The sequence below is a fragment of the Burkholderia sp. EMB26 genome, from assembly GCF_024730645.1.
Taxonomy (GTDB): domain Bacteria; phylum Pseudomonadota; class Gammaproteobacteria; order Burkholderiales; family Burkholderiaceae; genus Burkholderia; species Burkholderia cenocepacia.
On sequence record NZ_CP078070.1, the window covers coordinates 1525702 to 2437955 of the forward strand.

Here is a 912254-nt window from a genome sequence, read left to right on the forward strand (position 1 = left end):
GTCCCAAACCTGACGTATTACGTCACTCGCGGGATGAAACCGGAGATCAAGCGAGCGAAAGGGAAAATCGCTTGTCGGCCGTTCACCGAAGCGAAAGAAAGCGACAAAAAATTGGCGGCCGAAGCCGCCGTCTGCGAAATCCGAAGTCGACCGGCCGCGCGGCGCGCGGCCAGCCATTTCCCGGTATCGCGATGCGCGATCAGAAGCGGTGACGCAGGCCGAGGTTGACCATCGTCTGCGAGCTCGTGCCCGCATAGCCGTACGAACCGATCGACGCCTGCGCGGCCATCGAGCCGCCCTTGCCGTCGCCGGTCTGGCCGCTGGCGTGCTGGTACGCGGCGGTCAGGTAGACGTCGGTGCGCTTCGACAGGCTGTAGTCGGCGCCGGCCGAGACCTGGTGATAGGTTGCCGACGTGTCGCCGCCCGAGCGCGTGTAGCTGTAACCGACGCCGACGAGCAGCGCATTCGTCGCCTGGTAGTTCACGAAGCCTTGCCCCGTGTTGTAGTGCTCGTTCGAGCCGAACACCGAGCTGGCGTCGCGGCGGTACTGCGCGTTGCTGTAGCCGACGCCGAACGTGAACGGGCCGGCGACGTACTGGCCCGCGATGCGGCCGATGCCGATTGAGTGCGCGCTCGCGTAGCCGTTGTTGATCGGGCCGTCGAACGTGCCGTCCGACGAGCTCGTCCAGCCGGTGCGCAGGCCGCCCGACGCGGGGCTGTTGGTCGCGTGGAAGTAGCCGCCGGCGACGCTGAACGGCCCGTTGTTGTACGACACGGCGGCCGAGTACGACTGCGCGGCGCCGGTGCTGCCGGCGATGCCGCCGAACGAATACATCGCCGAGAACTGCAGGCCCGAATAGACGGCCGACGTGTACTTCACCGCGTTGTCGACGCGGAAGCTGTTGTCGTAGTTGTCGACGTCGCCCGGCGTCGCGAACACGCTGCCCAGATAGTTGTCGGCGGTGATGCCCTGCACGAGATCGACGAGCGGGTCGTACTGGCGGCCGAACGTGAGCGTGCCGTAGCGGTCGCTCGTCAGGCCGACGAACGCTTGCCGGCCGAACAGGCGGCCGCCCTGACCCTGCCGGCCGCTGCTCGGATCGAAGCCGTTCTCCAGCTGGAACAGCGCCTTCAGCCCGCCGCCGAGATCCTCGGTGCCTTTCACGCCCCAGCGGCTGCCGGCGAGGTTGCCCGCGCTGCTGTTACCGAGCATCCACGCGTTGTCCTTGCCTTGTTCATGGTTCACATAGGTGATCGACGTGTCGATCACGCCATACAGCGTGACGCTCGACTGCGCATGCGCGACGGGCATCGCCGCGAACGACGCGAGCGAAATCAGCGAGAGGGTCGTGCGTTTCATGTCATCTCCTTGGCGCATTGGTGTGGGTTCGTGATCCGGAATGGCAGGAGACTACAGAGCCGCACTAAAACGGCAAAAATGAAATTCTTCGTTGTGGTCTGATGCAGACAGGGACGTTTCTGGAAATTCACCATTGAGGGATTTGCATTATTGATAGACGCGTATCAATGGGTTGTCATTCCATCGGTTTTTCATTGCATTTTGCGCGTGCCGTGATAATTCGGCGTGATTGTCGGGCGATTTACCGCAATCCCGATATTGTTATCGATCCGTCAAATTACTATTTAACGAATCGAATTGGCCCGGCCGGAGCGAATGTGATAACCGAACGGGCGGTTCGCATCCGGCGGCGGTATCGCGGTTGCGCCAGGCGTCGCGGCGTCGGCGTCACCCTCGTGCCGAAACCGGGGTCGCTATCTCACTTCTGTATATAATAATCATTCTCATTTACAAAGTGGTTGATGCTCGCGCACCCCGGAACCCGGCCATGTCCGCTGACAAGCTGTCCCTCCATCGAGAAATCGACGCCCTCTATGCCGACCACCACGCGTGGTTGCGCGGCTGGCTGAGCCGCAAGCTCGGGTGCGCGCACCGCGCCGCCGACCTCGCGCATGACACGTTCGTACGCTTGCTCGCGCGCGACGAGCCGATCGGCGCCGACGAGCCGCGCGCGTTCCTGACGACCGTCGCGCAGCGGGTGCTGAGCAACCACTGGCGGCGCGAGCAGATCGAGCGCGCGTATCTCGACGTGCTCGCGCAGCGCCCGGAAGCAGTGGCGCCGTCGCCGGAAGAGCGGGCCGTCGTCGTCGAGACGCTGCTCGAGATCGACCGCCTGCTCGACGGCCTGCCGCTCGCGGCGAAGCGCGCGTTCCTGCTCGCGCAGCTCGACGGGCTCACGCAGGCCGAGATCGCGCGCGAACTCGGCGTATCGCTCGCGACGGTGAAGCGCTATCTCGTGAAGGCCGGCACGCAGTGCTTTTTCACGATGGCGGCCTGACCGATGGCCGCCCCGGGAGCGCCGGCGGTGCCGCCGCACGTTGCACGTCGCGCGGTCGAATGGTGGGTCGACCGGCAATCCGGCCGTACCGACGACGCATTCGTCGCCGCGCTCGCGCGCTGGCGCGCGGAAGATCCGGCGCACGACGCGGCGTGGCGTCACATCGAAGCGATGCAGGGCCGGTTCGGCCGGCTGGCGGCCGGGCTCGATGCGCAGGCCGCGCACGCGGCGCTGTTGCCGAAGCGGGCAGGCCGCCGCGCGGCCGCGAAGGCGCTGGCCGTGCTGCTGTTCGCGGGCGGCGCCGCATGGATGGCCGAACCCGCGCGGCGCGCGGCGATCTGGCCGGCCGACCTGCGCACGGCGGTCGGCGAGCGGCGCACGGTGACGCTCGCGGATCGCACGGTCGTCGTGCTCGATACCGACACGGCGCTCGACGTGCGCTTCGACGATGCGGCGCGCCGCCTGCGCCTGCTGCGCGGCACGGTCATGGTGACCAGCGGCCACGACGATCGTCTGCCCGCGCGGCCGCTCGTCGTCGTGACCGCGCAAGGCGAGCTGCGGCCGCTCGGCACGCGCTTCGCGGTGCGGCAGCGCGACGGCGCGACGCGCGTCGAGGTGTTCGCCGGCGCCGTCCAGGTGCAGCCAGTCGATGCGTCGGCCGGCATGCGCGTGATCGCGGCCGGGGAGGGCGCGGATTTCACGCGCGATGCGATCGACGCGCCGGCGCCGCTCGATCCGTATGCCGCCGCATGGACGAACGGCATGCTCGTCGCGTCGCGCATGCGGCTGGCCGATCTCGTCGCCGAGCTCGACCGCCATCGCCGCGGCAGCCTGCGCTGCGATCCGGCCGTGGCCGAGCTGCGCGTGTCGGGCACCTATCCGCTCGACGAGCCGCAGCGCGTGCTCGATACGCTGGCGGCGACGCTGCCGATCGACGTCCACTACCTGACGCGTTACTGGGCGACCGTCGTGCCGGCCCGTTCGTGAGCGCGCCGGAAAATTTTTTCGCCGACCTGAGCTGTTTCTCGATGTTCGCGTGACATGGGTCATGAAAGCAGCACTGGCCCATCGTCCACCGACTCTCCGATCATGGCTTCCATCCGTCTCACGTATCGGCGCCGTCCGGCGCCCGCCCGTCATCTGCCGCGCGCGTCGCGCCCGGCCGCGCCGGGCCGTCTTGCCCGCCGGCTCGCCGGCGCGGTCCTGCTGTCGGCACTGCTGCCGCTGCCCGCGCTGGCCGACACCGACGCCGATGCGGCGCCCGCGGCGCAGCGCGCGTCGCGCCGCGCGTTCGACATTCCGGCCGGCCCGCTCGAAGCGGTGCTGAACCGGTTCGGCCGCGACGCGGGCATCCTGCTCGCGTTTCCGGCCGAGCTGACGGCGGGCCTGACGAGCGGCGGCGTGCACGGCCGGTTCGACGTCGACGGCGCGTTCGATCGCCTGCTGGCCGGCACGGGGCTCGTCGCGCTGCGCCAACCGGGCGGCGGCTACACGCTGATGCGCGCCGACGGTTCGGCGGCCGGGCCTGTCGCGGCCGGCGCCGCGCCGGCCGCCGAGTTGCCGACGATCAACGTGCGCTCCAGTGCATTGCGCGCCGAAAGCTATCGCGCGCCGAAGGAGGCCGGCGTACTGCGCTCGGACATTCCGCTGCTCGACACCGCGCAGGCCGTCAACATCGTGCCCGCGCAGGTGCTGCGCGACCAGCGGCCGCGCAATCTCGACGACGCGCTCGGCAACGTGAGCGGCATCACGCAGGGCAACACGCTCGCGGGCACGCAGGACACGATCATGAAACGCGGCTTCGGCGGCAACCGCGACGGCTCGATCATGCAGAACGGCATGCCGCTCGTGCAGGGCCGCGCGTTCAACGCGGCGACCGACAGCGTCGAGGTGCTGAAGGGGCCGACGTCGCTGCTGTACGGGCTGATGGACCCGGGCGGCGTCGTCAACGTCGTCAGCAAGCAGCCGCAGCTCACGCGCTACAACGCGATCTCGCTCGGCGCATCGACGTTCGGGCACGGCAAGAACGGCGGCAGCGCGACCTTCGACTCGACCGGGCCGGTCGGCGATTCGCGGCTCGCGTACCGGCTGATCGTCGACCAGTCGAACGAGCAGTACTGGCGCAACTTCGGCGAGTACCGGCAGACCTTCGTCGCGCCGTCGCTCGCGTGGTACGGCCGCGATACGCAGGTCGCGGTGTCGTACCAGTACCGCAAGTTCCATTCGCCGTTCGATCGCGGCACCGCGCTCGATCCGCGCACCAATGCGCCGCTCGACATTCCCGCGCGGCGGCGCATAGACGAGCCGTTCAACAACATGGACGGCGAATCGCATCTCGCGCAACTGAGCGTCGATCACCAGTTCAACGCGGACTGGAGCGCGCATGTCGGCTACAGCTACAACCGCGAGACCTACGATGCGAACCAGTTGCGCACGACCGGCGTCGATCCGGTGAAGGGCACGATGACGCGCAGCAACGATGCGACGCACGGGTCGCTCAGCACCGACAGCTACGGGATCGGCTACGTGATCGGCAAGCTGTCGCTCGCGGGGATGCGGCACGACATGCAGGTCGGCTTCGATACCGAATACCGCCGCATCTATCGCAAGGACATGCTGCGCCAGGCCGTGAAGACGCCGTTCAGCTATGTCGACCCGGTGTACGGGCTGCTGCCGCCGTCGAGCACGGTGTCCGCGAGCGACAGCGACCAGACCGACACGCTGCACGATGCGTCCGCATTCTTCCAGGACACCCTCCACCTGACCGACAAGTGGATCGTGTCGGGCGGCATCCGCTACATCACGTACAACCAGGTCGCGGGGCGCGGCCGGCCATTTACCGCGAACACCGATCTCAGCGGCTCGAAGTGGCTGCCGCGCGCGGGCGTCGTCTACAAGTGGACCGATTCGTTCTCGCTGTACGGCAGCTATTCGCAGTCGCTGAAGCCGTCGTCGTCGATCGCGCCGATGACGGGCTACATCATCGACGGCGCGACGCCGCCCGAGGAAGCGACCGCGTGGGAAGTGGGCGGCAAGCTCGACTTGGCCGGCGGGATGACCGGCACGCTCGCGCTGTTCAACATCGACAAGAAGAACGTGCTGGTGTCGCAGTACAACGACGCGACGAAGCTGACCGACTGGCGCACGTCGGGCAAGGCGCGCTCGCGCGGCGTCGAGCTCGACGTCTCCGGCAAGCTCGGCGAACGCGTGAACGTGATCGCGAGCTACGCGTACATCGACGCGAAGACGACCGAGGATCCACTGTACGCGGGCAACCAGCTGTGGAACGTCGCGCGTCACACCGCGTCGTTCGCGGCGGTCTACGACTTCGGCACGGTGTCGGGCGGCGACGACCTGCGCCTCGGCGCGGACGTGCGTTACGTAGGTGCGCGCCCCGGCGATTCGGCGAACAGCTTCACGCTGCCGTCGTACGTGCTCGCCGATGCGTTCGCGACCTACGACACGCGGATCGGCAAGCAGAAGCTGTCGTTCCAGCTCAACGTGAAGAACCTGTTCAACCGCACGTACTACCCATCGAGCGCGAACCGCTATTTCGTCGCGGTCGGCGACGCGCGCCAGGTGTCGCTGCTGACCACGCTGCAGTTCTGACCATGCAATCGCCGCGCGGCCGTGACGTCGGCGCGCGGCTTCGGAGAAGATTCAGATGAAGCTGAAGATGAAGAACGGCGCGCGCCGCCGCCTGTTGCGCGCGATTGCGGGCTCGGTGCTCGCGCTGGGCGCGGGCCTCGCCGCCGGCGTATCGGCGCCCGCATTCGCCGCCGATGCGCCGCCGGCCGTGACGCGCGTCGCGATGCTCGTGCAACTGCACGGCCCGAACCTGAAGGTCGACGAACGCATCGGCCAGCATCTCGGCGAACGCGGTTACACGGTGCGCCTGATCGACGAGGCGGCCACGCCCGATGCGGCGCGCGACGCCGATCTGGTCGTGATCTCGTCGACGGTCTCGTCGAAGAACGTGCGGCCCGGCTGGCGCACGCTCGACAAGCCGCTCGTGACGTGGGAAAACGACCTGCTCGACGATCTCGCGATGACGGGCAAGCGGCACGACGCGGACTTCGGCGAAACGGGCAAGGAGCGCTACCTGTGGCTCGTCAATGCACCGCATCCGATCGCGGCCGGGCTGCCGGCCGGCGCGACGAACGCGTACGGCAAGCAGGCGCCGATGAGCTGGGGCAAGCCGGGGCTCGGCGCGATCACGATCGCGACCGTGTACGGGCAGCCCGACAAGGCCGCGATCTTCGCGTACGAGAAGGGCGCGACGATGGACTACGAAACGCTCGCGCCGGCGCGTCGCGTGATGTTCTTTCTCGACAACGACACGTTCACGAACCTGTCGCCGGCCGGCGTCGCGCTGTTCGACGCGGCGGTGGACTGGGCGGCCGGGCGGCGCTGAGCCGCCACGTGTCGATCACGCGGCCGGCCGCGGCGCGCGCCGCCGCGATGCCGCCTCGATCAGTTGCGCGAGCGTTTGCGCGGGTTCCGACATCGTGCGCCGCGCGCGATGCACGAGCCCGATGTCGCGATGGAACGTGTGATGCCCGAGGTCGATCGCGCGCACGCCGGCCGGCCAGCGGCGATACACGGCGGTTTGCGGCACGATCGCGACGCCGACGCCGTGCTCGACCAGCTTGACGATCGCGTCGAGCTCGTCGAGTTCGCAGGTGTCGCGCACCGCGATGTGCATCTTGCGCAGAAAGCGGTCGACCTGGCGACCGCCGAACGACGCGCGGTCGTAGCGCACGAACGGCTCGTTCGCGAGCAGCGCGGCCCAGTCCTTGCCCTTCACGCCGCGCGGCACGATCAGCCGGAACGGTTCCTGCACGAGCGTCGTCCAGTGCAGGTCGCTCTGCAGCGCGAACGGCGGGCGGATGATCGCGGCCATGTCGAGCTCGCCCGCGTCGACCCGGTTGACCAGCTCGATCGACAGCCCCGGGATCACGCGCGTGCGGCACGCGGGGTGCCGGCGATGGAAGTCGGCCAGCGCGGCCGGCAGCAGCGCGCTCTGCACCGACGCGATCGCGCCGATCGTCACGCGCACGGCGGCCGGCGAGCCGGGTGCGGTCGAGCTGAGGTTCTCGTACAGGCCGATCAGCGCCTGCGCCTGGTCGAGCACGTGATGGCCGCGCTCGTTGAGCCGCGCCGAGCGCCCTTGCCGGTCGAACAGCGCGAAGCCGAGCTCGGCCTCGAGGCGCTGCATCTGCGCGCTGACGGCCGCCTGCGTGAGCCCAATACGATTGCCGGCCGCGGCGAAGGTGCCTTCCCGGGCGACGGCGACGAGGGTTTTCAGTTCGCGGATCATTCATCGATTCCATTTGTGAATCGCAAAACTATATATTGATTTAATTTTTGCTCGGCCTTGTCTACCATGATGCCGTCCTCGCGCCACGCGAGCGTTTCTTCACGAGGCCATCATGAGTCTTTCCCCGTTTCACCTGGCGATTCCGGTCTACGACCTGCCGGCCGCGCGCGATTTCTACGGCCGCGTGTTCGGGCTGGAAGAGGGGCGCTCGAGTGCGCAGTGGGTCGATTTCAACTTTTACGGGCATCAGCTCGTGATTCACGAGCATCCGAAAACGGCGTCGCAGGAAGGCGCGCATACGAATGCGGTCGACGGCCACGACGTGCCGGTGCCGCATTTCGGGATCGTGCTCGACTGGCCGAGCTGGGAAGCGCTGGCCGAGCGGCTGCGCGGGTTCGGCGTGACGTTCGTGATCGAGCCGTACGTGCGGTTCCAGGGACAGGTCGGCGAACAGGCGACGATGTTCCTGTTCGATCCGTGCGGCAATGCACTTGAATTCAAGGCGTTTCGCGACATCGGGCAGTTGTTCGCGAAGTGACCGGCGGCGGCGCCAGCGCCGATTGACGTTGGGTGCGAGAATGCGGCCTGCGGCCCGGCCGCGCGCAGATGCGACGGCCGGCACCGCGCCGCACGGTATGGGTCCGTGCGCATCGTTCTCCAAGGAACCCGTATGGACAGTCACATCGCGCCGGTGGCGCTGAACAAGGCCTACCGTCTCCTCAATCACGGCCCGACCGTGCTCGTGTCGGCCCGCCACGACGGCGTCGACAACGTGATGGCCGCCGCCTGGGCGTGCGCGCTGGACTTCCTGCCGCCGAAGCTGACGGTCGTGCTCGACAAATCCGCGAAGACGCGCGAGCTCGTCGAACGCAGCGGCACGTTCGTGATCCAGGTGCCGACAGCCGCGCAACTGCAACTCACGCATGCGGTCGGCAGCCACAGCCTCGCGGAGCGCCCCGACAAGCTGCGCGAAGCGGGCGTCACGCTGTTCGACGTCGACGGCCACGACCTGCCGTTCGTCGCCGGCTGCTCGGGCTGGCTCGCATGCAGGCTGATTCCGGAGCCGCACAACCAGCAGACCTACGACCTGTTCATCGGCGAGGTGGTGGCTGCGTGGTCCGACACGCGCGTGTTTCGCGACGGCCACTGGTATTTCGAATCGGCCGATCCCGCGCTGCGCAGCCTGCACTACATCGCGGGCGGCAATTTCTATGCGATCGGCGAATCGCTGCACGTCGATCCGGACGCGCAGTAAGCGCCGAACGACGACCTTTCCTGCCTCGGGGCGCGCGGCTTACGCGCGCTTTTTCAATTCCGCCAGCATGAGGTCGGCGAACGCCCGCGCGACACGCGGCAGTGTGCGCCCGCGCTTCGCGACGAGCGCGATCGGCCGCACGAACGCCGGATCGTCGATCGGCTTCGCGACCAGGTCGGGTTCGGCGCGCACCTCGCGGGCGGTCGCGGGCAGGATCGTCACGCCGAGGCCGCCGCGCACCATCGCGACGGCCGTCATCATGTAGGTCGGCTCGCACGCGATGTCGGGCGTGCAGCCGGCCGCTTGCAGCGCGGCATCGACGACGCTGCGCACGCTCGTGCCCTGCGCGGTGAGCACGAGCGGCACGCCGGCGACGTCGGCGGTGGCGACGCGGCGCTTGCGCGAGAGCGGATGATTTTTCGGGCACACGGCGACGAGCCGGTCGGCGCCCGCATACAGCACCTCCAGCGACGCATCGAACGTATCGCCGCCGGTCAGCCCGAGATCGGCTTCCTCGTTGCGCACCAGCGCGGTGACGAGGCTCGCGACGCCGTCGCGGATCTCGAAGCCCGCGCGCGGCACGTCGCGCCGGAACGACTGGATCAGCTCCGGCAGCACGCTGGACGCGAAGGTCGGCAGGCACGCGAGCCGCACCGTGCCGCTCGTGCCTTCGCCAAGCGCGCGCGCATCGCGCAGCACGCGTTCCATGTCGTCGAGCGAGCGCTGCAACAGCGGCAGCAACTCGCGCCCGGTCTGCGTGAGCGCGACGCTGCGACTGTTGCGGTCGAACAGGCGCGCGCCGACGATGTCCTCGAGCCGGCGGATCTGCACGGTCAGCGCCGGCTGCGACAGATGCAGCCGCGCGGCGGCGCGCGTGAAGTTGCCGGCGTGCGCGACGGTGACGAACGCGCGAATGTCGCGGAGATTCAGATCCATAACGATTCGTGATTGCTGCGATCAAATCATTTCAATTGTGCTATCGCTGCGCCGACCTTACGCTCGTCTCCAACAAAAGACAAGGTAGGAGACACGGATGCTGCCGTTACTCGGGCTTGGCACGATCGTCGTGCTGCTGGCCGCGATTCTGTCGAAGCGGATGTCGCCGCTCGTCGCGCTGATCGTCGTGCCGATCGCCGCATCGCTGCTCGGCGGCTTCGGGCTGCACACCAGCAAGTTCGTCATCGACGGGCTGAAGGGGCTCGCGCCCGTGGTCGGGATGTTCGTGTTCGCGATCCTCTATTTCGGGACGATCACCGACGCCGGCACGCTCGACCCGATCATCGACCGGATCCTGCGCGCGGTCGGCACGCGGCCGACGCGCATCGTGATGGGCACGACGCTGCTCGCGCTGCTGATTCACCTCGACGGCTCGGGCGCCGTCTGCTTTCTCGTGACGATTCCGGCCGTGCTGCCGCTGTACGACCGGCTGAAGATGGACCGGCGCGTGCTGGCCGCCGCCGTGTCGATGGCCGCCGGCATCAACTTCCTGCCGTGGACCGGGCCGATGATCCGGGCGTCCGCGTCGCTGCACCTGCCGGTGTCGGCGCTGTTCAATCCGCTGATTCCGGTGCAGGCGATCGGGCTCGTGTTCGTGTTCGGCGTCGCGTACTGGCTCGGGCGGCGCGAGGAGAAGCGGCTCGGCCTGTCGCGCGACGACGCGTCGATTCCGCTGCCCAAGCGCGAACTGACGGCCGACGAGCAGGCGTTGCGCCGGCCGCACCTGTTCTGGTTCAACCTCGTGCTGACGCTCGTCGTGCTCGGCACGATGGTCGTGATGGGCGAGAAGATTCCGCCCGCGATCATGTTCATGGTCGGGCTGTGCATCGCGCTGATGGTGAATTACCCCGACGTCGACATGCAGCGAAAGCGCATTGACGCGCATGCGCGTGCCGCGCTGATGATGGCCGGCATCCTGCTCGCGGCCGGCGTGTTCACCGGCATCATGCAGGGCAGCGGGATGCTGAAGGCGATGGCGCAGGCGGCGGTCGGCTTCGTGCCGCCGTCGATGGCCGGCCACATTCCGGTGGCGCTCGGCCTCGCGTCGATGCCGCTCAGCATGCTGTTCGATCCCGATTCGTTCTACTTCGGCGTGCTGCCCGTGATCGCGGAAGTGGCCGGCCAGCTCGGCGTGCCGGCCGTGCAGGTCGGACAGGCGGCGTTGCTCGGCCAGATGACGACGGGCTTTCCGGTCAGCCCGCTCACGCCTGCGACGTTCCTCGTCGTCGGCCTGTGCGGGATCGAGCTGGCCGAGCATCAGAAATTCACGTTTCCGCTGTTGTTCGGCGCGTCGATCGTGATGACGATCGCGTGCGTCGTGCTCGGCGTCTTTTGATTCTTCCCGGCGGGCGTTTCGCCGGACGACGGTACGGACATGACAGCAAAGCAACCTGAACGGCGCGTGCGCATCGGCGCGGGCGCCGGCTACTCGGGCGACCGGATCGAGCCCGCAGTCGAACTGGCCGAACACGGGCAGCTCGACTACCTGGTCTTCGAATGCCTGGCCGAGCGCACGATCGCGATCGCGCAGCAGGCGCGGCGCAACGACCCGGCGCTCGGCTACGATCCGCTGCTCGATGCGCGGATGCACGCGGTGCTGCCGGTCGCGGCGGCCCGGCGCGTGCGCATCGTGTCGAACATGGGCGCGGCGAACCCGCGCGCGGCCGCACGGCGTACCGCGCGGATCGCGCAGTCGCTCGGCATCGCGGGGCTGAAAGTCGCGGCGGTCGAAGGCGACGACGTGCTCGACGTCGTGCTGCGCGGGGCGTTCCGCTTCGAGGAATCGGGCGACGCAGTCGCCGCGTATCGCGACCGCATCGTGTCCGCGAACGCATATCTCGGCGCCGCGCCGATCGTCGATGCACTCGCGGCCGGCGCGGACGTCGTGCTGACCGGGCGCGTCGCCGATCCGTCGCTGTTCGCCGCGCCGCTGATCCATGCGTTCGGCTGGCGGATGGACGACTGGGACCGGCTCGGGCAGGCGACCGTCGTCGGCCATCTGCTCGAATGCGCGGGGCAGGTGACGGGCGGCTATTTCGCCGATCCCGGCTACAAGGACGTGCCGAATCTGGCGCGGCTCGGGTTCCCGATCGGCGAGGTCGCGGCCGACGGCGCGGTCGTGATCACGAAGGTGCCGCATGCGGGCGGCCGCGTGAGCGCGGCGACCTGCAAGGAACAGCTGCTCTACGAGATTCACGACCCGGCACGGTATCTGCAACCCGACGTCGTGGCCGATTTCACGCGCGTGGCGGTCGCCGAGGAAGCGGCCGATCGCGTGCGCGTGACGGGTGGGCGCGGCACCGCGCGGCCCGATACGCTGAAGGTGTCGGTCGCGTATGTCGACGGCTGGATCGGCGAAGGCCAGATCTCGTACGGCGGCCCCGGCGCGCTCGCCCGGGCGCGTCTGGCGCTCGACATCGTTCGAGAGCGGCTCGCGCTGACCGGCGTCGCGGCGCGCGAGCTGCGCTTCGACCTGATCGGCGTCGATGCGCTGTATGGCGACGCGACGCCGGCCGTGCGCGGCGAGCCGGCCGAGGTGCGCGTGCGGGTGGCCGGCCGCGCGGCGAACGCCGCCGAAGCCGCGCGGATCGGCAACGAAGTCGAGACGCTCTATACGAACGGACCGGCCGGCGGCGGCGGCGCGTTCAAGTCGACGCGCGAGGTGATCGCCGTGCAGTCGGTGCTGCTGCCGCGTGCGGCCGTGACGCCGTCGTTTTCATTCGTGGAGGCCTGATGCAACTGCGTGAACTCGCGCATGCGCGCACCGGCGACAAGGGCAATACGCTGAACGTGTCGGTCATCTGCCGCGATCCGCGTCATTACGACCATCTGCGCATGCATCTGGATGCGGAAACGGTGAAGGCATGGCTCGCGGGCATCGTGCACGGCGACGTCGTGCGCTACGAACTGCCGGCGCTCGGCGCGTTCAACTTCGTGCTGCGCGATGCGCTCGGCGGCGGCGTGACGCGCTCGCTCGCGCTCGACGCGCACGGCAAGTCGGTCAGTTCGGCGCTGCTCGCGATCGAGGTGCCCGATCCGGCGTGACGACGGCGTGACGACGGCGTCGCGGCCCGGACGCGGCAGGGCGCTTACGGAATCAGCAGTTCGCGACGGCCGTCCGCGTGCGCGATGCGCTCGCCGGCGATCTGCAGGCGCTGATCCCGACGATAGTCGTACACCGCCCGCGACGCGGCGAGCTGATCGAAATCGAGTTCGATCGCGTGCCGCGATTCGGTGTTGCCGGCTTCGAAGATCAGGTTGCCGAACGGGTCGACCGCGAGGCTGCCGCCGGCGAACACGACGTCGTGGCTGCCGCCGCCGACGCGGTTGGCGACCGCCGCGAACACCTGGTTCTCCATCGCGCGCGCCGTCACCGACGTGCGGTGGACGTTGCGGTACGGCTCCATGTTGCCGTCGGTCACGAGGATCAGTTGCGCGCCGAGCGCGGCGAGCGCGCGGCCGGTTTCCGGGAATTCGCTGTCGTAGCAGATCAGCAGGCCGATCCGCACGCCGCGCCATTCGACCGTCGCGTAGCGGTCGCCGGGCAGCACGACGCCGTGCTCGCCGACCCACAGGTGCGTCTTGCGGTAGCGCAGCGCGATGCCGTTCGGCGTGACGAACACGGTCGTGTTGTAGAAGCGGCCGCCATCGTTCTCGATCAGCCCGACCACGACCGCGACGTCGCGCGCGCGGGCGGCCGCGATCACCGCACCGACGCTCGGGCCGTCGAGCGGCTCGGCGAGTTCGGCGAGATTCGACGGATCGAGGAAGCCGGTGAGCTGCGCTTCCGGGAACATCACGAGGTCGGTGCCGGGGGCGCAGGTCGCGATCGCTTCGAGCGTGCGCCGCAGGTTGGTGGGCGTGTCGCCGTCGCGGCCGGCGAGCTGCACGATGTCGAGCTTCAGCTTCATGGGTGGTTTCGGGGGCAGTGGCCCGTCGCGACAGGCGGCGGAGCGTTGGAACGAGGTCCTAGTATGCGCCGAACCCTGTCGTTGCCCATCCCGCCGACGTGCTAACCCGTTGGGGGTATTGATCTCGTGAACGACGTGCGGGCAGCCATGAAAAAAAACGCCGACCCTTCGGAAAGGGTCGGCGAACAGGTCCTGACTGACGAGGAGGTGCCATCAGAACCCAGGCCAGCGTCTGCCGCCCGTTTCGTGTCGAACGGGCAGACCGGATCGGGTCGCGCAAGGATAGGGGCGTGCCGTTCGTTTGCACAGAAGGCGCAGCCGATAGCGCGTATCGGCGGTACGGGAGGGGCGCAATGCGGGCCGCGAACGCGTCACGCCACCCGATCGTCACGTATCGGTCTGCGCCTTCAGGAACAGCGCAAACAGTTCAGACTGCGAATTGATCGCGAGCTTCACGTAGATGTTGCGCCGGTGCACCTTGACCGTTTCGGCCGAGATGTCCAGCTTGCTCGCGACTTCCTTGTTCGAGCGTCCGCTCAGGATCAGCCGGATCACGTCGAGCTCGCGCGCGGTGAGCGGCGTGCCGAGCCGTGCCATCGCGTGCTCGAAGCCGTTCCCGGCATCGGCGCCGGGCCGGCGCGACGGAGCCGGTTCGGCCAGCATGGGCTCGTATGCGAGGCGCTGGCGCATCAGCGCGGCGACCCACGGCCGTACCAGGTCGAGCAGTGCCACGTGTTCGGGGCTGAAGCGCCGCTTGCTGCCGAGCGACAGGCACAGCGTGCGCGTGTCATCGAGCACGACGTTGAACTGCACCTCGTCCTCGACGACGTTGTGCGTGAAATAGCGCGTGTAGTACTCGGTGTCGCGAAAGCACTCGGGCGCGACGTCGGACAGCCGGAACAGGCCGCTCGTCGGCGCGTCGCGGTTCGCGATGTAGAACGGGTCCAGCAGGTACAGCCCCTGCACGTAGTCGCGGAACAGCGGATCGGGGCCGCCGCCTTCGTATGCGCATTCGGCGAACACCTGCGGGCGGCCGTCGCCGAACATCAGCGCGACCCAGCTGTCGACCGCGACGTATTCCTCGATCAGCCGGATCAGCGACAGCCAGAAACCCGGCTGGTCGAGCGTCTCGATGAGCCGCCCGACCGAGCGGTGCCAGGCGACGTCCTGCAAGGTCAGGTTCATGCGGGTGTCCATGTCGGGGGGGGCGGCCGTACGGCGCGTGCGGCGCCGCGCCGTGCGTGGACGCGACGGCCTCGCCGGCCGATTCCCGCGCGCATCGTACGGAGCCTGGAGTGAAGAACGAGATCGTAACGCCGGCCGACGCGATTGGCGAGGCCGTGCGGCGTGGCCGGTGCGCGGCACCGGCATCGCGCCACGGCAACCGTGATCGTGCACACTTGCAACTTTCCGCAACGTTTCTTTCCGACCAGAACGAACCTCGTCATGACCGTCCCGCACCGGAACACACGTCTCGAGCCGCTCGCGGCTTCGCTCGCCGCACTTGGCGCACTCGCGGTACTCACGGCGCTCTCCGCGCCGTCGCCCGTTCATGCGGCCGAGCCGGTCCAGCTTGACCGTTCGTTGAAGACCTTCGTCCACGACACGTACGGCAACTGGCGTGCCGACCGCAAGGGTTGGCAGGCAGACGGCGACGATTTCATCTATGCGCCGTGCGGTTCGCTGCGCGTCGCGACCGCGGACGGCCCGCGCACGCTGCTCGCGATGTGCGGCGAGACCGAGGCTGCGGTACAGAACGGAATGCCGGGCATGGATTCGGACGCTTCGACCGGCGCGATCGATTTGTACGTGCTGAAGCCGACGGCCGACGGCAAGACGCTCGAGCCGATCGTGAAGAAGATGCAGATCGCGTCGGGCCAGCGCGGCGAGCCCGGCACGGTGCGCATCGAGCGGCTCGGGCCGCACCTGTTCGGGTTCGTCATCGCCGAAGGGGACATGCGGCAAGGCTATACGCAAACCTTCCGGTCGATCTGGCTGCCGTACGGCAATGCGCTGGTGCTGGCGGCGGCGCGCATCGACGAGGCGCTCGACAATGCCGAATCGAGCGAATGTGCGAATGCGCGGGCGCGTTGCGAGGAACGGCGCTTCGAGATCGCGCCGGACCTGGCCGGCGCCGGCGACGTCTATCCGCTGACGGTCACGGAAACGGGCACGCGCGGCGGCAAGGCCATCCACGCGCGCCATACGGTGAAGTTCGACGCGGCACGGGGCCGCTACGTCGTGCCGAAGGCATTGCGCGAAGGGTACTGATGCTTCGCGCAGGCACGGGCGGCATGGCGCCGCCCGCGCCTCACACGTACAGATAGCGCACGAGGTGGAAGAACACCGGCGCGGCGAAGCAGATCGAATCGACGCGATCGAGCATCCCGCCGTGGCCGGCGATCATCGAGCCCCAGTCCTTCGTGCCGAGCGAGCGCTTGACGGCCGACAGCACGAGCCCGCCGACGAAGCCCGCGATCACGATCGCGAGCGAGATCCCGAACGCCGCGCCGAAGCTGAACGGCGTCACGCGATACAGCGAGGCGCCGCACAGCGTGGCCAGCAGGCCGCCGCCGACGAAGCCCTCGATCGTCTTCGACGGCGACAGCTGCGGCGCGATCTTGCGGCGTCCGAACAGCTTGCCGACCACGTATTGCAGCACGTCGCTGATCTGCACGACGAACAGGAAGAAGAACAGCAGCAGCGCGTTCTGCCCGGCGTAGCGCGGGATGTCGAGAATCAGCACGGCCGGCGCGTGGCTCAGCCCGTACACGCACACCATCAGCGCCCAGTTGATCTTCGCGTTGCGGCTCAGGAATTCGCGCGTGTCCTGCGTGAGCGCCGACACGAGCGACATCGCGAAGAACAGGTGCACCGGCACGAAGATCGAGTACATCCCGTACCAGTTGATGCCGAGCAGCAGGTACTGCACGGGGATCGCGACGAAGAACGCGATGAAGAGCGTCGTGTGGTCGCTCGCGGTGGTCGGCGTGAGCGTGATGAATTCGCGCAGCGTCAGGTACGACAGCAGCGCGAACACCAGATACGTGACGTTGTTGCCGAGGCCGATCGCGACGGCCATGATCGCGATCATCGCCCACCACGCGCGGATGCGCTGGTTCAGGTTGACGATGGTCGCGCTCGTGCCGCCGCTGCGCGCGCCGAGGATCGCGCCGATCACGGTCGCGACGACGAGCACGCCCGTGACGCCCGCGACCAGTTCCCAGAAGAGGGTTCGCATGGTTGATGTCCGGAAAAGGAAGAAGGGGGCGCCGCGTTCAGCCGGCGGGCCGCTGCGGCGGCGCGAGCGCGATGACCGCGTCGCGCATGCGGGCGAGGAACGTCGGCTTGTCTTCCTGAGCGCCGAGCGCTTCGTTCGCGCCGAAATGCACCTTGCAGATCAGCGGCACGGGCCAGATCGCGCCCTTCGGCATGATGCGCTGCAGGTTCTCGAGATAGACGGGCGCGAGCGCCACGTCCGGGAACTCGGTCGCGAGATGGAACAGCCCGCTCTTGAACGGCTGCGGCAATACGTCGGCGCCGCGCGTGCCTTCCGGGAAGATGATGATCGAGTGACCCTGCCGCAGCGCGTCGCGCACCGGATCGAGCGGGTCGCCCCCGGATTCGCGATGACGGTCGATCAGCACGACGTTCAGCAGCTTCTGCGCGATGTGGCGCTTCAGGTCGCTGCTGTCCCAGTAATCGCGCGCGGCGACCGGCCGCACGACCGCACGCACGTCGCGCGGCAGCGCGGCGAGGATCGCGAGCGTGTCGATGTGGCTCGTATGGTTCGAGAAGTAGATCTTCTGCGTCGGGGACGGCGGCGCCTGATGCCAGACCGGATACGCGCCGGCGACGAGCCGCACGATGGACAGCAGGAAATCGCGCTGCCAGACGTTGAGGATGTTCATCGGCGCGCTGCCTCCTGCGTGCATGCCCGGCCCGCTGCGCATGCGCGGCGGGCGGAACCCCGGAATGCCGGCGCGGCAGGATGCGCGCCGGACGGCTCTTGTTTAAATTTTTTCAAATTCGTGGCTGCCTGTCGCAGGTCCGCGATAATCGGACGATTCGCCGTCGCACGCTGTTGCGTCGCGGCGAATGCGCCGGTCTGCGGCGTGATAATCGGCTGTTGCACGAGTGCCCGTCTGCAGTTCGAATCGATCTCGCTGCGCTCGGGCCAGCGGATTATCGCGAGTTTCGCCAAAAAACGCCAGATTGGCGCCGCGCGGCCGGCCGGCCGCATGCTTGACGCATCGGGGCGGCTCGGCGACGATGAGGGCCGTTCCAGCCAGGCCGGCCAAGGCCGTTTCGCCGCCCGGGGCATCGCGGCGGGAAATGCATCCGACCGTGCCGCACGAATAAAACGAATACGAAACGATGAGCCTCTACGCACTCAAACCCAAATTCCAGAATCGTCTGCGCCCGTTCGCGAATTCGCTCGCCGAACGCGGCGTCACGGCCAACCAGGTCACGCTGTTCGCGGCCGGCGGCTCGATCGTCGTCGGCGCGCTCGCCGGGCTCGGCGTGTTCGCCCGCGCGCTGTTCCTGCTGATTCCGCTGTGGCTGTTCGCGCGGATGGCGCTCAATGCGATCGACGGGATGCTCGCGCGCGAGCACGGGCAGAAGAGCACGCTCGGCGCGTACCTGAACGAGCTGGGCGACATCGTCTCCGATGTCGCGCTGGTGCTGCCGTTCCTCGCCATTCCCGCGTTCGCTCCGGCGGACGTCTGGCTGTTCGCGCTGACGGCGGTGATCGTCGAATGCGCGGGGCTGATCGGCCCGCTCGTCGGCGCGACGCGCCGCTACGACGGCCCGTTCGGCAAGAGCGACCGGGCGCTGGCACTGGGCGCGTTCGCGCTGTGGATCGGCTTCGGTTTGCCGGTCGGCAGCGTCGCCGCGTGGCTGTGGCGGCTGCTGATCGTGCTGTCGATCGTGACGGTGGTGCGGCGCGTCCAGGCCGGCATCGCCGAAGCGGGCGGCTGACGGCAGCCGACGCGAAAGCCGGACCGGCGCCGGAGGGCGGCGCCGCACACATTCGAATAACGAAACGAGAGAGATCGCATGAGCGCACGCACGGCCCGTGAGGCCGACTTCATCACGCACGACGGCGAAACGCTGTTCTATCGTCACTGGCCTGCCACAGGCGCGCGCTGCCGCGGCGCCATCGTGCTGCTGCACCGCGGCCACGAACATTCGGCGCGCGTCGCGCACCTCGTCGACGAGCTCGACCTGCCGGAGTTCGCCTTTTTTGCATGGGACGCACGCGGCCACGGCCGCTCGCCGGGCGCGCGCGGCTACAGCCCGAGCGCGGCCGCGTCGGTGCGCGACCTGCAGACCTTCGTCGAGCATATCCGCGACACGCACGGCATCGCGATCGAGGAGATGGCCGTGGTCGGCCAGAGCGTCGGCGCGGTGCTCGCGGCGACCTGGGCGCACGACTACGCGCCGCCGATCCGCGCGCTGGTCGTCGCGTCGCCGGCGTTCCACATCAAGCTCTACGTGCCGTTCGCGCGGCCCGGGCTGCGACTGATGCACAAGCTGCGCGGGCTGTTCTACGTGAACAGCTACGTGAAACCGAAATTCCTCACGCACGATCCCGAGCGAATCGCGAGCTACGCGTCCGATCCGCTGATCACGCGGCCGATCGCGGTCAACATGCTGCTCGACCTGCACGATACCGCGCAGCGGATCGTCGCCGACGCGGCCGCGATCACCGTGCCCACGCAACTGCTGATTTCGGGCGCCGACTGGGTCGTGCATCGCGGCCCGCAGGACCGCTTCTTCGAACGGCTCGGCTCGGGGCGCAAGGAGCGCATCGTGCTGCCGGGCTTCTACCACGACACGCTCGGCGAGCGCGACCGTGCGCAGGCGCTCGCGCCGCTGCGCGCGTTCGTGCTGCGCGAATTCGATGCGCCGAGCCCGCGCGTGTCGCTCGTCGATGCCGACCGGCGCGGCGCGTTCCACGACGAATATGCGGCGCTCGGCCGGCCGCCGGCCAACGTGTTCGCGCGGGCGTACTGGGCGCTCACGCGCGCCGGCCTGAAGGCCGGCGGCGCGCTGTCGGACGGCATCGCGCTCGGGCTGCGGCTCGGCTTCGATTCGGGCTCGACGCTCGACTACGTGTACCGCAACCGCGCGCAGGGGCGGCTCGGCGTCGGCGCGCTGATCGACCGCACGTATCTCGATTCGCCCGGCTGGGTCGGCATCCGCCAGCGCAAGGTGCATCTGCAGGAACTGATCGGCGCGGCGATCGGCCGCCTGCGCGGGCACGGCTCGCCGGTGCGGATCGTCGACATCGCGGCCGGCCACGGGCGCTACGTGCTCGACGCGATCGCAATGGCCGCCGAGCGCGACGGCGCGGCGCCCGACGACATCACGCTGCGCGACTACAGCCCGCCGAACGTCGAGGCCGGGCGCGTGCTGATCGCGCAGCGCGGCCTCGAGCCGATCGCGCGCTTCGAACGCGGCGACGCGTTCGACGAGGCGTCGCTCGCGACGCTCGAGCCGCGGCCGACGCTCGCGATCGTGTCGGGCCTGTACGAGCTGTTCGGCGAGAACGCGCTGATCGAGCGTTCGCTGCGCGGGCTCGCGCAGGCCGTGCCGCCGGGCGGCTATCTCGTCTATACGGGGCAGCCGTGGCATCCGCAGCTCGAATTCATCGCCCGCGCGCTGAACAACCACCGCGGCGAGTCGACCTGGGTGATGCGACGCCGTTCGCAAGCCGAAATGGACGAGCTCGTCGCGCGGGCGGGCTTCCGCAAGCTCGACCAGCGGATCGACGAGATGGGCATCTTCACGGTGAGCCTCGCGCAGCGGGTCGACGCGTCATGAGCGCGCTCGGCGGCGGCGCGGGTGCGGGCGACGGGCTGACCGAGCCGGCGGCCGGCGCGCGCGACGCGTCGTTCGCGCTGCGCTTCGGCTGGCTCGCGGCGATGGGCGCGGTGTTCTTCTCGACCTACGGCTTCGCGAACTGGCTCGCGGCGCGCCGCGCCGCGGTGCCGACCTTCGCGTTCGGCTGGGAGCAGGCGATCCCGTTCGTGCCGTGGACGATCGTGCCGTACTGGTCGATCGACCTGCTGTATGCGCTGTCGTTCTTCTTCTGGACGCGCCGCGACGATCTGCTCGATCACGTGAAGCGGCTGCTGACCGTGCAGCTGGTGTCGGTCGCGTGTTTCATCGCGTGGCCGCTGCGCTTCGGCTTCGAGCGACCCGACGCGGGCGGCGTGGCCGGTGCGCTGTTCACGCTGCTGATGGGTTTCGACAAGCCGTTCAACCAGGCGCCGTCGCTGCATATCGGGTTGCTGGTCGTGCTGTGGGCCGTCTATGCGAAGCATCTGCGCGGCACGTTCGCCCGCGTCGTGCTGCATTTGTGGTTCGCGGCAATCGGCGTGTCGGTGCTGACGACCTACCAGCATCACGCGATCGACGTGCCGACCGGGGCGGCCGTCGGCTGTCTCGCACTGTTCCTGTTTCCGTTGCGCGATGCCGCGGGCCGATTGCCGGGCGCCGAGGCGTCGCCATCCGCAGCCGGCCGCGCGCTCGCGCGCCGCTACGCGTGCGGCGCCGCACTGGTCGCACTCGCGGCGCTGGCGTGCGTGCCGCGCGCGCCGGGCTGGGCGCTGGCGGCAGGGTGGGTCGCGCTGGCGCTCGCCTGCGTCGCATGGGCTTATCGACGTGGCGCGCCCGGCGCGTTCCAGAAGGATGTGCACGGACGGTTACCGGTCTTCATCGGCTGGCTGCTCGCGCCGACGATCGCCGGCGCGTTCGTCAATTCGCGGCTGTGGACGTTCCGGCAGCCGGCGCCGGTGCGGATCGACGAGCGTGTGTCGATCGGCCGGACGCCGACGACGCGCGACATCCGGCGCGACGGCTTCACCGCGCTGGTCGACCTGACCGCCGAGATGCCGCGCTGGGCGGCGGCCGATGCAGCGCTCGCGTATGCGTCGGTGCCGCAGCTCGATCTCGTCGCCCCGACCGCGGCGCAGCTCGCGCAGGCCGTCGCGGCGCTCGAACGCCTGCACGGCGAGGGGCGCGACGTACTGGTCTGCTGCGCGCTCGGCTATGGCCGCAGCGTGCTGTGCGCGGCCGCGTGGCTCGCCGCGCGGCGCGGGCTGGCCGATGCGCGCGACGCGCTGGCCGCGGTGCGCGCGGTCCGGCCGCACGCGGTGTGGTCGGATGACGGCGTGGCCGTGCTGCAGCAGTGGATCGATCGCCGTCGCGATGCGGGGCGCGTGTGATGCGCGATCCGTCGGCACCGTTCAGGATTGCCGCCGCGCGCGGCGCGCTCGACGCGGGCGCATGGGCGCTCGTGGCCGCGCTCGCCGCGGCCGGCGCGGGTGGCTGGATCGCGGCGGGCTGGGCGCCGGCGACGCTCGCCCGCGTGCTGCTGGCCGCCGTCAGCGCGGGGGCGGGGATCGCGGCGCTGTGGTACGCGGTTCGTATCGAGATCGACCGGCGGTTGTTTGCCGCGCTGGCGCGGACGGTGGGCGACGACGGGGCGGTCGACGACGGGCTCGCGGCGCTCGATCGCGCGCTCGCCGATCTGGGCTGGATCGACGCGGCGAAGGCCGGGCGCACGCTCGACGCGCGCGTGCGCGGCGCGGTCGGGCTGTGCCGGGCCGCCGTGCTGGTGGCGATCGTGCAGTGGCTCGTCGTCGGGATCGCGATCGCGGTGTCGCCGATCGGTTAGCGAGGGGCGGTGCCGGTGCGCCGCGATCGTGTTCGATGGGTTTCCTGCAGCGTCTGGTTCGGGTGCGCGGTCGGTACGTTCTTCGTATGGGCGCCGTTGGCCGACCGTTTCACACCGCCGGTGCGGATAGCCGGCCGTAGCGCCCCTGTCGTTCGACCGATGCGCCGACCGGCCGCGCGCGGGCCGCGTGCGTCGCGCATGCGCGTCATCGCGGAGGCCGGGGGCGGGCGAAGCCGGAGCGCGCGCGATCGACGGCAACCGGCCCTGCGTCAGCGTGCTCGCAGGGGCCGGCCTCGGATTTCGCGATTTCGACCTGCGTCGCGCTGCTACCCGCCCCGGTGGCGGATGGCGGCGTCGACGAATTGATCCAGGTCAGTTTTTCACGAAGAAAATACGTCGCGCGACGCGCGCTTGCGGTAGCATACGCGCCGCTCGCGGCAGCGCGTTCCGGGCGGCCTGCAACGGGCCGCCACCGGTGCCCCGGCCGGCCGCCGTGCGTCGGAACGACGCCGTTCCGGCCATCCGGCAGCAACGGCGCAATTCTTGCCATTCACTCTTCCTGCGCAGCATTTCCGACCGCATTGAGATTTTTTTCGCTTCTCAGTCGCGAATCACGGTAAGTTCTGTTCTATTTTTGAGATAGTGTGACGAATGGGCGGCCGCCGGTGCCAGGCGCGCCGCCGCGCGGCGAACCGATCATTGAAGAATCCGCCGCGTCGTTCCGATAAATGCAATCAGGCCATGAATGAGGGGAAGCAGAGGGGATGTGCACTTACGGGCATAGCTGCTTTGCGCGCGTCGCTTTCGACGCGCAGAAGGACGGGACCATCGTGACGAAGCGGAGCGGTGCATGAAGCCGGCCGTGTCGCTGTTCGTCCTCGCGACCGCGATGACCGGCGCTTTCCATGCGGCCGCGCTGTCGGCCGCGCCGATGCCGGCGGTGCCGGCCGCCGCTTCGACGGCCGCTGCCGGTCACGCGGCGGCGGCCGATGTCGCGCCCGCCGCGGGGCCCGTGGCCGCGCCGGCGGCGGCCAGCGCGCCGGCCGCCGGCCTGCCGGCGACGACCGTGCATGTGCCGTTCGCGTCGCTCGGCGCGTTCGATCCGCTGCGCCTGCGCGGCGCCGACGACGCGCGCACGATCAACGCCGGCGTGCGGCTCGACCGCGTGATCACCGGCGCGCGGTTGCGCCTGACCTACGCGTATTCGCCGTCGCTGGTCTTTCCGCTGTCGCACCTGAAGGTGTCGGTGAACGGCGAGGTGGTCGCGACCGTCCCGTTCGACGCCGCGCGCGCGGGCCGCACGGTGACGCAAGAGATCCCGATCGATCCGCGCTACTTCTCCGATTTCAACCAGATCGGCCTGCGCCTGATCGCGCACTACACGCTCGACCATTGCGAGGATCCGTCGAACTCGGCGCTGTGGGCCGACGTGAGCCCGACGAGCGAGCTGATCCTCGACGAATCGCCGGTGCGCCTGCCGAACGATCTCGCGCTGCTGCCCGCACCGTTCTTCGACCGGCGCGACAACGGCCGCGTGCGGCTGCCGTTCGTGCTGCCGGCGACGGCCGATTCGGCGACGCTGCGCAGTGCGGGCGTGCTCGCGTCGTGGTTCGGCGCGCTGGCCGACTACCGGCATGCGCGTTTCCCGGTGTCGGCCGCGTTGCCGGCCGACGACCAGGCCGTCGTGGTCGGCACGGCCGCGACGCTGCCGGCCGGTCTCGCGCTCCCACCCGTCAACGGCCCGCTGCTCGCGGTCGCCGACAACCCGGCCGCGCCGGGGCGCAAGCTGCTGGTCGTCACGGGCCGCACGGCGGCCGAGATCGACGACGCGGTCGCGACGCTCGTGCTGGGCCGCGCGGCATTGTCGGGGCCGGCGGCGTCGGTCGCGCACGTCGATCTGGGCGCGCCGCGCAAGCCGTACGACGCACCGCGCTGGCTGCCGGTGAACCGGCCGATCGCGTTCCGCGAGCTCGTCGACGATCCGCGCCAGCTCGAAGTGCGCGGCACGACGCCCGACGCGATCCGGCTGAACCTGCGCGTGCCGGCCGATCTGCATTCGTGGAACGGCGCGGGCGTGCCGATCACGCTGCGCTACCGCTACACGGCGCCGACCGTGCAGGACAACTCGACGCTCGCGGTCGAGATCAACGATCAGCTCGTGAAGTCGTACCGGCTCGGGCCGGCCCACGCCGAAGACGCGCACGGCCGCATGCAGCTGCCGCTGCTGTCGGTGCCGGAAGGGCGCGTGACGAGCGACGTCGACATTCCCGCGTTTCGCGTCGGCAGCGGCAACCAGCTGCAGTTCCGCTTCTCGCTCGATTCGCAGAAGACGGGCCTGTGTTCGAGCACGGCCACCGAGCCGCAGCGCGCGGCGATCGATCCGGATTCGACGATCGACTTCTCGCACTTCGTTCATTACGCGCAATTGCCGAACCTCGCGTTCTTCGCGAACAGCGGCTTCCCGTTCACGCGCTTCGCCGACCTGTCGCAGACGGCCATCGTGCTGCCCGAGCGGCCGTCGCCGCAGGAACTCGAGGCCTACTTGACGATGCTCGGCCACATGGGCGAATGGACCGGCTTCCCGGCGCTGCGCGTGCAAGTTGCGCGGCCCGGCGACGTCGCCGCGCTGTCCGGGCACAAGGATCTGCTCGTGATCGACGGCTCGCCGGCGTCGCCGCTGCTCGCGCACTGGCGCGCGGCGCTGCCGCTCGCGATCGGCGAGCAGGGTGGCGCCGGCGGCGGCGCGACGCGCGTCGCGTTCACGGTGAAGGAGCGCTGGCGCAACGGCGTGGGCCTCGCCGACGGCGGCGCGCACATCGAACAGACGGGCCCGCTCGCGGCGCTCGCCGGTTTCGAGCTGCCGGGCAGCCGCGGCCGCAGCGTCGTCGCGCTGACGGCGACCGACCAGGCGCGCCTCGGCGATCTGCTCGACGTGTTCGAGAACGCCGGGCTCGTGTCGCAACTGCAGGGCGACCTCGCACTGGTGCGGCCGGGGCAGGTCGACAGCCTGCGGGTCGGCGAGCCTTACGTGGTCGGCTTCGTGCCGTGGTATGCGCGCGTGTGGACGGAGGCGGCGCGGCATCCGGTCGTGCTCGGCGCGGTCGGCGTCGTCGCGGGGCTGCTGCTCGCGCTCGGCGTGTTCAGCGTGCTGCAGCGCATCGCCGCGCGTCGACGGGGGATGTAACGGATGGCGCGGGCAATGACGAAGCGACGGGCAACGCGGCCGGCGCGGCGTGTCGGCGCGACGTTCGCGCTGGCGCTGGCGGTGACGTGCGCGGCGGCCGGCATGGCCACGCGCGCGCACGCCGCCGGGACTGGCGCGGCCGACGCGGCCAGCGCCGGATGCAGCGCGGCGTGGCCGCGCTGGGACGCGTTCAAGCGCGATTTCATCTCGGCCGACGGCCGCGTGATCGACGTCGGCTCGGCCGATTCGCGCACGGTATCGGAGGGGCAGGCGTATGGACTGTTCTTCGCGCTGGTCGCGAACGACCGGCGCATGTTCGACACGATCCTCGCATGGACCGAGAACAACCTCGCGCAGGGCGACCTGAGCGCGCACCTGCCGGCGTGGCTGTGGGGCCGCGCGCCCGACGGCGCGTGGCGCGTGCTCGACGCGAACCCTGCGTCGGACGCCGACCTGTGGATCGCGTATGCACTCGTCGAGGCCGGGCGGCTGTGGCGCGAGCGCAGCTATACGGCGCGCGGCGCGCTGCTCGCGAAGCGCGTGCTCGACGCCGAGACGGCGACCGTGCCGGGCCTCGGCCTCACGCTGCTGCCGGGGCCGACCGGGTTCAAGCTGGCCGACGGCCAATGGCGCGTGAACCCGAGCTATTCGCCGCCGCAGGTGATTCGGGCGCTCGGCGCGCGGCTGCCCGACGACCGTCGCTGGGCCGCGCTGGCGTCCAGTACCGGGCGCGTGCTGCTCGACACCGCGCCGAAGGGGTTCTCGCCGGACTGGGCGCTGTATCGCGCGGGCAAGGGTTTCGGGCCCGATCCGGACACGCATGCGCAGAGCGCGTACAACGCGATCCGCGTGTACCTGTGGGCCGGCATGCTCGACCGTGCCGATCCGCTTGCCGCGCCGCTGCTCGCGAAGTTCGCGCCGTTCGCCGATGCCATCGCCGCGCACGGCGCGCCGCCGGAGCGGGTCGATACGACGACGGGCGTCGCGGGGCCGAACGACGGCAACGGCGGCTTCTCCGCGGCGGCCGTGCCGTTTCTCGACGCGCGCGGCCAGCACGCGCTCGCGGATGCACAGGCGGCCCGCGTCGATACGCTCGCGCGCCAGTCGGCGCCCGGCTACTACACCAGCGTGCTGACGCTGTTCGGCCTCGGATGGCGCGACGGCCGCTACCGGTTCGGTGCGGACGGCACGCTCGACCCCCGCTGGGGAGACCGTTCGTGCGCCGCCCGCTGAAGTGCGCCGCGCCGCACGTCGCGGGATTCGCATGGCTCGCGTCGTCGGTGTGCGCGGCGGCGTCGGGCCCGGCGATCGCGAACTCCGCGACTTCGGCGACACCGTCGACCTCGGCCGCCGCCGATGCGCGGCGCGAACTCGACACCGCGCGGATGTGGGGCATCAAGCATCGCGACGATCTCGCGCGCGATGCGCTGCGCAAGGGCCTGCTGATTGCGCCGGGGGATCCCGAGCTGCTGGCCGAACAGGTGCGCGTGCTGCTGCGGTTGGGCGATGCGAAAGGCGCGCAGGCGTCGCTGGCGCGGCTGCAGGCGCAGTCGCCGAATGTGCCGGCCACGCGGCGGGTGGCCGACGAATACCGGGTCGCGACGAGCGGGCGCGGCGAGATGGCGCAGATCCGGCTGCTCGCGCGCAGCGGCCGTGCCGACGAGGCGGCACGGCGGATCGTCGCGCTGTTTCCGAACGGCGCACCGGCGGGCGCGCTCGGCGCCGAGTATTACCAGATCGTGTCCAATGCGCCGGGCGGGCGTGAGCCGGCGATCGCCGCGCTGCGCCGCGCGATCGCGGCCGATCCGGGCGACACGAGCGCATCGGTCGCGCTCGCGCGGCTGTTGAACCAGCGCGACGACACGCGCGCGGAAGCGAACCGGATCGCCGCGTCGCTCGCGCAGCGCAACGACGCGGACCACACGGAAGCGATGGCGCTGTGGCGGCGCGTGCTGCAATCGGCCGGCAGCGATCCCGCGTATCTCGACGCGCTGCACGCGTATCTCGCGCTCGCGCCGGACGACACCGAATTCCGCGACCGCGCCGCCGGCCTCGATCGGCAGCGCGACGCGCGGCGCCGGCTCGAACGCGATCCCGACTACATCGCGCAACAGCGCGGGCTGCAGGCACTCGCGCGCGGCGATCTGGCCGCCGCCGATCCGCTGCTCGCGCGCGCCGCGCGGGCGCGGGCGGACGACGCCAATGCGCTGGGCGGGCTCGGCCTGCTGCGGCTGCGCGAGGGGCGGCACGACGAAGCGCGCGTGCTGTTCGCGCGGGCCGCGACGCGTGCGACCGACCAGCGCGGCAAATGGCAAAGCCTCGCGCGTACCGCGCAGTTCTGGGGGGTGCTCGCCCAAGGCCGTGAAGCGGCCAGTGCGGGGCGCCCGAAGGAGGCCGAGCGCGCCGCGCGGGCGGCGCTCGCGATGCAGCCGGACAACCCGGACGCGAAGTTGCAGCTCGCCGATGCGCTGCTCGCGCAGCGCGACTGGGCGCAGGCGGAGCCGTTGCTGCGCGGCTTGCTGGCCGCGCGTTCGCCGAGCCTGTCGGCCGTGCGCGACACGGCCACGCTGTACGAAAACACCGGCCGCGCGGACCGGATCGGCCCGTTGCTCGACGCGCTCCAAGGGCGCGTGACGGGCGCCGACGATCGCCGCGCGCTCGACGGCCTGCGCGGCGACCTGCTCGCGAACGAGGCGCGCGCGCTGGCCGACAAGGGCGCACGCGGGCCGGCCGCGCAGCGCTACGAGGCGGCCGTGCGCGCGGCGCCCGACGCGCCGTGGACGCGCTTCGCGCTCGCGCGCCTCTATCGCGACATGGGGCTGCCGCAGCTCGGCCGCACGGTGATGGACGACGGGCTCGCGCAGCGCGATACGCCCGAGATGCGCTACGCGAACGCGCTGTACCGCAACTCGCTCGACGATGTCGCGGGCGCTCAAGCCGTGTTGGCGCCGGTCGACGACGCGCACCGTTCGGACGGGATGCGCGCACTGGCGCGCAAGCTCGATGCCGAAAGCGCGCTGGCCGACGCACGCAGCGCGCATGCACGCGGCGACCGCGCGGCATTTGCCGCCACGCTCGCGCACGCGCAGGCGAGCGCACCGGACGATCCCGACATGCTCGCCGCGATCGGCGCGCAGTGGATCGACGCGGGCGAACCCGAGCGCGGCCTCGCGCCGCTGCGCGACTGGATCGCCGCGCATCCGCGCGAAGCCGACGCGGACGTGCGGCTGCGCTACGGCGACCTGCTCGGCCGCGCGGGGCGCGACGACGCACTCGCCGCGTGGCTCGACACGCTGCGCCGCGACTCGTCGCTGACGCCCGCGCAGACCGCGCGGCTCGAGGATCAGTCGCTGCGGCTCGTGCTGCGGCAGACCGACGACGCGATCGCGCGACAGGACTACGCACAGGCGCGCACGCTGCTCGACCGCGCGAGCCCGGCCGGCCGGGCGGACAAGCGTTACGCGCTCGAACTCGCCGATCTCGAACGCGCGCAGGGCCATTACGATGCCGCGCGCGATGCGCTCGCGCCGGTCGTGGCGCGCACGCCGGACGATGCCGATGTGCAGCTCGCGCTCGCCAGAATCGACGAGGACAGCGGCAACCGTGCCGCCGCACGCGCGCGCGTGCAGGCCGTGCTGGCGCGCACGCCGGACGACGACGTCGACACGCAACTGTCGGCCGTGCGCCGCCTGAACGCGCTGCGCCGCCCGGACGAAGCCGCGCAGGTCACCGACCGGCTGCAGGCCGCGTATCCGGCGCGCGCCGACGTGACGGTCGCGGCCGGACGCGTGGCCGAGGCGCAGGGGCGCTATGACGACGCGGCGTCGCTGTACCGGCTGTCGCAGTCGCAGGAGCGCGCGACGGGCGTGAGCCCGGGCCGCGACGGGTTGACGCCCGCGCAGGCCGCGTTCGCGGATCTGCAGCAGCGGCGCAATCCCGAGATCGAGACCGGCTGGATACCCGCGTACAAATCGGGCGACGAAGGCATCTCGTCGTATCGCGCGCAGCAGGTGCCGATCTATATGCAGATGCCGGTCCGTTACGACGGGCACGTGTTCGCGCAGATCGACACCGTGCATCTCGACCCGGGCACGCTCGACACGAGCAATCCGGACGCCTATTCGCTGAAGACGTTCGGCACCTACGCGGCGCTCCGCGCGCAAAACGGGTTGCCGCCGCCATTCCAGCTGAATCAGCCGGCCGCCGCGCTGCTCGCGAATCCGCCGGGTTCGCTGCACCAGTCGACGACGGGCGTCGCGCTCGGCGCCGGCTATCTGTCGGACGCGTGGCGCGTCGATCTCGGCACGTCGCCGCTCGGCTTCCCCGTGCATTACCTGGTCGGCGGCGTGCGCTATCGCTTCGACGCGGGCCCCGCGAGCTTCTCGGTGAATGCGTCGCGAAGGCCGGAAACGAGCAGCGTGCTGTCGTACGCGGGGATGCGCGACCCGTGGACCGGCGCGGTGTGGGGCGGCGTGCGCCGCGACGGCGTGAACCTGCGTGCGTCGGTCGACGTCGGCCGCACGAACCTGTTCGCGGAGCTCGGCGCGGGCGTGCTGTCCGGCCGCAACGTCGAACGCAACGCGGAAGTCACGCTGCGCACCGGCTTCACGGTGCCCGTGTACGAGCGCGCGACGATGAAGCTCAGCACGGGGCTCGTCGGCAATGCGTGGCACTACGCGCAGAACCTGCGTTACTACACGTACGGGCAGGGCGGCTACTACAGCCCGCAGCGCTACCTGTCGCTCGGCGTGCCGATCGAATGGGCGGGGCGGCGCGATGCGCTGTCGTGGGACCTGACCGTTACCGGCGGGATCTCGAACAGCTACGAAAAGGATTCGCTGTATTACCCGACGTTCTCGGACCAGCGCGCCGCGCAGGTGGCGGCCGGGTTCGTCTATGCGGGCAGCTCGACGCGCGGCGTGTCGTTTTCTTACGGCGTGAACGGCATCGTCGAGTATCGCGTGAACCCGCACCTGAGCGTCGGCGCGCAGTTGCACATCGACCGGTCGCACGACTATGCGCCGAGCTCGGCGCTCGTGTACCTGCGCTATGCGTTCGATGCGCGCGCGCCGCGCAGCTGGCTCGTCACGCCGACGCCGGTGCGGCTTTATTCGGATTACTAGGGACTAGGGGAACGCCGTGACTACGGAATTCGATGCCACCCGCCTCGCGCCCGGCGCCACCAGCCTGGTCGATCGCCTGCGCGCGTCGTTGCGCATGGGGCCGGCGGGCGGCCGCGCCGGCGCGTTGAGCCGGCTCGCGATCGACGGCCTGCCCGATACCTGGACGCAACTGGAAGCCGGCGGCCTGTATGCGATCTACGCGGCCGCCGGCACGCCGGGCTGCGATGCGCTCGTGTGGGAAAGCGCGCGCCAGGCGCGCACGCGCGACGTCACGGTCGTGCTGGCGCGCGATCCGGCGCGCGTCGCCGCGCAGATGGCCTCGCTCGGCTTCGCGGGCGGCGCGCAGCCGGCCGGCTGGCCGCGCAACCTGAACGTATTGGCGATGCCGCCGGCGGCCGGGCCGGCCGACGACGGTGTGGATGCCGGTGCGGCCGGCGGCACGCCGCGTCGCGCGGCACCGGGCCCGTTCGCGCGGCTGACCGGCGGCTTGCGCGCGATGAAGCGCTACGGGCTGCATGCCCGTTCGCTGTATTTCGTCGAAGGCGCCCAGCGCTGGTTCAGCTGGGACGATCCGGTCGCGCTCGCGGACGAAGCGCACGCGCTGGCCGACTGGTGCCGCACGCGCCGGATCGCGCTCGTGCTGCTGCTCGACCCCGAAGCGACCCGCGCGGGCGGCGACGCGCGCGCCGACGATGCGCCGCTCGTGCGCGATGCCGATCGCACGCCGCGCAGCGGCTTTCACGGCATCTGCTCGGGCGTCGCGCAGTTGCAGCGCACGCATGGCGAGCTGCTGTGGATCGTCGATTTCTGGCGCGCGGGCGACACGCTCGCGGCCGGCGAGGTGCGGCCGCTGCGCTTCGCGCCGGGCGGCCGGCTGTCGGCGAGCGCCGATGGCGGCGCGACCGAACCGGCGCGCCGGATGAAGCTCGCGAGTGACGAGGATCGCGTGGTGGTCAGCCGCGCGGTGGTCGACGGCGCGAGCCGCGTGCCGGACGGCTGGGAGATCGTCGACGACAACGCGGCCGTCGTCGCCGCGTGCGCGAGCGCGCAGGCCGCGACCGCGGTACTCGTGTTCCGCTCGCATGCGCAACTCGAAGCGCTGTGCGCGGACGTGCACGCGCTGCGCCGGCAGTGCGGCGGCGCGCTGAAGATCGCGGTCGTCGAGCGCGGCGAGGTGCTGCGCCACCAGTTCGAGGTGCTCGTGCTGAGCGTCGGCGCGAACCGGGTCGTCGCGCGCGACTTGCCCGTCTCGCGGATGCAGGCCGCCGTGCATGCGCTGCGCGGCCAGCTCTACGCGCGGCCCGTCGCGGCCGACTATCGCGCGGCGCTCGCGGCCGCGCTCGGCGATTCGGTGCTCGGTTATCTGCCGGTCGGCGCGTTCTGCCAGCGGATTCGCGCGGTGCTCGATCGTGGCGCCGTGCTCGCGCTGCCGCATACGCTCGCGAAGCTCACGCTGTTGCCGGGCGTGTCGCACGTCGATGCGTTGCGGCACTGCCGGCCGCGCCGCGCGGGCGACGTCGTGACGGCCGATGCGGCGCACCTGTTCGTGTTCCTGTTCGCGTGCGAGCCGGTCGACGCCGACGATGCGCTCGCGCGGATTTTCGACGTGCCGGTCGATACGCTGTCCGACCGCGTCGTGTGCCTCGGGCAGGGCAGCATCGATACTGAGCTCGAGACGCTGAAGGCCGCGAACCGGCGCGCGCCGATCGCCGACTACAGCGACCTGTTCGCGGCGCCGCAGCCGGCGGGCGCCGCGCACGCATCGACCGCGCCCGCCGAGCCCGGTGCGGCGTTGCCCGACGCGGGCGAGGTGAGCGCCGCGATCGACGCGATCGATACCCTGGTCGCGCTCGACGCGATGGGCGTGCCGCAGCAGGCCACGCCCGCCGCCGTCGAGGCCGGCGTCGCGTCGACGCCGGACCCCGTCATTCCCGCCGCGCGTGCGCGCGGCGCCGTCCGCAGCGCGATGCCGCTGCGCAAGCAGGAGGACGCATGATCGCCGAACTCGTCATCGGCTTCATCGTCGGTATCGTGATCGCGGTGCCGGTATGGATCGTCGCGCAGCACCTCGGCGTCGGCCGCGGCTTCCACGCGCCGCGCGGCATCGACCGCCGCGACGCGGTGCCGTGCGCACTCGTGCCGGTCGCGCTGCGCGGCCGCCTGCTGCCGGGCGCCGGCAACGAAGGCGGCGAACTCAACGAGCGCGACAGCAAGGCGCCACGATGAAAACGATCGCCCTCACCTCGACGACGGGCGGCGCGGGCCGCACGACGCTCGCCGCCGCGCTCGCGGTACTGCTCGCGCGCCGCGGCCGGCCGGTCGTCGCCGTCGAATTCGATGCACAGAACCTGATGGGCGCGACGCTCGGCCTCGATACGCTGGCCGAACACGGTCTCGCGCACAGCCTGCTGGGCGGCGCCGAACCGTGGCACGCGCACACGTGGCGCAACGCAGACGGCGTGCTGTTCGTGCCGTACGGGCAAGTCGATGCGGCGGAGGCCGCCGCGTGCGATGCGCGGCTCGTGGCCGATCCGGCGTGGCTGCCGCGCGCGCTCGACGAGATCGCGCTGCCGGCCGATGGCGTCGTGCTGGTCGACACCGCCCGCTATCCGTCGCCGCAGGCCGCGCAGGCGATCCGTTGCGCGGACCTGACGCTCGTCGTCGTGCCGCCGGAGCCGGTCGCGTGCGCGACGACGGCCGCGCGGCTCGGCGCGTTGCGGGCCGGCCGCGGCGAACTGCAGATCGTCGTGAACCGGCTGAACCCGGCGCGCGACATGCAGCGCGACGCGCTGGCGATGCTGCGTGCGGTCGCGGGGCCGGCGTCGATGCTCGAGCAGCGCATCCACGTCGACGCGGCCGTGCCCGAGGCGCTCGCGCGCGGCAGCTGGATCTTCGACGACGCGCCGTATTCGCAGGCGTCGCACGACCTGAACGGCGTCGCGAACTGGGTCGACACGTGGCTCGCGGCGACCGTCGCGGGCCGTACCGGAGCCGCGCGATGAAGGCCGCGTTCGGCGCGCGACTGCGTGCGTTCGGCCGGCGCGTGGCCGACTGGTGCGCGCGCGGCATCGGGCTGCCGGCGGAACGCACGCGGGTGGACTGGCTCGTGCGGCTGTTTTTCCACGCGCCGCCGCCTGGCCGGCCCGATCACGTACGCCGCTGGGTGCGTGTCGCGTTCCTGCGGCTCGCGCACGACTGGGGCGTGCTGCAGCCGCTCAGCGTGCGCGAATGGCTGTGGCGCGCGATCGTGCGCGCGCCGCGCGTGGCCGACGGCCGTCCCGCGCGCGATCCGCTCGCGTGGTTCGACACGTTCGTGGTGCCCGTCTACGTGGCCGGGCGCGCGCTCGGCCGGCGCATCAACGCGATGCTCGAGCGTCTGCCGTGGGCGCGCTGGGGCGGCTGGCTCGATGCGCGCGCGAACGGCGTCGGCCGGCGCCGCTGGCTCGCGCCGCTGCTGCTGGTGGCCGGCGCGGTGCTGTGGGCCGCGGCCGGGATGTCGCCGCTGATGCCCGGCGCGCAGTTCGCGTTCTTCGCGATCGTCGCGGTGCTCGCGCTCGCGCTGCGCCGCCTGCCGGGCCATTTGCCGACCCTTGCGCTCGCGTCGCTCGCGCTGCTCGCGGCGGTGCGCTACGTGTGGTGGCGCACGACCCAGACGCTCGACTTCCGCAGCCCGGTCGAAGCCGTCGCCGGTTACCTGCTGTATGGCGCCGAAGCCTATACGTGGATGATCCTGCTGCTCGGCTTCGTGCAGACCGCGTGGCCGCTCGACCGGCCGATCGTGCCGCTGCCCGACGATCCGGACAACTGGCCGACCGTCGACGTCTATATCCCGACCTACAACGAGCCGCTGTCGGTCGTGAAGCCGACCGTGTTCGCCGCGCAGAGCATCGACTGGCCGAGCGCGAAACTGCGCGTATACCTGCTCGACGACGGCCGCCGTCCGGAATTCGCGGCATTCGCGGCCGAGGCCGGCATCGATTACCTGACGCGCGACGACAACCTTCACGCGAAGGCCGGCAACATCAACCGCGCACTGCCGAAGACGCACGGCGAGTACATCGCGATCTTCGACTGCGATCACGTGCCGACGCGCTCGTTCCTGCAGACGACGATGGGCGTGTTCCTGCGCGACCCGAAGTGCGCGCTCGTGCAGACGCCGCACCATTTCTTCTCGCCCGATCCGTTCGAGCGCAACCTCGGCACGTTCCGCGAGATCCCGAACGAGGGCAACCTGTTCTACGGCCTCGTGCAGTCCGGCAACGACCTGTGGAACGCGACGTTCTTCTGCGGCTCGTGCGCGGTGCTCAAGCGCAGCGCGCTGGAGGAGGTCGGCGGCGTCGCGGTCGAGACCGTGACCGAGGATGCGCATACGGCGCTCAAGCTGCACCGGCGCGGCTATACGTCGGCGTACCTGCCGACCGTGCAGGCGGCCGGCCTCGCGACCGAAAGCCTTGCCGGCCACGTGAAGCAGCGCACGCGCTGGGCGCGCGGGATGGCGCAGATCTTCCGCATCGACAACCCGTTCCTCGGGCGCGGGCTCGGCCTGATCCAGCGGATCTGCTACGGCAACGCGATGCTGCATTTCTTCTACGGGATTCCGCGGCTGGTGTTCCTGACGATCCCGCTCGCGTACCTGTTCTTCCACCTGTACTTCATCAACGCGTCGTCGCTGGCGCTCGCGAGCTACGTGATCCCGTATCTCGTGCTTGCGAACATCGCGAACTCGCGGATGCAGGGCCGCTACCGGCATTCGTTCTGGGCCGAGGTCTACGAATCGGTGCTCGCGTGGTACATCGCGCTGCCGACCACCGTCGCGTTCTTCAGCCCGAAGCACGGCAAGTTCAACGTGACCGACAAGGGCGGCAAGATCGACGAAGGCTACGTCGACTGGTCGACGTCGAAGCCGTATCTCGTGCTGTTCGCGCTGAACGTGCTCGCGATCGCCGCCGGCCTGTGGCGGCTCGTGGCCGACCAGGGCGACGAGGCGTCGACGATCCTGATCACGCTCGGCTGGACCGTGTACAACCTCGCGATGCTCGGCGCGGCGCTGGCCGTCGCGCGCGAGACCAGGCAGGTGCGCGTCACGCACCGGATCGCGATGCGCGTGCCGGCGATGCTGCTGCTCGCCGACGGCTCGACCGCCGCGTGCTTCACGAGCGACTACTCGACCGGCGGCCTCGGGCTCGAAGCGGTGCCCGGGCTGCCGCTCGCCGTCGGCGACACGCTGACGGTGTGCGTGACGCGCGGCGACCGCGCGTTCCCGTTCCCGGTGCGCGTGACGCGCGTGACGTCGACCCATGTCGGCGTGAGCTTCGACGAACTGACGCTCGAACAGGAACGCCAGCTCGTGCAATGCACGTTCGGCCGCGCCGATGCGTGGCTCGACTGGCATGAAGGCGCGCGGCCCGACACGCCGCTCGGCGGGCTCAAGGAAGTGCTGCGGATCGGGCTGGACGGTTACGTACGAATGTGGAAGGGTGCGGCGCGCGGCGTGCAGACGATGCTCGCGCCGAAACTCGATCGCGCGCGCGACTGACGCGGCGCGCATCATGGAGTGGGTTAGATGACGTTCTGGAATCTGTATTTCATCCTGAAGTTCGCGCTGTTCGCGACCGGGCACCTGCAGCCGTTCTGGCTCGCGAACCTCGCATTCGCGGTGGCGCTGGTGGCGAGCGCGCCGCTGCGCGCGCGTGCGTGGCGCATCGTCCGGCAGGTCGTGGCGATCGCGATCGCGGTGCCGCTGCTCGCGCGCGAGCTGCATGCGCCGCCGCTCGCCCGTCTCGCGGAGGCCGCGCGCGAAGTCAGCACGTTCCGCGTCGACTACTGGATGGAACTGCTGCCGCGTCTGTTGCCGCCGGTGCTGGCGCTGACGATCGTCGGCGTGCTGATCGTCTATTTCATCGTCAATCGCTGGCTGCGCGTCGCGACGTTCGTGCTGGCCGTGCTGATCGTGATGCCGCTGTGGCAGGCCGGCAGCGGGCTGATGGCGCGCGTCGTCGCGCCGGCCCAGCCGCAGGCGAACGTGGCGGGCGCCACGCGCGTCGACCAGCCCGAGGACCACAACGCGGCGCTCGCGACGTTCCGCGCGCAGGAGTCGCAGCGGCAGGTCGCGTTCGGCCATCTCGGCAGCGATCCGGCCGCGCAGTTCGACGTGATCGTGTTGCACATCTGCTCGCTGTCTTGGGACGACCTCGATGCGGCGAAGGTGCGCAACCACCCGATGCTGAGCCACTTCGACTACCTGTTCACGAACTTCAGCACGGCCGCGAGCTATAGCGGCCCGGCGGCGATCCGCGTGCTGCGCGCGAGCTGCGGGCAGGAAGCGCATGCGGACCTGTACAAGCCCGCACCGCAGCAGTGCCATTTGTTCTCGCAACTGGCGGGCGCGGGCTACACCGTGCAGTCGCTGCTGAACCACGACGGCCATTTCGACAACTTCCTGCAGGTGATCCACGACAACATCGGCGTGGCCGATGCGCCGATGATCTCGAACGCGGCGGCGCCCGTCGCGATGCACGCGTTCGACGGCTCGGCGATCAAGGACGACTACGCGACGCTCGCGAACTGGTACGCGCAGCGTGCGGCGGTGCCGGGGCCGGTCGCGCTGTACTACAACACGATCAGCCTGCACGACGGCAACCGCGTCGTCGGCAGCGCGCTGACGAGCATCGACTCGTATCCGCAGCGCGCGACGAAAATGATGACCGATTTCGATCGTCTCGCCGACCTGATCGCGCAATCGGGCCGCCGCGCGGTGATCGTGTTCGTGCCCGAGCACGGCGCCGCGTTGCGCGGCGACAAGAACCAGGTCGCGGGCCTGCGCGAGATTCCGACGCCGCGCATCGTGCACGGGCCGGTCGGCGTGCGGCTCGTCGGCTTCGCCGGCAACCACGGCGCGACGACCGTGATCGAGCAGCCGACCAGCTTCCTCGCGCTCGCGCAGTTGCTGTCGAACCTCGTGTCGAACAGCCCGTTCAAGCCGGGCGCGACGCTCGCGCAATACGCGGCCGATTTGCCGCGCACGCGGATGATCGGCGAGAACGAGGGCACGGTGACGATGCAGACGGCCGCGGGTTACGCGGTGAAAACTCCGGATGGCGTATGGATCGACGAACAGTAACGATCGCCGGCGAAGGCGACGACGAGCGCCTGTCGCAACCGAACGACGTGATCGGCCTCGCGCGGCATCTGCCCGCGCTCGATCCCGAACGCTATGTCGACGAACAGGCGCGCCGCGCGTTCGATGCGTCGCTCGATCGCTGGCCGACGCTCGCGAAGCTGATGGGACTGAAGCGGTAAACGCACGACGGCCGGCGTGGCGGCCGGCCGTCGTCGGTGGGGCGGGGCGCGCCGCTTACTGCGTCCGGCGTTCCGGCTGGCGCGTCCATTCGCCTTCTTCGCCCGGCACCTTGCCGAACGTCTGATCGGCCCATGCGGCACGCGCCGCGTCGATCTTCGCGCGGTCGCTCGACACGAAATTCCATTCGATGAACCGCTCGCCCGGCAGGTGGGCGCCGCCGAGCAGCATCGCGCGTGCGCCGTGCGCGCTCGCGAGCGCGACGGTCGCGCCCGGTTCGAGCACGGCCATCGTCGCCGGGGCGAGCGGCGTGCCGTCGACGGTGAGGTCGCCGTCGACGAGATATACGCCGCGTTCGTCGTGCTCCGCATCGAGCGCGAGCTGCCCGCCCGACGCGAATTCCGCAACCGCATAAAGCGTGGGCGAGAACACGGCGACCGGCGACGCGAGTCCGAACGCGGTGCCCGCGATCACGCGCACGGTCGCGCCGTCGCGCGTGAACGACGGCAGCGTGTCGGCCGCGTGGTGGACGAACGCGGGCGCGGTGTCTTCATGCTCGACCGGCAGCGCGACCCAGGTCTGGATGCCGTGTACCGGCTGCTCGCGCGGCCGATCCTCGTCGGGCGAGCGCTCCGAATGCACGATGCCGCGGCCGGCCGTCATCCAGTTCACGTCGCCCGGCACGATCTTCTGCCGGAAGCCGAGGCTGTCGTGATGCATCAGCGAGCCGTCGAACAGGTAAGTGACGGTCGCGAGCCCGATGTGCGGATGCGGCAGCACGTCGATGCCGCGGCCGGCCGGCAGCACCGCGGGCCCCATTTCGTCGAAGAAGATGAACGGGCCGACGAGGCGCGCGGCGCGCGCGGGCAGCACGCGGCGCACGACGAGGTTGCCGATGTCGCTTTCGCGCGGCGTGAGCAGGGTCTTGATCGAGGCGGACATGACGGGAATCTCGTGACGGTGGCGGGCAGCGATCAGGCGATCGCCGTGTCGATCGTGATCGGATGCGTGAGGATCTTGTGGACCGGGCACGCGTTCGCGATCTGCAGCAGGCGTTCGCGCTGCTCGTCGGTCAGGTCGCCGTCGAGCGTGATGCGGCGCACGATCGTGCTGCCTGCGCTGCCCGATTCGTGCGCGAGCTTCACGTGCACTTCGGCGAGCGGCCAGCCCTTTCGTTGCGCATACATCTTCAGCGTGATCGCGGTGCAGGCACCGAGGCTCGACAGCAGCAGCGCGACGGGCGTCGGCGCCGCATCGCCGCCGCCGAGCGACGCGGGTTCGTCGGCGCGCCACTGATGGACGCCGTCGGTGAAGTGGACGAGGTAATCGACCGAGCCGATGCTCGCTTCGACGGACAGTTCGCTCATTGCGGTTCCAGGTGGGAAAGGGGACGGGCCGGGCAGGCCGGACGTTACGGTTCGAGCAGGCGCTGCAGCCGCAGCTCCTCGAAATCGAGTTCCGATTCTATGCGGTGCAGTACCGCGTCGTCGACCTTGCCGTCGCGATGCAGGTCGAGCAGCGCGCGGCGCGATATGCCGACGAGCTCGAGTTCGACGCGCAGCATGCGGGCGCGCACGCCGGCCGGTTCGGCGCCTTGCCGGTGCGCGCGTTCGTTGAACGTGACGCGGTTGCGGTATTCGGCGAGCAGGCGGTCGAGCGACGGCTGCTCGAGCGCCGAGCCGTGCTGCCCGAGCGTATCGAGTTCGGCGAGCGCCGCGCCGAACGTGTGCGCGCGCACCGCATGTTCGGACATCGTGTGGCGCGCGGCCGGGCGCAGCTTCAGCACGCGAATGAGCGGCGCGAGCGTGCCGCCCTGCACGACGAGCGTTGCGATGATCAGCAGGAAGGTACTGAACAGGATCAGGTCGCGGCCGGGGAAGTTGGCCGGCAGCGCGATCGCGGCCGCGAGGCTCACGACGCCGCGCATGCCCGACCAGCCGAGCACGACGGCTTCGCGCCACGACCACGGCGTGTGGCCCGCGCGCCGCGCACGCAGGCGGCCCGGCAGCCACATCGCGACGAACACCCACACGACGCGCGCACCGATCGCGGCGGCCGTCGCCGGCAGCGCGACCCGCAGGCCGGCCATCAGCACCGCGCCTTCGTGGTTCACGCGTGCGAGGATCGCATGCAGCGCGAGGCCGATCAGGATGAACACGAGCGCGTCGAGCACGAACACGATCGCCTCCCACGTCGCCTTCGCCTTGATCCGCATGTCGGCGTTGAACACCCGATGCTGGCGCACGCCGAGCACGAGCCCGCAGGTGACGACCGACAGCACGCCCGAGCCGTCGACGGCTTCCGCGATCCCGTAGCTGCCCCATGCCATCGCGAACGTCACGACGATGCCGAGCATCGGATCGCGCAGGCGCGGCAGCACCCAGCACATCGCGTGGCCGCACGCGAGGCCGACCGCGATGCCGATCAGCGTGAGCGAGAAGAACAGGCCGGTGGCACTGGCCGCCGTGATCGACACGGCGAGCGCGGCCGACACGGCCATCTGGTACAGCAGCAGGCCCGACGCATCGTTGACGAGACTTTCGCCCTCGAGCACCGCGACGAGCCGCGCGGGCAGCGGGTGGCGTTGCAGGATCGCCTTCGCGGCGACCGCGTCGGGCGGCGACACGATCGCGCCGAGCGTGAAGCACGCGGCCCACGGCAGCGCGGGATTCGCCGCATGCACGGCGAGCGCGACCGCGACGGTCGTGAACGCCACGGCGCCGAGCGCGAGCGACGCGATCGACGCGAGTTCCTGCCGGAATTCCTTCCACGCGGTGTAGAACCCGCTCGACATCAACAGCGGCGGCAGCACGGCCGCGAGCAGCAGCGCCGGGTCCATGTCGGGCACGCGCTTGCCCGCGACGGCGACCACGCAGCCGCCGAGCAGCAGCACGACGGCCGGCGGAATCGAAATCCGCTCGGCGAGCCAGGTGAGGGCGCCCGCGCCGCAGATCAACAGCAGCAGGTAATGGAACAGCTCGACGTTGGTCATGCGCGGCCGGCGGCGATGGGGTGGATCACGAAGGCTTGCGGTCGTTCGCGGCGCCGCCCGGCAGCGCGCCGAACATGTGCTGGCTGCACTGTGCGTCGCGCCATGCGGTGTTCAGCCGATGGCCGGACAACATCCGGCGCGCGACGGGCAGGATCTGTTCGCCGGCCAGCATGCCGAGCAGGCCGGTGAGCGCGATGAGCGGCGGCGCCGGCGAATTCACGCCGAGTGCGCCGTAGATGACGCCCGCGAGGAGGCCGGCGATCAGCGACAGGAAATACGGTTTCATGGTGAGCTTCCGTGAGGGCCGACGGGCGGCGCGGTGCATGCCGTCAAGAACTTGAAAGCGTAGCGGGTTTGCGTGAAGAAAAAAAGGGCGGGCAGCCCCGAACGGGCATTCGTTCAGGAATCGGATCGATTCCATTTCTTGGGTGTTCGCGCCGTGCGTTTGCGGCTTAAATATTTCGGCCCGGATGACGATCCGGCGTCGACGCACACCAGGCTCCTCCCGTTTTCACGGTCGAGGCAGGCCCCCCTTTTTCCGTTCACAGGACCCCATTCGCCATGAGCAACCCGAAGCTTGAAGTACTGACGCCGCACAACAGCCAGCTGATCTTCATCGACCAGCAGCCGCAGATGGCGTTCGGCGTGCAGTCGATCGATCGCCAGACGCTGAAGAACAACGTCGTCGGGCTCGCGAAGGCCGCGAAGGTCTTCGACATCCCGACCACGATCACGACGGTCGAAAGCGACAGCTTCTCGGGCCACACCTATCCCGAGCTGCTCGACGTGTTCCCGAACCAGAAGACGCTCGAACGGACGTCGATGAATTCGTGGGACGACCAGAAGGTGCGCGACGCGCTCGCCGCGAACGGTCGCAAGAAGGTGATCGTGTCGGGGCTGTGGACCGAGGTCTGCAATACGACGTTCGCGCTGTGCGCGATGCTCGAGGGCGACTACGAGATCTACATGGTCGCCGACGCGTCGGGCGGCACGTCGCAGGCCGCGCACGATTTCGCGATGCAGCGCATGGTGCAGGCCGGCGTGGTGCCGGTCACGTGGCAGCAGGTCCTGCTCGAGTGGCAGCGCGACTGGGCGCGCCGCGACACGTACGACGCCGTGATGGCGATCGCGAAGGAGCACTCGGGCGCATACGGGATGGGCGTCGACTACGCGTACACGATGGTCCACAAGGCGCCGCAGCGCACCGCGACGCCGCACGAGTCGATTCCGGCCGTGCCCGCGAAGTAACGGGCCGGCGGCCGCGCTGGCCGCGCCGGAGGCGGCGAGCGCCTGCCACCGCTCATCACGCGTTCAGGCGGCGGGCAGCGCCCACGGCGCGTGCGCGAAGCGTTCCGCGAGGAAGTCGAGCAGCACCGTCACGCGCGCGGCGCGCAGCATGCCGGGCGGCGTGACGAGGTTCACGTTGATGTCCGCGATCTTCCAGTCGCTCATCACTTCCTCGAGCTCGCCGCGCTGCATCGCGTCCCACACGAGGAACTCGGGCTGCAGCGCCAGGCCGTGACCGCCGACGAGCGCGGGGAGGATCACGTCCGCGTTGTTGGTGCGGATGCGCCCGTGGACGGACACGCCGACTTCGTCGCCCGACGCCGGATGGCGGAAGCGCCAGTGCTCGGGGGTCGGCAAGTTGGTGTACGTGAGGCACACGTGCTGTTCGATGTCGCGCGGATGCGTGGGGCGGCCGCGCCGGTCGAGATACGCGGGCGATGCGACGAGCGGCCGGCGCACCGCGCAGAGGCGGCGCGAACGCAGCGTCGAATCGTTCAGCTCGGCGATGCGGATCGCGACGTCGAAGCCGCCCGACACGATGTCGACGATGTGATCGGTGAGCACGAGATCGATGTCGACGCGCGGATAGCGTTCGAGAAACGCGGGCAGCACCGGCGACAGATGGCGCAGCCCGAACGACATCGGCGCATTCACGCGCACGAGGCCGTGCGGCTCGAGCGCCTGCGCGGACGCTTCGTTCTCGATCAGCTCCGCATCGGCGAGCAGGCGGATCGCGCGGTCGCGCAGCAGTTCGCCGGTCGGCGTGAGCGACAGCTTGCGCGACGTGCGGTACAGCAGCATCGCGCCGAGGCGTTTTTCGAGGCGCGCGATCGCCTTCGACACGGTGGGTTGCGATACGCCGAGCAGGTCGGCGGCTTTCGCGAACGAACCGGTCTCCGCGACGCGCGCAAAGATGGCCCAGGCTTCGAGATCAGGAAGGTGTTGCATGGTCGGCGTGAATGGCAGGGAAGCGAAACGGATGCGATGCGCTGCGCAGGCGGCCTCGCGATGCCGGTGATTCTAATCCGGCCGGGAGAAAAAACGTTATGGAATCTTATCTAATTTCATTGGGCGCCGGCGCGCTGATCGGCGTCGTGTACAGCGTGATCAGGGTGCGCTCGCCGGCACCGCCGCTGATCGCGCTGGTGGGCCTCGCCGGCATGCTGGCCGGCGCGCAGGCCATCGCGCCGGTTCGTCACTGGCTCGGCTTCTGACCGCATCGAGGACATTTCATGAGCGCAACCGATACCCAACCCGATCTGATCCTGCACAACGGGCGCATCACGACGCTCGATCGTGCGAACCCGGTCGCGACCGCCGTCGCGATCAAGGACGGCCGCTTCGTCGCGGTCGGCGGCAATGCGGAGATCGTGCCGCTCGCGGGCCGTGCGACGAAGGTCGTCGACCTCGACGGCCGCACCGTGCTGCCGGGCCTGATCGACAACCATACGCACGTGATTCGCGGTGGCCTGAATTACAACCTGGAGCTGCGCTGGGACGGCGTGCGGTCGCTCGCGGTCGCGATGGAGATGCTCAAGCGCCAGGTCGCGATCACGCCCGCGCCGCAGTGGGTGCGTGTGGTCGGCGGCTTCACCGAGCACCAGTTCGCCGAGAAGCGGCTGCCGACGATCGCCGAACTCAATGCAGTCGCACCCGACACGCCGGTGTTCATCCTGCACCTGTACGACCGCGCGCTGCTGAACGCGGCCGCGCTGCGGGTGGTCGGCTACACGAAGGACACGCCGGAGCCGCCGGGCGGCACGATCCTGCGCGACGACGCGGGCAACCCCACCGGCCTGCTGCTCGCGAACCCGAACGCGACGATCCTCTACGCGACACTCGCGAAAGGCCCGAAGCTGCCGTTCGAGTATCAGTACAACTCGACGCGCCACTTCATGCGCGAGCTGAACCGGCTGGGCGTGACGGGCGTGATCGACGCGGGCGGCGGTTCGCAGAATTATCCCGACGATTACGAAGTGATCCGCAAGCTGCACGACGCGGGCGAGATGACGGTGCGGATCGCGTACAACCTGTTCACGCAGAAGCCGAATGCCGAGAAGGAAGACTTCGTGAACTGGACCAGGAGCGTCAAGTATCACGACGGCACCGACTATTTCCGTCACAACGGCGCGGGCGAGATGCTGGTGTTTTCCGCGGCCGACTTCGAGGATTTCCGCGTCGCGCGCCCGGACCTGCCCGCGCAGATGGAAGACGATCTCGAAGGCGTCGTGCGCGTGCTCGCGCAGAACCGCTGGCCCTGGCGCATGCACGCGACCTACGACGAAACGATCAGCCGCGCGCTCGACGTGTTCGAGAAGGTCAACGAAGACATCCCGCTCGACGGGCTGAACTGGTTCTTCGATCACGCGGAAACCATCTCCGAGCAATCGATGGACCGCATCGCCGCGCTCGGCGGCGGTATCGCGGTGCAGCACCGGATGGCGTACCAGGGTGAATACTTCGTCGAGCGCTACGGCGCGCAAGCCGCGGAGGCGACGCCGCCTGTCGCGAAGATGCTCGCGAAGGGGCTCAAGGTGTCGGCCGGCACGGACGCGACACGCGTCGCGTCGTACAACCCGTGGGTGTCGCTCGCGTGGCTCGTGACGGGCAAGACGGTCGGTGGCCTCAGAATGTATCCGCAGCGCAACCTGCTCGATCGCGAAACCGCGCTGCGGATGTGGACCGAATACGTGACGTGGTTCTCGAACGAAGAGGGCAAGAAAGGGCGCATCGCGGTCGGGCAACTGGCCGACCTGATGGTCCCCGATCGCGATTTCTTCACCTGCGCGGAGGACGATATCGTCGACACGAGCGCGTTGCTGACGGTGGTCGGCGGCAAGATCGTGTGGGGCGCGGGGCCGTTCGCGTCGCACGACGCGCCGATTCCGCCGGCGATGCCGGACTGGTCGCCGGTGCGCGAGTACGGCGGCTATGGCGGCTGGGGCGCGACGCAGCGCAACGGCGCGCCGTTGCAGCGCGCGGCAGCGGCCGCCGCGGCGTGCGGCTGTTCGAGCGCGTGCAACGTGCACGGGCATGCGCATGCGGGCGCATGGGGCCGCGCGTTGCCGACGTCGGACGCGAAGGGCTTCTGGGGCGCGTTCGGCTGTTCGTGCTGGGCGGTCTGACATGGCGGCCCCGACCCACCGCGGCGGCGCCGGCAATCCGGCGTGGGTCCGCGCGCTGCTCGCGCAGCCGGGGGTGCTGCCGCTCGCGCGGCTCGCGCTGGTGTCCGCATATCTGATCGGCGGCGTCGCGAAGGCGCTCGACTTTCACGGCGCGGTGGCGGAGCAGGCGCATTTCGGCCTGCAGCCGGCTGCGCTGTGGGCGGCGCTGGCGATCGCGGTCGAGATCGCCGGCTCGCTGTGCGTGGTGTTCAACCGCTTCACGTGGCTCGGCGCCGGCAGCCTCGGCATGCTGACGCTGGTCGCGATGGCCGTGGCCAACGATTTCTGGAACCGGACGGGCGCCGAGCATTTCATGGCGCTCAACAGCTTTTTCGAGCATCTCGGGCTGATCGCGGCACTCGTGCTCGCGACCCGGCTCGCCGATGCACCGCACGCGGCCGATGATGGCCGCTCCAATCGATGACGATGCAACAACCAGGAAAGCCTTTCATGAAAACGATTCGTTCAGTGCTGCTCGCCGCGATGTGCGCGGGCGGCCTTGCCGGTGCGCCGGCGGCGTTCGCGAAACCGCCGGTGCCGCCGGCGGTCGCGCCGACGGTGGCGGTCGGTCCGCAGTACGACACGACCCACGTGTGCGTCGCGCCGGAAGACTTCGACCGCTTCACCGACAGCTTCGTCGCGACGTTCGGCGGCACGAAGTCGAAGCAGGGCGTGTTCCAGGTCACGCCGACGCCGAGCCAGACGATGTCGCAGCTGGTGCTGACGCCGGTCGGCACGATCTCGGTATTCGGCTTCAAGACGCCGATCCCGTATCCGTTCTGCGCGGAACGCACCGGCTATCTCGTGACCGACATGGACGTCGCGGTGAAATCCGCGCGCGAGCACGGCGCCGACGTGATCGTCGACACGTTCCCCGATCCGATCGGCCGCGACGCGATCATCGCGTGGGCGGGCGACGTGAAGATGCAGCTCTACTGGCATACCCAGGCGCCGCACTACGACGCGTTGCAGACCATCCCCGAGAATCGCGTGTACGTGTCGCCGCAGAGCGTACGCAAGTTCGTGCACGATTTCGTCAAGTTCTCGAAGGGCAAGGTGGTGTCCGACGACCTGAAGGCGCCGGGCATCGAAATCGGCCGGCCGAACGACACGTACCGCCGCATTCGCATCGAATCGGGCTTCGGCAAGATGACCGTGCTCGCGACCGATGGTCACCTGCCTTACCCGTTCGGCCGCGAGATGACCGGCTACGAAGTGGCCGATCTCGCCGCGACGCTGAAGCAGGCACAGGCCGCGGGCGTGACGGTGCTCGTGCCGGCCTTCACGTCGGACGGCCGCGACGCGGCGCTCGTGCAGTTTCCGGGCGGCTACGTCGCCGAGATCCACGCGAGCGCGGCGCGATGAAGCACGAGGATACGATCCTTGCCGCGGTGGCCGGCTTCGTCGACACGCTGAGCTTCGTCGCGCTGTTCGGGCTGTTCACCGCGCACGTCACCGGCAACTTCGTGCTGATCGGCGCGGGCATCGCGGGCTTCGGCCAGGGCGTCGTGCTGAAGCTCAGCGTGTTTCCTGCGTTCGTGTGCGGCGTGATCGCGAGCAGCCTGATCGCGCGGTCGATGGCCGCGCGGCCGGCCTGGCAGGGCACGCGCATGCTGCACGCGGTGCAGGCCGTGCTGCTGCTCGGGTTCTGCGCGGCCGGCGTGTGGGCGACGCCCGTCACGCAACCGGACAGCCTGCCGGCGCTCGTGGCCGGCATCGTCGGCACGTTCGCGATGGGCGTGCAGAATGCGCATCCGCGCGTGATCGCGCGCGCGGGCGGCGTGCCGAACACGGTGATGACGGGCAACGTGACGCAGGCGATCCTCGATGCCGTCGACATGCTGTCGCCCGGCACGGCGGACAGCGCGCGTGCGACGGCGCGGGCGCGCTTCGCGAAGATGCTGCCGGCGATCGTCGCGTTCGCGCTCGGCGCGGCATGCGGCGCGCTCGGGTTTCGCGCCGTCGGGTTTCTTGCATTGCTCGCGCCCGTCGGTGCGCTGGCGGCGCTGGCGCTGGGGGCGGCGTCGCCAGCGGCCGGCACGACCCCGCGGGAGCCCGCATGATCGAGCGTCGGCGAAGCGGGCGCCGCGGCCGCCACTTCGAGCGGGCCGCGCGCGTGTCGATCGTCGCGGGATTGATGCTCTCGGGCGCCGACGCGGCGTTCGCGGAAACGGCAGCCGCGTCGGCGTCGACGCCGACATCGAGCGCGTCATCGGCCTCGGCGCCCGCGGCCACCAGCGCATCGACGTGCCCGGCCAAGCGTCCCGCAGTCCTGTTCAACCGCTGGCAGGAAGACTGGTCGGTGCTCGCGAATCCCTGTGTGCCGCGCGCGCCGCTCGACGGGCTGAAAGCCATTGCGCTCGGCAACGATCCGTCCTCCTATCTGTCGCTCGGCGTGAACCTGCGCGAGCGGCTCGAAACCAACGACGCGCCGCTGTTCGGCATCGGCGCCGCGCAATCGGATACGTACCTGATCCAGCGCGTCGAAGTGCATGCCGATGCGCATCTCGGCCGGCACTGGCAGTTCTTCGTGCAGTTGCAGGATGCGCGCGCGTTCGGCAAGAACACGATCGCGCCGGTCGACCGCAATCCGCTCGATCTCGAACAGGCGTTCGCGACCTACACGGGCGCGCTCGGCGGCGGCACGCTGAAGTTCCGCGTCGGCCGTCAGGAGATGGCGTTCGACTTGCAGCGCTTCATCGCCGCGCGCGACGGCCCGAACGTGCGGCAGGCGTTCGATGCGGTGTGGGTCGACTACGAGTATCGGAAGTGGCGCTTCATCGCGTATGCGACGCAGCCGGTGCAGAACCGTACCGTGTCCACGTTCGACGACGTGTCGAATCGCGATCTCACGTTCAGCGGCGTGCGCTTCGAGCGGCAGTCGGTCGGGCCGGGCGATCTGTCCGGCTACTGGTCGCGCTACAACCGCGGCCACGGGCGTTTCCTCGACGCGAGCGGCCCCGAGCATCGCGACGTGTGGGACGTCCGCTACACGGGCACGCACGGCCGCTTCGACTGGGACCTCGAAACGATGCTGCAGACGGGCACGGTCGGCAACGACACGATCGCCGCATGGGCCGTCGGTTCGATCGCCGGCTACCGGCTCGACGCGCCGTGGTCGCCGCGCATCGCGCTGCAGGTCGACGCGGCGTCGGGCGACCGGCATCCGCGCGATGGCCGGATCGGCACGTTCAATCCGCTGTTTCCGAACGGCTACTACTTCACGCTCGCCGGCTACACCGGCTACTCGAACCTGATCCACGTGAAGCCGTCCGTGACGCTGAAGCCGTCGCCGAACCTGTCGCTGCTCGGCGCGCTCGGCTTCCAGTGGCGCGAGACGACCGGCGACGCCGTCTACCAGCAGGGCAATGCGGTCGTGCCGGGTACCGCGGGCAAGGGCGGGTTGTGGACGGGGATGTACGTGCAGCTGCGTGCGGACTGGACGATCGCCGCGAACCTGATCGGCGCGCTCGAGGCCGTGCATTTCCAGGTCGGCGATGCGATCCGGCAGGCGGGCGGGCACAACGCCGACTACGTCGGCGTCGAGCTGAAGTACGGCTGGTAAGGCAAGCGCGCAGTCACGCGGACCCATGAACAAGGGCGGCCAGAAGGCCGCCCTTCGTTCGTTCGGAGCCGGCATCGCCGCCGGCTCGTTCGCGGTGACCGCGATGCGATTACAGGTTCGGCGACAGCGCGAGCGCGTTCGTCAGGTCGCCCATCGGCTGGGCGCCGTTCGCCTTCAGCGCGTCGTCGCGTTGCTGCAGGCCGGCGAGGCGCGGCAGCGAGAAGCGGCGCGTGATGAAGCGCAGGATCGAACCCGTGTCGTACTGCGTGTGGTCGACGAAGCCCTTCTTCGCGAACGGCGACACGATCAGTGCCGGAATGCGGGTGCCCGGGCCCCAGCGGTCGGCGGTCGGCGGCGCGGCGTGATCCCAGAAGCCGCCGTTTTCGTCGTACGTGACGACCACGACCATGTTCTTCCACTGCGGGCTGGCCTGCAGGTGCGCGATCACATCGGCGATGTGCTGGTCGCCGGACGTGACGTCCGTGTAACCCGGATGCTCGTTCAGGTTGCCTTGCGGCTTGTAGAACGCGACCTGCGGCAGCGTGCCCGCGTCGATTGCCTTGATGAACTCCGCGCCGTTCGCGCCACCGTCGAGCAGGTGCTGCGCGCGGCTCGCGGTGCCCGGCGCCTGGTTCGCGAAATAGTTGAACGGTTGGTGGTGCGGCTGGAAGTTCGGCGTCGACAGGTCGGCGCCGTAGATCACGTTCGATGTGCCGTTCTGGCTCGCCTGCAGCGCCTGGCCCCACGCGCCGCCATACCACGCCCACGACACGCCCGCGTTGGTCATCAGGTCGCCGATGTTGGTCGCCGTCTGCGGCGGCATCGTCGACGGATTGGCCGGGTCGGCCAGCAGCGGATCGCCGCCCGCGGCCGCCTTGTTGCCGCTCGGCTGATACGCCGGCTGCATCGTGTTGATGCCGTAGAAGTCCGGCGTCAGCGCGCCGTCGTTGACGAACTTCGGCGGCCCGCTCAGCGCGGAAGCCGGCGAGTTCGTCGCGACCTTCAGCGACTTGCCGTCGGCGTTCAGCACGGCGATCTTGCCGGCCGCCGGGCTCTTGTCGGCGTTCGGGTAGTACGGCGCGCACGCGCAGATCAGGTACTGGTGGTTCAGGAACGAGCCGCCGAACGCGCCCATGAAGAAGTTGTCGGCGAGCACGTACTGCTGCGCGATCTTCCACAGCGGCAGCTTCGACGGATCGGCCGTGTAGTGGCCCATCGTCAGGCCGCCCGCGTCGGTCCATGCGGCGTACATGTCGTTCTTGCCGCCGTTGATCTGCATCTGGTCCTGGTAGAAGCGGTGCACGATGTCGCGCGTCGCGATGCTCATCGACTGGTTGAAGCCGTTCGGATCGTCGATCGCGAACGGCGCGTTCGGCAGGTTCGCCGTCATCGCCTCGGTCACCGCCGGCGTGATGCCGGTCGCGGTCAGGCCGCCCCAGATCTTCGGCAGCGTCGCCATCGTCGAGCCGTCGCGGTCCTTCTGCACCGAATTCGCGGCCGTCGCGTTCTGCAGACCGTTCGCGCCCGGGAAGTTGCCGTACAGGTTGTCGAAGCTGCGGTTTTCCGCGTAGATCACGACGACGTTCTTGACGGCCGACAGGCCCTGCTGCGTCACGTCGTCGCCGCCGCAGGCGGTCAGGCTGAGCGCGGCCGCAAGGGCGATCGGCGTGTAGCGAATCCAGGCGTGCTTCTTCATGCGATGTTCTCTCTCATTCGTCGTTGGTCGCGTGTGGGAACCGGGTGGCGGAGGGCCGGCGCGCGAACCTCGCGGTACCGCCCGGCTGCGCGCATTATCTGGAACCGATTTGACAGCCGGGTGTAGGGACGCTTTCAATTGACTGTCGGTTGAACGTCATCCAACGGTCACGGAACTGACATAAGCTCCGGCCGATTGCCCACCGCTACCAGAACAACGACGATGCACACCTTTCTGAAATCCTTCGCGTTCGCGCGGTCGCTGGTCCCCGCCGCGGCGACGCTCGCGGTGGCTGGCGCGCTCGCCGCGCTCGCCGCGCTCGCCGGTTGCGACGCGCAGCCCGGCACGACCGCGTCGGCCGCGTCCGTCGTCCCGGCGGCGCAGGCTGCTCCGGCCGCCCCGGCGGTCGCGCCGGCTCGCCAGCCGCAGACGCGCGCGCAGGTGTTCGAGGGCGTGAAGCAGATGACGGCGCTCGGCAAGCAGCTGTTCTTCGATCCGTCGCTGTCCGGGTCCGGCAAGCTCGCTTGCGCGTCGTGCCATAGCGCCGAGCATGCGTTCGGGCCGCCGAACGCGCTGTCGGTGCAGTTGGGCGGCGACGACATGCACCGTACCGGCTTTCGCGCGGTGCCGTCGCTGAAGTACCTGCGCGGCATCCCGCCGTTCAGCGAGCACTTCCACGATTCGCCGGACGAAGGCGACGAAAGCGTCGACGCGGGTCCGACCGGCGGGCTGACCTGGGACGGCCGCGTCGATACGCGCGATGCGCAGGCGCGCATTCCGCTCCTGTCGCCGTTCGAGATGAGCAGCTCGCCTGCGCGGGTCGCGAAGGCGGTCCGCGCCGCGCCGTATGCCGACGCGTTTCGCAAGGCGTTCGGCGACCAGGTGCTCGGCGACGACCGGGCGACGTTCGATGCGGTGCTGCGCGCGCTCGATGCATTCCAGCAGCAGCCGGCGCTGTTCGATCCGTACACGAGCAAATACGACGCATATCTGGCCGGCCACGCGCAGCTCACACCCGCCGAGTTGCACGGGCTGCAGCTGTTCAACGACGAGAAGAAGGGCAATTGCGCGAGCTGCCACATCAGCCAGCGCACGCTCGAAGGCGGCCCGCCGCAGTTCAGCGATTTCGGGCTGATCGCGATCGCGGTGCCGCGCAACCGCGCGCTGCCGGTCAATCGCGACCCGCGCTTTTACGATCTCGGCGCCTGCGGTCCCGAACGCACCGACCTGAAGGGGCGCGACGAATTCTGCGGACTGTTCCGCACGCCGTCGCTGCGCAACGTCGCGCTGCGCAAGACGTTCTTCCACAACGGCGTGTATCACTCGCTCGAGGACGTGATGCGCTTCTACGTCGAACGCGACATCCATCCGGAGAAGTTCTACCCGGTCGTGCACGGCAAGGTGCAGATCTACGACGACCTGCCGAAGCGCTACTGGCCGAACATCAACCGCGAAGCGCCGTTCGACCGCAAGCGCGGCGACCAGCCCGCGCTGAATGCGGCCGAGATCAAGGACGTGATCGCGTTCCTGGGCACGCTGACTGACGGATATCAGCAAACGGCCGTCGCCGCCAAGCCCTAGAAGGCCTTCATCGCAGCACGCATGCTATGCTCGCTCGCTGACGGACGCGGTGCGTGCCGGTTCGCCGGCATGCACCGCGCCTTTCGATCGAACATCCAAGGAGAAAAACATGTCGATGCGTGCATCCCTTTCCGTCGTCACGCGCGTGCTGGCCGGCGCCGCGTGCGCAGCCGCGATGCTGCCCGCCCACGCGCAGAACAACCTGAACTTCCTGAACGACACGCCGATCAGCTATTTCAGCAAGACCGACCGCGCGTCGCTTTCCAAGGCAGTCGTGCAGGCGCGCGACGAAGGCAAGGACGGCGAAACCACGACGTGGCAGAGCAGCGGCCGCGGCACGCAGATCGACGCGAAGCTCACGCCGAGCACGACCGAGACGGACGGCAAGACCTGCCGCGAAGTCGCGACCGAAATCACCGCGAAGGGCCAGACGATGACGCTCAAGCCCGTCTATTGCAAGACGGCCGCGGGCAAGTGGCAGCTGCAGAAGCGCTGAGCACGCGCATGACGAAGCGGGGCGGCGCGCCGCGCACGGTATCGTGCGGCGTCGTGATCCTCGATGCGGCCGGTCGCGTGTTCCTCGCGCATGCGACGGACACCACGCACTGGGACATCCCGAAGGGGCAGGGCGAACCAGGCGAGACGCCGGCCGACGCCGCGCTGCGCGAACTGCTGGAGGAAACCGGCATCGCGTTCGCGCCGGCGCGGTTGCTCGATCTCGGCCGCTTCGCGTACCGGCACGACAAGGACCTGCACCTGTTCGCGGTGCAGGTGGCCGACGGCGAAATCGATCCCGCGCACTGCACGTGCACGTCGCTGTTTCCGAGCCGTCGCGACGGCTCGATGATTCCCGAGATGGACGCGTACCGCTGGACCGTGCCGGGCGACATCGACACCTATGCGAGCCGCAGTCTCGCGCGGCTGTTTCGCACGAAGCTGTCGCTGGCGGACTTGCATCGGCGGTTGTCGGGCGCGTGAACGGGCGCCGCGGCTTCCGTTTTCGCCTGCCGTTCTTCGGCCCGCGCCCATGAAAAAACCGGCTCCAGGGCCGGTTTTTTCATGCCGAGGCAGCGGCGGCTTGCGAGCCGCGCGCTACCGCGCGGAGCACGCCGTCAGGCCGGCTTGCCCCAGCTGTCGCGCAGCCCGACGATCCGGTTGAACACCGGCTTGCCCGGCTTCGAATCGACACGGTCTGCAACGAAGTAGCCGTGGCGCTCGAACTGCAGGCGCGTTTCCGGCGCGACGTCGCCGTTGCCCGGCTCGAGGTACGCCTGCACGATCTTCTTCGAATCGGGGTTCAGCGCCTCGAGGAAGTTCGCGCCGCCCGCGTCCGGGTGCGGCTCCTTGAACAGGCGGTCGTAGATCCGCACTTCGGCCGGCTGCGCGTGCTTCGCGCTGACCCAGTGGATGTTGCCCTTTACCTTGTACGTGTTCGCGCCTTCGGTGCCCGACTTGCTGTCCGGGAAGTAGTTGCAGTGCACGGCCGTCACGTTGCCGTCGGCGTCCTTGTCGAAGCCCGTGCATTCGATCACGTAGCCGTAGCGCAGGCGGACCTTGTTGCCGGGGAACAGGCGGAAATAGCCCTTCGGCGGATTCTCGACGAAATCCTCGCGCTCGATCCACAGTTCGCGCGAGATCGGGAACGTGCGCACGCCGCGGTCCGGATGGTGCGGATGCACGGGCGCCGTGCACGCTTCCTCGAGGTCTTCCGGATAGTTGTCGATCACGAGCTTCAGCGGATCGAGCACCGCGACCGTGCGCGCCGCCTTGTCGTCGAGGTCGTCGCGCAGCGCGCCTTCGAAGATGCTCATGTCGATCCACGAATCGATCTTCGTCACGCCGATCCGCTCGCAGAACAGGTGGATGCTCTCCGGCGTGAAGCCGCGGCGGCGCACGCCGACGATCGTCGGCATCCGCGGGTCGTCCCAGCCGTCGACGTGGCCTTCGGTGACGAGCTGCAGCAGCTTGCGCTTGCTGGTGATCGCGTACGTGAGGTTCAGCCGCGAGAATTCGATCTGTTGCGGCAGCGGGCGCGTGAACACGCCGGCTTCCGCGAGTTCGTTCAGCACCCAGTCGTACAGCGGGCGGTGATCCTCGAATTCGAGCGTGCACAGCGAATGCGTGATGCCTTCGAGCGCATCCGAGATGCAGTGCGTGTAGTCGTACATCGGATACACGCACCATGCGTCGCCGGTGCGGTAGTGGTGCGCGTAGCGGATCCGGTAGATCACCGGGTCGCGCATGTTCATGTTCGGCGACGCCATGTCGATCTTCGCGCGCAGCACGTGCTCGCCTTCCTTGAACTCGCCGGCCTTCATCCGGCGGAACAGGTCGAGGTTCTCTTCCGGCGTGCGCTCGCGGAACGGCGACGGCTTGCCGCCCTCGGTCAGCGAGCCGCGGTTCGCGCGCATTTCGTCGGCGCTCTGGCTGTCGACGTACGCCTTGCCACGCTTGATCAGCAGCTCGGCGAACTCGTACAGCTTGTCGTAGTAGTCGCTCGCGAAATACTGATGATCGACCGCGTCCTTGCGCCAGTCGAAGCCGAGCCAGCGCACCGCGTCGACGATCGAGTCGACGTATTCGACGCTTTCCTTTTCCGGGTTCGTGTCGTCGAAGCGCAGGTGGCACACGCCGCCGTAGTCGCGCGCGACGCTGAAGTTCAGGCAGATGCTCTTCGCGTGACCGATGTGCAGATAGCCGTTCGGCTCGGGCGGGAAGCGCGTCTCGACGCGGCCGCCCCATTTGCCGGTGCGGTTGTCGTCGTCGATGATGTTACGGATGAAATTGGAAGCCGCGGGGGCGTCGTTGCGTTCGGTGCTCATGCGGTTGGCGTCAGGTTGTGTCGGCGCGTCGCGCCGGTTTAATCCTGTAATTCTACCTGACCGGGGTCCGTCCCGCGCGGCCTGCCGGTCCGGCGCCGTCCGTTCGCGGTGCGTACCGCAATATATCGAGTGTGTGTCGGCTGTAACACGACGTAAATCGGATTGCCGGCGCCGTTCGGGTTTTCCTATGATGGCTTTACCGATTCAATGCCGCCATTCGCAATTTTTGCGTGGCGGGAGGAAGCCAATAATCATGATGAAGAAGACCACTTTTCTCGTTCGTACCGCGGTGATCGTCGCGGCCCTGTCGCAACTCGGCGCATGCGCGATGACGCATACGCAACGCAATGCCGGGATCGGCGCGGCCGCGGGCGGCGCGCTCGGCTACCTGATCACGGGCGGCCCGGTCGGCACGGTGGCCGGCGCGGCGGCAGGCGGCCTGGTCGGCGCCGGCGTCCGCTGACCCCGCCGGCAGGCGCCCGCGACGCGGGCGCCACGCATGCCGGCCGGTCGTGACGCCTGCCTGAGTGCATCACGACCCGCACGAACGTCACGCACATCCCCCGGATTTCGACAGGCACCATCAGGGAGAGGCGGGTGTGCGACACTGCGTCGACGCTACAACACGATTCCATTCGTCGACCAACCCTTCCATGACCGACTCCGTCGTTTTCGTCTTGCCGGGCTACGCCAATTCGGGCCCGCTTCACTGGCAGAGCCGTTGGGAGCGCGCCGACGCGCGCTTCTCGCGGGTCGCGATGCCCGACTGGGACCGTGCGTTCCGCAATGGCTGGTGTCTCGCGCTCGACCGGGCGGTCGAAGCCGCGCGCGGGCCCGTGCTGATCGCCGGCCACAGCCTCGGCACGCTGACCACCGCTTGGTGGGCGACCCGCTACGCACGCCCGGCCGCGCTCGCGAAAGTGCGCGGCGCGCTGCTCGTCGCATTGCCCGATCCCGCCGGGCCGGCCTTCCCGGTCGACGCGCACGGCTTCGGCCCGGTGCCGCACGAGCGATTGCCGTTTCCGACCTGCGTCGTCGCGAGCAGCGACGATCCGTACGGTTCGCTCGCGTTCGCACGCGGCTGCGCGCATGCGTGGGGCAGCGCGTTCCGCGACATCGGCCCGCGCGGCCACATCAACGCCGACAGCGGGCTCGGCGACTGGCCGGCCGCACGCGGCTGGCTCGACGCGCTCGCGCGCTAGCCGGGCCGTTCGCCGCCGCGCGAGCCTGACGCGTCAGATCGCCTGTTTCGCCTTCAGCGCGGCAATTCGCTCGTCGTCGTAGCCGAGCATGTCGCGCAGCACCTCTTCCGTCTGCGCGCCGAGCAGCGGCGGGGCGGTGCGTGCGTCCGGCGGCGTCGCGCTCATCCGGATCGGGTTGCGCACGAGCTTCACGTCCGCGCCGCACGGGTGCGGCAGCGCTACCTGCATCCCGCGCGCGACCACCTGCTCGTTGTCGAACACCTCGTCGAGATCGTTGATCGGCCCGCACGGCACGCCGGCCGCTTCGAGTGCGCCGATCCAGTCGGCCTTGCCGCGCGCCTTCACCATTTCCGCGAGGATCGGCACCAGCGTGTCGCGATGGCGCACGCGCGACGGGTTCGTCGCGAAGCGCTCGTCGTCGGCCAGCTCGGGCCGGCCGCCGGCTTCGACGAACTTGCGGAACTGCCCGTCGTTGCCGACCGCGACGATGATCCAGCCGTCGCTCGTCTGGAACGTCTGGTACGGCACGATGTTCGGATGCGCGTTGCCCCAGCGCACCGGCGGCTTGCCGCTCGCGAGGAAGTTGGTGTTCATGTTCGCCAGCAGCGCGACCTGCACGTCGAGCAGCGCCATGTCGATGTACTGGCCTTCGCCCGTGCGGTCGCGGTGCGCGAGCGCGGCGAGCACGGCGATCGTCGAATAGAGGCCGGTCGCGAGATCGGCGATCGCGACGCCGGCCTTCTGCGGGCCGCCGCCCGGCTCGCCGTCGCGCTCGCCGGTGATGCTCATGAAGCCGCCGATCCCCTGCACGATGAAGTCGTAGCCCGCGCGGTGCGCGTACGGGCCGGTCTGGCCGAAGCCGGTGACCGAGCAGTAGACGAGATCGGGCTTCACCGCGCGCAGCGCGTCGTAGTCGAGCCCGTATTTCTTCAACTGACCGACCTTGTAGTTCTCGAGCACGACGTCGCTCTGCGCGGCGAGCTCGCGCACGATCCGCTGGCCCTCGGGCGTCGCGATGTCGATCGTCACCGAGCGCTTGTTGCGGTTCGCCGCGAGGTAGTACGCGGCCTCGGCGGTATCCGCGCCGTCCGCGTCCTTCAGGTACGGCGGCCCCCAGTGGCGCGTGTCGTCGCCGGCGCCCGGGCGCTCGACCTTGATCACGTCCGCGCCGAAATCGGCAAGGGTCTGCGCGCACCACGGGCCCGCGAGCACGCGGGTGAGGTCCAGCACGCGGATATGGCTCAGGGCACCCATCGTCGAATCGTCTCCTTTCATGGCTGGCCTGCCTTGCCGGGCAAGGCCGATTGGCATGCCGAGCATCTTAAGGCGAATCGGCCGCGCGGGTGGCCCAGGCCGGTCGTCCGGCGCAGCGGGCCGCCGCCGCTTGGGCGGGCGGTCTGTATCGTATAATCGATCGTTTCCGAATCCATGCCGCCGCGCGCCCCGCCTGGGGCGCCGGCGTTTGAAGCCGTCTTTGCCAGACTGTCCCCGCACGCCATGAAAGCTGCCGAAATCCGCGAGAAATTCCTCAAATTCTTCGAATCGAAGGGCCACACGATCGTCCGCTCGTCGAGCCTCGTGCCCGGTAACGACCCCACGCTGATGTTCACGAACTCGGGCATGGTCCAGTTCAAGGACGTCTTCCTCGGCACGGACCCGCGCCCGTACTCGCGCGCCACGACGGCGCAGCGCAGCGTGCGCGCGGGCGGCAAGCACAACGACCTCGAGAACGTCGGCTACACGGCGCGCCACCACACGTTCTTCGAGATGCTCGGCAACTTCTCGTTCGGCGACTACTTCAAGCACGACGCGATCAAGTTCGCGTGGGAGCTGCTGACCACGGTCTACCAGCTGCCGAAGGAAAAACTGTGGGTCACCGTCTACCAGGAAGACGACGAGGCATACGACATCTGGGCGAAGGAAGTCGGCGTGCCGACCGAGCGGATCATCCGGATCGGCGACAACAAGGGCGCGCGCTACGCATCGGACAACTTCTGGACGATGGGCGACACCGGCCCGTGCGGTCCGTGTACCGAGATCTTCTACGACCACGGCCCGGACGTGTGGGGCGGGCCGCCGGGGTCGCCCGAGGAAGACGGCGACCGCTACATCGAGATCTGGAACCTCGTGTTCATGCAGTTCAACCGCGACGCGCAGGGCAACATGACGCGCCTGCCGAAGCAGTCGGTCGACACCGGCATGGGCCTCGAGCGTCTCGCCGCGGTGCTGCAGCACGTGCACAGCAACTACGAGATCGACCTGTTCCAGAACCTGATCAAGGCCGCCGCGCGCGTGACCGAGATCAGCGACCTCACGAACAACTCGCTGAAGGTGATCGCCGATCACATCCGCGCGTGCTCGTTCCTGATCGTCGACGGCGTGATTCCCGGCAACGAAGGCCGCGGCTACGTGCTGCGCCGGATCGTGCGTCGCGCGATCCGCCACGGCTACAAGCTGGGCCGCAAGGGCGCGTTCTTCCACAAGCTGGTGGCCGACCTCGTCGCCGAGATGGGCACCGCCTATCCGGAGCTGAAGGAGGCCGAACAGCGTGTGACCGACGTGCTGCGCCAGGAAGAGGAGCGCTTCTTCGAGACGATCGAGCACGGCATGTCGATCCTCGAGGCCGCGCTGGCCGACGTCGACGCGAAGGGCGGCAAGGTGCTCGACGGCGAACTCGCGTTCAAGCTGCACGATACCTACGGCTTCCCGCTGGACCTGACGGCCGACGTGTGCCGTGAGCGCGGGATGACGGTCGACGAGCCGGCGTTCGACGACGCGATGGCGCGTCAGCGCGAGCAGGCGCGCGCGGCCGGCAAGTTCAAGGCCACGCAGGGCCTCGAATACTCGGGCGCGAAGACCACCTTCCACGGTTACGAGGAAATCGCGTTCGACGACGCGAAGGTCGTCGCGCTGTACGTCGACGGCTCGGCCGTCAACGAAGTGAAGGCCGGCCAGGATGCGGTCGTCGTGCTCGACCACACACCGTTCTACGCGGAATCGGGCGGCCAGGTCGGCGACCAGGGCGTGCTCGCGAACGCCGCGACGCGCTTCGCGGTGGCCGACACGCTGAAGGTGCAGGCCGACGTGATCGGCCATCACGGCACGCTGGAGCAGGGCACGCTGAAGGTCGGCGACGTGCTGCGCGCGGAAATCGACGCGCAGCGCCGCGCGCGCACGCAGCGCAACCACTCGGCCACCCACCTGATGCACAAGGCGCTGCGCGAAGTGCTCGGCGCACACGTGCAGCAGAAGGGTTCGCTCGTCGACGCGGAAAAGACCCGCTTCGACTTCGCGCACAACGCACCGATGACCGACGACGAAATCCGTCGCGTCGAGCAGATCGTCAACAACGAGATCCTGGCGAACGCGCCGGGCATCGTGCGCGTGATGCCGTACGACGAAGCGGTGAAGGGCGGCGCGATGGCGCTGTTCGGCGAGAAGTACGGCGATGAAGTGCGCGTGCTCGACCTCGGCTTCTCGCGCGAACTGTGCGGCGGCACGCACGTGCACCGCACCGGCGACATCGGCCTGTTCAAGATCGTCGTCGAAGGCGGCGTCGCGGCCGGCATCCGCCGGGTCGAGGCGATCACCGGCGACAACGCGGTGCGCTACGTGCAGGAACTCGACGCACGCGTGAACGAAGCGGCCGCGGCGCTGAAGGCGCAGCCGTCGGAACTCACGCAGCGCATCGCGCAGGTGCAGGACCAGGTGAAGTCGCTCGAGAAGGAACTGGGCGCGCTGAAGTCGAAGCTCGCGTCGAGCCAGGGCGACGAGCTCGCGCAGCAGGCCGTCGAAGTCGGCGGCGTGTACGTGCTGGCCGCGACGCTCGACGGCGCCGACGCGAAGACGCTGCGCGAAACGGTCGACAAGCTGAAGGACAAGCTGAAGAGCGCGGCGATCGTGCTGGCGGCCGTCGAAGGCGGCAAGGTCAGCCTGATCGCGGGCGTCACGCCGGACGCGAGCAAGAAGGTCAAGGCCGGCGAGCTCGTGAACTTCGTCGCGCAGCAGGTCGGCGGCAAGGGCGGCGGCCGTCCGGACATGGCGCAGGCAGGCGGCACCGAGCCGGCGAACCTGCCGGGCGCGCTGGCCGGCGTGAAGGGCTGGGTCGAAGAACGGCTCTGATCGTTGCACGACCGATGCGATGCCGTCGCCCTGACGGCATCGCGTGAATCGAAAAACGACCCGATCGGCAGGCGCCGGTCGGGTCGTTTCGTTTGTGCGGTCGAGGCGTGCCGATCGATGCGGCGACGCGCGGGCACGGGTCAGGCCGGTACGGTCACCGTCGGCTTCGTCACGTCGCCGGGCTGCCGCGCGGTGTCGGTGAGCGCATCGCGCAGCGCGGCGAGCGCCGCCGACGCATAGCCCCGCCGCCACGCGAGCAGCGTGTCGATCCCTTCGAGTTCGGGAATCCTGTGCGCGGCGATGTTGCCGGTCTCGGGCTGCAGATCGAGCACCGAACGCGGCGCGACCGCGATGCCCGCGCCGGCCGCGACGCACGCGACGATCGCGTGATACGAGCCGAGCTCGAGCACGCGGGCCGGCTTCACGCCGTGCGCCGCGTACCACTGCTCGACGTACTTGCGATACGTGCAGCCGCGCTCGAACGCGATCAGTGTCGGCAGGATCACGTCGCGTGGCGTGCGCACCGGCGGATGGCCGCGCGGCGTGAGCAGCACGAGATCCTCGCGGAAGATCGGCACGGTCTCGAACGTGTCGGGCAGCATGTCCGGCTCGGGCGGGCGCGCGAACAGCGCGGCGTCGACCTCGAAGTCGCGCACGCGGTCGATCAGCCAGCCCGTCGTGCCCGTCAGCAATTCGAGCGACACGTCGGGCCACGCGTGGTGATAGCGCGCGAGGATGGTCGGCAGCCGGCTCGCGGCCGTGCTTTCCATCGTGCCGAGCCGCAGCCGCCCGCGCGGCGTGTCCTCGCGCACCGCGTCGCGCGCCTCGTCGGCGAGCGCGAGCAGGCGCTCCGCATACGGCAGCAGCGTCTGCCCGGCCGGCGTCAGCACGAGCCGGCGGCCGTCGCGCACGAACAGCGCCGCGCCGAGTTCCTCCTCCAGCTGCTTGATGCGCGTCGTGACGTTCGACTGCACGCGATTGAGCTTGGCCGCCGCGCGCGTCACGCCGTTCTCGCGCACGACCGCCCGGAAAATCGCCAGCGCCGCCAGGTCCATGATTCTCTCCGAGGGATGAGTCGATTCTTAATTATTCATTTTTCGAGAATGGTTGGTCAAGCTAGGATGGACCCATTCCGATTTCCGATCCGGCTGGCGCGCGCGAAGCGCCGGCCCATGCCGCCATGTCCCGCTTCGATGCTCCGCCCGCCGCCGCCCGCGTGCCTTCGTCCGACCAGGCCGACCGCCGCGCCCGCGCGGCCGCGCTCGCCTGCATGGTCGGGCTCGCCGTCGTGCTCGGCGTCGGCCGTTTCGCGTTCACGCCGCTGTTGCCGCTGATGCTCGCGGACGGCTCGATCGACCTGAAAGCCGGCGGCTGGCTTGCGTCCGCAAACTATGCGGGCTACTTCGTCGGCGCGGTCAGTTGCGCGGCGCTGCACGTCGCGCCGGCGCGGATGGTGCGCTTCGGGCTCGCGGCGACCGTGCTGCTGACCGCCGCGATGGGCATCGGTCACTGGCTGCCGGCGTGGCTCGTCGTGCGTTTCGTCGCGGGCGTCGTCAGCGCATGGACGTTCGTGTTCATGTCGCAATGGGGGTTGCGGCGTCTGGCCGAGCTGGCTGCGCCCGAATGGAGCGGGGTGATCTACGCGGGGCCGGGCGTCGGCATCGTGGTGACGGGGCTGATCGGCAGTGCGCTGGCCGGCCGGCATGCGGCGCTGGGCTGGCTGGGTTTCGCGGCGTTGTCGGCCGTCCTGTCGGTCGCGATCTGGCGCACGTTCGGTGCGGCGCCGGCCGTGGCGCACGCGCAGCCAACGTCGCCCGCTGCCGCGCCACATGCGGCCACCGGCGTGCCGGTCGCCCCGGCGGCGCGGGCCGCCCCGCGAAGCCGTCGCGCGGACGCCGCGTGGCTCGTCGTGCTGTACGGCGCACCGGGCTTCGGCTACATCATCACCGCGACGTTCCTGCCGGTGATCGCGCGCGCCGCGCTGCCGGCCGGTTCGCCGTGGCCCGACCTGTTCTGGCCGATGTTCGGCGCGGCGCTGATCGTCGGCGCGATCACCGCCGCGCGGCTACCTGGCCACTGGGACAACCGGCTGCTGCTGGCGGCCGGCTGCGCGACGCAGGCGCTCGGCATCGCGGCCGGGATCGTGTGGCCGAACGCGGCCGGCTTCTCGATCGGCAGCGCGTTGCTCGGCCTGCCGTTCACCGCGATCACGCTGTTCGCGATGCGCGAGGCGCGGCGCCTGCACGGCGAGCGCGCGGCCGGGCTGATGGGTTACGCGACCGCCTCGTATGGCGTCGGGCAGATCCTCGGGCCGCTCGTCGCGGCGCCGCTGGCCGCGCGCTTCGGGTCGTTTACGCCTGCGCTGTGGGTCGCGGTGGCCGCGCTGCTGATCGGTGCCGCCGGCTTCGCGGCGACCGCCGCGCGCGGGCGCCGATCATCCCGGCGCGGGTAGGGCCGGATCGTCTCGGGCGCGGGCAAACTCGCTAGAATGAAGCCTTTCCCGCGCCGAGCGGGTGCGCGGGCAGCCGGCAGGCGGCCGTCCGGCGCCCGCCAGATTCTCATCGATGACCACCGCCGACTACCGTTTTTGCCCGCGCTGCGCGAGCCCGCTCACCGAGCGGGCCGATCCCGACCATGAGGGCGGCCGCGTTCGCCAGGCGTGCCCCGACGAGTCGTGCGGCTACGTGCACTGGAACAACCCGCTGCCGGTCGTCGCCGCGATCGTCGAACTCGACGGCAAGATCCTGCTCGCGCGCAACGCGGCGTGGCCCGAAGGGATGTTCGCGCTGATCACCGGCTTTCTCGAAAACGGCGAGACGCCCGAGGACGGCATCGCCCGCGAGGTGTTCGAGGAAACCGCGCTGAAGGCCGAGCAGGTATCGCTCGTCGGCGTGTACGAATTCATCCGCAAGAACGAACTGATCATCGCGTACCACGTGCGGGCGTCGGGCACGGTGTCGTTGTCGCCGGAACTGCTCGAGTACAAGCTCGTCGATCCGCCGCTGCTGCGCCCGTGGCGCGCCGGCACGGGCGTCGCGCTCGCCGACTGGATGCGCGCGCGCGGCCTCGATTTCGAATTCGTCGACCGGCCGGGGCAGTGACGGGCCGGCCTGCCCGCAGGGTTTCATCCGCCGCGGCGCGCGCGATCGCGACGCGGCGCTTCGTCGCCGGCCGGCGCGCCGCGTCGTGCGGCCGCCACGCGTCGTCTTCGCCGCCGTCATCTCCCTCGTTCCCTTCGCTTCCATCGTCCTGACCGCCATCGCCATGTCCGACAAGCCACAGCCGCGTCCGCGCGACGCCTATCGCCACTTCCTGCCGATCACGACCCGCTGGATGGACAACGACGTTTACGGGCACGTGAACAACGTCGTCTACTACAGCTACTTCGACACCGTCGTGAACGAGTACCTGATCCGCGCGGGCGTGCTCGACGTCGAGCACGGGCAGACGATCGGGCTGGTCGTCGAGACGCAGTGCAACTACTTCGCGCCGCTCGTGTTCCCGCAAGCGGTCGACGCGGGGCTGCGCGTCGTGAAGCTCGGCACGTCGAGCGTGCGCTACGAAGTCGGGCTGTTCGCGCAGGGCGATGCGTCACCCGCCGCGCAGGGGCACTTCGTGCACGTGTACGTCGATCGCGGCACGCGCCGTCCGATGCCGCTGCCCGACGCGCTGCGCGCCGCGCTCGAACCGCTCGCCGCCTGACGCCACGCGGTGCACGCGTTCGCGCTCCAGGCCTTCAACGGCCTCAGCTACGGCTTGCTGCTGTTCATGCTGTCGGCCGGCCTCACGCTGATCTTCAGCGTGCAGGGCGTGCTCAACTTCGCGCATGCGAGCTTCTACATGCTCGGTGCGTACGTCGGCTACGGCATCGCGGCCTGGGTGGGCTTCTGGTCCGCGCTCGTGCTCGCGCCGCTCGCGGTCGGGCTGTTCGGCGCCGGCTGCGAACGCGCGCTGCTGCGCCGTGTGCAGGCGCGCGGCCATACGAGCGAACTGCTGCTGACCTTCGGTCTCGCGTACCTGATCGGCGAGGGCGCGAAACTCGCGTGGGGCCTCGCACCGCTGCCGGCGCCCGTGCCGCCGCTGTTCGACGGCGCGCCGGTGACCGTGTTCGGTCTCGCGTTGCCGCGCTACCGGCTGTTCATGATGGCGATGTCCACGACGATGCTGGTCGCGCTCGGCGTGCTGCTGCGTGCGTCGCGTATCGGGCTCGTCGTGCGCGCGGCGCTCACGCATCGCGCGGCCGTCGAGGCGCTCGGCTACGACGTGCCGCGCGTGATGACGGCGCTGTTCGGCGCGGGCACCGCGCTCGCGGCGCTGGCCGGCGTGATCGGTGCGCCGCTCGCGGTGATCGAGCCCGCGCTGGCCGAAACCGTCGGGTCGGTCGTGTTCGCGGTGGTCGTGATCGGCGGGCTCGGCTCGCTCGGCGGCGCGTTCGTCGCGTCGCTCGCGGTCGGTTTCGCGCAGACCTTCGCGGCGGCGAGCGACACGTCGCTGCGCGACCTCGTGCAATGGACGGGCATCGCGCTACCGGATAGCGTCGCCGCCGTGTCGATCGCGCAACTGGCGCCGCTGGTGCCGTACCTGCTGCTCGTCGCGGTGCTGGTCGCGCGACCGCGCGGGTTGTTCGGCGAGCGTGTCGATGCATAGCCGCGCATTGGCCGGATCCGCGCGCTGGGCGCTGTTCGCCGCGTGCGTCGCGCTGCCCGCGTGGCTGTGGCCGCACGGCGCGGTGCTCGGCTATCTCGCGCAGACGGCCGCGCTCGTCGTGCTCGCGCTGTCGTACAACCTGCAGCTCGGCACGACCGGGCTGCTGTCGTTCGGGCATGCGGCGTTCGCGGGCCTCGGCGCGTTCGCGGCCGCCCACTGGTTCAATCACGTCGGCGGCCCGCTGCCGCTGTTGCCGCTCGTCGGCGGCGCGGCCGGCGCGGGCTTCGGGCTCGTCGCCGGGCTGCTGGCGACGCGCCGCTCCGGCACCGCGTTCGCGATGATCACGCTCGGGCTCGGCGAATGCGTCGCGGCGGCCGCGTGGAGCGTGCCCGCGTGGTTCGGCGGCCTCGGCGGCGTGCCGATCGACCGGGCGAGCGGCGCGTCGTGGGGCAACGGCTATTTCGGCGCGCCGGCGCACGCGTATGCGGTGATCGCCGCGTGGTGCGTCGTGTCGGCGTGCGCGATGCATGCGTTGACGCGCACGCCGCTCGCGCGGCTCGCGAACGCGGTGCGCGACAACCCGGCGCGCGTCGCGGCGCTCGGCACCGATCCGCGCCGCGTGCGGCTCGCGATGGTGACCTGCGCATCGTTCTTCGCCGGCATCGCCGGCACGCTGACGCTGATCGACGTCGAAATCGCGACGCCCGACAGCGTGTCGATGGCGCGCTCGGCGACCGTGCTGATCGCCGCGGTGATCGGCGGCACCGGCGCATTCTTCGGGCCCGCGGTCGGCGCGGCCGTGCTGACCGCGCTGAGTATCGTCGTCGCGGGCGTGTCGCGCGCGTGGGCGCTGTATCTCGGCGTGTTGTTCGTCGCGGTCGTCGTGGCCGCGCCGGGCGGGATCGCCGGCATTGCGCAAACGCTCGCGCATGCGCTGCGCCGCGGCGCGCCGGCGGCCGAGCGGTGGCGCGTGCTGTGCGGCGTCGGCGCGTGCGCGTTCTGGGGCGTCGCGATCGTCTGCGCGGCCGAGCTCGGCTATGCGTGGCGGTTCGCGCAGGACGACGGCACGGGCCTCGCGTTCGGTGCGTGGGGCATCGATGCCGATACGCCGGTCGGCTGGGCCGTCGCATGCTCGGCGGCCGGCATCGGCACACTGCTGTGGGGCTGGCGCGCGCGGCTCGCGCATGACGCGGCAGCGACTCCGCGGGAGGACGCGCGATGAACGGCAACGCGATCGCGCTTCACGGCGTCGTGCAGCGCTTCGGCGCGCAGACGGTGCTCGACGGTGTGGATTTGAGCATCGCGGCCGGCGAGCGTCACGCGCTGATCGGGCCGAACGGCGCAGGCAAGTCGACGCTGTTCGGCGTGATCGCCGGGGCGACGCGGCCGACGCGCGGGCGTGTCGTGCTGCACGGCGTCGAGCTGCGCGGACGCGGGCCGGTCGTCGCGAGCCGCCTCGGCATCGGCCGCAGTTTCCAGCAGACGAGCGCGTTCGCGCGGCTGACCGTATTCGACAATCTGCGCTGCGCGGCGCTGCATGCGCCGGCCGAACGGCGGCGCTGGTGGAACCGGCTGCGCGAATCGGCGTCGATCGATCTCGCGGCCGCGCGCGTGCTGCACGACGTCGGCCTCGACGCGCGGCGCGACACGCCGGCCGGCGAACTGAGTTATGCGGAGCAGCGCGCGCTCGATCTCGGGATCGCGCTTGCAAGCGGCGCGCGTACGCTGCTGCTCGACGAGCCGACGGCCGGCATGAGCCGCGCGCAGGCGGCGCGGATGATCGCGCTGATCCGCGCGACGACGCAGGGTCGCACCGTGCTGATGATCGAGCACGACATGGACGCGGTGTTCGGGTTCGCCGAACGCATCACGGTGCTCGTGCGCGGCGCGGTGGTCGCGACCGGCGCGCCCGACGCGATCCGCGCCGATTCGCGCGTGCGGGCCGCGTACCTGGGCGAGGGCGCGACATGAGCGCCGTGCTCGACATTCGCGGGCTGCGCGCGTGGTACGGGGTGCAGCCCGTGCTCGACGGCGTCGATCTCGCGCTCGCGCCGGGCGAGACGCTCGCGCTGCTCGGTCGCAACGGATCGGGGCGTTCGACGCTCGCGAAGGCCGTGATGGGGCTCGTACGCACGGCCGGTTCGGTGCGCATCGCCGGCGCCGAATGCACGGGCGCGCGCACGTTCGAAATCGCGCGGCGCGGCGTCGCTTACGTGGCTGAAAGCCGCGACGTGTTCCCGCTGCTGACCGTGCGCGACAACCTGCGGCTCGGTTTGCGCGGCGCGCGCGGCACGGCCGAACGCGCAGCGCTCGACGGCCTGCTCGACCGGTTTCCGCTGCTGGCCGCACGCGCGGACGTGAAGGCGGGGCGGCTGTCGGGCGGCGAGCAGCAGGTGCTCGCGCTGGTGCGCGCGCTCGCCGGCCGCCCGCGCGTGCTGATCGTCGACGAGCCGGCCGAAGGGCTCGCGCCGCTCGCGGTCGACGAAGTCGGCGCGTGCCTTGCCGCGCTGCAGGCCGACGGCGTCGCGATCGTGCTGATCGAGCAGCGGTTGCAGCTCGCGCCGCGGCTCGCGCGGCGCGTGGCGGTGATGGGGCGGGGACGGATCGTCTACGACGGCGCGCTCGACGGGCTGGGCGGCGAAGTCGCCCGCGCATGGCTGAGCGCCGGCTGACGACGCCCGATCGATTGTTCGGCAAACTCCGCCAGTCAATTCGCTTCAAGCCGCTTTATCGCTGCGGTGCCGCACAAGTACATTGCCAGTCAGGCCGGTCGCCATCACGACGCAACGATGCAACGACGCATCACCGCCTCGCTGCGGCAACCGGCACCATCCATCGAACGTCTTCGGACTGGAGAATGAAATCATGAGCAAGCTGGCAGGCAAGGTCGCGATCGTCACGGGCGCATCGAAGGGCATCGGCGCGGCAATCGCGAAGGCACTGGCCGACGAAGGCGCGGCGGTCGTCGTCAACTACGCGAGCAGCAAGGCAGGCGCGGACGCGGTCGTCAGCGCGATCACCGAAGCGGGCGGCCGCGCGGTCGCGGTCGGCGGCGACGTGTCGAAGGCCGCCGACGCGCAACGCATCGTCGATACGGCGATCGAAACGTATGGCCGTCTCGACGTGCTCGTCAACAATTCGGGCGTGTACGAATTCGCGCCGATCGAAGCGATCACCGAGGAACACTATCGCCGGCAGTTCGACACGAACGTGTTCGGCGTGCTGCTGACCACGCAGGCGGCCGTCAAGCATCTCGGCGAAGGCGCGAGCATCATCAACATCAGTTCGGTCGTGACCAGCATCACGCCGCCGGCCAGCGCCGTGTACAGCGGCACGAAGGGCGCGGTCGACGCGATCACCGGCGTGCTCGCGCTCGAACTCGGCCCGCGCAAGATCCGCGTGAACGCGATCAACCCGGGGATGATCGTGACCGAGGGCACGCACAGCGCGGGCATCATCGGCTCCGATCTGGAAGCGCAGGTGCTCGGCCAGACGCCGCTCGGCCGCCTCGGCGAGCCGAACGACATCGCGTCGGTCGCCGTGTTCCTCGCGTCGGACGATGCGCGCTGGATGACCGGCGAGCACCTCGTCGTCAGCGGCGGGTTGAACTGATCGTCCGCGGTACCGCGCGAACGGTGGGAGGGCGCCGTTCGCGCCGCTACGCGCTCATCGCCAGCGCATTCGCGCCGACGTGCCACCGCAAACATTCGACGACGAGCGCGTGATCGGCTTCGGAGCCGAGCCCCGCGATCGTCATCGCGCCGACGATGCCGGCGCCGGCGATCCGCAACGGCACGCCGCCGCCGTCGAGCGCGTAGTCGTCGTCCGACAGGCCCTGCGACCGCAGCGACCAGCCGGCCCGCCGAAAGCGCGCGCCGACCGCGAGCGAACTCTGGCCGAACCGCAGCACTGTGTTCTGCCGGCGGCGGATCGCGTCGCTGTCGTGCGCGTCGCTGCCGTCGAGCGCGCAGTAGAACAGCGGCGCCTGCTCGCCGACGATGCTGACCGCGATCGGCAGCCCGCGTCGCGACGCGAGGTTGACCGCGATTTCTCCCATGCGGCGCGCGGCGGCCGCGTTGAAGTGCGGCAGCGCCGGATTCGACGCATCGTCGTCGAAGGCGTGGGGTTCGAGGCGAAAGGGGGGCGTCACCATGGCGGCTCCGTAGCGTTGCCGGCGCTGTCCGCGCGCGCCGGGCGTCGCATCGTCACGGGCCGCGCGCGGGCCCGTGTTTCGTTCAGTGCTTCGGTGTTTCGGCACTTCAGCGCTTCAACGCTTCAGCGTTTCGGCGCCGCATCGAGCATCCACTCGTGCGCGGGATCGTTCTTGAACGCCCATGCGCGGCTGGGGCCCGCCATCACGTTCAGGTAGTACAGGTTGTAGCCGTGAGGCGCGACGACCGGGTGGTAACCGCGCGGCACCATCACGACGTCGTGGTTCTCGACCGCGCATGCCTCGTCGAGACTGCGGTCGTCGGTGTACACGCGCTGGAACGCGAAACCCTGCGGCGGATCGATCCGGTGATAGTAGGTTTCCTCGAGCGAGGTTTCGTCGGGCGCCGCGTCGCGGTCGTGCTTGTGCGGCGGATAGCTGCTCGAATGGCTGGCCGGCGTGACGACTTCGACGACCAGCAGCCGGTCGGCGGCCGGATTGTCGCCCATCAGGATGTCGCACACATAGCGCGTGTTGGTGCCCTGGCCGCGTACCGAGCGGCGCATCCGCTCGCCGTCGAGGCGCCGTACCGGCTTGTCGCCGCTCGCGTACGGCGCGGTGCACAGCGCGACTTCCGCATCGCGCGTCGCGACCAGCGTGACGGTCTTGCCGCCCGGCACGTACAGCGCGTCCGGCGACACGTCCTCGAACACGCTGTCGCGCTTGCCGAGCGCATCGTAGGTTGCGCCGTCGACGTCCGCGCGCACCGTGCCCGTGAGCACCACGACGCACAGTTCGCGCGTGCCGGTGTCGAGCGTTTCGGTGTCGCCGGCCTTCAGGCGCAGCGCGCGAAAGCCGACGTGCTGCCAGCCGGCCGATTCGGGCGTGACGTTGCAGATTTCGCGGTCGGCGGATGCCTTGACCAGCAGGGGAGAAATCGTCATGAAAGGGGTCTCCGCAATAGGGTAGGGCTCGAGCGCTCACGCGCCTTCGTGCGGGCTCACGCGCTCAACCGGTCGACGATCGCGCGCAGCGACTCGTAGCCCTTCTTCGCATGCGCGTAGCTCGGCGCGACGGCCGGGTCCTGTTCGGCCTCGACGACGAGCCAGCCTTCGTAGCCGGCGTCCTTCAGCGTGCGCAGCGTCGCGTCGTAGTCGAGCGCGCCGTCGCCCGGCACCGTGAAGGTGCCGTTGATCACGCCGTTCAGGAAGCTCCAGCCGTCGTTGCGCGCCTGGTTGACCACCTGCGGCCGCACGTCCTTGCAATGCACGTGCGCCACGCGCGATACGTGCTTCTTCAGCAGTGCGACCGGGTCGGCCGCGCCGCCGAAATACGCGTGGCCGGTGTCGAACAGCAGGAACACCTTCGCCGGATCGGTCAGCGCCATCAACCGGTCGACGTCGTCCGGCGATTCGACGTACGCGCCCATGTGGTGATGGTAGGCAAGCCGGATCCCGTACGTGTCGAGCAGGTGCGCGCCGAACGCATCGAGGCGCGCGGCATAGCGCCGCCACGCTGCGTCGTCGACGAAACGCGGCCGCTTCGCGACCGGCGTGTCGATGCTGCCCTGGATCGTGCCCGCGCACTCGCCGTACACGACCACCGTCACGTCGTTGTACTGCAGCTTCGTCATGTGCGCGCGGCAGCGCTCGATTTCGGCGGCGACCGCATCGGCGTCGGTCATGCCCGGCGCGAGCTCCGCGAGGAAGCCCGAATACCAGCCCGACACGCATACGAGCCCGAATTCGGCGAGTTTCGCCTTCAGTTCGGGGCCGGTCTTCGGAAACTTGTTGCCGAGCTCGAAGCCCGCATAGCCGATTTCGGCGCCTTCCTTCAGCGCCGTTTCGAGCGGCGTCTCGCCGCCGAGCGACGGCAGGTCGTCGTTCATCCACGACAGGGGGTTGATACCGATGCGGACGTTCCAGCTCATGACGTGCTTCCTTGATTCGAATGTTGTTGTCTCGGCGCGGCCGATGGAAAGGGGGCGGCTCAGCGTCGCTGGCGGGTTTTCGCGTCGAGATACGCGCGGTGTGCGTCCACGACGCCCGCGCGTTCGGACACCTGCGGCACCGCGACTTCCCACCATGCGCCGCCGTCGTCGGTCGTGCGACGGTGCGTGGTGTCGATCACGAGCACCTGGCTCTTCTTCGCCGCGCGGGCGCGTTTCATTTCGTCGCGCAATTCGCCGATGTCGCGCACGTGCACGGCTTCGGCGCCCATCGCGCGCGCGTGCATCGCGAAGTCGATCGTCGAGCGTTCGCCGCCTTCGGGCACGCAGTCGTCGAGCATGTTGTTGAAGCTCGCGCCGCCGCAATTCAGTTGCAGCCGCTCGATGCAGCCGTAGCCGCGGTTGTCGAGGATCACGACGATCAGCTTGCGGCCGAGCATCACGGAGGTCGCGAGTTCGGCGTTGAGCATCATGTACGAGCCGTCGCCGACGATCACGATCACTTCGCGCTCGGGCCGCGCGAGCTTCGCGCCGAGGCCGCCCGCGACTTCGTAGCCCATGCACGAATACGCGTAATCCATGTGGTAGTTGCCCGGCACGCCGCTGCGCCACAGCTTGTGCAACTCCGCCGGCAGCGTGCCGGCCGCGCACACGACGAGATCGTCGCGCGCGCTGTCGAGGCCCGCGTCGGCCGCGGAGTCGCGCACCGCGCCGATCACTTCCGCGTCGTACGGCAGCGTGTCCGTCGGAATCCGCGTGGTCAGCTCCGTCACGCGCGCGTTCCACGCGGCGGCCTGGTCGCGGCTCGCGGCGGTCCACGCCGGGTCGGCGCGCCAGCCGGCCAGCGCGGCCGACAATTGGCCGAGGCCCGTGCGCGCATCGGCCACCAGTTGCCGGCCGCGTTTCTTGCCCGCGTCGAACGGCTGCACGTTCAGGCTCAGCAGCGTCGCGTCGCCGTAGAGCGCGTGCGAACCGGTCGTGAAATCCTGCAGCCGCGTGCCGACCGCGAACACGACGTCGGCCTGCGCGGCCGCGCGGTTCGCGGCGGGCGAGCCCGTCACGCCGATCGAGCCGAGGTTCAGCGGGTGATCCCACGCGAGGCTGCCCTTGCCGGCCTGCGATTCGGCGACCGGTACGCCATGCGTGTCGGCGAACGCGCGCAGCGCGTCCCACGCCTGGCTGTACAGCACGCCGCCGCCGGCGACGATCAGCGGCTTCTTCGCGGCCTTCAGCACGTCGAGCGCATCGGCGAGCTCGAGCGCGTCGGCCGGCGGGCGGCGCATCCGGATCAGCGGCGGCGCGAAGAACGCCTCGGGCCAGTCGTACGCGAAGGTCTGCACGTCCTGCGGCAGCGCGAGACAGACGGGGCCGCACTGCGCGGGATCGGTCATCACCTGGATCGCGCGCGGCAGCGCGACGAGCAGTTGCTCGGGCGACGTGATGCGGTCGAAGTAGCGCGTCACGGGCCGGAAGCAGTCGTTCGCGCTGACGTCGCCCTGTTCGAAATCCTCGACCTGCTGCAACACGGGGTCGGGCAGCCGCGACACGAACACGTCGCCGGGCAGCAGCAGCAGCGGCAGGCGGCCGACGTGCGCGAGCGCGGCCGAGGTCAGCATGTTGGTCGCGCCGGGGCCGATGCTCGACGTCGCGGCCATCATCCGCTGGCGGAAATTCGCCTTCGCGAACGCGACGGCCGCGTTGGCCATTCCTTGTTCGTTGTGCGCGCGAAACGTCGGCAGCCGATCCTTCTCCGTGTGCAGCGCTTCGCCGAGCCCGGCCACGTTGCCGTGGCCGAAGATCGCGAATACGCCGCCGCAGTACGGCAGGATCTCGGTGCGGCCGTCGGGCTGGACGACTTCGGCGCGCAGGGCGGCCAGGTAGCGCACGAGCGCCTGGCTGACGGTCAGTCTTACGGTGGTGGTCATCGTCGGTCGATAGAGAGAAGTCGGGTGGTCGTCACGAACGGAGGCATCAGGCCGCGGCGGCGCGGGCGGCGGCCCGGCGGCCGAGCCACGCGTCGACCAGTTGTGCGAAATTGCCGGCCACTTCGTCGATCAGCGCCTGATCGTCGATCCGGCCCGCGAACCAGTTCAGCGACGCATCGGCCCACAGCGTGCGGCCGACCATGAAGCCCTTGACGATCGGGTTGGTCGCCGAGCGGAAGCTGTCGACGAGGTATTGCAGCGGCTGGTTCAGCCCGAGGATCACCGCGCCGCGGCAATGCGGGTCGCGCTCGGCGATCAGCGCGGCGAGCCGCGTCCAGCCGTCGGCGGTGAGCGGCGTGAGCTTCCACCATTCGGGTTTCACGCCGAGGTTGTAGAAGCGCGCGACGGTGCGCAGCACCGCGTCGTCCTCGGTGCCGGCCGGCGTGACCGCGCGCGGCGGAATCATCTCCAGCAGCAGCTCGTTGCCGCTCGCACGCGTGGCTTCCCACAGTTCCAGCACGCGCTGCTCCTGCTCGACGCGCAGGTCGACGGGGTCGTCGGGGTGATAGTGAACCAGGCACTTCACGACCTGTTCGGTCGGCCAGTGCGTGAGCGACGAGCCGACCGAGCGCGTGTCGTCGAACCGCAGCGGGCGCGAGCCCGGCAGCTCGACCGGACGGCCGACCCACCAGCCGCGCCCGGTGGCCGACGCGAGCGCGTCGCTACCGTACGCGCCGCCGTCGATCAGCACGCCGACGTGGCCGGCGATGCCGCGATCGCGCTCGACCTGTTCGACCGCGCGCACGAGCAGGCGCTTCAGCGTCTTGATCCGCGCTTCGTCCGCGCCGGCCTGCACCGCGAGCTCGTAGAACTGGCTGCGATGGTCGAACGCCATCACGCACAGGTCGTCCCAGTCGCGGCGCGGCACCGTCACGCGATGCAGGTGCGCGAGCGTGCGGTCGGCATCGACTACCGGATTGCGGCTGCCGTCGAACCAGTGCGCGAGTTCGGCCGGCGTCGGCATCGCGGCCGAGCATGCGTGGCGCGACACGACGATCGCGCCGCACGCGTTCGCGATGCGCGTCGATTCGGCCCAGTCGCGCCCGCGCAGCAGCCCCGACAGCAGGCCCGACAGGAATGCGTCGCCCGCGCCGAGCACGTTGAGCACCTCGACGCGCTCGCCGAGAAAGGTCGGCGCAGCGTCGATGCTGGCCGGAATGTCGCCTTCGATCACGCAACAGCCGAGCGCACCGCGCTTGACGACCAGCGTCGCGTTCGTGATCGCGCGCACCGCCTGCAACGACCCGATCAGGTCGTGCGGCACGCCGCCCGCGATCAGGAATTCTTCCTCCGTGCCGACCAGCAGGTCGAATTCGCCGAGCACCTGCTGCAACTGCCGCGTCACCTGCGCGTCGGGTACGTAGCGGTTTTCGCCGGCGCCGCGCGCGGTCAGTCCCCACAGCACCGGCCGGTAGTCGATGTCGAGGATGCGCACCGTGCCGTGGCTACGCGCATACGTCAACGCGGTCAGCGACGCCTCGCGCGTACCCGGCGTCGACAGATGCGTGCCGGTGATCGCGAGCGCGCGGCAACCGGCGATGAAGTCCTCGCGGATCTCGTCGGCGCGCACGGCCATGTCCGCGCAGTTCTCGCGCACGAACAGCAGCGGAAACGTATCGCGATCCTTCAGCCCGAGCAGCACCAGCGCGGTGAGGCGCTCGCGGTCGGTCTGCAACTGGCTCGTGTCGCAGCCTTCGCGCTCGAGCGTCTCGCGCAGGAAGCGGCCCATCTGCTCGTCGCCGACGCGCGAAATCATCGCGGTCTTCAGCCCGAGCCGCGCGACGCCGAACGCGACGTTGCCCGACGAGCCGCCGAGATACATCTGGAAGCTGCGCGCGTCCTCGAGGCGGCTGCCGTACTGCTGCGCATAGAGATCCACGGCCACGCGGCCGAGGCAGGCGAGATCGATGGGGCGGTCACTCGGAAAGTTCAGCAGGCTCATATCACGTGTCACGCTCGCGGCCGGCGTTCGGCGCTGCCGGCAGATTAGGGGACCGATCCGGCGACGGCTGTCCGCAGCAGGTGCTGCACGACGCGAGGCTGCCTGTCGCCGGGATTCGGGCTACGGAACGGAGTCTAGACTTTTTGGAAATCCAGTTCCCTAGGTGAAATCACGTAGAAATAAATTTCCAAATTTTCGAGGAAGTGATCTACAGTTTCATCCGGATGCTTCAGTCCCGATCGGACCCGATCGGACTCGGCCCGGCGGCGCGCAACGCGCCGTCTTCCGCCCCCCGGAGATGAGGAGACAGATTGATCATGAAGACCAAGCTGATGGCCGTCGCGGCCGCCGCGATCCTGGCTGCGCCGCTCGCGCATGCCGAGAAGATCGGCGTGACGATGGCATCGTTCGACGACACATTCCTGACCATCCTGCGCAACAGCATCGCCGATTCGGCGAAGAAGGACGGCGCGACGGTGCAGATCGAGGACGGCGGCAACGACGTCGGCAAGCAGTTGAGCCAGGTCCAGAACATGATCGCGCAGAAGGTCGACGCGATCATCGTGAACGCGGTCGATACCGACGCGACGCCGAAGATCACGAAGATGGTGACCGCCGCGAAGATCCCGCTCGTCTACGTGAACCGCAAGCCGGTCGATTTCGACAAGCTGCCGGCCGGCGTCGCGGTCGTCGCCTCCGACGAAAAGCAGTCGGGCACGCTGCAGGCGCGCCAGGTGTGCAAGCTGCTCGGCGGCAAGGGCGACATCCTCGTGCTGATGGGCGAGCTGTCCAACGAATCGGCGCGCGCCCGCACCAAGGACATCGAGGACGTGATCGCGACGAAGGATTGCGCGGGCATGAAGATCGTCGACAAGCGCGAAGGCAAGTGGAGCCGCACGCAGGGCCAGGACATCACGATGAACTGGCTGAGCTCCGGGACCAAGTTCGACGCGATCGTGTCGAACAACGACGAAATGGCGATCGGCGCGATCAACGCGCTGAAGGCCGCGCGCAAGCTCACGCCGAAGACCGTCGTCGCCGGCATCGACGCGACGCCGGACGGGCTTGCCGCGATGAAGGCCGGCGAGCTGAAGGTGTCGGTGTACCAGAACGCGACCGGGCAGGGCGCGCAGGCGGTGGCCGCGGCGCTCAAGCTCGCGAAGAAGCAGCCCGTCGATCGCTACGTGAACGTGCCGTTCGAGCTCGTGACGCCCGACAACATGAACCAGTACGCGAAGCACTGACCGGTTTTTCCGTTGAACTGCGCGGGCCCGGTACGCCGGGTTCGCGCGACTTGTCGAGGAACGTCCATGTTTACAGCCAGGATCGCGCGCCCGATGGCCGCCGGCGACGCGCCGGCGGCTTCGTCCGGGGCGGCCGGCGCGTCCGGTTCGCCGCCGCCTTCCGCGGCCGACTGCGTGCTCGAGGTGCGCGGGGTCGGCAAGTCCTTTCCCGGCGTCGTCGCGCTCGACGGCGTGCAGTTCCGCGTGCGCCGCGGCACCGTTCATGCGCTGATGGGCGAGAACGGCGCCGGCGAGTCCACGCTGATGAAGATCATCGCGGGCGTCTACACGCCCGACCAGGGCGAAATCCTGATCAACGGCGAACCGGTCGTGCTGAACGGCCCGCTCGACGCGCTCGACCGCGGGATCGCGATGATCCATCAGGAACTCAACCTGATGCCGTACATGACGGTCGCGGAGAACATCTGGATCCGCCGCGAACCGAAGAACCGCTTCGGCCTGATCGATCACGCCGAGCTGCGCCGCCGCACGGCCGCGCTGTTCGAGCGGCTGTCGATCGACATCGATCCGGAAACCGACGTGCGCACGCTGACGGTCGCGAGTCGCCAGATGGTCGAGATCGCGAAGGCCGTGTCGTTCGACTCGGACGTGCTGATCATGGACGAGCCGACCTCCGCGCTGACCGACAAGGAAGTCACGCACCTGTTCCGGATCATTCGCCAACTGCGCGAGCAGGGCAAGGGCATCGTCTACATCACGCACAAGATGAACGAGCTGTTCGAGATCGCCGACGAGTTCTCGGTGTTCCGCGACGGCAAGTACATCGGCACGCATGCGTCGAGCGACGTCACGCGCGACGACATCATCCGCATGATGGTCGGGCGCGAGATCACGCAGATGTTCCCGAAGGAGGACGTGCCGATCGGCGACGTCGTGCTGTCGGTGAAGGATCTCTGCGTCGACGGCGTGTTCCGCGACGTGAGCTTCGAGCTGCGCGCGGGCGAAATCCTCGGCGTCGCCGGCCTCGTCGGCTCGGGGCGCTCGAACGTCGCGGAGGCGCTGTTCGGCGTCGTGCCGGCCACCTCGGGCGAAATCCGCATCGACGGCAAGCCGGTGCGGATCGCGACGCCCGCGCAGGCGATGAAGCACGGGATGGCGTTCCTCACCGAGGACCGCAAGGATTCCGGCTGCTTCCTGAATCTCGACCTGCTCGCGAACATGGAAGCGGCGGTGCTCAGCCACCGCTACGTGAAGTTCAATTTCGTGCAGCAGGCGCAGTTGAAGCGCGACTGCGAGGAAATGAGCCGGATGCTGCGCGTGAAGTCGCCCGGGCTGCACGAGGAAATCCAGAACCTGTCGGGCGGCAACCAGCAGAAGGTGCTGATCGGCCGGTGGTTGCTCACGCAGCCGCGCATCCTGATCCTCGACGAACCGACCCGCGGCATCGACGTCGGCGCGAAGGCCGAGATTCACCGGCTCGTCAGCGCGCTCGTGGGCAAGGGCGTCGCGGTGCTGATGATCTCGTCCGAAATGCCGGAAGTGCTCGGGATGAGCGATCGCGTGATGGTGATGCACGAAGGGCGCATGACCGGCATCGTCGATCGCAAGGACGCCGACCAGGTCCGCATCATGGATCTCGCGTCGCGCTGAGCCGAAACAAGATTGGAGACAACTGAAATGGGCAACCTGAACCCGGTCGCGGATGCGCAGACCATGACACTCAAGTCGCGGCATACGAAGTGGCCGCCCGAACTGAGCATCTTCCTCGTGCTGGTCGGCATCAGCCTGTTCTTCGAGATCGTCGGCTGGATCGTCGTCGGCCAGAGCTTCCTGTTCAATACCGAGCGGCTCGAGATCATCGTGCTGCAGATGGCCGTGATCGGCATCATCGCGGTCGGCGTGAACCTCGTGATCATCACCAGCGGGATCGACCTGTCGTCGGGGTCGGTCGTCGCGGCGGCGGCCGTCGTGTCGGCGAGCCTCGCGCAGGTGTCCGACTTCCCGCGCGCGGTGTTTCCGCACCTCACCGACTTGCCGATCATCTGGCCGGTGCTGGCCGGCGTGTGCGTCGGGCTGCTGGTCGGCCTGCTGAACGGCTCGCTGATCGCGATGACGGGCATCCCGCCGTTCATCGCGACGCTCGGCACGATGGTCGCCGCGCGCGGCTTCGCGAAGTGGTTCACCAACGGGATGCCGGTGTCGATGCTGACCGACCAGTTCGCGGCGATCGGCGCGGGCGCCAACCCGGTGATCATCTTTCTCGTGATCGCCGCGATCTTCCACGTCGTGCTGCGCTATACGCGCTTCGGCAAGTACACCTATGCGATCGGCGCGAACCGCCATGCGGCCGTCGTGTCGGGCATCAACGTCACGCGGCACCTGGTGTTCGTCTATGCGATCGCGGGCCTGCTGAGCGGGATCGCCGGCACGGTGACGGCCGCGCGCGCGATCTCCGGCCAGTCGGGCATGGGCGTGATGTACGAGCTCGATGCGATCGCGGCCGTCGTGATCGGCGGCACGTCGCTGTCGGGCGGCCTCGGCCGCGTGACGGGCACCGTGATCGGCGTGCTGATCCTCGGCGTGATGACGTCGGGCTTCACGTTCATCCGCATCGACGCGTACTACCAGGAGATGGTGAAGGGCGCGATCATCGTCGCGGCCGTGATCGCCGACCAGTACCGCAACAAGAAGTCGCGCCGTTGAGCGCGCGCGTGATCCCGAAATCAGAATTCGCATAGGACAACCGATGAAGATCGCGCTGGACCCCTACATGATTCGCCATCTGCCGCTCGACCGGCTGCCGCACGCGGTGGCCGAGCTCGGCTACGACCAGATCGAGCTGTCGCCGCGCAGCGACTTTCTCGACTGGTGGGTGATGCCGCGCGCGACGCGGGAACGCATGGCCGCGTTCCGCCAGGCGCTGCGCGCGAGCGGCGTCGGCCTCGCGTCGCTGCAGCCGATGTACCGCTGGGCAAGCCCGTTCGACGACGAGCGGCAATGGGCGGTGCGCTGCTGGAAGAAGGCGATCGAGGTGGCAGTCGAGATGGAGTGCCCGCTGATGGTGTCGGAGTTCGGGCGCGGCGCGTCGACCGAGCGTTCGGTCGGCGAGCGGCCGGGCGCGAACCCGAAGGAGATGTGCGAGGCCGCGTGGTTCCGCTCGATGGACGAGCTGCTGCCGATCCTCGAGCGCGAACGCATCGTGCTGTCGGTCGAGCCGCATCCGGAGGACTGGATCGAGCAGTTGCAGCCGGCGATCGACATCGTCACGAACCTCGGTTCGCCGTCGCTGAAGCTGTCGTACATCGCGCCGCACACGTTCTACTACGGCGACGACATGGCCGCGATGATCGCGCAGGCCGCGCCGATCCTCGCGCACGTGCGCGTGGCCGACACGTTCGACCACCGCAAGAGCAGCCAGCTGCGCTACATCGTGAACCCGCCCGGCTCGAACCAGATCCGCGTGCACCAGCATCTCGACATCGGGCAGGGCGAGATCGACTGGGACGTGTTTTTCCGCGCGCTCGGCGCGGCCGGTTTCGACGGCGTGATGTCGTCGTGCGTGTTCGCGTGGGAAGACCGCGCGGAAGCCTCGTCGCGCTACATGCGCGACGCGATCCAGCGCTACGTCGATCGCCATTTCGATCGCACCGTGCGCTGAACGGCTGATGACCGATGACTGACCGGCGCGGCACGGGCCGCGTCGCTGATGAACGAACGACTGGAGAGAACTGCATGACCTTGCAAATCGGCGTGATCGGCTGCGGCGCGATCGGCCAGGACCACATCCGCAGACTGACCCGCACGCTGTCCGGCGCGCGCGTCGTGGCCGTCAACGACATCGATCCGCAGCAGGCGCGCGATGCGGTGACGAAGTACGGGCTCGACGCCGAGATCTACGGCGACGGCCACGAAGTGGTCGCGGCCGCCGACGTGCAGGCCGTGCTCGTCACGTCGTGGGGGCCGACGCACGAAGCGTTCGTGCTCGACGCGATCGCGCACGGCAAGCCGGTGTTCTGCGAGAAGCCGCTGGCCGTCACGGCCGACGGCTGCATGCGGATCGTCGAAGCGGAAGTCGCGCACGGCAAGCGGCTCGTGCAGGTCGGCTTCATGCGGCCGTACGACGAAGGCTATCGCGCGCTCAAGCGCGTGATCGACAGCGGCCAGATCGGCGCGCCGCTGATGCTGCATTGCGCGCACCGCAACCAGTCGGTCGGCGAGCGCTACACGACCGACATGGCGATCACCGACACGCTGATCCACGAACTCGACGTGCTGCGCTGGCTGCTCGGCGAGGACTACACGAGCGCGCAGGTCGTCTATCCGAAGAAGACGCGCCATGCGAGCGCGCATCTCGCCGATCCGCAGATCGTGCTGCTGGAGACCGCGAGCGGCGTGCGCATCGACGTCGAGATCTTCGTGAACTGCCAGTACGGCTACGACATCCAGTGCGAGGTGGTCGGCGAGCAGGGCATCGCGAAGCTGCCCGATCCGCCCGCCGTCGGGCTCAAGCATGCGGCGCGGCAGTCGGTCGAGATCATGACCGACTGGAAGGAGCGCTTCATCGCGTCGTACGACGTCGAGTTGCAGGCGTTCATCGACGGTGTGCGGCAGGGCGCGCTGACCGGGCCGTCCGCGTGGGACGGCTACGCGGCGGCGGTCGCGGCCGACGCGTGCGTGCGGGCCCAGCAGAGCGGCGCGGTCGAGCCGATCGCGATGGCCGAGCGTCCCGCGTTCTATCGCGGCTGACCCGCGGCTGCGCGCCGCTTACTTGCCGGACCGACCGACATGACGATGAAGATTGGCTGCGCGCCCTGCTGCTGGGGCGTCGACGACGTGAAGAACCCGCACCTGCCGCCGTGGCGGCACGTGCTTGCCGAGGCCGCGCAGGCCGGCTACTCGGGCATCGAGCTCGGGCCGTACGGCTACATCCCGCTCGATCTCGACGCGGTGAGCGCGGAGCTCGAACGGCAACGCCTGAGCATCACGGCCGGCACGATCTTCGACGATCTCGTGTCGCCGGAGAACCTGCCGAACCTGCTGCGCCAGACGCGCGACATCTGCGCGCTGATCACGCAACTGCCGAAGCTGCCGACGCAGGACGGCCAGCGCTACGCGGCGCCATACCTGGTCGTGATGGACTGGGGCCACGAGGAACGCGACTACGCGGCCGGCCACGGCGATCGCGCGCCGCGGCTGTCCGCCGAGCGCTGGGCGCGGATGGTCGACCATATCCGGCAGATCGCGACGATCGCGCGCGACGAGTTCGGCGTGCGCGCGGTGATCCATCCGCATGCGGGTGGCTACATCGAGTTCGCGGACGAGATCGACCGGATCGTCGCCGATATGCCGGCCGACACGGCGGGCCTGTGTCTCGACACCGGCCACCTGTATTACTCGGGCATGGACCCCGAAACGTGGTTGCGCCGCCATGCGGCACGGCTCGACTACGTGCACTTCAAGGATATCGACGCGGCCGTATACGACGCGGTGATGGGCGAGCACATCGCGTTCTTCGCGGCCTGCGCGCGCGGCGTGATGTGCCCGATCGGCACCGGCGTGCTCGACTACCCGCCGATCCGCCAGGCGCTCGTCGACATCGGCTACGCGGGCTACATCACGATCGAACAGGAGCGCGACCCGCGCAACGCCGGCACGAGCCTGCGCGACGTCGCCGCGAGCCGCGCGTTTCTCGCGTCGGCCGGTTTTGCATGATCCCCTGAACCCGCACCAGGAACACCACCATCATGATTGACGGACAGATTCTGCTTGGCCATTCGATTCGCTGGGGCATGGTCGGCGGCGGTCTCGGCAGCCAGATCGGCTACAGCCACCGGTCGGCCGCGCTGCGCGACGGCAGCTTCCAGCTGGTCGCCGGCGCATTCGACCTCGATCCCGAGCGCGGCCGCCAGTTCGGCGTGAAGCTCGGTGTCGCGGCCGAGCGCTGCTATCCCGACTACGCGACGATGTTCGACGCCGAGGCGCGTCGCCCCGACGGCATTCGTGCGGTGTCGATCGCGACGCCGAACAACACGCACTTCGAGATCTGCCGCGCCGCGCTGAACGCGGGGCTGCACGTGGTCTGCGAGAAGCCGCTGTGCTTCACGACCGAAGAGGCCGAGGCGCTGCAGCGTCTGTCGGTCGAGAAGAACCGGATCGTCGGCGTCGCGTACGGCTATTCCGGACACCAGATGATCGAACAGGCGCGCGAGATGATCGCGCGCGGCGATCTCGGCGAGATCCGCATCGTGCAGATGCAGTTCGCGCACGGCTTCCACAGCGAGGGCGTCGAGGCCGCGAGCGCGGCCGCGCGCTGGCGCGTCGATCCGAAGTTCGCGGGCCCGAGCTACGTGCTCGGCGACATCGGCACGCATCCGCTGTACATCTCCGAGGTGATGGCGCCGGCACTGAAGATCCGGCGGCTGATGTGTTCGCGGCAGAGCTTCGTGAAGAGCCGCGCGCCGCTCGAGGACAACGCGTTCACGATCATGGAATACGACACCGGTGCGATCGGCTACGTGTGGTCGAGCGCGGTGAATGCCGGTTCGATGCACGGGCAGAAGGTGCGCGTGATCGGCTCGAAGGCGAGCATCGAATGGTGGGACGAGCATCCGAACCAGTTGCGCTACGAAATCCAGGGGCAGCCCGCGCAGGTGCTCGATCGCGGGATGCCGTACCTCCATCCGCACGCATTGCGCGAAGACCGCATCGGCGCCGGGCATCCGGAAGGGTTGTTCGAGGCCTGGTCGAACCTCTACGCGCGCTTCGCGCTCGCAATGGACGCGGCCGATCGCGGCGACATGGCGGCGGTGAAGGCCATCCGTATTCCGGACGTGCACGCCGGTGTCGAGGGCGTACGGTGGGTCGAGAATTGCGTGCGTTCGGCCGATGCGGGCAGCGTGTGGGTCGACTATCGTTGAAACGGGGGCGGGCCGGCTGCGCCGCGCGTCGTCGCGTTTGGTCGCGTTTGTTCGCGACCGCCGGCCTCGGTAGACGCCCTAATCTTTACGACGCCGCGAGCGCGTTGGACAATCGTTTCCAGTCTTGCCGTGGAGCGTGTGCAAGTGATGATCGAGCGCGTGGGAGCGAGCAGGCGGCGCGGGCCGTGCCGCAAACGTGATTAAATTCGCCCTTCATGCATGTATCCAGTCGAGCCCCGGGCCGCGCCGGCCAGCCACGCGCGCGCACCGGGGCCGTCAACTTCGCGCTATCCGATGAGTTCATCCGAGAAACCTCCCGCCACCGTCGAGGCGTTCCTGCAGCACCTGACGCAGGAGTACGACGGCCTCAGCAATCGCCTGAAGGTGATTGCGCGCCACGTGGAAACGCATCGGGACCAGCTTGGGCTGGAAGGCATCCAGTCGCTCGCGGAGGCCTGCGGCGTGCAGCCGTCGGCCGTCGTGCGCTTCGCGAAGCACTTCGGCTTCTCCGGGTTCTCCGAGATGCAGCGGCTGTTCCGCGAAGGGCTCGCGCAGCAGATCGCGCCGGGGCGCGCGTACAACCTGCGGCTGCGCGACGTGATCGAGGCCGGCTCGTCGAGCCTGCAGCCCGAACAGATCGCCGACGAATTCATCAAGGGCAGCATTGCCGGGATGCAGCAGTTGCGGCAGACGCTCGATTCGCAGGCGCTCGCGCAGGCCGTCGACCTGCTCGCCGATACGCAGGCGATCTGGATCGCCGGGTCGCGGCGCGCGTTCCCGATCGCCGTGTATCTCGACTATGCGTTGCAGCACACGGACAAGCGCATCGGGCTGTTCAGCGCGCTCGGCAGCATGCATCTCGGCCAGATCCGGTCCGTGCGCGAGGGCGACGTGATGATCGCGATCTCGTTCATGCCGTATGCGGACGAGACCGTGCAGGTCGCGCAGCAGGCCGCGCAGCGCGGCGCGCGCTTGATCGCGATCACCGACAGCCGGATGAGCCCGCTCGCGCGGGAGGCGGAAGTGACGCTGATGGTGCAGGACAGCGCGACGTTCGGTTTTCGTGCACTGACGGCCACGATGGGCCTCGCGCAGAGCCTGTTCGTCGCGCTCGCGTACCGGCTCGAGCTGTCGTACCTGCCGACCGCCGACGGCGCGCACGGCACGAAGGCCGGTTGATCCCGGCTGCCGGTGCGCCGTCCGCCGAACGCGGCGGCGGAGGGCGCTCCGGCCGGCTTACTTCGCGGTCGGCATCGCGAATTCGGCGCCCTTGCCGATGCTCGACGACCAGCGCTGCATCACCGACTTCTGGCGCGTGTAGAAGCGCACGCCTTCCTCGCCGTACGCGTGCATGTCGCCGAACAGGCTCTTCTTCCAGCCGCCGAAGCCGTGCCATGCCATCGGCACCGGAATCGGCACGTTGATGCCGACCATCCCCACCTGGATGCGCCGCGCGAATTCGCGCGCGATCCCGCCGTCGCTCGTGAAGCACGACACGCCGTTGCCGAACTCGTGCGCGTTGATCAGGTCGACCGCTTCGCCGAAATCCTTCACGCGCACACAGCCGAGCACCGGCCCGAAGATCTCTTCCTTGTAGATCCGCATGTCGGGTTTCACGTGATCGAACAGCGTGCCGCCGGTGAAGAAGCCTGCCTCGCGGCCCGGCACGCGCAGCCCGCGGCCGTCGACCACCAGTTGCGCACCTTCGTTCACGCCTTGCTCGATATAGCCTTCGATGCGCTTCAACGCTTCGCCGGTGACGATCGGGCCCATCTCGACTTCTGGCGACATCCCGTCGCCGATCACCAGCTTGCGCGCGCGCTCGGCGACGGCCGGCACGATCTTGTCGGCCACGTCGCCGACCAGCACCGCAATGCTGATCGCCATGCAGCGCTCGCCGGCCGAGCCGTACGCGGCGCCGATCAGCGCGTCGACGGCCTGGTCGATGTTCGCATCGGGCATCACGACGAGGTGATTCTTCGCGCCGCCGAGCGCCTGCACGCGCTTGCCCGACTGCACCGCGCGCTGCTGCACGTAGGCCGCGATCGGCGTCGAACCGACGAAGCTGACGGCCTGCACGTCCGGGTGGTCGAGGAGGGCATCGACCGCGCCCTTGTCGCCCTGCACGACGTTGAACACGCCGGCGGGCAGGCCTGCCTGCGTGAGCAGGTCGGCGATGAACAGCGCGGCCGACGGGTCGCGCTCGCTCGGCTTCAGCACGAACGTGTTGCCCGTCGCGAGCGCGACCGGGAACATCCAGCACGGCACCATGCACGGGAAGTTGAACGGCGTGATGCCCGCGACGACGCCGAGCGGCTGGCGCATCGTCCAGTTGTCGATGCCGGTGCTGACCTGGTCGGTGAAGTCGCCTTTCAGCAGTTGCGGCACGCCGCACGCGAATTCGATGATGTCGATGCCGCGTGCGACTTCACCCTGCGCGTCCGAGAACACCTTGCCGTGCTCGGCGGTGATGATCGCCGCGAGCGTGTCGCGGTGCTCGTTCATCAGCTGCAGGAAGCGGTGCAGCACGCGCGCGCGGCGGATCGGCGGCGTGTCGGCCCAGGCCGGGAACGCGGCACGGGCCGACGCGACGGCCCGTTCGACTTCGTCGTGGCCGGCGAGCGCGACGCGGCGCACCGCGCGACCGAGCGCGGGATTGAAGACGTCCTGGAAGCGGCCGCTGCGGCCGGCGACGGGCGCGCCGTCGAGGTAGTGGCCGACGTCGGCGTCGGACGTATAGGCGGGAACCGTGGTCATGCGTGTCTCCTGGGAATAGGGGGTGGACGGAACCTAGTCTAGGCAAAGCGGCAGGGCGCGAGAAGGCCGCGAAACTTGATTCACTGTTCAGAATTCTGAATAATCAGTGGATGAATCAGCAAAATGTCCAGGCGCTCTGGCCGCATATCCATTCGCTGACGGTGCTGGCCGCGGCCGGCAGTTTCACCGCTGCCGCGCAGCGGCTCGGCATCAGCAAGGCCGCGATGAGCCAGCGCATCGCCGATCTCGAAAAGGCGGCCGGCGTGCCGCTCGTGCGCCGCACCACGCGCAGCGTGCGGCTCACCGATGCGGGCCAGACGCTCGTCGACAGCACGCGCGACGCGTTCGAGTCGATCGGCCAGCACTTCGCGCGCGTGAAGGATCTCGCCGGCGAGCCGCGCGGGCTGCTGCGCGTGACGGTGCCGGTCGCGCTTGGCCGCCAGCAGGTCGTGCCGCACCTGCCCGATTTCCTGCGCCAGCATCCGGGCGTACAGATCGAGCTCGACCTGTCGGACCGCCTGCATTCGCTGACGCAGGAGGGCTTCGACCTCGCGATCCGCCATACGACCACCGCACCGCAGACCCACGTCGCATGGAAGCTGTGCGACACGCGTTCGCTGCTGGTCGCGAGCCGCGACTATCTCGACGCGCGCGGCGCGCCGCGCCACCCGAGCGAACTCGTCGATCACAGCTGCCTGTGCTACCTGCGCGACAACGAGCCGGCCGCGTGGAGCTTCGAGCCGGACGGCCGCCGGCGCCAGCGCGTGAGCGTGCCGGTGCGCGGCAGTTTCGCAGCGAACAACAGCGAGGCGATGCGCGAGGCCGCGCTCGGCGGGCTCGGCATCGCGCTGCTGCCGGACTTCAGCGCGCGGCGCGATCTCGACGCCGGCCGGCTCGTCGCGCTGCTCGACGGCTGGCGGCCGTCGGGCGCGTTCGGCGACCACATTTTCGCGATCCGCCCGTACAGCCCGGTCGTGCCGAGCGCGGTGCGCGCGCTCGTGCGGCATCTGCGCGAACGGCTCGCGGGCGGCTTTTCCGGCGCGTGAGCCGGGCGCCGGCGGGCGCCCGGCCGTGGGCGGGCCGGGCAGGTGCCGCGGCGCTGCGGTAAAATCGCGGCTTCCTCCCGCGCCGTGTGTGGCGCGTCATTCGAAGGTCGACAGCCGATGCAGATTCACAAGGAAGTGGACGCGCGCGGGCTCAATTGCCCGTTGCCGATCCTGCGTGCCAAGAAAGCGCTTGCCGATATGGAAAGCGGGCAGATCCTCAAGGTGCTCGCGACCGATCCGGGCTCGCAGCGCGATTTCGCCGCGTTCGCGAAGCAGACGGGCAACGAGATCGTCGAATCGACGACCCAGGACAAGACCTTCGTGTTCCTGATGCGTCGCCGCTGACGGCGCGCGTCGCACGTCCCGCCGCGCCGGGCTCCTGGCCGGCGCGCTTGACCGGCCGCACCTGACCGGGCGCCCCTAGCCGGGCGCCCCTCTCTGACAATTCTTAAACCTCGTTGCGTGACCGGCTGCGTATACTGACCCGGCCGGTCGTCCGCTCCCAGCGGAGGCGCCGGCCACGGTACGTCGTACGGCGGGCACGGGGGCCATGCCTGACGCTACCGTCGTACAACGGGGAGAGGACATGTCCTTCAGACCAGGGACCCTTCGAAGTCCGTCCGGAGCGGAAAGCATTGCGCCCGTGCGCACCTCGGAATTGAGCCGGATCGAGCTCGATCCGCAACAGGACCGCCATGCGCGTGCCGCGCTGGAGGCGTATGCGGATTCGGCCGCGGCCGAGATGCCGTGGCTGGCCGAATGGCTCGACGAACGGCTGCGTGACGCCGCGCGGGACGACGGCTCCGGCCTGACCTACTGCGGTGCGACGATCGAACGCGTGTTCGATCTGGCGCAGGCATGGGCGGCAGGCCAGCCCGACTATGCGGCCCATGCCTGGGAGCGGGTGCGCGACCAGCTGCAGCGGATGCTTGCGCAACCGCCGCTGTCGGAGTCGCCGTCGCCACGCATGCCGATCGACGATTTTGCCGAGCCGGTGGCCGGCATCGCGGGCGCCGAATAGGCGCCCGGTTGCGCAACAGAAAGGATTATTCGAAGAAAGGGCGATAGTCCGCGCAATTTCTTGGCGAATTTCATACTACTATGATGAAATCGCCGGTTCGTCCGTGCCCCGTTTTTGAGATATTTGACCGGGGTCGCCGGTTTGCGCAGGTGGCGCAAGCGGCGAACGACGGCTCGCCGGCCGGTATCCGGACGCCGCGCGCAGGCTGCGCGGCCGGGGCAGGCGCGGGAGCCGGATGGACGAATCGACTTCGATTTGCGGGGTGCTATGAGAATTGCTGTACTGGATGACGATCCGGCCCAGACGGATTTCGTCAGTCAAACGCTGACGGCCGTTGGCCATACGTGCTATGCGTTCAAGGAAGGCAAGGCCCTGAAGAAGCGCCTGCAGCGCGAGACGTTCGATCTGCTGGTGCTCGACTGGAACGTGCCCGACATGTCCGGCGAGGAAGTGCTCAAGTGGGTGCGCGCCAATCAGACCGAGCACAGCCTGCCGATCATCTTCATGACGAGCCGCGATGACGAGGCGGGGATCACGCAGATCCTCAACGCCGGAGCCGACGATTACGTGGTCAAGCCCGTGTCGGGCCCGATCCTGCGCGCGCGCATCGGTTCGCTGCTGCGCCGCGCGTATCCGGTCAACGCCGAGGCGACCGTCCGCGAATTCGACCAGTTCCGTTTCGACGTGAACCTGAAGCAGGCGTACGTCGGCGACAAGGCCGTGAGCCTCACGCAAAAGGAATTCGAGCTCGCGCTGCTGCTGTTCCAGCATCTCGACCGGCCGCTGTCGCGCGCGCACATTCTCGACCTCGTGTGGAAGCAGGCGACCGACATCCCGTCGCGCACGATGGATACGCATATTTCGATGCTGCGCACCAAGCTCGGCCTGCGGCCCGAAAACGGCTACCGTCTGGCGCCGATCTACGGGTACGGCTACCGGCTCGAGCGGGTCGGCCAGGGGGAACCGGAGTGACCATGCGAATCACGCAGCGCACGGCGAGTGTGCGCACGGCGGCGCTGCGCGCCGCCTGCGCGGTCGCGTTGGCGTTCACCGCGCAGCAGGCCGCGGCGCAGCCGCCCGCCGCCGCGGGCAAGATGGTCGTCTATCGCACGCAGGCGGGCGACACGCTGTACGACGTCGCCGCGCGCTACCTGCAGGGCGCGGACGACTGGCAACTGCTCCAGCAGATCAACGGCGTGCCGGCGCCGAAGCACCTGCAGCCCGGCGTCGCGCTGAAGCTGCCGGTCGCGCGGCTACGCAAGGAAAAGCTCACCGCACGCGTGATCGCGGTGCAGGGCACGGCCGAGCGCGCGTCCGGCGCGGCTTTCGCGCCGCTCGCGAACGATGCGACGCTCGCCGAAGGCGACCGCGTGCGCACCGGCCCGAACGGCTTCGTGACGATCGAGCTGACCGACGGCACGCACATGAGCCTGCCGCCCGACAGCCAGCTCGACCTGAAGTCGCTGCGCCGCACGGTGCTGACCGGCACGCTCGATCGCGAGTTCGAACTCACGCGCGGCTCGGTCGACAGCGAAGTCACCCACCTGAAGAAGCGCGACGACCGCTTCCAGATCCGCTCGCCGTCGGTCGTGGCCGGCGTGCGCGGCACGCGTTTTCGCGTGAACTACGACGCGGCCGGCAATGCGGCGACGCGCGTCGAAGTGCTCGACGGCACCGTCGGCGTCGCGGGCGGCCGGCAGCCGGCCGGCGCGACCCTCGTGCATGCGAACTTCGGCAGCGTCGCGACGTCGTCCGGCGCGGTCGGTGCGCCCGTCCAGCTGCTGGGCGCGCCCTCGCTCGCGCATCCCGACAAGGTGCAGGACGAGCCCGATGTCGCATTCGACGTTGCGCCGCTCCCGCAAGCGCACGCGTATCGCGTGCAGCTCGCGCACGACGCGGGGCTGCTCGACCTGTTCCGCGAAACGCGCACCGATTCGCCGCGTGCGGTGTTCCGCGACGTGCCGAACGGGAATTACTTCGTGCGGATCGCCGCGATCGATGCGAACGGCCTCGAAGGGCTGCCGCGCACCTATGCGTTCGAGCGCCGCGTGATGGGGCTCGACGCGAGCGCGTCGCAAGGCGCGGGCGGTTACGAGTTCCGCTGGTCGCCGAACGGTTCGGGCAAGGGCGCGCGTTACCGGTTCGTGCTGTCGCGCTCGAAGGACCTGAGCGCGCCGGTCGTCGACCAGGTCGGCCTGCACGCGCGCCAGATCACCGTCGCGCACCTGCCGCCGGGCGACTATTTCTGGGCCGTGACCGTCGAGGAATTCGAAGGCGGCAAGTTCTACGAGAAGACCAGTCCGGTCAGCGCGTTCACGTTGTCGCGCTGACCCGCGGCGCATGAAACCCGACTCCGTTTCTCCGCGGCGGCGCCTCGGCCGCCGCTTCCTGATCGAATGGATCGCGATCGGCTGTCTCGGGATCGCGGTGATTCTCGCGTGCGCGCTCGGCCGCCTGTCGTCGAGCGTCGACGGGCTGATCTACGACCGGCTGCTGATGCTGCGCAGCCTGCCGCTGTCGCCCGACGTGGTCGTCGTCGACATCGACAACCAGAGCGTGTCCGCGCTCGGTCGCTGGCCGTGGCCGCGCGACGTGCATGCACGGCTGCTCGACACGCTCGCGCGCGCGCAGCCGGCCGCCGTCGTCTACGACGTGCTGTTTACCGAACCGTCGCCGGAGGATCGCACGTTCGCGGATGCGATGAGCCGCGTGCCGACTTTCCTGCCGGTGCTGTTGAGTCCCGAGCAGGCGGACGGCACGCGCTCGGTCGATCCGCCGGTCGCCGCGCTCGCCGCGCGCGCGACGGGGCTCGGCCATATCAATCTCGAAGTCGATCGCGACGGCATCGTGCGCAGCGTCGCGCTGTTCGAAAGCGACGGGCGCGTGCGCTGGCCGCAGCTGATGGTGCCCGTCTATCGGGCGATCCAGGCCGGCCGGCTGCACCCGGGCGGCGGCGTGCCCGGCGCGAACGCGCACGACCTGTCGCGCGATGCGGCGGGCGACGGCCGCTACCTGATCCCGTTCAGCCGCAATACGCCCGCGTATCCGACGCTGTCGTTCGACGACGTGCTCGAAGGGCGCGTGAAGCCCGACGCGCTGCGCGGCAAGATCGTCGTCGTCGGCGTGACCGCGTCGGGGCTGTACGACCGCTTCGCGACGCCGGTGTCCGGCGAGTTCGGCCCGCTCGCCGGCGTGTACATCCATGCGAACGTGCTCGACATGCTGGCAACCGGCAGCGCGATCTCGCCCGCGTCGCGCGCGGGGCTGTTCGTCGCGTCGCTGCTGCCGCTCGCCGTGTTGCTCGGCGGCTTCCTGATGCTGTCGCCGTGGCGCGCGCTGCTGCTGACGCTGAGCCTGGCCGCGCTCGCCGTCGTCGCGAGCCTCGTGCTGCTGTTCGAGGCGCGCATCTGGCTCACGCCGGCGCCGGCGATCTTCGGGTTGATTGCCGTCTACCCGATCTGGAACTGGCGGCGGCTCGAAATGACGATGTCGTACCTGCGTCGCGAGCTGCAGAAGCTTGCCGACGAACCGCACCTGCTGCCGGAGGCGCCGCGTACGCGCAGCGTCGGCGGCGACGTGCTGGAGCGGCAGATGGCGCTGATGGCGCAGGCCGCGCAGCGCGTGCAGGACATGAAGCGCTTCGTGTGGGACAGCCTCGACAGCATGCCCGAGCCGATCTTCGTGACCGATCTCGCGGGCACCGTGCTGATCGCGAACCATGCGGCGAAACGCTACGGGTCGCGGCTCGCGTTGCCGCTGCCGGAAGGGCGGCCGCTGCGCACCGCGCTTGGCGAGCTGACGTTCATGAAGACCGTCGACGGCAACGCCGAGCACGACGCGGCGATCCGCGAGCACTGGCCGGCCGTGCTCGATCCGACGCTCGAGGCCGAGCACGACGCGATGGCGCGCGGCATCGAGGTGCGCGATCGCGACGGGCTCGACCATCTGCTACGCTACGCGGCGTGTACCAACGCGCAAGGGCGCGTGACCGGCTGGATTGCCGGCCTCGTCGACGTGACCGAGCTGCACGCGGCCGAGCGGCAGCGCGAGGAAGCGCTGCACCTGCTGTCGCACGACATGCGCTCGCCGCAGTCGTCGATCCTCGCGCTGGTCGAGATCGAGCGCGACCGCGTCGAGAGCGACGCGATGCGCGGGCTGCTCGCGCGGATCGAGCGCTATGCGCACCGCGCGCTGTCGCTCGCCGACGAGTTCGTGCAGCTGGCGCGCGCCGAGTCGCAGGCGTACCAGCTCGAGGTGACGAGCCTCGTCGACGTGCTGATCGATGCGAGCGACGAGGTGTGGCCGCAGGCGCAGGCGAAACACATCCGCGTCGAGACCGGCGTGGGCACCGACATGTGCTGGGTGCGCGCGGACCGTTCGCTGATCACGCGCGCCTTCGTGAACCTGCTGAACAATGCGGTCAAATACAGTCCGTCCGACACGGTGATCACGTGTACGCTGACGGTCGAACACGCATCGAGGCGGATGTTCTGTACGATTCGCGATCAGGGGTACGGCATTGCGCCGGAAGATCAGCGGCATCTGTTCGAGCGTTTCAAGCGATTCCATGCCGGCGAGCGGCCCGAAATCTCGGGTTCCGGGCTCGGCATGGCGTTCGTGAAGACGGTCGTCACGCGCCATGGAGGCAGCGTGTCGGTCGACAGCGAAGTGGGTGTCGGCACCGCGGTGACGGTGTCGCTGCCCGCGATCGACGAGCCGTCCGCCTGACAGGGCCGGGCGCGACGGCAGGCATTTGGGGAAAGTCATGAGAAAGCAATGGGCAGCGACCGCGCTGGCGGCGTCGCTGTTGACGGGTTGCGCCGGCGTGACGACCGGCGTGAGCGCGGTCGGGCAGCCGAATGCATTTGCATCCGGTGCGCACGGCTACGATTTCGTGCGGACGGCCGCACAGGCGGGCGATGCCGAGTACCGGCAGATCGAGACGCTGGTGCGCGACGAGCTCGCGCGCCGCGGCTTCGATGCGCAGCCGCTCAAGGACGCGCGTTACCGGTTGTCGATCGCGTATGCGACGCAGCCGGCGGCGGTCGCGGCGATCGCCGAGCGGTGCGGCGCGGCGAGCAGCGCCTGCGTGACGGTCGACGGGCCCGCGCCGCTCGCGCTGCCGTTCATGGGGCGCGTGTACCGCCACGTGCTGACGCTGCGTTTCGTCGATGCGAAATCCGGCGCCGACGTCTATCGCGTGTCGGCCTCGCTGCGCGACCGCGATCCGGGCACGCAGCAGGCCGCGCCGGCGCTCGTGAAGAGCGCGCTGGCGAAGGTGCCGTTCGGCGACGGCAGCGGCTGGCTGGTCAAGACGAAAAAAGACGACGCGGGCGGCATGCCGGGCGTCGTCTCGGTGAAGCCGGCCGACGCGCGCTGAAGCGGTGGCCGTGAGGTGAGGGCGGGCCCGCCGGGGCGCGCCCTTGCCGCGTTCAGACGGTCGGTTGAGCGCCGTCGCGCGTGCGCAGGTACGTCTCGAACTCCGCACCGACTTCCGGGTGGCGCAGCGCGAATTCGACCGTCGCCTTCAGGTAGCCGAGCTTGCTGCCGCAGTCGTAGCGCGTGCCCTGATACTTGTAGGCCAGCACCTGTTCGTCGGCGAGCAGCGCCTGGATCGCGTCGGTGAGCTGCAGCTCGCCGCCCGCGCCCGGCTTCAGCGCGCGCAGGTGCTCGAAAATCCGCGGCTTCAGGATGTAGCGGCCGACCACGCCGAGGTTCGACGGCGCGACTTCCGGCGCCGGCTTCTCGACGATCGCCGACATCTTGACGATCGACTCTTCCCATTCCTTGCCGTCGACGATGCCGTACGACTTCGTCTCCGACGGCGGGATCTCTTCGACGCCGATCACCGAGCTGTGATAGTGGTCGAACACGTCGACCATCTGCTTCATCACCGGCGGGTTGCCATCGAGCAGGTCGTCCGCGAGGATCACCGCGAACGGGTTGTCGGCAACCAGCTTTTCCGCGCACAGCACCGCGTGGCCGAGGCCGAGCGCCTCCGGCTGGCGCACGTAGAAGCAGTCGACGTGGCTCGGCTTGATGCTGCGCACCAGTTCGAGCAGCTTTTCCTTGCCGCGCGCCTCGAGTTCGGCCTCGATCTCGTACGACTTGTCGAAGTGATCCTCGATCGCGCGCTTGCTGCGCCCGGTGACGAAGATCATCTCGGTGATGCCCGCCGCGATCGCTTCCTCGACCGCATACTGGATCAGCGGCTTGTCGACGACCGGCAGCATCTCCTTCGGGCTCGCCTTCGTTGCCGGGAGGAACCGCGTGCCGAGACCGGCAACGGGGAATACCGCCTTGGTGACTTTCAACATGATCGAACCTTTATTCCTGTAATCGACTTGTCAGACGGTCTATGTTCACGTTCGCATTATAGTGAACGCAAACGACCTTACCGTTTGTTACGCAGGCAACCGATCGAGCTGCGCACGCAGTTTTTCGAGCGTGCTCTGGAATTCCGCGACGCGTTTCTGCTCCTGTTCGACCACGGCCGGCGGGGCTTTCGCGACGAAAGCCTCGTTGCCGAGCTTCGCGTTGCACTTCGCGATCTCGCCCGTCAGGCGCGTGATTTCCTTCGACAGGCGCTCGCGTTCGGCCGCGACGTCGATTTCCACCTTCAGCACCAGCTTGTTCGGGCCGACGATCGCGATCGGCGCGCCGTGCGCTTCCTTGTCGAGCGCCGCTTCGTCCGCGAGGATCTGTACTTCCGACAGGCGCGCGAGCGCCTGGACGTACGGTGCGAACGAGCGCAGGCGCTCGGCGTCGCCCGCCGCGAGCAGCGGCACCTTGGTGGCCGGCGACAGGTTCATCTCGCCGCGCAGGTTGCGGCACGCGTCGACGATCGCCTTCAGGTCGGCCGCCCACTGCTCGGACGCCTCGTCGAGCTTCTGCAGGTTCGCGACCGGATACGCCTGCGTCATCAGCGACGCTTCGCCTTCGGCCTTGCCCTGCGGATAGCGGCCGGCGAGCGGCGCGACCTTCTGCCAGAGCGCTTCGGTGATGAACGGGATGACCGGGTGCGCGAGGCGCAGCACCGTTTCCAGCACGCGCAGCAGCGTGCGGCGGGTGGCGCGCTGCTGTTCCGGCGTGCCGTTCTGGATCTGCACCTTCGCGAGTTCGAGATACCAGTCGCAGTACTCGTCCCACACGAACTTGTAGATGCTGCTCGCGATGTTGTCGAAGCGGTAATCGGCGAAACCCTTCGCGATGTCGGCTTCGGTGCGCTGCAAGAGCGACACGATCCAGCGGTCGGCCGCGGAGAAGTCGAGGTAGCCGCCGGGGCCGCAGTCGCCCGCGCCGCACACTTCCGGCTTGTCGTTGCCGCAGTCGTGGCCTTCGCAGTTCATCAGCACGAAGCGCGTCGCGTTCCACAGCTTGTTGCAGAAGTTGCGATAGCCTTCGCAGCGTGCGAGGTCGAAATTCACGTTGCGGCCGAGCGTCGCCATCGACGCCATCGTGAAGCGCAGCGCGTCGGTGCCGAACGCGGGGATGCCGTCCGGGAATTCCTTGCGCGTCTTCTTCTCGATGGTCGCGGCCTGCTTCGGGTTCATCAGGCCCGTCGTGCGCTTCGCGACCAGCGACTCGAGGTCGATGCCGTCGACGATGTCGATCGGGTCGAGCGTGTTGCCCTTGCTCTTCGACATCTTCTGGCCTTCCGCGTCGCGCACGAGGCCGTGCATGTAGACGGTATGGAACGGCACCTTGCCGGTGAAGTGCGTGGTCATCATCACCATCCGGGCGACCCAGAAGAAGATGATGTCGAAGCCGGTGACGAGCACCGACGACGGCAGGAAGTGCTTCAGTTCGGGCGTTTCGTTCGGCCAGCCGAGCGACGAGAACGGCACGAGCGCCGACGAGAACCACGTGTCGAGCACGTCTTCGTCACGCTTGAGCGCGCCCGTGTAACCCTTCGCGGCGGCTTGCGCGCGCGCGTCTTCCTCGTTGCGCGCGACGAACACCTCGCCGTTCTCGCCGTACCACGCGGGAATCTGGTGGCCCCACCACAGCTGGCGCGAGATGCACCAGTCCTGGATGTTCTCGAGCCACTGGTAGTAGGTGGTCGTCCAGTTTTCCGGGACGAACTTGATCTGGCCGTCGCGCACCACGTCGAGCGATACTTCGGTGATCGACTTGCCCGGATTGAACGTGCCTTCCGGCGCGGGCTTCGTCATCGCGACGAACCACTGGTCGGTCAGCAGCGGCTCGATCACGACGCCCGTGCGGTCGCCGCGCGGCACCATCAGCTTGTGCGGCTTCACGGAGTCGAGGAAGCCCTGCGCGTCGAGGTCGGCGACGATCGCCTTGCGCGCGTCGAAGCGGTCGAGGCCGCGATACTGCTCGGGGCCGTTGTCGTTGATCTTCGCGTCGAGCGTCAGGATCTCGATCGGTGCGAGCTTGTGGCGCACGCCGACCTGGTAGTCGTTGAAGTCGTGCGCGGGCGTGACCTTCACGACGCCCGTGCCGAATTCGCGGTCGACGTAGTCGTCGGCGATCACCGGGATCTCGCGGCCGGTCAGCGGCAGCGTGACGCGTTGGCCGATCAGGTGCGCGTAGCGTTCGTCTTCCGGATGGACCATCAGCGCGACGTCGCCGAGCATCGTCTCGGGGCGCGTGGTGGCGACGGTCAGCGAGCCCGAGCCGTCGACGAGCGGGTAGCGGATGTGCCACAGGTGGCCGTTTTCCTCTTCGCTGACGACTTCGAGGTCCGACACGGCGGTGAGCAGCACCGGATCCCAGTTGACGAGGCGCTTGCCGCGGTAGATCAGCCCTTGTTCGTACAGCGTGACGAACACGTCGCGCACGGCGGCCGACATCTTGTCGTCCATCGTGAAGTATTCGCGCGACCAGTCGGTCGATGCGCCGAGGCGGCGCACCTGGTCGGTGATCGTCGAACCGGATTTCTGCTTCCATTCCCACACGCGCTCGACGAACTTCTCGCGGCCGAGGTCATGGCGCGACACGCCCTGCGCGTCGAGCTGGCGTTCGACGACGATCTGGGTCGCGATCCCCGCGTGGTCGGTGCCGGGCACCCACAGCGTGTTCTCGCCGAGCATCCGGTGGTAGCGGGCGAGGCCGTCCATGATCGTCTGGTTGAACGCGTGGCCCATGTGCAGCGTGCCCGTCACGTTCGGCGGCGGCAACTGGATCGCGAAATCGGGGCGGGACGGATCGAATGCCGGGGCGGCATAGCCGCGTTTTTCCCACTCCGGCCCCCATTGGGACTCGATGGTATGGGGCTCGAAGCTCTTCGCAAGCGTGTTGTCGCTCATGTTGGAAATCTGCCGAAAAATGCGTGAATTGGATGCCGAATCTGACAATTATAAATGGATGCCCATCGGCCAGCCATCGCCTTGCCGGCGCGGGCCTGTCGGGACGCGTGCGCAACCGGCCTGCAACGCGCATGCGACCTGCGACCGGACGGATCGGAAACGGCATCGCGCGGCCGACTTATAATGTCGGGTCCGCATTTTTCTCGCCCGCCAGCTGCCGCTCCATGCCCGATCTGCTCGCCAATCTGAACCCCGAACAACTCGCCGCCGTCACGTTGCCGAACGAACCGGCGCTGATCCTCGCAGGGGCGGGCAGCGGCAAGACCCGCGTGCTGATCACGCGCATCGCTTGGCTGATCCAGCAGGGCTATGCGTCGCCGCCCACCGTGCTCGCCGTCACCTTCACGAACAAGGCCGCGCGCGAGATGATGGCGCGCCTGTCGGCGATGATGCCGATCGACACGCGCGGGATGTGGATCGGTACGTTCCACGGCCTGTGCAACCGGATGCTGCGTACGCACTGGCGCGACGCCGGCCTGCCGCAGACCTTTCAGATCCTCGACACGGCCGACCAGCTGTCCGCGATCAAGCGGCTGATGAAGGCGGCGAACGTCGACGACGAAAAGTATCCGCCGAAGAACGTCCAGTACTTCATCAACAACGCGAAGGAGCAGGGGCTGCGCCCGGACAAGGTCGACGCGACCGACAACTTCAACCGCAAGTTCGTCGAGCTGTACCAGGCGTACGACCAGCAGTGCCAGCGCGAAGGCGTCGTCGATTTCCCCGAGCTGCTGCTGCGCTGCTACGAACTGCTCGCGTACAACGCGCCGCTGCGCGCGCACTACCAGGCGCGCTTCCGGCACATCCTCGTCGACGAGTTCCAGGACACCAACAAGCTGCAGTACGCGTGGCTCAAGATGCTCGCGGGCGGCGAGAACGCGATCTTCGCGGTCGGCGACGACGACCAGTCGATCTACGCGTTCCGCGGCGCGAACGTCGGCAACATGCGCGACTTCGAAGACGAATTCCGCGTGCGCAACCTGATCAAGCTCGAGCAGAACTACCGGTCGCACGGCAACATCCTCGACGCGGCGAACCAGCTGATCTCGAACAACGCGCACCGCCTCGGCAAGAACCTGCGCACCGACGCCGGCCACGGCGAACCGGTGCGCGTGTACGAAGCCAGCACGGATTCGCAGGAAGCCGGCTGGATCGTCGAGGAGATCCGCTCGCTGATCAATACCGGGATGGCGCGCAGCGAAGTGGCCGTCCTGTACCGCAGCAACGCGCAGTCGCGCTCGATCGAGCACACGCTGATGTCGTCGGGCATTCCGTACCGCGTGTACGGCGGCCTGCGCTTTTTCGAGCGGCAGGAAGTGAAGCACGCGCTCGCGTACCTGCGCCTGATCGACAACCCGAACGACGACACGGCATTCGCGCGCGTCGTGAATTTCCCGACGCGCGGCATCGGTGCGCGCTCGATCGAGCAACTGGCCGACGCCGCGCGCCTGTACGGCTGCTCGATGGCCGCGGCGATTCCGTACGTGACCGGCAAGGCCGGCACGAGCCTCGGCGGGTTCGCGAACCTGATCGCGAAGATGCGCGCCGACACGCAGCACATGAACCTGCCCGACACCGTCGAGCACATCGTACGCGCGAGCGGTCTCGCCGATTTCTACCAGGGCGAGCGCGAAGGGCAGGATCGCCTCGAGAACTTGCAGGAACTCGTGAACGCGGCCACCGCGTTCATCGCCGAGGAAGGTTACGGGCTCGACACGCCGGCCCGCTCGATCCCGCTGCGCGCGGGGGCGATCGCGGCGCCCGAACTCGGCACCGCGACGGACGATCCGTCGGTCGACGTGCTCGATCCCGCCTCGCCCGCCGACCCTGCACAGAACCCCGACACGATGACGCCGCTCGCCGGCTTCCTGTCGCATGCGTCGCTGGAGGCCGGCGACAACCAGGCGCAGGCCGGCCAGGACGCCGTGCAACTGATGACGGTGCACGCGGCGAAGGGGCTCGAGTTCTCGGCCGTGTTCATCACGGGGCTCGAGGAAGGGTTGTTCCCGCACGAGAACAGCGTGCTCGAATCGGACGGCCTCGAGGAAGAGCGCCGGCTGATGTACGTCGCGATCACGCGCGCGAAGGAGCGGCTCTACCTGTCGTTCGCGCAAAGCCGGATGCTGCACGGCCAGACCCGCTACAACGTGCGCTCGCGCTTCTTCGACGAGTTGCCCGAGCACGTGTTGAAGTGGCTCACGCCGAAGGTCGAGGCCGGCTCGCGCTGGGGCGGACGTTCGGACAACGCCGGGTACGGGCGCGACTGGTTCGCGCGGCCGGGCGGCGGCAGTCGCGAGCAGATCGTCGACGCGGCCGTGTCCGCGCCGCTGCCCGCGTTCGCGGACAAGCAGCGCGCGGCCGACACCGGCTTCCGGGTCGGCCAGCAGGTGTTCCATACCAAGTTCGGCGAAGGCACGGTCACCGCGCTCGAAGGCAACGGCACCGATGCGAAGGCGCAGGTGAAGTTCAAGCGCCACGGCGAGAAATGGCTCGCGCTCGCGGTCGCGAAACTGCAGGCGGTGGAATGATGGACGTCGACATGATCGTGACGCCCGCCGCGCGTCCGCTCGGCATCCTGGCCGCGCTGCCCGAGGAGCTCGGCGACCTGATCGCCGCGATGCGCGCCGACGGCGCGATGAAGACGGTCACGCTCGGCCGCCGCGATTATCACGTCGGCACCGTGCACGGCGCGGCCTGCGTCGTCACGCTCGCGCGGGTCGGCAAGGTCGCGGCCGCCGCGACGGTCAGCGCGCTGATCCATGTGTTCGGCGTGTCGGGCGTGGTGTTCACCGGCGTCGCGGGCGGTGTGTCGCGCACGGTGCGGGTCGGCGACGTCGTCGTGGCCGATACGCTGCTGCAGCACGATCTCGATGCGTCGCCGCTCTTTCCGCGTTACGAGGTGCCGCTGCTCGGCATCACGCGTTTCGCGACCGACGCGGCGCTGACGGCCCGCTTGCGGGCCGCGTGCACGCTGTTCGTCGAGGAGGAGGGCGCGCAGTTCGCCGAGCGCTTCGGGCTCGCCGGCGCGGCGCTGCACGCGGGGCTCGTCATCAGCGGCGACCGCTTCGTGTCGAGCGAGCAGGAGGTCGTCGCGCTGCGCGACGCGTTGCCGGACGCGCTCGCGGTCGAAATGGAAGGCGCGGCGATCGCGCAGGTGTGCGCGGAACACGACGTGCCGTTCGCGCTCGTGCGCACGATCTCCGATACGGCCGACGATCACGCGACGCAGTCGTTCTCGCACTTCCTGTCGGCGATCGCGAGCAGCTATTCGTCCGGCATCCTCAAGCGTTTCCTGACGCTGCATGCGACGACGGCGGCCTGAAGCCGCCGTCGAATTTTCCGTTCGTACCGTTCGACCAGCCGCGGCGCGCACGCCGCGGCTGGTCGTTCGTCACGCCTTCTTGCGCCCGCTGCTCTCGAGGTTCGGCAGGAACACCGTCAGCACGCCGATCAGCGGCAGGAACGAGCACACCTTGTAGACGAACGGGATGCTGGTCGCGTCGGCGAGCTGGCCGAGCACCGCCGCGCCGACGCCGCCCAGGCCGAACGCGAAGCCGAAGAACAGGCCCGCGACCATCCCCACCTTGCCGGGCATCAGCTCCGTCGCGTAGACGAGGATCGCGGCGAACGCCGACGCCAGCACGACGCCGATGATCACGGTCAGCACGCTCGTCCAGAACAGGTTCGCGTACGGCAGCAGCATCGTGAACGGCGCGACGCCGAGGATCGACACCCAGATCACGTACTTGCGGCCGATCCGGTCGCCGACGGGTCCGCCGATCAGCGTGCCGGCCGCCACCGCCGCGAGGAACACGAACAGGTGGATCTGCGCGGCCTGCACCGACAGGTGGAACTTGTCGATCAGGTAGAACGTGAAATAGCTGTTGATGCTCGCGAGGTAGAAGTATTTCGAGAACACGAGCAGCACCAGCACGCCGATCGCGCCCATCACGCGGCCGCGCGACAGCGTCGGGTGGCCGGCCGCCACGGCCTTCTTCTTCATCGACGGATGCTTCTTGTACCAGTGGCCGATCTGCGTGAGCACGATCATCGCGACGAGCGCGGCCGCCGAGAACCACGCGATGCTGTGCTGGCCGTGCGGAATGATCACGAGCGCGGCGAGCAGCGGCCCGAGCGCGGAGCCGGCATTGCCGCCCACCTGGAACACCGACTGCGCGAGCCCGTGCTGGCCGCCCGACGCCATCCGCGCGACCCGCGACGATTCGGGATGGAACACCGACGAGCCGCAGCCGACGAGCGCGGCGGCCACCAGCAGCATCGGGAAATTGGACGCCACCGACATCAGCAGCAGCCCGGCGAGCGTGAAGCCCATGCCGACCGGCAGCGAATACGGCTTCGGACGCTTGTCGGTATAGAGGCCGACCAGCGGCTGCAGCAGCGACGCGGTGATCTGGTAGGTGAGCGTGATCAGGCCGATCTGCGCGAACGACAGCGCGAACTGGCTCTTGAGCATCGGGTAGATCGCCAGGATCAACGACTGGATCATGTCGTTGAGCATGTGCGAAAAGCTGATCGCGCCGAGCACCGGGTAGACGGTGCGGGCAACGGGCGGGGCGGACGGCTGGGCGGCGGCTGCGCCGGCGGAGCCGGAGTCGAGGCTGGTTTCCATGTGAGCTGAACGAGTTGAGGTGGCTGGCGCGCTCTGCTGGGGATCGGCGCGTTGTCGATTCGTTGATGCGTCAAAGAAGTGTAATGTGGCGTATCGAGAATGTCAGGCCAAGTTTTATCGCGAATCGGACATTCGTGTGACGGATCGGCCGGTGCGGGCTTTTTTGGACAGGTATAACGCTGGCGGCGCGTCGGCCGCTTCGGCGGCGGCCGCGCCGGGGCCGGGTGGTGGTTTACCGGACTCAAGAAACGGCGGTGGCGGCCGTAGAACGACCCAATGACAACAGGCGCGCCGCGCCCGGCGCCGGCTACCCGCCGGACAGGGCGCAGGACGCGCGGCATGGCCAGCCGTCGCGGGAACGCCGGACCGACCTTTCCGGCAGCGTGATCAATACGGGGATAGATCGATGAAAGCAGCATCTTTGCATCCACAGCCGGGTGCGGCCGCCGCCGCACCCGACGTTGCCGCCGGTCGCGCCGCCCGGCGTGCGCGCGCGGCGCGTCGCACGCGTCGGCCGTGGACCGTCAAGGCGACGTTGCGCGCCGCATTCGCGATCCTGCTGGCCGGCACGCTCGCGATCGGCGTGTTTTCGCTGTGGCAGATCAGCCGGCTGAACGCGTCGATCGCGTCGGTCTACGAGCAGGGGCACGTCGCGAGCCGGGCGGCCGAGGAAGTCCGCGCCGAAGTGCTGCGGGCGAGCCGCGCGCAGAAGATGCTGCTGACCGCGACCACCGCGAAGGAGCGCGACGAACTCGGCGCCGACGTGAGCGCGGGGCTTGCGTCGATCGGCCAGGCGCTCGGCACGCTGCAGCGCTATGCCGATCCGGCCGATGCCGGCGATTCGGCGCGGCTGCACGCCTTCTCGACGGCGGTCGGCACGTGGAGCACGCATCTGCGCGATTTCGTCACGCTGGTGCGCGCGCAGCCGCTCGACCTGTCGCAGATGAACTGGCAGGTCGGCACGCAGGACGTGTCGCTGCTGGTCGAAACCGGCAAGCTCGAAAAACTCGTCGCCGAACTCGTGAAGACGCGCGGCGAGAAGTCGAAGGCGACGCTCGATGCGTCCGCGACCATTTTTTCGTCGTCGTTCGCGATGATCGCGGCGATGACGGCCGCGCTGATCGTGCTGGCCGTCGCGATCGCCGAGCGCGTCGTGCGACGCCTCGCGTCGCAGCTCGGCGGCGAGCCCGCGCTCGCGAAGGAGATTGCCGCGGACATCGCGCGCGGCGACCTGACGCGGCCGATCACGCTCGGTCGCCACGACCGCGACAGCATGGTGCGCGCGCTGGCCGAGATGCAGACGGGGCTCGCGGCAACCGTGGGCGAGATCGCGGTGAGCGCCGAGGCCATCGCGGCCGCGTCCGGCGAGATCTCGACCGGCAACCTCGACCTGTCGCGGCGCACCGAGCAGCAGGCCGTCGCGCTCGAACGCACCGCGGCCAGCATGGAGCAGCTCACGTCGACCGTGCGGCAGAACGCCGAGAACGCGCGGCAGGCGAGCACGCTCGCGGCCAATGCGTCGGCGGTCGCGGAGACGGGCGGGGAAGTCGTCGGGCGCGTGGTCGCGACGATGAGCGAGATCGACGACAGCGCGAAGAACATTCGCGACATCATCGGCACGATCGAGGGGATCGCGTTCCAGACCAACATTCTCGCGTTGAACGCGGCGGTCGAGGCCGCGCGTGCCGGCGAGCAGGGGCGCGGCTTCTCGGTGGTCGCCGGCGAGGTGCGATTGCTCGCGCAGCGCTCGGCGACCGCGGCCAAGGAGATTCGGGAACTGATCGGCGCGTCGGTCGAGCGCGTGGCGAACGGCGCGGCGCTCGCGCACGACGCGGGCCGTACGATGGGCGACGTGGTACGCGCGGTGAAGCGCGTGACCGACATCATCGGCGAGATTTCGGCAGCGTCGGACGAGCAGAGCGCGGGGATCGACGAGATCGGCCGCGCGGTCACGCAGATGGATGCCGGCACCCAGCAGAACGCGGCGCTCGTCGAACAGGCGGCGGCCGCCGCGAACGCGCTCGACGAGCAGGCGCAGGCATTGAAGGCGCTGGTCGGGCGCTTCCGCATCGCCGCCTGAGCGCGCGGCGCGCGCCGGCGCTTACGACTTCTTCTGCTTGTCGGGGTCGATGATGACCGTGCAGGTCGTGCCCGCCGACAGCACCACGTCGGCCGGCACTTCGTCGATCTTGATGCGCACCGGCACGCGCTGCGCGAGGCGCACCCAGTTGAAGGTCGGGTTCACGTCCGCGACGAGGTCGCGGCTTTGCGGATTGTCGCGATCGTAGATGCCGCGCGAGATGCTCTCGACGTGGCCCTTCATCACGCCGCCGCTCATCAGCCGCATTTCGGCCGGTGCGCCGATCTTCACGCGCGGCAGCTTGGTTTCCTCGAAGTAGCCGTAGACCCAGAACGAGTGGCTGTCGACGATCGCGAGCTTCGCCTGGCCGGCCACCGCGTAGTTGCCCTTGAAGGTCTGCAGGTTCGTGATGTAGCCGTCGACCGGCGCGACGACGCGCGTGCGTGCGAGGTTCAGCTTCGCGGCGTCGAGCGCGGCGATGGCCTGCTGATACTGCGCGTCGGCGCTCGACGCGCTGTGCGCCGCATTCTCGCGGTTTTCCTTCGACACGACGAGCGCATCGAGGTCCGCGCGGCGGGCCGCGTCGTCGCGGCGCATCTGCAGTTCCGCGCGACGGGCGGCCACCGCCGCCTGCGCCTGCTCGACCGCGATCTGGTAATGCGACGGATCGATCTGCATGATCAGGTCGCCCTTCTTCACGAGCTGGTTGTCATGCACGGGCAGCTCGACGATCGCGCCCGACACGTCCGGCGCGACGTTGACGATCTCGGCGCGCACGCGCCCGTCGCGCGTCCACGGATCGTCCATGTAGTGCACCCACAGCGAGCGCCCGATCAGGATCGCGACGAGAAGGATGACGGCGGTCGCGACGAAGCCGAAGAGTTTTCTGAGAATCATGATGGTTCGGAATCAACGGTAAACGGCAAGACTCAGTCCGCCGCAAATGCAGACGAGAAGGCAGGCCCGGAACAGCGACGGGTGCCAGACGAGACGGTAGAGGCCCGTATAGGCGAGCAGGCGGTCGACAGCCCAGGTCGCGATCGCGCCGAGGACGAACATCAGCACCACCGTGGGCATGTAGGCATCGAGAATGGCGATTTCACGCGGCATCATGACGAGGCTCCTGGTTGGGGACGCACGGGGCGGTTGCGGTTGAGCGGCTCGAGCGGCGATTCCGGGTCGAGCAGCGCGGTCCGCACGAAATGCAGGTGGCTCAGGATGCGCTGCAGCCGGTGGCGCTCTTCGCGCGACGGCTCGAACGCATCCAGCGTTTGCCGGGTCGCGTCGATCGCCGCATTGGTCGCGGCGAGCGTCGCGTCGAAACGCGCGGCGCTCGGCCGGGTGAACAGCGCCGACAGTGCGCTGCGCATCGTCTCGATCGCGCGCCGCCACGGCATCGCGGGCGCATAGCGCGGGTCGGACGGCAGCATCGCGAGCTCGTGACGCAGGTCGATCGTCGCGTTGCCGGTTTCGAGCACTGCGAACATCCAGCGCAGCGCGTCGCGCTGCACGTCGGGCTGGTCGGCCGACAGCGTGTGCGCCTGGTACATCAGGTCGCGCGCGCCGCTTTCGAAGCGCGTGCGCAGGCCCGCGAGCCGCGCGTGGCCGGCCGCGACGGCCTGGTGGCGCAGGTCCGCGAACAGCCGCTTCTTGAGCCACGGCGCGGTCGGCGGGAACAGCACCGCGAACGCGATCGCCGACGCGAGCATCGACAGCACGAGCGCGAGCGAATCGTTCATGAAGCCGGTCGGATCGTAGTGCGTGATGTTGTCCGGGCCGGCGAGGAAGCTGAAGAAGATCAGGTAGCCCATCCCGTAGCCGGCGAGCTTCGGCTTCAGCGTCATGAAGATGCCGATCGCGAGCAGCGGCGCGAGCGCGACGCACAGCAGCGGAAAGCCGTCGATGTGCGGATAGATCCCGAACGTCAGCAGGAAGCCGGTGCAGACGGCGAGCGCCGTGCCCATGCCCATCTGCGCGGACATCGCGGTCGGGCGCGGCGTCGACGACGCGAGCGCGCAGGTGGCCGCCGCGGTCAGCGTGAGCGTCACGCCGCTCGGCCACGCGGTCTCGATCCAGAACCAGCCGAGCACGAGGATCACGGTTGCCGTGCGGATCGCCGCGATCACCATCGCCGTCGCGTTGGTGCGCGGCTCGTAGCGCTCGATCCAGCGTTCGCGTTCGTGCGTCGCGCTCGACAGCGACGCGTAGGTGGCCGCGTACTCGTGCAGGTCGGTGATGAAGCGGTACAGCAGTTCGGCGGCGGTGTCGAAGTCGAGCAGCGGAAAGTCCGGCTGCGTTTCGAGCGCGGCGCGGGTCGCGCGGATGCGGCGCGGCAGCGCGTCGCGCCACGCGAGTAGTTGCGCGGCCGCATGGCCCGCGTCGGCCGACGTGCGCACCGGTTCGCCGGCAGGGGTCAGCAGCAGCGGCGCGATCTCGCGAAAGTACGGTTCGATCGCGTCGATCGCGGCCTGCGCGCCGGCCGCATGCAGCCGGTTCATCAACTGGTGCAGCGCATGAAACCGGCTCGACGCGCTCATGAACTCGCTGTTCAGCCGCGCAAGGCGGCCGCTGCGCATCCGCGTGTCCGGATCCTCGAACACGGCCATGCTGCGCGCGGCCTCGAACCCGACCACGTCGGCGACGAAACGCGTATGGATGGTTTCGATATGCGCGCGGTCGAGCTGGCCCGACAGCGCCGCCGCGACGTAGTCGACGAAGCTGCCGAAGCGCTTGCGCACCGTCGTGCGCATCTGCTCGCCGGTGGTCTGCGGAAACACGAGCGCGCTGACCACGCCGGCCGACACGATCCCGACCATGATTTCGGCCACGCGCGTCATCGCGCTCATGAACGCGCCGTCCGGGTGCTGCGACGCGGGCAGCCCGATCAGCGCGGTCGTGTAGCCGGCCAGCAGGAAGCCGTAGCTGCGGAAGTTGCGGTTGCGCGCGGCGCCGGCCGTGCACAGGGCGACCCACAGCGCGACCGCCAGCAGGAACAGCTGCGGCTGCTGCGGGAACAGCCCGACGAACGTGAGCGTCGCGATCAGCCCGAAGATCGTGCCGGCGACGCGGTAGAAGCTTTTTGCGAGCACCGCGCCGCTTTGCGGCTGCATCACGATGAACACGGTCGTCATCGCCGTTTTCGGCGCGGGCAGGTCGAGCCGCATCGACACGCCGGTCGCGATGAACGCGGCGAGCAGCGCCTTGAACAGGTAGAGCCACGCGGCGCCGTCGGTGCGGGCCCAGTCGCCGAACGCGGCATACCAGGCCGCGAACGGACCGCCGGCGGGCGTGGAAGCGGGGGAGGAGGCAGACATGGCGACGCTCCGCGTTACCGTGCGGCCGGCACGCCGGACGCGCCGGTGGTGGCGACTTCCGCGGGCCGGGCGACCGCTGCCGCGGACTTCGTGCCCGGCACGGCAACCGCGGCGGCGGCTTCGTCCTTCGGCACGTCGCTGCCCGTCTCGACCCCACCCCCGAGCGCCGCCATCAACTGTGCATGCGCGGCGAGGCGTTCCGCATCGATGCGGGCGGCCGTCTCCTGCGCGCGCAGCAGTTGCTGTTGCGCGACCAGCACGTTCACGTAATCGGTCAGCCCGCGGCGGAAGCCTTCGCGCGACAGTTGATAGCTGCGATTGTTGGCCGCCACCGAGCGCGCGGCGTCCTTCTTCTGCGTATCGAGCGAGCGGATCCGCACGACCTGGTCGGCGATGTCCTTGAGCGCGCCGACGATCGTCTGGTTGTAGCGCTCGACCGCCTGGTCGTAGCCGGCATTCGCGGCGCCCAACTGCGCACGCAGCCGGCCGCCTTCGAAGATGGGCAGCGACAGCGCGGGGCCGGCCGTCCAGCCGCCGTTCATCGCGCGCAGGAAGTCGGTGAACGGCGCGGTCACGCCAAAGCCGCCGACCGTCGCGAGCAGGTCGATGTTCGGATAGAACGACGCCTTCGCGACGTCGATGCCGCGTGCCTGCGCGTCGACCGTCCAGCGCGCCGCGACGACGTCGGGGCGGCGGCCGAGCAGGTCGGCCGGCATCGCCGACGGCAGGCCGGCCGGCGCGTCGAGCGCAAGCTGCGGCCGCTTGATCGCGTCGCCGGCGCCCGGGCCCTTGCCGGCCAGTGCGGCGAGCTGATGGCGCGCGAGCTGGATCGCTTCTTCATAGCTGTCGATCTGGCGCTCGTAGTCGGGCAGCGTCGATTCCGCCTGGCTCACGTCGAGCTGCGTGCCGAGGCCGGCCTGCAGCCGCTTGCGCGCGAGATCCGCGAGCGAGCGCTGGCGTTCGAACGTCTCGTGCGCGAGATCCAGCAGCGCGTAGTTCATCGACATGCCGACATACGCGCGCACGACGTTGACTTCGAGTTCGAGCTTCGCCGCCCGTGCGTCGGCGGCGGTCGCATGCGCGGTGTCGAGCGCCCGCTCGGTCGCGTTCTTGTCCTTGCCCCACAGATCGAGGTGGTACGACAGGCCGAGCGAGCCGGTATTGTTCCAGGTGTCGGCGTTTGCGAGCGGGCCCGGGCCGTAGTACACGTTGTCCGGCCAGTGCTGGCGCATCAGCGACAGGTTGCCGTTGATCTGCGGCAGTTCGGCCGAACGGGCGACGCGCGCCATTGCCTGCGCTTCGCGCACGCGGGCCTCGGCGGCCGCGAGGGTCGGGTTGCCGGCCTGGGCGGCGGCAATCCACGCATCGAGCTGCGGATCGCGGTACGCGCGCCACCAGTCGGCGGCGGGCCAGCCCGCGTCGCGGTCGGCGGCGCGGATGGCCGCGCCGGCGTCGAGTGCGTTCGCTTCGATGCGAGTGGACTGGGGTTTGTTGTCGCCCATGCTCGCGCAACCGGCCATTATTAATGAGACTGCAAGAACCGCCAGTGCGAGCGTCCCTTTTGTCGCCGGAGACTGCACGATTTTCTCCCTTTCGGATATAGATGAGTCGGAGGCGATTATATTTTTCAGTGATTCCTGAATAAATGGACAACGGTGCAAGTCATTTTTACGAATCCTGAGATAATATTTGTTGGACCCTGTGCAACAATCCCTCCGGATTCACACGGGTAATGGGATGGATACGTTACAAAACATGCGGGTATTCGTCCGCGTGGTCGACGCGGGCAGCTTTACCGCGGCCGCCCAGCAGATGAATTCGACCACCGCCTACGCGTCGCGCGCGGTCTCGGATCTCGAGGCCCACCTGCGCACGCGTCTCCTGAACCGCACGACGCGCCGGATCGCGCTGACCGAGGCCGGCGAGCGCTATCTGCAGCGCTGCGAACAGATCCTCGCTTACGTCGACCAGGCCGAAGCCGAGGCGGGCGACGCGCACGCGCGCCCGTCCGGCAAGCTGAAGGTCCATTGCTTCACGAGCCTCGGCCAGCACTATCTGGTGCCGGCCATCGCGCGCTACCGCGAGCGCTATCCGGACGTGCACGTCGAGCTGACGCTCGCGCAGCGGATGCCCGACCTGCTCGACGAGGGGTACGACGTCGCGATCGTCGTCGGCCGCGACCTGCCCGATTCGGGGCTCGTGTCGCAGCGGCTCGGCGAGAGCTACAGCGTCGTCTGCGCATCGCCGGGCTACGTCGAGTCGCACGGCGTGCCGCAGCGGCCGGCCGATCTCGCACAGCACGTGTGCCTGGGGATGGTCGCGCCGGGCTTTCACTTCGACGAATGGGCGCTGGCGGGGCCGAACGGCGACGAGGTTGTGCCGATCACGGCGCCGCCGTTTCGCGTGAACGTCGCCGAGGCGCTCGCGGTGGCCGTGCGGGAGGGGATGGGCGTCGGCGGGCTGCCGCTCTATTCGGCGATCGGCTGGCTGCGTAGCGGGCACATCGTGCGCGTGATGCCCGAGTACCGGTCGCACGTGATGAACATCTACGCGCTGTATCCGTCGCGCCAGTACCTCGACGCGAAAATCCGCACCTGGGTCGATTTCCTGCGCGAAGAGCTGCCGCTCACGCTCGAAGCGGACGAAGCCGCGCTCGAGCAGTACACGCGTGCGACATGACAGCGCGGTCGACCGCAATCTGACGAGATTTGTCCTTCACGCAACATTTTTTTACGAACGTGTGTCAGACAGTTTGATACTGTTGGAATTAACGAGATACACCACACCGGAGTAGCGATGGATACGCACCTGATGATCGGCCTTGGCGTCCTGCTGGGCGCGGCTGCCGCCGCGGCGGCGACCCGCGACCTGCTGCGTGCGATGAAGGCGAAGGCGCAGATGAAGCCGGTGCCGGTCCGCGTGCGCGAGCCGCGCCGCCCCGGCCGCTGATCCCGCCGTCACGTTTCGGACGGGCACGGCCGCGCCACGCGGCCGCCCGGGCCGGCGCTCAGCCGAGCTCGACGACCTTGTCCCACGCGAACGCGGGGTTTTCCCGTTCGCCGGTGCGGCGATGAATGTAGCCGCGCGGATTGCACACCACGCGCGTGCCGCCGTCCGCAACGTAGTCGAATGACGTATGCGTGTGGCCGTGCAGCCACAGATCCACCGGCGGCCGTACCAGTTCCGCCATGTCCGTCACGAATCCCGCCGAAGCCAGATCGTCCGCATAGCGTTCCGCCAGCGAGCGCCGGTGCGGCGCATGATGGGTGACGACGATCGTCTTGCCCGCGAACGGCGCCGCCAGCTGCGTTTCCAGCCATGCACGGCCGTGCCGGTGCAGCGCGATCGCGTCGGCCGGTGCGAAATCCCGTTCCGGCTCGCCCGCTGCCGCATGCAGCGCCGCATCGTGCGGCCAGGTCACCTGGATCAATCCCTTGAAATCGAGCATCACGCGCAGCGCGGCGTCGATCGCGGCGGCCATGTCGGCTTCGTCCCGGCCGAACAGCGAAAAATCGCTCCAGAGCGTCGTGCCCAGCACGCGAAAGCGCTGGGCGGGATCGACGTAGACGCCGTTGTTCAGGTAATGCACGTTGTCGAGCGTATGCGCCGCGTCGCGCATCGCCGTCTCCAGCGCGCCGAATTCCCCGTCGTAGTACTCGTGGTTGCCCGGCACGTAGATCACCGGCACCGCCGGGTCGAACGTCTCGGCGGCCCAGCGCAGGCCTTCCGCGTGATTGTGGATGTCGCCGGCCAGCACGACGAGATCCGCATCGGCGTGCGGGATCGCGTCGGGCAGGTTGCTTTCGAGGTGCAGGTCGGACAGGACGCGGATTTTCACGGGCTTGGCTCCGGAGTGGGCGGCTTCAGCGCAGGACCTTGCCGGGATTCATCAGGCCGCGCGGGTCGAGCGCGGTCTTCAGCGTGCGCATCAGCGTCGTTTCGACCGGCGACTTGTAGCGTTGCGCGTCGTCGATCTTCAACTGGCCGATGCCGTGCTCCGCGCTGATCGTGCCGTGGTGGCGGTGCACGTTGTCGTAGACGATCCGGTTGATCGGCGCCTGGAACGCGGCGAGGAACGCCTTCGCATCGCCGCCTTCGGGCATCTGCACGTTGTAGTGCAGGTTGCCGTCGCCGAGGTGGCCGAACGTGACCATGCGCGCGCCCGGCGCGGCTTGCTGGATCGCCGCGTCGGTCTCGTCGATGAAGCGTGCGATCGACGAGATCGGCACCGCGATGTCGTGCTTGATGTTGAGCCCTTCGTCGGCCTGCGCGAGCGGGATGTGCTCGCGCAGGTCCCAGAACGCACGCGACTGCGCGAGATTCTCCGCGACCACCGCGTCGACCACGAGCCCGGCCTCGAACGCTTCTTCCATCAGCTTCTCGAAGAGTGCGCGCGCATGCGCTTCGCTTTCGTTGTCGGACAGCTCCAGCAGCACCGTTTGCGCGTGCGTCTGCGCGAACGGGTAGCGCAGTTGCGGATAGTGCTTGCCGACCAGCTGCATGCAGAAATCCGACATCAGCTCGAAGCCGGTCAACAAAGGCCCGGCCGCGCGCTGCGCGAGCGCGAGGAAATCGAGCGCCGCGTGCGGCGACTCGAGCGCGGCCAGCGCCGTGACCTGCGCGGCCGGCAGCGGATGCAGCTTCATCACGGCTGCCGTGATGATCCCGAGCGTACCTTCGGCGCCAATGAACAGGTCGCGCAGGTCGTAGCCGGTGTTGTCCTTGCGCAGTCCGCGCAGCCCGTCCCAGATCTCGCCCTGCGGCGTCACGACCTCGAGGCCGAGGCACAGCTCGCGCGCGTTGCCGTAGCGCAGCACCGCGGTGCCGCCCGCGTTGGTCGACAGGTTGCCGCCGATCGTGCAACTGCCTTCCGCCGCGAGGCTCAGCGCGAACAGCCGGCCGCCTTCGCGGGCGCGCGCCTGCACGTCGGCGAGGATCACGCCGGCTTCGACGGTGATCGTGTTGTTGTGCGGATCGAGCGCACGCACGCGGTTCAGGCGCGCGACGCTCAGCACGGCCTGGCTGCCGCTCGCATCGGGCGTCGCGCCGCCCGCGAGGCCCGTGTTGCCGCCCTGCGGCACGAGCGCGACGCCGTGTGCGTTGGCGAGCTTCACGAGCGCGGCGACTTCCGCCGTGTTCGCGGGCTTCAGCACCGCGCATGCGGCGCCCTGGTAGCGGCGGCGCCAGTCGGTCAGGAACGGTTCGGTATCGTGCGGATCGGTCAGCACGTGGTCGGCGCCGATCGCGTCGCGGCACGCGGAAACGAAAGCTTCGGAGGACATCATCACCTTGTCGCGTAAGGGTCAGGACGTGGCGCGCGGTTTTTTCGCCGCGCGCTTGAACGGCGCGACGTAAGCCAGCGCCGCCACGAAGAAGCCGACGGCGAGCGCGGTCTCGCACCAGCCGAGCGTCGCGGACAGCCCGCGATCGGACATGCCGCGCACGATGCCTTCGGCAAGATAGACGAGGACCAGCATGCTCGCCCATTGCATCGTATAGATGTTACGCCGCCAGACGCCGGGCAGCGCGAGTGCGAGCGGCACGGCCTTGAGCATCAGCGCGGAGCCGCCGGGGCGCAGCGGCGCGAGCCACAGCTCCCACGCGAGCGACAGGGCGATCAGCGCGACGAGACATGCGGCGGCGGCCAGCGCGTAGCGCGGCCGGGCCGCGACGGCGGGGCGGGCGGGGGCGTTCATGCCGCCTCGGCGGACCGGGCGCTGGCGAGCGCCGCGGCGGCGCGCGCGAGCCGTACGCCGAGCGCGGCCGCGAGCGCCTTCTCGTCCGCCGACAGCCCGCCCGACGCCGCGCGGTCGTGCTGCGCGACGTGCGATGCGCCGTACGGCGTGCCGCCGGTGCGCGTCGTGCTGAGGGCGGATTCGGTGTACGGGATCCCGACGATCATCATCCCGTGATGCAGCAGCGGCAGCATCATCGACAGCAGCGTCGATTCCTGGCCGCCGTGCAGGCTGCCGGTGGACGTGAACACGCTCGCCGGCTTGCCGGTCAGCGCGCCCGACAGCCATTGCGGCGTGGTGCCGTCGAGGAAATACTTGAGCGCGGCGGCCATGTTGCCGAAGCGGGTCGGCGAACCGAGTGCGAGGCCCGCGCATTCCTCGAGGTCGCGCAGTTCCGCGTACGGCGGGCCGTCGGCCGGGATGTCGGGGGCGGTGGCTTCGCAGACGGCCGACACGGGCGGCACGGTGCGGATGCGGGCCTGCATGCCCGGCACGCTGTCGATGCCGTTCGCGATCGCGAGCGCGAGCGCGAGATCGCGCGTGGCGCCGTGACGGCTGTAATAGAGGACGAGGATGTCTTTCATGGGCGACGGAGCCGCGTGCGGCCGCGCGCGTGCCCGGTGCAGTCGGCCCCTGCTGGAATCGAGCGGCTATTATAGGGGCTGAAGCCGTCGCGCAGCGCGGCGGCGGCGCGCCGTGACGCGCGCAGCATCAAGAAGGAGAAGCCGTTTGCCGAAGTTGAGCGTCGATCTCGACACCATCAAGCGCCTCGCGCAGTTCGCGGCCCGGCGCAGCGCCGAGGACCGGATCCCGCAGGTGGCGGGCAGCCTGACCTTCACGACGATGCTGGCCATCGTGCCGCTCGTGACGGTCGCGTTCGCACTGTTCACCGCGTTCCCGATGTTCGCGTCGTTCCAGATCTCGCTGCAGGGGTTCCTCGCGGATCACCTGATGCCCGCGCAGTTCAACATCCAGATCTTCAAGTACCTGAACCAGTTCGCGTCGAAGGCCAAGGGGCTGACGACGGCCGGCCTGATCGTGCTCGTCGTCACGTCGGTGATGACGATGATGACGATCGAATCGGCGTTCAACCTGATCTGGCGCGTGCGCAAGCCGCGGCCGTTCGCGCAGCGCGTGCTCGCGTACTGGGCGCTGATCACGCTCGGGCCCTTGCTGTTCGGCGTGAGCCTGTCGATCTCGTCGTACCTGTTCACGCAGTCGCTCGCGTTCACCGGCGCGGGGCCGTCCACGTCGATCGTCGAGTGGCTGCTCGCGCTCGCGTCGCTGCCGTTGACGGTGCTCGCGTTCACGCTGCTGTACGTGTACCTGCCGAACTGCGCGGTCGCATGGCGCGACGCGGTGATCGGCGGGCTGTTCGCGGCCATCGCGTTCGAACTCGCGAAGCGCGGCTTCGGCTACTACGTGCGGCGCATTCCGACCTATACGGCCGTGTACGGCGCGTTCGCGGCGCTGCCGGTGTTCCTGCTGTGGGTGTATTTGAGCTGGTTCATCGCGCTGCTCGGCGCGATGGTGGCGTCGGCGCTGCCGGCGATTCGCGTCGGGCAATTCCACCGCATCCACTATCCGGGCAGCGACCTGCTCGACGCGCTGGAGCTGCTCGCGCGGCTGGCCGAAGCGCGCGCGGCCGGCAAGCGCGGCTACACGGCGATGCGGCTCGCGACGATGCTGCGCTGCGACATGGAAACCGCGCAGCGGCTGCTGACGACGATGGAGGAGCGCGAATGGGTCGCGCGGCTCGATGCCGGCGGCGAGAGTACGCCGCGCTACATCCTGCTCGCGAATCCGGAGCAGTTGACGCTCGCGCAGTTGTTCGACGTGCTGGTGATCGATCGCACCGAGCTGACCTACCAACTCCAGCGACGCCGCAGCCACGTCGACGGGGCCGCGCTGCTCGACGTGCTGTCGAACGACCGGTTCGACGTGACGCTCGCGTCGCTGATCGCCGCGCACCGGCTGGCGGGCGCGCACCTGGCCGGCAGCGCCGGTCCGGCGCCGGGCGTGGCGGATCCGCACGCGCGACCGCCGCGGCCTGCCTGAAGGCAGGCCCGGCGGCTACAGCGGGATCTTGCCGGTGCAGATGTCCTTGAACATCACCCAGTCGCCCATCAGGCTGTAGATCGGGTGCCGGAACGTGGCCGGGCGGTTCTTCTCGAAGAAGAAGTGCCCGACCCACGCGAACCCGTAGCCGCAGACGACCGCGGCCGGCAGCCACAGCCAGTAGCCGGTCGCGACCGCCATCGCCACGCAGCCGATCACGCCGAGCGAGCCGATGAAGTGCAGCCGCCGCGACGTGAGATTCTGGTGCTCGTTCAGGTAATACGGGTAGAAATCAGCGAAGCTGGCGAATTGCTCCGTATGCGTATGCGCCATGGCCGTCTCCTCGGGCCGCTGTTCATGCGGCCATTGTGCGGCCGGCGGCCGGCGTCCGCAAGCGGCGGCGGGCCGCCGCGCCGGCCCGTGCTTTCCTTTTGACAGGCTTTCCGATAGGATCGAAAGAGATTTTGCATTCAAGCATGAGGGGACTACGATGCGCGTCAGCGATATTCTGAAAGTGAAGGGCAACACGCTGTTTACGGTGACGCCCGATAAGCCGCTGCGCGAAGCGGTCGATACGATGGCCGAACACGACATCGGTTCGCTCGTCGTGATGGAGTACGGTGATCTCGTCGGCATGCTGACGTTTCGCGAGATCATCCTGCGCCTGCACGTGAACGGCGGCGCGATCGGCGATGTGCAGGTACGCAAGGTGATGGACGAGCCGCTCACCTGCACGCCGGAAACGGACGTCAACGAAGTGCGCCGGATGATGCTCGAGCGTCACGCACGCTACATGCCGGTGCTCGACAAGAAGGTGCTGATGGGCGTCATTTCGTTCTACGACGTCGCGAAGACGGTCGTCGAGGCGCAGAGCTTCGAGAACCGGATGCTGAAGGCGTACATCCGCGACTGGCCGGAATCGGAAGCCGAAGCGCACAAACCGTGAATCGCGTCGCGCCCGGCACGTCGATGCATGGGCGCCGCCATCCGGCACGCGGCGGCGCAGGCATGTCCTGCGCCGCCGTTTTTTCAACGACAACACGAGGCCCGCGCAGCATCGCCCAGACGACGCGCGCGCATTCCGCATGAGCGATCACACGCAAGCCACTTCGGGGCGGCGCGACGAACGGCGCGCCCACGCATCGCAGTTCGACCTGCTGCGCGAGCGCCGCTTCGCGCCGTTCTTCACGACCCAGTTCCTCGGCGCGCTGAACGACAACGTCTTCAAGATCGGGTTCACGTCGCTCGTCACGTATCACACCGCGCGGTTCTCCGGCGTCGATGCGAAGACGGCCGCATTCCTGATTTCCGCGATCTTCATCCTGCCGTTCGTGCTGTTCTCGGCGACGTCCGGCCAGATCGCCGACAAATACGACAAGGCGACCCTCACGCGCTTCGTGAAGACCTTCGAGATCGTGCTGATGCTGGTCGGCGCGGCCGGCTTCGTCACGCACAGCGCGACGCTGCTGTATCTGTGCACGTTCATGATGGGGATGCACTCGACGCTGTTCGGACCCGTCAAGTATTCGTACCTGCCGCAGCATCTCGGTGAGCACGAGCTGGTCGGCGGCAACGGGCTCGTCGAGATGGGCACGTTCATCGCGATCCTGATCGGCACGATCATCGGCGGCGCGGCGGCCGGCATCGAAGGCAGCGGCGAGCGCGTGCTCGCGGTGAGCGTCGTCGCCATCGCGCTGGCGGGGCGGCTCGTCGCGCAGCGCGTGCCGTCGACGCCCGCGCCGCAGCCGGACCTCGTGATCAACTGGAACCCGATCAGCGAGACCTGGCGCAACCTCGGGCTCGCGCGCCAGAACCGCACGGTGTTCCTGAGCCTGCTCGGCATCTCGTGGCTGTGGTTCGTCGGCGCGACGTTCCTCACGTCGTTCTTCAATTTCGCGAAGGACGTGCTGTCCGCGAGCCCCGACGTCGTCACGATCCTGCTCGCGACGTTCTCGGTCGGCATCGGCCTCGGTTCGCTCCTGTGCGAGCGGCTGTCGCAGCGGCGCGTCGAGATCGGCCTCGTGCCCCTCGGCTCGATCGGCATCAGCGTGTTCGCGATCGAACTGTATTTCGCGAGCCACGCGCTGCCGTCACCCGGCCATCTGCTGTCGGTCGGCGAATTCCTGGCCGGCGCGCGCCACTGGCGCATCCTCGCCGACCTGTTCCTGCTCGCGATGTTCGGCGGTTTCTACAGCGTGCCGCTGTACGCGCTGATCCAGAGCCGCAGCGCGCCGACGCACCGCGCGCGGATCATCGCCGCGAACAACATCCTGAACGCGCTGTTCATGATCCTGTCGGCCGTGATGGCGATGGGGTTGACCAAGGCCGGGGTCGACATTCCGGGGCTGTTCCTCGTCACTGCGCTATTGAACGTCGTAGTCGCGACGTATATCTACCTGCTCGTGCCCGAGTTCCTGCTGCGCTTCGTCGCGTGGGTGCTCGTACATACGTTCTACCGGATCCGCCTCGTGCACGCGGAACGGATTCCGGCGGAAGGGGCGGCGGTGCTCGTGTGCAATCACGTCAGCTACGTCGATGCGCTCGTGCTGGCCGCCGCGAGCCCGCGCCCGATTCGCTTCGTGATGGATCACCGGATCTTCAAGACGCGTTTCGCGAGCTGGGTATTCCGGCATGCGAAGGCGATCCCGATCGCGCCGCGCCACGAGGATCCCGCGATGCTCGCGCGGGCGTACGACCTGTGCGAGGCCGCGCTGAAGGACGGCGAGCTCGTGTGCATCTTCCCCGAGGGCAAGCTGACGAAGACGGGCGACATCAACACGTTCCATCACGGCATCACCGAGATCCTGAGCCGCACGCCGGCGCCGGTGATCCCGATGGCGCTGCGCGGGTTGTGGGGCAGCTATTTTTCGCGCCATGCCGATGCGCGGATGCCGCGCCCCATCAAGCGCGGCGTGATGAGCCGGCTGACGCTCGCGGTCGGCGAACCGATCCCGGCGTCGGTGGCGACGCCCGAGGCGCTGCAGGCGGCGGTGACCGAGCTGCGCGGCGCGCGGAAGTAGGCGGGCGCCGAGCCCGGCGCGGAATGATCGATCCGCGCGCCGGGCCGGGATGGGGGCCGCGGTTCGGCGGCTCCCGCGCGTAACACCGAGGGCCTGCGATCGCCGTACCGCGTTGCCTCTGCCCTTATCCGCGCCGGCCCGTGTGGTCTGAACGGTTCACGCGGCCCGCGGGCCCGGGACGGCTGGCATAATAGCGGTTTACCTCTTTTTCTCGACCGGCAAACGATCGACCTGCCTGCGGCCCCGGCAGCGCATCGGTTTGCCCATTTCTCTTTGGGCGGTTCCATCATGTCCGGCAATACCCTCGGCACGCTTTTCACTGTCACGACCTTCGGCGAATCGCACGGTCCCGCGATCGGCTGCGTGATCGACGGCTGCCCGCCGGGGATGGGGCTGACCGAAGCCGACATCCAGGTCGAGCTCGACCGCCGCAAGCCGGGCACGTCGCGGCACGTGACGCAGCGGCAGGAGGCCGACGAGGTCGAGATCCTGTCGGGCGTGTTCGAGGGCGTGACGACCGGCACGCCGATCGCGCTGCTGATCCGCAACACCGACCAGCGCAGCAAGGATTACGGCAACATCGTCGAGACGTTCCGTCCCGGCCACGCGGACTACACCTACTGGCAGAAATACGGCATCCGCGACTACCGCGGCGGCGGCCGCTCGTCCGCGCGCCTGACCGCGCCGATCGTCGGCGCCGGCGCGGTCGCGAAGAAGTGGCTGCGCGAGCGCTTCGGGGTCGAGGTGCGCGGCTACATGAGCGGCCTCGGCGAAATCGACGTGCCGTTCGTCGATTGGTCGCACGTGCACGAGAACCCGTTCTTCTCGCCGAATGCAGCGGTCGTGCCGGAGCTCGAAGCGTACATGGATGCGCTGCGCAAGGAGGGCGATTCGATCGGCGCGCGCATCGACGTCGTCGCGTCGGGCGTGCCGGTCGGCTGGGGCGAGCCGGTGTTCGACCGGCTCGATGCCGATATCGCGAAGGCAATGATGAGCATCAACGCGGTGAAGGGCGTCGAGATCGGCGCGGGTTTCGACAGCGTCGCGCAGCGCGGCTCGGTGCACGGCGACGAACTGACGCCGGCCGGTTTCGTCGGCAACCACGCGGGCGGTGTGCTCGGCGGGATTTCGACGGGGCAGGACATCACCGTGTCGATCGCGATCAAGCCGACCTCGAGCATCCGCACGCCGCGCCGCTCGATCACGAAGTCCGGCGAAGAGGCGACCGTCGAAACCTTCGGTCGCCACGATCCGTGCGTTGGCATTCGCGCGACGCCGATCGCGGAATCGATGCTCGCGCTGGTGCTGATCGACCATGCGTTGCGCCATCGTGCGCAGTGCGGCGACGTCGAGACGCCGACGCCGAAGATCGCCGGCAGCGCGACCTGATACAAAGCAGGGGAGGCGCGGAGGCGCCTCCCCTGGTGGCCTGCCCAGCATGCAAAACGGGGCGCTGCTTCAAGCAGCGCCCCGTTTCGTTTGTGGCGGTGTGCCATGTCCCAAAAAAATGCGCCGCTCGTGGCGGCGCATTCCGGCGGGTTACATGTTCGGGTAATTCGGCCCGCCGCCGCCTTCCGGCGTGACCCACACGATGTTCTGCGTCGGGTCCTTGATGTCGCAGGTCTTGCAGTGCACGCAGTTCTGCGCGTTGATCACGAGGCGCTCGCCGCCGTCGTCGTTCTTCACGAACTCGTACACCGCCGCCGGGCAGAAGCGCGCCTCCGGCCCCGCGTACGTGCGCAGGTTCACGTTCACCGGCACGCTCGCATCCTTCAGCGTCAGGTGCGCCGGCTGGTTCTCCTCGTGGTTCGTGTTCGAGATGAACACCGACGACAGCCGGTCGAACGTCAGCTTGCCGTCCGGCTTCGGATACGCGATCGGCTCGCACTGCGACGCCGGCTTCAGCATCTCGTGGTCCGCATGCTGGTGATGCAGCGTCCATGGCACGTTGCCGCCCATCACCTTCTGCTCGAGCCCGACCATCAGCGTGCCCAGGTACAGGCCCTTGGCCATCCACTGCTTGAAGTTGCGCGCGCGGTACAGCTCCGTGTACAGCCACGATTGCTTGAACGCATCCGGATACGCATTGAGCTCGTCCGACTGACGGCCGGCCTGCACCGCATCGAATGCCGCATCGGCCGCCAGCATGCCGGTCTTGATCGCCGCGTGGCTGCCCTTGATCCGCGACGCGTTCAGGAAACCCGCATCGTCGCCGATCAGCGCGCCGCCCGGGAACACCGTCTTCGGCAGCGACAGCAGGCCGCCGGCCGTGATCGCGCGCGCGCCGTACGACACGCGCTTGCCGCCTTCGAGGAATGCGCGGATCGACGGGTGCGTCTTGTAGCGCTGGAATTCCTCGAACGGCGACAGGTACGGGTTCGTGTAGCCCAGGCCCACCACGAAGCCGACCACGACCTGGTTGTTGTCCATGTGATACAGGAACGAGCCGCCGTACGTATCGGACTTCAGCGGCCAGCCGGCCGTGTGGATCACGAGGCCCGGCTTGTGCTTGGCCGGATCGATTTCCCACAGTTCCTTGATGCCGATCCCGTACGCCTGCGGATCGGCGTTCGCGTCGAGCTTGAATTTCGAGATCAGCTGGCGGCCGAGATGGCCGCGGCAGCCTTCGGCGAACAGCGTGTACTTCGCGTGCAGCTCCATGCCGAGCTGGAAGTTCTCGGTCGGCTCGCCGTCCTTGCCCACGCCCATGTTGCCGGTCGCGACGCCTTTGACCGAGCCGTCGTCGTTGTAGAGAATCTCCGCGGCGGGGAAGCCGGGGAAAATCTCGACGCCCAAGGCTTCCGCCTGCTGGCCCAGCCAGCGCGTGACGTTGCCCAGCGAGATCACGTAGTTGCCGTGATTCTTGAAGTTGTCGGGCAGCGCCCAGTTCGGCGTCGTGACCGCGCTCTTCTCGGACAGGAACAGGAAGCGGTCTTCCGTCACCTCGACGTCGAGCGGCGCGCCGCGCTCCTTCCAGTCGGGAAACAGCTCGGTGATCGCGCGCGGGTCCATCACCGCGCCCGACAGGATATGCGCGCCGATCTCGGAACCCTTCTCGAGCACGCACACGCCGATCTCGGCGCCTTTCTCGGCGGCCAGCTGCTTGAGCCGGATCGCCGCCGACAGCCCGGCGGGGCCGCCGCCGACGATCACGACGTCGTATTCCATCGATTCGCGCGGGCCGTATTGCTCGATGAGGCTTGCGGGGGTCATTGGCGTTCCTCTAACCGTTAGAATGCTTTTATTCGGGAGCGTATTGTCTGCGAAACGAAACGCTTGCCGCAACAACATGCAGGTAGATTAGCACGATCGTTCTATTTTTTGTGCTAGGGTAATGCCGCTCGGGCTGTGCCGCCCGGGCCGGCGAAACGACATCGAAAGGGGATGTGCAAATGGGTCGATCGATCAATCTGGAAGGCAAGGTTGCGCTGGTCACGGGCGCGTCGAGCGGCCTCGGGCAGCGTTTTGCGCAGGTGCTGTCGCAGGCCGGCGCGAAGGTCGTGCTCGCGAGCCGCCGCGTCGAACGCCTGAAGGAGTTGCGCGCGGAAATCGAGGCGGCGGGCGGCGCGGCGCACGTCGTGTCGCTCGACGTGACCGACGTCCAGAGCATCAAGGCGGCCGTCGCGCATGCGGAGACGGAAGCCGGCACGATCGACATCCTCGTGAACAATTCGGGCGTGTCGACGATGCAGAAGCTCGTCGACGTGACGCCCGCGGATTTCGAGTTCGTGTTCGATACGAATACGCGCGGCGCATTTTTCGTCGCGCAGGAAGTCGCGAAGCGGATGATCATGCGCGCAAACGGCGGCGGCAACGGCAAGCCGCCGTGCCGGATCATCAACATCGCGTCGGTGGCCGGGCTGCGCGTATTCCCGCAGATCGGGCTGTACGCGATGAGCAAGGCCGCGGTCGTGCAGATGACGCGCGCGATGGCGCTGGAGTGGGGCCGCCACGGGATCAACGTGAACGCGATCTGTCCGGGCTATATCGATACCGAAATCAATCATTACCTGTGGGAAACCGAGCAGGGCCAGAAGCTGCAGTCGATGCTGCCGCGCCGGCGTGTCGGCAAGCCGCAGGATCTCGACGGGCTGTTGTTGCTGCTCGCGGCCGACGAGTCGCAGTTCATCAATGGTTCGATCATCTCCGCGGACGACGGCTTCGGCCTCGCGTGAGCGGATGACATTCAGCAACAAAGAAGACTGCAATGAGCGCAACAAACGATTACTCCCCCGTTTTTGAGATGTCGATGCCGATCCGCTGGGGCGACATGGACGCGTTCGGCCATGTGAACAACACGGTCTATTTCCGCTACATGGAGCAGGCGCGGATTTCGTGGTTCGAGCAGCTCGGCATTGCCGGCGGCAACGGCGAGGGGCAGGGGCCCGTCATCGTCACCGCGTCGATGGAGTTCCTCAAGCAGCTGCACTATCCGGGCGACGTGATCGCGAAGATGTCGGCCGCGAAGCCCGGCCGAAGCAGTTTCGACACCGGGTTCGAGCTCACGCGCGCGGACGATCCGCAGCATGTCTATGCCCGCGGCAACGCGCGTTGCGTGTGGGTCGATTACGCGCTCGGCAAGTCGGTGCCGCTGCCGCAACTGTTGCGCGACACGATCGAGCACGCGCTCGCGACGAAAGTCGGCTGAGCGCGGCTATCGGCAGGCCGCACCGGGTTGCCGGTGGCGCACCGTGTTCGTTGTTGCCCCGATGTTTCCCCGGATCGGCCGCCGTGTGCGGCCGATCGTCATTCGAGCGCCGCGATGCGACGCGCGTTCACTGTCCGAGCAGGCGCTGCAGCAGCTCCGGCGTATTGTTCGTTCCGTATTTGCGCATCAGCCGGGCGCGGTAGATGTCGACCGTGCGCGAGCTGATGTCGAGCACGCGCCCGATCTGCTTGCTGGTCTTGCCGGTCGCGAGCTGCGCGGCGATCTCGCGCTCGCGCGGGGTCAGCTCGACCGCGACGCGGCGCGTCGCGCTCAAATCCTCGAAGGTCCAGACGCCGGCCGCAAGCGGTGCGGTGCGGTCGAGCGCGCGGCCCGTCACGTGGCACCAGAACAGCTCGCCGTCCGCGCGTTTCATGATTCTGTCATCCGAGTAGATGCCGTTCGCGACCATCACGCGTGCGATGCGCTCGCCGATCCGCTGGAATTCGTCCGTCGACGGGTAGAGCACCGCGTACGATTTTCCGATCAGGTCGGCCCGCGCACAGCGGAAGATCGACGCGAGCGCGTCGTTGCAGTCCTCGATCACGCGGTCGCGCGACAGCACGAGGCCGAGCGGCGCGAGATGGAAGGCGGTCTGGTAATCGAGATCGGGCATGGCGCAGGCAAGCGGAGGCAAATGCTTATGTATTTTTGCGTATTGTGCCGCATCGGCGTCACATCGTACCCTTTCAGGCATCTCGCGGCGGTGTGTCGCGACATAAAAACAGCGCGCCTCGACGCAGGCTTTGCCGCGCATGCATAGAATGATGCGGCGGGCTTGCGCCACGTGGCGCGTGAACCGGTTTTGCTGGTTTCCATAGAGGAAGGGACAACTGATGAACAAAGTCTATCCAAGCGCGGCTGCCGCGCTGGAGGGGATCGTCCGCGACGGACAGACCTTCGCGGTGGGCGGCTTCGGCCTGTGCGGGATTCCCGAGGCGCTGATCGCGGCGTTGCGCGATTCGGCCGTCAAGGGCATCACCTGCATCAGCAACAACGCGGGCGTCGACGGTTTCGGCCTCGGTCTGCTGCTGGAAACGCGCCAGATCAAGAAGATGATCTCGTCGTACGTCGGCGAGAACAAGGAGTTCGAGCGCCAGTACCTGGCCGGCGAACTCGAGCTTGAATTCACGCCGCAGGGCACGCTCGCCGAAAAGCTGCGCGCGGGCGGCGCGGGCATCCCCGCGTTCTTCACGAATACCGGCTACGGCACCGTGATCGCGGAAGGCAAGGAAACGCGCCAGTTCGGCGATCGCCACTACGTGCTCGAGCCGTCGCTGACGGCCGACGTCGCGCTCGTCAAGGCATGGAAGGCCGACAAGTCCGGCAACCTCATTTACCGCCGCACCGCGCGCAACTTCAACCCGATGTGCGCGATGGCCGGCAAGATCACCGTGGCGGAGGTCGAGGAGATCGTCGAGAACGGTGCGCTCGATCCGGACCAGGTCCATACGCCGGGGATCTTCGTGCAGCGCATCGTGCTGAACGCGACGCCCGAAAAACGCATCGAACAACGCGTCGTACGCGCGAAAGGAGACTGACATGGCCTGGAATCGTGACCAGATGGCCGCGCGCGCGGCGAAGGAACTGCAGGACGGCTTCTACGTGAACCTCGGCATCGGCCTGCCGACGCTCGTCGCCAACCACGTGCCGGAAGGCGTCGAGGTGTGGCTGCAGTCGGAGAACGGCCTGCTCGGCATCGGCCCGTCGCCGACCGAAGACGAAGTCGACGCCGATCTCATCAACGCCGGCAAGCAGACCGTCACGACGCTGCCGGGCTCGTCGATCTTCTCGTCGGCCGATTCGTTCGCGATGATCCGCGGCGGCCACATCAACCTCGCGATCCTCGGTGCGATGCAGGTCAGCAAGCAGGGCGACCTCGCGAACTGGATGATCCCGGGCAAGATGATCAAGGGGATGGGCGGCGCGATGGACCTCGTCGCGGGCGTGGGGCGTGTCGTCGTGCTGATGGAGCATGTCGCGAAAGGCGATCAGCACAAGATCCTCGACGAATGCAATCTGCCGCTGACGGGCGTCGGCGTGGTCGACCTGATCATCACCGATCTCGGCGTGATCGAAGTGACGCCGGCCGGCCTGAAGGTGCTCGAACTCGCCGACGGCGTGAGCGCCGAAGAGATCCAGGCGAAGACGGGCGCACCGCTCGACGTCAGCGCCGTGGCCTGAGCATCACGTCGTTGCGTCATGCTCGACGCCCCGCGTTCCTCACGGAACGCGGGGCGTTTTGTCATGACCGCATGCGTCACGCAATCGCGCCGCCGCCGTCGATCAGTACCGTCGAACCGGTTGCATAAGGCGTGGCCGCCAGATACAGGACCGCATTCGCGACATCCTCCGGCTGGCCGACCCTGCGGGCCGGAAGCCGCCGGGCCGCGCCGGCGTACATCGCGTCGCGTGCATCGGGCGCGAGCTTGTCCCACAGCGGCGTCGCGATCAGGCCCGGCGACACGGTATTCACGCGAACCGGCGCGAGCTCGAGCGCCAGGCCGCGGGCGAGCGCCTCGAGCGCCGCATTGATCGCGCCTTGCAGCACCGACGACGCGCTCGGTCGCACGCTGAGGTAGCCCGACACGAACGTCAGCGAGCCGCCGGGCGCGATATCGATCGCGCGGGCGATGCGGTACGCGCCCCAGAACTTGCTGTCCATCGCAGCCTGCGCGTCGGCAAGCGGCAGCGCACGGACTGCGCCCGTGGCCGTCTTCGCGGCTGAAATCACGACGTGGTCGAACTGGCCGGCGCGCGCGCAGAACGCATCGACGTCCGCCGTATCGGTGATGTCGAGCGTTTCGGTCCGCACGTGCGCGCCCGGCATGGCATCGACGTCGAACCTGCCCGGATCGCGCGACGCGATCGTCACGCGCGCGCCGTGTCGCGCGAAAGCCGCCGCGGTGGCGGCGCCGATGCCGGAGCTGCCTCCGACGACGAGGACGTTCTTGCCGTGGAGCGGATCATTCATGAAGGTCATTCCTTGTGATGAGTTGAACGGCATCCGGTCAGATCGTTTCGGTCTCGCGCAGCGTCGACGGGCTGCGCAGCGCGAAGCGCGCAATATCGTCCTTGCGCATGAAAGCGACCCCCGGATGTGATCGCGCGTAGTGCAGGAAGTCGTCCCACGCGCGGACCATCTGCGGCGTGCCGCTGATCCGGTCGTGCGCACTGATCGACATCAGTCTGCGCCGCTGCCCGGCTTCCGCGTACAACTGGTCGAAATCGAGCTTGATCTGCTCGAGGAACATCGCCGGCGTGTAGTGGCGGCCTTCGATCAGCAGGATGTCGTTGTTGCGCAGCGTGTACGGGACCACGGCGAAATCGCGACCGCCGACGGTCTCGACGAACGGTTCGTCGCGACTGACGTCGTCGATGTGATACGTGTAGCCGAGTTCCTGCAGCAGCGACAACGTATGCGGTCCGCGCCGCAGCCAGTTGCAGTTGTAGCCGGTCGGACGCTGGCCGGTCACCGCTTCGACCATGTCGCGTGCTTCGGTCAGGAAGCGGCGCTCGTCGTCGCGGCTCATCGCGAATTGCGCGCGCCACGTCGGGCCGTGCGCGGCGGCTTCGTGGCCGCGCGACACGATCTCGCGCGCCAGATCGGGGTGCCGGCGCGCGGCTTCCCCGATCATGTGTGACGTCACTTTCACGCCGTGCCGGTCCCACAGATCGAGCAGGCGCGGAATCCCTTCCCGGTAGCCGTACGCGAACCAGGTGGCCGAGGCGAGATCGACCGGTACCGACGGCGGGAACGCGACGGTCGGAAACGGGCTGTCCGCGCCCGTGGGCGGCTGTCCGCCTGCTTCGAACTGCATCGAGATCGAGATCACGATGCGCGCGCCGTCGGGCCAGAACGGCGTGGCGCCCGGTGCGGCGAGCGCCGCCGTTGGCGCGGCGGTTGCCGGCAGGGAGGCGCCTGCGGCGGCCGCGACGCCGGCCGCGAGCCCGGCGCCGGCCTGGGCCAGGAACGTGCGGCGCGGCAGCGGCGTCGCGGGAGGGTGGTTGCCGTGAGTCATCGTTCCCTCCGTCAGCCGACGAGCCCGAGCTGACGCATCAGCGTCAGGTTGTCCTCGATGTGCCAGTTTTCCGCGATCCGGCCCTGGTCGATCCGGTAGATATCGGTCGCGATGAAGTCGATCGCCTGTCCGCGCCCCGCCGTTCCGTTGAAAGCGCCGGTGAAATGCCCGCGGAAATGCAGGTGCACGACGACCCGGTCGCCCGCGACGATCATCTGTTCGATGTCACAGCGCAGGTCCGGGATCGCGTCGCGCATCGTGCCCGAGGCCGCGAGCGGCCCCGGTACGCCTTGTTCGCGGCCGGGCGGCAGCGTTCGGTCGGTGAAGTCGGCGGCGAGCGCCGCGCGAGCCAGCGCAGGGTCGCCGGTATTCCAGAAGGTGCCGTAGCGGCGCGCGGCCAGGATTTGCGCGCGGGCCTGCGCGGCCGGCAAGCCTGTCGCGACGGTCAGGCTGTGCGGTGCGACGAGGTCGGCGGCACGGGAAGCGGCGGGCCAGAGCGCCACGACGCAGGCGGCTGCCGCGAATGCGTGCGCGAGGGGGCGGGCGGCCGAACGAAGGCGGATCGACATGGTTTCGAGGGTCCTGTGAAGGCGTCGTGCGACGACGCGGAACAGGTATGGTAGGTTTCCGTTCTGCATGCAAATACTGGAAAAATGCGAATGGATTATTCGAAAAAAGGAAAGGTTTGGGCGAGGTGCACGCCATGACGCTGATCGACGATTTCCCGGCGCTCGATACCTTCGCGCGGATCGTGTCGGCCGGCAGCCTGTCGGCGGCGGCGCGCGAGCTCGACCTGTCGTTGTCGGTCGTCAGCAAGCGGCTCGCGCATCTCGAGTCGCGACTCGGCGTGCGCCTGCTGCACCGGACGACGCGGCAGCAGACGCTCACCGACGACGGTGCGCAGTTTCATGCGCAGGTGCTGCGCATCCTGGCCGAGGTCGAGCATGCCGAAACGCTGATGCGCGATCGCCGCGGCACGGTCAGCGGCGTGCTGCGCGTGACGGCGCCCGGCGAACTTGGCCGCCTGCGGATCGCGCCGCTCATTGCGGCATTTCAGCAGCGACATCCGCAATTGACCGTGCAGCTGATGCTGACCGATACGGTCGTCGATCTGCTGGCAGCCGATATCGACGTCGCCGTGCGGATCGGCAATCTGGCCGATTCGACGATGATCGCGCGCGAGCTGGCGCCGAATCATCGCGTGCTGTGCGCGTCGCCGGGCTATCTCGCGGCGCACGGTTGGCCGGCCCATCCGGCCGAGCTCCGTGCACACCGATGCATCGTGATGGGCGATCAGCCGCGTGCCGAATGGCGGTTCGACGGCGCGCAAGGTGACGTGGCGGTCGAGGTGACGGCCACGCTGCTGACGAACGACGGCGGCGCGGCGCGCACGCTGGCGCTCGAAGGCGCGGGCATTGCGTTGAAGTCGATCTGGGACGTCGGCGCCGATCTCGACGCCGGTCGGCTCGTGCGCGTGCTGCCGGCCTTCGAGGCGCCCGCCGCGCCGTTGCATGCCGTCTATCCCGGCGGCCGTCACGTGTCGTTGCGCGTGCGGACGTTCGTCGATTTCCTGCGCGAGCAGTTGCGTCACGCGTGGCGCCGCCACGATTGAACCCGTTCCGGATGGTGGGCCGGGCGCGTCGCGGCCCGTCATTCCGAAGCGGTTTACAATCGTTTGCATCGGGCGCCGCAGGCGTTGTCCCGCGCGTCGCCCCCGTTCGACAGGATGCCAACGATGCCAACGACCCCAGCGAATCCCCCGGTTCCCCGCCAGCGGCGCGTGCAGTGTGCGAGCGCGGCCGGCCTTCACCACGTCGCCTATACCGAGTGGGGCGATCCCGCGAATCCGCGCGTGCTCGTGTGCGTGCATGGCCTGACCCGCTCCGGACGCGATTTCGACCGGCTTGCCGCCGCGCTGTCCGATACGTATCGCGTCGTCTGCCCCGATGTCGTCGGGCGCGGCCAATCGGACCGGCTGGCCGATCCGCGGCACTATGCGATTCCGCAGTACGTGGCCGACATGGTGACGCTGATTGCGCGGCTCGACGTCGAATCGGTCGACTGGTTCGGCACGTCGATGGGCGGCCTGATCGGCATGGCGCTGGCCGGGCTGCCCGGTTCGCCGCTGCGCCGGATGATCGTCAACGACGTCGGCCCGCGCATCGAGCCCGATTCGCTGACGCGCATCGGCGAATACCTCGGCGTGCAGCCGCGCTTTGCGACCGAGCAGGAGGGGATCGACTACCTGACGTCGCTGTCGCTGCCGTTCGGCGCGCTGAGCGCCGACGAGTGGCGCGAGATCAACGGGCCGCTGCTGCACGAGCTGCCCGAAGGCGGCTGGACGATGCGCTACGATCCGCGCATTGCCGAGCCGTTCAAGGCCACGACGCCCGAACTGGCCGCGCTCGGCGAAGCCGCGCTGTGGCACGCGATCGAGACGACGGATGCGACGCTGCTCGTCGTGCGTGGCGAGACGTCCGACTTGCTGTCGCGCGAGACGGCGGCCGAAATGGTCCGCCGCGGCCGCCATGTGACGCAGGTCGAGATTCCGGGCGCGGGCCACGCGCCCGCCTTCGTCAGCGCCGACCAGATTGCGCTCGCGCGGCGGTTTTTCGTCGAAGGCGACGCATAAACGCGTCATAATATGCGGTTCGGCGGCACGCGGGCCGTGCCGCCGTCCGATTCCTCACTCATCACGACCGGAACATTTTCATGGCAGTCATTCGTCACCACGTCGGGGCCCGGCTCTCCGAAACCGCGATCCACAACGGTACCGTGTATCTGGCCGGCCAGATCGCCGAAGACACCACGCAGGACATCCGCGGCCAGACGCGCGAAGTGCTCGGCCACATCGATCGCCTGCTCGCCGAAGCGAACAGCGACAAGGCGCATCTGCTGTCGGTGCAGATCTACATCTCGGATCTCGCGAACTTCGAAGGCATGAATGCGGAGTGGGATGCATGGGTCGCGCCGGGCAACACGCCGCCGCGCGCCACCGTCGAGGCGAAGCTTGCCGATCCGGCGCTGCTCGTCGAGATCGTGGTCGTCGCCGCGCAGCGGAGCTGAGCGTTATCCGACGATGACCGTATTCCGGCAGGCCGTGCAATGACCGAATCCGTTTCCGCCTCTCCCGTCGCGGCGCCGTCGTTCGACGACGTGCTCGCGTTCGTGCGCGAGCGGGCCGGCGACGCGCGCCTGTCGTCGGGCGAGCTGCTCGCCGACCACTCGGCGGGCACGGCGGCGATCATGCGCACGCTGAACGTCGATCCGTCCGCGATGCAGGCCGCCGCGCTGTTCGTGCTGACGCCGCACCTGAGCGAGCCCGAGCGCGAGCTGACCGAGCGTTTCGGCGACGAGGTCGCGCGGCTCGTGTCCGACGTGCGCAAGCTGTTGCGGCTCGGTACCGTGAGCCTGCGCGCCGCGCAGAACGCAAAGCCCGACTCCGGGCGCGACGCGGCGGAAGAGCGGCGCACGCAGATCGAGGCGCTGCGCAAGATGCTGCTCGCCTTCGCGCAGGACATTCGCGTGGTGCTGATCCGGCTCGCGTCGCGGTTGCAGTCGCTGCGCTATTACGCGGCCGCGAAGCTCAATCCGCCGCCCGACGTCGCGCGCGAGACGCTCGAGATCTATGCGCCGCTCGCGAACCGTCTCGGTATCTGGCAACTGAAGTGGGAGCTCGAGGATCTCGCGTTCCGCTTCGAGGATCCCGTCACCTACAAGCGGATCGCGAAGCTGCTCGACGAAAAGCGCATCGAGCGCGAGGCGTACGTCACGCAGGCGATCGCGCGGCTGCAGCACGAGCTCGCGGAAGCGCACATCCAGGCCGACGTGAGCGGCCGGCCGAAGCATATCTACAGCATCTGGCGCAAGATGCGCGGCAAGGAGCTCGATTTCTCCGAGCTGTACGACGTGCGCGCGTTCCGCGTGATCGTGCCCGACATCAAGGATTGCTACGCGGTGCTCGGCATCGTGCATCACCTGTGGCAGCCGGTGCCGAAGGAATTCGACGACTACATCTCGCGGCCGAAGCCGAACGGCTACAAGTCGCTGCATACGGTCGTGATCGGCGACGACGGCCGTGCGTTCGAAGTGCAGATCCGCACGCAGGAGATGCATCGCTTCGCCGAGTACGGCGTTGCCGCGCACTGGCGCTACAAGGAGGCCGGCGCGCGCGGCTATGGCGGCCAGTTCTCGGCGAGCGACAAGTACGACGAGAAGATTGCGTGGCTGCGCCAATTGCTCGCGTGGAAGGACGACGTCGAGGACGGCACCGAAGTGTCGGGCGACCAGGCGTGGGCGCAATTGCGCGAGACGTCGCTCGACGACGATCACATCTACGTGCTGACGCCGCAGGCGCGCGTGATCGCGCTGCCGCAGGGCGCGACGCCGGTCGATTTCGCGTACCACCTGCACAGCGAGCTCGGCCATCGCTGCCGTGGCGCGCGCGTCGACGGCGTGATGGTGCCGCTGAACACGTCGCTCGCGAACGGCCAGACGGTCGAGATCGTCGCGGTGAAGGAAGGCGGCCCGTCGCGCGACTGGCTGAACCTGCAGCTCGGTTACCTGAAGAGCCCGCGTGCACGGCAGAAGGTGCGCGCGTGGTTCAACTCGATCGAGCAGGAAGAAAACGTCGCGCATGGTCGCGCGCTGGTCGAAAAGACGCTGCAGCGCGAGGGCAAGACGTCGGTCAATCTGGACAACCTCGCCGCGAAGCTCGGCTTCAAGTCGCCCGAGGAGCTGTTCTCGGTCGTCGGCAAGGAAGAATTCAGCCTGCGTAACGTCGAGCACGCGTTGTCCGACGCACCGCCGCCGGAACCGGCGCCCGAGGCGCCGGCCGATTTCGAGAAGCGCAGCAGCGGCGCGAGCGTCGCGCACGGCGCGTCGACCGGCGTGCTGGTGGTCGGCGTCGACGCGTTGCTGACGCAACTGGCGCGCTGCTGCCGTCCGGCGCCGCCCGATCCGATCAGCGGTTTCGTCACGCGCGGCAAGGGGATGTCGATCCACCGCACCGACTGCCCGACGTTTCGCCGGATGGTCGAGCGCGCGCCGGAACGCGTGCTGCAGACGACCTGGTCCGCCGACGTGCTGGGCGGGCGCGGCGCGTCCGTCTATCCGGTCGACCTGATGATCGAGGCGAGCGACCGGCAAGGGTTGCTGCGCGATATCTCCGAAGTGTTCGCACGCGAAAAGATCAACGTCGTGGGCGTGAAGACGCAGAGCCGCCGCAATGCGGCATTCATGCAGTTCACGGTCGAGGTATCGAATTCGGCGCAGGTGCAGCGCGCATGTACGCTGCTCGGCGAGGTGCAGGGCGTCGTGCGGGCGGGGCGGAAGGTGTGATGGGGTTGGAACCGCATTATTTTGCTGCGACCGCATAAAAACACTTGCCAAGCCCGTAACGGCTCCATATAATCTTAGCTTCTCTAGGCTCGTAGCTCAGCTGGTTAGAGCACCACCTTGACATGGTGGGGGTCGTTGGTTCGAGTCCAATCGAGCCTACCAACGAATTGAGAATGCCCGGCCTCCGGGTGTTCGATGCAGTACGCAACTCAACGCGAACAAGGCGAATACGGTTATGACACCGCGAACGTTGACCGAAACCACTTCGGAGCGACGCTAGTCGAGGAACGTTTTCGCCCTTTCAGTTTGAGTGAAGTATCGAATGCGGCCCCTCGAAAGCGGGGCCGCATTTTTTTTGTCGCGAATTTTTCACGCGTGAGTTCGATCTCGCGTACCTGGTCTGCCGCCCACTGTCGGCATCACGGAGATTGCTATGGTTTCGATACGCTTGCCTGACGGCTCAGTTCGACAATACGAGCATCCGGTGACAGTTGCCGAGGTTGCGGCCTCGATCGGTCCCGGCCTTGCGAAGGCTGCGCTTGGTGGCAAGCTCGATGGCGAGCTCGTCGATACGTCGACGGTGATCGACCGCGACGCGTCGCTCGCGATCGTCACGGACAAGGATGCCGACGGCCTCGACATCATCCGCCACTCGACCGCCCACTTGCTCGCGTATGCGGTGAAGGAACTGTATCCGGACGCGCAGGTGACGATCGGTCCGGTGATCGACAACGGTTTCTATTACGACTTCTCGTACAACCGCCCGTTTACGCCGGAAGATCTCGAAAAGATCGAAAAGCGCATGCAGGAACTCGCGAAGAAGGACGAGCCGGTCACGCGCCGTGTCGTGTCGCGCGACGAGGCGGCCGGTTATTTCCGCAGCATCGGCGAGAAGTACAAGGCCGAGATCATCGAATCGATTCCGCAAAGCGACGAAATCAAGCTGTACTCGCACGGCGGCTTCACCGATCTGTGTCGCGGCCCGCACGTGCCGTCCACCGGCAAGCTGAAGGTCTTCAAGCTGATGAAGGTCGCGGGCGCGTACTGGCGCGGCGATTCGAAGAACGAGCAGCTGCAGCGCATCTACGGCACGGCCTGGACGAAGAAGGAAGACCAGGACCAGTACCTGCACATGCTCGAGGAAGCGGAAAAGCGCGACCACCGCAAGCTGGGCAAGCAGCTCGACCTGTTCCACATGCAGGAAGAGTCGCCGGGCATGGTGTTCTGGCATCCGAAGGGCTGGGCGCTGTGGCAGCAGGTCGAGCAGTACATGCGCCGCCGCGTCAACGAGGCCGGCTATCTCGAGATCAAGACGCCGATGATCATGGACCGCTCGCTATGGGAAGCGTCGGGCCACTGGCAGAACTATCGCGAGAACATGTTCACGACGGAGTCGGAGAAGCGCGACTACGCGATCAAGCCGATGAACTGCCCGGGCCACGTCCAGGTGTTCAAGCACGGCCTGCGTTCGTACCGCGACCTGCCGCTGCGTTACGCGGAATTCGGCTCGTGCCACCGCAACGAGGCGTCGGGCGCGCTGCACGGCCTGATGCGCGTGCGCGGCTTCGTGCAGGACGATGCGCACATCTTCTGTACGGAAGATCAATTCATCTCGGAATCGATCGCGTTCAACACGCTGGCCATGAGCGTGTACAAGGATTTCGGTTTCGATCACATCGACATCAAGCTGTCGCTGCGCCCCGATCAGCGTGCCGGTACGGACGAGACCTGGGATCGTGCCGAGCAAGGTTTGCGCGATGCGCTGACGGCTTGTGGTCTCACCTGGGAAGAGTTGCCGGGTGAGGGCGCGTTCTACGGCCCGAAGATCGAGTACCACATCAAGGACGCGCTCGGCCGCTCGTGGCAGTGCGGCACGCTTCAGCTCGACATGGTGCTGCCGGAGCGCCTGGGTGCCGAATACGTCGCGGAAGACAACAGCCGCCGCCGGCCGGTGATGCTGCACCGCGCGATCGTCGGTTCGATGGAGCGTTTCCTCGGCATTTTGATCGAGCACCATGCTGGTGCAATGCCGGTCTGGCTCGCGCCGTATCAGGCAATTGTGCTCAATATCGCCGAAAGTCAGGCCGAATATGCGCAGTCTCTGGCCCAATCGTTGCAAAAACAAGGGGTTAGAGTGGCGGCCGATTTGCGCAACGAGAAGATTAGCTATAAAATACGCGAGCACACGCTGGAAAAGGTGCCTTATCTCCTCGTCGTGGGCGATAAGGAGCGTGATGCGCAAACGGTAGCCGTGCGTGCCCGTGGCGGCGTCGATCTTGGCGTAATGCCGGTCGAAGCCTTCGTTGAGCGTCTGCAGGAAGACCTGCGCTCGTTCAAGTAACCGCCCTGGCAGCGCGGCTCGTTTTTTTAATTTTTAGAGGAAACGTAACATCGCTACTGATAAGTCGTCGCACCGCATCAACGGTGAAATCACTGCGCCGGAAGTGCGCCTGGTCGGGATCGAGAACGAACCGCTCGGTATCGTAAAACTCGCTGACGCTTTCCGTAAATCGGAAGAACTGGATGTTGACCTGGTGGAAATCGCGCCGCAAGCGGTGCCGCCGGTTTGCCGTCTGATGGATTACGGCAAGTTCAAGTACCAGGAATCGAAGAAGCAGCACGAAGCGAAGCTGAAGCAGAAGGTCATCCAGGTCAAGGAAGTCAAGTTCCGCCCGGGTACCGATGACGGGGATTACAACGTCAAGCTCCGCAATCTCGTGCGCTTCCTCGAAGAGGGCGACAAGACGAAGATCACGTTGCGTTTCCGCGGCCGTGAAATGGCTCACCAGGAAATCGGTATGCGGATGCTCGAACGTCTGCGCACGGATCTCGAGGAAGTCGGCCAGGTCGAGCAGATGCCGAAGATGGAAGGGCGCCAGATGATCATGGTGCTCTCGCCGAAGAAAAAGAAGTAACGGGCCCGCGCGCGTCGCGCGCAGGTTCGACAGTGGTTCGGCGCGTTGCCCGGTCAGGGCGGCGCGCCAACAATGACGGCGGCTGCGCAAGCGGGTCGCCGTACACAAGTGGACTGGGTTTCGAAGGGCGGGTCAAGGGCGCAAGCCAACCGCACACCCATCGCCATCTAATAAACTGGAGTTGTTCGTCATGCCTAAGATGAAGACCAAGAAGAGCGCTGCAAAGCGCTTCGTGGTGCGTCCGGGCGGTACCGTCAAGCGCGGTCAAGCCTTCAAGCGCCACATCCTGACCAAGAAAACCACGAAGAACAAGCGCCATCTGCGCGGCGCAACGGCAGTTCATGATTCCGATCTGAACTCCGTCCGCGCGATGCTCCCGTTCGCGTAACCCCTCAACTGATACTCCAAGGAGAGAAACATGCCTCGAGTCAAACGTGGGGTAACCGCACGGGCCCGCCACAAGAAGATCATCAACCTGGCCAAGGGTTATCGCGGCCGCCGCAATAACGTCTACCGCATCGCCAAGCAGGCGGTGATGCGCGCTGGTCAGTACGCGTACCGCGATCGCCGCAACAAGAAGCGTGTGTTCCGCGCACTGTGGATCACGCGTATCAACGCGGCAGTTCGCCAGCACGACATGACCTACAGCGTGTTCATCAACGGCCTGAAGAAGGCGTCGATCGAACTCGACCGTAAGGTGCTGGCCGACATGGCGGTGTTCGACAAGGCTGCTTTTGCTGCGATCGTCAAGCAGGTGAAAGCCGCCGTTGCAGCCTAATTGCGAAATTAGCACTGCGTGGTTAGTTGCAGCGAGGTTCCGGTAGTCTCGGCCGCTGCAGCGAAAACGGGGCTCTTCCGAGCCCCTTTTTTGTTTGGTGGGCGGTTTCGCTCGCCAAGACCGAATGACGTTGGAAATGATGGGATCTATGGATCTGGACCAGATTGTCGCCGACGCGCAGCAGTCCTTCGAACAGGCTGCCGACATCACCACGCTCGAAAACGAGAAAGCACGATTTCTCGGCAAATCGGGTGCGCTGACCGAGTTGCTGAAGGGCCTCGGCAAGCTCGATCCCGAAGCACGCAAGACCGAAGGCGCCCGCATCAACGTCGCGAAGCAGCAGGTTGAAGCCGCGCTCACCGCCCGTCGCCAGGCCCTGGCCGACGCGTTGCTGAATCAGCGCCTCACTGCCGAAGCGATCGACGTGACGTTGCCCGGCCGCGGCGCCGGCGCCGGCAGCCTGCACCCCGTGATGCGCACGTGGGAGCGGGTCGAACAGATTTTCGGCTCGATCGGTTTCGACGTGGCCGACGGCCCCGAAATCGAGACCGACTGGTACAACTTCACGTCGCTGAACAGCCCGGAGAACCATCCGGCGCGTTCGATGCAGGACACCTTCTACGTCGAAGGCAAGGATGCCGACGGCCGCCAGCTGCTGCTGCGCACGCACACGAGCCCGATGCAGGTGCGTTATGCGCGCATGAACCGTCCGCCGATCAAGGTGATCGCGCCGGGCCGCACGTATCGCGTCGACAGCGATGCGACCCACTCGCCGATGTTCAATCAGGTCGAGGGGCTGTGGATCGACGAAAACATCAGCTTCGCCGACCTCAAGGGCGTCTATACCGACTTCCTGAAAAAATTCTTCGAGCGCGACGACATCCTCGTGCGCTTCCGTCCGTCGTATTTCCCGTTCACGGAACCGTCGGCCGAGATCGACATGATGTTCGAGCAAGGCAAGAACGCCGGCAAGTGGCTCGAAATTTCCGGCTCGGGGCAGGTGCATCCGACCGTGATCCGCAACATGGGCCTCGACCCCGAGCGCTACATCGGTTTCGCGTTCGGCAGCGGCCTCGAGCGCCTGACGATGCTGCGCTACGGCGTTCAGGATCTCCGGTTGTTCTTCGAGAACGACTTGCGTTTCCTGCGCCAGTTCGCATAACGCCGCTCGCCGCGCCGACCTGTGCCCGCGCACGCCCCCGATGGACGTTTCCGACGGGGCCCGGGCGTCGATCTAACCTGTTTCGAACGTAGACATCCATGCAATTCCCTGAATCCTGGTTGAGAACCTTTGTCGACCCGCAGCTGACGACCGACGAGCTGTCGCACGCGCTGACGATGGCGGGGCTCGAAGTCGAATCGCTGAGCAAGGCTGCGCCGCCGACGTCGAAGATCGTCGTGGGCCGCGTGCTCGAAGTCGTCAAGCATCCGGATGCGGACAAGCTCAATGTCTGCCAGGTCGACGCCGGCACCGGCGCGACGCTGAACATCGTGTGCGGCGCGCCGAACGTGGCGCCCGGCATCAAGGTGCCGGTCGCGCTGGTCGGTGCGGAACTGCCGCCGGCGGAAGAGGGCGGCAAGCCGTTCGCGATCAAGCTGTCGAAGCTGCGCGGCGTGGAGAGCCAGGGGATGCTGTGCTCGGCGCGCGAGCTGAAGTTGTCCGAGGATCACAGCGGGCTGCTGATCCTGCCGGAAGACACGCCGGTCGGTCAGGACATCCGCGAGACCCTCAATCTCGACGACACGATCTTCGAAATCAAGCTGACGCCGAACAAGGCCGACTGCCTGTCGGTGTTCGGTATCGCCCGCGAGACGGCCGCGATCACCGGCGCACCGCTGACGCCGGTCGACATCCGCCCGGTGAACGTCGAGCTCGACGAAACACTGCCCGTGCGCATCGCCGCGCCCGATCTGTGCGGCCGCTTCTCGGGCCGCGTGATCCGCGGCGTGAACGCGCATGCGAAGACGCCGCAGTGGATGGTCGAGCGCCTCGAGCGTTCGGGCCAGCGCAGCGTGTCCGCGCTCGTCGACATCTCGAACTACGTGATGTTCGAACTCGGCCGCCCGTCGCACGTGTTCGATCTCGACAAGATCCACGGCGGCATCGAAGTGCGCTGGGGCAAGCGCGGCGAATCGCTGAAGCTGCTCAACGGCAATACGGTCGAACTCGACGAAACGGTCGGCGTGATCGCGGACGACCGTCAGGTCGAAAGCCTGGCCGGCATCATGGGCGGCGACAGCACGGCCGTCACGCTCGATACGACCAATATCTATCTGGAAGCCGCGTTCTGGTGGCCGGACAGCATCCGCGGCCGCGCGCGCAAGTACAACTTCTCGACCGATGCGGCGCATCGCTTCGAGCGCGGCGTCGATTACGCGACGACCGTCGAGCACGTCGAGCGCATCACGCAGCTGATTCTCGAGATCTGCGGCGGCAAGGCCGGCCCGGTCGACGATCAGGCGGTGAACCTGCCGCAGCGCGCGCCGGTGAAGATGCGTGTGTCGCGCGCGAACCGCATCATCGGCGTGAAGATCGACGCCGACGAGATCGCGGACATCTTCACGCGCCTCGGCCTGCCGTTCGAGCGTGAAGACGACGCGTTCCTCGTCACGCCGCCGTCGCATCGCTTCGACATCGAGATCGAGGAAGACCTGATCGAGGAAGTGGCGCGCATCTACGGCTTCGAGAAGATCCCGGCCCGGCCGCCGGTCGCGACGAGCGAAATGCGCGCGACCCACGAGACGCGGCGGTCGATCCATGACATCCGTCACGCGCTGGCCGCGCGCGACTACGCGGAAACCGTCAACTTCAGCTTCGTCGATGCGGAGTGGGAGCACGATTTCGCGGGCAACGACAACCCGATCCGCCTGCTGAACCCGATCGCGAGCCAGCTCTCGGTGATGCGTACGACGCTGTTCGGCAGCCTGATCGCCGTGCTGCGCCACAACCTGAACCGCCGTGCCGATCGCGTGCGCGTGTTCGAATCGGGGCGCGTGTTCGTCGCCGATCCATCGGTGAAGGCCGGCGAGCTGGCGGTCGAAGGCCATGCGCAGCCCAAGCGCGTCGGCGCGCTGGCGTACGGTCCGGCACTCGACGAGCAGTGGGGCGTGACGACCCGCGCGGTCGATTTCTTCGACGTGAAGGGCGATCTCGAAGCGCTGCTCGCGCCGGCGGTTGCGCGTTTCGTGAAGGCCGAGCATCCGGCCCTTCATCCGGGCCGCAGCGCACGCATCGAAATCGATGGCCGCGCGGTCGGCTGGATCGGCGAACTGCATCCGCGCCTGATGCAGAAATACGAGCTGCCGCACCCGCCGGTGATGTTCGAGATCGACGCGGACGCGCTGATCGCCCGTGCGCTGCCCGCGCCGACCGACGTGTCGAAATTCCCGCCGGTCCGTCGCGATATCGCCGTTGTCGTCGATCAGGCGGTCGAGGTTCAGGCACTTTTCGACGAAATGAAGAAGGCGCTTGCCGAAGAGGCCTGCCGATTCGTTCAGAAGGTTGTACTCTTCGACGAATTTCGTGCAAAATCAAATACTTCCGGTGGTCTTGCCGCGAACGAGAAGAGCCTTGCCTTTCGCGTGACGCTGCAGGATGCGGCTGGCACGCTGCAGGACGAGGTCGTCGACCAGGCGATTCAGACGCTGGTCGAGCGGATGGCTCGCGCCGGGGCGCGCCTGCGCGGCTAAGGAGAGGGCCCGCCCGTTCGCGGGCGGCTTTTTTCCATCGTAAGTTTTGATTCAACGCGCTGTATGGCAGATATGAACGACATGACCTCGAGTGAATTCGAAGCCCTCCTGACGGCGCAACGCAGCGCGATGAACCGCGACGCTTCGGCGCCGGCGTCCACCGAGACGCCGACGCTGACGAAGGCGGAACTGGCGGAGTTGCTGTTCGACAGCGTCGGGCTGAACAAGCGTGAAGCGAAGGACATGGTCGAGGCGTTTTTCGAAGTGATCCGCGACGCGCTCGAAAACGGTGAAAGCGTCAAGCTGTCGGGGTTCGGCAATTTCCAGTTGCGCGACAAGCCGCAGCGTCCGGGCCGCAATCCGAAGACGGGCGAGGCGATTCCGATCGCGGCCCGCCGGGTGGTAACCTTCCACGCGAGCCAGAAGCTGAAGGCGCTGGTCGAAAACGGCGCGGAGTAAGACGCGCGCCCACGCCCCGCGCGGCCGCCGCGCACCCTTTACCGACGGTTAACCGACGATGACCACCACGGTTGAGAAAGTCGTCTTGCCTCCGATTCCCGCGAAGCGCTACTTCACGATCGGCGAAGTCAGCGAACTGTGCGGGGTCAAACCACATGTGCTGCGTTACTGGGAACAGGAATTCACTCAACTGCGGCCGGTGAAGCGGCGCGGCAACCGGCGGTATTACCAGCATCACGAAGTGCTGCTGATCCGGCGGATTCGCGAATTGCTGTACGAGCAGGGCTTCACGATCAACGGCGCGCGCAACCGGCTCGATTCGCCGGGCAGCGAGCGGGCCGCGGCGGAGCCAGCCGAATCCGACGCGCAGGCCGTCGATGCGCGTGGGGCGGCCAAGCCGGGCGCAACCGTCGACGTCATCGCGTTGCGGCAGGCGTTGCTGGACGTGATCGACGGACTGAAACACGACTGAGCGCACGGCGCGCAGGCAGCATTGAAAAAGCCCGGTTGGCGACCTGCCACCGGGCTTTTTCATGCGGGTCGCGCATGCGGATCAGCGCGATGCGAGCGGATTCTTCTGCCCGATGTCGACGACCAGCGTGCCGTCCGGCAGCATCCGCACCGAGCCCTGCGCGACCTGGCTGCGGTATCCGTACAGGTCGAACCGCATCGGGCCCGCCTCGGCCGAATTCCGGATCAACGCGCGCACGTTCAGTTCGAGCACGTTGAACATCTTCATGTCGCCGCCTTCCATCCACATGTAGCTCGGTGCATCGATCTGCGGCCGCTTCGGCGTGGGTGCACCCGCTGCGCGCCGGAACGTGAGACGCAAGCCGTCGCGTTCGACCGTTGCCTGGCCGAGCTTGCCGTTCAGCACGGGCGGCGGGAACACGGTGTACTGGTCGAGTACGAGCGTGTCGCCGCGCAGTTCCGCGCCGCGTCGGCGCAACGGCGTCAGCGACGCGAGCTCGATGCCGAGCGAGCGCAGCAGCGTCGCCTGCGGGATGCCGAGCACCGACACCTGCGACGGCTTGAAGGCGAGGTGCCGGTCGTCGAGCACCGTCAGCGAGCCCTTCATGTCGGTCGGCAGCCAGACCCCCGGCACGTGATTCCACAGCTTGATGCCGCCCTGGACGCGCAGGTTCTGCCCGTCCGCGCTCAGTTGCAGGTCGTTCAGCGAACGCGGCGAATAGTCGAGCAGGTAGTTGTTGAAGAGCGCCGACATCGCCTTCCACGATTCGACGACTGTGCCGCCGAGAATGCGGATGTCGTACTGGTTCGGATCGTCGAGATCGACCGGTTCGCCGGGCCGCCTCGACACGAGTTCCACGTCGAGATCCTCGACATGAAAGCCGATATCGCCGGACAGGTTGAAGTCGACGTTGCGCAGATGGATCGTCGGGTTGCGGTTCGACACGTGCCGTTCGTTGAACGGCGTCGTCGACGTGCGCCGCATCGCGACCTTCTGCATGCCGGGCCGCATCGCATCCGCCGCGAGCGCGTACGCTTCCCAGTGCTGGCGCACGTCGCGCAGCGCAGTCTGCTGCGCGGCGAGGAAGCTGTCGTTCAGGCGCGCCGCCGCGTTGCCGAGCAGCGCGCCGCTCGCCGGGCCCGTATACGAAGGCATCCGGATCGCCATCGCGCCGCTTTCGTCGAAGTTGAAGTAACCGGCCGACACCTGGTCGCGATAGTGATACAGGTCGAACACGAACGTCTGCTCGCGCTTCGACGAATCGACCGGACCGATCAGGATGTCGGCGTTCATCGGCATCGAGCGCATGAACTTCACGTCGCCGCCGCGGATGTACATCGCCTGCTGCGGGGCATTCGCCGGCATCGCGAAGCCGGCATGCGTGCCGTCGTCGAGCTTCAGGTCGAGGCCTGCCGGCGTCACGCGCACGGCGGTGATCGTGAGCTTCAGGCGCGGTGGCGGCATCAGCTTGTCGACCGCCATCACGAGATCGTCGCCGGCAAGTTGCGCGATCGGGGTCTGCACCTTCAGCAGGTCGGCCATCTTCACGTTGGCCGCGCGCATCACCGGCTGCGCGTTGATACCCGACACGCGTACGCCGGTCGGGTGGAACACGAGCTGGCTGCCGTCGCGGATCGCGAGCGTGCCGGTCAGCGAGAACGGTACCCAGCCGTCGCGCTGCATCTCGCCTTGCAGATGGATGACGCCGTCGCCGGCCGACACCGCGAGCTTGCGCAGCGGCGCGTTGCGATAGCCGAAGATGTAGGTGTTGAAGAGGGCGGTCAGCTTCGCGTTGTCGAGCGTCACCGTGCCTTCATGTACGTCGATCTCGAAGCTCGTCGGATCGTCGAAGACGATCGGCGCGCCGGCCTGCGTCGGCACGAGCGTGGCCGACAACTGGTGGATGAAGAAGCCGAGGTTGTTGACGATGCGGAAATCGACGTCGCGCAGGAACGTCATCGCGCCGTTCTGGCCCGAGTCGCGCAGCGTGAACGGGCGCGGCTGCGTGAGGCTGATCGATGCGAGCGACGGCACGGTGCGCGCGATCTGCTGTTCGCGCGCGAGCCGCTCGGCCTTGGTGCGTTCGATCTTCGTCGATGCGATGGACGTGTTGCTGTCGCGCTGCGCGGCCGATTCCGCGCAGCCGGTGCAGAGGACTGCAAGCGCCAGCGCGCCGCAGCCGAACACGCGGGACGTCGTGGGCGATCCCGGGGCGACCGTGCGTCGCAGGCCGGAAAACCAGTCGAAAATTGCCAAAGGCGAGCGATGGCCGCGCCGGACCGCATTCCGCATCGTCTGTCTCCATGTCTTGTCTTGATCGACGGCGGCGCGCGCGACTGCACGGCGCGAGCGTCGATGCCGTGCAGTGTGTCATAGCGCGCTAGAGCGGCGTTACCAAACAACGGACGCCCGGGCGCGGGGCGCCGGCGGGCGGCCAGACAACGGATTCGCGGTGGATGAACGGCCGTATCAAACGGCCGTTTGGTTTGTGCGGGCCGGCGGTCGGCGTCTTTCGAGGCAGCCCTGAAAAACCGCGGCCGGCCTTGGCCGGCGCGGGTTTCACCGGATGCGCACAGCAACGGCCGGTCAGACCAGCAGGCGCTCCCGGATCGCGTTTTGCGTAGCCGGATCGAGTTGCAGGCCGTTCTCGAGGTACGACGCCATCGAGCCGTACGACGTCGCGACCTGATCGAAGGCCGCCTGCAGATAGTCGGCGTGTGCGCCTTGCAGTGCGGTCATCATGTCCGCCGCGTTTTGTCCGCCGGCTTGTCGGGCGTGGGCGACCGAAGCGGCGATATCGGCTGCGCTATAGACGTTGGTCAGCAGGTAGTCGGCCAGAATCGTTTGCCCGGAGATGCCGAGGATCGAGTGCAGAATGGCGGTCGCCCAGCCGGTGCGATCCTTGCCGGCCGTGCAGTGGAACACCCGGTTGTCGCCGCTGCCCGCGAAGCCGGTGAACAGCGCGTGGTAGCTGGCGTGCGCGCTGTCCGACGTGACGAATGCGCGATACATGCTCAGCATGAATGCCGTCGCGGTCGCGCCGGTCGTCGGAATCGGGTCGATACTGGCGGCCCCGAGCACGTTGAGGTTTTGCCAGGCGGCGCCGGCGAGCGGTACATCGGGTTGCGTCTTGATCTCGGCGGGCGTGCGCAGGTCATCGACCTGCGTGATGCCGAGCGTGCCGACGGTCGCGACGTCGGCGGCGGATAGCGCGAGCGCGGACGAGCGATAGATCGCGCCTTTCTTCATCTTCGCGCCGCTGGTCGTCACGTAGCCGGTTCCGTCCGGCCCGGCCGTGTCGCGAAAGTTCGACGCGGACGCCAGCCGCGGCGTCGTGACCGGCGCGACCGCTATCGCGTCGCCGCCGCATGCCGACAGCAGCGACGCGCTTCCCAGCGCGATGCCGATCGTGCCGGCGCCCAGCCGGAGAAAATGTCGACGGGAAATTTCGTTTTTCTGATGCATTCGATGCCCTGTGTCGGAGACGGTTACCAGGCGTCGCGACCGCGGTGCCGCTGCCCGCGCGCGACATGGCAAGGCCGGGGCGAGCCGGATCGATCGGCATGCAGTCGGACGGCTTGCCGGGCACGTCGATCTCGCGCCGGCTTACCGCACGGTAGCGATTTGCCGTCAAGCGGCCATCGTCCTTTTCGATTAGGGGCGAATGCCGGGTAGCGGCGCTGCCCCGGGCATCGACCGATACGCGCGGCGATGGCGGCGAGGTAAGATCGGCATCAGTGGCGGGTTCGATATCACGACACGGCAGCCATCACGGGGAAGCGCCATGGACCTGAAGGAAGTCGACGTACTCGGTGCGGGGGTGGGCGATCACTGGTACTACGCGTCGAAGGCGAGCGCGATTCGCCGGTTCCTGGGCGCGTCGGGCGCGAACCGGATACTCGACGTCGGTGCGGGCTCCGGTTTTTTCTCGAAGCATCTGCTCGAACGCACGCAAGCGACGGAAGCGTGGTGTGTCGATACGAGCTATGCCGACGACCGCGACGGCGAGGCGGCCGGCAAGCCCATCCACTTTCGGCGTGCCGTCGATCGATTCGATGCCGATCTCGTGTTGCTGATGGACGTGCTCGAGCATGTCGACGACGACGTCGGGCTGCTGACGCAGTACGTGCAGGGTGCGCCGTCGGGCAGCCGGTTCCTGATCACGGTGCCCGCGTTCCAGTTCCTGTGGAGCGGCCACGACGATTTCCTCGAACACAAGCGCAGGTATACGCTCGGCGGCCTCGAGGGCGTGGTGCGGCGTGCCGGGCTCGACGTCGAGCACGGCGCCTATTATTTCGGCCTCACGTTTCCGCTCGCGGCCGCGTTGCGGCTGGGCGAGCGGGCGCGTTCGCAGCCGCGCGAGCCTGCGTCGCAACTGCGTCGTCATCATCCGTTCGTCAACGGCTTGCTGAAGACGATCTGCCGCATCGAGCTGCCGATGTTCCGCTTCAATCGCGTCGCCGGCCTGACGGTCATCTGCGTCGCACGCAAGCGGTGACGACGATGCGCGGTGAGTGCCGCGGATTGCCTGCATCGCCGCCATCACGCCAAAAAATTGCACGAGAACATTCACAAAATGCATGCGACCCGTTCTAAATCGGGAAACTGTCTGTTATAATTTTTTTCTTTCGGGGCGTAGCGCAGCCTGGTAGCGTACCTGCATGGGGTGCAGGTGGTCGGAGGTTCAAATCCTCTCGCCCCGACCAGACAAGAACCCGCGTCAGCTCAAGCTGACGCGGGTTTTTTCTTGGCCGCCGCTTTTTTGCACATCGCAACGCGGCCCCGGTAAAATGCAAGGTTGATCCACGGAAAGCGCCGTGATTTAGCGGAAGAGGATTCCCCGAACATGACTGATCTTCGTCTTACCATGCGGTTCGCTGCAGTGCTCGCCACCGGCGCGCTCGTCGCCGGTTGCGGTACGTCGTCGCCCACGAAAGTGGACTACAAGAGCGATTCGAAATCGAAGGAAGCGTCGCTCGCAGTGCCGCCCAACATGCTCGACGAGACGGCCGATCAGCGTTCGCTGCCGCCCCAGGGCGGCGCGACTTCCCTGTCCGCGCTCCAGCAGGTCCAGCAGGCCGCGCCTGCGCTGGACACCGTCGCGCCGGCCGTCGCCGGCATGCATATCCAGCGCGACGGCACCGAAAGCTGGCTCGTGATCGACGGCAAGCAGCCGGCCGCGATCTGGCCGCAGGTTCGCCGTTTCTGGCAGGAGCAGGGCTTCCTGCTCGTCGTCGACCAGCGCGACAAGGGCGTGATGGAAACCGACTGGAACGAAACCCATCCGCAGATCAACGACGGCTTGATCCGCAGCGTGATCTCGAAGGCGATGGGCAATTCGTATGTGACGGCCGAGCGCAACAAGTACCGCACGCGTCTCGATTCGGCGCCGAACGGCGGCACCTACGTGTTCATCAGCCAGAAGGGCATGCGCGAGGCGATCACCGGCGCGAACAACGATTCGAGCAAGTGGGAACCGAAGCCGAACGATCCGGCGCTCGAGACGGAATACCTGAAGCGGCTGATGGCCGTGCTCGCGCAGAACGAGCAGCGCGCGAAGAACGGCGAACCGCCGATCGCGAACATCAAGGACAACGCGGTTCCGAAGGACAAGAAGGGCGATGCCGACGCGTCGTCGAAGGCTGCCGCAGCGATCGCTGCGCAGAACGTCTCGCGTACGTCGGCGCAAGGCAATGACGCGGCCGAAGCGGCCGTGCCGTCCGAAGTCACGCTCGGCGAGCCGTACGACCGGTCGTGGCTGCACGTCGGTCTCGCGCTCGATCGCGCGAATTTCACCGTCGACGATCGCGATCGCACGAAGGGCCTGTATTTCGTGCGCTATGTCGATCCGAAGGATCTGAGCTCGGCCGAGCAGGGCTTCTGGAGCCAGCTGTTCCACGGTAAGAAGGAAAAGCAGGCGAAGCAGTATCGCGTCAACGTGAAGGCGCTTACGGCCGATCAGACGCGTGTCGCGGTCGTCGACGATTCGGGCGCAATCGATTCGTCGTCGGCCGCTCGCCAGATCATGGGGTTGCTCGTGAATCAGCTCCGCTGATCCCGGCGTTTCCGCACTCCTTGAAAAGCCCGCCATTCGGCGGGCTTTTTTCATGTCCGCTTGCCAGTGTGTGCGAATGTTCGGCGGGGCCCGTCCCTTCTCGTGACGTTACGTAACATCCCCGCGTTACGACGACAGAACACGTGTCACATTGTCGCTGATCTAAAAATTTTCCCTTATAAATCAATGGAATATTGCGCGTGTAATGCCTGGCACGCAACCTGCTTTATAGGTTGGAATCGTTAGAGCAGGGAGGACGGCGTCAGGGACCGGGAATGCGCGGCGAGCGCATGAACAACGGGATCGACGCCTTCACATGCCGACGCGCCAAGCGTCGGCGCAACAGATGATGGTCCGCGCCAGCGTGCGGATCTCGATGGCCCCGTCGCCTATCCTCGTAGGGCGACGGTTTCGCCCGCGCTTCTCTGAAGCGCGGGCTATTTTTTTGGTGCCGTCGCCATGTCGTATCCGGGTAGCCGATGTGCGGCGCGGGATTCGCGTATTCTCGGACTTTTTCGGATGAAGGAGGCGGGAATGGCGGAAATTGCAGTCGTGGCGCTGATCGTGGCGAAGCCGGGGGCCGAGGAAAAACTGCGCGCCGTGCTCGAGGGAATCGTCGAGCCGACCCGCAACGAAGCCGGCGCGTTGCAGTACGACCTGCACCGCGATCTGAAAGAGCCCGCGCGGTTCGTATTCGTCGAGCGTTGGGAGAGCGAGGAGGCGCTGGCCGCTCATGCGCGTTCCGCGCATATTCTCGCTTATCGCGAAGCGGCCGCGGACTGGATCGAGCGTTCCGAAATCCGCGTGCTGTCGAAGCTCGTGTGAGCCTGAGCCGGGTGGGGCGACCGGACGTGTCCGGTCGCGGCGGCGCGTCAGTGCGACGCGCTGGGTACGTCGAGAATCAGGATGATCGTCCAGTCTGCGTCGCCGTCATGGTGATACTGGCGCTCGGCAACGATGAACGGTTGCTGCTTGCCTTGCGGGCCGAGGAACAGCACGTCGCCCTCCATCGGCAGGCACTCGATCGGCGGCAGCGCGAGGAACGCGTCGTCCGAGCCGCGGGGCATCAGTTGCTTGATCTTGCGAGTGGCGGCTTCGGTCCACTCGATGTCGAGTTGAATGTTGCTCATGCTGTCCTCCGCACCGGGGTGCGCACGGGTGGAAAATTTCGGTGCGCGACTTTAGCACAGCGCGCGGGCGCCGCAACCAAAAAAGCCGAACCCGGTTGCCCGGATTCGGCTTTTCGCTGATGCGGTGCCGCCGAACTTACTGGCTGGCAGCGTCTGCAGCCTTTGCCTTCTTGCCGGCCTTCTTCGCAGCTGCCTTGTGATGCGCAGCCTTCTTGCCGTGGTGATGCTCTTCCTGCGCCGCCGGCTGAGCCGCTTCGGCCGCTTGCTGCTGTTGCAGCGCTTGTGCACGCTGCTCGATCTCGGCGATCTTGGCCGGATCGGTGATGGTCTGGATCTGCGTGCTCTCTTGCGCATACGCTGCGCCAGTCAGCGCCGACATCGCTACCAGGATAGCCAGGGACGTCTTCTTCATTGCTTTACCTCCGCTAAGTGGTGATGAACCCGAGTGTTGCCGTTTTGTCTGGCGACTGCAATCGAGTGCGTGTCGAGTGTAACAAAAGTGACGGATCAATGTGCACCGGATCGCCGCACGACGCAAGGCCCCGTTGAAGTCGCGCAACACTTCGCGCGGTTCGTCACGCGCCTGCCATCCAGCGGAGTGCGGCGATTTCCGCGCCGTCGTCAAAACCAGCCGAGCCAACGATACACGTGGAATTGCGCGATCCCGACCAGCTCGTGCAGCGCGTGTTCGGCGTTGGCCACATTGCGCCAGCGCGGCAGCCACCCCGTCTGCGCGCGCCGGAGATTCGCATAAACGGGTTGCGGATCGATGCCGAAGCGGCGGAAATCGAGCAGCGCCCGGCGCATCTGGTACGACGACGTGACGAGAATGCGCGCGTCGTCATACTGTGAGCGTAGTATAGACGCAGTGAATTTCGCGTTTTCGTAGGTTGTACGGCTGTTCGGTTCGAGCACGAGGTCGGCCGGCGCCACGCCTTGCGCGACGAGCTGGCGCCCGTAGACGGCCGCCTCGGTATCGCCGTGATGCTGCGGATCGCCGCCCGACATCACCACGGTGCAGCGTTCGGCCTGCTGCCGGCACGTACGATAGAGCGCCGCAATCTCGCGGATGCGCGCGGCGCCGTCGGGCGGCGGCTGCAATCCGGCATCGGTGCGAAGCGTGCCGGCGCCGATGAGGATCAGCGTGGTTCGTCCATGCATGTCGGGATGCTCGACCGGCGTGACGCCGGCCTCGCTCCAGGCGATCAGCGGCGCGGCGAGCCAGCCCGTCGCGAGCAGCCAGAACAGCGCAGCGGCGACGATCGAAATGGTTCGACGCCGCTTGCGGCAGAGCATGAAACCGATGAAGAGAAGTACAAATGAATCGAACAGAATCAATTTGATTGGGGTATGGTGTCTTTTTATGGACGGCTGACGATCCGGCCCTGACGCGACGCCGAACAACGTCGGCCTCCAGAATCGGTGGCGGTTTCGGCGGGCGGAGACCCCGCCCGGCGCGCCGCTTCGCATTGTCGCTGCACTTTAAGAAAGAATCGAGATGGCCACGTATTCCAACGAAGCGGTGCTCGACGCATTGAGACGAGTGCAGTACCGCCAGGTACCGTGGGCACGCCGCCCGGGCGTGTTCGAGTATCTCCGTTCGCTCGGGCTGATGGACACGGTCAGGCAGAAGACCGTTGCCCCCGCACCGGGCTTCCATGCACCGGTCGACATCGCCGTACTGACCGACAGCGGTCGAGCCGAATTCTCGCGCCTCGAGCGCGACGAGAAATTACTGTCCTGGACTGATCGCCGCATGGACGACTACGCATTGAGCGAAGCGAGCGCCGTGGCGATTCTCGAAAGCCGCCTGTAGCGGTTCTTCATCCCGCCCCGTGCATCGCCGCGGCAGGCCGGCGACGCAAAAAAAGCCCGTATCGCGAGGATACGGGCGTACCGGATACTTTTGCTGCTGCCACGCTGTGCTCATGGCAACGATGTGACTCGCTGCATGCGGCGCAGTTCCCGGATGCGGGCATTTTCTTTGGCGAAACGTCGAAATCGGCAGGACTACGGATGACGCGGCACGCCCGGCGGCTGCGAGCCGATCCGCGCCCGTGCGTTGCTCGCGATGTCGCCACGCAAGTCGCCGCGCGGCACGGTTTGCCGGCTGGACGAGTTGGCGGACGGCGGCTGGCGGAGGGTGTTGCGATGATCCTGCTGGCGATGGGGCGGCTTCACGCGATCGTCGGCATGGACAGGAGCGGCGAGCGCCACGGAAACGACAATGCCGCATGCAACGAGCAGTGACATTGTTTTCATGGCGGGGCTCCCTTCAAGCCGTCCGTGCGGCCTGTTGATATGTCGCTAAGGTAAGCGTGGGAGTGCAGGCTTGCTGTAAATAATAGTAAATAGATGTTTCGCGGCACGACAACGGTAATCGACGGCAAGACATGCGTCGCGACAAAGTCGCATCGCAGAAAGAAACCGGGCGGCCGAAGCCGCCCGATCGAGCATGCGTTACGCCATCTTGACGGGCGCGCGCCAGGATTCCGGGTTGGTCCAGAAGGCGCCGCGCAGCCGGTCGCGGCTCGGCGGGGCAGGCGGCTTCGCCGCGCTTGCGCCGATGCGTCCGCGCAGCGAGATTTGCCGACCGCTCGTGCCGAGTCGCTTCACGATCTCGGCGAGCGTGCCGTCGGCCTGCCATTCGTCGAAGCGGCGGCGGCAGGTCGGCGGGGACGGATAGCGGCCCGGCAGTTTCGACCAACCTTCACCCGTCGACAGTACCCACAGTACGGCGTTGACCACCGACCGGGCTTCCACGCGGGGACGGCCGCGCCGCTCACTCCGTGCGGGCTCCGAGCAAAACAGACCCTCGACCAGCGCCCACTCGTTATCTCTCAAATCGTCGAACAGCATCATGTCCTCACCTCAGCGAAGCTAACTCCGGTGCGCTGCCCTGCGCCGCGCACTCTTCAGGCACTCGATCGGCGAGTGCCGGGTGGGGGCGTCCGGTTGGCCGGCAGCGGCGTTTCTGCTCTTCCGTCCGACGAAACCTGTGCCCTGTGCGCCAGGTAATGCACGAAGCGTGCCATGTCGGAGGTGAATCCCTCGAGAGCCGCTTGGCAGCGAGCTAACGGCTAAGTCAGCTAGGGGCGTATAAGACGCCAAAATAACCCGGCAGCAAATCGGGACAATCACCAATCTTGTGCAATTCGCCCGTGTCACGTGCGTTTGCGAACGTATTGCACCGCAGCGAAACATGTGCGGCGGGTGCCGGATTCGTTCGCCGAAGCCGGGTTCGCACATTAAAATCGCGCATCGATATCGACGATTGATGAGGTCAGGAGATGAACGTTACGCTGCGCCAGCTTCGCGTATTCATCGAAGTCGCGCGGCTCAGGAGCTTCAGTCGGGCGGGGGACGAGATCGGGCTCACGCAGTCCGCGGTCAGCCGCTGCGTGCGCGAGCTCGAGGCCGAACTCGGGCTGAAGCTGATCGATCGCACGACGCGCGACGTGCAACTGACCGACGTCGGCGCGAACCTGATCGCGAGCGTGTCGCGCCTGCTCGACGATCTCGACGACACGCTGCGCGAGATTCGCGAAATAGGGGAGCAGCGTCGCGGGCGCGTGATCGTCGCGGCAAGCCCGACGATCGCATGCAGGCTGATGCCGCGCGTGGTGGCGTCGTGCGAGCGCCAGTTCCCGTTCGTGACGCTCGGCCTGCGCGACGACGTGCAGAGCGACGTGCTGCGCAAGGTGAAGTCGAGCGAAGTCGACTTCGGCGTCGTGATCGGGCCGCTGACGGTCGCCGATCTCGTCTGCGAGCCGCTGATGACCGATTCGTTCTGCCTTGTCGCGCGCGCCGACCATCCGCTCGCGGCGCGGGCCGAGGTGCCGTGGACGGCGCTGGACGGCGAGCGCCTCGTGCTGCTCGATCATGCGTCGGGCAGCCGGCCGCTGATCGATGCGGCGCTGGCCACGCATCGCGTGAACGCGACGGTCATGCAGGAACTCGGGCATTCGGCGACCGTGTTCGGGCTGGTCGAGGCCGGTGTCGGCGTGAGCGTGCAGCCGTGGCTGTCGCTGCCGCTGCCCGCCGGCTCGACGCTCGTCGCACGGCCGCTCACGCCGCGCACCGAGCGTACCGTCGAGCTGGTGCGTCGTCGCGACCGGTCGTTGTCGCCCGCCGCGCAGGCGATCTGGGAACTCGTGCGGCAGATGCCGGCGAGGGCCGAGGATCTCGACTGACGCTTGCCAACGTGCGCGGTCCGGCTTGCCGGCCGGTACACTACGCGGATCGTGTTCCTCGGCGGTGGTGCTCGATGACGCAATCCGCAGGTTTTTTCCCGGCAAACGACGAGCCGGCGGCGCGTGCCGCGGTGCAGGCGCTGCGTCCGTCGCTGATCCGCGAGGTCGCAAACGCCGGCTTCGGCGTGCCGGACATGCTGCCGTTCTGGTTCGGCGAATCCGATCGCGTGACGCCGGACTTCATCCGCGACGCCGCAGCGGCCGCGCTGCGCGACGGCACGACCTTCTACACGCACAATCTCGGCACGGCGCCGCTGCGCGACGCGATCGCGACCTATGTCGGCGCGCGTCACGGTGCGACGCCGGCGGACACGGTGGCCGTGACGAGTTCGGGTGTGAGTGCGCTGATGCTGGCTGCGCAGATGCTGGTCGGGCCGGGCGAGCGGGTCGTCGCGATCACGCCGCTGTGGCCGAATCTCGTCGAGATTCCGAAGATCCTCGGTGCACAGGTCGACTGCGTGCCGCTCGACTATGGCGACGCGGGCTGGCAGCTCGATGTCGGCCGGTTGCTCGCGGCGCTGACGCCCGATACGCGGATGCTGCTGATCAATTCGCCGAACAACCCGACCGGCTGGACGATGTCGCGCGACGATCAGCAGGTCGTGCTCGCCCATTGTCGCCGTCACGGCATCTGGCTGGTCGCCGACGAGGTGTACGAGCGGCTTGCATTCGGCGACGGCGGCGCGCCGTCGTTCCTCGATATCGCGTCGCGCGACGAGCGCGTCGTGGTCGTCAATTCATTCTCGAAGGCGTGGGCGATGACGGGCTGGCGGCTCGGATGGCTGATTGCGCCGGCATCGATGATGGGCGACCTGTCGAAGCTCGTCGAATACAACACGTCGTGTGCGCCGGGCTTCGTGCAGGCCGCGGCCGAGGTCGCGTTGCGCGACGGCGAGCCGTTCGTGCGGTCGTTCGTCGCGGCGCTGCGCGACGCGCGCGATCACCTGGTTGCCGCGCTGCGGACCCTGCCGGGCGTCGAGGTGCCGCCCCCGCCGGGCGCGATGTACCTGTTCCTGCGGCTGCCGGGTGCGGCCGACAGCCTGGCGTTCTGCACGACGCTGGTGCGCGAAGCGGGGCTCGGCCTTGCGCCCGGGCGCGCATTCGGCCCGGAGGGAGAAGGGTTCGTGCGCTGGTGCTACGCGTGCGATCCGGCGCGGCTCGATGCGGGCGTCGAGCGGCTGCGCCGGTTCCTTGCACGCGGCACGGGCGCCCGCTGAAGCGGGGCCGGAGCGGGCGCGCCGCCCGGGCGGCGGCCTGTTCCACTCATCTTTACGCACCGGGCAATTTTGCGTAATATGGCGCTCAGTCACGCGGTTCCGTCGTTGAGCCGTGCTGTTCCGTCCGGTTTGGGCCTGGCCTGAAGTTGGTTCGCCGCCCCCGGTTCGTGCTCCCATCAATATGACCGATCAGAATCGGGCGAGCGCGTCTTCCGTTCCTTTCGTCTGTTTGTTGATCCGGTTCGTTTGACCACAGGGTCTGGCCTAGCTGCATGAATACCCAAGAGGCGAAGATCGTCCTCGAGACTGCTTTGATCTGCGCGCAGGAACCGCTGAAGCTCGGCGATTTGCGCAAGCTCTTTGCCGACGGCGTGTCGGCTGACACGGTCCGCACGTTGCTCGAAGATCTGAAACAGGATTGGTCCGGTCGCGGTGTCGAACTGGTGGCGTTGGCGACCGGATGGCGCTTTCAGAGCAAGCCGGCGATGCGTCATTATCTCGATCGCCTGCATCCCGAGAAGCCGCCGAAATATTCGCGCGCGGTGCTCGAAACGCTCGCGATCATCGCGTACCGGCAGCCCGTCACGCGCGGCGACATCGAAGAGATTCGCGGCGTCACGGTCAATACGCAGGTGGTCAAGCAACTCGAGGATCGCGGCTGGATCGAGGTGATCGGTCATCGCGACGTGCCGGGGCGTCCGGCGCTGTATGCGACGACCAAGCAGTTCCTCGACGATCTCGGCCTGAAGGCGCTCGACGACCTGCCGGCGCTCGAAGAGCCGGCCGCGAACATCGAGGCCGCGCTGCTCGCGCAGCAGGCCATGGATTTCGACGGTGACGTGCCGGTGGCCGACGATGCGGCGGGCGACGTACCGCAGGCACTGGCGAATGAAGTGCCCGCCGGCGAGTCGGCCGAGGCCTCCGGCGATGCCGCGGCCGACGTCGCGTCGACGCAGGAAATGCCGAGTCGCGATACGCTCGATGCTGATCGCGGGCAAACGGAGCAGACGGAACAGGTTGGCGCCGAAGCAGTGCCGACCGATGTGCAGCCCGAGCCGCAGCCAGCGGATTGGGGCGAGGAAGATCGCAAGCCGGCCGCCGAAGCGGCTGCCGGAGACGGAGCGGAAGCGGCCGGCGACATGCCCGGCGAGGCCGATCAGGCCGACGCCTCCCGTTCCCGTCCCGCGGACGACGAGACGCTGGACGACACGTCCGACAGTCTCGCGGATGCCGTACGAAGCGCCAGTGCGCCCATCGGCGCCGACGCGCTGCCGGACGACGAAGCAGAACCCGAACAGCGTCGCGCCTGATCGCGGCCAACTTCTTGCCGCGCCCGCGCCGGGCGCGAGACCTGACATTTTGAGGTTGTTTTGACAGATATCCACGATATTGAATCGTCCGCGCCTGCCGTGCAGGCAGCGCGTGCCGACGATGCGCCGGAGCAGGATGCTTCGGCCGCGGGTGGCGACGAGCGTCCCCGCCGCGGTCTGCGGCGCGGCCCGCGCAGCCTGATCGCGCGGCGTCGCGCGGCGGCCAAGTCGAAGGGCGCCGAAGGCGAGCAGCAGGGTGCCGAGGGCGCCGATGCGCAGCCGGCCGAGGCCGCCGATGCGCCGCCGGCGCGTGCGCCGCGCAAGGAAGGTGCGGCCAAGGGCGGTCGCAAGCCGGCCGGCAAGCGCGAAAGTGCGGCCAAGGGCGGTCAAGGCGGCCAGGGCCGTCGCGGTGCATCGAAAGCCGAAGGTGGCGCGGCGAAGGCCGTGGAAGGCGATGCGTCCCAGGACGAACTGTTCGCGTACGTGACGTCGCCCGCCTTCGACGCGGACAACTCCGCGGGCGGTAGCGGCGTGCGTGCGCCGATGCTGCGTCGCGGCCGCAACCAGCCGGCGAACAAGCGCGTGCTGTCGCCGGACGACGACGCGCCGAAGCTCCACAAGGTGCTGGCGGAAGCGGGCATGGGCTCGCGCCGCGAAATGGAAGAACTGATCGTTGCCGGCCGCGTGTCGGTGAACGGCGAGCCCGCGCACATCGGCCAGCGGATCATGCCGACCGACCAGGTGCGGATCAACGGCAAGCCGGTCAAGCGCAAGCTGCCGAACAAGCCGCCGCGCGTGCTGCTGTATCACAAGCCGACCGGCGAGATCGTCAGTCACGCGGATCCGGAAGGTCGTCCGTCGGTGTTCGACCGCCTGCCGCCGATGAAGACGGCGAAATGGCTGGCGGTGGGCCGCCTCGACTTCAATACCGAAGGCCTGCTGATGCTGACGACCTCCGGCGACCTCGCGAACCGCTTCATGCATCCGCGTTACAGCGTCGAGCGCGAGTACGCGGTGCGTGTGGTCGGCGAGCTGGCCGAAGGCATGCGGCAGAAGCTGCTGCACGGGGTCGAGCTCGAAGACGGTCCGGCGAATTTCCTGCGCATCCGCGATGGCGGCGGCGAAGGCACGAATCACTGGTATCACGTCGCGCTGGCCGAAGGCCGCAACCGCGAAGTGCGCCGGATGTTCGAAGCGGTCGGCTTGATGGTGAGCCGGCTGATCCGTACGCGTCACGGCCCGATTCCGCTGCCGCGCGGCCTGAAGCGTGGTCGTTGGGAGGAGCTCGACGATGCGCAGGTGCGCAAGCTGATGGCGACCGTCGGCCTGAAGGCGCCGTCCGAGGAGAAGGGCAAGCGCGGCGGTGCCGGTCCGACCGAGCGGCGCCAGCCCGATCCGATGCAGACGTCGATGGGTTTCATCGGCCGCGAGCCGGTGCTGACGACGCACGGGCAACTCGACCAGCCGCGTCGCGGTGGTGGCCGGCGCGGCGCGCCGGGCCTGCCGGGCCTGAGCGGCTACGGCAGCCTGCCGGTTGCACCGTCGGGCTACGGCAACCGCACGGGCGGCGGTCGTGACGGCAACCGCATGGGTGGCGGCCGCGACGGCAACCGCGCCGGCGGTGGTCGCGATGTCGACGGCAATCGCGCGTCGTATGGCGCGGGCCCCAAGCGCGATGGCGCGGGCGGCAAGCGCGGCGGCAGCAAGGGCGGTGGTAACCGCACGCCGAACGGCAATCGTGCCGATGGCGGCGGCAACGGCGGCCCGCGCGGCGGTCAGCGTCCGCAGCGCAGTCGTACGCGCAGCCGTTAAGCGCCTGTCGGTCGGCGTGCGGCGGCCCAAGGCCGCCGGCGCGTCGGCCAGGCCGGCATCCGGCCGGCTTTGTCGACGCGTTTCGGCTGATCCGTGTCGCGTGCCGCGACAACGACGATCACCGGCGCGGCACGGGAGTACCGGTCGATCGGGTAGCCCGATTTCGCATTTTTGGTCCGTAAAGGCTGTCGACGCGCTGCTTTTACCGGCTGGCTTGGCGTTTGCGCCAAAAATCGCTATAATCGCGGAGTCGCTGGGCGTACGGATTCAATGTGCGGCTCAGGTGCGACCACCAGTAAGAAGATGGGCGTTCCGCCCATTTTTTTTTGCTGAAACGGTTAGGCATCTCGGGTAGCGCTTCCTGCGCCGGCTAAGGCGCGCGCCCGCGGGTGAATCGCGAGCGGCGGGCGCGAACACCTGAGAGGACACTGTGCAACTGACGGAACTGATAGAAACCACGGTCACCGGGCTCGGCTACGAGCTGGTGGAACTCGAGCGCACCGGGCGCGGCATGCTTTGCATCTATATCGATCAGCCTGCCGGCATCTCGCTCGATGACTGCGAAAAGGTTACGCGTCAGCTCCAGCACGTCTTGACGGTCGAAAATATCGATTACGAACGGCTCGAAGTCTCGTCCCCGGGGCTCGACCGCCCGTTGAAGAAGCTGGCCGACTTCGAGCGCTTCGCCGGCAGCGAAGTTTCCGTGACCTTGAAAAAGCCGCTGGACGGGCGCAAGACGTACCGGGGCATTCTGCACGCGCCGAATGGCGAAACGATCGGTTTGGAATTTGAGGGGAAGAAGGGCGAGGCAGCCATGCTGGATTTCACGCTGGCCGATATCGACAAAGCCCGCCTGATTCCGCAAGTTGACTTTAGGAGCCGCAAATAATGAGTCGCGAAGTGTTGATGCTGGTGGATGCGCTGGCGCGCGAGAAAAACGTCGACAAGGATGTGGTGCTGGGCGCCCTCGAGGCTGCGCTCGCGTCCGCTTCCAAGAAGCTGTTCGACGAAGGCGCCGAAATCCGCGTCCATATCGATCGCGAAAGCGGCGAGCACGAAACCTTCCGTCGCTGGCTCGTCGTGCCCGACGAGGCAGGCTTGCAGGAGCCGGATCGCGAGATCCTGCTGTTCGAAGCACGTGAGCAGAAGCCCGACGTCGAAGTCGGCGAGTATGTCGAGGAACCCGTTCCGTCGATCGAGTTCGGTCGCATCGGCGCGCAGGCCGCGAAGCAGGTGATCCTGCAGAAGGTGCGCGACGCGGAGCGCGAGCAGATCCTGAACGACTACCTCGAGCGTGGCGAAAAGATCATGACGGGTACGGTGAAGCGCCTCGACAAGGGCAACTTCATCGTCGAATCGGGCCGCGTCGAGGCGCTGCTGCGTCGCGATCAGCTGATCCCGAAGGAAAACCTGCGCGTGGGCGACCGCGTGCGTGCGTACATCGCGAAGGTCGACCGCACCGCGCGCGGCCCGCAGATCGAGCTGTCGCGTACGGCGCCCGAATTCCTGATGAAGCTGTTCGAGATGGAAGTGCCGGAAATCGAACAGGGCCTGCTCGAGATCAAGGCGGCTGCCCGCGACCCGGGCGTGCGCGCGAAGATCGGCGTCATCGCATACGACAAGCGGATCGATCCGATCGGCACCTGCGTCGGCATCCGCGGTTCGCGCGTGCAGGCCGTGCGCAACGAGCTCGGTGGCGAAAACATCGACATCGTGCTATGGTCGGAGGATCCCGCCCAGTTCGTGATCGGCGCGCTCGCGCCGGCAGCCGTCCAGTCGATCGTCGTCGATGAAGAAAAGCATTCGATGGACGTCGTCGTTGACGAGAACGAACTGGCTGTCGCGATCGGCCGCAGCGGTCAGAACGTTCGTCTTGCCGGCGAACTGACCGGCTGGCAGATCAACATCATGACGCCGGACGAATCCGCCCTGAAGCAGGGTGAAGAGCGCGACCGGCTGCGTGCACTGTTCATGGCGCGCCTCGACGTCGACGAAGAAGTTGCCGACATCCTGATCGACGAAGGCTTCACGAGCCTCGAAGAGATCGCGTACGTGCCGCTCAACGAAATGCTCGAAATCGAAGCGTTCGACGAGGACACCGTGCACGAACTGCGCAACCGCGCACGCGACGCGCTGTTGACGATGGCCATCGCGAACGAAGAAAAGGTCGAGAACGCAGCGCTGGATCTCAAGAGCCTCGACGGCATCACGCCGGAGCTGCTCGCGAAGCTGGCCGAACACGCCGTGCAGACGCGCGACGATCTCGCCGAGCTGGCTGTAGATGAACTGGTCGACATGACCGGGATGGAAGAGGATGCCGCTAAGGCGTTGATCATGAAAGCACGTGAACACTGGTTCCAGTGAGAAATGACCATGGCGCACTGATTTGATGGCGGCCGTATGGCCTGACCCGATGCTAACCGCAAGGAATCGGTCCTTGCACTAAGAGGAATGAATGGCGAGTAACAACGTAGCCCAATTTGCCGCGGAACTGAAAATGCCTGCTGGTGTGCTGCTCGAACAGCTGCAGGCAGCGGGCGTCCAGAAAGCGAGTGAAGACGATGCGCTGTCCGAAGCGGACAAGGCGCGTCTGCTCGATCATTTGCGCAAGTCACACGGCGCAACCGACGGCGACAAGCGCAAGATCACGCTGACCCGCAAGCATACGTCGGAGATCAAGCAATCTGACGCGACGGGCAAGGCTCGCACCATTCAGGTCGAGGTTCGCAAGAAGCGTACGTTCGTCAAGCGCGACGACGTGAGCGAAGGTGCGGAACAGGGTCAGGCGCAGGTCGCCGAAGCGGACGACGATGCGGAACTGAAGCGTCGCGAGGAAGAAGCGCGCCGCGAGGCCGAGCTGCTCGAGAAGCAGGCGCAGGAGCTGCGCGAGCGTCAGGAACGCCTCGAACGCGAGGAAGCCGAGCGTCGCGCCCGCGAGGAAGCGGCCGAGGCCGAGCGTCGTCGCGCCGAGGAAGAAGCCGCGGCGAAGCGTGCCGCGGCGGAAGCCGCCGCAGCGCAGCAGGCGGCAGCCCAGCAGGCCGCCGCCGAGCAGGAAACCGCGCCGACGCAGTCCGCGCAGGACGAGGCACGCGCAGCCGCCGAACGTGCGGCGCAGCGCGAAGCGGCGAAGAGGGCCGAGGACGCTGCCCGCGAGGCGGCCGACAAGGCGCGCGCCGAGCAGGAAGAGATCAGCAAGCGTCGCGCGGCGGCGGAAGCCGAAGCGCGTGCGATCCGCGAAATGATGAACACGCCGCGCAAGGCCGTGGTCAAGGCAGTCGAGCCGCCGAAGCCGGCGGAACCGGCGAAGCCGGCCGAAGCGAAGGGCACGCTGCACAAGCCGGCGAAGCCGGAAGGTGCGCAGGCGCGTCCGGCCGTGAAGAAGCCGGCCGGCGCCGCGGCACCGGCCACGACGCAAGCGCCGGCAGGCGCGGGCGACCGCAACAAGAAGCCGGGCGCAGGCAAGGGCGGCTGGCAGGACGACGCGTCGAAGCGTCGCGGCATCAAGACGCGCGGCGACTCGAGCGGCGGCGTCGACCGCGGCTGGCGCGGCGGCCCGAAGGGTCGCGGCCGTCACCAGGACAGCGCATCGTCGTTCCAGGCGCCGACCGAACCGATCGTCCGTGAAGTGCACGTGCCGGAAACCGTGTCGGTTGCCGATCTCGCGCACAAGATGTCGATCAAGGCCTCCGAAGTCATCAAGGTGATGATGAAGATGGGCCAGATGGTCACGATCAACCAGGTGCTGGACCAGGAAACGGCGATGATCATCGTCGAGGAACTGGGCCACCGCGCGGTCGCCGCGAAGCTGGACGATCCGGAAGCGCTGCTCGTCGAAGGCGAAACCGGTACCGATGCGGAGCAACTGCCGCGTCCGCCGGTCGTCACGGTGATGGGTCACGTCGACCACGGCAAAACCTCGCTGCTCGACCACATCCGCCGCGCGAAGGTTGCCGCGGGCGAAGCGGGCGGCATCACGCAGCACATCGGCGCTTATCACGTCGACACGCCGCGTGGCGTCATCACGTTCCTCGATACGCCGGGTCACGAAGCGTTCACGGCAATGCGTGCACGCGGCGCGAAGGCGACCGACATCGTGGTGCTGGTGGTGGCGGCCGACGACGGCGTGATGCCGCAGACGAAGGAAGCGATCGCCCACGCGAAGGCGGGTGGCGTGCCGATCGTCGTCGCGATCAACAAGATCGACAAGCCGGAAGCGAACCCGGATCGCGTCAAGCAGGAGCTGGTCGCGGAAGGCGTCGTGCCGGAAGAATACGGTGGCGATTCGCCGTTCGTGCCGGTGTCGGCGAAGACGGGCGCAGGGATCGACGATCTGCTCGAGAACGTGCTGCTGCAGGCCGAAGTGCTGGAACTGAAGGCACCGGTCGAGGCGCCGGCCAAGGGCATCGTGATCGAAGCGAAGCTCGACAAGGGTAAAGGCCCGGTCGCGACGATCCTGGTGCAGTCCGGTACGCTGAACCGCGGCGACATCGTGCTGGCCGGTACGGCTTACGGCCGCGTCCGTGCGATGCTCGACGAGAACGGCAAGCCGACGAAGGAAGCCGGTCCGTCGATCCCGGTCGAAATCCAGGGTCTGTCGGAAGTGCCGGGTGCGGGCGAGGAAGTGATCGTGCTGCCGGACGAGCGCAAGGCGCGCGAAATCGCGCTGTTCCGTCAAGGCAAGTTCCGCGACGTGAAGCTCGCGAAGCAGCAGGCCGCGAAGCTGGAAAGCATGCTCGAGCAGATGGGCGAAGGCGAAGTGCAGAACCTGCCGCTCATCATCAAGGCAGACGTGCAGGGTTCGCAGGAAGCGCTCGTGCAGTCGCTGCTCAAGCTGTCGACCGACGAAGTGCGCGTGCAGATCGTGCACAGCGCGGTCGGTGGCATCAGCGAAAACGACGTCAACCTCGCGACGGCATCGAAGGCGGTCATCATCGGCTTCAACACGCGTGCGGATGCTCAGGCACGCAAGCTGGCCGAAGCGAACGGCATCGATATCCGCTACTACAACATCATCTACGACGCAGTGGATGAGGTGAAGGCGGCGATGTCGGGCATGCTGGCGCCGGAGAAGCGCGAAGTCATCACCGGCATGGTCGAGGTGCGCCAGGTCTTCAAGGTACCGAAGGTCGGCACGGTCGCAGGCTGTATGGTCACGGACGGTATCGTCAAGCGCTCGTCGTCGGTGCGCGTGCTGCGCAACAACGTCGTGATCTTCACGGGCGAACTCGAATCGCTGAAGCGTTTCAAGGACGACGTGAAGGAAGTGAAGCAAGGCTTCGAGTGCGGTATGTCGGTGAAGAACTTCAACGACATCATCGAAGGCGACCAGTTCGAAGTCTTCGAAGTGACCGAAGTCGCGCGGACGCTGTAATCGTCGCGTAATCGGCTCATGGGCGGGGCAGGCTTGGGCCTGTCCCGCCCATTTTCATGGTGGCGTGCCGAACATGGCCGCCGCTTCATCCTGATAAACGGATCACGGATCGATCATGTCCAGGAAACGTACTTCCCCCAATCGCAACGTTCAGATCGCCGACCAGATTCAGCGCGATCTGTCCGAACTCATCATGCGCGAGGTCAAGGATCCGCGCATCGGCATCGTAACGATCCAGAGCGTGGAACTCACGCCGGACTATGCGCACGCGAAGGTCTACTTCACGGCGCTCACCGGCGATCCGGACAAGACGCAGGAGGCGCTGAACCATGCGTCGGGCCACCTGCACAACCTGCTGTTCAAGCGCCTGCACATTCATACGGTGCCGACGCTGCATTTCCACTACGACCAGACGATCGAGAAGGCCGTCGAAATGTCGCGCCTGATCAAGGAAGCAAATTCGACGCGCGCGAAGGACGACGACGAGGCCGACGCGCCTGCCAAGGACGATTGAGCTCGACCGGCCTATGACGAATGCAGCACCCCAACGTCCGCGCGTGCCCCGGCGCGTGCTGGACGGCGTTCTCCTGCTCGACAAGCCGGTCGGCCTGTCGAGCAACGATGCGTTGATTCGCGCAAAGCGCCTGCTTCTCGCGAAGAAAGCCGGTCACACCGGCACGCTCGATCCGCTGGCTTCTGGCCTGTTGCCGCTGTGCTTCGGCGAGGCGACGAAGTTCTCGCAGGACTTGCTCGACGCCGACAAGACGTATGAAGCGACGATGCGTCTCGGCCAGCGCACGGCTACCGGTGACGCGGAAGGCGACGTGATCGACACGCGGCCGGTCGAATGCGATCGTGCGGCGGTGGAAGCCGCGCTCGTGCGCTTCACCGGCGACATCGTGCAGGTGCCGCCGATGTATTCGGCGCTCAAGCGCGACGGCAAGCCGCTGTACGAATATGCGCGGGCCGGCCAGACCGTCGAGCGGGAAGGCCGCAACGTGACGATTCATGCGCTCGATCTGCTCGCCTGCGAGCTGCCCGACGTGACGTTTCGCGTGACCTGCAGCAAGGGCACGTATGTGCGCACGCTGGCGGAGGATATCGGCGAGGCGCTGGGTTGCGGCGCGCATCTGACGATGCTGCGTCGCACGGGCGTCGGCGCGCTGACGCTCGAGCATGCGGTGACGCTCGATGCGCTGTCGGACGCTGCCGAAGCGGCGCGCGATGCATGGCTGCAGCCGGTCGATGCGTTGCTGTCGACGTTCCCGGCCATTCGGCTCGACGACGCGTCCGCGAAGCGGTTCCTGCATGGTCAGCGCCTGCCGCTGTCGGCGCTGGAGCCGATCGACGCGGCCGATGGCGAGCGCGTGCGTGTGTATGACGCGACGCGGTTGCTCGGCGTGGCGCGCAAGGCGAATGGCGTGCTCGCCCCGGAACGGCTGGTCGTGACGGCGCAATGATGTAGTCGTGCACGCAAGTGCATGCAGCGGCATGAAAAAGCCCGGTCGATTTCGACCGGGCTTTTTGTTTGGCGTGACCGCGCAGGGATGCGGCGTGCCGGTAGCGCTCAGTGCGCCGCCGACGCCGCCGCACCGGCATCGCCACCGCCCGCGCGTTCGGGCTTGGTGATCCAGATCAGTGCGATCAGCAGCACGAAGATGACCGCCGAGATGTAGAACAGGTCGTTCACGCCGAGCTGCGCGGCCTGTTGCGTGGCCATGTTGTTGATCAGTCCGTGTGCCTGGTTCTGCGACAGCCCGAGATTGCCCATCTGCGTGACGGCCTGGTTGAACGTCGGGTTGTACGGGTTCGCCTGCTCGACCAGTTGCGCGTGATGGAAGTTGTTGCGGTGGTCCCATGCGGTCTGGAAGATCGACGTGCCGATGCCGCCGCACATGATCCGCACGAAGTTCGACAGGCCGGACGCCGCGGGAATGCGGTGGCCGGGCAGGCCGGACAACGTGATCGACACGAGCGGGATGAAGAAGCCCGCCATCGCGATGCCCTGCACGAGCGTCGGCAGCGTCAGCGACCATTCGTCGACGCCCGTCGTATATCGCGAACGCATCCAGAAGCACAGCGCAAACGTCAGGAACGACGCCGTCGAGATGAAGCGCGGATCGGTGCGTGGCAGATACTTCCCGGTGAGGGGCGACAACAGGATGGCGAACAACCCGACCGGCGCCATCACGAGGCCGGCGTCGGTCGCGGTGTAGCCGATTTGCGTCTGCAGCCACAGCGGTAACAGCACGAGATTGCCGAAGTACAGGCCGTACCCGATCGACAGCGCGACCGTGCCGCCGGTGAAGTTCCGTATGCGGAACAGCGACAGGTCGACGACCGGGTGCTCGGCGGTCAGCTCCCAGATCACGAAGAACGCGAACGCGATGACAGCGGTCAGCGCGAGCACGACGATGGTCGTCGACGCGAACCAATCGAGATCCTTGCCCTTGTCGAGCATGATCTGCAGCGAGCCGACCCAGACGACCAGCAGCGCGAGGCCCACGCCGTCGATCGGCGCGCGGCGCACGGCCGACTCCCGATTACGGTAGATCGCCCACGTCGCGGCGGCGGCGGCGATGCCGACCGGGATGTTGACGTAGAAGATCCACGGCCACGAATAGTTGTCGGAGATCCAGCCACCGAGAATCGGACCCGCGACGGGCGCGATCAGCGTCGTCATCGCCCATAGCGCGAGCGCCATCGGCGCCTTCGCGCGCGGATAACTCGACAGCAGGAGCGCTTGCGACAGCGGAATCATCGGGCCGGCGACCGCGCCCTGGAGCACGCGCGAGCCGAGCAGGAACGGCAGGTTCGGTGACAGCCCGCACATCCACGACGAGATCACGAACAGGATGATCGACGCGAGGAACAGGCGAACCTGCCCGAAACGGTCGGTCAGCCAGCCGGTCAGCGGCACCGAGATTGCGTTCGCGACCGCGAACGACGTGATGACCCACGTGCCCTGGTCGGACGACACGCCGAGGTCGCCCGAGATGGTCGGGATCGCGACGTTCGCGATGGACGTGTCGAGCACGTTCATGAACACCGCGAGCGACACCGCGATCGTGCCGAGCACGAGTTGCCCGCCCTGCAAGGGCGGGTGGGAGACAGGAGCCTGTGCCATGTCGGTTGTCTTTCCGGAGTCGGAACGGTTACATCATTTTCGCGGCGCTGTTCTGCTTCGCCGCGACCGGCGCCGACGCGTTGCCGCCTGCGTTCTCGGCGATGATGCGCGCGATTTCGGCGTCGGCTTCGTCGCCGTATTTCGCGAACACGTTGGTCTCGTAGACGGTGTTCGGCGCGTTGACGAGCTGGTCGCCGCGTTCGTCCTTGATGTCCACGTCGACCTGCATCGACAGGCCGATGCGCAGCGGATGCTTGTCGAGATCCTTCGGATCGAGTTCGATCCGCACCGGCAGGCGCTGCACGACCTTGATCCAGTTGCCGGTCGCGTTTTGCGCCGGCAGCAGCGAGAACGCCGAGCCCGTGCCGGCCGAGAAACCGACGACCTTGCCGTGGTACGTGACCGACGAACCGTAGATGTCGGCCGTCATTTCGACCGGCTGGCCGATGCGCATGTGCTTCAACTGGACTTCCTTGAAGTTCGCGTCGACCCACACGGCATTCAGCGGCACCACCGACATCAGCGGGTTGCCGGGCGACACGCGCTGGCCGACCTGCACCGAGCGCTTCGCGACGTAGCCGGTGACCGGCGCCGGCAGCACGTTACGTGCGTTCGCGAGGTATGCGTCGCGCACCTTCGCGGCGGCGGCCATCACGTTCGGATGCGATGCGATCGTCGTGTTCGCGGTCAATGCGCGATTCGATGCGAGCTGCTGCTGCGCGGCGTCGACCGATGCCTGCGCGGCCTTCACCGCGTCGCGGGCGTGCGAGATTTCTTCCTGCGACACGGCGCCCGTTTGCGCGACGGCCAGGCGGCGACGCAGGTCGTCCTGGGCCTTCGACAGGTCGGACTGGCGCAGCGCGACTTGCGCGCGGTACTGGTCGTCGTTGACGAACAGGCCGCGCACCTGGCGTACCGTCTGCGCGAGGTTGGCTTCCGCCTGCTGCAGCGCGACCTGCGAATCGGCCGGGTCGAGCACGACCAGCGGGTCGCCGGCCTTGACCGTCTGCGTGTCGTCCGCCTTCACGGCGATCACGGTGCCGGTGACCTGCGGCGTGATCTGCACGACGTTGCCGTTCACGTAGGCATCGTCGGTGTCTTCATGGAAGCGCGCGACGAGGAAGTAGTACAGGCCGTATGCGATGGCCGCGATCACGATGACCGCGACGAGCAGCGTCATCATTCGTTTGCGCTTGCCGTTGTTCTGCGGCTGCGCGCTGGCGGCGTTTTGTTGGTCGCTCATGGCGATTTTCTCCGTCCGTTATTTCGAGTGTCTGCGTAGTGGTGGCGCCGGCTCAGTTGGCGGCCTGTTTGGTCGGCGTGGCGGCATCGGGCGCGGCGAGCGGCGTGCCGGTCGCGTCGAACCCGCCGCCGAGCGCCTTGATCAGGGCGAGCTGCATGTCGCGGCGACGCATCTTCAGGTTGGTCACCGTCTGTTCCGCTGCGAGGCGGTTGCTGTCCGCCGTCAGCACCTGCAGTTGCGGCGACAGGCCGGCCTTGTAGCGGATGACCGCGAGATCGTACGCGCGCGTCGACGCGTCCAGCGCGCGCTGCGCGTCGCCCATCTGGCGATCGATCGCACGGATCGACGCGACCTGCGTCGCGACGTCGTTCAGCGCGCTGATCAGCGTCTGGTTGTAGTTCGCGACCGACAGGTCGAAGTCCGCGTAGCGGCCCTTGAGCTGCGCGCGCAGCGCGCCGGCATCGAAGATCGGCAGGTGGATCGCCGGGCCGAACTGCGCCTGGCGGCTCGCGAAGTTCAGGAATTTGCCCCAGCCGAACGCATCGAAGCCGAAGCCGGCCGCGAGGTTCACGTCGGGGTAGAACTCGGCCTTCGCTTCCTTCACGTCGTGCATCGCGGCTTCGACCTGCCAGCGCGCGGCGACGATGTCGGGGCGGCGCGAGACGAGATCGGCCGGCAGGTTGCCGGGCAGCGTGACGTTGCCGCTCGGGTTCATCACGGGCGCCGCGATCTGCAGCCCGCGATCCGGACCCTTGCCGAGCAGCGCGGCAAGCTGGTAGCGCACCGTCGTGATCTGGCCGTCGAGGTCCGACAGCGAAGCCTGGGTCGTCGCGATGTTGCCGCGCGCCGTCTGGCGTTCGACGTTGGTGTCGAGGCCGGCGGATACGCGGCCGTCGGTGATCTTGCCGACCGTCTCGCGGTTGGTGATCTCGCGTTGCGCGATGTCGCGCAGTGCGTAGAGCTGCGCGAGCGAGTTGTAGGTGCGCGCGACCGACGACGCGAGTGTGATGCGCGCCTGCTGCATGTCGGCTTCGGCCGCTTTTTCCTGCGATACGGCCGTGTGCAGGCGTTCGCGGTTCTTGCCCCACAGATCGAGTTCCCACGACGCGCTCGCGAGCGCGTTGTTCTCGCTGTACCACTGGCCGCCGTACGGGGGCGGGAACAGCCCGTTCGCTGAATACAGCTCGCGTGTCCACGAATAGCTGGCTTCGGCCTTCGGCATCAGGTTCGAGCGCGACGATTCGATGTACGACGAGGCCTTCGCGATGCGCGCCTGCGCCTGCGCGATCGACGGGTTGCCCTGCAGTGCTTCGTCGATCAGCTTCGGCAGTTGCGGATCGCCGAACTGGCTGGCCCAGTCGAGCGCCGGCCACTGGCCGCCCTGGGCCGGCAGGCTCTGGGTGGATTCGAATTGCGACGCGGGGGCGATCTGCTTGTCGCTCTTGATGCCGATGTAATTCGCGCAGCCCGCCAGCGCCAGCGCGGCGACCGCGGCGGCGACGGCGGCGCGGCACGACCCGGCGCGCACGGACAACGGGGAGGTTTTCATCGCGCTAACCCCTGACTCGGAATGAATGATGGACACTGCAAGGATTTCCTTACATTAATCTGTCAAAAGTAATTGTTATGGCAACTATTACGTGATGCTACCGCCGGCCGTCTCGCAATAGTTGCTGAGAATGCGGCGCAGCATGCTCTTCAGGAACCCGACTTCTTCCGGCGTAAACCCGTCCAGCACCTGGTCGAGCACGCTGCGGAAAATCGGCGGCAGCCGTTCGGCGAGCGCACGGCCTTCGTCGGTGAGCTCGAGCCGCACGACGCGCCTGTCCTCGACGCTGCGCACGCGCGACAGCAGGCCGCGTTTCTCGACCCGGTCGAGCAGGCGCGTGACCGCGCTTGCGTCGATCCCGTATTCGCGCGCGAGTTCGGCGGCCGTCGAGCACTTGCCGACCGCGATCATGAACAACATGCTCGCCTGCGTGCCCGTGATGCCGAGCTCTTCCTGCGTGCGTTGCGTGACGAGGTTGGTCATCACGGACTTCACGCGCGACATCAGATAACCGACGCTGTCGTTCATCTGGTAAGAAGACAGCGGCGAAACGGGCGGTGGGGTAGGAGAATCCGACATAAAACCCTGAAGCTGCAATAGTTGACTAGGCAGCAGTATAGGCACAATTGCTTGCCGCGGCAAATGTTAATCGAACGGCAAAACGCGCGCTTTGTCCGGCGAGAGTCCCTTGTCGGGATAAGGTTTTTTCGGTCGTTCGATGGCGGCGCGCCGGGCGGTCGACCGGTTCGGAAGGGTGGCGGTGGCGCCCGTTTTGTTGCGTTGCACCGTGCGGGTCAGCTGTCGACACGCGCACGTGCTATAATTTGTAGCTTTCCAAGCTGCAACAGCGCGCGCCCGTGAAAACGAGCGCGCGCGTTTGCGCGTTCAAACGATTTCCAGGTTTCTATGACCCGCGCCCTTCGCAATATCGCCATCATCGCTCACGTCGACCACGGCAAGACGACGCTCGTCGACCAACTGCTTCGCCAGTCCGGCACCTTCCGCGACAACCAGCAAGTCGCCGAGCGTGTGATGGACTCGAACGACATCGAAAAGGAACGCGGGATCACGATTCTCGCGAAGAACTGCGCGGTCGAATACGAAGGCACGCACGTCAACATCGTCGACACCCCGGGGCACGCGGACTTCGGCGGCGAAGTCGAGCGCGTGCTGTCGATGGTCGACTCGGTGCTGCTGCTCGTCGACGCGGTCGAGGGCCCGATGCCGCAGACGCGCTTCGTCACGAAGAAGGCGCTCGCGCTCGGCCTGAAGCCGATCGTCGTCGTCAACAAGATCGACCGCCCGGGCGCGCGGATCGACTGGGTGATCAACCAGACCTTCGACCTGTTCGACAAGCTCGGCGCGACCGAGGAGCAGCTCGACTTTCCGATCGTCTACGCGTCGGGCCTGAACGGCTACGCGTCGCTCGACCCGGCGGCTCGCGAAGGCGACATGCGTCCGCTGTTCGAGGCGATCCTCGAGCACGTGCCGGTTCGCCCGGCCGATCCGGAAGCGCCGTTGCAGCTCCAGATCACGTCGCTCGACTATTCGACGTACGTCGGCCGGATCGGCGTCGGCCGCATCACGCGCGGTCGCATCAAGCCGGGCCAGCCGGTCGTGATGCGCTTCGGCCCGGAAGGCGACGTGCTGAACCGCAAGATCAACCAGGTGCTGTCTTTCAAGGGCCTGGAGCGCGTGCAGGTCGAGTCGGCCGAAGCGGGCGACATCGTGCTGATCAACGGTATTGAAGACGTCGGCATCGGCGCGACGATCTGCGCGGTCGACACGCCGGAAGCGCTGCCGATGATCACCGTCGACGAACCGACGCTGACGATGAACTTCCTCGTCAACTCGTCGCCGCTCGCCGGCCGCGAAGGCAAGTTCGTGACGAGCCGCCAGATCCGCGACCGCCTGATGAAGGAGCTGAACCACAACGTCGCGCTGCGCGTGAAGGATACCGGCGACGAAACGGTGTTCGAAGTGTCGGGTCGCGGCGAGCTGCACCTGACGATTCTCGTCGAGAACATGCGCCGCGAAGGCTACGAGCTGGCCGTGTCGCGTCCGCGCGTCGTGATGCAGGAAATCGACGGCGTGCGTCACGAGCCGTACGAGCTGCTGACGGTCGACGTCGAGGACGAACACCAGGGCGGCGTGATGGAAGAGCTCGGCCGCCGCAAGGGCGAAATGCTCGACATGGCATCGGACGGCCGCGGCCGCACGCGTCTGGAATACAAGATCTCGGCGCGTGGCCTGATCGGCTTCCAGAGCGAATTCCTGACGCTCACGCGCGGCACGGGCCTGATGAGCCACATCTTCGACTCGTATGCGCCGGTCAAGGACGGTTCGGTCTTCGAACGTCGCAACGGCGTGCTGATCTCGCAGGACGACGGCGCGGCCGTGGCCTACGCCCTGTGGAAGCTGCAGGATCGCGGCCGTATGTTCGTGAAGCCGGGCGACGCGCTGTATGAGGGCATGATCATCGGCATCCACAGCCGCGACAACGACCTCGTCGTGAACCCGATCAAGGGCAAGCAGCTGACCAACGTGCGTGCGTCGGGTACCGACGAAGCCGTGCGTCTCGTGCCGCCGGTCCAGATGTCGCTGGAATACGCGGTCGAATTCATCGACGACGACGAGCTCGTCGAAGTGACGCCGCAGTCGATCCGCCTGCGCAAGCGCTTCCTGAAGGAACACGAGCGTCGCCGCGCGAGCCGCGAAGGCGCGGTCGACTGAGCATCGGCCGTTCCCGACACGACGAAAAAGGCTGCCTTTGGGCAGCCTTTTTTGCATCCGCGCGTCGGGCAACCGGATTGCCTGCAAAACACTGTTCCCGCAGGTCGCGGCAATCCGGCAAAACCCCGCCGCGCGGTGCTTTCAGGCACATTTCGCCGTGAACTCCGGTATCGGTTCTGTGATATGCTGCGCGCACGCAAGTTTTAGGTCCTTCCAAGCAAGACTTGATTCGCAATCCGCTAAACGGTCAGGCCGTGTCGCGGAAGGTTGAGTAACCCGCTATTTCTCGAGAAGCTCGAAGAAAGGTGAGCGTAAAATGTCAGATGTAATGAAGCAGTTTCAGCTGAACTCCTATCTGTTCGGCGGCAATGCTTCGTACGTTGAAGAACTGTACGATGCATACCTCAACAATCCGGCGTCGGTGCCGGAGAACTGGCGAGAGTATTTCGACGCGCTGCAGAACGTGCCTGCAACGGACGGCTCCAACGCCAATGACGTTGCGCATTTCCCGATCGTCGAATCGTTCGCCGAGCGTGCTAAGGCCAATGCCTTCATCCCGCGCGAAAGCACCAGCAATCTCGCGACCGCACGCAAGCAGGTGCACGTCCAGTCGCTGATCAGCGCCTACCGCTTCCTCGGCTCGCAATGGGCCAATCTCGATCCGCTGAAGCGCCGCGAACGCCCGGCCATTCCCGAGCTCGAACCCGCGTTCTACGACTTCTCCGAAGGCGACCTCGACCAGACCTACAGCGCAAGCAACCTGTACTTCGGCTTCGACCAGGCTTCGCTGCGCGATATCGTCAAGGGTCTGCGCGACACGTACTGCGGCACGATCGGCGCCGAGTACATGTACATCAGTGATCCGGAACAGAAGCGCTGGTGGCAGGAGCGCCTGGAGTCGACCCGCGCGACGCCGTCGTTCTCGATCGACAAGAAGAAGCACATCCTGAATCGCCTGACGGCCGCCGAAGGCCTCGAGCGCTACCTGCACACCAAGTACGTCGGCCAGAAGCGCTTCTCGCTCGAAGGCGGCGAGAGCTTCATCGCGGCGATGGACGAAGTCGTCCAGCACGCGGGCAAGAGCGGCGTGCAGGAAATCATCATCGGCATGGCTCACCGCGGCCGTCTGAACGTGCTGGTCAACACGCTGGGCAAGATGCCGGCCGACCTGTTCGCCGAATTCGAAGGCAAGCACGTCGACGACCTGCCGGCCGGTGACGTCAAGTACCACAAGGGCTTCTCGTCGGACGTGTCGACGGAAGGCGGCCCGGTCCACCTGTCGCTCGCGTTCAACCCGTCGCACCTCGAAATCGTGAACCCGGTGGTCGAAGGTTCCGCGAAGGCGCGGATGGACCGTCGCGGCGATGAAGACGGCCTGCAAGTGCTGCCGGTGCAGATCCACGGTGACGCGGCCTTCGCTGGCCAGGGCGTCGTGATGGAAACGCTGAACCTCGCGCAGACGCGCGGTTACGGCACGCACGGCACGCTGCACATCGTCATCAACAACCAGATCGGCTTCACGACGTCCGACCCGCGCGATGCGCGTTCGACGCTGTACTGTACCGACGTCGTCAAGATGATCGAAGCGCCGGTGCTGCACGTGAACGGCGACGATCCGGAAGCCGTCGTGCTCGCGATCCAGATCGCGATCGACTACCGGATGCAGTTCCACAAGGATGTCGTGATCGACATCGTCTGCTTCCGCAAGCTGGGTCACAACGAGCAGGACACGCCGGCGGTCACGCAGCCGCTGATGTACAAGAAGATCGCGCAGCACCCGGGCACCCGTGCGCTGTACGCCGAGAAGCTCGTGCAGCAGGGCGTGATCACCGCCGAAGACGCCGACAACTACGTGAAGGCGTACCGCAAGGCGATGGACGACGGCCACCACACCGTCGATCCGGTCCTGTCGAACTACAAGAGCAAGTACGCGGTCGACTGGGTTCCGTTCCTGAACCGCAAGTGGACGGACGCAGCCGACACGGCCGTGCCGCTCGCCGAACTGAAGCGCCTGGGCGAACGCATCACGACCGTCCCGGAAAACTTCAAGGTCCACCCGCTCGTCGAGCGCGTGATCAACGACCGCCGCAACATGGCGCGCGGCGACCAGCCGCTCGACTGGGGCATGGGCGAACACCTCGCATTCGCGTCGCTCGTCGCATCGGGCTACTCGGTGCGCCTGACGGGCCAGGACTCGGGCCGCGGCACGTTCACGCACCGTCACGCGGTGCTGCACGACCAGAACCGCGAGCGCTGGAACGACGGCACGTACGTGCCGCTGCAGAACATCGCCGAAGGTCAGGCGAAGTTCACGGTGATCGACTCGGTGCTGTCGGAAGAAGCGGTGCTGGGCTTCGAGTACGGTTACTCGACCGCCGAGCCGAACACGCTCGTGCTGTGGGAAGCGCAGTTCGGCGACTTCGTCAACGGCGCGCAGGTCGTGATCGACCAGTTCATCTCGTCGGGCGAAGTGAAGTGGGGCCGCGTGTCGGGTCTCACGATGCTGCTGCCGCACGGCTACGAAGGCCAGGGTCCGGAACACTCGTCGACGCGTATCGAGCGTTTCCTGCAACTGTGCGCTGACCACAACATGCAGGTCGTTCAGCCGACGACGCCGGCGCAGATCTTCCACCTGCTGCGTCGCCAGATGATCCGCCTGTTCCGCAAGCCGCTGATCGTCGCCACGCCGAAGTCGCTGCTGCGTCACAAGGAAGCCGTGTCGGACCTGTCCGAACTGGCGAAGGGGTCGTTCCAGCCGGTGCTGGGCGAAACCGACGGCGGCATCGACGCGAAGAAGGTCAAGCGCGTGCTGGTATGCTCGGGCCGCGTGTATTACGACCTCGTTGCACATCGCCGCGAAGCGAAGGCGAACGACGTCGCGATCATCCGGATCGAGCAGCTGTATCCGTTCGCGCACAAGCAGTTCGAAGCCGAAATGAAGAAGTACGAGAACGCGACTGAAGTGGTCTGGGTGCAGGACGAGCCGCAGAACCAGGGCCCCTGGTTCTACGTCGAGCACCATCTGAAGGAAGGCATGAAGGAAGGGCAGAAGCTGGCATACAGCGGCCGTCCGGCTTCGGCCTCGCCGGCGGTTGGCTACTACGCGAAGCACTACGAGCAGCAGAAGGCCCTGATCGAAGGGGCATTTGGCCGCCTGAAGAGCGCATCGATCGCGAAATAACCGACGTCAAGCGAAACGGGAAGGCGCGCGGCGCTTTCCCGTCCCTTTTGGCCCGCCGGGCGCGTAGCGCGCCGCTCCGGCCGAAGGAATCGCACGAACCTCGTCACACCCCAGATTAAGCATCCAGGAAAATCACATGGCTATCGTAGAAGTCAAAGTCCCCCAGCTGTCGGAGTCGGTGTCGGAAGCCACCATGCTGCAGTGGAAGAAGAAGCCGGGCGAAGCAGTCGCGCAGGATGAAATCCTGATCGAACTCGAGACCGACAAGGTCGTCCTCGAAGTACCGGCACCGGCAGCGGGCGTGCTCGCGCAAGTGCTGCAGAACGACGGCGACACGGTCGTGGCCGACCAGATCATCGCGACGATCGACACCGAAGCGAAGGCAGGTGCTGCCGAAGCAGCGGCAGGCGCCGCCGAAGTCAAGCCGGCCGCCGCGCCGGCTGCCGCCGCACCGGCCGCTCAGCCGGCCGCCGCAACCGCATCGAGCTCGGCCGCCGCATCGCCGGCCGCAGCGAAGCTGCTGGCCGAGAAGGGCCTGTCGACGGGCGACGTCGCAGGTTCGGGCCGCGACGGCCGCGTCACGAAGGGCGACGCGCTGGCTGCAGGCAGCGCACCGAAGGCCGCTCCGGCCGCCGCACCGGCGAAGACCGCCGCTGCGAAGCCGTCGCTGCCGGAAGTGAAGGTGCCGGCGTCGGCCGCGACGTGGCTGAACGATCGTCCGGAACAGCGCGTGCCGATGTCGCGTCTGCGTGCGCGTATCGCCGAGCGTCTGCTCGAATCGCAGCAGACCAACGCGATCCTGACGACGTTCAACGAAGTGAACATGGCTCCGGTCATGGAACTGCGCAACAAGTACAAGGACAAGTTCGAGAAGGAACATGGCGTGAAGCTCGGCTTCATGTCGTTCTTCGTGAAGGCCGCCGTCCATGCGCTGAAGAAATTCCCGCTCGTGAACGCGTCGATCGACGGTAACGACATCGTCTATCACGGCTACTTCGACATCGGTATCGCGGTCGGTTCGCCGCGCGGCCTGGTCGTGCCGATCCTGCGCAACGCGGATCAACTGAGCCTCGCCGAGATCGAGAAGAAGATCGCCGAATTCGGCCAGAAGGCGAAGGACGGCAAGCTGTCGATCGAGGAAATGACGGGCGGTACGTTCTCGATCTCGAACGGCGGCGTGTTCGGCTCGATGCTGTCGACCCCGATCATCAACCCGCCGCAGTCGGCCATCCTCGGCGTGCACGCGACGAAGGAGCGCCCGGTCGTCGAGAACGGCCAGATCGTGATCCGCCCGATCAACTACCTCGCGCTGTCGTACGACCACCGCATCATCGACGGCCGCGAAGCCGTGCTGTCGCTCGTCGCGATGAAGGATGCGCTGGAAGATCCGGCACGCCTGCTGCTCGACCTGTAAGCCGAGTCTCACTGCATCGACCCGTTCCGCAGGGTCGCGCTCACACGCGAACCTGCGGGCGTACAAGTAGAAAGGATTGTCATGTCCAAGGAATTTGACGTCGTCGTGATCGGCGCCGGCCCCGGCGGCTACATCGCCGCGATTCGCGCCGCGCAGCTCGGCAAGACCGTTGCCTGTATCGAGAAGTGGAAGAACCCGGCCGGCGCGCTGAAGCTCGGCGGCACCTGCCTGAACGTCGGCTGCATCCCGTCGAAGGCGCTGCTCGCGTCGTCGGAAGAGTTCGAGAACACGTCGCATCACCTGGCCGACCACGGCATCACCGTCGACGGCGTGAAGATCGACGTCGCGAAGATGCTCGGCCGCAAGGACGCGATCGTCGAGAAGATGACGAGCGGGATCGAGTTCCTGTTCAAGAAGAACAAGATCACCTGGCTGAAGGGCCATGGCAAGTTCACCGGCAAGACCGACGCCGGCGTGCAGATCGAAGTGAGCGGCGAGGGTGAAACCGAAGTCGTCACCGCGAAGAACGTGATCATCGCGACGGGTTCGAAGGCGCGTCACCTGCCGAACATTCCGGTCGACAACAAGATCGTGTCGGACAACGAAGGTGCGCTGACGTTCGACTCGGTGCCGAAGAAGCTCGCCGTGATCGGCGCAGGCGTGATCGGCCTCGAGCTCGGCTCGGTGTGGCGTCGCCTCGGCGCCGACGTGACGGTGCTCGAAGCGCTGCCGGCATTCCTCGGCGCAGCCGACGAAGCGCTCGCGAAGGAAGCGGCCAAGCTGTTCAAGAAGCAAGGCCTCGACATCCATCTCGGCGTGAAGATCGGTGAAGTGAAGACGACCGCGAACGGCGTGTCGATCGCCTACACGGACAAGGACGGCAACGCGCAGACGCTCGACGCCGACCGCCTGATCGTGTCGGTCGGCCGCGTGCCGAACACCGACAACCTCGGCCTCGAGGCGATCGGCCTGAAGGCGAACGAGCGTGGCTTCATCGACGTGGACGACCATTGCCGCACGGCGGTGCCGAACGTGTACGCGATCGGCGACGTGGTGCGCGGCCCGATGCTCGCGCACAAGGCGGAAGACGAAGGCGTGCTGGTCGCGGAAGTGATCGACGGCCAGAAGCCGCACATCGACTACAACTGCATTCCGTGGGTGATCTACACGTACCCGGAAATCGCATGGGTCGGCAAGACGGAGCAGCAGCTGAAGGCGGAAGGCCGCGAGATCAAGACGGGCAAGTTCCCGTTCTCGATCAACGGTCGCGCACTCGGCATGAACGCGCCGGACGGTTTCGTGAAGATGATCGCGGATGCGAAGACCGACGAACTGCTCGGCGTGCACGTGATCGCCGCGAACGCGTCGGACCTGATCGCGGAAGCCGTGGTGGCGATGGAATTCAAGGCGGCGTCGGAAGACATCGCCCGCATCTGCCATCCGCACCCGTCGATGTCGGAAGTGATGCGCGAAGCGGCGCTCGCCGTCGACAAGCGCTCGCTGAACAGCTGAGCACGGGGTAGCGCCTGCCGGCCGTCGGCCGGCGCAGCCGTCTCATGACGAAGGCGGGCGGGGTTTCCCGCTCGCCTTCGTTCTTTCCGGTTTGCCCGATGAACGTCACCGAATACTACACGCGCGAACTGACCACGCGCGGCTATCAGTCCGATCCCGCGCAGCGCGCGGCCGTCGATCGCCTGCAGCGCTGTTTCGACGAATGGGTCGAATACAAGGCGCGCCGCTCGAACGCTTTCAAGAAGCTCATCAATCATCCGGATCTTCCGCGCGGCGTCTACATGTGGGGCGGTGTCGGTCGCGGCAAGAGCTTCCTGATGGACAGCTTCTACGCAGTCGTACCCGTGCAGCGCAAGACGCGCCTGCATTTCCACGAATTCATGCGCGAAGTGCACCGCGAGCTCGAGGAGCTGAAAGGGCAGGCCGATCCGCTCGACGAACTCGCGCGACGCATCGCGAAGCGTTACCGGCTGATCTGTTTCGACGAGTTTCACGTGTCGGACATCGCCGACGCGATGATCCTGTACCGCCTGCTCGATCGCCTGTTCAACAACGGCGTGCAGTTCGTGATGACGTCGAATTACGATCCCGACGATCTGTATCCGGACGGTCTGCATCGCGACCGCATGCTGCCGGCGATCGCGCTGATCAAGGAAAAGCTCGACGTGCTCAACGTCGATGCGGGGGTCGACTATCGCCAGCGCACGCTCGCGCAGGTGAAGATGTATCACACGCCGCTCGGCGCGGAGGCCGATCGCGAACTGCGCCATGCATTCGGCAAGCTCGCGGCGGTGCCCGACGAGAGCCCGATCCTGCATATCGAGAAACGCGAATTGAAGGCGCTGCGCAAGGCGGACGGCGTCGTGTGGTTCGATTTCGCGACGCTGTGCGGCGGCCCGCGTTCGCAGAACGACTACCTGGAACTGGCGAGCCGCTTCCATGCGATCGTGCTGTCCGAGGTGCCGCAGATGTCGCCGCGGATGGCATCCGAAGCGCGCCGCTTCACGTGGCTCATCGACGTGCTGTACGACCACAAGGTCAAGCTGCTGATGTCCGCTGCGGTGCCGGCCGAGGAGTTGTACGTCGAAGGCCCGATGGCCAACGAATTCGCGCGTACGGTCTCGCGCATCGTCGAGATGCAGTCGAAGGAGTATCTCGAAACACCGCGCCGCATCGTCGATACGTCGTTGACCTGAGCGGATGGTGAGCTTGGTAATTGGCGGGATTTAAACGTCAATTTCGGTTAAATTCTGCCGATCTCCGGGTATTTTCGGATTTGTCTTATATTCATCGTTGAGGTGAGCCGATATTGTGGTGTCATGGTTATTAAGGCTGGAGATGTCCATGACCCCGTATCGCGATTTGACCGACCACGAATGGCGCTGCGTCGCGCCGCTTCTGCCCGAAATGCAACCGCGCACCGAGTTGCGCGGCCGGCCGTTAGCCAATACGCGGGCCGTGCTGAACGGCGTGCTCTGGGTGATCTACAGTGGCGCAACATGGTCGGCCATGCCGCGCCGTTACCCGTCGTATCAAACATGCCATCGCCGCTTCAAGGTGTGGCACGAAACGGGTACGCTGATGAACGTGATGCGTGAGCTTTATGGCGACGCCGGCACGAATCTGTGCAATGAACTGTCCGCGCGGATGCGCAAGCACACGCAATCGAAGGCGGCGGAGGCGCGTAGCAACGCAGCGCCCGCGTATCGTGCACCGGGTAGCTATGCAGCGGATGCGATGAAGCACGCGGCGTGATGCCGTCGCGTTTCGTTGTGCGCGCACCAAAAGAAATCGGCCTGGCGACGTCGTCGCAGGCCGATTTCTTCATTGAGCCGCGCGTTTCGGCGCGTACGGCGTTATTGCTGGCGAACCCAGGTCTGCGAACGACCGAGCAGCGACACGCCGATGTAGCCGCGCACCACGAGCTTCTGGCCGCCGTCTTCGAGCGTCATCTTGCACTTGTAGACCTTGCCGTTCTCCGGGTCGAGAATGTTGCCGCCGTCCCAGTGGTCGCCGTCCTTCTTCATCGCCTTGATGATCGTCATGCCCTTGATGAGCTGATCCTTGCGCTCGTCCGTGCACGCGGTGCAGCGGCGATCGGGCGTATCGTTCGCGCCGAGGCCCTTGACGACCTTGCCCGTCAGCGAGCCGTCGCCATCTTCGGCGATCTGTACGAGTGCCTTCGGTTGATGGGTGTTGTCGTCGATCGTCTGCCACATGCCGATGGGGCTATCGGCTTGCGCGAACGTGGGGGCTGCGCACGCGAGCAGGGCGCCGGCAATGGCGATTGCACGCAACGGGCGGGTCAGTTGAATCATTGTCATCCTCCTTGTTTTGCATGTCTGTTCGATTCGCCCGCACGACCGTCTGCATGGGGCGGGCATGTTGCGAGCTTCGCCAGAATACGTGAAACCGCGCGCCACGTTTGATAGAGGGGACTCTAATCGAAACAGCCCGCGTGACGCGGGCTGTTTCGTGACTTGGGTGACCGATCAGTTGAGCTGATAGGAGAACGCCGCATTGATCCGAGGGCTGCGCGATGCGCTTTCGACCGGTGCGTCGCCCACCGGTTTGGCGACGTTCAGGTCGAGACTGTAGTAACGGCTGTCCGTGAGCCGCACGCCGATGCCGACCGACGACATGCGGTTCGGCGACGGCGTGCCCGAGTGCAGATACACGCGCGCCATGTCGTATGCGATGTACGGCGTGATCGATTTCAGATACGTCCAGCCCGGCGTGAAGCCGCGGTTGACCTCCAGCGACATCCCCCAGCCCGAGTCGCCCGATGTCTCGCCCGGCTGGTAGCCGAGCGCGTAACGGGTCGAGCCGAACGAGATCTGTTCGGACGTCGGCAGCGAGTCGGGACTGTATTGCCCGGTCAGCGAGACCGACGTGCCGATCCGGAACGGCCATTCGTTCGTCTGCGTGAAGGTCGCGCCGGTGCGCACGAAGGTCAGCGAGATCGGGCTGTCCACCGAGGTCGTGGTCGTGCCGACGGTGATGTCCTGCGCTTTCGATGCGCCGAGGATGTTGAAGCCTTTCGCGACGTTAACGCTCAGCTTCTGTACCTGTTTCGGCTGGACGCTCGTGTAGTCGAGCTGCATCTGCAGCACGCGGACCTGCGAGCGCGTATCGAGACTCGCACCGTTGATCTGGTTCTGGTAGCGGTCCTCGTTGTGCGACGCATAGCCCGACACGGTGCCGAGCAGGCTGCGCTGATTGTTCAACAGTATCGGATAGGAAGCCGAAAGACCGAGTTTTTCGTTCTTGACCGTCCGCTCGACGTACGACGGCAACCCCGGGTTGTCGGTCGGCTTGCCGCGATACGTGCTGGCGTCGAGGCGCGTGATCAGGCCGCTGCTGCCGACGGGCACCGCGCCGCTGAACGCGAAATAGGTTTGCTTGTCGCGTCCCGGCGGCGCGAGCGCCGAGATGCTCAACTGCTCGCCGAACCGCGTCAGGCCGTTTTCGGTCGCGGTGATGAGGCCCTGCACGCCGGGGTGGTTGAAGTCGATACCCGTGCTGACGTTGAACGGCTTGCGATCGACCGCGAGCTCGAGCGTCGTCGCGCCGTCGGTGGTCTGCGGCGGCGGGACATTCGCCTTCACCGTGAGGCCGGGCAGCAGGCCGAACGTGTTCACGTAACGCTCGAACGTCGCGCGGCGCAGCGGGCGATCGGCCGTGATGTGCGCGGCAATCGCGCGAATCTTCGGTTCCATCGCGCCGGGCTTGCCGGTGACCTTGACGTCCGACACATAGCCTTCGACCACCGTGATGCGCACGACGCCGTTCTCGAACGTTTGCGCGGGGACGAACGCGAACGACAGCGCGTAGCCGCGTTCCTGGTACAGCGTCGTCACGCCGTTGGCGGTTTCGATCAGTTCGCCGATCGTGATGTCCTTGCCGACGAGCGGTGTGAAGCGGCGCGTGATTTCTTCGAACGGTATCGACTTCACGCCTTCGACCTGGAACGTCTTCGGCGTCAGGTGCCGCGACAGCAGCTCCTGCAATTGCGGCGCCTGCGGCGCGACCTGCACGGTGACGTTCGGGCCCGTCTTCGGCGCGTTGATCTGGGGAAGGGAGTCGAGCGGGTTACCGCCGACGCGCGTTTGTGCCTGTGCCGTACCTGCTGCCGCGATGGCGAGCAGCATCATCCATCTGTCGAGTCTGGATTTCATTGTTCTTCCTCGTAGGCCTTGCTTTTCGTCTTCTTTGTAATGCCGGCGCGCGACACCGGGGTGTCGCGCGCCGCGTGCCGCAATGCCGGTTGTGTTTGTACGGCCGCGCCATTCGCTCCGGCTGCGATGACGCGACCGTCCTCCTTACTTGCCAACGCTACCCAGCGTACCCAGCAACCCCGTGACCGGTGCCAGCAGGCCCGTCGAACCGCTGCTCGACGATGCCGTACCCGACACGCTGCCGACCAGCGACGTGACCGGCGCGAGCGGGCTCGCCCCCCCGGACCCTGCCGCACCGCCAACTGCTCCGGTGACAGTATTCAGCAAACCGGTGACGGGCGCGAGAGGGTTTGCACTGCCTGCGCCGCCCGTGGCGCCGCCGAGCGTGCCCGTGACCGTCGACACGAGATTCGTGACGGGTGCGAGCGGGCCGCTGCTGCCGCCTGCTGCGCCGCCCAGTGCGCCGGTCACCGTGGAGACCAGGCCGGTCACCGGCGCGAGCGGGCCGCTGCCCGAGCCGCCTGCTGCGCCGCCGAGCGCGCCCGTGAGCGAGCCGAGCGGCGTCGAGCCCAGACCCGACAACAAGCCGCCGAGCGGGTTCGTCGAACCGGAACCTGACGACGAGCCGTTCTGGACGGTTGCCGTCGAGCCGCCGACGAGGCTCGTGATCAGGCCGGGGATCGGCGCCGCGCCATTCGGGCCGTTCGGATTGACGAGGCCGCCCGCGTTGGTCACGGTGTTGCCGACTGCCGTCACGAGCTGGCCGACGTCGCCGACGAGCGGCTGGCTCGACGTGCCGCCGACCTGCTTGCCGGCCGAGCTGATCGCGCCGCCGATCTGGCCGAGCAGGCCCGAGACGGGTTGGCCGAGGCCGGTCGTCGTGCCGACCTGCTGCGTGACTTGGCCGGCGGTGATCACGAGCGGCGTGATCGCCGAGCTGATCGGTTGCGTGACCTGCTGCACGGCGCCCGACGACAGCGTCGAGCCGATCGTCGTGCCGGCGGCCGTCAGGCCGTTGGCGACCGTGTCGAGCACGGTGCCGACCGGCGTCGTGACCGGCGCGAGCGGCGCCAGCGGGCCCGTGCCCAGCGCCTTGACCGTCGAGCTCAGGCCGGACACCGTGTTGCTGGTCGCACCGACGACGTTGCCGAGACCGGCCACCGTGGTGCCGACCGGGTCCTTGGTCGAACCGATCTGTCCCAGCCCGTTGCTCACCGCATCGGCTGCCGCACCGACGATCGTGCCGGTGCTGGACAGCGTGCTGCCGATACCCTTCGGCACGCCGTCGCCGAGGCCCGGCAGGCTGATGTTGCCGACCGTGCTGCCGAGGTCGGTGGCCGTCTGGCCGACCGTGCTGATGACACCCTTGGTGCCGGTCGACGAGCCGCTGGTGCCGCTCGTCCCGGACGTGCCGCTCGTGCTCGGGTTGTTGTTGTCGTTGCTGCTGGTCGGCGGCGAGCTGACGCCGCCACCGCCGCAGGCGGCCAGCAGGCACGCCGCGGCGAAGGCGGTGAGGGGCGCGCGCCAATGGCGCAGGGCGACCGTCGGGAGGGAACGTTGCTGGGACATGATGGACTCCTCGCTGTCTTTTCGATGAATGGATGTCGGATTACTTGCCGTGCGTGCCGCCGAGCAGGCCGCCGATCAGCGACGTGACGGGCGCCAGCGGATTCGACGACGAACCCGAATTCGTGACGGCACCCGTGCCGCCGCTCAGTGCCGGCACGCCCACCGTGCTCGTGACCGTGGAGACGACGTTCGTCACCGGGGCGAGCGGACTGCTGCCGCCTGCGCCAGCAGTCACTCCGCCGAGGGCGCCCGTGACTGCGCCGAGAAGACCGGTGACGGGCGCCAGAGGATTTGCGCTGCCTGCGCCACCCGTTGCGCCGCCGAGTGCGCCCGTGACCGTCGACACGAGACCCGTGACCGGCGCGAGCGGACCGCCGCTGCCGCCGGCTGCGCCGCCCAGTGCACCCGTGACCGTCGAGACGAGACCGGTGACCGGCGCGAGCGGGCCGCCGCTGCCGCCGGCTGCGCCGCCGAGCGCGCCCGTGACCGTCGAGACGAGACCGGTGACCGGGGCGAGCGGGCCGCTGCCGCCACCCGTTGCGCCGCCGAGTGCGCCGGTCACCGTCGACACGAGACCCGTGAGCGGGGCGAGCGGGTTGGTCACGCCGCCGGTGCCGCCCGTGAGCAGGCCGCCGACGGCCTTGACGGTGTTGCCCGTCGACGAGACGGTGTTGCCGAGGCCCGTGGTGACCGGGTTGCCGCCCGTCGATGCGAGCAGGGCGCCAGCCTGGTTCAGACCGTTGCCAACCGTGCCGAGCAGCGTGTTGACCGGCGCGCCGAGGCCGGTTGCGGTGCCGATCGTCTGGGTCGTCTGGCCGACCATGGTCGTGATCGGCGTGATGGCCGAGCTGACCGTCTGCGTGACCTGCTGGATCGGGCCGGTCGACAGCACGTTGGTGAGCGTGGTGCCGCCGTTCGACACGGCACCGCCGAGCGTCGTGGCGAGGCCGCCGACCGCGCCCGTGACCGGTGCGAGCGGTGACAGCGGGCCGCTGCCGAGGCTCGTGACCAGGTTGCCCGTTTGCGTGACTGCGCCGCCGAGCTGATTCACCACGCCGCCGGTGCTGGCGACCGTGGTGCCGACCGGATCCTTCGTCGCGCCGAGTTGGCCGAGCCCGCTGCCGAGGCCGTTGCCGAGTGCGGTAACCGCGCCGCCGACGCTTTGCACGATGCCGCCGGCGGCTTGCGTGGTGGCCGGATTGACGCCCGGCAGCGTCTGGCTGCCGATGACGGAGCCGAGGCCGGAGACGGTGTCGCCGGCATTCGTGATGATGTTGCTGCCTTGTGCGAGGACATTTCCCACCGGGTTCGCCGACACACCGGAGGTGCCGGACGTACCGCTCGTGCCCGAGGTTCCGCTGGTGCCGGACGTGCCGCTCGTGCCCGAGGTTCCGCTGGTACCGGACGTGCCGCTCGTGCCTGAGGTTCCGCTGGTGCCGGACGTGCCGCTCGTACCCGAGGTGCCGCTGGAGCCGTTGCCGCCCGACGTGGAGATCGTATCGCCGCCACCGGAGCTCGAGCCGCCGCCGAGACCCTGGCTGATGGAGCCGGAGCCGCCGCACGCGGAGAGGGAAAGCATGGCTGCAACGGTGGCCGCGATCAGAGTCGTCCGGAACACGCCATGAGGGATAACCTTGATGTCCATTTCGTCCTCGCATTAAAAATGTGTTGTGAACTGCGTTGTGTTGAGTGGTGCGAGGACTACTCTGCAACTGTCGTGCCATTTCGAGGCTCGACGGTTCGACAACCGGTTTTAAACGAGGCAATTCCTTGTCGGAAAAGGAAGTTCCGGAAATTGAAAGATTGTTGAATCTGTTTAAGTGCAGATGAATGAGAACGGTTTCGGCCGTTTCGTAACGTAACGTCACAACATTGGCGTTACGCGTGCGGCGTAACGTGGGGCCCGCGCAGGCTTGGTGGACGAGGCAATTGTTTTACTGGTGGATTAGGTGTGCACATCTAACCTATCGTAAATCCTATGTGTAAGTCGTACCGAAACGCCGTACAAATACGTTGTGCTCCTGGTCATTTTTTTCCGTCAGAGTGGTTAAAAGAGGTTGGAACTTAAATAGGATCGGATATAGAATCCGGAGCAGATGTAAGGAAATGTACGGTTCGGTACACTACGTTCGAGGAGGAGCGCTATCGCGAATGTTAACTTGCATCAAATCGTGAGCAAGGCCCTTCGGGGCGATCTATAAAGAAAGCGCACCCGGTTGTCGTTACAGCAGATGTGGCGAACGGTTGGGGCAAACGGCCAGATATGCGGGGACGTATACGTATAAAAGGCCAGAAAACGTAAATACAGGCACGAGGAATAAAATGAAAGCAATCATCAAGCGTTTCCTTAAGGAAAACGACGGGGTTACCGCGATCGAGTACGGGCTGATCGCGGGTCTGATCGCTGTCGCGATCGTCGCCGGGGTGACGAACATCGGTAGCAGTCTCGGTACCATGTTCACGAATCTTGGCACCTGCGTGTCCACTCCTTCCGCTACAAACTGTTCTGCCAACGCGATTCGCGGAAATGCGGCCTAAGTTGACTTCTTCGTTCGTGGAAGTCGTCGTGGCGTAGTAGCGGGCGGACTGCCTCGGTAATCCGCCCGCCCTTGCATCTGCTGCGGGTCGTGGTGTGATGGGACATCTCATTTCTAGCGGGATATTTCTGGCCTGGGCGGCTTTGGTCGTGGTCAGCGATATTCGTCTCCGCCGTATTTCGAACGTGCTTGTCGTGGCCGGATTAGTCGGTGGGCTCGGCGCCGCGTGCGTGGCCGCGAGTCCATTTGGTATTTCGGCGCATCAAGCAGTGGTCGGCATGCTGGTCGGCCTGATCGGGCTGATACCGTTTTTTCTTCTGCGCGTCATGGGCGCAGCAGACGTGAAAATTTTCGCTGTGCTCGGTATCTGGTGCGGTGCGCACGCGCTACTTTGGCTCTGGGTGGCTGCCAGTCTGGCTGCAGGGCTGCACGCGCTCGCACTGATGCTGCTGTCGCGCACGCTGTTGGGGGGGCTGTGGCGGCAGCGCCGACCGACGCTGATACTTGGCAGATATCGGGCGACGCCCTATGCCGCATGCCTCGCGGTACCGGCTGCTGCATGGTTGATCTATCTGATCGCAACAGGGGGCGTGCGATGAAACGACAGAACGCATGTCGGGGACGGCGACGGCAACGTGGAGCGACAGCGGTGGAGTTCGCGATCGTGTTTCCGCTGTTCTTCGTGATTTTTTACGCGATCCTGAGTTTCGGGATGATTTTCGTCATTCAGCAAAGCTTGACATTGGCTGCTAGCGAGGGGGCACGCGCAGGATTGAGCTACGCACCGAATCTCACGACACGCGTCGCGAACGCAAAAACAACTACGCAGAACGTCCTCGGCTGGCTGAACAGCAGTCCGCCCAACGTGGTGGCTCAGCAATGCAACTACAACAGCACGTCTACGCCGTTGTTGTATTGCCTGACAGTTACGGTGAGCTATACGCCAGATAGCTGGATGACGATCATGCCATTCCTTGGGGCGATCATCACCAAACCGCTGACCGGTACGGCAGTGGTGCAAATCCCGCAGTCCATGCTGTGAGTTGGGCATCATGACGCGATAGACCTGTCACACGCAAATCGCGCAACAAGAAGAAACTCATTGGATTTTTATTCCGGCATCCATACGACAACATGGCCAACAACTTAACGAAGATCATTGCGGGGCTGCTGATTGCAATCGCCGTTCTGCTCGGAATCTATGCATGGGTGCTCGGACGCAGCGCATCAAGTCCCCCGCCGGCACAGCCGATGACGGCGGTAACTGCCGTGCCGATTGTGATTGCAACGCGTACTTTGCCCGGAGGGCAGCCGATTCCGGCCGATGCGCTGAAGGTTCAACCAACGACTGTGCCGGCGCCGGCAGGCGCGTTCAACGATCCGGCCCTGCTTGTTGGCCGCATGCCGATTCGTGACGTTCCAGCCTCGACTCCGGTCGTTGCAGATGCCCTGGTGTCGGGGCTTGCCGAGGACGTGCAGCCTGGCGAGCGTGCGGTTGCGGTTCGCGTCGACGAAACGAACGCGGTCGGTAACCGGCTGCGGCCCGGAAATTTCGTCGACGTGTTCCTGAACCTGAAACGTGAAGTCGGCACCACGATGCTCGACGGCGAGGTTTCGCAGACCCAGGCGCGGCTTCTGTTATCGAAGGTTCGGGTGCTGTCGTTCGGCGATGCGACCGCCGAGCGCGACAGCGGCAACAACAACGGTGGTAACGGGCAGCCGACCGGCGCCCGCATCGCGGTGCTCGCGGTGCCGACCGCGCAGGTCGATGCGCTGACGCTCGGCGAGGCGAGCGGCCGGCTGACCTTTGCATTGCGTAATCCGCGTGACGAGGAGCTTGCGCTACAGACGGTTGCGGTGCGTACCGACAACAAACTGTCGCCGTCGGCGTTGGCCGCGGCAGGCGTCTCGCTGCAACAACTGTCTGGCACACCGAGAACGCCGGTAGCCAGCGCGAACGTGCCGCCGTTGCCGTCGCATTTGCCGCCGCCGGTGCGGCCAAGCGGGGGCGGCGGCAGTATCGAAGTGATTCGCGGCGGCCGGTCGGAAACGGTTGCCTATTGAACCAGGTCGACGGCCATCGATATCAGCGACGACAAGCAAAGGGCCGCGCGACGGTCTACCAAACGATGAAAAACACACTGATTGCATTCGCGATTGCCATCTGCACCATGACTTTCACCTCGTTCGCGAGCGCGAGCGCTACGATCGAGCTCGCGGTCGGCGCACAACGGCAGATTTCGGCGGGCCGCACCCTGCAGCGCGTCGCGGTCGGCGATCCGGCAATTGCCGACGTGCTGATCATGAAGGGCAGCCGCTCGGGTTCCGTGCTGCTTACTGCGAAGGCTCCCGGCGCAACCAACGTGATGCTGTGGGAGCGCGGCCGCGATGAACCAACGATCTGGAACGTCGAGGTGGTCGACGCGGCCGCGCAAGCCGTGCTCGACGGCGCTGCGCCGCGCGTGAATGCATACGGCGGCACGGCGGTGCTGCAAGGCTCGGCAGCGTCGCTCGAGGCGCATGCGCGGGCGGCCGCGGTCGGCAAGAACATGAGCGTAAAGGGCGCCGTGATCGACCGCTCGACGGTTCCCGGCAAGAGTGTCGTGCAAGTCGACGTGCGGGTCGTCGAATTCAGCCGTTCGGTGCTCAAGCAGGTCGGGTTCAATTTCTTCAAGCAAAGCAACGGTTTTTCGTTCGGATCGTTTTCGCCGGGAGGCGTGCAGTCTTACAGCGGCGGTTCGGGCCCGGGGACCGGCGGATACGTTCCGACGCTCGGATCGCCAGTCGCGTCCGCATTCAACCTGGTCGTGAACGCGGCCGGACGCGGCATCTTTGCCGACCTGTCTCTGCTGGAGGCGAACAACCTGGCACGCGTGCTGGCGGAGCCCACACTGGTCGCGCTGTCCGGGCAGAGCGCAAGTTTCCTCGCGGGCGGCGAGATTCCGGTGCCATCGCCGCAGGGACTCGGTTCGACGGCGATCCAGTGGAAGCAATACGGTGTCGGACTCTCATTGACGCCGACGGTCCTGAGTCCGAGCCGGATTGCACTGAAGGTCGCACCGGAATCGAGTCAGCTCGACTTCGTGAACAGCGTGACGATCAGCGGCGTTGCGGTGCCCGGCATTACGACGCGCCGGGCGGACACGACCGTCGAGCTGGGCGATGGGGAGAGCTTCGTGATTGGTGGCCTGATCGATCGCCAGACGATGTCTAACGTGAGCAAGGTGCCGCTGCTCGGCGATCTGCCGATCATCGGGACGTTCTTCAAGAATCTGAGCTATCAGCAGAACGACAAGGAACTGCTGATCATCGTGACGCCGCATCTCGTCGCGCCGATCGCGAAGGGCGCAGTGTTGCCCGCGACGCCTGGCGAGTTGTCCGAGCAGCGCGACGGGCCGGTCTGGAAATCGTATTTGGGCGGAGCCGCTTCGCCGGACGCTGCTCCCGGATTTTCGAAATGAGTGCAATGTCTCGCGGCTTGCGATGCATCGCCACGCCTTGTGTAATCGGGGGTGTCCGACATGAATGCGCGAATTCAATCATTGTGTGAACCCGCCGTGACCGACTATTTCGTGTGTGCGTCGCAGCATGAGGCGCATGTCCGCTGGCTGGCCGATACGCTCGTATCGGCCGGCGCGGTCGAGGCCGCGTCGCTTGAACCGGGTATGCTGGCGCAGCGCATTACCGGCCTCAATCCCGCGCTCGTCTTCATCGATTTCTCCGATGGCAGTGCGGCGGCGAGCATTGCTGCGGCTGCGATTCGCGCCACGCATCCGGGGCTGCCGATTGTCGCGCTGGGTTCGCTCGCACAGCCTGAGAGCACGCTCGCTGCATTGCGCGCTGGCGTCCGCGATTTCATCGACGTGTCGGCACCGGCGGAAGATGCGTTGCGCACGACGCGCGGGTTGTTGACTAACGTTGGCGAGCCGGCGAGCCGCCACGGCAAGCTGGTTGCATTGCTCGGCGCGCGCGCAGGAATGGGGGTGAGCACGCTCGCAGCGAATCTGGCCGTATGGTTGCAGAGGCGCGCGGTGGGTCCGGAGGGGGGCGGCGTGCCGAACGGTGGGACGCCGGCTGGTCGCCAGACCGCGCTCGTCGACCTCGGGTTGCCGGCAGGCGATGGCGCGCTGTTCCTGAATACCCGCTGCGAATTCCATTTCATCGATGCGGTTCACAATCTGCGCCGCATCGACCGCACCTTCGTGAATACCGCGTTGACCCGGCATGAGAGCGGCGTCGCATTGACAACGCTGCCGCCGGATCTCGGCGGGCTGCGCGACGTGTCGTACGCGTCGTGTGCCGGTTTGCTGAACCGGTTTCGTGCATTCTTCGATCAGCAGATCGTCGACCTCGGCGGTTTTTCGAACCGCGAATTCGTTGCACAGGTCACGAGTTCGGCTGATGAAGCGTGGCTCGTCTGCGACCAGGGCGTCGCGTCGATCGTGTCGGCGGCCGATCTGCTCACCGGGCTGCGCGATGCGGGTGTCGAGACGGACCGCATACGGCTCGTCGTCAACCAGTACGACCCTGCACTCGATCTGACGCCCGCACAGATTGCGGAGCGCCTAGGGCTGTCGCTGGCCGGCACGTTGCCCTCGCGCCGCGTCGTGATCGGCCATGCGGCGAACCAGGGCCGGCTCATCGTCGATATGGCGGAGCGCGACCCGTACGTGCGCGCGCTCGAATCGCTCGCCGCGCGGTTGCCAGGTGTGTCGATTCGTCCGGCTGCACCGCGTCCGGCGCCTGGCCTGTCCGCGCTGAAGCGTTTCATTCAACCCTCGTCCAAGCGGTCGTAAGCGATGGCACACGACATTCAATTTGCCGACGGCGCAGCGCCGTTCTCCCAGACGCAGCAATTCCACGACATCAAGAATGCCGCGCACGAACATTTGTTGACGCGCATCGAAGAATTGGGCGCCGAATTCGGCAGATGGTCCCGCCAGGCGATCAACCAGTTCGTCGATCTCGAGATCGACAGCTTCGTGCGTCTGCGTCGCATTCCGCTCAACGAGAACGAAGTACGGACGATCGCGGAGGCGCTGACGAAGGAACTCGCGGGTTTCGGACCGATCGAGGATCTGCTCGCGGACCCGGCGGTCGAGGACATCCTGATCAACGGCTACAACGACGTGTACGTGTCGCGTCACGGGATCCTTGCCAAGCTGCCGGTACGCTTCACCGATAACGCGCACCTGTTGCGGATCGTGCGGCGGATCCTCGCGCCGATCGGCCGCCGTCTCGACGAGTCGAATCCGATGGTCGATGCACGGCTGCCCGACGGCGGCCGCGTGAACGTGGTGATCGAGCCACTGTCGATCGACGGCCCGGTCGTGTCGATCCGGAAATTCCGCAAGGATCCGCTCAAGCCAGCCGATCTGCTCGGCAACGGGACGTTCAACGAAGAGATCAACACGTTGCTTCAGGCAGCAGTCGAGGCGCGCTGCAACATTCTCGTGTCGGGCGGTACGAGTTCCGGCAAGACGTCCCTGCTCAACGCGCTCGCCTTCCATATTCCGGAGATCGAGCGTGTCGTGACGATCGAGGATACGGCTGAGTTGTCGCTGAACCACCCGCACGTCGTGCGGCTCGAGAGCCGACCGGGCGGGTTCGACGGTACCGGCGTCGTGTCGATTCGCGACTTGCTGCGCAATACGTTGCGGATGCGTCCGGACCGGATCATCGTCGGCGAAGTGCGCGGCGGCGAGGTGCTGGAAATGCTGCAGGCCATGAACACGGGTCACGACGGCTCGATGGGCACCGTGCATGCGAGTTCGCCGCGCGAGTGTCTGTACCGTCTCGAGATGCTTGCCGGCTTTGCAGGTTTCCAGGGCACCGAGTCGAGCCTGCGCCGGCAGATCGCGAACGCCATCGACTTCATCGTGCAGATCGGACGCCTGTCGAACGGGCGGCGCCGGATTCTGTCGATCACCGAAGTGACCGGGCTGTCCGACAACATCATCGCGACCCAGGAGCTTTACCGTTACGAAGCGCGTGTGACACCGGAGGGCGAGGAAGTCGATCACTGGGAAACCCTGGGCATTCATCCGCATTCACCGAAGCTCGCGCGCTTCCGTCAGACGCTGACGAGCGGTGGGTTCGGCGATGGCGGATTCGGTGGCGGAGGCTTTGGCGGTGGCGGGTTTGGCCGCGGAGGCGGGGGCTTCAATGTATAGCGCGATGGTATGGGTGCTGGCGATCGCGATGCTGTGCGTCGCGGCTGCGATGATGCTGTGGCGTCACGCGGAGACCCGGCGCGTACGGACCGACGCAAAGCGCTTCATCGACAGCCGGCTCGAGCCGGGGGCACGCGTCGCCGCACAGGGGGCACGTGCGCGGGCCGCTGGTGCCGTGCGTGCCGCGGAGCAACCGGGTGCAGCACGAACGATATCGTCCGATGCTTTCTGGGCGCACTGGTATGCGACCGCTTCCGAATATCTGTCCAATCTTGCGAGTCGCGCGGGGATCGACGATGCGCGCGGCAAGGCGCTCGTCGCGCTTGGAGTGCTCGTCGCGGTTGCGGTCGTCGCGGGTAGTCGCGGCGGTATGCTGGCGTGTTTCGCGGCAATCATGTGCGGAAGCGCGATACTCGGCGTCTGGCTCGCGTCGCGAATTCAACGGCGCCGGTTGAAGATCGTTCGGCAGATCCCGTCGTTTCTCGACGGGATCGTGCGTCTCGTGACGCTGGGCAATAGCGTGCCGGCTGCTTTCCAGTCCGCGTTGCTGACGACCGAGGAGCCGCTGCGCGGCTGTCTCGACGTCGTGTCGCGGATGCTGCGCGGCGGTATCGAGATCGACCGCGCCATGATGCACATCGCGAAGATCTACCGGACCGAAGAGTTCGAGCTCGTCGGCTCGGTGCTGCGCTTGTCGGTCAAGTACGGTGGTCGCGCGGATGTGATGCTCGAGCGGATGGCCGTATTCATGCGCGACCTCGAACAGGCCGAGCGTGAATTGACCGCGATGTCGTCGGAGACACGGTTGTCCGCATTCGTCCTCGTCATGCTGCCGATCGCAATCGGGAGCTTTGTCGTGATGACCAATCCGAAGTATCTGTACGGGATGTGGGGAGATCCGAGCGGGCGATCGCTGCTCATGATCGCGTTCCTGGCTCAAGTGATAGGCAGCATATGGCTGTATCGAATGGCTCGGCTCAGGTGACACTATGACAGCAACTCAAATCGGAGCGATTGCATTGGCCGTGGGCGCGCTTGGGGTGCTGCTGCTCGGTATGGTTGCGATGTTGCGTGCGAATGCCGCGGCGCGTGCCGAACGAGCGTTGGTCGATGCGTTGGATCGGCGCATGGCTGCACTCGAGGCGGCGAAAGCGCGGCCCGCGCAGGATGGCGATGTGCCGGCGAAAGCCAAGGTGCGCGGCGGGCAACGTGTCGAACATTGGCTCGATCGCTTGTCGGTGGCAGGCATGCGCTGGCTGGACACCGGATTCGGAAAATACGCGGTCGCGGAGGAAGACCGCCGTCTGCTGGAGCAATGCGGATATGTCGATGCACGCACGCGAGGGCTGTTTCTGAGTGCGCGCGTCGCGTGCGGGATCGCGTTGCCGCTGCTGTTCGCGATCTGCGCGAGCGGGCGCATGAAAGGCAGTATCTGGATGGTCGGCTTGTGCATCGCCTTGGGGTTGGGTTTCATGCTGCCGAAACTTTATGTGCAGCGCCGTGCAGCATCGCGGCGACAGAGCGTCGTCGATGAACTGCCGCTGCTCGTCGACATGTTGCGCTTACTGCAAGGCGTCGGCCTGTCGCTCGATCAGAGCCTGCAAGTCGTGACGAACGATTTTCGCGGGATGCTGCCGGTCTTGTCGTCGGAAGTGGGAATCGCGCAGCGTCAGTTCGCCGCGGGCCGTACGCGCGAGCAGTCGCTGCAACGGCTGTCCAGTGGATTCGACAACGAGGATTTGCGCGCGATCGTGCGATTGATGATTCAGGTCGACAAGCATGGCGGTGCGGTCCAGGAACCGCTCAAACAGTTCGGGGACCGTTTGCGCGAGACGCGTCGTGCGATGCTGCGCGAACGGATCGGTAGATTGACGGTAAAGATGACGGGCGTAATGGTGTTGACGCTGTTGCCCGCTCTGCTGATCGTGACGGCGGGGCCCGGCATGCTGGCGGTGATGCGTGCGTTGTCGTCGCAGCATTGAAGGACGGAAGGACAGACGATGAAGCGAATCGACGAAGCGGTGACCCGGGCAGGCATGCTGGCGGCGGTGTTGATGCTCGGCGCATGCGCAACCAAGGAAAGCGGGTATGGCGTCGGCGCGCAGACCGAGCGTGCGGCACTGATGCAAGCAGCAGATCAGAAGCAGTCCGTACCGGATACGCCTGGGATGTATCTGGGGCTGATTCAGCGCATGCAAGCGCAGGGCCTCTATTACGCTTCACTCGCGCATATCGATGCATATGACAAGACATACGGTGTCATGCCGGAATCGATCCTGTTGCGCGCGGACGCACTACGGATGACCGACCAGCCGACCGCAAGCGCGGCTGTGTATGCACAGTTGCTGAAGACACCGCTTGCTGCGCGCGGCTATCGCGGATTGGGGCTGCTTGCGGGCGCCGCGGGTGATTTCGACCGTGCCGTGCAGGCGCTGACGCAAGCGTCGGAGCTCGCGCCGACGGATCCGTCGCTGCTGTCCGATCTCGCTTATGCGAAGTTGCGCAGCGGCGACGTCGTCGGTGCGCGAGTGCCGCTGATGAAAGCTGCCGAACTCGATCAGCGCAATCCGAAAATCGTCAGCAACCTCGCGCTGTATCTGTTTGCGGCAGGACGTGCGCAGGATGCGCAACGGCTGATGAACCAGCAGCATCTGTCGACGGAGATTCGCAAGGACATTAACGGTGATGCCGCGAAGATTGCTGCGGCAGTGCGTGCGCAGCAGCGCGCAATCGCGACGCCGCCGGTTGTGTCGCGGCGCGGCGCGACGACGCCGATCACGCCGATGGCGAACAACTTCGGTTACGACCAGACCGTGCCGTTGCTGCAACGATTTGCACAATGAACAGATATCCGGGGAACGACATGAACGACAACACACTCAATCGAAGCGCATGTGCGGGCCGGATCGCGACGCTGGTCGCGGTCGTCTGCATCTTAACGGGGTCGGGCGCCGCATACGGTCAAGACACCGTGGCACTGGGTGCGTCAGACGTCGGCCGCTCGACCAAAGACTGGCTCGCGATGCAGCGGGACAACCGCGCGGCGGCGCCGACGCAACCCGTGTTCGGCGACGTCGCGTCGCTTGCGTACCAGCGCTACCTCGATTCGTTCAAGAACAAGATTCCGGATTCGATGAGTTCACAGCTCGGTGCGGTGGGCGGCATGTCGGGCGGCGGGCAGGGCGCGCAATAAGCGGGATGACCATGCGCGCAGATCAATCGCACGCGACGCGGCGACGGAGCGCCGGCAGTCCCGGGAGAAGTCGCCAGCGCGGTAGCGTCGCGATCATGGCGACGATCTGGGCGCTGGTTGCGATCATCATCCTGGGCGCGATCGACGTCGGCCATTTCTATGCCGAAAGACGCCGGATGCAAGCAGCGGCCGATCTGGCCGCTTTGTCGGCGGTCTCTCAGGTTACGACCGACTCGACTTGCCAGGCAGCGAGGACCGCAGCCGGTCAAATCGCGAATCCGGCGACGAATGCATTGCCGACGGGTTCGAAAATTTCCGTGTCGTGCGGCATCTGGACCGCACCTCAAGGCAGCGGTAGCGCGCAGTTCACCTGGGTGTCGGGCGACCCGATCAGCGGCAATCAGTGCGCGGGTCTCTCGGCGGGAGCGGTCAATGGCCAGTCGACCAACGCCGTTTGCGTCACGGTGGCCGAGCCGGTCGACGGGATTTTTCGCGGTGGAGTTACGATTAGCGGCTCTGCCATTGCCAAGAGCGTACCCACCGACACTTTTACGCTGACCACGTCGCTTGCAGCGTTGAATGGTGGATTGGCCAACCAGTTACTCAAGGCGTTGACCGGATCGAACGACAATGCGTTGAATCTCCAACTGGTCGACTATCAGGGACTCGCACAAGTCAACTTGAAGCTGGCCGGCATTCTCGCCAATCTCCCGGTCGGCTCCAGTACCGGAGTGCTGAATGGCACCGTGACGCTCGGTCAACTGGCCAATGCCGCGGTGCAGGCGGCGACGCAGCAAAGCGTGGCCGCTGCGAACCTGAAGGTGCTGAACGCACTGGTCATCGCCCTTTGTCCGGGGGGAGTCTGTGGCGGGCCGCAGATCGCTCTCGGTCAACTGGTTTCCGCTGCGACCGCAACCGGAAGCTCTGCCGTCAATGCCAGCGTCAATGCACTCGGCTTGCTGTCGACGGCATTGCAGATCGCGAACGGCACGAATTCGGTCAACATTCCCAGCGTCACGGTTCAGACGCCTACGATACTGTCACCGCTACTGAACGTGACCGTGTCGGGTTCAGTCAAGTTGGGGGCAAATCCGCCATCCACCGCGAGCGGTCCGCCCGGGCCGTCGAATTGCGGGACATCCGATTGCATAACCAACACGTCGACTGCTCAGGGCAACGTGTTCCTCAATACGTCGATCTCGCTGCTGTCGACATGCTCAAACGGCTCGCTAGTCTTTCCGGGCGGCAGTTGTGCGTCGGGTGCCGCGACGCCGCTTGCAGCGGTGCAATTGCCCATCACTGCCTATGTGGCGCCGGCGAAGGCGGGTTTGACGTCTGTTACCTGTACTTCGGACGGCACGAAAAGGGCGCAGGTGAACGTGCAGACCGGGGTGGTGGCCGTCTACATCGGCGGTACGGCGAATACGCCGATCAACCTCAGTGCGCCCAGTGGTTATGCGCCCACCGGCAGCGCCACGCCCATTACGCTGGTGTCCGTCAAACTGCAGAGCCTGCTCAATTTGTTGAACCTTGGCGACTTGGTTTCCGGACTGACGACGTTGGTCAAAACCCTGACGCTGGGGATCGTCGACCTGACCGACGTTTCGATCAACGTTAACTTGTTGCCCGGGCAGTTGACGGTTCCCGTCGCCAATCAAGGTCCGACACCGCTGGTGTTCACGTATCCCGGGCCTGGATCGTCCGCTTCGCCGACCCCGGCATCACCCTATATGCTCGGCACGGGAACGGATCAGTTCCTGTCGCCCGCTATTCAAGGTATCTTGAACAGCGGCCTGTCGTTGGAAGTGAAGGCCAACAGTGGCTTGCTCCAGTGGCTGAGCGTCATCGCGAATCCTATATTAAACGTCGTGACCGGGCCGATCCTGAACGCGCTGGCAACCACACTCGTTCCGCTGCTGCTGCAACCGATCGATTCGCTCCTGACCTCCGTCACGGGGCTCCTCGGCCTGAGCCTCGGGAACGCCTATGTCACGAACACGCCGGATTCGATCAAATGTGGCGATCCCATGCTGGTTCAATAAATGCCTGAACGTTCCGTTATCGAAGCAGGCAGTATCGCCGTCGCTCGCATTCGCTCACTGATCTGCAACGCCAAGCAACCCGTCAATTACTCAAGCCGCACCTGAAACATGAGAACCACGCCCGCAATCGAAGAGCTCGACCTGTACGTCTGGGAAGGCAAGGCGGACATCGTCGACCGCGTCGCCCGGTGCATGGCGAGCTTCGACGTCGAAGTGATCCGCGCCGACAACGCGGCGGTCTCGCCCGAGCGCGCCGCGTTGCGGCGCTCGCTGGCGATCATCAGCGTGACGATGATCGAAGGCGGCGCGGCATTCCTGCGCGACTGGCAGGCCAACATCGGCATGCCGGTGGTCTGGGTCGGCGCGGCGCGCGACCACGACGCGTCGCAGTATCCGCCCGAGTATTCGCATATCCTGCCGCTCGACTTCACGTGCGCCGAACTGCGCGGCATGATCGGCAAGCTCGTCACGCAACTGCGTGCGCACGCAGCCGAGACGTTGCAGCCGTCGGAACTCGTCGCGCACTCCGAATCGATGCAGGCGCTGCTGCACGAAGTCGATACGTTCGCCGACTGCGACACCAACGTGCTGCTGCACGGCGAAACCGGCGTCGGCAAGGAGCGCATCGCGCAACTGCTGCACGAAAAGCATTCACGCTACCGGCACGGCGAATTCGTGCCGGTGAACTGCGGCGCGATTCCGGACGGCCTGTTCGAATCGCTGTTCTTCGGCCATGCGAAAGGGTCGTTCACGGGCGCGGTTGTTGCGCATAAAGGCTATTTCGAGCAGGCGGCCGGCGGCACGCTGTTCCTCGACGAAGTCGGCGATCTGCCGCTGTACCAGCAAGTCAAGCTGCTGCGCGTGCTCGAGGACGGCGCGGTGCTGCGCGTCGGCGCGACGGCGCCGGTCAAGGTCGATTTCCGTCTGGTCGCGGCAAGCAACAAGAAGCTGCCGCAGCTCGTGAAGGAGGGACTGTTCCGCGCCGATCTCTACTACCGGCTCGCGGTGATCGAGCTGAGCATTCCGTCGCTGGAAGAGCGCGGTGCGGTCGACAAGATCGCGCTGTTCAAGTCGTTCGTCGCCCAGGTAGTGGGCGAGGAGCGGCTCGCCGAGTTGTCCGACCTGCCGTACTGGCTCACGGATTCGGTCGCGGACAGCTATTTCCCCGGCAACGTGCGCGAGCTGCGCAACCTCGCCGAGCGCGTCGGCGTGACGGTGCGACAGACGGGCGGCTGGGATGCCGCGCGACTGCAGCGACTGATCGCGCACGCGCGCAGCGCGGCCCAGCCGGTGCCGGCAGAGAGTGCGGCCGAGGTGTTCGTCGATCGCAGCAAGTGGGACATGAACGAGCGCAACCGCGTGATCGCGGCGCTCGACGCAAACGGTTGGCGGCGTCAGGACACGGCCCAGCAGCTCGGCATCAGCCGCAAGGTGTTGTGGGAAAAAATGCGCAAATATCAGATCTTCGACGAAGAGCCCGAGACCCGCGAAAGCGAGTAATTAATGAGATAAAATCGCGGTGAATTACAACGACTCGGGCGGGAATAAAACTTCATGAGCCATATGACGGGGTTGGGGCGGGTGAGCGTAATGCTCGCCCTGGTGGGAGGCATGCAAGGCGCATTCGCGCAGGGGCTGGCAGGCGGCGATCCGTCGGCGGTGCAGCAGGCATCGGCGCCGGTGGCCGCGATTCCGGTGATCGATTCGCAGGCGCAGACGTCGGTGCAGCCGCAGGCCGGCGAGACGACGGGACCGAGCACGGTCGACGATTTGCAGCGCCAGATCCAGGCGCACTCGCTGACGGAAATGCGCACGAGCTACAACGGCAGCTACGGCGCCAGCCTGCTGTTCAACGTCAAGGACGGTGCGTATTTCGTCGCGTTGTTCCAGCAAAAGGCGTTCTGGCGCGTGATCAAGACTTACGACGAAACGCGCGCGGAAGCGATCTATCGCGATTTCTCGCATCAGGCGGAGCGGCTGGCCGTCAACGAACTGCGGGCGGCGAAGCTGGAATCGCAGAAGGCGCAAATGGACAAGCAGATCGAAGTCACGCAGGACCGCGCGCGGCGTCTGCAGGCGGACATCTCGATCGCCCGCCAGCAGCAGGCGGCGGTGGCGGATCGCCAGAAGAGCGTGCGGAGCGAAACGGCGGCGTTGCAGGCGCAACAGGCGCAGCTCCAGTCGCAATTGCGGGCGTTGCAGCAGCAGGTGCGTTCGCTGCAGCGCGAGGCCGACGCGGGCCTGCCGACGACGGCACGCTGAATTCGGTAACGGCGGTGCGGCGACATGCCGCGCCGGCCGTACAAGTGAAAAGGGCAAGCCGGTTGGCTTGCCCTTTTTGTTTTACTGGCCGTCCGGCACGATTCGCCGGCGGCGCGTCACGATGACCGGCCCGTTGCCGCCGCGGGAATCCGACGGCGCGGCGTTGCCGGATGCGTCGCCGGTGTCGCGCGGCGCGCCGTAGCTTTCGCGCGGTTCACGCGGTGCGCCGTAGCCTTCGCGCGGCTCACGCGAGCCGTAGCCCTCGCGCGGTTCGCGCGAACCGTAGCCTTCACGCGGCTCGCGGGAGCCGTAGCCGCCGTCGCCGCGCGATTCGCGCGGACCGCCGTGCGAGCCGTACGGGCTGTGGCCGCCGCCTTCACGGCCGCCGGGGCGACCGCCGGTGCGCGGGCCGCGGGGGCCGCCGCCGCCCGGGCGCGAACCGCCCGTGTCGAGCTGGATCGTGGAAATCGCACGCTTGTAGATGCCTTGCAGACCCACGGGGGTGCGCAGCATCACCAGATACTGGTCGAACGACTCGATACACCCCGTCAGACGAATGCCGTTGACGAGATAGATTTCAACACGCTTACGTTCCTTGCGCGCCGAATTGATGAAGTCGTTTTGCGGATGGGATTCTGCGGGATTGGCCATTGAGGTGCGGCAGGAGCCTGCGTCAGAGAATATGTTGTGCGTGTGTGTGGCGTGTTCGTCCACAAGCCGTTTGGCGGAATTCTACCCTGTTCGATAGGGGAGCGCGCAGTCGCGATTGTGTCGAACCGTAACCCACTATAGACGTTCCGGCGCATTTTCGCGATCCGGCCGAATGGCCAAAGCCGTTTCGTTACGTCGCGTTACGACTCTCGCAGCCCCGTATCACCTCGGCGCGGGCGGCGCGCTTACATTGGTTGCGTGAGCCGGGCGGGCCGGCTTATCAGGGATCCGGAGCATGAACAAGAGGCAAGTGGCAGGGGTAATCGGGGGCATGGCGTTGCTCGTTTCCGGCAGTGCAATGGCGGGGCATGTCGACCTGTCGGTCGGCATCGGCGTACCGGTCGCACCGGTCTATGTCGAACCGGCGCCGGTCTATGTGGCGCCGCAGCCCGCCGTCGTCGCCTATCCGGGCTACGGATACGGCTATTACGGCGATGACGACGACGATCGCTACCGCAAGTGGCGCAAGCACTACTACAAGCACTGGCATCGGCACCACGGCGACGACGATGACGATTGAGCCCGTGACCGGCCCCGTCAGCGCGTGTCAGAACGCGTAGTCGGGGTTTTTCGGGTCGAATGCGGTGTCGTCGAGGGTCGCGGGCGCGATTTTCTCGATGACGATCCGCTCGAAGATCTTGCCGTCGTTGTCATAGGACTCGACGGTCCGGAAATAGGGGGCGTGCAGGTCGAGCCCCAGCACTTCCTTTTTCGCATAGAACTGCGGCCGGCCGGTCGGCGTTTCGTAGGTGAGTGCGACGACGCGCACGCCGTCGATCGTTTTGGCCTGCACGTCGGTCGGCCGCTGCACGCCGGCTTCCAGGTATTTCTTCCCTTCGGTCAGGTACAGGTTCGTGATGAACTCGGTGCCGAGATCCTTCACCTGGTGATTCGACTGGGCACGCGCCAGCGCGCCGTCGATCGCCGTCCACAGCGGAATCTTGCCGAGCAGGCCGCCGAGATGGCCATACATCTCGTCCTTGCGCTGGGTCGTGTCGTAGATCGTCTCCTGGCCGGCATGCGCGCCGCCCGGCAGCCATTTCGCATACACTCGCAGCGGCTCGCGGGTCGTCTTCACGAGCATGCGGTCGGGCGTGTCGGACCATTTTCCGCTGATGCGCTCCTGGCGCACCATCGTGAACTGGTAGGCCGGATAGCCGTTCGGGCCGTTGCGGATATAGAGCGGCACGGCGAGCGGATCGAGTGCCTTGAAGAGCGCGGTGAGCGTCGCGTCGTCGAGTTGCGCGAGCGTGCCGCGCTGGGCCGCCGTGCGCAGCCAGCGCGCCTGTTGCTCGAGCGGCTCGTGCGTGACCTTCGCGAGATCCGCGGGCAGCGCGACGGCCGGTGCCGCGCTCGCGGCGCTCGCCGTTTCCTGTGCATGCAGGCCCGCCTGTGCGAGCGACAGCACGCACGCGAGCGCCGCCGCGGCGGCATGCCGCGCGCGGCGTTTCATTCCTTCGTTCATCGACAGCGTCTCCCGGAGCGATGGATCGTTCAGCCTTGCTTCGCGGCGTTGAGTTTGGCGAGTTCCTCGTCGCGCAGCGCGCGGCGCAGGATCTTGCCGACGTTCGTCTGCGGCAGCGCGTCGCGGAACTCGACGAATTTCGGCATCTTGTAGCCGGTCAGGTTCTTGCGGCAGTGCGCGAGCACGTCCTCGGCCGTCAGCGACGGGTCGCGGCGCACGACGAACACCTTGATCCGTTCGCCCTGCACCTCGTCGGGAATGCCGATCGCCGCGGCTTCGCTGATGCCCGGATGCATCACCAGCACTTCCTCGATCTCGTTCGGATACACGTTGAAGCCCGACACGAGGATCATGTCCTTCTTGCGATCGATGAGGCGGATGAAGCCGCGCTCGTCCATCACGCCGATGTCGCCGGTGCCGAGCCAGCCGTCGGCGTCGATCACCTTGGCGGTCTCGTCGGGGCGCTGCCAGTAGCCGCGCATCACCTGCGGGCCGCGCACGCACAGCTCGCCCGGCTCGCCGACGGCGGCCCAGGTGCCGTCCTCGCGGCGAAAGCGCACGAGGGTCGATGGCGCGGGCAGGCCGATCGAACCGCTGAACGCGGCCATGTCGTTCAGATCCACGGGGTTCATCGTGACGATCGGCGAGCACTCGGTGAGGCCGTAGCCTTCGACTACCGGCCGGCCCGTCACCTGCTGGAAGCGCTCGGCGACCGCGCGCTGCATCGCCATCCCGCCCGCCATCGCGAGCTTGAGCTTCGAGAAGTCGCGCTTGCGGAATTCCTCGTTGTCGAGGAATGCGTTGTACAGCGTGTTGATGCCGGTGATGCCCGTGAACGTCTCGTGGCGGATGATCTTCATCACCATCTTCATGTCGCGCGGGTTCGCGATCAGAATGTTGCGCCCGCCGAGCCCCATGAAGATGAACGCGTTCACCGTCAGCGAATAGATGTGATAGAGCGGCAGCGGCGTGAGCACGGTTTCGACGTCGCCCGACACCTGGTCGGCGATCCACGCCTTCGCCTGCAGCAGGTTCGCGATCAGGTTGCCGTGCGTGAGCATCGCGCCTTTCGCGACGCCGGTCGTGCCGCCGGTGTATTGCAGGAACGCGAGATCGTCGCGCGTGATCTGCACCGGTTGCGGCGTGCCGCGCGCGCCGAGCGCGAGGGCGGAGCGCAGCCGGATCGCCTGCGGCAGGTGGTAGTCCGGCACGAGCTTCTTCACGTGCTTCAGCACGAAATTGATCAGGCGTCCTTTCGCGTTGAGACCGTCGGCGAGCAGGTCGCCGAGCGCGGTGACGACGATGTGCTTCACCTGCGTTTCCGGCAGCGCGTCCTGCAGCGTGCGCGCGAAGTTCTCGAACACGACGATCGTCTGCGCGCCGCTGTCCTTCAACTGGTGCGCGAGTTCGCGCGCGGTGTAGAGCGGATTCACGTTGACGACGATCGCGCCGGCCTTCAGCGTGCCGAACAGCGCGACCGGATACTGGAACGTGTTCGGCAGCATGATCGCGACGCGGTCGCCGGGCTTCACGCCGAGGCTTTGCAGATACGACGCGAATGCGTCGACCTTCTGCGCGAGCGTGCGATAGGTCATCGACGCGCCGGCGCTGACATACGCGACGCGGTCGGCGAAGCGGGTCGTGCATTCGTCGAAGAACTGCACGAGCGACGCGTATTGCGTGACGTCGATCTCGTGCGGGACGCCGGGCGGGTACGACGCGTACCAGATGGCGTCGGTGTTCGGCGGAAGCTGGGCCGAGGTGGTTGCTGCGGATGATGACATGACGTGTCTCCGGTCTTGGCGCTCGGCGCGGGTCGGCGCGTCAGCGCCAGCCCATGCCCCGTGCTTCGCGGCCGGCCGGCGCGGGCGTCTCGACGCCGCGCCTGACCGTGCGTATCAATCAAATCGTGAACAGGAAGCCGCGCGTGGCCTCGCGCGTTCAGTTCGTGGAATGCAGCGTTGCCGCCTCGGCGGCCGTCGCGCCCGACTGCGGCAGCCCGAACGCTTCGCTGGCGCCGGCATCGTCGAGCACCGCCGCGAAGATCGACAGTTGCGCGCTGTCTGGCATCGGCGCTTTCAGCGCGGCGACGATCAGCGACGACAGCCGCGCGATCATCTGCACGTCGTTCATCGTGCGGCCTTGCGAGAATTCGTCGATCAGGCTTTCGGTTTCGGCACCCGCGAGCGCGCCGGACAGCGCGCCGATCGCGAAGTGCAGCCGCCAGCCGAGTTCGGTGCGCGGCAGGTGCGGCAGCGCGCGCTGGAACGCATCGAAGAAGCGGCCCGCGACGCTCGCGTAGTGCGCGGTCAGGAAGTTGCGGACGAACGGCGAAGGGTCGGTATACGCGCGGCCGATCAGCCGGAGGAACCCGGGCCCGCCGCGTTCGGGATCGCGCGAGGCCTTCAGCGCCGGAATGAACATCGCGCCGAGCACGTGCTCGCAGGTGATGTGGGTGCCGAGCTGCGCGTCGAAGCGGTCGAGGATGCCGAGGCGCTCCTGGTTCAGCTGATCGAGCCGGCGCGACAGCATCGCGTGGATCAGCGCTTCCTTGCTGCCGAAGTGGTAGTTGACCGCGGCGAGGTTGACCGCCGCGCGCGAGGTGATCTGGCGCATCGACATCGCCTCGAAGCCGTGTTCGATGAACAGATCCTCGGCCGCATCGAGAATGCGCGCCTTCGTCCCGCCGGTCTGCCGCGTGCCGGATGACCGCGCCCCGGACGGCCGTCCCGCCGATGGCCGCCCCTCCTGACTTACTGCCATGTTCCGCCTCCCATGCCGGTTTCCCGGCCGCGAACAGGTGATTTGATTATCTGATTCAAACAGTCGTTTTCATTAAGATAAAAAAACGCGGGCGGCGCGGGCAAGCGCGGCGTCTGGACCAATTCCTCTAGTTCGATGTGCAGGTGCGGAAAGCGCGGCACCCGCTCACGGCGGGGCGGGGCGCGCGCGATGATGCGGTGCCGCAACGCGCGGGTTCACCCGACGGTGCTACGCGTATTGACCGATTGCGTCATGTCGATGCCGCGCCGTTCGCGGCTGAACAGGATCAGCACGGCGATCGCGACGGCCACGATGCCGGCCACGAGCGCGAGCGCGAAGCCGTAGTTGTTGCCGTTCGACACGGCGAGTGATGCCTGCATCGTCGCGTTGCCCGACGCGAGCAGGTTACCGAGCTGGTAGACGACGCCGGGGAAGGTGGCCCGGATCTCGTCGGGCGAGATCTCGTTCAGGTGAACCGGTATCACGCCCCACGCGCCCTGTACCGAGATCTGCATCAGGAACGCGCCGGCGGCGAGCGCGACCGGGCCGCTCGAGAACGCCCACAGCGGCAGCACCGGCAGCGCGATCAGCGCGGCGATGAAGATCGCGCGGCGCCGGCCGAGCCGCTCGGAGATCGTGCCGAACGACAGGCCGCCGACGATCGCGCCGATGTTCAGCACGATCGTGATCCAGGACACGGTATGCGGATCGAAGTGATGCTGTTCGCGCAGGAAGGTCGGATAGAGATCCTGCGTACCGTGCGAGAAGAAGTTGAACGCGGTCATCAGCACGATCGCGTAGATCGTGAGTTTCCAGTTCTGTTTCAACGTGGCGCCGAGGCTCGGGCGCGGGCGCTTCTCCATCTGTTTCCATGCCGGCGATTCGGGCACGTGCGCGCGCACGTACAGCACGAGCAGCGCGGGCAGCACGCCGACCATGAACATCCCGCGCCAGCCGATGTATTGGTAGAACAGGCCGAACACGACCGACGCGAGCAGATAACCGCTCGGATAGCCGGCCTGCAGCAGCCCGGACACGAAGCCGCGCGCATGCGTCGGCACGGTTTCCATCGTCAGCGCGGAGCCGACGCCCCATTCGCCGCCCATCGCGATGCCGAACAGCGCGCGCAGCACGAGCAGCGCGGTCAGGCTCGGCGCGAAACCCGACGCGAGTTCGAGCAGCGAATAGCACGCGATGTTGACCATCAGCGTCGGGCGGCGGCCGAAGCGGTCGGCGAGCCGGCCGAAGATCAGCGCGCCGAGCGGGCGCATCGCGAGCGTCAGCGTGAGCGCGAACGCGACGGCGGGAATCGTCGACGCGAACTCCGCGGCGATGTCCTTCAGCACGAAAACCATCAGGAAAAAATCGAACGCATCGAGCGTCCAGCCCAGGTAGGCGGCGATCGTGACGTTGCGTTGCTCGCGGGTCCAGCTCATGTCCGGGGTCTCCTCGTTGGCTTGCGCGCTCACGATGTGCATGCGGATGCCGGCCCGGCTCGCGCGCGGCGCGGGGGCACTGATCGAGTGTAGGCTTCCGCGTCGCGCGATGTGGGGCGCGATAGCGCCGAATCGGGAATAATCCCTACGAAATGCACTGTTTCGGAAACGGAAACGGAGCCGCGCGAGGCACGCGTCGGGACTCTGTATCATTCCGGAAGGCTGTTTGTATCAATTCTGTAATGCGCTCGATGCGCATCGCCCCCGTATCAGGAGTCCAGATGAACGACCGTTCCGCCGACCCGCTGCCCGTGCTCGAAACCGCGCGGCTGTGGCTGCGTCCGCGCGTGCTGGCCGATCTCGATGCGTGCATCGAGATGGATCGCGATCCCGAGGTCACGCGCCACATCGCGGGCCCGTGGCACGACCCCGTCGAGCATCGTCGCTTCGTCACGCACCGGATCACGTGCGACTATCCGCCGGGCCTCGGCTACTGGTCGATCTTCGAGAAGGCCGCGCCCGAGGTGTTCATCGGCTGGATCCTGCTGATTCCCGATTACAAGGACGGATCGCGCGACGTCGAGATCGGCTGGCGGCTGGTGCGTGCGACGTGGGGGCGCGGCATCGCGAGTGAAGCCGCGGCGGCCGTCGTGCGGCACGCGTTCGACACCGTGCGCCTGCCGCGCGTGATCGCCGATATCGCGGAGGCCAACAGCGGCTCGCTGAATGTGGCGCGCAAGCTCGGCATGCGGCGCGTGAGCGTCGTGCACGACGGCATTCCTTACATTCGTCACCGCCTCGAACGCAACGATTTGCGGGCGTAGCGTAGCGTGGCGTCGTGCGTGCGGCAAGTGTCAGAGAGGGTCAACCGGACGCGCATCGCGGTGATGACGGATTAACGGCGCGCGCGATCCGGAGTATCGTTGCCGGAATTTCGCAACATGGGGTACGACCATGGCACTCGGCACCGACGTTCATCTCATTCCCGTCAGGCTCGACGCGCTGCGTCCGACCCAGATGACGGTGGGCTACCGCGAAGTCAAGGCGAAGCGCAAGCACTGGAAGGCGCTGAACAAGCGCGCCCGCAAGGCCGCGATCGAATCGCACTGGTTCCCGGCCGTCCTCGGCCCGGACGGGCTGCACTACATCACCGATCACCATCATCTGGGCCTCGCGCTGATCGAGGAGGGCGAGTCGCGCGTGAACGCGATGCTGCTGAAGGATCTGTCGTGGCTCGACGACACGATCTTCTGGCGGATGATGGAACACAACCAGTGGGTGCATCCGTTCGGCCCGGACGGCTCGCGGCGCGACTATGCGCATTTGCCGAAGGCGCTGACGGGGCTCGAGGACGATCCGTACCGCAGCCTTGCCGGCGAACTGCGCACGGCGGGCGGGTACGCGAAGGACGCGACGCCGTTCAGCGAATTCCTGTGGGCCGACTATCTGCGCCAGCACGTGTCGCTCGACCAAATCCGCAAGAATTTCGCGAAGGCGCTCGATGTCGCGCTGCATCGTGCGCACGACCAGGATGCGCGCTATCTGCCCGGCTGGTCGGGCGTGATCGCCGTCAAACCCTGACCGGCCCACGGCGCCGACCGCCTCATGACGACCGCCCCGATCCGCCCCGACGCCGGCCCGCAACATCCGGACCATTTCGCGGCGCTCGACACGCCGCCGGCACCGCGTACGCAACGGATCGGCCTCGATGCGCTGGCCGGCCTGTCGATTGCCGGCCTGCTGATTCCCGAGGCGGTTGCGTATGCGGGGCTCGCGAACCTGCCGCCGCAGGCCGGCCTGATCGCGCTGCTGTCGGGGCTCGTCGTCTATGCGCTGACGGGCAGCAGCCGCTTCGCGATCGTGTCGTCGACGTCGTCGTCGGCCGCGGTGCTCGCCGCGACCGTGCTCGCCGAATCGGGGATGGCGCTCGCCGCGCAGCTCGCGCTGGCGGCGGCGCTCGTCGCGATGACCGGCGTGCTGTTCATCCTGGCCGGCGTCGCGCGGCTTGGCGGCATGTCGGATTTCGTCGCGCGGCCCGTGCTGCGCGGTTTCACGTTCGGTCTCGCGCTGACGATCGTCATCAAGCAGCTACCGAAGATTCTCGCGATTGCCGTGCAGCACAGCGATGCGCCCCACGTCGCGCTCGATTTGATCACCGGCGCGCCGCACGCGAATCTCGCGAGCGTCGTGCTCGGCGCGACCGCGCTCGCGCTGCTGTTCGTGCTCGGCCGCGGCGCGCGCGTGCCCGCGACGCTCGTCGTGATCGTGCTGTCGATCGCGGCGGGTTACGCGATCGACTGGCAGCGGTACGGAATCGCGATCGTCGGCCATATCGATTTCCGGCACCTCGAATTCGGGTTGCCGCATCTCGGCCGCAACGCATGGATGCAGACGGTCGAGCTCGCGTTCGCGCTGATGCTGATCCTGTATGCGGAGTCGTACGGATCGATCCGCAACTTCGCGCTGAAGCACGGCGATACCGTGTCGCCGAACCGCGACCTCGTTGCGCTCGGCTGCGCGAATCTCGTGTCGGGCCTGCTGCACGGGATGCCGGTCGGCGCCGGCTATTCGGCGACGTCGGCGAACGAGGCGGCCGGCGCGCAGTCGCGCTTCGCGGGAATGTGGGCGGCCGGCGTGGTCGCGCTGATCGTCTGGCTGCTGCTGCCGCAGCTCGCGCGCACGCCCGAGCCCGTGCTCGCGGCCATCGTGATCTTCGCGGTCAGCCACTCGCTGCATCCGTCCGTGTTCCGGCCGTACTGGGCCTGGCATCGCGACCGGCTCGTCGTGATCGCGGCACTGCTCGCGGTGCTCGTGCTCGGCGTGCTGCACGGGCTGCTCGCGGCCATTGGCGTGAGCCTGCTGCTGACGCTGCGCAAGCTGTCCGAGCCGAACGTCAGCGTGCTCGGCCGGCTGCGCGACAGCCACGATTTCGTCGACGTCGCGAGCCATGCCGATGCGAAACCGGTGCCGGGCGTGCTGATCGTGCGGCCCGAGGCGCAGCTGTTCTTCGCGAATGCGGACCGGATGCTCAATCGCGTGCGGGCGCTGATGAAGGCTGCACCGGACACGCATACCGTGATGTTGAGCTTCGAGGAAACGCCGGATGTCGACGGCACGACGATCGAATCGTTGCGCACGTTCGCGGCCGAATGCGCGGCGCGCGGGCTGCGGCTCGCGCTCGTCCGGCTCAAGACGCACGCGCTGCATGCACTGCGCCGCGCGGCGGACGGCACGCTGCACGACGATGCGATGTCGGAACTGAGCGTCGACGAGAGCCTGCAACTGCTGCAGGCCGGCCGTCCGCCGGACGGCAGCGACGGCACGGCCGCCGCGTGAGGGCTGCATGACGGCGCGGCGCGTCGGCGCCGTCTAGTGCGACAGCGCGGCGCCGGCGCTGCGACCGATCATGTCGGCCACTTCCGCGGCCGTCGGCGCATACGCGCCCGCATGCGCACAGGCGACGGCCGCGCACGCGGCCGCGTAACGCAGATGCTCGGCGGCTGACGCATCGGGTCGAGCAAGCTGGCTCGCGAGCCAGCCGCCGATGCTCGCATCGCCGCAGCCGACCGTGTCGGCGACCGCGGTCGGGAACGCGGGCTGGAACAGCTCGGTATCGCGATGCAGCAGTTGCATGCCGGTTGCGCCGCGCGTGACGAGCATCGTCGCGGCGGGCGCCCACGCGCGCAGTTGCGCGAGCGCGGCCGCTTCGTCGAGTTCGGGAAACAGCCCGCGCAGATCCTCGTCGGAGACCTTGATCCAGTCGGCCAGCGCGGTCAGGCGGCGCAGCGTGTCGCGATACGACGGCGCGGCCATCGGTGCGCGGAAGTTCGGGTCGAACGAGATCCGCTTGCCGGCCGCCCGCGCGGCTTGCGCGAGTTCGATCAGGCGCGCTGCGAGCGGCTCGCGCACGACGCCGAGCGAGCCGACGTGCACGATCTCGGCCGCGTCGAACGCGCCGGCCGGCAAGTCGGCCGGATCGAACGCGAGATCGGCGCTGTTTTCGCCGATGAAGAAATAGTGGGGCGGCTGCTTCGATACGACCATCGCGAGGAGCGGCGCGCGGTCGACCTGCCGGATGAAGCGCATGTCGAGCCCCGCATCGGCGCTCTTGCGCATCAGCTCGTCGCCGAAAGTGTCGCGGCTGACCGTGCCGGCGAAGGCCGTCGGCACGCCGAGTCGCGCCCCGACGCGCGCGACGTTCCAGCACGAGCCGCCGGCGACGCTGTGCCAGTGCTGTGCGTCGTCGCGGATGAAATCGGTCAGCGCTTCGCCGAAAACGATCAGGCGGGGAAACGTCGTCGTCATGTGGAAACCTTGTGCCGCGGCGTCGCGCGCGGCCGTACAGCGGTTGATCTGAACAGGCGGCAGTACCGGCCGTCGCGCGCGGCGACGCGGCCCGGCGCCGCCCGGCTCGCAGACGGGCGGCGCGCTCGGCGCGATCAGCGCGGGGAGCTCCAGCCCTTGTAGGTCTTCACGTTGTCGCGCGTGACGAGCGTCGGCTCGATCAGGATCATCGGATTGGCCGGCTTCTGGCCGTTCATGATCCCGTAGCCGACGTTGACCGCCTGCTGCGCCATCGCCCACGGATCCTGGCTCGACGACGCCTGCACGAGCGTGTTCGACTTGAGCGCGACCTCGATGTCGGGCGCGCCGTCGACCGACGTGATCACGATGTTCGGGCGGTTCAGCTGTTTCGCCGCGAGATCGCTGCCGATCGCCTGCGGGTCGTTGATCGTGAACACGCCGTCGAGCTTCGGAAAGCGCGTCAGGTAGCCCTGCATCGCGTTCATCCCGCCTTCGCGCGAGCCCTTGCCGTCCTGGTCGCTCGACAGCAGCTTGATGCCGGCGTTTTTCGCAAGCACGGCCTTGCAGCCGTTCACGCGATCGATCACGGCCGACACCTGCGGGCCGTTCTCGATGATCACGTTGCCCTTGCCGTTCAGCTTCTTCGCGAGGTAGTCGCACGCGAGCTCGCCGGCCTTCACGTTGTTGGTCTGCACGGTCGCGTTCGCGCCGGCCGCCGCGACGTCCACCGCGACGACCGTGATGCCGGCCGCCTGCGCCTTCTTCACCGCCGGCTCGATCGCCTTCGGGTCGGTCGCGTTGAGCAGGATCATGTCGACGTGCGCGGAGATGAAGTTGTCGATCTGCGTGAACTGCTTGTTCAGGTCGTAGTCGGCCGAGACGGCCGTGACCTTCGCATTCGGGTTGAGCTGCTTCGCGCGCGCTTCGGCGCCTTTCACGATCGTGACGAAGTACGGGTTGCCGAGCGACCCGACCGTGACGCCGATCGATTTCAGCGGCTTGTCGGCTGCGTGGGCGGCGGCGGCGCCGAACGCGAGTGCGCAGGCGACGGCGGTCAGGGCGGCGGTGTGCTTGAACATGTCGTTGTGTCTCCGTGAGGTCTGTTGGCGAACGCGCGCAGGAGGACCTGCCTGCGCGCCGATGGTTGAATGGTCAGGAATGCGCGGTGAGGGAACGGTGTCAGGTACGGGCCGAGTCGCGCTGGCGATAGCGGTCGAGGGCGACCGCGCCGATGATCACGAGCCCCTTGATGATGTACTGCCAGATGTCGGACACGCCGAGCAGCACGAGGCCGTTGGTCAGCACCGCGATGATCAGCGCGCCGATCAGCGTGCCGACGATCGACCCGACGCCGCCGACGAAGCTCGTGCCGCCGAGGATCACCGCGGCGATCGCGTCGAGTTCGTACGACTGGCCGAGCTGCAGGCCGTTGGCCGCATACAGGCGCGCGGCCGACATCACCGCGCCGAGGCCGGCGAGCAGGCCCGACGCCGCATACACGAACATCTGGATCGCCCGTACGTTGATGCCCGACAGACGTGCGGCTTCCGGGTTGCCGCCGACCGAATAGATCCGCATCCCGAGCACCGTGCGGCGCAGGATGAACCACGAGATCGCGATCACCGCGCACGCGATCACGACGAGCCACGGCACGCCGAGGATCGAGCCGTTGCCGATGAACGCGAACGGCAGTTGCGGGTTGAACACGGTCGTGTCGTTGCCGATCAGGCGCGCGACGCCGCGCACGGCGGTCATCGCGCCGAGCGTGACGATGAACGGCGGCAGGCGCAGGAACGAGATCAGTCCGCCGTTGATCGCGCCGAACACGAGGCCGACCGCGAGCGCGAACGGCACGCCGAGCCAGCCCCAGCCGGGAAGGGTCGACGCGATGAGCGCCGCGACGGCCGCGGCGGCGAGCACCGAGCCGACCGACAGGTCGATGCCGCCCGTCAGGATCACGAACGTCATGCCGGCGGCGAGCACGATGTTGATCGACGCCTGCTGCGTGACGATCGACAGGTTCTGCAACGTGAAGAAGCCATCGGTCAGGAAGCCGAAGCCGACGCACAGGACCAGCAGCACCGGCAGCATGCCGGCCGTGCGGATCAGCGATTGCATGCGGGCGCGATGATCGGCGCCGCGCATCAGGGGCGTGCGGTTGGCGACCGGATGGGCGGTCGCGGAAGCGAGGTTCCGCTGCTTGGTCGGGTTGATCATTTCGGTAACCTGAAAGTGAGAGTGAAATGAAAAGGGCGGGGCTCAGTGCGCGTCGGCCAGTTCGGCCTGCGAGCCGGTGGCGAGCGCGATGATCGCTTCCTGCGTGATCGGCGTATGCGTGTGTCCGCCGAGTTCACCCGCGATCTCGCCCTCGCGCATCACGAGCACGCGATCGGCGACGCCGATGATTTCCGGCAGTTCGCTCGAGATCACGATCACGCCCACGCCGGCACGGGCCAATTCGTTGATGATCCGGTAGATCTCGGATTTCGCGCCGATGTCGACGCCGCGTGTCGGTTCATCGAGGATCAGCACGCGCGGCTTCGTCTCGAGCAGGCGCGACAGCAGCACTTTTTGCTGGTTGCCGCCCGACAGCGCGCCGACGTTCACGTTGGCGTGCGGCACGCGGATCGACAGCGACGCGATCGCGTCGCGCGCCCGTTCGGCGCCGCGCGCGAGGTCGAGCGCGCCGAGCCGCGCATCGCGGTTGCACACCGAGATGTTGATGTTGTCGCGCACGCTCATGTCGAGAAACAGGCCCTGGCGCTTCCGATCCTCGGTCAGGTAGACGAGGCCCGCGTCGATCGCGTCGCGCGGCGAGTGCGCGCCGAACGTGCGTTCGCCCAGCTTCACGTCGCCGCGCACGCGCGGCTCGGCCCCGAAGATCAGCCGCGCGAGTTCGGTGCGGCCCGCGCCGACGAGGCCGGCGATGCCGAGCACTTCGCCGGCATGCAGATCGAAGCTGCAGCCGCGTACGCGCGCGCCGTCGGCGACGTCGCGGACCGACAGCAGCAGGTGGCCGGGGTCGTACGGCGCGTGTTCCTTCTTGTAGAAACCGGAGATGTCGCGCCCGACCATCATCGCGACGAGCCGCTCGGCCGACAGCGCCGCGCGTTCGAGCGTGCCGACGTACGTGCCGTCGCGCAGCACCGATACGCGGTCGGACAGCTCGTAGATCTCCGCCATCCGGTGGCTGATGTAGATGATCGCGAGACCTTCCTCGCGCAACTGGCGGATCAGGCGGAACAGGTGCTCGGTTTCGCGCGACGACAGCGGCGTGGTCGGCTCGTCCATCACGAGGATGCGGGCGCGGGTGTGCACGGCGCGCGCGATTTCGACGAGCTGCTGTTCGGCGATCGACAGCGTGTCGACGAGCGTGTCCGGCCCGAACGGCGCGCCCAGGCGCGCGAGCACGTCCTGGCAGCCGCGCGCCATCGCCGCGCGGTCGATCGTGCCCCAGCGCCGGTTGCCGCGGCGCAGTTCGCGGCCGACGTAGATGTTTTCCGCGACGGTCAGGTTCGGCGACAGGCACAGCTCCTGGTAGATCACCGCGACGCCGGCATCGCGCGCGGCGAGCGGGCCGTCGATGTCGATGCGTTGACCGTCGATCAGGATATCGCCGCCGGCGTCGGCGCGGTACGCGCCCGACAGAATCTTCATCAGCGTCGATTTGCCCGCGCCGTTCTCGCCCATCAGCGAATGGATCTCGCCCGGATAGACGGTCAGGCTGACGTTGTCGAGCGCGCGGACGGCCGGGAACGTCTTGCTGATCCCGCGCATCTCGAGCAACGGACGGGGCGACTCAGATCGCGACATGGTTGACCTCCTGCGAGTCGGTGCGGGCGCCCTTGAGGATGCCGGCCCGCGGGGAGAAGTTGAAAAACATCGGCAGCGTGGCGGCGCCGATCGCGCCGGCGTCGGCGCCGAACGTGCCGCGCACGAGCACGGGCGTGCCGCGCGCTTCGGGTGCGGTCGCCACGAGCGCCGCGCGCAGGCGGCTCGTGACCGCGTCGAGCAGGCCCGCGTCGGTGTCGGCGTCGAGCACGACCACCGGCGCGTCGATCACGCACAGCACCGCGCGCAACGCCGGTGCGAGCGCGTCGACGCAGTCGTCGATCCATTCGTCGACGGCCGGCAGGCCGCGCGCGATGCAGGCTTCGAGATCGGCGCGGTTCTCGACCGTCTCGCCGTGATGGCGCAGGTGGCGCACGAGCGCATGCAGCGAGGCGCGCGCGAGCAGGATGTCCCACGGGCCGCGCGGCGGCGGCGCGGAGGCCAGCCGGCTCGGCGGCACCGGAATCACCGCGATGTCGCCCGCATTGCCGGTCACGCCGCGCAGGCAGTCGCCGTCGATCGCGATGCCGCCGCCGATCGCCGGCCCGATGAACAGGTAGACGAAGTCGTCGCACTGCCGGCCGTATCCGTAGAACAGTTCGGCGATCGCGGCCGCGTTGCCGTCGTTTTCGCCGAACACGGGCAGCGACAGCGTGCGGCCGAGGTCGGCCGCGAAGTCGACGTCTTCCCACGCGCGGAACGTGTCGGGTGCGAGGCCGAGCTCGCGCATCCACGCGCCGAGGTTGTATGGCTGCGCGACGCCGATGCCGGTCAGGCGTGCGCGTTCATGGTCGGGGAGCAGGGCCTGCATTGCGTCGATGTCGTGACGGACGATCTCGAGCACGTCGGCGGGCGGCGGCAGCAGCGTGTCGTGAGAGCGGCGGCCGAGCACGTCACCCGCGAAATTGACGAGCGCCGTCTCGATGCGCATCCGGTCGAGATGGACGCCGATGCCGAATGCACCGCGCGGATCGAGGCGGATCAGCGAAGCGGGTTGGCCGCGCTGGCCTTCGGTGCGACCCGCGAATTCGATCAGCTTCGCGTCGGCGAGCGCCCCGATGATGCTGCCGACCGCCGTGCCCGTCATGTTCGCGAGACGCGCGAGGTCGGCCTTCGACGCGCTGCCGGCGCGGCGCAGCGTCTTCAGCAGCAGGCGCTCGTTGTAACGGCGCACGTTGGCCGAATTGCTTCCCTGGCCGAAGTGCGGGCTTCTCATGGCGTCTCCTTCCATGTCGCACCGCTCGGCGGCGCATTAAATAAATCACGTTGATTTATTTAACCGCGTGAGGGACGGCCTGTCAGCCTAGGGAAATCCCGGTTTTTCTACGACGGAGGGTTCGCGTGGGGCGGAGTGACGTGAAGGGGCCGAATGCAGTCGTGTGCCGATCGACGGTACGTGAGGCGGGGAGAGGGAAGATACGCGATACGGAGATTCCGTAAGCGCGCCCGGTGCTGGGCGCCGGAAATGAAAAAAGGTCGGCAAAGCCGACCTTTTTTATAAATCGAGTGGTGCCCAGGAGAGGACTCGAACCTCCACGATGTTGCCACCGCTAGGACCTGAACCTAGTGCGTCTACCAATTCCGCCACCTGGGCACGTTTCGCTTGCTGCAGTGCGAAGACCGCTATTCTAGCGTGCCGGAAGAATCTGTCAATAGAATTTGAGGGGCGGACGAAAATATTAATCTGGCGGCGTGATTGTCCTGCAGGAGGGCGTGCGAGCCGCGACGACCGCCGAGTGTGATGTTGGGAGGGGATACGTCGACGCGAGCGCACATATTTATTTGAGCGCCGGAAATGAAAAAAGGCCGGCAAAAGCCGACCTTTTTTATAAATCGAGTGGTGCCCAGGAGAGGACTCGAACCTCCACGATGTTGCCACCGCTAGGACCTGAACCTAGTGCGTCTACCAATTCCGCCACCTGGGCACGTTTCGCTTACTGCAGTGCGAAGACCGCTATTGTAGCGTGCTGACGAAGTCTGTCAACACAATTTCATCCGGCACGCTAAAAATACTGCGCGCCTTGGCAGCCGACCGTCACCCGCCGATCGGCTCCGCGCGCTTCGTCGCAAAATTCCAGCGCTGCGCCTGGCCCGTATCGACGCGAGCGGGTAGCAGTCCGGCCGCCAGGAACGTGTCCGCGATCTTCTGTTGTTCGCCGAAGTTTTGCGGGGCCACCGCGCGGACGAGGTAGCTGCGTCGCGCATTCGCACGTGCGATCGTCGTGGCATCGAGTCCCCAGATCGGTGCGAGCGTGGTCGCGGCCTCCTGCGGATGGTCGCGCAGCCACGTACCGGCCAGCGACAACTGGTCGAACAGGATCTGGACGACGTCGGGGCGCGCCGCGGCAAAGCTGCTCGATGCGAGGTAATAGCGCTGGTACGACGCGAGTCCGTTGCCGTCGGCCAGAATCCGCACGTCGGGATTCCGGTCGACTGACGCGACATAGGGATCCCACGTGATCCATGCGTCCACGCTGCCGCGCTCGAATGCGGCGCGGCCGTCAGCGGGCGTCAGGTAATGGATCGCCACGTCGGCAGGCGCGAGCTTCGCGCGGGCGAGCGCGGCAAGCAGCAAGTAGTGGCTGCCGGCTGCCTTCGTGACCGCGATGCGTCGGCCCTTGAGATCGGCAAGCGTGCGCAGCGGGCTGTCCTGCTTGACGACGATCGCCTGCGCCTTCGGCGAGGGCGCCTCCTGTGCGATGTACACGAAGCGCGCATGCGCGGCCTGCGCGAAGACCGGGACCGTATCGGCCACGTCGGCGCTGAAGTCGACGGCGCCGACGTTGAGCGCTTCGGTCAGCGGCAATCCGCTCGCGAATTCGTGCCATGACACGCGCAGGCCGAGCGGCGTCAGCGCCTGCTCGAGCGTGCCGCGCGTCTTGAGTAGCGTGATCAGCGTCGACGACTTCTGGTAACCGATGCGCAGGGTGGCCGGCGCGTTCTCGGCGTGCGCGCGGACGCCGGCGGCAGTGAGGCCCGCGGCCAGCATCGCGCGCGCGAATGCGCGGCGGTTCATCGACGTCATGAAGGGGGCTCCTCGTTGGATGCGTTGAAAGCGAGGCGGCTAACGTAACAACGGGGACGACGATTGATAACCGATAAATTCTGCTATCGATCGGAGCGGCCGACATAAGGGCAGGGGACGGACGCTCGCGACGCAAGCGCCGAAATGAAAAAAGGCCGGCAAAAGCCGACCTTTTTTAGAAATCAAGTGGTGCCCAGGAGAGGACTCGAACCTCCACGATGTTGCCACCGCTAGGACCTGAACCTAGTGCGTCTACCAATTCCGCCACCTGGGCACGTTTTGCAGTAGCTGCTTGCTGCAAAGAAGCGAAATTATAGCGCCCCAATTATTCCTGTCAACACTTTTTTGCGATGCATCGCAAACCGGCCGCCGACGCCCGCGCCGGCGGCATTCCGGTCATTTGGCGACACAGGCGGGTGATAGAATGACCCGCCGCCGTCAATATAGAACTGTCTGACGGACACCTCTATGTTGATGCCGTGCACCATCAGTCAACGCAACGAGAACAATCATCGACAAACCCTTGAGCAAATATCCGTACCCCATTCCGAGCCGTGAAGAGATTCTCGGCGTGCTGCGTACGAGCGACGCGCCGCTGGCCGCCAACGACATCGCCGAAGCACTGTCGATCAAGCGTCAGGAGCGCGAGGGGTTCTTCCGGCGTGTCGCCGCGATGGAGCGCGACGGCCAGATCCGCCTCGACAAGCGTGGCCACTACCAGTTGACCCATCCGTCGAATTTCGTCGCCGGGCGCGTGCAGGGGCATCGCGACGGCTACGGGTTCGTGATCCGCGACGACGGCCAGGACGACCTGTTCTTGCCGAACGGCGAAATGCAGAAAGTGATGCACAACGACCGCGTGCTCGCGCGGATCGTCGGCTACGATCGCCGCGGCCGGCCGGAAGGGCATGTCGTCGAAGTCACGGACCGCGCGAACAAGCGCGTGATCGGCCGTCTGCTGAACGAGAACGGCGCGCTGATCGTCGCGCCGGAAGACAAGCGCATCGGCCACGACATCCTGATCACGCAGAACGTGAAGAAGGCGAAGGTCGGGCAGGTCGTCGTCGTCGAGCTGACCGATTTCCCGAGCCGCCATTCGCAGCCGCTCGGCCGTGTCGTCGAAGTGCTCGGCGATATCGACGATCCGGGCATGGAAATCGAAATCGCGGTGCGCAAGTACGGCGTGCCGCACGAATTCAGCCAGCCGGCGCTCGACGAAGCCGCCGCGCTGCCCGACAAGGTGCGGCCGGCCGACCTGCGTTTCCGCGTCGACCTGCGCGACGTGCCGCTCGTGACGATCGACGGCGAGGACGCGCGCGACTTCGACGACGCCGTCTACTGCGAGCCGGTCAAGGTCGGCCGCGGCGACGGCTTCCGGCTGATCGTCGCGATCGCCGACGTGTCGCACTACGTCCAGCCGGGTACCGGGCTCGACGCCGACGCGCTCGAGCGCAGCACATCGGTCTACTTCCCGCGCCGCGTGATCCCGATGCTGCCGGAGAAGCTGTCGAACGGTCTCTGCTCGCTGAATCCGCAGGTCGATCGCTGCGTGCTCGCATGCGACATGGTGATCACCGCGCGCGGCGAGATCAAGGCATACCAGTTCTACCCGGCCGTGATCCATTCGGCGGCGCGTCTCACGTACACCGAAGTCGCGGCCGTGCTGTCGAACACGAAGGGGCCGGAGGCCGCGCGCCGCGCGGATCTGCTGCCGCACCTGCAGGACCTGTACGGCGTCTACAAGTCGCTGTTCGCCGCCCGTCAGAAGCGCGGCGCGATCGACTTCGACACGACCGAGACCTACATCGTCTGCAACTCGCAGGGCAAGATCGAGCAGATCGTGCCGCGCCAGCGTAACGACGCGCACAAGCTGATCGAGGAATGCATGCTGGCCGCGAACGTCTGCGCGGCCGATTTCCTGAAGCGCAACAAGCATCCGGGCCTGTACCGCGTGCACGCGGGGCCGACGCCGGAGAAGCTCGAGAACCTGCGGGCGTTCCTGCGCGGCATGGGCCTGTCGCTCGGCGGCGGTGACAAGCCGCACGCGAGCGACTACGCGGCGCTGATGGCGCAGATTCGCGACCGCCCGGACGCGCAGATGCTGCAGCCGATGCTGCTGCGCTCGATGCAGCAGGCCGTCTACAGCCCGGACAACATCGGCCACTTCGGCCTGGCGTACGAGGCATACGCGCACTTCACGAGCCCGATCCGTCGCTATCCGGACCTGCTCACGCACCGCGCGATCTACGCGATCCTGTCGGGCAAGAAGTACACGCCGAAGGCGCCGGAAGGCTTCGAGTTGAACACCGCGTTGTCGCCGCGCGCCCGCGCGATGCAGCAGGCCGACGACGAAGCGCGCGGCCGCTCGCGCTCGAACACCGCGATCTGGGAAGAGCTCGGCCTGCACTGCTCGGCGAACGAGCGCCGTGCGGACGAAGCGTCGCGCGACGTCGAGGCGTGGCTCAAGTGCTACTTCATGCGCGACAAGCTCGGCGAGGAGTACGGCGGGATGGTGAACGGCGTGACGTCGTTCGGCATCTTCGTGCAGCTCGACACGCTGTTCATCGAAGGCCTCGTGCACGTGACGGAACTCGGCTCGGACTATTTCCAGTACGACGAGATCAAGAACGAGCTGCGCGGCGAACGCACGGGCATCCGCTATCGTCTGTCGGATCGCGTGCGCGTGCAGGTGAGCCGCGTCGATCTCGATGCGCGCAAGATCGATTTCCGCCTCGTGCGCGATACGCCGGTGAAGGCGCCGCGTCCGTCGCCCGCGCCGGCTGCCGGCGTCGATCGCAACGGCAACGGCAATGGCCCGCGCGTGCGCGCGCTGCCGCCGGTCGAGGAAACCGTGCCGCGTCGCAAGAAGGCCGCGAGCGCGCCGAGCGTCGCGGTGCAGGAAACGCGCGCCGCGCGTGGCGCCGCGAAGAAGAAGGGCGGTGGTGGCGCGCCGGCGAAGCCGACCGCGAAGAAGACCCGCGCCCGCAAGAAGTATTGAGCGTTCGGGGCGGCGTACGCGCACGCCCTGCAGTATCGAGAGACGCCGCGTCACCGGTCATCGGCCGGCCACGCGGCGCTTTCCTTTTCCATGGATCGCGGCTGCGCACGTCGCGCGACCGCACGTTTGATCGAAGGTTGTTCCAGTCATGTCACGTCTGAAGGTTCTTTACGGTTTTCATGCGGTGACCGCACGTTTGCGGCACGATGCATCGACGGTTGCGGAGGTGCTGTACGACCAGACGCGCCGCGACCGCCGCATGCAGGAGTTCCTGCACGCCGCGAAGGAAGCGGGCGTGCGGCTGATCGCAGCCGACGAAACGCGCCTGTGGGGCCTCGCGCACACCGAGCGTCACCAGGGCGTCGTCGCGCGCGTCGAGGACATGCCGCTTGCGCAGAACCTGTCCGAGCTGCTCGACGGCATCAACGGGCCCGCGCTGCTGCTCGTGCTCGACGGCGTCACCGATCCGCACAACCTCGGCGCATGCCTGCGGGTGGCCGATTCGGCCGGCGCGCACGCGGTGATCGCGCCGCGCGACCGGGCGGTCGGGCTGAACGCGACCGCCGCCAAGGTGGCGAGCGGTGCGGCCGATACGGTGCCGTACATCACGGTGACGAACCTCGCCCGCGCACTGCGCGAGCTGAAGGAAGCCGGCGTGTGGATCATCGGCACGTCGGACGAGGCGCCGGCGACGCTCTACGAAACGAAGCTCGACGGCCCGGTCGCGCTCGTGATGGGCGCGGAAGGCGAAGGGATGCGCCGGCTCACGCGCGACACCTGCGACGAAGTGATGAGCATCCCGATGGCCGGCAGCGTCGAAAGCCTGAACGTGTCGGTCGCGAGCGGCGTGTGCCTGTACGAAGCCGTGCGCCAGCGGCGCGTGAAGGGCTGATCTCGGGGCCGACCCGACCCGTCCCGCGCGCGATGCGCGGGCGTCGAATGACCCGAACGACGCGTGCCGCGACGCAAGGCGGCACGCGGTTCTCCGGAACCCGCGACCGATGACCCTGTTCCGCGTTGGCGTCTCCTGCACCGTGCTCGGCCTGCTGGCGGCCTGCACGTCGCCGTCGCTCGTCGAACGCGGCACCTACTACGCCGATACGAGCCTGCATGCGCGCGGCGCGGATTCGCGGATCCGCTTTCTCGTGATGCATTACACCGAAAGCGACGAGACGAAATCGCTGCGCACGCTGACCGGCGATTCGGTCAGCGTGCATTACGTCGTCCCGCCGCAGCCGCGCACCGAGCGCGGCATGCCCGTCGTCTACCAGCTCGTTCCGGAGGCGCAGCGCGCGTGGCACGCGGGCATCAGCGAGTGGCAGGGCACGACCGAGCTGAACGCGGTGTCGATCGGCATCGAGAACGTGAACCGCGGCCCGCTCGATCCGCAGCATCGCACCTGGCAGCCGTATTCGCCCGAACAGGTCGACGCGCTGACCCGCCTGGCGAAGGACATCGTCGCGCGCTACGGGATTGCGCCGACGCGCGTGGTCGGGCACAGCGACATCGCGCCGCAACGCAAGATCGATCCCGGCCCGCTGTTCCCATGGCATGCGCTCGCGCAAGCCGGCGTGGGCGCATGGCCGGACGACGCGACCGTCGCCGCGCGGCTCGGCGGCCGCGACCCGCATGCGCCGGTCGACGTGCGCGACCTGCAGCTCAAGCTCGCGCGCTACGGCTACGACGTGCCGACCGACGGCGTGCTCGACGCGCGCACGCGGCGCGTGTTCGCGGCGTTCCAGATGCATTTCCGGCCGTCCGATTACGCGGGCAATCCGGATGCCGAAAGCGACGCGATCGCGCAGGCGCTGCTCGACAAGTACTTCCCCGGCACGCAAGCGGCGGACCACGCGCCGGCGGCCGATACGCGCTGAATACGCGACGCCCCGCACGCCGAAAAACGCGGGGGCGTCCGCCGACTCCGGTAAACTGGCGGTTTTCCGCAATCCCGCAGCATTACCACGCCATGACTCAAGACGAACTCAAACGCCTCGTCGGCCAGGCCGCCGCCGATTACGTGATCCAGAACGTGCCGGAAGGCGCCGTGATCGGCGTCGGCACCGGCTCGACCGCCAACTGCTTCATCGACGCGCTCGCCGCCGTCAAGTCGCGCTATCGCGGCGCCGTGTCGAGCTCGGTCGCCACGACCGAACGCCTGAAATCGCACGGCATCAAGGTGTTCGACCTGAACGAGATCGACGCGCTGCAGGTGTACGTCGACGGCGCCGACGAGATCGACGCCGGCGGCGCGATGATTAAGGGCGGCGGCGGCGCGCTCACGCGCGAGAAGATCGTCGCGTCGGTGGCCGATACGTTCGTCTGCATCGCGGACGGCAGCAAGCGCGTGCCGGTGCTCGGCGCGTTCCCGCTGCCGATCGAGGTCGTGCCGATGGCGCGTACGGCGATCGGCCGGCGCGTGACCGCGCTCGGCGGCGTGCCCGTGCTGCGCGTGACGAAGGACGGCGCACCGTACATTACCGACAACGGCAACGAGATCATCGACGTGAAGGGCCTGCAGATTGCCGATCCGCGCGGTTTCGAAGCGCAGGTGAACGCATGGCCGGGCGTCGTGACGGTCGGCCTGTTTGCCGAGCGCGGCGCGAATCTGTGCTTGCTCGGCACGGAAAACGGCGTTGAAACGATCGTTTATCCGGCTGCTTGAATCTGAATGAGAAGCAGTCCGTAATGGCGCGGTAGCGCCGTCATGGATTGAATGTTTAAATCTTGTGTAAACCGGGGTCCGGCAGGCGCGGCGCGCTTCCCGGGCCTTTTTTTTAGCCGTATAAATCTACCCCGTTCAAAAGAGGGATAACCCTGTCAGGTGTTTACCAGATAGCGAAATATCCTCGAACTCATCAACTTATAGATCATAAGAACAGAGTAGTAACCAGGGCCGGCGGAACTGCGGAGCAGGTGTTCGCAAATCGACGCACGGGGAGGTGTCATGGAGCAGGGCAAAGACCGGTCACTGGTCGCCAAAGTGATGGATGGGCTTGTCTCGGGTATCGTCGAAGACAAGTATGGCGGCATCTTGCCGCCGCAGGACGTGCTGTCGAAAGAGTTCGATGTGAGCCGCACGGTGATGCGGGAAGCGTTGTCGATGTTGCTTGCGCGCGACATGCTCGACGTGCGTCCGAAAGTCGGTACGCGCGTGCGGCCGATGCGCGACTGGCGGATGATCGACGAAGACGTCGTGAGCTGGCGCTTTCGGGCAAAGCCCGATCCGCAGTTCATGCGCGACGTCATCGAATTCCGGATGCTGATCGAACCACGTGCGACCGCGCAGGCGGCGGTGCGTGCGACGGCGGCCGATATCGCCGGCATTCGCGAAGCGTTCGACGCGTTCAAGGTGCTGCAGCCCGGCGACCCCGGCTACGACACGGCGGACGAGTTGCTGCACACGCGGATCGTCCAGGCGAGCGGCAACCAGTTCTTCCAGCAGATGGCGGCGATCGTGCGCGGGGCCGTGCGTCTCGTGAATCCGCGCGTCGTGCAGAAGGAAGGCGCGCACGACATCGCGGTGAAGGCGCATGCGCGCGTCGTCGATGCGATCGAGCGGCGCGACCCGCGCGAAGCCGAAGCGGCCTCGCTCGCGCTGATCGACTTCAGCGCGGACGAGATTTCGCGCGATTTCTCGGTCGACGTGCCGGTGCGTGCCTGACGCGGCGCGTGTCGTTGCTCATCCTGGTGCCGCCGGGCCGTTTATCATGACGTCCGGCCGGCAGCGTGCCGGCTACCGTCATACGACCGACACGGAAGATCAGGATGAACGACAACGACCATCGCCCGGTGCGCTTCGGCATCGTCGGTGCAGGCAGCATTGCGCGCCGCTTCGCGCAAAGCCTCGCCCACGTGCCGGGCGCCACGCTCGCCGGCGCCTGGGCCCGCCGCGCCGACGCAACGGCCGCCTTCTGCGAGACATACGGCGGCACGCCTGCCGCGAGCCTCGACGCGCTCCTCGCGAGCGATCTCGACGCCGTCTACATCGCGACGCTCCATGACAGTCACGCGCAGTACACGCGGGCCGCATTGGCCGCCGGCAAGGCCGTGCTGTGCGAGAAACCCGCGGCGCTGAACGCCGCGCAACTCGACACGGTGCTGCACGCGGCGCGCGATGCCGGGCTGCTCTTCATGGAGGCGATGAAGCCGCCGTTCTTCCCGCTGTACCGTCAGCTACGTGCGCATCTGCGCGACGATCCGATCGGCGAGATCCGGCTCGTGCGGGCTGGCTGCGCATCGTCGTCGGTGCCGGAGGATCATTCCGTCTATCGCCTCGATCGTGCGGGCGGCGCATTGCTCGATATCGGCATCTACGAGGCGTTCCTGGCCGTCGACTGGCTCGGCGCGGCGCGCGACGTGCAAACGCTCGGTCGCGTCGGCGCGACCGGTGTCGACCTGTTCGCGAGCCTGAACAGCGTGCATGCGAACGGCGGGATCGCGCAGCTCTTTTGCGGGCTCGACGTGATGGGGCGCGGCGACGCGCTGATCGCGGCGGCGGGCGGTCACGTGACGATTCACGAGAAGTGGTGGAACCCCGCGCGTGCGACGATCCGCTACGCGGACGGGCGCACCGTCGAACTCGATGCGCCGGTCGAAGGCGGCGGGCTGAACTACGAAACCGCGCATTTCTGCGACCTGCTGCGCGCGGGCGAAACCGAAAGTCCGATCATGACGCACGATCATTCGCGGCAGATGATCGCGATGACCGATGCGGCGCGCGCCGTGCTCGGCGTGCGCTATTCGGGCGAATAGGCGGGACGGAGGGGCCGGGCCCGCGAGCGCGGCCCGGCGCGACTGCGTGGTTCAGTGCCGCGACGGCAGCGACAGGCGCTTTTCGTACCAGCGCTGCACCCATTCGAGGATCTGGCACAGGATCCAGTACACGGCCGCGGCGGCGAGATAGAGCGGCAGTGGCTGATAGGTCGCCGCGATCACTTCCTGCGCGCTGCGCAGCAGTTCGGTCACGGTGATCACGGACACGAGCGACGTGTCCTTGATCAGGCTGATCAGGCTGTTGGACAGGCTCGGCACCGCGATGCGCAGCGCCTGCGGGCCGATCACGTAGCGCAGCGTCTGCCCCCACGACAGCCCGAGGCTGTACGCGGCGAGCCACTGGCCGCGCGCGATCCCGTTGATCGCGCCGCGCATGCTTTCCGACATGTACGCGGCGACGTTCGCGGACAGTGCGATGACGCCGGCCGGCGTCGGGTCGAGCGAGATGCCGAGGCTCGGCAGCCCGTAATAGATGACGAAGATCTGCACGAGCAGCGGCGTGCCGCGCATCAGGCTCACATACGCGCGAGCCAGCCACGCGAGCGCGTTGACCCAGATGCGTTCGAAGCCGTCGAGCGCCTCGCTTTGCCGGATGCCCATCATCGCGAGCACGACCGCGCCAAGCAGGCCGAACACCATCGACAGCACGGCGAACTTGACGGTCAGTACGGCACCCTGGGCGAGCACCGGCAGCGATTGGACGAGCAGGGACGTTGTCGACATGGAATACGAATCGAATGCGTGCGCGAAAGCGCAATCATAAACCGGACCAATAAAACAAAGGGCGGCATCGTTGCGGATGCCACCCTTTCCGGCCCGCCGTCAGGCGGGAAATGCAGGCGTGCTTACTTGATCGGTTTCGTCACGTCGATGCCGAACCACTTGTCCGAGATCTTCGTGAACGTGCCGTCGGCCTCGAGTTGCGCCATCGCGTCGTCGATCGCCTTCTGGAACTTCGGGTTGCCCTTCTTGAACGGGATGCCGGACGGGTTCGCCGAGCCGACGTTCGCGCCCGGGCGCAGCGGCAGCTGGGAATTCTTCGTCAGGTACGCGAGCATCAGGCGGTCGTTGAGCGCGGCGTCGAGGCGGCCGGCCGCGAGATCGCGCAGGTACTCGGGCGCGCCCGGGTACGTCTTCACGTCGATGCCCGGCACGGATTTCGCCATGTCCATGTAGTTCGTGCCGAGCGCGACGCCGAGCTTCTTGCCCTTCAGGTCTTCCAGCGACTTGAACTGACGCGTGTCGTCCTTGCGCTGGATCAGCTGCGCGGACGAGTACGTGTACGCCGGCGAGAAGTCGAGCGTTTCCTTGCGCTTGTCGGTGATGCCGACCTGGTTCGCGATCACGTCGAACTTGCCGGCCTGCAGGCCGGCGATGATGCCGCTCCATTCGGTCGTCACGAATTCGGCCTTCACGCCGAGCTTCGCCGCGACGGCCTTCGCGATGTCGACGTCGAAGCCGACGAGTTCGCCTTGCGGGCTCTTCGAGTTGAACGGCGGGAACGTGCCTTCGAGGCCGACCCGCAGCGTGCCGCGTTGTTTGACCTGGTCGAGGAGGTCGGCCGCGTGCGCGGTCGCCGCAGCGAACGACGTGCCGATCACGCCGGCCACCAGCAGCTTCTTCAGCAGCGAAAATTTCATCGTGTGTTCCTTGCCCTGTCGGGGTCAATGGTTTTGGTCATGCGTCGATGATAGCAAAAATGCTATCGATGACTAAATATAGTTTGCTTATGGCTATATTACGCGGTGCGTTCGCGGGCGATCGCCTTCACGCATTCCGACACGAGTGCCGGACCGCGATAGATGAAGCCGGTATAGAGCTGGACGAGCGCCGCGCCGGCCGCCAGCTTCGCGCGGGCGTCCTCGCCGGAGAAAATGCCGCCGACGCCGATGATCGGCACGTCGTTGCCGACTTCCGCGTGCAGCTTGCGGATCACTTCGTTCGACGCGTCGAACACCGGGCGGCCCGACAGGCCGCCGGCTTCGTCCGCATGCGGCAGGCCCTGGACGGCCGCGCGCGACAGCGTCGTATTGGTCGCGATGACCGCTTCGATCTTGTGGCGCAGCAGCGTGTCGCCGATTTCCTTGACCTGCTCGTCGTCGAGATCGGGCGCGATCTTCAGCGCGAGCGGCACGAGCTTGCCGTGCAGATCGGCGAGGCGCTGCTGCTTGTCCTTCAACGCGGCGAGCAGCGCGTCGAGCTCGCCCGCGCCCTGCAGCTGGCGCAGGTTCTTCGTGTTCGGCGACGAGATGTTGATCGTCACGTAGCTCGCGAACGGGTACACGCGCTCGAGGCAGTACAGGTAATCCTCGGCGGCGCGCTCGATCGGCGTGTCGGCGTTCTTGCCGATGTTCAGGCCGAGGATGCCGCGATAGCGGGCGGCCTGGACGTTCTTCACGAACTGGTCGACGCCGTGGTTGTTGAAGCCCATCCGGTTGATCAGCGCCTCGGCCTGCGGCAGCCGGAACATCCGCGGGCGCGGATTGCCGGGCTGCGGGCGCGGCGTGACGGTGCCGACCTCGATGAAGCCGAAGCCGAGCGCCGCGAGGCCGTCGATGGCTGCGCCATCCTTGTCGAGGCCGGCCGCGAGGCCGACCGGATTGCGGAACGTGAGCCCCATCACGGTGCGCGGCGCGTCGGGCACGCGGGCCGACAGCGCGCAGGCGAGGCCCGTGCGGCCGGCCGCGCCGAGCGCGCGCAGCGTAAGGTGGTGAGCGTCTTCCGCATCCATTTTGAACAGGGATGCGCGGGCCAGCGGGTAGAGGGAACTGAACACGGGAATTGGGCGGACGGCCGGAATGAATGACAACCCGCTATTTTACCGGGAGTTGCGCGGCACGGGCGCGCTTCGCTTCGTAGCCGCCGCGGCGTGCATCAGCCCGAGCCGGAATGCCCACCCGGCAACGGCGCGCGCGCCAGCGCCGCGTCGACGGGCGGCAGGTCGACACGCTCCGGATCGAGCGTCTTCCAGCGGCCGTCGATCAGCCCTTCGAGCGGATGGAAGTTCGCCTTGTAGGCCATCTTCGGGCTCTCGCGGATCCAGTAGCCGAGGTACACGTAGGGCAGCCCGAGGCTCTTCGCCTGTTCGATCTGCCACAGGATGTTGTAGGTGCCGTAGCTCGTGTGCCGGTCGTCGGGCTCGAAGAACGTATAGACCGACGACAGCCCGTCGCCGAGGATGTCGATCATGCTGACCATCCGGAGCTTGCCGGGTTCGCCGCCCGGTGCGTCGAGGTCGCGGAATTCGACGAGGCGCGAGTTGATCCGGCTTTGCAGCAGGAACTGTTCGTACTGGTCGCGGCTGTCGCGGTCCATGCCGCCGCCCGCGTGGCGCGCGGACTGGTAGCGCATGTAGAGCGCGTAGTGCTCTTCGTCGTAGTGCAGCGGCGAGACCGTCGCCACCAGCGCGCGGTGCCGCTTCCACATCCTGCGCTGCGTGCGCGTCGGCGCGAACTCGCCGACCGGCACGCGCACCGGCACGCATGCGCGGCAGCCGTCGCAGTACGGGCGGTACGTGAAGACGCCCGAACGGCGGAAGCCGGCCTTCACGAGCTCGGTGTAGATGTCGGAATTGATCAGGTGGCTCGGCGTCGCGACTTGCGAGCGCGCGATGCGGCCGTCCAGATAGCTGCACGGATAGGGCGCCGTTGCATAGAATTGCAGCGCCGAAAGCGGTGAAAGCGGCAGCTCAGTCGGGTGAGTCATGGGCAGCTCTCGATGCAGGGAAGGAGTGCCGCGCTAGCGCTCGGTCCCGGAGGGCGCCGCCGTTTCGGCGGGGCTCGTCAGCGCGGCGAGCACGCGCTTGTCGAACTGCCACGGAATCGGCGGTTCGGCTACCGCGCTGCGCACGTGAGCGACAAAGGCCTTGCGTGCGATCTCGCGGCCGCCGAGCGACGCTAGATGCGACGTATTCTGCTGGCAGTCTATCATCTCCAGCCCCTGCTCGCGAAGGTGCGCGACGAGCGTGGCCAGCGCGATTTTCGACGCATCGGTCACGTCCGCATACATCGACTCGCCGAAGAACATCCGGCCGAACGACACGCCGTACAGGCCGCCGACGCGGCGCCCGTCGTGCCACGTCTCGATGCTGTGCGCGTTGCCGGAGCGGTAGAGCGACGTATAGGCGTCGATGATCTCGGCGGTGATCCAGGTGCCGCGCTGCCCGCGGCGCGGCGCTTGCGCGCAGGCGCGCATCACGCCGGGAAAGTCGTGATCGACGCGCACTTCCCAGCCCGGCTCGCGCAGCACGCGCTTCAGCGTCTTGCGCAGCGACGGCGATACCTTGAATTCGGCCGGCACGAGGATCATGCGCGGGTCGGGGCTCCACCACAGCACCGGCTGGCCGTCCGAGTACCACGGGAAGATGCCGCGCAGGTAGGCGTCGATGAGCCGCGACGGCAGCAGGTCGGCGCTCGCGGCGAGCAGCCCGGGCGCGCCGGTCGCGGGACCGAGCGCGCGTTCGATGGACGGAAACGGATCGTCCGGGCCGAGCCAGGGAACCATGGGAGCGGGGCTCAGCCGTTGCGCAGCGAGCGGAAGATATCGCCGGTGTGCACGCCGTAGTCGCCGGCGGCGCGATCGGCGAAGAAGAAGCGTAGCGTCTGGCTGACGGTCGGGAACGCGATCTCGTCCCACGGGATGTCGGCTTCGTCGAACAGTTTCACTTCGAGGCTTTCCTCGCCGGCTTCGAAGGCCGGGTCGGTGAGCCGTGCGAGGTAGAACAGGTGGACCTGGTGCACGTGCGGCACGTTGAGCAGCGTGAACAGGTTCTGCACCTCGACGCGCGCGCCGGCTTCCTCGAGCGTTTCGCGCGCGGCGGCTTCCGCCGTCGTTTCGCCCATTTCCATGAAGCCCGCCGGCAGCGTCCAGAATCCGTAGCGCGGTTCGATCGCGCGGCGGCACAGCAGGATCTGGTCGCCCCAGACCGGCACCGTGCCGACGACGTTGCGCGGATTCTGATAATGGATCGTGCCGCAGTGATCGCAGACGAAGCGCTCGCGGTTGTCGCCCGGAGGAATGCGCGCGAGGACTTCGTGACCGCAGACGGAGCAGAATTTCATGTCGAGTGGAAGGGACGAGGTGATGCGAGTGTATCACCGGGCCGCGGCATTCTCGAACGCCTGCGCGTGGAGCGGCACGTCGTGCGAAATGGCGAGTGCGCGAGCGGCGCGCCCGGACGCACGAAAACAAAAAGCCCGGCGCGAGGCCGGGCTTTTTGCGAAATTCTGGACGGTTGGTTGCGGGGGTAGGATTTGAACCTACGACCTTCGGGTTATGAGCCCGACGAGCTGCCAGACTGCTCCACCCCGCGTCCGTCGAAGAAATGAATTATATGGGGTTGCCCGGAGGTGCGCAAGTGTTTTCTGACAATCCCGTGGCGGGCGCTTGTGGGGCCGGTACGTGGGGGCACGTGCGCTAGAATCGAGCGGTTTGTGTCGTCATTCCGGCAGCGGCCCTGCGCGATCGCATCGGCGCCGTTGCGACTCTCATTACTGCATCGACGGATTCATGGACATCGCTCACGATCTGCAATCGATCGGCGCGCAGGAACAGGCGCTCGTGTTTCCCCATTTCGACCCGGCCCGCGCGTGGGCGCTCGGCAACCGGATGCATGCGCTCGCGACGTCGCGCGGCCATGCGATCGCGATCGACATCGCCACGTTCGGCCAGCCGCTGTTCTATGCGGCGCTCGCCGGTGCGACCCCCGACAACGCCGACTGGGTGCGCCGCAAGCGCAACGTCGTCGCGCATTTCCGTCGCAGTTCGTACGCGATCGGCCTGCGCATGCAGCAGGCCGGCGCGACGCTCGCGGACAAGCACGGGCTGCCGGTCGCCGAGTATGCGTCGCACGGCGGTTCGTTTCCGCTGACCGTCGCCGGCGCCGGCGTGATCGGCTCGATCACCGCGTCCGGGCTGCCGCAGCGCGCGGACCACGAGTTCGTCGTCGAGGCGCTGTGCGCGGAGCTCGGTCACGACTACGCGGTACTGGCCCTCGCAAGGAGCTGAGCGATGCAACTGCCCGGTTACGCATGGCTCGCGATCGCGATCGTCGCGGAAGTGATCGGCACGTCCGCGCTGCGCGCGGCGGACGGCTTCACGCGCTTCTGGCCGTCGGTGCTCGTCGTCGCCGGTTACGGCGTCGCGTTCTACTGCCTGTCGCTCACGTTGCGCACGATGCCGGTCGGCATCATCTATGCAGTCTGGTCGGGCGCTGGCATCGTGCTGATCACGCTCGTCGCGATGCTGCTCTATCGCCAGGTGCCGGACGTGCCGGCGGTGATCGGCCTCGGGCTGATCATCGCCGGCGTCGTGGTGCTGAACCTGTTCTCGAAGATGCAGGCGCACTGAGCGTGCGACTGCCGTTTGCCGGACGACTTTCATGACCGATTCCACTTCCGCCGCCGTTTCCGCCGAATCCCCCCAGCCCGACGTGCGCGCGTATGTCGCGAACCGCATCGGCTTTCTCGAACTGAACCGGCCGAAGGCGCTGAACGCGCTGTCGGTCGGCATGATCCGGCTGATGCAGCAGGCGCTCGACGCGTGGCGCGACGACCCCGCCGTCGTCGCCGTCGTCGTGCACAGCCCGCATCCGCGCGCGTTCTGCGCGGGCGGCGACGTGCGCTTCTTCCACGACGCGTGGCAGCGCGGCGACCGCGATGCGGTCGATACGTTCTTCATCGAGGAATACACGCTGAACCATGCGATCTTCACGTATCCGAAGCCGTACATCGCGCTGATGCACGGTGTCGTGATGGGCGGCGGCATGGGGATTTCGCAGGCGGCGCGGCATACCGGCGGCCTGCGCGTCGTGACCGACTCGACGAAGATGGCGATGCCCGAAACACGCATCGGCCTGTTCCCGGACGTCGGGATGAGCTGGTTTCTCGCGCGCACGCCCGGCGCGATCGGCCGCTATCTCGCGGTGACCGGCGCGACGCTCGACGCGGCCGGCGCGCTGTACGCACAACTTGCCGACGTCTATCTGCCCGATGCCGCGCTGCCGGCACTGCTCGATACGCTGCGCGGCGCGCGCATCGACAGCGGTGCGCAGGCCGTCGCGTGCGTGGCCGAGGCGGCCGCCGCGCACAAGGTCGTGCCGACGCCCGACACGTCGGCGCTCGCCGATGCGCGCGCCGGAATCGATCGGCATTTCGCGCAGCCGGACATCAACGCGATCCTCGCATCGCTCGACGCCGAGCAGGATTGCGCGGCGGTCGACGGGTGGGTCGAGAAGGCGACCCACGCGATGCGCGAGCAACTGTCGCCGCTGTCGATGGCCGTGTCGCTCGAAGTCGTCGAACGCGCGCGTGGCGCGACGATGGCCGATTGCCTGCGGCGCGATCTCGATCTCACGCGCTCGACGTTTGCGCGCGGCGACGTGATCGAAGGCGTGCGCGCGCTGATCGTCGACAAGGATCACCAGCCGGTGTGGCGTTTCAAGTCGGCCGCCGACGTCGATCGCGCCGACGTGCTTGCGATGTTCGACAGCCCGTGGACGCCCGACACGCATCCGCTGCGCAAGCTGCAGGACTGACGCCGCTCAGCCCGACCGCGCGGCCGATCGACGCGCGACGCAGAAACGAAAAGGCCGCGTGCACATGCACGCGGCCTTTTTGCAGGGATGTCGGCCGGGCCGACCCCGAAGGGTGTGTCGCCCGCGTCGGCGTTACTCGTCGCCCGCGTCGTCCGACATGAACGCGCGCATGAACACGAGCGCGCCGAAGCCCCACACCGCATTCGCCGCGAAGCCGGCCGCGAGTACCGGCATCATGTTGCCCGACGGCCAGATGCCGCGCAGCGGATCGATCGCGAACACGCGGGCGGCCGTCAGCACGATACCGCCGAACACGAGCGCGCCGATCCACGATGCTTCGCGTTCCGGCGACACGCGCAACAACCACGCCATCGGAATCGCGCAGCACGCGCTGATCAGCGCATTCGCGACAAATTCAGGAATGCCGAGCGGCGCGAACGGCTGTGTCGAGAAGCCGGTTGCGGCGATCAGGTCGGCCGTGTGGAGGAGGGCGAGCGTGGCCTCGCGGAAGAACAGTGCGGCCAGGAAGCCGGACAGGAAGGGCAGGATGACTTTCTGCATCGATGAGTGCACCGCAGGCGCGCACGGCCGAAGCCGTATGCGCGGAGTTATTCGGATAGGTGCGCCATTATAGGGCCCGGCCGCGGCGATATTCGCTCCAGCGTCGTGCTAATCACGAAAGCGGAAAACCTAAGCTCAAAAAAATCGTTCCAAAGCCCTGTACCGATCCCTAGACTGATTCCTCAGAAACAGCCGTGCGATCGCGTCCTCGCCCGCTGCACGGCCTGACCGGCGAGCCATCCCGATTCGAATGCACACCATGCATGCGTCGCTCCTCCGCGACGCGAGCAGGGCGACGTTTTTTTCAAATTTCGGCAGTGACAGTCAAGCAGGAGCAGCAGATGAATGTGTTCTGGTTTATTCCCACGCATGGCGACAGCCGCTATCTCGGCACGGCCGAAGGCGCGCGCGCCGCGGACTACGATTATTTCAAGCAGGTCGCCGTGGCGGCGGACACGCTAGGCTACGACGGCGTGCTGCTGCCGACCGGCCGTTCCTGCGAGGATGCGTGGGTCGTCGCATCGAGCCTGATTCCGGCGACGCAGCGCCTGAAGTTCCTGGTCGCGGTGCGCCCCGGCATCGCTTCGCCGGGGCTGGCCGCGCGGATGGCCGCGACGTTCGACCGCCTGTCGGGCGGCCGCCTGCTGATCAACGTCGTCACGGGCGGCGATGCAGCCGAGCTCGAAGGCGACGGCCTCTTTGCCGATCACGACACGCGCTACGAGATCACCGACGATTTCCTGAACATCTGGCGCGGGCTGCTCGCCGCATCGCACGACAACGACGGGTTCGACTACATCGGCAAGCACCTGCAGTCGAAGGGCGGCAAGGCGCTTTATCCGCCCGTGCAGCATCCGCATCCGCCGCTGTGGTTCGGCGGTTCGTCGCCGGCCGCCCACGCGATCGCCGCCGATCACATCGATACCTACCTGACCTGGGGCGAGCCGCCCGAGGCCGTCGCGAAGAAGATCGCCGACATTCGCGCTCGTGCCGACGCGCGCGGCCGCAAGATCAAGTTCGGCATCCGCCTGCACGTGATCGTGCGTGAGACCGAGGACGAGGCATGGCGTGACGCCGAGCGGCTGATCAGCCGGCTCGACGACGACACGATCGCGCGTGCGCAGAAGGCGTTCGCGAACATGGATTCGGAAGGCCAGCGCCGGATGGCCGCGCTGCACGGCGGCAAGCGCGGCGGCCGCGAGGCGCTCGAGGTCTATCCGAACCTGTGGGCCGGCGTGGGGCTCGTGCGCGGCGGCGCCGGCACGGCGCTCGTCGGCAATCCCGAGCAGGTCGCGGAACGCATGCGCGAATACGCGGATCTCGGCATCGAAACGTTCATCCTGTCCGGCTATCCGCACCTCGAGGAGTCGTATCGCTTCGCGGAACTCGTGTTCCCGCTGATCAAGGGCAAGGGCGTCGAGAAGGCGGCCGGTCCGCTGTCGGGGCCGTTCGGCGAGATCGTCGGCAACAACTATCTGCCGAAGACGAGCCAGAGCTGAGCGACGGAGGCCTGCGATGACAACGAAACCGTCGACGACCGGCGTAGCCGTGGCCGCCCGCGCATGGCGCGGCGTCGCGCCGTGGCTCGTGCCGCTCGTGTTGCTGGTGGTGTGGGAGGTCGGTGCGCGCACCGGCTGGCTGTCGACCCGCGTGTTGCCCGAGCCGGTGGCGGTCGTGCGCGCGGCCTGGTCGCTCGTGACGTCGGGCGAAATGTGGGCAAACGTGAAAGTGAGCACGTGGCGTGCGCTGTTCGGCTTCGCGATCGGCGGTGGCGTCGGCCTGGCGCTGGGGCTCGCGACCGGGCTGTCGAAGGCTGCCGAGGTCGCGCTCGACTCGACGATCCAGATGATCCGCAACATCCCGGCGCTCGCAATGATCCCGCTCGTGATCCTGTGGTTCGGCATCGACGAGAAGGCGAAGCTGTTCCTCGTCGCGCTCGGCGTGTTCTTCCCCGTCTACATCAATACGTATCACGGGATCCGCTCGGTCGACGCGAACCTGATCGAGATGGCGAAGAGCTACGGCGTGCGCGGCTTCGCGCTGTACCGCGACGTGATCCTGCCGGGCGCGTTGCCGTCGATCCTCGTCGGCGTGCGCTTCGCGCTCGGGCTGATGTGGGTGATGCTGATCGTCGCGGAAACGATTTCCGCGCAGTCGGGCATCGGCTACATGACGATGAACGCGCGTGAATTCCTGCAAACCGACGTGGTGGTGGTCGGCATCCTGCTGTACGCGGTGCTCGGCAAGCTGGCCGACGTGCTGGCGAAATGGCTCGAGCGCGTGACGCTGCGCTGGCACCCCGCCTATCAATCAGGAGCAAAAGCATGAATGCGACGACTTCGGCGGCCGCCTACGGCCCGCTCGCCGGCGCAGACCTCGAGGCCGAACTGGCGCAGGCCCGCGTCGCGGACGGCGACGCGCGCGACGCGGCGATCCTCGAACGTGACGGCAGCGCATCGGTCGTGCCGCTTGCGCGGCGGCGCGCGGGCGGCAGCCCTGCACCCGACGACGCGGTCACGCTGTCGGGCGTCAGCAAGCGCTTCGGCGCCCGCACGGTGCTCGACGACGTCGAACTCGGCATCGCGCGCGGCAGCTTCGTCGCGATCGTCGGCCGCAGCGGCTGCGGGAAATCGACGCTGCTGCGTCTCGTCGCGGGACTCGAGCAACCGAGCAGCGGCACGCTGGTGACGCGCGGCGAGGGCGGCGGCGCGCTCGATACGCGGATCATGTACCAGGATGCGCGCCTGCTGCCGTGGAAGACCGTGCTGCAGAACGTGATGCTGGGCCTCGGCCGCGGCGCGCGCGACCAGGCCCGCGCGGTGCTCGACGAAGTCGGGCTGCTGGAGCGCGCGAACGACTGGCCCGCGCAACTGTCGGGCGGGCAGCGGCAGCGCGTCGCCCTCGCTCGCGCGCTCGTGCACCGGCCGCAACTGCTGCTGCTCGACGAGCCGCTCGGCGCGCTGGACGCGCTTACCCGCATCGAAATGCATGCGCTGATCGAGCGCCTGTGGCGCGAGCATCGGTTCACCGCGCTGCTCGTCACGCACGACGTGCAGGAGGCCGTTGCGCTCGGCGACCGCATCCTGTTGATCGAGCAGGGGCGGGTGGCGCTCGACCAGTCGGTGCCGCTCGACCGGCCGCGTGCCCGCGCGTCGGCCGCATTCGCGGCGCTGGAGGACCGCGTGCTGAAACGCGTGCTCGCCGGCGGCCCCGGCGCGGCCGATCACGACGCCGAGCATCAAGCAGACAAGGTTCGACCGGTCGGGCAGATCCGCTGGGCCGTTTAATTCCGGGCGGCCCCGGCCGCCCGTTCTGAGACTTTTTTCTTCGGAGCGATCATCCCGATGAGCATCACTGCAATCAACGTACGTAACCAGTTCAAGGGCAAGGTCAAGGAGATCATTCGCGGGTCCGTGGTTTCCGAAGTCGACGTCGAGACGCCGTTCGGCATCGTCACGTCGGTGATCACCACCCGTTCGGTGGACGAACTCGAACTGAAGGTCGGCGCCGAAGTCGTCGCGCTCGTGAAGTCGACGGAAGTCTCGATCGCACGCCTCTGAGCGCATGTGCCGCGCACCCGTGCGGCGTCGGCGGGCAGCGTGCCTGCCGGCGCCGCATTGGCGTTCGCGCCGCGCGTTTGCCTCGGTATTCGACTTCCTGACGAAGTGCTAGGATGAAACGACACCGATGCCGGAGGCCAACGCATGACCCCCATCCTTTCCCCCGAAGCCATCGAGGCGCTGAAATGGATCGACCAGTTCGGCGACAGCCGGCCGGTTCCTGCCGCGTTCGATGACGTCGTCTATGCGTTGCTGAATGACGGACTGATCTATCAGGCGACGGCTGACCGGGTCGACCTGACGGCCGATGGCCGGTCGTTTTTGTCCGACGAATACGATTGAGCGCGCGGCGCCGGCTGCGCGGGCGGCCTGGCGCGGCGTCGCCACGGAGCGTGCGATGGAACCGAGAGGCAGCGACCTCGGCGATTTCAGCGAGCCGTACCGCGGCTTCGAGATCGAGGTGAAAACCGAGCAGGTCTGGGACGGCGAGCACGCGCACTATCGCGTGCTGCAGGGCGATGCCGTGCGGATCGACTGGCGGCGGGTCAAGGTCGACGGGATGCTGCTCACCGAACGGCGCGTGATCGAGCGCGTGTTCGACGAGGCGCGCCGGGCGGTCGATGCGGAGCTCGGCGGCGGGTAGCGCGCGTGTCGGGCGGGCATCGCCGGTATTGCGGTAAAATATCGGGTTGTTTCCGTGCCGTCTGGCCTGTACCCGAATTCCATGTCCGTTCCGTCCTCGCTTCCTCCCCGCCGTGTATCCGTCGCGCCGATGCTCGACTGGACCGACCGCCATTGCCGGTCGTTCCACCGCACGCTGACGCGCAATACGTGGCTGTATACGGAGATGATCACGACGGGCGCGCTGCTGTTCGGCGATGCCCAGCGGCATCTTGCGTTCACGCCGAGCGAATCGCCGATCGCGCTGCAACTGGGCGGCAGCGAGCGGGACGATCTCGCGCGCGCCGCAAAGCTCGGCGAGCAGTGGGGCTACGACGAAATCAACCTGAACTGCGGGTGCCCGTCCGAGCGCGTGCAGCGCGGTGCGTTCGGTGCATGCCTGATGAACGAGCCGCAACTCGTGGCCGACTGCGTGAAGGCGATGCGCGATGCGGTGGCGGTGCCGGTGACGGTCAAGCACCGGATCGGGGTCGATGCGGTCGAGGACTACGCGTTCGTGCGCGACTTCGTCGGCACGGTGGCCGAGGCTGGTTGCGAAACGTTCGTCGTGCATGCGCGCAACGCGATCCTGAAGGGACTGTCGCCGAAGGAGAATCGCGAGATCCCGCCGCTCAAGTACGACTATGCGTATCGGTTGAAGCGCGATTTTCCGTCGCTGGAGATCGTGATCAACGGTGGTATCACGACGCTCGATGAAGTCGCGCAGCATCTCGAGCACGTCGACGGCGTGATGCTCGGCCGCGAGGCGTATCACAACCCGTACGTGCTGGCGGAAGTCGATGCGCGCTTCTACGGATCCACCGCAGCGGTACCGACGCGCGAAGAGGCTGAAGCGCAACTGATCGCGTATTGCGCGGCCGAGCTGAAGCGTGGCACCTACCTCGGTGCGATCGTGCGGCACGCGCTCGGGCTGTATCGCGGCATGCCGGGCGCGCGTGGCTGGCGTCGCGTGCTGTCCGACAACAAGAAGCTGGCGCGCGGCGATCTGGCCGTGTTCGACGAGGCGCGCACGCATCTGAACGAAGCCGAAGAAATTTTTGAAAAAAAGGCTTTGCAAGATTCAAAAGTGTTCGTATAATCTTGTTCTTCGCTGCTGAAACAAAACAGCGAAACGAAGCAAGCAGTATCAGTGGTGGCTGTAGCTCAGTTGGTAGAGTCCAGGATTGTGATTCCTGTCGTCGTGGGTTCGAGTCCCATCAGCCACCCCAACAAATTCAAGCAAAAAGCCCGGTTCGTTGAGCCGGGCTTTTTGCTTTCTGGCGTTCGGATACAGCCAATGTGTGTCTTGGTCACGGCGTCTTTAACGAAGTAGCATCCCGTATTCAACGAATCGACCACGATGCCATTTCGGCCTCGTTCTCCAAAAGAACGATTGCGTAAAGCGCGCTTGCGCGGCAGCAACATCAGGCGCATGTGAGGGGCACCGTATGCACAAAAGAATCGAATGCCATCGCGATGTATTCGACGGTTACGAAATCATCGTCGAGTCCGTGCAGCCGGCACCCGGCAGCACGTGGATGGCGAACGTGCGGGTCCGCAAAGACGGAATCGAATCGCCCCGGCGATATGACTTCGATACCGAATATGAGACCTCGGACGAGGCGACGCGGGCAGGTATCGAAATCCGGCGCGCGATCGTGCAATCGTTGCGCAACGCGCAACGGGGTATCGACTGACGGCACCGCTTGTCCGGCATCGCCGACGTGGATGACGGAGAGGGCGACGCCCCGGGCCTGCTTCGTATCGTGTTCCCGTGTCGTTGCGCCAACAACGTTCACGCCACTTTGCCTGCGACGCTAGCTTTCCCCTCTAAGGTTCCCGCGCGCCGTGCCGTTATCTTTCCTGGACAGCCCTCGTGCCTCGAATGCTGATCCGTTTTCTTGCCTGCTCGCGCCACACGCGAGCAGGCTTTTTTCGTTTACGGCCGCTCATAACCAGCTGATTGGCGGAATAGGACAGGGGCTTGGCGCAAACCGACAAAGCGCAACAGTCTTACATGCGTGTAATGTGTGACCTTCCTCGTGCCCTCATGCTTTGCAGGGCCGTTCGATCCCGATGACCGATGACGGTGTCGGGATTTTTTTTGCCCGCAGTGCCGGCGCTCCGACAACGAACCCGGCGAAAGGCATTTCACAAAGCACGGTATATTTTGCGACGATACATGCCGATCAGGCGAACAGCAGAAGGAGTTGCTACCGATGCCGGACACACGGACCACACTGCGCGCCGCGACGCCGCACGACGCGAATCACATCGCTCGCCTGCATACGCTGAGCTGGCAAACCGCCTATAGCCACATCCTTCCGGCCGGCTATCTGTCCGACGAGGTACCGACGGAGCACGCGGTCCGATGGCGCAAGTATCTCGACCGCAACGAGAACGAGTGGGGCCTCGTGCTGATTGCCGAGGCGAACGGCGAGCCCGTCGGCTTCGTCAGTGCCGAGCGCCCCGTCGATCCGGCGCGTGGCGTGTTGCTCGATTGCCTGCACGTCCATCCTGCGCATCACGGCGGCGGCACGGGCAAGCGCATGATCGAAGCCGTTCGCGCGTGGGCCCGGTCGATCGGCGTGGACAAGGTCCATCTGCAGGTGCTGGACGGCAACGTGCGTGCGATCGGATTCTACGAGCACAACGGCTGGCAATGGATCGATGTCGAAACGAGTCGCATCGGCCAGACGGAAGTCACCGACCGGATTTACGCGATCCAGGCGTGAGGCTTGTCGGCGTCGACGCGAGCGGCCGCGCGCGAGTGCAAGCGCGCTTGGCCACGATGCATTCACATCGGGCGACAGCCTGGCGTCATTCGCCGCAATACCGCACAAGCAAATCGGCTTCGGTCTCGTGGATTTCGACGGGCAAGGTGGTCGCACCGGCATACGCGAGATAGCGCGCACGATGCTGGCCGTTACGGAACGATGCGACGCCGACTTTCGACAGGCCGGGAAGGCCGAGCAACGTTCGTGTTCTCGTCTCGCGAAACGTGATGAATGGCATGTCCGGAATCCGGTCCCGGTCCGGATCGAGAAATTCGCGAATGCCTGCGGCTTTTCCGGGCGCCCAGTACTGAACCGATGGCAGCACATAGTCCGTGGTGTCGCGGTCGGCGCAGGCCAGCAGCTTCTTCAGGTCGATCGTCACGACCCGATGCCGCGAGTCGTCGGACGCGAATACCCGCTTGAGGTGCGTATAGGCATAGGGCGCGTGCCCGGGAAGCTGGACGATCCAGACATCTACGCCGCTTTGTCGTGCGTGAGCGAGCGTCATTATTTCCTCTGGTGGCGCAAGCGGTCTTTGTGATCCGAGTTTAGCAGCGCGATTGCGGCTGCGGAGCAGGTCGATACCGGAAACAGGAAAACGGAGCGCTTGACGACTCAACCGGCACGGCAAAAAAGCATCTGGGCGGCCATACGTGGATGGTCCATATCGACAGGTCGCGAGAATATCGCGATACTGCCAGCGAAAATGATGCGCTGCGCGAAATTCACGCAAGCTTCACATTGTGTCGCAAAGCACGTGACGCGCCGGGCATCATCGAAATCGAGAGGGCAGATTGAGCGGAGAAGCCATGTCGTCGAAACTCGAGATCGAATATCTCGATTACCGTTTCACCGCAACGCTCGACATCACGGAGTCCGGCCGTGTCGCCGTCGTCGACCGGCAACTCGAATCCGAGGAGCGAAACAAGACGCTCGGGTGGATCGTGTTCGATCGGTTCCTGGCGCGAAATGATTTCACGGATGAGGAAGACGCACGCGCCAATATCGTCGAGTGGCTGGAGCGGCTTGCCGATCCCGGGCCCGTCGCATCGACCGGAATGGCGAAGGCGAGCGCGGTGGCAACCGGCGTGGTGACCGCAGATGTGTCGACAGCCGCAATGGTCGGCGACGCCGCCATTGAAATCGTCAGCAATCTCGACTGGATCGATATGGTTGCCGACTGGTTTTCCACTGGTTCGCTGTAGCGAAGAAATCGCGTTTTCGTGACGCAGATCATTGTAGGCGCGAAATTCCGCACGAAAAAAGTGAGGCGAAAATCATCGCGCATAAAAAAATAGAATAATCCTGCTTTGACAATACCCGAGACTTACCGGAAACTGCGCCCCGGGCTGAAAATTCCACTTGAATTAAAACAAAATAAAACACCGAAATGAAAAAACGAACGCTGTCGACGCCGGCGCAATGACGACTGTTGCCGGCCTGACAGGTTGTACTCCGATGCGGTACGACAGCGGCAGCTGCGAAGAAGCTGTCGGCCGGTTCCTCGTCGGCGAAGCCGGCAAGCCGCGCGCGGCGCTTGAATCGTGACGATATTCGCCGGTACGCGCGCATGCCGGTCGCCATCACATTGTTACTAAAGGGTGAGTTGCCGCACAGACCGTCGCACGGCCCGCGATCACAATTTGACCGGTTGACCGTTCTTCCCCGGCCCGGTCAACCATTTCCCCGCTCGCTCGCGCAGGAGCGGGGGCTTTTTGCCCCCCGACGCCGGAAGGTTGCGTCGGCGGAACCGGACAGGCGTCCGGCGGGCGGCGCAACGGCACTCGTTCGCACCCCGACATCCGTTCGCCTGATCCGTACGCATCGCTTTCCTCGTGCCTGAGCGAACCCTCAGGCCCATCGCCGGTTTTTGCCGGCGATGCCTTGATCCCGGCGGCGCGCAACCACGCTGCCGGGATGTTTTTTGCGTCAGATGGCGTGTGACGTCACATCACGCGCCGCGGGCATGGCGCTCCGCTCAGCCCGCCTGTTCGACGCTGGTTTCCCATCCGTCGTAGTCCCCGCCGAGTGCGCGCACCTCGCGATTGAGCGCGATCGTGTGGCGCGTGATGTCGGCGAGCGTCATCGTGCCTTCGTGCGAAAACCGTACCGCCGACTTGCCGTCTTCGGTCGGCGCGACCGATTCGACCGGATAGCCTTTCGCTTCGGCCCAGTCCGCGAACTGATGCGCGTCGCTCGGGTCGGGGAAATACGCCCAGTGCATCACGCGCCGGCTCACGTCGGGCACGTCGCCTTGCTGCCGCAGCGCATCCAGCGTGCGCATGTCGCGCATGATCTGCCAGTCGTCGTCGGTCGGGTAGAGCGTCTGCCAGTAGGTCGTCTTGTCGGGATCGTCCTGATGCGCGTACTGAAGCGCATAGGCCGTCTGGTCGGCCAGCGAGTCGACGATCTCCGCGGCGGCCTCTTCGTCGAACGGTACGTAGAATAGAAAATCCCGGTTGCCGTCGACGGTGATGCGGCCGACCTGCACGCCGCCTTTCGCGGTGATCGCGGCGTCGAGCAGATCCTCGATCTGCGCGAGATCGGCGAATTCGTCGCCGGTCGGCAAACCTTCGGGCGACGGATGCGCAAAGGGGACGCGCACGCTGAGCAGCGACGTGCGCGGATCGCCTTCGGCGATTTCCGCGAAGCCGTGGTTGAAGCTGATGAAAGCCTGATGGTCGCCCATTCTGGCAGGGAAGGTTCCCCAGGCGTCGTTCATGTGTTTCTCCCGTACACGATTGTCTGTTGACGGTTGCAAAGCGTCCCAATGTATCATCGAAAATCGCGTCGGCCGGCGCAGCGCACATGATCGCAGGCCGTGCTGGCTGCGCAGGCGGGATCCGGGCCGTTCACAGTCGGCCGGATGCATGCGACGAGCCGCAAAAATTCAAAGGAGAGGCCGATGTCGACGTTTGCGGTGAATGGTGTCCGAATCGATCCGCTCAGCGCGCGCGTGACGCACGTGCGCTGGGCGGCCGTGAACCCGGCCGATCGCTCGTGGGCGTCGACGCCCAGCGAGGCTCCGGTGGCCGACGTGGCGCGCGCTCTCGCGTCCGGTAACGATGTCCGCGCGATCTTCTCGGCAACGGATGCCACCGCAACCGGTCCCAGGCTGAAACGCGTGCTGTATCGCGATGCATCGGAAGGCATCGAACTCGACATCGATGCCACGAGCGAGTCGCGCACGTTGCGCGATCTGCCGCAGATCTGACTGCGGGCCGGTATCCAGAACGCATCATGCGAGCGCGCTCATGACCCTTTCCAGATCCGCCATCGTCCCGCTGGCAGTCGCGCTGTGTCTGGCGCTTGCCGCCTGCCAGACCGCATCCGGGCCGGCGCCCGTGCAACCGTCGCCCGAGACCGCGTCGGCGACCGTTCCTGCATCGTCTCCGCCGGCTGCACCGATTCGCGGCATCGGCGTCGCGCCTCATCTGACGGGGCAGAGCCATTGGGCCATGGGTCAATGCACGACCAACGGTACCGTCAAGGTATGCAACTGACCGGCGTCGGCGCCGTGGCGCGACGTCACGGCATTCCGGGTCGTCAGCGTCGCCGGTAATCATTACATCGGCTACCAATTCTCCGCGCATTCGTCGCGCGTGAAGGTGCCGGGCGGGCGTGATGCTGCCGATCGCCGGGTTTGCCGATCTTCCGCTCGATGCGGTGGCCGAGTTGCTGGAGGTGTGCCGCCGTCGATTCGGCCAGCCGGGCGAGCCGGCCGATCGAACGGGCCGATGACGCCTGACGCGGCGTCCTGTGCTCCCGTCCGTCAAGCAAGCAAAAAAATCCTGGGCGCCGTGTCGATTTCCGTCGGCGTCGTCCGTCGTAGCATCGGAGGCGTGCGCATCGCGCGTCCGTCCCGATTTTCGATACGACAACCGACTGAAGGAGCGACACCATGCCCACATCCGTCAAGCCGATCCCGGAAGGGATGCGCACGCTGACCCCGCATCTGATCTGTGCGGGCGCCACCGCAGCGATCGATTTCTACAAGCGAGCATTCAATGCGACCGAACAGTTTCGCCTCGCGATGCCAGACGGCCGGCTCGCGCATGCGTGCCTCGCGATTGGCGATTCGACGCTGATGCTGGTGGATGAAATGCCCGAGCACGGCGCGCTGGGGCCGAAGGCGCTGAAAGGCACGCCGGTCTGCCTGCATCTGTACGTGCCGGACACCGATGCGGCGATCGCGAAGGCGGTCGCGGCCGGCGCGACCGTGACGATGCCGGCCGCCGACATGTTCTGGGGCGATCGTTACGGGCAGGTCGAGGATCCGTTCGGGCATCGCTGGTCGCTGGCGACGCATCAGCGCGATCTGACACCCGAGCAGATCGCGGACGCGATGGCCAGCGCGCCGCCCTGCGGCAGTTGAACCGACGTCTTGGCACGACCGCGGAGAAGCGGCCGCGCGGCGGTTTGATCCCGTCGCGCCTGCCGACTCGTCCGCGGTTACGCGCCGGCCGCCTTGTCGCGCTGCTTGTGCTCGTACATCCGGCGATCGGCTGATGCGAGCAGGTCCGCGACGGTGAGATGGCGTGCGGGATCGTACGCAACGTGCCCGACGCTGAAGCGGATCGCGTAGCCGCGTGCGTCGGCTGCGTTGCGCTGCGCGAGCGCTTGCGTCACGCGTTCGACGGGCTCGGTGACATCAGCCGGATCGGTGGCGCTCAACAGCACGACGAACTCGTCGCCGCCGAGCCGGGCGATGACGTCGCTGTCGCGCAGCGCGCCCGTCAACGTGTCGGCGAACGCCTTGAGCGCGCGATCGCCTTCGGCGTGGCCGAAGCGGTCGTTGATCGCCTTGAAACCATTCAGGTCGAAGAACAGCAGCACGGCGTGACGGCCGACGCGATCGCACAGGCGCAGCACGTGGCGGGCGAGAATCTCGAAGCCGCGCCGGTTCGTGAGCTGCGTGAGCTCGTCGGTCGTCGCGAAATGCAGCGCGGCGATCTCGCGCTCGGTCATGTGGGCGAGATCGCCGAGGAGGGCGAGTTCGTCGGGTTCGAGCGAGCGGGGCCGCGTATCGATCAGGCACAGCGTGCCGATGGGCGCGCCGTTCGGTGCGGTGAGCGGCCGGCCGGCGTAGAAGCGGATGCCGGGCGCGCCGGTGACGAGCGGGTTGTCGTGGAAGCGATCGTCGTTCAGTGCATCCTGGATCACCATCGTATCGCCCGCGAGCAGCGCGTGCGCGCAGAACGACACGTCGCGCGGCGTCTGCGTGGCGTCGAGGCCCGCGCGACTCTTGAACCACTGGCGATTCTCGTCGACGAGACTGACGAGGGCGATCGGGACATCGAACAGTCGTCGCGCGAGGCGCGTCAGACGATCGAAGCGCTCTTCGGGCGGGGTATCGAGGATCGAGAGCGAATGAAGCGTATCGAGCCGGGTCGCCTCGTCGGCCGGTTTCGGTGCGATTTGCATGGGCCTTGTCTCTTGTCCCGGCCGTCGGGCCGGTCATGGGTCGTCCGTCGAACAGTATCGCGCATTCCGCGATGCATCGCCACGCTGCAAACCGTGGCGGTGGCGATCGGGTTCGTGAGGCGCAGGGAAGATGCGGCAAGAAGCGGGTGTCATCGGCCCGTGTTGCGTCGCGATGCGCGATCGGACCGGCGATACCTCAAGCTTGCGCGTCGCGCTGCCGTAAACAGGACGAGTCCAATCGTTCGTCATCTCCCATCGCACACCATGGTTCGAATTCTGTACGCGGGCTATCTCGCGTTTGCACTGTATCTCCTTTACCCGTTGGTGCAGAACACGCTGACGTTCAGTACCGATTGCGTGCGCAGTGCGCTGCCGATGGGCGACCATGGTCTCGCGGCGAATTCGGCAAGCAGTGCGGACGGGCACGCGAATCGCTGTGTGCCGGGCGCGCACGTCGGCATCGCGACCAGGCGGGGTGCCTGACATCCTTCGAACGCGGCGGTGTCGCGCGTGACGGGCGTTTCGCGAGGCGGCAGGCTGGCCATTGGGCCGAATTGAACATCGCGCCGCGCTCGCCGATCATCCGCAATACGGTAGCGTGCATGCGAGCGGTCGAGCGTCGGGCGAACGCGCGTGTCGTGCGTCAGTAGCTGGAGCGGTACGGCGTGCCCTGGTCGAAGCGGCTTTGCCAGTGCGTGAGGTAGCGCGATGCGAGTTGCGGATTGTTCCAGACCACGACGACGTTCTCGGAATTGCGGCTGGCCGCCGACGCGCTGTAGTTGAACGACCCCGTTTCGACGTGCTCGGCGTCGATCACGAGGTACTTGTCGTGATGGATCGCATAGGCGTCGATCGTGCGCGTCGGGATGCCCGCGTTGACGAGCAGGTTCAGTGCCTGCTTGCTGCTCTTCGCGCGATTGCCCTTGTCGTCGACCACCACCGCGACGTTGACGCCGCGGCGCTTGGCGGCAAGCAGCGCGCGCGTGACGGGCGGCGACGTGAACGAGTAGGCGGCGACCCGGATCGAGCTGCGCGCCGCCCCGATCGCTTTCAGCACGAGCGCCTCGGCGCCGCCGTCGGGCGAGAAGGCCGATTCGACGACCTGGGTCGCGGGGGCTTCGTGAGTGGGGGCCGGCAGCCATCGCGACACGAGATCGATCGCTTGCTGGAGCAGCGATTCGCTTTGTGTCTTGCCGAAGGCGGCGAAGGGTGTGGCGAGCAGGGAAGCGGCGAGACAGGCGGCAGCGAGGCGATTGCGCGACAACATCTTGGACAGCGAATAATTTCGAGACAGCGGGCCGAGAGTGTAACGCACGCGTGGCGGCCCGGTCACGTGCGGATGCGAAGCGATGGTCCGCGCGATGATCGGCAGGGGTGGAGAGGGTGATGCGAAGTTGCGTTGTGCAGTCCGTGCGTGCGCGCGGGGCGATCAATTAACGGATACGGAACAGGGCTGGCGATGGCGTGCGATTGCGCTTGCCGTTGCCGCTCACTCGCGTGCGAGCAACGCGCGCCCGCTCGGTCGGGCCCGGACGCCTTGCGGCCTGTGGCCCAAGTGTATGTCCGGCGGACGCATCAATTAGACAGGCATCCGCGCACGCAGCGGATCGTCAATCCTCGGCTGCAGGCGCCTCAGCCCCGTCGGACGCGATCCATCCGGGCCCGGGCTCGGGTTGCACGTCACGCGCGTCGAGCGGTTCGCCGCAGGCCGAGCATACGGTCACCGCGTGCATCAGCTGGCCGCAGGTCCGGTGACGCAGTTGCACCGGCGGCCCCTGGCCGTCGTCCTTCCAGCGATCGCCCCACGCCATCAGCGCGAGCAGGGCCGGGTAGAGGTCGAGGCCCTTGTCCGTCAGCCGGTATTCGAAGCGCGGCGGGCGTTCCTGATACGCGCGCTTGACGAGCACGCCTTCGTCGACGAGCCGCGCGAGCCGTTCGGCCAGCACGTGGCGCGTCAGGCCGAGTTGCGCCTGAAACGCGTCGAAGCGGCGGCAGCCGAGGAATGCGTTGCGGAGGATCAGCATGGTCCAGCGGTCGCCGAGCACGGCGAGCGTGCGCGCGACCGAACAGTTCAGCGTGCCGATGTCATCCCATTTCATCGTCGAGTCTCTTGCCTCATGCGGCGGTCTTGCGGCGGTTCAGCGAAATAGCGGGTTCGATTATAGAACCCGCGTTCGGCGGCAACGGGCGCAGTCGCGTTGACAACCGCCGGCATCGTTGACAATATTGAGTTCCAATTTAGAACTTACTCGCGCGGCGACGCGCTTTCAACCCGGAGACAACCCGATGAATCCGCTTTCCCTGTCTGGCCTCGATCTGCTGCGTGCCGCCGTGTCGGGCGACGCGCCCCTTGCGTCGATTTCGGAGACGATTCCGATGCGTCCGCTCGACGTCGAGCTCGGTTACGTGAAGTTTTCGGCGCGGGCGGACGGCCGGCACCTGAACCCGCTGGGCGGCGTGCACGGCGGGTTCGCCGCGACGGTGCTCGATTCGGTCACCGGGTGCGCGGTGCATTCGATGCTCGATGCGGGCGTCGGTTACGGCACCGTCGATCTGCATGTGAAGATGCTGCGGCCCGTGCCGCGCGACGTCGACCTGATCGCGGAAGGGCGCGTGATTCACCTGTCGCGTTCGCTGGGCGTCGCGGAGGGCACGCTGAAGACGCCGGACGACAAGATCGTCGCGCATGCATCGGCGACCTGCTTCATCCAGCGGCCGCAGTGACGGAAGGCGGCGACGCGGCCGTCCAGGCGGGCGCGCGAGGCGCATGGGGCAGCACCGAAGGCCGCTTGTAAGCGTGTGCGGGGCCCATCTGAAGCACGCGCTTCAATGTGATAGCGTTCCTGCTTTCCACCGACGCGACAGGAACAGCATGGAATACCGCACACTCGGCGATTCGGGCCTCGAGGTCAGCCTGATCGGTCTCGGCACGATGACGTGGGGCGAGCAGAATTCGGAGTGCGACGCGCACGAGCAGATCGACTACGCGCTCGGGCAGGGCGTGACGCTGATCGACGCCGCGGAGATGTATCCGGTGCCGCCGAAGCCCGACACGCAGGGCCGCACCGAGCAATACATCGGCACCTGGATCGCGCAGCATCGCGCGCAGCGCGACCGTATCGTGCTCGCGACGAAGATCGCCGGGCCGGCGCGGCAGCCGCACAATCCGCGCCATATTCGCGGCGAGGGCAACCAGTTCGACCGCAAGAACCTGACCGAAGCGCTCGACGGCAGCCTCAAGCGCCTGCAGACCGACTACGTCGATCTCTACCAGCTGCATTGGCCCGATCGCAGCACGACCACGTTCGGCCGTCCCGCGTATCCGTGGGTCGACGACGCGTACACGGTGCCGATCGAGGAAACGCTCGGCGTGCTCGCGGAATTCGTGAAGGCCGGCAAGGTGCGCGCGATCGGCGTGTCGAACGAAACGCCGTGGGGTGTCGCGCAGTTCCTGCGCGCGGCCGAGCGGCTCGGGTTGCCGCGCATCGCGAGCATCCAGAATCCGTACAGCCTGCTGAACCGCACGTTCGAGAACGGGCTGTCGGAATTCACGCATCGCGACGGCGTCGGCCTGCTCGCGTATTCGCCGCTCGCGTTCGGCTGGTTGTCCGGCAAGTACGAGAACGGCGCGCGTCCGGCCGGCGCGCGCATCACGCTGTTCGAGCGTTTCCAGCGCTACAGCAAGCCGCAGGCCGTCGAGGCGACGTCGCGTTACGTCGCGCTCGCGCAGCGTCACGGGTTGTCGCCCGCGCAACTGGCGCTCGCGTTCGTCAACAGCCGTCCGTTCGTGCGCAGCAACCTGGTCGGCGCGACGTCGCTCGAGCAGTTGAAGGAAAACATCGGCAGCATCGACGTGACGCTGTCCGACGAGATCCTCGCCGAGATTGACGCATTGCACGAACGGCAGCCGAACCCGGCGCCGTAAACGGCGCGCGGCCCGCGCGGCAGCGATGCCGCGGCGGGCCGCGTCGGCGGCGCACCGCTGCGCCGTCGTTTTCCGCGTCAGCGCATCTTCAGCCGGGTGCGCGCGACGAACAGCGCGGCGAGGCTCAGCAGCGCGCATCCCATCAGATAGAGCGCCGGCGACAGCCGGTTGCCGGTCGTGCTGATCAGCCAGGTGATGACGAACGGCGCGAAGCCGCCGAACAGCGTGACGCCGGTGTTGTAGCTGACCGCGAGGCCGGTGGCACGCGTCTGCGCCGGGAACAGTTCGGCCATCAGCGCCGGCAGCGCGCCGCAGTACATCGCCTTCAGCGCGCCGATCCAGACGAGTGCGGCGAGCATCGTCGCGAACGACGCGTGGCGCGTGAGCCACGCGAACGTCGGCCATACGGTGACGAGCATCAGCACGGCCGCGACCGCCATCATGCGGATCCGCCCGGTGCGGTCGGACAGATGGCCGACGACCGGCGTGACGAGCGTCAGCACGAAGCCCGTCGCGAGCGTCGCCGCGAAGCCGGTCGACGCAGGCAGTCCGAGCTGCTTGATCGCGTAGGTCGGCATGTACAGGATCATGTAGTTGATCGCGGTCGAGATCACCAGCGCGCCGACCGACAGCAGCAGCCGCAGCTTCTGGTCCGCGAACAGTTCGCGCACCGGCGCTTCGGAGCGCGCCTGCGTCTTGAACTCGACGCCTTCGTCGACGTAGCGGCGGATGTACAGCCCGACCGGGCCGATCGCGAGGCCGAACAGGAACGGCACGCGCCAGCCCCAGCTTTCGAGTTGCGCGGAGGTCAGCGTGGCCGTCAGCAGCGCGCCGAAGCCCGACGCGAGCAACGTCGCGAGGCCCTGGCTCGCGAACTGCCAGCTCGACATGAAGCCGCGCCGCTGCGGCGCGTGCTCGACGAGAAACGCGGTCGAACTCGCGAATTCGCCGCCGGCGGAAAAGCCCTGCATCAGCCGCGACAGCATGATCCCGAGCGGCGCGAGAATGCCGATCGATGCATAGGTCGGCATCAGCGCGATCAGCAGCGTGCCGGCCATCATCATCGCGATCGACAGCAGCAGCGACGCCTTGCGGCCCGCGCGGTCCGCGTACGCGCCGAGCACGAAGCCGCCGATCGGCCGGATCAGATAGGACAGCCCGAACGTGCCGAGCGTCAGCATCAGCGACGTCGCTTCGCTCGTGGCGGGGAAGAACAGCTTGGCGATCGTCACCGCGAAGAAGCCGTAGACGATCAGGTCGAACCATTCGAGTGCGTTGCCGATCGACGCCGCGAAGATGATGCGCCGGATCTTCGCGGCGCTGGGGCGCGCGGCGTCCTGCGAGGTCAGGGTGGTCGTATTCATCGTGTGTGCAGGTCCCGTGAAAGGGGCGAAGCGCGTTACAGGGCGGCGCCGGCCGCGGCGGATGCCGCGCGGCGAACGGGCGGCGCGTCGTCGCCGAGATCCCAGAAGAGGCCGGCCATCATCTGCAGCCCCTCGCTGACGACGCTCGCGAGCAGATGCTCGTCGGGCGCGTGCTGCGAGCACGCCGGGTACGAGTGCGGCACCCACAGCGTCGGCAGCCCGAGCGTGTCCGCAAACACGTCGTTCGGCAGCGTGCCGCCCAGATTCGGCAGGATCGCGGGCTTCTTGCCGGTCGTGCGCGCGAGCGACGCGACGGCCCAGCGCACCCACGGATCGTCCGGCGGCACGCGTGTCGCCGGTGCGCCGCGTTCGACGTCGATCTCGACGTCGGCGAAGCCGTGCGCATCGAGGTGCGCGCGCAAGTGCGCATGCAGCGCCTTCCAGTCGGTGCCGACGACGAAGCGCAACTGGCAGTGCGCATACGCGGCGGGCGGGATCGCGTTGACGGGATGCTCCGGATTGCCGGCCTTGAACGCGAGGATCTCGAAGGTGTTCCAGCCGAACACGCGTTCGGCCGCGGACAGGCCGGGCTCGCCCCAATCGGCGTCGAGCGCCGGGTCGCCGGGGCCGCCGCCGACCGCAAGATCGGCGAGCGCGTCGCGCACGGCGGCCGGGATCGGCGGCGGGCGCAGCCCCGCGACGCGAATCGCGCCGCGCGCGTCGACGAGGCTCGCGAGCGCATGCGCGAGCACGATCGCCGGGTTGCGCAGCAGTCCGCCCCAGTTGCCGGAGTGATGCGCACCGTCGCGGGCGCGCAGGCTCAGCGTGAAGTTGACCGAGCCGCGCGAGCCGAGGAATACCGTCGGACGCGCGGCGGCGATGCGCGGGCCGTCGGAGGCGATCAGCACGTCGGCCGCGAGCGCGTCGCGCTCCTGGCGGCACAGCGCGTCGAGGCCCGGCGACCCGGTTTCCTCGCCCATCTCGATCAGCAGCTTCGCGTTGAAGCCGAGCCGGCCGCCGCGCGCGGCGAGCACGCTCGCCAGCGCGGCCAGGTTGATCGTGTGCTGGCCCTTGTTGTCGGCGCTGCCGCGGCCGTACCAGCGGTCGCCGTCGGCCGTCAGCGTCCACGGCGACAGCGGCGCGCGCCACTGCGCGTCGTAGCCGCGCACGACATCGCCGTGGCCGTAGATCAGCACGGTCGGCAGCGCGTCGTCTTCGTGGCGCGACGCGAGCAGGAACGGGCCGCCGCCGTCGACGGGGTTGTCGACGATCCGCGACGTGAAACCGAGGCGGGCGGCCTCGGGCGCGATCTCGTCGGTCAGATAGGCGCGCAGCGCGGCGTCGCTGCCGCTTTCCTGGCTTTCGGTGCGCAGGCCGACGCGGCGGCTCAGGGTTGCGAAGAACGCACCGGATTCGAACTGGTTCAGCGCGTGCTGGATGGCGGCGGTACGGCTCAAAGCGTGTCTCCCGTGTGGTTCCGCTGCGCGCGGGCCGTGCACGCAACGTGAAGTGCGATCGATTCTAGAAAGCCCGGTTTTTTGTCACAATGATCGAATTTCGAACCTTTCTTTGCCGAAAAGGCAAAGCAGCGCGGCCGGATGCGGCGCGGAGACAGAACGATGGCGGCTTTCCTGCATGGGCTGGCGTTGCGGTATTTCGTCGAGGTGGCGCGTACCGGCTCGATCAGCGACGCGTCCGTGCGGCTGCACGTGGCCGTGTCGGCGATCAGCCGCCAGATCGCGAAGCTGGAGAGCGAGCTCGGCGCGCCGCTGTTCGAGCGGCGGCCGCGCGGGATGGCGCTGTCGGAAGCCGGCGAGCGGCTGCTGGCGTTCGCGCAGCGCAGCCTGCTGGAGGCCGAGCACGTGATGAAGGACATCGGCGGGCTCGACGCGCTGCACGGCAGCCTGCTGAAGATCGCATGCTCGGAAGGGTTCGCGATCGACTTCCTGCCCGGCGTGCTCGCGAGCTTCAAGGCGCGCCACCCGGGCGTCGATTTCACCGTGTGGGTCGTGTCGCCGGCGGATGCGACGCGGCGCGTGCGCGACGGCGACGCGGACATCGCGTTGACCTTCAGCCTCGCGCCGGAGAAGGGCGTGCGTGTCGACCACACGGAGCGCGCGCCCGTCTTTGCGCTGGTCCGGCACGATCATCCGCTTGCGGCGCGCGACGCGGTGTCGCTCGCCGATGTCGCGCGCCACGCGCACGTGCTGCCCGAGGCCGGCACGACGGTGCGCCAGCTGATCGACATCGCGTGCGCGCTCGACGGGCTGCTGCTCGAGCCCGAACTGACGAGCAACAATACCGCGGCGATGTATGGCTACGCACGGCGCACGGGCGCGGTGATGTTCACGGGGCTGCTGTCGGTGCGCGATCGCTCCGATGCGGACGGCTTCGTCGTCGTGCCCGTGACGAACCCGCAACTGCGCGAACGCAGCATCCAGGTACAGACGATGGCGGGGCGCGATCTGCCCGCGTCGGTGCGTGCATTTCGCGACCACCTGATCGACGCGATGCAGGCCGCCTCGCCGCCGCCGACTACCGCGCGCGGCCCGGGACGCCGGCCCGTGAGATAATCGTCAATCCGCCTTCCGTGCCCATGCGGCTCCACGAGCCGCATCGCCCCTGTTCGACGCCAAATTGAAGAACCTGATTGTCACCCTCGATCGCGCCGGCGAGTTCGACGAGATCATCGACGTGCGCACGCCGCTCGAGTTCGCCGAGGACCATATTCCCGGCGCGCTGAACGCGCCCGTGCTCAGCAACGAAGAGCGCGTGCTCGTCGGCACGATGTACCGCCAGGTGTCGCCGTACGAGGCGACGCGCGTCGGCGCGGCGATCGTCGCGCGCAACATCGCGCGCCATCTCGACACGACCTTCGCCGACCGGCCGCGCAACTGGCGGCCGCTGATCTACTGCTGGCGTGGCGGCAAGCGCTCGGGTTCGATGACGACCTGGTTCAACCTGATCGGCTGGAAGGCGCGCCAGCTCGACGGCGGCTACAAGGCGTACCGCCAGTCGGTGTGCGCGACCCTCGCGTCGCTGCCGACGCGCTTTCGCTACATCGCGCTGGTCGGCCACACGGGGTGCGGCAAGACGCGCCTGCTGAACGCGCTGCGCGACGTCGGCGCGCAGACGCTCGACCTGGAAGCGCTCGCGTGCCATCGCGGTTCGCTGCTCGGCGCGCTACCGGGCAAGCCGCAGCCGGCGCAGAAGGGGTTCGATTCGGGGCTCGTCGAGACGCTCGGGCGTTTCGACCCTCAATGGCCGGTGTTCGTCGAGTCGGAAAGCCGCCGGATCGGGCTCGTGCAGTTGCCGATCGCGCTGATCGAAGCGTTTCATGCGGGGCCGTGGGTGCAGGTCGAAGCGGCCCACGACGAGCGGATCGCGTTCCTGCTGGACGATTACGCGCACCTGTTCGACGAACCGGACGCGTTCAAGGCGCAGCTTCATCGGCTGATCGGCCTGCACAGCCGCGAAGAGGTGACGCGCTGGAAGGGGCTGATCGATGCCGGCGCGCGGGCCGATTTGTTCACCGAGCTGATCGACAAGCATTACGATCCCGCCTACGCGCGCACTTACCGTGCGACGTACGACAAGCCGAACCGGGCGCTGACGTTCACGTTCCGGCCCAACGCGGCCGACGTGCGCGATCAGGCGCGCATGCTGCTGGCCGAACTCGCGCGCGCCGGGTTGCCGGCATCGGCCGCGCTTGCTGGCGGCGCGACATCCGAAACCGACAAAGACCAATCGACGATCACCACACGATGACGACCACACGCACCCAACCCAGTCCCGCCCTCGGCTGGATGACCTTCCTGCTGATCGCGGTCGCGGGGCTCTTCTATGTGAAATGGTTCCCGTACTACAACAAGGCGTTCGTTGCCGCCGAGCATCATTCGATCGGCCAGTCGATCCTGATGGGTACGTCGGCGGCCGCCCCCGAGCCGTCGCTGAAGGCGGCGCTCGACTACGCGTGGGCATACGGCAAGGCGATCTGGCAGGCGATGGTGCTCGGCCTGCTGCTCGGCTCGGCCGTGCAGGCGCTGCTGCCCGCGCATTGGGTGGCGCGCGTGCTGGGCCGCACCGGGTTCGGCAGCGTCGCCGCGGGCGGGCTGCTGTCGCTGCCGGGGATGATGTGCACGTGCTGCGCGGCGCCGGTCGTCGCGGGGCTGCGGGCGCGTCATGCATCGCCGGGCGGCGCGGTCGCGTTCTGGCTCGGCAACACGGTGCTGAACCCGGCGGCGCTGGTGTTCATGGGCTTCGTGCTCGGCTGGCACTGGAGCGCGCTGCGCCTCGTGCTCGGCATCGCGATGGTATTCGGGATCGGCTACCTGCTGAACCGCATCGCGCGTCCTGAAGACCGCAATATCGACGATGCCCAGCTCGCCGCGCTGGCGGCCGAACAGGCCGCGGCCGGCAATCCGTTCGTCCGCTGGATGAAACTGCTCGCGCGCATGGCCGTGCGGCTCGTGCCCGAATACATCGTGCTCGTGCTGCTGCTCGGCGCCGCGCGCGCGTGGCTGTTTCCGCATATCGGCCCGGACATCGGCAATCATCTCGGCTGGATCGTCGCATTCGCGGTCGCGGGCATGCTGTTCGTGATCCCGACGGCCGGCGAGGTGCCGATCATCCAGGCGATGCTGTCGCTCGGCATGGGCGTCGGTCCGGCCGCCGCGCTGCTGATGACGCTGCCGCCGATCAGCGTGCCGTCGCTCGCGATGCTCGCGCGTTCGTTCAAGCCGACCATGCTGGCGATCGTCGCGACGCTCGTCGTCGTGTTCGGGATCGCGAGCGGCTTGCTCGCGATCGCGTTCGGGTTCTGACGCACGCAAACGGCGCGCCAGTCGCGCGCCGTCGTCGTATTCATCCGGCGCCGCGGCTTCACGCGTGCGGCGCCCTTTACAAGAAGCAAACAGGAAAACGCATGACCCAACCGAAGATTCATCCTCGACTCGAAAAGGCGCTGACGCGCGGCGATCTCGCGATCCGCCAGGCCAATTCCGCGCGGGCGACTGCCGTGCTGCAAGCGCTCGGCACGATGATCATCGAGGCCTCCGCAACGATCGGTGTCGAGGCCAGCGTCGACATTCCGCAAGGCGATCGCATCTACGATCCGGTCAACGGCCTGTGGCCGCAGAAGATGCTGGTGTCGTTCGACGGTCCGGTGGACGAAGCCGACAAGGAAGAACTGCGCACGGTGTATCTGGTGGCCGACGATCCGGGTACGCAGTTCCGCGTCGAATGGCATCGCGCGGACGGCAAGCTCGGCCGCCAGGAAGGCGGCCCGCTCGCGACCGTCGCGTTCCTGACCGACGTCGAAATTCCGTGGAGCGACGACGACGAGTAACGTCGTCGCATGAAGCCGGCGCCCGGTGCGCCGGCCGTCAGCGCATCATCCGCCGCCGGAACAGCCACGCGGACAGCAGGAATCCGCCGACCGCGTAGCCGGCGAGCACCGCGACGTGCAGCGCGATGTCGGTCGCCGGCCGGCCGAGCATCGCGGGCCGGATCAGCTCGACCGCATTCGCGAGCGGTAGCGCCCGCGCCGCGTGCTGCGCGATCGGCGGCAACTGCGTGATCGGGAAAAACACGCCGGACAGCAGCAGCATCGGCGTCAGCGCGAGCGTCTGATAGAACATGAAGAAATCGTAGGACGGCGCGAGCGCCGTGACGATCATCGCGATGCTGGCGAACGCGAGGCCGGCCAGCGCGATCACGGGCAGCACCGCGAGCATCGACGGAAACTGCGCGTAGCCGAGCCCGCCCGCGACCAGCATGATCGCGCCCCCTGACAGCATCGCCTTGCTGGCCGCCCACACGATCTCGCCGAGCACGATGTCGCCGAGCGCGAGCGGCGTGTGCATGATCGCTTCCCACGTGCGCTGCACGTGCATCCGCGAGAAACCCGAATACATCGACTCGAAGCTCGCGGACATCATCACGCTCGACCCGACCGTGCCGGCCGCGAGGAACGCGATATACGACACGCCGTCGACATGGCCGAGCATCAGGCCGAGTCCGAAACCCAGCCCGAACAGGTAGATCATCGGATCGGCGAGATTGCCGAACATCGACGCGAGCGCGAGCTTGCGCCACACGAGATAGTTGCGCCGCCAGACGGCGATCCAGTTGCTCGCGTTCGCGGGCATCGCGATCGCGAAGCGCGATTCGCGCGGCGGGGCCGATGGCGTGGTGGCGGAATAGTTGCGGACGTCCATGATCGATCAGTCCTGCATTTCGCGGCCCGTGAGCCGCAGGAACACATCTTCCAGATTGGCCGGCCGATGCAGATAGCGCAACCCCGCGCGGCCCTTCAGGCGCGCGCTGAGCGGTTCGGGGTCGCTCACATAGCAGAACAGCGTCTCGCCGCTGATCTCCGTGTGCTTCGCGAACGCCGACAACTCGTCGCGCAGCGCGGCCGGATCGGGCCCGTAGATCTCGATCACGTCGCAGCCGATCTCCGATTCGATCAGCGCATGCGGCGCGCCTTCGGCGATCTTGCGGCCTTCCTCGATCACGCACAGCCGATCGCACAGCCGCTCGGCTTCTTCCATGAAGTGCGTGGTGATCAGGATCGTCTTGCCGCGCGCAAGCAGCGAACGCAGCCGCTCCCACATCAGGTGCCGCGCCTGCGGATCGAGGCCCGTCGTCGGCTCGTCGAGCACCAGCACGTCGGGATCGTTGACGAGCGCACGGGCGAGCGTGAGGCGGCGCTTCATGCCGCCCGACAGCTCGCCGACCTTCGCGTCGGCCTTGTTTTCCAGCTTCGCGAATTCGAGCAGCGGCGGCACGAGCGCGCGTGCGGCGTGCGCCGACATCCCGAAATAGCGGCTGAAGACGAGCAGGTTCTCGCGTACGGTGAAGTCGGGGTCGAGATTGTCGAACTGCGGGACGACGCCGACCCGCTGGCGTGCATGTCGCGCCCGCGATGGAACCGGTTCGCCGCACAGCGAAATGGTGCCGGCATCGGGGTGCGCGAGGCCGAGCAGCATCTTCAGCGTGGTGGTCTTGCCGGCGCCGTTCGGCCCGAGCAGGCCATAGCATTCGCCGGCCTTCACGTTGAAGGACAGACCGTTGACGACCAGCTTGTCGCCATAGCGCTTTTCGACGTTGCGGAAATCGATCGGTGCGACGGACATGGGCAGGTTGTCGTTGTAAGCGGGCGCGTTCTGTTGCCCGAGCGTGGCCGGTTTGCGAACGGACCGGACGGATGCGTGTCACATGGGCATGACCGAAGCGCACGACGCCGGCGTACGGTGGCCCGCTGGAGTATGAACGGGCCATTCTAGTGCATCGGCTGCATCGCTTCAGGGCATGCCTGCCCGGTGCGATGCAAACGCGCACCGATCGTGCACCGCATCATCGCGCACGCGCCGCGCGGGGCGAATCAGCGTTTTCCATCCCTTGCGTCCTGAATTGCGGCGCACCATGATGAATGCGTAGGCTCGTTGTCGCGATAGGGAGGTCTCATGGCTAGCTACAACAAGATTTTGCTGTGTTACGACGGCACGCTCGAAGGGCGCAAGGCACTGCGCTGCGGGGCCAATCTCGCAATGGACCTGAAAGCCGAGACGCATTTGCTGTCGGTCGTCGACATGCGTTCGAGCATTGCGCAAAGTGCAGGTTTGCTGACCGATGTCGCATGCGGCCGCTTCGAGGAAACCGCGCGCGAAATCCTGCAGGAAGGCGTGAACTGGCTGCGTGAGCGCGGCGTACAGGCCGAAGGCCATTTCGCGTTCGGGTATCCGATCGACGAAATCGCGAATCTCGCGTCGGAACTGAAAGTCGACCTCGTCGTCGTCGGCCACCGGTGCCGCAGCGGATTGTCGAGATGGTGGATGGGGTCGGGCAATACGCAACTGCTCGATCGCGTGAACTGCAGCATCCTGGTGGCGTGTTCGTCGGCGGAAGAGCAGAAGGCCGAAATCGCGCGCGAGCGTGAGGCGGCCACGGCGAACGGCAAATGATCTAAAGCCTGGACGACTGCGTGACCGGCGATACGTGCCGGTCACGCACCGCGCTGCATCAGCACGGCAGGCGTCCAGAGCGGCCTGCTACGCATGCAGGTCGATCCCGGACAATTTCCACGAGAACAGCCCGAAGCGGTGAAAGATCGCCGCATAGCGTGTGCCGTCGGCACTGCGCTGATACGTCACGACGAATTCATCGATATTTCGGTAGCCCGCGCTGGTTTGCTGCTGGTGCGGCGCTTGCGTGGCTTCGCTCGGGCTGGCCGGTGCGGCAGGTGCGGCAGGTGCGGGCGCCGGCGACGATGCCGCCGAAGCGACCGCGTTGCTGCCCGATACCCCCGCACTTGCCGGCGCCGGATTGGCGGGCGGTGCGGCAGGCGTGGTGCCGGGTGCATTGCCTGCCGGCGGCTGATTCGACCACTCAGGCGGACGTTCGCCCGGATTGCCGCGCGGCGGCAATCCGCTCATCAGCGCGGCGACGCCTTCCGGCGTCGCGTACGCATCGACCAGCGGACCGATCAACGCGGACCCGATCAGCGCGCCGATCACCGCGAACGGGTTGTTCTTCTTCACTGCGTCGATCCGGCGCATCAACTCTTCCGTCACCTGCTGCTTCAGGCTGATGCGCAGCGATGGAAAGTCGACATACTCGCTGATCGCCTGCGCATCGCGCGCATCGATCGCCGATTTCAGGCGACCGAGCGCGACATACGGCGACGCGTACGCATAGCCGAGCGCCGCAATGACGGCGACGATCAGCGCGACGATCAGCAGGGGCTTGAGTCGCCCTGTACGGCGCGGCGATTCAGTCACGTTGCCTCCGGTGCGGGAAGGTTCCGCAATCAGAGACCGCCCGGCGTGGCCGATCGTTCCTCTGCGATGCAGCGATCGATCATTCGGCAGACGGCATCGATCGTGCCGACCATGATCAAGCGCGACCGGCCGTGATAGACGCGCACCGGCGCGCGGCGTGCGGGTTCCGCGTGATTCAGACCGGCGTTCAGCGATACCCGCGCGAACGCGGGCAGCGCTGACGGCAGCAGGGACGCCTGCCGTTCGACTGCGACTTCTTCATGCACAGGCGCCGCCGCGGACAGCGGTGCGCAGGGCGTGCGGCCGCGCAGATGACGCAGGCGACCGAATTGACGGAAAGGCAGCAGGCGGGCAAGGCGTTCCATGATGTTCTCCTGAGCGAGACGGAATGTCAGAGTTCGCCCGAGCGAATCAGCCCGACGGCGATGCCTTCCAGCGCGAAATCCGCGCTGCCGGCCTTGACGAAGATGTTTTCGTAATCCGGGTTCTCCGCGATCAGCTCGAGGCCGCCGGGCCGGCGCATCAGGCGCTTGACCGTGACGTCGTCGCCCAGACGCGCGACGATGATCTGGCCGTCCTTCGCTTCCGTGCGCTTCTGCACGGCGAGGAGGTCGCCGTCGAGAATGCCGGCGTCGCGCATCGACAGGCCGCGCACCTTCAGCAGGTAGTCGGGCTTGCTGGTGAACAGCGCGGGATCGCACGCGTAGTGCTGCGAGATGTGCTCCTGCGCGAGGATCGGGCTACCGGCCGCGACGCGGCCGACGAGCGGCAGCGACAGTTGCATCAGCGCGGCGTGCGGCAGCGTGAACTGGTGCGGGGCGTCGTCGACGCCGAGCAGCCGGATGCCGCGCGACGCACCGGCGGCCAGCTCGATCACGCCCTTGCGCGCCAGCGCGCGCAGGTGCTCCTCGGCCGCGTTCGGCGAGCTGAAGCCCAGTTCGGCCGCGATCTCGGCGCGGGTGGGCGGGAATCCGGAGCGCTCGATCGCGCGACGGATCAAGTCGAACACTTGCTGCTGACGGGCGGTGAGTTTGGTCATGGCTCAACTGTATGGATAGACAGTGAGCTGTATTTTTATACAGTACTTGGTGAATTTCAAGTGTTACTTGAGGTTCGACGCGATCGCGCCGGTTCCGGCGCGATTTCGCGACGCCCGGACGCCGGTTTATCCGCCGCAACCGTCCATCCCGTCTGCGTTAGCACTTTTGAGTATTAAAAAATGAGGAACGATTATTTTTAATCATGTAACCCGTTCGATAGACTGGCCCGACATCGCAATACCGACAACACTGGAGAACCAAGGATGGCGAAGCGCAACACGGGGCTGGTGGGCGGAGTGGGCCGCCTGATCGCAACACTCGCGCTGGGCGCGGCGGCGGCGCTGGGCGTCGTGACGCATGCCCAGGCCGATACGACTTTCCTGAACGTGTCGTACGACCCGACGCGCGAGCTGTATCAGGATTTCAACCAGGCGTTCGGCAAGGAGTGGAAGGCGAAGACGGGCGAAACGGTCAATTTCAAGCAGTCGCACGGCGGGTCGGGCGCGCAGGCGCGCTCGGTGCTCGATGGCCTGCAGGCCGACGTCGTCACGCTGGCGCTCGCCTACGACATCGACGCGCTCGCGAACAAGGGGCTCGTGGCCAAAGATTGGCAGAAGCGCCTGCCCGACAACGCGTCGCCGTACACGTCGACGATCGTGTTCCTGGTGCGCAAGGGTAATCCGAAGGGGATCAAGGACTGGGACGACCTGACCAAGCCGGGCATCTCGATCGTCACGCCGAACCCGAAGACGTCGGGCGGCGCGCGCTGGAACTACCTGGCCGCCTGGGCATACGCGCTGCACAAGCCGGGCGGCAACGAGCAGACGGCGAAGGAATTCGTCACGAAGCTCTACAAGAACGCAGGCGTGCTCGATTCGGGCGCGCGGGGCGCGACGACGAGCTTCGTGCAGCGCGGGATCGGCGACGTGCTGATCGCATGGGAAAACGAGGCGTTCCTGTCGGTCAAGGAATTCGGCACCGACAAGTTCGAGATCGTCGTGCCGTCGGTGAGCATCCTGGCCGAGCCGCCCGTCGCGGTGGTCGACAAGGTGGTCGACAAGAAAGGCACGCGCAAGCTGGCCGAGGCCTACCTGAATTTCCTGTACAGCCCGCAGGGCCAGGAAATCGCCGCGCGCAACTACTACCGGCCGCGTTCGAAGAACGTGTCGGCGGAGCTGACCAAGCAGTTTCCGAAGCTGAAGCTGTACACGGTCGACGACACGTTCGGCGGCTGGACGAATGCGCAGAAGACGCATTTCGCGGACGGCGGCGTGTTCGACTCGATCTACAAGCCGCAGTAACGCCATAACGACAAGCGGCGCGCCACGACAGCGCGCCGCATCCCCGACGGCCCGCCGGCGCGATTCACTGCGCCGGCGTTTGCGTCGGACCCGTGAGCAGCATCGACCCAGCAAGAGCATCCGATGACGACGTACACCTTTCGCAAGCCGAGCGCGCTGCCCGGTTTCGGCGTGACACTCGGCATCACGGTGGCCTATTTGAGCCTCGTGGTGCTGATTCCGCTCGCCGCCACGTTCCTGAAGACCGCGACGCTGTCGTGGGACCAGTTCGTCACCGCCGTCACGTCGCCGCGCGTGCTCGCGTCGTACCGGCTGACGTTCTCGGCAGCGCTCGGCGGCGCGCTGATCAACGCCGTGTTCGGCTTCCTCGTCGCGTGGGTGCTGGTGCGCTACACGTTCCCGTTCAAGCGCCTCGTCGACGCGATCGTCGACCTGCCGTTCGCGCTGCCGACCTCGGTGGCCGGCATCTCGCTCGCGGCCGTCTACGCGACCAACGGCTGGGTCGGCCAGTATCTGGCGCCGCTCGGCATCAAGATTGCGTTTACGCCGGCCGGCGTGCTGGTCGCGCTGACCTTCATCGGGCTGCCGTTCGTCGTGCGCACCGTGCAGCCGGTGCTCGAGGATTTCGAGCGCGAGCAGGAAGAGGCCGCCGCGTGCCTCGGTGCGTCGCGCTGGCTGACGTTCCGCCGCGTCGTGCTGCCGGCCGTGCTGCCGGCGCTGCTCACCGGTTTCGCGCTCGCGTTCGCGCGTGCGCTGGGCGAATACGGCTCGGTGATCTTCATCGCCGGCAACGTGCCGATGAAATCCGAGATCACGTCGCTGCTGATCATCACGAAGCTCGAGCAGTACGACTACGCGGGCGCGACCGCGCTGGCGGTCGTGATGCTGGTCGTGTCGTTCCTGATGCTGCTGCTGATCAACACGCTGCAGTGGTATCTGCAGCGCCGGACGAGCAAGGGCGCGAGCGGCCCGGCGCCCGCCGCTGTCGCCGCCGTCGCAGCAGGAGGCCAGCAATGAGCCAGGAGGCCACCGTCGTGCTGAAAACCCCGTCGCCCGCCGCGCGTGCCGCGAAGCGGCTCGATCCCGTCAGCGAGTCGCGCGTCGTGCGCTGGCTGCTCACGGGCATCGCGCTGGCGTTCCTCGCGTTCTTCCTCGTCGTGCCGCTCGCCGCGGTGTTCGTCGAGGCGCTGCGCAAGGGCGTCGGCTTCTATTTCGAATCGCTGGCCGATCCCGATGCATGGTCGGCGATCAAGCTGACGCTGACCGTCGCCGTGATCGCGGTGCCGCTGAACCTCGTGTTCGGCGTGTGCGCATCGTGGGCGATCGCGAAGTTCGAGTTCCGCGGCAAGGCGCTGCTGACGACGCTGATCGACCTGCCGTTCTCGGTGTCGCCGGTGATCTCGGGCCTCGTATACGTGCTGCTGTTCGGCGCGCAGGGCTGGCTCGGGCCGTGGCTGCAGGGGCACGACGTGCAGATCATCTTCGCAGTGCCGGGCATCGTGCTCGCGACGATCTTCGTCACGTTCCCGTTCGTCGCGCGCGAGCTGATTCCGCTGATGCAGGCGCAAGGCACCGACGAGGAAGAGGCCGCGCGCGTGCTCGGCGCGTCGGGCTGGCAGATCTTTCGCCGCGTGACGCTGCCGAACGTGAAGTGGGGCCTGCTGTACGGCGTGATCCTGTGCAATGCACGCGCGATGGGCGAGTTCGGCGCGGTGTCGGTCGTGTCGGGCCACATCCGCGGCGTGACGGACACGATGCCGCTGCACGTCGAGATCCTGTACAACGAATACAACTTCGCGGCGGCGTTCGCGGTGGCGTCGGTGCTGGCGCTGCTCGCGCTCGTCACGCTCGCGCTGAAGCTGCTCGCCGAGCGTCACCTCGCCGCCGAACTGGCCGACACGCACGACGCCGTTCCCGCACATGCCGGCCCTGTCGCCGCCGTTTCGTCGAAATCGTAAAGAGGCAACCAGAATGGGTATCACCGTCCGTAACCTTCAGAAGCGCTTCGGCGATTTCACGGCGCTCGACAACGTGTCGCTCGACTTTCCGCCCGGCGAACTGGTCGCGCTGCTCGGCCCGTCCGGCTGCGGCAAGACCACGCTGCTGCGCGTGATCGCGGGCCTCGAGCACGCGGACGCCGGCCAGGTCGTGCTGCAGGGGCTCGACGTCGCGTCGGTCGGCGCGCGCGACCGCCAGGTCGGCTTCGTGTTCCAGCATTACGCGCTGTTCCGCCACATGACGGTGTTCGAGAACGTCGCGTTTGGGCTGCGCGTGAAGCCGCGCCGCGAGCGGCCGTCGGAAGCCGCGATTCGCGACAAGGTGCACGAGCTGCTCAAGCTGGTGCAGCTCGACTGGCTCGCGCAGCGCTATCCGTCCGAGCTGTCGGGCGGGCAGCGTCAGCGTATCGCGCTCGCCCGCGCGCTCGCGGTCGAGCCGAAGGTGCTGCTGCTCGACGAACCGTTCGGCGCGCTCGACGCGAAGGTCCGCAAGGAGCTGCGCGGCTGGCTGCGTCGCCTGCACGACGACCTGCACATCTCGACGATCTTCGTCACGCACGACCAGGAAGAGGCGCTCGAAGTGGCCGATCGCATCGTCGTGCTGAATCGCGGCCACGTCGAGCAGGTCGGCAGCCCGCAGGACGTCTACGATCATCCGCAAAGCGCGTTCGTATACGAGTTCCTCGGCGCGGCGAACCGGCTGCCGGGCACGGTTGCCGGGCGCGGCTTCGTCGCGGAAGGCGCGGCCGCGCCGATCGAGGTCGACGCCGATTTCGCGGGCCCCGCGCACGCGTACGTGCGGCCGCACGATCTGCAGCTGTGGCCGGCGGGCGAAGGGCACCGCGACGGCATCGCGGTGGACGTGCGGCGCGTGATTCCGCTCGGCGGTTCGGTGCGCGTGGAGCTCGAGGCGCGCGCGGGCGGCGCGCTCGAGGCGGAACTCGACCGCGACGCATGGCGGGCGCTGTCGCTGCAGGTCGGCGACGGTGCGACGGCCGTGCCGCGCGCCGTGCGGGTATTTCCCGCGCGTTGACGAGACAATGCAGGGCAGAGGGCGGGCATCGCTCCGATTCGACAATCAAACAACGACAGCCTAAGAGGCATACCCATGAATTTTCAGCAATTGCGGTTCGTGCGCGAAGCGGTGCGCCAGAACATGAACCTGACGGAAGTCGCGAACGTGCTGTACACATCGCAGTCGGGCGTGTCGAAGCAGATCAAGGATCTCGAGGACGAGCTGGGCGTCGACATCTTCATCCGGCGCGGCAAGCGGCTGACGGGGCTGACGGAGCCCGGCAAGGCCGTGCACCAGCTGATCGAGCGGATGCTGCTCGACGCCGAGAACCTGCGCCGCGTCGCGCGCCAGTTTGCCGATCAGGATAGCGGCCACCTCGTCGTCGCGACGACGCACACGCAGGCGCGTTACGCACTGCCGAAGGTGATCCGGCAGTTCACCGACGTGTTCCCGAAGGTGCATCTCGCGCTGCGCCAGGGCAGCCCGCAGCAGATCGCACAGATGATCCTGAACGGCGAGGCCGATCTCGGCATCTCGACCGAGGCGCTCGACCGCTATCCGGACATCGTCACGTTCCCGTGCTATTCGTGGCACCACACGGTCGTCGTGCCGAAGGGCCACCCGCTCGTCGGCCGCGAGAACCTGACGCTCGAGGAGATCGCCGAATACCCGATCATCACGTACGACCAGGACTTCACGGGCCGCTCGCACATCGACCAGGCGTTCACGCAGGCGGGCGCCGTGCCCGACGTGGTGCTGACCGCGATCGATGCGGACGTGATCAAGACCTACGTCGAACTTGGGATGGGGATCGGCGTGGTCGCGGCGATGGCCTACGATCCGCAGCGCGACACGGGGCTCGTCGCGCTCGATACGCAGCACCTGTTCGAGGCGAGCACGACGCGGGTCGGGCTGCGCAAGGGCGCGTTCCTGCGTGCGTACGCGTACCGGCTGATCGAAATGTTCGCCCCGCACCTGAACGAAGCGGAAATCGCCGGGCTGTTGCGCGAAGCCGTTTGACCGGTGCACGTCGCGCGCCGTCCGGGCCGTTGCCGCGGATGGCGCGACTTGCACCCCGCGTGCGGTGCCGCATACGGCGCCGGGCGCGACAGGCGATGGCCGCCATCACGGCTGAAGCACCCGCCGAGCGATCCCGCGCCAGGCGACGATCGCCCCATGTTTCCGACCAACAGAAAAACAAGAACGACCTGCAACGCCGGGCCTCGGCGCGGAACGCACGATCGGCAGTCGTCCTCATTCACAAGGCCGCGCGTGCGAATCGCCGCGCGGTTCCGTCACGGTCGACGACATGTCGCGACAGCGAATGCGGCCGAGCTTCGTGCCGACGGTCGACGCGAGCGCGTTGTCCGGAACGATCCGCTTCCTCGCTGGCCAGCCGCCTGCGAAGCGCTCCGGCGAGCCGCCGTCGGCATCGCGAGTGTCGTATTTGCGCGTCGTGAAGCGCGCTCGCGCGCTCCGAATAAACCCTTAAATATTGATCAGACAGGTTGCGCGCCGAAGCGAATCGGTACAGCATAGCCTTCACTCCGCCGGCCTCCCGCCGGCGGTGGCGCGTCAACGACAGCACGCGCCAGGCAGTCGGCCGTCTGCCTCGCTTCCATTCCGTGGTACCGACAGCAGCATCGATGGCCATTGCCCGGGTAGTGTGGCGCAAACGTTTGCTCACATTAAAACAACAGTCAAACAACAATCCGGCCCTTCGGGCCAGTCGCCAGGAGATGTGTATGAATGTCCGCTTTCGCCGTCGCTTCCTGACCGCCGCGCTCGCCGCCGTCGCGGTGGCCGCCGCACCGGCCGTCCACGCGCAATCGGCGGGCAAGCCGAAGGTCGCGCTCGTGATGAAGTCGCTCGCCAACGAGTTCTTCCTGACCATGGAAACGGGCGCGAAGGAATACCAGAAACACAACGCGAACCAGTTCGACCTGATCACCAACGGCATCAAGGACGAAACCGACACCGCGAACCAGATCCGCATCGTCGAGCAGATGATCGTCTCGAAGGTCGACGCGATTGTGATCGCACCCGCCGATTCGAAGGCGCTCGTGCCGGTCGTGAAGAAGGCCGTCGACGCGGGCATCATCGTCGTGAACATCGACAACCGGCTCGACCCCGACGTGCTGAAGTCGAAGAACCTGAACGTGCCGTTCGTCGGCCCGGACAACCGCAAGGGCGCGCGCAAGATCGGCGACTACCTCGCGAAGCGGCTGAAGGCGGGCGACCAGGTCGGCATCGTCGAAGGCGTGTCGACGACGACCAACGCGCAGCAGCGCACGGCCGGCTTCCAGGACGCGATGAAGGCGGGCGGGATGAAGGTCGTGTCGGTGCAGTCGGGCGAATGGGAGATCGACAAGGGCAATGCGGTGGCCGCCGCGATGCTCGACGAATACCCGAACCTGAAGGCGCTGCTGTGCGGTAACGACAACATGGCGATCGGCGCCGTGTCGGCCGTGCGCGCGGCCGGCAAGCAGGGCAAGGTGCTCGTGGTCGGCTACGACAACATCAACGCGATCAAGCCGATGCTGAAGGACGGCCGCGTGCTCGCGACCGCCGACCAGTACGCGGCGAAGCAGGCCGTGTTCGGCATCGACACGGCGCTCAAGGCGATCGCCGAGCATCGCAAGCAGGCCGACATGTCCGGCGTGGTCGAGACGCCGGTGGATCTCGTGACGAAGTAACGCCGCCCCGGTGCGGCCGCTGCCCTCAAGAATCCGGCGCGGCGGCCGTTATCCGGTGTGAGCGCGATCACGGCCACTGCATGCACATGCACTTGTGAGCGTCATACCCGCGCGCCCCGTGCGCGCGGCCGCAACCAGGATCGCGATGGAACCGACCTTCCAACCCTCCCGTTCAGCCCATCCCGTGCTGTCCGTATCCGGCATCGGCAAAACCTATGCCGAACCCGTGCTCGCCGACGTCACGCTGACGCTCGACGCGGGCCAGGCGCTCGCGCTGACGGGCGAGAACGGCGCCGGCAAGAGCACGTTGTCGAAGATCATCGGCGGGCTCGTCGACCCGACCACCGGCACGATGCAACTCGGCGGCGAGGCCTATGCGCCGGCGAGCCGCACGCAGGCCGAGGCGCTCGGCGTGCGCATGGTGATGCAGGAGCTGAACCTGCTGCCGACGCTGACCGTCGCCGAAAACCTGTTCCTGAACCGCCTGCCGCGGCGCTTCGGGATCATCGACCGCGCGCGGCTGCGCGACGACGCCCGCGCCGCGATGGCGCAGGTCGGGCTCGACGCGGTCGATCCCGATACGCCGGTCGGCGCGCTCGGCATCGGCCACCAGCAGATGGTCGAGATCGCACGCAACCTGATCGGCGACTGTCGCGTGCTGATCCTCGACGAGCCGACCGCGATGCTGACCGCGCGCGAAGTCGAGCTGCTGTTCGAGCAGATCGACCGGCTGAAGGCGCGCGGCGTCGCGATCGTCTACATCTCGCACCGGCTCGAAGAGCTCGCGCGCGTCGCCGAGCGCGTCGCGGTGCTGCGCGACGGCCGGCTCGTGCATGCGGGCGACATGGCGGCGACGACGTCCGACGGGCTCGTCACGCTGATGGTCGGGCGCGAGATCGGCGAACACATCGATCTCGGCGAACGTCGTTTCGGCGCGCCGCGGCTCGCCGTATCGGGCCTCACGCGCGGGACGGCCGTGCGCGACGTGTCGCTCGAGGTGCGCGCGGGCGAGATCTTCGGCATCTCGGGGCTGATCGGCGCGGGGCGCACCGAGCTGCTGCGACTGATCTACGGCGCCGATACGCCGGATGCCGGCACGATCGCCGTCGGCCAGCCGCTGAAGCCGGCGCGGATCGCGTCGCCCGTCGACGCGGTGAAGCACGGCATCGCGCTGATCACCGAGGATCGCAAGGGCGAAGGGCTGCTGCTGTCGCAGTCGATCACCGCGAACGTGTCGCTCGGCCAGCTCGACCGGCTCGCGCGTGGCGGCATCGTCGATTCGGGGCGCGAAACGGCGCTGGCCGAGCAGCAGATCGACGCGCTGCGCATCCGCACGCACGGGGCGGCGCAGCCGGTCGGCGAGCTGTCGGGCGGCAACCAGCAGAAGGTCGTGATCGGCCGCTGGCTCGCGCGCGACATGGGCGTGCTGCTGTTCGACGAGCCGACCCGCGGGATCGACGTCGGCGCTAAATTCGAGATCTACACTTTGATGGGCGCGCTCGCGCGCGAAGGCCGCGCGCTCGTGGTCGTATCGAGCGACCTGCGCGAGCTGATGCTGATCTGCGACCGGATCGGCGTGATGTCGGCCGGCCGCATGACCGCCGTGTTCGAGCGCGGCAACTGGACCCAGGATGCGCTGCTGGCCGCGGCGTTCGCCGGCTTCGGCCGCGAGACGCCGGCGGCCGCCATGCAGCATCCGGACGCGGGGCAGGCGCACGGCGCCGCTCCGGGCACTTCGACGACAGGACCACAGCAATGACCCAGCCTCCCGTATCCCCGACCGACGCAGGCGCGCAGCAGGACGTGACGGGGCGCCGCGCGCGCACGCTGTCCGGCACGCGGCTCGGCCTGTCGAACTATCTCGGGCTGGCCGGCGCGCTGGCCGCGATGATCGCGCTGTTCTCGGTGCTGAGTTCGCATTTCCTGACCTACGACACGTTCAGCACGATCGCGAACCAGATTCCCGATCTCGTCGTGATGTCGGTCGGAATGACCTTCGTGCTGATCATCGCCGGGATCGACCTGTCGGTTGGCTCGGTGCTCGCGCTGGCCGCGTCGATGGTCAGCGTCGCCGCGCTGAAATGGCAGTGGGGGCCGCTGCCGGCCGCGCTGATCGGGATCGCGGTCGCGACCGCGACGGGCGCGCTGACCGGCGCGGTCACGGTCGGCTGGCGGATTCCGTCGTTCATCGTGTCGCTCGGCGTGCTGGAGGCCGCGCGCGGCCTCGCGTACCAGCTGACGAATTCGCGCACCGCGTATATCGGCGATGCGTTCGATTTCCTGTCGAACCCGATCGCGCTGGGCATTTCGCCGGCATTCCTGATCGCGGTCGCGGTGATGATCGCGGCCCAGTTCGTGCTCACGCGCACCGTGTTCGGACGCTATCTGGTCGGGATCGGCACGAACGAGGAAGCGGTGCGACTTGCGGGGGTTAACCCGCGGCCGTATAAAATTCTCGTATTCGCACTGATGGGCGCGCTCGCGGGGCTCGCGTCGCTGTTCCAGATTTCGCGGCTCGAGGCGGCCGATCCGAACGCGGGCGCGGGCCTCGAGCTGCAGGTGATCGCCGCCGTCGTGATCGGCGGCACGAGCCTGATGGGCGGGCGCGGCTCGGTGATCAGCACGTTCTTCGGCGTGTTGATCATCTCCGTGCTGGCCGCTGGGCTGGCGCAGATCGGTGCGAACGAGCCGACCAAACGGATCATCACGGGCGCGGTGATCGTGGTGGCGGTCGTGCTCGATACGTATCGCAGCCGGCGCGCACGCGTGCGGTAGAAGACAGACAGAACAGACCAGAGAGAAACGGGAAATGGCGACGATCAAGGATGTGGCGGCCATGGCGGGCGTGTCGTTTACGACCGTCTCGCACGTGGTGAACAATTCGCGGCCGGTGTCCGCGGATGTGCGTGCGAAGGTCGAGGGCGCGATCCGCGAGCTGAATTACGTGCCGTCGGCCGTGGCGCGCTCGCTGAAGGCGCGGGCGACGGCGACGATCGGCCTCGTCGTGCCGAACAGCACGAATCCGTACTTCGCCGAGCTTGCGCGCGGTATCGAGGATCAGTGCGCGGCCAACGGCTATTGCGTGTTCTTCTGCAATTCGGACGACGATCCCGTGAAGCAGCGCAACTACCTGCGCGTGCTGCAGGAAAAGCGCATCGACGGGCTGATCGTCGCGTCGGCGGGCGAGGACGCGGTGCTCGCGCAGACGCTCGCCGACACGCACGCGCCGCTCGTCGTCGTCGACCGCAACATCGAGGGGCTCGCGGCCGATCTCGTGCAGATCGACCACGAACGCGGCGCGTACCTGGCCACGCGCCACCTGCTCGAACTCGGGCACGCGAAGATCGGCTGCATCACCGGGCCGACCGACACCGCCGTCAGCGCGATGCGCGTGCACGGCTTCATCCGCGCGATGGCCGAGCGCGGGGTCGACATCGTGCCGGGCGCGATCGCCGAAAGCGATTTCTCGTGCCTGGGCGGCTATCACGCGGCATCGCGGCTGTTCGAATCGGTGCGGCCGAGCGCGATCTTCGCGGGCAACGACCTGATGGGCGTCGGCGCGCTGCGCGCGGCGGCCGAGCGCGGGATGCGCGTGCCCGACGACTGTTCGATCATCGGGTTCGACGACATCGAATTTTCCCGCTACACGTATCCGGCGCTGTCGACGGTCGGCCAGTCGGTGCGCGCGCTCGGCGAAATGGCCGCGCAGACGCTGATCGAACGGATCGGCGGCGGTTCGACCGCCGTGCCGAGCCGCCGTCGCGTCGTGTCGCCGCGCCTCGTGCTGCGCGAATCGACGGCGGTCTACCGCGAGCCGGCCGCACCGGGCGGTCGCGCATGACGGCGAACGCACCGGGCGCCGGCCGCGTGACGGTGGTCGGCAGCCTCAACATGGATCTCGTCGTGCGGGCGCCGCGGCTGCCGCTGCCGGGCGAAACGCTCGCCGGGCATGCGTTCGCGCAGGCGGCGGGCGGCAAGGGCGGCAACCAGGCCGTCGCCGCGGCCCGGCTGGGCGCGCAGGTCACGATGATCGGCTGCGTCGGCGCGGATGCGCACGGCGCGGCACTGCGCGCGGGCCTGGAAGCCGAGGGAATCGACTGCATCGGGCTCGCGACCAGCGTGTCGGCGTCGACCGGCGTCGCGCTGATCGTCGTCGACGACGCGAGCCAGAACGCGATCGTGATCGTCGCGGGCGGCAACGGCGAGGTCACGACCGACACGATCACGCGGCACGAAGCCGCGCTGGCGGCGGCCGACGTGCTGATCTGCCAGCTCGAGACGCCGCCGGACGCGGTGTTCGCGGCACTGTCGGCCGGGCGCCGGCTCGGCCGCACGGTGGTGCTCAATCCGGCTCCGGCCGTCGCACCGCTGCCGGAGGGCTGGCTGCCGCTCGTCGACTACCTGATCCCGAACGAGGTCGAGGCGGCCGCGCTGACCGGGCTGCCGGTGCGCGATCCGGCGGAGGCCGAGGCCGCCGCGCGGGCGCTGCAAGCCGGCGGCGCGCACAACGTGCTGGTCACGCTCGGCGCGCGCGGCGTGCTCGCGCTGACGGCCGACGGCGCCGCGCGGCATTATCCGGCGCCGGTCGTGCAGGCCGTCGACACGACGGCGGCCGGCGACACCTTCATCGGCGGCTTTTCCGCGCGGCTCGCGGCCGGCGCGGACGTCGACGCGGCCATCCGCTTCGCGCAACGCGCGGCGGCGCTGTCGGTCACGCGCGCGGGCGCGCAGCCGTCGATTCCGACCCGCGCCGAACTGGCCGACTAGGGTCGGATCCGCGGTTCTAAATTCCGACACGCGGCCGGTTCGCCGCACGAGACGGCCACTCGCGCCGCCGGCAACGCGTTCGCGTACCGGCGCGCCTTTCCTGCCCGCTTCACCATCCCGCCCCGAATTGCGTCAATTATTCAGTCGTCTGTAATAAACAGACGAATAATTCGAAATAATGACGCGAAAACCATCAAGTTATGCGCCGCACGGTCGTAAATGCACCGAGTGAAGCAATGCTTCGAGCCAACGGGCCTGGCCCGTTCATGACGACGCAACACAGGATGGATGATGGTGTTCAGGAACCTGACGATTCGTGCGCGCATCGGTTTGACGATGGCGTTTCTGGCGGTACTGCTGGGTATCACCGGCGTGCTCGGTCTGTACGGGATGACGCGTTCGAACGATTCGACGCGCGAAATTTTCACGAACCAGATGCCGAGCGCGGTCAACGTGGCGGTCTCGGAAATGTTCGCCGCGCGCGAGCGTCTCGCACTCGACCGGGCGGCGCTGCTGGCCGGCACGCCCGACTCGGCGGCGGCCGTCGAGCGCAGCCGCGCGATGCGCGTGCAGTCCGACGCGTGGTGGCAGAAATACCTGGCGCTGCCGCGCGGCGCGGACGAGGACCGGCTCGCCCAGGAGGTCGCCGCCCGGCGCAAGGTGCTGCAGGACAGCTGCGACGCGTTCGGGAGTGCGGTCGCGGCCGGCGATCACGACCGGATCGGCGAGGGCGCGAAGCAGCTCCAGGCGCGTTATAACGAACTGGCCGTGGCCGGCGAAGCGTTGCGCACCTTCCAGTTCACCGATGCGCAGGCGCGCTTCGACCGGGCGGAATCGGTATTCGAGACGATGCGCGTGCTGTCGATCGTCGTGCTGGTGGCCGGCATCGGCGCCGCGGTGCTGTCGTGGCTGACGCTGAGCCGCGCGATCGGACGCCCGATCGCCGACGCGCTGGCGCATTTCGACGCGATCTCCGCGGGCGACCTGCGCCGGCCGATCGTCGTCGACCGGCGCGACGAGATGGGCCAGTTGCTGGAAGGCCTCGCGCGGATGCAGCGCGGGCTCGTCGACACGGTGCGCACCGTGCGCGGCGGCAGCGAGTCGATCGCGACCGCGGCCCGCCAGATCGCGGCCGGCAACATCGACCTGTCGTCGCGTACCGAGGAGCAGGCGGCGGCGCTGCAGGAAACCGCGTCGAGCATGGAGCAACTGACCGGCACCGTGAAGCAGAATGCGGACAATGCGCGCCAGGCAAGCTCGCTGGCCGCGAACGCGTCCGAGATTGCAAACAAGGGCAATACGGTGGTCGGCCAGGTGGTCGGCACGATGGGCGAAATCAACGACAGCTCGGCGAAAATCGCGGACATCATCGCGATCATCGAGGGAATCGCGTTCCAGACCAACATTCTTGCGCTGAATGCGGCCGTCGAAGCCGCGCGGGCGGGCGAGGAAGGCCGCGGCTTCGCGGTCGTCGCGGGCGAAGTGCGCAGCCTCGCGCAGCGTTCGTCAAGCGCGGCGAAGGAAATCAAGGCGCTGATCGACGCGTCGGTGGAACGTATCCGGACCGGCTCGACGCTGGTCGACGAAGCCGGGCGCACGATGAGTGACGTGATCGGCGCGGTCCAGCGCGTGACGGACATCATGGGCGAGATCGCGGCGGCGTCCGAGGAGCAGAGCGGCGGGATCGACCAGGTGGCGCGTGCGGTCGCGCAAATGGACGAGGTCACGCAGCAGAACGCCGCGCTCGTCGAGGAAGCCGCGGCTGCCGCGCAATCGCTCGACGAACAGGCGGCGCGCCTGCGCGAAACGGCGGCGGTATTCCAGCTCGACGACGAAACGGCGCGCGCGGGCACCGCGGTTGCGGCGCGTCATGCGCCGCGCGCGCCGGCCGCGGCGCCTGCACCGGCTGCCGCGCGCGTCGAACGCGACGCCGCGCCGAAACGCGCGCCTGCCGCGATGCCGGCGCGCCAGCCTGTCGCCGCATCGGCCGCGCCCGCACAGGCTGCGGCGACCGCCGGCGGCGACGACTGGGAGACGTTCTGATCGGCGCGCGCCGTGTATCTATCCCCATTTGGTGACGAACGACGCCCGCGATCAGCGGGCGTCGTCGTTTCCGCACCGGACGAAATGTGACAGCGCGGACGATCGATCGTGCGTCGTCGCGTGCAGTGCGCGTCGCCGGTCGACGGAGACGCAGGAACGCGCTGCGTGCACGTCATGTTCCCGCGCTCGTCGTACGGGTATGTCCGTAAGGGACTGCGAAAAAAATTTGTAACGGTGCGCGCGACGTGTCATCGCACGCGACTGCTCGAACGTATAGGGATGAAGGGGCGAAGTGGCGACGTCGGCGGTGTCCAACGCACGAGACGTTTCGATGTTCGACGAGACGCGGCGGATGCAGTTTCTGCGGCTCGGGAGATCAATTGTAAAACGGCGAAATGCGTTGTCCAAGCGGTGTTGTCGAGAATGACGAACTTCATACGAAGAGTTCGTGAAAAAAAATAAGAAAGGGTTTAGGATGAATTCGAACGCGCTTGCTTCTGCGCAGTCATACGAAGGCAGGCACGTCTTCAGACTCAGGCGAGGGAGGTAGCATGGATATTTACAGCAGCTTCGCGAACCGCTTCGAAAAAACGCGAGAGGAAGAGCTCTCGCTGGAGGAGTATCTCGCGCTCTGCAAGAACGATCCATCCGCGTACGCGACGGCTGGTGAACGCATGCTGGAAGCAATCGGGGAACCTGAACAGATCGATACCCGCAACGACCCGCGCTTGTCGCGGATCTTCGCGAACAAGGTCATCAAGGTGTATCCGGCATTCCGTGAGTTCTACGGAATGGAGGAGGTGATCGAGCAGGTGGTCGCGTATTTCCGCCACGCTGCGCAAGGTCTTGAAGAGAAGAAGCAGATCCTCTATCTGCTGGGCCCGGTGGGCGGCGGCAAGTCGTCGATCGCCGAGCGCCTGAAGCAACTGATGGAGCGCGTGCCGTTCTATTCGCTGAAGGGCTCGCCCGTCAACGAATCGCCGCTCGGGCTGTTCGACTACGACGAGGATGGTCCGATCCTCGAGGAACAGTACGGCATTCCGCGCCGCTACCTGAAAAGCATCCTGAGTCCGTGGGCCGTCAAGCGCCTGCACGAATACAACGGCGACATCCGCCAGTTCCGCGTGGTGCGCCGCTATCCGTCGATCCTGCGGCAGGTCGGCATCGCGAAGACGGAGCCGGGCGACGAGAACAATCAGGACATCTCGTCGCTGGTCGGCAAGGTCGATATCCGCAAGCTCGAACAGTATGCGCAGGACGATGCCGACGCCTACAGCTACTCCGGCGGCCTGTGTCTCGCGAACCAGGGCCTGCTCGAATTCGTCGAAATGTTCAAGGCGCCGATCAAGGTGCTGCACCCGCTGCTGACCGCCACGCAGGAAGGCAACTTCAAGGGTACCGAAGGTTTCGGCGCGATTCCGTTCGACGGCGTGATTCTCGCGCACTCGAACGAGTCGGAATGGAAGGCGTTCCGCAACAACCGCAACAACGAGGCGCTGCTCGACCGGATCTTCGTCGTGAAGGTGCCGTACTGCCTGCGCGTGTCGGAAGAGATCAAGATCTACGAGAAGCTGATCCGCAACTCGTCGCTCGCCGAGGCCGTGTGCGCACCGGGCACGCTGAAGATGATGTCGCAGTTCTCGGTGCTGTCGCGGCTGCACGAGCCGGAGAATTCGAGCCTGTTCTCGAAGATGCAGGTGTACGACGGCGAAAACCTGAAGGACACCGATCCGAAGGCGAAGTCGTACCAGGAGTATCGCGACTACGCGGGCGTGGACGAAGGGATGACCGGCGTGTCGACCCGCTTCGCGTTCAAGATCCTGTCGCGCGTGTTCAACTTCGATACGAGTGAGGTCGCGGCGAACCCCGTGCACCTGATGTACGTGCTCGAACAGCAGATCGAGCGCGAGCAGTTCCCGCCGGAAACGGAGCAGAAGTACCTGTCGTTCGTGAAGGACGTGCTCGCGTCGCGCTACGCGGAGTTCATCGGCAAGGAGATCCAGACCGCGTATCTCGAGTCGTATTCGGAATACGGCCAGAACATCTTCGATCGCTACGTCACGTATGCGGACTTCTGGATCCAGGATCAGGAATTCCGCGATCACGATACCGGCGAGAGCTTCGACCGCGCCGCGCTGAACGCGGAGCTGGAGAAGATCGAGAAGCCGGCCGGGATCAGCAATCCGAAGGATTTCCGCAACGAGATCGTGAACTTCGTGTTGCGCGCCCGGGCGGCGAACGCCGGCAAGAACCCCGTGTGGACGAGCTACGAAAAGTTGCGCGTCGTGATCGAGAAGAAGATGTTCTCGAACACCGAGGAACTGTTGCCGGTGATTTCATTCAACGCCAAGGGTTCGGCGGAGGAGCAGCGCAAGCATGAGGACTTTGTGAACCGGATGGTCGCGAAGGGCTATACGCCGAAGCAGGTGAGGCTGCTTTGCGACTGGTACCTGCGCGTGCGCAAGTCGTCATGACGCGCGCGGTACCGTGCCCGTACGGCGAGTCCGTACGGGCGCTTTCAGAGACGCCGCCCGCATGACGGCAGACGGCATGTGCGGCGAGCGTCCCGGCGTATCGACTTTCGAGCGGGAGACCGGGAGTGCTTCATCAAATCATCGACCGCAGGCTGGCCGGCAAGAACAAGAGCATCGCCAATCGCGAACGCTTTTTGCGTCGCGTCAAGAACTACATTCGTCGTGCCGTGTCCGACGCGGTGCGCGACCGTAGCATCAAGGATATCCAGAGCACGCAGAGCATCACGATCCCGCGCAAGGACATCGCGGAGCCGAATTTCCGGCACGCGCCGGGCGGGCGTCGCGAGTACGTGCACCCCGGCAACGAGGACTACGTGCGCGGCGACAAGATCCCGCGTCCGCAGGGCGGCTCGGGTGGCGGAGGCAGTCAGGCGAGCAACGAGGGCGAAGGGCAGGACGACTTCGTGTTCGAGCTGTCGCGCGACGAGTTCATGCAGTACTTCTTCGACGACCTCGAACTGCCGCGCCTCGTGAAGACGCACCTGCTGACGGTGCCGAGCTGGAAGAACGTGCGCGCGGGCTGGTCGGCGGAAGGCACGCCGAACAACATCGACGTCGTGCGTTCGCTGCGCAGCGCGCTCGGCCGGCGCATCGCGCTCGGCTCGCCGCTCGTCAACGAGCTGCGCGAGCTCGAGGCGCAGCTCGAAGCGCTGAAGAACGACCCCGAAGACCGCCGCGCCGAAATCGCGACGCTCGAGGCCGAGATCCATCATCTGAAAGGGCGCATCTGGCGGATTCCGTTCATCGATCCGTTCGACCTGCGCTACATCAATCGCGTGAAGCAGCCGCAACCGTCGAGCCAGGCCGTGATGTTCTGCCTGATGGACGTATCCGGCTCGATGGACGAGCAGCGCAAGGATCTCGCGAAGCGCTTCTTCATCCTGCTGTACCTGTTCCTCAAGCGCAACTACGAGCGCATCGAGGTGGTGTTCATTCGCCACCACACGCGCGCCGAGGAAGTCGACGAGGACACCTTCTTCCATTCGACCGAAAGCGGCGGCACCGTCGTGTCGAGCGCGCTCGAACTGATGCGCAAGGTGATGAGCGAGCGCTACTCGCCGACCGAGTGGAACATCTACGGCGCGCAGGCGTCCGACGGCGACAACTGGACTGACGATTCGCCCAAGTGTCGCAAAATCCTGGAAGAGGATATCCTCACTCAGACGCGTTACTTCGCGTATATCCAGGTCGCGCCGGAAGAGCAGAATCTGTGGCTGGAATACGCGCAACTGGCCCTGTCGCAACCGCATCTCGCGATGAAAAAAGTGGAATCGGCTGCGGACATTTACCCGGTGTTTCGCGAATTGTTCGAAAAGCAGGTGGAAATGTCATGACGACCCGCCATCTGCACAACGAGTCGCGCGGCTACGAGCCGCGCCCTTCCGGCGACGACACGGCCGGTCCTGCCGCACCGCAGCAACACGGGCAGGCCGAACCGTCGCCGCCGGCCGCCGACTTGCCCGGTTCCGGGCAAAAGGAAGCGCGTATGAACGTTGCCGAACGCAAGCCGCTGCCGTGCCCGTCCGACTGGACGTTCGAATTGCTCGAGGAATACGACACGCACATCTCGCAGGTCGCCGAACAATACGAGCTCGACATCTACCCGATCCAGCTCGAACTGATCAGCGCCGAGCAGATGATGGATGCGTATGCGTCGGTCGGGATGCCCGTCAACTACCGTCACTGGTCGTTCGGCAAGCACTTTCTCGCGACCGAGAAGAGCTATCGTCGCGGCCAGATGGGCCTCGCCTACGAAATCGTCATCAATTCGAACCCGTGCATCGCATATCTGATGGAAGAGAACACGATGACGATGCAGGCGCTCGTCATCGCGCACGCGGCGTACGGGCACAACTCGTTCTTCAAGGGCAATTACCTGTTCCGCCTGTGGACCGACGCGCACGCGATCATCGACTACCTCGTGTACGCGAAGAACTACGTCGCGGAATGCGAGGAGCGCTACGGCCTCGATCGCGTCGAGGAACTGCTCGACTCGTGCCATGCGCTGATGAACTACGGCGTCGACCGCTACAAGCGGCCGCAGAAACCGTCGCTGTCGAAGGAAGCGGCGCTGCGGCGCGAGCGCGAGGCGTACCTGCAGTCGCAGGTGAACGAACTGTGGCGCACGCTGCCGGGCAAGAAGCCCGAGCTCACGGAGGAGCAGGAGGACCGCTATCCGCCCGAGCCGCAGGAGAACCTGCTGTATTTCGCGGAGAAGAATGCGCCGCTGCTCGAACCGTGGGAGCGGGAAGTGATCCGCATCGTGCGCAAGATCGGCCAGTATTTCTATCCGCAACGGCAGACGCAGGTGATGAACGAAGGCTGGGCGACGTTCTGGCACTACACGCTGCTCAATACGCTGTACAACCAGGGGAAGCTGGAAGACGGCTTCATGATGGAGTTCCTGCACTCGCACAGCAACGTGGTCTACCAGCCGCCCGTCACGAAGCCGTACTACAGCGGGATCAACCCGTATGCGCTCGGTTTCTCGATGATGAGCGACATCCGCCGGATCTGCGAAGCGCCGACGGAGGAAGACTACAAGTGGTTTCCGGAGATCGCGGGCACGCCGTGGCTGCCGGCGATGCACTACGCGATGCGCAACTTCAAGGACGAGAGCTTCATCGCGCAGTACCTGTCGCCGAACCTGATCCGCGAGATGCGGCTCTTCTCGGTGCTCGACGACGACATGCGCGATTCGCTCGAGGTATCGGCGATCCACGACGATTCCGGCTACCAGTACGTGCGGCAGGCGTTGTCTCGGCAGTACGACATCCATCACCGCGAGCCGAACATCCAGGTGTGGGCCGTCAACACGCGCGGCGACCGCAGCCTCACGTTGCGCCACTTCATGACCGACAACCGCCATCTGTCGAACGACAGCGACGAAGTGCTCAAGCACATGGCGCGGCTCTGGCAGTTCGACGTGTACCTGGAGAGCGTCGACGAGGCCGGCACCGTGCGCAAGCGCTACGAGTGCCGCTACGTGCCGCCGGAAGTGCGCGTGTGATCGTCGCGTCGACAATGTTTGCATCGGACGCCAGCCTGCGGGCTGGCGTTTTCATATGACGAACGCGTGGCGGGAGAAAAATTTTCTACATCCGGACGAACCCGGAGCGCTTGTTACTTTACATTTCGCTAAAATCCCGTAGCGCCGTGCGCCGGAACCGGTGCCACGTGCGACCGCACGCGGCGGCCCCGGCCGTCTCGCCCAGAAAGCACTAAAAGGAACAGACCAACCCATGGACGTCCAGACCGACCAAGCTGCGCTGTCCGCGCATGACACCCGGCGACGCGTGTTCGCCATCGTCGGCGCCTCATCGGGCAACCTCGTCGAATGGTTCGACTTCTACATCTACTCGTTCTGCGCGCTGTACTTCGCGCCGGCGTTCTTCCCGAGCGGCAACACGACGACGCAGCTGCTGAACACCGCCGGCGTGTTCGCGGCCGGGTTCCTGATGCGTCCGATCGGCGGCTGGCTGTTCGGCCGCATCGCCGACCGTCACGGCCGTCGCGCGGCGATGATGATCTCGGTGCTGATGATGTGCGGCGGGTCGCTCGTGATCGCGGTGCTGCCGACCTATGCGCAGATCGGTGCGCTCGCGCCGGCGCTGCTGCTGGTCGCGCGCCTGTTCCAGGGCCTGTCGGTGGGCGGCGAGTACGGGACGAGTGCGACCTACATGAGTGAAGTGGCGCTGAAGGGCCGTCGCGGCTTCTTCGCGTCGTTCCAGTACGTGACGCTGATCGGCGGCCAGCTGTGCGCGCTGCTGGTGCTCGTGATCCTGCAGCAGACGCTGTCGGCCGGCGAGCTGAAAGCGTGGGGCTGGCGCATTCCGTTCGTGGTCGGCGCGGCGGCCGCGCTGATCTCGCTGTACCTGCGCAAGTCGCTCGACGAGACGTCGACGAGCGCATCGCGCGACAAGAAGGACGCGGGCACGATCCGCGGCGTGTGGCAGCACAAGGGGGCGTTCTTCACGGTGGTCGGCTTCACGGCCGGCGGCTCGCTGATCTTCTACACGTTCACGACGTACATGCAGAAGTACCTCGTGAACACGGCCGGCATGCACGCGAAGACGGCCAGCAACGTGATGACCGTCGCGCTGCTCGTCTACATGCTGATGCAGCCGGTGTTCGGCGCGCTGTCGGACAAGATCGGCCGCCGCACGTCGATGATCCTGTTCGGTGCGTTCGCGGTGATCGGCACGGTGCCGCTGATGCATGCGCTGAAGGGCGTGACGAGCCCGGTGGCCGCGTTCGTGCTGATCACGGTGGCGCTGGCGATCGTCAGCTTCTACACGTCGATCAGCGGCCTGATCAAGGCCGAGATGTTCCCGCCGGAGGTGCGCGCGATGGGCGTCGGCCTGTCGTACGCGGTGGCGAACGCGATCTTCGGCGGCTCGGCCGAGTACGTCGCGCTGTGGTTCAAGTCGATCGGCAGCGAGGAAACGTTCTACTGGTACGTGACCGCACTGTGCGCGATCTCGCTGATCGTGTCGTGGCGGATGCGCGATCCGAGCAAGGAAGGGTATCTGCGTCACGAGCCGTGATCGGCCGCGCGTCGCGCGTACTCGCATCATGACGAACGTCCCGCCGGTTGGCGGGACGTTTTTTTTGCGACGAGCAATCGCGCATGTGACGGCACCCGCGGCTCGACAGGCCAGGTGCCGGCATGAACGCGCCGCGTCATATCGATATGGAAATCGATTCGTTGTCCGTGGCGGCCGATTTCCTTAATCTGACTGCGTAGTTCGTGTGACACCTCCTTGACTGGGATTCGCGCCCGCTGCGTGCAGCGGGCGTCTTTTTTTGCGCGGCGGCAATGCGTGCCCGCAGCCCGTCTGCTTCATCACGAAACCCGCAGAGCAAAGCACCATTTGTTGGTTCGGATTCACTGCACGCGCTGATACGTTAGCGGCTTCGCGACGACACACTCCGTCGCGATGTTCTTCGAACCGTGCCGCCGCGCGATCCGCGGCGGCCTCCATAACAAATCAGGTCGTGCTCATGAAAATCAACACGCTCGCTACGTGGCTCATCGGAGTCGCGCTCGTTACCGCAGGCACCGTCGCCCATGCGGACCGTCTCGACGACATCAAGAAGGCAGGGGTGCTGCGCGTCGCGACGTTCGACAGCAATCCGCCGTTCGGCTATGTCGACGCGAAAAGCAATCACATCGTCGGTCTCGACGTCGATTACGCGAAGGCGCTCGCCGACAAGCTCGGCGTGAAGCTGCAGCTGCAACCGACCAACCCCGCGAACCGCATCCCGTTCCTGACGTCCGGCAAGGTCGACCTCGTGCTCGCGAACTTCACGATCACCGACGAGCGTGCGAAGCAGGTCGACTTCAGCATCCCGTATTTCTCGTCGGGCCAGCAATTTCTCGCGAAGAAGGGCGTGCTGAAATCGGCCGACCAATTGAACGGCCTGCGCGTCGGCGCCGACAAGGGCACGACCAACGAAATCACGCTGCGCGAGAAATTCCCGAAGGCGACGATCGTCGCGTACGACGACACGCCGTTCGCGTTCGCCGCGTTGCGCGCCGGCAACGTGCAGGCCATCACGCAGGACGGCCCGAAGCTGATCGGCCTGCTCGCGAACGTGCCCGACAAGCAGAACTACGAGATCCCGGCGTTCACGATCTCGAACGACTACATGGGCGTCGGCGTGCCGAAGGGCGAGACGCGCCTGCTCGGCTTCGTCAACGACACGCTGAAGGGGCTCGAGGCGAACGGCCGCGCGACGCAGATCTACGACGCATGGTTCGGGCCGACGACGAAAACGCCGCTCACGCGCATTTTCCGGATCGGCGACAAGACCTGACCGCTGCCGCACGCGCGCCGCGTTTGGCCGGAACCTCGGCCGCGCGGCGCTTTTCGTTTTCATCCGACCGCGCGCGTCGTGCGCGCTCCCCAGCATGCTCGGGTTGGCTCCCAAATATCTGTCCTGGCTCTGGCAGGGTTTCCTGCTGACACTCGGCCTCGCGGCCGCGTCGGCCGTCGCCGCGACCGTCGGCGGGTTGCTGCTCGCCGTGATGCGGCATGCGCGCGGCAGGGCGCCGCGCACGGTCGCTGCCGCGTACGTCGTCGCGTTCCGCAACACGCCGCTGCTCGTGCAGTTGCTGTTCTGGTATTTCGGCGTCGCGTCGTTGCTGCCCGATACGTGGATCGCGTGGCTCAATGCGCGCCATGCGGTGAGCGTGGGCCCGGTCACGCTCGCGTGGCCGTCGTTCGAATTCGTGGCGGGCTGGGTCGGGTTGAGCGCCTATACGGCTGCCTTCGTCGCCGAGGAATGCGAAGCCGGTTTGCGCGGCGTGCGGCGCGCGCAACACGATGCGGCGGCCGCGCTCGGCCTCACGCCGATGCAGTCGCTGCGCTACGTGGTGCTGCCGCAGGCCGTGCGCATCGCGCTGCCGCCGCTGTTCGGCCAATACATGAATCTCGTGAAGAACTCGTCGCTCGCGATGGCGATCGGCGTGGCCGAGCTGTCGTATGCGTCGCGGCAGGTCGAGACGGAGACGTTCCAGACCTTCGCCGCGTTCGGTGTCGCGACCGTGCTGTACGTCGCGGCGGTGGCCGCGATCGAGGCCGGCGCGTATGCGGCCACGCAATGGCGCGACCGGCTCGGAGCGGGACGCTGACAATGGATCTTTCGCTGTTGCTCTCGAATCTGCCGTACCTGTTGGTCGGCGCGTTTCCGGACGGCCCGCTCGGCGGCGCCGCGCTTTCCCTGGTGCTGGCGCTCGCGTCCGCGGTCGCGTCGGCCGTGCTCGGCGTGGCGCTCGGCGTCGCGATGGCGCTCGCGCGTGGCCCGGCGCGCATGCTGCTGCTCGCGGTCATCGGCTTCTTCCGCGCGATTCCGGTGCTGATGCTGATCTTCTGGACGTATTTCCTGATGCCCGTGCTGCTGCACATGGACGTGCCGGGGCTCGCGACGGTCGTGTGCGCGCTGGCGCTGATCGGCGGCGCGTATCTCGCGCATGCGGTGCATGCGGGGATCGTCGCGGCGGGCGACGGGCAATGGCAGGCCGGGCTGTCGCTCGGGCTCACGCGCTGGCAGACGGTGCGCTACGTGCTGCTGCCGCAGGCGATCCGGATCATGACGCCGTCGTTCGTCAACCAGTGGGTCGCGCTCGTGAAGGACACGTCGCTCGCGTATATCGTCGGCGTGCCGGAACTGTCGTTCGTCGCGACGCAGGTGAACAACCGGCTGATGGTGTATCCGGCGCCGATCTTCCTGTTCGTCGCGCTGATCTATCTGGTGCTGTGCACGTCGCTCGATGGCGCGGCGCGCTGGCTGCTGTCGCGGGGGCCGCGCACGCAACGTGCGGCGCAGGCGACGGCCGAGCGCACGGAACCCGCAAGGTAACGGTGGGCCGGCGAGCCGCGTCCAATGCGTGCGCGCGCTTTCGGTGATGAAGATGGATGATGGGCGACCATCCTCAGCGGGCCGCGTCGCCGTGATTCGAGCGACGACGCGCGCGGTGGTGCCGATGAGGCCGAGGTGCCCGGACGCTTCAGGACGTCAGCGTCATGACGCGCTGTAGTGCGTATCGAAAACCGCGCGCAGCGTCGACGGGCCGGTCGCGAAATCGCCCCACAGCGGCCCGTCGTTCTGCGTGAACGCGAACGGCGTCGTATTGATCGACGCGAGGCGCAAGCGCCATTGCGCGGCTTCCTGGCGGAACGCGGTGAGTTGCATGTCCGACAGCGCCGTCTGCGCGCTGGCCAGCGTGACGAGCGGATCGACCGGATCGTTCGCGACCCGCACCTCGAAATGCAGGTGCGGGCCGGTCGCCGCGCCCGTCATCCCGACCGAACCGATACGTTGCCCCTGCTTCACCGTTTCGCCGGTCTTGAGCCCGCGAGCGAACGCGGACAGGTGCGCGTAGTAGGTCGAATAGCCGTCCGCATGATCGACGATCACATAGCGGCCATAGCCGCCCGGATCGGTGCCGACGAACGACACGACGCCGTCGGCCGCCGCATCGACCGGCGTGCCGCTCGGCGCGGCGAGATCGACGCCCGTATGGAACGCCATCGCCTGCGACAGCGGATGGATGCGCTCGCCGAAGAACGAGCTGATGCGCGTCCACTTGACCGGCATCGTGAACGCGGCGGCTTCGAGCGGCGAGCCGTCGAGCGTGTAGTACGCGCCGTGCTCGGCGCCCGGCGCGCGGAACCAGATCGCGCCGAACGTGCGGCCGGCGACGCGCAGCTCGAGCGCGGTGAGGCGCGGCGTGCCGTCGTGCGTGTCGAACGCGACGCGGTAATAGTCGCCGCGCTGCGCACTCGCGCGCATCGCGACCTTGCCGGTGACGAGATCGCCGAGCTGGATGCGCACCTCGGGCGGCACGTCGAGACGGTTCAGCGTATCGGACAGCGTGAGTTCGATGTCGCCGGCGCGCATGCCTTGCTGGTGGTCGGGCGCCGCGAACTGGAACAGGCTCGCATAGCCGAGCATGTCGTTGCGATGCGCGCTGAGCGGCGCGAACAGGCCCGGCTGCAGGCTGCGATCGTTGCGATCGAGGTGTTCGTTGCGCTCGCCGATCGTGCGGGCGAGCTCGCTCGTCACGAAATGCTGCGCGGTGGGAAACGGCGTATCGGACAGCACGCGCTGCGGCAGCGCGGCCGTGCCCGAGTCGACGGCGCCCGGCAGTTGCGACACGGCCGGCAGCGCGGCGGCGAGGCCGAATGCGGCGAGGGCGCCGAGCACGGCGGCCGGCACGAGCGCGCGCATGGCGCGCTGCGCGCGACCGGGCGCGACGGCATCAGGGGTTGCGACAGACTTGACCAAGGTGTCCACATCCAGGAAAGCGGTTCAAAGGGGTGTGGGCGGGGGCCGCCGGCGGCACACCGTCGAACGGCGACGGGGCGGGCGGCGGGCGTGCAACAAAACAGGCCCCGCCAGGGGCCTGTGTCGTTTCCGTTCGACCCAACCTGCGGGCAGTGCCCGCTTCGAACGGCGGCGTGCCTACCGGGTCGAACCCGGTTATCACGAAGACGCTAAAGAAAGATGACAGCGTCAGTCTACCGATGTTCCACAAAACGTTAAAAATTTTAAAGGGGGTCAGCTCATTCGTTTCGCAGTGCGGTAAATCGGGTTAAATCAGCATTTGTTACGACGATTTTCGTCAGTCCGGCAATTTTTGCGCGCGCCCACGCAGCGCGGCGGAGGTCCGGACGGCGTCGAAGCCGGCGTCGAGCATCGCCTCGGCGTCGTTCCACAGGTTGCCGCGCAGCCGGTTGGTCCAGATCATCGACGCGAACACGCCTTCGAGCAGCGACACCAGATAAACGGCGGCCAGATGCACGTCGAGATCGGCGGCGAGCTCGCCGGCGGCGATCGCGCGACGCAGCAGCGCCTTCGTGATCCGCAGCATCTGCAGCTCGAGCAGCATGCGGCGCCGCTGCAGCGCGCCGTTCTCCTCGCTTTGCTCGCACTTCGTATAGAGAATCACGAGTACGCGCTGCATCGGCCCCGGCTCGCCGCATTCCTGCAGGTAGTGCGACTCGGCGCGGCGCAGCGTCGCGAACGGCGGCAGGCCGTCGCCCGCGTCGAAGCCTTCCGACGTGCGCGCGAACGCGCGGTCGCACATCGCCAGACACACTTCCATCTTGTTGCGGTAGTGGCCGTAGACGGCGCCCCGCGACATCCCGGCGGCCTCGGCGAGGTCCGCCATCGCGGTCTGCGCGACGCCTCTTTCGAGCAGCACGAGCTCGGCGGCGTCGAGGATCCGGTGCTTGATGGCGAGCGATTCTTCCCGGGTCTTGCGGGCCATGTCGTGAAATTCCTTACAGTTCGCTGTCGTTTTATTGAGACAGTGTGTCGGTCAGATTGAAACAGCATGTATTTAATCAGTCGTGACTGATTATAATCGGCCACCCTGAGCCGCCGCATTGTATCGGCGGCGAATGATCCGAGGTCAGAACATGAATAACAAACGCACCCTGTGGCACCGCATGCGGCTGGCGCCGTTCGCGCTCGCGGCCCTGCTGGCCGTGGCTGGATGCGGAAAGGGCGACAAGGACGCCGCGCCGGAGACCGCGAAGCAGGCCACCGTCGTGACGGTGCGCCCGACGGCCGTGCCGATGACCGTCGAACTGCCGGGCCGGCTCGACGCCTACCGGCAGGCGGAAGTCCGCGCGCGGGTCGCGGGCATCGTCACCGCCCGTACCTACGAGGAAGGCCAGGAAGTGAAGCAGGGCGCGGTGCTGTTCCGCATCGATCCCGCGCCGCTGAAGGCCGCACGCGACGCCGCGCAGGGCGCGCTCGCGAAGGCGCAGGCCGCCGCGCTCGCCGCGACCGACAAGCGTCGCCGTTACGACGATCTCGTGCGCGATCGCGCGGTGAGCGAGCGCGACCACACCGAGGCCGTCGCGGCCGATACGCAGGCGAAGGCCGAGGTCGCATCGGCAAAAGCCGAACTCGCGCGCGCGCAGCTGCAGCTCGACTACGCGACCGTCACCGCGCCGATCGCGGGCCGCGCACGGCGCGCGCTCGTGACCGAGGGCGCGCTCGTCGGGCAGGACCAGGCGACGCCGCTCACGACCGTCGAGCAGCTCGATCCGATCTACGTGAACTTCTCGCAGCCGGCCGCCGACGTCGACGCATTGCGTCGCGCGGTGAAGAGCGGGCGCGCGACGGGCATCGCGCAGCACGACGTCGCGGTGACGCTGCTGCGCGCCGACGGCACCGCGTATCCGCTGAAGGGCAAGCTGCTGTTCAGCGATCTCGCGGTCGATCCGACGACGGACACCGTCGCGATGCGCGCGCTGTTCCCGAATCCGGAGCGCGAGCTGCTGCCGGGTGCGTATGTGCGGATCGCGCTCGACACGGCGGTCGACCAGCGGGCGATCCTCGTGCCGCGCGACGCGCTGCTGCGCACGACCGACCGCACGTCGGTGCGGGTCGTCGGCGCGAACGGCAAGGTCAAGGACGTCGAGGTCACGGCCGACCAGATGAGCGGCCATGACTGGCGCATCACGCGCGGCCTCGCGGGCGGCGAGCGCGTGATCGTCGACGACGCCGCGCAGTTCGCGCCCGATACGGCCGTCAAGCCCGTCGAGAAAGCGCCGTCGTCGAAGGCGGCGCCGCCCGCGGCCGCTTCGCAGGCGGCCGCCCGTCAAACCTGACCGGTTCAAACCAACATGGCACGTTTCTTCATCGATCGCCCCGTCTTCGCGTGGGTGATCGCCATCTTCATCATGCTGGGCGGCCTGTTCGCGATTCGCGCGCTGCCCGTCGCGCAGTACCCGGACATCGCGCCGCCCGTCGTCAGCATCTATGCGACGTACCCGGGCGCGTCCGCGCAGGTCGTCGAGGAATCGGTGACCGCGCTGATCGAGCGCGAGATGAACGGCGCGCCGGGGCTGCTGTATACGTCCGCGACGAGCAGCGCCGGCGCGGCGTCGCTGTACCTGACGTTCAAGCAGGGCGTGAACGCCGATCTCGCGGCCGTCGAAGTGCAGAACCGGCTGAAGACGGTCGATGCGCGCCTGCCCGAGCCGGTGCGCCGCGACGGCATCCAGGTCGAGAAGGCCGCGGACAACATCCAGCTCGTCGTGTCGCTGACGTCCGACGATGGCCGGATGACCGACGTACAGCTCGGCGAATACGCGTCGGCGAACGTCGTGCAGGCGCTGCGCCGCGTCGAGGGCGTCGGCAAGGTGCAGTTCTGGGGCGCCGAATATGCGATGCGGATCTGGCCCGACCCGGTGAAGATGGCCGGGCACGGCCTCACCGCGTCGGACATCGCGTCGGCCGTGCGCGCGCACAACGCGCGCGTGACGATCGGCGACATCGGCCGCAGCGCGGTGCCGGCCAGCGCGCCGATCGCGGCGACCGTGTTCGCGGACGCACCGCTGAAGACGCCGGCGGATTTCGGCGCGATCGCGCTGCGCGCGCGGCCCGACGGCTCGGCGCTGTTCCTGCGCGACGTCGCGCGCGTCGAATTCGGCGGCAACGACTACAACTATCCGTCGTACGTGAACGGCAAGGTCGCGACCGGAATGGGCATCAAGCTCGCGCCGGGCTCGAACGCGGTGTCCACCGAGAAGCGCGTGCGCGCGACGATGGACGAGCTGTCCGCGTACTTCCCGCCGGGCGTGAAATACCAGATCCCGTACGAGACGTCGTCGTTCGTGCGCGTATCGATGAACAAGGTCGTCACGACGCTGATCGAGGCCGGCGTGCTGGTGTTCCTCGTGATGTTCCTGTTCATGCAGAACCTGCGCGCGACGCTGATTCCGACGCTGGTCGTGCCGGTCGCGCTCGCGGGCACGTTCGGCGTGATGTATGCGGCCGGCTTCTCGATCAACGTGCTGACGATGTTCGGCATGGTGCTCGCGATCGGCATCCTCGTCGACGACGCGATCGTCGTCGTCGAGAACGTCGAGCGACTGATGGTCGAGGAAGGGCTCGGGCCGTACGACGCGACCGTCAAGGCGATGCGACAGATCAGCGGCGCGATCGTCGGGATCACCGTGGTGCTGACGTCGGTGTTCGTGCCGATGGCGTTCTTCGGCGGCGCGGTGGGCAACATCTACCGGCAGTTCGCGCTGTCGCTCGCGGTGTCGATCGGCTTCTCGGCCTTCCTCGCGCTGTCGCTGACACCCGCGCTGTGCGCGACGCTGCTCAAGCCGGTGTCCGGCGACCATCACGAGAAGGGCGGCTTCTTCGGCTGGTTCAACCGTTTCGTCGCGCGGGCGACGCAGCGCTATGCGACGCGGGTCGGCACGATGCTGAAGAAGCCGGTGCGCTGGCTCGTCGTGTACGGCGCGCTGACCGCGGCCGCCGCGCTGATGCTCACGCAACTGCCGACCGCGTTCCTGCCGGACGAGGACCAGGGCAACTTCATGGTGATGGTGATTCGCCCGCAAGGCACGCCGCTCGCGGAAACGATGCAGAGCGTGCGCGAAGTCGAGTCGGCCATCCGCCGCGACGAGCCGACCGCCTACACGTATGCGCTCGGCGGCTTCAACCTGTACGGCGAAGGGCCGAACGGCGGCATGATCTTCGTCACGCTGAAGAACTGGAAGGAGCGCAAGGCCGAGCGCGATCACGTGCAGTCGATCGTGGCGCGCATCAACGAGCGTTTCGCGGGCACGCCGAACACGACCGTGTTCGCGATGAACTCGCCGGCGCTGCCCGATCTCGGTTCGTCGAGCGGTTTCGACTTCCGGCTGCAGAACCGCGGCGGGCTCGACTACGCGACGTTCAGCGCCGCGCGCGAGCAACTGCTCGCGGCGGGCGGCAAGGATCGCGCGCTCACCGACCTGATGTTCGCGGGCACGCAGGACGCGCCGCAACTGAAGCTCGACATCGATCGTGCGAAGGCGTCCGCGCTCGGCGTGTCGATGGACGAGATCAACACGACGCTCGCGGTGATGTTCGGCTCCGACTATATCGGCGACTTCATGCACGGCACGCAGGTGCGGCGCGTGATGGTGCAGGCCGACGGGCTGCACCGGCTCGATCCGGACGACGTGAAGAAGCTGCGCGTGCGCAACGCGCGCGGCGAGATGGTGCCGCTCGCGGCGTTCACGACGCTGCACTGGACGCTCGGGCCGCCGCAACTCACGCGCTACAACGGTTATCCGTCGTTCACGATCAACGGCTCGGCCGCGGCCGGCCACAGCAGCGGCGAGGCGATGAGCGCGATCGAACGGATCGCCGCGAAGCTGCCGGCCGGCATCGGCTATGCGTGGTCGGGGCAGTCGTTCGAGGAGCGGCTGTCGGGTGCGCAGGCGCCGATGCTGTTCGCGCTGTCGGTGCTCGTCGTGTTCCTCGCGCTCGCGGCGCTCTACGAGAGCTGGTCGATTCCGTTCGCGGTGATGCTGGTCGTCCCGCTCGGCGTGATCGGCGCGGTGCTCGGCGTGACGCTGCGGATGATGCCGAACGACATCTATTTCAAGGTGGGGCTGATCGCGACGATCGGGCTGTCCGCGAAGAACGCGATCCTGATCGTCGAAGTCGCGAAGGATCTGGTCGCGCAGCGCATGTCGCTCGTCGACGCCGCGCTCGAGGCCGCGCGCCTGCGGCTGCGGCCGATCGTGATGACGTCGCTCGCGTTCGGCGTCGGCGTGCTGCCGCTCGCGTTCGCGTCAGGCGCCGCGTCCGGCGCGCAGATGGCGATCGGCACCGGCGTGCTCGGCGGCGTGATCACGGCGACCGTGCTAGCGGTGTTCCTCGTCCCGCTGTTTTTCGTGATCGTCGGCCGCCTGTTCGACGTCGGCCCGCGCCGACGCGGCGGCGCGCAGCCGACGACGATGGAGGGTTCGCAACCATGATGTTTGCGCTGAATGCACGCGGCGCGCTGCGGGTTCAGGTCGCGCTGGCCGCCGCGCTGGCGCTTGCCGGCTGTTCGCTCGCGCCGCGTTACGAGCGTCCGGCCGCGCCGGTGCCGGCGACCTATGCGCCGGTCGACGCCGGCACGGCGTCGGCGGCCGAACCGGCCGCGGCGCAGGATGCCGCGTTGCTCGACGACTGGCATGCGTATTTCACCGATCCGGCGCTGCAGGCGTGGATCGACGCGGCGCTCGCGAACAACCGCGACCTGCGGATCGCGGCCGGCCGGCTCGACGAAGCGCGCGCGCTGTATGGCGTGCAGCGCGCGGACCGGATGCCGTCGGTCGATGCGAATCTCGGCTATGAACGCGCGCGCCAGTACGACCCGGTCGTGCGCGAAAGCGCGATCAGCGGGCTGTATCGCGCGGGCGTCGGCATCAGCGCGTACGAGCTCGACCTGTTCGGCCGCGTGCGCAACCTGTCCGACGCGGCGCTCGCCGAATACTTCGCGACGGCCGACGCGCAGCGCACGGTCCGCATCGGCGTGATCGCCGAAGTGGCGGGCGCGTACGTTTCCGAGCGATCGTTGCACGAGCAACTGGCGCTCGCTCAGCGTACGCTCGAAGCCCGCGAGCGGATGGCCGCGCTCACGCAACGCCGCTATGCCGCGGGCACGAGCGACGCGATCGAGCTGCGCTCGGCCGAGATGCTGGTGGCGTCCGCGCGCGCGTCGCAGGCCGCGCTGCAGCGCGAGCATGCGCAGGCCGTACGGGCGCTGCAATTGCTGGCGGGCGATTTCGCGCGCAACGTGCCCGACGACGCGACCGCGCTCGACACGCTGTCGATCGCGCCCGTGGCGCCGGGCGCGCCGAGCCAATTGCTCGAACGACGGCCGGACATCCGGCAGGCCGAGGCACGGCTGAAGGCCGCGAACGCGAACATCGGCGCGGCGCGTGCGGCGTTCTTCCCGCGCATCGCGCTGACGACCGACTACGGCTCGGTGAGCGACGCGTTCTCGAACCTGTTCGCGGCCGGCACGAGCGTGTGGACGTTCGCGCCGCGCATCACGCTGCCGATCTTCGCGGGCGGACGCAATCGCGCGAACCTCGACGTCGCGCACGCGCGCAAGGATATCGCGGTCGCCGAATACGAGAAGGCCGTACAGACCGCGTTTCGCGAAGTGGCCGATGCGTTCGCCGCGCGCGACTGGATCGACCGGCAGCTTGCCGCGCAGCAGGACGTGTATGCGGCGGACGGCGCGCGGCTGAAGCTCGCGGAGCGTCGCTATGCGGGCGGCGTCGCGACGTATCTCGAACTGCTCGACGCGCAGCGCAGCACGTACGAGTCGGGGCAGGAGCTGATCCGGCTCAGGCAGCTCAGGCTCGCGAACGCGATCGCGCTGTACCGTGCGCTCGGCGGCGGCTGGGCGCCGGCAACGGCGGAGGCCGCGGCTTCCGTGTAGTCGGCGATGTGTTGCGTGGCACGGCAGCGTGCCACGCAACACGACGGCGGCCGCGCGATTCGACGTGCGGCCGCCATTTCAACAGGGCGTGCCGTGCCCGCCATGCCGCCGATCATCGTCGGCATTTCCTTTCGCTGTTCGGCGCCCCCGCTCTCCGCTCTTTCATCGCTCGGCGGGGCGGCGGCGCTGCTTTCGCGGCGTCCCGCATCCGTGGGTCGATCGTGTCATCTGCCGGCGCAAACGTATGCGCGGCGCTTCGTCGTTTTCATCCCGTCCAATCCGGCACGCCAGCCGCGTTCCGGCGACTGCACATGCATGCGATTCAAGATCGGCAATTGACGAAAGAATTAATCAATGTATTGGAATTAATGGTGGCGGCAAAATGTCGCGGTAAAACGTTTGTATGCTTTTCGCAATCGTTTGCGTGATAAGTCCGTATTGATGAAATGCCGTCTTTAATTTCCTGTCAGTTGAAAATGAGTCGATATTCGCGTTGCAATCGGGCAACGATGGCGGCGCAGGACAATGTTTTGTCTTTTGAGTGGCGGTTCCGCACGAGCCAATGTCGGCAAGGGAGAGCGGGGGTGGCGACGATTATCGGCAAGAAATTCCCTTAATCTTCAATCGGTTCCGAAAAATAAAAAAGGACTGCGGATAAAAATTTTGGGATTGTAAATTCAAAAGAAAGAGTGCCGTTTTGGAGTGCGGAATCGAATATTGTCAGAATCATTTGACAATGATTTACAGAAATCTTTCATGGTTATCTCGATAATGCCGCCTCGTGTCGGACGGGAGCCGCCATGCGCTGCCGTTTGTGTCCGCCACGTCGTCCATTCCATTTGCACTCCTTACGGGAAACGTCATGAAAAAATCCATCCTGACCGCTGTCGCACTCGCGGCCCTGTCCACCTCGGCCTTCGCAGCGGGCACCGGCACGATCAACTTCACGGGCGAGATCGTCGCGGGCGCATGCGGCATCGATTCGAACTCGGTCAACCAGACCGTGCAGCTCGGGAAGGTGCCGACCAACAAGTTCAAGCAGGCCGGCGACAAGTCGGACCCGGTGTCGTTCGACATCAAGCTGACCGACTGCGACACCAGCATCGCGCAGAACGCGTACTTCACGTTCACGGGCACGTCGAGCGCCGGCCAGCCGAAGCTGCTCGCCACGATCGGTTCGGCCACCAACGTCGGCATCCGCCTGCAAGCCGCGTCGGGCGAATACCTCGACAACGGCGCCGAGCAGAAGGCGCCGACGCTGCTGCAGAACGGCACGAACACCGCACGCTTCGCGGCGATGTACGAAGCGACGGCAGCCGGCGTGACGCCGGGTACCGCCGACGGCGTCGCGAACTTCACGGTCCGCTACCAGTAAGCGTCCGTACCGGAGGAGGGGTGCATGCATCCCTTCCTCCTTCCTCTTTCCTCCCGTTTTCCTTCTCCCTGGACTCTCGGTAGCGCCGCGTGCGAATCAGACATTCCTTCCTTTGCGTCTCCGTGCTGGTCGTCGGCAGCCAGAGCCAGGCGACGGAATTCAATTCGTCGTTCCTCGACATCGACGGAACGAGCAACGTCGACCTGTCGCAGTTCTCGCAGGCGGACTTCACGCTGCCCGGCGAGTACATGCTCGACGTGCAGGTCAACGACCTGTTCTACGGGCTGCAAGCGATCGAATTCATCGCGGTCGACGCGTCGGGCGCCGGCAAGCCGTGCCTGCGGCCCGAGCTCGTCGCGCAGTTCGGGCTGAAGCCGTCGCTCGTGAAGGATCTGCCGCGCTTCCAGGGCGGGCGTTGCGTCGACCTCGGCGCGATCGAGGGCGCGACCGTGCGTTACCTGAAAAGCGACGGGCGGCTCAAGATCACGATTCCGCAGGCCGCGCTCGAATTCACCGATTCGACCTACCTGCCGCCGGCGCGCTGGTCCGAAGGCATTCCGGGGGCGATGCTCGATTACCGCGTGATCGCGAACACGAACCGCAACTTCGGTGCGGGCGGCGGACAGACGAATGCGATCCAGGCCTACGGGACGGTGGGCGCGAACTGGGATGCGTGGCGCTTTCGCGGCGACTACCAGGCGCAATCGAACGTGGGTAACACGGCGTACGCGGACCGGACGTTCCGCTTCAGCCGGCTGTATGCGTTTCGCGCGCTGCCATCGATCCAGTCGACGGTGACGTTCGGCGACGACTACCTGACCTCCGACATTTTCGACACGTTCGCGCTGACAGGCGCGTCGATCCGCAGCGACGACCGCATGCTGCCGCCGTCGCTGCGCGGCTATGCGCCGCTGATCTCGGGCGTCGCGCGCACCAACGCGACCGTGACGGTGTCGCAGGCCGGCCGCGTGCTGTACGTGACGCGCGTGTCGCCGGGCGCGTTCGCGCTGCAGAACATCAACACGAGCGTGCAGGGCACGCTCGACGTGGCGGTCGAGGAAGAAGACGGCAGCGTGCAGCGCTTCCAGGTGACGACGGCCGCCGTGCCGTTCCTCGCGCGCGCCGGGCAGTTGCGCTACAAGGCCGCGGTCGGCAAGCCGCGCCTGTTCGGCGGCGCCGGCATCACGCCGTTCTTCGGCTTCGGCGAAATCGCGTACGGCCTGCCGTTCGACGTCACGGCGTATGGCGGTTTCATCGCCGCGTCGGGCTACACGTCGATCGCGCTCGGCGTCGGTCGCGATTTCGGCGCGTTCGGCGCGGTGTCGGCCGACGTCACGCATGCGCGGGCGAAGCTGTGGTGGAACGGCGCGACGCGCAACGGCAACTCGTATCGCATCAACTATTCGAAGCACTTCGACGGGCTCGATGCCGACGTGCGCTTCTTCGGCTACCGCTTCTCCGAGCGCGAATACACGAACTTCGCACAGTTCTCCGGCGACCCGACCGCATACGGCCTCGCCAACAGCAAGCAGCGCTACTCGGCGACGCTGTCGAAGCGTTTCGGCGACACGTCGACCTATTTTTCCTACGACCAGACGACCTACTGGGAACGTGCGAACGAGCAGCGCGTCGGCCTCACGCTGACGCGCGCGTTCTCGATCGGCACGCTGCGCAACCTGAACGTCAGCGTGTCGGCTTTCCGCACGCAGAGCGCGGGCGCAAGCGGCAACCAGGTCTCGGTCACCGCGACGTTGCCGATCGGCGGGCGTCACACCGTCACGTCGAACCTGACGACGGGCAGCGGCAGCACGAGCGTGAACGCGGGCTACATCTACGACGATCCGAATGGCCGGACCTACCAGATCAACGCGGGCGCGACCGACGGACGCGCGTCGGCGAATGCGAGCTACCGCCAGCGTTCGTCCGCGTATCAGCTGACCGCGCAGGCATCGACGCTCGCCAATGCGTATGCGGCCGCGTCGCTCGAAGTCGACGGCTCGTTCGTCGCGACGCAGTACGGCGTGTCCGCGCACGCCAACGGCAATGCGGGCGACACGCGGCTGCTGGTGTCGACCGACGGCGTGCCCGACGTGCCGCTGTCCGGCACGCTGACGCATACCGATTCGCGCGGCTACGCGGTGCTCGACGGCATCTCGCCGTACAACGTGTACGACGCGACCGTCAACGTCGAGAAGCTGCCGCTCGAAGTGCAGGTGACGAACCCGATCCAGCGCATGGTGCTGACCGACGGCGCGATCGGCTTCGTGAAGTTCTCCGCCGCGCGCGGCAGCAACCTGTACCTGACGCTGACCGACGCGGCCGGCAAGCCGCTGCCGTTCGGGGCGTCGGTGCAGGACGCGGCGAACGGCAAGGAACTCGGCATCGTCGGCGAAGCCGGCGCGGCGTTCCTGACCCAGGTTCAGCCGAAATCCACGCTGGCGGTGCGGGCGGGCGAACGCACGCTCTGCACGATCGCCGCACTGCCGAACCAGCTCCAACTCGAAGGCACGCCGATTCCGGTGACGTGCCAGCCGCCCGGCGAGTCGCATGCAGCGGCCGCGCGGGCCGAACGATGATTTCACGGATCCACGATGAAGCATTCCTTTTCCCGTTCTTTCCCGCGGCGCGCGCTGGGCGTGTTCGCGACCGTCGGCGCGATGCTGGCAGGTGCCGCCCAGGCGGCGATCGTGCCCGATCGCACGCGTGTGATCTTCAACGAAGGCGAGCAGGCCGCGATCGTCACGATCACCAACAAGAGCACGACGTATCCGTATCTCGTGCAGTCGTGGCTCGAAGATGCGAAGGGCAACAAGATCACGTCGCCGCTGATGGTCGTGCCGCCGCTGCAGCGGGTCGAGGCGAACGAGCGCAACGTGCTGCGGATCGCGAAGCTGCCCGGTGCGCAACTGCCGGCCGATCGCGAGACGGTGTTCTACCTGAACATCCGCGAAGTGCCGCCGAAGACCGACACGCCGAACACGCTGCAGATCGCGCTGCATACGCAGATGAAGCTGTTCTACCGGCCGAAGGCCGCGCAGCCCGCGCGCGACGAGGACTGGACGCTGCCGATGACGCTGCGGGTCGATGCGGCCGCGCACAAGCTGGTGTTCGACAACCCGACGCCTTACCACGTGACGGTGGTCGACGTGAGCGCGGGCACGCAGAAGACGCCGGTGCCGATCGAGCCGACGATGGTGAGCCCGATGAGCACGGCCGAGGTGCCGTTCAAGGCCGCGACGCCGTCGACGCTGTTCGTCACGCACATCGACGACTACGGCGGCCAGGTGGCGGTCGAGTATGCGTGCGAGGCTGGTGCGTGCAAGAGCGTGAAGAAATGAGCGGGGGCGCGAAACAACGCGTGTCGCCGTTCGCGACGTGGCTGCGCTGGGCCGTGCTCGCGATGCTGATCGCGGTCGCGCAGCCGGCGTGGGCGCTGCGCTGCCTGGCCGACGGCGGCGCCGATTCGCTCACCGAGCCGATCGGCGGCGTCGCATCGTATCCGACGGATGCGCCGGACGGATACGTGATCTGGGTATCGCCGCCACGCACGACGACGGGATACTGCTACAAGGACTACGGCGGGGCCGCACTGAACTTTGCCGAACAGGTTTACTTCTACGCGAACCCGAGATCGCAGGATCCCGCCGCCTGGGGGCTCGAGATCGGCATTCGCTATGGTGGCCGCGACTATTTCGGCCTGGGCAGCGGACCGGGCGCGCGCGTGGAAACCACCACCACCGTCGGCACGTGTTCGCAGTGGAACTTCGACCGGGGGCTGTGCCCGAAGGTGCCGCTCAGCATCACCTATCAGGTGGTGGTGCGCAAGAAGGGCCAATGGATGCAGCCGCCGAACGATATCTATGCGGTCTTCCAGTTCGACGGCAAGGGCGGCCTCAACGCGGCTCGATCGAGTTTCCAGTACCGGTTGAGCGGGTTGTCGCGTCTGAAGCCGACACCCTGCCTCGTCGACGTGCTGGTGACGCCCGAGCCCGGCATCGTCAATTTCGGTCAGGTGCAGACCACCGGCAACGGCTTCCTGCCTGCCGTGCCGCGTCGGCGGTTCTCGTTGTCGCTGTCGAAGAAATGCAGCATTCCGATTCGCGTCGACGGCTATTTCGAGGCGACCAAGGGCGCCGTGCAGAACGGTTTGCTGGTGCCGGCGAAGGACAGCAACTTCGGAATCGGTCTCGAGGACAGCCAGGGCAAGCCGATCGACTTCAACAAGCAGTTCACGCTCACGCAGTTCGCGGCCAACGTTGCGAATCAGACCGTGATGCTCGATGCGGTGCTCAAGTCGTTCGGACCACCGAAGATCGGGCCGTTCGACGCGGCCGCAACGATCCGGATTTTCCTGTATTGAGCGTGGTGCGGCATGAGCGGCGTGCACCGCGCAACATGCTGCCTGTACCGGATTTTCATTGATGTACGGACGGAGGAGAAGGGGATGCATCCGAGACGCAGTGTCGTCGCGGCCGTGCTGGCCGTGTCGGCGATGAGCGCGGTTCACGCGCAGACGGTATCGGCCGGCGGTTATTCGCTGACCGTGATCGGCGACCTGGGCGGGCCGCGCGACGTGCGGTACGACGGCAATGCCGTCAGCGCTGACGGCAAGACGATCATCGGTTCCTACTGGAGCGAAGCGCAGCCCGGTGGCTCGATGGCCTTCTCGTGGTCGGCCGCGACGGGCTGGCAGCGGCTGGCCGCGCCGGCGAATGCCTATGATTCGCAGGCACGGACGGTGTCGGCCGATGGGCAGGTGATCGGCGGGTCGATCAGTGCGCGCGAGACGGACGGCAGCAACCTCGATCGATGGGCGGTGCGATGGCCCGGCGACGGTCGCACGCAGAAACTCGTTCCGGATACGGCGGGCCGGGATGCATCGGTTGACGTTGCGAACCTCGCCGGCACGAGGATGGCGGGCAGCCTGACGACGACCGGCGGCCGGAATGCACGGTTCATGTGGGACCAGCCGAGGGGTTTTCGCGAGTTGCCGCCGGGCGGCGACTATCTCGTGCACCTGCTCGCGATGACCTCGTCCGGGAACGCGGCAGTCGGGTTCGCCGGCAATGTCGACGGCGTGTATGGCTCGCGTGCGCTTCTTTGGTCGGAACGAGCCGGCGAACGACTGTTGCCGACGATCAACGCGGGCGTGGCCAGAATGGATCTGGCCCGTGGCGTGACCGAGGACGAACGGACGATCGCCGGCGCGCTCGGCACCCTGGTGGTCACGCCGGATGGGCAACGGGTCGACTCGGAGGCCGTGCTGTGGACGAACGGCGGCGACGACATCCAGCGGCTCGGTTTTCTCGACGGCGACGACAATAGCCATGCGTCGTCGATCAGCACGGACGGGCGGGTTGTCATCGGCGAATCGAGCAACCGGCAGACCGGTGTCGCGCGCGTCTTCGTGTGGACGCCGCAAAGCGGCATGCGCAGCCTCGTTGCGTTGCTCGAAGCGGCCGGCCTGTCGGTCGGCACGCTGAACCTGGTCAACGTGATCGGCGTGAGCCCCGACGGGCAGACCATCACGGGGCAGGGTTATCGCGACGGCGATCCCGACTACCGGCCGCAGTTCTGGCAAGTGCACATCGATGCGGCGACACTGCGCGCGCTGCGGCCGGCGAGCCCGGGGGCCGACGCGTTGCGGGCGCGGGCGACGCAGCCGAAGGCGATGGCGGTGTCGCGCAGGCTGGCCGCGCGGCCGAAGGCAGCGATGCAGCGAAGCGCCTGCCGCCTGCCCGTCATCCCGGCGCGGCTCGCGTCGTGCCGGCTGCTGTTGCCGGCCGCGCGCTAGCGAGCAGGGTCGCATGCAGGTGAAGCGATGAAACGAGGCGCCGTTTTACGGCGCCTCGTTTTGTTTACCGCATCGCCGCGGCACACCTTGTGCCCGTGATGCTCGCTGCGGCACACGCAGTGCGGTTGCGCTTCCCCGATGGCCGGCGCGGGCAGTGCGGCGGCCATGGTGGCCGCGCTCACAGTTCGACGGCTCGGCTGTTTATCTGCCGATGCGAATCGGCACGGCCCGAACCAACGCGCGGGCCCTCGCTCGGGGACAGCACCACAGCGCCGGGGCGCCGGGTCGCGTCCCGACCACGCAAAGCCGTTGCATCGACAACCCTCTCCAGCGACGGCAGCGCACGAGCCCGGTGCCTGCCGGCCACGTCGTCGAGCCGTTCGAACCGGTACACGAAGGCCGGCGGAAAATTCATCCACGCGACGCCGATCCGGACGGCGCGCATGCGCATCGCCTCCAGATAGCGCGCCGGAATCGGGCAGCGCGGCACATAGGTGAACTGATAGAACGCGCCACCGGCAGCCAGGTGGCGCACGAACGCGCCGTGCACGATCGCGACGGCCCGTTCGACCGGCATCGCGACGAGCGGCAACCCGCTCACGATCGCATGCGCGCGCTCCCCGCCGAAGAAGTCGCCGGTCATCCCGAGCTGGGCCGCGTCCATCTGCATCACCCGCAACGCGGGAAACTGATGCCGCAGCGCGTTCGCGAACGCAGGGTCGGCTTCCACGAGCACCAGCCGGTCGCTCGCGACGCCGCGCGCGAGCAGCGCGCGCGTGAACACGCCGGTGCCCGCTCCGAGTTCGATCACGGACGCGCCGTCGCGCGGGACATGCGCGGTGATCAGCGCGGCGAGCGCCGGGCCGGATGGCGCGAGGGCGCCGACCCGGCGCGGATGGCGCAACCACGTACGCAGAAACAGCATCCATTCGGGGATTCGCATCGGCAGGCTCCTGGTGGATCGATCGGTCAATGACGGGCGCGGCTAGGCGGCCGCTTGCGCGGCGAGATAGCCGGCCGTGATGAATAGCGTGTTCCATAGCGCGATGCCGGCCGCGGCGCCGGATGCGAAACGCGTGAAGCTCGTTTCCAGCAATCCGGCGAGCGCCGGCGCAACGAGCCGGACGAACGGCACCAGTTGCGACCACAGGGCGAGCCGCGTGGGCCGCGCGCGGATACCTTCGATCAGCGCGTCGATTCGCGCGGGCTGCATCCTGCCCAGCGGCGCGAGGCGGCGCAGCAGGGTCAGCACGCCGTCTTCCGGCCACAGATTGCCGAGCGCGTAATGAAAGAGGCAGCCGGCGAAACTGCCGAGCACCGTGACGACGATCGCTTCCGGCAAGGTCCACGCACCTTGCGCACCGGCGACGCCGATCATCGCGAGCAGCACGTGCGACGGCAGCACGGGAATCAGCCGTTCGATCAGCGACAGCCCGGCGAGGCAGACGATGCTGTTGGCGCTGGCCAGGCTCAGCGCGAGGCCGAACGGGACGAGCGTGGCGAACTGGTTCATCGCACCGCTCCCGTGCGACGCGTGCACGACGCGCGGAACGTGCACGACGCGTGCGGTCTTCCATGCCAGAATGGCCCGTACCGGCCCGGCGCGAAGGGGGTGCACAGCGCCGTCTTGCATCGCAGCAACGGAATCGAACAACAGAACACGGTCATGGCGGGCCTCTCGGGAAAGCGCCGGATGCAGGGCGCCGGCAATGCGGCGATCGACACGCATCGTGGCCCTTCGGCTTTAAGAAGTTTTTAATCGCGGTCCGTCACGCTGGCGACCTCGCCATTCGAGGAGCGATACCGATGCATATCCTGCTGGTGGAAGACGACGTGATGCTGGCCGACGCCGTGCGGGCCGGCCTCGCGCAGAACGGCTGGCGCGCGGACTGGTCGGCCGACGTGCCGGCGGCACGGCTCGCGCTCGTCGGGCACGACTACGACGCGGTGCTGCTGGACCTGCAACTGCCGGGCGCATCCGGTTTCACGCTACTGGCCGCGATGCGCGCGAACTACGATGCGACGCCGGTGCTGATCGTGACCGCGCGCGATCAGTTGAGCGACCGTATCCGCGGACTCGACGCCGGCGCCGACGACTATCTCGTGAAGCCGTTCCAGCTGGACGAGCTTTATGCGCGGCTTCGCGCGCTGACGCGCCGCAGCCAGGGCCGCGTGTCGGAGCGGCTCGTTTGCCGCGATGTCCACGTCGATCCGGCGCGCCGGGAAGTCACGCGCGCCGGCGAACCGGTCGCGCTGAGCATCCACGAATACCGGACGCTGCTCGCGCTGATGGAGCGGCAAGGGCGAGTCGTCACGCGCGCGCAGCTCGAGGAGCGCGTGTACGGCAACGACGGCGCAATCGAAAGCAACACGATCGCGGTGTACATCCATCAATTGCGGCGCAAGCTCGGCGACGAACTGATCGTGACGGTGCACGGCTTCGGCTATCGCGTCGGGGAGGGCGCCGCATGAGGTCGCTGCGTATCCGCCTGCTCGCGACCGTGATGGCGACGGTCGTCGTGTTCTGGGCCGGCTGGGGCGCGTTTCTCGGCATCGCCCTGTGGCGCGAACAGCGCGGCTGGCGCGACGGCTTGCTCGAGGGCGCCGCGCAACTGCTGCTGTTGTCGTTGCCCGATACGATCGATCGCCTGCCGGAAGTGCGCGCGCAGGCGGTGGTGCCGAAAGCCGCATACGGCAAATACGACGTCGCGTTCCAGATCTGGGTCGACGGCCGCAACGTCATGCACAGCGCCGATGCGCCGGGGCCGGCGCTCAAGCCGGACATGCGCGACGGCTACGGCGTGAGTGCCGGGCGCGGGATCGCGCACGACGAGACCTGGCGGGTCTATTCGCTATCGGGTTCGACCGGCCGGATTCACGTGCAGACCGGCGGGCCGGCCACGACCTGGCAGGAGAAGGCCAGCAATGCGGTGCAGCTCGGCCTGTTCAATACGGCGGTGATGCTCGCGATGCTGGGCGTGGCGATCTGGTGGGGGATCCGCTGGTCGTTCGGGCCGGTGCGCGACGTTCAGCGGGCGATCCAGCACAAGGCCGCATTCGATTTCTCGCCGTTGCCGCTGCTGACGCTGCCGCGCGAGCTTCGACCGCTCGTCGAATCGTTCAATCGGCTGCTCGCGCGGCTGAGTCAGGCCGTCGATACCGAGCGCCGTTTCATCGGCGATGCGGCGCACGAGTTGCGCATTCCGCTGGCGGCATTGTCGGCGCAGGCGGAAGTGGCGTTGCGGGCGGACAGTCCGGCGGACAAGGACGCCGCGCTGCGCCGGCTGGCAACGGGCGTGGAGCGCAGCGCGCGGCTGTCGGCGCAATTGCTCGAACTGGCGCGGCTGGATGCCGGCTCGCGTGCGGAGCAGCATGGGCCGGTCGACCTGGCGCGGCTCGTTGCGCTGATCGCGAGCGACTTCGATGCGGCCGCGCATGCGCGCCGGCAGACGGTGCGGGTGGCGGTCGAGCCGGTATGCGTGTGGGGCGATCTCGACGAAATCGCGATCGCGGTGCGCAACCTGATCGACAACGCGCTGCGTTACGGCCGTGAAGGCGGACGGGTCGAGATCACGTGCGATGGCGCCGTGGAGGCGGGGCGGGTCAGGCTGCGGATCGCGGACGACGGGCCGGGCGTGCCGGTCGACCAGCGCGAGCGGATTTTCGAACGCTTTTACCGGGTGCCGGGTACCGCGCAGCCGGGAAGCGGCATCGGCCTGTCGCTGGTCGCGCGGATCGCCGAGTCTCATGGCGGAGCCGTCGACGTGACGGCCGGTATCGACGGGCACGGGCTCGCGGTGATCCTGTCGTTCCCGATCTGGCTCGCGCCGGAGCGGTGGCAGGATTAGCGGCGGACGCCGCCTGGCGTTCGCAACGAAAAAAGCGCCGGCAAGCGGCGCTTGTTCGCATCGGCGGCGCGATGCTCAACGCACCCAGCGGCACACCTTGTGATGGTGATGTTCGAAGTGACACACGCGGTGCGGATGCGCTTCGGCGATGGCCGGCGCGAGTATGGCAGCGGCCATGGCGGCGGCGGTAAGGGTTTTCAGTAGCGTCTTCATGTCGAGGTCCTGTCGTCGAATGATGGATCAAGGGCGCGTCGCGGCATCACCACTGCGGCCGCTGATCGTCGCGGCGGTCATCCGGGCGATCGTCGCGGCGGTCGCGGTCGTCACGCGGGCCGGCATGCCGGGCTTCCCAGTCGCGGCGCTCCCAGTAGCGATTTCCGTCCCAGTAACGATCGCCATGCCAGCCGATCGTGACTTCGGCAGGGCCGGGGTAGGCGACGCACCCGGCGAACATCACGCTCGACAGCGCGCCCACCATGACTGCGGATAACACGATGGCTTTCATGTCGTTCTCCCTTGGAAACGGCAGGTCGATCGTACGAGCCCCCAAAATTTCACGTGGTAAGAAGTTGCTACCGCCGATGACACGGGCGGGCGGTTCGTCAGGAACATGAAAGCATGCGTCGGCGGCGTGCGAACCGTCCGCGCGGCGCAGACGCACCCATGTCCGCTCCGGCAACGATTCGGATCATTGTTCAGACAAATCCTGACAACCGAAAGGGTCATCCTGTAATCGGATTGAGAATGATTTGCGTTTACGTTAAATTGCGCTATCTCGGAATTTGACGGAGCAGATCGATGGCCATGGCGGAAGTGCTCGACCGACCGGCGGCGGCAGCGGCAAACCCGTTCCTCGGCAGTTATCCGGACCTGCCGGCGCGCGCTGCGCCGCGTGCGCGCCGGGCGTCCGAGCCCCGCGCGCAGGGCGCGCTGCTCGACGTGCTGATCTCGCATCGCGCGATGCTCGTCAACGTCGCGCGCGGCTTCGTCGGCTGCGCGAGCCGCGCGGAAGACGTCGTGCACGACGTGTTCGTGAAGCTCGTCGAATTCCCGAACCAGGACGCGGTGCGCCAGCCGGTCGCCTATGTGACGCGGATGGTGCGCAACGCGTCGATCGACGCGTGCCGTCGGCAAAACCTCGAAAACGTCTATCACACGGAAGAGGACGACGGCTTCGACGTGCCGTCGCCCGAGCCGACGCCGGAAGCCGCGCTGATGACGCGCGACACGCTGCGGCGCGTGTGGGCCGCCCTCGACGACCTGCCGGCGCGCAGCCGCGCGGCCTTCGAGATGGTGCGGCTGCGCGAGGAAACGCTGCAGACCGCGGCGCGCGCGCTGAACGTGTCGCAGACGCTCGTGCATTTCATGGTGCGCGACGCGGAGCGCCACTGCGCGGAATGCCTCGACGCGTGCCATCGCGGCGTCGCCTGTCCGGTGTTCCTGGGCGGCCGCGCGCGGCGGCGGTAAAAAAACGCGCCGGCCAACCGTCTATCAGACAGGAGCGGCCGAATCCGCCGCTTCGCCTCCTTCAACCGCCCAGCGATTTCCGATCATGACGCAAGCCCCGACGCCTTCCGCCGACACCGACGATCTCGTCTATACGGTCGTCATCAACGACGAAGAACAGTATTCGATCTGGCCGACGTTCCGGCCGGTGCCGGCCGGCTGGCGCGAAGTCGGCGTGAGCGGCCCGAAGGCCGACTGTCTCGCGCACATCGAGACGGTCTGGACCGACATGCGCCCCGCGAGCCTGCGCCGCGCGATGGACGGCGAGCGCGCGACGCGCGCGTCGTGACCTGCTGCGCCGCGTGTGCGGCGCGCCACCTGAAGAGGACGTTGCATGACCCTGCTTTCGTTGCCGACGCTCGACGACCTGCGTATCGAGCCGGGGCTGCCCACCGTCGTGTCGCCGCGCGGCAACGACGGGATGTCGATCGACGACGTCGCGCCGCTGGCGCGCGAGATCGCGGCCGACACGCTCGAACGGGCGGGCGGCGTGCTGTTCACGGGCTTTCACGTGCCGTCGATCGATGCGTTCCAGCAATTCGCGGCCTCGTTCGGCGATCCGCTGATCGGCTATGAATACGCGTCGACGCCGCGTAGCCAGGTCGAAGGCGCGGTCTACACGTCGACCGAATACCCGCCGCACCGCGCGATTCCGCTGCACAACGAGCAGTCGTACACGCGCGAATGGCCGCTGCGGATCTGGTTCCACTGCGCGCTTGCCGCGCCGAAGGGCGGGGCGACGCCGATCGCGGACAGCCGTGCCGTGTACCGCGCGCTCGATCCGGCGCTCGTCGCGCGCTTCGAGAAGCGCGAGCTGCTGTATGTGCGCAATTTCGGGCAGGGGCTCGACTTGCCGTGGCAGCAGTCGTTCGGCACCGACGAGCCGGCCGAGGTCGAGCGGATGTGCGCGGCGCGCGGCATCGAATGCGCGTGGCGCACCGACGATGACGGCGAACTGCTGCTGCGCACGCGCGAACGCTGCCAGGCCGTCGCGCGTCATCCGCGCACCGGCGACCGCGTATGGTTCAACCAGGCGAACCTGTTTCACCTGTCGGCGCTCGACGACGACATGCAGGAAGCGCTCGTCGACGCGGTCGGGCTCGAGAACGTGCCGCGCAACGTGTATTACGGCGACGGCGAACCGCTGGAAGCCGACGCGCTCGCGCAGATCCGCGGCGTGCTCGACCAGCAGCGCATCGTGTTCCCGTGGCGCACCGGCGACGTGCTGATGCTCGACAACATGCTGACCGCGCATGCCCGCGACCCGTTCGAGGGGCCGCGCAAGGTCGTCGTCGCGATGGCGCAGAGTTACACGGTCCCGCGCGACCGAACGGAGGATTGATGACGCGTAGTACCGCCGCGCTTGCCGCGCGCGGGCTGTCGGTGGGATATCGCGACCATGTCGTGATCGACGGGCTGGACCTGTCGATCGCGGCCGGCCGCGTGACCGCGCTGTGCGGACCGAACGGCTGCGGCAAGAGCACGCTGCTGCGCACGCTGGCGGGCCTGCAACCCGCGCGTGCCGGCCATGTCGAAGTGAACGGCCGACCGCTCGCGTCGTTTCGCCGTCGCGCGCTCGCGCGCGAGCTGACGATGCTCGCGCAGTTCAACCAGATTCCGTCGGGCCTCACGGTCCGTGAGCTCGTCGCGTACGGGCGCTATGCGTACGGCGGCTTCCTGCGCGGCCTGTCGCGGGCCGATCAGGCGGCGATCGACGAAGCGCTCGACACGAGCGGCCTCGCGGACGATGCGGAGCGCGACGTCGGCGCGCTGTCGGGCGGCGAACGCCAGCGCGCGTGGATCGCGATGGCGCTCGCGCAGCAGGCGCCGATCGTGCTGCTCGACGAGCCGACGACCTATCTCGACATTCATCACCAGCTCGACATCCTCGATGCGCTGCGTGCGCTGAACCGCGCACGCGGACTGACGATCGTGTGGGTGCTGCACGACCTGAACCAGGCGGCCGCGTACAGCGACGAGATCGTGCTGATGCGCGCGGGCCGTCTCGTCGCGCAGGGCACGCCCGACGCGATGCTCGACCCGGCGCGGTTGCGCGCGGCGTTCGGCGTCGAGATGCTGAAGCTCGCGCATCCGCAGACGGGTGCGCCGATGTGCGTACCGGCCTACGGACCGTCGACCGACGGCGCGCCGCAGGCGTCCGCCGTCTTCGACCGGGATCTCGCGGTATGACGACGTTCGCGATGCGCAAGCGCCTCGCGGCGACCGGCAAGGGGACGACGACGGGGCGGGCCGGCGCGATTGCGTGCGGCCTCGTCGCGTCGATCGCGCTGCTCGCGGCGCTGCGGATTGCTCCCGATCTGCGCGTGTGGTGGGACGCGGCGCCCGGCAGCGATGCCGCGTCGCTTGCGCACGTGTTCCTGTTCGACCTCAATCTGCCGCGCGTCGCGGCCGCGCTCGTCGCGGGCGGCTGCCTCGGCATCGCCGGCGCGCTGTTCCAGTCGCTCACGCGCAATCCGCTCGCGTCGCCCGACCTGCTCGGCGTGACGGGCGGCGCCCAGCTCGGCCTGCTCGCGGCGATGCTGGTGCCGGCGCTGGCCGGCGTCGCGTCGGTGCCGCTGCTGTTCGTGTGCGGGCTCGCGGCGGCCGCGTGCGCGATCGTCGCGGCGGGTGGCTGGCGCGCGACGCCGTTGCGGCTCGTGCTTGCCGGCAGTGTGTGCATGCTGCTGTTCGCCGCGCTGTCGACGCTCGTGCTCGCGTTCTTCGAACAGAACATCGCGGGCGCCGCGCTGTGGACCAACGGCAGCCTGTACCAGCCGGGCGCGACGGGCCTCGCGCTCGCCGCGCGCTGGCTCGTCGTGCCGCTCGCCGCGCTGCCGTTCGTGATCCGGCCGTTGAATCCGCTCGCGCTCGGCGACGATGCGGCGGCCGCGGCCGGCGTGCGCGTCGATGCGACGCGGCTCGCCGCGACGATCGTCGCGGTCGCGTTCACGAGCGTGGCCGTCAGCATCGCGGGCCCGCTGTCGTACGTCGGCCTCGTCGCGCCGAACCTGCTGCGCCAGGTGCGCGGCGCGCGCGCGGCGCGGCTCGGCGTGCTGGTGCCGCTGTCGGCGCTCGCCGGCGGCGCGCTGGTGCTGGTCACCGACAGCGCGGTGCTCGCGTCGGGCCTCGACGCGACGCTGTCGACCGGCGTCGCGATCGCGCTGGTCGGCACGCCGCTGATGCTCGCGATGATCCGGCGCGGCGCCGCGTGGTCGGGCGTGCTGCATGCGGATGCCGAACGCGCGGCGGGCAGCGGCGCGACGCGGCTCGTCGGCTGGCTCGAACGGCTCGAACGGCTCGGCTGGCCGCTGCGTACCGCGTTGTTCGTCGTGGCGGGCGTGCTGGTGGTGTGGGTCGGCGTGTCGGCCGGCCCCGAGTGGCTGTCGCCCGCGCGCTGGTTCGCCGCGCTGTCCGGTCACGATGCGCTCGCGCGCATGCTGATCGACCTGCGCATGCCGCGCCTGCTGTGCGCGCTGCTCGCCGGCGCGTTGCTGGCGGTCAGCGGCGTCGCGATGCAGAGCGTCGTGCGCAATCCGCTCGCGGGCCCCGAAGTGCTCGGCGTCACGCAGGGCGCGGGGCTCGTCACGCTGTTCGCGTTGTCGACGTGGCCGCTGATGGGCCACGTGACGCTGGCCGCCGCCGCGCTGATCGGCGGCGGGCTGTCGCTCGCGATCACGCTCGCGCTGAATCACCGGCATCGCTACGCGCCGCTCGCGGTCGCGCTGACCGGCATCGTGATCGGCGCGTTGTGGACCACGCTCGCGCAATGGCTGATCACGCAGGAAAGCGTGCAGCCCGCGCGCTTCGTCGTGTGGCTCGTCGGCGGCACGTACGGCCGCAGCTGGGGCGAGGTGTCGATGCTGCTGCCGTGGTGCGTGCTCGCGGTGCCGGTGTTCGCGTGGCTCGCGAAACCGCTCGACATGCTCGCGCTCGGTGACGACCAGGCGGCCGCGCTCGGCCTGCCGGTGGCCGCGCTGCGACCGCTCGCGCTGACGATCGCGACGCTCGCCGCGTGCGCGGCCGTCGCGGCGGTCGGGCCGGTCGGCTTCATCGGGCTGATGGCGCCGCACGTCGCGACGATGCTCGGCGCGCGCCGGCATCGCACGCGGCTGTGGCTCGCGGCGGCGTGCGGCGCGCTGATCCTCGGGTTGGCGGATCTCGCGGCGCGCACCGTCGTCGCGCCGCGCGAAGTGCCGGCCGGCGTGCTGACCGCGCTGATCGGCGCGCCGTACCTGCTGGGGCTGCTGATTCTCGAGGGGCGCCGCGCCCGGCGCGCGGGACGATGACGCCGGCGCTCGACGGCGCGCGCGCCACGCGCTTTTCGGCGTTCGCGCCGCCACCGTTCGCCGAACACCTCGACGTCGTGTGGCTCGGCATGCCCGACGACGCGCATGGGCCGGGCCGCGTCGTCGTGCCCGTCAGCGCGTTGCCCGCGCACCGCGACGCCGTGCTCGCCGCGATGGTCGACCATTACGGCGGCGATCCGGCGCAGCATGCGCGCGCGCTGATGTCGCAATGGAGCAAATACTATTTCGGCCGCGCGGCACCGGCCGGTGTCGTCGCCGCGCTGACGCTCGGCCGGCCGCTCGACATGACGCCCGAGCGCACGTTCGTTGCGCTCGACGACGGGATGCCGGCCGCGCTGTATTTCGCGGCGGATGCGCTCGGCGCGCCGTGCGACGATCCCGCGCCGCGCTATGCGGGGCTGATCGCGCATCTCGGCGCGGTGATCGATCTGCTCGCGGCGATGGGCCGCGTCACGCCGCGCGTGCTGTGGAGCAACGCGGGCAATCTGCTCGACTACCTGCTCGATACCTGTCGTTCGTGGCCGTGCGCGGCCGATCCCGTCGGCGACGCGCACTGGCTGTTCGGTTCGACCTGCATGCGTGGCGAATCGAATCCGCTGCGCATGCCCGTGCGCGATGCCGTGCCGCGCTCGCCGCTGCTGCCGACGCCGTTTCGCGCGCGCCGCGTGTGCTGCCTGCGCTACGAAATTCCTGGAGAAACGCAACTGTGTGGAAGCTGCCCCCTGCTACTGACGATGGACGACGCGGCGCTGGCCGAGCAGGACGCGATCCGGTGACGCACGCCGGCCGCCGGCATGCGCTCGGCGCGCTCGCGGCGGCACTCGGCGCGGTGTGCTGCGGTGCGTTTTCCGCGGCGGCGGCCGGTTCCGTTTCCGTGGCCGGGGATGCCCGCGGTGCGCAGGGCGCCGTGTCGCTGGCCGGCAATCCCGTCGTGTCGCAGGCCAGCGCGAAGATGCCCGTGCGGCCGCAGCGCGTGGTCGCGCTCGACTTCATGTTCGCGGAAAGCGTGATCGCGCTCGACCTCGTGCCGGCCGGGATGGCCGATACGGCGTTCTACCCGGGCTGGCTCGGCTACCGCAGCGAGCAGCTCGCGCACGTGACCGACATCGGCTCGCGGCAGGAGCCGGGACTCGAGGCGATCGCGGCGGTCAAGCCGGATCTCATCATCGGCGTCGGCTTCCGGCATGCGCCGATCTTCGACGCACTCGACCGGATCGCGCCGACAATCCTGTTCCAGTTCAGCCCGAACGTGTCGGAAGGCGGCGTGCCGGTCACGCAGCTCGACTGGATGCGGCAGATCTTCCGGACGATCGGTGCGGTGACGGGGCGCGACGCGCGCGCGCAGGCGGTTGAAGCGCAACTCGACGCCGGCATCGCGCGCAACGCGGCGCGGCTCGCGGCCACCGGCCGCCACGGCGAGCGCGTCGCGCTGCTGCAGGATCTCGGCTTGCCCGATCGTTACTGGGCGTATACGGGCAACAGCACGTCGGCGGGCCTCGCGCGGGCGCTCGGGCTCGATCCGTGGCCGAAGAAGCCGACGCGGGAAGGCACGCTATACGTGACGTCGGCCGATCTGCTGCGGCAGCGCGACCTCGCCGTGCTATTCGTGACCGCGTCGGGGATGGACGTGCCGTTGTCGACCAAACTCGATTCGCCGGTGTGGCGCTTCGTGCCCGCGTTGAAGGACCATCGGATCGCGCTGATCGAGCGCAACATCTGGGGGTTCGGCGGGCCGATGTCGGCGCTGAAGCTGGCCGACGTGATGACCGATACGATGCTGAAGCTGCCGGCCGTGCGTTGAGCGCGCGGTGCGCGTCGAGCCGCAGGCGATGCGACGTTTGACGGGCAGGGCGTTGTGATCGGCCCGACGACGCATGGCGTCCGCCTTTCCTGGTCGCCACACGTCAGCGGCTGAATTCCCCGCTGAAACGACCATCGCCGGCACACTGCCACTGCAGCGTGCCGGCGATTTTTTCATCGACTGTCGTCGTGTTACGCGCTCATCGCATCGACGCCATCCTGCGCACGCAGGCGCGCCGGTTGCGTGTCGCTGACGATACGTCCGTTGTCGAGCTTCAGCAGGCGATCGGCGAGATCGAAGTAGCGGTCGTCGTGCGTGATCACGATCACGGCCTTGCCGCGCGCGCGCAGCTCCGGCAGCAGTTGTTCGTAGAACACCGCCTTGAACGACGGGTCCTGGTCGGCCGCCCATTCGTCGAACAGGTAGAACGGACGATCTTCCAGGTACGCGACGACGAGCGCGAGCCGCTTGCGCTGCCCGGTCGACAGCGCGCGCGTCGAGAACGCGCCGTCGACCACCTTCACCTTGTGGTCGAGCGCGAGTTTCGCGACGAGCGCGTTCGCTCGCGCATCGGCCTGCGCACGCGACGGATCGTCGGGATCGACGATGCCGAGCAGCGCATCGAACAGGTGGAAATCGTTGAACACCGCGCTGAAGCGCTGCCGGTAGGCCGCGCGCTCGCGCCAGCCGATCGTGCGGCCGTCGACCTCGATCGTGCCTTGCTCGGGCTCGTAGAGCCCCGTCAGCACCTTCGCGAGCGTGGTCTTGCCGCTGCCGTTGCCGCCGACGATGAACACGAGCTCGCCCGGCTTGATCGTCAGGTCGATCGGCCCGATGCTGAACATCCGTTCGTCGCGTTCGTGGAAGTACGCGTGCGTGACGCCGCGCAGCGTGACGGCGCCGGCCGGCGGCACGTCGGGCGCATCGGCCGCGGGCGGCACCGTGCGCAGCGCGCCGAACTCGGCCATCACGCCTTCGATCCGCGTGAGCGACACGCGCGCCGCGTTGACGGTCGGCAGGTTGTTCAGCAGGCCGTCGAGCGGCACCAGCATGAACAGGAACACGACGACGTAGCCGGCGGCCGCGGCCGGGTCGGCATGCACGCCGAGCTGCGGCCAGAACGACGCGACGCCGAGGAACACGTAGAACAGGAAGATGATCCAGCCGACCCCGACCGCATACGCGCTGAACGCGCGGCGGCGGTGGTCGCGCACTTCGCCGATCGCGGCGCCGAGCTGGCCGTCGACGAACTGGCGGGCGCGCGCATCGTGCAGCTTCAGCTCCTTCGCGCCGGAGAACAGCGAACCGAGATAGCCGAACAGGCGGTCCTGCGCTTGGCCGGCGGCTTCGAGCGACGCGATCGCGCGGCGGTCGCCGGTGTGATAGCCGAGCGAGCCGGCGATGATCGCGGCCAGCGCCAGCAGGCACACGGGCCACGACAGCCACGCCAGATAGCCGAGGCAGCCGAACACGATCGAGCCGTGCATGACGAGGTTCGGCAGCGCGAAGAACAGCATCGACACGTTGGTCGCGTCGTCGGTCAGCACCGACTGCACGGGCGCGGCGCCGATCCGCTCGATGTCGCGCAATTCGGCCGCGCCGACGCGCCGCGCCAGATGCACGCGCAGCCGCGCCATCGTGTCCTGCGACAGGCGGGCGAACAGCGTGCCCGACACGATCCGCGTGACGAGCGCGATCACCGCGCACAGCGCGAAGCGCCACGCGAGCGACGCATCGGCGGCGCCCGGTTGCGACAGCGCGCGGTTCAGCGTCGCGACGAGCAGCACGCTCGCGACGCCGTTCAGCACGCAGGCGGTGAGCGCCAGCGTGAGCGACACACGGCTTTCGCGCAGCAGCGCAAGGATCAGGCGCGCCGCGGGGCGGCCGGGGGAAGCGTCGAGGGACGGCGGGGAAGAAGGCTCGTGGGCGGCTGTCATCGGCAACGTCGGTAAAGGGAAGGCAGGCAATCAAGCGGAAACGGCAAATCTGACGCGAAAGCAGCGGGCGGGGCGCGCCCCATTTCCGGCTTTCCTCCCTGATAGACGAACGGGCCGCGCAAATATTTAGCCCCATCGTCAAAAAAAGCCGCCGTACGCACTTTGCACGCAAAACGGTAAAAAATCGGCCGCGCCGTTCGTCACACCAGTGAAGCCGCCCCAAGCGGCCCCGAGACTTGGCCGAAGCGGCCGGACCGAAGGACTTCACGCACATGACGAGTTTCCCGACTGCGCTGCATCACCGAATCCGCGAACTGGCGCGCCTCGCGCCCGACGCACCCGCCATCGCGGTGCCTTTCCAGAACCTGCGCCTGTCGCGCGGTGCGCTCGACGCACGTGCATCGCAGCTCGCGCGGCAACTGCGCGCGGCCGGCGTCGGCGCCGAAGTGCGGGTCGGCGTGTGCGTCGAGCGTTCGGGCGAACTGTTCGTCGCGCTGCTGGCCGTGCTGAAGGCGGGCGGCGTATTCGTGCCGCTCGATCCGCGCCATCCGGCCGCGCGCCTCGACTGGATCGTGCAGGATGCGCAACTGCGGCACGGCATCGTCGACGCCGCCGGCCGCGCGGCGCTCGGCACGCCGTTCGAACACGCGTTCGACGCGACCGCCGACGCATCGGGCGTCGCGCAGGATCACGCGTTCGATGACGACACCGTGGCCGTGCACCCGCGTTCGGCCGCGTACATGATCTATACGTCGGGCTCGACCGGCACGCCGAAGGCGGTGGTCGTCGAGCACGGGCCGCTCGCCGCGCACTGCGACGCGCTTGCCGCCGCGCTGCCGATCGAGGCCGGCGACCGTCTGCTGCATTTCGCGTCGGTCAACTTCGACGCCGCGCACGAATGCTGGCTCGCGCCGCTCGCGGTCGGCGCCGGCATCGTCGTCGCGCCGCCGCAGCCGTTCGCGCCGGTCGACGCGCATGCGCTGATGGTGCGCGAAGCCGTGAACGTCGCGGCGTTTCCGCCGGCATACCTGCGTGAATTCGCGGCCGTCGCCGCGCGCGACGGCGTGCCGCCGGCATTGCGCGTGCTCGCGTTCGGCGGCGAGGCGCTGCCGCAGCAGGCATTCGAATTCGTGCGCCGCACGTTCCCGGCCGTGCGCCTGATCAACGGTTACGGGCCGACCGAGGCCGTGATCTCGCCGATGCTGTGGCCGGTCGAGCCGGGCGAGACGCCGGTGCTGGCCGCGGACGACGCGTATGCGTCGTTGCCGATCGGTAGCGTGATCGGCCCGCGGGTCGCACGCATCGACGGCGCCGAAGCCGATGGCGTGGGCGAACTGCTGCTCGGCGGTGTGTGCGTCGCCCGCGGTTATCACGGCCGCCCGGCGCTCACGGCCGAACGTTTCGTTCCCGATGCGAACGGTGAGCCCGGCGCGCGCGTTTATCGCACCGGCGACCTCGCACGCCTGCGCGACGACGGCGCATACGATTATCTGGGCCGCCTCGACGATCAGGTCCAGGTGCGCGGCGTGCGCGTGGAGCCGGCGGAAATCGCCGCGTGCCTGCGCTCGCACCCGGCCGTGGCGGACGCGGCCGTGATCACCGAAACCGCCAACGGGCCGACGCGGCTGATCGCATGCGTCGCGCTGCGCGCGGCGGCCGACGATGCCGCGTTGAAGGCGCACGTGGCCGCGCAGTTGCCGGCTGCATGGCAGCCGCACCGGTTCGTGCGTTGCGACGCGCTGCCGTACACGCTGAACGGCAAGCTCGACCGTGCCGCGCTGCGCGAGCGGATTGCCGCCGCGCGCGATACGACGCAAGCCGCCGGCGATGCGCCGCGCACGCCGACCGAACGGCAGATCGCCGGTCTCTGGCAAACGCTGCTGAGCCTCGACGTCATGCCGTCGCGCGACGATCGTTTCTTCGCGCTGGGCGCCGATTCGCTCGCCGCGATGCAGTTGCAGGCCGCGATTCGTGCGGCCGTTCGTGTGAATCTGCGGCTCGATACGCTGTTCGCCGATCCGGCGCTCGCCGAGCTGGCCGACACGGTCGACCGTGCGGAACGCGAGACCGGCGAACCGCTCGCCACGATTACCACGCGCCGTGCGCCGGCCGCCGTGGCCGCGCCGTACGTCGATCGTGCGGCATCGCTCGCGCAGCAACGTTTCTGGGTGCTCGCGCAAACGCGCGACGCAAGCGCCGCGTATCACATCGCCGCACACTGGACGATCGACGGCGTGCTCGACCGCGACGCGCTGCAGCGCGCGCTCGATCACGTGATCGGCCGTCACGAAGCGTGGCGCACGACGCTCGTCGACAACGACGACGGCGTCGTGATGCAGCGGATTCATGCGCATCTGCCGGTGTCGATCGCCACGGTCGACCTGCGCGATCAACCGCCGGCCGCCCGCGACGCGCACGCCGCGCGTCTGGCCGAGCGCGATGCGGCCGAGCCGTTCGACCTCGCACGCGGCCCGCTGCTGCGCGCGACGCTGGTCGTGCTCGCCGACGACCGTCACCGGCTGCTGCTGACCGCGCATCACGCGATCACCGACGGCTGGAGCTCGCGCTGCGCGTTCGACGAACTGTCGGCCGCGTATTGCGCGTATGCCGAAGGGCGCGAGCCGTCGCTGCCCGATCTGCCGATCCAGTACGCCGACTACGCGGACTGGCAGCGCGACACGCTGGCCGGCGGCGAGGGCGAGCGTCAGCTCGACTACTGGCGCGGCGCGTTGCGCGACGTGCCGGGCCCCCTCGCGTTGCCGGTCGACCGCCAGCCGGGCGCCACGCGCACGCTGCAGGGCGCCCGCGTGTCGGTGCGCCTGCCCGATGCGGTCGCGGCCGACGTGCGGCAACTCGCACGGGACGCCCAGGCGACCGTCTTCACGGTGCTGCTGGCCGCGCTCGACGCGTGGCTGTCGCGCCTGACCGGTGAAACGGACGTCGTCGTCGCGGTGCCGGTCGCGCATCGCCAGCGCCCCGAAACGCGTGCATTGCTGGGTCTGTTCCTGAATACGGTCGCGCTGCGGGTACGCGTGGCGCCGACGCTGCCGTTCCGCGCGCTCGTCGACGCGGCGCGCACCGCGGCGCTCGATGCGGTCGCGCACCAGGACGTGCCGTTCGAGCGCGTCGTCGATGCGGTGAAGCCGCCCGTCAAGCGCGGCGACGAATGGCTGCGCGTGAAATTCGCGCAGCAGTTCGACGCACGGCACGACAGCGTGCTGCCGCGCGCCACGGCGGTCGCGACGCCGGGGCCCGATCTCGCCGCGCGCTTCGACTTCGCGCTGGATTTCACCGACGATGCGAACGGGATCGAACTGGTCGCGGCCTATGCGACCGACTGCATCGATGCCGATACCGCGCGTGCGTGGCTCGACAGCTATGCGGCGCTCGTCGGCGCGGCGGCGCACGCTCCGCAGCATACGACGGCCGCGCTGCCGTGCGATGCGTCGGCTGCATCGCGCCAGCCGCGCGACGGTCGCGCGCTGCGTATCGAGCATGCCGACATCGTCGCCGCATTCGCGCGGCAGGCGGCTGCCTATCCGCATCGCGTCGCGCTGTCGGACGCATCGACTTCGCTGACGTTCGCGGAACTCGACGACGCATCGAACCGCATCGCGCGGGCACTGGCGCAACGCGGCGTGGCCGCCGAAGCGGCCGTCGTGGTCTGCATCGAGCGCTCGACACGGTTCGTCGTCGGCCTGCTCGGCGCGCTGAAAGCCGGCGCGCTCGCCGTGCTGCTCGACCCCGCCCAGCCCGCCGCGCGTCTCGCCGCGGGTGCCGCCGACTGCGACGCGCGCTGGGCGCTCGTCGCGGAACCGGCCGCGTGGCCGGCCGGCATCGACGCGCAGCCGCTCGACGTCGACGCGCTCGCGCAGGACGCGACGCTCGCTCATGCGGCCGGCGTGCGCGTTGCGCCGCACCCGGAACAGGGTGCATACCTGATCTATACGTCCGGCTCGACCGGCACGCCGAAGGGCGTCGTCGTATCGCATGGCGCGCTGGCCGACTACGTGCAGGGGATGCTCGACGAACTCGCGTTCGCGCCCGATGCGTCGTTCGCAATGGTGTCGACGGTCGCGGCCGATCTTGGCCACACGACGCTGTTCGGCGCATTGTGCGCGGGCCGTACGCTCCATCTGCTGCCGGCCGCTTGCGCATTCGATCCGGACCTGTTCGCCGACGAAATGCGCCGCCGTGAAGTCGGCGTGCTGAAGATCGTGCCGAGCCATCTGCAGGCGTTGCTCGACGCGCGCGTGCCGGCCGACGTGCTGCCGCGCCACGCGCTCGTGACGGGCGGCGAAACGCTCACGTGGGCGCTCGTCGCGCGCCTGGCCGCGCTCGCGCCGGCGTGCCGCGTGATCAACCATTACGGGCCGACCGAAGCGACGGTCGGCGCGCTCGCGTGCGATACGGCGTCGATTGCCGCCGACGCGCGCGATCCCGCGAGCGGCGTGCCGCTCGGGCTGCCGCTGCCGAATGCGCGCGCGCTGGTGCTCGACGCGTTCGGCGCGTGCGTGCCGGCCGGCGCGACGGGCGAGCTGTATCTGGGCGGGCCGGGCGTCGCGCGCGGCTACCTCGGACGGCCGGCGCAAACCGCCGAGCGCTTCGTGCCCGATCCGTTCACGCCCGGCGCACGGCTGTATCGCACGGGCGACCGCGTACGGCTGCGTACGGACGGACGCCTCGCGTTCCTCGGCCGGATCGACGATCAGGTGAAGATTCGCGGCTACCGCGTCGAGCCGGGCGAGGTGAGTGCGGCCGTGCGTGCGGCCGGCCCGATCGCGCAGGCCGAAACGCTCGCGATCGAGCACGATGGCCGCCTGCGGCTCGCGACCTTCGTCGTGATGCGCGACGGCGCGGCATTCGACGAAGCCGCGGTGCGCGCCGCGCTCGCCGCGAAGCTGCCCGACTACATGGTGCCCGCGCAGTTCGTCGCACTGGCGCGCCTGCCGGTGACCGCGAACGGCAAGATCGATCGCGCGGCGTTGCGCGAACTCGCAGCCGTGCCGGTTGTAGTCGCATCCAGCGATGCGCCGCAGGGCGCGGTCGAAACGGTGCTCGCCGACGTCTGGCAGGCCGTGCTGAAGGCGCCGAAGGTCGGCCGCGACGACAACTTCTTCGAACTCGGCGGCGATTCGATCCTCGTGCTGCAGGTGATCGCCCGTGCGCGCAAGCGCGGCGTGCGCTTCACGCCGAAGCAACTGTTCGACGGGCCGACCGTCGCCGAACTCGCACGCGTGGCGAAAATCGACGACACGGCCGTTGCCGCGCAGCCGGCGAGCGCGGTTCCGACCGCGACTGCGGCTGCCACGGCCTCGCCGGCTGCCGCCGCGATCCTGACGCCTGCGCAGCAGCGCTTCTTCGCGCTCGATATGCCGCACCGCGGCCACTGGAACCAGTCGGTGTCGTTCGATGTGCGGGGCGCGTTCGATGCAGACGCATTCGCCCGCGCATTCGACGCGGTGCTCACGCATCACGATGCATTCCGCCAGCGCTTCGCACGCGGCGCCGACGGCACGTGGCACGCGAGCGATGCGGCGAAACCGTACGATGCGCTGCCGTTCGTGGAAGTCGCCGCACGCGACGAAGCCGACGCGCTGGCACGCTTCGACGCGCTGCAGCGCCGTCTCGACCTCGGCAACGGGCCGCTCGCGTGCGCGTGCGCGGCACGGCTGCCGGACGGTTCGACCCGGCTTTATCTCGCGATTCACCACGCGATCGTCGATGGCGTGTCGTGGCGCATCCTGCTCGACGACCTGGACAGCGCCTATCGCGCCGCATGCGAGCGCACGCCGGTTCGCCTGTCGCAGCCGGGCCTGCGTGCGGACGCCTGGGCCGCACGGCTCGCCCGCGCGGCAACGGAACCGGCGTCGCCGTTCGCGGCCGAAGCCGCCTACTGGGCCGGCATGGCTCAGGGCGACGACATCGTGGCCGATCACCCCGACGCGGCGGCGGCGAACGCCGATGCGGCCGTCGTCGTGCAGACGATCGACGCGGCATTGACGCGCGCCGCGCTGACCGACGCGCACGCGGCCTATCGCACGCAGACGATCGAGCTGCTCGGCGCGGCGCTCGCGTTGGCGCTGGCCGGCGCGCGCGGCGCCGCATCGTGCCGGGTCGAACTGGAAGGACACGGCCGCGAAGCGCTGTTCGACGATGCGGATGCCAGCCGCACGATCGGCTGGCTGACGAGCCATTACCCGGTGACGCTGCCGGTCGCAGCGACGGCCCGCGACACGCTGTGCGCGGTCAAGGACACGCTGCGCGCGGTGCCGCACAAGGGGCTCGGCTTCGGCGTGCTCGCGCACTACGGCGATGCGGCGACGCGCGCGGCGCTGGCCGCCGTGCCGCGCCCGCGCGTCACGTTCAACTATCTCGGCCAGTTCGACGCGCCGCGCGATGCGACGCTCGTGCCGCGTTTCGGCGGCACCGGCACCGAGCGCGATCCGAACGGACCGCTCGGCAACACGCTCGCGATCCATGCGTACCTCGACACGGACGGCGACGGCGCGCGCACGCTGAAGGTCCATTGGGTCTACGGTGCGCCGCAATTCGAACGCGCGACGATCGACGCATTCGCCGAACGCTTCGCGGCCGCGCTGCGCGAACTCGTCGACGCCTGCGCGTCACGCGTCGCGCATCGCGGCGCCGGCGCGACGCCGGGCGATTTCCCGCTCGCGCAGGCCGCCGGCCTCACGCAGGGCGCGATCGAACGCGCGCCGCTCGACTGGCGCACGATCGACGACGTGTATCCGCTGTCGCCGATGCAGCAGGGCATCCTGTTCCATGCGCTGTTCGCGCCCGGCCACGCGAGCTACGTGAACCAGCTCGTCGCGACCGCGACGGCGCTCGACGCCGACCGGCTCGCGGCCGCGTTCGACGCGTCCATCGCGCGTCACGACATCCTGCGCACGAGCGTGATGCCGGACGAAGCCGCGCCGCTGCAGTGCGTGCATCGTCACGCGCGCATGCCGGTCGAACAGCTCGACTGGCGCACGCGCGGCGACACGCTCGACGCCGATTTCGACGCCTGGCTCGCGGCCGACCGCACGCGCGGCTTCGACTGGCGCGAGCCGCCGCTGATGCGGCTCACGCTGATCCGCGTGACGGACGACGCGTGGCGGGTCGTCTGGACGCGTCACCACGTATTGCTCGACGGCTGGAGCACCGCGCGCCTGCTCGCCGACGTGCTGCGCGACTATCGCGACCCGGACGCCGTGTCGCCGTTCGCGAGCCGTCCGGCATTGCGCTATCGCGATTTCATCGCATGGCTCGGCACGCGCGACCGCGATGCCGACGAGCGCTTCTGGACCGGGCGCCTGGCGCGGCTCGACGCACCGACGCTGATCGCGGAACGCACGGCCGACCGCGCGGAAGCCGAGATGGCCACGTGGCGCGCGACGTTCGATGCCGACACGATGACGCGCGTCGCGCAGACCGCCCGCGCGCTGAAGCTGACCGTCAACACGCTGGTGCAGGGCGCGTGGGCGCTCGCGCTGCAACGGATGACGCACCAGCCGGCCGTCGCGTTCGGCGCGACCGTCGCGGGCCGTCCCGATGCGCTCGCGGACGTCGATTCGGTGCTCGGTCTTTTCATCAACACGCTGCCGGTCATCACCGCGCCGGCGCCGCAGCAACGTGCGGCCGACTGGCTGCACACGCTGCAGCGCGAGAACGCGGCCGCCGCCGAACACGCGCACACGCCGCTCGCCGACATCCAGCGCTGGGCGCGCGGGTCGGGCGGCGCACTGTTCGACACGCTGGTCGTGTTCGAGAACTATCCGGTCGACGAGTCGGTGCGCGACGCCGATCCGCGCGCGCTGGCGTTGAGCGGCGTGCGCAGCATCGAAGCGACCGATTTCGCGCTGACGCTCGTGATCGAGAGCGGCGCCGAACTGACGATCGACTACGGGTACGACACCGCACGTGTCGATGCGCGTCAAGTCGAGACCTGGCATCGCGCGTTCGCCTGCGCGCTCGATGCGCTGGCCCGTACGCCGGACGCGCGGCTCGGCACGTTGTCGATCGCCGATGAGGCGACCCGCGACGCGCTGGTACGTGCGCAGGACACCGCGCGGACCTGGCCGCCCGGGCAACGGCAGCCGCTGCACCTGCAATTCGTCGATGCGGCACGCGCGACGCCCGACGCGATCGCACTCGAGTACGCGGACACTCACGGCCGCGTGCAGCGCGCGACCTATCGCGAACTCGACGCCGCCACGTCGCGCATCGCGGCCGCGCTGCGCCGGCGCGGCGTGCGGCCCGACACACCGGTCGCGCTGTGCGTCGAGCGCTCGTTCGACATGGTGATGGCGCTCGTCGGCGTGCTGAAGGCCGGCGCCGCGTACCTGCCGGTCGATCCCGACTATCCGGCCGAGCGCATCGCATACCTGCTGCGCGACGCGCGGCCGGCCGTCGCGATCACGCAGGCGCATCTGCGCGAGCAGGTCGAGGCCGCGCTGGGCGAGGGCGCCGATACACAGCTGCTGACGGTCGCGGATCTGCTGGCCGACGAAGCGGGCGATATCGCCGATGAAACCGCGGCGATCGACGACGCGCAGCTCGCGTACCTGATCTACACGTCCGGCTCGACCGGCAAGCCGAAGGGCGCCGGCAACACGCACGGCGCGCTCGCGAACCGGATCGCGTGGATGCAGCATGCGTACCGGCTGACGCGCGACGACGTCGTGCTGCACAAGACGCCGTTCGGCTTCGACGTGTCGGTGTGGGAATTCGTGTGGCCGCTCGCGATCGGCGCGAAGCTCGCGATCGCCGCGCCCGGCGACCACCGCGATCCGGCCCGTCTGGCTGCCGCGATCCACGCGCACGGCGTGACGGTGCTGCATTTCGTGCCGTCGATGCTCGCCGCGTTCGCCGCGCATCTCGACGATTTCTCGGCCGCCGCGCAATGCGACAGCGTGCGCCTGATCGTCGCGAGCGGGGAGGCGCTGGCGCCCGAGCTCGTCGCGAAGATGGCGCGCCTGTTGCCGAACGCGACGCTCGTGAACCTGTACGGGCCGACCGAGGCCGCGATCGACGTGTCGCACTGGACCTGCGGGCCCGACGACGCGCAAGCGGTCGCGGTGCCGATCGGCCATCCGATCGCGAACCTGCAACTGCACGTGCTGGATGCCGCGTGGCAGCCGGTGCCGGCCGGCGCGACCGGCGAACTGTATCTCGCGGGCGCGGGCCTCGCGCGCGGCTATCTCGGCCGTCCCGCGCTGACCGCCGAGCGGTTCGTACCCGATCCGTTCGTGCCGGGCGCCCGCATGTACCGCACCGGCGACCTCGCGCGCCGGCGCGCGGACGGCGCGCTCGACTACCTCGGCCGGGTCGACACGCAGGTGAAGCTGCGCGGTCAGCGGATCGAGCCGGGCGAGATCGAGGCGCTGCTGCGCGCGGCGCCGGGCGTCAACGATGCGGTCGTGATCGTGCGCGACGAGCAACTGATCGGCTATGTCGCCCGCGGCGAGGCCGGCCCGCTCGACCGTGCGGCGCTGCTCGACGCGCTGCGCGCGCAACTGCCGGCGTACATGGTGCCGTCGCAGCTGATCGAGCTCGACGCTTTGCCGGTCACGCCGAACGGCAAGTGCGATCGCCATGCGCTACCCGCGCCGGTGCGTGAAGCGGCCGACGCCGTCGAACTCGCGACCGACACCGAGCGCGCGCTCGCCGACATCTGGCAACGCGTGCTGCACGTGGACGCGATCGGCCGCGATGGCGATTTCTTCCTGCTCGGCGGCCATTCGCTGCTCGCGACGCAGGCCCACGCGCAGGCCAACCTGCACTGGGGCCTGGCGCTGCCGCTGCGCACGCTGTTCGACACGCGCACGCTGGCGCGCTGCGCGGAAGCGATCGACGCGGCCTGCGCGGCACGCGGCGCGACCGATGCGGCGAGCGCGATCGACGCGCTGCTCGGCGAACTGGAAACCCAATAAGGACGACGGATGACGAAGGTGCAACCCGACTGGCTCGCGCTCGCGACGCGTTTCGCGCAACTGCCCGACGCGCAGCGCGCGGTCTTCATCGACAAACTCGGCGCGGCCGGCATCGACTTTCGCGTGCTGCCGATCCCGCCGCGCACGCCGCGTACCGACCGCGTGCCGGCGTCGTTCGCGCAGACGCGGCTGTGGCTGCACGCGCGGCTGATCGATGCGCCGGACGCGTATCACATCACCGAGCGCCTGGCGCTGACGGGCCCGCTCGACGTACATGCGCTGCGCCTCGCGTGCGACGCACTGATCGCGCGCCATGAAGCGCTGCGTACGACTTTCGACGAAGCGCAGGACGGCGTCGCGCAGACGATCCACGCACCGCTGCGCTGCCCGTGGCGCGAAACCGATCTCGAAGCGTTGCCGGACGCGCAACGCGTAGCGCGCGCGGAAGCCGTCGCGACGGCCGACGAGGCCGAACCGTTCGATCTCGGCACGGCGCCGCTCGTGCGCGCGCATCTGGTGCGCTTCGACGCGACGCATCACTGGCTCGCGCTGACCGTCCATCACATCGTGTCGGACGGCTGGTCGTCGGGCGTGATGCTGTCCGAACTCGCCGCGTTCTATCGTGCGTATGCGTCGGGCGAACCGGTGCCGCTCGCGCCGTTGCCGATCCAGTATGCCGACTACGCGCTGTGGCAGCGCCGCTGGCTCGATGCCGGCGAGCGCGACCGTCAGCTCGCGTTCTGGCGCGAACGGCTCGATCCGCAGCGCGGTGTGCTGACGCTGCCCGGCGCGAGCGCCCGGCCGGCCCGGCGCAGTGCGCGCGGCGCGCGTCATGTGTTTTCGCTCGACGCGCGCCTCGGCGCGCAGCTGCGCGCGTTCGCGGCCGCATCCGGCGCGACGCCGTTCGCGGTGCTGCTCGCCGCGCTCGATGCGCTGCTGGCGCGCGCGACCGGCGACGCGCGGATCTGCGTCGGCGTGCCGGCCGCGAACCGCGAGCGCGCGGAAGTCGCCGGCCTGATCGGCTTCTTCGTCAATACGCTGGCGATCGACGTCGACGTGCCCGCGCACGGCGATTTCTCGTCGCTGGTCGAACGCACGCAGCGCGCGCTCGTCGACGCGCAGATGCACCAGGACGTGCCGTTCGAACAGGTGGTCGACGCGCTCGGCGTGCCGCGCAGCGCGAGCCACCATCCGCTGTTCCAGGTGATGGCCGCGTATGGCGAACGCCGCGCGCTGCCGGCGCTCGGCGCGGCGTCGGCCGCGTTGCTGCCGTCCGGCACGCCGTCCGCGAAGTTCGACCTGACGCTGTCCGTCGAAGCGACGCCGGACGGCACCTTCGACGCCGCCTTCATCTACGCGCTCGACCTGTTCGATGCGGACGCGATCGCACGGCTGGCCGCGCGCTTCGTCACGCTGCTGACCGATGCGCTCGCGCGTCCCGACCTGCCGATCGGCGATCTCGACTGGCTGCCGGCCGACGAACGTGCGCAGCTGTTCGCATGGAACGCGCCGGCCGGCGCGACCGATGCCGAGCCGTTCGTGCCGGTGCATGCACGCATCGCCGCGCATGCGCACGCACGGCCCGACGCACGCGGCGTCGCCGACGTCGATCGCGCGTTGACGCGCGGCGAAGTCGATGCCCGCGCGGCGCGCCTCGCGCGCCATCTGGTGGCGGCCGGCGTGCGGCCCGAGATGCGCGTCGGCGTCGCGCTGCAGCGTTCGGTCGACCTGCTCGTCGCGCTGATCGCGGTGCTGAAGTCGGGCGCCGCGTTCGTGCCGCTCGATCCGGCGCATCCGCGCGAACGGCTCGCGCAGATCGTCGGCGACGCGAACATCGCGCACGTGCTGACCGACGGCGCGAGCGCCGCATCGTTGCCCGAATTGCCGGAACTGCGCGTGTGGCGCGCGGACGCAATCGATACGCTCGACGAAGCCGCGCACGTCGCGCTGCCGGACGTGCTGCCCGGCCATGCGGCATATGCGATCTACACGTCGGGTTCGACCGGCAAGCCGAAGGGCGTGATCGTCGACCACGCGTCGTTCGCCCTGCATTGCGCGGCGATCGCCGAGCGCTACGGCGCGGGCGAGAACGACGTGTTCCTGCTGTTTCAGTCGGTCAATTTCGACGGCGCGCACGAAGGCTGGTTTTCGCAATACATGTTGGGCGCCGCGGTGTCGGTGACGGCCGACGTGCTGTGGCCGCCCGCGCAGACCTGCGCGATGATGATGCGCGACGGCGTGACGATGACCTACGTGCCGCCCGGCTGCGCGGCACAGCTCGCCGAATGGGCGCTCGCGCACGGCGCACCGCCGACGCTGCGTTCGCTGACCGTCGGCGGCGAGGCGACGTCGCGCGAGGCGTTCGCGATGCTGCGCCGCGCGCTGCCGAACGTGCGCGTGGTCAACGGTTACGGCCCGACCGAAACGGTCATCACGCCGACGCTGTGGATGTTCCGGCCCGGCGACGATCTCGCGAAACTCGGCGACGCCGCGTATCTGCCGATCGGCACGCTGGTCGGCGCGCGCACCGCGCACGTGCTCGACGCGCGGCTGCATCCGCTGCCGGTCGGCGTGATCGGCGAACTGTACCTGGGCGGCGAGGGCATCGGCGTCGCGCGCGGCTATCTCGATCGCCCGGCGCTGACGGCCGAGCGTTTCGTGCCCGATCCGTACGGCGCGCCGGGCGCGCGGCTGTACCGTACCGGCGACCTCGTGCGGCGCCGCGCGGACGGCGTGTTCGATTTCATCGGCCGCGTCGATCACCAGGTGAAGCTGCGCGGCCTGCGCATCGAACTCGGCGAAATCGAAGCGCAGCTCGCCGCGCACGACGCGGTGCGCGAAGCCTGCGCGGTCGTGCACGGGCAGGGCGCGCTCGCGCAGCTCGTCGCGTATGTCGAATTGACCGCGGAGGCGCAGCCGGTCGAAGCCGAGACGCTCGACGCGCACCTGCGCCGCACGCTGCCCGATTACATGGTGCCCGCGCAACTGATCGTGCTCGATGCGCTGCCGCGCAACGCGAACAGCAAGGTCGACCGTGCGCGGCTGCCGGCGCCGGTGCGCGTCGAACGCGCGTACGAGGCGCCGCACGACGGCGACGAAGCCGCGCTCGCGGCGATCTGGTGCGACGTGCTGAACCTGGAACGCGTCGGCCGCGGCGATCACTTCTTCGATCTCGGCGGCCATTCGCTCGCGGCCGTGCGTGTCGCGACGCGCGTGGCCGAACGGCTCGGCCGCGACGTGCCGGTGCGTGCGCTGTTCGAGGCGCCCGTGCTCGCGCAATACGCGCGGCAGGTGGCCGATGCGCCGCGCGCCGCGCATACCGGCGCCACGGCGCCAGGCGTCGCCGTGGTCAAACCGGACGCCCACGGCGTGTGGCCGCTGTCGCCCGCGCAGCTCGGCCTGTGGTTCCTGTGGCGCGCGCAGCCGGACAGCGCCGCGTACAACATTCCGGTTGCGTTGCGCGTGCGCGGGCCGCTCGATGTCGATGCGCTGCGCGCCGCGTTCGCGGAGGTGGCCGCCGGGCATCCGGCGCTGCGGGCACGGCTCGTCGTCCGCGACGGCGCGCTGCCGGGCCAGCGGATCGACGCAGACGTTGCCGTCGCGCTGCCGGTGATCGACCTGTCGACGCAAGCCGACGCACTGGCCCGCGCGGCCGCGCTGACCGATGAGGATGCGCTCGCGCCGTTCGACCTCGCGACCGACGCGCCGCTGTGGCGCGCCCGCGTGCTGCGGCTCGCGGCGGACGATCACGTGCTGTCGGTGACGATCCACCACATCGTGTCGGATGGCGAATCGATCGAGCTGTGGCTCGACGCGGTGCGCGCCCGCTATGTCGCCCGCGTGCAAGGCAGCGCCGTGCCGGCCGACGAAGCCGATCAACCGGCCGTCCAACTGGCCGTCCAACCGGCCGTCCCGCTCGTGCTCCCCGCGCCGTGCCATCCGGCGCGTGTCGCGTACTGGCGCGATGCGCTCGCCGATCTGCCGTCGCGCGTGCTGCCACAGCGCGTCGACGCGCCGGCGGTGCCGCAATGGCGCGCGGCCCGCATCGCGTTCGAATTCGATGCGCAGCTGATTCGCGCGGCACGCGACGCCGCGTCGGCCTCGCACGCGACGTTGCCGATGCTGCTGCACGCGGCGCTCAACACCGCGCTGTTCCGCGCGACGGGCGTGGCCGACCAGCCGGTCGGCGTGCTCGCGTCGACGCGCGAGCTCACCGGCGACGCGGCCCGCGCGGCGCTCGGCCTGTTCATCAACTCGGTCGTCGTGCGCACGCGGATCGACCCGGCCGCGCGCCGCGCGGACGTGCTCGCGCAGGTGCGCGACACAGCGCTCGCCGCGTATGCGCATGCCGACGTGCCGTTCGCCGACGTCGTGGCCGCGCTGCGTGCGCCGCGCGCCGCGCAGGCCAATCCGCTGTTCCAGGTGATGTTCAACTACCTGCGCCCGACCGGTGCCGCCGCACGCGACTGGGCCGGCCTGTCGTTGGCCGAATTCGACGACGTGCGCCATCGCGTCGTGTTCACGCTGGAGCTGGACGTCGTCGAGCATCCGGACGGCCGCGTGAGCGCCGCGTTCTCGTATGCGGACGAACTGCTCGCGCGCGACTTCGTCGAGGCGCTCGTCGAGCTGTACCACGACGAAGTCGCGCGTTTCGCCGGCGCGTCGGAAGCGGCGCTCGGCGCGCCTGATGCCCGTGCAGCCGCGCAGGCTGCGTTCGGCGCCCACGTCAACGCGGTAACGCGGCCCGACGCCATGCCGTCGCATGCAGCCGCCGTGCTCGCCGCGCTGTGGTCGGACACGTTCGCGACGGCCGCTCCCGAGCCCGATGCGGATCTGTTCGAAGCCGGCGCGACGTCGTTCGACGTCGTGCGCTTCGTCGACGCGGCCGGCCGCGCCGGTCATGCGCTGACGGTCGCCGACGTGTTCGCGGCGCCGACGCTCGCGGCACTCGGCGCGCGGGTCGATGCCCAGGCGGAAACGGGGCAGGAGGCGCGCCATGCTGGCTGAGGTCCGTCCGGACGGATTCACGATGCTCGATACCTACCGCCTCGCATTCGCGGACGGCCTGTTCGCCGTGCGCGACGGCGCGGAAATCCGCGTCGCGCACGGCGACGGCATCGGCGCGCAGTTGCTGCGCGCGCAGCTCGGCGACGACGGCGCGCTGCGCCTCGTCGCCTACAACCATCGCGCGGCGCCGGCCGACCAGCGGCGGGCGCTGCTGGCCGCACTGGCCGCGGCGTTTTCGGACAGCGCGTGCCACGCGGCGATCCGGCTCGACCCGGCCGCCTGGCCGGCCGTCGCGCTCGACGCGCTGCGTGCGAGCGGCGTGCTCGCCGACGGCGGCCGCTGCCTGCGCGATGGCTGGGCGCAACAGGCCGACCTGTGGCGCGTCGGTCTGCATTTGCCGTGCGCGACGCTGCCGACGATCACCGACGGCCGGCGTCATCCGCGCCGGCCGCCCGCGCCGCGCGGCGAGGTCTACGCGCGCGACCTGCCGGCGCTCGGCGTGCGCTTCACGCTGCGCGGCTGGCAGCCGGCGGAGGACGCCGAGCGGCTCGCCCGCTGGTTCGACGAGCCGCGCGTGCGCGACGGCTGGCCGGGCGCACCGCCCGCGCAACGCGGCGCGGAAGACCGGCAGCCGCAGGAAGCCGATCCGCATGTGACGCCGCTGATCGGCTGTTTCGACGGCGAGCCGTTCGCGTATTTCGAGGCGTTCTGGCTGAAGGAGGACGCGCTCGGGCCGCACGTCGCGGCGTGCGACTACGACCGCGGGCTGCGGATGCTGGTCGGCGAGTCGCGCTGGCGCGGCCCGCACCGCGTGGCCGGCTGGCTGCCGTCCGTCGTGCATTACCTGTTTCTCGACGACCTGCGTACCGAAGCGGTCGGCTGTGCCGTGCCGGCCGGCCATACGCGGGTTGCCGACCATCTCGCGCGGCATGGTTTCGCGCGGCAGCGCCGTCTCGCGCTGGCCGACGCGCAGCCGCTGTGGATGCGCACGCTGCGCGAGACGTTCTTCTCCGGCCGTCACGTCTGACGGGCCGGATTCACCGACAAGGGAGCTGAGACATGCAGAGAGAAACCGTATTCGACCTGATCGGCGTCGGCTTCGGGCCGTCGAATCTGGCGCTGGCCGTGCGCCTCGCGGAGCGCGGCGGCGCGCACACGCTCGCCCATTGCTTCGTCGAGCGTCAGCCGGCATTCGGCTGGCATCGCGGGATGCTGCTCGACGACTGCCGGATGCAGATCTCGTTTCTGAAGGATCTCGTCACGATGCGCGATCCGAAAAGCCGCTACACGTTCATCAACTACCTGTTCGAACGCGGCCGGCTGAACGAATTCGTCAACCTGAAGAACTTCTATCCGACCCGCGTCGAATTCCACGACTACCTGAGCTGGGTAGCCGACGCGTTCGACGATCGCGTCCACTACAGCGAAACGGTGCTGGGAATCGAGCCGGTGCGCGGCGACGGCGCGAGGATCGACGCGCTGCGCGTGCTGTCGCGCGACGCGGCCGGCCACGAGCGCCAGCGCGTCACGCGCGCGCTGTCGGTCGGCGTCGGCGGCACGCCGGCGATTCCCGATGCGTTCGCCGCGCTCGGCCGCGACCGCATGATCCATTCGTCGTCGTACCTGACCGACATCGACCGGCTCGTCGCGTCGCCCGACGGCGAGCGCCGCCGCGTCGCGGTGATCGGCGCGGGGCAGAGCGCGGCCGAGGTGTTCATCGACCTCGCGCGCCGTTTCCCGCACGTCGACGCGAACCTCGTGATGCGCGCCGGCGCCCTGAAACCGGCCGACGACAGCCCGTTCGTCAACGAAATCTTCAGCCCCGAATTCACCGACGTCGTCTACGCGCAGCCGCAGGACGCGCGTCGCGCGCTGCTCGAGCGCTATCGCGACACGAACTACGCGGTGGTCGACCGGCCGCTGATCGAACAGATCTACGAAATGCTGTACCTGCAGCGCATCGACGGCACGCCGCGTCACGCGCTGCTCGCGAACAGCGCGATCGAGGCCGCGGTGCGCACCGCCGACGGCCGTATCGAGCTGACGCTGCGCGACCGGATGAGCGGCGCCACGCGCGTCGAGCGCTTCGACGCGCTCGTGCTCGCGACCGGCTACCGCCGCGACACGCATTCGGCGCTGCTCGAAGGGCTCGCGCCGCATCTGGGCGACGCGCTCACGCGCGGCGACGTGACGCGCGACTACCTGCTCGCGACGCCCGAGCACTTCGCGCCGCGCATCTACCTGCAAGGCTGCTGCGAAGACAGCCACGGCCTGTCCGACACGCTGCTGTCGGTCCTGGCGCGCCGTGCGGACGAAATCTGCGCGTCGCTCGAAAACGGGATCGCGCCCGCGCACGATGAAGGTGCGGCCCGGGCCACGCACGAAAAACGACTGAATAACGGGGTGAGCGCAGGCCGGATGGCTTTCGCTCTTTGACAAAGGCGCGGTCGGAGACCGCATGAAAAAACTGGAGCAGAAGAAGATGGAGTGGGCAACAGGCACGCGTTTGCGTGCGATCGCAGCCGCGGCAAGCGTGGCGTTCGGTACGGCGGCGGCAGGGCACGCATACGCCCAGACGGCGCCGGCCGTGAACGCGGGCGCCGCGGCGTCGGCCAGCAGTGCGCAAAACGGCGCGACGACGAATCCGTCGACCGGCGCGCAAAACGGCACGCTGCCGGCGATCACCGTCAACGCGGCCTCGGCAGGAGACGGCACGGTCGGGCTCGTCGCGAAGCGCAGCACGACCGGCACCAAGACCGACACGCCGCTCAGCGAGATCCCGCAGACGATCAACGTCGTCACCGCGCAGCAGATCGAGATGACCGGCGCCACCGACGTGAACGCGGCGCTGCGCTACGTGCCGGGCTTCTCGTCGTACGGTTCGGACAACCGCTCCGACTGGTACGCGGCGCTGCGCGGCTTCACGCCGACCGCCTACGTGAACGGGCTGCAGGTGCCGAACACGATCAACCTCGCGAGCTGGCGCGTCGATCCGTACATGATCGACAGCATCAGCGTGCTGCGCGGGCCGACCTCGGTGCTGTACGGCGCGGGCGATCCGGGCGCGATCATCGACGTGCACACCAAGCTCGCCGACGGCGAGCGCGTGCGCGAAGCGGGCGTGCAGATCGGCAACTACGCGCGCAAGCAGTTCATGATCGACGTCGGCGACAAGCTCGACCCGGACGGCAAGTATGCGTACCGGTTCGTCGGCGTCGCACGCGACGGCAACGCGCTGACCGGCCCGAACAACGACCAGCGCGTCGCGCTCGCGCCGTCGTTCCGCTGGCGCCCGGACGCCGATACGTCGCTGACGCTGTCCGCGACCTACCTGCAGGACTGGGGCGACATCTCGTCGAACTTCCTGCCCGCGCAGGGCACGGTGCTGCCGAACCCGAACGGTCAGATCAACAAGGACATCTACGAAGGCGACGGCAACTTCAACTACTACCGCAAGAAGCAGTGGTCGATCGGTTACCAGTTCGAGCGCAACCTGACGCCGGCCTGGACGTTCCGTCAGAACACGCGCCTGATGCACCTGTCGCTCGACAATGCGTCGGTGTTCGCCAACGGCTTCGCCGGCGATAGCCTGACCGACGTATCGCGCTGGGCCGGCCTGTTCCAGATGAACTACAGCCGCTTCGACATCGACAACAACCTCGAGGGCCGCTTCGCGACGGGCCCGCTGCAGCATACGCTGCTGCTCGGCTTCCAGTACAACCGCCAAACCGCGACCGACAGCGAATGGCTCGCCGCCGCGCCGACGCTGAACCTCTACAACCCGGTGTATACGCCCGTCACGATGGGCGTGTTCTCGGATCCGGACGCCACGAGCCGCACCAACACGTACACGACGATGAACACGTTCGGGCTGTACGCGCAGGACCAGATCAAGTGGAACCGCTGGACGCTGACGCTCGGCGGCCGCGAGGACTGGGTCAACATGCGGCAGGACGACCGCGCGGCGGGCACGTCGACGAAGGCGGACGTCACGGCGTTCACCGGCCGCGTCGGCCTCACGTACCAGGGCGATTACGGGCTGTCGCCGTACATCAGCTACGCGACGTCGTTCAATCCGCTGATCGGCGTGAACCTGCTCGGCGGCGGGCTGCCGCAACCGACGCGCGGCAAGCAGATCGAAGCCGGCCTGCGCTGGCAGCCGCCCGGCAAGAACCTGATGCTGAACGCGGCGATCTACCAGATCAACCAGACCAACGGGATCACGCCGGCGCTGCCGAGCCAGGATCCGGGCGGCACGAAGTCGGTGCAGTCGGGCGAGGTGCGCTCGCGCGGGATCGAGCTGAGCGCGACCGGCAAGGTCACGCCGAACCTGTCGGTGGTCGCGTCCTATGTCTACCAGGACGTGAAGGTCATCCAGGCCAACGACGTCTCGCTGAACAACTGGCCGGTCGACATTCCGCGGCCGCGTCAGATGGCGTCGCTGTGGACCGACTGGACCTGGCACACGGGGCCGCTCGCCGGCTTCGGCCTCGGCGGCGGCATTCGCTACCAGAGCGCGTCGGCCGGTGCGGCCGACAACTCGCTGACGGTATCGAGCGTCACGCTGTTCGACGCGGGCGTGCATTACGACACGCGTAACTGGCGCTTCGCGGTGAACGGGACGAACCTGTTCAATCGCCACTACATCAGCGGTTGCCAGTCGATGAACGTCTGCATTTTCGGGACCGACCGCACCGTGATCGCGACCGCGAAATACAACTGGTGACGTCGCGCGCCGCGGCGCGCCGGCCGGCCTCGCGGCCGGTGCAGGTGGGCCGCGGCGCCGTCGTCCGCTTTTTCCACGACGCATCCATGCCGAAGAAAAATCTCGTCTACATCCAGTCGCTGCGCAACGGCGCGGCCGATCGCGCCGGCCAGCCGGTCGCTTATCGCGGCGGCACGCGCTACATGAAGGCGCCGCTCGAATTCCTCGTCGAGCGCCTGAACGATTCGCCGCTCGGCGAACGCTACACGCTCCAGGGCGTGATCGTCGACGACGACGAAGGCTCGCCTGCCGACCGCGCGAAAGTGGCCGACTACGGGTTCGCACGCACGCCGGGCCGCCCGTGGATCCTGCCGGAAGGCCTGACGGTGCAGGGCCGGCCGGTCGACCCGCTGTTCTGTTCGATCCCGTCGACGTACCGGCGGCTGCCGCGCGACGCACGTGAGCGCGTGGCCGGCAAACAGGCGTTCGAGCGCCGCCTGCTCGAGCGCCTGCTGGAACTCGACGCCGACATCGTCGTGCTCGACGGGCTGCTCGTGATCCTCGACGAACTCGTGCGGCCGGGCGCGCGTTTTCACCGGCGCATCGCGAACATCCACCCGGGCATCACGGCCGACGGTTCGCCGTACCAGCGGCGCGGCGCATGGGCGACGCTCGACGCGCTGCACGGTGCGCGCGGCGAACGCGTCGACTGGGCCACCGGCGCGACGTCGTCGATCGAACCCGTGACGATGACGGGTGCGTCGTTCCACTACGTCGACAACGGTATCGATTCCGGCGAGGTGATCTGCGACGTGCTCGACACGCCGATCGCGCCGGACGACACGATTCTCGAACTGCGCTGGAACAACTTCCAGCGCAGCCTGTTTCCGGCGCTCGAGCGCGGGCTGCACGTCCTCGCCGATCGCCATGACGCGGGAGCATGCTGATGCAAGACACGCTGACGAAACCGGCCGGCGCAGCCGACGCCGTCGAAGGTGAAGTGGCCGCGGCGCTCGACAGCGCCGCGCACGGGCAGGCGGCGGCCGTCGTCGAGCATGCGCTCGACGCGTGGCGGCCCGACGACGCGCCGGACGCGCTGCTCGCGACGTTCGTCGCGCTGTTCAACACCGACACGCGGCACGACGCGGCGACGATCTCGGTGCCGCTCGGCGGCGCCGATGCGACGGCCGTCGCATCGTACGTCGCGCGGGCGGTGCGCGAAGGCGTGATCGACGGCGCGCAGATCGCGGGCGACACGCTGCGGCTCACCGTGTCGCGCACGACGTTCTGGCAGAACCCGCGGCCGTGGCTGAAGGCGCCCGCGTCGGGCGGAATGCCGCTGCGCTACGCGATCACGAACGGCCATCGGCATCCGGTGCGGCCGCCGTCGCCGGCCGGCGAGATCTATGCGCGCAGCATGCCGCAGGTCGGGATGACGTTCAGTCTGCGCACCGTCGACATCGACGCCCACGCGGACCTGTTCAGCGGCTGGATGAACCTCGACCGCGTCGCGCATTTCTGGGACCAGCGCGGCACGCGCGACGAGCACGCGGCGTATCTGGCCGAACGGCTGGCCGATCCGCACATGCACCCGATGATCGGCTATTTCGACGACACGCCGTTCGGCTATTTCGAGTTCTACTGGGCGAAGGAGGACCGCCTCGCGCCGTTCTACGACGCGCACGACTACGATCGCGGGCTGCACCTGCTGATCGGCGATTCGCGTTTCCAGAGCGCCGGCAAGCTGCACGCATGGTGGAGCGGGGTGTTGCACTACATGTTCGTCGACGAACCGCGTACGCAGCGGCTCGTCGGCGAGCCGCGCGTCGATCACGTGCGGCATATCGCGTACATGCACCGGCTCGGGTTCTACACGCTGAAGGAATTCGATTTCCCGCACAAGCGCGCGGCGCTCACGGTGATCGAGCGCGATACGTTCTTCGACACCTTCCGGTTGCCGTAACGGGGCGGGGCGCGCGGCGTCGATGCGACGGCGTGCGCGGCCTTGCAACAGGTAGCAACCATGAGTTGCCACCACGACGACTTTCCGTCTGCCCGGTTGCCGTCGAATCGACTATCGTTGCCTGCATGTTCCCCATCGCACATCAGGAGACGACACCGTGACGCACAGCGTGATCCCCGCAGGCCTCGCCGACGAAATGATCGAGATCCGGCACCGCATCCACGCCCATCCCGAGCTGGGTTTCGAGGAATTCGCGACGAGCGATCTCGTCGCGGAGCAGTTGCAGTCGTGGGGCTACACCGTGCATCGCGGGCTCGGCGGCACCGGCGTCGTCGCCCAGTTGAAAGTCGGTGACGGCAAGCGGCGTCTCGGCCTGCGCGCCGACATGGACGCGCTGCCGATCCACGAAACGACGGGCCTGCCGTACCAGAGCACGATCGCGGGCAAGATGCACGCATGCGGCCACGACGGCCATACGGCGATGCTGCTCGCGGCTGCGAAGCACCTCGCGCGCGAACGCCGCTTCTCGGGCACGCTGAACCTGATTTTCCAGCCGGCCGAGGAAGGGCTCGGCGGCGCCAAGAAGATGCTCGACGAAGGGCTGTTCGAGCAATTCCCGTGTGACGCGATCTTCGCGATGCACAACATGCCGGGCTTCCCGACCGGCAAATTCGGCTTTCTGCCGGGCTCGTTCATGGCGTCGTCGGATACCGTCGTCATCGACGTGCAGGGCCGCGGCGGCCACGGCGCGGTGCCGCATCGGGCGATCGATCCGGTCGTCGTGTGCGCGCAGATCGTGCTGGCGCTGCAGACGATCGTGTCGCGCAACGTGTCGCCGCTCGACATGGCGATCATCACGGTCGGCGCGATCCACGCGGGCGAAGCGCCGAACGTGATCCCCGATCGCGCGCAGATGCGCCTGTCGGTGCGCGCGCTGAAGCCCGACGTGCGCGACCTGCTCGAAACGCGCATCAAGGAGGTCGTGCATGCGCAGGCGGCCGTGTTCGGCGCGAGCGCGACGATCGACTACCAGCGCCGCTATCCGGTGCTCGTGAACGATGCGGAGATGACGGCGTTCGCGCGCGGCGTTGCCCGTGAATGGGTCGGCGAAGCCAACCTGATCGACGGCATGGTGCCGCTCACCGGCAGCGAGGATTTCGCGTTCCTGCTCGAGAAGCGGCCGGGCTGCTACCTGATCATCGGCAACGGCGACGGGGAGGGCGGCTGCATGGTGCACAACCCCGGCTACGACTTCAACGATGCGGCGCTGCCGACCGGCGCGTCGTACTGGGTGAAGTTGGCCGAGGCGTTTTTGCTGTGACTGAGGACGCGAGACATGCGGCACCGGGCCGACTATCGGCCCCGCTTTGGAGGAGCGGAACGAGAAATGTACCAAAAATTGGTATATGATGGCCGCATCTAAAGGAGGTGACTCATGTCGCGAAACACATCCGTTTCCCTTGGCGATCACTTTGCAGAATTTGTCGATGCGCAGGTGCGATCGGGACGATATGGTTCCGCAAGTGACGTCGTGCGAGCCGGGTTGCGGCTCCTCGAATCACACGAAACGCAAATGCGTGCATTGCAGGAAGCATTGAAGGCGGGTGAAGGGTCGGGGACGCCCAAGCCCTTCGACAGCGAGGCCTTCCTGGCCCGCATGCGGGCCACGCATGGCGGTTAAAGGCAGACAACTTCGGCTGACCCCGTTGGCTGAATGCGATCTTGAAGACATTTGGCGCTATACCGCCGAGCATTGGTCGCCCGAGCAGGCAGAGCACTATTACCGCGATCTGATTGGCACCATGGAAGCGCTGGCGCGCGGCAAAAAAGCGGGGCGGATTTGCGTTGTTCGCGACGGATATTTTCGCTACCCCGCTGGTTCTCACGTTGTGTTCTATCGCGAAACGGATGAAACCATCGACGTCATCCGTGTCCTGCATCAACGGATGGACATCGAACGACATCTGTAGCCTCGCACGTCGGATGCCGTAATCGCTGCAAAGCGCTGCTCGATACCGACAGCATTGCGCCACGTCGACGCGGACACGGCACCGATCAGTCTAGAACGCTTCCCCACTGAACAACGCCACGACCGCATCCGGATTCGACGGCCAGTACATGTGCATGTACGTCGCGACGATCGCGCCGCTGCGATAGACGGCTTCGCCGCTGCCGGCCTTGCCATCGGGGCGGGCGGCGGTCGCGACCGGCACCAGCGGCGTTTCCAGCCGCGAATAGTGAAACGTATGTCCGCGCATCGGCCCGGTGCGCGTATCGAGTTGCTGCATGCCGAGCGCCGCGAACCGGCGCTGCATCGTCGCATGGCCCCGAAGCACGCCGAGCATCGGCGTCGTCAAGCCGTCCACGTCGGTCAGCGATTCGCACAGATACACCATCCCCCCGCATTCCGCGACGATCGGCCGGCCAGCGGCCGCATGCGCGCGAATCGTCCGTGCGGCCGCGGCATTCGCCGCCAGCGTCGCCGCATGCAGTTCCGGATAGCCGCCCGGCAAAAACAGCGCGTCGCAATCGTCAGGCACGGGTTCGTCGGCAAGCGGCGAGAAGAACCGCAGCACCGCACCGAGCGCATCGAGCAGCACAAGGTTCGCCGGATAGATGAACGAAAACGCTGCATCGCGCGCCACCGCGATCCGCTTGCCGGCCAACGCGCGCGACAGCGGCGCCGCAACGTCCGGTTCCGCGAACGCGACGGCAGGCGGCAATTCGGCGAGCGCGGTTTGCGCGAGCACATCGGCCGCGCGCTCGAGCCGCGCGTCGAGATCGTCGATGTCGGCCGGCTGATGCAGGCCGAGATGGCGCTCCGGCAGCGCGATGCCCGCATCGGCCGGCACGTGGCCGAGCCAGCGCAGATCCGCGGGCAGCGCCTGTTGCAGCAGCTCCGCGTGCCGCGCCGAGCCGACGCGGTTGGCCAGCACGCCGTGAAACGGCAGCTCCGGCCGGAACCGTGCGAGCCCGAACGCGATTGCCGCGAACGTCTGCGCCATCGCCTTCGCCGAAATCACCGCGACGACCGGCACGCCGAATGCGGCCGCGAGATCGGCGCTGCTCGGCGTGCCGTCGAACAAGCCCATCACGCCTTCGATCAGGATCAGGTCCGCGTCGCGCGCGGCGTCGGCGAGCAGCGCCCGGCAACCGGCCTCGCCGACCATCCCGAGGTCGAGCGCATGCACCGGCGCGCCGCTTGCCCGTTCGAGCAGCATCGGATCGAGGAAATCGGGCCCGGTCTTGAACACGCGTACGCGACGGCCGAGCCGGCGGTGCAGCCGCGCGAGGCCGGCCGTCACCGACGTCTTGCCCTGGCCGGACGCGGGCGCGCTGACGAACAGCGCGGGGCAGGCCGGCATGCTCAGAACTCCACGCCGCGCTGCGCCTTCACGCCTTGCTCCTTGTACGGATGCTTGACGAGCCGCATTTCGGTGACGAGGTCGGCCGCATCGATCAGCGCATCGGGCGCGTGCCGCCCGGTGACGACGACGTGCACCGACTCCGGACGCGCGACGAGCGTGGCGAGCACTTCGTCGAGCGGCAGGTATTCGTACTTGAGCACGGTGTTCAACTCGTCGAGGATCACCATCCGGTAGTCGCCGCTTTCGATCATCCGGCGCGCCTCGTCCCAGCCCTTGCGCGCGGTCGCGATGTCGGCGTCGCGGTTCTGCGTGTTCCACGTATAGCCGTCGCCCATCGTCACGAAATCGCATTCCGCGACCGCGCCGAGGAAGTCGCGCTCGGACGTATGCAGCGCCCCCTTGATGAACTGCACGACACCGAGCCGCATGCCGTGGCCGAGCACGCGCACGGCCATCCCGAACGCGGCCGTGCTCTTGCCCTTGCCGTTGCCGGTGTGGACGATCAGCAGGCCTTTCTCCTGGGTGGCGGCGGCCTGCTTTTTCTCGTGGCCGGCGCGGCGGCGTTCGGCCATCCGCTGATGGGATTCGGAATCGGTCTTCATCGGGAATCGTCCTGTCGAAAGCGAAACAAGGGTTTTCAGAGCGGGCCGGCGAGCGCGACCGTCACGCCGTCCCGGATGGATTTGGGGCCGAGCAGCCGGCCATGCGGCGCGGCGAGCTGCGCGCACGGCTCGGCCACGCCCGCGATGCCGAAGCGGGCCAGCGCGGCGTCCGACGGGCCGCTCGCGGCCAGTTCCGGACGACTCGCGAGTTGCGCCGCGTCGAACGCGACGAGCGGCCAGCCGCGGCGCGCGCACAGCGTGCGCAGCGCACGGGCGCGAGCCTTGTCGACGAGCGTCGCGACGAGCGCCGGTTCGGCGGCCGGATAGCGCGCGAGCGCGGCGCGGATCGCGGCATCGAGTTGCGCGGCCGTGACGCCGGCGCGAAAACCGACACCGAGCGCGACGCGCATCATGCGTGGCCGCCGAGCGCCGCACGCACCGCCGGATCGTCGGCGAGCGCCGCGACGCGGCCGATCACGACGATCGCCGGCGATCCGATGCCGGTTTCGCCGACGCGCGCGACGAGCGTATCGAGCGTCGCGTGGACGTGGCGCTGTTCGGGCCGCGTGGCGTTCTCGATTGCCGCGCACGGCGTGTCGCCGGGCAGGCCGCCGTCGCGCAACGCCGCGGCAATCGCGTCGAGCCGGCGGATGCCCATGTAGACCACGATCGTCATGCGTGTGGCCGCGAGCGCGCGCCAGTCGGGCTCGTCGGCCCCCGCGCCGTGGCCCGTGACGAAGATCACGCCCTGCGCGTCGCCGCGGTGCGTGACCGGGATGCCGAGCGCGGCCGGCGCGGCGATGCCCGCGGTGATGCCGTTGACGACTTCCACCGGAAAGCCCGCCGCGCCGAGCGCGATCAGCTCCTCGCCGCCGCGGCCGAACACGAACGGATCGCCGCCCTTGAGCCGTGCGACGCTGCGGCCCGCGCGCAGGTGCGCGAGCATCGCGGCGACGATCGTCTCCTGCGGCGTCGACGCATGGCCGCCACGCTTGCCGACGTGCTCGATCAGCGCATCGGCGCGCGCATGGCGCAGCACGTCGGGGTTCACGAGATCGTCGACGAGCAGCACGTCGGCCGCGCCGATCGCGCGTACGGCCCTGAGCGTCAGCAGATCGGCGTCGCCGGGGCCGGCGCCGACGAGCCAGGCGCGGCTCATCGCGCGCGGCACGGCGCGCACCGTGTCGAAACAGTGGAACAGGGAAGGCGGGCGGCGCATCGGCGGCCGGCGGACAGGCAGTGCATGGCGGATCGGGCGAAACCCGCGCGAACGCGGGGGAATGCGCACCCGGTCCGTCCCCCGCGGATCGGGCGTTCGGCGAGCAGCGCGCTCGCCCCTTGCGTCGGCCGGTATCCGGGCTGGCCGCTTGCCAGACCGCAGCCTTCCCGCCCGGTCGAAGGGCAGTGGCATCGCGGGCGGCCTGGGCGCACGCGCGAGGAAGCGCGCGGCGCGGGCGGCGTACCGTTGCGGGGACAGCACAGGCCGGGCGGATGTCCGCCTCCTGTTTCCCGTTTAACTGCATGCACCGAATGCGCATGCGAGCACCGAACGCGGCGCATACGATAGCACAGGCCTGCAACGCGCAAGCCGCCCGGCGGAGCGGCTGCGCGGGGCGCCGGCGCCGCCCGCGAGGTCAGAACTTGTATGCCGCCGTCAGCGTGAACGTGCGTGGCGCGCCGGGCACGATCTGCGCGAGGCCCGTCGCATTCGCGTAGTAGTCGCGATCGGCCAGGTTGACGGCCGCCAGCGTCACCTCGAGGTCGCGCGTGCGATAGCCGGCCTTGCCGTCCCAGCGAAGGTACGCGGGCAGTTCGAGCAGGTTGTCGCGATCGGCGTAACGCGCGCCCTCGTACACGACCCCGAGTTCGGCGAAAAACCCGCGCAGCGGCGCATGGCTGACGAACAGGCTGCCGTTCGACGCCGACACGCCCGCCGAGCGCTTGCCCGCATACTTCGGCTCGGCGTCGACCACCCGCGCGTGTTGCCAGCCGATGCCGCCGCGGACGAACCAGTCGCCCGTGAGCCGGCCGGCGACGCCCAGTTCCAGGCCACGATTGCGTTCGAGGCCGGTGAGGTCGAAAAAGCCCGGGCGAACCGGGTCGGCGATGCGGCGGTTGTACAGGTCGAGCTGAAACAGCGCGAGCGTCGTGCTCAGCGCGCCATCGCGCCAGTCGCTTTTCACGCCGATCTCGTATTGGCGCGTGTATTGCGGGCCGAGATCGTTGGCGTTGCCGCGCGCGTCGGGCGTGATGCCGATCAGGTCGCCGCCGACCGGCGCGAAGTTCTTGCTGTACGACGCATACAGGCTGTGCGCGCCGACCGGCGACCACACGACGCCGAGCCGCGGGCTCCATGCCGTCGTCGTGCGCCGCGCATGCAGACCGTTCAGCGCGTTGGTCGAATCGACGTCGAAACGTTCCGCGCGCAGGCCGCCGAGCAGCTTCCACGCTCGCCCGAGGTCGACGCGATCCTGCGCGAACAGCGCGTAGTCGCTGACACGGTGGCGGTTCATCGCGTACGGGCGCGGCGTCGAGCCGACGAGGGCGAAGCGATCCGGTCCGGTCACCGGAACCGGCGCCGCGTCGGCCTGCCAGAGCGCCGGCGTGCGCTTCTGCCAGCCGTATTCGATGCCGAACAGCAGGTGATGCAGCGCCGGACCGGTCGCGACCTTGCCGCCCAGTTCGACGCCGGTCTGCACGTTGAGCTGCGTCATGTCCTGCAGGTAACGTGCGCGTTGCACGCGCCGGTAGTCGCGCGGCTTCGCGACGTAGCTTTGCGTGACGTAGGTATTGTCGAAGGTGCTGCGCAAATCCAGCACGCCGAGCGTATGGCGCAATTCCCAGTCGCCGTCGAGCGCATGCGTGAAGACCGAGCGCCAGTTCATGGTCTCGTCGCGGATCGTGTCGCGGCCCGCCGCGCCGAAGAAGGTTGCGCGTGGTGCGGACGGCAGCGAGAACGCGAGCGGCTTGCCGGCCGCATCGACCGCGGCGACCGGCGCCGGCATGCCGCGATCGGGCACGCGTCGGTACGTGTCGTATTCGAACTGCAGCAGCCAGCTTCGCCGCGCGTCGTGCCACTTGATCGACGGCGCGACGAACTGACGCGTACCGTCGACGTGGTCGCGGAAGCTGCCGGCGTGTTCGCGTCCCGCATTGAGCCGCATGCTCCACGCGCTGGACAGCATCCGGTTGAGATCGACCGACGCGCCGAGCCGTCCGTAGCTGCCGGTCGTCGCCGACACATGTCCGAAGTTTTCCGGCAACGGCTGCTTGGTGATCCGGTTGATGACGCCGCCGCCGCTGCCGCGCCCGTACAGCGCGGCAGCCGGCCCCTTCAGCACCTCGACGCGTTCGATGTTGCCGAGGCTGCGTACGTATTGCGCATCGTCGCGCATGCCGTCGAGCAGCAAGTCGCCCGCGCTGGAAAAGCCGCGAATGCGGAACGAATCGAAGCGCGTGTCCGACGTATTCGACACACCGGGCACGCCGGCCAGTGCGTCGGCAAGCGTGCGGCCGCCATAGGACAGCGTTTCCTCGACCGAGACGCTGTCGATGGTTTGCGGTACGTCGCGCGGATCGCTCGCGGTGCGGGTCGCCGTGCTCACGCTTTCCGCACGCGGATCATTCGGATGACGGCGGCTGCGCACCTCGACCGCGGGCAGTTCGTCGTCGAACTCGGCCGCCGCGGCAGGGCAGGAAGCAACGCCGGCAATCGAGCACAGCGACAGGGCCAGCACAGGAAAACGCCGCCCGGATATCTGTCGTTTCGACATGGAAATTTGAGGATGACTGAGTGATTGCCTCACATGGCCGTTGCGCGGTGGTTCGTGTTGTTATCGGGTGAAGTTTATCTCGTGTAGTTGAAAACGACAATCATTCGCGTTCGTCGCCGGTCGCTCGCCTTGACGCTCCCCGCACCGCCGCCTACACTCGCACGCGTTTTGGTGCTCGCGCGCGCCGCTCCGGCGTGCGCAGTTAAACGGGAAACAGGGAGCCTGCCTGCGCCGCAGTCGAGCCAACCTGTGCTGCCCCCGCAACGGTAAGCGAACGCGTCGCGCGCAAGCGCCACGCAGCGCCGCTTCGCCGCATGCCGCGCGCATGCGGACGACCGCCACTGGATGCCGCGCGTATCCGGGAAGGCGAAGCGGCGTGTTCGTCAGCCCGGATACCGGCCTAAACGTTGGGGTTCAGCGCCGCGGGGAGGCGGCGCATCGTCCACGGCCGCCGCAGGCCCGACGCCCGGTGTTTCCCGCTGTTTGCCCCGATCCGCCCGCCGCGCGAACGCGCCCGGGCCGGCACGGCGAACGGCAGGCGACACGGGCTACGCACGCGGCAGCCGTGTTGGCATTCACGATGTCGACCGTTCGCAAGGAAGCACCATGTCCGATTCGTTGTCCCGCCCGCCGCGCGGCTGTCCGCGCGGATCACGCGGCGAGCTTCCCGCGCACCGCCCGCTGAATTGCCGCGTCGCCGCCGACGCGACGATCCCGTCCTGATTCCCTCTTCGACACCGGACCTACCATGACCCTACGCAAGCTGCCCGTCACGATCGTCACGGGCTTTCTCGGCAGCGGCAAGACGACGCTGATGCGCCACATCCTGCAGCACGCCGAAGGCCGCCGCATCGCGGTGATCGTCAACGAATTCGGCGAGCTCGGCATCGACGGCGAAATCCTCAAGGGCTGCGGGATCGGCTGCGACGATGCCGACGGCGCGCAGGGCGAGGCAACGGGCCAGCTGTACGAACTCGCGAACGGCTGCCTGTGCTGCACCGTGCAGGAAGAGTTCTATCCGGTGATGGAAGCGCTGGTCGAGCGCCGCGCGGACATCGATCACGTGCTGATCGAGACGTCGGGCCTCGCGCTGCCGAAGCCGCTCGTGCAGGCGTTCAACTGGCCGACGATCCGCAACAGCTTCACGGTCGACGCGGTCGTGACCGTCGTCGACGGGCCGGCCGCCGCGAGCGGCCAGTTCGCGGAAAACCCGCAGGCCGTCGACGCACAGCGCCGCGCCGATCCGAACCTCGACCACGAATCGCCGCTGCACGAACTGTTCGCCGATCAACTGTCGTCCGCCGATCTCGTGATCGTAAACAAGGCCGACCTCGTCGGCGACGCCGAGTTCGCGCAGATCGAAACCGCGATCCGCGACGAAACCCCGCCGCAGGTCAAGATCGTGCGCGCGACGCGCGGCGAGCTCGACCTCGCGCTGCTGCTCGGCCTCGAATCGGCGTCGGAGGAAACGATCCACCTGCGTCACGACCATCACGGCTCGGCCGACGACAACGATCACGATCACCATCACGACGATTTCGATTCGGTGGTGGTATCGGGCGACGCCGGCACGCGCGAATCGACGATCGCCGCGCTGCAACGTGTCGTCGAAGCGCACACGATTTACCGCGCGAAGGGCTTCGCCGCGCTGCCCGGCGCGCCGATGCGGCTCGTGATCCAGGGCGTCGGTCGCCGCTTCGACAGCTATTTCGACCGCCGCTGGCAGGACGGCGAAACCCGCGCGAGCCGCTTCGTGCTGATCGGCGAGGATCTCGACGCGGCCGCGCTGCAACGCGCGTTCGACGCCGCGTGCGCGGCCGAGCCGCAACAGGCGTAACGCACGATGCATCTGCTGCGCACCACGCCGGGCGGCTTCGTCGACGATACGCAGGGCGTCGTCCGGATCGACCAGCAGCCGGCCGACATCGTGATCCTGAGTTCGGCCGACACGACGCTGTCGCTGCTCGCGAGCGTCGTGCCGCACTTGCCCGAAGGGTTCCCGAGCGTGCGGCTCGCGAACGTCACGTTCCTGCGCCAGCCGGCGTCGGTCGATTTCTACGTCGACGACGTGCTGCGGCACGCGAAGACGGTCGTGATCGATCATCTCGGCGGCGAAGCGTACTGGCCGTACGGGATCGAGCAGGCCGTGTCGCTCGCGTCGAAGCGCGGGCAGCAGCTTGCGATGTTCTCGGGCGACCTGCAGGAGGACCCGAACCTCGTCGCGAAGAGCACGGTCAGGCCCGAGCTGTGCCGGCTGTGGTGGCGCTATCTGCGCGAAGGCGGCGTGCACAACGCCGACGCGCTGTTGCGCAGCATCGCGTTTCACACGTTCGGCTTCGGCGACGAACCCGAACCGCCGCGGCCGCTGCCCGCCGCCGCGCTGTATCACCCGGCGCGCGACCGCGCGAGCGTCGACGACTGGCGACCGCGCTGGACGCCCGGCGCGCCGGTCGTCGCGATTCTGTTCTATCGCGCGCACTGGCAGGCCGCCAACACGGCGGTGTTCGACGCGCTGGCCGACGCACTGATCGACCACGGGCTGAATCCGCTGCCGATCGCGGTGACGTCGCTGAAGGACGCGGTGAGCCGCGAGGTCATCACGCAGCTCTGCGACACGCACGGCGTCGCGCTCGTGCTGAATACCACCGCGTTCGCTGCCGGCGCGATCGACAGCCCCGAGCCCGACGTGCTGGCCGGCGACGCGCCGGTGCTGCAGGTGATCCTGTCCGGCGGCAATCGCGACGCGTGGGTGGCCGACAACCAGGGCCTGCACGCACGCGACATCGCGATGCACATCGCGCTGCCCGAAGTCGACGGGCGCATCGTCACGCGCGCGGTGAGCTTCAAGGGGCTCGCGTATCGCTGCCCGCATACCGAGGTCGACGTCGTGCGCTACCAGCCGGATGCGGAACGGATCGCGTTCGTCGCGGCGCTCGCGCGCGGCTGGTGCCGGCTGCGCACGCTCGATAACGCCGACAAGCGCATCGCGCTGATCCTCGCGAACTATCCGCAAAGCGAAGGGCGGATCGGCAACGGCGTCGGGCTCGATACGCCGGCCTCCGCGCTGCGCGTGCTCGCGGCGCTGCGCGACGCGGGCTACACGGTGGCCGACCTGCCGCCCGACGGCGACGCGCTGATCGCGCAACTCACCGAAGGCGTGACCAACGATCCCGCCGTGCGCACGCTGCGTCCCGCGTTTCAGAGTTACGCGCTGGCCGACTACGTCGCGCGTTTCGCGCGGCTGCCGGCCACCGTGCGGGATGCGCTAAACGCACGCTGGGGGCCGCCTGAAGCCGATCCGACGCTGAGGCAGCAGCGCTTCACGATCGCCGGCTGGCGCGCGGGCAACGTGTTCGTCGGCATCCAGCCGTCGCGCTCGCGCGGCGAGAACGACTACGCGAGCTACCACGATGCGGATCTCGTGCCGCCGCATGCGTATCTCGCGTTCTATTTCTGGCTGCGCGATGCGTATCGCGTCGACGCGGTCATCCATCTCGGCAAGCACGGCAATCTCGAATGGCTGCCGGGCAAGAGCGTCGCGCTGTCCGACGCGTGCTGGCCCGACCTGACGCTCGGGCCGCTGCCGCACCTGTATCCGTTCATCGTCAACGATCCGGGCGAGGGCAGCCAGGCGAAGCGCCGTGCGCAGGCCGTGATCGTCGATCACCTGATGCCGCCGCTCACGCGCGCGGAAAACTACGGCCCGCTGCAGGATCTCGAACGGCAGGTCGACGAATACTACGAAGCGCTGATGGTCGATGCGCGGCGCGCGAAGCTGTTGCGCAAGACGATCCTCGCGACGATCGCCGAGCATCGCCTGCACGACGAACTGAGCGTATCGCCGCCGCGCGATGCGGGCGACGAGGATGCACTGCTCACGCGGGTCGACGCGTGGCTGTGCGAGTTGAAGGAAGCGCAGATTCGCGACGGGCTGCACGTGTTCGGCGCGTCGCCGGTCGCGCGCCAGCGGCGCGACACGCTGCTCGCGCTCGCACGCTTTCCGGTCGGCGACGGCAAGGGCGAACGCGCCGGGCTGATCGGCGCACTCGCGCGCGATCTCGCGCTCGGCGACGCTTTCGATCCGCTCGCGGCCGACTGGGCCGCGCCGTGGACCGGGCCGCGGCCGGCCGTCCTGCAAACGCTCGACGCGTCGCCGTGGCGGCATGCGGGCGATACGCGCGAGCGGCTCGAACGGCTTGCGCAGCATTGGCTCGACGCCGTGTGCGGAGCCGCGTCCGACGAACCCGGTATCGACATGCCGCCGCCCGGCGCATGGCGGCATACGCTCGCGGTGCTCGAACGCGTGCGCACGATGCTGCTGCCCGCCCTCGACGCGTGCGGCGGCGAGGAAATGCGTCAGCTGCTGCGCGGGCTCGACGGCCGCTTCGTGCCGCCGGGGCCGAGCGGTTCACCGTCGCGTGGCCGTCCCGACGTGCTGCCCACCGGCCGCAACTTCTACTCGGTCGATACGCGCGCGGTGCCGACGCAGGCCGCGTGGTCGCTCGGGTTGAAATCCGCGCAGCAGCTGATCGAGCGTCATCTGCAGGATCACGGCGACTATCCGCGCGCGATCGGGCTGTCGGTGTGGGGGACGGCGACGATGCGCACCGGCGGCGACGACATCGCGCAGGCGTTCGCGCTGATCGGCGTGCGCCCGAAATGGGCGCACGGCAGCCATCGCGTGACCGACTTCGAGATCCTGCCGATCGAGATCTTCGACCGGCCGCGCATCGACGTGACGCTGCGCGTGTCGGGCTTCTTCCGCGACGCGTTCCCGAACCTGATGCACCTGTTCGACGCGGCCGTGCAGGCCGTTGCCGCGCTCGACGAACCCGAAGCGTTGAACCCGATTCGCGCACGCATCGAGCGCGAACGCGGGAAGTGGATCGCGCAGGGCGTGGCGCCCGACGAAGCGCGCCGGCGCGCCGGCTGGCGCGTGTTCGGCGCGCGGCCGGGCAGCTACGGCGCGGGCCTGCAGGACCTGATCGACCAGCGCCGCTGGCAGACCGACGCCGATCTCGCGGACGCCTATCGTCAATGGGGCGGCCATGCGTACGCGCAAAACAGCGCGGGCGACGCCGCGGCCGACGTGTTCGGCGAGCGGCTGGCGACGATCGACGTCGTCGTGCAGAACCAGGACAGCCGCGAGCACGACATCCTCGATTCGAACGACTACTACCAGTTCCAGGGTGGGATGACGGCGGCCGTGCGGCACCTGTCCGGGCAGCAGCCGAGCATCTACCACGGCGACCATGCGAACCCGGTCGCGCCGAAGATGCGCACGCTGCGCGAGGAGATCGCCCGCGTGATCCGCTCGCGCGTCGTCAACCCGAAATGGCTCGACGGCGTGAAGCGTCACGGCTACAAGGGCGCGGCCGAACTCGCGGCGACCGTCGACTACCTGTACGGCTATGACGCGACCGCGCGCGTGCTGTCCGATCACCAGTACGCGCTCGTCGCCGACGCGTACCTGTTCGACGACGCCACCCGCGCGTTCCTCGAACGGCACAACCCGAAGGCGCTGCACGGCATCTGCGAACGCTTCGTCGAAGCGATGCAGCGCGGGCTGTGGCAGCAGCCGGGCCCCTATCGCGAGCGGATCGAAGCGGTCTGGCTCGCCAGCGAACAACGCCAGGAAGGAGGACGGCGATGACCGATCCGACGACGCCCCGCGCCCGCGCGGTTTTTCCGTTTGCGGCGCTCGTCGCGCAGGACGCGTTGCAGCAGGCGCTGCTGCTGGCCGCGATCGACCCGTCGCTCGGCGGCGTGCTCGTCAGCGGCCCGCGTGGCACCGCGAAATCGACGGCCGCGCGCGGCCTCGCCGAGTTGCTGCCGGAAGGGCAGTTCGTCACGCTGCCGCTGTCGGCGAGCGACGAGCAGGTGACGGGCACGCTCGATCTCGCGCATGCGCTGGCCGAAAACGGCGTGCGCTTCCGGCCCGGCCTGCTGGCGCGCGCGCATCTCGGCGTGCTGTACGTCGACGAAGTGAACCTGCTCGCCGACGGGCTCGTCGATACGCTGCTCGACGTCGCCGCGAGCGGCGTGAACATCGTCGAGCGCGATGGCGTGTCGCACGCGCACGATGCGCGTTTCGTGCTGGTCGGCACGATGAATCCCGAGGAGGGCGAGCTGCGCCCGCAGTTGCTCGACCGCTTCGGGCTGATGGTCGAGCTCGAGAACTGCTTCGACGCCGCCCAGCGCGAGCGGATCGTGAAGGCGCGGCTTGCGTTCGATCTCGATCCGGATGCGTTTCGCGCGCGTCATGCGGCGGCCCAGCGGACGCTCGCGGACCGGATTCATGCGGCGCGCGGGCGGCTGCCGGCGCTGGATTTCGACGATGCGGTCCATGCGCGCGTCAGCGCGCTGTGCATCGACGCGGCCGTCGACGGGTTGCGGGCCGATCTCGTGATGCTGCGCGCCGCGCGCGCGCTGGCCGCGCTGGAGCAGGCCGACGCGGTGACGGTGTCGCATGTGGCGCGCGTGGCCGAAGCCGTGCTGCGGCACCGGCGCCACGCGGGGCCGCCGTCGTCGCCCCCATCGTCGCAGCACGATGACGAACGCGACGATCGTTCGCCGCCGAACCCGCGCCAGCGGCCCGACGACCGGCCGGGCGAGACCGGCGACACGAAAGGCGATGCGTCCGCATCGCAGGGCGACTGGGGCTACCTGCCGCCCGAACCGGCCGGGCTGCGCGACGTGAAAAGCGTGGTGCCGCTGCCGCTAAAAAAACGCTGAGCCATCGAGCCGGCGCCGCCGCGAACGCGATTCGCGGTCCTCGATGGCAGTCAGGCGCAGCCGCACTCGTGCCGGGCACGGTGCGCGCCGGCACGGCCGTCGCGTGGCCGGCGACGCTCGCCGCGAAACGCGGCGGCCCGCTGCATCGCGAGCATCTGCGGTTCGGGAAACGCGCGGGCACGCCGCGTGCGCTGCATTGTTTCGTGCTCGACTGTTCGGCGTCGATGTTGTCGCACGAGCGGCTCGCGCTCGCGAAGGGGCTGATCGTCGCGTATTTCGATCAGGCCGCGCGGGCGCGGGTCGAAACCGCGCTGATCTGCTTCGGCGGTCAAGGTGCCGCGCGGCGCTTCGGCCCGGCCGTGCCGCGCTGGTGGAACGCGCGCTGGCTCGAGCCGGTCGACGGCGGCGGCGGCACGCCACTCGCGGACGGCATCGCGGCCGCCGCACGCTTGCTGGCCAGCGCTGCGCGCCGCGAGCCCGGCAAGCAGCGCTGGCTGTGGGTGCTGTCCGACGGGCGCACGCGCGAGATGCCGGCCAGGCCGGCGGCGGCCGATCACGTCGTGTTCGTCGACTTCGACGACGCGGCCGTGCGGATCGGGCAGGGCGCGCGGCTCGCCGCGGCGTGGGGCGCGCAGTGGGTGACGGCCGACGCGCTTTGCACGGATCGCGCCGGCTGATGGCCGGCCGGCGGTGCGCTATGATCGCCGCTTCTGCTTCTGTCCACTGGAAACCCCCGCCATGCAAGTACTGGTCGATGCCGACGCGTGTCCCGCCGTCATCAAGGACATGCTGTTCCGCGCCGCGCGTCGTGCCGAGATCTGCGTGACGCTGGTCGCGAACCAGTTTCTGCGCACGCCGCCGTCGCCGTTCATCAAGGCCGTGCAGGTGCCGGCCGGCTTCGACGTGGCCGACGCGCGCATCGTCGAGCTGGCGGAGCCCGGCGATCTCGTGATCACCGCCGACATCCCGCTGGCCGCCGCCGTGCTCGACAAGGGCGCGCATGCGCTCGACCCGCGCGGCAACTGGTTCAGCCGCGAAAACATCGAGGAGCGCCTGTCGACGCGCGCGATGATGGACCAGTTGCGCAGCGCCGGCATCGACACGGGCGGGCCGGCGCCGTTCAGCGCGCGCGACGGCAAGACGTTCGCGTCGCAGCTCGACCGGTTCCTGGCGCGGCACGGCAAGCCGTAACGGCACACGTCGGCGCCCGGCCAGGATGCAGGTTCGCGCCGACGCTGCTATCGTGGGGCGAGAACCCCAACACAGGAGCGCATGCGTGTCACCCACCCAACTTCTCGTTCCGACCTACACCCAGATGCTGCGCGCGCAGTCCGCGTGGCTCGACAAGGCCGTCGCACACCGGCAGGCCGCCGGCGACGACCCCGACGCGGCGATGACGCTGAGGCTGGCGCCCGACATGTATCCGCTCGCCGCCCAGGTGCGCTTCTCGTGTTTCCAGGCGATGGAGCCGGTTCACCGGCTGCGCGGCGAACCGCTGCCGGCGGCGTTGCTGGCCTTGCGCGAGGCGGGCTGGAATGCGGATGCGCAACCCGGTTCGCCGGCCGATGCGCAGGCGATCATCGCCGGCACGCTCGCCTTTCTCGGCGAACTCGCCCCCGATGCGCTCGATGGCGGCGCAGCGCTGCCGATCGCGCTCGAACTGCCGAACGGGATCGCGTTCGACATGACGGGCGAACAGTACGCGCGCGACTGGGCGCTGCCGCAGTTCTACTTCCACGCGATCGCCGCGTACGCGATCCTGCGCCATCACGGTGTCGAGCTCGGCAAGGCCGATTACGTGCCGCACATGCTCGCGTACGTGCGGCCGGGCACGATTCCGCAAGGTTGAGCCCCCTCGGGCGCCGCGCAGCGACATGACACGGGCACTGTTCATCTGCAGCCGCAACCGGCTGCGCAGCCCGACGGCCGAAGCGGTGTTCGCCGCGTGGCCCGGCATCGACACCGACTCCGCGGGCCTCGCGCCCGATGCGGACGTGCGGCTCTCGGCCGAGCAACTCGATTGGGCGGACATCGTGTTCGTGATGGAGCGTGCGCACAAGGCGCGACTGTCGGCGCAATTCGGCGCGCATCTGAAGCACCGGAAGATCGTCTGCCTCGACATTCCCGCTCGCTACGCGTTCATGCAGCCCGAACTCGTCGCGCTGCTCGAACGCAAGGCCGGCCCGTTCCTGCGCGCGTAGTCGCCGCAATCGGAGCCCGAGCCGGCGTCGACCTCAGCGAAGCGGCCCGCTCGCGAACGCCGAAAAACAGTCGAGCCGCAGCAGCTCGATGATCTTGCGCGTCGGCACGCTCGCCCGCAGCGTGTCGAGCCGGTCGATGGTGAACCACTTGCAGCGGGCGATCTCGTTGCTCGCCCGCGGCGTCAGGTGTGCCGGCACGTCGGCCACGAACACGTGATGCAGCTTCGTCAGCCCGCCGAACTGCACCGCGTAGTCGAGCGCGAGCCCCTCCAGCCGCGTCTCCTCCGCGAGTTCCCGCCGCGCGGCCTCGAGCGGCGTCTCGCCGCGCCGGATCGTGCCGCCGGGCAGCGACCAGCGCGCCGCGGTGCGGGCGACCAGCAGCACGCTGCTGCGCTGGCGGCACACGATCGTGGCGCGTTCCTTGATGACGGCGACGGTATCCGGCCCGATGCTCATGTTCGGCAAAACAGGTACTGAATCGTGGAGAAAAAGGCGCGTCGGCCGCGCGAGGGTCGGCGGCCGGCTGCCACGGCATGCACGCCGCCGCGCCGATGTTACCGGCCGTTCGTGACAGTTGCGTGCACCGCGGTCGCGCCACGGGCGACGGCTCACGCGTGCGTATGGATCCCGCTGCGCGCAGGCCTCGCGTGGCGCGAATGACGGCGCTTGTGAACGGCACGCCGGTGATGCGGCGACGGCGCAGTGACGTGCCGGCGTGCGGGCGCGGGCCGGGCCACCGGCGCGGCAGCATGCGGCGCGGCGCCCGATACCCCGGTTTGTCCCTCGCCGAAGTGGAAAGTCTGGTTTTGCGCGTGCGCGATGCCCAGCGTCGATGCGAGCAGGAAGGCCGCCAGCCACAACCGTTTCATGAATATTCCGCCTCGTTACTGATGGGGGTGAACGTTGCCCGCCAGCTTAGCGAACGGCGGGGCGCCCCCGCAACCGCCCGCGTTCGGTGTCGTCCCCCCTTGCGCGCGACGACGTTCTCCGCGCGGCAGCCGGGTCCCATCCGGGCTTGACAACATAATTCCTGAGTGTGAATATAAATTCACATACAAGAATTATTCGCCGAATCCGGAGAAGCCCAGCGCCAGTGCCGGGCCGCCGGAACCGGCCGTCCGATCAACCGGAACCAGGAGCGAGACGCATGGCGGAACACGAGCAGCAGGGCGCGCTGGCGGGATTGCGCATCATCGATCTGTCGCGGGTGCTGGGCGGCCCGTACGCGACCCAGATCCTCGCCGATCACGGCGCGGAGGTGATCAAAATCGAACCGCCGTCCGGCGACGAGACGCGCACGTGGGGCCCGCCGTTCGACGGCGACACCGCGTCGTACTTCCTCGGTGTGAACCGCAACAAGCTCGGCATCGCGCTCGACCTGACGCAGCCGGCGGATCGCGAGCGGCTGCTCGGGCTGCTCGAACACGCGGACGCGGTCGTCGAGAACTTCAAGATCGGCACGATGGAGCGCTGGGGGCTCGGCTTCGACGCGCTGCATGCGCGGTTTCCGCGCCTCGTCTATTGCCGCGTGTCGGGTTTCGGCGCGGACGGCCCGCTCGGCGGGCTGCCAGGCTACGACGCGGCCGTGCAGGCGCTCGCGGGGCTGATGAGCGTCAACGGCGAAGCCGGCGGCGCGCCGCTGCGAGTGGGCGTGCCGATCGTCGATCTCGTCACGGGGCTGAACGCGGCGCTCGGCGTGCTGATGGCGCTGCGCGAGCGCGACGCCAGCGGCCGCGGCCAGTTCGTCGAATCGACGCTGTTCGACTGCGCGCTGTCGATCCTGCACCCGCATACGCCGAACTTCTTTCATTCGGGCAAGGCGCCCGTGCGCACCGGCAACGCGCATCCGAACATCACGCCGTACGACAGCTTCCCGACGGCGGGCGTCGACATCTTCCTGGCAGTCGGCAACAACGGACAGTTCGCCGCGCTGTGCGATGTGCTCGGCACGCGCGACTGGCTCGACGATCCGCGTTTCGCGGACAACCGCGCGCGCAGCCAGCATCGCGCCGCACTGCGCACGCTGCTCGAAACGGCGCTGGCCGCGCACGACGGCGCCGCGCTCGCCGAACGACTGATGCGCCGCGGCGTGCCGTGCGCGCCCGTGCTCGGGCTCGACGCGGCGCTCGACCATCCGCATGTCGCGCATCGGCAGATGAAGGTCGAGCTGGGCCGGCATCGCGGCATCGCGTCGCCGATCAAGCTCGGCCGCACGCCGGCCACGTACCGGCGGCCGCCGCCCGCACTGAACGAACATGCGGCGCAGGTGTTCGCGGACGGCGACGATCACGACCACCGCCGGCGCTGACCGGCATCGCGGCCGCCGGCCGTGCCGCATCGCGGGGCACGGGCGCGCGCCGCACACCATCATTCGGACATCACGCCGGCCCGCGCATCGGCACGCCCTGCGCACCGGCTGCAGAGGAGACGCATCATGCTCGCATGGATCGGCGCGGTCGCCATCGTCGCGCTGTTCGGCCTGATCATCACGAAGCGGTTGTCGCCGCTCGTCGCGCTGATCGTCGTACCGGTGGCCGCGTCGCTCGCGGCCGGTTTCGGGCTGCAGACCGGCAAGTTCGTCGTGCACGGCGTACAGAACATCGGCCCGATCGCCGGCATGTTCGTTTTTGCGATTCTATTTTTCGGAATCCTCACCGACGCGGGGATGCTCGATCCGATCATCGCGGGCGTGCTGCGCGTGATCGGCTGTCATCCGCCGCGCATCGTGATGGGCTCGGCGCTGCTCGCGCTGCTGATCCATCTCGACGGCTCGGGCGCCGTCACGTTTCTCGTCACGCTGCCCGCGATGATGCCGCTCTATACGCGGCTCGGGATGGATCGCCGCATCCTCGCGTGCGTCGCATCGATGGCGGCCGGCGTCAACTTCCTGCCGTGGGTCGGGCCGATGCTGCGCGCGTCGGCCGCGCTGCACATTCCCGGCTCGGCGATCTTCACGCCGATGATTCCGGTGCAGATCGTCGGGCTCGCGTTCGTGTTCGGCACCGCGTACGTGCTCGGCGCGCGCGAGGCGAAACGGCTCGGGCTCGACCGCGCCGGCGCGGCTTCGCTCGCGATCGCGCCGCGCGCGCTGACCGACGCCGAACGCGCGTTGCGTCGGCCGGGCCGCTTCGGGATCAACGTCGCGCTCACGCTCGTCGTGCTCGTCACGCTGGTGTCCGGCATTGTCGACCCGATGGTGATGTTCATGCTCGGCACGGTCGCCGCGCTCGTGATCAATTACCCGGACGTGCAGGCCCAGCGCGAACGGATCGACGCGCATGCGAAGGCCGCGCTGATGATGGCGAGCGTGCTGCTTGCGGCCGGCGCGTTCACCGGCATCATGTTCGGCACCGGGATGCTGAAGGCGATGGCCGAGGTCGTCGTCGCGCACGTGCCCGTCGAACATGCGCGCCACATGCCGTTCGTGCTCGGGCTGCTGTCGATGCCGCTCAGCCTGCTGTTCGATCCCGATTCGTTCTACTTCGGCGTGCTGCCGGTGCTCGCGGAAAGCGGCAAGCTGCTCGGCGTGCCGCCGATCCAGATGGCGCAGGCCGCGCTGCTCGGCCAGATGACCACCGGCTTTCCGGTGAGCCCGCTCACGCCCGCGACGTTCCTGATCGTCGGGCTGACCGGCGTCGAGCTCGCCGAGCACCAGAAATTCACGATTCCGTTCCTGTTCGCCGCCACCGTGCTGATGGTCTTCGCCGCGGTCGCGACGGGCGTGTTTCCATTGTGAGCGGCGCGGCCGTTCACGCTTCCCGGGAGAGCAGTCCATGCAGTTCGACCTGACCGACGACCAGCGCGCGATCGAAAGCGCGATCGAGAAAATCTGCGAGCGCTTCGGCGACGACTACTGGCTCGAACGCGATCGCGCGGGCGGATTTCCGGCCGATTTCCACGCGGCGCTCGCCGAGGCCGGCTGGCTCGGCATCGCAATGGACCCGGCCTACGGCGGCGCCGGGCTCGGGATGACCGAGGCGGCGCTGATGATGCGCACGATCAGCGCGTCGGGCGCCGGCCTGTCCGGCGCGTCGGCCGTTCACATGAACATCTTCGGGCTGAACCCGGTGCAGGTGTTCGGCAACGACGCGCAGAAGACGCGCTTCCTGCCGCCGCTGATCGCCGGGCACGACAAGGCGTGCTTCGCGGTGACCGAACCCGACGCCGGGCTCGACACCACGCACCTGAGCACGCAGGCGCGCCGCGACGGCGATCACTACGTGCTGAGCGGGCGCAAGATCTGGATCTCGACCGCGCAGGTCGCGAACAAGATGCTGATCATCGCGCGCACGACGCCGCTCGACCAGGTCGCGAAGCCGACCGACGGGCTGAGCCTGTTCTATACCGACCTCGACCGTTCGCGCGTCGAAGTGCGCGAGATCGAGAAGATGGGCCGCAAGGCGGTCGATTCGAACATGCTGTTCATCGACAACCTGCGCGTGTCGCGCGACGACCTGATCGGCAACGAAGGCGACGGCTTTCGCTATCTGCTGCACGGGCTGAACCCGGAACGCATACTGATCGCCGCGGAGGCGATCGGGCTCGGGCAGGCCGCGCTGCGCCGCGCGACGCAGTATGCGTGCGAGCGCGTGGTGTTCGGCCGGCCGATCGGGCAGAACCAGTCGATCCAGCATCCGCTCGCGCAGGCGTGGATGCAGCTCGAGGCCGCATGGCTGATGGTGATGAAGGCCGCGACGCGCTACGACGCGGGCCAATCGTGCGGCGCGGAGGCGAACGCGGCGAAATACCTCGGCGCGGAAGCCGCGTTCCAGGCCTGCCAGACGGCGATCGCGACGCACGGCGGGATGGGGTACGCGAAGGAATATCATGTCGAGCGCTATCTGCGCGAGTGTATGATTCCGAGGCTCGCGCCCGTGAGTCCGCAACTGATCCTGTGCTACATCGCGGAGAAGGTGCTCGGGCTGCCGAAGTCGTACTGACCGTAGCGACCCGGCGGCTCGCCCGGCGCGCGGTTTCCCGTTCCGAATCAAGCGCTCGTCATGGACGTCAAACTCGTTGCCCGCACGCTCGACCTGTTCGAGCTGTTCGCCGCCGAACGGCGGCCGCTGCCGCTCACCGAACTCGCGCGCCTCCTCAACGTGCCGGCGTCGAGCTGCCTCGCGATGGCGCGCACGCTCGTGAGCCGCGGCTACCTGTACGAAGTGCGCAAGCGCGGTGGCTACTATCCGACGCGGCGCCTGCAGACGATCGCCGCGGCGATCGACGCGCCCGATCCGGTCGTCGACATCGTGCATCCGCACCTCGTCGCGCTGCGCGACGCGAGCCGCGAAACCGCCGTGCTCGGCAAGATCCAGGGCGCGTCGGTCACGTATCTCGACGTCGTCGAATCGGAGCAGGCGATCCGCTATACGCGCCAGCCGGGCGAGCTGCGCCCGCTGCACGCGAACTCGATCGGCAAGGCGATCTTCGCGGAACTCGCGGGCGACGCGCAGCAGGCGCTCGGCGGGCAACTGCCGTTCGAGCGCTTCACCGACGCGACGGTGGCCGACCTGCCGGCGCTCGTCGCGCAGACCGCGCGGTTTCGCGAACTCGGCTGGGCCGAGAACTTCGGCGAGAGCGCGCCCGAACTGTCGGCGATCGCGGTGGCGCTGATGCTCGACGGCGACTGGTACGGGCTGTCGGTCGTCGGGCCGACCGAGCGGATTCGCCTGCATCGCGACACGCATGCGGCGCTGCTCGTCGACGCGAAGGCGCGGCTGCTGGCCGAACACGCGCGCGGGTAGAGCAGCGGCGCGCGACGGCGCAGGCAGCGGGCCGTCGCCGGCGTTCGGTGCTGACACGCCGGAAACGGCCCGCCGCGCGTCACGCGCGAACGCGTCGCAGCGTCACGACTTCACCCACACGCCGCCCGCGCTCGGGTTGTCGCCCTGCGTCCACCATTTCGCGCAATACTTCGCGCCCTGGTACGTCACGCACGTGCCGCCCTGGTAGGCGGTCGTCGCCGACCACGCGGGCGTGCCGCCGCCGACCGGCTTCCACACGGCCGCCTGGCCGGGCACGTCGCCCTGCGTCCACCACTGCGCCTGATACGTCGTGCCCTGGTAGGTGACCGTCGCGCCGGCCGTATAGACCTGCCCGGCCGCCCACGGTGCGCCCGGCTGCGGCGTGCCGCCGTCCGAACCGCCGCCGTAGTTCGGGTCTTGCGTGACGCCCGCGCCCCACTTGCCGTCGAGCTTCTTGAAGATCGTCGCGAACGCGTACGGTTGCTGCGCGACGCCCGAGCAGGTCGGCGACGCATACGTGCCGCCGGACGGGCACGCCTGATCGCGGCCGACCGACCAGTTGCCGAAGAAGCCGTAGCCGTTCGCGATTGCCGCGTTCAGCACGGTCTGCGCATTCGCGAGCGTGAACGTTTCGCCTTGCACGTCGTTCACGCCGATCATCGGCGTCACGCCGACCATCTGCCACAGCTGCGCATTGGTCTTCGGCTGCCCGGCCGACTTGAACGCCGTGTCGAGCTGCGAGTAGAGCGCCTGCGCGGCGCTGATCGCGGCGGCGCCCATGTCGAGGTTCGCGGGGCCGTAATCCATCGCCATCACGTTGACCGCATCGAACGTGGCCTTGTTCGCGATGGCCGCGTTGACGACGTTCACGCCGTCCTGCGTGAGCCCGGTCGGCATCGTCGGCAGCGTCAGCGTCACGTGCAGCGGCTTGCCCTTCGCCGCGTAGTCGGCCTGCAGTTGCGCGACCGCCTGGAAGTTGCGCGCGACCGCAGCCGTGTCCTGCTGCGACGCGCCCTCGATGTCGAAGTCGATGTGCGTGAGGCCGTACGTGTCGATCACCGTCTGGTACGCGCTCTTCAGCGCGGGGACCGTCGAGCATGCCTGCATCAGCGGCGTGCCGTTCGCGCCGCCGAACGACACGGCGACTTCGCCGCCTTTCGCACGATAGCTCGCGATCGACGTGGACAGCGCGGTCAGCAGGCCGCCGCTCGCGCCGTTGCCGATCGGCTGGACGCCGCCCCACGACGGCACGCAGCCGTTGCCCGCGACCACGAATGCGAGCGTGAACTGCTGGATGCCCTGGCGCACGCCGATCTGGTCGACCAGCGGTGTCGGATAGAGCGTCACGTCGACATAGGGTGCATAGACGCCGGCACCGTGCGACACGCTCGCCATCGCGAGCAGACAACCCGCGGCAAACGCACGCGGAACGAAACGCGGCAACACATTGTTGTTCATTCTGTGTTCTCCAAGTGGAAGAGGGATACGCTGGCCTGCGTATCGCCGCCGGCGGGACAGGCACGTGTCCCGTCGGCGGCGTGCCTATCTTGGAGGATTCAGGTCGAATAGGGAATTTAGGTGTTCTTCTTTTTGTTATTCGATTCCCGATACGTAACGATCTTGCCGATTCGGTCGCGTTGCGAAACGCGGAGCGGGCACTTTTTCCGGCTGACCGGGAGGCAGCGCGTGCATGGACCGGTTCCAGCGAACCGGCGACGCGCCGGCGTGCCGGTCAGCGGCTCGCAGGCATGCGCATTCGCGCGAGCGCCGCCGGATTCGGTACGCGCGCCGCGACGTTCAGCGATACCAGCGCGGCGTGTAGACCCATTCGCGTGCGTTGCCGATCGCGAAGCGCCGCGTCGTCGACGAGCCGACGATCACCATCGTGCGCATGTCGACCTGGTCGCTGCGCAGTGCGCCGAGGGTCGTCGTCGCAAGCGTCGCGCCCGGCCGGCCGATGTCGCGGCCGAGCACGACCACCGTATCGGCCGCGCGATGCGCGCGCACGATGTCGAGTGCACGGTCGAGCTGCCACGGCCGCGCGCGCGAAATCGGGTTGTAGAACGCCATCACGAGATCGGCTTGCGCCGCGTGTTGCAGGCGCGTCTCGATCACGTCCCACGGCTTCAGGTTGTCCGACAGCGAGATCGCGCAGAAGTCGTGGCCGAGCGGTGCGCCGGCCTGCGCGGCCGTCGCGAGCGACGCCGAGATGCCGGGCTCCACGCGCAGGTCGACCGCGGCCCATTGCGGGTCGCGCGCTTCGTCGAGCGCTTCGAGCACGGCCGCGGCCATCGCGAACACGCCCGGGTCGCCCGACGACACGACCGCGACGCGCCGGCCCTCGGCCGCCAGTTCGAACGCATGGCGCGCGCGCTGCATTTCCTCGCGATTGTCGGTGCCGTGCACGCGCTGGTCCGCCCGAAACGGGCCGGCCATGTTCACGTAGGTCGTATAGCCGAGAATGTCGGTCGCGTCCGCGAGCGCCGCGCGCGCGGCCGGCGTGAGCCACGCGGCGGCGCCCGGGCCGAGGCCGAGCACCGTCAGGCGGCCGCGTGCGCGGCCGAGCGTGGCCGGGTCGACCGGCTGCGATGCGACCGCGCATGCCAGACCGTGCGATTCGCCACGAAGCGTATGCGCGACGCGCAACGCACGACCGAGCAGCGTGGCGGCGTCGGCTGCCGCGTTGCCGTCGCGATCGCTATCGACGAAACGCAGCGGCACGTCGAGCGTGCTCGCCGCGGCTTCCAGCGCGGCGTCGCCGATCGCCGACGCCGGCGCGACGATGGCCGCGAGCGCCAGCCGCGCGAGGCCCTGTGCGTCGAGCATGGCGTCGATGCGCGCAGCAAGCGCTTCGCCTGCATGCACGGCATCCGCGGCAACACCGACCACCACGCTGCGCGGATGAATCACAAGCTCGTCGCGCGCGCCGCGCCACGCATCGGGCGTCACGCGAATCGCGTGCGCAGCCGCGGCATCACGGGGCAGCGCGACGTCGTCGAGCCACGGCGCCGCGCCGTCGATGCGCGTCGACGCGCCCGCGAGCAGGTCGGACACGAAGCGCTTGCCCTGCGCGAGATCGGCGAGCGCATAGCCTTCCGGCGGATTGAGCACGCACGCGCCGAAGCGCAGTTCGCCGCTCGTCGTGATCGCCGGCGCGACACCGACGCATTCGGCGATCTCGCGCGCGATCACGTTGACGCCCGTCAGCCCGCCGAGCAGCGGCACGACGGCCGAACCGTCCTCCGCGACCGCGAGCACCGGCGGCTCGACGCCCTTGTCGGCAAGCGCGGGCGCGAGGCAGCGGATCACGATGCCGGCCGCGCACAGCGCGACGATCGGCAAGCCGCGTGCATAGAGTTCGCGCAGGTGCGCGCCGAGCTCGTCGAACGGCACGTCGGCGTCGACGCGCGACGCGAGACCGTGCACACGGGCGCCCGGGTAACGCGCCTGGATCCGCCGCGCGGTATCGAGCGCGCCCGCGCCGAGGATCACGATCGCGGGCGGCGTCATCATCCTTGCCATTTTTCCCCCGGCACGACGAGCAGCGAGAAATACGGCGACGCCATCGGATCGACCTCGTCGAGCGGTACGATGCGCTGGTTGGCCATCGTCGCGCGCTCGACGTACCGCGCGCGCTTCGCAAGCCCGAGTTCGTCGAGCACGCGTCGCACCTTGTCGAAATTGCGGCCGAGCTTCATCACGACGGCCGCGTCGGCCCGCGCGAGGCGCTCGCGCAGTTCATGCTCGGGCAGCACGCCCGACAGCACCGACAGGCTCTGGTTGCGATAGACGAGCGGCTGGCCGAGCACGGCCGTGCCGCCGAGCATCGCGCACACGCCGGGGATCACCTCGGTGTCGTAACGCGGCGCGAGGCGGTCGTGCAGGTACATGTACGAGCCGTAGAAGAACGGGTCGCCTTCGCAGATCACCGCGACGTCGCGGCCCGCATCGAGGTGCGCCGCGACGATCTCGGCCGCGGTGTCGTAGAAATCGGCGATCACCGTCTCGTAGCAGAGCGGCGGCGGCAGCACCTCGGTCGTCACCGGGTAGACCAGCGGCAGTTGCGTCTGCCCGTCGAGCAGGTGCGCTTCGACGATGCCGTACGCGTTGCCTTTCTTGCCCTTCGCGACGAAATACGCAACCACGGGCGCGGCCTGCAGCACGCGCAGCGCCTTGATCGTCATCAGCTCGGGATCGCCGGGGCCGACGCCCACCCCGAACAGCCGTCCGCGCGCGGTCGTCATTCGACCTCCGTTGCAAGCGCATTGACCGCGGCGGCCGCCATCGCGCTGCCGCCGCGCCGGCCGAGCAGCGCGACGTACGGCACGCCGCGGCTGTCGGCGTCGAGCATCGCCTTCGATTCGGCCGCGCCGATGAAGCCGACCGGGAAACCGAGGATCAGCGCGGGGCGCGGCGCGCCGGCGTCGATCATGTCGAGCAGGTGGAACAGCGCGGTCGGCGCATTGCCGATCACGACGACGCTGCCCGCGAGATGCGGGCGCCACAGTTCGAGCGCGGCGGCCGAACGCGTGTTGCCGAGCCGGCGCGCGAGCTCGGGCACCTCCGGCTCGCCGAGCGTGCAGATCACGCGGTTGGCCGCGGGCAGCCGCGCGCGCGTGATGCCTTCGGCAACCATCCTCGCGTCGCACAGGATCGGCGCACCGGCCGCGAGCGCCGTGCGGCCGGCCGTGCCGGCGCCGGCCGAGAAGCGCAGGTCGTACACGACGTCGACCATCCCGCACGCGTGGATCACGCGCACCGCGAGTTTCTCGAGATCGGGCGGAACCTGCGACAGGTCGGCCTCGGCGCGGATCGTCGCGAACGACTGGCGGTAGATTTCCTGCCCGTCGCGAATATAGTCAAGCATCGGTGGTGTCCTGGCTGTGCCGCGCGTCCATGAGTCGGACCGCGGCCTGGTCAATCGTCAGATGGCGCGCGAGCAGGGCGCCGAGGCCCGTGGTCGCGTCGCGCCGGTAAAGGTCGTAGTGTGCGGGCGCCACCGCGACGAGCGTATGCGTCGCGGGATGCGGCAGCGCGCAGTGGCGCGCGCAGCCGGTCAGGTGCACGTCGAGCGGCCGGCCGATGCGGGCGGCGAGCGCGAGTGCGTCGTGTTTCGTGTCGGCGTGCGCTTTCGCGCAGCCCGCGCTGCCGGTACAGGCGACGAGCGCCGCCAGCGGCTCGGACGCCGCGCCTACGAGGCCGAGCGACTTGAGTGCTTCGCGCATTGCCACCGCACGTTCGTTCGGCACGCCGTGCATGAACACGCCTTGCCACGGCGTCATCGACAGCGTGCCGTCGCCGTCGGCTTCGGCCAGCGCGGCGAGCCGTTCCAGTTGCGCCGCGTCGAGCCGCCCGAGCGCGAATTGCGCGCCGACGCTGCAGCGGGTCGCGGCGCGCGACGGCTGCGCGCCGAAACGCAACGCCGGGTCGGCATGCGTGCGCCGCCAGCCGGCAAGCGCCGGATCGGCCGCGAGCGGAAAGGGCAGGTAGCGCCGGGCGCGTTCGAACAGCGTGCGTTCGCCGCACATCGCGAGCAACGCGCGCATCCGCGTGACGTCGGCCGGCGCGAGATCGAGGAACGCACGCAGCAGCGCGCGCACCAGCGCGACGCCCTGATCGGGCGACACGTCGACCGACGCGGGCCGGTCGCCGGGCGCCACCGGCGGACAGCCGGCCAGCCCCGCCGCAAGACGTACCGCGCCGTCGGCGCGGCGCCACGCGGCGAGCCAGATGTCGTGCGGATGATCGAGCGCCGCGACCGCTTCGCCGCCATCGAGCTGGATCGAGAATTTCGGCGACAGTTCGCCGCGGCGCGGCTCGTTCGCCAGCATGTCGAGCAGCGGCACGGCGAGCGCGTGGCTATCGACGAGCGCGGCCGGGTCGTGCCCGGCGAGCGGGCTGAGCAGCACGTTGCGGACGTCGTCGCTCGCCGCGAGCGCGGCCGCCTCGGCGGCGGTGTCGCCGGCGCTTGCGCGCGGGCCGAGCCCCGCGTCGAGCAACGCGTGGGTCAACGCATCGGCCGCGCCGTCGCGAATGCCGCGCAACTGGAGATTCGCACGATTGGTCGCATCGATCGCGCCGGAACCGTACCGGCGCGCGGCGGCGGCGATCGCACGCGCCTGGCGCGCGTCGAGCCGGCCGCCCGGCAGCTTGATCCGGCACAACCCGCCGTCGGCGGCCGCGACCACGCGCACGAGCCCCGGGCAGGCCGACGGGCGCACGACGGGCGACGCAGGAATCGAATCGGGGGCGGAACTCAACGGGATACCGGAACAGTGTGGCGCCGCGGCCAACGCATCGGTACACCCCGCCCGACGCCGACTGGCACGCACGCACTTTCTGGCCGGCAGGTCTCCTGGCTGACAGGTCGGCGCCGACTCCCGGCCTTCCCGGTGAAACCAGTGGCATGAGGAGGGAGATCGGCTCGCTGTCTACAGTTGCGGGGGCAGCCACAGCGGCGCGCGGTGCGCCCTGTGTTCCCTCTTCGGCCCCGAAGGGCACCGGCGAACGAACGGCCGTAGGATACCCGATTTCGGTCGCGATTCGCGACCGGCTGGCGGTTCGCGGCGAGCGAAGCGGGCAACGGCCGCGCGCGGGCGGGCGGGCAGATGAAACGCGGGGTGGAACACGGTACCATGCCGTTTTTTGCAACGCGGACGGCTGCACCGGCGCTTTCACGGCCGCGCGGCGACACGATGGAATCGAACGATGGGGAAGGGTGCATGACGGCGTGGCTGACGGTAGTGGGCATCGGCGACGACGGTTACGCGGGGCTCGGACGCCACGCGCGGCGCGCGCTGCTCGATGCGGCGCACGTGGTCGGCGCGAAGCGGCAGCTCGACATGCTGCCCGCGCGACTGCGCGCGACGCGCGAAGCATGGCCGTCGCCGTTCGACCTGTCGGGGCTGCTCGCGCGCCGCGGCGCGCCGGTGTGCGTACTCGCGAGCGGCGACCCGATGCTGTTCGGCGTCGGCGCGACGCTCGCCCGCCAGCTTTCTCCCGACGAATGGCGCGTGCTGCCCGCGCCGTCGTCGCTGTCGCTCGCCGCGGCGCGCCTCGGCTGGGCGCTGCAGGACGTCGGCGCGGTCTCGCTGGTCGGGCGTCCGCTCGCGACGCTGGCCCGCCACCTGCTGCCGGGCCGGCGCCTGTTCGTGCTGAGCGCCGACGGCCGCACGCCGGCCGCCGTCGCGGCCGAACTCGCCGCGCGCGGCTTCGGGCCGACGCGCATCAGCGTGTTCGAACACCTCGGCGGCCCGCTCGAGCGACGGATCGATGGCCTCGCGCAAGACTGGCACGTCGACGAAACCGCCGCGCTCAATCTCGTCGCACTCGACTGCCAGGCGGGCCCCGACGCACCGCACCGCGCGCTCACGCCCGGCCTGCCCGACGATGCGTACCGCCACGACGGCCAGCTCACCAAGCGCGACCTGCGCGCGATGACGCTCGGCCGCCTCGCACCCGCGCCCGGCGAACTGCTGTGGGACGTCGGCGCCGGCAGCGGCTCGATCGGCATCGAATGGATGCGCGCGCATCCATCCTGCCAGGCGATCGCGATCGAAGCGCATGCCGAGCGTCAACGCTTCATCGAACACAACCGCGATACGCTCGGCGTGCCGGGCCTGCAACTCGTCGCGGGCCGTGCGCCTGCAGCGCTTGCGGGGCTCGCCGCGCCCGACGCGATCTTCATCGGCGGCGGCGCGACGGCGCCCGGCGTGCTCGACGCGTGCTGGGCGTCGCTGAAACCCGGCGGGCGGCTGGTCGCGAACGCGGTCACGCTGCAGGGCGAGATGGCGCTCGCCGCCTGGCGCGATGTGCACGGCGGCACGCTTACGCGCGTATCGTTCGCGCATGCCGAACCGCTCGGCCGCTTCGACACGTGGCGGCAGCCGCTGCCGGTCACGCTGTACGACGCGCGCAAGCCCGATGCCGCGGATGCGGCTGCCGTGGCCGGCGCGTCGCATCCGTCGAACCCAACGGACGCGTGATGCGCGACGAAACCCCCGAACAGCCCGCGCCGCTGCGCTTCGGCTACACGACCGGCAGTTGCGCGACCGCGACGTCGCTCGCGGCCGCGCGGCTGCTGCTCACGGGTCACGCGGACGACGCGGTCGAGATCGTGCTGCCGAAGGGGCAGCGCGTGATGATGCGGCTCGAGTTCTGCCGCACGACCGCCGACGGCGCCGAAGCCGGCACGATCAAGGATGCCGGCGACGATCCGGACGTCACGCATGGCGCGCTGATCTTCGCTCGCGTCGCGCGCGCGGCGGCGCCCGGCGTGCGCTTTCATGCCGGGCCGGGCGTCGGCACGGTCACGCGCGCGGGGCTGACGCTGCCGGTCGGCGAACCGGCGATCAATCCGGTGCCGCGCCAGATGATGACCACGCACCTGGAGGCGCTTGCGGCCGAGCACGGCTACGCGGGCGGCTTCGACGTGACGATCGGCGTCGAAGGCGGCGAGGCGCTCGCGCTGAAGACGATGAACCCGCGGCTGGGCATCGTCGGCGGGCTGTCGATCCTCGGCACGACCGGCATCGTGCGGCCGTTCTCGTGTTCGGCCTATATCGCGTCGATTCATCAGGGCATCGACGTCGCGCGCGCGAACGGCATCACGCACATCGCGGCCTGCACGGGCAACGCGAGCGAGGACGCGATGCGCGCGCACTACCAGCTGCCCGACATGGCGCTGATCGAGATGGGCGATTTCGCGGGCGCGGTGCTCAAGCATCTGCGGCGCGCGCCGGTCGCGCGCCTGTCGATGTGCGGCGGCTTCGGCAAGCTGAGCAAGCTCGCGGCCGGCCATCTCGATCTGCACAGCCGCCATTCGAGCATCGACCTGCCGCTGCTCGCGCAGTGGGCGGCCGAAGCCGGTGCGAGCGACGCGCTGCAGGCCGCGATGCGCGCGGCGAACACGAGCCAGGAAGCGTTGAAACTCGCGCAGGCCGACGCCGTGCCGCTCGGCGATCTGGTCTGCGCGCATGCCTTGCAGGTGGCGCGCGACATCGTGCCGCCGTCGGTCGCGGTCGAGATGTTCGCGATCGATCGGCAGGGCCGCTTCGTCGGGGCGGCGCGATGAGCGCGCGCATCCTGCTGCTCGGCGGCACTGGCGACGCGCTGAAAATCGCGCGCGCGCTCGGCCCGCATCATGTCTACAGTCTCGCCGGCCTCGGCAAGACGCCCGACGATCTGCGCTGCGACGTGCGCGTCGGCGGGTTCGGCGGCGCAGCCGGGCTCGCCGCGTATCTGCGCGACGCCGGCATCGGCCTCGTGATCGACGCCACGCATCCGTATGCCGCGCAAATCAGCGCGAACGCCGCGGCGGCGACGCGCGACGCGGGCGTGCCGCTGTGGGCGCTGCGCCGCGCGCCGTGGACGCCGCAGCCGGGCGACGATTGGCGGATGGTCGACGACTGGGCCGGCATCGAGGCCGCGCTCGCGCCGTTCCGGCGCCCGCTGTTCACGCTCGGACGCGAACCGCTCGCGCATCTCGATGCGATCCCGCCGCACCAGTTCTGGCTCGTCCGCTGCCTCGACGCGCATCCCGGCAACGCCCGTGCGCAGGTCGTCGCCGCGCGCGGGCCGTTCACGCTCGACGGCGAACGCGCGCTGTTCGCGCTGGCGGGCATCGACGTCGTCGTCAGCAAGAACAGCGGCGGCGCGGCCACCGAGGCCAAGCTCGACGTCGCGCGCGAACGCGGGCTGCCGGTCGTGATGCTGCGCCGGCCGCCGCTGCCCGATGCCGACCGCGCGTTCGACTCGGTCCCGGCGCTCATCGACGCACTCGATCCGGCCGCGCGCGCGTGACGCGACGCAGCGGCCACTCAACGAATTGACGGAGAAATTTCGATGACGGTGTATTTCATCGGCGCGGGCCCCGGCGACCCGGAGCTGATCACGGTGAAGGGCCAGCGCCTCGTGCGCACGTGCCCGGTGATCCTGTACGCGGGCTCGCTCGTGCCGGCTGCCGTGCTCGACGGTCATCGCGCGGAGCAGGTCGTCAACACGGCCGAGCTCGACCTCGACGCGATCGTCGCGCTGCTCGCCGCCGCGCACGCGAACGGGCAGGACGTCGCGCGCGTGCATTCGGGCGACCCGTCGCTGTACGGCGCGATCGGCGAGCAGATCCGCCGCCTGAAAGCGCTCGGGATTCCGTACGAAATCGTGCCGGGCGTGACGGCCACGGCCGCGTGCGCGGCGACGCTCGGCGTCGAGCTGACGCTGCCCGGCGTCGCGCAGACGGTGATCCTCACGCGCTTCGCGGGCAAGACGACACTGCCGGAAGGCGAGGCGCTCGGCGGGCTGGCCGCGCACCGCGCGACGCTCGCGATCCATCTCGGCGTGCGCCATCTCGCGCGCATCGTCGACGAAGTGCTGCCGCATTACGGCGCCGATTGCCCGGTGGCGGTGATCTATCGCGCGAGCTGGCCCGACGAGGCGCGCGTGACGGGCACGCTGGCCGACATCGTCGGCAAGGTGCAGGGCACGCAGATCGAGCGCACCGCGCTGATCCTGATCGGGCGCGTGCTCGACGCCGAAGGGTTCGCGGATTCGACGCTGTACGCGAGCGCAGGCTGAACACGCCAGCGCCGTGGAGCCGAGTATCTGGACGGGCCGCGAGGATATTGCCGGTGCGCGAGCGAGCATGACCGGGACGACACCGGGCATGCAGACGCCCGCGCCGCTGGTCCGCGGTGTCGCTCAGGCTCGCGCCATCTGCCGCACCCGCTTCGGCGCGAACCCGGCCGCGAGCACGAACAGCACGACACAGAGGCACGCCATCGCGATCCATGCGGGCGTCAGGTCGGCGAGATGCTGGCGCACGACGCCGGCCGCGAACGGGAACAAGCCGGCGATCAAGTAACCGATACCCTGCACGAACCCCGTCAGCGACGCGGCATCGGCCGGCGTTGCCGCATGGTCGACCGTGACGATCAGCGACAGCGGAAACAGCGCGCCGATTCCCGCGCCGACGAGCAGCGCGGCCGGCAATGCGAGCGCTTCCGGTGCGGCCAGCATCACCAGCAACCCGACGAACAGCGACGCGATCGCCGCATGCAGCGCGGGCCGGCGATCGGGCAGACGGTCGATCGTCGCGGAAATCGTCAGCCCCGCGACGACTTCCGCGAGCGTCACGCCGCCGAGCAGGCTGCCGGCCGCGGTCGGCGACCAGCCGAGCCGCATGTAGTACGGCGGCAGCCACGCGAGCACCAGCGTGTATGCGCCGGTCGCGATGCCGAAGAACAGCGCGAGCCGCCATGCGCGCGGCGAACGCGACGGCCGCGCATTCGATACCGACGCCGGCCCGGCGGCAAGCGCGTCGCCATCGCGGCTGGCCAGCGGCCAGGCCAGCGCGGCGAGCGCCGCCGGCAACGCCCAGCCTGCAAGCGCGGCGAGCCAGCCCCAGCGCGCCGCGGCAAATGGTGCGATGACGCTCGCGAGCACCGCACCGCCCATGATCGACGTCGAGTAGACACCCATCGCCCCGCCGATACGGGTTGCGAAATGCGCCTTCACGAAGCCGGGCAACAGCGCCTGCACCATCGCGATCCCGACGCCCGCGCAGCACGCACTCGCGAGCAGCAGCCACGCATGCTGCGCACCGACGCGCGACGCGCAAGCCAGCCCGATCAACGCGACACCGAGCCACACGCCGCCCGCGATCCCGGTGAGGCGCTGCAGGCGCCGCGCGCTCAGTGCGCCGAGCCCCATCAGCAGGATCGGGATCGTCGTCAGCAGGCTGGCCGCGCCGTCGCCGATCCCCGTCGCGCGCTGGATCATGTCGAGCAACGGGCCGACCGCGGCGAGCGCCGGCCGCAGGTTCAGCCCGACGAGCACGATCGCGGCGAGCCGCCATCCGGGGGAAGTGAAGCGATTCATTGCAAGGCCCTCTCTATCGGTACGCGGCTGCCAGCGAGGCGCCGCGCGTTTTTCAGGTAAAGTATCTCGACATCAAGATAAACGGTGATTTATCTCGACGTCAAGATAACTGGCAAGCCGAGGAGGGTTAATGGATCGAGCCGAGCATGCGCTCGCGCAATGGCGCGCCGAGCGTCCGGATCTCGACGCAACGTCGATGGTGGTGATGGGGCGGTTGCAGGAAGCCGCGCTCGTGATCGCGCGCGACCGTCTCAATCCGCTGTTCGCGCGCTACGGCATGCAGCCGGGCGAATTCGACGTGCTCGCGACGCTGCGGCGCAGCGGTGCGCCGTTCGCGCTGACGCCGACCGCGCTGTACGACGCGCTGATGATGTCGTCGGGCGGGATGACCGCGCGCATCGATCGGCTGCAGAAGGCGGGGTGGGTCGAGCGCCGGCCGAACCCCGCCGACGGGCGCGGCACGCTCGTCGCGCTGACGGATGCCGGGCGGGCGCTGATCGATGAAGCGGTCGTTGCGCACATCGACAACCAGCGTGCGCTGCTGGCGGCGCTGTCGGAGGCGGAACAGGTGCAGTTGTCGGAACTGCTGGGGAAGTTGCTGGCGGGGCTGAAAGGCGCAGCGGCGGACGTGTGACGCCGGCGCACCACGCGGGCAAAAAAAGCCCGCCGCGTAATGCGGCGGGCCCGAGCCGACGGCAGGCCGCACACGGCGGCCCGCTTGCTCAGCCGCGCGCCGGAATATTGAGCCCGCGCTCCACTGCCGGCCGCGCAACGAACGCGTCGAGCACCCGCTTGACGTGCCGGAATTCACTGAACCCGACCAGATCGCCCGCTTCGTAGAAGCCGACCAGATTGCGCACCCACGGGAAGATCGCGATGTCGGCGATCGTGTAGGTATCGCCCATCACCCACTGGCGGTTCGCGAGATGCGCGTCGAGCACGCCGAGCAGGCGCTTCGACTCGTCGACGTAGCGCTGGCGCGGGCGCTTGTCCTCATAATCGCGGCCGGCGAACTTGTGGAAGAAGCCGACCTGGCCGAACATCGGCCCGATGCCGCCCATCTGGAACATCACCCACTGGATCGTCTCGTAGCGGCCCGCGAGATCCTCCGGGATCAGCTGACCCGTCTTGTCCGCGAGATAGATCAGGATCGCGCCCGATTCGAACAGCGGCAGCGGCTGGCCGTCGGGGCCGTTCGGATCGATGATCGCGGGAATCTTGTTGTTCGGGTTCAGCGACAGGAATTCGGGCGAAAACTGGTCGTTCGTGTCGAAGCGCACGAGATGCGGCTCGTACGGGAGGCCGGTTTCCTCGAGCATGATCGACACCTTGACGCCGTTCGGCGTCGGCAGCGAATAGAGCTGGAGACGGTCGGGATGCTGGGCCGGCCATTTTTTCGTGATCGGGAAGGCGGACAGGTCGGGCATGAAGGTTCGCTCGTCGAAGTGGATGATCCGCGCAGCGTTGCGCTGCCGCGCCCGAACACGTTCCACGGCGCGGCGGCGGGCCGGAGCGCGCCGAAAAACGCCCACTGTAGCCGATCCGCGGAATCGATGCAGGGCTCGACCACGCGCGCCCGGTGCCGCCTCGCCCGGCGCCGTCAGAAGTTGTGCCGCAGCCCGACCATCGCGGCCGTGGTGCCGACGCCCGGTGCGACCGGCTGCCCGTACACGAGCATCTGGTCCATCGTGCCGCGATTGTTCACGTGGCCGACCTGCGCATAGACCATCGTCCGTTTCGACAAGCTGTAGTCGGCCGCGAGCACGACCGCCGTCGAGCGGTTTTCGGAACGGTTGCGATCCTTCAGGTAGTACACGGCGGACGTGACCTGCAACGCGGACGTGAAGCGGTAGCCGACGCCGGCCGACAGCATGTCGAGGTTCACCTTGTCCGCATGCGACGGATTCCGGCCGTTGCCGTACGACGCCGACACCGAGAAATCGCGGATCGTGTATTTCGCGCCGGCGTAGACGAAGCGATTGTTGTCGACGCCGGTCGGCGCGGCGCCCGGCGCCGGATTCGTGTCGTGACCGTTGTAGTAGACGGCCGACAGGTTCAGCCCGTCGTTCGCATACCTGAGCACGACCGATTCGCGCGTGCCGCCCTGAAACTGCCCGGCGACGCCGCCCGGCGCGTATTCGAGCGCGATCGACGCACCCGCGAACGTCGGCGACTGGTAGACGAGCGCATTGCTGTCGTACAGCGCGCCGATCGCGCCGTTGGTGCTCGTGCCCGGCCAGCCGGCGGCCGTGTTCAGGCCGAGCCACGCGGTCAGCACGCTGCCGAAGAACTGCGCATTGCGCACGTCGGTGTCGGCCATCGCGTAGATCATCGGCACGATCTGGCGGCCGGCCGTGAACGTGCCGAACGGGCCCGACACGCCGAGCGACGCGACCTGGTTGAAGATCGCGACGGCGCCCGGCGTGTCGCTCAGCTGCAGCTTGCCGGTACTGCTGTCGAACGAACCCTGCAGCTTGAAGTTGATCTTGTAGCCGCCGCCGATGTCCTCGCTGCCCCGGATGCCCCAGAAGCTCGAATAGATGCCGCCGTCCTTCATGCGGAACACCTTGCCGGTGTTCGGCGCGCTCGGGCTGAACGACGCGGCCGACGTACTCTGGTACAGCAGGCCCGTGTCGATCACGCCGTACAGCGTGACGGAGGATTGCGCGTGCGCGAGCGCCGAACAGCCGGCAAGCGCCGCGAGCGCGGCCAGTTTCGTCTTCATCGAAGTCTCCAGAATCGTCATGGACCGGACGGGATCGAGCCCGGCCGGGTGAAGCGGGGAAGCATCGGGGCAGGCGGGAACGCGCGACATGCGCGCCGCCGCGAGCCGTGCGGAAAGACTACGCAACGACGGGCGGCCGCTCCCCCCCATGCGCGGGGGGCAGGGTTGCGGAGAATCGAAAGGGGATGGACAGGCGACTGCGCAGCCGCGGGCGACGGGTTCAGGCCGGCATCAGGGCGCGCTTTCGAGCAGCCCGAGCACCAGCGCGCGGCGCACCGCATGCTTGCGCGAGCTGGCGTCGAGCTTGCCGAACAGGTTCTTCAGGTGCCATTTCACGGTTTCCTCGCCGACGGCGAGCGCGACCGCGATCTCCTTGTTCGACAGGTTGCGCGCGAGCAGCTCGAGGATCGCGCGCTCCTTCGGCGTCAGCACGACGCTCGGCACCGCGCGCGGGCTCGCCGCGCCGCGCGGGGCCGGCGGCACGATGCGCGGCTGCGGCAGCGCGTGCCGCGCGGGGCCGTCGCCGGCGGCCGCCTCGTCGCCGGCGCGGCGCGCCCAGTCGGCGACGGCCGGATGCGCGTCGGCGAGCGTGCGCGTGAGCCCGAACATGTCCGCGAGGTTCATCGCCTCGTCGAGCAGCGCACGGCCGCCGCGCCCCGACTGTTCGAGCGCGAACGCGCTGAGCGCCATGATCTCGATGCGCTCGCGGCCCATGCTCATTTCGCGGGCCAGCACGGCGGCTTCGTCGAGCACCGCACAGGCGTCGTCCCAGCGGCGCGCGGCGAGCGCCGCGTACGCATGCGCGCTCGCCTGCAGCAGCACGACGGGGCGCCGCCACAGCGGCCCGTGCGCCGGAAATTCAACCGCGGTGATCGTGTCGATCCGCTCGACCAGCGCATGGCAGGTTGCCTCGCGGTAACGCGCCGCGTGAATGCGCACCTGCTCGGCAAGGCTCGCGACCGACAGGCGCGGCAGCCGGCGGGCAACGCCCATCGCGTCGAGCGCCTCCAGCAAATCGATCGCGCGATGCTCGACGCCGCGCAGCAACGCGATGCGCGCGGCCGTGCGATAGCCGAGCAGCACGGTGTCGGGCGTGCCCGCGTGTTCGAGCACGTCGAGCCGGTTCGCGAGCAACGCGGCGGCCTGGTCGACGCGATCGGCCTCGTACGCGAGCGCTGCGCACATCGCCGCGAGCATGCAGGTCAGCGGATGGCGCCGCCCGAGATCGGCTTCCGCGCGCGCCAGCGCCGGCGACAGCACGTCGTCCGCGAGCCGGATCTGGCCTTCGCGCAGGTAGCTCAGGCCGGTGATCAGCTCGCCCCAGCGCGCGACGTAGCCGAACCCGGCCGCCGTCTCGCCGCGTGGCGCCGCCTGCTGGAACCGGCGCGCCTGCGCCGGTTCGCCGACGATGATCGCGCGCGCCGACAGCCGGTTCGCGTGCATTTGCGCGAGCCACGTCGCCGCCGGCGGCGTGAAGTCGGCCCACGGCTCGAACAGCGCGACGAAGCGGTCGATTTCGTCGGCGTAATACGCGGCCGCACTGAGGATCAGCGCGCATTCGTAGCGCATCGCGGCCGGCGTGCCGTCGTCGGCCAGGATGCCCGCGATCTGACGTTGCGCCTCGACATGGCGCTCGCCGAGCGCCAGCGCCCACGCGACCGCGATCCGCAGCGTCGGGCGCTTGTCGAGCTCCGTATCGGGCAGCAGCGCGAGCCAGTCGAGCACGTCGTTGATGCGGCCCTGCTTGATCGCATCCTCGAGGCAGCGCTGCGCGAGCGCGTACGCGGTCTCGAACTGGCCGGCCGCGTACGCGTGGCGCGCGGCTTCCTCGGTCATCCCGTGCGTGTCGAGCCAGGCGGCCGCGCGGGCGTGCAGCGTGCTGCGCTCGGCGTCGGGACGCGCAGCCAACCGATCGCGCAGCGTGTCGCGCACGAGCGGGTGCAGCCGGCACCAGTCCGAATCGTCCGACGCGGTGAACAGCGGCGTGTCGCGGGCGAGCCGCGCGAGGCGCTCGGGCGCGTGCACGTCGTCGAGCAACGCGGCGCACAACGACGGATGCAGCCGATCGGCGACGCTCGTGCGCGTCAGGAACGCGGTGTCGTCGGCCGACAGGTTCGCGAGCAACAGCTCGACGAGCCGGTCGCGCGTGCCGTCCACCCGTTGGGCGAGCGCGTCGACCGCCTGGCGCGGATCGGCCGAGCGCGCCATCGCGGCCATCGCGAGCTGCAGCCCGAGCGGCCAGCCGTCGACGCGCTCGAACAGCCGCGCGCACGCGTCGGCATCCACCCGTTGCGCGAAGCGCGCGCCGACCAGCGCGATCGTCTCGTCGAGCGTGAAACGCAGCCAGTCGGCGCCCGCCAGCGTGCATTGGCCGCCCGCGAGCAGGTCGCCGGCCGCGTGATCGAGCCCGCGTCGCGCGGCGACGACGACATGCAGGTTCTGCGGCGCGTTGTGCAGCACGTAGGTGAGCGCGTCGAGGCCGGCGGGCGGCAGCCGCTCCGCGTCGTCGACGATCAGCAACGCCTCCATCGACAGTTGCGCGACCTCGGCCAGCCACGCGGTCAGGCCGTCGAGCGCACGCGCCGCGCCGGCCGGGATCAGCCGCCCGAAACCGGGCCGCGCGCAGCCGGTCCGCACCGCCTGCACGAGCCCCTGCAGCAGCCGCGGCGCGTCGTCGCGCTCGTCGGCCGACAGCCACACGACCGCGCGGCCGAGCGCGACGGTTTCGCGGCGCCATTGCGCGAGCAGCGAGGTCTTGCCGTAACCGGCCGGCGCCTGCACCAGCGTGACCGGGCGGCCGTCGAACGCCGGCGCGGCGAGGCTCAGCCGTGCGCGCGCGAGCAACTGCGCCGGCACGCGCGGCGCGGTCGTCTTCAGGACCAGTTCGGTGGGGGGCGCGTCGGCGCGATCGGGTGGGTGGGCCATCGGGGCAGCAGTGGAGTCCGGCGGAGCCGTGCGGGCCAGCGTCCGGGGTGGGCGTGCGGCAAGGATCGGTCGAACCGCGTTCGTGCGTCAATCCCCCCCGCGACGAGTGGGGCCGCCCCGGCGCGGCGTCGATAGCATGGGTTCCGATGCATGACGAACGCCACGAGGAGGGCACCCATGAAGATCGTATCGACCGGCGCGACGCGTAGCACGCCGAACGCCGGCTGAGCGGAGCGACACGATGTACCGCCATCTGCTCGTGACGGTCGACGACGCGCCCGGCGGCATCGACGCGATCGGCGACGCGCTCGAACTGGCGCGCGCGGTCGGCGCGCGGGTCACGTTCGTGCTGCCCGCCGCCGCGCCGGACTCGCGTTTATCCGGAGCGCGGCTGCCCGGACACGGTGCGAAAGTGGAAGCCGCCGCGCGAGCGCAGGGCCTGTCCCATGGGATCGCGGGGGCCGGCCATCCGGGGGCCGGCGACGCGTCGCCGGGCGTGCTGGCCGGCAAACTCGGCTGCGACCTGATCGGCGTCGCGGCGCTGCCGCCCGACGCCGATGCGGTGGCCCGCGCGCAGCGACGGCAGTTGCTCGCGACGAGCGGCGTGCCGGTGCTCGTCTGCCCGTCGCGGCGGGCGCCCGCCGCGGCGCGCGTGATCGCGCGCTGCCTCGATGCGCATCGCATGGTCGGGGGGCTGCTGCACGCGCTGGCGGCGCTTGGCGACGCGACGAACGAGCCGCATCGGCAAGCGGCCGACGCACGGCGCGCGCTGGCTGCGCTCGCCGCGCTGCAGAACGCCCGGTTCGGCACGGCCACCGAAGCGCGGATCTTCGCGGCATTGCGCGTTCGTGCGGAGTGCGTCGCGGCCGAACTGGACGAACTCGACCGTCAGCGCCAGCGCGACACGCACGCCCTCGGCGCGCTCGCGCGGCTCGCCGAAGACGGGCTGCCGTCGGCCGCGTTCGACGCCGCGCTGGCCCGCTATGCGCACGGCGCGTTCGAGCAGATGGGGCGAATCGAAGGCGTGATTTTCCCGGCCGCGCGGCGCTACCTCGGCGACGCCGACTGGACCGGACTGGACGAACCCCCGGCGGACAACGCACCCGCGACGCCGCCGGACACGAACGAACCCGCCGATGCGCGACGCGCATCGGACTGACGATTGACGGAGAACAAGATGGCACATGCAGTGCGATTCCACGAAACCGGCGGCCCCGACGTGCTGCGCTGGGAGGCGGTCGACGTCGGCGATCCGGGCGCCGGCCAGGTACGCCTGCGGCACGAGGCGGTCGGCCTGAACTTCGCCGACACGTATTTCCGCAGCGGCCTGTATCCGGTGCCGCTGCCGGCCGGCATCGGCGTCGAGGCGGCCGGCGTGGTCGAGGCCGTCGGCCCCGGCGTGACGAACGTCGCCGTCGGCGACCGTGTGACCTACACGGGCTTCCTGAACACGCTGGGTGCGTACAGCACCGAACGGTTGATCCCCGCCGCGCCGCTCGTCCGGCTGCCGGCCGGCATCGCGTGCGAAACGGCTGCCGCGATGACGATGCGCGGCCTCACGTCGGCCTACCTGCTGCGCCGCATCCATGCGTTCGCGCCGGGCGACACGATCCTGCTGCATGCGGCCGCCGGCGGCGTCGGGCTGATCGTGTCGCAGTGGGCGAAGCTGCTCGGGCTCAACGTGATCGGCACCGTCTCCAGCGAACACAAGGCCGCGATCGCCCGCGCGCACGGCTGCGACCACACGATCGACTACAGCCGCGAGGACGTCGCGAAGCGCGTGCGCGAACTGACGGACGGCGCCGGTGTCGACGTCGTGTTCGATAGCGTCGGCAAGGACACCTTCGAAGGCTCGCTCGATTCGCTGAAGCGGCGCGGGCTGATGGTGTGCGTCGGCACCGCGTCGGGCCCGATCCCGCCGTTCGATCCGCAGCGTCTCGCGATGAAGGGCTCGCTGTACCTGACGCGCCCGGCGCTGGCCGACTACATCGCCGATCCGGCCGAGAAGAACGACCTGGCCGGCGAACTGTTCGCGCACGTCGCGGCCGGCCGCATCAGCATCGAGATCAACCAGCGCTATGCGCTGCAGGACGCCGCGCACGCGCACCGCGATCTCGAATCGCGCAAGACGACCGGTTCGTCGGTGTTCATCGTCTGAGGAGGCGCGCATGCGAGTCGAACCCCTGACCTGCGCGATCGGTGCGGAACTGCTGGACGTGAGCCTCGCCGACGCCGTGCACGACGACGACCTGTTCGCCGAGATCCGCGCGCAGTTGCTGCGGCATCGCGTGCTGTTCCTGCGCGACCAGGACATCACGCGCGCCGAGCACGTCGCGTTCGCGCGGCGCTTCGGCGAGCTCGAGGATCATCCGGTCGCCGGCAGCGATCCCGAGCACCCCGGGCTCGTGCGGATCTACAAGTCGCCCGACCAGCCGAACGACCGCTACGAGAATGCGTGGCACAGCGATGCGAGCTGGCGCGTGGCGCCGCCGTTCGGCTGCGTGCTGCGCTGTATCGAGGGTCCGCCGGTTGGCGGCGACACGATGTGGGCGAACATGGTGCTCGCGTACGAGCGCCTGCCGGACCACGTGAAGCAGCAGATCGCCGACTTGCGCGCGCGTCACAGCATCGAGGCGAGCTTCGGCGCGGCGATGCCGGTCGACAAGCGCCTCGCGCTGAAGGCGCAGTATCCGGACGCCGAGCATCCGGTCGTGCGCACGCATCCGGAAACCGGCGAGAAGGTGCTGTACGTGAATGCGTTCGCCACGCATTTCACGAACTTCCACACGCCGGCGCGCGTGCGCTACGGGCAGGACGCGAACCCCGGCGCCGGCCAGTTGCTGCAGTACCTGATCAGCCAGGCTTATATCCCCGAATACCAGGTGCGCTGGCGCTGGAAGAAGAACAGCGTCGCGATCTGGGACAACCGCAGCACGCAGCATTACGCGGTGATGGACTACCCGCCATGCGTGCGCCGGATGGAGCGCGCGGGCATCGTCGGCGACGTGCCGTTCTGAGCGCCACCGCGCGCCGACCGATTCGCCACCCGAGACACGACGCGCCGGGCTCGCCGCCCGGCGTGGCGGGGTACGCACGCCGGTACGGCCTCGTACGCCCGAACCACAACGATTCCCACTGGAGGACGACATGCAATTTCTCGACGATTCGCTGCACCCGGAAAACCAGGACAAGGTGGTCATCACGGTCGCGCCGTACGGCCCCGAATGGATGCCCGCCGATTTTCCGGAAGACATTCCGGTGACGATGGACGAGCACGTGCAGAAGGCCGTCGACTGCTACAACGCAGGCGCGACCGTGCTGCACCTGCACGTGCGCGAACTCGACGGCAAGGGCAGCAAGCGGCTGTCGAAATTCAACGAACTGCTCGACCGGCTGCGCGAAGCGGTGCCGGACATGATCCTGCAGGTCGGCGGCTCGATCTCGTTCGCGCCGGAAGGCGACGGCGCCGAAGCGAAATGGCTGTCCGACGACACGCGCCACATGCTCGCCGAGCTGACGCCGAAGCCCGACCAGGTGACGGTCGCGATCAACACCGTGCAGATGAACATCACCGAGTTGATGAGCCGCAAGGACATCGCCGGCACGTCGCTGAACGAGGCCGCGCTGTGGGACGCCTATCGCGAGATGACGGTGCCCGCCGGCCCCGGCTGGGTCGACGAACACCTGCGCCGCCTGCAGGCGGCCGGCATCCAGCCGCATTTCCAGCTGACCGGCATGCATGCGCTCGAAACGCTCGAACGGATCATCCGGCGCGGCGTCTATCGCGGCCCGCTGAACGTCACGTGGGTCGGCATCGGCGGCGGCTTCGACGGCCCGAATCCGTACAACTTCATGGAATTCGTGCGGCGCTGCCCGGACGGCGCCTGCATCACGCTCGAATCGCTGATGAAGAACGTGCTGCCGATCAACACGGTCGCGATGGCGCTCGGCCTGCATCCGCGCTGCGGGATCGAGGACACGATCATCGACCAGAAGGGCAAGCGGATGACGTCGGTGCAGCAGGTCGAGCAGTGCGTGCGGATCGCCCGCGAACTCGGCCGCGAGATCGCGACCGGCAAGGAGGCGAAGGCGATCTACCGGATCGGCGTGCAGTACGACGGCGTCGACCAAACGCTCGCGCAGCTCGGGATGGCGCCGAACCGCCGGCCGGGCCAGGTGAGCGTGCCGCTGCGCGCGGCCTGACGCGCAGCGCCCCGGGCGGCCGCGAGCGCCGCCCGCCGATCGAGGTGGCGCGGCACCCATCCTCGCGCGACGCGCGAGGGCTAGCTCCGGGACACGGAGCGGGGCCGCGCAAGCCGCGCCGGCGCATTGCCGCCCCGGTGCCGGAGGAGACACGCATGTTGATTCATCACATCGAGCCGTCGCTGCAGGACCGGACGGCCACCGAGCGGCGCGCGCCTGCGTATGCGTGGCTCGTGTTCGGGCTGACCGTCGGGCTGCTGCTGTCGGACTACATGTCGCGGCAGGTGCTCAACGCGGTGTTTCCGCTGCTCAAGCACGCATGGGCGCTGTCGGACACGCAACTCGGTTCGCTGTCCGGCGTCGTCGCGCTGCTGGTCGGGCTGCTGACGTTTCCGCTGTCGGTGCTCGCCGACCGTTTCGGGCGCGTGCGCAGCATCGTGCTGATGGCCGCGTTGTGGAGCGTCGCGACGCTCGGCTGCGCGCTGTCGACCAATTACGCGGAAATGCTGGTCGCGCGCGGCCTCGTCGGGCTCGGCGAAGCCGCGTACGGCAGCGTCGGCGTCGCGCTGATCCTCAGCATCTTTCCAGCCCGGCTGCGCGCGACGCTCACCGGCGCGTTCATGGCCGGCGGCGCATTCGGTTCCGTGTTCGGGATGGCGCTCGGCGGGCTGGTCGGCGCGCATCTCGGCTGGCGCTGGTCGTTCGGCGTGATGGCCGCGCTCGGCATCGTGCTGCTCGTCGCGTACCGCTGCGTCGTGACCGAGCGGCGGCTCGCCGCGTACCGCGTCGAACCGTGCCGGCGCGAGGCCGACGCACCGCGCGATCTGAGCGGCAGCGTGCGGGCGCTGATGTCGGGACTGTTCGCGTCGCGCTCGGTGATCTGCGCGTATCTCGGCAGCGGGCTGCACCTGTTCGTGCCGGGCGCGCTGTTCGCGTGGCTGCCGAGCTACCTGAACCGCTATTACGCGATGGCGCCCGACCGCGCGGCCGTGCTTGCGGCCGGCTTCGTGCTGCTCGCGGGCGTCGGGATGGTCGGCTGCGGCATCGTCACCGACCGCGTCGGCCGGGCCGACGGCTCGCGCAAATGGCTGACCGCGATCGCGTATTGCGTGCTCACCGGCGTGTGTCTCGCGGTCGCGTTCCGGTTGCCGCCCGGGCCGCTGCAGCTCGCGCTGATCTGCGCGGGCATGCTGGTCGGCGCGGGCGCGTCCGGCGCATCGGGCGCGATGGTCGCGAACCTCACGCCGGCCGCGATCCACGCGTCGGCGTTCGCGACGCTCACGCTCGCGAACAACCTGCTCGGCATGGCGCCGGGTCCGCTGCTGACGGGATGGGCGGCCGATCGCGCCGGGCTCGTCGGCGCACTGCAATGGATTCCGGCCGTGCCGCTCGCGGCGGCCGTGCTGTTCGCGATCGGACGCGCGAGCTATGCGGCCGATCTCGCGCGCGTCGAACGCGAACGGCGCGCGACACGACTGTCCTGAACCTTCTTCCTGAACGCTTCCTGGAGGCTGCATGACCCTGGCGACCGCTCCCACCATCCTGATCGTGCCCGGCTTGCGCGATCACGTCGAAGACCATTGGCAGACGCATCTCGAACGACGTCTGCCGAACGCACGCTCCGTCGCGCCGCTCGACGCCGACAAGCTGAGCCGCGCCGCGCGTGTCGCGGCACTCGATGCGGCGCTGGCCGCGATCGACGGGCCGGTGATGCTGGTCGCACACAGCGCTGGCGTGATGATCGTCGTGCACTGGGCCCGGCAGGCCACTCGCGCGATTCGCGGGGCGCTGCTCGCGGCGCCGGCCGATCTCGATACGCCGATGCCCGCAGGCTATCCGACGCCCGGCGCGCTCGCCGCGCACGGCTGGACCCCGGTGCCGACCGGGCCGCTGCCGTTTCCGAGCATCGTCGCCGCGAGCCGCAACGATCCGCTCGCGCGCTTCGAACGCGTCGAGACGCTGGCGGCCGGGTGGGGCAGCCGGCTCGTCGATCTCGGCGAGGTCGGGCACCTGAACCCGGCATCCGGCTACGGCGAGTGGCACGATGCGGAGCGGTGGATCGGGGAAGTGGCGACGCTTGGCGCGGCCTGACGGAAGATCCATCCGCCGTGCGCCGGCCCGACCGGGGCGGCGCGCGCCTGCCGGGGGCCGCCCTGGGCGCCATGCGACCCGACGCGATATCGTTTCGCCATGCGCTGAGATACGACGTCTTAACACGCCGCACCACGCGACCCCACGATCCCCGGCAAGCCGGTCGCCACACAATTCCTTAACAAACGGAAGGTTTTTGTCAGGGAAAGTCCCGCCCCGCAATCCGTGGTTTTTTGTTGACCGACATCGTATAACGCCGTCATGATTTCCTGACAAGAAAGGTCCCATCCACCGACCGAAGTGAGGAGACATGAACACCACCCCGATCGCTCGCCGTGTCCGCCGGATCGCACTCGCCCTGGGCTTCACGCTGTCGGCCGCAGCGGCCGTGGCGGCCCCCGTATCGCTGAACATCGTCGACGTGGCCGGCAACCTGCAGCTCACGCAGAAGGCCATCGAGGCGTTCAAGGAGAAGAACCCGACCCTCGTGTCGAACGTCACGTTCACGAATGCGCCCGCGCCGCAGTTGCCCGGCAAGATCAAGGCGATGCAGGCGGCGGGGCGCTCCGACATCGACCTCGTGCTGACGGGCACCGACGCGCTGGCCGCCGGCATCGAGCAGAACCTGTGGCAAAAGCTCCTGCCCGACAACGCGGGGGCGCTCCCCGGCGTGCTCGACAAGTACGCGCCGGGCCCGCGCAAGATGCAGGATCTCGCGCAGGGCTACGGCCTCGAAGTCACCTACATGCCGGCCGGCCCGCTGCTCGAATACAACCCGGCGAAGGTCAGCGACCCGCCGAAGACGCCCGACCAGTTGCTCGCGTGGTGCAAGGCGCACCCGAACAAGCTGATCTATGCGCGCCCGGCGAATTCGGGCCCCGGCCGCACGTTCCTGATGGGGCTGCCGTACGTGCTCGGCGACAAGAATCCGCAGGATCCGATCAACGGCTGGGACAAGACCTGGGCGTTCCTGAAACAGTTGAACGACTGCGTGCCGTATTACCCGGGCGGCACGTCGGCGGTGATGAAGGAGCTCGGCGAAGGCACGCGCGACATGACCGTGACCGTCACCGGCTGGGACCTCAACCCGCGCGCGCTCGGCATCGTGCCGGCCGAATTCAAGATCCAGGCGTTCGACAACATGACGTGGGTGAACGACGCGCACTACATGGTGATCCCGAAGGGGGTGCCGAAGGAAAAACTGGACGTGCTGTTCAAGCTGATGAACTTCCTGCTCGAACCGGCGCAGCAGGCGATGACCTACGACGACGGCTACTTCTATCCGGGCCCGGCGGTGAAGGGCGTGACGCTCGAAATGGCGCCCGCCCACAGCCAGGAAGTGATCAGGAAATTCGGCCGCCCCGAATACGCGAAGCTGCTCGCCGACCGTCCGCACGTGCAGCCGCTCAACGCGCAGGCGATGGTCGCCGCGTTCCAGAAATGGGATCGCGAGATCGGGTCGCAAAAATCGAAATGACGCCTGAACCGGCGGGCGCCGCGGCGCCCGCGTCGATGGAGTTCGCGCAATGAAGCACAGTTTCGAACGATTGCGGCTCGACGGTGTATGCCGCAGTTTCACCAATACGGAAGGCGCGCAGGTCGCCGCGCTGAACGGGCTCGACCTCGAGATCCGGCGCGGCGAGTTCATCGCGCTGCTCGGCCCGTCGGGCTGCGGCAAATCGACCGCGCTGAACTGCATCGCCGGGCTGCAGCCGCTCACGCGCGGCGGCATCTGGCTCGACGACGTGCGCATCGACGTGCTGCCGCCCGAGCGGCGTGGTTTCGGGATGGTGTTCCAGAACTACGCGTTGTTTCCGCACATGTCGGTGCTCGACAACGTCGGCTTCGGCCTCAAGATGCGCGGCGTGCCGAAACAGGAAACGCGGCGGCGCGCGCAGCAGGCGCTCGAACTCGTGCAACTCGTCGGCCACGAGGGCAAGCTGCCCGGGCAATTGTCGGGCGGGCAGCAGCAGCGTGTCGCGATCGCGCGTGCGATCGTGATCGAGCCGCCGCTCGTGCTGATGGACGAGCCGCTGTCGAACCTCGACACGAAACTGCGCATCGAGATGCGCGCGGAGATCCGCCGCATCCACACGCAGCTCGAACGCGCGACGATCTACGTGACGCACGACCAGGACGAGGCGCTGTCGATGGCCGACCGCATCGTCGTGATGAAGGAGGGCGTCGTGCAGCAGGTCGCGTCGCCGAAGGACGTCTACACGCGCCCGCACAACCTGCATGTCGCGCGCTTCATGGGCTATCGCAACGTGCTGCCGTTTACGCTCGCAGGAATGGCTGGCGATTACGTGAACGTCACGTCGGGCGGCGTGCGCCTCACCGGTGTGCCGATGGCCGGCTTCGACGCGAAGGAGGTCGTGGTCGCGCTGCGTCCGGACGACATCGAGCGCGCGGAAGCCGGTGCCGACAACGCGTTCGACGCGACCGTCGAGACGGTCGAATACGGCGGCCGCGACTCGCTGATCCGCGCGATCACGCCGTTCGGTGCGGTCTGGGCCCGTATGGCCGGCGAGTTCACGGAAGGTGAACCGCTGCGGCTGCGCGTCGCGCCGGCGCGCACGCTGGTTTATGCGGGAGACGTCCGATGACCGGATTGCGCCAACCGGCATGCGCGGCGACGTCGCGCCCGGAGGCCGCATGAGCACGCTCGCGACCGGCGGCGCGCCGCGCGACGCGAAAGCCTGGCTCGTCACGCCGGCGCTCGCGTTCATCGCCGCGCTGTTCATCTATCCGTTCGCGTACGGCCTCGTGCTGTCGTTCCAGCCGACGAACGCGACGAACGGCGGCGGCGCGCTCGCGAACTACGTGCAGTTCTTCACCGACACCGCGATGTGGCCGACCGTGCTCGTCACGCTGAAGCTCGCGGTGCCGGCGACGCTGCTCAACGTCGGCATCGCGGTGCCCGTCGCGTTCGCGCTGCGCCGCAATTCGCCGTACCAGAAATTCGTCACGACGCTGCTCGTGATTCCCGTCACGCTCGGCACGGTGCTCGTCGCGGACGGGATGCTCACGTATTTCGGGCCGAACGGCTGGTTCCCGCAGGCGCTGCAGGGGCTGCACCTGTACACCGACGAAGTGCGCCTCACGCACAACTACTGGGGCGTGCTGCTGTCGCTGATCGTGTCGGGTTTTCCGTTCGCGTTCCTGCTGATGCTGTCGTACATCAGCGGCATCGACCCGACGCTCGCGCGCGCGGCCGCGACGCTCGGCGCGAACCCGTGGCAGCAGTTCCGGCAGATCTACCTGCCGCTGCTCGTGCCGGGGCTCACGATGGCCGCGTGCCTGTCGTTCGTGCAGGCGTTCTCGGTGTTTCCGTCGGCCGTGCTGCTCGGCGCGCCGGCCGGGCCGACCCGCGTGATCTCGATCGCGGCCGCCGAAGCCGCGTTCGAAAGCTACGACTATTCGCTCGCGTCGGCGATCGCGATCGTGATGGGTTTCGTGCAGTTGCTGGTGGTCGCGTCGATGCTCGGCGCGCGCCGCTTCTTCTATACGGGCGCGGTGACGGGAGGCAAGGGCTGATGGCGACCGACAATCATGCCGCTCGCACGTGGCCGCCGAAACACGATGCGCCGGACGCGCGGCCCGTCGACACCGGAAAACCGCAGCGGATGAGCAACCACCTTGCCGGCCGCGCATGGAAGGCGCTCGTCTGGGGGCTGATGGCGTTCTTCCTGCTGAACGTGATGCTGCTGATCGCGACCGTCGCGGTGAACTCGGTCGCGACGCGCTGGTTCGGCACGCCGTTGCCGCAGGGCTTCACGCTGCGCTGGTATGCGAAGGCGTGGGAAGACTTCCAGCTCGCGAGCGTGCTGTGGGTGACCGTCGAGGTCGTCGGCGCGGTTGTGCTGCTGTCGATCGCGCTCGGCGTGCCGGCCGCGTATGCGCTCGCGCGCGTGCAGTTCCGCGGCAAGCGCTTCGCGCTGCTGGTGTTCCTGCTGCCGCTGATGGTGCCGCCCGTCACGTACGGGATTCCGATGGCGACCGTGATGTACAAGATCGGACTCGCGGGCACGCTGCCGGGCGTGATCCTCGCGAACCTGGTGCCGGCGCTGCCGTTCGTGATCCTCGTGATGACGCCGTTCATCGAGCAGATCGATCCGAACCTCGAAGCCGCCGCGCGCATCTTCGGCGCGAACACGTGGCGCTATTTCCGCTACGTGCTGCTGCCGCTGCTGGTGCCCGGCATGCTCGCGGCCGGGCTGCTCGTGCTGGTGCGCACGATCGGGATGTTCGAGCTGACGTTCTTCACCGCGGGCCCGAGCACGCAGACGCTCGTCGTCGCGCTGTATTACGCGGTGTTCTCGACCGGCGTGCGCGCGCCGCAGTCGATCGACGCGATGGCGATGATCTACATGGCCATCACGCTCGTATGGGTCGTGATCGCGCTGCAGTTCGTCAGTCCGACGCAACTCGTGAGCCGCGTGAAGCAGGAGCGGCAGTAGGCGAGGACGTCGCACGATCGCGCCGGGCCGCCGGACAGCGTGCAATTGGTTACAAATGGATACCGCGCACGACCCGGGGACGTTGCAGACTACGCGGCGTTCACCCGATCGACGGATATCCATGAAGTTTCATACGCTGCTGACACTCGCCGGCGCCTCGACGCTGCTGGCCGCCTGCAACCTGCTTCACGACGGCCCCGGATCGAGCGACGTCGACGCCGCCGTGCGCCGCGCGCTCGAAGCGGAAAACCACGGCGGCCTGAACGCGCTGTTCGGCCAGCCGCTGCCCGTATCGGCCGACGTCGTGTCGGCGAAACCCGACGGCGACTGCAAGAAGCTCGGCGATCGCACGTATTCGTGCGACGTCGTGGTCACGTGGCGCAACGCCGATTACTCGCCGTCGCGCGCGAACCTGACCTTCGTGAAGGCGGCCGACGGTTCGTGGCAGACGTCGGGCGTCGACGCGGCGCTCGTGACGGGTACCGCGAAGTCGCTGATCGACCATATCGGCAAGGCGTGGCCCGGCAACGCGGCGAGCGGTGCGTCGGCGTCGGCGTCGGAGTGACGTGACGCAGCGGGCCGGTAACGCATCGGCGGCAAGCCGCTTTCTCGTCCTCGAGCAGCCCGCCTCGGCCTTGCCGGCCGCCCCGGCCGCATGTCCTGAAAAAAGGGCGCAATCTTCGGTTCCATCTCGTTTGAACGCATCCTCGGTATGCGGGCAGGGTTATAGGGAAAACCCTTATCTCAAGGTATAATTACGGGCTGAGAGAAAGGTCCACATCATGCCTGAACGTTTACAAACCCTTGAAAAATTTGTGTTTTCCCTCGTCGTGATGTCCGCCGTCGTGTGCTCGGCCTTCCTTGCGTACGAGCGTCACCCCGAGATCAAGATCGCGCTGCACGAAGGCGAAGCGCTGATGCGCGAGAGCGCGAAGTACTCGGTCATCTGCTCGCCGTCCAAGGTCGATCCTTGCGTCGAGATGTCCGCTTACTGAGCCTGCTTTCCGCTTTTCGGACCTGCGCGACATCACTGCCGGTCTGAATACCCTGAAGTCGTCTGGTCACGTATTCGGAAACCCGCAGCAAGACAGCGCGAATGCACGAACCCGTTACGTGCCGGGTCGCTGGCGTGAGCACCCCTGCATCCTGTCGGCCCCGCTTCGAGCAATCGTGAACTGCACCCCAAAAGTTGGACTAGATCCAACCTTTGGGGTGTTTTTCATGACGAAGTACGACGAACGTTTTCGGCGTCGAGTGGTTCAGGCGTACCTGGCTGGAGAGGCCGGCACCAAGACACTTGCTCACCGTTACGGAGTGGGCAGGACGATGGTGCGACGTTGGGTGGCGAGCTATCGCGAGCATGGTGAACAGGGGCTGCGCAAGAAGCACAGCCACTACGACGCGCGATTCAAGTTGTCAGTCCTTCAGCGGATGCGGCGCGATGAGCTGTCGTATGCGCAGGTGGCAGCGCTATTCGGCATCCGCAATGAACGAAGCATCCCGATCTGGGAGCGTCTGTATCATGAGGGCGGTATAGATGCGTTGGCGCCTCGTCGCCGAGGGCGCCCCCCGAAAATGACCACCTCACCACCACCGAAATCCCTCGACGATACCGTGCAGAAAGAGCCGAGCCGCGAGGAACTGCTCAAGGAAATCGTGTATTTGCGCGCGGAGGTGGCATACCTAAAAAAGCTCGATGCGCTGCTGCAATCCAAGAAGCAGGCAGCGCCCAGGAAAAAGCGCAAATAGTGCGTGAGCTCAGGCAGTGTCATCCGGTAGCTGCGCTCCTGAAGGCGGCAGGCCTGGCGCGCAGCACGTTCTATTACCAGCTCAAGGCATTGGCTGCCGGCGATCGGTATGCGGATCTCAAAGCGAAGATCCAGACTGTATACGACCACCACAAGGGCCGTTACGGCTATCGGCGAATCACGGCGGCGATCCGGCAGACCGGAGATGCGATCAACCACAAGACCGTGCAACGGTTGATGGGACAGCTGCAGTTGAAATCTCTGGTGCGCCCGAAGAGATATCGTTCCTGGCGAGGCGAAGTCGGCCGCGTTGCCCCGAATCTACTGCGGCGTCAGTTTGATGCTGAACGCCCGAATCAGAAGTGGGTGACCGACGTGACCGAATTCAATGTAGAGGGCCAAAAGCTCTATCTATCGCCGGTGATGGACTTGTACAACGGGGAGATCGTCGCTTACCAAATGGATGAGCGCCCGAGCTTCGAGTTGGTCAGCTGCATGTTGAAGAAGGCGTTGGCCAAGCTCGATGATGAAGGACGGCCGTTACTGCATTCGGATCAAGGCTGGCAGTATCAGATGCCCGCCTACCGTCGGCTGTTGAAGCAGCATGCGCTCACCCAGAGCATGTCGCGCAGAGGCAACTGCCTTGATAACGCAGCCATGGAGAGCTTCTTCGGCACGCTGAAATCCGAGTGCTATCGGCTGACGCGCTTTGCGAGCGTGGAGCAGTTGCGAGATGCGTTGAGCCGTTACATCCACTACTACAACCACGAACGCATCAAGCTGAAATTAAATGGGCTGAGTCCCGTGCAATACAGGACTCAGCCCTTGGCCGCTTAGCTTTTAACCGTCCAACTTCGTGGGGTCAGTTCATCGAGCGGGGCCGTTCCGTTTGTACGTGTCACACGACGTGCCGCGGCTCGCCGTCGACGAACGCGGCGACGTTGTCGACCAGCTGATCGGCCAGCGCCTGCATCGCCTCGTCGCTCGCCCACGCGACGTGCGGCGTCAGGATGAACGCCGGATGCGACAGGATCGCGTGAAACGGATGCGCGGCCTGCAGCGGCTCCTGCGTGACGACGTCGAACCCCGCGCCCGCGATCTGCCCCGACTGCAATGCATCGACGAGCGCGCTTTCGTCCACGAGCCCGCCGCGCGCGGTATTGATCAGCAGCGGCCGGCGCGCCATCCGCGCGAATGCGTGCGCGTCGATCAGGTGCCGCGTCGCGGGCGTGAGCGGGCAGTGCAGCGTGATCACGTCGCTGTCGCGCAGCAGCGTGTCGAGCGGTACGTGACCGTCACCCGCTGCGTCGCCGTGCGCCGCGAACAGCACCCGCATGTCGAGCGCACGCGCGATGGCGGCCACCGCTCGCCCGAGTACGCCGTCGCCGACGATCCCGAGCGTCGACCCGGCCAGGTCGCGAATCGGATGATCGAAGAAGCAGAACTGTCCGCTGTCGAGCCAGCGCCCGGCGCGCACCGCGTCGCGGTAAGCGACGAGGCTGCGGCGCAGCGCGAAGATCAGCGCGAACGTGTGCTCGGGCACCGTGCGCACCGCATAGCCGCGAATATGGCTCACGACGATCCCGCGCGACGCACACGTATCGAGATCGACGATGTCGGTGCCGGTCGCCGCGATCGCGATCATCCGCAACTGCCGCGCGCCGGCGAGGGCCGTCGCGTCGAGCCGTACCTTGTTGGTCACGACGATGTCCGCGTCGCGGATGCGCGCCGCGACTTCGTGCGCGGCCGTCCGGTCGAACGTCTGCCGTGCGTGCGGAAACGGAAACGGCTTCAGCACCGTCTGCGGCGACAGCGTCGCGCGGTCGAGGAACACGATCTTCGCGGGAGAGGAAACGGAAAACATGGCGGGTCTCGCTGGCAGGCGCCGGTGGCGCGGAACGGCACCGATTGTGCCGGCGGCGCGCGCGCCGTCGTTTGACCGTTGCGCGAGCGCGCTTTCCCGCCAGGAAAGGCTGACGCCTCGCACATGGCCGCCGCCGTGCTCGCGCCAACGCGCACCTTTCCGTTTCGGAAAGGCGGGTTGACCATCGATCGATTTTCGCCGGGCGCGAACGCGGTCATGATCGCCGTCATCGACAACACGATTTCATCGGAGACAGTCATGACACGCCCCCTGGACGGCATCCGCGTGCTGGAGCTTGGCCAACTGATCGCCGGGCCGTTCGCGGGCCGGATGCTCGCCGAATTCGGCGCGGACGTCATCAAGGTCGAGCCGCCCGGCGTCGGCGATCCGCTGCGCAAATGGCGGCTGCTGCACGACGGCACGTCGGTCTGGTGGGCCGCGCAGTCGCGCAACAAAACCTCGCTCACGCTCGACCTGCGCACGCCCGAAGGGCAGGACGTCGTGCGCCGCCTCGTCGCCGACACCGACGTGCTGATCGAAAACTTCCGGCCCGGCACGCTCGAAGGCTGGGGGCTCGGCTGGGACGCGCTGTCCGCGATCAACCCGGGGCTCGTGATGCTGCGCGTGTCGGGCTTCGGGCAGACGGGCCCGTATCGCGACCGCCCCGGCTTCGGCGTGATCGCCGAGGCGATGGGCGGGCTGCGCCACCTGACCGGCGAACCGGGCCGCACGCCGGTGCGCGTCGGCATCTCGCTCGGCGATTCGCTGTCGGCACTGCACGGCGTGATCGGCGTGCTGCTCGCGTTGCGCCATCGCGAGCAGCAGGGCGGCAAGGGGCAGGTCGTCGACGTCGCGCTGTACGAATCGGTGTTCAACCTGATGGAAAGCCTGCTGCCCGAATATGCGGCGTTCGGCGCGGTGCGCGAGCCGGCCGGCAGCAGCCTGCCGGGCATCGCGCCGACCAACGCGTACCGTTGCCGCGATGGCAAGTACGCGCTGATCGCCGGCAACGGCGACAGCATCTTCCGGCGCCTGATGGAGCTGATCGGCCGCCCCGATCTCGGCCACGATCCGGCGCTCGCGCACAACGACGGACGCGTCGCGCAGGTGGCGCGCATCGATGCGGCGATCGGCGAGTGGAGCGCCCGCCACGACCTCGACGACGTGCTCGCCGCGCTGAGCGACGCGCGCATTCCGTCCGGACGCATCTACGACGTGGCCGACATCGCGGCCGATCCGCACTACCGTGCGCGCGACATGATCGTCGACGCCGCGCTGCCCGACGGCACGCCGGTGCTGGTGCCGGGCATCGTGCCGAAACTCGACGCGACGCCCGGACGCATCGAGCGGCCGGCGCCCGCGCTCGGCGCGGATACCGACGCGGTACTCGAATCGCTCGGCATCGACGCGGCGACGCGCGACGACTGGCGCACGCGCGGCGTGATCTGAAACGGCCACCGGAACGAAGACATGAACCTGCATCCGCACCGACTCCATCTCCACGAAGTCGCGACCCGCGACGGTTTCCAGAACGAAGCGGCATTCGTCGACACCGACGACAAGATCGCGCTCGTCGACGCGCTGAGCGCATGCGGCTACGCGAAGATCGAGGTCACGTCGTTCACGTCGCAGAAGGCGATTCCCGCGCTGCGCGACGCGGAAGCCGTGATGCATGGCATCGCGCGCGCACCGGGCGTCGTCTATACGGTGCTCGTGCCGAACGTGCGCGGCGCCGAGCGCGCGCTGTCGTGCGGTGTCGACGAGGTGAACCTCGTGATGTCGATGAGCGAGAGCCACAACCGCGCGAACCTGCGGATGACGCGCGAGCAGTCGTTCGCGCAATTGCGCGACGTGATCGACGCCGTGCGCGGCACGGGTGTCGCGATCAACGTGTCGCTGTCGACCGCGATGGGCTGCCCGATGGAAGGCGACGTGCCGGCCGAAACGGTGCTCGCGTGGATGCAGCGCTTCGCGGAGCTCGGCGTGCACGGCTTCACGCTGTGCGACACGACCGGCATGGCGTTCCCGTCGCAGGTGCGCGATTTGTCCCGCCGCGCACGCGAGCGCTTCCGCGCGCTGCAGCTCACGCTGCACTTCCACAACACGCGCGGGATGGCGCTCGCGAACACGCTGGCGGCGCTCGACGCCGGCATCGACCGCTTCGACGCGTCGCTCGGCGGGCTCGGCGGCTGCCCGTACGCGCCGGGTGCGACCGGCAACGCGTGCACCGAGGAACTGGTGCACATGCTCGAGCTCGACGGCTACGATACGGGCATCGACCTCGCGGCCGTGCTCGCCGCGTCGGCACGGCTGCCCGCGCTGATCGGGCACGACGTGCCGAGCCAGATCCTGAAGGCCGGCCGCCGCTCGGACCTTCATCCGCCGCCGTGCGCCGACGCCGGCGACATGCCCGCGCAACGCGCTTTCTCGTGAATCGTGAACCACCACAGGAACAGGAGCGAATTCCATGGCGCTGATTGACCACCTCGATCATCTCGTGCTGACCTGCGTCGATCCGGAACGGACCCGGCATTTCTACACCGAGGTGCTGCAGATGCAGCTCGAAACCTTCGGCGCGGGCCGGCTCGCGTTCCGGTTCGGCAACCAGAAGATCAACCTGCACGTGCGCGGCGCGGAGTTCGAGCCGAAAGCGCATGTGCCGGTGCCCGGCGCGCTCGATCTGTGCTTCATCGCGTCGGTGCCGCTCGACGACGTGATCGCGCACCTGCGGCGCGTCGACTGGCCGATCGTCGAAGGGCCCGTCGAACGCACGGGCGCGACGCAGAAGATCCGTTCGATCTACGTGCGCGATCCCGACCTGAACCTGATCGAAATCTCCGAGCCGATCTGACCCGTCGGATGCGGTTGCGCGCACGCCGCCATATTCGTTCGCCGAAAGCGGACAGGCACGCGCCGCGCCCGCCGATTCCGGATAGCCGCGCGCGGCCGCGCTGCGGATAATGGTGCAACGGCGTCGGCTAGGCCGCCGCCTTCGCCGCGCGCTCGGGACGACCGTGCCGCGCGCTTCCGCAACCCGATCCAGGCGCTTCCCGAATGACGATCCTCTATCGCGGTATGGACCGCGCGGCGCTCGACGCCGCGTACCTGAACACGAAGGCCGTTCCCGATTTCCCCGCATTGCTCGCGTCATGCCAGGCGCGCAGTGCGGCGCTGTACGCAGCGACGCCCGGCCGCCGCGACCTGCGTTACGGCGCGCAACCCGCGCAGCGTTTCGACTGGCTGCCGTGCGGGCAGCCCGACGCGCCGCTGTTCGTGTTCATCCACGGCGGCTACTGGCAGCACTGCACGAAAGAGGATTTCGCGTATGCGGCGAGCGGGCCGCTCGCGCGCGGCTACGACGTCGTGCTCGCCGAATACACGCTCGCGCCGGTCGCGACGATGACCGATATCGTCGGCGAGATCGGCGCGCTGCTCGACCATCTCGCGGCCGACCGCGACGGCCTCGGCATCGCGGGGCGACCGATCCATCTGAGCGGCCATTCGGCGGGCGGCCATCTGACGGCGATGCATCGCGCGCACCCGGCCGTGGCGTCGGCGCTTGCGATCAGCCCGCTCGTCGATCTCGAACCGATCGCACTGTGCTGCCTGAACGACAAGCTGCAACTCACCGCGCACGAAGTCGACGCATACAGTCCGCTGCATCACATCGGGCCCGGCGCCCCGACCGTCGTGGCGGTCGGCGAGGCCGAACTGCCCGAACTCGTCCGGCAGGCAGACGAATACGCGACGGCGTGCGAAGCCGCCGGCGAGCGGATCGCCCGCACGTGGCTGCCCGGCATGCAGCACTTCGCGGTGCTCGACGATCTCGCGACACCCGACGGCGCGATGCTCGCCGCATTGCACGCCATCGCGCCGCGTTAGCCGCGCCGTATCGCACGCGCACGGCCGGGCGTATGATCGGCGTCAGGCCGGCGCGATGACGGCGTCCCGCGCACGGCCTTCCAGGATTCCACGACATGGTGAACCCGCTTCATTTCGATCTGCAGTCGCTGCGCGTGTTCGCGCTCGTCGCCGAGCACGGCAGCCTGACGAAGGCGGCCGAACACGGCCAGCTCACGCTGTCCGCGGTCAGCAAGCGCATCGCCGAACTCGAAAGCGTGACCGGCAGCGCGCTGTTCGTCCGGCATGCGCGCGGCGTCGAGCTGACGCCCGCGGGCAGGGCACTGCTCGATCATGCGGCGAAGGTGATCGAGCAGGTCAACCGGATGGCGCACGAGATGAGCGACTACGTCGCCGGCGTGCGCGGCCATATCCACGTCTGGACCAACACGTCCGCGATCGTCCAGTTCCTGCCCGCCGATCTCGCCGCGTTCCTCACCGACAACCCCGGCATCAAGGTCAGCCTCGAGGAGCGGCTGAGCCACGAGATCGTCGACGCGCTCGCGTCGGGCAAGGCCGATCTCGGCGTATTCGCGGACAACGTGCCGGCGCCCGGCATCGAACGGCGGCTCTACCGGCGCGACGAGCTCGTGCTGCTCGTGCCGCGCACGCACCGGTTTGCCGCGCGCGACGGCATCCGCTTCGCGGATACGCTCGACGAGGACTACGTGGGCTTGAGCGACGGCAGCTCGCTGCTCGCGCGCATGACCGACGCCGCGTTCGCGGCCGAGCGCTCGCTGAAGTTGCGGATCCAGGTATCGAATTTCGACGGCGTGAGCCGGATGATCGAGGCGGGGCTCGGCATCGGCGTGTTGCCGCGCGATGCGGTGACCGGCGAACGCGCGGCGCGGCTCGGTGTCGTGAAGCTCGACGACGCGTGGGCGACGCGCACGCTGTGGGTCGGCGTGAAAGCCGGCACCGTGCTGACGACCGACGTCGCGAAGCTGTTCGATTTCATGTCGGCGCGGTGAATGCATGAAACGGCGACGCACGGGGGCACGCCTTCGAGCGCCCCCGTGCCGGTCGCCGCGTCAAACCGGATTGATGTCGTCCTGGCTGCGCCGCGTGGTCAGCGGTCCGAGCACGCGCAGCGTGACGGCGACGATGCCGAGCGCGACCGAGATCACGCCGAACATCGCGCCCGCGCCGTAGTGGCCGAGCACCGGCAGCAGCACGAACGGCAGCGCGCCGCTGACGATGCGCGACAGCGCATAGGTACTGCCGATCGCCGTCGAGCGCACGCGCGCCGGGAAGATCTCGGCCTGGTACACGTGATACGCGTTGCTGAACACGTTCGACGCGCACGTCGTCAGGAATCCGAAGCCGACGATCAGCACGGTATTGCCCGAATACGCGAAGCACAGCCCGAACACCGCGATCGACAGGATCGACACGATCACGAGCGTGCGGCGCTCGATCCAGTTGAGCAGCGGAATCGACAGCAGCGAACCGATCGGGTAACCGATGAACGACAGCGCGATGAACAGCGTGCTGTCCGTCACGTCGAAACCGCGGCTTTTCACGACCGTGCCGGCCAGCGTACCGAATCCGTAATAGCCGAAGCCCTGGAGCAGGTGAAAGATCGCCAGCATCACGTAGCGCGCGCCGTACGGTTGGCGGCGCAGCAGCGCGATGCGCTCGCCGAGCCCGAGCGGCCGCTGCGGCTCGACCGGTGCCGCGAAGTGTTCGGGCACGCGCACGCCGGCGCTATCCGCGAAACGCCGCAGCGCCGCGTGCGCGTCGGCCGTGCGGCCTTGCGCGAGCAGCCAGCGCGGGCTTTCCGGCAGCCGGTGCTGGACGCACAGCACGTACACGGCGCCGAGGCTGCCGATCGCGAGGATGATGCGCCAGCCGGCGACGCCGGCCACCTGCAGCGGGTTCAGCCACAGCGCGAGAAAGCCGACGAGCGGCACCGCGACATACGAAGTCGTGTAGGCCCACGCCGCGAGCCGCCCGCGCTTGTCCTTCGGCAGGATTTCGGACAGGAAGCTGTCGGCGACCGGATAGATCGCGCCGACGCCGATGCCCGTCAGGAACCGGCATGCCACGAGCATGTCGGCGTTCACCGAAAACGCACCGACCAGCGAGAACGCGCTGTACCACCCGAGCGTGAGCAGGAACGCCTTGCGCCGGCCGATACGGTCGGCCAGGCTGCCGAGGCACATCGCGCCGACGAACATGCCGATGAACGCGGACGCCAGCAATAGCTTGAAATCGGCGCTTTGCCGGCTCAGCCCGTATTCATGCTGCAACGCGGAGCCGATCGTACTGACGAGAAAGATCTCGTACATGTCGAAGAACAGCCCGATGCCGATCACCCAGACGACGAACCGGTGCAGCGCACCGACCGGCAGATCGTCCATGAAATCGCCGAGCGTGACGCGGCGGCCGGGAAGGGCCGCTGCATCGGCGCCGGCGCCTGCTGAAGCGGCCGGCGGCCGCGCGGATTCAGGTCCGCCGGCATGGCCGCCGAGGTCGAGGGATTGGCTGTTCATCGTGTCTCCTGATTATCGATATGCCGGAGCGCGGGGCCCGGCCGTTCGCGACCGGCGTCACGCGCCGGCCGCGCGACGCGACGGCAGGCATCGCCGGACTCGTGCAAGCGCCGGTCATGCCGGCTGCGCCGATCGTCCGACACATGGTGGGCAAATCGGCGGCACGTGATAATTGCGGATGTTTCAAGCGTCCTTTCCTGAGCAGAAAGGGTCGGGCGCCCGCGGCAGCCCGTATTCACCCGGCAGGCCGTTGCAGCCTGCGTAGCGGGCGGGGGCGTATCGAAAACGATGGGCCCCCCGCGCCATCCTGCGGGCCGGGAAAACCATGACGTCGGTTGCGTGGCCGCCGGCGCAACCGCCGCCGACGGCCACGCAACCGACGCAGCAAGCGAACGGCACGATGCCGGCGATCGCTTCGGCACCCGATGTGGCGAAAAACATACACATAGGATTCCGGATCATTCATGCGTCAATCACGCGTACGGCGCGTCGCAGCAGGCGCTCAACGCGTTCGAAAGGCCGTAACGAACTCGTCCGGTCGTGCTTGACACCGCCGGAATCGTTTCGTAGCATCCGCCTGCTTCATCCCTGAACCCTCATCGAATCGGTGATCCAAGTGCCCGCAATCATTCGTCCCTTCGCCTGATACGCCGACGACTGCCATCCCGGCCGCGTCGTCCTGCCCGGTTCCGCTCGCGCCATCGCGCCGGAACGGTGATCGCAGGGCCGCTGCCGGACTCGCACTGACACCGCAACGCACTCCTGTCCGTTCGTTCACGTCGTCGGCTTTTTCCCTGTTTCCGGAGAAAGACCATGACGCTGGATTTTCGCGCCTACGCGCAATCGCTCGACCTTGCACGCTACCCGCGCACGCCGCACCTTGAAGGTTCGCGCCTGCAGGACGGCGACGAAGGTCACGACCACGTTCCCTATCGCACCCTCGCGGGCGCGCACCTCGTCGTCGAGGAAAAGCTCGACGGTGCGAACACGGGCATCAGCTTCAGTCCGGCAGGCGAACTGCTGTTGCAGTCGCGCGGCCACTATCTGGCCGGCGGCGGCCGCGAGCGGCAGTTCGGCTTCGTGAAGACGTGGGCGGCGGCCCATGCCGGCTGGCTGCTCGAGCGCCTCGGCGATCGCTACGTGATGTACGGCGAGACGATGAGCAAGAAGCACGCGGTGTTCTACGACGCGTTGCCGCATCATTTTTTCGAATTCGACGTGTTCGACCGTGCGACCGGCCGCTTCCTGTCGACGCCTGCGCGGCGCGCGCTGCTCGCCGACGGCCCCGTACTGTCGGTGCCCGTGCTGTACGAGGGCGTGGCGCCGGCGCGGCTCGCGGACCTCAAGGCGCTGCTCGGCCCGTCGCTCGCAAAAACGCCGGACTGGCGTCGCGCGTTCGAGCACACCGTGCGACGGCAGGGGCTCGACCTCGCGCGCGCGTGGCAGCAGTGCGACAAGTCGGAGCAGTCCGAAGGGCTCTACGTGAAGATCGAGACCGACGACACGACGACCGCGCGCCTGAAGTGGGTGCGCCACGATTTCGTGCAGGCGATTCTCGATTCCGCGCGCCATCACTCGGAGCAGCCGTTCATCCCGAACCTGCTCGCGCCGGGTGTCGACCTGTATGCACCGCGTCCGACGGTGACGTGGGGGCCGAGCCCGGCAGCGCATCCGAACCAATGAATGCGAAGCGGCCGCCTGCCGCTTCGACAGGAGTCTCGATCATGAAGTACGAACATCTGCAGGCGCTCGTGCCTGCGCCCGGCCAGCAGCCGGACTATCGCGCATGCCTCGCGGCGTTCCCCGCGCTGGAACACGCGAAAACCACCCCGCAGGAGCCCGCGCATCACGGCGAAGGCGACGTGTGGACGCATACGATGATGGTGATCGATGCATTGCTCGCGCTGCCCGGTTATCGGACGGCGTCGCGCGCCGATCAGGAAATCGTGTTCCTGGCCGCGCTGCTGCACGACATCGCCAAGTCGAGCACGACGGCCGTCGATCCCGTCACCGGTGCGATCGGTCATCCCGGCCACTCGCGCAAAGGGGCGATCGACGCGCGTATCGCGCTGTGGGATGCCGGCGTGCCGTTCGCGGTGCGCGAGGCCATCTGCCGGATGATCGCCGTGCACCAGGTGCCGTTCTTCGCGATGAGCGGCTCGCGCCGCGGCACGCCCGAGTTCATCGCGCGCGAGCTGTCGTGGCAGGTCAGCCTGCCGCTGTTGTGCCTGCTCGCCGAAGCCGACATTCGCGGGCGCATCTGCAACGACACGCAGCGTGTGCTCGACAATATCGAGCTGTGGCGCGAACTGGCGCGGGAGGACGGCTGTTACGGCCAGCCGCGTGCATTCGCCGACGCGCATACCGCACTCAGCTACTTCCGCGGCGCGGACGTGCATCCCGACTATCCGCTGTTTCGCACGCCGGGCTCGCCGGTCGTCGTGATGGCGGGCCTGCCGGCATCGGGCAAGAACACGTGGGTCGCGCGGCATCATCCGGATCTGCCGGTCGTGTCGTTCGACGATGCGCGCGATGCGTTGGGGCTGCGTCACGGTCGCAACGAGGGCGCGGTCGCGCACCATGCGGTCGATGCCGCGAAGGCGATGTTGCGCGACCGGCGGCCGTTCGTGTGGAATGCGACGAACCTGTCGCCGCTGATGCGCAAGAAGACGCTCGACCTGCTGTATGCGTACGGCGCCGACGTGACGCTCGTGTACCTCGAACGGCCGCGCGCGGAACTGTTGCGCCGCAATGCGCGGCGCGACACGTCGCTGACGAACCGGGCGCTCGAGGCGATGCTGCTGCGCTGGGATCTGCCGCTGCCGACCGAAGCGCATGCGGTACGCTACGAAGTCTGACGGGCGATGTCGTCGTGCACGCCGGTACGCCGCCTGTCACCGCGGCGTACCGGCGGCGCACCTCATTTCAGTTCCGGATTCTGCTGCGTCGCGCACGCGCGCAGCGCGGCCACGCGCTCGCTGTCGCCGAGCTTCTCGAACAGATCGGCCATCTCCATCTGCGCGACCGGATCGCCTTCACGCGCCGCGCGCCAGCGCAACGACGCGATCATCCCTCTCACGCGTTCGCCGGGCGTTTCGCCGTCGTAGCCCGACATCGCCTGCATCACGTCCGCGAGCTTGTTGTATCCGGCCGGTACATGATGCGCGAGCAGCCACGCGACCGCCGGCTGCGCGCCTTCCCAATCCTCGTCCTCTAGCGAACTGTTGACGAGTCGCGCCGCCGCGCGCCACGCGCCGAGCGACGCGGCTTTCGCGTACGCTTTGTCGGCATCGCGACCGCGCGACGACGGCGCCGCGTCGAACGCCGCCTGCGCAGCGGCCGACGGCGGCGGCACCGCGAGCTTCGTGCAGCGGAACGCGCCGTCATCGGGCGCGTTGCCGGGCAGACGGGCCCAGCGCAGCTGGTCCTTCAGCGCGCGATCGAGCGTCGGCCGCACGTCGCTTTCCTTCATCGACGCGAATACCCAGGAAGTGCGCACCTGGCGGGCGGCGTCCCAGTCGTCGTCGGCCACGGCGTGTTGCGCGAATGCCAGGCAAGCGGCCGCGCAGCCGATCCGGAGCAGTTGTCGTGCAGGGGATGTCATCGTGGATTCCCCTCAGCTCGCGATGACGATGAAGGCCGTCAACGCAATCGGGAACAGTGCGAGGCCAAGCAGGCCCAGCGCGCCGTCCGCCGCCATCGTGATCGGCGACAGGGCGAGCTTGGCGCCCTTGCCGAGTACCGATGGCCGCTCGATGACCTTGACGTCATACTCGTGATTGAACGCCTGCGGGAGCGACGACGGCGTGACGTCGTTCGGCTGGTAGCGCTTGCCGCTGATCGTACCGCTCTCCGTCAGCTGGTGGCGCTGGTCCTTGAAACCGTCCGCGAGCGCACGCTCGCGAAGCTCGGAGCCGGGAGGCGCATCCTCGCGCGCAAGCCGCAGCACGTAACGCCCGGAGATCGTATCGCCGTGCGTCTCGAAATCGTCGAAGTCGGTATACAACTTGGGACGGTAGGGTGCCGTGAGGTTGATGGCGAGGGCCGGCGGCACATCGAAAATGTAGTGATACTGCTTGCCGATCACGACGAGCTTTTTCCCGTCCGCGCTGATCAGGAACGCCGAGAGCGTTTCCCGGTATTCAGGGTCCTTCATCAGGCGATGGGTGACGGGCCCCAGGTCGGCGCTGGAACAGCCGGCCAGCATGCCGGACGCCGCCACGGCGGGCAGCGCGAGAAATGTTCTTCTTTTCATGGATGGTGTAATGGTGTTGTTCGTTATTCGGCCAAACCGCATGAATGTCGGGTGAAGCGTTCGACGAACGCTGCACGGTGACGGCCTTGGACGCGGTTTCGCCGTCCGCTATTCTAGGGATGAAACCGGCAATGCGATACGTGCGGCCGGCATATCGGCTGCCACCAGGAGACCAGCACCATGCATCAACCGACCGACCGCCGGGCAACCCTGTTGCGCACGCTCGGCATCCGCGCGCCGATCGTGCAGGCGCCGATGGCCGGCGTCAGCACGCCGGCGCTGGCCGCCGCCGTCTCGAACGCGGGCGGGCTCGGCTCGCTCGGCGTCGGCGCAACCGATTCCGACGGCGCACGCAAGATGATCCGCGACACGCGCGCGCTCACCGACCGGCCGTTCAACATCAACGTGTTCTGCCACCGTCCGGCGCAAGCCGACGCGGCCGTCGAGCGCGCGTGGCTCGACTGGCTCGCCCCCGCGTTCCGCGCGTATGGCGCGACGCCGCCTGCATCGCTGTCGGAGATCTACACGAGCTTCGTCGCGGACCACGCGATGCAGGCGATGCTCGTCGAGGAAAAGCCGGCGGTCGTCAGCTTCCATTTCGGGTTGCCGTCCGCTGACGTGATCGCCGCGCTCAAGCGCGCGGGCATCACGCTGTTCGCCACGGCGACGAATCTCGACGAAGCCCGCCAAGTTGCCGCCGCCGGCATCGACGCGATCGTCGCGCAGGGCATCGAGGCCGGCGGGCATCGCGGCGTGTTCGACTCGACCGCGCACGACGATCGCCTCGGCACATTCGCGCTGACGCGCCTGATCGTGCGCGAATGCGCGCTGCCGGTGATCGCCGCCGGCGGCATCATGGACGGCGCGGGCATTGCCGCCGCGCTCGCGCTCGGCGCGCAGGCCGCGCAGCTCGGCACCGCGTTCGTCGCGTGCCCGGAGACGTCGATCGACGACGGCTACCGCCGCGCGATCCTCGGCGAGGCGGCGCACCGCACCACGTTCACGCACGCGATCTCGGGCCGCGTCGCGCGCGGCATCGCGAACCGGCTGACCGCGCTCGGCGACGACCCGCGCGCCCCGGCCACGCCTGCGTATCCGATCGCCTACGATGCGGGCAAGGCGCTGCATGCGGCCGCGAAAGCGCAGGGCGAATTCGGTTACGGCGCGCAATGGGCGGGGCAGGCGGCGCCGCTGGTCCGCGCGCTGCCGGCGGCCGAGCTGTTCGCGGCGCTCGAACGCGAAACGCGGGCGGCAATCGAGCGGATGCAGCACGTGCTGGACTGATCGCCTGCCGCGGATGTGCAATGTTCTGTATCCGCGCCGCGCGTGGATACAGTGCGATACAACGCCCGCGCGCGGCTTCGCTATAAAGCAGGCATGACCTCTTTCGGAGCCCGTCATGTCTGCCACCTGGTTCAAAGGGTCCTGCCATTGCGGGGCCGTCAAGTTCGAAGTCACGGCGGCCATTGCGCCGGCCGTCCGCTGCAACTGCAGCCTGTGCCGCCGGCGCGGCGCGCTGATGAGCCCGATGTTCGCCGCCGCCAACCTGACGATCGTCGAAGGCGAGGGCGCGCTGACCTGCTATCAGTTCAACACGCACACGGCCCGTCACTATTTCTGCAGCCGGTGCGGCGTCTATCCGTTCCACCAGACCCGCAAGGACCCGGCATGCTGGCGCGTCAATCTCGGCTGCCTCGACGGCGTCGATCCCTATGCGCTCGACGCGACGATCGCCGATGGGGCGAGCCTCTCGGTCGTGGAGGACGCATGAAACGCTGGCTGATGATCCTGCTGTTTGCCGCGGGCGGGCTCGCGACCGAAATCGCGCATCCGGTGCAGTGCACGTTACTGTCGGTCAGCCGTCAGCCAACCGGCAAGCGCCGCGAGCCGGGCTGAGCGAGCGCGGCGCGCGTCAGCCGATCGAGACCGATTATCATGCCTCCGATAAAATCGCATGCGATATATAATGCGTTGTCTGCGACCGTTCGCGTCGCTGGAGGACGTCCATGAAACCGACCGAAACCCCGTCGCCCGCCGCGCCGAAGCTGTCCGAGTTCCTGTGCTTTGCGATCTACTCGGCGAACCTTGCGTTCGGCAAGGCGTACAAGCCGATCCTCGACGAGCTCGGCCTCACGTATACGCAGTACATCACGATCATTGCGCTGTGGGAGCAGGACAACCAGACCGTCGGCCAGCTCGGCGAGAAGCTGTTCCTCGAATCCAACACGCTGACGCCGATCCTGAAGAAGCTCGAGGCAATGGGCTACCTGGAGCGGCACCGTGATCCGTCCGACGAACGCCAGGTGCTCGTCAGCCTGACGAAAAGCGGCCGCCGCGTGCGCGAGAAGGGGCTCGACATGAACCTCGTCGAAGCCACCGGGCTGAAGCCGGACGAATTCGCGAAAGTGCAGAAGGCGATCGTCACGTTGCGCGGCAACCTGATCCGGTCGACCGAAGCATAAGAACACTCAGGCCCGGCCAACGGCCGGCGCGGGAATCGCGCCGGCCGCGTTGTCACGTGTGCGCGTCGCCCAGCACCAGCAGGTGCATCTCGCGACGGACGACGAAACCGAGCGCGAGATAGCGCTCGATCGCCACCTGGTTCGTCGTGAGGACGTGCAGGAACGGCGTCTCCGCACGCGCGCCGATCGTCGCGATCAACGACCGGATCAACCGCGCGGCCAGCCCTTGCCGCCGAAACGCGGCGTCCACGCAGACGGCGCTGATCTCGGTATACCCTTCGACCTGCATCCGCTGGCCGGCCATCGCGGCCAGCCGGCCTTCGCTGCGCACGCCGATGTAGTGGCCAAGCTCGAACGTGCGCGGGCCGAACGGGCCCGGCTGCGCGGCGGCGGCTAGCGCGAGCATGTCCGGCACGTCGGCTGCGCCGAGCGGAACGGGTTCCGCTTCGTGCGCCGCGTCCAAGGTTCCTTGCCAGGTCATTTGAAGCAACGTCGCGCGCCGGATCGCCGACAGGCTCGCCGGCGCCTCGATCTCGTCCGGCGTGACGAGCGCCGCCGGCCCGTGTGCGGCGATCAGCTCGCACAGCGCGTCGAACGACGCCGGGCTCGTGTCGTCGATCGCGGCAAACGGCGCGATGGCCGTCGGGAACCGCCGCGCGCGCCCCTCGCCAAGCGCAAAGCGGCGCTGCCTGCCCGTGAGCGCATGCCAGACGACCCGGTCGAGCACGTGCGCATCGGCTGTCGCGTTTCCGGTCATGGCGTCCGGCATCGGCGGCTCCTTGGTGGAAGATGGGGAGCCGCACAGAATAATCCCGGACAGGGCGAACGGGTAGCGCTGGCGATACGGTCCGGGACAATACCAATAAAAAAGCGCACGCGATTACATCGCATGCGCTTTATATGGCAGAGGTCGGCGAGTGAATTCGCCGTACCGCGCTCAATGGCCGAAATAGATCGAGCGCTCGGCGGTGCGCACCGTGTTGCGGCTGCCGGACTGCGTGGCGCCGCCGGCATCGCTGCCGTAACCGGCTGCCTGCGTGTCGGCCGCGACGGCACCGTGGTCGCGAATCCGGTTCAGCGCCGCCTGGATATTGTCCGGATAGTTCGGATCGTTGGGACGATTCGGCTGGTAGCCGGCTTGCTGCAGCGCGGCCAGTTCCGCACGCACCTGCGCACGCGTGACGGTGCTTTCGCTTGCAAAAGCCGGCGCGGCGACGGCGGCCGACACGGCAACGAGAACGGTGGCAATCAGTTGGGTCTTCATCATTTACCTCGACAGGATTCGGGAATTCGGGAGTTGCGCACCACACGCCGACTATCGGCGTCGTTCGCGCGTTCGTTCAATGACCGAAGTAGATCGAGCGTTCGGCGATTCGGGTCGCCGGCCGGCTGCCCGACTGCGTAACAGCGGCGGCATCGCTGCCGTAGCCGGATGCCGACGTATCGGCCGCCACCGCGGGACTCGCGTGAATGCGCGTCAACGCGGCCTGCAGATCGTCCGGGTAGTGCGGATCGTTCGCGCGGCCCGGCCGATAACCGGCTTGTGCCAACTGGACGAGCTCGGCGCGTACCTCGGCGCGGGACACGACGGCTTCGTCGGCGAACGCCGGTGCGGCGGCGGAAGCGGAAACGGCAACGAGAAGGGCAGCGATCAGGCGGGTTTTCATCATGCACCTCGACAAAATGGAATCAGCGATAAAGGGAATCAGGTTCACGTACCGGGCGGGCGCTCAGTGACCGAAGTACACCGAGCGCTCGGCCACGCTGGCGACATGCCGGCGGCCGGATTGCGTCGCGGTGTCGCCGTTGCCGCCGTAGCCGGCCGCCGGTGCGTTGGCCGCGACGGCATCGTCGGCGCGGATCTGCGTCAGCGCGGCTTGCAGATCGTTCGGGTAGGTCGCGTCGGTCGCGCGGTTCAGCGGATAGCCGACGTGTTGAAGCTGCGCGAGTTCGGCGCGTACCTGCGCACGCGTCACGGTGGCTTCATTGGCAAACGCCGGAGCGGCAACGGCAGACGAAACAGCGACGAGAAGGGCAGCGATCAGTTGGACTTTCATTTTTTTCACCTCGATGGAAAAGGAATCGGGAATTCGGGAGGGCGGCGCTCGGCCGCCCGATGCAACGCTCAGGCGATCCGGATGTCGACGTCGATGTTGCCGCGCGTCGCCTTCGAATACGGGCAGGTCTGATGCGCAGCGTCGACGATGCGTTGCGCGACGTCGCGCTCGAGCCCCGGCACGCTCACGTTCAGCCGGGCCTGCAGGAAGTACGCGTTACCCGCCGTGCCGAGATCCACTTCGGCGTCGACCGCGAGATCGGCCGGCAGCGTCACCTTCGCGGCGCGCGCCGCAAGCTGCATCGCGCCGATGAAGCAGGCCGACCAGCCGGCCGCGAACAGTTGCTCTGGGTTGGTGCCGGTGCCGGCGCTGCCCGGCGACGACAACTGGATGTCGAGGCGGCCGTCGGAACTGCGCGCGGCGCCGTCGCGGCCCCCGGAAGTCGTATGCGTCTTGCCCGTGTACAGCACTTTGTCGATCTTGCTCATCATTTGCTCCGTCGGTTGGTTTGTCTCAGATGCGATTCGATCGCATGCGACGCAGTTTCCGCCTGACGGCCACCCACGTCAAGCGGATTCGATTAAATCGCATGCGATATTTTGTATTTCAATGTATCCGGATCGTGTAGCGCCTCGCGGGACAAGGCTTTCCGGCGATTCGACATCGATGGCCGGGCATCGACGAACGGCGACCGATTCCGGAAAGGCAGCGGGAGAGCAGGGTAGCCCGCCGATCGACGTTTCCAGAAAGCGAACAGGCTCCTTGTCATTATTTCGCTTTCTACAACGTACCGTCTCTTCTAACCTTGCCGGACCCGATCGCGAGCGGCCCACCCACGGCCAGCGCTCGCACGGACAACGAGCACATTCGAAACGGAGACATTACGTGTCGCGCGCCAGCCCTCTTGCAACGGCCACGGATTCCCGGCCGACCGGAACCCTCGCGAACCTGCGGTCCATCTTCAGCGGATCGGTAGGCAACCTCATCGAGTATTACGACTGGTACGTCTATTCGGCGTTTTCGCTGTACTTCGCGAAGGCGTTCTTTCCGAACGGCAACCTGACCGTGCAATTGCTGAACACGGCGGCCATCTTTGCCGTCGGTTTCATCATGCGTCCGATCGGCGGGTGGCTCGTCGGCATGTACGCGGATCGCAAGGGGCGCAAGGCCGCGCTGCTCGTGTCGGTGCTGGCCATGTGCATCGGCTCGCTGATCATCGGGCTGACACCCGGCTACGACACCATCGGCATCGCCGCGCCCGTGCTGCTGGTCATGGCGCGGCTGCTGCAAGGGCTGAGCCTCGGCGGCGAGTACGCCAGTTCGGCGACCTATCTGAGCGAAATGGCTGCCCCATCCAGCCGCGGTTTCTATTCGAGCTTCCTGTTCGCGACGCTGTCGCTCGGTCAGTTGCTCGCGATGGGCGTCCTCGTGGTGCTGCAGCAGTTTTTCCTGACCACCGCGCAGCTCGAAAGCTGGGGATGGCGCATCCCGTTCCTGCTCGGATCGCTGCTCGCCTGCAGCGCGATCTTCCTGCGCAGCAACATGAAGGAAACGGCCTCGTTCGAGCAGCATCGCCAGAGCAAGCGTCGCCACGCGTCGCTCGCCGACCTGTTTCGCCACAAGCGCGAATGCCTGATCGTCGCCGGCCTGACGCTCGGCGGCACGGTGGCCTTCTATGCGTACACGACGTACATGCAGAAGTTCCTCGTCAACAGCGCGGGGATGAGCAAGGCCGACGCGTCGATGGTCTCCGTGCTCAGCCTGCTTGCGTTCGTCGCGATGCAGCCGATCTTCGGCAGCCTGTCCGATCGCATCGGCCGTCGTCCGCTGCTGATCGCGTTCGGCATCCTCGGCACGCTGTGCACGGTGCCGATTTTCCAGGCGCTGCGCGGGGTCCAGACGACCGGCAGCGCGCTGGCGCTGATCATCGGCGCGCTGCTGATCGTCAGCCTGTATTCGTCGGTCAGCGCGGTGGCCAAGGCCGAGCTGTTCCCGGTCGGCGTGCGTGCGCTGGGCGTGGGGCTGCCTTACGCGATCACCGTCTCGCTGTTCGGCGGCACGGCCGAGTATGTCGCGCTATGGATGAAGAGCATCGGACACGAAGCGTGGTTCTTCTACTACGTGTCGGGATGCGTGCTCGTGTCGTTGCTCTGCTACCTGTGGATGCCCGACCCGAAGCGCGTCTCGCGCATCGACGAAGCCTGACGGCCACGCGCCCGTTCCTGGCCGCCCGCACGTGACGCGCGGCGGCCAATCGCGCATCAGCGGAAATCCGCATACTGCCGCACCAGCGACAGCATCGACGGTATCAACCCGCGCACGTCGCCGCGACGCCACTGGAATGCATACTGAAGCGGCGTCAGCGGCGGCTCGCTCGTCAGTTCGACGAGATCGCCGCCCAGGCGCGCACGCGCCCAGTCGACCGGCAGGAAGCCGATGCCGACGCCTTCACTCAACATCCCGGCCACCGCGCTCCAGTTGTTGCACGCGATCCGGCGCGCATGATTGATCCCGCATGCCAGCAGCCAGTCGTCGAGAATGCGCGTCACGCCCGAACCGGACGGCAGCAGTACCAGCGCATGACGGGCGATCAGCGCCGGCGTCAGATCGCGTTCGCTGCCGACCAGCGTCTCGGCCGCCATCCACGCGAACCGCGCTTCCGCCACCGGCTGCGACATCACGCTGCCGCGCGACGAACGGCCGGCGATCACCGCGAAATCCAGCTCGCCGGCGTCGACTTTCTCCTCCAGCGCCGCGCCCACGTCGACATACGGCTCGAGCGCCAGCTTCGGATGCAGCTTCTGGACCGCCGCGACGAAGCGCGGCAGCCACGTCAGCGCCGACAACTCGCCGACGCCGAAGCGCAGCCGGCCGCTCAACCCTTCGTCCCGCGCGACCGATTCCTGCAACGCGGCGACGGACTCGAGCACCCGCACCACGGCGGGCAGCAACGCCTCGCCGTCGTCGGTCAGCACGGCGCGATGGCCGCTGCGGTCGAACAGCGTGCGCTCGACCACCTGTTCGAGTTCGTTGATGCGCTTGGACAACGACGACACCGACAGATGGAGCCGTTGCGCGGCGGTCGAGAAGTTGGCGCAGGTCGCCGCCCAGTAAAACGCGTCGAGTTGCTTGAGAGTCGGAGTCGCCATGGTCTTTCGCTTTTATCGAACAAATTCCTTGGAAGATTATCGCTTTTTAAGCGCCTCGCGCGACCCTAAAATTCCCGCATCGATTCGACAACAGGCCGCAGAAATGACCCCGTCCGCCTCATCCCGTCCCGCAGCCAGCCGTCCGCTGGCCGATACGCGACCGCCGCGCGTGCTGCGCAACATGCTGAGCCTCCACGATTTCGAGGCGGCGGCGCGGCGTGTGCTGCCGCGCCCGATCTTCGGCTATGTCAGCGGCGCGGCGGAGGACAACCGCACGCGCGACGACAACCGCGCCGTGTTCGACGAGTACGGATTCGCGACGCGTGTGCTGCGCAACGTTTCGCAACGGCAACAGACGGTCGAGCTGTTCGGACGGCGCTATGCGTCGCCGTTCGGCATCGCGCCGATGGGTATCCATGCGCTGTCGACCTATCGCGGCGACATCGTCTTGGCGCGGGCCGCGCAGCGCGCGGGCATCGCCTCGATCATGAGCGGCTCGTCGCTGATCCCGCTGGAAGAGGTGGCGGCCGCCGCGCCGGGTACCTGGTTCCAGGCGTACCTGCCCGGCGATGCCGATCGTATTGCCGCGTTGCTCGAACGCGTCGCGCGCGCCGGCTACCGCACGCTGGTGATCACGGTCGACATTCCCGTGTCCGCCAATCGCGAGAACAACGTGCGGACCGGCTTCACCACGCCGCTGCGCCCCGGGCCGCGCCTGTTCTGGGACGGCATCACGCGGCCGCGCTGGCTCGCGGGCACCTTCGCCCGGACGCTGCTCGCGCACGGCATGCCGCATTTCGAAAACTCGTTTGCGACACGCGGCGCGCCGATCCTGTCGTCGACCGTGCTGCGGGATTTCTCCGCGCGCGACCATCTCGACTGGGGCCACCTGAAACGGATCCGGCAGGAATGGAAGGGCGAGCTGGTGATCAAGGGGATTCTCAGCGTGGACGATGCCGTGATCGCGCGCGACATCGGCGCCGACGGCATCATCCTGTCGAACCACGGCGGCCGCCAGCTGGACGGCGCGGTGTCGCCGATGCGGATCCTGCCCGACGCGGTGCGGGCGCTCGGAGCGGATTATCCGGTGATGATCGACAGCGGGTTTCGTCGCGGGTCGGATGTGCTGAAAGCGATTGCGATGGGCGCGAGCATGGTGTTCGTCGGGCGGCCGTTCAATTACGCGGCGGCCGTGGCCGGGGAAGCCGGTGTGCTGCATGCGATCGGTCTGCTGCGCGACGAAGTGGACCGGAACATGGCGATGCTGGGCGTCGGGCAATGCAGCGCGTTGACGCCCGACGTACTGATTCGGAAAAGTGGATCGTCGGCGGCGTAGGTGGCCAGGTCGCAGCCGGACGGGTTCGGCGGACGCTTCGACCGGTTCGCGGCAGGGCAGGTGAATCGAAGGTCTGCGGCTGTTGCCGCGTAAGCCGATGGCGGATGGCCGGTACCCGTCAGCGGGCGGCTGCCTGTTGCGTCTGCTGCTCGGCAAAGCGGCGCTCGACGTTGGGTTCGCGCGAGCGCGTCGACGCGCTACGCGCGAATATCGACGCGTGGTGGGAACGCATCGACGGAACCGGTTTTCCGGTGGTTTAACGCGCCGATCCTTTTATCGAGGAACATGTAGTTGGAGCATATGATGGTGCTATCAGGATAACTTTTCTTATCACAATAGATCGATTCAGTTTACAAACTGGCCGATTCGAAAACGCGCCGCTGCCGGTCACGAAAACCGCCGATGGCAGCGTCACCACCGGCGAAGGAGGGCGCGTCGTGGCCGACAGGCGCCGCTATCGCGCCGGTTCGCTCTCGCGCCAGCGCACCATCAGCGTATTCGACGGCAACGTTTCGTCGCGCAGCTTGCGCGCGACGTCGACGCCCCCGACCGGCAACCCGTGCGGATCGAGCAGCCCGAGCTGCACGAGCACGCTCGCCTGGTCCCAGTAGATGTGCTCGTTGTAGAGCTTCGGCCCGCGGAATTCGACGACGACGACCATCGGAATCTCCACGCGCTTGCCGGTCGGCTTCAGACGGTCCAGCTCCCGCATGCTCATGGTGATCAGTCCAGGTTGGCCCACGATGCGCTCCGGCAGTTCAAACCGCCGCCAGCATGCGCCGAAACCCTCGAACTACGACATTTCTATGTAGCCAAAAGCGGACATTTCAATCTAGCTACTACAACCAAATATTGTGATAATTATGATTATGTAAAATACGAAATTTACTCGGCAACCCGTCTAACATCGCCGCCAGACAAAGCCCCGAATCGCACCTCACCGGCCCCCCCGCAGCACCCATTTCCCCGGACACGCAACCATCCCGGGCGATCTCCGGACCGCCCCGAATCGACCGCCACAACCTGCCTGCATCAGGACAACATCATTCCCTGCATTCGGTGCGAAAAATGCGCGCGCTCGGCCGTCTCCATCAGCATCAGGAATTCGTCCTGCATCATGTGAATCAGCGCTTCATGGTCGCCGGCCTCGAAATAGACTTCCGGCTGCTGCGCGAGGCGTTCCTCGAGAAACGTCTTCATCCCGTACGCCATGCAGACCGGCGGCAGCGCGCCCATGTCGCAATCCTTGAACAGCTCGCGCAACTCGACCTCCCGGGCGAGCACGAGATGGCGCCCCGTCTTCACCCAGAGATCCGACAGGCGCACGGCGTGCGTCGTCGGCAATACGGCGGCAACGTAGCCTTCGGCGTCCTCCAGGAGCACGGTTTTCGCGAGGCGATCGCCGGGAATATGCGCGGCGGCGGCCGTCTCCATGCTCGTATGGCTATAGGGGTGGTACACGACTTCGTACCGCGATGACTTCTGGCGCAGGCAATCCTGCAGGGTGGCTGAGACCGGCATGGCGCACCTCGTCTGGACGAATCGGGCGAACGGCGTTCGCTCCGGATTCGTTCAGCATAGGTCGCATTCCGGCCCAATGGAAACAGCCTCGCACGGCGCCCGTCCAGCCGGCCCGGCAGCCGGCTCTGGTCGCTTTTTCGCCCCGTTCATCCGCCCTCGCCGGCATGCGAAATCCCGACCCGGAATACGCTTGGCAGACCCTCATTTCCTGTAGACAAATCGGGCGTGGGCGTGGCAAGCGCGAATGAGTCCGGCAATTTGTCGACGTGGGAAAACTAGACCGTTAGTTGCATTTCAGGAAAGCAACACGATACCGCCCGGGATACATCATTCAAAAAACGAGCGCAGCAACGCCCGCGATCACGCCGGCAAACCCACGCCGCCCACGGCTTTCCCACTGCCCTATACTGATCCCGCCGCTCACCCTCCCGCGGCAGAAACCGACTCCTGGAGCGATCATGCATTACCAGTTGATCTACGAACTCGTCGACGATTACCTGTCGCGGCGCGAACCGTTCCGCGCCCAGCATCTCGCACTCGCGCAAGCGGCGACCGAGCGCGGCGAACTGGTGCTCGCCGGTGCGCTGGCGGACCCGGCCGACCAGGCCGTGCTCGTGTTCGAAGGCGATTCGCCGGAAGCGGCCGAATCGTTCGCGCGCGCCGATCCGTACGTGCAGAACGGCCTCGTGAAATCGTGGCGCGTGCGACCATGGCGCGTCGTGATCGGCAAGCACGCGCCGCGTCCGGCCTGAAGCCGGACTACAGCCACCCTGCCCGTTTGAAACGCCACCACAGCGCGAGGTCGGCGATGGCCATCACCGCGATGCAGCCGTAGAACCCGTATTTCAGGTGCAGCTCGGGCATGTTCGCGAAGTTCATCCCGTAGATGCCGGCGATCATCGTCGGTATCGCGAACAGCGCGGCGAACGAGCCGAGCCGCTTGGTCACCTCGTTCTCCGCGAGCGAAATCATCCCGAGGTTGACCTGGATCGCCGTGACGACCATCTCGCGACGCCCTTCGATCGTCTTCACGATCCGCTGCAGATGGTCGTACACGTCGCGGAAGTAAGCCGCCATCCCGCTGCAGACCTGCGGCACGCGCCCGCCGGTGAGCTTCGCGAGCGGCTCCATCAGCGGCGCCGTGTGCTGGTACAGCAGCACGAGCCGGCGCTTCAGCGAATAGAGATCCTCGATGATCGCGCGCGACGACGCCGGCGTCGCCTTCGCGAAGATGCGGTCCTCGAGTTCCTCGAGTTCCGCTCCGAGCGTTTCGAGGATCGGGAAATACCGGTCGACGACCTGGTCCATCAACGCGTAGAACACGAACGCCGAACCCTCCCGCAACAAGTGCGGCTCGCGCTCGCAACGCTTGCGCACGTCGCGGAAATCGTGCTCGGTATGGTTGCGGATCGACAGCACGTAATTCGGACCGACGAATACGTTCAATTCACCGACCTTGAATTCGTCGTCCTCGTCGAGTTCGACCGTGTGAAGCACCGCGAACAGCGAATCGCCGTATTCCTCGATCTTCGGCCGCTGATGGCCCTTGCGGGCATCCTCGAGCGCCAGCTCGTGCAAGCCGAACTCCTCGCCCATCAGGTCGATTTCCTCGGGCGTCGGGTCCTTCAGCGCGACCCACACGAAGCATTCGGGCTTCGACACGTAATCGCTGATGGCGTCGATGTCGATATCGGCCAGCTTGCGGCCGTCCTGGTAAGCAGCACAGTTGATCAGCATGGTATTCGTGACGTTGCGGTTTGCGCATCAGTTTACCGGTTTGCTGCACGAACGGCCCGGCTTGCGCGGCACGCAGATATTGGTCATGATCGGGCTGCGTGCGCCGCAGCATGCGCGTCGACGCGCTCCCACAGGCCCGCCGGGCCTGCGTTGCGCGACGCACAACGGCCGCGCGGCCCAACCGTCAAGGAGACAGACCTATGTGGTATTTCTCGTGGATACTCGGCATCGGCGTGGCGCTCGGCTTCGGCATCATCAACGCGATGTGGCTGGAAGCGGAAGTATTCTCGCGCGACGACAAGCGCAGCGATACGTCGGGCCAGCGGTCGGGGAGCCGGTATTCGTGACGCATCTGGTGTTCTTCTGCGGTCACGCCGGCACCGGCAAGACCACGCTCGCGAAGCGGCTCATCGGGCCGCTGATGCGCGCGACCGGCGAGGCGTTCTGCCTGCTCGACAAGGACACGCTGTACGGCCGCTACAGCGCGGCCGCGATGGGCGCGCTCACGGACGATCCGAACGATCGCGACAGCCCGCTCTATCTGAAACATCTTCGCGATCCCGAATACCAGGGGCTGCTCGACACGGCGCGCGAAAATCTCTCGCTCGGCATCGGCGCGCTCGTCGTCGGCCCGCTGTCGCGTGAAGTGCGCGACCGGCGCATCCTCGATCGCGCGTGGCTCGGCATCGCGCCGGACGTCACGCTGACGGTCGTGTGGGTCCATACGTCGGAAGACGTCGCGCACCAGCGGATCGTCGCGCGCGCCAATCCGAACGATGCGTACAAGCTCGCGCACTGGGACGAATACCGGCAGCGCCGCTTCGTGCCGACCGGCCACGAATGCGACGGCATCGTGATGTTCGACAACACCGCGCCGTCGGACGCGGACGTCGACGCACTGCTGTACCGCATCGTGCCGCCGCCGCAACCGGCGACGATCGTCCCGCCGCTGCCGGCCTGATCGCGCCGCCCGGCACCCTTTCCCTTCCCGCAAAAAACAACGCCGGAAGCGCTGCTGCGCTCCCGGCGTCGTACGGCCCTCGTGCCAGAGGCTGGCGGAATGGTCTGGCAACCGCGGTCAGGCAACCGCGTGCACGCGCTCCATCGTGCCGCCGTCGTACAGCTTGCCGAAGCGGTTCGACAGGAACGCCTTCAGCGACACCTTCTCTTGCGGGATGAAACCGCTCTGCGGCAGCTTCTTTTCGCGGAACAGATCCAGCACCGCGCACATCGCGCCGGCCGTCGTGATCTGGATCGCGCTCATGTGCATCCCGCACACGTCCTTCGCGAAGATCTTGCGGGTGAACACGTCCTGCACCAGCTGGCCGTCCTTCACGCCCGTCACCGTGACGAACACGAGCACGACGTCCTGCTTGGTCGACGGCACCGCGCGGCGCATGATCGACTTCAGCGTGTCGCGATCGGTCGACAGGCGCAGGTCTTCCAGCAGGAACTGGACGAGCTCGCGGTGACCCGGGTAGCGCACCGACTTGTAGTCGAGCGTCTCGACCTTGCCCGACAGCGTTTCGCACAGCGTGCCGAGGCCGCCCGACGTGTTGAACGCTTCGTATTCGGTGCCGTCGAGCGAGAAGTGCTCGAGGCCTTCGAGCGGCTGCACCCACTGCTTGCGGCCGTCGCGGATCGCTTCGCACGGCTGGCAGTACTCGTTGATCAGGCCGTCGACGCTCCACGTCAGGTTGTACTTCAGCGCGTTGGTCGGATACTCGGGCAGCGCGCCGACGCGCATCTTCACGTCGCGCACTTCGCTGAAGCCGTTCACGAGCTCGTGCGCGGCGATGCCGATGAAGCCCGGCGCGAGGCCGCACTGCGGCATGAACGCGCGGTCGGAGCCGTCGGCCAGTTCGCGGATCGCGTGGGTCGCACGCACGTCTTCGGTCAGGTCGAAGTAGTGAACGCCGGCAGCCTTCGCGGCGGCGGCCACGTTGACCGCGAGGTAGTAAGGCAGCGCGTTGACGAGCGCATCGAAGCCCTTCACTGCTTCGCGAATCGCATTCGCGTCGGCCGAATCGACCCGTTGCGTCGCGATGCCTTCGCGCGACAGCTTCGCGAGCGCATCCGCATCGCGGTCGAACGCGACGACTTCGTAGTCGCCCGTTTCGCGCAGCATGTGAGCAATGGTGTGGCCGATCAGACCTGCGCCGACGATGGCGATTTTCATGCGCTTATCTCCTGATGATGGGTTTGATGTTGGTGTACGGCGTCGAGCCATGAACACAGTTTAGGGACGCTCAAAATCAGTTCCAAGACGAAGAATGATGCGAAACGACCGATAGTTTCGACGTTATGACGGCATATTTGGTCGAAACGACCAAATCATCTAAAAATCGTGTAGCAACGCGATCGCAAACCGGACGTTGGCGGTTGCATATTGCAAGGACGAAGACGCGGACACACCGCGTGACATCGGGCGCACGAACGGCCCGTGCGTCCGATGCGGCACGTCGGTCGAAGCGGAATACGAACGGAGATTCGGGAGAGACGCGCGCGATGCGCGAAGGGTCGACCACGGTCGCCCGTGCCGATCATGAAGTACAGCAAAGGCCAATACGCATGCGAGCGGACAGGTACCCGACTTCAAGCCGCGCATCCGTGACGCAACGCGCCCCGCGCGATGCAGGGACTTGCGCCGTCATGCGCGGCGACGCGCGCAACAGGTCAGCCGCCGATCGTCCCGCGATCGATCTTGCGCGACAGGATGATCGACGTCGTCGTGCGCTCGACGCCTTCGAGCGTGCCGATCTGGTCGAGCAGGTCGTTGAGCCGCTCCGGCGAGTCGGCGCGCAGCCACGCGACGTAGTCGTACTCGCCGCTCACCGCGCACAGCAACTGGACTTCCGGCATCCGGTCGAGCTTGCGCAAGACGTCCTTGCCGAACTTCGGCGTGAGGATGATCCCGACGTACGCATAGATGCTCGCGTCGAGCACGTCCTGCCCGAGTCGCACGCTGTATCCGGCGATCACGTTGGTGCGTTCGAGCCGCGCGATGCGTGCGACGACCGTCGTGCGCGCCACGTCGAGCTGGCGTGCGAGATCGGCGACGCTGGCGCGCGCATCGGCTTGCAGCAGCGCGACGAGTTGCCGGTCGAGATCGTCGAGTTGGTCGAGGCGGGGTGGACGCATGACGCTGGGCCGGCACGCGATGCGCCGGCGGAGTGGAAAGTGACGCGATGATAGCGCCGAACGCCGGCGCACCCAACCGGCATCGCCCGGCGGCGAACCTTTCAATTTCGATTCGTATCGGATGTAAGCAAGTGTCGCATTCCCTGCCGCGCTGCATGCAACGTGCTACTAATAGCGGGCGACGCGAGCGGCGCGCTGGCGGCAATGGCCGCCGCGCCCGCTCGCCAGACACCACCCCGGAGAGCCCACCATGAAGAAAATCTCGCTCACCCTCGCTACGCTCGTCGTTGCAGCCAGCGCATTCGCGCAAACCCCGGCGCAGCCGCAAGCGAGCGCCCAGGCGCCGGCCACGACGGCCACGACGGCCGCCACGCCCGCCGCGGCGTCGGCCCCGAGTGCCGAGCAGCGCGCGGCACGCCACGAAGCGCGCATCGAGCAGCGCATCAAGTACCTGCACGATCAATTGAAGATCACGTCGGCGCAGGAGCCGCAATGGAAGACGTTCGCCGACACGATGCGCGACAACGGCGCAACGATGGGCCGCCTCTACAGCGAGCGGATGGCCAAGCACGACGTGTCCGCGCTCGACGACATGAAACAGTACGCGGAACTGTCGCAGGCGAACGCCGACGGCGCGAAGAAGCTCGCCGACGCGTTCGCGCCGCTCTACGAGAGCTTCCCGGCCGAGCAGAAGGCGCTGGCCGACACGACGTTCCGCAGCTGGCTGCACCACGGCGGCGAGCACCGCGGCAAGGGCAAGACGAAGGGCAAGGAAGGCAAGGCCGCCGCCGCGCCGGCCGCGAGCGCACCCGCGCAGCCCTGACGCCCTCCCCACCGGCGCCGTGCCGGCCCGCCCGGGCCGAACGGCGCCGCGTCGCGATCGGCGACCGGCGCGCCACACGGCGCGCCGAATTCGGGATAAGCTCCCGGCTTTCCCGCTTTCCCGCCCTTCCCCGCCATGCTCGAACTCAAGCAACTCGATCTGCGTACCGATCCGCAGGCCCGTCGCGTCGTCAAGGACGAAACCGTCGCCGTGTCGTTCGCGGACGCCGACGGCGAACTGATGAGCCTCGAAGGCCCGAACCGCTATGTCGCGGGCGACGCGTTGATCACCGGCTCGACCGGCGACCGCTGGGTCGTATCGCGCGCGCGCTTCGACGCCAAATACCTGCCCGCCGATCCGGCGCTCGCGCACGGCACGCCGGGCGCCTATCGCAACCGGCCGGCCGTCGTGCTCGCGCGGCGGATGGACGAACCGTTTACGATCGCCCGCTCGGAAAACGGCGACACGCTGCGCGGCGTCGCCGGCGACTGGGTCATGCAATACGCGCCCGGCGACTACGGCGTCGTGCAGGCGCAGCGCTTCGCGCAGGTCTACCGCGACGCGTAATGCACCGCGCCGGCACGAGGCCGGCGCGGTCGCTCACGCAAAGTCTTCGTCGAGTTCGAGTTCCGCGTCGCGCTCGACGGCCTCGCCGGCCGCGTGCCGCTCCTCGAGCGAACCCAGCATCGCTTCCGTATACGCATGCAGCACCGCATGGCTGCGCGCGCGCTGCATCGGCTTGAGCGCCAGGTAGCGCGCGAGCGCGGCCGGCACGATCCGGATGTCGAGCGTCATCCGCTTCGGCGTCGCGCCGAACCGCATCGCCAGCCACTGCACGGACAGGAATCGCCCGCGCGCGTCGCTGTTTTCGACAAAGCGCGTCTGCTCCGGAAAGAGATCGCAGATCACGCGCGCGAGCGCGTCGAATTCCGCGCTCTGGCATTCGATCAGATAGTCGTCCATCGCGTCTTCCCCCGTCATGCCGCCGCGCGCGACGGCCGGCACGTCTTCACCAGCACGATCACCAGGATCGCGGCCAGCACGAAATACGCGGCCTCGACCCACGCGGCGGGCAGCACGCGCACCTGGTACAGCAGCGTCGGCGTCGCCGCGAGCGCATGCAGCACGATCGCGAGCGGCAACACGGCCAGTCGGCCGGCACGCACGCCGCGCCACACCAGCACCGACAACGCCAGTTGCACCGCGAACGCCGCGCAGCGTTCGAGCAGCAACAGCAGGATCGACTGGGCCGACAGCGTCGCGAGCATCATGTGCAGCCGCACCACGGTGTCGACCGGCAGGTCCGACAACTGCGTCTCGAGCTGGCCGCGGCTCGCGAGCCACGCGAGATACGACCACTGGCCCCACACGAGCACGCCGACGAACCACGCTTCGGCACCGCCATGGCCGATTCCGTAGCCGATCCCGCGGCCATCGCCGGCCGATGCGCCATAGCGACGGTTCAGGACGCGCATCCCGAGATAGCGGCCGACTTCCTCGAATACGGCGGTCGCGAGCGCGCTGTACGCGACGAACGCGAGCGGCTGCGTCAGCCAGCCGTCCTCGGGCGTGTGACTCAGCACGAGCCCGTGAAACGCGCGCTCGAGAATCATCGCGAACAGCGTGAAGACGGCGACGCCGACGATCGTGTCGCGGCGGTTGAGCGCAAGCGGCTTGCGCAGGATGCGGTAGAGGACGAGCGGCAGCAGCGCGATGATCAGCGTGGCGGCGATCAGCGCCGCCAGCGTGACGGGAGCGACAGTCATGGAGTTCCTTGGTTCGAAGCAGCGCGCCTGAAGCGCCGCGTGCCCCGAATGATACTCAGCTTGCGGTCGACGCGCGTGCAATCAGCTCGCCGGGCAGCATCGCGACGCGCACGTCGCCCGCCGCACCGTCGATCCGCTCGTGCACGAATTCGACGGCCTTGTAGCCGATTTCGTAGGTCGGCTGACGGATCGTCGTGATGCCGATCAGCTCGGCCCATTCCGGGTCGTCGATCGACAGCAGCGCCGCCTTCTGTTGCCACGCGGCGCCGAAGCGCGCGCGCAGGTGGCGCGCGATCGCCAGCGCGACCGGCGCATTCGCGGCGAACAGCGCCGCGCGCACGCCGCGCCGGGCCGCGTCGTCGATGCGGGCATCGACGTCGGCGAGCGCCGCCGCGGCCGCGTCGGGTTCGTTCAGGTCGAGCACGACCGTCGACGGCACCGCCAGCCCGCGCGCGGCCAGCGCCGCGCGGAACGCGGCCTCGCGCACGCGCCGCGAGCTGACCTGCTCGAACGGTTGCACGACGAAGTGGATCGCGTCGAAACCGCGCTCGACCAGGTGCGCGAGCGCCGTCTCGATCGCGTCGGTGTTGTCGAGGCCGATCAGGTCGGCCTCGAAGCCCTCGACCGTGCGGTCGACGAGCACGGCCGGAATGCCCGCGCCGCGCAGCGGCCGCAGCACGTCTTCCTCGGCGCCCAGCGCGTTGACGATCAGCCCTTCGACGCGGTAAGTCGTGAGCAACTGCAGGAAGCGGCGCTCCATCTCGACTTCGTTCGCCGCGTGACAGATGAGCGGCATGTAGCCGAGCGCATGGCACGCGGCCTCGACGCCCTGCAACACTTCGACGGTGTAGGGATTGGTCAGGTCGGCCGCGAGCATGCCGAGCAGCCGGTTGCGGCCGCGCTTGAGCCCGCGCGCCATCTGGTTCGGCCGGTAGTTGAGCCGCGCGATGGCCGCCTCGATCCGCTGGCGCAGATCGACGGACAGCACATGCGTCTCGCCGTTCAGGTAGCGCGAAACGCTGGTCTTGCCCGTGCCAGCCTCGCGCGCGACGTCGCTGATCGTCGCCGGACGCGTCGTGGAAGGTTGCGAATCGGTCACTGTCGTGCCTCGCGACGTACGATCCGCGCCGCTTCGTGAGCAGACGGACCTTTGTTGTTGGAAACGTAAGCCAACCGGCGGCCTTCCCTGTCCCGGCGCGTCGGCGCCTGCGCTGGCCCGGTGCTGCGCGGTCGATCAGCGCCCGCCCATCGCGTGCTACAGCAGTCGGCCGCACCGGACCTGGCGCGGATGCCCGCCGCGCGACGCCGCCGGCCGCGTGGCCGGTCGTCGATGCGGCGAGAGCGGGCGATCATAACGCAGCCAGCCCTCCGGCACCAAGATCATCGACTCTAACGGCGCCGGCCCCCTGCCGGCCCGTTGCCGGACGCGGTTCAGGCGTGCGCCAGCGCATCCGGATTGACGAGATTCGTGCGCAGCGTGCCGGCCAGCGCGCCGACCAGGTTTTCCGCGGCGCAGCGCGCCATCGCATGGCGCGTCTCGTGCGTCGCCGAGCCGATATGCGGCAGCGCGACGACGTTCTTCATTTGCAGCAGCGGCGAATCGGCCGGCAGCGGCTCCTTCTCGAACACGTCGAGCCCCGCGGCGCGGATCGTCCCCGCGCGCAGCGCGTCGACCAGTGCGGCTTCGTCGACGACGGGCCCGCGCGACACGTTGATCAGGATCGCGCTGCGCTTCATCTTCGCGAATTCGGGTGCGCCGATCAGGTGGCGCGTATCGGGCGACAGCGGCACCTGCAGGCACACGAAATCCGACTGCGCGAGCAGCGCGTCGAGCGTCACGCGCCGTGCGCCGTACTGCGTCTCGGCCTCGGCATGCGCGGACCGGTTCGCGTACAGCACCTGCATCCGGAAGCCGAGCGCCGCGCGCCGTGCGACCGCGCCGCCGATCCGCCCGAGCCCGACGATGCCGAGCGTCTTGCCCTGCACGTCGGTGCCGTACAGGTCCGGGCCGATGCTGCGGTGCCAGTGGCCGGCCTTCACCCACTCGGCCAGCTCGACCACGCGGCGGGCGGAGGCGAGGATCAGCGAGAACACCGTATCGGCCGTGGATTCGGTCAGCACGTCCGGCGTATGCGCGAGCACGATGCCGCGACGTGTGAAATCGGCGACGTCGAAGTTGTCGTAGCCGACCGAGATCGTCGACCACGCCTTCAGCCGCGGCGCGCGATCGAGCATCTGCGGCGTGACCTTCAGGCTCGCGCCGATCGCGCCGTCCGCGTCGCCGAGCGCGGCGGCGAGCGCGTCGGCGCCGTCGGCCTGCACGACGTCCGCATGCTCGCGCAGGTACGCGAGAACGTCATCGGGCAGCGGCTTGTACGCGACGATACGGGGCTTCATCGTTTCATTTTCCTTGCAGCGGCGCGGCGAGCGGATGCGCATCGCGCGCCTGGGGTTTGACGGACAGCGTGAGGATCACCGCGGCGACGAGCGCGGCGCTCATGAATGCGTACGACGCGACGGGCGACCCGGTCGCACCGTTCAGGTAGCCGACGAAGTACGAACCGACGAACGAGCCGAGCGCACCCATGCTGTTGATCAGCGCCATCGCGCCGCCGGCGACGTTCTTCGGCAGCAGTTCCGGCACGATCGCGAAGAACGGGCCGTACGGCGCATACATCGCGGCGCCCGCGACGACCAGCAGCGCATACGAGATCCAGAAATGCGACGAGCCGAGCGCGTACGACGCGGCGAACGCGGCCGCGCCGACCAGCAGGAACGGCCACACGAAACCGCGGCGCGAGCCGACCTTGTCGGACGCCCACGACGCGGCGAGCATCGCGATCGTCGCCGCGAGGTACGGCAGCGCGGACAGCCAGCCGGTCGCGACCATCCCGAGGTCGGAACCGTTCTTCACGATCGACGGCAGCCACAGCACGAAGCCGTACACGCCGATGCTCCAGCAGAAATATTGCGCGCACAGCTTGATCACGGCCGGCGAACGGAACGCCTCGCCATAGTTGCGCACCGGCTTGATCGCCGCCTGCTCGGCCGCGAGCGCGGCGTCGAGGTCGCGCTTTTCCTGCGCGCTGAGCCACGGCGAATCGGCCGGCTTGTCCTGCACGAGGCACCACCAGCACACGGCCCAGATGACGGCCGGCACGCCTTCGGCGATGAACATGTGACGCCAGCCGAACTCGTGCACGAGATAACCCGACACGATCGACATCCACAGCACGGTGACCGGGTTGCCGAGGATCAGGAACGTGTTCGCCCGCGAGCGCTCGTTCTTCGTGAACCAGTTGCTGATGTAGATCAGCATCGCCGGCATCACGGCCGCCTCGACGACGCCGAGCACGAAGCGGATCGCCATCAGCGACGGGATGTTGCTGACCACGCCGGTCAGGGCCGCGCACGCGCCCCACAGCACGAGGCTGACGAACACGAGCTTCTTCACGCTGCGGCGTTCCGCGTAGATCGCGCCGGGAATCTGGAAGAAGAAGTAGCCGAGGAAGAACAGCGCGCCGATCAGCGACGACAGGCCCTTGCTGATCCCGAGATCCTGGTTGATGCCGGCCGCCGCCGCGAACCCGTAGTTCGCGCGGTCGAGGTAAGCGAGGCTGTACGTGATGAAGACGATCGGCATGATCGTCCACCACCGGCGCGCTGCGAGATTGGCTGCCATGAGAGTGTCTCCGTATATGGACCGGAGTGGGCGCACTGGCGCCGGCCCGGCCTCGAACAAAATGACTGTGCGTCGCGCACGAAATGGATCCGCGGATTGTGCCGTGTCCGGCCTCTCATTGCGCGGTGACGGTTTCCTCTAAGCGATCGGCGCGATTGCTGACGTTTTCGAGCCGGTCGAGCGCGTCGCGCGTCGGCAATCCTTCCGAATCGCCGATCACCTGGATCGCGAGCGCGCCGATCCGGTTGCCCCGCGCGACCGCCTGCTCGATGCCGCGCCCTTCGAGCAGCGCGCTGACCACGCCGACCGCGAAGCCGTCGCCGGCGCCGACCGTATCGACGACCCGCTCGACGCGCTCGCCGGCGACCGTGCCCTCGCGGCCGTCGGCCGTGCGGAAATACGCGCCCTGCTCGCCGAGCTTGATCACGACGCCGCGCGCGCCCTGCGCGAGATAGAAGCCCGCGATGTCGGCCGGCGTGTCGTGGCCGGTGAGTTGCCGCCCTTCGGCGAGGCCCGGCAGCACCCAGTCGGCGAGCGTCGCGAGCGCGTTCAGCGTCTTCGCCATCACGTCGGCGGACGGCCACAGCGTCGGGCGCAGGTTCGGGTCGAACGAAATCGTCTTGCCGGCCGCCCGCATCTCGCGCGCGAGCTGGAACGCGAGTTCGCACGAGGTCGCGGAGATCGCCGGCGCGACGCCCGTCAGATGCAGGTGGCGCGCGCCGAGCACGTAGTCGGCCACGTAGTCGTCGCACGACAGGTGGCTCGCCGCCGAGCCCTTGCGGAAGTATTCGACGGTCGGGTCGCTGCCGTCATCGTTGCGCGACTTCAGCTGGAAACCGGTCGGGTAACGCGGGTCGACGGTCACGCACGACGCGTCGATGCCCTCGCGCGCCAGCGTGTCGAGCACGTAGCGGCCGAACGAATCGCGGCCGACCCGGCTCATCCAGCCGACCCGGAAGCCGAGCCGCGACAGGCCGATCGCGACATTCAGGTCGGCGCCGGCGATCCGCTTCGCGAATTGCCCGGCGTGCGCGAGGTGGCCCGGCTCCGTCGCGACGAACATCGCCATCGCTTCGCCGTAGGTCACGACATCGAGTGCTGCTTTCATGACTGAACTCCTCAGGATCCTGCTGCCGTCACGCGGTCGCGAGCCACGCGACGCGCCGGCAGGCATCGCCGGCCAGGTCGGCCGCGTCGAACGGAAACTCGATGCCGCGCGGCGCATGCTGCGGCAGCGCCGCGAGCACGCCGGTCACGAGCGGATCGTTCGGCGCCGGCGCGGCGGCGAAACGACGCGCGCCCTCGCCTTCGATGGCCTTGCAATGAATGTATTCCACATGCGGCGCGAGCACCTGCGCGCAGTCGAGCGGCGCTTCGCCGCGCCACTGCCAGTTGCCGATGTCGAACGTCATGCCGAGCGCGTCGGGCATGCCGGCGTCGGCCAGCGCGTCGAACAGCCCGCGGAACTGCGCGAACGCGCCGCCGACCTCGAGCTGGCCGTTCTCGACCACCACGCGGGCCCGCGCGCCGCGCGACAGCGCGACGATTTCGGCCGCGTGCGCGTCGCCGGCGAAGCCGCCGAGCTGGAATTTGACGAAGCGCGCGCCGAGCGCGTCGGCTTGCGCGAGCGCGTCGCGCAATGCGTCTGCGTCGAGCGCACCGGTGTCCGTATACAGCGAGTCCGGTGTCGAATAGACCGACCACAGCCCGTGGCCGCTGATCAGCGCGCCGAGCGCGGCCAGCGCGCCGGGCGCCGTGTCGTCGTCCGACGCGAACAGTTCACGCCGCACCTCGAAACCGGTCGCACCGGATGCCGCCACGGTCGCGATGAATGCACTGTGGCTCTCCCGGCGCACCCGGTCCATCCCGAATGCGCTCGCCACGATCACGATGTCTGCCATTTTGCCCTTTTTAAAACCGGAATGGAACCGGTTCCATTTGCTTGAGACGGATGGTGCGCTTCACGTCAGGCCCACGCCATAGAGGAAATCCCTAAGACTGCGCACCGCGCGAATCCGCGCCGCACGGCGCGCAACGCCCGTTCCCGGCGCGGCGTCGGCCGTCTACGCGAGATCCTGCGCGAGACTCATTTCGAGGAATTGCGCGGCGACCCGCGACGGGGCGCCGCCATGCGGCACGAGAATGGAGAAATGCCGCGTGAGCGGCGCGGGCGCGAGCGAGCGCAGCACGAGCGCCGCATCCTGGTGACGCAGCGACATCGCGGACACGAAGCCGACGCCCATCCCCGCGCGCACCGCCTCCTTCACGGCCTCGACCCCGGCGATCTCGAACGCGACGCGCATCGGCGCGCCGCCATGCGCGAACGCGCGCTCGACGAGTTGCCGCACCGCGGAGCCCGCCTCGCGCAGCACGAGCGGATGCGCGGCCAGCGCGTCGAGCGTCACGCCCGCGTCGTAGCCGGACGCCGCGAGCGGATGGCCGGCCGGCACGATCGCGACGATCTCGTCCTCGTGCCACGCGTGCACGGCGGTGCCCGGCGGCAGCGCCTCGCCGGGCGGCCCTTCGATCAGCGCGATGTCGAGCGACGGCAGCGCCGCGACCACGTCGGCCGTATTGCCGCTCATCGTCTGGATCGACACGCGCGGCGCGCGCGGCTGGAACGCCGCGATCAGGTACGGCAGCAGATAGCTCGCGGGCGTCGTGCTCGCGCCGATCCGCAGCGTGCCGGCTTCCAGTCCGCGCACCGCATCGCGAAACGCACGCGCCTGCGCGAACGTGTCGCGCTGCGCCTTCGCGTACTGCGCGAGTTGCTCGCCGACCGGCGTCAGGCGGATGCCGCGGCCGTCGCGCTGGTACAGCGGCTCGCCGAATTCGTCCTGCAGCAGCCGCAACTGGCCCGACACGGCCGGCTGCGACAGGTGCAGCGCCACGGCGGCGTGGCTGATGTTCAGATGCTCGGCGACGGCGGCGAACGTTATCAGTTGATCCGGGGTCATGGGGATAAATTATCGGCTTTCCGGATAGTTTACGTCACAAATCACAATTTTTCATATCGATATAACAAAATTAGGATTACAGCATCGCAACACGCTCCATCACGGTGCTTCCATGTCCACTGCTCCGACTCCCCATCTCAGCCATGCCGCGCCGTCGATGCGCGGCCAGTTGAACGGCGTGCTGTTCGTCGCGCTGTTCGCCGCCGCCGTCACGAGCCTGTCCCAGCTTCCCGCGATCGCGGGGCTCGGCCTGTCGCCGCTCATCGTCGGCATCGTCGCCGGTGCGCTGTACGGCAACGGCCTGCGCGACGGCATGCCGGCCAGTTGGGCAGCCGGCGTCAATTTCTCCGCACGCAAGCTGCTGCGCATCGCGGTCGCGTTCTTCGGGTTGCGCGTGAGCCTGCGGGAAATCGCGCAGGTCGGGCTGCCGGGCCTCACGGTCTCGGTGCTGGTCGTCGTCAGCACGCTCGTGATCGGCACCTGGGCCGGCATGAAGCTGATGAAGCTCGACCGCGACGCCGCGCTGCTGACCGCCGCCGGCAGCGCGATCTGCGGCGCGGCCGCCGTGCTCGCGTTCGAGTCGACGCTGCAGTCGAAGCCGCACCAGAGCGCGATGGCCGTGGGCAGCGTCGTGCTGTTCGGCACGCTGTCGATGTTCCTGTATCCGCTCGCCTATCACGCCGGGCTGCTGAACCTCGATCCGGCCGGCCTCGGCCTGTTCTTCGGCGGCACGATCCACGAAGTCGCGCAGGTGGTCGGCGCGGCGAGCGACATCAGCCCGGAGGTCGCGCACGTCGCGACGATCGTGAAGATGACGCGCGTGATGCTGCTGGTCCCGGTGCTGCTCGCGCTCGGCTGGTGGCTCGCCCGCTCGGCCCCCGCGGGTCACGACGCGGCCGGCGGCGCGCAAGGCAAGCGCAAGGTGGCGGTGCCGTGGTTCGCGCTCGGCTTCCTCGGCTTCGTGATCGTCAATTCGCTGAACGTGCTGCCCACGGACGTCACGCATACGCTGAACGTGCTCGACACCTTCGCGCTCACGATGGCCATGACCGCGCTCGGCATCGAGACCCGCGTCGCGCAGATCCGCGCGGCCGGCCCGCGGGCGCTGATGACTGGCCTGATCCTGTACGTGTGGCTGATCGCCGGCGGCTACGGGATCACCTGGGCCGTGCAGCACTGGCTTGGCTGAGCCGCATGTCCGTGACGGTTCGCGCGCCGCGCCCGCCGGGGAGGTCCCGCGGGCGCGGCGCAGTGCTATGCTTCGCGTCGTTTTCCATCGCCCCCTTTCAGCCGTGCTCTCGTTCCTGCTGAAGCTGCGCACTCGCGCCCAAACGCTGTTCCGCCTGTCGGACGCCCATACGATGCTGATCTGGTCGGCCATCGTCGGCGTCGGCGGCGCCTTTGCCACGATGGCGTTCCGCGAAGGCATCGACCTGATGCAGCGCCTGATCTCGGGGCACAGCGGCAGCTTCGTGCAGATGGCGAAGAGCCTGCCGTGGTACGTGCGGTTCTGGATGCCGGCCGCCGGCGGTTTCCTCGCCGGCTGCGTGCTGCTGCTTGCGACGCGCGGCGACAAGCAGGCCGCCAAGACCGACTACATGGAATCGGTCGCGCTCGGCAACGGCGTCGTGCCGGTGCGGCAGAGCCTGTGGCGCAGCGTGTCGTCGCTGCTGACGATCGGCAGCGGCGGCTCGATCGGCCGCGAAGGCCCGATGGTGCAGCTCGCGGCGCTCGCCGCGTCGCTCGTCGGCCGCTTCGCGCACTTCGACCCGCCGCGCCTGCGCCTGCTGGTCGCGTGCGGCGCGGCGGCCGGTATCACGTCCGCGTACAACGCGCCGATCGCCGGCGCCTTTTTCGTGTCGGAGATCGTGCTCGGCACGATCGCGATGGAAAGCTTCGGGCCGATGGTGGTCGCGTCGGTCGTCGCGAACATCGTGATGCGCGAATTCGCCGGCTACCGGCCGCCGTACGAGATGCCGGTGTTTCCGGCCGTGACCGGCCCCGAGGTGCTGCTGTTCGTCGTGCTCGGCGCGCTGTGCGGGGTGCTCGCGCCGCAGTTCCTGCACCTGCTCGACGCGTCGAAGACGCAGTTCAAGCGGCTGCCGGTGCCGTTGCCCGTGCGGCTCGCGCTCGGCGGCCTCGTCGTCGGGGTGATCTCGGTGTGGATTCCGGACGTGTGGGGCAACGGCTACAGCGTCGTGAACCACATCCTCCATGCGCCGTGGACCTGGCAAGCGCTCGTCGCGGTCCTCGTGTTCAAGGTGATCGCGACCGCCGCGACCGCCGGCTCCGGCGCGATCGGCGGCGTGTTCACGCCGACGCTGTTCGTCGGCGCCGTGTTCGGCTCGCTATTCGGGCTCGCGATGGACGCGCTGTGGCCCGGCCATACGTCCGCGTATTTCGCGTACGCGATCGTCGGGATGGGCGCGTTCATGGCGGGCGCCACGCAGGCGCCGCTGATGGCGATCCTGATGATCTTCGAGATGACGCTGAGCTATCAGGTCGTGCTGCCGCTGCTGGTGTCGTGCGTGTTCGCGTATTTCGTCGCGCGCGCGACCGGCACGACGTCGATGTACGAAATCACGCAGCACCACTACCAGGACGCGCAGGAGCGGCAACGGCTGCGCACCACGCAGATGCGCGAGCTGATCCAGCCCGCGCAGACGGTCGTGCCGCTCACCGCGAGCGTCGCCGACATGACTCGCGTGTTTCTCGAGTATCCGGTGAAGTACCTGTACGTGACCGACGACGCCGGGCGCTTCCGCGGCGCGGTCGCGCTGAAGGACATCACGTCGGACCTGCTCGACAAGCGCGACACGACCGACAAGACGGCCGCGCACTACGCGCACACGCCGTTTCCGCTGCTCACGCCGGACATGCCGCTCGCGACCGCGCTCGAACGCTTCATGGCGTTCCAGGGCGAACGCCTGCCGGTGATCGAAAGCGAAGCCGAGCCGACGCTCGCGGGCGTCGTCTACAAGACGTCGCTGCTCGACGCGTACCGGCGGATGACCGGCGAACGCTGACGCGCGCCGCCAAACCGCCCGCCCCGCCCGCGCCGGTCAGTCCGGCGCACGCCCCAGCACGACCCGTGCGAAGAACCCCGCGAGCACCGATTCGGCCACGTCGGCCGACACGTGCTGCGGATCGGCCGTGTAATACGACTGCACGCCGTCGCACAGGCACATCAACCCGAACGCGAGCGTGTCGGCCGGCAACAGCAGCGGCGTACCCGCGCGCTCGGCGAAGCGCTGGATGAATTCGGCCATCTGCACGCGCTTGCCGTGCAGGAACTGGTTGAAGCGCACGCGGAACTTCGCGTCGCGCGCCGCCTGCAGCTTCGCCTCGCCCCACAGCAGCGAGTACTCGTCGTCGCGAAACAGCGTCCGGTAATACGCGAGCGCCATCGATTCCATCTGCTCGCGCGTGCCGCCGCCTTCGAAAATCACCTCGAAGTCGGCCCGCACCGCCGCGTGATCGCGCTCCAGCAGCTCCAGCAACAAATCGGACTTGCTGCGGAAGTTCGAGTAGAACGCGCCACGCGTATAGCCGGCCGCCGCGGCAATGTCCTCGACGCTCGCGGCCACATAGCCTTTCTTCATAAAGATGCGATGCGCGGCTTTCAGCAGACGTTCGCGCGTCTGGTCCCTGCTCTGCTCACGAGTTAAGCGCTGTGGTTTCATGGCGCGCAGTCTAGCATCCTTTCCCTTTCGGATTCATTTTTGCATTCAGATACAGGTATGTATTAGAATCCGCCACAGTTTCTCAAAATGTTGTCCGTCTGTCCGCGTGCGCCGATGCCGGCGCCGTTCTGGGGCAAGCGCCCGCCGCGCTTGCCGGCCTCGTTCCGCTCCACCTCACCTGGGGGTTTCGTGAATCGCTCCGGTTCCCGCGCCGCGCTGCTGATCGGCGCCGCGCTCGTCCTTGCCGCCTGTCATCCAAAAGAATCCGCGCCGCCCGCCCCGCGCCCCGTCGTCGCGCTGCCCGCGCGGGCCGACACCGCCGCGGCCGCGCGCACGTTGCCCGGCGACATCCAGCCGCGCTACGCGACTCCGCTGTCGTTCCGCATCGCCGGCAAGATCATCGAGCGCCGGGTGCGGCTCGGCGATACGGTGAAAGTCGGCCAGGTCGTCGCGCTGCTCGATCCGTCCGACGTCGAGAAGAACGCCGCGAGTGCGCAGGCGCAACTCGATGCCGCGACGCACAGCCTCGCGTTCGCGAAGCAGCAGCTCGACCGCGATCGCGCGCAAGCCCGCGAAAACCTGATCGCGACCGCGCAGCTCGAACAGACGCAGAACAGCTACACGTCGGCGCTCGCGCAGCGCGACCAGGCGCAGCAGCAGCTCGCGCTCGCGAAGAACCAGCTCCGCTACGCGACGCTCGTCGCCGACCATGCGGGCACCATCACCGCCGAACAGGCCGATACCGGCCAGAACGTGTCGGCGGGCCAGCCGGTCTACCAGCTCGCGTGGTCGGGCGACGTCGATGTGGTCAGCGACGTGCCCGAAGCCGCGCTCGCGTCGCTCGCACCCGGCCACACGGCCAGCGTCACGCTGCCGTCGCTGCCGGGCCGCCAGTTCGCCGCGAAGGTGCGCGAAATCGCGCCGGCCGCCGATCCGCAAAGCCGCACCTACCGCGTGAAGCTCACGCTCGGCACGCCCGATCCGGCGATCCGGCTCGGGATGACCGCGGACGTCGCGTTCGACGGCGCACCGGTCGCCGGCGACGCGCAGCCGATCACGCTGCCCGCGACCGCGCTGTTCCACGACGGCGCGCAACCGGCCGTGTGGGTCGTACGCACGAAGGACGACACGCTCGAGTTGCGCCGCGTCGACGTCGCGCGCTTCAACGAGCGCACCGTTACCGTGTCGCACGGGTTGCAGCCGGGCGAGCGCGTCGTGCTGCAGGGCGTGCATACGGTCAGCGCGGGCGAGAAGGTGCGCGCGATCGCGCCGCTGCATCCGGAGGACTTCGCATCGTGAGCGTCTCCCACGAAGAAGGCCGCTTCAACCTGTCCGCATGGGCGCTGCGCCACCAGGCGCTGGTCGTCTACCTGATCGCGCTCGCGACGCTCGCGGGCATCCTCGCCTATACGCGGCTCGCGCAATCCGAAGACCCGCCGTTCACGTTCCGCGTGATGGTGATCCGGACCTTCTGGCCCGGCGCGAGCGCGCGGCAGGTGCAGGAACAGGTGACCGACCGGATCGGCCGCAAGCTGCAGGAAACGCCGGCCATCGACTTCCTGCGCAGCTATTCGCGCCCCGGCGAATCGCTGATTTTCTTCACGATGAAGGATTCGGCGCCCGTGAAGGACGTGCCCGACACCTGGTACCAGATCCGCAAGAAGGTGGGCGACATCGGCTACACGCTGCCGCCCGGCGTGCAGGGCCCGTTCTTCAACGACGAATTCGGCGACGTCTACACCAACATCTGGACGCTCGAGGGCGACGGCTTCACGCCCGCGCAACTGCACGACTACGCGGACCAGTTGCGCACCGTGCTGCTGCGCGTGCCGGGCGTCGGCAAGGTCGACTATTTCGGCGACCCCGACCAGCGGATCTTCATCGAGGTCAACAACGCGCAGCTCACGCGCCTCGGCATCTCGCCGCAGCAGCTCGGGCAGGCGATCAACGCGCAGAACGACATCTCGTCGACCGGCGTGCTGACGACCGCCGACGATCGCGTGTTCGTGCGGCCGAGCGGCCAGTTCGACAACGTCGCCGCGATCGCCGACACGCTGATCCGCATCAACGGCCGCACGTTCCGGCTCGGCGATCTCGCGACCGTGAAACGCGGCTACGACGATCCGCAGGTTACTCAGATGCGAACCAACGGCCATGCCGTGCTCGGCATCGGCGTGACGATGCAGCCGGGCGGCGACGTGATCCGGCTCGGCAAGGCGCTCGACGCCGAATCGAAGGACTTGCAGGCGCAACTGCCGGCCGGCCTGAAGCTGACGCTGGTGTCGAGCATGCCGCACGCGGTCGCGCATTCGGTCGACGACTTCCTCGAAGCCGTCGCCGAAGCGGTCGCGATCGTGCTGGTGGTGAGCCTCGTGTCGCTCGGGCTGCGTACCGGGATGGTCGTCGTGATCTCGATCCCGGTCGTGCTCGCGGTCACCGCGCTGTTCATGTACCTGTTCGACATCGGGTTGCACAAGGTGTCGCTCGGCACGCTCGTGCTGGCGCTCGGGTTGCTCGTCGACGACGCGATCATCGCGGTCGAGATGATGGCCGTGAAGCTCGAACAGGGCTACAGCCGCGCGCGCGCCGCCGCGTTCGCGTACACCAGCACCGCGTTCCCGATGCTGACGGGCACGCTCGTCACGGTGTCGGGCTTCCTGCCGATCGCGCTCGCGAAATCGAGCACCGGCGAATACACGCGCTCGATCTTCGAGGTGTCGGCGATCGCGCTGATCGCATCGTGGTTCGCGGCCGTCGTGCTGATCCCGCTGCTGGGCTATCACATGCTGCCCGAGCGCAAGCGCCACGCGCACGAGGCGCATCTGCCCGACGATCACGAGCACGACATCTACGACACCCGCTTCTACCGGCGGCTGCGCGGCTGGATCGACTGGTGCATCGAGCGGCGCTTCGTCGTGCTGCTGATCACGGGCGCGCTGTTCGTCGCCGCGCTGATGGGCTTCTCGCTGGTGCCGCAGCAGTTCTTCCCAAGCTCCGACCGGCCCGAGCTGCTGGTCGACCTGCGGCTGCCCGAAGGTGCGTCGTTCGCGGCGACGCTGCGCGAGACGGAGCGCCTGGAAAAAGTGATCGACAAGCGTCCCGAGATCGACCATGCGGTGAACTTCGTCGGCAGCGGCGCGCCGCGCTTCTACCTGCCGCTCGACCAGCAGTTGCAACTGCCGAACTTCGCGCAGTTCGTGATCACCGCGAAATCGGTCGAGGATCGCGAGAAGCTCGCGACCTGGCTCGAAACCACGCTGCGCGACACGTTCCCGGCCGTGCGCTGGCGCCTGTCGCGGCTCGAGAACGGCCCGCCGGTCGGCTATCCGGTGCAGTTCCGCGTGAGCGGCGACAGCATCGCGACGGTCCGCTCGATCGCCGAGAAGGTCGCGGCGACGATGCGCGGCGATGCGCGCACGGTCAACGTGCAGTTCGACTGGGACGAACCGGCCGAACGCTCGGTGCGCTTCGCGCTCGACCAGAAGAAGGCGCGCGAGCTGAACGTCACGTCGCAGGACGTGTCGAGCTTCCTCGCAATGACGCTGTCCGGCACGACGGTCACGCAGTATCGCGAGCGCGACAAGCTGATCGCCGTCGACCTGCGCGCGCCGCGGGCCGACCGCGTCGATCCGGCGAAACTCGCGGGCCTCGCGCTGCCGACGCCGAACGGCCCCGTGCCGCTCGGCTCCCTCGGCCGCTTCACGCCGACGCTCGAATACGGCGTCGTGTGGGAGCGCGACCGCCAGCCGACCATCACCGTGCAGTCGGACGTGCGCGCCGGCGCGCAGGGCATCGACGTCACGCATGCGGTCGACGCGAAGCTGAATGCGCTGCGCGCGCAGCTGCCGGTCGGCTATCAGATCAACATCGGCGGCTCGGTCGAGGAAAGCGCGAAGGCGCAGAAGTCGATCAACGCGCAGATGCCGCTGATGGCGATCGCCGTGTTCACGCTGCTGATGATCCAGCTGCAGAGCTTCTCGCGCGTGCTGATGGTCGTGCTGACCGCGCCGCTCGGGCTGATCGGCGTGGTCGCGACGCTGCTGCTGTTCGGCCAGCCGTTCGGCTTCGTCGCGATGCTCGGCGTGATCGCGATGTTCGGGATCATCATGCGCAACTCGGTGATCCTGGTCGACCAGATCGAGCAGGACATCGCGGTCGGCCACGGTCGCGTCGACGCGATCATCGGCGCGACCGTGCGGCGCTTCCGGCCGATCACGCTCACGGCCGCGGCCGCGGTGCTCGCGCTGATCCCGCTGCTGCGCTCGAACTTCTTCGGGCCGATGGCGACCGCGCTGATGGGCGGCATCACGAGCGCGACCGTGCTGACACTGTTCTACCTGCCTGCGCTGTACGCGACGTGGTTCCGCGTGAAGCGCGACGAACGCGACCCGCAGGACGGCCCGCCGCCAGGCGGCACGCCTGCCGCGCCGTCGGGAGCCTGACCATGGATCGATCGATGACCCTGAAAACGAAAGCCGCGCGCGCGCTCGCGCTGGCGAGCATCGCCGCCCCGCTCGCGGGCTGCGCATGGTTCGCGCCGAGCGGCGAGCCGCCCGCGATGCCGGCGCCCGCGCACTACGGCGCCGCGCCGCAAGTCCAGCAGACCGTGTCCGCGCACGGCGTCGCGCAGCAGTTCGAGGTCGGCGCGCAGCCGGTGCCGGACTGGTGGAAACAGTACCGTTCCGACGCGCTGAACGCGCTCGTCGACGAAGGGCTGCGCAACAGCCCGACGCTGAGCGCGGCGTCGCATTCGCTGGATGCCGCGCGCGAACAGTTGCGCGGGCAGATCGGCAGCTCGATGCTGCCGTCGATTGACGCGGGCGGCCAGGCCACGCGCCAGCGCGCGCTCGGCGTGCCGATTCCCGCGCTCGGCGCGCCGACGCTGCTGTACGACACGTTCGTCGGGCAATTGCAGGCGAGCTATACGGTCGACCTGTTCGGCGTGTCGCGCTTCGCGAACCGCGCGCTCGCGAAACGCGTCGACGTCAGCGCGTTCCAGCTCGAATCCGCGCGGCGCGCGCTGGCCGCGAACATCGTCACCGCGTCGATCACCGTGTCGGTGCTCAATGCGCAGATCGACACGACCGAGCGGCTCGTCGCGCTCGCGAACGACCAGGCGCACGACGCCGAGCGCCGCCACGCGCTCGGTTCGGCCTCGCGCGGCGACGCGCTGAACGCCCGGCAAAGCGCCGACACGTTCGCGGCGAGCCTGCCCGCGCTGCGCCAGCAGCGCGACTCGGCCCGCCATGCGCTCGCGGTGCTGGTCGGCCGCACGCCCGACCGGCCGCCGGCCGATCTCGCGCTCACCGATCTGCACCTGCCCGAGCAGGTGCCCGTCGTCGTGCCGTCGGACCTGCTGCGAAGCCGCCCGGACATCCAGGCCGCCGACGCGGGGCTGAAGGCCGCCGCCGCGGAAGTGGGCCTCGCGACCGCACAGATGTTTCCGCAACTGTCGCTGTCGGCGGCGATGGGCAAAGGCGGCTTCAGCTGGCCGGCGATGCTGTCGGGCGCCGGCGCGATCTGGAACGTTGGCGCGTCGCTGAGCCAGCCGATCTTTCACGGCGGTGCGCTGCTCGCCCAGCGCCGCGCGGCGAAGGCGACCTACGAGGCCGCGGTCGACCAGTACAAGCAGGCGGTGCTCGGCGCGTTCCAGAACGTCGCCGATTCGCTCGCGGCGCTCGAGCACGACGCGGAGGCGCTCGAGGCGTCGTCGCGCGCCGCGCTGTCCGCGCGGGGCGCGTACGACGACGCGGCGGCTCGCGTGCGGCTCGGCGCGCTGCCACCGTCGGCCGCGCGCGCGAGCGAGTTGCAGTACCGCAATGCGCGGCTCGACGAGATTCGGGCGACCGGCGCCCGGTTCGCGGATACCGCGCGGCTGTACCAGGCGATGGGCACGCCGCCGGCCGACACCGGCGACAAGTCCGCTGAAACCGGCCACGCAGCCGGCGACGGCACGGCCGGCACGCAGGCACGCGCCGCCACGCCCGCAGCCGCCCCTTCGGCGCAATAACCGGCCCCTTCGATCGGACGCGCGTACGGATTCCCGACACGCGCGTCCGATCGCCGATCTTCCGCTTGACCCTCACGTAGCGTAACGTTCGAGACTCCAGTGTGCGCACCGAACGGAGGAACGAATGCGGCTGAAAGTGGGAGAACTGGCGAAACGCAGCGGGCTGACCGTCCGCACGCTTCATCACTATCACGCAATCGGCCTGCTGACGCCTTCGGCGCGCGCCGACAACGGCTACCGGCTGTACGACCGCGACGACATCGCCCGGCTCCACCAGATCCAGGCCCTGCGTCGCTTCGGACTGTCGCTCGCCGAAATCGGCGACTACCTGAACCGGCCCGGCACCCCGCTCGTCGATGTCGTCGCGAAACAGATCGCGTCGCTCGACCGCCAGCTCGCGCAAACCGCGCAGCTGCGCGAACGGCTCGTGAGCCTGCATGCGCAGCTCACGGCGGGCACCGAGCCGGAACTGGCCGATTGGCTCACCACACTGGAGTTGATGACCGTGTACGACAAATATTTTTCCGAGGAAGAACTCGCGCGCCTGCCGATGTACCAGAAGAGCCAGGCGGGCGACGCGGAATGGATCGCGCTCGTTGCCGACGTGCGTGCGCTGCACGATGCGGGCGTGCCCGCCGAGGACGAGCGCGTCCGTGCGCTCGCCGCGCGCTGGATGGCGCTGCTGGTGCGCGACACGAACAACGATCCGCGCTTGCTCGCGAAGCTGAACCTGATGCACGAGCACGAACCGTCGATGCAGTCGAAGATCGGCATTTCGACCGCGTTGCGCGACTATGTGCTGCGGGCTTCGTCGGAAACGAAGATGCGGCTCTTCGAGAAATACCTCACGCCGGACGAGATCCGCTTCATGCGCGCGCACTACGCCGAACGCGCGATGGAATGGCCGCAGCTGATGGCCGACGTGCGCGACGCGATCGATGCGGGCACGCGGCCCGATTCGCCGCACGGCCGCGCGCTTGCGCAGCGCTGGCTCGAGCTGTTCTGCAGCTACGCGGGCCACGATCCGGCCACGCATGCGAAATTCCGCCACGCGCTGATGAACGAGCCGGCGCTGACGAAGGATTCGTGGACCGACGACACGCTGCTCGGTTTCGTGCGCGAAGCGATGGCGCAGCTGGCGCCGGCGCGCTGACCGCATGATTCGCGCGGGCGGCACATGGATTCCCGTGTGCCGCCCGTTTCACCATTGGCAGCCGGTATCGCGAACCGCGTCCAGCGCGAGCATCGGCAACGCGAGCAGGCCTGTACCCGCGTACGCATGCCGGCAATCGGCACGACGCGCGCCCGATATCCCGTCGGCCAGCTGTGCATCGACGGTGCGACGACGCGGCGCCGCGCCGCCCGACGATGCGCCCAACGCGCCGACCGCCGCCTGCGCCGGACTGCGCGCCGCGCGTTGCCGTGCACCGATCGCGTCCAGATCGCGACGCCAGTCGAGATCGGCGCTTGCAGCGTTGGCCGGAGGGCCATCGCGTGCGGCCGTGCTTGGGCCGGCGCGGGTTTCGCTTGGCCTGCGCGACGTACCCGGCGCATCCGGAAACGAACGCGCCGCCCTACGCGCATCCGCCACCGCCGCGGAACGTTTCGCCGATTGTCCGGTGCCGCGCCTGCCCGGGCTCGGGCCGGCCCGCCCGGTCTCGCGTGCGATCGCCTCGGGCGCCGGTCGCGCGGGAATCCACTCGACACGCAGCGCGATCCGCGGCTTCTCGCCGGTGTTCGGGCCGGCCGGCCGCGGCGCCCATTGCAGCACGAACCATCCGGCCACGTGGATCGATACGGACACCGCGACGGCCAGCGCAACCACGCGCGACCGACGGCGCCCGCCCGCATCGACGCGCCGCGTGCGCGCTGCGTCAGTCGGGCTCGCCGCCGCCGTCATCGCTGAATGCGAGCAGGTCGCCCGGCTGGCAGTCGAGATAACGGCAGATCGCCTCGAGCGTCGCGAAGCGGATGCCCTTGACCTTCCCCTGCTTGAGCAGCGACAGATTCTGTTCGGTGATGCCGACGGCTGCCGCCAGATCCTTCGAGCGGACCTTGCGCGTCGCGAGCATCACGTCGAGCTTGACTACGATCGTCATCGCGCGCCTCAGACGAATTGCCGATGCTCGGCGTCGAGCTCGCTCGCCTGCCGGAGAATGTGCGCGATGACCGCAATGCACGCGGCGGTGAACAACGCGACCACGTACGGCAGGGTGAAACCGACGCTGACCACCCGATGGCCGACCGGTTCGCGCAGCGTCGCCCACACGCTCAGCAGCGGCTCGCACAGCAGGCTCAGCACCACCCACAGGCCGATCGCCCGCCCCGTCTTGCCGAGGTGACCAGCCGCCTGTGCGGAGAAATAGTCGCGCCGCGCATAGGTGCGGAACAGCGCGCGCAGATGCCGCAGGCCGTTTGCAAGCGCGACGAGCGGCACGCTCGACAGCACGATGCCGACCGCCTTCTGCCACCACGGGAACGCGGCGACATCCACATGCAGGTTGGAGAGCACCGAATCCGTGAGGCCGAAGACGAAGCCGGGCCCCGAGGCCGCGTTCAGCGACGGAAACAGCCAGCACGCGGCGTTGAGCACCAGCATGCAGAAGATGAATCCCAGCGTGACGGTGGCCATCCGCTGGCTGATACGGGCGATGCGATCGGAATGCATGACGTGTCCTCGACGACGAATGAACGAGCGTCGATTGTACGTCGATAATTATCGTAAAACGATAATTAATTGTTGTTCCGTTGTGATTTTTTATCGCGAAGCGTGCTTGACTCGTACCGCCCCGCCCGTATCGCGCGCAACGGACCGAGCGTGGGCCCGGTCGTGGTCGCGCACCGTCCAGTCGGGGTGGGGCAAGGCCGCGTGCCGCGGCCCGCCGCGCGCGACCTGCCCGTTCAGCGCTCGCGCGTGCCGAGGCCGAGCGCCTTCATCCGCCGGTACAGCGTCCGTTCGCTCAATCCGAGCTGCTCGGCCAGCGCCTTGCGCGTGCCGGCGAACGTGCGCGCAATACGGACCAGCTCCGCATCCGACACGCCGCGCGCGTCCGCCGCCTGCGCCTGCGGCACCGCCGCTGCCGCGACGAGCTCGGCCGGCAGATGCTCGACGCGGATCGTCCCGTCATCGGCGAACAGGCACGCGCGTTCCAGCACGTTGCGCAGCTCGCGGATGTTGCCGGGCCATGCATATGCGTCGAGGCACGCACGGGCGCGCTCGGTCAGCACGAACGGCCGCGCATGTGCGTCGCCCGCGTTGCCGCGCGCGTTCGCGATCCGCCGCAGGATCGATTCGGCCAGCAGCGCGACGTCGCCCCGCCGTTCGCGCAGTGCCGGCAGCGGAATCGGAAACGCGTTGATCCGGTAATAGAGGTCCTGCCGGAACCGGCCGTCGTCGATCATCTCGCGCAGCGGCTTGTGCGTGGCCGCGACGAGCCGGAAATCGGCGCGCAGCGCCTCGACCCCGCCGACGCGCCGGAACGTGCCCGATTCGATCAGCCGCAGCAGCTTCACCTGCATCGGCAACGGCACGTCGCCGATCTCGTCGAGAAACAGCGTGCCGCCCTGCGCGGTTTCGACGAGGCCCGGCTTGCGCTGGTTCGCGCCCGTGAACGCGCCCTTCTCGTAGCCGAACAGCTCGCTCTCGAACAGCGTCTCGGCGATCCCGGAGCAATCGACGACGACGAACGGCCCCATCGCGCGATCGCTCGCCTCGTGCAGCGCGCGGGCGAACAACTCCTTGCCGGTGCCCGATTCGCCGAGCAGCAGCACCGGCAGCGTCGACGGCGCGACGCGCTGCAGCGCGCCGAGCGCCGCGTTGAACGCGTCGGCGCCGCCGACGAGCCCTTCCGCGCTCGGCTGCGCGGACGCGCTGCGCACCGTCGTCAGCCGCTCCACGTACGCGATCACGTTGCCGTCCGCGTCGAAGATCGGCCGCAGCTCGACGTCGACGTGCTCGGGGCCGCGCGGCGTGTGATGGATGTGCAGCACGCGGTTCAGCCCGCGCGACTCGAGCGCCTGCTTCATCGGGCAATGCTCGCCGGCCTGGTCGCACGGCACGTCGTAGTGATGCGACACCTGGAAGCAATGCCGGCCCACGTGCTCGACGCCGGCTACACCGAACTGGCGCCGGTACGCATCGTTCGCCGCGAGGATGCGGTAGTCGGGATCGACCACGATCATCGGCTGCGGGTCCTGCTCGAGATACGCGACGAGCGCGCGGACGTCCGGCATCGCGTCGCGGCGCGGTGCGGGAACGATCGGAATGGTGTCGTGCGGAGGCATGCGGAAGCTCGCTCGGCGAAGGGATGCCCGGACGGACTGCCAGGCTGACTGCCAATTCTGCCACGACACTGCCAGTTGTGGCAGTCCTGGGCCGCCACCGGATGCCGCCGTTTCGTCCACCGGGCCGCCACCGCGCCGAAAAACCGAGCCGAATCAAGTCCCTGCCACATCGGCCGGCGCCGCGCGGCCGGCTGGCACGCTTCTTGAGGTAAAGATCGCGATTGCAGATGCAGAACCCGATCGAGGACACCCCGTGAGCAACGCCCCCGCCCTGTCGGTCGAAGGCTTTTTCGACCCGGCCACCCACACCGTCAGCTATCTCCTGCTCGATACGGCGAGCCGCGCGTGCGCGCTGATCGACAGCGTGCTCGACTACGATCCGAAATCCGGCCGCACGCGCACCGCCAGCGCCGACCGGCTGATCGCGCGCGTCGCCGAACTCGGCGCGACCGTGCACTGGCTGCTGGAGACGCACGTGCACGCTGACCACCTGTCGGCCGCGCCGTACCTGAAAGCACGGGTCGGCGGCCAGATCGCGATCGGTTCGCACGTGCGCCGCGTGCAGCACGTGTTCGGCACGCTGTTCAACGCGGGGCCGGGCTTTGCGGAAGACGGCCGCCAGTTCGACAGGCTCGTCGACGACGGCGACACGCTCGCGCTCGGCGCCCTGACGATCCGCGCGCTGCACACGCCGGGCCACACGCCCGCGTGCATGACCTACTGCGTCGACGACGCGACGCAGCGCGCGGCGTTCGTCGGCGACACGCTGTTCATGCCCGACTACGGCACCGCGCGCTGCGACTTCCCCGGCGGCGACGCGCGCACGCTGTACCGCTCGATCGCGCGCGTGCTCGCGCTGCCGCCCGACACGCGCCTGTATCTGTGCCACGACTACCAGCCGGGCGGGCGCGACGTGCAGTTCGTGACGACCGTCGCCGAGCAGCGCCGCGCGAACGTGCACGTGAAGGACGGCGTGAGCGAGGACGATTTCGTCGCGATGCGCACCGCGCGCGACGCGACGCTCGACATGCCCGTGCTGATGCTGCCGTCGGTGCAAGTCAACATGCGCGCCGGCCACCTGCCCGAGCCCGAGAACAACGGCGTGCGCTATCTGAAGATTCCGCTCGACGCGATCTGAGCGCCCGCACCCCACCGAGAACTCCGACATGACCAACATCCGCAAGCTGACCGACGCGCTGTCGGTCTCGCCGCAGATCGCGGCGGCCGACCTGCCCGCGCTTCACGCGGCGGGCATCCGCGCGATCATCTGCAACCGGCCCGACGGCGAAGGCGCCGACCAGCCGACCGTCACCGAGATCCGCGCGGCCGCCGCGCCGCTCGGCATCGACGTGCATTACCTGCCGGTCGATACCGGCAAGGTGACCGACGACCAGGCCGCGCGGTTCGGCGCGCTGGTCGCGTCGCTCGACGGGCCCGTGCTCGCGTACTGCCGCAGCGGCACGCGCTCGGCCACGCTGTGGGCGCTGTCGCAGGCGGGGCTGCGTCCGCTGGACGACCTCGTCGCCACCGCCGGCGCGGCCGGCTACGACCTGAGCGCGCTTGCATCGCGTATCGCGCAGGACAGCCGCCAGAGCACGCCCGCCGTGGACGCACGGCACGACATCGTGATCGTCGGCGCCGGGGCGGCCGGCATCGCGGTCGCGTCGAGTCTGCTCGCGCGCGACGCGTCGCTCGACATCGCGGTGATCGATCCCGCCGACGTCCACTATTACCAGCCCGGCTGGACGATGGTCGGCGCGGGCGTGTTCCAGCCCGGGACCACCGCGCGGCCGATGACCGATGTGCTGCCGCGCGGCGTGCAGCGCATCCGCGCCGCGGTCGCGGGCTTCGAGCCCGACGCGCACGCGGTCGTGCTCGACGGCTGCCGGCGCATCGGCTATCGCAAGCTCGTCGTGTGCCCGGGGCTCAAGCTCGACTGGCACGCGATCGACGGCCTCGCCGACACGCTCGGCCGCAACGGCGTCACGTCGAACTACCGCTACGATCTCGCGCCGTACACGTGGGAACTCGTGCGCGCGTTCCGCGGCGGCAATGCGCTGTTCACGCAGCCGCCGATGCCGATCAAGTGCGCGGGCGCGCCGCAAAAGGCGATGTACCTGTCGTGCGATCACTGGCGGCGCACGGGGCGCCTCGACGCCGCGAACGTCGAATTCCTGAATGCGGGTGGCGCGCTGTTCGGCGTCGCCGACTACGTACCCGCGCTGATGGAGTACGTGAAAAGCTACGACATCGCGCTGTCGTTCGGCCACAACCTCGTCGCGATCGACGGGCCCGCGCGCCGCGCGACGTTCTCGCGCGCGCTGCCGGACGGCGGCAAGGAAACCGTCGAGCGGTCGTTCGACATGATCCACGTGGTGCCGCCGCAGAAGGCGCCCGACTTCGTGCGCGCGAGCCCGCTCGCCGACGCGGCCGGCTGGATCGACGTCGATCCGGCGACGCTGCGGCACAAGCAGTTTGCCGACATCTATGCGCTCGGCGACGTCACCAACACGACCAATGCGAAAACCGCCGCGGCCGCCCGCAAGCAGGCGCCCGTCGTCGCGCACAATCTGCTCGCGTCGCTCGGCCGCGCGCACGGCGACGCCGCCTACGACGGCTACGGCTCGTGCCCGCTCACCGTCGAGCGCGGCAAGATCGTGCTCGCCGAATTCCTGTACGGCGGCAAGGTCGCGCCGACCTTCCCCGCCTGGCTGATCGACGGCAAGCGCCCGTCGCGGCTCGCGTGGCTGCTCAAGGAGCGCGTGCTGCCGCCGCTCTACTGGAAGGCGATGCTCAAGGGCCGCGAATGGCTCGCGAAGCCCGCGATCGCAGGTTGACCGGAGCGCGATGACGTCATGCTGATTTCCCTCGTACTCGGCGGCTTCGTGGGCGCCGTGCTCGGCCTGACCGGCGCCGGCGGCGGCATTCTCGCGGTGCCCGCGCTCGTCGTCGGGATGAGCTGGCCGATGCAGCAGGCCACGCCCGTCGCGCTCGTCGCGGTGGCCGGCAGCGCCGCGCTCGGCGCGCTCGAAGGCTTTCGCCGCGGGCTCGTGCGCTACCGCGCGGCGCTGCTGATGGCCGTGGCCGGCGTGCCGCTGACCACCCTCGGCGTGCGGCTCGCGCACGTGCTGCCGCAGCGCCTGCTGCTCACGCTGTTCGCGCTGACGATGCTGGTCGTCGCCGGCCGCCTGCTGCGACAGGCGCTGCGGCGGGTCGCGGCGGATGCCGACGCGTCACCGCTGTGCGTCGGCCGCATCAATCCCGACACCGGCCGGCTCGTGTGGTCGTGGCCCGTGGGCGTCGCGCTGGCATCGACCGGCGCGGTCACCGGCCTGATGACGGGGTTGCTCGGCGTCGGCGGCGGCTTCGTGATCGTGCCGATGCTGCGCAAGTTCACGAACGTGTCGATGCACGGGGTGGTCGCGACGTCGCTGATGGTGATCGCGCTGGTCGGCACCGGCGGCGTGCTCGCGACGCTCGTGTCCGGCACGCGCGCGCCGCTCGACGTGACGCTGTGGTTCACCGTCGCGACCGCGCTCGGCATGGCCGCCGGCCGCGGCGCGTCGCGCCACCTCGCCGCGCGGCACGTGCAGGCCGGCTTCGCGGCCGTGCTCGTGTGCGTCGCGCTCGGGCTGCTGGCCAAGGCTGCGTTCGGCGGATAAACCCAGGCGACGTCACGCGCCGCCAAAACGAAACGCCCGGGCCGACTCGTCGTCGGCACCGGGCGTTTTTCATGACGGCCGCAATCGGCGCGTCAGGCCGCGAACCCCGCCATCCGCTTGCGCTCCTGACGCAGCATCACGAAGTTCGCGATCACGACGCCGGCCGTCACCGCGATGATGAACAGCGTCGCGAGCGCGTTCATCTCCGGGTTCAGCCCGAGGCGCACGCGCGAGAACACGACGAGCGGCAACGTCGTCGAGCCGGGGCCCGACAGGAACGCCGACAGCACGAGGTCGTCGATCGACAGCGTGAACGACAGCAGCCAGCCGGCGATCAGCGCCTGCGAGATCAGCGGCAGCGTGATCGTGAAGAACACCTTCAGCGGCGTCGCGCCGAGATCGAGCGCGGCCTCTTCCAGCGACGGGTTCAGCTCGCGCACGCGCGACTGCACGATGATCGCGACGTACGAGATGCACAGCATCACGTGGCCGAGCCAGATCGTGAACACGCCGCGCTCGGCCGGCCAGCCGATCCACTTCGCGAGCTCGATGAACAGCAGCAGCAGCGAGATCCCCTGGATCACCTCGGGGATCACGAGCGGCGCGTTGATCATCCCGCTGAACAGCGCGAAGCCGCGAAAGCGCCCCATCCGCGCGAGCACGAAGCCGGCCCATGTGCCGATGAACACCGATGCGAACGCGGTCAGCACGCCGATCTTCAGCGACAGCCACGCGGCCGTCAGCAGCTCGTCGTCCTCGGCGAGCGCCGCGTACCAGCGGAACGAGAAGCCCGACCACACGGTGACGAGCTTCGACTCGTTGAACGAATAGACGATCAGGCTGATGATCGGGACGTACAGGAACGCAAAGCCGACGAACAGCGCCGCGAATTGCAGGTAGCGATTCGGCTTCATCGACGCCCCCCCTGTTCCTTCGCCTGGAAGTGCTGGAACATCGCCATCGGCACGAGCAGCAGCAACACCATCGCACAGGTCACGGCCGACGCCATCGGCCAGTCCGCGTTGTTGAAGAACTCGTTCCACATCACGCGGCCGATCATCAGCGTATTCGCGCCGCCGAGCAGCTCCGGAATCACGTACTCGCCGACCGCCGGGATGAACACCAGCAGGCAGCCCGCGATGATCCCGTTCTTCGACAGCGGCAGCGTGATCTGCACGAACGCCTTCCACGGTTTCGCGCCGAGGTCGTACGCGGCTTCGAGCAGGCGCAGGTCCATCTTCACGAGGTGCGCGTAGAGCGGCATCACGAGGAACGGCAGGTACGAATACACCATCCCGATGTATACGGCGTAGTTGGTGCGGTACAGCTCGATCGGCGTATGCGTGAGCCCGATCCACATCAGGAAGTTGTTCAGCAGGCCGTTGTTCTTCAGGATGCCGATCCACGCATACACGCGGATCAGGAACGACGTCCAGAACGGCAGCATCACGCCCATCATCAGCAGGTTGCGGGTGGCCGGGTTCGAGCGCGCGATGTAGTACGCCATCGGATAGCCGAGCAGCAGGCACAGCAGCGTCGTGATCGCGGCGACCCACACCGAGTTCACGTAGGTCGCGAAATACAGGCTGTCCGTGAACAGGAACGCGTAGTGCGACAGGTTCAGCGCGATGTGCACGACGCCGTCCGCGTACGATGCAAGCTCCGTATACGGCGGGATGCCGAGCTGCAGCTCCGCGAAGCTGATCTTCACGACCAGCACGAACGGCACGAGGAAGAACAGCACGAGCCACGTGAACGGCCCGGCGACGACCGCCGTCGCGCCCGTCAGGTTGAAGCGCCGCACCGGCCACTCGAGCAGGGACTTGAACGCGTTCATGACGTCAGCACCACGCCGGCGGTCGCGCTCCAGCGCACGTAGATCTCGTCGCCGAGCGCCGGCGTGTCGAGTTCCGAAATCGCGAGGCTCGACACGTTCGCGATCACCGTCTTGCCGCCATCGAGCTTCACGTGATACAGCGAATAGCCGCCCATGTACGCGACGTTGCTGATCCGGCCGCGCGCCCAGTTGAACGCGCCTTCGGGCGGCTTGCGCGTGAGCGCGATCCGCTCGGGGCGCACCGACACCGTGACCGGCATCCCGAGCGGGCCGGAGATGCCATGGCTCACGTACAGCCGGCTCGGCAGTTCCGGCGATTCGATGTACACGTGATCGGGTTCGTCCTCGACCGTCACGCCGTCGAACAGGTTCGTCGAGCCGATGAATTTGGCCGAGAAGCGGCTGTTCGGGTATTCGTACACTTCGTTCGGCGAGCCGATCTGCACGATCTGGCCTTCGCTCATCACCGCGAGGCGGTTCGCCATCGTCATCGCCTCTTCCTGATCGTGCGTGACCATGATGCAGGTGACGCCGACCTTGTTCAGGATGTTGACGAGCTCGATCTGCGTGCGCTGGCGGATCTGCTTGTCGAGCGCGGACATCGGCTCGTCGAGCAGCAGCAGCTTCGGGCGCTTGACCAGCGAACGCGCGAGCGCGACGCGCTGCTGCTGGCCGCCGGAGAGTTGATGCGGCTTGCGCTTCGCATACTTGCCCATCTGCACGAGTTCGAGCGCGGACGCGACGCGCGCCTTCAGCTCGGCCTTCGGCGTGCCTTCCTGCTTCAGCCCGAACGCGACGTTCGACTCGACCGACATGTGCGGGAACAGCGCATACGACTGGAACATCATGTTCACGGGCCGCTTGTACGGCGGCATCTGCGCGAGGTCCTCGCCGTCGATCAGGATCTTGCCCGACGTGACCGTCTCGAGGCCCGCGAGCATCCGCAGCAACGTCGACTTGCCGCAGCCCGAGCTGCCGAGCAGCGCGAACAGTTCGCCCTGGCGCACGGTCAGGTTGACGCTGCGCACGGCTTCGGTGTCGCCGAATTTCTTGACGACGTCGACGATCTGGACAAAGTTCTCGGCGCGCGCATCGGCGCCGGAGGAGGAAACGGAGAACGGCGCGCCCGCGACCGGCGCGCCCGACTGGCTATTCATGATGTGCTGCTTCTCTCCTGCGTTAGACGAACAAAGCCCCCGGGGGCACCAGGGGCTTCATGACTGCTGATTCACTTCGGCTCGCGTCAGCGGCCCGACTTCAGCTCGGTCCACAGACGCGTCTGCAGACGCTGGATTTCAGGCGGCAGCGGCTTGAGCAGGAACAGCGTCTTCACGACGTCGGCCGGCGGGTAGACGGCCGGGTCGTTCGCGACGTCGGGCCGCACGTACTTGCGTGCCTCGGCATTGGCGCTCGGGTAGTACACCGCGTTGGTGATCGCCGCGTGCACCTTCGGATCCTCGATGTAGTTGATCCACTGCAGCGCGGCTTCCTTGTTCTTCGCATCCTTCGGGATCGCCATCACGTCGAACCACACCGGCGCGCCGCCCTTCGGAATGTAGTACTCGACCTTGTACGGCTTCTTCGCCTCGATCGCGCGATGCTTCGCGATCACGACGTCGCCCGACCAGCCGAACGCGAAGCAGATGTCGCCGCCGACCAGGTCGTTGATGTAGCCCGACGAGTTGAATTGCGTGATGTACGGACGGATCTTCTTCAGCACGTCCATCGCGGCCTTGTAGTCGGCCGGGTTCGTGCTCATCGGATCCTTGCCGATGTAGTGCAGCGTCGCCGCGAACATCTGGTCGGGCGCGTCGAGCACCGACACGCCGCAGGTCTTCAGCTTCGCGAGGTTTTCCGGCTTGAACAGGATGTCCCAGTTGTCGAGCGGCACCTTGCCGAGCGCCTGCTGCGCCTTCGTCAGGTTGTATGCGAGGCCGGTCGTACCGTACGCCCAGGGCACCGAGTACTTGTTGCCCGGGTCCGCGCCGGCGACGAGCGCCATCAGTTGCGGATCGAGGTACTTGAGGTTCGGCAGCTTCGACTTGTCGAGCGGCGCGAAGATGCCGGCGGCGATCTGCTTGCCCGCGTAGTTGCTGGTCGGCACGACGATGTCGTAGCCCGAGCTGCCCGTCAGCAGCTTCGCCTGCAGCGTGTCGTCGCTGTCGTAGTTGTCGTAGCGGACCTTGACGCCCGTCTGCTTCTCGAAGTTCGGGATCGTGTCCTTCGCAATGTAGTCCGACCAGTTATAGACATTGAGCTGCGTATCCTTCGCCGCTGCCGCCGATGCACCCACGCACAGCGCGAGCGCTGCGAACCGGCCCACTACCTTTGCTTTCATCCCGTTCTCCCTCCGGCCGGACACACTGCCCGGCTGCCGTCTGCCTCGTCATGGCGGCGCATTCGGGCGCGCCGCCCCTCGAAAACCCCGAAAACTACCATCATTCGCGCCCCGTCACAAAAAAATCATGCCGGTGTCGCGCAAACGGAACAGATTACCGCCGCCGGCCCGTCGGGCCGCCCGCGCGGCGGGGCGTTCCGGGGGAATTCTATCGGGTAATCGACGGCTGTCCACCCGGAAAAACGGACAGCGGCGAACCCGCGTTCGCATGCCCGGCGTGCCCGCCCGGCGCCCGCAGGCAACGCCCGGCCGTACTGTCCCGCTGCCGCGCCGGGACAGCATGCCGGCGCGAGCGACCGGCCGGGCCGCCGCGATGCATTAAAATGGCGGCTGACGATTCAACTGCGCGAACCCTCCCGATGGCCTCCAATCTTCACGACCTCCCCGACAGCCCCTGCATCGGCGTGTGCTCGACGCTCTTCGACGAAGTCTGCAAGGGCTGCGGCCGCACGGCCGCCGAAGTGTCGAACTGGGTGTTCCTGAGCGACGACGAAAAGCGCGCGGTGTGGGAACGCATCACGCGCGAAGGCACCGCGATGCGCTTCCAGTACGACAAGCTCTAAAGCGTCCCGCGTCGGCGCAGGCCGACGCGATGCGAACGATCGGGCAGCGCCGTCCGCTCACACGCCGCTCGCTCGCCCCCCGGCCGACTTCATCCGGCCAGCCTCCCTGCCCGCCTTCGCTGTTACACCGCCGCGCACCGACGCGACACCTTCCCTCTCTCCCCGCTCTTCCCGCTGCCGACGTACGCGACGGCCGCAATGACGTCACGCGTCCGCCGTCCCGAGCCGCCAATGCCGACCGCTCGGTGCGAACCGTTGGGCACTTCGTTCGTCAACATCGTCGGCGCACGCCGATTCCATATCGCTTCATCGTCGCCGAAGTTTAAAAATATCTGATCTGACATTCTTAACAATTAAAACACCGGCTTTCCGCATGAAAATCGAATTCCCCTCCCGACCAAAACTGGAAATCTCATAAAAAATATCCTCGAAAATTTATACAAGTCCGATTTCTTTTCGGAAATCGAGTTGATAAATTTCCTCCGCTCATCGGAAATAACCGCGAGCAAGTTTCATTTCATTAATCCAGACAAACCCGGATCGCCGAATCCATTTTCGGCATTCCGGATTGCCACCAGAAACACGTCCAGATGAAATTCGTTAAGATGACGAACCAGGCCTCGCGCCTCGTGATTGCAGGCCTGCTCGCATGGGGCACCACCGCGGCTTTCGCCGACACGTTCGACGTCAAGGTCACCGGCACGGTGAAGCCCGGCGCGTGCACGCCGACGCTGGCCGGCGGCGGCACGTTCGATTACGGGCTGATCGGCTCGGCCCAACTCAGCCCGACCGCGCCCACGCTGCTCGCGATCCTGTCGGATTCGATCACGATCACCTGCGACGCCGCCGCGCGCGTCGCATTGACGGCGCAGGATAATCGCGCCGGCACCGGCGCCCTTTCCGGCAATATCAATTTCTTCGGCATGTCGAAATCGGATAATGTTCAATTCGGCCTCGGCACGGCCAGCGGCAAGAATATCGGCGGCTTTGCATTCCGTTTCCGGAAGAATTCGTTCCAGGCCGACGGCGCGGCCGTCGATTCGATTTATTCGAGCACCAAGGGCACCACCTGGACGGCTTCCGACGGCGTGGTCGACAACACCGGCGGCTACGAGTCGTGGGCCAAGAAAGGCCAGACCGTGCCGGTCGCGGCGAAGGTGTTCTCCGGCACGCTCGACGTGCAGGCCGCGATCGACAAGACGTCGAATCTCGACCTCAGCCAGGAAATCAATCTCGACGGCCTCGCCACCGTGTCCCTCGTGTACCTGTAATGCCGGTACGCGTCGTGCCATTGATTGACTCGATCGCCTGACAGGCGTCGACCGCGCCGCCGCTTCACGAAGCGGCGGCGCGACACACGCTTGCACCAACAGCCAGCCGGTTCCATGACTCTCCCAGCCCTCCATTTCCCGCGGTTTTTCCCGCTCGCCCTGCTCGCCGGTTGCCTGCTCGGCCCGGCCGCCGTTCACGCGATGGGCGTCGTGCCCGAAACGTCGGTCGTGATCGTCGACGAAGCCGACGGCGAAGGCACGATCTCGGTCAAGAACACCGACGATCACCCGACGCTGCTGCATACGACGATCGAACCGATTCCCGAAGACGACGCCGTGCTCGTGGTCGTGACCCCGCCGATCGCGCGAGTCGAAGGCGGTGCGGTGCAGCTCGTCCGGTTCGTCCTCGCCAGCGACGCACCGCTCGCCACACAGCGCCTCGCCCGCGCGTCGTTCTCGGGCATTCCGCCGCAGCGTCCGGGCCGCAACGAGATCCGGACGATCATCCGCCAGAACCTGCCCGTGCTGATCCAGCCGCGCGATCTCGCGCGCAACGACGCACCGTGGACGTTGTTGAAGTGGTCGGTCGAAGGCGGCGAACTGGTCGTGCGCAACGACAGTCGCTACGTGGTACGCCTCGAACAGAAAGTGCAGCTGCTTCCGACCCGGCAGATCGTGTCGCTGCCGGCGCCGTACGTGCTGGCCGGGCAAACCCGCCGGATCGCGCTCGCCGAGCGTCCCGCAACGCTCGAACAGGTACGAATCTTCCCGGCCACCGTCTACGGCTACTCGGTCGATCACTACGACGCGGCGCTCGCGCCCCGTGCGGCCGATGCGGCCTCGCACCGGTAGACCGCACGGCATCGTTTTCGGACCGTCCATGTCGCGCACCGCTCATCGCCGAAACGCACTGCTCGCGTTCGGGCTGTACGTCGGCGCGGGCAGCGCGCCGTGCGCCGCGCCGGCCGGCCCCGGACACCCGTCGACCGACGCGCTCGAATTCGACGCAGGCGCGTTGCGCGAGCACGGTATCGACGCCACGACCAGCCGCTATTTCGCGCACGCACCGCGCTTCATGCCGGGTCTCTCGGCCGTCCGGCTGACGGTCAACGGCCGGCGCGCCGGCCGTGCCGATGCGCGTTTCGACACCGACGGCAACCTGTGCGTCACGCCCCAGTTGTTGCGTGCGGCCGGCCTCGTCGCGCCCGACACGTTCCGCGACGCGACCGCCTGCCACGATTACCGGCGCGCGTATCCGCAGGCGATCGTCACGTTGCGCCCGGCCGACGGCGCGATCGATTTCGTCGTACCGGCCGACGCCCTCGATACGCGCCCGCGCACGCCGGATACGTTCGCACGCGGCGGTCTCGCCGGCCTGGTCAACTACGACGTGCTTGCGATGACGACACGCAATCCGGCCGGCACGTCGCAGTACTGGCAGGCCGCGACCGAGGCCGGATTCAACGCATCGGACTGGATCGTGCGCAGCAGCCAGATCGTCACGTCGGTGGACGGCCGCGTGGGCGTCGAGCATCAGGCAGCATACGCGCAGCGCACCTTCGCCGCGCGCGGCACGACGCTGCAGGCCGGGCAGATCGTTCCACAATCGACGCTATTCACGGTGGGCCGGATGTTCGGCGTGCAGACGTTTCCCGACGAAGCGCTGGCCGCCGCGCCCCGGCGCCGCTGCCCGGGTGACCGGGATCGCCCGGACGCAGGCACGCGTGGAGGTGCGCCAGCTGGGCGTGCTGATCCACGCGTCGCAGGTGCCGCCCGGACCGTTTTCGCTGGGCGACCTGCCGCTCGTCAGCGGCGCCGCGGATCTCGACGTGACGGTGGTCGAGGCAACCGGCGGCGTTCAGCACTTCGTCGTGCCGGGCGCGTCGCTGCCCGGCGCCGGGCTCGCGGCGGCGCAAGGGCTGGCGATCGCCGTCGGCCGCCTGCAGAACGACGGATACGCGCAAGCGCCGTGGCTCGCGACCGCCACGCGCGGCTGGCAGATCCGGCAGCGTGCGCGGCTGAGCGCCGGCATCCTCGCGTCGTCGCCGTTGCAGTCGGGCGCCGCGCGCGTCGAATTCGCGCCGCTTGCCGGGCTCGGTGCGGCCGTCGGCATCGACGTCAGCCGCACCGCCGCTCGACGCGGCACCCAGGCCCGCATCGCATTGGCGAACACGCTCGACACGGCGCTGCGCGCCAGTCTGTCGTTCGTACGACGCACGCCCGGATACCGGGAGCTGACCGACGCCGTCCGGTCGCTGGACGCCTTCACGCCACCCTCGCATACCCAGTTCGCGACCACACTCGGCTGGCACGATCGCGCACTCGGCGCGCTGTCGTTCGACTACACGCGCGTCGGGCTGTTCGACGGCCCCGCGCTGCAGCGCGTGTCCGGCACGTGGACGCGTCCGTTCGGACGCGCATCGGTCGCGCTGAACGTGAACCGCACGCTCGGCAGCCGCGGCGCGGGCGGCACCCAGGTCTACGTGAACATGAGCGTGCCGATCGGCCGTCGCAACGTCGGCACCTATGCGAACCTCGACGGCCATGCGGTGCGTTCCGGCGCACGCTACGCCGACACGTTCGGCCGTACCGGCCACTACAGCGTCGCGGCCGACTACGACACCGCGAGCCGGTCGCCGTCGATCCGCGCGAGCGTCAGCGCGACGCCGAACCATGCACGCGCCACCGTCAACGCGGGCGTGTTCGGCGCCGGCCGCTCGATGCTCAGCGTCAACCTGCGCGGCGCGCTCGCGTGGATCGATGGCGCCGGCATGCTGTCGCCGTATGCGATTCGCGACACGTTCGCGCTCGCGCGCGTCGGCGAACAGCCGGGCATCGAACTCGCGACGCCGTCCGGCCCGGTCTGGACCGATCGGCGCGGCCGGGCCGTCATCGCGTCGCTGCCCGCATACGCGCAAACCTTCATCCGGATCAGGACGAAAGACCTGCCGCGCAATATCGATCTGAAGAACGGCATGCAGACCGTCGAAGCAGGTCGCGGCTCGGTGAGCCGTGTCGAATTCGCCGTCGAGACGACGCGGCGCGTGTTGCTGACCGTGACGCAAGCGAACGGCGCGGCGTTGCCGGTGCTGTCGACCGTCATCGACGACGACGACCGGTTCGTGACCGTATCCGCGAGCGCGGGCAAGCTGCTGCTCGCGGGCGCGCAGTTGAGCATGCCGCTGCGCGTCGTGCTGCCGGACGGCCAGCACTGTCGGCTGACGATCGCACTGCCGGACCAGCCGCCCGTCACGACGCGCTACTACGAGCGGGCCGACGCGCGCTGCGAGCCGGACCCCGATACCGCCCGCGACGCCCGCACATAAAAAAAGCGGCATGCCGACCGCCATGCCGCCAACCCCAACTCTGTTCTTGTTCCGTCGCGTCTAGAACTTCATCCCGACGCCCACGCCGACGATCAGCGGATCGATGTGCAGCGTGCCGATGCCCTTGTCGCCCAGCGTCGCATCGGTGCTCATCCAGATCTTCTTCACGTCGACGTTCATGAACACCTTCTTCGTCAACTGCACGTCCACGCCGAACTGCAGCGCGGGGCCGAAGCTGCTCTTGTTGATCGACACGCCCTCACCGCCGACGTTGAGCCCGTTGTTGTAGAAATACGTGTAGTTCAACCCGGCGCCGACGTACGGGCGCACCTTGCCCGCATGGTTGAAGTGATACTGCAGCAGCAGTGTCGGCGGCAGCACGCCCACGCCGCCGAGATTGCCGAGACTCGACGTCAACTGATGCCGCGACGTGCCGAGGATCAGCTCGACGCCGAGGTAGTCGCGGATCATGTACGTGAAGTCGAGCTCGGGCACGATCGCGTTGTTCACGCCCGTGTTGATCGCGCCGAGCGTGTCGCTCGCGCGCTCGTTCGGCTGGATGCTGATCGCCCGAAGCCGAACCAGTACGTCACCCTGATGGATGCCGTCGCCCGGCGACGCCGCGTGCGACAGCGACGGCATCGCGATGGTGGCCGCGACGGCGGCAGCGGTGACACAAGTTCGAATCGTTTTATGCATGGTACGGACCCCCAAAGAATGGTTTCCATTCTCCCTGTAGGGTCTTTTCGTCATCTTGATATTGGTCAAGCCAGCGTAAACGTGGGACGGTTTGCCGCAGGCTCGGTCGCACTGCCCGTCAGCAGCAGGTCGAGCAGATCGCGCACGCTGCGGATCGCGCGGCCGAACGGCAACGCCTCCCGGCCGCGGAAGAACAGACCGTTCGCGACATCGCCGCGCAACGCGGCCGCGAGCCGCGTATCGATGCAGAAGTGGCCGAATTTCTCGATGCCGTCGCGCAAGCCGCATACGCTCAGGCATTCGAGCGCGGTCGGGCAGCGCTGCTTCAGCGCGCCGAGCTTGGTCCGAATGCGTGTCTCGTTGCGCAGGTAACGATCGAGCCACGGCGTCTTCACCGCGCGTGCCGGCAGCCCCGTCACGCTGACGAATTCGACGATGTCGTCGGGCGTCGCATCGGCGAGCACGCGCTTGAAATGCGGATGCGCATCGCCTTCCTCGGTCACCGCGAACGGCGTCCCGACCTGCACGCCGTCCGCGCCAGCCGCGAACGCCGCGCGCACCGTATCGTGACTGTTGATCCCGCCGGCCACGATCAGCGGGATCGTGTCGCGGGCGATGCCGAGCGACGCCATCACCTGCGCGGTCTCGTCGAGCACGCGCGCGAAATCGAAACGGGCGTCGTGCATGTCGTCGATCTGCGTGACGCCGAGGTGGCCGCCCGCGTGCGCCGGATGCTCGATCACGATCGCGTCGGGCAGGCGCCCCTTCTTCATCCACTTCTTCAGCACCAGCGCGATCCCGCGGCTGTCCGACAGGATCGGGATCAGCGCGATGTCGTGCCCGTGCGTGAGGTCGGGCAAGTCGAGCGGCAGACCCGCGCCCATCACGATCGCGTCGGCGCCCTCGTCGCACGCGACCCGCACGTAGTCCGCATGCGCGCTCACCGCCTTCATCACGTTGACCGCGATCATCCCGCGCCCTTCGCTGTACGTTTTCGCGAGACGAATCTCGCGCGCGAGCGCGTCGAGGTTCGCCGCTTCGAGCGTCGCGCGATCGGGTTGCGCGCGGCAACGCTCGAGCAAATCCGCGTGATGGTGGCGCAGGTCGATGCTCGCGATCGTGCCGACCGCGCCTTCGCGCGCGACGCTGCCCGCCAGCCGGTGCGCGGAGATGCCGACGCCCATGCCGCCCTGCACGACGGGCAGCAAGGTGCGGCCGCGAATCGTCAGCGGCGGAAAGGAAGTGCGTACGGTCATCTGAAACCTCGTCGGAACATCGGAACCGCGATGATCGACGATCCACCGCCGCGCACCTTGACGGCCGTCAATAAAAAAACGGCACGCGAACGTGCCGTCTCCGGTTCGGGCCGCGCGCGGCGCTCAGGCCGGCTTCAACTGCATCGACTTGTATTCGAGATACTCTTCGAGCCCGTACACGCCGTTCTCGCGGCCGTGCCCCGACTGCTTGAAGCCGCCGAACGGCGCGGCGCCGTTCCACGTGCCGCCGTTGATGTCGACCTGCCCGGTGCGGATGCGGCGCGCAACGCGCATCGCGCGTTCGTCGCTGCCGGCCCACACCGCGCCGCCGAGCCCGTACGGCGAATCGTTCGCGATCCGCACGGCTTCGTCTTCATCGCGATACGTGATGATCGACAGCACCGGCCCGAAGATCTCTTCCTGCGCGATCATCGATTTCGGATCGACGCGGCCGAACACGGTCGGCTTCACGAAGAAGCCCTTCGCGAGCCCTTCCGGCAACCCGGTGCCGCCCGTCACGAGTTCCGCGCCTTCGTCGATCCCGCGCTGGATGTACGCCTGCACGCGCTGCTGCTGCACGGCCGACGCCAGCGCGCCGAGGCGCGTCGCCTCCTGCCGCGGGTCGCCCGCGACGTACGTTTCGGCCGCGGCCTTCGCGATCTCGCGCGCTTCGTCGTAGCGGGCTTCCGGCACCAGCATCCGCGTATGCGCGGAGCAGGTCTGGCCGGCGTTCAGGTAGCACGCGTTGACGGTGCCCTTCACCGCCGTCGCGAAATCGGCGTCGTCGAGGATCACCGATGCCGACTTGCCGCCGAGCTCCAGCGCGACGCGCTTGACGCCCGCGGCCGCCAGTTCGGCCACGCGCTTGCCCGCGCGCGTCGAGCCGGTGAACGACACCATGTCGACGTCCGGGTCGGTCGCCAACACCTCGCCGACGACCGGGCCATACCCGCACACGAGGTTGAACACGCCGGCCGGCAGCCCGGCCTCGTGGATCGCTTCGGCGAGCATGAACGCGTTGAGCGGCGCGACTTCGGACGGCTTCAGCACCACCGTGCAGCCGGCCGCGAGCGCCGGCGCGACCTTCAGCGTGATCTGGTTGAGCGGGTAGTTCCACGGCGTGATCGCCGCGACGACGCCGACCGGCTCGCGCACCACCAGCGAATTGCCGACCCGGGCCTCGAATTCGAACGATTCGGCGAGCTTCGCGTACGCCTTCCAGTTGTAGATCGGGCCGCCGACCTGGATCGCGCGCGACAGCTTGATCGGCATGCCGACTTCGCCGGTGATCGACTGCGCGAGTTCCTCGCTGCGCGCCTGCAGATGCTCGACGATCTTGCGCAGATAGCCCGCGCGCGTCGCGGCCGGCGTGGCCGCCCACGCGTCGAAGGCCGCGCGCGCCGCGCGGATCGCGTCCTGTGCGTCGGACGCGACGCCCTCGGGAATCCGGCCGATCACGGCTTCGGTGCCCGAGTCGATCACGTCGATCGTGCCGGTGCCGGCCGGTTTGCGCCATGCGCCGTCGATGTAGAACTGGTCGTAGATTTTCATCGTGTTCCGCCTCCAGGGAAGCCGCCATTCTAGCGAGCGTTTCGGTGACGGGTGTGACGAATGACAGCGATTCGAAAGGACCGGCGCCCCGGCGCCCCGTCGCCCCGTCGCCCCGTCGCCCCGTCGCCCCGTCGCGCCGGTGCTCCGCCGCCCGCCGCACACGGCCGGCGCGGCATCCGTCGGGTCGCCGCCACTTCAGCATCCGCCCGGGTGCGCGGCCGGGCCCGCATCGTGCTATGTTTTTAATATCGGCATCGGCCCATTGCGGCCGGCGCCGCCCGGAATCGACGCACTTCGTGAGCGCTGCCATGTCCGACGCATCCCATACCCTCGGCTCGCAAGACCGCCTGGAGCTGCTTTGCTGGCTCACCTGCGGCAACCTCGGCGCGTTTTACCTCAACGAATCATGGCCGGACGCCGCGTTCCAGGTGCAGGCCGCGCACCGCTGGCTCGACCGCCATCACCGCCAGGCCGACTGGCTGTCGGTCGCCAGGCTCGCGGCGCTCGCGCAGGACATCGCGAAGCGGCATGCGGGGTTCGTCGACGCGTCGTGGGCGCGCGACGCGGTCGAGGAAATCGTCGATACCGACGATCTCGACTATCGGGCCAAACTCGTGCAATGGGTGTACGAAGACTGCTGCAAGGCGCTCGCGGACAAGCGGCTGGCGGATTGAGCCGCGCGGACCGTGCCCGCGCGCGGGCCGCGGCATCGCCTGACGGGATACGCGCTGTTCGCCGTGACGAACGTCACGGCCTGAATGACTGCCGGGGCACGGCGCATGTGCGCCGCCCCGGCGCCGGCACGCGCAACGCGTGCCGATGCGTTTACAGCAGCGACTTGGCCTGCGTGAGCACCTTGTCGCAGATCTGCTTGGTCACCTGCTGCTTCAGGCCGCCGCCGCTCAGGTCGAGCTTGCTGCCGTTGCCTGCGTCGAGAATCCCGCTCGCACCGCTCGTATAGCCACTGTCGGACGACGCGGACGCGTTGCCGCCGAGCTTGCCGATCAGCGCGTCCTTCACCGACGCCGCGCCGCCGCCGGTCGCGCCGCCGAGATAGTTGTTCTGGATGCAGAACTGCAGCAGGCCCGCGACGTTGCCCGTGCTGCCCGGCATCAGCGACGCACCGCCGCCGCCCGTCAGCGCGCCGCCGAGGCCGCCGAGGTTGCCGAGCGCCCCGCCCGCGCTGCCGCCGGAATCACCGCCCCCGCCGACCTGTTTCAGGACGTCGCCCAGTTGCGCGTGGGCGACCGAAAACGGCGCGAGCAATCCGATCAGCGCGCCGGCAACGGTCGCGCGGTAAAGACGTGCATTCATGTAAAGCCTCCCGGTTGTGATTGCGTGAGTACCGCGAATCGCATCCAAGGATACTCAATCGACCGTGGCATGACAGCCTTCGACGCCGCGTGAAACGTCAGGCATCGTGATATCGCGGCGATTTGACAATGCTTGACGGGCGTTTCCGTGTCGCAGGCCCGCGCGAAGCGTCATAGAATCGTCGTCGGCCGCCTGACCGCTGCGATCCGACATCCACCTCGAACATGAATGACCCTCGCGTGGCGCTTGCCCATCGATTTTTGCTGATCGCCGGCGCATCGGCCGCACTCATGGCCGGCGCCGGTGCCACCGATGTCGCCGCTGCGGCGCCCGTAGCCACGACGGCTTCGGCCTGCACGTCGCCTTCGTTCGACCGTTATCCGGCACCGGCCGCCGCCCGTGCGCCGCGCAAGCCGGCTGCCACGCCTCGGCTCACCAGCAAGGAAGCGCGCCTGTACCGCACCGTCATTCGCGACGAATTCGCGCAACCGGCCAATTTTGCCGGTCACTACCGCGTCGCGATCTGGGGTTGCGGAACGGATTGCCGAAATTTCGCGATCGTCGACAAGGACACGGGCGCGACGTACACGATGCCCGGCGTGAAATCCATCTCGGGCGTGATGGGCAATGACGACGAACGTGTCGACTTCCGTGCCGGCAGCACGCTGCTGATCGTCGCCGGCTGCTTCAACGATGCGTGCGACGACGGCTACGCGAAAGCGGCCCGGTTCTTCTACGAATGGACCGGTTCGCGGCTGCGTCCAGTCGGCCGGTGTCCGCTGGCCATCGAGCCGGCTCAATAAGCGGCCCGGGCCAGCCATGACGACCATTCACCTCAGTTTCGACGACGGCCCCGGCCCCTCGACGCCTGCGCTGCTCGACGTGCTGCACGACGCATCGTGCACGGCGACCTTCTTCGTGCTCGGCAAGCATCTCGCGGGCGCGCTCGACGTCGCAACGAGAATCGCGCGCGACGGCCACCGGCTCGGCAACCACACGTATTCGCACGCGAAACCGGGCGCGCTCGCCGACGCCGCGCTGATCGACGAGATCGACACGACCGACGCGCTGATTCGCGACGTCTACCGTCGCGCCGGCCTTGCCGCGCCGGACACGATCCCGCTGCGCCTTCCATACGGGTTGATGCCGCAGGACGGTCGCGCGGCCGTGCTCGCGCGCGCGCAACGCGAACACACGGGCTGGACCGCGATACTGGACGACTGGCAACGGCCGGCGCCGTCGCCGCACGCGCTGTTCGACGCGATGTGCGCGCATGCCGATGCCTGCGCGGCGCAGCATCGCGACGTGCTGTTCTGCCTGCACGATGGATCGCGGCACGGCGACGCGCGGCCCCACACGGTCGAAGCGGTGCGGCTGTTCCTGAACCGGCAGCGCGCTGCCGCCACGCCCCGTTAGCCCGCGGGCACCGCCCCATCCAGCAACTGCCGCCAGCCGCCGAGAAATCCGATGCCGGGCCCGGGCATCCACAACCCGCGCTGCGCGGCTTCGAGATGGATCAGCGTCTGGTCCGCGCAGAACAGCGTCGTCAGCGCGTCGTGGTGGTCGCGCAGCCAAGCCGGCGCCGCATCCGGGCGCGTCGCCGCATAAGCGTCGAGACTGGCCACCCATCGCCCGCGGTCGAACACGAAGCCATCGTCCCGGTCCGCATCGCGCGACAGCGCGAACGACGCAAAGGCCGCCTCGAGCCATGGCGCGCCCTGGCCCACGTCGTCGAAATCCAGCACGCCGTTCACCGCGTTGCCGACGTACAGCAGGTTGCCCGCGTGATAATCGCCGTGCAGCCAATGCGCCGGCCCCGACAGCCACGCCGCCGCCGCGTCGAGATGCGCGCCGATCCGGCGGATCACCGTGTCGTAGGCATCGTTCAAATCGCCCGGCAGCGACGGCATCGCGCGCGCCGCGACGCGCGCATGCCGCGCGGACAGCCACGCCAGCGGCGCCGCTTCGCTCGCGGGTATCGCGGGTATCGCGGCCAGTGCCGTATGCAGATGCGCGAGCGTGCGCATCGCATCGGTCGCCCCCGCGTGCGGGTCGTCCGGCAGGCCGGGACGGCCGTCGATATGCTCGAACAGATGCAGCCAGCGTCCGTCGGGCAGCCGCACGCCGGTTCGCGCGTCGACGGTCGGCCGCAGCCGCGGCAGCGCGGGCAGCCGCGGCGCCGTCGTGCGTGCCGCGCCGAGACGGCCGAGGATCGACGCCTCGCGCTGCATCTGCCCGAGCGGCTTGCCGGCCCACGACACGCGCAGCACCGCGCGCCCCGCATCGCCCTCGACGAGATACGTTTTGTTAGTATGGCCCGACGCCAGCGCCTGCAGGCGCGCCGGCCCGATGTTCCAGTACCGGTGAAGCCACGGTTCCAGCGTTTTCACGTCACTCCTACTCGTTGCATTGACCATGTCAGAGCGTCCTTCGGCCCGCATGCGGGACATCAACATCGAATGGCTGACGCGCGCCGCCGAATTCGGCCACCTGTTCCAGACCCGCTGGCTCGGCGAGCGCTTCTTCCATCTGCCCGGCGACATGCTCGCGCTGCAGGAACTGATCTGGCGCGAGCGCCCCGACTGCATCGTCCAGACCGGCATCGCGGCGGGCGGCGGCGTGGTGTTCACCGCGTCGATGCTGGAACTCGCGGGCAATCACGGCCGCGTCGTCGCAATCGAGCCGCGCCTGCGCGACGAGGTCCGCCAGCGCCTGCAATCGCACCGCCTCGCCGATCGCATGGTGCTGATCGAAGGCGAATCGTGCGCGCCCGACACGCTTGCATCGGTACGTACGCAAATCGACGACGGCGCGCGCGTGATGGCGATCCTCGATCTCACGCATACGCACGCGCACGTGCTGCGCGAACTCGAATGCTATGCGCCATTCGTGACGCGCGGCAGCTACGCGATCGTGATGGACACCATCATGGAGTATCTGCCCGAGTCGATGTTCGACGGCAAGCCGTACGGCCGCGGCAACAACCCGGCCACGGCCACACGCGAATTCCTCGCCCGCGACGATCGCTTCGAAGTCGACCACGACATCGAGGACCGCGTGCTCATGACGCTGTCGCCAGGCGGGTTCCTGAAGCGAGTGCGCTGATCAGGCGCGCGGCTTGCGCGGAGCCGTCGCGCGCCGCATAGCTGTCGCGGATCCGCGCCGCGTGTTCGCGCAACGGTCCGGCGCGTAACAGGCGTTCGAGCGCATCGGTAATGTCCGCGACACCCGCCTGCTGCAGATCGAGCACGCAGCCCGCACCGGCCCGCTCGACGAAGTGCGCCGAATGAAACTGGTCGTTGCAGAACGGCGACAGCAGCATCGGCACGCCGCACGCGAGCGACTCCATCACCGAATTCGCGCCGCCGTGGCTGACGAACGCGTGCGTGCGCCGCAGCAGCGCCAGTTGCGGCGCGTAACGTACCGCGATCACGCGTGCGTCACCGGCCGGCAGCAGATCCGAATCGACCAGTTCACCCACCGACAGCAGCAGTTGCGCGGACGTCGCGCGCGTCGCGTCGATCACCTTCGCGAACAGGTCCGGATGGTAGTAAAGCTGGCTGCCGAGCGACATGTAGACGAGCGGGCGATCGTCATCGAGGCGCGCCCACGGGAACGCCGTCTCGTCGCCGCGCGGGCCCGACGGCATCGCAGGGCCGACCAGTTCGACACCCGCGGGCGGCGCACCGACCAGCGCGTCGGTCGCGAACGCGAGCGTCAGGTGCGGCGACAGCACGTCGCAGCCGCGAAAGCGTGCGTCGAGGCCGTAGCGCGCGAACAGGCGCGTGCGTTCCGGTGCGAGCCATCGCACCGTGCGCAGCAGCTCCGAATCGAGATCGTCCGGCAGCACCGGATTCAGCGAATTCGACATCGACACCCACGGCAGCCCTTCCAGCTCCGCGGCAATCGCCGCCGCATAGAGCAGCGGATCGATCACGACCACGTCAGGCTGCCATTCGCGCAGCACCGCGCGGATGCCGTCCACCTGCGCGGGCGCGAGGTCGATCAGCAGCGTGCGGATCCAGTGCCGCAGCCAGTCGGCGTCGCGAATGTTCGCGGCGAAGCTTGCGCCGCGCGACAGGTCGTGGCGCTCGGGCGTCTCGCGCGGCCCGACGAACGCGAAACCGCCGGCGCCGTCGAGCTGGTCGCTGATGTCGGCCGGCGCATAGAACGCGACGTCGCAACCGGCGGCGCGCAGATGCTGGGCCGGGCCGATGCACGGATTGACGTGGCCCTTCTCGGGCACCACGCAGAACAGGATGCGTTTCATGAACGGCTCAGGTGGGGCGATGCACGGAATCGGGATGAAGGCGATCGAGATGATCGAGATGATCGAGGATCAGAGTCAGCGTCGTCCACAGCACGCGTTCGGTATCCGTCTGCAAAGCGGGCGCGGCCACGCCGAGCGTGTCGGCCAGCGCATGCGTGCGGTCGCGATCGAGCAGCGTCGCGAGATCCATCGCCGGCGCGAGCCGCCCGCGCTTGGGACCGTGCACGAGACGGTCCGGCAGGTTCAGGCGCGCCCCGAGATCGCGCAGGCACTGCTTGTTCGGATCGGGCGCGATGCTCGTCAGATGCGCGACGACGGCGGCATCGACGAACGGCGGATGCAGATCCACCGACGCGGCGTCGAACAATGCGTGACACAGCGGCAGATAGTTGGCCGACCGGTCGCGGCGCAATACCTGATCCGCACCGTCGCCGGTTATCGCGACCTCGACGCCGTCCGCTGCCATCGCCTCGGCCAGCAGCAGCTTCGCGACCGGATGCAGGTTGAACATCGGCTCCTCGACCGCATGGGTCGTTCTCGGCAGCGCCGCGATGAAATCGGCCTCGGTCGCGCGCACGATCTTCACGTTCGCCTGCATCTGCGTGGCGAGTTCGAGCGCCGCGTCGCGTTCGCAGTAATCGGGCATGTCGGTCACGAGGATGTAGGCCGTCACGTGCCGCAATGCGCCGAGCTCGCGCAGCAACGCGAGCAGCAGCGCCGAATCGAGCCCGCCGCTCAGCGCCAGCGCGACCCGCTTGCCGCTGTCGAGCGCGCGCTGCAGCGACGCGCGCAGCGCGGTGCCCAGATCGGCGGGCTGCGGCCGCTCGGGCGCCGGCTGCACCGTCAGCCCCTGCGGCGACCGGATCAGTGCATGGCCGGGTGGCACCGCGAGCACGTCGCGCAGCACGGTGCGGCCGACGAGGCGCTCGCCGCTCAGGTAGCCCGCGATGGCGGCCGCGTCCGGCGCGCCGGCCGGTTGCCCCGACGCCCGCAATACGGCGCGGATACCCGACGCCGACACGCCGCTGCGCGGATGGTAGTGCAGACGATCGAAACCGAACGGGTCGCGCGTGCCGACGATCATGGATAACGAGCCTTCAAGGTGTCCACTTCAATGCGTTTGAGGATGCGATGCGGCGCCACCGGCGCGCTGCCACCCTGACAATGCAGGCACGCTTCGAGCGGCGTCTCGCGTTGCAGATAGGCGAGCATCGCGTCGAGCATGCCCGCATCGTCGCGCAGCGGCAGGCCATCGGCCTGAAAATCCTTCTCGCCCTGGTACAGCGTATGGAAATGCGCGGGGCGCGTGCACGTGTAGAACATGCCGTCGCGAATCATATGGCAGCGCTCGCGAATCCAGCAATCGTGATACAGGCGCTGGGCTTCGTCGAGATCCGTGCCCGGCTGGGCGCGGTTCATCGTCGTGAACACGTCCTGCATCTTCCAGTTCAGGCGCACGTCGAAGCGCGCGGCCTGGCGCTCGACATGCGCGACCAGGTCGGCGGAAAGCGCGGGCTTCGGATAGCGCGAGATCGTCAGCGCATCCACCGCTTGCCAGAACGCGTCGGGCATCTCGCCGAGTTTCAGGCCGTTGGTCGTGACCGAGATCACGGGCGCGATGCCGGTCGCGCGTACGCGCTCGATCATTTCGACGAGCGCCGGATGCAGCAACGGCTCGCCGCCGACCAGCTTGAACATGCGCGGGCGCAACACCTTCGCGGCCTTGCGCAGATCGGCTTCGATCGATGCGGGGCTCGCGTACCACTCGGGCAACAGCGGCGACAGCGAGCAGCATTCCGCGCAGGTCAGGTTGCAGTGATCGACGATATGCGCTTCCAGCGAGCGCGTCTGCACGCGCCCGTCCTCGACGCGGTAATCGCGATCCAGCGGCGGCGGAAACACGTGTTGCCGCTCGCCGGAGCGCGGCGGATTCGGGATCTGGTTCGGATTCGCACTCACATCAGCTTCCTGCTTCCACGCAACGGGAAAAGAAATCGATCAGATGGCCACGCGCGTCCACCATCGCGGACGCCATCGTCACCGCGCCATTCAGGTGCGACGCGAAGCACGACGGATCGTGAAGCCAGCCTTGCACGATCCACAGCTTGAGCGCGTGCTGCACGCACGCGGCATCGACCGCCCACGCGATGTGCGCGGGGTTCACCGGCCGCACCCGCTGGTAAGCACGCACGAACGCTTGCGCGAGGTGCGGCGCTTCCAGCGGCAAATGATTCAGGCAGCGCACCAGCTCGTATTCTCGAGGCGCGCCGATCGACGCTTCCCAGTCGACGATCAGCGGCGGCAGCGTGCCCATGAACAGATAGTTGAACTGGTTGTAATCGTTGTGGATCGGGTGCTGCGGATCGTCGGCCGGAAACGCTTCGATGCTGCCCGGATAGTAGCGGTCGAGCATGCGCAGCGCGAGATCGACGTAGCGGCGCAGGTTCGTGGCGTCGGCGGCGTTCGCATCGGCTCGATCGAGTGCATCCAGCAGGTTCCGGCGTACCGCATCCGCGTCGATCGACGTCAGCCGCGCACGGAGCGTATCGAGCGACGGCAGATGCAGTCGTTCGAGGCTCACGTGCAACGCGGCCAGACTCGCGCCGAGCGCATCCCATTCGGCTGGCGAGAACGTATCGTAGGTCTTGAATTGCCCGGCTTCCCAGCGCGTCAGCATCGCGTGCGCATGTTGCCCTGACCACAGCGATGCGCCGGACGTCGTGCGCTCAAGCGTCTGCACATGAAAACGGGGGTCGTCATGCGTTTCCAGATGCGCGAGCACGGCGGTTTCCTTGACTGCGCGCGCATGGTGTTCGAGCGCATAGAGTTTCACTGCCACGCCCGCGCCGCCGCTGGTCGGCAGATGCCACACCCGTTCGCTCACTTGCGTCGGCGGCCCGACGCGACCGAGGTCGTACGCGCCGCGAATCTCGTCGAAGGTGACGGCGAGCGAATCCATTCAGATGTGCTCGGCCGGCCCATGCCGATAAGGATGGCCCGTCAGAAACGTGTTGTGTCCGACGTAGCGCAGCTTGTACATCGCCGGCCGGAACAACACCGACGGATCGTTGTTCGCGATGCCGAGCAGCGGGTACAGGTCGTGTCGCACGAAAAACGCGTTATTGCCCATGTCGTCGCAGCAGACGAGTTCATAGCCTTTATCGCGGCCGAGATGCACGAGCGATTCGAGGCTCGCGCCGTAATAGGTCGAGCCGTCCCATTCGTGGTCCGGATTGAAGCACATGACCCAGCGCTCGGGCGGCGTGTAGTACGGGTTGTATTCGATCACGACGATGCGCGGCTCAAACGCTTGCAGCCCACGCCACACCCAGTAATCGTTGCCGTCGATGTCGATCGACAGCAGGTCGAAGTCGGCCGGTACGTTCGCGTCGGTGAGCAGTCGGTCGACCGTGTCGGGCTGCACGCGATCGTGATGCAAGCGGACGCGCTCCACGCCCGCGTAGTGGGCGGTGAGCTTGCCGAACCGGTATGTGCTGCCTTCCACGAGTACGCCGGCCCAATCGTGTTCACGCAGCAACCGCGCCGTGTTGCTGTTGCGCAGGCCGTCGCTCGCGCCGATATCGACACAGAAACGGTTGGTCGGCGCGATCCGCTCCATCAGGCGCGCCAGGATGCCCTCCTCGGTGCCCTGCGCGTACAGGCTGGGCGCAAGGCCGGACAGATCGAGCGGGAGAGGATGGTCCTGCATCGAGGGCAGCTCCGGGGTGAAATGGGGAATGATGGGGCGTTGGGTGCGTAATTTACCTGAAGTCGATTACGCGGAGGAAACTCGGATGCGCGATGCGGTCGCGTTTTACCGCAGTGGATATGAAAAAGCCCGCATCGACATTACTGTCGATGCGGGCTCGTAGCGGTTCCGGCGATTCGCTCCGTGCGGTAGGCCTAACGTGCTCCCACGACCGGAGAAAACCTCAGGACACTTACTCCTGCCCCTGGCTCGCCAAGAACTCCTCGTAATTCCCGCCGAAGTCGAACAGCGTGCCATCCGTCTTCACTTCGATGATCCGGTTCGCCAGCCCGCTCACGAACTCACGGTCGTGCGACACGAAAATCAGCGTGCCTTCGAACTGCTCGAGCGCGATCTGCAGCGACTCGATCGATTCCATGTCCATGTGGTTGGTCGGCTCGTCCATCAGCAGCACGTTGTGGCGGCCGAGCATCAGCTTGCCCCAGATCATGCGGCCCTTCTCGCCGCCCGAGAGCACCTTCACCGACTTCTTGATGTCGTCCGACGAGAACAGCAGGCGGCCCAGCGTGCCGCGCACCATCGTTTCGTCGTCGCCGTCCTTGCGGTACTGGTCGATCCAGTCCATCAGCGTGATGTCGTTCGGGAACTCCTCGTACGTGTCCTGCGGCATGTAGCCGACGTTCGCGTTCTCCGACCACTTCACCGTACCGTGATCGAGCGGCAGCGCGCCGAGCAGCGAGCGCAGCAGCGTCGTCTTGCCCGCGCCGTTCTCGCCGATGATCGCGATGCGCTCGCCCGGCTGCACCGACAGGTTGAAGTTCTGGAAGATCGTGCGCTCGTACTTCTTCGTGATCTCTTCTGCGACCACCGCGACGTTGTGCAGCTTCTTCTCGAACTCGAAGCGGATGAACGGGTTCTGGCGCGACGACGGCTTGAATTCCTCGATCTTGATCTTGTCGATCTGCTTCGCGCGGCTGGTGGCCTGGCGCGCCTTCGACTTGTTCGCCGAGAAGCGGCGCACGAAGTCCTGCAGTTCGGCCACGCGCTCCTTCGCACGCGCGTTCGCCGCAGCCTGGCGCTCGCGCGCCTGGGCCGACGCGAGCATGTAGTCGTCGTAGTTGCCCGGCCAGACCTTCAGCGTGCCGAAATCCATGTCGGCCATGTGCGTGCACACCGAGTTCAGGAAGTGACGATCGTGGGAGATGATGATCATCGTCGAGTTGTACTCGTTGAGCGTGTGCTCGAGCCAACGGATCGAGTTGATGTCGAGGTTGTTGGTCGGTTCGTCGAGCAGCAGCACGTCCGGCTTCGAGAACAGCGCCTGCGCGAGCAGCACGCGCAGCTTCCAGCCCGGCGCGACGTCGGCCATCGTGCCGTTGTGGAACTTCTCCTCGATGCCGATGCCGAGCAGCAGCGCGCCCGCGCGCGCTTCGGCGTCGTAGCCGCCGTATTCGGCGAACTTGCCCTCGAGCTCGGCCGCGTGCATGTAGTCGTCGTCGGTGGCTTCCGGGTTCGCGTAGATCGCGTCACGCTCGGTCATCGCGGCCCACATCTCGGTGTGGCCCATCATCACGACATCGAGCACGCGCACGTCTTCGTACGCAAACTGGTCCTGGCGCAGCTTGCCCAGGCGGACGTTCGGCTCCAGCGCGACGTTGCCGGCGCTCGGCTCGAGGTCGCCGCCGAGGATCTTCATGAAGGTCGACTTGCCACAGCCGTTCGCGCCGATCAGACCGTAGCGGTTGCCCTCGCCGAATTTGACCGAGATATTCTCGAACAAGGGCTTCGGCCCGAATTGCATCGTGATGTTGGCAGTAGAAAGCACGGCAGGTCCCGTTAAGAGAGAAATCGACGGAAAACCGTGTATTTTAGCAGGTGTCGGAGAAACTGCCGACCGCACCGTCCCGGCGGCGTATTCCCGGCCTCAGGCCCGGCGCCGGCGGCCCGTCAATACGACGGCACGCGCTGCACCGCCGTCTCACCGGAATCCCGCATGCTCGCCAGCCAGCTTCGCGAACAACTCGTCGGCGCATGGCGCCTCGTGTCCTACGAAATCCGCCCACGCGACGGCAGCACTGTCACCTATCCGCTCGGCCGCGACGCGCGCGGCTGGATCCTGTACACGCCCGACGGCTACATGTCCGCGCAGCTGATGGCGGCCGGCCGCCCGCCCTACGCGGACGGCGACCTGCAGGGCGGCAGCGTCGAGGAGCGCGCGGCCGCGGCGCGCGGCTACATCGCGTATTCAGGCCCCTTTAATGTCGACGACGACGGCATGTTGACCCATGAAATGGACGTCAGCCTGTATCCGAACTGGATCGGTAACGTCCAGCAGCGTGTCGTCAGCCTGGACGGCAACCGGCTGCAGCTCAGCACGGCCGGACCGGTTCGGATCGACGGCCGGGAGGTCGAGCCGGTGATCGTCTGGGCACGCGCCGGCCGCTGAGCGTGCCTGGGGCGCAGCACGGCCGTCGCGCGGCCGGCCGCGGCCATGATACCGATGCCGCACCATCGCGCATGCCGCTCCCGCGGCTGCGCGTCACTTGCCGGCCTTCTTGGCCGCTTGCTGCGCCGCCTTCGCCTTCATCTGCCCGAACAGTTCGGAGCACGGCACGTCGCGGTTGTTGCTCGGCGCGATCAGCGGGATCAGCGCCGCGAACGGGTTGATCAGCCCGAGGCCGACCATCGCGCCGGCGCGCAGGGCAAGCGCGCCCGCATCGACGCCGACCTTCGGGTTCTTGAACGTGCCCTTCGCATACAACGGCGAGCGCAGCGAGAAGATCCGGAAGCCCTTCGTGTGCGGATGGATCTTCAGGTCGAGCGATTCGTCGCGCAGGTTGATCGGGCCGTCGACGTTGATGAGCGCATCGTCGGTATCGAGCGCGAACACCTTCGGGTCGAGCATGCCGTCGGTCGCCGCGAAATCGATCGCCGCGCAGTTGATGTTGACGTCGCGGTTGCCGAACAGCTTCTCGTAGACCACGTTCGCAACGTTCAACCCCGCGGCCTCCATCAGCAAGCGGCTGATGCGGCCGTTGGTGATGAGCGCCTTCACTTCGCCGGTCGACGTCGCCGCGAGCGCGGCCGGCGAATTGCCCGTTGCCGACAGCGACGCGTCGCCGTTGATTTCGCCGAGCGCCGTCTGCATCACCTTCTGCGTCGGGAACAGCTGCTTGAGCTTCAGATGCCGCGCGGCCAGCGTGAAGCGGCCCTTGAGCGGCGTGCGGCTGCCGTCGAGATGCGCGTTGGTCGCGAGCGTGCCGCCCGCGACGCCGAACTGCAGCGGCTCGAGCGACAGCACGCCGTCCTGCAGCAGGATGTGCGTGTACAGGTTGGTGATCGGCAACTGCGGGCTCTTGATCAGCTTGCGGCCGGTGAACTTCACGTCCGCGTCGATCGCACTCCAGCGTTCGGTACGGAACGTCGCCACCGGCAGCACGCGGTCGGGCGGCTGACGCGTCGTGTCGCCGCGCTTGGCCTTGCTCGCGGCCGTATCGGCGCCGATCACCGGTGCGAGATCGGAGAACTGCAGCAGGTTCGACACGAGTTCGCCCGACAGCTTCGGACGCGGTTCGCGCTGCGCCCAGGTGAGCGTGCCGCCGAGATCGCTGCCGCCGACGCGACCGTTGAAGTTCTCGTAGCGGAAGGTGCTCGCATGCGGCTTGAAGTTGCCGATCAAGCGCCCTTCGGTCGCGTACGGCGGCGTATCGGGCAGCGTGATGCCGGTGAGCTGGTAAAGGTGCGACATCGACGTGCCCTGCAGCCACAGCCGCAAGTCGAGCGCGGCGAGATGCATCGGGTCGGTCAGCGTGCCGACGATCGCGAGCCGCGTATCGCCGGCCTTCACGTCGGCCTGCAGCGGGAACGGCCGCGACGTATCCTGGATCGCGAGCACGCCGCCGACCTTGCCGGTACCGTTGATCGGCACGTTCTTGTAGCGGCCGTCGACCTTCAGCCCGAATGCATAGGTCGGGCCGGACGGTTTCGCGGGCGCCGCGGCCCCGCTCGCGCCGGACGCGGCAGTCGCCGTCGATGCGGAACGCGCGGACGCGGCGGACGCACCCGACGCAGCCGATGAACCCGCCGAACCGGCAGCAGCCGAAGCAACCGCACGCGCACCCGACGCCCCCGACGACGCAGCCGCGCTCGGAGCCGACGCGCTCGACGCGGCCTGCGCATCGGCCTTCGCACCCAGTTGCGCGGCGCCGTGCTTGCCGACGCGCTGCGCCGACGCCGCACGCGACGTCTGCTCCTGCTCCTTCAGCACGTCGCCGAGCGGGATCGGCTGGCCGAGCGTATCGATCGCGATGGTCAGGTCGGCCTTCGTGATCGCGTCGCGATACGTGACGGTGCCCTTCGCGAACCCGAAGCTGTCGAGCCGCACCTTCCACCGCGAAGGCTGCGACGATTGCTTGAACTGGAAGGTCCACGTATTGGTGCCGTCCGCGCGCCGCTCGAGATCGACGGCAGGATTCACGACGTCGATCGACGGGATGACGATTTCATGTGCCAGCAGCGGCAGGATCGCGAGATCGAAGTGCGCGGCATCGAGCGTGACGAACTTGGGCGCCTTCGCCCAGTCGGGATTGCCGATCTCGAGCTGGGTGGCCGAGAAGCTCGGCCAGGGCACCCATGCGCGCCAGCCGGTCTCGCCATCGGGGCGACGCCAGCCGACCTTGAGGTCGCCGTTGATCGCGAACGGGCGGCCGAGTGCGGCACTCACCTGTTCGTTGACCCACGGTTTCGCGCGGTTCCAGTCGAACGTGAAGAGAAAGACGCCGGCCGCCGCGATGAGCACCGCGACGATACCGACGATCCATGCAGCCGATTTGCCGATGGCTCGGGTTAGCGTCATGGCGGTTCCGTTGTTGTTCTGAAGCGTTGCCGCACGATGCCGGGCCGCTTGCGTGGACGAACGGCGCACGACAACTGCGGCTTTTCAATCGGTATTATGACGCACGACGTGGCGGCCTTTCGGCGCCATTAACGCTTTTTTTCATTTGTGACATGACCTCCCCCACCGGCCTCATCGATGCGCGGCACATCACGCGGCGCGACGCCAGCAGCGGCAAGACCTTGCTGGCCCCGACCGATTTCAGTCTCGCCGCGGGATCGCGAATTGCTATCACGGGACCGTCCGGGTCGGGCAAGAGCGTGCTGCTGCGCGCGCTCGCGCTGCTTGATCCGCTCGATGGCGGCCAGCTCCTGTGGCGTGGCCGCCGGATCCGGCGCGGTGCGATTCCGCGCTACCGGCGCAGCGTCGCCTATGTCCGCCAGCGCCCCGCGCAGATGGACGGCACCGTCGAGTCGCAATTGCGCTATCCGTATTCGCTCGCGATCTATCGCGACGTCGCGTTCGATCGCGCGCGCGCCGAAGCGCTCGCCGCGCAGGCCGGTCGCGGCGCCGACTTTCTCGACAAACGCGCGAGCGACCTGTCCGGCGGCGAAGCGCAGATTACCGCGCTGCTGCGCGTGCTGCAGCTCGATCCCGACGTGCTGCTGCTCGACGAGCCGACCTCCGCGCTCGACCCCGAGTCGGCACGCGCGATCGAAGCGCTCGTCGGCGCGTGGTTCGACGCGGCGCCCGATGCACGGGCCTACATGTGGATCTCGCACGATCCCGCGCAGGCCGCGCGGATCGGCACGATGCGGCTCGTGATGCAGGCCGGCGTGCTGCACGCGGCCAACCCGACGGAGGCTGCACAATGAGCCCGGCACTGCAGGACCTGAGCCTCGTCGACGTCGGCATCGCGGCCGCGCTCGTCGCGGTCAACGGCGCGATCTCGGCGGCGCTGTCGCTCGGCCTCGGCCGCAAGCTCGCGCTCGCGGCCGTGCGCACCGTCGTGCAGTTGCTCGCGATCGGCTACGTGCTCGGCTGGGTGTTCGGCCATCCGCACTGGTACGTCGTGCTGCCGCTCACCGCGCTGATGACGCTGATCGCCGGTTTCGCCGGTGCGGGGCGCGGCAAGCGCACGTACCGCGGCCAGCGCCTCGACAGCATCGCATCGATCTGGTTCAGCAGCTGGTTCGTCGCGGCGGTCGGGCTGTTCGTCGTGATCCGCATCCATCCGTGGTTCGCGCCGCAATACGCGATCCCGATCCTCGGGATGATTCTCGGCAATACGCTGACGGGCGTATCGCTCGGCGTCGAGCGAATGATGGAAGAACTCACCGCGCGCCGCGATCGCGTCGAAACCGCGCTCGCGCTCGGTGCGACGCGCTGGGAAGCCGCGCAGGACGCCGCGCGCCAGGCCGTGCGCGCGGGCATGCTGCCGACGCTGAACCAGATGGCGGTGGTCGGCGTCGTGAGCCTGCCGGGGATGATGACGGGCCAGGTGCTGGCCGGCCAGTCGCCGCTGCAGGCCGTGCGCTACCAGATCGTGATCATGTTCCTGATCGCCGCGGCGTCCGCGCTCGGCACGGTCGGCGCGGTGCTGATGACCTATCGCCGGCTGTTCTCGGCCGATCACCGCTTTCTCGCATCGCGACTCGAAGAGCGCACGCATTGACGCGTCGCTGCAGCGCGCGAGGCGCGGCCAGCGCGATCAATGCGTGCTGCGTCGCTTGCCGATCGCCTGCCGGAGTGCGGCCGAGATATCCGCATCGGGCGCGAGCCCGTCGACCGAAGCGATCAGTCGCACCGCGCGCGACGTCGTCACATACGCCTGCGCGCCGACATAGCCGCCGCTGCCGGCCGAGCGCGTGGTCACGACGAGCGCCTGCGGCGCGCGGGCGCCGAGGTCGGCCGTGTACGCATCGACGATCGTGCCGTCGCGCGCATGCAGCGTGCCCGTCACGTAATCGTCGGTATCGAAGCCCGGGGCGGCATGCGCGGTCGAATACACGCGCACCGCGTAGCTGCCGGTCGAGCACGGTTCGAGTGCGCCGCTCGATATCACCGCCACCTGCTGCCGCGACGGCAGCTCGACCTTCTTCACGAAACCGCATTCGTCGGCCGCGTGAGCGTGCGCGACAACGAACGCAATGGCAGACAGCAGCGCGTGCATTCGAAGTTTCATCGGGAAATAGTGACCGGAAGGAGAGGATGCGGGCGAGCATAACGTGACATCCACATGACGTCACGCCTCGCCATTGCACGATCGCGGCACCGTTCCGCGAAGCAGGCGGCCAAACGCATGGCGACGACGGCACGACCCGCTCGCGTGCGGCCCTGCTCGCTCCGCCATCGAACCGGTTGCGCGCGCACCGACAGAAATGCCGGTCCGCGCGTGCCCGCTCAATGCTTGATCGACACCGTCACCTTGGTACCGTCGCTCATCGTCACGGACTTCGACCCGCCGTTGGTCGAGATCGACACCCACTTCACCTGGCTCACCGACACGACGTCGGGGCACTGCAGCGACTTGCCGCCGGCCGTCACGCTGCGCGTGCCCTTCGGCGCGGCCGCCTGGAAGCTCAACTGCACGTTGGCGACGCCCTTCGCATCGACCGACGGTGCGAGCCGCACCTGGGTCTGCCGCACCATCGCGCCGTTCGCGTCGCGCGGCAGGTTGTCGGCGTTCGGGCAGCCGTCCGGCATCGCGACCGCGCCGCTCGGCGGCACCGACTTCCAGTTGAAGTCGTCCGTCTCGCCCGAACGGATCTTGCGGGTCTCCTGCGTATTGCCGAAGGTCTTCGAGTCGACCTTGACGGTGTATTCGAGCTGTCCCGTACCGCCGCCCTTCAGGCTGCCCTTGACCGGCGGCGCCGCGAATACGCTCGCGCTGACGCACGCCGCCGCGAACACGACCGACCACGATGCGGCGACTGACAAGCTGCGTTGGCTCATGCTGACCTCCTTGTAATGCGGCGGCACGCGCGTGCCGCGCGGTTTTCGATGCATGATGCGTTGCCAGTCTACCGCCAAGCGCGTTGCAATGCGCCGCAAACGCATCGGGTGTTACCCCGCTTGCGTTCGCGGCGCCGCAACCTTACGCGCGCTGCCGCTCAGAAGCCGCTCAGCACGAGCTTGCCGATCGCGCGTCCGGCCTCGAGCATCCGGTGCGCGCGCCGCACGTTCTCGGCATTGATCGTGCCGAGCTGTTCGCCGAGCGTCGTACGCAGCGTGCCGCCATCGACGAGCCGCGCGACTTCGCCGAGGATCCGGTGCTGCTCGATCATGTCCGGCGTCTCGAACATCGCCCGCGTGAACATGAATTCCCAGTGAAACGCGGCGCTCTTCGCCTTCAGCAATTCGACCGGCACGGGCTTCCCGTTCTCGACGATCGTGCAGATGCCGCCCTGCGGCCGAATGACTTCCGCCGCGGCCGGGAAATGATGGTCGGTATCGTTGAAGATCAGCACGTAGTCGACGCTCGGATGGCCGGCCTCGCGCAACTGCGCCGGCAGGTCGCCGAAATGGTCGACCACCGCATCCGCACCGAGCGAGCGCACCCAGTCGGCCGACGCCGGCCGCGACGCGGTCGCGATCACGTGCAGCTTGCCGAGCGTCTTCGCGAGCTGGATCGCGATCGAGCCCACGCCGCCCGCGCCGCCGATGATCAGCACCGACTTGCCGGCGTCCGCGCCCTGCGGCGACACGCGCAACCGGTCGAACAGCGCTTCCCACGCGGTGAGCGCGGTGAGCGGCAGCGCGGCCGCCGCCGCGAAATCGAGCGTGCGCGGCTTCAGCGCGGCGATCCGTTCGTCGACCGCGTGGAATTCGCTGTTCGCGCCGGGCCGCGTGATGCTGCCCGCGTAGAACACTTCGTCGCCGGGCCGGAACAGCGTGACGTCGGCGCCGACCGCGACGACCGTGCCGGCCGCGTCCCAGCCGAGCACGCGCGGCGTCTCCTCGACCTGCGGCTTCGGCGCCCGCACCTTGGTGTCGACCGGGTTCACGGAAATCGCCTCGACCTTCACGAGCAGATCGCGCGGGCCCGGCACGGGTTGTGGCAGTTCGACGTCGAGCAACGCTTGCGGGTCGTCGATCGGCAGATAACGGGTGAGTCCAACGGCTTTCATCTCGATACTCCTTTCAGGGAATCCGGCAGGCTGCGGCGCAACCTCCATGCGTGCCATCGTAGGCAACCCGATCCTTCGAGAAAACCGCTATATTTCCTGAAACATTTTCAGGAATTTCAGAATAATGACGTCCGATCCGATTCCAGCGCCCGACAAGCCGCTCGACCTGCTCGACGTTGCGCTGTTCGTCCGCGCGGCGCTGCTGTCGAACGTCAGCGCGGCCGGGCGCGAATTCGGCGTGTCGGCCGCCGTTGCCAGCGCACGCATCGCGCAGCTCGAACGCCAGCTCGGCGCCCGGCTGCTGCACCGCACCACGCGCCGCATCAGCCTCACGCAGGACGGCGAAGTCTTCATGGCGCGCGCCGACGCGCTGCTGGCGGCCGCCGACGCCGCACGCGCGTCGGTGGGCCGCGGCCGCAGCGAGCCGTACGGGCGCTTGAAGGTGTCGATGTCGTCGTCGTTCGGCCGCCAGCACGTCGCGCCGGTGATTCCGGCGTTCCTGCGCCGCTACCCGTCCGTGTCGCTCGATCTGCGGCTGTCCGACGAGATCGTCGACCTGGTCGACGACGGCTACGACGTCGCGATCCGCCTCGGCGCGCTGAAGGATTCGACGCTCGTCGCGCGCAAGCTCGCCACGAACCGCCGCGTGCTGTGCTGCTCGCCCGCCTATCTCGCCGAACGCGGCACGCCGCGCCATCCGGCCGACCTGACGCAGCACGAGTGCGTGATCCTCGGCGACCAGCGCGACTGGTCGTTCGCGACGCCGCAGGGGCCGCTCACGGTGCGGGTCGGCGGCCGGCTGGTGGCGAGCAACGGCGAGGCGATCCGTGAAGCGCTCGTCGACGGCTTCGGGATCGCGATCAAGTCGACCTGGGACGTCGGCCCGCTGCTCGCGAGCGGCGCGCTCGTCAGCGTGCTCGACGACTATCCGTTCGCGGAAGACGTCGCGATCTGGGCCGTCTATCCGAGCCGCGCGCACGTGCCGCTGAAAACGCTCGCGTTCATCGCGTTCCTGGCCGAGCATTTCGGCGATCCGCCGTACTGGGATCGCGCGAACGGGTGACCCCGCTGCCGCGCACGGTTTCGTGCCGGCCCCGGCCGCCATGCGCGGCCAACCGGCTACAATGGCGCGTTCGCGACGCAATGGCCCGCCGCCGCACCGGGCCCGCGCTCGCAGGCGGCCGCCCGTGGGCCGCGCACGTCATTCATTCGTCTCCCAACCACTCGTCATGACCCACAATCTCGTCATCCAGAGTCTTGCGCCGCTGTCGGACGCCCATCACAAACCGCTGCTCGCGCTGTCGCGCGGCACCCGCATCGTGCAGACCGACGATCACGCGCTGCGCATCGAAAACGCGAGCCCGGCGCAGCGCCTCGACATCGACGCGTACTGCGGCACGCATGCGCTCGACTTCGGCTTCGTCGAGGCCGGCCGCACGCTCGGCGATTTCGGGCTCGCCGTGATGGACATGGATTCGACGCTGATCACGATCGAATGCATCGACGAAATCGCCGATTTCTGCGGGCTGAAAACGCAGGTCGCGGAGATCACCGAAGCGTCGATGCGCGGCGAGATCCGCGACTTCAACGAAAGCCTCACGCGCCGCGTCGCGCTGCTGGCCGGGCTCGACGCGCACGCGCTCGAGCGCGTGTACGAAGAACGGCTGCAACTGTCGCCGGGCGCCGAGACGATGCTGGCCGGCGTGAAGGCCGCCGGCATGAAGACGCTGCTCGTGTCGGGCGGCTTCACGTTCTTCACCGAGCGGCTGAAGGCCCGCCTCGGCCTCGACTACGCACATGCGAACACGCTCGAGATCGTCGACGGCAAGCTCACCGGCAAGGTGCTCGGCGAGATCGTCAACGCCGACGTGAAAGCCCGCCTGCTGCGCGAGACGTGCGCGTCGCTCGGCCTCGAACCGCACCGCGCGATCGCGATGGGCGACGGCTCGAACGACCTGAAGATGATGGCCGAAGCCGGGCTGTCGGTCGCGTTCCACGCGAAGCCCGTCGTGCGCGATGCGGCGACGGTCGCGTTCGACCATGTCGGCCTCGACGGGCTGCTGCGACTGTTCTGATTTCGCGGCACCGTCAATGAAAAACGCCGGCGCGACAGAGCATCGCGCCGGCGTTTCGTTTTTGTGCCGGACGTGGCCGCCCTGCGATCAACCCAGTGCGGCCTGCATCGCACGCTCGATGTCCGCGCGCAGATCGCCTTCGTCTTCCAGACCGACGTAGAAACGCACCAGCGTGCCGCGATGCGGCCAGTCCGGACGCATCGACGCGACGTCGTAAGGCATCGCGAGGCTGCACGCGCCGCCCCAGCTCCAGCCGATCGCGAACAGCTCGAGCGACTCGACGAAACGGTCGACCTGCTCCGCGCTGTAGCGTTCGTCGAACACCACCGAGAACAGCCCGCCCGCGCCCGTGAAATCGCGCATGAACGACGCGTGCCCCGGGCAGTCGGCGATCTGCGGATGCAGCACCGTCGCAATCTCCGGCCGCGCCTTCAGCCATTGCGCGAGCGCGAGCGCGCTCTTGCTGTGCGCGTCGAAGCGCACCTGCATGCTCGGCAGGCTGCGCAGCACGAGCGAGCAATCGTCGACCGACACGCCGATCCCGCAGCGCATCCGTGCGAGCTTCAGCTTCGCATGCAGCTCCGCGTTCGCGGTGATCGTCGCCCCCATCAGCACGTCGCTGCCGCCCGACTGGTACTTGGTCAGCGCCTGCACCGAAATGTCCACGCCGTGCTCGAACGGCTTGAACGCGAGGCCCGCCGAAAAGGTGTTGTCGATCGCGGTGACGATGCCGCGCGCCTGCGCGGCCGCCGTGATCGCCTGCACGTCGGGCACTTCCATCGTCACCGAGCCGGGCGCCTCGATCCAGATCAGCCGCGTGTTCGGCTGGATCAGCTCGGCAATGCCGGCGCCGATCAGCGGATCGTAGAAGCGCGCGGTGATGCCGAAGTCCTTCGCGAGCCAGTTGCCGAAATCGGCGTTCGGGCCGTACACGTTATGCGGAATCAGCACGTCGTCGCCCGCTTTCACGATCCCGAAGTAGACGTTCATGATCGCCGCGAGGCCCGATGGCTGCAGCAGCGCGTGCGTGCCGCCCTCGATCTCGGCGAGCCGCTGCGCGAGCGCGAGCGACGTCGGCGTCGCGTGCAGCCCGTAGCGCCACTGGTTGTCGTTGTGCCAGACCAGCGCGCGCATCGTCGCGAGATCGGGGAACACGACCGTCGACGCGCGCGCAACCGGCGGCACGAACGAACGGAAGCCTTCCGGAATGACGTCGTCGGGTTGAACGATGCGGGTTTGCAGCGCGCGCTTGGGAGTGGATGCAGTCATGACGGGGAGCCGGGCACGAGGCCGTTCGGTTGCGGAATATGTCGTTAGAGTAGCCAAAATCGGCGCGCTTGGCCCGGTACAATGCGCGCCGCGCACACCGAGCCAGCGCGTGCTCAGTCGTCGGTACGCAGGTTGACGACGCCGCCTACCGTCTCGATTTCGTGCACGCGACCGTCGCGCACCTGCAGCGCCGCGCGCTTGCCCGGCGCCAGGCGCAGCACGACCGGCTGCGGGTCCGATTCGTCCGAGTTCATCCGGTCGGCCTTCAGGTCGCCCGTCGCGTCGAAGCGGCCGATCCACACGCCGGTGATGTTGGTGCCGTCGTTCGATTCCTCGATCTCCAGCGTATCGCCGTCGCGGTCGCCCGCGAGCAGCACGACCTCGCCCGTGTCGGCGAACTGATATTCGCCGTGCACGCCTTCCTCGTCCGTCTTCGGGCCGAGATGCACGACGATCGGCCGGTCGCCGAGCGTGCCTTCATAGCGCGGCAGGCGGGCGAACTCGGGATTCGGTTTCAGCGGCCGCGCCGGCGCCGGTTCATCCTGCTGCACGCCCGGCGCGACTGCCTGCGCGGCGACGCTCCCCGGCATCGCGATACCTGCGACCAGCGCGCCGGCGACGAGCGCCCGTTGCCATTCCCAATATCGACCCACGTTGTGTTGCTCCTTGCTTCAGATTCGCCCGACATCGCGGACGGCACCGGGTCGAGACCCGGTTCCTGCGTAACCGCGCAAGCCTGCGCGGCGAATGCGCCGGCCTGCGCGTGTCGCGTCAGCCCTGCATCAGGCGTTCCACCGCATCGCGACGCGGAATCGGCGCGACCGCGCCGTAACCGGTCGTCGACAGCGCCGCCGCCGCGTTCGCATAACGCGCGGCCGCGAACGGATCGTCGCCCGCGACGATCCGCGCGACGAATGCGCCGCCGAAGCAGTCGCCCGCACCGGTCGCGTCGACGGCCTCGACCGCGAAGCCCGGCACGACGCGCCGCTCGTTCGGCGTCGCGACATACGCGCCTTCCTTGCCGAGTTTCAGCGCGACGACCTGCGGCCCGTGTTCGAGCATCGCGTCGACGATCGCGTCGCGATCGTTCGCGCCCGTGAGCGCCGTGACGTCGTCCCAACTCGGCAGGCAGATGTCGGTCTGGCGCAGCGCCTCGCGCATCACCGCGCGAGCGCGCGGCAGCGGCCACAGCTTCAGGCGCAGGTTCGTGTCGAAGCTGACCTTCGCGCCGTGGCGACGCGCATGGTCGATCGCCGCGAACGCCGCATCGCACGCGGCCGTGCTGATCGCAAGACTGATCCCCGACAGGTGCACGGCCTTCGCGGCCGCCAGCGCGTCGAGCGGCAAGTCGCCTGTCGCATAGCGGCTCGCAGCCGACCCCGCGCGCAGATAGTCGAACTGATGGCCGTCGGCGCCGTGCGTGACGAAATACACGCCGGTCGGCGCCGCGCGGTCGATTCGCACGTACGTCGTGTCGACCTGCTCCGACGCCCACATGTCGGCGAGCAGGCGGCCGAACGGATCGTCGCCGATCGCCGACACGAAGCCCGTCGATGCACCCTGGCGCGCCGCCGCGATGCAGAAGTTCGACGTGTCGCCGCCGAAGCCCTGCAGGAATTCAGGGCGTCCCGGCTGCGACTGGTTGAATTCGATCATCGCCTCGCCGAGCGCGAGGATCTCCGGAAATACCGCGGCCATCGCTTACACCTCGCCCCACAGATCGTGGCCGTCGGCGCCCGTGATCTTCACGGACACGAAATCGCCGACCTTGTAGCGCTTCGATGCCTTCGCCGCCGGTTCGACGTAGACGACACCGTCGATCTCCGGCGCATCGGCTGCCGTACGGCCGATGCCGCCTTCCTCGCCGACTTCGTCGATCAGCACCTTGAGCGTCTTGCCGACCTTGCGCTGCATGCGGTTCGCCGACACTTCCTCGGCGACTTCCATGAAGCGTGCACGGCGTTCCTCGCGAACCTCGTCCGGCAGCGCGCCGTCCAGGTCGTTCGCGGTCGCGCCTTCGACCGGCGAATACGCGAAACAGCCGACGCGATCGAGTTCCGCTTCGCGGACGAAGTCGAGCAGCGTCTCGAACTGCTCTTCCGTCTCGCCGGGGAAGCCCGCGATGAACGTGCTGCGGATCGTCAGGTCCGGGCAGATCTCGCGCCATTTCTGCACGCGCTCGAGCACCTTCTCCGCGTTCGCGGGACGCTTCATGCGCTTCAGCACTTCGGGGTGCGCGTGCTGGAACGGCACGTCGAGATACGGCAGTACGTGGCCCTTGAACGGACCTTCCGCCATCAGCGGAATCACTTCGTCGACGCTCGGATACGGATACACGTAGTGCAGACGCACCCACGCACCGTACTGCGCGGCGAGTTCGCCGAGCGCGGCGACCAGGTCGGTCATGCGCGTCTTGATCGGCTTGCCGTTCCAGAAGCCCGTGCGGTACTTCACGTCGACGCCGTACGCGCTCGTGTCCTGCGAGATCACGAGCAGTTCCTTCACGCCCGACTTGAACAGGTTCTCGGCTTCCAGCATCACTTCGGCGACCGGGCGCGACACGAGGTCGCCGCGCATCGACGGGATGATGCAGAACGTGCACCGGTGATTGCAGCCTTCGGAGATCTTCAGGTATGCGTAGTGACGCGGCGTGAGCTTGATGCCGGCCGCAGGGACGAGGTCGACGAACGGATCGTGCGGCTTCGGCAGGTGCGAATGCACGGCCTGCATCACTTCGCCCACCGCGTGCGGGCCGGTGACCGCGAGCACCTTCGGGTGGACTTCCTCGATCAGGTTCGAGCCGCTCGCGCTCGACTTCGCGCCGAGGCAGCCGGTGACGATCACCTTGCCGTTCTCGGTCAGCGCTTCGCCGATCGCGTCGAGGCTTTCCTGCACGGCTTCGTCGATGAAGCCGCAGGTGTTCACGACGACGAGGTCGGCGCCGTCGTAGGTGCCGGAGATTTCATAACCTTCGGCGCGCAGTTGCGTGATGATTTGTTCGGAATCGACGAGCGCTTTCGGGCACCCGAGGGATACGAACCCTACTTTGGGGGATTGGGACATCTGGAGTGTGGGGGCGTGGCAGCAAAAGCGTGAGTTTACAGGGATTTAGGGGTGGCGAGGCAAAATGAGCGACCGGGAAGGATCGTCGCGTGCCGGATTGGCTGAAGCGCCACATCGGCGGTGCCGGGCGGTGCGATCGACACATGCGGGCGCCTTCTGCTCGGCAATGGGTATCGCCATGCGGTTTCGAAGCTGCGCTGCAAAAAAACAGGGCCAAGGTGCGGTTTTTCGTTGCGCCGCCCGAGCACGGTCCATACCGAGCCACACCCGATGTACGCCGGCAGCCCGCGACAACGATATGCCGCCGCGCCGCCTTCCTGGCCAAGCCTGCCGCTTCCCGTCCAGACTCCTGTGCGTCGGACGCGCATGTTTCCGCCCGTCCGGCGATCGAGATTGACGCCGCGCGGCATCGCGCCTCATAATGAGACGAACTACTCCGTTTATTAATATTCGCGCAGCGAACCAAAGCATCTGCCAGCAGCGAGATGACCGCCCGGCGGGACTTCCGGTCGCGCAACGCCCGCGCAAACAAACCCTGCTCGATCCCCGTCAGAAGGACATGCGATGCCCCAATCGAAATCGAACATCAGAAAGAAAACCGGCCTGGCCCTACTGGGCGTCGTGCTGTTGTACTGGATCGCGGTGCCGATCCTTCCGTTTACGTCCATCCCGAACAAGGCGTTCGTGATCCCGGCGCTGGTCGTGATCGGCGAGATCGTGTTCGTGGCCGCCGTCGCGCTGCTGGGAAAGGAATACTGGGCCCAAATAAAAGGATGGGTGACTCGGCGCTTCTGCAGGAAAAACGCGAGTGGCATCGGGAAGTAACGCTCTGTCGCCGGCGGCCGGCGGTCTGGGAAGACATGCCACGCGGTCGGTCAAGCCCATCGCACGAGAATCGGCATGGACTCGCGAAGCCGCTATGCGAAAATCGCGGCATCCGCTCTCTTCAATCGACCCAACGGGGCTCGCATGACTACCCACCTCACGATCGAATTCACCGAACACGCCGCAGAAGCCATCGGCGAACAGACCAGCACCAGCTTTTCCTACGATCAGGGCGCCCATGTCCCGCAACCGGGCGACTTCGTCGAACTCGAAAACTCCCGGCAGACGTTTCTGGTGATCGGCCGCGTGTTCTCGCTGAAGGCCAACTACAGCGCCGTCAAGCTCGTGCTCGACCTGCCGCCGTCGGACGACGATCAGGATTTCGGCCCGGCGCACTGAGTCACGACGAAACGCGTCACGCCAGTCAAAGCCAACGCGCATGCAACGCCGGCCGCGGCGCTGCATGCGTCACCGCCATACGCGTCACTCCTGCGTGACGGGCACATACATGGCCTGCATCAGCCCGCTCGGCAACCGCTTCGTATCGTCGAGCCGCAACACCGTTTGCGGCAGGTCAGCACCGAACAGCGGAATCCCCGTGCCGAGCACGATCGGCACCCAGCTCAGCGTGATGCGATCAACGACGCCGGCCTTGAGGCCTTCTCGCACAGTCAAGCCGCCGTCCAGATAAACGTGACGATGGCCTTGCTTCGCCAGCCGCTCGAGCAGCGCCGCAAGCGTGCCGTCGAATGGTTCTTCGCCGTGGCGCGACGCCAGTTCGCGGCGCGTCATGACGACCATCCGCTTGCCCGCATACGGCCACGGGTCGAAGTTGATCACCGTGTCGTACGTATTGCGCCCCATCACGATCACGTCGATGTCGTTCATGAGCGCCGTGTAACCGGTGTCATCCGGCGAATCCGATGAAAACGGCTCCAGCCATGACAGATCGCCGTTGTCGCCGGCGATGAATCCATCGAGACTGAGCGCGAGAAACACACTGACGCGAGGGCGCATACGAAGCATCCTTTCATGAATGCAAGGATGGCGAGTATAGCGGCGATGCGCGTACCCTGCCGCTGCTTGCGCCACGTCGACAGAGCGGCGTCGCTCGGCTCGATCGCCGGCCGGATCGCGCTTCCATGATCGCCTTCGCCGCCAAGCGACCGAGCCACGGCGCCAGAATCACGCCGGGGTGCGCAACCACCGCATACACGCCTGCGACGCCGGGCAGAAAGCCATTGAGCGGCACGCCATCGCTCGTCATCGGACGAAGCGCCGACCTCGCGGACAACGGCGTGAGTGTCGCCCGCCCCGCATCGGCGCGGCATCGTACCGCTCGCCGTGCGCGGGAACCGCTCGCGCGTTTCGCGCCTCGCCGTGCAGCGCCGCTTATGGTACGACAGGCGAGCACGAGCCCACACCATCAGGCGCGGCGCGTCCCGGCTTTCGTTCGTATGGACTGGATCTCGATCGACTGGACAACGGCGATGCCCGCGCAGACGAGGCACGGGCATTCGATGCCGACGATCCTGGACGACCGTCGGCGATTTTTTCCGCAGGCGGCAGCCGCGCATCGTCGTGCCCGAATGCACGACCGCGAGCGGCCGCCCTGCTTCGCGGCGCCGACGTCCGACGGCTCGCGCCGCCGCGGCCGGCCTGCCGCGAAACCGTTACTTCTTTTCGGGCTCCGATGCGCCCGGCTGCTTGAACGGGAACGTGCTGAACATCGACTTCGCCTGGTTCTGCATCTGTTCCTGCATCTGCACGAACATGTTCTTCGACTGCTCGATGTAGCTCGTCATCATCCCTTGCATCATCGGCGCCTGCATGTTCATGAACTGCGACCAGACTTCCGGATTCATCGCGTTACCTTCGTAGAGGTTCTTCGATTGATCCGCGAGCTTGTTCTGGATGTCGATGAATGCCTGGATGTTCTTTTCCAGGTACGTGCCCATCATGCCCTGCATCGCATGACCGTAGAAACGGATGATCTGCGACAGCATCGACGACGAGAACATCGGCACGCCACCGCTTTCCTCTTCGAGGATGATCTGCAGGAGAATGCTGCGCGTCAGGTCTTCGTTGGATTTCGCATCGACGACCTTGAAATCCTCCTGCTCGAGCACGAGCTGCTTCACGTCGGTCAGCGTAATGTACGTGCTTGTCTCGGTATCGTAGAGCCGGCGGTTCGGGTACTTCTTGATGAGCCGTTCGGCCGTCTTCTTTGTAGTAGTCATGTAACGCCTTTGAGTGCAGCGTAGCGCAAGTGACGAATCCCCGCCGCCCGAATCCGGGAGGCGGGGGCCTTCGGAAAACGCCCGGCTGCGCGGCCACCCGGCCCGCGCAGCCAGGACGCTCAGCCCATGTGCAGGCCGCCGTTCAGCGAGAAGTCGGCGCCCGTCGCGAAGCCGGAATCGTTCGACGCGAGCCACGCGACGATCGAGCCGATTTCCTCGGGGCCGCCGAGACGCCGCACCGGGATCGTCGCAACGATCTTCTCGAGCACGTCGGGGCGGATCGCCTTCACCATGTCGGTGCCGATGTAGCCCGGCGACACGGTGTTGACCGTCACGCCCTTCGTCGCGACTTCCTGCGCGAGCGACATCGTGAAGCCGTGAATGCCGGCCTTCGCGGTCGAGTAGTTCGTCTGGCCGAATTGCCCCTTCTGGCCGTTCACCGACGAAATGTTGATGATGCGGCCCCAGCCACGTTCGACCATCCCGTCGATCACCTGCTTCGTGACGTTGAACAGGCTCGTCAGGTTGGTGTCGATCACGGCGGTCCAGTCTTCATGCGTCATCTTGCGGAACACGACGTCGCGCGTGATGCCCGCGTTGTTGACCAGCACGTCGATCTCGCCGACTTCGGCCTTGACCTTGTCGAACGCTTCCTTGGTCGAGTCCCAGTCGCCGACGTTGCCTTCCGACGCGATGAAGTCGTACCCGAGCGCCTTCTGGTCCTCGAGCCATTTCACCCGGCGCGGCGAGTTCGGGCCACAACCTGCGACCACCTTGAAGCCGTCTTTCGACAGACGCTGGCAGATGCTGGTGCCGATGCCGCCCATCCCGCCCGTTACGTACGCAATTCGCTGAGACATAAATCTCACTCCATTTTTTGGTTTCGAGAGCTGCCGGAGGCCCCCTCTGACTTCACGTGACGCCGGCCGAAGCCGCAATCGGCCGGCGCACGGATTCGGTACGCCGGTGACGAACGGCCGGTTACGGACGCTCGACCGCGAGCGCGACGCCCATCCCGCCGCCGATGCACAGCGACGCCAGCCCGCGCTTCGCGTCGCGCTTGACCATCTCGTGCAGCAGCGTCACCAGGATCCGGCAGCCCGACGCACCGATCGGGTGGCCGATCGCGATCGCCCCGCCGTTCACGTTCACCTTCGACGTGTCCCAGCCCATCTGCTTGTGCACCGCCAGCGCCTGCGCCGCGAACGCCTCGTTGATCTCCATCAGGTCCAGGTCGCCCGGCGTCCAGCCCGCGCGCTCCAGCGCACGGCGCGATGCCGGCACCGGGCCCATGCCCATCACGCTCGGGTCCACGCCCGCGTTCGCATACGCCTTGATCCGCGCCAGCGGCGTCAGGCCCAAGGCGGCTGCCTTCTGCGCCGACATCACCAGCACCGCGGCCGCCCCATCGTTCAGCCCCGACGCGTTCGCCGCCGTCACCGAGCCGTCCTTCGCGAACGCCGGCTTCAGCCCCGCCAACGACTCCGCCGTCACGCCGTGACGCACGAACTCGTCCGTCGCGAACTGCAGCGGCTCGCCCTTGCGTTGCGGAATCGACACCGGCACGATCTCGTCGTTGAAACGCCCGGCCTTCTGCGCGGCTTCCGCCTTGTTCTGCGACAGCGCCGCGAACGCGTCCTGCTCTTCGCGCGTGATCCCGTATTCCTTCGCGACGTTCTCCGCCGTGATGCCCATGTGGTACTGGTTGTACACGTCCCACAGCCCGTCGACGATCATCGTGTCGACCAGCTTCGCGTCGCCCATCCGGAACCCGTCGCGCGAGCCCGGCAGCACGTGCGGCGACGCGCTCATGTTCTCCTGGCCACCCGCGATCACGATCTCCGCGTCGCCCGCGACGATCGCGTTCGCCGCCAGCATCACGGCCTTCAGGCCCGAGCCGCACACCTTGTTGATCGTCATCCCCGGCACGGCGTTCGGCAGCCCCGCCTTGATCAGCGACTGCCGCGCCGGGTTCTGCCCGGAGCCGGCCGTCAGCACCTGGCCCATGATCACTTCGCTGACCTGCTCGGGCTTCACGCCCGCACGCTCCAGCACTGCGCGGATCACCGTCGCGCCCAGTTCGGGCGCCGCAACCTTCGCCAGCGAGCCGCCGAATTTGCCGACCGCGGTCCGCGCGGCCGATACGATCACTACATCCGTCATTTCCCTTTCCTCCAGGCCCGCACGACACGGCGCGTCGTTACCGGCCCTGTTAAAAAAACTGCGGTGCACCGGACAGCGTGCGCCGCTGTCCGGTTTTCGTCAATCGCGCTGCAACACGTAGCGCCCGGGCGCCGGCTCGATCACCGGGAATTGCGCGGAACCCGGCTGGGCCGGCGGCGCGACCTTGCGACCGCCGTACGCGTCGAGCCACTCGACCCACGTCGTCCACCAGCTTCCCGGCTGCTCGGTCGCCGCGGCAAACCAGTCGTCCGCGGATTCGGGCAGGTCGCCCTCGTTGACCCAGTAGCTGCGTTTCTTCTTCGCCGGCGGATTGATCACGCCCGCGATGTGTCCCGACGCGCCGAGCACGAACTTCAGCGGGCCCGACAGGATCGACGTCGATGCGTAGGCCGTCTGCCACGGCACGATGTGATCCTCGCGCGAACCGTAGATGAAGGTCGGCACGTCGATCAGCGACAGGTCGACCGACTCGCCGCACACGGTCAGCGCACCCGGCTCGCGCAGCTTGTTTTCCAGATAGGTATGGCGCAGATACCACGCGTACATCGGGCCCGGCAGGCTCGTCGAATCGCTGTTCCAGTACAGCAGGTCGAACGGCGCGGGCGTGCGGCCCTTCAGGTAGTTGTCGACGACGTAGTTCCACACGAGATCGTTCGGCCGCAGGAACGAGAACGTGTTCGCGAACTCGACGCCGCGCATCAGCCCCGGCTGCGCACCGTTCTTGCCGCCGATGGTCTGCTCGCGCATCTGCACGTGCGCCTCGTCGACGAACACGTCGAGGATGCCCGTATCGGTGAAGTCGAGCATCGCGGTGAGCAGCGTCATCGACGCGGCCGGATGTTCGCCACGCGCGGCGAGCACCGCGAGCGCGGTCGCGAGCATCGTGCCGCCGACGCAGAAGCCGAGCGTGTTGATCTGCTCGCGGCCGCTGATCTGCTGCACCGCGTCGATCGCCGCGAGCAGCCCTTCGTTCATGTAGTCGTCCCACGTCTTGTGCGCGACCGATGCATCCGCGTTGCGCCACGACACGAGGAATACCTGATGACCGTTCGACAGCGCGTGCGCGACGAGCGAATTCTCCGGCTGCAGGTCGAGGATGTAGAACTTGTTGATGCACGGCGGGACGATCAGCAACGGCCGCTCGAACACCTTGTCCGTCTTCGGCGTGTACTGGATCAGCTGGATCAGGTCGTTCTCGTACACGACCGAGCCTTCGGTACATCCGAGGTTCTTGCCGACCACGAACTGCGATTCGTCGGTCTGCGAAATCTTGCCGCGCTGCAGGTCGCCGAGCAGGTTCATCATCCCCTGCCGCAGGCTTTCGCCCTGCGTCTCGAGGATCGATTTCTGTGCGTCGGGATTGAGTGCGAGGAAGTTGCTCGGCGCGGCGGCGGCCGTCCATTGCTGGACCGTGAAACGGATGCGCTCACGCGTCTTCGGATCGGTCTGAAGCGCGTCGGCCAGCTCCTGCAGATAGCGCGCGTTGAGCAGATACCAGGCGGCCGCGAACGCATGCGCGGGGGACGCCTTCCACGCGTCGCCGCTGAAGCGGCGGTCCTTCAGCTCTGGCGACTCGAGCTTCGCGGCGGCCGCCTGCTGCATCAGCGTCATGCAATCGCGTGCGTAGTCGGCCTGCAATGCCTGGAGCCGTTCGGGCGGAATCGCGGCAACCGGCAGCTTCAGCCCCGCGAACGGCGACGCCATCGCGCCGAAGTCGGGCATCGACGGCATCTGGAACGGAAACGACGTCGGGAACTGGAATGTCGCGAACGGATTGACGGAGGCCGATGCCGTCGCGGCGCGCGCCGGATCTGCAAAACCGCGCCACGCGTTCAACCACGACTCGAACATCTGCTGCATCGGCTGGGCGGCCGGATCGAAACCGGTGCTGCCCGCGGAAGTGCCCGCATGCGCGGACGTCGACGAATTTTTCGATGCTGTCATTACCTGCCTTACCGGTGATTCGTGAGCGTCAATCGTGAAATCCTGCTCGCGCGCGGCGTGCCGGCTGCGAGCCGGGCCGTCATGCTCTGGAGAGGCGTCTCCAGATTCTGCCGCAGTGCGGTATTTTTATCATTATCGTTTTCCCCATGTGAAGCGCCCCGTCAAACCACTGAACATTTCGGCACGGAGATAATCCGCGCACAACAGACGGGACAAGGGTTCCGGCGAAACATAAAACATTTTGTTTAGCTTGACGTCGGGATTTTTCATTCAGTCGCGCATGCAACGCCGTATTGCCGCCTCAATATCGAGATAACTCGATTTCGCGGCGCAACAAAGCCGGCGCGCATGCGCATGCAATCAATCGGCCAGCCAGATTGCCGCGGCCATGCGCCCCGTCACGCGGTCGCGCCGGTACGAATAGAAGCGCGCACGCTCGGCGACCGTGCACGCCGTCCCGCCGCTCACGTGCGCCACACCCGCACGCGCGAGTCGCAGGCGCGCGAGCGCGTAGAGGTCGGCCAGGAACTTGCCGGGCGCGCCGTCGATCGCGACGAACGCATGACGGGTTTCATCATGCTCCGACTGCGGAGCCGTGTCGAGAAACGCATCGCGCACATCGGCGCCGACCTCGAACGCCTGCGGGCCGATCGCCGGACCGAGATACGCATGCAGCGCGTCCGTCGCGCCGCCCGCAAGCGCCGCGACGCGCGCCGCCGTCTGCTCGACGATGCCGGCCGCGAGCCCGCGCCAGCCCGCATGCGCGGCGCCGACCGCGCGGCCCTGCGCGTCGCACAGCAGCACGGGCAGGCAATCGGCCACCATCACCACGCAGACGGCGCCTGCCTGATCGGTCACGCTCGCGTCGGCTTGCACCGGCGCCGTGGCACCAGGCGCGGCGGCGATCACCGCGTCCGCCTGCACGATCTGCGCGCCGTGAACCTGCTCGAGCCATGCGGCGCCCGACTGGCCAGCGAGGGCCAGCACGCGCGCGCGGTTGGCGGCGACATGGCCGGGATCGTCACCGGTATGCAGGCCGAGATTCATCCCGCCCGGCAGCGCGGCGCCGTCCTGCCAGCGCCCGTACGGGCCTTCGCTCACACCGCCGTCGCGGGTCGTGATCAGCGCGCGCACGCGCGGCGACACCTGCCAGTCGGGCCGCACGCAGTCCTGCCACGTCAACGGCGCCAGGTTCGTCATCGGCACTCACTCCTCCTCATCGTCGTCCAGATACGGCTCGTCGTCGTGATACTCGCCGCCGAAATCGTCATCGTCGTAGACACCGTCGTCGTCGTCGAATTCCTCGTCGCCCTGCCCGAAGCCGAGCGCGGCGACCAGTGCGTTCATGTCGTCCGGCAGCGGGCAGCGCCACTGCATCGCCTTGCCCGTGACCGGATGCACGAGGCCGAGCCGCCACGCATGCAGCGCCTGTCGCGCGAACCCGTCCGGCAGCGGCGTGACCGAGCGCTTGCCGCGCGCGCGCCCGTAGACCGGATCGCCGAGCAGCGGATGTCCGGCATGCGCGCAATGCACACGGATCTGGTGCGTACGGCCGGTTTCGAGATCGCACTGAATCGCCGAAACCGGCTGACGTTGCCACAGGCATGTGTCAACCGTGCGGAAATGCGTGCGCGCGGGCTTGCCCGACGCGCCGGTGACGACGGCCATGCGCGTGCGCTCGCGCGGATCGCGGCCGATCGGCGCGTCGATCGTGCCCGCCTCGGGCATCGTGCCCCACACCAGCGCGAAATAGCGGCGCTTCACCGTGCGGGCCTGCAGCTGGCGCACGAGGTCCGTCTGCGCGGCCAGCGTGCGGGCGACCACCATCAGGCCGGAGGTTTCCTTGTCGAGCCGGTGGACGATCCCCGCGCGCGGCAGGCCGGCCGCCGCGTCGCCGTAGCGATGCAGGAGGCCGTTGAGGATCGTGCCGCTCCAGTTGCCGGCGGCCGGATGCACGACGAGGCCGGCCGGCTTGTTGATGACGACGAGCGCGTCGTCCTCGTAAATCACGTCGAGCGGCACGGGCTCCGGCGTGAACGCGAGCTGCTCGGGCAGCAGATCGGGCACGAGCGCGATCTTCGCGCCGAGCGGCACCGGCTGGCGGATCTTCGCCGGCGCGCCGTCGACGAGCACGCGCTGCGCCTCGATCCAGCTCTGCAGGCGGCTGCGCGAGAATTCGGGGAACAGTTGGGCAAGCGCCTTGTCGAGCCGTTCGCCGGCGAGCGACAGCGGCACTTCGACGATACGCGGCGCGTCATCGCCCGCCACGGACGGCACGACGGGCGGCTGCATCGCGTCGCCGGCCAGATCGTCATCGAGGGAATCCCCCGAGGCAGCGTCGGCGGGCCGATCGCTTGGGCTATAATCTTCGCGATTTGGTGTGCCCGGCTGGGCATTCTGCGAACTTGAACGGGTCATTTAGACTGGGTCACCGAGACTTGAAGCTAGGACATGCGAGCATGATGAATTCGACCAAACGCACGGCCAGAACCGTCGCCGCCCGGGCTGCGGCGGTAGCGGCCGCGGCCCTCATCGCCGGCTGCCACGGCTTGCCGCAGAAGCAGGACGAGACGGCTACCTGGTCGAACAACAAATTATACTCAGAGGCCCAGGACGCACTGTCCGGCGGCGACTGGGGCAAGTGCGCGAAATATTTCGAATCGCTGCAAGGCCGCGATCCGTTCGGCCATTTCGCACAGCAGGCGCAGATCAACGTCGCGTACTGCAACTGGAAGGACAACGAACCGGCAGCCGCCGACCAGGCCGTCGACCGCTTCATCCAGCTCCACCCGGATCATCCGGATATCCCGTACGCGTACTACCTGAAGGGGATGATCCACTTCAACGACGATCTCGGCCTGTTCGGGCGCTTCTCCGGCCAGGACATGAGCGAACGCGATCCGCAGGCGCTGCGCGAATCGTACGATGCGTTCAAGGTCGTCGTCGATCGCTTCCCGAAGAGCAAGTACGCGCCCGACGCGGCCGCACGGATGCGCTACATCGTCAACGCGCTCGCGTCGCACGAAGTGCACGCGGCCGACTACTACTACCGTCGTGGCGCGTATGTCGCGGCCATCAACCGCGCCCAGCTCGCGATCAAGGACTACAAGGGCGCGCCGGCGATCGAGGATGCGCTGCACATCATGATCCTGTCGTACGGCAAGCTGAACCAGCCGGAACTCGCCGAGGACACCAAGCGCGTGCTCGCGGGCACGTTCCCCGACAGCCCGTATGTGACGGGCCATTCGCGCCCCGGTGCGAAGAAGTCGTGGTGGCAGTTCTGAAGCACGGCGCGATGTAACATCCGTTGTGCACACAAAAAACCCGGCCATCGAGCCGGGTTTTTTATTGGCGCCGCATGCAAGCGGCACCGGGACAATCAAGCGACAAGCGCCGCGCGCGCGATCAAGCGCGCTTGTCCGAGCGGTGCTCGTCGAAGAAATCCTGCACGACCGCGATCTCGCGCGTGCGCTTGAACGGCGGCAGGCTTTGCCAGATCCGGCGCCCGTACGGCTTGTCGACGAGTCGCGTGTCGCAGATCATCAGCACGCCGCGATCCGTCTCCGCACGAATCAGCCGGCCCGCGCCCTGCTTCAGCGTGATCACGGCCTGCGGCAGCTGATGCACCGCGAACGGGCTCAGCCCCTTCTTCGTCAACGCATCGAGCCGCGCGGCCAGCACCGGATCGTCCGGCGGCGCGAACGGCAGCTTGTCGATCACGACCAGCGACAACGCATCGCCGCGCACGTCGACGCCCTCCCAGAAACTCTGGCTACCGACCAGGATCGCATTGCCGTACGCGCGGAAGCGGTCGAGCAGCTCGGTACGGCTTGCGTCGCCCTGCACGAGCAGCGGCGTGTTCCAGCCGCGCGCCTCGATCACGTCGCGCAGCTTCGAGGCGATCCGGTCGACCGCGCGCAGCGTCGTGCACAGCATGAACACGCCACCGCCGGACGCCTCGATCGCCGGCAACGCGGCATCGAAGACGGCATCGGTAAACGCCGGCGAAGAGGGCTGCGGCAGGTTGCGCGGCACGTACAGCAACCCCTGCGACTGGTAATCGAACGGGCTGGCGAGCGTCATCGAACGACGCGAGCTGAGGCCCATCTGCGCCGCGTAGTGCGTGAAATCGCCGCGCACCGACAACGTGGCCGACGTGAACACCCACGCACGCGGCACACCCGCACGCTGCTTCGCGAAAATCGGCGCGACCGACAGCGGCGTTTCGTGCAGTTGCACGGTATGCGCGAACACCTCTACCCAGCGCACCTTCTCGTTCGGATCGCCGTCAGTGGCCGCGTTGTCGCCTGCCACGGCCGCATCGGCCTGCGCGGCCGCTTCCGCCGCGCCGGGCGCGACCCAGCCGGCCAGCAGGTCCTGCAGCTCGCGGGCGCGTCGCAGGCACGCGCCGAGCGATTCCGCACGCTCGGCCTGGCTCGCGAGTGCCGAGGCGAGCGCATCGAGCGCAGCGTCGAGCGCGTCGAGCGCACCGAACATCGGGTGATCGTCGCCGAGCTGCGCGAGCGACATGCGCACGATCTGGTCGTTCGCGAACGCGAGGCGCAAATCGCGCGCCGCGCGCTCGAGATCGCCGCCGAGCTTCACCCACTCGACCGCGTCGCGTGCATGGCTCAGGCCTTCGGCCACCGTGTCGCGCGCGAGCTCGAGGATCTGCGTCGTCGACAGCGTCTCGCCGAAGAACAGCGTCGCCGTCTCCGGCAGCTGATGCGCTTCGTCGAAGATGATCGTGTTCGCGTTCGGCAGCAGCTCGGCCATCCCCGTGTCGCGCAGCATGATGTCCGCGAAGAACAGGTGATGGTTGACGACGACGATGTCGGCCTGCTGAGCCTCGCGCCGCGCCTGCATCACGAAGCATTCCTTGTAGTGCGGGCATTCCTGGCCGAGGCAGTTGTCGCGCGTCGACGTGACCATCGACCACACGGGCGCGTTTTCCGGCACGCTTGCGAGTTCGGCCTTGTCGCCGCTCTTCGTGATCTTCGCGAAGCGGACGATTTCCTGCAGATAGGCCGTGTCCTGCCGCGACGGCAGCCGGCCGTTGTCGGCCGTGCGTTGCAGGTAGTAGTGGCACAGATAGTTGGCGCGGCCCTTGAGCATCGCGACCGACACCGGCACCGCGAGCGCGTTGCGCACGGTCGGGATGTCGCGCTGGAACAGCTGGTCCTGCAGGTGCTTCGTGCCGGTCGACACGATCACCTTGCCGCCCCACAGCATCGCGGGCACCAGATACGCGTAGGTCTTGCCGGTACCCGTGCCGGCTTCGACGATCAGCGTGTTGTCGCCCGCGTCGTTGTCCGGTTCGGCTGCCGCGGCATCGTCCGCCGCCGGCCCGGCCGTTTTGTCGCCGTCGCCGAGACGGCGTGCCGGCCGCTTGCGGGTTTCGAAGATCTCGGGTTCGGGCATCCGGCGCGCGGACGCTTCCATCGCGGACGCGACCGCGCGCGCCATCTCGATCTGCGACGTACGCGGCCGATAGCCGTCGAGCGCGCGCGCCAGCAACCCGCCTTCGCCGAAGATCGTGTCGAGCTCGTCGACACGCTTGCGGCTCAGCTCGAAAGTGCCTTCGGGCGCACGAACGCGCCCGGCGGACGTCGTGTCACGCCGGGCATCGGGGGTGGCTTCAAGCGGTGAATTCAAGGCAAGCGTTCCTGTGTCCAGCGCCCGGGCGGCGCCGGCGCTTGCCAGGCCGCGCTCAGGCGCGCTTATCCGGTTCGAGCTGCGATTGCAGCAAAATGATTTTGTCCTTGGCCGCCAGCTTTTCCTTCTTCAGCCGGTGCAGCGTGATGTCGTCGATGTCGGAGTGTCCTTCCTTCAGCTCGATCTCCCGAGCGAGCTGCTGGTGCTGCTCCTGCAATGCAGCCAAACGGTTGTGCAATTCCTGCTGCTGTTCCGTGTGACGGTTTTGCATAGTTGCCTCCTCATCGAAGCAGCGCGACGGCCGGCGTGCCGACGCGCCCGAGACTGATCCCGATCAATTCAACACGTTACTGCCCCTGCTGCTGTTGCTGCTTGGCCTTCTCGGCCGCTTCCTGCTGACGCCGCTCGACATCGGCCTTGTGCTGCGCGGCTTCCTTCTGCTTCTGCTCGTAGCGCGTGGCGTTGTCGGCCCGTTCCTGCGCCTTCTGCGCCGCCTGCTGGTGCGCCTGGTCGAGCTTGCGCTGGAAATCCGCCTGCTTCTGGTCGTATGCCTGCTTGCTCGCCGCGCGTTGCGGTCCTTCCGCGCCGCGCTGCGCCTGTTTCAGTGCATTCTGCTCCTGCTTGTCGCGGAATGCAGCCGCGTTCGCCGCTTCGTTCGCCGCCCGCTGCGGCGCTTCCGCCGCGTTCCGGGCCTGCTTCAGCGCCTGCTGCTGGTCGCGCTGCTGCGCGCGCACCGCACGCTGCTCGTCGTTGAGCGCGAGCTGCTCCTGGCGAATGCTCGCCCGTTCCTCGCGCATCTGGTCGCGCGCCTTGCCGAGACAGTGATTGACGAAGAACTTGCTGTAACAATCGTGCTCCGCCACCGCATAACGATAATCGTTTTCCGCGGAGCGTTGATTGAGCACTTTTTGACGGGCGTCGAAATCCGGGACGGCGGAGGCGGCAACGGGCGCGGACGCGACGGCGTCCGGCGCGCTGGCGTCAGCGGCCTGCGCGAATGCGCCGGAAGGCCCGGCAGACAAAGCCGCGGCGAGCGCTGCGCCGAGCGCGACGAGAGAAATGCGGGAAGTTGGCAACGTCGTAGGAAAGCTGCGGGACATGTGTCAAATTCTATCACCCCCGGCTGGACGCTCCGCCATTTATGGCAAAATGCCCCGCTTCATTCATCCGCGGCCTCTGGCCCGTCGGGCCCGCCGGGCAGCCCGCCGCTCCGGGCCTGCCGGCCCGCGCCGCGATTTCAGCAGGCAGACAGACCATCCACGACATGACGGAAACCGTAGCACTCAAGATCGTACAGCGCATCGCCACCGAACTGTCCGTCCAGCCGCGCCAGGTCGCGGCGGCCGTGCAACTCCTCGACGAAGGCTCGACCGTTCCGTTCATTGCCCGGTACCGCAAGGAAGTGACCGGCAACCTGGACGACACGCAGCTGCGCCAGCTCGAGGAACGCCTCCTGTACCTGCGCGAGCTCGAGGATCGCCGCGCCGCGATCCTGTCGAGCATCGACGAACAAGGCAAGCTGACCGACGAGCTGCGTGCCGCGATCGACGCGGCCGACAGCAAGCAGGTGCTCGAAGACCTTTATCTGCCGTACAAGCCGAAGCGCCGCACGCGTGCGCAGATCGCCCGCGAGGCCGGCCTCGAACCGCTCGCGCAGGCGCTGCTCGCGAACCCGCTGCTCGACCCGCAGGCCGAGGCGGCCGCGTACGTCGACGCCGACAAGGGCGTCGCCGACGTGAAGGCCGCGCTCGACGGCGCGCGCGACATTCTGTCCGAACAGTTCGGCGAGACGGCGGAGCTGCTCGGCAAGCTGCGCGACTACCTGCACAACCAGGGCGTCGTGTCGTCGGCCGTCGTCGAGGGCAAGGAAAACGAGGAAGGCGAGAAATTCCGCGACTATTACGACTACGCGGAAACCATCAAGACCGTGCCGTCGCACCGCGCGCTCGCGCTGTTCCGCGGCCGCAACGCCGGCGTGCTGACGATCAAGCTCGGTCTGGGCGAAGAGCTCGACGCGCAAGTGCCGCATCCCGGCGAGGCGATGATCGCGCGCCATTTCGGCATCGCGAACCAGAATCGCCCGGCCGACAAATGGCTGTCCGACGTCTGCCGCTGGTGCTGGCGCGTGAAGGTGCAGCCGCATATCGAAAACGAACTGCTCACGCAGTTGCGCGAAACGGCCGAAACCGAAGCGATCCGCGTGTTCGCGCGCAACCTGAACGACCTGCTGCTGGCCGCGCCGGCCGGCCCGAAGGCCGTGATCGGCCTCGATCCGGGCCTGCGCACCGGCGTGAAGGTCGCGGTCGTCGACCGCACCGGCAAGGTGCTCGCGACCGACACGATCTACCCGCACGAACCGCGCCGCGACTGGGACGGTTCGATCGCGAAACTCGCGCGCATCGCCGCGCAGACGCAGGCCGAACTGATCAGCATCGGCAACGGCACCGCGTCGCGTGAAACCGACAAGCTCGCGAGCGAACTGATCGCGAAACATCCGGAGCTGCGCCTGCAGAAGATCGTCGTGTCGGAAGCCGGCGCGTCGGTCTACTCGGCGTCCGAGCTCGCCGCGAAGGAATTCCCGGAACTCGACGTATCGCTGCGCGGCGCCGTGTCGATCGCCCGCCGCCTGCAGGACCCGCTTGCCGAACTCGTGAAGATCGAGCCGAAGGCGATCGGCGTCGGTCAGTACCAGCACGACGTGAACCAGCGCGAACTCGCCCGCTCGCTCGACGCGGTCGTCGAGGATTGCGTGAACGCGGTCGGCGTCGACGCGAACACCGCGTCGGCCCCGCTGCTCGCCCGTGTGTCGGGCCTGAACGCGACGCTCGCGCGCAACATCGTCGACTATCGCGATGCGAACGGCCCGTTCCCGTCGCGCGAGCACCTGCGCAAGGTGCCGCGCCTCGGCGACAAGACCTTCGAGCAGGCCGCCGGCTTCCTGCGCATCAACGGCGGCGAGAACCCGCTCGACCGCTCGTCGGTGCACCCGGAAGCGTATCCGGTCGTCGAACGGATACTCGCGAAGATCAACAAGCGCATCGACGACGTGCTCGGCAACCGCGAAGCGCTGTCCGGCCTGTCGCCGACGGAATTTGTTGACGAACGTTTCGGCCTGCCGACCGTGCGCGACATCCTGGCCGAACTGGAAAAGCCGGGTCGCGATCCGCGTCCGGAATTCAAGACGGCCACGTTCCGCGAAGGCGTCGAGAAGGTCTCGGATCTCGTACCGGGCATGACGCTGGAAGGCGTCGTGACGAACGTCGCCGCGTTCGGCGCGTTCGTGGATATCGGCGTGCACCAGGACGGCCTCGTCCACGTGTCCGCGATGTCGACGAAATTCATCAAGGACCCGCACGAGGTCGTGAAGGCCGGCCAGGTCGTCAAGGTGAAGGTGCTCGACGTCGACGTGAAGCGCCAGCGCATTGCGCTGACGATGCGCCTCGACGACGACGCGACAGCGCCCGGCATGCCGTCGCGCGGCGGCCAGGATCGCGGCAACGCAGGGCGCGGCGCCGCCCGCCCGCAGCGTTCGCGCGAGCCGGAGCCGGCCGGCGCGATGGCCGCGGCGTTCGCGAAGCTCAAGCGCTGAACAAGCGAATAGACCCGCCGTCGCCGTACGAAAAAGCCCGCCGAAAGGCGGGCTTTTTCATTGTCCGGGTACCTGTGACGCGCGGCCGGACGGCCCGCGCGCCGGGCCCGTCAGATCTCGATCTTCGTCCCGAGCTCGACGACGCGGTTCGCCGGAATCGCGAAGAAATCGGTCGGCTTCGCGGCGTTCTGGTGCATCCATGCGAACACCCGCTCGCGCCAGATCGACATCCCCGGCAGATGCGTCGGCACGACCGTTTCGCGCGCGAGGAAGAACGACGTGTCCATCAGCTCGAACGTCATGTCGTGCGTGCGGCCGAATTCCTCGAGCACGGCCTTCACGTCCGGCGTCTCGTTGAAGCCGTACTCGGCCTTGACGATGTACAGCCCGCCGCCCGCATCGCGCGCGCTCTGGCGCTTGTCGTCGCGCACGTACGGAATGTCGCGCGTGACGAACGTCAGGAAAATGGTCCGTTCGTGCAGCACCTTGTTGTGCTTCAGGTTGTGCAGCAGGCTGACGGGCACGAGCTTGTCGTTGCCGGTCAGGTAGATCGCGGTGCCCGACACGCGATGCGGCGGATGCGCGAGCAGGCCCTGCAGGAACGGCTCCAGCGGAATACCGTCGGCCGCCGTGCGCTCCTTGACGATGTGACGCCCCTTGTACCAGGTCATCAGCAGGAAGAACAGCAACGCACCGATACCGAGCGGCAGCCAGCCGCCCTGCGCGACCTTCAGCAGGTTCGCGCCGAAAAAGCCGAGGTCGATCGCGAGGAACACCGCGATGATCGCGCCGACCAGCAGCCGGTTCCAGTTCCACACCTTCACCATCACGACGCACGCGAGCACGGTCGTGATCACCATCGTCGCCGTCACCGCGATGCCGTACGCGGCCGCGAGATTGTCCGAGCTCTTGAAGCCGACGACGATACAGAGGATCACGGCCAGCAGCAGCCAGTTCACGACCGGCACGTAGATCTGGCCGATCGCGAGCTCGGACGTATGCAGCACCTTCATGCGCGGCACGTAGCCGAGCTGGATCGCCTGCGACGTCAGCGAATACGCGCCCGAGATCACGGCCTGGGACGCGATCACGGTCGCGACCGTCGACAGCACGACGAGCGGCAGCAGCCCCCATTCGGGCGCCAGCAGGAAGAACGGGTTTTCGATCGCTTTCGGGTTCTGGATCAGCAGCGCGCCCTGCCCGAAGTAGTTCAGCACGAGCGACGGCATCACGAGCCCGTACGCGGCGTACCGGATCGGCTTGGCACCGAAGTGGCCCATGTCCGCGTAGAGCGCTTCCGCGCCGGTCAGCACCAGCACGACCGAGCCGAGCACGACGTAGGCCTGCAGCAGGTGGTCGGCCATGAACGATGCCGCGTAATACGGATTGATTGCCGCGATGATGCCCGGCACGCGAACGATGTGGTACACGCCGAGCGCCGCGATCACGACGAACCACAGCACCATGATCGGGCCGAACAGCTTGCCGACCAGCGCGGTACCGTGCCGCTGGATCCAGAACAGCGCGATCAGGATCACGATCGTGATCGGCAACACGAGATGGGACAGGTGCGGCGTCGCGATCTCGAGACCTTCGACGGCCGACATCACGGAAATCGCCGGCGTGATCACCGCGTCCCCGTAGAACATGCAGGCGCCGAATATCCCGAGCGCCATCAGCGCGCCCGCGACCCGGGTCTTGGAGTCGAGCGGGCGCAGCGACAGCGCCATCAGCGCGAGCACGCCGCCCTCGCCGTTGTTGTCCGCCCGCATCACGAACAGCAGGTACTTGACGCCGACCACCAGGATGATCGCCCAGAACAGCAGCGAGATCACGCCGAGAATCGAGCCTTCGGTCAGCGGGATGCCGTGCGCGGGGCTGAACGCCTCCTTGAGCGAATACAGCGGGCTGGTGCCGATGTCGCCGAACACGACGCCGATGGCTGCTATCGCTAGCGCCCGCATCGAGTGTTGTTGCGTCGAATGCGGCGCGTGTGCGGCGTCGGTCGCGTGAGTCGTGTCGTTCATATGAAGCGTAATAGTCGGGTCCGGGTCGGACAAAACGAGCGCTATTCTACTCGCGCCCCCGTGAAACGCCGTCCTGCCGTGTTGCCGTGGAACCACGTGATCCACGCCGCGCATGCAATCCGGCGCGACCTGTGGCAGGGCTGCCATCATAGCCGGGGCCGCGCCGCCTGCCTATCGGGTCCGCCGCACACGCCGCCCGGCGCCACCCGCGCGCCAATGAAAAACGGCGCCGCAAGCGGCGCCGTACAAGGCTTTCCTTCGATCGGCCGGACGCTTACGCGCCCGAACCGTCGCGCTGCGCGCGACCGCGCTTGATCCACGCCTCGAGGTTGTGCGGACGAACCGTGTCCCACTCCTCGAACGGCTGATGAATCCACGGATTCGTCGGCAGGAACTGCGTGTGATAGTCGGGCTTGACCTTCGAGCAACCCTTGTACCAGAGCACGGCCGAACGCACGGCCGTCACGGACGGATAGCGTTCCTTCAGGTGCTCCTGCACGCGTGCGAGCGTGACGCCGGAATCGACGAGATCGTCGACCAGCAGCACGTTGCCCGCCAGGTTGCCGCGCGTCATCGTGATGTACTGCGCGATGTCGAGCTCGCCCTGCTCGGTGCCGGCTGCTTCCCGGTACGAGCTCGTCGCGAGGATCGCGAGCGGCACGTCGTAGATGCGCGACAGCTGGTCGCCGACGCGCAGGCCGCCGCGCGCGAGGCACAGGATCTGGTCGAACTTCCAGCCCGAGGCGTGCACCTGGAGCGCGAGCAGCTCGATCAGCCGGTGATACTCGTCCCAGCCTACCCACAGGTTCTTGTCGTCGTTGCGCGGATCGGTCATCAAGTCTGCCGCCGTCATCGTGATTTGCTGCGTCATCTGGGAATTACACCTTGAACGGATGGCGGAGCAGGATCGTTTCGTCGCGGTCCGGGCCCGTCGACACCATGTCGACCGGCACGCCAGCCACTTCCTGGACACGGGACAGGTATGCCTGTGCATTCACCGGCAGCGCGTCCCACGTCTTGATGCCGACCGTGCTTTCCTTCCAGCCGGAGAACGTTTCGTACACGGGCTCGCAACGCGCGACGTCGACCGCGCCACGCGGCAGGATGTCCACGTCCTTGCCGTCGACCTTGTAGCCGACGCACAGCTTGACTTCGTCGAGGCCGTCGAGCACGTCGAGCTTCGTCATGCACAGGCCCGACACGCCGTTGATCTGGATCGAACGGCGCAGCGCAGCCGCGTCGAGCCAGCCGGTGCGGCGCGGACGGCCCGTGACCGAACCGAATTCCTTGCCGACGTTCGCGAGCGTGACGCCGACCTGGTCCTGGCGCTGCGGGTTGTCCGCATCGTACAGCTCGCTCGGGAACGGGCCCGAGCCGACGCGTGTGCAATACGCCTTCGTGATGCCGAGGATGTAGTTGAGCTTCTGCGGACCGACGCCCGCGCCTGCCGACGCCGCACCCGCGACGCAGTTGCTCGACGTGACGAACGGATAGGTGCCGTGGTCGATGTCGAGCAGCGTGCCTTGCGCGCCTTCGAACAGCAGGTTCTGGCCCGCGTTGTTCGCGTCGTACAGGCGGCGCGACACGTCGGCCACCATCGGCTTCAGGCGGTCGGCATAGCCGAGCATCGTGTCGAGCGTGGCCTGGAAGTCGACGGCCGCACCGCCCAGATACTGGGTCAGCACGAAGTTGTGGTAATCGAGATTTTCGCGCAGGCGATCGGCGAAGGTCTTCGCGTCGAACAGGTCCTGCACGCGCAGCGCGCGGCGGCCGACCTTGTCTTCGTACGCGGGGCCGATGCCGCGGCCCGTCGTGCCGATCTTGCCCGCGCCCTTGCGCGCTTCGCGCGCCTGGTCGATCGCGATGTGGTACGGCAGGATCAGCGTCGTGGCTTCGGAGATGAACAGACGGTCGCGTACGTTCACGCCGGCCTCTTCGAGCTCGCCGATTTCCTTGAACAGTGCTTCGGGGGACAGAACGACGCCGTTGCCGATGTAGCAGGCGACGCCTTCACGCATGATGCCCGACGGAATGAGGCGCAAGATCGTTTTCTTGCCGCCGATGATGAGGGTGTGGCCGGCGTTGTGACCGCCCTGGAAACGCACGACGCCTTGAGCGTGGTCCGTCAGCCAGTCGACGATCTTGCCCTTGCCTTCATCACCCCATTGCGTTCCCACGACGACGACATTGCGCCCGGGAGTCACGTTCACTGCGCTGGCAGACATGTTGATTCGTTAGCTGGTTAAAAACGTATTCTACCTATGTTCGCGGGCGATTCCGAATTTTTCCGTTTCGCTTCAACGATATGCACGCCGAAGCGCAGCCCGCGAACGCCTGTTTATCGGGGTTCGACCACCCATGCGCCGTTGCGCTCGACGAGCGAACGATCGCAGGCGAATTCGTCGAGCACGTGGTCGTGGCCCGGCAGCGCCTGGATCACGACCTCGCCCGCATCGCGCAGCGCCGCGACCGCCGCGCCGAGCGCGTCGTCCTGCGCCCACGGCGCGAGAATCGCGGTGCCGCGCGCCTCGACCGGCGAAATCCGCGCGAGCTCGCGCAGGTCGAGCGAAAAGCCGGTTGCCGGGCGGGCCCGGCCATAGGCCTGCCCCACGTGGTCGTAACGACCGCCGCGCGCGATCGCGTTCGGCACGCCGTCGATGTAGGCGCTGAACATCGCGCCGCTGTGATACGCGTAACCGCGCAAATCGGCGAGATCGATCGCGACTTCGACGCCCTTCGCCTGCGACGCAAGCTGCGCGAGATCGTCGAGCGCCCGCGTGATTTCGGGCAGCACCGGCAGGCGCGTGCGCGCCTCGGCGAGCACGCTCGCGTCGCCGTAAAGGTTCGGCAGCGCACGCAGCGCGGCGCGCGTATCGGCGCCGAGATCGTCGGTCAGCTCGTTCAGCAGCGGCACGTCCTTGCCCGACAGCGCGTCGTACAGCGACTCGCCGCGCTCCGCGGCCTGCGCGTCGCGCGCCAGCAGCGCCGCGAGCACGCCCGCGTGACCGAGGTCGAGGCGGATCCGCGACAGGCCCGCGAGATGCAGCGCGTCGAGCATCAGCTGCTGGATCTCGAGATCGGCTTCCAGCCCGGCGTGGCCGTAGATTTCCGCGCCGATCTGGATCTGTTCGCGCGTCGCGTGCAGCCCGCGCGGACGCGTATGCATCACGTGGCCCGCATAGCAGAGGCGCGTCACGCCCTGACGGTTCAACAGGTGCGCGTCGATCCGCGCGACCTGCGGCGTGATGTCCGCGCGCAGGCCGAGCGTCCGGCCCGACAACTGGTCGACCAGCTTGAAGGTGCGCAGGCGCAGATCGGCGCCCCCGCTCGTCAGCAGCGACTCGAGATACTCGAGCAGCGGCGGCATCACCATTTCGTAGCCGTACGAACGGAAGCGGTCGAGCAGCCTGCGGCGCAGCTCCTCGATCTTGCGCGCTTCCGACGGCAGCACGTCGGCGATATTCTCGGGAAGTAACCAGGTCGACATCGGTACGGTCCTACGACGGGAAACGGCGCGCGACACGCGCGCCGCGAGTTGAATCGGAACTTCGAAATCGGGCGGAACGAACGGCGGATGCGCCGTCCGGATCGGGGCTCCGGTCAGGTCGCGAGCAGCAGCAGCACGAGCCCGAGCACCATCACGATCAGCCCGCCGATCCGGATATGATGCGGCGGCCGCTCGGCTATTCTACGAAACGTGTCGCGCCAGGCGACGGGAAACACGAAGGGGAACGCCCCCTCGATGATCAGCATCAGCGCTACTGCGAGCAACAACGAGCCAGCCAGGTCCATGCGAGCGACGGCGCCGCTCGACGCGGCGCCCCAAGGTCAATGTTTGCGGGGAGCAGGCGCCGCCGGTGCGGCGCCGCCCGTCGGGCTGCGCATGAAGCGGAAGAACTCGCTGTCGGGATCGACGACGATGATGTCGTTGCGCTTGAACGTATTCCGGTAGGCCTGCAGGCTCGCGTAGAACTGATAGAACTGCGGATCGCGGCCGAACGCGTCTGCGGCGATCGTCGCGGCCTTCGCATCGCCCTCGCCCTTGATCGTCTGCGCGGACTTGTACGCGTTCGCGAGCACGGCCTGCTGCTCGCGTTCGGCGTCGGCCTTGATCTGCTCGACGTCGGCCGCGCCTTGCGCGCGCACTTGCGCCGCCTGATCGCGCAACGCACCGATCATCCGTTGATAGACGGCATCCGTCTGCGCGGCCGGCAGGTCGACGCGCGTCAGCTGGACGTCGACCACGTCGACGCCGAAACCGGTCGCATTCGCCTTCGTCGCATCGCGCGCCGCATCGGCGATCGCACGTTGACCGCCGAGGGCATCGTCGAGCGCCCGCTTGCCGAATGCGTCGCCGAGCGCGCTCTTCAGCGCGCCGGACAGCCGTTCGGCCGCCGCCGCCGGGTCGCCGCCCGTCGCCGTGAAATATTTCATCGGATCGCTGATCCGGTACTTCACCGCATACGCGACGAGCAGGTCGTGCTTGTCTTCGGTTGCCAGTTGCAGCGGATCGGACGACTCGAGCGACTGCAGGCGCGTGTCGATCAGCGTGGCCGTCTGCAGCGGCGGCGGCAGCTTGAAGTGGACGCCGGGGCCCGCGAGCTCGGGCTGCGTGCCGTCGCGGCCCGACAACACGGCCGCATGGCGCGGATCGACGGTGAGGACCGTCGACGATGCCGCGAAGGCGACGATCACGATTGCGACGACGAGCGCAATGATTCGGTTCATGTTCTGCGCTCCCCGTTACTTCGTATCGTCTTCACGCGACCGGCTGCGAAACGCTTCGCGCGATCGCAGCACGTCGACGCCCGACGCGGTGGCGGCCGGTGCGGCGCTCGCCGGCGCGGCAGCGGCTGCCGACGGCACGGTTGCCGCCGGTGCGGACGCCGCATCGGCGGCGGATGCGCCGGTCGACGCCGCGGTGTTTTGCCGCCCCTGCTCGACGAGCTTGTCGAGCGGCAGATACACGACGCTGTTGCCACCCTTGTTGCCGACGAATACCTTCGTCGCGTTCGAATAGATTTCCTGCATCGTCTCGAGGTACATCCGCTCGCGGATGACCGCCGGCGCCTTCGAGTACTGCGCGTAGACCTGCTTGAAGCGGTCCGCGTCGCCTTCGGCTTCGGTGACCACGCGGTCGGCATACGCCTTCGCTTCGTCGACGAGCTTCGCCGCATTGCCCTGCGCCTTCGGCAGCAGGTCGCTCGCATACGCCTGCGCGGCGCGCTTCGCGGCCTCGCGCTCGTCGCGCGCCTTCGCGACTTCGGCGTACGCGGCCTGGGTCTGGTCGGGCGCCGAGACGCTCTGCATCGTGACGGCCGTGACCTCGAGCCCCGACTGGTAGCGGTCGAGATCGCGCTGGATCGCGGTGGACAGCTGCTCGCGCAGCGCATCGCGGTCCTGGTTCAGCATGTCGGCCGCGCTGCGCGTGCCGACGATCGCGCGCACCGCGGCCTGCGCGGCCTGCGACACGCTGCGCTCGGGATCGACGCTGCGGAACAGGTAATCGGTGGCGGAACGAATCCGGTACTGGACGATGAAGCGCACGTCGACGATGTCGGCATCGCGCGTCAGCATCGCGGCTTCTTTCACGTTCGCGAGACGCACGACGTTGTTGCGGCCGATCTCGATCGAACGGACCTGCGACGTGTCGACGATCTCGTGCGACGCGAACGGATACGGCGCGCGCCAGTGCACGCCCTGGCCGACCGTGCCCGACAGCTTGCCGAGCTGCAGCACGACGCCCGTCTGGCCTTCCTGCACGACGAACAGCCCGCTGCCCGCATACACCGCGACCAGCACGCCGATCACGATGCCGACGCCGACCCGTGCGGCCCGGCCGTTGTCGGGACGGAAGCCGTTGCCGCCCTTGCCGCCGAACAGGCCGCTCAGGCGCCGGTTGAAGTTGCGCCACATCTCGTCGAGATCGGGCGGACCGTCGCCGTCGCCGCCTTGCGGACGCTTCGATTCGTTCGCGCGGGGGCGGGATCCGTCCTTGCCATTGCCTTCGCCGCGTCCCCAGCGGGGATCGTTGATCGACAGCAAGGCGCGCATCCGCCGCCAGGTACTCCGCTCGTTGTATTCGTTCACCAGAGTTTGTTCACCAGATTAGACGCCGGCGAACCGGCCGGGACCGGTTAGCGCCCGTGTTCGGAAATCGTGTGGTCTTCGTGCGGTTCAGCGGACGTGCCATCGAGCGCGTCGGGTAACGTCGCGCTGGAAAGGTGTTCCGCGGAGGCGATTTCGGCGATGGCGGCACGCAACGTATCGAGACCCTGACCGGTGCGCGCGCTCAAAAAGACGCGCGAAATATTACCATACTCGTCCCGCTCGACCGCGTCGCCGCGGGCCGCCAGCTCGGGCACGGCGTCGATCTTGTTGAAGACCAGCACCTGCCGGATCGTGTCCGCGCCGATCTCGTGCAGCACGCCGTTGACCTGCTCGATCTGCTCGAGCCGGACCGCGCTCGACGCATCGACCACATGCAGCAGCAGATCCGCATGGATCGTTTCCTCGAGGGTCGCGCGAAACGCCGCGACGAGCTGGTGAGGCAGCTCGCGGATGAACCCGACCGTATCGGACACGACGATCTGCCCGACCTCGTCGCCGAGGTACACGCGCCGCGACGTCGTATCGAGCGTCGCGAACAGCTGGTCGGCCGCGTAGGCCTGCGCTTTCGTCAGCGCATTGAACAGCGTCGACTTGCCCGCGTTCGTATAGCCGACGAGCGACACCGACATCGTGCCGCTGCGCGCGCGCTGCCGGCGCTGCGTGCTGTGCTGGCGACGCAGCCGGTCGAGCCGCGACTTCAGCATCTTGATGCGTTCGCCGATCAGCCGGCGGTCGGTTTCGAGCTGGGTTTCACCCGGACCGCGCAGGCCGATACCGCCCTTTTGCCGCTCCAGGTGGGTCCACGCGCGAATCAGCCGGGTCGACAGGTATTGAAGCTGCGCGAGCTCGACCTGCAGCTTGCCTTCGTGGCTGCGGGCACGCTGCGCGAAGATGTCGAGGATGAGGCTCGTGCGATCGACCACGCGCCTGTTAAGTGCCTGCTCCAGATTGCGTTGCTGGGCGGGCGCCAAGGCGTGGTTGAAGATGACGATTTCGACGTTGTGCGCATCGCAGGCGAGCCGCAATTCTTCGGCTTTGCCGCTGCCGATGAACATCTTGGCATCGGGACTGGCGCGTCGACCCGTGAGGGTGACGGCGGGACGGGCCCCCGCACTGGAGGCGAGAAGACTGAGTTCTTCGAGACTGGCTTCGAAATCGGTCTTGCCGAAATCGATGCCGACGAGCGCTGCGTTGATCAAATTATCGGGTGTCAAGATAAGGCGGCTGGCATCGGTCGCTCGCGGCGACCGGATGCCGGCCGCTGCGATAGGTTAGGACGAGGCTTCCGCGTCCGGGTGGAAATTCACCGGGCGCGCCGGCACGACCGTCGAGATGGCGTGCTTGTAAACCATCTGGGTCACCGTATTACGGAGCAACACGACGTACTGGTCGAACGATTCAATGTTCCCTTGAAGCTTGATGCCGTTGACGAGGTAAATCGAAACGGGAACGTGCTCTTTGCGCAGTGCGTTCAAAAACGGGTCTTGTAACAATTGCCCTTTGTTGCTCATGGCGTACTCCATCTTTTTTTGCAGGTTGATCTGGATTGGCGGCGAAGAAAAAGAGATCCGGCGCCAATCGCTACACTATAGCTGATTTTGCCTGCCCCGCCCGGGCGTAGGCCATGCGGCCTAGCCCTTGCGGGACGTGCTTCAGCCCTTGTCCGCGTACGGGTTGTTCGACGAACGGAACTCTATGCGCAATGGAGTCCCGGTCAGCGAGAAAGTTTCGCGGAACCGGTTTTCGAGGTAGCGCTTGTAGGTTTCCGTCACCGCGTCGAGCGCGTTGCCGTGGATCACGATGATCGGCGGATTCTGGCCGCCCTGGTGCGCGTAGCGCAGTTTCGGACGCACCGGGCCGCGACGGCGCGGCTGCTGGAATTCGACCGCCTCGATCAGCGCGCGGGTGAGCTTCGGCGTCGGCAGCTTCGACATCGCGGCCGCGTAGGCATCGTCGACCGAGCGCATCAGCGCGCCGATGCCCGTCTTCTTCGCGGCCGAAATGAAATGCGATTTCGCGAAGTCGAGGAATTTCAGCTTGCGGGTCAAATCCGCTTTCGCGCGGTCGCGCGCGTGGTCGTCGAGGCCGTCCCACTTGTTCACGCCGATCACGAGCGCGCGGCCCTGCTCGACGACGAAGCCGGCGATGTGCGCGTCCTGGTCGGAAATGTCCTGCTGCGCATCCAGCAGAAGAATGACGACGTTCGCGTCGGAGATCGACTGCAGCGTCTTCACGACCGAGAACTTCTCGATCGCCTCGAACACCTTGCCGCGGCGCCGCAGGCCGGCCGTGTCGATCAGCGTGTATTTCTTGCCGTTACGCTCGAAGTCGACGTAGATCGAATCGCGCGTCGTGCCCGGCATGTCGAACGCGATCACACGGTCTTCGCCGATCAGCGCGTTGACGAGCGTCGACTTGCCGACGTTCGGACGGCCGACGATCGCGATCTTGATGCCGCGCGACGGATCATCCTCCTCCGCTTCCTCGGGCTGGCCGGCGTACGCGACTTCGAGCGCCTCGTTGATCATGTCGGTCACGCCGTCGCCATGCGCGGCCGAGATCGCGCGCGGATCGCCGAGCCCGAGCTCGTAGAAGTCGGTCGCGACCGCCGTGTACTTCATCCCCTCGGCCTTGTTGACGACCAGGAAGATCGGCCGACCGGTCTTGCGCAGGTAGTCGGCGATCGACTTGTCCTGCGGCGCGAGTCCGTTACGGCCGTCGACGATGAACACGACGACGTCGGCCTCCTCGACGGCCTGCCGCGTCTGGCGCGCCATTTCGTGCAGGATGCCGTCCTTCGCGACGGGTTCGAAGCCGCCCGTATCGACGACCAGGTAAGGCCGTTCGCCAACGCGCCCTTCGCCGTAATGGCGATCGCGCGTCAGGCCCGGCAAGTCGGCGACCAGCGCATCGCGCGAGCGCGTGAGCCGGTTGAACAGCGTGGATTTCCCCACATTGGGGCGCCCAACGAGGGCAATGACCGGTTTCATCTGTGTTTTCTACGGTGAAGCGCAGCAGCGGGAGGCCCGCTGCTGCGGGCGGCTGCGCTGAATGAAAATATCACGAATTCGCGCCGCGCCGGATGCGCGCGCCCGGCGCGCGTTGCGCGCCGTCGTCTTTCGTCTCGAACTGCCTTTCAAATACCGAGCGGCCGGGAACGCCGGCCGCCTTCAAGTCGCGCGGCCGCGGCGCGCGGGACCTGCCCGACGCGCCACGGCCACGCCTGTTTCGTGCGCGTCAGCGCGGACGGAACCCGTACAGGCCACCGTCCTTCGTCTGCACGACGAGCGTATTGCCCGCGAGGACCGGCGCCGCCGTGATCGCGCTGCCGTCGGTCTTCATCCGCGCGATGAAGCTGCCATCCTCGCGCGACAGGAAGTGCACGAAGCCCTTGTAATCGCCCATCACGACCGCGTGCCCGAGCAGGTACGGCACGCCGACGTCACGGCTCTTCAGCTTGTCGTTGCGCCAGAGCTGGTTGCCCGTGGCCGCGTCGTACGCGGTGACGACCGACCAGTCGTCGCCGCCGGCGACCACCGAATCGTCCTGCGCGAGGCCGCTGCGGCTCGAGAACGGCTTTTCCCACAGCGGCCGGCCCGAGTTCGCATCGAAGCAACCGAGCTGACCCTGGAACGTCACTGCGCAGGTTTCCGCGCCCACGAGCGTCGGCGGACCGCTGACGTCGTTGATGCGCTCGACCTCGGTCACGCCCTTCGGGAACGACACCGGGGTCTGCCAGAACGGCTCGCCCGTCTGCAGGTTGATCGCGACGAGACCGCCGCCCGGGAAGCCCGCGAGCACGGCCGCGTCGCCCGCAAACGTCATGCCCGCCGACACGCGCAGGTTCAGCGGCACCGCACGATTGCGGTAGTTCCACTTCTGCTCGCCCGTCTGCGCGTTGAACGCGATCACCTGGCCGTCGATCGTGCGGACGACCACGAGGCCGTTGCCGACGAGCGGCGGCGAGAAGATCTCGCCCTGCACGCTGGTCTTCCACAGCTGCTTGCCGTCCGGGCCCAGCACGAACACGCCGCCCTTCAACGCACCGACCGCGGTCAGGTTGCCGTCGCTGCCGACCCCGGCCGACAGGTCCGAACCAACCTTCGAGCGCCACAGCGTCTGGCCCGTCTTCGCGTCGATCTTCTCGACCGAACCGTTTTCGCCCGCCGCATAGACGGCGTCGCCCACGGCCACCGGCGAGAACAGGTAGCGCCCGCCCTTGCCGACGCTCGCCTTCCAGACCTGTTGCACGTCCATGACGGGCTTGAACTCGGTGAGCGGCGTCGGCACGCGGCGCGCGTCCTTCGACGACGAGCAAGCCGCCAAAGCGAGGACAGCCGCCGCGCAGGCAACGGGCACAGCGTAACGTTTCAGCAAATTCATCGGTTAGCGAAGCAGAGTTAAGAGGTTGAGGGGACCGGAATTCAGCCGCCGAGCGCGTCCAGCTTGAACTGCACGAGCTGGCGCGCGGACTGGTCGTCCTTCGACAGGCCGTCGAGCGCGAGCTTGTAAGCGGCGCGCGCGTCGTCGGTCTTGCCTTGCGCGGCAAGCAGATCGCCGCGTCGATCGGCCACGAGGCCCTTGAATGCATCGACCGGCGTACCCGACAGCAGCGCGAGGCCCGCGTCGTACGCCTTCTCGTCGAGCAGCAGCGACGCGAGACGCAGCTTCGCGATCTGCTTGTACTCGTCGTCCTTGGCGTGATCGACGGCCCATTGCAGCTGTGCCTTCGCGCCGGCCGCGTCGCCGGCCGCATACAGCGTCTTCGCGGCCGCGAGCGCCGTCATCTGCGCATACGGCGTACTGCCGAACTTGTCTTCCATGTCGGCAGCCGCGCGGGCCATCGTCGCCTTGTCGTTCGCGGCGGCAGCCTTCTGGACCTGCTCGTACAGCCCGGACGCCTCGGCAGCCTGACGGCGCTGCCAGTAGTTCCAGCCGTTGAAACCGGCCGCGACGACGAGCGCCGCGAGCACGATCCACGTGGTGAGGTTGCCCCAGCGGGCCCACCACGCCTTCAGACTTTCAATCGATTCTTGTTCGTCGTGATAACTCATCGGCGAGCGATTCCTTCCTGTTCAGGCTTTTCTTGTCGAGCGGATGCCAGCGCGATCAGTCGTCGCCGTCTTCGGCGGATGCAACCATCGCATTGATTAGGAATTCGGTCAAGCTTTCGACCGGTACGGTCTGCTGAACGTTCTTTTCCCCTTCCGCACCCGCGCCGCGCAACGCTTTCACGCCCACCGTGCCGTTCGCGACCTCTTCTTCGCCGAAGATTACCGCGAACGCGGCGCCGCTTGCGTCGGCCCGCTTCATCTGCGACTTGAAGCTCGCCGGCGCGCCGTCGGCGCTGCAGTGGAAGATCACGTCGAGGCCCGTGTCGCGCAGACGCTCGGCCGCGATGAACGCCTGTTCGCGCGCGGTTTCGCCCTGGTGCACGACGTACACGTCGACGCCTTCCTGCTCGGGCGCGAGATCCTCTTCCTTCAGCAGCTCGAGGATGCGCTCGATGCCCATCGCCCAGCCGCACGCGGCGGTCGGCTTGCCGCCGAGCTGCTCGATCAGCGGATCGTAGCGGCCGCCGGCCGCGACCGTGCCCTGCGCGCCGAGCTTGTCGGTCACCCACTCGAACACGGTCAGGTTGTAGTAATCGAGCCCGCGCACGAGACGCGGGTTGATCTTGAACGGAATGTTGTTCGCGAGCAGCAGGCGCTGCAGCCCTTCGAAGTGCGCGCGCGATTCGTCGCCGAGGAAGTCGATCAGCTTCGGTGCGTTCTGCGCGATGTCCTGCAGTGCCGGATTCTTCGTGTCGAGCACGCGCAGCGGGTTCGTATACAGGCGACGCTTCGCGTCCTCGTCGAGCACGTCGGCGAACTGCTCGAGGTACTTGATCAGTTCGACGCGGTGCGCGGCGCGCTCTTCGGCGAGGCCGAGCGAGTTGATCTCGAGCTTGATGCCGGTCAGGCCGAGGTCGTCCCACAGGCGCTGGCACATCATGATGATCTCGGCATCCGCATCGGGACCCGCGAAGCCGAGCGCCTCGACGCCGACCTGGTGGAACTGCCGATAGCGGCCGCGCTGCGGACGCTCGTGACGGAACATCGGGCCGATGTACCACAGGCGCTTCGGGCCGTCGTACAGCATGTTGTGCTCGATCGACGCACGCACGACGGCCGCGGTGTTTTCCGGGCGCATCGTCAGGTTCTCGCCGTTCAGCGCGTCGGTGAAGCTGTACATCTCCTTCTCGACGATGTCGGTGACTTCGCCGATGCCGCGCGTGAAGAGCTGCGTATGTTCGACGATCGGCGTGCGGATGTTCTGGTAGCCGTACGCGCGCAGCAGCGATTTCACGGTAGCTTCGAAGAATTCCCACAGGCCGGCATCCTGCGGAAGGATGTCGTTCATGCCCTTGACGCCGGTGAGCTTCTCGATCTTGCGTTTCTGTTCGGTCATCGTTCGTGTGTGTGGACGAATTAGTTCAGGGCCTCGGTGCGGCCGTAATTGCGTGCGACGTAGTCGCTGACGATCTGCTGGAATTCCTCGGCGATCCGCTCGCCGCGCAGCGTCTTGACCTTCTCGCCGTCGATGAAGACGGGTGCGGCCGGGTTCTCGCCCGAACCCGGCAGGCTGATGCCGATGTTCGCGTGCTTCGATTCGCCCGGGCCGTTGACGATGCAGCCCATCACCGCGACGTTCATCTTCTCGACGCCCGGATATTCCTTGCGCCAGACCGGCATCTGCTCGCGCAGGTAGGTCTGGATCTGCATCGCGAGTTCCTGGAACAGCGTGCTCGTCGTACGGCCGCAGCCCGGGCACGCGATCACCATCGGCGCGAACGAGCGCAGGCCCATCGTCTGGAGGATTTCCTGGCCGACGATCACTTCGCCCGTGCGCGACGCGCCCGGTTCCGGCGTCAGCGAGATGCGGATCGTGTCGCCGATCCCTTCCTGCAGCAGCACGCCGAGCGCCGCCGTCGACGCGACGATGCCCTTCGAACCCATGCCGGCCTCGGTCAGTCCGAGGTGCAGCGCGAAGCCGCAGCGGCGGCCGAGTTCGCGGTACACGGCGATCAGGTCCTGCACGCCGCTGACCTTGCACGACAGCACGATGCGGTCACGGCCCAGGCCGAGCTCCACCGCGCGTTCGGCCGAGCCGATCGCCGACTGGATCAGCGCCTCGTACATCACGCTCTGCGCGTCCCACGGCTGCGCCCGCGCGCCGTTCTCGTCCATCATGCGCGCGAGCAGGTCCTGGTCGAGACTGCCCCAGTTCACGCCGATCCGCACCGGCTTGTCGTACTTCGCCGCGGCCTCGATCATCTGCGCGAACTGCGTGTCGCGCTTCGCGCCTTGACCGACGTTGCCGGGGTTGATCCGGTACTTCGACAGCGATTCCGCACAGCCCGGGTAGTCGCGCAGCAGCAGGTGGCCGTTGTAGTGGAAATCGCCGACGAGCGGCACGGTCACGCCCATCCGGTCGAGCTGCTCGCGAATCGCCGGCACGGCGGCCGCGGCTTCGGGCGTGTTGACCGTGATGCGCACCAGTTCGGAGCCCGCATTCGCGAGTTCCTTGATCTGGATCGCCGTGCCGATCGCGTCGGCCGTGTCGGTATTCGTCATCGACTGCACGCGCACCGGCGCGTCGCCGCCGATCGTCACGAGTTGCCCGCCCCAGCGGACATCCACCGCATGCGATACGCGGCGCGGCTGATGCCCGCCGAACACCGGCTCGGTTGAACAAATCTGACTGCTGCGTGGGGATTGAGCTTCGGATTGCATCGATAGATCCATTTACGCGGAATGCGCCGCGACGCGGCGCATGAATTGAAAAAGCGCCGTGCCCTCACGGCCTGCCGAGATCGACGACAGGCCTTCGCCACGGCGCTTGACGTCAGGGCAACGTGAACCGCGCCACGTTACCCCGCGCTGCCGAATATTTTGCCGGATCGACCGGTTTTCCGTCGAACGCAACCGCGTCGAGGCCGGCCTTGTTGCCGATCGTGACCTTGAACGGCCCGTCACCGGCCACCTGCTTCGTTTCGCCGGCGCGCACCAGCGCCGAGAACAGCTCCTTGCCGTTCTTGTCGCGCACGCTGAACCAGCAATCCTGCTTGACCTTCAGTTCGACCATCGACTGACCGGCCGCCACCACGACGCTGGCCGGCTGGGCCGGCGCGGCCGTGCTTGCCGCCGCCGTGGCCGCCACGGGCTGCGACGCAGCGGCAGTCGCGACCGGCGCCGCGGGCGCCGGAACAGCCGACGCGATCGCCTGCGCCGGGGCAGCCGATGCAGCAGCCGGGGCTGGAACCGCATTCGTCACCGCGCCCGATGCGGCGTTCGTGGCCGCTTCTTCAGCAGCCGACGATGCCGTCGCCGCGCTCGCGGCCGACGCATGCTCGGCGTCGCCGCCCTTGAAGCGTGCGAGCAGGCTCGACGAATCGCCGCCAGTGTGCCACATCAGTACGGCGACCACCGCGACGATGACGATCCCCGTCCCCCACAGCCACGGATGGTGACGCGACGAGCCGCCGAGCGGAATCGACACGCGGCCGCGCGGCAGATCCGTGCCCGACGACGCCGGCATCGACAGGTCGACTTCCGGCACCCCGCGCTCGCGGCGCAGCGCCTGCGCGAACGGTTCCGGATCGACGCCGAGCATCTTCGCATAGCTGCGCACGACCCCGAGCGCGAACGTCACGCCGGGCAAATGGCTGATGTCGCCGGCCTCGAGCGCCCGGAGCTTTTGCGGTGCGACCTTGAGTCGCGCCGACACGTCGTCGACCGACCAGCCCTTCGTCTCCCGAAGCTGCGCCAGCCGGCTGCCGACCGCCGCCAGCGATTCCAGTCCCGCCGGTGCCGGCTTCGCGGCATTCGTCTCTGCGCCGTTAGACGGCTGCGGCTCACTCATCCTTGTCCTCGCGTCGATTCTTCTTCACTGGCGGCCGCCGCCGACTCCCGCCGGCCGGCACCCGCAACTGTTCATACCCTGCGCGGCGCCGAGGCGCCGCGACCGATCGCTATTCGCGTGTTGCACCGCCAAAGGGTTCGGGCACCCCGGCCAGGTGCCCCCGTCAAACTGCCCGAACTTCGATGATTTTTCCTGCTGCGCCCGTTCGTTCCGCGAGGCGCGTGCGATCCTTCACCGCGCCGGCCAGCTGCCCGCACGCGGCGTCGATGTCGTCGCCGCGCGTCTTGCGCACGGTCGTGACGACACCCGCGTCGATGAGAACCTGCGCGAAGCGCTTGATCTGCTCCGGCTTCGAGCGGATGAGGCCCGATTCCGGAAACGGATTGAACGGGATCAGGTTGAACTTGCACGGCACGTCGCGCGTGACGGCCAGCAGTTCGCGCGCATGCGCTTCGGTGTCGTTGACGCCGTCGAGCATGCAGTATTCGAAAGTGATGAAGTCGCGCGGCGCGACCTTCAGATAACGCTGACACGCGGCCATCAGCTCGCGAAGCGGATACTTCTTGTTGAGCGGCACCAGCTCGTCGCGCAGCGCATCGTTCGGCGCGTGCAGCGAAACGGCCAGCGCGACCGGCAACTCGGCGCCGAGGCGGTCCATCATCGGCACCACGCCGGACGTCGACAGCGTGACGCGGCGGCGCGACAGGCCGTACGCGTTGTCGTCGAGCATCAGTCGCATCGCGGGGACGACCGCGCTGTAATTCAGGAGCGGCTCGCCCATGCCCATCATCACCACGTTGGTGACGACCCGTTCGGCCTTGCCGTTCGGGCCGGGCGCGCGGCCCAGCGACGCGCGCAATGCAAATTCGGCCATCCGGAGCTGGCCGATGATTTCGGCTGTCGACAGGTTGCGGGAGAAACCCTGCTTGCCCGTCGAACAGAAGCGGCAGTTCACCGCGCACCCGGCCTGCGACGACACGCACAGCGTGCCGCGCGTCTCTTCCGGGATGAACACGGTTTCGACCGCATTGCCGTTTCCGACGTCGATCAGCCACTTGCGCGTGCCGTCGGTGGAAACGTGATCGCTGGCGATCTCCGGCATCACGATCGACGCGCGGCCCTTGAGTTTTCCCCTCAGGGACTTCGCGAGATCGGTCATGCCGTCGAAATCGCCAGCGTTGTACTGGTGGATCCAGCGCTGCAATTGCTTGGCGCGGAACGGCTTCTCGCCCAGGCTGCCGCAGTACGCGACAAGACCCTCGGCATCGAAGTCGAGAAGATTGACGGAAGTTTCGCTCGTCATGATGTGCTGCCTTGCCGCGTGCGCTGAATCCTGCCTACTTGCTGTCAGCCAGGGCTTAACGCGAGTAAACGTTCATTTCCGGGAAGAAGAACGCGATTTCGACCGCTGCCGTTTCCGCAGCGTCCGAGCCGTGGACGGCGTTCGCGTCGATGCTGTCGGCGAAGTCGGCGCGGATCGTGCCCTTTTCCGCCTTCTTCGGATCCGTTGCGCCCATCAGGTCGCGGTTCTTCAGGATCGCGCCTTCACCTTCCAGAACCTGGATCATCACCGGGCCCGAGATCATGAAGTCGACGAGGTCCTTGAAGAACGGACGCGCTGCGTGAACTGCATAGAACTTCTCTGCGTCAGCACGCGACAGGTGTGCCATGCGCGATGCGACGATCTTCAGGCCGGCGCCTTCGAAACGGCTGTAGATCTGGCCGATCACGTTCTTTGCCACCGCATCCGGCTTGATGATCGACAGGGTGCGCTCGATTGCCATAAAAACTCCAAAAAATTAAGAAGTTACAGGTTCAAATGAATCCGCTATTGTAGCACGATCCCGTGTATCATTGCGATTGAACCCTTACACGAATGAAAGGTTCAGAATCCATATGTTTTGTGCCGCCGGGCCATTGAAACCTCCCGGCACGGAACGTATCTTAGCCATAGCTGCCCCGGTTTGCTGCGCCGCACATCGCGCGCGCCGAACCGGCCCCGGACGCCCACGCGTTCAATGTTAGGAGAAACCATGAACGACTATCCGTACAATTTCGGCCGCGGCGGTTCCGTCAGCACCGCCGAGGTTCGCAACCGCGTGCTGCGGAACACGTACTGGCTGCTCGCGCTGTCGATGGTGCCGACCGTGCTGGGCGCCTGGGTCGGCGTCGCGACGGGCTTCTCGCTGTTCGCGGCCACGAGCCCGATGATGAGCCTGCTCGCGTTCTTCGCGATCGCGTTCGGCTTCATGTTCGCGATCGAGCGGACGAAAAACAGCGCGGCCGGCGTGTTCGTGCTGCTGGGCTTCACGTTCTTCATGGGCCTGATGCTGTCGCGGCTGCTGAGCTTCATCCTCGGCTTCTCGAACGGCCCGTCGCTGATCATGCTCGCGTTCGGCGGCACCGGCATCATCTTCGCCGCGATGGCGACGATCGCCACCGTCAGCAAGCGCGACTTCTCCGGGCTCGGCAAGTGGCTGTTCATGGGCGTGATCGTGATCCTGCTCGCGTCGGTCGCGAACATCTTCCTGCAACTGCCGGCGCTGATGCTCACCGTATCGGTGCTCGCGATCGCGATTTTCTCGGCGTACATGCTGTTCGACGTCCAGCGCGTCGTGAACGGCGGCGAGACGAACTACATCTCGGCCACGCTCGCGATCTACCTCGACCTGTACAACGTGTTCACGAACCTGCTCGCGCTGCTCGGCATCTTCGGCGGCAACCGCAACTGACGTTCGCTGCGCACCACGAAAAAACCGGCCCGCGGGCCGGTTTTTTTACGTCCGCCGCCCGGCTCAATCGCGCTCGAACAGCGCGATCGATTCGACGTGCGACGTATTCGGGAACATGTTCACGACACCGGCGCCCTTCAGCCGGTAGCCGGCCTCGTGCACGAGCAGGCCTGCATCGCGCGCGAGCGTCGACGGGTTGCACGACACGTACACGATGCGCTTCGGCAGCGGACCTTCGCCGCTCTGCGCGATCTCGGCCAGCGCCTTCGACACCGCGAGCGCGCCTTCGCGCGGCGGGTCGATCAGGAACTTGTCGAATGCGCCGAGCGCGCGGAGGTCGTCGCCGGTCACTTCGAACAGGTTCCGGCACGCGAACGTCGTATGGCCGTCGACCCCGTTCTCGCGTGCGTTCGCCAGCGCGCGCGTGGTCAGCGTGTCGCTGCCCTCGATGCCCATCACTTCGCGCGACAGCCGCGCGAGCGGCAGCGTGAAGTTGCCGATCCCGCAGAACAGGTCGAGCACGCGATCGTCGCGCGACGGCGCGAGCAGGCGCAGCGCGCGGCCCACCAGCACGCGGTTGATCTGGTGATTGACCTGCGTGAAGTCGGTCGGCTTGAACGGCATGCGGATGCCGAATTCCGGCAGCGTGTAGTCGAGCGACACGTCGAGCGGATAGAACGGCGTCACCGTGTCCGGCCCCTTCGGCTGCAACCAGAACTGCACGTTGTGCTCGTCCGCGAACGCGCGCAGCAGCGCTTCGTCGTCCGCATTGATCGGCTCCAGCACGCGCAGCACGAGCGCGGTGACGGTCGAGCCGACCGCGAGTTCGATCTGCGGCATCCGGTCGCGAATCGACAGCCCCTCGACGAGCCGGCGCAGCGGCACGAGCATCGCCGACACGTGCGGCGGCAGCACTTCGCAGCTCGTCATGTCGGCGACGTAGCTGCTCTTCTTCTCGTGGAACCCGACCAGCACGCCGCCCTTCTTCGCGACGTTGCGCACGGTCAGGCGCGCCCGGTAGCGGTAGCCCCACGACGGGCCGTGGATCGGCGCAAACATCGTTTCCGCGCGCAGCTTCGCCAGATGCCACAGGTTGTCTTCGAGCACGCGTTGCTTGACCGCCACCTGCGCGCGCATGTCGAGATGCTGCATCGAGCAGCCGCCGCAGGTGCCGAAGAATTTGCACTTCGGCTGCGTGCGCAATACGCTCGGGCGCAGAATGTCGACGACCGTCGCCTGCTCGTAGCTCGGCTTGCGGCGGTAGCTCGAATAAGTCACGCGCTCGCCCGGCAGCGCGCCTTCGACGAAGATCACCTTGCCCGGCCCGCCGTCCTCGGTCACCGTGCGGCCAACACCGCGCGCTTCCATGTCGAGCGATTCGATCTCGAGAACCGGGGCGGGCCCGGGCGCGACGGGCGCATTTTTCGATTTGCGCGCAGAAGTGGGGACGGCTTCGGACACCAGCTTTTCCTGACAAACGTTGAAGAAGGCGAGATTGTAGACGACGAAAGCCTCCGTCGCGCGCTTTGGATGAGGCAGGCGTCGAACTTGCGCACGGACAGCCCGTGGCGCGACCGGGCGGCCATGCAGCGCCTGCGGCAATGCCCGGCCGCAAATCAGCCGGAGCAACGCCCGAGGCCCAAGGCCCGACATTTCGCCCGACAGGAGATTCGACCATGCGATTGATCGACTGGAACATCCAATGGGGTCGGGACGCGGACGGCGTCGTCGATCTTCCCCGCACCGTCGCGGCCATTCGCGAGCTCGGCGATTTCGACGTGCTGTGCCTGCAGGAAGTCACGCGCGGCTTCGACGCACTGCCCGGCCGGCCGGGCCCCGACCAGTTCGCCGAACTCGCCGCGCTGCTGCCCGGCTATACGGTCGTCGACGCGATCGGCGCCGACCTGCCGGCCATCCGGCCGGGCGCACCGCGCCGCCAGTTCGGCAACGCCATCGCGACAAGGCTGCCGGTCGGGCGCGTGCTGCGCCAGTCGCTGCCGTGGCCGGCCGACGCCGGCGCGCCGTCGATGCCGCGCGTCGCGCTCGACATCGAGTTGCAGGCGCCGTTCGGGCCGTTGCGCGTGGTCACCACGCATCTGGAGTATTACTCGGCGCGCCAGCGGCTCGCGCAGGTCGGCGCGCTGCGCGACCGGCATCGCGAGGCCTGTGCGCACGCGACCCACCCGGCCCGCGCCGAAACCGCCGAGGGGCCGTTCAGCGCGACCGGACAGCCACGCGATGCGATCGTCTGCGGCGATTTCAACAGTGCATTCGGCAGCGACGCATACCGGCGCTTCCTGGCGCCGCTTGCCGACGCGCCGGATTTCGTCGACGCGTGGGTTGCGCGGCACCCCGGCCGCACGCCGCCGCCGACGGCCGGCGTCTACGATACGGTGCAATGGTCGGACGGGCCGCTCGCGTGCGATTTCGTGTTCGTGACCGACACGCTGTTGCCGCGCGTCACCCGCTGCGAAATCGACGGTAACGTGCGCGCGTCCGATCACCAGCCGGTGCTGCTCGACCTCGGCTGATTCGGGCTGGCCGCGGCGCGGGCTGTCCGCGCTACGCGTCGAAGCCGGCCAGGTATTCGACCCAGTGTGGCGCCGGTTCCAGCGCAAGCGCGTTCTTCACGAGCAGGATCTCGTCCGCGTACTCGCTCGGCGTCAGGCCGCCGCGCATCAACTGGAACCTGCAATACAGCAGATAGGTATTGACGACGTCGGTTTCGCAGTAGTTGCGGATTTCCTCGATTCGCCCGTCCTGGAACGCCGGCCATACCTGGCTGCCGTCCATCCCGAGCTTGCCCGGAAAGCCGCACAGCTTCGCGAGCGCGTCGAGCGGCGCATTGGCGCGCGCCTGATACATCGCGAGCACGTCCATCAGGTCGGTATGCCGCGAGTGATAGCGCGAGATGTAGTTGTTCCACTTGAACTCGCGGTCGTCCTCGCCGAGATCCCAGTAGCGGGTGGCGGGAATGCCGTGCACGAGCGCGCGGTAATGGAGCACCGGCAGATCGAAGCCACCGCCGTTCCACGACACGAGCTGCGGCGTGTATTTCTCGATTACGCGGTAGAACGACTGGATCAGCGTGGCTTCGCTGTCCTGCGGCGTGCCGAGCGAGCGCACGCGAAAACCGTTGTTGTCGCGGAACACGCACGAAATCGCCGCGATCCGCTGCAGGTGATGCGGCAGGAAATCACTGCCGGTCTTCTCGCGGCGTGCGGCGAATGCATGCTCGGCCACCGCGGCATCGTCGAGCGTCGCGGGCAGGTCTTCCAGACGGCGAATGCCGTCGACATCGGGAATCGTCTCGATGTCAAAAACGAGAATCGGAGTCATCAGTTACAGAACGGCGTCCTTGCGCACGCCGTTGGAGGCAAAGAACCGCTTGAGGCGCACCAGCGCTTCCTGCTGGATCTGCCGCACGCGCTCGCGCGTGAGCCCCATCTCGTCGGCGAGCTCCTCGAGCGTCGCCGGTTCGATGTGGTTCAGGCCGAAGCGGCGCTCGATCACGTGCCGGTGCTTGTCGGACAGCCGCGACAGCCACGCGCGCGTCAGCGTTTCGAGCTCGCGGTGCTGCACCTCGGCGTCGGGCGACTGGCTCTGGTCGTCGGGCAGCAGGTCGAGCAGGCTGCTCGCGGGATCGAGGTCGAGCGGCGCGTCGAGCGACGCCGTGTGTTCGTTGAGCGCGAGGATATCGGTGACTTCCTCGGCGGTCTTGCCGGTGAGATAGGCGATGTCGTCGATGCTGGCTTCACGGCGTTCGGCCGCCTCGCCCGTCGACATCGAATTCTTTTCGAGGTGGCGCTTCGCGCGCAGCACCTGGTTCAGTTCGCGGATCACGTGCACGGGCAGGCGCACCGTGCGGGCCTGGTTCATGATCGCCCGCTCGATGCTCTGCCGGATCCACCACGTCGCGTAGGTCGAGAAGCGAAAACCGCGCGTCGGGTCGAATTTCTCGATCGCGTGCATCAGGCCGAGGTTGCCTTCCTCGATCAGGTCGAGCAGCGGCACGCCGCGGTTCAGGTACCCCTTCGCGATACTGACGACGAGACGCAGGTTGCGCTCGATCATCACCTGCCGCGCCTCGAATTCGCCGGCCTTCGCAAGACGCGAATAGCGCTGCTCTTCCTCGACGGTCAGCAGCGGCTTCACGCTGATGCGGTTCAGGTAATGCTGGATCGTGTCGGCCGTGAGTTCGGCCTGCAGCAGCGTGCGGAAATCGTCGACGTCGGGCGCGGCTTCCTGACGGCCTTCGCGCTCGTCGTCGCCACCTTCGGCCTCGGCGTCGCGTGCCTCGAGATCACGTTCGTTTTCCGCGACGTCGTCTTCGTCGTCCGTCGAAGCACCCACTCGCCCCACCGATGCTTGCGTGGCACGACTGATCTTCTCAGACTCGGCTTGCGGCTCGTGGCGCTTCGATTTCGGCATGGTCGTCTCGGTTATTGAGGCGGCAAATACTTCAGCGGATCGACAGGCTTACCCTGCCGGCGAACCTCGAAATGCAGCATCACGCGGTCGGCATCGCTGTTACCCATCTCGGCGATCTTCTGCCCCTTCGTTACCGCGTCCCCCTCTTTTACCATCAAAGCGCGATTGTGTGCATACGCCGTGAGGTAAGTTGCATCGTGCTTGATGATAATGAGGTTGCCGTAACCACGCAGACCGTTGCCGGAGTAAACGACTCGGCCGTCCGCCGCCGCCTTCACGGCCTCGCCGGCCGTCCCGCCGATATTGACACCCTTGTTCTTCGCGTCGTCGAACCCGTTCAGCACGGGGCCGCGCGCGGGCCACGCGAACGTCACGGGACCGCTCGGCGCCGCGGCCGTATCGCTCGATCCGGTTGCCGCAGCCGGCGGCGTGGCGGCCAGCGCCGACGACGTGCCGGCAGCTGGCGCGGCCGGACCGCTGCTCAGCGGTGCCGTCGCGACCGCACCACCGACGATCGGCGCGGCGGCCGGCGCACCCGCGACCGCGGCGCCGCCCGGCGGCGCCACGCGCAGCAGCTGGTCGACTTCGATCTGGTTCGGGTTCGCCAGGTTGTTCCACGACGCGATGTCGCGATAGTTCTGCCCGTTCTCGAGCGCAATCCGGTACAGCGTGTCGCCCGGCTTCACACGATAGAAGCCAGGCGGCGGCGGGCCGAGCGGCACCGCGGGCTGCGCGGTGGCGGTCGTGCCGAGCGACCCGGAGCGGTCGACGACGGGCGCGTTGTCGAGCCGCGTCGCACAGGCGGCCAGTAGCGTGGAGAACGCAGCCACACAGATCGCGCGCTGGGCGAGCGTGAGCGGTTCCCGGGATCGGTTGTTTTGCATCGCGCGCAACATACTCATCGGTTTCAAATCACTCCGGATTTTAAAGGGACAAAGAAAACGCGATCAAGCCGGGACTCTCGCCATTGCGCGTGCGCGACGCGCTCGACGAGCGTGAGCACCTGGTGCTGCCCGCTCTGCGCGCCGACCGGCGCGACGAGCCGCCCGCCGATCGCGAGCTGCTCGAGCAGTGCCTGCGGCACGTCGAGCCCCGCCGCCGCGATCACGATCGCGTCGAACGGGGCCGCGGACGGCAGGCCGACACGCCCGTCGCCATAGTGCAGACGGATGTTCGGCACGCGCAGCGGCCGCAGGTTCAGCTTCGCGCGCTCATACAGCGGCTTGATGCGTTCAATCGAATACACGTCGCGTGCCACGTGGCTCAGCACGGCGGCCTGATAGCCGCAGCCCGTGCCGATCTCGAGCACGCGCTCGAGTGTGCGGCCGGCCATCGCGAGCTCGATCATGCGCGCGACGACCGACGGCTTTGAAATGGTTTGCTGATGGCCGATCGGCAGCGCCGAATCCTCGTAGGCCTGCGTCGCGAGCCCCGGATCCACGAACAGGTGGCGCGGCACCGCGGCCATCGCGTCCAGCACGCGCGTATCGGTCACGCCGTTCGCGCGCAGGCGTTCGACCATCCGCTCGCGCACACGTTCCGACGTGAGGGCGAACGCGCCGGCCGGCGCGATCGTGGGCGCAGCCGGCTTCGGCAGCGCTGGCTTGAGCACGGTCGGCTTCGGTGCGGTCGCCGGTTTCGCGGCGCCGATACCCGGCAGCGGCGCCCGCACGGCGGCCGGCTTCACCGCAACCGGTTTCAGCACGGCTGCGGGTTTGTCGGCGGCCTTCGGCACCGCGCCCGCCGCCTGGCGTTCACCGGCCCGACCGTCCGACTTGCGTGGCGCTCGCTTGAGATCTTCGAGCGCGAGCGGGAACCGCTTCGCGCGCTCGCCGCTCATGAAGCCCGCCCTCCGGCGCGCACCCATTCGCGCGTCGCGGGCAGCATCTGCGTATGCGTGAGATCGAGCTGCAGCGGCGTGATCGACACGAAACCGTTTGCGACGGCGTGAAAATCGGTGCCCTCGCTGGCGTCCAGCGCGTCGCCCGCGGCACCGATCCAGTAGATCGGCTCGCCGCGCGGGTCGGTCTGGCGGATCACCGGCTGCGACGGATGACGCTTGCCGAGGCGCGTAACCTTCCAGCCCTTCAGCTCGTCGTACGGCAGGTTCGGAATATTGACGTTCAGCAGCGGGTTGCCCGGCAGCGGGTGCGCGAGGTAATGCGCGACGATTTCCGCGGCGACGCGCGCGGCGTCCGGCAGCTGGGCCCAGCCCTTGTCGACCAGCGAGAACGCAATCGCCGGCACACCGAACATGATGCCCTCGGTGGCGGCTGCAACTGTCCCCGAATAGAGCGTGTCTTCGCCCATGTTCTGGCCGTTGTTGATGCCGGATACGACGATGTCGGGCCTCTCATCGGCCATCCCCGTCAGCGCGACGTGCACCGAATCGGTCGGCGTGCCGTTCACGTAGAAGAAACCCGTACCCGCTGCGCGCTGCACCGACAGCGGCCGCGACAACGTGAGGGAGTTCGACGCGCCGCTGCAGTTCTGCTCGGGCGCGATCACCGTGAGCTCGGCCAGCGGCTGCAGCGCTTCGCTGAGCGCGGCGAGACCGGGGGCGAGATAGCCGTCGTCGTTGCTGAGTAGGATTCGCATCCGGCGATTGTAACCGAGGAAAGATGGCGCGAGAGCGACAGTCCGGCGGCCGCGGACGGGTGGGTATACGCATGGGCGCACGATGCGCCGCCGCATCGTGCGGCGGCATTCCACGTGCCGGGGAAAACACCGGGTCGCCGGGGTTTTTCGCCCCGACGAACGACTCGTCGGAAAAGGCGTCCGTCGGGCGGCCCGGCGCAAGGCGCCAGGCCGCGGGGCACTCAGATCGCGCCCGCCTCGCGCAGCGCGGCAATCGCCTGCGCGTCGTAGCCGAGGCCGCGCAGCACCTCGTCGGTGTGCTCGCCGAGCTCGGGCCCGAGCCAGCGCGTTTCGCCCGGCGTGTCCGACAGCTTCGGCGTGATGTTCGGCAGCGGAATGTCGGTGCCGTCGGCCAGCTTGAAACGCTGGATCATCTGGCGCGCGACGAACTGCGGATCGGTGAACATGTCGGCGGCGCTGTAGATGCGCCCGGCCGGCACGTCGGCCGCATTCAGCACGGCGAGCGCCTCTTCGATCGTGCGCGGCGCGAGCCACGCGGCGATCGCGTCGTCGATTTCCTGCGTGCGCGGCACGCGCCCGTCGTTTTGCGCGAGCGCGGGATCGTCGGCGAGGTCGTCGCGCTCGATCGCCTTCATCAGCCGCTTGAAGATCGGATCGCTGTTGCCGCCGATCACGATGCTGCCGTCGCGGCATGCATACGTATTCGACGGCACGATACCCGGCAGCGACGCGCCGGTGCGCTCGCGCACCATCCCGTACACGCCGTACTCGGGCACCACGCTTTCCATCATGTTGAAGACGGCTTCATACAGTGCAACGTCGACCACCTGCCCCGCGCCGCCGTTGACCTTGCGGTGATGGAGCGCCATCAGCGCGCCGATCACGCCGTGCAGCGCGGCGATCGAGTCGCCGATCGAGATGCCGATGCGCGGCGGCGGCAGATCCGGATAGCCGGTGATGTGGCGCAGCCCGCCCATCGATTCGGCGATCGCGCCGAAGCCAGGCCGGTCGCGGTACGGGCCCGTCTGCCCGTAGCCGGACAGGCGCACCATCACGAGGCCCGGATTGTCGGCCGACAGCACGTCGTAGCCGAGCCCGAGCTTTTCGAGCAGGCCCGGGCGGAAGTTCTCGATCACGATGTCGGCCTCGCTTGCGAGCTGCCGCGCGATCGCCTTGCCGGCGTCGGCCTTCAGGTTCAGCGTGACCGATTTCTTGTTGCGCGCCTGCACGGACCACCACAGCGACGTGCCGCCCTGCTCCGGATGGAGCTTGCGCCACTTGCGCAGCGGGTCGCCGCCGTTCGGATCCTCGATCTTAATCACTTCCGCGCCGAATTCGGCGAACAGCCGCGACGCGAACGGCCCCGCGATCAGCGTTCCGAATTCGAGCACTTTGACGCCCGCGAGCGGGCCCTGGCTGGTGCTCATGTGTCTCCCTGGCATGAGGAACGGCGCCGCCCGCAGGCGGCGCCCGGCTTACATCGTGCGGCGGTCGAGCATCGCGCGGGCGATGGTGCCCGCGTCGACGTACTCGAGCTCGCCGCCCACCGGCACGCCGCGCGCGAGGCGCGTGACCGCCAGCCCGCGCGCCTTGAGCGTCTGGCCGAGGTAGTGGGCGGTGGCTTCGCCTTCGTTCGTGAAGTTGGTCGCGAGCACGACTTCCTTGACGACGCCGTCGGACGCGCGCCGCACGAGGCGGTCGAAATGGATTTCCTTCGGGCCGATCCCGTCGAGCGGGCTCAATCGCCCCATCAGCACGAAATACAACCCGCGGTAGGTCATCGTCTGCTCGAGCATGATCTGGTCGGCAGGCGTCTCGACGACGCACAGCAGCGTCGGATCACGCTCCTCGTCGCTGCAGACCTCGCAGATCTGCGCTTCGGTGAACGTGTTGCACTTCTCGCAGTGCTGCAGGTGCTCGGTCGCGAACAGCAGCGACCGGCCGAGCCGCTCCGCGCCCTCACGGTCGTGCTGCATCAGGTGAACCGCCATGCGCTGCGCGGATTTCGGCCCGACGCCGGGCAGCACGCGCAACGCTTCGACGAGGGCGGACAGGGCGGACGGCTGTTTCATACGGCGGCAAACAGTGGCAAGGACGCCGCGCTCAGAACGGCAGCTTGAAGCCCGGGGGCAGCGGCAGGCCCGAGGTCATGCCGCTCATCTTTTCCTGCGACGTGGCTTCGGCCTTGCGCACCGCGTCGTTGAACGCAGCGGCGACGAGATCCTCGAGCATGTCCTTGTCGTCCGCGAGCAGGCTCGGGTCGATCGACACGCGGCGCACTTCGTTGCGGCACGTCATCGTCACCTTGACGAGGCCGGCGCCCGACTGCCCTTCGACTTCGATGAGCGCAAGCTGCTCCTGCATCTTCTTCATGTTTTCCTGCATTTGCTGCGCTTGCTTCATCAGTCCGGCGAGGTTGCCTTTCAACATGGGAATACTCCTTCTTGATCGTGTGAAAACCGGCACGCGGCGCGTGCCGGCCAATGTGTGCGGGGCGTGATTGTGCCTGTCGCGGGGCACTCAGTTCAATGCAGCGTCGGCGGCGCGCCGTCCGGCGCCGAATCGGCGAGCGGGCGCACCGACCCTTCGACGATGCGTGCACCGAACTCGCGCACGAGCTGCTGGACGAACGGATCGCCGTGAATCTCCTGCTCGGCTTCGCGCTGGCGCGCCGCGCGCGCGGCCGCATCGAGCGCCGCCGCGGTGCGCCGCGCGGGCCCGACCTCGACGGTCACCTCGACCGGCTTGCCGAGCGCATCGGCCAGTGCGGCCTTCAACTTCGCCACCTGTGCGGCGTCCGCATACTGCGGCACCGGCACGGACAATTTCAATGCGGTTGCATCGACGGCCGTCAGCTCGCTGTTGAACGCGAGCTGGTACGCGACACCCTTCAGCGGCAACCGCGCGGCCAGCGCCGGCCATTCGCCGTCGAAACCGATCGGATCGAGCGCGATCGCGGGCGGCAGCGGACGCGTGTCGATCGGCGCGGCCGGACGCGCGTCCGCCGGCTTCGGCGTCACGCGCACGTCGTCGGGACCGCTGTCGAACACCGGCACGAAGGCGTCGTCGGACCCGCCGAACATTTCGTCGGCGCTGAGCGGCACGTAGTCGTCGGGCGGGATGTCTTCCCACGGCGGCGACGGCTGGCGCGAATCGGCTGCTTGCGGCGCACGGGCGGCAGCACGCGGCGCCGGCACCTGGACGGCCGGACGCGGCGCGACCGGCTTTTCAGCAGCCGGCTGGGCCGCAGCCGGCTTGGCGGCAGCGCCTGCGCGCCCGCGGTCCGACGACACGCGCATCCCCGCATTGCGCAGCACGTCGAGTGCGGCGGCGGCACCGCCCGCGCGCGCCGCCGGCCGTGCGGCGGCCGGCTCGGGCGATGCGACGCGCGGCGCCGGTTCGGCCTGCGGAGCCGGTTCGTCGTTTCGCTGCACGACGGCAACGGCGGGCGGCTCGGGTTCCTTGCGCGCGGGAGGCGGCGTGTCGCCGACGGGCGCTGCCTTCGTTTCCGGCTGAGGAGGCTCGACAGCTTGCACGTCAGCCGCGACCGGTTCCGGCGCTGCTTCTGCCGGTGACTGAACGGCAGCCGGCTTGGCGGCCGGCCGTTCGGCTTCATCGCTCGATTGCACCGGCGCCGAACGGGCGACCGGCGCAGCCGGCGTCGCGGCTGGCGGGCGCGCTGCGCTTGCCGGCGCGGCCGATACCGGCTTCGCCGCGGCGGCGGCCGGTGCCGCCGTAGCACGCGGGGCCGGCACCGCACGCGGCGGCACGGACGGCTGACCGCCCGGTGCGCTGCCGGCGCCGACGGCCGGCTCGAACGCGAGCATCCGCAGCAGCGTCATCGTGAAACCGGCGTATTCGTCCGGCGCCAGGCCGAGTTCGGCGCGCCCGACCGTCGCGATCTGATAGAACAACTGCACCTGCTCGGGGCTCAGCGTCTCAGCAAACCGGCGCAGGTCGGCTGCTTCCGGCCATTCGTCGAGCACCGAGCCCGGCGCGAACTGCGCCCACGCGATCCGGTGCAGCAGGCTCGCGAGATCCTGCAGCGCGGTCGAGAACGACAGGCTGCGCAGCGACATCTCGTCGGCAATCGCGAGGATTTCCGGGCCGTTGCCGGCCGCGAGCGCGTCGAGCAGGCGCACCATGTAGGTCTGGTCGAGCGCGCCGAGCATGCCCGACACCGCCGACTCGGTCACCTCGTTCGCCGAATAGGCGATCGCCTGGTCGGTCAGCGACAGCGCGTCGCGCATGCTGCCCTGCGCGGCCCGCGCGAGCAGGCGCAGCGCCTGCGGCTCGAACGTGAGCCGTTCTTCGCCGAGGATCCGCTCGAGATGCGACACGATGTGCCCGGCCGGCATCTGCTTCAGGTTGAACTGCAGACAGCGCGACAGCACGGTGACGGGGATTTTCTGCGGATCGGTCGTCGCGAGGATGAACTTGACGTGCGGCGGCGGCTCTTCCAGCGTCTTCAGCATCGCGTTGAACGCGTGATTCGTCAGCATGTGCACTTCGTCGATCATGTAGACCTTGAAGCGCGCATCGACGGGCGCGTACACCGCGCGCTCAAGCAGCGCGGCCATTTCGTCGACGCCGCGGTTGCTCGCCGCGTCCATCTCGACGTAATCGACGAAACGGCCCTCGTCGATCTCGCGACACGCGCGACACACGCCGCACGGCTGCGACGTGACGCCGGTTTCACAGTTGAGCGCCTTCGCGAAGATCCGCGACAGCGTCGTCTTGCCGACACCGCGGGTTCCGGTAAACAGATAGGCGTGATGGAGACGCCCGCCGTCGAGCGCGTGCGTGAGCGCCCTGACGACGTGCTCCTGGCCGACGAGCGAAGCGAAATCCTTCGGACGCCACTTGCGTGCGAGAACTTGATAGGTCATCGGGAAATTGTATCAGTAACGCTGCGTCGCGCCGACACGCGAAGCGGTGCGGAACACGGGCAAGGTGGAGGTCGAACAGAGTGTGACGCAGAAATAAAAAACGCCCTGCGAACGGGGCGAGAAGGAAGGTGACGAGCCCAACCCTCGGCACTGGCGGAAAACGATTGTGGCTGCTTCGTTCCCGACCTGACCAGGTTCACCGCCCCACCATGCGAGGAGGCCCGTCACGGCATATTCTATCACCGCTTCCGGACGAATGCGACCGTTTGTTCGCATCAAAGCGAATATCGCCGGGCAAACCCGCGCATCGCCCGTTCGCGCGCACCGCATGCGGCCCACCCCCTTGTAATTTGCGGACCGGCCTCCACCTGCGTGGCACGACGGTCGAACGTCGCGTCGTACCCCTACTCGCGTAGCGGCTACTATCGCCGCCCGCAGCAGATAGCAATTTAGGCTAATATGACGCCCGAACGACCCGCGAGCCGCGGCATGCAGCGCTTACGCCCCCTCCCTTCCGGAAGGCGGAGTGACCTGCCGCAGCGGCCGGCAGCCTACGGCGGCCGGTACGCCGCAACGCGCAAGCAGGCAGTCCCCGAACCGTAAGAGGTATTGACCCAATGAGCGAACAGATCAAACACATCAGCGACGCATCGTTCGAACAGGACGTCGTCAAGTCCGACAAGCCCGTACTCGTCGATTTCTGGGCCGAATGGTGCGGCCCGTGCAAGATGATCGCCCCGATCCTCGACGAAGTCGCGAAGGACTACGGCGACAAGCTGCAGATCGCGAAGATCAACGTCGACGACAACCAGGCCACGCCCGCGAAGTTCGGCGTGCGCGGCATCCCGACGCTGATCCTGTTCAAGAACGGCGCGGCCGCCGCGCAGAAGGTCGGCGCGCTGTCGAAGTCGCAGCTCACCGCCTTCCTGGACAGCCACCTGTAATACCGGCAGTTCCACGGACGTGTTGTCAGTCGGCAACACGTCCGTCGTCAAGCCGCCGATCGCTCGCTCAAGCGCGAATCGGCCTATGCTAGAATTAAAAAACGTCGACAAGACGCATTTAAGTCTCTGAGCGCCTCCGCTCGCCCTCCTCCCTTATTTTCTTTCGTCGCTTCTCCTCCCTGGCGGGTTCTCCGTATGCATTTATCCGAGCTCAAGTCTCTGCACGTGTCCGAACTGATCGAAATGGCCAACGGCCTGGAGATCGAAAACGCGAACCGCCTGCGCAAGCAGGAGTTGATGTTTGCCATTCTCAAAAAGCGCGCCAAGACGGGAGAGACGATCTTCGGCGACGGTACGCTCGAAGTGCTGCCGGACGGCTTCGGCTTCCTGCGCTCGCCGGAAATGTCGTACCTCGCGAGCACCGACGACATCTACATCAGCCCGTCGCAGATCCGCCGCTTCAACCTGCACACCGGCGACACCATCGAAGGTGAAGTCCGCACGCCGAAGGACGGCGAGCGCTACTTCGCGCTGGTGAAAGTCGACAAAGTCAACGGGCAGCCGCCCGAGGCCTCGAAACACAAGATCATGTTCGAGAACCTCACGCCGCTGCACCCGAACAAGCCGCTGTCGCTCGAACGCGAAATGCGCGGCGAGGAAAACGTCACGGGCCGCATCATCGACATGATCGCGCCGATCGGCAAGGGCCAGCGCGGCCTGCTCGTCGCGTCGCCGAAGTCCGGCAAGACCGTGATGCTCCAGCACATCGCGCATGCGATCAAGCAGAACCACCCGGACGTGATCCTGTTCGTGCTGCTGATCGACGAGCGCCCGGAAGAAGTGACCGAAATGCAGCGCTCGGTCGCCGGCGAAGTGATCGCGTCGACGTTCGACGAACCGGCCACGCGCCACGTGCAGGTCGCCGAAATGGTGATCGAGAAGGCCAAGCGCCTCGTCGAAATGAAGCACGACGTCGTGATTCTGCTCGACTCGATCACGCGTCTCGCGCGTGCGTACAACACCGTGATCCCGGCATCGGGCAAGGTGCTGACGGGCGGTGTCGACGCGAACGCGCTGCAGCGTCCGAAGCGCTTCTTCGGCGCGGCGCGCAACATCGAGGAAGGCGGTTCGCTGACGATCATCGGCACCGCGCTGATCGAAACCGGCAGCCGCATGGACGACGTGATCTACGAAGAGTTCAAGGGCACCGGCAACATGGAAGTGCACCTCGAGCGCCGTCTCGCGGAAAAGCGCGTGTATCCGTCGATCAACCTGAACAAGTCGGGCACGCGTCGCGAGGAAATGCTGATCAAGCCCGAGATCCTTCAGAAGATCTGGGTGCTGCGCAAGTTCATCCACGACATGGACGAAGTCGAGGCAATGGAATTCCTGCTGGACAAGATCCGCCAGACGAAGAGCAACTCCGAGTTCTTCGACCTGATGCGCCGCGGCGGCTGATCGCCCCCGCCCCGCGACACGGCCGCCCGCGCATCCTGCCCGGCGGCCGTTTTTTCGGCCCCAACCTGAACGTGAACGTACAGGTTGATCTATAATCGCGTCATTGTCCCGCCGAATCCCCGATACCCGATGCCGACCGACGCCTCCACCCCGCTATTGACCGTCAGCGACGCCGCGTCGCGGCTCGGCGTCACGCCGCGCACGCTCAAATATTACGAAGAGCGCGGCCTCGTCACGCCGTCGCGCAGCGAAGGCCGCTACCGTCTCTACGACGAAGCCGACCTCGAGCGTTTCGCGCGCATCCTGCGGCTGCGCGCGCTGGGCTTCTCGCTGCACGGCATCACCGAAATGCTGAAGCGTCCGCTGGAAGAAACGGGCGACGGCCGGCGCCGCTATTCGGATGCGTCGCTGCGCGACATCCGCGCCGGCCTCGCCGAGCAGATCGACACGCTCGACCGGCGGATCGCGGCCGTCCAGCGCGAACTGAAGGAAGCCGTCGCGCTGCGCAAGGAGTTGCAGCACGACATCGACTACGTCGAGCGGCGCCTCGCCGGTGAAAACGCCGATGAACTGATCGCGCAGCGGCGGGCCGAAATCGGCGCGCGGCGCGCCCGCAAGGACCGCGAATGAACGCCGTGCCGGGCCGGCCGCCGCTATGGAGCCGCGCGAACCTGCGCGCGGACCTGTTTCCATGGGCGCTCGCGCTCGTCACCGGCATCGACTACTTCGACAACGCCGTCTTCTCGTTCTTCGCGAGCTACATCGCGGGCGGCATCAACGCGTCGCCCGACGAACTCGTGTGGTCGTCGAGCGCCTACGCGGTCACGGCCGTGCTCGGCATCCTGCAGCAGCAATGGTGGGTCGACCGGCTCGGCCATCGCCGCTACGTCGCGGGCTGCATGCTGATGTTCTCGCTCGGCGCGATCGCGGCGGCGCTGGCCGACACGTCGCTGGAGCTCGCGTTCGCGCGCGGCTTCCAGGGCTATTTCATCGGCCCGATGATGGGCGCGTGCCGGATCCTGATCCAGATCAGCTTCAAGCCGCAGGAGCGGCCGCCCGCGACACGCGCGTTCCTGATCATGATCCTGCTCGGCAGCGCGCTCGCGCCGATCGTCGGCGGGCTGCTGGTCGCGCATTCGACGTGGCGCGCCCTGTTCGCGTGCACGGCGCCGGCCGGCATCGCGTTCGCCATCCTCGCGTTGCTCACGCTGCCCGATTCGGGCCGCACGCCGGACGACGAGCGCGGCTCCGGACACTTCTGGCCGTATGTCGTGTTCGCGCTCGCGCAAGGGGCGCTGCAGATCGTGCTGCAGCAGGTGCATTACCAGCTCTACAGCGGCTCGCCGATGCTGATCATGCTGACGTTTGCCGGGCTCGGCGCGCTCGCGTGGTTCGCGTATCACCAGTGGAACCATCCGACGCCGCTCGTGCGGCTGCATGCGTTCCGCGAGCGCACTTTTCAGGTCGGGCTGCTGCTCTACATGTTCTATTACTACGAGACGACGGGCTTCAGTTACCTGACGTCGCGATTTCTCGAGGGCGGGCTCGGCTATCCGGTCGAGAATGCCGGGCGCCTGGTCGGCACGATGTCGCTGATCTCCGCCACCGCGCTGTTCGCGTACCTGCGCTACGCGAAATTCGTCCCGCACAAGAAGTGGTTCGTCGTGCCCGGGTTCGCGATCGCCGTCACGGCCGCGCTGTGGATGACGCGGATGACGCCGCAGGTCGGCGAAGCCGCGCTGATCGTCCCGCTGCTGCTGCGCGGATTGCTGCTGCTGTTCATCGTGCTGCCGGTCGCGAACCTCACGTTCCGGATCTTCGCGATCGACGAATACACGCACGGCTACCGGCTGAAGAACATCGTGCGGCAACTGACGATCTCGTTCGCGACGTCGTCGGTGATCATCGTCGAGCAGCATCGCGTCGCCGTGCACCAGACGCGGCTCGTCGAGCGCGCGAACCTGTTCGACCCGCTGTTCCAGCAGACCGTCGACGCGCTGACGCGCAGCTACGCGGCAGCCGGCCACGCGCTGAACGACGCGCATGGCCTCGCGATCGCGTCGATCGCGCGAATGGTCGCGCAACAGGCGTCGTTCCTCGCGTCGCTCGACGGCTTTTACTTCCTCGCGGGCGTGGCGCTCGTCGGCGGCCTCTTCGCGGCATGGCAAAAACAGATCGATTGAGTTAAAAGACAGGCTTTGGATTTTCGTCCGCAGCCTCCATGCTTTCGAAACTGACCCGCTGGTTCGACGACCGCCGCCGCGACCGCGCGCTGCGCAGCCATCCGATTCCCGATCCGCTGTGGCAGGAAACCGTCGAACGCCTGCCGTTCCTCGCCGCCCTGCCGCCCGACGCGCTCGGGCGGCTGCGCGAGCTGACGAGCCTGTTCGTCGCGAAAAAATCGTTTTCGACCGCGCACGGGCTCGAACTGACCGACGCGATGATCGTCGCGATCGCCGCGCAGGCCTGCCTGCCGGTGCTGAATCTGGACCTGTCGCTGTACGACGGCTGGGTCGGCGTCGTCGTGTACCCGGGCGAATTCGTGATCCGCAAGACCGTGCAGGACGAGGACGGCGTCGTCCACGAAGTCGAGCAGGATGCGAGCGGCGAGGCCTGGGAAGGCGGCCCGGTGATCCTGTCGTGGGAAGACGCGCAGATGACGGACGGCCGGGACGCGTACAACGTCGTGATCCACGAGTTCGCGCACAAGATCGACATGGTCAACGGCGCGGCCGACGGCTATCCGCCCCTGTTTCGCCGCTGGCATGCGCCGCACCTCGACGCGCAGGCGTGGGCCGACGTGTTCGAACATGCGTACGACCAGTTCTGCGCGCGCGTCGACGCGGTGCCGGATCGCGCATGGGCGCGCTTCGAGCGGGATTCGCTGATCGATCCCTATGCGGCCGATCACCCGTCGGAATTCTTCGCGGTATGCAGCGAGGCGCTGTTCGTGCGACCGAAAGCGTTCGAGTCCGAATTTCCGGAGCTGTACCGGCTCCTCGCGCGCTACTACCGACAGGATCCGGCCGGCACCGGCGCGCTCGACGCACCGTGAAAATTAATCGTCAACCGTCTGATTTTCTGGCATAATCGCCGTTTTTCGACCTTAGGCAAGTGGCTCGCGCCGGGCTTGACGTCAGCCGAATCGCTCCACCGGGGCGGCTCGACACGGCAAGCGGCGGGTTGGCTACCGCTATCACCAAGGAAAATCATGAAACCTGGCATTCACCCGGACTACCGCGAAGTCGTCTTCCAAGACATGTCGAACGGCTTCAAGTTCATCACGCGCTCGACGATCCAGACGCGCGAAAACATCGAACTCGACGGCAAGACCTACCCGCTCGCCAAGATCGAAGTGTCGTCGGAATCGCACTCGTTCTACACGGGTCAGCAAAAGATCATGGACACGGCAGGCCGTGTCGAGAAGTTCAAGAACAAGTTCGGCGTACGCGCCAACGGCAAGGCGAAGTAAGCTTCGCACCGTATCCGGTGGTTGCAACGTACCGGTATCGCACAAAAGGGCAGCCCAGGCTGCCCTTTTTTGTCTCTGCTCGCCCGACGACGCGCCGCCCGGCGCCCGGGCAACGACCTGACGCACAACAGCGGGCGCGACTACAATGCCGGATGCTCGAAACCGGCTCGACCGCGCGCAACCGCGCTGGCCGCCCGCCCATAACAAATCGCTCATCTGCATGAAGCCTGTCGTCCGTCTCACCGCCTCCGCCACGCGTGCGCTGCCGCGCTGGCTGCTGCTCACGCTCTGCCTCGTCTACGCGGCGTTCGGCCTGTTCGGCCGCGACCCGTGGAAAAACGAGGACGCGGCAGGCTTCGGCGTGATGTGGACGATGGCCAAGGGCGGCTGGCACGACTGGCTGCTGCCGAACCTGGTCGGCAAGTTCATCACGACCGACGGGCCGCTCGGCTACTGGCTCGGCGCGCTGTCGATCCGCGGCCTCGGCCCGTGGGTCGACGCGAGCAACGCGTCGCGCGTCGCGACCGGCGTGCTGTTCTGCGTCGCGTGCGCGTTCGTCTGGTATGCGGCCTACCTGCTCGGCCGGCGCGCCGAGGTCCAACCATTCAAGTACGCGTTCGGCGGCGAGCCCGAGCCGCGCGACTACGGCCGCACGCTCGCGGACGGTGCGCTGCTGGTGCTCGTCGCCTGCTTCGGCCTCGCGGAACGCGGGCACGAAACGACGCCGCAGCTCGCGCAGTTCGCGTGGATCGCGATGCTCGTGTACGGGATCGTGCGCGGCATCGACAAGCCGCTGCAGGGCGCCCTGTGGTGGGGCCTCGCGATCGGCCTCGTCGCGCTGTCCGGCAACCCGGTGCTGGTCGTCGCGCTGCTCGCGGGCACGGCCGCGCTGTGGCTCGTCACGCCCGAGATGCGCAACCTGCACCTGCCGCTGCTCGGCGTGCCGCTCGCGGCCGCGATCTTCGCGCTGTGGCCGCTCGCCGCCATCGTCGCGGCGCCCGACGACGCCGCGTGGTTCTTCAACCAGTGGATCCACGGCAGCCTGATGCGCTTTTCGGGCCCGCCGACGGCCGTGCTCGGCTATGCGGCGAAAAACCTGCCGCTGTTCACGTGGCCCGCGTGGCCGCTCGCGATCTGGGCGTGGTGGAGCTGGGCCGGCATGCGCCGTCGCGCGCACATCGCGATTCCGCTGTCGGTCGCCGTACCGCTCGTCGCGCTCGTGATCCTGCAAAGCCAGCAGTCGAACCGCATGTACATGCTGCTGCTGCCGCCGCTCGCGGTGCTCGCGACGTTCGCGCTGCCGACCCTCAAGCGCGGCGCGATCAACGCGATCGACTGGTTCGCGGTGCTGAGCTTCACGATCCTCGGCACCTTCGTGTGGCTCGTGTGGCTCGCGTCGCTCACCGGCTTCCCGCATCCGCTCGCGCGCAACCTCGCGCGCCTCGTGCCCGGCTACGAGCCGCATTTCAAGATCCTGTCGTTCATCTGCGCGGTGATCGTCACCGTGTGCTGGTGCTTCCTCGTGCGCTGGCGTGTGTCGCGCCAGCCGAAGGTGCTGTGGCGCAGCGTCGTGCTGTCGAGCGCGGGCACCACGTTGATGTGGGTGCTGCTGATGACGCTGTGGCTGCCGATCGTCAACTACGGCCGAACCTATCGCGATGTCGCGCAACAGATCGCCGTGCACCTGCCGTCCGACTACGAGTGCATCTCGCCGGTGCGGCTTGGCGACGCGCAGATCGCGACCTTCGCGTACTTCGGCGACATGCACTTCGATTTCTCCGGCGACTGCGACGTGATCCTGCGCCAGGACCGCGCCGACTTCGGCGAGCCGAGCGCGATGTCGCAATACGTGTGGCGTCTCGTCTGGGAAGGCCGGCGCGTCGCCGACCGCGACGAGCGCTTCCGCCTGTACGAGCGCATCGAACGGCCGAAAGCGCCCGTCAAGCGGCGTCCGCCGCGCCGCCCGACGGCCGATTGACGATGCTCGGCGACATCCGCCGGATCGTCGGTCTCGCGTGGCCGGTGCTGGTCGGCCAGCTCGCGATCATCGCGTTCGGCGTGATTGACACCGCGATGGTCGGCCGCTACTCGGCCGTCGATCTCGCCGCGCTCGGGCTCGGCTCGTCGATCTACGTATCGATCTACATCGGCCTGACGGGCATCCTGTCCGCGCTGCAGCCGATCACCGGGCAACTGTACGGCGCGCGGCGCTATGCGGAGATCGGCGAGGAAGTGCGCCAGGCGCTGTGGCTCGCGCTGCTGCTCGCGATTCCCGGCTTCCTGCTGCTGCATTTTCCCGAGCCGCTGCTGCGCGTCGCGCATGCGCCCGCCGCGCTGCACGACCGCACCGTCGACTACCTGCGCATCCTGTCGTACGGGCTGCCCGCCAGCCTCGTATTCCGCATCTACAACGCGCTGACCAACGCGGCCGGCAAGCCGCGGCTCGCGATGATCCTGCAGATCGGCGCGCTGCTGCTCAAGTTCCCGCTGAACGTGTGGTTCATCTTCGGCGGCTTCGGCGTACCGGCGCTCGGTGGCCCCGGCTGCGGGCTGGCCAGCACGCTGATCAACTGGGCGCTCGCGCTGATCGGCTACACGCTGCTCGCGAAGCTCGACGTGTTCGCGCCGCTCGCGATCTTCTCGCGCTTCTGCTGGCCCGTCTGGGAACGCCAGAAGGCGATCCTGAAGCTCGGCGTGCCGATGGGCCTGTCGTACCTGATCGAGGTCACGTCGTACACGTGCATGGCGCTGTTCATCGCGCAGTTCGGCACGACGACGCTCGCCGGCCACCAGATCGCCGGCAACATCGGCGCCGTGCTGTACATGACGCCGCTGTCGATCGGCGTGGCGGCGTCGACGCTGGTCGCGCGCGCGCTCGGCGCCGGACGCGCCGAGGAAGCCCGGCTGCTCGGCCGACACAGCGTGATCTTCGCGTGCGGCGTGGCGGCCGCCTACGGCCTGCTCGTGTTCGCGCTGCGCCCGCTCATCATCGGCGGCTACACGCCGAACCCCGCCGTCGCCGCGGCCGCGATGCCGCTCGTCGCGATCGTCGCGTGCTATCACGTGTTCGATGCGCTGCAGGTCACGTCGGCGTTCGTGCTGCGCGCGTACAAGGTGGCGGTCGTGCCGACCGTGATCTATGCGGTCGCGCTGTGGGGCGTCGGACTCAGCGGCGGCTACGTGCTCGGCTTCGACGTCGGCGGCATCGCACCCGCATGGCTGACCGGCGCGCGCGGCTTCTGGTTCGCGAACACGGTCAGCCTGATGCTGGCGGGCGTGGGGCTCGTGCTGTACCTGCGCCGCATCGGTCGCGCGCACGCCACCGCGGCTGCGTGATGCGCTACGCGTCCTCCAGCACGTCAGCCGCGTGATATGACGAGCGCACGAGCGGGCCGGCGACGACTTCCCTGAAACCGAGCGCAAGCGCCTCGTCGTGCCACGCGGCGAACGCCTCCGGGCTCACGTAGCGCCGCACCGGCAAATGATGCGCGGACGGCGCGAGATACTGGCCGAGTGTCAGCACGTCGACCTCGTGCGCGCGCAGGTCGCGCAGCGTGTCGCGCACCTCGTCGTCGCGCTCGCCCAGCCCGAGCATCAACCCCGATTTCGTCACGAGCGTCGGCCGCGCGGCCTTCGCCTGCGCGAGCAGCTCGAGCGAGCCGCGATAGTCGGCGCCCGGCCGCGCCGCCCGGTACAGCGACGGCACCGTCTCGATGTTGTGGTTGAACACGTCGGGCCACGCCGACGACAGCGCGTCGAGCGCGCGGACCGCGCGGCCGCGAAAGTCCGGCGTCAGCACCTCGACCCCGATGCCCGGCACGCTCGCGCGCACCGCCGCGATGCACGCGGCGAAATGCGCGGCGCCGCCGTCGCGCAGATCGTCGCGGTCGACCGACGTGATCACGACGTAGCGCAACCCGAGCGCCGCGGCCGCGTCGGCCAGCCGCGCCGGCTCGTCGGGATCGAGCGGTTCGGGACGGCCGTGCGCGACATCGCAGAACGGGCAACGCCGCGTACACAGCCCGCCCATGATCATGAAAGTCGCGGTGCGCTGCGCGAAGCATTCGCCGATGTTCGGACACATTGCCTCCTCGCAGACGGAATGCAGCCGATGCTCGCGCAGCACGGCGGCCATGTCGGCCACCGCCGCGCTCATCATCGGCCGCGCGCGCAGCCACGGCGGCTTCGGCAGTGCCGTGCCGGCCGCGGGCTCGACGCGCACCGGAATGCGCGCGAGCTTGTCGCGACTTCTGGCGCCGGGCTGGCCGAGCGCCGTGAGGCTGGGTCGTTCGAGCGCGGCGGCCATCGTCAGTCTCCGAGGAACGCGACGATCAGGCGGTTCACGTCGGCGGCCGCCTCCATCTGCACCATGTGCCCGCTGCCGGCGATCACCTCGGCACGCACGCCGTCCGGCAAACCCTGCGCATGCTGCGCGGGAATCACCTCGTCGCGCTCACCCCAGATCACCAGCGTGCGCGGCGCAAGCGTCGCGAGCCGGTCGCGGAACACGCGCCGCTGTGCGGCGCCGTCGAACGCGGCATCCGCGATCTTCTCGAGCGCGGCCTGCACGCCTTCGAGCCGCTTGTACTTGACGAGATCCTCGACGAGCTGCCGCGTGACCAGCGCGTGGTCCGCAAACAGCGCGCCGAGGTGCGGCTTCAGCGTGTTGCGGCTGTTGCCGGCGACGAAGCCGTCGATGTACGCGCGATTGATGTCGGTGCCGAGCCCCGCGCTCGCGATCAGCGTGAGCGACGCGACGCATTGCGGCGCGCGCTCGGCCACCGTCATCGCGACCGCGCCGCCCATCGAATGGCCGATCAGGTGCGCGCGCTCGATGTGCTGCGCATCGAGCAGCGCGAGCACCGCGTCGGCCAGTTCGTCGAGGCTGCCGTTCTCGACCGCCTTGCCCGATTCGCCGTGGCCCGGCAGATCGAGCGCCCACACCGGCCGGTGCGCGGCGAGCTCCGCGTGATTGAACAGCCAGTTGTTCAGGTCGCCGCCGAAGCCGTGGATCAGCACGGCCGGCGTGCCCGAACCGTCGCCCAGCTTCAGGAAGCGGATCGTGCGTCCGCCGATCTGCGCCTTCTCGGGCTGCGGGCCGGCCGCCTCGTCGGACGCCGCGCTCGGCACGAAATCGCGCTGAAAGTCGGCGATCGCCGCGTCGATGTCGGCATCGCTTGCATCGGCCGCCGCGACCACACCGAGCAGCGCGCCGACCGGCAGCGTCTCGCCCTCCTGCGCGACCTGCCGGCGCAGCGTGCCGTCGAACGCGCATTCGACGCCCGACGAGATCTTGTCGGTCTCGACGTCGAGCACCTCGTCGCCCTTCGTCACGCGCTCGCCGACTGCCTTCAGCCAGCCGTTGACCTGCCCCTGCTCCATCGACAGCCCCCACTTGGGCATCGTGATCATGTGAATCGACATCGTGTCAGCTCCTCGTCTTCAGGACCGCCTGCGCAATCGCATCGGCGGACGGGATATACAGGTCTTCCAGCACGCCGGCGAACGGCGCGGGCGTATGCGGCGCGGTGACGAGCTCGATCGGCGCCTTCAGCGACCGGAACGCGCGCTGCGCGACGAGCGCGGCGATGTCGGTCGCGATCGAGCAGCGCGGATTCGCTTCGTCGACGACCACCACGCGCCCGGTACGCTCGGCGCTGTCGAGGATCGTTTCCTCGTCGAGCGGCGACGTCGTGCGCAGGTCGATCACCTCGCACTGGATGCCGTCCTTCGCGAGCTTGGCGGCCGCGTCCATCGCGAGATGCACCATCCGGCCGTACGTGACGATCGTCGCGTCGTCGCCGTCACGCATCACGTTCGCCTCGCCGAACGGAATCGCATAGGATTCCTCCGGGACGTCGCCCTCGCGCGTGTAGAGCAGCTTGTGTTCGAGGAAGATCACGGGATCGTTGTCGCGGATCGCCTGGATCAGGAGCCCCTTCGCGTCGTACGGCGTCGACGGGCACACGACCTTCAGCCCCGGAATGTGCGTGAACAACGACGTGAGCATCTGCGAGTGCTGCGCGGCCGCGCGCAGGCCGGCGCCGTACATCGCGCGAATCACGACCGGCGTCACGGCCTTGCCGCCGAACATGTAGCGGAATTTCGCGGCCTGGTTGAAGATCTGGTCGAAGCACACACCCATGAAATCGATGAACATCAGTTCCGCGACCGGCCGCATCCCGCACGCGGCCGCGCCGACCGCCGCGCCGATGTAGCCGCCCTCCGACAGCGGCGTATCGAGCACGCGGCCCGGAAACTTGTGGAACAGCCCCTTCGTCACGCCGAGCACGCCGCCCCATGCGTCGTCCTCGCCCGGCGCGCCCGCGCCGCCCGCGTTGTCCTCGCCCATCACGATCACGCTGTCGTCGCGCGCCATTTCCTGCGCGAGCGCCTCGTTGATCGCCTGCGAATAAGTGATCTTCCTTGCCATGTCTGTCTCCTGGAATGTTCGGTTCGCCGTGCCGGCTGCTGGGTCAGGCCGCGCTCACGGATACGACACGTAGACGTCGGCCAGCAGGTCGGCGGCATCCGGCAGCGGCGCCGCCTTCGCCTGCGCGACCGCGTCGTCGATCAGCGCCTTCACCTGTGCGTCGACCGCGCGCAGGTCGTCGGTCGTCAGCACTTCGGCGCGCACGACGCGCGTTTCGAAATGCTTCAGGCAATCCTTCTCGTCGCGCAGCTTCTGCACTTCGCCCGGCGCCCGGTAGGTTTGCGCATCGCCCTCGAAGTGGCCGAAATAGCGCGTGAACTTCACCTCGACGAGCGTCGGGCCGCCGCCGTTGCGCGCACGCTCGACGGCCTCGCCGAGCGCCTCGTGCACCGCGAAGAAGTCGAAGCCGTCGACGATCACGCCCGGCATCCCGAACCCGTTCGCGCGATCGGCGATGTTGTCGGTCGCGACCGACCAGCTCGACGACGTCGCTTCCGCATAGCCGTTGTTTTCGGCGACGAAGATCGCGGGCAGCCGCCACACCGACGCGAGGTTCATCGATTCGAAGATCACGCCCTGGTTCGACGCGCCGTCGCCGAAGAAGCACACGCCGACGCCGCCCGTCTTCTTGTGCTTGGCCGCGAGCGCCGCGCCGCACACGAGCGGGCCGCCCGCGCCGACGATCCCGTTCGCGCCGAGCATCCCCATCGACAGGTCGGCGATGTGCATCGAGCCGCCCTTGCCGTGGCAGACGCCGGTCTTCTTGCCGTAGATCTCGGCCATCATCCCGTGCACGTCGACGCCCTTCGCGATGCAATGGCCGTGGCCGCGGTGCGTGGTGGCCACGTAGTCGTCGAGGCCGAGATGCAGCATCGTGCCGACGGCGGACGCCTCCTCGCCCGCATACAGGTGAACGAAGCCGGGTATCTCGCCGGTCGCGAATTCGACGTGCAGGCGCTCCTCGAATTCGCGGATCGTGCGCATCAGCCGATAGGCGTCCAGCAGCGTGTCCCTGCTGAGCTGTGTCGAAGCGGTCATGTGTGTCTCCTGGGTGGGTCTGACTGCGAATGCCGCCCCGGCCATGCCGTGGCGGCGGATTGCACGGCCTGCGGCCGTCAGTGGAACGTGAAGCCGCCGTCGACGTTCACGGCCTGGCCCGTCACGTTGTCCATCGTCGCGAAGAACAGCGCGAGCCGGCCCATGTCCTCCGGCGTCTGCGCGCGGCCCTGCGGAATCAGCGTCAACTGGTGCCGCTGCCACGACTGCTCGACCGATTCGCCGTCGGTCTTCCATTCGTCGGACAGCCGGTCCCACATGTAGGTACGGACGATGCCGGGGCAGATCGCGTTGACGGTCACGCCGTCGCGCGCGAGTTCCTTCGCCAGCGCATTGGTGAAGCCGACGACCGCGAATTTCGATGCGCTGTAATGCGCGAGATTCGGAAAGCCTTCCTTGCCCGCGATCGACGCGACGTTGATGATTCGGCCGCGCCCCTGCGCCTTCAGGTGGGCAAGCGCCGCCCGGCAGCCGAGGAACGTGCCCTTCGCGTTCACGTTCATCACGAAATCCCAGTCGCGCTCGGTCAGCTCGGCGACCGGATGAATGCTGATCACGCCCGCGCAGTTCACGAGGATGTCGAGCCCGCCGAGGTCGGCGAGCGCCTGCGCGACCATCGCGTCGACCTGCGCGGCCTGCGTGACGTCGACCTTCGCGATCGCCGCGCGGCGGCCGAGCGCACGCACCTCGCGCGCGGTGGCGTCGAGCGCGTCGTCGAGCAGGTCGGCCAGCAGGATGTCGGCGCCGGCGCCGGCGAGCGTCAGCGCGATGCCGCGGCCGATGCCGCGCGCGCCGCCGGTGACGATGGCGACCTGTCCTTCGAGAGGGGCTGTCATGGCGATGTCTCCTTGTTGATCGTGATGGATGGCGAAATGCCGTTGCGTACCGCGAAGCGTCAGTCGTGCCATGCGCCGGCGTCGCGCAGCAGTTGCCGCGACGACGCGTAGCGCAGCGTGCGGCCGACGTCGACCGTCAACGGTCCGCGCCAGTCGAGCGCAATCTCGTAGCGATCGCCGCGCGCGACCTCGATCTCGCGCTCGCCGTCGAACGCGAGCGTGCCGCGCTCGAACGGAATCGCGTGCCACGAACCCGGTTCGAGCCGCTCGCAACTGCGCATCACGACACGGTCGACGCGCCCCGGCGCGATCGGCGCGACGAGCGGCGTGCCGGCCGTCTTGCCGGCTTCCGCGAAGCGCATCGCGAGCCCGTGCGGTGCGCTGCGTTCAAGCGGCGCCCATGCGCCGCCGAGCGCGGACAGGCCGATGCCGTCCGGTTCCGCGAACGTCAGGTAGAGCGAATCGATGTCGTCGGAGCCGGAAATCGCGCGTGCGCCGATGAAGCGTTGCCGCGCGGCGCACACGTCGACGAGCGCGATCTCCTCGCGCCCGGGCTGCGCGCCCGCGACGCAGCGCACGACGAGCCGCTTGTTGCGCACGAACGCGACCTCGGCCGGCACGGCGCCGGTTGCAGCAAGCCCGGCCGCGACGCCGGCGACGGTCGCCTCGCGATGTTCGGGAAACGCGTTGTTGGTGCCGGTGGACAGCGCGACGAGCGGCGTCGCGCCGCAATGCGCGGCCACCGCGCGATGGGTGCCATCGCCGCCGAGCACGACGATCAGCGACACTTCCATCCGGTGCAGATAGGCCGCGCCGGCCTGCGTGTCGGCGACGGTATCGGTGATCGGCAGGTCGACGAATTCGACCTCGGGCCAGCGCTCGTGCGGCGCGACCGCGCGATGCGTGTCGATCGCGCGCAGCAGCAGCGTCGCGATGCCCGTGCGGTCGCGCAGCGTCAGCACGCGCTCGACGCCCATCGCGCCAAGGCCGGCCAGGAGGCGCACGATCATGTTCGCCTTCTCCGCAGTCGGGAACACGGATGCATGCGTCGTGAGGCGGCGGATGTCGCGCCCCGAGGCGGGGTTCGCGATCACACCGACGGTAACGGGCGTCGTCACGGGTTTGTCTCCATCCAGTCGGCGGGGCCGGCGCATTGGCGCGCGCGCCGGCTCCACCTGTTTCGTCCGCTGCCATCGACGAGCGGCGGATCGTCGTCGCCGACACGATCGCGCCGGCTTGCCCGTGATCTCTGCAAGCGGCGTGCCATCGTGCGTGCGATAGCCGTGAAACCCGCGTGCACGCTGGCGTGGCGGGTGGGTGCCCGTTCCGGATGGGCGGCCGGGACGACGCCGCGCGCGGCGAATTCATCGGTGCGTCTCACGTCGTCGATACGTCGACGCGATCGTCGCGGCCCCCGTGCAAGCCCGGCGTTCCGTCCGCAAACCCCTGCATTTGCGCGGCGTCACGCAGGCGATGCGTGGCCGGACCAGCGCCGCACGCCACGCACGCGGCCGTCTCAACTGCGCGAGACATGGCGCGATACCGGTGAGACGACCGTCTCACGCGCGCCGCGTGCTGCGATGCAATGTGATCTGCCGGAACGGATGTGCTACAAGAACAGCGACATCCCCGCCGTCCGGAACCGGAGCCGACCATGCCCTACGCCGTCCCCCAGGCCCAGCACGCCGACCGTGTCCTCGGCGCGCTCGCCGGGCGCCTGCCCGCGCCGGCCGATTCCGCGCGCCTCGTGTCGTCATGGCAACGATCGCTGGAGCGCTACCGTCTCGACCCCGCTTCGTCGATCGGCCCGCGCGTGCTGACCGCGGCCGAACTGCGCGAAGTGCGCGACAAGGAGGAAGCCTTCCTGCGCGCGTCGGGCCAGTGCCTGACGCGGCTGCACGACATGATCCGCGTCGCCGACTACTGCGTGATGCTGACCGACGCGCACGGCGTGACGATCGACTACCGGATCGACCGCGAACGCCGCAACGACTTCCGTCACGCGGGGCTGCACATCGGCTCGTGCTGGTCGGAAAGCGAGGAAGGAACCTGCGGCGTCGCGAGCGTGCTGACCGATCTCGCGCCGATCACCGTGCACAAGACCGATCACTTTCGCGCGGCGTTCACGACGCTCACGTGCAGCGCGGCGCCGATCTTCTCGCCGGGCGGCGAACTGATCGGCGTGCTCGACGCGTCGGCCGTGCATTCGCCCGACGGCCGCGACAGCCAGCGCCTCGTCTACCAGCTCGTGCGGCAGAGCGCGGCGCTGATCGAGGACGGCTACTTCGTGCACAGCACCGCGCAGCACTGGATATTGTTCGGGCATCCGAATCGTCACTACGTCGAGGCGCAACCGGAGTGGCTGATCGCGTTCGACGAATGCGGCAACATCGTCGCCGCGAACCGGCACGCGCGCGACGCGCTGCCGGCGCTGTGCGAGCCGCGTCATATCGACGAGATCTTCGACGCGACCGAGATGCCGCTGCGCGACGCCGCGCGGCTCGATGCGATCGTCGCGCTGCGGCTGCGCGCGACCGGCGCGCCGCTCTACGCACGGCTGCGTGCGCCGCTACGGCGCACCGGCCGCGAGCCCGGCGCGGCATCGCGCCGCCCGGGCAGCGCCGCGCCGCGTCACGTCGGCGCGCTGACGCCGTTCCTGCACAGCAGCGACCCGCGCATCGCGCAACAGGCCGAACTCGCGCTGCGCGTCGCGAGCAAGCGGCTGCCGATTCTCGTGCTCGGCGAGACCGGCGCCGGCAAGGAAGTATTCGCGCGCGCGATCCACGACGCCGGCGCGCGGCGCGCGCGGCCGTTCGTCGCCGTCAACTGCGGCGCGCTGCCCGAAGCGCTGATCGAGAGCGAACTGTTCGGTTACGCGGCCGGCGCATTCACCGGCGCACGCAAGCACGGCGCGCGCGGCAAGATCGCGCTCGCCGACGGCGGCACGCTGTTTCTCGATGAAATCGGCGACATGCCGCTCGCGCTGCAGACGCGCCTGTTGCGCGTGCTGGCCGACGGCGAGGTCGTGCCGCTCGGCAGCGATACGCCCGTGCGCGTCGATCTCGACGTGATCTGCGCGACGCACCGCGATCTCGCGCGGATGGTGGCCGACGGCACGTTCCGCGAGGATCTGTACTACCGGTTGAGCGGCGCGACGTTCGACCTGCCGCCGCTGCGCGAACGCGCGGACGTGCGCGACGTGATCGCCGCCGTGTTCGCCGAGGAAGCGCAGGCGACCGGCCACGTGCTCACGCTCGACGCGACGCTCGCCGAACAGCTCGCCGCCTACCCATGGCCGGGCAACGTGCGGCAACTGCGCAACGTGCTGCGCTATGCGTGCGCGGTGTGCGACGCCGCGCGCGTGACGCGGCGCGACCTGCCGGCCGACCTCGCCGCGCAACTCGGCGGCGCGCCGGCAGGCGCGCTGCCCGACGATGAACGCAGCCGCATCGTCGCCGCGCTCACCGCGCATCGCTGGCGGCCCGACGCGGCCGCCCGGGCGCTCGGCATCTCGCGCGCGACGCTGTACCGGCGCATCGCGAAGCACCGGATCGTCGCGCCGCACCGCGCGTGACGCACCGGCGCACGCGCCGTCATGCGGGCTGCCCGGCCGCTTCGTTCGCGTCGTCCGCCACGCGGGCCGCTGCGTCGCGCCGCGTGAACACCTCGTGCGCGGCGAACAGCGCGTTGAGCGCAGCCGGCATCCCCGCATACACGGCCATCTGCATGAACACCTCGACGATCTCGTCGCGCGTGCAGCCGACGTTCAGCGCGGCCTCGATATGCACCTTCAGTTGCGGCTGTGCGTTGCCGAGCGCGGCCAGCGCCGCGATCGTCGCGATTTCGCGCGCCTTCAGGTCGAGCTGCGGCCGGCTGTAAATGTCGCCGAAGCTGAATTCGACCAGCAGCCGTCCGAAGTCCGGTGCGATCGGCGCAAGCGCCGCGATCACGCGCTCGCCCACTTCGCCGTCGATTTCCTTCAGCTTGTTCCAGCCGCGCGTGTAGCGATCCTCAACGAGTCGTTCCATCGTGTCCGTCCTGTTCCGGTAAAGAGTGAGAAGGATTCGCCCGTCGTTCCATTTCCCGTTCCTGCGCCTCGTAGTACGCGATCTTGTCGCCGATCGCGTCGAGGCTCGCCTGCAGCTCCGCGATATGCGCGCGCACCGCGTCGCGATGCGCGACCAGCAAGTCGCGCCGCGCGCCGAACGTCGACTCGCCCTGCTCGCGCAGCACCGCGAACGCCTGCATCTGCGCGATCGGCATGCCGGTCGCCTTCAGGCGCATCACGAAAGCCAGCCAGTCAAGGTCGGCCGGCGCATAGAGCCGGTGCCCGGCCGCCGTGCGCGAGATCGCGCGCAGCAGCCCGGCCTGCTCGTAATACCGCAACGTATGCGTCGACACGCCCGTCAGTTCGGCGACTTGCCCGATCGTCAGCGGACCGGCGGCGGAGGGTTGGGATACGGTTTTCGACATGGCAGGAACGAGGTTAGGAGTTAGAGTTCACTCTAAGTCAAGCCCTGTCTGACGGCCAGCGCGACGTTCTCCCGGGACACCCCCTCGGACACCGTAAAGAATGGTCAAAATCGGCCCCCGGCACCGGTTTCGGCCTTTACAGCACCGCAAGCCTTCAGCAAGATTCGGTCAGCCTGTCTTAAAAAGGGCACGCATTTGTCCTATGCTTAACGGCGACGCCCGGCCACCTCGCGCGTCGTCATCCGTTGCAACAGCCATTCATCCGTCAGAACCAGGGAGCCTTTGCCATGCTGAAAAAGCTGCTGATGCTGTTCGTCGCGCTATCGCTGTCGCTCGCCGCCGGCCTTGCCGCGGCCGTCGAAGTCAACACGGCTGACCAGGCCGCGCTCGAATCCGTGAAGGGGCTCGGGCCCGTGAAGTCGAAGGCGATCATCGACGAACGCACCAAGAACGGCCCGTTCAAGGACGCCGACGATCTCGCGAACCGCGTGAAGGGCCTCGGCACGAAGTCGGTCGGGCATCTCGAGGAAAACGGCCTGACGATCGGCGGCGCATCGACGCCGCCGAAGGGCGTGAAGCTGTCGAAGCCGGCCGCGACGACGTCCGCGACCACGTCGACCACGACGTCGGCAGGCACCGCGTCGACGTCCACGACCGCGACGGCCGGCACGACGACCGCGGCGCCGGCGCCGACGGCAAGCGCACCGGAAGCGGCCGCCAAGCCGGCCAAGACCAAGCGTGCGTCGAAGAAGGAAAAAGCGGCAGCGGCGGCGGCGGCATCCGCCGACGCGGGTGCGAGCGCACCGGCGGCCGCGTCGTCCACGAAGGCGACGAAGGGTTCGAAGAAGAAGAGCAAGAAGGACAAGGCAGCCTCCGCCGCCGCGGCGTCGGGCGCCTGATGTGCGCCGCGCGCGCGACGGCGTGCGCGCGGCATTCGTTCAACGGGCGCCGTCGTCACGGCGCCCTTTTCAGTGAAGGTGAAGAACCATGGGTCTCCTCGACATCGTTGGCGGTCTGATCGGCGGCCAGGCCGGCGGCAACTCCCAAAGCGCGCTGATCACGACCGCGCTCGAATTCATCAACAACCAGCCGGGCGGCCTGAACGGGCTGATCGAGAAGTTCAAGGCCGGCGGCGCCGGCGAGATCATCGGTTCGTGGGTCGGCACCGGCGAAAACCAGCCGATCTCGGCCGATACGCTGCAGAACGTGCTCGGCTCGGACGTCGTCGGCTCGCTCGCGAGCAAGGTCGGCATCGATCCGTCGCAGGCGTCGTCGATCCTCGCGCAGGTGCTGCCGCACGTCGTCAACGGCGCGACGCCGAACGGCGAAGTGCCGGCCGGCGGCCAGGTCGACACGTCGAACGTGCTCGGCACGCTCACGCAACTCGCCGGCATGTTCGGCGGCAACAAGCAGGCGTAAGCCCGCCGCGCAGCGCGCCGACATCCCGCGCAGCGGTTTCGGTCGCTCCATATGCAAACACCCCGCCGAGGCGGGGTGTTTGTTTTTGCGCGCCCGGCGCGAACCGGGCACGCTGCCGATGGCAGGCGATCAGTGCACGACGCGGTCGAACACGAACTGGCCGTCGTTGACGTCGACCGGGATCACGTCCTTCGGACCGAAGCGGCCGGCGAGGATCAGCTTCGCGACCGGGTTCTCGATCTCCTGCTGGATCGCGCGCTTCAGCGGCCGCGCACCGAACACCGGATCGTAGCCGACCTTCGCGATCTGTTCGAGCGCAGCGGGCGACACGTCGAGCGCCATGTCCAGCTTCGCAAGCCGGTCGTGCAGGCGCGCCAGCTGGATCTTCGCGATCGACTCGATGTTGCTGCGGTCGAGCGCATGGAACACGACGACGTCGTCGATCCGGTTCAGGAACTCGGGGCGGAAATGCTGCTTCACCTCGAGCCACACGGCGTCCTTGATCTCGTCCTGCGGCGAGCCGGTCATGGCCTGGATCACCTGCGAGCCGAGATTCGACGTCATCACGATGACCGTGTTCTTGAAGTCGACCGTGCGCCCCTGCCCGTCCGTCATGCGGCCGTCGTCGAGCACCTGCAGCAGCACGTTGAACACGTCCGGATGCGCCTTCTCGATCTCGTCGAGCAGGATCACGCTGTACGGCTTGCGGCGCACGGCTTCCGTCAGGTAGCCGCCTTCCTCGTAGCCGACATAGCCGGGCGGCGCGCCGATCAGCCGCGCGACGCTGTGCTTCTCCATGAACTCGCTCATGTCGATGCGGATCAGGTGCTCTTCCGAATCGAACAGGAACGACGCCAGCGCCTTGCACAGCTCGGTCTTGCCGACCCCCGTCGGGCCGAGGAACAGGAACGAGCCGTACGGACGGTTCGGATCGGCGAGACCCGCGCGCGACCGACGGATCGCATCGGCCACCGCGCTGATCGCCTCGTCCTGGCCGACCACGCGCTCATGCAGCTTTTCCTCGATGTGCAGCAGCTTCTCGCGTTCGCCCTGCATCATCCGCGACACGGGAATCCCCGTCGAACGCGACACGACTTCCGCGATTTCCTCGGCGCCGACCTGCGTGCGCAGCAGGCGCGGGCGCGTCGGGTTGTGCTGCTCCTGCTCTTCGGCCTGCGTGACCTGCTTCAGTTGCGACTCGAGCTGCGGCAGCTTGCCGTACTGCAGCTCGGCGACCTTCTCGAGCTTGCCTTCACGCTGCAGGCGCGCGATGTCCGCCCGCACCTTCTCGATCTCCTCCTTGAGCTGCGCGCTGCCCTGCACCGCGGCCTTCTCGGCGGTCCAGATCTCTTCCAGGTCCGCATATTCGCGGCCGAGGCGTTCGATCTCTTCCTCGATCAGCTGCAGGCGCTTCTGCGACGCTTCGTCCTGCTCCTTCTTCACGGCTTCGCGCTCGATCTTCAGCTGGATCAGACGACGGTCGAGCTTGTCCATCTCTTCGGGCTTCGAATCGATTTCCATCTTGATCTTCGAAGCGGCTTCGTCGATCAGGTCGATCGCCTTGTCGGGCAGGAAGCGGTCGGTGATGTAGCGGTGCGACAGCTCGGCCGCGGCGACGATTGCCGGGTCGGTGATGTCGACGCCGTGGTGCAGTTCGTACTTCTCCTGCAGCCCGCGCAGGATCGCGATCGTCGCCTCGACGCTCGGCTCGTCGACGAGCACCTTCTGGAAGCGGCGCTCGAGCGCGGCGTCCTTCTCGATGTACTTGCGGTATTCGTCGAGCGTGGTCGCGCCGATGCAGTGCAGCTCGCCGCGCGACAGCGCCGGCTTCAGCATGTTGCCCGCGTCCATCGCGCCTTCGGCCTTGCCCGCGCCGACCATCGTGTGGATCTCGTCGATGAAGACGATCGTCTGGCCTTCGTCCTTCGCGATGTCGTTGAGCACCGCCTTCAGGCGCTCCTCGAACTCGCCGCGATACTTCGCGCCGGCGAGCAGCGCGGCCATGTCGAGCGACAGCACGCGCTTGCCCTTCAGCGTCTCGGGCACTTCGCCGTTGACGATCCGCTGCGCGAGCCCTTCGACGATCGCCGTCTTGCCGACGCCCGGCTCGCCGATCAGCACCGGGTTGTTCTTGGTACGGCGCTGCAGGATCTGGATCGAGCGGCGGATTTCGTCGTCGCGGCCGATCACCGGATCGAGCTTGCCCGCGCGGGCGCGCTCGGTCAGGTCGACCGTGTATTTCTTCAGCGCCTCGCGCTGGCTTTCCGCATCCTGGCTGTGCACCTGCGAGCCGCCGCGCACCGCGGCGATCGCGGCTTCCAGCGCCTTGCGCGTGAGGCCGTGCTGACGCGCGAGCTTGCCGGCGTCGCCCTTGTCGTCCGACACCGCGAGCAGGAACATCTCGCTCGCGATGAACGTGTCGTTGAGCTTCTGCGCTTCCTTGTCGGCCTGGTTCAGCAGCCCGGCCAACTCACGGCCGATCTGGATGTCGCCGCCCGTACCCGTCACCTGCGGCAGGCGCGAGATGGCTTCGTTCAGCGCGCCTTGCAGCGCCTGCACGTGCACGCCCGCACGCGACATCAGCGAGCGGGCCGAGCCGTCCTGTTGCGCGACCAGCGCCGCGAGGACGTGAACGGGTTCGATGTATTGATTGTCGCGGCCTGCCGCGAGACTTTGCGCGTCCGCGAGTGCTTCCTGGAACTTGGTGGTGAGCTTGTCGATTCTCATTTAGTCGAGACCTCCAATTTTCGATTAACACCAAGATGAGGATGGTTATGCGGCTTTCAAGCGAAATTCGGGTTGATTCAGCGCAAAAAATGCCGGATCGCCTGAAAACGGCCGGCGGCGTGACGGGATGGGCGGCGCCCGCGTGTCAGTGGGCCTTGGACGACGGCTCGGCGGCCGCCGACACCTCGTCCGGCTCCGGCGCCGCACGCACGAGCGCGACCGGGCGAATGCCGAGCAGCGCCACGAGCGGCGACGCAGGCTCGGCCAGTTCGCCGATCGTGTGACGATCGAGCTCCGCGAAGAAGGCATCGCGCGCGGCCGCGAGCACGCCCTTCAGCCGGCACTGCGGCTCGATCACGCAGCCACGCGACTCGCTGTCGTCGGGCGAAAAGCAACCGACCAGCGCGAAGTCGTTTTCGGTCGCCCGCACCACCTGGCCGACCGTCAGTTGCAGCGAATCGGCGAACAGCCGCAGCCCGCCGTTGCGGCCGCGAACGGTGTCGACCCAGCCCAGCTCGCCGAGCTGCTGCACCACTTTCATCAGATGGTTCTTCGAGATGCCGTAGGCGTCCGAGATCTCCTGGATCGTCGCGAGCCCCTCGCCGCGCACGGCCAGGTACAGCATCACGCGCAGCGAATAGTCGGTGTAGTCGGTGAGTCTCATGAGCGAATACGGAAAAGATCGATCGTGCCCCGATTACCTGAACCGAGCCGATCGCGATGCGTGCAGGGGCCGATCGATGGTGCCGTTGCGCGGCCCCGGGTTGCCGGGATCGCGTGCGCGCAATAAGATGCGTGACATCTACACGTTTTCCAGGGGTTATTGGACGCTATTTTGCGTCAAAATCCGGCCGGCGTCCTGCTCGTCACCCGTGCCGCCGCGCCGTCGCTGCCCCGATCCACCGGCCATTTTCGTCATGACTGCCCTGCCCGCCTCGCCCGAATCCGCACCGGCCCGCCCCCGCGACGCCGAGCCGACCGAAGACAACATCCGCGATCTCGTCTACGCGTTCTACGACCGCGTGCGCGCCGATCCGCTGCTCGGACCCGTGTTCGACGCGAAGCTGGCCGGCCGCTGGGACGATCATCTGCCGAAGATGGTGACGTTCTGGTCGAGCCTCGTGCTCGGCACCAAGGGCTATCGCGGCAACGTGCAGCAGGCGCACCAGCCGCTCGACGGGATCGAGCCGGCCCACTTCAGCCGCTGGCTGTCGCTGTTCCTGAAAACCGTCGAAGCGCGCTACGCGCCGCCGGCGGCGCTCCGTTTCATGGAGCCCGCGCTGCGGATCGCGCAGAGCCTGCAGTTGAGTCGGTTCGGCTGGGATTACCAGATTCCGCCCGAGCAGCAGGCGCTGCTCGACGCGATCGCGCCGCGCCGTCGCGACGCGGGCGACGATTCGCACGCGTTGCCGTCGCGGGCCCGCGGCGAGCCGTTTCCGACCAAGATCATCGGGCGCAGCGTCGACCCGGACGCGTAACGTCCGTCACCCGCGACGATCGCGTGCATGCGGCACATCGCCGCATCGTTCGCGCGCCGCGCTCAGCGCCGCGTGTTGCCCGACTCGACGCCCCAGCGCGCGAGCGCGGCGTCGTCGGTGCTGCGCGCATCGACCCAGCGCTCGCCGTCCGGCGTCGTTTCCTTCTTCCAGAACGGCGCTTCGGTCTTCAGGTAATCCATCACGAATTCGCACGATGCAAACGCATCGCCGCGGTGCGACGCGACCGTCGCGACCATCACGATCTGGTCGAGCGGCAACAGCCTGCCGACGCGATGCACGATCGCGACGTCGATGCCCGGCCAGCGCCGGCCGGCCTCGGCCGCGATCTTCTCGAGCGCCTTCTCGGTCATTCCGGGATAGTGTTCGAGCTCCATCGCGGCGACCGACTCGCCTTCGTTCAGGTCGCGCACCGTGCCGACGAAGCACGCGACCGCACCGATCTTCGGGTTGCGCGCCCGCAATGCCGCGACTTCGGCATTCAGATCGAAATCGTCGGTCTGGACTCGTACCGTTGCCATCGCCCGGCCCTCAACCGCCCGTCACCGGCGGAAAGAACGCGACCTCGCAGCCTTCGGTGAGCCGCGTGTCGGGATCGGTCATCTCGTGGTTGCACGCCATGCGCAACGCGCGCCCTTCGGCGAGCGTGTCGGCCCACGCGCCGCCGCGCACGCGCAGCCACGCCCGCACGTCGCCGACGGTCGTCACGCCGTCCGGTACGTTGGCTTCTTCATCGGCGACGCCCAGCGCTTCGCGCACGCTTGCAAAAAATTTCAGCTGAATCTTCATGGTTCGGGAAGCCGTCGCGTTACGACAGCAGTTCGGAAAACGGAATGAAACGCACGGTCTCGCCGGCGCTGATCGCGTGCTGCGGCGGATTGTCGATCAGGCCGTCGCCCCAGACCGTCGACGTGAGCACGGCCGAGCTCTGGTTCGGGAACAGGTCGAGGCCGCCGGCCGCATTCACGCGCGCACGCAGGAATTCGTTGCGCCGGTCGCCCTTGCTCTGCGAAAAATCGGCACGCAGCGACAACGCGCGCGGCGCGACGTCGCGCACGCCGGACAGGCGCAGCAGGAACGGCCGCACGAACAGCAGGAACGTGACGAAGCTCGAGACCGGGTTGCCGGGCAGCCCGATGAAATGCGCGTCGGCGCGCTCGTCGCCGCGGCGCACGGCACCATACGCGAGCGGCTTGCCGGGCTTCATCGCGATCTGCCACAGCGCGAGCCGCCCTTCCGCCTCGACGGCCGGCTTCACGTGATCCTCGTCGCCGACCGACACGCCGCCGCTCGTCAGGATCACGTCGTGATCGCGGGCGGCCTCCCGCAGCGTGTCGCGGGTCGCGGCCAGCGAGTCGGGCACGATGCCGTAGTCGGTCACGTGACAGCCCAGCCGCTCCAGCAGCCCGCGCAGCGTGAAGCGGTTCGAGTTGTAGATCGCGCCGGGTTTCAGCGGCTCGCCGGGCATCGTCAGTTCGTCGCCGGTGAAGAACACCGCCACGCGAATCCGCCGCGCGACCGACAGCTGCGCGCAGCCGACCGATGCGGCGAGACCCAGCGCCTGCGGCGTGAGCCGCGTGCCGGCCGGCAGGATCACCGCCCCCTGGCGGATGTCCGCGCCCTGCGCGGTGATCCATTCACCTGCCTTCGGCGTGTGCAGGATCTCGACCGCGTCGCCGTCGGCCGACGCCTGCTCCTGCATCACGACCGCGTCGGCGCCGGGCGGCACCGTCGCGCCGGTGAAGATCCGCGCGGCCGTGCCGGCCGCAAGCGGTTGCGCCGGATGGCCAGCCGGAATGCGTTGCGACACCGGCAACCGTCGATCGCCGTGCAGCAGGTCGGCGACGCGCACCGCATAGCCGTCCATCGCGCTCGTGTGCATCGGCGGCACGTCGAGCGGCGAGCTGACGTCGGCCGCCAGCACGCGGCCGAGCGCGTCGAGCGTGGCGACGGTTTCGGCGCCGGGCAGCGGCTTCGCGGCATCGAGCAGCGCGGCGAGCGCCTCGGCGGTCGACAGCATTGGCGCGCGCGGCGCCGCGGGATTCGGGTTCGACATCGATGGAATCGGGGATCGTTGGAATCAAACCGTCATTGTAGCGACGCCGTCACGCGCACGCGCGATATGGCGAGCATGCGAAGACTGTGATCGGCGCGAACGCGCGGGTCTGGCACTTGTTTCGCGCGGAGAACGATGCCCGGATGCCGAGCCCGCGAACCAAACGAAACGGCCGGAACCCCGATCCGTTCGACGAATCGGCGTTCCGGCCGTCCTGCGCCGCCGGGCCTGCGGGCCCGGCCGTGCGTCATGCGCCCGTATGGGCGGCGATGAAGTCCTTCACCTGCTGCGCGTCGGCCTTCACGACCTCGAAGCGCTGCGGCAGCGCCTCGAGCCCGTCGAATGCGGCCGGCCGCTCGGCTTCGCGGTCGAGCGCTTCGCGGATCGTCTCGCCGAACTTGATCGGCTGCGCCGTCTCGAGCACGACCATCGGCACGCCGGCTTCCAGGTGCTCGCGCGCGACCTTCACGCCGTCGGCCGTATGCGTGTCGATCATCGTGTCGTAGCGCGAGAACACGTCGCGGATCGTCGCGATGCGGTCGGTGTGGCTGCTGCGGCCCGACACGAAACCGAATTCGGCGACGCGCGCGAAATCGCCGCTCGCCGCGAGATCGAAGCCGCCCTTCTCCTCGACGTCGCGGAACAGCTGCATCACGCGGGCCGGATCGCGGCCGAGCAGGTCGAACACGAAGCGCTCGAAGTTCGACGCCTTCGAGATGTCCATGCTCGGGCTGCTCGTGTGATAGGTGTTCTCGGCGCTGCGCACGCGATACGCGCCCGTGCGGAAGAACTCGTCGAGCACGTCGTTTTCGTTGGTCGCGACCACCAGCTTCGCGATCGGCAGCCCCATCATCCGCGCGATGTGGCCCGCGCAGACGTTGCCGAAGTTGCCCGACGGCACCGTGAACGACACGCGCTCGTCGTTGGACTGCGTCGCCGCGAAGTAGCCCTTGAAGTAGTAGACGACCTGCGCGACGACACGCGCCCAGTTGATCGAGTTGACGGTGCCGATCTTCTGCTGCGCCTTGAATGCATGATCGTTCGACACGGCCTTCACGATGTCCTGGCAATCGTCGAACACGCCTTCGACCGCGAGGTTGAAGATGTTCGGATCCTGCAGGCTGAACATCTGCGCCGTCTGGAACGCGCTCATCTTCTTGTGCGGCGACAGCATGAACACGCGCACGCCGGCCTTGCCGCGCATCGCGTACTCGGCCGCGCTGCCGGTGTCGCCCGACGTCGCGCCGAGGATGTTCAGCGCTTCACCGTGCTTCGCGAGCGTGTACTCGAACAGGTTGCCGAGCAGCTGCATCGCCATGTCCTTGAACGCGAGCGTCGGGCCGTTCGACAGTTCGAGCAGCGACAGCGCCGCGCCGTGCTCGGTGCCGAGCGTCTTCAGCGGCGTGATGTCGGACGCGTTCTCGCCGTGGCGCGTGTTGCTGTACACGGCGGCCGTGTACGTGCGGCGCGTGATCGCACGCAGGTCGTCGGCCGGCACGTCGTCGCAGAACTTCGACAGGATCTCGAACGCGAGATCCGCGTACGACAGCGTACGCCAGCGCGCGAGCTCGTCGGCCGACACCTTCGGATACTCGGCAGGCAGGTAGAGCCCGCCGTCCTTCGCGAGACCGCCGAGCAGGATGTCGGAGAACGTATGGCGCTCGCCGATGCCGGCGCCGCGCGTGGAAATGTAGTTCATGTCGTCCTCGGCTCAGTTCAGCGCTTCCATGCGCAGCTTCGTGACCTTCGAGACCACCGTCGCCAGGCTCTCGATCTGCGCGATCGCCGCGTTGACGTTCTTCTCGACCGTCTCGTGCGTGATCAGGATGATGTCGGTCTCGCCGTTCGCGCCGTCGATCTGCTCCGATTCCTTCTGCAGCAGCGCGTCGATCGAGATGCCCGATTCGGCGAGGATGCGCGTAATCGCGGCGAGCACGCCGGTCTGGTCGGCGACGCGCAGGCGCAGGTAGTAGCCGCTCGTCACTTCCTCGATCGGCAAGATCGGCGTGTTCGACAGGCTGTCCGGCTGGAACGCGAGATGCGGCACGCGATGCTCGGGGTCGGCCGTGTGCAGGCGCGTGACGTCGACGAGATCCGCGACGACGGCCGACGCGGTCGGCTCCGCGCCCGCGCCCTTGCCGTAGTACAGCGTCGTGCCGACTGCGTCGCCGTGCACGACGACCGCGTTCATCGCGCCCTCGACGTTCGCGAGCAGGCGCTTTTCCGGAATCAACGTCGGGTGCACGCGCAGCTCGATGCCGTTTTCGGCGCGGCGCGTGATGCCGAGCAGCTTGATCCGGTAGCCGAGCTCCTCCGCGTAGCGGATGTCGGTCGCGTCGAGCTTGCTGATGCCCTCGACGTACGCGCGGTCGAACTGCACCGGCACGCCGAACGCGATCGCGCTCATGATCGTCGCCTTGTGCGCGGCGTCGACGCCTTCGATGTCGAAGGTCGGATCGGCTTCCGCGTAGCCGAGCTCCTGCGCGGCCTTCAGCGCGGTCGCGAAGTCGAGCCCGCGGTCGCGCATTTCCGACAAGATGTAGTTGGTCGTGCCGTTGATGATGCCGGCGATGTACTGGATGCGGTTCGCGGTCAGGCCTTCGCGCAGCGCCTTGATGATCGGGATGCCGCCGGCGACGGCCGCCTCGAACGCGACCATCACGCCCTTCTCGCGCGCGGCTTCGAAGATCTCGGTGCCGTGCACCGCGAGCAGCGCCTTGTTCGCCGTCACGACGTGCTTGCCGTTCGCGATCGCGCGCAGCACGAGCTCGCGCGCGATGCCCGTGCCGCCGATCATCTCGGCGATGATCGCGATCGACGGATCGTCGACGACCGCGTTGAAATCGTCGGTGATCTGCGCGGCGGCGGCGTCACCGCCGAGCGCAGCCTGCGCCTTGGCCGGGTTGCGCACGGCAATGCGCGCCACCTCGATGCCGCGCCCCGCGCGTCGCTTGATTTCTTCCTGGTTGCGGCGCAGCACCGTGAAGGTGCCGCTGCCCACCGTGCCGAAGCCCAACAGGCCAACTTTGATCGGTTCCATGCTGCGTGTGATCGATGAGTAAGAAGTAGTGAGTTCCGTGTGGTCCTGCCCGCTCAGACCGAATGGCGCTTGCGGTAGCCGTCGAGGAAGCGTGCGATCCGGTTGATCGAATCGGTCAGGTCGTCGAGGTTCGGCAGGAAGACCACGCGGAAGTGGTCGGGCGTCGTCCAGTTGAAACCCGTGCCCTGGACGAGCAGCACGCGCTCCTCGAGCAACAGGTCGAGAATGAACTGCTGGTCGTTCTGGATCGGATAGAGCGTCGGGTCGAGGCGCGGGAACATGTACAGCGCGGCCTGCGGTTTCACGCAGGTCACGCCCGGGATCGACGTCAGCATGTCATACGCGAGTTCGCGCTGCTTGTACAGGCGCCCGCTCGGCACGATCAGCTCGTTGATGCTCTGATAGCCGCCGAGCGCCGTCTGGATCGCGAACTGGCCGGGCACGTTCGCGCACAGGCGCATCGACGACAGGATGCCGAGCCCCTCGAGGTAATCCTTCGCGCGCCGGCGGTTGTCGCCGCCGAGGCCCGACACGGCCATCCAGCCCGCGCGGTAGCCGCACGAGCGATAGCTCTTCGACAGGCTGTTGAACGTGACGGTGATCACGTCCTCCGACAGCGCACCGAGCGCCGTGTGCTCGAGGCCGTCGTAGACGATCTTGTCGTAGACCTCGTCGGCGAACACGATCAGCCCGTGCTGGCGCGCGATCTCGAGCAGCTCCAGCAGCAATTCGTCGGAATAAAGCGCGCCGGTCGGATTGTTCGGGTTGATCACGACGATCGCCTTCGTGTTCGGCGTGATCTTGCGGCGGATGTCGTCGAGATCGGGCATCCACGCGTTCTGCTCGTCGCACACGTAGTGGACCGGCGTGCCGCCCGACAGGCTCACGGCCGCCGTCCACAGCGGGTAGTCGGGCGCGGGCAGCAGCACTTCGTCGCCGTCGTTCAGGAGCGCCTGGGTCGCCATCACGATCAGCTCGGACGCGCCGTTGCCGATGTAGATGTCGTCGAGGCCGACGCCGACGACGCCCTTTTCCTGCGTGTAGTGCATCACGGCCTTGCGCGCCGAGAACACGCCCTTCGAATCCGAATAGCCGGACGACGCCGGCAGGTTGCGGATCATGTCCTGGATGATCTCGTCGGGCGCGTCGAAACCGAACGGCGCGAGGTTGCCGATGTTCAGCTTGATGATGCGGTGGCCTTCTTCCTCGAGGCGCTTCGCGTGCTCGAGCACCGGGCCACGGATGTCGTAGCAGACGTTGAGCAGCTTGTTCGACTTCTGAATCGGTTTCACGACGACACGGTTCCTGGGTTGGCCTTGCGGCCGGGGGGACGGGATCAAAACTGGAAAGCGGCCGGTCTGTGCGCGCTGTCTAGACTGGGAAAAAGCGGCGGTCGGACGCGGCTTGTGGCGACGCACGACGCAAGTGGCGCCCGGGGGCGACCAAAAAGTTATAATTTAGCGGATTTTGGCCGACTTTCGCAATGCACCATAGCCGCGCCGGGCCCGCGCCGTCAGGCGTCCCCGCGTGCCCGGGCGCGCGAAACCGGCCAGCCGGGCCCGCACGGCCCGGCCAATCCATTCCCCTACGGAACCGCGGAATACCGATTTGAAACTGCACCAGGACGCGAGCGGCGCGCTCAACACCGTCACCGGCTACGGCCCCGATTATGTCGACGTCAATCTCGAACGCCACGAAACGAGCGTCATCGTGCTGCCCGGCGCGCCGGTCCAGGCCTGGCCCGTGTCGTCGTTCGACGCGCTCGCGCCCGAGCATTTCGCGATGCTGCTCGAGCCGACGCCCGAGCTCGTGATCTTCGGCAGCGGCGCGCGGCTGCGCTTCCCCCACCCGCGGCTCGTCGCGGCGCTCACCGCGCAGCGGATCGGCGTCGAAACGATGGATTTCCAGGCCGCCTGCCGCACCTACAACATCCTGATGGCCGAGGGCCGCAAAGTCGCCGCCGCGCTCTTAATTGAACGTTAATCCCCGATGCGGTAAAACTCGGGCCGGCGCAGCGGGTCGATCCCCCGATCGGCCGGCCAGGCCGCCCGCCCCCGGCGCCACCCGCCGGCGGCCCGTCACAACAACCAACAGGCTGAAAACCCATGAACGATACGCCGTCGAGGCTACCGCTCAATCGCATCACGCTCGTCCTCCTGCTCGTCGCGCTCGCGATCGTCTGGTTCGCGCCGCTCGGGCTGCGCCACCTGATCCCGAGCGACGAAGGCCGCTACGCGGAAATGGCGCGCGAGATGTTCGTCACCGGCGACTGGATCACGCCGCGCTACAACGGTTACAAGTACTTCGAGAAGCCGCCGCTGCAGACCTGGCTGAACGCGCTGACGTTCGCGTGGTTCGGCATCGGCGAATGGCAGGCGCGCCTCTATACCGCCGTGGCCAGCTTCGCCGGCGTGCTGCTCGTCGGCTACACCGGCGCGCGCCTGTTCAACCCGCTGTCGGGCTTCCTCGCCGCCGTCGTGCTGGCCAGCTCGCCGTACTGGAACCTGATGGGCCACTTCAACGCGCTCGACATGGGGCTCGCGTTCTGGATGGCGCTGTCGCTCTGCTCGCTGCTGCTCGCGCAGCGGCCCGGGCTGCGCCCGGCCGCGGTGCGCGGCTGGATGTGGGCGTGCTGGGCCGCGATGGCGTTCGCGGTGCTGTCCAAGGGCCTCGTCGGCCTGATCCTGCCCGGCGCCGTGCTCGTGCTGTACACGCTGATCGCGCGCGACTGGGCGCTGTGGAGGCGCCTGTACCTGGTCAGCGGCCTCGTGATCTTCTTCGCGATCGTCACGCCGTGGTTCGTGCTCGTCCAGCAGCGCAACCCCGAGTTCTTCAACTTCTTCTTCATCGTCCAGCAGTTCCGCCGGTACCTGACCCCGGAACAGAACCGCCCGGGTCCGCTGTACTACTTCGTGCCCGTGCTGCTGGTCGGCTTCCTGCCGTGGCTGTCGGTCGCGTGGCAGAGCATCCGCCATGCGGTGCGGATGCCGCGCCAGCCGAACGGCTTCGCGCCGATGCTCGTGCTGCTGATCTGGAGCGCGTTCATCTTCCTGTTCTTCAGCGCGTCGCATTCGAAGCTGATCTCGTACGTGCTGCCGGTCGCGCCGGCGCTCGCGCTGATCATCGGCGCGTACCTGCCGCTGATGACGGCCGACCGCTTCCGTCGCCACCTGCTCGGCTACCTCGTGTTTTTCGTCGCCGCGGCGTTCGGGATCGTCTTCCTCGCGTACCAGGGCGACGCCCGCACGCCGAACGCGCTGTACCGGGCGTTCCAGATGTGGCTGTACGCCGGCCTCGCGGTCGCGGCCGCGCTGACGCTCGTGGCCGCGTGGCTGAACCGTCGCGCGGGCGTGGCCGCCGCGCTCGCCACGTTCGGCGCCGCATGGCTCGTGTTCGGCACGATCGGCGGCACCGGGCACGACGAGTTCGGCCGCTACAGCTCGGGCGCGCTGCTCGCGCCGGCCGTGCGCGCCGAACTGGCGAAGCTGCCGCCCGACACGCCGTTCTACTCGATCGAAATGCTCGACCACACGTTCCCGTTCTACATGGGTCACACGACGATCATGGTGCAGCGCCAGGACGAGCTCGCGTTCGGGATCTCGGTCGAGCCGAACAAGTGGATTCCGACCGTCGGCGAATGGATCACGCGCTGGAAGCAGGAAACCCGCGCGCTCGCGATCATGCCGCCCGGCCAGTACGACGCGCTGGTCAAGGAAGGCGTGCCGATGCGCGTGATCGCGCGCGACAACCGGCGCGTGATCGTCGAGAAACCGCAATCGTAAGGACGCCTCCCGCATGAACCCCGTTTCGTTCGTCTGCATCGTCACCGGCGTGATGCTCAACGCCTGTGCGCAACTTCTGCTGAAAGCCGGCGTCAACGCCGTTGGACACTTCGAATTCAGCCGTGCGAACATCATCCCGGTCGGCCTGAAGATCGCGACCCAGTTGCCGATCATCGGCGGCCTCGGCTGCTACGTGCTGAGCGTCGTCGTGTGGATCGTCGGGCTGTCGCGGGTCGACGTGTCGATCGCGTACCCGATGCTGTCGCTCGGCTACGTCGTCAACGCGTTCGCGGCGTGGTACCTGTTCGGCGAGGTGCTGTCGGTCCAGCGGCTCGTCGGCATCGGCATCATCCTGATCGGTGTGCTCGTGCTCGCGCGCAGTTGAGCACGGCGCGCGGCGTTAAGCGTCCGCCTACAAAAAATCACGGTACGAATCCGCCAACCGGTGTTTAATGCCGGTTTCGGGCGGATCGCCCGACCCTTTTATTACACGCCATTACAGGCCAAACGCGTTCATGAGCCAGACTACCGCCCCGTTTCTGCCGTTCACCCGCCCCGAGATCGACGAGGAAACCATCCAGGGCGTCGTCGAGGTGTTGCGCTCGGGCTGGATCACCACCGGCCCGCAGTGCCAGAAATTCGAGGCGGCGCTGTCCGAGTACTGCGGCGGCCGTCCGGTCCGCGTATTCAATTCGGGCACCTGCACGCTCGAGATCGGCCTGCGCATCGCGGGCGTCGGCCCCGGCGACGAGGTGATCACGACGCCGGCGTCGTGGGTCTCGACCAGCAACGTGATCATCGAAACGGGCGCGACGCCCGTGTTCGCGGACATCGATCCCGTCACGCGCAACATCGACCTCGACAAGCTCGAGCAGGCGATCACGCCGCGCACGAAGGCGATCATCCCCGTGTTCCTGTCCGGCCTGCCGGTCGACATGGACCGCCTGTACGCGATCGCCCGCGCGCACAAGCTGCGCGTGATCGAGGATGCCGCGCAGGCGTTCGGCTCGACGTGGCACGGCAGGCGCATCGGCGCGATCGGCGACCTCGTGTCGTTCAGCTTCCACGCGAACAAGAACCTGACGACGATCGAAGGCGGCGCGCTCGTGCTGAACAACGAGGACGAAGCGGTGCTCGCGCAGAAGTACCGGCTGCAGGGCATCACGCGCACCGGCTTCGACGGAATGGACTGCGACGTGCTCGGCGGCAAGTACAACCTGACCGACGTCGCCGCGCGCGTCGGCCTCGGCCAGTTGCCGCACCTCGAGCGCTTCACCGCGCAGCGCCGCGCACTCGCGCGCGCGTATTTCGCCGCGTTCGACGGCGGCGCGGCCGCGAAGCTCGGCGTCGGCCTGCCCGTCGCCGAATTCGAGAACGGCAACTGGCACATGTTCCTGGTCACGCTGCCGCTCGAGCGGCTGACGATCACGCGCGCCGAATTCATGGCGCAGATGAAGGAACGCGGCATCGGCACGGGCATCCACTACCCGGCGATCCATCTTTTCACGCTGTACCGTGCGCGCGGTTTCAAGGAGGGCATGTTCCCCCACGCCGAACGGTACGGCGCGTCGACCGTCACGCTGCCGCTGTTTACGCAGATGACGGAAGGCGACGTGCGTCGCGTGGTCGACGCCGTCAATCAGATTTGCGAACAATACGGAAAATAAGCGTACATGAGTCACCTTGAAGCACGCGCCGGACATCCGGGCGCCGCGCATCTGGACACCGGCCGGCCCGAAGTCTCGGTCATCATCCCCGTGTACAACGAGGAAGACGGTCTCGCCGCGCTGTTCGCGCGGCTGTATCCGGCGCTCGACGCCCTCGACACGTCGTACGAAGTGATCCTGATCAACGACGGCAGCCGCGACCGCTCGGCCGCGATGCTCGCCGATCAGTTCCACGTCCGGCCCGACACGACGCGCGTCGTGCTGCTCAACGGCAACTACGGCCAGCACATGGCGATCCTCGCGGGCTTCGCGCAGTCGCGCGGCGAGATCGTCATCACGCTCGACGCGGACCTGCAGAACCCGCCCGAGGAAATCGGCAAGCTGATCGCGAAGATGCGCGAGGGCTACGACTACGTCGGCTCGATCCGCAAGCAGCGCCAGGACAGCCTGTGGCGGCGCAAGGCGTCGCAGATGATGAACCGGCTGCGCGAGCGCATCACGCGCATCAAGATGACCGACCAGGGCTGCATGCTGCGCGCGTACAGCCGCCGCATCATCGACACGATCAACGTGTGCGGCGAAGTCAACACGTTCATCCCCGCGCTCGCGTACACGTTCGCGCAGAACCCGACCGAAATCGAGGTCGCGCACGAGGAACGCTTCGCGGGCGAATCGAAGTACTCGCTGTACAGCCTGATCCGGCTGAACTTCGACCTCGTGACGGGCTTCTCGGTCGTGCCGCTGCAGTGGCTGTCGTTCATCGGCGTGATCCTGTCGCTCGGCTCCGCCGCGCTGTTCGTGCTGCTGCTCGTGCGCCGCTTCATCGTCGGCGCGGAAGTGCAAGGCGTGTTCACGCTGTTCGCGATCACGTTCTTCCTGCTCGGCGTGATCATCTTCGCGCTCGGCCTGCTCGGCGAATACGTCGGCCGCATCTACCAGCAGGTGCGCGCGCGTCCCCGCTACCTGATCCAGGCCGTGCTCGAGCAGCACGACGGCATGCCGCCGGTGCCGGCCGCCGCGAGCCGCCCGGGAGCCGCGCAATGAAGCCGCGCGCGGTCGTCTTCGCATATCACAACGTCGGCGTGCGGTGCCTGCAGGTGCTGCTCGCGCGCGGCGTCGACGTCGCGCTGGTCGTCACGCACGAGGACAATCCGAACGAGAACATCTGGTTCGGCAGCGTCGCGTCCGTCGCGGCCGAGCACGGCATTCCGGTCGTCACGCCGGCCGACCCGGCCGATCCGGCGCTGCGCCGCGCGGTGGCCGACGCGCAGCCCGATTTCATCTTCTCGTTCTACTACCGCCACATGCTGCCGGTGGACCTGCTCGCGATCGCGCCGCGCGGCGCGTACAACATGCACGGTTCGCTGCTGCCGAAATACCGGGGTCGGGTACCGACCAACTGGGCCGTGCTGAACGGCGAGACCGAAACCGGCGCGACGCTGCACGAGATGGCCGCCAAGCCGGACGCGGGCGCGATCATCGGCCAGACCGCGGTGCCGATCCTGCCGGACGACACGGCCGCGCAGGTGTTCGACAAGGTCACGGTGGCCGCCGAGCAGACGCTGTGGCGCGTGCTGCCCGCGCTGCTCGCGGGCGAGGCGTCGCACCTGCCGAACGATCTCGCGACCGGCAGCTACTACGGCGGGCGCAAGCCCGAGGACGGCCGCGTCGACTGGTCGAAGCCGGCCGCGCAGGTCTACAACCTGGTGCGCGCGGTCGCGCCCCCGTATCCGGGCGCATTCACGGACATCCACGGCGCCCGCTTCGTGATCGCGCGCGCGCGCCTCGCGGCGCCCGGCAGCGCGGCAGCGGCCGCCGCGGCAGATTTGCCGCCCGGCCTGCACGTAAGCGATAATGCGATATTCGGCGTCTGCGGCGACAGCCGCGCCCTATCCATTCTCGAGCTCCGGCAGCAGCGCGACGGCAGCGAAACCGTCGTGACGCCCGCGGAATTCGCGCAGTTCATTCATTCTTCCCGTCATTCATGAAAGCAAAAAAAGTCCTGATCCTGGGTGTGAACGGCTTCATCGGCCATCACCTGTCGAAGCGCATTCTTGAAACCACCGATTGGGAAGTGTTCGGCATGGACATGCAGACCGACCGGCTGGGCGACCTCGTCAACCACGAGCGGATGCATTTCTTCGAAGGCGACATCACGATCAACAAGGAGTGGGTCGAGTATCACGTGAAGAAGTGCGACGTGATCCTGCCGCTCGTCGCGATCGCCACGCCGGCCACCTACGTCCAGCAGCCGCTGCGCGTGTTCGAGCTCGACTTCGAGGCGAACCTGCCGATCGTGCGCTCGGCTGTCAAGTACGGCAAGCACCTCGTGTTCCCGTCGACCTCCGAGGTCTACGGGATGTGCTCGGACGAGCAGTTCGACCCGGACGCGTCGGCGCTCACCTACGGCCCGATCAACAAGCCGCGCTGGATCTACGCGTGCTCGAAGCAGCTGATGGACCGCGTGATCTGGGGCTACGGGATGGAAGGCCTGAACTTCACGCTGTTCCGCCCGTTCAACTGGATCGGCCCGGGCCTCGACTCGATCTACACGCCGAAGGAAGGCAGCTCGCGCGTGGTCACGCAGTTCCTCGGCCACATCGTGCGCGGCGAGAACATCAGCCTCGTCGACGGCGGCTCGCAAAAGCGCGCGTTCACCGATATCGGCGACGGCATCAGCGCGCTGATGAAGATCATCGAGAACAAGGACGGCGTCGCGTCGGGCAAGATCTACAACATCGGGAATCCGAAGAACAACTTCTCGGTTCGCGAGCTCGCGCACAAGATGCTCGAACTGGCCGCGGAATTCCCCGAGTACGCCGATTCGGCCAAGCAGGTGAAGCTCGTCGAAACGACGTCCGGCGCCTACTACGGCAACGGCTACCAGGACGTGCAGAACCGCGTGCCGAAGATCGACAACACGATGCAGGAGCTCGGCTGGGCGCCGCAGGCGACGTTCGACGACGCGTTGCGCAACATCTTCGAAGCGTATCGCGGCCACGTCGCCGACGCGCGCGCGCTCGTCGAACAGCAAGGCTGACCGGGACGTTCGCTTGGCTCGTATCGTCCTCAAGATCGACGTCGACACGCTGCGCGGCACGCGCGAAGGCGTGCCGAACCTCGCGCGCATCTTCGACCGCTTCAATGCGCGCGCGACCTTCCTCTTCAGCCTCGGGCCGGATCACACCGGCTGGGCGTTGCGGCGCGTGTTCCGCCCGGGCTTCCTGAAGAAGGTGTCGCGCACGTCGGTGGTCGAGCACTACGGCGTGAAGCAGCTGATGTACGGCGTGCTGCTGCCCGGCCCGGACATCGGCCGCCGTGCGATCGCCGACATGCGCGCGATTCACGAGGCCGGCTTCGAATGCGGGATCCACACGTGGGATCACGTGTACTGGCAGGACAACGTGCGCGTCCGCGATCGCGACTGGACCGCGCGTGAAATGCAGAAGAGTCACGCGCGCTTCGGCGAGATCTTCGGCGCGCCGCCCGTCACGCACGGCGCGGCCGGCTGGCAGATGAACGATGCCGCGTTCGAGCAGATCGATGCATGGGGGATGCGCTACGCGTCCGACGGTCGCGGCCATTCGCCGTACCTGCCCGTCGTCGGCGGCCGCACGCTGTCGCACGTGCAGATGCCGACCACGCTGCCCACGCTCGACGAAGTGCTCGGCATCGACGGCGTCGACACGCACAACGTCGCCGCGCACATCCTCAAGTTCACCGAAACCAATCCGCACGACCAGGTGTTCACGCTGCATGCGGAACTGGAAGGGCAGAAACTCGCGCCCGTGTTCGAACAGCTGCTCGCCGGCTGGCGTGCGCAAGGCCACACGTTTGCGACGATGGGCGACTACCACGCGGCGCTGGACCGCGACTCGCTGCCATCGTACCCTGTCACGTGGGGCGAAATCCCCGGCCGCTCCGGCGAACTGATCGTCCAGCCCGACTGAAGTTCGCACGCGAGCCGGCGTCGCCGCTCCGCCCCCCGCGGCGCGCTGCCGCGACGCCCCGCCGAACCGCGCCGCCGCAGCGGCGCCCTTCCATAACAACAGGAGAAACACGTGTCTGTCGAAGTTGACCGTCAAGTTCCCGATTTCACCGCACCGGCCACGGGCGGCGACATTTCGCTGTCCGACCTGAAGGGCAAGAAGCTCGTGCTGTACTTCTATCCGAAGGACAACACGCCGGGCTGCACGACCGAAGGGCTGCAGTTCCGCGATCTCTATCCGAAGTTCAAGAAGGCCGGTGCGGAAGTCATCGGCGTGTCGCGCGACAGCCTGCGCTCGCACGACAATTTCAAGGCCAAGCTCGAACTGCCGTTCCCGCTGATCTCCGATGCCGACGAAGCGCTGTGCGCGTTGTTCGATGTCATCAAGATGAAGAAAATGTATGGCAAGGAAGTGCGCGGAATCGAGCGTTCGACGTTCCTGCTCGACGCCGACGGCGTGCTTCGCCAGGCATGGCGCGGCATCAAGGTGCCGGGTCACGTGGACGACGTGCTAAAGGCTGTACAAGCGCTTTGAGGCGCGTTATATTGGGCCGCAATGAATGCCAGTTCGCCCCATATTTCTCGTAGCTGCGCCGGTGCCCGTTGCAATGCTTCCCGGCACCTGACGCGCATCACGACGGCATCAGCCGAGCCGCATGTCCCTGTCGACGGGGCAGCGGCTTTTTTTATGGAACGCGCGCCGGCCCTCCCCGGTCCGGCCCTTACCGCATCGAGGAGCTGATCGACACTTAGGCGAACCGGCTAGACGAAATTCCTGTGCGCCACCGCGCGCAAACTGCATGCGTCTACGTCACGCAGGATGCGATCAGCGGCGCACGCCATGCGACACGATTCCTCCCGAGGGACACCATGCCTTTGCCTACTCCCCCCAGCAAGCTCGGCAGCCTGCTGCCGCCCGACGAATACAAGGCGAAAGCGCGGCCCGCGAAAGCCGCGAAGAAATCCGCCGAAGGGGACGCATCCACAGCCGGTGACTATGGTCCGGCCAGCGTGGCCCAACCGATGATCGAAGCCGCGAACACGGCCGCGCCGCTGCGTGCCGTCGCGTCTTCGGCGCCCGACGCCGCGAGCGCACCCGCGCGCGGCCGCAAGACCAAACAGACGGCCGCGCTGCTGCAGCCGCTGCCGGCGCCCGCCGAACCCGCGGCGCCGGTCGTGGCACGCCACGACAAGCCGGCCGCCGGGAAACCGGCCACGGCGCCCGCGCGCGATGCCGGCGCCGCGACGAAGTCGCGCAGCCGCAAGCCCGCCGAAGCCGAACTGCAGAAACTGTTCGTGCTCGACACCAACGTGTTGATGCACGACCCAAGCAGCCTCTTCCGCTTCGAGGAACACGACGTCTATCTGCCGATGATGACGCTCGAGGAACTCGACAACCACAAGAAGGGGATGTCCGAAGTCGCGCGTAACGCTCGCCAGGTCAGCCGCACGCTCGACGCGCTCGTCGCCGACGGCGGCCCGATCTCGGACGGCATCCCGCTGTCGCGCCTCGGCAGCCGCGAGGCGCTCGGCCGCCTGTACTTCCAGACGAAGCTCGCCGACATCGCGCCGGTCGAAGGCTTGCCCGAGGGCAAGGCCGACAACCAGATCCTCGGCGTCGTGCGCGCGCTGCAGCGCGACCGGCCCGACCGCCAGGTCGTGCTGGTGTCGAAAGACATCAACATGCGGATCAAGGCGCATGCGCTCGGCCTGCCCGCGGAAGACTACTTCAACGACCAGGTGCTCGAGGACAAGGATCTCCTCTACACCGGCGTGCGCGAACTGCCGCAGGACTTCTGGACCAAGCACGCGAAGGGCATGGAGAGCTGGCAGGACACGAAGACGGGCACCACGTACTACCGCGTGACCGGCCCGCTCGTCGCGTCGATGCTCGTCAACGAGTTCGTCTATCTCGAGCCGCAGAACGGCGAGCCGACGTTCCACGCGATCGTCCGCGAGCTGAACGGCAAGACGGCGCTGCTGCAGACGCTGCGCGACTACAGCCACCACAAGAACAACGTGTGGGGCATCACCGCGCGCAACCGCGAGCAGAACTTCGCGCTGAACCTGCTGATGAACCCCGAGATCGACTTCGTCACGCTGCTCGGCCAGGCCGGCACCGGCAAGACGCTCGTCGCGCTCGCGGCCGGCCTCGCGCAGGTACTCGACGACAAGCGCTACAACGAGATCATCGTGACGCGCGCGACCGTGCCCGTCGGCGAGGACATCGGTTTCCTGCCCGGCACCGAGGAAGAGAAGATGCAGCCGTGGATGGGCGCATTCGACGACAACCTCGAAGTGCTGCAGAAGACCGACGATGCCGCCGGCGAATGGGGCCGTGCCGCAACGCAGGAGCTGATCCGTTCGCGCCTGAAGGTGAAGAGCATGAACTTCATGCGCGGCCGCACGTTCGTCGACAAGTACCTGATCATCGACGAGGCGCAGAACCTGACGCCGAAGCAGATGAAGACGCTCGTCACGCGCGCGGGCCCCGGCACGAAGATCGTGTGCCTCGGCAACATCGCACAGATCGACACGCCTTACCTGACCGAAGGCAGCTCGGGCCTGACCTACGTCGTCGACCGCTTCAAGGGCTGGGGCCACAGCGGCCACGTGACCCTCGCGCGCGGCGAACGCTCGCGGCTCGCCGATTACGCGTCGGACATTCTGTAACGCGCAGGCCGGCCGAGCGGCCGGCTGTCGACGCCACGCGGCGCTCCGTTTCCGGAGCGCCGTTTTTATTTGGGGTCGAAGACAAAGGTAACGCTTCGTCACGCAACAACGCAGTTTACGCGCGAAACTTCAAGTAAATTCTCAAGAATGGTTGCTTAAGCCCCGCCGGAGCGTCTACCATCGGGTCTGTCTGTTGTCATACGATTCGCGAGCGCGCCGCGCTCGCCCGCCTCGCCATGCTTCGAATCTGGGTTCCCGTCGCCGTCGTCTCCCTGCTTGCGGCCTGCTCCAGCGTGCCGCCGCAGTCGGCATCGCGCTCCGCTTCGGGGATGAAGATCACGACGCCGCGCGCCTTCCCGGCGTCGGCCAATTTCCCGAAATTCGTCGACCACAGCGTCGGCCAGGAAGAAATCTCGATCCAGGCGATGAGCCTCGTCGGCGTCCCGTATCGCTGGGGCGGCAACACGCCGACGAGCGGCTTCGACTGCAGCGGGCTCGTGCGCTACGTGATCGGCCGCGCGGCCGACGTGAACCTGCCGCGCACGACCGCCGACATGAGCGGCCGCGGCGTGTCGATCGAACCCGACCAGATCGCGCCGGGCGACCTGATTTTCTTCAATACGACCGGGCGGCCGCATTCGCACGTCGGCATCTACGTCGGCAAGCTGCGCTTCGTCAACGCACCGTCGACGGGCGGCACCGTGCGGCTCGACTACCTGACGAACCCGTACTGGGCCAAGCGTTTCGACGGCATTCGCCGCGTCGCGCCGCCGCGCTCGGCCCCGACGCCGTTCGATGCGCCGACCTACGAGGCCAAGCGCGACGAGCCGCGCAACCCGACCGCGGTCGCGGCCGCTCCGGTGGTCGTGACGGCCGCCGCCGCGCCGCGGCAGCCGACGTATGCGCCGTCGCAAGCAAGCGTGACGCAGGCGCAGGCCATTCCGACCACGCCGGTCGTGACGACGGCCGCAGCGGCACCGCCGGCAACGGCCGCCGATCCGTACGAACCGCCGCCCCCGCGGATGCAGGCGGCGCAACAGCAAGCGACGTCGGCGAATGGCGCCGCGCCCGCGATGACGGCCAATGCAGCACCGGCCGCCCCGGCCGAGGTCGGTACGCAGATTCCGACGACCGCACTGACGGCCGCCCAGGCCGCCGCCTTCGATGCCGAGCCGCCGCCCGCCACCGCGTCGACGCCGACACGCAGTATCGAGCCCGCGCCCGTGCAGGTATTGCGTGCGTCGACGCAATCCGCACCCGTCAGCCCGCGTACCAGTACCGCGGACGATCCGATCGCGCGGTTTGCGACCGGCAGTTACTGACCCGTTGCTCGACCCCGACCGTCACGACGTGGGCGGCATTTGCCACCCGCCACCGCTTCGCCGCCCCCCTCTCCCGCGCCCCCAAAAGAAAATGCGCCGCAGCCTTTCGGCTTGCGGCGCATTTCGTGTCAGCCGGAAAGCGTCGACGATCAGAAGATCTGGTGCCCGAGCCACCATCCGCCGGCCGCGAACAGCGCGGCCGCCGGCAGCGTCAGTACCCACGCCCACACGATGTTGCCGGCGACGCCCCAGCGCACGGCCGACAACTTCTGCGTCGCGCCGACACCGACGATCGCGCCGGTAATCGTGTGCGTGGTCGACACGGGAATGCCGAGGAACGACGCGACGAACAGCGTGATCGCACCGCCGCTTTCCGCGCAGAAGCCGCCGACCGGCTTGAGCTTCGTGATCTTCTGGCCCATCGTGCGCACGATGCGCCAGCCGCCGAACAGCGTGCCGAGGCCCATCGACAGGTAGCACGCGCCGATCACCCATGCCGGCGGCGCATCGGCGGTGGCCGACGCGTAGCCGCTCGCGATCAGCAGCATCCAGATGATGCCGATCGTCTTCTGTGCATCGTTGCCGCCGTGGCCCAGGCTGTACAGGCCGGCGGACAGCAGTTGCAGCCGGCGGAAGCGCCGGTCGACCTTGCTGGGCGCGGTACGGAAATACAGCCACGACACGCCGAGCATGAACAGCGAACCGAGGATGAAACCGAGCAGCGGCGAAATGAAGATGAACGCGATCGTCTTCAGCAGCCCGTCGACGTTCAGCGAACTCCAGCCCGATTTCGCGAGCGCCGCACCGACGAGACCGCCGATCAGCGCGTGCGACGAGCTCGACGGAATCCCGTAGTACCACGTGATCACGTTCCAGCCGATCGCGCCGACCAGCGCGCCGAACACGACGTAATGGTCGACGATTTCGGGATCGATCGTGCCTTTACCGACGGTCTGCGCGACTTTCAGGTGGAAGATGAAGTACGCGATCACGTTGAACGCGGCCGCGAACACCACGGCCTGCTGGGGCTTCAGCACCCCGGTCGACACGACGGTGGCGATCGAGTTCGCCGCGTCGTGAAAGCCGTTCATGAAGTCGAATACGAGCGCGACGAGCACCAGCGTCGCGACCATCCATAGGGCGAGTTGTATCGAATGCATCGTGGTCCGCTCAGGCGTTTTCCAGCACGATGCCTTCGATGATGTTCGCGACGTCCTCGCACTTGTCGGTGATCTCTTCGAGCAGCTCGTAGATCGCCTTCAGCTTGATGAGCGTCTTCACGTCGTCTTCCTCGCGGAACAGCTTCGACATCGCCGCACGCAGCACGCGGTCGGCTTCCGATTCCCAGCGGTCGATTTCCTCGCATTGCTTGAGGATCTGCGCCGACTGTTTCATGTCGGACAGCAATCCGACGGCCTGCTGCACGTGCTGCGCCGACTGGGTGACGATGTGCGCGAGCTGGCTCGCCTCGGACGTGACGGACTGCACGTCGTACAGCGATACGGCCGTCGCGACGTCTTCCATCAGGTCGAGGATGTCGTCCATCGTCGTGATCAGCTTGTGGATCTCGTCGCGATCGAGCGGCGTGATGAAGGTCTTGTGCAGCAGATCGATCGCCTCGTGCGTGAGCTTGTCGGCGGCCTTCTCGGCGATTTGCACGTTTTGCTTGTGAATCTCGGCGTCGGCGAGATTGTCGATCAGCAGTTCGAGCTCGCGGCCACCGGAAACGATGTGCTTCGCGTGCGAGTTGAAGAGTTCAAAGAACTTGCCCTCGGTGGGCATGAATCGACCGAACATGGGATTCCTGAGAGATTGTCAAACTACTGTCACGAAAACGGGCGACATTGTACCGGTTCCGGTCGCGACGCGACGTGCGCATATGCGCACGCCGGGATTGGATACAACATTTGGCGAAATAGGTGTTTACAACCGGCTTTACTCGCCGTAGAAGGTCTGCGCCCCGGCAAAATTGTCGAACTTCGTGTATTGCCCCAGGAACGTGAGCCGAACGGGCCCGATCGGGCCGTTACGCTGCTTGCCGATGATGATTTCGGCCGTCCCCTTGTCAGGGCTGTCGGGATTGTAGACCTCATCGCGGTAAATGAACAGGATCACGTCCGCATCCTGTTCGATTGCGCCCGATTCGCGCAAATCCGACATCACCGGACGCTTGTTGGGGCGCTGTTCGAGGCCGCGGTTCAGCTGCGACAGCGCGATCACCGGCACGTCGAGCTCCTTCGCGAGGCTCTTCAGCGATCGCGAAATTTCCGAAATTTCGGTTGCCCGGTTCTCGCCCTGCGACGAACCCGACATCAGCTGCAGGTAGTCGACGATGATCAGGCCGAGCTTGCCGCATTGCCGCGCCAGACGCCGCGCGCGCGAGCGCAATTCCATCGGATTCAGGCCGCCCGTCTCGTCGATGAAGAGCTGCGCCTCGCTCATCTTCTGCACCGCGTGCGTCAGTTTCGGCCAGTCCTCGTCCGTCAGGCGGCCCGTACGCATCCGGTGCTGGTCGAGGCGGCCGATCGAGCCGAGCATACGCATCACGAGCTGGGTGCCCGGCATTTCCATCGAGAACACCGCGACCGGCAACCCGTACTCGACCGCGACGTATTCGCCGATGTTCATCGAGAACGCGGTCTTACCCATCGACGGGCGCCCCGCGACGATGATCAGCTCGCCGCCGTGCATCCCGGACGTCATCCGGTCGAGGTCGACGAAGCCGGTCGGCGTGCCGGTGACGTCGCTCGGGTTCGCGGTGTGGTACAGCGTGTCGATGCGCTCGACCACCTGCGTGAGCAGCGGGCCGATCTCGAGGAAGCCCTGGTTGCCGCGCGCGCCCTCCTCGGCGATCGAGAACACCTTCGATTCGGCTTCGTCGAGCAGCTGGCGGACTTCCTTGCCCTGCGGATTGAACGCGTCGGCCGAGATCTCGTCGGCGACCGACACGAGCCGGCGCAGCACCGCGCGGTCACGCACGATTTCCGCATAGCGGCGGATGTTCGCCGCGCTCGGCGTATTCTGCGCGAGCGCGTTCAGGTATGCGAGCCCGCCGACGTCGTCGGCCTTGCCGGACGTGGTCAGCGCTTCGTACACGGTCACGACGTCGGCCGGGCGCGTCGACGCGATCAGGCGGCCGATGTGCTCGTAGATGATCCGGTGGTCGTAGCGGTAGAAGTCGCCCTGCGACAGGAAGTCGGCAATCCGGTCCCATGCCGCGTTGTCGAGCAACAGGCCGCCGAGCACCGACTGTTCGGCTTCGACCGAATGCGGCGGGACTTTCAGCGATTCGATTTGGGGATCTTGCGGCGCGTTCATGGGTTGGGATTATCGCGAATAGATGGCGGCAGCGCTACCACCGCTTGCCCGCGATCGGGCAATAAAAAAGGCAGGCCCCGGTTGCCCGGGCGCCTGCCCTTGTCCGGACGGCGGAAGCCGCCCGGCAAGCTTGCATACGCTTACGCGTGGTCGCCGATCACGTTGATCGTGACGTCGACGACGACGTCCGTGTGCAGCGCGACCTGGACGTTGTGCTCGCCGATCATCTTCAGCGGGCCTTCCGGCATGCGCACTTGCAGCTTCTCGACTTCGTAGCCTGCCTTCTTCAGCAGTTCCGCGACGTCGCCGTTCGTGACCGAGCCGAACAGACGGCCGTCGACGCCCGACTTCTGCGTGATTTCGAACGACTGGCCGTTCAGCTTCTCGCCGACTGCCTGCGATGCGGCCAGCTTTTCAGCGGCGATCTTTTCGAGTTCAGCGCGGCGCACTTCGAATTCGGCGATCGCTTCCTTCGTTGCACGGCGAGCCTTGCGGTTCGGGATCAGGAAGTTGCGAGCGTAACCGTCCTTGACCTTGACGATATCGCCGAGGTTACCCAGATTGGCGACTTTTTCCAACAGAATGATTTGCATTCGAATTCTCCTTATTGCGTCGCCTGATTACGCCTTGTGCTGATCGGTGTACGGCAGCAGCGCGAGGAAACGCGCACGCTTGATGGCCGTATCCAGCTGACGCTGATAGTGCGCCTTCGTACCCGTCAGACGAGCCGGCGTGATCTTGCCGTTTTCGCCGATGAAGTCCTTCAGCGTTTCCGTGTCCTTGTAGTCGATCTGCTCGACGCCTGCAGCCGTGAAACGGCAGAACTTCTTGCGCTTGAAGAGCGGGTTTTGTTGCTGACGACGCTTGTCGAATTTCTTACCAGTCGGGCGGGGCATGATTTCAGTCCTTTCCAATGTCCTGCAATGCTGTGATGTGAAACACCAAGGTTCTCGCGTTGCGGCTTTTCTTGGCCAGGAAGCCCGTGAACAGCGTTTCGACGCCCATTTCACGGCTTTCCAGCTTGCCGCTCGCCTCACCGGCCGCCACCGCCTCGATCGTCATTTCGACCTGACGGGGAATGCCTGCTTCGACGACTTCCGTGCGGTGATGCAACGTGGCGCTTGCGATCGGAACACCTGCCGGCGTATATCGCACCGGTGTGCGTTCGACGACGCTCGCCGTCAATTGCAACCTGTTCACGTGAGTGGCGCGCTCCTTGATGGCTTAATGAGTGACGAACTTAAGCCTGCGCTTCGGCCGGCTGAGCTGCAGCCGCCTTCTTGGCTTCTTCGCGCTGAACTTCCTTCATCATCGGCGACGGGCCGGTTTCGGCCTTCTTCATCTTGACGATGAGGTGGCGCAGCACGGCGTCGTTGAACTTGAACGCGTGTTCGAGTTCGTCGAGCGTCGTCTGGTCGCACTCGATGTTCATGCAGACGTAGTGAGCCTTCGCGAGTTTCTCGATCATGTAGGCCAGTTGGCGACGGCCCCAGTCTTCGACACGGTGGATCTGGCCGCCGTGCGACGTGATCGTGGACTTGTAACGCTCGATCATCGCGGGCACTTGCTCGCTTTGATCGGGGTGCACGATGAATACGATTTCGTAATGACGCATTACACACTCCTTGTGGATTAAAGCCACCCGGGCGTCTGAACCGGTGTGGCAAGTGAGAAGCCGAAGATTTTAACCCGGTTACGGAGCGCATGCAAGGCCAATCGACGATGCGCGGACGGATTCGGCCGTATTTTCAAAGACTTGAGCGCGTATGTCGGGCAAGCGGCCGCCGCTCGGCCCTTCTGCAGTCGGGGTCGGAGCGCAAGCACGCCGGTCCCGCGGCCGCAACGGTCACTCGTTATGCGTGCCGGCAAGTCGCGCGTCGAGCGCCGTCCGGAACGCCGCCAGCGCCGACGGCTCGGCGTCGGTCACGGCCCACCACGTCATCCCGGCCGCGTTCCAGCGGTCGAGCGCATAGCCCTGCGACACGGTCGTGTACGGGGCCGCCGGCCGCTCCCCGGCCGGCTGCACGTAGACGTCGACCACGTGCTGCCGGTGGCGGTAGACGAGCACCGCGACGCGGCGCCGCCCGACGTAGTCGAGCCGGCCGCCGACCAGCGCGAAGCCGCTCGCCGCGAGATCCTCGACCGGCGGCGCATAGTCGAGCCGGCCGTTGAACCACGGCTTGACCGTGTGCCGGTCGGTCGAGATCACGTCGATGTCGCGCGCCGACAGGTCGGCCCGCACGTGGCTCGCGACCAGTTCGTCGACCGTACGGGCGGTGTCGGCGTGGCGGCCCGACCATGCCATTCCGCCCGCCGCCGCGAGCGCCATCAGCAACGCGACGCCCCAGCCGAGGCCCGGCAGCGCGGCCACGCGCGGGCCGGTGCCGGTCGATACCGGGCGTGCCGCCCCGCCCCGCCCGGTCAGCCACGCGAACCAGTCGCGCCCGCGCGGCCGCCGGGGCGGCGGTGGCGGGGACTCCGGCCGCGGCTCGGCCCGCGACGGCGCATCGGCACGCGCGTCGGCCGCTGCCGGCAGGCTCGCGAGGAGGCTTGCCCGCAGCGCGTCCGGCGCGCGGTGATAATCGGCCTGCCGCACGGCCTGCACCAGCGTGACGATCCGCGCGCGTTCGCGGCGGCACGCATCGCACCCGTCGACATGCTGCTGGACCCGCAACGCATCGGGCGCCGACAGCTCGCGGTCGACGTCCGCGTCCAGCAACGCTCGCGCTTCGTTACAGTCCATCGATAGCCTCCGATGCGGTTCCGCCCGCCGGCGCACGGCCCGGCCGGCCTTCGGTCGCCGGCGCGGGCGCGCCGCCCAGCAGCGCGGCGAGCTTGCGCCGGCCGCGCGCGAGCCGCGACATCACCGTGCCGACCGGCACGTCCACGATCGCCGCGATCTCGCGGTAGCTCAGGTCCTCCATCTCGCGCAGCACGAGCACCTCGCGGTATTCGGCCGGCAGCTTCGCGAGCGCCGCATTCACGAGCCGCACATTCTCGCCGCGCAGCAGGTGCGCGAGCGGGTCCTCCGTCGCCGGCTGCCAGTCGTCCGGGACGTCGGCATCGTCGAGCGTGTCGGGCAGCGCGACCTCGTGCGCCTGCGTGCGCCGCCGCCACTCGGTGTACCAGGTGTGGCGCACGATCGTCAGCAGCCACGGCCGCGCGTTGTCGCCGCGACACGAATCGACGAAGCGCAGTGCGCGCATGCACGCGTCCTGCACGACGTCGTCCGCATCGCCGGCGCTGCCGCTCAGCCAGCGCGCGAGGTTGTACGCGGCGTCGAGATGCGGCAGCACGAGCGCGCGAAACCGCTCGCCGCGCGCGCGCGCATCGTCCGCCGCCCGGTCATCGACCGCCTGTCCGGCTTGCCCCACATGGCCTCCCTGGTCCCGGCGGCCGACGCCGCGCCCGTTCCGCGCACGGCACCCGGACAGACCGGCAACGTGCGCGCTCGATGACCTTACCGCTGCTGCGTCGAGTTTATTCCCGCGCCGTGCACATGAAGCGTAAAAAATCGCCGGACGGCCCAGCCGGCCGCCCGTTACGGCGTGGTGCTCCAGTAACCGGGGCGCGCGTACGCGGCGCGCAGATAGTCGATGAAATAGCGCACGCGCGCCGGCACGTAGCGCTGCTGCGGGTAGACCGCGAGGATGTCGTAGTCGGGCAGCGCGTATTCGTCGAGTACGGTCTCGAGCTCGCCCGTTTCGAGCTGCGCGGCGATTTCCCACGTCGAACGCCAGCCGAGCCCGAGCCCCTCGGCCACCCAGCGGTGCAGCAGCTCGCCGTCGTTGCAGTCGAGATTGCCGGTCACGCGCATCGTCGCGATCTTGCCGTGACGCTGGAAGTACCAGCCGCGGTTCTGCCCGCCCTGCAGGTTGAACGCCAGGCAGTTGTGCTTCAGCAGGTCGTCGAGCGACTTCGGCCGCCCGTGCTTGCGGAAATAGTCGGGCGTGCCGCACACGACGCGCCGGTTCGACGCGAGCTTCACCGCGACGAAGTTCGGATCGACCGCGCCGCCGATCCGGATCGACAGGTCGTAGCCTTCGCGCACGAGATCGACGACACGGTCGGTCAGGTTGAACGACAGCTGCATCTCCGGCTTGTCGGCCAGGAAGCCGGGCGCGTGCGGCGCGACGTGCTTGCGCCCGAACGCGGCCGGCGCCGACACGATCAGGTGCCCGCTGACCGCGCGCCGGCCGGCGGCCAGCTCGTTCTCGGCCTGATCCCATTCGGACAGCAGCCCGCGGCAGCGCTCGAGGAACGCGGCGCCCTCCTCGCTGACGACCAGCCGCCGCGTCGAGCGGTACATCAGCTTCACGCCGAGGCGTTTCTCCAGCGCGTCGATGCGCCGCCCGAGCACCACCGGCGACACGCCCTCCTCGAGCGCCGCCGCCGCGAGGCTGCCCGCGTCCGCGACCCGCACGAACGTCTCGATCTGCTTGAAGCGATCCATCTCCCGTCTCCGTCTCCGTTCCGACACCGGCGGGAAGCCCCGTCCGGCCGTCATTCCATACTTTTAGTTTCGAAATAAGCGACTTCGGCTGATCTTATCAAACCTTTCCTGCATCCCTAAAGTGTCCTCAACAGACCGATTCGCAAGATTCCACTATCCAAGGAGACATTCATGGCCAAGATGAGAGCCGTCGACGCAGCCGTACTCGTGCTCGAGAAGGAAGGCATCCAGACCGCGTTCGGCGTGCCGGGCGCAGCGATCAACCCGTTCTACTCGGCCATGCGCAAGTCGGGCGGCATCAGCCACGTGCTGGCGCGCCACGTCGAAGGCGCGTCGCACATGGCCGAAGGCTTCACGCGTGCGGCGCCGGGCAACATCGGCGTGTGCATCGGCACGTCGGGCCCCGCCGGCACCGACATGATCACCGGCCTCTATTCCGCGTCCGCCGATTCGATTCCGATCCTCGCGATCACCGGCCAGGCACCGCGCGCGCGCCTCTACAAGGAAGACTTCCAGGCCGTCGACATCGAATCGATCGCGAAGCCGGTCACGAAGTGGGCCGTCACCGTGCGCGAACCGGCGCTCGTGCCGCGGGTGTTCCAGCAGGCATTCCACCTGATGCGCTCGGGCCGTCCGGGCCCGGTGCTGGTCGACCTGCCGATCGACGTGCAGCTCGCCGAAATCGAATTCGACATCGACACGTACGAACCGCTGCCGGTCTACAAGCCCGCGGCCACCCGTGCGCAGATCGAGAAGGCGCTCACGATGCTCAACGACGCGGACAAGCCGCTGATCGTGTCGGGCGGCGGCGTGCTCAACGCGGCGGCCGAAGACCTGCTCGTACAGTTCGCCGAAACGGTCGGCGTGCCGGTGATCCCGACGCTGATGTCGTGGGGCGCGATTGCCGACGACCACCCGCTGATGGCCGGCATGGTCGGTCTGCAGACGTCGCACCGCTACGGCAACGCGACGATGCTCGCATCGGATTTCGTGCTCGGCATCGGCAACCGCTGGGCGAACCGCCACACGGGCAGCGTCGAGGTCTACACGAAGGGCCGCAAGTTCGTGCACGTCGACATCGAACCGACGCAGATCGGCCGCGTGTTCGGCCCGGATCTCGGCATCGTGTCCGACGCGAAGGCCGCACTCGAGCTGTTCGTCGCGGTCGCGCAGGAATGGAAGGCCGCCGGCAAGCTGAAGGACCGCAGCGCGTGGGTCGCCGACTGCCAGGAACGCAAGCGCACGCTGCAGCGCAAGACGCACTTCGACAACGTGCCGGTCAAGCCGCAGCGCGTGTACGAAGAGATGAACAAGGTGTTCGGCCGCGATACCTGCTACGTCAGCACGATCGGCCTGTCGCAGATCGCCGCCGCACAGTTCCTGCACGTGTTCAAGGCACGCAACTGGATCAACTGCGGCCAGGCCGGCCCGCTCGGCTGGACGATCCCCGCCGCGCTCGGCGTGCGTGCGGCCGATCCGAGCCGCCCGATCGTCGCGCTGTCCGGCGACTACGACTTCCAGTTCATGATCGAGGAACTGGCGGCCGGCGCGCAATTCAAGCTGCCGTACGTGCACGTCGTCGTGAATAACTCGTACCTCGGGCTGATCCGCCAGGCGCAGCGCGCGTTCGACATGGACTACTGCGTGCAGCTCGCGTTCGACAACGTGAACGCGCCGGAACTGAACGGTTATGGCGTCGACCACGTGGCCGTCGCGGAAGGCCTCGGCTGCAAGGCGCTGCGCGTGTTCAAGCCGGAAGAGATCGAGCCGGCGCTGCGCCAGGCGCAGACGCTCGCGGAAGAGTTCAGCGTGCCGGTGGTCGTCGAAGTGATCCTCGAGCGCGTGACGAACATCTCGATGGGCACCGAAATCGATGCGATCAACGAATTCGAGGATCTCGCCGAAAAGGCCGAGCATGCCCCGACCGCGATCTCGATGCTCGACTGACCCGCAAGACTTTTTTGACTGACCGACCGAAGAGGCTTAGCTCATGCCGAAGTTTGCTGCAAACCTGACCATGCTGTTCAACGAAGTGCCGTTCCTCGACCGCTTCAAGGCGGCCGCGGACGCGGGCTTCGACGCCGTCGAGTTCCTGTTCCCGTACCCGTATGCGAAAGAGGAACTCGCCGAACGGCTCGAGACCAACCGTCTGCGCCTCGTGCTGCACAACCTGCCCGCCGGCAACTGGGATCAGGGCGAGCGCGGCATCGCGTGCCTGCCCGATCGCGTCGGCGAATTCCAGGAAGGCGTCGGCCGTGCGATCGAGTATGCGAAGGCGCTGAAGGTGCCGCAGCTGAACTGCCTCGTCGGCATCCCGTCGGCGAGCACGGCGCGCGACAAGACGTTCGTCACGATCGTCGACAACCTGCGCTTCGCGGCCGACGCGCTCAAGCGTGAAGGCATCCGCCTGCTCGTCGAGCCGTGCAACAGCTTCGACATCCCGGGCTTCGCGCTGAACCGCTCGTCGGAAGGGCTCGACGTGATCCGCGCGGTCGGCTCGGACAACCTGTTCCTGCAGTACGACATCTATCACATGCAACGCATGGAAGGCGAACTGGCCGCGACGATCGAACGCAACCTCGCATCGATCGGCCACGTCCAGCTCGCGGACAACCCGGGCCGCAACGAGCCGGGCACCGGCGAGATCAACTATGCGTTCCTGTTCGCGCTGCTCGACCGGCTCGGCTATGCCGGCTACGTCGGCTGCGAATACAAGCCCCGTACCACCACGACGGAAGGCCTCGGCTGGCTGCAAAGCGTGGCCGGCTGCGCACCGGCCTCGGCGCGTCGCGCCGCCTGAGTCGCGCCCTTTCCGTTTTCAGCCCTATAGGAGACTTTCACATGGCAACCATCGGTTTCATCGGCCTCGGCATCATGGGCGCGCACATGGCGCGCAACCTGCTCAAGGGCGATCATCAACTCGTCGTGAACGGCGCGTTCCCGATCCCGGACGACCTGCGCGGCAGCGCGAAGGTCGTCGCGAACTCCACCGAAGTCGCGCAGCACGCCGACATCATCATCTCGATGGTGCCGGACACGCCGGACGTACGTAACGTGCTGTTCGCCGACGACGGCGTCGCGAAGGGCCTGACGGCCGGCAAGCTCGTGATCGACATGAGCTCGATCTCGCCGCTCGACACGCAGGCATTCGCGAAGCAGATCAACGCGCTCGGCTGCGACTACCTCGACGCGCCGGTGTCCGGCGGCGAAGTCGGCGCACGCGAAGCGACGCTGACGATCATGGTCGGCGGCCCGGAGAAGGCATTCGAGCGCGCGAAGCCGCTGTTCGAGAAGATGGGCAAGAACATCACGCTCGTCGGCGACAACGGCGCGGGCCAGACCTGCAAGGTCGCGAACCAGATCATCGTCGCGCTGAACATCGAGGCGGTCGGCGAGGCGCTGCTGTTCGCCGCCCGTTCGGGCGCCGATCCGGAGCGCGTGCGCCAGGCGCTGATGGGCGGCTTCGCCGCGTCGCGCATCCTCGAAGTGCACGGTGCGCGCATGACCAAGCGCACGTTCGATCCGGGCTTCCGCATCGAGCTGCACCAGAAGGACCTGAACCTCGCGCTCGACGGCGCGCGCAAGCTCGGCCTCGCGCTGCCGCACACCGCGAGCGCGCAGCAGCTGTTCAGCGTGTGCGCGTCGCACGGCGGCAAGGCATGGGATCACTCGGCACTCGTGCGCGCGCTCGAAATCATGTCGAACTTCGAGATCGGCCAGACGCCGGCCGCGTAACGCGGATGCCGCAACGCGCGTTTGTGCTGCGATGGCGCAGGCGTGCGACGGATACACGTGACTCGGCCGCGGCCGGTCGCATCGATGCGCGCCGCACGCGCGCATCACGGTGGGGCGCCCCGCCCTGCATCGCCAACGGCATGCGGGACGGGGCGAAAAACGCCGCTCTGGGCTGAGAGCGGCGTGGTGGGGTCCGCAGCGGCACCCGGCGGCGCCGGGGAAGCCTTGGTCGGTCAGACGTCGTCGTCGGGTGTCCGCCTGTCGGATTTCGCGTATTACATTTCTTTACGTTCGAGCGTGCGATTTTTCATGCAATCGTCGCGTTGAACGCCTACACTTTCGCCACGCCTTTCGAGAAAACCGCCGCGCTTGCGCGCCCTTCCGGGCCCGCCCCCAGCGCGGTGTTTTTTTCGCCACTTCACGGCGCGTTTTCTTTTCAACCACCTAAGGAGTGCAACGATGGGTCTTCTTTCGTTTATCAAGGAGGCGGGTGAAAAACTGCTGGGTCACGCCGATGCACAGGCAGCGGAAGATCCGAATGCCGCGAACCAGACTGCGGCCGATGCCATCAAGAACTACATCAGCTCGCAAGGCCTCGACACGTCGAACCTGACCGTCGCGTTCGACGGCGCATCGCGCACCGTCACGCTGTCGGGCAGCGTCGCCGATCTCGACACGAAGGCGAAGGTCAAGGTCGCGGCCGGCAACGTGCAGGGTGTCGCGGGCGTCAACGACGACGATCTGCAGCCGGACGATCCGGAAGTGCAGTACCACGACGTGAAGCCGGGCGACACGCTGTCGGCGATCGCCAAGGAAGTGTATGGCGACGCGAACAAGTATCCGGTGATCTTCGAGGCGAACAAGCCGATGCTGTCGAGCCCGGACCGGATCTACCCGGGCCAGAAGCTCGTGATTCCGCCGCAGTCCTGAGCGTTCGCGCAGCACTGACGCAAAAAATGGCAGGCCATTGGCCTGCCATTTTTTTATGCACGCTGCACGACGTCCGCGCGGCGACCGTCGGTCACAGCGTATCGAACGCGCGCTGCAGGGCGTCGCGATCGTGGATGCCGTTCGCGAGCGCGAGCATCAGCAGCACGCGCGCCTTGAACGGGTGCAGCGAGCCCGCGCTCACGAAACCGAGCGCATCGTCGCTCGCGGCGCCGTTGCGCATCACGTGCCCCGAACCCACGCGCGACGCGCGGACCACCGCCACGCCCGCGTTCACCGCATCGGCGAGCGCCGCCTGCAGCGTCGCATGGATCGAGCCATTGCCGGTACCCGCGACGACGAGGCCGCGCACGCCGGCCGCGACGAGCGCGTCGACGGCCGTGCGCGTCACGCCCGCATAGCTCGCGACGACTTCGACCAGCGGCCAGCTCGCCGCGATCGCCAGTTGCGTGTCGCGGGTACGCGTGACGCGGCGCGCGAATTCGACGCGGCCGTCCTGCACCCAGCCGAGCGCACCGAGCTCCGGCGACTGGAACGCGTCGACCGCATAAGTGCTCGTCTTGACGACATCGCGCGCGCCGTGGATCCGGTTGTTGAACGCGACCAGCACGCCCTGCCCGCGCGCGGCCGGATGGGCGGCCACCGTCACCGCGTTCAGCAGGTTCAGCGGGCCGTCGGACGACAGCGCGGTTGCCGGCCGCATCGCGGCCGTCAGCACGACCGGCTTGTCGCCTTTCACGACCAGATGCAGCGCATACGCGGTCTCCTCGAGCGTATCGGTGCCGTGGGTGATCACGATGCCGTCGATCGCCGGGTCGGCCATCAGCGCGTCGATCCGCGCGGCGAGCGTGTTCCACAGCGGCAGCGCGAGATCCTTGCTGTCGATGCTGGCGACCTGCTCCGCGTCGATGCGCGCGACGGACGCGAGCGCCGGCACGGCGTCGACCAGGAAACTGACGCCGAGCGCGCCGGCCTGGTAGCCGGCCGTGCTGGCCGCGTCGGGCGCGGCGCCGGCGATCGTGCCGCCGGTGGCGAGGACGGCGATGCGCGGCAGCGCCGGCGCGGACGAAGGGGATGCGGTGTTCGGTGTATTCATGGCCGCGATTGTAATGGCTCGCGGCCGCGAGCCGGCGGGTTCCGGCGCGGCAGCCGGCCGTTGCCGGCGCGCGTCATGGTTTGTCCCGATCCCCGCGCCGCACGCGCCGTCAACGGCCGTGGCGTCCGCAACGTTATAGGAAGTGCCGTTTTGGTGTTTTCACATTGATTTGCCATAATCGGAACGCGTGGTGCGATGTGGCCCTGTCCTCATCGCGTCGTGCGTCGTGACGGCGTCGATCACGCGCAATTCACCCCATGGGAGTGTCGAAATGAAAATCCAATCGCTCGTAGCCGCAGTGCTTCTCGGCGGCATGCTGGCTTCCCCCGCATTCGCGGCGAACAGCCAGCAGGACAAGATGAAGGCCTGTAACACGCAGGCAGCCGGCAAGACGGGCGACGAACGCAAGGCGTTCATGAAGGACTGCCTGTCGGCGAAGCCCGCAAAGGCAATGACGCAGCAGGAGAAGATGAAGGCATGCAACACGCAGGCCACCGGCAAGAAGGGTGACGATCGCAAGGCGTTCATGAAGAGCTGCCTGAGCAACCAGCCGGCCGCCTGAGTCCCGGCGCTCCCGTCCCGAATGCCGCGCCCCGCTTCGGCGGGCGCGGCATTTTCGTTTTCGTTGCACGCGCATCGACGTGCGCCATTCGGCCTTTCCCGCCCCGTTTTTCCGGCCCGCCGTCACGACGCCGCCACATGGTGCGGCAATTCGCCGCGTTTTCTTCTATGATGGCTGCAACGCGGCCCACCCAAGACCAAGAAGCGCCATCGGGCCGCCCTCGAGACGGACGCGCACGCGCGTCAAACGGAGGCTTTGGATGGCATGGAGACAACACCGCTGGTTCCGCCGCTGGCTGATCGTGATCGTGTTCTGGGCGGTGCCCGTCGCGATCATCGCCGTGCGCGAGATCCGCGAGGAAATGGCCTACAACAAGGCGGACCTGCAGCTCGCGCTGACCACCTGGCAGCTCACCGATGCGCAGCAGGCCGCCGGCGCCGCCGCGAAGTGCCACGGGGATCCTGACGACGCGCGCGCGGCCGGCTGCCCGGCCGACGTGCTCGCCGCCAACGCGCCGCGCCAGCAGGCGGCCCGCGACGAATACGTGGTGCGCCGCAATACGCTCGCCGGCTACCTGTGGCATGCGTTCGTCGGCTACTGGGTCGTCCCGGCCGCGTTCCTGTTCGCCTGCGGCGTCGTGATCGCGCTGATCCGCCGCGCGCTGCGCCGCCCGCCGATCAAGCCGCCCGTTCCGCCTGTCACGCACTGACCCCGACACGCGCCGCGGGCGCCGCCGCCCCCCGCTCGACCACTGCGTTCCCCGCATGCCGCCCCAGCGCGAAGCGCGCCTGGCGCTCGGGCGCCACTCCGTCCGTTGGCGCGCCGCGACACCCTCGCGCGATTTGACGCTTTTTCACGTGGCAACGAAAAGAGGCCGTAATCCGCTGTGATATAACTGCCGACGTGATCCGCTCCCTGAGCGAGACTCACTCCGAACATCATCCGATGGAGAACAACGATGCAAAAACGGAATCTTGTGCTGAAAGCCGCCGCTGCGCTCATCGTCGGTAGCCTCGCGCTCACCGGTTGCACCACCACCCCGGACAAGCCGGACAACGCCGCGACCAACGCGTCGAAGCGTCAGTCGATCGACGCGAGCGTCGACGCGACGCTGTCGCGCATGTACTCCACGGTCAAGGGCTCGCGCGAGCTCGTCGCGAAATCGCGCGGCGTGCTGGTGTTCCCCGAAGTGATCCAGGCCGGCTTCATCGTCGGCGGCCAGTCCGGCAATGGCGCGCTGCGCGTCGGCGGCAGCACGGTCGGCTACTACAACACGTCGTCGCTGTCGGTCGGCCTGCAGGCCGGCGCGCAGTCGAAGGCGATCGTGTTCCTGTTCATGACGCAGCAGGCGCTCGACGAATTCCGCGGCTCGGACGGCTGGGCAGCCGGCGCCGGCGCATCGGTCGCGCTCGTGAAGATGGGCGCGAACGGCGCGGTCGACTCCAACACGGCTACCGCGCCGATCCAGGTCGTCGTGCTGACCAACGCCGGCCTGATGGGCGACGTGTCGATCAACGGCACCAAGGTCACCAAGCTCAAGATCTGACGTTGACGCACTGCCCGCGCGTGCCGCGCGCGGGTCATGCGCAAACGGCGATGTCCTTGCGGGCATCGCCGTTTTTTTATCCGCCGGCGCGGCGCCGGGTCGGTCGGACTGCTCGGGCCGTTCAGGCCGCTCAGGTCGTCGAATCGATCACCTTGAAGCGCGAGCGCTTCTGCGCGCGGATCACCGACTGGTACACGTCGACGTACTGCTGCGCCATCCGGCGCGACGTGAAGCGCTCCTCGAAACGCTGCCGCACGCGCGCACGCGGCAGCAGGTGCAGCCGGTTCACGGCGGCCACTGCGCTGATTTCGTCCTCGACGATGAAACCCGACACGCCCTCGTCCACCACTTCGGGCACCGCGCCGCGGTTGAACGCGATCACCGGCGTGCCGCACGACATCGCCTCGATCATCACCAGGCCGAACGGCTCCGGCCAGTCGATCGGAAACAGCAGCGCATGCGCACCCGACAGGAATTCGGCCTTCTCGTGATCGGCGATCTCGCCGATGTATTCGACGTGCGGCAACGCGAAGAGCGGCTTGATCTCGCGGTCGAAGTATTCCTGGTCGGCCGCGTCGATCTTCGCGGCGATCCGGATCGGCAACCCGCACTGGCGGGCGATGCGGATCGCGGTATCGACGCGTTTTTCCGGCGAGATACGGCCGAGGAACGCGAGATAGCGCGGCTCGACGGGCTGCGGCATGTACAGCGTATCGGGCAGCCCGTGATAGACGGTCGTCAGCCATTTCGCCTGCGGCAACGGCTGGCGCTGCGAATTGGAAATCGAGATCACCGGCGCCGTGTTGAACGTGTCGAACACCGGTTGCTGCTCGGGCAGGTCGAGCCGGCCGTGCAGCGTCGTCACGTAAGGCGTTTCCTGCCGGTTGAAGACCGAGAACGAGTAGTAGTCCATGTGGAAATGGAGCACGTCGAAATCCTTCGCGCGGCGCGCGACCGTCTCCATCAGCAGCATGTGCGGCGCGACCCGGTCGCGGATCGACGAATCGAGCCGCAGCGCGCGCGGCCACACGGGCTCGAGCTTCGCCCGCGTCGTCGAATCGCCGCTCGCGAACAGCGTCACGTCGTGGCCGAGGTCGACGAGCGCCTCGGTGATGTAGGACACGACGCGCTCCGTGCCGCCGTACAGCTTCGGCGGCACGGATTCGGTCAGCGGGGCGATCTGGGCAATTCTCATGGTCCACGTCTCCTGTGTCCTGTCCGTTGCGGTACGGCCGGCGGAGTCCGCGCTTGCGCGCGCCCCGCCCTGCGTCCATGCCGCGCCGGCCGGCATGGCGCCAGCCGGATATCTCATTATTATTCGCGATCCCGATGAGCGGAACCGCAGGTCTTGCATTTTTTGGGCGTTGTTACAGACCGGATACATTCGACCGATCGGGCTCGCCGCGTCGCTCGGGGCCGGCTGGCGCGGATTCGGCGCGGCCGGGCGTCGAACACATGCCAACGATCGCGATCAGGCCGTCAACGCGACGGCCACTTCCATGCCGGCAGGTGGCGCGAGTCGGCATCGACGAGCGCGGTCGCGCCGAGCTGCTTGTCGAGCACCAGCGATTCGCAGCCCGCCTCGCGCTCGAGCGTCGCGATGAGCCGCGCCGCGTGCGACACGACCAGCACCTGCGAGCGCCGGGCGGCCTGCGCGATCAGGCGGCCGAGCGCCGGCAGCAGATCGGGATGCAGGCTCGTCTCCGGTTCGTTCAGCACCATCAGCGCCGGCGGCCGAGGCGTCAGCAGCGCGGCCGCGAGCAGCAGGTAGCGCAGCGTGCCGTCGGACAGCTCGGCCGCCGCCAGCGGCCGCAGCAGCCCCGGCTGGCGCATCAGCACGTCGAAGCGGCCACGGCCGCCCGGGTTGTCGATCTCCACCGACGCGCCGGGAAACGCGTCGTCGATCGCCGCGTCGAGCGCCGCCGCGTCGCCGATTTCGCGGATCGTCTGCAGCGCGGCGGCGAGGTCGGCCCCGTCGTCCGCGAGCACCGGCGTATGGGTGCCGATGTGCGACTGGCGCGCCGGCGCCTGCGCATCGGTCCGGAAATGGTCGTAAAAGCGCCACGAGCGGATCCGTTCGCGTACCGCGATCATCTCGGGCGCGCCGGTCGGATCGGCGAACTCGGTCATCATGCTGTCGAAGCTCGCGACCGGCTGCGGAATCGTCTGCCAGTCGCCCGATGCGGTACGCACGCGGATCTGCGCGCCCTGCCGGTCGACCAGCAGCGTGGACGGGCGCAGCAACGCGCCGCCCCAGACGCATTCGCGCTTGACCACCGGATCGAGCGCAAACTGCGAACTGCTCGGCAGCGGCAGGCCCAGATCGATCGAGTAGCCGAAATCGTCGCACGCAAAGCCGAGCTTCAGGCTCACCGGGCCCTTGCGCACCGTGCCCGTCACCGGCACGTCGCCGGCCAGCATCGCGCGCGAGAAACGCTCGGGGCCGGCCCACAACGTCGACGGCAAGCCACCCTCGCGGGCGAGCGACGGGATCACGCGGCCCTGCGCGGTGTCGGCGAGCAGCCGCAGCGCGCGGTACACGCTCGACTTGCCGCTGCCGTTCGGCCCCGTGACGACGTTGAGCGCCGCGAGCGGCACGATCAGCTCGCGCAGCGAGCGGTAATTGGCGATGGCGAGCGTCTTCAGCGCGGTCATGGAATTGGGCGACGGGGAATGGCAGGCAGGCGCCGGGCCGCGTTCAGCGGCCGTCGACGGCCTGCGGATCGGCCGCGGTGTTGGCCGCCGTGCTGGCCGCAGGCGACCGCGCGTGCGGCCGCTCGGGATTCGGCGCATCGGGCGCGGATTCGTGCGGATACAGCTCCATCCGGCTGCGCGGCAGGCATTGCGGATAACGGTCCTGCAGATAGGCGATCAATCCTTCGCGCACGCGGCAGCGCAGGTCCCAGCACGACGACGAATCGGCCGCGCTGACGAGCGCGCGCAACTGCATCGTGCGCTCCGTCGCGTCGGTCACCTGCAGCACCTGCACGCGGCCGTCCCATTCCGGCGCCGCGTGGACGAGCCGCGCGAGCTCCTCGCGCAGCGGCGCGAGCGGCGTACGGTAATCGACCGACAGGTAGACCGTGCCGATGATCTCCGCGCTGCTGCGCGTCCAGTTCGTGAACGGGTTCTCGATGATCCACTGCAGCGGCACGACGAGGCGCCGCTGGTCCCACAGCCGCACCGACACGAACGAACCGGTGATTTCCTCGATGCGCCCCCACTCGCCCTGGATCACGACCACGTCGTCGAGCCGGATCGGCTGCGTGAGCGCGATCTGCAACCCGGCAATCAGGTTGCCCAGCACCGGCCGCGCGGCGATACCGGCGACCAGCCCCGCGACACCGGCCGATGCCAGCAGGCTCGCGCCGATCTGGCGCACGTTCGGAAACGTCATCAGCGCGGCGCCGGTACCGATGATCACGATCAGCACCATCACGGTCCGTACGAGCACCTTGGCCTGCGTATGGACGCGTCGCGCGTGGAGGTTGTCGGCCGTATCGATCGGATGGGCCTGGATGATCGCGTCGCCGACGCCGGCCGCGAGCCGCACCAGCAGCCACGTGAGCGACACGATCGAGCCGACCGCCGCCGCGGTGCGCATGCCGCGCACGAACGACATGCCGTCGTCGGCCTGGACCCACACGAATTCGAGCGCCAGCAACGCCAGCACGACGAGCGACGGCTTGTCGATGTAGCGCAGGATCGCGCTCATCAGCGGATACGGCTGCGCGATGCGCTTGACGATGCGTGCGCCGAGGCGGTGCACGACCGTGACGACCAGTATCACGATGACCGACACGACCAGCGTGCCGAGCCACGAATGCAACGGCGCATCGGCGATGCGCTGCAGTTCCTCGATTGAAATCATCGGCGCCCTCGAGTGATGAAGCGCGCAGGCTTCGTCCTGGATGCGTCGGCGACGTCCGGGCCACGCACGCGCCCGGACACGGCGTCAGATCAGTTGCCGCTCCTGCAGGGAAACGCCTTGCCGAGACCGAGCGACACCGCGGTGCTCGCGTTGTAGTCGGCCAGCTTCGGATTTTCGGCGATGTACTTGCGCACCGCGTCCGTCATCTGTTGCGCCCGGATGTCGGGCGGCAGGCAGAAGTACTGGCCGACGCGCGGCCCCGTGGTGCCGCCGATCGCATCGATCGTGTTGTAGACGCCGTCGGCGGCGCCTTCGATATAGGCCGCGCACGACGCCCGCGACTTGACGTCCGTCTTCGCGCACAGCCGGTCGAGATCCGCGCCCGTGAAAGCCGCCGCCGACAACGGCACGGCAAACGCCGCGGCACAAAACATTGCGCGCAACATGGTGTTCCTTATGTCAATGCGGCCGGTGACCGCCTGCTGCGTTGGCCGGTGCGGCGCCGGCTGCCCTGCCGCGGCCGGAAGCCGGCCGGGCGGACAGGCGGCGCCGCACCAAAAACCGTTATTTTGCACTCTTTTGTGCATCTGCCGGCGTCGACGCACCGATACGCGTCGTCCGCTTGCTCAGGATCTCGATCGCGTCCGGCGCGTTGTAGTGCTTCGCGAACTCGAGCGCGGTGATGCCGAGCTGGTTCTTCACCTGCGGATCGGCGCCCTGGTCGAGCAGCAGCGTGACCGTCGACGCATGGTTGCCGCGCGCGGCCATCATCAGCGGCGTCGTGCCGTTCGGCGATGCGGTATCGATGTACGCGTCGTGGTCGAGCAGCACCTTGACGACCGCGTCCTGGCCGTTGGTCGCCGCGTAGTGCAGCGGCGCCCAGCCCTTCTTGCTGACTTCCGCGCCCTTGTCGATCAGCAGCTTGACGAGGCCGAGGTCGCCGTTCAGCGACGCGAGCATCAGCGCGTTTTCGCCGGCCTTGTCTTCCTTTTCGAGATCGACGTTCGGCGTCGTCGCGATCGCGGCCGCGACCTTGTCGGACTTCTCGCGCGCGGCGATCACGAGGATCGGGTCGCCGTTCGGCGCGAGCGTGTTCGGATCGAGCTTGCCGCTCTTGAGCTGCTTGCCGATATCGGCGATGTCGTCGAACTTGACGGCCTTGACGATCGCGTCGAGCGACTCGGCATGCGCGCCGGCGGCGGCGAACAGCCCGCTCGCGACGAATGCGGCCGCAACGAGTGCGCGTTTGGGCAGATGGTTGGTCGGCTTCGTCATTGTTGTGGGCTCCTTCCCTGGGTTGTCGGCTGCGCGCCCGTCGTTAGCGGGCGATCCTGAACAGCCGGAAAAAGTTCTGCGTCGTCGCATCCGCGAGCGCCTCGACGGCGATCCCGCGCTCGGATGCGATAAAGCGTCCGACATGGCTGACGTACGCAGGTTCATTCGGCTTGCCGCGATACGGCACCGGCGCGAGGTACGGCGAGTCGGTCTCGATCAGCAGCCGGTCGAGCGGCACGCGCCGCGCGACGTCCTGCACGTCGGTCGCGTTCTTGAACGTGACGATGCCCGACAGCGAGATATGGAAGTTCTGCGCGAGCGCCTGCTCGGCGACCGGCCACGGCTCGGTGAAGCAGTGCATCACGCCGCCCGGCACGTCCGCGCGCTCCTCGGCCATGATCCGCAGCGTGTCTTCCGACGACGAACGCGTATGGATGATCAGCGGCTTCATCGTCGCGGTCGCCGCGCGGATGTGCGTGCGAAAGCGGTCGCGCTGCCATTCCATGTCGGCGATCGAGCGGCCTTCGAGACGGTAATAGTCGAGGCCGGTTTCGCCGATCGCGACGACCTTCGGGTGCGCGGCCAGCTCGACGAGCTCCGCGAGCGTCGGCTCGCGCATGTCCTCGTGATCGGGATGCACGCCGACCGACGCGTACACGTTGTCGTGCGCTTCGGCGATCGCGAGCACGTCGGGCAGCGTCTCCAAATCGACCGACACGCACAGCGCGTGGGTGACGTCGTGCTCGCGCATGTTCTCGAGAACGGCCGGCAGGCGGTCGGCCAGGCCCTTGAAATTGATGTGGCAGTGAGAGTCGACGAACATCGTGTTTCCTGAATACGTGAGACGGACGCTCATGCGCCCGCCGGCATGCGGCAGCGGGCGACGTGGGCGGGCCGGCCGGCCACGGTCGCGCCGTCGCGTGATCCGTTCATCGTTTCGCAACCCATCGGAAACAATGCCGGATCAAGCAAACATTTCCCGATAGCCGAGAAACAATTCCTCGAATACGAGCCGCGCGTTGAGCGGATGGTTCTCGACGGTCCGCTGCCGCGTCACGGCTTTCATGAAGCGGGCGAATGCGTTCGCGTCGACCGCTTCCGCGCAGCGCGCCAGGGCCGCCGCGTGCATCGGGAAGTAGCGCGGCGCGCCGGCCATCCGCTGCGCGAGCACATCGTACAGCCAGCGTTGCAGCCAGCCGAGCACCAGCGGCACCGGCAGCTTCTGCAGCGTCTCGCCGCACGCGAACGGGTCGCAGGCCGCCCCGGCGGCCAGTTGCCCCAACGTGTAGTCGCGCAGCGGACGATTCTCGTCGCTCGCGAGCGCCAGCGCGGCGAGCGGCGCGCCGCCGGCTTCCGCGAGCAGCGCGCTGGCCTGGTCGACGCCCTGCGCCGCCAGCCACGCGGCGGCGGCCTCCGGTGCCGGCACGGTCATCGGCCACTGGCGGCAGCGGCTGATGATGGTCGGCAACAGGCGGTCGATGCGCGCCGACACGAGCAGGAACACGACGCCGGGCGGCGGCTCCTCCAGCGTTTTCAGCAGCGCGTTCGACGCGGCGACGTTGAGCGCTTCCGCCGGATACAGCACGACGACGCGCGCGCCGCCGCGGTGCGAGCCGACCCCGCAGAAGTCGAGCAGCGCGCGCACCTGCTCGATCTTGATTTCCTTGCTCGGTGCCCGGGTCTTCTTGCCGCCTTCGTCCGCGTCGGCCGGCTTCGCGTCGTCCGCGGCGCCCGGCGCCTCGCCCGCCAGCGCCTCGGGCAGCACGATCCGGTAGTCCGGGTGGTTGCCCTGCGAGAACCAGTTGCAGGCGGCGCAGGCGCCGCACGGCTCGCCGTTCGGCTGCGGCGATTCGCACAGGAAACCCTGCGCGAGATGCTGCGCGAACTGCAGCTTGCCGATCCCGGCCTGACCGTGCAGCAGCAACGCATGCGGCCATTGCGCGCGCAGTTGCTGCAGGCGGTTCCAGTCGTCGGTTTGCCACGGATAGATCATGGGGTGCGTCCTTGCGGGTTACAGCGCGGCGAGCACGCGTTCGAGCTGCTGGCGAATCTCGGGAATCGATCGCGTCGCATCGACGATCGCGAAGCGGTGCGGCGCCTCTTCCGCGCGCCGCAGGTATTCGGCACGCGTACGCGAGAAGAACGCGTCGGACTCGCTTTCGAACTTGTCCGGCATGCGCGCGGCCCCGCGACGCTCGCTCGCGACCTGCGGCGCGACGTCGAACAGCACCGTGAGGTCGGGCTGGAAACCGCCCTGCACCCAGCGCTCGAGCGTCTCGAGCTTGTCGCGCGGCAGCCCGCGGCCGCCGCCCTGGTACGCGAAGGTCGCGTCGGTGAAGCGGTCGGACACGACCCAGTCGCCGCGCGCGAGCGCCGGCTCGATCACGAGCGCGAGGTGCTCGCGCCGCGCGGCGAACATCAGCAGCGCTTCCGTCTCGAGATCCATCGGCTGGTTCAGCAGGATCTCGCGCAGTTTCTCGCCGAGCTGCGTGCCGCCCGGCTCGCGGGTCACGACGACCTGCCGGCCGGCCGCAGCCAGCCGGCCCTGAAGGCGTTCGCAGAACCATGCCAGGTGGGTGGTCTTGCCCGCCCCGTCGATGCCCTCGAACGTGATGAATTTACCGCTCGCCATTATTGACCTCGTATGTATTTGTCCACGGCCTTGTTGTGGTCGCCGAGCGTGTCCGAGAACACGCTCGTGCCGTCGCCCTTCGCGACGAAATAGAGCGCGCTCGTCGGGGCCGGATTGATCGCCGCCTGCAGTGCGGCGACGCCCGGCAACGCGATCGGCGTGGGCGGCAGCCCGCGTCGGGTGTAGGTATTGTAAGGAGTGTCGGCCTGCAGGTCGCGCTTGCGCAGCCGGCCGTCGTACGCGTCGCCGAGCCCGTAGATCACGGACGGATCGGTCTGCAGCGGCATGCCGATGCGCAGCCGGTTCGCGAACACGGCCGCGACGAACGCGCGGTCGGCCGCGTGGCCGGTTTCTTTCTCGACGATCGACGCGATCGTCAGCATCTCGTAAGGCGTCTTGTACGGCAGCCCCGGCGTGCGCGCGGCCCATGCCTCGTCGATGCGCGTCTGCATCAGGCGATAGGCGCGCCGGTAGATGTTCAGGTCGCTCGTGCCCTTGTCGAACAGGTAGGTATCGGGGAAGAACAGCCCCTCGCCGCTGCCGCGCTGCACCACGCCGTCCGGCGCGCCGATCGCGCGCAGCAGCTCGGCGTCGCTCATGCCGGCCGTCGCGTGCGCCAGATCGGGGTTCGCGTCGAGCTCCGCGCGCATCCGCTTGAAGGTCCAGCCCTCGATGACCGTCGCGACGTATTCGTTCACGTCGCCGCGCGCGATCTTCTGCAGCACGTCGTACGGCGTGATGCCGGTCTTGAATTCGTAATTGCCCGATTTGAGCCGGCTCGACAGCCCGAGCACGCGCGTCATCGCGACGAAGGCGAACGGCTCGACCGGCACGCCGCCGCGCTTGAGCTGCAGCGCGACGCTCTTCACGCTGCTGCGCGGCTTGATCGTGACGTCGAGCGATGCCGAGCCCAGCAACAGCGGCCGGGTCGCCCAGTAATACCCGCCGCCCGCGCCGGCAGCGGCCACAACGACGGCCAGCGCCACGATCGTCGCGGCGCATTTCTTCAGTAGGGACATGGAAACGTGACTCAGGTAAGACCCATATAATACTTGCTCGCCTTCGTCAAAGTCAGGGTTGACTGTTCCCTCATTCCATGAGCACACCGTTCGCTTCACCGGCTGCCCAGGCCGCATCTGCCTCGCTCCCCGTTTTCCCCCGCCCGTCCGCCGCCGATTTCGATGCGCCGGGCGCCTGCATGCCGCTGCCGCAGTTCGGCGTGATCGACGTGGCCGGCGACGACGCCGCGACGTTCCTGCACAGCCAGCTCACCAACGACATCGAACATCTCGATGCCGGCAGCGCGCGGCTGTCCGGGTACTGCTCGCCGAAGGGCCGCCTGCTCGCGTCGTTCCTCACGTGGCGCGCCGGCCACGGTGTGCGCCTGCTCGTGTCGAAGGACGTGCAGCCTGCCGTGCAGAAGCGGCTGTCGATGTTCGTGCTGCGCGCGAAGGCGAAGCTGACGGATGCGAGCGACACGCTCGCGGTGGCCGGTTTCGCTGGCGACGTGCGCGACGCGCTGTCGGGCATCTTCGATGCGCTGCCCGATGGCGTGCACGTGAAGGTCGACGGCCCGGCCGGCACGCTGATCCGCGTGCCGGATGCAGCCGGCCGCAAGCGCTATCTGTGGATCGGCCCGCGCGCCGAGGTCGACGCGCGCCTCGCCGCGCTCGCCGGCACGCTGCCGGTCGTGTCGCCTGCCGTGTGGGACTGGCTCGACGTGCGCGCGGGCGAGCCGCGCATCACGCAGCCGGCCGTCGAACAGTTCGTACCGCAAATGGTCAACTTCGACGTGATCGGCGCCGTTAACTTCAGGAAAGGGTGCTACCCGGGCCAGGAAGTGGTGGCGCGCAGCCAGTACCGCGGCACGATCAAGCGCCGCACCGCGCTCGCGCACGTCGCCGGCGAGACCGATACCGTGCATGCCGGCGTCGAGCTGTTCCACAGCGACGACCCGGGCCAGCCGTGCGGGATGATCGTCAACGCGGCGGCCGCGCCGGCGGGCGGCGTCGACGCGCTGGTCGAGATCAAGCTCGCCGCGCTCGACAGCGGCACGGTGCACCTCGGTTCGGCCGACGGCCCGGCGCTCGCGTTCGACGCGCTGCCGTACGCGTGGCCGACCGAAGCGTGATGCACTGACAACCCGTTCGCGCGCCGGCTCGCGAGTCGCAGCCGGCGCCCGATGTTTCCTGCGAGAGATTCGCCCGATGTGTCTGATTGCCTTCGACTGGCAGCCTGATGCCGCCGCCGGTCCCGTCTTTACCCTCGCCGCCAATCGCGACGAGTTCTTCCGCCGGACCAGCGCGCCGCTCTCGTGGTGGGAGGACGTGCCGGGCGTACTGGCCGGCCGCGATCTCGAAGCCGGCGGCACGTGGCTCGGCGTATCGCGCGACGGCCGCTTCGCCGCGCTGACCAACTACCGCGCGCCGTTCGACATCCGCGCGGGCGCGCCGACCCGCGGCAAGCTGGTATCCGACTTTCTCGGCGGACCATCGGTCGCACCGCTCGACTATCTCGCGCAACTGGCCGAGCATGCAGCCGTGTACAACGGCTTCAACCTGCTCGTCGGCGACTGGCGCCGGCGCGAACTCGCGTGGTTCTGCAACCGCGCGCCCGAGGGCGAAAGCCGTGTCGCCGCACCCGTCGCGATCGCGCCGGGCGTGCATGCGCTGTCGAATGCGCGGCTCGACACGCCCTGGCCCAAAGTGGTGCGCAAGCGCGCGGAGCTCGGCACGCTGCTCACCGACAATCCGACCCCGTCGCTCGACGAACTGATCGCGCTGATGCGCGACCCGCACGTCGCGGACGACGACGCGCTGCCGCACACGGGCATTCCGATCGAGCGCGAGCGCGCGCTGTCGGCCGCCTTCATCGAGACGCCCGAATACGGCACACGCGGCACCACCGCGCTGCGCGTAACGATGAAGGAAGGCGTGCGGCTGACGGTGGAGGTCAAGGAGCGCAGCGACGACGACGGCTCGCACCGCACCGTCCGGCCGGGCGCGTTCGAGCGCGCGTTCACGTTCGATATCGACGCGACGCGGCCGCGCTGAACGCACGCGTTGCGCGCTACGGCGCGCGCGCCATCTCGACGTGCGGCACGCCGGCTTCGACGAACGGTTCGCCGACCGCCGCGAAGCCGTGCCGCAGATAGAACGACACCGCCGAATCCTGCGCGTACAGCCGCACGACGGCTTGGCCGCGGCGCCGCGCGGCATCCAGCAGCGCATTCAGCACGGCGGACCCGACGCCCTGCCCGCGCATGTCGGCCAGTACCGCGACGCGGCCGATCGTGCCGGACGGCAGCAACCGCCCCGTCGCGACCGCGCGGCGCAACCCGGTCGCCGCGTCGGTCCGGTACGCGACCGCATGCAGCGACAGCGGATCGTCGTCGTCGAGCGCCCATTCCGGCGGAATCTGCTGCTCGCGCACGAATACCGCGTCGCGGATCCTGGCTGCGTCGCCGCCCAGTACCGTCCAGTCGCCCGTTTCCACTCCGCCCACGCCGTTCGTCATCGCAGTCCCTCCCACGGCGTGCGGCCTTCGGCCGCCCGCCGTCAAACCTCGTCGAATGCAGCCTTCAGCGCCGCGACCGCATCGGCATGCGCGGCCCGCACCTCCGGCACGTAGCCGCCCATCTTGAAGAATTCGTGGATCATCCCCGGATAGCGGACCAGCGTGACCGCGTTGCCGGCCGCACGCAACTTGTCCGCGTACGCGGCGCCCTCGTCGCTCAGCGGATCGTATTCGGCCGTCGCGATCCACGCCGGCGCAACGCCCGCGAACGACGGTGCATCGCGCGTGCCGTCGAGCGGCGCGAACCGCCAGTCGTCGCGATCCGCCCGATCGCGCACGTATTGCGCGAAGAACCACTGGATCGTGTCCTGCGTCAGCAGGTAGCCGTTGGCGAGCCGCGCGTGCGATTCGGTGTCCTGGTAGCCCGTCACGCCCGGATAGATCAGCATCTGCAGCGCAAGGCGAATGCCCGCGTCGCGCGCGAGCACCGCGCAGACCGTCGCGAGCGTCCCGCCCGCACTGTCGCCGCCGACCGCCAGCCGCGCGGCGTCGATGCCGAATGCGGCGGCCTCGCGATGCAGCCATTGCAACGCGTCGTCCGCATCGTTCACCGCGGTCGGAAATTGGTGCTCGGGCGCGAGCCGGTAGCCGACCGACAGCACCGCGCATTGCGCATCGTGCGCGAACATCCGGCACAGCGCATCGTGCGTGTCGACGCTGCCGACCGTGAAGCCGCCGCCGTGGTAGTACACGAGCGCGGGCAGCGGTTCCGCCAGGCTCGGCGCGACCGGTAAATACAGCCGCGCACCGATCGTGCGGCCGTCGCGCGTCGGCACGACGCACGCCTCCACCGAATGCATCGGCGCCGGCGCGACGTCGAGGATCGGCGCGCTCTTCTCGTACGCGGCGCGCGCCTGCTGCGGCGTCTGATGGTGATACGACGGACGTTTCGCGCGCTCGATCATGTCGAGCACCTGGGCGATCTTCGGATTCAGCGGCATCGGTATGGACGGCGCCGGCGTGGCGCCGTGAACGGACAAAGCGGACAAGCGTGACATGATGCCACGCGGCGGCCGGACCGGCGTACGCGCCGCGCCGTGTGCCGCCATCCCGTGCTGCCAAACAAAACGGCCCTGCCTCATCGAAGAGGCAGGGCCGTGCATGGCCGGTGCGTTTACGCGTCGCTCGGGCCCGGCTGGGCGTCCGGCGCGGTGCGCGAACGTTGCCGCTTGATGTCGCGGCCGACCGCGAGCCGCCGCATGTACTTGAACGTACCGAGCGCCTTCGCAACGAAATTGCCGTCGCTGTCGCGCACTTCGCCTTCGCAGTAGGCCATCGTCGTCGAGCGGTGCATCACGCGCCCGTAAGCGCGCAGTTCGCCGCGCCCCGGCTGCATGAAGTTCACCTTCATCTCGACCGTGACGACGCCGACGCCGTCGTCGGTCAGGCTGCGCGCCGCCATCGCGAGCGCGATATCGGCGAGCGTCATCGTCACGCCGCCGTGCGCGATGCTCCACGTGTTCATGTGCCGCTCCTCGAGCGGCAGCACGATCTCGCTCGCGCCATCCTTCGCGGACACCAGTTGCACGCCGAGCAGATCGACGAACGGGCTTTCGATCGACGGGCCTTCCGTCGGGGTTGCCGCGTCGCTCATCGTGCGTTGTCGACGATGTAGTCGACACATTCGCGCGATTCGGCCACCGCGACGACGAATTTCTTCACTTCCTGGTGAACCGGATGCACCTGGTACGCGTCGAGCGCGGCCTTGTCGGCGAAATCGGAGACGAGCACGATGTCGGCGGTCGCATCGAGGCCGGGCGTCGCCACGCCGACGTCGATCTGCAGGGTGCCCGGCACGAGGTCGCGGCAGCCTTCGAGCTTTTCCTTCAGCTTCAGCGCGTTCTGCGCACGCGTCGCGCCTTCGGCCGATTCCTTCAACTTCCACATCACGATATGTCTGATCACTTCGGTTGCTCCTGTTCGTGCTCGTTCGAAAATTTGCCGCAAACCCTTGCCAGTCGGCCGCTTTATGCCTTTCCACTGTTCGCTTACGTTCGCCGGAAATCGTGTCCAGCTGACAAAAAAAGGGGGTATAAGGGGGTACCATTTCGACCGTCCCGAGACGATACCCCCTTTTTCACCGCGCCACTTACCGACATCAAGATCCGACAAGCGAAGGCAGGCGACAAGCCTACCAAACTTACCGATGGCAATGGACTGTATCTGTTAGTAAAGCCGTCCGGCTCCAAACTCTGGCGATACAAGTACCGAATTGCCGGAAAGGAGAATCTCTTCGCGATCGGCGAATATCCGACGATCAGCCTTCAAGACGCACGCAGCGCGTGACGACGCCCGTGAACTCGTCAAGAAGGGACTGGCATCCGTCACATGCGCGGCAGGAAGTGCTGTCGGCGCGTATCAACGAAGGCAAAGCAACTTTTCGCGCAGTCAGCGACGAGTGGCTGGGGAAGAAGCGGAAGACTTGGACCGAGCGGCACTTTGGCGAGATTCTGCGCATGCTCGAAGCCGATGCGTACCCGTACATCGGGAGCCGCCCCATGCGGTCAGTTACCGCTCATGACGTGCTTGCTTTGATGCGGCGGGTTGAAGAGCGCGGCTCCCCTTCCGTAGCGATCAAACTGCGCCAGTACGTGTCCAACGTGTTCCAGTATGCGGTGATCACGCTGCGAGCCGATACAGATCCCGCATCGGTGCTGCGTGGCTCGGTCCTGAACCTCCGACGGAGAATGCTCGGGCGTTGAGCCGTGAAGAACTGAAGAGGCTTTTTCGCCAGCTTCCTACCTACAAGAGCAGACGAACCGCGATTGCGATTCGATTCCCCGCCTTGCTGTGCGTCTTTCGCCATATCGCTCTCTAGAAATGAAAAGCCCCGCTCGTGGCGGGGCAAAGTTATTGGCCAAGCAGGCCGGCTCAACGGGGTAGAGCCTGATCGAAATTCGGTCGCTCGACTGTCGTGATTTCTGCGCCATCAAGAGGCATTTGTACGGTATTACGGTCGTAGTAGAGCGCAACGTGTGTCGCTGACTGTGCAACGATGTAACCACGCACAACTTCCTTTCCGCTTTTGATTACTATCTGACATCGCGCTTCAGACACCCAGCATCCACGGTCAAAATCTCGCATCTGATCCGTGGCGACGCCGTTTCCCGCGGATTCGCCGATTACGGAAGGAATTGCCATCACTGTAGGAACGGACATTCCGAGAATCGAGCCAATCCCGACAGTCGTCCATATCCAAAACACGATAGTGAAGAATCGAACTACGATCGGCCAGAGCTTTATAGACCTTGTCGTTCCGTCTGCCCGCCTACTTGCGCGCTCGACCGCCCAAAGCAATCCTTTTTCAATCAAGACCCAAACGGCAACACCGAACAGAATCATTGCCACGAATTTCAGGATTGGAACCGTATTCTCGGTGAGCCAGGCCTGTACATTTGCGACCGTGTTTAGAGCGCCGTATAGCGACAGTACAAGATGCCGCGCCTTATCGATTGGGAACGCAGTAGGCTCAATCGAAAATTTCGCTAGATACGCGTTGTAATATGCATCGCCCAAGGAATACGCCACACCTAGCGACACCAAACCGACTATCGATACGATCACCGGCCACGGCCAATCGAGCATGGACTTCGGCTCGGGCAGCTTTCCGAGATCACTCTCGCGTCGTTCCACGGAGTGCTTCCCGTCCGTTTTCTCTGATTTTTGGTCCGACTCAACCGTGCTCATGCAAGCGCCCCGTTTCGCGAATATTGTTTCCAGCACAGCAAAATGCTGCGAAGAAAAGCTACATCACTTCGCGGCACGCGAGCACCTGACAAATCTGTCAGCTTGATCCTAGATTGGCTTACTTACCAACTCTCCATCACCCTGCTCCCGATGACGGTGCTGGCTGATTTACCGGTCGTAATAACATCGTCGGCGAATTCCGCACCGCCCACTACCTTCATCGCGACACCGTCACCGTCGCCCGGCTTGCCCTACATGCCTCCGTTGAACGTCAGCAGTTGTTCGGTCGTCGTGTTCCCTGTGAACGTTGAGTCAGGAACATCCGCCAGCAGCTTCGCGCTGCGTAGTGTTGCGCCGTCCGCCTTCAGCTCGAACTCCGTGCCACCGATGCGGAACACGATTCGACCACCGGCCGGCACCGGCAGCACGTATTCATGGCTCGCATGGTTGTACTGCTCGAATGCGCCGTCCGGGAAGTCGGTCGCGGTCTCGTCAGGACTCGACCGCCCGGATCCGCCGTCACGTTTCTTTTCCGAAACACATGTAGACAGAAATCGTCTCGCAGTTCAAAACGGGTTTCGATTGCCTGCTCGAGCGCCAAGCGGCGGATGGAGATTTGCCCCTGAAACCGGCGTCCTTGGTACAACGACGGGGAGAGTCTGGACCGTGCCCCGCCGACCCCGAGTACGCTCCCGCGCAGGTCGACCCGGTTCGCGTTTCGGTGCCCCCAATGCAAAAGCCCCGAGCGCTCTCGCGCCCAGGGCTTTGACAGCGTCACATCCGATCACGCCGGACTAGTCCCAAAACAGGTTCTCGAATGGCGTGAACCACCCGTACGTATCTGCGCCGACCACGACTTTCCCGCCGTACACACCGTAGCAGACGTCCTTGCCACCCACTTTCCCCACCACGGGCGCGCCACTGTCACCCGGTTGGGTCCGAGCCTCTCCGTCCAGGTTGAGCAGGACGACATTCTTGACTTGATCGTTGGTGTCCGGCACCGTGATATCGACATCTGTCCCGGCAACCGAGCAATTCACGAGACCAGAGAACGCACCCTGCAACCACAAACGCTGGTCCTTCGTGGGACGCACGTCTGAACCGAACGCCACCTGTTTTATACCGCTGTCCGTCCATATCTCGTTGGGTGTTGCGTCGACTCCCGACGATACCTTCACGATGGCGATATCCTGGTTGTCCTCCAGGAAGTTTTCAAGCAGGTCACCCACCGGGTTTGCGTCATCGGGCTGCCCCACCCTCGCATCTCCCTTTCCGAACACATGGCCCGCCGTCACAAAGCACATGTTGCCGTTGTATTTCACGACCAAACCTAAAGTGCCAATCTTGCTGCGGGTCACAATTTTGATCCCGCCGACCAAAGGACGAACTTTGAGATTGTTTGCAGGCATCACGGGCTCCACCAACGAGTGAAAAAAGCGATCGATAATTGCCGGATGACTATCAAGAACGTTGAAACGCGACGCTCGTGAACCCTGAAACAGGAGCCTGGGGCGCCAAAGGCGGATCATGGGCAACAACCGCAGGTGTCTCGCTCGAGACCAGGCTGATGCAACCTGGTTTCACAACGCAACTGGTGGCCGATAAAGAAAAAGGCACGTAGTGAGCGTGCCGGCGATGCAATGGTTGCGACTGCCGAACGATCAATCGACGACCGCGATCGCATCCACTTCGATCAGGTAACCGGGCGACAGCGCGGCCACGCCGAGCACCACGTCCGCGGGCTTGTGATCGCCGAACAGCGCCACCCGGGCGCTTTCGATGATCGGCAAGCATGCATCGCGCTCGTAGTTCACGACGTAGATGGTGATCCTCGCGACCTGCTCGGGCCGCGCACCGGCAGCGGCAAGGGCGCGACCGAGATTGCCGAATACCTGACGCGCCTGGGCCGCGAGATCACCGTGGCCCACCAGCTTGCCGTCGATGTCCTCGGGCTCCTGGCCCGAGATGAATACCATCTTGCTTCCCGTCGCAACGACGACCTGCGTGTACGTTTGCGGTGTGGGCAGATCCTTGGGATTGATGCATTCGAGCGTCATTGACGAGTCTCCTGCGATGATCGCATGCCAGCATCCCGACAGGGTTGTCGGAATCATCCGATGCTAGCAGACGTCGCAGTTCTTTCCGCTTTCGTCAGCGATCCGTCGTCGTGGAAAGCATGCGCAGGAACGCGGCTTGCTCGGCTTCGTGCGCGCCGTTTCAGCATGTCGGCATGTCACGGCATTGACCGACACCACGCGGCGATTCGTTCGCTGTCCGGCAACAATCGCCGGCGCGGCATGCCATTGCCAATTGCTTCGCCCTCGGACAGCTGCAGCACATTAATCGGCATCCATTAAATCGCACATTTTACCGGGGCGGCGGGTAATAATTGCGACCACTTTTCAATTCAATATTCAAAAACCAAAACATTATTGACTTCGGCTTTCCCGCAAATTTAGAATCGCCTACGATGGCTTACGCATCATTTTCTGCGCCGCCCCGGATTCGCCACCACCCGCGCGAAGGCCCGTCGCATAGCCTTTCCCGCGGGACATCGACGCGCACCCCTGTGGTTTTCAGCTTTCGACATTATCGGCCACTCGGTTATTTGCCAACCCATTTTCCTTTCGACGAATCGCAACGCCTCGATTAATTCCCGCCATTTGCCAGAATGAATACAAGACGGGATCAAACGGACTCAAGATCCGCCGATTAGAACATCCGGATAAAAAATCGCCAGTCATCAGGAGGGACATCAACATGCATCGCCTTGCGAAGTCGCTGTGTCTCGGGCTCGTCTGTGCCGGCCTGCTGTCGGCCTGCAACGACGACGACGTCCAGTCGAACACCCCGCCATCGAACACCGCCGCGTTGTCGTTCCGCATGGATACCGGCGGCCAGATCAACGCGTTCTACCGGCAGGACAAGGTCGCCGCGCACCTGCTGGTGCGCTCGTCGACGAAGCCGCGCCTGCTGGTGGTCTTCCCCGCCGGCAACAGCGGCACCGGACTATGGTTCGACGACACCGCGCAGCCGGTGAACTGGAGCCTCGACACGCCGCCGTCCGCGTTGTCGGCCCCGGACACGCATGGCCGCCCGCTGTACGGCATCGGCGCCGACGTGTCGGTCGACACCACGTCGCTGACGATCCGCCAGGGCATGCTCAGCAACGTGCGCTTCCTGCGCGACTTCAACGGCGGCGCCACGATTCCGCCGCAGATCCTCACCGCGCCGACGGTCCAGGGCAGCACCGCGCAATGGCAACGCGACCGCATCGACGGCGCACCGGGCTATGCGCTGCGCATCACGCTGCGCGACGGCGGCAGCATCGCGCCGGCTGCGGGCGGCAAGCTGGTGCTGAACGCGCCGGCGGGCGCACGCACGCTGAAGCTGCACATCGATGCGCTGTCCGGCGAGACGCCGCTGTCGCCGATCACGCACGCCGACCTGTTCGCGCCGTCCGTGAATCCCGACCCGGTCAGCCAGAACGTGCTCGAATTCCTGAGCTTCAACGACAAGCTGCTGGCCGGTTCGTGGCAATACGACACGTACTTCGGCCGCGACACGCTGATTTCGGTCCGCATGCTGATGCCCGTGCTCGAACCCGCGGCGATCGAGGCCGGCCTGTCGTCGGTGCTCAGCCGCCTGTCGGCGGACGGCAAGGTCGCGCACGAGGAAGGCATCGGCGAATTCGCGCTGATCGACAACCAGAAGAACGGGCGGCCTAACGATGCGACGCCGACCTACGACTACAAGATGATCGACAGCGACTACCTGCTCGCGCCGATCGCGGCCGCTTGGCTGATCGACGATACGCGCGGCCAGGCCCGCGCGGCCGCGTATCTGGCGCAGCGCGGCAGCGATGGGCAGACCAACGGCAGCCGCCTCGTCGTCAATCTGCTGCATGTCGCGACGACCGCGCAGCCGTTCGCGCAGCAGCCGTCGGTCGCGAACCTGATCCACCTGCGGCCCGGCGAAATCGTCGGCAACTGGCGCGACAGCACCGATGGCCTCGGCGGCGGCGTCTACCCGTACGACGTGAACGCGGTGCTCGTGCCGGCCGCGCTGCGCGCGGCGAACGCGTTCCTCGCCCGCGGCCTGCTCGATCCGTACCTCGATGCCGGGCAGCGTGCGACGCTCGCCAACACGGCGAATCAGGCGGCCACCTGGGAAACGCAGGCGCCGCCGCTGTTCCAGGTCAGTGTGCCGGCCGCACAGGCGGCCACCGACGTGTCGGCCTATGCACCGTCTGCCGGCGTGCCGGCCGGCGCCGCGCCCAACGCCCCGCTGGCCTTCTACGCGCTGTCGCTCGATCAGCAGGGCAACCCGATTCCGGTGATGAATTCGGACGGCGGCTTCGCGCTGCTGTTCGGCACGCCGCCGGACGATCAGCTCCAGCGGATCGTCAGCGACGTCACGCGGCCGTTCCCGACCGGGCTCGTGACCGATGCCGGGATGCTGATCGCGAACCCCGCGTATGCAAGCCAGACGCTGTGGCCGAAGTTCACGAGCTCCGCGTATCACGGCACGGTGATCTGGTCGTGGCAGCAGGCGATGTGGGTGGCCGGGCTCGATCGCCAGCTCGCGCGTCAGGACCTGTCGGCCACGACCCGCAGGCTGCTCACGCAAGCGCGGCAGACGATCTGGCAGGTGATCTCGAACGGGCGCGACATGCGCACGTCGGAAATGTGGACGTGGTCGTACGTGAACGGCAAGTACCAGACCGACGCATTCGGCACGCGCAGCGCCGATGCGACCGAAGCCAACGCGGCGCAGCTCTGGAGTACGACGTATCTCGCGATCCGTGATCCGCAGCAGCGCGCGGGCAAGTACTGGTGGCAGGCGTCGCAGCCGACGCAGGACGCACAGCCGAAACAGGCGACGGCGGTGGCGGCGCGCTAGCGCGTCGCCGCACGCATACCGACGGGCAACGGCATCGGCATGCAAAAAACCCGGCGGCACGCCCGCCGCCGGGACGTCGAAGGAATCCGGATCACCGCGACACCACGCGATTCCGCCCTTCCCGCTTCGCCTGATACAGCCGCTCGTCGACCACCCGCAGCAGCGTATCGACCGTGCTGCCGTCGACCCCGTACTGCGCGACGCCGACGCTGACCGTCACCTGCACGCGCTTGAAGTCGAGCCCGAACGGCGAACTCGAGATCGACGAACGCACGCGCTCGGCCGTCATCCGCGCACCTTCGAGCGGCATCTCCGGCAACAGCGCCATGAACTCCTCGCCGCCGACCCGCGCGAGCGCGCCCGCCGGCCGAATTGCCTCGAGGCACTGGCGCACGACGCCGCGCAGCACCTCGTCGCCGATCTGGTGCCCGTACGCATCGTTGATGTTCTTGAAATTGTCGAGATCGAGCGCGAGCAGGCAGAACGGCGTGCCGTCGCGCTCGGCCCGCACGATCTCGCGCTCGACTTGCGCGATCAACTGCCGGCGGTTCGACGCGCCCGTCATCGGATCGGTCGCGGCCATGTATTCGAGCTTCTGGTTCGTGCGCCGCAGCTCCTGCAGCGCGCTTTCGGTGCGCGCCATCGATTCCGACAGCCGGCTCATCAGGTCTTCCTGGCTGTAGATCGCCGAGAACGAGCGCGTCGTCTGCAGCGCCTGCACGACGCCGTAACTGAGCAGGAAGAATCCGCCCGCGAAGATCGCATGCGCGAGCCACCACATGTGATTCCACGGCTTGCCGAGGATGAACGCGAGCGACGACAGCGCGAACGCCATGATCGACACGCCGTAGATCACCATCAGCGGCGAGCGGATCCGCCGCGCGAGCAGCAGGCACACGTTCAGCAGCGAAAACACCAGCGCGCCGCCTTCCATCGACAGCCGCGTGCCCGGCGCGCCGGCGACCGGCGAATAGGCGATGTACGCGACCGCCACGTTGACGATCAGGAAGAACACGATCCACGGCAGCCAGGTGCGCACGCTCGTGCGCTTGTCGAGCCGGTCGGGCGGCCGCGAATACGACAGCAGGCCCGTGAGCAGCAGCGCCGACATCACGAACCGCGACGCGGGCCCGTACAGCAGGAACAGCCAGATATTGTGGTGCGCCATCCCGGTGAACGCCCCGTGCAGCGCATAGATCATCGCGAAGCCGAGGAAGCCGAGCGTGAGCCAGCGCAGCAGCGGCTCGCCGGACGACCGGTAGCACACCCACGTCACGTAGGTGACGAACGCGCCTTCGACCGTCGCCGCCGCAATCGCGATTTCATGGAAAGCGTGGCTCTCGAACACGACGCCCGGGTCGCTGAAGAACCACAGATAGGCAATCAGATAGGCGGGCAGCAACGCGAATCCGACCAGCAGGCATTTCGCGTAGAGCCTCGCGGCCGCGCTGACGACGCGCGGCGGTTCCCCGGCTGCATAGGTCGTACTCATTCGGTCCCCGGTCGGTCTGCTGCGTTGGTTCGATTCTTCGCGGCACGGATCGCACGACGCACGATCTGGCCCATCGTGCCGAAAGGCAAATGTCAGAGCAAGTATAGGTGGGGCAATTCGTTTGACAAGTCAGGGGAAACGGCATTGCCGGGCGCATGCCTTTTACTTCCCGATCGTTGCGAATCGCGCGTGCGCCGCGCCGATTCACCACGGCGGCGGGCGGTGACGCGAAAGCGCAACCGCGGCCGCCGCCGGTCAAAGATCAGAGGATTTCGAACAGGCCGGCCGCGCCCTGCCCGCCGCCGATGCACATCGTGACGACCACGTACTTGACGCCGCGCCGCTTGCCTTCGATCAGCGCATGGCCCGTCAGGCGTGCGCCCGACACGCCGTACGGGTGGCCGACCGCGATCGCGCCGCCGTTCACGTTCAGGCGATCCTCAGGGATCCCGAGCGTGTCGCGGCAATACAGCACCTGCACCGCGAACGCCTCGTTCAGCTCCCACAGGCCGATGTCGTCGACCTTCAGCCCCGCCTGCTTCAGGAGCTTGGGCACCGCGAACACCGGGCCGATGCCCATTTCGTCGGGTTCGCAACCGGCCACCGCGAAGCCGCGGAACGCACCCAGCGGCTGCAGCCCTTCGCGCTGCGCGGCCTCGGCGCTCATCACGACGCACGCCGACGCGCCGTCCGAGAACTGGCTCGCGTTGCCCGCGGTGATCACGCCGCCCGGCACCGCCGAACGGATCTTCGACACGCCTTCGAGCGTCGTGTCGGGCCGGATGCCTTCGTCGGCCGACACCGTCACTTCCTGCGTGAACAGGCGGCCCGTCGCCTTGTCGGCGATGCCCGCGAGCACGGTGATCGGTACGATCTCGTCGCGGAACAGCCCGGCTTCCTGCGCGGCCGCCGCGCGCAGTTGCGACTGCACGCCGTACGCGTCCTGTCGCTCCTTCGAGATGCCGTAGCGCTTCGCGACGTTCTCGGCGGTCTGCAGCATGTTCCAGTAGATCTCGGGCTTGTGCTGGACGAGCCAGCCTTCCTGGATCATGTGCCGGTTCATCTCGTTCTGCACGCACGAGATCGACTCGACGCCACCGGCCACATAGATCTCGCCTTCGCCCGCGACGATCCGCTGCGCGGCCAGCGCAATGGTCTGCAGCCCTGAAGAACAGAAGCGGTTCACCGTCATCCCCGGCACGCTCACCGGCAAGCCGGCGCGCAACGCGATCTGCCGCGCGATGTTCGCGCCCGTCGCGCCTTCGGGGTTCGCGCAGCCCATGATCACGTCCTCGACGCGGGCGGGGTCGAGCTTCGCGCGCTCGAGCGCGGCCGCGACCACGTGGCCGCCGAGCGTCGCGCCGTGCGTCATGTTGAATGCACCGCGCCAGGATTTCGCCAGCGGCGTGCGTGCGGTCGATACGATTACGGCTTCGGTCATGCGAGTCTCCTTCGGTCCTGCTTCATGTCCTGAATCGGATGGGAAATGCGCTACGCCGCCGGGCGCGCGCCCGCGGACGTCGCATGCGCGACACCCGCTGCCTGCATCTGCTGCCATGCGTGCGCGAGCGACCCGTTCAGGTCGATCGCACGGCACGCATCGTTGATCACCGCGGCTTCGAAGCCTGCCGCGCGCGCATCGAGCGCCGACCACGCGACGCAATAGTCGGTCGCGAGCCCGCAGCACCACACGCGTTTCGCGCCGAGTTCGCGCAGATAGCCCGCGAGCCCGGTACGCGTCGTGCGGTCGGCTTCGACGAACGCGGAATAGCTGTCGACCTGCGCGTCGCCGCCCTTGCGGATCACGAGCCGCGCGTGCGGAATGTCGAGGTCGCGATGCAGCGCCGCGCCGTCGGTGTCCTGCACGCAGTGCACGGGCCACAGCACCTGCTCGCCGTACGGCAGCGCGAGCGTCGAGAACGGCTCGCGGCCCGGATGGTTCGCCGCGAACGACACGTGTTCGCGCGGATGCCAGTCCTGCGTGAGCACGACCTGGTCGAAGCGTTGCGCCAGTGCGTTGATCACCGGCACGACCGCATCGCCGTCGGGCACCGCGAGCGCGCCGCCCGGCATGAAGTCGTATTGCACGTCGATCACGAGCAGGACGTCGTCGGTGCGTTTCATTGCGTGTCTCCAGACAGGATCGGTCGCGCCGCGATACGGCGGCGTCAGCCGTTGAACCCGCGGCCGGCCTTCGCCAGTTCCACGATCGACGGCGCGAGCTGCCATGCGTCGCCGTTCGGCGCGGCCGCATAACGGCGAATCGCGCGCTCGACGTTGTAGAGACCGACCGTATCCGCGTACAGCATCGGGCCGCCGCGCCACAGCGGGAAGCCATAGCCGGTCAGGTAGACCATGTCGATGTCGGACGCCTTCGACGCGATCTTCTCTTCGAGGATCTTCGCGCCTTCGTTGACGAGCGCGAACACGAGCCGCTCGACGATCTCGTCGTCGCCGATCTTGCGCCGCTCGACGCCGCGCTCCTTCGAGTACGCGACGACCATCTCGTCGACGAGCGACGACGGCTTCGCCTTGCGGTCGCCCGGCACGTAGTCGTACCAGCCGGCGCCCGTCTTCTGACCGAAACGGCCCTGTTCGCACAGACGGTCGGCGATCTTCGAATACTGCAGGCCGGGCTGCTCGACGTAGCGCCGCTTGCGGATCGCCCAGCCGATGTCGTTGCCGGCGAGGTCGCTCATCCGGAACGGCCCCATCGCGAAGCCGAATTTCTCGATCGCGCGATCGACCTGCGCGGGCAGCGCGCCTTCCTCGAGCATGAACAGTGCCTGGCGGATGTACTGCTCGATCATCCGGTTGCCGATGAAGCCGTCGCACACGCCCGACACGACCGCCGTCTTGCGGATCTTCTTCGCCACCGCCATCACGGTCGCGAGCACGTCCTTCGCGGTCTGCGCGCCGCGCACGACCTCGAGCAGCTTCATCACGTTCGCCGGGCTGAAGAAGTGCATGCCGACCACGTCCTGCGGACGCTTCGTGAACGCGGCGATCTTGTCGACGTCGAGCGTCGACGTGTTCGACGCGAGGATTGCGCCCGGCTTCGCGACTTCGTCGAGCTTCTTGAACACCTGCTCCTTCACGCCGAGTTCCTCGAACACGGCTTCGACGATCAGGTCGGCGTCCTTCAGGTCGTCGTAGGACAGCGTCGGCGTGATCAGCGCCATGCGCGCGTCGAGCTTCTCCTGCGTGAGCTTGCCCTTCTTCACCTGCGCGTCGTAGTTCTTGCGGATCGTCGCGAGGCCGCGCTCCAGCGCGTCCTGCTTCGTCTCGAGCAGCGTGACGGGCAGCCCGGCGTTGATGAAGTTCATCGCGATCCCGCCGCCCATCGTGCCCGCGCCGATCACGCCGACCCGGCGGATTTCGCGCAGCGGCGTGTCGGCCGGCACGTCGGGAATCTTGCTCGCCGCCCGCTCGCCGAAGAACGCGTGGCGCAGCGCGCGGCTTTCCGGCGTCATCATCAGCGCGACGAAACCTTCGCGCTCGGCGACGCTGCCCTTGTCGAAACCGTTCAGCACGCCGGCCTCGATCGCGTCGATGCACTTGTGCGGCGCGGGGTAGTTCGGCGCGGCGGCCCGCGCGGAATTGCGCGCGAACTGGATGAAACCGGCCGCGTTGTCGTGGACGATCTTGCGATCGCGCACGCGCGGATGCGGCCCCTTCTGTGCGCCGACCTTGCGGGCGAACGCCACGGCCGCGTCGAGCAGGTCGCCGTCGGCCATTTCGTCGAACAGCCCGCTCTTCGCGAGCTGCTCCGACGGCACCGGCGCACCCGACACGATCATGTTCAGCGCGGTTTCGAGCCCGACCGCGCGCGGCAGGCGTTGCGTGCCGCCCGCGCCCGGCAGCAGCCCGAGCTTCACCTCGGGCAGCGCGACCTGCGCGCCCGGCGCCGCGACGCGGTAATGCGCGCCGAGCGCGAGCTCGAGGCCGCCGCCCATCACGACGCTGTGCAGCGCCGCGACGACCGGCTTCGCGCTCGCCTCCACCGCGCGGATCACGGTGTGCAGCGTCGGCTCCTGCAGCGCCTTCGGCGTATTGAATTCGGTGATGTCGGCACCGCCCGAGAACGCGCGGCCCGCGCCGGTCAGCACGATGGCCGTGACCGACGGGTCCTGCGCGGCGCGATCGAGCGCGTCCATGACGCCCTGGCGGGTCGACAGGCCGAGCCCGTTGACGGGCGGATTGTTGAGCGTGATGACGGCCACGCCGTCGCGAGTCGAGTAATCCACTGCCATCTGCCTGCCTCCATGCATCGCGCGCCGGATTGGCTGCGCTTCATTGTGCGCGGTCGAACAGCCGCATGTCCGGATGAACGGAGGCAGCATACAACGAAAAAGCACGGTCGTTCAATTTGAATTTTGTTCCCGATCCGGGGACGGATCGGGCGACCGGCAGCGGGCGACCGGCGTCGGGCGACCGTTCGCGGGCCGGCGCCGGCCCGACTCGGGGCTTACGGCTCGCACACCGCCGTCGGCAACACGTAGTCGCGGAACGTCTCGCGCAGCTTCAGCTTCTGCAGCTTGCCGGTCGCGGTGTGCGGCAGCGATTCGACGAACACGACGTCGTCGGGAATCCACCATTTCGCGACCTTGCCCTCGTAGAACGCGAGCAGCGTGTCGCGGCTCAGGTTCGCGCCTTCGCGCGGCACCACGACGAGCAGCGGCCGCTCGGTCCATTTCGGATGCGCGCAGGCGATGCAGGCGGCCTCGGCCACGCCCGGATGCGCGATCGCGACGTTCTCGATGTCGATCGAGCTGATCCACTCGCCGCCCGACTTGATCACGTCCTTGCTGCGGTCGGTGATCTGCAGGAAGCCGTCGGGGTCGATCGTCGCGACGTCACCGGTCGGGAACCAGCCGTCCGCGAGCGGCGACGCGTCGCCGCGAAAGTAGTGGTCGATCACCCACGGCCCGCGCACCTGCAGTTCGCCGAACGCGACGCCGTCCCACGGCAGTTCGCGGCCATCGTCGCCGACGATGCGCATGTCGACGCCGCAGATCACGCGCCCCTGCTTCTCGAGCAGCCGGCGCTGCGCGTCGAGCGGCCGCTGCGACTGCGCCCAGTTGAGCTTCGCGAGCGTGCCGAGCGGCGACAGTTCGGTCATCCCCCACGCATGGATCACGCGCACGCCGTATTCGTCCTCGAACGTGCGCAGCATCGCGGGCGGGCACGCGGAGCCGCCGATCACCGTGCGGTTCAGCGTCGAGAAACGGACACCGGCTTCGCGCATGTAGTTCAGCAGCCCGAGCCACACGGTCGGCACGCCCGCGGAAAACGTCACGCGCTCGGCCTCCATCAGCTCGTACAGCGATTTCCCGTCGAGATCCTTGCCCGGCAGCACCAGCTTGCCGCCCGTCAGCGGCACCGCGTACGGCAGCCCCCATGCGTTGACGTGGAACATCGGCACGACGGGCAGCACGGCGTCCATCGCGGACAGGTTCATCGCGTCGGGCAGCGCGGCGCCGTACGCATGCAGCACGGTCGAACGATTCGAATACAGCACGCCCTTCGGGTTGCCTGTCGTGCCGGACGTGTAGCAGAGCCCCGACGCCTGCTGTTCGTCGAGGCGCGGCCAGTCGTAGTGGCCGTCTTCCGCTTCGACGAGCGTTTCGTAGCAGAGCAGCGGCGTGGCGGCGGACGGCAGGTGCGCGGCGTCCGTCATCGCGATCCAGCCCTTCACGTGCGGGCATTGCGGCGCGATCGCGTCGACCAGCGGCGCGAAATTGATGTCGAACAGCACGTAGCGGTCTTCCGCGTGATTGACGATGTACGCGATCTGTTCGGGAAACAGGCGCGGATTGATCGTGTGGCACACGGCGCCCATCCCGCCGATCCCGTAATACGCTTCCAGATGCCGGTAGCCGTTCCACGCCAGCGTGCCGACGCGGTCGCCGGTTTCGACGCCGAGCCGCGCCAGCGCCTGCGCCAGCTGCTTCGCGCGGCGTTCGCAATCGCGGTACGTGTAGCGATGCAGGTCGCCTTCCACGCGCTTCGACACGATCTCCGTGTCGCCGGCGTGCCGCGCGGCATGCGAAATCAGCGACGACACGAGCAACGGCACATCCATCATCTGGCCCAGCAACGGCTTACCCATCGTCTTGTTCTCCCTGAGGATGCGAATCGGTGACCAGCCTGGGGGCTGTTTCCGTAGCGAAGCAGCCCTGGTGTGCGCCCGTCAGCGGCCCCGGACGGGCGTGGCGCACGGCGCGCGGGCCGCCATGCGGGCGGCGCGGCGCCGCCTTACAATATCGGCTTACCCAGAGGCGCTCAACATGTCGTTTTCCCGAAGCGCAGCCGATGCGGCTGACACCCTCCCCGACCTCGCCGCGACGCTCGGCGCGCCCGCCGAGCGCGCGTTCGTCACGCTCGGCGACGCGTTTCATACGCGGCTGCCGGCCGCGCCGCTTGCCGCGCCGTACGTCGTCGGCTTTTCCGACGAAGTCGCGCAGCTGCTCGATCTGCCGCCCACGCTCGCCGCGCAGCCCGGCTTCGCCGAGCTGTTCGCCGGCAACCCGACGCGCGACTGGCCCGCGAACGCGATGCCGTATGCGTCGGTCTATTCCGGCCACCAGTTCGGCGTGTGGGCCGGCCAGCTCGGCGACGGCCGCGCGCTGACGATCGGCGAATTGCCCGGCACCGACGGCCGGCGCTACGAACTGCAGCTCAAGGGCGGCGGCCGCACGCCGTATTCGCGGATGGGCGACGGCCGCGCGGTGCTGCGCTCGTCGATCCGCGAGTTCCTGTGCTCGGAAGCGATGCATCACCTCGGCATCCCGACCACGCGCGCGCTGACGGTGATCGGCTCCGACCAGCCGGTGGTGCGCGAGGAGATCGAGACGGCGGCCGTCGTCACGCGCGTGTCGGAAAGCTTCGTGCGCTTCGGCCACTTCGAGCACTTCTTCTCGAACGATCGCCCCGACCTGCTGCGCCAGCTTGCCGATCACGTGATCGACCGCTTCCATCCGGCCTGCCGCGACGCGGACGATCCGTACCTCGCGCTGCTCGAGGCCGCGACGCTGCGCACGGCCGACCTCGTCGCGCAATGGCAGGCCGTCGGTTTCTGCCACGGCGTGATGAACACCGACAACATGTCGATCCTCGGCGTGACGATCGACTACGGTCCGTTCGGCTTCGTCGACGCGTTCGATGCGAACCATATCTGCAACCACTCCGACACCAGCGGCCGCTATGCGTACCGGATGCAGCCGCGCATCGCGCACTGGAACTGCTACTGCCTCGCGCAGGCGCTGCTGCCGCTGATCGGGCTGCAGCACGGCATCGCCGACGACGATGCGCGCGCCGAGCGCGCGGTGGACGACGCCCAGGCCGTACTCGCGAAGTTTCCGGAACGCTTCGGCCCCGCGCTCGAACGCGCGATGCGCGCGAAGCTCGGCCTCGCGCTCGAGCGCGAGGGCGACGCCGAACTCGCGAACAAGCTGCTCGAGACGATGCATGCGAGCCACGCGGATTTCACGCTGACGTTCCGCCGGCTCGCGCAGATCTCGAAGCACGACGCGAGCCGCGACGCGCCCGTGCGCGACCTCTTCATCGACCGTGAAGCGTTCGACGCATGGGCGAACCTCTATCGCGCGCGGCTGTCCGAGGAAACGCGCGACGACGCGGCACGCGCGGTTGCAATGAACCGCGCGAACCCCAAATACGTGCTTCGCAACCATCTGGCCGAAGTCGCGATCCGGCGCGCGAAGGAAAAGGATTTTTCGGAAGTCGAGCGGCTCGCGCAGATCCTGCGCCGCCCGTTCGACGAACAACCGGAGCATGAAGCGTATGCGGCGTTGCCGCCCGACTGGGCCGGCTCGCTCGAAGTGAGCTGCTCGTCCTGAGCCCGCAACCCGCGCATCTCGACCGACCGATCAGGAGAACCCCCATGTCCCACGATTCCGACGACAAGACCTTCCCGTACCAGAAAGACGACGCCGAGCTGCGCCGCCGGCTCACGCCGATGCAGTACGAGGTCACGCAGCACGCGGCGACCGAGCGCGCGTTCACCGGCGAATACACCGACACCGAGGATGCCGGCATCTACAAGTGCGTCGTCTGCAGCACGCCGCTGTTCGAATCCGGCGCCAAGTTCCACTCCGGCTGCGGCTGGCCCAGCTACTTCAAGCCGCTCAACGGCGAGGTGATCGACGAGAAGATCGACTACTCGCACGGAATGGTGCGCGTCGAGGTGCGCTGCAACCACTGCGGCGCGCATCTGGGCCACGTCTTCGAGGACGGCCCGCGCGACAAGACCGGTTTGCGGTACTGCATCAATTCGGCTGCGTTAAACTTCGAGTCCCGACCCGAAAACGAATGAGCGGCGCCGGGCGGATCGCCGCGGCAGCCAGCCCCGGGCTGGCCGCCCCGATCCGCGACGGCGATGCCTGGCGGGTCCCTACAACGGTGACAGGCCGCGCCCGCGGCCCGTCACGCAGCTGCGAGCGCCATGAAATTCCTGTTCGATCTGTTTCCGATCATCCTGTTTTTTGTCGCCTTCAAGGTCTGGGGCATCTTTACCGCCACCGCCGTCGCGATCGTCGCGACGCTGGCCCAGGTCGCATGGGTCGCCTTCCGGCACCGGAAGGTGGACACGATGCTGTGGGTCAGCCTCGGCGTGATCGTCGTGTTCGGTGGCGCCACCCTCGTCCTGCATGACGAGAAATTCATTCAATGGAAACCGACTGTGCTGTACTGGCTGTTTGCGATCGGGTTGCTCGCCGCGCGTTATGCGTTCAGCAAGAACCTGATCGAGAAGATGATGGGCAAGCAGCTCACGCTGCCGTCCCCCGTGTGGGACAAGCTGAACCTCGCATGGGCGCTGTTCTTCGCGGTGCTCGGCGTCGCGAACCTGTACGTGGTGCACAACTTCACCGAATCGCAATGGGTGAACTTCAAGCTGTTCGGGACGACGGGCGCGATGGTCGTATTCATCATCCTGCAGAGCCTGTGGCTCACGAAGTACCTGAAGGACGAGTGACATGACCGACGCCTTTCTCCACGCCTCCGCCGACGAACGCATCGCGCTGATCGAAGCGCGCCTCACCGCGTCGCTCGCGCCGCTGTCGCTCACCGTGCGCGACGACAGCGCGCAGCACGCAGGCCACGCCGGCGCGGCCGCCGGCGGCCACTTCACGGTCACGATCGTGTCGTCCGCGTTCGCGGGCAAGCCGCGCGTCGCGCGGCACCGGCTGGTGTATGATGCGCTCGCTGATGCGATGCAGCGCGGCATTCACGCGCTCGCGATCGTGGCTTACACGCCCGAAGAATTCAACGAATCTTCAATCTAGTCTCATTAGGAATTCCCGATGATCCTGACATCCCCCCGCCTGTGGGTCGCGGCGGCTGCATTTGCAGCGGCACCGGCATTCGCCCAGAACATCGCCGTCGTCAACGGCACGCCGATTCCGAAGTCGCGCGCCGACGCGATGGTCGCGCAGCTGGTCCAGCAAGGCCAGACCGACGGCCCGCAACTGCAGCAGGCCGTGCGCCAGGAGCTCGTGAACCGCGAAATCCTGATGCAGGAAGCGATTCGCGAAGGCATCCCGAACCGTCCGGACGTAAAGGCGCAAGTCGCCGTCGCGCAGCAGACCGTCGTGCTGCGCTCGATGATCGAGGGCTTCCTGAAGAAGAACCAGCCGACCGACGCCGAAGTGAAGGCGCGCTACGACGAGCTCGTCAAGGGCGTGGGCGGCAACCGCGAGTATCACCTGCACCACATCCTCGTCGACAACGAGCAGCAGGCGAAGGACCTGATCGCGAAGATCAAGGGCGGCGCGAAGTTCGAGGATCTCGCGAAGCAATACTCGAAGGATCCGGGCTCGGGCAAGAACGGCGGCGATCTCGACTGGTCCGATCCGAAGGCGTACGTGCCGGAATTCGCGGCGGCCGCGCAGAAGCTGCAGAAAGGCCAGATGACCGACACGCCGGTGAAGACGCAGTTCGGCTGGCACATCATCCGCGTCGACGACATCCGCGATATCGCCCCGCCGCCGTTCGACCAGGTGAAGGCGCAGATCGCGCAACAGCTCGTGCAGCAAAAGCTGCAGGCGTTCGAGGAAGGTCTGCGCCAGCAGGCCAAGATCCAGTAACGCCGGCGCGCGTCACACGCGCATCGCCAAGCCGCTCTTCGGAGCGGCTTTTTCTTTTGGCGCGCGCGAACAGGTATGCCGCGATGCGATGGGGCTTAGCCGACGCACAATAAAAAACCGCTCCGAGGAGCGGTTTTTTATTGTGCCAGGCCGTCACCCGCCCGCAGCGTTCGCTACGCGGGATAAAACACGTCGTGGTAACGCACGTCGCCTGCCGGCAGCGGCGCGGAATCATCGAGCGACAGCGCGAGGAAATACTCGGCCGGCACGCCCGCAAACACGATGTCGCCGTGCGGTTCGAATCCGAAACGCGCGTAATACGCCGGCTCGCCGAGCACCACGCAGCCACGCGCGCCGAGCCGGCGCAATGCGTCGAGCCCCGTGCGCACGAGCCCCGCGCCGATGCTCTGCCGCTGGCAATCGGGCCGCACCGCGAGCGGCGCGAGCCCGTACCACTGCTGACTGCCGGCCGGCTCGCCGCCGATCGCGACCGGCGAGAACGCGACGTGCCCGACGATGCGCCCGTCGCGCTCCGCGACGAGCGATACGCTCAGCGCACCGTCCGCGCGCAGCGTGTCGACGATGCGCTGCTCGAACGCGCCGCCCTGCGGCTCGCCCGCGAACGCCGCACGGATCACGCGGCCGATCGCGTCGGCCTCGCTCGCACGCTCGTCACGCAGCGTGACGACCTCGACCGGCGCGTTCGGGTCGAACATCATCCGGATCAGCCGATCCAGCGACGTGCGTTGCGGAACACCCGCATCCACGGGCTCGCGTCACCCCAGCCTTCCGGGTGCCAGCTCATCGTCACCGTACGATGCACGCGCTCCATGTGCGGCATCAGCACCGAGAAGCGGCCGTCAGCCGTCGTGACCGACGTGATGCCGGCGGGCGACCCGTTCGGGTTGAACGGATAGCGCTCGGTCGCTTCGCCGCGGTGGTCGACGTAACGCATCGCGACCGCGACGCGGTCGATGTCGCCTTGCTGCGAGAAGTCCGCATAGCCTTCGCCGTGCGCGACCGCGACCGGAATCCGCGAGCCTTCCATTCCCGCGAAGAAGATCGACGGCGATTTCTCCACTTCGACGAACGAGAAACGCGCCTCGAACTGCTCGGACTTGTTGCGCGTGAACTTCGGCCACGCTTGCGCGCCCGGGATCATCGACGCGATGCTCGACAGCATCTGGCAGCCATTGCAGATACCGAGGGCGAACGTATCGGGACGCGCAAAGAAGGCCGAGAACATGTCGGCGAGGTTCGCGTTGAAACGGATCGTCTTCGCCCAGCCTTCGCCCGCGCCCAGCACGTCGCCGTACGAGAAGCCGCCGCACGCGACCGCACCCGCGAAATCGGCCAGCGTCGCGCGGCCCGCGAGCAGGTCGCTCATGTGCACGTCGTGCGCATCGAAGCCGGCGCGGTCGAACGCATACGCCGTTTCCAGATGCGAGTTCACGCCCTGCTCGCGCAGGATCGCGACGCGCGGCCGTGCGCCCGTCGCGATGAACGGCGCGGCGATGTCGTCGGCCGGATCGAACGTGAGCACCGGCGAAAGGCCCGGGTCGGCCGCGTCGAGCAGCGCGTCGTATTCGGCATCCGCGCAGGCGGGGTTGTCACGCAGGCGCGCGATGCGCCAGCTCACTTCGCTCCAGGCGCGATGGAGCTCGGTACGCGGCGCGTCGAAGATCTTCTTCGCATCGCGGTACACCTCGATCACGTCGCGATCGTTGACCGAGCCGATCACGTGCGAGCACGTCGACAGGCCGAATTCGCGCAGCGCGCCGAGCACCGCGTCGCGGTCGGACGCGCGCACCTGCACGACGGCGCCGAGCTCTTCGGAGAACAGCGCGCGCAGCGTGCGGTCGTCGCGACGGCCGCTCGTCTGCTTCGCCCAGTCCTTCGCGTCGCCGTAGTCGGATTCGTGGTTCGGGTCGAGCGTCAGCATGTCGACGTTCAGCGATACGCCCGCGTGGCCCGCGAACGCCATTTCGCACACGGTCGCCCACAGGCCGCCGTCCGAGCGGTCGTGGTACGCGAGCAGCTTGTCCTGCGCATTGAGCGACTGGATCGCGTTGAAGAAGCGCTTCAGGTCTTCCGCGTCGTCGACGTCCGGCGTCGTGTCGCCGACCTGCTGCGTCACCTGCGCGAAGATGCTGCCGCCCATCCGGTTCTTGCCGCGGCCGAGGTCGATCGCGATCAGCACGCTGTCGCCCGCATCCGCCACGCGGCGCAGTTGCGGCGTGAGATGGCGGCGCACGTCCTCGACCGGCGCGAACGCGGAGATGATCAGCGACACCGGCGACACCACTTCCTTCGCGACGCCCTGCTCGTCCCACTTCGTCTTCATCGACAGCGAATCCTTGCCGACCGGGATGCCGATCCCGAGCGCCGGGCACAGCTCCATGCCGATCGCCTTGACCGTGTCGAACAGCGCGGCGTCTTCGCCGGCCGTGCCGCACGCGGCCATCCAGTTCGCGGACAGCTTCAGCTTGTCGAGCGACGCGATCGGCGCGCTCGCGATGTTCGTGATCGCTTCGCCGACGGCCATGCGGCCCGATGCGGGTGCATCGATCACGGCGAGCGGCGTGCGCTCGGCCATCGTCATCGCCTCGCCCTTGAAGCCCGCGTAGTCGAGCGCGGTGATCGCGCAGTCGGCCACCGGCACCTGCCACGGGCCGACCATCTGGTCGCGCACCGACGTACCGCCGACCGAACGGTCGCCGATCGTGATCAGGAACGACTTGCTGCCGACCGTCGGGTGCTTCAGCACGTCGAGCGCGACCGCCGACAGCGCGATGCCGGTCACGTCGACCGGCGCACGCTCGGTGTTCACGCGCGTGACGTCGCGGTGCATGCGCGGCGGCTTGCCGAGCAGCACTTCCATCGGCATGTCGACCGGGTATTCGTCGGCGCCCGTCGCTTCGTCGTCGACGAGCTTCAGCTGGCGTTCGTCGGTCGCGACACCGACCACCGCGAACGGGCAGCGCTCGCGCGCGCAGATCGCCTCGAAGCGCGGCAGGTCGGCCGGCGCGATCGCCAGCACGTAGCGCTCCTGCGCCTCGTTCGACCAGATTTCGCGCGGCGACAGGCCCGATTCCTCGAGCGCGACCTTGCGCAGTTCGAAGCGCGCGCCCTTGCCCGCGCCGTCGACGATTTCGGGGAATGCGTTCGACAGGCCGCCCGCGCCGACGTCGTGGATGCTCAGGATCGGGTTTTCCGCGCCGAGCTGCCAGCAGCCGTTGATCACTTCCTGCGCGCGCCGCTCGATTTCCGGGTTGCCGCGCTGCACCGAGTCGAAGTCGAGTTCGGCCGTGTTCGCGCCGGTCGCCATCGAGCTCGCGGCGCCGCCGCCCATGCCGATCCGCATGCCGGGGCCGCCGATCTGGATCAGCAGCGAGCCCGCCGGCACGTCGTGCTTGTGCGTGTGCTGATCCGCGATGTTGCCGAGGCCGCCCGCGATCATGATCGGCTTGTGATAGCCGTGCACCGTGCCGCCGACGTTCTGCTCGTAGACGCGGAAGTAACCGCCGAGGTTCGGGCGGCCGAATTCGTTGTTGAAGGCGGCGCCGCCGAGCGGGCCGTCGATCATGATCTGCAGCGGCGACGCGATGCGGTCCGGGCGGCCGTACGGGCCGTGCTGCTCGTTCGGGTTGCGCTCGGCCACCGGCTGCGCGGCGTCGCGCGCGTTTTCCCACGGCTGGCGGGCGTCCGGCAGGTCGAGGTTCGACACGGTGAAGCCCGTGAGGCCGGCCTTCGGGCGCGCACCGCGGCCCGTCGCGCCTTCGTCGCGAATCTCGCCGCCCGCGCCGGTCGCCGCCCCCGGGAACGGCGAGATCGCCGTCGGGTGGTTGTGCGTCTCGACCTTCATCAGCGTGTGCGTGAGTTCGGTGTGGCGGCCGTAGCGCTCGCCCGGCTCGCCGGGCGCACCGGCCTTGCGCGGGAACCAGCGCTCGGCCTCGGCGCCGACCATGATCGACGAGTTGTCCGAATACGCGACGATCGTGCCCTGCGGGCTCAGCTTCTCGGTGTTGCGGATCATCGCGAACAGCGACATGTCCTGCGCTTCGCCGTCGATCGTCCACTGCGCGTTGAAGATCTTGTGGCGGCAGTGCTCGCTGTTCGCCTGCGCGAACATCATCAGTTCGACGTCGGTCGGGTTGCGTTCGAGCTTGCGGAACGCGTCGACCAGATAGTCGATCTCGTCGTCGGCGAGCGCGAGGCCCAGCTCGACGTTCGCGCGCTCCAGCGCGCCGCGGCCGACGCCCAGCACGTCGACGGTCGACAGCGGCTTGGCCGGCAGTTCGTCGAACAGGTGCTTCGCGTCGTCGCGCGCCGCGACCACGCTTTCGGTCATCCGGTCATGCAGCGCGGCCGCGACGGCCGCGCGCGCGTCGTCCGACAGCGCCTTCTTGCCGCCGAGCAGGCCCGACTTCAGCGTGACCGTGAATTCGACGCCGCGCTCGATGCGGCGCACCTGCGTGAGGCCGCAGTGCTGCGCGATGTCGGTCGCCTTGCTCGCCCACGGCGAGACCGTGCCGAAGCGCGGCAGCACGACGAAGGTCTCGGTCGTGCCCTTCTCGCCCGCCGGCTGGAACGGCTCGCCATAGTGCATCAGCGCATCGATGCGCGCGCTGTCGTCGGCCGACAGCGGCTCGGCCGCATTGACGAAGTGCAGGAACTGGCCGCGTACCGCGACGATGTTGGCGTCGATTTGCCTGAGCGTATCGAGCAGACGGGTTTGACGGAAATCGGAGAGGGCCGAAGCGCCGGGAAAACACGAGAAGTGAGCCATGGGCTGGACTGACGTCGATGAGTCGCGCGAGGTGGCGACGTGGGGCGAAAGGAAGGCCGTAATTATACCCGGAAGTCGGCCGCCCAAGACCGGCCGATCGGTAGTCCGCATGCACCGCGACGGTGCCGGGACGCGTGGCGCGCACGGCCGCCCGCCGGGCCGGCCTGCGCGGGCCCAGGATGCCCGCCGCCGTGGCCCGACCGCACGACCCATGCTCGGCCGGCGCCGGCTCGCGCACTTTTGGCGCTATCATTCCGGGTTCACCGGGCCCGGCCCTCAGCGAATTCTCACCGGGCGGCGTGCGCGCCGCCCGTCATCGAAGCACTCCATGGATGTCATCGTCATCGGCGGCGGAATCAGCGGCGTCGCCACCGCCTACCAGCTGCGCGCGGCCGGCCATCGCGTGTGCGTGGTCGAACGCCACGCGACCGTCGCGCAAGGTGCGACCTACGGCGACGGCGGCGCGCTGCTGCCGAGCCCGCTCGACGTCTGGTTCGGCCCGACTTTCATGCGCCAGCGCCAGCCGCGCGACAGCGGCATCGTCTACAAGCCGGGCTTCAACGGCGGCGTGCGCCGCTTCGTCAAGCAGCTCGGCACGCTGCGCGAGCCCGACGCGTTCGCCGCGCAGTACGCGCGGCTGCGTCCGCTGATCGACGCGTCGCGCGACGCGCTCGCCGATATCGACGCGCGTCTCGAGCTCGAATTCGAACAGAAACCCGGCATCCTGCACGTCGTGCGCGATCCGCGCGACTGGGATGCGCTGCAACCGGCGCTCGACCTGCTGCGCACGCTCGACCAGCCGTACCGCACCCTCACCGCCGACGAATGCGCGGCGCTCGAACCGTCGGTGCCGGCCGAACCCGGCTTTGCCGGCGGCGTGCTGCTCGAAACCGAGCGCACCGGCAATTGCCCGCTGTTCGCGAAACTGATCAAGCAGACGCTGGACGAGCACGGCGTGCAGTTCCGCTTCGGCGCGGACGTCGCCGCGATCCGCGTCGACAGCGGCCGCGCCGCGGTCGAGCTCGTGCCGCCGGGCAACCGGCGCGCGGCGCAGGCGCGCGAGGTCGACGTGATTTCCGCGGACGCGATCGTGGTCGCCGCCGGCGCCGGCAGCCTCCCGCTGCTCGAACGGCTCGGCTGGCGCCTGCCGCTGCACCCGGCGCGCGTCCATACGCTCACCGCACCGGTCGCGTACGAGGAACACTCGCCGCACCTTTGCGTCGTCGATTCGATCAAGCGGATCTCGATCACGCGCACCCACCAGCGGCTGCGCGTCGGCGGCGCCGCCGTGCTGCAGAGCGTCGCCGATACCGCGAAACCGCTTGCCGAGCCGTTGTCCGAGGCCGCGCTCGCGTTGCTCGGCCAGGCCGTCCATGACTGGGTGCCCGGCGCCGCCAAGATCTCCGCCGCCCTGCCGTGGCGGGGCATGCAACTGCTGTCGCCGGACGGCCTGCCCGTCGTGGGTCCGACCCCGCACCCACGCGTGTTCGTCAATTTCGGCCATGGCCCGGCCGGCTGGGGCCTCGCGTGCGGGTCTGCTAAAGTGGTGACCGACTATCTGGGCGGCAACGTCCAGCACTGGCCCGCCGACACGCTCGCCGCGCTGAGCGCCGGCCGCTTCACGATCTAACCGCCGCGGGCCGACCCGTGGCGGCCTCCTTGCCCGCCGCCACGATCCCGCGATGACCGTTACCCGCCCGCTTCCCGATTCCGATCCGATCGCACTGCTGCGCGTCGCCGACCTGCGCGCGGCCGAAGCCGACGCCGCCGCCGCGCTGCCGCCGCACACGCTGATGGGCCGCGCCGGCGCCGCCGCCGCGCACTGGCTGTCCGAACGCGTCGCCGGCGACGATCGCCCCGTCTGGTTCGCGGTCGGCCCCGGCAACAACGGCGGCGACGCGCTGGTGGCCGCCGCGCAGCTCCAGCAGCTCGGTGTCGCCACGCATGCGTGGATGCCGGTGCCGGTCAAGCCGGACGACGCGCAATGGGCGCTGGGCCTCGCGCGCACCGCCGGCGTGCCGTTGTCGGCCACCGCGCCCGCGTCGCTGGAGGGCTACGCGTGGGTCGTCGACGGGCTGTTCGGCATCGGCCTCGGCCGTGCGCTCGACGGCGCGTTCGCGGAGCAGGCCGCACGCATCGCCGCCCATGCGCGCAGCGGCGGCCGCGTACTCGCGCTCGACGTGCCGAGCGGGCTCGACAGCGATACGGGCCGGATCGTCGGCGCGGGCGTCGCCGTCGCGGCCACCCACACGCTCACCTTCATCGGCGCGAAGCCCGGCCTCTACACGGGCGACGGCCGCGATCTCGCCGGCGAGATCCACGTCGCGTCGCTCGACGTCGCGCCGCCCGCCGCGCCGGCCATCGTGCTGAATGCGCCCGCGCGCTTCGCCGCGGCGCTGCCCGCGCGCGCCTTCGCGTCCCACAAGGGCACGTACGGCAGCCTCGCGGTGCTCGGCGGCGACACGGGCATGTGCGGTGCGCCGATCCTCGCCGCCCGCGCCGCGCTGTTCGCGGGCGCCGGCAAGGTGCACGTCGGCTTCCTTGGCGCGGGCGCGCCGCCGTACGACCCGCCGTTCCCCGAACTGATGCTGCATCCGGCCGACACGCTCGACCTCGGCGCGATGACCGCGATCGCGGCCGGTTGCGGGCTCGGCACGCGCGAGGCCGCGGCGACGCTCGTGCGCGACGTGCTCGCGCACGACCTCCCGACGCTGCTCGATGCCGACGCGCTGAACCTCGTCGCGACGCACGCGGACCTCGCGGCCGCCGTCGCCGCGCGCGGCGCACGCGGCAAGCCGTGCGTGCTGACGCCGCATCCGCTCGAAGCCGCGCGCCTGCACGGCAGCGACACGGCCGCGGTGCAGCGCGATCGCGTCGCGGCCGCGCAGACGCTCGCCGCCCGTTACGCCGGCATCGTCGTGCTGAAAGGCTCGGGCACGGTGATTGCCGCGCCCGACGGACGCGTAGCGATCAACCCGACCGGCAACGCGGCGCTCGCCACCGGCGGCACCGGCGACGTGCTCGGCGGCCTGATCGGCGCGCTGCTCGCGCAACGGGTCGCGCCATACGAAGCCGCGCTGGCCGGCGTCTACCTGCACGGCCTCGCGGCCGACACGCTGACCGCGAACGGCACCGGCCCGGCCGGGCTCACCGCGGGCGAGCTCGCGCCGATGGTGCGCACGCTGATCAATCGCCTTTTTTATCCGTCGCCGCGCGCCGACACGTAACGCCGCTATACTGACTGCCCCGCCGCACGGCGGGCCTTCTCGTCCGCCGGCTTTCCGATCCCGATGAGCCGGCGCGGCATTCCTCCCGATTCACGCTTCACTCGAACCGTCATGACGCTGAAATCGCTCCCCGCCTGGACTGCCCTTCAATCCCACTTCGAACAGATCCGCCACGCGCGGCTGCGCGACTGGTTCGCGCCGGAAAACGACCGCGCGCCGACCCGCGCCGAACGCTTCACGATTCCGGGCGGCGGTCTTGCGGCCGATTTCTCGAAGAACCGCATCGACGACGAAACGGTGCGCCTGCTCGTGCAGCTCGCGCGCGACGCGGGCGTCGAAGCGCGCCGCGACGCGATGTTCGCGGGCGAGATCGTCAACCCGACCGAAGGCCGCGCCGCGCTGCACACCGCGCTGCGCGCGACCGACCCGCAAGCGCCGTTCCACGCGCAGGTGAGCGCCGAGCGCGCGAAGATGGCGACGTTCGCGCGCGCCGTGCGCAGCGGCACGTGGACGGGCTATACGGGCAAGCGGATCCGCCACGTGATCAACATCGGCATCGGCGGCTCGGATCTCGGGCCGAAGATGGTCGTGCATGCGCTGCACCACGTCGCGACGCCCGAGATCTCGACCCACTTCGTGTCGAACGTCGACGGCGCCGATCTCGCGCGCGTGCTCGAACAGGTCGATCCCGAGGAAACGCTCGCGATCATCGTGTCGAAGACCTTCACGACGCTCGAGACGATGACGAACGCACGCTCGCTGCGCGACTGGTTCGTCGCGCGCGGCTGCCCCGAGGACGCGCTCGCGAAGCACTTCGTCGGCGTGTCGGCGAACCCGGCCGAAGTCGTGAAGTTCGGCATCGCCGCGGACAACGTGTTCGAAATGTGGGATTGGGTCGGCGGCCGCTATTCGCTGTGGTCGGCGGTCGGCCTGTCGATCATGATCGCGGTCGGCCCGGAGCAGTTCGACGAGCTGCTGGCCGGCGCGAACGACATGGACCGCCACTTCCGCGAAGCGCCTCTCGAGCGCAACCTGCCGGTGCTGCTCGGCCTGATCGGCATCTGGTACCGGAACTTCTTCGGCTCGCAGAGCTATCTCGTCGCGCCGTATTCGGAAGCGCTGCACTACCTGCCGTCGTACCTGCAGCAGCTCGAAATGGAGAGCAACGGCAAATCCGCGCGGTTGGACGGCACCTTCGTCGACTATCCGACGTCGGCCGTCACGTGGGGCGAGCCGGGCACCAACGGCCAGCATGCGTTCTTCCAGATGCTGCACCAGGGGCCGACGATCGTGCCGATCGACTTCATCGCGGTGCTGACGCCCGAGCATCCGCTCGCGAGCCACCATCCGAAGCTGCTCGCGAACTGCTTCGCGCAGAGCGAGGCGCTGATGCTCGGCCGCACGCTCGAAGAAGCGCGCCAGGTCGCCGGGCCCGGCAAGGAAGCGCTCGCGCCGCACCTGACGTTCCCCGGCAACCGCCCGACCACGACGCTGCTCGTCGATGCGCTGACGCCGCGCGCGCTCGGTGCGCTGATCGCGCTCTACGAGCACAAGGTGCTGGTGCAGGCGACGGTGTGGGACATCAATCCGTTCGACCAATGGGGCGTCGAGCTCGGCAAGATTCTCGGCAAGGTCGTCGAAGCCGACCTGTCCGCCGAATCGGTCGACCCGGCGAAGCACGACTCGTCGACCACGGCGCTGATCGAGCGCGCCCGTGCGGCGCTCAAGCGTTGAAGCACTGACGCATCAACGCCCATGCCCATGCGGGCCGCGCCACTCAGGTTGCGCGGCCCGCACGACCCTTCACGCGTTGCGCGATGCCGCGTGCGGCGCGACGATGCGCCCCGCTTCGATCGTCACCGTCGTCGCACAGCGGCGCGCGAGTTCGGCATCGTGTGTGACGAGCACGAGTGTCGCGCCGTGCGTGCGGTTCAGTTCGAACATCAGGTCGATGACCGCGTGGCCGGTGGCCGCGTCGAGGCTGCCGGTCGGCTCGTCGGCGAACAGGATCGCCGGACGCGTGACGAACGCGCGTGCGAGTGCGACGCGCTGCTGTTCGCCGCCCGACAGCAGCTTCGGATAATGCGTGGTGCGTTCGCCCAGACCGACCTGCACGAGCAGCGCCCGGGCACGCTCGGCCGCCTCGCGCGCGCTGATGCCGCCCTGCAGTTCGAGCGGCAGCATCACGTTCTCGAGCGCCGTCAGGTGCGGCATCAACTGGAACGACTGGAACACGAATCCGACCGCGCCGTTGCGCAGCGCCGCGCGCTCGTCCTCGTCGAGCTGGTCGAGCGCGCGGCCGAGCAGGCGAACCGTGCCGCTCGTCGCGCTGTCCAACCCCGCAAGCAGGCCGAGCAGCGTCGATTTGCCCGACCCCGATGCGCCGACGATCGCGAGGCTGCTGCCCGGTTGCACGGCGAGCGTGATGCCGTCGAGGATCGTCAGCTCGCCCGTTGCATCGGCAACCCGCTTGCACACGTCATGGACTTCGATGATCGGATCGGTAATCTTGAACATGGACACGACATTTCGCTGGAAAAGACGCGCGGCGGCCGCCGCGCTGCTGGGCACCCTGCTGGCCGTCACCGTACCCGCGCGCGCCTCGACGGCGTCGGCATCGAGCCAGCCCGTGATCGTCGTGCTCGGCGACAGTCTCTCGGCCGAATACGGACTGCCGCGCGACACAGGCTGGGTTGCACTGCTGCGGCAACGGCTCACGACCGAGCGAATCGATTATAGCGTCGCGAACGCCAGCGTCAGCGGCGACACCACGAGCGGCGGCCGTGCGCGGTTGCCCGCGGTGCTGCAGCGACTCAAGCCGTCGATCGTCGTCGTCGAACTCGGTTCGAACGATGCGCTGCGCGGCGTGCCGCTCGCGACGACCGAGCAGAACCTGCGCGACATCATCGCCAGCGCGCAGCGTGCGCGGGCGAAGGTCGTGCTGGTCGGCATGTACGTGCCGCCCAATTACGGCCCCGACTACACGCAGAAGTTCCACGCGGTCTATACGCGGCTGTCGAAGGACCTCGCCGTGCCGCTCGTGCCGTTCCTGCTGGCCGGCATCGAGAACAAGCCGGAGATGTTCCAGGCCGACCAGATGCATCCCGCGCAGCAAGCCCAGGGCATTCTGCTCGACAACGTGTGGCCGGCGCTGAAGCCGTTGCTCGGCAAGCCGCACGGCTGAGCGCAGCCGCGCACCGGAAAACAAAAAGCCCCGCTTCGAGCGGGGCTTTTTGATGGTTGCGGGCGAAACGACGTTCAGTTGTCGCCGTCTTGCTGCTGGCTGGCCGTCGTGCCGTACAGCTTCACCTTCGAGCGATCGCGCAGCGCGGCGAGATACGCCTCGCCTTCGCTTTGCGCGTCGACCTGCGCCATCTGCTGCTGCGCGGCCGCCAGTTGCTGCGGATCGACCGCCGACCCCGGGATCACCGCGTTCACGCGATAGATCGCATAACCGTCCGCACCAAGATCGACCCCGACGTACGCCGGCAGCGTCTTCGCATCGACCTTGTAGACGGCGCTCAGCGCAGCCGGCGTCAGGCCCTGCGATTGCGTGCGCGACACCTTCTGCGCGGCCGCGAAGCCGTCGGTCGACTTCGACTTCTGCAGCTCGGCCAGCTTCGCCGCCCCATCCTTCTTCGCGAGTTCCGCGGCTTGCTCGGCGATGACCTTCTGGCGCACGACGTCCTTGATCGCATCGAGTGCGGGCACGGCAGCCGGCTTGTAGTCGGTCACGCGCGCGGAGATCAACGTATTGTTGCCGACGTCGATCGCCTGCGTGTTGTTCTGGTTCTTCACCGAGTCGTTCGCGAACACGGCGGCGAGGAATTTCGCGTTGTTCAGCGGGCTCGTCGCCGGCAGTTGCGGATTCGGCGTCGGCGTGACGGTGGCCGTCTGGATCGTCAGCTTGTACTTGTCCGCGGCCGGCTGCAGCGTCTTCGCCTTTTCGTAGACGGTCGACGTGAACCCTTCCGCGTTGTCCGAGAACGCCTTCGATGCGTACTGCTGCTTCAGGTCGATCGCGATCTGGTCCTTCACTTCCGCGAACGGTTTGACGACCGCCGGCTTCACTTCGGTCGCCTTCAGGATGTGGAAACCGAGGTCCGACTGCACGATACCGCTCACGTCGCCCTGCTTCAGCGAGAACGCGGCATCGTCGAACGCCTTGCCGCCCGCGGTCGAGCCGCGCGTGATGAAGCCGAGGTCGCCGCCCTTCGCCGCCGACGGCGCGTCCTGCGAGCTCTTCTGCGCGATCTGCGCGAACTGGTCCGGATGCGCCTTCACGTCGGCGAGCAATTGCTCGGCCTTCGCTTTCGCGGCCGCCTTGTCGGCCGCGCTGGCGCTGCCCGGCGCGGCGATGAAGATGTGGCTCACGCGCACCTGCGCTTCGGTACGGAAGTGCGTCGGATTGTCGTCGTAGAACTTCTTGATGTCCGCTTCGGTCGGCTGCGCGCTCGCGGCCGCTGCGGCCGGCGAATAGACGAGGTACTGGATCGTCGCGGTTTCCGGCGTCGCGAAGCTCTGCTTGTGTGCGTCGTAGTATGCGGCGAGCTGCGCGTCGGTCGGCTGCACCTTCGCTGCGAAGTCGCTCGTCTTCAGCACGAGCGCCTGCACTTCACGCTGTTGCGCGGCGAGTTCGGACAGGCGTTGCGCGAGGCTCTTCGGCGTGAACGCACTCGACACGATGCTCGCCGGAATCTGCTGCAGCGCGAGGCTGTAACGCACGCGCTCCTGGTACTGCTCGGGCGTCATTCCCTGGAACGACAGCAGCTGTGCATAGCGTTCGACGTCGATCGATCCGTCGGGCTTCTTCAGCGACGCGATCATCGGGTCGCTCATCAGCGCGTCGCGTACGGCGTTGTCGGAGGCGGTCAGGTGCAGACGTTGCGTCTCGTCGGCCAGCACGCGTTGCTGGATCAGGCCGTCGAGGACCTGCTTGCGATGCTCGGGCGTGTCGAACATCTTGATGTCGAACTGCCCGCCGAGCGCCTGTCGCGCCTGGTCGATCTGCTGGCGAAACGCGCCGTCGAATTCGACCCGCGTGATCTTGTGCCCGTTGACTGCCGCGACGTTCGCACTGTCGTCGAAGAAGCCGCGGAAGCCTTGGATCCCGACGAAACCCAGCCCCGGCAACACGATCAGGAGCAGGAGCGCCATCATCAGGCGCTGGTGATTACGGAAGAAATCGAGCATGCGTGACGGGAAAATTGGACAAAACGTCCGATATTACAACATACGGGGTGGGACGGGAAAAAACGCAGGCGTACCGTGCGCGAGCGGGATGCGACAACGGGACACGCGAAATGAAAAAGCCGGCACGAGAGACGGGCTTCTTCACGCACCCGCCAGCGGGCGCAAAACCGAATGCCCGAATGCACAAACGACAATGCCCGCACGACGCGGGCACTGTCGTTTGTTTGGCGGAGCGGACGGGACTCGCCTGCATCCCGCAGGCCGCGGATGCGCGTACACGCGCATCCCTGCTCGTCCCGCCGCAAGCCGCGCAGGCGGCTTCCTCCGCCCCGCCGTCACACTGCCCGCAAGCGGGCACGACGAACGATGCAAATGAAAAAGCCCGCACGAGGCGGGCTTCTTCATTTTCTGGCGGAGCGGACGGGACTCGAACCCGCGACCCCCGGCGTGACAGGCCGGTATTCTAACCGACTGAACTACCGCTCCTTGGTCTGGCTGAATCGGGAAACTGGTGGGTGCTGAGGGGTTCGAACCCCCGACCTACGCCTTGTAAGGGCGCCGCTCTACCAGCTGAGCTAAGCACCCGTTTCCGATTCGTTCTGACTGCGATCTGCGTTTCCGCATCAACAATCAGCGAGCCCGCAAGTTTAATTCATCCCCGATCATTTTGCCAAGCCCGCACGCGAATTTTTTTAACGCGCGCGCGCACGATTCCGATACGCATAAAAAAACCCGCGGACAGCGCCGCGGGTTTCGTGAACGACCGTCAGCAACGACGGCGTTCAGGGCTTCAGTGCTTGACCACTTCGGTCGAGCCGGCATCCTTCGCCGCCTCACCGACCGGCGCTGCTGCCTTCGCTTCTTCTTCCGGCGGCAGCGGCGTCGGCGAACGCTCGAGCGCGAGCTCCAGCACCTTGTCGATCCAGCGGACCGGCACGATCTCGATCGCGTTCTTCACGTTGTCCGGAATGTCCGCGAGATCCTTCACGTTTTCTTCCGGGATCAGCACGAGCTTGATGCCGCCGCGATGCGCAGCCAGCAGCTTTTCCTTCAGCCCGCCGATCGGCAGCACTTCGCCACGCAACGTGATTTCGCCCGTCATCGCGACATCGGCACGCACGGGGATACCCGTCAGCACCGATACCAGCGCGGTCGTCATCGCACCGCCGGCGGACGGACCGTCCTTCGGCGTCGCGCCTTCCGGCACGTGGATGTGGATGTCCTGCTTCTCGAACGCTTCGTCCTTGATGCCCAGACGGCGCGAACGCGAGCGCACGACCGAACGTGCGGCCTCGACCGACTCCTTCATCACGTCGCCGAGCGAACCCGTACGAATCACGTTGCCCTTGCCGGGCATCACCGCGGCTTCGATCGTCAGCAGATCGCCGCCGACTTCCGTCCACGCGAGGCCCGTCACCTGACCGACCTGGTTTTCCTTCGCCGCGAGGCCGAAGTCGTACTTGCGCACGCCGAGGAACGTGTCGAGATTTTCGCCATCGACCTTGATCGCGCCCGATGCCTTCTTCAGCAGCAGCATCTTCACGACCTTGCGGCAGATCTTCGACACTTCCCGCTCGAGCGAACGCACACCGGCTTCGCGCGTGTAGTAGCGGATGATGTCGCGGATCGCCTGCTCGGTGACGTCGATCTCGCCTTCCTTCAGCCCGTTGTTCTTCTTCTGCTTCGGCAGCAGGTAACGCTGGGCAATGCTGACCTTCTCGTCTTCCGTGTAGCCCGACAGACGGATCACTTCCATCCGGTCGAGCAGCGGCGGCGGGATGTTCAGCGAGTTCGACGTCGCGACGAACATCACGTCCGACAGATCGAAGTCGACCTCGATGTAGTGGTCGGCGAACGTGTGGTTCTGTTCCGGATCGAGCACTTCGAGCAGCGCCGACGACGGATCGCCGCGGAAATCCATGCCCATCTTGTCGACTTCGTCGAGCAGGAAGAGCGGATTGCGCACGCCGACCTTCGCGAGGCTTTGCAGTATCTTGCCCGGCATCGAACCGATATACGTGCGGCGGTGGCCGCGGATCTCGGCTTCGTCACGCACGCCGCCGAGCGCCATCCGGACGAACTTGCGGTTCGTCGCACGGGCGATCGACTGGCCGAGCGAGGTCTTGCCGACGCCCGGAGGCCCGACGAGGCACAGGATCGGCGCCTTGACCTTGTCCACGCGCTGTTGCACCGCGAGGTACTCGAGGATCCGTTCCTTGACCTTCTCGAGGCCGAAGTGATCCTCGTCGAGCACCTGCTCGGCGTTCGACAGGTCGTTGTTGACCTTGCTCTTCTTGCGCCACGGCAGGCCGATCAGCGTGTCGATGTAGTTGCGCACGACGGTGGCTTCCGCCGACATCGGCGACATCAGCTTCAGCTTCTTCAGCTCGGCGTCGGCCTTCTTCTTGGCTTCCTTCGGCATGCGCGCGGCGTTGATGCGCTTCTCGAGCTCCTCGAGATCCGCACCTTCTTCGCCTTCGCCCAGTTCCTTCTGGATCGCCTTGACCTGTTCGTTCAGGTAGTACTCGCGCTGGCTCTTTTCCATCTGGCGCTTCACGCGCCCGCGGATGCGCTTTTCGACCTGCAGGATGTCGATCTCGGCTTCGAGTTGCGCGAGCAGGTGCTCGAGGCGCTCGATGACCGGGAACATCTCGAGGATGTGCTGCTTCTGGTCGAGCTTCAGCGGCAGGCGCTCGGCGATCATGTCGGCGAGGCGGCCTGCTTCGTCGATGCCCGACAGCGACGTGAGAATCTCCGGCGGGATCTTCTTGTTCAGCTTCACGTACTGATCGAACTGCGACACGATCGCACGGCGCAGCGCTTCCGTTTCGGCGCTGTCGGCGTGATCGGGCTCGAGCGGCATCACTTCGCAGGAGAATTGGGTCTCCTGTTCTTCGATGGACAATGCCTTCGCACGCTGCAGGCCCTCGACGAGCACCTTCACGGTGCCGTCCGGCAGCTTCAGCATCTGCAGGATGTTGGCGATACAACCGACCTCGTACATGTCCTTTTCGGTCGGTTCGTCCTTGGCCGCGGTTTTCTGGGCGACGAGCATGATGTGCTTGCCGCCTTCCATCGCTGCTTCGAGGGCCTTGATCGATTTCGGCCGGCCCACGAAGAGCGGAATGACCATGTGCGGGAAAACGACGACGTCCCGCAGCGGCAGCAGCGGGAGCGTGATGCGTTCCGGCGGGAGAAGTTGGGTGCCTGACATTTCATTTCCCCATGAGTGGAATCAATTGTTCGGTAATTGAGGCCGCCACAACGAATTGCAAGCCTTCAAGTGCGGGAAATATTCGGTAAGAAAGTAACCACCGCGTGTCGAGTCAGAGTTACCCACAAGATAAACGAAAAAAAGCCGCCCACGGACTCATGAACGGCCTTTTTCGCTGAACATCGTCGGCAAGCCGGTCAGTTCGAACCCGCCACCTTCGGCGTGTCCTCGTAGATCAGCAAGGGCTTGCCGTCCCCATCGATGACGTTCTCGTCGATGATGACCTTGCTGACCCCTTTCATCGTCGGCAGCTCGTACATCACGTCGAGCAACGCCTGTTCGATGATCGAACGCAAACCGCGCGCGCCGGTCTTGCGGCGAATCGCCTTGCGGGCGACTGCCTGCAACGCGCCCGGCCGGATTTCCAGCTCGACACGCTCCATCGCGAACAGCTTGTGATACTGCTTGACGAGCGCATTCTTCGGCTCGACCAGGATCTTCATCAGCGCGGCTTCGTCGAGCTTGCCGAGCGTCGCGACCACCGGCAGGCGGCCGATCAATTCGGGGATCAGACCGAATTTGATCAGGTCTTCCGGTTCCGTTTCGCGCAGCACTTCGCCCGCGTCGCGTTCCTGCTTGCTCTTGACCGTCGCGCCGAAGCCGATGCCGGTCTTCTCGGTGCGATCGGTGATCACCTTTTCGAGACCGTCGAACGCGCCGCCGCAGATGAACAGGATGTTGGTCGTGTCGACCTGGATGAAATCCTGGTTCGGGTGCTTGCGGCCGCCCTGCGGCGGCACCGACGCCATCGTGCCCTCGACGAGCTTCAGCAGCGCCTGCTGGACGCCCTCGCCCGACACGTCGCGCGTGATCGACGGGTTGTCCGACTTGCGGCTGATCTTGTCGATTTCGTCGATGTAGACGATCCCGCGCTGGGCCTTGTCGACCTCGTAGTTGCAGTTCTGCAACAGCTTCTGGATGATGTTCTCGACGTCCTCGCCGACGTAGCCGGCTTCGGTCAGCGTCGTCGCATCGGCAATCACGAACGGCACGTTGAGCAACCGCGCGAGCGTCTGCGCGAGCAGCGTCTTGCCGGAGCCCGTCGGGCCGATCAGCAGGATGTTGCTCTTCGACAGCTCGACGTCGTCCTTCTTGTCGAGATGCTTCAGGCGCTTGTAGTGGTTGTACACGGCCACCGCGAGGATTTTCTTCGCGCGCTCCTGGCCGATCACGTACTGATCGAGGATGTCGCGAATTTCCTGCGGGCTCGGCAGATCCGACCGGGACAGGCTGGCCTCGACGCCGGCGGCAGCCGCCTCGTCGCGAATGATTTCGTTGCAGAGGTCGATACATTCATCGCAGATGAACACCGACGGGCCCGCGATGAGTTTTTTCACCTCATGCTGGCTCTTCCCGCAAAACGAGCAATACAACAGCTTCTCGCTGTTCGAACCTTTTTTGTCCGCCATGAATGTAGAGCCTCCGGACAGGTAAATGACATGATACGCCGATTGCTCCGAACGCCGCGCCTAGGGCGCGACCGGAGCCGGCTGGATGCGCTTGCCGCAGATGCTCAGGGCACTCGGGACGTTGCGGGGCGCCGCGCGAGTCGGGGCGGCACCCCGTTTAAGCTCACGGGCGCTTCAACAGCACCTGATCGATCAGCCCGTACGCCTTCGCGTCCTCGCTCGACATGAAGTTATCACGGTCGGTGTCGCGCGCGATGCGCTCGACGTCCTGGCCCGTGTGCTGCGCGAGCAGGTTGTTCAACCGTTCCTTCAGGTAGAGGATCTCGCGTGCCTGGATCTCGATGTCGGATGCCTGGCCGCGCGCGCCGCCCAGCGGCTGGTGAATCATCACACGCGAATTCGGCAGCGCGAAGCGCTTGCCCTTCGCGCCCGACGCGAGCAGGAACGCGCCCATGCTGGCCGCGAGGCCCATGCACAGGGTCGACACGTCCGGCTTGATGAACTGCATCGTGTCGTAGATCGCCATCCCGGCCGACACCGAGCCGCCCGGGCTGTTGATGTAGAGGCTGATGTCCTTGTCGGGATTCTCGCTCTCGAGGAACAGCAATTGCGCGACCACGAGATTGGCGGTCTGGTCGTTCACTTCGCCGACCATGAACACCAGGCGCTCCTTCAGGAGACGCGAATAGATATCGTACGAACGCTCGCCGCGGCCGCTCGTTTCGACGACGATCGGCACCAGCCCCAGCGCTTGCGCCTCGAAACCCTGCGGCGCGTTCGAAGCAAGCATGTCCAGCAATTCAGCGCGAGTGATCATTCAATGAACCTTGTTCGAATGGAAAATTGAACGGAAGGAAGCCGCCCGCTCAATCGCCATATTAATGGCAACCGTGCGCTTGACGTAAAAACGGCGTGCGGGCCGTCGCTCCGACAGCCGGCACGCCGCTAGAGCAACACTTACGCTTGCGCCGATGCGCTCGCGAGTGCCTCGAAGCTCACTTCCTTGTCCGTCACCTTTGCCTTGCCCAGCACGAAGTCGACGACGTTGCTTTCAACGACGAACGCTTCCATCTCGGCGAGGCGCTGCTGGTTGGAATAATACCAGCGGACCACTTCCTTCGGGTCTTCGTAGCTCTTCGCGAACTCGTCGACTTCCGCGCGGATCTGTTCCGGCTTCGCTTCGAGGCCGTTCGCCTTCACGAGTTCAGCCAGCACGAGGCCCAGCTTCACGCGGCGCTCGGCCTGCTCGGCGAACATCTCGGCCGGGATCGGTGCGTCCTTCGCGTTCGGCACGCCGCGCTGCGCCAGATCCTGGCGAGCCATTTCGACGAGACGTTGCTGGTCCTGCTCGATCAGCGCCTTCGGCACGTCGAGTTCGGAAATCTTCAGCAGCGCGTCCATCACCTGGTTCTTGACGATCGACTGCGTGCGACGCTTCGCTTCGCGCTCGAGGTTTTCCTTGATCTCGGCGCGCATCTTCGTGAGGTCGCCGTCTTCGATGCCGAGCGACTTCGCGAATTCAGCGTCGATTTCCGGCAGGTGCGGCCACTCGATCTTCTTCATCGTGACCGTGAACTGTGCCGTTTTGCCGGCGACGTCCTTGCCGTGGTAATCATCCGGGAACTTGAGGTCGAACGTACGCTGTTCGCCGACCTTCAGGCCCAGCGCCGCCGTTTCGAATTCCGGCAGCATGCGGCCTTCGCCGAGCACGAACGGGAAATCTTCGGCCGTGCCGCCCTGGAACGCGACATCGTCGATCTTGCCGACGAAGTCGACCGTCACGCGGTCGCCGTTCTTCGCTGCGGTGTCCGCGCCGCCGTCGCCGTGCTCGCCGGCTTCGCCGCGTGCGTGGAAGTGCACGCGCTGCTTGCGCAGGATGTCCAGCGTGCGGTCGATTTCGGCGTCGCCGATCGTCGTCGTCGAGCGCTCGACTTCAGCCGTCGCCAGATCGCCGATCTTCACTTCCGGGTAAACCTCGAACGTCGCGTCGAACGCGTATGCATCCTCAGCCTGCTCCTGCTTCGGCTCGAAGCTCGGCTGGCCGGCGACGCGCAGGTTTTCCGCGCGGCTGATCGTGAAGAATTCCTGGCCGATCTTGTCGCTCAGCACTTCCGCTTCGACCTGGCCCGAGTACTGTTGCGCGACCATCTTGAGCGGCACCTTGCCCGGGCGGAAACCCGGCATGCGCACGTTCTTCGCGAGTTTCTGGATACGGGCGTCGATTTCCTTCTGCACGGTGTCTTTCGGCAGGGAAATCGTCACGCGGCGTTCAAGCTTGCCGAGGTTCTCAACAACGTTAGCCATGGCTTCAATCGTCCTAAAATTATTCGAGCGAATCGGGTTTTCCTTGCCGTGCCTGCCTGCAGCGTGCGGTGCGTCGCACTCGCACGCCGCGCCGGAGCGCCACGCCATCCCTGCACGCGCCGGATGGCTAGCGCAAGCGGCTCGGAGCACGGCTTTGGCCGGAAGAATCGACTATTCTAGCAAACAATTTTCCTCGTACCGCCAGATCTGCGCGACACGCGTGTGTCCCCGCCACGTCGACGGCCCGTTGCACGGCGATGCATGCAGATCGCCGCTATGCCGAACGGCGTATCCACCACGGGCCCGCCATCCTGTAAGCTCCGATTGCGTGTGAGCCCGCTCGTCGCCTCACCGCGCATTCTTCACACCAATCACGCCTTCCGGAGACACCATGCCGCAACACCCGTCCGCGCCTGTCGTCGTCATCGCGCCCGATTCGTTCAAAGGCTCGCTTTCCGCCGAGCAGGTCGCGGACGCGATCGCCACCGGCATCCGCCGCGCCCGGCCCGACGCCGTGGTGCGCTGCTGCCCGATGGCCGACGGCGGCGAAGGCACGCTCGACGCGATGCTGGCGGGCGGCGGTACGCGGCGCACGCTGCGGGTGGCCGACGCGTCGCTGGCGGCACGCGACGCGGCGGTCGGCGTGATCGATGCGCGCACCGCGATCGTCGAAACGGCCGAGATCGTCGGCATTACCGATCCGGTCGGCATGAGCGTGCCGGTCGACGCGCGCAGCACGCGCGGAATGGGCGAGGCGATCCGCGCGCTGCTCGACGACGGCGTGCGCCGCTTCTTCGTCGCGCTCGGCGGCAGCAGCACCAACGACGCGGGCGCCGGGCTGCTCGCGGGCCTCGGCCTGCAATGCTTCGACGCGAGCGGCCAGCCGGTCGAGCCCGTGCCGTCGCGGCTCGCCGACATCGCGCGCATCGACGCGTCGGGGCTCGATGCGCGCCTGGAGGAAACGGAATTCGTCGGCATGTCCGACGTCGACAACCCGCTGACGGGCGCCCACGGCGCCACTGCCGTGTTCGGTCCGCAAAAGGGTGTGACGGCCGCGCAGGTTGCGACCCTCGATGCCGCGCTCGGCCACTTCGCCGATCTGCTCGAAGCCGCGCTCGACCGCCGCGGCCGCGATCTGCCCGGCGCGGGCGCCGCCGGCGGCCTGGGTTTCGCGCTGCACATGCTCGGCGCGCGGTTCGAGGCCGGCGCCGAAGTCGTCGCGCGCCAGGTCGGGCTCGACGCCGCGCTCGCCGGCGCCGACTGGCTGATCACCGGCGAAGGCCGCTCCGACGTTCAGACGCTGCACGGCAAGGCGCCGTTCATCGCGTGCCGGCACGCGCAGGCCGCTGGCGTCCCCGCCTCGCTGCTGTCGGGCGCGGTCGACCCGGCCGCGCTGCCGCGCCTGTCCGAGCATTTCTCCGGCTGCTTTTCGCCGGCCCCCGGGCCGATCACGCTCGACGTCGCGATCCGCGATGCGGCCGATCTGCTCGCGAACGAAGCGGAACAGTTGACACGCCTGAAGTACGGTGCACACTGACCGTTGACCCGAGCGCGCGATACAGGAACAATCGGGCCCGCCCTTTTTCTTCAGGATTCGACATGAAAGGCCGTCAAGCCGGGCTCGATCAGTTTCTGACCTATCGCCTCCATGCGCTCACGAAACGCTCCGACCGCGGGATCGGCGAGGTGTACCGGCACAAGCTCGACATCTCGCTGCCCGAGGCGCGCGTGATCGCCGCCGTCGGCGCATTCGGCCCGTTCTCGATCATGGAGCTCGCGCGCCACACCAACCTCGACAAGAGCCAGGCGAGCCGCGCGGCCGAAGCGCTGCTGCGTCAGGGGCTGCTCGAGCGCAGCGCGAGCGACGAGGACGGCCGGATCGTACTGATCGCGCTGACCACCGACGGCCGGGCGCTGCATCGCAAGATCATGCCGATCGTGCGCAAGTGGAACGACGGCTTGCTCGCGTGCCTGTCCGACAGCGAGCGCCAGACGTTCGAGCGGCTGCTCGACAAGGTCGTCGCGCACGCGACCGAACGCGACGACTGAGCCGCGCGCCGGCCCGGCATCGCGCGATGGCCGGGTGCTGCGCGCAGCATTGATCCGACGAATCAGACAGGCCGCCGAGTCGCGTCATGCGCGATCCGGGCGGCCCGTTTTGCATCATGCGGCGGCATCGCGTGAAGCGCGCGTTGCCGCGTTATCGGCCGGCGGCCGCGTATTCAGCGGCCTCGTCGCGCTACAACCCGCTGTTCGTCGCGCGCTGGCGCAACAACCCCAGCACCGCGTCGCAATACGGCGTCGGCACGCCAAGCTTGCGGCCGAGCTCCGGAAACACGCCGAGGATCGGCCCGATCTCGAGCGAGCGCCCCGCTTCGAAATCCTGGAGCATCGACGTCTTGAACGCGCCGAGCTTGCGCGTGACCGCGATCCGCTCGGGGCCGCTCATCCCGGTGGACAGGCCGAGCTTCGCACCAATCGCGGCCGCCTCCTCCATCATCCGCAGCGCGAGATCCTGCGTGAACGGATCGTCGAGCAACTGCTCGGCCGTCGACCCGGTCAGCGCGCTCAACGGGTTCATGTTCATGTTGCCCCACAGCTTCGTCCAGATCTCGGTCCGGATCGCGCGCGTCGACTCAACGTCGAAACCGCCCGCCGCGAGCGCCGCGGCGAACCGCGCCGTGGCCATGTCGAGCCGCGGATCGGGCGTGCCGACGATCAGCCGGTTGCCGCGCCCGCGACGCACGACGCCGGGCGCGTCGGTACTCGACGACAGGTGCACGACGCAGCCGATCGCCTGCGCCGGCGGCAACGCGGCCGACACCGCGCCGGCCGGATCGACCGCATCGAGCGGCACGCCGTCGATCGCGCCTCCGAGCCCGTGCGTGAACCACCATGGCAGCCCGTTCATCGCCGCGACGATCACGGTGTCCGGCCCGACCAGCGGCGCAATGCGCCTGGCCAGCGCGGGCAGCGCCTGCGCCTTCAGCGCGATCACCACGTAGTCCTGCACGCCGAGCGCGGCCGCATCGTCGCTGGCGCGCACCGGCACCGACGAGATTGCGCCCGCCTCGTCGATCACGCGCACGCCGTGCGTATTCAGCGCATCGAGCGTCGCGCCGCGCGCATATGCGCTCACGGTCATGCCGGCTCGCGACAGCGCGGCCGCGAGCAGACCGCCGATCGCGCCGACGCCGACCACCGCCGCGCGCACCGACCCTGAATTCGTGTCGTTCATGATGGCATTCCGTCTCCTGGAAGCTGACGAGCATAACGCTCAATGGTTGCGGGCACAACCATTCGGGCAGCGTACCGCGCACCGCGCGGCCCACGCGTGCGTTCGCCTCAGCGCGGCACGCCGCCGGCTTCCACCGCCTCGTCGTCGGTCGCGCCGCCCGTCGCGCCCAGCACGCCGGCGATCTGGCTCTTGTCGTGCATGCCGAGCTTGCGGTACGCGCAACGCAGGTAGTGACGCACGGTCGTCGGCGAGATCGCCATCTGCTGCGCGACCTCCTTGTGCGAACGCCCGGCGCCGTAATAGCGGATCGCCGCGAGTTCGCGCGGGCTCAGCCGGTCGAGCAGCGAGCGCGGCCGCGCCTCGATCTGGAACAGCCCCGCGACCGGCACGCACTGGATGCGCAGCGCGTCGCCGACGAACGGCTGGCCCGACTGGCGCCGCAGGTGTGCGACGAGCGGCTCCGGCACGCGCGCGCCGGCCCACGACGGCCATTCGGTGCGCAGCACGTCGTCGAAACCGTGATCGGCATGGTGCAGCACCCCGAAGTTGTCGCACAGCGCCCGCGCTGCCGGCGCGACCGTGTCGGCGCGCTCGCGCGTGAGTTGAGCCGCGCGATTGATCGTCAGCGCGGCGGCCAGATGCGGGATCACTTCCTCGAAACGTCGCGCGTCGTCGTCGCTGAACGGCCGGTTCAGGCCCTGGCGGTAGATCGACATGAACGTCGTCAGGCCGAAGCGGCGATCGAGCGTACACACGCACATCAGCTGCGCGAGCCCGTACTTCACGCACCAGTCGCGAAACCGCGCATCGAGCCCCGGCTCGACGACCGTCAGCCGCACCGCGCGGCCGTGCGCGCCATGCAACGTGCGGTGCGCCAGCGGGTCGCAATCGCGCACGCGCTTCCAGTCGGTGAAGAACGCATGCGGCAACCGGTACAAAAAGCTGTTGTGCATCACCGGGCCGGTCGGCACATGGGTCGCGACGCCCGTCCACGCCGCATCGAACGGCATGAGCGCCTGCAGCAGCGAAAAGAACCGGCATTCGAATTCGCCGATGCCGGACTGCGCGGCCACCGCGTACAGGTCGAGCAGCATCAGCCCGAGTTCGCGCTGCGCTGCGTCGCCGCGCGTGACGCCGTCGAAGTCGGCGCGCCGGGACGGCAGCGGCGGCCACGCGAACTCGTCGAGGACGATGGCGGCCGGCACGTCGCGCAGCGCGTCGAGATCCTGCCCGATATCCGTCGTGATCCTCACCTTCCGCTCCCCTGCCCGGTCGGGCTGCTGATGTGCGCAACGACACCGGCCGATTATAGCCAGCGGCTTTTTTGGCGGGCCACGGCGCCGGAACGCGCGCCAGCCCCATCCATTTGAACGGTGCGCCGCCCGTTGCTGCTGCGCAGCACGGCGCGCGACGGCATCGCGCGGCGCACATGCCGTGCACCGCGGGTTTTCCGCACCGTTCATCTGGACGACTGTTCGACTGTTTTCCCGCTGCGGACACTGCGTCGCGACAACACCAACGACAAACCGATGCAGCACGGTATGGAGAACCCCACGTGACGACACCCCGCTTCATCCGCACGGCCGCGGCCGCCGCGACGCTGGCCGCCTGCAACGCCGCCGCGCACGCGCAGTCCGCCCTCACGCTGTACGGCGCGCTCGACGCCGGCGTGCAATACCTGACGCACGCCGACGGGCATCGTTCGGCCGTGCGGTTGCAGAACTACGGCATCCTGCCTTCGCAGGTCGGGATCAAGGGCCACGAGGATCTCGGCGGCGGCTGGCGCGCGCTGTTCAAGCTCGAACAGGGCCTCAACCTCAACGACGGCACCGCGACCGTGCCCGGCTACGCGTTCTTCCGCGGCGCATACGTGGGCCTCGCGGGGCCGGTCGGCACCGTCACGCTCGGCCGCCAGTTCAGCGTGCTGTTCGACAAGACGCTGTTCTACGACCCGCTCTGGTACGGGTCGTACAGCGGCCAGGGCGTGCTCGTGCCGATGTACGCGAACTTCATCGATCACTCGGTCAAATACCAGTCGCCGACGTTCGCCGGCTTCGACGTCGAAGCGCTCGCCGCGACCTCCGGCGTCGCCGGCAATACGCGCGCCGGACGCGTGCTCGAGCTCGGCGGGCAGTACACGAGCAATGGCCTGTCGGTCAGCGCGGTGCTGCACCAGGCGCACGGCGAGGTATCGGCAGCCGACGACGCGTCCGCGCGGCGTCGCGAACTCGGCACGCTCGCCGCGCGTTATGCGTTCGCCACGCTGCCGCTCACCGTCTATGCCGGCGTCGAACGCCTGACCGGCGACCTCGACGCGGCGCGCACGATCGTCTGGGGCGGCGCGCGCTACCTGGCGTCGAACGGGATCGGCCTGAACGCGGGCGTGTACCACACCGATTCGCGCACGCCGGCGATCGGCCACCCGACGCTGTTCATCGCGAGCACCACCTACGCGCTGTCGAAACGCACCGTCGCGTACGTGAACCTCGGCTATGCGCGCAACAGCGGCCAGAGCTCGCAGACCGTCTACGAATACGACCCGACACCGCTTGCCGGCGCGTCGCAGTTCGGCGCGATGGTCGGCATGTACCACCTGTTCTGATTCCCTCCACGAGACCCCGCCATGAAGACCTTGTCCCCGGATGCCGCCCTCTCGCCCGACGGCCACGCGTCGCCGTTCGCGCGCTCGACGCTCGTCGCGCTCGTCGTGTTCGCGGCCATCACACCGTTGTTGCTGCTCGTGGCGCCCGCCGTCGCCGGTCAGCTCGCGACGCAGCTCGGCTTGTCCGCGTCGCAGATCGGCACCTACTTCTTCGTCGAACTCGGCGCGTTCAGCCTCGCGACCGTGCCGTCGTACCTGTGGCTCGGCCGTGTCGACGCGCGCCACATCGCGGCGCTCGCCATCGCGCTGTTCGGCGCGGGCAACCTGCTGACCGCGCTGTGGATGCCGGGCTTTGCCGTGCTGCTCGCGCTGCGCGCCGTCACCGCGCTCGGCGGCGGCTCGCTGATGGTGCTCTGCATGACGAGCGCCGCGACGAGCAGCAACAGCGACCGCGTGTACGGCCTGTGGGTCGTCGGCCAGCTGATCGCGGGCGCGATCGGCCTGTTCGTGTTGCCGCACGTGTTCGCCGCGTTCGGGCTGCGTGCGCTGTACGTCGCGCTCGCCGGGCTCGCGCTGCTCGCGGCGCCGCTGTCGCGCGGCTTTTCGCCGTCGCTCGGCACGCGAGCCGCGGCTGCGACCAGCGCACGCGGCGACGCGCCGCAAACGCCGCGACACTTCGTCGTGCTCGCCATCGGCGCGGTGCTGACGTTCTATCTCGCGATCGGCAGCGTATGGACGTTCGCGAGCCGCGCGGCGGCCGAGGCCGGGCTCGATCCGCAGTCGACCGGCAACGTGCTCGCGATCGCGAGCGTGATGGGGATCGCCGGCGCGGCGCTTGCCTCGTGCGCGGGCGGCCGGCTTGCGCGCCGCGCGATGCTGGCGACCGGCTACGCACTGCTCGCGGCGTCGCTCGTCGCACTCGCCGCGATGCGTCATACCGGTGGCTACAGCGCGGCGATCTTCGCGTTCAAGTTTGCATGGACCTTCGTGCTGCCGTTCATTCTCGCGACGGTCGCGCAGATCGACACGTCGGGCCGCCTCGTCGCGACGCTCAATTTCGTGATCGGCGCGGGTCTCGCCGCCGGCCCGCTGCTGGCCGGCCTGATGCTCGACGCCGGCGGCACGATGCGCACGCTGTTCGTGGCCGCGACGGCCGTCGCGATCGTGTCGTTCGCCGCGCTGCGCCACATCGATCGCCGCGCACGCCCTTCCGTTTCCTCCCAACCGTGACAGGTCACGCCTCCATGAATCGCACTGCCTTTTTCACCGACGAACGCACTTTCTGGCATACCGGCGGCACGCACGCGCTGTTCTTCCCGGTCGGCGGCTGGGTCCAGCCGCCGTCTAGCGCCGGCTACGCGGAATCGCCCGATTCGAAGCGCCGCTTCCTGTCGCTCGTACAGGCGTCGGGCCTCGCCGCGCAGCTCGACCTGCGCGGCGCCGCGCCCGCGACGACGGCCGACCTGCTGCGCATTCATCCGGCGCACTATCTCGACGCGTTCCGCGCCCTCAGCGACGCGAACGGCGGCGACCTCGGCGATCTCGCGCCATTCGGCAAGGGCAGCTACGAGATCGCCGCGCTGTCGGCCGGCCTCGCGATCGCGGCGGTCGATGCGGTGGTCGGCGAGCGCGCGGCGAATGCGTTCTCGCTGTCGCGGCCCCCCGGCCATCACTGCCTGCGCGACCGCCCGATGGGCTTTTGCATGCTGGCGAACATCCCGATCGCGATCGAGGCCGCACGCGCGAAGCACGGCATCGAGCGTGTCGCGGTGATCGACTGGGACGTGCATCACGGCAACGGCACGCAGTCGATCTACTACGACGATCCGGATACGCTGACGATCTCGCTGCACCAGGACCGCTGTTTCCCGCCCGGCTACAGCGGCGCGGACGATCGCGGCGAAGGCGCGGGCATCGGCGCGAACCTGAACGTGCCGCTGCTCGCCGGCAGCGGCGACGACGCGTACCGGTATGCGTTCGAGCGGATCGTGCTGCCGGCGCTCGCGCGCTTCCGCCCCGAGCTGATCGTCATCGCGAGCGGCCTCGACGCGAGCGCGGTCGATCCGCTCGCGCGCATGCAGCTGCATACCGACAGCTACCGGTTCATGACGCGCGCGGTGAAGGAAGCCGCGCAGCGCCATTGCGGCGGGCGGCTCGTGATCGTTCACGAAGGCGGTTATTCGGAGGCGTACGTGCCGTTCTGCGGGCTCGCGATCGTCGAGGAACTGGCAGGCGTGCGCACCGAGGTCGCCGATCCGATGCTCGACCTGGCGATCGCGCAGCAGCCGGGCGAGCGGTTCGTCGCGTTCCAGCGCGAACTGCTCGACGAACTGGCCGCGTCGTTCGGGTTGTAACGCGCGGGAACGGGCGTGACGGGGCCGGCCCGCGCCGGCCCTTGCGCGATCCGTGCGGATGGGGTTTCCTGTGGCTTTACCCCTGTTCCGGCCCGAGGCCACACTCTTCCGATGAAATCGTCCCCGCGCGATAACAACGACAACGCCAAAACGCGCCGCCAGCCGTCGAAGCTGGCCCTGAACATCGCCGCCGTGACGGTCGGCCTCATCACGTTCGCAATCGGTGCGGCGTGGGTGATCTATAGCTGGGTCGTCGATCGCGAAGCGCAGTATTTCGCGATTCCGCTGGTGTTCTCGGTACCGGTGATCGTGGCCGTCGCGATCCGCAGCTTCTGGGAATAGGCGCGCCGGAAACGACGAAGCGCAGCGGTCGTGCGACGCGCGGGGAGGTTTGTCGAGCCGGGCATGTCAGTTGAAGCGGTGCGCCCGGCGATTCGACTGCACGCGCGTCACAGGCCCGGACGCTGGCACGGATTGGGGACTGCGCCCTGATATCCGCCGGCGACGGCGCCCAGCGCGGCGCCGGCCAGCGACGTGCCGAGCGCTTTGAGCACACCCTCCGTCGACAGCGGCTCGCCGCTCGACATCGCCCGTCCCGAGTACGCCGTGCACGCCGACGACGATGCGACCGTCTTCACCGGTTTGGCGCTCCAGACGACATTGTCGGCGGGCGTATTGGCGACGGCCGGCGCGGCGAGCATCAGCGCCAGAACGAAAATCGGATTGCGGACGGTGTGTTTCATCGGCGGCCCCTCGGGTGTCGTGGTGCTTCTTGTATGAAAAGTGAGCACGATATTACACGCGGGCGTTTTTTCGGGCGAATGCGGACGCCTGGCGAGGAAACCGGCATCAATGGACGATAAAAAAGCGCTGCGGTCAGCCGACCGGCAGCGCTTTTTCGCGAACGAGACCCTGACAGGGGCTCGTTCGACTTCTGGTGCGTGAGGCCGGACTCGAACCGGCACACCCTTGCGGGCGTCAGGACCTAAACCTGGTGCGTCTACCAATTTCGCCACTCACGCGCATTTCCGTCGCCTGACCGCGCGGGACGCAAGATGCGTGCTCCACGCGCCCGGGACTTCACGCCGGCCCGAAAACCGGCACGCCCGATCAGGCGAGCGCGAGATTCTACCCGATCCGTGCGGCCTTGTCTCGCCCTGCCGGCACCCGTCGTGCCGCGGTGCTAGAATGCCGCGCTCGACGTTTCGGCAGCGCGCCGCCGCGCGTCCCCCGAACCCGCCCCACACGATTTCGCCCGTGAACTTCGACGACTACTGTCAGCAAAAGGCCGCCCCCGCAGGCTCCAGCGTCTACTACGCGCTGCGCCAGGCGCCGCTCGCCACGCAGCCGCGCCTGACCGCGCTGTTCGCGCTGCGCCGCGAACTCGAGGAAACCGTCAAGGAAACCAGCGATCCGACCGTCGGACACACGAAACTCGCGTGGTGGCACAAGGAACTCGCGGCACTCGCCGACGGGCAACCGTCGCACCCGGTCACGAAGGCGCTCGCACAGCATCACCCGGCGATCGCCGCCGAGGCCGATGCGCTGCGCACGCTCGTCAACGGTTACGGGATGGACCTCGAACAGGCGCGCTACCTCGACTTCGCGAACCTGCAGCGCTATATCGCGCAGGTCGGCGGCACCTTCGCGTCGCTGGTTGCGCGCGCCAGCTCGGCGGACCCGACCGACCCGCAGCCGTGGGCCGAGGACGTCGGCCGCGCGCTGATGCTCGCGCAATTCGTGCAGGAACTCGGCAACGACGCACGCCACGGCCGCATCTATCTGCCGATCGACGAACTGCAGCGCTACAACGTGACCGCCGCCGATCTGCTGAACCGTCGCTATAGCCCGGCCTTCACCGAATTGCTGCAATTCCAGACGACCCGCGCGCGCGACGCGCTCGCGGCGGCCGGTGCGGCGATTCCCGCCGCCGAACGCCGTGCACAGCGCACGCTGCGCGCGCAGATCGCGCTGGCCGGCGCGCTGCTCGACGAAATCGCGCGCGACGGCTACCAGGTGCTGCACCAGCGCATTGCGCTGACGCCGATCCGCAAGCTGTGGATCGCGTGGCGCGCCGCGCGCCGCCGCTGAGCCGCGCGCATCACGCCTTCAGCAACGGCAGCGTGTCGAAACGCTGCTGCAGCACGCGCGTCGCATCGAGCCCCCACCACGGCCCAAGCACGGTCGCATAAAGCTGGCGGAAATCGACCGCGACCGGCAGGTTGCCGTTGCCGTCGAGCCGCCCGAGCGCCGGCGGCGCACCGTACAGGCCGCCCGCCACGCGGCCGCCCATCACGAAATGCGGCGCGGCCGTGCCGTGATCGGTGCCGTTGCTCTGGTTCTCGCGCACGCGCCGCCCGAATTCCGCATACGTCATCACGAGCGTCTCGTTCCAGCGCCCGAGTTCGACCAACGCCGCGCGCATCGCGCTCATCCCTTGCGCGAACTGCTTGAGCAGCGCGGCCTGCTGCCCTGGCTGGTTCTGGTGCGTGTCGAAGCCGTTGAGCGTCAGGCGCAGCACCGCGACCCCATCCTGCGCGCCGGGCCCGGACGCTTCGCACGCGGCCAGCACCTGCATCGCGGTCTTGACCGACGTGCCGAACGCGCCGGCCGGAAAGGCCGTCCTGAATTCGCGCATCCCGCCGCGCGGGCGCAGCCGGTCGGCCGCCTTCACGATGTCGTTCTCGACGTCGATGATGTGCGCGAGCGCCGGGTTCTGCTCGCGCAGCGACGACGGCTCGGCGAGCCGGGCCGCCCGGATGAACTGCGCGGGATTGACGAGCGCGATCGCGCGCGCGCCGTTCGACAGCGGCCCCATCTCGGCGCTGCCGAGCACGACGCCGTCCGCCGCGAAACCGGGCGGGACCGGCGCCTGCGCGAAGGTGCGCGTGAGCCAGCCTTCGTGGAGGTACTGATCCGAGCGCGATGCGGTGTCCCAGATCTCGATCGAGCGGAAATGCGACAGGTTCGGCTGCGGATAGCCGACGCCCTGCACGACCGCGACCTGCCCGTCGCGCCACAGCGGCATCAACGGCGCGAGCGACGGGTGCAGCCCCGTCTGCGCGTCGAGCTGCAGCACCTGGTCGCGCTTGATGCCGATGCTGCGCCGGAACTGGTAGTACAGCGGATCGGCATACGGCACCACCGTGTTGAGGCCGTCGTTGCCGCCCTTCAGCTCGACGAGGACCAGCACGTTCGCATACCCGGCCGCCGGCTTTCGCCCGGCCTGCGGCACGGTGGCCGCCATCGCGGGGGCTTGCCACATCGACACGCCGGCCGCCGCCGCCGCAGCGCCGGTCAGCGTCAGAAAATCACGTCGGTTCATCGCACATCCTTTGGTTCGCCGCCGGGCACCTTTGCCGCGGCGGCTGCCCGCTTCGTCGTCGTTCGCATCATTTCAGTTGATAGGCGGGATCCATCAGCAGCGCCTCGAGATACGCGCTGCCGGTCGAATCCGTATCGATCGCCGCGACCGGCGAGAGTTGCAGCACCGCATGCTGCAACTGCAGCTCGGTCGACAATCCCGCGATCGCCTGCGGCCGCGCACGATACTGGGCCAGCCAGCGCTCGAGGTCGAAGCGCAGGCCGCCGCGCGCCGGCTTCGCGGGCGTGTCCCGCAGGCCGGCGGCGGACGCCGCATCGGTCACCGGCATCGCATGCGCCCGCGCGTTCGGCGGCGGCGCGATCGCGCGAGCCGGCGGCCGCATGCCGACCGTTTCGGTCGCGCGGAACAACTGCTCGACGAACTGCTTGCGCGACAGCAGCGTGGTGCTGTTGATCCACAGCGCGCCGCCCGGCCAGCCCTTCACGTTCGGCGGATAGAACAGGTTCTGCCCGAGCGTGCGCACGGTGTTCGCGAGCAGCTGCGGATCGCCGTACGCGACGTCGAACAGCCGCACCGACCCGACGACGAATTCCGCCGGCGACTTCACGAGCACGCCGCGGTTGCGCGGATCCCAGAACGCGTCGGTCGACCACAGCGCGGCGAGCGCCGCGCGAATGTCGTAGCCGCTCGCGCGAAACCGCTCGGCCACCGCATCGACTGCGCCCGGTTCCGGCGTATCGGACACGAACTCGCGCCACAGCTTGCCGGCGATGAAGCGCGCGGTGCCCGGCCGCTTCAGCAGGATGTCGAGAAAGCCGTCGCCGTCGAACGGCCCGGTTTCGCCGAGGATCGTCTTGTCGCCGGTATCGTGCCACTCGGGCTGCACCGTGAAGCGCAACGTGTCGGGATCGACCGTCCAGCCGGTCATCGCGCGCGCGGCTTCGGTCACGTCGGATTGCGTGTAGTGCCCTTCGCCGAGCGTGAACAGCTCCATCACCTCGCGCGCGAAATTCTCGTTCGGCCGCCCCTTGCGATTGCTCGCGCCGTCGAGATACTGGAGCATCGCCGGATCCTTCGCGACCGCGTGCAGCAGCGTGCCGAAGTTGCCGAGCGCCTCGCGGCGAAACAGCGCGTTCTGCGCGGCCATCGTCTGCGGGTACGGCACCTTGTCCTGCCCGGACGTGAAATGCCCGTGCCAGAACAGCGTCATGCGCTCGGTGAGCGGCGACGGCGTCGCGACCATCTCGTGGACCCAGGCCGCGCGCAACGCATCGTAGCGGCGATTGCGCTCGCGCTGCTCGTCGCGCCGCATGTCGGGCGTCAGCGCCTGGCGCTGCGCGCGCGTCGGCGGCAACTCGCCGAGCCAGTCGGGCCACGTCGTGACGGGTTCGTGTCGCGCATTGCCGAGCGTGTCGGCCACGACCTGCGCGCGCGTCATGCCGACGATGCGCGCGACCTCGGCGGGCGCGGGAGAAAAACCGGTGCGACTGAGGAAAAACAGCGCGTCGTCGGCATCGAGCGTCGCCTGCATCGCAGGCGACGGCGCCGGTGCGGCAGCGTTCGCTTTCATCGTCATGGACTCCCGGAACGCACCGGCGGTGCGGATGCCCGTACAACGGCATTCGGCGCCTGAAAGTTGACGGCAAAAGTGCTACGAATTTTTTCCGCGCGGAGATTTCCGCGCAAGACGAACGACGACACGCGTCAGCGCTTGTACAGCTCGCGAACGGCGTCTTCGATGTGCTGGCGCAACAGGTGCCGCTCTTCGGGCGTCATGTGCCCGTCGCGGCGGCGCTGTTCGAGATCGGGAGGCACGGCGGAACGGACCGTCATATCGGCGGCACGATCGGACTGCGGCGCTTTGCCGCGCGGCAGCTTGCGCGACGATGCGCCCTGCTCGGGGCGCTGCGCATACGCGAAGTTCGACGCATATGGACCGGCAAGCGCGATCGTCAGCATCAGTGCAATCCGGGCAGATCGCATGACCGTCCTCGCTTCTTTGGTCGATTTGTTCCCTTCGTCACGCGGCAACCGGCTACCTCTGGTACTTGAAAAACCCTGCGGAATTCGGGTGTGCAAAGATGAAAGATGGAGTGCAGGGGAGTATCTACCGAATTTCGGCTTCGAGTAAAGGAATCTCTATAGCCTGCCTTTACTCGGCGCGACACTACGGGTAAATTTTGTAACCGACTGTAACGCACGAAAATACGCGGCCGTGCGTCAATTCCCATTCGCGATAAGATGCCGATCATGGAAACGAAAAACCCCTCCAAGATTCTCGTCGTCGACGACGACCCTCGCCTGCGCGATCTGCTGCGCCGTTACCTCGGCGAACAGGGTTTCAACGTCTATGTCGCGGAAAACGCGACCGCGATGAACAAGCTCTGGGTACGCGAGCGTTTCGACCTGCTCGTGCTCGACCTGATGCTGCCCGGCGAAGACGGCCTGTCGATCTGCCGCCGGCTGCGCGGCAGCAACGACCGCACGCCGATCATCATGCTCACCGCGAAGGGCGAGGACGTCGATCGCATCGTCGGCCTCGAGATGGGCGCCGACGATTACCTGCCGAAGCCGTTCAACCCGCGCGAGCTGGTCGCGCGCATTCATGCGGTGCTGCGTCGCCAGGCGCCGGCCGAACTGCCGGGCGCCCCGTCCGAAACCACCGAGGTGTTCGAGTTCGGCGAATTCTCGCTGAATCTCGCCACGCGCACGCTGACGAAGTCCGGCCAGGAAATTCCGCTGACCACCGGCGAATTCTCGGTGCTGAAAGTATTCGCGCGTCATCCGCGCCAGCCGCTGTCACGTGAAAAGCTGATGGAACTCGCACGCGGCCGTGAATACGAAGTGTTCGACCGCAGCCTCGACGTGCAGATCTCGCGCCTGCGCAAGCTGATCGAACCCGATCCGGGCAGCCCGCGCTTCATCCAGACGGTCTGGGGCCTCGGCTACGTGTTCATCCCGGACGGCGCCGCCTGAGCTTTTTCCTTTCCGGTTTCGCCCCGTCCACGGCCCGTCCCATGCGTATCGACCGGCGCCTTCTGCAGCTCGCGTTCGGCGGGCTGTTCTGGCGCACCTTCCTGCTGATCGCGCTGCTGATCTCGGTCAGTCTCGCCGCGTGGTTCCAGAGCTTTCGCGTGATCGAGCGCGAGCCGCGTGCGCAGCGCGTCGCGCTCCAGCTCGTCGCGGTCGTGAAGCTCACGCGCACCGCCCTGCTCTATTCCGATCCCGATTTGCGGCGCGCGCTGCTGCAGGATCTCGAGAGCAACGAGGGCGTGCGCGTGTACCCGCGCGAGAAAACCGACAAATTCAAGCTGCAGCCCGACGAATCGCTGAACCGCCTGATCGAACACGACATCCGCAGCCGCCTCGGCGACGATACCGTGATCGCGCAGTCGGTCAACGACATTCCCGGCGTGTGGATCAGCTTCAAGATCGACGACGACGATTACTGGGTCGCGCTCGACCGCGACCAGCTCGACAACGTCACGGGCCTGCAGTGGGCCGGCTGGGGGCTGTTCGCGCTCGCGCTGTCGCTGTTCGGTTCCGCGTTCATCACGAGCCTCGTGAACCGGCCGTTCTCGCGGCTCGCGCTCGCCGCGCGCCAGGTCGGGTCGGGCCAGGCGCCCGAGCCGCTGCCCGAGCGCGGGATGGGCGTCGCGGCCGAGACCAACCGCAGCTTCAACCAGATGGTGCGCGACCTCGAACAGCTCGAAGCCGATCGCGCGCTGATGCTCGCGGGCATTTCGCACGACCTGCGCACGCCGCTCGCGCGGTTGCGGCTCGAAACCGAGATGAGCCCGTCCGACCAGGCGACCAAGGACGCGATGGTCGACGACATCGAACAGATGGACCGCATCATCGCGGCCTTCATCGACTACGCGCGCCCGTCGCAGCGCAAGCCGGAACCCGTCGACCTGTCGTCGATCGCGCACGAAGTCGCCGCGCGCGTGTCGGGCGAGGACGGCGTCGAGATCCGCACGCGGCTCGCGCCGAGCGCGATCATCGAAGCCGACGAGACCGACATGCGCCGCGTGATCGGCAACCTCGTCGAGAACGCGCGCAAGTACGGCCAGAGCAAGCAGGACGGCATCTCGCGCATCACGCTCGAGACGCGCGTGTCGCATGCGCGCGTCGAGCTGTCGGTGAGCGACGAAGGCCCCGGCATCCCCGAGGATCAGCTGCCGCTCGTGATGCGGCCGTTCTACCGCGTCGACACCGCGCGCACCAAGGCCGACGGCACGGGCCTCGGGATGGCGATCGTGCTGCGGCTCGTCGGCCGCTACCGCGGCGCGCTGCGCCTGCGCAATCGCCAGCCGGAAGCCGGCCTCGAAGTCACGCTCGAATTCCCCGGCGCCGGCAAGGCGCGTGCGACCGCGTGACACGCGCACGCACGCATCTTGCGCGTCACACTATCGAGGCGGTTGACAAAAGCTATGAGGATGGTTAGTTAAAATCTATTGAAGCGTCTTGCTAATAGTGTTATAGTTTTGCCCATGCTGTCACATCATCGTTGCAGCACCGAGGTAGCTTGACTCAGTCTTCTTCCCAACTCACACAGGAGTATCCGCATGAAAACCGTGGGCGATAAACTCGAAGCTTTCACCGTCGTAGCCGCGAAGCCGGGCTTCAACAATCACGAGGAAAACGGCCAGTCGGCGTTCGAGACCGTCACCGAAGCGTCGTTCCCGGGCAAGTGGAAGATCATCTACTTCTATCCGAAGGATTTCACGTTCGTGTGCCCGACGGAAATCGTCGAATTCGCGAAGCTCACGAAGCAGTTCGAAGAGCGCGACGCCGTCCTGCTCGGCGGCAGCTCGGACAACGAATTCGTCAAGCTCGCATGGCGCCGTGAGCACAAGGACCTGGACAAGCTGAACCACTACTCGTTCGGCGACGTCAAGGGCGAACTGATCGACCAGCTCGGCGTGCGCGACAAGGAAGCCGGCGTGGCCCTGCGTGCAACGTTCATCGTCGACCCGGACAACACGATCCAGCACGTTTCGGTGAACAACCTGAACGTCGGCCGCAGCCCGGAAGAAGTCCTGCGCATTCTGGACGGCCTGCAAACGGACGAACTCTGCCCGTGCAACCGCGCAGTCGGCGGCGCAACGCTGTAAGCGCAGCAATGCACGAAGCCCGCGGCGCGCGTTCTGCCTGCGGGCTTTTTTAACGGCCAACCCATAGGAGATATCAATGGAATTCATCGACTCGATTAAGGCACGTATCCCCGACTACGCGAAGGACATTCGCCTGAACCTCGACGGCACGATCTCGCGCTCGTCGCTCGAAGGCACGGACGCGGTCGGCGTGGCGCTGGCGGCGGCCATCGCGGCGAAGAGCACGGTGCTCGTCAAGACGATTCGCGAAGCCGGCGTCCTGTCGCCCGAAGAGACGAACGCCGTGCTGACGGCGGCCGCGCTGATGGGGATGAACAACACCTGGTATCCGTATGTCGAGATGGCCGACGACGCCGACCTGAAGACGCAGCGCGCCGAATTGCGGATGGGCGCGTACGCGACGCACGGCGGCGTCGACAAGCGCAAGTTCGAGATGTACGCGCTGGCCGCATCGATCGTCGGCAAGTGCCACTTCTGCGTGAAGTCGCACTATGCGCTGCTGAAGAACGAGCAAGGGATGACCGTCACGCAACTGCGCGACGTGGGCCGCATCGCGTCGGTGATCAACGCCGCCGCGCAGGTGATCGCCGCCGAAGGCGAATGAGCGAGCCGGCCGCGCGGCCATGAGCCGCGCGGCGGCTGCAAACGAAAATGCCACGCATTCGCGTGGCATTTTTCATTCCGGCGGCGCGGCGCGCGGCACGAACCGCACGCCGCAACGGCCGGACGTCAGCCGCCCTGCTTCACCAGCAGCGCGGCGGCCTGCGCCTCGATCCCCTCGCCGCGGCCGAGATAGCCGAGCTTCTCGTTGGTCTTCGCCTTCACGTTCACGCGCTCGAGCGGCAACCCGAGATCCGCCGCGATGTTCGCGCGCATCCCGTCGATATGCGGCGCGAGCTTCGGCGCCTGCGCGATCACGGTGCTGTCGACGTTCTGGATCGTGAAACCGGCCGCCTTCACGCGCTCCGCGCACGCGCGCAGCAGCACGCGGCTGTCCGCACCCTTGAACGCCGCGTCCGTGTCGGAGAAATGGCGGCCGATGTCGCCGAGCGCCGCCGCGCCGAACAGCGCGTCGGTGATCGCATGCAGCAGCACGTCCGCGTCCGAGTGGCCGAGCAGGCCGCGCTCGTACGGAATCGTCACGCCGCCGATGATGAGAGGGCGTCCTTCGACGAGCTGGTGCACGTCGTAGCCTTGTCCGATTCTGAAATCCATGCGTGTTCCGATTGAGATGGGGTGAAAGTCAGGAAGCGTTCGCGGGACGCGCGAGGATCGCCTCCGCGAGCGCGAAATCTTCCGGGTACGTGACCTTGAAGTTGCGCAGGCTGCCCTGCACGACGCGCGGCGTATGGCCGGCCCATTCGATCGCGCTCGCTTCGTCGGTCAGGTCGTGCCCTTCGCGCTGCGCGCGCAGGATCGCCTCGCGCAACATGCCGATGCGGAACATCTGCGGCGTCTGCGCCTGCCACAGCGCATCGCGCGATTCCGTGCGCGCGATCGCGTCGCCGCCGGCCGGCACGCGCTTGAGCGTGTCGGCCACCGGCAGCGCGACGATGCCGCCGACCGGGTCGTCCTTCAGCGTCGCGACGAGCGTGCGGATCAACTCCGGCGTGATGCCCGGGCGCGCGGCGTCGTGCACCAGCACCCAGTCGTGGTCGGTCGCGCCGAATTCGGCCAGCTCCAGCAACCCGTTCAGCACCGACGCCTGCCGCGAGCCGCCGCCGCAGCGGCGCACCGCGAAACGCAGGCCAGCGAAACGGCGGGCGTCGAAATGGGAATCGTCGGGCGCGAGCACGACAAGCGTCTGCGCGAATTCGCTGCACGCGTCGAACGCGGCGAGCGTGTAGTGCAGCAGCGCGCGGCCGGCCAGCGTGCGGTATTGCTTCGGCACGGCCGAGCCGGAACGGCTGCCCGTGCCGGCACAGGGAATCAGGGCGAAAAGTCGGGGAGTCACGAAGGGAAACGCCGGAAAGGTGAAATCGAGAAGCGGATTTTATAATAGGTCTTTCGTCTCGACCGGCGCACCGCGCTGCGCCCGTGCACGCCACCCCTGTCGTCCCTATGCCAGATAACGCTTCCACCCCGTCCGCTTCACCCGTTGCCCGCGTCAAGCCCGGCCAGCGTTTCGCCTTCGACGGCGCGCACGGCTCCGCCGACGCGCTCGCCATCGCCCGTTATCTCGCCGACAACCGCCAGGACGTGCCGCTCCTCGCGGTGATCTGCGCGAACGCGGTCGATGCACAGCGGCTGTCGCAGGAAATCCGCTACTTTTCGCCCGACGCGCGCGTGCGCCTGCTGCCCGACTGGGAAACGCTGCCGTACGACACCTTCTCGCCGCACCAGGACCTGGTGTCCGAGCGGCTCGCGACGCTGCACGACCTCGGCGAGGGCCGCTGCGACATCCTGCTCGTGCCCGCGACCACCGCGCTGTACCGGATGCCGCCCGCGTCGTTCATGGCCGCGTACACGTTCGCGTTCGCGCAGGGCGAGCGGCTCGACGAGGCGAAGCTGAAGGCGCAACTCACGCTGGCCGGCTACGAGCACGTGAGCCAGGTCGTGCGGCCCGGCGAATACTGCGTGCGCGGCTCGCTGATCGACCTGTACCCGATGGGCTCGCCGCTGCCGTACCGGATCGACCTGTTCGACGACCAGGTCGATTCGATCCGCGCGTTCGATCCCGATACGCAGCGCAGCCTCTACCCGGTGCGCGACGTGCGGCTGCTGCCCGGCCGCGAGTTTCCGTTCGACGAAGCCGCGCGCACGGCGTTTCGCAGCCGCTGGCGCGAAACCTTCGAAGGCGACCCGAGCCGCGCGCCGATCTACAAGGACATCGGCAACGGCGTGCCGTCGGCCGGCATCGAGTATTACCTGCCGCTGTTCTTCGACGAGACGGCCACGCTGTTCCACTACCTGCCGCAGGACGCGCACCTCGTGTTCACCGGCGACCTCGAGGCGTCGATCCGCCGCTTCACGGCCGACACGAAGCAGCGTCACGCGTTCCTCGCGCACGATCGCGAGCGGCCGATCCTCGAGCCGCAGCGCCTGTTCCTGTCCGACGAGGATTTCTTCGCGTTCGCGAAGCCGTTCGCGCGCGTCGTGCTGCCCGCGCAGCCGGCCGGCGGCTGGGCGACCGCCCTGCCCGAGCTCACCGTCGACCGCCATGCGGACGATCCGCTCGCGTCGCTGCGCACGTTCGTCGAATCGTCGGGCAAGCGTGTGCTGCTGACGGTCGAATCGGCCGGCCGCCGCGAGACGATCCTGCAACTGCTGGCCGAACACCACCTGCGCCCCGCGTCGAACGACGACTTCGCGAGCTGGCTTGCAAGCGACGAACGCTTCGCGCTCGGCGTCGCGCCGCTCGCGAACGGCTTCGCGGTGCCGGGCGAAGGCTATGCGATCGTCACCGAGACCGAGCTGTACGGCGCGCTCGGCCGCCGCGCGGGCCGTCGTCGGCAGGAGCAGGCAAGCAACGTCGACGCGATGGTGCGCGACCTGTCCGAGCTGAAGGTCGGCGACCCGGTCGTCCACGCGCAGCACGGCATCGGCCGCTACATGGGCCTCGTGTCGATGGATCTCGGCGAAGGCGAAACCGAATTCCTGCATCTCGAATACTCGGGCGACAGCAAGCTCTACGTGCCGGTCGCGCAACTGCACGTGATCTCGCGCTACAGCGGCGCCGATCCCGACAGCGCGCCGCTGCACGCGCTCGGCTCCGGCCAGTGGGAGCGCGCGAAGCGCAAGGCTGCCCAGCAGATCCGCGATACGGCCGCCGAACTGCTGAACCTGTACGCGCGCCGCGCGGCCCGCGAAGGCCACGCGTTCTCGCTCGACCCGCGCGACTACGTGAAATTCGCGGAAAGCTTCGGCTTCGAGGAAACGCCCGACCAGGCCGCGGCGATCGCGGCCGTGATCGGCGACATGACGAGCGGCAAGCCGATGGACCGCCTCGTGTGCGGCGACGTCGGCTTCGGCAAGACCGAGGTCGCGCTGCGCGCGGCGTTCATCGCGGTGCTGGGCGGCAAGCAGGTCGCACTGCTGTCGCCGACCACGCTGCTCGCCGAGCAGCACACGCAGACCTTCGCCGACCGCTTCGCGGACTGGCCGGTGCGCATCGTCGAGCTGTCGCGCTTCAAGACCGCGAAGGAAGTGAACGCGGCGATCGCGCAGATCAACGAAGGCAGCGTCGACATCGTGATCGGCACGCACAAGCTGCTGTCGTCGGACGTGCAGTTCAAGCGTCTCGGCCTCGTGATCATCGACGAGGAACACCGCTTCGGCGTGCGCCAGAAGGAAGCGCTGAAGGCGCTGCGCGCGGAAGTCGACGTGCTGACGCTCACCGCGACGCCGATCCCGCGTACGCTCGGGATGGCGCTCGAAGGGCTGCGCGATTTCTCGGTGATCGCGACCGCACCGCAGAAGCGGCTCGCGATCAAGACCTTCGTGCGCCGCGAGGAGGAAAGCGTGATCCGCGAGGCGATGCTGCGCGAGCTCAAGCGCGGCGGCCAGGTGTACTTCCTGCACAACGAAGTCGAAACGATCGAGAACCGCAAGGCGATGCTCGAGGCGCTCGTGCCCGAGGCGCGCATCGTGATCGCGCACGGCCAGATGCACGAGCGCGAGCTCGAACGCGTGATGCGCGATTTCGTCGCGCAGCGCGCGAACGTGCTGCTGTGCACGACCATCATCGAGACCGGCATCGACGTGCCGAGCGCGAACACGATCATCATGCACCGCGCGGACAAGTTCGGCCTCGCGCAGCTTCACCAGTTGCGCGGCCGCGTCGGCCGCTCGCACCACCAGGCCTACGCGTACCTGCTGGTCCACGATCCGCAGTCGCTGACCAAGCAGGCGCAGCGCCGCCTGGAAGCGATCCAGCAGATGGAGGAACTCGGCTCGGGCTTCTATCTCGCGATGCACGACCTCGAGATCCGCGGCACCGGCGAAGTGCTCGGCGACAAGCAGTCGGGCGAAATCCACGAGATCGGCTTCCAGCTCTATACGGACATGCTGAACGACGCGGTGAAGGCGCTGAAGAACGGCAAGGAGCCCGACCTCACCGCCCCGCTCGCCGCGACGACCGAAATCAACCTGCATGCGCCCGCGATCCTGCCGGCCGACTACTGCGCGGACGTGCAGGAGCGGCTGTCGCTGTACAAGCGGCTCGCGAACTGCGAGCACGGCGACGCGATCGACGGCATCCAGGAGGAACTGATCGACCGCTTCGGCAAGCTGCCGCCGCAGGCGCACGCGCTCGTCGAGACGCACCGGCTGCGGATCGCCGCGAAGCCGCTCGGCATCGTGAAGATCGATGCGAGCGAGGTCGCGATCGGGCTGCAGTTCGAGCCGAATCCGCCGATCGACCCGATGCGGATCATCGAGATGGTGCAGAAGCATCGCCACATCAAGCTCGCGGGCCAGGACAAGCTGCGCATCGAGACGCGCTCGCCCGATCTCGCGATCCGCGTGTCGACGATCAAGGAAACGCTGCGCGCGCTCGGCCCGAAACAGGGGGCGGCCGTCGCGGCCCGCTGATGCAATCCTGACGGGCGCGACGTTGCTGCACCGCATCGCGCCCGACGAAGGCGGGCGGGCGCGTTTTTGAGTATGATTTCCCATTCATCAGACGGAGTTTTGCCATGTCCACTCTCGACGCGCCGGCGCCGTCCGCCGCAACCGAAGGCGACGCATCGCTCGTCAGCCTGCCCTGGGTCAAGCAACTCGTGTCGATGGACACGACGAGCCGCGTGCCGAACCTCGGCCTGATCGAAACGGTGCGCGACGCGCTCGCCGCGAAGGGCATCGTGTCGACGATCACGCACGATCCGCGCGACGGCTGGGCGAACCTGTTCGCCACCGTGCCCGCGCACGACGGCTCGACGAACGGCGGCATCGTGCTGTCGGGCCACACCGACGTCGTGCCGGTCGACGGCCAGCAGTGGGACAGCAACCCGTTCGCGCCGGAAATCCGCGACGGCCGCCTGTACGGCCGCGGCACCTGCGACATGAAGGGCTTCATCGGCGCGGCGCTCGCGCTGCTGCCCGAGATGCAGGCGACGAAGCTCGCGAAGCCGATCCATTTCGCGCTGTCCTACGACGAGGAAATCGGCTGCGCGGGCGCGCCGTTGATGATCGCCGATCTCGTGAAGCGCGGCGTGCAACCGTCGGGCTGCATCGTCGGCGAACCGACCAGCATGCGGCCGATCATCGCGCACAAGGGCATCAACGCGTACCGCTGCTGCGTGCGCGGCCACGCGGCGCATTCGTCGCTGACGCCGAAGGGGCTCAACGCGATCGAGTATGCGGCGCGCCTCATCTGCCACATCCGCGACATCGCCGAGCGTTTTCGCGCCGAAGGCCCGTTCGACGAACTGTACGACGTGCCGTTCACCACCGCGCAGACGAGCACGATCCAGGGCGGCAACGCGATCAACACGGTGCCGGCCGAGTGCCGCTTCGACTTCGAATTCCGCAACCTGCCGACCCTCGATCCCGAGCAGATCTTCACGCGCATCGAAGCGTATGCGCAGGAAACGCTGCTGCCGCAGATGCTGCGCGAACATCCGAACGCCGCGATCGAATTCTCGAAGATCGCCGCGGCGCCCGGCCTCGACGCGACCGAGCAAGCCGCGATCACGCAGCTCGTGCGCGCGCTGACGGCCGACCAGGACAAGCGCAAGGTCGCGTACGGCACCGAGGCCGGCCTGTTCGCCCGCGCGGGCATCCCGAGCGTCGTGTGCGGGCCCGGCAACATCGAGCAGGCGCACAAGCCGAACGAATATGTCGAGCTCGCGCAGCTCGCCGGCTGCGAGCAGTTCCTGCGCAAGTTCATCCGCAGCATGTCGGTCGACGCGCACTGACTGCCTCCCGCCACGCCGGCCCGCGTGTGCGGGTCGGCCCACTCCGCCACCCGCCACGTCATGTCGACTGAACAACAGGGCACCGCCCACACGACGATCGACGGCGAGCCGATTCCGACGCTCGACGAAATCGCCGCGCAGCATTTCGCGTTGTCGCCGTGGGTCGCGCGCACGCCCGTGTTCGAGCGCGCCGACCTGCCCTCCCTCGAAGGCACGCACGTCAACTTCAAGTTCGAGCTGCTGCAGGCGAGCGGCAGCTTCAAGGCGCGCGGCGCGTTCACGCACCTGCTCGCGCTCGACGAAGCCCGCAAGAACGCGGGCGTCACCTGCGTGTCGGCCGGCAATCATGCGGCAGCCGTCGCGTATGCGGCGATGCGGCTCGGCAGCAGCGCGAAGGTCGTGATGTTCCATACCGCGAGCCCGACGCGCATCGCGCAATGCAAGCAGTACCGCGCGGAAGTCGTGCTGGCGGGCAGCGCATCGCAGGCATTCGACCTCGTGCGGCGCATCGAGGCCGAGGAAGGCCGCTTCTTCATTCATCCATTCAACGGCTATCACACGATCCTCGGCACCGCGACGCTCGGCTACGAATGGGCGACGCAGACGCCCGACCTCGACGCGGTGATCGTGCCGATCGGCGGCGGCGGGCTCGCGGCCGGCATGGCGACCGCGCTGCGGCTCGCGAATCCGCGCGTGCACGTGTACGGCGTCGAGCCGGAAGGCGCCGACGCGATGAGCCGCAGCTTCGCGGCCAATCACACGATCAAGATGAGCGCGATGCAGACGATCGCCGATTCGCTGATGGCGCCGCATACCGAGGAATACAGCTACCAGCTGTGCCGGCGCCACCTCGACCGCATCGTCACCGTCTCCGACGATGCGCTGCGCGCCGCGATGCTGTTCCTGTTCTCGCACCTGAAACTGTCGGTCGAGCCGGCCTGCGCGGCCGCGCTCGCCGCGCTGCTCGGCCCGCTGCGCGAAACGCTGCAGGGCAAGCGCGTCGGCGTGCTGCTGTCGGGCACGAATACCGACCCCGCCACGCTCGGCATGCATCTCGCGCACGCAAAACTGCAGCACTGACCCCGACTCGGCGCGTGCGGGCCAACCTAGGGTTATCCCCAGATTATGTTGACAGCCCTGTTGATAACCCGCCGGACCCGCACGCAAGTGGTTGAGCGCGCAGCGTTTTGCGCGCGCGAAGGTCGATCGTCACGAAATGGGCAGATGCGGCGGCTGGCCGCATGCACGGCGGTGCTCGCGCTGCTCGCCGGTTGCGCGGCGCCAGCCTCGTCCACCGCCGGCGCGCAATCCGCGTCCTGCACGCAACCGGGTGAAAGCCGCATGCTGCAGGCCGATCTGCTGTTCGGGCGCGACGTCGCCGGGCGCGGCCCCGTCACCGATGCCGAACGCGCGGCCTTCCTCGCCGACACGGTCACGCCGCGCTTCCCCGACGGCCTCACCTACTGGGACACGCACGGCCAGTGGCACGACCGCTCGACCGACAGGATCACGCACGAAGACAGCTTCGTGATCCGCATCATCGCCGACGATACGCCCGACACGCGCGCACGGCTCGCCGCGATCCGGCAGGCATACGTCCAGCGGTTCCATCAGCAATCGGTCGGCATCGCCATCGTGCCGGCCTGCGCGTCGTTCTGATTCACCGCGCTCCACTGCCGGCCGCGCACGACAAAACGGGCGCCCGAAGGCGCCCGTCGGCATGTCTGAAGCACGGCGTAGCGCTTACCTGTTCTCGAACATGTCCATGATCTGCTGCTTCTCCTGCGGCGTGACGGGCGGCGGCGCCAGCCCGGCCGCGCCGGCCGAACCCAGTGCGTCGTTCGCGCTGATCGCGTTCTCCGCCGGGTTGATGTCGACGTTCGCGACGAAGCCGTTGCCCGGCGTGCGATCGGCGTAGTACAGCTCCCCGTCGATCGTGGTCAGGCCGTCCGGCATCGGCATCTGCTGCTCGGGCACGCCGTTCAGCGCGGTGCGCATGTAGTTCACCCAGATCGGCAACGCGAGCTGCGCACCGAATTCGCGGCTACCGAGGCTCTTCGGCTGGTCGAAGCCCATCCACGCGACCGCGACGAGCGACTGCTGGTAGCCGGCGAACCAGCCGTCCTTCGCATCGTTCGTGGTACCCGTCTTGCCCTGCAGGTCGTTGCGGCCCAACGCGTTGGTGCCCGCGCCCGTGCCGGCCGTCGCGACCGAATGCAGCAGGCTGTTCATCACGTACGCGTTGCGGCCTTCGATCGTGCGCGGCGCCGTGCCGCCCGCGACCACCGGCTGCGACTTCTGCAGCGGCTGGCCGCGTGCGTCGTCGACTTCGGCGATCAGGTACGGGTCGACCTTGTACCCGCCGTTCGCGAACACCGCGTAGCCGGTCGCGAGCTGCAGCGGCGTCACGAGGCCCGCGCCGAGCGCCATCGGCAGGTACGGCGGCGTCTTCGCCGGATCGAAGCCGAAGCGCTGTGTCACGTACTGCTGCGCATACTGCGTGCCGATCGACGCGAGGATCCGGATCGACACGAGGTTCTTCGAACGCTGCAGGCCGGTGCGCATCGTCATCGGGCCGTCCGGCTGGTCGTCGTCCTTCGGCTCCCATGCGGTGCCACCCGGCACGCTCGGCGGGAAGTACAGCGGCGCGTCGTTGATCATCGTCGCCGGCCCGAGCCCCTTGTCGAGCGACGCCGAATAGATGAACGGCTTGAACGACGAGCCCGGCTGCCGCCACGCCTGCGTCACGTGGTTGAACTTGCTCTTGTTGAAGTCGAAGCCGCCGACGAGCGAGCGGATCGCACCGTCCTGCGGCGCAATCGCGACGAGCGCGCCTTCGACCTGCGGCAGCTGCACGACCTGCCAGCCCGTCTTGCCGTCCTTCAGCACGCGCACGACCGAGCCCGGCTTGATGCGCAGCGTGTTGTTCGCACGGGCGCCCAGCGCGGCCGCGACGAAACGCAGCCCGGCCGGGCCGATCGTCGTGGTCGCCCCGCCGACGAACTGCACCTCGACCGCGTTCGGCGACGCCGACAGCACGACCGCCGACTGCAGGTCGCCGTTGTCCGGGTGATCGGCGAGCGCATCGTCGATCGCCTCGTCGCGTTCGTCGCCGGCCGCGGGCAGGTTGATCGATGCCTCGGGGCCGCGATAGCCGTGGCGGCGCTCGTAGTCGAGAATGCCGCGACGCACGGCCTGGTACGCGGCTTCCTGGTCGGCCGAGTTGATCGTCGTCGTGACGGTCAGCCCGCGCGTATAGGTTTCGTCCTTGTACTGCTGGTACATCATCTGCCGCACCATCTCGGCGACGTACTCGCCGTGCACCGCGTACTGGTTGCCCGGCGTGCGCACGTGGATCTCTTCCTTGATCGCTTCGTCGTACTGCGGCTGCGTGATGTAGCCGATGTCGAGCATGCGCTTCAGGATGTATTCCTGACGCACCTTCGCGCGCTTCGGATTGACGACCGGGTTATACGCGGACGGCGCCTTCGGCAGCCCCGCGAGCATCGCCGCTTCCGCGAGCGTGATGTCCTTCAGGTCCTTGCCGAAGTACACGCGCGCCGCGGCCGCGAAACCGTACGATCGCTGACCGAGATAGATCTGGTTCATGTACAGCTCGAGGATCTGGTCCTTCGTCAGGGCCTTCTCGATCTTGTACGCGAGCAGCATTTCGTAGATCTTGCGCGTGTAGGTCTTCTCGCTCGACAGGAAGAAGTTGCGCGCGACCTGCATCGTGATCGTGCTCGCGCCCTGGCGCGCGCCGCCGTGCATCAGGTCGGCCACGCCCGCGCGCAGGATGCCGACGAAATCGACGCCGCCGTGCTCGTAGAAGCGGTAGTCCTCGATCGCGAGCACGGCCTTCTTCATCACGTCGGGAATATCCTGGAAGCGCACGAGGCTGCGGCGCTCCTCGCCGAACTCGCCGATCAGCACGTGGTCGGCGGTGAACACGCGCAGCGGCACCTTCGGCTGGTAGTTCGTCAGCGCGTCGAGCGACGGCAGTTGCGGCGCCATCACGACCAGCGCGTAGCCGACGATCAGCGCGCCGACCACTGCCAGGGTCGCGAACAAGCCGACGAACCACAGCGCGACGCGCGAGCCGAACGTACGGCGGCGCCCTCCGCCACCGCCGCTGCGCTGCTGCGCGCGGCGGCCGTCGTCGCGATCGTCGTCATCGGGGTAATAGGCTCCGGACGGCGAACGGCGCAGCGTGTAGTGGGGCTCGTTCCTGTCGGAAGAAGAAGGCGGTCGTTTGATAATTGGCATGTCGGAATGGCGGGCGTACGTGGCGCCCTCGGACGCATGCGGAAATGCAAGCGGATGAATCAGAGTGGGTGCATCGAGATGCGGCTGTCACGTCGACAGACCCCGCCGCGCGGCGATCCGTTCCCGCGACGTGACAGCGCATTTTAATGAAATCGCCCGGGGGCCTTCGCGATTTTTTGTAAAAATTCCCGCAATGCCGTGATTTGCGGAACGTATTGTCGGCATCCTCGGCCTATGATGGACACGCGATACGGCGTGCGCGGGCATTTTTCTTTCAGTCGCGAAAGGTTTGGCGTCCTGATGCGTGTGCCGCTTGAACTCGCGCGTTTAAGCCGTATTTAAGTGAACCGGTGGTGTAATATCCGCCGGCTCACGCGGGCCGGAACCGGCTCGCGACGGGCATTGCCGCGGTCACGCGGCGCCTTTCAACCACGGAGGATTTCATGTCGCTTTTCGACTCTATTTCGCGCACGATCAAAGGCCTGCTGAACGATGCGGCCGATTCGGTACAGGATCCGTCGCGCGACGCACGGCAGATCGTGCGGGAGCTCGACGACAGCATCGGCCGTGCCGAGAATTCGCTGATCGAGATCGAGGCACAGGTCGCGACCCAGCGCAGCAAGCGCGATGCGGCCGACGACAAGGTCAGGAAGTACGAGGACGGCGCGAAGCGCGCGCTGCAGGGCGGCGACGAAGCGCTCGCGCGCGAGGCGCTCGCGGCGCAGTCGAACGCGGAAGCCGAGCGCGATGCGCTCGCGGCCGAACTGACGACGCTCGAGCCGTCGGTCGACAAGCTGAAGGGGCAGATCGCCGACATGCGCCAGCGCCGCAACGACCTGAATGCGCGCTCGAACATCCTGCAGGCCAAGCAGGAAATCGCGCAGGCGAAGGACGTGGCCGCCAGCGCGCTGGGCGGCATCGGCGGCAAGAACCTGTCCGAGGACTTCCAGAAGCTCGAGGACAAGGTCGCGTTGCAGAACGCGCGCTCGGACGCGCGCCTCAACTCGGCCGACACGTCGAGCGGCAAGGCGCTCGACGACAAGCTCGCCGCGCTGAACAAGGGCCCGTCGGTGGAAGATCGCCTCGCCGCACTGAAGAAGCAGCTCGATACGCCCGCGCAGTAACCGCCATCGCGGGCCACCGCGCCGCGCCCCGGCCCGGGCGCGCGGCGCGAACCGATCGTCAGGAGACGGGCGCCTGCGCCCGGTTCGACCATGAAGAAATCTCTCGCCGCACTCGGCCTCTCGCTGATGTTGCTGTCGTCCGCCGCGTTCGCGGTACCGTCGCTGCAGCAGGTCGAGCAGTCGATCGCGCAGCGTGACTGGCAACGCGCCGACACGCAGCTGTCGCAAGTCATCGACGCCCATCCGAACAACGCGCACGCGCGCTACCTGTATGCGCAGGTGCTGGACCGCGAAGGCCGCGCGTCCGACGCGCTCGTGCAACTGCAGCGCGCGAAATCGCTCGATCCGCAACTGCGCTTCACCGACGCGTCGCGTTTCGCGCAAACGGAGTCGCGCATTCGCGCCGACGCCGCGCGCGTGAGCGGCAACACGCCGTCGGCCACGCAGGCCGGCACGCTGCAGCCGGGGCTCGCCCCCGCCGTCGCGCCGGCCGAAAAACACGGCCCGTCGACCGGCATGTGGATCGGCCTCGGGCTGATCGTCGCCGTGATCGCGCTGGTGCTGCGCTGGACGCTGCGGCGCGCGCGCACAGCCGACAACGGCCGCGCCGACGACGAACGCCGCACGCAGCTCAAGCGCGCGACCGACGTGCTGAACGACATCCGGCCGCTCAAGCTCGATGCGAAGCTGTCGACGGCGCCCGGCGCCGCGGCGCTGACCGGCGAACTCGAAGCGATCGAGAACGACGCGCGTACGCTCGTTGAAACGCTGTCGAACGGCAAGAATCCGGTGCCGCCGTATCGCGTCGACGAACTCGAACAGCGTCACGCCAGCGTGAAGGCGCGCGTCGAGGGCCGCCCCGACCCGGCCGCGCAGCCCGCGGCGCCGACGAACGGCAGCGGCTCCGTGTACGCGCAGGAAGCCGATCGCGTGACGGGCGCCCAGGGCCAGCCCTATCAGCAGCAGCCCTACCCGCCGCAACAACCCTATCCGCAACAGCAGCCGCCCGTCGTGATCCAGCAAGGCGGCGGTTTCGGCGGCGGGATGGGCGGACTGCTGACCGGCGTGCTGCTCGGCCAGGCGATGTCCGGCGGCCGCGATCGCGTGGTCGAACACGACGTGATCGTCGACGGCGAGCGCCGCCGGCAGGAAGCCGACCCGGGCTTCGACCTCGGCCGCGGCGACGATTCGAACTGGAGCGACGGCAACGGCGGTGGCGGGATGGACCTCGGCAGCAACGACGACGGCTGGACCGACGACAACACCTGAGCCCCTGCCCACCGGGCGTCGACGTGCATGTCGACGCCCTGACACGCACGCCACGCCCCGTTGCATGACCGGCCGCGCCGACGCGCGGATTTGTCAATCATTTCAAGATGGACTACCGGCAATGGGGCACGTTCGCTATCATGCGGCCATCGGCGTGCCACCGACCCTGATTCGACGCAAAGCAATCCTGCGCGTCGCGGCACGCCTCCTCTCGCCCCCAACCAGGAGAAAGCCGCTCATGAGCATCATCAAGGAATTCAAGGAGTTCGCCGTCAAGGGCAACGTGATGGATCTCGCCGTCGGCGTGATCATCGGCGGCGCGTTCTCGAAAATCGTCGACTCGGTCGTGAAAGACCTCATCATGCCGGTCATCGGTGTGCTGACCGGCGGTCTGGATTTCTCGAACAAGTTCGTTCTGCTCGGCACCATCCCCCCGACGTTCAAGGGTAATCCCGACTCGTTCAAGGACCTGCAGGCCGCAGGCGTCGCCGCATTCGGCTACGGCTCGTTCATCACCGTGGCGATCAATTTCGTTATCCTCGCGTTCATCATTTTCCTGATGGTGAAATTCATCAACAAGCTGCGCAAGCCGGAAGAAGCCGCGCCGGCCGCGACGCCGGAAGACACCGTGCTGCTGCGCGAGATCCGCGATTCGCTCAAGCAGCGCTGATCGCCACGCGCTCCGCCCCCCAGGCCCGCCTCGTGCGGGCCTTTTTATTGCGTACACGATGCACCGCCGCATGCGGCCCATCTCATTTTTTTGTGACGAGCGAATGCACGCGCGGGAAAAGCAGGTCTATGATGGAGACTAAACGACAGTACGGGCGCCAAGACGCTGGCTGTGTCGATCATGGCGAGCAGGTCGACGGGAGACATTGATCGTCGTACTGCACGAATGCAGCATTTTCGTGTGCTATAAAGGATCGACATGCGGCGTACATAGCCGGGAGTGGGTCGCATGAAAGTGCCGCATTTCTTGCAATTGTTTTTGAGGCGAGTGTTTATGTCCTTCCCGAAAAAACGTCGGCGTGCGCCGCAGGATGGCCAGGAGTCGTTCCTCGCGGTCCTGCGTCACTCGAAACCGTTTGCCCAGCTCGACACCAAGATTGCCCGCGCCCGCGCGCAGGACGAACCCGTCCTCTATGCGCATGTGCTGCCCGGCCTCGACGTGCTCCTGTGCAGCGTGCGCGGCGCACAGCCGCCTTATCCGGCCATCGCCGAATTGCGCAAGCGCTGCATCGAATCGATCGCCAACGCGCTCGAGCAGCCGCTCGACGGCCTCGAGAACGGCGGATACTGGTACGAAGCAAACGGCTTCGGCTTCCTCGTCTTCGCGAGCCGCGCCCGTGCGCGCATCCTGCCCGAGTTTGGTGCAGGCACGAAAGCGAGCCTGCGCGGCGGCCTCGGCCGCCAGAACGCGGGCGACACGACACCCCGCTCGCTCGGCTGATCCGCCAGTCATTCGATGGGCCGCCTTTGGGCGGCCCATCTGCCATTCACACGCTCCGCTTGCCCGTCACGACACCTGTTGACGGCCGTTGTTCGGCCGCACGATGTCGATGAACGCGGCGAAATCGGCGCCGGCGAGCCCCTGTGCCGCGCCGAGCCTCAGCACCTGCTGCACGGTGGCCGACACGGGCATCACCGCGCCCGTGTCGCGCGCGGCGTCGGCGATGGCATCGACATCCTTCTGGAACGTCGCGAGCGCGCCGATCGGCGGATGCCCGCCCGACGTCATGCGCGGCACGAACGTCTGCAGCAGCACCGAATCGGCCCAGCCGCCGGCCAGTGCCTCGGCCAGACGCGCGGCGTCGATGCCGCTCGCCTGCGCGAGGCCGACCGCCTCGGCGATCGCGGTGACCGTCGCGGTCACGATCGCCTGATTGCACAGCTTCGCCGTCTGGCCCGCGCCCGCGTCGCCCATGTGCGTGATGCGCGACGCGTACGTATCGATCAGCGGGCGCACCGCGTCGAGATCGGCCGCGCGGCCGCCGGCCATCACCGCGAGCGTGCCGGCCTGCGCGCCCGGCACGCCGCCGGACACCGGCGCATCGACCCAGCCGACCCCGAGCGCGGCCGCGCGCGCCGCGTAGTCGCGCGTGGCGGCAGGCGGAATGCTCGAATGATCGACGATGCGCTGCAGGCGACGCGCATTCGCGCCACCGGAAAGCAGCCCGTGCTCGCCGAACACGACGTCGCCGACCGCACGACCGTCGAGCACGCACACGAATACCGTATCGACGCGCTCGGCCAGCTCGCGCGGCGTGCCGACTACCTGCGCGCCGTCCTTCACGAGCGCCTCGGCCTTCTCGCGCGAGCGATTCCACACGCTGACGCGATGCCCGGCCGCCAGCAAATGCCGAATCATCGGCGCGCCCATCAATCCCGGTCCGCAAAATCCGACTTCCACGATGTTCCTCGTCTCCGATATGGGTTGCACTTGCCGCCCATCATACCTATCACTCAAGAAGCCGGGCACGCACGGCGCCGTTGCGGGCGCGCGCCTTGCACCGGCCCATCATGCGAACGTCCCAGGGAGGCATCATGAGCGACCACGTGTACAAGATGATCGAACTGACCGGCTCGTCGCGGCAATCGAGCGACGACGCGATTCGCAACGCGATCTCGAAAGCCGGCAAGACGCTGCACAACCTGCACTGGTTCCAGGTGACCGAAACGCGCGGTCACATCGAAGGCGACCAGGTCGTGCACTGGCAGGTCACGCTGAAGGTCGGCATGCGCATCGACGACTGACGCGCGCACCGCCGCCCCCGCCGCGCCGCGATCCGGATCCGCGCAAGGCGGAGCCGTGCGGCGCCGCGCGCCCCGCATTGCATCCCGTTCGGGCCCCTTGTCGCGGCCCGGCCGCCGCGTGCCTGCGGGTATCCATCTCTTGACGCTGATTTTCGTTCATATTAAAAACGATATACCCCACCTGCCCCTCGATCAGCCCAGCCATATAAACCGGAGATAACATGAGTCAGCAACGCGAGGCGATCGACACGTACCTCTTGCGCGTCTTGCATACCTTGTTGATGGAGCGCAGCGTCACGCGCGCGGCCGTCAAACTGAACCAGTCGCAACCGGCGATCAGCGCCGCGCTGCGGCGCCTGCGCGACATCACCGGCGACCCGCTGCTGGTGCGCGGCAAATCCGGCATGGTGCCGACCGAATACGGGCTGCGCCTGCTCGAGCCCGTGCAGAACGCGCTGCGTGAAATCGAGCGCATCAAGTTCCAGCAGCACAACTTCGATCCGGCCACGTCGATCCGCTGCTACCGGATCGGCTGCCCCGACTACCTGAACGTGCTGTTCGTCCCGACCGTCGTCGAACGCTTCCGCCAGGCCGCGCCGAATGCGACGCTCGAGTTCCATTCGCTCGGCCCCGCGTTCGACTACGAGCTCGCGCTGGAAGACGGCAAGCTCGACATCGTCGTCGGCAACTGGCCCGAGCCGCCCGAGCAACTGCACCTGTCGAACCTGTTCGTCGACGAAATCGTCTGCCTGATGAGCAATACGCACCCGTTCGCGAAGCGCGGCGGGCTCACGCTCGACCAGTACCTGAACGCACCGCACCTCGCGCCGACGCCGTACTCGGTCGGCCAGCGCGGCGCGATCGACGTGCATCTCGCGCGCGAGCGGCTCAAGCGCCACGTGGTCGTCACGCTGCCGTACTTCAACCTCGCGCCGTACGTGCTCGTGAAGTCGGACCTGATCTTCACGACCACGCGGCTGTTCGCCGATCACTACGCGAAGTTCCTGCCGCTGTCCGTCGTGCCGGCGCCGCTCGACTTCCCGCCGATGCAGTACTACCAGCTGTGGCACGAACGCTGCCATTACTCCGACGAAGTGCGCTGGCTGCGCAGCCTCGTCGCCGAAGCCACCCGCACGCTGATCGAGCCGTAACGGCCTGCACGCGCCCGCGTTTTCACGGCGCGGGGCGACGATGGCCGGGGGCGGCGCGCCCGGCCTGGCCGCCGCCGCGCGGCTTCAGCGCCGCTTCAGCGCGATGCCTCGACGAGTGCGTGCGCGAGCGCATTGTGACGCTCGATCACGGGCGGCAGATCGAGCGTCGCCAGCCGCCCTTCCCGCACCACCACCTTCCCGTTCACCACCGTGTACGCCGTCTGCGACGGCGCGCAGAACACGAGCGCCGCGACCGGATCGTGCAACGCGCCCGCGAACAGCGGCTGCCGCAGGTCGAACGCGGCGAAATCCGCGGCCATGCCGGGTTTCAGCGCGCCGATGTCGTCGCGGTTCAGCACCTTCGCGCCGCCGAGCGTCGCGATCTCGAGCGCTTCCCGCGCGGTCATCGCATCGGGCCCGAAGCCGACCCGCTGCAGCAGCAGCGCCTGGCGCACTTCCGCCACCATCTGCGCGCCGTCGTTCGACGCGGAACCGTCGACGCCAAGCCCGACCGGCACGCCCGCGAGCCGCATCTTCTTCACCGGCGCGATGCCGGACGCGAGCCGCATGTTCGAACACGGACAGTGCGCGACGCCCGTGCCGGTACGCGCGAACAGGCCGATGCCCGCATCGTCGAGCTGCACGCAGTGCGCATGCCACACGTCGTGGCCGACCCAGCCGAGATCTTCCGCATATTCGGCAGGCGTCATCCCGAACTTCTCGCGGCTGTACGCGATGTCGTTGACGTTCTCCGCGAGGTGCGTGTGCAGCGACACGCCGTATTCGCGCGCCAGCACGGCCGCGTCGCGCATCAGCTCGCGGCTCACCGAGAACGGCGAGCACGGCGCGACCACCACGCGCAGCATCGCGTAGCGGCCTTCGTCGTGATAGGTCTCGATCAGGCGCTGCGCGTCGCGCAGGATGTCGGGTTCGCGCTCGACGACCGAATCGGGCGGCAGCCCGCCGTCGCGCTGGCCGACGCTCATCGCGCCGCGGCTCGCGTGAAAGCGCATGCCGATCCGCTGCGCGGCGCCGATGCTGTCGTCGAGCCGGCTGCCGTTCGGGTAGATGTACAGATGGTCGCTCGACGTCGTGCAGCCCGACTGCAGCAGCTCGGCCATCGCGGTGAGCGTCGACACCTCGATCATCTCGGGCGTCAGGTGCGCCCAGATCCGGTACAGGTTCGTGAGCCAGCCGAACAGCTCGGCGTTCTGCGCGGCCGGCACCGCGCGCGTGAGGCTCTGGTACATGTGGTGGTGCGTGTTCACGAGCCCCGGGATCACGAGGTGGCCGCGCAGGTCGAGCACTTCGTCGGCCGTGTCCGGCAGCTCGGCGCTCGGGCCGACCGCGACGATCCGGTTGTCTTCGATGTAGAGCCCTGCGTCGCGCAGCTCGCGACGCGTGTCGTCCATGGTCACGAGCACGTCGGCGTGCTTGACCAGCAGGGTCGTCGGGCGGGATGAGGAGGGGTTCGGCGCGCGTGCGCCAGCGTGCTGCTCGAGATTCATGCGTTCTCCGCGTCGGTCTGCCTCCAGGGGCTGTCCTGGAGGCGGTCACACAGCCGTTCGAACGCTGAATCGCGGCACGCCCCGGTGCCTGCGTCCGTTCGAACGCCCTGGCCCGGTTACCCGGCGTGCTCGCCGTCTTCGGGGTACGCGCGGGCCACGGGCCGACGCGCACGGCGGGAGGATCGCCCAAGCGCGCGCCGCACACAATGCGCGATCCGGAATACCGCCCTTCAGGGATTCGGTATGGTACGCCGCCCGCCGCCCTGCCGGGCGCCCGCAACCGCCGCTCGAAGCCCTATCCGGCGGGCCGTCGACAGCCGCTCATGCGCGGCGCATTATCTTTGATATCGCGCCCGTATTTGCGTGGGGAACCTTTTTACAATGCCTGCACGGCGCTCGCTTCACTCTCGCCGACGGGTATGTAGCCACGTGACGTGGAGCCTCGATCCGCCGCACAGTCATGGATCGAGCCGCCGCCGAACCTCGCATTCACACAAGGAACAACGAATGGGAAAGCTCACTACCCACGTACTCGATACGGCGCACGGCCGTCCCGGCGCCGCCATCAAGGTGGACCTCTACGCGCTGGACGGCGAATCGCGCCGCGCGATCAAGACCGTGCTGACCAATAGCGACGGCCGCTGCGACGAACCCCTGCTCGAAGGCGCGGCGCTCGCCGCCGGCGAATACGAACTCGTATTCCATGCCGGCGACTACTTCGCGGCGCTCGGCGTGAAGGTGCCCGAACCCCGCTTCGTCGACCGCGTCGTGCTCCGCTTCGGCATCGCCGACACCGCATCGCACTACCACGTGCCGCTGCTCGTGTCGCCGTGGTCGTACAGCACCTATCGCGGCAGCTGACATACGCATCAGCGCCCGCATCAAGACAAAATCTGAGTCTGGAGGAGTTTCATGGAAGGCTTCATCACCGACTGGCTGAACCTCGCGCTGCGATGGCTGCACGTCATCGTCGCGATTGCGTGGATCGGCGAGTCGTTCTATTTCGTCGCGCTCGACAACAGCCTGAAACCGCCGACCGACCCGAACCAGCGCAAGCGCGGCGTGTTCGGCGAGCTGTGGCACGTCCACGGCGGCGGCTTCTACAACATGCAGAAGTACACGGTCGCCCCGCCGGAAATGCCGGATGACCTGCACTGGTCGAAGTGGCCGTCGTACACGACGTGGCTGTCGGGCTTCACGCTGTTCTTCGTGCTGTACCTGCTCGCCCCGAACACGTACCTGATCGACAAGAACGTGCTCGACATGGGCCCGGTCGTCGCCGTCGCGTCCGCGCTCGGCTTCCTCGCCGCCGGCTGGATCGTCTACGACTCGCTGTGCCGCATCCTCGGCACCAACGACCGCGTGCTGGGCATCTGCGTCGGCCTGTACGTCGTCGTCGCGGCGTACCTCGCGTGCCACATCTTCTCGGGCCGTGCCGCCTACCTGATCGTCGGCGCGATGCTCGCGACGATCATGTCGGCGAACGTGTTCTTCGTGATCATCCCCGGCCAGCGCAAGATGGTCGACAAGATGCTCAAGGGCGAAGAGCCGAACCCGATCTACGGCAAGCGCGGCAAGCAGCGTTCGGTGCACAACACGTACTTCACGCTGCCGGTCGTGTTCGCGATGCTGTCGAACCACTATGCGATGACGTACACGAACAAGTTCAACTGGGTCGTGCTCGTGCTGATCATGCTGGCCGGCGCCCTGATTCGCCAGTTCTTCGTGATGCGTCACCGCGGCAAGCAGCTGTGGTACCTGCCGATCGGCGGCGTCGCGCTGCTGTCGGGCGCGCTGGTGTGGACGATGCCGAAGCCGGTCGCACCGGAAGCGCAAGCGGCCAACGCACCGAAGATCGTGATCAACGACATCATGCCGATCCTGCAGCAGCGCTGCGTCGAGTGCCACTCGGCCAAGCCGACGCTGATGGGCAGCGCGCCCGCGGGCGTGATGTTCGATACGCCGGACGAAGTGTCGAAGAACGCGCAGCGCATCTACGACCAGGCCGTGCGCCTGAAGGCGATGCCGATCGGCAACGTCACGCACATGACCGACGACGAGCGGACCAAGCTCGCCGCCTGGTTCGAGGGCGGCGCGGTCAAGTAAGCCGCCCGGCGCCGGCACGGTCATGCGCCGGCGCCATCCTCTCCGTTCGCGGGCCCGGTCACGGGCCCGTTTTTTTGCCCGCTCAGAATGCCCTGCGCGCGTCAGCCGCGCATCGCGTCGCGCTGCAGTGCGACGAGTGCATCGCGGGCGCGCGGGCCGTCGTCGAACGGCACGAAGATGTGATCGTGGTACGCGGCGGCCATCACGTTGCAACTGATGCCGGCCGCACCGAGCGCGCGTGCGAACGCGGCCGTGAGGCCGACGGCCGCGAGGTCGGAATGCACGGTGAGCGTGATCCAGGCGGCGCGGAACAGCACCGGCCAGCCGCGCCGGGCGGCCGTCTGCTCGTCGACCACGACCGTCAGCCCTTCCGCTTCGCGGAACGTCGCGATCACGTCGGATACCGATACGTCGGCGTCGTGCGGCAGCGCGATGAACGCGAACGCGCCCGGATGCAGTTCGGGCCGCATCGTGCGCAGCAGGACCGCGAGGTCGTTTTCAGGCTGGCTCATCGGAAGATCGCGCCCGGAAGCGGGCGTCGTGCAGTGGCGCTGCGGGCACGATAGCACGCGCTACACGCGCACCGTCGCGACTTCGTCCGCGAGCCAGCCGCGCAACGCGACGATGCGCGGATCATCCTGCAGGTGCGCCGGATATACGACGTGATACGCGAGCGCCGGCGCCACGTCGACGCTCACGTCGAACAGCCGCACGAGGCGCCCGTCCGCGAGATCGCGCACGATCATGTGCGGCTCGGCCAGCCCGACCGCCGCGCCGTCCGCCACGGCCTGCACGACGTGGCTGGAATCCGGAAACGCGACGCACCGGCTGTCGTCGAAACCTGCGACCCCGGCTGCCGTCATCCATGCCGACCAGCGCGGCCAGCGCACGCCGTCGACTTCGCAGTCGGCGTGGCACAGCGTGTAGCGCAGCAGGTCGCGCGGCACGCGCGGCGGCTGCCCGGCCGACAGCAGCGCCGGGCTGCAGACCGCGACGACCGACGTGCCGAACAGGCGCTGCGCACCTGCATCGCGGTAACGCCCGGTGCCGAAGCGGATCGCGACGTCCACATCGTCGTCGGCGAAATCGCGCAGGCGATCGGTGATGTCGAACGTGAGTTCGAGCGCGGGATGGGCGGCCCTGAAACGCGGCAGGCGCGGCAGCAGCCAGTGCGTCGCGAAGCGTGCGCCGACCGACACGCGCAGTTCGGTCTGCTCGCGCGCGAGGCGGCGCGCCCGTGCGGTCGCACGTTGCAGGCCCGCCAGCGCGTCGGCGGCCGCGCCGGCCAGCACGACGCCGGCGGGCGTCAGCCGGATGCTGCGGCTCGTACGGACGAACAGGTCCATGCCGAGTTGCGCTTCGATTTCCTTGATCTGGTGACTGACGGCGGCCGGCGTCAACCCGACCTCGTCGGCCGCCCGCGAGAAATTCAGGTGCCGCGCCGCTGCATCGAACGTCCTCAGCGCGCGCGTACCGGGCCACATGCGTTCCATCGATCTTCAAAAGGAATTTGATGACCGTCCGAAAACTACTCGTTTTTCATGACGCCATCAATGAGCAAACAATAGCCGTTCTTGAAGATGCCGCGCGCCGCCCCGTGCCCGCGGCCGAACCCGGAGATTTGCCGATGACCGCCGTATCGTTCCCGTCCGTCACTCAACTCAACGGCACGACCGCCGCGCCGGATGCACTCGCCGCGCTGGCCTTCGCGGGCCACGCGCATTTCACCGCGATGCAGGTCCGCGACGGGCGCGTGCGCGGCCTCGACCTGCATCTCGCCCGGCTGCGCGAAGCATCGAATGCACTGTTCGGGCAGGCGCTGCCCGACGCACGAATGCGCACGTTCCTGCACGCCGCGCTCGAGCACGCGCCATCGGCGCTGTCGCTGACCGCGACCGTTCATGCGACGAGCGGCGAATTCGTCGCGCCGCGCGCCGATGAAACGCTCGACGTGCTGGTGCGCACCGCGGCGCCGTCGTCGGGGCCCGCAGGCCCACTCGATCTCGCGCTGTTCGACTACGAGCGCGTGCTGCCGGCGATCAAGCACGTCGGCGAAGTCGCGAAAACGCACTTTCTGCGCCGCGCGGTCTCACGGGGTTTCGACGATGCGGCGTTCATCGATCGCCACGGGCGCATCAGCGAAGGCTCGATCTGGAATCTGGCGTTCTGGACCGGCGACGCGGTCGTGTGGCCGGTGGCCGGCATGCTCGGCGGTGTCACGATGGGCATCCTGCGGCGGCAACTGGCACGCCTCGGCGTCGCGCAGCACGACCGTGAAGTCAGGCCGGCCGACCTGCCGTCACTGGCCGGCGCCGTCGTGATGAATTCATGGACGCCGGCCATCGCGGTGCGCCGGCTCGGCACGGCGACGCTGCCCGATTCGTCGTCGTTCGTCGCGCTGCTGCATCGCGCGTATGAACACGAGCCGGCCGTCGCGCCGTGATGCAGGCCAAGCTGAAACCCAGGCGCCGAATGCTCATGCGTCGCCCGTCTCCGGCAGCCGCGCAATCACCTTGATCTCGAACTGAAACCCATACAGCCAGGTCACGCCGACGGCGGTCAGCGTCGGATGCGGTGCGTCGCCCCAGTATTCGGGCACGATCTCCCAGACCCGCTTGAACGTCGCTTCGGGATCGACGAGGAACACCGTCACGTCGACGACGTCGTCGAACGTGCAGCCGGCCGCGCGCAGCACCGCATTCAGGTTGTCGAACGCACGGCGCACCTGCGCGCCCAGTTCCGGCTCGGGCGAGCCGTCCTCGCGGCTGCCCACCTGCCCGGATACGAACAGGAAGCCGTTCGCGCGCAGCGCCGGCGAATAACGGTTGCGGTCGTACAGCGCCTGGCGACCCGGCGGAAAAACTGCGCTACGCTTTGCCATTCGACACCTCCATCGGTCTTGGGCGGCATGCCCGTGCATCAACGATGAAGGCACTTTAAGGACCGTTGCGCGGCGGATAAACCGGCAACCCTGTCCAACACTGTTTGCACATCCCAAACAATCCTGCGACCGACGCGGAGCCCCGACCCGATGGATCGATTCGACGCAATGCAGGCGTTCGCCCGCGTGGTGGAAGCCGGCAGCTTCACGAAGGCAGCCGACACGCTGCACATGAGCCGCACCACCGTCACGCAACTGGTGCAGCAGCTCGAAGCGCGGCTGCGCGTGAAGCTGTTCAACCGCACGACCCGCAAGGTCGTCGTCACGGCCGACGGCGCCGCGTACTACGAACGTGTCGTGCGGCTGCTGGCCGACATGGACGATGCCGAAACGAGCCTGTCCGCGGCGTCGGCGTCGCCGCGCGGGCGGCTGCGGGTGGACGTGCCGAGCCCGTTCGCGCGCCTGATCCTGATCCCCGCGCTACCCGCGTTTCATGCGCGCCATCCGGACATCCAGCTCGACATGGGCGTGAGCGACCGCGTGGTCGACGTGATCGGCGAGAACGTCGATTGCGTCGTGCGCGGCGGCGAGCCGACCGACCGCTCGCTGGTCGCGCGCCACATCGGCGACCTGCGGCTCGGCGTGTACGCATCGCCCGCCTATCTCGCGCGCGCCGGTACGCCGTCGCATCCGGCCGAACTGGACGACACGCATCATCGCGTCGTCGGCTTTCTGTGGGCGCGCACCGGCAAGACGCTGCCGTTCGCGATGGCATGCGACGGCGAGCAGGTCCACGTGCGTGGGCGCTACGTGCTCGCGGTCGACGACGGCAATGCGTACCTCGCAGCCGGCCTCGCGGGGCTCGGCATCCTGTGGCTGCCCGACTACATGGCCGCCGCGTATCGCGCGAACGGCGAACTGGTGCCGCTGTTCGCGCAATGGCAACTCGAACCGATGCCGATGTACGTCGCCTTCCCGCCGAACCGGCACGTCAGCGCGAAGCTGCGCGTGTTCGTCGACTGGGTGGCCGAGCTGATGGCGCAGCATGCGCCGGTCGCCAGCCGGCGGCGCGGCGGCCAGGGTTCGCGCGCGATGCGCCAGTCCTCGTCCATCTGATTCGCGCGCAGGCGAGCGTCCATGAAAAAACCCGCGCAGGCCGCGCGGGTTTCGACGGGAGGACGATCGGATCGGCCTGACTCAGGCCGTCACCGCATCCAGTGCATCCTCGGTGAGCCACAGCGATTCCGGCAGATCCTGCTCGTTCAGGTTCAGGCCGTCACCGCCGCGATCGACGACGATGAAGTCGCTGACGCCGCCGAGCGCGATCAGCGGGTGATGCCACACGCCCTTCGCGTAGTTGACGCCCTGCCAGCCGCTCGTCACGAACGCACGGATCTTCGCCGGGTCGAGATCGCCCGCGGGCGCGACGACGACGAGATACGGCTGGTCGTTCAGCGGCACGAACGCCTGGCTGCCGAGCGGGTGCCGCTCCAGCATCTTCACTTCGAACGGCAGCGTGCGCGGCTGGCCGCGGAACAGGTTGACGAGCGTGCGGCCGCCTTCATCGGTCACGTCGACTTTCGCGAGATCGTGAAAGCGGATCGTCGTGCCGAGGTTGATCGGGATCTGCTTCGCCCCTTCCGTTTCGATCACGTCGCCGAACGGCGCGAAGGCTTCCTTGGTCAGCGGTTCGATGGCAAGCGTCTTCATTTGTCGAGCGTCCCCCACAGACGCAGGCGCGACACGCCGCCGTCCGGAATGATGTTCAGTCGCACGTGCGTGACGGGGCCGAGCGACGCGATGTCCTGTTCGAAGTAGTGCTGCTTGTCCATCTGCAGCTTCTGTTCGCCGAGCAGCACCGGCCAGAACATCGACTGCGTGATCAGCGAGCTGTCCGTGCCGCCCGACACGTACGCGGCCTGGATCGAGCAGCGATCCGGATAGTTGCCCTTGAAGAACGCGGTATCGACTTCGATCTTGCGGATCACGCCCGGCTGCGCGAGCGCGATGATCGCCCAGTCGTTGCCCGGCTCGCGGCGGCGGCGGGTTTCCCAGCCGTCGCCCATGTTCACGCCGCGGCCCGGCAGCAGCAGGTTCGACGCGACGCCGAAGTGCTGGTTGTTCGCGGCCACCACGTAACCGCCGTTTTCCATCGCCGCGAGGTCGAACTGCTCGGTCGCGCTCGCGCCGGCCCAGTCGAGCTGCGGCTGGCCGTACACGCGCAGGCGCGCGATGCCGCCGTCCGGGTAGATGTTTACGCGCAGATGCGTGAACGCCCGTGCGTCGTGCGCTTCGACGTAGTGATGGCTGTTGCCCTGCAGCGTCGTCGACGGCACGATCTCGACCCACTCGGTCGCATGCGTCGGCGCGCCGTCGGCCACGAACGCGGCCTCGATCGACGCGGCCGGCGGGAAGTTGCCGGTGAAATGGCTCGTGTCGATGTCGAAGCCCTTGATCACGCCCGGGCGCGCGAGCTTGACGATGCACCAGTCGTAGCCGGTCGTACGCTTGCGGCGCGTTTCCCAACCGTCCATCCACTTGCCGTGGTCGTCGTACTTGCCGGGAATGAAGACGGCCGGCTCGGGGTTCAGCATCCGGTCCTTCGGCGCGAAGAAGTCGTCGCTGGCCTCGAGCGCCTGCGCACCGAGACGCGGGTCGGCAAGATTCACGTAGCGCCGCGTGAAATCGGGTGCGTTCGGATCGAGAAGCGGAACAGCCATGATGTTTCCTTGTTTCAGTGAGGCGATCAGGCCGCTGCGACGCAGCAGGCCGTATTGCGGTGTCAGGCGTCGATCAGGTCGTCGAGGCGGAAGCGCGCGATCCGGTAGATCTGGTCGAGGCTCGTGCGCAGTTCCTCGGTGCGCGAATGATTCACGCGCGACTCGAAGTTCGCGATGATGCCGTGGCGATCATAACCGCGCACCGCGAGGATGAACGGGAAGCCGAACTTCTCGCGATACGTGCGGTTCAGCGTCAGCAGCTTGTCGAATTCTTCCTGCGTGCACTGGTCGAGGCCTGCGCCGCTCTGTTCGCGGGTCGACTCGGCCGTCAGCTCGCCGCGCACGGCGGCCTTGCCGGCCAGCTCCGGGTGAGCGTTGATCAGCGCGAGCTGGCGCACTTCGCCGCCGTTTTCCACCGCGCCCGACATCGTCTTGTGCAGCGCGTCGATGCTCGCGAACGGCCGCTCGCCCGCGGCGACTTCGGCCACCCACGGCGAATGTTCGAAAATCCCCGACAGCGCCGCGACAAATGCGCTCGGCGCCATCGTGTTCAGTTGCTCCAACGTGTAGCGCATCGCCTTCATGCTTTCCCTTCGTTTCGATGATTGGGCTGATACGGATGATGTTCACGCCAGTGACGCGCGATATCGACACGGCGCGTCACCCATACGCGATCGTGCTTCTCGATGTGATCGAGGAAACGCTGCAGCCCGCGGAACCGGCCCGGCCGGCCGAGCAGTCGGCAGTGCATGCCGATCGACAGCATCTTCGGCGCCTCGTCGCCTTCCGCGTACAGCACGTCGAATGCGTCGCGCAGGTAGTCGAAGAAGTGGTCGCCGGTGTTGAAGCCCTGCGGCGTCGCGAAACGCATGTCGTTCGTGTCGAGCGTGTACGGCACGATCAGCTGCGGCGACGTGCGGCCGCCCGACACTTCGACGTCCATCCAGAACGGCAGGTCGTCGCCGTAGTTGTCGGAGTCGTACAGGAAGCCGCCGTATTCGGCGACCAGGCGGTGCGTATTGGGGCTGTCGCGGCCGGTATACCAGCCGAGCGGGCGCTCGCCCGTCACGCGCTCGATCGCCTCCATGCCGAGGCGCATGTGCTCGGCTTCGAGCTCCGGCGCCATGCTCTGGTAGTGGATCCAGCGCCAGCCGTGGCATGCGATCTCATGGCCGAGCTCGACGAAGGCGCGCGCGAGTTCCGGATGCCGCTCGATCGCCATGCCGACGCCGAATACCGTCAGCGGCAACCCGCGCTTCTCGAATTCGCGCAGGATGCGCCACACGCCGGCCCGCGACCCGTATTCGTAGATCGACTCCATGCTCATGTGGCGGTCCGGATACGCGGCCGCGCCGACGATTTCGGACAGGAACTGCTCGGAGCCCGGATCGCCGTGCAGCACGCAGTTCTCGCCGCCCTCCTCGTAGTTCAGCACGAATTGCACGGCGACGCGGGCGCGCCCCGGCCAGTTCGCCTGAACGGGATGGCGGCCGTAGCCGATCAGGTCGCGAGGATAGTTGGGATCGAGTGACATGGTTCGAAGTGCAACGAAAACGGGCTGAATGAGCGGGCTGAAATAATGGGTTCGCATCGACCGCGCGGTGCCGGAGGCCGGCCGCACAAGCCGATGCGATGACGGCCCAGTGTAGCGAAAAGGTTCATACGCGCCCATACAGCGGCGCAGATAGTGCGTGTCAGACGGTGTGTATGTGCGGTTGCGGCAAATTCGGGACCGGTTCCGCCGCATCCCCGTCCGACGGGCTGAAGCGGGCGAACGCGCCGTCGTAGCGCTTCGGCAGCGGCCGCGCGTAGTCGCCGCGTTTCGCGGTCGCGAGGCGCAGCGCGACCAGCGCCTCGGCCCACTTCACGGCCGCCGTGACGCCCTCGACCACCGGCGCGCCGATCTGCTGCTCGACCTCGTGCGCGAATTCGGCCATCCCCGCGCAGCCGAGCACGATCGCGTCGGCGCCGTCCTCGTCGAGCGCGCGCCGGCATTCGTCGACGATGATCCGGCGCGCGGCCGAGCCGGGCCGGTCGAGTTCGAGCACCGCGACGTCGGTCGCGCGCACGTTGCGGCAGAACCGCTTCATCCCGTAGCGCTCCGCGAGGTGCCACGCCATCCCGCAGGTGCGCGCGAGCGTCGTGACGACCGAGAAGCCCGGCGCGAGCACGCTCGCCGCATGCATCGCGGCCTCGGCGATGCCGATCACCGGCCCGCGCGCGAGCTCGCGCGCGGCGTACAGGCCCGGATCGCCGAAACACGCGATCACGTATGCGTCGCAGCCGTCGCGCTCGCCCTGCGCGATCTCCGCGAGGAGGCCCGGCGTCGCGAGCGCCTCGTCGTAATATCCTTCGATCGACGGCGGCCCCATCGGCGGGCTCACGGCGACGATCTCCGTGCCGGCGGCCGCGACCTCGCGCGCGCAGCGGCCCATCGCGTCGGTCATCCGCTGCGTCGTGTTCGGATTGATCAGTCGGATCTTCATCGCACGCTCCTTACGCCTTCGCGCTCGCGAGCAGCCGGTAGAACACGAAGCCGAGCCCCGCGCCGATGAACCACGAGAAATTCGCGACACCCTGCCAGCCCGGCACCATCACGCAGGCCACCGCGATCACCGCGGCCGGCAACAGCGCGGCGAGCGCGCGGCGGTTCACGCCGCCCGTGTACCAGTAGCTGCCGCTTTCCGACATCGTGTACAGGTCGTCGCGCACGAGGCGGCCGCGCTTGACGAGGTAGAAGTCGGCGATCAGCACGCCGTACAGCGGGCCGATGAACGCGCCGAGCACGTCGAGCGTGTAGTGGATCACGGCCGGGTTGTTGAACAGGTTCCACGGCGTGATGAAGATCGACGCGACGGCCGCGAGCATCCCGCCCGCGCGCCAGCTGATCAGGCGCGGTGCGACGTTCGAGAAATCGAACGCGGGCGACACGAAGTTCGCGACGATGTTGATGCCGATCGTCGCGATCGTGAACGTCAGCGCGCCGAGGATCACCGCGGTCGGATGGTCGATGCGGCCGACCGTCTCGACCGGGTCGGTGATCAGTTCGCCGAACACCGGCAGCGTCGCGGCCGTCGTGATCACCGTGACCAGCGAGAACGCGAGGAAGTTGACCGGCAGCCCCCAGAAATTGCCGCGCTTCACTTCGCCGAACGAGCGGCAGTAGCGCGAGAAATCGCCGAAGTTCAGCATCGGCCCGGAGAAGTACGACACGACGAGCGACACGGCGGTAATCATCACCGGAATCACTTCCGCGCCGTGATACTTGACGCCGCCGAGGTTGATGCCGATGTTGCGCCAGCCCGCGCGCCACACCATGTAGCCGGCGAGGATGAACATCACGACGTAGACGGCCGGGCCCGCGAAGTCGATGAACTTCTTGATCGTCTCCATCCCGTTCCAGAACACGAACGCCTGGAGCACCCACAACAGCATGAAGCCGGCCCAGCCGACCGCCGACAGCCCGAGGAAGCCGTAGCGATGGACGTCCGCATACGGCAGCCATTGCGGGAAGAATTTCAGCACGACGATCACGAGCGCGCTCGACGCAAGATAAGTCTGGATGCCGTACCACGCGATCGCGATCAGCCCGCGGATCACGGCCGGCACGTTCGCGCCGAGCACGCCGAACGTCGCGCGGCACGCGACCGGATACGGCACGCCGATCTGCTGGCTCGGCCGCGCGATCAGGTTGCACAGCGCGTTCACGAGGCCGATGCCGACGATCAGCGCGATCAGCACCTGCCAGCTCGTCAGCCCGAGCGCGAACAGGCTGCCCGCGAACACGTAGCCGCCGACGCTGTGCACGTCCGACATCCAGAACGCGAAGATGTTGTACGAGCCCCATGTCTGATTTTTAAGGGGTGCCAAATCTTCGTTGTACAGACGTTCGCTGTAACCATCCGGCAACGCCGGACCGCCGCCCTCGCCGCCTTCTTCCGCCGGATAGGCGCTGTCGTGCGCCACACTGAACTGAGCCATGACTTCTCCTTGACGCGGCCGGAAGGCCGCTCCACCGTCATCGATATCGCTCCGGATCGTCGCCCGGAGTCGGACCAGCGGCCCGCGGCAAACACCGCGGGCCCGCATTTCGCTCGTTCTGTGGCGCGCGGCCGGGTTCGCGTCGCCGCTCAGGCGCCGCCGAACACTTCGCGCAAATCGACCTGCCCTTGCGCGGGCCGGTCCAGCATCTTCAGTTCGACATGCTGCAGGTGGCGCGCCATCAGCGTCACCGCCTGCATCGGATCGCCCGCCTCCAGCGCGGCGAGGATTTCGTCGTGGTCGTCGCACGAGCATGGGCTGCGCCCGTGCGATTCGTACAGCGCCGACATCAGCGTCGAGCGTGCGACGAGCCCTTCGAGGCACTCGCTGAGCGTCGCATTGCCCATCAGCGTCGCGAGCGCCGTATGGAATTCACCCGACAGCCGGATCCACGCGGCGAAGTCGTGCCGCTCGAACGCCTTGCGCTCCTTGTCGATCAGCGCGGCGACGCCCTTCAAGCGCCTGGCACCGGGGCCGGTGGCGAGCCGCTCGACCACGGCCAGCTCGATGATCCGGCGCATCTCGAACACTTCGTGCACGTCCTGCAGCGTCGGGCTCGCGACGAACGCCCCGCGGTTCGGCTCGAGGTCGACCAGCTTGTCGGTCGCGAGCTGCGCGAGCGCCTGGCGGATCGTCCCGCGCTTCACACCGAACACGTCGCAGAGCTGCGCCTCCGTCAGCTTCGCGCCGGGCGCGAGCCGATGCTCGAGGATCGCCGTGCGGATGCGCTCGGCGATCGCTTCGGGACCGGCTGCACCGGACGGAGAGGAATCGGGCTCGTTCATGATCTGCATCGTGTGATGGTCCTCATCCTAGGGCGGACATAAAGATTGTCAACAATTCTTTTGCAGGATTCCGCACAATCGGCGTGCGCCGGCATGTCTCCATTCGGTGCAGTGCGCACGAATTCCATGCACGACAAGCCTGACAGGCAATGCGGAGGCCCTTCTCGTCGTATACCCTTCCGGCCATTTTGTTGACAAAAATGGTGCACAGACGGGCGAAAGTCGCGTGGACGTCGACGAAAAATATGGACCGTTAGTTGCGCGTTTACATGAAGAAAAAGGCGGGAAAACCCGCCTTTCGATCGATCGCGCCGGCATCAGCCGAGATGCGGATAGTCCGACACCGTGAGCCGGAACCCGTGCGCATTCGCGACCAGTTGCGCCTGCGCGCCGAACGGCAGCGTCAGCAGGTCGGGCACGTGGCCGAACTGGAGCCCCGTGACGACCGGAATCCCGACCACCGCGCGCACCTGGTCGATCATCGCCTGCATGTCGTAGCCGTTGTCGTACTCGAACGGCCGCGCGCCGGTGAACTGGCCGAGCACGAGCGCCTGCTGGCGTGCGAGCAGCCCCGACAGATGCAGCTGATAGATCATCCGCTCGATCCGGAACGGCTGCTCGTTGACGTCCTCGATGAACAGGATGCCGCCCTCGATGTCGGGCATGTACGGCGTGCCGACCAGCGACGTGAGGATCGCCAGGTTGCCGCCCCACAGCGTGCCGGTCACGTTCACCGCCTGCACCTGCGGTGCGTCGGCGACGATCGTCGTGCTCGGCTGCGTCAGCGTCTGCCAGAAATGCCGCATCGTGAAGTCGCTCGGCGTTTCGGCGCCGAAGTCGGCCGACAGCATCGGGCCGCCGAACGTCTTGATGCGCGCCTTCGCATACAGCGCCAGCTGGATCGCCGTGAAGTCGCTGTGACCGACGAGCGCGACCGGCTGGTCGCGCAGCCGGCGCTCGAGGCCGCGATAGTCGAGCCCATGCAGGATGCGTGCGGCGCCGTAGCCGCCGCGCACCGCGAGCGCGATGTCCGGCAGCGGCCGCTCGGGATCCGCGAGGCGGTTCAGGTCGCCTGCGCGCTCGCCGTCGGTGCCGCCGAAGCGCTGGAAGCGCCGCTGCGTCGCCTCGATGTTCTCGATGCGCTGCTGCGCGGTGCTGAGGCGCTCGAGCGCGCGGTTGATCGCGTCGGGGTCGTGCGGATAGCCGGACGGCGCCAGCAGGCGGATGGTGTAGGACGCGGCGGGCTGGAAGGACATGGCGAAAGGTATCGGGATCGTCAAACCTGCTTAGAGGGTCCGAACCGGGTCCGGTTCACGGAAACCGTGCGCGCCCGGAACGACGGGCGCGGCGGCGTCTATGACGCGCCGGATTCGGCGTCGCGGGCGAGCCGTGCCTCGCGCAACGCGCGACGGCGCTCGGCGAAGAACGACTTCAGCGCGGCGCCGCATTCGTCGGCGAGCACGCCGCCCGTCACTTCGGTGTGGTGGTTCAGCTGCGGATTCGCGAATGCGTCGATCACGCTGCCGCACGCGCCCGTCTTCGGGTCGGCCGCGCCATAGACGACCCGCGCGATGCGGGCGTGCATGATCGCGCCGGCGCACATCAGGCATGGCTCGAGCGTCACGTACAGCTCGCAGCCCGGCATCCGGTAATTCTGCAACTGCTGCGCGGCCATGCGCAGCGCGGCCATTTCGGCATGCGCGGACGGGTCGTGCCCGCCGATCGGATGATTGAAGCCGCGTGCGATCACTTCGTCGCCGCGCACGAGCACCGCGCCGACCGGCACTTCGCCCGCCGCACGCGCCTCTTCGGCGGCGGCTTGCGCAAGACGCATGAAATGGAGGTCGCGCGCCGAGATGGGCGCGGCTTCGTGAACGGGAGAATCGGCGACGGGTTCAGCGGCCGGGGCGGCTGCCGCGCGGGCTGCGTCGTGCAGCGCGTCGGACGTCACATCGTCCCCGCTTCGGCGGACGCGTCGTCGAGCCCGCGCTCGCACAGGCGTTCCGCGATGCGCCGGCAGTAGTCGCGCGGCATCACCATCGGGCCGCCGCGCAGCGATTCCAGCGCCATGTCGAGCGCGAGGATCTTCGCCTGCAGCCGGCAACGCGCGGCACGGTCGCTGACCGCCTGCACTTCGTCGTGCAGATTGCGCAGCGCGCGCAGTTGCTCGACGGCCGGCGGCACGAAGCCCGCGTTCTTCAGGATACGGTTGGCCACCCGCACCTCCTCGGGCACGAGCAGGTCGTCATCCAGCGCCTGCGGCGCGCCGGTACCCGGCAAATCGTCGAACTCGCCCCGCGCGGCGGCGGCGGCAATACGTTGTTCGACCAGGGCGTCAAGCAATCTCATCAGTCAATCGGAACAATGCGGCAGGCCGAATTCTAGCAGGGTGACGCCGGTATGACAGGCCCTTCGAATATATGCTCGATATTGCGTTTTTTAGGGGCCGAATCGCTGCGCATGCGCGCCGATCGCCGTCAGTTGCCGCTCTGCTGCGCCGCAGCAGGCTGAGCGCCGTTCGCACGCTTCCAAACGCATGCGCTGCCCGGACCCATTTTTTAATTCGCGACGAGACGATCGGCCCCTGTCGACCCGGCGAAAACACCCGCCGCCGCCACTTCCGCCGTCGCATCCGATGGCATGGCCCGATTACGCAGTCACCGTTTCCGGCCGCGCTTTCGCGAACGGGCGGAACATCGTCGCGATCAGGAACGCGCCGATCCCGATCGCGAACGACCCGAGGTACAGCCAGCCGTAGCTGCCGAACGCATCGACGATCAGCCCGCCCGCGACCGGGCCCGTGGCCATCCCGAGGCTGCCCGCCATCGCGCAGCCGCCGATCACGGTGCCCATCATCCGCAGCGGGAAATTCTCGCGCGCGAGCACCGAATACAGCGGCATCACGCCCGCATAGATGAAGCCGAACAGCGTCGCGACCGCGTAGAAGCCGTCGAGCGTGCGCACGAAGTAGTAGCCGAGCGCGCCGAGCGCCTGCGCGAGCAGCCCCGCCACCAGCATGCGCTTCGCGCCGAGGCGATCGCCGAGCAGCCCGAACGCGATCCGGCCGCCCATCCCCGCCAGCCCTTCGACGCTGTAGATCGACACCGCGACGATCAGCGGAATCCCGCAGGTCACCGCGTAGCTGACCGTATGGAAGATCGGGCCGGAATGCGTCGCGCAGCAGAAGAAATTGGTCAGCAGCAGCACCATGAACTGCGGCGAGCGCAACGCATCCGCGACCGACATCGCGGCGGGCGCGCCGCCGGCCGCAGGCGCCGCGTGCGCGGGGGCCGCGTCGAGCGCGGGCGCCCGGCGCACCAGCAGCGACACCGGAATCATCACGGCGGCCGCCAGCGCGGCAATCAGCAGCATCGACGTGCGCCAGTCGCGCACCGACACGAGCCAGGCGGCGAGCGGCGCCATCGTCATCGGCGCCATCCCCATGCCGGCCGACACCAGCGACACCGCGAGGCTGCGGTGCGTGTCGAACCAGCCGGTCACGCACGCCATCATCGGCGCGAATATCGCGGCCGTCGCGCTGCCGACGGCCAGGCCGAAGGTCAACTGGAACACGAGCAACGACGGCGCGCGGCTCGCCAGCGCCAGGCTCGCCGACAGCAGCACGGCGCCCGCGATCACGACCGGCCGCGTGCCGACGCGGTCCGACAGGCTGCCCCACGCCATGCTCGCAAACGCCATCGCGATGAAACCGAGCGTCATCGCGGCGGAAATACCGGTCATCGACCAGCCCGTATCGCGCGCAATGGATCGCAGGAACACCGGTAACGAAAACATCGCGCCGATCGCGACGCAGCCCATCAGGCCGCCCGCGGCGACGATCACCCAGCGGTATCGGGAATCCGGCATGTGGCGTGTCATGGGGTCTCTCCTCGTTCGTTGCGCCAATCGCGGAAGCCGGGTGGCGGCCGCCTGGCGCGGCGCACTGCCCGGTCGATATCGATACGACGGGCGACGCAGCGGGAAATCGACACGCGCGGCGCACGAAACCGCGCTTTTTTATTGTCGACGATTGCGCACGGCTCGCAAGGGCCGGATCACCCGCTCGCCGCGCCGCCTGCCGCCCCGCTTTTCCGCAACCGGAAATTCGAAATCACAAATAGTTGGTTGGGGCGCGCCATCGCGCTGGCTACACTCGTCCCATCTTGTCATAACAAGTTGACCGATGCCCCCACCCAACGTCGTGCCGCTGTCCGCGGCCCCGCTCTACGTGCAGATCAAGGACACGCTGCGCGCGCGCATCCTCGACGGCACCTACGCGCCGCACAGCCGGATGCCGTCCGAGCACGAGCTCTGCGCGATGTTCGACGTCAGCCGCATCACGGTGCGCCAGGCGCTCGGCGACCTGCAGAAGGAAGGCCTGCTGTTCAAGCTGCACGGCAAGGGCACGTTCGTGTCGAAGCCGAAGGCGTTCCAGAACGTGACGTCGCTGCAGGGGTTCGCCGAGGCGATGTCGTCGATGGGTTACGAGATCGTCAACCAGTTGCGCAGCCTGCGCACGGTGAAGGCCGATCGCCATCTCGCGACGAAGCTGAACGTGCCCGAAGGCGCGCCGCTCGTCGAGATCCATCGCGTGCGGCTGCTGAACCGCGAACCCGTGTCGCTCGAACAGACCTGGGTGCCGGAAGCGCTCGGCAAGCGCCTCGCCGGCGCCGATCTCGCGACCCGCGACATCTTCCTGATCCTGGAGAACGACTGCGGCATCCCGCTCGGCCATGCCGACGTGTCGATCGACGCGATCCTCGCGGACGACGAAATCGTCGACGCGCTGCACGTCGAGGAAAGCAGCCCCGTGCTGCGCATCGAGCGCCTCACGCACGACGCGTCGGGCGCGCCGATCGACTACGAATACCTCTACTTCCGCGGCGACGCCTTCCAGTACCGGTTGCGCGTCGACCGGCAGAAGGCGCGCAAACCTGCAAGGAACCCGCGATGAATACCCATGTGCATGAATACGACATCGTCGTGGTCGGCGGCGGCACGGCCGGCCCGATGGCGGCCATCAAGGCGAAGGAGCGCGATCCGTCGCTGCGCGTGCTGCTGCTCGAGAAGGCCAACGTGAAACGCAGCGGCGCGATCTCGATGGGGATGGACGGCCTGAACAACGCGGTGATTCCCGGTCATGCGACGCCCGAGCAATACACGCGCGAGATCACGATCGCCAACGACGGGATCGTCGATCAAGAGGCCGTGTACGCATACGCGACGCACAGCTTCACGACGATCGAGCAGCTCGACCGCTGGGGCGTGAAGTTCGAGAAGGACGGCACCGGCGATTACGCGGTGAAGAAGGTTCACCACATGGGCTCGTACGTGCTGCCGATGCCGGAAGGCCACGACATCAAGAAGGTGCTGTACCGGCAACTGAAGCGCGCCCGCATCGCGATCACGAACCGGATCGTCGCGACGCGCGTGCTGACCGACGCGCAGGGCCGCGCGAGCGGCGTGCTCGGCTTCGACTGCCGCACCGCCGACTTCCACGTGATCCGCGCGAAGGCGGTGATCCTCTGCTGCGGCGCGGCCGGCCGCCTCGGCCTGCCGGCATCGGGCTACCTGATGGGCACGTACGAGAACCCGACCAACGCGGGCGACGGCTATGCGATGGCCTATCACGCGGGCGCCGCGCTCGCGAACCTCGAATGCTTCCAGATCAATCCGCTGATCAAGGATTACAACGGCCCGGCCTGCGCGTACGTGACCGGCCCGCTCGGCGGCTTCACCGCGAATGGCAAGGGCGAGCGCTTCATCGAATGCGACTACTGGAGCGGCCAGATGATGTGGGAGTTCTACCAGGAACTGCAGAGCGGCAACGGCCCCGTGTTCCTGAAGCTCGACCATCTCGCGGAAGAAACGATCCAAACCATCGAGCAGATCCTGCATACCAACGAACGGCCGAGCCGTGGACGCTTCCATGCCGGGCGCGGCACCGACTACCGCAGCCAGATGGTCGAGATGCACATCTCCGAAATCGGCTTCTGCAGCGGCCACAGCGCATCGGGCGTGTACGTGAACGCACGCGCGGAGACGACCGTGCCGGGGTTGTACGCAGCCGGCGACATGGCGGCCGTCCCGCACAACTACATGCTCGGCGCATTCACGTACGGCTGGTTCGCCGGACAAAACGCGGCCGATGACGTGGCCGGCCGCGACCACGCGCCGGTGGACGACCAACAGGTCGATGCCGAGCGCACCCGCGTGCTCGCGCCGCTGCTGCGCGAGCGCGGGCTGGCGCCGGCGCAGGTCGAGTACAAGCTGCGCCGCATGGTGAACGACTACCTGCAACCGCCGAAGGTGACGCGCAAGATGGAAATCGGGCTGCAACGTTTTGACGGAATTATTGAGGATATCGAAGAAATAAAGGCCGACAACCCGCACGAACTGATGCGCGCGGCCGAAGTGCGCGCGATCCGCGACTGCGCGGAAATGGCCGCACGCGCGTCGTTGTTCCGCACCGAAAGCCGCTGGGGGCTGTACCACCACCGCGTCGATTTTCCGCACCGCAACGATGCCGAATGGTTCTGCCACACGTGGCTGCGCAAGGACGCCGCGGGCGCGATGCGCAGCGAGAAGCGGCCGGTCGAACCGTACGTCGTGCCGCTCGCCGACGACGAACGCGGCGCCTATGCGCAGTTGCGCATCCGCGAACCGGCCCCGCTCGCGGCCGCCCTTTGAGGAACCTTGCCATGCCCCATACCCCGCACGACATCTTCCAGCGCAGCAGCGCGCCCGTGACGATCGACGAGTCGCTGTGCATCGCCGACAAGGGCTGCACCGTGTGCGTCGACGTGTGTCCGCTCGACCTGCTCGCGATCGACGTCACCAAGGGCAAGGCCTATATGCAGTTCGACGAATGCTGGTACTGCATGCCGTGCGAACGCGACTGCCCGACCGGCGCGGTCAAGGTCGACATCCCTTACCTGCTGCGCTGACACGGCGCGCCGACCCGCGCCCCGCTTCCCCCTACCGGACTCACGACACATGAACACCACGCTACGGATGTTTCACCTGCTCGCCGCGTCGCTCGCGGTCGCGACCGCCGGTTTCGCGCATGCGGAGACGATCCGCGTCGCGATCGGCACGCAGGACACGACGATCAACTGCGCGACCGGCGGCCTGTTGATCCGCGAACTGCATCTGCTCGACAAGTACCTGCCGCGCACCGGCAAGTACCAGGACGTGAAGTACGACGTGCAGTGGAAGGACTTCACGTCCGGCGCGCCGCTGACCAACGAGATGGTCGCCGGCAAGCTCGACTTCGGCGCGATGGCCGATTTCCCCGGCGCGCTGAACGGCGCGGCGTTTCGCAAGGCCGGCCGCAAGAGCGTGTTCATCACGGTGCTCGACGGCAGCATCGACGGCAGCGGCAACGGGATCGTCGTGCCGACGAATTCGACGGTGCGCGGGCTGGCCGACCTGAAGGGCAAGACGATCTCGGTGCCGTTCGCGTCGACCGCGCACGGCATGCTGCTGCGCGCGATCAAGGCCCAGGGCTGGAACCCCGACACCGACGTGAACATCGTCACGCAGGCGCCGGAAGTGGCCGGCAGCGCGCTGAAGGCGAACAAGATCGACGCGCATGCGGACTTCGTGCCGTTCGCCGACCTGTTCCCGTACCGCGGCATCGCGCGCAAGGTCTACGATGGCGCGCAGACCCACGCGCCGACTTTCCATGGCGCGCTCGTTGACGCGGACTACGCGCAGCGCTATCCGGAAATCGTGGTGGCCTATCTGCGCGCCGCGATCGAAGCGAACCGCCTGCTCGCGCAGAATCCCGAAAAGTACAGCCTGCTGATCGAGAAAGTCACCGGCATCGAGGCGCCGGTCGACTACCTGTATCACGGGCCGCTCGGCATCCAGACCCGCGACCTGACGTGGAAGCCCGAATACCGGCAAGCGGTCGCGACGGCGATCGATACGCTGAAGCTGCTGAAGAAGACCGACTCCGCGCCCGACCCCGCGACGTTCGTCGACGATCGCTATATCCGCGCGGCGTTCAAGGCGTCCGGGCTCGACTACGACGCGGCGCTGAAACACTACGGCAAGCAGCCGCTCGTCGCGAACGATGCGTCGACCGGCAAGCCGATCCGCGATTTCAACGACGTCGCGCAGGTCTGGCTCGCCGGCGACGAAGCCGTGCGTCACTATGCCAGCCCCGCAGCCGCCTTTGCGGCGCTCGGCAAGCTCGGCCCGTCCGCGAAGGTGCGCGCGGTGTTCGTGCACGACCACGGCAGCGGCCTGAAGCTGTTCGCCGACCAGGCGTGGTACGTGAAAGACGCACACGGCGTGCTGACCGCGTTCCTGCTGAAGTCGGGCGCCGATGCGTACGCGCAGCAGGTATCGGGCGCGGTGGTCGACTACGCGGCCGCGAAGACCGTCACCGCGCAGGCGCTCGCCGCGCGCTGAGCATCGCGCCCTTCTCTTTCCATTCGTCGACACCGGACTCCCGCATGGCTGCCACCCTCGACCTCGTCAAACGCCGTCACGCCGACGCACCGCGCGCCGCCGACGCCCGCTCGCCGCATTCGGCCGCGCGCCGCCGCCCGACACCGATGCGCCGCCGCGCGTGGCGCATCGCATCGCTCGCCGCCTGCATCGCGCTGTGGCAGGCGGCCGTCCACTGGCGGCTGTCGCTCGGCATCGTCACGTTCGCGAACGTGCCCGCGCCGGCCGACGTGGGCCCCGCGCTGGCCTTGTTCCTGCAATCGCCGAAGCTGCCGATGCATCTGTTCGCGAGCATCACGCGCGTGCTGGCCGGCTTCGTCGCGGCGGCGTTCGCCGGCATCGGCCTCGGGCTCGCGATCGGCCGCTATCGCGCGCTCGAGGACACGCTGCTGCCGCCGCTCGAGATGCTGCGGCCGATTCCGGCCGTCGCGTGGATTCCGCTCGCGATCCTGATGTTTCCATCGTCCGAGCTGAGCATGATGTTCATCACGTTCGTCGGCGCGCTGTTCCCGATCCTGCTCAATACCGTGCACGGCGCCGAAGCCGTCGACCCGCGGCTCGTCGCGACCGCGCGCAGCCTCGGCACGCGTGGCCTCGCGCTCTATGCGGAAGTGATCCTGCCCGGCGCCGCGCCGTCGATCTTCACCGGCCTGTCGATCGGGATGGGCACCGCGTGGTTCTGCCTGGTCACGGCCGAGATGATCGCGGGCCAGTACGGCATCGGCTATTTCACATGGGAGTCCTATACGCTGCAGAACTACCCGGACATCGTGGTCGGCATGGCGCTGATCGGCCTGCTCGGGATGGGCAGCAGCCTGCTCGTCAAGCGGATCGGCGCGGTGCTCACGCCGTGGTACGCGCCGCGTGGAGGCCGGTCATGAGCACCGCCGAGATTACCGCACCCGCTCCCGGCCGTGTCGGCGTGCGTGCGCTGACGATCGAACTCGGCCCGCCTCATGCGCGCTTCGCGGCGCTCGATGCGCTCGACGTCGATATCGCGCCCGGCGAATTCGTCTGCGTGCTCGGGCCGTCCGGCTGCGGAAAATCGACGCTGCTCGGCGCGCTCGCCGGCCACGTCGCGGCCACGCACGGCGAGATCGTCGTCGATGGCGAACCGGTCGACCGCCCGCATCCCGATCGCGGGCTCGTGTTCCAGCAGCACACGTTGTTTCCGTGGAAGCGCGTGATCGACAACGTCGCGTTCGGCCTGAAGATGAAGGGCGTGCCCGCGCACGAGCGCCGCCGCGAGGCGGCCGAGCTGCTCGAACTCGTCGGGCTCGGCGGCTTCGGCGCGCACTACCCTTCGCAGCTGTCCGGCGGCATGCAGCAGCGCGTCGAGATCGCCCGCGTGCTGATCAACCGGCCGCGCGTGCTGCTGATGGACGAACCGTTCGGTGCGCTCGACGCGCAGACGCGCCGGATGATGCAGACGCTGCTGCTCGATATCTGGTCGCGCATCGGCACGACCGTGCTGTTCGTCACGCACGACATCGAGGAAGCGCTGTTTCTCGGCGACCGCATCCTGATGCTGTCGCCGCGGCCCGCACGCATCGTCGCCGACATCCGCGTGCCGCTCGCGCGGCCCCGCACCGACGACAGCACGACCGAGCCCGCGTTCGTCGAGATCAAGCGCCGCTGCCTCGCGCTGCTGCGCGACGCCGCCTGAGCCCGTGCCTGCCCATTCACCGTACCGACTTTTTTCCATGACCGCTTCTTCTTCCGCTTTCCCGCTGCCCGGCGTGCCGGCCGCCGATCATGCCGCGCTCGTCGCGCGCCTCGCCGCAGGCGATGCATCGGTGCGCCGCATCGCGCTGCTCGAACTCGCCGATCTCGAGGCGCCCGAACTCGTGCCGTCGTTCGTCGCGGCACTGCGCGACGACCCGTCCGCCGACGTGCGCAGCGAGGCCGCGCGCGTGCTCGACGCGTGGGAGCAGCCCGATGTCGTCGACGCGCTGTGCCACGCGCTGCTCGATCCGGACGACAGCGTGCGCGCGACGGCCGCGCAAAGCCTGTCCGAACTGAAGGACGCGGCATCGGGCGCCGTGCTGTGCCGATGGGCCGACCGGCCCGAGCCGTTCGTACGCGGCGCCGTGCTGCGCGGCTTGCGCGAGTTGCGCGACCCCGGCGCGTTCGCGCCCGCGCTGCGTGCGCTCGACGCGTGCACCGCGGCCGTACGCGCCGAGGCGGTCGTCGTGCTCGGCTGGCTCAAGGACGGCCGCGCGCTGGCGCCGCTCGCCCGCATCGCGACCACGGACGCCGATGCGGACGTGCGGCGCGCCGCGGTCGGCGCAATTGGGTTTGCGGCGCCGGGCGACGCCGCCGTCGTCACCGCGTTGCTCGCGGCGCTGCGTGACGCCGAATGGCAGGTGCGCGAGGAAGCGGCGACTACGCTCGGCAAGCTGCGCATCGCGACCGCACGCGAGCCGCTCGTCGCCGCGCTCGACGACGACTACTGGCAGGTGCGCCTGCGCGCCGCGCGCGCACTCGGGCAATTGCGCGATGCGGCTGCGGCGCCGGCCGTCGTCGCGCTGCTCTCGCATGCGATCAGCAACCTGCGCAAGGAAGCCGCGCTTGCGCTCGGCGAACTGCGCCACCGTGCAACGCTGCCCGCGCTGAGCGCTGCGCTCGACGATCGCGACCCCGAAGTCCGCAAGGCCGTGCGGATAGCGATCGGCCAGATCGACGAGGCGTCGCGATGATCGCGCCGATCGAAATCGCACTCGATCACCCGGCGCGCACACTGACGCTGCGCTGGTCCGACGGCGCGTCACAACGTATCGACTATGCGCAATTGCGCGGCGGTTGCCCATGCGCGGAATGCCGAAAGATCCGGCTCGACGGCGGCCACGTCGACGCGCGGCCCGACCTGACGCTCGACGGCGTGGAAGCGCTCGGCTACGGTGTCCGCTTCCTGTTCGGCGACGGCCATGCCCGCGGCATTTATCCGTGGCCGTACCTGGCGGACCTCGCGTAGCGACGACGACGCGGCTTGCGCGCTCGCGCGGGCCGGATGGCGGGCATGCGAAAACGCTGCGATACTGACGCCCACGATCGTCGCCACCTACCGTGGGAGCCGCACCATGCAAACCGCAGTCGGATTCATCGGCCTTGGCGTGATGGGCACGCCGATGGCGCTCAATCTCGCGCGGGCCGGCACGCCGCTCGTCGTGTGGAGCCGTTCGCACGGCAGCGACGATGCGCTGCGCGACGCCGGCGCACGCGTGGCCGACGACATCGACGACGTATTCGCATCCTGCCGCACCGTGATCCTGATGCTCGCGAACGATGCGGCAATCGATGCCGCCCTCGCACGCGGCACGCGCGCTTTTGCCGCCCGGGTCGGCGCGCACACGATCGTCAACATGGGCACGAATGCGCCGGACTATTCCCGCGCGCTCGCCGACGAAATCGCCGCCGCGTCCGGCCGCTACGTCGAGGCGCCCGTATCGGGCTCGCGCAAGCCGGCCGAAGCCGGTCAGCTCGTCGTGATGCTGGCCGGCGCGCCGGACGACGTCGATGCCGTCCGCGCGCTCGTGAAGCCGCTGTGCCGCGACAGCTTCGTGTGCGGCGACGTACCGTCGGCGCTGACGATGAAGCTCGCCGTCAACCTGTTCCTGATCACGATGGTCACCGGTCTCACCGAAGCCACGCACTTCGCGCAACGCCACGGTATCGATCTCGCGCGCTTCGCCGACGTGCTGAATGCCGGCCCGATGGCGAGCGACGTGTCGCGCGTGAAGCTCGGCAAGCTCGTCGCGGCAGATTTCTCGGTGCAGGCCGCGATCACCGACGTGCTGAAGAATGCGCGCCTCGTCGCCGAATCCGCGCGCGGCATCGGCATCGCGTCGCCGCTGCTCGACATTTGCCACGCACTGTACGGCGAAACCGAGCGGGCCGGACACGGCGCGGCCGACATGGTCGCCGTGATCCGCGCGATCGAACAGCGTACCGGGGACGTGCGATGAGCCGCGTACACGTAGTACCCGCGTTCGTTCGAACCGACAGGTAGGCGCGACCATGTCCGCAACCGGCAACGCTACGCCCTTGCGCCCCGTTCCCGCGGTGATCGGCATCGTGCTGCGCGAACGCGACGTGCTGCTCGTGCGCCGCGCGAATCCACCCGATGCAGGCTGCTGGGGCTTCCCCGGCGGCAAGATCGAGCCGGGCGAGCCGTTCGCGGATGCGGTCGTGCGCGAAATCGCGGAAGAAACGACGGTCGACGTGGAAGCGCTCGACGCCTTTACCGCGCTGGACGCGTTCGATTACGATGCGCACGGCGCCGTGCGCCAGCATTTCGTCATGGTCGCCGTGCTGTGCAGATGGCTGCGCGGCACGCCGGCCGCCGGCGACGATGCGCTCGACGCGCGCTGGTTCGGCATCGACGAACTCGACCGCGACGATTTGCCGATGAGCGCCGGCGTGCGCGACGTCGCGCGGCGAGCGATCGAGCGGGCTGCGGCGCTAGGCCACGCGCGGCCACCATCCGCCTGACACACTGCCGTCGCTGGCGCACTACCTGCGCGCGACGCATTCGATCTATCCTGGCGCCCGCTACCCGCCGAGCGCCGGATCACCCCACGTCAAACCATGATCAGAATTCGACAATCCACCGAGGCCGACGGCACATGCGTGCTGGATATCTGGCGCAACGCCGTCGATGCCACGCATCACTTCCTGAGCGACGACGACCGTCGCGCGATCGAATCCGAAGTCGTCGCATTTCTGCCGGGCGCGCCGCTCGATCTGGCCGTCGACGAAACCGATCGCCCGATCGGTTTCATGCTGCTCGACGGCGGCCACATGGAAGCGCTGTTCGTCGATCCTGCCCACCATGGTGCGGGGGTCGGGCGACGGCTGGTCGAAGAAGCGCTCAAGCGCCATCCCGACCTGTCGACCGACGTCAACGAACAGAACCAAGCGGCAGCGGGATTTTATGAGCGCCTCGGATTCGAGCGCTGCGGACGATCGGAACTCGATGGACAGGGGCGGCCTTATCCGCTGCTTCATCTTCGTTATCGCGGGGGTGGTCGGGACTGAGCTGGAGTCCGGGCGAGCACGGAACGCGGCACCGACCTGGTCCGGATGCGCTGAAACGGCACCGCCCTTACAACATCGCGATCATCCCGGGGAGCGGCCGGTCGCCAGCGGCCAGCGCCCCAACACGTCATAGTGCGACTTGCCGAGCCAGCTATCGACCAGGACGAAGTCGAACGCGGTCCAGGCAATCGGCTCGATCCGATACTCATCGGGCCGCTGCGGGCCATACAGCAGCGTCACGTGCGGGGTGAAACCCGAGGGAAAAACAGGTACGCCTACCCGTTTCAACGCATCTCGCAACTGCCGCCGAAAGTCGATCAAGTCTTCCAAACCGGCCTTCCCCGTCAGCACCAGCGGCTGATGACCGGGTCGGCCCTTGAAGCACATGATCTTGTCGAACCTCACAGAGAAAGACGGCACATCCATGCGATCCGCGACCGCGCGGGCCCGTGCAAGCGTAGCGCCCGGCACGTAAGCGAAGTCGCCTAGCGAGCCCAGCGTGATGTGCAGACGCTCGGTGCCCACCGGACTGTCCTTCTTCTGCTGCAAGCTTTTGGCGATACCGGCAATGCGCGCGGCCGTGGCCGTATCCGGCATCACGGCGAAAAAGAAGCGGTGCACGGGAACCGGCGGCGGCGCATCGAATCCGGGTAGCGTCAGTTGAGTCACGGCAACATGTCCGACTGGCCTGGAGCGAGATTTCATTATCGTCAATCGGCAGCCGGCCCGCTCGCCGCTCCACGAATCCGCCGTTTGCACGCCCGAAGATGCTACCCTCTCGGGCCAAACTCGACACCCTCTGATGACGCCCCCGAATTCAACCATGCAAACCGTCGCGGTACTGGACTTCGAAACCACCGGCCTGTCGCCGAATCTGGGCGACCGTGCGACCGAAATTGCCGTCATCCTGCTGCGCGACGGGGAAGTCGTCGACCGTTTCCAGAGTTTGATGAATGCCGGCCGACGCATCCCGTCCGATGTCGTTGCGCTCACCGGCATCACGAACGACATGATCGCGGCGGCGCCACCCGCGTCCGAAGTCATGAAGGAAGCGGCCGCGTTCGTCGGCAAGCATGCGGTCGTGGCCCACAACGCCGGTTTCGACAAGCGCTTCTGGCAGTCGGAACTCGGGCTGCTCGGCATGTCGGCCGACCATGCGTTTGCGTGCACGATGCTGGTGGCGAGACGGATCTACCCGGACGCCCGGAGTCACCGCCTGTCGAGCCTGGTCGAGATGCTGCGGCTGCCGCAATCGGGCCGTGCGCACCGTGCGATGGTCGATGCCGAGATGGCTGGGCATCTGTGGTGCCGGTTGCAGCAGGATATTTCCCGGACTTATGGGCTGGATCGGATCGATCACGCGCTGATGTCGCGGGTTCAGGCGACGACCAAGGCGAAGGTGCCGATGTATTTGCGGTCGCTCGGGCGGGCGTGTGCGTGATGAATCCGGTCCGGGACTGCGAACACGGCGCTTCTTGACCGACTTCGCGCGTTAACGCAAAACGGCCTGGCAATCGCCAGGCCGCTTCTTGCCCACGCGTGAACCGGGGCAGCACGCCAACCGAACCGGCAGCCCGCTTGCGAATTATCGCGACATCAAACGACGCGCAACAACGCAGGCGAGACCGATGCCGCTTCGGCCGGAAAGCTTATTCCCACTCGATTGTGTTTTGCGTGACAAACAGCAATTAAATCAATGGCTTGCAAAATAGCTCAGCATGGATGCCATGAAAAATGCCATTTCTCATAACTTTGCAGATCGCTTAGATCAACACCCAGCCATCTAAGGCGAAGCACGGGGCCATGTCTCGCCCGTTGTCCGTCGCGGTATTGAGGCATGACTTCACCTGGTCAAGTGCAGCTCCTACGACGATGGCGCGGGCAAAATCCACGGTTACGGCGATCTTCTTGGGGACCGTGAGAACAAAACGCATGTGGCCCCACTGGTCATGCTCCGCATCATAGGTCGCTTGCCAGTAGTCGTATTCCGCAGGCAACTCGAACAGTCGTGCCGTCAGCTTGAACTTCTGCCCGTCCACACGTTGGTGGGCGCCAAGGGAAATATCGTGCTGAGGGACTCTTCCAAGCTGCATGCTTTGCCTCACTTCGTGGAGTCGATGAACGCACCAAGCTTGTCGAGATCATGCGACCAGAAAAGGGAGAGGCCGCGCGCCTGTGCCTGTTCAAGGTTCAGCACCTTGAAGACGCCGGCCAGCGCAGCGGCCGGCACGACCTGCGCAGTGCCGAACTGTTTGATCCAGTACTCGGCCTTGACGGCCGCGTCGTTGTTCAGACGCTTGACGCTGTTGGTTGCGCTGTTCGACACCTTGCACTCGATCGCCATGAGGCGCGTGTCGTGCAAGCGCACGACAACATCGGCCTTACGCTCGCCGAGCTGGCATTCAGCGCAGAACTGCATGGCCTGCGGCCCTTTGACGATCGTGTTGATCGCCACGGCCGGGGCCTCGGTGAAGCCCAGGCTGCGAAGGTAGTCCTTCACCGTCGTCTCTTGGTTCTCCTTGCCCTCGTTGCGTCGCTCGGTGGCGATGCGCTGCGCGGCCAGGAGCACCGACGAAGCCAACAAGGCCGCTTCGCGTTGCTGATCGGTCGGTGCGCCGCCGGCCTCCATCCACGGGAACCGATGCGGATCAATCACGCGCTCGATGACCTCGAACACCTTACGCAGCGCCTCGGAGTTCTTCTTCAAGACGCCCGGGGCGATCGACTCGACATCGGCGATGACTTGAAGATCGTCATCGGAGATCGGCGGGCCGGCCAGGTAGCGCAGCGCTTCGCCGAGTCCCAGGCCGTAGGCTTCGGCCAGGTTGTCATCGGTGATCGCACCAGGGTTGAGGTCGCTCAGCTTCTTGAACAGCAACTCGAACTTACCGCGCGCCTGGTTGTAGTGGGTTGCCCAGGAGTCAGTGACGGCCAGGCGCTCGGTCCGGAACTGCGCGGCGGAGGTTGCGGCGTCTTCAGCCAGTTCGGCAGTGGTCCATCGAGGCGGTGCGCTTGTCATGCAAGAAGTGTTTCCAGGCTTGGGATGCGCAGGCGCTCGATCTCCTTGGGCTCAAACTTGGTCAAGCCGCCGGCATAGGTTCTGCCGCTCCCGGTGTTGATGTTCTTGTTGAGCCACGTCACCAGGCGGGCCATCACTCCATCGGCCAGCGGCTGGCGAGGGTAGAGGCCGTGCGCGACGTTGATGTGTCGCGCGTCGCATGCGTTGAGCGTGAACTGAGGCGGCCGGCGGGCCATGTAGGTGCACAGGATCGGGGCCGGGGCTTTGAGGCCCACGGACCACCAAGCTTTGCGGTGCTGTGCGATATAGCTCTGATCCGCGCCGTTGATCTTCGCCCAGGACAGGAAAGCGCTGATGCGTCTCCGCTCTTCCTTGGTGAAGTCGTCCAGCTCGGCCGGCAGGTCGATGACACGGCGCAGAACCTCGGCCGAGTGCAGATGCGCACCGGCCTGTATCAAGTCTTTGGCTTTAGTGACGGCCGGCAGCTTGACGCGATCGGGCAAGCCGTTCGCATGCTCACCAGCGATCCAGATGTCGTTTGCGCCTGTGACCTGGCCGCGATGCACACGGAACAGCTCGCCAAGCTCGATGTCGCCAGCCGCTGCTGGCTCGGACGGGCGGACGATGATCGACCAGCGCGGCGCGGCATGCAGCCGTTCGCGCGGGATGTCGGTTCCCTTGGTCAAGCCGTTGAGGCGTTCCAGCTCGTCGACGGCGCGCACTCGAACCGGCTCGGCCGTCTCGCCGACGCGGAAGCAGGTGATCGCCGCCGTTGTCGCCGTGCCGGGGAAGGCTTCGACGGTTGGCTCAAGCACGTGCAGGGCGGTCCCGCCCAGCTCGTCGAGCAGCAGCCGGCGCAGCGCCGAACCGTAGTTCACATCCATCCACTCGGCCGAGGTGATGAATGCACCCACGTCGCCCGCCTTGGCGAGCAAGCGCGTTTGCAGGAAGAAGTGCAGATGCAGGCCGGCCAGCGCACTCGCCTTGATGCCGAAGTCGGCGAAGTTCGAGGCATACCAGGCTTTCCAGTCCTCGGCGATGTCGTGATGTCGCACGTAGGGCGGATTGCCGATGAAGGCCGTCATGCCGGCGCAGCGCGGCAGCTTGACCTCCCGATAGTCCTTGACCAGCACGGTCGCCCGATCGGTCCAGCCGCGAGCGCTCAGGTTCGCGCGCAGCATCAGCGCGGCCAGGGGGTCCATCTCCACAGCCACGAGCTGCGCGTCAGGAAAGGCAAGGCCCGCGGCCAGGATGAAGCGACCCGACCCCGCCCCAGGATCGACGATGCGGGCCGGCGTTCCTTGGCTGGCCAGCCAAGTCATCATCGAGCGGACGATCGGCGCAGGCGTGTAGACGGCACCGGCCGCACGACGCTCAGCCGCAGAGCGAATCGACGAAAAGGCTTCGCCGAGCGGGTCGGTGCCGCGCGAGATCGCCTTGCGGATCGCCTCGATGTCCCGAAGCTTGAGCGCCGATGCCGGCGCGGTCTTTACGAGCTTGCGCTCGGCCGCAGACAGGCCGCCATGTCCTCCGATGAGGGCAAGGCAGAGGGCTACTAGCTCTTGTTCTGTCTGCACGTTCATTTCTGTTTTCCCTTGGAACCGGCGAACAGGTCAGCCTGGCCTTGCAACTGCTTCTCCGTGAAGGTGCGCATGAAGTCGCGCAGCACGTCAGAGGCGTGTCGATCTTGGGCACGGCAAGCCTGCACGAACGCCTCGCGCAGCTCTTTCTCCACCCTGATGCGCATCCCAGAGTCTTTGAGTGACATAGGCATAGGATAGCACAGTGGATACACATTGTGTATCCACTGTGCTGGGGTCAGCTTGTCGAAATGACCCGATCACACTCCAGGACAACATATTCCGGCACATTGTCAAACTTGTGCGGATTTAGCTGCATCACATATTCATTTTCGATATGAAAGGACTCATTCACGAAGATGTTGCAGACAGGAATACCCCGTCCCGAAGTCATCGGCGGCGAAGCGCACACCGATCTGCCGCAAGGCGTCCAGGGCGGGGAAGATCGCCGGATCACCAAACGCGACCGATTCGGTCAGCTCGATTTCGAGATACTCGGCGGGCAACTCGGCATCAGCCAGCACGCCCTTTACCCACCCGTCGAAGTCCGGTCCCACTTGGCTCGCCGAAACATTGACGGCCAGCCGGAACGGTCGCCATGCCAGCATTCGCCAGTCACGCATCTGGCGGCAGGCTTCGCCCAGCACCCAAGCGCCGATTTCAGGCATCAGGCCGGACGATTCGACCACGGGCAGGAACTGGCCCGGTGGCAATAGTCCAAGCGTCGGATGACGCCAGCGCAACAGGGCTTCCGCGCCGACAATCCCACCACTGCGCAGATCGACGACGGGCTGGTAGTGCAGTTCAAGCTGCCCGCGCTCGACCGCTTGGGCCAGTTCCGGCGTCGTCCATCCATCCGGCCGGAAAGCGCTCATTCTCTTTCCCTGAATGCCCGCAACGCCCGCGACAGGGACAGAAGGAACAGGCCGGTCAAACCGAGCGCCGCGATGACCCAATGCTCGCCGAGGAAAGCACCGGCGGTTGTGCCGGCCAGCACGACAGCGAGGATGGGCAGGTGGCAGGGGCAAGTCAGCACAGCCAGTCCGCCCCACAGGTAGCCGGTGATCGGTTTGTGCGTCTCGGACGGCAAGCGCTCGGGGTTGTTCATGGCAGACTCTCCGCGTGCTGTGCCGGCTCGGTCGGCAGGGTGGCCAACTGCACTTCCAGATCGGCCAACGCTTCGCGCCGACGCTCGACGAACTGACGCAGCAGGGCAAGCTGCGCGGCCGCTTCGTCGCCGTCCGCCGCATCCAGCGCCCGGCACAGCCGCGCCAGCGCGTCGAGGCCGATGCCCGCCTCGAAGGCCGCCCGCACGAAGCACAGCCGTTGCAAGGCGGCGTCATCGAACAAGCCGTAGCCGCCTGGTGTGCACGCCACCGGGCGCAGCAATCCGCGCAGCAGGTAGTCGCGCACGATATGCACGCTCACCCCGGCATCAAGAGCCAGCCGGGACACCGTGTAGGCGTTCATTGAACACCTCCTTTTTCTCACCCGGCGCAGCAGGAAAGCTGCTTCACATCCTTGTTGAAGGTCTGCGCCGCGAGCTTCAACCCCTCGACCATCGTCAGGTAGGGGAACAACTGGTCGGCCAGTTCCTGCACCGTCATGCGGTTGCGAATGGCCAGAGCCGCCGTCTGGATCAGTTCACCCGCTTCCGGCGCGACCGCCTGTACGCCGATCAGCCGATGGCTGCCTTCCTCGATAACCAACTTGATGAAGCCGCGTGTGTCGAAGTTGGCGAGCGCACGCGGCACGTTGTCCAAGGTCAAGGTGCGGCTGTCGGTCTCGATCCCGTCGTGGTGGGCTTCCGCCTCGCTGTAGCCCACGGTCGCCACTTGCGGATCGGTGAACACCACGGCCGGCATTGCGGTCAGGTCGAGCGCCGCATCGCCGCCGGTCATGTTGATCGCGGCACGGGTGCCGGCCGCTGCCGCCACATAGACGAACTGCGGCTGGTCGGTGCAGTCGCCGGCCGCGTAGATGTTCGGGTTGCTCGTGCGCATGCCTTGGTCGATGACGATGGCACCTTGCGCATTGACAGTGACCCCCGCTGCGTCCAGCGCGAGGCTGCGCGTGTTCGGTGTCCGACCGGTGGCAACCAGCAGTTTGTCGGCGCGCAATTCACCGTGCGTGGTGGTCAGCACGAATTCACCGTCCATATGGGCGACCTGGCTGGCTTGCGTGTGCTCCAGCACCTCGATGCCCTCGGCACGGAAAGCGGCTGTCACCGCCTCGCCGATGGCCGGGTCTTCACGGAAGAACAAGGTATTGCGCGCCAGGACCGTGACCTTGCTGCCCAGCCGGGCAAAGGCTTGCGCCAGCTCCAGCGCCACCACCGACGAGCCGATTACGGCAAGGCGTTCGGGAATGGTGTCGCTCGCCAGGGCCTCGGTGGAAGTCCAGTAGGGTGACTCTTTCAAGCCCGGAATCGGCGGGACCGCCGGGCTGGCACCCGTGGCGACCAGGCAGCGGTCGAACATCACGACGCGCTCGCCACCCTCGTTCAAACGGACGGTAAGGCTCTGGTCGTCCTTGAAGCGCGCCTCACCGTGCACAACGGTGATGGCCGGATTACCGCCCAGGATGCCTTCGTACTTGGCGTGCCGCAGTTCGTCGACGCGGGCCTGCTGCTGGGCCAGCAGCTTACTGCGGTCAATCGTAGGCACAGTTGCCGCAATACCGCCATCGAACGGGCTTTCCCGGCGCAGATGGGCGATGTGGGCGGCGCGGATCATGATCTTGGACGGCACACAGCCGACATTGACGCAGGTGCCGCCGATGGTGCCGCGCTCGATCAGCGTGACCTGCGCGCCTTGCTCGACGGCCTTCAGCGCCGCCGCCATCGCGGCTCCACCGCTGCCAATGACCGCTACCTGCACCGAGGGCTCGTTGCCACTGTGCTTTTCGGCGGCGGCCATCCATCCCCGCACCTTGTCGAGCAGTCCGACGCGGTTGTCCGCCAGTGGCGCATCGGCTAGCGTTGCCTTGTAGCCCAGTCCGGCCACGGCGGCAGTCAGCGCGTCCGGCGATGTGCCCGGCACGATGGCGAGTTGCGCTGTGCCCTTCGGATAGGACACCAGCGCCGACTGCACGCCTGGCACTTTTTCCAGCGCTTCCTTGACGTGCGCCGCGCACGAGTCGCAAGTCATGCCGGTGATTTTTAGATGGGTCATGCAACAGATCCTTTATCGTTTGTGGCGCCAGACAATGACGTCCGTTGTGCTGCGGTGCCGTTTTCAGTGACTCACTGCTTGACGCTGGACGGATAGCCCGCGTCTGCGGTTGCCTTGGTCAGCTTCTGCACGCTGGTCTTGGCATCGTCGAAGGTGACGACCGCTTGGCGTGTCTCGAAAGTCACGTCAACTTTGCTGACGCCTTCGACCTTGGAAATCGCCTTCTTGACAGTGATCGGGCAGGCGGAGCAGGTCATGCCCGGTACGGACAGCGTGACGGTCTGGGTGGCGGCCCAGACGGGGGCAACAACGGCGGCGAGGGCGAGGGAGGCAAACAGTTTCTTCATGGTGAACTCCGATCAGTAGAAAAATGGCATGACGTAGGGAAATCCGAGCGCGACCAGAACCAGCGCGGCCACGATCCAGAAAATGAGCTTGTAAGTAGCTCGCACTTGGGGAATCGCGCAGACCTCACCCGGTTTGCAGGCCGCTGCCTGCCGGTAGATGCGCCGCCAGGCGAAGAACAACGCCACCAGCGCCACGCCGATAAAGATGGGGCGATAGGGTTCCAACACCGCCAAGTTGCCGATCCAAGCGCCGCTGAACCCCAAGGCGATCAGAACCAACGGCCCGAGGCAGCAAGCCGAGGCGAGGATGGCGGCAAGCCCTCCAGTGAAGAGCGCGCCGCGCCCGGTTTTTGGTTCAGACATGCGCTTGTCCTTTCGAATTGAAATTGGATAGCGTAACCTTACTTCCGTACTCATGTACGGAGTCAAGCGATATGGAAAACAATTTGGAGAACCTGACCATTGGCGTTTTCGCCAAGGCGGCCGGGGTCAATGTGGAGACCATCCGTTTCTATCAGCGCAAGGGCTTGTTGCTGGAGCCTGACAAGCCCTATGGCAGCATCCGCCGCTATGGCGAGGCGGATGTAACGCGGGTGCGCTTCGTGAAATCAGCCCAGCGGCTGGGCTTCAGCCTGGATGAGATCGCCGAGCTGCTGCGGCTGGAGGATGGCACCCATTGCGAGGAAGCCAGCAGTCTGGCCGAGCACAAGCTCAAGGACGTGCGCGAGAAAATGGCTGACCTGGCGCGCATGGAGGCCGTGCTGTCTGAGTTGGTGTGCGCCTGCCATGCGCGAAGGGGGAACGTTTCCTGCCCGCTGATCGCGTCACTACAGGGTGGAGCAAGCTTGGCAGGTTCGGCTATGCCTTAGCGTGCTTTATTTTCCGTTTTCTGAGACGACCCCTATCTCCTCCTTTGACACTCGACCGGGCAAGGCCGCGAGTTCGGCGTCAGTGAGGCTCGCCAGCACGTCGCGCAGACGCACAGTGGACACATGAGCCGGAGGGGCCATTGGGCCCTCATCATCCACGAATGCAGGCTCAGGAAGCTCGGCAGCACCCTGCTCCACGTCGGCCGCCGCTCTAGCATCCGGTTCGCTCAAAGCGTCCTCCACGAAAGCGCCGTGCCTGGCCGCCTCGGCTTGGCTTACATCACGGGTGGCCCATATCCTTTTGACCTGGGCCATGCTGCACCCAGCCAGTTTCGCCGTATCCGCGATGCTGCGGCCTATGCAGCGCAACGCGATGACCTGGGCGCGCAACTTCGGATCAGCCCGTCGGCCCTTATAGCGGCCAGCCTTCTTCGCCAGATAGATGCCCTGGCGCTGCCGCTCGCGCCTGTCCTCGTAGTCGTCGCGGGCCATCTGCAGGGCCAGCTTCAAAAGCATGTCCTGGACAGATTCCAGGACGATCTTGGCAACGCCCTGGGCCTCGGCCGCTAGGTCGGACAGATCGACAACGCCAGGGACGGCCAGGCGTGCGCCCTTTGCTCGGATCGAGGCCACCAGGCGCTCGGCCTCGGGCAGTGGCAAACGGCTGATGCGGTCGATCTTCTCGGCGATGACCACTTCGCCCGGTTGCAGGTCAGCCACCATGCGCAGAAGCTCGGGCCGGTCGGCGCGTGCGCCGGATGCCTTCTCGCGGTAGATGCCGGCGACGTAGTACCCGGCGGCCTTCGTGGCCGTGATGATCCCTTCCTGGCGTTCCAAGTCTTGCGCGTCCGTGCTAACGCGCAGATAGACCCGTGCCACCATTGGTGCGGTTGCGGGCTTCATCCTGCTCATGCCGGCTCCTTTGAGCATACCTAAATGCGCCCACTATAGATCGACAGGCTCATTTAATAAAGGTCGATCTATATGAGCCTAGCTCAAGGTGATAACCTCAACGAGCCAAGCAAGACAATTTCAGCGTGAGGACATGATGGGCAAGAAGGAAACCGAGGAAGCCTGGCTGCATGCACAAGTTGGCCCGGCCTTTGATGCGCTGAAAGCCGACCCAGGCCGTGCCGTTACCGCTGACCAGGTGCGCGCCCGTCTGGCTGACATCGCCCAAGCTATGGAGCTGGTCCGCCGCGTCGATGCGGGCCTAGAATCCCTGACGCCCTTTGACCCGGCGGAGGACCTGACCACCGCCGAAGCCGTGGCCGCATTCCTGGCCGACGCCGAGGCCACGGCCGACCCGGCCTATATCGAGCACGCTCACCAGGTCGCGGCACGTGCGCGAACCACGCACGGCATCGCGTCGTGAGCGAGCTGGCCAGCGTCGCCATTCCTGGCGGTGCTGCAGGTGGATCTCATCGCCGGGAATGACGATGCGAGATCCACGCCAAGGGGAAGAGTAAGACGGGGCATCATCGCCCGATCTGGCGATGATCGAGCGCCGGCGCGCATCGCCACTTCCGACGATGCAGGCCCGGAAACGACAAGGGCGGCCAATGGCCGCCCTTGCTGTTCCTGGTGTCTAGCTTACGCGGGGTGAAGCGACTGGCGCACGGCATTCAGTGCCTCACGGAAGTCGGCCGGCGTCGCTCGGCCCGTCTCGGCCTGGTAGAACACGACCATGAAGGCATTGGCGACTGCTTCGGCCAGCGGCCCGAGCTGCCGGGCTGCGTCCTGGTCAATCCAGTCTAGGGCCGCGAGCTGCACGGCCGCATGATGCACTGCCTGAGTTGCGTTGGTAGGATTCAAGGTTGCCATGATTCACCTCTCCATCAGGTGGGTTAGTGGAAGTGTCGGCCGGCCCCACGCCGGCCGACGCGCCTTTCACGCCGGCGTCGAGCGATTCACGAAAGCAGCGACTTCATCATCGGGATCGGCCGCCTGATTGCCGGTCTGTTCGCCGGCCAAGCTGTCGCCGTCGAAGGCCGGAGCCTCTGCTGCTGTGCTGGCCCGGATCGCCGTTGCCACTTGGCCGCCGATCGTTTGGTCCATGCGCTCCTGGAAGCCCTCCGCGAGCTGCACGGCCTTGCCTTTGAGTACTGCACCTGCGCCCTTCGCCAGCTCGCCGGCCGTGCCCGCTGCCAATGCTGCGGCACGAGTCAAACCAACGGGGCCGGTGCTGCCTGGTGCGGCCTGCGGCCCCTGTCCTGCCCCGCCAGCGGGCTTGGGTTCGCTCTTGGCGGCCTTGTCGGCACCGTTGCCGGTGCTGGCCGTCGAGCTGCTGCCTTTGTCGCCGGCGCTGGCCTTGTCGCCAGCGGCGGCACACGATTGACCAGCATCAGCAACGCCACGCAGAAAACCAGCATCACGCCCAGCTCTTCAAAGTTCAGCGTGCCGGTGTTCATCCTAGCGTAGAAGCTGGAAAGCAGGTCGTTCCCGATGCCGACCAGGAGCACCATCGTCATGATCTGCACCGCCACGCCCAGGACCGTCTTGTAGTAGTTGATCGCCATGTCGGAAGTCCAACGAGAGCCACCGAAGCCGAGGAAGAAGATGCCGGCGTACATCAACAACCACCCTGACACGAGCAGCAGGAGCATGTTCACAGCGACAACCGCCAGCAGGATCAAGATGCCGACGCTCAAGGCCACACCGATGAAGCTATCCACGGGCGACCAGATTGACGAGTTCGTGAATGCCTGCTTCAAGATCATGAAACCGATATCCACGATGCCCGAGGGTGTCACCGACGCCACCCCGGATGCCTGCTCACCGATCCGGGCCAGTGACTGGATGATCGAGTTGGCGAAGGCAGGGCCATTGCGCAGCAGCCAGAGGAAGAAGCCGAAAAACAGGATGAAGCGGATGAACTCGGCGAAGAACTCGCCAATGTCAGCCTTGCGCAGCGCCATGAAACCGAACGTCCAGACGAGCGAGATCGTGCCCAGCGGCCAGAACAAGAACGTCGCGGCGTTCATCACCACTGTCTGCCAGGCCGTGGCCCGCGTGGCGAACTCCGTCACCACCTGGTCAAGCATCCCCTGGTTGGTGAGCTGGGCCGATGCAGCGGTGGAGTAAAGCGCGAGAGTGACGCCGATCAGCGCCGCCTTGTGCAGTGCTTTCATGGTTTCACCTCCTGCCCCTTCGAGCCTTTCGGATCGGCCAGCTCCAGCCAGTTCATCGGCTTCTCGGTCGGGGCGATGCCGCCGCCGGCCGGCGACCGGCGCGAGCACAACCCGGCGAAGGTTTCGCGCGTAGCCCTGTCCTCGATCTTCTTGATCGCCTCGATCTGGCAATTGGTGTCATTGACCTCGGGCATGGGCGGAATGGCCGGCTTGTTGTCGCAGCCGGCCAGCATCGCCGCCGCGAGACCGGCAAGCAGCATCGTCTTTTTCATGGTGCCGGGCCTCCGTCAGCGGGTCAGTTCGAGCCAGTTTTTCGGACTGGCCGTGCGCTCGATCCTGGATTCCCTGGAAGTCGCCCCGGCTGCCGCCTGCTGGGCTTCCTTGTCGGCGTCGGCCTGCATCTTGGTCGCCACCGCGTTCTGCTGCGCGATCAACAGGCCGCGAATCTGCAAGAGCTGGTTGGCCTGCTGGCTGGCGAGCTGGTTGGCGTAGCCGATGGCCTGCATCTGCCCGGTTGCGCCCTGCGCCGAGGACTGGAGCCGCTGCAACGTCGCGGCGTCGGCGGTCAGGTTGTCTTGCTGCTTGTCGAGGCCCTTGAACAAGGCATCGTTGGCCTTCTTCTGCGACTCGCTGGCGAGCTGCTGCACGTTCTTCATGGCCGCCCACTCGGACGCAGAGCAGCCGGTGGCCGTGAAGCACGGCGACCCCTTGTAGTAGTTCACGTCCTGGAACTTGCCGATGTAGCTGTCCAGGCTGCCGAGCTGGTTCTTGTAGTAGTTCAGCGTGTTGGTGGCGTTCATCAACCCGTTGATGGTCGATTGCGCCTGATCCCAGATATACGCGGCCGGGGCCATCGTGTTCTGGAGCTGGTTCTGATACTGCTGGAGCTGGGTGCTGTACTGCTCAATTTGCTTGAGCGTTTGGGCCACCGATTCGATGGCCGTCATGATGTTCTGCGACAGGTTGGTGCCGTCGATGACGGGGATACCAGCCCGTGCGGGCGTGCTGACGATGCTGCCTGCCAGGACGGTGGCAAGCGCGGTTTTAGCCGCTAAAAGGCGAACGTGCTTCATGGTCGATAACCCTTTCTGAAAGTGGCTTCAGGGTCATCGAATAGCTGCGCCACGTAGCTAATCGGTAATTGACCAGAGCGACACCGAAGCCCGGCCTTTTGGTTCATGTCACGGTGTCATTGCGTGTTGATGCCTCTATACCTCCGATTGCTCGATCCGAACACAGCCCATTGAATTTTTAGCCGCTAAAGCGCTCAAGGCTTACCTCTTCTTTCCTGCCGGTGGAGCCGGCTGCCTCGCAGAGCAGGATGTCCTCGTTGAGCACCCAGTGCGAATAAGGGGCAGTGAAGATAGATAGCCGGCTCGCCGGTTAGCTAACTTCACACATCCTGCCCGCACCATCGCATTGATTCTCGATGATCGACTCACTGATTCTCACGCTATAAGCACACCATTGAAGTGCAATAGCGCACCAGCAGCACGGAAATGAACAAAAATTATCGGTTTTCGTGCGCGTGCTGTCATGCAGTTGCCGCTTGCAGCGTTTCGCTCGGTGCTTACAGCGATTGAACATCGGCTTTTTGATAGATCTTCACAGCGAACAAGTTGACCTCAATTCCGCGTCACTGAACCACGGGCTTTGCCTTTTGGTGCTGGCCTTGCGGGCCCTGCCGGAGCATTGGTGATGTGCTTTCGCACGTATTTCAGGAACGTTTCGTAGCGAAACGGAATGCGCCCAATCTCGTGCATGTGCTCCCAGATGATCCTTAATGCAAAGCCAGCGGCCATAGCCTCCATCACGTTCGAGCGCGCCGCCATGAACGCTGGCAAGTAGTCCTTCCGCGTCAGTCGCCTGGCCTTCTGCTCGCGCTTGAGGCGCGCGGCCAGTTCCTGTTCAATCCCTGCTGCCATTTCCGTAAACCTCCGTTATCAACTGAACTACTCCGAAGGTTACGAACTGGCAGCCCGCACAACATCCCAATAATTGGCCGAACTGGTTGACATGAAGCGCGCAACCCGGCAGCGCCTATCGAAGCATTGCGATAGGTGACGTTCAGCACTCCCGAAAAAAGTTGAACGCCAAGAGGGGCCGAGAGATCGGCCTGCGGGTTCAGCCTCCTCAACGGTCAATACTCAGCCGGCCGCCATCGTCGGAGAAGAGAACCGCGCTGAAGATGACGGATGCGCAGCTTGATGAGCGCGAACAAGAAGGGAGCCCAGTTGCGACCGTGATACCGAATTGGAACTGTTGTATGTTGTAGCGCGCTACAACATACAACACCAGTCTATAGACACTTGAGGGGCGCTGCGTTTTAGCCGCTAAAAAGAGGCGATCAGACTGCCTTCCCTTTTGGCGTACAACTCATCGGCCGAAGGCCGACCATCGGCAAGGGCTTGGCGTCGCCCTACAGGGCGGCGGCAAATGCCGCGCCTAGTGGATGATCTTGGAAGATCATGGATGGAATTTGCGAACTGGCCGCAAGCCCGCGCCGTTACTGTGTTTTCCAGTTCTGGGCGGGGAACGTTGCTACGGGTGGCGGGGAACGTTGCTACGGAGACTGGGGAACGTTGCTACGGGCTTCGGCCTCCCGATTTCCCACTTTCCTTCCGCATACTCGTTCACCTTCCAGCCCACGGCATCAAGCTCGGCCAGGGCCTTGCGAGCCTTCTGCCGGCGCTTCTTCATGGCCTCAGCGTTCGCTTCGTCCGGCCAGACGTAACCGCAAAGCGTATCGAGTTCTGCGCGCCCGGCCTTGCCAGGGTCGATCCAGCCGCACAGCCGTTGATGAATCAGGCGAGCCGGGTCGGTTTGGAGCGCTCGCACCTCGGCCATTTCGATGCGGGTGTACGGGCGCCGACCAAGAATTGCCTCTGCAATCTGAGGATTCAACGCGACGAATAGCCGTCCGTCCTCCTCATCGAAGGCATAGCTCATCAGGTGAAAAGACCTTTGCCGGCTTCCCTTGGTGACCACCACCGTCACGTTTGCCATGCGCAGCAAGCACGCCTTGATCGCCCTGATGTTGTCGCCGCCATCGGTCAAGCCGATTTCGGATAGCAGGCTTGTCATGCTCTCGCGCACGACAAGCGCATCCTGCCCTGCCGCATCGAACTTCGGCTCAAGGAATAGACGGAGTTGCCTCGGCAAGTCCGCTGTTGGCTCTGGCGTCAGGATGATGCCCTTCGGCCCTCCAAGAGCCACAAGACCTTGCAGCAGCCGCATGTCATCTGCACCAAGAGGCTCGAAGCCGACGAACCGCGCTTGCTCATTCTCGGCGTAGTGATACGTCACATCGAGCTTGAGCTTCTTCCGTTCACCGCGCTTGAGACTGCGGAACAAGCCGGGGACCAAGCAGTGCATTGGGTCGTGCCTGGCATGTGTGAGGTCAAAAGCCATCGCCTCGCCTCCGACCATCACGTCCCTTTTCCTCATTCCTGCTGGCCTCATACAGCTCCACCGGCACCAGCACTCCGCCGGCGTGCCGCATGTACCAGCGATCAAGCGGTGTGGCGTCGTAGTTCTGCTTGCTGACGCCGAAACGCACGAAGTAGCCGCGCCGATCACTGCCTATGGGCTGCCGATCATGGGCGCGATCGCTGAGGCGCTTGGCCTCATCCTCGGTCATACGGGCGACGTAACCGCACCATCTGGCGTTGTCGATCAGCGCGGACGCGCCACGCGCGGCCTGCTGCTGGTCGGTCTGCCCTTCGCGGGCGCTGCCCTTGCTGACGTGGTGCAGGTAGAGCACGGATGCGCCCGTAGTGGCCGCAACGTGCTCCAGCACGGCCACGAGGTGGGCCATGTTGCCGTTGCTGTTCTCATCGAGCGTGTGAATGCGGCTCAGGGTGTCCAGCACGATCAGGCGCGCCCCGGCACCGTCCTCAATAACGCGGCGCAAGTGGGCCTTTTTCATGATGTCCAGGCGCTTGCCCATGATCGGCTCAAGCACGAGGTTCTCGCCGATGGCTTGGCGGGCTGTATGCCCGAGGTGCTGGCCGATGGCGTGGATGCGCCGGACAAGCGCGGGCGGCGGGTCTTCTCCGGCCAGATAGACCACGCGCCCGGTGTGTGCGGGGGCAAGGCCCACAAGGTCGCCGCCGGCAACACTGCATGCGATGCTCATGGCCGCTTCTAGCGCCCAGAAGCTCTTACCGGTGGCTCCTGGAGCAACGAGCGCGCCCACGGTTCCCGCTAGGAAGCCCGGCCATATGAAGTCCAGCACCGGCGGTTCGCACTCGAACGCAGCCAGGACGTCAATCGCCACGACTCAGTTCCCCGTTCCGTACAGGGATTCGTCGCTCAGCACCTCGGCGATCTGCGAGGTTCGAAAGTAGACGCGCCGACCGATCTTCAAGCGAGCCTTGTTGATTCGCCCCGCCCATTCACTCGTCGTGCGCAAGCTGACCCGCAGGCCATCCGGTGATCGATCCAGGACGGAGGCGAGCTGTGCCATGCTCAGCAGCGGGCCGAAGCGTTGCAGTAGCGTGTCTTCTATCGTCATTGCGTAAACCTCCGTTATCAACTGAATTGCTACGAAGGTTAGGCGTTATTGGGGGTTGCCTACATCTTATTAGTTGTCCAAAATGGTTGACATGAAGAACGATCCAACCATTCTCATCTGGGAAGGCTGCGACCCCACTGTCTCGGAAGCCATCGGGCAGTTTGAGGATCGCTGGCGGCCGTATTCCGCCTCCTCGCGGCGCTACCCCATCGTTGGGCTGTTACAGGAACTCATTGACCCCGCCGTGGCTGCGTACACGGCGACGCTGCCACAACGCTACTTGGGCCATATCCCCGGAGCAGGAACAGGGGTGAGCTTCAGCGGAATCATTCGACTGGTTGGACTTGATGCGATGGTTCGCATGCAGCGGCAGTTGCTGCGCCAGTTCATCAAAACGGAGGATAGGCAGACGCCAAGAGATCGGCGGTTTGTTGCAACACTCGAATCGTTGATCGGGCTTGTATGGGACTGCGCCTGCAAACGGCCGACGAAGTCAAAGGTGCGCGACACCCGACTGAATGGCGAACGCCTCCAGGGGTTCTGCCGGTTCTGCGGATCACTCGCCGAGCTGACCTCATTCGCCGGCGGGAGCGATGATCCGAAGGCGGACGATCCAGAGGAAAAGCTTCGACTAAGCAGCCTGTATTGCCTGGATCACCGGCCTAAATTGCCGAGCGGCGCATGGAACCCTGTCTACAGACAAGCAAGGCGATCCCTCGCGCAATTCGACCTCGAACTGGCGAGACTCACCCAGCAATGCGCGAAGCCGGCCACTGCCCAAGTGAAATCGGGCGATCAACTGGTTGACAGCTACTTCTTCCACTATGTCGCGGGCCAGACCTTACAGCCGGCGGACAAGGCAGAGCTGCGCAATCAAGCACGGCTGATGGTGGACTCGAAGCTATCGGACCGCAAGAAGCAGATGCTGATGCTCCAATGGTCTGGACTCAATCAGTCGGAGATTGCGCGAAAGCTCGGCATCGAGCGCCAGGCGGTATCGAAGGCGCTGGCGGCGATCCCCGCAATGTTCCGCTTGAGTACAAAGCCGCGCTCACGGCGTCAACCTAATTGACCAACTAATAGGACGAAACAATCCGCATTGCCAGGCACCATCAGGCACATGTTCGCAAGTGACTGAAAGAGGCCAGGGGATGCAGGCAACGGCAAGCAAGACGCTCATTAATCGGAAGAAGCTACTGGCGATGATCCCGCTGTCTGAGCGCACGATCTTCAACATGGAGCAGCGCGGGGAGTTTCCGCGCCGGATCGCACTCACCAGCCGAAACGTCGCCTGGGACTTGGCCGAGGTCGAGGGATGGATCGAGGCGCGGAAGTCGTCGGGCACTCAGGCCATGCGCCCTGGCTTCACTCCGTCTGCCGTGGCCGGCGGCTCTGCTGCCCCTTTTAGCGGCTAAAACGCTGCGCCCCTCAAGTGTCAATGAAACCCGAGGCCATGCCTCGATGTTCGGGCGGCGCTGCCTAACCTGCCTTTCTCTGGCTTACGCCTTCGGCCGTCTCAGCGTCCATTCGTCGATCATGTCCGCCCAGTCCTGCAACATCGCCGTGCGCTGCTCGCGGTACTCGGCCTTGTTGTAGACGGCCCTGACGCCTCTCTGCTCGTGCGCCAGGCACTTCTCGATCCAGTCCGTGTTGTAGCCGGCTTCATGCAGCAACGTGCTGGCCGTGCGCCGCAAGTCATGTGGCCCGAACTTGGCGAGCGACTTCCCTTCCTTCTGCGCCAGCCGATACGTCAGCGTCAGCACCTGGTTAAGCGTGGCGCTGCTCATGGGTAAGTCCGAGTCATACCGCGACGGAAGCACGTAGTCCGATCCCCCCGCGAAGGTTTTCAGGGCAATGAAGATGTCCAGCGCCTGCCGGGACAGGAACACCAGGTGCGGATTGCGCCGCTTCATCCGCTCCTTCGGGATCGTCCAAAGCGCGTCGCTGAAATTGATCTCGCTCCAGGTCGCGTTGGTCAGCTCGCTCTTGCGCACCATCGTCAACAGCAGCAGCTTGGCCGCCGCCCGAATGGATGGCGCTGTGCCGATGCGCTCCATGTACTGGTACATCAGGCCGATCTCGTCGGGCGTCAGCGCACGGTCGCGCGGCTCGAACTTGGCAATGGTCGTCGGGCGCACCAGCTCGGCCGGGTTCTCGACCTTCTGGCCGCGCTCGATAGCCCAGCGATAGACCTGGAGCACCACCTCGCGGACATGCACGGCCGTCGCCGGCGCGCCGCGCTCGACGATGGCATCGGTCAGCGCGCGCAGGTCTTCGTGGGTGATCTCCACCAGCTTCTGATTGCCAAACTTCGGCTTCAGCTCGCGCTCGTAGACCGAGCGGCGCATGTCGCGGGTGGAGTCGGCCATCTGGTAGCCGCGCAGCCACTTTTCCGCCCAGGCCCCGAACGTCTCCGCGTCCTTGACGCGGGCCTTGTCCCGCGCCTTTTCCTTGGCCGGTGACTTCCCGGCCGCGACCATCTTCTTGGCCTCACCCAATCGCTCGCGGGCTTCCGCCAAGGTGATGCCGCCGACACCGTAGCGGCCGAAGGTGATGGTCTCCTGCCTACCGTGGATCGAGTAGTTGTAGCGGAACGAGATCGCTCCGGCGGCCGTGACGGCTACATAGAGGCCGTCACGGTCATTCACCTTGTAGAGCTTGTCCTTCGGCTTGAGGTTGCGCAGCTTGGTATCGGTCAACATGGTTCTCGCCCTGATTCAGCTCAAATACCACGATCCGAAAACCGGCCAATCCTGGCGCAAAACAACAATAAAATCATTGTGTTACGCAATTTCAATACCATGCACATCCGCAAGGTGGTTGCATGGTATCGGCGACAGTCTCATGGCATAGAAGCATTCAATGCCATCCATCATGCCATGAAAAAACGGTGCTTGGCGATGCCAAATGTTGCCAGGCGGTGCCGAACGAAATCACAAAAAAGCCCGCAGTGACGCGGGCTTAGGTGTGTTTTCGTGCTACTAGATGCCAGCCAGTGCCAGACGCCGAATCACTCCCACTCGATCGTCGCCGGCGGCTTCCCCGAGATGTCGTACACCACACGATTGATCCCGCGCACTTCGTTGATGATCCGGTTCGACGCGCGACCGAGCAGCGCGTACGGCAGGTGCGCCCAGTGTGCGGTCATGAAGTCGGTCGTCTGCACCGCGCGCAGCGACGTCACATAGTCGTACGTCCGGCCATCGCCCATCACGCCGACCGACTTGACCGGCAGAAACACCGCGAACGCCTGGCTCGTCAGGTCGTACCAGCTCTTGCCGACGTCGGCCTCGCCGCACAGGCCGGCAGCCGCATCCTGCGCGGTTGCCGTCGTGCCGCGCAGTTCCTCGATGAAGATCGCGTCCGCGCGGCGCAGCAGGTCCGCGTACTCGCGCTTCACTTCGCCGAGAATCCGCACGCCCAGGCCCGGGCCCGGGAACGGATGGCGGTACACCATCTCCGGCGGCAGGCCGAGCGCGACGCCCAGCTCGCGCACTTCGTCCTTGAACAGGTCGCGCAGCGGCTCGAGCAGCTTCAGGCCGAGCGTTTCCGGCAGGCCGCCGACGTTGTGGTGGCTCTTGATCGTCGTCGCCTTCTTCGTCTTGGTGCCGCCCGATTCGACCACATCCGGGTAGATCGTGCCCTGCGCGAGCCACTTCGCCTTCGACAGCTTCTTCGCCTCGGCCTGGAACACCTCGACGAACTCGCGGCCGATGATCTTGCGCTTCGCTTCCGGATCGGTCACGCCGGCCAGATGGCCGAGGAACTGGTCGGATGCATCGACGTGCACGACCTTCGCATGCAGGCGGCCCTCGAACATGTCGAGCACCATCTTGCCTTCGTTCAGGCGCAGCAGGCCGTGGTCGACGAACACGCAGGTCAGCTGATCGCCGATCGCGCGATGGATCAGCGCGGCCGCGACGCTCGAATCGACGCCGCCCGACAGGCCGAGAATCACTTCCTCGTCACCGACCTGCTCGCGAATCTTCGCGACGGCTTCCTCGATGTGGTTCTTCATGATCCAGTCGGGCTTCGCGCCGGCGATCTGCAGCACGAAGCGTTCGATGATCTGGCGGCCCTTCACGGTGTGCGTGACTTCCGGGTGGAACTGCACCGCGTAGTAGCCGCGCGCCTCGTCGGCCATGCCGGCGATCGGGCAGCTCGGCGTCGACGCCATCAGCGCGAAGCCCGGCGGCAGCTCGGCAACCTTGTCGCCGTGGCTCATCCAGACTTTCAGCATCCCGTGGCCTTCGGCCGTCGTGAAATCCTCGATGCCGTCGAGCAGGCGCGTATGGCCGTGCGCACGCATTTCCGCATAGCCGAATTCGCGATGGTCGCTCCACTCGACCTTGCCGCCGAGCTGCACGGCCATCGTCTGCATGCCGTAGCAGATGCCGAGCACCGGCACGCCGAGATCCCATACGGCCTGCGGCGCGCGCAGTTGGTGGTCTTCGTACGTGCTCGCGTGGCTGCCCGACAGGATCACCGCCTTCGGCGCGAACTCGCGGACGAAGTCGTCGGACACGTCGTTCGGATGGATTTCGCAGTAGACGTGCGCTTCACGCACGCGCCGTGCAATCAGTTGGGTGACTTGCGAACCGAAGTCGAGAATCAGGATTTTGTCGTGCATGGCTGCGGACGGGATGAAGAGAATAAGAAAAGCAGCGCATCGAGCGCTGCGTCAAAAGCATGGACAGCGGCGTCGGGCGGCAGGCGGCACGCGCGACGCATCGCCGGTCAATCCTGCATCGGCGGGCGTTCGTCGAGGGCGACGCCGCCGCCCGACGATGCGCGGGAACCGGACGAGGCCGGCGACGATCCGGCCGGCGCCACGGGACGGCCGACGACCGGCTCGACACGCTGCGCGGCAGGCGCCGACGCCGGCGCCATCGCCGGTTCGGCCGGCCGCTGCGCCGGTGCGCGCGCCTCGAGCGCCTGCGCTTTCTCGCGCCGGCGCACGGCCGATGCGAGCCGCACGCCGCCGAGGCCCAGCACGATCAGCGCGACCCCGGCCACGGCCGACAGCACCCGGCCGGCGGCCGCGAGCGCGGGCCCGTTGCCGGTGCCGATCGACCACACGACCGTCAACACACCGGTCAGCCAGTACACATGGCCGACCGAGCGCGCGACGGGCGCCGTGAGATCACCGTTGAACGCCGCATGAAACGCGAGCCACGCGAGCCCGAGCAGCGCGATGCCGAACGCCTGGCCGAGCATCGCCGGCTGGATGTTCGCCAGTTGCAGCGCATTGAACAGCGCCTGCCAGGGCGTCAGCACGAACAGCACGCCGAACGCCAGCAGCAGCACGGCGTCGACGATCAGCACGGCTCGCAGCAGCGGTTTCATCGGCGCTCAGTCCACGTGGTAGTTCGGCGCTTCCTTCGTGATCTGCACGTCGTGCACGTGCGACTCGCGCATGCCCGCCGCGGTGATCTGGACGAATTCGGCCTTCTCGTGCAGCTCGTCGATCGTCTTGCAACCACAGTAGCCCATGCTCGCGCGCACGCCGCCGACCAGCTGGAACAGGATCGCGTTGACCGAACCCTTGTACGCGACGCGGCCTTCGATGCCTTCCGGCACGAGCTTGTCGATGTTCGCCGAATTGTCCTGGAAGTAGCGGTCAGCCGCGCCGTCCTTCATCGCACCGACCGAACCCATGCCGCGGTACGACTTGTACTGGCGGCCCTGGTACAGGAACACGTCGCCCGGCGCCTCTTCGGTGCCGGCGAACATGCTGCCCATCATCACGGCGTTCGCGCCGGCCGCGAGGGCCTTCGACACGTCGCCCGAGAAGCGCACGCCGCCGTCGGCGATGCACGGCACGCCGGTGCCCTTCAGCGCTTCCGCGACGTTCGCGATCGCGCTGATCTGCGGCACGCCGACACCCGCGACGATCCGCGTCGTGCAGATCGAGCCCGGGCCGATACCGACCTTGACCGCGTCCGCGCCGTATTCGACCAGCGCCTTCGCGGCGGCGGCCGTCGCGATGTTGCCGCCGATCACCTCGACGTGCGGGAAGTTCTGCTTGACCCAGCGCACGCGCTCGAGCACGCCCTTGCTGTGGCCGTGCGCGGTATCGACGACGATCACGTCGACGCCGGCCTGCACCAGCAGCTCGACACGCTCTTCGTTGTCCGGACCGACGCCGACCGCCGCGCCTGCGCGCAGCTTGCCGTGTTCGTCCTTGCACGCGTCCGGGTGTTCGGTCTGCTTCGTGATGTCCTTGACGGTCATCAGGCCGCGCAGTTCGAACGCGTCGTTGACGACCAGCACGCGCTCGAGGCGGTGGCTGTGCATCAGCGCCTTCGCTTCGGCGAGCGGCGTGCCTTCCTTGACCGTGACGAGGCGCTCGCGCGGCGTCATGATCGACTTGACCGGCTCGTCGAGGCGCGTTTCGAAACGCAGGTCGCGGTTCGTGACGATGCCGACCAGTTGCGGGCCTTCGACGACCGGGAAGCCCGAGATGCCATGCTGGCGCGACAGCGCGATCACGTCGCGCACCTTCATTTGCGGCGGCACCGTGATCGGGTCGCGGACGACGCCCGACTCGAAACGCTTGACCTTCGCGACTTCGCGGGCCTGTTCGGCCGGCGTGAGATTCTTGTGGACGATACCGACGCCACCCTGCTGCGCCATCGCGATCGCGAGGCGACCTTCGGTGACCGTGTCCATCGCGGCGGACACGAGCGGCATGTTCAGGGAGATGTTGCGGGTCAGCTTGGTCTTGAGGCTGGTGTCGCGCGGGAGAACGTCGGAGAAGGCGGGAACGAGGAGCACGTCATCGAAAGTGAGTGCTTTTTGGATCAGACGCATGGCAAATCCTATGGGCGCAAAAGCGAATTATACGCGAAGCGCCGCGAATTTTCACAACACGAACAACGGCTTAGCCGGTTTCGGCCGTTCGGGGGCCGAATCGTTCGGATCGCCGTTCGGTTCGTTTTCGATCGCCTTTCGTTTCACCGCCGCATCGCGCCATTCGCGCAACCGGCCGCCGGGCGGCGAGTGTCCGTGTCGCGGCGGGGCCACACGGCCGCGACGGCGGCGGCCGCGCGCACGGCCCGGCGCCCCGCCGAAGCGGCTTGCCCGCCCTGCCTCACGCCAGCCCGGCCGCACGGGCGATCATCGCCATGCCGCCCGCCACCACCCCGCAACCGACGATCCGCGCGACGCGCCCGCCGATCGACGCAGCGCGTTCGGCGGCGATTGCGACCGTCACGACGGCCATCACGCGCAGATCCATCATGCCGGCCGCCAGCGCGACGGCCATCAGGTTCCCGCAACACGCGCCGCACCGGATCGCGGCGCGCACGCCGTACCGCCACGCCGTGACGACCGTCACCCGCGACGGGTGCACGCCATGTGCCGCCGCGTGCCGGCAACCCGCCAGCCGGCGCGCCTTCCACGCGGAGAATTGCAACGCACCCGCGGCCAGCACGACGACGCCCGCCGCGACCGGCATCGCACAGGCAAGCGCCGGCAGCCGGGCGGCGGCCGTCGTCAGCACCGCGCCGGCCGGAAACACGAGTGCCCCGAGCGCCATCCAGACCGAGAAATACCCCGCGCCCGCGACGACGACGAGCCAGGCCGACCGCGCCGCCGCCGCCGGACCGATGCGCTGGCGGTAGCACCAGAGCATCGGCGCGAGCACGGGCAGCATCATCGTCACCGTCATCGCGCCCCACATTCCGGCGAACGCCGCGAATGCGCGCCCGGCGCTCTGGCCGCACGGCCGCAACCAGGCGGCCGAGGCCATCCAGCCGCCGGTCATCGGCTCGCCGCCCATCGCCGCCATCGACGTGTGCTGGGCCAGCGTCGCCGCCGCGGCGACCGCGAACACGGCCGCGACCGCCGCGCCGAATGCGCGCGGATCGGCGGCCGCCTCACCGGTGGTCGTTCGTATCATCGCGCGCGCCCGTCCGTGGCCGGCCCGCTCAGCCGCGCGCGTACTCATCGTGACGACGCCACCACGGGCCGGCCTCGTTGCGTCCGCGCGGCGCGCGGTCGAGCCACTGGTACATCCCCCACAGCCCGTCGAGGCCGCGCGCGTAGGTCGAATACGTGTGATAGATCGCGCCATCCTCGCGCACGAACGCGCTCATCCCCGGCCGGTCGAGCGAATACGTGACCGCGTCGGTGCCGCACGTGGCCGCGAACTGCACGACGGGCGCCGGCGGCGGATCCATGTCCATCGCGTGACCGGCCCGCGCGTAGTTGTATTCGACGTCGCCCGCGCGCTGCTGCGTTTCGGTGAACGACACGTTGAAGTCGAAGTTGAAATCGCTGCCGACCGACGACGCCCACGGGAACGTCCACCCCATCCGCTGCCGGTACGCGAGCAGTTTCGCGAGCGGCGCGCGCGACACGGCCGCGAGCGTCACGTCGTGGTGCGCCAGATGCACGGCGAAGCCGTCGAAGCCGTCGGCGAGCGCCGAGCACGACGGGCAGCCGGCCTTGTAGTCGGGGCCGAACATGAAGTGATAGACCAGCAGTTGCGAACGGCCGCGAAACAGGTCGTCGAGCGTCGCCTGCCCTGCCTCGGTATCGAACCGGTAAGTCTTGTCGACGCGCACCCACGGCAGCGCCTGGCGCCGCCGCGCGAGTTCGTCGCTTTGCCGCGTCAGCGCCTTTTCCGCGTCGAGCAGCGCGCGGCGTTCGACCAGCCATTCGTCGCGGGTTCCGGTGAGATGGGTCGTCATTGCGGGTTCCTCCTTCCGATGGGTATCCGGGCACGGCGTACGGGGCCGTGTGCGTGGTGCTAGATTAGTGCCGGGCATCGGACCGGAGGGAGTGACAACTGTGTCGGGATTCGGATGGATTCGCTGATCACGGCGGCCGCGCGCGCGCTCGCGGCCGGTGACGCGCTCGGTGCGCTGAACCGCGTCGCGCTGCGCGACGATGCGCCGGCGCTCGCACTGCGCGGGATCGCGCTCGCGCAGCTCGGCGATTTCGAACGCGCGCGCGCGCTCGTCCGCGGCGCCGCGCGTGCGTTCGGTGCGAAGGAAGCGGTTGCACGGGCGCGCTGCGTCGTCGCGGAAGCCGACATCGCGCTCGCGTCGCGCGACCTGCGCTGGCCGACGCGTGCGCTCGAGGCGGCCTGCGCGACGCTCGACGCACACGGCGACCGCGCGAACGCCGCGCATGCCCGCTATCTCGGGGTACGCCGGTTGCTGCTGATCGGCCATCTGGACGAGGCCGAGCAGCTGCTGGCGCATCTCGATCCCGCACCGCTGCCGCCCGCGTCGCGCGCCGCCCATGAATTGATCGCGGCCGGCATCGCGATGCGCCGCATCCGCACGCACGCAGCCCGTGCGGCGCTTGCCCGTGCCCGCGCGGCCGCCCGCGCCGCCGGCATTGCCGCGCTGACGGCCGAGGTCGACACCGCGGCGCGCGTGCTCGACGCACCGGCCGCCCGGCTCATCGCACGCGGCACGTCGCGGCTCGTGCCGCTCGACGAAGTGGAGACGCTGTTCGAATCGAATGCGCTCGTCGTCGACGCGTGCCGCCACACGGTGCGCGATGCGCGCACGACCGTGTCGCTCGCGCGCCGCCCGGTGCTGTTCGTGCTCGCCCGTGCGCTCGGCGAGGCGTGGCCGGCCGACGTGTCGAGAAACGCGCTCGTCGCCGCCGCGTTCCGCGCGAAACAGGCGGACGAATCGCATCGCGCGCGGCTGCGCGTCGAGATCGGCCGGCTGCGGGCGGTGCTGCGCCCGCTCGCGAACGTCGTCGCGACGCCGCGCGGCTTCGCGCTCGAACCGCTCGGCGTGCGCGAAACCGTCGTCCTCGCGCGCCCGGTCGACGATCGCCATGCGGCCGTGCTCGCGCTCCTCGCCGACGGCGAAGCGTGGTCGAGTTCCGCGCTGGCGCTTGCGCTCGGCGCCAGCCAGCGCACGGTGCAGCGCGCGCTCGATTCGCTCGCGGAAACCGGCAAGGTACAGGCGCTCGGCCGCGCACGCGCGCGCCGCTGGCTGACGCCGCCGCTGCCCGGATTCGCGACGACCTTGTTACTCCCGGTTGCGCTGCCGGGAGATTAGGATGGCCGCATCGAACGACGAGGTGACGAACATGAAACGCTCCACTGCAGACATCCTTCACGAGTACGGTCCGTTTCCGGGCGTCGACGGCGTGCACGGCGTCACGTTCGACGGGCAGCACGTGTGGTACGCGTCCGGCGACAAGCTGAACGCGCTCGACCCCGAGCGCGGCACGACGGTCCGTTCGCTCGACGTCGCCGCGCACGCGGGCACCGCGTTCGACGGTCGCCACCTGTTCCAGATCGTCGAGGACCGCATCGAGAAGATCGACCCCGAATCGGGTCGCGTGCTCGCGACGATCCCGGCGCCCGGCGGCGGCGCCGATTCGGGGCTCGCGTGGGCGGAAGGCACGCTGTGGGTCGGCCAGTACCGCGAACGCAAGATTCATCAGGTGGATCCGCAATCGGGCGCCGTGCTGCGCACGATCGAATCGAACCGCTTCGTCACCGGCGTGACGTGGGTCGACGGCGAGCTGTGGCATGGCACGTGGGAAGGCGACCAGAGCGACCTGCGGCGCATCGATCCGCGCACGGGCCAGGTGCTCGAGCAGATCGACATGCCGGCCGGCGTCGGCGTCTCGGGGCTCGAATCCGACGGTCACGACCGCTTCTACTGCGGCGGCGGCAACAGCGGCAAGCTGCGCGCCGTGCGCCGCCCGGCGCGCACGCATGCCGACGGCGACGGCACGGCGGCGACACCCGATCCGGCGGACGGCTGATCCACCGCGCGCCCACGCTGCCAGGACGCGCCGCCCTGCGCCGAGTGCAGAAATGAACAAGACGCCGCCGCGACGGCATCGCTAAGATGCGCGCACGTCAATCATTTGTTCGGAGCGGTCGATGCAGCGCGGCGTGGTGTACGGTGTCCTGGCAGGCGCCCTGTGGGGCATGGTGTTTCTCGTGCCGCGGCTGCTGACCGATTTTTCGCCGCTGCTGCTGAGCGCCGGCCGCTATACGATGTACGGACTCGTGTCGCTCGCGGCCGCGTTGCCGGCCGCCCGCTCGCTGCTCGCGCGGCTGACCCGCGAGGATCTCGTCGCACTGGTGAAGCTCGCCGTCGTCGGCAACGTCGCGTATTACATGCTGCTGTCCGGCGCCGTGCACCTGATCGGCATCGCGCCCAGCTCCCTGATCGTCGGCGTACTGCCCGTGACCGTCACGCTCGCGGGCCTCGGCGACCACGGCGCCGTGCCGCTGCGGCGGCTCGCCGCCCCGCTCGCGCTGGTGATCGCGGGCATCGTCTGCATCAACGTCGACCTGTTCACGTCCGAAGCCGCGCACGCCACGACGCTCGCCCAGAAGCTCGCGGGCATCGCCTGCGCGGCGGGCGCGCTCGCGAGCTGGACCTGGTATGCGGTGGCGAACGCGCGCTACCTGCAGCGCCATCATCGCTTCGGCGGCAACGAATGGTCGGTGCTGTGGGGTGTCGTGACGGGTTTGATCGGCGGGCTCTGCTGGCTCGCGATCCTCGCAGTGCCCGCCGGCACGGTGCAGGCGGCCGTCCCGGCATCGCGCTGGCAATTGTTCTGGCTGCTGAATCTCGTGCTCGCGATCGGCGCGTCGTGGCTCGGCAACGGGCTGTGGAATGCCGCGTCGAAGCGGCTGCCGCTCACACTGTCGGGCCAGTTGATCGTGTTCGAAACCGTGTTCGCGATGCTGTACGCGTTCGTGTACGACCAGCGGATGCCGCACGCGCTCGAGATCGCCGCGCTCGTACTGCTGCTCGCCGGCGTGTACGGCTCGGTGCGACGGCACGGCGACACGCCGGGCAGCGCATCGACAAATGCAAACGCCGCGGCGCACTGAGCGCCGCGGCGTTTGATCAGACCAATCCGAGCGAACCGCGCGTCAGCGCGCGTCCTTGTGCATCCACTTGCGGCCCTCGATCGAGCCGGCGCGGCGGGATTTGTCGACGCGCCGCTGGCGCGCGAGCTTCGGATCGACGATCAGCGGGCGGTAGATCTCGACGCGATCGTGATCGACGAGCGGCGCATCGAGCGGCGCGAGCTTGCCGTAGACACCCGTCTTCGCGTGCGCGAGATCGATCTCCGGGTGCAGCGCGAGCACGCCGCTCGCATCGATGGCCGAACGCACGGTCGCGCCTTCGGGCAGCGACAGCGGAATCAGCGTCTGGCGGTCCGGCAGTGCGTAGCAGACTTCGATCGACAGCATCGCGTCACCCCTTCCCGTAGCGCTGATCGGCGCGCTTCACGAACGAATCGACGAACGTGTTCGCGATGTGGCTGAACACCGGCCCGATGATTTTCTCGAGCAGGATGCTCGAAAACTCGTAGTGCAGCGCGAATTCGATCTTGCACGCATCGGCACGCAGCGGGATGAAGCGCCATGAGCCCGTGAACTTCTTGAACGGCCCGTCCGCGAACTCCATGTCGATCCGGGTCGGACGCTGCTGCGTGTTGCGCGTCGCGAAATGCTGCTTGATGCCCTTGAAGTTGATGTCGATGCGCGCTTCCATCCCGCTCTCGTCCTGACGGCGAATCTCGACACCGCCGCACCAGGGCAGGAAATTGGGGTAGTCGGCCACGTCGGTGACGAGGTCGAACATCTGTTCCGCCGAGTGGCGGATCAATACGGTTTTCTGGACATCTGCCATAAATCGCGCGGCATCGCTTAAAGTGGGAACGCCAAGCCGGGCGATTCCCGCCCTGCTTTGCTAAAATCGTGATTTTAAACGAGTTGGCCCGATCCTTTCATGAGCATCATCGACAACAGGAAAGCGCACTTCGATTATCACATCGAGGAGCGCTACGAGGCGGGGCTCGTGCTGGAGGGCTGGGAAGTCAAGGCGCTGCGCGCCGGGCGCGGCCAGATCAAGGAAGGCTACGTCGTGGTGAAGAACGCCGAGATCTTCCTGATCGGTACCCATATCAGCCCGCTGCCCGAAGCCTCCACGCACATCAAGCCCGACCCGGTGCGCACGCGCAAGCTGCTGCTGCACCGCGAGGAAATCAAGAAGCTGATCGGCAAGGTCGAGCAGCGCGGCTACACGCTCGTGCCGCTGAACTTCCACTACAAGGGCGGCCGCGTGAAGTGCGACATCGCGCTCGCGAAGGGCAAGAAGCTGCACGACAAGCGTGAAACCGAGAAGAAACGCGACTGGGAACGCGAGAAGGCACGCATCATGCGCGCCGGCACCTGACACACCCCGCGCGCATCGCAAACGACACGGCCCGCTCGAAGCGGGCCGTGTTGCTTTGAACTGCCTGAATCGCGCGGCGGGTCGCCCGGCCGCGCGACGATTCGCCGCACGACGATGCGTGCGCGGCAACCGCGCGCGCATCGATTTCGGGCTCAGCCCTTCGCGACCGGCGCCGCGCCCGCGCTCTTGACGATCGTCAGCGCCGACGAAATTGCAGTGCCGAGATCCGACAGGTTCGACGGCACGATCAGCGTGTTGCCCTGCTTCGCGAGATTCGAGAACGCGCCGACATACTGCTCGGCGACCTTCAGGTTCACCGCATCCATCCCGCCTTGCGACTGGATCGCGCTCGCGATCTTCTGGATCGCCTGCGCGTTCGCCTCGGCCACCGCCAGAATCGCGGCGGCTTCGCCCTGCGCCTGATTGATCGCGGCCTGCCGCTCGCCTTCCGACTTCTGGATCGCGGCTTCGCGCGCACCCGACGCGAGGTTGATCTGCTCCTGCTTGCGACCTTCGGATGCGGCGATCAGCGCACGCTTTTCGCGCTCCGCGGTGATCTGCGCCTGCATCGCGTGCAGGATCTCCTTCGGCGGCGTCAGGTCCTTGATCTCGTAGCGCAGCACTTTCACGCCCCAGTTCGCCGCGGCCTGATCGAGCGCCGACACGATGTTGTGGTTGATGAAATCGCGTTCCTCGAACGTCTTGTCGAGTTCGAGCTTGCCGACCACCGAGCGCAACGTCGTTTGCGCGAGCTGCGTGATCGCCAGCACGAAGTTGCTCGATCCATACGATGCCTTCATCGGATCGGTCACCTGGAAGTACAGCACGCCGTCCACCTGCAACTGCGTGTTGTCGCGCGTGATGCAGACCTGGCTCGGCACGTCGAGCGGAATTTCCTTCAGCACGTGCCGGTACGCGATGCGATCGACGAACGGCAGCACGATATTGAGGCCGGGCGACAACGTCGCGTGGTAGCGCCCGAAGCGCTCGAGCACCCATGCATGCTGCTGCGGCACGATCTTCACCGTCTTCGACACGATCACGATCGCGATGACGAGCAGGACAACCCAGATGATCAGCGAATCCATGAAATATTCCCTCCTTGTTGTATCAGCGGACGATCAGCCCGCGGGTTTCGCCACGACCACGAGGCAATTGCCGCGCACGGCGCTCACCTGGTACACGTGCGCATCGTCGCGCTCGCCGGCCGCGAGTTCGACGTCCCAGTCGGCGCCGCGATACTGCACGCGTGCGCGGCCGTCACGCCACGCGTCGACCGTGACGGTCGAGCCGATATCGAGATTGACGTCGGGATTCGTCGACGTGTCGCGCTTCTGCTTGCGACCGAGCCCCGAGCGGCGCAGCACGATCATCGCGACGATCGCGACCGCGGCCGCCGCGCCGAACTGCACGTGCGGCGCGAAACCGGCCAGTTGCAACAGCCCGCCGGCGAGAAAGCCGAGCGCGATCATCAGCAGATAGAACGTACCGGTCAGCAATTCGGCCACGACCAGCACGCCGACCCCGACCCACCAGAAGAGATGCCCCGACATCATTGTGGTCTCCAGAAAAACGTCCCCGATGCTCACTATATTCGTTGCGCTCGCAGCTGTGCGAAGCGGTCGGCACGCTTGGGACAGCCCGGCGAGTACCGACGAAAAAAAACACCCCGGTGCTTACCGGGGTGTTTATAGCACGAACCTTGCATTTTGCCTTCAACGAAAGTGCGGCGGACCGCCCTTTCGCCGAAGTTGCATCACGAATCGTTACTTGCGGTTGGCGGCGAGCGCCTGCCACGTATCGATGATCGTGTCGGGGTTCAGCGAGATCGACACGATGCCTTCGTCCGTCAGCCATTGCGCGAAGTCCGGGTGATCGGACGGGCCCTGGCCGCAGATCCCGACGTACTTGCCCATCTTGCGGCAGGTATCGATCGCCCGCTTCAGCAGGAACTTGACGGCCGGGTCGCGTTCGTCGAAGTCGACGGCCAGCAGCTCCATGCCCGAATCGCGGTCGAGGCCGAGCGTGAGCTGCGTGAGGTCGTTCGAGCCGATCGAGAAACCATCGAAGTGTTGCAGGAACTCCTCGGCGAGAATCGCGTTGGTCGGGACTTCGCACATCATCACGAGGCGCAGGCCGTTTTCGCCGCGCTTCAGGCCGAACTTCTCGAGCAGGCCGACGACGCGCTCCGCCTGCTTCACGGTCCGCACGAACGGCACCATGATCTCGACGTTGGTCAGGCCCATCTCGTCACGCACGCGCTTCAGTGCACGGCATTCCATCTCGAACGCCTGCGCGAAGTCCTCGGCGATGTAGCGCGACGCGCCGCGGAAGCCCAGCATCGGGTTTTCCTCGTCCGGCTCGTAACGCGAACCGCCGATCAGCTTCTTGTACTCGTTCGACTTGAAGTCGGACAGACGCACGATCACGGGCTTCGGATAGAACGCCGCCGCGATCGTCGCGACGCCTTCCGTCAGCTTGTCGACGTAGAACTGGCGCGGCGACGCGTGACCGCGCGCAACGCTCTCGACCGCCTTCTTCAGGTCCTGGTCGATGTTCGGGTACTCGAGGATCGCCTTCGGGTGCACGCCGATGTTGTTGTTGATGATGAACTCGAGACGCGCGAGGCCAACACCGCCGTTCGGCAGTTGCGAGAAGTCGAACGCGAGCTGCGGGTTGCCGACGTTCATCATGATCTTGACCGGGATTTCCGGCAGTTCGCCGCGCTGCACTTCCGTGACTTCCGTCTCGAGCAGCCCGTCGTAGATCTTGCCTTCGTCGCCTTCCGCGCACGACACGGTGACGAGCGCGCCGTCCTTCAGGATGTCGGTCGCATCGCCGCAGCCGACGACGGCCGGCACGCCGAGTTCACGCGCGATGATCGCCGCGTGGCAGGTGCGGCCGCCACGGTTCGTGACGATCGCCGCCGCACGCTTCATCACCGGCTCCCAGTTCGGGTCGGTCATGTCGGCCACCAGCACGTCGCCCGGCTGCACGCGTTCCATTTCCGACGGGTCCTGGATCACGCGCACGGGGCCCGCGCCGATCTTCTGGCCGATCGCGCGACCCGTCGCGAGCACCTGCGACTGGCCCTTCAGCTTGAAGCGCTGCTCGGCCTTGCCGGTTGCCTGGCTCTTCACCGTTTCCGGACGCGCCTGCAGGATGAAGATCTTGCCGTCGCGGCCGTCCTTGCCCCACTCGATGTCCATCGGACGCTGGTAGTGCTTCTCGATGATGACCGCGTACTTCGCCAGCTCGATCACGTCTTCATCCGTGATCGAGTAGCGGTTGCGCTGCTCGTGCGGCACGTCGACCGTCTTCACGCGGCCCGGTTCGCCCGGCTGCGTGAATTCCATCTTGATCAGCTTCGAGCCGATCGAGCGGCGGATGATCGGGTACTTGTCCTGCGCGAGCGTCGTCTTGAACACGTAGAACTCGTCCGGGTTCACCGCGCCCTGCACGACGGTTTCGCCCAGGCCGTAGCTCGACGTGATGAACACGGCGTCCTTGAAGCCCGATTCGGTATCGATCGTGAACATCACGCCGGCGGCGCCGACGTCCGAGCGGACCATGCGCTGCACGCCGGCCGACAGCGCGACTTCGGCGTGCGTGAAGCCCTTGTGCACGCGATACGAGATCGCGCGGTCGTTGTACAGCGACGCGAACACGTGCTTCATGCGGTCGAGCACGTCCTCGATGCCGACGACGTTCAGGTACGACTCCTGCTGGCCGGCGAACGATGCGTCGGGCAGGTCTTCCGCGGTTGCGGACGAGCGCACGGCGAACGACAGCTCGCTCGGCGAGCCGTTCTTCAGCACTTCGAACTGCGCGCGGATTTCCTGCTCGAGGCGCGGCTGCAGCGGTGCGTCGACGATCCACTTGCGGATTTCGGCGCCGGCTTCGGCGAGCGCCTTCACGTCGTCGATGTCGAGCGACTCGAGACGCTTGGCGATGCGATCGGTGAGGTCGTTGTGCTTGAGGAAATCGCGGAACGCGAGCGCGGTCGTGGCGAAACCGGTGGGTACGCGAACGCCTGCTTCGGAAAGCTGGCTGATCATCTCGCCGAGCGACGCATTCTTGCCGCCCACGATCTCCACATCGGTCATCCGCAACTGCTCGAACGGAATTACATACGCCTGGTCCTTTGCGACGTTTGCTGCGTTAGTCATACAAGCCCCTAAGTGTGAAAAAAATGCTCGATCGCGCAAGTGGGCTCGAACGCGGGCGCTTGCAAAAAGGCGCGGCGCGTCTTGCGCAACCTGTTAGATAAACACTCGCAGCGGCGAAAATCTTCCGACCCGATTTGCAAAAATCCCGGCAGAAGGGCGATATTTGCAGACAAATCGCCAGACTTGCCGGGAATTCTGGAATCGCGCGGCCCAGCCACGGGCGCCGTTCGCGCCCCGCCCCCGCAATTGCTTATCCAACAGGTTGCCGCTATTCTACCGTGCCGGCTGCCGGATGTGGCGCGACCTTGTCACTGGGTCTGGAGGCGAACCTCCAGCCGCCCGCGCAACCGCCCTTCACGCTCGACGCCCAGATTCATGCTGCCTACCGTATTCATCGTCTCCGACGGCACCGGGATCACTGCCGAAACCTTCGCGCATTCGATCCTCTCCCAGTTCGACCAGAAATTCCGCCTCGTGCGCGTGCCGTTCGTCGACTCGCTCGACAAGGCCTATGCGACCGTCGAGAAGATCAACGAGGCCGCCGTGCACGACGGCCGTCGCGCGATCGTGTTCACGACGCTCGTCGACAGCGAGTCGAACGACATCGTCAAACGCTCGAACGCGCTCGTGCTCGACATGTTCCAGCGCTTCGTCGAACCGCTCGAGCAGGAACTGGAGCTCAAGTCGAGCCATGCGATGGGCCGCGGCCACCAGAACGCGGACACCGAGGAATACAAGACGCGGATCGAGGCGATCAATTTCTCGCTCGCGCACGACGACGGCCAGTCGAACCGCAACCTGTCGGAAGCCGACGTGATCCTCGTCGGCGTGTCGCGCAGCGGCAAGACGCCGACGAGCCTGTACCTCGCGATGCAGTACGGCGTGAAGGCGGCCAACTATCCGCTGATTCCGGAAGATTTCGAGCGCGGCAAGCTGCCGTCGGCGCTGTCGCCGTACAGCGAGAAGCTGTTCGGGCTGTCGATCGACCCGCAGCGCCTGTCGGAGATCCGCAACGAGCGCCGGCCGGGCAGCAAGTACGCGGCGCCCGAGAACTGCCGCTACGAGATCAACGAGGCCGAAGCGATGATGCGTCGCGAAGGGATCAAGTGGCTGTCGTCCACGCACAAGTCGATCGAGGAAATCGCGACGACGATCCTGCAGGAAATCCGTCTCGACCGGCAGTCGTACTGAGCGTCGGTGCGCTGGCGGCCGTCTGGCCGCCGCCCAAAGCAAAAAGGCCGCGTCGAACGCGGCCTTTTTCGTATTACGGCACCTGCCGCGCATGCGGCGTCACGCCGGCCGCTGCTGCCGCACCTGCTCGAACAGACACACCGCTGCTGCCGCGGCAACGTTCAGCGACTCCATTCCGCCCGGCTGCGGAATCGTCACGCGATGCGTGGCCGCATCGCGCCAGAAGGCCGACACGCCTGCGCCTTCGTTGCCGAACACCCATGCGACGGGCGCCGACAGGTCGCAGTCGTAGACGGCCTGCGCGCCGTGCGAGTCGGTCAGCGCGACCGGTACGGCGAGGCGTCCGGAGAGCTCGCCGGCATCGACGTCCTCATGGATCGACAGCAGGAAATGCGCACCCATGCCCGAGCGCAGCACCTTCGACGACCACGCGTAGGCCGTCCCCGGCGCGCAGAACACATGACGCACGCCGGCCGCCGCCGCGCTGCGCAGGATCGAGCCGACATTGCCGGCGTCCTGCACGCCGTCGAGCACGACCGACGTCTCCGTCACGCGCGCGGGCAGCGGGTGCGCCGGCCGATCGACCAGCAGCAGGAAGCCGACGCCGTTGACGACGTTCGACAACTGTCCGAACAACGCGTCCGGCAGCGTGACGATCCGCTGCGCGTCGATACGCGCGACGATCGCCTGCGCCTCGGCATGGCCAAGCGCACCTTCGGTCGTGACGCACAGCTCGGGCGTCGCACCCGTGTCGAGATACGCGCTCGCGAGATGGAAACCTTCGAGCAGCGCCTGGCCGCTGCGGCGCTGCTGGGGCGTCGAACCCGCGAGCGCCTTCAGGCGCTTGTACAGCGGGTTGTCGCGGGAAGTGATGCTTTTCATCGAATCAGATCAAGCGCCGCACGAACCGGCGCGAACGAGCGCCGGTGCGCTTCGCACGGGCCATGTTCGCGCAATGCGGCGAGGTGTTTCGCGGTGCCGTAGCCCGCATGCACGTTGAAGCCGTACACCGGGAAGCGTTCGTGCAGGTCGACCAGCATGCGGTCGCGCGTGACTTTCGCGAGGATCGAGGCGGCCGAGATGCTCGGCACGAGCGCGTCGCCGCTGACGATCGCCTCGGCACGCACGCTCAGCGTCGGGCAGCGGTTGCCGTCGATCTGCGCGAGCGTCGGCAGCACCGACAGCCCTTCCACGGCTCGCTTCATCGCGAGCATCGTCGCGTGCAGGATGTTCAGCGTATCGATCTCGTCGACGCTCGCCGACGCGACGCAATACGCGTGCGAACGCGCGACGATCAGGTCGTACAGCAGGTCGCGCTTCTTCGCGGAGAGCACCTTCGAATCGTCGAGCCCGTCGATCGGCCGCGCCGGATCGAGGATCACCGCGGCGGCCACCACCGGCCCCGCGAGCGGGCCGCGGCCCGCTTCGTCGACGCCGCACACGATCTCGTCCGGGCGGCTGAAATCGAAACCGCCCTGCCCGTCGCTCGGCGCGCTGCGGCGCGGTGCACGGACGGCGGTCATGCGCGCCCCTTGCGTTGCTCGAGCACGCGCACGACGGCCTCGGCCGCCTTCGCGGCCGTGTTCTGCCGCAGCGAAAGATGCATTTCGGTAAACACTTCGGTCAGCGTACGGCGATTCGCGTCGTCGCGCAGCTGCGTGAGCGTCGCATCGGCGAGCGCCTCGGGCGTCGCGAAATGCTGCAGCAGCTCGGGCACGACGAAGCGCCCCGCCAGGATGTTCGGCAAGCCGACATACGGCAGGTAGCCCTGCCGGCGCATGATCTGCCCGGTCAGCCAGGGCACCTTGTACGAGATCACCATCGGCTTCTTCAGCAGCGCGGCTTCCAGCGTGACGGTGCCACTCTTCACGAGGATCGCGTCGGCGGCCGTCATCGCGACCTGTGAGCGGCCGTCGGTGATCGTCAATGCGAGTTGCGGATGGGCGTCGACGAGCGGCTGCAGCAGCTCGCGCAGCGCGGGCGTCGCCGCCGGCATCACGAACCGCACGCCGGGCTCGCGCTGCTGCATCAGCGCCATCGCCGCGAAGAACGTCGGGCCGATCAGTGCGATCTCCGAGCGCCGGCTGCCCGGCAGCACCGCGATCACGGGGCCGTCGGCCGGCAGACCCAGCGCGATGCGCGCGCCGTGCGTGTCGGGTTCGAGCGGGATGTCGTCGGCCAGCGGGTGGCCGACGTAGGTCGAGGCGACGCCGGCCTTGTCGAGAATCGCCGGTTCGAACGGAAACAGGCACAGCATGTGATCGACGGACTTCGCGATCTTCTTGATCCGGCCACCGCGCCACGCCCAGATCGACGGGCACACGAAGTGGATCGACGGGATGCCCGCGTCGCGCGCGGCCTGTTCGACGCTGAAGTTGAAATCGGGGGCGTCGACGCCGATGAACGCGTCCGGCCGCTCGGCGAGCAGCTGGCGCTTGAGTTCGCCGCGAATCCGCAGGATCTCGGGAATCTGGCCCAGCGCCTCGACATAGCCTCGCACGGTCAGCTTGTCCATCTGCCAGTGCGAGTCGAAGCCCTGCGCGATCATGCGCTGCCCGCCGATCCCGTAATACTGGGCCGATTCGGGCAGCCGCTCGCGCAGCCCGCCGAGCAGCGACGCCGCGAGCAGGTCGCCCGACGGCTCGCCAGCCACCATCGCGAGCCGGAGCTGATTGGTCGGGAGCGGCATCGCTTAGCGGATGATGCCGCGTTGCGACGCGTCGATGAACTCGACGAGCGCCTTCACCGGTGCATCGCCGTCGCCACCCGCTCCCGCGAGCTCGCGCAGTTGCACCTTCGCCTCCTCGAGCGACAGGCCGTTCTTGTACAGCACGCGGTACGCGCTGCGCAGCGCCGAGATCGCATCGGCCGAGAAGCCGCGCCGGCGCAGCCCTTCGACGTTGATCCCGTGCGGCTCGGCCTTGTTGCCCGCCGCGATCACGAACGGCGGGATGTCCTGCACGAGCGCCGACGCGCCGCCCAGCATCGAGTGCGCGCCAATGCGCACGAACTGGTGCACGCCCGACATCCCGCCGATGATCGCGAAGTCGCCGATCTCGACGTGACCGGCCATCTGCGCGTTGCTCGACAGGATCACGTTGTTGCCGACGCGGCAGTCATGGCCGATGTGCACGTAGGCCATGATCCAGTTGTCGTCGCCGAGCGTCGTCACGCCGACGTCCTGCACGGTGCCCGTGTGGATCGTCGTGAATTCGCGGATCGTGTTGCGGTTGCCGATCACGAGCTTCGTCGGCTCGTCCTTGTACTTCATGTCCTGCGGACGGCCGCCGACCGACGCGTAGTGGCCGATGCGGTTGTCCTCGCCGAGCGTCGTATGGCCTTCGATCACGCTGTGCGAGCCGATCGTCGTGCGCGCGCCGATCGTGACGTGCGGGCCGACGATCGCGTACGGGCCGATCTCGACCGATTCGTCGATCTGCGCGCCCGGCTCGACGATCGCGGTAGGATGAATCCTGGTCATGCGCCGTTGCCTCTCGATATGATGTGTCGCGTTGCTCGCGTTACGTTATCCATGCGTGCCGCGTCGCTCAGGGCGCCGCGTCGGCCGTCTTGACCGTGCACATCAGTTCGGCTTCCGCCGCCACCTTGCCGTCCACTTCCGCCACCGCCTTGAACTTCCAGATGCCGCGGATGTAGCGCTCGAACGTCACGTTCAGAATCAGCTGGTCGCCCGGTTCGACCACGCGCTTGAAGCGCGCGCCGTCGATCCCGACGAAGTAATACAGCGTGTTCTCCGGATCCTTCGGCTGCTCTTCCGCGAACGTCAGCAGCGCCGCGGCCTGCGCGAGCGCCTCGAGGATCAGCACGCCCGGCATCACCGGCCGCTTCGGGAAATGCCCCTGGAAGAACGGCTCGTTGATCGACACGTTCTTCAGCGCTTTGATCCCTTTGTGCGGTTCGAGTTCGAGCACGCGATCGACGAGCAGAATCGGGTAGCGATGCGGCAGCAGCGTGAGGATCTTGTGGATGTCGAGGTTGATTTTTTCAGTGCTCATGATGGTTCGTCTCACGCAGAGGCTGCGCGGTGGTGATGCAAAGGCTGAAGCGGGCCGCCGCGCGGCCCAGTCTGGCAAACCGGGCCGGTTGCGCTGGCCGTGCCCGGTTCGTGGTCTCGCATGATGCGCTCAGGCGTGGGTGCCGCCCTGGGCGGCGAGCGCGGCTTCGAGCGCCTTGATGCGCTCGCGCAGCTTGTCGAGGTTGCGCACGAGCGCGGCGCTCTTGTTCCATTCGCCGTGGTCGACGGCCGGGAACGCGCTGGTGTAGATGCCGGCTTTCGGCAGCGACTTCGATACGCCCGACTTCGCGGTGATGATCACGTAGTCGCCGAGCGTCACGTGGCCGGCGATCCCGGCCGCGCCACCGATCATGCAGTGGCGGCCGATCGTCGTGCTGCCCGCGATGCCGGCGCTGCCGGCGATCACGGTGTACGCGCCGATCCGGCAGTTGTGGCCGATCTGGACCTGGTTGTCGATCTTCACGCATTCCTCGATGACGGTATCCGCCATCGCGCCGCGATCGATCGTCGTGTTCGCGCCGATTTCGACGTCCGGGCCGATCGTCACGCCACCGACCTGCGGGATCTTGACCCAGCTGCCGGTGCGCGCGTCGCCGTCGCCGACGAAATCCGGTGCGAAGCCGAAGCCGTCGGAGCCGATCACGGCGCCCGCATGGACGATCGCGCGCGGGCCGATCTTGCAGCCGTGGTACACCGATGCATTCGGATAGAAATGAGAGCCGGCGCCGATCGTCGTGCCGCGGCCGACGAATACGTTCGCGTCGAGCTGCACGCCGTCTTCGATCACCGCGCCGGCCTCGATCGTCACGTGCGGGCCGATCACCGCGGTCGCGGCGACCATCGCGGCCGGATCGATCGTCGCGCTCGGATGCACGCCGGCCGCGCGCGGCGGCGTGGCCAGATCGATGAACATCTGCGCGACGCGCGCGAAGTACGCGTACGGATTCGGCGTCACGATGAAATTGCGACCGGCGGCGGCCGCACCCAGCTTTTCCAGATCCTTCGGTGCGATCAGGACCGCACCGGCACGGGTCGATTCGACCTGCGACAGGTACTTCGGGTTCGCGAGGAACGCGAGCTGTTGAGGGCCCGCCTGGTCGAGCGGTGCGAGCCCGCCCACCTTGCACTGTGCGTCGCCGGCGATCTCGCCGCCGAACCGTTTTACGAGTTCCTCAAGCGTCAATGCCATTCGTCGTCTGCTCCGTTCAGTTCGTCGAGCCGGACGCGAGCGCCTTGAGCACCTTGTCGGTGATGTCGATGCGCGGGCTGACGTACACGGCTTCCTGCACGATCAGGTCGTAATTCTGCTGCTCGGCGATCTGCTTGATGACCTTGTTCGCCTTGTCCAGCACGGCCGCCAATTCTTCGTTGCGACGCTGGTTCAGGTCTTCGCGAAATTCGCGCTGCTTGCGCTGGAAGTCGGTATCGAGCTGCGCCAGATCACGCTGCTTCTGCGCGCGATCGGCCGCCGACAGCGACGTGCCGTTCTTGTCCAGCGAATCGGACATCGACTTCAGGCGTGCCGCCAGGTCCTGCAGATCCTTGTCACGCTTCGCGAACTCGGCTTCGAGCTTCGTCTGCGCCGCCTTCGCGGGTGCCGACTCGCGCAGGATCCGATCCGAATTGACCGCCGCGATGCGGGCGACGTCCTGTGCGTGCACCGTTGCCGCGCCCAGGGCCAGCGCAACGGTCAGCGCGCACATCACTCGTTTCGAAAACTTACCGGTTAGCAAAATTACCCTCTCGTTGCTGTTGTCATGCGTTCGTTCAGAACGCCGTCCCGATCTGGAACTGGAATTTCTGGTACTGGTCGCCTTCGTGCTTCTGCAGCGGGAAGCCGAGGCTCAGCTTCAGCGGGCCGATCGGCGAGATCCACGCGAGACCCACACCGTAGCCGTAGCGCAGGCCGTTGGCGCCCGTACTCGTGCCGCCCGGCGCGTTGCCCCACACGTTACCGCCGTCGAGGAACGTGAACACGCGCAGCGTGCGGTCGTAACCGGTGCCCGGCAGCGGGAACGTCAGCTCGATGTTGCCGACCAGCATCTTCGAACCGCCGATCGGGTCGTTCGTCTTCGTGTCGCGCGGGCCCAGCGAGCTCGGCTCGTAACCCCGCACGGAGCCGATACCACCCGCGTAGTAGTTCTTGAAGATCGGGTACGGGTTGCCGATACCGTTACCGTAGCCGCCTTGCAGGTTCAGGCCCAGGATGAAGCCGCGCGAGAACGAATAGTAGTACTGCGCCTGCAGGTCGGCCTTGTAGTACTGGATCTTGCCGACCGGCACGCCGTATTCGATGTTCGCCTGCGTGAAGTAGCCGCGGCTCGGAATCAGCGCGCTGTCACGCGCGTCGCGCGACCATGCCACCGTCAGCGGCACCGTGTTCGACACGCGGCCGAACTCGTTCACGTAGTCCTGGTAGCTCTGCGGCGTGTTCGAATCGACGTCGAGGCGGTTCTGCTCGAAGCCCGCACCGAAGTACACGGTGTCGACTTCCGAGAACGGAATGCCGAACTTCAGGTTGCCGCCCGCGCTGATGATCCGGAAGCTCGAGCTCGTCGAGTAGTAAAGCGGCTGGTACGTGCGGTAGTAGACGTCCGTGATCCGCTTGATGCCGTCGACCGTGAAGTACGGGTCGACCTGCGTGACGGTCAGCGTGCGGTAGCTCTTCGCGGTGTTGACGTTCACCGACAGGCTCGTGCCCGAACCGAACACGTTGTCCTGCGACACGCCGGCCGACAGCACGACCTTGTCCGTCGACGAGAAACCGGCACCCAGCGTGATCGCGCCGGTCGGCTTTTCGTCGACCTTCACGTTCACGTCGACCTGGTCGTTCGTGCCGTCGACCGGCACCGTCGTCACGTCGACGTTGGTGAAGTAGCCGAGGCGGTTCACGCGGTCCTTCGACAGCGCGAGGCGGTTCGAGTCGAACCACGAGCTTTCGAGCTGGCGCATTTCGCGGCGCACCACTTCGTCGCGCGTGCGCGTGTTGCCGACCACGTTGATGCGGCGCACGTACACGCGGCGGCTCGGATCGACGACGAGGTTCAGGTTGACCTTGTGGTTCGCCTGGTCGATGTCCGGCTGCGCGTTGACGGTCGCGAATGCGTAGCCGTATTCACCGAGCTTGTCGACGATCGACTTGGTGGTCTGCTGCAGCTTTTCGGCCGAGAAACGGTCGCCCGGCTTGATCTTGATCAGCTTGTTGAGTTCGGCCTCGCGATCGAGCAGATTGCCCGACAGCTTGATGCCCGACACCGTGTACGGCTCGCCTTCGTGCAGCGTGACCGTCAGATACATGTCCTTCTTGTCCGGCGAGATCGACACCTGGGTCGACTCGATGTTGAACTCGAGGTAACCGCGGTTCAGGTAGTACGAGCGCACCGCTTCGAGGTCGCCCGTGAGCTTTTCCTTCGAGTACAGGTCGTTCTTCGTGTACCAGGAGAACCAGTTCGGCGTCGACAGCTGCATCTCGTCGCGCAGCGTGCTGGTGCTGAACGCCTTGTTGCCGATGAAGTTGATCTGGCGGATCTTCGCGCTCGGGCCTTCGGCCACCGCGAACAGGATCGACACGCGGTTCGCGTCGACCGGCGTGATCGTCGTCTTGACCTCGGCCGCATAGAAGCCGCGCGTCAGGTACTGGCGCTTGAGCTCCTGCTCCGCCTTGTCGACGAGCGCCTTGTCGTAGTAGCGGCCATCGGCGAGGCCGACCGCGCGCAGCGCCTTCGTCAGGTTGTCCTTGTCGAATTCCTTCGTGCCGGTGAAGTCGATCGACGCGATGGCCGGACGCTCCTGCACCTGCACGATCACGACGTTGCCCTGCGTGGCGATGCGCACGTCGTTGAAAAAGCCCGTCGCGTACAACGCGCGGATTGCTTCGGATGCCTTGTCGTCCGTGAAGGTATCGCCCTGCTTGATCGGCAGATAGGCGAACACCGAACCCGCTTCGACGCGCTGCAGCCCCTCGATCTTGATGTCTTGCACCACGAACGGTGCCGCTGCATGCGCCGCGAGGCCGTGCGCGGCGAGCGCGGCCGCTGCAACTGTCTTAGGTACAAAGCGATGAGGTTTGAACAACATGCATCCCCAATATTTAGCTGCATCAAATCGGGCGGCTGGCCAGCGGCCGCCGCCTGACGCTTCAGAAATGGATTAACCGAGCCAGATCGTTGAACAGCGCGATCGCCGACAATGCGACGATGCAGATCAACCCGGCTCTTTGCAGAATCAGCTGCCAGCGCTCCGAGACGGCTTTCCCGGTCGCGGCTTCAACCGCATAATATAACAGATGCCCCCCGTCCAAAACGGGAATCGGCAACAAGTTCAGGACGCCAAGGCTAATGCTGACAAGGGCGAGGAACGACAGGAACGCCGACGGACCGAGCCGCGCGCTCTTGCCTGCGTAGTCGGCGATCGTCACCGGGCCGGACAGGTTCTTCAGCGACGCGTTGCCCGTGATCATCCGCCCGAACATCTTCAGCGAATACACGGAAATGTCCCACGTGCGGCGCGCGCCGAGCCGCAGGCTCTCGATCGGCCCGTAGCGCACGTCCACCGACGGCGCGTGCATCGACAGCGCCGCGCCGATGCGGCCGACCTGCTGCCCCGATTCGTCGTCGCGCTGCATCTGCGGCACGATCGCGACCGTCTGCGCGGCGCCGTTGCGTTCGATCTGCAGGTCGAGCGGCTTGCCCGCATGGTGCTTCACCGTGTCGATGAAGCGCGACGCGCCGCCGATCGGCTTGCCGTCGAGCGCGACCAGCTTGTCGCCGACCTTCAGGCCGGCCTGTTCCGCCGCGCTGCCCGGCTGCACCGACGCGACCGACAACGTGCCGCCGCCGGCCTCGAAGCCCAGATGGGCCATGAAGTCGTCGTCGAGCTGGCTGTCGGGTACGTTGCGGAGATCGACGCGGAAATCGAACGTCGCATTGCCGTCGCGCGCGCCGAGCACGACCTCGCGATGGTCGAACGCGGCCGACAGCAGCTTCCAGCGCAGGTCCGACCACGATCGCACCGGTTCGGACTCGCCGCCCTGCGCATTGCGGATCGACACGATCGTCTCGCTGCCGTCGAAGCCCGCGCGGGCCGCCGCGGTGCCGACGGCCGGCGGCGCGACGATCGCGGTCGGTTCGGTCACGCCGGTGGCGAATACGAGGGAGAACAGCGCGATTGCCAGCAGGAAGTTCGCAATCGGCCCGGCCGCGACGATCGCGATGCGCTTGTAGACCGACTGGCGGTTGAATGCCTGGCCGAGCACCTCGGGCGGAATGCCGGGGCCCGGATCGCGCTCGTCGAGCATTTTCACGTAGCCGCCGAGCGGCAGCGCGGACAGGGTCCACTCGGTGCCCGTCCGGCGGCTGACCCAGCGCGCGACGGGCTGGCCGAAGCCGATCGAGAAACGCAGCACCTTCACGCCGCACCAGCGCGCGACGCGATAATGTCCGTACTCATGCACGACGACCAGTACCCCGATCGCCACCGCAAACGCGACCAGTTCGACCAGCACGTTCATGAGCACCCCATTCAGACAGTACGCTCCACGCGTGGCGCAGGCGCTTTCGCAATGATCGCGGCGGCGAGGCGGCGAGCCTCGGCATCCGCCGCGAGGACGTCGTCGAGCCCGTCGGGCGCGCGGTTCGGCAGCGTGTTGAGCACGGCGTCGACCGTCGCCGCGATCGCCATGAAGCCGATCCGGCGCTCGAGAAATGCTTCGACCGCGACTTCGTTCGCCGCGTTCAATGCGGCGCTCGCGATACCGCCTTCCTCGAGCGCCTTCAGCGCGAGCGCGAGGCACGGGAAGCGCGCGTAATCGGGCTTCTCGAACGACAGCTGGGCGATCTGCGCGAGGTCGAGCTGGTCGACGCCCGCGTCGACGCGCTCGGGAAACGCAAGCGCGTGCGCGATCGGCGTGCGCATGTCGGGGTTGCCGAGCTGCGCGAGCACCGAGCCGTCGCGGTACGACACGAGCGAATGGATCACGCTCTGCGGGTGGATCAGCACGTCGATCCGGTCGCCCGGCAACCCGAAGATCCAGTGCGCCTCGATCACCTCGAGGCCCTTGTTCATCATCGTCGCGGAATCGACCGAGATCTTGCGGCCCATCACCCAGTTCGGGTGCTTGCACGCTTCGTCCGGCGTGACGTCGACCAGCGTGGCCGGTTCGCGCGTACGGAACGGGCCGCCCGACGCGGTCAGGATGATCTTCGAGATCCCGCCGTGCTCAGCTGCGTCGCGCGGCATGCACTGGAAGATTGCGTTGTGTTCGCTGTCGACCGGCAGCAGGATCGCGCCATGGTCGCGTACGGCGTCCATGAAGATCGCGCCCGACATCACGAGCGCTTCCTTGTTCGCGAGCAGGATCCGCTTGCCGGCGCGTGCGGCCGCCAGGCTCGGCGCGAGGCCGGCCGCGCCGACGATCGCCGCGACCACCGTGTCGCAGCCGTCGCTCTTCGACACGTCGACGAGCGCCTGCGGCCCGTGCAGCACGACCGTCTTGCTGCCGGCCGCGCGCAGTTTGGCGTCGACGTGCGCGGCCGTCGCGGCATCGCCGACCACCGCCACTTCAGGCGCGAAGCGCAGACACTGCTCGACGAGCTTGTCGCCGTTGCGGTGCGCGGTCAGCGCATAGACCGAGAAGCGCTCGGGATGGCGCGCGACCACGTCGAGCGTGCTGTCTCCGATCGAGCCCGTGGAACCGAGCAATGTCAGACGTTTTTGCATAACAGGAATAATGGTTTAACCAAGCAGCAGCATCGCGAGCGGCAGCACCGGCAGCAGCGCGTCGACACGATCGAGCACGCCGCCGTGGCCCGGCAGCAGTCCGCTCGAATCCTTCACGCCCGCCTGCCGCTTCAGCAGCGACTCGAACAGGTCGCCGATCACGCTGTACGCGACCAGCAGCGTCAGCGCGGCCCACGCGCCGGGCATCCCGTAGCGCATGGCGAATGCAGAAAACAGGGTCGGTTCGAACGCATGCACGGCCATCGCGACACCGGCGACGACCATCACCGCGAACCAGCCGCCGATCGCACCCTCCCAGCTCTTGCCGGGGCTGATCGTGATGGCCAGTTTACGCTTTCCGAAGGCCTTGCCCGCGAAGTATGCGCCGATATCGGCCAGCCAGACGACCAGAAGCAGCGACAGCACGAACGGCACGCCCTGCGCGCGGGCTGCCACGAGCGCATGCCAGCAGGCGGCGAACACGACGAGGCCGGCGGCCAGCAGGAACGGCCGCCACACGCCGCCCGCGAGTTCGGGCTTGCGCCGCAGCGCGAACGGGCCGACCAGCAGCCAGAACACGCCGGCCGCCATGAAAAGGGGACGGGACGATGCCGCATCGACGCCGAGCGGCGCGGTGGCCGCGAGCGCGAGCGCCGCGACGAGCGCATAGACGACCGGGCCGGCGCCGCCGAGCTTGAGCAGGCGCGCCCACTCCCACGCGGCGAACACGAGCACGACGCCGATCAGCGCACCGAACCCGGCGAGCGGCGCGAACAGCGTCACCGGCAGCAGCACTGCCAGCATCACGATCGCCGTGATCACACGGGTTTTCAGCATGAAAGGGAGTCGGCGTTCTGCGATTGCGGTTCGAGCTGCGCACTCGTGCGCCCGAAACGGCGCTCGCGCTCGGTATACGACGCCATCGCGTCGGCCAGTGCCGCGCCGTCGAAATCCGGCCAGTACTTGTCGGTGAAATAGAATTCGGCGTACGCGAGCTGCCACAGCAGGAAGTTGCTGACGCGCTGCTCGCCACCGGTGCGGATGAAGAGATCGGGCTCCGGCGCATAGGCCATCGCCAGGTGCGGCGCGAATGCATCCTCGGTCACTTCGACCTCGCGACCTTCGCGCACGGCCTGCTCGACGAGCTTCTTCGTCGCCTGCAGGATGTCCCACCGGCCGCCGTAGTTGGCCGCGATGGTGAGCGTCAAACGGGTATTGCGCGCCGTCTTGGTTTCGGCGCGGCGAATCAGTTCGCGGATGCGCGGCTCGAAACGGTCGAGATCGCCGACGACACGCAGGCGGATCCCGTTCGCATGCAGCTTGCCCACTTCGCGCTCGAGCGCGGTGATGAACAGCCGCATCAGGAACGACACTTCGTCGTTCGGCCGGCGCCAGTTTTCCGAACTGAACGCGAACAGCGTCAGGTACTCGACGCCGGCGCGCGCGCAGCCTTCGACCACCGCCCGCACGGCATCGACGCCGCGGGTGTGCCCCGCGACGCGCGGCAAGCGGCGTTCGGTCGCCCAACGGCCGTTGCCGTCCATGATGATCGCGATGTGACGCGGCACGACGCCGACGTCAGGCACGCGAACGGTAGAGCTGGTATAGGTCATGGCCGTTGAGACAGTAATGCGGGAAGAAGGCGGCGCGCGAGGACGGTCGTCAGACCGTCATGATCTCGGCTTCCTTGGTCTGCACGAGCTTGTCGACTTCGGCAACGTGCTTGTCGGTCAGCTTCTGCACGTCGTCGCTCGCACGGCGCTCGTCGTCTTCCGAGATTTCCTTGTCCTTCACGAGCTTCTTCAGCGCTTCGTTCGCGTCGCGGCGCAGGTTGCGGATCGCGACCTTGGCCGTTTCGCCTTCGCTCTTCACGACCTTGGTCAGCTCGCGGCGGCGCTCTTCCGTCAGCGCGGGCATCGGCACGCGGATCAGGTCGCCGGCCGTTGCCGGGTTCAGGCCCAGATCGGCTTCGCGGATGGCCTTCTCGACCTTCGCGACCATGTTCTTTTCCCACGGCTGCACGCCGATCGTGCGCGCGTCGACGAGCGTCAGGTTCGCGACCTGCGAGATCGGCACCATCGAGCCGTAGTAGTCGACCTGCACGTGATCGAGCAGACCGGTGTGCGCACGGCCCGTACGGATCTTGGCCAGATCGTTCTTGAACGCTTCGATCGAGCGCTGCATCTTTTGCTCGACGCCCTTCTTCACATCAGCGACACTCATTTCAACCTCCGAACCTTCAAACCTTCAAAGAACGCGGGCCCCGCCCGGCGCATGTCGCGCGCCGCGGCCGGCAACCCGCGCCGGTCGCCCGCATCCGCGGGAGTTTACACGTGGACGAGCGTACCTTCGTCCTCGCCCAGCACGATGCGCTTGAGCGCGCCCGGCTTGTTGATCGAAAACACGCGAATCGGCAGCTTCTGGTCGCGGCACAGCGCAAACGCCGTCGCGTCCATCACCTGCAGGTTGCGGCTGATCGCCTCGTCGAAGCTGATCGTCGTGTAGCGCGTGGCCGACGGATCCTTCTTCGGATCGGCAGAATATACGCCATCGACCTTGGTCGCCTTCAGCACGACTTCGGCGCCCACTTCCGAGCCGCGCAGCGCGGCGGCGGTATCCGTCGTGAAGAACGGGTTGCCGGTGCCGGCCGCGAAGATCACGACGCGGCCTTCCTCGAGCTGACGGATCGCGCGGGGCCGGATGTACGGCTCGACGACCTGGTCCATGCGCAGCGCGGACTGCACGCGCGCCTCGATGCCCGCGTGGCGCATCGCGTCCTGCAGCGCCAATGCGTTCATCATCGTCGCCAGCATCCCCATGTAGTCGGCCGTCGCGCGGTCCATGCCGGCCGCGCCGCCCGCGACACCGCGGAAAATATTACCGCCACCGATCACGACCGCGAGCTGCGTGCCGAGACGCACGACTTCGGCGATATCGGCCACCATCCGTTCGATCGTCGCGCGATTGATGCCGAAGGCATCGTCGCCCATCAGCGCTTCGCCGGAGAGTTTGAGGAGGACGCGTTTATAGGCATTGGACATAGGGGCTTCCGAGCGACGAGAGGATGACAACCACGAACTGTAGGGGCGAAATACTGATTCGGGCAAGCGCCGCCGACCGGACCGGGGTTCCCGGCCGGCCGGCGACGCCGCCGGCCGCGGCGGAGCGGACGCCCGCCGCGGATACTGCCTGACTGCTTACTGCTGCTTTGCTGCTGCGACTTGCGCGGCCACTTCGGCGGCGAAGTCGTCCTGGCGCTTCTCGATGCCTTCGCCGACGACGAACAGCGCGAACTTCTGCACCGCCGCATTCGCTGCCTTCAGCATCTGCTCGATCGTCTGCTTGTCGTTCTTCACGAACGTCTGGTTCAGCAGCGACACTTCCTTCAGGTACTTCTGGACGCTACCGTCGACCATCTTCGCGACGATTTCGGCCGGCTTGCCCGATTCCGCGGCCTTCTGCTCGGCCACGCGGCGTTCCGTCTCGATCAGTTCCGCCGGCACGTCGGCCGACGACAGCGCGACCGGCTTCATCGCCGCGATGTGCATCGCGACGTCCTTGCCGACCTGCTCGTCCGCGCCCGTGTACTCGACGATCACGCCGATACGCGCGCCGTGCAGGTACGTCGCGATCTTGTTGGCGGTTTCGAAACGGACGAAACGGCGGATCGACACGTTCTCGCCGATCTTGCCGATCAGCGCGAGGCGGACTGCGTCGACGGTCGAGCCGTCGAGCGGCAGCGCCGACAGCGCGGCCACGTCGGCCGGGTTCTGCGTCGCGACGAGTTCCGCGACCGTCTTCGAGAATGCGAGGAAGTCGTCGTTCTTCGCGACGAAGTCGGTTTCGCAGTTCAGCTCGACCAGCGCGCCCGCGTTGCCGCCGACGAACGAGGCGACGACGCCTTCAGCCGTCACGCGCGATGCGGCCTTGCTCGCCTTGTTGCCGAGCTTGACGCGCAGCAGTTCTTCAGCCTTGGCCAGATCGCCGTCGGCTTCCGTCAGCGCCTTCTTGCACTCCATCATCGGTGCGTCGGTCTTCGCGCGCAGTTCTGCCACCATGCTTGCGGTAATTGCCGCCATCATTCGCTCCTTGAGTCTGTATTCACAACGCCGCCCGCTTGGACGCGAACGGCCGAGATTCGTTTCCGGACCCGCGCCGATTCGGCGCGATCAGGTCCGGCGCACAAGCTTAAAAAAAGGGGGCCTGTTGAGAGCCCCCTTTTTGCGCCGGCTCGGGGCCAGTTACGCGTTTTCCTCGACGTACTCGTCGTCGCCGCGTGCGGCCTGGACCACTTCGTTGACCGCGTTCGCACGGCCTTCGAGGATCGCGTCGGCCACGCCTTCGGCGTACAGCGCGACTGCCTTGCTCGAGTCGTCGTTACCCGGGATCACGTAATCCACACCTTCCGGCGAGTGGTTCGTATCGACCACGGCGATGACCGGCACGCCCAGCTTGTTCGCTTCCGTGACGGCGATCTTGTGGTAGCCGACGTCGACAACGAAGATCGCGTCCGGAATGCCGCCCATGTCCTTCACGCCGCCGATCGACTTCTGCAGCTTGGCAATTTCGCGTTCGAACAGCAGCGCTTCCTTCTTGCTCATCTTCTCGAGCTCGCCCGCCTCGACTGCCGCTTCCATGTCCTTCAGGCGCTTGATCGACACCTTCAGCGTCTTGAAGTTGGTCATCATGCCGCCGAGCCAGCGTGCGTTGACGTACGGCATGCCCGCACGTTGCGCTTCCTGGGCGATCGTGTCACGCGACTGGCGCTTCGTGCCGACGAACAGGATCGTGCCGCGGTTCGCTGCCAGCTGGCGCACGTACTTCTGTGCGTCCGTGAACATCGGCAGCGTCTTTTCGAGGTTGATGATGTGAATCTTGTTGCGGTGACCGAAAATGAACGGAGCCATCTTCGGGTTCCAGAAGCGCGTCTGGTGACCGAAGTGGACACCCGCTTCCAGCATTTGGCGCATCGTAACTGCCATGTAAATTCTCCACGAGGGTTGGGTCTTAAGCCGGCTGCCGTACCGCCGCGCGAACCCGCCACGAAGGCGTGAATTCCGCACGGACGGCACCCTGGTTGCGCCGGCTTGCGATTCGGCACGCGCAAAACGCCCGTGCCGTAAGCCTTTCACCGCGATGCCGCCCCAACTTGGGGCAAATTCGGCATTTGGATATCGACTTAGCCAAAGAGTATAGCACGCGGATTTGTCCGCTCTCAAGTCGCTCGGCACTTTCGCTTGCCGCGCGGCAGCGGGCCGGGCAATCCGCGAAAACCCGCATCCGCGCGGCCCGCAGGGGCTGCGAGGCCCGCCATAAGGTGCGATAATCCGTCAATTCACCGCATTCCAGGCATACCTCGATGGCTATTACGCTCAAAAACGAACACGATATCGCGGAGATGCGCGTCGCCTGCCGTCTCGCGAGCGAAGTGCTCGACTTCATCACGCCGCACGTCGTCGCGGGCGTCACGACCGCCGAACTCGACCGCCTCTGCCACGAGTTCATGCTCAACGAGCAAGGCACGATCCCCGCGCCGCTGAACTACCAGCCGCCCGGCTATCCGCCGTACCCGAAGGCCACCTGCATTTCGGTCAACGACGTGATCTGCCACGGCATTCCCGGCGAGAAGGTGCTCAAGAACGGCGACGCGCTGAACATCGACATCACCGTGATCAAGAACGGCTATTTCGGCGACACCAGCCGGATGTTCATCGTCGGCGAGGGCTCGATCCTCGCGAAGCGCCTCGTGCAGACCACCTACGAATGCATGTGGCTCGGCATCGACCAGGTCAAGCCCGGCGCGCATCTCGGCGACATCGGCCATGCGATCCAGAAGCACGCGGAGGCGCAGGGCTACAGCGTCGTGCGCGAATATTGCGGCCACGGCATCGGCACGGTGTTCCACGAGGATCCGCAGGTCGTCCACTACGGCCGTCCGGGCACCGGCATCGAACTGAAGGCCGGGATGATCTTCACGATCGAGCCGATGATCAACGCCGGCAAGCGCGACATCCGCACGATGCCCGACCAGTGGACGGTCAAGACCCGCGACCGCAGCCTGTCCGCGCAGTGGGAGCACACGGTGCTCGTCACCGAAACCGGCTACGAAGTGCTGACCGTGTCTGCCGGCACGCCGGCGCGCCCGGTGTTCGCACAGCCGGCCGCCGCCGTCTGAGCGCCGTCGCGCCCCGCCCGCCCCACTTTCGCACCTGAACGGCCGCCCATGAGCGCTCACGCTGCCCCCTCGCCCGAAGCGCTGTCGCGGCGCGCCGAATTCAAGGCCGCCAAGACGGAGATGCTCGAGCGCTTTCGCCGCGCGGCGAACGTCGCGTCGCTGATGCACGCGCTGTCGAAACTCACCGACGATGCATTGAAACGCGTGTGGGACGACTGCGGACTGCCCGCGACGCTCGCGCTCGTCGCCGTCGGCGGGTACGGGCGCGGCGAGCTCGCGCCCTATTCCGACGTCGACATCCTCGTGCTGCTGCCGGATGCGCACGACGCGGCGCTCGACGCGCGCATCGAGCGCTTCATCGGCATGGCGTGGGATCTCGGCCTCGAGATCGGCAGCAGCGTGCGCACGGTCGCGCAGTGCATCGAGGAGGCGTCGCAGGACGTCACGGTGCAGACCTCGCTGCTGGAAGCGCGCCGCATCGTCGGCAGCACCGCGCTGTTCGAGCGCTTCACCGTGCGCTACCACGAAGCGCTCGACGCCCGCGCGTTCTTCACCGCGAAGGTGCTGGAGATGCGCCAGCGCCACGCGAAGTTCCAGGACACGCCGTACAGCCTCGAACCGAACGTGAAGGAAAGCCCGGGCGGGCTGCGCGACCTGCAGACGATCCTGTGGATCGCACGCGCGGCCGGCTTCGGCAGCAGCTGGCGCGAACTCGACACGCGCGGCCTGATCACCGACCGCGAAGCGCGCGAGCTGCGCCGCAACGAAGGGTTCCTGAAGACGCTGCGTGCGCGGCTGCACGTGATCGCCGGGCGTCGCCAGGACATGCTCGTGTTCGACCTGCAGACGCAGGCCGCCGAAAGCTTCGGCTACCAGCCGACGCAGGCCAAGCGGGCGAGCGAGCAGCTGATGCGTCGCTACTACTGGGCCGCGAAAGCGGTCACGCAGCTCGCGACGATCCTGATCCAGAACATCGAGGCGCAGCTGTTCCCCGCGACGAGCGGCATCACGCGCGTGCTGTCGGCCGATCGCTTCGTCGAGAAACAGGGGATGCTCGAGATCGTCGACGACGGCGTGTTCGAGCGCCATCCCGACGCGATCCTCGAAGCCTTCCTGCTGTACGAAACGACGCGTGGCGTGAAAGGCCTGTCCGCCCGCACGCTGCGCGCGCTGTACAACTCGCGCGAGATCATGAACAACGCGTGGCGCCGCGATCCGCGCAACCGCGACACGTTCATGCGGATCCTGCAGCAGCCCGAAGGCATCACGCACGCGTTCCGGCTGATGAACCAGACGAGCGTGCTCGGCCGCTACCTGCTGAATTTCCGCCGCATCGTCGGGCAGATGCAGCACGACCTGTACCACGTGTACACGGTCGACCAGCACATCCTGATGGTGCTGCGCAACATCCGCCGCTTCGCGGTAGCCGAGCATGCGCACGAATACCCGTTCTGCAGCCAACTGATCGGCAACTTCGAGCGCCCTTGGGTGCTGTATGTCGCGGCACTGTTCCACGACATCGCGAAGGGCCGCGGCGGCGACCACTCGACGCTCGGGATGGCCGACGCGCGGCGCTTCTGCCGCGAGCACGGCATCGCCGGCGACGATGCGGCGCTGATCGTGTGGCTCGTCCAGCATCACCTGACGATGAGCCAGGTCGCGCAGAAACAGGACACGAGCGACCCCGAAGTCATCAAGCGCTTCGCCGAGGTCGTCGGCAACGAGCGCTATCTCACCGCGCTCTACCTGCTGACCGTCGCCGATATCCGCGGCACGAGCCCGAAGGTGTGGAACACGTGGAAGGGCAAGCTGCTCGAGGATCTGTACCGCATCACGCTCGCGGTGCTCGGCGGCGCGAACCCCGACGCGCATTCGGAGCTGAAGTCGAGACAGGAGCAGGCGCTCGCGCTGCTGCGCCTGGAAACCGTGCCGGACGATGCGCACCGCGCGTTGTGGGATCAGCTCGACGTCGGCTTCTTCCTGCGTCACGACGCGGCCGACATCGCATGGCAGACGCGTGTGCTGTACCGGCACGTGAACGCCGAAACCGCGATCGTCCGCGCGCGGCCGTCGCCGATCGGCGACGCGCTGCAGGTGCTCGTGTACGTGAAGGACCGCCCCGACCTGTTCGCGGGCATCTGCGCGTATTTCGACCGCAACGGGCTGTCGGTGCTCGATGCGCGCGTCAGCACGACGCGGCACGGGTATGCGCTCGACAACTTCATCGTCACGCAGACCGAGCGCGACGTGCGCTACCGCGACATCGCAAACCTCGTCGAGCAGCAGCTCGCGGCGCGGCTCGCCGAAACCGCCCCGCTGCCGGAACCGTCGAAGGGCCGCCTGTCGAGGCTGTCCCGGACGTTTCCGATCACGCCGCGCGTCGACCTGCGGGCCGACGAGCGCGGTCAGTACTACATCCTGTCCGTGTCGGCCAACGACCGGCCGGGCCTTCTCTATTCGATCGCGCGCGTCCTCGCCGAACATCGGATCGGCGTCCATGCGGCGCGGATCAATACGCTCGGCGAGCGCGTCGAAGACATCTTCCTGCTCGCGGGTGCCGGCCTGTCCGATAACCGCCTGCAGATCCAGCTCGAAACCGAATTGCTGCGTGCGATCGCAGTCTGAATGAATCCCAGCGTTTATGCGCACCAAATTAACCGTCAAGAATCCGAAGCCGGCGTCGCCGACTCGCGCCCCTGTCCGCTCCGGCAGCCTCGTCGCCCGCAAGGCGGTGCGTCCCGCCGCGCCGCCCGCAGGCGACAAGCCGGCCCGCCCGAAGAAGGCGCCCGCGGCCGCCGCCACCGGCGAGCGCTCGTTCAAGCCGCGCGGCGCCGCCGGCGCCGAACGCCCGGGCGCGGATCGCGCACCGGCCAAGCGCGCGCCGCGTGACGGCGGTGCCGAGCGCGGCACGCGCGCGCCGTACCGCGACAATGCAGCCGGTGAAGGCGCGAAGCGCAGTTTCGGCGACCGTCGCACGTCGTCGGATCGCCCGCCGCGCCGCGATGACGATGCGCGTCCGCGTCGCGCGGGTGGCGACGAAGGCAAGCGCCCGTCCTATCGCGACAACGCATCCGGTGAAGGCGCGAAGCGCGGCTTCGGCGAGCGTCGCACGTCTTCCGATCGACCGCCGCGCCGTGATGACGACGCACGTCCGCGCCGCGCAGCGGGCGCCGACGACAGCAAGCGTCCGTCCTACCGCGATAAGGCCGCCAGCGAAGGCGCGAAGCGCAGCTATGGCGACCGCCGTACGTCGTCGGATCGCCCGCCGCGCCGTGATGACGACGCACGTCCGCGCCGCGCAGCAGGCGGTGACGACAGCAAGCGCCCGTCGTACCGCGACAAAGCCACCGGCGAAGGCGCGAAGCGCAGCTATGGCGACCGCCGTACGTCGTCCGATCGCCCGCCGCGCCGCAGCGACGACGATACGCGTCCGCGCCGTGCAGCGGGTGGTGACGACAGCAAGCGCCCGTCGTACCGCGACAAGGCCGCCGGCGAAGGCGCGAAGCGCGGCTTCGGCGACCGCCGCACGTCGTCCGATCGCCCGCCGCGCCGTGATGACGACGCACGTCCGCGCCGCGCAGCAGGCGCCGACGACAGCAAGCGTCCGTCCTACCGCGACAAGGCCGCCAGCGAAGGCGCGAAGCGCAGCTTCGGCGACCGCCCCGCCCGCCCGGCGCGCGACGGCGACCGCCGTTCGTTCGGCGCGGTGAAGACCGCGCAACCCGTCAAGCGCGCGACGGCCGACGTCGACTACGGCGACGAAACGGGCCTGATGCGCCTGTCGAAGCGGATGTCCGAGCTCGGCATGTGCTCGCGCCGCGAAGCCGACGAATGGATCGAAAAGGGCTGGGTGCTCGTCGACGGCGAACGCATCGACACGCTCGGCACCAAGGTGCGCGCCGACCAGAAGATCGAGATCGACGAGCGTGCGAGCGCCGCGCAGGCCGCGCAAGTGACGATCCTGCTGCACAAGCCGGTGGGCTACGTGTCGGGCCAGGCGGAAGACGGCTACGAGCCGGCGGCCGTGCTGATCACGCGCGCGAACCGCTGGAGCGGCGATCATTCGCCGGTGCGCTTCTCGCCGCAACACCTGCATGCGCTTGCGCCGGCCGGCCGTCTCGACATCGACTCCACCGGCCTGCTGGTGCTGACGCAGAACGGCGTGATCGCGAAGCAACTGATCGGCGAGCAGTCGGACATCGACAAGGAATACCTGGTGCGCGTGCGCTTCGGCGAACGACTGATCGACATCGACCAGCACTTTCCGGCGGAATCGCTCGCGAAGCTGCGCCACGGCCTCGAACTCGACGGCGTCGCGCTGAAGCCCGCGATGGTGAGCTGGCAGAACGGCGAGCAGCTGCGCTTCGTGCTGCGCGAAGGCAAGAAGCGCCAGATCCGCCGCATGTGCGAACTGGTCGGCCTCGACGTGATCGGCCTCAAGCGCGTGCGGATGGGCCGCGTGATGCTCGGCGCGCTGCCGCAGGGCCAATGGCGCTACCTGTCGGCCGACGAGACGTTCTGACCGCAGGCATCCGGTACGCCATCCAATGAAAAAGCCCGCTCGAGCGGGCTTTTTTCTTGTCTGCCGAAAACGGGCCGATCAGTCGTCGTCGGCCGGATCGAGCCCCGGGAACAGCACCTCGGTGAAGCCGAAGCGCGTGAAATCGGTGATCCGCATCGGATACAGCTTGCCGATCAGGTGATCGTATTCGTGCTGGACCACGCGCGCGTGGAACCCCTCGGCGACACGATCGATCTTCTGGCCGAACTGGTCGAAGCCGCTGTAGCGCACCTTCGCGTAGCGGCTGACGACGCCGCGCATCCCCGGCACCGACAGGCAGCCTTCCCAGCCCTCTTCCATGTCCGGCGGCATGTACTCGATCTTCGGGTTGATCAGCACGGTTTCGGGCACCGGCGGCGCATCCGGGTAGCGGTTGTTGTTGCCGAAGCCGAAGATGATGATCTGCAGCCCGATGCCGATCTGCGGCGCGGCCAGCCCGGCGCCGTTCGCGTGGTGCATCGTCTCGAACATGTCCGCGACGATCTCGTGCAGCTCGGGTGTATCGAACCGCTCGACCGGTTTGGCGACTTCGAGCAGGCGCGGATCGCCCATCTTCAGGATCTCGCGAATCATGGCGTATTACCCTCCAGGAGTTGGTGCAGACCGTCTTCGTCCAGCACGGGGATGCCGAGTTCCTCGGCCTTCGCGAGCTTGCTGCCGGCTTCGGCGCCCGCGACCACGTAATCCGTCTTCTTCGATACCGAGCCGGCCACCTTGGCGCCCGCCGCTTCGAGCATTTCCTTCGCCGCATCGCGCGTCAGATTCGGCAGCGTGCCGGTCAGCACGACCGTCTTGCCGGCTAGCACGCCCTGCGGCGCTTTCGGCGCGGGCGGCCCTTCCGGCCACGTGACCTTGCCCGGCGCGCGCAACTGCTCGATCACCGTCCGGTTGTGCTCTTCCGCGAAGAACTGGTGAATCGACTCGGCGACGATCGGTCCGACGTCGTTCACTTCGAGCAGTTCCTCGATCGACGCGTCCATGATCGGCGTCAGAGAGCCGAAATGCTTCGCGAGATCCTTCGCGGTCGATTCGCCGACATGGCGGATGCCGAGCCCGTAGATGAAGCGCGCGAGCGTCGTGTGCTTCGCCTTCTCGAGCGAATCGAGCAGATTCTGCGCGGACTTCTCCGCGAACCGGTCGAGTTCGGCCAGCGTCGCGAACCCGAGATTGAACAGGTCGGCCGGCGTGCGCACCAGATTCAGTTCGACGAGCTGATCGATGATCTTCTCGCCGAGACCGTCGATGTCGAGCGCGCGGCGTTGCGCGAAATGCCACAGCGCCTGCTTGCGCTGCGCCGGGCAGAACAGCCCGCCGGTGCAGCGCGCGATCGCCTCGTCCGGCAGGCGCTCGATCTTCGAGCCGCACACCGGGCATTCGGTCGGCATCACGAATTCGGCCGCGTCTGCCGGGCGCCGGTCGAGCAGCGCGCCGACCACTTCCGGAATCACGTCGCCCGCGCGGCGCACGATCACGGTGTCGCCGATCCGGATGTCCTTGCGGCGCACTTCGTCCTCGTTGTGCAGCGTCGCGTTGGTCACGGTCGCCCCGCCGACGAACACCGGCTCGAGGCGCGCGACCGGCGTGATCGCGCCGGTGCGGCCGACCTGCACGTCGATCGCGACGAGCTTCGTCAGCGCTTCCTGCGCGGGGAACTTGTGCGCGAGCGCGAAGCGCGGCGCACGCGACACGAAGCCGAGCCGCTCCTGCTCGTCGCGCCGGTTGACCTTGTAGACGACGCCGTCGATGTCGTATGGCAGCGACTCGCGCTTCTCGCCGACCTTGCGGAAGAAGTCGAGCAAACCTTCGGCGCCGTGCACGACCGCGCGCTCGCGGTTCACCGGCAGGCCGAACGCCTCGTACCAGTCGAGCAGCGCGCTGTGCGTGTCGGGCATCGGCATCCCGTCGAGCACGCCGATCCCGTACGCGAAGAACGACAGCGGCCGCTGCGCGGTGATCTTCGAGTCGAGCTGGCGCAGGCTGCCGGCCGCCGCGTTGCGCGGGTTCGCGAATTCGCGCTGCTCGGCCGCGCGCTGGCGTTCGTTCAGGCGTGCGAAATCGCGCTTGAACATCAGCACCTCGCCGCGCACGTCGAGCACGGCCGGCACGTGCTTGCCCTTCAGTTTCAGCGGAATCGAGCGGATCGTGCGCACGTTCTCGGTCACGTCCTCGCCCGTCGTCCCGTCGCCGCGCGTCGCGGCCTGCACGAACACGCCGTTCTCGTAGCGCAGCGAAATCGCCAGGCCGTCGAACTTCAGTTCGCACGCGTATTCCACGGGGTCGGTCACCGAGCCGGCGAGATCGGTCGCCTTGGCGAGCGCATCAGCGACGCGCTTGTCGAACGCGACGATGTCCTCGTCGGCGAAGCCGTTGTTCAGCGACAGCATCGGCGCATCGTGGACGACCGGCGTGAAGCCGCCGGCCGCTTCGCCGCCGACGCGCTGCGTCGGCGAATCGGGCGTCACGAGTTCGGGATGGTCGGTTTCGAGCTGCTGCAGCTCACGGAACAGCCGGTCGTATTCGGCGTCGGGCAGATCCGGCTGGTCGAGCACGTAATAGGCGTAGTTCGCCCGCTCGAGTTGGTCGCGCAGCCACGCGGCGCGCGCGTCGGGCTGGCTGGCTGGCGGTTCGGCTTGGGTTCGGGCCATGCTGGCGGCAGAGTCGTTCTGAAAAAAATCGGATGCCCGATTATCTCAGTTTGACGCCGCAGCGGGGCACGCAATGCGGGCCGGATGACGTGCTGCAGCGCACATGAAACGTGCTCGCCGCAGCGACGAACGACGGTGTCGAATACCGCCGTCCGCGCCCGGCGCGTTACTGGCTGAAGAGGCGGCGCGTGACCGGCGAACCGGCCGGGATGCCCGCTTCCTCGAGCTTCGCGTACAGCTTCATCAGTTGCTGCTCGATCGCGAGCAGCGTCGACTCCGGCAGCGGCCGGCGCGAGTCGTCGACGACGCGTGCGCCGATCCGCTCGGACAGCGACTTCGCGTAATCGCACATCAGCCGGAACGGCAGGATGTCCTCTTCGGCCACCGGCACGTCGAGCACCAGCGTGATCATGTTGCCGCCCTTGTACGTCAGGTCGTCGCGCAGGAAGTTCGTATCGCCGAACTGCAGCATGAACACCGGGTTCTGCTTGGCGTCGAGCTTCACGAAGCGCGTGCCGTCGCGCGACAGCAGCAGCCCGTCCTGCGACGCGACCGCCTGCACGTAGTTCGCGGACCACGGCGCACCGTCCGACATCACGTTGATCGACAGTTGCGCGTCGCACTGCGCGGCAAACGCGTCGAGCTCGCGCGCCATCGCGACCGTTTCCATCATGTCCGGGAATTCCGGCGCGCCGTCGATCGCGTCGGCGAACTGCTGGACGCCCGTCACGAATTCGGAGAATTCGAGCTCGTTCAGTGCGCCGCTGCGGTTCGCAAGCTGCGCGGCCGCGCGCAGCTCTTCGTAGCGCACGCCGTTCTGCAGCAGCTCCCACTGGCCGCCTTCCGGCTTGCCTTCGATGTGCACGGGCTTGCTGCCCGCGCGGCGCAGCCGCTGCGCGACCGGCAGGATCTTGTCGCCCGGCAGCGGGCCGGTGAGGCGGATCGGCACGATGCAGTCGATCCGGCGATCGACGATCGCGGGCGGCGCCGACGAGACCGTCGTCGCGGCCGGCATCACCGGTTCGGTCGGCTCGGCCGGTTCGGCCGCCGCGTCATGCGTGGCGGCGGGCACGGCCTCTTCGCCGGCAGCCGGTTCGCTCGATTCGGCCGACGTGTCGACGCCCGTCGCCTCTGCCTGCAGGTCGGCCGGCGTATCGGCCGGCGCGGCCCCGCCGAACGTCGGCTCGACGCGCGCGGTTTCGGCCGCCGCCGTCGCCGCCGCGACCGGCGCCGCGGGCTCGCGGCGCACCGGCTGACGCACCGGCTCGATGAACGGCAACTCTTCGTCGCGCTCGGGGCGGTTCATCGCCTCGGCCGCTTCTTCCGGCATCGGGCGCGGCATCCTGCGCCGCACTTTCGCGCCCTGCCATGCGTTGTAGACCACGACGCCGCCCACCACGACGGCGCCCGCGCCGATCAAACCGAGTGTCAACTCGTCCATGCACGCTCCATCAGCAATTCTTTTTCGTCAGGACCGCGAACGGGCGCCCATGCGCCGCGCGAACGCGGTCCGGTTTCGTCAAACGTCAATTCTGGGCAAAACCCGCGGCGGTTTCCATGTCCACTGCAACGATCCGCGACACGCCCTGTTCCTGCATCGTCACGCCGATCAGTTGCTGCGCCATTTCCATCGCGATCTTGTTGTGCGAGATGAACAGGAACTGCGTCTTGTCGGACATCGCGCGCACGAGATTCGCGAAACGCTCGGTGTTCGCGTCGTCCAGCGGCGCGTCGACCTCGTCGAGCAGACAGAACGGCGCCGGGTTCAGCTGGAACATCGCGAACACCAGCGCGGTCGCGGTCAGCGCCTTTTCGCCGCCCGACAGCAGGTGAATCGTCGCGTTCTTCTTGCCGGGCGGCTGCGCCATCACCTGCACGCCGGCATCGAGGATCTCGTCGCCCGTCATGATCAGCTTCGCCTGGCCGCCGCCGAACAGGCGCGGGAACAGGTCGCTGAAATGACGATTGACCTCGTCGAAGGTACCCTGCAGCAGCGTGCGGGTTTCCTGGTCAATCTTGTGGATCGCATCCTCAAGCGTCGTGATCGCGTCGATCAGGTCGGCCGATTGCGCGTCGAGGAACACCTTGCGCTCGCTCGCGGCCTTCAGCTCGTCGAGCGCGGCCATGTTCACCGGGCCGAGCGCGTTGATCGCGTTGTTCAGGCGCGTGACTTCGCCCTGCAGGTACGACGGCTTCAGATCCGGCGTGAGCTTCGCGGCCAGCGCGGCCTCGTCGACCTCGGCGGTCGCGAGCTGCTCGGCGAACTGCTCGACGGACAGGCGCGCGGCCTGCTCCTTCAGTTGCAGCTCGGTGATGCGGTCGCGCAGCGGCTGCAGCGAACGCTCGGCGACGAGCCGCTGCTCGTCCGACGCGCGCAGCTTCGCGGTCAGGTCGTCGAGCTCGATCCGCGCGGCCTGCAGCGCCTCTTCCTTCACCGCGCGAATCTCGAGCGCGTCCTGCAGGCCGGTGTGCGCGGTCTGCTCGTTGATCGTCTCGAGTTCGGCGCGCGCGTCTTCCAGCGACGCGGCGACGCGCTCGCTCTGTTCGTGCGCCACCTGGATCGTGCGCTTGAGCTCGTCGATCCGGGTCACCGCATTGCGGGCGGCGAAGCGCGCGTCGTTCGCTCCGCGCTCCAGGTCGCGCGCTTCCTGACGCGCCTGCGTCAGCGATTCGTCGAGCGACTCGAACGCGAGCTGGTTGTCCTCGATACGCGCCTGCAGTTCGGCGAGCTCGCCGTCGAAGCGCTCGAAATTCGCTTCCGATTCCGCGCGCAGCGCACGCTGCTCTTCGATCTGCGCGCCGATTTCCTCGAGCTCCTCGCGGATCTGCGTGCTGCGCTGCGTATAGCGTTCATGCGCCTGCGCGAGCTTCAGCACGTCCATCTGCAGCGCATGCACGCGCTGCGTCGCCCGTTCGGCCTGGGCCCGGACGTCGCCGAGCGCCTGCGTGGCCTGCGTGTGCGCGGCTTCCGCCCGCACGGCGGCCGTGCGCGCCTCGTCGGCGAGCAGCGCCTGCGCCCGCACCTGGCGCGCCAGGTTCTCGATTTCCTGCTGGCGGGCCAGCATCCCGGCCTGCTCCGAATCGGCGGCGTACAGCTGCACGCCGACACGCGTGACGATATGGCCGGCCTTGACGACGAACGCGCCGCCTGCCGGCAGCTGCGTGCGCGTCGCGAGCGCCTGCGCGACGTCGTCGGCGACATAGACGTTGCCGAGCCAGTCGTTCAGCACCGCGCGGATGCCCGCGTCGTCGATGCGCACGAGCGACAGCACCGGCCGCAGCCCGGCCACCGCGGCAGGCGGCTCACCGGCCGCGGGCGGCGCGTAGAACGCGAGCTTCGCGGGCGGCGCATCGCTCGCGAAGGCCTTCACCCAGTCGAGATTCGATACTTCGAGCGCGGCGAGACGCTCGCGCAGCACGGCCTCGAGCGCCGCTTCCCAGCCGGCCTCGACGTGCAGCTTCTTCCACAGACGCGGCAGTGCGCCGAGCTCGTGCTTGTCGAGCCACGGCTGCACCTTGCCTTCGGTCTGCACGTTCTCCTGCAGTTGCTTCAGCGCGGCGAGGCGCGCTTCGAGCTGGTGGATCTGCGCGGCCTCGGCCTGCACACGCTCCTGCGCGGCGCGGCGTTCACCGTCGAGACGCGGCACCGTTTCCTGCGCGTCCGCCAGGCGCGCCTGGGCTTCCGCGAGGATCTCTTCCTGTTCGGCCAGCTGCATGCGCAGCTCTTCGAGTTGCGTCTCGTCCGGCGCGTCGAGCCCGCCCGCTTCGCTCTTCAGGCGCTCGTGGCGCTGCTGAAGCTGCTGGAGCTGCTGGTCGGCGTTGCGCTGATGCGCGGCTTCGAGCTTCAGCGACTGCTCGGTCTGCGCGATCCGCGCGCGCTCGTCGTTGAGCTGCGCCTGCGCGTCGCGCCACTTCGCTTCGAGCGCCGGCAGCGCATCGTGCTTCGCGGCCGCGTTGTCCTCGGCGAGCGCGGCCTTTTCGTCGGCCATCGCGCGCGCCTCTTCGGCTTCCTCGAGCTCGTCCTGCGACTTCTCGGCCTGCGCGCGCCACTGCTCGCGCTGCGCGTTGAGGGCGGCGATCTGCGCCTGCACGCGGTTGCGCGATTCGACGATGAACTTGATCTCGGCTTCGAGGCGGCTCACCTCGGCATTCGCCTCGTAGAGCGCACCCTGCGCGCCCTGCATCGCGTCGCTCGCCGAGTAATGCGCGACGCGCAGCGTCTCGAGCTGCGCCTCGACTTCGCGCAGCTTCGCCGTCTGCGCCTCGAGGTCGATCTGCGCCTGTTCGATCGCGCGCTGCTGCTTCTGCTGCTCGCCGGCCGCCTCGTTCTTGCGCAGCAGCCACAAGAGGCGCTGCTTCTCCTCGCCGTCGGCGACGAGTTCCTTGTACTTGGTCGCGACCACCGCCTGCGCCTCGAGCTTCTCGAGGTTCGCGCCGAGTTCGCGCACGATGTCCTCGACGCGCGTCAGGTTCTCGCGCGTGTCGTGCAGGCGGTTCTCGGTTTCGCGGCGGCGTTCCTTGTACTTCGACACGCCGGCGGCCTCCTCGAGGAACACGCGCAGCTCTTCGGGCTTCGCCTCGATGATCCGCGCGATCATGCCCTGCCCGATGATCGCGTACGCACGCGGGCCGAGGCCGGTGCCGAGGAAGATGTCCTGGATGTCGCGGCGGCGCGCCGGCAGGTTGTTGATGTAGTAGCTCGACGTGCCGTCGCGCGTCAGCACGCGCTTGACGGCGATCTCGCCGTACTGGCCCCACTGCCCGGCCGCGCGGCCGTCGGAGTTGTCGAAGATCAGTTCGACGCTGGCCCGGCTGCCGGGCTTGCGGGCGGTCGAACCGTTGAAGATCACGTCCTGCATCGATTCGCCGCGCAGCTCGGACGCGCGCGACTCGCCGAGCACCCAGCGCACGGCATCGATGATGTTGGACTTGCCGCATCCGTTCGGGCCGACCACGCCGACGAGCTGGCCCGGAACCTGGAAATGCGTGGGATCGACGAAGGATTTGAAGCCAGCGAGTTTGATCGAGCTCAGACGCACGGCGGTATCGGATGTGAAGAAGGTGTGAAACGGACGGGGCCGCACGGCGCGGGGCCGGAGAGCCCCTGCGCGCCACGCGCCCCGGAATTCAAAAACGGGGCCGCGCGCATCCCGCGTTGGCCCCGCAAACGGCTTCCATCATACCATCGCGCGTGCGCCGTCCCGACCGTCGCCGGGTTTGCCCGGTGCCGGCGCGGCACGATGGACCCGGCTCGACAGCAGCGTCGCCAGCACGATGCACGCGCCGCCCGCCCACTCGCGCGCGGTCGGCAACTCGTTCGCGAACACCCACGCCGACAGCGCGGTGATCACGATCTCGAACAGCATGATGATCGACGCGCGGTTCGCCGGCACGCGCGCGAGGCCGTACTGGACGAGCAGGTTGTTCGACGCCATCGTCACGCCGATCGCGGCGATGATCAGCGCGGCCACGCCGAGCTGGCCGCTCGCCGGCACGGCCGGCAGCCCTTCGAACAGCGACGCGATCGCGCCGAACACCGCCGCGCCGCCGAACAGCGTCGCAGTGCGCATTTCCGCGCGCATCTCGGGCAGCTCGCGGCTCGCCTTGATCACGAGCACGTTGCTCATCGCGAAGCTCAGCCCGGCGGCGAGACCGGCCCATTCGGCCGGGTTGGCCGGCAGCGGCAAGCCGAGCTTCGGCGACCACAGCATCAGCATCGCGCCGCCGATCGACAGCGCCGCCAGCCCCGCGCCGGCCCAGGTCAGCCGTTCGCGCAGCAGGAAGTGCGCGTAGATCGCGGTCCAGGCCGGGGTCAGGTAGAACAGCAGCATCACCCGCAGCACCTCGCCGTGGATCGTGCCCCATACGAACCCGAGGTTCGTCACGCCGGCCGTCACCGCGATGCCCGGCAGCACCCAGTGCCAGCGCAGCGTCGCGATCGTGCGGTGGCGCGCGACGATCACGAACAGGAACGCGACGAGGCTCGTCAGCGCGCTCGCCAGCGTGCCCGTCACGCCGAGCGACGCGAGGATCCGCAGCGGATACCAGATCAGGCCCCATACCGACGCGCCGATCAGGATGGCCAGCGTCGGCAGACTGCCGCGTACCGCGTTGTTCATTTGGTTCGATACCCTTTATTCGACCGGCCCGGCCGCCGTTCCGGCAGGCCGTGACCGCATTCCGTCACGCTATAATCGTCCGCTGCGACCCGCGCGCCCGACGCGCCCGTTCGCAGCCGCGCGGCGCGCCCGCCGCTTCTTTCGCTCCAACCGGCCGCGATGGCCGCTTCGCCCGTGAACCCTCGACTCGACTCGCTCCAGCCCTATCCCTTCGAAAAGCTGCGCGCCCTGTTCAAGGACGTGACGCCTTCCGGCGACCTCAAACCGATCAGCTTCGGCATCGGCGAGCCCAAACACGCGACGCCGGCGCTGATCCGCGACGCCGTGGTGGCCGCGCTCGACGGCCTCGCGTCGTACCCGGCCACCGCCGGCTCGGACGCGCTGCGCACGTCGATCGCGCACTGGCTCGAGCGCCGCTACGGGCTGCCGGCGGTCGATCCGGCCACGCAGGTGCTGCCGGTGTCGGGCTCCCGAGAGGCGCTGTTCTCGCTCGCGCAGACGGTGATCGACGCGCGCCCGGCCGCGGACGGCAAGAAGGCGATCGTACTCTGTCCGAATCCTTTCTATCAAATTTACGAAGGCGCGGCGCTGCTGGCCGGCGCCGAACCCTATTTCGCGAACAGCGACCCGGCCCGCAACTTCGCGTGCGACTACGCGGCCGTGCCCGATGAAGTCTGGGCGCGCACGCAGCTGCTGTACGTGTGCTCGCCCGGCAACCCGACGGGCGCCGTGCTGACGCTCGACGACTGGCGCGAGCTGTTCGCGCTGTCCGACCGCCACGGTTTCGTGATCGCGTCCGACGAGTGCTATTCGGAAATCTATTTCGATGAAGCGGCGCCGCCGCTCGGCGGCCTCGAGGCCGCGCACCGCCTCGGCCGCGGCTTCGAGCGGCTCGTGATGCTGTCGAGCCTGTCGAAGCGCTCGAACGTGCCGGGCATGCGTTCGGGCTTCGTCGCCGGCGACGCCGCGCTGCTGAAGCAATTCCTGCTGTACCGCACGTACCACGGCGCCGCGCTGTCGCCGGTCTGGCAGCACGCGAGCATCGCCGCGTGGAACGACGAGGCGCACGTGCGCGAGAACCGCGCGCTGTACCTGCAGAAATTCAATACGGTCACACCGATGCTCGCCGACGTGATCGACGTGAAGCTGCCCGACGCCGCGTTCTACCTGTGGGCCAACGTGTCGCGCACCGGCCTGTCGGACACCGAGTTCGCCCGCCGCCTGTACGCCGACTATAATGTGACGGTTCTGCCCGGCTCGTACCTGGCGCGCGATGCGCACGGCACGAACCCGGGCCGCGATTTCATCCGGATCGCGCTCGTCGCGGGCACCCCCGAATGCGTCGAGGGCGCGCAACGCATCGTCGATTTCTGCCGCGCTCTCGCGCGGTAAGACGTCCATCCCGATCAATTCCATCCATCTCCTGCGAAAACGAACATGTCGCAACAACTTCAGCAAATCATCGATACCGCCTGGGAAAACCGCGCCGAGCTGTCGCCGAAGGCCGCGCCCGCCGACGTCCGCGAAGCCGTCGCTCACGCGATCGAGCAGCTCGACAAGGGCGCCCTGCGCGTCGCCGAGAAAATCGACGGCAACTGGACGGTCCACCAGTGGCTGAAGAAGGCCGTGCTGCTGTCGTTCCGCCTGGAGGACAACGCGCCGATGCCGGCCGGCGGCTACTCGCAGTTCTACGACAAGGTGCCGTCGAAGTTCGCGAACTACACGGCCGAAGACTTCGCCGCGGGCGGCTTCCGCGTCGTCCCGCCGGCCATCGCGCGCCGCGGCTCGTTCATCGCGAAGAACGTCGTGCTGATGCCGTCGTACACCAACATCGGCGCGTACGTCGACGAAGGCACGATGGTCGACACGTGGGCCACGGTCGGTTCGTGCGCGCAGATCGGCAAGAACGTGCACCTGTCGGGCGGCGTCGGCATCGGCGGCGTGCTCGAGCCGCTGCAGGCGAACCCGGTCATCATCGAGGACAACTGCTTCATCGGCGCGCGCTCGGAAGTCGTCGAAGGCGTGATCGTCGAGGAAAACTCGGTGATCTCGATGGGCGTGTACCTCGGCCAGAGCACGAAGATCTACGATCGCGAGACGGGCGAAGTCAGCTACGGCCGCATCCCGGCCGGCTCGGTCGTCGTCGCCGGCAACCTGCCGTCGAAGGACGGCTCGCACAGCCTGTACTGCGCGGTGATCGTCAAGAAGGTCGACGCGAAGACGCGTGCGAAGGTCGGCCTGAACGAGCTGCTGCGAGGCGACTGATGGCGAAGCCGCACACCGTGGTCGTCTACGGCATTCCGAACTGCGACACCGTGAAGAAGGCCCGCGTGTGGCTCGACGATCACGGCGTCGAATTCGAGTTCCACGATTTCAAGAAGCTCGGCGTCAGCGCGCCGCTGATCGAAGACTGGCTGAAGGACGTGTCGCTCGACGCGCTCGTGAACAAGCGCGGCACCACGTGGCGCGGCCTGGACGACGCGATGAAGGCGGCTGCCGAAACGAAGACCGGCGCGGTCGCACTGATGATCCACAAGCCGTCGGTCATCAAGCGCCCCGTGCTCGTCGTCAACGGCCGCGTGAAATCGCTCGGCTTCGTGGCCGATCAATACGCGGCGCTGTTTACCGCATAGGGTTGCCCGCGCTGCGCCCACGGGCGCCGCCCTGTCGCTGCCGGCCACCGCGCCGGCATTTTTTATCGAAAGTGGTCCGAACCATGTCCGCCACCCTAGCCCTTACCGAACAGCTGATCGCCCGCGCGTCCGTGACGCCCGACGACCAGCACTGCCAGCAGATCATGACCGAGCGCCTCGCCGCGCTCGGCTTCGAATGCGAGACCATCGCGTCGCACGGCGTGACCAACCTGTGGGCCGTCAAGCGCGGCACCGATGGCCGCGACGGCAAGCTGCTCGCGTTCGCGGGCCACACCGACGTCGTGCCGACCGGCCCGCTCGAACAGTGGACCTCGCCGCCGTTCATCCCCGCCCATCGCGACGGCAAGCTGTACGGCCGCGGCGCGGCCGACATGAAGACGTCGCTCGCGGCGTTCGTCGTCGCGTCCGAGGAATTCGTCGCGGCCCATCCCGACCATCGCGGCGCGATCGCGTTCCTGATCACGAGCGACGAGGAAGGCCCGGCCACCGACGGCACCGTGAAGGTCGTCGAACTGCTGCAGGCACGCGGCGAACGCCTCGACTACTGCATCGTCGGCGAGCCGACGTCGACCACCGAGCTCGGCGACGTCGTCAAGAACGGCCGCCGCGGGTCGATGTCCGGCGAACTGGTCGTCAAGGGCGTGCAGGGCCACATCGCGTATCCGCACCTCGCGAAGAACCCGATCCACCTGCTCGCGCCGGCGCTCGCCGAGCTCGCCGCCGAGCAATGGGACGCCGGCAACGAATACTTCCCGCCGACCACCTGGCAGGTGTCGAACCTGCACGCCGGCACCGGCGCGACCAACGTGATCCCCGGCCACGCCGACCTGCTGTTCAACTTCCGCTTCTCGACCGCGAGCACCGTCGAAGGCCTGCAGGCCCGCGTGCACGCGATCCTCGACAAGCACGGCCTCGAATACACGCTGAAGTGGTCGGTGAGCGGCCTGCCGTTCCTCACGCCGCGCGGCGAACTGTCGGGCGCGCTGGAACACGCGATCCGCACCGAAACCGGCATCACGACCGAGCTGTCGACAACGGGCGGTACGTCGGACGGCCGCTTCATCGCGCGCATCTGCCCGCAGGTGATCGAATTCGGCCCGCCGAACGGCAGCATCCACAAGATCGACGAGCACATCGAGGTGCGCTTCGTCGACCCGCTGAAGAACGTGTACCGACGCGTGCTCGAACAACTGATCGCCTGACGGAGCCTCGCATGACGACACCTTTTGCCACAGTCCGCGACCTGCTGCGCTACGCGGTCACGCGCTTCTCGAAAGCGAAGCTCGCGTTCGGCCACGGTTCCGACAACGCGTACGACGAAGCGGCCTACCTCGTGCTGCATACGCTCGATTTGCCGCTCGACACGCTCGAGCCGTTCCTCGACGCGCGCCTGTTGCCCGACGAAATCGCGGCCGTGCTCGCGGTGATCGAACGACGCGCGACCGACCGCGTGCCGGCCGCGTACCTCACGCATGAAGCGTGGATGCACGGCCACCGCTTCTATGTCGACGAACGCGTGATCGTGCCGCGCTCGTTCATCGGTGAACTGCTCGACGACGGACTGCAACCGTATGTCGCCGACCCCGAGCAGGTCGGCGCGGTGCTCGAACTGTGCACCGGCTCCGGCTGCCTCGCGATCCTCGCGGCGAGCGCGTTCCCGAACGCCGAGATCGACGCGGTCGACCTGTCGGACAAGGCGCTCGAAGTCGCGGCAATCAACGTGCGCGACTACGGCCTCGAAGACCGCATCGGGCTGCATCGCGGCGACCTGTACGCACCGTTGCCCGCGTTCCGCACCGACCCCGACTCGCGCTACGACGTGATCCTGACGAACCCGCCGTACGTGAACGCCGCGTCGATGGCCGCGCTGCCGCCCGAATACCGGCACGAGCCGGAGATGGCGCTCGCCGGCGGCGACGACGGGATGGACATCGTGCGACGTATCGTCGCCGAAGCGCACCGCTGGCTGCATGACGACGGCGTGCTCGTCGTCGAGATCGGCAACGAGCGCGAGCACGTCGAAGCGGCATTCGGCGGCCTCGAGCTCACGTGGCTGCCCACCAGCGCGGGCGACGACGCCGTGTTCCTGATCCAGGCGTCGGACCTGCCGCGCAAGGCCTGAGCGTTCCCCGCCCGCCCGCCGTGCGGCGCACCACTGCGTTGCACGGTTGGGTAAGATGCGCGTAGGCGGCCGCCCGGCCGCACGACCTGCGGAATCCCCTCGGGAGTCCGCTCGGGAGTCCTTTGCGCGCCCATGACCCTCGACTGGCTACATCTCGGCACCCTGATCCTGACCGTCCACGTGCTCGGGATCGTCGCGGCGTGCCACGCAATCATGAACACGCGTACGTCGCAAGGCGCGATCGCGTGGGCCGTCTCGCTCACGGCCATGCCGTACCTGACGCTCGTCCCGTACCTGTTCCTCGGCCGCAGCAAATTCTCCGGCTACGTCGACGCCCGGCGCCACGAGCTGGAAATGTTGCGCACGCACACACCGCGCTCGCCGTGGCGCACCACCGACGCGACCGACGGGCCCGCCGCCGACGCACTCGGCCAAGCTGCCGTACTCGCGCTCACGCGGCTCGGCGGCATGCCGTTCCTCGGGGGCAATTCGGTGCGCACGCTCGTGAACGGCGACGCGACGTTCTCCGCCATCCTGTCGGCGATCGACGCCGCGCGCGACTACGTGCTCGTCCAGTTCTTCATCGTGCGCGACGATGCGCTCGGCCGGATGATGCGCGATGCGCTGCTTGCTCGCGCGGCGGCCGGCGTGCGCTGCTGCCTGCTGTACGACAGCATCGGCAGCTTCGACCTGCCGCACAGCTACGTCGACGCATTGCGCCGGGGCGGCGTCGAGGTCCATCCGTTCGCGACCAACCGGAAATTCGTCAACCGCTTCCAGCTGAACTTCCGCAACCATCGCAAGATCGTCGTCGTCGACGGCAATCGCGCGTTCGTCGGCGGCCACAACGTCGGTGTCGAATATCTCGGCGCGAAGCCGCGCCTGTCGCCATGGCGCGACACCCACATCGAGATACGCGGCCCCGTGGTGGCGAGCATCCAGTACGTGTTCGCCGAAGACTGGCACTGGGCGACGCAGAAGCTGCCGCCGATCGCGCTACCGCCGCCCGCGCAGCCCGGCGACGGCATGCACTGCCTCGCGGTGCCGATGGGGCCGGCCGACAAGCAGGAAACCGGCTCGCTGTTCTTCGTCGAATCGATCAATGCCGCCCGCGAGCGGGTCTGGATCACCACGCCGTACCTGGTTCCGGACGAAGCCGTGGTTTCCGCGCTGAAGCTCGCCGTGATGCGCGGCGTCGACGTGCGCATCCTGATCCCGAGCCGGCGCGATCACTACGTCGTGTTCGAGGCGTCGAAGCTCTACGCGCGCGACCTCGTCGATGCCGGCGTGAAGGTGTTCCGCTACCGGCCCGGCTTCCTGCACCAGAAAGTCGTGCTGATCGACCGCATCGCGGCGGCGATCGGCAGCGCGAATCTCGACAACCGCTCGTTCCGCCTCAATTTCGAGGTCATGGTCATGACCGTCGACCGCGCGTTCGCCCACGAAGTGGAGGCGATGCTCGATGCCGACTTCGCGCAGGCCTACGAGGTCGATGCGGACGAATACCGGCAGTCGCCCGCCTGGCGGCGCATCGCGATGCACGTCGCGCGGCTGTTCGCGCCGATCCTTTGACGGCCAGCGCGAGCCGCCCCCGCACGATCCGCATCGGCGCGGCGCACGCCGCCCCGCGCCGTCACAGCAGCTTGTCGATGTCCGCGGCGATTTCGTCGGGCTTGGTAGACGGCGCGTAGCGCTTGACGATCCGCCCTTCGCGGTCGATCAGGAATTTCGTGAAATTCCACTTGATCGCCTTGAGGCCGAGAATGCCGGGCGCCGCGTCGGTCAGATAACGATACAGCGGATGCGCATGGTCGCCCTTCACGTCGATCTTCGCGAACATCGGAAACGTGACGCCGTAGTTGCGTTCGCAGAACGCGCCGATCTGCGCGGCGTCCCCCGGCTCCTGCTTGCCGAACTGGTTGCACGGGAAGCCGAGCACGAAGAAACCGCGCGCCGCGTACTGGTCGTACAGCTTCTGCAGACCCGCGTACTGCGGCGTGAAACCGCACTCGCTCGCGGTATTGACGATCAGCAGCACCTTGCCGCGATACGTGTCGAGCGATACCGGCGCACCGGCGAGCGTCTCTGCGCTGAACGAATACAGGGTGGACATCGGGCACTCCTTTTACGAAACCGGATCGACGTGGAGTCTAGGCGAAATTGCGCCGTTGCGGCATCCGCCGGACGGCCGATGCCCGGCGCGACCGGCGCGCAGTCTAGAATAGCGGTTTTGGCCAGCCATTTCCGCCGTGATCCGTTTCAATCAGTTCAGCCTTGCGCGCGGCACGAAGCCGCTGTTCGAGTCGACCTCGTTCGTGCTCAATCCCGGCGAGAAAGCCGGCCTGATCGGCGCGAACGGCGCCGGCAAGTCGACGCTGTTTTCCGTCCTGCGCGGCGAGCTGCACTCGGACGCCGGCGATTTCTCGATGCCGCCGTCGTGGCGGATCGCCCACGTGTCGCAGGAAACGCCCGCGGTCGACCGCTCGGCGCTCGACTACACGCTCGACGGCGATACCGCGCTGCGCGAGATCGAGGCCCGCATCGCCGCCGCATCGGCCGCGCATGACGGCGCCGCCGAAGCCGACGCGCACGCGGCGTTCGCCGATGCCGACGGCTACACCGCGCCGGCCCGCGCCGAAGCGCTGCTGCTCGGCCTCGGCTTCACGCTCGCGCAGACGCGCGAATCCGTCGCGAGCTTCTCCGGCGGCTGGCGCATGCGGCTGAACCTCGCGCAGGCGCTGATGTGCCGCTCCGACCTGCTGCTGCTCGACGAACCGACGAACCACCTCGACCTCGATGCGATCGTCTGGCTCGAAGACTGGCTGCATCGCTACCCCGGCACGCTCGTCGTGATTTCGCACGACCGCGAATTCCTCGATTCGATCTGCAACGTCACGCTGCATCTGGAAAACCGCCAGGTGAAGCGCTACGGCGGCAACTACTCGCAGTTCGAAGTGCTGCGCGCGCAGCAACTGGCGCTGCAGCAAAGCGCGTACGAAAAGCAGCAGAAGACGATCGAGCACCTGCAGAGCTTCGTCGACCGCTTCAAGGCCAAGGCGACCAAGGCCAAGCAGGCGCAAAGCCGGATGAAGGCGCTCGAGAAGATGGAGCTGATCGCGCCCGCGCACATCGCGTCGCCGTTCACGTTCGAATTCCGCACGCCCGATGCCGCGCCGAACCCGATGATGGTGATGGAGGACGTCCGCTGCGGCTACCATGCCGACGACGGAACGGACATCCCGATCGTCGAGCGCGTCGCGCTGTCGATCCAGAACGGCCAGCGCATCGGCCTGTTGGGCGCGAACGGCCAGGGCAAGTCGACGCTGATCAAGACGCTGGCCGGCACGCTCGCACCGCTGTCGGGGCACGTGCGCGACGGCAAGGGGCTGACGATCGGCTATTTCGCGCAGCACCAGCTCGAAACGCTGCGCGAGGACGACTCGCCGCTCGCGCATCTGGCGCGGCTCGCGCCCGACACGCGCGAGCAGGAATTGCGCGACTTCCTCGGCGGCTTCAATTTCTCGGGCGACATGGCGACGAGCCCGGTCGGGCCGTTCTCGGGCGGCGAAAAAGCCCGCCTCGCGCTGGCGCTGATCATCTGGCAGAAGCCGAACCTGCTGCTGCTCGACGAACCGACGAACCACCTCGACCTCGAAACGCGCCACGCACTGACGATGGCACTCGCGCAGTTCGAAGGCACGCTGATCCTCGTGTCGCACGATCGCCACCTGCTGCGCGCGACGACCGACCAGTTCATGCTGGTCGCGAAGCACCGGCTGCAGCCGTTCGACGGCGACCTCGACGACTACCGCGACTGGCTGCTGCAGCACGCGGCCGAGCAGCGCGCGGCCGCCAAGGCCGACAGCGCGGCCGCCGCGGGCGCCGATCCGGGCGTCAACCGCAAGGATCAGAAGCGCCAGGCGGCCGAGGAACGCCAGCGGCTGTCGCAGTTGAAGAAGCCGCTGCAGAACCGCATCACGAAGCTCGAAAAGGAAATGGAAACGCTGCACGCGGAGAAGGCGCGCCTCGATGCGTTCGTCGCCGATCCGGCCAGCTACGAGGCCGCGCGCAAGACGGAGCTGACCGAGGCGATTCGCAAGCTCGGCGAGGTCAACACCCGGCTCGAGACGGTCGAGGCGGACTGGCTCGCCGTGCAGGAAGAACTCGAGCAGATCGGCTGAGCGCGGCCGCCGGCGCGCCATCAGCCGATGATCGCTTCATCGGTGGTGCAGCGCGTCGGGACGTCACCGCCCCACGAATCCGCCGGGCCGCGCCGCATCCGGAAACGATGAGGCCGGGCGCGCTGGCCCGGCCTCGTTTTCATTGCGTTTGACGTAGTTGCCCGGCCCGTCGGCCGGCCGCGCGAGCCGCTCAGCGGCGCGGCAGCGTGTCGCGCGGCATCTGCTCGTCGTCGCCCATCAGGTGCCGGCGCCCTTTGATCGGCCGGCGGATCGCCGCGGCGACTTCCGCTTCCGTCACATCCTCGGATACGACCTTGCGCGCCAGGCGCCCTTCTTCGTCGATCCATTCGACGATCCGGCATCCGCCGCCCCACGGCTGGCGAATCGGCTCCGACACGCGGCAGCCGCGCAGGTTGTAAAGGCGTCCGCCAGGCGCTTCCCCGTACGATTTCAACATAGGTTCCCTTCGCATTGCGCGGTTCGACAATCCGGCAAAGGATAGGGAAAAGCGATGTCCGGCGGGTTACAGCAGCCTACATATTCTTTACAGCGAATTACGCGACAGATCGCCGGGCGATGTACGGTCCGCGCGCGGGCCCGCGCCGCTCATTCAAGATCGCGCACGCGGTCGATCGCCTGCTCGAGCCGCTCGACGGCCATCACGTTCAGCCCTTCGATCGGCTGTTTCGGCGCATTCGCCTTCGGAATCAGCGCGGACGTGAAGCCGAGCTTCGCCGCTTCGCGCAGCCGTTCCTGCCCGCGCGGGGACGGCCGGATCTCGCCCGCCAGCCCCACCTCGCCGAACACGATCAGCCCTTTCGGCAGCGCCTTGTTGCGCATCGACGAGTGAATCGCCAGCAGCACCGCGAGGTCGGCGGCCGGCTCGGTGATCTTCACGCCGCCCACCGCATTGAGGAACACATCCTGATCGAAGGCCGCGATGCCCGCGTGGCGGTGCAGCACCGCGAGCAGCATCGCGAGCCGGTTCTGTTCGAGGCCGACCGCGAGCCGGCGCGGGTTCGGCACGTGCGCGGTATCGACCAGCGCCTGGATTTCGACGAGCAGCGGGCGCGTGCCTTCCTGCGTGACGAGCACGCACGACCCGGGTACGACCTGCTCGTGCTGCGACAGGAACAGCGCGGAGGGGTTGGCTACGCCGCGCAGCCCGCGCTCGGTCATCGCGAACACGCCGAGCTCGTTGACCGCGCCGAAGCGGTTCTTGAACGCGCGCACGAGCCGGAACGACGAGTGCGTGTCGCCTTCGAAGTACAGCACCGTGTCGACGATGTGCTCGAGCACGCGCGGGCCGGCCAGGTTGCCCTCCTTCGTCACGTGCCCGACCATGATGATCGCGGTGCCCGACTGTTTCGCGATGCGCGTGAGCTGCGCCGCGCATTCGCGCACCTGCGCGACCGAGCCGGGCGCCGACGTGAGCGCGTCCGAATAGACGGTCTGGATCGAGTCGATGACGGCCACGTCCGGCCGCTCCGTATCGATCGCGGCCTGGATCTTCTCGAGCTGGATCTCGGCGAGCAGCTTCAGTTCGGCAGCCGGTGCGCCGCCGTCGAGCAATGCGAGCCGTTGCGCGCGCAATGCGATCTGCGCGGCCGATTCCTCGCCACTGATATAGAGCGCGCGCCGCTCGCTCGCGATATCCGCGAGCGACTGCAGCAGCAGCGTCGACTTGCCGATGCCCGGATCGCCGCCGATCAGCACGACGCCGCCCGGCACCAGCCCGCCGCCCAGCACGCGGTCGAATTCGCCGATGCCGGTGGAGAAGCGCGGGACGTCGGCGGCCTCGATGTCGGCGAGCCGCTGCACCGGCGCCCGCTTCGCGAGCGACTGGAACCGATGGGCGGCCGGCGACTCGGCGACCGATTCGACGAGGGTGTTCCAGGCCTGGCACGACGGGCACTGCCCCTGCCACTTCGGGGTCTGTCCGCCGCACTCGCTGCAGACGTAAACGGTTTTCTGTTTGGCCACGCGCGACGCCCTTATTCCGCTCGCACCGGCACGCGGCCGGCGACCGCGCACATCAGCTCGTAGCCGATCGTCCCGCAATGGCGCGCGACGTCGTCGATCGGCAGCGCGTTGCCCCACAGTTCGACCCGCGCGCCGACGCCGGCCTGCGGGCACGGCGTCAGGTCGACGGTGATCATGTCCATCGACACGCGACCGACGATCCGCGTACGGATGCCGTCGACGATCACGGGCGTGCCTTCCGGCGCAACGCGCGGATAGCCGTCCGCGTAACCGCACGCGACCACGCCGATCCGCATCGGCGCCTGCGCGGAAAACGTCGAGCCATAGCCGATCGCCTGGCCCTTCGCGATCGTCTGCACCGCGATCAGCTCGGACGCGAGCGTCATCGCCGGCTTCAGCCCGGTATCCGCGATATCGGACGACAGCCCGGACGGCGACGCGCCATACAGGACGATCCCCGGCCGCACCCAGTCGAAGTGCGTATCCGGATGCCACAGCACGGCCGCCGAATTCGCGAGGCTGCGCGCGCCGGCGATGTTTTCCGCGCCGCGCTCGAACGTCGCGAGCTGCTCGGCGACGCCGCGCTCGTTGTCCGCGTCCGAAAAATGGGTCATCAACGTGATCTGGCCGATGCCGGGGCACGCGCGGGCGCGCTCCCACGCGGCGCGGTATTTCTCCGGCACGTAACCGAGCCGGTTCATCCCGCTGTTCATCTTGAGCTGCACGTTGACGGGCTTCGACAGCCGCGCCGTTTCCAGCATCCGCATCTGCTCGTCGTTGTGGACGGTCGTGGTCAGGCTGTAGCGGTCGATCACGTCGATGTCGGTCGAGCGGAAGAAGCCTTCGAGCAGCAGGATCGGGCCGGCCCAGCCGAGCTCGCGCAGCTTCACGGCCTCGTCGAGGTCGAGCAGGCCGAAGCCGTCGGTGCCGCGCAGGCCCGGAAACACGCGGGCGAGACCGTGGCCGTACGCGTTGGCCTTGACGACCGCCCAGACCTTGGACGGGCCGGCAAAGCGGCGGACGACGGAGAGATTGTTCGCGAGAGCGGCGGTGTGGATGGTGGCGGAGATCGGGCGCGGCATGGGAAATTTACGTAAAGACGCTTGCGAATCATCAGCTTACCGCGCCTTTTGAGCACCGAAGCCGACAATTTGCGGAACGATCGGGGAATCTTGCTAGTCCGAATTCGCGTATTTTCATGTTATAAAGCCGTGCGCACAACCCATTTCGAACGGAATAAGCCGATCGCATACCAGGCGGCCTACGCGGCCCTGCCGCAGCGACGAAAGCATCGCATCAGATGAAAAAAGGTTTTTACACCATCATGGCCGCGCAGTTTTTCTCGTCGCTGGCCGACAATGCGCTTCTCATCGCCGCCATCGCCCTGCTGAAAGACCTCCACGCCCCCAACTGGATGACACCGCTGCTGAAGCTGTTCTTCGTGTTGTCGTATGTGGTGTTGGCGGCGTATGTCGGTGCCTTCGCGGATTCGCGCCCGAAGGGCCGCGTGATGTTCATCACCAACTCGATCAAGGTGATCGGCTGCCTGATCATGCTGTTCGGCGCCCACCCGCTGATCGCGTACGGGATCGTCGGGTTCGGCGCGGCGGCCTACTCGCCCGCCAAATACGGAATTCTCACCGAGCTGCTGCCGGCCGACCGGCTGGTCGCCGCGAACGGCTGGATCGAAGGCACGACCGTCAGCTCGATCATCCTCGGCACCGTGCTCGGCGGCGCGCTGATCAGCCCGCACATCGCGTCGCACGTGATCGCGCACACGCCCGCCTGGATCGGCACGCCGGCCGAAGCCGCGATGGCGATCATCATGGCCATCTACGTGGTCGCCGCGCTGTTCAACCTGCGCATTCCCGACACCGGCGCCCGCTACCCGAAGCAGGAACGCGGCCCGGTCAAGCTGCTCACCGATTTCGCCGACTGCTTCATGGTGCTCTGGCGCGACAAGCTCGGCCAGATTTCGCTGGCGGTCACCACGCTGTTCTGGGGCGCGGGTGCGACGCTGCAGTTCATCGTGCTGAAGTGGGCCGAGGTGTCGCTCAACATGTCGCTGTCCGAAGGCGCGATCCTGCAGGCCGTGGTCGCGGTCGGCGTCGCGGCCGGCGCGATCGCCGCGGCCGCCCGGATTCCGCTGAAGAAGTCGCTGACCGTGCTGCCCGTCGGCATCGTCATGGGCATCGCGGTGATGCTGATGGCGTTCTACACGCGCGACCTGTTCCCGTCGCACTGGGCCGTGCACTTCGGCCATCTGCGCCTGCCGTTCTACCTGATCGTCGCCTACATCTTCCTGATCGGCGTCGGCGCGCTGTCCGGCTACTTCGTCGTGCCGATGAACGCGCTGCTGCAGCATCGCGGCCACGTGCTGCTGTCGGCCGGCCACTCGATCGCGGTGCAGAACTTCAACGAGAACCTGTCGGTGCTCGTGATGCTGTGCCTGTACGCGGTGCTCGTGTGGCTCGACGTGCCGGTCGGCGTCGTGATCGTGCTGTTCGGCACGTTCGTGTGCCTGACGATGTGGCTCGTGATGCGCCGCCACCAGGCGAACCAGCGTCAGTTCGACTCGGTCGCGCTGATCGGCGAATCGCGGCACTGACGCTACACTCTCCGTTTCCGTCCGCCGGCGCCGGGCCTCGAACCGGCGCGTTGCCCTCATGACGCACCCGATACCCAACATCCTGACGATCGCCGGCTCCGATTCGGGCGGCGGCGCAGGCATTCAGGCCGACCTGAAGACGTTCTCCGCGCTCGGCGCGTACGGCGCGAGCGTGATCACCGCGCTGACCGCGCAGAACACGCGCGGCGTGACGGGCGTGCATGCGCCGGACGCCGCGTTCGTGACCGCGCAGCTCGACGCGGTGTTCGGCGACATCCGCATCGATGCGGTCAAGATCGGGATGCTCGCGAACGCAACGATCGTGCAGGCGGTGGCCGACGCGCTGCGCCGTTACGCGCCGCGCTTCGTCGTGCTCGACACGGTGATGATCTCGAAGAGCGCCCACGCGCTGCTCGCACCCGATGCCGTCGACGCGCTGCGCGACACGCTGCTGCCGCTCGCGACGGTCGTCACGCCGAACCTGCCCGAAGCGGCCGCGCTGCTGAACGACGCACCCGCCACCACCGAAGACGAGATGGTGCGGCAAGGCCGCGCGTTGCTGCAGACGGGCGCCCGCGCGGTGCTGATGAAGGGCGGCCACCTGCCCGACGCGTCCGCCAGCCCCGACTGGCTCGTCGAAGCGACGCGCACCGTGCGGCTCGACGGCGCGCGCGTGCCGGTCAGCAATACGCACGGCACCGGCTGCACGCTGTCGTCGGCGATCGCCGCGCTGCTGCCGCAGCAGCCCGACCTCGAAAGCGCGGTACGCGAAGCAAAGACCTACCTGACCGGTGCGATCGCCGCGAGCGGCCACCTCGACGTCGGCCACGGCGTCGGCCCGGTCCATCACTTTCATCGCTGGTGGTGAGCGCCCGCTGACGCGGGGTCAGTGATCCTGCGCCGCGAACGCCTGCGCGCGCACCGGCCAGTCGTCGGGCACGACGAAACCGCGCGCCGTCTCGCGCCACGTGCCGTCACTACCCTTCTCATGGACCGCGATCAGATCAGGCGCTTGGCGCGTCGCCAGCACGGGCGGCAACGCCAGCGCGCGCGCCAGCGGCTCGGGCGCGAAACCCGCGTCGGCGGCAGCCCGCCGCGGCGCCAGCCACGCCAGTCTCGGCAACACGCTCCATGCCGCGCCGTCCCGCTGCGCGGCCGCCCACGCCGGCCACTGCGCGTGCGTCAGCCAGAAACCGCGCGGGTGATCCGGCGCGATTTCGGCGGACACCGGCGGCACCGGCGCACCGTGCGGATGGAACAGCCAGCCCTTGATGAACATCTGCGCATCGGACGGCGCGCCGTAGCCGAGCCGGGCAAAGCCGTCGTGTTCGCCGAGCCGCAACTGATGGTCGAGCAGCCGGCTGCGCTTGCGATCGAACCGGTCGACGAGATTGGGGCCGACGAAATCGGCGAGCGACGCGCCGTCGCGGACCGGCGCGCACAGATAACACTTCACCGCGAGTTCCCAGTGCAGGCGCCGGCCGTCCGGCGCATCGACGAGAAAATCGACTTCGCCGAGCGTGCGGCCGTTGCTGCGCAGTGGCAGATTGGCCGCGACGAGCCGCAGCGACGGCCCGTGCGTCAGGAAGTACTCGAGCAGGCATTCGGCGTAGCGGCCCAGCCGGGTGGGCCGAAATCCGTCGAGCGCGCGATGCAGCGGCCCCGGCTGCGCATCGAGCGCGGCGAGCCACGCCTCGACGGCCGCTTGGCCCGCCGCATCCGGCCATGGGCACGCGAGCGGCGCGCCCGGTACCGCGGTGAGCAGGCTCGGGCTGGCCAGCAGCCAGCCCAGATCGCGCACCGCGACGTCATGCAGCGTGTCGACGAATGCGAACGCCGCGTCGCTCGTCATTGCCCGGCCGGGCCGTTCGCGTCGGCGCCTTCCGCACGCCGGAACGTATTGCGCGCGAGGCACAGGTCGGCCCACGCCTTCGACTTGTCCTGCAGGCTGCGCAACAGATAGGCCGGGTGGTAGGTGACGATCACCGGCACGCCTTCGTACGCATGCACGCGGCCGCGCAGCGACGCGATGCTCGCGTCCGTCTTCAGCAGCGTCTGCGCCGCGAAACGGCCGAGCGCGACGATCAGCTTCGGCTTCACGAGCGCGACCTGGCGCTGCAGATACGGCTCGCAGCTCGCGACTTCGTCCGGCTCCGGGTTGCGGTTGCCGGGCGGCCGGCACTTGATCACGTTCGCGATGTAAACGTTGTCGCCGCGCTTGAGCGACAGCGACTGCAGCATGTTGTCGAGCAGCTTGCCGGCCTGGCCGACGAACGGCTCGCCCTGCTTGTCCTCGTTCTCGCCCGGCGCTTCGCCGATCAGCATCCAGTCCGCTTCGCGATCGCCGACGCCGAACACGGTGTTGGTCCGCTTCTCGCACAGACGGCACAGCGTGCAGTCGGCCACGCGGGCGGCCAGCGCATCCCAGTCGAGCGCGGCGACCGGTGCGCCGGCGGGGCGCGATTCGGCGGCCGGCACGGGCACGGATTCGCCCGGCGGCGCCGCGTCGAACCACGCGAAATCGTCGTCTGCCGCCGGCGGCGCATCGCCCGTCGGCGGCATCGTATCGGTCGATGCGGGCGATGCAGCCTGCGCGCGCGGACGATCGCCGTCGACGACACCGTGCGCCGGCGCCCGCGACTCGCGCGCCGGCAAGCCCTCGGCAGCGCCACGCGGGACCGCCGTCGGCGCATCGCCCTGCACCGGCGCATGCGCTGCACGCACCGGCCGCTCGACCGCGACGGCCGAACCGTCGTCGGCCGCCGCGGTTGGTGCGACGGCAGGCGCTTCGGCTGCCGCGCCTTCATCCGCGCGCTGCCCGCGCCGCACCCAGATCTGCGCGAGGCCCAGTTCCTCGAGCGCCGCTTCAGCCCATGCCATGCGCGTCCCCCTCGTCCTTGTTCAGCGTCAGACGCATCACGATCGCGTCCTCCCGGCTGCGATGCTTCGCCGGATAGTAGTTCTTGCGCCGGCCGATCGTCACGAAGCCGAAGCGCTCGTACAGATGGATCGCTCGCGGATTCGACGGCCGCACTTCGAGCAGCACGCCGTCGAGCCCCTCCGCGCGCGAAATGCGCACGGCCTCGCGCAGCAGCGCGAGGCCCGCGCCCGCATGCTGCGCGGCCGGCGCGACGCACAGGTTCAGCAGATGCATCTCGTCGATCACGGGCATCAGCACGCAATAGCCGACGAGCGACCCCGTCACGTGCCGCAGGCATACGCCCAGATAGCCGTTGCGCAACGAATCCTCGAAGTTGCCGCGGCTCCACGGGAACTCGTACGCGACGTGCTCGATCGCGACGACCTCGTCGAGATCGGCGTCCGTCATCGGCGCCAGATAGCGGTCGCTCAGCAGGACGCCCGTCATCCCTTCGCTCCGCCCGTCTGCGCGGCCCGTGCCGCGATGCGCTCGGCAGTCGTCTGCGCGACCTTGTCGCGCACGTACTCGGGCGCGGCCTGGTCGGCCGGCACCGCACGTCCGGCACGGAACGCACGCAGCGCCGCATGCGCGACCGCCAGTGCGTGCGGCATCGCGTCGCCGTCGATCGCGGCCGCCCGTGCGGCGGCCGGCAACTGCGCGCCGAACGCGGCAGCCGCATTGCCGGCGAGCGTGAACGGCACGTCGGGTACGCCGACGGCGCCCGGTGCGTCGAGCGACGCCGGCTGCAGCGTGCGCCAGTCGCCGATGCCGTCGTCCCACGCGAAATCCGCCCAGTACGCTTCATCCATCCGCGCGTCGAGCGCGGCGAGCACGCGGGTCGTGCCGGGTGCGCGCAGGCGCGCATGCTCGGCGCACGCGAGCAGCGTGCCGATCGGCACGACCGGCAGCCCGGCCCCGAACGCGAGGCCCTGGGTAATGCCCGTCGCGGTCCGCAGGCCGGTGAACGAGCCGGGGCCCGCGCCGAACGCGATCGCGTCGCAATCGGCGAGCGTCAGCCCGGATTCGGCGAAGAGTTCCTGGATCGCCGGCAGCACGCGCGTGCTCGACACGGCGCCCGTCGGCTCGTGACGGACCCAGGTTTGCGGGGTGGAAACGGCGTCATCGGCGTGGGCCGAGCGCAGCAGCGCGACCGAGCAGTATTCGGTCGACGTATCGATGGCGAGGAGCACTGTTTGCGTCATGGCCGACATTGTAATGCGCCGCCCCGCTCCCACGGGCGATCGGGCCCGATCTGTGCGCACGGGCGGCGCCGGCGGCGGTTTGGAAGGATCGCTCGACCCCGCGCGACGGTCCGCTTGTTAAGATCGGCCGATCTGAAACCCTTACGGAGACACCCGATGAGCGAACTCACCGCCCAATTCGACCAGGCCCAGATCGACGTCAAGCAACTGACGGAACGGCCGGGCAACCTGACCTTGCTGCGCCTGTACGCGCTCTTCAAGCAGGCGACCGACGGCGACGCGCACGGCGACAAGCCGGGTTTCACCGACATCGTCGGCAAATACAAGTACGATGCCTGGGAAGCGCTGAAGGGCACATCGCAGGATGCGGCGAAGCAGCAGTACATCGAACTCGTCGAATCGCTGAAAAACGGCACGGCGTCCTGACGGAATCGACGCCGCCGCAATCGGCAATCAAATCAGTGGCGCAGCGCAGCAAATTTCTTTATAATGCGGCCTGCGTCACCTCCCGCGCTCGGCTCGCAAGCCGTTCCGGCCCGACGCCTCGTAGCGTTAAGCTCCAATCCGGTTTAGAACCTGTCCCCTCCTGCTTCGACCCTTGCGGTCGTCAACTAGGCTGGCGGCCCCGCTCCTGAAGCGCGCCGCACCCAAAACAGCTTCTAATGCCTCATCCGCCGACGGTTCGGCGGATTGCACCCGTTTCCCGATTTGCTCGCTGAATCCGACGACTTGGGTATGCGCGATTGGCGCCGACGTTTCACCCACTGTGTTTCAAGGATTGTTATGACTTCGAGCATCAACTCCAGCCCGCTCAACGCGATCGCCGACCAGGCGCTCGGTCTCGACGACGCCGCCGCACCGGCCGCGGTCGAACCGGCGTCGGACGAGCCGAGCTTCGCGTCGCTCGGGTTGTCGCCGGAGATCGTCTCCGCGCTGCAGGCCGCCGGCTACGTGAAGCCGACGCCGGTCCAGCAGCGCGCGATTCCGGCCGGCATCGCCGGCCGCGACCTGCTGGTGTCGAGCCCGACCGGTTCGGGCAAGACCGCCGCATTCATGCTGCCCGCGATCGAACGTTTCGCGCAGCTCCAGAAGACGCAGGCGCAGCAACCGCGCGCGCCGCGTGAACCGAACCAGGGCGACCGCCGCGCGCGCCGCCCGCAACCCGTCGCGCGCCCGGGCCTGCTCGTGCTGACGCCGACCCGCGAACTCGCGATGCAGGTCACGACGGCCGCCTCGACGTACGGCAAGCACCTGAAGCGCCTGCGCACGGTCAGCATCCTCGGCGGCGTCGCGTACGGCCAGCAGCTGATGCTGCTCGCGAAGAACCCGGAAATCCTGGTTGCCACGCCGGGCCGCCTGCTCGATCACCTCGAGCGCGGCCGCATCGACCTGTCCGAACTGAAGATGCTCGTGCTCGACGAAGCCGACCGCATGCTCGACATGGGCTTCATCGAAGACATCGAAACGATCGTCGACGCCACGCCGGACACGCGCCAGACGATGCTGTTCTCGGCCACGCTCGACGGCAAGATCGGTTCGCTGACGAGCCGCCTGCTGAAGGACCCCGAGCGCATCGAGATCCAGCAGCGCCTGGAATCGCGCGCGAACATCGCGCAGACCGTCCATTACGTCGACGACCGCGATCACAAGGATCGCCTGCTCGATCACCTGCTGCGCGACGACGCGCTCGACCAGGCGATCATCTTCACGGCGACCAAGATCGATGCCGACCAGCTCGCCGGCCGTCTTGCCGACGCAGGTTTCGAATCGGCCGCGCTGCACGGCGACCTGCCGCAGGGCGCGCGTAACCGCACGATCCGTGCGCTGCGCGAGCGCCGCGTGCGCGTGCTGGTGGCCACCGACGTCGCGGCACGCGGCATCGACATCCCGGGCATCACGCACGTGTTCAACTACGACCTGCCGAAGTTCGCGGAAGACTACGTGCACCGTATTGGCCGTACCGGCCGCGCGGGCCGTTCGGGTATCGCGGTGAGCCTCGTGCACCACGCCGAGCAAGGCGCGCTCAAGCGCATCGAGCGCTTCGTGCGCTCGCCGCTGCCGGTCAACGTGATCGAAGGTTTCGAGCCGCGCAAGGCGCCCCCGCGTAACGGCGGCAACGGCGGCCGCGGCCGTCCGGGCGGCGGTAACGGCGGTCGTCGTTTCGGCGGCAAGCCGGGCGGCGGTTATGGCGGCAACGGCAACGGCCGCAGCTACGGCGGCGGCAATGGCGGCGGCTGGAGCGGCAAGCCGGGCGGCAGCCGTGACGGCGGCCCGCGTCGCGACGGTCAACGCAGCGGCGGCCCGCGCCGCAGCAATTCGGCATCGTAAGCACACCCGGGCGGCCCCGCGGCCGCCCCGCGGATCGGCGCCCTGCCCATCCAGCCAACCGGCGCATCCGCGCCGGTTTTTTTTCGCCTTGTCGAAATTTCACGATGCGGGAAATTTTTTTGTGTCGTAAAAAATCATGCTGCACGGCACAACCCGTGTGATTGCGGGATAGGAAAATGCATTTCTTATCTCGAAATGATGCAAGCAACCCATTGATTCAAAACAACTAAAAAAATCGACACTTCCCGCGATAGCCCCTGTTTCGCTCCCGACGATTTGCCTAGACTCTTATACAAGACCTCGCGGAACGGAACGCCTCGCTTCCCTCGCGAACAGCATCACCCCGTCGGATTCGGACCGTCACGCATACCTCGCATCAAGGAGCTCATCATGTCGCGTCAGCAACAGGCACAGGAACTGCAGCAGCAATGGGAAACCGATCCGCGCTGGAAGGGCATCAAGCGCGGCTACTTGGCTGAGGACGTGGTCCGCCTGCGCGGCTCGATCCCGATCGAGCACACGCTGGCCAAGCGCGGCGCGGAAAAACTGTGGAACCTCATCAACAACGAGCCGTTCGTCAACGCACTCGGCGCGCTGACCGGCAACCAGGCGATGCAGCAGGTCAAGGCCGGCCTGAAGGCCATCTACCTGTCCGGCTGGCAAGTCGCCGGCGACGCGAACGTCGCGGGCGAAATGTACCCGGACCAGTCGCTGTACCCGGCGAACTCGGTGCCGCTCGTCGTCAAGCGCATCAACAACACGCTCACGCGCGCCGACCAGATCCAGTGGTCGGAAGGCAAGAATCCGGGCGACGAAGGCTACGTCGATTTCTTCGCGCCGATCGTCGCCGATGCGGAAGCCGGTTTCGGCGGCGTGCTCAACGCGTTCGAACTGATGAAGGCGATGATCGAGGCCGGTGCGTCGGGCGTTCACTTCGAGGACCAGCTCGCGTCGGTGAAGAAGTGCGGCCACATGGGCGGCAAGGTGCTCGTGCCGACGCGCGAAGCCGTCGCGAAGCTGTCGGCCGCGCGTCTCGCGGCTGACGTGATGGGTACGCCGACCGTGCTGGTGGCCCGCACCGACGCGGAAGCCGCCGACCTGATCACATCCGACGTCGACGACAACGACAAGCCGTTCCTGACCGGCGAGCGCACGGTCGAAGGCTTCTTCCGCACGAAGCCGGGCCTCGAACAGGCGATCTCGCGCGGCCTCGCGTACGCACCGTACGCCGACCTGATCTGGTGCGAAACCGGCAAGCCGGATCTCGAGTACGCGAAGAAGTTCGCGGAAGCGATCCACAAGCAGTTCCCGGGCAAGCTGCTGTCGTACAACTGCTCGCCGTCGTTCAACTGGAAGAAGAACCTCGACGACGCGACGATCGCGAAGTTCCAGAAGGAGCTCGGCGCGATGGGCTACAAGTTCCAGTTCATCACGCTGGCCGGCTTCCATGCGCTGAACTACTCGATGTTCAACCTCGCGCACGGCTATGCCCGCACGCAGATGAGCGCATTCGTCGAACTGCAGCAGGCCGAGTTCGCGGCCGCCGACAAGGGCTTCACGGCCGTCAAGCACCAGCGCGAGGTCGGCACGGGCTACTTCGACGCGGTCACGCAGACGGTCGAGCGCGAAGCGTCGACGACCGCGCTGCACGGGTCGACCGAGGACGAACAGTTCTTCGACGGCAAGAAGGTCGCGTAACACGCCCAGGCGTGACGCCGATGCCTGCCGCGTCTCGCGCCGCCGCGGCATCGGCCACCGGAACAACAATCAGGGAGGAGACGGCAGGCGCGCGACACCGATCGCGCGACCGGCCGCGCGGCCTGCGGGCCGCCAGCAACGATGCGCGCCGGCTTCGTCCGGCGCGCCCTTTTTCTACGGTGCAGCCCGCCTGGCCACGGCCGGCGCTGCCCTACCGATAGACGATCACCGGAATTTTCGTATGGGTCAGCACGCGCTGCGTCTCGCTGCCGATCAACAGGCTGCCGAGCCCGCGGCGTCCGTGGGACGCCATGAAGATCACGTCGCACCCCCCGCGTTCGGCCGCCTCGATGATGCCGAGATACGGCGACGGGTGCACGCTCGTCCACGTGTCGCACTCGACCCCGGCCGCCTGCGCGGCCGCTTCCACCTCGTCGAGATGCGCACGCGCCTCGCGCTCGCTGCGCGCGCGGAAATCGGCGGGCGGCTCGATGATCACTTCGGAAAACGGCGAGTACGGATATTGCGGCAGGCACGCGTAGGCCGTCACGCGCGCGCTGACCGCACGAGCCAGGTCGATCGCACCGTCGATCGCCTTCTGCGACAGTTCGGAACCGTCGGTTGGAACGAGGATGTGCCGGAACATCGCGCCCTCCTTCGTCAATCGCACGCCGCGCGCCGCGGCTCCAGCCGAGCCCGCCGCGACACGACGCGCATGCCTCTTACGATTGTAGTGTGCGAAATCGCGCCAGCCGCACCGCCAGCGGGTTCGCCCTCATATCGGAAACACGCGGGCGCGCGTCGCCCCCGCCTATTCGCCCCAATAACCGGGCCGCTCGTACGTGTGCTTCAGGTAATCGAGAAACAGGCGCACCCGCAGCGGCAGATGCCGGCGCTGCGGAAACACCGCGTGGATGCCGATCGGCGGCGCGGCGAACGCGTCGAGCACGCTGACGAGCCGCCCGGCCGCGATGTCCTCGCCGACTTCCCACCACGAGCGCCACGCGAGGCCATGGCCTGCGAGGCACCACTCGTGCAGCACCGCGCCGTCCGAGCATTCCATCGTGCCGTTCACGCGGATCGACACGACCTTGTCGTCCTCCTGGAACGCCCAGCCGCGCTGCTGGTTCGCGTTCGCCGCCAGGGCCAGGCAGTTGTGCCGCGCCAGTTCCGCGAGCGTGACCGGCGTGCCGCGCCGCGCGAGATATGCGGGAGACGCGACGCACACGCGGCGATTCTCGCCGAGCTTCAGCGACACCAGCGACGAGTCGGGCAGCTCGCCGAGCCGCACCGCGCAATCGAACCCTTCGTTGACGAGATCGACCATCCGGTCGGACAGGTCGAGCGTGACCGACACGTCCGGGTGCCCGACGCTGAATTCGGGCACGAGCGGTGCGACGTGCCGGCGGCCGAAGCCGGCCGGCGCGGAAATCCGCAGGTGGCCGCTCGCCTTGACGCCGCCGGCGGACACGCTCGCTTCCGCGTTCTGCATGTCGTTGATGATGCGCTGGCAATCCTCGAGGAATGCCGAGCCCTCGAACGTCAGCGTGAGCTTGCGCGTCGTGCGCACCAGCAGCTTGACGCCGAGCCGCTCCTCGAGCGCGTCGAGGCGGCGCCCGATGATCGCCGGCGCGACGCCTTCCGCATGCGCCGCCGCCGACAGGCTGCCTTTCGCCGCGACCGCGGCGAACGTTTCGATCTGTTTGAACCGGTCCATGACTCTCGGCGACGGCATCGCCGCCCTTCAAATAGCGTGAGCCGCTCAAGATTAGGTATATGAAAGTAAAAGATCAAGTGATGATTAGCGTCTTTTTTAGCACCTTCGATCACGAATAGAATCGACCCGACCTCTGAAACTGGAGCGCAAGGCTATGTCGGCCACAACGACACTCTCCTCTCCCGACGCCATTCTCTTCGACGCTTTCGGCACGTTGTTCGACGTGCGTGCCGTGCTGGCCGCGGCAGAGCAGATGTTTCCCGGTCACGGGGAACGGTTGTCGCAGCTGTGGCGACGCAAGCAGATCGAATACTCGCAGTTGCGCACGCTCGCCGATCCGGCCGGCGCCCGCTACCGCCCGTTCCGGGACATCACGCTCGATGCGCTGCGGTTCGCCGCGCGCCGGCTCGGGCTCGCGCTGAACAGCGCGGCCGAGAAGCGCTTGATGGACGAATACGCGTGCCTGTCGACCTATCCCGACACGGTGCCCGCGTTGCGCAAGCTGCGCGCGCTCGAACCGCGCCCGCCGCTCGCGATCCTGTCCAACGGCACCCCGCAGATGCTCGACATCGCGATCAAGAGCGCCGGCATGTCCGGGCTGTTCGATCGCGTGCTGTCAGCCGACACCGTGCGCGCGTACAAGCCGAGCCCGGCCGCCTACGCGCTCGGCACCGCCGCGTTCGGGGCGAACCGGCGCGGCATCGTGTTCGTGTCGTCGAACGCGTGGGACGTCGCCGGCGCCACCTGGTTCGGCTACACGACGTTCTGGCTCAACCGCACGGGCGCGCCCGCCGAGGAACTCGGCGCGCCGCCCGACGGCACGGGCACCGGCATGGCCGACCTGCTCGCCTTCCTCGCCACCCCGGCTCCGTCCGGCAAACCTGCGAACCGCACGCGCCCCGGCCCGGGTGCATGACGCTCGCAGCTGCCGCCTTCCCCCTTCACCGAAACCGCAACTGACCGACCAAGGAGATGAGACTCATGAGCACCCCGATCACGCTGCCGCAAGGCATGACGATCACCGGCGAAATCAAGCCGGGTTACGAAGCCATCCTGACGCCCGACGCGCTGGCACTCGTCGCGGCGCTGCACCGCACGTTCGAGCCCCGCCGCCAGGCGCTGCTGCAGGCGCGCGTCGAGCGGACGAAACGCCTGGACGCGGGCGAGCGCCCCGACTTCCTGGCCGAGACGAAGGCGATTCGCGAAGGCGACTGGAAGGTCGCGCCGCTGCCGGCGGACCTGCAATGCCGCCGGGTCGAGATCACGGGCCCCGTCGAGCGCAAGATGATCATCAACGCGCTGAACTCGGGCGCCGATTCGTACATGACGGACTTCGAGGATTCGAACGCGCCGAGCTGGACGAACCAGATCGACGGCCAGATCAACCTGAAGGACGCGGTCCGCCGCACGATCTCGCTCGAACAGAACGGCAAGTCGTACAAGCTGAACGACAAGGTCGCGACGCTGATCGTGCGTCCGCGCGGCTGGCACCTCGACGAAAAGCACGTGACGGTCGACGGCCAGCGCGTGTCCGGCGGCATCTTCGATTTCGCGCTGTTCCTGTTCCACAACGCGAAGGAACTGCTCGCGCGCGGGTCGGGCCCGTACTTCTACCTGCCGAAGATGGAAAGCCATCTCGAGGCGCGCCTGTGGAACGACATCTTCGTCGCCGCGCAGGAAGCGGTCGGCGTGCCGCGCGGCACGATCCGCGCGACGGTGCTGATCGAGACGATCCTCGCCGCGTTCGAGATGGACGAGATCCTGTACGAACTGCGCGAACACAGCTCGGGCCTGAACGCCGGCCGCTGGGACTACATCTTCTCGGCGATCAAGAAGTTCAAGAACGACCGCGACTTCTGCCTGGCCGACCGCTCGAAGATCACGATGACGGTGCCGTTCATGCGGGCGTACGCGCTGCTGCTGCTGAAGACCTGCCACAAGCGCAACGCGCCGGCGATCGGCGGGATGAGCGCGCTGATCCCGATCAAGAACGATCCGGAAGCGAACGACAAGGCGATGGGCGGCGTGCGCTCGGACAAGCAGCGCGACGCGACCGACGGCTACGACGGCGGCTGGGTCGCGCACCCGGGCCTCGTGCCGATCGCGATGGAAGAGTTCGTCAAGGTGCTCGGCGACAAGCCGAACCAGATCGCGAAGCAGCGCGACGACGTGCAGGTCGAAGGCAAGAACCTGCTCGACTTCCAGCCGGAAGCGCCGATCACCGAAGCCGGCCTGCGCAACAACATCAACGTCGGGATTCACTACCTCGGCGCATGGCTCGACGGCAACGGCTGCGTGCCGATCCACAACCTGATGGAAGATGCGGCGACGGCCGAGATTTCCCGCTCGCAGGTGTGGCAGTGGATCCGTTCGCCGAAGGGCGTGCTCGACGACGGCCGCAAGGTCACGGCCGAACTCGTGCGTGAATTCGCGAAGATCGAGCTCGACAACGTGAAGCGCGCGGTCGGCGGCAACACGCAGCCGTACGAACGCGCCGCGGCGATCTTCGAGCAGATGTCGACGTCGGAAGGCTTCACCGAATTCCTGACGCTGCCGCTGTACGAGGAAATCTGACGCGCCTGTCCGATGCGCTCGACGGCCGGCCCACGCCGTGCCGCCGCTCGCACGCGGTGACGGCATGAAAAAAGCGCCCCGCGGGGCGCTTTTTTTCTTGTGTGGCGAATTCAACCGCCGCCGGCAGGCGCGCTCAGGCGGCTTCCTGCTCGCGCCGGTGCTGAACCCAGTCGCCCGACGCGATGCGCGGACGCCCGGCTGCCGCATGTGCGGCGACCGGATAATACAGGCAGGCATATTGCCGGCCGCCGAGCTCGACGATCACCTCTTCCGGCTTGAACAGCGAGTCGACGCCCGGATACACGCGCTCGATCTCGTCGAGCACCGGGACGAGCTGCTCGTCGACCTCGTAGACGTCGCCCCACACCAGCGACTTGCCGGCCGGCCCGGCGATCATGCCCGGATACGTGCCGAAATCGTACAGTTCGCCCGGCAGCGCGGCCGCGCCCAGCAGCGTCGGCGCGGCGATGCCGTGGCGGGCGGCCGCATGGCCGATGTCGTTGGCCTGTCCGGCTCTCAAGGTGCCATAGACGAATACGTGGCGCATCGTGGTTCTCCTCTTCGATTCGTGTGTTGCCGTATTTGCGTGCGATCGGCGCGCGATGGGCCCGACATGGCGCACGCATCGATAGACCCCGATACCGGCCCGATGGTTCGAACCGTCGGCGCGCGCCGACGTGGGGAGCCGCCCCGCATGCGCCAAGGCCCACACAAAGTTCATTTGCACCCGGCATGATGGCCCGAAAACCGCCGCATGCGCTTGCGCTGCGCCTTCTAAAATAACGGCATCGCCGCCGCGCCGCCCGAACCGTTCATGAATCCGCCCGCCCCAGCCGACGTATCGAAACCGTACGACGTCATCGACATCCCGCCGGAATTCGCGCCGACCGCCGTCCATCCGATGCGTGTGCGCGCGCGGCAGGTCGATGCCGGCCGCCGCATCCCGCTGCACACGCATGCGTGGGCGCAGCTCGCATACGCGTCGCGCGGCGTGCTGCGCGTCGCGACGACCGGCACGACCTGGATGGTGCCGCCGTCCCGCGCGATCTGGGTGCCGCCGCACGTGACGCACGAGGTCATGATCGTCGAAGAGGCCTATTTGCGCACGCTGTATATCGACGAGTCGATCGTGCCGGACGGGCTCGATGCATGCCGCGTCGTCGAGGTGACGGGGTTGCTGCGCGAACTGATCGTCGCACTCGACGCACGCGACCTGAGCACCGCGCGCGAGCGCCTGCTGTGCGGGCTCGTGCTCGACGAACTGAGTCATGCCGAGCCGCTGCCGCTCGCGGTGCCGATGCCCGACGAGAAACGGTTGCGCCTGCTGTGCGAATCGGTACTCGCGCATCCCGCGCATGCGGAGTCGCTCGAACACTGGGCGAGCGAGGTCGGCGCGAGCACGCGCACGATATCGCGGCTCTTCAAGCAGGAACTAGGCGTGAGCTTTTCGCAGTGGCGCCAGCAGGCGCTGCTGGCGCGGGCGATTCCGCTGTTGAACCAGGGGCGTCCGCTGTCGCATATCGCGCGCGAACTCGGCTACCAGAGCCAGAGCGCGTTCTCGGCCATGTTCCGCCGCGCCTTCGGCGAAAGCCCGCGCGCGTTCATGCTGCGCGGCTACGAGCATCGCGGCCCGGAAGGCAGCGTCGCGGATAACGAGACGCCGGACGACGACGACGGCGCGCTCGACACGATGCGCTGAATGCGCGCCGTGGCGTGCCGGATCGTCAGACCGGCCGCACCATATGACGGATCGAGCCGAGCTGCGCGAGCCGCGGCCCGGTGACCTGGTAACCCATGCGCAGGTACAGACGCGCGGCAGGGTTGTCGACGAATACGCGCAACTGCAGTTCATGCAGACCGCGCGCCCGTGCCCAACGATGCGACATCTCGAGCATGTAGGTGCCAGCGCCCTGGCCGCGATGGCCGGCCGCGATCTGCACGTCGCGGATGTGCAGCGAATCGCCCTCCTCGGTCACGCGCAGCACGCCGATGCGCTCGCCGTCGGCCTCGAGGATGAAGTTCTCGGATTCGCGCCAGCTCGCATAGAACAGGTCGCTGCGCCACACGAGCCCATGGCGCTTGTAGTAGCCGCCCATGTTGCCGTGCGTCAACGCTTCGGCATACGGAAAATCGCCGGGCTCCGCGGGCCGGAGCTGATACAGGAGTCGCAGGTCGGTCGGATCGAGCATCGCGCAGGAGTCAGAAACGCATCCCGCCACGATAGCGCAGTCGCGTGCGGATGCAATCGCGAATTTCTCGTAGGACGCGGTGCGCGATGTAGCACGCGTGGTGAGGGGCGAACGGAAGGCACGACGCACGATGCAAATGAAAAAGCCCGCACGAGGCGGGCTTCTTCATTTTCTGGCGGAGCGGACGAGACTCGCCTACATTCCGCAGGCCGCGGCTGCGCTTGCAAGCGCAGCCCTTCGAGTCCCGCCGGAAGCCGCGCAGGCGGCTTCCTCCGCCCCGCCGTCACACTGCCCGCAAGCGGGCACGACGCACGATGCAAATGAAAAAGCCCGCACAAGGCGGGCTTCTTCATTTTCTGGCGGAGCGGACGGGACTCGCCTACATTCCGCAGGCCGCGGCTGCGCTTGCAAGCGCAGCCCTTCGAGTCCCGCCGGAAGCCGCGCAGGCGGCTTCCTCCGCCCCGCCGTCACACTGCCCGCAAGCGGGCACGACGCACGATGCAAATGAAAAAGCCCGCACAAGGCGGGCTTCTTCATTTTCTGGCGGAGCGGACGGGACTCGAACCCGCGACCCCCGGCGTGACAGGCCGGTATTCTAACCGACTGAACTACCGCTCCAGTCTTGCTGCTTGCCTGGCAGGCGTCGGTTACTTCCTGCCGGCGCGTCGTTTGTTCGAACGACGCCGAAATCTGGCGTCCCCTAGGGGATTCGAACCCCTGTACTCACCGTGAAAGGGTGATGTCCTAGGCCTCTAGACGAAGGGGACAACGTACTGCTTACATCTTTAACGAGAAAGCCCGTTCAAAAACGCTTTTTGAACGGGCTTCGTTCTGGCGGAGCGGACGGGGCTCGAACCCGCGACCCCCGGCGTGACAGGCCGGTATTCTAACCAACTGAACTACCGCTCCAGCTTTCTGCACCATCGCCTGCAGGATCTCGTCACGTTCCTGCACACGCTGCGACACTTCTACGAAACGCCGCTGAATCTGGCGTCCCCTAGGGGATTCGAACCCCTGTACTCACCGTGAAAGGGTGATGTCCTAGGCCTCTAGACGAAGGGGACAACGTACTGCTTACATCTTTAATACAAAAGCCCGCTCAAAAACGTCTTGAACGGGCTTCGTTCTGGCGGAGCGGACGGGACTCGAACCCGCGACCCCCGGCGTGACAGGCCGGTATTCTAACCGACTGAACTACCGCTCCAGCTTTCTTACCCAACCTGCAGGACGTCGGTTACGTTCCTGCAAGCCTCGCGACACTTCTATGAAACGCCGCTGAATCTGGCGTCCCCTAGGGGATTCGAACCCCTGTACTCACCGTGAAAGGGTGATGTCCTAGGCCTCTAGACGAAGGGGACAAAATCTTTTCAGATTTGTCTGACTTTCGCTATTCACTTCTGGTCAACAGCGAAGGCCGAAATTCTAACTGCTTTGAATCATTTTGTGAAGCATTTATTACTACCGCTGCTTCGCCAATCAATTCGGTTTGTTCTGTTGGTGGAGGTAAGCGGGATCGAACCGCTGACCTCTTGCATGCCATGCAAGCGCTCTCCCAGCTGAGCTATACCCCCCTTGCAGAACAGAAATGAGATTATATGGACCGATTTCGAACTTGTAAATACCCTTTTTACGATTCGCACGAAATTTTTTGCGAAGCCGCCGCGCGCGCATGCGCGGACGGCTTCGCGCACGCACGAACGTCAGGCCAGCGCGGCCTCGATGCGCGACACCACGACGTCGCGACCGAACAGCACGAGCACCGCGTCGATCGACGGCGTGTGCGTCGTGCCCGCCACCAGCAGGCGCACCGGCATCGCGAGCTGCGGCATCTTCAGCTTGTGTGCGGCGAGCGTCGCCTTCAACGCCGCGGATACTGCTTCCTTCGTCCAGTCGGCCGCCTTCAGCGCGGCGACGAGATCGGCCAGCGCCGGGCGCACCGCATCGGTCACGTGCTGCGCGAGCGCATCGGCCTCGGGCGCCGGCACGCGGTAGAACATCGTCGCGCCTTCCGCGATCTCCTTGACCGTCGTCGCACGATCCTTCATCAGGCCGACCACCGCGTCGAGCGCGGGGCCCGTCGCGATCGCCGCGTCATCGATGCCGAGTGCGTCGAGGAACGGCTTCGCGAGTTCGGCAAGGCGCGCGTTGTCGGCTTCCTTGATGTAATGCGCGTTCAGCCAGCTCAGCTTGCTGTGGTCGTACTGCGCGGGCGACTTGCCGAGATGCTCGAGATCGAACCATTCGACGAACTGCTCGCGCGAGAAGATCTCGGCGTCACCGTGCGACCAGCCGAGACGCGCGAGATAGTTGACGACGGCTTCCGGCAGGAAGCCCGCGTCGCGGTACGCCATCACGCTCATCGCGCCATGCCGCTTGCTCATCTTCTCGCCCTGCTCGTTCAGCACGGTCGGCAGGTGCGCATAGACGGGCGGCTCGCCGCCGAGCGCATTCAGGATGTTGATCTGGCGCGGCGTGTTGTTCACGTGGTCGTCGCCACGGATCACGTGCGTGATGCCCATGTCCATGTCGTCCACCACCACGCAGAAGTTGTAGATCGGCGTGCCGTCCGGGCGCGCGATCACGAGGTCGTCGAGTTCCTCGTTCGAGATCTCGACACGCCCCTTCACCGCGTCGTCCCACACGACCGTGCCCGTCAGCGGATTGCGGAAGCGCAGCACCGGCTTCACGCCGGCCGGCGGCTCCGGCAGCACCTTGCCGGGCTCCGGACGCCACGTACCGTCGTAGCGCGGCTTCAGGCCGGCTTCGCGCTGGCGTTCGCGCAGCGCGTCGAGTTCCTCGGCCGACATGTAGCACGGATAGGCGAGACCCTTCTCGAGCATCTGCGCGAGCACTTCGCGATAGCGATCCATCCGCTGCATCTGGTAGATCGGGCCTTCGTCGAAATCCAGCCCGAGCCATTGCATCCCTTCGAGGATCGCATCGACCGCTTCCTGCGACGAGCGCTCGACGTCGGTATCCTCGATGCGCAGCACGAACGTGCCTTTCATCTTGCGGGCGAACGCCCACGGATAGAGTGCGGAGCGGATGTTGCCGAGGTGGATGAAGCCGGTGGGACTCGGCGCGAAGCGGGTACGGACAGGACGGGTCATAAACGGTAACTCGAACGCCTGGGGCGCATGAATGATTCGACGCGGGACGACGACGGCAGCCCGGACAGCAACGGAGCCGGCGGCGCCCGGAACGGGAAAGAAGCCGGAATTATACTCGCGCCGGACATCGCGCCAAGCGCACCGCTTGCTTTATGATGTGCGCGCCGCGGCCGCCAGCCGGCGCGGCGCCGGCCGCACGGAACCTCCTGCGCGGCCGCTCGGAACCTATCGCCGCCGCGGGCCGTGTAACCCGCCGCCAAGCCGCCGGAGAACCATTCGATGTCGTCCCCTCGCCTGTCGCGCCGCCACTTCACGATCGCGTGCGCGTCCGCCAGCCTCGCCGCCTGTACGTCCTTCGGCGACAAGTCCCGCCCCGGCACGGCACCGCCGCAGGAGAAACCCGTCAAGATCGGCATCGCGCTCGGCGGCGGCGCCGCGCGCGGCTTCTCGCACATCGGCGTGCTGAAGGCGCTCGAGGCGCGCGGCATCCCGATCGAGCTCGTCGCCGGGACGAGCGCGGGCTCGGTGGTCGGCGCGCTCTACGCGTCCGGCATGAACGCGCTGCAGATCAACAAGATCGCGCTCGACATGGACCAGGCGTCGATCAGCGACTGGGCGCTGCCGTTTCGCTCGCGCGGCCTGCTGCAAGGCGTCGCGCTGCAGAACTTCCTGAACAAGACGCTCAACAACCGACCGATCGAGAAGATGGCGAAGCCGCTCGGCATCGTCGCGACGGACCTGCAAAGCGGCCAGCCGATCCTGTTCCAGCAGGGCAACACCGGGCTCGCGGTGCGCGCGTCGTGCAGCGTGCCGTCGGTGTTCGAGCCGGTGAAGATCGGCAATCGCGAATATGTGGACGGCGGGTTGGTGAGCCCGGTGCCGGCGTCGTTCGCGCGCAAGATGGGCGCGAGCTTCGTGATCGCGGTCGACATCTCGGCCCGACCGGACGGCGCGGCGACCAACAACCCAATCGAGATGCTGCTGCAGACCTTCACGATCATGGGCCAGACGATCAAGACCTACGAGCTCGACAAGTACGCGGACGTCGTGATTCGCCCGAACCTCGCGGCGATGGGCGGCAGCGACTTCAACCAGCGCAACGCGGCGATCCTCGCGGGCGAGGAAGCGGTCGCGCGCATCATGCCGGAACTGCAGCGCAAGCTCGCGGCGGCGCGCGGCGTGACGGCCGCCGCGTAAGCCACGATGGGCGGGCGGCCACGGCACACGCCGCGTCCCGGCCACCGACGGAAAGGCTTCGGCTTCGTCGCCAACGCCCGCCCCAAAACAAAAAACCCTGCCACCTTTCGGTGACAGGGTTTTTTATCGTCCGGCCCGACCGACCGGCAAACGTCAGTTGTTGCCGTTCGCCGAATCGTCGCCGATCGTCGCGCGCACGCGCTGACGCAGGTCTTCGGGCTTCATCGGGAATTCCGATTCGATCCGGCGCGCGCCGGTGAAACGCTTTTCCCAGTAGCCGCTGTCGAGATCGTCGACGCGCACCGTGCTGCCCGTCGACGGCGAGTGCACGAACTTGTTGTCGCCGATGTAGATGCCGACGTGCGAGAACGTGCGGCGCATCGTGTTGAAGAACACGAGATCGCCCGGCTTCAGGTTGCTCATGCTCACCTTCTCGCCGACGCGGCTCATTTCTTCCGCGCGACGCGGCAGCGACATGCCGAGCGTGTCCTGGAACACGTAGCGCACGAAGCCGCTGCAGTCGAGGCCCGAATCCGGCGAGTTGCCGCCCCAGCGATACCGCACGCCGATCATGTTCAGCGCGCCGACCACCACGTCGCCGGCCTTGCCCGCCATGCCGGCAAGGAACGACTTCGCGCCGCCGCTCGACGGCTGCGCGCTGGTCTGCTGGAGGGAGGAACCCGACCCGATCTGAGTCGAATTGGTGACATTCTGGTTAAAACTGCTGACTTCGTCGGCGAACGCGCCGGGAGCTGCTGCGAACAGGGCGCCGATGAACAGCCCGGCGATGGTGCGCGCGCATGCCTGGGTCAGGGATCGATGCTGCATTGGTCGATGGAATTTGCTTAAAAATCAGCTGATTGGCGGAAAATTTCGGTCGATACTAGCCAGCGCGTAATCGTTTGTCAAAACAAATTAAAAAATACAATCGAGATGGTCAGACCATTGGACGCCTATCACGCTTTCCAGACCGCTTTCAACAGCTTTTGTGTGTAAGGATGTGACGGTCTGGTGAAGACGTCGGACACCTCCCCCGACTCGACGACCGCGCCGTCCTGCATCACCGCGACGCGGTGCGCCATCGCGCCAATCACCTCCAGGTCGTGACTGATGAACACGTAGCCGAGGTTGTATTTCTGTTGCAAATTCGCGAGCAGCTTCAGCACCTGCTGCTGGATCGACACGTCGAGCGCCGACGTCGGCTCGTCGAGGATCAGGATGCGCGGCTCCAGCACCAGCGCGCGCGCGATCGCGATCCGCTGGCGCTGCCCCCCCGAGAATTCGTGCGGATAACGGTGCAGCACCGTGCGGTCGAGGCCGACTTCGCGCAGCACTGCGAGCGACTTCGCGCGGCGCGCGTCGGGCGTCATGTCCGGGCGATGCAGCTCGAGCCCCTCGCCGACGATCCGCTCGATCGTGTGACGCGGCGAAAGCGAACTGAATGGATCCTGAAAGACCACCTGCATGTTCGAGCGCAGCGCGGTCTGTTCACGGCCGCGATAGGTCGACAGCGCGCGCCCCTGGAATTCGATCTCGCCGCCGGCCGTCTTCTGCAGCCCGAGCAACGCCATCGCGAGCGTCGACTTTCCAGAGCCCGATTCGCCGACGATGCCGAGCGTTTCGCCCTGCCGCACCGACACCGACACGTCGGCCACGGCCGTCACCGGCACCGTGCCGAACCAGCCGGCGAAGCCCGGCCGCTTGCGCGCGAACTGCACGCTCACGTGGCGCGCGTCGAGCACCACGGGTGCGATCGGCATCACCGGCGTGACCGCGCGTTGCGGCCGGCTGTTCAGCAGCCGCTGTGTATACGGATGCTCGGGCGCCGTGAAGATCCGCTCGACCGGCCCGCTCTCGACGAGCCGGCCGTGCTCCATCACCGCGACGCGCTGCGCGAAGTGCCGCACGAGATTCAGGTCGTGCGTGATCAACAGGATCGCCATCCCGCGCTTTTCCGCTTCCTCGCGCTGCAGCTCCAGCAGCAGATCGACGATCTGCGCGCGGATCGTCACGTCGAGCGCGGTGGTCGGCTCGTCGGCCAGCAGCAGGCGCGGCCGGCACGCGAGCGCCATCGCGATCATCGCGCGTTGTCGCTGGCCGCCCGACAACTGGTGCGGGTAACTGTCGACGCGCTTCTCCGGCTCCGCGATACCGGTGCGCGCGAGCAGCGCGATCGCGCGCTTGCGCGCCTCCACGGCCGAGACGCCGTCGTGCAGCACGATCGTCTCGCCGATCTGCACGCCGATCGTATACAGCGGGTTGAGCGCCGTCATCGGCTCCTGGAAGATCATCGCGATGTCCGAGCCGCGCAGCCCGCGCATCTCGCGCTCGCTCTTGGCGACCAGATCCTGCCCGGCGAAGCGGATCGCGCCGCTCACTTCGGCGTCGCGCAGCAGCCGCAGGATCGACAGCGCGGTCACGCTCTTGCCGGACCCCGACTCGCCAACGAGCGCGACCCGCTCGCCGCGCCCGATCGCGAGCGTCACGTCCTCCACCGCGACCGTGTCGCCGAAGCGTACGTGCAGACGCTCGAGCGACAGCAGCGGCTCGTGCTGCGTCGATACGGTCGATGTGCTCATCGCTGGCCTCCCGCGGCGCGCACCGAGTCGGCGATCCGCGTGTCGAGCGCGTTGCGCAGCGCGTCGCCCATGAAGGTCAGCAGCAGCAGCGTCGCGACCAGCACGCCGAAGGTCGACAGCGAGATCCACCATGCGTCGAGGTTGCCCTTGCCCTGCGCGAGCAGTTCGCCGAGGCTCGGCGTCGGCGGCGGCACGCCGAGCCCGAGGAAATCGAGGCTCGTCAGCGCGAGGATCGACCCGCTCATCCGGAACGGCAGGAACGTGATCACCGGCGTGAGACTGTTCGGCAGGACGTGGCGCCAGATGATCTGCCAGTTCGTCAGCCCCATCGCGCGCGCCGCGCGCACGTAGTCCTGGGTGCGGTTGCGCAGGAATTCCGCGCGTACGTAGTCGGCGAGCCCGATCCAGCCGAACAGCGACAGCAGCACGATCAGCAGCAGGAAGCTCGGCTCGAAGATCGACGCGAAGATGATCAGCAGGTACAGCTCCGGCAGCGAGCTCCAGATCTCGATCAGCCGCTGCCCGACGATGTCGATGCGTCCGCCGAAGAAGCCCTGCACGGCGCCCGCGGCGATCCCGAGCAGCGTGCCGATCACGGTCAGGATCAGCCCGAACTCGACCGACACGCGGAACCCGTACACGAGCCGCGCGAGCAGGTCGCGGCCCTGCGCGTCGGTGCCGAGCCAGTTCTCGCGCGACGGCGGCGCCGGGTTCGGTACGTTCGAGAAGTAGTTCAGCGTGTCGTAGTAATAGCGGTTCGGCGGATAGACGACGAAGTTGCCGGGCGCCTCGAGCCGCTTGCGCACATACGGATCGAGATAGTCGGCCGGCGTCGGGAAATCGCCGCCGAAGGTCGTCTCCGGGTACGCATGGAACATCGGGAAATAGGTCTGGCCGTCGTAGCGCACGACGAGCGGCTTGTCGTTCGACCACAGCGGCGCCGCGAGGCTCGCGGCAAAGGCCACGACGAAGATCACGAAGCTCCAGTAGCCGACGCGCTGCTGCCTGAAGCGCTGCCACACGCGGCGGGCGGGCGACGGCGACACGCGCGCCCGCGCGGCGTCGATACGGGAAGAGGCGACGGCCCGGTTCATCGCGCTCCTCGCCCGCTGGCGCCGGGCATGCGCATGGCTCGTTTCATGTCAGCGCTCCAGGTTGTCGAATTGAATGCGCGGATCGACCCACACATAGCAGAGATCGGAGATCAGCTTGGTCGCGAGCCCGATCAGCGTGAACAGATACAGCGTGCCGAGCACGACCGGATAGTCGCGCCGCACGACCGATTCGTACGACAGCAGCCCGAGGCCGTCGAGCGAGAACAGCGTCTCGATCAGCAGGCTGCCGGTGAAGAACGCACCGATGAACGCGGCCGGGAAACCGACGATCAGCGGCAGCATCGCGTTGCGGAACACGTGCTTCCACAGCACGCTGCGCTCGGAGAGCCCCTTCGCGCGCGCGGTCAGCACGTATTGCCGGCGGATCTGGTCGAGGAACGCGTTCTTCGTGAGCATCGTGACGACCGCGAAGCTGCCGACGACCGACGCGGTGATCGGCAGCGCGATGTGCCACAGGTAGTCGAGCACCTTGCCGACGAGCGACAGCTGCGCGAAGTTGTCCGACGTGAGGCCGCGCAGCGGAAAGAGTTGCCAGAACGAGCCGCCGCCGAACAGCACGAGCAGCAGCACGCCCAGCACGAAGCCTGGAATCGCGTAGCCGACGAGCACGACGAGGCTCGTCGCGACGTCGAACGGCGAACCGTTGCGCACCGCCTTCGCGATGCCGAGCGGCACCGAGATCAGGTACGTGAGGAAGAACGTCCACAGCCCGATGCTGATCGACACGGGCAGCTTCTGCACGACCAGCGACCACACGCTCTGGTGGCGGAAATAGCTGTCGCCGAGATCGAAGCGCGCGAAGCGCTTCAGCATCAGCCAGTAGCGTTCGAGCGGCGGCTTGTCGAAGCCGTACAGCGCCTTCAACTGCGCGAGCTGCTGCGCGTCGACGCCGGTGTGCGCGCGCATCCCGAACGGCGTCGCGCCCTGCTCCGTCGCGCCCTTGCGCAACTCCTGCACGGCCTGCTCGACCGGGCCGCCCGGCACGAACTGGATCACCGCGAACGTGAGCGTCAGCACGCCGACGAGCGTCGGGATCATCAGCAGCAGGCGTTTGAGGATGTAGCTCCACATAGGGCGTCGACTCGTGATCGGGTGGCGGGGTTGAACAGAGGGCCGGCGCGGGTCAGTGATCGGGCTTCGCCCACCAGGTCGACACGACCCAGCCCTCGGCCGAATAGTACAGCGGCAGCGTCTGCGGATAGGCAAGCGTGCGCTTGTACGCGATGCGATGCGTCGTGCTGTACCACTGCGGGACCGCATAGTAGCCATGCATCAGCACGCGGTCGAGCGCGTGCGTCGCGTCGAGCAGTTCCTCGCGCGTCTGCGCGGTGCCGAGCGCATGCAGCAGCGCGTCGACGGCCGGCGATTTCAATCCGATGAAGTTGTCGGAGCCCGGCTCGTCGGCGAACTTGCTCGCGTAACGCGAGTATTGCTCGGCGCCCGGCACCTGCACGCCCGGCAGGCGGATCGTCGTCATGTCGTAGTCGAATGCATCGAGGCGCTTTTGCAGCAGTGCGTAGTCGGCCGTGCGGAACCGCACGGCGATGCCGAGCTTCGCGAGGTTGCGCTGGTAGGCGGTCACGACGCCTTCCATCGCGCCGCCTGCATCGTCGAGGATCTCGAACGCGAACGGCTCGCCCTTCGCATTGCGCAACGCGCCGTCGCGATAGGTCCAGCCGGCCTGCGCGAGCAGCGCGCGCGCCTTCAGCAGGTTCGCACGCAGCGAGCCCGGCGGATGGGTGTCCGGCTGCGTGACCATCGGGCCGAACACGGCCGGATCGAGCTGCGCGCGCAGCGGCTCCAGCAGCTTCAGCTCGCCCTCGCCCGGCGTACCGGTCGCCTGCAGGTCGGTGTCGGCGAAGTAACTGTTGAGGCGCGTATACGCGCTGTAGAACAGCTGGCGGTTCAGCCATTCGAAGTCGAACGCGAGGTCGAGCGCCTGGCGCACGCGCACGTCGCGAAACAGCGGCCGGCGCAGGTTCATGAAGAAGCCCTGCATGCCGGCGCCGTTATGTTGGCGGAATTCGCGCTTGACGAGCTCGCCGCTATCGAAACGCTTGCCGACGTCGCGCCGCGTCCAGTTGCGCGCGATGTACTCGACGAGCACGTCATATTCGCCGGCCTTGAACGCCTCGAGCCGCGCGACGCCGTCGCCGTACAGCTTGTACACGATCCGCTCGAAGTTGTTGGTGCCGACCCGTACCGGCAAGTCGGCACCCCAGTACGCGGGGTTGCGCCGATAGGTGATCGTGCGGCCGTTGTCGTAACGCTCGATCAGGTACGGGCCGCTGCCGATCGGCTGCTCGAACGCGAGCTGGTCGAACGGGATGCGCGAACCGTCGGCGCGCAATCCCCACTTGCGCGAAAACACCGGCACGCCGCCGGCGATCAGCGGCAACTCGCGATTCGCGCTGCGGAACTCGAAGCGCACGGTCGCCGAATCGACGACCACGGCCTTCGCGATCTCCGCGAAATACGCGCCGAACTGCGGCGCGGCCTGCTTGCTCTTCAGCGTGTCGAACGAAAACTTGACGTCGTCGGCCGTGACGCGATCGCCGTTCGAAAAGCGTGCGCGCGGATTCAGGTGGAACGTGACCGAACGGCGGTCGGGCGCCACGGCGATGTCGTCGGCCAGCAGCCCGTACGCGGACGCCGGTTCGTCGGAACTGCCGGTCGCGAGGCTCTCGAACAGCATGTCGATGCCGGGCGCGGCGTTGCCGCGCATCGTGAACGGATTGAACTTGTCGAACGACGTCAGCCGGTTCGGGTTCGCGAGCACCAGCGTGCCGCCCTTCGGCGCGTCGGGGTTCACATAGTCGAAATGCTTGAAGCCCGGCGGATACTTCGGCTCGCCGTACTGCGCAATGGCGTAGGCCGCGTGCGCGGCCGGCACGGCCAGCGCCGCGTGCAGCGCCAGCACCGCGGCCACGCGGCCGGCGGCCCGCAGCACGCCGAGGCGGGCGCGCGCGGCGGCGGCCCGGGGCGAACCCTTCGTCATAGAGGCCCTGTCGGTCGAATGAGGGTAGTAACGTGAACGATTCTACCCATTCAATCCGTCGAGCCAAAAGAAAACCGCCACGCGGGCGGTTTCCTCACGAGCGATCGTCGCGCGCGCATCACGCACGCGCGACCGGTCGATCAACGCCAGCCGTTGTGGCGGCCGTGATCCCAGTGACCGCGATCGCCGCCCCAGCCGCGGCCATGGCGGCGGTACCACTCGTCGCGGCCCCAGTAGCGGCGGCCGTCCCAGTAGCGGTCGCCGTGCCAGCCGATCACGATCGCCGGCGCCGGCGCGTACACGGGCGCCGGTGCATAGACAGGCGCCGGCTGGTAGACGACCGGCGGAGGCGGCGGCGCATACACGGGCGCGGGCGCGACGTAGACGGGTGCCGGCACGCCGACGTTGATCCCGACATTGACTCCCGCCATTGCTGCGCCCGACACGAGCAAGGCCGTCATACCGGTCAGGAGCGAGGCAACACGCAAAGTCTTCATGGATTCCTCTTCTGGTTGTGTCATGTGTGATTCGACTATAACGGCAAGCACCGTCCCCGCATATTTCAAGTTTGTAAGAACTGATGCGCGGCATCGCAACTGGAAGCCCGCGCTAACGTCTTGTAACAATCGACGTCGATTGCCCGTCCATACCCTTTCCTAAAACATCTTTCATGCTGCGTCGCGCCCGGCGTTAAGCGGCGCGCCGCACACTGCGCGAGCCGAATCGGGCTCCCGCCGCGCTTCGGCACCTCGCTGACAGGCCGGCGCGTCGCGCCGGCGGAGACCTCGCCGATGCTGAAACTCGTCCGACTCGCGCTCGCGCGCCCCTATACGTTCATCGTCCTCGCACTGCTGATCCTGATCGCCGGGCCGCTCGCGGCGCTGCGCACGCCGACCGACATCTTCCCCGACATCCGGATTCCGGTCATCAGCGTCGTCTGGAACTACGCGGGCCTGCAGCCGGCCGACATGTCCGGGCGCATCGTCACCTACTACGAGCGCACGCTCGGCACGACGGTCAACGACGTCGCGCACATCGAGTCGCAGTCGTTCCGCAGCTTCGGGATCGTCAAGATCTTCTTCCAGCCGAGCGTCGACATCCGCACCGCGACCGCGCAGGTCACGTCGATCTCGCAGACCGTGCTCAAACAGATGCCGCCCGGCACCACGCCGCCGCAGATCCTCAACTACAACGCGTCGACCGTGCCCGTGCTGCAGCTCGCGCTCACCAGCGACACGCTGAACGAACAGCAGCTCGGCGACTACGCGACCAACGTGATCCGGCCGCAGTTGCTGTCCGTCGCCGGTGTCGCGATTCCGTCGCCGTACGGCGGCAAGGTGCGCCAGGTGCAGATCGACCTCGATCCGCAGGCGCTGCAGGCCAAGGGACTGTCCGCGCAGGACGTCGCGACCGCGCTCGCGCAGCAGAACCAGATCATCCCGGCCGGCACGCAGAAGATCGGCGGCTTCGAGTACAACATCCGCCTCAACAACAGCCCGTTGACCATCGACCAGCTCAATGCGCTGCCGATCCGCACCGTGAACGGCGCGGTGATCTTCATGCGCGACGTCGCGCACGTGCGCGACGGCTTTCCGCCGCAGGGCAACATCGTGCGCGTCGACGGCCGCCGCGCGGTGCTGATGAGCGTGCTGAAGAGCGGCTCGGCGTCGACGCTCGACATCATCGCGGGCGTCAAGGCGCAGCTGCCGCGCATCGAGGCGACGCTGCCGCCGTCGCTGCGGCTCGTCGTGATGGGCGACCAGTCGGTATTCGTGAAGGGCGCCGTGAGCGGCGTGGCGCGCGAAGGGCTGATCGCCGCCGCGCTCACGTCCGCGATGATCCTGCTGTTCCTCGGCAGCTGGCGCTCGACGCTGATCATCGCCGCGTCCATCCCGCTCGCGGTGCTGGCGGCGATCGCCGCGCTCGCGGCCGCGGGCGAGACGCTCAACGTGATGACGCTCGGCGGGCTCGCGCTCGCGGTCGGCATTCTGGTCGACGATGCGACCGTCACGATCGAGAACGTCAACTGGCATCTCGAACAAGGCAAGGACGTGCGCAGCGCGATCCTCGACGGCGCGTCGCAGATCGTCGCGCCGGCCTTCGTGTCGCTGCTGTGCATCTGCATCGTGTTCGTGCCGATGCTGCTGCTCGACGGCGTCGCCCGCTTCCTGTTCGTGCCGATGGCCGAAGCGGTGATCTTCGCGATGATCGCGTCGTTCGTGCTGTCCCGCACGTTCGTGCCGATGATGGCGCGCTACCTGCTGAAGCCGCATGCCGCGCATCCGGAAGCCGTGCTCGCGCCGCACGGCGCGCCGTTCGCGCCGCCGCGCGCGCGCAATCCGCTGGTGGCGTTCCAGCAAGGGTTCGAGCGCCGCTTCGCGGCGCTGCGCGCGGGCTACCGCGTCGTGCTCGGCCTCGCCCTCGTCCACCGCGCCCGCTTCGTCGCACTGTTCCTCGCCGCGGTGGCGGTGTCGTTCGCGCTGGTGCCGTGGCTCGGCCGCAATTTCTTCCCGTCGGTCGACGCCGGCGAAATCGCGATTCACGTACGCGCGCCGATCGGCACGCGCATCGAGGAAACGGCCGCATTGTTCGATCGCGTCGAGCGCACGGTGCGCGGTGTCGTGCCGCCGCATGCGCTCGCGAGCATCGTCGACAACATGGGCTTGCCGAACAGCGGGATCAACCTCACGTACAGCAACAGCGGCACGATCGGCCCGCAGGACGGCAACATCCTCGTGTCGCTCACCGGCGACCACGCGCCGACGGCACGCTACGTGAAGCAGTTGCGCACCGTATTGCCGCGCGCGTTTCCGGGCGTGACGTTTTCGTTCCTGCCCGCCGACATCGTGAGCCAGATTCTCAATTTCGGCGCGCCCGCGCCAATCGACGTGCAGGTGACGGGCCCCGACCGCGCGGCCAACCGCGCGTATGCGACCGAGCTGTTGAGGCGCATCCGCACGGTGCCCGGCGTCGCCGACCCGCGCGTGCAGCAGGCGTCGACCTATCCGCAATTCACGGTGTCGGTCGATCGGGCCCGCGCCGCGCAGCTCGGCGTCACCGAGCAGGACGTCACCAATGCGGTGGTCGCGAGCCTGTCCGGCACGAGCCAGGTGTCGCCGACCTACTGGCTCGATCCACACAACGGCGTGTCCTATCCGATCGTCGCGCAGACCCCGCAGTACCGGATGACGTCACTGTCGGACCTGCGTGCGCTGCCCGTCACCGGCCGCGCGGGCGCGCCGCAACTGCTCGGCGGCCTTGCGACGATCGTGCGCGGACAGACCGATGCGGTCGTGTCGCACTACGACATCGCGCCGCTGTACGACATCTTCGCGACGACGCAGGACCGCGATCTCGGCGCGGTCAGCGCCGACATCGAACGCGTGCTGCACGCGAGCGCGGCGGACCTGCCGAAAGGCTCGCGCGTGACGATGCGCGGCCAGGTGCAGACGATGAACAGCGCGTTCGGCGGCCTGCTTGCCGGCCTGGCCGGCGCGGTACTGCTGATCTACCTGTTGATCGTCGTGAACTTCCATTCGTGGCGCGACGCGTTCGTGATCGTGAGCGGGCTGCCCGCCGCGCTCGCCGGCATCGTCTGGATGCTGTTCGTCACGCGCACGCCGCTGTCGGTGCCGGCGTTGACGGGCGCGATCCTGTGCATGGGCGTCGCGACCGCGAACAGCATCCTCGTCGTCACCTTCGCGCGCGAACGGCTCGCGCATACCGCCGATGCGGCCGTCGCCGCGCTCGAGGCCGGCTTCACGCGCTTTCGGCCCGTGATGATGACGGCGCTCGCGATGATCATCGGCATGGCGCCGATGGCCCTCGGTCTCGGCGACGGCGGCGAACAGAACGCGCCGCTCGGCCGGGCGGTCATCGGTGGCCTGCTGTGCGCGACCGCCGCGACGCTGGTGTTCGTGCCCGTCGTGTTCAGCCTCGTTCACCGGCGCGATCGCGCGCCGCGCTCCGAATCCCTTTCCGTCACTCCGGGAGAACAGCATGTCCACTGAATTCGAAGTCCGTCCCCCCGGCACGCCGCGTTACCTGAAACCACTCGCGATCGCGGGCGCCGTGGTCGCACTCGTCGCCGCGGCCGCCGGTGTGTTTGCCCGCCAGCACGATGCGCACGCGGTCGCCGCGTGGACGGTGCAACAGGCGGTCCCGACCGTCGCGACGGTCGCGCCGCAGCCGGCCGCGGCCGACGCGCTCGTGCTGCCGGGCCGCCTCGACGCGTATGTCGACGCGCCGATCTATGCACGCGTGCCGGGCTACCTGCATGCGTGGTACGCGGACATCGGCGCGCACGTGAAGGCCGGTCAGTTGCTGGCGTCGATCGACACGCCCGATCTCGACCAGCAGTTGCAGCAGGCGCGAGCCGACCTGCAGAGCGCGAACGCGAACGAGCGGCTCGCGGCCGTCACGGCCGCCCGCTGGGCCGAGATGCTCGCGCAGGATTCCGTGTCGCAGCAGGAAGCCGACGAGAAACGCAGCGACCTCGACGCGAAGCGCGCGGCCGTCGCGGCGAGCACCGCCAACCTGCGGCGGCTCGAAGCGCTCGAATCGTTCAAGCGGCTCACCGCGCCGTTCGACGGCGTCGTGACCGCCCGCAAGACCGATGTCGGCGCGCTGATCGACGCGGGCAGCGGCAACGGCGCCGAACTCTTCACCGTGTCGGACGCGCGGCGTCTGCGCCTGTACATCCACGTGCCGCAAGACGACGCGGCCGCGATCCGCGCGGGCATGCATGTCGCGCTGACCGTGCCCGAGCGCCCCGGCATGACGTTCGACGCCGTGCTCGCGGATTCCGCGCAGTCGATCGATCCCGCTTCCGGCACGCTGCTCGCGCAGTTTTCGATCGCCAATCCGGCCGGCACACTGTTTCCCGGCGAATACGCGCAGGTGCGGATCGCGATGCCCGGCGCCGCGCATGGGCTGACGATTCCGGCCAGCACGCTGATCTTTCGTCACGACGGGTTGCAGGTCGCCGTGCTCGATGCACACGGGCACGCGCGGCTGCGCAACGTGTCGATCGGGACCGACCTCGGCACGCGCGTCGAGATTGCGTCGGGGCTCGCGGCGGGCGATCGCGTGATCGACAATCCGCCCGATTCGCTCGCGGACGGCGACCCCGTGCGCGTCGCCGGCGCGGCCACGACGGAGCACGCGCATGGCTGACCGTCTTCTCGCCGCGTTGCTGGGCAGCGCCGCACTGCTGGCCGGCTGTTCGCTGGCGCCGACGTATCGCGCGCCCGACGTTCCGGTGCCGGCCGCGTTTCGTGAAACGGGCCCGTGGATCGACGCCGCGCCGGCCGACCGCCTGCCGCGCGACGGCTGGTGGCGCGTGTACGGCGACGCGACGCTCGACCGGCTCGAACCGCTCGTCGCGCGCGCGAATCCCGATCTCGCCGCCGCCGTCGCGCGGCACGACGAAGCTGCCGCGCTGTTCGACGAAGCCCATGCGGCGCTGCTGCCGACCGTGGGCATCGGGGCCGAGACCGACCGCGACCGGCAGTCGGCGCGCCGGCCGTTGCGCGGCAGCGGCCAGCCTGACGTCTACGAATCGAACACGCTCGCGGCCGGCATCGGCTACGACGTCGATCTGTGGGGCAAGGTCCGCAATACGGTCGCGGCCGGCCGCGACGACGCGCAGGCGGCCGCCGACGATCTCGCGTCGGTCCAGCTGAGCCTGCAGGCCGGCGTCGCGAGTACCTACTTCGATCTCGCGGGTCTCGACCGCGAAGCCGACACGCTCACGCAAACCATCGACACGTACCGCCGCGCGTGGCAACTGACCGTCAGCCGCCATCGCGGCGGCCTCGCTTCGGGGCTCGACGTGGCGCGTGCGCAGACGCAACTCGCGCTCGCCCAGGCCCGCGCGTCCGACATCGCCGCCCGCCGCGCGCTCGACGAGCACGCGATCGCGGCGCTCGTCGGCGCGTCGGCATCGACGTTCACGCTGCCGTCCGCCGCGGCACTGCCCGGCGTGCCACCGATCCCGACGGGACTTGCCTCGACGCTGCTCGAACGCCGGCCGGACGTCGCCGCCGCCGAGCGCCGCGTCGCGGCCGCGAACGCGCGAATCGGCGTCGCGCGCGCGGCTTTTTTCCCGGACCTGTCGCTCGGCCTCGACGCGGGCTTCCAGAGCGATACGTTCTCGCCGTGGCTCGCCGCGCCGAACGAGATCTGGTCGATCGGGCCGCGTCTCGCGATGACGCTGTTCGACGGCGGCCTGCGCGCGGCCGGCGTGCGCCACGCCCGTGCGCAGTTCGCCGAACAGGGTGCGCGCTACCGGTCCGTCGTGCTGCAGGCGTTCCGCGAAGTCGAGGACGATCTCGCGCTGCTGCACCGCCTCGGCGACGAAGCGGACCAGGACGACGCGGCGCTCGTCGCGGCGCGGCAGTCGCTGATGCTCGCGATGTCGCGCTATCGCGACGGCGCGGTCAGCTATCTCGACGTGGTCACCGCGCAGACGACCGAACTCGATACGCAGATCGCGGCGCTCGATGTCGACACGCGGCGCCTGCAGGCATCCGTCGGGCTCGTACGCGCACTCGGCGGCGGCTGGCGCGGCGCGCGTTCATGAACGTTTCTTCATCGGCACGCCCGGCGTCCGTCGGGGTGTGCCCGATAACGTGTGTCATGCCGGCATCGCCATCGCGGCGACGGCCCCTGCCACCTGAAAAGGATCACGCCATGAAAACCTTGATGTTCGCCACCCTCCTCTCGGCGCTCTGCGTCGCCCTGCCCGGCCAGGCCAGCGCAACGCAAGCCGACGCGGCAATTGCCCCGCAGACGCTCGCATCGTCGACGCCCGCACCGGTGTCGCAGCAATCGGCATGGAATGCACCGCAGGCCGCCCCGCTGACGCGCGCGCAGGTCTATCGCGAACTGGTCCACGCCGAGCGCGATGGCCAGCTCGAGCGGCTCAATCGCGAGCTCTATTCGCATTGAGTGGTCCCGCCTCACGTGACCGGGCATGCCGCGCGACGTGCGGCATGCCTGTCTTGACGAAACGGGGCGCGGCACCCCTCCGTCAGCCGCCCGTGTCGAACCGGAAGCCGTATCGCGCCACCGTTTCGATCCGCGCGGAGAACGCATGCGCGACCAGCTTGCGCCGCAACCGTACGACGAGCGCATTGACCGTTTCGGGTTCGATGTCGGCGTCGCCCCACGCATAGCGCAGCACCGCGTCGCGGCCGACCGGCCGCCCCGCTTCCCGCAGCAGGCATTCGACCACGCGAAACTCCCGTGCGCTGAGCGCGAGCCGCCGGCCCCGCTCCTCGAGTGCGCGCGTCGCCGTGTCGAGCCGGATCGAGTCACGCATCGCGATCACGCCCGCACGGCGCCACAGCGCGCGCAACCGCTCGTGCAATTCGACGAACGAGCATGGATGGGCCAGGCATACGTCGCAGCCCGCCTTCAGCATCTGCGCGCGCTGGGCGGACGTGGCGCCGGCAACGATCGCGGCGATCGTCGCGCTGCCGGCCGATGCGGCGAGCAGCGGCAAGCCATCGAGAACCGCCGGCGCGGCCGCGCCATCGGTGGCGACGATCACGATCGCGTCGAACCGGTCCTGCGTCGCCGCGAAACAGCCATCGCGCCATTCGTCGACGCGTTCGACGCCGTGCATGCTTTCCCGAAACGCCTTGTCGAGCCGCGACACGTCCGGATTCGGCGGAGCAATCAGCAGGATGCGCATCGATCGGTCTCCTGCGCGCTCATGCGAGCGAACGCGGCCAGCATTCGACCGTGATCGCCGCGCCGGCCGGCTGCGCATCGCCGATCCGCAGCGCGAAACCATGTACGCGCATCACCGCCGACACGATGCTTAATCCAAGTCCCGAACCGTTCACGTGGCGGGTGCGCTCGCCGCGATAGAAGCGTTCGAGCACCGCATTGCGCTCACCGGGCGGAATGCCGGGCCCGGTGTCCTCGAACCGGACGAGCGGACCATGCGGCGTCGTCTGGAGCACGACGCGCACGCGGCCGCCCGGCGGTGTGAACTTGATCGCGTTGTCCGCGAGATTGCTGAACGCCTCGAACAGCAACGCACGATCGCCATGGATGCCGTCGACCGTGGCCGCCTCGAGCTCGAACGACACGTCGACGGCCTCGGCCAGCGGCTCGTACAGCTCGCACACGTCGCGCAGCAAGACGGCGACGTCGACCGCGGCAAAGCCGCCGCGCCGGCTCAGCGTGCCGATCTCGGAGATGCGCAGCATCGCGCGAAAACGTTCGAGCAGCCGGTCGGTCTCGTCGCGCGCCGAAGCCAGCAGCGCCGCCGACGCGGGATCGTGGGCGCAGACCGGCTGGTCGGCGAGCCGCGCCAGCATCGTATGCACGCGAGCGAGCGGCGTACGCAGGTCGTGCGCGATCCCGTCGCAGGCATGGCGCACCTCGCCCATCAGCCGCTCGACTTCGTCGAGCATGTGGTTCACGAGATGCGCGAGCAGATCGAGTTCGTCGTAGCGGCCGACCGGCAGCCGCTTGCCGAGATCGCCTTCGGCGATCTGCCGCGTGACGCGCCGGATCGCGGCGACGCGGCGCATCTGCCGCATGCCGAGCATGCTGCCGCCCGCGATGCCGGCGATCAGGATCATCACGCCGCCGACCACGAGCCCGCGGATCGCGACGTCGCGGATCTGGATGAAATGCGACAGGTCGCGCGCGACGACCAGCGTCATCCCGTTGTCGCGGCGCACGGCCATCGCGCGCGCGATCGGCGACGATTGGCCGTCGAGCGGCGCAAGCGTGCGGTTCAGCGTCCGGCCGTGGCGATCGGTGCGCAGCGCCGGCGGCGTCGCGATGTCACCGGCCACGCGGCGCCCGCTCGCATCGAACAGCCCGTAGAAATTCGTGTGCATGTGCTCGTGCTCGAGCCGCCGATGGATCGCGAGCGGCAGCTCGGCATCGGGAATCGAATCGAAATAGATCAGTTGCCACGCGAGCACGTCGTCGGTGTCGCGTGTCATCGTATGCGTCGCGGCGACGCTGATCACGCCCGCGAGCAGCAGCAGCGACACCGAGAAGATCGCCGCGTACGCGCACAGCCAGCGAAACGTCGTCGTATGCCAGCGGCGCGTGAAATTCGCCGCGCGAGCTGCGTCCATCCGTGCCTCCGTCAAGCGAGCATGTAGCCCGATCCGCGCACCGTCTGGATCATCGGGTTCGCGCCAGGCGGATCGATCTTCTTGCGCAGCCGGCCCATGTGGACGTCGATCAGGTTGGTGCCGGGATCGAAGTGATAGCCCCACACGGCCTCGAACAGCATCGTGCGCGTGATCGTCTGGCCCGCGTTGCGCATCATGAATTCGAGCACGCGGAACTCGGTCGGCAGCAGCGGAATCTCGTCGGCGCCGCGACGCGCGCAGCGCGAAATGAGGTCGAGCTCGAGCGCGCCGACCTTCAGCAGCGTCTGCTGCGGCACGCCCGAGGCTTGCCGGCGGCGCAGCAGCACTTCGATGCGCGCGCTCAGTTCGCCCGAATCGAACGGCTTCGTCAGGTAATCGTCGCCGCCCGCGCGCAGCCCGCGAATCCGCTCGTCGACGTCGCCGAGCGCGCTCAGCATCAGCACCGGCGTGTCGATGCCGACCGTGCGCATCGCGGTCAGGATCGCGAGGCCGTCCGCGCCCGGCAGCATCCGGTCGAGCGTGATCGCGTCGTACGAGGCACTCATCGCCCGCATCATCCCTTCGCGACCGTTGTCGATCCAGTCGACCTCGAATCCGCGCGCGGTCAGTTCGCCGACGATTTCGTTCGCGGTCACCGCATCGTCCTCGACCGTCAGTACTCGCATGATTGCCCTCGCAATGAACCTCAAGACGGGCGCGCACGACGCGCCCGACGCTATCGTAAGTGCCGCGAGCGCCGTGCGGCGCCAGATGAAAATAGCTTCATCCGGCCGCGCGGCCGCACGCGTGAAACATGTTTCATCCAGGCGTCGCCCGCCCCGCGGCCGGTGCCGCCTACGCTCACGTCATGCGGCATCGGGCCGCGAAACCAGGAGCTACCGGATGAAACCGTCGACCACCCTCGCCTGCATGCTGCTCGCCTGCGCCAGCACCGCCGCGTTCGCGGGGCCGCACCTCACCCCGCAGGAATGCAATGCGTACCCGTTCGTGCACACGGGCCACGACGTCACGCGCGCGGACCTCGTGCGCGAGCTGACCGAGCTCGAACAGGTCGGCTACGACCCCGCCCATGCGAGCCCGTATTACCCGGACGATCTCGACGGCGCGAAGCATCGGCTCGCCGCCGAGTACCGCGCCGACTGCACGCATGCGTTGACCGCCGACGCGGGCACGCCGCACTGACTGTACGGTCCGGCGCGACGCAGCCGGAAAAGCAAAAAGGCGGCACGTGCGTGCCGCCTTTTCTTCATGAACACGCATGGATACGAACCCGATGCGCGACGCTGCCGCTCACCGCGACATCATGTTCATGCTGACGTTGTGCATCACCCACAGCGTGCCGACGATCACGATCGCGGCGGTCAGCACCGTATAGCTGAACGCCATCACGTTCCAGCGCTGGCCCGACGAGCCGTTCATGTGCAGGAAGTACACGAGGTGCACGACGATCTGCACGAACGCGAGCACGGCCAGCCCGATCAGCGACGCATGCGGCGACAGCACACCGCCCATCACCAGGCCGAACGACGCGGCCGTGAGCAGCACCGACAGGATGAAACCGGCGACGTAGCCGCCGACACTGCCGTGCCCTTCTTCGAGTTGAGACGAATGCGAATGGGCCATTTAGATCACGCTCGCGAGATAGACAAAGGAAAACACGCAGATCCACACGATGTCGAGGAAGTGCCAGAACAGGCTCAGGCACGTCAGGCGCCGCAGGTCGCGATCGGTCAGGTCGCCGCCACGGAACACGATCTGCGCGGCCAGCACGAGCATCCACAGCAGGCCGGCCGTCACGTGCAGCCCGTGTGTGCCGACCAGCGTGAAGAACGCCGACAGGAACGCGCTGCGCTGCGGGCCCGCGCCTTCCGCGATCAGGTGCGAGAACTCGCGCAGTTCCATCGCGAGAAACGCCGCGCCGAGCACGAACGTCACCGCGAGCCACGCGAGCAGCGCGCCGCGTTGCTGCTTGTATGCCGCGAGCATCGCGAAACCGTACGTGATGCTCGACAGCAGCAGCGCGGCGGTTTCGACCGCGACGCCCGGAATGTCGAACAGCTCTTTGGCGGTCTGCCCGCCCGCGTACTGGTGACCGAGCACCGCGAACGTCGCGAACAGCGCCGCGAAGATCACGCAGTCGGTCATCAGGTACAGCCAGAACCCGAACACCGAATGCGACGGCGGATGGTCGTCGTGCTCGAGCAGGGTCGCGCTCAAGGTTTTCTGCAACATCAGTTGGCCTCCAGTTCCACGTCGTCGACGCGCGCGGCCGTGCGCTGCGTCGGCTGCTTGTCTTCGGTCTTGCGCACCGTCGACGCAGGGATGTAATAGCCGTCGTTATCGCGCGAGCTGTAGATCACGAGCGTCGCAATGATTCCGATGAGCCCGCCGATCGCCATCCACCAGATGTGCCACACCAGCGCGAAGCCGAGCACCAGGCTGAAGATCGCGATCACGAGGCCCGCGCAGGTATTCGACGGCATGTGGATGTCGCGAATCGCCGCCGGGTTCGGCCGGCCTTCGCCGCGCGCCTTCATGTCCGCGTACGCGTCGAGCGTGCGCACCTGCGGGATCACCGCGAAGTTGTAGTCGGCCGGCGGCGACGACGTCGCCCATTCCAGCGTGCGGCCGCCCCACGGATCGCCCGTGGTGTCGCGGTATTCCGGCAGGTGACGGTTGCGGATGCTGACGACCAGTTGCAGCAGCTGGCATGCGATGCCGATCGCGATCAGCACGGCGCCGAATGCGGCGACCAGCAGCCACGGATGCCAGGCCGGGTTGTCGTAGTGGTTCAGGCGACGCGTCATACCCATGAAGCCGAGCACGTACAGCGGCACGAACGCGACGTAGAAACCGACCTGCCAGAACCAGAACGCGGCCTTGCCGAGCTTCTCGTTCAGCTTGAAGCCGAACGCCTTCGGGAACCAGTAGTTGAAGCCCGCGAGATAGCCGAACAGCACGCCGCCGATGATCACGTTGTGGAAGTGCGCGATCAGGAACAGGCTGTTGTGCAGCACGAAGTCCGCGCCGGGGATCGCCATCATCACGCCGGTCATGCCGCCGAGCGTGAACGTGACCATGAAGCCGATCGTCCACAGCACGGGCGTCGTGAACTCGATCCGGCCGCGGTACATCGTGAACAGCCAGTTGAACACCTTCACGCCGGTCGGAATCGCGATGATCATCGTCATGATCCCGAAGAACGCGTTCACGTTCGCGCCCGAGCCCATCGTGAAGAAGTGATGCAGCCACACGAGGAACGACAGCACCATGATCGCGCAGGTCGCGTACACCATCGTCTTGTAGCCGAACAGCGGCTTCTTCGCGAACGTCGCGATGACTTCCGAGAAGATCCCGAACGCCGGCAGGATCAGGATGTACACCTCCGGATGGCCCCACGCCCAGATCAGGTTCAGGTACAGCATCGCGTTGCCGCCGGCTTCGTTCGTGAAGAAATGCATGCCGAGGTAACGGTCGAGGCCGAGCAGCGCGAGCGTCGCGGTCAGGATCGGGAACGACGCCATGATCAGCACGTTCGTGCAGAGCGCCGTCCACGTGAACACCGGCATCTTCATCAGCGTCATGCCCGGCGCGCGCATCTTGATGATCGTCACGAAGAAGTTCACGCCGGTCAGCAGCGTGCCGACCCCGGAGATCTGCAGCGCCCACAGGTAGTAGTCGACCCCTACCCCCGGACTGAACTGCAGCTCCGACAGCGGCGGGTACGCGAGCCAGCCCGTCTGCGCGAATTCGCCGATCACGAGCGACACGTTGATCAGGATCGCGCTGACCGCCGTCATCCAGAACGACAGCGAGTTGATGAACGGGAACGCGACGTCGCGCGCGCCGATCTGCAGCGGCACGACCAGGTTCATCAGGCCGACCATGAACACCATCGCCATGAAGAAGATCATGATCACGCCGTGTGCCGTGAAGATCTGGTCATAGTGGTGCGGCGGCAGGTAGCCGGGCGCGTTGTACGCGAGCGCGAGCTGCATGCGCATCATGATCGCGTCGGCGAAGCCGCGCAGCAGCATGATCAGCGCGACGATGATGTACATCACGCCGAGTCTCTTGTGGTCGACCGTGGTCAGCCATTCCGTCCACAGCCATTTCCAGCGGCCGGTGATCGTCAGCGCGGCGAGAATGCCCAGCACGACCAGCCCCATGAAGGCGCCGGCCCCCATGATGATGGGCTGATCGAACGGGATCGCCGAAAGTGTGAGTTTGCCGAACATGCGTTACCCCTTCGTGCCGCAGGCGGCGTCCTTCAGGTCGAGGACGTGGCCATCGTTGTATTTCGCGATGATGTTGTGGAAGAGCCGCGGATCGACCGACGAGAAGTAGCGCACCGGCGCCTTCTCGCTCGGCTGCGCGACGCTGCCGTACAAGGTCGCGTCGAGCCGGTCCGGCGACGCCTTCACCTTCTGCACCCACGCATCGAACTGCTCGCGCGGCTCGGCGAGCGTGCGGAACTTCATGTCGGAGAAACCGCGGCCGCTGAAGTTGGCGGACGTGCCCGCGTAGTTGCCGGGCTCGTCGGCGATCAGGTGCAGGCGCGTCTGCATGCCGGCCATCGCGTAGACCTGGCCGCCGAGCTGCGGGATGAAGAACGAGTTCATCACCGAATCCGACGTGATGCGGAAGTTCACCGGCGTGCCGACCGGAATCGCGAGCTGGTTCACCGACGCGATGCCGAGTTCCGGATAGATGAACAGCCACTTCCAGTCGAGCGCGACCACCTCGACGTCGAGCGGCTTCACCGCCGATTCGAGCGGCTTGTACGGATCGAGCTCGTGGGTGGTCTTCCACGTGAGCACGCCGAGGAACAGGATGATCAGCGTCGGTACGGTCCAGATCACGACCTCGATCGCGGTCGAGTGCGACCAGTTCGGCGCATAGGCGGCGTTGCGGTTCGACGCGCGGTAACGCCACGCGAACCATAGCGTGAGCAGAATCACCGGCACGACGACGATCAGCATCGCCCAGGTGGACGTCGCGATCAGCGCCTTTTCGGCCGCACCCACGCTTCCTTTCGGATTTAGTACATCTAAATTACAACCTGACAGGCTCAATGCCGCGCCCATGGACATCAGCGCCGACCAGCCTCTTGAAGCTCTTCTTTTCATCACACAGCCCGAGGGTCATTGAATCCGTTCGCGTACGCCCGATGCGCATTCGATTCACGAAATTGGCCGAATCATACGTCGCGCGAGTGCGATGAAAAACCGGTGCATGCGGCAAATCATCATTGCAAAATCTGCCGTGAGTCACATTGTCGCGGGGCAATTTCACGCAGCCGGAAGCGAGCCCGGCACACGCCGTGCCGGACCGCGATCGATGCGCGCGCAACGATGCGCGCCGCGTGAGGCGGCGCGCTTGCGCGGCTCGACGTGCCGGGATCAGTCGTGCGTCGACGCCATGTACGACGGCAGCGCCGGCGTGGGGCCATCCCCTGCCGGCACCTTCGAATGGCTCGCTTCCTGGATCAGCCTGCCGACGGTCGGATCGATCGCATCGGTGAACGGCTTCGGATCGATGCCGACCGCGAGCACGATCAGCGCGAGCGACGCGAACATCACGATCTCGCGACGGTTCAGGTCGGCGAGCTTCGCGATCCGCTGGCTCGCGACCTTGCCGAACACGACGCGCTTGAGCATCCACAGCGTGTACGACGCGCTGAGGATCAGCGTGAGCGCCGCGATCGCGCCGATCCAGAAGTTGAAGCGGATCGCGCCCATGATCACCATGAACTCGCCGACGAACCCCGACGTGCCCGGCAGGCCGACGTTGGCCATCGCGAACAGCAGCGTGAAGGTCGCGAAACGCGGCATCACGCCCGCCACGCCGCCGTACGCGGCGATCTCGCGCCGCTTGGTGCGATCCACGAGCACGTTCACGCACAACAGCATTGCGCCCGCCACGAAGCCGTACGACACGAGCTGCACGATCGCGCCTTCGACGCCGATCCGATTGAACAGGAACAGGCCGAGCGTGACGATCCCCATGTGCGCGACCGTCGAATACGCGAGCAGCTTGCCGAGGTCGGTCTGCGCGAGCGCGACGAGGCTCGCGTAGACGATCGCGAACAGCGACAGCGCGATCACGGCCGGCGCGAAGAAGTGACTCGCGTCCGGCGTGATCGGCAGCGCGAAGCGCAGGAACCCGTAGCCGCCGAGCTTGAGCATCGCGAGCATCAGCGCGGCGCCCGTCGGGCCGTCCGTGTAGACGTCGCTCAGCCACGTGTGGACCGGCCACATCGGCACCTTGACCGCGAACGCGGCGAAGAAGCCGAGGAACACCAGCAACTGCGGCGCGAAACCGAGCTGCAGCGTGCGCCACACGGCCATGTCGAACGTATGCGACTGCGCGTACAGGTACAGCATCGCCATCAGCAGCAACAGCGAGCCGGCGAACGAGATGAAGAAGAACTTCACGGCCGCATACACGCGTCGCTCGCGCCCCCACGTGCCGATCAGCAGGTACAGCGGAATCAGCGTCGCCTCGAAGAAGATGAAGAACAGCAGCCCGTCCTGCGCGACGAACACGCCGACCATCAGCCCCGACAGGATCAGGAATGACGCGTAGTACTGCGCGACGCGCACCGTGACCGACTCCCACGACGCCACCACCACCACGAGCGTCGTGAATGCGGTCAGCACGACGAGCCAGAGCGACGCGCCGTCGATGCCGACCCGCCACCCGGAATTGAATGCCGCCAGCCAGTCGCGTCTTTCGACGAACTGCATCGCGGCCGAATGCGCATCGAAGCCGGCAACGAGCGGAACCACGGCCGCCAGCCCGGCAATCGCGCCGACCAGCGCGATCAGTCGTATCCGGCGTGCCTGCTGGTCGGAACCGGCGCGCAGCAGGCCCGCGCCGAACAGTATCGGAACCCAGATGGCCAGGCTCAGGAAGGGGAAATCATGCATGTCAACAGGGCCTTGAGGAGGTCGCGCGCTGCATCGGGGACAGGCGCGACGAAAGGAACGAAATCAAATCGACAGGTAGATTTCGTGAATTGCCAATGTTGGCAAAATGTAAAGTGGCATCACCGGAAAACTTGACGCCGCTCAAACGCGATCGGGTTAACCAGCATAAGACGATTGATTATTTTCTGCAGCGCAGCAGAGCATCGATTTTCGGCGGCAGCGTAGTTCACTGATTTGTTTGAGTAATTTTTCGTATTGCTTGATGCCGCGTGCGATGAAAATCGACGCAGCGCCGCATTTTTGATGTCAACCGGTCATTTCGGAGGGCCGGAACAGCATGATCGGTGTTCGGCTGTGTCCCGGTCGCTCAGCGCCTCGCTCCTTACAAATAACCTTTCATTGTTATTTCATTTCGTGCCGCGTGCATTTGAGCGAGGATCGGCCGGGCAAGCACGATCCGGCGCCGGCTCGAAGTCTGGAAGCATGCCGCCGGCATGAACGGGCGGATCGAACAAACCGAAGTGCGCTTCGTCGCCGCTGGCAATCGCAGCCTCGGCTCGATTCACGCGCTTCACGAACGGAAGGCTCTCTATCGTTCGGATACCGAAGCACTGCTGTCGGTTGTCTCTGCGCGCTATCAGGTCATGCAATCAGAGGAGATCGGGAGTGTTATCGAGACCTTGCGGAGATCGGCGGCTTACCGCTTGAGACCGCAGCTGTGCTGCTCAGCAGCCGCATCCGCCGCTTCAGGCGCGTTCCGAAGCATCTCGGATGGGTCTTTTCCCCGGCGTGCCCGGGACGAGCAATCGTCAAGCGCTGCCCTCGCGCGCGACGGCAGCGCGCAATACCAGCGGCGTCAACCGGTACCCACCTACGTCCAGCGCATTCTTGCTGATGGGCCCGCTGAGAACTGAAAAAGAAAAAGCCCCGCAAGTCCGAGAACTTGCGGGGCTTTGTCACCGCTTTTGGCGGAGACGGAGGGATTCGAACCCTCGATCCAGGTTTTGGCCCAGATGCTCCCTTAGCAGGGGAGTGCCTTCGACCTCTCGGCCACGTCTCCCAAACTTTCGCTCGCACCAGGGAGGCAGTGCGACGAGAACGAAATAATATAGGGTTTCGAACCGCCCGTCAATTTCCGTGATGCATTTTCTTCAATGCATCACGAAAAATTCACGATGCCTGGTCGAGTTCGAATGCCTTGTGCAGCGCGCGGACGGCCAGCTCCATGTATTTCTCGTCGATCAGCACCGAAATCTTGATTTCGGACGTCGAGATCATCTGGATGTTGATGCCCTCTTCCGACAACGTGCGGAACATCTTGCTCGCGACGCCCACGTGCGACCGCATGCCGACGCCGACGACCGACACCTTCGACACCTTCGGGTCACCCTGCACGCGCTCGGCGCTCACATGGCCCTGCACCTGGTTGGTGAGGATATCCATCGCCTTCTGGTAGTCGCCGCGACCAACCGTGAACGTGAAGTCGGTTTTGCCTTCGACGCTCTGGTTCTGGATGATCATGTCGACGTCGACGTTCGCATCGGCCACCGGCCCGAGGATCTGATATGCGATGCCCGGCTTGTCGGGCACGCCCATCACAGCAATGCGTGCTTCGTCGCGCTGGAACGCGATGCCGGAAATGACTGCCTTTTCCATGGTCTCGTCTTCTTCAAAAGTAATCAGGGTGCCCGAGCGCATTTCTTCGTCGAGCGCAATCAGCGGATCGGTCAGGCTCGACAGCACACGCGTCTTCACCTGGTATTTGCCGGCGAATTCGACCGAGCGGATCTGCAGGACCTTCGAGCCGAGGCTGGCCATTTCCAGCATCTCCTCGAACGTCACGCGATCGAGGCGGCGCGCCTCTTCGACGACACGCGGATCGGTCGTGTAGACGCCGTCGACGTCGGTATAGATCAGGCACTCTTCGGCACCCAGCGCAGCCGCCACCGCCACCGCCGACGTGTCAGAGCCGCCCCGGCCCAGCGTCGTGATGTGGCCGTCCGGATCAACGCCCTGGAAGCCCGTGATGATCACGACCTTGCCCGCGTTCAGATCGTCCTTCACACGCTCGTCGTCGATCGAGTGAATGCGTGCTTTCGTAAACGCGCTGTCGGTCTTGATCGGCACTTGCCAGCCGGCATAGCTCACGGCCTCGACGCCGATTTCCTGCAGCGCGATCGACAGCAGGCCGACGCTGACCTGCTCGCCGGTCGACGCGATCATGTCGAGCTCACGCGGGCTCGGCTGGCTCGAAATCTCTTTCGCGAGACCGAGCAGACGGTTGGTTTCGCCGGACATCGCCGACGGCACGACCACCATCTGGTGCCCGGCCTGATGCCATTTTGCGACGCGTTTCGCGACGTTCTTGATGCGCTCGACCGAGCCCATCGAAGTGCCGCCGTATTTGTGTACGATGAGTGCCATTGTCGTTCTGAACTGGAGGAGAAACCGCACGGGCGCGCTGGGCAGGCCGCGTAGCCGTTCGGTCACGCGGCTTGTGGCTGTGGACGGACGACGAGGGGGACGGCTGGGACGCAACACGCAAGCGTGACGGATTTTGCCCGGAAGGCCGATCAGGCCGCGCAAACCGGGTACGTCACGCGGAAAACCTGCACAAAACGCTCAAAAATCGAGCCGAGCAAACGACCGAGCGTACCCGATAGAAGCCCGCTTGACAAGCCGCGCGCCGTGTCGGCGGCCGTTCCGGCGCTGTTTACCAAATGGTGAAAACGGGCACGCCATCGCGCCGCCGGCAGGCTGCCCGCCGCTACGCGATCAGCAGGTCGGGACGCCATTCGATCCGGCGCCATGCGGCGGCGCCGGACGTCGCGCCGTCAGGCACGTCGATGTCGCGATTGACGCCCAGCCGCGGCACGTAGATCAGCCGGTCGCCCGCGAACAGCAGCGGCACGTCGCGCTGCCAGGCCGGCACGCCGCGCTCCTGGAACAGGTTCTTCAGCGTCCGGCCCGGCCCGCCCGGCGACGTACGCATCCGTTCGCCGCCCGCCCGGGCGCGCGCAGCCAGCCGCGCACCGCGCAGCAGCGCCTCCGGTACCGCATCGGCGCTCCCCGCGTCGGCCGGCGCGAACACGAACGTGCCGCGCCATCCCGGCAGATGCCACACTTCCTGCCCGTCCCATGCAAGCGCCGCCTCCGGGTGCGGCGTACCGGTGCCGTCGTCGGCCGGTTCGCTGCTGTCGCCCGCTTCCCAGTACACGACATCGCGATAGAGCCTCAGGCACTGCCCCGCGTGATCGACGCGCAGCGCATGCGCGTCGTGCGCGGCACGCAGTTGCCGCATCATGTTGGCGAGCCGCGCAGCCGACGCGCCCGGCAAACCGAGCCGGCGCATCCAGAAGCGCAGCAGATTCGCACCGCGCGTATCGTCGAATCCGATCAGCGCGTCGCGCGACAGCGCCCGCCCGTCGTCGCGCGCGGCGACGGCGAAATCCAGCTCGGCCAGATCGTCGAGCAGCCGCTGCGCGGCGGCCGCATGCTGGGCCGCGCGACCGAGCGCATCGCGAAAACCCGGAAAATGCACGGCCAGCGCCGGCAGCACGTCGAGGCGCAGCGCATTGCGCGCATAGCGCGTATCGCCGTTCGATTCGTCATCGATCCAGGCAAGCGCGTGCTGCTCCGCATAGCGCTCGAGTTGTGCGCGCAACAGCCGCAGCAACGGGCGCACACGCTCGATGCTCACGCCGTCGGGGCGATAACGCGGCGCCATCGCGGCAAGCCCCGCGATTCCCGCCCCGCGCAACAGTTGCAGCAGCACCGTCTCGGCCTGATCGTCCGCATGTTGCGCGAGCCACAGCGTCGCCACGCCGTGGCGTTCACCCATCGCGTCGAGCGCCGCGTAGCGACGCTCGCGCGCGGTCGCCTCGATGCCGAGCCCGCTGTCGCGCGGCACGTCGACGCGCATCGATTCGAATGCGACACCGAGTCGCGCCGCATCCGCTTCGGCATGCGCGACCCAGGCGTCCGCGTTCGCGCTCAGGCCGTGATGCACGTGCAGCGCGACGCAGCGCGAGGCGCCCGCGACGCGCACGGCCGCGTCGAGCAGCACGGTCGAATCGAGGCCGCCGCTGTAGGCGATCGCGATGCGCGCATCAGGCGGCAGGCTGGAAAGCGCAACGCCGACCGCGTCGAGTACGGCGCGGTCGGCGGAGAATTCGGTGGGCGGGATCACGAGCGGGACACGCGCGCAACGGCGCGCGAATTGAATACGCAGCCGGTCATGCGCCCGGCGTGGTTTCCTTGAACTTGCCGTAGGCCATCAGGCGCTCGAAGCGACGCTCGCGCAGCGCGTCGATGCTCATGCCCTGGAACTGGCGCAGCGAATCGGCCAGCGCACGGCGCAGCAGCGCGGCCATGCCCTTCGGATCGCGATGCGCGCCGCCGAGCGGCTCGTTGATGATCTTGTCGATCAGGCCAAGCGCCTTCAGGCGGTGCGCGGTCAGGCCGAGCGCTTCCGCGGCTTCCGGCGCCTTCGCGGCGCTCTTCCACAGGATCGACGCACAGCCTTCCGGCGAGATCACCGAGTAGGTCGAGAACTGCAGCATCATCACGGTGTCGGCCACCGCGATCGCCAGCGCACCGCCCGAGCCGCCCTCGCCGATCACCGTCGTGATGATTGGCGTCTTCAGCTCGGCCATCACGTACAGGTTGCGGCCGATCGCCTCCGACTGGCCGCGCTCTTCCGCGCCGATACCCGGGTACGCACCCGGCGTGTCGACGAACGTGAAGATCGGCAGCCCGAACTTCTCGGCCAGACGCATCAGCCGTTCGGCCTTGCGATAGCCTTCCGGGCGCGGCATCCCGAAGTTGCGCGCGGCGCGCTCCTTCGTGTCGCGGCCCTTCTGATGACCGATCACCATGCACGGATGGCCGCCGAAGCGCGCGAGACCGCCGACGATCGACAGGTCGTCCGCGAACGCGCGGTCGCCATGCAGCTCGTGAAAATCGGTAAACAGTTCCGCAACGTAATCGAGCGTGTACGGACGCTGCGGATGCCGCGCGATCTGCGAAACCTGCCATGGCGACAGGTTCGCGTAGAGGTCTTTCGTCAGTTGCTGGCTTTTCTTCGACAGCCGCTCGATTTCTTCCGAAATATCGACAGCCGAGTCGTCCTGCACGAATCGCAGCTCTTCGATCTTGGCCTCGAGTTCGGCGATCGGCTGTTCGAAATCCAGAAACGTGGTCTTCATGTGTTCGAATCCTTGGGTCTTGCGGCAGCGCGTATTCTACCCGCGCGGGCGACGCTCAAAACCGGCTCTCAACTATTGATGTTTAAAACCCGATAGCCGACACTCAGGCGTCGGCGTCGGGCGCATCGAGGCTGCGCCACATGTACCAGGTCGCGACGGTGCGCCACGGCTCCCAGTTGGCCGCAACCTCGCGCGCCTCGCTGCGCGTGACGGGTTCCCCGCTGAAGTAGTTGACGCTGATCGCACGGATCAGGCCCGGGTCGTCGAGCGGCAGCACGTCCGGCCGCGACAGGTTGAAGATCAGGAACATCTCGGCCGTCCAGCGGCTGATGCCGCGGATCTGCGTGAGTTCCGCGATCACGTCCTCGTCGTCCATCGACATCCATTTGTCGACGTGCAGCGCCCCCGACACGAAATGCTGCGCGAGATCGAGGATGTATTCCGTCTTGCGCTTCGACAACCCGCACGCGATCAGCTTGTCCGCGCCGAGCCGGATCACCGGCTGCGGTGCGAGTTTCGGACAGGCGTCCTCGATGCGCGCCCACAGCGACTGCGCGGACGGCACCGAAATCTGCTGGCCGACGACCGAGCGCGCGAGCGTGACGAACGGGTCGCCGCGCTTCACGAGATGCGCGGGACCGAACTTCGGAATCAGTTTCTTCAGGATCCGGTCGCGCTTGACGAGGTCCGCGCATGCCTTGTCCCAATAGGCAGGACGCACGACGACCTCCTCGCCGTCCGCTTCGGACGCACGTGTCTTGCGGGCCGCGTCGGCGGCCGGCAGCGCGGCCGCCGGCTGCGCATGACCGTTCAGCGCGCCGTTCGGCACGGCGCGCGTCGCGTCCGACTTCGCCGCCGGTACACGCTTGGCTGCCGGACGCGCGGCGACCGGGGTCGCGCGCCTGACCGGCGCTTTTCTGGCCGTTGCCATCTTGCCTCCTACCTGACGGATCGGTCAGTGGAACGCACCGCGCTCATACGCGACGCCATTCGGTCGATCCGCCCGGTTTGTCTTCAAGTGCGATACCGGCTTCGAGCAATTCCGCCCGGATCCGGTCCGCTTCGGCATAGTCCTTCGCTTGCTTCGCCGCGACGCGCGCGGCGATCTTCGCTTCGATCTCGTCGGCCGCGAGCCCGCCCGCCTGCGCGGCGCCCGACGCCTGCTGCAGGAACGCGCGCGGTTCGCGGCCCAGCAGGCCCAGCAGGCCCGCCAGCTGTTTCAGTTGCCGCGCGAGCGACGCGTCGCGCGTGCGATTGACTTCGCCCGCCAGCTCGAACAGCGTCGCCACCGCGACCGGCGTGTTGAAATCGTCGTTCATCGCGGCCGCGAAACGCTGCGCGTGCGGCTCGTTCCAGTCGAGCGCGAGCGTATCGGCGTCGACGTCCTTCAGCGCCGTGTACAGACGCGTGAGCGACGCGCGCGCATCGTCGAGATGCACGTCGCTGTAATTGAGCGGCGAACGATAGTGCGTGCGCACGATGAAGAAGCGCATGACTTCCGCGTCGTAACGCTCGAGCACCTCGCGGATCGTGAAGAAGTTGCCGAGCGATTTCGACATCTTCTCGTTGTCGACCTGCACGAAGCCGTTGTGCATCCAGTAATTGACGAACGTCTCGCCGGTCGCGCCCTCGCTCTGCGCGATCTCGTTCTCGTGGTGCGGGAATTGCAGATCCTGCCCGCCGCCGTGGATGTCGAAATGATTGCCGAGCAGCGAGCAGCCCATCGCCGAGCACTCGATGTGCCAGCCCGGGCGACCCATCCCGTACTTCGACGCCCACGACGCGCCTTCCGGATCTTCCGGCTTCGCACGCTTCCACAGCACGAAATCGAGCGGATCTTCCTTCGCGTCGTTCGCGGCGACGCGCTCGCCCGCGCGCAGATCGTCGAGCGACTTGCCCGACAGCTTCCCGTAGTTCGTGAACTTGCGCACCGAGTAATTGACGTCGCCGTCGCTCGCCTGGTACGCGTAGCCGTTCGTCTCGAGCGTCTCGATCATGCCGAGCATCTGCGGGATGAACTGCGTCGCGCGCGGCTCGATGTCGGGCCGCTGGATGCCCAGCGCGCTTTCGTCCTCGTGCATCGCGCCGATGAAGCGGTCGGTCAGCGACTTGATCGTCTCGCCGTTCTCGACCGCGCGGCGGATGATCTTGTCGTCGATGTCGGTGATGTTGCGCACATACGTGACCCGATAGCCGATCGCACGCAACCAGCGCTGGACGAGGTCGAACACGACCAGCATGCGCGCGTGGCCCACGTGACAATAGTCGTAGACGGTGATCCCGCATACGTACATCCGCACTTCGCCGGACTGGCGCGGCACGAAAACTTGCTTGTCACGCGCGAGCGTGTTGTAGATGCGCAGTGATTCCATAGAGATGAACCGTGAGCCGAAGGAAACCGCCCTGGCGAAGCTCGCCCAGCATGTGAAACGGACGGACCATCTGCTGCGGCGCCAGGCCGCGCGTCCTCGATATCACATGGGGCGGTCAGGCTGCAAGCACAGCGGTGACGGCCACGAGAGGCTAAGAAAGACTGTCTGCCGCTCGCCGGAACGCGCAGACGTTTTGTTAGAATGGCTCGGAGTATAACATTCCGATTTACGCCTATGAAACCTCATCGCGGCCGCGCGCCGAGCGCTGCGACCCTCGTTGCGACCACCGTCATGGGCGTCGCGCTGACGCTTTTCGCGGCTCCCGCGGCGCATGCGCAGAAGGCCCCGGCGGTCGCCGACGGCACCCCCGAAATCGACGCGTCGATCGCCGGCAAGCAGTGGAAGCAGGCGCTCGCGCAGCTCGACGCGCGCATCGCGTCGAATCCGCACGACGTGCAGGCGCAGTTCAAGCGCGGCACCGTGCTGGCCCGCCTGAACCGCGACGACGACGCGATCCAGCAGTTCGTCGCGATCACGCAGGCGTACCCCGAACTGCCCGAGCCGTACAACAACCTCGCGGCGCTCTACGCGAAGCACGGCCGCTATGACGAAGCGCGCACCGCGCTCGTCACCGCGACGCAATCGAACCCGAGCTACTCGCTCGCGTACGAGAACCTCGGCGACCTCTACCTGCGGCTCGCTTCCGAATCGTACAAGCGCGCGCAATCGCTCGGCCGCACGAGCGGCGCGACCGCGCAGCGCCTCGCCGATCTCCAGAAGATCGTGTCGGCGCCGAAAGCCGCGCCGAACGCCCGCGCGACGACGCCGGCCACGCGCGCCTACACCGACCGCGCCGCCGCGAACGTGAGCACCACCACGCTGCCGATGTCGCCGACGTTCCAGTTCAACGGTCCGTCGGGCGCACTGGCGGCACCGTACGTCGCGCCGTCGCAATAAGCGGCGCGCCCTTCCTTCCCTCCCAACCTGAGGATCGCAATGAAACGTCTGTTGCTGGCGCTTGGCGGCGCCGCCCTTCTCGCGACCGCGCCCGCGTTCGCGCAAACGGCCACCGCGCACCCCGTCGTGCAGCTGAAGACCTCGCAGGGCGACATCCGCGTCGAGCTCTATCCGGAGAAGGCGCCGAAATCCGTCGCCAACTTCCTCGATTACGTGAAGGCCGGCCAGTACAACGGCACGATCTTCCATCGCGTGATCAAGGGCTTCATGATCCAGGGCGGCGGCTACAAGACCAACTTCGAGGAAAAGCCGACCCGCGCGCCGATCCCGCTGGAAAGCCGCAATGGTCTGAAGAACCTGACCGGCACGATCGCGATGGCGCGCACGAGCGATCCGAATTCGGCCACCGCGCAGTTCTTCATCAATACGGTCGACAACAGCGGCCTCGACTATCCGAACCCGGACGGCAACGGCTACGCGGTGTTCGGCAAGGTCGTGTCGGGCCTCGACGTCGTGAAGAAGATCGAAGGCGTGGCGACGACCTCGCGCGGCCCGATGCAGGACGTGCCGGCGCAACCGGTCGTGATCGAATCGGCGAGCATCGTCTCGAAGTAAGCACCTGCCGGCACGTCCGGCGCCACACGCGGCCGCGTCGCACGACCGGCCGCGTGCCATTTAAACCGCCTCACCGAAGGAATTCATCATGGTTGAACTGCATACGAACCACGGCGTGATCAAGCTCGAACTCGACGCCGCGAAGGCACCGAAGACGGTCGAAAACTTCCTGAACTACGTGAAGAAAGGCCATTACGACGGCACCGTGTTCCACCGCGTGATCAACGGCTTCATGATCCAGGGCGGCGGCTTCGAGCCGGGCCTGAAGCAGAAGCCGACCGACGCGCCGATCGACAACGAGGCGAACAACGGCCTGAAGAACGACAACTACACGATCGCGATGGCGCGCACGAACGATCCGCACTCGGCGACCGCCCAGTTCTTCATCAACGTGAACGACAACGACTTCCTGAACCACTCGTCGCCGACGCCGCAGGGCTGGGGTTACGCGGTGTTCGGCAAGGTCGTCGAGGGCCAGGACGTGGTCGACAAGATCAAGGGCGTCAAGACGGGCAACGCGGGCTTCCATCAGGACGTGCCGACCGACGACGTCGTGATCGAAAAGGCCGTGGTGGTCTGACGCACCAGCCGTCACGGAGGCACTTCGATGTTGCAGGAGAGTCCGCCGCGAAGCGTCTCCGCGGGCGTGCCGGGCGAGCGCGAGTACGCGCAAGCCGCACGCCCGTTCCTGTTTCTCTCCGATCTGCACCTGAGCGAAGCGATTCCGAAGACGGTCGCCGCGTTCGAGCATTTCGTGAAATACACCGCCGACAGCGCCGATTCGGTGTTCATCCTCGGCGACCTGTTCGAATACTGGATCGGCGACGACATCCTCGACGACGATCCGTTCGCCGCGCGCATGGCCGCGCTGATGCACACGTTCTCGGAGCGCGGCATCGCGCTCTACGTGATGCACGGCAACCGCGATTTCCTGCTCGGCCGGCGCTTCATGAAGGCGGCCGGTGCGATGCTGCTGCCCGACCCCTCGCTGATCATGGCGTTCGGCCAGCGCATCGTGCTCGCGCACGGCGACGCGCAATGCACGGCCGATCGCGGCTATCAGTTGTTCCGGCGCGTCGCGCGCAACCGCGTCGCGCAATGGCTGTTTCTCGCATGGCCGTTCCGCTGGCGCCGCGCGCTCGCGCAGCGCATGCGCTCGAACAGCGAAGCCGGCCGCATGCGCCCCGTGTCAGCGATCTACGACGTCACGCGGGAAGGCGTGGCCGCGCTGTTCCGGAAAAGTCGCGCAAGCGTGATCATTCACGGCCACACCCACCGCCCCGCGCGCCACGCGGAACCGGGCGGAATCCGCTGGGTACTGCCCGACTGGGATCTCGATCACGGCACGCCGCGCGGCGGCTATCTGCGCGTCGACGCGGAAGGCATCCACGCGATGCCGCTCGACTGACGCCACCGCTGCCGCTGTCGTCGCATCGACCGGCAGCCGTGGGCGCCCTGCTCGTTCGTTACATCTGGCGTTCGACCGTCTTGCCTTCCAGCACCGCGGACAGCCTGCGCAGGTCGAGGCGCGCCGCATCGGCGCCCTGCAGCGTTTCCAGATGCGTGCCGAGCCGTTCGAGCGCCGCGACGATCTCGTCGACGCGACGGCTTTCCTTCGCCGCGTGATCGATCAGCCCGTGAATCGCAAGCGACATCGGATCGTCGGCGTTCGGCGTGATCCCGTACGCGCAGAATGCCGCGCGCTCGGCTTGCGGCTTCGGCTGCGCCGGCATCACGATGCGCGCCGGGTTGCCGACCGCCGTGCCGCCGGGCGGCACCGGCTTGACGACCACCGCGTTCGAGCCGATCTTCGCGCCCGCGCCCACCGTGAAACCGCCGAGCACCTTCGCGCCAGCGCCGACGATCACGCCGGCCTCGAGCGTCGGATGGCGCTTCGCGCCGCGCGTGAGCGACGTGCCGCCCAGCGTCACGCCCTGATAGATCGTGCAGTCGTCGCCGATGATCGCCGTCTCGCCGATCACGACACCCATGCCGTGATCGATGAACACGCGCCGGCCGATCGTCGCGCCGGGGTGGATCTCGATCCCGGTCAGGAACCGGCCGGCCTGCGACGCGAACCGCGCGAGCCAGTAGCGCTTCGCGCGCCAGCAGGCGTGCGCGAAACGGTGCAGCACGAGCGCATGCAGCCCCGGATAACAGGTCAGCACTTCCCACGCACTGCGAGCGGCGGGATCCCGCTCGCGAATCGTTGCAACGTCTTCGCGCAGTCTCGTGAACATGATGTGATCTGGGAAAAGGCCGGCGCGCATCGCCGGCAATGCCGGCCGTTATCGCGCCGGGTAATTTGCTTATGACGTCCGGCGATTGTAGGGCCAGTCGCGCGCCGCCGCACGCGGTCGCGCGTTCACCCCGCCACCGGCGCGGGTATTCGGCCGGGACGGATTTCCGGGGAGGCCCGTCGGGCGAAACTGCAGGGTTCGTCGCTTCCGGCGGATCACCGCATGGCCTGCCCGCCACCCACCACCCGCCGCATCCGTCGGACGCCCCGCACCCCGCGATCAGCGCGCCGGCCGCTTACGCGTCGCCGCCCGGTTTGCCCGACTTCAGCAGGATGTGCTTCGCGACGCCGCGCAGGATGTTGACCTCCTCGCGCTCGAGGCCCGTGCGCGCGAACAGCCGCCGCAGCCGCGGCATCAGCTTCTTCGGGTTGCGCGGATCGAGGAAGTCGAGCGCGATCAGCGCATGCTCGAGGTGCACGTACATCCGCTCGATCTCGTCGCTCTGCGCGAGCGTGCCGGCTTCGGCCGGCGGTTGCGCCGACGGCTCGCTCGCCTGCTCGAGAAACGCGACGCGCAACTCGTACGCGAGCACCTGCACGGCCTGCGCGAGGTTCAGCGAACTGTAGGCCGGATTCGCCGGAATGTGCGCGAGCGCGCTGCACTGCTCGACATGCTCGTTCGCGAGACCCGTACGCTCGTTGCCGAACACGAGCGCGATGTCGCCCGTGCCGACCTGCGCGCTCGCCTGCGCGGCGGCCGCGCGCGGCGCGAGCCGCGGCGGCCCGTATTCGCGCGTACGCGCGGTCAGCGCGATCGACCAGTGCACGCCGGACAGCGCTTCGCCGAGCGTCGACACGACATGCGCGGACGCGAGGACGTCGTCCGCGCCGCTGGCCATCGCGATCGCCTCCGGATCGCTCTGCACGTGCGGCACGCGCGGTGCGACCAGCACGAGGCGCGAGAAGCCCATCGTCTTCAGCGCGCGGGCGGCCGCCCCGACGTTGCCGGGATGGCTCGGCTCGACGAGCACGAAGCGGGTGGACGTGAAGCCGCCGGACGGCGGCGGGGACGAGGCCGCGCCCGATTCGGACGGCGCGGCGGTGTTCTGCGGGGTTTCCACTACGAGACGACTCGGTTCATCAGAATGGCCGTATGGTATCGCCATCGCTCCCGCAAACCCACTCGTCCGGATGGCCAGTGGGGGTTTCCCCGCATTCCGGTCGCCTGAAACCACCAAAAATCGGGTAAAATCATGCCTTTATGCGTTGCGCCGCGGCGCAGCGCGGGTCGTACCCCGCTCTTTGTCAATTCGCGTCTCACCTCGCCCCGGCACGCTTGCGCCGTTCCGGGCGGTTGTCCCACTTCGTGGCGGCCCGTGCCGCCGGCTACAGGATCCAGGCTCATGCATCCCATGCTCAACATTGCTGTCAAGGCTGCGCGCCGCGCCGGACAGATCATCAATCGCGCGTCCCTCGATCTCGACCTGATCGAGATCCGCAAGAAGCAGCAGAACGACTTCGTCACCGAAGTGGACAAGGCCGCCGAAGACGCGATCATCGAGACGCTGAAGACCGCCTACCCCGACCACGCGATCCTCGCGGAGGAATCGGGCGAATCCGACAACGAATCCGAATTCAAGTGGATCATCGATCCGCTCGACGGCACGACCAACTTCATCCACGGCTTCCCGTATTACTGCGTATCGATCGCGCTCGAGCACAAGGGCGTCGTCACGCAGGCCGTCGTCTACGATCCGAACAAGAACGACCTGTTCACGGCCACCCGCGGCCGCGGCGCATACCTGAACGACCGCCGCATCCGCGTCGGCCGCCGCGACCGCCTGGCAGACGCACTGGTCGGCACGGGCTTCCCGTTCCGCGAGAAGGACGGCCTCGACGCCTATGCGCGCCTCTTCACCGAAATGACGCAGGCCTGCACGGGCCTGCGCCGTCCGGGCGCGGCGGCGCTCGATCTCGCGAACGTCGCGGCCGGCCGCCTCGACGCATTCTTCGAGCAAGGCATCAACGTGTGGGACATGGCAGCGGGCAGCCTGCTGATCACCGAGGCCGGCGGCCTCGTCGGGAACTACACGGGCGACGCCGATTTCCTGCATCGCCACGAGATCGTCGCCGCGAACCCGAAGATCTACGCGCAGATGATCCCGATCCTGAACCGCTACAGCCGCGTGCATCCGGCAGCGGAGTAAGCCCGGGCCGCGCCCGCGTGGCGCGGCTTTCGCGCAAACCGCTCGCAGGCATCGTCACGCTGGCGCGCCGATCGCCCCGGAACGCGGGACAATCTTCCGTGCACACGGGTCGCTTCGTGCGCCTATCCTGAAGTTGCCCGAGTTGCCTGGGGCCGGCCGGCGTATCGCCGCCCGCGCCGCTGGTCGCGCAATGCCAGCGAAGGGTTTGCGTCCGGCATGCCCGCGCGGCGAACAACGCCGCCGCCGGCATGCCGGCCCCGCCTGTATCAACACCGCCACGGCGCCGTGGCAATCGCATCCGAGTCCTCATGTTACGGCTAAGCGAAATTAAACTCCCCCTCGACCACCCCGAGAGCGCGCTCGAGGCCGCAATTCGCGCGCGCCTCGCGGAGCTTGGCGTGGCGGCAGACGGGCTGCTCCGTTACACCGTGTTCCGCCGCGCGCACGACGCGCGCAAGCGCGCGGACATCAAGCTCACGTATATCGTCGATGTCGAAGTCAAGGACGAAGCGGCCGCGCTCAAGCGCATCGCCGGCAAGCCGCATTGCGGCGTGACGCCCGACATGGCGTACCACTTCGTCACGAAGGCGCCCGAACACGCCGATTTCCTGCGCCCGGTCGTGATCGGCATGGGGCCGTGCGGCCTGTTCGCGGGGCTGATCCTCGCGCAGATGGGGTTCCGTCCCATCATCCTCGAACGCGGCAAGGCCGTGCGCGAACGCACCAAGGACACGTTCGGCCTGTGGCGCAAGAGCGTGCTCAATCCCGAATCCAACGTGCAGTTCGGCGAAGGCGGCGCAGGGACGTTCTCCGACGGCAAGCTGTACAGCCAGATCAAGGATCCGAACCACTATGGCCGCAAGGTGCTCGACGAATTCGTCAAGGCCGGCGCGCCCGAGGACATCCTGTACCTGAGCCGCCCGCACATCGGCACGTTCCGCCTCGTCAGCATGGTGGAAAAAATGCGCGCGTCGATCCACGAACTCGGCGGCGAAGTGCGCTTCGAAACCCGTGTCGACGATATCGAAATCGACCAGGGCAAGGTGCGCGCGCTCAAGCTGTCGAACGGGGAAACGTTGCGGTGCGACCGCGTGGTGCTGGCCGTGGGCCACAGCGCGCGCGACACGTTCCAGATGCTGCACGACCGCGGCGTCTATATCGAAGCGAAACCGTTCTCGCTCGGTTTCCGCATCGAGCATCCGCAGGGGTTGATCGACCGCAGCCGCTTCGGCAAGTTCGCGGGTCACAAGCAGCTCGGCGCGGCCGACTACAAGGTGGTCCACCACTGCAGCAACGGGCGCGCGGTCTACAGCTTCTGCATGTGCCCGGGCGGCACGGTGGTCGCCGCGACCTCGGAGCCGGGCCGCGTCGTCACCAACGGGATGAGCCAGTATTCCCGCGCCGAGCGCAATGCGAATGCGGGCATCGTCGTCGGCATCACGCCGGACGACTATCCGGGCGGCCCGCTCGCCGGCATCGCGTTCCAGCGCAAATGGGAAGAACGCGCGTTCGAACTCGGCGGCGGCGATTACCGCGCGCCGGGCCAGCTGGTCGGCGATTTCATCGCGGGCCGGCCGTCGACGTCGCTGGGCTCCGTGGAGCCGTCGTACAAGCCCGGCGTGAATCCGACCGACCTCAGCACCGCGCTGCCGGACTACGTGATCGAAGCGATCCGCGAGGCGCTGCCCGAGATCGACAAGAAGATCGCCGGCTTCGCGATGCACGACGCCGTGCTCACCGGCGTGGAGACACGCACGTCGTCGCCGATCCGGATTCGCCGGAAGGACGACTACCAGAGCATGAATGTCGAAGGCCTGTATCCGGCCGGCGAAGGCGCCGGCTATGCGGGCGGCATCTATTCGGCCGCGATCGACGGTATCGAAGTCGCGCAAGCGGTGGCGCTCAGCCTGATGTCGGGACACGCGTCCTGAACTGCGGGACAGGGCCGGCGCACGCAGGTTCGTGACCTGGGCGCGGCCGGCCTGCCTGCGCCGCGACAGCGCGGGCGCCACGCCATACGCGGATGCGGTGCCGGGCGATAGCCGAACCTCGGTCAGTCTTCCGAACGCTCCACGACCACCTCGCTGATTTGCAGCACCGGTTGTATATCCGTGTAATTGGCGATGTCGGCCATGATCTCCTGCGCGTGCGGGTCGCGGGCTGCCTGGAAAGCTTCGACGGACGTACAGACGAAGTCACACTTGGCCACGTAAACCGGGTCGGTGCCAGGCGCACCGCCTGCGATGCCCTTGTCCACCGTGTAGTACAGACATGCCGCGCCGAGTCGCTGTTTCACCATCGGCATATGCGTCTCGCGGTAGTACGCATGGTCGAATCGCGCGCCTGCGGTGTACGGATACATGACACTGACTTTGATCATCGGATTGGTTCTCCTGTTGCGGCACGGTAATCGAGGCGCCGCCGCCCGCGAGACGAGGCCGAGGTCGCCGATACAGGCATGGCCGACCTTTGTTCCGGAATCGGTGTACTCGTTCTTGCGATTGTAAGCACCGGTGAACCCGTCTTGCCAGTTCGGTGGCAACGGGTGCCCCATGATGCCGCAGCGGCTCGGTGCTGTCAGATGCTTTGCAGGTCGGCAGCCGGGAGAAGCCGTCTTTCAAATCGCGACTGCCCGGCACCACCGGCAATCGGCCGAATGGCCAACTTCGCACGTTCACGTCGACGCCACTGGTAAACTCGGGCAACCCAAGCAACAACTTCATGCCTGACCTATGACCACGCTGTCGCCCGAGGCCTTTGCCGGCCACACCCCAATGATGCAGCAGTACCTGCGCATCAAGGCCGATCATCCGGACACGCTCGTCTTCTACCGGATGGGCGACTTCTACGAGTTGTTCTTCGAGGATGCGGAAAAAGCGGCGCGCCTGCTCGACCTGACCCTCACGCAGCGCGGCGCGTCGGCCGGCACACCGATCAAGATGGCCGGCGTCCCGCATCACGCGGTCGAGCAATACCTGGCGAAGCTCGTGAAGATGGGCGAATCGGTCGCGATCTGCGAGCAGATCGGCGATCCGGCCACGTCGAAGGGCCCGGTCGAACGCAAGGTCGTGCGCGTCGTCACGCCCGGCACGCTGACCGATGCCGCGCTGCTGTCCGACAAGAACGACGTCTACCTGCTCGCGATGTGCACCGGCCACAACAAGCGGGGCGTCGCGGTCAATATCGGCCTCGCATGGCTGAACCTCGCGAGCGGCGCATTGCGGCTCGCCGAAATCGAGCCCGAGCAGCTTGCCGCCGCGCTCGAACGCATCCGGCCGGCCGAAATCCTGACGCCGGACGGTGCAACCGACGCCATTCCGGCCGGCGCGGGCGCCAGCAAGCGCGTGCCGGCCTGGCACTTCGACATCGCGTCGGGCACGCAGCGCCTGTGCGACCAGCTCGATGTCGCGAGCCTCGACGGATTCGGCGCGCATTCGCTGACGAGCGCGTGCGGCGCGGCCGGCGCGCTGCTGCTCTATGCCGCGGCCACGCAAGGCCAGCAACTGCGGCACGTGCGCAGCCTGAAGGTCGAGAACGAAACCGAATACATCGGGCTCGACCCGGCCACGCGCCGCAACCTCGAACTGACCGAGACGCTGCGCGGCACCGAGTCGCCCACGCTGTATTCGCTGCTCGACACCTGCTGCACGACGATGGGCAGCCGTCTGCTGCGTCACTGGCTGCATCACCCGCCGCGTGCGTCGGTCGCCGCGCAGTCGCGCCAGCAGGCGATCGGCGCGCTGCTCGACGCGCCGGCCAACGCGAGCCTCGATGCGCTGCGCAGCGCGCTGCGCCAGATCGCCGACGTCGAACGGATCACCGGGCGGCTCGCGCTGCTGTCCGCGCGCCCGCGCGACCTGTCGAGCCTGCGCGACACGTTCGCCGCGCTGCCGGCGCTGCGCGAGCGCATCGGCGCGATCGTCGCGAACGCGGATGCGCTCGCGCGCGTCGACGCGGCGCTCGCGCCGCCCGCCGAATGCCTCGACCTGCTGACGAGCGCGATCGCCACCGAGCCGGCCGCGATGGTGCGCGACGGCGGCGTGATCGCGCGCGGCTACGATGCCGAGCTCGACGAGCTGCGCGACATTTCGGAGAACTGCGGTCAGTTCCTGATCGATCTCGAAGCGCGCGAGCGCGCGCGCACCGGCATCGCGAACCTGCGTGTCGAATACAACAAGGTGCACGGCTTCTACATCGAGGTCACGCGCGGCCAGACCGACAAGGTGCCCGACGATTACCGCCGCCGCCAGACGCTGAAGAACGCCGAGCGCTACATCACGCCGGAACTGAAGACCTTCGAGGACAAAGCGCTGTCCGCGCAGGAACGCGCGTTGGCGCGCGAGCGCGCGCTGTACGACTCGGTGCTGCAGGCGCTGCTGCCGTTCATCCCCGAATGCCAGCGCGTCGCCTCGGCCCTCGCCGAGCTCGACCTGCTCGCCGCCTTCGCCGAACGCGCACGCGCGCTCGACTGGGTCGCGCCGACCTTCACCGACGAGATCGGCATCGAAATCGAACAGGGTCGCCATCCGGTCGTCGAAGCGCAGGTCGAGCAGTTCATCGCGAACGACTGCCGGTTCGGTCCCGAACGCAAGCTGCTGTTGATCACCGGGCCGAACATGGGTGGTAAGTCGACGTTCATGCGGCAGACCGCGCTGATCGCGCTGATGGCGTACGTCGGCAGCTACGTGCCGGCGAAGTGGGCCTGCTTCGGCCCGATCGACCGGATCTTCACGCGCATCGGCGCGGCCGACGATCTCGCGGGCGGCCGCTCGACCTTCATGGTCGAGATGACCGAAGCCGCGGCGATCCTCAACGACGCGACGCCACAAAGCCTCGTGCTGATGGACGAGATCGGCCGCGGCACGTCGACCTTCGACGGCCTCGCGCTCGCCTGGGCCATCGCGCGCCACCTGCTGGCGCACAACGCGTGCTACACGCTGTTCGCGACGCACTACTTCGAGCTGACGCAACTGCCGGCCGAGTTCCCGCAAGCGGCGAATGTCCATCTGTCGGCCGTCGAGCACGGCCACGGCATCGTGTTCCTGCACGCGGTGAACGAGGGCCCGGCGAACCAGAGCTACGGCCTTCAGGTCGCGCAGCTCGCGGGCGTCCCGGCACCGGTGATCCGCGCCGCGCGCAAGCACCTCGCGTATCTCGAACAGCAGTCGGCGTCGCAGCACACGCCGCAACTCGACCTGTTCAGCGCGCCGCCGGCGGCAATCGACGACCTCGAATGCGCGGACGCGCCGGCGCTGCCTGACACGCCACATCCGGCGCTCGAAAAGCTGCGCGACATCGATCCCGACGATCTCAAGCCGCGCGAGGCGCTCGACCTGCTGTACGAGCTGCGCACGCTGGTCCGGTCGCACGATGCCGACGGGCACGCGTAAGCGCATGCCGCAGGGCCTGCCAGCCCGCGCCGCCGCCGCGCTCGTCACGGCGGCGCTTGCCTTCGCGCAGGCGGATGCGCTGGCCGCGCCACCCAAGCGCAGCGCGGCGCCCTACTCGTTCGCCGTCGTGTCGGGCGTCATCAACGTCCCGGCGGACGAGCCGGCCGCGCAGCGGCTGCTCGATGCGATCGCACGCGAACGCAACCTCGCGTTCGTCGTCTACGCGGGCGATCTCAAAGGCTCGAAGGAAGCATGCCGCGACGCGCTGTATTCGCAGCGCGGCGCGATCCTGGATTCAGCACGCGTGCCGCTCGTGTTCATTCCCGGCCACGACGACTGGATCGCCTGCAACACGGCGGCCGGCGGCGGCTACGACCCGGTCGAGCGGCTCGATTTCCTGCGACAGACGCTGCTCGCCGATTCGGCGCTGCCCGACCCCGGTGCGCTGCAGATCACGCGCGAGAGCGAAGTCGCGCGGTTCCGGCCGTATCGCGAGAACGCACGCTGGATGCGCGACGACATCGTCTACGTCGCCCTCAATGCACCGGCGCCGAACAATCATTATTTGACGGCGGGCGGCCGCAACGGCGAATTCGAGGATCGCATCATCGCGAACGGCTTCTGGATCGACCACGCAGCCGAATATGCGAAGCGGCGCGAGGCGCGCGCGATGGTGGTGATTTTCGAAGGCGATCCACAGTTCGAACGCTATGAACGCGCGGAGCGCTTCGCATGGCTGCGTTTCAACCGGCCGCGCGTGCGCGACGGCTTCCGTGAGCTGAAACGAACGCTGGTGAAAGCGGCAGCGACATTCCACGGCCCGATCCTGGTGATGCATGCGAGCGGCGAACCGCTGGCGAACGGCTTTCTGATCGATCGTCCGCTGCATGCCGACGACGGCGAACTGGTAGGAAACGTGACGCGCGTCGCGATCGGACCGCGCCATCCGGCGAATCAGTGGGTGAAGGTGAGCGTCTCGCCGGCGCGGCAGACGATCTTCAACGTGAGCCTCCAGGAGGTGCCGAAGAACCTGCCGGTGCCGCCCACGCTGCCGCTCGTGCCGCGCGACGACGTGCCGCTGCCGCAGATGCCGGAAATTCCTGCGCTGCCGGCGCTGCCCGACTCGTCGTCGGTCGCGCCGCCGCTGCAGGGCGACGGCGCCGCACCGGGCGGCGCGTCGTGGCCGGCACCGCCTCCCGCATCGGGGCCGGCGCCGGGCCTGCCGGCAAGCTCAGTGCAGAGTACGCCCTGACGGCGCTTCGCCGTCTTCGTCTTCGTCGTCGTCCTCGTCAACGATCTCGAGCCCTTCCGCGCCATGCGCGTGCTCGTGCTCGATTTCGTCTTCGGTGGCTTCGCGGACGTCCTTCACGGTCAGCGCGAAACGCAGCGCCATGCCGGCCAGCGGGTGATTGCCGTCGAGCACGACCTTGTCTTCGGCGATATCGGTGACCGTGTAGATCAGCGAGTCGACTTCCTCGTCACCGTCTTCCGGCGTGCCTTCGAACTGCATGCCGACCTCGAGCGGCTCGGGAAAACGATCGCGCGGCTCGATCTTCACGAGTTCGGGATCGTAGTCGCCGAACGCGTCCTGCGGCTCGAGCTGAACCTGTGCTTGATAGCCCGCCTCGTGGCCGTCGAGCTGTTCCTCGATCTTGGGGAACGTGCCATCATAGCCGCCGTGCAGATAGACCATCGGCTCGTCGCTTTCCTCGATCAGATTGCCCTGTGCGTCCGACAGCTTGTAAGTGACCGACACGACGGTGTTTTTTGCGATTTTCATCCAATTCTCCCAAATACAAGTCTCATTATACGATGCGCAACCGGTCTCAAGCCGAACCGCGGGATGCCGCTGCCGCCCCGCTCGGCGCGCCGCCTTCCGATCTCCCCACGCCGCTGCTCGGCGGCCTCACGCCGGCGCAATTCATGCGCGGCTACTGGCAAAAGAAGCCGCTGCTGATCCGCCAGGCGATCCCCGGCGTCACGTCGCCGGTCACGCGCGATGCATTGTTCGAGCTCGCCGCCGACTATGACGCGGAATCGCGATTGATCACCCATTTTCGTAACAAGTGGCAACTGGCGCACGGTCCGTTCGAGCCCGATTCGCTGCCTTCGGTCACGCGCAAATCCTGGACCCTGCTCGTGCAGGGGCTCGACCTGCACGTCGACGCCGCGCGCGCGTTGCTAGACCGCTTCCGTTTCATCCCCGACGCGCGGCTGGACGATCTGATGATCTCGTATGCGACCGACGGCGGCGGCGTCGGCCCGCACTTCGATTCGTATGACGTATTCCTGCTGCAGGTCGAAGGCCGGCGCCGCTGGCGGGTCGGCGCGCAGAAGGATCTGTCGCTGCAGCCGGACGTGCCGCTGAAGATCCTCGAAAACTTCGAGCCGAGCGACGAATGGGTGCTGGAACCCGGCGACATGCTGTACCTGCCGCCGCACATCGCGCACGATGGCGTCGCCGAAGGCGAATGCATGACCTGCTCGATCGGCTTCCGGGCCCCGTCCGCCGGCGAGCTGGGCGCCCAGTTCCTGTACTACCTCGCGGAGCGCGGCGGCCTGCGCGACGCGAACGGGGACGACCTCTACCGCGATCCGAAGCAACCGGCCGTCGACGCGCCCGCGCAACTGCCGCCGGCCATGGTCGAACGTGTCGCCGAGATCGTCGATGCGATCCGCTGGCGCAAGCGCGACGTCGCCGAATTCCTCGGCTGCTACCTGAGCGAGCCCAAATCCAACGTCGTTTTCGACCCGCCCGAGCGCCCGCTGTCCGAAGCCGCGTTCGTCACGCAAGCGTCACGCCGTGGCGTGTGTCTCGACAGAAGGGCCGCATTGATGTATAACGCGCGCTCGTACTTCATTAATGGCGAGGAAGGACCGCTCGAGCAAGCCGGTGAATGGCTGCCCGAACTGGCCAATCAACGCCAGATGGAGGCGAAACGGTTTGTAACACTATCCCGGGTTCCTTCAATGACAGCCTTGTTGCACGAGTGGTATCGTGCGGGCTGGATACGGGTCGGAAACCGGAATTAGTGTGAGTCGCCCCGTATGCCCGTACAGATCAAATTCTGTATGGGAAAGACAACGTATTGACCCCGCATTTGTCGACGGTCGATAGGAAAGTGCATATAATTTCCGCCCAAGCCGTAGGGAAGATTCACGCTCTAAGAAGTGCATCTCCACCAGCGGCCCAGGTCGGTGTTGGAGCACATTACCGGTATTGTTTCGCGCTGTTGCTTACCTTTAACCATAAAAGGACGTGATCATGAAGAAATCCCTCCTCGTAGCTTCCCTGTTGGCTGCTGTTGCACTGGCTGCTTGCAACAAGAGCGCTGATCAAGCTGCTTCGTCGGCTGCAAGCGACGCGGCTGCTGCTGCTTCGTCGGCTGCTTCGGCAGTTGCTGGTGCTGCGAGCGACGCTTCGGCTGCTGCTTCGTCGGCAACGGCTGCTGCGAGCGACGCTGCTGCTGCAGTGGCGTCGGCTGCTTCGGCAGCGACGGCTGCTCCGGCTTCGGGCGCAAGCCAGTAAGCCTTCAGCATCAGCTGAAAAAAAACCGGCCCGAGGGCCGGTTTTTTTACGTCTGCCGCTTTCGAATCGAGCACGCGGCAGCCGTGTCGAGCCGCCGCGGCGGCCCTCCCCCGCTCATCCGAGCATCAGCCAGTCGAAGCCCGCGTCCTGCGAGGCCACGATCACGTCTTCCCCGTCCGTCCCAAGCACACCGCCAAACGCCTGGCGGGCCAGTTCCGGCAGGTTGTTCTGCTGGCTCAGATGGGCCGCCACCAGGTGCTGGAGACGGCTGCGTTCGAGCGACGCGAGAATCTCGGCCGCCGCGTGGTTGCTCAGGTGGCCGTGGTTGCCGCCGATCCGCGCCTTCAGCGACTGCGGATAGCGGCTGGCGGCCAGCATCGCGGTATCGTGGTTGGATTCGAGCACCAGCGCGTCACAGCCGCTCAGGACGGCCGTGATGTGCGGCGTGGCCATTCCGACGTCCGTCAGCACGCCGAGCCGGCGGCTTCCGTCCATGAAGACGAACTGGAGCGGCTCCCGCGCGTCGTGGGGGACCGTATAGGGCATCACGGCCAGATCGCGTATCGCGGCCGTCTCGTCGCCCCACAGCACGTGGAGATCGACATCGGCCTCGTCCGCGGCGACCGCACGCGCGGTGCCCCAGCTCATGTAGAGCGGCAACGACGCGCGACGCGCGAGCGTCAGCGCGCTGCCGACGTGGTCGCTGTGTTCATGGGTAATGAGGATCGCGTCGAGATCGGCGACGCCGAGATTCAGCCGGCCGAGCCGGCGCTCGACCTCCTTGGCGGAAAAGCCGCAGTCGAGCAGCACGCGGGTGGTCGTCGTGCCGCTCGAGGCCTCGACGACCAGCGCGTTGCCTTCGCTGCCGCTTCCGAGGCTGGCGAATCGCACGCGCTCAGTTCAGCTGCGCGTGCAGCAGCGAAATGAGCCGCTGCGCGTCCGACGAGTTGTCGATCTGGCCATTCGCGCCGACCACCGCGACCTGCGTGCCGCCATTGCCCTGTGCACGCACGTTGATCAGATATTCCTTGCCGGGCTTGGCTGCCGACGGGCCGCCGTAGAACAGCTTGCCGAACAGGCCGTCACGCTTGAGCTCTTCCATCGAATTCGCGTAGCGCACGGTGTACACGCCCTTCTCGCGATCGCGATTGTCGACCGTGAAGTTGGTCCGGTCGAGCGCCAGGCCCACGCGCAGCCACGCGCGGTCGAACGACTCGGCCAGTTGCAGCGTCGCCGCGCCGCCGCTCGTATCGCTGACCTGCGCCGGCGCCGTCGCGGGACGCGCATCGGTCAACAGCTGCTTCGCCTGCGCGTCGGTCAGGCCGAACTTCTGCATCAGCTTCGACAGGAACACGGCTTCGAGCACCGGATTGCGCGGACGCTCTTCCCAGCGCGACGACGTGCCGCCCTGCGGGCCGACCATCATTTCTTCCATCGCGCTGTGCGTGATCGAGATGTCGGTGTTGCCGTCCGACGTGCGGTTCACGAGCGTGCGGAAGCGGTCGCGCGTGCCCGACGAATACGCGAAATCGATGACCCGGCCGATCGTGCGGCGGAACCAGTCGTCCGGAATGTTCGCGCGGTTCTCGGCCCAGTCGGTGGCCATGATGCCCGTCGACGGCGCATCGGTCTTCAGCGAGAAGCCGTTCTCCTGCCAGAATTCCTTCAGGATCGGCCACAGCTGCTCGGGCGTACGGCCGTCGACGACGAGCCAGCGGCGATCGCCGTCGCGCTCGATATGCATGCCGAGCGGATCCTGCGCGCTCGGGATGCCGTCGGTCGCATTGCCTGCTTGCGTCGTGGCCCGCGGCGGCAGCGTGCCGAGCCCGGCGTTGGTCGGCGGCGCGACGAACTGCTGCGTCGTCGGGACCGGCTTCAGGTCGCTCGGCACCGCGAGCGGCGGCGCCGACCCGGTGTTCTTGTAGTTGACCCGGTCAGGGGCCAGGTAGTCGTTCAGCGTATCGCAGCCAGCGAGCGCGCCCAGCGCCAGCGCCACCACCGACAGCTGGATGGCGCGAGAGGAAAAGGCGAAACGTTTCATGAAATCCTTCGTCTTGCTAGAACGCTCGTCAGGAGCGGCGCCGGACGGAGCCGGCCGGTGCGGGTTGATCAGGGGTCGAGCCGGCGGCCGCAGGACGCGGCCGCCTCGGCATCAGAGGACGCCGGCCTCGACGAGGGCCGAACGCACGACATCGTGGCAGCGCTCGTCGAGCGCCGTGAGCGGCAGCCGGATGCCGCCCTGCATCTTGCCCATCGCCTGCAGCGCCCACTTCACCGGGATCGGGTTCGCTTCGATGAACAGGTTCTTGTGCAGCGACAGCAGCTTCATGTGCAGCGCGCGGGCCGTCTGCACGTCGCCGGCCAGCGCCGCGCGGCACAGCTCGCTCATCGCGCGCGGCGCGACGTTCGCGGTCACCGAGATGTTGCCGTGGCCGCCGAGCAGCATCAGCGCGATCGCGGTCGGATCGTCGCCGCTGTAGATCGCGAAGTGCTTCGGCGCGGCCTTGATCAGGTGCGCGGCACGATCGATGTTGCCGGTCGCTTCCTTCACGCCGATGATGCCCGGCACGTCAGCGAGGCGCAGCGTCGTCTCGTGCGCCATGTCCGCGACCGTCCGGCCCGGCACGTTGTACAGGATCACCGGCAGGTCGACCGCTTCGGCGATCGTCCGGAAGTGGCGGTACATGCCTTCCTGCGTCGGCTTGTTGTAGTACGGCACGACCTGCAGCGTCGCGTCCGCGCCGACGGCCTTCGCATGCTTCGTCAGCTCGATCGCCTCGGCGGTCGAATTGCCGCCCGCGCCCGCGATGATCGGGATGCGTTTCGCCGCATGCTCGACCGCCGTGCGGATCATCAGGATGTGCTCTTCGACGTTGAGCGTTGCCGATTCGCCGCTCGTACCGACGACGACCAGCGCATCGGTGCCTTCCGCGATGTGCCAGTCGATCAGTTTGCGAAACGCCGGCAGGTCGAGACTGCCGTCTTCGAGCATCGGGGTGACGATCGCGGGGATGCTGCCGCGGATTTGAATGCCGTCTTGGGTGCCGTTAGCCATGAAACGCGATTGATTGTGTACCGGTAAACGTTGAGATTGTAGCGGATTAGCCGGGCAGTTCGTAACGTGGAATTCCCGCCCCCGCCTTCGGGGTCGCGCCCTCGCGCACTGCGCTCAGACGCTGGACGAACGCCTCGCGCGGCGCGGCGATGAAACCGTCCTCGTACGCGACCACCCGCAGGTGGCCGTGCACGGCATCCAGCAGCTCGCCCGGGGCGAGCAGGAACGCGGGGTTGGACGGTTTTCCGACCGTTTCGTTTCCTTGCGCGAAAGTTTCGTAGATCAGCACGCCGCCCGGCGCCACGGCATCGCGCAGATGGGGCCAGAGCGGGCGATGCAGATAGTTCGTGACGATCACGGCCGCGAACCGCTCGCCGGCCGGCAGCGGCCATGGCGCGCCTTCGAGATCGGCCTCGCGGGCGTCGACGCCGGGAATCGCGCGCAACGCGGCGAGCGCGGCCGGATCGCGGTCGAGCGCGACGACCGGATGCCCGCGCGACGCGAACCAGCGCGCATGGCGGCCGCCGCCCGCGGCGACGTCGAGCACCGCGCCGCCGGCCGGCACGAGCCGCGCCCATTGCGCGACCCAGCGCGACGGCCCGGCCTGGCCGACGTGACCGCCCGCGGCGGCGATGACGGATTCGCTCATGCGCCGGATCAGTTGTACGACAGGCCCATCGCGTCGCGCACGTCGCGCATCGTTTCCGTCGCGTACTTGCGCGCCTTGTCGCAACCGTCCGCGACGATCGCGCGCAGCAGCGACGGATCGTCCATGTACTTCTGCGCACGCTCGAGCATCGGCTGCTGTTCGCGCAGGATGCCTTCGACGACCGGCTGCTTGCAGTCGAGGCAGCCGATACCCGCCGAGCGACAGCCCTTCTGCACCCACTCGTGCGTCGCTTCGTCCGTGTAGACCTGGTGAAGCTGCCACACCGGGCACTTGTCGGGATCGCCCGGATCGGTGCGGCGCACGCGCGCGGGATCGGTCGGCATCGTGCGGACCTTCTTCGTGATCGTCTCGGCGTCTTCGCGCAGGCCGATCGTGTTGCCGTACGACTTGGACATCTTCTGCCCGTCGAGGCCCGGCATCCGCGACGCTTCGGTCAGCAGCGCCTGCGGCTCGACCAGGATGATCTTGCGCGCGCCTTCGAGATAGCCGAACAGGCGCTCGCGGTCGCTCATCGACAGGCTTTGCGACTCCTGCAGCATCGCGCGCGCCTGTTCGAGCGCCTCGTCATCGCCCTCCTGCTGGTACGCATTGCGCAGCTCGTGATAGAGCTTCGCGCGCTTGCCGCCGAGCTTCTTCGCGGCTTCGAGCGCCTTCTCCTCGAAACCGGGCTCGCGGCCGTACAGGTAGTTGAAGCGGCGCGCGATCTCGCGCGTCATCTCGACGTGCGGCACCTGGTCCTCGCCGACCGGCACGAGCGAGCCGCGATACAGCAGGATGTCGGCGGCCATCAGCACCGGGTAGCCGAGGAAGCCGTAGGTGGACAGGTCCTTGTCCTTCAGCTTCTCCATCTGCTCCTTGTAGGTCGGCACGCGTTCGAGCCAGCCGAGCGGCGTGCTCATGCCGAGCAGCAGTGCGAGTTCCGCGTGCTCGGGCACCTTGCTCTGGATGAACAGCGTCGCCTGCGCCGGATCGATGCCGGACGCGAGCCAGTCGATCAGCACGTCCCACACGTTCTTCTCGATGACCTCGGGCGTCTCGTAGTGCGTCGTCAGCGCATGCCAGTCGACGACGCAGAAGAAGCACGGGTACTCGGACTGCAGCTTCACCCAGTTTTTCAGCACGCCGTGGTAATGACCGAGGTGCAGCGACCCGGTGGGTCGCATGCCGGAGAAAATACGTTCTGGGAACATGATTGTCGTTAGAAAAGCGAGGCGAAGGGAGACAGGATGGCGCTCAGGACGGCGTAGCCGACATTGACGAGCGGACGCAGCCAGAAGTTCGTCAGCACGCCCGTCGTGACGAGCACGAGGACGATGATGAAACCGTACGGCTCGATGCGCGACAGCGCGAGCGATTGCCTGGTCGGCAGCAGCGCCGCCAGGATGCGGCCGCCGTCGAGCGGCGGCAGCGGAAACAGGTTCAGCACGCCGAGCACGAGGTTCGCGCTGACGCCGGCGAGCGCCATCCGCGTGAAGAACGGCTCGTCGACACCCACGGCCGGCAGCACGAGGGTCAGCAGGCCCCAGACGAGCGCCTGCACGAAGTTGCACGCGGGCCCAGCGAGCGCGACCCACAAACTGCCCCAGCGCGGATTGCGCAGGTTGCCGAACGACACCGGCACCGGCTTCGCATAGCCGAACAGGAACGCGCCGCCGGTCAGGAAGTACATCGCGAGCGGAATCGCGATCGTGCCGAGCGGGTCGATGTGGCGCATCGGATTGAACGACACGCGCCCCATCACGTAGGCGGTATTGTCGCCGAGCAGGCGCGCGGCGTAGCCATGCGCGGCCTCGTGCAGCGTGATCGCGAAGATCACGGGCAGCGCGTAGACGGCGATGGTCTGTATCAGGGAAGCATCCATATCGCGTTATTGTAACAAGCGCACTCGCGCAAAAATGGCACCGCGCGTCATGCGGCCGAGAGTCCGAACGGTTCGAGTGCCCCGCGCCCCGCGCGGATGAGTTCGGGCGCGTCGCCGGTCAGGTCGATCACCGTCGACGGTTCGCGCGGGCACGCGCCGCCGTCGATCACGAGGTCGACCTGTTTCTCGAGCCGCGTGCGGATTTCCTCGGGATCGTTCAGCGGTTCGTCGTCGGGCGGCAGGATCAGCGTGGTGCCGAGCAGCGGCTGGCCGAGCGACTCCAGCAGCGCGAGCGTGATCGCGTGATCGGGCACGCGCAGCCCGATCGTCTTGCGCGACGGATGCGACAGCCGGCGCGGCACTTCCTTCGTCGCCTGCAGGATGAACACGTACGGGCCCGGCGTCACCGACTTGATCTGCCGGTACTGGCGGTTGTCGACCATCGCGAAGTTGGCGAGCTCCGACAGGTCGCGCACCAGCAGCGACAGGTGCTGCTTCTCGTCGAGGCCGCGAATCCGGCGCACGCGCTCGACCGCGTCCTTGTCGTCGAGATGGCACGCGAGCGCATAGCTCGAATCGGTCGGCATCGCGATCACGCCGCCCTTGCTGACGATCTCCACCGCCTGCTTGATCAGGCGCGGCTGCGGATTATCCGGATGAATCCTGAAGAACTGGGACATGGGGATACGTAAAGAGGGAGAAGTCGGATGCGCGCATCGGCAACGCGGGCGGCCCGAAGCCGCCCGGCGTCAGAGCCAGCGCTCCCAGACCGGTGTCAGGTCGGGCGGCAACGGCGGCAGGCTGCCGAGCTCGATGCGGCCCTCGCCGGGCGCATGGAAATCCGAGCCGCGCGACACTTCGAAGCCGAAGCGGCGCGCCACGTCCGCGTATTCGCGGTACTGGTCGGGCGTGTGGCTGCCCGTGATGACCTCGATCGCGCGGCCGCCGAGATCGATGAACTCGCCGAAGAATGCGTCGAATTCGACCGACGTATAGCGATAGCGGCCCGGGTGCGCGACCACCGCTTCGCCGCCCGCCGCGCGGATCCAGCCGACCGCGTCGGACAGGGACGCCCAGCGATGCGGGACGAAGCCGGGCTTGCCGTCGCCGAGCAGGCGGTCGAATACGTCCGACGTCGATTCGGCATGGCCGTTTTCAACGAGAAAGCGCGCGAAGTGCGTGCGCGAAATCAGGTCGGGATTCGATACGTATTTCAGCGCGCCTTCGTACGCGCCGGGAATGCCGAGCGTCGCGAGCTGCTCCGCGATCGCCAGCGCGCGCGCCGCGCGGCCGTGGCGCGTGCGGTACAGGCCGTCGACCAGCGCCGGATGGGCGGGATCGATGTGCAGACCGACGATGTGCACGGTGCGCGATGCCCACGTGACCGAGATCTCGACGCCGCTCAGGTAGCGCATGCCGAGCGCTTCCGCCTCGCTGCGCGCCGCCGCCTGGCCGCCGATCTCGTCGTGGTCGGTCAGCGCCCACAGGGTCACGCCGCCCGCATGCGCGCGGCGCGCGACGTCGGCAGGCGACAGCAACCCGTCGGAAACATTGGAATGGCAGTGGAGATCGGCGTTCATTGTCGGCATGGCAGGTAAGGCCTCATTCTACTGCAACGCGGCAATTGCGCCGCCTGCCTGCCGTGCCGCGGCGCCACGCGCCTACGCGCAGAACGCCTCGATCAACGCCGCGATCTGCTCGGGCTGGTCGTGATGCACCATGTGGCCGGCATCCTCGACGAGCTTCTCGCGCCAGTCGGGGAATGCGTCGAAGCGCGCCTTGAATTCGGGTAGCGGGATGTCGCCGGCGAGATGCGCGAGCGTCGGCGAATTGACCGCCTCGACGTGCAGTACCTTCGCGCGCACCTGCTTCCAGATCGCCATCACTTCGTCGAGCCGGTACAGCAGCGGGCCCGGCATCTTGTGCGCCGGATCGGCCAGCAAGTGGTAGAGGCCGTCGTCGCCGCGTTTGGACCAGTGCGCGGCGAGAAACGCGGCGCGGCGCGGGTCGAGCCGCGGATTGGTCTTGATCAGGCGCGCCGCCACGTCGTCGAGGGACGCATACGGCCGCAGCGCGGGCGGCTCGCGCAGCTCGTCCAGCCAGCCGCGCAGCCGGCGCGGCGCCTGTTCGGCGCGGGCCGGCGCGAGCCCGAACCCTTCGAGGTCGACCACCCGGCGCACGCGTTCCGGCCGGGCGCCGGCGTACAGGCACACGACGTTCGCACCCATGCTGTGTCCGACCAGGTTGACCTCGCCGGTCGGCGCGTAGCGGTCGACGAGCGCATCGAGGTCACCGAGGTATTCGTGGAACCAGTAGTGGCCGCCGCCCTGCCGCGCCACCGGCCAGTCGGACAGCCCGAAGCCGCGCGCATCGGGCGCGATCACCTGCCAGTCGCCCGCGAGCGCATCGACGACGAACTGGAACGACGCCGCGACGTCCATCCAGCCGTGCAGCATGAACAGCGTCGGCGCATCGGGCCGGCCCCAGCGCCGCACATGCAGCTGGACGCCGCGCACCGTGACGAAATCGGAAACAGAACTCGAGGCACTCATTGCAGCCGCCAAAAAAAGAATGGTCGTTCGATTATAGCGGCGGCGCCCCGGTTCCGGCGGCCGGCAATCGAGGTACCGCTCTAGCGGCGAGGTCTTACGGAGCCTGGCAGGAAGGCGCCATGGGCCGGCTGCGCAAGCCGGCCGGCGGCCAACCCGGCCCAGCCGGACGGGATCCGGCTAATGCGCGGCGCGCCCGTCCGCCGCGTCCTGCGCGGCCAGTTCGTCGAGTTCGGCCTGCTCGAAGCCGGCATCGCGCCGCGCATCGAAATTGAACGGGCCGCGCAGCCGTGGCGCGTGGTATTGCTCGGCGAGCTGCCGATAGGTCGGCACGGGGTCGCGGCCGGCAGCATCGCACAAATGGCGGAACCAGCGGTTGCCGATCGCGACATGGCCGATTTCGTCGCGCAGGATCACGTCGAGGATCGCGGCCGACGCATCGTCGCCCGCCTGCACGAGCCGCGCGCGGATCGGCGGCGACGCGTCGAGCCCGCGGGCCTCGAGCGTCCGCGGCACGAGCGCCATTCGCGCGAGCACATCGCCCCTGGTTCGCTCGCACATCTCCCACAGCCCGTTGTGCGCGGGAAAATCGCCGTATGCGTGCCCGAATGCCGCGAGCCGGTCGGACAGCAGCGTGAAATGATAGGCCTCCTCGGCCGCGACCTTCAGCCAGTCCGCATAGAACGCGTCGGGCATGCCCGCGAAGCGCCAGACGGCGTCGAGCGCCAGGTTGATCGCATTGAATTCGATATGGGCGAGCGCGTGCAGCAGCACGGCGCGCCCTTCGGGCGAGCGCATGCTGCGCCGCTCGAGCTGGCGCGGCTCGACGAGCGGCGGCCGCGCCGGGCGCCCGGGCAGATCGGCCGGTTCGCGCAGTTGCAGCGACGGCGCGATCGCGGCCTGCCCGGCCCGCAGCGCATCGTGCAGCGCGCGCACCTGCGCGGCCTTGGCCGCCGGCTCGGCAATACGCAGCGCGTCGAGCGCCACGCGACGCACACAGGCCGGCGCCTGGCCGAAAGAGGAAGACTCCATGCTCATAAACGGGGACACCTTGCGTACGCATCGCGGGAGCATCGGCACGCGACGGTTTACAATATGCGTTTGTTCCGCGGCGCCAGGCGCCGGGCAAACCGGACGCGCCATTCTACCGGCGCCCATCATCGAAGAGACAAGGAGACTCCGTGACGATCTACAAGCTGGGCGAGACGGCCCCGACGATCCACGAAAGCGTATTCGTCGCCGACACGGCGGCCATCATCGGCAAGGTCGTGCTCGAGGAAAACGCGAGCGTGTGGTTCGGCGCGACGATTCGCGGCGACAACGAGACGATTACGGTCGGCGCGGGCAGCAACGTCCAGGAAGGCGCGGTCCTGCATACCGACCCGGGCTTTCCGCTGACGATTGCCGAGAACGTGACGATCGGGCACCAGGCCATGCTGCACGGCTGCACGATCGGCGAAGGTTCGCTGATCGGGATTCAGGCGGTGGTCTTGAATGGCGCGGTCATCGGCCGCAACTGTCTGGTCGGTGCCGGCGCGGTCGTGACGGAAGGCAAGACGTTCCCGGACAACTCGCTGATTCTCGGCGCACCGGCAAAAGTCGTGCGCGAGTTGTCGGCGGAAGACGTCGCGCGGCTGCGCGCCAACGCGAAGACCTATGTCGAGCGACGCGCGCATTTCAAGGAGCAACTCGTGCGGATCGGGTGATTCGCACGGATTTCAAGGAAGAAGAGTGAGCGACCAGTTACAGAAATTCATGTTCAATGCGGCGCCCGTGCGCGGCGAGATCGTTTCGCTGCGCAACACGTGGCAGGAAGTGCTCGCCCGCCGCGACTACCCTGCCCCGGTGCGCACGGTGCTCGGCGAGATGATGGCCGCGTGCGCGCTGCTGTCCGCGAACCTGAAATTTCACGGCACCCTGATCATGCAGATCTTCGGCGACGGGCCGGTCCAGATGCTGGTCGTCCAGTGCGGGTCCGATCTGTCGATGCGGGCCACCGCGAAGTTCTCCGGCGACGCCGCGCAGACGATCGGCGACGACACGAGCTTCGCGGCGCTCGTCAACGCAAGCGGCCACGGCCGCTGCGTGATCACGCTCGATCCGGCCGACAAGCTGCCGGGTCAGCAGCCGTACCAGGGCATCGTGCCGCTGAACGGCGTCGACGGCCCGCTCGAATCGGTGTCGCAGGTACTCGAGCACTACATGCACCACTCGGAGCAGCTCGACACGCGGCTGTGGCTCGCGGCCGATCGCGACCGCGCGGTCGGCATGCTGCTGCAGAAGCTGCCTGGCGACGGCGGCATCGTGCCGCGCAACGCCGAAACCGATATCGACACGTGGGAACGCGTGTGCACGCTCGGCGGCACGCTGTCCGCGAAGGAGCTGCTCGAGGTCGAACCGGAAGTCGTGTTCCGCCGGCTGTTCTGGCAGGAAAACGTGCAGCACTTCGAACCGGCCGGCACGCGTTTCCAGTGTTCGTGCTCGCGCGAGAAGGTCGGCGCGATGCTGCGCATGCTCGGTCGTGAGGAAGTCGACAGCGTGATCGTCGAGCGCGGCCACGTCGAGATCCACTGCGAGTTCTGCAACCAGCGCTACGAATTCGATCCGGTCGACGTCGCGCAGCTGTTCGCGGCGCCCGGTGTCGAGACCGGCATCGCGCCCGCGACCGACCAGCGTCACTGAGCCGCGCGCCCGTGCCCGCCGCCGGCGCGGCACGGGCGCATAATGACGCACGAGCGCCGCACGCGCGGCTCCGGCGCCGGAGGCCCGACCTTCGGCACGAGTCGTTTTCCACGGTCGGCGCGCTGCAGGAGAAACACATGAGTCACCTCCGCCCCTTTGGCACCCTCCGCACCATCGCCCTGGCGAGCATGGCCGCCGGCACGCTCGCGCTTGCAGGCTGCGCGATGCCGCCGCCGACCTCCACGATCCTGAGCCGCCTGCCCGAGCCGGGCGCGTCGGGCGGCCAGCCGCCCGTGCTGTCGAGCGCCGAACGCAAGCGCTACGACGAGATCGACCAGCAGGTCCTGCGCGAGCAGAACAGCGCAATGGCAGCCGAAGCGGCCGCGCGCGCGTGGGCCTATTACTCGCCGCCGCCCGTGACGGTCTACGGCGGGTACTACGGCGGATGGGGCAATCGCTGGGGCACGGGCGTCAGTTACGGCTACCCGGGCTGGTGGTGGTGAGCAGGCGTCGCCCGATCGATTGACGACTTGCAGGAAATAAAAAAGCGCGGCATTTCCCGCGCTTTTTCAATGGGTTCGAGGTATCGCGCTCAGTGATGCGCCGCCTTGCCCTTGTCGCCGCCGTGATGCCGCGACGGCTTCGCGATCGACTGCGGATTCGGCACGACCCGCACCGGCGCCGCGGACACAGCGCCGCGCGTCGACGTATTCGACGGCGTGTTGTTCACCGGCCCCGCAGGCGCATTCGGCGACACGAACTGCACGAACACTTCGCCGTCCTTCACCATGCCCATCTCGTAGCGCGCACGCTCCTCGATCGCCGCGGTGCCGCTCTGCAGATCCTGCACTTCGCCGGCCGTGCGCTCGTTGCGCAGCTTCTCGTCCGCGTTCTTCTGAAGCTGGTCGTCGAGCTGCTGACGCAATTCATGCACCCGCAGCCAGCCGCCGTGTCCCCACCATAGGGGGTACTGAATGAGCGCCAGCAAGGCAATCAGGACGACAGTGACAAGCCGCATGTAAGAGACGCAGATATAAGAAGCGCCGCTCCGCGCACAGGCACAGAGCGGCGTCGAGATGACGAACCCGATAGTAGCGCGTTAGCGCAGGTTATAGAAAGCCGATTTGCCCGGGTAGCTCGCGATGTCGCCGAGATCTTCCTCGATGCGCAGCAGCTGGTTGTACTTCGAGATACGGTCGCTGCGCGACAGCGAACCCGTCTTGATCTGACCGGCGTTCAGGCCGACCGCGATGTCCGCGATCGTCGAATCTTCCGTTTCGCCCGAACGGTGCGAGATCACGGCCGTGTAACCCGCGCGCTTCGCCATTTCGATTGCCGCGAACGTTTCGGTCAGCGTACCGATCTGGTTGATCTTGATGAGGATCGAGTTCGCGATGCCCTTCTCGATGCCTTCCTTCAGGATGCGCGTGTTGGTGACGAACAGGTCGTCGCCGACCAGCTGCACCTTCTTGCCGAGGCGGTCGGTCAGCAGCTTCCAGCCGTCCCAGTCGCTTTCGTGCATGCCGTCCTCGATCGACACGATCGGGAACTTGTCGGCGAGCGTCGCGAGGTAGTCGGTGAATTCGGCCGACGACAGTTGCAGGCCTTCGCCCGCGAGCTGGTACTTGCCGTCGTGGTAGAACTCGGATGCCGCGCAGTCGAGCGCGAGCAGCACGTCTTCGCCCGCACGGTAGCCGGCCTTCTCGATCGCCTGCAGGATCGTCGACAGGCATTCGTCGTTGCTGCCGAAGTTCGGTGCGAAACCGCCTTCGTCGCCGACGGCCGTGCTCATGCCGCGATCGCTCAGGATCTTCTTCAGCGCGTGGAACACTTCCGCGCCGCAACGCAGCGCTTCACGGAACGTCGGCTGGCTGACCGGAACGATCATGAATTCCTGGATGTCCAGGCTGTTGTTCGCGTGCGCGCCGCCGTTGACGATGTTCATCATCGGCACCGGCAGTTGCATCGCGCCCGAACCGCCGAAGTAGCGGTACAGCGGCAGGCCGGCCTCTTCGGCGGCCGCCTTCGCGACGGCCATCGACACGGCCAGCATCGCGTTCGCGCCGAGGCGCGACTTGTTGTCGGTGCCGTCCAGCTCGAGCAGCGTCTTGTCGAGGAACGCCTGTTCCGACGCGTCGAGGCCCATGATGGCTTCGGAGATTTCGGTGTTGATGTGCTCGACCGCCTTCAGCACGCCCTTGCCGTTGTAGCGGCCGGCTTCGCCGTCGCGCAGTTCGATCGCTTCACGCGAGCCGGTGGACGCGCCCGACGGCACCGCCGCGCGGCCCATCGTGCCCGATTCGAGCAGCACGTCGCATTCGACGGTGGGGTTGCCGCGCGAATCCAGAATCTCGCGGCCGATGATATCTACGATTGCACTCATGGGTTTCCTCTGAGAATGACGATGGATTCTTCAAACTGCGACGGCGTGCGTGCCGGAACCGCTTTCGCTACAGACGCGCGAAGCCGTCGCAAGGTTCATTCGATCTTTAATTGAAATCGTTTTCCAGGAACGGATTGCGCTTCACCGCCTGGTCGAGCGTGACGAGGGTCTCCAGCAACGCGCCCATCCGGTTCAGCGGCACCGCATTCGGGCCGTCCGACTTCGCCTCGGCCGGATTCGGATGCGTTTCCATGAAGAGGCCCGCGACGCCCGTCGCGACCGCCGCACGGGCGAGCACCGGCACGAATTCGCGTTGGCCGCCCGAGCTCGTGCCCTGCCCGCCCGGCAATTGCACCGAGTGGGTCGCATCGAACACGACCGGCGCGTTCGTCTCGCGCATGATCGCGAGCGAACGCATGTCCGACACGAGATTGTTGTAGCCGAACGAGACGCCGCGCTCGCACGCCATGAAACGGTCTTCCGACAGACCGGATTCACGTGCGGCGTCGCGCGCCTTGTCGATCACGTTCTTCATGTCGTGCGGCGCGAGGAACTGGCCCTTCTTGATGTTGACCGGCTTGCCCGAGCGCGCGCACGCATGGATGAAGTCGGTCTGGCGGCACAGGAACGCCGGCGTCTGCAGCACGTCGACGACCGACGCGACCTGCTCGATCTCGTCGATCGAATGCACGTCGGTCAGCACCGGCAGGCCGAGCTGGCGCTTCACCTCGGACAGGATCCGCAGGCCCTCGTCCATTCCGAGGCCGCGAAACGACTTGCCCGAGCTGCGGTTTGCCTTGTCGTAGGACGACTTGTAGATGAACGGAACGTTCAGCTTCTCGCAGATCTCCTTCAGGCGGCCCGCCGTGTCGATCGTCATTTGCTCCGATTCGACGACGCAGGTCCCCGCGATCAGGAAGAAAGGCTGGTCGAGACCGACCTCGAAATCGCACAGCTTCATGCTTGCACTCCGCGCGCTTGCTTGTTGGCGAGCGCGGCTTCGACGAACGACTTGAACAGGGGATGGCCGTCACGCGGCGTGGACGTGAATTCCGGGTGGAACTGGACGCCGACGAACCACGGGTGCATCGAACGCGGCAGCTCCATCATTTCCGGCAGATCCTCGCTCGGGGTACGGGCGCTGATGATAAGGCCGCCGGCTTCGAGCTGGGGCACGAAGCGGTTATTGACTTCATAACGGTGGCGATGGCGCTCGTTCACGTCCTTGCCGTAGATTTCTTCCGCCATCGTGCCCGGCTTGATCGGGCAGCGCTGCGAACCGAGGCGCATCGTGCCGCCGAGGTCGGATTCCTCGGTGCGCGTCTCGACCTTGCCTTCGCGGTCGTACCATTCGGTGATCAGCGCGACCACGCGCTCCGGCGTGTCCGGATCGAATTCCGTGCTGTTCGCCTGCTTCAGGCCGACGACGTCGCGCGCGAATTCGATCACCGCGAGCTGCATGCCGAGGCAGATGCCGAGGTAGGGCACCTTCGACTCGCGCGCGTAGCGAACCGCGGCGATCTTGCCTTCCGTGCCGCGACGGCCGAAACCGCCCGGCACCAGCACGGCGTCGAGATGCTTGAGGCTGTCGACACCGTTCGTCTCGAGCTCTTCCGAGTCGATGTATTCGATGTTGACCTTGGTCGACGTGTGGATCGACGCATGACGCAGCGCCTCGATCAGCGACTTGTACGACTCGGTCAGGTCGACGTACTTGCCGACCATGCCGATCGTCACTTCCTGCTTCGGGTTCTCGAGCTTCTCGACGAGCGCCGACCACATGCTCAGGTCGGCGTCCTTCGGCGACAGCTTCAGCTCTTCGCAGATGATCCGGTCGAGGCCCTGGTCGTGCAGCATCTGCGGAATCTTGTAGATGCTGTCGGCGTCCCACACCGAGATCACGGCGTCTTCGGGCACGTTCGAGAACATCGAGATCTTCTTCGATTCGTCGTCGGGGATGCGGCGATCCGCACGGCACAGCAGCACGTGCGGCAGGATGCCGATCTCGCGCAGCTTCTGCACGCTGTGCTGGGTCGGCTTCGTCTTCAGCTCGCCGGCCGTCGCGACGTACGGCACGAGCGTCAGGTGCACGAAGCACGCGCTGTTGCGGCCGAGGCGCAGGCTCATCTGGCGCGCGGCCTCGAGGAACGGCAGCGACTCGATGTCGCCGACCGTGCCGCCGATCTCGACGATCGCGACGTCCGGCTCGCCGCAGGTGGCCGATGCCGCCCCGCGCTCGATGAACGCCTGGATTTCGTTCGTGATGTGCGGAATCACCTGCACGGTCTTGCCGAGATAGTCGCCGCGGCGTTCCTTGCGGATCACCGATTCGTAGATCTGGCCGGTCGTGAAGTTGTTGGCCTTGCGCATCTTCGTGCTGATGAAGCGCTCATAGTGGCCGAGGTCGAGGTCGGTCTCCGCTCCGTCTTCCGTCACGAACACTTCGCCGTGCTGGAACGGGCTCATCGTGCCGGGGTCGACGTTGATGTAGGGATCGAGTTTGAGGAGGGTGACTTTCAGACCGCGCGATTCGAGGATCGCGGCGAGGGAAGCGGCGGCAATACCCTTGCCAAGGGAAGAAACTACGCCGCCGGTGACGAAAACATATTTGGTCATCGCTGGATGCTCGCGGGAAAAACGGATTATACCGTAAAGCCCGCCCTTCTCTCAGCAATTGACGTGATGATCGCGCCCTTTCGTGCAGACCCGCGCCGGCCGTGCGCGGCGGCGCGAACCGGCCGCCCGGTCGCGCCGCGCGCATGCGCCGACAAGCGTTCCGGCCGGCCGACGAAACGTCAGGCGCGCTTCGCGAGCGGCGCGCCGGCCTGCGAAACGCCGCCCTCGTCGGCCTTCAGCGAATTCAGCATCCGCTGCAATGCGCGGGCGGTCTCGATCGGCCGCTCCATCGGGAACAGGTGGCTGCCCTCGAGCCATTCGATGCGCCCCCGCGTCGCGCGGCGCGTCGCATCGAGCCCGACCTGCCGCACCTCGCGCGAGCGCGTGCCCGCGAGAAAGCCGAGCGGCACCGGCGCGCCGTGCGCGAGCCGCGGGCCGAGCGTGTGCGGCAGCGTCCGGTAGATCAGGTATTCGACCTGCCGGTCGAACGCGAGCGCGCGCTCGCCGTCGGCGCCGGCCTGCGGGATTCCGTAGTCGATATAGTCGGCCAGCATCCGCTCGTCCCAGCGCGCGAACGCGGGCTTCTCGCGGAAATGCCGCCAGACTTCGTCGCGGCTCGTCCAGCGCGTGCGCCGGTTGCGCGTCGCCGCGGCCGGCGACAGCCGCTCGTCGAGCCCCGCCCACTGGCTCGCGCGCAGCGCGCCGGCACGCCAGCCCGCGATGATCGGCGAATCGATCATCACGACGCCGCGCACCCACTGCGGCTTCTTCAGCGCGGCCATCAGCGACAGGTAGCCGCCGAGCGAATGGCCGACGAGCCAGACCGGGCGCTCGTAGCGGCGGCCGATGTCGTCGAGCAGTTGTTCGACGAGATGCGGCCAGTCGCGCGTCACCGGGTAGCGGCGATCGTGGCCGATCCGTTCGATGTAGCGCAGCTCGTAGTCGTCGGCCAGTTCGGCGAAGATCGTCCGGTACGTCGACGCCGGGAAGCCGTTCGCATGCGAGAAGTGGAGGATGTCCTTCAAACGCCGATGTCTCCTTTGTCGACGGGAGTTAGCGCTTTAGCGGTTACTCCCGTCCCATGCTTCGCGGTCGGTGGGCGTCGGTGCTTCAGCACTTGCTCCCACCCCATGCTTCGCGGACGACGGGAGTCGGGCTTCAGCACTTGCTCCCGTCTTATGCTTCGTGGTCGACTGGCGGTGGCGCCTCGGCTCTCACGCCAGTCCCATGCTTCGTATTCCGTCGGCACCACGCACGGCACGCCGGCCCCGAGTTCTCTACCCTGATACGCCGGCCTTCGCCGCGCTCACCGGTCCATCCAGTAGCGGCGCCGCTCGTCGCGATAGCGCGCGAATCCGAACCCGCCGCCGGCCGGCGCGACATCGAACCGCACGGCGCCGTCGCGATCGGTACGCGGCAGCGGAATCCCGCGCGCCTCGTAGCGGGCCAGCACGGTCCGGTGCGGATGCCCGAAACGATTGCGATAGCCTACAGGAAATACCGCGACGCGCGGCCCGACCGAATCGAGGAAAGGCTCCATCGACGACGTGCGACTGCCGTGGTGCGGAACGACCAGGATCTGCGCGGCCAGCGCATCGCGCGCATCGGCCACCAGCCGGCGCTCGGCGCCGGCCTCGATGTCGCCCGTCAGCAGTGCCGACGTGCCGCCCGCGTCGATGCGCAGCACGCACGACTGCCCGTTCGATGAACCCGCGCTCCGGCCGCCCGGCGGCCACAACATCGTGAAGCCGACGCCGTCCCAGGTCCAGCGCTGTCCGGCCGCGCACGGCAGCCGATCGGCCACGCCGGCGGCCTGCGCGTCGCGCCACAGCCGGCTCTTCGGCGCAATGCCGGCCAGCAACTGGCGCACGTCGGCCGCCGCATAAACGGCCGCCGCGCCACCCGCATGATCGGCATCCGCATGACTGAGCACGAGCGAATCGATCGTCGAGATGCCGCGCGCCCGCAACGCCGGCGCGACGATCCGCGTACCGGCGTGGGACGATTCCGCACCCGGGCCCGCATCGAACAGCAAGGTCCGCCGCGCGGTTTCGACCAGCACCGCCGCGCCCTGCCCCACGTCGAGCACGGTCATCCGGAAGCCGCCGGGCGGTGGCGCATCGGGCGCAGGCGCGACGAGCGGTAGCCACGTGAGCGGCGCCGCCCAGCGCAACGGCCAGCCGCGCGGCATCAGCACCCACGCGACGCCCACGCATGCGAGCGCCAGCACCGGCCAGTCGGGCATGCGCAGCCAGAACACGCCGGCCGGCCAGTCGGCCAGGTGCCCGAGCAGCGTCATCATCGGTTCGAGCGCCGCATGCGCAAGCCGGAAGGCCGCCGCATCGAGCGGCGGCGGCAACGCGATGCCGGCCAGCACGACCGGCGTCACGACCGAGCTGACCCACGGAATCGCGAACGCATTGCCGAACGGGCCCGACAGCGAAACCTGCGCGAACCACGCGGCGGTGAGCGGCGCGAGCCCGATCGTCACCGCGTACTGCACGCGCGTCGCGTCGGCGAGGCGGCGTCCGCAGCGCGTCGTCCACGCGCGCAACCGGCTCCGCCAATCGGCCGCGCCGCCTTCCATGCCGGCTTCGTCGGCTTCACGCACCGCGCGCCAGCCGGCGACGGCCAGCAGGATCACGGCGACCGCGCCGAACGACAGCCAGAAGCCGGCCGACAGCACGGCCCACGGATCGGCGAGCAGCACGCCGCCGAGCGCCGCGCAGAGCACCGCGGACGTCGGCACGCTGCGGCCGGCCAGATACGCGATGCCGCCGCCGGCGATCATCCACCACGCGCGCTGCGCCGGCACGTTGAAACCGGCGAGCGCCGCGTAGCCCGCCGCGGCGACCAACGCGGCGAGCGCGGCCGCATACGGCGCCGGCAGCACGAGCGTCGCGGCCCGCCCGCGCCAGCGCACGCGGCGCCAGACCATCGATACGAGCCAGCCGGCGAGCGCGCCGACCAGCCCGACGTGGAGACCGGAAATCGCGACCAGGTGGCTCGTGCCCGTGTTGCGCAGTACGCGCCAGTCATCCTCGCCGATGCCCGACTGCTCGCCGATCGCCAGCGCGGCGACGATGCCGCGATGCGCCGCATCGGTACCGAGCACCTCGCCGATGCGCGTGCGCAGCGCGTCGCGCACCCGGTCGATCGACGCGCGCCATCCCGAGGCGCGCGCGTCGAGCAATGCCGCCCGACGCGGCGCACTGACATAGCCGATCGCACGAATGCCCGCGGCGAGCCACGCCGCCTCGCTGTCGCGCACGCCCGGATTGGCCTCGGCATGCGGACGCTTGAGACGCACGACGAAACGCCAGCGCTGGGCCGCCCGCCAATCGGGAAGCGCGTCGCGTGGCGCGGCTGCGCCATACGCGCGCCACGACAACCGGATCAATGGCGGAAAACGCGCGAGCCCCGCATCGTTCGATTCGACCGCGAACAGCAGTCGCGCGCCTGTCTCGTCAACGACGGGCAGCCCGCGGATCACCCCCGTGACGACGATGTCGCGCCCTTCCCATTCAGCCGGCAGGTTGTCGCTCAGGCGCCATTCCGCTCGCGCGGCCGCATAGCCGAACCCCGCGACGCAGGCCGCGAGCGCCCACAGCATCCATCCGCATGCAACGACCGCACGCGTGCGCCTTCGACGCACGCACCACGCGCCCAGCACCGCGCAGCCCGCGAGCACGGCTGCTCCGACCGTCCATGCGACCGCCCCCGGCAACGCCGCCTGCCGCTGCAGCACGACGACGCCGAGCGCGAACGCGATCCACCCCACGCGCATTCCGCCTCCTCGTCGACCCGGCGCCACCCTGCCAACAAGGTGCCTTCCGGCAACGATTATGCGGACGAAAGTGCGAGTCGCGGCAGCGCGGCGAGCGCGTTAGCCGAAGTGCAGACGGCCAATTCGCCAGTATCGAGGCCGCGCAATTCGGCGAGCACGACGCCGATGCGCGGCACCTGGTCGGGCGTATTGCGGGATTTGTATGCCCATTCGGGCGCGATGTCGGGCGCGTCGGTCTCGACGACGAGCGCGTCGAGCGGCAACTCGGTGGCGAGCCGGCGAATCTGCCGCGCGCGCGTGAAGGTCACGTTGCCGCCGAAGCCGAGATGCAGTCCCTGCGCCAGATACGCTTCGGCCTGCTGGAAACTGCCGTTGAACGCATGCGCGATGCCACGCCGCACGCCGAAACGGCGCAGCCCGGCCAGCACGCGGTCCTGCGACTTGCGCACGTGGCACAACACCGGCAAGTCGAATTCCCGCGCCAGCCTGAGCTGCCCCTGGTAGAAGAACTGCTGCCGGTCTTCGTCGAGCCCCGGCACGAAATAGTCGAGCCCAATCTCGCCGATCGCGACGAAACGCGGATCGTCGAGGCTCGCCTCGATCTCCATGCGCAGTCGATCGAGGTCGGCATCGCGCGCTTGCGGCGTGTACATCGGATGAATGCCGAGCGCATAGACGGCGCCCGGCGTGCGCTGCGCGAGTTCGCGCACCGTCGTGAAGTTGTCGCGCCCGATGCTCGGGATCACGATGCGCGACACGCCGGCCGCGCGCGCAGCCTGCGCGACCGCGTCGCGGTCGGCGTCGAACTCGGCGGCATCGAGATGGCAGTGCGTGTCGATCCACATGGCAGCAGTCCCGCGCCCTTGCGCCGTGCCGGACGAACCGGCGGCCGGCCCAAAAGGCGCTGCTTTTTTACACCGGCAGCGCCGGCTCCTCGTGCAGCACGCCGTCGCGCAACCGCATGATGCGGTCGCAGCGCGCGGCGAGATCGGGATCGTGCGTGACGATCACGAAACTCGTTTCGAGCGTCTCGGACAGTTCGAGCATCAGGTTGAACACCGTGTCGGCCGTCGTGCCGTCGAGGTTGCCGGTCGGCTCGTCGGCGAGCACGCACGCGGGCTTCGTGACCAGCGCGCGCGCGATCGCGACGCGCTGCCGCTCGCCGCCCGACAGCTCGCCCGGCCGGTGCTTCGCACGCGGGCCGAGACCGACGCGCTCGAGCATCGCCTGTGCCTGCGCGCGCGCGTCCTCGGTCGTCATCCGGCGGATGCGCAGCGGCATCGCGACGTTGTCCAGCGCGGTGAACTCGGGCAGCAGGTGGTGGAACTGGTAGACGAAGCCGAGCGCGCGGTTGCGCAGCTCGTTGCGCTCGCGCTCGGCGAGCTGCGTAAACGGCTTGCCGAGCAGCGACACTTCGCCGGCGCTCGGCTCGTCGAGCCCGCCCAGCACGTGCAGCAGCGTGCTCTTGCCGGAACCCGACGCGCCCACGACCGCGAGCTTCTCGCCGCGCCGCACCGTCAGCTCGGTGTTGTTGAGCACCTGCACGTTGAAGCCGCCCTGCACGAACGCCTTCGTGATCCCGCGCGCCTGAAGCACGTATTCCTGCATACCTGCCGAATCCTGTCTGTTGTGTTGTCGTGAATCCGCGAATGCGGTCGCGCGGTCATTCATAGCGGAGCGCCTCCGCCGGCTTCACCTTCGCGCCGCGCCAGCTCGGATAGAGCGTCGCGACGGCCGACAGCGCGAACGCGATCAGCCCGATCCGGATCACGTCGCTCGCGACGAGTTCGGACGGCAGCTCGCTGATGAAGTACACCGACGGCGGCAGGAACTGCACGCCGAACAGGTGCTCGATCATCGGAATCAGCCACGGGATGCTCCATGCGATCAGGCAACCGAGCGCGACGCCGGACGCCGTGCCGACGAAGCCGATCGTCACGCCCTGCACCACGAAGATCTTCATGATCGACCCCGGCTGCGCGCCGAGCGTGCGCAGGATCGCGATGTCGGCCTGCTTGTTGGTCACGGTCATCACGAGCGACGACACGAGGTTGAACGCGGCCACCGCGATGATCAGCGTGAGGATGATGAACATCATCCGCTTCTCGATCTGCACGGCCGAGAACCACGTCTTGTTCTGCTGGGTCCAGTCGCGGATGTACAGGCTGCCCGACAGCGTATGCGACAGCTCGACCGCGACCTGCGGCGCCTTCTGCATGTCGGTGAGCCGCAGCCGCACGCCGGTCGGCGCGCTCATCCGGAACAGCGCCTCCGCGTCGCGGATGTTGATCATCGCGAGCGTGCTGTCGTATTCGTAGTGGCCCGATTCGAACACGCCGACCACCGTGAACTGCTTCAGCCGCGGCATCATGCCGGCCGGCGTGATCGAGCCTTCGGGCGCGACGAGCGTGACCTTGTCGCCGACCGTCACGCCGAGGTTGCCGGCGAGCGCGTCGCCGAGCACGATGCCGAACTGGCCCGGCACGAGCGCGCCGAGCTGGCCGGCCTTCATGTCCTTGCCGATGTCGGACACCTGCGGCTCGAGCGACGGCTCGACGCCGCGCAGCATCACGCCGCTCACCGCGTCCTGGCGCGTGAGCAGCGCCTGCGCGTCGACGTACGGCGCGGCGCCGATCACCGACGGATTGCGGCGCGCTTCCTGCGCGGTCAGTTGCCAGTCGGGCATCGAGCCCGTCGGCGAGAACACCTCGACGTGCGCGAGCACCGACAGCATGCGGTCGCGCACTTCCTTCTGGAAGCCGTTCATCACCGACAGCACGACGATCAGCGCCGCGACGCCGAGCGCGATCCCGAGCATCGAGACGAGCGCGATGAAGGAAATGAAGCCGTTGCCGGTCGTGCGTTTGCCGGCGCGCGTGTAGCGCCAGCCGATCTGCCATTCGTACGGAAGTTTCAAGCGAATCCTTTCTGCTGGTTACGGCGGGAGGCGCGCCGCGGCCGGACCGCCGCCGGGTGGCGGCCGGCAGCCCGGGCACGGTCGAAAAACGGCCGCCGGACGCGATCGGGCCGTCAGCCGGCCCGATCACGCGCGCAGTTTGCCATACAATGCGCACCATCATGCACGACCGACGCCTCCATTTTCTCGTCCCGTTCGCGCTGCCGTCGGCGGCCGATGCGGCCTCGTCCCTGCACACGCTGGACAGCCCCGCGCTCCAGAAGTTGCTCGCCCGCGCGAGCCTCGTCGAGCGCGTGGCCGGCGAGGACTTCCAGCGCACGCTGCCGCACGAGCGCTGGCTGGCGAGCCGGTTCGGCGCCACCCACGGCAACGCCGCGGACGAAGCGCCGCTCGCGCCCTACATGCTGCTGGCCGATGGCGGCGATCCCGGCACGCACGCATGGGCGTGCGTCGAGCCCGTGCACGTCGAAATCGCGCACGATCACCTGGTGCTCGTCGATCCGGCGGCCCTCGCGCTCGACGACGGCGACGCGGCCGCGCTGCTCGCGGTCGCGCGGCCGCTGATCGAGGAGCTCGGCGTGCGGCTCGAAGCGCCGAACCCGGCGCGCTGGTATCTGTCGAGCGACCAGCTCGCTCGCCTCGCCGGCGCCGCGCCGCTGCGCGCCAGCGGCCGCAACATCGAGATCTGGCTGCCGCACGAGGCGCATACGGGCGAGCGCTCGCGGATGTGGATGAAACTGCAGAACGAAGTGCAGATGGCGTGGTTCCAGCATCCGGTCAACGAAGCCCGCGAGGCGCGTGGGCTGCCGGCCGTCAATTCGATCTGGTTCCATGCGCAAGGCACGCTGAAGCCGGTCGGCAAGCCGTTCGCGCGCGTGCTGTCCGCGTCGCCCGCCGCGCTCGGCCTCGCACGCGCCGCGCAAACCGAAGCCGCCCGCCCGCCCGCGACGTTCGGCGCGCTGCCGGCCACTGATGGCGCGACGCTCGTCGAGCTGCCGGCGCTGACCACCCCGTTCATCGAGCAGGACTGGGCGCGCTGGCACGACGGGCTCGCCGCGCTCGAGCGCGACTGGTTCGCGCCGGCGCTCGCCGCGCTGCGGAACGGCGAGCTGGCGGCCGTCGATGTCACGCTGTGCGGCGACACGAGCTCCGTGACGCTGCACGCGACGCGCGGCGACCTGCGCAAGTTCTGGCGCCGCCGCGCGCTCGCCTCCCTGTTCGAATAACCAGCAGACCCCGAATGACCCGGATCGTTACCCGCCCCGTCGCGCCCGCCGACGCCGAAGCGCTTGCGCGCCACGGTCTGCACCCCGTCCTCGCGCGCCTGTACGCGTCGCGCGGCGTGCAGTCGCCCGTCGACATCGAGACCGCGCTCGCGCGCCTCGTTCCGCCCACCGAGCTGAAAGGCTGCGCCGATGCGGCGGTGCTGCTCGCCGACGCGATCGCCGACAAGCGGCGCCTGCTGGTCGTCGCCGACTACGACTGCGACGGCGCGACCGCCTGCGCGGTCGCGGTGCGCGGCCTGCGGATGTTCGGCGCGCAGATCGACTACCTGGTGCCGAACCGCTTCGAATACGGCTACGGCCTCACGCCCGAGATCGTCGAACTCGCGGCCGCGCGCCAACCCGACCTGCTGATCACCGTCGACAACGGGATCGCGAGCGTCGCCGGCGTCGAAGCCGCGAACGCGCGCGGCATCGACGTGCTCGTGACCGACCACCACCTGCCGGGCGACGCGCTGCCCGCCGCGCGCGCGATCGTCAACCCGAATCAGCCCGGCTGCGCGTTCCCGAGCAAGCACCTCGCCGGCGTCGGCGTGATGTTCTACGTGCTGCTCGCGCTGCGCGCCGAGCTGCGCCGCCGCGGCGCGTTCGCGAGCAAGGAAGCCGAGCCGCGCCTCGACGGCCTGCTCGACCTCGTCGCGCTCGGCACCGTCGCCGACGTCGTGCGGCTCGACGGCAACAACCGCGTGCTGGTCGCGCAGGGGCTGCAGCGCATCCGCAACGGCCGCATGCAGCCGGGCATCGCCGCGCTGTTCCGCGCCGCCGGGCGCGAAGCGCGCACCGCGTCGGGCTTCGACCTCGGCTTCGGCCTCGGCCCGCGCCTGAACGCCGCCGGGCGGCTATCCGACATGTCGCTCGGCATCGAATGCCTGATCACCGACGACATCGGCCGCGCGTGGGATCTCGCGCAACAGCTCGACGTGATGAACCGCGAGCGCCGCGAAATCGAGGCCGGCATGCAGCAGCAGGCGCTCGCCGATCTCGCCGACGTCGATCCGGCCGACGCATGCACGATCACGCTGTTCAATCCCGCGTGGCACCAGGGCGTGATCGGCATCGTCGCCGGCCGGCTCAAGGAGAAATTCCACCGCCCGTCGTTCACGTTCGCGCACGCCGACGACGAAGGCCGGCGGGTCAAGGGGTCGGGACGGTCGATCGCCGGCTTCCACCTGCGCGACGCGCTCGACCTCGTGTCGAAACGCGAACCGGACCTGATCGTCGCGTTCGGCGGCCACGCGATGGCGGCCGGTCTCACGCTCGACACCGACAACGTGCCGCGCTTCGCGGCCGCGTTCGAGGCCGTCGCGCGCGAATGGCTGTCCGACGACGCGCTCGCCCGCGTGATCGAGACCGACGGCGAACTCGAGGACGCGTACTTCACGCCGCAGTTCGTCGGCCTGCTCGACGAAGCCGTGTGGGGGCAAGGGTTTCCGGCCCCGCTTTTCTCGGGCGAATTCGACGTCGTGTCGCAGTCGCTCGTGAAGGAAAAGCACCTGAAGCTGCAGCTGGCGCGCGGCCGTCAGCGCTTCAACGCGATCTGGTTCAACCACACCGAGCCGCTGCCGGCGAGCGCGCTGGTCGCGTACCGGCTCGTCGCCGATACGTGGAACGGCGTCACGCGCGTGCAGCTGATCGTCGAACACGCGGCCGGCTGAGCGGGCCGACCGTCCGCCACCGCGCCGCCGCACGCGTGCGCGCCGCGCCGGACGGGGCCGTCGACACGCGTGCGAGCACCGTTTGCGTCACCGGGCAACCCCGCCGATCGGCTATAATTCCGCTTTTTTACGAAGCCGGAACAGCGAACGATCATGGAAGCGGAACGTCTCAACGCGATCGAAAGCTCCCTGCTCGACCTGCGCAATCGCGCGGGCGAGCTTCGGGGGTATCTTTGACTACGACGCCAAAGCTGCGCGTCTGACCGAAGTCAACAAGGAACTCGAAGACCCGAACGTCTGGAACGATTCGAAGAACGCCCAGGCGCTCGGCCGCGAGAAGAAGCTGCTCGAAGGCGTCGTCACGACGCTCACCGCGCTCGATAGCGACCTGCGCGACGCGCTCGACCTGTTCGAGCTGGCGCGCGAGGAAGGCGACGAGGACACGCTTCTCGCGTCGGAAGAAGACGCCGCGAAGCTCGAAGCGCGCGTCGGCGACATCGAGTTCCGCCGGATGTTCTCGAACCCGGCCGATCCGAACAACTGCTTCATCGATATCCAGGCCGGCGCCGGCGGCACCGAGGCATGCGACTGGGCGTCGATGCTGCTGCGCCAGTACCTGCGCTACTGCGAGCGCAAGGGCTTCAAGGCCGAAGTGCTCGAAGAGTCCGACGGCGACGTCGCCGGCATCAAGAACGCGACGGTCAAGGTCACGGGCGAATACGCGTACGGCTTCCTGCGCACCGAAACGGGCATCCACCGCCTCGTGCGCAAGTCGCCGTTCGACTCGTCGGGCGGTCGCCACACGTCGTTCTCGTCGGTGTTCGTCTATCCGGAAATCGACGACTCGATCGAAGTCGAGATCAACCCGGCCGACCTGCGCATCGACACGTACCGCGCGTCGGGCGCGGGTGGCCAGCACATCAACAAGACCGACTCCGCGGTGCGGATCACGCACATGCCGACCGGCATCGTCGTGCAGTGCCAGAACGACCGCTCGCAGCACCGCAACCGCGCCGAAGCGATGGCGATGCTGAAATCGCGCCTGTACGAAGTCGAAATGCGCAAGCGCCAGGCCGAGCAGGACAAGCTCGAATCGAGCAAGACCGATGTGGGCTGGGGCCACCAGATCCGCTCGTACGTGCTCGACCAGAGCCGCGTGAAGGACCTGCGCACGAACGTCGAAATGAGCAACACGCGGGCGGTGCTCGACGGCGATCTCGACGACTTCATCAGCGCGAGCCTCAAACAGGGCGTGTAAGCGCCGCGGCGCGGCCGGCCCGCGCCGCCCTTTCCGTTTGCGTTGCCGCACCCCACTCCGAATTCCGACCATCATGACCGAACCGACCCAAACGCAGCCCGCCGTCACGGCGGACGAAAACCAGATCATCGCCGAGCGCCGCGAGAAGCTGCGCGCGTTGCGCGAGCAAGGCGTCGCCTACCCGAACGACTTCCGCCCCGAGCACCACGCAGCCGACCTGCAGGCGAAATTCGCCGATTCGGACAAGGCCGCGCTCGAAGCGAACCCGGTCGAGGTGTCGGTCGCCGGCCGCATGATGCTCAAGCGCGTGATGGGCAAGGCGAGCTTCGCGACGGTGCAGGACGGCTCGGGCCAGATCCAGTTCTTCGTGACGCCGAACGACGTCGGCGCCGAGACCTACGACGCGTTCAAGAAGTGGGACCTCGGCGACATCGTCGCCGCGCGCGGCGTGCTGTTCCGCACCAACAAGGGCGAGCTGTCGGTCCAGTGCAAGGAGCTGCGCCTGCTGTCGAAGGCGCTGCGGCCGCTGCCGGACAAGTTCCACGGCCTGTCCGACCAGGAAATGCGCTATCGCCAGCGCTACGTCGACCTGATCGTCACGCCGGAAACGCGCGACACGTTCCGCGCCCGCACGAAGACGATCGCGTCGATCCGCAAGTTCATGGACAACGCCGACTTCATGGAAGTCGAGACGCCCATGCTGCACCCGATCCCGGGCGGCGCGGCCGCGAAGCCATTCGTCACGCATCACAATGCGCTCGACATGCAGATGTTCCTGCGTATCGCGCCGGAGCTGTACCTGAAGCGCCTGATCGTCGGCGGTTTCGAGCGAGTGTTCGAGATCAACCGCAATTTCCGGAATGAAGGCGTGTCGCCGCGTCACAACCCGGAATTCACGATGATGGAGTTCTACGCCGCGTACACCGACTACCGCTGGCTGATGGACTTCACCGAGCAACTGATCCGCCAGGCGGCGATCGATGCGCTCGGCACCGCGACGATCCAGTACCAGGGCCGCGAGCTCGACCTCGCGAAGCCGTTCCATCGCCTGACGATCACGCAGGCGATCCAGAAGTACGCACCGGACTACACCGACGGCCAGCTGTCGGACGACGCGTTCCTGCGCACCGAGCTGAAGCGCTTCGGCGTCGACGTGTCGCAGCCGGCGTTCCTGAACGCCGGCATCGGCGCGCTGCAGCTCGCGCTGTTCGAGGAAACGGCCGAAGCGCAGCTGTGGGAACCGACGTTCATCATCGACTACCCGGTCGAGGTGTCGCCGCTCGCACGCGCATCGGATACGGTGCCGGGCATCACCGAGCGTTTCGAGCTGTTCATGACCGGCCGCGAGATCGCGAACGGCTTCTCGGAGCTGAACGATCCGGAAGACCAGGCCGCGCGCTTCAAGAAGCAGGTCGAGCAGAAGGATGCGGGCGACGAGGAAGCGATGTTCTTCGACGCCGACTACATCCGCGCGCTCGAATACGGGATGCCCCCGACCGGCGGCTGCGGGATCGGCATCGACCGTCTCGTGATGCTGCTGACCGACAGCCCGACGATCCGCGACGTGCTGCTGTTCCCGCATCTGCGCCGCGAAGACTGACGGCCGCGACCGCGTGTGCGCCGCGCCCCGTGGCGCGCACGCGTCGGCTTTGTAACGACGCGTAAATCCCGCCAGCCGGCGTCTGCCGGCCCTCGATCCTTCCCCGTTTTATTCCCTCGTCGCGACGCGCTTCTCCGGGTTTTCCCGGAAACGGCCGCCAATGCCCCGCTGCAATTCGTTACACCTTGATACGGCGCGCCGTCTGGCGGTGGACGACACTCCTTTTGCGTCACCACGCATGACCACGGGACCAGAACGAGGCGCAGGAACGCCAAGTCTGCTCGCTCCCGAGCGTGGGATCCTGCTCCGGCGCAGCGCGCCGATCCGGATCGACCTTGGAGAAGAAAATGGACAACCAGACTCAGACCACGCCGCAAAAGCAACGCCTCCACCCGCTCATCGCCACCGCGGCGGGCGCCGTCATCGTCGCCAGCCTCGCGGCGACGGCAGCGATCACGGGCGTCTTCCCGAAAGCCACCAGCAGCAACGAACAGAACGGCCAGACCCAGGCCGCGCTGATCGCGTCGCAGCCGGCCGTCGATACGGCCGCGGCCGCCAGCGCCGCGCTGGCCGCGCAAGCGCAGCGGCAGGCCGCGGAACAGGCCGCCGCGCAGCAGAAGGCCGCCGTCGCGCAGGCCGAGCCGAAGCCCGCGCCGCGCCCGGCTGCGCCGCACCGCCGTCACACGACCGCCCCGCAACCGCCGCAATACGCGCAGCAGCCGTCGGCGCCTGCGCAAACCTACTGCCAGAGTTGCGGCACGGTCGTGTCGATCACGCAGATGCGCACGCCGGGCCAGAGCTCGGGGATCGGCGCCGTGGGCGGCGCGGCGGCCGGCGGCCTGCTCGGCAACCAGTTCGGCCACGGCAACGGCCGCACCGCGATGACGATCATCGGCGCGCTGGGCGGTGGCCTCGCCGGCAACCAGGTCGAGAAGCAGGTTCGCGCGGAAACCGACTATCAGGTGCAAGTGCAGATGGAAAGCGGCGCGACCCGCACGTTCACGTACCGCAACCCGCCGCCGTTCGGCCAGGGTCAGCGCGTGCGGATCGAGAACGGCACGCTGGTCGGCGCATGAAGCGGATCATGTAGTCGCCGGCGCCCCTGCCCGCCTGTCGTGTGCGGGCTCGCCGAAAACGCAAACGGCTCGTGAGCAAACGCTCACGAGCCGTTTTTCATGGGCGCGGCGTAACCGTTGCCGCGCACGCGCTGGCCGGTCGGTCAGTCCTCGTCGTCGAAATCCGATTCGTCGATCCAGTGTGCCTGGATCGCCTCGAGGATCTTCTCGCCCGAGTGCGTCGGATCGTCGTCGAAGCCGTCGAGCTCGAGCACCCACTGGCGCAGGTCGACGAAGTTGATCCGCTGCGGGTCGATGTCGGGGTGCTTGTCCGCCAGCGCAATGGCTATTTCACGCGAATCGGTCCATTTCATCGCCTGCCTCCGGTTTCGGTCAGTGGTTTTCCTTCGCGTGGTTGATCGAGTACTTCGGGATCTCGACCACCAGGTCCGAATCTTCCTTCACGATCGCCTGGCACGACAGGCGCGACGTCGGCTCGAGGCCCCACGCCTTGTCCAGCAGATCGTCCTCGTCCTCCTCGGACGGCGTCAGATCGTTGAAGCCCTCGCGGATCACCACGTGGCACGTCGTGCATGCGCACGACTTCTCGCATGCATGCTCGATCTCGATCCCGTGATCGAGCAGGTTGTCGCAGATACTCTTGCCGGGCGTCGCGTCGATCACTGCGCCATCCGGGCACAGTTCGACGTGAGGCAGCACCACCAGTTGAGGCATGTCCGTTCCGTCAGTCAGGGTGCGGCGCGACGCGCCGCACGGTTCATCATCGCGCAGGCCGTTGCCGGCCGATGCGCGGTTCGTGGATTCAGATCTCGTCGAGCCGGCGGCCCGACAGCGCGCGCTTGATGCTCTTGTCCATCCGGCGCGCCGCGAATTCGTCGGTGCCGTCGGCCAGCGCCTTGGTCGCCGCTTCGATCGCATTCGTATCGTCGCCCTGCGCGACCGCGCGCAAGGCATCGGCCAGCGCGTCGACCTGCGCGCGCTCGTCGGCATCGAGCAGTTCGCCGTCGGCCGCCAGCGCGGCCTGCGTCGCCTCGAGCATCCGCTGGGCTTCGACCTGCGCTTCGCGCAGCGCGCGGGCGCGCATGTCGATTTCAGCGGTCTTGAAGCTGTCTTCCAGCATCTTCGCGATGTCGTCATCGGCGAGGCCGTACGACGGCTTCACGACGACCGATGCCTCGACGCCCGACTGCTGCTCGCGTGCAAATACCGACAACAGGCCGTCCGCGTCGACCTGATAGGTCACGCGAATGCGCGCGGCGCCCGCCGTCATCGGCGGAATGCCGCGCAGCTCGAAGCGCGCGAGCGACCGGCAGTCGGCCACGAGCTCGCGCTCGCCCTGCACGACGTGGATCGCCATCGCGGTCTGGCCGTCCTTGAAGGTCGTGAATTCCTGCGCACGCGCGATCGGAATCGTCGAATTGCGCGGAATGATCTTCTCGACGAGGCCGCCCATCGTCTCGACCCCGAGCGACAGCGGAATCACGTCGAGCAGCAACCAGTCGTCGCCGGTGCCGCGATTGCCCGCGAGCAGATCGGCCTGGATCGCCGCGCCGAGCGCGACGACCTGGTCCGGATCGAGGTTCACGAGCGGCGACTGGCCGAAATACTTCGCGACCGCGTCGCGGATCACCGGCATGCGCGTCGCGCCGCCGACGAGCACGACGCCCTTGATGTCGGCCGGCGTGACCTGCGCATCGCGCAGCGCCTTGCGGGTCGGCGTGAGCGTGCGCTGCACGAGCGGCTCGACGAGCGATGCGAACGTGTCGTGCGAAATCGTCTGCGCCAGGTGCGCGCCACTCGACAGCGTTACGTCGAGCGCCGCTTCGGGCGCCGACGACAGCGCTTCCTTCAGCACGCGCACGCGATCGAGCAGCAGGCGCACGTCTTCGGGCGCGAGCGTCTTCGCGTCGATACCGGCCTGCGCGAGCACATGGTCGAACAGCACGTGGTCGAAATCGTCGCCGCCGAGCGCGGAATCGCCGCCCGCGGCCAGCACCTCGAACACGCCCTTCGTCAGCTTCAGGATCGACAGGTCGAACGTGCCGCCGCCGAGATCGTACACCGCGTAAAGACCTTCGGCCGCGTTGTCGAGACCGTAGGCGATCGCCGCGGCAGTCGGTTCGTTCAGCAGGCGCAGCACGTTGAGGCCCGCGAGACGCGCGGCATCCTTGGTCGCCTGGCGCTGCGCATCGTCGAAATACGCGGGCACCGTGATCACCGCACCGACCAGCTCGTCGCCGAGCGTGTCTTCCGCGCGATAACGCAGCGTCGCGAGAATCTCGGCCGACACCTCCACCGGGCTCTTCACACCGTCGATCGTGCGGATCTGCACCATGCCCGGCGCATCGACGAATTCGTACGGCGCGTTCGCCGCGCCTTCGACCTCGGCCTTGCCGCGGCCCATGAAGCGCTTGACCGACACGATCGTGTTGCGCGGATCGGTCGCGGCTTGCTCCTTCGCTTCGTGGCCGATGCGGCGGCCGCCCTTCTCGAGATAACGGACCACGGACGGCAGCAGCACGCGGCCCGCTTCGTCCGGCAGTACTTCAGGCACGCTGTTGCGCACGGCGGCGACGAGCGAGTTCGTCGTGCCGAGATCGATCCCGACGGCGAGTCGCCGCTGGTGCGGCGCCGGCGCCATGCCCGGTTCGGAAATTTGCAGTAAAGCCATCTTGGTTCGTTCGGGCGCTCGGCCCGTTTGCTGCGCGTGCCGCAAGGCACGCGGTTAAGTTTCGAGGCGCTCGATCTGCGCGCCCACTTCCGACGCGACCCGTTCGATGAACATCAGCTGACGCACGGCTTCCGCGGCGGCCTGGTCGGCGCCGCTGTCGAGCAGCGTGCCGAGGCGCTCGACGCGCATGCGCTTCTCGTCGCGCAACTCGGCGAGCAACGCATCGAGCGCGTCGACGTTGCGGGCGGCCGCGGCATCCTCGATGCCCTCGCGCCACTCCATCTGCTGCATCAGGAACGCAGGCTCCATCGCCGTGTTGTTTTCCGCGCCGATGTCGACGCCGCGCAGCGACAGCAGATAGGACGCGCGCTTCAGCGGATCGCGCAGCGTGCGGTACGCCTCGTTCGCGCGGGTGGCCCATTGCATCGCGATACGCTTTTGCGCGTCGCCGGCCGCCGCGAAGCGGTCCGGATGCACCTGCGTCTGCACCGTCCGGTAGGCGGCGTCGAGCGCCGTCTCGTCGAGCGCGAATTGCGCCGGCAGGTGAAACAGGTCGAAATGGCTGTCTTTCAGCGAAACCATCGTCGCGTTCAATTCCGGTTCGTCGCGCGGCAAACGCCGCACATTAAAAAGGCGGCCCGTGCCGCCTCTTGCCCGCATCGCGCGGAGCGCGCCGCGTCACACGCGGAACGATTCCCCGCACCCGCACTCGTCCTTCACGTTCGGGTTGTTGAACTTGAACCCTTCGTTCAGGCCTTCGCGGGCGAAGTCGAGCTCGGTGCCGTCGATATAGGCGAGGCTCTTCGGGTCAACGATGACCTTCACGCCATGGCTCTCGAACACCTGATCCTCGGGCGCCAGCTCGTCGACATACTCGAGCTTGTACGCGAGTCCCGAGCACCCGGTCGTGCGAACGCCAAGCCGCAGGCCCATACCCTTACCGCGACGGACGAGGTATTTCTGCACGTGCTGTGCTGCTTTTTCGGTCAGTGTAATTGCCATGATGTCCTTGCCGCGGCGCCCCACCCGGAGGCACCGCGTTTCCTTCCCTAGCCGCTCGGTGCCGCTCAGGCTGCTGCCTGATCGCCTTCCTTGGTGTCGTGGCGCTTCTTGTAGTCGGCCACGGCTGCCTTGATCGCGTCTTCCGCGAGGATCGAGCAGTGAATCTTCACCGGCGGCAGCGCGAGTTCCTCGGCGATCTGCGTGTTCTTGATCGACAGTGCCTCGTCGAGCGTCTTGCCCTTCACCCATTCGGTGACGAGCGAGCTCGATGCGATCGCCGAACCGCAACCGTAAGTCTTGAACTTCGCGTCTTCGATCACGCCGTCCGCGCCGACGCGGATCTGCAGCTTCATCACGTCGCCGCAAGCCGGCGCGCCGACCATGCCCGTGCCGACCGTGTCGTCGTCCTTCGCGAACGAACCGACGTTGCGCGGGTTTTCGTAGTGATCCAGAACCTTGTTGCTGTAAGACATGACTCAGACTCCTTGACTCGTTACGTCTGCGTGCGTCAATCCGCCCGCGGTTGCATTCAATGCGGTATCAGTGTGCGGCCCATTCGATCGTCGACAGATCGATGCCTTCCTGGTGCATTTCCCAGAGCGGCGACAGTTCGCGCAGCTTCGCGATCTTGCTGTTCAGCAGATCGATCACGAAGTCGACTTCCTGCTCCGTCGTGAAGCGGCCGACCGTGAAGCGGATCGAGCTGTGCGCGAGTTCGTCGTTGCGGCCGAGCGCCCGCAGCACGTACGACGGCTCCAGCGACGCCGACGTGCACGCGGAGCCCGACGACACCGCGACGTCCTTGATCGCCATGATCAGCGACTCGCCTTCGACGAAGTTGAAGCTGATGTTCAGGTTGTGCGGGACACGGTGATCCATGTCGCCGTTCACGTAGGTTTCCTCGATCTGCGACAGGCCGCGCAGCAGCTTGTCGCGCAGCATGCGGATGCGCTCGTTCTCGGTCGCCATTTCCTCGCGGGCGATACGGAACGCTTCGCCCATGCCGACGATCTGGTGCGTCGGCAGCGTGCCCGAACGCATGCCGCGTTCGTGGCCGCCGCCGTGCATCTGCGCCTCGATGCGCACGCGCGGCTTGCGACGCACGTACAGCGCACCGATGCCCTTCGGGCCGTAGGTCTTGTGGGCCGAGAACGACATCAGGTCGACCTTCAGCTTCGCGAGATCGATCGCAACCTTGCCGGTCGACTGCGCGGCATCAACGTGGAACACGATGCCCTTCTCGCGGCAGATCTCGCCGATCGTCTCGATGTCCTGGATCACGCCGATCTCGTTGTTCACGTGCATCACCGACACGAGGATCGTGTCCGGGCGCAGCGCGGCCTTGAACACGTCGAGATCGATCAGGCCGTCATCCTTCACGTCGAGGTAGGTGACTTCGAAACCGTCGCGCTCGAGCTCGCGGCACGTATCGAGCACGGCCTTGTGCTCGGTCTTCACCGTGATGATGTGCTTGCCCTTGCCCTTGTAGAAGTTCGCGGCGCCCTTGATCGCGAGGTTGTCCGACTCGGTGGCGCCGGACGTCCAGATGATCTCGCGCGGATCCGCGTTCACGAGCGCGGCCACTTGCTCGCGTGCTTCCTCGACCGCACGCTCCGCGTCCCAGCCATAGGCGTGGCTGCGCGACGCCGGGTTGCCGAACTGCTCGCGCAGGTACGGCACCATCTTGTCGACCACGCGCGGATCGACCGGCGTCGTCGCGCTGTAATCCATATAGATGGGCAGGTGGAGAGTCTCTTGGGTCATCTGTCGCTCCGGGTATTCTGTGCAGGGACTATGTGCGTTATGGGGTATGGCGGGCGCCTTCGCGCTCACGAACTCGCGATGTTGAACACCGAATTGGGGCCGAGCGGCATCGTGCGCGCGGGCTCGGCCGGTGCGGCGACGGGCTCGGGCGCGCGACGATCGCGCAGCACCGCGGGGGCGCCCTCGCGTGCGCGCTGCTGATCGACGAGATCCTGCAGCGACACCGAATCGAGGTATTCGACCATCTTCTGGTTCAGCGTCGACCACAGCTCGTGCGTCATGCAATGGCCGTCGGGCTGCTTCGAGCCGTCGCACGTGCCTTTGCCGCCGCACTGCGTGGCGTCGAGCGGTTCATCGACCGCGATGATGATGTCGGCAACGGTGACGTCCTGCGCGCGACGCGCGAGGTTGTAGCCGCCGCCCGGGCCGCGCACGGATTCGACGATTTCATGCCTGCGCAGCTTGCCGAACAGCTGTTCGAGATACGAGAGCGAAATCCGCTGGCGCTGGCTGATGCCTGCAAGCGTCACCGGGCCCTGCTCCTGGCGCAGTGCCAAGTCAATCATCGCCGTGACGGCGAAACGGCCTTTGGTGGTGAGTCTCATGGTGTCTAGGGGACTGCAATCTTGACGATTTTGGTCAAGTATAAATATTTGACGTTTTTAGTCAAGTATCCATGTCTTTGAAAGGGTATTCGCAGACCGCTGAATACCGTGCGATCAGCGCGCCGTGCGGGCCCGGAGCGTCTCCAGCAGGCCCGCGCACGCGCGCTCGACCTGGTCGAGCACCTGTTCGAAGCCCTGCGCACCGCCGAAATACGGATCGGCCACTTCGGTTTCGGTCGCGCCCGGCGCGAACTCCATCAGCAGACGCACCTTGTCGCGATGCTGCGGCGGGCAACGGCGGCGCAGTTCGGCGAGATTCGCCTCGTCCATCGCGAGCAGCAGATCGAACCGCTCGAAATCCGCCGCGCTCACCTGCCGCGCGCGCAGCGCCGACAGATCGTAGCCGCGGCTCCGGGCGGCCGCCTGCGCGCGCGTATCGGGCGGCTCGCCCACGTGCCAGTCGCCGGTGCCGGCCGAATCGATCGCGATCCGGTCGGCCAGCGCGGCCGCGTCGACCTGGTGGCGCATCACCCCTTCCGCGGTGGGCGAACGGCAGATGTTGCCGAGACAGACGAAACAGATCGCAACGCGGGTCATCGCACTATCGGAAAGCCGCGGCGGACCGCGTGGGAGAAGAACACGCCATTATACAAAGGCGACCGGAATCGCGCCGCCGCGCCAAGCGACGGCGCCATGCCTTACAGCGCCTTCGGCGCAGCGAGCGCAATCTCGCCGGATGCCGCCGGCAGCGGCGTCGCCGCGTCGCCGACCAGCCCGAACGACACCGCGCGCGCCAGTTCGGCGGACGCCTGGTGAACCGCGAGCGGGCCGCGCGACGGCGCACCGGCCGTCGCATGCAGATAGGCAACCGCTGCCAGCGGGACCACGATTGCCAGCGGCCAGTACATCGATATTGTCTTTTTCATGATGCGGACCTCCTTGACCTCGTACCCCGAAACCCAATTCCGGGGACTACAGACGAGATTCTATAGACCGCATCTATCGAGATAAATATACAAATAGCGAACGCACTGTTGCTGCCCGCTGAACAGTGTCAGCCGAGGTGACTTTGCGACGCCGCGTACAGCTCGCGGAACGTGCGCCCGGTCGGCGTCGGCATGTCGCGCGTGTCCATCCAGCCGCCCATCATCGGCAGGCGCCGCAACGTGCCGCCGTTGCCGCCCAGCCGTTCGAGGATGCGCACGGCGAGCTTGGTCGTCAGCGCATACAGCATCGGCCGCCGGGCGAAGAAACCCCACGCGGCGAGCGCCGCCCGCTCGCGCCACGGCCGCAGATGGCGCTCGACCTGCTTCTCGCGCAGCGTGCGCAGCAGGTGCGACAACGGAATCCCGGCCGGACAGACGCTGTCGCATTCGCCGCACAGCGTCGCGGCCTGCGGCAGGTCGAGCGTGCGGTCGAGCCCGACGTAGCTCGGCGTCAGCACCGAGCCCATCGGCCCCGGATAGACCCAGCCGTACGCATGACCGCCGACCTTCTGGTACACCGGGCAATGGTTCATGCACGCGCCGCAGCGGATGCAGCGCAGCATCTCCTGGAATTCGCCGCCGATCAGGCCGGTGCGGCCGCCGTCGACGAGCACCACGTAGTTGTGCTCGGGGCCGTCCTCGTCGCCCGGCCCGCGCGGCCCGGTCAGCAGCGAGAAGTAGTTCGACGTCTTCTGCCCGGTCGCGGAGCGCGGCAGCAGCCGCATCGCGGTCGCGAGATCCTCGAGCGTCGGCAGCACCTTCTCGATGCCCGTCACCGCGACATGCACGCGCGGCATGACCGTGCACATGCCCTCGTTCCCTTCGTTCGTCACGATCGCGACCGAGCCCGTCTCCGCGATCACGAAATTGCCGCCCGTCACGCCCATGTCGGCCGACATGAAATGCGGGCGCAGCACCTCGCGCGCCTCGCGCGTCATGTCCGGAATCTCGGTGAGCCGCTCGCGCCGGTGCGTGCGCGCGAACAGGTCGGCGATCTCGTCCTTGTCCTTGTGCACGACGGGCGCAATGATGTGGCTCGGCGGCTCGTTGTCGTTGATCTGCAGGATGTATTCGCCGAGGTCCGTCTCGATCGACTGCACGCCCATCTCCGCGAGCACCGCGTTCAGGCGCATTTCCTCGGACACCATCGACTTGGTCTTGATGACCTTCTTCACGTCGTGCCGGCGCGCGATGTCGGCCACGAGCCGCGCGGCGTCCGCGGTCGTCTCGGCGAACAGGACCGTCGTGCCGCGCCGCGTCGCCTCGCGCTCGAATGCCTCGAGCCACACGTCGAGATGCTCGAGCGCGCGGTTGCGGCGCGCCTTGAGCGCGGCGCGCGTGGCCGGGAAGTCGATCAGGGTCATCGCGTCGGCGCGGGCGGACACGAACTTCGTCGACAGCTTCTTCAGGTTCTGCTGCAGGCGCTGGTCGGCCAGCTTCTGGCCGGCGCGCGCCTTGAAATGCATCGATTGGACTTGCATCGCGGTATCGGGGAAAAGTGAGCGGAACCGGGCGTCAGACGTCGCCCGCCAGCACCTGCGCGACGTGCAGCACGCGCGTGTCGCGGTCGCCGGTGCGGCGCAACCGCCCTTCGATGTTCAGCATGCAGCCGAGATCGCCGAGCACGACGGTGCCCGCGCCCGACGCGCGCACGTTCGCGCATTTCTCGTCCGCGATGGCCGCCGAGATGTCGCCGTACTTGACCGCGAACGTGCCGCCGAAGCCGCAACAGTGCTCGCAGTCCTTCATCTCGGTCACCGCGACGCCGCGCTGCGCGAGCAGCGCGCGCGGCTGCGCCTTCACGCCGAGCTCGCGCAGGCCCGAGCATGAATCGTGATAGGTGACCGGCCCGGCGAATTCGCCCGGCGCGAGCGACACCTTCGCGACGTTCGCGAGGAAATCGGTCAGTTCGTGGACTTTCTGCTGGAATCGCGTGTAGCGCCCCATCAGTTCGGGGTCGTCGCGGAACAGGTCGCCGTAGTGCGCGCGGATCATCCCGCCGCACGAACCCGACGGCGCGACGACGTAATCGAACTGCTCGAATTCGCGCAGCGTCTTTTCCGCGAGATCGCGCGCGAGCGCACGGTCGCCCGAGTTGTAGGCCGGCTGGCCGCAGCAGGTCTGCGCGGGCGGCACGATCACCTCGTAGCCGGCGTCGCGAATCAGCTTGAGCGCCGAAAAGCCGATTTCGGGGCGCATCAGGTCGACCAGGCAGGTGACGAACAAACCGACTCGCATACGTGCTCCTTCGAGAAAACGGCTCTCATTATCCGACGTTTGGCCAGCAAGACCAACGCCGGCCCGCGCGCAAGCCCGCACTGCGCGAAACGAGGACTTCCTCGAACGGCGTTCGCTTTTTTCACAATACGAGATACAATCGTTGCAACACCGCTTGACGCGTCAACCGATTCCTCCCCCGACATGAGCCAACCCACCCCGGATTCAAAAACGTCGATCCAGGTGATCGAACGCATGATGCGGTTGCTGGACGCGCTCGCCGCGCACAGTGACCCGGTCAGCCTGAAGGAACTTGCGCAGCGCACGGAGCTGCACCCGTCGACCGCGCACCGCATCCTCAACGACATGGTGACCTGCCGCCTGGTCGACCGCTCCGATCCCGGCACCTACCGCCTCGGCATGCGGCTGCTCGAGCTCGGCAATCTCGTGAAGGCGCGCCTGTCGGTGCGCGATGCGGCGCTGATGCCGATGCGCGAGTTGCACCGCCTCACCGGGCAGACCGTGAACCTGTCGGTGCGCCAGGGCGACGAGATCGTCTATATCGAGCGCGCGTACTCCGAGCGCTCGGGCATGCAGGTCGTCCGCGCGATCGGCGGCCGCGCGCCGCTGCACCTCACGTCGGTCGGCAAGCTGTTCCTCGCGGCCGACGAAACGTCGCGCGTGCGTGCCTATGCGACGCGCACGGGGCTGTCCGGCCATACGCAGAACAGCATCACCGACATCGCGAAGCTCGAGCGCGAGCTGACGATCGTCCGCCAGCAATCGTGCGCGCGCGACAACGAGGAGCTCGAGCTCGGCGTGCGCTGTATCGCGGCCGGCATCTACGACGATTCGGGCAAGCTCGTCGCGGGCCTGTCGCTGTCGGCGCCGGCCGACCGCCTGCAGGACGCGTGGCTCGGCCAGTTGAGCCGCACGGCGCTCACCATCTCGGAATCGCTCGGCTACCGGCCGGCGCCCGAGAAGGACGTGGACGGGTTGCAACGGCAGGCGTAAGCCGCGCCGTCGGCCCGGTTCCCGCTCCGGTGTGTCGCCGGACGAAAAAAGCCCCGCGATTGCGGGGCTTTTTCGTTGAGGCGATCGATACGGCGGCGAACCGCCGCACACGATCAGGTGCCGCCGCTCGGCGTGTTGGCCGCCGTCAGGCGTTCGCCGCCGCCGGCATCGAGCCAGTTGCGCAGGCGCGACGCGTCGGCGAAGCGCGAGTACTTGCCGAACGAATCGAGCAGCACCATCACCATCGGCCGGCCGTGGATCGTCGCCTGCATCACCAGGCATTCGCCCGCTTCGTTGATGAAGCCCGTCTTCTGCAGGCCGATGTCCCACGAGCCGTTGCCGCGGATCAGCGCGTTGGTGCTGTTGTAGACCAGGTTGCGCTTGCCCGTGTACACCTCGTAGGTGCGATCGGTCGAGAACTGGCGGATCATCGGGTACTGGTACGCCGCATTGACCATCTTCACGAGATCGCGCGCGCTCGACACGTTCGAGCTCGACAGGCCGGTCGAATTCTCGAAGTGCGTATCGGTCATGCCGAGCGACTTCGCCTTCGCGTTCATCGCCGCGATGAACGCCGGACGGCCGCCCGGGTAATAACGCGACAGCGCGGCGGCCGCGCGGTTTTCCGACGCCATCAGCGCGATGTGCAGCATGTCCTCGCGCGACAGCACCGAGCCGACCGACAGGCGCGAGCCCGTGCCCTTCTCGTAGTCGCGGTCTTCGTCGGTGACTTCGAGCTGGTCGGTCATCGGCGACTTCGAGTCGAGCACGACCATCGCCGTCATCAGCTTCGAGATCGACGCGATCGGCACGACCGCGTGCGAATTCTTGTCGAACAGCGGCTCGCCGGAATTCTGGTCGACGACGTACGCGACGCTGGAGCGCAGCGCGAGCGCGTCGGGCGTGTCGTGCAGGCCGAACGCCTGGCCGACCGTCGGACGGCGCGGCTGGAACGCGACCTTGCGCACCGCGCCGCGATGGCCGCCGTGCACGTTGTTCGCCGCGAGCGTCACGCGCTTTCGCGACGCTTTCGCGCGCGGCGCATCGGCCGCGGCGACCTTGGCGGATTTATCGGGGGTCGCCTTGGCCGACTTCTTCTTCGCTGACGAAGCAGGAGCGACGGCTTTTTTCTTGGCGGCTTGGGTCTTCGCAGTGGCGGCGAAGGCATCGGCAGGCGTGACGGACGCGGTGGTCGCCAGCAACGCGACTGCGACCGACACAGCCGTGCCGAGCGTCATGCTCTGCAACAATCTGCGCGGTGAAAACGATTCGGCTTTCATTGGGGTCTGGACAAAGCGGGCGGGAGGTTTCCGCAAGTGTAGTTAAAGCTGAAAAAAAGAGCAATATTAGGCACTTACCGATCGTCGTTAAACCGGAATGTAAGGGTCGGCCAACCTCCGGCCAATCGACCCTTCCGCTCCCATCGAAAAAATCCATGGGATGCACTGCCCGACAGCGCCCGTCTCCCGATTACCACACGGTTAATTGAGATAACGTCACTTCGGAGGCAATTTAAAGCGGGGAAAGTACGTATCCGGCGCTCGGCGTGCCAAAGGCGCCGGCCTCGACCGTGGCGGCGGCACGTCGCCACGGCACGCGCATCAAAACGGCGCGCTTTTCGACAGGAACAGAAGGATAACGTTCCATGGGCCTGTCAGGTTTACCTGTGCGTGATCATGGTGCGGCGCGCTTGCCCCGCCATCGTGCGCACCATCTGGGAACAAGCCTGAAACCGATTCCGAACCGCTACGATAACTCGTTGTTTTATCGATAATTTGTCGCGATTGTGCAACGCACAAAAAATACTTGACATCCGTTTTCTCTGCCCTAAAATAGGCCTCATTGCTGCGTTGCACAAAGCACGCATCGCCGAAGTTCCCCAGCGTAGTGCCCTTTACCCTGCGATCGACGCGATCGCTTTTCAGGAGCTTGACATGTCCTTGCTGACCCCCGAGCAAATCGCCGCCGCCCAGAAAGCCAACCTCGAAAGCCTGTTCGGTCTGACGACCAAGGCGTTCGAAGGCGTCGAAAAGCTGATCGAACTCAACCTGCAGGTCGTGAAGTCGACGCTGGCCGAGGGCCAGGAAAACGCGCAGCGTCTGCTGTCGGTGAAGGACGCGCAGGAACTGATCGCGCTGCAGGCGAGCCTGTCGCAGCCGGTCGCGGAAAAGGTGCTGTCGTACGGCCGTCACCTGTACGAAATCGCGTCGTCGACGCAAGCCGAGTTCGCGAAGGTTGCCGAAGCGCAATTCGAAGAGCAGAACAAGAAGGTCCAGGCACTCGTCGACAACGTCGCGAAGAACGCCCCGGCCGGTTCGGAAACGGCTGTCGCCGCACTGAAGTCGGCACTGAACGCTGCGAACACCACGTACGAAACGGTTCAGAAAGCCACGAAGCAAGCGGTCGAAATCGCTGAAACGAACTTCAACGCCGCTGCTGCCGTCGCAACGAAGGCTGCCACCGCCGCTGCCGCACGTCGTTCGAGCAAGCCGGCCGCGTAAGCGTCCCCTGCTCCTGAAAGAGCCGCGCCCAGCGCGGCTTTTTCGTTTCTGGCGCCGGAACATGGGGGCGTGGGCGAGCGGCAACGGCGCTCCGCCTTCTAGCCTGTCGCGCGCACACCAAAGAAAACGCCGCCGCCCGGATGATCCGGGCGGCGGCGTTTTTTCCGGGCCGGCGCGTGGCCGGCCGCGCCGTTCGCGTTACTTCTTGCGCTGCGGCGGCAGGTCCGTACAGACGCCTTCGTACAGCTCGGCGGCCATGCCGACAGATTCGCCGAGCGTCGGGTGCGGATGGATCGTCTTGCCGATGTCTTCCGCGTCCGCGCCCATCTCGACCGCGAGGCACACTTCGCTGATCAGGTCGCCCGCGTTCAGGCCGACGATCGCGCCGCCGATCACGCGATGGGTTTCCTCGTCGAAGATCAGTTTCGTGAAGCCTTCGTCGCGGCCGTTCGCGATCGCACGGCCCGAAGCGGCCCACGGGAACACGGCCTTGCCGTACTTGATGCCTTCGGCCTTGCACTGGTCTTCCGTCTTGCCGGCCCACGCCACTTCCGGATCGGTGTAGGCCACCGACGGAATCTGCAGCGCGTCGAAGTACGCCTTCTCGCCGTGCGCGGCTTCCGCGGCAACGTGGCCTTCGTGCACGGCCTTGTGCGCGAGCATCGGCTGGCCGACGATATCGCCGATCGCGAAGATGTGCGGCACGTTCGTGCGCATCTGCTTGTCGACCTCGATGAAGCCGCGATCCGTGACCGCGACGCCGGCCTTGTCGGCACCGATCTTCTTGCCGTTCGGGCTGCGGCCCACCGCGACGAGCACGAGGTCGTAGCGCTGCGCTTCCGCCGGCGCCTTCTCGCCCTCGAACTTCACGTAGATGCCGTCTTCCTTCGCTTCCGCGCCGACCGTCTTGGTCTTCAGCATCACGTTGCCGAAGCGCTTCGCGTTGTACTTTTCCCAGACCTTCACGAGATCGCGGTCGGCGCCCATCATCAGGCCGTCCATCATTTCGACGACGTCGATCTCGGCGCCGAGCGTCGAGTACACCGTGGCCATTTCGAGGCCGATGATGCCGCCGCCGATCACGAGCATGCGCTTGGGCAGCTGGCGCAGTTCGAGCGCGCCCGTCGAATCGACGACGCGCGGGTCTTCCGGCATGAACGGCAGCTTCACGGCCTGCGAGCCCGCGGCGATGATCGCCTGCTTGAACTTGACGACCTTCTTGCCGTTTTCGCCCTGCACTTCCATGTGGAACGGATCGACGAACGCGCCGACGCCGGTCACCACTTCGACCTTGCGTGCCTTCGCCATGCCGGCGAGGCCCGTCGTCAGCTTCTTGACGACGCCGCCCTTGAAGTCGCGCAGCTTGTCGAGATCGACTTGCGGCTTGCCGAACGTGATGCCGTGCGACGCGAGCGCCGCGGCTTCCTCGACGACGAGCGACGTATGCAGCAGTGCCTTCGACGGGATGCAACCGACGTTCAGGCACACGCCGCCGAGCGTCGAGTAGCGTTCGACGAGCACGGTCTTCATGCCGAGGTCGGCCGCGCGGAACGCGGCCGAGTAACCGCCGGGGCCGGCGCCGAGCACGAGCATGTCGCACTCGATGTCGGCCGCGCCGCTGTAGCTGCCGGCTTGCGGCGCGGGTGCCGGCGCGGCGGCCGGGGCCGGTGCAGCTGCTGCGGCCTTCGGCGCTTCGGGTGCTTTCGCGGGTGCGGGCGCGGCTGCGCCTGCCGATGCTTCGACGATGGCGATGACGGTGCCTTGCGAGACTTTCTCGCCGGCCTTGACCTTGACTTCCTTGACGGTGCCGGCGACGTCGCTGGGCACTTCCATGGAGGCTTTATCGGATTCGAGCGTGATGAGCGTTTGCTCTTTTTCGATCACGTCGCCGGGTTTCACGTTGACTTCGATGACATCGACGCCGCTGAAATCGCCGATATCCGGAACCTTGACTTCGATGAGACTCATGACTGTCCCCTTCTTGATTGACTGCAGACAGAGGGGGAGGAACCCGCGAAAGAACCTGACTACGGCCGGGCAAAAACCACAACCCTGGGCATGACCACCTTTGCCGTCCGCCCAAGGACGCGCCTTTCTTTTGGTTACTTTTCTTTGGAAGACAAAGAAAAGTGACCGCCGCCCCGCGCAGGGGCGACGCTAGCAGACCGTTAGCGCAACAGGTTCAACGAAAGGGCGTAGAGAACCAAAAACAAACCCACGCCCCCGCGAGCCACCTCCCCGCTCATCAAAGAATGATGCGACGGAAATCGCCGAGCAACGCGCCGAGATACGCATTGAACCGCGCGGCTTCCGCGCCATCGATCACGCGATGGTCATACGACAGCGACAGCGGCAGCATGAGACGCGGCACGAACTGCTTGCCGTCCCACACCGGCTTCATCTGGCCGCGCGACAACCCGAGGATCGCCACTTCCGGCGCGTTGATGATCGGCGTGAAGTTCGTCCCGCCGATCCCGCCGAGCGACGAGATCGAGAAGCAGCCGCCCTGCATCTGGTCCGGCTTCAGCTTGCCTTCGCGCGCGGCCTTCGACAGGTCGCTCATTTCCTTCGCGATGTCGACGAGGCCCTTCTTGTCCGCATCGCGGATCACCGGCACGACGAGGCCGTTCGGCGTATCGGCCGCGAAACCGACGTGGAAGTACTGCTTGAACACGAGGTTGTCGCCGTCGAGGCTCGCATTGAAGGTCGGGAATTTCTTCAGCGCGGCGACGACTGCCTTGATCACGAACGCGAGCATCGTGAACTTCACGCCCGCCTTTTCGTGCTCCTTGTTCAACTGGACGCGCAGCGCCTCGAGCTCGGTGATGTCCGCTTCGTCGTTGTTCGTGACGTGCGGAATCATCACCCAGTTGCGATGCAGGTTCGCGCCCGAGATCTTCTTGATGCGCGACAGCGGTTTCGCCTCGAACGGGCCGAACTTCGAGAAGTCGACCTTCGGCCACGGCAGCAGGTTCAGCTCGCCGCCGCCTGCCGGCGCGGCTGCCGCGCCCGGCGCCGCGCGCTGGCCCGTCATCACGCCCTTCACGAAGCCCGTGACGTCTTCCTTCGTAATGCGGCCCTTGGGACCCGAACCCTGCACGCGTGCGACGTCGACGCCGAGTTCGCGTGCGAACTTGCGGACCGACGGCGATGCGTGGCTGGCGCGGTATTCGCCCGACGGCGCGGCGGCCGGGGCGGCGGCTGCCGGTGCCGGCGCAGCCTTCGCGGGTGCGGGCGCCGGTGCAGCGGCAGGCGCGGGCGCGGCAGCGGCCGGAGCCGGTGCGCCGGCGGCTTCGAGCAGCACGATCAGCGTGCCTTCCGACACCGAATCGCCCACCTTGACCTTGATGTCCTTCACGACGCCGGCGGCCGGGCTCGGCACGTCCATCGTCGCCTTGTCCGATTCGAGCGTGACGAGCGACTGTTCCTTCTCGACCGTGTCGCCGACCTTCACGCCGATCTCGATCACCGGAACGTCCTTGTAGTCGCCGATGTCGGGCACCTTCACTTCCAGCGTGCCGCCGGATGCTGCCGGGGCGGCAGCGGGCGCAGCGGCGGCCGGCGCCGCTGCGGGAGCCGGCGCTGCTGCCGGCGCGGCCGCGCCGTTCGCCTGGGCGCCTGCGCCGCCTTCGAGCAGGACGATCAGCGAGCCTTCCGACACGGAATCGCCGACCTTGACCTTGATTTCCTTCACGACGCCGCCGACCGGGCTCGGCACGTCCATCGTCGCCTTGTCCGACTCGAGCGTGACGAGCGACTGCTCGGGCTCGACCGTATCGCCCACCTTCACGCCGATCTCGATGACCGGCACGTCCTTGTAATCGCCGATATCCGGCACCTTCACTTCGATCGCTTGACTCATCTGTTTCTGTCTCCATGGCCGCGCGCGCTCCTCGCGGGAGCGGCGCGCGGCATCACACGGCGTGTGCGTTAAACGGTCATCGGGTTGGGCTTGGACGGATCGAGGTTGTACTTGGCGATCGCGTCCGCGACCACCTTGCGCTCGATCGTGCCTTCGTCGGCCAGCGCGTTGAGCGCGGCGACGGTGACCCAGTGACGGTCGACCTCGAAGAAGTGACGCAGCTTCTCGCGGGTATCCGAACGGCCAAAGCCGTCGGTGCCCAGCACGACGAAGCGGCGATCGATCTGGCCACGGATCTGGTCGACCAGCGCACGGACGTAGTCGGTCGATGCGATGACCGGGCCCTGCGTGTCCTTCAGGCACTTCTGCACGTGCGACAGGCGACGCTCCTCGGTCGGATGGAGCAGGTTCCAGCGCTCGACCTCATGGCCTTCGCGCGCGAGTTCCGTGAAGCTCGGCACGCTCCACAGGTCGGCGGCGACGCCCCAGTCGTTCTTCAGCAGGTCGGCGGCGGCGATCACTTCGTTGAAGATCGTGCCCGCGCCGAGCAGCTGGACGCGCGGCGCCTTCTTGTCGGCGTCGGCCTTCTTGAACGCGTACATGCCCTTGATGATGTCGGCTGCCACGTGCTCGCCCTGCGGAATCGCCGGGTGCTCGTAGTTTTCGTTCATCACCGTGATGTAGTAGTACACGTCTTCCTGCTCCTGCACCATGCGGCGCAGGCCGTCCTGGATGATCACCGCGAGTTCGTAGCCGAACGTCGGGTCGTAGCTCACGCAGTTCGGCACCGAGGCCGCCCACAGCAGCGAGTGACCGTCTTCGTGCTGCAGGCCTTCGCCGTTCAGCGTCGTCCGGCCCGCCGTGCCGCCCAGCAGGAAGCCGCGCGAACGCATGTCGCCCGCGGCCCACGCGAGGTCGCCGATCCGCTGGAAGCCGAACATCGAGTAGAAGATGTAGAACGGCACCATGATCTCGCCGTGCGTCGAATACGACGTCGCCGCCGCGATCCAGTCGCACATGCCGCCCGCTTCGTTGATGCCTTCCTGCAGGATCTGGCCGGTCTGCGATTCCTTGTAGAACATCAGCTGGTCGGAATCTTCCGGCACGTACTTCTGGCCTTCCTGGTTCCAGATACCGATCTGGCGGAACAGGCCTTCCATGCCGAACGTACGCGATTCGTCCGGGACGATCGGCACGACGCGCTTGCCGAGCGCCTTGTCCTTCAGCAGGATGTTCAGGATCCGCACGAACGCCATCGTCGTCGAGATCTCGCGGCCTTCGCCCGTGCCCTTCAAGAGCGGCTCGAACGCGTCGAGCGCCGGCACCGGCAGCGACGTCGCCTTCTCGCGGCGGTGCGGCAGGTAGCCGCCGAGGTCCATGCGCTTCTGGCGCATGTATTCGAGTTCCTTCGAACCTTCCTCGAACTTGAGGTACGGCACGTCGGCGATCTGCTCGTCGGTGATCGGCAGGCGGAACTGGTCACGGAACTTCTTCAGTTGCTCGACCGGCAGCTTCTTCTGCTGGTGCGTGATGTTCATCGCCTGGCCCGACTCGCCCATCCCGTAGCCCTTGATGGTTTTCGCGAGGATGACGGTCGGCGCGCCCTTCGTGTTCGTGGCTTCGTGGAACGCCGCGTAGATCTTGTGCGGATCGTGACCGCCGCGGTTCAGCGCCCAGATGTCGTCGTCCGACCAGTCGGCGACCAGCGCCTTCAGTTCAGGCGTGTTGAAGAAGTGCTCGCGCACGTACGCGCCCGACTCCGACTTGTACGTCTGGTATTCGCCGTCGACGCACTCCATCATGCGGCGCATCAGCGCGCCCGACTTGTCGCGCGCGAACAGCGCATCCCAGCGGCTGCCCCAGATGACCTTGATCACGTTCCAGCCGGCGCCGCGGAATTCCGATTCGAGTTCCTGGATGATCTTGCCGTTGCCGCGCACCGGGCCGTCGAGACGCTGCAGGTTGCAGTTGATCACGAACACGAGGTTGTCGAGCTTCTCGCGGCTCGCCATGCCGATCGCGCCGAGCGATTCCGGCTCGTCCGTCTCGCCGTCCCCGAGGAACGCCCACACCTTGCGGCCTTCCGTCTTCGCGATGCCGCGCGACTCCAGGTACTTCATGAAGCGCGCCTGGTAGATCGCCATGATCGGGCCGAGACCCATCGACACGGTCGGGAACTGCCAGAAATCCGGCATCAGCCACGGGTGCGGGTACGACGAGATGCCCTTGCCGTCGACTTCCTGGCGGAAATTGTCGAGCTGCTCTTCCGACAGACGGCCGAGCAGGAACGCGCGCGAGTACACGCCCGGCGACGAGTGGCCCTGCACGAACACGAGATCGCCGCCGTGCTGGTCGGACGCTGCGTGCCAGAAGTGGTTGTAGCCGACGTCATAGAGCGTCGCGGCCGACGCGAACGACGCGATGTGGCCGCCGACGTTCGTGTCCTTGCCTGCGCGCAGCACCATCGCCAGCGCGTTCCAGCGCGTGTACGAACGGATGCGGTGCTCGATGTCCTGGTCGCCCGGAATCTTCGCCTGGGCTTCGACCGGAATCGTGTTGATGTACGGGGTATTGGCGGAGAACGGCAGGTGTTCGCCGTGCATGCGGGCGAATTCGATCTGCTTTTCGATCAGGTAATGCGCACGGCCAGTGCCCACGGAGGAGATCACGCCATCGAGCGACTCCAGCCACTCGACGGTTTCTTGCGGGTCGTCGTCACGTTCGGCGGCGACATATTTCATCACTTCGTTCGGTACAGCGGACATTCTCGTCTCCTGGGTCCTGGAATGTGAGGATCGCTCTCGTGCAGACGACGCGACGCGGCCGGCTGCGGGCAAGCTCCAGCGGATTGTAATGAGCGTGGACGGGCCCGCGCAACAAAATTTTCGAATTGTGAGATCTTTTCTCGTAATGCGGAATATTGCTGCGCTGCACCCATATTTCGGGGCTCTCCGGCACGTCTCGTCGGAACAAAACCGTTTCCGTTCAACATATCCGGTATAGGTTTTCCATGTATTGCGCTGCGCTACAATCCTGCCATGTTGACCGATCGGCTTTTCGCACGCTCGGCGCGACCGCCGGGCCCGCCGGCGGAGTCGCAGCCGTCCCGTTGGCACCACGGACCGTGGTGGTCCAATTCCTATTTGCTGACGCCGCTGCTGTCGATCCTGGTGTTCCTCGTGGTGATGAGCCTCATCCTGTGGAGCCTGAACCGGCGCGAACAGCAGCAGCAGGAAGACACCCTGTTTCGCAACGTCGCGTGGGCCCAGCAGCAGATCCGCCTGTCGATGACGGGCGCGCAGGAACAGTTGCAGGCGCTGTCGCGCGATCTCGCGTCCGGCCGTCTCGACCAGAATGCATTCCAGATGGCCGTCGCGGACGTGATGCAGACGCATCCGGAAATCCTTTACCTGAACTGGTATACGGCGCCCGGCGTGCAACGCTGGCCCACCGTGCATCCGCCACTGCTCGGCCAGCGCCTCGCGAAGCCCGGCGACGCGCAGATGCAGGACGCCGTGCGCGGCGCGTACGACGAGGCGCGCAGCACGCGCCGCCAGGCCTATTCGCCGCTGATCTACGACGACTTCGGTAACGGCTTCATCACGTTGCAGACGCCCGTGATGCGCGGCGACCGCGACTATCTTGGCTCGATCGCCGCGGTGTTCTCGGTCGAGGGCATCCTGAAGCACGACATCCCGCAGGAACTGTCGTCGAAGTACAAGATCTCGATCACCGATTCGAACAACCGCGAACTGTCGTCCACGTCGACACGCCCGCGCCTGCCGCGCGACTCCCACTACGATCTGCCGCTCGACCCGCCCGGCCAGGGGCTGACGGTGCGCGTGTATGCGTTCCCGCAGCTCACCAACCTGACCAACAACACGCTCGTGTGGCTCGTCGCCGGCCTGTCGTGCTTCGTGCTGTGGAGCCTCTGGAGCCTGTGGAAGCACACGCGCCAGCGCTTCGAGGCGCAGCAGGCGCTGTACGCGGAAGCGTTCTTCCGCCGCGCGATGGAAAACTCGGTGCTGATCGGCATGCGCGTGCTCGACATGCACGGCCGCATCACGCACGTGAACCCTGCCTTCTGCCGGATGACGGGCTGGGACGAAACCGATCTCGTCGGCAAGGTCGCACCGTTCCCGTACTGGCCGCGCGACGCGTACCCGGAAATGCAGCGCCAGCTCGACATGACGCTGCGCGGCAAGGCGCCGAGCTCGGGCTTCGAGCTGCGCGTGCGGCGCAAGAACGGCACGCTGTTCCATGCGCGCCTGTACGTGTCGCCGCTGATCGACAGCTCGGGCCGCCAGACCGGCTGGATGTCGTCGATGACCGACATCACCGAGCCGAAGCGCGCACGCGAGGAACTCGCCGCCGCGCACGAACGCTTCACGACGGTGCTCGAAAGCCTCGACGCCGCGGTGTCGGTGCTCGCCGCCGACGAAGCCGAGCTGCTGTTCGCGAACCGCTACTACCGCCACCTGTTCGGCATTCGTCCGGACGGCCACCTGGAGCTGTCGGGCGGCGGCTTCGACCGCGCGCAGGCGTCGTCCGACTCGATCGACATGGTCGACGCGTTCGCGGGGCTGCCGGCCGCCGCGCTGACGAGCAGCACCGCCGATGCGCAGGAGGTGTACGTCGAGAGCATCCAGAAGTGGTTCGAGGTGCGCCGCCAGTACATCCAGTGGGTGGACGGCCACCTCGCGCAGATGCAGATCGCGACCGACATCACGACCCGCAAGAAAGCGCAGGAGCTCGCCCATCAGCAGGAAGAAAAGCTGCAGTTCACGAGCCGATTGATGACGATGGGTGAAATGGCGTCGTCGATTGCTCACGAATTGAATCAGCCGCTCGCCGCGATCAACAACTACTGCTCGGGTACGCTCGCGCTCGTGAAGAGCGGCCGCGGCACGCCCGAGACGCTGCAGCCCGCGCTGGAAAAGACCGCGCAGCAGGCGCTGCGCGCGGGGATGATCGTCAAGCGGATCCGCGAATTCGTGAAGCGCAGCGAGCCGAAGCGCCAGCCGGCACGGGTCGCGGACATCGTCGCCGATGCGGTCGGGCTGGCCGAAATCGAGGCCAGAAAGCGCAGGATCCGGATCGTCACGGAAATCCTCGCAAGAATGCCTATTATTTATGTCGACCCCGTGCTGATCGAACAGGTGCTGATGAACCTGATGAAGAACGCAGCCGAGGCGATGGCCGACGTGAAGCCGGCGTCGGCGGACGGCGTGATCCGCGTCGTCGCCGATATCGATGCGGGCTTCGTCGACATCCGTGTGATCGACCAGGGCCCGGGCGTCGACGAAGCGACCGCCGAGCGCCTGTTCGAACCGTTTTACAGCACCAAGTCCGATGGCATGGGCATGGGGCTGAACATCTGCCGTTCGATCATCGAATCGCATCGGGGGCGTCTGTGGGTGGTCAACAACGTCGAGCCGGATGGCCGCATTTCCGGCGCGACGTTCCACTGCAGCCTGCCCATTGGGGAACCCGCTGATCTCGGCCAAGGGGGGCGCGAGGCATCGGCATCACATACCGTTACGGGAGAACTATGAATAGCCCTGTCACCACCACTCAGGAAACCGTCTTTGTCGTCGACGACGACGAGGCCGTACGGGACTCGCTGCGCTGGCTGCTGGAGGCGAACGGCTATCGCGTGCAATGCTTCTCGAGCGCCGAGCAGTTCCTCGATGCCTACCAGCCGGCGCAGCAGGCCGGCCAGATCGCGTGCCTGATCCTCGACGTGCGGATGTCGGGCATGAGCGGCCTCGAATTGCAGGAACGCCTGATCGCCGACAATGCCGCGCTGCCGATCATCTTCGTCACGGGTCACGGCGACGTGCCGATGGCCGTGTCGACGATGAAAAAGGGTGCGATGGACTTTATCGAGAAACCGTTCGACGAAGCCGAGCTGCGCAAGCTCGTCGAGCGGATGCTCGACAAGGCCCGAAGCGAAAGCAAGAGCGTCCAGGAACAGCGTGCCGCGAGCGAACGCCTGTCGAAGCTGACCGCGCGCGAGCAGCAGGTGCTGGAGCGGATCATCGCCGGCCGCCTGAACAAGCAGATCGCCGACGACCTCGGCATCAGCATCAAGACGGTCGAGGCGCACCGCGCGAACATCATGGAAAAGCTCAACGTCAACACGGTGGCCGACCTGCTGCGCCTCGCGCTGTCGAAGAAGCAGGCCTGAGCGGGTGCTCCGGCCGCGGCGGCACGGCCCGCCCGGCCCGCAACCGGTATTTGCCGCCCCGCGCGATGCGGCCCACTCGCGCGGCGGCGGCCGTTCCTCCCGGCGCGCACGCGCCGCGGCCATGACGCTTCCCGTTGATTCGCTGTCGGACGGCAGCAGGCGAACGGTATAATTACGTGCTTTGCTACGGCGCTTCGCGCGTCGTACGCCCGCATTCCAACTTCCCGGCAGGACCCACCACCATGACAGCCCTCCTCATCGACGGCAACGCCCTCTCGAAGACCCTGCGCGGTCAGGCCGCCGAGCGCGCCGCCGCACTGACCGCCCGCGGCCACCAGCCCGGTCTCGCGGTGATCCTCGTCGGCGAAAATCCGGCGAGCGAAGTCTACGTGCGCAACAAGATCAAGGCGTGCGAGGACAACGGCTTCTTCTCGCTGAAGGATGCGTACCCGGCCACGCTGTCCGAAGCCGACCTGCTCGCGCGCATCGACGAACTGAACCGCGACCCGAAGATCCACGGCATCCTCGTCCAGTTGCCGCTGCCCGCGCACATCGACAGCCACAAGGTGATCGAGGCGATCGCGCCGGAAAAGGACGTCGACGGCTTTCACGTCGCGAACGCCGGCGCGCTGATGACCGGCAAGCCACTGTTCCGCCCGTGCACGCCGTACGGCGTGATGAAGATGTTCGAAGCGCACGGCATTGCGCTGCAGGGCGCGAACGCGGTCGTGATCGGCCGCTCGAACATCGTCGGCAAGCCGATGGCGATGATGCTGCTCGACGCCGGCGCGACCGTGACGATTTGCCACAGCAAGACGCGCGACCTCGCCGCGCATACGCGCGAGGCCGACATCGTGGTCGCCGCGGTCGGCAAGCGCAACATCCTGACCGCCGACATGGTGAAGCCGGGCGCGACGGTGATCGACGTCGGCATGAACCGTGACGACGCAGGCAAGCTGTGCGGCGACGTCGATTTCGCGGGCGTGAAGGAAGTCGCCGGCTACATCACGCCGGTGCCGGGCGGCGTCGGTCCGATGACCATCACGATGCTGCTGATCAACACGATCGAATCCGCCGAACGCGCCGCGGCCGCCGCGGCCTGACGCGCCACCCGCCCAGCCGGCGCGCGCTTCCGTGCGCCGGTGTCTCGCCAGCCGCAATCGCCCGGCTGCATCGCGCCAGCCGGCGCGCCCCGCTGCGCATCCGACCCTGCGTCAATCGCGTCATTAGAAACTAACGATTGGAAAGCGCACGATGCGCCCCAATAATGTCGGTATCGGGCGCGTTCGCGCGCCGCCGCCGTTACCCTTTTCATCCCGGTTCATCCGGCAACAGACAGGGAGTCTTATGTCCGCCAGCGCCAACACCAATCCGCTCCTCGACTTCTCCGGCCTGCCCCGTTTCGGCGAGATCCGCCCGGAACACGTGACGCCCGCGCTCGATACGCTGCTCGATGCCGCCAGCCGCGCCGTCGAAGCCGCGAGCGCGAGCGACACGCCGTCGACGTGGGCCGCCGTCGTCGAGACGGTCGAGCGGGCCACGGAGCCGCTCGGCCGCGCATGGGGCATCGTCGGCCACCTGAATGCGGTCGCCGACACGCCCGAACTGCGGGCTACGTACGGTGAAAACCTGCCGCGCGTGACCGAATTCTGGTCGAGCGTCGGCCAGAATCTCGCGCTGTACGAAAAGTACAAGGCGATCGCCGCGAGCGCCGAATACGCGACGCTGTCGGCCGAGCGCAAGAAGATCCTCGACAATGCGCTGCGCGACTTCCGCCTGTCGGGCGCCGAGCTGCCGGAGGACCAGAAGCCGCGCTTCGCGGAACTGCAGGAACAGCAGGCCGCGCTGTCGAAGGCGTTCTCCGATCACGTGCTCGACGCGACCAACGCGTACGCGTACTTCGCCCACGACGAAGCCGAGCTGGCCGGCCTGCCCGGCGACGCGATCGAGGCCGCCCGCGAAGCCGCGCAGAAGGACGGCAAGGAAGGCTGGAAATTCACGCTGCATTTCCCGTCGTACTTCCCGGTGCTGCAGTACGCGGACAACCGCGCGCTGCGCGAGACGCTCTACCGCGCCTATGCGACGCGCGCGTCGGAGCTCGGGCCGCAATACGGCGACGGCAAGGCCGAATGGGACAACACGGCGATCGTCGCCGACGAGCTGAAGCTGCGCCGCGAAGAGGCGCAGATGCTCGGCTACCGCAATTTCGCCGAAGTGTCGCTCGCGCCGAAGATGGCCGAATCGCCGCAGCAGGTGATCGCATTCCTCGAGGATCTCGCGACGCGCGCCCGCCCGCACGCGGACAAGGACTGGGACGAACTGCGCACGTTCGCCGCGAAGGAGCTCGGCCTCGCCGAACTCGCCCCGTGGGACGTCGCGTACGCGGCCGAAAAACTCCGCCAGCAGCGCTATGCGTTCTCGGAAAACGAGGTCAAGCAGTACTTCCCGGAACCGGCCGCGCTGAAGGGCCTGTTCACCGTCACCGAAACGCTGTTCGGCGTGCGGATCAAGCCGGACGACGCGCCGGTGTGGCACAAGGACGTGCGCTTCTTCCGCGTCGAGAACCGCGACGGCTCGCTCGTCGCGCAGTTCTACCTCGACCTGTACGCCCGCGAAGGCAAGCGCGGCGGCGCGTGGATGGACGACGCGCGGTCGCGCGCGAAGCGCGGCGGCGACGTGCAAACGCCCGTTGCGTACCTGACCTGCAACTTCTCCGCGCCGGTCGGCGGCAAACCCGCGTGCTTCACGCACGATGAAGTCATCACGCTGTTCCATGAATTCGGCCACGGGCTGCACCACATGCTCACGCGCGTCGACGAGCTCGGCGTGTCGGGCATCAACGGCGTCGAATGGGATGCGGTCGAACTGCCGTCGCAGTTCATGGAAAACTTCTGCTGGGAATGGGACGTGCTGTCGTCGATGTCGTCGCACGTCGACACGGGTGCGTCGCTGCCGCGCGAACTGTTCGACAAGATGATCGCCGCGAAGAACTTCCAGAGCGGGCTCGGCACGCTGCGCCAGATCGTGTTCTCGATGTTCGACATGCTGCTGCACGTCGACTTCGACCCGGCCGGCACCACCGGCGTGACCGCGTTCGCACGCGAGATCAACGAGCGCTATCACGTGATCCCGCAGGCGCCGTTCTCGCGCTGGCCGAACACGTTCAGCCACATCTTCGCGGGCGGCTATGCGGCCGGCTACTACAGCTACAAGTGGGCCGAAGTGCTGTCGGCCGATGCGTACGCGGCGTTCGAGGAAGCGGCCGCCGCCAGCGGCAGCGTGCTCGACGCGGCAACCGGCACGCGCTATCGCCGCGAAATCCTCGAGGTCGGCGGCAGCCGTCCAGCGATGGAATCGTTCAAGGCGTTCCGCGGCCGCGAGCCGCAGATCGACGCGCTGCTGCGCCACAACGGGATGGCCGCGTCCGCGCACTGAGCGCGCGTAGCCCGGCTCGTCCGGCCGCATCGACAGGCACCGCTTCGGCGGTGCCTTTTTCATGGCGCGGACGTGCCGTCGCCCACTTCGTCGTCGAACAGCAGGAATTGCCCGTGGCGCTCGGCCGTGTCCTCGTCGATGCGCACGCCGACGCCCAGCAGCCGAACCGGCTGCGCGCGCCGCAGCAACCCCTTCGCGAGCAGCGTGACGGCCGTCTCGGCGTTAGTCGCATCGGCCACGCACTCGACCGTCGTGCGCTGGAAATCGGCGAAGCGGATCTTCACGTACAGCTTGCGGATCGACCGCACGGCGCCCGCGCGCTCGATCCGCGCGTCGAGTTGCACGACGAGGCGGCGGATTTCGTCCGCGCATTGCTCGAGCGTCGTCAGGTCGGTCACGTAGGTCGTCTCGACGCTGACCGACTTGCGCTCCTGGTCGGCCTGCACCGGCCGCTCGTCGATCCCGCGCGACAGCTGGTACAACCGCCGCCCGAACGCGCCGAACTCGCGGTGCAGGTCGATCAGCGGCCAGTCGCGCAACTGCGCGCAGGTCTGGATGCCGAGCCGGTCGAGCCGCGTGGCCGTCACCTTGCCGACGCCGTGCAGCTTGCGCACCGGCAGCGCCGCGACGAACGCATCGATCTCGTGCGGCCGCACGACGAACAGCCCGTCGGGCTTGTTCCAGTCGGACGCGATCTTCGCGATGAACTTGTTCGGCGCAACGCCCGCCGACACGGTTACGCCGACCGTCTCGCGCACCCGCTCGCGGATCTCGCGCGCAATCAGCGTCGCACTGCCCTGGCAACGTTCGGACCCGCTGACGTCGAGATAGGCTTCGTCGAGCGACAGCGGCTCGACGTCCGGCGTGTAGTCGCGATAGATCGCCATGATCTGCCGCGACGCCGCGCGATACTTGTCCATCGCGGACGGCAGGATCAGCAGGTCCGGACACTTGCGCATCGCCAGCGCCGACGACATCGCCGAATGCACGCCGTAGCGCCGCGCCTCGTAGTTGCAGGTCGCAATCACGCCGCGCTGGTCGGGACGGCCACCGACCGCGAGCGGCCGGTTGCGCAGCGACGGGTCGTCGCGCATCTCGACCGACGCGTAGAAGCAGTCGCAGTCGCAATGAATGATCTTGCGCATGCGCGGCGGCGCGTCGCCGGGCGGCGGCGCGTGCGGATCGGCAGGCGGAATGGTGGTCGGGCTCACGGTGCCGATACTGTACAAAAACACAGTGCCGGTTTCAACTGCCGCGTGCGGCCGAAGCCGGCCGCCCGTAGCCGGCCACGCGCAACCGGCTGCGCCGTACCGGCCCGGTTCGCGCGGATCGTACCGGCCGGGCACGGGCAGCGACACCTATACTCGTCTGCCGCGAGACACGAAACGCAAAGGTGACGGATGAAGACGATCGGACTGATCGGCGGCATGAGCTGGGAATCGTCGGCCGAGTACTACCGGATGATCAACCGGCACTCGAAGGCATTGCACGGCGGGCATCACAACGCGAAGAGCGTGCTGGTCACGGTCGACTTCGCCGACATCGAGGCGCTGCAACGCACGCACGACTGGGCCGCGCTCGGCGAGCGGATGGCCGACGCCGCGCGGCAACTCGAAGCAGCGGGCGCCGACCTCGTCGTCCTGACGACCAATACGATGCATCGGGTGCACGACGCGATCGAGGCCGCGGTGACACTGCCGTTCCTGCACATCGCCGATCCGACCGGCAGCGCGCTGCGCGCCGCGGGCGTCGAGCGCGTCGCGCTGCTCGGCACGCGCTACACGATGGAGTTGCCGTTCTACGCGGCGCGGCTGCGCGAGAAGTTCGGGCTCGACGTGCTGGTGCCGGACGAACCCGGGCGCGACGACGTGCACCGGATCATCTACGACGAGCTGTGCCACGGCGTCATCTCGGCGCAATCGCGCGCGACGTACGTGTCGATCATCGACGCACTGGCCACGCGCGGCGCACAGGCGGTGATCCTCGGCTGCACGGAAATCACGCTGCTGATCGGTGCGGACGACTCGCCGCTGCCGGTATTCGATACGACCGCGCTGCATGCGAAAGCGGCCGTCGAGTGGGCGGCGCGCTGAACGACACACGCCGTCGCGTACCGACACGCGTCGCCGAATGGCGTCGCCGCATTGTTTCGTGCGCCGGGATTCACTCTCCCGACGTACGCGTCGCGGCTCGCCCGACGCCCCGCTCTCGCCCGTCACACGGGGCCCGGCACGAACGACCCGCGCATCACGCGCCCGGTTCACACGGACGCGTCGACACGACGGCTTGTCCCTTGGTAATAAAGTGACTGCAAATTGGTACGCGAGCAGCGCCACCGCAATCGACGCTGCTCGTCGCGGTCTCTTTTTCCACCAACGGGAAACAGGAACATGAAAAGACTCAGCACCGTATTCGGCGCGCTGCTTGCCGTGTCGGCCACGCTCAACGCGCATGCCGACCCGAATATCGCCGCATCGGCCGCCACGACGCCCAGCGACGGCTTCGATCGCATGACGTGGGACATCACGCCTGAAGTCGTGCCGACCGAGGTCAACGCCAGCTACTACTGGGCCAACCAGTTGTCGTCGCAACATGGCGGGCACGCGATGTACACCGGCATCCAGCCGCGCACCCGCGGCACCAACGTGGTGATCTTCAGCGCGTTCGGCACCGGCACGGCGCCGCTGTCGGCGAATTGCCGCGGCGGCGCCGACGGCGGTTCCGGCACGTCGTGCTCGATCGCCTACCCGTGGAAAACCGGCCATGCCTATCGGCTGCAGGTCACCGTGACGCAGGCCAATCGCAGCGATGGGCGCTCGACCGTCGACGGCTTCATCACGGACGTCGCCACCGGCGCCACGACGCCGACCGGCAGCATCGCGGTGCCGGCGGACTGGGGCGGCCTGTCGAGTTCGGCTTACCTGTTCGACGAATACTTTCCGTTCAATGCTGCGTCGAAGGACCCGATGCAGCGGCCATGCGTGCCGTACGCGCGCTACATGACGTCACTGCCGCATTTCTACCTGAAGGACGTCGACTACCCGACGACCGAGCGGTCGATCCGGCTGAATACGGGGAAGGACAAGTGCGCGGTACTGTCGGGCACGCCGAACGCACGGGCCACGCTGGTCAACACGACGACCTATCAGCTCGAGAACGGCTTCCTGCCCGGGAGCCCGGGCGCGCCGAAATAACAGGCGGACGCGGAAAACAAAAAACCCGGCACGGAGCCGGGTTTTTCGTGGACGAAGTGCGCATCGGTCAATTGCGCCGCACATCGTCTGGTGTGCTTGGTTGCGGGGACAGGATTTGAACCTGTGACCTTCGGGTTATGAGCCCGACGAGCTGCCAGACTGCTCCACCCCGCGTCAGAGAAATAAATTATAGGGTGAGGAAGTACTCACGTCAATACTTTTGTCACAATTTCCGGTTCTGCTGCCCGAGCGGCGATGCGTGACACATGCGCGAGCCTGCATGACCTTGTGCGTTCGCACCCCATGCTCGCGGTAAGATGGCGGCCTTCGCATTCACGCCGCACGCACCCTCCCGTTCATGAAAATCGCCACCTGGAACGTCAATTCGCTCAACGTCCGCAAACAGCACGTGCTCGACTGGCTCGCGCAAAGCGGCACCGACGTACTGTGCCTGCAGGAGCTGAAGCTGCCGGACGAGAAATTCCCGCGCGCCGATCTCGAGGCGGCCGGCTACCGCAGCTGGTTCACGGGCCAGAAGACCTACAACGGTGTCGCGATCCTCGCGCGCGACACGCTCGTCGTCGACGAATCGGACGTCGTGCGCAACATCCCCGGCTTCGACGATCCGCAGCAGCGCGTGATCGCCGCGACGGTCGACGGCGTGCGCATCGTGTCCGCCTACTTCCCGAACGGCCAGGCGCTCGACTCCGACAAGTTCGTCTACAAGATGCAGTGGCTCGACGCGCTGCAGGCGTGGCTGCGCACCGAGCTGCAACGCTACCCGAAGCTCGCGCTGCTCGGCGACTACAACATCGCGCCGGAAGACCGCGACGTGCACGATCCGGCGAAATGGGAAGGCCAGAACCTCGTGTCGCCGCAGGAGCGCGCGCACTTCGCGCAGCTGATCGAACTCGGCTTCGTCGATGCGTTCCGCCGCTTCGAGCAGCCCGAGAAAACCTTCACGTGGTGGGACTACCGGATGATGGCATTCCGCCGCAACGCGGGGCTGCGCATCGACCACATCCTGCTGTCGCCGGAACTCGCGGCGACCTGCGCGTCGTGCGAAGTCGATCGCACGCCGCGCACGTGGGAACAGCCGTCCGACCACACGCCCGTCGTCGCGATCGTCGGCTGATCTTCCGGCCCGCGCGCGATCAGCGCCGCGCGGGCGCCGGCCCGAGATGGGCCCACAGGAAGCCGAATTCGGCCGCATCGGCTTCCGCGCGTTCGAGATCGTCCGCGCTGCCGTGGCCGCCGTCGGTGTTCTCCCAGTACCACACCCGTCCGTGACCGAGCGCCTGCATGCGCGCCGCCATCTTGCGCGCATGCGCGGGATGCACGCGGTCGTCGCGGGTCGACGTCGTCAGCAACAACGGCGGATACACGACCCCTTCGCGCACCCGGTGATACGGCGAATACGCGGCCAGCGCCGCGCCTTCGCGCGGATCGTCCGGGTCGCCGTATTCGTCGAGCCATGCGGCGCCCGCGTGCAGCTTCGGATAGCGCTGCATGTCCAGCAGCGGCACGCGGCACAGCACCGCGCCGAACAGCTCCGGCCGCTGCATCATGCACGCGGCGACCAGCAGCCCGCCGTTGCTGCCACCCTCGATCCCGAGCTGGGCGGCACTCGTCACGCCGGTCGCGGCCAGATCCTCGGCGACCGCGATGAAATCGTCGAACGAACGCTGACGATGTTCACGCTGCGCGTCGGTGTGCCAGCGCGGCCCGAATTCGCCGCCGCCGCGGATGTGCGCGAACGCCATCACGCCGCCGCGTTCGAGCCATCCGATGCCGAACGCATCGCTGTAGCCCGGCAGGTTCGGGATCGCAAAACCGCCATAGCCCGACAGCAGGCATGGCCGGGCGACGCGCGCCCCGCCCGGCGGTGCGTCGAGCGCATCGCGCGGCCCGATCAGCGTGTACGGCACCACCGTGCCGTCCCGCGAACGCGCGCTCGCGCGGCGGACGACCAGCCCGGCCGCGTCGAACTGCACCGGCGGCCGGTCGAGCAGCACGCGGCGCGACGGCGCATCGTCCGCGCGATCAGCCAGATCGGCCAGCCAGCATTCGGGCGGATCGAGGTAGGTGTCGACGTCGACGTACACCTCGTCGTTCAGCGTCGACTCGACGGGCTCGACGTCGATCTGTGCATCTCCCGGCCAGTCGAACGGCCGCGCATCCCACGTCCACGACCCGTCGTCGGCCTGCCGCGGCTGCCACAGCATCGTACGGTTGTGCACGTCGTCGAGCCAGCTCGCGATCAGCGTCGTGCGCGTGTGCGTCCACGTACAGGCGGATGTGGTCGGCCGCGGTGCGAACAGCGTCGTGAATTCGCGCGCGCCGGCGAGGAACGCCTGCTCGCGAATCGCCAGCAGCGAGCCGCCCGCGTGGCACACACCGTCGCAATCCCAGTCGAGGCGCGGCTCCAGCACGAGCCAGCCTTCCCAGAACCCGACCTCGACATGCGTCGGCACGTCGTAGCGCGCCCATTCGCCCGCGTCGGTCAGCCGGTACGCGTGCGCGTCGAAGAAATCGACGCTGCGCCACGCAACGTGGCGGCGGTCGATCGGGTCGTACCACGCACCCGCGCTGATGTCGTCCGGCTCGCCGCTGAACACGACGGGCGCGTCGGCGAGCGCCGTGCCGCGCACCCAGCGCCGCGCTTCATACGGATAGCCGGCTGCAGTCGCATGCGCTTCGCCGCGATCCCAGCTCACGTACACGGTGTCGCGGTCGATCCAGCCGACCGTATGATGGCCCGGCGCGTCGATCGTGAAGCCGCCGTCCACGAACCGGCGCTCGACGAGATCGAATTCGCGCACGACGACCGCATCGGCGCCGCCCGGCGACAGCGACAGCAGCACGCGATCGCCGTCCGGATACAGGATCGCCTCCTGCTCGAACACCCACGACTCGCCCTCTTCGGCGCCGAGCGCGTCGACGTCGAGCAGCGTCTCCCACGCAGGTTGGCCGGCACGCCAGTCGGCCCAGCGCGTGCGGCGCCACAGTCCCTTCGGATGAAGATCGTCCTGCCACAGGTCGTACGCCCAGTCGCGCCAGCGGGTCGGAATCACCGGGCGTTCACGCGGCAGATACGCTTTCGCGAGACGCGCGGTCAGCGCGCGATAGGCATCGTCGTCGCGCAGCGCGGCGCGCGTACGCGCATTCTGCTCGTCGACCCACGTGCGGGCGCGCTTGCTGTCGAGCGCTTCGAGGAAACGGAACGGGTCGGCCCCGGCGGGCCAGCGGAAGGATTCGGACATGGAGGATCGGCGGAATGGCAAGCTGCATGCAAACCGCGATTATGTCCGATCGCGGCAGGCGCGGGCCCGCGCCTGCCGCGAATCGTGCTCAGGGCTCCAGATGGAGCTCCTGGATCTTGCGCGTGATCGTGTTGCGGCCGATGCCGAGCCGCTCCGCGGCCTCGACCTTGCGGCCGCGCGTGAAGTCGAGCGCCTCGCGAATCACGGCCGCCTCGAAGCGGCGCGCGAGTTCGTCCATCACGTCGGCCGAGTTCTCGCGCAACAGCCGCGCGACTTCGGTGCGCAGCCCGTGCTCCCACAACGGGTAGCCGGCCGGCACGCTGCCGTTCGGCGCGCTCGCGGCGGGCGCGGCGGCCAGCGGCGTCGCGCCGATCGCGGCAGGCACCGCTGCAACATGGCCGCCGCTGCCGTGCGCGTCCGCACCGTCGCCCGTCGCGACGACGGGCGCCACGGGCGCGCCGGCCGGCACGAGGTCGGGCGGCAGATCCTTGATCTCGACCGTCTGCGCGGGCGCCATCACGGTCAGCCAGTTCGCGAGGTTCTCGAGCTGCCGCACGTTGCCGGGAAACGGCAGCGACGTCAGGTACGCGAGCGCGTCGTCGGACACGCGCTTCGGCTCGACGCCGAGATCGCGCGCGCTCTTCTGCAGGAAGTGGCGCGTGAGCAGCGCGATGTCCTCGCTGCGTTCGCGCAGCGGCGGCAAGCGCAGCCGGATCACGTTGAGCCGGTGGTAAAGGTCCTCGCGGAACAACCCCTGCCGCACGCGCGACTCGAGATTCTGGTGTGTCGCGGCGATCACGCGCACGTTCGCGCGCAGCGGGTTGTGCCCGCCGACGCGATAGAACTGCCCGTCCGACAGCACACGCAACAGGCGCGTCTGCAGGTCGAACGGCATGTCGCCGATTTCGTCGAGGAACAGCGTGCCGTTCTCGGCCTGCTCGAAGCGGCCCTGCCGCGTCGTCTGCGCGCCGGTGAACGCGCCGCGCTCATGGCCGAACAGCTCGGATTCGAGCAGGTCCTTCGGAATCGCCGCCGTGTTCAGCGCGATGAACGGGCCGTTCGCGCGCGGGCTGTGACGGTGCAGCGCCCGGGCGACCAGCTCCTTGCCGGTGCCCGATTCGCCGGTGATCAGCACGGTCGCGGCCGAATGCGACAGGCGGCCGATCGCACGGAACATGTCCTGCATCGCGGGCGCCTGGCCGAGCATCTCGGGCGCCTCGGCCACGCGCTCGTCCTGCGGCGCGCCGCCGCGCAGGCTTTCTTCCACCGCGCGGCGAATCAACTCGACCGCCTTGTCGACGTCGAACGGCTTCGCGAGGTATTCGAACGCGCCGCCCTGGAACGCCGCGACGGCGCTGTCGAGATCGGAGAACGCCGTCATGATGATGACGGGCAGGCCCGGCAGCCGCTCGTGCATCGCCTGCAGCAACTCGAGGCCCGAGCCGCCCGGCATCCGGATGTCGGACACGAGCACTTGCGGCGTCTCGTGGTCGAGCGCGGCCAGCGCATCGCGCACGTTCGCGAAGCTCTTCGTCGCGAAGCTGTCCCGGGCGAGTGCCTTTTCAAGCACCCAGCGGATCGATTGGTCGTCGTCTACTATCCAGATCGGCTTCATAGGTCGGTCAGATATGGGTGAATCGCAATGTCGCCGCTCAATGGTCGAGCGGCAGCAGGATCTGAAATTCGGTACGTCCGGGCCGGCTTTCGACCTCGATCATCCCGTCGTGCTGCTGTACGAACGTCTGCGCGAGCGTGAGGCCGAGGCCGCTGCCGTCTTCGCGTCCGGACACGAGCGGGTAGAAGATCCGGTCGCGGATCTCTTCCGGAATGCCGGGCCCGTTGTCGATCACGTGCAAGTCCAGTGCCAGCCGGTACAGGCGCTTGGCGATCGTCACCTTGCGCGCGATGCGCGTGCGCAGCTCGATCTTCGCGTCGCCCTGCGCGATCCGTTCGCGCAGCGCCTGCGCGGCGTTGCGCACGATGTTGAGCAGCGCCTGGATCAACTGCTCCTTGTCGCCGCGCAGGTCCGGCACGCTCACGTCGTAGTCGCGCTCGATCGTGAGCCCCCGCGGGAACTCCGCGAGCATCACCGCGCGCACGCGTTCGCACACTTCATGAATGTTCACGTCGCCGACGATGTGCGGATGCCGGTGCGGCTCCAGCAACCGGTCGACGAGCGTCTGCAGGCGGTCGGACTCCTTGATGATCACCTGCGTGTATTCGCGCAACTCGCCGCGCTCGCGCTCGCCCAGCTCGAATTCGAGCAGCTGGGCTGCGCCGCGAATGCCGCCGAGCGGGTTCTTGATCTCGTGCGCGAGGTTGCGGATCAGTTGCTTGTTGACCGCGGTCAGGTCGTGGATGCGCTCTTCCCGATCGGTGCGCGACTGCCGTTCGTTCTCGAACAGCTCGACGAGCACGAAATCGGGCGCGTTCTCGAGGAAGCCGACGATCGCATGCACGTGCAGCGGTTCGCGGCCGGGCCGGTCGAGCACGGTATCGAGATGCGTCGCGTGAAAGCGTTCCTCGCCGATCGCGGTGATCGTCGAGGCCAGCTCGTTCGCGTTCGGAAAAATCTCGCCCCACGGCCGCTGCGCGAGCTGCCGCCGCGAGATGTCGAGCATCGCCTCCGCGGACGGGTTCGCGAACGCGATCCGCAGCGTCTTGCGGTCGAGTACGATCACGACCGTCGGCAGCGCTTCGAGCCCCGCCAGCAGACCCGAGCGCGAGAGCCGCTCGTCGTCCGTCAGTCGTTCGGGCTGCCCCGTTTTCGCCTTGATCAGATTCTTCAGAACCATCTGCGTGCTTGTCGCGCCTCAACGGGCCAGAAAATGAAAATCGTCGGAACAAAAAAGGGACGGCTGGACGCCGTCCCCTTTCAGACTCCGCCGCTCCCGCCGCAAGCCGCGCGGCGGGAACGAACCGGCATGACGGCGCTGAATCGAAGCGCCATCGCCGATTAGAGCGAGTAGTACATCTCGAACTCGATCGGGTGCGTCGTCATGCGGAACTTCGCCAGCTCCTGCTCCTTCAGCGCGAGGTATGCGTCGAGCATGCTGTCCGTGAACACGCCGCCACGGGTCAGGAACTCGCGATCCTTGTCGAGTGCTTCGAGCGCCTGGTCGAGGCCCGCGCACACGGTCGGGATCTTTGCATCTTCTTCCGGCGGCAGGTCGTACAGGTTCTTGTCCGCTGCTTCGCCCGGATGGATCTTGTTCTGGATCCCGTCGAGGCCGGCCATCATCAGCGCCGAGAACAACAGGTACGGGTTCGCCATCGGATCCGGGAAGCGCGTTTCGATGCGGCGGCCCTTCGGGTTCGACACGTGCGGAATGCGGATCGATGCCGAACGGTTGCGCGCCGAGTAGGCGAGCTTGACCGGCGCTTCGAAGTGCGGGACCAGACGCTTGTACGAGTTCGTCGTCGGGTTCGTGATCGCGTTCAGCGCGCGAGCGTGCTTGATGATGCCGCCGATGTAGAACAGCGCCAGTTCCGACAGGCCGGCGTAGCCGTTGCCCGCGAACAGGTTCTGGCCGTCCTTCCAGATCGACTGGTGAACGTGCATGCCCGAACCGTTGTCGCCGACGACCGGCTTCGGCATGAACGTCGCCGTCTTGCCGTACGAGTGCGCGACGTTGTGGATGATGTACTTCGACCACTGCGTCCAGTCGGCGCGCTCGACCAGCGTCGAGAACTTCGTGCCGATTTCGTTCTGCCCCTGGCCCGCCACTTCGTGGTGGTGCACTTCGACCGGGATGCCGAGCTGTTCGAGCAGCAGGCACATTTCCGAACGCATGTCCTGGAACGTGTCGACCGGTGCGACCGGGAAGTAGCCGCCCTTCGTGCCCGGACGGTGGCCCGTGTTGCCGCCTTCGAATTCCTTGCCGGCCGACCACGGTGCTTCTTCCGAGTTGATCTTCACGAAGCAGCCCGACATGTCCGTGTTCCACTGGACCGAGTCGAAAATGAAGAATTCCGGTTCCGGACCGAAGTAGGCCGTGTCGCCGATGCCCGTGCTCTTCAGGTACGCTTCCGCGCGCTTCGCGAGCGAACGCGGATCGCGCTCGTAGCCCTTGCCGTCGGCCGGCTCGACCACGTCGCAGGTCAGCACGAGGGTCGACTCTTCATAGAACGGGTCGATGAAGGCAGCGTTCGGGTCCGGCATGAGCAGCATGTCCGACGCCTCGATGCCCTTCCAGCCCGCGATCGACGAACCGTCGAATGCATGGCCGCTTTCGAACTTGTCTTCGTCAAACGCCGAAACCGGCACCGACACGTGCTGTTCCTTGCCGCGCGTATCCGTGAAGCGGAAATCGACAAACTTGACGTCCTCGTCCTTCACGAGCTGCATGACGTCGGCGACGGTTTTACTCATAACCTCTTCTCCTGATTGAACAATTCCGGCGGACTGGGAACCGCCTCGTTTATCGAGCTGACCGGGGTCTTGCTTTTGGCGCAGCGCGCCCCGATTCGACCGAATTCTATATAGCAGCTTCCGTGCCAATCATCGCAAAACCGACGCGGATCGCGCCGTCCCGCGCCGCAGCGGGGCTCGCCTGCGCAATTGCAGGGCTCGGGGCCGCACCGACGCCGACGACATCGCACCGCATTGGTGCAATCGGCGAGATGCGGCGGCGCGTCCGAATCATTCTGGTGCATGCGCGCCATTCTGCACCCTTTTGGTGAACCCGTGGCCCGCGCGTGCGCCGCAGGTCGCGCGGACGTCCGTGCCGTGCCGCCGCGCTAGAATGATCGTTTGACCGATACGGAGACTCCCTGCCATGAGTACGCTCGACCAGCTTTACGCGAAGGCCGACGAACGCCGCGCACAAGGCGCGCTCAACTACGCCGGCGCGCTGCTGCCGGTCGAGGCATTCGAACTGCTGCAGCTCGACCCGTCGGCGCGCCTCGTCGACGTGCGCACGCGCGCCGAGCTGGACTGGATCGGCCGCCCGCTCGTCGGCGACGGCCAGTACCTGCACCTCGAATGGACGCGCTACCCGGGCGGCGTGCCGAATGCCGAATTCGTCAACGAACTGAAGGCGGCCCTCCCGGCCGTCGATACGCCGATCCTGTTCCTGTGCCGCAGCGCCGCGCGCTCGAAGCTCGCCGCGGTCGCGTCCGCGCAGGCCGGCTACACGAAGGCGTTCGACCTGCTCGAAGGCTTCGAGGGCACGAAGGACGCCGAAGGCCACCGCAAGACGGTCGACGGCTGGTGCTTCCGCAAACTGCCGTGGATCGGCGCCTGAGCGCGCGCCGCACCCGCCGGTTGCGACAGCCTCATCGTCGAGCCGGGCGATGACATGCCGATGACGGGCCGCGTTGCGCGGCCCGTTGCTTTTGGCATTGCCGCGTTGCAGGCCGCTCAGGGGCGCGGCGTGTCGGGCTCGACGACGTCGCCGCCGAGCAGATGCACGCCTTCGCGCAGCTTCACGAACGCGGCCGCGACCGCTTCCGGCTCGCCCTTCACGCCGAGATCGATGTGCCGGCGCGCGTAGATGCCGCCGCGCTCCGCGTCGCCCACGCTCGGCAGGCTGAACACGCGCACGCCCGGGAAATCGCGCTCGATCTTCTCCATCAGCGGCGTGAGTGTCGATTCCGGCAGTTCGAACACGTACAGCGAGCGCTCCGCATGCGGCGTCGCGTGATGCAGATGCGCGTACTTCGTATCGAGCACCCATTCGATCATCGGCCACGCCATCACCGGGAAGCCCGGCACGAAATGGAGATCGCCGACCGAGAAGCCGGGAATCCGGTTGTAGCCGTTCGGGATGATCGTCGCGCCCGCCGGGAACACGCCCATGTTGAAGCGATGCTGGTTCTCCGGCGACTCGAAGTCGACCGGCGTGGCCGGATCGGTGTGCGTTTCGCGAATCCGCTCCGAAATCAGCTCCTTCGCTTCCGGATGCAGCGCGAGCGGCACGCCGAGCGCGGCGGCCGCGCACTGGCGCGTATGGTCGTCCGGCGTCGCGCCGATGCCGCCCGTCGAGAACACGATGTCGCCCGACGCGATCGCGCGCGCGAGCGTCGCGGTGATGCGCGCCGGATCGTCGCCGACGTATTCCGCCCAGTCGAGCGCGAGGCCGCGCGCGCCGAGCAACTCGATGACCTTCGCCAGATGCTTGTCCTGCCGGCGGCCCGAAAGGATTTCGTCGCCGATGATGATGATGCCGATGCTCATGCCTGCCCCATGTCGATTGCGGTGGCGCGCGCGCTGGCGCGCAGGTCTTCCAGCGCGCGCAGGCAGTAGTGCCCGAACCACAGCGCCGAGAAGACGAGGATGAAAGCGTAAACCCAGATCATGGCGGCCGCGACGAACGGGAACAGCACCATCATCCAGACCGACGAGACCCACACGAAGGTCGGCACGGTGCCGAGCAGCCCGGTCGCGACGCCGATGCCGATCAGCGGCCAGCGGTGCCGGCGCACCAGCGCGCGGCGCTCGTCGCGGCTCGCGTGCAGCGCGAGCGCGTCGTAGGTCATCACGCGGTACGTGAGCCAGCCCCAGATCACCGGCGGCAGCAGCGCGAAGAACGGCGGAATCAGCCACAGCGGGATCGTGACGACGAGCAGTACGACGCCGACGATCGCCGCGCCGAGCGAATTGACTACGCTGCCGAAGAAGGTGCCGCCCCGCTTCGCTTCGAGTGCCGCGAACTGGCGATTCGAAAGGTGCTTGATCACGACCGGCATCGAGATCGTCGCGATCAGCAGCAGCACGGTCAGCACGATCAGCGGGATCGCGAGCGACACGACCACGAACGGCGCGACGACCGCATGCAGCTGCGACATGCCGATCGCGTCGAACGCGCGATACAGCATGGCCGTCAGCACGAAGCCGTCGAGCGCGCCGCGCGCGAGGTCCAGCAGCGTCTGCCACGAGAACCACAGCACGGCGCCCCACAGCAGCGCGGAGACGACGAACGGCATCAGGGTGAGCCACAGCATGCGCGGGTGCAGCGCGCTGGCGAGCGCCCGGACGAAGGAACGCAGCAAGTCGTTCATGCGGACCTGTATCGATGGAGAAAAACGGGGAAAGGATAAACCACGCGGCCCGCATGCGCCAAAGCGCATGCGGGCCGCGTGGGAAAGTCGTTCAACGGGAGAACGGCCGGATCGGGTCAGGCCGACGCCGCGCCGCGCTTGGCGGGGAACAGGCGCCGGAAGATCCGCACGAACGCCAGGCCGTGCTGCGACCAGAAGCCGTCGCCATAGGACACGCCCTCGACCTGCTCGCGGATGCCGGTCGGCTCGACCGTGCGGTTCCACGACGCGGTGCCGAACATCATGTCCCACCACGGGAACAGCACGCCGAAGTTGCAGCCGTACTTGGTGCCTTCGTGGCCGTAGCCGACCGCATGGTGGCGGCGATGGAAGATCGGGCTGACGAGCAGGCGCTCGCCGATGCGGCCGTACGACAGCCGCGCATTCGTGTGCTGAATGCTCTGCAGGAAGTTCGTGACCGCGGTCAGCACGACGAACTGCGACGGCGTCACGCCGATCACGAGCGCGATCGCCGCGAAGAAGCACGACTGCAGTACGTCGTCGAGCAGGTGGTTGCGGTCGTCGCACCACAGCGACATCTGCCGCTGGCTGTGATGGACCGCGTGCAGCTCCCACCAGATACCGAACTTGTGCTGCCAGCGGTGATACCAGTAGCCGGCGAAATCGAGCACGACGAGGTAGATCGCGAACGCGACGATCGGTTGCGACGTCACGCCCGGCCACAGATAGTCGAGGTTGACGTTCGCGACGCCGTGCAGGCGCAGCCACGCCTGGAAGCTGTCGAACACCGGCTGCAGCGCGAAGAAGAAGAACAGCGTGTAGATGCCGAGCTTCGAGATCGCCGTGTAGATCACGTCGACCCGCACCGCGCGGCGGTTCTTCCAGCGCTCGACCGGCAGCAGCGCCTCGAGCGGGCGCAGCAGCGCGAACATCAGCACCATCTGCAGCGCGCCGATGATCACCCAGTACAGCGCGTCGTAGGTGTCCTCGTCATAGTCCATCAGGTTGAACTTGAAGAGGAGCGGCTGCACGACATCGACGTACAGCCAGGTCTGGATGTCCGACACGAACGCATCGATCAGGTGCAGCATCGTTCGCCTCCGCCCGTCACGCGCCGTTCGCCGCCTTCCACGGCGCGCGGTCGTAGAAGTAGATGCCGTGCGGCGAGCGGCCGACGGCGATCGTCTGCACCAGCTTGCGCGACGCCAGGTCGATGATCCCGACCTTCTTCGCGAAACGGAACGTCACCCACAGCGTCTTCTTGTCGGCGGACAGCTCCATGTCGTCCGGGCCCGGCAGCAGGCCGGTGATGTCGCCGACGTTGGTGAGCGTGTTCTCGTCGATGATGCTGATCGTG

At 67.5% G+C, this 912254-nt stretch carries 821 protein-coding genes, 19 tRNA genes, 1 other RNA gene, 12 pseudogenes and 3 riboswitches (2 of these 856 only partly in view); of the genes and pseudogenes, 421 read left to right on the plus strand and 432 right to left on the minus strand.

Going from position 1 to position 912254, the window contains the following annotated elements; genetic code table 11:
* Positions 1 to 177: the 5' portion of a hypothetical protein gene (locus tag KU887_RS07250; RefSeq protein WP_205671979.1), read on the minus strand. It extends 126 nt beyond the left edge of the window; 177 of the gene's 303 nt are visible here — the first part of the coding sequence; its start codon is at positions 175 to 177; the stop codon falls past the left edge of the window.
* A gap of 22 nt (positions 178 to 199) precedes the next feature.
* Positions 200 to 1360, minus strand: a complete 1161-nt coding sequence (locus KU887_RS07255) for a porin (protein WP_077191087.1) — start codon at positions 1358 to 1360, stop codon at positions 200 to 202.
* A 487-nt stretch (positions 1361 to 1847) separates the two neighbouring features.
* On the opposite strand from KU887_RS07255, the gene KU887_RS07260 reads away from it, so the two are divergent.
* From KU887_RS07260 to KU887_RS07275, 4 genes are read left to right on the plus strand one after another with little or no spacing between them, the layout of a single operon-like run.
* Positions 1848 to 2357, plus strand: coding sequence for a sigma-70 family RNA polymerase sigma factor (locus KU887_RS07260; protein WP_034200717.1), 510 nt, complete (start codon positions 1848 to 1850; stop codon positions 2355 to 2357).
* A 3-nt stretch (positions 2358 to 2360) separates the two neighbouring features.
* Positions 2361 to 3344, plus strand: coding sequence for a FecR domain-containing protein (locus tag KU887_RS07265; RefSeq protein ID WP_034200716.1), 984 nt, complete (start codon positions 2361 to 2363; stop codon positions 3342 to 3344).
* Between the two features lie 54 nt (positions 3345 to 3398).
* Positions 3399 to 5966, plus strand: coding sequence for a TonB-dependent receptor (locus KU887_RS07270; RefSeq protein ID WP_258255381.1), 2568 nt, complete (start codon positions 3399 to 3401; stop codon positions 5964 to 5966).
* 55 nt (positions 5967 to 6021) lie between these two features.
* Complete coding sequence (locus KU887_RS07275; protein ID WP_034200714.1) at positions 6022 to 6771, plus strand: hypothetical protein; 750 nt, start codon at positions 6022 to 6024, stop codon at positions 6769 to 6771.
* Between the two features lie 15 nt (positions 6772 to 6786).
* On the opposite strand, the gene KU887_RS07280 is transcribed toward KU887_RS07275, so the two are convergent.
* A complete protein-coding gene (locus KU887_RS07280; protein ID WP_034200713.1) occupies positions 6787 to 7677 on the minus strand; it encodes a LysR family transcriptional regulator in 891 nt (296 codons plus the stop codon).
* Between the two features lie 112 nt (positions 7678 to 7789).
* Between KU887_RS07280 and KU887_RS07285 the strand changes: the two genes are divergently transcribed.
* Both KU887_RS07285 and KU887_RS07290 read left to right on the plus strand, forming a co-directional pair.
* Entirely contained in the window at positions 7790 to 8215 is a 426-nt protein-coding gene (locus KU887_RS07285; RefSeq protein WP_006497547.1) for a VOC family protein, read from the plus strand.
* 132 nt (positions 8216 to 8347) lie between these two features.
* A complete protein-coding gene (locus tag KU887_RS07290) occupies positions 8348 to 8932 on the plus strand; it encodes a flavin reductase family protein (protein ID WP_006481567.1) in 585 nt (194 codons plus the stop codon).
* A gap of 39 nt (positions 8933 to 8971) precedes the next feature.
* Here the strand turns inward: KU887_RS07290 and KU887_RS07295 are convergent, their stop codons facing one another.
* Entirely contained in the window at positions 8972 to 9868 is an 897-nt protein-coding gene (locus KU887_RS07295; protein WP_258255385.1) for a LysR family transcriptional regulator, read from the minus strand.
* Between the two features lie 97 nt (positions 9869 to 9965).
* Between KU887_RS07295 and KU887_RS07300 the strand changes: the two genes are divergently transcribed.
* The 3 genes from KU887_RS07300 to KU887_RS07310 are packed head-to-tail and all read left to right on the plus strand — an operon-like array spanning position 9966 to position 12973.
* A complete protein-coding gene (locus tag KU887_RS07300) occupies positions 9966 to 11264 on the plus strand; it encodes a CitMHS family transporter (protein ID WP_006497544.1) in 1299 nt (432 codons plus the stop codon).
* Positions 11265 to 11303: 39 nt separating this feature from the next.
* Entirely contained in the window at positions 11304 to 12662 is a 1359-nt protein-coding gene (locus KU887_RS07305) for an acyclic terpene utilization AtuA family protein (RefSeq protein ID WP_058901355.1), read from the plus strand.
* Positions 12662 to 12973, plus strand: a complete 312-nt coding sequence (locus tag KU887_RS07310) for a hypothetical protein (protein ID WP_006497542.1) — start codon at positions 12662 to 12664, stop codon at positions 12971 to 12973. The genes KU887_RS07305 and KU887_RS07310 overlap by 1 nt, the downstream gene beginning before the upstream one ends.
* Positions 12974 to 13017: 44 nt before the next feature.
* Here KU887_RS07310 and KU887_RS07315 read toward each other — a convergent pair whose 3' ends face one another.
* The gene (locus KU887_RS07315; protein ID WP_124550901.1) at positions 13018 to 13839 is read right to left on the minus strand and encodes a carbon-nitrogen hydrolase family protein; all 822 of its coding nucleotides are present in this window, start codon (positions 13837 to 13839) and stop codon (positions 13018 to 13020) included.
* A gap of 387 nt (positions 13840 to 14226) precedes the next feature.
* Positions 14227 to 15024, minus strand: a complete 798-nt coding sequence (locus KU887_RS07320) for a LuxR C-terminal-related transcriptional regulator (protein ID WP_060263219.1) — start codon at positions 15022 to 15024, stop codon at positions 14227 to 14229.
* Positions 15025 to 15285: 261 nt separating this feature from the next.
* Here KU887_RS07320 and KU887_RS07325 point away from each other — a divergent pair, with 261 nt between their 5' ends.
* Positions 15286 to 16110, plus strand: coding sequence for a hypothetical protein (locus KU887_RS07325; RefSeq protein WP_062911440.1), 825 nt, complete (start codon positions 15286 to 15288; stop codon positions 16108 to 16110).
* Positions 16111 to 16150: 40 nt separating this feature from the next.
* Here KU887_RS07325 and KU887_RS07330 read toward each other — a convergent pair whose 3' ends face one another.
* The 3 genes from KU887_RS07330 to KU887_RS07340 form a co-directional block, all read right to left on the minus strand.
* Positions 16151 to 17080, minus strand: a complete 930-nt coding sequence (locus KU887_RS07330) for a phosphatidate cytidylyltransferase (protein WP_006481850.1) — start codon at positions 17078 to 17080, stop codon at positions 16151 to 16153.
* Between the two features lie 37 nt (positions 17081 to 17117).
* A complete protein-coding gene (locus KU887_RS07335; RefSeq protein WP_006481857.1) occupies positions 17118 to 17750 on the minus strand; it encodes a lysophospholipid acyltransferase family protein in 633 nt (210 codons plus the stop codon).
* A 102-nt stretch (positions 17751 to 17852) separates the two neighbouring features.
* Positions 17853 to 18140 (minus strand): hypothetical protein, encoded by a 288-nt coding sequence (locus KU887_RS07340; protein ID WP_153260034.1) that lies wholly within the window; start codon positions 18138 to 18140, stop codon positions 17853 to 17855.
* Between the two features lie 76 nt (positions 18141 to 18216).
* On the opposite strand from KU887_RS07340, the gene KU887_RS07345 reads away from it, so the two are divergent.
* The 13 genes from KU887_RS07345 to KU887_RS07405 all read left to right on the plus strand — a co-directional run bounded on the left by KU887_RS07345 (position 18217) and on the right by KU887_RS07405 (position 38134).
* Positions 18217 to 18822: a CDP-alcohol phosphatidyltransferase family protein gene (locus KU887_RS07345; protein ID WP_006481852.1), complete on the plus strand. Its 606-nt coding sequence runs from the start codon at positions 18217 to 18219 to the stop codon at positions 18820 to 18822.
* A gap of 78 nt (positions 18823 to 18900) precedes the next feature.
* Positions 18901 to 20670, plus strand: coding sequence for a bifunctional alpha/beta hydrolase/class I SAM-dependent methyltransferase (locus tag KU887_RS07350; RefSeq protein ID WP_258255386.1), 1770 nt, complete (start codon positions 18901 to 18903; stop codon positions 20668 to 20670).
* Positions 20667 to 22076 carry a phosphatase PAP2/dual specificity phosphatase family protein gene (locus KU887_RS07355; protein ID WP_258255387.1) on the plus strand — a complete coding sequence of 470 codons (1410 nt, stop codon included), beginning with the start codon at positions 20667 to 20669 and terminating at the stop codon, positions 22074 to 22076. Before KU887_RS07350 ends, KU887_RS07355 begins: the two co-directional genes overlap by 4 nt.
* On the plus strand, positions 22076 to 22528 hold the full coding sequence (locus KU887_RS07360) for a hypothetical protein (protein ID WP_034200706.1): 453 nt from the start codon (positions 22076 to 22078) through the stop codon (positions 22526 to 22528). The genes KU887_RS07355 and KU887_RS07360 overlap by 1 nt, the downstream gene beginning before the upstream one ends.
* A gap of 850 nt (positions 22529 to 23378) precedes the next feature.
* Complete coding sequence (gene bcsB, locus KU887_RS07365) at positions 23379 to 25712, plus strand: cellulose biosynthesis cyclic di-GMP-binding regulatory protein BcsB (RefSeq protein ID WP_258255388.1); 2334 nt, start codon at positions 23379 to 23381, stop codon at positions 25710 to 25712.
* A gap of 3 nt (positions 25713 to 25715) precedes the next feature.
* Positions 25716 to 26945: a cellulose synthase complex periplasmic endoglucanase BcsZ gene (gene bcsZ / locus KU887_RS07370; RefSeq protein ID WP_212066594.1), complete on the plus strand. Its 1230-nt coding sequence runs from the start codon at positions 25716 to 25718 to the stop codon at positions 26943 to 26945.
* The gene (locus KU887_RS07375) at positions 26930 to 30835 is read left to right on the plus strand and encodes a cellulose synthase subunit BcsC-related outer membrane protein (RefSeq protein WP_258255389.1); all 3906 of its coding nucleotides are present in this window, start codon (positions 26930 to 26932) and stop codon (positions 30833 to 30835) included. Before bcsZ ends, KU887_RS07375 begins: the two co-directional genes overlap by 16 nt.
* 16 nt (positions 30836 to 30851) lie before the next feature.
* Entirely contained in the window at positions 30852 to 32831 is a 1980-nt protein-coding gene (gene bcsE, locus KU887_RS07380; protein ID WP_258255390.1) for a cellulose biosynthesis protein BcsE, read from the plus strand.
* Positions 32828 to 33061, plus strand: coding sequence for a hypothetical protein (locus tag KU887_RS07385; protein ID WP_012492530.1), 234 nt, complete (start codon positions 32828 to 32830; stop codon positions 33059 to 33061). Before bcsE ends, KU887_RS07385 begins: the two co-directional genes overlap by 4 nt.
* Positions 33058 to 33837: a cellulose biosynthesis protein BcsQ gene (bcsQ, locus tag KU887_RS07390; RefSeq protein ID WP_034200701.1), complete on the plus strand. Its 780-nt coding sequence runs from the start codon at positions 33058 to 33060 to the stop codon at positions 33835 to 33837. Before KU887_RS07385 ends, bcsQ begins: the two co-directional genes overlap by 4 nt.
* Positions 33834 to 36371, plus strand: a complete 2538-nt coding sequence (bcsA, locus tag KU887_RS07395; protein ID WP_060263226.1) for a UDP-forming cellulose synthase catalytic subunit — start codon at positions 33834 to 33836, stop codon at positions 36369 to 36371. The genes bcsQ and bcsA overlap by 4 nt, the downstream gene beginning before the upstream one ends.
* 27 nt (positions 36372 to 36398) lie before the next feature.
* The gene (gene bcsG / locus KU887_RS07400) at positions 36399 to 37955 is read left to right on the plus strand and encodes a cellulose biosynthesis protein BcsG (RefSeq protein WP_258255391.1); all 1557 of its coding nucleotides are present in this window, start codon (positions 36399 to 36401) and stop codon (positions 37953 to 37955) included.
* On the plus strand, positions 37937 to 38134 hold the full coding sequence (locus KU887_RS07405) for a hypothetical protein (RefSeq protein ID WP_006482672.1): 198 nt from the start codon (positions 37937 to 37939) through the stop codon (positions 38132 to 38134). The genes bcsG and KU887_RS07405 overlap by 19 nt, the downstream gene beginning before the upstream one ends.
* 55 nt (positions 38135 to 38189) lie before the next feature.
* Here the strand turns inward: KU887_RS07405 and KU887_RS07410 are convergent, their stop codons facing one another.
* From KU887_RS07410 to KU887_RS07425, 4 genes are read right to left on the minus strand one after another with little or no spacing between them, the layout of a single operon-like run.
* Entirely contained in the window at positions 38190 to 39074 is an 885-nt protein-coding gene (locus tag KU887_RS07410; RefSeq protein WP_058901365.1) for a pirin family protein, read from the minus strand.
* A 32-nt stretch (positions 39075 to 39106) separates the two neighbouring features.
* Positions 39107 to 39499, minus strand: a complete 393-nt coding sequence (locus tag KU887_RS07415; RefSeq protein ID WP_006482674.1) for an OsmC family protein — start codon at positions 39497 to 39499, stop codon at positions 39107 to 39109.
* Positions 39500 to 39543: 44 nt separating this feature from the next.
* Positions 39544 to 41124 (minus strand): sodium:proton antiporter, encoded by a 1581-nt coding sequence (locus KU887_RS07420; RefSeq protein ID WP_006482678.1) that lies wholly within the window; start codon positions 41122 to 41124, stop codon positions 39544 to 39546.
* Between the two features lie 25 nt (positions 41125 to 41149).
* Positions 41150 to 41410, minus strand: coding sequence for a XapX domain-containing protein (locus tag KU887_RS07425; RefSeq protein ID WP_006482681.1), 261 nt, complete (start codon positions 41408 to 41410; stop codon positions 41150 to 41152).
* 275 nt (positions 41411 to 41685) lie between these two features.
* Here KU887_RS07425 and KU887_RS07430 point away from each other — a divergent pair, with 275 nt between their 5' ends.
* Positions 41686 to 42372 (plus strand): hydrolase, encoded by a 687-nt coding sequence (locus tag KU887_RS07430; protein WP_006482670.1) that lies wholly within the window; start codon positions 41686 to 41688, stop codon positions 42370 to 42372.
* Positions 42373 to 42435: 63 nt separating this feature from the next.
* Here the strand turns inward: KU887_RS07430 and KU887_RS07435 are convergent, their stop codons facing one another.
* Positions 42436 to 43359, minus strand: a complete 924-nt coding sequence (locus KU887_RS07435; protein ID WP_006482668.1) for a LysR family transcriptional regulator — start codon at positions 43357 to 43359, stop codon at positions 42436 to 42438.
* 98 nt (positions 43360 to 43457) lie between these two features.
* Here KU887_RS07435 and KU887_RS07440 point away from each other — a divergent pair, with 98 nt between their 5' ends.
* From KU887_RS07440 to KU887_RS07465, 6 genes are read left to right on the plus strand one after another with little or no spacing between them, the layout of a single operon-like run.
* Positions 43458 to 43625, plus strand: coding sequence for a DUF1427 family protein (locus KU887_RS07440; RefSeq protein WP_006493101.1), 168 nt, complete (start codon positions 43458 to 43460; stop codon positions 43623 to 43625).
* Between the two features lie 18 nt (positions 43626 to 43643).
* Positions 43644 to 45536 (plus strand): amidohydrolase, encoded by a 1893-nt coding sequence (locus tag KU887_RS07445; RefSeq protein ID WP_258255392.1) that lies wholly within the window; start codon positions 43644 to 43646, stop codon positions 45534 to 45536.
* A 1-nt stretch (position 45537) separates the two neighbouring features.
* Positions 45538 to 45999 carry a DoxX family protein gene (locus tag KU887_RS07450; RefSeq protein WP_006482676.1) on the plus strand — a complete coding sequence of 154 codons (462 nt, stop codon included), beginning with the start codon at positions 45538 to 45540 and terminating at the stop codon, positions 45997 to 45999.
* Positions 46000 to 46025: 26 nt separating this feature from the next.
* Positions 46026 to 46940 (plus strand): glyoxalase, encoded by a 915-nt coding sequence (locus KU887_RS07455; protein ID WP_196445995.1) that lies wholly within the window; start codon positions 46026 to 46028, stop codon positions 46938 to 46940.
* Positions 46937 to 47638: a YoaK family protein gene (locus KU887_RS07460; RefSeq protein WP_006497734.1), complete on the plus strand. Its 702-nt coding sequence runs from the start codon at positions 46937 to 46939 to the stop codon at positions 47636 to 47638. Before KU887_RS07455 ends, KU887_RS07460 begins: the two co-directional genes overlap by 4 nt.
* Positions 47635 to 49140 carry an alginate export family protein gene (locus KU887_RS07465; RefSeq protein WP_069352003.1) on the plus strand — a complete coding sequence of 502 codons (1506 nt, stop codon included), beginning with the start codon at positions 47635 to 47637 and terminating at the stop codon, positions 49138 to 49140. The genes KU887_RS07460 and KU887_RS07465 overlap by 4 nt, the downstream gene beginning before the upstream one ends.
* A gap of 109 nt (positions 49141 to 49249) precedes the next feature.
* Here KU887_RS07465 and KU887_RS07470 read toward each other — a convergent pair whose 3' ends face one another.
* Complete coding sequence (locus tag KU887_RS07470) at positions 49250 to 50836, minus strand: acid phosphatase (RefSeq protein ID WP_006490385.1); 1587 nt, start codon at positions 50834 to 50836, stop codon at positions 49250 to 49252.
* Between the two features lie 222 nt (positions 50837 to 51058).
* Here KU887_RS07470 and KU887_RS07475 point away from each other — a divergent pair, with 222 nt between their 5' ends.
* The 3 genes from KU887_RS07475 to KU887_RS07485 all read left to right on the plus strand — a co-directional run bounded on the left by KU887_RS07475 (position 51059) and on the right by KU887_RS07485 (position 53395).
* Positions 51059 to 52417: a cytochrome-c peroxidase gene (locus tag KU887_RS07475; protein WP_077233820.1), complete on the plus strand. Its 1359-nt coding sequence runs from the start codon at positions 51059 to 51061 to the stop codon at positions 52415 to 52417.
* 109 nt (positions 52418 to 52526) lie between these two features.
* Positions 52527 to 52913 (plus strand): hypothetical protein, encoded by a 387-nt coding sequence (locus KU887_RS07480; RefSeq protein ID WP_034200689.1) that lies wholly within the window; start codon positions 52527 to 52529, stop codon positions 52911 to 52913.
* A gap of 8 nt (positions 52914 to 52921) precedes the next feature.
* Complete coding sequence (locus KU887_RS07485) at positions 52922 to 53395, plus strand: NUDIX hydrolase (protein WP_034200688.1); 474 nt, start codon at positions 52922 to 52924, stop codon at positions 53393 to 53395.
* 134 nt (positions 53396 to 53529) lie between these two features.
* Here the strand turns inward: KU887_RS07485 and KU887_RS07490 are convergent, their stop codons facing one another.
* Positions 53530 to 55239 carry a glutamine--tRNA ligase/YqeY domain fusion protein gene (locus KU887_RS07490; RefSeq protein WP_006482253.1) on the minus strand — a complete coding sequence of 570 codons (1710 nt, stop codon included), beginning with the start codon at positions 55237 to 55239 and terminating at the stop codon, positions 53530 to 53532.
* 253 nt (positions 55240 to 55492) lie between these two features.
* Between KU887_RS07490 and KU887_RS07495 the strand changes: the two genes are divergently transcribed.
* Both KU887_RS07495 and KU887_RS07500 read left to right on the plus strand, forming a co-directional pair.
* Positions 55493 to 55702: an ornithine acetyltransferase gene (locus tag KU887_RS07495; protein ID WP_006497729.1), complete on the plus strand. Its 210-nt coding sequence runs from the start codon at positions 55493 to 55495 to the stop codon at positions 55700 to 55702.
* Positions 55703 to 55892: 190 nt separating this feature from the next.
* Positions 55893 to 56441: an alpha/beta hydrolase gene (locus KU887_RS07500; RefSeq protein WP_006489670.1), complete on the plus strand. Its 549-nt coding sequence runs from the start codon at positions 55893 to 55895 to the stop codon at positions 56439 to 56441.
* 33 nt (positions 56442 to 56474) lie between these two features.
* Here KU887_RS07500 and KU887_RS07505 read toward each other — a convergent pair whose 3' ends face one another.
* The gene (locus KU887_RS07505) at positions 56475 to 57695 is read right to left on the minus strand and encodes a CaiB/BaiF CoA-transferase family protein (RefSeq protein WP_034200686.1); all 1221 of its coding nucleotides are present in this window, start codon (positions 57693 to 57695) and stop codon (positions 56475 to 56477) included.
* A gap of 243 nt (positions 57696 to 57938) precedes the next feature.
* Here KU887_RS07505 and alaS point away from each other — a divergent pair, with 243 nt between their 5' ends.
* A complete protein-coding gene (gene alaS, locus KU887_RS07510) occupies positions 57939 to 60563 on the plus strand; it encodes an alanine--tRNA ligase (protein WP_205671972.1) in 2625 nt (874 codons plus the stop codon).
* A 140-nt stretch (positions 60564 to 60703) separates the two neighbouring features.
* Here the strand turns inward: alaS and KU887_RS07515 are convergent, their stop codons facing one another.
* A complete protein-coding gene (locus KU887_RS07515) occupies positions 60704 to 61618 on the minus strand; it encodes a LysR family transcriptional regulator (protein ID WP_006489674.1) in 915 nt (304 codons plus the stop codon).
* A 125-nt stretch (positions 61619 to 61743) separates the two neighbouring features.
* Here KU887_RS07515 and KU887_RS07520 point away from each other — a divergent pair, with 125 nt between their 5' ends.
* From KU887_RS07520 to KU887_RS07555, 8 genes are all read left to right on the plus strand, one after another.
* The gene (locus tag KU887_RS07520; protein ID WP_258255393.1) at positions 61744 to 63015 is read left to right on the plus strand and encodes a YbfB/YjiJ family MFS transporter; all 1272 of its coding nucleotides are present in this window, start codon (positions 61744 to 61746) and stop codon (positions 63013 to 63015) included.
* A gap of 112 nt (positions 63016 to 63127) precedes the next feature.
* The gene (locus tag KU887_RS07525; RefSeq protein WP_006494058.1) at positions 63128 to 63664 is read left to right on the plus strand and encodes an NUDIX domain-containing protein; all 537 of its coding nucleotides are present in this window, start codon (positions 63128 to 63130) and stop codon (positions 63662 to 63664) included.
* Positions 63665 to 63827: 163 nt separating this feature from the next.
* Positions 63828 to 64265 carry a thioesterase family protein gene (locus KU887_RS07530; protein ID WP_125333202.1) on the plus strand — a complete coding sequence of 146 codons (438 nt, stop codon included), beginning with the start codon at positions 63828 to 63830 and terminating at the stop codon, positions 64263 to 64265.
* Positions 64266 to 64274: 9 nt separating this feature from the next.
* Positions 64275 to 65210: a branched-chain amino acid ABC transporter permease gene (locus KU887_RS07535; RefSeq protein ID WP_258255394.1), complete on the plus strand. Its 936-nt coding sequence runs from the start codon at positions 64275 to 64277 to the stop codon at positions 65208 to 65210.
* A complete protein-coding gene (locus KU887_RS07540; protein ID WP_212136908.1) occupies positions 65203 to 66432 on the plus strand; it encodes a branched-chain amino acid ABC transporter permease in 1230 nt (409 codons plus the stop codon). Before KU887_RS07535 ends, KU887_RS07540 begins: the two co-directional genes overlap by 8 nt.
* Complete coding sequence (locus KU887_RS07545; RefSeq protein ID WP_058901375.1) at positions 66429 to 67181, plus strand: ABC transporter ATP-binding protein; 753 nt, start codon at positions 66429 to 66431, stop codon at positions 67179 to 67181. Before KU887_RS07540 ends, KU887_RS07545 begins: the two co-directional genes overlap by 4 nt.
* Positions 67178 to 67882 (plus strand): ABC transporter ATP-binding protein, encoded by a 705-nt coding sequence (locus KU887_RS07550; RefSeq protein ID WP_258255395.1) that lies wholly within the window; start codon positions 67178 to 67180, stop codon positions 67880 to 67882. The genes KU887_RS07545 and KU887_RS07550 overlap by 4 nt, the downstream gene beginning before the upstream one ends.
* Before the next feature lie 193 nt (positions 67883 to 68075).
* The gene (locus KU887_RS07555) at positions 68076 to 68822 is read left to right on the plus strand and encodes an SDR family NAD(P)-dependent oxidoreductase (protein ID WP_006481604.1); all 747 of its coding nucleotides are present in this window, start codon (positions 68076 to 68078) and stop codon (positions 68820 to 68822) included.
* Positions 68823 to 68868: 46 nt separating this feature from the next.
* Here the strand turns inward: KU887_RS07555 and KU887_RS07560 are convergent, their stop codons facing one another.
* From KU887_RS07560 to iolC, 5 genes are all read right to left on the minus strand, one after another.
* Positions 68869 to 69363 (minus strand): heme-degrading domain-containing protein, encoded by a 495-nt coding sequence (locus tag KU887_RS07560; protein ID WP_006497766.1) that lies wholly within the window; start codon positions 69361 to 69363, stop codon positions 68869 to 68871.
* Between the two features lie 122 nt (positions 69364 to 69485).
* Entirely contained in the window at positions 69486 to 70304 is an 819-nt protein-coding gene (gene iolB / locus KU887_RS07565) for a 5-deoxy-glucuronate isomerase (RefSeq protein WP_048986430.1), read from the minus strand.
* A 56-nt stretch (positions 70305 to 70360) separates the two neighbouring features.
* Positions 70361 to 71290 (minus strand): myo-inosose-2 dehydratase, encoded by a 930-nt coding sequence (gene iolE / locus KU887_RS07570; RefSeq protein WP_258255396.1) that lies wholly within the window; start codon positions 71288 to 71290, stop codon positions 70361 to 70363.
* A gap of 59 nt (positions 71291 to 71349) precedes the next feature.
* Complete coding sequence (gene iolD / locus KU887_RS07575) at positions 71350 to 73233, minus strand: 3D-(3,5/4)-trihydroxycyclohexane-1,2-dione acylhydrolase (decyclizing) (protein ID WP_258255397.1); 1884 nt, start codon at positions 73231 to 73233, stop codon at positions 71350 to 71352.
* Between the two features lie 46 nt (positions 73234 to 73279).
* Positions 73280 to 75235, minus strand: a complete 1956-nt coding sequence (gene iolC / locus KU887_RS07580; protein WP_034200678.1) for a 5-dehydro-2-deoxygluconokinase — start codon at positions 75233 to 75235, stop codon at positions 73280 to 73282.
* A 317-nt stretch (positions 75236 to 75552) separates the two neighbouring features.
* Between iolC and KU887_RS07585 the strand changes: the two genes are divergently transcribed.
* The 8 genes from KU887_RS07585 (at position 75553) to KU887_RS07620 (ending at position 84575) form a co-directional block, all read left to right on the plus strand.
* On the plus strand, positions 75553 to 76479 hold the full coding sequence (locus KU887_RS07585; protein WP_012492538.1) for a sugar ABC transporter substrate-binding protein: 927 nt from the start codon (positions 75553 to 75555) through the stop codon (positions 76477 to 76479).
* Positions 76480 to 76545: 66 nt separating this feature from the next.
* Positions 76546 to 78129, plus strand: a complete 1584-nt coding sequence (locus KU887_RS07590; protein WP_258255398.1) for a sugar ABC transporter ATP-binding protein — start codon at positions 76546 to 76548, stop codon at positions 78127 to 78129.
* A 27-nt stretch (positions 78130 to 78156) separates the two neighbouring features.
* Complete coding sequence (locus KU887_RS07595) at positions 78157 to 79182, plus strand: ABC transporter permease (protein WP_034200677.1); 1026 nt, start codon at positions 78157 to 78159, stop codon at positions 79180 to 79182.
* 43 nt (positions 79183 to 79225) lie between these two features.
* A complete protein-coding gene (locus KU887_RS07600) occupies positions 79226 to 80137 on the plus strand; it encodes a sugar phosphate isomerase/epimerase family protein (protein ID WP_034200676.1) in 912 nt (303 codons plus the stop codon).
* 74 nt (positions 80138 to 80211) lie between these two features.
* Entirely contained in the window at positions 80212 to 81225 is a 1014-nt protein-coding gene (locus KU887_RS07605) for a Gfo/Idh/MocA family protein (protein ID WP_006497760.1), read from the plus strand.
* A gap of 39 nt (positions 81226 to 81264) precedes the next feature.
* Positions 81265 to 82191, plus strand: coding sequence for a sugar phosphate isomerase/epimerase (locus KU887_RS07610; protein ID WP_258255399.1), 927 nt, complete (start codon positions 81265 to 81267; stop codon positions 82189 to 82191).
* Between the two features lie 32 nt (positions 82192 to 82223).
* Entirely contained in the window at positions 82224 to 83396 is a 1173-nt protein-coding gene (locus tag KU887_RS07615) for a Gfo/Idh/MocA family protein (RefSeq protein ID WP_006488917.1), read from the plus strand.
* Between the two features lie 294 nt (positions 83397 to 83690).
* The gene (locus KU887_RS07620) at positions 83691 to 84575 is read left to right on the plus strand and encodes a MurR/RpiR family transcriptional regulator (RefSeq protein ID WP_006488922.1); all 885 of its coding nucleotides are present in this window, start codon (positions 83691 to 83693) and stop codon (positions 84573 to 84575) included.
* 57 nt (positions 84576 to 84632) lie between these two features.
* Here KU887_RS07620 and KU887_RS07625 read toward each other — a convergent pair whose 3' ends face one another.
* Entirely contained in the window at positions 84633 to 86153 is a 1521-nt protein-coding gene (locus KU887_RS07625) for a CoA-acylating methylmalonate-semialdehyde dehydrogenase (protein WP_006497757.1), read from the minus strand.
* A 110-nt stretch (positions 86154 to 86263) separates the two neighbouring features.
* On the opposite strand from KU887_RS07625, the gene KU887_RS07630 reads away from it, so the two are divergent.
* The 7 genes from KU887_RS07630 (at position 86264) to KU887_RS07660 (ending at position 93600) form a co-directional block, all read left to right on the plus strand.
* On the plus strand, positions 86264 to 87199 hold the full coding sequence (locus KU887_RS07630) for a LysR family transcriptional regulator (protein WP_011545214.1): 936 nt from the start codon (positions 86264 to 86266) through the stop codon (positions 87197 to 87199).
* Between the two features lie 117 nt (positions 87200 to 87316).
* The gene (locus tag KU887_RS07635; RefSeq protein ID WP_006402122.1) at positions 87317 to 87544 is read left to right on the plus strand and encodes a sulfurtransferase TusA family protein; all 228 of its coding nucleotides are present in this window, start codon (positions 87317 to 87319) and stop codon (positions 87542 to 87544) included.
* A gap of 241 nt (positions 87545 to 87785) precedes the next feature.
* On the plus strand, positions 87786 to 88220 hold the full coding sequence (locus KU887_RS07640; RefSeq protein ID WP_034200673.1) for a hypothetical protein: 435 nt from the start codon (positions 87786 to 87788) through the stop codon (positions 88218 to 88220).
* 267 nt (positions 88221 to 88487) lie between these two features.
* Positions 88488 to 89192 carry a response regulator transcription factor gene (locus KU887_RS07645; RefSeq protein ID WP_006490421.1) on the plus strand — a complete coding sequence of 235 codons (705 nt, stop codon included), beginning with the start codon at positions 88488 to 88490 and terminating at the stop codon, positions 89190 to 89192.
* Entirely contained in the window at positions 89189 to 90550 is a 1362-nt protein-coding gene (locus tag KU887_RS07650) for a FecR domain-containing protein (protein WP_048988915.1), read from the plus strand. Before KU887_RS07645 ends, KU887_RS07650 begins: the two co-directional genes overlap by 4 nt.
* A 10-nt stretch (positions 90551 to 90560) precedes the next feature.
* On the plus strand, positions 90561 to 92948 hold the full coding sequence (locus KU887_RS07655) for a CHASE2 domain-containing protein (RefSeq protein WP_258255412.1): 2388 nt from the start codon (positions 90561 to 90563) through the stop codon (positions 92946 to 92948).
* 37 nt (positions 92949 to 92985) lie between these two features.
* Positions 92986 to 93600, plus strand: coding sequence for a DUF4136 domain-containing protein (locus KU887_RS07660; RefSeq protein WP_006490440.1), 615 nt, complete (start codon positions 92986 to 92988; stop codon positions 93598 to 93600).
* Positions 93601 to 93652: 52 nt separating this feature from the next.
* On the opposite strand, the gene galU is transcribed toward KU887_RS07660, so the two are convergent.
* Both galU and KU887_RS07670 read right to left on the minus strand, forming a co-directional pair.
* On the minus strand, positions 93653 to 94537 hold the full coding sequence (gene galU, locus KU887_RS07665) for a UTP--glucose-1-phosphate uridylyltransferase GalU (RefSeq protein WP_006490437.1): 885 nt from the start codon (positions 94535 to 94537) through the stop codon (positions 93653 to 93655).
* 87 nt (positions 94538 to 94624) lie between these two features.
* Positions 94625 to 97492, minus strand: a complete 2868-nt coding sequence (locus KU887_RS07670) for a valine--tRNA ligase (RefSeq protein ID WP_006497752.1) — start codon at positions 97490 to 97492, stop codon at positions 94625 to 94627.
* Positions 97493 to 97716: 224 nt separating this feature from the next.
* Here KU887_RS07670 and KU887_RS07675 point away from each other — a divergent pair, with 224 nt between their 5' ends.
* Together KU887_RS07675 and KU887_RS07680 are read left to right on the plus strand one after the other, a co-directional pair.
* Positions 97717 to 100080 (plus strand): UvrD-helicase domain-containing protein, encoded by a 2364-nt coding sequence (locus KU887_RS07675; protein WP_058901383.1) that lies wholly within the window; start codon positions 97717 to 97719, stop codon positions 100078 to 100080.
* Positions 100080 to 100874 (plus strand): 5'-methylthioadenosine/adenosylhomocysteine nucleosidase, encoded by a 795-nt coding sequence (locus tag KU887_RS07680; RefSeq protein WP_370538979.1) that lies wholly within the window; start codon positions 100080 to 100082, stop codon positions 100872 to 100874. Before KU887_RS07675 ends, KU887_RS07680 begins: the two co-directional genes overlap by 1 nt.
* A gap of 69 nt (positions 100875 to 100943) precedes the next feature.
* Here KU887_RS07680 and KU887_RS07685 read toward each other — a convergent pair whose 3' ends face one another.
* Positions 100944 to 102182: an MFS transporter gene (locus tag KU887_RS07685; protein ID WP_006491594.1), complete on the minus strand. Its 1239-nt coding sequence runs from the start codon at positions 102180 to 102182 to the stop codon at positions 100944 to 100946.
* A 406-nt stretch (positions 102183 to 102588) separates the two neighbouring features.
* On the opposite strand from KU887_RS07685, the gene KU887_RS07690 reads away from it, so the two are divergent.
* The gene (locus KU887_RS07690) at positions 102589 to 104262 is read left to right on the plus strand and encodes a methyl-accepting chemotaxis protein (protein WP_006497747.1); all 1674 of its coding nucleotides are present in this window, start codon (positions 102589 to 102591) and stop codon (positions 104260 to 104262) included.
* A 21-nt stretch (positions 104263 to 104283) separates the two neighbouring features.
* Here KU887_RS07690 and KU887_RS07695 read toward each other — a convergent pair whose 3' ends face one another.
* The 4 genes from KU887_RS07695 to KU887_RS07710 are packed head-to-tail and all read right to left on the minus strand — an operon-like array spanning position 104284 to position 109156.
* Positions 104284 to 105159 carry an HlyD family secretion protein gene (locus KU887_RS07695; RefSeq protein ID WP_006490438.1) on the minus strand — a complete coding sequence of 292 codons (876 nt, stop codon included), beginning with the start codon at positions 105157 to 105159 and terminating at the stop codon, positions 104284 to 104286.
* Between the two features lie 12 nt (positions 105160 to 105171).
* Entirely contained in the window at positions 105172 to 105375 is a 204-nt protein-coding gene (locus KU887_RS07700; RefSeq protein ID WP_006476212.1) for a DUF1656 domain-containing protein, read from the minus strand.
* Positions 105372 to 107576: an FUSC family protein gene (locus KU887_RS07705; RefSeq protein ID WP_006490436.1), complete on the minus strand. Its 2205-nt coding sequence runs from the start codon at positions 107574 to 107576 to the stop codon at positions 105372 to 105374. Before KU887_RS07705 ends, KU887_RS07700 begins: the two co-directional genes overlap by 4 nt.
* A gap of 14 nt (positions 107577 to 107590) precedes the next feature.
* The gene (locus KU887_RS07710; RefSeq protein ID WP_012492547.1) at positions 107591 to 109156 is read right to left on the minus strand and encodes an efflux transporter outer membrane subunit; all 1566 of its coding nucleotides are present in this window, start codon (positions 109154 to 109156) and stop codon (positions 107591 to 107593) included.
* Positions 109157 to 109313: 157 nt separating this feature from the next.
* On the opposite strand from KU887_RS07710, the gene KU887_RS07715 reads away from it, so the two are divergent.
* Positions 109314 to 110255, plus strand: a complete 942-nt coding sequence (locus KU887_RS07715) for a LysR family transcriptional regulator (protein ID WP_006485634.1) — start codon at positions 109314 to 109316, stop codon at positions 110253 to 110255.
* 117 nt (positions 110256 to 110372) lie between these two features.
* The gene (locus KU887_RS07720; RefSeq protein ID WP_006476208.1) at positions 110373 to 110525 is read left to right on the plus strand and encodes a hypothetical protein; all 153 of its coding nucleotides are present in this window, start codon (positions 110373 to 110375) and stop codon (positions 110523 to 110525) included.
* A 58-nt stretch (positions 110526 to 110583) separates the two neighbouring features.
* Here KU887_RS07720 and KU887_RS07725 read toward each other — a convergent pair whose 3' ends face one another.
* The 4 genes from KU887_RS07725 to wrbA are packed head-to-tail and all read right to left on the minus strand — an operon-like array spanning position 110584 to position 113895.
* Positions 110584 to 111414 carry a metallophosphoesterase gene (locus tag KU887_RS07725; RefSeq protein WP_006485635.1) on the minus strand — a complete coding sequence of 277 codons (831 nt, stop codon included), beginning with the start codon at positions 111412 to 111414 and terminating at the stop codon, positions 110584 to 110586.
* 25 nt (positions 111415 to 111439) lie between these two features.
* The gene (locus tag KU887_RS07730; RefSeq protein ID WP_258255413.1) at positions 111440 to 112861 is read right to left on the minus strand and encodes an FAD-binding oxidoreductase; all 1422 of its coding nucleotides are present in this window, start codon (positions 112859 to 112861) and stop codon (positions 111440 to 111442) included.
* Positions 112862 to 112879: 18 nt separating this feature from the next.
* On the minus strand, positions 112880 to 113272 hold the full coding sequence (locus tag KU887_RS07735; protein WP_006497741.1) for a DUF2069 domain-containing protein: 393 nt from the start codon (positions 113270 to 113272) through the stop codon (positions 112880 to 112882).
* The gene (wrbA, locus tag KU887_RS07740) at positions 113269 to 113895 is read right to left on the minus strand and encodes an NAD(P)H:quinone oxidoreductase (protein WP_258255414.1); all 627 of its coding nucleotides are present in this window, start codon (positions 113893 to 113895) and stop codon (positions 113269 to 113271) included. Before wrbA ends, KU887_RS07735 begins: the two co-directional genes overlap by 4 nt.
* 145 nt (positions 113896 to 114040) lie before the next feature.
* Between wrbA and KU887_RS07745 the strand changes: the two genes are divergently transcribed.
* On the plus strand, positions 114041 to 115369 hold the full coding sequence (locus KU887_RS07745; protein WP_006497739.1) for a YihY family inner membrane protein: 1329 nt from the start codon (positions 114041 to 114043) through the stop codon (positions 115367 to 115369).
* A gap of 15 nt (positions 115370 to 115384) precedes the next feature.
* Here KU887_RS07745 and KU887_RS07750 read toward each other — a convergent pair whose 3' ends face one another.
* Positions 115385 to 115702 (minus strand): Mpo1-like protein, encoded by a 318-nt coding sequence (locus KU887_RS07750; protein ID WP_006488510.1) that lies wholly within the window; start codon positions 115700 to 115702, stop codon positions 115385 to 115387.
* Positions 115703 to 115859: 157 nt separating this feature from the next.
* Here KU887_RS07750 and KU887_RS07755 point away from each other — a divergent pair, with 157 nt between their 5' ends.
* From KU887_RS07755 to aroC, 3 genes are all read left to right on the plus strand, one after another.
* Positions 115860 to 116315, plus strand: a complete 456-nt coding sequence (locus tag KU887_RS07755) for a CBS domain-containing protein (protein ID WP_006488504.1) — start codon at positions 115860 to 115862, stop codon at positions 116313 to 116315.
* A 139-nt stretch (positions 116316 to 116454) separates the two neighbouring features.
* Positions 116455 to 118389, plus strand: coding sequence for an MFS transporter (locus tag KU887_RS07760; RefSeq protein ID WP_006488514.1), 1935 nt, complete (start codon positions 116455 to 116457; stop codon positions 118387 to 118389).
* Between the two features lie 288 nt (positions 118390 to 118677).
* Positions 118678 to 119778, plus strand: coding sequence for a chorismate synthase (gene aroC, locus KU887_RS07765; RefSeq protein WP_006488506.1), 1101 nt, complete (start codon positions 118678 to 118680; stop codon positions 119776 to 119778).
* Positions 119779 to 119928: 150 nt separating this feature from the next.
* Here aroC and KU887_RS07770 read toward each other — a convergent pair whose 3' ends face one another.
* Entirely contained in the window at positions 119929 to 121602 is a 1674-nt protein-coding gene (locus KU887_RS07770; protein ID WP_077209904.1) for an electron transfer flavoprotein-ubiquinone oxidoreductase, read from the minus strand.
* 179 nt (positions 121603 to 121781) lie between these two features.
* On the opposite strand from KU887_RS07770, the gene KU887_RS07775 reads away from it, so the two are divergent.
* On the plus strand, positions 121782 to 122564 hold the full coding sequence (locus tag KU887_RS07775) for an SDR family oxidoreductase (protein ID WP_011545236.1): 783 nt from the start codon (positions 121782 to 121784) through the stop codon (positions 122562 to 122564).
* Between the two features lie 32 nt (positions 122565 to 122596).
* Entirely contained in the window at positions 122597 to 123037 is a 441-nt protein-coding gene (locus KU887_RS07780) for a thioesterase family protein (protein WP_062884576.1), read from the plus strand.
* Positions 123038 to 123164: 127 nt separating this feature from the next.
* On the opposite strand, the gene KU887_RS07785 is transcribed toward KU887_RS07780, so the two are convergent.
* The gene (locus KU887_RS07785) at positions 123165 to 123710 is read right to left on the minus strand and encodes a LuxR C-terminal-related transcriptional regulator (RefSeq protein ID WP_006488515.1); all 546 of its coding nucleotides are present in this window, start codon (positions 123708 to 123710) and stop codon (positions 123165 to 123167) included.
* 220 nt (positions 123711 to 123930) lie between these two features.
* Between KU887_RS07785 and KU887_RS07790 the strand changes: the two genes are divergently transcribed.
* The gene (locus tag KU887_RS07790; protein ID WP_006488507.1) at positions 123931 to 124635 is read left to right on the plus strand and encodes a CoA transferase subunit A; all 705 of its coding nucleotides are present in this window, start codon (positions 123931 to 123933) and stop codon (positions 124633 to 124635) included.
* A gap of 1 nt (position 124636) precedes the next feature.
* Positions 124637 to 125278 carry a CoA transferase subunit B gene (locus tag KU887_RS07795; protein WP_062884575.1) on the plus strand — a complete coding sequence of 214 codons (642 nt, stop codon included), beginning with the start codon at positions 124637 to 124639 and terminating at the stop codon, positions 125276 to 125278.
* Between the two features lie 76 nt (positions 125279 to 125354).
* On the opposite strand, the gene KU887_RS07800 is transcribed toward KU887_RS07795, so the two are convergent.
* From KU887_RS07800 to KU887_RS07810, 3 genes are read right to left on the minus strand one after another with little or no spacing between them, the layout of a single operon-like run.
* Positions 125355 to 126068 (minus strand): SDR family oxidoreductase, encoded by a 714-nt coding sequence (locus tag KU887_RS07800; RefSeq protein ID WP_006488511.1) that lies wholly within the window; start codon positions 126066 to 126068, stop codon positions 125355 to 125357.
* Between the two features lie 37 nt (positions 126069 to 126105).
* Entirely contained in the window at positions 126106 to 127116 is a 1011-nt protein-coding gene (locus KU887_RS07805) for a polysaccharide deacetylase family protein (RefSeq protein ID WP_006495365.1), read from the minus strand.
* Between the two features lie 11 nt (positions 127117 to 127127).
* Positions 127128 to 127685 carry an ester cyclase gene (locus KU887_RS07810; protein WP_006495364.1) on the minus strand — a complete coding sequence of 186 codons (558 nt, stop codon included), beginning with the start codon at positions 127683 to 127685 and terminating at the stop codon, positions 127128 to 127130.
* Between the two features lie 134 nt (positions 127686 to 127819).
* On the opposite strand from KU887_RS07810, the gene KU887_RS07815 reads away from it, so the two are divergent.
* The 13 genes from KU887_RS07815 to KU887_RS07875 all read left to right on the plus strand — a co-directional run bounded on the left by KU887_RS07815 (position 127820) and on the right by KU887_RS07875 (position 140770).
* The gene (locus KU887_RS07815) at positions 127820 to 128728 is read left to right on the plus strand and encodes a LysR family transcriptional regulator (RefSeq protein WP_006495363.1); all 909 of its coding nucleotides are present in this window, start codon (positions 127820 to 127822) and stop codon (positions 128726 to 128728) included.
* Positions 128729 to 128851: 123 nt separating this feature from the next.
* Complete coding sequence (locus tag KU887_RS07820) at positions 128852 to 129748, plus strand: alpha/beta fold hydrolase (protein WP_048986689.1); 897 nt, start codon at positions 128852 to 128854, stop codon at positions 129746 to 129748.
* An 80-nt stretch (positions 129749 to 129828) separates the two neighbouring features.
* On the plus strand, positions 129829 to 130182 hold the full coding sequence (locus KU887_RS07825; protein ID WP_006486103.1) for a RidA family protein: 354 nt from the start codon (positions 129829 to 129831) through the stop codon (positions 130180 to 130182).
* 39 nt (positions 130183 to 130221) lie between these two features.
* Complete coding sequence (locus tag KU887_RS07830; RefSeq protein ID WP_258255416.1) at positions 130222 to 132456, plus strand: bifunctional (p)ppGpp synthetase/guanosine-3',5'-bis(diphosphate) 3'-pyrophosphohydrolase; 2235 nt, start codon at positions 130222 to 130224, stop codon at positions 132454 to 132456.
* A gap of 85 nt (positions 132457 to 132541) precedes the next feature.
* A tRNA-Val gene (locus tag KU887_RS07835) sits at positions 132542 to 132618 on the plus strand.
* Between the two features lie 271 nt (positions 132619 to 132889).
* On the plus strand, positions 132890 to 134797 hold the full coding sequence (thrS, locus tag KU887_RS07840) for a threonine--tRNA ligase (protein ID WP_006486105.1): 1908 nt from the start codon (positions 132890 to 132892) through the stop codon (positions 134795 to 134797).
* Positions 134798 to 134846: 49 nt separating this feature from the next.
* On the plus strand, positions 134847 to 135371 hold the full coding sequence (infC, locus tag KU887_RS07845) for a translation initiation factor IF-3 (protein WP_071734130.1): 525 nt from the start codon (positions 134847 to 134849) through the stop codon (positions 135369 to 135371).
* 190 nt (positions 135372 to 135561) lie between these two features.
* Positions 135562 to 135759, plus strand: coding sequence for a 50S ribosomal protein L35 (rpmI, locus tag KU887_RS07850; RefSeq protein WP_004191477.1), 198 nt, complete (start codon positions 135562 to 135564; stop codon positions 135757 to 135759).
* 30 nt (positions 135760 to 135789) lie between these two features.
* Complete coding sequence (rplT, locus tag KU887_RS07855; RefSeq protein ID WP_004192938.1) at positions 135790 to 136149, plus strand: 50S ribosomal protein L20; 360 nt, start codon at positions 135790 to 135792, stop codon at positions 136147 to 136149.
* Between the two features lie 148 nt (positions 136150 to 136297).
* The gene (gene pheS / locus KU887_RS07860; RefSeq protein WP_006486107.1) at positions 136298 to 137311 is read left to right on the plus strand and encodes a phenylalanine--tRNA ligase subunit alpha; all 1014 of its coding nucleotides are present in this window, start codon (positions 136298 to 136300) and stop codon (positions 137309 to 137311) included.
* Between the two features lie 98 nt (positions 137312 to 137409).
* Positions 137410 to 139839 (plus strand): phenylalanine--tRNA ligase subunit beta, encoded by a 2430-nt coding sequence (gene pheT, locus KU887_RS07865; RefSeq protein WP_012492555.1) that lies wholly within the window; start codon positions 137410 to 137412, stop codon positions 139837 to 139839.
* A 72-nt stretch (positions 139840 to 139911) separates the two neighbouring features.
* Positions 139912 to 140298 carry an integration host factor subunit alpha gene (locus tag KU887_RS07870; protein ID WP_006486093.1) on the plus strand — a complete coding sequence of 129 codons (387 nt, stop codon included), beginning with the start codon at positions 139912 to 139914 and terminating at the stop codon, positions 140296 to 140298.
* Positions 140299 to 140356: 58 nt separating this feature from the next.
* Positions 140357 to 140770 carry a MerR family transcriptional regulator gene (locus tag KU887_RS07875; RefSeq protein ID WP_006486110.1) on the plus strand — a complete coding sequence of 138 codons (414 nt, stop codon included), beginning with the start codon at positions 140357 to 140359 and terminating at the stop codon, positions 140768 to 140770.
* Positions 140771 to 140851: 81 nt separating this feature from the next.
* On the opposite strand, the gene KU887_RS07880 is transcribed toward KU887_RS07875, so the two are convergent.
* Positions 140852 to 143062 (minus strand): hypothetical protein, encoded by a 2211-nt coding sequence (locus KU887_RS07880; protein ID WP_060210813.1) that lies wholly within the window; start codon positions 143060 to 143062, stop codon positions 140852 to 140854.
* Positions 143063 to 143356: 294 nt separating this feature from the next.
* On the minus strand, positions 143357 to 144235 hold the full coding sequence (locus tag KU887_RS07885) for a tyrosine-protein phosphatase (protein ID WP_006486109.1): 879 nt from the start codon (positions 144233 to 144235) through the stop codon (positions 143357 to 143359).
* A gap of 319 nt (positions 144236 to 144554) precedes the next feature.
* On the opposite strand from KU887_RS07885, the gene KU887_RS07890 reads away from it, so the two are divergent.
* From KU887_RS07890 to KU887_RS07905, 4 genes are all read left to right on the plus strand, one after another.
* Positions 144555 to 145268 carry a bifunctional 2-polyprenyl-6-hydroxyphenol methylase/3-demethylubiquinol 3-O-methyltransferase UbiG gene (locus tag KU887_RS07890; protein WP_258255461.1) on the plus strand — a complete coding sequence of 238 codons (714 nt, stop codon included), beginning with the start codon at positions 144555 to 144557 and terminating at the stop codon, positions 145266 to 145268.
* 131 nt (positions 145269 to 145399) lie between these two features.
* Positions 145400 to 145476, plus strand: a tRNA-Pro gene (locus tag KU887_RS07895).
* 140 nt (positions 145477 to 145616) lie between these two features.
* Positions 145617 to 146825 (plus strand): outer membrane protein assembly factor BamC, encoded by a 1209-nt coding sequence (bamC, locus tag KU887_RS07900; protein ID WP_048986599.1) that lies wholly within the window; start codon positions 145617 to 145619, stop codon positions 146823 to 146825.
* Between the two features lie 534 nt (positions 146826 to 147359).
* Positions 147360 to 147650: a putative quinol monooxygenase gene (locus KU887_RS07905; protein WP_006495355.1), complete on the plus strand. Its 291-nt coding sequence runs from the start codon at positions 147360 to 147362 to the stop codon at positions 147648 to 147650.
* A 47-nt stretch (positions 147651 to 147697) separates the two neighbouring features.
* On the opposite strand, the gene KU887_RS07910 is transcribed toward KU887_RS07905, so the two are convergent.
* The 3 genes from KU887_RS07910 to KU887_RS07920 form a co-directional block, all read right to left on the minus strand.
* The gene (locus KU887_RS07910; protein ID WP_006486090.1) at positions 147698 to 147955 is read right to left on the minus strand and encodes a hypothetical protein; all 258 of its coding nucleotides are present in this window, start codon (positions 147953 to 147955) and stop codon (positions 147698 to 147700) included.
* Positions 147956 to 148091: 136 nt separating this feature from the next.
* Positions 148092 to 148367 carry a hypothetical protein gene (locus tag KU887_RS07915; RefSeq protein ID WP_006486101.1) on the minus strand — a complete coding sequence of 92 codons (276 nt, stop codon included), beginning with the start codon at positions 148365 to 148367 and terminating at the stop codon, positions 148092 to 148094.
* A gap of 209 nt (positions 148368 to 148576) precedes the next feature.
* On the minus strand, positions 148577 to 149293 hold the full coding sequence (locus tag KU887_RS07920) for a YdcF family protein (protein WP_258255566.1): 717 nt from the start codon (positions 149291 to 149293) through the stop codon (positions 148577 to 148579).
* A gap of 160 nt (positions 149294 to 149453) precedes the next feature.
* Between KU887_RS07920 and KU887_RS07925 the strand changes: the two genes are divergently transcribed.
* Entirely contained in the window at positions 149454 to 149771 is a 318-nt protein-coding gene (locus KU887_RS07925; protein WP_006495354.1) for a hypothetical protein, read from the plus strand.
* Positions 149772 to 149965: 194 nt separating this feature from the next.
* Here KU887_RS07925 and KU887_RS07930 read toward each other — a convergent pair whose 3' ends face one another.
* Together KU887_RS07930 and KU887_RS07935 are read right to left on the minus strand one after the other, a co-directional pair.
* Positions 149966 to 150217, minus strand: coding sequence for a hypothetical protein (locus KU887_RS07930; RefSeq protein ID WP_006495353.1), 252 nt, complete (start codon positions 150215 to 150217; stop codon positions 149966 to 149968).
* 201 nt (positions 150218 to 150418) lie between these two features.
* Positions 150419 to 150814: pseudogene (locus KU887_RS07935) on the minus strand (transposase); the annotation flags it as partial.
* A 431-nt stretch (positions 150815 to 151245) separates the two neighbouring features.
* On the opposite strand from KU887_RS07935, the gene KU887_RS07940 reads away from it, so the two are divergent.
* The 9 genes from KU887_RS07940 (at position 151246) to truB (ending at position 163378) form a co-directional block, all read left to right on the plus strand.
* Positions 151246 to 152148 carry a LysR family transcriptional regulator gene (locus KU887_RS07940; protein ID WP_006495352.1) on the plus strand — a complete coding sequence of 301 codons (903 nt, stop codon included), beginning with the start codon at positions 151246 to 151248 and terminating at the stop codon, positions 152146 to 152148.
* A gap of 74 nt (positions 152149 to 152222) precedes the next feature.
* Positions 152223 to 153425: a pyridoxal phosphate-dependent aminotransferase gene (locus KU887_RS07945; protein ID WP_258255465.1), complete on the plus strand. Its 1203-nt coding sequence runs from the start codon at positions 152223 to 152225 to the stop codon at positions 153423 to 153425.
* Between the two features lie 272 nt (positions 153426 to 153697).
* The gene (gene scpB / locus KU887_RS07950) at positions 153698 to 154735 is read left to right on the plus strand and encodes an SMC-Scp complex subunit ScpB (RefSeq protein WP_258255466.1); all 1038 of its coding nucleotides are present in this window, start codon (positions 153698 to 153700) and stop codon (positions 154733 to 154735) included.
* Positions 154736 to 154795: 60 nt separating this feature from the next.
* Positions 154796 to 156547 carry a 23S rRNA pseudouridine(2605) synthase RluB gene (gene rluB / locus KU887_RS07955; RefSeq protein WP_059723746.1) on the plus strand — a complete coding sequence of 584 codons (1752 nt, stop codon included), beginning with the start codon at positions 154796 to 154798 and terminating at the stop codon, positions 156545 to 156547.
* A 430-nt stretch (positions 156548 to 156977) separates the two neighbouring features.
* Positions 156978 to 157436, plus strand: coding sequence for a ribosome maturation factor RimP (rimP, locus tag KU887_RS07960; RefSeq protein ID WP_006490686.1), 459 nt, complete (start codon positions 156978 to 156980; stop codon positions 157434 to 157436).
* The gene (gene nusA, locus KU887_RS07965) at positions 157436 to 158911 is read left to right on the plus strand and encodes a transcription termination factor NusA (RefSeq protein WP_006495348.1); all 1476 of its coding nucleotides are present in this window, start codon (positions 157436 to 157438) and stop codon (positions 158909 to 158911) included. The genes rimP and nusA overlap by 1 nt, the downstream gene beginning before the upstream one ends.
* A gap of 91 nt (positions 158912 to 159002) precedes the next feature.
* A complete protein-coding gene (gene infB / locus KU887_RS07970) occupies positions 159003 to 161918 on the plus strand; it encodes a translation initiation factor IF-2 (protein WP_060210816.1) in 2916 nt (971 codons plus the stop codon).
* A gap of 115 nt (positions 161919 to 162033) precedes the next feature.
* Positions 162034 to 162432: a 30S ribosome-binding factor RbfA gene (gene rbfA, locus KU887_RS07975; protein ID WP_006495346.1), complete on the plus strand. Its 399-nt coding sequence runs from the start codon at positions 162034 to 162036 to the stop codon at positions 162430 to 162432.
* Between the two features lie 13 nt (positions 162433 to 162445).
* Positions 162446 to 163378, plus strand: coding sequence for a tRNA pseudouridine(55) synthase TruB (gene truB / locus KU887_RS07980; RefSeq protein ID WP_034200655.1), 933 nt, complete (start codon positions 162446 to 162448; stop codon positions 163376 to 163378).
* 107 nt (positions 163379 to 163485) lie between these two features.
* Here truB and KU887_RS07985 read toward each other — a convergent pair whose 3' ends face one another.
* From KU887_RS07985 to KU887_RS08000, 4 genes are all read right to left on the minus strand, one after another.
* The gene (locus tag KU887_RS07985) at positions 163486 to 165045 is read right to left on the minus strand and encodes a DHA2 family efflux MFS transporter permease subunit (RefSeq protein ID WP_012492561.1); all 1560 of its coding nucleotides are present in this window, start codon (positions 165043 to 165045) and stop codon (positions 163486 to 163488) included.
* Between the two features lie 28 nt (positions 165046 to 165073).
* Positions 165074 to 166288 carry an HlyD family secretion protein gene (locus tag KU887_RS07990; RefSeq protein WP_006490688.1) on the minus strand — a complete coding sequence of 405 codons (1215 nt, stop codon included), beginning with the start codon at positions 166286 to 166288 and terminating at the stop codon, positions 165074 to 165076.
* Between the two features lie 52 nt (positions 166289 to 166340).
* Entirely contained in the window at positions 166341 to 167837 is a 1497-nt protein-coding gene (locus KU887_RS07995; protein WP_034200654.1) for an efflux transporter outer membrane subunit, read from the minus strand.
* A gap of 87 nt (positions 167838 to 167924) precedes the next feature.
* The gene (locus KU887_RS08000) at positions 167925 to 168416 is read right to left on the minus strand and encodes a MarR family winged helix-turn-helix transcriptional regulator (RefSeq protein ID WP_034178626.1); all 492 of its coding nucleotides are present in this window, start codon (positions 168414 to 168416) and stop codon (positions 167925 to 167927) included.
* Positions 168417 to 168743: 327 nt separating this feature from the next.
* On the opposite strand from KU887_RS08000, the gene typA reads away from it, so the two are divergent.
* The 6 genes from typA to KU887_RS08030 all read left to right on the plus strand — a co-directional run bounded on the left by typA (position 168744) and on the right by KU887_RS08030 (position 178432).
* Positions 168744 to 170570: a translational GTPase TypA gene (typA, locus tag KU887_RS08005; protein ID WP_006490690.1), complete on the plus strand. Its 1827-nt coding sequence runs from the start codon at positions 168744 to 168746 to the stop codon at positions 170568 to 170570.
* 316 nt (positions 170571 to 170886) lie between these two features.
* Positions 170887 to 173751 carry a 2-oxoglutarate dehydrogenase E1 component gene (locus tag KU887_RS08010; RefSeq protein WP_006495342.1) on the plus strand — a complete coding sequence of 955 codons (2865 nt, stop codon included), beginning with the start codon at positions 170887 to 170889 and terminating at the stop codon, positions 173749 to 173751.
* Between the two features lie 136 nt (positions 173752 to 173887).
* Positions 173888 to 175165 carry a 2-oxoglutarate dehydrogenase complex dihydrolipoyllysine-residue succinyltransferase gene (gene odhB / locus KU887_RS08015; RefSeq protein ID WP_006493538.1) on the plus strand — a complete coding sequence of 426 codons (1278 nt, stop codon included), beginning with the start codon at positions 173888 to 173890 and terminating at the stop codon, positions 175163 to 175165.
* A gap of 81 nt (positions 175166 to 175246) precedes the next feature.
* Positions 175247 to 176677: a dihydrolipoyl dehydrogenase gene (gene lpdA, locus KU887_RS08020; protein WP_006483484.1), complete on the plus strand. Its 1431-nt coding sequence runs from the start codon at positions 175247 to 175249 to the stop codon at positions 176675 to 176677.
* A gap of 98 nt (positions 176678 to 176775) precedes the next feature.
* Entirely contained in the window at positions 176776 to 177873 is a 1098-nt protein-coding gene (gene zapE, locus KU887_RS08025; RefSeq protein ID WP_012492563.1) for a cell division protein ZapE, read from the plus strand.
* 148 nt (positions 177874 to 178021) lie between these two features.
* Positions 178022 to 178432, plus strand: coding sequence for a transposase (locus tag KU887_RS08030; protein WP_258255472.1), 411 nt, complete (start codon positions 178022 to 178024; stop codon positions 178430 to 178432).
* A gap of 101 nt (positions 178433 to 178533) precedes the next feature.
* Here KU887_RS08030 and KU887_RS08035 read toward each other — a convergent pair whose 3' ends face one another.
* The 4 genes from KU887_RS08035 to KU887_RS08050 all read right to left on the minus strand — a co-directional run bounded on the left by KU887_RS08035 (position 178534) and on the right by KU887_RS08050 (position 184069).
* Complete coding sequence (locus KU887_RS08035) at positions 178534 to 178995, minus strand: DUF2147 domain-containing protein (RefSeq protein WP_006483501.1); 462 nt, start codon at positions 178993 to 178995, stop codon at positions 178534 to 178536.
* Positions 178996 to 179169: 174 nt separating this feature from the next.
* The gene (locus tag KU887_RS08040; protein WP_006483487.1) at positions 179170 to 180855 is read right to left on the minus strand and encodes a ShlB/FhaC/HecB family hemolysin secretion/activation protein; all 1686 of its coding nucleotides are present in this window, start codon (positions 180853 to 180855) and stop codon (positions 179170 to 179172) included.
* 144 nt (positions 180856 to 180999) lie between these two features.
* Entirely contained in the window at positions 181000 to 182424 is a 1425-nt protein-coding gene (locus tag KU887_RS08045; protein WP_034200652.1) for a collagen-like triple helix repeat-containing protein, read from the minus strand.
* A gap of 40 nt (positions 182425 to 182464) precedes the next feature.
* Positions 182465 to 184069 (minus strand): collagen-like triple helix repeat-containing protein, encoded by a 1605-nt coding sequence (locus tag KU887_RS08050; protein WP_258255473.1) that lies wholly within the window; start codon positions 184067 to 184069, stop codon positions 182465 to 182467.
* Positions 184070 to 184746: 677 nt separating this feature from the next.
* On the opposite strand from KU887_RS08050, the gene KU887_RS08055 reads away from it, so the two are divergent.
* The 14 genes from KU887_RS08055 to KU887_RS08120 all read left to right on the plus strand — a co-directional run bounded on the left by KU887_RS08055 (position 184747) and on the right by KU887_RS08120 (position 198631).
* Complete coding sequence (locus tag KU887_RS08055; protein ID WP_059723740.1) at positions 184747 to 184962, plus strand: Flp family type IVb pilin; 216 nt, start codon at positions 184747 to 184749, stop codon at positions 184960 to 184962.
* A 97-nt stretch (positions 184963 to 185059) separates the two neighbouring features.
* Positions 185060 to 185560, plus strand: coding sequence for a prepilin peptidase (locus KU887_RS08060; protein ID WP_258255475.1), 501 nt, complete (start codon positions 185060 to 185062; stop codon positions 185558 to 185560).
* On the plus strand, positions 185557 to 186003 hold the full coding sequence (locus tag KU887_RS08065; protein ID WP_080324133.1) for a TadE/TadG family type IV pilus assembly protein: 447 nt from the start codon (positions 185557 to 185559) through the stop codon (positions 186001 to 186003). Before KU887_RS08060 ends, KU887_RS08065 begins: the two co-directional genes overlap by 4 nt.
* Positions 186004 to 186095: 92 nt before the next feature.
* Complete coding sequence (gene cpaB, locus KU887_RS08070) at positions 186096 to 187025, plus strand: Flp pilus assembly protein CpaB (RefSeq protein ID WP_062884566.1); 930 nt, start codon at positions 186096 to 186098, stop codon at positions 187023 to 187025.
* Positions 187026 to 187090: 65 nt separating this feature from the next.
* The gene (locus KU887_RS08075; RefSeq protein WP_059723781.1) at positions 187091 to 188422 is read left to right on the plus strand and encodes a type II and III secretion system protein family protein; all 1332 of its coding nucleotides are present in this window, start codon (positions 187091 to 187093) and stop codon (positions 188420 to 188422) included.
* Between the two features lie 60 nt (positions 188423 to 188482).
* Positions 188483 to 189757: a fimbrial protein gene (locus tag KU887_RS08080; RefSeq protein WP_059723733.1), complete on the plus strand. Its 1275-nt coding sequence runs from the start codon at positions 188483 to 188485 to the stop codon at positions 189755 to 189757.
* 3 nt (positions 189758 to 189760) lie between these two features.
* On the plus strand, positions 189761 to 191134 hold the full coding sequence (locus KU887_RS08085; RefSeq protein ID WP_059723731.1) for a CpaF family protein: 1374 nt from the start codon (positions 189761 to 189763) through the stop codon (positions 191132 to 191134).
* Positions 191127 to 192119 carry a type II secretion system F family protein gene (locus KU887_RS08090; protein ID WP_258255476.1) on the plus strand — a complete coding sequence of 331 codons (993 nt, stop codon included), beginning with the start codon at positions 191127 to 191129 and terminating at the stop codon, positions 192117 to 192119. The genes KU887_RS08085 and KU887_RS08090 overlap by 8 nt, the downstream gene beginning before the upstream one ends.
* Before the next feature lie 4 nt (positions 192120 to 192123).
* Positions 192124 to 193116, plus strand: coding sequence for a type II secretion system F family protein (locus KU887_RS08095; RefSeq protein WP_059723727.1), 993 nt, complete (start codon positions 192124 to 192126; stop codon positions 193114 to 193116).
* Between the two features lie 18 nt (positions 193117 to 193134).
* On the plus strand, positions 193135 to 193977 hold the full coding sequence (locus KU887_RS08100; RefSeq protein ID WP_258255477.1) for a tetratricopeptide repeat protein: 843 nt from the start codon (positions 193135 to 193137) through the stop codon (positions 193975 to 193977).
* 20 nt (positions 193978 to 193997) lie between these two features.
* The gene (locus KU887_RS08105) at positions 193998 to 194327 is read left to right on the plus strand and encodes a DUF3613 domain-containing protein (RefSeq protein WP_258255478.1); all 330 of its coding nucleotides are present in this window, start codon (positions 193998 to 194000) and stop codon (positions 194325 to 194327) included.
* Between the two features lie 95 nt (positions 194328 to 194422).
* On the plus strand, positions 194423 to 196369 hold the full coding sequence (locus tag KU887_RS08110; protein ID WP_080324134.1) for a pilus assembly protein TadG-related protein: 1947 nt from the start codon (positions 194423 to 194425) through the stop codon (positions 196367 to 196369).
* A gap of 108 nt (positions 196370 to 196477) precedes the next feature.
* Positions 196478 to 197869, plus strand: coding sequence for a sigma 54-interacting transcriptional regulator (locus tag KU887_RS08115; protein WP_059723723.1), 1392 nt, complete (start codon positions 196478 to 196480; stop codon positions 197867 to 197869).
* A gap of 54 nt (positions 197870 to 197923) precedes the next feature.
* The gene (locus tag KU887_RS08120; RefSeq protein WP_034178628.1) at positions 197924 to 198631 is read left to right on the plus strand and encodes a DUF2968 domain-containing protein; all 708 of its coding nucleotides are present in this window, start codon (positions 197924 to 197926) and stop codon (positions 198629 to 198631) included.
* 81 nt (positions 198632 to 198712) lie between these two features.
* Here the strand turns inward: KU887_RS08120 and hfq (KU887_RS08125) are convergent, their stop codons facing one another.
* Positions 198713 to 199282 (minus strand): RNA chaperone Hfq, encoded by a 570-nt coding sequence (gene hfq, locus KU887_RS08125; protein WP_006495323.1) that lies wholly within the window; start codon positions 199280 to 199282, stop codon positions 198713 to 198715.
* Positions 199283 to 199577: 295 nt separating this feature from the next.
* Here hfq (KU887_RS08125) and KU887_RS08130 point away from each other — a divergent pair, with 295 nt between their 5' ends.
* Entirely contained in the window at positions 199578 to 199862 is a 285-nt protein-coding gene (locus KU887_RS08130) for a hypothetical protein (protein WP_012492571.1), read from the plus strand.
* 27 nt (positions 199863 to 199889) lie between these two features.
* Here KU887_RS08130 and KU887_RS08135 read toward each other — a convergent pair whose 3' ends face one another.
* The 4 genes from KU887_RS08135 to KU887_RS08150 all read right to left on the minus strand — a co-directional run bounded on the left by KU887_RS08135 (position 199890) and on the right by KU887_RS08150 (position 205006).
* Positions 199890 to 200807: a DUF1571 domain-containing protein gene (locus KU887_RS08135; protein ID WP_258255481.1), complete on the minus strand. Its 918-nt coding sequence runs from the start codon at positions 200805 to 200807 to the stop codon at positions 199890 to 199892.
* A gap of 29 nt (positions 200808 to 200836) precedes the next feature.
* Positions 200837 to 202591: an AMP-binding protein gene (locus KU887_RS08140; RefSeq protein WP_077056279.1), complete on the minus strand. Its 1755-nt coding sequence runs from the start codon at positions 202589 to 202591 to the stop codon at positions 200837 to 200839.
* A gap of 157 nt (positions 202592 to 202748) precedes the next feature.
* Positions 202749 to 203570, minus strand: a complete 822-nt coding sequence (locus KU887_RS08145) for a TetR/AcrR family transcriptional regulator (protein ID WP_084750266.1) — start codon at positions 203568 to 203570, stop codon at positions 202749 to 202751.
* Between the two features lie 215 nt (positions 203571 to 203785).
* A complete protein-coding gene (locus KU887_RS08150) occupies positions 203786 to 205006 on the minus strand; it encodes an MFS transporter (RefSeq protein WP_006495319.1) in 1221 nt (406 codons plus the stop codon).
* Positions 205007 to 205287: 281 nt separating this feature from the next.
* Here KU887_RS08150 and KU887_RS08155 point away from each other — a divergent pair, with 281 nt between their 5' ends.
* From KU887_RS08155 to KU887_RS08165, 3 genes are all read left to right on the plus strand, one after another.
* Entirely contained in the window at positions 205288 to 205830 is a 543-nt protein-coding gene (locus KU887_RS08155; RefSeq protein WP_006495318.1) for a GNAT family N-acetyltransferase, read from the plus strand.
* Between the two features lie 130 nt (positions 205831 to 205960).
* Complete coding sequence (locus KU887_RS08160; protein ID WP_006485279.1) at positions 205961 to 206587, plus strand: ParB-like protein; 627 nt, start codon at positions 205961 to 205963, stop codon at positions 206585 to 206587.
* Between the two features lie 24 nt (positions 206588 to 206611).
* The gene (locus KU887_RS08165) at positions 206612 to 208342 is read left to right on the plus strand and encodes a SulP family inorganic anion transporter (protein WP_058901410.1); all 1731 of its coding nucleotides are present in this window, start codon (positions 206612 to 206614) and stop codon (positions 208340 to 208342) included.
* 33 nt (positions 208343 to 208375) lie between these two features.
* On the opposite strand, the gene KU887_RS08170 is transcribed toward KU887_RS08165, so the two are convergent.
* From KU887_RS08170 to KU887_RS08210, 9 genes are all read right to left on the minus strand, one after another.
* Positions 208376 to 209311, minus strand: coding sequence for a carbohydrate kinase (locus KU887_RS08170; protein WP_034200642.1), 936 nt, complete (start codon positions 209309 to 209311; stop codon positions 208376 to 208378).
* A 134-nt stretch (positions 209312 to 209445) separates the two neighbouring features.
* A complete protein-coding gene (locus KU887_RS08175; protein WP_006485275.1) occupies positions 209446 to 210390 on the minus strand; it encodes an ABC transporter substrate-binding protein in 945 nt (314 codons plus the stop codon).
* Between the two features lie 100 nt (positions 210391 to 210490).
* Positions 210491 to 211528, minus strand: a complete 1038-nt coding sequence (locus KU887_RS08180) for a ribose ABC transporter permease (RefSeq protein WP_006485281.1) — start codon at positions 211526 to 211528, stop codon at positions 210491 to 210493.
* A gap of 42 nt (positions 211529 to 211570) precedes the next feature.
* Positions 211571 to 213124: a sugar ABC transporter ATP-binding protein gene (locus KU887_RS08185; RefSeq protein ID WP_258255483.1), complete on the minus strand. Its 1554-nt coding sequence runs from the start codon at positions 213122 to 213124 to the stop codon at positions 211571 to 211573.
* Positions 213111 to 214358 carry an ROK family protein gene (locus tag KU887_RS08190; protein ID WP_006491498.1) on the minus strand — a complete coding sequence of 416 codons (1248 nt, stop codon included), beginning with the start codon at positions 214356 to 214358 and terminating at the stop codon, positions 213111 to 213113. Before KU887_RS08190 ends, KU887_RS08185 begins: the two co-directional genes overlap by 14 nt.
* A gap of 291 nt (positions 214359 to 214649) precedes the next feature.
* Positions 214650 to 214736 (minus strand) — tRNA-Leu (locus tag KU887_RS08195).
* 244 nt (positions 214737 to 214980) lie between these two features.
* Positions 214981 to 215067, minus strand: a tRNA-Leu gene (locus KU887_RS08200).
* Between the two features lie 110 nt (positions 215068 to 215177).
* On the minus strand, positions 215178 to 216167 hold the full coding sequence (locus tag KU887_RS08205) for an aliphatic sulfonate ABC transporter substrate-binding protein (protein ID WP_034201835.1): 990 nt from the start codon (positions 216165 to 216167) through the stop codon (positions 215178 to 215180).
* Positions 216168 to 216354: 187 nt separating this feature from the next.
* Positions 216355 to 216441, minus strand: a tRNA-Leu gene (locus tag KU887_RS08210).
* 249 nt (positions 216442 to 216690) lie between these two features.
* On the opposite strand from KU887_RS08210, the gene rnr reads away from it, so the two are divergent.
* The 6 genes from rnr to KU887_RS08240 all read left to right on the plus strand — a co-directional run bounded on the left by rnr (position 216691) and on the right by KU887_RS08240 (position 223917).
* A complete protein-coding gene (gene rnr / locus KU887_RS08215; RefSeq protein ID WP_208090157.1) occupies positions 216691 to 219165 on the plus strand; it encodes a ribonuclease R in 2475 nt (824 codons plus the stop codon).
* Positions 219166 to 219313: 148 nt separating this feature from the next.
* Positions 219314 to 220057, plus strand: coding sequence for a 23S rRNA (guanosine(2251)-2'-O)-methyltransferase RlmB (gene rlmB / locus KU887_RS08220; protein ID WP_006484150.1), 744 nt, complete (start codon positions 219314 to 219316; stop codon positions 220055 to 220057).
* Between the two features lie 109 nt (positions 220058 to 220166).
* Positions 220167 to 221039 carry an N-acetylmuramoyl-L-alanine amidase gene (locus tag KU887_RS08225; protein WP_006484228.1) on the plus strand — a complete coding sequence of 291 codons (873 nt, stop codon included), beginning with the start codon at positions 220167 to 220169 and terminating at the stop codon, positions 221037 to 221039.
* Positions 221040 to 221131: 92 nt separating this feature from the next.
* The gene (rpiA, locus tag KU887_RS08230) at positions 221132 to 221827 is read left to right on the plus strand and encodes a ribose-5-phosphate isomerase RpiA (RefSeq protein ID WP_048986587.1); all 696 of its coding nucleotides are present in this window, start codon (positions 221132 to 221134) and stop codon (positions 221825 to 221827) included.
* A 282-nt stretch (positions 221828 to 222109) separates the two neighbouring features.
* Positions 222110 to 222826 (plus strand): FadR/GntR family transcriptional regulator, encoded by a 717-nt coding sequence (locus tag KU887_RS08235; RefSeq protein ID WP_006484155.1) that lies wholly within the window; start codon positions 222110 to 222112, stop codon positions 222824 to 222826.
* Positions 222827 to 222930: 104 nt separating this feature from the next.
* Positions 222931 to 223917 carry a Gfo/Idh/MocA family protein gene (locus KU887_RS08240; protein WP_080331888.1) on the plus strand — a complete coding sequence of 329 codons (987 nt, stop codon included), beginning with the start codon at positions 222931 to 222933 and terminating at the stop codon, positions 223915 to 223917.
* A gap of 51 nt (positions 223918 to 223968) precedes the next feature.
* Here KU887_RS08240 and KU887_RS08245 read toward each other — a convergent pair whose 3' ends face one another.
* From KU887_RS08245 to KU887_RS08275, 7 genes are all read right to left on the minus strand, one after another.
* The gene (locus KU887_RS08245; RefSeq protein ID WP_006484207.1) at positions 223969 to 224661 is read right to left on the minus strand and encodes an amino acid ABC transporter permease; all 693 of its coding nucleotides are present in this window, start codon (positions 224659 to 224661) and stop codon (positions 223969 to 223971) included.
* A 122-nt stretch (positions 224662 to 224783) separates the two neighbouring features.
* Positions 224784 to 225578 (minus strand): cystine ABC transporter substrate-binding protein, encoded by a 795-nt coding sequence (locus KU887_RS08250; RefSeq protein WP_006476115.1) that lies wholly within the window; start codon positions 225576 to 225578, stop codon positions 224784 to 224786.
* Between the two features lie 98 nt (positions 225579 to 225676).
* Entirely contained in the window at positions 225677 to 226714 is a 1038-nt protein-coding gene (locus tag KU887_RS08255) for a quinone-dependent dihydroorotate dehydrogenase (RefSeq protein WP_012492588.1), read from the minus strand.
* 98 nt (positions 226715 to 226812) lie between these two features.
* On the minus strand, positions 226813 to 227643 hold the full coding sequence (locus KU887_RS08260; RefSeq protein WP_006484143.1) for an arginyltransferase: 831 nt from the start codon (positions 227641 to 227643) through the stop codon (positions 226813 to 226815).
* 33 nt (positions 227644 to 227676) lie between these two features.
* Positions 227677 to 228441, minus strand: coding sequence for a leucyl/phenylalanyl-tRNA--protein transferase (gene aat / locus KU887_RS08265; protein ID WP_006495309.1), 765 nt, complete (start codon positions 228439 to 228441; stop codon positions 227677 to 227679).
* Between the two features lie 11 nt (positions 228442 to 228452).
* Positions 228453 to 228998 (minus strand): NUDIX hydrolase, encoded by a 546-nt coding sequence (locus KU887_RS08270; RefSeq protein ID WP_006484214.1) that lies wholly within the window; start codon positions 228996 to 228998, stop codon positions 228453 to 228455.
* 174 nt (positions 228999 to 229172) lie between these two features.
* Positions 229173 to 229249 (minus strand) — tRNA-Met (locus KU887_RS08275).
* A gap of 197 nt (positions 229250 to 229446) precedes the next feature.
* On the opposite strand from KU887_RS08275, the gene KU887_RS08280 reads away from it, so the two are divergent.
* Genes KU887_RS08280 through KU887_RS08290 form a run of 3 tightly spaced genes read left to right on the plus strand, consistent with a single transcriptional unit; the run spans position 229447 to position 231472 of the window.
* Positions 229447 to 229944 (plus strand): heme-degrading domain-containing protein, encoded by a 498-nt coding sequence (locus KU887_RS08280; RefSeq protein WP_006484123.1) that lies wholly within the window; start codon positions 229447 to 229449, stop codon positions 229942 to 229944.
* Between the two features lie 9 nt (positions 229945 to 229953).
* Complete coding sequence (locus KU887_RS08285) at positions 229954 to 230286, plus strand: multidrug efflux SMR transporter (RefSeq protein WP_369718844.1); 333 nt, start codon at positions 229954 to 229956, stop codon at positions 230284 to 230286.
* A 31-nt stretch (positions 230287 to 230317) separates the two neighbouring features.
* On the plus strand, positions 230318 to 231472 hold the full coding sequence (locus KU887_RS08290; RefSeq protein WP_034201829.1) for an enoyl-CoA hydratase/isomerase family protein: 1155 nt from the start codon (positions 230318 to 230320) through the stop codon (positions 231470 to 231472).
* A gap of 132 nt (positions 231473 to 231604) precedes the next feature.
* Here the strand turns inward: KU887_RS08290 and KU887_RS08295 are convergent, their stop codons facing one another.
* The gene (locus KU887_RS08295) at positions 231605 to 232033 is read right to left on the minus strand and encodes a hypothetical protein (RefSeq protein WP_006484223.1); all 429 of its coding nucleotides are present in this window, start codon (positions 232031 to 232033) and stop codon (positions 231605 to 231607) included.
* Positions 232034 to 232374: 341 nt separating this feature from the next.
* Here KU887_RS08295 and ssuD point away from each other — a divergent pair, with 341 nt between their 5' ends.
* The 10 genes from ssuD to KU887_RS08345 all read left to right on the plus strand — a co-directional run bounded on the left by ssuD (position 232375) and on the right by KU887_RS08345 (position 238988).
* Positions 232375 to 233532, plus strand: coding sequence for an FMNH2-dependent alkanesulfonate monooxygenase (gene ssuD / locus KU887_RS08300; RefSeq protein WP_006495307.1), 1158 nt, complete (start codon positions 232375 to 232377; stop codon positions 233530 to 233532).
* A gap of 16 nt (positions 233533 to 233548) precedes the next feature.
* A complete protein-coding gene (gene ssuC / locus KU887_RS08305) occupies positions 233549 to 234361 on the plus strand; it encodes an aliphatic sulfonate ABC transporter permease SsuC (RefSeq protein ID WP_006484131.1) in 813 nt (270 codons plus the stop codon).
* Complete coding sequence (locus KU887_RS08310; protein WP_006484157.1) at positions 234358 to 235320, plus strand: ATP-binding cassette domain-containing protein; 963 nt, start codon at positions 234358 to 234360, stop codon at positions 235318 to 235320. The genes ssuC and KU887_RS08310 overlap by 4 nt, the downstream gene beginning before the upstream one ends.
* Before the next feature lie 57 nt (positions 235321 to 235377).
* Positions 235378 to 235593: a molybdopterin-binding protein gene (locus KU887_RS08315; RefSeq protein ID WP_006476104.1), complete on the plus strand. Its 216-nt coding sequence runs from the start codon at positions 235378 to 235380 to the stop codon at positions 235591 to 235593.
* A 144-nt stretch (positions 235594 to 235737) separates the two neighbouring features.
* Positions 235738 to 235935, plus strand: coding sequence for a hypothetical protein (locus KU887_RS08320; RefSeq protein WP_006484168.1), 198 nt, complete (start codon positions 235738 to 235740; stop codon positions 235933 to 235935).
* 55 nt (positions 235936 to 235990) lie between these two features.
* On the plus strand, positions 235991 to 236236 hold the full coding sequence (locus KU887_RS08325; protein ID WP_006495306.1) for a hypothetical protein: 246 nt from the start codon (positions 235991 to 235993) through the stop codon (positions 236234 to 236236).
* 129 nt (positions 236237 to 236365) lie between these two features.
* Complete coding sequence (gene dusA, locus KU887_RS08330; protein WP_062884559.1) at positions 236366 to 237352, plus strand: tRNA dihydrouridine(20/20a) synthase DusA; 987 nt, start codon at positions 236366 to 236368, stop codon at positions 237350 to 237352.
* A 54-nt stretch (positions 237353 to 237406) separates the two neighbouring features.
* Positions 237407 to 237482, plus strand: a tRNA-His gene (locus tag KU887_RS08335).
* 219 nt (positions 237483 to 237701) lie between these two features.
* Positions 237702 to 237950: a DUF6566 family protein gene (locus KU887_RS34575; RefSeq protein ID WP_080323477.1), complete on the plus strand. Its 249-nt coding sequence runs from the start codon at positions 237702 to 237704 to the stop codon at positions 237948 to 237950.
* A 522-nt stretch (positions 237951 to 238472) separates the two neighbouring features.
* On the plus strand, positions 238473 to 238988 hold the full coding sequence (locus KU887_RS08345; protein ID WP_006495234.1) for a GNAT family N-acetyltransferase: 516 nt from the start codon (positions 238473 to 238475) through the stop codon (positions 238986 to 238988).
* Positions 238989 to 239073: 85 nt separating this feature from the next.
* Here KU887_RS08345 and KU887_RS08350 read toward each other — a convergent pair whose 3' ends face one another.
* Positions 239074 to 239538: a hypothetical protein gene (locus KU887_RS08350; protein WP_006484172.1), complete on the minus strand. Its 465-nt coding sequence runs from the start codon at positions 239536 to 239538 to the stop codon at positions 239074 to 239076.
* Between the two features lie 301 nt (positions 239539 to 239839).
* Here KU887_RS08350 and KU887_RS08355 point away from each other — a divergent pair, with 301 nt between their 5' ends.
* Complete coding sequence (locus KU887_RS08355; RefSeq protein WP_258255504.1) at positions 239840 to 240235, plus strand: hypothetical protein; 396 nt, start codon at positions 239840 to 239842, stop codon at positions 240233 to 240235.
* A gap of 28 nt (positions 240236 to 240263) precedes the next feature.
* Here KU887_RS08355 and KU887_RS08360 read toward each other — a convergent pair whose 3' ends face one another.
* The gene (locus KU887_RS08360; RefSeq protein ID WP_006484222.1) at positions 240264 to 240614 is read right to left on the minus strand and encodes a hypothetical protein; all 351 of its coding nucleotides are present in this window, start codon (positions 240612 to 240614) and stop codon (positions 240264 to 240266) included.
* 394 nt (positions 240615 to 241008) lie between these two features.
* Positions 241009 to 241752 (minus strand): DUF695 domain-containing protein, encoded by a 744-nt coding sequence (locus tag KU887_RS08365; RefSeq protein ID WP_080323475.1) that lies wholly within the window; start codon positions 241750 to 241752, stop codon positions 241009 to 241011.
* Positions 241753 to 241935: 183 nt separating this feature from the next.
* Between KU887_RS08365 and KU887_RS08370 the strand changes: the two genes are divergently transcribed.
* The 4 genes and pseudogenes from KU887_RS08370 to KU887_RS08385 all read left to right on the plus strand — a co-directional run bounded on the left by KU887_RS08370 (position 241936) and on the right by KU887_RS08385 (position 243405).
* Positions 241936 to 242244, plus strand: a complete 309-nt coding sequence (locus tag KU887_RS08370; RefSeq protein WP_006484174.1) for a hypothetical protein — start codon at positions 241936 to 241938, stop codon at positions 242242 to 242244.
* Between the two features lie 40 nt (positions 242245 to 242284).
* Complete coding sequence (locus KU887_RS08375; RefSeq protein ID WP_112750259.1) at positions 242285 to 242533, plus strand: hypothetical protein; 249 nt, start codon at positions 242285 to 242287, stop codon at positions 242531 to 242533.
* A gap of 12 nt (positions 242534 to 242545) precedes the next feature.
* A pseudogene (locus KU887_RS08380) lies at positions 242546 to 242771 on the plus strand (hypothetical protein); the annotation flags it as partial.
* Between the two features lie 160 nt (positions 242772 to 242931).
* On the plus strand, positions 242932 to 243405 hold the full coding sequence (locus KU887_RS08385; RefSeq protein ID WP_006484195.1) for a VOC family protein: 474 nt from the start codon (positions 242932 to 242934) through the stop codon (positions 243403 to 243405).
* 77 nt (positions 243406 to 243482) lie between these two features.
* Here the strand turns inward: KU887_RS08385 and KU887_RS08390 are convergent, their stop codons facing one another.
* Complete coding sequence (locus KU887_RS08390) at positions 243483 to 244454, minus strand: diguanylate cyclase (RefSeq protein WP_006484192.1); 972 nt, start codon at positions 244452 to 244454, stop codon at positions 243483 to 243485.
* Positions 244455 to 244718: 264 nt separating this feature from the next.
* On the opposite strand from KU887_RS08390, the gene KU887_RS08395 reads away from it, so the two are divergent.
* Entirely contained in the window at positions 244719 to 244937 is a 219-nt protein-coding gene (locus KU887_RS08395) for a hypothetical protein (RefSeq protein ID WP_048986581.1), read from the plus strand.
* A gap of 160 nt (positions 244938 to 245097) precedes the next feature.
* On the opposite strand, the gene KU887_RS08400 is transcribed toward KU887_RS08395, so the two are convergent.
* Complete coding sequence (locus KU887_RS08400) at positions 245098 to 245721, minus strand: phospholipase D family protein (RefSeq protein ID WP_034201824.1); 624 nt, start codon at positions 245719 to 245721, stop codon at positions 245098 to 245100.
* Positions 245722 to 246064: 343 nt separating this feature from the next.
* Positions 246065 to 246553 carry a helix-turn-helix domain-containing protein gene (locus KU887_RS08405; protein ID WP_058901421.1) on the minus strand — a complete coding sequence of 163 codons (489 nt, stop codon included), beginning with the start codon at positions 246551 to 246553 and terminating at the stop codon, positions 246065 to 246067.
* 187 nt (positions 246554 to 246740) lie between these two features.
* Here KU887_RS08405 and KU887_RS08410 point away from each other — a divergent pair, with 187 nt between their 5' ends.
* Positions 246741 to 247178: a PaaI family thioesterase gene (locus tag KU887_RS08410; protein WP_006484216.1), complete on the plus strand. Its 438-nt coding sequence runs from the start codon at positions 246741 to 246743 to the stop codon at positions 247176 to 247178.
* Between the two features lie 148 nt (positions 247179 to 247326).
* Positions 247327 to 248379, plus strand: a complete 1053-nt coding sequence (locus KU887_RS08415; protein ID WP_258255508.1) for an NADP(H)-dependent aldo-keto reductase — start codon at positions 247327 to 247329, stop codon at positions 248377 to 248379.
* A 77-nt stretch (positions 248380 to 248456) separates the two neighbouring features.
* On the opposite strand, the gene KU887_RS08420 is transcribed toward KU887_RS08415, so the two are convergent.
* Positions 248457 to 249743: an MFS transporter gene (locus tag KU887_RS08420; RefSeq protein ID WP_006495224.1), complete on the minus strand. Its 1287-nt coding sequence runs from the start codon at positions 249741 to 249743 to the stop codon at positions 248457 to 248459.
* A gap of 35 nt (positions 249744 to 249778) precedes the next feature.
* Positions 249779 to 251200 (minus strand): M20 family metallopeptidase, encoded by a 1422-nt coding sequence (locus tag KU887_RS08425; protein WP_069352043.1) that lies wholly within the window; start codon positions 251198 to 251200, stop codon positions 249779 to 249781.
* Between the two features lie 162 nt (positions 251201 to 251362).
* Here KU887_RS08425 and KU887_RS08430 point away from each other — a divergent pair, with 162 nt between their 5' ends.
* The 4 genes from KU887_RS08430 (at position 251363) to KU887_RS08445 (ending at position 255090) form a co-directional block, all read left to right on the plus strand.
* Entirely contained in the window at positions 251363 to 252316 is a 954-nt protein-coding gene (locus KU887_RS08430; RefSeq protein ID WP_048986579.1) for a LysR substrate-binding domain-containing protein, read from the plus strand.
* 64 nt (positions 252317 to 252380) lie between these two features.
* Positions 252381 to 253511, plus strand: coding sequence for a tRNA 2-selenouridine(34) synthase MnmH (gene mnmH / locus KU887_RS08435; RefSeq protein ID WP_060211536.1), 1131 nt, complete (start codon positions 252381 to 252383; stop codon positions 253509 to 253511).
* Positions 253508 to 254566, plus strand: coding sequence for a permease (locus KU887_RS08440; protein WP_006484180.1), 1059 nt, complete (start codon positions 253508 to 253510; stop codon positions 254564 to 254566). Before mnmH ends, KU887_RS08440 begins: the two co-directional genes overlap by 4 nt.
* Before the next feature lie 101 nt (positions 254567 to 254667).
* Positions 254668 to 255090 (plus strand): hypothetical protein, encoded by a 423-nt coding sequence (locus KU887_RS08445; RefSeq protein ID WP_181645677.1) that lies wholly within the window; start codon positions 254668 to 254670, stop codon positions 255088 to 255090.
* A 37-nt stretch (positions 255091 to 255127) separates the two neighbouring features.
* Here KU887_RS08445 and KU887_RS08450 read toward each other — a convergent pair whose 3' ends face one another.
* Complete coding sequence (locus KU887_RS08450) at positions 255128 to 255961, minus strand: ABC transporter permease (protein ID WP_006484127.1); 834 nt, start codon at positions 255959 to 255961, stop codon at positions 255128 to 255130.
* A gap of 6 nt (positions 255962 to 255967) precedes the next feature.
* Positions 255968 to 256882 (minus strand): nodulation factor ABC transporter ATP-binding protein NodI, encoded by a 915-nt coding sequence (gene nodI / locus KU887_RS08455; RefSeq protein WP_048986578.1) that lies wholly within the window; start codon positions 256880 to 256882, stop codon positions 255968 to 255970.
* A gap of 330 nt (positions 256883 to 257212) precedes the next feature.
* On the opposite strand from nodI, the gene KU887_RS08460 reads away from it, so the two are divergent.
* Complete coding sequence (locus KU887_RS08460; protein WP_006484144.1) at positions 257213 to 257710, plus strand: universal stress protein; 498 nt, start codon at positions 257213 to 257215, stop codon at positions 257708 to 257710.
* Positions 257711 to 257797: 87 nt separating this feature from the next.
* Here KU887_RS08460 and KU887_RS08465 read toward each other — a convergent pair whose 3' ends face one another.
* Genes KU887_RS08465 through lexA form a run of 3 tightly spaced genes read right to left on the minus strand, consistent with a single transcriptional unit; the run spans position 257798 to position 259565 of the window.
* Positions 257798 to 258526 carry a DUF2939 domain-containing protein gene (locus tag KU887_RS08465; RefSeq protein WP_112750254.1) on the minus strand — a complete coding sequence of 243 codons (729 nt, stop codon included), beginning with the start codon at positions 258524 to 258526 and terminating at the stop codon, positions 257798 to 257800.
* 29 nt (positions 258527 to 258555) lie between these two features.
* Positions 258556 to 258891, minus strand: a complete 336-nt coding sequence (locus tag KU887_RS08470; protein ID WP_006484149.1) for a hypothetical protein — start codon at positions 258889 to 258891, stop codon at positions 258556 to 258558.
* 26 nt (positions 258892 to 258917) lie between these two features.
* Positions 258918 to 259565, minus strand: coding sequence for a transcriptional repressor LexA (gene lexA, locus KU887_RS08475; RefSeq protein ID WP_006484226.1), 648 nt, complete (start codon positions 259563 to 259565; stop codon positions 258918 to 258920).
* Between the two features lie 264 nt (positions 259566 to 259829).
* Between lexA and KU887_RS08480 the strand changes: the two genes are divergently transcribed.
* The 18 genes from KU887_RS08480 to KU887_RS08565 all read left to right on the plus strand — a co-directional run bounded on the left by KU887_RS08480 (position 259830) and on the right by KU887_RS08565 (position 283284).
* Positions 259830 to 260867 (plus strand): sulfate ABC transporter substrate-binding protein, encoded by a 1038-nt coding sequence (locus tag KU887_RS08480; protein ID WP_048986575.1) that lies wholly within the window; start codon positions 259830 to 259832, stop codon positions 260865 to 260867.
* A 123-nt stretch (positions 260868 to 260990) separates the two neighbouring features.
* Positions 260991 to 261884, plus strand: a complete 894-nt coding sequence (cysT, locus tag KU887_RS08485; protein ID WP_006495215.1) for a sulfate ABC transporter permease subunit CysT — start codon at positions 260991 to 260993, stop codon at positions 261882 to 261884.
* Positions 261881 to 262825, plus strand: coding sequence for a sulfate ABC transporter permease subunit CysW (cysW, locus tag KU887_RS08490; protein WP_006484215.1), 945 nt, complete (start codon positions 261881 to 261883; stop codon positions 262823 to 262825). Before cysT ends, cysW begins: the two co-directional genes overlap by 4 nt.
* 13 nt (positions 262826 to 262838) lie before the next feature.
* On the plus strand, positions 262839 to 263897 hold the full coding sequence (locus tag KU887_RS08495) for a sulfate/molybdate ABC transporter ATP-binding protein (protein ID WP_058901429.1): 1059 nt from the start codon (positions 262839 to 262841) through the stop codon (positions 263895 to 263897).
* Positions 263898 to 263972: 75 nt separating this feature from the next.
* On the plus strand, positions 263973 to 264899 hold the full coding sequence (locus tag KU887_RS08500) for a CysB family HTH-type transcriptional regulator (RefSeq protein WP_006484201.1): 927 nt from the start codon (positions 263973 to 263975) through the stop codon (positions 264897 to 264899).
* Positions 264900 to 265624: 725 nt separating this feature from the next.
* Positions 265625 to 266575 carry a sugar ABC transporter substrate-binding protein gene (locus KU887_RS08505; RefSeq protein WP_258249991.1) on the plus strand — a complete coding sequence of 317 codons (951 nt, stop codon included), beginning with the start codon at positions 265625 to 265627 and terminating at the stop codon, positions 266573 to 266575.
* A 145-nt stretch (positions 266576 to 266720) separates the two neighbouring features.
* A complete protein-coding gene (locus KU887_RS08510) occupies positions 266721 to 268334 on the plus strand; it encodes a sugar ABC transporter ATP-binding protein (protein ID WP_048986572.1) in 1614 nt (537 codons plus the stop codon).
* Entirely contained in the window at positions 268331 to 269350 is a 1020-nt protein-coding gene (locus KU887_RS08515) for an ABC transporter permease (RefSeq protein ID WP_006484124.1), read from the plus strand. Before KU887_RS08510 ends, KU887_RS08515 begins: the two co-directional genes overlap by 4 nt.
* A gap of 34 nt (positions 269351 to 269384) precedes the next feature.
* Positions 269385 to 270416, plus strand: coding sequence for a LacI family DNA-binding transcriptional regulator (locus KU887_RS08520; RefSeq protein ID WP_006484167.1), 1032 nt, complete (start codon positions 269385 to 269387; stop codon positions 270414 to 270416).
* On the plus strand, positions 270413 to 271342 hold the full coding sequence (gene rbsK, locus KU887_RS08525) for a ribokinase (protein ID WP_112750252.1): 930 nt from the start codon (positions 270413 to 270415) through the stop codon (positions 271340 to 271342). The genes KU887_RS08520 and rbsK overlap by 4 nt, the downstream gene beginning before the upstream one ends.
* Positions 271343 to 271633: 291 nt before the next feature.
* Entirely contained in the window at positions 271634 to 273385 is a 1752-nt protein-coding gene (locus KU887_RS08530; protein ID WP_112750334.1) for a methyl-accepting chemotaxis protein, read from the plus strand.
* A gap of 551 nt (positions 273386 to 273936) precedes the next feature.
* Positions 273937 to 275859 carry a PrkA family serine protein kinase gene (locus tag KU887_RS08535; protein ID WP_006483964.1) on the plus strand — a complete coding sequence of 641 codons (1923 nt, stop codon included), beginning with the start codon at positions 273937 to 273939 and terminating at the stop codon, positions 275857 to 275859.
* A 125-nt stretch (positions 275860 to 275984) separates the two neighbouring features.
* Positions 275985 to 277253: a YeaH/YhbH family protein gene (locus KU887_RS08540; RefSeq protein WP_006483957.1), complete on the plus strand. Its 1269-nt coding sequence runs from the start codon at positions 275985 to 275987 to the stop codon at positions 277251 to 277253.
* Complete coding sequence (locus tag KU887_RS08545) at positions 277250 to 278929, plus strand: SpoVR family protein (RefSeq protein WP_006483958.1); 1680 nt, start codon at positions 277250 to 277252, stop codon at positions 278927 to 278929. Before KU887_RS08540 ends, KU887_RS08545 begins: the two co-directional genes overlap by 4 nt.
* A gap of 232 nt (positions 278930 to 279161) precedes the next feature.
* Positions 279162 to 280466: an MFS family transporter gene (locus KU887_RS08550; RefSeq protein ID WP_006483959.1), complete on the plus strand. Its 1305-nt coding sequence runs from the start codon at positions 279162 to 279164 to the stop codon at positions 280464 to 280466.
* Between the two features lie 457 nt (positions 280467 to 280923).
* The gene (locus KU887_RS08555; protein WP_006499101.1) at positions 280924 to 281739 is read left to right on the plus strand and encodes an ABC transporter substrate-binding protein; all 816 of its coding nucleotides are present in this window, start codon (positions 280924 to 280926) and stop codon (positions 281737 to 281739) included.
* A 94-nt stretch (positions 281740 to 281833) separates the two neighbouring features.
* A complete protein-coding gene (locus tag KU887_RS08560; RefSeq protein WP_006483961.1) occupies positions 281834 to 282556 on the plus strand; it encodes an amino acid ABC transporter permease in 723 nt (240 codons plus the stop codon).
* A 2-nt stretch (positions 282557 to 282558) separates the two neighbouring features.
* Positions 282559 to 283284, plus strand: a complete 726-nt coding sequence (locus KU887_RS08565; protein ID WP_034201807.1) for an amino acid ABC transporter permease — start codon at positions 282559 to 282561, stop codon at positions 283282 to 283284.
* A gap of 162 nt (positions 283285 to 283446) precedes the next feature.
* Here KU887_RS08565 and KU887_RS08570 read toward each other — a convergent pair whose 3' ends face one another.
* Positions 283447 to 284712, minus strand: coding sequence for a M23 family metallopeptidase (locus KU887_RS08570; RefSeq protein WP_060268047.1), 1266 nt, complete (start codon positions 284710 to 284712; stop codon positions 283447 to 283449).
* Between the two features lie 337 nt (positions 284713 to 285049).
* On the minus strand, positions 285050 to 285697 hold the full coding sequence (locus KU887_RS08575) for a TetR family transcriptional regulator (RefSeq protein ID WP_258249992.1): 648 nt from the start codon (positions 285695 to 285697) through the stop codon (positions 285050 to 285052).
* Positions 285698 to 285848: 151 nt separating this feature from the next.
* On the opposite strand from KU887_RS08575, the gene KU887_RS08580 reads away from it, so the two are divergent.
* The 9 genes from KU887_RS08580 (at position 285849) to KU887_RS08620 (ending at position 298836) form a co-directional block, all read left to right on the plus strand.
* Entirely contained in the window at positions 285849 to 287051 is a 1203-nt protein-coding gene (locus KU887_RS08580) for a MexX/AxyX family multidrug efflux RND transporter periplasmic adaptor subunit (protein ID WP_258249993.1), read from the plus strand.
* A 15-nt stretch (positions 287052 to 287066) separates the two neighbouring features.
* Positions 287067 to 290207, plus strand: coding sequence for a multidrug efflux RND transporter permease subunit (locus KU887_RS08585; protein ID WP_006499092.1), 3141 nt, complete (start codon positions 287067 to 287069; stop codon positions 290205 to 290207).
* Positions 290207 to 291667: an efflux transporter outer membrane subunit gene (locus KU887_RS08590; protein WP_062911434.1), complete on the plus strand. Its 1461-nt coding sequence runs from the start codon at positions 290207 to 290209 to the stop codon at positions 291665 to 291667. The genes KU887_RS08585 and KU887_RS08590 overlap by 1 nt, the downstream gene beginning before the upstream one ends.
* Before the next feature lie 102 nt (positions 291668 to 291769).
* On the plus strand, positions 291770 to 292006 hold the full coding sequence (locus KU887_RS08595) for a hypothetical protein (RefSeq protein WP_154641320.1): 237 nt from the start codon (positions 291770 to 291772) through the stop codon (positions 292004 to 292006).
* A 523-nt stretch (positions 292007 to 292529) separates the two neighbouring features.
* Entirely contained in the window at positions 292530 to 293042 is a 513-nt protein-coding gene (locus KU887_RS08600; protein ID WP_006486075.1) for a fimbrial protein, read from the plus strand.
* A 122-nt stretch (positions 293043 to 293164) separates the two neighbouring features.
* On the plus strand, positions 293165 to 295618 hold the full coding sequence (locus KU887_RS08605; RefSeq protein ID WP_006499088.1) for a fimbria/pilus outer membrane usher protein: 2454 nt from the start codon (positions 293165 to 293167) through the stop codon (positions 295616 to 295618).
* 15 nt (positions 295619 to 295633) lie between these two features.
* Positions 295634 to 296380 carry a molecular chaperone gene (locus KU887_RS08610; RefSeq protein ID WP_006486088.1) on the plus strand — a complete coding sequence of 249 codons (747 nt, stop codon included), beginning with the start codon at positions 295634 to 295636 and terminating at the stop codon, positions 296378 to 296380.
* Positions 296377 to 297402, plus strand: coding sequence for a fimbrial protein (locus tag KU887_RS08615; protein WP_006486070.1), 1026 nt, complete (start codon positions 296377 to 296379; stop codon positions 297400 to 297402). Before KU887_RS08610 ends, KU887_RS08615 begins: the two co-directional genes overlap by 4 nt.
* An 84-nt stretch (positions 297403 to 297486) precedes the next feature.
* Positions 297487 to 298836, plus strand: a complete 1350-nt coding sequence (locus tag KU887_RS08620) for a calcium-binding protein (RefSeq protein ID WP_258249994.1) — start codon at positions 297487 to 297489, stop codon at positions 298834 to 298836.
* 178 nt (positions 298837 to 299014) lie between these two features.
* Here KU887_RS08620 and KU887_RS08625 read toward each other — a convergent pair whose 3' ends face one another.
* Together KU887_RS08625 and KU887_RS08630 are read right to left on the minus strand one after the other, a co-directional pair.
* On the minus strand, positions 299015 to 299779 hold the full coding sequence (locus tag KU887_RS08625; RefSeq protein WP_006499084.1) for a class I SAM-dependent methyltransferase: 765 nt from the start codon (positions 299777 to 299779) through the stop codon (positions 299015 to 299017).
* 42 nt (positions 299780 to 299821) lie between these two features.
* On the minus strand, positions 299822 to 300349 hold the full coding sequence (locus KU887_RS08630; protein WP_034201948.1) for a DedA family protein: 528 nt from the start codon (positions 300347 to 300349) through the stop codon (positions 299822 to 299824).
* A 293-nt stretch (positions 300350 to 300642) separates the two neighbouring features.
* Between KU887_RS08630 and KU887_RS08635 the strand changes: the two genes are divergently transcribed.
* Together KU887_RS08635 and KU887_RS08640 are read left to right on the plus strand one after the other, a co-directional pair.
* Complete coding sequence (locus KU887_RS08635; protein WP_006499082.1) at positions 300643 to 301308, plus strand: response regulator transcription factor; 666 nt, start codon at positions 300643 to 300645, stop codon at positions 301306 to 301308.
* Positions 301305 to 302684, plus strand: a complete 1380-nt coding sequence (locus KU887_RS08640) for an ATP-binding protein (protein ID WP_258249995.1) — start codon at positions 301305 to 301307, stop codon at positions 302682 to 302684. Before KU887_RS08635 ends, KU887_RS08640 begins: the two co-directional genes overlap by 4 nt.
* Positions 302685 to 302759: 75 nt before the next feature.
* Here the strand turns inward: KU887_RS08640 and KU887_RS08645 are convergent, their stop codons facing one another.
* Both KU887_RS08645 and KU887_RS08650 read right to left on the minus strand, forming a co-directional pair.
* Positions 302760 to 302897: an HHHH-motif protein gene (locus tag KU887_RS08645; RefSeq protein WP_006486072.1), complete on the minus strand. Its 138-nt coding sequence runs from the start codon at positions 302895 to 302897 to the stop codon at positions 302760 to 302762.
* Between the two features lie 46 nt (positions 302898 to 302943).
* Complete coding sequence (locus tag KU887_RS08650) at positions 302944 to 303189, minus strand: hypothetical protein (RefSeq protein ID WP_258249996.1); 246 nt, start codon at positions 303187 to 303189, stop codon at positions 302944 to 302946.
* Between the two features lie 293 nt (positions 303190 to 303482).
* On the opposite strand from KU887_RS08650, the gene KU887_RS08655 reads away from it, so the two are divergent.
* The 7 genes from KU887_RS08655 (at position 303483) to KU887_RS08685 (ending at position 310298) form a co-directional block, all read left to right on the plus strand.
* Positions 303483 to 304151, plus strand: a complete 669-nt coding sequence (locus KU887_RS08655) for an RNA polymerase factor sigma-70 (RefSeq protein ID WP_258249997.1) — start codon at positions 303483 to 303485, stop codon at positions 304149 to 304151.
* Positions 304152 to 304236: 85 nt separating this feature from the next.
* Complete coding sequence (locus KU887_RS08660; protein WP_006476052.1) at positions 304237 to 304479, plus strand: MbtH family NRPS accessory protein; 243 nt, start codon at positions 304237 to 304239, stop codon at positions 304477 to 304479.
* Between the two features lie 45 nt (positions 304480 to 304524).
* Entirely contained in the window at positions 304525 to 305532 is a 1008-nt protein-coding gene (locus KU887_RS08665) for a TauD/TfdA family dioxygenase (RefSeq protein WP_006486082.1), read from the plus strand.
* Positions 305532 to 306380 (plus strand): ABC transporter ATP-binding protein, encoded by an 849-nt coding sequence (locus KU887_RS08670; RefSeq protein WP_006486076.1) that lies wholly within the window; start codon positions 305532 to 305534, stop codon positions 306378 to 306380. Before KU887_RS08665 ends, KU887_RS08670 begins: the two co-directional genes overlap by 1 nt.
* Positions 306377 to 308476 carry a Fe(3+)-hydroxamate ABC transporter permease FhuB gene (fhuB, locus tag KU887_RS08675; RefSeq protein ID WP_258249998.1) on the plus strand — a complete coding sequence of 700 codons (2100 nt, stop codon included), beginning with the start codon at positions 306377 to 306379 and terminating at the stop codon, positions 308474 to 308476. Before KU887_RS08670 ends, fhuB begins: the two co-directional genes overlap by 4 nt.
* Positions 308473 to 309273: a siderophore-iron reductase FhuF gene (fhuF, locus tag KU887_RS08680; protein WP_059723580.1), complete on the plus strand. Its 801-nt coding sequence runs from the start codon at positions 308473 to 308475 to the stop codon at positions 309271 to 309273. Before fhuB ends, fhuF begins: the two co-directional genes overlap by 4 nt.
* Positions 309270 to 310298: an ABC transporter substrate-binding protein gene (locus KU887_RS08685; protein WP_258249999.1), complete on the plus strand. Its 1029-nt coding sequence runs from the start codon at positions 309270 to 309272 to the stop codon at positions 310296 to 310298. The genes fhuF and KU887_RS08685 overlap by 4 nt, the downstream gene beginning before the upstream one ends.
* 191 nt (positions 310299 to 310489) lie before the next feature.
* Here the strand turns inward: KU887_RS08685 and KU887_RS08690 are convergent, their stop codons facing one another.
* Complete coding sequence (locus KU887_RS08690) at positions 310490 to 312235, minus strand: cyclic peptide export ABC transporter (RefSeq protein WP_012492604.1); 1746 nt, start codon at positions 312233 to 312235, stop codon at positions 310490 to 310492.
* A 272-nt stretch (positions 312236 to 312507) separates the two neighbouring features.
* Between KU887_RS08690 and KU887_RS08695 the strand changes: the two genes are divergently transcribed.
* From KU887_RS08695 to KU887_RS08740, 10 genes are all read left to right on the plus strand, one after another.
* On the plus strand, positions 312508 to 322173 hold the full coding sequence (locus KU887_RS08695; RefSeq protein WP_258250000.1) for a non-ribosomal peptide synthetase: 9666 nt from the start codon (positions 312508 to 312510) through the stop codon (positions 322171 to 322173).
* A gap of 9 nt (positions 322174 to 322182) precedes the next feature.
* Complete coding sequence (locus tag KU887_RS08700; RefSeq protein ID WP_258250001.1) at positions 322183 to 327180, plus strand: non-ribosomal peptide synthetase; 4998 nt, start codon at positions 322183 to 322185, stop codon at positions 327178 to 327180.
* Positions 327170 to 328207, plus strand: a complete 1038-nt coding sequence (locus KU887_RS08705; protein WP_046337228.1) for a GNAT family N-acetyltransferase — start codon at positions 327170 to 327172, stop codon at positions 328205 to 328207. The genes KU887_RS08700 and KU887_RS08705 overlap by 11 nt, the downstream gene beginning before the upstream one ends.
* A gap of 32 nt (positions 328208 to 328239) precedes the next feature.
* Positions 328240 to 329616 (plus strand): lysine N(6)-hydroxylase/L-ornithine N(5)-oxygenase family protein, encoded by a 1377-nt coding sequence (locus KU887_RS08710; RefSeq protein ID WP_258250002.1) that lies wholly within the window; start codon positions 328240 to 328242, stop codon positions 329614 to 329616.
* A gap of 22 nt (positions 329617 to 329638) precedes the next feature.
* Complete coding sequence (locus KU887_RS08715) at positions 329639 to 331906, plus strand: TonB-dependent siderophore receptor (protein ID WP_062910647.1); 2268 nt, start codon at positions 329639 to 329641, stop codon at positions 331904 to 331906.
* 86 nt (positions 331907 to 331992) lie between these two features.
* Positions 331993 to 332832 carry a N(5)-hydroxyornithine transformylase PvdF gene (locus KU887_RS08720; RefSeq protein ID WP_058902265.1) on the plus strand — a complete coding sequence of 280 codons (840 nt, stop codon included), beginning with the start codon at positions 331993 to 331995 and terminating at the stop codon, positions 332830 to 332832.
* Positions 332832 to 333848 (plus strand): GNAT family N-acetyltransferase, encoded by a 1017-nt coding sequence (locus tag KU887_RS08725; RefSeq protein ID WP_034201946.1) that lies wholly within the window; start codon positions 332832 to 332834, stop codon positions 333846 to 333848. Before KU887_RS08720 ends, KU887_RS08725 begins: the two co-directional genes overlap by 1 nt.
* 157 nt (positions 333849 to 334005) lie before the next feature.
* A complete protein-coding gene (locus tag KU887_RS08730; protein ID WP_006486051.1) occupies positions 334006 to 335169 on the plus strand; it encodes a M20 aminoacylase family protein in 1164 nt (387 codons plus the stop codon).
* Positions 335170 to 335283: 114 nt separating this feature from the next.
* Positions 335284 to 335529, plus strand: a complete 246-nt coding sequence (locus KU887_RS08735; protein WP_021033199.1) for a type II toxin-antitoxin system ParD family antitoxin — start codon at positions 335284 to 335286, stop codon at positions 335527 to 335529.
* The gene (locus KU887_RS08740; protein WP_021033200.1) at positions 335519 to 335818 is read left to right on the plus strand and encodes a type II toxin-antitoxin system RelE/ParE family toxin; all 300 of its coding nucleotides are present in this window, start codon (positions 335519 to 335521) and stop codon (positions 335816 to 335818) included. Before KU887_RS08735 ends, KU887_RS08740 begins: the two co-directional genes overlap by 11 nt.
* A gap of 90 nt (positions 335819 to 335908) precedes the next feature.
* Here the strand turns inward: KU887_RS08740 and KU887_RS08745 are convergent, their stop codons facing one another.
* The 5 genes from KU887_RS08745 to KU887_RS08765 all read right to left on the minus strand — a co-directional run bounded on the left by KU887_RS08745 (position 335909) and on the right by KU887_RS08765 (position 341591).
* A complete protein-coding gene (locus KU887_RS08745; RefSeq protein WP_058901452.1) occupies positions 335909 to 337213 on the minus strand; it encodes a cobyrinate a,c-diamide synthase in 1305 nt (434 codons plus the stop codon).
* A 2-nt stretch (positions 337214 to 337215) separates the two neighbouring features.
* Positions 337216 to 337818 carry a cob(I)yrinic acid a,c-diamide adenosyltransferase gene (gene cobO, locus KU887_RS08750; protein ID WP_006476035.1) on the minus strand — a complete coding sequence of 201 codons (603 nt, stop codon included), beginning with the start codon at positions 337816 to 337818 and terminating at the stop codon, positions 337216 to 337218.
* Positions 337819 to 337853: 35 nt separating this feature from the next.
* A complete protein-coding gene (locus tag KU887_RS08755; RefSeq protein ID WP_006496449.1) occupies positions 337854 to 338231 on the minus strand; it encodes a cobalamin biosynthesis protein in 378 nt (125 codons plus the stop codon).
* The gene (gene cobA, locus KU887_RS08760; protein WP_375167898.1) at positions 338228 to 339037 is read right to left on the minus strand and encodes a uroporphyrinogen-III C-methyltransferase; all 810 of its coding nucleotides are present in this window, start codon (positions 339035 to 339037) and stop codon (positions 338228 to 338230) included. The genes KU887_RS08755 and cobA overlap by 4 nt, the downstream gene beginning before the upstream one ends.
* A 108-nt stretch (positions 339038 to 339145) precedes the next feature.
* Positions 339146 to 339383: riboswitch (cobalamin riboswitch) on the minus strand.
* A 69-nt stretch (positions 339384 to 339452) separates the two neighbouring features.
* Positions 339453 to 341591 carry a TonB-dependent siderophore receptor gene (locus tag KU887_RS08765; RefSeq protein ID WP_052106065.1) on the minus strand — a complete coding sequence of 713 codons (2139 nt, stop codon included), beginning with the start codon at positions 341589 to 341591 and terminating at the stop codon, positions 339453 to 339455.
* A 152-nt stretch (positions 341592 to 341743) separates the two neighbouring features.
* Positions 341744 to 342010: riboswitch (cobalamin riboswitch) on the plus strand.
* A gap of 329 nt (positions 342011 to 342339) precedes the next feature.
* Between KU887_RS08765 and cobW the strand changes: the two genes are divergently transcribed.
* The 7 genes from cobW (at position 342340) to KU887_RS08800 (ending at position 350527) form a co-directional block, all read left to right on the plus strand.
* Positions 342340 to 343428: a cobalamin biosynthesis protein CobW gene (gene cobW, locus KU887_RS08770; protein WP_060268068.1), complete on the plus strand. Its 1089-nt coding sequence runs from the start codon at positions 342340 to 342342 to the stop codon at positions 343426 to 343428.
* Between the two features lie 6 nt (positions 343429 to 343434).
* Entirely contained in the window at positions 343435 to 347244 is a 3810-nt protein-coding gene (gene cobN, locus KU887_RS08775; protein ID WP_212246586.1) for a cobaltochelatase subunit CobN, read from the plus strand.
* The gene (locus KU887_RS08780) at positions 347241 to 348326 is read left to right on the plus strand and encodes an ATP-binding protein (RefSeq protein WP_060268071.1); all 1086 of its coding nucleotides are present in this window, start codon (positions 347241 to 347243) and stop codon (positions 348324 to 348326) included. Before cobN ends, KU887_RS08780 begins: the two co-directional genes overlap by 4 nt.
* A gap of 68 nt (positions 348327 to 348394) precedes the next feature.
* Positions 348395 to 349003, plus strand: a complete 609-nt coding sequence (locus tag KU887_RS08785; RefSeq protein WP_060268074.1) for a VWA domain-containing protein — start codon at positions 348395 to 348397, stop codon at positions 349001 to 349003.
* Positions 349004 to 349064: 61 nt separating this feature from the next.
* Positions 349065 to 349517, plus strand: coding sequence for a YaiI/YqxD family protein (locus KU887_RS08790; RefSeq protein WP_006492939.1), 453 nt, complete (start codon positions 349065 to 349067; stop codon positions 349515 to 349517).
* Positions 349518 to 349542: 25 nt separating this feature from the next.
* Positions 349543 to 350175 (plus strand): DUF1993 family protein, encoded by a 633-nt coding sequence (locus KU887_RS08795; protein WP_020979853.1) that lies wholly within the window; start codon positions 349543 to 349545, stop codon positions 350173 to 350175.
* Between the two features lie 25 nt (positions 350176 to 350200).
* A complete protein-coding gene (locus KU887_RS08800) occupies positions 350201 to 350527 on the plus strand; it encodes a low molecular weight protein tyrosine phosphatase family protein (protein ID WP_112750235.1) in 327 nt (108 codons plus the stop codon).
* A gap of 33 nt (positions 350528 to 350560) precedes the next feature.
* On the opposite strand, the gene KU887_RS08805 is transcribed toward KU887_RS08800, so the two are convergent.
* Complete coding sequence (locus KU887_RS08805) at positions 350561 to 350983, minus strand: NUDIX hydrolase (protein WP_034178420.1); 423 nt, start codon at positions 350981 to 350983, stop codon at positions 350561 to 350563.
* 152 nt (positions 350984 to 351135) lie between these two features.
* The gene (locus KU887_RS08810) at positions 351136 to 351396 is read right to left on the minus strand and encodes a hypothetical protein (RefSeq protein ID WP_006492940.1); all 261 of its coding nucleotides are present in this window, start codon (positions 351394 to 351396) and stop codon (positions 351136 to 351138) included.
* 278 nt (positions 351397 to 351674) lie between these two features.
* On the opposite strand from KU887_RS08810, the gene KU887_RS08815 reads away from it, so the two are divergent.
* The 4 genes from KU887_RS08815 to KU887_RS08830 all read left to right on the plus strand — a co-directional run bounded on the left by KU887_RS08815 (position 351675) and on the right by KU887_RS08830 (position 356271).
* Complete coding sequence (locus tag KU887_RS08815) at positions 351675 to 352835, plus strand: CaiB/BaiF CoA-transferase family protein (RefSeq protein ID WP_258250003.1); 1161 nt, start codon at positions 351675 to 351677, stop codon at positions 352833 to 352835.
* A gap of 126 nt (positions 352836 to 352961) precedes the next feature.
* Positions 352962 to 354263 carry a CitMHS family transporter gene (locus tag KU887_RS08820; protein ID WP_258250004.1) on the plus strand — a complete coding sequence of 434 codons (1302 nt, stop codon included), beginning with the start codon at positions 352962 to 352964 and terminating at the stop codon, positions 354261 to 354263.
* A 37-nt stretch (positions 354264 to 354300) separates the two neighbouring features.
* Positions 354301 to 355467 (plus strand): acyl-CoA dehydrogenase family protein, encoded by a 1167-nt coding sequence (locus KU887_RS08825; RefSeq protein WP_062910641.1) that lies wholly within the window; start codon positions 354301 to 354303, stop codon positions 355465 to 355467.
* Positions 355468 to 355527: 60 nt separating this feature from the next.
* Positions 355528 to 356271, plus strand: a complete 744-nt coding sequence (locus KU887_RS08830; protein ID WP_006482989.1) for an IclR family transcriptional regulator — start codon at positions 355528 to 355530, stop codon at positions 356269 to 356271.
* A gap of 102 nt (positions 356272 to 356373) precedes the next feature.
* Here KU887_RS08830 and KU887_RS08835 read toward each other — a convergent pair whose 3' ends face one another.
* The 5 genes from KU887_RS08835 to cobG all read right to left on the minus strand — a co-directional run bounded on the left by KU887_RS08835 (position 356374) and on the right by cobG (position 362492).
* Entirely contained in the window at positions 356374 to 357729 is a 1356-nt protein-coding gene (locus KU887_RS08835; protein WP_077020172.1) for a chitinase, read from the minus strand.
* Positions 357730 to 358068: 339 nt separating this feature from the next.
* Positions 358069 to 359784: a precorrin-3B C(17)-methyltransferase gene (gene cobJ, locus KU887_RS08840; RefSeq protein ID WP_258250005.1), complete on the minus strand. Its 1716-nt coding sequence runs from the start codon at positions 359782 to 359784 to the stop codon at positions 358069 to 358071.
* A complete protein-coding gene (locus tag KU887_RS08845) occupies positions 359781 to 360515 on the minus strand; it encodes a precorrin-2 C(20)-methyltransferase (protein ID WP_006491057.1) in 735 nt (244 codons plus the stop codon). Before KU887_RS08845 ends, cobJ begins: the two co-directional genes overlap by 4 nt.
* On the minus strand, positions 360512 to 361138 hold the full coding sequence (locus KU887_RS08850; protein WP_006491059.1) for a precorrin-8X methylmutase: 627 nt from the start codon (positions 361136 to 361138) through the stop codon (positions 360512 to 360514). The genes KU887_RS08845 and KU887_RS08850 overlap by 4 nt, the downstream gene beginning before the upstream one ends.
* Positions 361131 to 362492 carry a precorrin-3B synthase gene (gene cobG, locus KU887_RS08855; protein WP_309138172.1) on the minus strand — a complete coding sequence of 454 codons (1362 nt, stop codon included), beginning with the start codon at positions 362490 to 362492 and terminating at the stop codon, positions 361131 to 361133. Before cobG ends, KU887_RS08850 begins: the two co-directional genes overlap by 8 nt.
* A 106-nt stretch (positions 362493 to 362598) precedes the next feature.
* A riboswitch (cobalamin riboswitch) is annotated at positions 362599 to 362791 on the minus strand.
* Positions 362792 to 362993: 202 nt separating this feature from the next.
* Here cobG and cbiE point away from each other — a divergent pair.
* From cbiE to cobM, 4 genes are read left to right on the plus strand one after another with little or no spacing between them, the layout of a single operon-like run.
* Positions 362994 to 364256, plus strand: a complete 1263-nt coding sequence (gene cbiE, locus KU887_RS08860; RefSeq protein WP_258255569.1) for a precorrin-6y C5,15-methyltransferase (decarboxylating) subunit CbiE — start codon at positions 362994 to 362996, stop codon at positions 364254 to 364256.
* A complete protein-coding gene (locus tag KU887_RS08865; protein ID WP_006484852.1) occupies positions 364256 to 365344 on the plus strand; it encodes a cobalt-precorrin-5B (C(1))-methyltransferase in 1089 nt (362 codons plus the stop codon). Before cbiE ends, KU887_RS08865 begins: the two co-directional genes overlap by 1 nt.
* Positions 365341 to 366072: a cobalt-precorrin-6A reductase gene (locus tag KU887_RS08870; RefSeq protein ID WP_194130689.1), complete on the plus strand. Its 732-nt coding sequence runs from the start codon at positions 365341 to 365343 to the stop codon at positions 366070 to 366072. Before KU887_RS08865 ends, KU887_RS08870 begins: the two co-directional genes overlap by 4 nt.
* Positions 366073 to 366114: 42 nt before the next feature.
* A complete protein-coding gene (gene cobM / locus KU887_RS08875) occupies positions 366115 to 366843 on the plus strand; it encodes a precorrin-4 C(11)-methyltransferase (protein WP_059723554.1) in 729 nt (242 codons plus the stop codon).
* A gap of 123 nt (positions 366844 to 366966) precedes the next feature.
* Here the strand turns inward: cobM and KU887_RS08880 are convergent, their stop codons facing one another.
* Entirely contained in the window at positions 366967 to 368145 is a 1179-nt protein-coding gene (locus tag KU887_RS08880) for an MFS transporter (protein ID WP_258250007.1), read from the minus strand.
* A gap of 130 nt (positions 368146 to 368275) precedes the next feature.
* Here KU887_RS08880 and KU887_RS08885 point away from each other — a divergent pair, with 130 nt between their 5' ends.
* The gene (locus KU887_RS08885; RefSeq protein ID WP_109341326.1) at positions 368276 to 368779 is read left to right on the plus strand and encodes a MarR family winged helix-turn-helix transcriptional regulator; all 504 of its coding nucleotides are present in this window, start codon (positions 368276 to 368278) and stop codon (positions 368777 to 368779) included.
* 88 nt (positions 368780 to 368867) lie between these two features.
* On the opposite strand, the gene KU887_RS08890 is transcribed toward KU887_RS08885, so the two are convergent.
* From KU887_RS08890 to KU887_RS08900, 3 genes are all read right to left on the minus strand, one after another.
* Positions 368868 to 369572 (minus strand): glutathione binding-like protein, encoded by a 705-nt coding sequence (locus tag KU887_RS08890; RefSeq protein ID WP_124633067.1) that lies wholly within the window; start codon positions 369570 to 369572, stop codon positions 368868 to 368870.
* Positions 369573 to 369745: 173 nt separating this feature from the next.
* Positions 369746 to 370870, minus strand: a complete 1125-nt coding sequence (locus KU887_RS08895; RefSeq protein ID WP_258250008.1) for a porin — start codon at positions 370868 to 370870, stop codon at positions 369746 to 369748.
* 231 nt (positions 370871 to 371101) lie between these two features.
* A complete protein-coding gene (locus KU887_RS08900) occupies positions 371102 to 373795 on the minus strand; it encodes a LuxR C-terminal-related transcriptional regulator (protein ID WP_258250009.1) in 2694 nt (897 codons plus the stop codon).
* A 241-nt stretch (positions 373796 to 374036) separates the two neighbouring features.
* Between KU887_RS08900 and KU887_RS08905 the strand changes: the two genes are divergently transcribed.
* From KU887_RS08905 to KU887_RS08965, 13 genes are all read left to right on the plus strand, one after another.
* Positions 374037 to 374954 carry a universal stress protein gene (locus tag KU887_RS08905; protein WP_258250010.1) on the plus strand — a complete coding sequence of 306 codons (918 nt, stop codon included), beginning with the start codon at positions 374037 to 374039 and terminating at the stop codon, positions 374952 to 374954.
* 18 nt (positions 374955 to 374972) lie between these two features.
* On the plus strand, positions 374973 to 375953 hold the full coding sequence (locus KU887_RS08910) for a quinone oxidoreductase (RefSeq protein WP_058902268.1): 981 nt from the start codon (positions 374973 to 374975) through the stop codon (positions 375951 to 375953).
* A 10-nt stretch (positions 375954 to 375963) separates the two neighbouring features.
* Positions 375964 to 376812: a TauD/TfdA family dioxygenase gene (locus tag KU887_RS08915; protein WP_058901468.1), complete on the plus strand. Its 849-nt coding sequence runs from the start codon at positions 375964 to 375966 to the stop codon at positions 376810 to 376812.
* A 130-nt stretch (positions 376813 to 376942) separates the two neighbouring features.
* Positions 376943 to 377998, plus strand: a complete 1056-nt coding sequence (locus tag KU887_RS08920) for a 3-keto-5-aminohexanoate cleavage protein (RefSeq protein ID WP_258250011.1) — start codon at positions 376943 to 376945, stop codon at positions 377996 to 377998.
* A 155-nt stretch (positions 377999 to 378153) separates the two neighbouring features.
* Positions 378154 to 379482: an MFS transporter gene (locus tag KU887_RS08925; RefSeq protein WP_258250012.1), complete on the plus strand. Its 1329-nt coding sequence runs from the start codon at positions 378154 to 378156 to the stop codon at positions 379480 to 379482.
* A gap of 31 nt (positions 379483 to 379513) precedes the next feature.
* On the plus strand, positions 379514 to 380089 hold the full coding sequence (locus tag KU887_RS08930; RefSeq protein ID WP_258250013.1) for an alpha/beta hydrolase: 576 nt from the start codon (positions 379514 to 379516) through the stop codon (positions 380087 to 380089).
* A gap of 310 nt (positions 380090 to 380399) precedes the next feature.
* Complete coding sequence (locus KU887_RS08935; RefSeq protein WP_006483573.1) at positions 380400 to 381566, plus strand: ABC transporter substrate-binding protein; 1167 nt, start codon at positions 380400 to 380402, stop codon at positions 381564 to 381566.
* A gap of 49 nt (positions 381567 to 381615) precedes the next feature.
* The gene (locus tag KU887_RS08940; RefSeq protein WP_062884521.1) at positions 381616 to 382695 is read left to right on the plus strand and encodes an ABC transporter ATP-binding protein; all 1080 of its coding nucleotides are present in this window, start codon (positions 381616 to 381618) and stop codon (positions 382693 to 382695) included.
* A gap of 49 nt (positions 382696 to 382744) precedes the next feature.
* The gene (locus KU887_RS08945) at positions 382745 to 383626 is read left to right on the plus strand and encodes an ABC transporter permease (protein ID WP_006483578.1); all 882 of its coding nucleotides are present in this window, start codon (positions 382745 to 382747) and stop codon (positions 383624 to 383626) included.
* A complete protein-coding gene (locus KU887_RS08950; RefSeq protein ID WP_058901471.1) occupies positions 383626 to 384549 on the plus strand; it encodes an ABC transporter permease in 924 nt (307 codons plus the stop codon). Before KU887_RS08945 ends, KU887_RS08950 begins: the two co-directional genes overlap by 1 nt.
* Before the next feature lie 121 nt (positions 384550 to 384670).
* Positions 384671 to 385114, plus strand: coding sequence for a hypothetical protein (locus KU887_RS08955; protein WP_006483570.1), 444 nt, complete (start codon positions 384671 to 384673; stop codon positions 385112 to 385114).
* A gap of 217 nt (positions 385115 to 385331) precedes the next feature.
* Positions 385332 to 385544, plus strand: a complete 213-nt coding sequence (locus tag KU887_RS08960; protein WP_124633074.1) for a hypothetical protein — start codon at positions 385332 to 385334, stop codon at positions 385542 to 385544.
* A 226-nt stretch (positions 385545 to 385770) separates the two neighbouring features.
* Positions 385771 to 387134, plus strand: a protein-coding gene (locus KU887_RS08965) for an IS3-like element ISBcen10 family transposase (protein ID WP_154641507.1) whose coding sequence is annotated in 2 segments (ribosomal slippage) — positions 385771 to 386233 and positions 386233 to 387134 — 1365 coding nt in all. Because the reading frame shifts where the segments join, the coding sequence is not laid out codon by codon here.
* A gap of 61 nt (positions 387135 to 387195) precedes the next feature.
* Here KU887_RS08965 and KU887_RS08970 read toward each other — a convergent pair.
* Entirely contained in the window at positions 387196 to 388161 is a 966-nt protein-coding gene (locus KU887_RS08970; protein WP_258250014.1) for a D-2-hydroxyacid dehydrogenase, read from the minus strand.
* 258 nt (positions 388162 to 388419) lie between these two features.
* Here KU887_RS08970 and KU887_RS08975 point away from each other — a divergent pair, with 258 nt between their 5' ends.
* The 5 genes from KU887_RS08975 to KU887_RS08995 all read left to right on the plus strand — a co-directional run bounded on the left by KU887_RS08975 (position 388420) and on the right by KU887_RS08995 (position 393032).
* The gene (locus tag KU887_RS08975) at positions 388420 to 389610 is read left to right on the plus strand and encodes a CaiB/BaiF CoA-transferase family protein (RefSeq protein ID WP_258250015.1); all 1191 of its coding nucleotides are present in this window, start codon (positions 388420 to 388422) and stop codon (positions 389608 to 389610) included.
* Positions 389611 to 389631: 21 nt separating this feature from the next.
* The gene (locus KU887_RS08980; protein WP_258250016.1) at positions 389632 to 390594 is read left to right on the plus strand and encodes a hydroxymethylglutaryl-CoA lyase; all 963 of its coding nucleotides are present in this window, start codon (positions 389632 to 389634) and stop codon (positions 390592 to 390594) included.
* Between the two features lie 34 nt (positions 390595 to 390628).
* Positions 390629 to 391012 (plus strand): VOC family protein, encoded by a 384-nt coding sequence (locus tag KU887_RS08985; protein ID WP_006497257.1) that lies wholly within the window; start codon positions 390629 to 390631, stop codon positions 391010 to 391012.
* 203 nt (positions 391013 to 391215) lie between these two features.
* Positions 391216 to 392043: an alpha/beta hydrolase gene (locus KU887_RS08990; protein ID WP_006497256.1), complete on the plus strand. Its 828-nt coding sequence runs from the start codon at positions 391216 to 391218 to the stop codon at positions 392041 to 392043.
* Between the two features lie 95 nt (positions 392044 to 392138).
* Entirely contained in the window at positions 392139 to 393032 is an 894-nt protein-coding gene (locus tag KU887_RS08995; RefSeq protein ID WP_006483569.1) for a LysR family transcriptional regulator, read from the plus strand.
* A gap of 60 nt (positions 393033 to 393092) precedes the next feature.
* On the opposite strand, the gene KU887_RS09000 is transcribed toward KU887_RS08995, so the two are convergent.
* Positions 393093 to 394556 (minus strand): MFS transporter, encoded by a 1464-nt coding sequence (locus KU887_RS09000; protein ID WP_077190402.1) that lies wholly within the window; start codon positions 394554 to 394556, stop codon positions 393093 to 393095.
* A gap of 813 nt (positions 394557 to 395369) precedes the next feature.
* Here KU887_RS09000 and KU887_RS09005 point away from each other — a divergent pair.
* Both KU887_RS09005 and KU887_RS09010 read left to right on the plus strand, forming a co-directional pair.
* Positions 395370 to 396239 (plus strand): RNA ligase family protein, encoded by an 870-nt coding sequence (locus KU887_RS09005; RefSeq protein WP_034201763.1) that lies wholly within the window; start codon positions 395370 to 395372, stop codon positions 396237 to 396239.
* A 41-nt stretch (positions 396240 to 396280) separates the two neighbouring features.
* Positions 396281 to 397414 carry an AAA family ATPase gene (locus KU887_RS09010; protein ID WP_062910629.1) on the plus strand — a complete coding sequence of 378 codons (1134 nt, stop codon included), beginning with the start codon at positions 396281 to 396283 and terminating at the stop codon, positions 397412 to 397414.
* 62 nt (positions 397415 to 397476) lie between these two features.
* On the opposite strand, the gene KU887_RS09015 is transcribed toward KU887_RS09010, so the two are convergent.
* Positions 397477 to 398160: a hypothetical protein gene (locus tag KU887_RS09015; RefSeq protein WP_062910628.1), complete on the minus strand. Its 684-nt coding sequence runs from the start codon at positions 398158 to 398160 to the stop codon at positions 397477 to 397479.
* 12 nt (positions 398161 to 398172) lie between these two features.
* Entirely contained in the window at positions 398173 to 398811 is a 639-nt protein-coding gene (locus tag KU887_RS09020; protein ID WP_034201760.1) for a hypothetical protein, read from the minus strand.
* A 180-nt stretch (positions 398812 to 398991) separates the two neighbouring features.
* Between KU887_RS09020 and KU887_RS09025 the strand changes: the two genes are divergently transcribed.
* From KU887_RS09025 to KU887_RS09040, 4 genes are all read left to right on the plus strand, one after another.
* Positions 398992 to 400095 (plus strand): nitronate monooxygenase family protein, encoded by a 1104-nt coding sequence (locus tag KU887_RS09025; RefSeq protein ID WP_058901477.1) that lies wholly within the window; start codon positions 398992 to 398994, stop codon positions 400093 to 400095.
* Between the two features lie 115 nt (positions 400096 to 400210).
* Positions 400211 to 400582 carry a GFA family protein gene (locus KU887_RS09030; RefSeq protein WP_006482256.1) on the plus strand — a complete coding sequence of 124 codons (372 nt, stop codon included), beginning with the start codon at positions 400211 to 400213 and terminating at the stop codon, positions 400580 to 400582.
* Complete coding sequence (locus KU887_RS09035; RefSeq protein ID WP_006493914.1) at positions 400579 to 400707, plus strand: hypothetical protein; 129 nt, start codon at positions 400579 to 400581, stop codon at positions 400705 to 400707. The genes KU887_RS09030 and KU887_RS09035 overlap by 4 nt, the downstream gene beginning before the upstream one ends.
* 110 nt (positions 400708 to 400817) lie before the next feature.
* Positions 400818 to 401273, plus strand: coding sequence for a MarR family winged helix-turn-helix transcriptional regulator (locus KU887_RS09040; protein WP_006482257.1), 456 nt, complete (start codon positions 400818 to 400820; stop codon positions 401271 to 401273).
* A gap of 52 nt (positions 401274 to 401325) precedes the next feature.
* On the opposite strand, the gene KU887_RS09045 is transcribed toward KU887_RS09040, so the two are convergent.
* The 5 genes from KU887_RS09045 to KU887_RS09065 form a co-directional block, all read right to left on the minus strand.
* On the minus strand, positions 401326 to 402042 hold the full coding sequence (locus tag KU887_RS09045) for a GNAT family N-acetyltransferase (protein ID WP_258250017.1): 717 nt from the start codon (positions 402040 to 402042) through the stop codon (positions 401326 to 401328).
* A gap of 168 nt (positions 402043 to 402210) precedes the next feature.
* The gene (locus KU887_RS09050) at positions 402211 to 402540 is read right to left on the minus strand and encodes a DUF4148 domain-containing protein (protein WP_006493913.1); all 330 of its coding nucleotides are present in this window, start codon (positions 402538 to 402540) and stop codon (positions 402211 to 402213) included.
* A gap of 73 nt (positions 402541 to 402613) precedes the next feature.
* Entirely contained in the window at positions 402614 to 402940 is a 327-nt protein-coding gene (locus KU887_RS09055) for a DUF4148 domain-containing protein (protein ID WP_034201941.1), read from the minus strand.
* A 63-nt stretch (positions 402941 to 403003) separates the two neighbouring features.
* Positions 403004 to 403330, minus strand: a complete 327-nt coding sequence (locus KU887_RS09060) for a DUF4148 domain-containing protein (protein WP_034201757.1) — start codon at positions 403328 to 403330, stop codon at positions 403004 to 403006.
* A 68-nt stretch (positions 403331 to 403398) separates the two neighbouring features.
* Positions 403399 to 403818, minus strand: a complete 420-nt coding sequence (locus KU887_RS09065) for an organic hydroperoxide resistance protein (RefSeq protein ID WP_034201940.1) — start codon at positions 403816 to 403818, stop codon at positions 403399 to 403401.
* A gap of 397 nt (positions 403819 to 404215) precedes the next feature.
* Here KU887_RS09065 and KU887_RS09070 point away from each other — a divergent pair, with 397 nt between their 5' ends.
* Positions 404216 to 405535: an MFS transporter gene (locus KU887_RS09070; protein WP_006482260.1), complete on the plus strand. Its 1320-nt coding sequence runs from the start codon at positions 404216 to 404218 to the stop codon at positions 405533 to 405535.
* A 56-nt stretch (positions 405536 to 405591) separates the two neighbouring features.
* On the opposite strand, the gene KU887_RS09075 is transcribed toward KU887_RS09070, so the two are convergent.
* Positions 405592 to 406479, minus strand: a complete 888-nt coding sequence (locus KU887_RS09075) for a LysR family transcriptional regulator (RefSeq protein WP_006482261.1) — start codon at positions 406477 to 406479, stop codon at positions 405592 to 405594.
* Here KU887_RS09075 and KU887_RS09080 point away from each other — a divergent pair.
* Positions 406478 to 407815 carry an alpha-hydroxy acid oxidase gene (locus tag KU887_RS09080; protein WP_058901481.1) on the plus strand — a complete coding sequence of 446 codons (1338 nt, stop codon included), beginning with the start codon at positions 406478 to 406480 and terminating at the stop codon, positions 407813 to 407815. The genes KU887_RS09075 and KU887_RS09080 overlap by 2 nt on opposite strands.
* Before the next feature lie 454 nt (positions 407816 to 408269).
* Here the strand turns inward: KU887_RS09080 and KU887_RS09085 are convergent.
* Positions 408270 to 408518 (minus strand): annotated as a pseudogene (locus KU887_RS09085) (dienelactone hydrolase family protein); the annotation flags it as partial.
* A 329-nt stretch (positions 408519 to 408847) separates the two neighbouring features.
* A complete protein-coding gene (locus KU887_RS09090) occupies positions 408848 to 409336 on the minus strand; it encodes an aminoacyl-tRNA deacylase (protein WP_059723782.1) in 489 nt (162 codons plus the stop codon).
* A 458-nt stretch (positions 409337 to 409794) separates the two neighbouring features.
* On the opposite strand from KU887_RS09090, the gene KU887_RS09095 reads away from it, so the two are divergent.
* Positions 409795 to 410088, plus strand: a complete 294-nt coding sequence (locus KU887_RS09095) for a YciI-like protein (RefSeq protein WP_006481522.1) — start codon at positions 409795 to 409797, stop codon at positions 410086 to 410088.
* Positions 410089 to 410095: 7 nt separating this feature from the next.
* Here KU887_RS09095 and corA read toward each other — a convergent pair whose 3' ends face one another.
* The gene (gene corA / locus KU887_RS09100) at positions 410096 to 411073 is read right to left on the minus strand and encodes a magnesium/cobalt transporter CorA (RefSeq protein ID WP_006475972.1); all 978 of its coding nucleotides are present in this window, start codon (positions 411071 to 411073) and stop codon (positions 410096 to 410098) included.
* Positions 411074 to 411273: 200 nt separating this feature from the next.
* On the opposite strand from corA, the gene cydX reads away from it, so the two are divergent.
* Together cydX and KU887_RS09110 are read left to right on the plus strand one after the other, a co-directional pair.
* Positions 411274 to 411420, plus strand: a complete 147-nt coding sequence (gene cydX / locus KU887_RS09105; RefSeq protein ID WP_258250018.1) for a cytochrome bd-I oxidase subunit CydX — start codon at positions 411274 to 411276, stop codon at positions 411418 to 411420.
* Positions 411417 to 412034 (plus strand): ATP-binding protein, encoded by a 618-nt coding sequence (locus KU887_RS09110; RefSeq protein WP_006497221.1) that lies wholly within the window; start codon positions 411417 to 411419, stop codon positions 412032 to 412034. Before cydX ends, KU887_RS09110 begins: the two co-directional genes overlap by 4 nt.
* Before the next feature lie 117 nt (positions 412035 to 412151).
* Here the strand turns inward: KU887_RS09110 and KU887_RS09115 are convergent, their stop codons facing one another.
* The gene (locus KU887_RS09115) at positions 412152 to 413252 is read right to left on the minus strand and encodes a saccharopine dehydrogenase family protein (protein ID WP_006481527.1); all 1101 of its coding nucleotides are present in this window, start codon (positions 413250 to 413252) and stop codon (positions 412152 to 412154) included.
* A gap of 497 nt (positions 413253 to 413749) precedes the next feature.
* Positions 413750 to 414214, minus strand: coding sequence for an Lrp/AsnC family transcriptional regulator (locus KU887_RS09120; protein ID WP_006481526.1), 465 nt, complete (start codon positions 414212 to 414214; stop codon positions 413750 to 413752).
* A gap of 250 nt (positions 414215 to 414464) precedes the next feature.
* On the opposite strand from KU887_RS09120, the gene KU887_RS09125 reads away from it, so the two are divergent.
* Together KU887_RS09125 and KU887_RS09130 are read left to right on the plus strand one after the other, a co-directional pair.
* Positions 414465 to 415037, plus strand: coding sequence for a Spy/CpxP family protein refolding chaperone (locus KU887_RS09125; protein ID WP_212136329.1), 573 nt, complete (start codon positions 414465 to 414467; stop codon positions 415035 to 415037).
* A gap of 135 nt (positions 415038 to 415172) precedes the next feature.
* Complete coding sequence (locus KU887_RS09130; RefSeq protein ID WP_006491182.1) at positions 415173 to 415604, plus strand: PGDYG domain-containing protein; 432 nt, start codon at positions 415173 to 415175, stop codon at positions 415602 to 415604.
* Between the two features lie 33 nt (positions 415605 to 415637).
* Here the strand turns inward: KU887_RS09130 and KU887_RS09135 are convergent, their stop codons facing one another.
* The 8 genes from KU887_RS09135 to KU887_RS09170 all read right to left on the minus strand — a co-directional run bounded on the left by KU887_RS09135 (position 415638) and on the right by KU887_RS09170 (position 423442).
* Positions 415638 to 416000, minus strand: a complete 363-nt coding sequence (locus tag KU887_RS09135) for a DUF3022 domain-containing protein (protein ID WP_006491177.1) — start codon at positions 415998 to 416000, stop codon at positions 415638 to 415640.
* 14 nt (positions 416001 to 416014) lie between these two features.
* Positions 416015 to 416803 (minus strand): YhfC family intramembrane metalloprotease, encoded by a 789-nt coding sequence (locus KU887_RS09140; RefSeq protein ID WP_058901487.1) that lies wholly within the window; start codon positions 416801 to 416803, stop codon positions 416015 to 416017.
* A gap of 55 nt (positions 416804 to 416858) precedes the next feature.
* Positions 416859 to 417902, minus strand: coding sequence for a LacI family DNA-binding transcriptional regulator (locus tag KU887_RS09145; RefSeq protein WP_196433416.1), 1044 nt, complete (start codon positions 417900 to 417902; stop codon positions 416859 to 416861).
* A 332-nt stretch (positions 417903 to 418234) separates the two neighbouring features.
* Positions 418235 to 419200: an NAD(P)-dependent oxidoreductase gene (locus KU887_RS09150; protein WP_258250019.1), complete on the minus strand. Its 966-nt coding sequence runs from the start codon at positions 419198 to 419200 to the stop codon at positions 418235 to 418237.
* A 4-nt stretch (positions 419201 to 419204) separates the two neighbouring features.
* On the minus strand, positions 419205 to 420485 hold the full coding sequence (locus tag KU887_RS09155; RefSeq protein WP_006493476.1) for an MFS transporter: 1281 nt from the start codon (positions 420483 to 420485) through the stop codon (positions 419205 to 419207).
* Between the two features lie 115 nt (positions 420486 to 420600).
* Entirely contained in the window at positions 420601 to 421593 is a 993-nt protein-coding gene (locus KU887_RS09160; protein WP_006491178.1) for a sugar kinase, read from the minus strand.
* Positions 421594 to 421621: 28 nt separating this feature from the next.
* The gene (locus KU887_RS09165) at positions 421622 to 422386 is read right to left on the minus strand and encodes a sugar phosphate isomerase/epimerase (protein ID WP_258250020.1); all 765 of its coding nucleotides are present in this window, start codon (positions 422384 to 422386) and stop codon (positions 421622 to 421624) included.
* Positions 422387 to 422548: 162 nt separating this feature from the next.
* The gene (locus KU887_RS09170; protein WP_006491186.1) at positions 422549 to 423442 is read right to left on the minus strand and encodes a LysR family transcriptional regulator; all 894 of its coding nucleotides are present in this window, start codon (positions 423440 to 423442) and stop codon (positions 422549 to 422551) included.
* A 112-nt stretch (positions 423443 to 423554) separates the two neighbouring features.
* On the opposite strand from KU887_RS09170, the gene KU887_RS09175 reads away from it, so the two are divergent.
* Both KU887_RS09175 and KU887_RS09180 read left to right on the plus strand, forming a co-directional pair.
* Positions 423555 to 424631, plus strand: a complete 1077-nt coding sequence (locus tag KU887_RS09175) for a YeiH family protein (RefSeq protein WP_058901489.1) — start codon at positions 423555 to 423557, stop codon at positions 424629 to 424631.
* Positions 424632 to 424734: 103 nt separating this feature from the next.
* Positions 424735 to 426468, plus strand: coding sequence for a ClcB-like voltage-gated chloride channel protein (locus KU887_RS09180; RefSeq protein WP_006491181.1), 1734 nt, complete (start codon positions 424735 to 424737; stop codon positions 426466 to 426468).
* 36 nt (positions 426469 to 426504) lie between these two features.
* Here KU887_RS09180 and KU887_RS09185 read toward each other — a convergent pair whose 3' ends face one another.
* Positions 426505 to 427125 (minus strand): TetR/AcrR family transcriptional regulator, encoded by a 621-nt coding sequence (locus KU887_RS09185; protein ID WP_006491184.1) that lies wholly within the window; start codon positions 427123 to 427125, stop codon positions 426505 to 426507.
* A 189-nt stretch (positions 427126 to 427314) separates the two neighbouring features.
* Between KU887_RS09185 and KU887_RS09190 the strand changes: the two genes are divergently transcribed.
* From KU887_RS09190 to KU887_RS09205, 4 genes are all read left to right on the plus strand, one after another.
* Positions 427315 to 428424, plus strand: coding sequence for an efflux RND transporter periplasmic adaptor subunit (locus KU887_RS09190; protein WP_006497210.1), 1110 nt, complete (start codon positions 427315 to 427317; stop codon positions 428422 to 428424).
* Positions 428421 to 431567: an efflux RND transporter permease subunit gene (locus KU887_RS09195; protein ID WP_006489712.1), complete on the plus strand. Its 3147-nt coding sequence runs from the start codon at positions 428421 to 428423 to the stop codon at positions 431565 to 431567. The genes KU887_RS09190 and KU887_RS09195 overlap by 4 nt, the downstream gene beginning before the upstream one ends.
* Positions 431568 to 431569: 2 nt before the next feature.
* Positions 431570 to 433135, plus strand: a complete 1566-nt coding sequence (locus KU887_RS09200) for an efflux transporter outer membrane subunit (RefSeq protein WP_124633695.1) — start codon at positions 431570 to 431572, stop codon at positions 433133 to 433135.
* A gap of 124 nt (positions 433136 to 433259) precedes the next feature.
* A complete protein-coding gene (locus KU887_RS09205) occupies positions 433260 to 434288 on the plus strand; it encodes a MerR family transcriptional regulator (protein WP_006497208.1) in 1029 nt (342 codons plus the stop codon).
* Between the two features lie 48 nt (positions 434289 to 434336).
* Here the strand turns inward: KU887_RS09205 and KU887_RS09210 are convergent, their stop codons facing one another.
* The 4 genes from KU887_RS09210 to KU887_RS09225 form a co-directional block, all read right to left on the minus strand.
* Positions 434337 to 434939, minus strand: coding sequence for a hypothetical protein (locus KU887_RS09210; protein WP_258250021.1), 603 nt, complete (start codon positions 434937 to 434939; stop codon positions 434337 to 434339).
* Between the two features lie 70 nt (positions 434940 to 435009).
* Positions 435010 to 435234, minus strand: coding sequence for a helix-turn-helix transcriptional regulator (locus tag KU887_RS09215; RefSeq protein ID WP_006488139.1), 225 nt, complete (start codon positions 435232 to 435234; stop codon positions 435010 to 435012).
* 8 nt (positions 435235 to 435242) lie between these two features.
* Positions 435243 to 435803 (minus strand): DUF2975 domain-containing protein, encoded by a 561-nt coding sequence (locus KU887_RS09220; protein WP_258250022.1) that lies wholly within the window; start codon positions 435801 to 435803, stop codon positions 435243 to 435245.
* Positions 435804 to 436036: 233 nt separating this feature from the next.
* Entirely contained in the window at positions 436037 to 437419 is a 1383-nt protein-coding gene (locus tag KU887_RS09225) for a sigma-54-dependent Fis family transcriptional regulator (RefSeq protein ID WP_212253270.1), read from the minus strand.
* A gap of 253 nt (positions 437420 to 437672) precedes the next feature.
* On the opposite strand from KU887_RS09225, the gene KU887_RS09230 reads away from it, so the two are divergent.
* Genes KU887_RS09230 through KU887_RS09240 form a run of 3 tightly spaced genes read left to right on the plus strand, consistent with a single transcriptional unit; the run spans position 437673 to position 441081 of the window.
* Positions 437673 to 438557: an MBL fold metallo-hydrolase gene (locus KU887_RS09230; protein WP_006497205.1), complete on the plus strand. Its 885-nt coding sequence runs from the start codon at positions 437673 to 437675 to the stop codon at positions 438555 to 438557.
* Between the two features lie 28 nt (positions 438558 to 438585).
* A complete protein-coding gene (locus KU887_RS09235) occupies positions 438586 to 440256 on the plus strand; it encodes a bifunctional protein tyrosine phosphatase family protein/NAD(P)/FAD-dependent oxidoreductase (RefSeq protein WP_258250023.1) in 1671 nt (556 codons plus the stop codon).
* Positions 440257 to 440274: 18 nt separating this feature from the next.
* Complete coding sequence (locus KU887_RS09240) at positions 440275 to 441081, plus strand: sulfite exporter TauE/SafE family protein (RefSeq protein ID WP_059723798.1); 807 nt, start codon at positions 440275 to 440277, stop codon at positions 441079 to 441081.
* 92 nt (positions 441082 to 441173) lie between these two features.
* Here KU887_RS09240 and KU887_RS09245 read toward each other — a convergent pair whose 3' ends face one another.
* The 4 genes from KU887_RS09245 to KU887_RS09260 all read right to left on the minus strand — a co-directional run bounded on the left by KU887_RS09245 (position 441174) and on the right by KU887_RS09260 (position 445256).
* Positions 441174 to 441995 carry an ABC transporter permease subunit gene (locus KU887_RS09245; protein ID WP_006497202.1) on the minus strand — a complete coding sequence of 274 codons (822 nt, stop codon included), beginning with the start codon at positions 441993 to 441995 and terminating at the stop codon, positions 441174 to 441176.
* Positions 441992 to 442918 (minus strand): ABC transporter permease subunit, encoded by a 927-nt coding sequence (locus KU887_RS09250; protein WP_006488137.1) that lies wholly within the window; start codon positions 442916 to 442918, stop codon positions 441992 to 441994. The genes KU887_RS09245 and KU887_RS09250 overlap by 4 nt, the downstream gene beginning before the upstream one ends.
* A complete protein-coding gene (locus KU887_RS09255; RefSeq protein WP_258250024.1) occupies positions 442915 to 444075 on the minus strand; it encodes an ABC transporter ATP-binding protein in 1161 nt (386 codons plus the stop codon). Before KU887_RS09255 ends, KU887_RS09250 begins: the two co-directional genes overlap by 4 nt.
* Before the next feature lie 86 nt (positions 444076 to 444161).
* A complete protein-coding gene (locus tag KU887_RS09260; RefSeq protein WP_006497200.1) occupies positions 444162 to 445256 on the minus strand; it encodes a polyamine ABC transporter substrate-binding protein in 1095 nt (364 codons plus the stop codon).
* A gap of 419 nt (positions 445257 to 445675) precedes the next feature.
* Between KU887_RS09260 and KU887_RS09265 the strand changes: the two genes are divergently transcribed.
* From KU887_RS09265 to KU887_RS09285, 5 genes and pseudogenes are all read left to right on the plus strand, one after another.
* Positions 445676 to 445879: a DUF1289 domain-containing protein gene (locus KU887_RS09265; protein ID WP_006493160.1), complete on the plus strand. Its 204-nt coding sequence runs from the start codon at positions 445676 to 445678 to the stop codon at positions 445877 to 445879.
* Positions 445880 to 446469: 590 nt separating this feature from the next.
* Complete coding sequence (locus tag KU887_RS09270; RefSeq protein WP_006488135.1) at positions 446470 to 447150, plus strand: DUF1120 domain-containing protein; 681 nt, start codon at positions 446470 to 446472, stop codon at positions 447148 to 447150.
* Between the two features lie 114 nt (positions 447151 to 447264).
* Positions 447265 to 448002 carry a fimbria/pilus chaperone family protein gene (locus KU887_RS09275; protein WP_006488154.1) on the plus strand — a complete coding sequence of 246 codons (738 nt, stop codon included), beginning with the start codon at positions 447265 to 447267 and terminating at the stop codon, positions 448000 to 448002.
* A gap of 28 nt (positions 448003 to 448030) precedes the next feature.
* Positions 448031 to 448483, plus strand: a pseudogene (locus KU887_RS09280) (FimD/PapC N-terminal domain-containing protein); the annotation flags it as partial.
* A gap of 391 nt (positions 448484 to 448874) precedes the next feature.
* Positions 448875 to 450476, plus strand: coding sequence for a fimbria/pilus outer membrane usher protein (locus KU887_RS09285; RefSeq protein WP_258250025.1), 1602 nt, complete (start codon positions 448875 to 448877; stop codon positions 450474 to 450476).
* Between the two features lie 60 nt (positions 450477 to 450536).
* On the opposite strand, the gene KU887_RS09290 is transcribed toward KU887_RS09285, so the two are convergent.
* The 3 genes from KU887_RS09290 to KU887_RS09300 all read right to left on the minus strand — a co-directional run bounded on the left by KU887_RS09290 (position 450537) and on the right by KU887_RS09300 (position 453982).
* A complete protein-coding gene (locus tag KU887_RS09290) occupies positions 450537 to 451175 on the minus strand; it encodes an OmpW family protein (protein WP_006488120.1) in 639 nt (212 codons plus the stop codon).
* 65 nt (positions 451176 to 451240) lie between these two features.
* Positions 451241 to 452431 carry a nitronate monooxygenase family protein gene (locus tag KU887_RS09295; protein WP_006488150.1) on the minus strand — a complete coding sequence of 397 codons (1191 nt, stop codon included), beginning with the start codon at positions 452429 to 452431 and terminating at the stop codon, positions 451241 to 451243.
* 123 nt (positions 452432 to 452554) lie between these two features.
* A complete protein-coding gene (locus KU887_RS09300) occupies positions 452555 to 453982 on the minus strand; it encodes an aldehyde dehydrogenase family protein (RefSeq protein WP_258250026.1) in 1428 nt (475 codons plus the stop codon).
* Between the two features lie 308 nt (positions 453983 to 454290).
* On the opposite strand from KU887_RS09300, the gene KU887_RS09305 reads away from it, so the two are divergent.
* On the plus strand, positions 454291 to 454656 hold the full coding sequence (locus tag KU887_RS09305) for a hypothetical protein (RefSeq protein ID WP_006488152.1): 366 nt from the start codon (positions 454291 to 454293) through the stop codon (positions 454654 to 454656).
* A 151-nt stretch (positions 454657 to 454807) separates the two neighbouring features.
* Here KU887_RS09305 and KU887_RS09310 read toward each other — a convergent pair whose 3' ends face one another.
* Complete coding sequence (locus KU887_RS09310) at positions 454808 to 455296, minus strand: DUF2501 domain-containing protein (protein WP_006493163.1); 489 nt, start codon at positions 455294 to 455296, stop codon at positions 454808 to 454810.
* A 239-nt stretch (positions 455297 to 455535) separates the two neighbouring features.
* Here KU887_RS09310 and KU887_RS09315 point away from each other — a divergent pair, with 239 nt between their 5' ends.
* Positions 455536 to 456099 carry a hypothetical protein gene (locus KU887_RS09315; RefSeq protein ID WP_179148665.1) on the plus strand — a complete coding sequence of 188 codons (564 nt, stop codon included), beginning with the start codon at positions 455536 to 455538 and terminating at the stop codon, positions 456097 to 456099.
* Between the two features lie 16 nt (positions 456100 to 456115).
* Positions 456116 to 456712 (plus strand): polysaccharide deacetylase family protein, encoded by a 597-nt coding sequence (locus KU887_RS09320; RefSeq protein WP_006485231.1) that lies wholly within the window; start codon positions 456116 to 456118, stop codon positions 456710 to 456712.
* Here KU887_RS09320 and KU887_RS09325 read toward each other — a convergent pair.
* Positions 456709 to 457713, minus strand: a complete 1005-nt coding sequence (locus KU887_RS09325; protein WP_233633897.1) for a phosphotransferase — start codon at positions 457711 to 457713, stop codon at positions 456709 to 456711. The two genes, KU887_RS09320 and KU887_RS09325, sit on opposite strands and share 4 nt — an antisense overlap.
* Here KU887_RS09325 and KU887_RS09330 point away from each other — a divergent pair.
* Entirely contained in the window at positions 457712 to 458401 is a 690-nt protein-coding gene (locus KU887_RS09330; RefSeq protein WP_043205648.1) for a cephalosporin hydroxylase family protein, read from the plus strand. The two genes, KU887_RS09325 and KU887_RS09330, sit on opposite strands and share 2 nt — an antisense overlap.
* On the opposite strand, the gene KU887_RS09335 is transcribed toward KU887_RS09330, so the two are convergent.
* The 6 genes from KU887_RS09335 to KU887_RS09360 form a co-directional block, all read right to left on the minus strand.
* Positions 458358 to 459566 (minus strand): glycosyltransferase, encoded by a 1209-nt coding sequence (locus KU887_RS09335; RefSeq protein WP_258250027.1) that lies wholly within the window; start codon positions 459564 to 459566, stop codon positions 458358 to 458360. The genes KU887_RS09330 and KU887_RS09335 overlap by 44 nt on opposite strands.
* A 7-nt stretch (positions 459567 to 459573) precedes the next feature.
* On the minus strand, positions 459574 to 460650 hold the full coding sequence (locus KU887_RS09340; RefSeq protein WP_077190244.1) for an asparagine synthase-related protein: 1077 nt from the start codon (positions 460648 to 460650) through the stop codon (positions 459574 to 459576).
* Positions 460647 to 461525, minus strand: a complete 879-nt coding sequence (locus tag KU887_RS09345; protein ID WP_077190245.1) for a 4Fe-4S cluster-binding domain-containing protein — start codon at positions 461523 to 461525, stop codon at positions 460647 to 460649. The genes KU887_RS09340 and KU887_RS09345 overlap by 4 nt, the downstream gene beginning before the upstream one ends.
* Before the next feature lies 1 nt (position 461526).
* On the minus strand, positions 461527 to 462525 hold the full coding sequence (locus KU887_RS09350; protein WP_077190246.1) for a phosphotransferase enzyme family protein: 999 nt from the start codon (positions 462523 to 462525) through the stop codon (positions 461527 to 461529).
* Positions 462526 to 463275 (minus strand): FkbM family methyltransferase, encoded by a 750-nt coding sequence (locus tag KU887_RS09355; protein WP_077190247.1) that lies wholly within the window; start codon positions 463273 to 463275, stop codon positions 462526 to 462528. It abuts the gene before it with no gap.
* Positions 463276 to 463507: 232 nt separating this feature from the next.
* Positions 463508 to 465100, minus strand: a complete 1593-nt coding sequence (locus tag KU887_RS09360; protein WP_062910594.1) for an ABC-F family ATPase — start codon at positions 465098 to 465100, stop codon at positions 463508 to 463510.
* 168 nt (positions 465101 to 465268) lie between these two features.
* On the opposite strand from KU887_RS09360, the gene KU887_RS09365 reads away from it, so the two are divergent.
* Positions 465269 to 465721 (plus strand): lipocalin-like domain-containing protein, encoded by a 453-nt coding sequence (locus tag KU887_RS09365; RefSeq protein ID WP_034201722.1) that lies wholly within the window; start codon positions 465269 to 465271, stop codon positions 465719 to 465721.
* A gap of 93 nt (positions 465722 to 465814) precedes the next feature.
* Here KU887_RS09365 and KU887_RS09370 read toward each other — a convergent pair whose 3' ends face one another.
* A complete protein-coding gene (locus KU887_RS09370) occupies positions 465815 to 468130 on the minus strand; it encodes an AsmA family protein (protein WP_006497186.1) in 2316 nt (771 codons plus the stop codon).
* A 152-nt stretch (positions 468131 to 468282) separates the two neighbouring features.
* On the opposite strand from KU887_RS09370, the gene KU887_RS09375 reads away from it, so the two are divergent.
* A complete protein-coding gene (locus KU887_RS09375; protein WP_006497185.1) occupies positions 468283 to 468984 on the plus strand; it encodes an ATP-binding cassette domain-containing protein in 702 nt (233 codons plus the stop codon).
* Positions 468981 to 469784 (plus strand): ABC transporter permease, encoded by an 804-nt coding sequence (fetB, locus tag KU887_RS09380; RefSeq protein WP_006485250.1) that lies wholly within the window; start codon positions 468981 to 468983, stop codon positions 469782 to 469784. The genes KU887_RS09375 and fetB overlap by 4 nt, the downstream gene beginning before the upstream one ends.
* Positions 469785 to 469820: 36 nt before the next feature.
* Here the strand turns inward: fetB and KU887_RS09385 are convergent, their stop codons facing one another.
* From KU887_RS09385 to KU887_RS09395, 3 genes are all read right to left on the minus strand, one after another.
* Positions 469821 to 470294, minus strand: a complete 474-nt coding sequence (locus KU887_RS09385) for a PliI family lysozyme inhibitor of I-type lysozyme (protein ID WP_077020206.1) — start codon at positions 470292 to 470294, stop codon at positions 469821 to 469823.
* Between the two features lie 218 nt (positions 470295 to 470512).
* Complete coding sequence (locus tag KU887_RS09390) at positions 470513 to 471064, minus strand: DUF6013 family protein (protein WP_034178470.1); 552 nt, start codon at positions 471062 to 471064, stop codon at positions 470513 to 470515.
* A gap of 158 nt (positions 471065 to 471222) precedes the next feature.
* Positions 471223 to 472239: a zinc-binding alcohol dehydrogenase family protein gene (locus KU887_RS09395; protein ID WP_034201719.1), complete on the minus strand. Its 1017-nt coding sequence runs from the start codon at positions 472237 to 472239 to the stop codon at positions 471223 to 471225.
* Between the two features lie 124 nt (positions 472240 to 472363).
* On the opposite strand from KU887_RS09395, the gene KU887_RS09400 reads away from it, so the two are divergent.
* Both KU887_RS09400 and serB read left to right on the plus strand, forming a co-directional pair.
* The gene (locus KU887_RS09400; RefSeq protein ID WP_006485262.1) at positions 472364 to 473302 is read left to right on the plus strand and encodes a LysR family transcriptional regulator; all 939 of its coding nucleotides are present in this window, start codon (positions 472364 to 472366) and stop codon (positions 473300 to 473302) included.
* Positions 473303 to 473468: 166 nt separating this feature from the next.
* Positions 473469 to 474314 carry a phosphoserine phosphatase SerB gene (gene serB, locus KU887_RS09405; RefSeq protein WP_012492650.1) on the plus strand — a complete coding sequence of 282 codons (846 nt, stop codon included), beginning with the start codon at positions 473469 to 473471 and terminating at the stop codon, positions 474312 to 474314.
* Between the two features lie 87 nt (positions 474315 to 474401).
* Here serB and KU887_RS09410 read toward each other — a convergent pair whose 3' ends face one another.
* The 4 genes from KU887_RS09410 to rimO form a co-directional block, all read right to left on the minus strand.
* A complete protein-coding gene (locus tag KU887_RS09410) occupies positions 474402 to 475583 on the minus strand; it encodes a cystathionine beta-lyase (RefSeq protein WP_006497182.1) in 1182 nt (393 codons plus the stop codon).
* A gap of 113 nt (positions 475584 to 475696) precedes the next feature.
* On the minus strand, positions 475697 to 476236 hold the full coding sequence (locus KU887_RS09415) for a hypothetical protein (RefSeq protein WP_048986474.1): 540 nt from the start codon (positions 476234 to 476236) through the stop codon (positions 475697 to 475699).
* A 118-nt stretch (positions 476237 to 476354) separates the two neighbouring features.
* Positions 476355 to 477281 (minus strand): sugar kinase, encoded by a 927-nt coding sequence (locus KU887_RS09420; protein WP_006485268.1) that lies wholly within the window; start codon positions 477279 to 477281, stop codon positions 476355 to 476357.
* 3 nt (positions 477282 to 477284) lie between these two features.
* The gene (rimO, locus tag KU887_RS09425) at positions 477285 to 478646 is read right to left on the minus strand and encodes a 30S ribosomal protein S12 methylthiotransferase RimO (RefSeq protein ID WP_006497181.1); all 1362 of its coding nucleotides are present in this window, start codon (positions 478644 to 478646) and stop codon (positions 477285 to 477287) included.
* A gap of 564 nt (positions 478647 to 479210) precedes the next feature.
* On the opposite strand from rimO, the gene KU887_RS09430 reads away from it, so the two are divergent.
* Together KU887_RS09430 and KU887_RS09435 are read left to right on the plus strand one after the other, a co-directional pair.
* Positions 479211 to 479471, plus strand: coding sequence for a transporter suffix domain-containing protein (locus KU887_RS09430; RefSeq protein WP_006485271.1), 261 nt, complete (start codon positions 479211 to 479213; stop codon positions 479469 to 479471).
* A 144-nt stretch (positions 479472 to 479615) separates the two neighbouring features.
* Entirely contained in the window at positions 479616 to 479870 is a 255-nt protein-coding gene (locus KU887_RS09435) for a hypothetical protein (protein ID WP_012328614.1), read from the plus strand.
* Between the two features lie 84 nt (positions 479871 to 479954).
* Here the strand turns inward: KU887_RS09435 and KU887_RS09440 are convergent, their stop codons facing one another.
* From KU887_RS09440 to KU887_RS09470, 7 genes are all read right to left on the minus strand, one after another.
* On the minus strand, positions 479955 to 480470 hold the full coding sequence (locus KU887_RS09440; RefSeq protein WP_258250028.1) for a dihydrofolate reductase family protein: 516 nt from the start codon (positions 480468 to 480470) through the stop codon (positions 479955 to 479957).
* 674 nt (positions 480471 to 481144) lie between these two features.
* On the minus strand, positions 481145 to 481711 hold the full coding sequence (gene phaR, locus KU887_RS09445; protein ID WP_006485265.1) for a polyhydroxyalkanoate synthesis repressor PhaR: 567 nt from the start codon (positions 481709 to 481711) through the stop codon (positions 481145 to 481147).
* A 119-nt stretch (positions 481712 to 481830) separates the two neighbouring features.
* The gene (locus KU887_RS09450) at positions 481831 to 482571 is read right to left on the minus strand and encodes a 3-ketoacyl-ACP reductase (protein WP_006491801.1); all 741 of its coding nucleotides are present in this window, start codon (positions 482569 to 482571) and stop codon (positions 481831 to 481833) included.
* A 121-nt stretch (positions 482572 to 482692) separates the two neighbouring features.
* Entirely contained in the window at positions 482693 to 483874 is a 1182-nt protein-coding gene (locus tag KU887_RS09455) for an acetyl-CoA C-acetyltransferase (RefSeq protein ID WP_006485256.1), read from the minus strand.
* A 99-nt stretch (positions 483875 to 483973) separates the two neighbouring features.
* Complete coding sequence (phaC, locus tag KU887_RS09460) at positions 483974 to 485839, minus strand: class I poly(R)-hydroxyalkanoic acid synthase (protein ID WP_006485252.1); 1866 nt, start codon at positions 485837 to 485839, stop codon at positions 483974 to 483976.
* Positions 485840 to 486199: 360 nt separating this feature from the next.
* Positions 486200 to 487039, minus strand: a complete 840-nt coding sequence (gene pgeF, locus KU887_RS09465; RefSeq protein WP_012492651.1) for a peptidoglycan editing factor PgeF — start codon at positions 487037 to 487039, stop codon at positions 486200 to 486202.
* A gap of 6 nt (positions 487040 to 487045) precedes the next feature.
* Entirely contained in the window at positions 487046 to 488257 is a 1212-nt protein-coding gene (locus KU887_RS09470) for an RluA family pseudouridine synthase (protein ID WP_034178468.1), read from the minus strand.
* Positions 488258 to 488298: 41 nt separating this feature from the next.
* Here KU887_RS09470 and KU887_RS09475 point away from each other — a divergent pair, with 41 nt between their 5' ends.
* On the plus strand, positions 488299 to 489123 hold the full coding sequence (locus tag KU887_RS09475) for an outer membrane protein assembly factor BamD (protein ID WP_006484415.1): 825 nt from the start codon (positions 488299 to 488301) through the stop codon (positions 489121 to 489123).
* 121 nt (positions 489124 to 489244) lie between these two features.
* On the opposite strand, the gene KU887_RS09480 is transcribed toward KU887_RS09475, so the two are convergent.
* The 3 genes from KU887_RS09480 to KU887_RS09490 form a co-directional block, all read right to left on the minus strand.
* Positions 489245 to 491494, minus strand: coding sequence for an ATP-dependent DNA helicase (locus KU887_RS09480; protein WP_006496420.1), 2250 nt, complete (start codon positions 491492 to 491494; stop codon positions 489245 to 489247).
* Positions 491495 to 491549: 55 nt separating this feature from the next.
* The gene (locus KU887_RS09485) at positions 491550 to 491765 is read right to left on the minus strand and encodes a YdcH family protein (RefSeq protein ID WP_006478692.1); all 216 of its coding nucleotides are present in this window, start codon (positions 491763 to 491765) and stop codon (positions 491550 to 491552) included.
* Positions 491766 to 491841: 76 nt separating this feature from the next.
* Positions 491842 to 492594 carry a hypothetical protein gene (locus KU887_RS09490; RefSeq protein ID WP_006485898.1) on the minus strand — a complete coding sequence of 251 codons (753 nt, stop codon included), beginning with the start codon at positions 492592 to 492594 and terminating at the stop codon, positions 491842 to 491844.
* Between the two features lie 164 nt (positions 492595 to 492758).
* Between KU887_RS09490 and KU887_RS09495 the strand changes: the two genes are divergently transcribed.
* Complete coding sequence (locus KU887_RS09495) at positions 492759 to 495083, plus strand: Tex family protein (RefSeq protein ID WP_258250029.1); 2325 nt, start codon at positions 492759 to 492761, stop codon at positions 495081 to 495083.
* Positions 495084 to 495193: 110 nt separating this feature from the next.
* Here KU887_RS09495 and KU887_RS09500 read toward each other — a convergent pair whose 3' ends face one another.
* From KU887_RS09500 to ndk, 17 genes are all read right to left on the minus strand, one after another.
* Positions 495194 to 497110 (minus strand): potassium transporter Kup, encoded by a 1917-nt coding sequence (locus KU887_RS09500; RefSeq protein WP_006485906.1) that lies wholly within the window; start codon positions 497108 to 497110, stop codon positions 495194 to 495196.
* 274 nt (positions 497111 to 497384) lie between these two features.
* Positions 497385 to 497981, minus strand: a complete 597-nt coding sequence (locus tag KU887_RS09505; RefSeq protein ID WP_006485899.1) for a phosphoribosyltransferase — start codon at positions 497979 to 497981, stop codon at positions 497385 to 497387.
* Between the two features lie 7 nt (positions 497982 to 497988).
* The gene (locus KU887_RS09510; RefSeq protein ID WP_006496417.1) at positions 497989 to 499335 is read right to left on the minus strand and encodes an adenylosuccinate synthase; all 1347 of its coding nucleotides are present in this window, start codon (positions 499333 to 499335) and stop codon (positions 497989 to 497991) included.
* A 113-nt stretch (positions 499336 to 499448) separates the two neighbouring features.
* Complete coding sequence (locus KU887_RS09515; RefSeq protein ID WP_006496416.1) at positions 499449 to 500597, minus strand: ATP phosphoribosyltransferase regulatory subunit; 1149 nt, start codon at positions 500595 to 500597, stop codon at positions 499449 to 499451.
* 113 nt (positions 500598 to 500710) lie between these two features.
* The gene (locus KU887_RS09520) at positions 500711 to 500902 is read right to left on the minus strand and encodes a DUF2065 domain-containing protein (RefSeq protein WP_006478685.1); all 192 of its coding nucleotides are present in this window, start codon (positions 500900 to 500902) and stop codon (positions 500711 to 500713) included.
* A gap of 36 nt (positions 500903 to 500938) precedes the next feature.
* Positions 500939 to 501838, minus strand: a complete 900-nt coding sequence (hflC, locus tag KU887_RS09525; RefSeq protein ID WP_006485903.1) for a protease modulator HflC — start codon at positions 501836 to 501838, stop codon at positions 500939 to 500941.
* Between the two features lie 15 nt (positions 501839 to 501853).
* Positions 501854 to 503200, minus strand: a complete 1347-nt coding sequence (gene hflK / locus KU887_RS09530) for an FtsH protease activity modulator HflK (RefSeq protein WP_258250031.1) — start codon at positions 503198 to 503200, stop codon at positions 501854 to 501856.
* A gap of 47 nt (positions 503201 to 503247) precedes the next feature.
* Entirely contained in the window at positions 503248 to 504420 is a 1173-nt protein-coding gene (hflX, locus tag KU887_RS09535) for a GTPase HflX (protein ID WP_006483315.1), read from the minus strand.
* A gap of 72 nt (positions 504421 to 504492) precedes the next feature.
* Positions 504493 to 504732: an RNA chaperone Hfq gene (gene hfq / locus KU887_RS09540; RefSeq protein WP_006399927.1), complete on the minus strand. Its 240-nt coding sequence runs from the start codon at positions 504730 to 504732 to the stop codon at positions 504493 to 504495.
* A 141-nt stretch (positions 504733 to 504873) separates the two neighbouring features.
* Entirely contained in the window at positions 504874 to 506211 is a 1338-nt protein-coding gene (der, locus tag KU887_RS09545) for a ribosome biogenesis GTPase Der (RefSeq protein ID WP_006493685.1), read from the minus strand.
* 247 nt (positions 506212 to 506458) lie between these two features.
* Positions 506459 to 507604, minus strand: coding sequence for an outer membrane protein assembly factor BamB (gene bamB, locus KU887_RS09550; protein WP_006483316.1), 1146 nt, complete (start codon positions 507602 to 507604; stop codon positions 506459 to 506461).
* 41 nt (positions 507605 to 507645) lie between these two features.
* Positions 507646 to 508275 carry a tetratricopeptide repeat protein gene (locus tag KU887_RS09555; RefSeq protein ID WP_006478678.1) on the minus strand — a complete coding sequence of 210 codons (630 nt, stop codon included), beginning with the start codon at positions 508273 to 508275 and terminating at the stop codon, positions 507646 to 507648.
* A 55-nt stretch (positions 508276 to 508330) separates the two neighbouring features.
* Positions 508331 to 509671 (minus strand): histidine--tRNA ligase, encoded by a 1341-nt coding sequence (gene hisS / locus KU887_RS09560; protein WP_006483311.1) that lies wholly within the window; start codon positions 509669 to 509671, stop codon positions 508331 to 508333.
* A gap of 20 nt (positions 509672 to 509691) precedes the next feature.
* Entirely contained in the window at positions 509692 to 510996 is a 1305-nt protein-coding gene (ispG, locus tag KU887_RS09565; protein WP_006483314.1) for a flavodoxin-dependent (E)-4-hydroxy-3-methylbut-2-enyl-diphosphate synthase, read from the minus strand.
* A gap of 112 nt (positions 510997 to 511108) precedes the next feature.
* Entirely contained in the window at positions 511109 to 512125 is a 1017-nt protein-coding gene (locus KU887_RS09570) for a helix-turn-helix domain-containing protein (protein WP_012492656.1), read from the minus strand.
* A 163-nt stretch (positions 512126 to 512288) separates the two neighbouring features.
* On the minus strand, positions 512289 to 513428 hold the full coding sequence (rlmN, locus tag KU887_RS09575) for a 23S rRNA (adenine(2503)-C(2))-methyltransferase RlmN (RefSeq protein ID WP_080331677.1): 1140 nt from the start codon (positions 513426 to 513428) through the stop codon (positions 512289 to 512291).
* Positions 513429 to 513483: 55 nt separating this feature from the next.
* A complete protein-coding gene (gene ndk / locus KU887_RS09580) occupies positions 513484 to 513909 on the minus strand; it encodes a nucleoside-diphosphate kinase (protein WP_006478674.1) in 426 nt (141 codons plus the stop codon).
* A 249-nt stretch (positions 513910 to 514158) separates the two neighbouring features.
* Here ndk and KU887_RS09585 point away from each other — a divergent pair, with 249 nt between their 5' ends.
* The gene (locus tag KU887_RS09585) at positions 514159 to 514857 is read left to right on the plus strand and encodes a Bax inhibitor-1/YccA family protein (RefSeq protein ID WP_006761414.1); all 699 of its coding nucleotides are present in this window, start codon (positions 514159 to 514161) and stop codon (positions 514855 to 514857) included.
* Positions 514858 to 514920: 63 nt separating this feature from the next.
* Here the strand turns inward: KU887_RS09585 and rlmD are convergent, their stop codons facing one another.
* Positions 514921 to 516225 (minus strand): 23S rRNA (uracil(1939)-C(5))-methyltransferase RlmD, encoded by a 1305-nt coding sequence (gene rlmD / locus KU887_RS09590; protein WP_230877682.1) that lies wholly within the window; start codon positions 516223 to 516225, stop codon positions 514921 to 514923.
* Positions 516226 to 516533: 308 nt separating this feature from the next.
* Between rlmD and KU887_RS09595 the strand changes: the two genes are divergently transcribed.
* On the plus strand, positions 516534 to 517388 hold the full coding sequence (locus KU887_RS09595; RefSeq protein WP_058901519.1) for an endonuclease/exonuclease/phosphatase family protein: 855 nt from the start codon (positions 516534 to 516536) through the stop codon (positions 517386 to 517388).
* A gap of 31 nt (positions 517389 to 517419) precedes the next feature.
* Here KU887_RS09595 and KU887_RS09600 read toward each other — a convergent pair whose 3' ends face one another.
* The 10 genes from KU887_RS09600 to ffs all read right to left on the minus strand — a co-directional run bounded on the left by KU887_RS09600 (position 517420) and on the right by ffs (position 527001).
* Positions 517420 to 518196: a 3'-5' exonuclease gene (locus KU887_RS09600; protein WP_258250034.1), complete on the minus strand. Its 777-nt coding sequence runs from the start codon at positions 518194 to 518196 to the stop codon at positions 517420 to 517422.
* 3 nt (positions 518197 to 518199) lie between these two features.
* A complete protein-coding gene (rpoS, locus tag KU887_RS09605; protein ID WP_006484452.1) occupies positions 518200 to 519288 on the minus strand; it encodes an RNA polymerase sigma factor RpoS in 1089 nt (362 codons plus the stop codon).
* Positions 519289 to 519299: 11 nt separating this feature from the next.
* Positions 519300 to 520190 carry a peptidoglycan DD-metalloendopeptidase family protein gene (locus KU887_RS09610; protein ID WP_034195698.1) on the minus strand — a complete coding sequence of 297 codons (891 nt, stop codon included), beginning with the start codon at positions 520188 to 520190 and terminating at the stop codon, positions 519300 to 519302.
* Positions 520191 to 520195: 5 nt separating this feature from the next.
* Positions 520196 to 521128: a protein-L-isoaspartate(D-aspartate) O-methyltransferase gene (locus KU887_RS09615; RefSeq protein ID WP_006482129.1), complete on the minus strand. Its 933-nt coding sequence runs from the start codon at positions 521126 to 521128 to the stop codon at positions 520196 to 520198.
* Positions 521125 to 521886, minus strand: a complete 762-nt coding sequence (gene surE / locus KU887_RS09620; RefSeq protein WP_006482126.1) for a 5'/3'-nucleotidase SurE — start codon at positions 521884 to 521886, stop codon at positions 521125 to 521127. Before surE ends, KU887_RS09615 begins: the two co-directional genes overlap by 4 nt.
* A gap of 221 nt (positions 521887 to 522107) precedes the next feature.
* Entirely contained in the window at positions 522108 to 523313 is a 1206-nt protein-coding gene (locus KU887_RS09625) for a CaiB/BaiF CoA-transferase family protein (RefSeq protein ID WP_006482127.1), read from the minus strand.
* Between the two features lie 48 nt (positions 523314 to 523361).
* Complete coding sequence (gene recR, locus KU887_RS09630; protein WP_006478665.1) at positions 523362 to 523958, minus strand: recombination mediator RecR; 597 nt, start codon at positions 523956 to 523958, stop codon at positions 523362 to 523364.
* Positions 523959 to 523989: 31 nt separating this feature from the next.
* Positions 523990 to 524316: a YbaB/EbfC family nucleoid-associated protein gene (locus KU887_RS09635; RefSeq protein ID WP_006482124.1), complete on the minus strand. Its 327-nt coding sequence runs from the start codon at positions 524314 to 524316 to the stop codon at positions 523990 to 523992.
* A gap of 95 nt (positions 524317 to 524411) precedes the next feature.
* Positions 524412 to 526775, minus strand: a complete 2364-nt coding sequence (locus tag KU887_RS09640; protein WP_258250035.1) for a DNA polymerase III subunit gamma/tau — start codon at positions 526773 to 526775, stop codon at positions 524412 to 524414.
* A 127-nt stretch (positions 526776 to 526902) separates the two neighbouring features.
* Positions 526903 to 527001, minus strand: an RNA gene (gene ffs, locus KU887_RS09645) — signal recognition particle sRNA small type.
* 391 nt (positions 527002 to 527392) lie between these two features.
* On the opposite strand from ffs, the gene trxA reads away from it, so the two are divergent.
* The 8 genes from trxA (at position 527393) to KU887_RS09685 (ending at position 535985) form a co-directional block, all read left to right on the plus strand.
* Positions 527393 to 527719 (plus strand): thioredoxin TrxA, encoded by a 327-nt coding sequence (trxA, locus tag KU887_RS09650; RefSeq protein WP_006402348.1) that lies wholly within the window; start codon positions 527393 to 527395, stop codon positions 527717 to 527719.
* Between the two features lie 195 nt (positions 527720 to 527914).
* Positions 527915 to 529177 carry a transcription termination factor Rho gene (gene rho / locus KU887_RS09655; protein ID WP_006478662.1) on the plus strand — a complete coding sequence of 421 codons (1263 nt, stop codon included), beginning with the start codon at positions 527915 to 527917 and terminating at the stop codon, positions 529175 to 529177.
* A 129-nt stretch (positions 529178 to 529306) separates the two neighbouring features.
* On the plus strand, positions 529307 to 529807 hold the full coding sequence (locus KU887_RS09660; RefSeq protein ID WP_006485074.1) for a MerR family transcriptional regulator: 501 nt from the start codon (positions 529307 to 529309) through the stop codon (positions 529805 to 529807).
* Positions 529804 to 531360 carry an MFS transporter gene (locus KU887_RS09665; protein WP_048985926.1) on the plus strand — a complete coding sequence of 519 codons (1557 nt, stop codon included), beginning with the start codon at positions 529804 to 529806 and terminating at the stop codon, positions 531358 to 531360. The genes KU887_RS09660 and KU887_RS09665 overlap by 4 nt, the downstream gene beginning before the upstream one ends.
* A gap of 38 nt (positions 531361 to 531398) precedes the next feature.
* Complete coding sequence (locus tag KU887_RS09670; protein WP_006496402.1) at positions 531399 to 532232, plus strand: zinc-dependent peptidase; 834 nt, start codon at positions 531399 to 531401, stop codon at positions 532230 to 532232.
* 156 nt (positions 532233 to 532388) lie between these two features.
* Positions 532389 to 532649, plus strand: coding sequence for a type B 50S ribosomal protein L31 (locus KU887_RS09675; protein ID WP_006485080.1), 261 nt, complete (start codon positions 532389 to 532391; stop codon positions 532647 to 532649).
* Between the two features lie 145 nt (positions 532650 to 532794).
* Positions 532795 to 534627 carry a glycosyltransferase family 39 protein gene (locus tag KU887_RS09680; RefSeq protein ID WP_006485070.1) on the plus strand — a complete coding sequence of 611 codons (1833 nt, stop codon included), beginning with the start codon at positions 532795 to 532797 and terminating at the stop codon, positions 534625 to 534627.
* A 2-nt stretch (positions 534628 to 534629) separates the two neighbouring features.
* Positions 534630 to 535985 carry an MATE family efflux transporter gene (locus tag KU887_RS09685; protein ID WP_258250036.1) on the plus strand — a complete coding sequence of 452 codons (1356 nt, stop codon included), beginning with the start codon at positions 534630 to 534632 and terminating at the stop codon, positions 535983 to 535985.
* 4 nt (positions 535986 to 535989) lie between these two features.
* Here the strand turns inward: KU887_RS09685 and lipA are convergent, their stop codons facing one another.
* From lipA to KU887_RS09715, 6 genes are all read right to left on the minus strand, one after another.
* Entirely contained in the window at positions 535990 to 536955 is a 966-nt protein-coding gene (gene lipA / locus KU887_RS09690) for a lipoyl synthase (RefSeq protein ID WP_060211294.1), read from the minus strand.
* Positions 536956 to 536957: 2 nt separating this feature from the next.
* On the minus strand, positions 536958 to 538073 hold the full coding sequence (locus tag KU887_RS09695) for an acetoin dehydrogenase dihydrolipoyllysine-residue acetyltransferase subunit (protein WP_006485078.1): 1116 nt from the start codon (positions 538071 to 538073) through the stop codon (positions 536958 to 536960).
* Between the two features lie 4 nt (positions 538074 to 538077).
* On the minus strand, positions 538078 to 539082 hold the full coding sequence (locus KU887_RS09700; RefSeq protein WP_006485069.1) for an alpha-ketoacid dehydrogenase subunit beta: 1005 nt from the start codon (positions 539080 to 539082) through the stop codon (positions 538078 to 538080).
* Positions 539083 to 539136: 54 nt separating this feature from the next.
* Positions 539137 to 540120 carry a thiamine pyrophosphate-dependent dehydrogenase E1 component subunit alpha gene (locus tag KU887_RS09705; protein WP_258250037.1) on the minus strand — a complete coding sequence of 328 codons (984 nt, stop codon included), beginning with the start codon at positions 540118 to 540120 and terminating at the stop codon, positions 539137 to 539139.
* A gap of 77 nt (positions 540121 to 540197) precedes the next feature.
* Complete coding sequence (locus KU887_RS09710; protein ID WP_006496398.1) at positions 540198 to 540974, minus strand: SDR family NAD(P)-dependent oxidoreductase; 777 nt, start codon at positions 540972 to 540974, stop codon at positions 540198 to 540200.
* A gap of 59 nt (positions 540975 to 541033) precedes the next feature.
* A complete protein-coding gene (locus KU887_RS09715; protein ID WP_006485073.1) occupies positions 541034 to 542092 on the minus strand; it encodes an ATP-NAD kinase family protein in 1059 nt (352 codons plus the stop codon).
* A gap of 536 nt (positions 542093 to 542628) precedes the next feature.
* On the opposite strand from KU887_RS09715, the gene KU887_RS09720 reads away from it, so the two are divergent.
* Complete coding sequence (locus KU887_RS09720) at positions 542629 to 544548, plus strand: sigma-54-dependent Fis family transcriptional regulator (protein ID WP_080323651.1); 1920 nt, start codon at positions 542629 to 542631, stop codon at positions 544546 to 544548.
* A 19-nt stretch (positions 544549 to 544567) separates the two neighbouring features.
* On the opposite strand, the gene KU887_RS09725 is transcribed toward KU887_RS09720, so the two are convergent.
* Together KU887_RS09725 and KU887_RS09730 are read right to left on the minus strand one after the other, a co-directional pair.
* On the minus strand, positions 544568 to 545002 hold the full coding sequence (locus KU887_RS09725) for a carboxymuconolactone decarboxylase family protein (RefSeq protein WP_258250038.1): 435 nt from the start codon (positions 545000 to 545002) through the stop codon (positions 544568 to 544570).
* Positions 544986 to 545447, minus strand: a complete 462-nt coding sequence (locus KU887_RS09730) for a MerR family transcriptional regulator (protein ID WP_006484054.1) — start codon at positions 545445 to 545447, stop codon at positions 544986 to 544988. The genes KU887_RS09725 and KU887_RS09730 overlap by 17 nt, the downstream gene beginning before the upstream one ends.
* Before the next feature lie 287 nt (positions 545448 to 545734).
* Here KU887_RS09730 and KU887_RS09735 point away from each other — a divergent pair, with 287 nt between their 5' ends.
* Complete coding sequence (locus KU887_RS09735) at positions 545735 to 546346, plus strand: helix-hairpin-helix domain-containing protein (RefSeq protein ID WP_006496393.1); 612 nt, start codon at positions 545735 to 545737, stop codon at positions 546344 to 546346.
* A gap of 88 nt (positions 546347 to 546434) precedes the next feature.
* A complete protein-coding gene (locus KU887_RS09740) occupies positions 546435 to 546866 on the plus strand; it encodes a YidB family protein (protein WP_006484058.1) in 432 nt (143 codons plus the stop codon).
* Positions 546867 to 546995: 129 nt separating this feature from the next.
* On the opposite strand, the gene clpB is transcribed toward KU887_RS09740, so the two are convergent.
* The gene (gene clpB, locus KU887_RS09745; protein WP_006496391.1) at positions 546996 to 549593 is read right to left on the minus strand and encodes an ATP-dependent chaperone ClpB; all 2598 of its coding nucleotides are present in this window, start codon (positions 549591 to 549593) and stop codon (positions 546996 to 546998) included.
* Between the two features lie 145 nt (positions 549594 to 549738).
* Positions 549739 to 550257 carry an Rrf2 family transcriptional regulator gene (locus tag KU887_RS09750; RefSeq protein WP_006484059.1) on the minus strand — a complete coding sequence of 173 codons (519 nt, stop codon included), beginning with the start codon at positions 550255 to 550257 and terminating at the stop codon, positions 549739 to 549741.
* Between the two features lie 253 nt (positions 550258 to 550510).
* On the opposite strand from KU887_RS09750, the gene KU887_RS09755 reads away from it, so the two are divergent.
* Complete coding sequence (locus KU887_RS09755; protein ID WP_034201639.1) at positions 550511 to 551071, plus strand: group III truncated hemoglobin; 561 nt, start codon at positions 550511 to 550513, stop codon at positions 551069 to 551071.
* A gap of 62 nt (positions 551072 to 551133) precedes the next feature.
* Here KU887_RS09755 and KU887_RS09760 read toward each other — a convergent pair whose 3' ends face one another.
* The 6 genes from KU887_RS09760 to KU887_RS09785 form a co-directional block, all read right to left on the minus strand.
* Positions 551134 to 551610, minus strand: a complete 477-nt coding sequence (locus KU887_RS09760; RefSeq protein ID WP_006482862.1) for a molybdenum cofactor biosynthesis protein MoaE — start codon at positions 551608 to 551610, stop codon at positions 551134 to 551136.
* Positions 551611 to 551620: 10 nt separating this feature from the next.
* Complete coding sequence (moaD, locus tag KU887_RS09765; protein ID WP_034201638.1) at positions 551621 to 551878, minus strand: molybdopterin converting factor subunit 1; 258 nt, start codon at positions 551876 to 551878, stop codon at positions 551621 to 551623.
* A gap of 19 nt (positions 551879 to 551897) precedes the next feature.
* Positions 551898 to 553145 carry a gephyrin-like molybdotransferase Glp gene (gene glp / locus KU887_RS09770; RefSeq protein WP_012492667.1) on the minus strand — a complete coding sequence of 416 codons (1248 nt, stop codon included), beginning with the start codon at positions 553143 to 553145 and terminating at the stop codon, positions 551898 to 551900.
* 247 nt (positions 553146 to 553392) lie between these two features.
* Positions 553393 to 554844, minus strand: a complete 1452-nt coding sequence (gene thrC / locus KU887_RS09775) for a threonine synthase (RefSeq protein WP_006482856.1) — start codon at positions 554842 to 554844, stop codon at positions 553393 to 553395.
* 12 nt (positions 554845 to 554856) lie between these two features.
* Positions 554857 to 556185: a homoserine dehydrogenase gene (locus tag KU887_RS09780; protein ID WP_006482858.1), complete on the minus strand. Its 1329-nt coding sequence runs from the start codon at positions 556183 to 556185 to the stop codon at positions 554857 to 554859.
* Positions 556186 to 556238: 53 nt separating this feature from the next.
* On the minus strand, positions 556239 to 557477 hold the full coding sequence (locus KU887_RS09785) for a pyridoxal phosphate-dependent aminotransferase (RefSeq protein WP_077056413.1): 1239 nt from the start codon (positions 557475 to 557477) through the stop codon (positions 556239 to 556241).
* A gap of 316 nt (positions 557478 to 557793) precedes the next feature.
* On the opposite strand from KU887_RS09785, the gene KU887_RS09790 reads away from it, so the two are divergent.
* From KU887_RS09790 to KU887_RS09830, 9 genes are all read left to right on the plus strand, one after another.
* The gene (locus KU887_RS09790) at positions 557794 to 558168 is read left to right on the plus strand and encodes an Mth938-like domain-containing protein (RefSeq protein WP_006482859.1); all 375 of its coding nucleotides are present in this window, start codon (positions 557794 to 557796) and stop codon (positions 558166 to 558168) included.
* Between the two features lie 122 nt (positions 558169 to 558290).
* A complete protein-coding gene (locus KU887_RS09795; protein ID WP_258250039.1) occupies positions 558291 to 559967 on the plus strand; it encodes a glycosyltransferase family 39 protein in 1677 nt (558 codons plus the stop codon).
* A gap of 13 nt (positions 559968 to 559980) precedes the next feature.
* Entirely contained in the window at positions 559981 to 560352 is a 372-nt protein-coding gene (locus tag KU887_RS09800) for an EamA family transporter (protein ID WP_006482863.1), read from the plus strand.
* Positions 560353 to 560482: 130 nt separating this feature from the next.
* Positions 560483 to 561634 carry a DegT/DnrJ/EryC1/StrS aminotransferase family protein gene (locus KU887_RS09805; protein WP_006496385.1) on the plus strand — a complete coding sequence of 384 codons (1152 nt, stop codon included), beginning with the start codon at positions 560483 to 560485 and terminating at the stop codon, positions 561632 to 561634.
* A gap of 6 nt (positions 561635 to 561640) precedes the next feature.
* A complete protein-coding gene (locus KU887_RS09810) occupies positions 561641 to 562678 on the plus strand; it encodes a glycosyltransferase (protein WP_077056415.1) in 1038 nt (345 codons plus the stop codon).
* On the plus strand, positions 562675 to 563622 hold the full coding sequence (locus KU887_RS09815; protein WP_258250040.1) for a formyltransferase: 948 nt from the start codon (positions 562675 to 562677) through the stop codon (positions 563620 to 563622). The genes KU887_RS09810 and KU887_RS09815 overlap by 4 nt, the downstream gene beginning before the upstream one ends.
* The gene (locus KU887_RS09820; protein ID WP_006482864.1) at positions 563619 to 564674 is read left to right on the plus strand and encodes a bifunctional UDP-4-keto-pentose/UDP-xylose synthase; all 1056 of its coding nucleotides are present in this window, start codon (positions 563619 to 563621) and stop codon (positions 564672 to 564674) included. Before KU887_RS09815 ends, KU887_RS09820 begins: the two co-directional genes overlap by 4 nt.
* A 13-nt stretch (positions 564675 to 564687) precedes the next feature.
* Positions 564688 to 565584: a polysaccharide deacetylase family protein gene (locus KU887_RS09825; protein ID WP_006482870.1), complete on the plus strand. Its 897-nt coding sequence runs from the start codon at positions 564688 to 564690 to the stop codon at positions 565582 to 565584.
* A 111-nt stretch (positions 565585 to 565695) separates the two neighbouring features.
* A complete protein-coding gene (locus tag KU887_RS09830) occupies positions 565696 to 566157 on the plus strand; it encodes a peroxiredoxin (RefSeq protein WP_006482867.1) in 462 nt (153 codons plus the stop codon).
* 198 nt (positions 566158 to 566355) lie between these two features.
* On the opposite strand, the pseudogene KU887_RS09835 reads toward KU887_RS09830, so the two are convergent.
* A pseudogene (locus KU887_RS09835) lies at positions 566356 to 566597 on the minus strand (hypothetical protein); the annotation flags it as partial.
* On the opposite strand from KU887_RS09835, the gene KU887_RS09840 reads away from it, so the two are divergent.
* Both KU887_RS09840 and KU887_RS09845 read left to right on the plus strand, forming a co-directional pair.
* Positions 566493 to 568295 carry a PhoH family protein gene (locus KU887_RS09840; protein ID WP_043205346.1) on the plus strand — a complete coding sequence of 601 codons (1803 nt, stop codon included), beginning with the start codon at positions 566493 to 566495 and terminating at the stop codon, positions 568293 to 568295. The pseudogene KU887_RS09835 and the gene KU887_RS09840 overlap by 105 nt on opposite strands.
* A 236-nt stretch (positions 568296 to 568531) precedes the next feature.
* Positions 568532 to 569617, plus strand: a complete 1086-nt coding sequence (locus KU887_RS09845) for a C40 family peptidase (RefSeq protein ID WP_258250041.1) — start codon at positions 568532 to 568534, stop codon at positions 569615 to 569617.
* A 149-nt stretch (positions 569618 to 569766) separates the two neighbouring features.
* On the opposite strand, the gene KU887_RS09850 is transcribed toward KU887_RS09845, so the two are convergent.
* From KU887_RS09850 to KU887_RS09895, 10 genes are all read right to left on the minus strand, one after another.
* A complete protein-coding gene (locus KU887_RS09850; protein ID WP_006486254.1) occupies positions 569767 to 570777 on the minus strand; it encodes an inorganic phosphate transporter in 1011 nt (336 codons plus the stop codon).
* 10 nt (positions 570778 to 570787) lie between these two features.
* Complete coding sequence (locus KU887_RS09855) at positions 570788 to 571414, minus strand: DUF47 domain-containing protein (protein ID WP_006486252.1); 627 nt, start codon at positions 571412 to 571414, stop codon at positions 570788 to 570790.
* A 138-nt stretch (positions 571415 to 571552) separates the two neighbouring features.
* Positions 571553 to 572935, minus strand: a complete 1383-nt coding sequence (locus tag KU887_RS09860; RefSeq protein WP_006486249.1) for a replicative DNA helicase — start codon at positions 572933 to 572935, stop codon at positions 571553 to 571555.
* A gap of 140 nt (positions 572936 to 573075) precedes the next feature.
* On the minus strand, positions 573076 to 573528 hold the full coding sequence (gene rplI, locus KU887_RS09865; protein WP_006486256.1) for a 50S ribosomal protein L9: 453 nt from the start codon (positions 573526 to 573528) through the stop codon (positions 573076 to 573078).
* Between the two features lie 27 nt (positions 573529 to 573555).
* Entirely contained in the window at positions 573556 to 573831 is a 276-nt protein-coding gene (gene rpsR / locus KU887_RS09870; RefSeq protein ID WP_006486248.1) for a 30S ribosomal protein S18, read from the minus strand.
* A gap of 4 nt (positions 573832 to 573835) precedes the next feature.
* Positions 573836 to 574135: a primosomal replication protein N gene (gene priB / locus KU887_RS09875; RefSeq protein WP_012328667.1), complete on the minus strand. Its 300-nt coding sequence runs from the start codon at positions 574133 to 574135 to the stop codon at positions 573836 to 573838.
* 40 nt (positions 574136 to 574175) lie between these two features.
* On the minus strand, positions 574176 to 574550 hold the full coding sequence (gene rpsF, locus KU887_RS09880; RefSeq protein ID WP_006486255.1) for a 30S ribosomal protein S6: 375 nt from the start codon (positions 574548 to 574550) through the stop codon (positions 574176 to 574178).
* Positions 574551 to 574781: 231 nt separating this feature from the next.
* Positions 574782 to 575678, minus strand: a complete 897-nt coding sequence (locus KU887_RS09885; protein ID WP_258250042.1) for an anti-sigma factor — start codon at positions 575676 to 575678, stop codon at positions 574782 to 574784.
* Entirely contained in the window at positions 575668 to 576309 is a 642-nt protein-coding gene (locus tag KU887_RS09890; protein ID WP_012492670.1) for an RNA polymerase sigma factor, read from the minus strand. Before KU887_RS09890 ends, KU887_RS09885 begins: the two co-directional genes overlap by 11 nt.
* A gap of 167 nt (positions 576310 to 576476) precedes the next feature.
* The gene (locus KU887_RS09895; protein ID WP_006496376.1) at positions 576477 to 577388 is read right to left on the minus strand and encodes a LysR family transcriptional regulator; all 912 of its coding nucleotides are present in this window, start codon (positions 577386 to 577388) and stop codon (positions 576477 to 576479) included.
* A 171-nt stretch (positions 577389 to 577559) separates the two neighbouring features.
* On the opposite strand from KU887_RS09895, the gene gcl reads away from it, so the two are divergent.
* The 4 genes from gcl (at position 577560) to lysM (ending at position 582053) form a co-directional block, all read left to right on the plus strand.
* Positions 577560 to 579335 carry a glyoxylate carboligase gene (gcl, locus tag KU887_RS09900; protein WP_006485953.1) on the plus strand — a complete coding sequence of 592 codons (1776 nt, stop codon included), beginning with the start codon at positions 577560 to 577562 and terminating at the stop codon, positions 579333 to 579335.
* A 43-nt stretch (positions 579336 to 579378) separates the two neighbouring features.
* Entirely contained in the window at positions 579379 to 580188 is an 810-nt protein-coding gene (gene hyi, locus KU887_RS09905) for a hydroxypyruvate isomerase (RefSeq protein ID WP_006485952.1), read from the plus strand.
* A 41-nt stretch (positions 580189 to 580229) separates the two neighbouring features.
* Entirely contained in the window at positions 580230 to 581123 is an 894-nt protein-coding gene (locus KU887_RS09910) for a 2-hydroxy-3-oxopropionate reductase (protein WP_006485940.1), read from the plus strand.
* Positions 581124 to 581582: 459 nt separating this feature from the next.
* Positions 581583 to 582053, plus strand: coding sequence for a peptidoglycan-binding protein LysM (lysM, locus tag KU887_RS09915; RefSeq protein ID WP_006478617.1), 471 nt, complete (start codon positions 581583 to 581585; stop codon positions 582051 to 582053).
* 91 nt (positions 582054 to 582144) lie between these two features.
* On the opposite strand, the gene KU887_RS09920 is transcribed toward lysM, so the two are convergent.
* A complete protein-coding gene (locus KU887_RS09920; RefSeq protein WP_069353271.1) occupies positions 582145 to 583167 on the minus strand; it encodes an asparaginase in 1023 nt (340 codons plus the stop codon).
* Positions 583168 to 583438: 271 nt separating this feature from the next.
* Between KU887_RS09920 and KU887_RS09925 the strand changes: the two genes are divergently transcribed.
* The 3 genes from KU887_RS09925 to KU887_RS09935 all read left to right on the plus strand — a co-directional run bounded on the left by KU887_RS09925 (position 583439) and on the right by KU887_RS09935 (position 585275).
* The gene (locus KU887_RS09925; protein ID WP_011549641.1) at positions 583439 to 583729 is read left to right on the plus strand and encodes a PsiF family protein; all 291 of its coding nucleotides are present in this window, start codon (positions 583439 to 583441) and stop codon (positions 583727 to 583729) included.
* Positions 583730 to 583988: 259 nt separating this feature from the next.
* On the plus strand, positions 583989 to 584438 hold the full coding sequence (locus KU887_RS09930; RefSeq protein ID WP_006485938.1) for a membrane protein: 450 nt from the start codon (positions 583989 to 583991) through the stop codon (positions 584436 to 584438).
* 249 nt (positions 584439 to 584687) lie between these two features.
* Positions 584688 to 585275, plus strand: coding sequence for a YSC84-related protein (locus tag KU887_RS09935; RefSeq protein ID WP_006496373.1), 588 nt, complete (start codon positions 584688 to 584690; stop codon positions 585273 to 585275).
* A gap of 130 nt (positions 585276 to 585405) precedes the next feature.
* Here KU887_RS09935 and KU887_RS09940 read toward each other — a convergent pair whose 3' ends face one another.
* The 9 genes from KU887_RS09940 to mltG form a co-directional block, all read right to left on the minus strand.
* Positions 585406 to 586470, minus strand: a complete 1065-nt coding sequence (locus tag KU887_RS09940) for a glycosyltransferase family 4 protein (RefSeq protein WP_006485945.1) — start codon at positions 586468 to 586470, stop codon at positions 585406 to 585408.
* A 284-nt stretch (positions 586471 to 586754) separates the two neighbouring features.
* Positions 586755 to 587930: an AAA family ATPase gene (locus KU887_RS09945; RefSeq protein WP_006485944.1), complete on the minus strand. Its 1176-nt coding sequence runs from the start codon at positions 587928 to 587930 to the stop codon at positions 586755 to 586757.
* 43 nt (positions 587931 to 587973) lie between these two features.
* Positions 587974 to 589146 (minus strand): mechanosensitive ion channel family protein, encoded by a 1173-nt coding sequence (locus KU887_RS09950; protein ID WP_006485950.1) that lies wholly within the window; start codon positions 589144 to 589146, stop codon positions 587974 to 587976.
* A gap of 89 nt (positions 589147 to 589235) precedes the next feature.
* Complete coding sequence (locus KU887_RS09955) at positions 589236 to 589592, minus strand: Rap1a/Tai family immunity protein (protein ID WP_006485939.1); 357 nt, start codon at positions 589590 to 589592, stop codon at positions 589236 to 589238.
* 118 nt (positions 589593 to 589710) lie between these two features.
* Entirely contained in the window at positions 589711 to 590421 is a 711-nt protein-coding gene (locus KU887_RS09960) for an ankyrin repeat domain-containing protein (protein WP_006485954.1), read from the minus strand.
* 43 nt (positions 590422 to 590464) lie between these two features.
* Positions 590465 to 591244 carry a TatD family hydrolase gene (locus KU887_RS09965; protein WP_059720652.1) on the minus strand — a complete coding sequence of 260 codons (780 nt, stop codon included), beginning with the start codon at positions 591242 to 591244 and terminating at the stop codon, positions 590465 to 590467.
* Positions 591245 to 591385: 141 nt separating this feature from the next.
* Complete coding sequence (locus tag KU887_RS09970; RefSeq protein ID WP_006496369.1) at positions 591386 to 592414, minus strand: DNA polymerase III subunit delta'; 1029 nt, start codon at positions 592412 to 592414, stop codon at positions 591386 to 591388.
* Between the two features lie 18 nt (positions 592415 to 592432).
* Positions 592433 to 593053, minus strand: a complete 621-nt coding sequence (tmk, locus tag KU887_RS09975; RefSeq protein WP_006483888.1) for a dTMP kinase — start codon at positions 593051 to 593053, stop codon at positions 592433 to 592435.
* Entirely contained in the window at positions 593053 to 594072 is a 1020-nt protein-coding gene (gene mltG, locus KU887_RS09980) for an endolytic transglycosylase MltG (protein ID WP_006496368.1), read from the minus strand. Before mltG ends, tmk begins: the two co-directional genes overlap by 1 nt.
* A 77-nt stretch (positions 594073 to 594149) precedes the next feature.
* Here mltG and KU887_RS09985 point away from each other — a divergent pair, with 77 nt between their 5' ends.
* Together KU887_RS09985 and KU887_RS09990 are read left to right on the plus strand one after the other, a co-directional pair.
* Positions 594150 to 595184 carry a folate-binding protein YgfZ gene (locus KU887_RS09985; RefSeq protein ID WP_034201627.1) on the plus strand — a complete coding sequence of 345 codons (1035 nt, stop codon included), beginning with the start codon at positions 594150 to 594152 and terminating at the stop codon, positions 595182 to 595184.
* A 76-nt stretch (positions 595185 to 595260) separates the two neighbouring features.
* Complete coding sequence (locus KU887_RS09990; RefSeq protein ID WP_034201626.1) at positions 595261 to 596106, plus strand: NRDE family protein; 846 nt, start codon at positions 595261 to 595263, stop codon at positions 596104 to 596106.
* 16 nt (positions 596107 to 596122) lie between these two features.
* Here the strand turns inward: KU887_RS09990 and KU887_RS09995 are convergent, their stop codons facing one another.
* From KU887_RS09995 to KU887_RS10010, 4 genes are all read right to left on the minus strand, one after another.
* Positions 596123 to 596569 (minus strand): GNAT family N-acetyltransferase, encoded by a 447-nt coding sequence (locus tag KU887_RS09995; RefSeq protein ID WP_006483905.1) that lies wholly within the window; start codon positions 596567 to 596569, stop codon positions 596123 to 596125.
* A gap of 41 nt (positions 596570 to 596610) precedes the next feature.
* Positions 596611 to 597570 (minus strand): alpha/beta hydrolase, encoded by a 960-nt coding sequence (locus tag KU887_RS10000; protein WP_058901537.1) that lies wholly within the window; start codon positions 597568 to 597570, stop codon positions 596611 to 596613.
* Between the two features lie 173 nt (positions 597571 to 597743).
* Complete coding sequence (locus KU887_RS10005; protein ID WP_006483907.1) at positions 597744 to 598223, minus strand: PaaI family thioesterase; 480 nt, start codon at positions 598221 to 598223, stop codon at positions 597744 to 597746.
* Entirely contained in the window at positions 598220 to 598534 is a 315-nt protein-coding gene (locus KU887_RS10010) for a Dabb family protein (RefSeq protein WP_006483902.1), read from the minus strand. Before KU887_RS10010 ends, KU887_RS10005 begins: the two co-directional genes overlap by 4 nt.
* On the opposite strand from KU887_RS10010, the gene KU887_RS10015 reads away from it, so the two are divergent.
* Together KU887_RS10015 and KU887_RS10020 are read left to right on the plus strand one after the other, a co-directional pair.
* Positions 598523 to 598915, plus strand: coding sequence for an Arm DNA-binding domain-containing protein (locus KU887_RS10015; RefSeq protein WP_077190694.1), 393 nt, complete (start codon positions 598523 to 598525; stop codon positions 598913 to 598915). The genes KU887_RS10010 and KU887_RS10015 overlap by 12 nt on opposite strands.
* Complete coding sequence (locus KU887_RS10020; protein WP_077878314.1) at positions 598912 to 599331, plus strand: hypothetical protein; 420 nt, start codon at positions 598912 to 598914, stop codon at positions 599329 to 599331. The genes KU887_RS10015 and KU887_RS10020 overlap by 4 nt, the downstream gene beginning before the upstream one ends.
* A 169-nt stretch (positions 599332 to 599500) precedes the next feature.
* On the opposite strand, the gene KU887_RS10025 is transcribed toward KU887_RS10020, so the two are convergent.
* The 4 genes and pseudogenes from KU887_RS10025 to KU887_RS10040 all read right to left on the minus strand — a co-directional run bounded on the left by KU887_RS10025 (position 599501) and on the right by KU887_RS10040 (position 602373).
* The gene (locus KU887_RS10025) at positions 599501 to 600316 is read right to left on the minus strand and encodes a hypothetical protein (RefSeq protein WP_258250043.1); all 816 of its coding nucleotides are present in this window, start codon (positions 600314 to 600316) and stop codon (positions 599501 to 599503) included.
* Positions 600317 to 600424: 108 nt separating this feature from the next.
* Positions 600425 to 600843 (minus strand): annotated as a pseudogene (locus KU887_RS10030) (phage baseplate assembly protein V); the annotation flags it as partial.
* Positions 600844 to 601110: 267 nt separating this feature from the next.
* Positions 601111 to 601845: a hypothetical protein gene (locus KU887_RS10035; RefSeq protein ID WP_049021673.1), complete on the minus strand. Its 735-nt coding sequence runs from the start codon at positions 601843 to 601845 to the stop codon at positions 601111 to 601113.
* Positions 601846 to 601977: 132 nt separating this feature from the next.
* Complete coding sequence (locus KU887_RS10040) at positions 601978 to 602373, minus strand: RidA family protein (RefSeq protein WP_058901539.1); 396 nt, start codon at positions 602371 to 602373, stop codon at positions 601978 to 601980.
* A gap of 703 nt (positions 602374 to 603076) precedes the next feature.
* Between KU887_RS10040 and KU887_RS10045 the strand changes: the two genes are divergently transcribed.
* The gene (locus KU887_RS10045; protein WP_205672507.1) at positions 603077 to 605218 is read left to right on the plus strand and encodes a hypothetical protein; all 2142 of its coding nucleotides are present in this window, start codon (positions 603077 to 603079) and stop codon (positions 605216 to 605218) included.
* A gap of 91 nt (positions 605219 to 605309) precedes the next feature.
* On the opposite strand, the gene KU887_RS10050 is transcribed toward KU887_RS10045, so the two are convergent.
* From KU887_RS10050 to KU887_RS10070, 5 genes are all read right to left on the minus strand, one after another.
* A complete protein-coding gene (locus KU887_RS10050; protein WP_258250044.1) occupies positions 605310 to 606710 on the minus strand; it encodes a sensor domain-containing diguanylate cyclase in 1401 nt (466 codons plus the stop codon).
* 262 nt (positions 606711 to 606972) lie between these two features.
* Complete coding sequence (locus tag KU887_RS10055) at positions 606973 to 608151, minus strand: acetyl-CoA C-acyltransferase (RefSeq protein WP_058901541.1); 1179 nt, start codon at positions 608149 to 608151, stop codon at positions 606973 to 606975.
* A gap of 50 nt (positions 608152 to 608201) precedes the next feature.
* Positions 608202 to 608834, minus strand: a complete 633-nt coding sequence (gene pncA / locus KU887_RS10060) for a bifunctional nicotinamidase/pyrazinamidase (RefSeq protein WP_006483895.1) — start codon at positions 608832 to 608834, stop codon at positions 608202 to 608204.
* 44 nt (positions 608835 to 608878) lie between these two features.
* Entirely contained in the window at positions 608879 to 610963 is a 2085-nt protein-coding gene (locus KU887_RS10065; protein WP_058901543.1) for a 3-hydroxyacyl-CoA dehydrogenase NAD-binding domain-containing protein, read from the minus strand.
* A 215-nt stretch (positions 610964 to 611178) separates the two neighbouring features.
* On the minus strand, positions 611179 to 612822 hold the full coding sequence (locus KU887_RS10070) for a 3-(methylthio)propionyl-CoA ligase (protein WP_006483894.1): 1644 nt from the start codon (positions 612820 to 612822) through the stop codon (positions 611179 to 611181).
* 178 nt (positions 612823 to 613000) lie between these two features.
* Between KU887_RS10070 and KU887_RS10075 the strand changes: the two genes are divergently transcribed.
* The 5 genes from KU887_RS10075 to KU887_RS10095 all read left to right on the plus strand — a co-directional run bounded on the left by KU887_RS10075 (position 613001) and on the right by KU887_RS10095 (position 616816).
* Entirely contained in the window at positions 613001 to 614569 is a 1569-nt protein-coding gene (locus KU887_RS10075; protein ID WP_258250045.1) for a YdiU family protein, read from the plus strand.
* 44 nt (positions 614570 to 614613) lie between these two features.
* Positions 614614 to 615045: a peptide-methionine (R)-S-oxide reductase MsrB gene (gene msrB, locus KU887_RS10080; RefSeq protein ID WP_006483891.1), complete on the plus strand. Its 432-nt coding sequence runs from the start codon at positions 614614 to 614616 to the stop codon at positions 615043 to 615045.
* Positions 615046 to 615174: 129 nt separating this feature from the next.
* A complete protein-coding gene (locus tag KU887_RS10085) occupies positions 615175 to 615705 on the plus strand; it encodes a septation protein A (RefSeq protein ID WP_006483893.1) in 531 nt (176 codons plus the stop codon).
* A 1-nt stretch (position 615706) separates the two neighbouring features.
* Positions 615707 to 616015 carry a BolA family transcriptional regulator gene (locus KU887_RS10090; protein WP_006483904.1) on the plus strand — a complete coding sequence of 103 codons (309 nt, stop codon included), beginning with the start codon at positions 615707 to 615709 and terminating at the stop codon, positions 616013 to 616015.
* An 18-nt stretch (positions 616016 to 616033) separates the two neighbouring features.
* A complete protein-coding gene (locus tag KU887_RS10095) occupies positions 616034 to 616816 on the plus strand; it encodes a peptidylprolyl isomerase (RefSeq protein ID WP_006483903.1) in 783 nt (260 codons plus the stop codon).
* A 173-nt stretch (positions 616817 to 616989) separates the two neighbouring features.
* Here the strand turns inward: KU887_RS10095 and KU887_RS10100 are convergent, their stop codons facing one another.
* Positions 616990 to 617535: a GNAT family N-acetyltransferase gene (locus KU887_RS10100; protein ID WP_034201923.1), complete on the minus strand. Its 546-nt coding sequence runs from the start codon at positions 617533 to 617535 to the stop codon at positions 616990 to 616992.
* 5 nt (positions 617536 to 617540) lie between these two features.
* A complete protein-coding gene (purL, locus tag KU887_RS10105) occupies positions 617541 to 621605 on the minus strand; it encodes a phosphoribosylformylglycinamidine synthase (protein WP_034201618.1) in 4065 nt (1354 codons plus the stop codon).
* 328 nt (positions 621606 to 621933) lie between these two features.
* Between purL and KU887_RS10110 the strand changes: the two genes are divergently transcribed.
* The 3 genes from KU887_RS10110 (at position 621934) to pgi (ending at position 626566) form a co-directional block, all read left to right on the plus strand.
* Positions 621934 to 623235 carry an FAD-dependent oxidoreductase gene (locus tag KU887_RS10110; RefSeq protein ID WP_124633290.1) on the plus strand — a complete coding sequence of 434 codons (1302 nt, stop codon included), beginning with the start codon at positions 621934 to 621936 and terminating at the stop codon, positions 623233 to 623235.
* Between the two features lie 52 nt (positions 623236 to 623287).
* Positions 623288 to 624832 carry an NAD(P)H-hydrate dehydratase gene (locus KU887_RS10115; RefSeq protein WP_062910561.1) on the plus strand — a complete coding sequence of 515 codons (1545 nt, stop codon included), beginning with the start codon at positions 623288 to 623290 and terminating at the stop codon, positions 624830 to 624832.
* A gap of 111 nt (positions 624833 to 624943) precedes the next feature.
* Positions 624944 to 626566 (plus strand): glucose-6-phosphate isomerase, encoded by a 1623-nt coding sequence (gene pgi / locus KU887_RS10120; RefSeq protein ID WP_034201616.1) that lies wholly within the window; start codon positions 624944 to 624946, stop codon positions 626564 to 626566.
* A gap of 69 nt (positions 626567 to 626635) precedes the next feature.
* Here pgi and KU887_RS10125 read toward each other — a convergent pair whose 3' ends face one another.
* Positions 626636 to 627349 carry an ABC transporter ATP-binding protein gene (locus KU887_RS10125; protein WP_196432868.1) on the minus strand — a complete coding sequence of 238 codons (714 nt, stop codon included), beginning with the start codon at positions 627347 to 627349 and terminating at the stop codon, positions 626636 to 626638.
* On the opposite strand from KU887_RS10125, the gene KU887_RS10130 reads away from it, so the two are divergent.
* Positions 627348 to 628016: an arylesterase gene (locus KU887_RS10130; RefSeq protein WP_111441696.1), complete on the plus strand. Its 669-nt coding sequence runs from the start codon at positions 627348 to 627350 to the stop codon at positions 628014 to 628016. The genes KU887_RS10125 and KU887_RS10130 overlap by 2 nt on opposite strands.
* 74 nt (positions 628017 to 628090) lie before the next feature.
* Here the strand turns inward: KU887_RS10130 and KU887_RS10135 are convergent, their stop codons facing one another.
* The 7 genes from KU887_RS10135 to tig form a co-directional block, all read right to left on the minus strand.
* On the minus strand, positions 628091 to 630025 hold the full coding sequence (locus tag KU887_RS10135; RefSeq protein ID WP_212136378.1) for a SurA N-terminal domain-containing protein: 1935 nt from the start codon (positions 630023 to 630025) through the stop codon (positions 628091 to 628093).
* A gap of 409 nt (positions 630026 to 630434) precedes the next feature.
* Positions 630435 to 630511, minus strand: a tRNA-Asp gene (locus KU887_RS10140).
* Positions 630512 to 630534: 23 nt separating this feature from the next.
* A tRNA-Val gene (locus KU887_RS10145) sits at positions 630535 to 630610 on the minus strand.
* Between the two features lie 205 nt (positions 630611 to 630815).
* Positions 630816 to 633239 (minus strand): endopeptidase La, encoded by a 2424-nt coding sequence (gene lon / locus KU887_RS10150; protein ID WP_006489349.1) that lies wholly within the window; start codon positions 633237 to 633239, stop codon positions 630816 to 630818.
* Positions 633240 to 633436: 197 nt separating this feature from the next.
* Positions 633437 to 634708 carry an ATP-dependent Clp protease ATP-binding subunit ClpX gene (gene clpX, locus KU887_RS10155; protein ID WP_006489345.1) on the minus strand — a complete coding sequence of 424 codons (1272 nt, stop codon included), beginning with the start codon at positions 634706 to 634708 and terminating at the stop codon, positions 633437 to 633439.
* A 163-nt stretch (positions 634709 to 634871) separates the two neighbouring features.
* Positions 634872 to 635525: an ATP-dependent Clp endopeptidase proteolytic subunit ClpP gene (gene clpP / locus KU887_RS10160; RefSeq protein ID WP_006496351.1), complete on the minus strand. Its 654-nt coding sequence runs from the start codon at positions 635523 to 635525 to the stop codon at positions 634872 to 634874.
* Between the two features lie 140 nt (positions 635526 to 635665).
* Entirely contained in the window at positions 635666 to 637012 is a 1347-nt protein-coding gene (gene tig, locus KU887_RS10165) for a trigger factor (protein WP_006489335.1), read from the minus strand.
* Positions 637013 to 637403: 391 nt separating this feature from the next.
* Here tig and KU887_RS10170 point away from each other — a divergent pair, with 391 nt between their 5' ends.
* Both KU887_RS10170 and KU887_RS10175 read left to right on the plus strand, forming a co-directional pair.
* Positions 637404 to 638549, plus strand: a complete 1146-nt coding sequence (locus tag KU887_RS10170) for a glycerate kinase (protein ID WP_258250046.1) — start codon at positions 637404 to 637406, stop codon at positions 638547 to 638549.
* Between the two features lie 62 nt (positions 638550 to 638611).
* Positions 638612 to 639061: a MarR family winged helix-turn-helix transcriptional regulator gene (locus tag KU887_RS10175; RefSeq protein WP_058901552.1), complete on the plus strand. Its 450-nt coding sequence runs from the start codon at positions 638612 to 638614 to the stop codon at positions 639059 to 639061.
* Positions 639062 to 639251: 190 nt separating this feature from the next.
* Here KU887_RS10175 and KU887_RS10180 read toward each other — a convergent pair whose 3' ends face one another.
* Positions 639252 to 640250: a 2-dehydropantoate 2-reductase gene (locus tag KU887_RS10180; RefSeq protein WP_058901553.1), complete on the minus strand. Its 999-nt coding sequence runs from the start codon at positions 640248 to 640250 to the stop codon at positions 639252 to 639254.
* A 107-nt stretch (positions 640251 to 640357) separates the two neighbouring features.
* On the minus strand, positions 640358 to 641503 hold the full coding sequence (locus tag KU887_RS10185) for a helix-turn-helix transcriptional regulator (protein ID WP_048989286.1): 1146 nt from the start codon (positions 641501 to 641503) through the stop codon (positions 640358 to 640360).
* Positions 641504 to 641635: 132 nt separating this feature from the next.
* Here KU887_RS10185 and KU887_RS10190 point away from each other — a divergent pair, with 132 nt between their 5' ends.
* From KU887_RS10190 to KU887_RS10210, 5 genes are all read left to right on the plus strand, one after another.
* On the plus strand, positions 641636 to 641809 hold the full coding sequence (locus KU887_RS10190; protein WP_006496346.1) for a hypothetical protein: 174 nt from the start codon (positions 641636 to 641638) through the stop codon (positions 641807 to 641809).
* Positions 641806 to 642852: a porin gene (locus KU887_RS10195; protein WP_006496345.1), complete on the plus strand. Its 1047-nt coding sequence runs from the start codon at positions 641806 to 641808 to the stop codon at positions 642850 to 642852. The genes KU887_RS10190 and KU887_RS10195 overlap by 4 nt, the downstream gene beginning before the upstream one ends.
* Positions 642853 to 642873: 21 nt before the next feature.
* On the plus strand, positions 642874 to 644082 hold the full coding sequence (locus tag KU887_RS10200; RefSeq protein ID WP_258250047.1) for an MFS transporter: 1209 nt from the start codon (positions 642874 to 642876) through the stop codon (positions 644080 to 644082).
* A 14-nt stretch (positions 644083 to 644096) separates the two neighbouring features.
* Positions 644097 to 645206: a class II histone deacetylase gene (locus tag KU887_RS10205; RefSeq protein ID WP_006488011.1), complete on the plus strand. Its 1110-nt coding sequence runs from the start codon at positions 644097 to 644099 to the stop codon at positions 645204 to 645206.
* A 111-nt stretch (positions 645207 to 645317) separates the two neighbouring features.
* On the plus strand, positions 645318 to 645548 hold the full coding sequence (locus tag KU887_RS10210; protein WP_006487995.1) for a hypothetical protein: 231 nt from the start codon (positions 645318 to 645320) through the stop codon (positions 645546 to 645548).
* 107 nt (positions 645549 to 645655) lie between these two features.
* Here KU887_RS10210 and KU887_RS10215 read toward each other — a convergent pair whose 3' ends face one another.
* Together KU887_RS10215 and KU887_RS10220 are read right to left on the minus strand one after the other, a co-directional pair.
* The gene (locus KU887_RS10215; RefSeq protein ID WP_048989283.1) at positions 645656 to 645949 is read right to left on the minus strand and encodes a hypothetical protein; all 294 of its coding nucleotides are present in this window, start codon (positions 645947 to 645949) and stop codon (positions 645656 to 645658) included.
* A gap of 192 nt (positions 645950 to 646141) precedes the next feature.
* A tRNA-Leu gene (locus KU887_RS10220) sits at positions 646142 to 646228 on the minus strand.
* A 235-nt stretch (positions 646229 to 646463) separates the two neighbouring features.
* Here KU887_RS10220 and hpnD point away from each other — a divergent pair.
* Positions 646464 to 647297: a presqualene diphosphate synthase HpnD gene (hpnD, locus tag KU887_RS10225; protein ID WP_006488013.1), complete on the plus strand. Its 834-nt coding sequence runs from the start codon at positions 646464 to 646466 to the stop codon at positions 647295 to 647297.
* A 10-nt stretch (positions 647298 to 647307) separates the two neighbouring features.
* Here the strand turns inward: hpnD and KU887_RS10230 are convergent, their stop codons facing one another.
* From KU887_RS10230 to KU887_RS10240, 3 genes are all read right to left on the minus strand, one after another.
* Positions 647308 to 648531, minus strand: coding sequence for a DUF1501 domain-containing protein (locus KU887_RS10230; RefSeq protein WP_196432866.1), 1224 nt, complete (start codon positions 648529 to 648531; stop codon positions 647308 to 647310).
* Between the two features lie 67 nt (positions 648532 to 648598).
* The gene (locus KU887_RS10235; protein ID WP_258250048.1) at positions 648599 to 650101 is read right to left on the minus strand and encodes a DUF1800 family protein; all 1503 of its coding nucleotides are present in this window, start codon (positions 650099 to 650101) and stop codon (positions 648599 to 648601) included.
* A gap of 134 nt (positions 650102 to 650235) precedes the next feature.
* Positions 650236 to 650514: a hypothetical protein gene (locus KU887_RS10240; RefSeq protein WP_012492681.1), complete on the minus strand. Its 279-nt coding sequence runs from the start codon at positions 650512 to 650514 to the stop codon at positions 650236 to 650238.
* Between the two features lie 258 nt (positions 650515 to 650772).
* Here KU887_RS10240 and ompR point away from each other — a divergent pair, with 258 nt between their 5' ends.
* From ompR to KU887_RS10260, 4 genes are all read left to right on the plus strand, one after another.
* Positions 650773 to 651507, plus strand: a complete 735-nt coding sequence (gene ompR / locus KU887_RS10245; protein WP_006478565.1) for a two-component system response regulator OmpR — start codon at positions 650773 to 650775, stop codon at positions 651505 to 651507.
* A gap of 41 nt (positions 651508 to 651548) precedes the next feature.
* Positions 651549 to 652910, plus strand: a complete 1362-nt coding sequence (locus tag KU887_RS10250; RefSeq protein ID WP_006488007.1) for an ATP-binding protein — start codon at positions 651549 to 651551, stop codon at positions 652908 to 652910.
* A 189-nt stretch (positions 652911 to 653099) separates the two neighbouring features.
* Positions 653100 to 653648: a peroxiredoxin gene (locus KU887_RS10255; RefSeq protein WP_006478563.1), complete on the plus strand. Its 549-nt coding sequence runs from the start codon at positions 653100 to 653102 to the stop codon at positions 653646 to 653648.
* Positions 653649 to 653724: 76 nt separating this feature from the next.
* Positions 653725 to 654252: a carboxymuconolactone decarboxylase family protein gene (locus KU887_RS10260; protein ID WP_006478562.1), complete on the plus strand. Its 528-nt coding sequence runs from the start codon at positions 653725 to 653727 to the stop codon at positions 654250 to 654252.
* A 125-nt stretch (positions 654253 to 654377) separates the two neighbouring features.
* On the opposite strand, the gene ispF is transcribed toward KU887_RS10260, so the two are convergent.
* Both ispF and ispD read right to left on the minus strand, forming a co-directional pair.
* Positions 654378 to 654863 (minus strand): 2-C-methyl-D-erythritol 2,4-cyclodiphosphate synthase, encoded by a 486-nt coding sequence (ispF, locus tag KU887_RS10265; RefSeq protein WP_006488015.1) that lies wholly within the window; start codon positions 654861 to 654863, stop codon positions 654378 to 654380.
* A 28-nt stretch (positions 654864 to 654891) separates the two neighbouring features.
* Entirely contained in the window at positions 654892 to 655602 is a 711-nt protein-coding gene (ispD, locus tag KU887_RS10270) for a 2-C-methyl-D-erythritol 4-phosphate cytidylyltransferase (RefSeq protein WP_034201609.1), read from the minus strand.
* A 107-nt stretch (positions 655603 to 655709) separates the two neighbouring features.
* On the opposite strand from ispD, the gene mfd reads away from it, so the two are divergent.
* The 4 genes from mfd to KU887_RS10290 all read left to right on the plus strand — a co-directional run bounded on the left by mfd (position 655710) and on the right by KU887_RS10290 (position 662164).
* On the plus strand, positions 655710 to 659180 hold the full coding sequence (gene mfd / locus KU887_RS10275) for a transcription-repair coupling factor (RefSeq protein ID WP_006487997.1): 3471 nt from the start codon (positions 655710 to 655712) through the stop codon (positions 659178 to 659180).
* 104 nt (positions 659181 to 659284) lie between these two features.
* A complete protein-coding gene (gene argE, locus KU887_RS10280) occupies positions 659285 to 660505 on the plus strand; it encodes an acetylornithine deacetylase (protein ID WP_006495598.1) in 1221 nt (406 codons plus the stop codon).
* Positions 660506 to 660565: 60 nt separating this feature from the next.
* Positions 660566 to 661585, plus strand: a complete 1020-nt coding sequence (locus KU887_RS10285) for a threonine/serine dehydratase (RefSeq protein WP_059720664.1) — start codon at positions 660566 to 660568, stop codon at positions 661583 to 661585.
* Positions 661586 to 661729: 144 nt separating this feature from the next.
* Positions 661730 to 662164, plus strand: a complete 435-nt coding sequence (locus tag KU887_RS10290) for a DUF3574 domain-containing protein (protein WP_006495596.1) — start codon at positions 661730 to 661732, stop codon at positions 662162 to 662164.
* Between the two features lie 84 nt (positions 662165 to 662248).
* Here KU887_RS10290 and KU887_RS10295 read toward each other — a convergent pair whose 3' ends face one another.
* Positions 662249 to 664771 (minus strand): penicillin-binding protein 1A, encoded by a 2523-nt coding sequence (locus KU887_RS10295; RefSeq protein ID WP_006488026.1) that lies wholly within the window; start codon positions 664769 to 664771, stop codon positions 662249 to 662251.
* 443 nt (positions 664772 to 665214) lie between these two features.
* On the opposite strand from KU887_RS10295, the gene KU887_RS10300 reads away from it, so the two are divergent.
* The 4 genes from KU887_RS10300 to KU887_RS10315 all read left to right on the plus strand — a co-directional run bounded on the left by KU887_RS10300 (position 665215) and on the right by KU887_RS10315 (position 668614).
* Positions 665215 to 665895 (plus strand): PspA/IM30 family protein, encoded by a 681-nt coding sequence (locus KU887_RS10300; protein WP_006487987.1) that lies wholly within the window; start codon positions 665215 to 665217, stop codon positions 665893 to 665895.
* A gap of 90 nt (positions 665896 to 665985) precedes the next feature.
* Positions 665986 to 667164: a M48 family metallopeptidase gene (locus tag KU887_RS10305; protein WP_006495595.1), complete on the plus strand. Its 1179-nt coding sequence runs from the start codon at positions 665986 to 665988 to the stop codon at positions 667162 to 667164.
* 238 nt (positions 667165 to 667402) lie between these two features.
* The gene (gene mscL / locus KU887_RS10310) at positions 667403 to 667834 is read left to right on the plus strand and encodes a large conductance mechanosensitive channel protein MscL (RefSeq protein ID WP_006487991.1); all 432 of its coding nucleotides are present in this window, start codon (positions 667403 to 667405) and stop codon (positions 667832 to 667834) included.
* 333 nt (positions 667835 to 668167) lie between these two features.
* Entirely contained in the window at positions 668168 to 668614 is a 447-nt protein-coding gene (locus tag KU887_RS10315) for a hypothetical protein (RefSeq protein WP_006488003.1), read from the plus strand.
* Positions 668615 to 668680: 66 nt separating this feature from the next.
* Here KU887_RS10315 and KU887_RS10320 read toward each other — a convergent pair whose 3' ends face one another.
* Complete coding sequence (locus KU887_RS10320) at positions 668681 to 669574, minus strand: NAD(P)-dependent oxidoreductase (RefSeq protein ID WP_006495594.1); 894 nt, start codon at positions 669572 to 669574, stop codon at positions 668681 to 668683.
* A 134-nt stretch (positions 669575 to 669708) separates the two neighbouring features.
* Here KU887_RS10320 and KU887_RS10325 point away from each other — a divergent pair, with 134 nt between their 5' ends.
* Positions 669709 to 669918 carry a dodecin gene (locus tag KU887_RS10325; protein WP_006493215.1) on the plus strand — a complete coding sequence of 70 codons (210 nt, stop codon included), beginning with the start codon at positions 669709 to 669711 and terminating at the stop codon, positions 669916 to 669918.
* A 221-nt stretch (positions 669919 to 670139) separates the two neighbouring features.
* Positions 670140 to 671069: a LysR substrate-binding domain-containing protein gene (locus KU887_RS10330; protein WP_006490213.1), complete on the plus strand. Its 930-nt coding sequence runs from the start codon at positions 670140 to 670142 to the stop codon at positions 671067 to 671069.
* A gap of 95 nt (positions 671070 to 671164) precedes the next feature.
* Here KU887_RS10330 and KU887_RS10335 read toward each other — a convergent pair whose 3' ends face one another.
* Positions 671165 to 672577: an 8-oxoguanine deaminase gene (locus KU887_RS10335; protein ID WP_006490193.1), complete on the minus strand. Its 1413-nt coding sequence runs from the start codon at positions 672575 to 672577 to the stop codon at positions 671165 to 671167.
* Between the two features lie 507 nt (positions 672578 to 673084).
* Between KU887_RS10335 and uraH the strand changes: the two genes are divergently transcribed.
* Both uraH and KU887_RS10345 read left to right on the plus strand, forming a co-directional pair.
* Positions 673085 to 673438 carry a hydroxyisourate hydrolase gene (gene uraH / locus KU887_RS10340; protein WP_006490200.1) on the plus strand — a complete coding sequence of 118 codons (354 nt, stop codon included), beginning with the start codon at positions 673085 to 673087 and terminating at the stop codon, positions 673436 to 673438.
* Between the two features lie 51 nt (positions 673439 to 673489).
* The gene (locus KU887_RS10345) at positions 673490 to 674683 is read left to right on the plus strand and encodes a urate hydroxylase PuuD (protein WP_006490217.1); all 1194 of its coding nucleotides are present in this window, start codon (positions 673490 to 673492) and stop codon (positions 674681 to 674683) included.
* Between the two features lie 101 nt (positions 674684 to 674784).
* Here KU887_RS10345 and KU887_RS10350 read toward each other — a convergent pair whose 3' ends face one another.
* Together KU887_RS10350 and KU887_RS10355 are read right to left on the minus strand one after the other, a co-directional pair.
* Positions 674785 to 675195 carry an ACT domain-containing protein gene (locus KU887_RS10350; RefSeq protein WP_006495592.1) on the minus strand — a complete coding sequence of 137 codons (411 nt, stop codon included), beginning with the start codon at positions 675193 to 675195 and terminating at the stop codon, positions 674785 to 674787.
* Between the two features lie 60 nt (positions 675196 to 675255).
* Positions 675256 to 676176, minus strand: a complete 921-nt coding sequence (locus KU887_RS10355) for a LysR substrate-binding domain-containing protein (protein WP_006490229.1) — start codon at positions 676174 to 676176, stop codon at positions 675256 to 675258.
* A 134-nt stretch (positions 676177 to 676310) separates the two neighbouring features.
* Here KU887_RS10355 and KU887_RS10360 point away from each other — a divergent pair, with 134 nt between their 5' ends.
* Positions 676311 to 677126, plus strand: coding sequence for an aminotransferase class IV family protein (locus KU887_RS10360; protein WP_012492683.1), 816 nt, complete (start codon positions 676311 to 676313; stop codon positions 677124 to 677126).
* A 33-nt stretch (positions 677127 to 677159) separates the two neighbouring features.
* Here the strand turns inward: KU887_RS10360 and KU887_RS10365 are convergent, their stop codons facing one another.
* Complete coding sequence (locus tag KU887_RS10365) at positions 677160 to 677564, minus strand: RidA family protein (protein WP_048989279.1); 405 nt, start codon at positions 677562 to 677564, stop codon at positions 677160 to 677162.
* A gap of 150 nt (positions 677565 to 677714) precedes the next feature.
* Between KU887_RS10365 and KU887_RS10370 the strand changes: the two genes are divergently transcribed.
* Entirely contained in the window at positions 677715 to 678680 is a 966-nt protein-coding gene (locus tag KU887_RS10370; RefSeq protein ID WP_058901559.1) for a LysR family transcriptional regulator, read from the plus strand.
* An 81-nt stretch (positions 678681 to 678761) separates the two neighbouring features.
* Here KU887_RS10370 and KU887_RS10375 read toward each other — a convergent pair whose 3' ends face one another.
* The 11 genes from KU887_RS10375 to KU887_RS10425 all read right to left on the minus strand — a co-directional run bounded on the left by KU887_RS10375 (position 678762) and on the right by KU887_RS10425 (position 688977).
* Complete coding sequence (locus tag KU887_RS10375) at positions 678762 to 679274, minus strand: ureidoglycolate lyase (protein WP_006495587.1); 513 nt, start codon at positions 679272 to 679274, stop codon at positions 678762 to 678764.
* Positions 679271 to 680284 (minus strand): allantoicase, encoded by a 1014-nt coding sequence (alc, locus tag KU887_RS10380; protein ID WP_006490198.1) that lies wholly within the window; start codon positions 680282 to 680284, stop codon positions 679271 to 679273. The genes KU887_RS10375 and alc overlap by 4 nt, the downstream gene beginning before the upstream one ends.
* Positions 680285 to 680346: 62 nt before the next feature.
* Complete coding sequence (uraD, locus tag KU887_RS10385) at positions 680347 to 680868, minus strand: 2-oxo-4-hydroxy-4-carboxy-5-ureidoimidazoline decarboxylase (protein ID WP_006490235.1); 522 nt, start codon at positions 680866 to 680868, stop codon at positions 680347 to 680349.
* Entirely contained in the window at positions 680865 to 681818 is a 954-nt protein-coding gene (gene puuE / locus KU887_RS10390) for an allantoinase PuuE (protein WP_006490231.1), read from the minus strand. The genes uraD and puuE overlap by 4 nt, the downstream gene beginning before the upstream one ends.
* 160 nt (positions 681819 to 681978) lie before the next feature.
* Positions 681979 to 682770 carry an aspartate/glutamate racemase family protein gene (locus tag KU887_RS10395; protein ID WP_058901560.1) on the minus strand — a complete coding sequence of 264 codons (792 nt, stop codon included), beginning with the start codon at positions 682768 to 682770 and terminating at the stop codon, positions 681979 to 681981.
* Positions 682771 to 682780: 10 nt separating this feature from the next.
* Positions 682781 to 684265, minus strand: a complete 1485-nt coding sequence (locus tag KU887_RS10400) for an NCS1 family nucleobase:cation symporter-1 (RefSeq protein ID WP_006495585.1) — start codon at positions 684263 to 684265, stop codon at positions 682781 to 682783.
* 149 nt (positions 684266 to 684414) lie between these two features.
* On the minus strand, positions 684415 to 685119 hold the full coding sequence (locus KU887_RS10405) for a GntR family transcriptional regulator (protein ID WP_258250049.1): 705 nt from the start codon (positions 685117 to 685119) through the stop codon (positions 684415 to 684417).
* Between the two features lie 308 nt (positions 685120 to 685427).
* On the minus strand, positions 685428 to 686366 hold the full coding sequence (gene ldcA, locus KU887_RS10410) for a muramoyltetrapeptide carboxypeptidase (RefSeq protein ID WP_006490211.1): 939 nt from the start codon (positions 686364 to 686366) through the stop codon (positions 685428 to 685430).
* Positions 686367 to 686464: 98 nt separating this feature from the next.
* Positions 686465 to 687061 carry a tRNA adenosine(34) deaminase TadA gene (tadA, locus tag KU887_RS10415; protein ID WP_006490196.1) on the minus strand — a complete coding sequence of 199 codons (597 nt, stop codon included), beginning with the start codon at positions 687059 to 687061 and terminating at the stop codon, positions 686465 to 686467.
* On the minus strand, positions 687058 to 687459 hold the full coding sequence (locus tag KU887_RS10420; RefSeq protein WP_006490221.1) for a DnaJ family domain-containing protein: 402 nt from the start codon (positions 687457 to 687459) through the stop codon (positions 687058 to 687060). The genes tadA and KU887_RS10420 overlap by 4 nt, the downstream gene beginning before the upstream one ends.
* Positions 687460 to 687759: 300 nt before the next feature.
* Positions 687760 to 688977 (minus strand): MFS transporter, encoded by a 1218-nt coding sequence (locus KU887_RS10425; RefSeq protein ID WP_034201597.1) that lies wholly within the window; start codon positions 688975 to 688977, stop codon positions 687760 to 687762.
* Positions 688978 to 689293: 316 nt separating this feature from the next.
* Here KU887_RS10425 and KU887_RS10430 point away from each other — a divergent pair, with 316 nt between their 5' ends.
* From KU887_RS10430 to KU887_RS10480, 11 genes are all read left to right on the plus strand, one after another.
* Positions 689294 to 690064 (plus strand): GntR family transcriptional regulator, encoded by a 771-nt coding sequence (locus KU887_RS10430; RefSeq protein ID WP_006490849.1) that lies wholly within the window; start codon positions 689294 to 689296, stop codon positions 690062 to 690064.
* Positions 690061 to 691800: a fumarate reductase/succinate dehydrogenase flavoprotein subunit gene (locus KU887_RS10435; protein WP_006490842.1), complete on the plus strand. Its 1740-nt coding sequence runs from the start codon at positions 690061 to 690063 to the stop codon at positions 691798 to 691800. Before KU887_RS10430 ends, KU887_RS10435 begins: the two co-directional genes overlap by 4 nt.
* 11 nt (positions 691801 to 691811) lie before the next feature.
* Positions 691812 to 692057, plus strand: a complete 246-nt coding sequence (locus KU887_RS10440; protein ID WP_006490846.1) for a ferredoxin family protein — start codon at positions 691812 to 691814, stop codon at positions 692055 to 692057.
* Positions 692058 to 692106: 49 nt separating this feature from the next.
* Positions 692107 to 693531: an ABC transporter substrate-binding protein gene (locus tag KU887_RS10445; RefSeq protein WP_034201595.1), complete on the plus strand. Its 1425-nt coding sequence runs from the start codon at positions 692107 to 692109 to the stop codon at positions 693529 to 693531.
* A 44-nt stretch (positions 693532 to 693575) separates the two neighbouring features.
* Positions 693576 to 694451: an ABC transporter permease gene (locus tag KU887_RS10450; protein ID WP_258250050.1), complete on the plus strand. Its 876-nt coding sequence runs from the start codon at positions 693576 to 693578 to the stop codon at positions 694449 to 694451.
* Entirely contained in the window at positions 694448 to 695236 is a 789-nt protein-coding gene (locus tag KU887_RS10455) for an ABC transporter ATP-binding protein (protein WP_006490845.1), read from the plus strand. The genes KU887_RS10450 and KU887_RS10455 overlap by 4 nt, the downstream gene beginning before the upstream one ends.
* Before the next feature lie 37 nt (positions 695237 to 695273).
* Complete coding sequence (locus KU887_RS10460) at positions 695274 to 696269, plus strand: HEAT repeat domain-containing protein (RefSeq protein WP_080331625.1); 996 nt, start codon at positions 695274 to 695276, stop codon at positions 696267 to 696269.
* Positions 696266 to 696544: a DUF971 domain-containing protein gene (locus KU887_RS10465; RefSeq protein ID WP_080331624.1), complete on the plus strand. Its 279-nt coding sequence runs from the start codon at positions 696266 to 696268 to the stop codon at positions 696542 to 696544. The genes KU887_RS10460 and KU887_RS10465 overlap by 4 nt, the downstream gene beginning before the upstream one ends.
* Positions 696545 to 696650: 106 nt before the next feature.
* On the plus strand, positions 696651 to 697535 hold the full coding sequence (locus KU887_RS10470) for an NAD(P)-dependent oxidoreductase (RefSeq protein WP_034201592.1): 885 nt from the start codon (positions 696651 to 696653) through the stop codon (positions 697533 to 697535).
* Positions 697536 to 697587: 52 nt separating this feature from the next.
* Positions 697588 to 698061: an NUDIX hydrolase gene (locus tag KU887_RS10475; RefSeq protein ID WP_080403465.1), complete on the plus strand. Its 474-nt coding sequence runs from the start codon at positions 697588 to 697590 to the stop codon at positions 698059 to 698061.
* 96 nt (positions 698062 to 698157) lie between these two features.
* Positions 698158 to 698607 (plus strand): acetyltransferase, encoded by a 450-nt coding sequence (locus tag KU887_RS10480; protein WP_258250051.1) that lies wholly within the window; start codon positions 698158 to 698160, stop codon positions 698605 to 698607.
* A gap of 81 nt (positions 698608 to 698688) precedes the next feature.
* Here KU887_RS10480 and KU887_RS10485 read toward each other — a convergent pair whose 3' ends face one another.
* Entirely contained in the window at positions 698689 to 699312 is a 624-nt protein-coding gene (locus KU887_RS10485; protein ID WP_062884469.1) for a 2'-5' RNA ligase family protein, read from the minus strand.
* Between the two features lie 118 nt (positions 699313 to 699430).
* Between KU887_RS10485 and KU887_RS10490 the strand changes: the two genes are divergently transcribed.
* Entirely contained in the window at positions 699431 to 700048 is a 618-nt protein-coding gene (locus tag KU887_RS10490; protein WP_006495570.1) for a PolC-type DNA polymerase III, read from the plus strand.
* A 322-nt stretch (positions 700049 to 700370) separates the two neighbouring features.
* On the opposite strand, the gene KU887_RS10495 is transcribed toward KU887_RS10490, so the two are convergent.
* The 10 genes and pseudogenes from KU887_RS10495 to merT form a co-directional block, all read right to left on the minus strand.
* On the minus strand, positions 700371 to 700700 hold the full coding sequence (locus tag KU887_RS10495) for a hypothetical protein (RefSeq protein WP_059029519.1): 330 nt from the start codon (positions 700698 to 700700) through the stop codon (positions 700371 to 700373).
* An 8-nt stretch (positions 700701 to 700708) separates the two neighbouring features.
* Complete coding sequence (locus KU887_RS10500) at positions 700709 to 701626, minus strand: XamI family restriction endonuclease (protein WP_011051584.1); 918 nt, start codon at positions 701624 to 701626, stop codon at positions 700709 to 700711.
* Positions 701623 to 703209: an Eco57I restriction-modification methylase domain-containing protein gene (locus KU887_RS10505; protein ID WP_258250052.1), complete on the minus strand. Its 1587-nt coding sequence runs from the start codon at positions 703207 to 703209 to the stop codon at positions 701623 to 701625. Before KU887_RS10505 ends, KU887_RS10500 begins: the two co-directional genes overlap by 4 nt.
* On the minus strand, positions 703206 to 703373 hold the full coding sequence (locus tag KU887_RS10510) for a plasmid-related protein (protein ID WP_227893452.1): 168 nt from the start codon (positions 703371 to 703373) through the stop codon (positions 703206 to 703208). The genes KU887_RS10505 and KU887_RS10510 overlap by 4 nt, the downstream gene beginning before the upstream one ends.
* 186 nt (positions 703374 to 703559) lie before the next feature.
* A pseudogene (locus KU887_RS10515) lies at positions 703560 to 704081 on the minus strand (EAL domain-containing protein); the annotation flags it as partial.
* On the minus strand, positions 704078 to 704314 hold the full coding sequence (merE, locus tag KU887_RS10520; RefSeq protein ID WP_003132004.1) for a broad-spectrum mercury transporter MerE: 237 nt from the start codon (positions 704312 to 704314) through the stop codon (positions 704078 to 704080). The gene merE and the pseudogene KU887_RS10515, both read right to left, overlap by 4 nt.
* Complete coding sequence (gene merD / locus KU887_RS10525; protein ID WP_000995360.1) at positions 704311 to 704676, minus strand: mercury resistance co-regulator MerD; 366 nt, start codon at positions 704674 to 704676, stop codon at positions 704311 to 704313. The genes merE and merD overlap by 4 nt, the downstream gene beginning before the upstream one ends.
* 17 nt (positions 704677 to 704693) lie before the next feature.
* Positions 704694 to 706379 carry a mercury(II) reductase gene (gene merA / locus KU887_RS10530; protein WP_258250053.1) on the minus strand — a complete coding sequence of 562 codons (1686 nt, stop codon included), beginning with the start codon at positions 706377 to 706379 and terminating at the stop codon, positions 704694 to 704696.
* A 71-nt stretch (positions 706380 to 706450) separates the two neighbouring features.
* Complete coding sequence (merP, locus tag KU887_RS10535) at positions 706451 to 706726, minus strand: mercury resistance system periplasmic binding protein MerP (RefSeq protein ID WP_003131987.1); 276 nt, start codon at positions 706724 to 706726, stop codon at positions 706451 to 706453.
* A 12-nt stretch (positions 706727 to 706738) separates the two neighbouring features.
* Positions 706739 to 707089 carry a mercuric ion transporter MerT gene (gene merT / locus KU887_RS10540; protein ID WP_003131974.1) on the minus strand — a complete coding sequence of 117 codons (351 nt, stop codon included), beginning with the start codon at positions 707087 to 707089 and terminating at the stop codon, positions 706739 to 706741.
* 71 nt (positions 707090 to 707160) lie between these two features.
* Here merT and KU887_RS10545 point away from each other — a divergent pair, with 71 nt between their 5' ends.
* Positions 707161 to 707595 (plus strand): mercury resistance transcriptional regulator MerR, encoded by a 435-nt coding sequence (locus KU887_RS10545; RefSeq protein ID WP_003131969.1) that lies wholly within the window; start codon positions 707161 to 707163, stop codon positions 707593 to 707595.
* A 177-nt stretch (positions 707596 to 707772) separates the two neighbouring features.
* Here KU887_RS10545 and KU887_RS10550 read toward each other — a convergent pair.
* Positions 707773 to 708507 (minus strand): annotated as a pseudogene (locus KU887_RS10550) (recombinase family protein); the annotation flags it as partial.
* A gap of 157 nt (positions 708508 to 708664) precedes the next feature.
* On the opposite strand from KU887_RS10550, the pseudogene KU887_RS34640 reads away from it, so the two are divergent.
* Positions 708665 to 708763 (plus strand): annotated as a pseudogene (locus KU887_RS34640) (type II toxin-antitoxin system ParD family antitoxin); the annotation flags it as partial.
* A 425-nt stretch (positions 708764 to 709188) separates the two neighbouring features.
* Here the strand turns inward: KU887_RS34640 and KU887_RS10560 are convergent.
* The 8 genes and pseudogenes from KU887_RS10560 to KU887_RS10595 all read right to left on the minus strand — a co-directional run bounded on the left by KU887_RS10560 (position 709189) and on the right by KU887_RS10595 (position 715242).
* The gene (locus KU887_RS10560; RefSeq protein WP_011347386.1) at positions 709189 to 709419 is read right to left on the minus strand and encodes a type I toxin-antitoxin system ptaRNA1 family toxin; all 231 of its coding nucleotides are present in this window, start codon (positions 709417 to 709419) and stop codon (positions 709189 to 709191) included.
* Between the two features lie 66 nt (positions 709420 to 709485).
* Positions 709486 to 710726 (minus strand): annotated as a pseudogene (gene trbL / locus KU887_RS10565) (P-type conjugative transfer protein TrbL).
* Entirely contained in the window at positions 710723 to 710998 is a 276-nt protein-coding gene (gene trbK / locus KU887_RS10570) for an entry exclusion lipoprotein TrbK (protein ID WP_059031236.1), read from the minus strand. Before trbK ends, trbL begins: the two are co-directional and overlap by 4 nt.
* A gap of 15 nt (positions 710999 to 711013) precedes the next feature.
* Positions 711014 to 711799: a P-type conjugative transfer protein TrbJ gene (gene trbJ / locus KU887_RS10575; RefSeq protein ID WP_062739162.1), complete on the minus strand. Its 786-nt coding sequence runs from the start codon at positions 711797 to 711799 to the stop codon at positions 711014 to 711016.
* 552 nt (positions 711800 to 712351) lie between these two features.
* Positions 712352 to 712651, minus strand: a complete 300-nt coding sequence (locus tag KU887_RS10580) for a TraK family protein (protein WP_059031232.1) — start codon at positions 712649 to 712651, stop codon at positions 712352 to 712354.
* A gap of 616 nt (positions 712652 to 713267) precedes the next feature.
* Positions 713268 to 714137: a replication protein C, IncQ-type gene (gene repC / locus KU887_RS10585; protein WP_062739216.1), complete on the minus strand. Its 870-nt coding sequence runs from the start codon at positions 714135 to 714137 to the stop codon at positions 713268 to 713270.
* Positions 714127 to 715005 (minus strand): helicase RepA family protein, encoded by an 879-nt coding sequence (locus KU887_RS10590; protein ID WP_062739161.1) that lies wholly within the window; start codon positions 715003 to 715005, stop codon positions 714127 to 714129. Before KU887_RS10590 ends, repC begins: the two co-directional genes overlap by 11 nt.
* 3 nt (positions 715006 to 715008) lie before the next feature.
* Positions 715009 to 715242, minus strand: a complete 234-nt coding sequence (locus tag KU887_RS10595; protein WP_033996783.1) for a plasmid-related protein — start codon at positions 715240 to 715242, stop codon at positions 715009 to 715011.
* Between the two features lie 91 nt (positions 715243 to 715333).
* On the opposite strand from KU887_RS10595, the gene KU887_RS10600 reads away from it, so the two are divergent.
* Together KU887_RS10600 and KU887_RS10605 are read left to right on the plus strand one after the other, a co-directional pair.
* Positions 715334 to 716314, plus strand: a complete 981-nt coding sequence (locus KU887_RS10600) for a LuxR family transcriptional regulator (RefSeq protein ID WP_227893453.1) — start codon at positions 715334 to 715336, stop codon at positions 716312 to 716314.
* A 79-nt stretch (positions 716315 to 716393) separates the two neighbouring features.
* The gene (locus KU887_RS10605) at positions 716394 to 716657 is read left to right on the plus strand and encodes an AlpA family transcriptional regulator (RefSeq protein WP_059031240.1); all 264 of its coding nucleotides are present in this window, start codon (positions 716394 to 716396) and stop codon (positions 716655 to 716657) included.
* 84 nt (positions 716658 to 716741) lie between these two features.
* Here KU887_RS10605 and KU887_RS10610 read toward each other — a convergent pair whose 3' ends face one another.
* The 6 genes from KU887_RS10610 to KU887_RS10635 all read right to left on the minus strand — a co-directional run bounded on the left by KU887_RS10610 (position 716742) and on the right by KU887_RS10635 (position 723938).
* Positions 716742 to 717944, minus strand: a complete 1203-nt coding sequence (locus KU887_RS10610) for a site-specific integrase (RefSeq protein WP_059031226.1) — start codon at positions 717942 to 717944, stop codon at positions 716742 to 716744.
* Between the two features lie 308 nt (positions 717945 to 718252).
* Positions 718253 to 719872: a glutamine-hydrolyzing GMP synthase gene (gene guaA, locus KU887_RS10615; protein ID WP_006495569.1), complete on the minus strand. Its 1620-nt coding sequence runs from the start codon at positions 719870 to 719872 to the stop codon at positions 718253 to 718255.
* A gap of 107 nt (positions 719873 to 719979) precedes the next feature.
* Entirely contained in the window at positions 719980 to 720588 is a 609-nt protein-coding gene (locus KU887_RS10620; RefSeq protein ID WP_012492688.1) for a hypothetical protein, read from the minus strand.
* Positions 720589 to 720594: 6 nt separating this feature from the next.
* Positions 720595 to 722055 carry an IMP dehydrogenase gene (gene guaB / locus KU887_RS10625; protein WP_006488752.1) on the minus strand — a complete coding sequence of 487 codons (1461 nt, stop codon included), beginning with the start codon at positions 722053 to 722055 and terminating at the stop codon, positions 720595 to 720597.
* Between the two features lie 280 nt (positions 722056 to 722335).
* Positions 722336 to 723145 (minus strand): DUF2182 domain-containing protein, encoded by an 810-nt coding sequence (locus KU887_RS10630; protein WP_258250054.1) that lies wholly within the window; start codon positions 723143 to 723145, stop codon positions 722336 to 722338.
* A 28-nt stretch (positions 723146 to 723173) separates the two neighbouring features.
* Positions 723174 to 723938 carry a DUF899 domain-containing protein gene (locus tag KU887_RS10635; RefSeq protein WP_006484794.1) on the minus strand — a complete coding sequence of 255 codons (765 nt, stop codon included), beginning with the start codon at positions 723936 to 723938 and terminating at the stop codon, positions 723174 to 723176.
* A gap of 114 nt (positions 723939 to 724052) precedes the next feature.
* Here KU887_RS10635 and KU887_RS10640 point away from each other — a divergent pair, with 114 nt between their 5' ends.
* The 3 genes from KU887_RS10640 (at position 724053) to KU887_RS10650 (ending at position 727078) form a co-directional block, all read left to right on the plus strand.
* Positions 724053 to 725273, plus strand: coding sequence for a hypothetical protein (locus tag KU887_RS10640; protein ID WP_059720675.1), 1221 nt, complete (start codon positions 724053 to 724055; stop codon positions 725271 to 725273).
* A 31-nt stretch (positions 725274 to 725304) separates the two neighbouring features.
* Positions 725305 to 725991 (plus strand): DUF5074 domain-containing protein, encoded by a 687-nt coding sequence (locus KU887_RS10645; RefSeq protein WP_034178530.1) that lies wholly within the window; start codon positions 725305 to 725307, stop codon positions 725989 to 725991.
* A 121-nt stretch (positions 725992 to 726112) separates the two neighbouring features.
* Entirely contained in the window at positions 726113 to 727078 is a 966-nt protein-coding gene (locus KU887_RS10650; protein WP_006483819.1) for a DMT family transporter, read from the plus strand.
* A gap of 42 nt (positions 727079 to 727120) precedes the next feature.
* Here the strand turns inward: KU887_RS10650 and KU887_RS10655 are convergent, their stop codons facing one another.
* On the minus strand, positions 727121 to 727444 hold the full coding sequence (locus KU887_RS10655; protein WP_006478513.1) for an RnfH family protein: 324 nt from the start codon (positions 727442 to 727444) through the stop codon (positions 727121 to 727123).
* A gap of 4 nt (positions 727445 to 727448) precedes the next feature.
* Positions 727449 to 727886, minus strand: a complete 438-nt coding sequence (locus tag KU887_RS10660; RefSeq protein WP_006483809.1) for a type II toxin-antitoxin system RatA family toxin — start codon at positions 727884 to 727886, stop codon at positions 727449 to 727451.
* Positions 727887 to 727985: 99 nt separating this feature from the next.
* Here KU887_RS10660 and smpB point away from each other — a divergent pair, with 99 nt between their 5' ends.
* On the plus strand, positions 727986 to 728432 hold the full coding sequence (gene smpB, locus KU887_RS10665; RefSeq protein WP_006478511.1) for an SsrA-binding protein SmpB: 447 nt from the start codon (positions 727986 to 727988) through the stop codon (positions 728430 to 728432).
* A gap of 152 nt (positions 728433 to 728584) precedes the next feature.
* Here smpB and KU887_RS10670 read toward each other — a convergent pair whose 3' ends face one another.
* From KU887_RS10670 to ppsA, 3 genes are all read right to left on the minus strand, one after another.
* Positions 728585 to 729520, minus strand: a complete 936-nt coding sequence (locus KU887_RS10670) for an SPFH domain-containing protein (protein WP_058901576.1) — start codon at positions 729518 to 729520, stop codon at positions 728585 to 728587.
* Between the two features lie 33 nt (positions 729521 to 729553).
* Positions 729554 to 729988, minus strand: coding sequence for an NfeD family protein (locus tag KU887_RS10675; protein ID WP_060211367.1), 435 nt, complete (start codon positions 729986 to 729988; stop codon positions 729554 to 729556).
* Between the two features lie 210 nt (positions 729989 to 730198).
* A complete protein-coding gene (gene ppsA / locus KU887_RS10680; RefSeq protein WP_006483823.1) occupies positions 730199 to 732601 on the minus strand; it encodes a phosphoenolpyruvate synthase in 2403 nt (800 codons plus the stop codon).
* Positions 732602 to 732976: 375 nt separating this feature from the next.
* Here ppsA and KU887_RS10685 point away from each other — a divergent pair, with 375 nt between their 5' ends.
* Positions 732977 to 733792, plus strand: a complete 816-nt coding sequence (locus KU887_RS10685; protein ID WP_006483812.1) for a pyruvate, water dikinase regulatory protein — start codon at positions 732977 to 732979, stop codon at positions 733790 to 733792.
* Between the two features lie 99 nt (positions 733793 to 733891).
* On the opposite strand, the gene KU887_RS10690 is transcribed toward KU887_RS10685, so the two are convergent.
* The 16 genes from KU887_RS10690 to rpsB form a co-directional block, all read right to left on the minus strand.
* The gene (locus tag KU887_RS10690) at positions 733892 to 734674 is read right to left on the minus strand and encodes an RNA methyltransferase (protein ID WP_034201586.1); all 783 of its coding nucleotides are present in this window, start codon (positions 734672 to 734674) and stop codon (positions 733892 to 733894) included.
* A complete protein-coding gene (rnhB, locus tag KU887_RS10695; RefSeq protein WP_212126249.1) occupies positions 734671 to 735315 on the minus strand; it encodes a ribonuclease HII in 645 nt (214 codons plus the stop codon). Before rnhB ends, KU887_RS10690 begins: the two co-directional genes overlap by 4 nt.
* The gene (gene lpxB / locus KU887_RS10700; protein ID WP_006483810.1) at positions 735312 to 736481 is read right to left on the minus strand and encodes a lipid-A-disaccharide synthase; all 1170 of its coding nucleotides are present in this window, start codon (positions 736479 to 736481) and stop codon (positions 735312 to 735314) included. Before lpxB ends, rnhB begins: the two co-directional genes overlap by 4 nt.
* Positions 736482 to 736484: 3 nt before the next feature.
* On the minus strand, positions 736485 to 737273 hold the full coding sequence (lpxA, locus tag KU887_RS10705; protein WP_006483825.1) for an acyl-ACP--UDP-N-acetylglucosamine O-acyltransferase: 789 nt from the start codon (positions 737271 to 737273) through the stop codon (positions 736485 to 736487).
* 67 nt (positions 737274 to 737340) lie between these two features.
* On the minus strand, positions 737341 to 737808 hold the full coding sequence (gene fabZ, locus KU887_RS10710) for a 3-hydroxyacyl-ACP dehydratase FabZ (protein WP_006495559.1): 468 nt from the start codon (positions 737806 to 737808) through the stop codon (positions 737341 to 737343).
* A 129-nt stretch (positions 737809 to 737937) separates the two neighbouring features.
* Complete coding sequence (gene lpxD, locus KU887_RS10715) at positions 737938 to 739017, minus strand: UDP-3-O-(3-hydroxymyristoyl)glucosamine N-acyltransferase (protein ID WP_060211373.1); 1080 nt, start codon at positions 739015 to 739017, stop codon at positions 737938 to 737940.
* Between the two features lie 16 nt (positions 739018 to 739033).
* A complete protein-coding gene (locus KU887_RS10720) occupies positions 739034 to 739531 on the minus strand; it encodes an OmpH family outer membrane protein (protein WP_006495557.1) in 498 nt (165 codons plus the stop codon).
* A gap of 64 nt (positions 739532 to 739595) precedes the next feature.
* Entirely contained in the window at positions 739596 to 741905 is a 2310-nt protein-coding gene (gene bamA, locus KU887_RS10725) for an outer membrane protein assembly factor BamA (RefSeq protein ID WP_006493237.1), read from the minus strand.
* A 61-nt stretch (positions 741906 to 741966) separates the two neighbouring features.
* The gene (gene rseP / locus KU887_RS10730) at positions 741967 to 743337 is read right to left on the minus strand and encodes an RIP metalloprotease RseP (protein ID WP_258250055.1); all 1371 of its coding nucleotides are present in this window, start codon (positions 743335 to 743337) and stop codon (positions 741967 to 741969) included.
* Between the two features lie 11 nt (positions 743338 to 743348).
* Positions 743349 to 744545 (minus strand): 1-deoxy-D-xylulose-5-phosphate reductoisomerase, encoded by a 1197-nt coding sequence (locus KU887_RS10735; protein WP_006483824.1) that lies wholly within the window; start codon positions 744543 to 744545, stop codon positions 743349 to 743351.
* 15 nt (positions 744546 to 744560) lie between these two features.
* A complete protein-coding gene (locus KU887_RS10740) occupies positions 744561 to 745382 on the minus strand; it encodes a phosphatidate cytidylyltransferase (protein WP_006483814.1) in 822 nt (273 codons plus the stop codon).
* Positions 745376 to 746158, minus strand: coding sequence for a polyprenyl diphosphate synthase (gene uppS, locus KU887_RS10745; protein WP_006478494.1), 783 nt, complete (start codon positions 746156 to 746158; stop codon positions 745376 to 745378). The genes KU887_RS10740 and uppS overlap by 7 nt, the downstream gene beginning before the upstream one ends.
* Before the next feature lie 49 nt (positions 746159 to 746207).
* Positions 746208 to 746768: a ribosome recycling factor gene (gene frr / locus KU887_RS10750; protein WP_006483822.1), complete on the minus strand. Its 561-nt coding sequence runs from the start codon at positions 746766 to 746768 to the stop codon at positions 746208 to 746210.
* Between the two features lie 104 nt (positions 746769 to 746872).
* On the minus strand, positions 746873 to 747586 hold the full coding sequence (pyrH, locus tag KU887_RS10755; RefSeq protein WP_006402648.1) for a UMP kinase: 714 nt from the start codon (positions 747584 to 747586) through the stop codon (positions 746873 to 746875).
* A gap of 156 nt (positions 747587 to 747742) precedes the next feature.
* Positions 747743 to 748624, minus strand: a complete 882-nt coding sequence (tsf, locus tag KU887_RS10760; protein ID WP_006483826.1) for a translation elongation factor Ts — start codon at positions 748622 to 748624, stop codon at positions 747743 to 747745.
* Between the two features lie 162 nt (positions 748625 to 748786).
* Positions 748787 to 749527, minus strand: coding sequence for a 30S ribosomal protein S2 (gene rpsB / locus KU887_RS10765; RefSeq protein WP_006483818.1), 741 nt, complete (start codon positions 749525 to 749527; stop codon positions 748787 to 748789).
* Positions 749528 to 749904: 377 nt separating this feature from the next.
* Between rpsB and map the strand changes: the two genes are divergently transcribed.
* The 3 genes from map to KU887_RS10780 are packed head-to-tail and all read left to right on the plus strand — an operon-like array spanning position 749905 to position 755242.
* The gene (gene map / locus KU887_RS10770) at positions 749905 to 750720 is read left to right on the plus strand and encodes a type I methionyl aminopeptidase (RefSeq protein WP_006483813.1); all 816 of its coding nucleotides are present in this window, start codon (positions 749905 to 749907) and stop codon (positions 750718 to 750720) included.
* 48 nt (positions 750721 to 750768) lie between these two features.
* Positions 750769 to 753345: a [protein-PII] uridylyltransferase gene (locus KU887_RS10775; protein WP_006483828.1), complete on the plus strand. Its 2577-nt coding sequence runs from the start codon at positions 750769 to 750771 to the stop codon at positions 753343 to 753345.
* Positions 753346 to 753361: 16 nt separating this feature from the next.
* The gene (locus tag KU887_RS10780) at positions 753362 to 755242 is read left to right on the plus strand and encodes a pseudouridine synthase (protein ID WP_080466963.1); all 1881 of its coding nucleotides are present in this window, start codon (positions 753362 to 753364) and stop codon (positions 755240 to 755242) included.
* A gap of 78 nt (positions 755243 to 755320) precedes the next feature.
* On the opposite strand, the gene def is transcribed toward KU887_RS10780, so the two are convergent.
* The 5 genes from def to KU887_RS10805 all read right to left on the minus strand — a co-directional run bounded on the left by def (position 755321) and on the right by KU887_RS10805 (position 764045).
* A complete protein-coding gene (gene def, locus KU887_RS10785; protein WP_058901579.1) occupies positions 755321 to 755854 on the minus strand; it encodes a peptide deformylase in 534 nt (177 codons plus the stop codon).
* Positions 755851 to 757926, minus strand: coding sequence for an NAD-dependent DNA ligase LigA (gene ligA / locus KU887_RS10790; protein ID WP_006498678.1), 2076 nt, complete (start codon positions 757924 to 757926; stop codon positions 755851 to 755853). The genes def and ligA overlap by 4 nt, the downstream gene beginning before the upstream one ends.
* Before the next feature lie 166 nt (positions 757927 to 758092).
* Positions 758093 to 759367 carry a cell division protein ZipA C-terminal FtsZ-binding domain-containing protein gene (locus KU887_RS10795; RefSeq protein WP_006498677.1) on the minus strand — a complete coding sequence of 425 codons (1275 nt, stop codon included), beginning with the start codon at positions 759365 to 759367 and terminating at the stop codon, positions 758093 to 758095.
* Positions 759368 to 759452: 85 nt separating this feature from the next.
* Positions 759453 to 762965, minus strand: a complete 3513-nt coding sequence (gene smc, locus KU887_RS10800; RefSeq protein ID WP_258250056.1) for a chromosome segregation protein SMC — start codon at positions 762963 to 762965, stop codon at positions 759453 to 759455.
* Between the two features lie 138 nt (positions 762966 to 763103).
* Entirely contained in the window at positions 763104 to 764045 is a 942-nt protein-coding gene (locus tag KU887_RS10805; RefSeq protein ID WP_006488241.1) for a DMT family transporter, read from the minus strand.
* 159 nt (positions 764046 to 764204) lie between these two features.
* On the opposite strand from KU887_RS10805, the gene dapC reads away from it, so the two are divergent.
* The 6 genes from dapC (at position 764205) to cls (ending at position 770393) form a co-directional block, all read left to right on the plus strand.
* Positions 764205 to 765437: a succinyldiaminopimelate transaminase gene (dapC, locus tag KU887_RS10810; RefSeq protein WP_006488235.1), complete on the plus strand. Its 1233-nt coding sequence runs from the start codon at positions 764205 to 764207 to the stop codon at positions 765435 to 765437.
* Between the two features lie 45 nt (positions 765438 to 765482).
* Positions 765483 to 766310 (plus strand): 2,3,4,5-tetrahydropyridine-2,6-dicarboxylate N-succinyltransferase, encoded by an 828-nt coding sequence (dapD, locus tag KU887_RS10815; protein WP_006478479.1) that lies wholly within the window; start codon positions 765483 to 765485, stop codon positions 766308 to 766310.
* Positions 766310 to 766678 carry an ArsC family reductase gene (locus KU887_RS10820; RefSeq protein WP_006488257.1) on the plus strand — a complete coding sequence of 123 codons (369 nt, stop codon included), beginning with the start codon at positions 766310 to 766312 and terminating at the stop codon, positions 766676 to 766678. The genes dapD and KU887_RS10820 overlap by 1 nt, the downstream gene beginning before the upstream one ends.
* Positions 766679 to 766761: 83 nt before the next feature.
* Positions 766762 to 767901 (plus strand): succinyl-diaminopimelate desuccinylase, encoded by a 1140-nt coding sequence (gene dapE / locus KU887_RS10825; RefSeq protein WP_006493370.1) that lies wholly within the window; start codon positions 766762 to 766764, stop codon positions 767899 to 767901.
* Positions 767902 to 767912: 11 nt separating this feature from the next.
* Entirely contained in the window at positions 767913 to 768821 is a 909-nt protein-coding gene (gene prmB / locus KU887_RS10830) for a 50S ribosomal protein L3 N(5)-glutamine methyltransferase (RefSeq protein WP_006488226.1), read from the plus strand.
* A 132-nt stretch (positions 768822 to 768953) separates the two neighbouring features.
* Positions 768954 to 770393 (plus strand): cardiolipin synthase, encoded by a 1440-nt coding sequence (gene cls, locus KU887_RS10835; protein WP_034201582.1) that lies wholly within the window; start codon positions 768954 to 768956, stop codon positions 770391 to 770393.
* A gap of 61 nt (positions 770394 to 770454) precedes the next feature.
* Here the strand turns inward: cls and KU887_RS10840 are convergent, their stop codons facing one another.
* Positions 770455 to 770934, minus strand: a complete 480-nt coding sequence (locus KU887_RS10840; RefSeq protein ID WP_258250057.1) for a glutathione peroxidase — start codon at positions 770932 to 770934, stop codon at positions 770455 to 770457.
* A gap of 136 nt (positions 770935 to 771070) precedes the next feature.
* On the opposite strand from KU887_RS10840, the gene KU887_RS10845 reads away from it, so the two are divergent.
* Positions 771071 to 773002, plus strand: coding sequence for an ATP-binding cassette domain-containing protein (locus KU887_RS10845; protein ID WP_048989265.1), 1932 nt, complete (start codon positions 771071 to 771073; stop codon positions 773000 to 773002).
* 190 nt (positions 773003 to 773192) lie between these two features.
* Here KU887_RS10845 and KU887_RS10850 read toward each other — a convergent pair whose 3' ends face one another.
* From KU887_RS10850 to alr, 3 genes are all read right to left on the minus strand, one after another.
* Positions 773193 to 773459, minus strand: a complete 267-nt coding sequence (locus KU887_RS10850) for a DUF2866 domain-containing protein (protein ID WP_006488228.1) — start codon at positions 773457 to 773459, stop codon at positions 773193 to 773195.
* A 149-nt stretch (positions 773460 to 773608) separates the two neighbouring features.
* Entirely contained in the window at positions 773609 to 774985 is a 1377-nt protein-coding gene (gene radA / locus KU887_RS10855) for a DNA repair protein RadA (protein WP_006488230.1), read from the minus strand.
* Between the two features lie 11 nt (positions 774986 to 774996).
* On the minus strand, positions 774997 to 776067 hold the full coding sequence (alr, locus tag KU887_RS10860) for an alanine racemase (protein ID WP_006488243.1): 1071 nt from the start codon (positions 776065 to 776067) through the stop codon (positions 774997 to 774999).
* A gap of 218 nt (positions 776068 to 776285) precedes the next feature.
* Here alr and lplT point away from each other — a divergent pair, with 218 nt between their 5' ends.
* Both lplT and thiD read left to right on the plus strand, forming a co-directional pair.
* The gene (gene lplT, locus KU887_RS10865; protein WP_006488251.1) at positions 776286 to 777593 is read left to right on the plus strand and encodes a lysophospholipid transporter LplT; all 1308 of its coding nucleotides are present in this window, start codon (positions 776286 to 776288) and stop codon (positions 777591 to 777593) included.
* 58 nt (positions 777594 to 777651) lie between these two features.
* Positions 777652 to 778461, plus strand: a complete 810-nt coding sequence (gene thiD / locus KU887_RS10870; protein WP_048989263.1) for a bifunctional hydroxymethylpyrimidine kinase/phosphomethylpyrimidine kinase — start codon at positions 777652 to 777654, stop codon at positions 778459 to 778461.
* An 18-nt stretch (positions 778462 to 778479) separates the two neighbouring features.
* Here thiD and KU887_RS10875 read toward each other — a convergent pair whose 3' ends face one another.
* From KU887_RS10875 to tsaB, 4 genes are read right to left on the minus strand one after another with little or no spacing between them, the layout of a single operon-like run.
* The gene (locus KU887_RS10875) at positions 778480 to 779445 is read right to left on the minus strand and encodes a DUF1853 family protein (RefSeq protein WP_006498670.1); all 966 of its coding nucleotides are present in this window, start codon (positions 779443 to 779445) and stop codon (positions 778480 to 778482) included.
* Entirely contained in the window at positions 779442 to 780473 is a 1032-nt protein-coding gene (locus KU887_RS10880) for a uracil-DNA glycosylase (protein WP_034201580.1), read from the minus strand. Before KU887_RS10880 ends, KU887_RS10875 begins: the two co-directional genes overlap by 4 nt.
* Complete coding sequence (gene rimI, locus KU887_RS10885; RefSeq protein ID WP_006486170.1) at positions 780460 to 780960, minus strand: ribosomal protein S18-alanine N-acetyltransferase; 501 nt, start codon at positions 780958 to 780960, stop codon at positions 780460 to 780462. The genes KU887_RS10880 and rimI overlap by 14 nt, the downstream gene beginning before the upstream one ends.
* A complete protein-coding gene (gene tsaB / locus KU887_RS10890) occupies positions 780957 to 781724 on the minus strand; it encodes a tRNA (adenosine(37)-N6)-threonylcarbamoyltransferase complex dimerization subunit type 1 TsaB (RefSeq protein ID WP_048989261.1) in 768 nt (255 codons plus the stop codon). Before tsaB ends, rimI begins: the two co-directional genes overlap by 4 nt.
* Positions 781725 to 781871: 147 nt before the next feature.
* Between tsaB and KU887_RS10895 the strand changes: the two genes are divergently transcribed.
* The 3 genes from KU887_RS10895 (at position 781872) to aceA (ending at position 785741) form a co-directional block, all read left to right on the plus strand.
* Positions 781872 to 782141, plus strand: a complete 270-nt coding sequence (locus tag KU887_RS10895; protein WP_006478462.1) for an acyl-CoA-binding protein — start codon at positions 781872 to 781874, stop codon at positions 782139 to 782141.
* Positions 782142 to 782498: 357 nt separating this feature from the next.
* Entirely contained in the window at positions 782499 to 784043 is a 1545-nt protein-coding gene (locus tag KU887_RS10900) for a DEAD/DEAH box helicase (protein WP_006498667.1), read from the plus strand.
* A gap of 390 nt (positions 784044 to 784433) precedes the next feature.
* Positions 784434 to 785741 (plus strand): isocitrate lyase, encoded by a 1308-nt coding sequence (gene aceA, locus KU887_RS10905; RefSeq protein ID WP_006498666.1) that lies wholly within the window; start codon positions 784434 to 784436, stop codon positions 785739 to 785741.
* A gap of 211 nt (positions 785742 to 785952) precedes the next feature.
* Here aceA and KU887_RS10910 read toward each other — a convergent pair whose 3' ends face one another.
* Together KU887_RS10910 and KU887_RS10915 are read right to left on the minus strand one after the other, a co-directional pair.
* Complete coding sequence (locus KU887_RS10910; RefSeq protein ID WP_006481942.1) at positions 785953 to 786387, minus strand: universal stress protein; 435 nt, start codon at positions 786385 to 786387, stop codon at positions 785953 to 785955.
* A gap of 165 nt (positions 786388 to 786552) precedes the next feature.
* Positions 786553 to 787458, minus strand: a complete 906-nt coding sequence (locus tag KU887_RS10915) for a LysR family transcriptional regulator (protein ID WP_006481938.1) — start codon at positions 787456 to 787458, stop codon at positions 786553 to 786555.
* Between the two features lie 154 nt (positions 787459 to 787612).
* Between KU887_RS10915 and KU887_RS10920 the strand changes: the two genes are divergently transcribed.
* Complete coding sequence (locus KU887_RS10920) at positions 787613 to 788374, plus strand: haloacid dehalogenase type II (protein WP_006498665.1); 762 nt, start codon at positions 787613 to 787615, stop codon at positions 788372 to 788374.
* A gap of 65 nt (positions 788375 to 788439) precedes the next feature.
* Positions 788440 to 790032, plus strand: coding sequence for a malate synthase A (aceB, locus tag KU887_RS10925; RefSeq protein ID WP_006481940.1), 1593 nt, complete (start codon positions 788440 to 788442; stop codon positions 790030 to 790032).
* A 133-nt stretch (positions 790033 to 790165) separates the two neighbouring features.
* Here aceB and KU887_RS10930 read toward each other — a convergent pair whose 3' ends face one another.
* Entirely contained in the window at positions 790166 to 790579 is a 414-nt protein-coding gene (locus tag KU887_RS10930) for a gamma-glutamylcyclotransferase (RefSeq protein ID WP_006481949.1), read from the minus strand.
* 267 nt (positions 790580 to 790846) lie between these two features.
* Between KU887_RS10930 and KU887_RS10935 the strand changes: the two genes are divergently transcribed.
* Complete coding sequence (locus tag KU887_RS10935) at positions 790847 to 791731, plus strand: helix-turn-helix domain-containing protein (RefSeq protein ID WP_006498664.1); 885 nt, start codon at positions 790847 to 790849, stop codon at positions 791729 to 791731.
* Positions 791732 to 791756: 25 nt separating this feature from the next.
* Here KU887_RS10935 and KU887_RS10940 read toward each other — a convergent pair whose 3' ends face one another.
* The 9 genes from KU887_RS10940 to gltX all read right to left on the minus strand — a co-directional run bounded on the left by KU887_RS10940 (position 791757) and on the right by gltX (position 795331).
* On the minus strand, positions 791757 to 792221 hold the full coding sequence (locus tag KU887_RS10940; RefSeq protein WP_006481948.1) for a GNAT family N-acetyltransferase: 465 nt from the start codon (positions 792219 to 792221) through the stop codon (positions 791757 to 791759).
* Between the two features lie 541 nt (positions 792222 to 792762).
* A tRNA-Asp gene (locus KU887_RS10945) sits at positions 792763 to 792839 on the minus strand.
* 73 nt (positions 792840 to 792912) lie between these two features.
* A tRNA-Glu gene (locus KU887_RS10950) sits at positions 792913 to 792988 on the minus strand.
* A 65-nt stretch (positions 792989 to 793053) separates the two neighbouring features.
* Positions 793054 to 793130, minus strand: a tRNA-Asp gene (locus KU887_RS10955).
* A gap of 79 nt (positions 793131 to 793209) precedes the next feature.
* A tRNA-Glu gene (locus KU887_RS10960) sits at positions 793210 to 793285 on the minus strand.
* A 63-nt stretch (positions 793286 to 793348) separates the two neighbouring features.
* Positions 793349 to 793425, minus strand: a tRNA-Asp gene (locus KU887_RS10965).
* A 78-nt stretch (positions 793426 to 793503) separates the two neighbouring features.
* A tRNA-Glu gene (locus KU887_RS10970) sits at positions 793504 to 793579 on the minus strand.
* Between the two features lie 137 nt (positions 793580 to 793716).
* Positions 793717 to 793792: transfer RNA gene (locus KU887_RS10975), tRNA-Ala, on the minus strand.
* 129 nt (positions 793793 to 793921) lie between these two features.
* Complete coding sequence (gene gltX, locus KU887_RS10980; RefSeq protein WP_006481951.1) at positions 793922 to 795331, minus strand: glutamate--tRNA ligase; 1410 nt, start codon at positions 795329 to 795331, stop codon at positions 793922 to 793924.
* Between the two features lie 279 nt (positions 795332 to 795610).
* Between gltX and KU887_RS10985 the strand changes: the two genes are divergently transcribed.
* On the plus strand, positions 795611 to 796528 hold the full coding sequence (locus tag KU887_RS10985) for a patatin-like phospholipase family protein (protein WP_006481941.1): 918 nt from the start codon (positions 795611 to 795613) through the stop codon (positions 796526 to 796528).
* 153 nt (positions 796529 to 796681) lie between these two features.
* Here KU887_RS10985 and KU887_RS10990 read toward each other — a convergent pair whose 3' ends face one another.
* The 6 genes from KU887_RS10990 to KU887_RS11015 form a co-directional block, all read right to left on the minus strand.
* A complete protein-coding gene (locus KU887_RS10990) occupies positions 796682 to 797356 on the minus strand; it encodes a C40 family peptidase (protein ID WP_006481953.1) in 675 nt (224 codons plus the stop codon).
* Between the two features lie 128 nt (positions 797357 to 797484).
* Complete coding sequence (locus tag KU887_RS10995) at positions 797485 to 799107, minus strand: ABC transporter ATP-binding protein (protein WP_212203417.1); 1623 nt, start codon at positions 799105 to 799107, stop codon at positions 797485 to 797487.
* The gene (locus KU887_RS11000; protein ID WP_060265321.1) at positions 799104 to 800201 is read right to left on the minus strand and encodes an ABC transporter permease; all 1098 of its coding nucleotides are present in this window, start codon (positions 800199 to 800201) and stop codon (positions 799104 to 799106) included. Before KU887_RS11000 ends, KU887_RS10995 begins: the two co-directional genes overlap by 4 nt.
* A gap of 48 nt (positions 800202 to 800249) precedes the next feature.
* The gene (locus tag KU887_RS11005) at positions 800250 to 801293 is read right to left on the minus strand and encodes a microcin C ABC transporter permease YejB (RefSeq protein WP_006481944.1); all 1044 of its coding nucleotides are present in this window, start codon (positions 801291 to 801293) and stop codon (positions 800250 to 800252) included.
* A 52-nt stretch (positions 801294 to 801345) separates the two neighbouring features.
* Entirely contained in the window at positions 801346 to 803220 is a 1875-nt protein-coding gene (locus KU887_RS11010) for an extracellular solute-binding protein (RefSeq protein ID WP_080331500.1), read from the minus strand.
* 140 nt (positions 803221 to 803360) lie between these two features.
* Positions 803361 to 803717: a hypothetical protein gene (locus KU887_RS11015; RefSeq protein ID WP_012328786.1), complete on the minus strand. Its 357-nt coding sequence runs from the start codon at positions 803715 to 803717 to the stop codon at positions 803361 to 803363.
* 294 nt (positions 803718 to 804011) lie between these two features.
* Here KU887_RS11015 and KU887_RS11020 point away from each other — a divergent pair, with 294 nt between their 5' ends.
* The 4 genes from KU887_RS11020 (at position 804012) to KU887_RS11035 (ending at position 810171) form a co-directional block, all read left to right on the plus strand.
* Entirely contained in the window at positions 804012 to 807230 is a 3219-nt protein-coding gene (locus KU887_RS11020; RefSeq protein WP_258250058.1) for an efflux RND transporter permease subunit, read from the plus strand.
* Positions 807220 to 808395, plus strand: a complete 1176-nt coding sequence (locus KU887_RS11025) for an efflux RND transporter periplasmic adaptor subunit (RefSeq protein ID WP_006498657.1) — start codon at positions 807220 to 807222, stop codon at positions 808393 to 808395. Before KU887_RS11020 ends, KU887_RS11025 begins: the two co-directional genes overlap by 11 nt.
* Positions 808388 to 809803 (plus strand): efflux transporter outer membrane subunit, encoded by a 1416-nt coding sequence (locus KU887_RS11030; protein ID WP_048984790.1) that lies wholly within the window; start codon positions 808388 to 808390, stop codon positions 809801 to 809803. The genes KU887_RS11025 and KU887_RS11030 overlap by 8 nt, the downstream gene beginning before the upstream one ends.
* 110 nt (positions 809804 to 809913) lie before the next feature.
* The gene (locus KU887_RS11035) at positions 809914 to 810171 is read left to right on the plus strand and encodes a DUF4148 domain-containing protein (RefSeq protein WP_006498655.1); all 258 of its coding nucleotides are present in this window, start codon (positions 809914 to 809916) and stop codon (positions 810169 to 810171) included.
* An 82-nt stretch (positions 810172 to 810253) separates the two neighbouring features.
* Here the strand turns inward: KU887_RS11035 and KU887_RS11040 are convergent, their stop codons facing one another.
* From KU887_RS11040 to KU887_RS11050, 3 genes are read right to left on the minus strand one after another with little or no spacing between them, the layout of a single operon-like run.
* Positions 810254 to 810919 (minus strand): response regulator transcription factor, encoded by a 666-nt coding sequence (locus tag KU887_RS11040; RefSeq protein ID WP_006483996.1) that lies wholly within the window; start codon positions 810917 to 810919, stop codon positions 810254 to 810256.
* Positions 810920 to 810938: 19 nt separating this feature from the next.
* Positions 810939 to 812330, minus strand: a complete 1392-nt coding sequence (locus KU887_RS11045) for a HAMP domain-containing sensor histidine kinase (protein WP_006498654.1) — start codon at positions 812328 to 812330, stop codon at positions 810939 to 810941.
* 11 nt (positions 812331 to 812341) lie between these two features.
* Complete coding sequence (locus KU887_RS11050) at positions 812342 to 813016, minus strand: response regulator transcription factor (RefSeq protein WP_006483985.1); 675 nt, start codon at positions 813014 to 813016, stop codon at positions 812342 to 812344.
* 217 nt (positions 813017 to 813233) lie between these two features.
* Between KU887_RS11050 and KU887_RS11055 the strand changes: the two genes are divergently transcribed.
* Positions 813234 to 813533 carry a DUF4148 domain-containing protein gene (locus KU887_RS11055; RefSeq protein ID WP_012492696.1) on the plus strand — a complete coding sequence of 100 codons (300 nt, stop codon included), beginning with the start codon at positions 813234 to 813236 and terminating at the stop codon, positions 813531 to 813533.
* 108 nt (positions 813534 to 813641) lie between these two features.
* Here the strand turns inward: KU887_RS11055 and cyoD are convergent, their stop codons facing one another.
* The 5 genes from cyoD to KU887_RS11080 form a co-directional block, all read right to left on the minus strand.
* Positions 813642 to 813974, minus strand: coding sequence for a cytochrome o ubiquinol oxidase subunit IV (cyoD, locus tag KU887_RS11060; protein ID WP_006478441.1), 333 nt, complete (start codon positions 813972 to 813974; stop codon positions 813642 to 813644).
* Positions 813975 to 814583 carry a cytochrome o ubiquinol oxidase subunit III gene (gene cyoC, locus KU887_RS11065; protein WP_006483998.1) on the minus strand — a complete coding sequence of 203 codons (609 nt, stop codon included), beginning with the start codon at positions 814581 to 814583 and terminating at the stop codon, positions 813975 to 813977.
* Complete coding sequence (cyoB, locus tag KU887_RS11070; protein WP_006498653.1) at positions 814583 to 816589, minus strand: cytochrome o ubiquinol oxidase subunit I; 2007 nt, start codon at positions 816587 to 816589, stop codon at positions 814583 to 814585. The genes cyoC and cyoB overlap by 1 nt, the downstream gene beginning before the upstream one ends.
* Positions 816590 to 816592: 3 nt before the next feature.
* Positions 816593 to 817480, minus strand: coding sequence for a ubiquinol oxidase subunit II (gene cyoA, locus KU887_RS11075; RefSeq protein WP_012492697.1), 888 nt, complete (start codon positions 817478 to 817480; stop codon positions 816593 to 816595).
* Between the two features lie 273 nt (positions 817481 to 817753).
* Positions 817754 to 819283 (minus strand): NuoM family protein, encoded by a 1530-nt coding sequence (locus KU887_RS11080; RefSeq protein WP_077020259.1) that lies wholly within the window; start codon positions 819281 to 819283, stop codon positions 817754 to 817756.
* 464 nt (positions 819284 to 819747) lie between these two features.
* Here KU887_RS11080 and KU887_RS11085 point away from each other — a divergent pair.
* Positions 819748 to 820019: pseudogene (locus tag KU887_RS11085) on the plus strand (DUF932 domain-containing protein); the annotation flags it as partial.
* A 230-nt stretch (positions 820020 to 820249) separates the two neighbouring features.
* Here the strand turns inward: KU887_RS11085 and KU887_RS11090 are convergent.
* The 6 genes from KU887_RS11090 to cysS all read right to left on the minus strand — a co-directional run bounded on the left by KU887_RS11090 (position 820250) and on the right by cysS (position 826862).
* Positions 820250 to 820343: transfer RNA gene (locus KU887_RS11090), tRNA-Ser, on the minus strand.
* Positions 820344 to 820453: 110 nt separating this feature from the next.
* Positions 820454 to 821707, minus strand: coding sequence for an aspartate kinase (locus KU887_RS11095; protein WP_012492698.1), 1254 nt, complete (start codon positions 821705 to 821707; stop codon positions 820454 to 820456).
* Between the two features lie 343 nt (positions 821708 to 822050).
* A complete protein-coding gene (gene tilS / locus KU887_RS11100; protein ID WP_048984785.1) occupies positions 822051 to 823472 on the minus strand; it encodes a tRNA lysidine(34) synthetase TilS in 1422 nt (473 codons plus the stop codon).
* A gap of 46 nt (positions 823473 to 823518) precedes the next feature.
* Positions 823519 to 824490: an acetyl-CoA carboxylase carboxyltransferase subunit alpha gene (locus KU887_RS11105; RefSeq protein WP_006478433.1), complete on the minus strand. Its 972-nt coding sequence runs from the start codon at positions 824488 to 824490 to the stop codon at positions 823519 to 823521.
* Between the two features lie 103 nt (positions 824491 to 824593).
* Complete coding sequence (locus tag KU887_RS11110) at positions 824594 to 825421, minus strand: DNA-3-methyladenine glycosylase (RefSeq protein WP_006484005.1); 828 nt, start codon at positions 825419 to 825421, stop codon at positions 824594 to 824596.
* Positions 825422 to 825464: 43 nt separating this feature from the next.
* Positions 825465 to 826862 carry a cysteine--tRNA ligase gene (gene cysS, locus KU887_RS11115; RefSeq protein WP_006484007.1) on the minus strand — a complete coding sequence of 466 codons (1398 nt, stop codon included), beginning with the start codon at positions 826860 to 826862 and terminating at the stop codon, positions 825465 to 825467.
* 234 nt (positions 826863 to 827096) lie between these two features.
* Here cysS and KU887_RS11120 point away from each other — a divergent pair, with 234 nt between their 5' ends.
* From KU887_RS11120 to KU887_RS11135, 4 genes are all read left to right on the plus strand, one after another.
* The gene (locus KU887_RS11120) at positions 827097 to 827819 is read left to right on the plus strand and encodes a tetratricopeptide repeat protein (protein ID WP_258250059.1); all 723 of its coding nucleotides are present in this window, start codon (positions 827097 to 827099) and stop codon (positions 827817 to 827819) included.
* Between the two features lie 39 nt (positions 827820 to 827858).
* Positions 827859 to 828434: a peptidylprolyl isomerase gene (locus tag KU887_RS11125; RefSeq protein ID WP_006484003.1), complete on the plus strand. Its 576-nt coding sequence runs from the start codon at positions 827859 to 827861 to the stop codon at positions 828432 to 828434.
* A gap of 88 nt (positions 828435 to 828522) precedes the next feature.
* A complete protein-coding gene (locus KU887_RS11130) occupies positions 828523 to 829014 on the plus strand; it encodes a peptidylprolyl isomerase (RefSeq protein ID WP_006483987.1) in 492 nt (163 codons plus the stop codon).
* A 27-nt stretch (positions 829015 to 829041) separates the two neighbouring features.
* A complete protein-coding gene (locus KU887_RS11135; protein WP_006483982.1) occupies positions 829042 to 829842 on the plus strand; it encodes a UDP-2,3-diacylglucosamine diphosphatase in 801 nt (266 codons plus the stop codon).
* A gap of 58 nt (positions 829843 to 829900) precedes the next feature.
* On the opposite strand, the gene cysE is transcribed toward KU887_RS11135, so the two are convergent.
* On the minus strand, positions 829901 to 830674 hold the full coding sequence (gene cysE, locus KU887_RS11140) for a serine O-acetyltransferase (RefSeq protein WP_249201156.1): 774 nt from the start codon (positions 830672 to 830674) through the stop codon (positions 829901 to 829903).
* Positions 830675 to 830969: 295 nt separating this feature from the next.
* Positions 830970 to 831794 carry an RNA methyltransferase gene (locus tag KU887_RS11145; protein ID WP_006483995.1) on the minus strand — a complete coding sequence of 275 codons (825 nt, stop codon included), beginning with the start codon at positions 831792 to 831794 and terminating at the stop codon, positions 830970 to 830972.
* 282 nt (positions 831795 to 832076) lie between these two features.
* Here KU887_RS11145 and KU887_RS11150 point away from each other — a divergent pair, with 282 nt between their 5' ends.
* Entirely contained in the window at positions 832077 to 832880 is an 804-nt protein-coding gene (locus KU887_RS11150; protein ID WP_006493635.1) for an inositol monophosphatase family protein, read from the plus strand.
* Between the two features lie 308 nt (positions 832881 to 833188).
* Positions 833189 to 834811, plus strand: a complete 1623-nt coding sequence (locus KU887_RS11155; RefSeq protein ID WP_006483988.1) for an NAD(P)/FAD-dependent oxidoreductase — start codon at positions 833189 to 833191, stop codon at positions 834809 to 834811.
* A gap of 122 nt (positions 834812 to 834933) precedes the next feature.
* Here the strand turns inward: KU887_RS11155 and KU887_RS11160 are convergent, their stop codons facing one another.
* Positions 834934 to 835260, minus strand: a complete 327-nt coding sequence (locus KU887_RS11160) for an EthD family reductase (protein WP_034201563.1) — start codon at positions 835258 to 835260, stop codon at positions 834934 to 834936.
* Between the two features lie 352 nt (positions 835261 to 835612).
* On the opposite strand from KU887_RS11160, the gene mutS reads away from it, so the two are divergent.
* Together mutS and KU887_RS11170 are read left to right on the plus strand one after the other, a co-directional pair.
* The gene (mutS, locus tag KU887_RS11165; protein WP_258250060.1) at positions 835613 to 838270 is read left to right on the plus strand and encodes a DNA mismatch repair protein MutS; all 2658 of its coding nucleotides are present in this window, start codon (positions 835613 to 835615) and stop codon (positions 838268 to 838270) included.
* 4 nt (positions 838271 to 838274) lie between these two features.
* The gene (locus KU887_RS11170) at positions 838275 to 839522 is read left to right on the plus strand and encodes a hypothetical protein (protein ID WP_077020333.1); all 1248 of its coding nucleotides are present in this window, start codon (positions 838275 to 838277) and stop codon (positions 839520 to 839522) included.
* On the opposite strand, the gene KU887_RS11175 is transcribed toward KU887_RS11170, so the two are convergent.
* Positions 839502 to 840050 carry a peptidylprolyl isomerase gene (locus KU887_RS11175; protein WP_077020263.1) on the minus strand — a complete coding sequence of 183 codons (549 nt, stop codon included), beginning with the start codon at positions 840048 to 840050 and terminating at the stop codon, positions 839502 to 839504. The two genes, KU887_RS11170 and KU887_RS11175, sit on opposite strands and share 21 nt — an antisense overlap.
* A 32-nt stretch (positions 840051 to 840082) precedes the next feature.
* Between KU887_RS11175 and KU887_RS11180 the strand changes: the two genes are divergently transcribed.
* Both KU887_RS11180 and KU887_RS34580 read left to right on the plus strand, forming a co-directional pair.
* Positions 840083 to 841303 carry a cupin domain-containing protein gene (locus KU887_RS11180; RefSeq protein ID WP_058901596.1) on the plus strand — a complete coding sequence of 407 codons (1221 nt, stop codon included), beginning with the start codon at positions 840083 to 840085 and terminating at the stop codon, positions 841301 to 841303.
* Positions 841304 to 841359: 56 nt separating this feature from the next.
* Positions 841360 to 841606: pseudogene (locus KU887_RS34580) on the plus strand (hypothetical protein).
* On the opposite strand, the gene KU887_RS11185 reads toward KU887_RS34580, so the two are convergent.
* The 11 genes from KU887_RS11185 to KU887_RS11235 form a co-directional block, all read right to left on the minus strand.
* A complete protein-coding gene (locus KU887_RS11185; protein ID WP_162482215.1) occupies positions 841607 to 841873 on the minus strand; it encodes a hypothetical protein in 267 nt (88 codons plus the stop codon).
* Between the two features lie 40 nt (positions 841874 to 841913).
* Positions 841914 to 842690: an MBL fold metallo-hydrolase gene (locus KU887_RS11190; protein WP_258250061.1), complete on the minus strand. Its 777-nt coding sequence runs from the start codon at positions 842688 to 842690 to the stop codon at positions 841914 to 841916.
* Positions 842691 to 842694: 4 nt separating this feature from the next.
* Positions 842695 to 843840, minus strand: coding sequence for an outer membrane protein assembly factor BamC (bamC, locus tag KU887_RS11195; RefSeq protein WP_006487057.1), 1146 nt, complete (start codon positions 843838 to 843840; stop codon positions 842695 to 842697).
* Positions 843841 to 843951: 111 nt separating this feature from the next.
* Positions 843952 to 844854 (minus strand): 4-hydroxy-tetrahydrodipicolinate synthase, encoded by a 903-nt coding sequence (gene dapA, locus KU887_RS11200; RefSeq protein ID WP_060213507.1) that lies wholly within the window; start codon positions 844852 to 844854, stop codon positions 843952 to 843954.
* A gap of 46 nt (positions 844855 to 844900) precedes the next feature.
* A complete protein-coding gene (locus KU887_RS11205; protein WP_012492702.1) occupies positions 844901 to 845503 on the minus strand; it encodes a bifunctional 2-polyprenyl-6-hydroxyphenol methylase/3-demethylubiquinol 3-O-methyltransferase UbiG in 603 nt (200 codons plus the stop codon).
* Between the two features lie 8 nt (positions 845504 to 845511).
* The gene (locus KU887_RS11210; protein WP_006487046.1) at positions 845512 to 846714 is read right to left on the minus strand and encodes a tryptophan--tRNA ligase; all 1203 of its coding nucleotides are present in this window, start codon (positions 846712 to 846714) and stop codon (positions 845512 to 845514) included.
* A gap of 8 nt (positions 846715 to 846722) precedes the next feature.
* Positions 846723 to 847385, minus strand: coding sequence for a site-2 protease family protein (locus KU887_RS11215; RefSeq protein ID WP_060213510.1), 663 nt, complete (start codon positions 847383 to 847385; stop codon positions 846723 to 846725).
* A gap of 47 nt (positions 847386 to 847432) precedes the next feature.
* Complete coding sequence (locus KU887_RS11220; protein ID WP_006487045.1) at positions 847433 to 848065, minus strand: L-threonylcarbamoyladenylate synthase; 633 nt, start codon at positions 848063 to 848065, stop codon at positions 847433 to 847435.
* Positions 848066 to 848134: 69 nt separating this feature from the next.
* Positions 848135 to 848965 carry a 3',5'-nucleoside bisphosphate phosphatase gene (locus tag KU887_RS11225; protein ID WP_048984803.1) on the minus strand — a complete coding sequence of 277 codons (831 nt, stop codon included), beginning with the start codon at positions 848963 to 848965 and terminating at the stop codon, positions 848135 to 848137.
* A gap of 81 nt (positions 848966 to 849046) precedes the next feature.
* Positions 849047 to 849937: an alpha/beta fold hydrolase gene (locus tag KU887_RS11230; protein WP_034201557.1), complete on the minus strand. Its 891-nt coding sequence runs from the start codon at positions 849935 to 849937 to the stop codon at positions 849047 to 849049.
* A 177-nt stretch (positions 849938 to 850114) separates the two neighbouring features.
* A complete protein-coding gene (locus KU887_RS11235; protein ID WP_034201556.1) occupies positions 850115 to 850972 on the minus strand; it encodes a ferritin-like domain-containing protein in 858 nt (285 codons plus the stop codon).
* A 143-nt stretch (positions 850973 to 851115) separates the two neighbouring features.
* Between KU887_RS11235 and KU887_RS11240 the strand changes: the two genes are divergently transcribed.
* From KU887_RS11240 to KU887_RS11250, 3 genes are all read left to right on the plus strand, one after another.
* The gene (locus KU887_RS11240) at positions 851116 to 851640 is read left to right on the plus strand and encodes a gamma carbonic anhydrase family protein (protein ID WP_006478410.1); all 525 of its coding nucleotides are present in this window, start codon (positions 851116 to 851118) and stop codon (positions 851638 to 851640) included.
* A gap of 25 nt (positions 851641 to 851665) precedes the next feature.
* Positions 851666 to 852616 (plus strand): Hsp33 family molecular chaperone HslO, encoded by a 951-nt coding sequence (hslO, locus tag KU887_RS11245; protein ID WP_006485303.1) that lies wholly within the window; start codon positions 851666 to 851668, stop codon positions 852614 to 852616.
* 137 nt (positions 852617 to 852753) lie between these two features.
* Positions 852754 to 853119 carry a hypothetical protein gene (locus tag KU887_RS11250; protein ID WP_034201555.1) on the plus strand — a complete coding sequence of 122 codons (366 nt, stop codon included), beginning with the start codon at positions 852754 to 852756 and terminating at the stop codon, positions 853117 to 853119.
* A gap of 89 nt (positions 853120 to 853208) precedes the next feature.
* Here the strand turns inward: KU887_RS11250 and ftsB are convergent, their stop codons facing one another.
* The 9 genes from ftsB to KU887_RS11295 all read right to left on the minus strand — a co-directional run bounded on the left by ftsB (position 853209) and on the right by KU887_RS11295 (position 864319).
* Positions 853209 to 853634 carry a cell division protein FtsB gene (gene ftsB, locus KU887_RS11255; RefSeq protein WP_006485304.1) on the minus strand — a complete coding sequence of 142 codons (426 nt, stop codon included), beginning with the start codon at positions 853632 to 853634 and terminating at the stop codon, positions 853209 to 853211.
* An 81-nt stretch (positions 853635 to 853715) separates the two neighbouring features.
* Entirely contained in the window at positions 853716 to 854999 is a 1284-nt protein-coding gene (gene eno, locus KU887_RS11260) for a phosphopyruvate hydratase (protein ID WP_006478406.1), read from the minus strand.
* A 106-nt stretch (positions 855000 to 855105) separates the two neighbouring features.
* Positions 855106 to 855960 carry a 3-deoxy-8-phosphooctulonate synthase gene (gene kdsA / locus KU887_RS11265; RefSeq protein ID WP_258250062.1) on the minus strand — a complete coding sequence of 285 codons (855 nt, stop codon included), beginning with the start codon at positions 855958 to 855960 and terminating at the stop codon, positions 855106 to 855108.
* Entirely contained in the window at positions 855957 to 857615 is a 1659-nt protein-coding gene (locus KU887_RS11270) for a CTP synthase (protein ID WP_006478404.1), read from the minus strand. Before KU887_RS11270 ends, kdsA begins: the two co-directional genes overlap by 4 nt.
* Positions 857616 to 857794: 179 nt before the next feature.
* Complete coding sequence (locus tag KU887_RS11275; RefSeq protein WP_006493957.1) at positions 857795 to 858640, minus strand: alpha/beta fold hydrolase; 846 nt, start codon at positions 858638 to 858640, stop codon at positions 857795 to 857797.
* A 281-nt stretch (positions 858641 to 858921) separates the two neighbouring features.
* Positions 858922 to 861402, minus strand: coding sequence for a DNA internalization-related competence protein ComEC/Rec2 (locus KU887_RS11280; protein WP_077056489.1), 2481 nt, complete (start codon positions 861400 to 861402; stop codon positions 858922 to 858924).
* 56 nt (positions 861403 to 861458) lie between these two features.
* Positions 861459 to 862247 carry a TatD family hydrolase gene (locus KU887_RS11285; RefSeq protein ID WP_034201552.1) on the minus strand — a complete coding sequence of 263 codons (789 nt, stop codon included), beginning with the start codon at positions 862245 to 862247 and terminating at the stop codon, positions 861459 to 861461.
* 67 nt (positions 862248 to 862314) lie between these two features.
* Entirely contained in the window at positions 862315 to 863073 is a 759-nt protein-coding gene (lolD, locus tag KU887_RS11290; RefSeq protein WP_077175848.1) for a lipoprotein-releasing ABC transporter ATP-binding protein LolD, read from the minus strand.
* Complete coding sequence (locus KU887_RS11295; protein ID WP_006483000.1) at positions 863066 to 864319, minus strand: lipoprotein-releasing ABC transporter permease subunit; 1254 nt, start codon at positions 864317 to 864319, stop codon at positions 863066 to 863068. The genes lolD and KU887_RS11295 overlap by 8 nt, the downstream gene beginning before the upstream one ends.
* Positions 864320 to 864468: 149 nt before the next feature.
* On the opposite strand from KU887_RS11295, the gene KU887_RS11300 reads away from it, so the two are divergent.
* From KU887_RS11300 to KU887_RS11320, 5 genes are all read left to right on the plus strand, one after another.
* On the plus strand, positions 864469 to 865545 hold the full coding sequence (locus KU887_RS11300; protein ID WP_012492707.1) for a hypothetical protein: 1077 nt from the start codon (positions 864469 to 864471) through the stop codon (positions 865543 to 865545).
* A gap of 14 nt (positions 865546 to 865559) precedes the next feature.
* A complete protein-coding gene (gene recJ, locus KU887_RS11305; protein WP_006485976.1) occupies positions 865560 to 867257 on the plus strand; it encodes a single-stranded-DNA-specific exonuclease RecJ in 1698 nt (565 codons plus the stop codon).
* A 153-nt stretch (positions 867258 to 867410) separates the two neighbouring features.
* A protein-coding gene (prfB, locus tag KU887_RS11310; RefSeq protein ID WP_012492708.1) for a peptide chain release factor 2 occupies positions 867411 to 868515 on the plus strand; the annotation gives its coding sequence in 2 pieces (ribosomal slippage) (positions 867411 to 867491 and positions 867493 to 868515; 1104 coding nt in all).
* Positions 868516 to 868588: 73 nt separating this feature from the next.
* Positions 868589 to 870115: a lysine--tRNA ligase gene (gene lysS / locus KU887_RS11315; protein ID WP_006485977.1), complete on the plus strand. Its 1527-nt coding sequence runs from the start codon at positions 868589 to 868591 to the stop codon at positions 870113 to 870115.
* Between the two features lie 347 nt (positions 870116 to 870462).
* Positions 870463 to 871191: a glycine zipper 2TM domain-containing protein gene (locus KU887_RS11320; protein ID WP_006498621.1), complete on the plus strand. Its 729-nt coding sequence runs from the start codon at positions 870463 to 870465 to the stop codon at positions 871189 to 871191.
* Positions 871192 to 871334: 143 nt separating this feature from the next.
* Here KU887_RS11320 and iscX read toward each other — a convergent pair whose 3' ends face one another.
* The 12 genes from iscX to KU887_RS11380 form a co-directional block, all read right to left on the minus strand.
* The gene (gene iscX / locus KU887_RS11325; RefSeq protein WP_006478393.1) at positions 871335 to 871544 is read right to left on the minus strand and encodes a Fe-S cluster assembly protein IscX; all 210 of its coding nucleotides are present in this window, start codon (positions 871542 to 871544) and stop codon (positions 871335 to 871337) included.
* Positions 871545 to 871563: 19 nt separating this feature from the next.
* Positions 871564 to 871905 (minus strand): ISC system 2Fe-2S type ferredoxin, encoded by a 342-nt coding sequence (gene fdx, locus KU887_RS11330; RefSeq protein WP_006478392.1) that lies wholly within the window; start codon positions 871903 to 871905, stop codon positions 871564 to 871566.
* Positions 871906 to 871993: 88 nt separating this feature from the next.
* Positions 871994 to 873862 (minus strand): Fe-S protein assembly chaperone HscA, encoded by a 1869-nt coding sequence (gene hscA / locus KU887_RS11335; protein ID WP_077056490.1) that lies wholly within the window; start codon positions 873860 to 873862, stop codon positions 871994 to 871996.
* A gap of 54 nt (positions 873863 to 873916) precedes the next feature.
* The gene (gene hscB, locus KU887_RS11340; protein WP_034201918.1) at positions 873917 to 874444 is read right to left on the minus strand and encodes a Fe-S protein assembly co-chaperone HscB; all 528 of its coding nucleotides are present in this window, start codon (positions 874442 to 874444) and stop codon (positions 873917 to 873919) included.
* 96 nt (positions 874445 to 874540) lie between these two features.
* On the minus strand, positions 874541 to 874864 hold the full coding sequence (gene iscA, locus KU887_RS11345; protein WP_012492710.1) for an iron-sulfur cluster assembly protein IscA: 324 nt from the start codon (positions 874862 to 874864) through the stop codon (positions 874541 to 874543).
* Between the two features lie 65 nt (positions 874865 to 874929).
* Positions 874930 to 875337, minus strand: coding sequence for a Fe-S cluster assembly scaffold IscU (iscU, locus tag KU887_RS11350; protein WP_006481982.1), 408 nt, complete (start codon positions 875335 to 875337; stop codon positions 874930 to 874932).
* A 67-nt stretch (positions 875338 to 875404) separates the two neighbouring features.
* Positions 875405 to 876628 (minus strand): IscS subfamily cysteine desulfurase, encoded by a 1224-nt coding sequence (locus KU887_RS11355; protein ID WP_006481979.1) that lies wholly within the window; start codon positions 876626 to 876628, stop codon positions 875405 to 875407.
* 65 nt (positions 876629 to 876693) lie between these two features.
* Positions 876694 to 877233, minus strand: coding sequence for a Fe-S cluster assembly transcriptional regulator IscR (iscR, locus tag KU887_RS11360; protein WP_006481969.1), 540 nt, complete (start codon positions 877231 to 877233; stop codon positions 876694 to 876696).
* A gap of 114 nt (positions 877234 to 877347) precedes the next feature.
* Positions 877348 to 877830 (minus strand): low molecular weight protein-tyrosine-phosphatase, encoded by a 483-nt coding sequence (locus KU887_RS11365; protein ID WP_006481978.1) that lies wholly within the window; start codon positions 877828 to 877830, stop codon positions 877348 to 877350.
* Positions 877831 to 877931: 101 nt separating this feature from the next.
* Positions 877932 to 878159, minus strand: coding sequence for a hypothetical protein (locus KU887_RS11370; protein ID WP_006481968.1), 228 nt, complete (start codon positions 878157 to 878159; stop codon positions 877932 to 877934).
* Between the two features lie 128 nt (positions 878160 to 878287).
* Entirely contained in the window at positions 878288 to 879700 is a 1413-nt protein-coding gene (locus KU887_RS11375; protein ID WP_006481975.1) for a lactate utilization protein B, read from the minus strand.
* Positions 879701 to 879734: 34 nt separating this feature from the next.
* A complete protein-coding gene (locus KU887_RS11380) occupies positions 879735 to 880457 on the minus strand; it encodes a (Fe-S)-binding protein (RefSeq protein ID WP_006481974.1) in 723 nt (240 codons plus the stop codon).
* Between the two features lie 183 nt (positions 880458 to 880640).
* Between KU887_RS11380 and KU887_RS11385 the strand changes: the two genes are divergently transcribed.
* Entirely contained in the window at positions 880641 to 881450 is an 810-nt protein-coding gene (locus KU887_RS11385) for an IclR family transcriptional regulator (protein WP_006478384.1), read from the plus strand.
* A 113-nt stretch (positions 881451 to 881563) separates the two neighbouring features.
* Here KU887_RS11385 and pbpG read toward each other — a convergent pair whose 3' ends face one another.
* Together pbpG and KU887_RS11395 are read right to left on the minus strand one after the other, a co-directional pair.
* Entirely contained in the window at positions 881564 to 882730 is a 1167-nt protein-coding gene (gene pbpG / locus KU887_RS11390; protein WP_006481981.1) for a D-alanyl-D-alanine endopeptidase, read from the minus strand.
* A 232-nt stretch (positions 882731 to 882962) separates the two neighbouring features.
* On the minus strand, positions 882963 to 883097 hold the full coding sequence (locus tag KU887_RS11395) for a hypothetical protein (RefSeq protein WP_258250063.1): 135 nt from the start codon (positions 883095 to 883097) through the stop codon (positions 882963 to 882965).
* A 287-nt stretch (positions 883098 to 883384) separates the two neighbouring features.
* Here KU887_RS11395 and KU887_RS11400 point away from each other — a divergent pair, with 287 nt between their 5' ends.
* On the plus strand, positions 883385 to 883951 hold the full coding sequence (locus tag KU887_RS11400; RefSeq protein WP_006481973.1) for a phasin family protein: 567 nt from the start codon (positions 883385 to 883387) through the stop codon (positions 883949 to 883951).
* A gap of 198 nt (positions 883952 to 884149) precedes the next feature.
* Here KU887_RS11400 and lpdA (KU887_RS11405) read toward each other — a convergent pair whose 3' ends face one another.
* From lpdA (KU887_RS11405) to aceE, 3 genes are all read right to left on the minus strand, one after another.
* The gene (gene lpdA / locus KU887_RS11405; protein ID WP_006481971.1) at positions 884150 to 885919 is read right to left on the minus strand and encodes a dihydrolipoyl dehydrogenase; all 1770 of its coding nucleotides are present in this window, start codon (positions 885917 to 885919) and stop codon (positions 884150 to 884152) included.
* A gap of 277 nt (positions 885920 to 886196) precedes the next feature.
* Positions 886197 to 887813 carry a dihydrolipoyllysine-residue acetyltransferase gene (aceF, locus tag KU887_RS11410; protein ID WP_080332024.1) on the minus strand — a complete coding sequence of 539 codons (1617 nt, stop codon included), beginning with the start codon at positions 887811 to 887813 and terminating at the stop codon, positions 886197 to 886199.
* A 68-nt stretch (positions 887814 to 887881) separates the two neighbouring features.
* On the minus strand, positions 887882 to 890578 hold the full coding sequence (gene aceE, locus KU887_RS11415) for a pyruvate dehydrogenase (acetyl-transferring), homodimeric type (RefSeq protein ID WP_006482558.1): 2697 nt from the start codon (positions 890576 to 890578) through the stop codon (positions 887882 to 887884).
* Positions 890579 to 890851: 273 nt separating this feature from the next.
* Here aceE and fixL point away from each other — a divergent pair, with 273 nt between their 5' ends.
* From fixL to KU887_RS11435, 4 genes are all read left to right on the plus strand, one after another.
* Positions 890852 to 893368: an oxygen sensor histidine kinase FixL gene (fixL, locus tag KU887_RS11420; protein WP_012492712.1), complete on the plus strand. Its 2517-nt coding sequence runs from the start codon at positions 890852 to 890854 to the stop codon at positions 893366 to 893368.
* Positions 893365 to 894003 (plus strand): oxygen response regulator transcription factor FixJ, encoded by a 639-nt coding sequence (gene fixJ / locus KU887_RS11425; protein WP_006493245.1) that lies wholly within the window; start codon positions 893365 to 893367, stop codon positions 894001 to 894003. The genes fixL and fixJ overlap by 4 nt, the downstream gene beginning before the upstream one ends.
* A gap of 242 nt (positions 894004 to 894245) precedes the next feature.
* Positions 894246 to 895106 carry a bifunctional methylenetetrahydrofolate dehydrogenase/methenyltetrahydrofolate cyclohydrolase FolD gene (gene folD, locus KU887_RS11430; RefSeq protein WP_006482550.1) on the plus strand — a complete coding sequence of 287 codons (861 nt, stop codon included), beginning with the start codon at positions 894246 to 894248 and terminating at the stop codon, positions 895104 to 895106.
* Between the two features lie 244 nt (positions 895107 to 895350).
* Complete coding sequence (locus tag KU887_RS11435) at positions 895351 to 897438, plus strand: M3 family metallopeptidase (protein WP_258250065.1); 2088 nt, start codon at positions 895351 to 895353, stop codon at positions 897436 to 897438.
* 59 nt (positions 897439 to 897497) lie between these two features.
* Here the strand turns inward: KU887_RS11435 and dinB are convergent, their stop codons facing one another.
* The gene (gene dinB / locus KU887_RS11440) at positions 897498 to 898673 is read right to left on the minus strand and encodes a DNA polymerase IV (RefSeq protein ID WP_006482551.1); all 1176 of its coding nucleotides are present in this window, start codon (positions 898671 to 898673) and stop codon (positions 897498 to 897500) included.
* Between the two features lie 165 nt (positions 898674 to 898838).
* Here dinB and KU887_RS11445 point away from each other — a divergent pair, with 165 nt between their 5' ends.
* Complete coding sequence (locus tag KU887_RS11445) at positions 898839 to 899531, plus strand: aspartate/glutamate racemase family protein (protein WP_006482553.1); 693 nt, start codon at positions 898839 to 898841, stop codon at positions 899529 to 899531.
* A 297-nt stretch (positions 899532 to 899828) separates the two neighbouring features.
* The gene (locus KU887_RS11450; protein WP_048984728.1) at positions 899829 to 900632 is read left to right on the plus strand and encodes a DUF3472 domain-containing protein; all 804 of its coding nucleotides are present in this window, start codon (positions 899829 to 899831) and stop codon (positions 900630 to 900632) included.
* Between the two features lie 97 nt (positions 900633 to 900729).
* Here the strand turns inward: KU887_RS11450 and KU887_RS11455 are convergent.
* Positions 900730 to 900806, minus strand: a tRNA-Met gene (locus KU887_RS11455).
* Between the two features lie 184 nt (positions 900807 to 900990).
* Between KU887_RS11455 and xth the strand changes: the two genes are divergently transcribed.
* Positions 900991 to 901767 (plus strand): exodeoxyribonuclease III, encoded by a 777-nt coding sequence (xth, locus tag KU887_RS11460; protein ID WP_006482552.1) that lies wholly within the window; start codon positions 900991 to 900993, stop codon positions 901765 to 901767.
* Positions 901768 to 901786: 19 nt separating this feature from the next.
* On the opposite strand, the gene KU887_RS11465 is transcribed toward xth, so the two are convergent.
* The 4 genes from KU887_RS11465 to glnA all read right to left on the minus strand — a co-directional run bounded on the left by KU887_RS11465 (position 901787) and on the right by glnA (position 908267).
* Positions 901787 to 903895, minus strand: coding sequence for a prolyl oligopeptidase family protein (locus tag KU887_RS11465; protein WP_058901615.1), 2109 nt, complete (start codon positions 903893 to 903895; stop codon positions 901787 to 901789).
* 88 nt (positions 903896 to 903983) lie between these two features.
* The gene (gene ntrC / locus KU887_RS11470; protein ID WP_012492714.1) at positions 903984 to 905510 is read right to left on the minus strand and encodes a nitrogen regulation protein NR(I); all 1527 of its coding nucleotides are present in this window, start codon (positions 905508 to 905510) and stop codon (positions 903984 to 903986) included.
* A 37-nt stretch (positions 905511 to 905547) separates the two neighbouring features.
* On the minus strand, positions 905548 to 906690 hold the full coding sequence (glnL, locus tag KU887_RS11475; protein ID WP_006482511.1) for a nitrogen regulation protein NR(II): 1143 nt from the start codon (positions 906688 to 906690) through the stop codon (positions 905548 to 905550).
* A gap of 161 nt (positions 906691 to 906851) precedes the next feature.
* Positions 906852 to 908267, minus strand: coding sequence for a type I glutamate--ammonia ligase (gene glnA, locus KU887_RS11480; protein ID WP_006482510.1), 1416 nt, complete (start codon positions 908265 to 908267; stop codon positions 906852 to 906854).
* A 406-nt stretch (positions 908268 to 908673) separates the two neighbouring features.
* Between glnA and KU887_RS11485 the strand changes: the two genes are divergently transcribed.
* Entirely contained in the window at positions 908674 to 909141 is a 468-nt protein-coding gene (locus KU887_RS11485; RefSeq protein ID WP_062911315.1) for a rhodanese-like domain-containing protein, read from the plus strand.
* 116 nt (positions 909142 to 909257) lie between these two features.
* Here KU887_RS11485 and KU887_RS11490 read toward each other — a convergent pair whose 3' ends face one another.
* From KU887_RS11490 to KU887_RS11505, 4 genes are all read right to left on the minus strand, one after another.
* Entirely contained in the window at positions 909258 to 910073 is an 816-nt protein-coding gene (locus KU887_RS11490; protein WP_006482515.1) for a molybdopterin-binding protein, read from the minus strand.
* The gene (locus KU887_RS11495) at positions 910070 to 910897 is read right to left on the minus strand and encodes an EI24 domain-containing protein (protein ID WP_006478362.1); all 828 of its coding nucleotides are present in this window, start codon (positions 910895 to 910897) and stop codon (positions 910070 to 910072) included. The genes KU887_RS11490 and KU887_RS11495 overlap by 4 nt, the downstream gene beginning before the upstream one ends.
* 116 nt (positions 910898 to 911013) lie before the next feature.
* Positions 911014 to 911988 (minus strand): sterol desaturase family protein, encoded by a 975-nt coding sequence (locus KU887_RS11500; protein WP_006482516.1) that lies wholly within the window; start codon positions 911986 to 911988, stop codon positions 911014 to 911016.
* Between the two features lie 16 nt (positions 911989 to 912004).
* Positions 912005 to 912254 carry the final stretch of a beta-propeller fold lactonase family protein gene (locus KU887_RS11505; protein WP_006482513.1) on the minus strand. Its footprint extends 740 nt past the window's final position, so only the last 250 of its 990 coding nucleotides appear in the window; the start codon falls outside the window, past its right edge — the gene reads right to left on this strand; its stop codon occupies positions 912005 to 912007.

What these genes read in the sequence shown, in the direction of transcription:
- cysT (WP_006495215.1), top strand. Translation starts at nt 260,991, where the DNA reads ATGACGACGTACACCTTTCGCAAGCCGAGCGCGCTGCCCGGTTTCGGC.
- KU887_RS08625 (WP_006499084.1), bottom strand. Translation starts at nt 299,779, where the DNA reads ATGCGAATCCCCGAATGGATGCTGTTTCTGCGTACGTGGTTGCGCCAT.
- KU887_RS07925 (WP_006495354.1), top strand. Translation starts at nt 149,454, where the DNA reads ATGGCCACGTATTCCAACGAAGCGGTGCTCGACGCATTGAGACGAGTG.
- KU887_RS10375 (WP_006495587.1), bottom strand. Translation starts at nt 679,274, where the DNA reads ATGAAGACGCTTGCCATCGAACCGCTGACCAAGGAAGCCTTCGCGCCG.
- KU887_RS09475 (WP_006484415.1), top strand. Translation starts at nt 488,299, where the DNA reads ATGATGAATTCGACCAAACGCACGGCCAGAACCGTCGCCGCCCGGGCT.
- KU887_RS08980 (WP_258250016.1), top strand. Translation starts at nt 389,632, where the DNA reads ATGAACCTGCATCCGCACCGACTCCATCTCCACGAAGTCGCGACCCGC.
- KU887_RS09860 (WP_006486249.1), bottom strand. Translation starts at nt 572,935, where the DNA reads ATGAACGCGCCGCAAGATCCCCAAATCGAATCGCTGAAAGTCCCGCCG.
- thiD (WP_048989263.1), top strand. Translation starts at nt 777,652, where the DNA reads ATGACGCACCCGATACCCAACATCCTGACGATCGCCGGCTCCGATTCG.
- KU887_RS08170 (WP_034200642.1), bottom strand. Translation starts at nt 209,311, where the DNA reads ATGACGACGACGTTTCCCCGCCTGATCGTTTTCGGCGAAGCGCTGACC.
- moaD (WP_034201638.1), bottom strand. Translation starts at nt 551,878, where the DNA reads ATGAAGATTCAGCTGAAATTTTTTGCAAGCGTGCGCGAAGCGCTGGGC.
- KU887_RS07905 (WP_006495355.1), top strand. Translation starts at nt 147,360, where the DNA reads ATGGCGGAAATTGCAGTCGTGGCGCTGATCGTGGCGAAGCCGGGGGCC.
- fdx (WP_006478392.1), bottom strand. Translation starts at nt 871,905, where the DNA reads ATGCCTCAACTGGTGGTGCTGCCTCACGTCGAACTGTGCCCGGATGGC.
- hflC (WP_006485903.1), bottom strand. Translation starts at nt 501,838, where the DNA reads ATGAACCGAATCATTGCGCTCGTCGTCGCAATCGTGATCGTCGCCTTC.
- KU887_RS08090 (WP_258255476.1), top strand. Translation starts at nt 191,127, where the DNA reads ATGTATAGCGCGATGGTATGGGTGCTGGCGATCGCGATGCTGTGCGTC.
- cysE (WP_249201156.1), bottom strand. Translation starts at nt 830,674, where the DNA reads ATGTTCACGAGACTGCGCGAAGACGTTGCAACGATTCGCGAGCGGGAT.
- guaB (WP_006488752.1), bottom strand. Translation starts at nt 722,055, where the DNA reads ATGCGTCTGATCCAAAAAGCACTCACTTTCGATGACGTGCTCCTCGTT.
- KU887_RS11225 (WP_048984803.1), bottom strand. Translation starts at nt 848,965, where the DNA reads ATGAACGCCGATCTCCACTGCCATTCCAATGTTTCCGACGGGTTGCTG.
- KU887_RS08645 (WP_006486072.1), bottom strand. Translation starts at nt 302,897, where the DNA reads ATGAAGACGCTACTGAAAACCCTTACCGCCGCCGCCATGGCCGCTGCC.
- KU887_RS07700 (WP_006476212.1), bottom strand. Translation starts at nt 105,375, where the DNA reads ATGATGCCGCGTGAAATCGCCATTCTCGATGCCTACATGCCCACGGTG.
- KU887_RS08595 (WP_154641320.1), top strand. Translation starts at nt 291,770, where the DNA reads ATGCCGCCGATCATCGTCGGCATTTCCTTTCGCTGTTCGGCGCCCCCG.
- KU887_RS09390 (WP_034178470.1), bottom strand. Translation starts at nt 471,064, where the DNA reads ATGAGCCAACGCAGCTTGTCAGTCGCCGCATCGTGGTCGGTCGTGTTC.
- KU887_RS10660 (WP_006483809.1), bottom strand. Translation starts at nt 727,886, where the DNA reads ATGGCAGATGTCCAGAAAACCGTATTGATCCGCCACTCGGCGGAACAG.
- KU887_RS11125 (WP_006484003.1), top strand. Translation starts at nt 827,859, where the DNA reads ATGAAACGTCTGTTGCTGGCGCTTGGCGGCGCCGCCCTTCTCGCGACC.
- KU887_RS07810 (WP_006495364.1), bottom strand. Translation starts at nt 127,685, where the DNA reads ATGTCGATCCGCCTTCGTTCGGCCGCCCGCCCCCTCGCGCACGCATTC.
- KU887_RS09050 (WP_006493913.1), bottom strand. Translation starts at nt 402,540, where the DNA reads ATGATGAAGACCCAACTGATTGCCACCGTTCTCGTTGCCGTGTCGGCC.
- KU887_RS09485 (WP_006478692.1), bottom strand. Translation starts at nt 491,765, where the DNA reads ATGCAAAACCGTCACACGGAACAGCAGCAGGAATTGCACAACCGTTTG.
- recR (WP_006478665.1), bottom strand. Translation starts at nt 523,958, where the DNA reads ATGAAACAGCCGTCCGCCCTGTCCGCCCTCGTCGAAGCGTTGCGCGTG.
- KU887_RS09850 (WP_006486254.1), bottom strand. Translation starts at nt 570,777, where the DNA reads ATGCATTCGATACAACTCGCCCTATGGATGGTCGCGACGCTGGTGCTC.
- KU887_RS08810 (WP_006492940.1), bottom strand. Translation starts at nt 351,396, where the DNA reads ATGAAACGGTTGTGGCTGGCGGCCTTCCTGCTCGCATCGACGCTGGGC.
- KU887_RS08140 (WP_077056279.1), bottom strand. Translation starts at nt 202,591, where the DNA reads ATGTCATCATCCGCAGCAACCACCTCGGCCCAGCTTCCGCCGAACACC.
- KU887_RS07655 (WP_258255412.1), top strand. Translation starts at nt 90,561, where the DNA reads ATGAAACCCGACTCCGTTTCTCCGCGGCGGCGCCTCGGCCGCCGCTTC.
- KU887_RS09820 (WP_006482864.1), top strand. Translation starts at nt 563,619, where the DNA reads ATGAAAGCAAAAAAAGTCCTGATCCTGGGTGTGAACGGCTTCATCGGC.
- KU887_RS08715 (WP_062910647.1), top strand. Translation starts at nt 329,639, where the DNA reads ATGAAAAAACTGGAGCAGAAGAAGATGGAGTGGGCAACAGGCACGCGT.
- KU887_RS10175 (WP_058901552.1), top strand. Translation starts at nt 638,612, where the DNA reads ATGAAAGGCCGTCAAGCCGGGCTCGATCAGTTTCTGACCTATCGCCTC.
- KU887_RS11230 (WP_034201557.1), bottom strand. Translation starts at nt 849,937, where the DNA reads ATGAGTGCCTCGAGTTCTGTTTCCGATTTCGTCACGGTGCGCGGCGTC.
- ntrC (WP_012492714.1), bottom strand. Translation starts at nt 905,510, where the DNA reads ATGAAGCCGATCTGGATAGTAGACGACGACCAATCGATCCGCTGGGTG.
- KU887_RS10690 (WP_034201586.1), bottom strand. Translation starts at nt 734,674, where the DNA reads ATGAAAAGCATCACTTCCCGCGACAACCCGCTGTACAAGCGCCTGAAG.
- KU887_RS11220 (WP_006487045.1), bottom strand. Translation starts at nt 848,065, where the DNA reads ATGTCCCAGTTCTTCAGGATTCATCCGGATAATCCGCAGCCGCGCCTG.
- KU887_RS09150 (WP_258250019.1), bottom strand. Translation starts at nt 419,200, where the DNA reads ATGAAGCCCCGTATCGTCGCGTACAAGCCGCTGCCCGATGACGTTCTC.
- KU887_RS08405 (WP_058901421.1), bottom strand. Translation starts at nt 246,553, where the DNA reads ATGAAATGGGATGACATCGGCACGCTGAACTGTTCGGTCGCGCGCACG.
- KU887_RS07675 (WP_058901383.1), top strand. Translation starts at nt 97,717, where the DNA reads ATGCCCGATCTGCTCGCCAATCTGAACCCCGAACAACTCGCCGCCGTC.
- KU887_RS10435 (WP_006490842.1), top strand. Translation starts at nt 690,061, where the DNA reads ATGAATACCCATGTGCATGAATACGACATCGTCGTGGTCGGCGGCGGC.
- KU887_RS09795 (WP_258250039.1), top strand. Translation starts at nt 558,291, where the DNA reads ATGAACGATACGCCGTCGAGGCTACCGCTCAATCGCATCACGCTCGTC.
- KU887_RS08830 (WP_006482989.1), top strand. Translation starts at nt 355,528, where the DNA reads ATGGACGTCAAACTCGTTGCCCGCACGCTCGACCTGTTCGAGCTGTTC.
- argE (WP_006495598.1), top strand. Translation starts at nt 659,285, where the DNA reads ATGTCCACTCTCGACGCGCCGGCGCCGTCCGCCGCAACCGAAGGCGAC.
- KU887_RS07915 (WP_006486101.1), bottom strand. Translation starts at nt 148,367, where the DNA reads ATGAAGAAGACGTCCCTGGCTATCCTGGTAGCGATGTCGGCGCTGACT.
- surE (WP_006482126.1), bottom strand. Translation starts at nt 521,886, where the DNA reads ATGCGAATCCTACTCAGCAACGACGACGGCTATCTCGCCCCCGGTCTC.
- KU887_RS10920 (WP_006498665.1), top strand. Translation starts at nt 787,613, where the DNA reads ATGTCGGCCACAACGACACTCTCCTCTCCCGACGCCATTCTCTTCGAC.
- KU887_RS08310 (WP_006484157.1), top strand. Translation starts at nt 234,358, where the DNA reads ATGAATGCGACGACTTCGGCGGCCGCCTACGGCCCGCTCGCCGGCGCA.
- KU887_RS08690 (WP_012492604.1), bottom strand. Translation starts at nt 312,235, where the DNA reads ATGACAGCCGCCCACGAGCCTTCTTCCCCGCCGTCCCTCGACGCTTCC.
- KU887_RS07610 (WP_258255399.1), top strand. Translation starts at nt 81,265, where the DNA reads ATGACGATGAAGATTGGCTGCGCGCCCTGCTGCTGGGGCGTCGACGAC.
- KU887_RS10430 (WP_006490849.1), top strand. Translation starts at nt 689,294, where the DNA reads ATGCCCCCACCCAACGTCGTGCCGCTGTCCGCGGCCCCGCTCTACGTG.
- KU887_RS08700 (WP_258250001.1), top strand. Translation starts at nt 322,183, where the DNA reads ATGACGAAGGTGCAACCCGACTGGCTCGCGCTCGCGACGCGTTTCGCG.
- dapA (WP_060213507.1), bottom strand. Translation starts at nt 844,854, where the DNA reads ATGGCTAACGGCACCCAAGACGGCATTCAAATCCGCGGCAGCATCCCC.
- KU887_RS09375 (WP_006497185.1), top strand. Translation starts at nt 468,283, where the DNA reads ATGACCTCCCCCACCGGCCTCATCGATGCGCGGCACATCACGCGGCGC.
- KU887_RS08950 (WP_058901471.1), top strand. Translation starts at nt 383,626, where the DNA reads ATGGCGACCGACAATCATGCCGCTCGCACGTGGCCGCCGAAACACGAT.
- iscX (WP_006478393.1), bottom strand. Translation starts at nt 871,544, where the DNA reads ATGAAATGGACCGATTCGCGTGAAATAGCCATTGCGCTGGCGGACAAG.
- KU887_RS09370 (WP_006497186.1), bottom strand. Translation starts at nt 468,130, where the DNA reads ATGACGCTAACCCGAGCCATCGGCAAATCGGCTGCATGGATCGTCGGT.
- KU887_RS09680 (WP_006485070.1), top strand. Translation starts at nt 532,795, where the DNA reads ATGCCGGATGCTCGAAACCGGCTCGACCGCGCGCAACCGCGCTGGCCG.
- KU887_RS10600 (WP_227893453.1), top strand. Translation starts at nt 715,334, where the DNA reads ATGAAGAACGATCCAACCATTCTCATCTGGGAAGGCTGCGACCCCACT.
- KU887_RS10005 (WP_006483907.1), bottom strand. Translation starts at nt 598,223, where the DNA reads ATGAGCGACGCGGCAACCCCGACGGAAGGCCCGTCGATCGAAAGCCCG.
- KU887_RS07790 (WP_006488507.1), top strand. Translation starts at nt 123,931, where the DNA reads ATGAACAAAGTCTATCCAAGCGCGGCTGCCGCGCTGGAGGGGATCGTC.
- KU887_RS10780 (WP_080466963.1), top strand. Translation starts at nt 753,362, where the DNA reads ATGCGCACCAAATTAACCGTCAAGAATCCGAAGCCGGCGTCGCCGACT.
- KU887_RS08800 (WP_112750235.1), top strand. Translation starts at nt 350,201, where the DNA reads ATGACACGGGCACTGTTCATCTGCAGCCGCAACCGGCTGCGCAGCCCG.
- KU887_RS09335 (WP_258250027.1), bottom strand. Translation starts at nt 459,566, where the DNA reads ATGAAACGCATCCTGTTCTGCGTGGTGCCCGAGAAGGGCCACGTCAAT.
- KU887_RS08795 (WP_020979853.1), top strand. Translation starts at nt 349,543, where the DNA reads ATGCAGGTTCGCGCCGACGCTGCTATCGTGGGGCGAGAACCCCAACAC.
- KU887_RS11020 (WP_258250058.1), top strand. Translation starts at nt 804,012, where the DNA reads ATGCTGAAACTCGTCCGACTCGCGCTCGCGCGCCCCTATACGTTCATC.
- mutS (WP_258250060.1), top strand. Translation starts at nt 835,613, where the DNA reads ATGACCACGCTGTCGCCCGAGGCCTTTGCCGGCCACACCCCAATGATG.
- KU887_RS08820 (WP_258250004.1), top strand. Translation starts at nt 352,962, where the DNA reads ATGCTCGCATGGATCGGCGCGGTCGCCATCGTCGCGCTGTTCGGCCTG.
- KU887_RS09815 (WP_258250040.1), top strand. Translation starts at nt 562,675, where the DNA reads ATGAAGCCGCGCGCGGTCGTCTTCGCATATCACAACGTCGGCGTGCGG.
- KU887_RS07430 (WP_006482670.1), top strand. Translation starts at nt 41,686, where the DNA reads ATGAGCAACCCGAAGCTTGAAGTACTGACGCCGCACAACAGCCAGCTG.
- KU887_RS08030 (WP_258255472.1), top strand. Translation starts at nt 178,022, where the DNA reads ATGACCCCGTATCGCGATTTGACCGACCACGAATGGCGCTGCGTCGCG.
- KU887_RS07260 (WP_034200717.1), top strand. Translation starts at nt 1,848, where the DNA reads ATGTCCGCTGACAAGCTGTCCCTCCATCGAGAAATCGACGCCCTCTAT.
- KU887_RS07775 (WP_011545236.1), top strand. Translation starts at nt 121,782, where the DNA reads ATGGGTCGATCGATCAATCTGGAAGGCAAGGTTGCGCTGGTCACGGGC.
- KU887_RS34575 (WP_080323477.1), top strand. Translation starts at nt 237,702, where the DNA reads ATGCACAAAAGAATCGAATGCCATCGCGATGTATTCGACGGTTACGAA.
- KU887_RS10240 (WP_012492681.1), bottom strand. Translation starts at nt 650,514, where the DNA reads ATGCGATCTGCCCGGATTGCACTGATGCTGACGATCGCGCTTGCCGGT.
- bcsQ (WP_034200701.1), top strand. Translation starts at nt 33,058, where the DNA reads ATGAAAACGATCGCCCTCACCTCGACGACGGGCGGCGCGGGCCGCACG.
- KU887_RS09840 (WP_043205346.1), top strand. Translation starts at nt 566,493, where the DNA reads ATGCCTTTGCCTACTCCCCCCAGCAAGCTCGGCAGCCTGCTGCCGCCC.
- KU887_RS08065 (WP_080324133.1), top strand. Translation starts at nt 185,557, where the DNA reads ATGAAACGACAGAACGCATGTCGGGGACGGCGACGGCAACGTGGAGCG.
- dusA (WP_062884559.1), top strand. Translation starts at nt 236,366, where the DNA reads ATGCTCGACTGGACCGACCGCCATTGCCGGTCGTTCCACCGCACGCTG.
- KU887_RS07455 (WP_196445995.1), top strand. Translation starts at nt 46,026, where the DNA reads ATGAAAACGATTCGTTCAGTGCTGCTCGCCGCGATGTGCGCGGGCGGC.
- KU887_RS10495 (WP_059029519.1), bottom strand. Translation starts at nt 700,700, where the DNA reads ATGCAGCTTGGAAGAGTCCCTCAGCACGATATTTCCCTTGGCGCCCAC.
- bamC (WP_006487057.1), bottom strand. Translation starts at nt 843,840, where the DNA reads ATGAAACGTTTCGCCTTTTCCTCTCGCGCCATCCAGCTGTCGGTGGTG.
- KU887_RS11170 (WP_077020333.1), top strand. Translation starts at nt 838,275, where the DNA reads ATGCCGCAGGGCCTGCCAGCCCGCGCCGCCGCCGCGCTCGTCACGGCG.
- tig (WP_006489335.1), bottom strand. Translation starts at nt 637,012, where the DNA reads ATGGCTAACGTTGTTGAGAACCTCGGCAAGCTTGAACGCCGCGTGACG.
- KU887_RS07640 (WP_034200673.1), top strand. Translation starts at nt 87,786, where the DNA reads ATGTCCTTCAGACCAGGGACCCTTCGAAGTCCGTCCGGAGCGGAAAGC.
- KU887_RS07310 (WP_006497542.1), top strand. Translation starts at nt 12,662, where the DNA reads ATGCAACTGCGTGAACTCGCGCATGCGCGCACCGGCGACAAGGGCAAT.
- serB (WP_012492650.1), top strand. Translation starts at nt 473,469, where the DNA reads ATGACCCACAATCTCGTCATCCAGAGTCTTGCGCCGCTGTCGGACGCC.
- KU887_RS10620 (WP_012492688.1), bottom strand. Translation starts at nt 720,588, where the DNA reads ATGAAACCGCTGCTGCGAGCCGTGCTGATCGTCGACGCCGTGCTGCTG.
- KU887_RS09365 (WP_034201722.1), top strand. Translation starts at nt 465,269, where the DNA reads ATGCTCGCCAGCCAGCTTCGCGAACAACTCGTCGGCGCATGGCGCCTC.
- aroC (WP_006488506.1), top strand. Translation starts at nt 118,678, where the DNA reads ATGTCCGGCAATACCCTCGGCACGCTTTTCACTGTCACGACCTTCGGC.
- KU887_RS10460 (WP_080331625.1), top strand. Translation starts at nt 695,274, where the DNA reads ATGACCGCTTCTTCTTCCGCTTTCCCGCTGCCCGGCGTGCCGGCCGCC.
- ppsA (WP_006483823.1), bottom strand. Translation starts at nt 732,601, where the DNA reads ATGACTAACGCAGCAAACGTCGCAAAGGACCAGGCGTATGTAATTCCG.
- KU887_RS10125 (WP_196432868.1), bottom strand. Translation starts at nt 627,349, where the DNA reads ATGTTCAAGATTACCGATCCGATCATCGAAGTCCATGACGTGTGCAAG.
- ompR (WP_006478565.1), top strand. Translation starts at nt 650,773, where the DNA reads ATGCCGATCATGGAAACGAAAAACCCCTCCAAGATTCTCGTCGTCGAC.
- rplI (WP_006486256.1), bottom strand. Translation starts at nt 573,528, where the DNA reads ATGCAAATCATTCTGTTGGAAAAAGTCGCCAATCTGGGTAACCTCGGC.
- KU887_RS09045 (WP_258250017.1), bottom strand. Translation starts at nt 402,042, where the DNA reads ATGCCGGACGCCATGACCGGAAACGCGACAGCCGATGCGCACGTGCTC.
- KU887_RS07605 (WP_006497760.1), top strand. Translation starts at nt 80,212, where the DNA reads ATGACCTTGCAAATCGGCGTGATCGGCTGCGGCGCGATCGGCCAGGAC.
- KU887_RS10805 (WP_006488241.1), bottom strand. Translation starts at nt 764,045, where the DNA reads ATGAACAACGCGGTACGCGGCAGTCTGCCGACGCTGGCCATCCTGATC.
- rlmD (WP_230877682.1), bottom strand. Translation starts at nt 516,225, where the DNA reads ATGGAAGCGCGCGGTGTTGGCCGCACGGTGACCGAGGACGGCGGGCCG.
- cobJ (WP_258250005.1), bottom strand. Translation starts at nt 359,784, where the DNA reads ATGATGACGCCGCCCGCGATCGTGATCCTCGGCGCGGGCGCGCTCGAT.
- KU887_RS09740 (WP_006484058.1), top strand. Translation starts at nt 546,435, where the DNA reads ATGGGTCTCCTCGACATCGTTGGCGGTCTGATCGGCGGCCAGGCCGGC.
- KU887_RS09995 (WP_006483905.1), bottom strand. Translation starts at nt 596,569, where the DNA reads ATGACGAACGGCGTGGGCGGAGTGGAAACGGGCGACTGGACGGTACTG.
- KU887_RS08620 (WP_258249994.1), top strand. Translation starts at nt 297,487, where the DNA reads ATGCATCCGAGACGCAGTGTCGTCGCGGCCGTGCTGGCCGTGTCGGCG.
- tsaB (WP_048989261.1), bottom strand. Translation starts at nt 781,724, where the DNA reads ATGTCGGCCATGACGCAAACAGTGCTCCTCGCCATCGATACGTCGACC.
- KU887_RS09020 (WP_034201760.1), bottom strand. Translation starts at nt 398,811, where the DNA reads ATGAAAAGAAGAACATTTCTCGCGCTGCCCGCCGTGGCGGCGTCCGGC.
- odhB (WP_006493538.1), top strand. Translation starts at nt 173,888, where the DNA reads ATGGCTATCGTAGAAGTCAAAGTCCCCCAGCTGTCGGAGTCGGTGTCG.
- hisS (WP_006483311.1), bottom strand. Translation starts at nt 509,671, where the DNA reads ATGACCGAACAGAAACGCAAGATCGAGAAGCTCACCGGCGTCAAGGGC.
- KU887_RS09340 (WP_077190244.1), bottom strand. Translation starts at nt 460,650, where the DNA reads ATGATCGTCGGCACGCGCGACCCGTTCGGTTTCGATCGTCTGCACTAC.
- KU887_RS08825 (WP_062910641.1), top strand. Translation starts at nt 354,301, where the DNA reads ATGCAGTTCGACCTGACCGACGACCAGCGCGCGATCGAAAGCGCGATC.
- KU887_RS08260 (WP_006484143.1), bottom strand. Translation starts at nt 227,643, where the DNA reads ATGACTCACCCGACTGAGCTGCCGCTTTCACCGCTTTCGGCGCTGCAA.
- KU887_RS10655 (WP_006478513.1), bottom strand. Translation starts at nt 727,444, where the DNA reads ATGCTGTCGATCGAAGTCTGCTACGCACTGCCGGACCGCCAGACGCTG.
- KU887_RS08745 (WP_058901452.1), bottom strand. Translation starts at nt 337,213, where the DNA reads ATGCCGGCCTGCCCCGCGCTGTTCGTCAGCGCGCCCGCGTCCGGCCAG.
- KU887_RS08695 (WP_258250000.1), top strand. Translation starts at nt 312,508, where the DNA reads ATGACGAGTTTCCCGACTGCGCTGCATCACCGAATCCGCGAACTGGCG.
- KU887_RS07440 (WP_006493101.1), top strand. Translation starts at nt 43,458, where the DNA reads ATGGAATCTTATCTAATTTCATTGGGCGCCGGCGCGCTGATCGGCGTC.
- KU887_RS09000 (WP_077190402.1), bottom strand. Translation starts at nt 394,556, where the DNA reads ATGAACAGCCAATCCCTCGACCTCGGCGGCCATGCCGGCGGACCTGAA.
- KU887_RS10580 (WP_059031232.1), bottom strand. Translation starts at nt 712,651, where the DNA reads ATGGCAGCAGGGATTGAACAGGAACTGGCCGCGCGCCTCAAGCGCGAG.
- KU887_RS09725 (WP_258250038.1), bottom strand. Translation starts at nt 545,002, where the DNA reads ATGGAACGACTCGTTGAGGATCGCTACACGCGCGGCTGGAACAAGCTG.
- lpxB (WP_006483810.1), bottom strand. Translation starts at nt 736,481, where the DNA reads ATGCCGCTCCCGACCAATCAGCTCCGGCTCGCGATGGTGGCTGGCGAG.
- KU887_RS08355 (WP_258255504.1), top strand. Translation starts at nt 239,840, where the DNA reads ATGTCGTCGAAACTCGAGATCGAATATCTCGATTACCGTTTCACCGCA.
- KU887_RS10445 (WP_034201595.1), top strand. Translation starts at nt 692,107, where the DNA reads ATGAACACCACGCTACGGATGTTTCACCTGCTCGCCGCGTCGCTCGCG.
- aceF (WP_080332024.1), bottom strand. Translation starts at nt 887,813, where the DNA reads ATGAGTCAAGCGATCGAAGTGAAGGTGCCGGATATCGGCGATTACAAG.
- KU887_RS08450 (WP_006484127.1), bottom strand. Translation starts at nt 255,961, where the DNA reads ATGGACGTCCGCAACTATTCCGCCACCACGCCATCGGCCCCGCCGCGC.
- KU887_RS08915 (WP_058901468.1), top strand. Translation starts at nt 375,964, where the DNA reads ATGCGAGTCGAACCCCTGACCTGCGCGATCGGTGCGGAACTGCTGGAC.
- KU887_RS09155 (WP_006493476.1), bottom strand. Translation starts at nt 420,485, where the DNA reads ATGGCAGCCAATCTCGCAGCGCGCCGGTGGTGGACGATCATGCCGATC.
- uppS (WP_006478494.1), bottom strand. Translation starts at nt 746,158, where the DNA reads ATGACCTATACCAGCTCTACCGTTCGCGTGCCTGACGTCGGCGTCGTG.
- KU887_RS08105 (WP_258255478.1), top strand. Translation starts at nt 193,998, where the DNA reads ATGAACGACAACACACTCAATCGAAGCGCATGTGCGGGCCGGATCGCG.
- KU887_RS07330 (WP_006481850.1), bottom strand. Translation starts at nt 17,080, where the DNA reads ATGCGAACCCTCTTCTGGGAACTGGTCGCGGGCGTCACGGGCGTGCTC.
- KU887_RS08935 (WP_006483573.1), top strand. Translation starts at nt 380,400, where the DNA reads ATGAACACCACCCCGATCGCTCGCCGTGTCCGCCGGATCGCACTCGCC.
- KU887_RS08365 (WP_080323475.1), bottom strand. Translation starts at nt 241,752, where the DNA reads ATGAACGACGCCTGGGGAACCTTCCCTGCCAGAATGGGCGACCATCAG.
- truB (WP_034200655.1), top strand. Translation starts at nt 162,446, where the DNA reads ATGACGAATGCAGCACCCCAACGTCCGCGCGTGCCCCGGCGCGTGCTG.
- KU887_RS11270 (WP_006478404.1), bottom strand. Translation starts at nt 857,615, where the DNA reads ATGACCAAATATGTTTTCGTCACCGGCGGCGTAGTTTCTTCCCTTGGC.
- KU887_RS07645 (WP_006490421.1), top strand. Translation starts at nt 88,488, where the DNA reads ATGAGAATTGCTGTACTGGATGACGATCCGGCCCAGACGGATTTCGTC.
- KU887_RS07735 (WP_006497741.1), bottom strand. Translation starts at nt 113,272, where the DNA reads ATGAACGCCCCCGCCCGCCCCGCCGTCGCGGCCCGGCCGCGCTACGCG.
- KU887_RS07730 (WP_258255413.1), bottom strand. Translation starts at nt 112,861, where the DNA reads ATGATGTCCTCCGAAGCTTTCGTTTCCGCGTGCCGCGACGCGATCGGC.
- lpxA (WP_006483825.1), bottom strand. Translation starts at nt 737,273, where the DNA reads ATGACCAGGATTCATCCTACCGCGATCGTCGAGCCGGGCGCGCAGATC.
- dapE (WP_006493370.1), top strand. Translation starts at nt 766,762, where the DNA reads ATGTCCGCCACCCTAGCCCTTACCGAACAGCTGATCGCCCGCGCGTCC.
- KU887_RS09780 (WP_006482858.1), bottom strand. Translation starts at nt 556,185, where the DNA reads ATGGAACCGATCAAAGTTGGCCTGTTGGGCTTCGGCACGGTGGGCAGC.
- KU887_RS11110 (WP_006484005.1), bottom strand. Translation starts at nt 825,421, where the DNA reads ATGGCAACGGCCAGAAAAGCGCCGGTCAGGCGCGCGACCCCGGTCGCC.
- cysS (WP_006484007.1), bottom strand. Translation starts at nt 826,862, where the DNA reads ATGGAATCACTGCGCATCTACAACACGCTCGCGCGTGACAAGCAAGTT.
- KU887_RS09955 (WP_006485939.1), bottom strand. Translation starts at nt 589,592, where the DNA reads ATGTTGCGCGCAATGTTTTGTGCCGCGGCGTTTGCCGTGCCGTTGTCG.
- rlmB (WP_006484150.1), top strand. Translation starts at nt 219,314, where the DNA reads ATGTCACGTCTGAAGGTTCTTTACGGTTTTCATGCGGTGACCGCACGT.
- KU887_RS07930 (WP_006495353.1), bottom strand. Translation starts at nt 150,217, where the DNA reads ATGAAAACAATGTCACTGCTCGTTGCATGCGGCATTGTCGTTTCCGTG.
- alc (WP_006490198.1), bottom strand. Translation starts at nt 680,284, where the DNA reads ATGGCTGTTCCGCTTCTCGATCCGAACGCACCCGATTTCACGCGGCGC.
- tsf (WP_006483826.1), bottom strand. Translation starts at nt 748,624, where the DNA reads ATGGCGGCAATTACCGCAAGCATGGTGGCAGAACTGCGCGCGAAGACC.
- KU887_RS08660 (WP_006476052.1), top strand. Translation starts at nt 304,237, where the DNA reads ATGACGCAAGCCCCGACGCCTTCCGCCGACACCGACGATCTCGTCTAT.
- KU887_RS07795 (WP_062884575.1), top strand. Translation starts at nt 124,637, where the DNA reads ATGGCCTGGAATCGTGACCAGATGGCCGCGCGCGCGGCGAAGGAACTG.
- KU887_RS08725 (WP_034201946.1), top strand. Translation starts at nt 332,832, where the DNA reads ATGCAAGACACGCTGACGAAACCGGCCGGCGCAGCCGACGCCGTCGAA.
- KU887_RS09225 (WP_212253270.1), bottom strand. Translation starts at nt 437,419, where the DNA reads ATGCCTCCGCACGACACCATTCCGATCGTTCCCGCACCGCGCCGCGAC.
- KU887_RS08510 (WP_048986572.1), top strand. Translation starts at nt 266,721, where the DNA reads ATGGAACCGACCTTCCAACCCTCCCGTTCAGCCCATCCCGTGCTGTCC.
- KU887_RS11280 (WP_077056489.1), bottom strand. Translation starts at nt 861,402, where the DNA reads ATGCGCGTGGGGTGGATCGCGTTCGCGCTCGGCGTCGTCGTGCTGCAG.
- KU887_RS09600 (WP_258250034.1), bottom strand. Translation starts at nt 518,196, where the DNA reads ATGACTCCGATTCTCGTTTTTGACATCGAGACGATTCCCGATGTCGAC.
- KU887_RS10480 (WP_258250051.1), top strand. Translation starts at nt 698,158, where the DNA reads ATGATCAGAATTCGACAATCCACCGAGGCCGACGGCACATGCGTGCTG.
- cyoB (WP_006498653.1), bottom strand. Translation starts at nt 816,589, where the DNA reads ATGTTCGGCAAACTCACACTTTCGGCGATCCCGTTCGATCAGCCCATC.
- KU887_RS08360 (WP_006484222.1), bottom strand. Translation starts at nt 240,614, where the DNA reads ATGGCGACCGGCATGCGCGCGTACCGGCGAATATCGTCACGATTCAAG.
- KU887_RS11155 (WP_006483988.1), top strand. Translation starts at nt 833,189, where the DNA reads ATGTTACGGCTAAGCGAAATTAAACTCCCCCTCGACCACCCCGAGAGC.
- KU887_RS07995 (WP_034200654.1), bottom strand. Translation starts at nt 167,837, where the DNA reads ATGAAAACCTCCCCGTTGTCCGTGCGCGCCGGGTCGTGCCGCGCCGCC.
- KU887_RS10130 (WP_111441696.1), top strand. Translation starts at nt 627,348, where the DNA reads ATGGACACGACATTTCGCTGGAAAAGACGCGCGGCGGCCGCCGCGCTG.
- KU887_RS09220 (WP_258250022.1), bottom strand. Translation starts at nt 435,803, where the DNA reads ATGCATTCCGATCGCATCGCCCGTATCAGCCAGCGGATGGCCACCGTC.
- KU887_RS08115 (WP_059723723.1), top strand. Translation starts at nt 196,478, where the DNA reads ATGAGAACCACGCCCGCAATCGAAGAGCTCGACCTGTACGTCTGGGAA.
- cobW (WP_060268068.1), top strand. Translation starts at nt 342,340, where the DNA reads ATGACCCTACGCAAGCTGCCCGTCACGATCGTCACGGGCTTTCTCGGC.
- KU887_RS09025 (WP_058901477.1), top strand. Translation starts at nt 398,992, where the DNA reads ATGCATCAACCGACCGACCGCCGGGCAACCCTGTTGCGCACGCTCGGC.
- fixL (WP_012492712.1), top strand. Translation starts at nt 890,852, where the DNA reads ATGTTGACCGATCGGCTTTTCGCACGCTCGGCGCGACCGCCGGGCCCG.
- KU887_RS07785 (WP_006488515.1), bottom strand. Translation starts at nt 123,710, where the DNA reads ATGCCCGATCTCGATTACCAGACCGCCTTCCATCTCGCGCCGCTCGGC.
- KU887_RS10285 (WP_059720664.1), top strand. Translation starts at nt 660,566, where the DNA reads ATGTCGACTGAACAACAGGGCACCGCCCACACGACGATCGACGGCGAG.
- KU887_RS09520 (WP_006478685.1), bottom strand. Translation starts at nt 500,902, where the DNA reads ATGGACCTGGCTGGCTCGTTGTTGCTCGCAGTAGCGCTGATGCTGATC.
- KU887_RS10915 (WP_006481938.1), bottom strand. Translation starts at nt 787,458, where the DNA reads ATGGACCGGTTCAAACAGATCGAAACGTTCGCCGCGGTCGCGGCGAAA.
- KU887_RS09215 (WP_006488139.1), bottom strand. Translation starts at nt 435,234, where the DNA reads ATGACGATCGTAGTCAAGCTCGACGTGATGCTCGCGACGCGCAAGGTC.
- KU887_RS07300 (WP_006497544.1), top strand. Translation starts at nt 9,966, where the DNA reads ATGCTGCCGTTACTCGGGCTTGGCACGATCGTCGTGCTGCTGGCCGCG.
- KU887_RS08930 (WP_258250013.1), top strand. Translation starts at nt 379,514, where the DNA reads ATGACCCTGGCGACCGCTCCCACCATCCTGATCGTGCCCGGCTTGCGC.
- KU887_RS09570 (WP_012492656.1), bottom strand. Translation starts at nt 512,125, where the DNA reads ATGAGTGAGCCGCAGCCGTCTAACGGCGCAGAGACGAATGCCGCGAAG.
- KU887_RS11045 (WP_006498654.1), bottom strand. Translation starts at nt 812,330, where the DNA reads ATGGACGCAGCTCGCGCGGCGAATTTCACGCGCCGCTGGCATACGACG.
- KU887_RS08655 (WP_258249997.1), top strand. Translation starts at nt 303,483, where the DNA reads ATGGCCATGGCGGAAGTGCTCGACCGACCGGCGGCGGCAGCGGCAAAC.
- KU887_RS10560 (WP_011347386.1), bottom strand. Translation starts at nt 709,419, where the DNA reads ATGGCAACCTTGAATCCTACCAACGCAACTCAGGCAGTGCATCATGCG.
- KU887_RS07265 (WP_034200716.1), top strand. Translation starts at nt 2,361, where the DNA reads ATGGCCGCCCCGGGAGCGCCGGCGGTGCCGCCGCACGTTGCACGTCGC.
- KU887_RS09120 (WP_006481526.1), bottom strand. Translation starts at nt 414,214, where the DNA reads ATGCGTCCACCCCGCCTCGACCAACTCGACGATCTCGACCGGCAACTC.
- frr (WP_006483822.1), bottom strand. Translation starts at nt 746,768, where the DNA reads ATGAGTGTCGCTGATGTGAAGAAGGGCGTCGAGCAAAAGATGCAGCGC.
- KU887_RS11355 (WP_006481979.1), bottom strand. Translation starts at nt 876,628, where the DNA reads ATGACCCAAGAGACTCTCCACCTGCCCATCTATATGGATTACAGCGCG.
- KU887_RS07490 (WP_006482253.1), bottom strand. Translation starts at nt 55,239, where the DNA reads ATGAGCACCGAACGCAACGACGCCCCCGCGGCTTCCAATTTCATCCGT.
- KU887_RS07620 (WP_006488922.1), top strand. Translation starts at nt 83,691, where the DNA reads ATGAGTTCATCCGAGAAACCTCCCGCCACCGTCGAGGCGTTCCTGCAG.
- KU887_RS07465 (WP_069352003.1), top strand. Translation starts at nt 47,635, where the DNA reads ATGATCGAGCGTCGGCGAAGCGGGCGCCGCGGCCGCCACTTCGAGCGG.
- map (WP_006483813.1), top strand. Translation starts at nt 749,905, where the DNA reads ATGGCTATTACGCTCAAAAACGAACACGATATCGCGGAGATGCGCGTC.
- KU887_RS09675 (WP_006485080.1), top strand. Translation starts at nt 532,389, where the DNA reads ATGAAACCTGGCATTCACCCGGACTACCGCGAAGTCGTCTTCCAAGAC.
- KU887_RS11010 (WP_080331500.1), bottom strand. Translation starts at nt 803,220, where the DNA reads ATGACGAAGGGTTCGCCCCGGGCCGCCGCCGCGCGCGCCCGCCTCGGC.
- KU887_RS08985 (WP_006497257.1), top strand. Translation starts at nt 390,629, where the DNA reads ATGGCGCTGATTGACCACCTCGATCATCTCGTGCTGACCTGCGTCGAT.
- uraD (WP_006490235.1), bottom strand. Translation starts at nt 680,868, where the DNA reads ATGAAGGCGATGCGCTACACGTTGGAGCAACTGAACACGATGGCGCCG.
- KU887_RS10045 (WP_205672507.1), top strand. Translation starts at nt 603,077, where the DNA reads ATGCATCGCCTTGCGAAGTCGCTGTGTCTCGGGCTCGTCTGTGCCGGC.
- KU887_RS10645 (WP_034178530.1), top strand. Translation starts at nt 725,305, where the DNA reads ATGAAACGCTCCACTGCAGACATCCTTCACGAGTACGGTCCGTTTCCG.
- KU887_RS09895 (WP_006496376.1), bottom strand. Translation starts at nt 577,388, where the DNA reads ATGGATCGCTTCAAGCAGATCGAGACGTTCGTGCGGGTCGCGGACGCG.
- KU887_RS11485 (WP_062911315.1), top strand. Translation starts at nt 908,674, where the DNA reads ATGAGTACGCTCGACCAGCTTTACGCGAAGGCCGACGAACGCCGCGCA.
- eno (WP_006478406.1), bottom strand. Translation starts at nt 854,999, where the DNA reads ATGAGTGCAATCGTAGATATCATCGGCCGCGAGATTCTGGATTCGCGC.
- KU887_RS10360 (WP_012492683.1), top strand. Translation starts at nt 676,311, where the DNA reads ATGACCGCCGTATCGTTCCCGTCCGTCACTCAACTCAACGGCACGACC.
- KU887_RS11135 (WP_006483982.1), top strand. Translation starts at nt 829,042, where the DNA reads ATGTTGCAGGAGAGTCCGCCGCGAAGCGTCTCCGCGGGCGTGCCGGGC.
- hscA (WP_077056490.1), bottom strand. Translation starts at nt 873,862, where the DNA reads ATGGCTTTACTGCAAATTTCCGAACCGGGCATGGCGCCGGCGCCGCAC.
- KU887_RS08155 (WP_006495318.1), top strand. Translation starts at nt 205,288, where the DNA reads ATGAACGACCGTTCCGCCGACCCGCTGCCCGTGCTCGAAACCGCGCGG.
- lpdA (WP_006481971.1), bottom strand. Translation starts at nt 885,919, where the DNA reads ATGAGTCTCATCGAAGTCAAGGTTCCGGATATCGGCGATTTCAGCGGC.
- lplT (WP_006488251.1), top strand. Translation starts at nt 776,286, where the DNA reads ATGAAAAAAGGTTTTTACACCATCATGGCCGCGCAGTTTTTCTCGTCG.
- folD (WP_006482550.1), top strand. Translation starts at nt 894,246, where the DNA reads ATGACAGCCCTCCTCATCGACGGCAACGCCCTCTCGAAGACCCTGCGC.
- KU887_RS07355 (WP_258255387.1), top strand. Translation starts at nt 20,667, where the DNA reads ATGAGCGCGCTCGGCGGCGGCGCGGGTGCGGGCGACGGGCTGACCGAG.
- pyrH (WP_006402648.1), bottom strand. Translation starts at nt 747,586, where the DNA reads ATGTCCAATGCCTATAAACGCGTCCTCCTCAAACTCTCCGGCGAAGCG.
- KU887_RS09735 (WP_006496393.1), top strand. Translation starts at nt 545,735, where the DNA reads ATGCTGAAAAAGCTGCTGATGCTGTTCGTCGCGCTATCGCTGTCGCTC.
- cyoA (WP_012492697.1), bottom strand. Translation starts at nt 817,480, where the DNA reads ATGAAAAGAAGAGCTTCAAGAGGCTGGTCGGCGCTGATGTCCATGGGC.
- KU887_RS08505 (WP_258249991.1), top strand. Translation starts at nt 265,625, where the DNA reads ATGAATGTCCGCTTTCGCCGTCGCTTCCTGACCGCCGCGCTCGCCGCC.
- KU887_RS09005 (WP_034201763.1), top strand. Translation starts at nt 395,370, where the DNA reads ATGACGCTGGATTTTCGCGCCTACGCGCAATCGCTCGACCTTGCACGC.
- KU887_RS07500 (WP_006489670.1), top strand. Translation starts at nt 55,893, where the DNA reads ATGACCGACTCCGTCGTTTTCGTCTTGCCGGGCTACGCCAATTCGGGC.
- KU887_RS11285 (WP_034201552.1), bottom strand. Translation starts at nt 862,247, where the DNA reads ATGTGGATCGACACGCACTGCCATCTCGATGCCGCCGAGTTCGACGCC.
- KU887_RS10180 (WP_058901553.1), bottom strand. Translation starts at nt 640,250, where the DNA reads ATGAACGACACGAATTCAGGGTCGGTGCGCGCGGCGGTGGTCGGCGTC.
- KU887_RS07525 (WP_006494058.1), top strand. Translation starts at nt 63,128, where the DNA reads ATGACCACCGCCGACTACCGTTTTTGCCCGCGCTGCGCGAGCCCGCTC.
- KU887_RS07470 (WP_006490385.1), bottom strand. Translation starts at nt 50,836, where the DNA reads ATGAAGAAGCACGCCTGGATTCGCTACACGCCGATCGCCCTTGCGGCC.
- KU887_RS10070 (WP_006483894.1), bottom strand. Translation starts at nt 612,822, where the DNA reads ATGGGTAAGCCGTTGCTGGGCCAGATGATGGATGTGCCGTTGCTCGTG.
- lipA (WP_060211294.1), bottom strand. Translation starts at nt 536,955, where the DNA reads ATGGCCGCCGCGCTCGAACGACCCAGCCTCACGGCGCTCGGCCAGCCC.
- KU887_RS10035 (WP_049021673.1), bottom strand. Translation starts at nt 601,845, where the DNA reads ATGATCCGCCTTTGGCGCCCCAGGCTCCTGTTTCAGGGTTCACGAGCG.
- KU887_RS09065 (WP_034201940.1), bottom strand. Translation starts at nt 403,818, where the DNA reads ATGAGCAAGATCGACAAAGTGCTGTACACGGGCAAGACGCATACGACT.
- KU887_RS09355 (WP_077190247.1), bottom strand. Translation starts at nt 463,275, where the DNA reads ATGCAGGACCATCCTCTCCCGCTCGATCTGTCCGGCCTTGCGCCCAGC.
- KU887_RS08045 (WP_034200652.1), bottom strand. Translation starts at nt 182,424, where the DNA reads ATGTCCCAGCAACGTTCCCTCCCGACGGTCGCCCTGCGCCATTGGCGC.
- KU887_RS10255 (WP_006478563.1), top strand. Translation starts at nt 653,100, where the DNA reads ATGAAAACCGTGGGCGATAAACTCGAAGCTTTCACCGTCGTAGCCGCG.
- KU887_RS08995 (WP_006483569.1), top strand. Translation starts at nt 392,139, where the DNA reads ATGGTGAACCCGCTTCATTTCGATCTGCAGTCGCTGCGCGTGTTCGCG.
- rimI (WP_006486170.1), bottom strand. Translation starts at nt 780,960, where the DNA reads ATGACGGGCGTCCTGCTGAGCGACCGCTATCTGGCGCCGATGACGGAC.
- KU887_RS11015 (WP_012328786.1), bottom strand. Translation starts at nt 803,717, where the DNA reads ATGAAGACTTTGCGTGTTGCCTCGCTCCTGACCGGTATGACGGCCTTG.
- KU887_RS07585 (WP_012492538.1), top strand. Translation starts at nt 75,553, where the DNA reads ATGAAGACCAAGCTGATGGCCGTCGCGGCCGCCGCGATCCTGGCTGCG.
- KU887_RS10820 (WP_006488257.1), top strand. Translation starts at nt 766,310, where the DNA reads ATGGCGAAGCCGCACACCGTGGTCGTCTACGGCATTCCGAACTGCGAC.
- KU887_RS11300 (WP_012492707.1), top strand. Translation starts at nt 864,469, where the DNA reads ATGCGCACCATCATGCACGACCGACGCCTCCATTTTCTCGTCCCGTTC.
- cls (WP_034201582.1), top strand. Translation starts at nt 768,954, where the DNA reads ATGACCCTCGACTGGCTACATCTCGGCACCCTGATCCTGACCGTCCAC.
- KU887_RS08150 (WP_006495319.1), bottom strand. Translation starts at nt 205,006, where the DNA reads ATGAGCTGGACCCGCGAGCAACGCAACGTCACGATCGCCGCCTACCTG.
- KU887_RS08920 (WP_258250011.1), top strand. Translation starts at nt 376,943, where the DNA reads ATGCAATTTCTCGACGATTCGCTGCACCCGGAAAACCAGGACAAGGTG.
- KU887_RS09060 (WP_034201757.1), bottom strand. Translation starts at nt 403,330, where the DNA reads ATGAAAGTCCAACTGATCGCTGCCCTTCTCGTCGCTGTTTCGTCTGCC.
- KU887_RS09270 (WP_006488135.1), top strand. Translation starts at nt 446,470, where the DNA reads ATGAAATTCGTTAAGATGACGAACCAGGCCTCGCGCCTCGTGATTGCA.
- KU887_RS09885 (WP_258250042.1), bottom strand. Translation starts at nt 575,678, where the DNA reads ATGGACTGTAACGAAGCGCGAGCGTTGCTGGACGCGGACGTCGACCGC.
- KU887_RS08895 (WP_258250008.1), bottom strand. Translation starts at nt 370,870, where the DNA reads ATGAAGACGAAACTGGCCGCGCTCGCGGCGCTTGCCGGCTGTTCGGCG.
- KU887_RS09710 (WP_006496398.1), bottom strand. Translation starts at nt 540,974, where the DNA reads ATGACAGCCCCTCTCGAAGGACAGGTCGCCATCGTCACCGGCGGCGCG.
- KU887_RS10050 (WP_258250044.1), bottom strand. Translation starts at nt 606,710, where the DNA reads ATGAGTACGACCTATGCAGCCGGGGAACCGCCGCGCGTCGTCAGCGCG.
- KU887_RS08375 (WP_112750259.1), top strand. Translation starts at nt 242,285, where the DNA reads ATGACCCTTTCCAGATCCGCCATCGTCCCGCTGGCAGTCGCGCTGTGT.
- KU887_RS08650 (WP_258249996.1), bottom strand. Translation starts at nt 303,189, where the DNA reads ATGAAAGCCATCGTGTTATCCGCAGTCATGGTGGGCGCGCTGTCGAGC.
- clpP (WP_006496351.1), bottom strand. Translation starts at nt 635,525, where the DNA reads ATGATCACTCGCGCTGAATTGCTGGACATGCTTGCTTCGAACGCGCCG.
- KU887_RS09495 (WP_258250029.1), top strand. Translation starts at nt 492,759, where the DNA reads ATGACGGAAACCGTAGCACTCAAGATCGTACAGCGCATCGCCACCGAA.
- KU887_RS10200 (WP_258250047.1), top strand. Translation starts at nt 642,874, where the DNA reads ATGAAGACCTTGTCCCCGGATGCCGCCCTCTCGCCCGACGGCCACGCG.
- KU887_RS08705 (WP_046337228.1), top strand. Translation starts at nt 327,170, where the DNA reads ATGCTGGCTGAGGTCCGTCCGGACGGATTCACGATGCTCGATACCTAC.
- KU887_RS09185 (WP_006491184.1), bottom strand. Translation starts at nt 427,125, where the DNA reads ATGAAACCACAGCGCTTAACTCGTGAGCAGAGCAGGGACCAGACGCGC.
- KU887_RS09320 (WP_006485231.1), top strand. Translation starts at nt 456,116, where the DNA reads ATGACGACCATTCACCTCAGTTTCGACGACGGCCCCGGCCCCTCGACG.
- KU887_RS11445 (WP_006482553.1), top strand. Translation starts at nt 898,839, where the DNA reads ATGAAGACGATCGGACTGATCGGCGGCATGAGCTGGGAATCGTCGGCC.
- KU887_RS09010 (WP_062910629.1), top strand. Translation starts at nt 396,281, where the DNA reads ATGAAGTACGAACATCTGCAGGCGCTCGTGCCTGCGCCCGGCCAGCAG.
- KU887_RS09125 (WP_212136329.1), top strand. Translation starts at nt 414,465, where the DNA reads ATGAAGAAAATCTCGCTCACCCTCGCTACGCTCGTCGTTGCAGCCAGC.
- KU887_RS11495 (WP_006478362.1), bottom strand. Translation starts at nt 910,897, where the DNA reads ATGAACGACTTGCTGCGTTCCTTCGTCCGGGCGCTCGCCAGCGCGCTG.
- KU887_RS08970 (WP_258250014.1), bottom strand. Translation starts at nt 388,161, where the DNA reads ATGTTTTCCGTTTCCTCTCCCGCGAAGATCGTGTTCCTCGACCGCGCG.
- KU887_RS08515 (WP_006484124.1), top strand. Translation starts at nt 268,331, where the DNA reads ATGACCCAGCCTCCCGTATCCCCGACCGACGCAGGCGCGCAGCAGGAC.
- KU887_RS07280 (WP_034200713.1), bottom strand. Translation starts at nt 7,677, where the DNA reads ATGATCCGCGAACTGAAAACCCTCGTCGCCGTCGCCCGGGAAGGCACC.
- KU887_RS09990 (WP_034201626.1), top strand. Translation starts at nt 595,261, where the DNA reads ATGTGTCTGATTGCCTTCGACTGGCAGCCTGATGCCGCCGCCGGTCCC.
- KU887_RS08585 (WP_006499092.1), top strand. Translation starts at nt 287,067, where the DNA reads ATGGCACGTTTCTTCATCGATCGCCCCGTCTTCGCGTGGGTGATCGCC.
- KU887_RS07990 (WP_006490688.1), bottom strand. Translation starts at nt 166,288, where the DNA reads ATGAGCGACCAACAAAACGCCGCCAGCGCGCAGCCGCAGAACAACGGC.
- KU887_RS10720 (WP_006495557.1), bottom strand. Translation starts at nt 739,531, where the DNA reads ATGTGCGCGCTGACCGTTGCGCTGGCCCTGGGCGCGGCAACGGTGCAC.
- KU887_RS07460 (WP_006497734.1), top strand. Translation starts at nt 46,937, where the DNA reads ATGAAGCACGAGGATACGATCCTTGCCGCGGTGGCCGGCTTCGTCGAC.
- KU887_RS09330 (WP_043205648.1), top strand. Translation starts at nt 457,712, where the DNA reads ATGTCAGAGCGTCCTTCGGCCCGCATGCGGGACATCAACATCGAATGG.
- KU887_RS08235 (WP_006484155.1), top strand. Translation starts at nt 222,110, where the DNA reads ATGGAGCAGGGCAAAGACCGGTCACTGGTCGCCAAAGTGATGGATGGG.
- nodI (WP_048986578.1), bottom strand. Translation starts at nt 256,882, where the DNA reads ATGTCCGTCGCACCGATCGATTTCCGCAACGTCGAAAAGCGCTATGGC.
- KU887_RS11150 (WP_006493635.1), top strand. Translation starts at nt 832,077, where the DNA reads ATGCATCCCATGCTCAACATTGCTGTCAAGGCTGCGCGCCGCGCCGGA.
- KU887_RS10065 (WP_058901543.1), bottom strand. Translation starts at nt 610,963, where the DNA reads ATGGCAGTGGATTACTCGACTCGCGACGGCGTGGCCGTCATCACGCTC.
- merD (WP_000995360.1), bottom strand. Translation starts at nt 704,676, where the DNA reads ATGAACGCCTACACGGTGTCCCGGCTGGCTCTTGATGCCGGGGTGAGC.
- KU887_RS07875 (WP_006486110.1), top strand. Translation starts at nt 140,357, where the DNA reads ATGACCACCACGGTTGAGAAAGTCGTCTTGCCTCCGATTCCCGCGAAG.
- KU887_RS10365 (WP_048989279.1), bottom strand. Translation starts at nt 677,564, where the DNA reads ATGGCAAAGCGTAGCGCAGTTTTTCCGCCGGGTCGCCAGGCGCTGTAC.
- KU887_RS07870 (WP_006486093.1), top strand. Translation starts at nt 139,912, where the DNA reads ATGAACGACATGACCTCGAGTGAATTCGAAGCCCTCCTGACGGCGCAA.
- KU887_RS10305 (WP_006495595.1), top strand. Translation starts at nt 665,986, where the DNA reads ATGAAGAAATCTCTCGCCGCACTCGGCCTCTCGCTGATGTTGCTGTCG.
- bcsA (WP_060263226.1), top strand. Translation starts at nt 33,834, where the DNA reads ATGAAGGCCGCGTTCGGCGCGCGACTGCGTGCGTTCGGCCGGCGCGTG.
- KU887_RS10350 (WP_006495592.1), bottom strand. Translation starts at nt 675,195, where the DNA reads ATGAGCCAGCCTGAAAACGACCTCGCGGTCCTGCTGCGCACGATGCGG.
- KU887_RS11000 (WP_060265321.1), bottom strand. Translation starts at nt 800,201, where the DNA reads ATGAACCGGGCCGTCGCCTCTTCCCGTATCGACGCCGCGCGGGCGCGC.
- KU887_RS09410 (WP_006497182.1), bottom strand. Translation starts at nt 475,583, where the DNA reads ATGACTGCATCCACTCCCAAGCGCGCGCTGCAAACCCGCATCGTTCAA.
- KU887_RS10610 (WP_059031226.1), bottom strand. Translation starts at nt 717,944, where the DNA reads ATGTTGACCGATACCAAGCTGCGCAACCTCAAGCCGAAGGACAAGCTC.
- KU887_RS09430 (WP_006485271.1), top strand. Translation starts at nt 479,211, where the DNA reads ATGCCCCAATCGAAATCGAACATCAGAAAGAAAACCGGCCTGGCCCTA.
- KU887_RS09585 (WP_006761414.1), top strand. Translation starts at nt 514,159, where the DNA reads ATGAACGACTATCCGTACAATTTCGGCCGCGGCGGTTCCGTCAGCACC.
- KU887_RS09255 (WP_258250024.1), bottom strand. Translation starts at nt 444,075, where the DNA reads ATGAATAGCCAGTCGGGCGCGCCGGTCGCGGGCGCGCCGTTCTCCGTT.
- smpB (WP_006478511.1), top strand. Translation starts at nt 727,986, where the DNA reads ATGAGCATCATCGACAACAGGAAAGCGCACTTCGATTATCACATCGAG.
- ispG (WP_006483314.1), bottom strand. Translation starts at nt 510,996, where the DNA reads ATGCAATCCGAAGCTCAATCCCCACGCAGCAGTCAGATTTGTTCAACC.
- KU887_RS09805 (WP_006496385.1), top strand. Translation starts at nt 560,483, where the DNA reads ATGAGCCAGACTACCGCCCCGTTTCTGCCGTTCACCCGCCCCGAGATC.
- KU887_RS08120 (WP_034178628.1), top strand. Translation starts at nt 197,924, where the DNA reads ATGAGCCATATGACGGGGTTGGGGCGGGTGAGCGTAATGCTCGCCCTG.
- KU887_RS08635 (WP_006499082.1), top strand. Translation starts at nt 300,643, where the DNA reads ATGCATATCCTGCTGGTGGAAGACGACGTGATGCTGGCCGACGCCGTG.
- KU887_RS09030 (WP_006482256.1), top strand. Translation starts at nt 400,211, where the DNA reads ATGTCTGCCACCTGGTTCAAAGGGTCCTGCCATTGCGGGGCCGTCAAG.
- KU887_RS10545 (WP_003131969.1), top strand. Translation starts at nt 707,161, where the DNA reads ATGGAAAACAATTTGGAGAACCTGACCATTGGCGTTTTCGCCAAGGCG.
- KU887_RS09800 (WP_006482863.1), top strand. Translation starts at nt 559,981, where the DNA reads ATGAACCCCGTTTCGTTCGTCTGCATCGTCACCGGCGTGATGCTCAAC.
- KU887_RS07420 (WP_006482678.1), bottom strand. Translation starts at nt 41,124, where the DNA reads ATGACCAACGTCGAGCTGTTCCATTACCTGCTGCTGTTGATCTGCGGC.
- KU887_RS09970 (WP_006496369.1), bottom strand. Translation starts at nt 592,414, where the DNA reads ATGATCTATCCGTGGCAAACCGACGACTGGAACCGCCTGCAGCAACTG.
- merE (WP_003132004.1), bottom strand. Translation starts at nt 704,314, where the DNA reads ATGAACAACCCCGAGCGCTTGCCGTCCGAGACGCACAAACCGATCACC.
- KU887_RS10475 (WP_080403465.1), top strand. Translation starts at nt 697,588, where the DNA reads ATGTCCGCAACCGGCAACGCTACGCCCTTGCGCCCCGTTCCCGCGGTG.
- cobO (WP_006476035.1), bottom strand. Translation starts at nt 337,818, where the DNA reads ATGAAGACCGATTCCGAATCCCATCAGCGGATGGCCGAACGCCGCCGC.
- puuE (WP_006490231.1), bottom strand. Translation starts at nt 681,818, where the DNA reads ATGTCACTCGATCCCAACTATCCTCGCGACCTGATCGGCTACGGCCGC.
- KU887_RS08075 (WP_059723781.1), top strand. Translation starts at nt 187,091, where the DNA reads ATGAAAAACACACTGATTGCATTCGCGATTGCCATCTGCACCATGACT.
- KU887_RS10795 (WP_006498677.1), bottom strand. Translation starts at nt 759,367, where the DNA reads ATGGACGAGTTGACACTCGGTTTGATCGGCGCGGGCGCCGTCGTGGTG.
- KU887_RS10740 (WP_006483814.1), bottom strand. Translation starts at nt 745,382, where the DNA reads ATGCTGAAAACCCGTGTGATCACGGCGATCGTGATGCTGGCAGTGCTG.
- KU887_RS10685 (WP_006483812.1), top strand. Translation starts at nt 732,977, where the DNA reads ATGCTGCCTACCGTATTCATCGTCTCCGACGGCACCGGGATCACTGCC.
- KU887_RS08495 (WP_058901429.1), top strand. Translation starts at nt 262,839, where the DNA reads ATGGGTATCACCGTCCGTAACCTTCAGAAGCGCTTCGGCGATTTCACG.
- kdsA (WP_258250062.1), bottom strand. Translation starts at nt 855,960, where the DNA reads ATGAAGCTGTGCGATTTCGAGGTCGGTCTCGACCAGCCTTTCTTCCTG.
- KU887_RS08350 (WP_006484172.1), bottom strand. Translation starts at nt 239,538, where the DNA reads ATGACGCTCGCTCACGCACGACAAAGCGGCGTAGATGTCTGGATCGTC.
- KU887_RS08165 (WP_058901410.1), top strand. Translation starts at nt 206,612, where the DNA reads ATGACGACCGCCCCGATCCGCCCCGACGCCGGCCCGCAACATCCGGAC.
- msrB (WP_006483891.1), top strand. Translation starts at nt 614,614, where the DNA reads ATGTCCCACGATTCCGACGACAAGACCTTCCCGTACCAGAAAGACGAC.
- KU887_RS08850 (WP_006491059.1), bottom strand. Translation starts at nt 361,138, where the DNA reads ATGCTTGACTATATTCGCGACGGGCAGGAAATCTACCGCCAGTCGTTC.
- gltX (WP_006481951.1), bottom strand. Translation starts at nt 795,331, where the DNA reads ATGACCCGTCCTGTCCGTACCCGCTTCGCGCCGAGTCCCACCGGCTTC.
- lolD (WP_077175848.1), bottom strand. Translation starts at nt 863,073, where the DNA reads ATGAATGACCGCGCGACCGCATTCGCGGATTCACGACAACACAACAGA.
- KU887_RS09160 (WP_006491178.1), bottom strand. Translation starts at nt 421,593, where the DNA reads ATGAAAGCAGCACTCGATGTCGTGACCTACGGCGAAGCGATGGCGATG.
- KU887_RS08085 (WP_059723731.1), top strand. Translation starts at nt 189,761, where the DNA reads ATGGCACACGACATTCAATTTGCCGACGGCGCAGCGCCGTTCTCCCAG.
- KU887_RS10850 (WP_006488228.1), bottom strand. Translation starts at nt 773,459, where the DNA reads ATGTTGAAATCGTACGGGGAAGCGCCTGGCGGACGCCTTTACAACCTG.
- KU887_RS10470 (WP_034201592.1), top strand. Translation starts at nt 696,651, where the DNA reads ATGCAAACCGCAGTCGGATTCATCGGCCTTGGCGTGATGGGCACGCCG.
- nusA (WP_006495348.1), top strand. Translation starts at nt 157,436, where the DNA reads ATGAGTCGCGAAGTGTTGATGCTGGTGGATGCGCTGGCGCGCGAGAAA.
- clpB (WP_006496391.1), bottom strand. Translation starts at nt 549,593, where the DNA reads ATGAGAATCGACAAGCTCACCACCAAGTTCCAGGAAGCACTCGCGGAC.
- KU887_RS07805 (WP_006495365.1), bottom strand. Translation starts at nt 127,116, where the DNA reads ATGACTCACGGCAACCACCCTCCCGCGACGCCGCTGCCGCGCCGCACG.
- dapC (WP_006488235.1), top strand. Translation starts at nt 764,205, where the DNA reads ATGGCCGCTTCGCCCGTGAACCCTCGACTCGACTCGCTCCAGCCCTAT.
- KU887_RS09940 (WP_006485945.1), bottom strand. Translation starts at nt 586,470, where the DNA reads ATGAGAATTGCCCAGATCGCCCCGCTGACCGAATCCGTGCCGCCGAAG.
- KU887_RS07820 (WP_048986689.1), top strand. Translation starts at nt 128,852, where the DNA reads ATGCCAACGACCCCAGCGAATCCCCCGGTTCCCCGCCAGCGGCGCGTG.
- KU887_RS11030 (WP_048984790.1), top strand. Translation starts at nt 808,388, where the DNA reads ATGGCTGACCGTCTTCTCGCCGCGTTGCTGGGCAGCGCCGCACTGCTG.
- KU887_RS11130 (WP_006483987.1), top strand. Translation starts at nt 828,523, where the DNA reads ATGGTTGAACTGCATACGAACCACGGCGTGATCAAGCTCGAACTCGAC.
- KU887_RS07295 (WP_258255385.1), bottom strand. Translation starts at nt 9,868, where the DNA reads ATGGATCTGAATCTCCGCGACATTCGCGCGTTCGTCACCGTCGCGCAC.
- KU887_RS10325 (WP_006493215.1), top strand. Translation starts at nt 669,709, where the DNA reads ATGAGCGACCACGTGTACAAGATGATCGAACTGACCGGCTCGTCGCGG.
- KU887_RS10985 (WP_006481941.1), top strand. Translation starts at nt 795,611, where the DNA reads ATGTCGTCCCCTCGCCTGTCGCGCCGCCACTTCACGATCGCGTGCGCG.
- KU887_RS11380 (WP_006481974.1), bottom strand. Translation starts at nt 880,457, where the DNA reads ATGCGAGTCGGTTTGTTCGTCACCTGCCTGGTCGACCTGATGCGCCCC.
- KU887_RS10670 (WP_058901576.1), bottom strand. Translation starts at nt 729,520, where the DNA reads ATGGATTCGCTGATCATCTGGGTTGTCCTGCTCGTCATCGCGATCGTG.
- KU887_RS07475 (WP_077233820.1), top strand. Translation starts at nt 51,059, where the DNA reads ATGCACACCTTTCTGAAATCCTTCGCGTTCGCGCGGTCGCTGGTCCCC.
- KU887_RS09395 (WP_034201719.1), bottom strand. Translation starts at nt 472,239, where the DNA reads ATGAAAGCCGTTGGACTCACCCGTTATCTGCCGATCGACGACCCGCAA.
- KU887_RS09660 (WP_006485074.1), top strand. Translation starts at nt 529,307, where the DNA reads ATGCCGACCGACGCCTCCACCCCGCTATTGACCGTCAGCGACGCCGCG.
- KU887_RS09205 (WP_006497208.1), top strand. Translation starts at nt 433,260, where the DNA reads ATGCGGCTGAAAGTGGGAGAACTGGCGAAACGCAGCGGGCTGACCGTC.
- iolC (WP_034200678.1), bottom strand. Translation starts at nt 75,235, where the DNA reads ATGAGCCTGCTGAACTTTCCGAGTGACCGCCCCATCGATCTCGCCTGC.
- rbsK (WP_112750252.1), top strand. Translation starts at nt 270,413, where the DNA reads ATGACGGCGAACGCACCGGGCGCCGGCCGCGTGACGGTGGTCGGCAGC.
- KU887_RS07495 (WP_006497729.1), top strand. Translation starts at nt 55,493, where the DNA reads ATGATGAAGAAGACCACTTTTCTCGTTCGTACCGCGGTGATCGTCGCG.
- KU887_RS09300 (WP_258250026.1), bottom strand. Translation starts at nt 453,982, where the DNA reads ATGAAAATCTACGACCAGTTCTACATCGACGGCGCATGGCGCAAACCG.
- KU887_RS08400 (WP_034201824.1), bottom strand. Translation starts at nt 245,721, where the DNA reads ATGTTGTCGCGCAATCGCCTCGCTGCCGCCTGTCTCGCCGCTTCCCTG.
- KU887_RS08560 (WP_006483961.1), top strand. Translation starts at nt 281,834, where the DNA reads ATGCTCGGGTTGGCTCCCAAATATCTGTCCTGGCTCTGGCAGGGTTTC.
- KU887_RS08900 (WP_258250009.1), bottom strand. Translation starts at nt 373,795, where the DNA reads ATGGCCCACCCACCCGATCGCGCCGACGCGCCCCCCACCGAACTGGTC.
- KU887_RS09435 (WP_012328614.1), top strand. Translation starts at nt 479,616, where the DNA reads ATGACTACCCACCTCACGATCGAATTCACCGAACACGCCGCAGAAGCC.
- KU887_RS08955 (WP_006483570.1), top strand. Translation starts at nt 384,671, where the DNA reads ATGAAGTTTCATACGCTGCTGACACTCGCCGGCGCCTCGACGCTGCTG.
- KU887_RS10910 (WP_006481942.1), bottom strand. Translation starts at nt 786,387, where the DNA reads ATGTTCCGGCACATCCTCGTTCCAACCGACGGTTCCGAACTGTCGCAG.
- KU887_RS08790 (WP_006492939.1), top strand. Translation starts at nt 349,065, where the DNA reads ATGCAAGTACTGGTCGATGCCGACGCGTGTCCCGCCGTCATCAAGGAC.
- trxA (WP_006402348.1), top strand. Translation starts at nt 527,393, where the DNA reads ATGAGCGAACAGATCAAACACATCAGCGACGCATCGTTCGAACAGGAC.
- KU887_RS11180 (WP_058901596.1), top strand. Translation starts at nt 840,083, where the DNA reads ATGCGCAACCGGTCTCAAGCCGAACCGCGGGATGCCGCTGCCGCCCCG.
- KU887_RS09750 (WP_006484059.1), bottom strand. Translation starts at nt 550,257, where the DNA reads ATGAGACTCACCGACTACACCGACTATTCGCTGCGCGTGATGCTGTAC.
- KU887_RS10900 (WP_006498667.1), top strand. Translation starts at nt 782,499, where the DNA reads ATGACTTCGAGCATCAACTCCAGCCCGCTCAACGCGATCGCCGACCAG.
- KU887_RS10505 (WP_258250052.1), bottom strand. Translation starts at nt 703,209, where the DNA reads ATGAACGTGCAGACAGAACAAGAGCTAGTAGCCCTCTGCCTTGCCCTC.
- KU887_RS11080 (WP_077020259.1), bottom strand. Translation starts at nt 819,283, where the DNA reads ATGCATGATTTCCCCTTCCTGAGCCTGGCCATCTGGGTTCCGATACTG.
- fhuB (WP_258249998.1), top strand. Translation starts at nt 306,377, where the DNA reads ATGACGACGTTCGCGATGCGCAAGCGCCTCGCGGCGACCGGCAAGGGG.
- KU887_RS07325 (WP_062911440.1), top strand. Translation starts at nt 15,286, where the DNA reads ATGACCGTCCCGCACCGGAACACACGTCTCGAGCCGCTCGCGGCTTCG.
- KU887_RS08740 (WP_021033200.1), top strand. Translation starts at nt 335,519, where the DNA reads ATGGCGGTTAAAGGCAGACAACTTCGGCTGACCCCGTTGGCTGAATGC.
- KU887_RS09130 (WP_006491182.1), top strand. Translation starts at nt 415,173, where the DNA reads ATGCTCGAACTCAAGCAACTCGATCTGCGTACCGATCCGCAGGCCCGT.
- KU887_RS08445 (WP_181645677.1), top strand. Translation starts at nt 254,668, where the DNA reads ATGACCCAACCGAAGATTCATCCTCGACTCGAAAAGGCGCTGACGCGC.
- ssuD (WP_006495307.1), top strand. Translation starts at nt 232,375, where the DNA reads ATGAATGTGTTCTGGTTTATTCCCACGCATGGCGACAGCCGCTATCTC.
- hyi (WP_006485952.1), top strand. Translation starts at nt 579,379, where the DNA reads ATGCCGAAGTTTGCTGCAAACCTGACCATGCTGTTCAACGAAGTGCCG.
- KU887_RS09625 (WP_006482127.1), bottom strand. Translation starts at nt 523,313, where the DNA reads ATGAGCACCAGCCAGGGCCCGCTCGCGGGCGTCAAAGTGCTCGAATTC.
- KU887_RS11160 (WP_034201563.1), bottom strand. Translation starts at nt 835,260, where the DNA reads ATGATCAAAGTCAGTGTCATGTATCCGTACACCGCAGGCGCGCGATTC.
- KU887_RS09175 (WP_058901489.1), top strand. Translation starts at nt 423,555, where the DNA reads ATGTCCACTGCTCCGACTCCCCATCTCAGCCATGCCGCGCCGTCGATG.
- KU887_RS09505 (WP_006485899.1), bottom strand. Translation starts at nt 497,981, where the DNA reads ATGACGCAGCAAATCACGATGACGGCGGCAGACTTGATGACCGATCCG.
- KU887_RS07910 (WP_006486090.1), bottom strand. Translation starts at nt 147,955, where the DNA reads ATGAGCAACATTCAACTCGACATCGAGTGGACCGAAGCCGCCACTCGC.
- KU887_RS10675 (WP_060211367.1), bottom strand. Translation starts at nt 729,988, where the DNA reads ATGATGTCGGGGCATCTCTTCTGGTGGGTCGGGGTCGGCGTGCTGGTC.
- KU887_RS10055 (WP_058901541.1), bottom strand. Translation starts at nt 608,151, where the DNA reads ATGACCGAAGCCGTAATCGTATCGACCGCACGCACGCCGCTGGCGAAA.
- KU887_RS09250 (WP_006488137.1), bottom strand. Translation starts at nt 442,918, where the DNA reads ATGAACGCGTTCAAGTCCCTGCTCGAGTGGCCGGTGCGGCGCTTCAAC.
- KU887_RS10450 (WP_258250050.1), top strand. Translation starts at nt 693,576, where the DNA reads ATGGCTGCCACCCTCGACCTCGTCAAACGCCGTCACGCCGACGCACCG.
- KU887_RS10355 (WP_006490229.1), bottom strand. Translation starts at nt 676,176, where the DNA reads ATGGAACGCATGTGGCCCGGTACGCGCGCGCTGAGGACGTTCGATGCA.
- hscB (WP_034201918.1), bottom strand. Translation starts at nt 874,444, where the DNA reads ATGGTTTCGCTGAAAGACAGCCATTTCGACCTGTTTCACCTGCCGGCG.
- KU887_RS08280 (WP_006484123.1), top strand. Translation starts at nt 229,447, where the DNA reads ATGGACATCGCTCACGATCTGCAATCGATCGGCGCGCAGGAACAGGCG.
- rplT (WP_004192938.1), top strand. Translation starts at nt 135,790, where the DNA reads ATGCCTCGAGTCAAACGTGGGGTAACCGCACGGGCCCGCCACAAGAAG.
- KU887_RS11105 (WP_006478433.1), bottom strand. Translation starts at nt 824,490, where the DNA reads ATGAAGACCACGTTTCTGGATTTCGAACAGCCGATCGCCGAACTCGAG.
- KU887_RS07255 (WP_077191087.1), bottom strand. Translation starts at nt 1,360, where the DNA reads ATGAAACGCACGACCCTCTCGCTGATTTCGCTCGCGTCGTTCGCGGCG.
- fhuF (WP_059723580.1), top strand. Translation starts at nt 308,473, where the DNA reads ATGACGCCGGCGCTCGACGGCGCGCGCGCCACGCGCTTTTCGGCGTTC.
- KU887_RS09350 (WP_077190246.1), bottom strand. Translation starts at nt 462,525, where the DNA reads ATGGATTCGCTCGCCGTCACCTTCGACGAGATTCGCGGCGCGTACGAC.
- KU887_RS09015 (WP_062910628.1), bottom strand. Translation starts at nt 398,160, where the DNA reads ATGACATCCCCTGCACGACAACTGCTCCGGATCGGCTGCGCGGCCGCT.
- KU887_RS08460 (WP_006484144.1), top strand. Translation starts at nt 257,213, where the DNA reads ATGGCTAGCTACAACAAGATTTTGCTGTGTTACGACGGCACGCTCGAA.
- iscU (WP_006481982.1), bottom strand. Translation starts at nt 875,337, where the DNA reads ATGTCTTACAGCAACAAGGTTCTGGATCACTACGAAAACCCGCGCAAC.
- KU887_RS07505 (WP_034200686.1), bottom strand. Translation starts at nt 57,695, where the DNA reads ATGGGTGCCCTGAGCCATATCCGCGTGCTGGACCTCACCCGCGTGCTC.
- KU887_RS08390 (WP_006484192.1), bottom strand. Translation starts at nt 244,454, where the DNA reads ATGCAAATCGCACCGAAACCGGCCGACGAGGCGACCCGGCTCGATACG.
- cbiE (WP_258255569.1), top strand. Translation starts at nt 362,994, where the DNA reads ATGACGGCGTGGCTGACGGTAGTGGGCATCGGCGACGACGGTTACGCG.
- thrC (WP_006482856.1), bottom strand. Translation starts at nt 554,844, where the DNA reads ATGAACTACATTTCCACGCGCGGCGCCGGCATCGGCGAGCGCCATACG.
- pheS (WP_006486107.1), top strand. Translation starts at nt 136,298, where the DNA reads ATGGATCTGGACCAGATTGTCGCCGACGCGCAGCAGTCCTTCGAACAG.
- fetB (WP_006485250.1), top strand. Translation starts at nt 468,981, where the DNA reads ATGAGCCCGGCACTGCAGGACCTGAGCCTCGTCGACGTCGGCATCGCG.
- KU887_RS07410 (WP_058901365.1), bottom strand. Translation starts at nt 39,074, where the DNA reads ATGTCCGCCTCGATCAAGACCCTGCTCACGCCGCGCGAAAGCGACATC.
- KU887_RS09910 (WP_006485940.1), top strand. Translation starts at nt 580,230, where the DNA reads ATGGCAACCATCGGTTTCATCGGCCTCGGCATCATGGGCGCGCACATG.
- KU887_RS07985 (WP_012492561.1), bottom strand. Translation starts at nt 165,045, where the DNA reads ATGGCACAGGCTCCTGTCTCCCACCCGCCCTTGCAGGGCGGGCAACTC.
- KU887_RS11465 (WP_058901615.1), bottom strand. Translation starts at nt 903,895, where the DNA reads ATGTCCGAATCCTTCCGCTGGCCCGCCGGGGCCGACCCGTTCCGTTTC.
- KU887_RS08345 (WP_006495234.1), top strand. Translation starts at nt 238,473, where the DNA reads ATGCCGGACACACGGACCACACTGCGCGCCGCGACGCCGCACGACGCG.
- KU887_RS10300 (WP_006487987.1), top strand. Translation starts at nt 665,215, where the DNA reads ATGTCGCTTTTCGACTCTATTTCGCGCACGATCAAAGGCCTGCTGAAC.
- KU887_RS11040 (WP_006483996.1), bottom strand. Translation starts at nt 810,919, where the DNA reads ATGCGCATCCTGCTGATTGCTCCGCCGAATCCGGACGTGTCGCGGCTC.
- mfd (WP_006487997.1), top strand. Translation starts at nt 655,710, where the DNA reads ATGCCAGATAACGCTTCCACCCCGTCCGCTTCACCCGTTGCCCGCGTC.
- KU887_RS09930 (WP_006485938.1), top strand. Translation starts at nt 583,989, where the DNA reads ATGGCATGGAGACAACACCGCTGGTTCCGCCGCTGGCTGATCGTGATC.
- KU887_RS07885 (WP_006486109.1), bottom strand. Translation starts at nt 144,235, where the DNA reads ATGCATCAGAAAAACGAAATTTCCCGTCGACATTTTCTCCGGCTGGGC.
- lexA (WP_006484226.1), bottom strand. Translation starts at nt 259,565, where the DNA reads ATGACCAAACTCACCGCCCGTCAGCAGCAAGTGTTCGACTTGATCCGT.
- tmk (WP_006483888.1), bottom strand. Translation starts at nt 593,053, where the DNA reads ATGGCGAGCGGTAAATTCATCACGTTCGAGGGCATCGACGGGGCGGGC.
- KU887_RS07360 (WP_034200706.1), top strand. Translation starts at nt 22,076, where the DNA reads ATGCGCGATCCGTCGGCACCGTTCAGGATTGCCGCCGCGCGCGGCGCG.
- pgi (WP_034201616.1), top strand. Translation starts at nt 624,944, where the DNA reads ATGACGCTGAAATCGCTCCCCGCCTGGACTGCCCTTCAATCCCACTTC.
- KU887_RS11375 (WP_006481975.1), bottom strand. Translation starts at nt 879,700, where the DNA reads ATGCAAGTCCAATCGATGCATTTCAAGGCGCGCGCCGGCCAGAAGCTG.
- KU887_RS10455 (WP_006490845.1), top strand. Translation starts at nt 694,448, where the DNA reads ATGAGCACCGCCGAGATTACCGCACCCGCTCCCGGCCGTGTCGGCGTG.
- KU887_RS08575 (WP_258249992.1), bottom strand. Translation starts at nt 285,697, where the DNA reads ATGGCCCGCAAGACCCGGGAAGAATCGCTCGCCATCAAGCACCGGATC.
- KU887_RS07515 (WP_006489674.1), bottom strand. Translation starts at nt 61,618, where the DNA reads ATGGACCTGGCGGCGCTGGCGATTTTCCGGGCGGTCGTGCGCGAGAAC.
- KU887_RS10880 (WP_034201580.1), bottom strand. Translation starts at nt 780,473, where the DNA reads ATGGCATGGGCTGAAGCGGCGCTCGAGGAACTGGGCCTCGCGCAGATC.
- bamC (WP_048986599.1), top strand. Translation starts at nt 145,617, where the DNA reads ATGACTGATCTTCGTCTTACCATGCGGTTCGCTGCAGTGCTCGCCACC.
- KU887_RS09095 (WP_006481522.1), top strand. Translation starts at nt 409,795, where the DNA reads ATGCATTACCAGTTGATCTACGAACTCGTCGACGATTACCTGTCGCGG.
- KU887_RS07800 (WP_006488511.1), bottom strand. Translation starts at nt 126,068, where the DNA reads ATGAATGATCCGCTCCACGGCAAGAACGTCCTCGTCGTCGGAGGCAGC.
- KU887_RS07560 (WP_006497766.1), bottom strand. Translation starts at nt 69,363, where the DNA reads ATGGTGACGCCCCCCTTTCGCCTCGAACCCCACGCCTTCGACGACGAT.
- KU887_RS09385 (WP_077020206.1), bottom strand. Translation starts at nt 470,294, where the DNA reads ATGAAACTTCGAATGCACGCGCTGCTGTCTGCCATTGCGTTCGTTGTC.
- KU887_RS09500 (WP_006485906.1), bottom strand. Translation starts at nt 497,110, where the DNA reads ATGAACGACACGACTCACGCGACCGACGCCGCACACGCGCCGCATTCG.
- KU887_RS11025 (WP_006498657.1), top strand. Translation starts at nt 807,220, where the DNA reads ATGTCCACTGAATTCGAAGTCCGTCCCCCCGGCACGCCGCGTTACCTG.
- KU887_RS10405 (WP_258250049.1), bottom strand. Translation starts at nt 685,119, where the DNA reads ATGCAGATCATGAACGAGCCCGATTCCTCTCCGTCCGGTGCAGCCGGT.
- KU887_RS10315 (WP_006488003.1), top strand. Translation starts at nt 668,168, where the DNA reads ATGTCCTTCCCGAAAAAACGTCGGCGTGCGCCGCAGGATGGCCAGGAG.
- KU887_RS08520 (WP_006484167.1), top strand. Translation starts at nt 269,385, where the DNA reads ATGGCGACGATCAAGGATGTGGCGGCCATGGCGGGCGTGTCGTTTACG.
- KU887_RS10400 (WP_006495585.1), bottom strand. Translation starts at nt 684,265, where the DNA reads ATGGCTCAGTTCAGTGTGGCGCACGACAGCGCCTATCCGGCGGAAGAA.
- KU887_RS09115 (WP_006481527.1), bottom strand. Translation starts at nt 413,252, where the DNA reads ATGAAAATCGCCATCGTCGGCGCAGGTCTGATCGGCCACACCATTGCT.
- KU887_RS10015 (WP_077190694.1), top strand. Translation starts at nt 598,523, where the DNA reads ATGTCTGATCACTTCGGTTGCTCCTGTTCGTGCTCGTTCGAAAATTTG.
- KU887_RS08240 (WP_080331888.1), top strand. Translation starts at nt 222,931, where the DNA reads ATGAACGACAACGACCATCGCCCGGTGCGCTTCGGCATCGTCGGTGCA.
- trbJ (WP_062739162.1), bottom strand. Translation starts at nt 711,799, where the DNA reads ATGAAGCACGTTCGCCTTTTAGCGGCTAAAACCGCGCTTGCCACCGTC.
- KU887_RS09260 (WP_006497200.1), bottom strand. Translation starts at nt 445,256, where the DNA reads ATGAAAGCAAAGGTAGTGGGCCGGTTCGCAGCGCTCGCGCTGTGCGTG.
- typA (WP_006490690.1), top strand. Translation starts at nt 168,744, where the DNA reads ATGACCCGCGCCCTTCGCAATATCGCCATCATCGCTCACGTCGACCAC.
- KU887_RS10170 (WP_258250046.1), top strand. Translation starts at nt 637,404, where the DNA reads ATGCCGCAACACCCGTCCGCGCCTGTCGTCGTCATCGCGCCCGATTCG.
- KU887_RS11215 (WP_060213510.1), bottom strand. Translation starts at nt 847,385, where the DNA reads ATGGATGCTTCCCTGATACAGACCATCGCCGTCTACGCGCTGCCCGTG.
- KU887_RS07670 (WP_006497752.1), bottom strand. Translation starts at nt 97,492, where the DNA reads ATGAGCGACAACACGCTTGCGAAGAGCTTCGAGCCCCATACCATCGAG.
- phaR (WP_006485265.1), bottom strand. Translation starts at nt 481,711, where the DNA reads ATGACTACTACAAAGAAGACGGCCGAACGGCTCATCAAGAAGTACCCG.
- KU887_RS09400 (WP_006485262.1), top strand. Translation starts at nt 472,364, where the DNA reads ATGACGTCCGATCCGATTCCAGCGCCCGACAAGCCGCTCGACCTGCTC.
- KU887_RS09075 (WP_006482261.1), bottom strand. Translation starts at nt 406,479, where the DNA reads ATGGCGACTCCGACTCTCAAGCAACTCGACGCGTTTTACTGGGCGGCG.
- pgeF (WP_012492651.1), bottom strand. Translation starts at nt 487,039, where the DNA reads ATGACGAACCTGGCGCCGTTGACGTGGCAGGACTGCGTGCGGCCCGAC.
- rbfA (WP_006495346.1), top strand. Translation starts at nt 162,034, where the DNA reads ATGTCCAGGAAACGTACTTCCCCCAATCGCAACGTTCAGATCGCCGAC.
- aceE (WP_006482558.1), bottom strand. Translation starts at nt 890,578, where the DNA reads ATGTCCGCTGTACCGAACGAAGTGATGAAATATGTCGCCGCCGAACGT.
- pbpG (WP_006481981.1), bottom strand. Translation starts at nt 882,730, where the DNA reads ATGAAAGCCGAATCGTTTTCACCGCGCAGATTGTTGCAGAGCATGACG.
- thrS (WP_006486105.1), top strand. Translation starts at nt 132,890, where the DNA reads ATGGTTTCGATACGCTTGCCTGACGGCTCAGTTCGACAATACGAGCAT.
- KU887_RS10995 (WP_212203417.1), bottom strand. Translation starts at nt 799,107, where the DNA reads ATGAGCACATCGACCGTATCGACGCAGCACGAGCCGCTGCTGTCGCTC.
- KU887_RS08250 (WP_006476115.1), bottom strand. Translation starts at nt 225,578, where the DNA reads ATGAAATTTTCGCTGCTGAAGAAGCTGCTGGTGGCCGGCGTGATCGGC.
- zapE (WP_012492563.1), top strand. Translation starts at nt 176,776, where the DNA reads ATGAACGTCACCGAATACTACACGCGCGAACTGACCACGCGCGGCTAT.
- KU887_RS09420 (WP_006485268.1), bottom strand. Translation starts at nt 477,281, where the DNA reads ATGGCCGCGGTATTTCCGGAGATCCTCGCGCTCGGCGAGGCGATGATC.
- iolE (WP_258255396.1), bottom strand. Translation starts at nt 71,290, where the DNA reads ATGAGCTGGAACGTCCGCATCGGTATCAACCCCCTGTCGTGGATGAAC.
- iolD (WP_258255397.1), bottom strand. Translation starts at nt 73,233, where the DNA reads ATGACCACCACCGTAAGACTGACCGTCAGCCAGGCGCTCGTGCGCTAC.
- fixJ (WP_006493245.1), top strand. Translation starts at nt 893,365, where the DNA reads ATGAATAGCCCTGTCACCACCACTCAGGAAACCGTCTTTGTCGTCGAC.
- KU887_RS08050 (WP_258255473.1), bottom strand. Translation starts at nt 184,069, where the DNA reads ATGGACATCAAGGTTATCCCTCATGGCGTGTTCCGGACGACTCTGATC.
- KU887_RS09170 (WP_006491186.1), bottom strand. Translation starts at nt 423,442, where the DNA reads ATGACCCCGGATCAACTGATAACGTTCGCCGCCGTCGCCGAGCATCTG.
- KU887_RS07270 (WP_258255381.1), top strand. Translation starts at nt 3,399, where the DNA reads ATGGGTCATGAAAGCAGCACTGGCCCATCGTCCACCGACTCTCCGATC.
- KU887_RS09760 (WP_006482862.1), bottom strand. Translation starts at nt 551,610, where the DNA reads ATGGCAACGGTACGAGTCCAGACCGACGATTTCGATCTGAATGCCGAA.
- KU887_RS08835 (WP_077020172.1), bottom strand. Translation starts at nt 357,729, where the DNA reads ATGAACAACAATGTGTTGCCGCGTTTCGTTCCGCGTGCGTTTGCCGCG.
- rpiA (WP_048986587.1), top strand. Translation starts at nt 221,132, where the DNA reads ATGACTCAAGACGAACTCAAACGCCTCGTCGGCCAGGCCGCCGCCGAT.
- KU887_RS10775 (WP_006483828.1), top strand. Translation starts at nt 750,769, where the DNA reads ATGAGCGCTCACGCTGCCCCCTCGCCCGAAGCGCTGTCGCGGCGCGCC.
- KU887_RS10210 (WP_006487995.1), top strand. Translation starts at nt 645,318, where the DNA reads ATGAAATCGTCCCCGCGCGATAACAACGACAACGCCAAAACGCGCCGC.
- KU887_RS07485 (WP_034200688.1), top strand. Translation starts at nt 52,922, where the DNA reads ATGACGAAGCGGGGCGGCGCGCCGCGCACGGTATCGTGCGGCGTCGTG.
- KU887_RS08145 (WP_084750266.1), bottom strand. Translation starts at nt 203,570, where the DNA reads ATGGCAGTAAGTCAGGAGGGGCGGCCATCGGCGGGACGGCCGTCCGGG.
- KU887_RS09165 (WP_258250020.1), bottom strand. Translation starts at nt 422,386, where the DNA reads ATGGCAGACATCGTGATCGTGGCGAGCGCATTCGGGATGGACCGGGTG.
- KU887_RS07825 (WP_006486103.1), top strand. Translation starts at nt 129,829, where the DNA reads ATGGCAGTCATTCGTCACCACGTCGGGGCCCGGCTCTCCGAAACCGCG.
- hfq (WP_006495323.1), bottom strand. Translation starts at nt 199,282, where the DNA reads ATGGCCAATCCCGCAGAATCCCATCCGCAAAACGACTTCATCAATTCG.
- KU887_RS10420 (WP_006490221.1), bottom strand. Translation starts at nt 687,459, where the DNA reads ATGAGATTGCTTGACGCCCTGGTCGAACAACGTATTGCCGCCGCCGCC.
- KU887_RS10040 (WP_058901539.1), bottom strand. Translation starts at nt 602,373, where the DNA reads ATGACGCTCGAATGCATCAATCCCAAGGATCTGCCCACACCGCAAACG.
- KU887_RS08905 (WP_258250010.1), top strand. Translation starts at nt 374,037, where the DNA reads ATGTACCGCCATCTGCTCGTGACGGTCGACGACGCGCCCGGCGGCATC.
- KU887_RS07445 (WP_258255392.1), top strand. Translation starts at nt 43,644, where the DNA reads ATGAGCGCAACCGATACCCAACCCGATCTGATCCTGCACAACGGGCGC.
- KU887_RS11490 (WP_006482515.1), bottom strand. Translation starts at nt 910,073, where the DNA reads ATGAGCATCGGCATCATCATCATCGGCGACGAAATCCTTTCGGGCCGC.
- KU887_RS08175 (WP_006485275.1), bottom strand. Translation starts at nt 210,390, where the DNA reads ATGTTCAAGCACACCGCCGCCCTGACCGCCGTCGCCTGCGCACTCGCG.
- KU887_RS08205 (WP_034201835.1), bottom strand. Translation starts at nt 216,167, where the DNA reads ATGACGTCGATGAACCGCCGCGCATTCGCGCGCGCGATGCTGGCCGCG.
- KU887_RS10090 (WP_006483904.1), top strand. Translation starts at nt 615,707, where the DNA reads ATGACCGACGCCTTTCTCCACGCCTCCGCCGACGAACGCATCGCGCTG.
- KU887_RS10135 (WP_212136378.1), bottom strand. Translation starts at nt 630,025, where the DNA reads ATGCTCGATTTCTTCCGTAATCACCAGCGCCTGATGATGGCGCTCCTG.
- KU887_RS10440 (WP_006490846.1), top strand. Translation starts at nt 691,812, where the DNA reads ATGCCCCATACCCCGCACGACATCTTCCAGCGCAGCAGCGCGCCCGTG.
- KU887_RS08095 (WP_059723727.1), top strand. Translation starts at nt 192,124, where the DNA reads ATGACAGCAACTCAAATCGGAGCGATTGCATTGGCCGTGGGCGCGCTT.
- KU887_RS08385 (WP_006484195.1), top strand. Translation starts at nt 242,932, where the DNA reads ATGCCCACATCCGTCAAGCCGATCCCGGAAGGGATGCGCACGCTGACC.
- KU887_RS09595 (WP_058901519.1), top strand. Translation starts at nt 516,534, where the DNA reads ATGCGATTGATCGACTGGAACATCCAATGGGGTCGGGACGCGGACGGC.
- KU887_RS09510 (WP_006496417.1), bottom strand. Translation starts at nt 499,335, where the DNA reads ATGTCTGCCAGCGCAGTGAACGTGACTCCCGGGCGCAATGTCGTCGTC.
- KU887_RS09275 (WP_006488154.1), top strand. Translation starts at nt 447,265, where the DNA reads ATGACTCTCCCAGCCCTCCATTTCCCGCGGTTTTTCCCGCTCGCCCTG.
- KU887_RS09705 (WP_258250037.1), bottom strand. Translation starts at nt 540,120, where the DNA reads ATGACCGCTTCGACACAGCTCAGCAGGGACACGCTGCTGGACGCCTAT.
- KU887_RS07615 (WP_006488917.1), top strand. Translation starts at nt 82,224, where the DNA reads ATGATTGACGGACAGATTCTGCTTGGCCATTCGATTCGCTGGGGCATG.
- KU887_RS09935 (WP_006496373.1), top strand. Translation starts at nt 584,688, where the DNA reads ATGCAAAAACGGAATCTTGTGCTGAAAGCCGCCGCTGCGCTCATCGTC.
- KU887_RS10490 (WP_006495570.1), top strand. Translation starts at nt 699,431, where the DNA reads ATGCAAACCGTCGCGGTACTGGACTTCGAAACCACCGGCCTGTCGCCG.
- KU887_RS08805 (WP_034178420.1), bottom strand. Translation starts at nt 350,983, where the DNA reads ATGAGCATCGGGCCGGATACCGTCGCCGTCATCAAGGAACGCGCCACG.
- KU887_RS09455 (WP_006485256.1), bottom strand. Translation starts at nt 483,874, where the DNA reads ATGACGGATGTAGTGATCGTATCGGCCGCGCGGACCGCGGTCGGCAAA.
- KU887_RS07815 (WP_006495363.1), top strand. Translation starts at nt 127,820, where the DNA reads ATGACGCTGATCGACGATTTCCCGGCGCTCGATACCTTCGCGCGGATC.
- KU887_RS10510 (WP_227893452.1), bottom strand. Translation starts at nt 703,373, where the DNA reads ATGCGCATCAGGGTGGAGAAAGAGCTGCGCGAGGCGTTCGTGCAGGCT.
- KU887_RS07705 (WP_006490436.1), bottom strand. Translation starts at nt 107,576, where the DNA reads ATGTCTGCCTCCTCCCCCGCTTCCACGCCCGCCGGCGGTCCGTTCGCG.
- rpsR (WP_006486248.1), bottom strand. Translation starts at nt 573,831, where the DNA reads ATGCCCCGCCCGACTGGTAAGAAATTCGACAAGCGTCGTCAGCAACAA.
- KU887_RS10990 (WP_006481953.1), bottom strand. Translation starts at nt 797,356, where the DNA reads ATGCAGCATCGATCCCTGACCCAGGCATGCGCGCGCACCATCGCCGGG.
- KU887_RS11370 (WP_006481968.1), bottom strand. Translation starts at nt 878,159, where the DNA reads ATGAAAAAGACAATATCGATGTACTGGCCGCTGGCAATCGTGGTCCCG.
- KU887_RS08670 (WP_006486076.1), top strand. Translation starts at nt 305,532, where the DNA reads ATGACGCGTAGTACCGCCGCGCTTGCCGCGCGCGGGCTGTCGGTGGGA.
- KU887_RS11450 (WP_048984728.1), top strand. Translation starts at nt 899,829, where the DNA reads ATGAAAAGACTCAGCACCGTATTCGGCGCGCTGCTTGCCGTGTCGGCC.
- KU887_RS08610 (WP_006486088.1), top strand. Translation starts at nt 295,634, where the DNA reads ATGAAGCATTCCTTTTCCCGTTCTTTCCCGCGGCGCGCGCTGGGCGTG.
- KU887_RS07435 (WP_006482668.1), bottom strand. Translation starts at nt 43,359, where the DNA reads ATGCAACACCTTCCTGATCTCGAAGCCTGGGCCATCTTTGCGCGCGTC.
- KU887_RS11395 (WP_258250063.1), bottom strand. Translation starts at nt 883,097, where the DNA reads ATGGAACGTTATCCTTCTGTTCCTGTCGAAAAGCGCGCCGTTTTGATG.
- iolB (WP_048986430.1), bottom strand. Translation starts at nt 70,304, where the DNA reads ATGACGATTTCTCCCCTGCTGGTCAAGGCATCCGCCGACCGCGAAATC.
- KU887_RS09040 (WP_006482257.1), top strand. Translation starts at nt 400,818, where the DNA reads ATGAAACCGACCGAAACCCCGTCGCCCGCCGCGCCGAAGCTGTCCGAG.
- KU887_RS09325 (WP_233633897.1), bottom strand. Translation starts at nt 457,713, where the DNA reads ATGGTCAATGCAACGAGTAGGAGTGACGTGAAAACGCTGGAACCGTGG.
- KU887_RS09665 (WP_048985926.1), top strand. Translation starts at nt 529,804, where the DNA reads ATGAACGCCGTGCCGGGCCGGCCGCCGCTATGGAGCCGCGCGAACCTG.
- KU887_RS08185 (WP_258255483.1), bottom strand. Translation starts at nt 213,124, where the DNA reads ATGTCGCGATCTGAGTCGCCCCGTCCGTTGCTCGAGATGCGCGGGATC.
- KU887_RS07480 (WP_034200689.1), top strand. Translation starts at nt 52,527, where the DNA reads ATGTCGATGCGTGCATCCCTTTCCGTCGTCACGCGCGTGCTGGCCGGC.
- KU887_RS08060 (WP_258255475.1), top strand. Translation starts at nt 185,060, where the DNA reads ATGGGACATCTCATTTCTAGCGGGATATTTCTGGCCTGGGCGGCTTTG.
- KU887_RS10110 (WP_124633290.1), top strand. Translation starts at nt 621,934, where the DNA reads ATGGATGTCATCGTCATCGGCGGCGGAATCAGCGGCGTCGCCACCGCC.
- KU887_RS07285 (WP_006497547.1), top strand. Translation starts at nt 7,790, where the DNA reads ATGAGTCTTTCCCCGTTTCACCTGGCGATTCCGGTCTACGACCTGCCG.
- KU887_RS07625 (WP_006497757.1), bottom strand. Translation starts at nt 86,153, where the DNA reads ATGACCACGGTTCCCGCCTATACGTCCGACGCCGACGTCGGCCACTAC.
- KU887_RS09035 (WP_006493914.1), top strand. Translation starts at nt 400,579, where the DNA reads ATGAAACGCTGGCTGATGATCCTGCTGTTTGCCGCGGGCGGGCTCGCG.
- KU887_RS10940 (WP_006481948.1), bottom strand. Translation starts at nt 792,221, where the DNA reads ATGCTCGATCCGACCGACCTGCGACTCCTGTATCAGCTCCGGCCCGCG.
- gcl (WP_006485953.1), top strand. Translation starts at nt 577,560, where the DNA reads ATGGCCAAGATGAGAGCCGTCGACGCAGCCGTACTCGTGCTCGAGAAG.
- KU887_RS09290 (WP_006488120.1), bottom strand. Translation starts at nt 451,175, where the DNA reads ATGCATAAAACGATTCGAACTTGTGTCACCGCTGCCGCCGTCGCGGCC.
- rho (WP_006478662.1), top strand. Translation starts at nt 527,915, where the DNA reads ATGCATTTATCCGAGCTCAAGTCTCTGCACGTGTCCGAACTGATCGAA.
- KU887_RS11385 (WP_006478384.1), top strand. Translation starts at nt 880,641, where the DNA reads ATGAGCCAACCCACCCCGGATTCAAAAACGTCGATCCAGGTGATCGAA.
- cydX (WP_258250018.1), top strand. Translation starts at nt 411,274, where the DNA reads ATGTGGTATTTCTCGTGGATACTCGGCATCGGCGTGGCGCTCGGCTTC.
- cobA (WP_375167898.1), bottom strand. Translation starts at nt 339,037, where the DNA reads ATGCGCCGCCCGCCTTCCCTGTTCCACTGTTTCGACACGGTGCGCGCC.
- KU887_RS10295 (WP_006488026.1), bottom strand. Translation starts at nt 664,771, where the DNA reads ATGCCAATTATCAAACGACCGCCTTCTTCTTCCGACAGGAACGAGCCC.
- prmB (WP_006488226.1), top strand. Translation starts at nt 767,913, where the DNA reads ATGACGACACCTTTTGCCACAGTCCGCGACCTGCTGCGCTACGCGGTC.
- KU887_RS08710 (WP_258250002.1), top strand. Translation starts at nt 328,240, where the DNA reads ATGCAGAGAGAAACCGTATTCGACCTGATCGGCGTCGGCTTCGGGCCG.
- KU887_RS07335 (WP_006481857.1), bottom strand. Translation starts at nt 17,750, where the DNA reads ATGAACATCCTCAACGTCTGGCAGCGCGATTTCCTGCTGTCCATCGTG.
- clpX (WP_006489345.1), bottom strand. Translation starts at nt 634,708, where the DNA reads ATGGCGGACAAAAAAGGTTCGAACAGCGAGAAGCTGTTGTATTGCTCG.
- glp (WP_012492667.1), bottom strand. Translation starts at nt 553,145, where the DNA reads ATGTCGAACCCGAATCCCGCGGCGCCGCGCGCGCCAATGCTGTCGACC.
- rnhB (WP_212126249.1), bottom strand. Translation starts at nt 735,315, where the DNA reads ATGACCGCCGTCCGTGCACCGCGCCGCAGCGCGCCGAGCGACGGGCAG.
- hfq (WP_006399927.1), bottom strand. Translation starts at nt 504,732, where the DNA reads ATGAGCAACAAAGGGCAATTGTTACAAGACCCGTTTTTGAACGCACTG.
- KU887_RS09295 (WP_006488150.1), bottom strand. Translation starts at nt 452,431, where the DNA reads ATGACCGTACGCACTTCCTTTCCGCCGCTGACGATTCGCGGCCGCACC.
- KU887_RS08000 (WP_034178626.1), bottom strand. Translation starts at nt 168,416, where the DNA reads ATGTCGGATTCTCCTACCCCACCGCCCGTTTCGCCGCTGTCTTCTTAC.
- KU887_RS09265 (WP_006493160.1), top strand. Translation starts at nt 445,676, where the DNA reads ATGGCCTCCAATCTTCACGACCTCCCCGACAGCCCCTGCATCGGCGTG.
- KU887_RS10345 (WP_006490217.1), top strand. Translation starts at nt 673,490, where the DNA reads ATGGAAGGCTTCATCACCGACTGGCTGAACCTCGCGCTGCGATGGCTG.
- rpmI (WP_004191477.1), top strand. Translation starts at nt 135,562, where the DNA reads ATGCCTAAGATGAAGACCAAGAAGAGCGCTGCAAAGCGCTTCGTGGTG.
- KU887_RS08615 (WP_006486070.1), top strand. Translation starts at nt 296,377, where the DNA reads ATGAGCGGGGGCGCGAAACAACGCGTGTCGCCGTTCGCGACGTGGCTG.
- KU887_RS10215 (WP_048989283.1), bottom strand. Translation starts at nt 645,949, where the DNA reads ATGAAACACACCGTCCGCAATCCGATTTTCGTTCTGGCGCTGATGCTC.
- KU887_RS09685 (WP_258250036.1), top strand. Translation starts at nt 534,630, where the DNA reads ATGCTCGGCGACATCCGCCGGATCGTCGGTCTCGCGTGGCCGGTGCTG.
- KU887_RS08035 (WP_006483501.1), bottom strand. Translation starts at nt 178,995, where the DNA reads ATGATTCAACTGACCCGCCCGTTGCGTGCAATCGCCATTGCCGGCGCC.
- KU887_RS07450 (WP_006482676.1), top strand. Translation starts at nt 45,538, where the DNA reads ATGGCGGCCCCGACCCACCGCGGCGGCGCCGGCAATCCGGCGTGGGTC.
- bcsZ (WP_212066594.1), top strand. Translation starts at nt 25,716, where the DNA reads ATGGCGCGGGCAATGACGAAGCGACGGGCAACGCGGCCGGCGCGGCGT.
- KU887_RS07830 (WP_258255416.1), top strand. Translation starts at nt 130,222, where the DNA reads ATGACCGAATCCGTTTCCGCCTCTCCCGTCGCGGCGCCGTCGTTCGAC.
- ispF (WP_006488015.1), bottom strand. Translation starts at nt 654,863, where the DNA reads ATGGATTTCAGAATCGGACAAGGCTACGACGTGCACCAGCTCGTCGAA.
- ldcA (WP_006490211.1), bottom strand. Translation starts at nt 686,366, where the DNA reads ATGTCCTTCCAGCCCGCCGCGTCCTACACCATCCGCCTGCTGGCGCCG.
- KU887_RS10935 (WP_006498664.1), top strand. Translation starts at nt 790,847, where the DNA reads ATGAATCCGCCCGCCCCAGCCGACGTATCGAAACCGTACGACGTCATC.
- KU887_RS11435 (WP_258250065.1), top strand. Translation starts at nt 895,351, where the DNA reads ATGTCCGCCAGCGCCAACACCAATCCGCTCCTCGACTTCTCCGGCCTG.
- KU887_RS08500 (WP_006484201.1), top strand. Translation starts at nt 263,973, where the DNA reads ATGAATTTTCAGCAATTGCGGTTCGTGCGCGAAGCGGTGCGCCAGAAC.
- KU887_RS09695 (WP_006485078.1), bottom strand. Translation starts at nt 538,073, where the DNA reads ATGTCGATTCACATGATCACGATGCCCAAGTGGGGGCTGTCGATGGAG.
- KU887_RS08910 (WP_058902268.1), top strand. Translation starts at nt 374,973, where the DNA reads ATGGCACATGCAGTGCGATTCCACGAAACCGGCGGCCCCGACGTGCTG.
- KU887_RS08245 (WP_006484207.1), bottom strand. Translation starts at nt 224,661, where the DNA reads ATGTCGACAACGTCCCTGCTCGTCCAATCGCTGCCGGTGCTCGCCCAG.
- KU887_RS08420 (WP_006495224.1), bottom strand. Translation starts at nt 249,743, where the DNA reads ATGAATACGACCACCCTGACCTCGCAGGACGCCGCGCGCCCCAGCGCC.
- KU887_RS11320 (WP_006498621.1), top strand. Translation starts at nt 870,463, where the DNA reads ATGGACAACCAGACTCAGACCACGCCGCAAAAGCAACGCCTCCACCCG.
- KU887_RS07695 (WP_006490438.1), bottom strand. Translation starts at nt 105,159, where the DNA reads ATGATTCTCAGAAAACTCTTCGGCTTCGTCGCGACCGCCGTCATCCTT.
- KU887_RS09965 (WP_059720652.1), bottom strand. Translation starts at nt 591,244, where the DNA reads ATGTTCGTCGACTCTCACTGCCACATCAATTTCAAGGGCCTGGCCGAC.
- KU887_RS08325 (WP_006495306.1), top strand. Translation starts at nt 235,991, where the DNA reads ATGGAACCGAGAGGCAGCGACCTCGGCGATTTCAGCGAGCCGTACCGC.
- KU887_RS09855 (WP_006486252.1), bottom strand. Translation starts at nt 571,414, where the DNA reads ATGTTCGGTCGATTCATGCCCACCGAGGGCAAGTTCTTTGAACTCTTC.
- KU887_RS10875 (WP_006498670.1), bottom strand. Translation starts at nt 779,445, where the DNA reads ATGACGAGCGACGCGGCGTTCGCATTCGTCGACACGCTGCATGACGTC.
- KU887_RS11055 (WP_012492696.1), top strand. Translation starts at nt 813,234, where the DNA reads ATGAAACCGTCGACCACCCTCGCCTGCATGCTGCTCGCCTGCGCCAGC.
- guaA (WP_006495569.1), bottom strand. Translation starts at nt 719,872, where the DNA reads ATGCACGACAAAATCCTGATTCTCGACTTCGGTTCGCAAGTCACCCAA.
- KU887_RS07405 (WP_006482672.1), top strand. Translation starts at nt 37,937, where the DNA reads ATGGATCGACGAACAGTAACGATCGCCGGCGAAGGCGACGACGAGCGC.
- KU887_RS10095 (WP_006483903.1), top strand. Translation starts at nt 616,034, where the DNA reads ATGATCCTGACATCCCCCCGCCTGTGGGTCGCGGCGGCTGCATTTGCA.
- KU887_RS11365 (WP_006481978.1), bottom strand. Translation starts at nt 877,830, where the DNA reads ATGACCCGCGTTGCGATCTGTTTCGTCTGTCTCGGCAACATCTGCCGT.
- KU887_RS08415 (WP_258255508.1), top strand. Translation starts at nt 247,327, where the DNA reads ATGGAATACCGCACACTCGGCGATTCGGGCCTCGAGGTCAGCCTGATC.
- KU887_RS10425 (WP_034201597.1), bottom strand. Translation starts at nt 688,977, where the DNA reads ATGCCGGATTCCCGATACCGCTGGGTGATCGTCGCCGCGGGCGGCCTG.
- pncA (WP_006483895.1), bottom strand. Translation starts at nt 608,834, where the DNA reads ATGAAACGCACCGACGACGTCCTGCTCGTGATCGACGTGCAATACGAC.
- merP (WP_003131987.1), bottom strand. Translation starts at nt 706,726, where the DNA reads ATGAAGAAACTGTTTGCCTCCCTCGCCCTCGCCGCCGTTGTTGCCCCC.
- KU887_RS07600 (WP_034200676.1), top strand. Translation starts at nt 79,226, where the DNA reads ATGAAGATCGCGCTGGACCCCTACATGATTCGCCATCTGCCGCTCGAC.
- KU887_RS08630 (WP_034201948.1), bottom strand. Translation starts at nt 300,349, where the DNA reads ATGAACCAGTTCGCCACGCTCGTCCCGTTCGGCCTCGCGCTGAGCCTG.
- phaC (WP_006485252.1), bottom strand. Translation starts at nt 485,839, where the DNA reads ATGACAGCATCGAAAAATTCGTCGACGTCCGCGCATGCGGGCACTTCC.
- KU887_RS07685 (WP_006491594.1), bottom strand. Translation starts at nt 102,182, where the DNA reads ATGGAAACCAGCCTCGACTCCGGCTCCGCCGGCGCAGCCGCCGCCCAG.
- KU887_RS08470 (WP_006484149.1), bottom strand. Translation starts at nt 258,891, where the DNA reads ATGGAACGCCTTGCCCGCCTGCTGCCTTTCCGTCAATTCGGTCGCCTG.
- cysW (WP_006484215.1), top strand. Translation starts at nt 261,881, where the DNA reads ATGAGCCAGGAGGCCACCGTCGTGCTGAAAACCCCGTCGCCCGCCGCG.
- scpB (WP_258255466.1), top strand. Translation starts at nt 153,698, where the DNA reads ATGAATACCCAAGAGGCGAAGATCGTCCTCGAGACTGCTTTGATCTGC.
- KU887_RS08960 (WP_124633074.1), top strand. Translation starts at nt 385,332, where the DNA reads ATGCCTGAACGTTTACAAACCCTTGAAAAATTTGTGTTTTCCCTCGTC.
- KU887_RS11205 (WP_012492702.1), bottom strand. Translation starts at nt 845,503, where the DNA reads ATGAGCGAATCCGTCATCGCCGCCGCGGGCGGTCACGTCGGCCAGGCC.
- KU887_RS09080 (WP_058901481.1), top strand. Translation starts at nt 406,478, where the DNA reads ATGGTCTTTCGCTTTTATCGAACAAATTCCTTGGAAGATTATCGCTTT.
- KU887_RS07750 (WP_006488510.1), bottom strand. Translation starts at nt 115,702, where the DNA reads ATGGCGCATACGCATACGGAGCAATTCGCCAGCTTCGCTGATTTCTAC.
- KU887_RS09490 (WP_006485898.1), bottom strand. Translation starts at nt 492,594, where the DNA reads ATGTCCCGCAGCTTTCCTACGACGTTGCCAACTTCCCGCATTTCTCTC.
- recJ (WP_006485976.1), top strand. Translation starts at nt 865,560, where the DNA reads ATGACCCGGATCGTTACCCGCCCCGTCGCGCCCGCCGACGCCGAAGCG.
- fabZ (WP_006495559.1), bottom strand. Translation starts at nt 737,808, where the DNA reads ATGAGCACTGAAAAAATCAACCTCGACATCCACAAGATCCTCACGCTG.
- KU887_RS08665 (WP_006486082.1), top strand. Translation starts at nt 304,525, where the DNA reads ATGACCCTGCTTTCGTTGCCGACGCTCGACGACCTGCGTATCGAGCCG.
- KU887_RS10735 (WP_006483824.1), bottom strand. Translation starts at nt 744,545, where the DNA reads ATGCAAAAACGTCTGACATTGCTCGGTTCCACGGGCTCGATCGGAGAC.
- KU887_RS10595 (WP_033996783.1), bottom strand. Translation starts at nt 715,242, where the DNA reads ATGACGATAGAAGACACGCTACTGCAACGCTTCGGCCCGCTGCTGAGC.
- KU887_RS08590 (WP_062911434.1), top strand. Translation starts at nt 290,207, where the DNA reads ATGTTTGCGCTGAATGCACGCGGCGCGCTGCGGGTTCAGGTCGCGCTG.
- mltG (WP_006496368.1), bottom strand. Translation starts at nt 594,072, where the DNA reads ATGTCCCTACTGAAGAAATGCGCCGCGACGATCGTGGCGCTGGCCGTC.
- der (WP_006493685.1), bottom strand. Translation starts at nt 506,211, where the DNA reads ATGAAACCGGTCATTGCCCTCGTTGGGCGCCCCAATGTGGGGAAATCC.
- KU887_RS09920 (WP_069353271.1), bottom strand. Translation starts at nt 583,167, where the DNA reads ATGAATACACCGAACACCGCATCCCCTTCGTCCGCGCCGGCGCTGCCG.
- KU887_RS10635 (WP_006484794.1), bottom strand. Translation starts at nt 723,938, where the DNA reads ATGACGACCCATCTCACCGGAACCCGCGACGAATGGCTGGTCGAACGC.
- KU887_RS09635 (WP_006482124.1), bottom strand. Translation starts at nt 524,316, where the DNA reads ATGTTGAAAGGCAACCTCGCCGGACTGATGAAGCAAGCGCAGCAAATG.
- KU887_RS11250 (WP_034201555.1), top strand. Translation starts at nt 852,754, where the DNA reads ATGAGTCACCTCCGCCCCTTTGGCACCCTCCGCACCATCGCCCTGGCG.
- KU887_RS09135 (WP_006491177.1), bottom strand. Translation starts at nt 416,000, where the DNA reads ATGGACGACTATCTGATCGAATGCCAGAGCGCGGAATTCGACGCGCTC.
- KU887_RS08780 (WP_060268071.1), top strand. Translation starts at nt 347,241, where the DNA reads ATGACCGATCCGACGACGCCCCGCGCCCGCGCGGTTTTTCCGTTTGCG.
- KU887_RS08395 (WP_048986581.1), top strand. Translation starts at nt 244,719, where the DNA reads ATGGTTCGAATTCTGTACGCGGGCTATCTCGCGTTTGCACTGTATCTC.
- KU887_RS08580 (WP_258249993.1), top strand. Translation starts at nt 285,849, where the DNA reads ATGAATAACAAACGCACCCTGTGGCACCGCATGCGGCTGGCGCCGTTC.
- KU887_RS10840 (WP_258250057.1), bottom strand. Translation starts at nt 770,934, where the DNA reads ATGTCCACCCTGTATTCGTTCAGCGCAGAGACGCTCGCCGGTGCGCCG.
- KU887_RS08765 (WP_052106065.1), bottom strand. Translation starts at nt 341,591, where the DNA reads ATGTCGAAACGACAGATATCCGGGCGGCGTTTTCCTGTGCTGGCCCTG.
- KU887_RS08885 (WP_109341326.1), top strand. Translation starts at nt 368,276, where the DNA reads ATGGATCGAGCCGAGCATGCGCTCGCGCAATGGCGCGCCGAGCGTCCG.
- KU887_RS09925 (WP_011549641.1), top strand. Translation starts at nt 583,439, where the DNA reads ATGAAAATCCAATCGCTCGTAGCCGCAGTGCTTCTCGGCGGCATGCTG.
- KU887_RS08845 (WP_006491057.1), bottom strand. Translation starts at nt 360,515, where the DNA reads ATGACGACCGCGCGCGGACGGCTGTTCGGGGTGGGCGTCGGCCCCGGC.
- KU887_RS08440 (WP_006484180.1), top strand. Translation starts at nt 253,508, where the DNA reads ATGACGACCACACGCACCCAACCCAGTCCCGCCCTCGGCTGGATGACC.
- KU887_RS11500 (WP_006482516.1), bottom strand. Translation starts at nt 911,988, where the DNA reads ATGCTGCACCTGATCGATGCGTTCGTGTCGGACATCCAGACCTGGCTG.
- KU887_RS09310 (WP_006493163.1), bottom strand. Translation starts at nt 455,296, where the DNA reads ATGAATGCACGTCTTTACCGCGCGACCGTTGCCGGCGCGCTGATCGGA.
- KU887_RS09730 (WP_006484054.1), bottom strand. Translation starts at nt 545,447, where the DNA reads ATGTCGAAAACCGTATCCCAACCCTCCGCCGCCGGTCCGCTGACGATC.
- KU887_RS07320 (WP_060263219.1), bottom strand. Translation starts at nt 15,024, where the DNA reads ATGAACCTGACCTTGCAGGACGTCGCCTGGCACCGCTCGGTCGGGCGG.
- KU887_RS08545 (WP_006483958.1), top strand. Translation starts at nt 277,250, where the DNA reads ATGACGACCCGCCATCTGCACAACGAGTCGCGCGGCTACGAGCCGCGC.
- KU887_RS08160 (WP_006485279.1), top strand. Translation starts at nt 205,961, where the DNA reads ATGGCACTCGGCACCGACGTTCATCTCATTCCCGTCAGGCTCGACGCG.
- KU887_RS07555 (WP_006481604.1), top strand. Translation starts at nt 68,076, where the DNA reads ATGAGCAAGCTGGCAGGCAAGGTCGCGATCGTCACGGGCGCATCGAAG.
- KU887_RS10605 (WP_059031240.1), top strand. Translation starts at nt 716,394, where the DNA reads ATGCAGGCAACGGCAAGCAAGACGCTCATTAATCGGAAGAAGCTACTG.
- KU887_RS09055 (WP_034201941.1), bottom strand. Translation starts at nt 402,940, where the DNA reads ATGAAAACCCGCCTGATCGCTGCCCTTCTCGTTGCCGTTTCCGCTTCC.
- KU887_RS10895 (WP_006478462.1), top strand. Translation starts at nt 781,872, where the DNA reads ATGAGCGAACTCACCGCCCAATTCGACCAGGCCCAGATCGACGTCAAG.
- pheT (WP_012492555.1), top strand. Translation starts at nt 137,410, where the DNA reads ATGCAATTCCCTGAATCCTGGTTGAGAACCTTTGTCGACCCGCAGCTG.
- KU887_RS10930 (WP_006481949.1), bottom strand. Translation starts at nt 790,579, where the DNA reads ATGCGCCACGTATTCGTCTATGGCACCTTGAGAGCCGGACAGGCCAAC.
- KU887_RS07550 (WP_258255395.1), top strand. Translation starts at nt 67,178, where the DNA reads ATGAGCGCCGTGCTCGACATTCGCGGGCTGCGCGCGTGGTACGGGGTG.
- KU887_RS11400 (WP_006481973.1), top strand. Translation starts at nt 883,385, where the DNA reads ATGTCCTTGCTGACCCCCGAGCAAATCGCCGCCGCCCAGAAAGCCAAC.
- iscR (WP_006481969.1), bottom strand. Translation starts at nt 877,233, where the DNA reads ATGAGACTCACCACCAAAGGCCGTTTCGCCGTCACGGCGATGATTGAC.
- KU887_RS08640 (WP_258249995.1), top strand. Translation starts at nt 301,305, where the DNA reads ATGAGGTCGCTGCGTATCCGCCTGCTCGCGACCGTGATGGCGACGGTC.
- KU887_RS10370 (WP_058901559.1), top strand. Translation starts at nt 677,715, where the DNA reads ATGGATCGATTCGACGCAATGCAGGCGTTCGCCCGCGTGGTGGAAGCC.
- KU887_RS08040 (WP_006483487.1), bottom strand. Translation starts at nt 180,855, where the DNA reads ATGAAATCCAGACTCGACAGATGGATGATGCTGCTCGCCATCGCGGCA.
- KU887_RS08110 (WP_080324134.1), top strand. Translation starts at nt 194,423, where the DNA reads ATGGCGACGATCTGGGCGCTGGTTGCGATCATCATCCTGGGCGCGATC.
- KU887_RS08990 (WP_006497256.1), top strand. Translation starts at nt 391,216, where the DNA reads ATGACGATCCTCTATCGCGGTATGGACCGCGCGGCGCTCGACGCCGCG.
- KU887_RS09140 (WP_058901487.1), bottom strand. Translation starts at nt 416,803, where the DNA reads ATGACTGTCGCTCCCGTCACGCTGGCGGCGCTGATCGCCGCCACGCTG.
- KU887_RS09670 (WP_006496402.1), top strand. Translation starts at nt 531,399, where the DNA reads ATGCTTTCGAAACTGACCCGCTGGTTCGACGACCGCCGCCGCGACCGC.
- KU887_RS08370 (WP_006484174.1), top strand. Translation starts at nt 241,936, where the DNA reads ATGTCGACGTTTGCGGTGAATGGTGTCCGAATCGATCCGCTCAGCGCG.
- repC (WP_062739216.1), bottom strand. Translation starts at nt 714,137, where the DNA reads ATGGCTTTTGACCTCACACATGCCAGGCACGACCCAATGCACTGCTTG.
- KU887_RS09515 (WP_006496416.1), bottom strand. Translation starts at nt 500,597, where the DNA reads ATGTCGACCTGGTTACTTCCCGAGAATATCGCCGACGTGCTGCCGTCG.
- KU887_RS10330 (WP_006490213.1), top strand. Translation starts at nt 670,140, where the DNA reads ATGAGTCAGCAACGCGAGGCGATCGACACGTACCTCTTGCGCGTCTTG.
- KU887_RS08430 (WP_048986579.1), top strand. Translation starts at nt 251,363, where the DNA reads ATGGCGGCTTTCCTGCATGGGCTGGCGTTGCGGTATTTCGTCGAGGTG.
- KU887_RS08870 (WP_194130689.1), top strand. Translation starts at nt 365,341, where the DNA reads ATGAGCGCGCGCATCCTGCTGCTCGGCGGCACTGGCGACGCGCTGAAA.
- KU887_RS09610 (WP_034195698.1), bottom strand. Translation starts at nt 520,190, where the DNA reads ATGAGTATGTTGCGCGCGATGCAAAACAACCGATCCCGGGAACCGCTC.
- alr (WP_006488243.1), bottom strand. Translation starts at nt 776,067, where the DNA reads ATGCCGCGCCCGATCTCCGCCACCATCCACACCGCCGCTCTCGCGAAC.
- KU887_RS07890 (WP_258255461.1), top strand. Translation starts at nt 144,555, where the DNA reads ATGGACCTGAAGGAAGTCGACGTACTCGGTGCGGGGGTGGGCGATCAC.
- KU887_RS08190 (WP_006491498.1), bottom strand. Translation starts at nt 214,358, where the DNA reads ATGAGAAGCCCGCACTTCGGCCAGGGAAGCAATTCGGCCAACGTGCGC.
- KU887_RS10075 (WP_258250045.1), top strand. Translation starts at nt 613,001, where the DNA reads ATGTCGTTTTCCCGAAGCGCAGCCGATGCGGCTGACACCCTCCCCGAC.
- KU887_RS10465 (WP_080331624.1), top strand. Translation starts at nt 696,266, where the DNA reads ATGATCGCGCCGATCGAAATCGCACTCGATCACCCGGCGCGCACACTG.
- infB (WP_060210816.1), top strand. Translation starts at nt 159,003, where the DNA reads ATGGCGAGTAACAACGTAGCCCAATTTGCCGCGGAACTGAAAATGCCT.
- KU887_RS08530 (WP_112750334.1), top strand. Translation starts at nt 271,634, where the DNA reads ATGGTGTTCAGGAACCTGACGATTCGTGCGCGCATCGGTTTGACGATG.
- lon (WP_006489349.1), bottom strand. Translation starts at nt 633,239, where the DNA reads ATGTCAGGCACCCAACTTCTCCCGCCGGAACGCATCACGCTCCCGCTG.
- KU887_RS07315 (WP_124550901.1), bottom strand. Translation starts at nt 13,839, where the DNA reads ATGAAGCTGAAGCTCGACATCGTGCAGCTCGCCGGCCGCGACGGCGAC.
- KU887_RS09810 (WP_077056415.1), top strand. Translation starts at nt 561,641, where the DNA reads ATGAGTCACCTTGAAGCACGCGCCGGACATCCGGGCGCCGCGCATCTG.
- KU887_RS07630 (WP_011545214.1), top strand. Translation starts at nt 86,264, where the DNA reads ATGAATCAGCAAAATGTCCAGGCGCTCTGGCCGCATATCCATTCGCTG.
- KU887_RS10640 (WP_059720675.1), top strand. Translation starts at nt 724,053, where the DNA reads ATGGATTCGCTGATCACGGCGGCCGCGCGCGCGCTCGCGGCCGGTGAC.
- KU887_RS10290 (WP_006495596.1), top strand. Translation starts at nt 661,730, where the DNA reads ATGCGGCGGCTGGCCGCATGCACGGCGGTGCTCGCGCTGCTCGCCGGT.
- KU887_RS07690 (WP_006497747.1), top strand. Translation starts at nt 102,589, where the DNA reads ATGAAAGCAGCATCTTTGCATCCACAGCCGGGTGCGGCCGCCGCCGCA.
- KU887_RS09470 (WP_034178468.1), bottom strand. Translation starts at nt 488,257, where the DNA reads ATGACCCGTTCAAGTTCGCAGAATGCCCAGCCGGGCACACCAAATCGC.
- KU887_RS09845 (WP_258250041.1), top strand. Translation starts at nt 568,532, where the DNA reads ATGCTTCGAATCTGGGTTCCCGTCGCCGTCGTCTCCCTGCTTGCGGCC.
- KU887_RS11175 (WP_077020263.1), bottom strand. Translation starts at nt 840,050, where the DNA reads ATGAAAATCGCAAAAAACACCGTCGTGTCGGTCACTTACAAGCTGTCG.
- KU887_RS07530 (WP_125333202.1), top strand. Translation starts at nt 63,828, where the DNA reads ATGTCCGACAAGCCACAGCCGCGTCCGCGCGACGCCTATCGCCACTTC.
- KU887_RS11095 (WP_012492698.1), bottom strand. Translation starts at nt 821,707, where the DNA reads ATGGCACTCATCGTACACAAATACGGCGGCACTTCGATGGGCTCGGTC.
- KU887_RS08925 (WP_258250012.1), top strand. Translation starts at nt 378,154, where the DNA reads ATGTTGATTCATCACATCGAGCCGTCGCTGCAGGACCGGACGGCCACC.
- KU887_RS11120 (WP_258250059.1), top strand. Translation starts at nt 827,097, where the DNA reads ATGAAACCTCATCGCGGCCGCGCGCCGAGCGCTGCGACCCTCGTTGCG.
- KU887_RS07635 (WP_006402122.1), top strand. Translation starts at nt 87,317, where the DNA reads ATGCAGATTCACAAGGAAGTGGACGCGCGCGGGCTCAATTGCCCGTTG.
- KU887_RS10485 (WP_062884469.1), bottom strand. Translation starts at nt 699,312, where the DNA reads ATGAAATCTCGCTCCAGGCCAGTCGGACATGTTGCCGTGACTCAACTG.
- KU887_RS11050 (WP_006483985.1), bottom strand. Translation starts at nt 813,016, where the DNA reads ATGCGAGTACTGACGGTCGAGGACGATGCGGTGACCGCGAACGAAATC.
- KU887_RS08010 (WP_006495342.1), top strand. Translation starts at nt 170,887, where the DNA reads ATGTCAGATGTAATGAAGCAGTTTCAGCTGAACTCCTATCTGTTCGGC.
- cobM (WP_059723554.1), top strand. Translation starts at nt 366,115, where the DNA reads ATGACGGTGTATTTCATCGGCGCGGGCCCCGGCGACCCGGAGCTGATC.
- uraH (WP_006490200.1), top strand. Translation starts at nt 673,085, where the DNA reads ATGGGAAAGCTCACTACCCACGTACTCGATACGGCGCACGGCCGTCCC.
- KU887_RS08555 (WP_006499101.1), top strand. Translation starts at nt 280,924, where the DNA reads ATGAAAATCAACACGCTCGCTACGTGGCTCATCGGAGTCGCGCTCGTT.
- merT (WP_003131974.1), bottom strand. Translation starts at nt 707,089, where the DNA reads ATGTCTGAACCAAAAACCGGGCGCGGCGCGCTCTTCACTGGAGGGCTT.
- KU887_RS07385 (WP_012492530.1), top strand. Translation starts at nt 32,828, where the DNA reads ATGATCGCCGAACTCGTCATCGGCTTCATCGTCGGTATCGTGATCGCG.
- bamB (WP_006483316.1), bottom strand. Translation starts at nt 507,604, where the DNA reads ATGAATTTGCTGAAACGTTACGCTGTGCCCGTTGCCTGCGCGGCGGCT.
- KU887_RS07415 (WP_006482674.1), bottom strand. Translation starts at nt 39,499, where the DNA reads ATGAGCGAACTGTCCGTCGAAGCGAGCATCGGCTCGGTCGATTACCTC.
- KU887_RS08535 (WP_006483964.1), top strand. Translation starts at nt 273,937, where the DNA reads ATGGATATTTACAGCAGCTTCGCGAACCGCTTCGAAAAAACGCGAGAG.
- cpaB (WP_062884566.1), top strand. Translation starts at nt 186,096, where the DNA reads ATGGCCAACAACTTAACGAAGATCATTGCGGGGCTGCTGATTGCAATC.
- KU887_RS08080 (WP_059723733.1), top strand. Translation starts at nt 188,483, where the DNA reads ATGAATGCGCGAATTCAATCATTGTGTGAACCCGCCGTGACCGACTAT.
- KU887_RS09615 (WP_006482129.1), bottom strand. Translation starts at nt 521,128, where the DNA reads ATGAGCGGCGAGCGCGCGAAGCGGTTCCCGCTCGCGCTCGAAGATCTC.
- alaS (WP_205671972.1), top strand. Translation starts at nt 57,939, where the DNA reads ATGAAAGCTGCCGAAATCCGCGAGAAATTCCTCAAATTCTTCGAATCG.
- KU887_RS07275 (WP_034200714.1), top strand. Translation starts at nt 6,022, where the DNA reads ATGAAGCTGAAGATGAAGAACGGCGCGCGCCGCCGCCTGTTGCGCGCG.
- KU887_RS09960 (WP_006485954.1), bottom strand. Translation starts at nt 590,421, where the DNA reads ATGACGAAGCCGACCAACCATCTGCCCAAACGCGCACTCGTTGCGGCC.
- KU887_RS08225 (WP_006484228.1), top strand. Translation starts at nt 220,167, where the DNA reads ATGACCCTGTTCCGCGTTGGCGTCTCCTGCACCGTGCTCGGCCTGCTG.
- KU887_RS10250 (WP_006488007.1), top strand. Translation starts at nt 651,549, where the DNA reads ATGCGTATCGACCGGCGCCTTCTGCAGCTCGCGTTCGGCGGGCTGTTC.
- KU887_RS10335 (WP_006490193.1), bottom strand. Translation starts at nt 672,577, where the DNA reads ATGAATCTCGAGCAGCACGCTGGCGCACGCGCGCCGAACCCCTCCTCA.
- mscL (WP_006487991.1), top strand. Translation starts at nt 667,403, where the DNA reads ATGAGCATCATCAAGGAATTCAAGGAGTTCGCCGTCAAGGGCAACGTG.
- lysS (WP_006485977.1), top strand. Translation starts at nt 868,589, where the DNA reads ATGACCGAACCGACCCAAACGCAGCCCGCCGTCACGGCGGACGAAAAC.
- KU887_RS07760 (WP_006488514.1), top strand. Translation starts at nt 116,455, where the DNA reads ATGAGCGATCACACGCAAGCCACTTCGGGGCGGCGCGACGAACGGCGC.
- KU887_RS10500 (WP_011051584.1), bottom strand. Translation starts at nt 701,626, where the DNA reads ATGACAAGCGCACCGCCTCGATGGACCACTGCCGAACTGGCTGAAGAC.
- merA (WP_258250053.1), bottom strand. Translation starts at nt 706,379, where the DNA reads ATGACCCATCTAAAAATCACCGGCATGACTTGCGACTCGTGCGCGGCG.
- lpxD (WP_060211373.1), bottom strand. Translation starts at nt 739,017, where the DNA reads ATGGCATTGACGCTTGAGGAACTCGTAAAACGGTTCGGCGGCGAGATC.
- KU887_RS10205 (WP_006488011.1), top strand. Translation starts at nt 644,097, where the DNA reads ATGAATCGCACTGCCTTTTTCACCGACGAACGCACTTTCTGGCATACC.
- KU887_RS07545 (WP_058901375.1), top strand. Translation starts at nt 66,429, where the DNA reads ATGAACGGCAACGCGATCGCGCTTCACGGCGTCGTGCAGCGCTTCGGC.
- KU887_RS09090 (WP_059723782.1), bottom strand. Translation starts at nt 409,336, where the DNA reads ATGCCGGTCTCAGCCACCCTGCAGGATTGCCTGCGCCAGAAGTCATCG.
- KU887_RS08410 (WP_006484216.1), top strand. Translation starts at nt 246,741, where the DNA reads ATGAATCCGCTTTCCCTGTCTGGCCTCGATCTGCTGCGTGCCGCCGTG.
- KU887_RS07940 (WP_006495352.1), top strand. Translation starts at nt 151,246, where the DNA reads ATGAACGTTACGCTGCGCCAGCTTCGCGTATTCATCGAAGTCGCGCGG.
- KU887_RS11035 (WP_006498655.1), top strand. Translation starts at nt 809,914, where the DNA reads ATGAAAACCTTGATGTTCGCCACCCTCCTCTCGGCGCTCTGCGTCGCC.
- KU887_RS07350 (WP_258255386.1), top strand. Translation starts at nt 18,901, where the DNA reads ATGAGCGCACGCACGGCCCGTGAGGCCGACTTCATCACGCACGACGGC.
- glnL (WP_006482511.1), bottom strand. Translation starts at nt 906,690, where the DNA reads ATGGTTCTGAAGAATCTGATCAAGGCGAAAACGGGGCAGCCCGAACGA.
- ftsB (WP_006485304.1), bottom strand. Translation starts at nt 853,634, where the DNA reads ATGCGGCTTGTCACTGTCGTCCTGATTGCCTTGCTGGCGCTCATTCAG.
- def (WP_058901579.1), bottom strand. Translation starts at nt 755,854, where the DNA reads ATGATTCGCGAGATCCTGAAGATGGGCGATCCGCGCCTGCTCGAAGTC.
- KU887_RS10235 (WP_258250048.1), bottom strand. Translation starts at nt 650,101, where the DNA reads ATGAAAGCGAACGCTGCCGCACCGGCGCCGTCGCCTGCGATGCAGGCG.
- KU887_RS07720 (WP_006476208.1), top strand. Translation starts at nt 110,373, where the DNA reads ATGGATACGCACCTGATGATCGGCCTTGGCGTCCTGCTGGGCGCGGCT.
- KU887_RS07305 (WP_058901355.1), top strand. Translation starts at nt 11,304, where the DNA reads ATGACAGCAAAGCAACCTGAACGGCGCGTGCGCATCGGCGCGGGCGCC.
- ssuC (WP_006484131.1), top strand. Translation starts at nt 233,549, where the DNA reads ATGACAACGAAACCGTCGACGACCGGCGTAGCCGTGGCCGCCCGCGCA.
- aat (WP_006495309.1), bottom strand. Translation starts at nt 228,441, where the DNA reads ATGGTTCCCTGGCTCGGCCCGGACGATCCGTTTCCGTCCATCGAACGC.
- KU887_RS08815 (WP_258250003.1), top strand. Translation starts at nt 351,675, where the DNA reads ATGGCGGAACACGAGCAGCAGGGCGCGCTGGCGGGATTGCGCATCATC.
- trbK (WP_059031236.1), bottom strand. Translation starts at nt 710,998, where the DNA reads ATGAAAAAGACGATGCTGCTTGCCGGTCTCGCGGCGGCGATGCTGGCC.
- ndk (WP_006478674.1), bottom strand. Translation starts at nt 513,909, where the DNA reads ATGGCAATCGAGCGCACCCTGTCGATCATCAAGCCGGATGCGGTGGCA.
- KU887_RS08755 (WP_006496449.1), bottom strand. Translation starts at nt 338,231, where the DNA reads ATGATGCGCGTCGCGCTCGGTGTCGGTTTTCGCGCCGGCGTCACGGCC.
- KU887_RS11210 (WP_006487046.1), bottom strand. Translation starts at nt 846,714, where the DNA reads ATGTTCCCAGAACGTATTTTCTCCGGCATGCGACCCACCGGGTCGCTG.
- KU887_RS08940 (WP_062884521.1), top strand. Translation starts at nt 381,616, where the DNA reads ATGAAGCACAGTTTCGAACGATTGCGGCTCGACGGTGTATGCCGCAGT.
- lpdA (WP_006483484.1), top strand. Translation starts at nt 175,247, where the DNA reads ATGTCCAAGGAATTTGACGTCGTCGTGATCGGCGCCGGCCCCGGCGGC.
- KU887_RS08295 (WP_006484223.1), bottom strand. Translation starts at nt 232,033, where the DNA reads ATGCAGAAAGTCATCCTGCCCTTCCTGTCCGGCTTCCTGGCCGCACTG.
- KU887_RS10100 (WP_034201923.1), bottom strand. Translation starts at nt 617,535, where the DNA reads ATGATGTTCGACCCGAACGCGCCGGTCGAGGTCGTCACGCTGCGTGAC.
- KU887_RS08290 (WP_034201829.1), top strand. Translation starts at nt 230,318, where the DNA reads ATGACCGATTCCACTTCCGCCGCCGTTTCCGCCGAATCCCCCCAGCCC.
- lysM (WP_006478617.1), top strand. Translation starts at nt 581,583, where the DNA reads ATGGGTCTTCTTTCGTTTATCAAGGAGGCGGGTGAAAAACTGCTGGGT.
- KU887_RS09950 (WP_006485950.1), bottom strand. Translation starts at nt 589,146, where the DNA reads ATGATTTCAATCGAGGAACTGCAGCGCATCGCCGATGCGCCGTTGCAT.
- KU887_RS08055 (WP_059723740.1), top strand. Translation starts at nt 184,747, where the DNA reads ATGAAAGCAATCATCAAGCGTTTCCTTAAGGAAAACGACGGGGTTACC.
- KU887_RS09755 (WP_034201639.1), top strand. Translation starts at nt 550,511, where the DNA reads ATGACTGCCCTGCCCGCCTCGCCCGAATCCGCACCGGCCCGCCCCCGC.
- KU887_RS07945 (WP_258255465.1), top strand. Translation starts at nt 152,223, where the DNA reads ATGACGCAATCCGCAGGTTTTTTCCCGGCAAACGACGAGCCGGCGGCG.
- KU887_RS09235 (WP_258250023.1), top strand. Translation starts at nt 438,586, where the DNA reads ATGACCAACATCCGCAAGCTGACCGACGCGCTGTCGGTCTCGCCGCAG.
- KU887_RS09305 (WP_006488152.1), top strand. Translation starts at nt 454,291, where the DNA reads ATGTCCGACGCATCCCATACCCTCGGCTCGCAAGACCGCCTGGAGCTG.
- KU887_RS07770 (WP_077209904.1), bottom strand. Translation starts at nt 121,602, where the DNA reads ATGACCCCCGCAAGCCTCATCGAGCAATACGGCCCGCGCGAATCGATG.
- corA (WP_006475972.1), bottom strand. Translation starts at nt 411,073, where the DNA reads ATGCTGATCAACTGTGCTGCTTACCAGGACGGCCGCAAGCTGGCCGAT.
- KU887_RS08975 (WP_258250015.1), top strand. Translation starts at nt 388,420, where the DNA reads ATGACACGCCCCCTGGACGGCATCCGCGTGCTGGAGCTTGGCCAACTG.
- KU887_RS07345 (WP_006481852.1), top strand. Translation starts at nt 18,217, where the DNA reads ATGAGCCTCTACGCACTCAAACCCAAATTCCAGAATCGTCTGCGCCCG.
- cyoC (WP_006483998.1), bottom strand. Translation starts at nt 814,583, where the DNA reads ATGTTGCAGAAAACCTTGAGCGCGACCCTGCTCGAGCACGACGACCAT.
- KU887_RS10630 (WP_258250054.1), bottom strand. Translation starts at nt 723,145, where the DNA reads ATGATACGAACGACCACCGGTGAGGCGGCCGCCGATCCGCGCGCATTC.
- KU887_RS08135 (WP_258255481.1), bottom strand. Translation starts at nt 200,807, where the DNA reads ATGAACGAAGGAATGAAACGCCGCGCGCGGCATGCCGCCGCGGCGGCG.
- KU887_RS08180 (WP_006485281.1), bottom strand. Translation starts at nt 211,528, where the DNA reads ATGATCAACCCGACCAAGCAGCGGAACCTCGCTTCCGCGACCGCCCAT.
- KU887_RS11235 (WP_034201556.1), bottom strand. Translation starts at nt 850,972, where the DNA reads ATGAGCATGGAGTCTTCCTCTTTCGGCCAGGCGCCGGCCTGTGTGCGT.
- aceA (WP_006498666.1), top strand. Translation starts at nt 784,434, where the DNA reads ATGTCGCGTCAGCAACAGGCACAGGAACTGCAGCAGCAATGGGAAACC.
- rimO (WP_006497181.1), bottom strand. Translation starts at nt 478,646, where the DNA reads ATGTCCCAATCCCCCAAAGTAGGGTTCGTATCCCTCGGGTGCCCGAAA.
- KU887_RS07595 (WP_034200677.1), top strand. Translation starts at nt 78,157, where the DNA reads ATGGGCAACCTGAACCCGGTCGCGGATGCGCAGACCATGACACTCAAG.
- rpsF (WP_006486255.1), bottom strand. Translation starts at nt 574,550, where the DNA reads ATGCGTCATTACGAAATCGTATTCATCGTGCACCCCGATCAAAGCGAG.
- KU887_RS10025 (WP_258250043.1), bottom strand. Translation starts at nt 600,316, where the DNA reads ATGAGCACGGTTGAGTCGGACCAAAAATCAGAGAAAACGGACGGGAAG.
- iscA (WP_012492710.1), bottom strand. Translation starts at nt 874,864, where the DNA reads ATGGCAATTACACTGACCGAAAAAGCAGCACAGCACGTGCAGAAATAC.
- KU887_RS07880 (WP_060210813.1), bottom strand. Translation starts at nt 143,062, where the DNA reads ATGCGGAATGCGGTCCGGCGCGGCCATCGCTCGCCTTTGGCAATTTTC.
- cobN (WP_212246586.1), top strand. Translation starts at nt 343,435, where the DNA reads ATGCATCTGCTGCGCACCACGCCGGGCGGCTTCGTCGACGATACGCAG.
- KU887_RS07755 (WP_006488504.1), top strand. Translation starts at nt 115,860, where the DNA reads ATGCGCGTCAGCGATATTCTGAAAGTGAAGGGCAACACGCTGTTTACG.
- KU887_RS08735 (WP_021033199.1), top strand. Translation starts at nt 335,284, where the DNA reads ATGTCGCGAAACACATCCGTTTCCCTTGGCGATCACTTTGCAGAATTT.
- KU887_RS08600 (WP_006486075.1), top strand. Translation starts at nt 292,530, where the DNA reads ATGAAAAAATCCATCCTGACCGCTGTCGCACTCGCGGCCCTGTCCACC.
- KU887_RS11005 (WP_006481944.1), bottom strand. Translation starts at nt 801,293, where the DNA reads ATGTGGAGCTACATCCTCAAACGCCTGCTGCTGATGATCCCGACGCTC.
- KU887_RS09700 (WP_006485069.1), bottom strand. Translation starts at nt 539,082, where the DNA reads ATGGCAAGGAAGATCACTTATTCGCAGGCGATCAACGAGGCGCTCGCG.
- cyoD (WP_006478441.1), bottom strand. Translation starts at nt 813,974, where the DNA reads ATGGCCCATTCGCATTCGTCTCAACTCGAAGAAGGGCACGGCAGTGTC.
- KU887_RS08565 (WP_034201807.1), top strand. Translation starts at nt 282,559, where the DNA reads ATGGATCTTTCGCTGTTGCTCTCGAATCTGCCGTACCTGTTGGTCGGC.
- bamA (WP_006493237.1), bottom strand. Translation starts at nt 741,905, where the DNA reads ATGTTGTTCAAACCTCATCGCTTTGTACCTAAGACAGTTGCAGCGGCC.
- KU887_RS07425 (WP_006482681.1), bottom strand. Translation starts at nt 41,410, where the DNA reads ATGAAACCGTATTTCCTGTCGCTGATCGCCGGCCTCCTCGCGGGCGTC.
- KU887_RS07660 (WP_006490440.1), top strand. Translation starts at nt 92,986, where the DNA reads ATGAGAAAGCAATGGGCAGCGACCGCGCTGGCGGCGTCGCTGTTGACG.
- KU887_RS10230 (WP_196432866.1), bottom strand. Translation starts at nt 648,531, where the DNA reads ATGAACCGACGTGATTTTCTGACGCTGACCGGCGCTGCGGCGGCGGCG.
- KU887_RS09720 (WP_080323651.1), top strand. Translation starts at nt 542,629, where the DNA reads ATGCCCTACGCCGTCCCCCAGGCCCAGCACGCCGACCGTGTCCTCGGC.
- KU887_RS10085 (WP_006483893.1), top strand. Translation starts at nt 615,175, where the DNA reads ATGAAATTCCTGTTCGATCTGTTTCCGATCATCCTGTTTTTTGTCGCC.
- KU887_RS10115 (WP_062910561.1), top strand. Translation starts at nt 623,288, where the DNA reads ATGACCGTTACCCGCCCGCTTCCCGATTCCGATCCGATCGCACTGCTG.
- KU887_RS09945 (WP_006485944.1), bottom strand. Translation starts at nt 587,930, where the DNA reads ATGACCGCGCTGAAGACGCTCGCCATCGCCAATTACCGCTCGCTGCGC.
- KU887_RS07520 (WP_258255393.1), top strand. Translation starts at nt 61,744, where the DNA reads ATGTCCCGCTTCGATGCTCCGCCCGCCGCCGCCCGCGTGCCTTCGTCC.
- KU887_RS08550 (WP_006483959.1), top strand. Translation starts at nt 279,162, where the DNA reads ATGGACGTCCAGACCGACCAAGCTGCGCTGTCCGCGCATGACACCCGG.
- KU887_RS09450 (WP_006491801.1), bottom strand. Translation starts at nt 482,571, where the DNA reads ATGTCTCAGCGAATTGCGTACGTAACGGGCGGGATGGGCGGCATCGGC.
- KU887_RS08320 (WP_006484168.1), top strand. Translation starts at nt 235,738, where the DNA reads ATGACCCCCATCCTTTCCCCCGAAGCCATCGAGGCGCTGAAATGGATC.
- KU887_RS07290 (WP_006481567.1), top strand. Translation starts at nt 8,348, where the DNA reads ATGGACAGTCACATCGCGCCGGTGGCGCTGAACAAGGCCTACCGTCTC.
- glnA (WP_006482510.1), bottom strand. Translation starts at nt 908,267, where the DNA reads ATGAGTAAAACCGTCGCCGACGTCATGCAGCTCGTGAAGGACGAGGAC.
- KU887_RS08865 (WP_006484852.1), top strand. Translation starts at nt 364,256, where the DNA reads ATGCGCGACGAAACCCCCGAACAGCCCGCGCCGCTGCGCTTCGGCTAC.
- rpoS (WP_006484452.1), bottom strand. Translation starts at nt 519,288, where the DNA reads ATGCCGAAATCGAAGCGCCACGAGCCGCAAGCCGAGTCTGAGAAGATC.
- rpsB (WP_006483818.1), bottom strand. Translation starts at nt 749,527, where the DNA reads ATGGCAGTTACGATGCGCCAAATGCTGGAAGCGGGTGTCCACTTCGGT.
- KU887_RS07715 (WP_006485634.1), top strand. Translation starts at nt 109,314, where the DNA reads ATGGATACGTTACAAAACATGCGGGTATTCGTCCGCGTGGTCGACGCG.
- ligA (WP_006498678.1), bottom strand. Translation starts at nt 757,926, where the DNA reads ATGGCCCGAACCCAAGCCGAACCGCCAGCCAGCCAGCCCGACGCGCGC.
- KU887_RS08720 (WP_058902265.1), top strand. Translation starts at nt 331,993, where the DNA reads ATGCCGAAGAAAAATCTCGTCTACATCCAGTCGCTGCGCAACGGCGCG.
- KU887_RS07780 (WP_062884576.1), top strand. Translation starts at nt 122,597, where the DNA reads ATGAGCGCAACAAACGATTACTCCCCCGTTTTTGAGATGTCGATGCCG.
- KU887_RS10000 (WP_058901537.1), bottom strand. Translation starts at nt 597,570, where the DNA reads ATGCCGCTGAATCCGAAGATCGCCCAGGTGCTCGACATGATCGAGCGC.
- KU887_RS08270 (WP_006484214.1), bottom strand. Translation starts at nt 228,998, where the DNA reads ATGAAATTCTGCTCCGTCTGCGGTCACGAAGTCCTCGCGCGCATTCCT.
- KU887_RS08100 (WP_258255477.1), top strand. Translation starts at nt 193,135, where the DNA reads ATGAAGCGAATCGACGAAGCGGTGACCCGGGCAGGCATGCTGGCGGCG.
- KU887_RS10395 (WP_058901560.1), bottom strand. Translation starts at nt 682,770, where the DNA reads ATGAAGATCCGACTGATCAATCCGAACACGACGCAGCGGATGACCGAC.
- KU887_RS09200 (WP_124633695.1), top strand. Translation starts at nt 431,570, where the DNA reads ATGGATCGATCGATGACCCTGAAAACGAAAGCCGCGCGCGCGCTCGCG.
- KU887_RS07590 (WP_258255398.1), top strand. Translation starts at nt 76,546, where the DNA reads ATGTTTACAGCCAGGATCGCGCGCCCGATGGCCGCCGGCGACGCGCCG.
- KU887_RS10650 (WP_006483819.1), top strand. Translation starts at nt 726,113, where the DNA reads ATGCAGCGCGGCGTGGTGTACGGTGTCCTGGCAGGCGCCCTGTGGGGC.
- KU887_RS10260 (WP_006478562.1), top strand. Translation starts at nt 653,725, where the DNA reads ATGGAATTCATCGACTCGATTAAGGCACGTATCCCCGACTACGCGAAG.
- wrbA (WP_258255414.1), bottom strand. Translation starts at nt 113,895, where the DNA reads ATGAAAGACATCCTCGTCCTCTATTACAGCCGTCACGGCGCCACGCGC.
- xth (WP_006482552.1), top strand. Translation starts at nt 900,991, where the DNA reads ATGAAAATCGCCACCTGGAACGTCAATTCGCTCAACGTCCGCAAACAG.
- KU887_RS07540 (WP_212136908.1), top strand. Translation starts at nt 65,203, where the DNA reads ATGCATAGCCGCGCATTGGCCGGATCCGCGCGCTGGGCGCTGTTCGCC.
- KU887_RS09240 (WP_059723798.1), top strand. Translation starts at nt 440,275, where the DNA reads ATGCTGATTTCCCTCGTACTCGGCGGCTTCGTGGGCGCCGTGCTCGGC.
- purL (WP_034201618.1), bottom strand. Translation starts at nt 621,605, where the DNA reads ATGGCTCACTTCTCGTGTTTTCCCGGCGCTTCGGCCCTCTCCGATTTC.
- KU887_RS09245 (WP_006497202.1), bottom strand. Translation starts at nt 441,995, where the DNA reads ATGAAGCCGAATCGCTACCTGCAATTCGCGGCGCTGTTCGTCGGCTTT.
- KU887_RS08480 (WP_048986575.1), top strand. Translation starts at nt 259,830, where the DNA reads ATGGCGAAGCGCAACACGGGGCTGGTGGGCGGAGTGGGCCGCCTGATC.
- dapD (WP_006478479.1), top strand. Translation starts at nt 765,483, where the DNA reads ATGTCGCAACAACTTCAGCAAATCATCGATACCGCCTGGGAAAACCGC.
- rlmN (WP_080331677.1), bottom strand. Translation starts at nt 513,428, where the DNA reads ATGACGAGCGAAACTTCCGTCAATCTTCTCGACTTCGATGCCGAGGGT.
- bcsB (WP_258255388.1), top strand. Translation starts at nt 23,379, where the DNA reads ATGAAGCCGGCCGTGTCGCTGTTCGTCCTCGCGACCGCGATGACCGGC.
- KU887_RS08880 (WP_258250007.1), bottom strand. Translation starts at nt 368,145, where the DNA reads ATGAATCGCTTCACTTCCCCCGGATGGCGGCTCGCCGCGATCGTGCTC.
- KU887_RS08890 (WP_124633067.1), bottom strand. Translation starts at nt 369,572, where the DNA reads ATGCCCGACCTGTCCGCCTTCCCGATCACGAAAAAATGGCCGGCCCAG.
- KU887_RS08315 (WP_006476104.1), top strand. Translation starts at nt 235,378, where the DNA reads ATGAGCATCACTGCAATCAACGTACGTAACCAGTTCAAGGGCAAGGTC.
- KU887_RS07680 (WP_370538979.1), top strand. Translation starts at nt 100,080, where the DNA reads ATGGACGTCGACATGATCGTGACGCCCGCCGCGCGTCCGCTCGGCATC.
- KU887_RS08945 (WP_006483578.1), top strand. Translation starts at nt 382,745, where the DNA reads ATGAGCACGCTCGCGACCGGCGGCGCGCCGCGCGACGCGAAAGCCTGG.
- KU887_RS09985 (WP_034201627.1), top strand. Translation starts at nt 594,150, where the DNA reads ATGAGCACACCGTTCGCTTCACCGGCTGCCCAGGCCGCATCTGCCTCG.
- aceB (WP_006481940.1), top strand. Translation starts at nt 788,440, where the DNA reads ATGAGCACCCCGATCACGCTGCCGCAAGGCATGACGATCACCGGCGAA.
- KU887_RS09640 (WP_258250035.1), bottom strand. Translation starts at nt 526,775, where the DNA reads ATGACCTATCAAGTTCTCGCACGCAAGTGGCGTCCGAAGGATTTCGCT.
- KU887_RS08130 (WP_012492571.1), top strand. Translation starts at nt 199,578, where the DNA reads ATGAACAAGAGGCAAGTGGCAGGGGTAATCGGGGGCATGGCGTTGCTC.
- KU887_RS09555 (WP_006478678.1), bottom strand. Translation starts at nt 508,275, where the DNA reads ATGAGTTATCACGACGAACAAGAATCGATTGAAAGTCTGAAGGCGTGG.
- rseP (WP_258250055.1), bottom strand. Translation starts at nt 743,337, where the DNA reads ATGAACGTGCTGGTCGAACTGGTCGCGTTTGCGGTGGCGATCGGGGTA.
- galU (WP_006490437.1), bottom strand. Translation starts at nt 94,537, where the DNA reads ATGTTGAAAGTCACCAAGGCGGTATTCCCCGTTGCCGGTCTCGGCACG.
- bcsG (WP_258255391.1), top strand. Translation starts at nt 36,399, where the DNA reads ATGACGTTCTGGAATCTGTATTTCATCCTGAAGTTCGCGCTGTTCGCG.